The sequence below is a fragment of the Pantoea sp. SOD02 genome, assembly GCF_024707505.1.
Taxonomy (GTDB): domain Bacteria; phylum Pseudomonadota; class Gammaproteobacteria; order Enterobacterales; family Enterobacteriaceae; genus Pantoea; species Pantoea symbiotica.
The window spans coordinates 230,686-926,844 of the sequence record NZ_CP102605.1; the positions used below are offsets into that span (position 1 = coordinate 230,686).

The 696,159-nt window shown below is 54.0% G+C and carries 614 protein-coding genes, 5 pseudogenes and 1 riboswitch (1 of these 620 only partly in view); of the genes and pseudogenes, 279 read left to right on the forward strand and 340 right to left on the reverse strand.

The window, feature by feature from the left end:
* Positions 1 to 1,140, reverse strand: the beginning of a protein-coding gene (locus NR302_RS20600) for an FAD-dependent oxidoreductase (RefSeq protein ID WP_258145668.1). The gene continues 2,571 nt to the left of window position 1, outside the view; only the first 1,140 of its 3,711 coding nucleotides appear in the window; it begins with the start codon at positions 1,138 to 1,140; its stop codon lies beyond the left edge, outside the window.
* A gap of 379 nt (positions 1,141 to 1,519) precedes the next feature.
* Here NR302_RS20600 and NR302_RS20605 point away from each other — a divergent pair, with 379 nt between their 5' ends.
* Together NR302_RS20605 and NR302_RS20610 are read left to right on the forward strand one after the other, a co-directional pair.
* On the forward strand, positions 1,520 to 1,645 hold the full coding sequence (locus NR302_RS20605) for a hypothetical protein (RefSeq protein ID WP_008103156.1): 126 nt from the start codon (positions 1,520 to 1,522) through the stop codon (positions 1,643 to 1,645).
* Positions 1,646 to 1,759: 114 nt separating this feature from the next.
* The gene (locus NR302_RS20610; protein WP_008103158.1) at positions 1,760 to 1,984 is read left to right on the forward strand and encodes a hypothetical protein; all 225 of its coding nucleotides are present in this window, start codon (positions 1,760 to 1,762) and stop codon (positions 1,982 to 1,984) included.
* Here NR302_RS20610 and NR302_RS20615 read toward each other — a convergent pair.
* The 3 genes from NR302_RS20615 to NR302_RS20625 are packed head-to-tail and all read right to left on the reverse strand — an operon-like array spanning position 1,981 to position 4,978.
* On the reverse strand, positions 1,981 to 3,294 hold the full coding sequence (locus tag NR302_RS20615) for an MmgE/PrpD family protein (RefSeq protein ID WP_258145669.1): 1,314 nt from the start codon (positions 3,292 to 3,294) through the stop codon (positions 1,981 to 1,983). The genes NR302_RS20610 and NR302_RS20615 overlap by 4 nt on opposite strands.
* Complete coding sequence (locus NR302_RS20620; protein WP_258145670.1) at positions 3,294 to 4,436, reverse strand: amidohydrolase; 1,143 nt, start codon at positions 4,434 to 4,436, stop codon at positions 3,294 to 3,296. The genes NR302_RS20615 and NR302_RS20620 overlap by 1 nt, the downstream gene beginning before the upstream one ends.
* Positions 4,433 to 4,978 carry a GNAT family N-acetyltransferase gene (locus NR302_RS20625; RefSeq protein WP_154156774.1) on the reverse strand — a complete coding sequence of 182 codons (546 nt, stop codon included), beginning with the start codon at positions 4,976 to 4,978 and terminating at the stop codon, positions 4,433 to 4,435. Before NR302_RS20625 ends, NR302_RS20620 begins: the two co-directional genes overlap by 4 nt.
* A gap of 287 nt (positions 4,979 to 5,265) precedes the next feature.
* Here NR302_RS20625 and NR302_RS20630 point away from each other — a divergent pair, with 287 nt between their 5' ends.
* The 4 genes from NR302_RS20630 to NR302_RS20645 all read left to right on the forward strand — a co-directional run bounded on the left by NR302_RS20630 (position 5,266) and on the right by NR302_RS20645 (position 9,888).
* The gene (locus NR302_RS20630; protein WP_258145671.1) at positions 5,266 to 6,336 is read left to right on the forward strand and encodes an iron-containing alcohol dehydrogenase family protein; all 1,071 of its coding nucleotides are present in this window, start codon (positions 5,266 to 5,268) and stop codon (positions 6,334 to 6,336) included.
* Positions 6,337 to 6,369: 33 nt separating this feature from the next.
* Entirely contained in the window at positions 6,370 to 7,671 is a 1,302-nt protein-coding gene (locus tag NR302_RS20635) for an LLM class flavin-dependent oxidoreductase (protein ID WP_008109483.1), read from the forward strand.
* 18 nt (positions 7,672 to 7,689) lie between these two features.
* Complete coding sequence (locus NR302_RS20640; protein ID WP_258145672.1) at positions 7,690 to 8,889, forward strand: aminotransferase class I/II-fold pyridoxal phosphate-dependent enzyme; 1,200 nt, start codon at positions 7,690 to 7,692, stop codon at positions 8,887 to 8,889.
* Positions 8,890 to 9,027: 138 nt separating this feature from the next.
* Positions 9,028 to 9,888, forward strand: coding sequence for a 5'-methylthioadenosine/S-adenosylhomocysteine nucleosidase (locus NR302_RS20645; RefSeq protein WP_154156777.1), 861 nt, complete (start codon positions 9,028 to 9,030; stop codon positions 9,886 to 9,888).
* Positions 9,889 to 9,952: 64 nt separating this feature from the next.
* Here NR302_RS20645 and NR302_RS20650 read toward each other — a convergent pair whose 3' ends face one another.
* Positions 9,953 to 10,354, reverse strand: coding sequence for an H-NS family nucleoid-associated regulatory protein (locus NR302_RS20650; RefSeq protein ID WP_258145673.1), 402 nt, complete (start codon positions 10,352 to 10,354; stop codon positions 9,953 to 9,955).
* A 583-nt stretch (positions 10,355 to 10,937) separates the two neighbouring features.
* On the opposite strand from NR302_RS20650, the gene fhuE (NR302_RS20655) reads away from it, so the two are divergent.
* The gene (gene fhuE / locus NR302_RS20655) at positions 10,938 to 13,136 is read left to right on the forward strand and encodes a ferric-rhodotorulic acid/ferric-coprogen receptor FhuE (protein ID WP_258145674.1); all 2,199 of its coding nucleotides are present in this window, start codon (positions 10,938 to 10,940) and stop codon (positions 13,134 to 13,136) included.
* 613 nt (positions 13,137 to 13,749) lie between these two features.
* On the opposite strand, the gene NR302_RS20660 is transcribed toward fhuE (NR302_RS20655), so the two are convergent.
* From NR302_RS20660 to NR302_RS20670, 3 genes are read right to left on the reverse strand one after another with little or no spacing between them, the layout of a single operon-like run.
* Positions 13,750 to 14,799, reverse strand: coding sequence for a PLP-dependent cysteine synthase family protein (locus tag NR302_RS20660; protein ID WP_258145675.1), 1,050 nt, complete (start codon positions 14,797 to 14,799; stop codon positions 13,750 to 13,752).
* A gap of 51 nt (positions 14,800 to 14,850) precedes the next feature.
* Positions 14,851 to 15,858 carry an ABC transporter permease gene (locus tag NR302_RS20665; RefSeq protein ID WP_258145676.1) on the reverse strand — a complete coding sequence of 336 codons (1,008 nt, stop codon included), beginning with the start codon at positions 15,856 to 15,858 and terminating at the stop codon, positions 14,851 to 14,853.
* Positions 15,859 to 15,868: 10 nt separating this feature from the next.
* Positions 15,869 to 16,942, reverse strand: a complete 1,074-nt coding sequence (locus NR302_RS20670) for an ABC transporter substrate-binding protein (protein ID WP_258145677.1) — start codon at positions 16,940 to 16,942, stop codon at positions 15,869 to 15,871.
* A 194-nt stretch (positions 16,943 to 17,136) separates the two neighbouring features.
* On the opposite strand from NR302_RS20670, the gene NR302_RS20675 reads away from it, so the two are divergent.
* Positions 17,137 to 17,913: an ABC transporter ATP-binding protein gene (locus tag NR302_RS20675; protein WP_258145678.1), complete on the forward strand. Its 777-nt coding sequence runs from the start codon at positions 17,137 to 17,139 to the stop codon at positions 17,911 to 17,913.
* Positions 17,914 to 18,315: 402 nt separating this feature from the next.
* On the opposite strand, the gene NR302_RS20680 is transcribed toward NR302_RS20675, so the two are convergent.
* Positions 18,316 to 18,783, reverse strand: a complete 468-nt coding sequence (locus NR302_RS20680) for a winged helix-turn-helix domain-containing protein (RefSeq protein ID WP_258145679.1) — start codon at positions 18,781 to 18,783, stop codon at positions 18,316 to 18,318.
* Positions 18,783 to 20,423 (reverse strand): phosphoethanolamine transferase EptA, encoded by a 1,641-nt coding sequence (gene eptA / locus NR302_RS20685; RefSeq protein WP_258145680.1) that lies wholly within the window; start codon positions 20,421 to 20,423, stop codon positions 18,783 to 18,785. The genes NR302_RS20680 and eptA overlap by 1 nt, the downstream gene beginning before the upstream one ends.
* Before the next feature lie 283 nt (positions 20,424 to 20,706).
* On the opposite strand from eptA, the gene NR302_RS20690 reads away from it, so the two are divergent.
* The 5 genes from NR302_RS20690 (at position 20,707) to NR302_RS20710 (ending at position 24,861) form a co-directional block, all read left to right on the forward strand.
* On the forward strand, positions 20,707 to 21,474 hold the full coding sequence (locus NR302_RS20690; protein WP_258145681.1) for a hypothetical protein: 768 nt from the start codon (positions 20,707 to 20,709) through the stop codon (positions 21,472 to 21,474).
* Positions 21,471 to 22,139 (forward strand): response regulator transcription factor, encoded by a 669-nt coding sequence (locus NR302_RS20695; protein ID WP_258145682.1) that lies wholly within the window; start codon positions 21,471 to 21,473, stop codon positions 22,137 to 22,139. Before NR302_RS20690 ends, NR302_RS20695 begins: the two co-directional genes overlap by 4 nt.
* A complete protein-coding gene (locus tag NR302_RS20700; RefSeq protein WP_258145683.1) occupies positions 22,115 to 23,470 on the forward strand; it encodes an ATP-binding protein in 1,356 nt (451 codons plus the stop codon). Before NR302_RS20695 ends, NR302_RS20700 begins: the two co-directional genes overlap by 25 nt.
* Positions 23,471 to 23,539: 69 nt before the next feature.
* Positions 23,540 to 24,100: an undecaprenyl-diphosphatase gene (locus NR302_RS20705; protein ID WP_258145684.1), complete on the forward strand. Its 561-nt coding sequence runs from the start codon at positions 23,540 to 23,542 to the stop codon at positions 24,098 to 24,100.
* Between the two features lie 5 nt (positions 24,101 to 24,105).
* Complete coding sequence (locus NR302_RS20710) at positions 24,106 to 24,861, forward strand: phosphatase PAP2 family protein (RefSeq protein ID WP_258145685.1); 756 nt, start codon at positions 24,106 to 24,108, stop codon at positions 24,859 to 24,861.
* A gap of 49 nt (positions 24,862 to 24,910) precedes the next feature.
* Here the strand turns inward: NR302_RS20710 and NR302_RS20715 are convergent, their stop codons facing one another.
* The 6 genes from NR302_RS20715 to NR302_RS20740 form a co-directional block, all read right to left on the reverse strand.
* Positions 24,911 to 26,308, reverse strand: a complete 1,398-nt coding sequence (locus NR302_RS20715) for a heavy metal sensor histidine kinase (RefSeq protein WP_258145686.1) — start codon at positions 26,306 to 26,308, stop codon at positions 24,911 to 24,913.
* Positions 26,298 to 27,002: a heavy metal response regulator transcription factor gene (locus NR302_RS20720; protein ID WP_258145687.1), complete on the reverse strand. Its 705-nt coding sequence runs from the start codon at positions 27,000 to 27,002 to the stop codon at positions 26,298 to 26,300. Before NR302_RS20720 ends, NR302_RS20715 begins: the two co-directional genes overlap by 11 nt.
* On the reverse strand, positions 26,999 to 30,082 hold the full coding sequence (locus NR302_RS20725) for an efflux RND transporter permease subunit (protein WP_258145688.1): 3,084 nt from the start codon (positions 30,080 to 30,082) through the stop codon (positions 26,999 to 27,001). The genes NR302_RS20720 and NR302_RS20725 overlap by 4 nt, the downstream gene beginning before the upstream one ends.
* Positions 30,079 to 31,215, reverse strand: coding sequence for an efflux RND transporter periplasmic adaptor subunit (locus tag NR302_RS20730; RefSeq protein ID WP_154156809.1), 1,137 nt, complete (start codon positions 31,213 to 31,215; stop codon positions 30,079 to 30,081). Before NR302_RS20730 ends, NR302_RS20725 begins: the two co-directional genes overlap by 4 nt.
* A 436-nt stretch (positions 31,216 to 31,651) precedes the next feature.
* Positions 31,652 to 32,743 carry an ABC transporter substrate-binding protein gene (locus NR302_RS20735; protein ID WP_258145689.1) on the reverse strand — a complete coding sequence of 364 codons (1,092 nt, stop codon included), beginning with the start codon at positions 32,741 to 32,743 and terminating at the stop codon, positions 31,652 to 31,654.
* Between the two features lie 47 nt (positions 32,744 to 32,790).
* Positions 32,791 to 34,914 carry a TonB-dependent siderophore receptor gene (locus NR302_RS20740; RefSeq protein WP_258145690.1) on the reverse strand — a complete coding sequence of 708 codons (2,124 nt, stop codon included), beginning with the start codon at positions 34,912 to 34,914 and terminating at the stop codon, positions 32,791 to 32,793.
* A gap of 405 nt (positions 34,915 to 35,319) precedes the next feature.
* On the opposite strand from NR302_RS20740, the gene NR302_RS20745 reads away from it, so the two are divergent.
* The 3 genes from NR302_RS20745 to fetB are packed head-to-tail and all read left to right on the forward strand — an operon-like array spanning position 35,320 to position 37,662.
* Positions 35,320 to 36,231, forward strand: coding sequence for a MurR/RpiR family transcriptional regulator (locus NR302_RS20745; RefSeq protein ID WP_258145691.1), 912 nt, complete (start codon positions 35,320 to 35,322; stop codon positions 36,229 to 36,231).
* A gap of 14 nt (positions 36,232 to 36,245) precedes the next feature.
* On the forward strand, positions 36,246 to 36,914 hold the full coding sequence (locus NR302_RS20750) for an ATP-binding cassette domain-containing protein (protein ID WP_258145692.1): 669 nt from the start codon (positions 36,246 to 36,248) through the stop codon (positions 36,912 to 36,914).
* Positions 36,901 to 37,662 (forward strand): iron efflux ABC transporter permease subunit FetB, encoded by a 762-nt coding sequence (gene fetB, locus NR302_RS20755; protein ID WP_154156813.1) that lies wholly within the window; start codon positions 36,901 to 36,903, stop codon positions 37,660 to 37,662. Before NR302_RS20750 ends, fetB begins: the two co-directional genes overlap by 14 nt.
* A gap of 1 nt (position 37,663) precedes the next feature.
* Here the strand turns inward: fetB and NR302_RS20760 are convergent, their stop codons facing one another.
* A complete protein-coding gene (locus NR302_RS20760) occupies positions 37,664 to 38,563 on the reverse strand; it encodes a LysR family transcriptional regulator (RefSeq protein ID WP_258145693.1) in 900 nt (299 codons plus the stop codon).
* Between the two features lie 159 nt (positions 38,564 to 38,722).
* On the opposite strand from NR302_RS20760, the gene NR302_RS20765 reads away from it, so the two are divergent.
* Positions 38,723 to 39,229, forward strand: coding sequence for an SRPBCC domain-containing protein (locus tag NR302_RS20765; RefSeq protein ID WP_258145849.1), 507 nt, complete (start codon positions 38,723 to 38,725; stop codon positions 39,227 to 39,229).
* Between the two features lie 23 nt (positions 39,230 to 39,252).
* On the opposite strand, the gene NR302_RS20770 is transcribed toward NR302_RS20765, so the two are convergent.
* Positions 39,253 to 39,489, reverse strand: a complete 237-nt coding sequence (locus NR302_RS20770; protein WP_308714021.1) for a LysR substrate-binding domain-containing protein — start codon at positions 39,487 to 39,489, stop codon at positions 39,253 to 39,255.
* Here NR302_RS20770 and NR302_RS20775 point away from each other — a divergent pair.
* From NR302_RS20775 to NR302_RS20785, 3 genes and pseudogenes are all read left to right on the forward strand, one after another.
* A pseudogene (locus NR302_RS20775) lies at positions 39,485 to 39,628 on the forward strand (glyoxalase); the annotation flags it as partial. The gene NR302_RS20770 and the pseudogene NR302_RS20775 sit on opposite strands and share 5 nt — an antisense overlap.
* A gap of 67 nt (positions 39,629 to 39,695) precedes the next feature.
* On the forward strand, positions 39,696 to 40,583 hold the full coding sequence (locus NR302_RS20780; protein WP_258145694.1) for an alcohol dehydrogenase catalytic domain-containing protein: 888 nt from the start codon (positions 39,696 to 39,698) through the stop codon (positions 40,581 to 40,583).
* Positions 40,584 to 40,601: 18 nt separating this feature from the next.
* Complete coding sequence (locus NR302_RS20785) at positions 40,602 to 41,705, forward strand: NADH:flavin oxidoreductase/NADH oxidase (RefSeq protein ID WP_154156815.1); 1,104 nt, start codon at positions 40,602 to 40,604, stop codon at positions 41,703 to 41,705.
* 88 nt (positions 41,706 to 41,793) lie between these two features.
* Here NR302_RS20785 and NR302_RS20790 read toward each other — a convergent pair whose 3' ends face one another.
* A complete protein-coding gene (locus NR302_RS20790) occupies positions 41,794 to 42,069 on the reverse strand; it encodes a hypothetical protein (RefSeq protein ID WP_154156816.1) in 276 nt (91 codons plus the stop codon).
* Between the two features lie 102 nt (positions 42,070 to 42,171).
* On the opposite strand from NR302_RS20790, the pseudogene NR302_RS20795 reads away from it, so the two are divergent.
* Positions 42,172 to 42,338, forward strand: a pseudogene (locus NR302_RS20795) (Lrp/AsnC ligand binding domain-containing protein); the annotation flags it as partial.
* Positions 42,339 to 42,362: 24 nt separating this feature from the next.
* Here the strand turns inward: NR302_RS20795 and NR302_RS20800 are convergent.
* Positions 42,363 to 43,325: a hypothetical protein gene (locus NR302_RS20800; RefSeq protein ID WP_258145695.1), complete on the reverse strand. Its 963-nt coding sequence runs from the start codon at positions 43,323 to 43,325 to the stop codon at positions 42,363 to 42,365.
* Positions 43,326 to 43,706: 381 nt separating this feature from the next.
* Between NR302_RS20800 and NR302_RS20805 the strand changes: the two genes are divergently transcribed.
* Positions 43,707 to 49,697, forward strand: a complete 5,991-nt coding sequence (locus NR302_RS20805) for an autotransporter outer membrane beta-barrel domain-containing protein (RefSeq protein WP_258145696.1) — start codon at positions 43,707 to 43,709, stop codon at positions 49,695 to 49,697.
* 300 nt (positions 49,698 to 49,997) lie between these two features.
* Positions 49,998 to 50,309 carry a barstar family protein gene (locus NR302_RS20810; RefSeq protein ID WP_258145697.1) on the forward strand — a complete coding sequence of 104 codons (312 nt, stop codon included), beginning with the start codon at positions 49,998 to 50,000 and terminating at the stop codon, positions 50,307 to 50,309.
* A 161-nt stretch (positions 50,310 to 50,470) separates the two neighbouring features.
* On the opposite strand, the gene NR302_RS20815 is transcribed toward NR302_RS20810, so the two are convergent.
* The 12 genes from NR302_RS20815 to NR302_RS20870 all read right to left on the reverse strand — a co-directional run bounded on the left by NR302_RS20815 (position 50,471) and on the right by NR302_RS20870 (position 63,402).
* On the reverse strand, positions 50,471 to 50,998 hold the full coding sequence (locus NR302_RS20815) for a GNAT family N-acetyltransferase (RefSeq protein ID WP_374990658.1): 528 nt from the start codon (positions 50,996 to 50,998) through the stop codon (positions 50,471 to 50,473).
* Between the two features lie 119 nt (positions 50,999 to 51,117).
* A complete protein-coding gene (locus tag NR302_RS20820; RefSeq protein WP_258145698.1) occupies positions 51,118 to 51,966 on the reverse strand; it encodes a VOC family protein in 849 nt (282 codons plus the stop codon).
* A 23-nt stretch (positions 51,967 to 51,989) separates the two neighbouring features.
* Positions 51,990 to 53,141: an amidohydrolase gene (locus tag NR302_RS20825; RefSeq protein ID WP_258145699.1), complete on the reverse strand. Its 1,152-nt coding sequence runs from the start codon at positions 53,139 to 53,141 to the stop codon at positions 51,990 to 51,992.
* A 2-nt stretch (positions 53,142 to 53,143) separates the two neighbouring features.
* Positions 53,144 to 54,241, reverse strand: a complete 1,098-nt coding sequence (locus NR302_RS20830; RefSeq protein WP_258145700.1) for an alkylhydroperoxidase domain protein — start codon at positions 54,239 to 54,241, stop codon at positions 53,144 to 53,146.
* An 87-nt stretch (positions 54,242 to 54,328) separates the two neighbouring features.
* The gene (locus NR302_RS20835; protein ID WP_258145701.1) at positions 54,329 to 55,318 is read right to left on the reverse strand and encodes a putative FMN-dependent luciferase-like monooxygenase; all 990 of its coding nucleotides are present in this window, start codon (positions 55,316 to 55,318) and stop codon (positions 54,329 to 54,331) included.
* Complete coding sequence (locus tag NR302_RS20840; protein ID WP_258145702.1) at positions 55,315 to 56,925, reverse strand: ABC transporter ATP-binding protein; 1,611 nt, start codon at positions 56,923 to 56,925, stop codon at positions 55,315 to 55,317. The genes NR302_RS20835 and NR302_RS20840 overlap by 4 nt, the downstream gene beginning before the upstream one ends.
* Positions 56,922 to 57,770, reverse strand: coding sequence for an ABC transporter permease (locus tag NR302_RS20845; RefSeq protein WP_258145703.1), 849 nt, complete (start codon positions 57,768 to 57,770; stop codon positions 56,922 to 56,924). The genes NR302_RS20840 and NR302_RS20845 overlap by 4 nt, the downstream gene beginning before the upstream one ends.
* A complete protein-coding gene (locus NR302_RS20850; RefSeq protein WP_258145852.1) occupies positions 57,767 to 58,711 on the reverse strand; it encodes an ABC transporter permease in 945 nt (314 codons plus the stop codon). Before NR302_RS20850 ends, NR302_RS20845 begins: the two co-directional genes overlap by 4 nt.
* A 12-nt stretch (positions 58,712 to 58,723) precedes the next feature.
* Positions 58,724 to 60,346 (reverse strand): TIGR04028 family ABC transporter substrate-binding protein, encoded by a 1,623-nt coding sequence (locus NR302_RS20855; protein WP_258145704.1) that lies wholly within the window; start codon positions 60,344 to 60,346, stop codon positions 58,724 to 58,726.
* Between the two features lie 224 nt (positions 60,347 to 60,570).
* Positions 60,571 to 61,857, reverse strand: coding sequence for a TRAP transporter large permease (locus NR302_RS20860; RefSeq protein ID WP_008108821.1), 1,287 nt, complete (start codon positions 61,855 to 61,857; stop codon positions 60,571 to 60,573).
* Between the two features lie 12 nt (positions 61,858 to 61,869).
* A complete protein-coding gene (locus NR302_RS20865; RefSeq protein WP_258145705.1) occupies positions 61,870 to 62,376 on the reverse strand; it encodes a TRAP transporter small permease in 507 nt (168 codons plus the stop codon).
* Positions 62,377 to 62,424: 48 nt separating this feature from the next.
* Entirely contained in the window at positions 62,425 to 63,402 is a 978-nt protein-coding gene (locus tag NR302_RS20870) for a TRAP transporter substrate-binding protein (RefSeq protein WP_008108819.1), read from the reverse strand.
* Positions 63,403 to 63,772: 370 nt separating this feature from the next.
* Between NR302_RS20870 and NR302_RS20875 the strand changes: the two genes are divergently transcribed.
* The 9 genes from NR302_RS20875 (at position 63,773) to NR302_RS20915 (ending at position 72,131) form a co-directional block, all read left to right on the forward strand.
* Entirely contained in the window at positions 63,773 to 64,768 is a 996-nt protein-coding gene (locus tag NR302_RS20875) for an MsnO8 family LLM class oxidoreductase (protein WP_179452703.1), read from the forward strand.
* 22 nt (positions 64,769 to 64,790) lie between these two features.
* A complete protein-coding gene (locus tag NR302_RS20880) occupies positions 64,791 to 65,948 on the forward strand; it encodes an amidohydrolase (RefSeq protein WP_258145706.1) in 1,158 nt (385 codons plus the stop codon).
* An 82-nt stretch (positions 65,949 to 66,030) separates the two neighbouring features.
* Complete coding sequence (locus tag NR302_RS20885) at positions 66,031 to 67,344, forward strand: LLM class flavin-dependent oxidoreductase (RefSeq protein ID WP_258145707.1); 1,314 nt, start codon at positions 66,031 to 66,033, stop codon at positions 67,342 to 67,344.
* An 18-nt stretch (positions 67,345 to 67,362) separates the two neighbouring features.
* Positions 67,363 to 68,295: an ABC transporter substrate-binding protein gene (locus NR302_RS20890; protein WP_258145708.1), complete on the forward strand. Its 933-nt coding sequence runs from the start codon at positions 67,363 to 67,365 to the stop codon at positions 68,293 to 68,295.
* Positions 68,296 to 68,304: 9 nt separating this feature from the next.
* A complete protein-coding gene (locus NR302_RS20895; RefSeq protein ID WP_258145709.1) occupies positions 68,305 to 68,817 on the forward strand; it encodes a GNAT family N-acetyltransferase in 513 nt (170 codons plus the stop codon).
* 9 nt (positions 68,818 to 68,826) lie between these two features.
* Positions 68,827 to 69,753: an amino acid ABC transporter permease gene (locus NR302_RS20900; RefSeq protein ID WP_008108808.1), complete on the forward strand. Its 927-nt coding sequence runs from the start codon at positions 68,827 to 68,829 to the stop codon at positions 69,751 to 69,753.
* Positions 69,737 to 70,531: an amino acid ABC transporter ATP-binding protein gene (locus tag NR302_RS20905; protein WP_008108807.1), complete on the forward strand. Its 795-nt coding sequence runs from the start codon at positions 69,737 to 69,739 to the stop codon at positions 70,529 to 70,531. The genes NR302_RS20900 and NR302_RS20905 overlap by 17 nt, the downstream gene beginning before the upstream one ends.
* Positions 70,531 to 71,436 carry an ABC transporter substrate-binding protein gene (locus tag NR302_RS20910; protein ID WP_258145710.1) on the forward strand — a complete coding sequence of 302 codons (906 nt, stop codon included), beginning with the start codon at positions 70,531 to 70,533 and terminating at the stop codon, positions 71,434 to 71,436. Before NR302_RS20905 ends, NR302_RS20910 begins: the two co-directional genes overlap by 1 nt.
* 329 nt (positions 71,437 to 71,765) lie before the next feature.
* A complete protein-coding gene (locus NR302_RS20915; RefSeq protein ID WP_258145711.1) occupies positions 71,766 to 72,131 on the forward strand; it encodes a hypothetical protein in 366 nt (121 codons plus the stop codon).
* Between the two features lie 322 nt (positions 72,132 to 72,453).
* Here NR302_RS20915 and NR302_RS20920 read toward each other — a convergent pair whose 3' ends face one another.
* The gene (locus NR302_RS20920; RefSeq protein WP_258145712.1) at positions 72,454 to 73,815 is read right to left on the reverse strand and encodes a bifunctional diguanylate cyclase/phosphodiesterase; all 1,362 of its coding nucleotides are present in this window, start codon (positions 73,813 to 73,815) and stop codon (positions 72,454 to 72,456) included.
* A gap of 199 nt (positions 73,816 to 74,014) precedes the next feature.
* Between NR302_RS20920 and NR302_RS20925 the strand changes: the two genes are divergently transcribed.
* From NR302_RS20925 to NR302_RS20940, 4 genes are all read left to right on the forward strand, one after another.
* Positions 74,015 to 74,575 carry a non-canonical purine NTP pyrophosphatase gene (locus NR302_RS20925; RefSeq protein WP_008108796.1) on the forward strand — a complete coding sequence of 187 codons (561 nt, stop codon included), beginning with the start codon at positions 74,015 to 74,017 and terminating at the stop codon, positions 74,573 to 74,575.
* Complete coding sequence (locus NR302_RS20930) at positions 74,572 to 75,366, forward strand: SIR2 family protein (RefSeq protein WP_008108794.1); 795 nt, start codon at positions 74,572 to 74,574, stop codon at positions 75,364 to 75,366. Before NR302_RS20925 ends, NR302_RS20930 begins: the two co-directional genes overlap by 4 nt.
* 73 nt (positions 75,367 to 75,439) lie before the next feature.
* Complete coding sequence (locus tag NR302_RS20935; protein WP_258145713.1) at positions 75,440 to 75,787, forward strand: YebG family protein; 348 nt, start codon at positions 75,440 to 75,442, stop codon at positions 75,785 to 75,787.
* A gap of 314 nt (positions 75,788 to 76,101) precedes the next feature.
* Positions 76,102 to 81,420 (forward strand): Ig-like domain-containing protein, encoded by a 5,319-nt coding sequence (locus NR302_RS20940; RefSeq protein WP_258145714.1) that lies wholly within the window; start codon positions 76,102 to 76,104, stop codon positions 81,418 to 81,420.
* A gap of 111 nt (positions 81,421 to 81,531) precedes the next feature.
* On the opposite strand, the gene NR302_RS20945 is transcribed toward NR302_RS20940, so the two are convergent.
* Positions 81,532 to 82,641, reverse strand: coding sequence for a Fic family protein (locus NR302_RS20945; RefSeq protein ID WP_258145715.1), 1,110 nt, complete (start codon positions 82,639 to 82,641; stop codon positions 81,532 to 81,534).
* Positions 82,642 to 82,991: 350 nt separating this feature from the next.
* Here NR302_RS20945 and NR302_RS20950 point away from each other — a divergent pair, with 350 nt between their 5' ends.
* Positions 82,992 to 84,932, forward strand: coding sequence for a methyl-accepting chemotaxis protein (locus tag NR302_RS20950; RefSeq protein WP_258145716.1), 1,941 nt, complete (start codon positions 82,992 to 82,994; stop codon positions 84,930 to 84,932).
* On the opposite strand, the gene NR302_RS20955 is transcribed toward NR302_RS20950, so the two are convergent.
* Positions 84,929 to 86,134 carry an MFS transporter gene (locus NR302_RS20955; RefSeq protein ID WP_258145717.1) on the reverse strand — a complete coding sequence of 402 codons (1,206 nt, stop codon included), beginning with the start codon at positions 86,132 to 86,134 and terminating at the stop codon, positions 84,929 to 84,931. The genes NR302_RS20950 and NR302_RS20955 overlap by 4 nt on opposite strands.
* Before the next feature lie 71 nt (positions 86,135 to 86,205).
* Positions 86,206 to 87,201, reverse strand: coding sequence for a GlxA family transcriptional regulator (locus NR302_RS20960; protein WP_258145718.1), 996 nt, complete (start codon positions 87,199 to 87,201; stop codon positions 86,206 to 86,208).
* Between the two features lie 111 nt (positions 87,202 to 87,312).
* Here NR302_RS20960 and NR302_RS20965 point away from each other — a divergent pair, with 111 nt between their 5' ends.
* Positions 87,313 to 88,149: an alpha/beta fold hydrolase gene (locus NR302_RS20965; RefSeq protein ID WP_258145719.1), complete on the forward strand. Its 837-nt coding sequence runs from the start codon at positions 87,313 to 87,315 to the stop codon at positions 88,147 to 88,149.
* A gap of 30 nt (positions 88,150 to 88,179) precedes the next feature.
* On the opposite strand, the gene NR302_RS20970 is transcribed toward NR302_RS20965, so the two are convergent.
* Positions 88,180 to 89,142, reverse strand: a complete 963-nt coding sequence (locus NR302_RS20970; protein ID WP_258145720.1) for a GlxA family transcriptional regulator — start codon at positions 89,140 to 89,142, stop codon at positions 88,180 to 88,182.
* Positions 89,143 to 89,255: 113 nt separating this feature from the next.
* Between NR302_RS20970 and NR302_RS20975 the strand changes: the two genes are divergently transcribed.
* On the forward strand, positions 89,256 to 89,897 hold the full coding sequence (locus NR302_RS20975; protein ID WP_258145721.1) for an HD domain-containing protein: 642 nt from the start codon (positions 89,256 to 89,258) through the stop codon (positions 89,895 to 89,897).
* Here the strand turns inward: NR302_RS20975 and NR302_RS20980 are convergent.
* Entirely contained in the window at positions 89,869 to 91,092 is a 1,224-nt protein-coding gene (locus NR302_RS20980) for an MFS transporter (protein WP_258145722.1), read from the reverse strand. The genes NR302_RS20975 and NR302_RS20980 overlap by 29 nt on opposite strands.
* Before the next feature lie 137 nt (positions 91,093 to 91,229).
* On the opposite strand from NR302_RS20980, the gene NR302_RS20985 reads away from it, so the two are divergent.
* Together NR302_RS20985 and NR302_RS20990 are read left to right on the forward strand one after the other, a co-directional pair.
* Positions 91,230 to 91,874: a TetR/AcrR family transcriptional regulator gene (locus tag NR302_RS20985; RefSeq protein ID WP_258145723.1), complete on the forward strand. Its 645-nt coding sequence runs from the start codon at positions 91,230 to 91,232 to the stop codon at positions 91,872 to 91,874.
* A gap of 81 nt (positions 91,875 to 91,955) precedes the next feature.
* Positions 91,956 to 92,867, forward strand: a complete 912-nt coding sequence (locus NR302_RS20990; protein WP_258145724.1) for a LysR substrate-binding domain-containing protein — start codon at positions 91,956 to 91,958, stop codon at positions 92,865 to 92,867.
* On the opposite strand, the gene NR302_RS20995 is transcribed toward NR302_RS20990, so the two are convergent.
* Entirely contained in the window at positions 92,868 to 94,061 is a 1,194-nt protein-coding gene (locus tag NR302_RS20995; protein ID WP_258145725.1) for an MFS transporter, read from the reverse strand.
* 215 nt (positions 94,062 to 94,276) lie between these two features.
* The gene (locus NR302_RS21000; protein WP_258145726.1) at positions 94,277 to 95,392 is read right to left on the reverse strand and encodes a metallophosphoesterase; all 1,116 of its coding nucleotides are present in this window, start codon (positions 95,390 to 95,392) and stop codon (positions 94,277 to 94,279) included.
* 125 nt (positions 95,393 to 95,517) lie between these two features.
* Between NR302_RS21000 and NR302_RS21005 the strand changes: the two genes are divergently transcribed.
* The 3 genes from NR302_RS21005 to NR302_RS21015 all read left to right on the forward strand — a co-directional run bounded on the left by NR302_RS21005 (position 95,518) and on the right by NR302_RS21015 (position 96,659).
* Positions 95,518 to 95,871, forward strand: coding sequence for an MmcQ/YjbR family DNA-binding protein (locus NR302_RS21005; protein ID WP_258145727.1), 354 nt, complete (start codon positions 95,518 to 95,520; stop codon positions 95,869 to 95,871).
* A gap of 93 nt (positions 95,872 to 95,964) precedes the next feature.
* Positions 95,965 to 96,327 (forward strand): hypothetical protein, encoded by a 363-nt coding sequence (locus NR302_RS21010; RefSeq protein WP_258145728.1) that lies wholly within the window; start codon positions 95,965 to 95,967, stop codon positions 96,325 to 96,327.
* A gap of 89 nt (positions 96,328 to 96,416) precedes the next feature.
* On the forward strand, positions 96,417 to 96,659 hold the full coding sequence (locus NR302_RS21015; protein ID WP_258145729.1) for a hypothetical protein: 243 nt from the start codon (positions 96,417 to 96,419) through the stop codon (positions 96,657 to 96,659).
* A 112-nt stretch (positions 96,660 to 96,771) separates the two neighbouring features.
* Here the strand turns inward: NR302_RS21015 and cybB are convergent, their stop codons facing one another.
* Together cybB and NR302_RS21025 are read right to left on the reverse strand one after the other, a co-directional pair.
* Entirely contained in the window at positions 96,772 to 97,311 is a 540-nt protein-coding gene (cybB, locus tag NR302_RS21020) for a cytochrome b561 (protein ID WP_258145730.1), read from the reverse strand.
* A gap of 91 nt (positions 97,312 to 97,402) precedes the next feature.
* Positions 97,403 to 97,897: a MarR family winged helix-turn-helix transcriptional regulator gene (locus NR302_RS21025; RefSeq protein WP_258145731.1), complete on the reverse strand. Its 495-nt coding sequence runs from the start codon at positions 97,895 to 97,897 to the stop codon at positions 97,403 to 97,405.
* 264 nt (positions 97,898 to 98,161) lie between these two features.
* Here NR302_RS21025 and NR302_RS21030 point away from each other — a divergent pair, with 264 nt between their 5' ends.
* The 3 genes from NR302_RS21030 (at position 98,162) to NR302_RS21040 (ending at position 100,373) form a co-directional block, all read left to right on the forward strand.
* Positions 98,162 to 99,310, forward strand: coding sequence for an MFS transporter (locus NR302_RS21030; RefSeq protein ID WP_258145732.1), 1,149 nt, complete (start codon positions 98,162 to 98,164; stop codon positions 99,308 to 99,310).
* 96 nt (positions 99,311 to 99,406) lie between these two features.
* Entirely contained in the window at positions 99,407 to 99,910 is a 504-nt protein-coding gene (locus NR302_RS21035) for a DUF1543 domain-containing protein (RefSeq protein WP_258145733.1), read from the forward strand.
* A 40-nt stretch (positions 99,911 to 99,950) separates the two neighbouring features.
* The gene (locus NR302_RS21040) at positions 99,951 to 100,373 is read left to right on the forward strand and encodes an NUDIX hydrolase (protein WP_258145734.1); all 423 of its coding nucleotides are present in this window, start codon (positions 99,951 to 99,953) and stop codon (positions 100,371 to 100,373) included.
* Here NR302_RS21040 and NR302_RS21045 read toward each other — a convergent pair.
* From NR302_RS21045 to NR302_RS21055, 3 genes are read right to left on the reverse strand one after another with little or no spacing between them, the layout of a single operon-like run.
* The gene (locus tag NR302_RS21045; RefSeq protein WP_258145735.1) at positions 100,360 to 100,731 is read right to left on the reverse strand and encodes a RidA family protein; all 372 of its coding nucleotides are present in this window, start codon (positions 100,729 to 100,731) and stop codon (positions 100,360 to 100,362) included. The two genes, NR302_RS21040 and NR302_RS21045, sit on opposite strands and share 14 nt — an antisense overlap.
* Before the next feature lie 10 nt (positions 100,732 to 100,741).
* A complete protein-coding gene (locus NR302_RS21050) occupies positions 100,742 to 101,206 on the reverse strand; it encodes a GNAT family N-acetyltransferase (RefSeq protein WP_258145736.1) in 465 nt (154 codons plus the stop codon).
* 48 nt (positions 101,207 to 101,254) lie between these two features.
* Positions 101,255 to 101,950 carry a B3/4 domain-containing protein gene (locus NR302_RS21055; RefSeq protein ID WP_258145737.1) on the reverse strand — a complete coding sequence of 232 codons (696 nt, stop codon included), beginning with the start codon at positions 101,948 to 101,950 and terminating at the stop codon, positions 101,255 to 101,257.
* Positions 101,951 to 101,993: 43 nt separating this feature from the next.
* Here NR302_RS21055 and NR302_RS21060 point away from each other — a divergent pair, with 43 nt between their 5' ends.
* Positions 101,994 to 102,596: a helix-turn-helix domain-containing protein gene (locus NR302_RS21060; protein WP_258145738.1), complete on the forward strand. Its 603-nt coding sequence runs from the start codon at positions 101,994 to 101,996 to the stop codon at positions 102,594 to 102,596.
* Here NR302_RS21060 and NR302_RS21065 read toward each other — a convergent pair.
* Entirely contained in the window at positions 102,593 to 103,339 is a 747-nt protein-coding gene (locus tag NR302_RS21065) for an SDR family oxidoreductase (RefSeq protein ID WP_258145739.1), read from the reverse strand. The two genes, NR302_RS21060 and NR302_RS21065, sit on opposite strands and share 4 nt — an antisense overlap.
* A 99-nt stretch (positions 103,340 to 103,438) precedes the next feature.
* Between NR302_RS21065 and NR302_RS21070 the strand changes: the two genes are divergently transcribed.
* Positions 103,439 to 104,341, forward strand: a complete 903-nt coding sequence (locus NR302_RS21070; RefSeq protein ID WP_258145740.1) for an AraC family transcriptional regulator — start codon at positions 103,439 to 103,441, stop codon at positions 104,339 to 104,341.
* Here the strand turns inward: NR302_RS21070 and NR302_RS21075 are convergent.
* On the reverse strand, positions 104,338 to 104,760 hold the full coding sequence (locus tag NR302_RS21075; RefSeq protein ID WP_258145742.1) for a DUF2000 domain-containing protein: 423 nt from the start codon (positions 104,758 to 104,760) through the stop codon (positions 104,338 to 104,340). The two genes, NR302_RS21070 and NR302_RS21075, sit on opposite strands and share 4 nt — an antisense overlap.
* Before the next feature lie 235 nt (positions 104,761 to 104,995).
* On the opposite strand from NR302_RS21075, the gene NR302_RS21080 reads away from it, so the two are divergent.
* The 14 genes from NR302_RS21080 to NR302_RS21145 all read left to right on the forward strand — a co-directional run bounded on the left by NR302_RS21080 (position 104,996) and on the right by NR302_RS21145 (position 124,359).
* Entirely contained in the window at positions 104,996 to 105,466 is a 471-nt protein-coding gene (locus NR302_RS21080) for an Lrp/AsnC family transcriptional regulator (RefSeq protein ID WP_258145744.1), read from the forward strand.
* 173 nt (positions 105,467 to 105,639) lie between these two features.
* On the forward strand, positions 105,640 to 107,184 hold the full coding sequence (locus NR302_RS21085) for an AAA family ATPase (protein ID WP_258145745.1): 1,545 nt from the start codon (positions 105,640 to 105,642) through the stop codon (positions 107,182 to 107,184).
* A complete protein-coding gene (locus tag NR302_RS21090; protein WP_258145746.1) occupies positions 107,181 to 108,221 on the forward strand; it encodes a DUF4435 domain-containing protein in 1,041 nt (346 codons plus the stop codon). Before NR302_RS21085 ends, NR302_RS21090 begins: the two co-directional genes overlap by 4 nt.
* Positions 108,222 to 108,544: 323 nt before the next feature.
* Positions 108,545 to 114,523, forward strand: a complete 5,979-nt coding sequence (locus tag NR302_RS21095; protein ID WP_258145747.1) for an autotransporter outer membrane beta-barrel domain-containing protein — start codon at positions 108,545 to 108,547, stop codon at positions 114,521 to 114,523.
* 153 nt (positions 114,524 to 114,676) lie between these two features.
* Complete coding sequence (locus tag NR302_RS21100) at positions 114,677 to 115,564, forward strand: LysR family transcriptional regulator (RefSeq protein WP_008108755.1); 888 nt, start codon at positions 114,677 to 114,679, stop codon at positions 115,562 to 115,564.
* 170 nt (positions 115,565 to 115,734) lie between these two features.
* The gene (locus NR302_RS21105) at positions 115,735 to 116,541 is read left to right on the forward strand and encodes an alpha/beta hydrolase (RefSeq protein ID WP_258145748.1); all 807 of its coding nucleotides are present in this window, start codon (positions 115,735 to 115,737) and stop codon (positions 116,539 to 116,541) included.
* Between the two features lie 15 nt (positions 116,542 to 116,556).
* On the forward strand, positions 116,557 to 117,663 hold the full coding sequence (locus tag NR302_RS21110; protein ID WP_258145749.1) for an LLM class flavin-dependent oxidoreductase: 1,107 nt from the start codon (positions 116,557 to 116,559) through the stop codon (positions 117,661 to 117,663).
* Positions 117,664 to 117,814: 151 nt separating this feature from the next.
* Positions 117,815 to 118,780 (forward strand): BMP family protein, encoded by a 966-nt coding sequence (locus NR302_RS21115; protein WP_258145750.1) that lies wholly within the window; start codon positions 117,815 to 117,817, stop codon positions 118,778 to 118,780.
* Between the two features lie 4 nt (positions 118,781 to 118,784).
* Positions 118,785 to 120,287 (forward strand): ABC transporter ATP-binding protein, encoded by a 1,503-nt coding sequence (locus NR302_RS21120; protein WP_258145751.1) that lies wholly within the window; start codon positions 118,785 to 118,787, stop codon positions 120,285 to 120,287.
* Positions 120,280 to 121,377 (forward strand): ABC transporter permease, encoded by a 1,098-nt coding sequence (locus tag NR302_RS21125; protein ID WP_258145752.1) that lies wholly within the window; start codon positions 120,280 to 120,282, stop codon positions 121,375 to 121,377. Before NR302_RS21120 ends, NR302_RS21125 begins: the two co-directional genes overlap by 8 nt.
* Positions 121,359 to 122,300, forward strand: a complete 942-nt coding sequence (locus tag NR302_RS21130; protein ID WP_258145753.1) for an ABC transporter permease — start codon at positions 121,359 to 121,361, stop codon at positions 122,298 to 122,300. Before NR302_RS21125 ends, NR302_RS21130 begins: the two co-directional genes overlap by 19 nt.
* Positions 122,301 to 122,324: 24 nt before the next feature.
* Positions 122,325 to 122,726: a Rid family hydrolase gene (locus tag NR302_RS21135; RefSeq protein ID WP_008108743.1), complete on the forward strand. Its 402-nt coding sequence runs from the start codon at positions 122,325 to 122,327 to the stop codon at positions 122,724 to 122,726.
* Positions 122,727 to 122,851: 125 nt separating this feature from the next.
* On the forward strand, positions 122,852 to 123,868 hold the full coding sequence (locus tag NR302_RS21140; RefSeq protein ID WP_258145754.1) for an aldo/keto reductase: 1,017 nt from the start codon (positions 122,852 to 122,854) through the stop codon (positions 123,866 to 123,868).
* Positions 123,865 to 124,359 (forward strand): flavin reductase family protein, encoded by a 495-nt coding sequence (locus NR302_RS21145; RefSeq protein ID WP_258145755.1) that lies wholly within the window; start codon positions 123,865 to 123,867, stop codon positions 124,357 to 124,359. The genes NR302_RS21140 and NR302_RS21145 overlap by 4 nt, the downstream gene beginning before the upstream one ends.
* A gap of 23 nt (positions 124,360 to 124,382) precedes the next feature.
* On the opposite strand, the gene NR302_RS21150 is transcribed toward NR302_RS21145, so the two are convergent.
* The 8 genes from NR302_RS21150 to NR302_RS21185 all read right to left on the reverse strand — a co-directional run bounded on the left by NR302_RS21150 (position 124,383) and on the right by NR302_RS21185 (position 130,403).
* Positions 124,383 to 124,772, reverse strand: a complete 390-nt coding sequence (locus tag NR302_RS21150) for a RidA family protein (RefSeq protein WP_258145756.1) — start codon at positions 124,770 to 124,772, stop codon at positions 124,383 to 124,385.
* 217 nt (positions 124,773 to 124,989) lie between these two features.
* A complete protein-coding gene (locus tag NR302_RS21155; protein WP_258145757.1) occupies positions 124,990 to 125,826 on the reverse strand; it encodes a metal ABC transporter permease in 837 nt (278 codons plus the stop codon).
* Complete coding sequence (sitC, locus tag NR302_RS21160; RefSeq protein ID WP_258145758.1) at positions 125,819 to 126,682, reverse strand: iron/manganese ABC transporter permease subunit SitC; 864 nt, start codon at positions 126,680 to 126,682, stop codon at positions 125,819 to 125,821. The genes NR302_RS21155 and sitC overlap by 8 nt, the downstream gene beginning before the upstream one ends.
* Positions 126,666 to 127,472 (reverse strand): manganese/iron ABC transporter ATP-binding protein, encoded by an 807-nt coding sequence (locus tag NR302_RS21165; protein ID WP_258145759.1) that lies wholly within the window; start codon positions 127,470 to 127,472, stop codon positions 126,666 to 126,668. Before NR302_RS21165 ends, sitC begins: the two co-directional genes overlap by 17 nt.
* Positions 127,469 to 128,371: a metal ABC transporter substrate-binding protein gene (locus tag NR302_RS21170; RefSeq protein WP_258145760.1), complete on the reverse strand. Its 903-nt coding sequence runs from the start codon at positions 128,369 to 128,371 to the stop codon at positions 127,469 to 127,471. Before NR302_RS21170 ends, NR302_RS21165 begins: the two co-directional genes overlap by 4 nt.
* A 193-nt stretch (positions 128,372 to 128,564) precedes the next feature.
* Positions 128,565 to 128,921, reverse strand: coding sequence for a cupin domain-containing protein (locus NR302_RS21175; RefSeq protein ID WP_008108728.1), 357 nt, complete (start codon positions 128,919 to 128,921; stop codon positions 128,565 to 128,567).
* 29 nt (positions 128,922 to 128,950) lie between these two features.
* A complete protein-coding gene (locus NR302_RS21180; protein WP_258145761.1) occupies positions 128,951 to 129,751 on the reverse strand; it encodes an amino acid ABC transporter ATP-binding protein in 801 nt (266 codons plus the stop codon).
* Between the two features lies 1 nt (position 129,752).
* Positions 129,753 to 130,403 carry an amino acid ABC transporter permease gene (locus NR302_RS21185; RefSeq protein ID WP_008108724.1) on the reverse strand — a complete coding sequence of 217 codons (651 nt, stop codon included), beginning with the start codon at positions 130,401 to 130,403 and terminating at the stop codon, positions 129,753 to 129,755.
* A gap of 264 nt (positions 130,404 to 130,667) precedes the next feature.
* Here NR302_RS21185 and NR302_RS21190 point away from each other — a divergent pair, with 264 nt between their 5' ends.
* From NR302_RS21190 to NR302_RS21200, 3 genes are all read left to right on the forward strand, one after another.
* Positions 130,668 to 131,417, forward strand: coding sequence for an ABC transporter substrate-binding protein (locus NR302_RS21190; RefSeq protein WP_258145762.1), 750 nt, complete (start codon positions 130,668 to 130,670; stop codon positions 131,415 to 131,417).
* Between the two features lie 128 nt (positions 131,418 to 131,545).
* Positions 131,546 to 132,151 (forward strand): cupin domain-containing protein, encoded by a 606-nt coding sequence (locus NR302_RS21195; protein WP_008108720.1) that lies wholly within the window; start codon positions 131,546 to 131,548, stop codon positions 132,149 to 132,151.
* A 35-nt stretch (positions 132,152 to 132,186) separates the two neighbouring features.
* Positions 132,187 to 133,515 carry an FAD-binding oxidoreductase gene (locus tag NR302_RS21200; protein ID WP_258145763.1) on the forward strand — a complete coding sequence of 443 codons (1,329 nt, stop codon included), beginning with the start codon at positions 132,187 to 132,189 and terminating at the stop codon, positions 133,513 to 133,515.
* 172 nt (positions 133,516 to 133,687) lie between these two features.
* Here NR302_RS21200 and NR302_RS21205 read toward each other — a convergent pair whose 3' ends face one another.
* Entirely contained in the window at positions 133,688 to 134,974 is a 1,287-nt protein-coding gene (locus tag NR302_RS21205; RefSeq protein WP_061719508.1) for a PAS domain-containing methyl-accepting chemotaxis protein, read from the reverse strand.
* 450 nt (positions 134,975 to 135,424) lie between these two features.
* Here NR302_RS21205 and NR302_RS21210 point away from each other — a divergent pair, with 450 nt between their 5' ends.
* Positions 135,425 to 137,404 (forward strand): autotransporter outer membrane beta-barrel domain-containing protein, encoded by a 1,980-nt coding sequence (locus tag NR302_RS21210; protein WP_258145854.1) that lies wholly within the window; start codon positions 135,425 to 135,427, stop codon positions 137,402 to 137,404.
* A 308-nt stretch (positions 137,405 to 137,712) separates the two neighbouring features.
* A complete protein-coding gene (locus tag NR302_RS21215; RefSeq protein WP_258145764.1) occupies positions 137,713 to 139,566 on the forward strand; it encodes a hypothetical protein in 1,854 nt (617 codons plus the stop codon).
* Between the two features lie 59 nt (positions 139,567 to 139,625).
* Here the strand turns inward: NR302_RS21215 and NR302_RS21220 are convergent, their stop codons facing one another.
* Both NR302_RS21220 and NR302_RS21225 read right to left on the reverse strand, forming a co-directional pair.
* Entirely contained in the window at positions 139,626 to 140,117 is a 492-nt protein-coding gene (locus tag NR302_RS21220) for a hypothetical protein (protein WP_258145765.1), read from the reverse strand.
* Positions 140,114 to 140,968, reverse strand: a complete 855-nt coding sequence (locus NR302_RS21225; protein ID WP_258145766.1) for a winged helix-turn-helix domain-containing protein — start codon at positions 140,966 to 140,968, stop codon at positions 140,114 to 140,116. The genes NR302_RS21220 and NR302_RS21225 overlap by 4 nt, the downstream gene beginning before the upstream one ends.
* 265 nt (positions 140,969 to 141,233) lie before the next feature.
* Between NR302_RS21225 and NR302_RS21230 the strand changes: the two genes are divergently transcribed.
* Both NR302_RS21230 and NR302_RS21235 read left to right on the forward strand, forming a co-directional pair.
* Positions 141,234 to 141,692 carry a hypothetical protein gene (locus NR302_RS21230; RefSeq protein WP_258145767.1) on the forward strand — a complete coding sequence of 153 codons (459 nt, stop codon included), beginning with the start codon at positions 141,234 to 141,236 and terminating at the stop codon, positions 141,690 to 141,692.
* Between the two features lie 20 nt (positions 141,693 to 141,712).
* The gene (locus NR302_RS21235; protein WP_258145768.1) at positions 141,713 to 142,414 is read left to right on the forward strand and encodes a molecular chaperone; all 702 of its coding nucleotides are present in this window, start codon (positions 141,713 to 141,715) and stop codon (positions 142,412 to 142,414) included.
* Between the two features lie 58 nt (positions 142,415 to 142,472).
* Here NR302_RS21235 and NR302_RS21240 read toward each other — a convergent pair whose 3' ends face one another.
* The 8 genes from NR302_RS21240 to NR302_RS21275 all read right to left on the reverse strand — a co-directional run bounded on the left by NR302_RS21240 (position 142,473) and on the right by NR302_RS21275 (position 150,041).
* Entirely contained in the window at positions 142,473 to 143,861 is a 1,389-nt protein-coding gene (locus NR302_RS21240) for an FAD-binding oxidoreductase (protein ID WP_258145769.1), read from the reverse strand.
* Between the two features lie 90 nt (positions 143,862 to 143,951).
* A complete protein-coding gene (locus NR302_RS21245) occupies positions 143,952 to 144,752 on the reverse strand; it encodes an ABC transporter permease (protein WP_008110749.1) in 801 nt (266 codons plus the stop codon).
* Positions 144,749 to 145,582, reverse strand: a complete 834-nt coding sequence (locus NR302_RS21250) for an ABC transporter ATP-binding protein (RefSeq protein ID WP_258145770.1) — start codon at positions 145,580 to 145,582, stop codon at positions 144,749 to 144,751. Before NR302_RS21250 ends, NR302_RS21245 begins: the two co-directional genes overlap by 4 nt.
* A complete protein-coding gene (locus NR302_RS21255; protein ID WP_258145771.1) occupies positions 145,579 to 146,550 on the reverse strand; it encodes an ABC transporter substrate-binding protein in 972 nt (323 codons plus the stop codon). The genes NR302_RS21250 and NR302_RS21255 overlap by 4 nt, the downstream gene beginning before the upstream one ends.
* A gap of 9 nt (positions 146,551 to 146,559) precedes the next feature.
* On the reverse strand, positions 146,560 to 147,438 hold the full coding sequence (locus NR302_RS21260; RefSeq protein ID WP_258145772.1) for a creatininase family protein: 879 nt from the start codon (positions 147,436 to 147,438) through the stop codon (positions 146,560 to 146,562).
* Positions 147,439 to 147,452: 14 nt separating this feature from the next.
* A complete protein-coding gene (locus NR302_RS21265) occupies positions 147,453 to 147,908 on the reverse strand; it encodes a RidA family protein (RefSeq protein WP_061719502.1) in 456 nt (151 codons plus the stop codon).
* Positions 147,898 to 149,097 (reverse strand): amidohydrolase family protein, encoded by a 1,200-nt coding sequence (locus tag NR302_RS21270; RefSeq protein ID WP_258145773.1) that lies wholly within the window; start codon positions 149,095 to 149,097, stop codon positions 147,898 to 147,900. The genes NR302_RS21265 and NR302_RS21270 overlap by 11 nt, the downstream gene beginning before the upstream one ends.
* Complete coding sequence (locus tag NR302_RS21275) at positions 149,094 to 150,041, reverse strand: PDR/VanB family oxidoreductase (protein WP_258145774.1); 948 nt, start codon at positions 150,039 to 150,041, stop codon at positions 149,094 to 149,096. Before NR302_RS21275 ends, NR302_RS21270 begins: the two co-directional genes overlap by 4 nt.
* A 143-nt stretch (positions 150,042 to 150,184) precedes the next feature.
* Here NR302_RS21275 and NR302_RS21280 point away from each other — a divergent pair, with 143 nt between their 5' ends.
* A complete protein-coding gene (locus NR302_RS21280; RefSeq protein WP_008109635.1) occupies positions 150,185 to 151,105 on the forward strand; it encodes a LysR family transcriptional regulator in 921 nt (306 codons plus the stop codon).
* Positions 151,106 to 151,138: 33 nt separating this feature from the next.
* Here NR302_RS21280 and NR302_RS21285 read toward each other — a convergent pair whose 3' ends face one another.
* Positions 151,139 to 152,473, reverse strand: a complete 1,335-nt coding sequence (locus NR302_RS21285; protein ID WP_258145856.1) for a glycoside hydrolase family 10 protein — start codon at positions 152,471 to 152,473, stop codon at positions 151,139 to 151,141.
* Positions 152,474 to 152,659: 186 nt separating this feature from the next.
* Between NR302_RS21285 and NR302_RS21290 the strand changes: the two genes are divergently transcribed.
* Entirely contained in the window at positions 152,660 to 152,986 is a 327-nt protein-coding gene (locus NR302_RS21290) for a hypothetical protein (protein ID WP_008107499.1), read from the forward strand.
* Between the two features lie 32 nt (positions 152,987 to 153,018).
* On the opposite strand, the gene gabP is transcribed toward NR302_RS21290, so the two are convergent.
* Positions 153,019 to 154,413: a GABA permease gene (gene gabP / locus NR302_RS21295; protein WP_374990659.1), complete on the reverse strand. Its 1,395-nt coding sequence runs from the start codon at positions 154,411 to 154,413 to the stop codon at positions 153,019 to 153,021.
* A gap of 94 nt (positions 154,414 to 154,507) precedes the next feature.
* A complete protein-coding gene (gene gabT, locus NR302_RS21300; protein WP_258145776.1) occupies positions 154,508 to 155,770 on the reverse strand; it encodes a 4-aminobutyrate--2-oxoglutarate transaminase in 1,263 nt (420 codons plus the stop codon).
* Between the two features lie 109 nt (positions 155,771 to 155,879).
* Between gabT and NR302_RS21305 the strand changes: the two genes are divergently transcribed.
* Complete coding sequence (locus NR302_RS21305; RefSeq protein ID WP_258145777.1) at positions 155,880 to 157,364, forward strand: PLP-dependent aminotransferase family protein; 1,485 nt, start codon at positions 155,880 to 155,882, stop codon at positions 157,362 to 157,364.
* A gap of 109 nt (positions 157,365 to 157,473) precedes the next feature.
* Here NR302_RS21305 and NR302_RS21310 read toward each other — a convergent pair whose 3' ends face one another.
* Entirely contained in the window at positions 157,474 to 158,337 is an 864-nt protein-coding gene (locus NR302_RS21310; protein ID WP_258145778.1) for an aldo/keto reductase family oxidoreductase, read from the reverse strand.
* A 97-nt stretch (positions 158,338 to 158,434) separates the two neighbouring features.
* Here NR302_RS21310 and NR302_RS21315 point away from each other — a divergent pair, with 97 nt between their 5' ends.
* Positions 158,435 to 159,349, forward strand: a complete 915-nt coding sequence (locus NR302_RS21315) for a LysR family transcriptional regulator (protein WP_258145779.1) — start codon at positions 158,435 to 158,437, stop codon at positions 159,347 to 159,349.
* Between the two features lie 24 nt (positions 159,350 to 159,373).
* Here the strand turns inward: NR302_RS21315 and NR302_RS21320 are convergent, their stop codons facing one another.
* The 5 genes from NR302_RS21320 to NR302_RS21340 all read right to left on the reverse strand — a co-directional run bounded on the left by NR302_RS21320 (position 159,374) and on the right by NR302_RS21340 (position 165,798).
* Positions 159,374 to 159,997, reverse strand: coding sequence for an ANTAR domain-containing response regulator (locus tag NR302_RS21320; protein ID WP_258145780.1), 624 nt, complete (start codon positions 159,995 to 159,997; stop codon positions 159,374 to 159,376).
* Complete coding sequence (locus NR302_RS21325) at positions 159,994 to 161,145, reverse strand: transporter substrate-binding domain-containing protein (RefSeq protein ID WP_258145781.1); 1,152 nt, start codon at positions 161,143 to 161,145, stop codon at positions 159,994 to 159,996. The genes NR302_RS21320 and NR302_RS21325 overlap by 4 nt, the downstream gene beginning before the upstream one ends.
* Before the next feature lie 96 nt (positions 161,146 to 161,241).
* Positions 161,242 to 162,945, reverse strand: a complete 1,704-nt coding sequence (locus NR302_RS21330) for a nitrilase-related carbon-nitrogen hydrolase (RefSeq protein ID WP_258145782.1) — start codon at positions 162,943 to 162,945, stop codon at positions 161,242 to 161,244.
* A complete protein-coding gene (locus NR302_RS21335) occupies positions 162,945 to 164,438 on the reverse strand; it encodes a cytosine permease (protein WP_258145783.1) in 1,494 nt (497 codons plus the stop codon). Before NR302_RS21335 ends, NR302_RS21330 begins: the two co-directional genes overlap by 1 nt.
* 256 nt (positions 164,439 to 164,694) lie before the next feature.
* Complete coding sequence (locus tag NR302_RS21340) at positions 164,695 to 165,798, reverse strand: GGDEF domain-containing protein (RefSeq protein WP_258145784.1); 1,104 nt, start codon at positions 165,796 to 165,798, stop codon at positions 164,695 to 164,697.
* Positions 165,799 to 166,319: 521 nt separating this feature from the next.
* Between NR302_RS21340 and NR302_RS21345 the strand changes: the two genes are divergently transcribed.
* From NR302_RS21345 to NR302_RS21400, 12 genes are all read left to right on the forward strand, one after another.
* A complete protein-coding gene (locus NR302_RS21345) occupies positions 166,320 to 166,616 on the forward strand; it encodes a YicS family protein (protein WP_258145785.1) in 297 nt (98 codons plus the stop codon).
* Positions 166,617 to 166,630: 14 nt separating this feature from the next.
* Positions 166,631 to 167,824 carry an OmpP1/FadL family transporter gene (locus tag NR302_RS21350; RefSeq protein ID WP_258145786.1) on the forward strand — a complete coding sequence of 398 codons (1,194 nt, stop codon included), beginning with the start codon at positions 166,631 to 166,633 and terminating at the stop codon, positions 167,822 to 167,824.
* Positions 167,825 to 167,928: 104 nt separating this feature from the next.
* A complete protein-coding gene (locus tag NR302_RS21355; protein WP_091004112.1) occupies positions 167,929 to 169,515 on the forward strand; it encodes an arylsulfatase in 1,587 nt (528 codons plus the stop codon).
* A 54-nt stretch (positions 169,516 to 169,569) separates the two neighbouring features.
* Positions 169,570 to 170,862 carry an anaerobic sulfatase maturase gene (locus NR302_RS21360; RefSeq protein ID WP_258145787.1) on the forward strand — a complete coding sequence of 431 codons (1,293 nt, stop codon included), beginning with the start codon at positions 169,570 to 169,572 and terminating at the stop codon, positions 170,860 to 170,862.
* Positions 170,862 to 171,851, forward strand: coding sequence for a MoxR family ATPase (locus NR302_RS21365; protein WP_154191646.1), 990 nt, complete (start codon positions 170,862 to 170,864; stop codon positions 171,849 to 171,851). Before NR302_RS21360 ends, NR302_RS21365 begins: the two co-directional genes overlap by 1 nt.
* Positions 171,851 to 172,777 carry a DUF58 domain-containing protein gene (locus tag NR302_RS21370; RefSeq protein WP_258145788.1) on the forward strand — a complete coding sequence of 309 codons (927 nt, stop codon included), beginning with the start codon at positions 171,851 to 171,853 and terminating at the stop codon, positions 172,775 to 172,777. Before NR302_RS21365 ends, NR302_RS21370 begins: the two co-directional genes overlap by 1 nt.
* Entirely contained in the window at positions 172,758 to 173,195 is a 438-nt protein-coding gene (locus NR302_RS21375) for a DUF4381 family protein (RefSeq protein ID WP_258145789.1), read from the forward strand. Before NR302_RS21370 ends, NR302_RS21375 begins: the two co-directional genes overlap by 20 nt.
* Positions 173,188 to 174,165, forward strand: coding sequence for a VWA domain-containing protein (locus tag NR302_RS21380; RefSeq protein WP_258145790.1), 978 nt, complete (start codon positions 173,188 to 173,190; stop codon positions 174,163 to 174,165). Before NR302_RS21375 ends, NR302_RS21380 begins: the two co-directional genes overlap by 8 nt.
* On the forward strand, positions 174,162 to 175,688 hold the full coding sequence (locus NR302_RS21385) for a VWA domain-containing protein (RefSeq protein ID WP_258145791.1): 1,527 nt from the start codon (positions 174,162 to 174,164) through the stop codon (positions 175,686 to 175,688). The genes NR302_RS21380 and NR302_RS21385 overlap by 4 nt, the downstream gene beginning before the upstream one ends.
* The gene (locus tag NR302_RS21390; RefSeq protein WP_258145792.1) at positions 175,685 to 176,701 is read left to right on the forward strand and encodes an oxygen tolerance domain protein; all 1,017 of its coding nucleotides are present in this window, start codon (positions 175,685 to 175,687) and stop codon (positions 176,699 to 176,701) included. The genes NR302_RS21385 and NR302_RS21390 overlap by 4 nt, the downstream gene beginning before the upstream one ends.
* Positions 176,701 to 177,708 carry an HAD family phosphatase gene (locus tag NR302_RS21395; RefSeq protein ID WP_258145858.1) on the forward strand — a complete coding sequence of 336 codons (1,008 nt, stop codon included), beginning with the start codon at positions 176,701 to 176,703 and terminating at the stop codon, positions 177,706 to 177,708. Before NR302_RS21390 ends, NR302_RS21395 begins: the two co-directional genes overlap by 1 nt.
* A 28-nt stretch (positions 177,709 to 177,736) precedes the next feature.
* Positions 177,737 to 179,344, forward strand: a complete 1,608-nt coding sequence (locus NR302_RS21400) for a mechanosensitive ion channel family protein (RefSeq protein WP_008107448.1) — start codon at positions 177,737 to 177,739, stop codon at positions 179,342 to 179,344.
* Between the two features lie 4 nt (positions 179,345 to 179,348).
* Here NR302_RS21400 and NR302_RS21405 read toward each other — a convergent pair whose 3' ends face one another.
* The 4 genes from NR302_RS21405 to gbpA form a co-directional block, all read right to left on the reverse strand.
* Positions 179,349 to 188,921, reverse strand: coding sequence for an autotransporter-associated beta strand repeat-containing protein (locus NR302_RS21405; protein ID WP_258145793.1), 9,573 nt, complete (start codon positions 188,919 to 188,921; stop codon positions 179,349 to 179,351).
* Between the two features lie 399 nt (positions 188,922 to 189,320).
* Positions 189,321 to 190,787, reverse strand: coding sequence for an aspartate aminotransferase family protein (locus tag NR302_RS21410; protein ID WP_258145794.1), 1,467 nt, complete (start codon positions 190,785 to 190,787; stop codon positions 189,321 to 189,323).
* Positions 190,788 to 190,799: 12 nt separating this feature from the next.
* Positions 190,800 to 192,185, reverse strand: a complete 1,386-nt coding sequence (locus NR302_RS21415; protein WP_036649212.1) for a diaminobutyrate--2-oxoglutarate transaminase — start codon at positions 192,183 to 192,185, stop codon at positions 190,800 to 190,802.
* Positions 192,186 to 192,485: 300 nt separating this feature from the next.
* Complete coding sequence (gene gbpA / locus NR302_RS21420) at positions 192,486 to 193,916, reverse strand: N-acetylglucosamine-binding protein GbpA (RefSeq protein WP_258145795.1); 1,431 nt, start codon at positions 193,914 to 193,916, stop codon at positions 192,486 to 192,488.
* 260 nt (positions 193,917 to 194,176) lie between these two features.
* Here gbpA and gspS point away from each other — a divergent pair, with 260 nt between their 5' ends.
* The gene (gspS, locus tag NR302_RS21425) at positions 194,177 to 194,569 is read left to right on the forward strand and encodes a type II secretion system pilot lipoprotein GspS (protein ID WP_258145796.1); all 393 of its coding nucleotides are present in this window, start codon (positions 194,177 to 194,179) and stop codon (positions 194,567 to 194,569) included.
* Positions 194,570 to 194,659: 90 nt separating this feature from the next.
* On the opposite strand, the gene NR302_RS21430 is transcribed toward gspS, so the two are convergent.
* The 14 genes from NR302_RS21430 to NR302_RS21495 all read right to left on the reverse strand — a co-directional run bounded on the left by NR302_RS21430 (position 194,660) and on the right by NR302_RS21495 (position 205,793).
* Complete coding sequence (locus tag NR302_RS21430) at positions 194,660 to 195,433, reverse strand: A24 family peptidase (RefSeq protein WP_258145797.1); 774 nt, start codon at positions 195,431 to 195,433, stop codon at positions 194,660 to 194,662.
* Entirely contained in the window at positions 195,423 to 195,881 is a 459-nt protein-coding gene (locus tag NR302_RS21435) for a type II secretion system protein M (RefSeq protein ID WP_258145798.1), read from the reverse strand. The genes NR302_RS21430 and NR302_RS21435 overlap by 11 nt, the downstream gene beginning before the upstream one ends.
* Positions 195,878 to 196,921, reverse strand: a complete 1,044-nt coding sequence (gene gspL, locus NR302_RS21440; protein WP_258145799.1) for a type II secretion system protein GspL — start codon at positions 196,919 to 196,921, stop codon at positions 195,878 to 195,880. Before gspL ends, NR302_RS21435 begins: the two co-directional genes overlap by 4 nt.
* Complete coding sequence (locus NR302_RS21445) at positions 196,918 to 197,787, reverse strand: type II secretion system protein GspK (RefSeq protein ID WP_258145801.1); 870 nt, start codon at positions 197,785 to 197,787, stop codon at positions 196,918 to 196,920. The genes gspL and NR302_RS21445 overlap by 4 nt, the downstream gene beginning before the upstream one ends.
* A gap of 14 nt (positions 197,788 to 197,801) precedes the next feature.
* The gene (gspJ, locus tag NR302_RS21450) at positions 197,802 to 198,350 is read right to left on the reverse strand and encodes a type II secretion system minor pseudopilin GspJ (RefSeq protein ID WP_258145802.1); all 549 of its coding nucleotides are present in this window, start codon (positions 198,348 to 198,350) and stop codon (positions 197,802 to 197,804) included.
* Entirely contained in the window at positions 198,347 to 198,697 is a 351-nt protein-coding gene (gene gspI / locus NR302_RS21455; protein ID WP_258145803.1) for a type II secretion system minor pseudopilin GspI, read from the reverse strand. The genes gspJ and gspI overlap by 4 nt, the downstream gene beginning before the upstream one ends.
* Positions 198,694 to 199,176 carry a type II secretion system protein gene (locus NR302_RS21460; RefSeq protein ID WP_258145804.1) on the reverse strand — a complete coding sequence of 161 codons (483 nt, stop codon included), beginning with the start codon at positions 199,174 to 199,176 and terminating at the stop codon, positions 198,694 to 198,696. Before NR302_RS21460 ends, gspI begins: the two co-directional genes overlap by 4 nt.
* Before the next feature lie 2 nt (positions 199,177 to 199,178).
* A complete protein-coding gene (gene gspG / locus NR302_RS21465; RefSeq protein WP_258145806.1) occupies positions 199,179 to 199,613 on the reverse strand; it encodes a type II secretion system major pseudopilin GspG in 435 nt (144 codons plus the stop codon).
* 6 nt (positions 199,614 to 199,619) lie between these two features.
* The gene (gene gspF / locus NR302_RS21470) at positions 199,620 to 200,813 is read right to left on the reverse strand and encodes a type II secretion system inner membrane protein GspF (protein WP_374990660.1); all 1,194 of its coding nucleotides are present in this window, start codon (positions 200,811 to 200,813) and stop codon (positions 199,620 to 199,622) included.
* Positions 200,810 to 202,273 carry a type II secretion system ATPase GspE gene (gspE, locus tag NR302_RS21475; RefSeq protein WP_258145808.1) on the reverse strand — a complete coding sequence of 488 codons (1,464 nt, stop codon included), beginning with the start codon at positions 202,271 to 202,273 and terminating at the stop codon, positions 200,810 to 200,812. The genes gspF and gspE overlap by 4 nt, the downstream gene beginning before the upstream one ends.
* Entirely contained in the window at positions 202,270 to 204,144 is a 1,875-nt protein-coding gene (gene gspD, locus NR302_RS21480; protein ID WP_258145809.1) for a type II secretion system secretin GspD, read from the reverse strand. The genes gspE and gspD overlap by 4 nt, the downstream gene beginning before the upstream one ends.
* Positions 204,145 to 204,155: 11 nt before the next feature.
* The gene (locus NR302_RS21485; protein ID WP_258145810.1) at positions 204,156 to 204,656 is read right to left on the reverse strand and encodes a type II secretion system protein N; all 501 of its coding nucleotides are present in this window, start codon (positions 204,654 to 204,656) and stop codon (positions 204,156 to 204,158) included.
* A 5-nt stretch (positions 204,657 to 204,661) separates the two neighbouring features.
* Entirely contained in the window at positions 204,662 to 205,099 is a 438-nt protein-coding gene (locus NR302_RS21490; protein WP_154191378.1) for a hypothetical protein, read from the reverse strand.
* 484 nt (positions 205,100 to 205,583) lie between these two features.
* The gene (locus NR302_RS21495) at positions 205,584 to 205,793 is read right to left on the reverse strand and encodes a hypothetical protein (protein WP_258145811.1); all 210 of its coding nucleotides are present in this window, start codon (positions 205,791 to 205,793) and stop codon (positions 205,584 to 205,586) included.
* Positions 205,794 to 206,194: 401 nt separating this feature from the next.
* Here NR302_RS21495 and arnB point away from each other — a divergent pair, with 401 nt between their 5' ends.
* Genes arnB through arnF form a run of 7 tightly spaced genes read left to right on the forward strand, consistent with a single transcriptional unit; the run spans position 206,195 to position 213,535 of the window.
* Entirely contained in the window at positions 206,195 to 207,331 is a 1,137-nt protein-coding gene (gene arnB / locus NR302_RS21500) for a UDP-4-amino-4-deoxy-L-arabinose aminotransferase (protein WP_258145812.1), read from the forward strand.
* Position 207,332: 1 nt separating this feature from the next.
* Positions 207,333 to 208,319: an undecaprenyl-phosphate 4-deoxy-4-formamido-L-arabinose transferase gene (arnC, locus tag NR302_RS21505; protein WP_258145813.1), complete on the forward strand. Its 987-nt coding sequence runs from the start codon at positions 207,333 to 207,335 to the stop codon at positions 208,317 to 208,319.
* Positions 208,316 to 210,295 (forward strand): bifunctional UDP-4-amino-4-deoxy-L-arabinose formyltransferase/UDP-glucuronic acid oxidase ArnA, encoded by a 1,980-nt coding sequence (gene arnA / locus NR302_RS21510; protein ID WP_258145814.1) that lies wholly within the window; start codon positions 208,316 to 208,318, stop codon positions 210,293 to 210,295. Before arnC ends, arnA begins: the two co-directional genes overlap by 4 nt.
* Positions 210,292 to 211,176 (forward strand): 4-deoxy-4-formamido-L-arabinose-phosphoundecaprenol deformylase, encoded by an 885-nt coding sequence (arnD, locus tag NR302_RS21515; RefSeq protein WP_258145816.1) that lies wholly within the window; start codon positions 210,292 to 210,294, stop codon positions 211,174 to 211,176. The genes arnA and arnD overlap by 4 nt, the downstream gene beginning before the upstream one ends.
* An 18-nt stretch (positions 211,177 to 211,194) precedes the next feature.
* Positions 211,195 to 212,856 carry a lipid IV(A) 4-amino-4-deoxy-L-arabinosyltransferase gene (gene arnT / locus NR302_RS21520; protein ID WP_258145818.1) on the forward strand — a complete coding sequence of 554 codons (1,662 nt, stop codon included), beginning with the start codon at positions 211,195 to 211,197 and terminating at the stop codon, positions 212,854 to 212,856.
* Positions 212,853 to 213,173 carry a 4-amino-4-deoxy-L-arabinose-phosphoundecaprenol flippase subunit ArnE gene (gene arnE / locus NR302_RS21525; RefSeq protein WP_154191368.1) on the forward strand — a complete coding sequence of 107 codons (321 nt, stop codon included), beginning with the start codon at positions 212,853 to 212,855 and terminating at the stop codon, positions 213,171 to 213,173. The genes arnT and arnE overlap by 4 nt, the downstream gene beginning before the upstream one ends.
* Positions 213,170 to 213,535, forward strand: a complete 366-nt coding sequence (gene arnF, locus NR302_RS21530) for a 4-amino-4-deoxy-L-arabinose-phosphoundecaprenol flippase subunit ArnF (RefSeq protein ID WP_154191366.1) — start codon at positions 213,170 to 213,172, stop codon at positions 213,533 to 213,535. The genes arnE and arnF overlap by 4 nt, the downstream gene beginning before the upstream one ends.
* A 31-nt stretch (positions 213,536 to 213,566) precedes the next feature.
* Here arnF and NR302_RS21535 read toward each other — a convergent pair whose 3' ends face one another.
* Positions 213,567 to 214,724: an alpha-hydroxy acid oxidase gene (locus tag NR302_RS21535; protein ID WP_258145859.1), complete on the reverse strand. Its 1,158-nt coding sequence runs from the start codon at positions 214,722 to 214,724 to the stop codon at positions 213,567 to 213,569.
* Positions 214,725 to 215,116: 392 nt separating this feature from the next.
* Here NR302_RS21535 and NR302_RS21540 point away from each other — a divergent pair, with 392 nt between their 5' ends.
* The 4 genes from NR302_RS21540 (at position 215,117) to NR302_RS21555 (ending at position 219,973) form a co-directional block, all read left to right on the forward strand.
* Positions 215,117 to 216,553, forward strand: a complete 1,437-nt coding sequence (locus tag NR302_RS21540; protein ID WP_258145821.1) for a sugar porter family MFS transporter — start codon at positions 215,117 to 215,119, stop codon at positions 216,551 to 216,553.
* A 131-nt stretch (positions 216,554 to 216,684) separates the two neighbouring features.
* Entirely contained in the window at positions 216,685 to 217,506 is an 822-nt protein-coding gene (locus tag NR302_RS21545) for a TIM barrel protein (RefSeq protein ID WP_258145822.1), read from the forward strand.
* Positions 217,507 to 217,516: 10 nt separating this feature from the next.
* Positions 217,517 to 218,527, forward strand: a complete 1,011-nt coding sequence (locus NR302_RS21550; RefSeq protein WP_258145824.1) for a Gfo/Idh/MocA family protein — start codon at positions 217,517 to 217,519, stop codon at positions 218,525 to 218,527.
* Between the two features lie 228 nt (positions 218,528 to 218,755).
* Positions 218,756 to 219,973 carry an aromatic amino acid transporter gene (locus tag NR302_RS21555; protein WP_258145826.1) on the forward strand — a complete coding sequence of 406 codons (1,218 nt, stop codon included), beginning with the start codon at positions 218,756 to 218,758 and terminating at the stop codon, positions 219,971 to 219,973.
* Positions 219,974 to 220,041: 68 nt separating this feature from the next.
* On the opposite strand, the gene NR302_RS21560 is transcribed toward NR302_RS21555, so the two are convergent.
* From NR302_RS21560 to NR302_RS21595, 8 genes are all read right to left on the reverse strand, one after another.
* Positions 220,042 to 221,145: an NADH:flavin oxidoreductase/NADH oxidase gene (locus NR302_RS21560; protein WP_258145827.1), complete on the reverse strand. Its 1,104-nt coding sequence runs from the start codon at positions 221,143 to 221,145 to the stop codon at positions 220,042 to 220,044.
* Positions 221,146 to 221,347: 202 nt separating this feature from the next.
* A complete protein-coding gene (locus NR302_RS21565; protein WP_258145828.1) occupies positions 221,348 to 222,733 on the reverse strand; it encodes an amidohydrolase in 1,386 nt (461 codons plus the stop codon).
* On the reverse strand, positions 222,730 to 223,503 hold the full coding sequence (locus NR302_RS21570; protein WP_258145830.1) for a cysteine hydrolase family protein: 774 nt from the start codon (positions 223,501 to 223,503) through the stop codon (positions 222,730 to 222,732). The genes NR302_RS21565 and NR302_RS21570 overlap by 4 nt, the downstream gene beginning before the upstream one ends.
* A gap of 1 nt (position 223,504) precedes the next feature.
* Positions 223,505 to 223,927: a cupin domain-containing protein gene (locus NR302_RS21575; protein ID WP_258145832.1), complete on the reverse strand. Its 423-nt coding sequence runs from the start codon at positions 223,925 to 223,927 to the stop codon at positions 223,505 to 223,507.
* Positions 223,928 to 223,930: 3 nt separating this feature from the next.
* Positions 223,931 to 224,869 (reverse strand): ABC transporter permease, encoded by a 939-nt coding sequence (locus NR302_RS21580; protein WP_258145834.1) that lies wholly within the window; start codon positions 224,867 to 224,869, stop codon positions 223,931 to 223,933.
* Complete coding sequence (locus NR302_RS21585; RefSeq protein WP_258145836.1) at positions 224,866 to 225,981, reverse strand: ABC transporter permease; 1,116 nt, start codon at positions 225,979 to 225,981, stop codon at positions 224,866 to 224,868. The genes NR302_RS21580 and NR302_RS21585 overlap by 4 nt, the downstream gene beginning before the upstream one ends.
* Positions 225,965 to 227,518, reverse strand: coding sequence for an ABC transporter ATP-binding protein (locus tag NR302_RS21590; protein WP_258145839.1), 1,554 nt, complete (start codon positions 227,516 to 227,518; stop codon positions 225,965 to 225,967). Before NR302_RS21590 ends, NR302_RS21585 begins: the two co-directional genes overlap by 17 nt.
* A 5-nt stretch (positions 227,519 to 227,523) precedes the next feature.
* Positions 227,524 to 228,534, reverse strand: coding sequence for a BMP family protein (locus tag NR302_RS21595; RefSeq protein ID WP_154157127.1), 1,011 nt, complete (start codon positions 228,532 to 228,534; stop codon positions 227,524 to 227,526).
* A gap of 105 nt (positions 228,535 to 228,639) precedes the next feature.
* Between NR302_RS21595 and NR302_RS21600 the strand changes: the two genes are divergently transcribed.
* The gene (locus NR302_RS21600; RefSeq protein WP_008106231.1) at positions 228,640 to 229,539 is read left to right on the forward strand and encodes a LysR family transcriptional regulator; all 900 of its coding nucleotides are present in this window, start codon (positions 228,640 to 228,642) and stop codon (positions 229,537 to 229,539) included.
* An 82-nt stretch (positions 229,540 to 229,621) separates the two neighbouring features.
* On the opposite strand, the gene NR302_RS21605 is transcribed toward NR302_RS21600, so the two are convergent.
* Positions 229,622 to 230,437, reverse strand: coding sequence for a creatininase family protein (locus NR302_RS21605; protein ID WP_258145842.1), 816 nt, complete (start codon positions 230,435 to 230,437; stop codon positions 229,622 to 229,624).
* Positions 230,438 to 230,569: 132 nt separating this feature from the next.
* Entirely contained in the window at positions 230,570 to 231,493 is a 924-nt protein-coding gene (locus tag NR302_RS21610) for a substrate-binding domain-containing protein (RefSeq protein ID WP_258145844.1), read from the reverse strand.
* Positions 231,494 to 231,803: 310 nt separating this feature from the next.
* Between NR302_RS21610 and NR302_RS21615 the strand changes: the two genes are divergently transcribed.
* Complete coding sequence (locus NR302_RS21615; protein WP_258145845.1) at positions 231,804 to 232,805, forward strand: LacI family DNA-binding transcriptional regulator; 1,002 nt, start codon at positions 231,804 to 231,806, stop codon at positions 232,803 to 232,805.
* 9 nt (positions 232,806 to 232,814) lie between these two features.
* Here the strand turns inward: NR302_RS21615 and NR302_RS21620 are convergent, their stop codons facing one another.
* Positions 232,815 to 233,585 (reverse strand): DeoR/GlpR family DNA-binding transcription regulator, encoded by a 771-nt coding sequence (locus tag NR302_RS21620; RefSeq protein WP_258145230.1) that lies wholly within the window; start codon positions 233,583 to 233,585, stop codon positions 232,815 to 232,817.
* Between the two features lie 124 nt (positions 233,586 to 233,709).
* Between NR302_RS21620 and NR302_RS21625 the strand changes: the two genes are divergently transcribed.
* Complete coding sequence (locus tag NR302_RS21625; protein ID WP_258145231.1) at positions 233,710 to 234,873, forward strand: MFS transporter; 1,164 nt, start codon at positions 233,710 to 233,712, stop codon at positions 234,871 to 234,873.
* Positions 234,870 to 235,253 (forward strand): VOC family protein, encoded by a 384-nt coding sequence (locus NR302_RS21630; RefSeq protein WP_008106220.1) that lies wholly within the window; start codon positions 234,870 to 234,872, stop codon positions 235,251 to 235,253. Before NR302_RS21625 ends, NR302_RS21630 begins: the two co-directional genes overlap by 4 nt.
* Positions 235,254 to 235,298: 45 nt before the next feature.
* Here NR302_RS21630 and NR302_RS21635 read toward each other — a convergent pair whose 3' ends face one another.
* Together NR302_RS21635 and NR302_RS21640 are read right to left on the reverse strand one after the other, a co-directional pair.
* Positions 235,299 to 236,291, reverse strand: a complete 993-nt coding sequence (locus NR302_RS21635) for a sugar phosphate isomerase/epimerase (RefSeq protein WP_258145232.1) — start codon at positions 236,289 to 236,291, stop codon at positions 235,299 to 235,301.
* A 231-nt stretch (positions 236,292 to 236,522) separates the two neighbouring features.
* Positions 236,523 to 237,125 (reverse strand): response regulator transcription factor, encoded by a 603-nt coding sequence (locus NR302_RS21640; RefSeq protein WP_258145233.1) that lies wholly within the window; start codon positions 237,123 to 237,125, stop codon positions 236,523 to 236,525.
* Between the two features lie 317 nt (positions 237,126 to 237,442).
* Between NR302_RS21640 and NR302_RS21645 the strand changes: the two genes are divergently transcribed.
* From NR302_RS21645 to NR302_RS21710, 14 genes and pseudogenes are all read left to right on the forward strand, one after another.
* Positions 237,443 to 238,351, forward strand: coding sequence for a polysaccharide deacetylase (locus NR302_RS21645; RefSeq protein WP_258145234.1), 909 nt, complete (start codon positions 237,443 to 237,445; stop codon positions 238,349 to 238,351).
* A 17-nt stretch (positions 238,352 to 238,368) separates the two neighbouring features.
* Positions 238,369 to 238,776 (forward strand): nuclear transport factor 2 family protein, encoded by a 408-nt coding sequence (locus NR302_RS21650; protein WP_061719442.1) that lies wholly within the window; start codon positions 238,369 to 238,371, stop codon positions 238,774 to 238,776.
* 76 nt (positions 238,777 to 238,852) lie between these two features.
* Positions 238,853 to 240,439, forward strand: coding sequence for an ABC transporter substrate-binding protein (locus NR302_RS21655; protein WP_258145860.1), 1,587 nt, complete (start codon positions 238,853 to 238,855; stop codon positions 240,437 to 240,439).
* A gap of 71 nt (positions 240,440 to 240,510) precedes the next feature.
* Positions 240,511 to 241,473, forward strand: coding sequence for an ABC transporter permease (locus NR302_RS21660; RefSeq protein ID WP_008106202.1), 963 nt, complete (start codon positions 240,511 to 240,513; stop codon positions 241,471 to 241,473).
* 9 nt (positions 241,474 to 241,482) lie between these two features.
* Positions 241,483 to 242,436, forward strand: a complete 954-nt coding sequence (locus NR302_RS21665) for an ABC transporter permease (protein WP_154191324.1) — start codon at positions 241,483 to 241,485, stop codon at positions 242,434 to 242,436.
* Positions 242,437 to 242,446: 10 nt separating this feature from the next.
* The gene (locus NR302_RS21670; RefSeq protein WP_258145235.1) at positions 242,447 to 243,430 is read left to right on the forward strand and encodes an ABC transporter ATP-binding protein; all 984 of its coding nucleotides are present in this window, start codon (positions 242,447 to 242,449) and stop codon (positions 243,428 to 243,430) included.
* Positions 243,427 to 244,431, forward strand: coding sequence for an ABC transporter ATP-binding protein (locus NR302_RS21675; protein ID WP_258145236.1), 1,005 nt, complete (start codon positions 243,427 to 243,429; stop codon positions 244,429 to 244,431). Before NR302_RS21670 ends, NR302_RS21675 begins: the two co-directional genes overlap by 4 nt.
* Positions 244,432 to 244,451: 20 nt before the next feature.
* The gene (locus NR302_RS21680; RefSeq protein ID WP_258145237.1) at positions 244,452 to 245,642 is read left to right on the forward strand and encodes an amidohydrolase family protein; all 1,191 of its coding nucleotides are present in this window, start codon (positions 244,452 to 244,454) and stop codon (positions 245,640 to 245,642) included.
* Positions 245,642 to 247,132, forward strand: a complete 1,491-nt coding sequence (locus NR302_RS21685) for a chlorohydrolase family protein (protein WP_258145238.1) — start codon at positions 245,642 to 245,644, stop codon at positions 247,130 to 247,132. Before NR302_RS21680 ends, NR302_RS21685 begins: the two co-directional genes overlap by 1 nt.
* Positions 247,125 to 248,348, forward strand: a complete 1,224-nt coding sequence (locus tag NR302_RS21690; RefSeq protein WP_258145239.1) for an amidohydrolase — start codon at positions 247,125 to 247,127, stop codon at positions 248,346 to 248,348. Before NR302_RS21685 ends, NR302_RS21690 begins: the two co-directional genes overlap by 8 nt.
* 46 nt (positions 248,349 to 248,394) lie before the next feature.
* Positions 248,395 to 249,093 carry a GntR family transcriptional regulator gene (locus NR302_RS21695; RefSeq protein WP_154157192.1) on the forward strand — a complete coding sequence of 233 codons (699 nt, stop codon included), beginning with the start codon at positions 248,395 to 248,397 and terminating at the stop codon, positions 249,091 to 249,093.
* Positions 249,093 to 249,596 carry a GNAT family N-acetyltransferase gene (locus NR302_RS21700; protein WP_258145240.1) on the forward strand — a complete coding sequence of 168 codons (504 nt, stop codon included), beginning with the start codon at positions 249,093 to 249,095 and terminating at the stop codon, positions 249,594 to 249,596. Before NR302_RS21695 ends, NR302_RS21700 begins: the two co-directional genes overlap by 1 nt.
* 70 nt (positions 249,597 to 249,666) lie before the next feature.
* Positions 249,667 to 250,110: a VOC family protein gene (locus NR302_RS21705; RefSeq protein WP_258145241.1), complete on the forward strand. Its 444-nt coding sequence runs from the start codon at positions 249,667 to 249,669 to the stop codon at positions 250,108 to 250,110.
* Positions 250,111 to 250,322: 212 nt separating this feature from the next.
* Positions 250,323 to 250,469: pseudogene (locus NR302_RS21710) on the forward strand (helix-turn-helix domain-containing protein); the annotation flags it as partial.
* Between the two features lie 125 nt (positions 250,470 to 250,594).
* Here NR302_RS21710 and NR302_RS21715 read toward each other — a convergent pair.
* A complete protein-coding gene (locus NR302_RS21715) occupies positions 250,595 to 250,858 on the reverse strand; it encodes a DUF2798 domain-containing protein (protein ID WP_258145242.1) in 264 nt (87 codons plus the stop codon).
* 128 nt (positions 250,859 to 250,986) lie between these two features.
* Between NR302_RS21715 and NR302_RS21720 the strand changes: the two genes are divergently transcribed.
* The 7 genes from NR302_RS21720 to NR302_RS21750 all read left to right on the forward strand — a co-directional run bounded on the left by NR302_RS21720 (position 250,987) and on the right by NR302_RS21750 (position 258,351).
* Positions 250,987 to 251,895 carry a LysR family transcriptional regulator gene (locus NR302_RS21720; RefSeq protein WP_258145243.1) on the forward strand — a complete coding sequence of 303 codons (909 nt, stop codon included), beginning with the start codon at positions 250,987 to 250,989 and terminating at the stop codon, positions 251,893 to 251,895.
* Positions 251,896 to 251,952: 57 nt separating this feature from the next.
* The gene (locus NR302_RS21725; RefSeq protein WP_196761388.1) at positions 251,953 to 252,273 is read left to right on the forward strand and encodes a helix-turn-helix domain-containing protein; all 321 of its coding nucleotides are present in this window, start codon (positions 251,953 to 251,955) and stop codon (positions 252,271 to 252,273) included.
* Entirely contained in the window at positions 252,263 to 253,528 is a 1,266-nt protein-coding gene (locus NR302_RS21730; protein ID WP_258145244.1) for a type II toxin-antitoxin system HipA family toxin, read from the forward strand. Before NR302_RS21725 ends, NR302_RS21730 begins: the two co-directional genes overlap by 11 nt.
* A 184-nt stretch (positions 253,529 to 253,712) precedes the next feature.
* Complete coding sequence (gene paoA, locus NR302_RS21735; RefSeq protein WP_258145245.1) at positions 253,713 to 254,261, forward strand: aldehyde dehydrogenase iron-sulfur subunit PaoA; 549 nt, start codon at positions 253,713 to 253,715, stop codon at positions 254,259 to 254,261.
* Positions 254,258 to 255,208 carry a xanthine dehydrogenase family protein subunit M gene (locus NR302_RS21740; protein WP_258145246.1) on the forward strand — a complete coding sequence of 317 codons (951 nt, stop codon included), beginning with the start codon at positions 254,258 to 254,260 and terminating at the stop codon, positions 255,206 to 255,208. The genes paoA and NR302_RS21740 overlap by 4 nt, the downstream gene beginning before the upstream one ends.
* A 3-nt stretch (positions 255,209 to 255,211) precedes the next feature.
* Complete coding sequence (gene paoC / locus NR302_RS21745; protein WP_258145247.1) at positions 255,212 to 257,410, forward strand: aldehyde oxidoreductase molybdenum-binding subunit PaoC; 2,199 nt, start codon at positions 255,212 to 255,214, stop codon at positions 257,408 to 257,410.
* 17 nt (positions 257,411 to 257,427) lie between these two features.
* The gene (locus tag NR302_RS21750) at positions 257,428 to 258,351 is read left to right on the forward strand and encodes an XdhC family protein (protein ID WP_258145248.1); all 924 of its coding nucleotides are present in this window, start codon (positions 257,428 to 257,430) and stop codon (positions 258,349 to 258,351) included.
* Here NR302_RS21750 and NR302_RS21755 read toward each other — a convergent pair.
* Positions 258,338 to 258,913: an NTP transferase domain-containing protein gene (locus NR302_RS21755; RefSeq protein WP_258145249.1), complete on the reverse strand. Its 576-nt coding sequence runs from the start codon at positions 258,911 to 258,913 to the stop codon at positions 258,338 to 258,340. The two genes, NR302_RS21750 and NR302_RS21755, sit on opposite strands and share 14 nt — an antisense overlap.
* A gap of 110 nt (positions 258,914 to 259,023) precedes the next feature.
* Between NR302_RS21755 and NR302_RS21760 the strand changes: the two genes are divergently transcribed.
* A complete protein-coding gene (locus tag NR302_RS21760) occupies positions 259,024 to 259,245 on the forward strand; it encodes a hypothetical protein (RefSeq protein WP_008106155.1) in 222 nt (73 codons plus the stop codon).
* A gap of 39 nt (positions 259,246 to 259,284) precedes the next feature.
* On the opposite strand, the gene NR302_RS21765 is transcribed toward NR302_RS21760, so the two are convergent.
* The 15 genes from NR302_RS21765 to NR302_RS21835 form a co-directional block, all read right to left on the reverse strand.
* Positions 259,285 to 260,352, reverse strand: coding sequence for an ABC transporter ATP-binding protein (locus NR302_RS21765; RefSeq protein ID WP_258145250.1), 1,068 nt, complete (start codon positions 260,350 to 260,352; stop codon positions 259,285 to 259,287).
* 3 nt (positions 260,353 to 260,355) lie between these two features.
* Complete coding sequence (locus NR302_RS21770) at positions 260,356 to 261,180, reverse strand: carbohydrate ABC transporter permease (RefSeq protein ID WP_154191289.1); 825 nt, start codon at positions 261,178 to 261,180, stop codon at positions 260,356 to 260,358.
* 9 nt (positions 261,181 to 261,189) lie between these two features.
* Positions 261,190 to 262,113: a carbohydrate ABC transporter permease gene (locus tag NR302_RS21775; protein ID WP_258145251.1), complete on the reverse strand. Its 924-nt coding sequence runs from the start codon at positions 262,111 to 262,113 to the stop codon at positions 261,190 to 261,192.
* A gap of 24 nt (positions 262,114 to 262,137) precedes the next feature.
* Positions 262,138 to 263,352 (reverse strand): ABC transporter substrate-binding protein, encoded by a 1,215-nt coding sequence (locus NR302_RS21780; RefSeq protein WP_374990663.1) that lies wholly within the window; start codon positions 263,350 to 263,352, stop codon positions 262,138 to 262,140.
* A gap of 77 nt (positions 263,353 to 263,429) precedes the next feature.
* Positions 263,430 to 264,596: a PLP-dependent transferase gene (locus NR302_RS21785; RefSeq protein ID WP_258145253.1), complete on the reverse strand. Its 1,167-nt coding sequence runs from the start codon at positions 264,594 to 264,596 to the stop codon at positions 263,430 to 263,432.
* Positions 264,583 to 265,293, reverse strand: coding sequence for a FadR/GntR family transcriptional regulator (locus NR302_RS21790; protein WP_061719273.1), 711 nt, complete (start codon positions 265,291 to 265,293; stop codon positions 264,583 to 264,585). Before NR302_RS21790 ends, NR302_RS21785 begins: the two co-directional genes overlap by 14 nt.
* Positions 265,294 to 265,453: 160 nt before the next feature.
* A complete protein-coding gene (locus NR302_RS21795; protein ID WP_258145254.1) occupies positions 265,454 to 265,924 on the reverse strand; it encodes an N-acetyltransferase in 471 nt (156 codons plus the stop codon).
* A gap of 105 nt (positions 265,925 to 266,029) precedes the next feature.
* Positions 266,030 to 266,494, reverse strand: coding sequence for a nucleoside deaminase (locus tag NR302_RS21800; RefSeq protein ID WP_176972458.1), 465 nt, complete (start codon positions 266,492 to 266,494; stop codon positions 266,030 to 266,032).
* A 242-nt stretch (positions 266,495 to 266,736) separates the two neighbouring features.
* Complete coding sequence (locus NR302_RS21805; RefSeq protein WP_258145255.1) at positions 266,737 to 268,164, reverse strand: L-fucose/L-arabinose isomerase family protein; 1,428 nt, start codon at positions 268,162 to 268,164, stop codon at positions 266,737 to 266,739.
* Between the two features lie 126 nt (positions 268,165 to 268,290).
* Complete coding sequence (locus NR302_RS21810) at positions 268,291 to 268,623, reverse strand: hypothetical protein (protein ID WP_258145256.1); 333 nt, start codon at positions 268,621 to 268,623, stop codon at positions 268,291 to 268,293.
* A gap of 160 nt (positions 268,624 to 268,783) precedes the next feature.
* Positions 268,784 to 269,044, reverse strand: coding sequence for a biofilm/acid-resistance regulator YmgB/AriR (locus tag NR302_RS21815; RefSeq protein ID WP_258145257.1), 261 nt, complete (start codon positions 269,042 to 269,044; stop codon positions 268,784 to 268,786).
* Between the two features lie 444 nt (positions 269,045 to 269,488).
* A complete protein-coding gene (gene celB / locus NR302_RS21820) occupies positions 269,489 to 270,841 on the reverse strand; it encodes a PTS cellobiose transporter subunit IIC (RefSeq protein WP_008106145.1) in 1,353 nt (450 codons plus the stop codon).
* Between the two features lie 31 nt (positions 270,842 to 270,872).
* Positions 270,873 to 272,186: a 6-phospho-beta-glucosidase gene (locus tag NR302_RS21825; protein WP_258145258.1), complete on the reverse strand. Its 1,314-nt coding sequence runs from the start codon at positions 272,184 to 272,186 to the stop codon at positions 270,873 to 270,875.
* Positions 272,179 to 272,520: a PTS lactose/cellobiose transporter subunit IIA gene (locus NR302_RS21830; protein ID WP_008106141.1), complete on the reverse strand. Its 342-nt coding sequence runs from the start codon at positions 272,518 to 272,520 to the stop codon at positions 272,179 to 272,181. The genes NR302_RS21825 and NR302_RS21830 overlap by 8 nt, the downstream gene beginning before the upstream one ends.
* Before the next feature lie 59 nt (positions 272,521 to 272,579).
* Complete coding sequence (locus NR302_RS21835) at positions 272,580 to 272,888, reverse strand: PTS sugar transporter subunit IIB (RefSeq protein ID WP_179453067.1); 309 nt, start codon at positions 272,886 to 272,888, stop codon at positions 272,580 to 272,582.
* 288 nt (positions 272,889 to 273,176) lie between these two features.
* On the opposite strand from NR302_RS21835, the gene NR302_RS21840 reads away from it, so the two are divergent.
* A complete protein-coding gene (locus NR302_RS21840; RefSeq protein ID WP_258145259.1) occupies positions 273,177 to 274,115 on the forward strand; it encodes a MurR/RpiR family transcriptional regulator in 939 nt (312 codons plus the stop codon).
* A gap of 8 nt (positions 274,116 to 274,123) precedes the next feature.
* Here the strand turns inward: NR302_RS21840 and NR302_RS21845 are convergent, their stop codons facing one another.
* On the reverse strand, positions 274,124 to 274,819 hold the full coding sequence (locus tag NR302_RS21845) for a response regulator transcription factor (protein WP_258145260.1): 696 nt from the start codon (positions 274,817 to 274,819) through the stop codon (positions 274,124 to 274,126).
* A 322-nt stretch (positions 274,820 to 275,141) separates the two neighbouring features.
* On the opposite strand from NR302_RS21845, the gene NR302_RS21850 reads away from it, so the two are divergent.
* Both NR302_RS21850 and NR302_RS21855 read left to right on the forward strand, forming a co-directional pair.
* On the forward strand, positions 275,142 to 277,961 hold the full coding sequence (locus NR302_RS21850) for a response regulator (protein ID WP_258145261.1): 2,820 nt from the start codon (positions 275,142 to 275,144) through the stop codon (positions 277,959 to 277,961).
* Entirely contained in the window at positions 277,955 to 278,569 is a 615-nt protein-coding gene (locus NR302_RS21855) for a response regulator transcription factor (protein ID WP_258145262.1), read from the forward strand. Before NR302_RS21850 ends, NR302_RS21855 begins: the two co-directional genes overlap by 7 nt.
* A 4-nt stretch (positions 278,570 to 278,573) precedes the next feature.
* Here the strand turns inward: NR302_RS21855 and NR302_RS21860 are convergent, their stop codons facing one another.
* From NR302_RS21860 to NR302_RS21895, 8 genes are all read right to left on the reverse strand, one after another.
* Entirely contained in the window at positions 278,574 to 282,191 is a 3,618-nt protein-coding gene (locus NR302_RS21860; RefSeq protein WP_258145263.1) for a transporter substrate-binding domain-containing protein, read from the reverse strand.
* A gap of 8 nt (positions 282,192 to 282,199) precedes the next feature.
* A complete protein-coding gene (locus NR302_RS21865; protein ID WP_258145264.1) occupies positions 282,200 to 282,829 on the reverse strand; it encodes a response regulator transcription factor in 630 nt (209 codons plus the stop codon).
* Positions 282,830 to 283,157: 328 nt separating this feature from the next.
* On the reverse strand, positions 283,158 to 284,249 hold the full coding sequence (locus NR302_RS21870) for a fimbrial protein (RefSeq protein ID WP_258145265.1): 1,092 nt from the start codon (positions 284,247 to 284,249) through the stop codon (positions 283,158 to 283,160).
* A gap of 16 nt (positions 284,250 to 284,265) precedes the next feature.
* Positions 284,266 to 286,809: a fimbria/pilus outer membrane usher protein gene (locus tag NR302_RS21875; RefSeq protein WP_258145266.1), complete on the reverse strand. Its 2,544-nt coding sequence runs from the start codon at positions 286,807 to 286,809 to the stop codon at positions 284,266 to 284,268.
* 62 nt (positions 286,810 to 286,871) lie between these two features.
* On the reverse strand, positions 286,872 to 287,576 hold the full coding sequence (locus NR302_RS21880; RefSeq protein ID WP_258145267.1) for a molecular chaperone: 705 nt from the start codon (positions 287,574 to 287,576) through the stop codon (positions 286,872 to 286,874).
* Positions 287,577 to 287,624: 48 nt separating this feature from the next.
* On the reverse strand, positions 287,625 to 288,122 hold the full coding sequence (locus NR302_RS21885) for a fimbrial protein (protein ID WP_258145861.1): 498 nt from the start codon (positions 288,120 to 288,122) through the stop codon (positions 287,625 to 287,627).
* Between the two features lie 315 nt (positions 288,123 to 288,437).
* A complete protein-coding gene (locus tag NR302_RS21890) occupies positions 288,438 to 288,812 on the reverse strand; it encodes an Hpt domain-containing protein (protein ID WP_258145268.1) in 375 nt (124 codons plus the stop codon).
* A 29-nt stretch (positions 288,813 to 288,841) separates the two neighbouring features.
* Positions 288,842 to 289,468, reverse strand: a complete 627-nt coding sequence (locus NR302_RS21895) for a response regulator (RefSeq protein ID WP_008106116.1) — start codon at positions 289,466 to 289,468, stop codon at positions 288,842 to 288,844.
* Positions 289,469 to 289,643: 175 nt separating this feature from the next.
* Here NR302_RS21895 and NR302_RS21900 point away from each other — a divergent pair, with 175 nt between their 5' ends.
* Both NR302_RS21900 and NR302_RS21905 read left to right on the forward strand, forming a co-directional pair.
* On the forward strand, positions 289,644 to 290,186 hold the full coding sequence (locus NR302_RS21900; protein ID WP_258145269.1) for a TetR/AcrR family transcriptional regulator: 543 nt from the start codon (positions 289,644 to 289,646) through the stop codon (positions 290,184 to 290,186).
* The gene (locus tag NR302_RS21905) at positions 290,183 to 291,295 is read left to right on the forward strand and encodes an MFS transporter (protein ID WP_258145270.1); all 1,113 of its coding nucleotides are present in this window, start codon (positions 290,183 to 290,185) and stop codon (positions 291,293 to 291,295) included. Before NR302_RS21900 ends, NR302_RS21905 begins: the two co-directional genes overlap by 4 nt.
* On the opposite strand, the gene NR302_RS21910 is transcribed toward NR302_RS21905, so the two are convergent.
* Complete coding sequence (locus tag NR302_RS21910) at positions 291,282 to 291,422, reverse strand: hypothetical protein (protein WP_008106109.1); 141 nt, start codon at positions 291,420 to 291,422, stop codon at positions 291,282 to 291,284. The genes NR302_RS21905 and NR302_RS21910 overlap by 14 nt on opposite strands.
* 71 nt (positions 291,423 to 291,493) lie before the next feature.
* A complete protein-coding gene (gene blaPSZ, locus NR302_RS21915; RefSeq protein WP_258145863.1) occupies positions 291,494 to 292,627 on the reverse strand; it encodes a PSZ family class C beta-lactamase in 1,134 nt (377 codons plus the stop codon).
* 116 nt (positions 292,628 to 292,743) lie between these two features.
* Here blaPSZ and ampR point away from each other — a divergent pair, with 116 nt between their 5' ends.
* Complete coding sequence (gene ampR, locus NR302_RS21920) at positions 292,744 to 293,616, forward strand: LysR family transcriptional regulator AmpR (RefSeq protein ID WP_258145271.1); 873 nt, start codon at positions 292,744 to 292,746, stop codon at positions 293,614 to 293,616.
* A 46-nt stretch (positions 293,617 to 293,662) separates the two neighbouring features.
* Here the strand turns inward: ampR and clcA are convergent, their stop codons facing one another.
* Together clcA and NR302_RS21930 are read right to left on the reverse strand one after the other, a co-directional pair.
* Entirely contained in the window at positions 293,663 to 295,051 is a 1,389-nt protein-coding gene (clcA, locus tag NR302_RS21925; RefSeq protein WP_258145272.1) for a H(+)/Cl(-) exchange transporter ClcA, read from the reverse strand.
* 152 nt (positions 295,052 to 295,203) lie between these two features.
* Positions 295,204 to 295,680: a ferritin-like domain-containing protein gene (locus tag NR302_RS21930; protein WP_154157075.1), complete on the reverse strand. Its 477-nt coding sequence runs from the start codon at positions 295,678 to 295,680 to the stop codon at positions 295,204 to 295,206.
* Positions 295,681 to 295,875: 195 nt separating this feature from the next.
* Between NR302_RS21930 and NR302_RS21935 the strand changes: the two genes are divergently transcribed.
* Positions 295,876 to 296,148 carry a hypothetical protein gene (locus NR302_RS21935; protein ID WP_008102022.1) on the forward strand — a complete coding sequence of 91 codons (273 nt, stop codon included), beginning with the start codon at positions 295,876 to 295,878 and terminating at the stop codon, positions 296,146 to 296,148.
* Positions 296,149 to 296,164: 16 nt separating this feature from the next.
* On the opposite strand, the gene NR302_RS21940 is transcribed toward NR302_RS21935, so the two are convergent.
* Positions 296,165 to 296,410 carry a hypothetical protein gene (locus NR302_RS21940; protein ID WP_008102024.1) on the reverse strand — a complete coding sequence of 82 codons (246 nt, stop codon included), beginning with the start codon at positions 296,408 to 296,410 and terminating at the stop codon, positions 296,165 to 296,167.
* Positions 296,411 to 296,414: 4 nt separating this feature from the next.
* Entirely contained in the window at positions 296,415 to 296,576 is a 162-nt protein-coding gene (locus tag NR302_RS21945; RefSeq protein WP_008102026.1) for a YnfU family zinc-binding protein, read from the reverse strand.
* Between the two features lie 270 nt (positions 296,577 to 296,846).
* Here NR302_RS21945 and NR302_RS21950 point away from each other — a divergent pair, with 270 nt between their 5' ends.
* From NR302_RS21950 to NR302_RS22015, 14 genes are all read left to right on the forward strand, one after another.
* A complete protein-coding gene (locus NR302_RS21950) occupies positions 296,847 to 305,444 on the forward strand; it encodes a GH36-type glycosyl hydrolase domain-containing protein (RefSeq protein WP_258145273.1) in 8,598 nt (2,865 codons plus the stop codon).
* A gap of 106 nt (positions 305,445 to 305,550) precedes the next feature.
* Positions 305,551 to 306,921 (forward strand): amidohydrolase, encoded by a 1,371-nt coding sequence (locus tag NR302_RS21955; protein ID WP_258145274.1) that lies wholly within the window; start codon positions 305,551 to 305,553, stop codon positions 306,919 to 306,921.
* Positions 306,922 to 307,585: 664 nt separating this feature from the next.
* The gene (locus NR302_RS21960) at positions 307,586 to 308,500 is read left to right on the forward strand and encodes a LysR family transcriptional regulator (protein WP_258145275.1); all 915 of its coding nucleotides are present in this window, start codon (positions 307,586 to 307,588) and stop codon (positions 308,498 to 308,500) included.
* A gap of 133 nt (positions 308,501 to 308,633) precedes the next feature.
* Entirely contained in the window at positions 308,634 to 310,061 is a 1,428-nt protein-coding gene (locus NR302_RS21965) for a M20 family metallopeptidase (protein ID WP_258145865.1), read from the forward strand.
* 17 nt (positions 310,062 to 310,078) lie between these two features.
* On the forward strand, positions 310,079 to 311,671 hold the full coding sequence (locus NR302_RS21970; RefSeq protein WP_258145276.1) for an ABC transporter substrate-binding protein: 1,593 nt from the start codon (positions 310,079 to 310,081) through the stop codon (positions 311,669 to 311,671).
* 12 nt (positions 311,672 to 311,683) lie between these two features.
* Positions 311,684 to 312,754 carry an ABC transporter permease gene (locus tag NR302_RS21975; RefSeq protein WP_258145277.1) on the forward strand — a complete coding sequence of 357 codons (1,071 nt, stop codon included), beginning with the start codon at positions 311,684 to 311,686 and terminating at the stop codon, positions 312,752 to 312,754.
* On the forward strand, positions 312,751 to 313,686 hold the full coding sequence (locus tag NR302_RS21980) for an ABC transporter permease (RefSeq protein WP_258145278.1): 936 nt from the start codon (positions 312,751 to 312,753) through the stop codon (positions 313,684 to 313,686). The genes NR302_RS21975 and NR302_RS21980 overlap by 4 nt, the downstream gene beginning before the upstream one ends.
* The gene (locus NR302_RS21985; RefSeq protein WP_008106785.1) at positions 313,679 to 314,545 is read left to right on the forward strand and encodes an ABC transporter ATP-binding protein; all 867 of its coding nucleotides are present in this window, start codon (positions 313,679 to 313,681) and stop codon (positions 314,543 to 314,545) included. The genes NR302_RS21980 and NR302_RS21985 overlap by 8 nt, the downstream gene beginning before the upstream one ends.
* Complete coding sequence (locus NR302_RS21990) at positions 314,542 to 315,306, forward strand: ABC transporter ATP-binding protein (RefSeq protein ID WP_008106788.1); 765 nt, start codon at positions 314,542 to 314,544, stop codon at positions 315,304 to 315,306. The genes NR302_RS21985 and NR302_RS21990 overlap by 4 nt, the downstream gene beginning before the upstream one ends.
* Before the next feature lie 16 nt (positions 315,307 to 315,322).
* Entirely contained in the window at positions 315,323 to 316,609 is a 1,287-nt protein-coding gene (locus NR302_RS21995) for an MmgE/PrpD family protein (protein WP_258145279.1), read from the forward strand.
* 152 nt (positions 316,610 to 316,761) lie between these two features.
* Positions 316,762 to 317,472: an SDR family oxidoreductase gene (locus tag NR302_RS22000; protein WP_258145280.1), complete on the forward strand. Its 711-nt coding sequence runs from the start codon at positions 316,762 to 316,764 to the stop codon at positions 317,470 to 317,472.
* A 123-nt stretch (positions 317,473 to 317,595) separates the two neighbouring features.
* Complete coding sequence (locus tag NR302_RS22005; RefSeq protein ID WP_258145281.1) at positions 317,596 to 319,140, forward strand: methyl-accepting chemotaxis protein; 1,545 nt, start codon at positions 317,596 to 317,598, stop codon at positions 319,138 to 319,140.
* Between the two features lie 135 nt (positions 319,141 to 319,275).
* On the forward strand, positions 319,276 to 319,719 hold the full coding sequence (locus NR302_RS22010; protein ID WP_061719254.1) for a hypothetical protein: 444 nt from the start codon (positions 319,276 to 319,278) through the stop codon (positions 319,717 to 319,719).
* Positions 319,720 to 319,724: 5 nt separating this feature from the next.
* Entirely contained in the window at positions 319,725 to 320,270 is a 546-nt protein-coding gene (locus NR302_RS22015) for an RNA polymerase sigma factor (RefSeq protein ID WP_258145282.1), read from the forward strand.
* Between the two features lie 28 nt (positions 320,271 to 320,298).
* Here the strand turns inward: NR302_RS22015 and NR302_RS22020 are convergent, their stop codons facing one another.
* Positions 320,299 to 321,318, reverse strand: a complete 1,020-nt coding sequence (locus tag NR302_RS22020; RefSeq protein WP_374990652.1) for an MBL fold metallo-hydrolase — start codon at positions 321,316 to 321,318, stop codon at positions 320,299 to 320,301.
* A 134-nt stretch (positions 321,319 to 321,452) separates the two neighbouring features.
* Between NR302_RS22020 and NR302_RS22025 the strand changes: the two genes are divergently transcribed.
* The 7 genes from NR302_RS22025 to NR302_RS22055 all read left to right on the forward strand — a co-directional run bounded on the left by NR302_RS22025 (position 321,453) and on the right by NR302_RS22055 (position 327,295).
* Positions 321,453 to 321,782, forward strand: coding sequence for a gamma-glutamylcyclotransferase family protein (locus NR302_RS22025; protein ID WP_258145284.1), 330 nt, complete (start codon positions 321,453 to 321,455; stop codon positions 321,780 to 321,782).
* A 142-nt stretch (positions 321,783 to 321,924) separates the two neighbouring features.
* A complete protein-coding gene (locus NR302_RS22030; protein ID WP_008106802.1) occupies positions 321,925 to 322,215 on the forward strand; it encodes a DUF1778 domain-containing protein in 291 nt (96 codons plus the stop codon).
* A 167-nt stretch (positions 322,216 to 322,382) separates the two neighbouring features.
* Entirely contained in the window at positions 322,383 to 322,724 is a 342-nt protein-coding gene (locus tag NR302_RS22035; protein ID WP_258145285.1) for a GNAT family N-acetyltransferase, read from the forward strand.
* An 87-nt stretch (positions 322,725 to 322,811) separates the two neighbouring features.
* Entirely contained in the window at positions 322,812 to 323,609 is a 798-nt protein-coding gene (locus NR302_RS22040) for an MBL fold metallo-hydrolase (protein WP_258145286.1), read from the forward strand.
* Positions 323,610 to 323,700: 91 nt separating this feature from the next.
* Positions 323,701 to 324,501: a MetQ/NlpA family ABC transporter substrate-binding protein gene (locus NR302_RS22045; protein WP_258145287.1), complete on the forward strand. Its 801-nt coding sequence runs from the start codon at positions 323,701 to 323,703 to the stop codon at positions 324,499 to 324,501.
* 303 nt (positions 324,502 to 324,804) lie between these two features.
* Positions 324,805 to 326,673: a low affinity potassium transporter Kup gene (gene kup / locus NR302_RS22050; protein WP_258145288.1), complete on the forward strand. Its 1,869-nt coding sequence runs from the start codon at positions 324,805 to 324,807 to the stop codon at positions 326,671 to 326,673.
* A 316-nt stretch (positions 326,674 to 326,989) separates the two neighbouring features.
* Positions 326,990 to 327,295, forward strand: coding sequence for a DUF1471 domain-containing protein (locus tag NR302_RS22055; protein WP_154157056.1), 306 nt, complete (start codon positions 326,990 to 326,992; stop codon positions 327,293 to 327,295).
* 18 nt (positions 327,296 to 327,313) lie between these two features.
* Here the strand turns inward: NR302_RS22055 and NR302_RS22060 are convergent, their stop codons facing one another.
* Genes NR302_RS22060 through leuC form a run of 4 tightly spaced genes read right to left on the reverse strand, consistent with a single transcriptional unit; the run spans position 327,314 to position 331,277 of the window.
* The gene (locus NR302_RS22060) at positions 327,314 to 328,276 is read right to left on the reverse strand and encodes a LysR substrate-binding domain-containing protein (RefSeq protein ID WP_258145289.1); all 963 of its coding nucleotides are present in this window, start codon (positions 328,274 to 328,276) and stop codon (positions 327,314 to 327,316) included.
* Positions 328,277 to 328,307: 31 nt separating this feature from the next.
* Positions 328,308 to 329,222: an alpha/beta fold hydrolase gene (locus tag NR302_RS22065; RefSeq protein WP_258145290.1), complete on the reverse strand. Its 915-nt coding sequence runs from the start codon at positions 329,220 to 329,222 to the stop codon at positions 328,308 to 328,310.
* Positions 329,219 to 329,854, reverse strand: coding sequence for a 3-isopropylmalate dehydratase small subunit (gene leuD, locus NR302_RS22070; protein WP_258145291.1), 636 nt, complete (start codon positions 329,852 to 329,854; stop codon positions 329,219 to 329,221). The genes NR302_RS22065 and leuD overlap by 4 nt, the downstream gene beginning before the upstream one ends.
* 1 nt (position 329,855) lies before the next feature.
* Entirely contained in the window at positions 329,856 to 331,277 is a 1,422-nt protein-coding gene (gene leuC / locus NR302_RS22075; protein ID WP_258145292.1) for a 3-isopropylmalate dehydratase large subunit, read from the reverse strand.
* A 361-nt stretch (positions 331,278 to 331,638) separates the two neighbouring features.
* Here leuC and mqo point away from each other — a divergent pair, with 361 nt between their 5' ends.
* A complete protein-coding gene (mqo, locus tag NR302_RS22080; RefSeq protein WP_258145293.1) occupies positions 331,639 to 333,285 on the forward strand; it encodes a malate dehydrogenase (quinone) in 1,647 nt (548 codons plus the stop codon).
* 42 nt (positions 333,286 to 333,327) lie between these two features.
* Here mqo and NR302_RS23745 read toward each other — a convergent pair whose 3' ends face one another.
* The 6 genes from NR302_RS23745 to NR302_RS22110 form a co-directional block, all read right to left on the reverse strand.
* A complete protein-coding gene (locus NR302_RS23745) occupies positions 333,328 to 333,627 on the reverse strand; it encodes a hypothetical protein (protein ID WP_374990653.1) in 300 nt (99 codons plus the stop codon).
* A gap of 60 nt (positions 333,628 to 333,687) precedes the next feature.
* Positions 333,688 to 334,938: an NAD(P)/FAD-dependent oxidoreductase gene (locus tag NR302_RS22090; protein ID WP_258145294.1), complete on the reverse strand. Its 1,251-nt coding sequence runs from the start codon at positions 334,936 to 334,938 to the stop codon at positions 333,688 to 333,690.
* Positions 334,939 to 335,063: 125 nt separating this feature from the next.
* Complete coding sequence (locus tag NR302_RS22095) at positions 335,064 to 335,882, reverse strand: ABC transporter permease (protein ID WP_154157049.1); 819 nt, start codon at positions 335,880 to 335,882, stop codon at positions 335,064 to 335,066.
* Between the two features lies 1 nt (position 335,883).
* Complete coding sequence (locus NR302_RS22100) at positions 335,884 to 336,738, reverse strand: ABC transporter permease (RefSeq protein ID WP_258145295.1); 855 nt, start codon at positions 336,736 to 336,738, stop codon at positions 335,884 to 335,886.
* A 63-nt stretch (positions 336,739 to 336,801) separates the two neighbouring features.
* Positions 336,802 to 337,833 (reverse strand): polyamine ABC transporter substrate-binding protein, encoded by a 1,032-nt coding sequence (locus tag NR302_RS22105; RefSeq protein WP_008106832.1) that lies wholly within the window; start codon positions 337,831 to 337,833, stop codon positions 336,802 to 336,804.
* Positions 337,823 to 338,122 (reverse strand): hypothetical protein, encoded by a 300-nt coding sequence (locus NR302_RS22110; RefSeq protein ID WP_258145296.1) that lies wholly within the window; start codon positions 338,120 to 338,122, stop codon positions 337,823 to 337,825. The genes NR302_RS22105 and NR302_RS22110 overlap by 11 nt, the downstream gene beginning before the upstream one ends.
* Before the next feature lie 79 nt (positions 338,123 to 338,201).
* Here NR302_RS22110 and NR302_RS22115 point away from each other — a divergent pair, with 79 nt between their 5' ends.
* Positions 338,202 to 339,164 (forward strand): LysR family transcriptional regulator, encoded by a 963-nt coding sequence (locus NR302_RS22115; protein WP_008106834.1) that lies wholly within the window; start codon positions 338,202 to 338,204, stop codon positions 339,162 to 339,164.
* 755 nt (positions 339,165 to 339,919) lie between these two features.
* Here the strand turns inward: NR302_RS22115 and NR302_RS22120 are convergent.
* The 8 genes from NR302_RS22120 to NR302_RS22155 form a co-directional block, all read right to left on the reverse strand.
* Positions 339,920 to 340,849 (reverse strand): glyoxylate/hydroxypyruvate reductase A, encoded by a 930-nt coding sequence (locus NR302_RS22120; RefSeq protein ID WP_258145297.1) that lies wholly within the window; start codon positions 340,847 to 340,849, stop codon positions 339,920 to 339,922.
* A complete protein-coding gene (locus tag NR302_RS22125; protein ID WP_258145298.1) occupies positions 340,846 to 341,295 on the reverse strand; it encodes a type II 3-dehydroquinate dehydratase in 450 nt (149 codons plus the stop codon). The genes NR302_RS22120 and NR302_RS22125 overlap by 4 nt, the downstream gene beginning before the upstream one ends.
* Positions 341,296 to 341,404: 109 nt before the next feature.
* Positions 341,405 to 342,016 carry a glutathione S-transferase family protein gene (locus NR302_RS22130; protein WP_258145299.1) on the reverse strand — a complete coding sequence of 204 codons (612 nt, stop codon included), beginning with the start codon at positions 342,014 to 342,016 and terminating at the stop codon, positions 341,405 to 341,407.
* Positions 342,013 to 343,023 carry an NAD(P)H-quinone oxidoreductase gene (locus NR302_RS22135; RefSeq protein WP_258145300.1) on the reverse strand — a complete coding sequence of 337 codons (1,011 nt, stop codon included), beginning with the start codon at positions 343,021 to 343,023 and terminating at the stop codon, positions 342,013 to 342,015. Before NR302_RS22135 ends, NR302_RS22130 begins: the two co-directional genes overlap by 4 nt.
* Positions 343,023 to 344,177, reverse strand: coding sequence for an ABC transporter ATP-binding protein (locus tag NR302_RS22140; RefSeq protein WP_258145301.1), 1,155 nt, complete (start codon positions 344,175 to 344,177; stop codon positions 343,023 to 343,025). The genes NR302_RS22135 and NR302_RS22140 overlap by 1 nt, the downstream gene beginning before the upstream one ends.
* A 40-nt stretch (positions 344,178 to 344,217) precedes the next feature.
* On the reverse strand, positions 344,218 to 345,363 hold the full coding sequence (argE, locus tag NR302_RS22145; RefSeq protein WP_258145302.1) for an acetylornithine deacetylase: 1,146 nt from the start codon (positions 345,361 to 345,363) through the stop codon (positions 344,218 to 344,220).
* Positions 345,364 to 345,371: 8 nt separating this feature from the next.
* On the reverse strand, positions 345,372 to 346,046 hold the full coding sequence (locus NR302_RS22150; RefSeq protein ID WP_258145303.1) for a DUF1028 domain-containing protein: 675 nt from the start codon (positions 346,044 to 346,046) through the stop codon (positions 345,372 to 345,374).
* Between the two features lie 13 nt (positions 346,047 to 346,059).
* A complete protein-coding gene (locus NR302_RS22155; protein WP_258145304.1) occupies positions 346,060 to 346,485 on the reverse strand; it encodes a RidA family protein in 426 nt (141 codons plus the stop codon).
* Positions 346,486 to 346,716: 231 nt separating this feature from the next.
* On the opposite strand from NR302_RS22155, the gene NR302_RS22160 reads away from it, so the two are divergent.
* Complete coding sequence (locus tag NR302_RS22160) at positions 346,717 to 347,106, forward strand: thioesterase family protein (protein ID WP_154191163.1); 390 nt, start codon at positions 346,717 to 346,719, stop codon at positions 347,104 to 347,106.
* A 45-nt stretch (positions 347,107 to 347,151) separates the two neighbouring features.
* Here the strand turns inward: NR302_RS22160 and NR302_RS22165 are convergent, their stop codons facing one another.
* The 7 genes from NR302_RS22165 to NR302_RS22195 all read right to left on the reverse strand — a co-directional run bounded on the left by NR302_RS22165 (position 347,152) and on the right by NR302_RS22195 (position 355,856).
* Positions 347,152 to 348,012, reverse strand: a complete 861-nt coding sequence (locus NR302_RS22165) for a ketose-bisphosphate aldolase (RefSeq protein ID WP_061719233.1) — start codon at positions 348,010 to 348,012, stop codon at positions 347,152 to 347,154.
* Positions 347,975 to 349,429, reverse strand: a complete 1,455-nt coding sequence (locus tag NR302_RS22170; protein ID WP_258145305.1) for a PTS fructose transporter subunit IIC — start codon at positions 349,427 to 349,429, stop codon at positions 347,975 to 347,977. Before NR302_RS22170 ends, NR302_RS22165 begins: the two co-directional genes overlap by 38 nt.
* A 21-nt stretch (positions 349,430 to 349,450) precedes the next feature.
* Positions 349,451 to 349,924 carry a PTS sugar transporter subunit IIA gene (locus NR302_RS22175; protein ID WP_258145306.1) on the reverse strand — a complete coding sequence of 158 codons (474 nt, stop codon included), beginning with the start codon at positions 349,922 to 349,924 and terminating at the stop codon, positions 349,451 to 349,453.
* Positions 349,914 to 351,431, reverse strand: coding sequence for a transcription antiterminator (locus tag NR302_RS22180; protein ID WP_258145307.1), 1,518 nt, complete (start codon positions 351,429 to 351,431; stop codon positions 349,914 to 349,916). The genes NR302_RS22175 and NR302_RS22180 overlap by 11 nt, the downstream gene beginning before the upstream one ends.
* Positions 351,432 to 351,829: 398 nt before the next feature.
* Positions 351,830 to 353,317, reverse strand: coding sequence for a SulP family inorganic anion transporter (locus tag NR302_RS22185; RefSeq protein ID WP_258145308.1), 1,488 nt, complete (start codon positions 353,315 to 353,317; stop codon positions 351,830 to 351,832).
* Entirely contained in the window at positions 353,314 to 353,949 is a 636-nt protein-coding gene (locus NR302_RS22190; RefSeq protein ID WP_258145309.1) for a carbonic anhydrase, read from the reverse strand. The genes NR302_RS22185 and NR302_RS22190 overlap by 4 nt, the downstream gene beginning before the upstream one ends.
* Positions 353,949 to 355,856 carry a heavy metal translocating P-type ATPase gene (locus NR302_RS22195; protein WP_258145310.1) on the reverse strand — a complete coding sequence of 636 codons (1,908 nt, stop codon included), beginning with the start codon at positions 355,854 to 355,856 and terminating at the stop codon, positions 353,949 to 353,951. The genes NR302_RS22190 and NR302_RS22195 overlap by 1 nt, the downstream gene beginning before the upstream one ends.
* A gap of 297 nt (positions 355,857 to 356,153) precedes the next feature.
* On the opposite strand from NR302_RS22195, the gene NR302_RS22200 reads away from it, so the two are divergent.
* Together NR302_RS22200 and NR302_RS23750 are read left to right on the forward strand one after the other, a co-directional pair.
* A complete protein-coding gene (locus NR302_RS22200; protein WP_008106864.1) occupies positions 356,154 to 356,471 on the forward strand; it encodes a DUF1471 domain-containing protein in 318 nt (105 codons plus the stop codon).
* A gap of 12 nt (positions 356,472 to 356,483) precedes the next feature.
* On the forward strand, positions 356,484 to 356,765 hold the full coding sequence (locus NR302_RS23750; protein WP_374990654.1) for a zinc ribbon domain-containing protein: 282 nt from the start codon (positions 356,484 to 356,486) through the stop codon (positions 356,763 to 356,765).
* A 113-nt stretch (positions 356,766 to 356,878) separates the two neighbouring features.
* On the opposite strand, the gene NR302_RS22205 is transcribed toward NR302_RS23750, so the two are convergent.
* From NR302_RS22205 to NR302_RS22215, 3 genes are all read right to left on the reverse strand, one after another.
* Positions 356,879 to 358,240, reverse strand: coding sequence for a GntP family transporter (locus tag NR302_RS22205; protein WP_258145311.1), 1,362 nt, complete (start codon positions 358,238 to 358,240; stop codon positions 356,879 to 356,881).
* 515 nt (positions 358,241 to 358,755) lie between these two features.
* Positions 358,756 to 359,826 carry an acyltransferase gene (locus NR302_RS22210; RefSeq protein ID WP_258145312.1) on the reverse strand — a complete coding sequence of 357 codons (1,071 nt, stop codon included), beginning with the start codon at positions 359,824 to 359,826 and terminating at the stop codon, positions 358,756 to 358,758.
* A 202-nt stretch (positions 359,827 to 360,028) separates the two neighbouring features.
* Positions 360,029 to 361,048, reverse strand: a complete 1,020-nt coding sequence (locus NR302_RS22215) for a LacI family DNA-binding transcriptional regulator (RefSeq protein ID WP_258145313.1) — start codon at positions 361,046 to 361,048, stop codon at positions 360,029 to 360,031.
* A 250-nt stretch (positions 361,049 to 361,298) separates the two neighbouring features.
* On the opposite strand from NR302_RS22215, the gene ascF reads away from it, so the two are divergent.
* The gene (gene ascF, locus NR302_RS22220; RefSeq protein ID WP_258145314.1) at positions 361,299 to 362,750 is read left to right on the forward strand and encodes a PTS cellobiose/arbutin/salicin transporter subunit IIBC; all 1,452 of its coding nucleotides are present in this window, start codon (positions 361,299 to 361,301) and stop codon (positions 362,748 to 362,750) included.
* Positions 362,751 to 362,761: 11 nt separating this feature from the next.
* Positions 362,762 to 364,198, forward strand: coding sequence for a 6-phospho-beta-glucosidase (locus NR302_RS22225; protein ID WP_258145315.1), 1,437 nt, complete (start codon positions 362,762 to 362,764; stop codon positions 364,196 to 364,198).
* 29 nt (positions 364,199 to 364,227) lie between these two features.
* Here NR302_RS22225 and NR302_RS22230 read toward each other — a convergent pair whose 3' ends face one another.
* On the reverse strand, positions 364,228 to 366,288 hold the full coding sequence (locus tag NR302_RS22230; RefSeq protein WP_154191143.1) for an FUSC family protein: 2,061 nt from the start codon (positions 366,286 to 366,288) through the stop codon (positions 364,228 to 364,230).
* Between the two features lie 472 nt (positions 366,289 to 366,760).
* Between NR302_RS22230 and NR302_RS22235 the strand changes: the two genes are divergently transcribed.
* From NR302_RS22235 to NR302_RS22245, 3 genes are read left to right on the forward strand one after another with little or no spacing between them, the layout of a single operon-like run.
* On the forward strand, positions 366,761 to 367,321 hold the full coding sequence (locus tag NR302_RS22235; RefSeq protein WP_154191141.1) for a YfiR family protein: 561 nt from the start codon (positions 366,761 to 366,763) through the stop codon (positions 367,319 to 367,321).
* A 1-nt stretch (position 367,322) separates the two neighbouring features.
* Positions 367,323 to 368,537 carry a diguanylate cyclase domain-containing protein gene (locus NR302_RS22240; RefSeq protein WP_258145316.1) on the forward strand — a complete coding sequence of 405 codons (1,215 nt, stop codon included), beginning with the start codon at positions 367,323 to 367,325 and terminating at the stop codon, positions 368,535 to 368,537.
* A complete protein-coding gene (locus NR302_RS22245; protein WP_154182826.1) occupies positions 368,534 to 369,007 on the forward strand; it encodes an OmpA family protein in 474 nt (157 codons plus the stop codon). The genes NR302_RS22240 and NR302_RS22245 overlap by 4 nt, the downstream gene beginning before the upstream one ends.
* On the opposite strand, the gene NR302_RS22250 is transcribed toward NR302_RS22245, so the two are convergent.
* Positions 368,994 to 369,968: a UV damage endonuclease UvsE gene (locus NR302_RS22250; RefSeq protein WP_258145317.1), complete on the reverse strand. Its 975-nt coding sequence runs from the start codon at positions 369,966 to 369,968 to the stop codon at positions 368,994 to 368,996. The genes NR302_RS22245 and NR302_RS22250 overlap by 14 nt on opposite strands.
* A gap of 206 nt (positions 369,969 to 370,174) precedes the next feature.
* On the opposite strand from NR302_RS22250, the gene NR302_RS22255 reads away from it, so the two are divergent.
* Together NR302_RS22255 and NR302_RS22260 are read left to right on the forward strand one after the other, a co-directional pair.
* Complete coding sequence (locus NR302_RS22255; protein ID WP_258145318.1) at positions 370,175 to 372,451, forward strand: glycosyltransferase; 2,277 nt, start codon at positions 370,175 to 370,177, stop codon at positions 372,449 to 372,451.
* A gap of 18 nt (positions 372,452 to 372,469) precedes the next feature.
* Positions 372,470 to 373,108, forward strand: a complete 639-nt coding sequence (locus NR302_RS22260) for a bifunctional 2-polyprenyl-6-hydroxyphenol methylase/3-demethylubiquinol 3-O-methyltransferase UbiG (protein WP_258145319.1) — start codon at positions 372,470 to 372,472, stop codon at positions 373,106 to 373,108.
* A gap of 51 nt (positions 373,109 to 373,159) precedes the next feature.
* On the opposite strand, the gene NR302_RS22265 is transcribed toward NR302_RS22260, so the two are convergent.
* On the reverse strand, positions 373,160 to 375,190 hold the full coding sequence (locus tag NR302_RS22265; protein ID WP_008106887.1) for a choline transporter: 2,031 nt from the start codon (positions 375,188 to 375,190) through the stop codon (positions 373,160 to 373,162).
* Positions 375,191 to 375,446: 256 nt separating this feature from the next.
* Here NR302_RS22265 and betI (NR302_RS22270) point away from each other — a divergent pair, with 256 nt between their 5' ends.
* The 4 genes from betI (NR302_RS22270) to NR302_RS22285 all read left to right on the forward strand — a co-directional run bounded on the left by betI (NR302_RS22270) (position 375,447) and on the right by NR302_RS22285 (position 380,391).
* Entirely contained in the window at positions 375,447 to 376,040 is a 594-nt protein-coding gene (gene betI, locus NR302_RS22270) for a transcriptional regulator BetI (RefSeq protein WP_008106889.1), read from the forward strand.
* Positions 376,041 to 376,053: 13 nt separating this feature from the next.
* Entirely contained in the window at positions 376,054 to 377,526 is a 1,473-nt protein-coding gene (gene betB / locus NR302_RS22275) for a betaine-aldehyde dehydrogenase (RefSeq protein ID WP_258145320.1), read from the forward strand.
* A gap of 28 nt (positions 377,527 to 377,554) precedes the next feature.
* Positions 377,555 to 379,234: a choline dehydrogenase gene (gene betA, locus NR302_RS22280; RefSeq protein ID WP_256698645.1), complete on the forward strand. Its 1,680-nt coding sequence runs from the start codon at positions 377,555 to 377,557 to the stop codon at positions 379,232 to 379,234.
* 254 nt (positions 379,235 to 379,488) lie between these two features.
* The gene (locus NR302_RS22285; protein WP_258145321.1) at positions 379,489 to 380,391 is read left to right on the forward strand and encodes an alpha/beta hydrolase; all 903 of its coding nucleotides are present in this window, start codon (positions 379,489 to 379,491) and stop codon (positions 380,389 to 380,391) included.
* On the opposite strand, the gene NR302_RS22290 is transcribed toward NR302_RS22285, so the two are convergent.
* The 4 genes from NR302_RS22290 to NR302_RS22305 form a co-directional block, all read right to left on the reverse strand.
* Positions 380,388 to 381,095 carry a cysteine hydrolase family protein gene (locus tag NR302_RS22290; protein ID WP_258145322.1) on the reverse strand — a complete coding sequence of 236 codons (708 nt, stop codon included), beginning with the start codon at positions 381,093 to 381,095 and terminating at the stop codon, positions 380,388 to 380,390. The two genes, NR302_RS22285 and NR302_RS22290, sit on opposite strands and share 4 nt — an antisense overlap.
* Entirely contained in the window at positions 381,088 to 382,398 is a 1,311-nt protein-coding gene (locus NR302_RS22295) for a cytosine permease (protein ID WP_258145323.1), read from the reverse strand. Before NR302_RS22295 ends, NR302_RS22290 begins: the two co-directional genes overlap by 8 nt.
* The gene (locus tag NR302_RS22300; RefSeq protein WP_258145324.1) at positions 382,391 to 383,839 is read right to left on the reverse strand and encodes an amidase; all 1,449 of its coding nucleotides are present in this window, start codon (positions 383,837 to 383,839) and stop codon (positions 382,391 to 382,393) included. Before NR302_RS22300 ends, NR302_RS22295 begins: the two co-directional genes overlap by 8 nt.
* Before the next feature lie 199 nt (positions 383,840 to 384,038).
* The gene (locus tag NR302_RS22305; RefSeq protein ID WP_258145325.1) at positions 384,039 to 384,938 is read right to left on the reverse strand and encodes a LysR family transcriptional regulator; all 900 of its coding nucleotides are present in this window, start codon (positions 384,936 to 384,938) and stop codon (positions 384,039 to 384,041) included.
* Positions 384,939 to 385,035: 97 nt separating this feature from the next.
* On the opposite strand from NR302_RS22305, the gene NR302_RS22310 reads away from it, so the two are divergent.
* On the forward strand, positions 385,036 to 386,088 hold the full coding sequence (locus NR302_RS22310) for an SDR family oxidoreductase (RefSeq protein WP_154191125.1): 1,053 nt from the start codon (positions 385,036 to 385,038) through the stop codon (positions 386,086 to 386,088).
* Positions 386,089 to 386,126: 38 nt separating this feature from the next.
* Here the strand turns inward: NR302_RS22310 and NR302_RS22315 are convergent, their stop codons facing one another.
* The 3 genes from NR302_RS22315 to NR302_RS22325 form a co-directional block, all read right to left on the reverse strand.
* Positions 386,127 to 386,462 (reverse strand): multidrug efflux SMR transporter, encoded by a 336-nt coding sequence (locus tag NR302_RS22315; protein ID WP_008106908.1) that lies wholly within the window; start codon positions 386,460 to 386,462, stop codon positions 386,127 to 386,129.
* Between the two features lie 48 nt (positions 386,463 to 386,510).
* Entirely contained in the window at positions 386,511 to 386,954 is a 444-nt protein-coding gene (locus NR302_RS22320) for a YkgB family protein (protein WP_258145326.1), read from the reverse strand.
* 76 nt (positions 386,955 to 387,030) lie between these two features.
* On the reverse strand, positions 387,031 to 387,288 hold the full coding sequence (locus NR302_RS22325; RefSeq protein WP_258145327.1) for a YdgH/BhsA/McbA-like domain containing protein: 258 nt from the start codon (positions 387,286 to 387,288) through the stop codon (positions 387,031 to 387,033).
* Between the two features lie 133 nt (positions 387,289 to 387,421).
* Between NR302_RS22325 and NR302_RS22330 the strand changes: the two genes are divergently transcribed.
* The 3 genes from NR302_RS22330 (at position 387,422) to NR302_RS22340 (ending at position 389,885) form a co-directional block, all read left to right on the forward strand.
* Positions 387,422 to 388,030, forward strand: coding sequence for a TetR/AcrR family transcriptional regulator (locus NR302_RS22330; RefSeq protein WP_258145328.1), 609 nt, complete (start codon positions 387,422 to 387,424; stop codon positions 388,028 to 388,030).
* Positions 388,031 to 388,117: 87 nt separating this feature from the next.
* Positions 388,118 to 389,188, forward strand: a complete 1,071-nt coding sequence (locus tag NR302_RS22335; protein WP_308713980.1) for an ABC transporter substrate-binding protein — start codon at positions 388,118 to 388,120, stop codon at positions 389,186 to 389,188.
* Positions 389,157 to 389,885 carry a molybdate ABC transporter substrate-binding protein gene (locus tag NR302_RS22340; protein WP_258145329.1) on the forward strand — a complete coding sequence of 243 codons (729 nt, stop codon included), beginning with the start codon at positions 389,157 to 389,159 and terminating at the stop codon, positions 389,883 to 389,885. The genes NR302_RS22335 and NR302_RS22340 overlap by 32 nt, the downstream gene beginning before the upstream one ends.
* Here NR302_RS22340 and NR302_RS22345 read toward each other — a convergent pair.
* Positions 389,872 to 391,197: an HdeD family acid-resistance protein gene (locus NR302_RS22345; protein WP_258145330.1), complete on the reverse strand. Its 1,326-nt coding sequence runs from the start codon at positions 391,195 to 391,197 to the stop codon at positions 389,872 to 389,874. The genes NR302_RS22340 and NR302_RS22345 overlap by 14 nt on opposite strands.
* Before the next feature lie 168 nt (positions 391,198 to 391,365).
* On the reverse strand, positions 391,366 to 392,154 hold the full coding sequence (locus tag NR302_RS22350; protein ID WP_258145331.1) for a sulfite exporter TauE/SafE family protein: 789 nt from the start codon (positions 392,152 to 392,154) through the stop codon (positions 391,366 to 391,368).
* Positions 392,155 to 392,271: 117 nt separating this feature from the next.
* Here NR302_RS22350 and NR302_RS22355 point away from each other — a divergent pair, with 117 nt between their 5' ends.
* Positions 392,272 to 393,036, forward strand: coding sequence for a helix-turn-helix transcriptional regulator (locus tag NR302_RS22355; protein WP_258145332.1), 765 nt, complete (start codon positions 392,272 to 392,274; stop codon positions 393,034 to 393,036).
* Positions 393,037 to 393,157: 121 nt separating this feature from the next.
* Here NR302_RS22355 and NR302_RS22360 read toward each other — a convergent pair whose 3' ends face one another.
* A complete protein-coding gene (locus NR302_RS22360) occupies positions 393,158 to 394,036 on the reverse strand; it encodes a LysR family transcriptional regulator (protein WP_258145333.1) in 879 nt (292 codons plus the stop codon).
* A 121-nt stretch (positions 394,037 to 394,157) separates the two neighbouring features.
* On the opposite strand from NR302_RS22360, the gene NR302_RS22365 reads away from it, so the two are divergent.
* Entirely contained in the window at positions 394,158 to 395,009 is an 852-nt protein-coding gene (locus NR302_RS22365) for a Vmh family MBL fold metallo-hydrolase (protein WP_258145334.1), read from the forward strand.
* Between the two features lie 178 nt (positions 395,010 to 395,187).
* Positions 395,188 to 396,075, forward strand: a complete 888-nt coding sequence (gene yddG, locus NR302_RS22370; RefSeq protein WP_258145335.1) for an aromatic amino acid DMT transporter YddG — start codon at positions 395,188 to 395,190, stop codon at positions 396,073 to 396,075.
* A gap of 158 nt (positions 396,076 to 396,233) precedes the next feature.
* Here yddG and NR302_RS22375 read toward each other — a convergent pair whose 3' ends face one another.
* Positions 396,234 to 397,436, reverse strand: coding sequence for an FAD-dependent oxidoreductase (locus tag NR302_RS22375; RefSeq protein ID WP_258145336.1), 1,203 nt, complete (start codon positions 397,434 to 397,436; stop codon positions 396,234 to 396,236).
* Between the two features lie 54 nt (positions 397,437 to 397,490).
* A complete protein-coding gene (locus tag NR302_RS22380) occupies positions 397,491 to 398,426 on the reverse strand; it encodes an AraC family transcriptional regulator (protein WP_258145337.1) in 936 nt (311 codons plus the stop codon).
* Between the two features lie 111 nt (positions 398,427 to 398,537).
* Between NR302_RS22380 and NR302_RS22385 the strand changes: the two genes are divergently transcribed.
* Positions 398,538 to 399,371 carry an oxidoreductase gene (locus NR302_RS22385; RefSeq protein WP_258145338.1) on the forward strand — a complete coding sequence of 278 codons (834 nt, stop codon included), beginning with the start codon at positions 398,538 to 398,540 and terminating at the stop codon, positions 399,369 to 399,371.
* Positions 399,372 to 399,486: 115 nt separating this feature from the next.
* Here NR302_RS22385 and NR302_RS22390 read toward each other — a convergent pair whose 3' ends face one another.
* Positions 399,487 to 399,813 (reverse strand): DNA-binding transcriptional regulator, encoded by a 327-nt coding sequence (locus NR302_RS22390; protein WP_061719193.1) that lies wholly within the window; start codon positions 399,811 to 399,813, stop codon positions 399,487 to 399,489.
* A 292-nt stretch (positions 399,814 to 400,105) separates the two neighbouring features.
* Between NR302_RS22390 and ycgZ the strand changes: the two genes are divergently transcribed.
* The 6 genes from ycgZ (at position 400,106) to NR302_RS22420 (ending at position 404,048) form a co-directional block, all read left to right on the forward strand.
* Positions 400,106 to 400,357, forward strand: a complete 252-nt coding sequence (gene ycgZ, locus NR302_RS22395; RefSeq protein WP_008102068.1) for a regulatory protein YcgZ — start codon at positions 400,106 to 400,108, stop codon at positions 400,355 to 400,357.
* 117 nt (positions 400,358 to 400,474) lie between these two features.
* Positions 400,475 to 400,765, forward strand: coding sequence for a hypothetical protein (locus NR302_RS22400; protein ID WP_008102070.1), 291 nt, complete (start codon positions 400,475 to 400,477; stop codon positions 400,763 to 400,765).
* Between the two features lie 288 nt (positions 400,766 to 401,053).
* Positions 401,054 to 401,587, forward strand: a complete 534-nt coding sequence (locus tag NR302_RS22405) for a cysteine hydrolase family protein (RefSeq protein ID WP_258145339.1) — start codon at positions 401,054 to 401,056, stop codon at positions 401,585 to 401,587.
* A gap of 287 nt (positions 401,588 to 401,874) precedes the next feature.
* A complete protein-coding gene (locus tag NR302_RS22410; protein WP_258145340.1) occupies positions 401,875 to 402,270 on the forward strand; it encodes an HD domain-containing protein in 396 nt (131 codons plus the stop codon).
* A gap of 33 nt (positions 402,271 to 402,303) precedes the next feature.
* On the forward strand, positions 402,304 to 403,404 hold the full coding sequence (gene dgt, locus NR302_RS22415) for a dGTP triphosphohydrolase (protein WP_258145341.1): 1,101 nt from the start codon (positions 402,304 to 402,306) through the stop codon (positions 403,402 to 403,404).
* 5 nt (positions 403,405 to 403,409) lie between these two features.
* Complete coding sequence (locus NR302_RS22420; RefSeq protein WP_258145342.1) at positions 403,410 to 404,048, forward strand: hypothetical protein; 639 nt, start codon at positions 403,410 to 403,412, stop codon at positions 404,046 to 404,048.
* Between the two features lie 65 nt (positions 404,049 to 404,113).
* On the opposite strand, the gene NR302_RS22425 is transcribed toward NR302_RS22420, so the two are convergent.
* The 3 genes from NR302_RS22425 to NR302_RS22435 all read right to left on the reverse strand — a co-directional run bounded on the left by NR302_RS22425 (position 404,114) and on the right by NR302_RS22435 (position 405,917).
* Entirely contained in the window at positions 404,114 to 404,464 is a 351-nt protein-coding gene (locus tag NR302_RS22425; protein WP_008102074.1) for a DUF3147 family protein, read from the reverse strand.
* Positions 404,465 to 404,494: 30 nt separating this feature from the next.
* Positions 404,495 to 405,358, reverse strand: a complete 864-nt coding sequence (locus NR302_RS22430; RefSeq protein WP_258145343.1) for a substrate-binding domain-containing protein — start codon at positions 405,356 to 405,358, stop codon at positions 404,495 to 404,497.
* 205 nt (positions 405,359 to 405,563) lie between these two features.
* Positions 405,564 to 405,917 carry a DUF1428 domain-containing protein gene (locus tag NR302_RS22435; protein WP_256698625.1) on the reverse strand — a complete coding sequence of 118 codons (354 nt, stop codon included), beginning with the start codon at positions 405,915 to 405,917 and terminating at the stop codon, positions 405,564 to 405,566.
* A 178-nt stretch (positions 405,918 to 406,095) separates the two neighbouring features.
* On the opposite strand from NR302_RS22435, the gene NR302_RS22440 reads away from it, so the two are divergent.
* The gene (locus NR302_RS22440) at positions 406,096 to 406,782 is read left to right on the forward strand and encodes a hypothetical protein (RefSeq protein ID WP_258145868.1); all 687 of its coding nucleotides are present in this window, start codon (positions 406,096 to 406,098) and stop codon (positions 406,780 to 406,782) included.
* Positions 406,783 to 406,822: 40 nt separating this feature from the next.
* Here NR302_RS22440 and NR302_RS22445 read toward each other — a convergent pair whose 3' ends face one another.
* From NR302_RS22445 to NR302_RS22470, 6 genes are all read right to left on the reverse strand, one after another.
* Positions 406,823 to 408,256 carry a 6-phospho-beta-glucosidase gene (locus NR302_RS22445; RefSeq protein WP_258145344.1) on the reverse strand — a complete coding sequence of 478 codons (1,434 nt, stop codon included), beginning with the start codon at positions 408,254 to 408,256 and terminating at the stop codon, positions 406,823 to 406,825.
* A gap of 16 nt (positions 408,257 to 408,272) precedes the next feature.
* Positions 408,273 to 409,781, reverse strand: a complete 1,509-nt coding sequence (locus NR302_RS22450; RefSeq protein WP_061719186.1) for a PTS transporter subunit EIIC — start codon at positions 409,779 to 409,781, stop codon at positions 408,273 to 408,275.
* Positions 409,782 to 409,898: 117 nt separating this feature from the next.
* Positions 409,899 to 410,657: a MurR/RpiR family transcriptional regulator gene (locus tag NR302_RS22455; protein ID WP_154191090.1), complete on the reverse strand. Its 759-nt coding sequence runs from the start codon at positions 410,655 to 410,657 to the stop codon at positions 409,899 to 409,901.
* A gap of 321 nt (positions 410,658 to 410,978) precedes the next feature.
* Positions 410,979 to 412,391 (reverse strand): hypothetical protein, encoded by a 1,413-nt coding sequence (locus tag NR302_RS22460; protein ID WP_258145345.1) that lies wholly within the window; start codon positions 412,389 to 412,391, stop codon positions 410,979 to 410,981.
* A 125-nt stretch (positions 412,392 to 412,516) separates the two neighbouring features.
* Positions 412,517 to 412,999, reverse strand: coding sequence for a glutathione peroxidase (locus NR302_RS22465; protein WP_258145346.1), 483 nt, complete (start codon positions 412,997 to 412,999; stop codon positions 412,517 to 412,519).
* 63 nt (positions 413,000 to 413,062) lie between these two features.
* Positions 413,063 to 414,076 carry a LacI family DNA-binding transcriptional regulator gene (locus tag NR302_RS22470; protein WP_258145347.1) on the reverse strand — a complete coding sequence of 338 codons (1,014 nt, stop codon included), beginning with the start codon at positions 414,074 to 414,076 and terminating at the stop codon, positions 413,063 to 413,065.
* A gap of 114 nt (positions 414,077 to 414,190) precedes the next feature.
* Between NR302_RS22470 and NR302_RS22475 the strand changes: the two genes are divergently transcribed.
* The 3 genes and pseudogenes from NR302_RS22475 to NR302_RS22485 form a co-directional block, all read left to right on the forward strand.
* Positions 414,191 to 415,021 (forward strand): SDR family oxidoreductase, encoded by an 831-nt coding sequence (locus NR302_RS22475; protein WP_258145348.1) that lies wholly within the window; start codon positions 414,191 to 414,193, stop codon positions 415,019 to 415,021.
* A 9-nt stretch (positions 415,022 to 415,030) separates the two neighbouring features.
* A complete protein-coding gene (locus tag NR302_RS22480; RefSeq protein ID WP_258145349.1) occupies positions 415,031 to 416,173 on the forward strand; it encodes a phytanoyl-CoA dioxygenase family protein in 1,143 nt (380 codons plus the stop codon).
* 148 nt (positions 416,174 to 416,321) lie between these two features.
* Positions 416,322 to 416,426: pseudogene (locus NR302_RS22485) on the forward strand (LysR family transcriptional regulator); the annotation flags it as partial.
* A gap of 86 nt (positions 416,427 to 416,512) precedes the next feature.
* On the opposite strand, the gene NR302_RS22490 reads toward NR302_RS22485, so the two are convergent.
* Positions 416,513 to 417,706, reverse strand: coding sequence for an MFS transporter (locus NR302_RS22490; protein ID WP_258145350.1), 1,194 nt, complete (start codon positions 417,704 to 417,706; stop codon positions 416,513 to 416,515).
* A gap of 84 nt (positions 417,707 to 417,790) precedes the next feature.
* A complete protein-coding gene (locus NR302_RS22495; RefSeq protein WP_258145351.1) occupies positions 417,791 to 418,927 on the reverse strand; it encodes an alpha/beta hydrolase in 1,137 nt (378 codons plus the stop codon).
* Between the two features lie 172 nt (positions 418,928 to 419,099).
* Between NR302_RS22495 and NR302_RS22500 the strand changes: the two genes are divergently transcribed.
* The gene (locus NR302_RS22500) at positions 419,100 to 419,984 is read left to right on the forward strand and encodes a LysR family transcriptional regulator (protein ID WP_258145352.1); all 885 of its coding nucleotides are present in this window, start codon (positions 419,100 to 419,102) and stop codon (positions 419,982 to 419,984) included.
* A gap of 90 nt (positions 419,985 to 420,074) precedes the next feature.
* On the opposite strand, the pseudogene NR302_RS22505 reads toward NR302_RS22500, so the two are convergent.
* Positions 420,075 to 420,176, reverse strand: a pseudogene (locus NR302_RS22505) (ATP-binding protein); the annotation flags it as partial.
* 300 nt (positions 420,177 to 420,476) lie between these two features.
* Between NR302_RS22505 and NR302_RS22510 the strand changes: the two are divergent.
* Positions 420,477 to 421,652 carry a glycosyltransferase family 4 protein gene (locus NR302_RS22510; RefSeq protein ID WP_258145353.1) on the forward strand — a complete coding sequence of 392 codons (1,176 nt, stop codon included), beginning with the start codon at positions 420,477 to 420,479 and terminating at the stop codon, positions 421,650 to 421,652.
* 55 nt (positions 421,653 to 421,707) lie between these two features.
* On the opposite strand, the gene attM is transcribed toward NR302_RS22510, so the two are convergent.
* Positions 421,708 to 422,502, reverse strand: coding sequence for an N-acyl homoserine lactonase AttM (gene attM / locus NR302_RS22515; protein ID WP_258145876.1), 795 nt, complete (start codon positions 422,500 to 422,502; stop codon positions 421,708 to 421,710).
* Positions 422,503 to 422,661: 159 nt separating this feature from the next.
* Between attM and NR302_RS22520 the strand changes: the two genes are divergently transcribed.
* Together NR302_RS22520 and NR302_RS22525 are read left to right on the forward strand one after the other, a co-directional pair.
* A complete protein-coding gene (locus tag NR302_RS22520; RefSeq protein ID WP_258145354.1) occupies positions 422,662 to 423,546 on the forward strand; it encodes a LysR family transcriptional regulator in 885 nt (294 codons plus the stop codon).
* A 279-nt stretch (positions 423,547 to 423,825) separates the two neighbouring features.
* Positions 423,826 to 424,041, forward strand: coding sequence for a YdgH/BhsA/McbA-like domain containing protein (locus NR302_RS22525; protein WP_008102115.1), 216 nt, complete (start codon positions 423,826 to 423,828; stop codon positions 424,039 to 424,041).
* 105 nt (positions 424,042 to 424,146) lie between these two features.
* Here NR302_RS22525 and NR302_RS22530 read toward each other — a convergent pair whose 3' ends face one another.
* Together NR302_RS22530 and NR302_RS22535 are read right to left on the reverse strand one after the other, a co-directional pair.
* Positions 424,147 to 424,503, reverse strand: a complete 357-nt coding sequence (locus NR302_RS22530) for a DUF4440 domain-containing protein (protein ID WP_258145355.1) — start codon at positions 424,501 to 424,503, stop codon at positions 424,147 to 424,149.
* Positions 424,504 to 424,592: 89 nt separating this feature from the next.
* Positions 424,593 to 425,063, reverse strand: a complete 471-nt coding sequence (locus tag NR302_RS22535; RefSeq protein WP_258145356.1) for a DUF1203 domain-containing protein — start codon at positions 425,061 to 425,063, stop codon at positions 424,593 to 424,595.
* 335 nt (positions 425,064 to 425,398) lie between these two features.
* Between NR302_RS22535 and NR302_RS22540 the strand changes: the two genes are divergently transcribed.
* Both NR302_RS22540 and NR302_RS22545 read left to right on the forward strand, forming a co-directional pair.
* Entirely contained in the window at positions 425,399 to 425,836 is a 438-nt protein-coding gene (locus NR302_RS22540; RefSeq protein WP_258145877.1) for a VOC family protein, read from the forward strand.
* Positions 425,837 to 426,176: 340 nt separating this feature from the next.
* Positions 426,177 to 427,877: an ABC-F family ATP-binding cassette domain-containing protein gene (locus NR302_RS22545; protein ID WP_258145357.1), complete on the forward strand. Its 1,701-nt coding sequence runs from the start codon at positions 426,177 to 426,179 to the stop codon at positions 427,875 to 427,877.
* Positions 427,878 to 427,903: 26 nt separating this feature from the next.
* Here the strand turns inward: NR302_RS22545 and NR302_RS22550 are convergent, their stop codons facing one another.
* From NR302_RS22550 to NR302_RS22560, 3 genes are read right to left on the reverse strand one after another with little or no spacing between them, the layout of a single operon-like run.
* Positions 427,904 to 428,695 (reverse strand): anti-sigma factor, encoded by a 792-nt coding sequence (locus NR302_RS22550; protein WP_258145358.1) that lies wholly within the window; start codon positions 428,693 to 428,695, stop codon positions 427,904 to 427,906.
* The gene (locus NR302_RS22555; RefSeq protein ID WP_374990664.1) at positions 428,692 to 429,207 is read right to left on the reverse strand and encodes a sigma-70 family RNA polymerase sigma factor; all 516 of its coding nucleotides are present in this window, start codon (positions 429,205 to 429,207) and stop codon (positions 428,692 to 428,694) included. Before NR302_RS22555 ends, NR302_RS22550 begins: the two co-directional genes overlap by 4 nt.
* Before the next feature lie 27 nt (positions 429,208 to 429,234).
* Entirely contained in the window at positions 429,235 to 429,771 is a 537-nt protein-coding gene (locus tag NR302_RS22560) for a tetratricopeptide repeat protein (RefSeq protein ID WP_154157487.1), read from the reverse strand.
* Positions 429,772 to 429,955: 184 nt separating this feature from the next.
* Between NR302_RS22560 and NR302_RS22565 the strand changes: the two genes are divergently transcribed.
* Positions 429,956 to 431,131, forward strand: a complete 1,176-nt coding sequence (locus tag NR302_RS22565) for an efflux RND transporter periplasmic adaptor subunit (protein WP_258145360.1) — start codon at positions 429,956 to 429,958, stop codon at positions 431,129 to 431,131.
* Complete coding sequence (locus NR302_RS22570; protein WP_258145361.1) at positions 431,128 to 433,065, forward strand: MacB family efflux pump subunit; 1,938 nt, start codon at positions 431,128 to 431,130, stop codon at positions 433,063 to 433,065. The genes NR302_RS22565 and NR302_RS22570 overlap by 4 nt, the downstream gene beginning before the upstream one ends.
* A 52-nt stretch (positions 433,066 to 433,117) precedes the next feature.
* On the opposite strand, the gene NR302_RS22575 is transcribed toward NR302_RS22570, so the two are convergent.
* The gene (locus NR302_RS22575; RefSeq protein ID WP_258145362.1) at positions 433,118 to 433,945 is read right to left on the reverse strand and encodes a MurR/RpiR family transcriptional regulator; all 828 of its coding nucleotides are present in this window, start codon (positions 433,943 to 433,945) and stop codon (positions 433,118 to 433,120) included.
* 154 nt (positions 433,946 to 434,099) lie between these two features.
* Here NR302_RS22575 and NR302_RS22580 point away from each other — a divergent pair, with 154 nt between their 5' ends.
* Both NR302_RS22580 and NR302_RS22585 read left to right on the forward strand, forming a co-directional pair.
* The gene (locus NR302_RS22580; protein WP_258145363.1) at positions 434,100 to 435,659 is read left to right on the forward strand and encodes a PTS transporter subunit EIIC; all 1,560 of its coding nucleotides are present in this window, start codon (positions 434,100 to 434,102) and stop codon (positions 435,657 to 435,659) included.
* A complete protein-coding gene (locus NR302_RS22585; protein ID WP_258145364.1) occupies positions 435,656 to 436,345 on the forward strand; it encodes an N-acetylmannosamine-6-phosphate 2-epimerase in 690 nt (229 codons plus the stop codon). The genes NR302_RS22580 and NR302_RS22585 overlap by 4 nt, the downstream gene beginning before the upstream one ends.
* Positions 436,346 to 436,383: 38 nt before the next feature.
* Here the strand turns inward: NR302_RS22585 and NR302_RS22590 are convergent, their stop codons facing one another.
* On the reverse strand, positions 436,384 to 437,964 hold the full coding sequence (locus NR302_RS22590) for a BCCT family transporter (RefSeq protein ID WP_258145365.1): 1,581 nt from the start codon (positions 437,962 to 437,964) through the stop codon (positions 436,384 to 436,386).
* A gap of 158 nt (positions 437,965 to 438,122) precedes the next feature.
* Here NR302_RS22590 and betI (NR302_RS22595) point away from each other — a divergent pair, with 158 nt between their 5' ends.
* Genes betI (NR302_RS22595) through betA (NR302_RS22605) form a run of 3 tightly spaced genes read left to right on the forward strand, consistent with a single transcriptional unit; the run spans position 438,123 to position 441,917 of the window.
* Positions 438,123 to 438,716: a transcriptional regulator BetI gene (betI, locus tag NR302_RS22595; protein WP_258145366.1), complete on the forward strand. Its 594-nt coding sequence runs from the start codon at positions 438,123 to 438,125 to the stop codon at positions 438,714 to 438,716.
* Positions 438,717 to 438,749: 33 nt separating this feature from the next.
* Positions 438,750 to 440,222, forward strand: a complete 1,473-nt coding sequence (gene betB, locus NR302_RS22600; protein WP_258145367.1) for a betaine-aldehyde dehydrogenase — start codon at positions 438,750 to 438,752, stop codon at positions 440,220 to 440,222.
* Positions 440,223 to 440,237: 15 nt separating this feature from the next.
* Entirely contained in the window at positions 440,238 to 441,917 is a 1,680-nt protein-coding gene (gene betA / locus NR302_RS22605; protein WP_258145368.1) for a choline dehydrogenase, read from the forward strand.
* 197 nt (positions 441,918 to 442,114) lie between these two features.
* Here betA (NR302_RS22605) and NR302_RS22610 read toward each other — a convergent pair whose 3' ends face one another.
* Complete coding sequence (locus NR302_RS22610; protein WP_258145369.1) at positions 442,115 to 443,248, reverse strand: MFS transporter; 1,134 nt, start codon at positions 443,246 to 443,248, stop codon at positions 442,115 to 442,117.
* A gap of 137 nt (positions 443,249 to 443,385) precedes the next feature.
* Here NR302_RS22610 and NR302_RS22615 point away from each other — a divergent pair, with 137 nt between their 5' ends.
* Positions 443,386 to 444,135, forward strand: coding sequence for an IclR family transcriptional regulator (locus tag NR302_RS22615; RefSeq protein WP_258145370.1), 750 nt, complete (start codon positions 443,386 to 443,388; stop codon positions 444,133 to 444,135).
* Here the strand turns inward: NR302_RS22615 and NR302_RS22620 are convergent.
* From NR302_RS22620 to NR302_RS22640, 5 genes are all read right to left on the reverse strand, one after another.
* Positions 444,132 to 444,443: a cupin domain-containing protein gene (locus NR302_RS22620; RefSeq protein ID WP_258145371.1), complete on the reverse strand. Its 312-nt coding sequence runs from the start codon at positions 444,441 to 444,443 to the stop codon at positions 444,132 to 444,134. The two genes, NR302_RS22615 and NR302_RS22620, sit on opposite strands and share 4 nt — an antisense overlap.
* A 142-nt stretch (positions 444,444 to 444,585) precedes the next feature.
* Positions 444,586 to 444,801 carry a YdgH/BhsA/McbA-like domain containing protein gene (locus NR302_RS22625; protein WP_154157496.1) on the reverse strand — a complete coding sequence of 72 codons (216 nt, stop codon included), beginning with the start codon at positions 444,799 to 444,801 and terminating at the stop codon, positions 444,586 to 444,588.
* A 195-nt stretch (positions 444,802 to 444,996) separates the two neighbouring features.
* Complete coding sequence (locus NR302_RS22630; protein WP_007890154.1) at positions 444,997 to 445,212, reverse strand: YdgH/BhsA/McbA-like domain containing protein; 216 nt, start codon at positions 445,210 to 445,212, stop codon at positions 444,997 to 444,999.
* A gap of 121 nt (positions 445,213 to 445,333) precedes the next feature.
* Complete coding sequence (locus NR302_RS22635) at positions 445,334 to 446,227, reverse strand: dihydrodipicolinate synthase family protein (RefSeq protein ID WP_258145372.1); 894 nt, start codon at positions 446,225 to 446,227, stop codon at positions 445,334 to 445,336.
* 119 nt (positions 446,228 to 446,346) lie between these two features.
* On the reverse strand, positions 446,347 to 447,435 hold the full coding sequence (locus tag NR302_RS22640; protein WP_154157498.1) for a YncE family protein: 1,089 nt from the start codon (positions 447,433 to 447,435) through the stop codon (positions 446,347 to 446,349).
* A gap of 450 nt (positions 447,436 to 447,885) precedes the next feature.
* Between NR302_RS22640 and fhuE (NR302_RS22645) the strand changes: the two genes are divergently transcribed.
* Positions 447,886 to 450,039, forward strand: a complete 2,154-nt coding sequence (gene fhuE / locus NR302_RS22645; RefSeq protein WP_258145373.1) for a ferric-rhodotorulic acid/ferric-coprogen receptor FhuE — start codon at positions 447,886 to 447,888, stop codon at positions 450,037 to 450,039.
* Positions 450,040 to 450,114: 75 nt separating this feature from the next.
* Here the strand turns inward: fhuE (NR302_RS22645) and NR302_RS22650 are convergent, their stop codons facing one another.
* Both NR302_RS22650 and NR302_RS22655 read right to left on the reverse strand, forming a co-directional pair.
* Positions 450,115 to 450,666, reverse strand: a complete 552-nt coding sequence (locus tag NR302_RS22650; protein WP_008101910.1) for a C40 family peptidase — start codon at positions 450,664 to 450,666, stop codon at positions 450,115 to 450,117.
* A 239-nt stretch (positions 450,667 to 450,905) separates the two neighbouring features.
* A complete protein-coding gene (locus NR302_RS22655) occupies positions 450,906 to 451,883 on the reverse strand; it encodes an isopenicillin N synthase family oxygenase (protein WP_154191035.1) in 978 nt (325 codons plus the stop codon).
* A 513-nt stretch (positions 451,884 to 452,396) separates the two neighbouring features.
* Between NR302_RS22655 and NR302_RS22660 the strand changes: the two genes are divergently transcribed.
* Both NR302_RS22660 and NR302_RS22665 read left to right on the forward strand, forming a co-directional pair.
* Positions 452,397 to 453,359 carry an ABC transporter substrate-binding protein gene (locus NR302_RS22660; RefSeq protein ID WP_258145878.1) on the forward strand — a complete coding sequence of 321 codons (963 nt, stop codon included), beginning with the start codon at positions 452,397 to 452,399 and terminating at the stop codon, positions 453,357 to 453,359.
* 7 nt (positions 453,360 to 453,366) lie between these two features.
* Positions 453,367 to 454,782, forward strand: coding sequence for an amidohydrolase family protein (locus NR302_RS22665; protein ID WP_258145374.1), 1,416 nt, complete (start codon positions 453,367 to 453,369; stop codon positions 454,780 to 454,782).
* A 5-nt stretch (positions 454,783 to 454,787) separates the two neighbouring features.
* Here the strand turns inward: NR302_RS22665 and NR302_RS22670 are convergent, their stop codons facing one another.
* A complete protein-coding gene (locus tag NR302_RS22670; RefSeq protein WP_258145375.1) occupies positions 454,788 to 456,308 on the reverse strand; it encodes an MDR family MFS transporter in 1,521 nt (506 codons plus the stop codon).
* Positions 456,309 to 456,387: 79 nt separating this feature from the next.
* Here NR302_RS22670 and NR302_RS22675 point away from each other — a divergent pair, with 79 nt between their 5' ends.
* The 5 genes from NR302_RS22675 (at position 456,388) to NR302_RS22695 (ending at position 460,383) form a co-directional block, all read left to right on the forward strand.
* Positions 456,388 to 457,053, forward strand: a complete 666-nt coding sequence (locus tag NR302_RS22675; protein ID WP_258145376.1) for a TetR/AcrR family transcriptional regulator — start codon at positions 456,388 to 456,390, stop codon at positions 457,051 to 457,053.
* Positions 457,054 to 457,380: 327 nt separating this feature from the next.
* Positions 457,381 to 457,947 carry a peroxiredoxin gene (locus NR302_RS22680; RefSeq protein ID WP_008101921.1) on the forward strand — a complete coding sequence of 189 codons (567 nt, stop codon included), beginning with the start codon at positions 457,381 to 457,383 and terminating at the stop codon, positions 457,945 to 457,947.
* Between the two features lie 15 nt (positions 457,948 to 457,962).
* Entirely contained in the window at positions 457,963 to 459,192 is a 1,230-nt protein-coding gene (locus NR302_RS22685) for a protein-disulfide reductase DsbD (protein WP_258145377.1), read from the forward strand.
* A 17-nt stretch (positions 459,193 to 459,209) separates the two neighbouring features.
* The gene (locus NR302_RS22690; RefSeq protein ID WP_258145379.1) at positions 459,210 to 459,767 is read left to right on the forward strand and encodes a sigma-70 family RNA polymerase sigma factor; all 558 of its coding nucleotides are present in this window, start codon (positions 459,210 to 459,212) and stop codon (positions 459,765 to 459,767) included.
* On the forward strand, positions 459,754 to 460,383 hold the full coding sequence (locus tag NR302_RS22695; protein WP_258145380.1) for a DUF1109 domain-containing protein: 630 nt from the start codon (positions 459,754 to 459,756) through the stop codon (positions 460,381 to 460,383). Before NR302_RS22690 ends, NR302_RS22695 begins: the two co-directional genes overlap by 14 nt.
* A gap of 146 nt (positions 460,384 to 460,529) precedes the next feature.
* On the opposite strand, the gene yiaK is transcribed toward NR302_RS22695, so the two are convergent.
* Positions 460,530 to 461,549 carry a 3-dehydro-L-gulonate 2-dehydrogenase gene (gene yiaK / locus NR302_RS22700; protein WP_258145381.1) on the reverse strand — a complete coding sequence of 340 codons (1,020 nt, stop codon included), beginning with the start codon at positions 461,547 to 461,549 and terminating at the stop codon, positions 460,530 to 460,532.
* On the reverse strand, positions 461,530 to 463,095 hold the full coding sequence (locus NR302_RS22705; RefSeq protein ID WP_008101935.1) for an MFS transporter: 1,566 nt from the start codon (positions 463,093 to 463,095) through the stop codon (positions 461,530 to 461,532). The genes yiaK and NR302_RS22705 overlap by 20 nt, the downstream gene beginning before the upstream one ends.
* Before the next feature lie 290 nt (positions 463,096 to 463,385).
* Between NR302_RS22705 and yahO the strand changes: the two genes are divergently transcribed.
* Positions 463,386 to 463,655: a DUF1471 family periplasmic protein YahO gene (gene yahO, locus NR302_RS22710; protein WP_061719146.1), complete on the forward strand. Its 270-nt coding sequence runs from the start codon at positions 463,386 to 463,388 to the stop codon at positions 463,653 to 463,655.
* Positions 463,656 to 463,791: 136 nt separating this feature from the next.
* Here the strand turns inward: yahO and NR302_RS22715 are convergent, their stop codons facing one another.
* From NR302_RS22715 to NR302_RS22725, 3 genes are all read right to left on the reverse strand, one after another.
* Entirely contained in the window at positions 463,792 to 464,928 is a 1,137-nt protein-coding gene (locus NR302_RS22715; protein WP_154157510.1) for an HlyD family secretion protein, read from the reverse strand.
* Positions 464,929 to 464,931: 3 nt separating this feature from the next.
* Positions 464,932 to 465,246: a DUF3302 domain-containing protein gene (locus NR302_RS22720; protein ID WP_258145382.1), complete on the reverse strand. Its 315-nt coding sequence runs from the start codon at positions 465,244 to 465,246 to the stop codon at positions 464,932 to 464,934.
* 470 nt (positions 465,247 to 465,716) lie between these two features.
* The gene (locus NR302_RS22725; RefSeq protein WP_258145383.1) at positions 465,717 to 466,784 is read right to left on the reverse strand and encodes an SDR family oxidoreductase; all 1,068 of its coding nucleotides are present in this window, start codon (positions 466,782 to 466,784) and stop codon (positions 465,717 to 465,719) included.
* A 100-nt stretch (positions 466,785 to 466,884) separates the two neighbouring features.
* Between NR302_RS22725 and NR302_RS22730 the strand changes: the two genes are divergently transcribed.
* Entirely contained in the window at positions 466,885 to 467,787 is a 903-nt protein-coding gene (locus NR302_RS22730) for a LysR family transcriptional regulator (protein WP_258145384.1), read from the forward strand.
* Positions 467,788 to 468,194: 407 nt separating this feature from the next.
* On the opposite strand, the gene NR302_RS22735 is transcribed toward NR302_RS22730, so the two are convergent.
* From NR302_RS22735 to NR302_RS22765, 7 genes are all read right to left on the reverse strand, one after another.
* Positions 468,195 to 468,845, reverse strand: a complete 651-nt coding sequence (locus tag NR302_RS22735; RefSeq protein WP_258145385.1) for a methionine ABC transporter permease — start codon at positions 468,843 to 468,845, stop codon at positions 468,195 to 468,197.
* Positions 468,829 to 469,929, reverse strand: a complete 1,101-nt coding sequence (locus tag NR302_RS22740; RefSeq protein WP_258145386.1) for a methionine ABC transporter ATP-binding protein — start codon at positions 469,927 to 469,929, stop codon at positions 468,829 to 468,831. Before NR302_RS22740 ends, NR302_RS22735 begins: the two co-directional genes overlap by 17 nt.
* A gap of 2 nt (positions 469,930 to 469,931) precedes the next feature.
* Positions 469,932 to 470,738: a MetQ/NlpA family ABC transporter substrate-binding protein gene (locus NR302_RS22745; RefSeq protein ID WP_008109369.1), complete on the reverse strand. Its 807-nt coding sequence runs from the start codon at positions 470,736 to 470,738 to the stop codon at positions 469,932 to 469,934.
* Positions 470,739 to 470,758: 20 nt separating this feature from the next.
* Complete coding sequence (locus tag NR302_RS22750; protein WP_258145388.1) at positions 470,759 to 472,120, reverse strand: LLM class flavin-dependent oxidoreductase; 1,362 nt, start codon at positions 472,118 to 472,120, stop codon at positions 470,759 to 470,761.
* Positions 472,117 to 473,319, reverse strand: coding sequence for an SfnB family sulfur acquisition oxidoreductase (locus NR302_RS22755; protein WP_258145389.1), 1,203 nt, complete (start codon positions 473,317 to 473,319; stop codon positions 472,117 to 472,119). Before NR302_RS22755 ends, NR302_RS22750 begins: the two co-directional genes overlap by 4 nt.
* A gap of 9 nt (positions 473,320 to 473,328) precedes the next feature.
* A complete protein-coding gene (locus tag NR302_RS22760; protein ID WP_258145390.1) occupies positions 473,329 to 474,534 on the reverse strand; it encodes an SfnB family sulfur acquisition oxidoreductase in 1,206 nt (401 codons plus the stop codon).
* A 411-nt stretch (positions 474,535 to 474,945) separates the two neighbouring features.
* The gene (locus NR302_RS22765) at positions 474,946 to 476,370 is read right to left on the reverse strand and encodes a hypothetical protein (RefSeq protein WP_258145391.1); all 1,425 of its coding nucleotides are present in this window, start codon (positions 476,368 to 476,370) and stop codon (positions 474,946 to 474,948) included.
* A 253-nt stretch (positions 476,371 to 476,623) separates the two neighbouring features.
* Between NR302_RS22765 and NR302_RS22770 the strand changes: the two genes are divergently transcribed.
* Positions 476,624 to 478,018 (forward strand): amidase, encoded by a 1,395-nt coding sequence (locus NR302_RS22770; RefSeq protein WP_258145392.1) that lies wholly within the window; start codon positions 476,624 to 476,626, stop codon positions 478,016 to 478,018.
* Between the two features lie 118 nt (positions 478,019 to 478,136).
* Positions 478,137 to 479,084: a helix-turn-helix domain-containing protein gene (locus tag NR302_RS22775; RefSeq protein WP_258145393.1), complete on the forward strand. Its 948-nt coding sequence runs from the start codon at positions 478,137 to 478,139 to the stop codon at positions 479,082 to 479,084.
* Here NR302_RS22775 and NR302_RS22780 read toward each other — a convergent pair.
* From NR302_RS22780 to NR302_RS22810, 7 genes are all read right to left on the reverse strand, one after another.
* Positions 479,073 to 479,651: an ANTAR domain-containing response regulator gene (locus NR302_RS22780; protein ID WP_258145394.1), complete on the reverse strand. Its 579-nt coding sequence runs from the start codon at positions 479,649 to 479,651 to the stop codon at positions 479,073 to 479,075. The genes NR302_RS22775 and NR302_RS22780 overlap by 12 nt on opposite strands.
* A 153-nt stretch (positions 479,652 to 479,804) precedes the next feature.
* The gene (locus NR302_RS22785; RefSeq protein WP_258145395.1) at positions 479,805 to 480,509 is read right to left on the reverse strand and encodes an ABC transporter ATP-binding protein; all 705 of its coding nucleotides are present in this window, start codon (positions 480,507 to 480,509) and stop codon (positions 479,805 to 479,807) included.
* Positions 480,502 to 481,233, reverse strand: a complete 732-nt coding sequence (locus tag NR302_RS22790) for an ATP-binding cassette domain-containing protein (RefSeq protein ID WP_154157524.1) — start codon at positions 481,231 to 481,233, stop codon at positions 480,502 to 480,504. Before NR302_RS22790 ends, NR302_RS22785 begins: the two co-directional genes overlap by 8 nt.
* Positions 481,230 to 482,261, reverse strand: a complete 1,032-nt coding sequence (locus NR302_RS22795) for a branched-chain amino acid ABC transporter permease (protein WP_258145397.1) — start codon at positions 482,259 to 482,261, stop codon at positions 481,230 to 481,232. Before NR302_RS22795 ends, NR302_RS22790 begins: the two co-directional genes overlap by 4 nt.
* On the reverse strand, positions 482,261 to 483,130 hold the full coding sequence (locus tag NR302_RS22800) for a branched-chain amino acid ABC transporter permease (protein ID WP_061719130.1): 870 nt from the start codon (positions 483,128 to 483,130) through the stop codon (positions 482,261 to 482,263). Before NR302_RS22800 ends, NR302_RS22795 begins: the two co-directional genes overlap by 1 nt.
* Positions 483,131 to 483,141: 11 nt before the next feature.
* A complete protein-coding gene (locus tag NR302_RS22805; RefSeq protein ID WP_258145398.1) occupies positions 483,142 to 484,383 on the reverse strand; it encodes an ABC transporter substrate-binding protein in 1,242 nt (413 codons plus the stop codon).
* Positions 484,384 to 484,663: 280 nt separating this feature from the next.
* Complete coding sequence (locus tag NR302_RS22810; protein WP_258145399.1) at positions 484,664 to 485,884, reverse strand: lactonase family protein; 1,221 nt, start codon at positions 485,882 to 485,884, stop codon at positions 484,664 to 484,666.
* Positions 485,885 to 486,165: 281 nt separating this feature from the next.
* Here NR302_RS22810 and NR302_RS22815 point away from each other — a divergent pair, with 281 nt between their 5' ends.
* A complete protein-coding gene (locus tag NR302_RS22815) occupies positions 486,166 to 486,804 on the forward strand; it encodes a LysE family translocator (RefSeq protein WP_258145400.1) in 639 nt (212 codons plus the stop codon).
* Between the two features lie 82 nt (positions 486,805 to 486,886).
* Here the strand turns inward: NR302_RS22815 and NR302_RS22820 are convergent, their stop codons facing one another.
* The 4 genes from NR302_RS22820 to NR302_RS22835 form a co-directional block, all read right to left on the reverse strand.
* Complete coding sequence (locus NR302_RS22820; RefSeq protein WP_008109393.1) at positions 486,887 to 487,687, reverse strand: inositol monophosphatase family protein; 801 nt, start codon at positions 487,685 to 487,687, stop codon at positions 486,887 to 486,889.
* A 14-nt stretch (positions 487,688 to 487,701) separates the two neighbouring features.
* Positions 487,702 to 488,763, reverse strand: a complete 1,062-nt coding sequence (locus tag NR302_RS22825; RefSeq protein WP_258145401.1) for an ABC transporter ATP-binding protein — start codon at positions 488,761 to 488,763, stop codon at positions 487,702 to 487,704.
* Entirely contained in the window at positions 488,760 to 490,982 is a 2,223-nt protein-coding gene (locus tag NR302_RS22830) for an iron ABC transporter permease (RefSeq protein ID WP_258145402.1), read from the reverse strand. The genes NR302_RS22825 and NR302_RS22830 overlap by 4 nt, the downstream gene beginning before the upstream one ends.
* A gap of 127 nt (positions 490,983 to 491,109) precedes the next feature.
* On the reverse strand, positions 491,110 to 492,138 hold the full coding sequence (locus NR302_RS22835; protein WP_258145403.1) for an ABC transporter substrate-binding protein: 1,029 nt from the start codon (positions 492,136 to 492,138) through the stop codon (positions 491,110 to 491,112).
* A gap of 217 nt (positions 492,139 to 492,355) precedes the next feature.
* On the opposite strand from NR302_RS22835, the gene NR302_RS22840 reads away from it, so the two are divergent.
* Entirely contained in the window at positions 492,356 to 493,390 is a 1,035-nt protein-coding gene (locus tag NR302_RS22840; protein ID WP_258145404.1) for a LacI family DNA-binding transcriptional regulator, read from the forward strand.
* Here NR302_RS22840 and NR302_RS22845 read toward each other — a convergent pair.
* Positions 493,348 to 494,283 carry a LysR family transcriptional regulator gene (locus NR302_RS22845; RefSeq protein WP_258145405.1) on the reverse strand — a complete coding sequence of 312 codons (936 nt, stop codon included), beginning with the start codon at positions 494,281 to 494,283 and terminating at the stop codon, positions 493,348 to 493,350. The two genes, NR302_RS22840 and NR302_RS22845, sit on opposite strands and share 43 nt — an antisense overlap.
* Positions 494,284 to 494,415: 132 nt before the next feature.
* Between NR302_RS22845 and NR302_RS22850 the strand changes: the two genes are divergently transcribed.
* Positions 494,416 to 495,096 carry an SDR family NAD(P)-dependent oxidoreductase gene (locus tag NR302_RS22850; RefSeq protein ID WP_258145406.1) on the forward strand — a complete coding sequence of 227 codons (681 nt, stop codon included), beginning with the start codon at positions 494,416 to 494,418 and terminating at the stop codon, positions 495,094 to 495,096.
* Positions 495,097 to 495,155: 59 nt separating this feature from the next.
* On the opposite strand, the gene NR302_RS22855 is transcribed toward NR302_RS22850, so the two are convergent.
* The gene (locus NR302_RS22855; RefSeq protein WP_258145407.1) at positions 495,156 to 496,088 is read right to left on the reverse strand and encodes a LysR family transcriptional regulator; all 933 of its coding nucleotides are present in this window, start codon (positions 496,086 to 496,088) and stop codon (positions 495,156 to 495,158) included.
* 81 nt (positions 496,089 to 496,169) lie between these two features.
* Here NR302_RS22855 and NR302_RS22860 point away from each other — a divergent pair, with 81 nt between their 5' ends.
* Together NR302_RS22860 and NR302_RS22865 are read left to right on the forward strand one after the other, a co-directional pair.
* Positions 496,170 to 496,991, forward strand: coding sequence for an MBL fold metallo-hydrolase (locus NR302_RS22860; RefSeq protein ID WP_258145408.1), 822 nt, complete (start codon positions 496,170 to 496,172; stop codon positions 496,989 to 496,991).
* 4 nt (positions 496,992 to 496,995) lie between these two features.
* On the forward strand, positions 496,996 to 498,324 hold the full coding sequence (locus NR302_RS22865) for an amidase (protein ID WP_258145409.1): 1,329 nt from the start codon (positions 496,996 to 496,998) through the stop codon (positions 498,322 to 498,324).
* Between the two features lie 13 nt (positions 498,325 to 498,337).
* On the opposite strand, the gene NR302_RS22870 is transcribed toward NR302_RS22865, so the two are convergent.
* Genes NR302_RS22870 through NR302_RS22880 form a run of 3 tightly spaced genes read right to left on the reverse strand, consistent with a single transcriptional unit; the run spans position 498,338 to position 500,957 of the window.
* Positions 498,338 to 498,745, reverse strand: coding sequence for a DUF2000 family protein (locus NR302_RS22870; RefSeq protein ID WP_258145410.1), 408 nt, complete (start codon positions 498,743 to 498,745; stop codon positions 498,338 to 498,340).
* Positions 498,746 to 498,779: 34 nt separating this feature from the next.
* The gene (locus tag NR302_RS22875; protein WP_258145411.1) at positions 498,780 to 499,637 is read right to left on the reverse strand and encodes an AraC family transcriptional regulator; all 858 of its coding nucleotides are present in this window, start codon (positions 499,635 to 499,637) and stop codon (positions 498,780 to 498,782) included.
* A gap of 21 nt (positions 499,638 to 499,658) precedes the next feature.
* Positions 499,659 to 500,957 (reverse strand): SLC13 family permease, encoded by a 1,299-nt coding sequence (locus NR302_RS22880; RefSeq protein ID WP_258145412.1) that lies wholly within the window; start codon positions 500,955 to 500,957, stop codon positions 499,659 to 499,661.
* Positions 500,958 to 500,987: 30 nt separating this feature from the next.
* On the opposite strand from NR302_RS22880, the gene NR302_RS22885 reads away from it, so the two are divergent.
* A complete protein-coding gene (locus tag NR302_RS22885; RefSeq protein WP_258145413.1) occupies positions 500,988 to 501,461 on the forward strand; it encodes a hypothetical protein in 474 nt (157 codons plus the stop codon).
* A 153-nt stretch (positions 501,462 to 501,614) separates the two neighbouring features.
* Here the strand turns inward: NR302_RS22885 and NR302_RS22890 are convergent, their stop codons facing one another.
* Positions 501,615 to 502,517, reverse strand: a complete 903-nt coding sequence (locus NR302_RS22890; RefSeq protein ID WP_258145415.1) for a LysR substrate-binding domain-containing protein — start codon at positions 502,515 to 502,517, stop codon at positions 501,615 to 501,617.
* Between the two features lie 99 nt (positions 502,518 to 502,616).
* On the opposite strand from NR302_RS22890, the gene NR302_RS22895 reads away from it, so the two are divergent.
* Positions 502,617 to 503,387: a 2OG-Fe(II) oxygenase gene (locus tag NR302_RS22895; RefSeq protein ID WP_258145416.1), complete on the forward strand. Its 771-nt coding sequence runs from the start codon at positions 502,617 to 502,619 to the stop codon at positions 503,385 to 503,387.
* On the opposite strand, the gene NR302_RS22900 is transcribed toward NR302_RS22895, so the two are convergent.
* Positions 503,382 to 504,455, reverse strand: a complete 1,074-nt coding sequence (locus NR302_RS22900) for a M14 family metallopeptidase (RefSeq protein WP_258145417.1) — start codon at positions 504,453 to 504,455, stop codon at positions 503,382 to 503,384. The genes NR302_RS22895 and NR302_RS22900 overlap by 6 nt on opposite strands.
* A gap of 74 nt (positions 504,456 to 504,529) precedes the next feature.
* Positions 504,530 to 505,300 (reverse strand): transporter substrate-binding domain-containing protein, encoded by a 771-nt coding sequence (locus tag NR302_RS22905; RefSeq protein WP_258145418.1) that lies wholly within the window; start codon positions 505,298 to 505,300, stop codon positions 504,530 to 504,532.
* 259 nt (positions 505,301 to 505,559) lie between these two features.
* Here NR302_RS22905 and NR302_RS22910 point away from each other — a divergent pair, with 259 nt between their 5' ends.
* From NR302_RS22910 to NR302_RS22920, 3 genes are read left to right on the forward strand one after another with little or no spacing between them, the layout of a single operon-like run.
* Positions 505,560 to 506,321: an alpha/beta hydrolase gene (locus tag NR302_RS22910; protein ID WP_258145419.1), complete on the forward strand. Its 762-nt coding sequence runs from the start codon at positions 505,560 to 505,562 to the stop codon at positions 506,319 to 506,321.
* Between the two features lie 23 nt (positions 506,322 to 506,344).
* Positions 506,345 to 507,019 carry a heavy metal response regulator transcription factor gene (locus tag NR302_RS22915; protein ID WP_258145420.1) on the forward strand — a complete coding sequence of 225 codons (675 nt, stop codon included), beginning with the start codon at positions 506,345 to 506,347 and terminating at the stop codon, positions 507,017 to 507,019.
* Positions 507,016 to 508,395: a heavy metal sensor histidine kinase gene (locus NR302_RS22920; RefSeq protein WP_258145421.1), complete on the forward strand. Its 1,380-nt coding sequence runs from the start codon at positions 507,016 to 507,018 to the stop codon at positions 508,393 to 508,395. Before NR302_RS22915 ends, NR302_RS22920 begins: the two co-directional genes overlap by 4 nt.
* 100 nt (positions 508,396 to 508,495) lie before the next feature.
* On the opposite strand, the gene nfsB is transcribed toward NR302_RS22920, so the two are convergent.
* Together nfsB and NR302_RS22930 are read right to left on the reverse strand one after the other, a co-directional pair.
* A complete protein-coding gene (gene nfsB / locus NR302_RS22925) occupies positions 508,496 to 509,149 on the reverse strand; it encodes an oxygen-insensitive NAD(P)H nitroreductase (protein ID WP_258145422.1) in 654 nt (217 codons plus the stop codon).
* 112 nt (positions 509,150 to 509,261) lie between these two features.
* A complete protein-coding gene (locus NR302_RS22930) occupies positions 509,262 to 510,263 on the reverse strand; it encodes a zinc-binding alcohol dehydrogenase family protein (RefSeq protein WP_258145423.1) in 1,002 nt (333 codons plus the stop codon).
* Positions 510,264 to 510,405: 142 nt separating this feature from the next.
* Between NR302_RS22930 and NR302_RS22935 the strand changes: the two genes are divergently transcribed.
* The 3 genes from NR302_RS22935 to NR302_RS22945 all read left to right on the forward strand — a co-directional run bounded on the left by NR302_RS22935 (position 510,406) and on the right by NR302_RS22945 (position 513,243).
* On the forward strand, positions 510,406 to 511,332 hold the full coding sequence (locus NR302_RS22935; RefSeq protein WP_258145424.1) for a LysR family transcriptional regulator: 927 nt from the start codon (positions 510,406 to 510,408) through the stop codon (positions 511,330 to 511,332).
* 673 nt (positions 511,333 to 512,005) lie between these two features.
* On the forward strand, positions 512,006 to 512,761 hold the full coding sequence (locus NR302_RS22940; RefSeq protein ID WP_258145425.1) for a winged helix-turn-helix domain-containing protein: 756 nt from the start codon (positions 512,006 to 512,008) through the stop codon (positions 512,759 to 512,761).
* Positions 512,758 to 513,243: a hypothetical protein gene (locus tag NR302_RS22945; RefSeq protein WP_258145426.1), complete on the forward strand. Its 486-nt coding sequence runs from the start codon at positions 512,758 to 512,760 to the stop codon at positions 513,241 to 513,243. The genes NR302_RS22940 and NR302_RS22945 overlap by 4 nt, the downstream gene beginning before the upstream one ends.
* A gap of 58 nt (positions 513,244 to 513,301) precedes the next feature.
* Here the strand turns inward: NR302_RS22945 and NR302_RS22950 are convergent, their stop codons facing one another.
* From NR302_RS22950 to NR302_RS23010, 13 genes are all read right to left on the reverse strand, one after another.
* Positions 513,302 to 514,903 carry an FKBP-type peptidyl-prolyl cis-trans isomerase N-terminal domain-containing protein gene (locus tag NR302_RS22950; RefSeq protein WP_258145427.1) on the reverse strand — a complete coding sequence of 534 codons (1,602 nt, stop codon included), beginning with the start codon at positions 514,901 to 514,903 and terminating at the stop codon, positions 513,302 to 513,304.
* 282 nt (positions 514,904 to 515,185) lie between these two features.
* A complete protein-coding gene (locus tag NR302_RS22955; RefSeq protein ID WP_258145428.1) occupies positions 515,186 to 515,587 on the reverse strand; it encodes a hypothetical protein in 402 nt (133 codons plus the stop codon).
* Positions 515,588 to 515,897: 310 nt separating this feature from the next.
* A complete protein-coding gene (locus NR302_RS22960; protein ID WP_258145429.1) occupies positions 515,898 to 516,518 on the reverse strand; it encodes a TetR/AcrR family transcriptional regulator in 621 nt (206 codons plus the stop codon).
* Between the two features lie 30 nt (positions 516,519 to 516,548).
* Complete coding sequence (locus tag NR302_RS22965; RefSeq protein WP_258145430.1) at positions 516,549 to 517,700, reverse strand: pyridoxal phosphate-dependent aminotransferase; 1,152 nt, start codon at positions 517,698 to 517,700, stop codon at positions 516,549 to 516,551.
* A gap of 8 nt (positions 517,701 to 517,708) precedes the next feature.
* Positions 517,709 to 518,518, reverse strand: a complete 810-nt coding sequence (locus NR302_RS22970; protein WP_258145431.1) for an SDR family oxidoreductase — start codon at positions 518,516 to 518,518, stop codon at positions 517,709 to 517,711.
* A 3-nt stretch (positions 518,519 to 518,521) separates the two neighbouring features.
* Complete coding sequence (locus NR302_RS22975) at positions 518,522 to 520,204, reverse strand: hydantoinase B/oxoprolinase family protein (protein ID WP_258145432.1); 1,683 nt, start codon at positions 520,202 to 520,204, stop codon at positions 518,522 to 518,524.
* On the reverse strand, positions 520,204 to 522,291 hold the full coding sequence (locus tag NR302_RS22980; protein WP_258145433.1) for a hydantoinase/oxoprolinase family protein: 2,088 nt from the start codon (positions 522,289 to 522,291) through the stop codon (positions 520,204 to 520,206). The genes NR302_RS22975 and NR302_RS22980 overlap by 1 nt, the downstream gene beginning before the upstream one ends.
* 42 nt (positions 522,292 to 522,333) lie before the next feature.
* On the reverse strand, positions 522,334 to 523,674 hold the full coding sequence (locus NR302_RS22985) for an MFS transporter (RefSeq protein WP_008110132.1): 1,341 nt from the start codon (positions 523,672 to 523,674) through the stop codon (positions 522,334 to 522,336).
* Between the two features lie 55 nt (positions 523,675 to 523,729).
* The gene (locus NR302_RS22990; protein ID WP_154156555.1) at positions 523,730 to 524,362 is read right to left on the reverse strand and encodes an RraA family protein; all 633 of its coding nucleotides are present in this window, start codon (positions 524,360 to 524,362) and stop codon (positions 523,730 to 523,732) included.
* A gap of 506 nt (positions 524,363 to 524,868) precedes the next feature.
* A complete protein-coding gene (locus NR302_RS22995; RefSeq protein WP_258145880.1) occupies positions 524,869 to 525,642 on the reverse strand; it encodes an FCD domain-containing protein in 774 nt (257 codons plus the stop codon).
* A gap of 78 nt (positions 525,643 to 525,720) precedes the next feature.
* Positions 525,721 to 526,038 (reverse strand): PTS sugar transporter subunit IIB, encoded by a 318-nt coding sequence (locus NR302_RS23000; RefSeq protein ID WP_008110135.1) that lies wholly within the window; start codon positions 526,036 to 526,038, stop codon positions 525,721 to 525,723.
* Between the two features lie 9 nt (positions 526,039 to 526,047).
* The gene (locus NR302_RS23005) at positions 526,048 to 527,475 is read right to left on the reverse strand and encodes a glycoside hydrolase family 1 protein (protein ID WP_258145434.1); all 1,428 of its coding nucleotides are present in this window, start codon (positions 527,473 to 527,475) and stop codon (positions 526,048 to 526,050) included.
* 9 nt (positions 527,476 to 527,484) lie between these two features.
* On the reverse strand, positions 527,485 to 528,819 hold the full coding sequence (locus NR302_RS23010; RefSeq protein ID WP_061719102.1) for a PTS sugar transporter subunit IIC: 1,335 nt from the start codon (positions 528,817 to 528,819) through the stop codon (positions 527,485 to 527,487).
* Between the two features lie 168 nt (positions 528,820 to 528,987).
* Between NR302_RS23010 and NR302_RS23015 the strand changes: the two genes are divergently transcribed.
* Positions 528,988 to 529,299 carry a PTS lactose/cellobiose transporter subunit IIA gene (locus NR302_RS23015; RefSeq protein ID WP_258145435.1) on the forward strand — a complete coding sequence of 104 codons (312 nt, stop codon included), beginning with the start codon at positions 528,988 to 528,990 and terminating at the stop codon, positions 529,297 to 529,299.
* Positions 529,300 to 529,392: 93 nt separating this feature from the next.
* Positions 529,393 to 530,022, forward strand: coding sequence for a LysE family translocator (locus NR302_RS23020; protein WP_258145436.1), 630 nt, complete (start codon positions 529,393 to 529,395; stop codon positions 530,020 to 530,022).
* Positions 530,023 to 530,636: 614 nt separating this feature from the next.
* Here the strand turns inward: NR302_RS23020 and NR302_RS23025 are convergent.
* Together NR302_RS23025 and NR302_RS23030 are read right to left on the reverse strand one after the other, a co-directional pair.
* Positions 530,637 to 531,122 (reverse strand): hypothetical protein, encoded by a 486-nt coding sequence (locus NR302_RS23025; protein ID WP_154156561.1) that lies wholly within the window; start codon positions 531,120 to 531,122, stop codon positions 530,637 to 530,639.
* Positions 531,123 to 531,295: 173 nt separating this feature from the next.
* Positions 531,296 to 533,482 (reverse strand): TonB-dependent siderophore receptor, encoded by a 2,187-nt coding sequence (locus NR302_RS23030; RefSeq protein WP_258145437.1) that lies wholly within the window; start codon positions 533,480 to 533,482, stop codon positions 531,296 to 531,298.
* Positions 533,483 to 533,760: 278 nt separating this feature from the next.
* Here NR302_RS23030 and fes point away from each other — a divergent pair, with 278 nt between their 5' ends.
* The 4 genes from fes (at position 533,761) to entS (ending at position 545,151) form a co-directional block, all read left to right on the forward strand.
* Positions 533,761 to 535,119: an enterochelin esterase gene (gene fes, locus NR302_RS23035; protein ID WP_258145438.1), complete on the forward strand. Its 1,359-nt coding sequence runs from the start codon at positions 533,761 to 533,763 to the stop codon at positions 535,117 to 535,119.
* Positions 535,112 to 535,333 carry an MbtH family protein gene (locus NR302_RS23040; protein WP_154190925.1) on the forward strand — a complete coding sequence of 74 codons (222 nt, stop codon included), beginning with the start codon at positions 535,112 to 535,114 and terminating at the stop codon, positions 535,331 to 535,333. Before fes ends, NR302_RS23040 begins: the two co-directional genes overlap by 8 nt.
* A 51-nt stretch (positions 535,334 to 535,384) precedes the next feature.
* Positions 535,385 to 543,784, forward strand: coding sequence for a non-ribosomal peptide synthetase (locus NR302_RS23045; protein WP_258145439.1), 8,400 nt, complete (start codon positions 535,385 to 535,387; stop codon positions 543,782 to 543,784).
* A 104-nt stretch (positions 543,785 to 543,888) separates the two neighbouring features.
* Complete coding sequence (gene entS / locus NR302_RS23050; protein ID WP_258145440.1) at positions 543,889 to 545,151, forward strand: enterobactin transporter EntS; 1,263 nt, start codon at positions 543,889 to 543,891, stop codon at positions 545,149 to 545,151.
* Here entS and fepB read toward each other — a convergent pair.
* The 10 genes from fepB to NR302_RS23100 form a co-directional block, all read right to left on the reverse strand.
* Positions 545,148 to 546,098 carry a Fe2+-enterobactin ABC transporter substrate-binding protein gene (fepB, locus tag NR302_RS23055; protein WP_258145441.1) on the reverse strand — a complete coding sequence of 317 codons (951 nt, stop codon included), beginning with the start codon at positions 546,096 to 546,098 and terminating at the stop codon, positions 545,148 to 545,150. The genes entS and fepB overlap by 4 nt on opposite strands.
* 71 nt (positions 546,099 to 546,169) lie before the next feature.
* Positions 546,170 to 546,838 carry a LuxR C-terminal-related transcriptional regulator gene (locus tag NR302_RS23060; protein ID WP_258145442.1) on the reverse strand — a complete coding sequence of 223 codons (669 nt, stop codon included), beginning with the start codon at positions 546,836 to 546,838 and terminating at the stop codon, positions 546,170 to 546,172.
* A 203-nt stretch (positions 546,839 to 547,041) separates the two neighbouring features.
* Positions 547,042 to 550,554 carry an inverse autotransporter beta domain-containing protein gene (locus NR302_RS23065; RefSeq protein ID WP_258145443.1) on the reverse strand — a complete coding sequence of 1,171 codons (3,513 nt, stop codon included), beginning with the start codon at positions 550,552 to 550,554 and terminating at the stop codon, positions 547,042 to 547,044.
* 358 nt (positions 550,555 to 550,912) lie between these two features.
* Positions 550,913 to 551,842: an ABC transporter substrate-binding protein gene (locus tag NR302_RS23070; protein ID WP_258145444.1), complete on the reverse strand. Its 930-nt coding sequence runs from the start codon at positions 551,840 to 551,842 to the stop codon at positions 550,913 to 550,915.
* A 9-nt stretch (positions 551,843 to 551,851) separates the two neighbouring features.
* A complete protein-coding gene (locus NR302_RS23075) occupies positions 551,852 to 552,586 on the reverse strand; it encodes an ABC transporter permease (RefSeq protein WP_008110724.1) in 735 nt (244 codons plus the stop codon).
* A complete protein-coding gene (locus NR302_RS23080) occupies positions 552,570 to 553,286 on the reverse strand; it encodes an ABC transporter ATP-binding protein (RefSeq protein ID WP_258145445.1) in 717 nt (238 codons plus the stop codon). The genes NR302_RS23075 and NR302_RS23080 overlap by 17 nt, the downstream gene beginning before the upstream one ends.
* Complete coding sequence (locus NR302_RS23085; RefSeq protein WP_258145446.1) at positions 553,283 to 554,248, reverse strand: HesA/MoeB/ThiF family protein; 966 nt, start codon at positions 554,246 to 554,248, stop codon at positions 553,283 to 553,285. The genes NR302_RS23080 and NR302_RS23085 overlap by 4 nt, the downstream gene beginning before the upstream one ends.
* A gap of 11 nt (positions 554,249 to 554,259) precedes the next feature.
* A complete protein-coding gene (locus NR302_RS23090) occupies positions 554,260 to 555,018 on the reverse strand; it encodes a thiazole synthase (RefSeq protein ID WP_258145447.1) in 759 nt (252 codons plus the stop codon).
* Between the two features lie 3 nt (positions 555,019 to 555,021).
* Positions 555,022 to 555,219: a sulfur carrier protein ThiS gene (thiS, locus tag NR302_RS23095; RefSeq protein WP_258145448.1), complete on the reverse strand. Its 198-nt coding sequence runs from the start codon at positions 555,217 to 555,219 to the stop codon at positions 555,022 to 555,024.
* Positions 555,203 to 556,147, reverse strand: coding sequence for an FAD-dependent oxidoreductase (locus tag NR302_RS23100; protein ID WP_258145449.1), 945 nt, complete (start codon positions 556,145 to 556,147; stop codon positions 555,203 to 555,205). Before NR302_RS23100 ends, thiS begins: the two co-directional genes overlap by 17 nt.
* A 129-nt stretch (positions 556,148 to 556,276) precedes the next feature.
* Positions 556,277 to 556,396: riboswitch (TPP riboswitch) on the reverse strand.
* Positions 556,397 to 556,571: 175 nt separating this feature from the next.
* Between NR302_RS23100 and NR302_RS23105 the strand changes: the two genes are divergently transcribed.
* The 3 genes from NR302_RS23105 (at position 556,572) to NR302_RS23115 (ending at position 559,096) form a co-directional block, all read left to right on the forward strand.
* Positions 556,572 to 557,009, forward strand: a complete 438-nt coding sequence (locus tag NR302_RS23105) for a 6,7-dimethyl-8-ribityllumazine synthase (RefSeq protein ID WP_061719087.1) — start codon at positions 556,572 to 556,574, stop codon at positions 557,007 to 557,009.
* Positions 557,010 to 557,434: 425 nt separating this feature from the next.
* A complete protein-coding gene (locus NR302_RS23110) occupies positions 557,435 to 558,508 on the forward strand; it encodes a hypothetical protein (RefSeq protein ID WP_258145450.1) in 1,074 nt (357 codons plus the stop codon).
* 57 nt (positions 558,509 to 558,565) lie between these two features.
* Positions 558,566 to 559,096, forward strand: a complete 531-nt coding sequence (locus NR302_RS23115; RefSeq protein WP_258145451.1) for a hypothetical protein — start codon at positions 558,566 to 558,568, stop codon at positions 559,094 to 559,096.
* A 28-nt stretch (positions 559,097 to 559,124) separates the two neighbouring features.
* On the opposite strand, the gene NR302_RS23120 is transcribed toward NR302_RS23115, so the two are convergent.
* Positions 559,125 to 560,438, reverse strand: coding sequence for an MFS transporter (locus NR302_RS23120; RefSeq protein WP_258145452.1), 1,314 nt, complete (start codon positions 560,436 to 560,438; stop codon positions 559,125 to 559,127).
* Between the two features lie 187 nt (positions 560,439 to 560,625).
* Entirely contained in the window at positions 560,626 to 561,351 is a 726-nt protein-coding gene (locus NR302_RS23125) for a pirin family protein (protein WP_008110708.1), read from the reverse strand.
* A gap of 123 nt (positions 561,352 to 561,474) precedes the next feature.
* Between NR302_RS23125 and NR302_RS23130 the strand changes: the two genes are divergently transcribed.
* Positions 561,475 to 562,350: a LysR family transcriptional regulator gene (locus NR302_RS23130; RefSeq protein WP_258145453.1), complete on the forward strand. Its 876-nt coding sequence runs from the start codon at positions 561,475 to 561,477 to the stop codon at positions 562,348 to 562,350.
* Between the two features lie 102 nt (positions 562,351 to 562,452).
* Here the strand turns inward: NR302_RS23130 and NR302_RS23135 are convergent, their stop codons facing one another.
* From NR302_RS23135 to NR302_RS23155, 5 genes are all read right to left on the reverse strand, one after another.
* Positions 562,453 to 563,685 carry an MFS transporter gene (locus NR302_RS23135; protein WP_258145454.1) on the reverse strand — a complete coding sequence of 411 codons (1,233 nt, stop codon included), beginning with the start codon at positions 563,683 to 563,685 and terminating at the stop codon, positions 562,453 to 562,455.
* A 388-nt stretch (positions 563,686 to 564,073) separates the two neighbouring features.
* Entirely contained in the window at positions 564,074 to 565,018 is a 945-nt protein-coding gene (locus NR302_RS23140) for an ROK family protein (protein WP_258145455.1), read from the reverse strand.
* Positions 565,015 to 565,881, reverse strand: coding sequence for an ABC transporter permease (locus NR302_RS23145; protein ID WP_258145456.1), 867 nt, complete (start codon positions 565,879 to 565,881; stop codon positions 565,015 to 565,017). The genes NR302_RS23140 and NR302_RS23145 overlap by 4 nt, the downstream gene beginning before the upstream one ends.
* Positions 565,881 to 566,801, reverse strand: a complete 921-nt coding sequence (locus tag NR302_RS23150) for an ABC transporter permease (RefSeq protein WP_258145457.1) — start codon at positions 566,799 to 566,801, stop codon at positions 565,881 to 565,883. The genes NR302_RS23145 and NR302_RS23150 overlap by 1 nt, the downstream gene beginning before the upstream one ends.
* A gap of 21 nt (positions 566,802 to 566,822) precedes the next feature.
* Positions 566,823 to 568,355: an ABC transporter substrate-binding protein gene (locus tag NR302_RS23155; RefSeq protein ID WP_258145458.1), complete on the reverse strand. Its 1,533-nt coding sequence runs from the start codon at positions 568,353 to 568,355 to the stop codon at positions 566,823 to 566,825.
* A gap of 344 nt (positions 568,356 to 568,699) precedes the next feature.
* On the opposite strand from NR302_RS23155, the gene NR302_RS23160 reads away from it, so the two are divergent.
* From NR302_RS23160 to NR302_RS23170, 3 genes are read left to right on the forward strand one after another with little or no spacing between them, the layout of a single operon-like run.
* Positions 568,700 to 569,833 (forward strand): ROK family transcriptional regulator, encoded by a 1,134-nt coding sequence (locus NR302_RS23160; protein WP_258145460.1) that lies wholly within the window; start codon positions 568,700 to 568,702, stop codon positions 569,831 to 569,833.
* An 11-nt stretch (positions 569,834 to 569,844) separates the two neighbouring features.
* Positions 569,845 to 571,287: a M81 family metallopeptidase gene (locus tag NR302_RS23165; RefSeq protein ID WP_258145461.1), complete on the forward strand. Its 1,443-nt coding sequence runs from the start codon at positions 569,845 to 569,847 to the stop codon at positions 571,285 to 571,287.
* The gene (locus tag NR302_RS23170) at positions 571,284 to 573,089 is read left to right on the forward strand and encodes an ABC transporter ATP-binding protein (RefSeq protein WP_258145462.1); all 1,806 of its coding nucleotides are present in this window, start codon (positions 571,284 to 571,286) and stop codon (positions 573,087 to 573,089) included. The genes NR302_RS23165 and NR302_RS23170 overlap by 4 nt, the downstream gene beginning before the upstream one ends.
* Positions 573,090 to 573,138: 49 nt before the next feature.
* Here the strand turns inward: NR302_RS23170 and NR302_RS23175 are convergent, their stop codons facing one another.
* Together NR302_RS23175 and NR302_RS23180 are read right to left on the reverse strand one after the other, a co-directional pair.
* The gene (locus NR302_RS23175) at positions 573,139 to 573,519 is read right to left on the reverse strand and encodes a tautomerase family protein (protein WP_258145463.1); all 381 of its coding nucleotides are present in this window, start codon (positions 573,517 to 573,519) and stop codon (positions 573,139 to 573,141) included.
* Positions 573,519 to 573,827: a carboxymuconolactone decarboxylase family protein gene (locus NR302_RS23180; RefSeq protein WP_258145464.1), complete on the reverse strand. Its 309-nt coding sequence runs from the start codon at positions 573,825 to 573,827 to the stop codon at positions 573,519 to 573,521. The genes NR302_RS23175 and NR302_RS23180 overlap by 1 nt, the downstream gene beginning before the upstream one ends.
* 99 nt (positions 573,828 to 573,926) lie before the next feature.
* Between NR302_RS23180 and NR302_RS23185 the strand changes: the two genes are divergently transcribed.
* A complete protein-coding gene (locus tag NR302_RS23185; RefSeq protein ID WP_258145465.1) occupies positions 573,927 to 574,802 on the forward strand; it encodes a LysR substrate-binding domain-containing protein in 876 nt (291 codons plus the stop codon).
* A gap of 57 nt (positions 574,803 to 574,859) precedes the next feature.
* On the opposite strand, the gene NR302_RS23190 is transcribed toward NR302_RS23185, so the two are convergent.
* The 10 genes from NR302_RS23190 to NR302_RS23235 all read right to left on the reverse strand — a co-directional run bounded on the left by NR302_RS23190 (position 574,860) and on the right by NR302_RS23235 (position 599,268).
* Complete coding sequence (locus tag NR302_RS23190; protein WP_258145466.1) at positions 574,860 to 577,520, reverse strand: hypothetical protein; 2,661 nt, start codon at positions 577,518 to 577,520, stop codon at positions 574,860 to 574,862.
* A 182-nt stretch (positions 577,521 to 577,702) separates the two neighbouring features.
* Positions 577,703 to 578,086, reverse strand: a complete 384-nt coding sequence (locus NR302_RS23195; protein ID WP_258145467.1) for a cell wall hydrolase — start codon at positions 578,084 to 578,086, stop codon at positions 577,703 to 577,705.
* Positions 578,087 to 578,644: 558 nt separating this feature from the next.
* Positions 578,645 to 582,538: an autotransporter outer membrane beta-barrel domain-containing protein gene (locus tag NR302_RS23200; protein WP_258145468.1), complete on the reverse strand. Its 3,894-nt coding sequence runs from the start codon at positions 582,536 to 582,538 to the stop codon at positions 578,645 to 578,647.
* A gap of 269 nt (positions 582,539 to 582,807) precedes the next feature.
* On the reverse strand, positions 582,808 to 583,515 hold the full coding sequence (locus NR302_RS23205) for a response regulator transcription factor (RefSeq protein ID WP_258145469.1): 708 nt from the start codon (positions 583,513 to 583,515) through the stop codon (positions 582,808 to 582,810).
* 54 nt (positions 583,516 to 583,569) lie between these two features.
* Positions 583,570 to 585,453, reverse strand: coding sequence for a TolC family protein (locus NR302_RS23210; RefSeq protein WP_258145470.1), 1,884 nt, complete (start codon positions 585,451 to 585,453; stop codon positions 583,570 to 583,572).
* A gap of 1 nt (position 585,454) precedes the next feature.
* On the reverse strand, positions 585,455 to 586,633 hold the full coding sequence (locus tag NR302_RS23215) for an HlyD family type I secretion periplasmic adaptor subunit (RefSeq protein ID WP_258145471.1): 1,179 nt from the start codon (positions 586,631 to 586,633) through the stop codon (positions 585,455 to 585,457).
* A gap of 61 nt (positions 586,634 to 586,694) precedes the next feature.
* On the reverse strand, positions 586,695 to 588,998 hold the full coding sequence (locus tag NR302_RS23220; RefSeq protein WP_258145473.1) for a type I secretion system permease/ATPase: 2,304 nt from the start codon (positions 588,996 to 588,998) through the stop codon (positions 586,695 to 586,697).
* Positions 588,999 to 589,147: 149 nt separating this feature from the next.
* Positions 589,148 to 589,903 (reverse strand): hypothetical protein, encoded by a 756-nt coding sequence (locus NR302_RS23225; protein WP_258145474.1) that lies wholly within the window; start codon positions 589,901 to 589,903, stop codon positions 589,148 to 589,150.
* Between the two features lie 199 nt (positions 589,904 to 590,102).
* Positions 590,103 to 590,993, reverse strand: a complete 891-nt coding sequence (locus NR302_RS23230) for an OmpA family protein (protein WP_258145475.1) — start codon at positions 590,991 to 590,993, stop codon at positions 590,103 to 590,105.
* A 76-nt stretch (positions 590,994 to 591,069) separates the two neighbouring features.
* The gene (locus tag NR302_RS23235; protein WP_258145476.1) at positions 591,070 to 599,268 is read right to left on the reverse strand and encodes an Ig-like domain-containing protein; all 8,199 of its coding nucleotides are present in this window, start codon (positions 599,266 to 599,268) and stop codon (positions 591,070 to 591,072) included.
* Between the two features lie 546 nt (positions 599,269 to 599,814).
* Here NR302_RS23235 and NR302_RS23240 point away from each other — a divergent pair.
* From NR302_RS23240 to NR302_RS23250, 3 genes are all read left to right on the forward strand, one after another.
* Complete coding sequence (locus NR302_RS23240) at positions 599,815 to 602,904, forward strand: ATP-binding protein (protein WP_258145477.1); 3,090 nt, start codon at positions 599,815 to 599,817, stop codon at positions 602,902 to 602,904.
* Positions 602,905 to 603,050: 146 nt separating this feature from the next.
* Positions 603,051 to 606,674 carry an ATP-binding protein gene (locus NR302_RS23245; RefSeq protein WP_258145478.1) on the forward strand — a complete coding sequence of 1,208 codons (3,624 nt, stop codon included), beginning with the start codon at positions 603,051 to 603,053 and terminating at the stop codon, positions 606,672 to 606,674.
* 144 nt (positions 606,675 to 606,818) lie between these two features.
* Complete coding sequence (locus NR302_RS23250) at positions 606,819 to 607,445, forward strand: response regulator transcription factor (protein ID WP_258145479.1); 627 nt, start codon at positions 606,819 to 606,821, stop codon at positions 607,443 to 607,445.
* 120 nt (positions 607,446 to 607,565) lie between these two features.
* Here the strand turns inward: NR302_RS23250 and NR302_RS23255 are convergent, their stop codons facing one another.
* Together NR302_RS23255 and NR302_RS23260 are read right to left on the reverse strand one after the other, a co-directional pair.
* A complete protein-coding gene (locus NR302_RS23255; protein ID WP_258145480.1) occupies positions 607,566 to 608,768 on the reverse strand; it encodes an Ig-like domain-containing protein in 1,203 nt (400 codons plus the stop codon).
* Positions 608,769 to 609,160: 392 nt separating this feature from the next.
* Positions 609,161 to 609,820 carry a hypothetical protein gene (locus NR302_RS23260; RefSeq protein ID WP_258145481.1) on the reverse strand — a complete coding sequence of 220 codons (660 nt, stop codon included), beginning with the start codon at positions 609,818 to 609,820 and terminating at the stop codon, positions 609,161 to 609,163.
* An 858-nt stretch (positions 609,821 to 610,678) separates the two neighbouring features.
* Here NR302_RS23260 and NR302_RS23265 point away from each other — a divergent pair.
* A complete protein-coding gene (locus NR302_RS23265; RefSeq protein ID WP_008108088.1) occupies positions 610,679 to 610,969 on the forward strand; it encodes a hypothetical protein in 291 nt (96 codons plus the stop codon).
* Positions 610,970 to 611,044: 75 nt separating this feature from the next.
* Here the strand turns inward: NR302_RS23265 and NR302_RS23270 are convergent, their stop codons facing one another.
* Positions 611,045 to 612,319 carry a Glu/Leu/Phe/Val dehydrogenase gene (locus tag NR302_RS23270; protein ID WP_008108085.1) on the reverse strand — a complete coding sequence of 425 codons (1,275 nt, stop codon included), beginning with the start codon at positions 612,317 to 612,319 and terminating at the stop codon, positions 611,045 to 611,047.
* Between the two features lie 493 nt (positions 612,320 to 612,812).
* Between NR302_RS23270 and NR302_RS23275 the strand changes: the two genes are divergently transcribed.
* On the forward strand, positions 612,813 to 614,240 hold the full coding sequence (locus NR302_RS23275) for an amino acid permease (protein WP_258145482.1): 1,428 nt from the start codon (positions 612,813 to 612,815) through the stop codon (positions 614,238 to 614,240).
* A gap of 8 nt (positions 614,241 to 614,248) precedes the next feature.
* Here the strand turns inward: NR302_RS23275 and NR302_RS23280 are convergent, their stop codons facing one another.
* Entirely contained in the window at positions 614,249 to 615,418 is a 1,170-nt protein-coding gene (locus tag NR302_RS23280) for an ROK family transcriptional regulator (RefSeq protein ID WP_258145483.1), read from the reverse strand.
* A 188-nt stretch (positions 615,419 to 615,606) separates the two neighbouring features.
* Positions 615,607 to 615,873: a hypothetical protein gene (locus NR302_RS23285; RefSeq protein ID WP_258145484.1), complete on the reverse strand. Its 267-nt coding sequence runs from the start codon at positions 615,871 to 615,873 to the stop codon at positions 615,607 to 615,609.
* A gap of 220 nt (positions 615,874 to 616,093) precedes the next feature.
* On the opposite strand from NR302_RS23285, the gene NR302_RS23290 reads away from it, so the two are divergent.
* Positions 616,094 to 616,624, forward strand: coding sequence for an AAA family ATPase (locus NR302_RS23290; RefSeq protein ID WP_258145485.1), 531 nt, complete (start codon positions 616,094 to 616,096; stop codon positions 616,622 to 616,624).
* A 242-nt stretch (positions 616,625 to 616,866) separates the two neighbouring features.
* Positions 616,867 to 617,076, forward strand: a complete 210-nt coding sequence (locus NR302_RS23295) for a DUF6434 domain-containing protein (RefSeq protein WP_008108075.1) — start codon at positions 616,867 to 616,869, stop codon at positions 617,074 to 617,076.
* A 75-nt stretch (positions 617,077 to 617,151) separates the two neighbouring features.
* Here the strand turns inward: NR302_RS23295 and NR302_RS23300 are convergent, their stop codons facing one another.
* Positions 617,152 to 617,400, reverse strand: a complete 249-nt coding sequence (locus NR302_RS23300; RefSeq protein WP_258145487.1) for a hypothetical protein — start codon at positions 617,398 to 617,400, stop codon at positions 617,152 to 617,154.
* A 592-nt stretch (positions 617,401 to 617,992) separates the two neighbouring features.
* Here NR302_RS23300 and NR302_RS23305 point away from each other — a divergent pair.
* The 6 genes from NR302_RS23305 (at position 617,993) to NR302_RS23330 (ending at position 624,413) form a co-directional block, all read left to right on the forward strand.
* Positions 617,993 to 619,240, forward strand: a complete 1,248-nt coding sequence (locus NR302_RS23305; protein WP_258145488.1) for an extracellular solute-binding protein — start codon at positions 617,993 to 617,995, stop codon at positions 619,238 to 619,240.
* 9 nt (positions 619,241 to 619,249) lie between these two features.
* Positions 619,250 to 620,158 carry a carbohydrate ABC transporter permease gene (locus tag NR302_RS23310; protein WP_258145489.1) on the forward strand — a complete coding sequence of 303 codons (909 nt, stop codon included), beginning with the start codon at positions 619,250 to 619,252 and terminating at the stop codon, positions 620,156 to 620,158.
* Entirely contained in the window at positions 620,148 to 620,987 is an 840-nt protein-coding gene (locus tag NR302_RS23315; RefSeq protein ID WP_008108069.1) for a carbohydrate ABC transporter permease, read from the forward strand. Before NR302_RS23310 ends, NR302_RS23315 begins: the two co-directional genes overlap by 11 nt.
* Positions 620,987 to 621,931 (forward strand): carbohydrate kinase family protein, encoded by a 945-nt coding sequence (locus tag NR302_RS23320; RefSeq protein WP_258145881.1) that lies wholly within the window; start codon positions 620,987 to 620,989, stop codon positions 621,929 to 621,931. The genes NR302_RS23315 and NR302_RS23320 overlap by 1 nt, the downstream gene beginning before the upstream one ends.
* 3 nt (positions 621,932 to 621,934) lie before the next feature.
* On the forward strand, positions 621,935 to 623,020 hold the full coding sequence (locus tag NR302_RS23325) for an ABC transporter ATP-binding protein (protein ID WP_258145490.1): 1,086 nt from the start codon (positions 621,935 to 621,937) through the stop codon (positions 623,018 to 623,020).
* Between the two features lie 253 nt (positions 623,021 to 623,273).
* Positions 623,274 to 624,413 carry a glycosyltransferase family 9 protein gene (locus NR302_RS23330; protein ID WP_258145491.1) on the forward strand — a complete coding sequence of 380 codons (1,140 nt, stop codon included), beginning with the start codon at positions 623,274 to 623,276 and terminating at the stop codon, positions 624,411 to 624,413.
* A 203-nt stretch (positions 624,414 to 624,616) separates the two neighbouring features.
* Here the strand turns inward: NR302_RS23330 and bamA are convergent, their stop codons facing one another.
* Both bamA and NR302_RS23340 read right to left on the reverse strand, forming a co-directional pair.
* Complete coding sequence (gene bamA, locus NR302_RS23335) at positions 624,617 to 627,049, reverse strand: outer membrane protein assembly factor BamA (protein WP_258145492.1); 2,433 nt, start codon at positions 627,047 to 627,049, stop codon at positions 624,617 to 624,619.
* A 195-nt stretch (positions 627,050 to 627,244) separates the two neighbouring features.
* A complete protein-coding gene (locus NR302_RS23340) occupies positions 627,245 to 628,654 on the reverse strand; it encodes an MFS transporter (RefSeq protein WP_258145493.1) in 1,410 nt (469 codons plus the stop codon).
* Positions 628,655 to 628,769: 115 nt separating this feature from the next.
* Here NR302_RS23340 and NR302_RS23345 point away from each other — a divergent pair, with 115 nt between their 5' ends.
* Positions 628,770 to 629,624 carry a helix-turn-helix transcriptional regulator gene (locus tag NR302_RS23345; protein WP_008108064.1) on the forward strand — a complete coding sequence of 285 codons (855 nt, stop codon included), beginning with the start codon at positions 628,770 to 628,772 and terminating at the stop codon, positions 629,622 to 629,624.
* Positions 629,625 to 629,628: 4 nt separating this feature from the next.
* Here NR302_RS23345 and NR302_RS23350 read toward each other — a convergent pair whose 3' ends face one another.
* Positions 629,629 to 630,621: a glycosyltransferase family 32 protein gene (locus NR302_RS23350; RefSeq protein ID WP_258145494.1), complete on the reverse strand. Its 993-nt coding sequence runs from the start codon at positions 630,619 to 630,621 to the stop codon at positions 629,629 to 629,631.
* A 337-nt stretch (positions 630,622 to 630,958) separates the two neighbouring features.
* Here NR302_RS23350 and NR302_RS23355 point away from each other — a divergent pair, with 337 nt between their 5' ends.
* Positions 630,959 to 631,666, forward strand: a complete 708-nt coding sequence (locus NR302_RS23355; protein WP_258145882.1) for a phage antirepressor KilAC domain-containing protein — start codon at positions 630,959 to 630,961, stop codon at positions 631,664 to 631,666.
* Between the two features lie 186 nt (positions 631,667 to 631,852).
* Here NR302_RS23355 and NR302_RS23360 read toward each other — a convergent pair whose 3' ends face one another.
* Both NR302_RS23360 and NR302_RS23365 read right to left on the reverse strand, forming a co-directional pair.
* Complete coding sequence (locus NR302_RS23360; protein WP_256699121.1) at positions 631,853 to 632,344, reverse strand: GNAT family N-acetyltransferase; 492 nt, start codon at positions 632,342 to 632,344, stop codon at positions 631,853 to 631,855.
* 457 nt (positions 632,345 to 632,801) lie between these two features.
* Positions 632,802 to 633,827: a Gfo/Idh/MocA family oxidoreductase gene (locus NR302_RS23365; protein WP_258145495.1), complete on the reverse strand. Its 1,026-nt coding sequence runs from the start codon at positions 633,825 to 633,827 to the stop codon at positions 632,802 to 632,804.
* 279 nt (positions 633,828 to 634,106) lie between these two features.
* On the opposite strand from NR302_RS23365, the gene NR302_RS23370 reads away from it, so the two are divergent.
* Positions 634,107 to 635,534 (forward strand): trehalose-6-phosphate synthase, encoded by a 1,428-nt coding sequence (locus tag NR302_RS23370; protein ID WP_258145496.1) that lies wholly within the window; start codon positions 634,107 to 634,109, stop codon positions 635,532 to 635,534.
* Between the two features lie 45 nt (positions 635,535 to 635,579).
* On the opposite strand, the gene NR302_RS23375 is transcribed toward NR302_RS23370, so the two are convergent.
* Both NR302_RS23375 and NR302_RS23380 read right to left on the reverse strand, forming a co-directional pair.
* On the reverse strand, positions 635,580 to 636,761 hold the full coding sequence (locus NR302_RS23375) for an FAD-binding oxidoreductase (RefSeq protein WP_258145497.1): 1,182 nt from the start codon (positions 636,759 to 636,761) through the stop codon (positions 635,580 to 635,582).
* Between the two features lie 118 nt (positions 636,762 to 636,879).
* Positions 636,880 to 637,821: a 2-hydroxyacid dehydrogenase gene (locus tag NR302_RS23380; RefSeq protein ID WP_258145498.1), complete on the reverse strand. Its 942-nt coding sequence runs from the start codon at positions 637,819 to 637,821 to the stop codon at positions 636,880 to 636,882.
* A gap of 233 nt (positions 637,822 to 638,054) precedes the next feature.
* Between NR302_RS23380 and NR302_RS23385 the strand changes: the two genes are divergently transcribed.
* Genes NR302_RS23385 through crtB form a run of 5 tightly spaced genes read left to right on the forward strand, consistent with a single transcriptional unit; the run spans position 638,055 to position 643,822 of the window.
* Positions 638,055 to 638,960: a polyprenyl synthetase family protein gene (locus tag NR302_RS23385; protein ID WP_154183080.1), complete on the forward strand. Its 906-nt coding sequence runs from the start codon at positions 638,055 to 638,057 to the stop codon at positions 638,958 to 638,960.
* 14 nt (positions 638,961 to 638,974) lie between these two features.
* Complete coding sequence (locus NR302_RS23390; RefSeq protein ID WP_258145499.1) at positions 638,975 to 640,252, forward strand: glycosyltransferase; 1,278 nt, start codon at positions 638,975 to 638,977, stop codon at positions 640,250 to 640,252.
* On the forward strand, positions 640,252 to 641,418 hold the full coding sequence (gene crtY / locus NR302_RS23395) for a lycopene beta-cyclase CrtY (RefSeq protein ID WP_258145500.1): 1,167 nt from the start codon (positions 640,252 to 640,254) through the stop codon (positions 641,416 to 641,418). The genes NR302_RS23390 and crtY overlap by 1 nt, the downstream gene beginning before the upstream one ends.
* Positions 641,415 to 642,896, forward strand: a complete 1,482-nt coding sequence (locus tag NR302_RS23400; RefSeq protein WP_154190851.1) for a phytoene desaturase — start codon at positions 641,415 to 641,417, stop codon at positions 642,894 to 642,896. Before crtY ends, NR302_RS23400 begins: the two co-directional genes overlap by 4 nt.
* Positions 642,893 to 643,822 carry a 15-cis-phytoene synthase CrtB gene (crtB, locus tag NR302_RS23405; protein ID WP_258145501.1) on the forward strand — a complete coding sequence of 310 codons (930 nt, stop codon included), beginning with the start codon at positions 642,893 to 642,895 and terminating at the stop codon, positions 643,820 to 643,822. The genes NR302_RS23400 and crtB overlap by 4 nt, the downstream gene beginning before the upstream one ends.
* On the opposite strand, the gene NR302_RS23410 is transcribed toward crtB, so the two are convergent.
* Together NR302_RS23410 and NR302_RS23415 are read right to left on the reverse strand one after the other, a co-directional pair.
* The gene (locus NR302_RS23410) at positions 643,761 to 644,294 is read right to left on the reverse strand and encodes a sterol desaturase family protein (RefSeq protein ID WP_008108032.1); all 534 of its coding nucleotides are present in this window, start codon (positions 644,292 to 644,294) and stop codon (positions 643,761 to 643,763) included. The genes crtB and NR302_RS23410 overlap by 62 nt on opposite strands.
* A gap of 74 nt (positions 644,295 to 644,368) precedes the next feature.
* Positions 644,369 to 644,608 (reverse strand): type II toxin-antitoxin system RelB/DinJ family antitoxin, encoded by a 240-nt coding sequence (locus NR302_RS23415; RefSeq protein ID WP_036649391.1) that lies wholly within the window; start codon positions 644,606 to 644,608, stop codon positions 644,369 to 644,371.
* A 388-nt stretch (positions 644,609 to 644,996) separates the two neighbouring features.
* On the opposite strand from NR302_RS23415, the gene NR302_RS23420 reads away from it, so the two are divergent.
* Positions 644,997 to 646,187, forward strand: a complete 1,191-nt coding sequence (locus NR302_RS23420; RefSeq protein ID WP_258145502.1) for an MFS transporter — start codon at positions 644,997 to 644,999, stop codon at positions 646,185 to 646,187.
* On the opposite strand, the gene NR302_RS23425 is transcribed toward NR302_RS23420, so the two are convergent.
* The 3 genes from NR302_RS23425 to NR302_RS23435 all read right to left on the reverse strand — a co-directional run bounded on the left by NR302_RS23425 (position 646,180) and on the right by NR302_RS23435 (position 648,749).
* Positions 646,180 to 646,524, reverse strand: a complete 345-nt coding sequence (locus NR302_RS23425) for a helix-turn-helix transcriptional regulator (RefSeq protein WP_110867017.1) — start codon at positions 646,522 to 646,524, stop codon at positions 646,180 to 646,182. The two genes, NR302_RS23420 and NR302_RS23425, sit on opposite strands and share 8 nt — an antisense overlap.
* A gap of 96 nt (positions 646,525 to 646,620) precedes the next feature.
* Complete coding sequence (locus NR302_RS23430; protein WP_258145503.1) at positions 646,621 to 647,562, reverse strand: sugar phosphate isomerase/epimerase; 942 nt, start codon at positions 647,560 to 647,562, stop codon at positions 646,621 to 646,623.
* A gap of 8 nt (positions 647,563 to 647,570) precedes the next feature.
* Positions 647,571 to 648,749, reverse strand: a complete 1,179-nt coding sequence (locus tag NR302_RS23435) for a Gfo/Idh/MocA family protein (RefSeq protein WP_258145504.1) — start codon at positions 648,747 to 648,749, stop codon at positions 647,571 to 647,573.
* A gap of 405 nt (positions 648,750 to 649,154) precedes the next feature.
* Here NR302_RS23435 and NR302_RS23440 point away from each other — a divergent pair, with 405 nt between their 5' ends.
* The 5 genes from NR302_RS23440 to NR302_RS23460 all read left to right on the forward strand — a co-directional run bounded on the left by NR302_RS23440 (position 649,155) and on the right by NR302_RS23460 (position 655,049).
* Positions 649,155 to 650,168 (forward strand): LacI family DNA-binding transcriptional regulator, encoded by a 1,014-nt coding sequence (locus NR302_RS23440; protein WP_179452421.1) that lies wholly within the window; start codon positions 649,155 to 649,157, stop codon positions 650,166 to 650,168.
* A 17-nt stretch (positions 650,169 to 650,185) separates the two neighbouring features.
* Entirely contained in the window at positions 650,186 to 651,010 is an 825-nt protein-coding gene (locus NR302_RS23445; protein ID WP_179452422.1) for a sugar phosphate isomerase/epimerase, read from the forward strand.
* Positions 651,011 to 651,216: 206 nt separating this feature from the next.
* A complete protein-coding gene (locus tag NR302_RS23450; RefSeq protein WP_154190835.1) occupies positions 651,217 to 651,945 on the forward strand; it encodes a gluconate 2-dehydrogenase subunit 3 family protein in 729 nt (242 codons plus the stop codon).
* 18 nt (positions 651,946 to 651,963) lie between these two features.
* Entirely contained in the window at positions 651,964 to 653,733 is a 1,770-nt protein-coding gene (locus tag NR302_RS23455) for a GMC family oxidoreductase (protein WP_258145505.1), read from the forward strand.
* A 2-nt stretch (positions 653,734 to 653,735) separates the two neighbouring features.
* Positions 653,736 to 655,049 carry a cytochrome c gene (locus tag NR302_RS23460; RefSeq protein WP_258145506.1) on the forward strand — a complete coding sequence of 438 codons (1,314 nt, stop codon included), beginning with the start codon at positions 653,736 to 653,738 and terminating at the stop codon, positions 655,047 to 655,049.
* A 56-nt stretch (positions 655,050 to 655,105) separates the two neighbouring features.
* Here NR302_RS23460 and NR302_RS23465 read toward each other — a convergent pair whose 3' ends face one another.
* Complete coding sequence (locus NR302_RS23465; protein WP_258145507.1) at positions 655,106 to 655,570, reverse strand: heme-degrading domain-containing protein; 465 nt, start codon at positions 655,568 to 655,570, stop codon at positions 655,106 to 655,108.
* Between the two features lie 82 nt (positions 655,571 to 655,652).
* The gene (locus tag NR302_RS23470) at positions 655,653 to 656,003 is read right to left on the reverse strand and encodes a cupin domain-containing protein (protein WP_258145508.1); all 351 of its coding nucleotides are present in this window, start codon (positions 656,001 to 656,003) and stop codon (positions 655,653 to 655,655) included.
* A gap of 238 nt (positions 656,004 to 656,241) precedes the next feature.
* On the opposite strand from NR302_RS23470, the gene glsB reads away from it, so the two are divergent.
* From glsB to NR302_RS23485, 3 genes are all read left to right on the forward strand, one after another.
* On the forward strand, positions 656,242 to 657,165 hold the full coding sequence (gene glsB / locus NR302_RS23475; RefSeq protein ID WP_175501710.1) for a glutaminase B: 924 nt from the start codon (positions 656,242 to 656,244) through the stop codon (positions 657,163 to 657,165).
* A gap of 346 nt (positions 657,166 to 657,511) precedes the next feature.
* Entirely contained in the window at positions 657,512 to 657,928 is a 417-nt protein-coding gene (locus NR302_RS23480) for a DUF2946 domain-containing protein (RefSeq protein WP_008108007.1), read from the forward strand.
* Between the two features lie 72 nt (positions 657,929 to 658,000).
* Positions 658,001 to 659,731, forward strand: coding sequence for a DUF2534 family protein (locus NR302_RS23485; RefSeq protein ID WP_258145509.1), 1,731 nt, complete (start codon positions 658,001 to 658,003; stop codon positions 659,729 to 659,731).
* Positions 659,732 to 659,779: 48 nt separating this feature from the next.
* Here the strand turns inward: NR302_RS23485 and NR302_RS23490 are convergent, their stop codons facing one another.
* The 3 genes from NR302_RS23490 to NR302_RS23500 form a co-directional block, all read right to left on the reverse strand.
* Complete coding sequence (locus NR302_RS23490) at positions 659,780 to 660,796, reverse strand: NAD(P)-dependent alcohol dehydrogenase (protein WP_258145510.1); 1,017 nt, start codon at positions 660,794 to 660,796, stop codon at positions 659,780 to 659,782.
* 151 nt (positions 660,797 to 660,947) lie between these two features.
* Positions 660,948 to 661,964: an NAD(P)-dependent alcohol dehydrogenase gene (locus tag NR302_RS23495; protein WP_008108001.1), complete on the reverse strand. Its 1,017-nt coding sequence runs from the start codon at positions 661,962 to 661,964 to the stop codon at positions 660,948 to 660,950.
* 122 nt (positions 661,965 to 662,086) lie between these two features.
* Positions 662,087 to 662,356 (reverse strand): hypothetical protein, encoded by a 270-nt coding sequence (locus NR302_RS23500; RefSeq protein ID WP_008107999.1) that lies wholly within the window; start codon positions 662,354 to 662,356, stop codon positions 662,087 to 662,089.
* A 280-nt stretch (positions 662,357 to 662,636) separates the two neighbouring features.
* Here NR302_RS23500 and NR302_RS23505 point away from each other — a divergent pair, with 280 nt between their 5' ends.
* The 3 genes from NR302_RS23505 (at position 662,637) to NR302_RS23515 (ending at position 664,991) form a co-directional block, all read left to right on the forward strand.
* The gene (locus tag NR302_RS23505) at positions 662,637 to 663,197 is read left to right on the forward strand and encodes a hypothetical protein (protein WP_008107996.1); all 561 of its coding nucleotides are present in this window, start codon (positions 662,637 to 662,639) and stop codon (positions 663,195 to 663,197) included.
* Positions 663,198 to 663,312: 115 nt separating this feature from the next.
* Positions 663,313 to 664,236, forward strand: a complete 924-nt coding sequence (locus NR302_RS23510; protein ID WP_258145511.1) for an extracellular solute-binding protein — start codon at positions 663,313 to 663,315, stop codon at positions 664,234 to 664,236.
* Positions 664,236 to 664,991 (forward strand): molybdenum ABC transporter permease, encoded by a 756-nt coding sequence (locus tag NR302_RS23515; protein WP_258145513.1) that lies wholly within the window; start codon positions 664,236 to 664,238, stop codon positions 664,989 to 664,991. The genes NR302_RS23510 and NR302_RS23515 overlap by 1 nt, the downstream gene beginning before the upstream one ends.
* A gap of 33 nt (positions 664,992 to 665,024) precedes the next feature.
* Here NR302_RS23515 and NR302_RS23520 read toward each other — a convergent pair whose 3' ends face one another.
* The 9 genes from NR302_RS23520 to NR302_RS23560 all read right to left on the reverse strand — a co-directional run bounded on the left by NR302_RS23520 (position 665,025) and on the right by NR302_RS23560 (position 673,200).
* Complete coding sequence (locus NR302_RS23520) at positions 665,025 to 665,495, reverse strand: heme-binding protein (RefSeq protein WP_008109237.1); 471 nt, start codon at positions 665,493 to 665,495, stop codon at positions 665,025 to 665,027.
* An 86-nt stretch (positions 665,496 to 665,581) separates the two neighbouring features.
* On the reverse strand, positions 665,582 to 666,193 hold the full coding sequence (locus tag NR302_RS23525; RefSeq protein ID WP_258145514.1) for a response regulator transcription factor: 612 nt from the start codon (positions 666,191 to 666,193) through the stop codon (positions 665,582 to 665,584).
* A gap of 4 nt (positions 666,194 to 666,197) precedes the next feature.
* Positions 666,198 to 667,505 carry a sensor histidine kinase gene (locus NR302_RS23530; protein WP_258145515.1) on the reverse strand — a complete coding sequence of 436 codons (1,308 nt, stop codon included), beginning with the start codon at positions 667,503 to 667,505 and terminating at the stop codon, positions 666,198 to 666,200.
* A gap of 295 nt (positions 667,506 to 667,800) precedes the next feature.
* On the reverse strand, positions 667,801 to 668,577 hold the full coding sequence (locus NR302_RS23535; RefSeq protein WP_061719023.1) for an ABC transporter ATP-binding protein: 777 nt from the start codon (positions 668,575 to 668,577) through the stop codon (positions 667,801 to 667,803).
* Complete coding sequence (locus NR302_RS23540; protein ID WP_008109229.1) at positions 668,574 to 669,260, reverse strand: ABC transporter permease; 687 nt, start codon at positions 669,258 to 669,260, stop codon at positions 668,574 to 668,576. The genes NR302_RS23535 and NR302_RS23540 overlap by 4 nt, the downstream gene beginning before the upstream one ends.
* Before the next feature lie 9 nt (positions 669,261 to 669,269).
* Complete coding sequence (locus tag NR302_RS23545) at positions 669,270 to 669,989, reverse strand: ABC transporter permease (protein WP_258145516.1); 720 nt, start codon at positions 669,987 to 669,989, stop codon at positions 669,270 to 669,272.
* A gap of 12 nt (positions 669,990 to 670,001) precedes the next feature.
* Complete coding sequence (locus tag NR302_RS23550) at positions 670,002 to 670,850, reverse strand: transporter substrate-binding domain-containing protein (protein ID WP_175501730.1); 849 nt, start codon at positions 670,848 to 670,850, stop codon at positions 670,002 to 670,004.
* Positions 670,851 to 670,871: 21 nt separating this feature from the next.
* Entirely contained in the window at positions 670,872 to 672,059 is a 1,188-nt protein-coding gene (locus tag NR302_RS23555) for a M20 family metallopeptidase (protein ID WP_258145517.1), read from the reverse strand.
* A 250-nt stretch (positions 672,060 to 672,309) separates the two neighbouring features.
* The gene (locus NR302_RS23560; RefSeq protein ID WP_258145518.1) at positions 672,310 to 673,200 is read right to left on the reverse strand and encodes a LysR substrate-binding domain-containing protein; all 891 of its coding nucleotides are present in this window, start codon (positions 673,198 to 673,200) and stop codon (positions 672,310 to 672,312) included.
* 105 nt (positions 673,201 to 673,305) lie between these two features.
* Between NR302_RS23560 and NR302_RS23565 the strand changes: the two genes are divergently transcribed.
* Entirely contained in the window at positions 673,306 to 674,010 is a 705-nt protein-coding gene (locus tag NR302_RS23565) for an SDR family oxidoreductase (RefSeq protein ID WP_258145519.1), read from the forward strand.
* Between the two features lie 340 nt (positions 674,011 to 674,350).
* Here the strand turns inward: NR302_RS23565 and NR302_RS23570 are convergent, their stop codons facing one another.
* Positions 674,351 to 675,283: an AraC family transcriptional regulator gene (locus tag NR302_RS23570; protein ID WP_258145520.1), complete on the reverse strand. Its 933-nt coding sequence runs from the start codon at positions 675,281 to 675,283 to the stop codon at positions 674,351 to 674,353.
* Positions 675,284 to 675,442: 159 nt separating this feature from the next.
* Between NR302_RS23570 and NR302_RS23575 the strand changes: the two genes are divergently transcribed.
* Positions 675,443 to 676,174, forward strand: coding sequence for an SDR family oxidoreductase (locus tag NR302_RS23575; protein ID WP_154182668.1), 732 nt, complete (start codon positions 675,443 to 675,445; stop codon positions 676,172 to 676,174).
* A 44-nt stretch (positions 676,175 to 676,218) separates the two neighbouring features.
* Here the strand turns inward: NR302_RS23575 and NR302_RS23580 are convergent, their stop codons facing one another.
* From NR302_RS23580 to NR302_RS23590, 3 genes are read right to left on the reverse strand one after another with little or no spacing between them, the layout of a single operon-like run.
* On the reverse strand, positions 676,219 to 676,905 hold the full coding sequence (locus NR302_RS23580) for a DJ-1/PfpI family protein (protein ID WP_258145521.1): 687 nt from the start codon (positions 676,903 to 676,905) through the stop codon (positions 676,219 to 676,221).
* Positions 676,906 to 676,956: 51 nt separating this feature from the next.
* Positions 676,957 to 677,925 carry a magnesium/cobalt transporter CorA gene (corA, locus tag NR302_RS23585; RefSeq protein ID WP_081113251.1) on the reverse strand — a complete coding sequence of 323 codons (969 nt, stop codon included), beginning with the start codon at positions 677,923 to 677,925 and terminating at the stop codon, positions 676,957 to 676,959.
* Positions 677,926 to 677,968: 43 nt separating this feature from the next.
* The gene (locus NR302_RS23590; protein WP_008109208.1) at positions 677,969 to 678,439 is read right to left on the reverse strand and encodes a GNAT family N-acetyltransferase; all 471 of its coding nucleotides are present in this window, start codon (positions 678,437 to 678,439) and stop codon (positions 677,969 to 677,971) included.
* Positions 678,440 to 678,507: 68 nt separating this feature from the next.
* On the opposite strand from NR302_RS23590, the gene NR302_RS23595 reads away from it, so the two are divergent.
* Positions 678,508 to 678,750 carry a GNAT family N-acetyltransferase gene (locus NR302_RS23595; protein ID WP_258145883.1) on the forward strand — a complete coding sequence of 81 codons (243 nt, stop codon included), beginning with the start codon at positions 678,508 to 678,510 and terminating at the stop codon, positions 678,748 to 678,750.
* Here NR302_RS23595 and NR302_RS23600 read toward each other — a convergent pair.
* Positions 678,732 to 679,052: an AzlD domain-containing protein gene (locus NR302_RS23600; RefSeq protein ID WP_008109204.1), complete on the reverse strand. Its 321-nt coding sequence runs from the start codon at positions 679,050 to 679,052 to the stop codon at positions 678,732 to 678,734. The two genes, NR302_RS23595 and NR302_RS23600, sit on opposite strands and share 19 nt — an antisense overlap.
* Positions 679,042 to 679,716, reverse strand: a complete 675-nt coding sequence (locus tag NR302_RS23605) for an AzlC family ABC transporter permease (protein ID WP_008109202.1) — start codon at positions 679,714 to 679,716, stop codon at positions 679,042 to 679,044. The genes NR302_RS23600 and NR302_RS23605 overlap by 11 nt, the downstream gene beginning before the upstream one ends.
* Before the next feature lie 102 nt (positions 679,717 to 679,818).
* Here NR302_RS23605 and NR302_RS23610 point away from each other — a divergent pair, with 102 nt between their 5' ends.
* Entirely contained in the window at positions 679,819 to 680,367 is a 549-nt protein-coding gene (locus NR302_RS23610) for a helix-turn-helix domain-containing protein (RefSeq protein WP_061719009.1), read from the forward strand.
* A gap of 47 nt (positions 680,368 to 680,414) precedes the next feature.
* On the opposite strand, the gene nadS is transcribed toward NR302_RS23610, so the two are convergent.
* A complete protein-coding gene (gene nadS / locus NR302_RS23615; RefSeq protein ID WP_258145522.1) occupies positions 680,415 to 680,711 on the reverse strand; it encodes a NadS family protein in 297 nt (98 codons plus the stop codon).
* A 28-nt stretch (positions 680,712 to 680,739) separates the two neighbouring features.
* Positions 680,740 to 681,075 carry a type II toxin-antitoxin system RelE/ParE family toxin gene (locus NR302_RS23620; protein ID WP_374990655.1) on the reverse strand — a complete coding sequence of 112 codons (336 nt, stop codon included), beginning with the start codon at positions 681,073 to 681,075 and terminating at the stop codon, positions 680,740 to 680,742.
* A gap of 190 nt (positions 681,076 to 681,265) precedes the next feature.
* Here NR302_RS23620 and NR302_RS23625 point away from each other — a divergent pair, with 190 nt between their 5' ends.
* Positions 681,266 to 681,787 carry a GNAT family N-acetyltransferase gene (locus NR302_RS23625; protein ID WP_154156629.1) on the forward strand — a complete coding sequence of 174 codons (522 nt, stop codon included), beginning with the start codon at positions 681,266 to 681,268 and terminating at the stop codon, positions 681,785 to 681,787.
* On the opposite strand, the gene NR302_RS23630 is transcribed toward NR302_RS23625, so the two are convergent.
* Genes NR302_RS23630 through NR302_RS23645 form a run of 4 tightly spaced genes read right to left on the reverse strand, consistent with a single transcriptional unit; the run spans position 681,784 to position 686,427 of the window.
* On the reverse strand, positions 681,784 to 683,187 hold the full coding sequence (locus NR302_RS23630; protein WP_258145523.1) for an ABC transporter ATP-binding protein: 1,404 nt from the start codon (positions 683,185 to 683,187) through the stop codon (positions 681,784 to 681,786). The genes NR302_RS23625 and NR302_RS23630 overlap by 4 nt on opposite strands.
* Entirely contained in the window at positions 683,184 to 683,969 is a 786-nt protein-coding gene (locus tag NR302_RS23635; RefSeq protein ID WP_258145524.1) for an ABC transporter permease, read from the reverse strand. The genes NR302_RS23630 and NR302_RS23635 overlap by 4 nt, the downstream gene beginning before the upstream one ends.
* A complete protein-coding gene (locus NR302_RS23640; RefSeq protein ID WP_258145885.1) occupies positions 683,966 to 684,901 on the reverse strand; it encodes an ABC transporter permease in 936 nt (311 codons plus the stop codon). The genes NR302_RS23635 and NR302_RS23640 overlap by 4 nt, the downstream gene beginning before the upstream one ends.
* Positions 684,901 to 686,427 carry an ABC transporter substrate-binding protein gene (locus NR302_RS23645; RefSeq protein ID WP_258145525.1) on the reverse strand — a complete coding sequence of 509 codons (1,527 nt, stop codon included), beginning with the start codon at positions 686,425 to 686,427 and terminating at the stop codon, positions 684,901 to 684,903. The genes NR302_RS23640 and NR302_RS23645 overlap by 1 nt, the downstream gene beginning before the upstream one ends.
* Before the next feature lie 167 nt (positions 686,428 to 686,594).
* Between NR302_RS23645 and NR302_RS23650 the strand changes: the two genes are divergently transcribed.
* Positions 686,595 to 686,780, forward strand: a complete 186-nt coding sequence (locus NR302_RS23650; protein ID WP_008109189.1) for a tautomerase family protein — start codon at positions 686,595 to 686,597, stop codon at positions 686,778 to 686,780.
* Between the two features lie 33 nt (positions 686,781 to 686,813).
* On the opposite strand, the gene NR302_RS23655 is transcribed toward NR302_RS23650, so the two are convergent.
* Both NR302_RS23655 and NR302_RS23660 read right to left on the reverse strand, forming a co-directional pair.
* Entirely contained in the window at positions 686,814 to 688,193 is a 1,380-nt protein-coding gene (locus NR302_RS23655) for a J domain-containing protein (RefSeq protein ID WP_258145526.1), read from the reverse strand.
* Complete coding sequence (locus tag NR302_RS23660; protein WP_258145527.1) at positions 688,193 to 689,890, reverse strand: Hsp70 family protein; 1,698 nt, start codon at positions 689,888 to 689,890, stop codon at positions 688,193 to 688,195. The genes NR302_RS23655 and NR302_RS23660 overlap by 1 nt, the downstream gene beginning before the upstream one ends.
* A 220-nt stretch (positions 689,891 to 690,110) precedes the next feature.
* Between NR302_RS23660 and NR302_RS23665 the strand changes: the two genes are divergently transcribed.
* Complete coding sequence (locus tag NR302_RS23665) at positions 690,111 to 690,851, forward strand: GntR family transcriptional regulator (RefSeq protein WP_154190785.1); 741 nt, start codon at positions 690,111 to 690,113, stop codon at positions 690,849 to 690,851.
* Here the strand turns inward: NR302_RS23665 and NR302_RS23670 are convergent.
* The 4 genes from NR302_RS23670 to NR302_RS23685 form a co-directional block, all read right to left on the reverse strand.
* Positions 690,838 to 691,818: a PfkB family carbohydrate kinase gene (locus tag NR302_RS23670; RefSeq protein ID WP_258145528.1), complete on the reverse strand. Its 981-nt coding sequence runs from the start codon at positions 691,816 to 691,818 to the stop codon at positions 690,838 to 690,840. The genes NR302_RS23665 and NR302_RS23670 overlap by 14 nt on opposite strands.
* A complete protein-coding gene (locus NR302_RS23675) occupies positions 691,805 to 692,827 on the reverse strand; it encodes an ADP-ribosylglycohydrolase family protein (RefSeq protein ID WP_258145886.1) in 1,023 nt (340 codons plus the stop codon). The genes NR302_RS23670 and NR302_RS23675 overlap by 14 nt, the downstream gene beginning before the upstream one ends.
* A 17-nt stretch (positions 692,828 to 692,844) precedes the next feature.
* The gene (locus tag NR302_RS23680; RefSeq protein WP_008109181.1) at positions 692,845 to 694,119 is read right to left on the reverse strand and encodes a nucleoside permease; all 1,275 of its coding nucleotides are present in this window, start codon (positions 694,117 to 694,119) and stop codon (positions 692,845 to 692,847) included.
* A 182-nt stretch (positions 694,120 to 694,301) separates the two neighbouring features.
* Positions 694,302 to 695,678, reverse strand: coding sequence for an aldehyde dehydrogenase family protein (locus NR302_RS23685; RefSeq protein ID WP_258145529.1), 1,377 nt, complete (start codon positions 695,676 to 695,678; stop codon positions 694,302 to 694,304).
* Between the last annotated feature and the right edge of the window lie 481 nt (positions 695,679 to 696,159).

Genomic DNA, 696,159 nt, shown 5'->3' on the forward strand with positions numbered 1-696,159 from the left:
TGGCCTGCTGTTTGGGATGATAAGTCTCTGAAAACGGGCTAATACTCGTTGTGATTGCTGTAATGACGCGGCATAAACCGGGTTCAGCAGGCGCTTTTTGTGAGGATCGATATCCCACAATCCGCTGCGTGGCCAGTCTTCGAGATCTTCCCAAAGCGGGCGATCGATAATCGGGTAGAGGCAGATGCCGCGAATATCACAGCCGTTGAGCTGGGCTTGCGCGACATCGGCGGTCACTTGTGCAAGCCAGGCAGCGCGCCCGCTGCCGACGTGGCTGGTTTCCGCCAGCAAAATGGGCCGTTGATAACGCTCGGTTAACTGCGCCAGCAGCGGATGCAGCGGCACGCGGCGCGCATCGCCCAGATGCCACTCCAGCCGACAGCCGGATCCGGTGAGCCACTGATTGCCGTGGTAATAATTGGCGCCAACCACATCGAGATAGTGCGGCTTGCCGCCGAGTTCCGGTTCACGCAAACCGGCGATCATGTCCCACGCCTGATATTGCGAAGCGTTGATATCGCGGGTGCGCTGTCGACACGCATCGCTGTCTTCATCCGGCACCACATGAATAATCGGGTCGCAGTGCAGGAAACGCGCACGCGGATCGGCGCGGCGAATGGCAGCGCAACCCGCCAGCGTGGCGCGAATTAATTGACGTTTAATCTCATCGGGATCGCTATGTACATTATTGCCAAACAACCCGACAGAAATTCCCCATGCCATAAACGAGATTTCATTCATCGGCGAATAAATCGGTGCCTCTTCATAATATTCAGCGAGTAAAAGCGCCATGCGCTGACAAAAAGCGGCGAAGCGCGGTACAAATTGGCTGGAAAATAAGGTTAAGTCGTCCGGCCAACCGTAATGGCAAAAGGTCCAGTTAATTTGCATGCCAAATGAGCGCGCTGAATTCATGCGTTTTTTTAAACTTTCGAGCGTGGCTTGCGGTTCCATTTCCGCCAGTCGCCAGCCAATACTTTCGCGGGCGGAGGTAATGCCAAACTGCTGCAGCGCGGCGTAATCGTTGTGGTATTGCGATAAATGGTCGGTCAGCGCATTCATTGAAAGCCGTTCGCCGAAGGGATTGATATGATCCGCTCCCTCATAACCGGCTTGCCAAAAGCTGGAAAATGGCGGCATGGTGTTCCCCCGGAATAAAATTCAGGAAAGTGAAATAAATAAAAGAAGTTAACTGCTTTGTTTATGGGGCGCGCATGAATGCGCGCCTTACGGAAATAGCACGAATCTCGTAGGGTCGCCATTAATGGCGACCGAGGAAAGTAGTTATTGAATCTAATTAAAATTATAACCACGCTTTAGCTTAACGCAAATCACTGAGATGAAAAGAATATAAGCCAAGCGTTGGTTTTACTTATATAAGTGAAGCGGCATGAGAAGTTGAATAATTAATTACTTCACTATTTCTTACGCTTAACTCACATAATGAAAAGAAGGGCGATTCTTAATTTATTTCGTCACTACACTTTAATTAACCCACTTCGGGTTTACGGAGGGTCCTATGTCAGAACGTCCAGATGATGATGATGTAATTCCACTGCCAGGTGATGATGAAACATTACCCGACGAAGATGATGATTTACCCCGCGATACTGAATTCCCTGAAGATCAGCAACCTAAAATCTGAAAATGGGTCGAGCCGCCGCTGGCGGCTCACTATTTAGAGTGCACTCTGCTGTAATTCCCCCATAATACCTCTCCAGGATTCATTTATTTTTTTAACACTTAAGGGAGAGATACGATGGTCAACGACTATTTCACACAGCCAGCGATTGGCGTAACGGTTGAGCAACATAAGCGCACCGTTGCGGTTGCGGCGGCATTAGCGGTGGCAAAAGAGTCAGTTAGCGCCTCAACCTCTGCCAGCGGATCAAAGGCATCGTGGGATTTGCAGGCGGTTGCCAATGAGATCGCAAATCTGGCCGATGCCATTCAGGATGCGCTGGAGCCGGTCGAAACGCTCTAACCCAGCAACTGAGTTAATTGCGCCAGATGCGCGCTGTTAGCCAGCTCGCTGCTGTTCAGCAGTTGTTGCTGGCGTTGCGGGGATTCCTGCTGCAGTGCCGCACGCAGCTTACCTGCCACATCCACCGCATCGCCCAGCGATTGCTGACGTGTGCGGTGATGCTGCAACTGCGAGCCATCGCGTAGCGTAATCGTCACCAGATGAAAACGCAGCGCCGGGTTAATCGCATCCGGTGGCGCATTTTCATCTGGTATACGAAGTACTTTGGCCGCCAGCGGCATCACTTCCTGATTCAACTCGCCTTCGGCAAAATCCTGCAAGTGCAAATCGCCATAAATCAGCATCGCGGCGATGACGTATTCCAGACTGAAACGCGCTTCAATGCCGTTGGTCGGCACACGCACCGATGCGGCAATATCGCCGCCCGGCGGAAACGCCACGCTGATCTCGCTAATGCTTTCCAGCAAACTTTCCAGTGATTTACCACTCGCCAGCCATTCATTGCGCAAAATGCGCGTGGCTTCGGCGGCGCTGTGCGTACCGGCGCAGGTGGGGAAGGGTTTGAACTCCAGTCCAGGCGTAACGATACGCCACGGCTGCGCCCAGTTCTCAATCAGCTTTTCCGGCTGCGCCTGGCCGTTGCTGGTGGCAGAGATAAAGGCTTCAATCACGCCATCCTGCTTGCCATCAAAACCCGCCAGCGTCAGTTGTGCGGCGGTCACCGCGCGTTCAGCTGCAAACCCGGCGTGCAGCGGCTTCACCGCCGAACCAAACTGTGCGCGTAAACCACTGGCCTGCGTGGTGGCGATGCCGAGCAGCGTTGCGGTGGCAGAGACATCTAAAGCCAGCAACCGCGTCAGCGCGGCGGCGGCGGCAACCGTGCCGAGCGTCGCGGTATTGTGATTACCTAAGGCGTAATGCTGCTGGCTGACGGCGAGACCTAAACGTCCGGCGATTTCGACGCCAATTGCGTAAGCATCAAGGAACTGATCCAGCTCAGAAGGCTGCAGCTGCTGCCAGGCAAACAGCGAGGGCAGAATCACCACGCTGGGATGTCCGCGAAAATCCGCGTGAAAATCATCATAATCCAGCGCGTGGCTAGCATAGCCGAGCAGCAGCGCGTGAGATCGCGCACTGCCGTCACCATACACGCCGCGCAGCGCTGGTAAACCGCTATCCGGCACCTGGCCTTGCAATACCGGCCAGCTGACGGCGAGGAAATCACGCACGCCTTGGCGCGCGGCATCGCGTGCGACGGTGTCCGGTTGGCTGTTAACAATGCGCTCAGCCAGCGCGGCAGTCAGGTTCATCAGTTCACGCTCTTCAGGGCCGCGACCGCCAGATTGGCGAGATAGCGCGACGTTGGCAGCAGCACATCATCATTGATGCGGAACGCCGGATGGTGCAGCGCATAAGGTTCGCCGGTGCCAATCATCATGAACGCGCCCGGCAGCTGCTGCTGATAAAACGCGAAGTCTTCGCCGATCGGGCTGGCTTCCACCACACGCGCCTCAAAGCCGCTGGCGCTGGCCTGCTGCAAGGCAAAATCGGCCCAGTGCGCATCATTCACCACCGAAGGCGGACCTGCGTGCCAGTTGAATTTCACCTCGGCGGCAAAGGCTGCGCCGATACCTTGCACAATCTCACGGAAGCGCTGCTCAAGACGTTCGCGCGTTTCCTGCGAGAAGGAGCGCACCGTGCCTTCCAGCCAGGCGCTATCAGGAATCACGTTCCAGGTGCTGCCGCTGTGAATCTGGGTGATCGAGACCACCGCGTTATCGCCGGATGGCGCATTGCGGCTGATCAGCGTTTGCGCAGCCGAGACGATTTGCGCAGCAATGACAATCGGATCGTTGCCCTGATGCGGTTTGGCCGCGTGGCTGCCAATGCCGGTGATGCTGATATCAAAGCGATCAACCGCTGCGGTTAACGGACCGGCTTTGCTGCCAATCACGCCTGGCGGCAGCGACGGATCGTTGTGGATGCCGAAAATAGCCACCGCATCATCCAGCGCGCCTGTAGCGATCACATCGGGCGCGCCCTGGCCGGTCTCTTCCGCAGCCTGGAACAGAATGCGCACGCGACCTGGCAGCGTATCTTCTTGCTGTTTAAGCAGAATCGCTGCACCTAGCGCCGCCGAACTGTGGAAGTCGTGGCCGCAGGCGTGCATCACGCCGGGACGCTCAGATCGGAAGCTCACATCTGACTGCTCTTCAATCGGCAGCGCATCGATATCAGAACGTAGCACCATCAGCGGACCGTTTTCACGGCCTATTTCAGCGATTAAACCGGTTTTGAGCGGCAGATCCAGCACGCGAATCTGGTGTTTCTCTAATTGCTGACGAATACGTGCGGTGGTTTCAAACTCTTGATTGGAGAGCTCGGGAAAACGGTGCAGTTCGTGGCGGAAAGCGATCAGCTGTTCGCCTAAGGTGTCGAGTGATTGGCTCATGCTTTTACTCCTTGTTGCGCCGCCTGGCGTGTTAACCACGCATCGTGGGCGGCTTCATCCAGTACTTTCTTCATATATTGCGTGATGTGGCCTTTGCCGAGATCGGTGGTGTGCATCAGCTGGAAACCGCGCTTTTTATACATCTCGATCAGCCACGGATGGCTGGTGGCGGTGCCGAGCGACACGGCAGGCGCGCGTAATTGGCCCAGCAGAATCTCCTGCTCGAGGCGATCCTGCACCTGACGGCCATATTGCTTGCCGGGATAATCGGGATGCGCGCCAAACCAGCCGATGTGCGGCAGGCCAAACGGGCCGGGCAGCGGTCCCCACGGATAACGTACGGTAACGGATGAGACCATCACCTCATCGGCATACAGGGCATAAACACCGTGGCTTTGCAGATGACGCAACGTTTTGGCAAGGTCGGCGGTGGCGGCATCAAACTTGATGCCCAGCGCCAGCGTGGGCGCATACGCGGCATGCATCAGCGCCTGATAGGTTTCCACCTCGTCTTCTCTGACCTGACGAAATTCAAGTGACATAGACATCCCCGGAAAAATATGCGCTTTTGTAGGGTCGCCATTAATGGCGACCTAACAGGCGTCCATACAAAAGAGATCAGATTACCAGCAAAGCCATTCCCCGCTATATGTGAAAAATAACTAAGCTAATGCGAATTTGTGAAAATGAAATCGCCCCTTTTGCATTGCTTAAATCGTTATTTACCGTAGTATGCAGAAAATACATAGCGCTATAACTATTCTGTATTAACCCTCTGAATTATCTTAATTTAATCCGTTATAGCCTTATTCTTAATCAGGGTGACGCCGTGTTAGCGATCAAATCTCCGCGTGCATATGCACATGAATCCGGTTTGCGTGCGCGCGCCGGTGAATTTATCAAACCTTACGCTTCCCATATTCGCATCTTTACTTCTCCTCGCGCCTGGCAGGCGGTTAATCCGGAATTAACTCAGAGCCTTGAAGCCAATGCTATTCGCTGGGAAATAGAGTATCTGACCGGTGAATGCACCGATGCCGCGATTGAAACCCTGAAGCAAAATGTCGAGCAGCAGGGCGCTGAACTGCTGTTTGCGGTCGGCGGCGGACGCGTGCTGGATGCGGCGAAAGCAGTTGGTAGCCAACTGCCGGATCTCAAAGTAATCAACTTCGCCACGGTTGCGGCGACCTGCGCTGCCTGGTCACCGGTAGCGATTGTTTACAATGAGCACGGCGGCCATGTGCGCAGCCAGCCGCTGGGCAAAATGCCGGATTTGGTGTTGGTGGATAGCGAGATTATCGCGCGCAGCGATGTGCGCTATCTGAAGGCCGGCATCGTTGATGCGCTGGCAAAATATTACGAGTTCTACCCTTATCAGCGTAACAATCCCAACGATCTGGCGCTGGATCTCAAAGTAATGACCGCCAAACGCGCGCTGGACCTCTATCGCGAGCTGGGTGCAGCGGCGGTTGCCGCTAACGAACAGCAGATTGTCACGCCAGAGCTGGTGAAAATCATCGATGCCAATATCGTGTTGGCCGGATTAGCCAACAGCGTGCGCGATGTGCTGCCAACGCCCGGTTTTGCCCATGCCATCCACAATCGTCTGACGCATCAGCCGGAGCTGCACGAATGGCTGCACGGCGAAAAAGTGGGTTACAGCCTGCTGGTGCAATCGCTTATTGAGCAAAACGGCGTGCCGGATGCCGATTTGCTGGCGCTGCTGCGTGAGTACGATATGCCGCTGACCTTAGCGCCGCTAACCGGCGACCGCAGGGCGACGATCCGTACCATCGCGGAACAAATTAAATTCCCGGCGGCCAGCGCCGAGCGTCTGCCATTCCGCATCTCTGCTGATGCGCTGGAGCAGGCGCTGCTGGCGACCGAGAACACGTTTTAAATCGCACCACTTTTAATTGACCAGGACAAATTAATGGCTAACTCACAACAACAACGCCGCATCCGTTTAGGCCTTTTCGTGCAGCCGGTTGGACAACACGTCAGCGGCTGGCGCCTGACAGAAAAGCTTGGCGATCCGACCGATATTGACTGGCTGATCACCATCGCCAAAAAAGCCGAAGCCGGTAAATTCGATCTGTTCTTCGTCGGCGATGCGCTGGCTACCAGCATGTATCGCCTGCCATCGACCATGGCGCGCCTTGAGCCGCTGACCATGTTGTCGGCGCTGGCGGTCAATACCAAACGCATCGGTCTGGCGGCAACCGCGTCCACCACCTTCAGCGATCCGTTCACCATGGCGCGCAGCTTCTCCTCGCTGGATCACATCAGCCGTGGTCGCGCCGCGTGGAACGTGGTGACTTCGTTCTCCGCCGATGTGGCACGCAACTTTAGCCGCAACGATATGCCGAACCACGCCGAGCGTTATGCGCGTGCGCGTGAATTCCTCGAAGTAGCGGAAAAACTGTGGGCCGGCTGGGAAGAGGGCGCGGTGCAGCCGAATAAAGAGACCGGCGCGTACTTTGTTGATGACAAAATCCAGCCGATTAACCACCAAGGCGAGCACTTCCAGGTGCAAGGTCCACTGAACATCACCCGCTCACCGCAAGGTCGTCCGGTGATCATCGAAGCCGGTTCGTCCGCCGATGGCCAGAAACTGGCGGCGGAAACCGCAGAAGTGATCTTCACCGCTGCTGCCAGCCTCGAAGAGGCGCAAACCTTCTATCGTTCACAGAAAGATCAGGTGATTGCCGCCGGTCGTAATCCGGATCATGTGGTGATTATGCCGGGCGTGATGCCGATTGTTGGCCGCACGCGTGAAGAAGCCAAAGCGCTGTGGAAAGAGCTCAACACGCTGGTGGATATCGAAAACGGTCTGCGTCAGCTGTCGCTGCGTTTTAGCATGGATCTCAGCCAGTTCCCGCTGGATGGTCCGGTGCCAGAAGTGCCGCTGGGTGAAGGTAACCAGAGCCGCGTAAAACTGATGACCGACATGGCGAAGCGTGAAAATCTGACGCTGCGCGAGCTGGCGGCGGTGGCTGCCGGTTCACGTGGACATCGTGTGATTGTCGGCACCGCTGAAGATATCGCCGACGATTTCGAGCTGTGGCTGAACGAGGGCGGCGCGGATGGTTTCAACATCATGCCGGCGATTATGTCCGAGCAGCTGGATCTGTTCGTTGAACTGGTGATTCCGGAACTGCGCCGTCGCGGCCTGTTCCGTGATGATTACGAGTTCGCCACGCTGCGTGAGAACCTCGGCTTGCCGGTGGCGTAACCCATTCAGGAGCTCAACATGGTCACCTTATCCAGGCGTGTGCAGTCCGTGTCGCTCTCTGCTAATGCTGCGGCGCGTCAACTGACGCGCCAGCTAAAAGAGCAGGGCGTCGATATTCTCGATCTCACCACCGGTGAGCCAGATTTTGATACACCACAGCACATTCGTCAGGCGGCGGTGGCGGCGATGGAAGCCGGTGAAACGCGTTACACGCCAACCAACGGCACCACGCCGCTGCGCAAAGCGGTGATAGCCAAGCTGAAGAATGAAAACCAGCTCGATTACGATCTGGCGCAGATCTGCATCGCTAACGGTGCCAAGCAGATCATCTTCAACGCCTTTGCTGCCACGCTGAATGAGGGCGATGAGGTGATTGTGCCGGTGCCGTACTGGCCGACCTTCCCGGATAGCGTACGTTTCAACGGCGGCGAAGCGGTGCTGCTTGAGTGTCCGCTTGAGCAGGAATACAAGTTGCAGCCGCAGCGGCTGGCGCAGGCAATCACCAGTAAAACCCGCTGGCTGGTGCTGAACAATCCCGGCAATCCTTCCGGCATGGTGTACAGCGCTGATGAGCTGAGAGCGCTCGCGACGGTGCTGCGCGATCATCCTGATGTACTGATCATGCTGGATGAACTTTACGAACATATTCTGTTTGATGGCCGTGAACACGTCAGCCTGCTGCACGTCGCGCCGGATTTAGCCGAGCGCATTCTGCTGGTGGGCGGCGTGTCGAAAACCTACGCCATGACCGGCTGGCGCATTGGCTTTGGTGCCGGGCCAAAAGCTTTGATCGACGCGATGGTGGTGGTGCAATCGCAAAACAGTTCCGGTGCCAGCGCGATCAGCCAGGCTGCGGCGGTGGCGGCGTATAACGGTGGACTCGACTTCCTGCCGCCGCAATGCACGGCTTATCAGGATCGCCGCGATGCGATTATGACGTTCTTAAAGCCGGTGCAGGAAATTGACGTGCTCAATCCAGATGGCGCATTCTTTATTTTCTGCCGCTGCGCCGGTTTATTGGGCAAAACGCGTCCCGATGGTCAGAAGATCGAAAGCGAGCAAGATGTGATGAATTATCTGCTGGAGAGCGGTGTATCGGGCGTGGCGGGCAGCGCGTACGGTTTGTCGCCTTATTTCCGTTTATCAATTGCCACCGATATTGCAACGGTGCGTGAAGCGGGTCGCAGAATTGCGCAGGCCTGTGCGGCATTAAGCTAATTCCTGGTAGATGCGCCAGATAATTCTTAGGTTTTATCTGGCGTCTTATCGCAATAACTTCATGAGTAAATTAACAACTTTCCAACCCACGTTTCATCCCGCATAATGCGTTTTTTCATTATTTCCGGTTATTATTTCATGTCTAAATTATCCTTGAATCTCAATACCGCTTTAATCAGCGGCCTGGCTATTTTCGCGCCGCTGCAAGCCATGGCAAATACAGAAACTTCTCAGGCACCGATCATTATTCAGGGCGCTATGCCGGTTGAAGCCGAGCATTTCGCCGCCAAACTGGAAAACGCTAAAGAGCGTCAGATTGGCGAATGGCGTTTCTGGCAGGGCACGGTTGACGGTTATCCGGTGATTGTTTCTGAAACGCTGAAAGGCATGTCAAATGTCGCGGCGGCAACCTCGATTGCAGCAGTGGAATTTAAACCTAAAGCCATCATTAATCAGGGCACTGCAGGCGGTCACGATCCGGCATTACATGTCTATGACATCGTCGTGGGCAAATATTCGGTCAACCTCGGCGCGTTTAAAACGCCGCACAAGTTGCAGGGCGCGGGCAGTAATTCCGTTGAGTGGAAACCGATGGATTTGATGGCCTCAAAAGGCAGCGCGGGTGAAGATAAAAATGCCCACAGCATTCGTCAGTTTGCCGCCGATCCACAGCTGATGAAAGCCGCCGAGCAGGCGATGCCGGCTTACACCAAAGGCAAAGTGGTGGAAGGCGTGATTGGATCGGCTGATGTGTGGAACAGCGAATTGGACCGTATTCGCTTCTTCCATGAGAACTTCAACACCTCCGTTGAGGAGATGGAAACCGCGTCGGCTGCGCAGATCTCATCGCTGTTTAATATCCCGTTTATCGGTATTCGTGTGTTATCTAACAACATCACCAATGACGGTAAGTATGATGCGCAAACAGGTATCGCTTGCCAGGATTATGTCTACGACGTTTTAAAAGCGTATATCAAACAGATTAACGCGCAGAAGTAATAAGTAAAAAACGCAGCACTTGTGCTGCGTTTATTTGTTCACGCTCGGTACTGCATGCGGCCGATTAAATCAGGAAATCATCCATCGAACCACCAGCTTCCAGTGCGGCTTTAATCGGTGATGGCGTGCGGCCCTGGCCGGTCCACAATTTCTCATTACCCTGTTCGTCGATGAACTTATACTTCGCAGGACGCGGCGCGCGTTTCGACTTGGGTTTGCTTTCCTGAGTGTTTAATTGCGCCAGGTCACTAATATCAATGCCGTCTTTTAACAACATCTCTTTATACAGCGCCAGTTTTTCTTCTTTTTCGCGCTGGGCTGCAGTTTCTGCTTCCGCTTCTTCACGGCGTTCTGCGACAACCACGGCGAATTTTTCCAGCATCTCTTCTAATGCTGCGACATCAATATTACGCGCTTCGGCACGCAGCGTACGAAGATTGTTCAATGCGTTAAGTGCATCGCTCATGAATAAATCCTTATTACTTATTGGACTGGTGTAAAGGAGAGCATTCTACGAGATTTTTTGCCAAATTAAAATAATCTGTCGTAGACAGAATTGTCCGGAAAATATCCGGACGATCAGACGTTTCTTTATATTGGCTGAGGTTTATCCAATCCTTTTGGCTTATTTACGTAATTTTTTGAGTAATGGGAATAATAGTTGCTGCATTATTCAGCGTTTTAATGCGATCTGCGGGAAGGTCGCCATGAATGGCGACCCTACGACGATTTCGCGAGGTTTTCATAGGGTGCGCATTCATGCGCACCACAATCGTAACTATGTTGGAATCTGTTCAATTTCACATAATTGCCTAAAATCCCTGCATGAACCTTCCTGAAAATAACGCTTATCAACTATTACTCGTTGAAGAATAAGGCGTTTCAACAAGTGTAAAAGTGTCAGTAAACCGGTAACAATTTCTTGCATTGTAAACCTTAATGCGTATATTTCTCATTTGCTTTCTTAACGGCTTCCTTACTGTCGTTCCTCTTTCAGACGTCAGCAGCGGTGCCGCAAAAAAATAACGAAAAGTTGATTGAGGAATTGTATGTCTTTCGAAGATTTGCGCGTCAGGAAACCCGGCAATGCGCCTCAGCGCGCGTTGCGTCTCTCTTTACTGGCTGTGATGGTTGCGTCGGGTATCGCGCAGGCAGCAGAGACCACCAACACCGAACAGACGCTGAACGTTGATGCCAGCGCTAGCGCGGATCAGCAACAGCAGGCGGCACAGGATTACAGCGTACCGGTGACGCGTGCCGGTACCAAAATGGCGCTCACCGCGCGCGATATTCCGCAATCGGTTTCGATCGTCAGCAAGCAGCGTATGGAAGACCAGCAACTGCAATCGCTGAACGATGTGCTGGCCAACACCACCGGCATTCACGGCGTCTCGGGCGATATGGATCGTACTAACTACTATTCGCGCGGTTTCCTGATCGACAACTATATGACCGATGGCATTCCCACCGCCTTCGCCTCACGCTGGAACCTCGGCGATGCGCAGAGTGATATGGCGCTGTATGAGCGGGTAGAAGTGGTGCGCGGCGCCACCGGCTTGCTGACTGGCCCAGGCAATCCATCTGCTTCGATCAACATGGTGCGTAAGCACGCCGATAGCAAAGAGTTCACCGGCAGCGTTTCAGCCAGCTATGGCAGCTGGAACAAACAGCGTTATGTTGCAGATCTCTCTGCGCCGCTGTCCGCCGAAGGTAACGTGCGTGGTCGCCTGGTGGCTGGTTATGAAGATAGAAACAGCTTCATCGAGCGCTACGGCGCAGATAAAAAATTCGTCTATGGCGTGGTTGATGCCGACCTGACTGACTCCACCAAATTATCCGTTGGCTATGAGTTCTCGCAGGTGAATACCGATTCAACCATGTGGGGCGGTTCGCCGCGCTGGTATACCGACGGTTCACAAGTCAAGCTTCGTCGTGGTTACAACACCGCGCCAGATTGGGCTTACAACAACAAAGAAAACAAAAAAGTCTTTGTTAACCTGCAGCAGAACTTTGATAACGGCTGGAACGTCACGCTTAACGGCACGCACAATGAGATGTTCCTCGACAGTAAGCAGCTGTATATTGATGGCTATATCAATAAAGACACCGGCATTGCGGTCAATCAGTATCCGGCGTTTTACAACTATGACGCGGTTGGCGGCACCGGCTATAACACCGGCAAACGTAAAGTAGATGCGGTGGATGCCTTCGCCAGCGGTCCTTACGAGATGTTTGGCCGTCAGCATGAGCTGATGTTCGGCGTGAATTACAGCCGTCAGGACAACAAATATTACAGCGCCTGGACTAACATCTCTCCGGCACAGCTGGGCAACTTCTACGATTACAACGGTAATTTCCCGGAATCCGACTGGAACCCTCGTGAACCGGCTTCGGATACGCAACTGGTGCGTCAAAAATCTGCCTATCTGGCAACGCGCATTTCGCTGGCCGATCCGCTACACGTGATTCTGGGCGCGCGCTACACCAACTGGAATCGTCAGACGCTGACCGAAGAGATGGAGAAGAACAACATCACGCCGTACGGTGGTGTGATTTGGGACTTCTACGACAACTGGTCCGCGTATGCCAGTTACACTTCGGTGTTCCAGCCACAGGATTATCAGGATGCGTCTGGAGCCTTCCTGGCGCCGGTGATTGGCAAGAACTATGAAGCGGGTGTGAAATCAGACTGGTTTAACAGCCGCCTGACCACGTCTATTTCTGTGTTCCGCACCGAACTGGACAACGTTGGCGAAGCGACCGGCGAGACCATCAACAATATTACCGTCTACGAAGGTAAAAATGGCGTTGTCAGCCGTGGCGTAGAGTTCGAAGTGAACGGCGCGCTGACCGATAACTGGCAGATGACCTTTGGTGGCACCAGCTATGTAGCAGAAGATCGCGAAGGCGAGAATTACAATTCTCAGTTGCCGCGCACCTCGTTCAACTTGTTTACCAGCTATCGTTTGCCAATGCTGGATGAGCTGACCCTTGGCGGTGGCGTAACCTGGCAGTCGAAGACTTACACCGATATTACCGGTCCGGAAGGCAATGGCACCTGGCGTGCACGTCAGGGCAGCTACTCGCTGGTTGATCTGTTCGCACGCTACGACGTCACCAAAAACGTCTCGCTGCAGGCCAACATCAACAACCTGTTCGACAAAGAGTATGACTCCAACGTCGGTAGCGGCGGCATCGTGTACGGCGAGCCACGTAACTTCTCAGTATCGGCGACATATCGTTTCTGATGAAAATGATGGGTGCGCGTAATGCGCACCCATTGAAGAACCTCGCCAATCCTTTGGTCGCCATGAATGGCGACCCTACGAAACCTTTTCCCCGTAGGGTCGCCATTTATGGCGACAGATTCATGAATTCCAGCGTCATGATGAATTGCTCTCTGCAGAAAGGGCCAATTTACCCACGGAAGTGAAAATGGCATCGTCCTGTGGCGTATTAATGCGGCCTCATAGCACGTTACGCAGGTGACGTTGTAACGAATGGTGGCGCGTCAGCGCGTGATCGCCGATGCTCTCCATTATAAATTGCACGCTGCGAATGGCATTTTCGGTTACCACCTATTTAATTTGCGCGGCATGTCCGCTGGCTACTTTGCCTTGTGCAGCGCTGCTCAGCAGGAAAAGCGCGCTATAAATCGCGCCTCTACTATTTGTGTGGGTAATACGTGTGTAATGCTCGTCAGTTAAGCGTCTTTTCGGTCAACATAAATGGCGACCCTACAAGTGATTGGCGCGTTTTCGTAGGGTGCGCATTCATGCGCACCTGCATACATATGCAAATTAATGCTTAACTGAGCGGCATTAGGGTAATACGTGCGGGGGTTTTGTAGTGCGCATTGTTTCAGGCGATTTTCCTCGAGGTTTGCACGGCGCTCGCCAGCTTTAGCGATTCCGCTGGCACCTGATGCGCGAACAGTTGGGTGGTCAAATAGCTGCTGCCGCCATCGGCCAGCAACACCACAATACGCTTGCCGCGATTCTCCGGTCGCGCTGCAACCTGTTGTGCCGCCCACAACACCGCGCCGGACGAATCGCCTACCAGCACACCTTCGCTCAGCGCCAGTTGCCGCGCCGCCGTATACGCCTGCCAGGTTTCCACCGCAATCACCTCATCGTAAACGCGGTGATCGAGATTGGCAGGAATGCGCTCCGGCGTCTGGTTGCTAAACGCATGTACGCCGGTGATCTCCAGCGGATCGGGACGCAGTTCGCTCGGCTGTGAACCCACGCCCGGCTCAACGGCGATCACCTGCAAACCCGGATGCTGCTGTTTGAGATAGCATCCGGTGCCGGAGAGCGTGCCGCCGGTGCCGACGGCGGCGATAAAAATGTCCAGCTCGCCGCCGCTGTCGCGCCAGATCTCTGGCCCGGTGGTGCGCTCATGCACCGCCGGATTGGCCGGATTATCCAGCTGCAGCAGAAAATGCACTTCCGGTTCCGCCGCAGTAACCTGCTCGGCCAGCCATTTGGTGGCGGCGACAAAATCGCCGTTGCTGGCGTCGTAGAATTCCTTAAAACCTTCAATGGTGCTGAACGGCACCACTTCGGCGCCGTACGCCTGAATAATCTGGCTGCGTTCGATGCTAACGAAATCATTGATGTAGACGCGGAACTTGTAGCCTTTGGCCGCCGCAATCGCCGCTAAACCAATGCCGGTGTTGCCGCTGGTGGTTTCAACCAATGTATCGCCGGGCTGGATAATGCCGTTGCGTTCGGCGGCTTCAATCATGCTGAGGGCGATGCGATCTTTGACGCTGTGATTGGGGTTAAACAGTTCGAGTTTGGCGACTAAATCCGCCTGAATATCCTGCTGCTGCGCATAGCGTGACAGGCGCAGCAACGGCGTGTTGCCAATCAGTTCGGTGATAGAAGCAGAAATTTTTGCAGCCATAATCGACCTCATGTGTGGGGGCGGTCGCCATGAGTGGCGACCCAACGATAATTACCATTTCACCGCGCTGCGTTGCCATGACAGCAGGCGATCGCGTACCAGGAACAGCAGGGAGATCAGTGAAGAGAACAGCAGCGCCATCACAATCAGTGCGGCGTACATATTGGCGTAAGCCGCCCAGCCTTGCGCCCACTGCAGATACCAGCCGAGCCCGGACTTCACGCCCATCATCTCTGCCGCTACCAGCACCGAGAACGACGCGCCCAAACCCATAAACAGGCCGACAAACAGGTGCGGCAGCGCAGCGGGCACCGCCACGCGCAACACGAGGAACAGCGAATTGGCACCCAGCGTGCGCGCCACATCGTAATAACGGGTATCAACGCTGGAAACGCCCGACCAGGTCAGCACCGTCACCGGGAACCAGGTCGCCAGCGCGATCAGGAATACCGCTGCCGAGAAGCTCGATGGGAAGAAGTAGAGCGACAGCGGCAGCAGCGCAGTTGAAGGCACCGGTCCGAGGAAACGCAGAATCGGATGCACCCAGTAACCCAAGCTGCGCGACCAGCCAATCGCCACGCCGGTAGTAAAGCCGACTACGCTGCCGTAGATAAAGCCGAAAGCCAGCAGACGCAGCGAATTGAGCACGCTATCCAGCAGGCGCGGCCAGTCGGTGGCGTAGGCTTCCACCAGCGCACGCGGCGGGGCGAAAAAGGGCGCGGGCAGCAGCGCCAGTTTGCCGGTGACGGTTTCCCACAGGCCAATCAGCAGCGCCAGCACAATCAGCCATGGGCCACTGCGCTTGAGAGGCGCGAGTAAGGTCAGTCGCGGGAACAGGCCTGAGGCAATCGCCAGTCCGCTGAGAATAAGCGCGATGGCGGCGAACAACTCATGCGTTTCATTCACAAAGCGCGGGGCGGCAAAACCCTGCGGCTTATCCGGCACCGCCACCATCAGCGCTACCAGCGCCCACCACAGCAGGAGCGCACCCCAAACCGCCGGTTGAAGGCGGCGCGGCACGTCACGGTTGCGGGCAATCGTCAGGGTTTCACTGGCCATTATCGTCTCCTTAGCTCGACATGTTGCTCATGTGCGCCATGTTGCTGGCGTGCTGATGGGCAGATTCTGCCGGCAGCAGCTCCGGCACATAGTGCTCGGCGAAGCGTTGCGCATCGGTATCCGGGCGGATCACATTGATTTTCTTCAGCTCATCGATATACACCGCCACCTCTTTGCGCAGCTGCACACCGGTGGAGTGATGGCTGTGAGTGTGCTCTTTCAGCATCGCGGCAATGTCCTCTACCGCAACGGAACCTGGCACAAAGGGCTGGAAGATTTTCGCCGTCTCTTCCGGATGTTCGGCGGTCCACTGCTGCGCATCGACAATCGCCTGGGTGATGGCGCGCGCGGTGGCGGGATCGTCACGCACCAGCGAGCCGCGCAGGCCCAGCACGCAGCAGGTGAGGCTGGCGTATTCGCCTTTCAGGTTGTTATCCACTTCCACCAGATCGTGCTGCTTCTTCAGCAGCCAGCCCTGCGGATCGTCAGTGGCCAGCGCCTGCACTTCACCTTTGCGCAGCGCTTCGCCAAACAGGTCGGGCGGATATTGCAGCCAGTTGACCTGCTTATCAGGATCGATGCCCTGTTTCGCCAGCTGAATAGCGAAGAAGTTGCGAATCGGGCTAGCCTGATCGCTCACCGCCACCGATTTTCCTACCAGATCTTTCACATCGCGGATGCCGCTGTTCTGCGGGGCGAGTAGACGCATACAGCCGCCGTGCGTGCCGACGGTGAGATCAACATCAAAACCCTGCTCCAGCGGCTTCAGCCAGCGCAGCGCCATGCCAATGCCGCCATCAGCCTGGCCGGTGGCAATCGCCTGTAACAGCGCATCGGTTGGGCCGCTAAAATTTACGGGCTCAACATTCAAGCCGTACTTTTTAAAGAAACCTTGCTTCAGCGCCACCGAAATCGGTGACTGACATACTGCGGTTTGTCCCCAGGCCAGCTTGATGGTTTTGAGCGATTTATCGTCGGCAAATACATTGCTGCTCAGCAACGGATTTACCGCAACGCCGGCACTAAAGAGACCCAGCCCGCGTAATAATGCGCGGCGGCTCAGAGAGAATTGTTGAAATGCCATCCTGTCTTCCTTGTAGATAAAGTTCACAGGCACTATGGCAAAGGCAATTAGCGCGACCAAATAACAATCCCGCATGACATCATGCAGTTTTTCATTATGAATATTTGCGGATAGGTTTGCCGGAATGACTATTTCGAAGTGGGGAAGTCGCGGATTATGCTTTATTTCTTAGCATATCAAGCAGGAGCGAAAATATGGCCTCAACCTCGGCGGGCGTTAATATTGCGATTGAGAAGGTTCATCATCACTTCACCTTAGAAGGCGAAGATTTACCGGTGCTGGAGAATATTAATTTGCAGGTAGAGGCCGGTGAATTTGTCGCGCTGCTGGGGCCATCCGGCTGCGGCAAATCGACGCTGCTGCGTTTGCTGGCCGGGCTCGAACCGCCAGCCAGCGGTTTACTGGCGGAAGAGGGCAAAGCGATCACCGCGCCTGATCCGTCGCGCGTGGTGGTGTTTCAGGATCCCACGCTTTATCCGTGGCGCACCGTCTATGACAACGTTGGCCTCGGTTTGCAGATTCGCGGAGAGAGCCGCCCGCTGCGCGAGCAGCGGATTAACGCGATGCTGGATCGCGTCGGCCTCAGGCAGTTTGCCCGCGCCTGGCCGCATCAGCTTTCGGGCGGTATGGCGCAGCGTGCGGCGTTGGCCCGCGCGTTGGTTAACGTGCCGCGTTTGCTGATTCTCGATGAGCCGCTCGGCAAGCTCGATTCACTGACGCGGTTGCGTATGCAGCAGGAGATTGTCGATCTGTGGCAAGAGCAGCAGTTCACTACGCTGATGGTGACGCACGACGTGGAAGAAGCGCTGGTGATGGCGAATCGCGTGGTGGTGTTCAGCCCAAGACCAGCAAAAGTGGTGGATGTGATCGAGGTTAATCTGCCGTGGCCGCGCCGCCGCGATGACCCGCAGCTGGTGGCGCTGCGCAGCCGGATACTGGATTTGTTGGGAGCGGATCGTGTGGCGGCGTGATGAAGTCATCCGCTTATGGCGTATCAGAATCTTTAAGGGTTGTTTCTAGAAAATGCGTGGTGTGATGCATCCATTCGCGCATTTCGAAGAGATCTAACATCAAGCTGAAAGAGATAAAGGTTACGCAGATAATCAATAAGATGGCGATGTAGTAAGGCAATGAAGACATCTATTCCTCCCTGGAATACGATCTGGATGGAATGTCAGTATTACTTAAGTTTTTCTCATTAACAAACCTTAAGGAATATTCTTTGCGTATACGTTAAACGGTCGCCATAAATGGCGACCCTACAAGTGATTGCTGCGTTTTCGTAGGGTGCGCATTCATGCGCACCTGCATACATATGCAAATTAATGTTTAACTGATCGGCATTACGCTATGAATGGCGACCGTAAGGTTTTTTACTTTCCCGGCACAATGAACCGATAACCTACGCCACGCAGCGTTTTAATATACGCCTTGCCGATTTTCTCGCGCAGATTATGAATATGCACTTCTAATGTATTGGTGGCCGGTTCTGTTGCCCATTGATAAATATCTTTTAGCAAGGTGTCACGCTGAACCGCTTCGCCTTTCGCCAGCATCAACCGCGATAAAATAACGAACTCTTTAGGCGTCAAGTCCAGCGATTTTCCAGCGTGCCAAACCATTTTTCTGGAGAGTTGCAGGGTAATTTCACCGATCTCCACGCAGTCTGTTTCAACCTTCTGTTGCGCGTTAAATAGCGCGTGAACCCGCGCTAACATTTCCTCTAACGAACCGGCTTCGAGATGCTGGACGGTGGAATCACCGTCACAGCCATTGCGTTGCAGCACGACTTGCAGCTCTTGCATCAGCCGCTCATCGGCTGCAACGATCATCCATTTCATCAATGTGCGGCCCGGCAGGCGCTAAGAATATCGTCCGCAGGTTGATATTCAGTGGTCTGAATACCCGTTAAACCGAGCATGGTGGAGAACAGATTGTCCTGCGAATAACCCTGATGCGCCGCTTGTTTATCAAGACAGCTTTTACTCACGCCATAGCGCTGTTGATAATCCGGTGATAACCAAATCAGCATTGGCACATGTTTCTGCACATCCGGCGCAATCGCATACGGCATACCGTGCAGATAAGCACCATTTTCCCCTAACGACTCACCGTGATCCGATAAATAAACCAGGCTGGTGGTGTATTCATCCTGATGCGCTTTCAGCACATTAATCGCTTTATTGACGATGTAATCAATATACAGAATGGTGTTGTCGTAGGTATTGACCAGCTGTTCTTGCGAACAATCCTGAATTTGGCTGGTATCGCACGTCGGGGTGAATTTTTTAAACTGCGCAGGATAACGGTTGTAATAGGTTGGGCCGTGACTACCAATGGTATGTAACACGATAACGCCGTTACCTTTGAGGTTTTTAATATAGTCCTCAATACCATGGAATAACACTTCGTCATAACATTCCCCGCCATGACACATATCCGGCAGATTCAGGCTGCTCATATCCTGATGTGGGACGCGATCGCAGGCACCTTTACAGCCGCCATCATTGTCATTCCATAAAACCTGCACACCGGCACGCTGGATAATATCGAGCATCCCTTCCTGATGGCTGGCAAGCTGATCGTCATAATGGGCACGCGGCATATTGGAGAACATACAAGGTAATGAGACTGCCGTAGCTGTGCCGCAAGACTGCGTATTCGGGAAATAGGTGACATCAGCTTTCGCCAGCAACGGTGTATTTTCGCGCTCATAACCATTCAACTGGAAATTCACCGCACGCGTGGTTTCACCCACCACCAAAATGGTCAGGTTACGCTTTGGACCAGCCAGCATCTCGGGCTTCTGTTTGGCATCTAAACCAATTTGCACCAGCGGCAAATTGGCGGTGCGGCTGTGGTTGTACCAGGAAAGCGTTGCCACAATCGAATTGGAAGGGCTGAGTGATTTAATCAGCTCTTTTTGGTTACGAAACAGCGAGGCGTAATCTTTATAAAAAAACGTCGCGACTAAGGCGATGCAAATTACCGACGCGACAATGGAAGCCGCGCGCTTGGCGATGCTTTTCCAGATAGGTTTGCTGTTTTTAACGCGAATCCAGAAAACTAACAGGGCAGCCAGCAGCCCGCTACAACCAAGCGTAATAATCAACTTGGGTGATAATAGAGCAAAGGATTCAGATGGCGTGGTATCGATAATATTCACGATCATCGAGCGATCGATAACAATACCAAAGGTCCAGATAAAATATTGCGCAGCGGCGGAAACTAAAATGAAGAGCGCAAGAATAACGCGGTCAAGCCACAAAAAGGAGGCGAAGGTGGCAATAATATTGATCACGCTAAATGCCACTAACGGCATTGAAGCGAATACCAAAATGGTGCGCACGCTATCAAGCGGCATGGCAGCAAGCACTTGTCGATAGAACGCAATGTTCAAAAAGACCGCAATATAAATAGAAACAAGCGAAATAAAAGATAGCCGACTCAACGTCGGTCTTTTGCGCAGCGAAAACGTCATTGTTCAATCCATGTGTGTGAAGATGGCGAAAGCTTAAGAAACTAAGGTTAAGTGAACCTTAAGCATTATCACAAATCCGTCATAAACCAATAAAATAATGATTTTTAAGGTTATTTTACGCTCAGTTTTTGCATGGTAACGAAGTGCTGACAGCGTTTAGCGGCGTGAAGCTTAAAATCAGATTAAAAATCAGGCGGCAGAAAATTAATTCTTTGGGCATTTTAAGGGAGTTTTAAGTTTACCTCGGCATTGTGTGGTTAACACGCTGACGGGGAATGCCCACATGACCGATAATTTGACCGAACTGAAAACCAAAGTGCCGCAGGCGACGTTGCTGTTCTGGGCGTTAAAAATGATGTCTACCACAGTAGGTGAAACCGGTGCTGACTGGATCAATTTTGGTCTCGGTTTTGGCCTGGTACATACCTCAATCATTGCCGCCGGATTGTTTGTCGTCGCACTTATTTTTCAGCTTAAATCACCGCGTTATATTCCGTGGCTTTACTGGCTCACCGTTTTATTAGTCAGCATTACCGGTACCTTAATCACCGATTATTTAACCGACCAAATGCAAGTGCCGCTGCTTTATTCCGTGGCGATGTTTGGCTCCGCGCTGGTAATGGTGTTGATGTTCTGGCATCGCTCGGAAGGCACGCTGGAGTTCGCTGCGATTAATACCACCAGCCGCGAACTCTATTACTGGCTCGCCATCATGATCACCTTTGCCTTTGGTACGGCGTTGGGTGATGCCCTGGCTGAGCGACTTGGCCTCGGTTATCTCTCCACCACCATGCTGTTCGCCGTACTGATCGCCATCACCGGCTTCCTGTGGCGTATCCGGGCAATCAGCGCCGTGGCCTGTTTCTGGTGCGTGTATGTGCTGACCAGGCCACTTGGCGCTGCGCTGGCCGATCTCTTCTCACAACCGATTAAGCAGGGCGGTCTCGGCTACGGCACCACTCCGGTGAACCTCATCTTCCTGATTGCGATGGTGGCATTAATTGTGGTTTCGGGTGTGTTTTCACGCTCCTCACCTCAGGATCGACCATGAGAGTGCTGCTGGTTGAAGATGACCAGATGATCGGTTGCGCCGTGCAAGCCGCGCTCAAGGATGCTTCTTACGCCGCCGATTGGGTGCGTGATGGCGAACAAGCATTACTTAGCCTGAGAACCCATGACTACGATCTGGTGCTGCTTGATCTCGGGTTACCGGCTAAAAATGGCTTTGAGGTGCTCGATGAAGTGCGGCGTTCGGGCAATCAGGTGCCGCTGGTGGTAGTGACGGCGCGGGATGCGCTGGAAGATCGCCTGCACGGCCTTGATGCCGGAGCCGATGATTATCTGCTGAAACCCTTTGAGATGAGTGAATTGCTGGCGCGCGCCAGAGCGGTGATGCGCCGTAAAGCAGGGCATGCAACATCGCTATTGAGCAATGGCGAGCTGATGCTCAATCCTGCCACGCGCGAGGTGCATCACCGCGACCGCGAGGAAAAATTCACCCTTTCCAGCCGCGAGTATGCGTTGTTGCAGGCTTTGCTGATGCAGCCGGGGCAGATTTTCTCCCGCAGCGAACTGGAGGAGAAAATCTACGGCTGGGGCGAGGAGATTGAGAGCAATGCGGTGGAGTATTTCATCCATGCGCTACGTAAAAAACTGGGCAGCGACGCCATCAAAAACATTCGGGGCGTGGGATGGAAAGTCTCAAAAAAAGACTAAGCGACTCCGCGCAATTCCGGCTGTCATTTGTCCTGTGCATGGCGGTGGTCGGCATTGCGGTGCTGTGCGGCGTGCTCGGTTTTCTCTCGGCATGGGATGAAGCGCACGAACTGCAGGATTCATCGCTGCAGCAGATTGCCAGCCTGGCAAAAGATGACCTGCTCGCGCCGCGCAACAGCAATTTCGTTAGTCCGCCGCTACAGGATGAAGAGGCATCACGCATTATCGTGCACTTCATCTTTCCCGTGGCACAAGGGATGGAACCGGTATCGCAAGACGCTTTTTCCTCGCTCGCCTCGCTGCCGGTCGGGTTTTACACCACGCGCATCAACCGGCACGTCTATCGCGTGTTGATTGAGGAGTTGCATGATGGCCTGCGCGTCGCCGTCGCGCAGCGTGCTTCGGTGCGACAGAGCGTGGCGCTGTCATCCGCGCTGCGCACGCTGGTGCCGTTCTGCATTCTGTTTCCGGTTTTGCTCTATCTGGTGGCCGATCTGGTAAGAAAGATTTTTCGCCCAATACGCAAGCTGGCGGATGCCGTCGATGCGCAACGTGATGGTCTGAGCATGGCATTAAGCAGTGAATTTATACCGCGTGAGATCACGCCGTTTATCACTGCCATCAATCAGTTATTGCAACGCTCGGCGGAGTCGGTGGAGCGGCAGCGGCGGTTTGTGGCGGATGCTGCACATGAACTGCGTTCGCCGCTGACCGCCTTGATGTTGCAGGCCGAAAGGCTGGATGCCAGCGATCTTTCAACGGAGAGCCGCGACCGGTTAATGCAATTACGCGCTGGGATGAAACGCACCAGCACGCTGGTTGAACAGTTGCTGAGCCTGAGCCGGGCGCAAAATGGAGAAGTGGGCAATCTGCCGCCGGTTGAATCCATCGCGGTGTTTACGGTGGTAAAGCAGGTAGTTTCCGATTTGCTGCCGCTGGCGGAGCAGAAATCCATCGATATTGGCGTGGTGGGTAATAGTGAGGCATCAATTATCGCCCGACCATCGGAACTCTACACGCTATTACGCAATGTTGTGCATAACGCCATCCAATATACGCCGTTAGCAGGAAAGGTGGATATTACGATTAATCACAGCGCAGCCTGTCTGTTTATCGATATTGAAGACAGCGGTCCGGGTATTGCTGTTGATAAAAGAGAACGGGTATTTGACGCATTTTATCGCATTGAAGGAAGCGATATTTCTGGCTCTGGTTTGGGATTGTCTATTGTCAGCGCCATTGTGACGCGCATGAAAGGGCAAGTGAAGCTCACTGCGGCAACGTCTTCCGCGACGGGGCTGAAGGTGAGCATTGCTTTACCACTTACTTAATTTCCACAAGGAATAAATATGATTCTCACCTCAGAGACAGCAGAGAATATTAATGACTCGCTCTTTCTTATGATTAACGCTCCGGCTCATGCCTCGAGCTTATTTCTGACATTAGGGAATATCTGCGCCTCCTGGTTAATTTTTATTTTCCCGCTGAGCTTGCTGGTCTATTGGTTTAGCTTTAAACCCGAGAATCAACGCGTGGCAATGCAGGCGCTTACCGCTGGCATCGTGGCATTGTGCGTAAATATGGTTATCGGTTATTTCTTCCCGCATCCAAGGCCGTTTATGGTGCCGATTGGTCACACTTTCCTTAGCCATGCTGCTGATGCCTCTTTCCCGAGCGATCATATGACGCTGGCCTGCGCCATTACCTTCAGTTTGCTGTTCAGCAGAAAAATTCAGGCTGGCTTGAGCCTGTTGCTGCTGAGTCTGTTTATCGCCTGGGGACGTATTTATATGGGTGTGCATTTCCCGGCCGATATGCTGGGTTCAATCACGGTGGCGTTGTTGTGTTGCTGCGGCGTGAAAAAAGCAGAAAATCGTTTAGATCCGCTATTTGCTCACCTTTATCGACTGAATAATTATCTCTTCGGTCATCTGCGGATTAACCGGGAAAAAACTGAGTAGCTATCATGGTGATTGAAACCAGGCGAATTATTCGCAATCCCTATCTCTTATTAATCGCCTGTTGTGCGGTGCTGTTTGGTATTCCGCTCAGTGCCTGGATGCTGCACTGGAATTGGAATGCCAGCCAGCAATCAGCGGGGCTATTTGGCTTTTATCTGCTGACGCAAACTGTTTCACGACCTTATGGCATGATTACCGCCGCTTTGTTGGTGGGCGCACTGATCTATGCATTGCGCATTCGCAAAGCCGAATGGTTTAAATATGCTGTGGTGCTATTACTGCCGATTATTTTGGGTCAGTTAGCCGTGAATGTGATTAAGAGAACCACGCCTGAACCACGGCCTTATATAGTGTGGCTGAGCCAAACAGACAGCGAGATAGACCGTCATTTTTATCAGGTGGATAGCGCAGAGCGGCAGGCGATGTTGAGTAAGCGGTTAGAGAGCATCAGCGTTATCCCGCAGTGGCAGAAGCAGCATTGGCTAAATCAAACTGATTCAGCTTTTCCGTCGGGGCATACGGTATTTGCTGCTACCTGGGGGCTGATGGCGGTGAGTTTACTGCTCGCGCGCGGGAAAAGGCTGTTGGCCACGATCATCATGCTGTGGGCGATAGGCGTGATGATCAGCCGTCTTTTATTGGGCATGCATTGGCCCGGCGATCTCTTTACATCAATCATGATTGCGTTTTATTTGAGTCTTCCAGCAGTTTATTTTCTGCATGGAGCAGGGAAGCATCGGGTTGGTTTGGAGGGCGCATAAATGCGCACCTGGTCGCCATAAATGGCGACCCTACAAAGAGCTGGCGGTTTTATGGCGACCTGCTATCAGGAATCGCCAGCGTAAAGGTGCTGCCTTTTCCGGGCTGACTTATCACGCTTACTTTGCCGCCGTGCAGTTCGGCGATGGTTTTTACAATCGCTAATCCCAATCCGGTATTTTCCGCACTGCTTCTGGATTCATCAGCACGATAAAAACGGTCAAACAGGTGGGGAATATGCTCAGAGTGAATTCCTTCGCCGTCATCCTTCACACTAAAATAGAGCCAGTAATTTTCGCGTCGCGCAGTGAGCGTAATATGTCCGCCAGCCGGCGTGTAATGAATGGCATTGGATAACAGATTCGCTAGCGCACGCTGAAAATGCAGCGAATCGGCTGAAAAGGTCAGTGAACCCTGCTGCGTAAGCGCAATGCTTTTCTCCTCGGCCAAAATGTCATAAAAACCAATCAGCCTGCGGAACTCCGCCTCGCTATCTAAACGCTCTTTCTTTAACGGCTCGCGGCTATTATCAGCCCGTGCCAGAAACAGCATCGAAGAGATGGTGCGGGAAAGCCGTTCGCCTTCTTCGACCATCGCTTCCAGCGTCTCCTGATATTCGCTGTTCGGGCGTGGTTGATTCAGCGTCACGCTGGCGGCGGAAACGAGATTATTAATCGGCCCACGCAGTTCATGTGCTAAATCAGAGGAAAAACGCGTCAGCTGATCGAAAGAGGCTTCGAGGCGCGTCAGCATGCTGTCGAACGAGCGAGCAACGATCACCAGCTCCGATGGCCAGCGTTGGGTGGCAAGTCGGGTATGCAACTCTTCAATGCTGATGGTTTCGATTTGCTGACTCATCACGCGTAAAGGGCGCAGGCCGCGATGTGCCAGCCAGTAACCGCCCGCAGCAAACAACAGAATCGCTAACGCCGCCATAATCTGCATGCGCGCCCAGTAGTTCTCGATGATTTCATTATTACGCGATACGTTCAGCGCCGCCTGTACCGACCATAACTCTTTGCCTTTTAAGGTAAAGGTGGTGGCGGTGATCAGGTATTTTTCATGCAGCTTGCCGTCGTGATGTTTCCAGCTGGCGTAGTTAAAGCTGGCGGTCGGCGCGGGATAATCGGCAACCGGCACACGCATGTTTTTTGATTGCGACCAGATCTTACCGTCCGGGCTGATGATGCGCAGCGAAAGCCGATCCTGTTCGGCAATAAACTCAAACAGCTCATTTTGCCACTGCTCCTGCGATCCCTGACGTTCACTGATGGTGCTGGCAATCTCTTTTTGAAATTGCAGCGTACTGCGCAGTTCATTGACGTCTTTGCTGTTCAGCTGATCGCGCAGGGTTTGGTACAGCAAACCTGAAACGCTGTACAACACCAGAGCCATCGCCACCGAGAAAAACAGCGTCAGGCGCAGAGTAATGGAGACGTTACGGGGCATCAGCAGGCTCTTTTTCTTCCAGCACATAACCTGCACCACGTATGGTGTGCAGCAGCTTTACGGCGTAATTGTCATCAATTTTGCCGCGCAAGCGACGTATCGCTACATCAATCACATTGGTTTCGGGATCGAAATTCATATCCCAAACCTGCTCGGCGATCACGGTACGTGACAACACTTCGCCGCTGCGCCGCATCAGCAAACTGAGCAACAAAAACTCTTTCTGCGTCAGTTCTATGCGGTTGCCATCGCGCGTCACTTTGTGTTTGACGAAATCCAGTACCAGCCCGCCGATTTGCCGTTGCGACTCTTCGGCAACCAGCAAGGTGCTGCCGGTCAGGCGGCGTAAAATCACCCGCGCGCGTGCCAGCAGTTCGCTAAACGAGAAGGGCTTGATGAGATAATCTTCCGCGCCTAACTCCAGCCCTTTGACGCGATCGTCGACGTCATCGCGCGCCGTCAGAAACATCACTGGCGTGGGGCGGCCCGCCTGACGCGCCAGCTCCAGTAGCTTCCAGCCATTCATGCCGGGCAGCATCACATCGAGGATGGCGAGGTCATAGTCATTGGTGAGCAGCAGATGCAGCCCATCAATGCCGTTGGCGGCGACATCCACCACAAAATCATTCTCCCGCAAGCCTTTAGCGATGTAATCCGCCGCCATAGTTTGGTCTTCGACCAGCAATAATCTCATGGTTCCTCCACGGCATGCGTGAGCGTATCCAGACGCGAACCGCTGCGTTCAAACATCAGGTAAAGCACTGGCGTGATAAACAGGGTAATAAACTGCGAGAACACTAAGCCGCCCACCACCGCAACGCCCATCGGCTGACGCAGCTCAGCACCCGCGCCCCAGCCGCAGGCAATGGGAAGCGCACCCATAATCGCGCACAGCGTGGTCATCATGATGGGACGAAAACGCTGTAAACAGGCCTGAATAATGGCTTCATGCGCGCTCATTCCCTGCTCGCGCTGTGCCGACAAGGCAAAGTCGATCATCATGATGGCGTTCTTTTTCACGATGCCAATCAGCAGCAAAATACCGATCATGGCGATGAAGGTGAGATCCAACTGCATCAGCCGCAGCGCCAGCAGTGCGCCGACCGCCGCCGAGGGTAAGCCAAGCAGAATGGTGACGGGATGAATCCAGCTCTCGTACAGCATGCCCAGAATCACGTAAATCACCGCCAGCGCCAGCACAATCAACCATACCTGGCTGCTCTGTGACTGCTGAAACAGCGCGGCTTGCCCGGCATAGGTGCCAAATACCGTCGCAGGTAACTGGATGTTGTTTTCCGCTTGCGTGATGGCCTGAGTGGCGTCCGACAGTGATTTACCCGGCGCGAGATCGAATGAGATGGTGATTGCCGGCAGTTGTCCCTGATGATTAACGGCAGTCACGCCCTGCACGCGGCTGATATGGGTGAACGTGGACAGCGGCAGCAGCGCATTACTGGATGAGCGCACATAGATTTGTGACAGATCGCTCTCGTTCTGTCGGAACGGCTGCTGCACTTCCATAATCACCTGATAACTGTCTTCCGGCGCATAGATGGTGGAAGCCTGCAACGTGCCAAAGGCGGCATACAGATTGCTGCGGATCTGATCAACATCCACGCCAAGCAGCGACGCCTTGTTGCGGTCAATCGTCAGCTCGGCCTGCAAACCATTCAGCTGCGCATCACTGTTGACGCCAACAAACACGCCGCTCTTGTTCATCTCCGCCATCAACTGATTAGCGTATTGGTTCAGGCTTAATCCGCTGCTACTGCTCACCGATTGTAAGGTGTATTGATAGCTGCTTTTCGCCGCGCGGCCGCCCACTTTGAAGTTTTGCACCGGGCTGTAAAACACCTTAATGCCGGGTAGATAACCGGTTTCGCTGCGCATTTTTTGCAGCACCTGCGCCATCGCGGGACGCTGGGTTTGATCCTTCAGGGTGATATTCAGCTGCGTGGTGTCATGATCGACTTTGGTCACAATGGTGTCGATGGCGCTGTCTTTGAGCAGCGTATTACCTATCTGATAAGCGACATCTTTGCGCGCGTCATAAGACATATCCTGCGGCGTATCGATGTTTGCCGTGACCTGACCGATATCCTCCTGCGGGAAAAATCCCTTGGGCGCAGTGATATACAGATATGCGGTTAAGGCTACGGTTAACGCCGCGACGGAAAGGGTAACCGTGCGATGTGCCACCGCCCAGTGCAGCCCGTTGGCATAGTGCTGGCGCAGAGATTCAAACATCTGCTCAAAGCGGCGGCTCCATGCCGGTTCCGGTTTATCCTCGGCGGCATGATGGCGCACTAACATCGGCACCAGCAGCGGAATGATAGTTAATGATGCGACGGCTGAAACCAGTATCGCCAGAGAAACCACCCAGGCAAATTCGTGGAATAACAAGCCCATGGTGCCGGGCATGAAGAAGATCGGAATAAACACCGCCACCAGCGACAATGAAATGGAGATGACGGTAAAGCCGACCTCTTTCACCCCTTTCAGCGCCGCCGTTTTGGCATCATCGCCTTGCTCGATATAGCGCATGATGTTTTCCAGCACCACAATCGCGTCGTCTACAACCAATCCCACGGCGATGGTCAGCCCCATCAGCGAGATGTTGTCGAGGCTTAAACCAAAGGCATACATCAGCGCAAACGATCCCAGCAGCGAGATCGGCACGCTTAGCGCCGGAATCAATGTGGCGCGCACATGACGCAGGAACAGCAGAATCACCATGATCACCAGCGCGATGGTGAGCAGCAGGGTGATATTGACGTCATGAATGGCGTTGCGCACCGAAATAGATCGGTCATTCAGCAACTGCATATGCACGGAAGAGGGCATTTGCTGCTGCAGTTTTGGTAGAAGTTGCTTGATGCTATCCAGCGTGGCCACCAGATTCGCGCCCGGCTGGCGGGTAATGCTCAGCACAATCGCGGTGTGATTGTTCACCGCGCTGTGGCTAAGCGTGTTCTCGATGCTGTCCTGCACGTCCGCGACATCCAGCAGCCTTATCGGTTGGCCGTTGCGTGTGGCAATCACCACGTTTTTAAAATCATCGGCATTACGCAGATCGCCGTGCGTTTGCAGCATCATCATCTGCCGCTTGCCGTCCAGTTCGCCGACGGGCGAATTGTCATTCGCAGCTTTAAGCGCTGTGTGCAACTCTTCCAGCGTCATATCGGTGGCGGCAAGCTTCGCCGGATCCACCTCAACGCGCACCGCGTAACGTTTCTGCCCAATCACCGTGACTTCCGCCACGCCTTGGATCATCGATAGCGACGGCGAAATCAGATCGTCAGAAAAACGGTTGAGATCCGATAGCGTCATGGAGGGAGAATCGAGGCTGATTTGCGCAATGGGCGCATCCGCCGGATTGACCTTTTTAAAGGTTGGCGGCGTGGTCATCTGAGCAGGCAGCTTTTTCAGCGACTGATACAGCGCGGCCTGCACATCCACCGATGCCGAATCAATGTTCACCGAAGGATCGAACTCGAGCACAATGGTGGTCGCACCTTCGAGGTTGGTGGAGGTCATCATCGCTACACCGGCGATAGTGGCCAGATTTTTCTCTAACGGCGTGGCCACCGAGGATGCCATGGTTTCCGGGCTGGCGCCGGAGAGTGAAGCGTTTACTTTAATGGTCGGCGTATCAAAAGTGGGTAATGCAGCGACCGGCAAATGGTTCCAGCAGACGAAGCCCGCTACCATCACCGCGATCCACAACAGCAGCACCGCAATCGGACGCTGCAAACAGAGTTCTGAGATTTTCATGGCTGCATCACCGCCTTATCGATGCTGCTGGCGATCTGCACCGACATGCCGGGACGCAAATTATTGGCGCCCTCATTAACCACTTTGGTTCCCTGCGCAATGCCGGTGATCACGGCTAACTGTTGCTGAATGCGCAGCAGCGTCACGGGCTTGGCCGCCGCCTGGTTATGTGGATCGATAACATAGACAAAATGGCCATCGGGCCCGTTTTGCACCGCTTGTGGTGGCAACACCACCGCATCTGGCGTTACGCCCGCATCAACTTTGACGTTCTGGAACAAGCCGGGCCACAGCAGATGCTGCTGATTACTGAAGCGCGCTTTCAACGCGATGGTGCCGCTGTCGGTGCTGACGCTGTTATCAATGAAGTCGAGTTGTCCGGCGATAGGCTGGCCGTTGGCGTTCTCCACCCAAACGGTGACGGAACCTTGCGCCTGCGCGGCCAGCACCGCTTTCAGATCCTGTTCCGGCAAGGTAAACGACACGCCAATCGGGTCAAATTGCATCAGTGAAACCAGCGGCAGCGTGCTGCCGGGCTGCACCAGACTGCCGGGATGCACGTTCAGCGCGCCGGTTTTGCCGCTGACCGGCGCGATAATGCGGGTGTATCCAAGGTTAACCTGTGCCGTCTGCACATCCTGTTGCGCGGCGCGCAGCTGCGCCTGATATTGCTGCACGTTGCTCTGCAGCGTGTCCCAGTCAGATAGCGAGATGTAATTCTTCGCCTTCAGCGCACGGCTGCGTTGCAAATCGTTTTGCGCTTTGACCAGTAATGCTTTGGATTCGCCCACGGTAGCGACGGCGCGGTCGTAGGTCGCCTGCTGGCTGGCGCTATCCAGGGTGAACAGCAACTGTCCGGCCTTCACGAAATCCCCTTCGTGGAAATCCACCGTTTTCACCGTGCCGGTGACCTGCGCCTGAATATCCACCTGATTCAGTGGTACAACGTGGCCCTGCGTGGCGAGAGTGATGGGAAGAGGTTTAACAGCGGCGCTGATCATGCTGACTAACGCCGGTGCGTTGGCGGGCTTCACCGCAGCATCCGCTTGCTGTCGCGGCCAAAAATACCAGCTGGCGCTGCCGAGCAGTAAACCTGCAATTAGCAGAAGTGTTCCTTTACGTTGAAATGCCATGGTGCCTCAAAGCGATAATTTCATTTGCGCCAGTTTATCGAAGCCCACCGAACAGAAAGGAAAGGGGAGGATGACAAATTTGTCATGTAACTCATGCAGGCAAAAAAAAACGCCACAGCGTGGCGTTTTTAGGCAGAGAACCAAAGGGTGAGAAAACTCACCACGGCGAACGCGCTAACCGCAACCGCCGCATATTCACTGAATGGTCGGGACATCATCAATCTCATCAAAATTTCCTCTTAAGGTGAGGCTATTTTCATTAATGAAGATTAAGTGAACCTTAGGTTGAAGAGTGAGGTGGCGGAAATTTGTAGCCATTGCGTTGATGGCGGCCAGGTGCGCATAAATGCGCACCCTACAAAATCTGTAGGGTCGCCATTTATGGCGACCGCTTTACCATCGACTGATGCTCAACGACAAAAACATCCATAACTTGTTAATTATGCGTCCAATAGGTTCCTGTTTCAGGCAGTGGCAGAAACTGTTGGTTCATCTCCTTCAGCGTCTCTTCCGGTGAGAGATCTTGAAAAAGCGTGGGATGAAATGTTTTGGCGAAAAATTCAGCCACCAGCAAGTGCCACGGACTCATATAAAAGTTCTGCCAAAATGCAGAGGCGTGCTGCTGTTGTACCGCCGATAACACCGAAACGGTCGCATCGCTGGAAAGGGCATGCAGGAAGCTTGCACGGGCGGCAGCGGCATTCACTTGCGGTCCGAGCTGCAAAAAGCCGGGTTCGGTGGGCGCTGCTGAACCGGTGGCGATATAGATATCCGGATTGGCCGCGATCACCGCTTCTGGATTGAGCTGCCCAAATACCGCCGGGAAGCGTCCCGCCGCGATATTGTCGCCACCGGCAAAAGCGATCAAATCAGCCAGATTGCCATGCGCCACGGTAGTACAACATTCCGCCTTTTTACCCAAGTGCAACTGCAACATCACTCTGGGACGCTCGCCCTGATAGCTCACCAGACGTTCACGAATGCGCTGCATATGCAGTTGGTAAAACGCAATAAAGCGTTCGCTTTTCGCCTCACCGTTCAACGCAGCTCCCAGCGTGCGCAGGCTGCTCACGGTGTTTTTCAGCGGATCGACGCGAAAATCGAGAAACAGCACCGGAATGCTTGCCGCCGCCAACTGCTGCATAAAGGCTGAGTTATTCGGCGGCGTGCGCGCATACACCGGCAAAATCACCAGATCCGGTTGCAGGGCGATGATTTTTTCCACGTTCAGTTGGGAAAAGTTGGAGTTACCGATTTGCGTAATTTTGGCGATCTGCGGAAAGGCTTTGACGTAGCGATCCCATGTTTGTTTATCCAGATTGTGCAGATCAGCTGGCCAGCCCACCACGCGTTTAGCGGGATTTCCCTCTTCTACCAGCGCCAGCGTATAGATCATCCGGCTTTCACCAATCACCAGGCGCTGCGGATTATCCGGCACCTCAACCTGACGGCCCAAACTGTCGGTGAGCATTTTGCCCTGAGCGATCCAGGGCAGAAACAGCAGCAAAGCCAGCAATATTCGTCTCATTATTCTGCTCTCTGATGGCTCCGCCCAAGACGGCGGAGCGAATCATGTTAGAAATCGACTGACGCCTGCAGATACATCACGCGCGGCTCACCTTCAATTACGCGCAGATTACCGGCGCTGGATTCGTAATATTCGCGGTTAAGCAGATTCTTCACGTTCAGCTTCAACTGCGTATGTTTACCGATCAGCTGACTATCCCAGGCGATAAAGGCATCCGCCACGGTATAAGCCGGCATCACAAAGCTGTTTTCCGGATCGCCCGCCCGCGTACCGACATAACGCCCGCCGCCGCCGAGGCGCAATTCACCCGGCAACCACGAGAAGCGCAGCGTGTGACTCAGATACAAACTGCCCATGTTGGTTGGGGCATTCACCAGGCGGTTGCCGACGTTGTCTGGGTTCACGTTGTCCGCCACGATTTCAGTTTTGTCGTAGCTGTAGTTGGCAATCAGATTCCAGTCCGGCGTAATTTCACCGTTGATCTCCAGTTCAGCGCCGGTTGAGCGCGCTTTCGGGATATTACGCGTCACGCCGTTGATGAAAATCGACATATCGGTCTCATCAATGCGATACAGCGCCAGCGTTGCGGCCAGATTTGGCGCCACTTGCCACTTCGATCCCACTTCCCAGGTGCTGCCTTTTTCGGTGGATGCCACATCGCCGTTATCATCAGTTTGCGTCGAAGGCGTAAACGATTTGCTGTAGCTGCCATACAGCGACACGTCTGGTAAAACCTTATACACCACACCAACTTGCGGCAGGAAGGCGTTACCGCGATCGTTGAGCGTTGTCTCTGGATTTATAAAGCCATTACTGGAAGTTTGCGTATAGCGTTGGAATCTGCCTCCCAAAACGGCGATCCATTTATCAGTGAGATGGATGCTGTCTTTAGCAAACAGCGAACGGCTATACAGGTTGGTGCGCAGGTTGCTGATGCTGTCGTTGTAGGTGCTGTCGCTGAGAATCGGTTCTTCACCGTAAACCGGATCGTACATATTGAAGCTGCGTGAAACGCTGCCGCGATAGGATCGCGCTTTGTAGGTTTCATTCTGCTCATAATCGACGCCTAGCAGCAGATCATGTTGCATACCCGCAAGGGTTGGCGACCCACTAATGTCCCAGGATACGTATTCGGTTTGATGGTTGAAACCACGGTTGGCATCGGCTCGACGTGAGACGATACCGGTGCTGGTGTTAATTGCAGTGGCGCGCACTTCGTTGCTGTCATAACGGCGCTGCATCCAGCCGTAATTGAGGTGCGTTTCCCAAACGTCATCTAGGTTATAGCCGTAGCTCACGTTAAGACGTTTGTTTTTGCCCCATGCATGGTTGGCGTAGTCGTCCAGACGACGGTTATAAGGAATATCTACCGGCTTGCCGCCGATAAACGCCGTGCCACGGTCGTAAGGCACGTCATATTTATACTCGACGTAACTGACGTTAAAGTTGGCACGATCGCCGTACCAGCTTAGCGAAGGGGCCAGCAGCGTGTGTTCATTGACACCAAAATTGCGCCAGTAATCTTCGCGCTGGCGCTCCGCTACCATGCGGAAGGCGAAGCCGTTGCCGAGCGGCCCGGTGACATCGACCATACCGGTGCCACCGCCGAAGCTGCTGGATTCACCGCTGATATGCGTATTCCATTGATACTGCGGCTTTTTGCTCACCAGATTGATGATGCCGCCGGGATTGAGAATGCCGTACAACAGCGATGAAGATCCTTTCAGCACTTCGACATGATCGATACTGGAATCCATGGTCAATCCCTGATTGCTGCGCACGCCATCAATGAAGATTGAACCATCGGTGTTGGAGCCGAATCCGCGTTTAACGAAGCCATCTTCGGTACCGCCCAACGTATTGCCCTGCGTCACGCCGCTGACAAACTTTACCGCATCGTTGAGGCTGGTGACCTGATAATCCTTCATTACCTGCGGTGTCACCACGCTGATGGATTGTGGTGTTTCACTGCGCGGCGTCGCGGTGCGTAACGTGGTTGCCGCGTCATCCTGGTTATAACTGCTGGTGGAAGAGGGCTGATCGGCCGTGACGGTTAATGTTTGATCGGCTGCAGCGGCAGAAGCGCTATACAGCAAGGTTGAAGCCAGTAAAACCTGAGAGCCAGAGCGCGTATATTTTACCGCTGGTGAAAAACAACAAAGACACTTCATTAGTTTAAATCCGCATCAAATAGGAATATTAAGAAGCGCAGATAGTAATGAGATTGATTTTCATTTACAACTAAATTGTGGCGCTAATTTAGCGGGTTATGGTTTTTTTTAAATAATTAACGGGTTTACATCAGATGGTTGAAAATTTATAAGTTGCAATATTAAAATATTATGTAGTTATAAAATGCTTTGTTATTCATGTCATTACTGGTATTTTGTAGTAGTAGATGTAGTTTTGTTTGCGCGTTTTTATTTTCACTACATTATTGCCTTGTCGGCAAAGGATATGGTTTCCTGACTTGGTTTTTAAATCTGTTCAATTATTTTAACTATTTAAGGTTTTCTTAATCCTCGCGCCAATAATAGGGTTTTTACGGCGCATTAATTTACAGGTGTTTATCTGCCGTGACCGATTCCACGCCAAAAACCAGTAAACGACCTTACGATCTCTACGGTGAACGTTTCCATGCTTGCAAGCATCAACTCACTCCACGTCTGTTAAAGGTTGCGCACTATATTCATCAGCATCGCAGTGTGGTGCTGGACAAAACCGCACTCGGCATTGCGATTGATACGCAAACCTCTGATGCAACAGTGATTCGCGCGATTCAGGCGCTGGGCTTCTCCGGGTATCGCGATCTCAAAATTGTCATTAGTGAATACCTTGGCGTCACGCGGCGTTCCCCCGCGCGTGTGGCCTCAACGGTGAATGAACTGGCGCAGGACGCCAAAGGCAGCATCGATTTTGTGCTGGATAGTTATCGTATCAGCTGTGAAATGCTGGCGGCACCCGCTAATCGTCAGGCGATTCAACAGGCGATTGATCTGCTGCAACAGGCAGAACGTGTGGCGATTTTTGGCATTGGCGCATCAGCGATTCTGGCGGATTACACCGCACGGCTGTTCAAACGCAATGGCACCTCGGCGTATGTGCTGAACCACACGGGCATTGCGCTGAGCGAACAGATTGCTGAAATGCGCCACGCCGATGTGCTGATCATGCTGGCGCAGAGCAGCGCGCACCCGGAAGGCATGGTTACGCTGGCGGAAGCACAGCGGCTGGGCATCAAGGTTGTCCTGCTGACTGCGGCCACCGATTCAATTTTTGCCCAGCATGCCGATGTGATGATTGAAATTCCCCGCAGCCGTTCCGCCGACAAAATGCCGGTGCATGCTACGCCGATGATCTGTCTGGAGATCTTAGTGTTAGGATTGGCCGCTGCCGCGCCGGTCGCCACCATGAACAGCATGAGCAAGCTGTATGAAATCAGTAACGCTTTGACGCGCCCCGGCGCGCGCAAATCCCGAACGCCCTAATTTTGGAAGCAAATATGACCACCGATTTTCCCTTGCTGGATGTGCAAGGCGTAACCTTTTCGCTGCAGGGGCGCACACTGCTGGCGCCCGTTTCGCTGCAAATTAACGCGGGAGAAAGGCTGTTGCTGACCGGTCCTTCGGGCAGCGGTAAAAGCACCTTGCTGAAGATTCTCGCCTCGCTTCTTGAACCGAGCGGCGGGAAGATCTTGTTTAAGAACCAGAATATTGCCAGCTTGAAAACCCAACATTATCGGCAACAGGTTTCCTATTGTTTCCAGACGCCGCAACTGTTCGGCGACACGGTTTACGACAACCTGGCGCTGCCGTGGCACATCCGCCAGCAGAAACCGTCGCGCGATAAATTGGTCGCGTCACTTGCCGATGTGCATTTGGCTGCTGACATGCTCGATAAAAAAATCGAGCAGCTGTCAGGCGGCGAGAAACAACGGGTGGGCTTGCTGCGCAACCTGCAATTTCTGCCGCAGGTGCTGCTGCTGGATGAAGTCACCAGCGCATTAGATGAAGAGAATAAAGTGATCATCAACGCATTGATTGATTCGCTGGTGCGCGAGAAGCATCTCGCTGTGATCGGCATCAGCCACGATGGGCAAGAGATTCGCGAGGCACAACAGGCGCTGAAACTTGAGGCACCAGAGCAGGGAGCGATCGATGAGCCAGCATAATATTACCGACAGCTCGTTATTACTTTCGCTGCTGCTGGTGGTGATTGCGCTGCTGATCAGCCAGAAAGAGAAGCTCGGCATGAGCAAAGACATCATCTGGAGCGTGTGTCGCGCCATTATCCAACTGGTGATCGTTGGCTATGTGCTTAAGTCGATCTTTGATCTGAATAATGATTGGCTCACCGTGCTGATGGTGCTGTTTATCTGCGTCAATGCGGCGCTCAATGCGCGCAAGCGCAGCCTCAATATCAGCAACGGTTTCGTTATCTCGTTTGTGGCGATTACCACCGGCACCACGCTGACGTTGACCATTCTGCTGCTAAGCGGTGCTATCGAGTTTATCCCGATGCAGGTGATCCCGATCTCCGGGATGATCGCTGGCAACGCGATGGTGGCGGTGGGCCTCTGTTTCAGCAATCTCAACCAACGCTTCAGCGATAACCGGCAAAAAATTCAGGAAATGCTGAGCCTCGGCGCACCGGTAAAAATGGCGTCGGCGCGCTTTATTCGCGACAGCATCCGCGCGGCGATGATTCCCACCGTTGATGGCGCCAAAACCGTGGGATTGGTGAGCTTACCGGGCATGATGTCAGGGCTGATTTTTGCCGGTATCGATCCGGTAAAGGCGATTAAGTACCAGATTATGGTGACCTTTATGCTGATTGGTACGGCGAGTTTATCCACCATCATCGCCGCCTATTTAGCCTATCGTCGTCTATATACCGCGCGGGCGCAGCTGAAGTTCTGACCTAAATTGCCGTGGCGAATAGCAAGTCGCGCAACCAGCGATGTCCGGCATCGCGGTGCGTTCTTTCGTGCCACGCCACGGTTTTAGTGAAGCCCTGAATCTCTAGCGGCGGCGCGAAGACTTTCAATCCCGCGTGGTGCAGCGCCAGACGACGCGGCACCACGCTGATCAAATCGCTAACGCGCAAAATCTCCGGCAGCACTAAAAAGCTGCACACCGAAAGCGTGACGCGGCGCGAGCGTCCCATCGCATTCAAAGCCGCATCGGTGACGCCATGAAAACTCCCGCCGATATAAGACACCAGCGCGTGATCCTGCGCGCAAAAGTCGTCTAACGTGAGATTTTCATGGTGGGCGAGCGTATGATCGTCGCGCATCAGACAAACATACTCTTCAGCGTACAACGCGCGGGCATGCAGTTCGGGCGGAGCGGTATCGGGCGTGATCAAGGCGATATCCACCGATCCGCGTTCGAATTGTAGCGCCAACTGCTCATTGTTCACCGGCAATACCGCCACGCGAATGCCCGGCGCCTGCTGACGCAACGCCGCCATAAACGGCACGATCACCGCGCGCAGTGCGTAATCGGTGGCGGCAATATTGATGGTCATCTCAGCGGTGGCCGGATCAAATTGCTTCGGCTGCAGCAGCGCACTCACTTCCGTCAGAATGCTTTTTACCGGCAGCGCCAGTTCCAGCGCGCGCAGCGTCGGCACAATGCCTCGCTGGGTGCGGGTGAATAGCGGATCGTCAAAGCATTCACGTAACCGCGTCAACATGCCGCTGACCGCTGGCTGCGTCAGCGATAAACGCTCTGCCGCGCGCGTCACGCTGCGCTCATCGAGCAGTGCGTCTAGCGCTTTCAGTAAGTTGAGATCTAAAGTGCGGAGATCGGTTTTCATGGTCTTTATCTTTAGCGGGGATGCAGCAAGCATAGCGTGAGATATCACGATAATTAATATCAAAAATAAAAAATGGCGATTGGTGTTATGTCTCTGCCAGCCGGATACTGCGTCTGTCCATTACCAACCCACTTTAACCTTGGGATTAACCCGATGAAAATGAACGCGATTAACTGGCCCGAAGGCTTTGTACCAGGTTTTACGGATAACTACTGCTCGAATGAAGTGATCGTCGCAGGCCTGACAACTGCTGATATCTGGCCGCTGCTCAACACGCCAGCATTGTGGCCGAGCTACTACCAGAATTCCGCCAACGCGCGTTTTTATGACAATAAAGGCCCCGAGCTGGAGCAGGACGCGCGTTTCTACTTTGAAACCTTTGGCTTCCCGGTTGAAGCGCAAGTCACTGAGTATGTGGCACCTGTAGCAGGCGAACCGGCGCGCGTTTCATGGCACGGCTGGGCGGGCGAGCCGGGTAGCGACGATCGTCTGGACGTGCTGCATGCGTGGTTGATTGAAGATCTTTCCGATAATCGCGTGCGCATCCTGACTCAGGAAACGCAAAACGGCAAACCCGCCGTCGAGCTGGCAAAAGCGCAGCCAAACCCGATGATTAACGGCCATCAGGATTGGCTGAATGGCCTGATTGCTGCCGCCAAATCGTAGGGTCGCCATTTATGGCGACCGCCTCACATATTACTGCTCAGCCAGCGCAGCGCCTGCTGCGCACGTGCTGACAGCGGCCACTCGGCGCGGTGAATCAGCCAGATGGTATCCACCAATTCGACGTTATCTGTAGCAACCGCGATCTCTGCTGGCCGCGCAAATACCAGGCGAGTAAAGCGCGGCAGCACCGCAAAACCAAGGCCACGCGCAACCGGCTCCAGAATCAAACCGATCTGATTGCTGAAGCCACGCTGCGGCAAATTGCGTACGCCGGTACGTGAATACTTTCCTGTCGAGAAGCCCTACCGCATGGTGTACATGGAAGATCCGTTCGGCAACATCATTGAAATTTACAGCCACAGCTATGAGCTGACCTACTCCGCAGGTGCCTATGTCTGATAGCCGATTTTCAGTGCCACAACAGTGGCGCGCCTGAACGTGGCAAGGCGAGGCGCTGCAGCAAAGTATGATCAGCGCAGAACCGCTGCAGCCGCACGATGTGCTGGTGCAGAACGCCGCGATTGGCCTTAATCCCGTCGACTGGAAAGTGCTCGAAAGTCAGGTTGGGCAAGTGCCGGGCGTTGACGGTGCCGGAACGGTGGTGGCGCTGGGCGCAGAGGTTGATCCTGGCCTGCTCGGCGCACGCGTGGCCTACCATCAAAGCTTGCGCCGCAACGGCAGCTTTGCCGAGTTCACCGTGCTGGCGGCGCAGGTTTTGATGCGCCTGCCGGATGAGCTGGATTTTGCCACCGCAGCCTCTTTACCGTGCCCGATGCTCACCGCCTGGCAGGCCATCGAGAAAGTGCCGATGCAGCCGGGTGCCGCGCTCCTTATCGCTGGTGCGGGCGGTTCGGTGGGGCATTTCTTAGTGCAGATGGCGCAGGCGCGCGGCTTTGAGGTGACGACGCTCAGCCATGAACGTCATTGGTCGCGTCTGCACGCACAGGGTGCGAAGCGCTGCCTGAGTGATTCAATGCACAATGCCGAAGCAACACAGCGACGCTACTTTGCGGTGATCGATGCCGTCGGCCCGGAACATGCCGCACGTCTGGCGGATAACCTGCTGGCGAACGGTCATCTGGTGTGCATTCAGGGACGCGTTGAACAGTGGCCGTGCGGCCCGTTTGGTCGTGCGCTTTCGCTGCATGAAGTGGCGTTAGGTGCATTACATCTGCACGGTGATGCGCAGCAGTGGCGCGCATTAACGCAGCAGGGTGAACGCCTGATGGCGCAGCTGGTGCAAGGCAAACTGGAAAGCGAGCTGTTGCTGCATTTTCCTTACGATCAATTACCTGCGCAGCTGCTGGCGTTGCAACATCGCAACTTCAGCGGCAAGCAGATCATTTTGCTTTAATCAGATTCAGAGGTGGTTATGTCAGGCCTATTTACGCCCTTTACCTTGAAAGATGTCACGCTGCGTAACCGCATTGCCGTGCCACCGATGTGCCAATACAGCGCCGTGGATGGCATGAGTAACGAGTGGCATCGCGTGCATTACAACAGCCTGGCGCGCGGCGGCGCAGGATTGGTGATTGTTGAAGCCACCGCAGTATCGCCTGAAGGGCGCATTACTCCCGCTTGCCTCGGCATCTGGAATGATGAGCAGGCGGAAAAGCTGGCGCAGATTGCGCGTGAAATCAAAGCGTCAGGTGCGGTGCCGGGCATTCAAATTGGTCATGCCGGACGTAAAGCCAGCGCCAATAAGCCGTGGGAAGGTGACGACCATATCGCCGCCGATGACGCTGCCGGTTGGGAAACCATTGCGCCCTCCGCCGTGGCGTTTGGTCAAAACCTGCCGCGCGTGCCGCAAGCCATGACGCATGGGGATATTCAGCGCGTGCGCGACGACTTTGTGCGTGCCGCTCAACGCGCGCGTGATGCCGGTTTCGAGTGGCTTGAGCTGCACTTCGCGCATGGCTATCTGGCGCAGAGTTTCTTCTCGGTGCACGCCAATCAGCGCACGGATGAATACGGCGGTGATTTGGCCGGTCGCAGTCGTTTCCTGCATGAAACCTTCGATGCGGTGCGCGCGGTATGGCCAGAAAATCTGCCACTGACTGCGCGTTTTGGCGTGCTGGAGTTTGATGGCCGCGATGACGAGACGCTGCAGGAATCAATCACGCTCACCAAACAGTGGCGTGAAAAGGGTCTGGATCTGCTGAGCGTCAGCGTGGGCTTCTCCACGCCGGATGCCAATATTCCGTGGGGACCCGCGTTCCTGGCATCTATCGCCGAGCGCGTGCGCCGTGAAGCAAATATTCCTGTGGCTTCGGCGTGGGGCATCGATGCACCGGCGATTGCCAATCAAACCATCGAAAAAGGCCAGCTGGATTTGGTGATGGTGGGGCGCGCGCATCTGAAAAACCCGAACTGGGCATATCAGGCCGCGCTGGCACTGGATAAGAGCGAACCTTCCTGGGTGCTACCCGCGCCTTACGCACACTGGCTGGAGCGCTATCGGGTGAGTGAGGCCTAAAATCCCATGTAACCAGGTGCGCATGAATGCGCACCCTACAAAACCTCGTAGGGTCGCCATTCATGGCGACCGCTCCTCAGGACTGAGCTTACTTGTACGTTACCTCAATGATTTTAAGGTGGTTAACCGATTTAACGCTCACGGTTCCCAGTTGATACGGCAGCGTTTGTTGTGACTGATTGAGCGCAATCGTACGCACTTTATCAACACCTTGGCGCGTGCAGGTAACGGAAGTCCCTTGCTGTTGAGTGGTCGTGGTACAGGCCGGTTCAACAATCGCACCGCTAAAGTAGATCGTGCCACTCTCCGCCATCGCCGTTTGCAGCAGCATCAGGCCTGACAACAAAACCAAGACTTTACACATAGGCTATCCTCCAGAACGTCTAAAGGGATTTTCGTCCTCGTATGCTTAAACTTTAGAGGATGAGAAGCTGCTTAGGAAAAATCTTAGATTCTTATTTCCTCCTACTGCGTCGGCAGCGATGCTGATTTCTTATTACAAGTGGTTGCAGCAGATATGGATGCGTATGCGGATTTCGCGATGCCGTGATTCGTCGATTGCCGGGAATTAAAGAGATGCAGAGTATGTTCGTGTTGAAAGAGATAAAGGGGATGGCTGCTTGGCCTGTATAATTGAAGCTACAACCCCACGTTTAATTAAAACAAATCAAGATACTTATCAGGTAAACCATCACCTAAGTTCGAATTGTTATAAAAATCTAGTTCAACGCCATGTTTTTCTGAAATTTCAGATATGATTTTCTTGCACGCAGCATTGAATCTCCTCGAATTTCCAATCGGTAATTTATATTCTATTTCAATTGAATTTGTAAACTCCTCGATAAGTTGAAGTGTGAGGAGGTAATTCTCATTAATTCTATTAGTTGTTTGTGTGCAATGGGCAATGCTGTTTCTAATGTCCTTGGCCTTAACTAAGTTGGAATAAAGGCTGTCACTCATTTCAATTTTTTCTTCGGATAAAGAGTAGATTCGTTCACCAAAAGTTGTTACTGATATTTCTTTCTTTCCATATTTACATTTTATTTCATTGATGTTTTTTGAAATAAATAATTGCATCAATATTGCATCCAGCATCAATAGATCGCCTAATGCTATTCCTAACTCTTCAAATCTGTGTTTAAGTAAGTAAATTGATAGTTCAGTTTTATTCTCTGAATTCATGATTTTAGGCATGTAATAGATATCTACTAGATCTGGTGATTCATCCAAAGAAATATTAAGAAGTATCCCTTTAATTTTCAAGTAGGTCTTCGATATAGATGGGATCTTATTGTGTACAACCAACATATTTGAGCTATGAAGAAAAACGTAAGAAAAGAAATAGAATGGTATGGATATGATGTTTTTATGTGATATTGGTGTAAACCCAAATAGTTCCATAATTCTCATAATTGCAATTGTTTCAACTCCGCTTAGTATGATTTTTTCATTGTAGTAAAAATTTTCAATGCATTGAGAATCAATCAATTTAAAAATTATGACTGAATCTTGATCGTTGGATATTGAGTTTAAAAGATCATGAAAAGGATCGCGTTGAGATATTGTTGCTAATTTTAATAGTGCATCAATTGGTTCATCACTAATTCCTTTGAAAAGCATATCGTTCTCCCTAAAGTGAATGTTTTTGCATTATAAAGCAAGGAAAGTTAGTTGGCAAATGGCTATTAAATGGCAGGATTTTTTTAATTGAAATAATATTCCATCCTTAGTTGTTATTTCTGATGTGGCATTTAACATCTGTCAAGTTGACAGTCTATTCAGATCCACCATTAACCTTTCTCTATCTGGCCAAATTCCTAAATCCCATCTCCCGCCTCACAATTCCTTAACTCAAACTAGACGTTTCCTGCGCAATACGTAGATACTCATTACAACAGATGCCAAACATTAAATTTCTGAAACAAATTATATCAGCGACTTAACTTCCAGCGCATTGGCTTACCGTTGCGCGCGTTGTCTTTCTCCTTTGAGGAATACATTGTGTTCAAATTAAATCCGGTGTTACTAAGCCTTGTGGCGGCGCAAGGTCTGATGTTCCCTATCTCACTGTCGTGGGCGGCGGAGTTAAAACCTTATACGCCTGACATTAATGACAATAAAGTTGGAGCTTATTGCTTATGCAATGGCTCGACACAAACGCTGCGCGGTTTACCGCAATTCGCGACAGGTGAAAGCGGGGCAACCACGGTGACGTTTGGCGAATTGCAAAGTATTGGTCGAATAATCAATGACAACCTGATTGACGAGTCGCGGCTGCAAATAGGCCAGCAGAATCTCACCATTCAAATACCGAATTTCGAAGATTGGATATATACAACTTACGACGTTTATAACTCCGCAGATTTAGTCGATTTACCGAGTATCGGCCTCGATACCGTAGTGCCAGATTATTATGATGTAAACGACAAACAATATATTAATGCGCGCATCAGTTCCGTCAGCAACGGCACGCTAAATATCGATATTGGCGAACATGGTGCGGCGGCTAATTCCTCCACTAATAGCTGGTCTATGGCGGCCAAACAAAGCCAACTGTTTACCGCTACCAAAAAAGGTCATCTAAACTGGAATTCCGATAACCGCATCGCCTTTACGGCGGCCACGCCACCTTATGGCGGCGATCGCCTGGCGTACGACGTAGGGAGCGTGGTGGATTATGCCGGAGCCATCAGCGTTTCAACCCTGGATGGCGGTACTACCAACTTCAACATCAACAATATCAACGATCTGCGTCACTATAATGATTGGCTGATCGAGCAAGTCACCTTATCCAACCTCAGCACCGACCGCTACAACGACGAATTCCATAAAGCCTTCATCCAGCGTGACGGACGCGTGGTGTATCGCATGAGCACCAACAATTACGACGATGAAGTGGCGCAATCGCTGGGCGATCAAGTGGTGCTAAGCGCGGATGGCAAAGATGCCAGCGTGAAAATCAATCGCGGCAAAACCCTCGAAGTGCTGGATAGCCACAGCGCGGTGATGCGCGCCAGCAACGGTGCGAAAGCCATTATCAACGGCAAACTTGCTAGCAACGGCTCCGGCTTAGAACTGCTGAACAACGCGCGCGGTCGCAATAATGGCGTGATCAACGCTGGATTTCTCAACAACGCTGACGGCAAAGGCGTCGATAGTAACACCTTGGGCGCAGGCATTGGCGTGCTTGCCACCAACGGCAGCCGCTTCAGCAATGACGGCGTTATCAACTTCCAGCCTGGCAACAGCGATAGCGCGGCGATTACGCTCTACGATGCGCGCGCGATCAATCGCGGCAATATCAATCTCGGCGTCACCGAAACTATTGGCAGCGGCTCAATGACCGGCGTGATCGCCAGCGGCGCAGGCGGTTTCACCAACGCCAAAGGCGGCACCATTTACATCGGGCGCACGCCGCAAAATCACAAGAACGACCTAACCAGCGATGTAGCGGTGAACCTCAGCGGCGGCACAAGCGCCATTCGCAGCTTCCTCGGTTCCCGCATCGTCAACAACGGACGCATCGTGATCGGCTCGCTGGTGCAGAATGCGGTTGGCATGCTGGTTGAATACGGCCCGAATGCCATCGCGCGTAACAACGGCGTGATCGATGTTAATGGGATGGCAGAAGGGCAGCCGCGCGAGAATATCGGCATGTTGGTGGTTGATTCCGGTAGCGGCGGCAAAGTCGGCAATGGCAAAACGGGCACCATCAACCTCAACGGCTACAACAGCACCGGCCTCAAAGTCATTGCCCACGCGGGTGAAAGCGCGAAAGCATATTCGCGCGGTGCCATCAATATCCTCAGTGATGCTGGCGAATATGGCACAACCGATCACAACACTGCCGTTTGGGTCATCGGCGAAGAGGGCGGCAATGCCGTCGCCAACGTTAGCGGACCGATTCAGCTTGGCGGCATTGATGCGATTGGTATTCGCGCCGAAGGCAACGCCACGGTGAACGTCAGCGCCAGCGCGATTCCCGTTGCCGGACCGCGCGATATCTGGGGCCTGGAACGGCAAATCAGTTTCTACACCAAAGGCGAAAACGCCAAAATCAACCTACCGAAAAACGGCAGCTACACGACATCGGTGGTAAACGGCACGATATTCCGTATGGAGGATGGCGCAGATTTTGACGGTCGTGGTATGACACTCTCCATGAACGAAAGGAATACCACGGGCGTCTATGGCAGCGGCGTGGGCACCAACGTGAACACCAACGGTGCAACGCTGAATGTTGGCGTCTTCGCCACCGGGCTGATAGTAGCGCACGGCGCGCAGGGTACGATTGATGCCGCGACACGGTTTAACCTTGATGTTTCTGGCGTGGCGGCACAAGTCGATGGCTCAGCCTACACCCTGCAAGGCGTTGCGATTGATTCCGAACACGGATTCAATACTGATACGCATCTCACCAACCATGCTGAGATTAACGGCAGTGGCCGCTTCCAGGTCGGCTTAATCGCTACCGATTTAGCTCAGCTCACCAACACCGGCGACATCACTTTTACCAGTGAGGACAGCGCCGGCATTTACGCGCAATACGGTGCGAAGGTGACCAACAGCGGCACCATCAACATGACGCTGCGCAGCCAAGCGTTGTATGCCTATGGTATGCAGCGTAGCTTCGACAGCGCCCCGCTGACCGAAATCTCCAACAGCGGCACCATCAACATCTACAACCGCGACAGTTTTGAGTTGAACACCACCATTGGACTGGTCGCCAGCAACTATTTGGCGCGCATCTACCAAAACGGCACCATCAATCTGTATGGCGACAACGCGATGGGTGCCAACGCATTTTTAGGTGGTCGAATCACGTTTGGCCCGAACAGCCGCATCACCTTTAACGACCCGAATCAAACCGGCTATCGCGCCGCCGATGAGGGGACGCAATTAATCAGCAACGGCAACAATGTGGATGTCAGCAGCGCGAATTCGAAACTGTATGACATCAGCAATGGCGCGTGGCTGTACACGCAAGCTCCTGGCAACGTGACGCTCAGCGGCGAAAATAGTCGCGGTGTGGTACTGAGCGGCGAGGGCACGCAAGTGTCTTACACCGACACCTATGTGGTGAGCGGCAAAGGTGCCGCCGTGATGAGCGCCAGCAACCGCGCCGAGGGCGTGATCAGCAGCGGCATTGCGCTCAGCGGTGAAAACACCACCGCCGCGATTGTCAGCGGCGACGAAACGGAAATCTACGCAGCCTCCACCATCAGCGGCAATGGCGCAAACGCGACGGCGTTTGATGTCAGCGGCGGTGCGCGCCTGTTTAACCAGTATCAAGGCGTGGTGGATCTCAGCGGATCGAACAGCACCGGCGCGCGCGTGCATGACGGCGGCAACTTCATTAATCGCGGCAGCATGCACATTGCCTCAGGCATTGGCGTCGATGTGTCAAGCGGTTACGGTCAATATGTGCCGGTCGATAGCTCATTGCGCGTCGATGATGGCATTGCGGCGATGCGCGTCGGCAGCGGCGCATGGATGAAAATTTACGGCGACGGCCAAGGCTACAGCGTGATGCAGGCCAACGGCAGCGCCGACGGCTTGTTGCTGGATGTCGGCGCGGATGGGTTCGAAGCCGACAACATCACTATCGGCGCGTACGGCAGCGGCAGCGCGATCAACAACCGCGCCGAAACACCGAACATCAATTTGGATAACGTGCGTTTAGAGGTGGCAAACGGTAACGGCATTCGCTCGGCGACCTCATTCAACTCCGCTGGCAGTGCGCAAATTAACGTTAGCGGTTCGGGCACCGGTTATCGCTTTGAAAACGCCAATGGCTCAACCACCAGCAACGATCTGGTGATCGGGCCGGATTATTCGATTGTGGTAACAGGAACCGGCAATGGCGTGATCGCCAACACAAGCGGCAACGTGATTTCTCAGGGCTTGATTGATATTCAGGCCGCGAACGGCGGCTCGGCGATTGTCACCAAAACCGCCAGCCAGGTGATTAACCAGGGCACCATCAGTTCGCAAAGTCGCGTTGCGCCGCTGATCGACCTGCGCGGCGGGCAAACGGTATTTATCAATGAAGGCACCATTAATGCGCCGTTCCCTGATCAGGTTGTCGTGGCTGGCGGCGCGACCGATGACGTCATTGCTCTGTTGGATGGTGCGGTGGTTGGCGATGTGAACACCGGCAACGGGCGCGATGAACTGATTGTCACCGGCGGCACCATCAATGGCAGTTTGACGATGGGCAGCGGCGCGGCTAATCAGGCCACGGTGCAGAAGGTGAGTCTGGCTGATACGCGTCACATCACTACGGAAAATGGCGCGGGCAGCACGCTCAATCTCAGCCAACTCAAGGCACGCGGCGGTTCATTCGCTAGCGATGATGCGGCAAAAGGCACCAATCTGGGTTCAGGCTGGAGCACGCTGAACTTCCACAAAACCCAATGGACGTTAACCGACAACATCAAACTGGCGCACAGCACGATTAACGTGGATGCGGGAAGCACGCTGTTCGCGGGTGACAACGTCAATCCGCTGTTGCAAGGCAGAACAAGCGATTCGCTGGTGGTGAATAATGCGGGTACCCTGGATCTCACCAACGGCGGCAACACGGCGGCGAACACGCTGACGATTGACGGCGAACTGGCGTCGGCGGGCGGCAGCATCAAGCTGAACGCCACAGCGGCCAGCAGCGATGTGGTGCTGGTGAATGGCGTGGCATCGGGCGTGACGCAGGTTGAAGCAAAACTCGCGGGAGCGCCTCTGCTCGACAGCAACGGCGATGGTGTGATCACTGCGAACGAAGGCGTGTCGCTGGCGCAGGTTTCCGGCAGCGCGAATGCCAACAGCTTTGCGCTGAAAAGCGGCTATGTCGCATCCGGGCCGTGGCAATACGGTTTATACAGCTTCGCACCGGGCAGCAATGACGCAGCCCGCAGCGCGGTAGGCGGCAGCGCGTGGGATTATCGACTGGCGAACGCCTTCGTGTGCGAAGACGGCAGCCTGTGCCAGCCGTCCGCAGGCAGCGCACAAAGCGTCGCGCGTCTGGCGGTAACGCCGCAGGTGCCGTCCTACATCTCTGCGCCGGTTGGCCTCGCTTATTACTCGCTGGCAATCACCGACGATCTGCATAAACGCCTCGGTGAACTGCGCCAGCAGCAGGCAAATCCGGATGCGGTTGGCGGCGAGATGTTCATCCGCTACATCGGCTCCAACCTGAAATACCAGACCAATCAAAGCGTCAGCAATTACGGTTACGACTTCGATCTCGACTACAGCGCGGTGCAGCTCGGCGGCAACGTCATTCGCCTGGATGGCGCGGACAGCAGCCTGCGCGGCGGCGTGGCCTACACGCGCGGCAACACGCGCATTCGCCCGCATGCAGCAGATGGCTATAGCTCGACCAGCTTCGACAGCGACACGCTGTCGCTGTATGGCACCTGGCTACGCGACAGCGGTTTTTACGTGGACGGCTCGCTGAGCTGGGGCTGGCATCGCGGCGCGACTGACATTGCACGGCAGAAAGATGTCGCCAAACCAAAAGGCAATGGCTGGACGGCTTCGATTGAAACCGGTTATCCGCTGGAACTGGGCGGTGGCGTGCGCATCGAACCACAGGCGCAGATCACCTGGCTGCAAATGAAGATGGACAGCTTCACCGACCGCGATAACACCCGCGTTTCCTACGACGATTACAGCCAGACGATTGGCCGCGTCGGCGCGCGCGTAGATAAAACCTGGCAGGACAGCAGCGCGAATCAGTACACGCCGTATCTGCGCGTGAATTACACGCAGGGTTGGGGCGGTACCGCCAAAGCGAAGATCGGCTCGGCGGATGCTGGCGGCGGTGAAACCTTCGACAGCGGCAAGTTCGGCAAAATGTGGGATGTCGGCGTGGGCGGCACCGCGACGGTAAACAAGGATGTGGCGCTGTACGCCGAAGCGGATTACCGCAAAGAGATCGACGGCAACGGCGCGAAAGGCTGGCGTTACAACGCGGGCGTGCGCTGGTCGTTTTAATTGAACCGGTCGCCTTTGGAGTGAGGATAGTGAATGTCTACGGGAACGGGGTCACTCCATTTGAACAACCTTAACGTTCATTAACATGAGGACACAACCTCTAAGGCTGCCTTGTGGACTCAGGAGGATTATCATCAATTACAACTGGCGATTATTTAAGTCCGCTCTTGTTACAAAGCGGCCAAACCCTAAGAAAAAGACGTCGGCTATGAGCGAATTGCGGAAGTTGACAATTGTTAAAACCGTTAAGGTTGACATCTTTTGTATTTTCGTGAGTTGATTTACAGGTAGAAAGTTAAAGTGAGTGAACAGAAAATGAGAGTTAATGAATTTTATTTGGATGGAGCATACGTCCTATCTGAAAAAGAATTTCATTCTATTATTTCTTTATCTTTAAACTTTGGACCCTACTATGGCAAAAATCTTGATGCATTGTGGGACCGCCTTAGCACTGATATTGAAAGGCCAGTAAAAATAATATGGTTGAATTCCGAGCTATCCAGGGTGGGCCTTGGCAATTATTTCGACAAAATAATCGAGGTTTTTGAAAGGGTAAAACTGCAAGATCTGAATTTCAATTGGGAAGAAAAATTCGATTATGAATTGCAATAGCCCGCGCTAGCAGGGCTTTGGTCTGCTCCGCATTAGCCAATGCAAGACGGGCTTCACAATGTCTGCTCTTGGCACAAAGCGGACATCTCTTTGTTTGTTCGGTTTGAATATGGCTAAGACGTTAATTAAAACTGATCCCGATCTGAGTTGATAAAAAGGTATTACAACCCATATTCCCCACGCAGCAACCCAAACACCCAATCGTTATGCCACGCATTTCTCAGCCAGTAACTTTCCCGCAATTCGCCCTCTAATTTAAAACCGACTTTTTCAAGCAGTCGCCGTGAAGGCATATTGCCTGCGGTGACGGTGGCGCTCAAACGTCGAATGCCGCCGTCGCTGAATGCATAGTCACAAATCGCGCGAAGCGACTCATGTGCATAACCTTTGCCTTGCGCTTCCGGTGCGAACAGAAAGCCAACTTCGGCGCAGTCATTTTCGCGATGAATATAGCCGCTGACGCCGATGCGATTACCTGACTGTTTTTCCCGCACTACCAGACACAACCAATGCGCGCTGCGTGGCGACCAGATCGGCAATCTTGCTGTGAAATCGGCGTGAATTTTTTCTTCAGATTTTGTATCGGAAACGTAATGCATGACCTGTGGCGAGAGCTGGAGCTGACGGAAGAAGGCCCAGTCGTCTTCGGTGATCTGCGAGCCGGTGAGTCTGAGGGTTTCAATGAACACGTTTGACATCAAGTTCACCTTCATTGGTGCATTGAGAAGAAGAACCTACTTTAACCAGGTCGCCATAAATGACGACCCTACAAAATCACGTAGGGTTGCCATTTATGGCAACCTGGGAATCACAACTGGAACCGCAACGCCACGCCAAATGCCTGCTCGGCAGCGACAATAATCGCTGACGCTTCCTCGCGGAAAGGCACGTCGCCGAGTAGCAGGCTGGCTTTCACCTTGCACAAATCCGTGGTGCGTAAGCTCAATCCTGCCATGCGTGCACTGCCGTCGTAATCAATCGGTAATCCGGCGAAGCGTTGCGTGACGTATTCCGCAGAGGCAAAGCGCACCGTCGCCACGCCCGCTTTGAGCACAAACGCGCCTTCCTGACAGGCTGTGAGCTTATCGGCACCAAACAAGCGGCTGTATGGCTGCGCGGCGGCGGCGGGATCCTGCGCGACTACTACGAATTCGACGATATCACTCACGCCATTGGGATGGACGCGCCATGCGTCCTGCCACACCGAATCCGGCGTGTCATGCTGGCAAAAAAAGCTGCGGCCATTCGCCACCAGCGACGGGCGCAGCCGCACGGTGCGGAAACGCGCTTCCTGCTCGGTGCCGTCCGGTAATGTCACGGGGCGGAAAAAGCTCGCGGGCAGATCGCCGTCGATGTCCTGGCTCTCCAGATAGCGCCACACCGCGTCGGCATCCTCGGTTTTCCACACCAAACCGCTGAGGCCAATCGGCGACTGCCACAGATCCTGGCGCAGATTGCCGCGCCCAGCTTCAAACCCCAGCAGTTCCAGATAGTTATCACCAAAAATTGCCAGATGATTACTGGATCCGAGCGAGTGATGGCCGCGCTCTGTCAGCTGAAATCCCAGGCGACGAAACAGCGCGCTGGCGTCATCCAGCTGACTGGCAACGTTGATCACCACATGGTCGAGACGTGGAACAGGTACAGAAATCGCCATCGGTTTTCTCCTTGCTCTCATGGTCACGATGCCAGCGCCTGTTGCTGGCGCAACGTCAGCAGCGCGCGCTGGGCCAGTTCGGTGAAGTAATGCACCGCCGGTTCAAGCATCGCTTCGTCCGGATCGAAACCGGCGTGATGCAGGCCAAATTCACTGGCGCTGCCGATGCTGACGAACGCGCCTGGCAGCTGCTGCAGATAGAAGGCGAAGTCTTCGCCGCCCATTTGTGGCGTGCCCACTTGGGTTTGATAGCCTTGATCTGCTGCCAGTTCCAGCGCGAAATCGGCCCATTGCGGCGTGTTGAGCAGCGAAGGCGGGCCTTCCTGCCACACCAGCTCCGCCTGAGCGCCAAATCCGGCGGCGATGCCATTTATCAACGCTGTGATTTTCTGCGGGATCTGCGCGCGAATCGCCGCGTTGTGGGTGCGCACCGTGCCTTCCAGTTCCACCGTTTGGGGCAGCACGTTCCAGCTGTTACCCGCCGTAAAACGTGTCACGCTGACAACCACCGATTCCAGCGAACTGAACACGCGGCTCGGCAGCGTTTGCAACGCGGTGACGATGTGGCTGCCAATCACGATGCTATCAATGCCTTCATGCGGACGCGCGGCGTGAGCGCCTTTGCCGGTGATATTGATCTGGAAGCGATCGACGTTGGCATAATAAGCGCCGCCGCGTGTACGCAGCGTGCCGGTCGGCAGATCCGGCGCGTTATGCAGGCCGAAAATCGCCTGCACATCTTTTAGCGCGCCCGCCGCCAGCAGCTGTTTCGCGCCGGTGAAAATCTCCTCGGCAGGCTGAAACAGAATGCGCACGCGACCAGGCAGCTGGGATTGGATGCGTTTCAGCTGCTGCGCGACGCCCAGCATTACGCTGCTGTGCAGATCGTGGCCGCAAGCGTGCATCACACCCGGCTGCTGAGATCGCCACGCGTGATCGCTTTGCTCGTCGATGGGCAGGGCGTCGATGTCGGCCCGCAGCGCAATCAGCGGTTCGCCGTGACCAATTTCTGCCACAACACCGGTTTTCAGCTCCAGCGGCAGCAGCTTGACGTTCAGTTCCTGCAGCCAACGGGTAAGGCGTTCAGTGGTGGCAAATTCCTGATCCGATAGCTCGGGATACTGATGCAGCTCGCGTCGCCAGCGCACCAGCTGTTGATGGGAAAGATCCGTCATGGTCATCCTTGTGTGTGTTCAGGTAAGAAAGGTTCGCCAAGCGTCAGCATCAGGCGGTTCGCCCAGGCGAAGAAGGCGGCGGATTGAATCAGGTCCAGCAGCTCCAGCGTGCTGAATCCCTGATCGCGCAGCGCCTGCAGCTGTTTCAGGCTGGTGGCGGCAGGCGTGATCGATAAGGTGGCGACCAGATCGATCTGCGCCGCCCAACGGGCCGATTGTCCGTGCGACAGCTCAGCGCCAGGCGCGACATTGAGCAGCTTCTGCACCGCCGGTTCATCTTTCGACAGCTGGCTGGCTTTGCGTGCATGCACCGAGGCGCAGTAGATGCAGCCGTTGACCTTGCTCACCACCGTAGCGGCGAGTTCACGCTCGGCGCGCGAGAGTCCGCCAGCGGTATAGAAGATGCCTTTATCGGTCAGCGTACGCTGCTCGAGCAGCGGCTGATTGCGGCCTAGCAGGCGGAAGTAATCGGAGTCGCTATGGCCGAATTTCGCCAGCGTTGCCTGCTCTTCAGCGCTAAATTCATGCAGCGGTTTCGCTGCCAGCCACGGTTCCCAACCCAGTTCCTGTTGGGTAAAGGCGGTGAGGGCGGTTTTCCCGCTGACGGTGAGCGGCGCATCGTGCCATTTACCGGCAACTGCATGCGGCTGCGACGCCGTCTCTTCGCCGTTGAGCAAACGCAAACCCGCGAGTAAGCGGCTCTGGAAGCTGACAAAGGCAATCAGCTGAGCCAGCGTGACGATACCGCGCGGCGACCAGCCGGCAGTTTGCAGTTTCTCGATGTGCTGCGGTGCGGCATCAACCGGATGCAGGCTCAGCAGTTCGGCAAATGCCAGACCCGCAGCGAAGCGTGCGTTGTGCGGCTGATCGTGCTGGCGGTAATGCGCTTCAAGACTTGACGCACCATGCCAGGCCGCGACCTGCGCGGCGAGGGCGAAGCGTTCTGCTAACGGCAAATCTTCATCATCTTGCGAAAACAGCACATCGTAGCTGCCTTGCGTATGCTGCGTGGCGGCATGACGCTCGGCGCGGGCTTGTGCCAGTTCAGACGCGGGATCGATATCCGCTAGCGCGGCCAGTAAATCTGTGGGTTGAGACATGCAATTCTCCAGTTTAACGTTAGAAGGTCGCCATGAATGGCGACCCTACAAACCCTTGGGTCGCTATTTATGGCGACCGCTAATGACCTAGCCACGCAGCGCGGGCGCAATATGTTCGGCAATCAATTCGATGGAACGCAGAATGTCGGCGTGTGGCGGATCGATAGAGTGCACCTGGAAGCTGATATCGGTGACGCGCTGCAGCGACGTATCGGCGAGCAGCGATTGCCGCACCTGCTCGGCATCGCCAAAGTGCGCATCCAGCTGACGCGCCTGTTCGTCCAGCGTGTTGCCAATCACATGTCCTGATTCGCGGAAATGCTGCGCCTGGCGCTGCAAACCCGGTTCGGCAAGGCGGCGCGCGTAGTCACGGGAATCGGCGACAAAGGCGGTGCGCGATGCCAGAATGCGCGGCGCAATGCCCGCCGGTAATGCCGCCAGATAGGCATCGATCATTGGGTTCTGAATCTGATCCAGCGGCAAATCCGGCTGGCCCGCTGGACGCGGCTGGGTGCGAGATAGCATCAAACCGTGCCCGGCTTGTCCCGCGCGCGCGGCGCCTTCCACCGAGAAGGTGGCGATCCACACGCGCTGCGCCAGCGTCGGCGCAGCGGGATAAAGATGATTATCCGGATGTCCCAGCGTATCGCCGCGCCAGGCGCTCAGCAGCTGATGCAGATGATCGGCAAACACGCTGGCGCGCTGGTCGATGGTGATGCCGAACGGCAGAAACGAGATGGCGGTGCCGCCCGAACCTAACCCGACTTCGAGGCGACCGTTGCTCAGCAGATCCAGCACCGCCGCATCTTCGGCGACGCGCAGCGCGTTCTCCATCGCCAGCGTGATGATGCCAGTACCAAGGCGGATGGTGCGAGTGTGAGCGGCAACGTGGGCCAGAAACAGTAGCGGCGACGGCAAGCCACCTTCTTTCTCGTGAAAGTGGTGCTGCGCAATCCACGCGCTATCAAAACCGTTACGCTCGGCGTGCTGAATCTGCTCGGTTGCCAGGCGATAGCGCTGCTGTGCGTTAGTGTCATCCAGCAGGCGGGTGAAAAATCCAATGCGTTTACGCGTCATGCAGACTCCTTAATCAGCGGACGGAAAGCGGGAATCGCGTCAATCAGCGATCGGGTATACGGATGCTGAGGCGCGTTAAATAGCGTGACGGTGTCACCTTGCTCCACCACTTCACCGGAGCGCAGCACGGTGACGCTGTGGGCAATACGGCGCACGGTGGCGAGGTCATGGGTAATAAACAGATAAGTGAGGCCGAGCTCGCGTTGCAGCTGTTGCAGCAGTTGCAGAATCTGCGCCTGCACCGTGACATCCAGCGCCGAGGTGGCTTCATCCAGCACCAGAATCGCCGGTTGCAGAATCAGCGCGCGGGCGATGGCTACACGCTGACGCTGGCCGCCGGATAACTCACGCGGTTTGCGCGTCAGCAACTCCAGCGGTAACGCTACGCGCTGCGCCACGGCGGCGACGCGTTCCCGGCGCTGCGCGCTGCTGAGTTTCTCAAAGTTACGCAGCGGTTCCTCAATGATGGCGAACAGCGTCTGGCGCGGATCGAGCGAGGCAAACGGGTTCTGATACACAAACTGAATCTTGCGGCGCAATTGGCGTTGCGCTTCACCGCGCAGCGCGGTGGCGTCGATGCCATCGATCACCACGCGGCCGCTGTCGGCCTGCTCAAACCCTATAAGAATGCGCGCCAGCGTGGTTTTCCCCGAACCGGATTCGCCGACTAGCGCGTGCGTGGTGCCGCGCGCCACCGTGACGCACACCTCTTTCGCCACCTGTAGCTGCTGCTGGCGACCGAGGGAAAACTGTTTATTGATGCCGGAGAGCTGAATCGCCGGTGACGAGAAGTTGGCTTGTGTCGGCACCGACAGCGCGCTGTCGCCCGGATCGGCATCCTTTAATAGCTGCCGCGTATAGGCATGTTTTGGCGCGTTGATCACCTGCGCCGCCGGGCCTTGTTCCTGCACTTCGCCATGACGAAATACCAGCAGGCGATCGGCACGTTCTGCCGCCAGCGCCAAATCGTGCGTGACAAACAGCACTGCGGTGCCAGATTCGCGGCGCAACACATCCAGCAGATCGAGAATGCGTTTTTGCACCGTGACATCCAACGCGCTGGTGGGCTCATCGGCAATGATGATCTGCGGACGCAGGGCGAGGGCGATGGCAATCAGTACGCGCTGTTTCATGCCGCCGGAAAGCTGATGCGGATACTGCTTGAGGCGCTGTTCCGGATGGCTCAGCCCTACTTTTTGCAGTAGCTCCAGCACGCGTTGCTGACGTTCGGCTTTGCTGATTTTCAGGTGCAGCTGCAGCATTTCACCGACCTGATCGCCGATGGTTTTCACCGGATTGAGCGAGTTGCCCGGATCCTGCGGTACTAAGCTGATGCTGACGCCGCGCAGGCTATCAAGACGTTTTGATGACCAGCCAGCGATATCGGTGCCGTTCAGCACAATCCTGCCGCTATCACGGCGGCCGTTTTCCGCCATCAAACCAATAATCGCCTGCGCGGTGGTGGTTTTGCCGGAACCAGATTCACCGACCAGCGCCACCATTTCACCGGGCTGCAACTCAAAGCTGACGTTGTGAACCACCGCGCGCCACTCGCCGCGCTGGCGATAGCTGAGGGTTAAATTTTCAATGGCTAATAACGCGCTCATGCGTCACCTCCGGCCAGTTGACGGCTGATGCGGTTAGCGGCCAGCACCACGGCGACCACCACAATGCCGGGGAAGGTGGTGAGCCACCACGCGGTCGCCAGATAGTTACGTCCTTCGGCGATCAATAATCCCCATTCTGGCGTTGGCGGCGGCGTGCCGTAGCCGAGAAAGCTCAGCGTCGACAGCGCCAGAATCGCCTGACCAAACTGCAAAGCGGCGAAGGCGATCACCGCCGTCAGCGAGTTGGGTAAAATGTGACGCCACAACACGCGCCAGAAACTGCCGCCGCTGCCGTAAGCCGCTTCGACGAATTCACTGCGGCGCACGCGCACTACTTCGCCGCGCGCCAGGCGGGCAAAGTTGGCAATCGATGCGATGCCCACCGCCAGCGCGGCGTGAACTGTGCCGAAGCCCAGCAGAATCAGAATACTAAGCGACAGCAGCAGCGAGGGAATTGAGAGCAGCACATCAACCAGGCGCATCAGCCAGTTTTCGGTGCGACCGCCAATCGCGCCCGCCAGCACGCCGAGCGTAGTGCCGCCAATCAGCCCCATCGCCACGGCTGCGACTGCCGCCGACAGCGACTGCGACGAACCATAGATAATGCGCGTGTAGAGATCGCGGCCCAACTGATCGGTGCCGAGCCAGTAAGCGGCCTGCGGCGGCAGACGCTGCGCGCCGGGCACGCCTTCGGTCGGGCTGAAATGCGTAAACAGCTCAGGCACAAACGCCGCCAGCAGCGCCAGCAGCATCACGCTCCACGCCAGCCACAATCCGGGCTGGATGTTGAACACGCGCGGGGTGCTGATTTTTTGCCGTGCAGTTGAGTAATCGACAAGGCTCATTGGTGGCCTCCGGCAATGGATTGCAGACGTGGATCGAACAGCGGCATCAACGCATCGACCAGCAGGTTTATCAGCACAAACGCCAGCGCCGAGATCATCACCACCGCCTGTAACACTGCGAGGTCCTGATTATTCACCGCCTGCTGCGTCAGCTGGCCGACGCCGCTTAGGCCAAACACCGTTTCGGTAATCAGCGCCCCAGCAATCAGTTCGCCGAGCAGCAAACCGGCCACGTTGAGCACCGGCAGCAGCGCATTGCGCATCACGTGGTGCCACAGCACATGGCTTTCGCTGGCACCTTTGGCGCGCGCCACCGCCACGAACGGCTGGGTAGAAACCTGATCGATGCTGCGCAGCAGAATCTGCGCCAGCGGCGCGGAGATCGGGATTGCCACGGTAATCACCGGCAGAATCAAACCCTGCAGCGCCGAAGGATTGATCACTGGGATCCAGCGCAGCTGGAAGGAGAACAGCTGAATCAGCGCGATGCCGAGCCAGAAGGTTGGTAGTGAGATAAACAGCGCCGGTACCGATTGCAGCACGGAACGCAGGAAGCGCAGCGCTGGCAAGCGCGATAACGGCGCCAGCGCGAACGCGATAATCGTTGCCAGCGCAAAGCCGAGCAGCGCCAGTTGCAGCGTGACGGGCAGGTTGCTGATCAGCTGTTCGCTGACCGGCACGCCCGCCTGCACCGAGTAACCAAAATCGCCGCGCAGCATCGCCAGCAGCGTGTGCACGTACTGCTGCCAGAGCGGATTATCCGCGCCATAAGCCAGTCGCATTTCGGCGATCTGATCTGGGCTGAGGCCCAGATCCGGGTTCTGAAACTTGATCAGCACCGCATCGCCGGGCAGCACCTGCAGCAGAAAGAACGACAGGGTAAACGCTGCCCACAGCACCAATACGCTTTGACCCACTCTTCGCAGCAGTGAACGTTGCATCATTAACCTGCCTTAGTGTTTTTCCAGCCATGCGCCGTAGAACGACGGACGACCTACGGCTTCAAAATTCACGCCTTTTAGCCACGGCGCACCGGCAAACACCTGCGGTTCTTCAAAGATCGGAATCACATACGCCTGATCGAGCAGATAGCGCTGCGCATCGCCGGTCACCGCCAGACGTTTCGCCGGGTCGACTTCCGAGGAGATAGCCAGTAACAGCGTATTCAGCTTGTCGTCGCGGAAGTTCTGCACCTTGTCGCTGGAGCCGCCTTTCTGCAACAGCGCATCGCGGTTTGTTGGGTAGAACTGGCTTTTCACCACGTCAGGATCGGCGCGGCCTACTTCGGAAACGGTAAGCGGGGTTTTCAGCGGATCGAGGTTATCCAGCACGCGGCTGCCGGCATCACCGGCTTTCACCGCCAGCGCGACGCCCACCTGACGCCACTGTTGTGCCACCAGCTGCAGCACCTCTTTGTTTTGCGGCTGCGGCAGCGATTCATAAATGGTCAGCGCCAGTTTCTTGCCATCCTTCTCGCGGATGCCGTCGCTGCCCGGTTTCCAGCCTGCTTCATCCAGCAGTTTTTTCGATAGCGCAGGATCAAATTTCAGCTTGTCGGCCAGATTGACGTAACCGGCCGCCGAAGTGGCGATCACCGAGGTAGCCTGGGGATAGTTCGGTGAGAACAGGGTTTGCACCACCTGCTGCGCGTTGGTGGCGTGCAGCAGCGCCTGACGTACTTTCACATCGCTGACCAGCGGGTTATCCGGGCGGAAGCTGATGCTGTCGTTGACGCCACGCGTGGGTGCCGCGTAAATCGGGAAGTTTTGCTGCTGCGCCTGCTTTTCGTCGTAGGCTTGCACCTGACGAATAAAGTCGGCCTGTCCAGCCAGCAGCGCGCCGATGCGCACGCTGTCTTCCGGCGTGACGATGAATTTAATGCCGTCGAGATTGGCTGGACCTTGCTGGGCGAGATTTTTCGGGCCCCATTGGTAATCTTTGCGCGCGGTTAAATCGACTTCGCGCCCGAGTTTTTCATCGCTGACCACAAACGGACCGGAACCGATAATATGACGCGCATCGCCGAGTTGATCGAAGCTACGTTGCAGCGTGCTGAGAGAAACTAATCCCGATCCAATCGTTGCGGTGCCCTGTAAAAAACCCGGTGACGGTTTTTTGAAATAAAATTTCACCGTCTGAGGATCAATAACTTCACTGCGATCGTAATTATTAATCACTTCGGATACCGGCAGGCGCTGGGCTTTATTTCCCAGACCGTAGGTATCAAAGTTTTTGGCTACCGCATTGGCATCTAAGGGCGTGCCATCGGAGAAGGTGACTCCGGGACGAATTTTAAAGGTATATTCAGTTTTATCGGCGTTGCTGCTCCAGCTTTCGGCAATCCAGGGTTCAACTTGTAATGTTTTTGGATTCTGCCACGTCAGTTTATCGGTGATTTGATTCAGAATTCCGCCATTGGGATAAAAGCCACCGGCAGGTGGATAAAGGTTGGTATGCGCCTGTTGTTCGAGATAAACCAGCGTGCCGCCTTTAACCGGCGTATCCGCCGCGTGGGCACTAAAAATCCCTGATAGCAGGGCCAAACTCAACGCCTGCAAGTGAAAATGCTTAGTCATGGTGTTTCCCTTTTTTATCAATAGCCCGACGGGCGGTTTTCATCATTGAATGCCGCACACGGGAGTTGAACCAAGGAATTGCACTAAGCTTTGCCGAAAAAAATAAATAGAAGTTTAGATCGCCAATTATGGCGACCTGATTATTGCGGAACATATATTGAGGTCGCCATAAATGGCGACCCTACGGTGATTTTTTCGTAGGGTGCGCATTCATGCGCACCTTTTTACATCACGCCCATCAAACGCGGTAACCACAGCGATATCGCCGGAATATAGGTAATCAGCATCAGCACAATAAACAACATGCCATAGAAGGGCAGCATGGCGGATACCACTTGCTCAATCTTTTGTTTGCTCACTGCGCTGGCGACAAATAATACCGTGCCGACCGGTGGCGTAATTAAACCGATGCCCAGGTTGGTCAGCATAATCATACCGAAATGCACCGGATCGACGCCTAACGCGGTGGCCACCGGTAACAGTACCGGGGTCAAAATCAGGATCAGCGGTGCCATGTCCATTAGCGTTCCCACCACCAGCAATAGCAGGTTGATACACATCAAAATCACATATTTGTTGCTGGAGAATTGGGTAAAGGCTTCGGTAATGATGGTGGGTAATTGCATAAAGGTCATCACCGCACCGAAACCGGCTGCGAAGGCGATCAACACCATCACAATAGTCACCGTTTTGATGGTGCGGAATACCAGAATATGCAATTGCGTCCATTTGAAATCACGGTAAATAAACATGGTGACAAAGAACGCCCAAATGCAGGCGATGGCCGCCGATTCTGAGGCAGTGAAAACACCCGAAAGAATCCCGCCGAGAATGATGAAAATGGTGAAAAGGCCCCAAAACGCATCGAAGAAGATTTTCAACGCCTGCTTATAAGGGATGCGCTCGCCTTTGGGGTAACCACGTTTACGCGCAAAGCCCAGGCACATGACCATCAAACAGAAACCCAGCAGCAGGCCGGGAATGATCCCGGCGACAAACAGGGAAGAGATGGTGACAACGCCGCCGGTGGCGAGCGAATAAATCACCGAGTTGTGGCTGGGCGGGGTTAATACTGCTTGTACCGAGCCGCTGGCGGTCACCGCTGCGGCGAAATCACGCGGATAGCCTTTCTCCTCCATCTGCGGAATCATCACCGACCCAATCGAGGCGGTATCCGCTACCGAAGATCCCGAAATCGCGCCAAAGAATGTTGAGGCGACAATATTCACCAGCGACAAACCGCCGCGAATAAAGCCTACGAAAATATAGGCAAAGTTGACCAGCCGTCTCGCAATGCCGCCTTCCGCCATGATCGCGCCAGCCAGAATAAAGAAGGGAATGGTCAGCAGCGAAAACTTATTGATGCCGTTGGTAATCTGAATCACCACCGCTTCCAGCGGTAAGTCGATCCACCATGCGCCGATAAAGGCGCTCAATCCAACGGCGAATGCCACCGGGAAACCCACCAGCAGCAACACCACCAAACTGCCTATCAAAATCAGTGCGTCCATTTTCTTCTCCGCTTAGTGGGTGCCGCCAAGAGTCACGATGGCGCGTTGGCTTTGATCGCCATTAATTAATCGCTCAATCACAAACAACAGCGTAAAGATCGCGCCAACCGGAATCGGCAAATACATTTCGCCGTAGGTCACCACCGGCAATGAAGCCAGCGTTTGCACCCACATCGCTTCACACAGGTTGTAACTGGCGCGGAAAATCACCAGACAGGTGATGATCATCAGCGCATCAGACAACTTCAGCAGCCAGCGCTGATTCGCTGGCGAGAGCCGGTCAGTCATCATCGAGACACAAATATGCGTACCGGCGCGGAACCCGACTGGCGCACCAATAAAGGTAAAGATGATCATGCAAATGATGGCGACCGGCTCTGGCCAGGATAACGCGTCGTTCAGCACATAGCGTGAGAAAATCCCGATGGGAATCACCGTTACCATGATCAGCAAGGCAACGGCGGCAATCGCCGTGCACAGCAAATAAAGCCCATCCATCAGACGAGAATATGCAGTCATAATGTTTACCTGGTTAAAACGCCACGCAGGCACGTGGCGTAGGGAGGATTACTTCACATCAGCAATTTGTTTCATCAAATCCTGATATTTGCCGCCAAACTGATCGCGCACCGGCTGCGTGGCTTTCATGAAGGTTTCACGGTCGGTTTCCTGGAAGGTCACGCCACCGGCTTTCATCTTCTCGATGGATTGTTGGGTGTAGGTTGCCCAAAGCTGACGTTCTTCCTCCTGCGCCTCTTTGCCTAATTTCTTCAGCAACGCCTGGTCATCCGCCGAGAGACGATTCCACAACGGTTTGGAGTAGAGAATCATTTCAGGCTGAATGAAGTGGCCAGTGAGCGTGTAGTACTTCGCAACGGGCATATAGTTGTGGGCGACAAAGGTGGGCGGGTTGTTTTCAGTGCCATCGACCACGCCGGTTTGCATGGCGCTAAACACTTCGCTCACGCCCATGGCGACCGGATTCGCTCCCATCGCTTTCAAGGTCGCCAACGAGATCGCACTGTTTTGCACGCGGATCTTCATGCCCTTAAGATCTTCGGGTTTGGCGATCGGTTTTTTGGTGATCATGTTGCGCACACCAGCGTCGGTCCAGCCGAGGAAAATCATGCGGGCGTTGGGATCGTTATCGAATTTCTCAACGATATTTTTCCCGATATCACCATCCAGCACCTTGTGCATATGGTCCTCATCGCGAAAAACATACGGCAAGGTTAATACGCTGGTTTCCGGCGCGATGCTGGTGACCGGTGCCAGCGATACGCGAATCATATCAATCGCGCCCAGTTGTACCTGTTGCAGGGTTTGGTCTTCATCACCCAACACGCCACCGGCGTAAACCTTCATTTCTAACCGCCCGTCAGTGGCTTTTTTCAGCTTCTCGCCCATGTGTTCAAGTGCCACCACGGTGGGATAACCCGCTGGTTGTACTTCGGCTACTTTGATGACTTTAGCGGACGCCACAGCAGGGCAAAACGCTGCCGCAGAGGATAACGAAACTACCAGAAGTAATTTTTTAAACGTCATGCTTTTTCTCCAGCTAAGGGGGAGGCAGGAAGGTGCGGCGCATTGATTTTGTCGAGAGGTGCCGCGTGGTGCCAGCATAGAGAAAATAGTGGCTGGAAAAATAAGGGAATTGCGATTGGATGAATTGCGTCACATTTTGAAACGATGTTTTAATAATTTTATATTGAATATCACATTTTCAAAACATCGCCGCAACAATCCATATTTAGCGGGGATAATTGTGTGTTTTCAAAGGAGTTTAAACCAAACGGTCCAATCTATCTCCCTGATATGCATAAAGTAAATATAGATACGACAATATCATGTTTTACGAACCCGCCTTCTGCGCCACACACTACTCGCCATATTCATGACGAAAAGGATAAGGCGCATGTCATACCGACTGAGTTTGCTGGATAAATCGCCGATTGCTGATGGAGAGACAGCCAGCCACGCGCTTCACCGCACATTACAGCTGGCGCAGCAGGCGGAAAGCTGGGGTTATCACCGCTTCTGGTTGGCGGAACACCACAATAGCGATCGTCTGGCGAGTCCGTCGCCGGAACTGCTGATCGCCTGGATCATCGGCCAGACGCAACATATTCGCGTCGGCTCCGGCGGCGTGATGCTGCAACACTACAGCCCGTACAAAGTGGCGGAAAACTTCAACTTGCTGGCGTCATTAGCGCCGGGACGCATTGACGTCGGCGTCGGCAAAGCGCCAGGCGGCTTGCCGCTTTCGACGCGTGCGCTGCAGCTTGGCGTGCATCTGCAAGAGAAAGGCAGCTTCGCCGAACAGTTGACGCTGCTGGATAGCTGGCTGCAAGTGCCGCCGGTGGGCGATGAAGAGATTCTGCGCGCCACGCCGCAGCCGCCGCGTCCGGCTAATCGCTTCCTGCTGGGTGCCAGTGAAGAGAGCGCCAAACTGGCGGCGGAACTCGGCTGGCAGCTGGTGTTTGCCGCGCATCACAACGGCGATCCGCAATTAATGGAAAAAGTCCTTAACAGTTATCGCCAACACAGCAACGGCCAGCGCGCGCTGGTGGCGGTGCAAGTGGTGGTGGCAGATTCTCCGGCGGAAGCCGATCTGCTGGTAGATAACCTGCGCGTGTATCACGTCAGCGTGAAAGATGGCCCCAGCGTCAACGTCGGCAGCGTCGAGCAGGCCGAACGTTACGTGCGTCAGGGCGGTTACAGCGATTACGTGATTGAACCGCGCACGCCATCGCTGCTGAAAGGCACCGCCGCGCAGGTGCATGCCAAGCTGGATGCGCTGCATCAGCATTTCGGCATTGAAGAGTTCGTGATTGATACGCCGGTGGCTGAAGAGCAGGCGCGCGTGAAATCACTCGAACTGCTGGCCACTCACCGTTTAGTCACGGCTTGATTTGCTGCTTACGGAGGCAGGTATGACGCAATTTAGCGAACATCAGCTGATTGACTGGCGACGTGAGCTGCACAGCTGGCCGGAGTTATCCGGTCGCGAAGTCGAAACCACCGCGCGCCTGCGTCGCTGGTTACAGGATGCCGGTTTGCGTCTGCTGGATTATCCGCTGGAAACCGGCGTGATCGTGGAAGTGGGGCGCGGCGACAAGCTGATTGCGCTGCGTGCCGATGTCGATGCACTACCGATTCACGAAGCCACCGGACTTGCTTACCGTTCGCGCAACAGCGGCGTGATGCACGCCTGCGGCCACGATGTACACAGCGCCGTGATGCTCGGCGCGGCCTTGCAGCTGAAAGCCGTTGAAGATCAATTGCCTGGCCGCATTCGTATTCTGTTCCAACCGGCGGAAGAGAACGCCACCGGCGCACGTCAGATGATCAATGCGGGCGTGCTGGACGGTGTGCAGGCGATTTTCGGTATGCACAATGAACCCGGTTTGCCGACCGGCACCTTCGCCACACGCGGCGGCGCGTTTTACGCCAATGCGGATAAATTTATCGTGCGCGTTTCCGGCAAAGGGGCGCACGCCGCGCATCCGGAAGAGGGCGTGGACAGCATTGTGGTCGCCAGCCAGATCATTCAGGCGCTGCAATCGCTCACCAGCCGCAGCTTCAACACGCTGGACAGCTTGGTGCTCAGCGTTACGCGCATCGACGCCGGAAAAACCTGGAACGTGCTGCCCGGCGAGGCCGAATTTGGCGGCACGGTGCGCACCCATGACAAACAGGTGCGCGCAGAGCTGGAACAGCGCGCCCGCACGCTGGTCGAGAACATCGCCGCCGCCAACGGTGCCAGCGCCTCTTTTAGCTGGCATCCCGGTCCGCCGGTGCTGGAGAACGATGCGCGTTGGGCGCAGTTTGCCAGCAACGTGGCGCAGCAGGCGGGCTACCGCGTGCAGACCGCTGAGCTGCACCTCGGCGGCGAAGATTTCGCTTACTACTTACAGCAGATCCCCGGCGCGTTTGTCAGCATTGGCAGCGCGAGCGAATTTGGTCTGCATCATGGCGGCTTCAACCCCGATGAAGCGCTTATTGCCCCCGCTGCACACTACTTTACGCAACTGGCTCAGCAAGCGTTGCAGCACCTCAACGCGCGATGTCGTGACGCCATTCTGAACTAGCTCGATTCACTGATTTCATTCTGATTCTGCACGGCGACACGATGTCGCCGTCAGGCTGCGCTTTGGCAAAAGAGAGAACATTATGACTGCAAGACAACTGCGATTGGGCACCATTCTGCATGGCGCATCCGGCAATATGTCCGCGTGGCGTCATCCGGCGGCGCTGGCGGATGCCAGCATCAATTTTGATTACGCCAAACACATTGCACGCAAGGCGGAAGCGGGCAAGCTGGATTTCCTGTTTGTTGCCGATGGCCTGTTCATCAACGAAAAATCGATTCCCCATTTTCTCAATCGCTTCGAGCCGCTGACCTTGCTGTCGGCGCTGGCGGGCGTTACCGAGCATCTCGGTTTGGTCGGCACGGTTTCCACTTCGTACAGCGAGCCGTTCACCGTGGCGCGGCAGTTTGCCAGCCTCGATCATCTGAGCGGCGGCCGTGCGGGCTGGAACGTAGTGACCTCGCCGCTGGAGGGATCGGCGAAGAACTTCTCGCGCCAGCAGCACCCAGAACACGCGCTGCGCTATCGTATCGCCGACGAGTATCTGCAAGTGGTGAAAGGGCTGTGGGATTCGTGGGAAGGCGACGCTTTCGTGCGGAATAAACAGAGCGGCCAGTTCTTTGATCCCGAGAAGCTGCACACGCTGAATCACTACGGCGATTTCTTCCAGGTACAAGGACCGCTGAATATCGAACGCACGCCGCAAGGCCGTCCGGTGGTGTTCCAGGCGGGCGCATCAGAAGATGGCCGCAAGCTGGCCGCTAAACATGCCGACGCCATCTTTACCCATCAGCCCACGCGCGAAGAGGCGCAGGAATTCTACCGCGATGTGAAAAAACAGCTGGTAGCGAATGGTCGCGAGCCGGGCGATCTGCATATTTTCCAGGGCGTTGGCGTGATTGTGGGCGACAGTGCGGAAGACGTGGAGCTGCAGTATCAAACCACCGCTGCGCTGGTTTCCATCAAAGATGCGCTCAACTATCTCGGTCGCTTCTTTGATCATCACGACTTCTCACAATATCCGCTCGATGAGCCGTTCCCGGCACTCGGCGATATCGGTCAAAACAGCTTCCGCAGCACCACCGACGAAATCAAACGCAAGGCGCGCGAGCATGGCCACACGCTGCGTCAGGCGGCGCTGGAAGCCGCCACGCCGCGTCCGCTGTTTCACGGCACGCCAGAGCAGGTGGCCGACGGTTTGCAGCTGTGGTTTGAGAGCGAAGCGACCGATGGTTTCATCATTCAGGGCGGCACGCCAGATACCTTCGAACGCTTTGTCGATCGCGTGGTACCGATTCTGCAAGCGCGCGGGTTAACCCGCAGCGAATATCCCGGCACCACGCTGCGCGCCAGCTTTGGTTTGAAAGATCCGGTTAATCAATACACACAAAAATAAAACACGAGAAAAAACGCTATGCAGAAAAAATCCCTTATCGCGCTGCTGTTGCTGGGCATGAGCAGCGCTGTATTCGCCGAAGATGTGGCGGTGAACGGTCAGAACGTCAGTGTTGAAGCCAACAAAACGCCGGTCAACACCGCGAAGAATGACGCCGCAGTCGCACAGATCCCAGCCGGACATCGCTTCGCCGTGCCGGGTTCGTTCACCGTGGCGGTGGCCGCGCTGAATTCGCCGCCATTAACCGTATTCAGTGATGACAACAAAACCCTGCTCGGCAGTGAAGTAGATATCGCCCGCTTAGTCGCCGACAGCCTGGGTTTGAAACTCAACGTAGTGCCAACTTCGTGGGAAGACTGGCCGCTGGGCGTGGCTTCAGGCAAATACGATGCGGCGATCAGTAACGTCACCGTCACTAAAGAGCGCAAAGAGCGCTTCGATTTCGCCACCTATCGCAAAGATTCACTTGGTTTTTACGTCAAATCCAGCAGCCCGATTAAGGCGATCACCAAAGCGGAAGATATTGCCGGGCTGCGCATTATCGTCGGCTCTGGCACCAATCAGGAGTCGATCCTGCTGGCGTGGGATAAAGCCAATCAGGCCAAAGGATTGAAGCCGTTTACGCCGGTGTATACCAAAGACGATGCGGCACAAACGCTGGCGCTGCAGTCTGGTCGCGCGGATGCCTTTTTTGGTCCGAACGTGATTGGCGCATGGAAAGCTGCGCTGACTAAGCAAACGCGTTTGGTTGGCAGCGTTGATGGCGGCTGGCCAAAAGCGGCGCACATCGCGGTAACAGTGAAGAAAGATGGCGGCCTGGTGCAGCCGATCAACACCGCGCTGAATGGCGTAATCAAAAACGGCGATTACGACAAGGTGCTGAAGCGCTGGGGTGAAGGCGTTGAGCGTATCGACAGTTCCGAGATCAATCCGGCCGGATTGGGCGATTAAGGAGGCCGCATGAGCGAGCAAATGTTCCGTGAAGTGTCACCGGAAGCGCCTGAATTGCAGCCGATTTTGACCGGTCTGTTTGGTGAATACAGCGCGCGCTACGGCGCGTTCTTCACCAGCCAAAAAGAGGTTGAGCTGACCGAATGGTATTTGCCGCCGCGTGGGCTGTTTATCGTGCTGGAGCGTGACGGCGAGATCATCGCGATGGGCGCGTACAAACCTTATGACGCGGTGACCGCCGAGTTTAAACGCATCTGGACGCGCAGCGATCTACGACGTCAGGGATTGGCGCTGCTGATTCTGCAGGAACTGGAGCGTCGCGCGCTGCGTGCAGGCTACCAGCGAGTGTTTCTCACCACCGGTTTCCGCCAGCCGGAAGCGGTGAAGTTGTATATCGGCCACGGTTATCAGCCGCAGTTTGCGCTGCTGGAGGATATGGAAGTCTACAGCCAGCCGCCACACGATGGACGCTTGCGCTTCCTGAAAGTGATTGATGTGCATAGCGTGGCGCAGGCCAGCTAAGGAGTTGTTATGAGTAATGAACCACAACGTTTAACCGTGGTGCCGGCGCGTTATCCGGCACGTACCGTCGGCGCGATTGTCGCGCTGTTTATTCTGGCTAGCGTAATTGATTCGGTTGCTTTCAACCCGCGCTGGGAATGGGGCGTGTTCGCCAAATGGTTTTTTGATCCGGTGATCCTCAGCGGTTTGGGGCAAACGCTGTTACTGACGCTGTTTGGCACCATTCTCAGCCTGATTTTTGGCGGATTGCTGGCGCTGGCGCGCCTCTCTTCATCGTGGCTGCTGAGTACGCTGGCGTTCGGCTATATCTGGCTGTTCCGCTCGCTGCCGCTGATTGTTGTACTGATCATCCTCTACAACTTCTCGTATTTGTACGACACGCTGTCGCTCGGCATTCCGTTTACCGCGCTGTCGTGGGGCCACTTCCAGACCATCAACGTGCTCGGCCAGTTCCCGGCGGCGGTGATTGGTTTGACGCTGGTGCAGAGCGCTTATAGCGCTGAGATCATTCGCGGCGGCTTTTTGGGTGTCGATCACGGCCAGTTTGAAGCAGCATCTGCGTTGGGATTATCCTCCACGCGTCGCACCTTCCGCATTATTCTGCCGCAGGCGCTGCGCGCGATTATTCCCACCACTTTTAATGAAATCATCAGCCTCGCCAAAGGCACCTCGATGGTATACGTGCTGGCGATGCCGGAACTGTTTTACACCATTCAGATGATCTACAACCGCACGCAGCAGGTGATTCCGCTGCTGATGGTCGGTGCGGCCTGGTATCTGATCATCACCACCGTATTGTCACTGCTGCAGCACAGCGTTGAGCGCTGGCTGGCGCGCAGTGTCACCCGTGAACCGCAGCCGTCGCGCTGGCGTCAATGGCGTAACCGCAGCGCCAAACCTGCAACCGAGGAGCTTTCCCATGTCCGAAGCCATTGATTACCGCAATCTGCATAGCGCTGGCGCCATTAGCATTACCGGCGTGAGCAAGTCGTTCGGCAAACTGAAAGCGCTGGATGATGTGTCGCTGGAGCTGGAACCGGGGTCGGTGACGGTGATTCTCGGGCCATCCGGTTCGGGTAAATCGACGCTGCTGCGCACCATCAACCATCTGGAGCGCGTCGATGAAGGTTATATCCAGATCGATGGCGATTACATCGGTTATCAGCGGCGCGGCGACAAACTGTATGAGCTGAAAGAGAAGGCGATTCTGCGTCAGCGCATCAACGTTGGCTACGTGTTCCAGAACTTCAATCTGTTCCCGCATCTGACGGTGCTGGATAACCTGATCGAAGCCCCGATTGCGCATCGTCAGCTGTCGCGCCGTGAAGCGATCGATCGTGCCGGTGAGCTGCTGGATGTGGTGGGTTTACGCCACAAAGCCGATGCCTGGCCACGCCATTTGTCGGGCGGCCAGCAGCAGCGTATCGCGATTGCGCGAGCCTTGATGCTTAACCCACGTGTGATGCTGTTTGATGAACCGACGTCGGCGCTCGATCCCGAACTGGTGGGCGAAGTGCTGGATGTGATCAAAAAGCTGGCGCGTTCCGGCACCACGCTGGTGATCGTGACGCACGAAGTCGGTTTTGCGCGTGAAGTGGCAGATAACGTGGTGTTTATGGTCGATGGCCGCATCGTCGAGCAGGGCAGCAGCAATCAGGTATTGAATCAGCCGCGCCACGAGCGCACCAAACGTTTTCTGGCGCGGGTACTTTAATGGAACGAGTGATTATTGCGGCGTTACTGACAGTGATGTTTAGCGCGCCTGCCATCGCAGCAGAAACGCTGGATGCCAAAAATAATGAAACGCCGATCAATATTGCGGCGAATCCACAGGCTATCGAGAAAATTCCGGCGGGTTTTCATTTTGTTAATCCCGGCTATTTAACCGTTGCCACTACGTCAATGAATTCGCCGCCGATCGGGTTGTGGGCATCGGATAATAAAACGCTGATTGGCAGCGATCCGGATATTGCACGTTTGCTGGCGGACAGTTTGGGCTTAAAACTGAAACTGGTGCCAGCTGCCTGGGAAGATTGGCCGCTGGGCATCACCGCCGGACGTTACGACGTGGCGATGTTCAATATTGCCGTTACCGAAGAGCGCAAAAAGAAGTTCGATTTCGCCACCTATCGCGCGGATAACCATGCATTTGCGGTGAAAACCAACAGCGCGATCACCGCGATCAAAGGCCGCGAAGACGTGGCCGGTAAGCGCATCATCGTCGGTTCGGGCACCAATCAGGAACGGATTTTACTCAGCTGGGATGAGAAGAACCGCGCGCAGGGTTTAGCGCCGGTGCAGCCGATCTATCTCAACGATGATGCTGCGGCTACGTTGGCGCTGCTGTCCGGGCGTGCCGATGCCTCGTTTGGTCCGCAGGCGATGGCAGCATGGAAAGTTGCTTCGCGCGGGCAAACCAAAATCGTCGGCCACGGGCCTTTTCGTGCGTGGGTGGCGGTGACCACTAAAAAAGGCAATGGATTGGATGTGGCGCTGCAACAGGCGATCAACGGTGCGATTGCCAGCGGCGAATATAAACAAGTATTGGCACGCTGGGGCGAACAAGAAGAGGCGGTGGAAACCTCGCAGGTCAATCCGCCGGGGATTGTTTATCAGTGATTTTCTAATACGCCTAATTTTGCGAGAAAGCTCACGATGTAAAAGTTGTGAGCTTTTTTTATTTCATTAGGATTTAGGCTGGCTCACATTTATTTGTAGGTGGGTTGTTACTGGCTCTGTTAATTAATTGTCTTCTTTGTTTTTTTGACAATTATTTTAAATTTCTTATTCAATTCACTAATGTTTGTGAAAAAAACAAGTGCTAAGATGTTCACGGTCTTGGGCGAGTGCGGTGTTTAACGTTTACCATTGCAAAAGGGAATTTGATTGTATGGGCTACCGTCAACCTGCATTACCCAATCAAAGATGGAAACGATTGGGGTGAAATAATGTTAGCTGAACCGTTAAATAAAAGTGTTATCAATTATACGTGCCGTCAACGTAAACGCAAGCAGGGCGGACAACCATCGAGCGGAGGTAAAGGAATGCAAGAGCGTGTTAAAAGGCTGGAAGATCAGGTTACTACGCTGGTCTCTGATGTGGCGGTAATCAAGTCAAATTATGCGACTAAGGAGGATGTGGCTGCGGTTAAAGCGGATGTGGCGGTGATCAAGTCCAATTACGCCACTAAGGAGGATGTTGCGGCGATAAAGGTCGATTTGTATAAAGCGATGATCACACAAACCAAATGGATGGTGACTACCCAGTTTGTAACCTTAGGCGCGGGACTTTCTCTTGCGAAACTGCTGTTTTGAATTGTATGTGATGGAACGGTCGCCATGAATGGCGACCCTACGAATATATAACGCGGTTTTGTAGGGTGCGCATTCATGCGCACCTGGTCGCCATAAATGCCGATCGTACGAATATATGGCGCGGTTTTGTAGGGTGCGCATTAATGCGCACCTGGTCGCCATAAATGCCGATCGTACGAATATATGGCGCGGTTTTGTAGGGTGCGCATTTATGCGCACCTGGCCACCATAAATGCCGATCGTACGAATATAAGGCGCGTTTTTGTAGAGTGCGCATTTATGCGCACCTGGTCACCATAAATGGCGACCCTACAAAGCTGGGTTATATTTTCGCTTTTTTGATCCATACCAGCGCATCAGCAACCGGCAGCGGACGGGCGAAATGGTAGCCCTGAAACAGATGACAACCTTTATCACGCAGGTAGGTGAAATACTCCTCACTCTCAATGCCTTCGGCGAGCACATTCAGTCCCATTTCCCGCGATAACTCGATGGTTTTCTGCACCACAATCGCGGATGATTCATTTTTAAAAATCTGCATGATTAATGATTTATCAATCTTAATATCATTAATGGCGAAATCACTGATCGACTTAAGCGATGAATAGCCAACGCCAAAGTCATCAATCGCCCATTTAACGCCCAGCTGGCTAAAATGGCTGATCACCTCTCCAATGCGCTTTTGATCATAGACAAAGGTAGTTTCAGTAATTTCAAACTTGAGGCGTTCTGGACGGATTTTATAATGTGACAGCGTCAGCAAGGTATCCTGAGTGAAATCCCGGTGTATCAACTGCAGCGGACTGATGTTAATGGAAAAGGCCAAATCACCGAGATACTGACCGCGATCCCATTCGGCGATTTGCTGCAAGGCGCGTTCCATCACCCATTTGCCAATCTCTATTATCAAACCGCTTTTCTCGGCCACGGGAATAAACACTTCTGGCGAGATAAAGCCTTTAGAAGGATGCTTCCAGCGTAGCAAGGCTTCAAATCCGATCAGTTTTTTATTGTTGTTCACCTGTGGCTGGTAATAGAGTTCCAGCTGATTTTTTTCGATGGCTTGCGAAAGTTCGCGTTTGATTAAATCGGTTTCGGAGTAGTTGCCACGCAGTGTGAATGCGGTTAACAAGAGTGCGATCATCGGCACAGCACAGTTAACGATATAAAAGCCGGACTCATGCGGAATATTGAGCTGAAAGGCGCTATGTTGCCATGTTAATCCGGTAGAAATAAAAAAGAGATAAACCGCCAGGCAGATTAACGGGAATATTTTACTTAAGTAAGTGGTTTGCTGGCGCAATACCAATGCCGAACCCACGGTTAACGCCACCAAATAATTGTACTCGGAGTGTTTCTCTACCGCATGACCATTATCCAGCAGGAAAAGCAGCATTATGATCAGTAACAAAGCATGGACGATGATGTAGAGATGTTTGTTCAGCCGGTTACTAAAAGCCGCTACCACAATATAAAATCCTATCGTGGTGCTCAGGCAATATAAGGCTGAAACACCATTTTCTCCCCGAATGAAATTGGTCACAATCATATAAAAACCCGCCAGAATGCTGGAGAATCCAGCAATCAGCAGCGTTAGGCGTAATTTTTTCTCTGGATTATCACCCTGCAAAATGAAGGGCAAATCTCTTAGCATGGAATATCTGGAATTAAAATAAGAGATCATCTGAGGTTCTCATTTTTCTTTGTCATATTTTTCAAATAGCGGCGCATAATTATTTTAGATTCATGCCTGGTGAAAGTCATAGTTTTGTTTACTTAAATAATTGATTGTTCCTACCCAGTTCCCGGTATGCACGTTAGAATCAACTACCAACGGAGAGGCTTTTACCGAGCTTAAACCCACTTTCAACGTACTGATTGCAATGAAAATACGATTCCTGTCTGCCAACGAGCTAAAGCTGGCCGAGGTGCGTACCATCCTTGAGCCGGTCGGTGTCGAAGTGCTGCCTATCGCACGCCGTATTGAAGAGATTCAGACTGAAAATGAGGTCGAACTGGTGCGCGACAAGCTCACCAAAGCGTTCTCGATTATTGGTCGTCCGCTGTTTGTCGAGCATACCGGGCTCTATCTGGATGGTCTGAACGGCTTGCCGGCCGGGCTGACGCGCATCTTCTGGAGCCGCCTGAATGCCGAGCGCTTCACTAAACTGGTGAACGGGCTGGATAGTCCGTGCGTCACGGCGAAAACCGTGCTCGGCTATTGTGACGGGCAAAAAATGTATCAGTTCGAAGGCGAACTGCGCGGCACCATCGCCACCGAGCCTGCTGGTCCTCGCGAATTTCAGTGGGACTGCGTGTTTATCCCGGAAGGGCACACGCAAACCTTCGCCGAAATGGGCGAGCTAAAAAATGAGATTTCAATGCGTCGCCTGGCGCTGGACCGCTTCGCGACCTTTTTGAAAACATCGCGGGGATTGGCATGAAACCCGAGCTAAAACGCGCCTACGATGCCGGTAAACTGATCCTGTTTGCCGGTGCGGGCATTTCACGCAATCTTGGCCTGCCGGAATGGCATGAGCTGATTGCGCATCTGGCTAAAGAACTGGGCTACGACCCGAAAATCTTCAATACCTACGGCACGCATTTATCGCTGGCGGAGTATTACAAACAGCGTAAAGGCTCGCTGGGACCGCTGCGCAGCTGGATGGATCGCGAATGGCATCGCCCGGATATTGACGTGCGCAGTTCTGAAATCCACACCATGATCACGCAAGGCAACTTCTCACGCATCTATACCACCAATTACGATCGCTGGCTGGAGATGGCGCATGAGGCGCACAACGTGCCTTACAGCAAAGTGGCGAACGCAGCAGATTTGGTATCGTTGACCGAAGATAAGCGCCATATCATCAAGCTACATGGTGATTTCGACGACGATACCTCCATCGTGCTGGATGAAAGTAGCTACTTCGAACGCCTCTATTTTGATTCGCCGCTGGATATCAAACTCACGCACGACGTGATGGGCAACTCGGTGTTGTTTGTGGGCTACAGCATCAGCGATTTCAACATCCGTCTGTTATTCTACCGCCTGACAAAAATGTGGGGCCGCACCGGATTGGCTACTGCACGTCCCAAATCGTACCTGTTCACCAACCGCAATAATCCGGTGGCGAAAGAGGTGTTGGGACAATGGGGTATTGAGATGATCGTCTCGGAAGAGGACGATCCGCGCAAAGCGTTGGCGCTGTTCCTGGAAGAATTACTGGCTTAAAGGCAGAAAGTGATTGCCTGAGAAAGTTTGATCAGAATATACTGTATATAAATACAGTTAACCGAGGTGCATCATGGCAGTCGAAACCAAATATGTTGTAGTCAGAAAGGGTGAAGAAAAGATGACGTTTGCCAATAAAAAAGACGCGGATGCCTGGGACAAAATGCTCGATATGGCAGACGCCTTTACCGATTGGCTGCAGCAGCATCAGCCAGAATTGGGTGAAGCGCAGGCCGAAGCATTGGGTCTGCTGTTGGCTGAACAGAAAGATGCTGTGCAGCATATCCTGCGCACCAGCAAACTGCCGGATATCGTAAAGGAAGAAGAGGTTGCGGAAGCGCCTGAAGCTTCTGCGGAAACCGAGACCGAAGTGGAAGCGGCAGCGCCGGAAAAGAAAGTTCGCGCGGTTAAAGCGGCTTAAATGATTTTGTGATCCCGGCGCACGGGTCACACGAATAGAGGGCATAGCTGAGGATTTTCACTATGCCCTCTATTAAAATTGCGAAATAAAAACTTTAAGTTTTAGATTCTTTTTAATTAAAAAGAGGTGGTTTTAATTAAAAGTAATCATGAACCCTCACAGGCTAGATAAATATTAATTGGTATATAAATAAATTTTATCATTGATGGTTATAAGAAGTTTCTTTGATTTTTAAATCCAAGAATTGTCTTGGGCAATTTTTTTAAAGCTGATGATTAACATGTGGAGCGTTTATTCTAAACAAGGAAGCTCCAATGAATAACTTTAACAATACCCCTTCATCATCCCTTAGAACGGCTAAGGTTACGCCGGTCACCATCGCTACAGCAGAAGATAATGTTAAAAACCATCAATACCTGGGCAATGGCCGGGGTTCAATGGATGACACACGTCCTACCTTTTATGGCATGGCGGGTGCGAACGAAATCGTTACGTTGTATGCAGGATTGGTAGCACTCGGCTCAGTGAAAGCCAATGCTCGTGGGGAATGGTCTCTGGAAATCAATCAGGACTTACCCGCGGGCAGCAACAACATTGTGGCCAAGACTGAACAATCTCAAAGCGCCAACTTTGTAGTGAACATCGAAGCAACCGCTATTCCGGTAACGCTGGAAGTGCGGGATGCAGTAACGGGGAATCTGGTAGAAAGCGGCAGCGAGTTGACCTCCAGGCCTGTTTTGTCTGGCACCGCAGCTGCGCTGGCGACCGTAGAAATCGCGATCAATACCGGCAGAGAAACGATGTATGCGACCGTAACGGCAAATGAAACCGGTCATTGGACATTTAGCCCTGATTCGCTTCCCGTGGATCGTATTTTAAACACATCGCTCGAAATCAGCGTCTCAAGTGGCGATACCAGCGTAGCTAATTTCCACGTTGTAGTTGTTCCAACCGTGGCCGAGCCTATTCCGCTGGTAATCAACTCGGCATGGGATTGGGCCGAGAATATATCCGTGGCCAGTGGTGGCAAAGTAGCTCGCTCCCCAGACTTTACTGGGACAGCTGAACCGCACTCTACCGTGGAAATCGTTTATTATCTGAAGGGATATTTATCTGGCGGTATTGTGCTGGAAAGTGTCCCCGTCGACGCTGACGGCGTGTGGCGTTCGACAAAAAGTATTCCGGGACAATTTATTAATCGGGATTTAGATGTCTATGTCAGGTCAGGTGACCAGATTAGTCCTGTCTTCCAAATTAAAGTGGTCCCAGGTTATCAATATCCTGCAGAAACAATTGCACCAGAAGAACCCACAGCACCTGTCGTGCCTACAGAACCAACCGAACCACCAGAAGGTGAAACACTTCCTCTGGCTGTTGTCACAGCACGAGATTATTTGTACCAACAGGAAGTGACCAGCGGTGGCACCGTTAAGCATTCGCCGTTGTTTTCTGGCACAGCTGAACCTTATGCCATCATTCAGTTACTATTTACCACCGCGGGTAAACATCTTACTCCTCTCATTTTAGAAACTATTGAGGTCGATGCTAATGGAAATTGGAGTTCTCAAAGGCCATTGCCGTCTCGCTACACCAATGTAGAGTTGGAAATTTACGCCAAATCAGGTGAGCAGGTTAGCGATCCTTTCCTGATAAAAATCGATGATAATCATGTGTATCCAGTGGAACCCGTTGAACCAACAGATCCTGAGATAATTATCCCTGTTGAACCTGTTGAACCTGTTGAACCTGTTGAACCTGTTGAACCTGTTGAACCTGTTGAACCTGTTGAACCAACCGAACCACCAGAGGGTGAAACGCTTCCTCTAGCAATTACCACAGCACGGGATTTTCTGTACCAACAAGAAGTGACCAGTGGTAACACCGTCAAGCATTCACCTATATTTTCTGGAACGGCTGAACCCTTTGCCACCATTACATTATTATTCTCACTTCCAGGCAATTATTCAGCCGCCCTGGTGTTGGACACCGTTAAAGCCGATGAGAATGGGAATTGGCGTTCTCAAAAGATATTCCCGTCTCGTTACACCAATATTGAGTTTGAAATTTATGCCAAATCAGGCGATCAGGTTAGCGATCCTTTCCTAATAAAAATCGATGCTAATCATATATATCCTGCGGATCCCGTTGTCCCAACCGACCCTGAGATAATCATTCCAGTCACCATTGATCGTGTATGGGATAACGTTGGTTCCACCAAGCTGCTGCAGAATGGACGTGGAACTACTGATGATCAGCATCCAACATTCCAGGGTACCGCCGCAAAAAATACTTTGGTCATGTTGTATAACGGTGATGTTTCAATTGGCAGTGCATGGAGCAATAACGAGGGCCGTTGGCACGTTGAGATCCCCATAGCATTAAGCAGTGGTTGGAACTCCATCGTCGCCAAAGCCGGTGAAAACACCAGTAGTGCTTTTAGAATCAACGTATTACTGCCACAAGATGTTGAAGTGGTCATTACGCAAGTTTCTGAGAGTGCAACCGGTAAATTGATTGATAGTGGTGCGGTACTAACGCCCGAGGATCGCCCATTATTTATGGGTACGGCGGCTGCCGATCAAACAGTTCGTTTATACAGTGGCGATATTCTTCTGGGTGTTACCACGTCAAACTCACTTGGTCAGTGGACTATAGAACTTTCTTCAGCACTGCCTGATGGTATTAACAACATTGTTGTCAAGACCGCGCATCGAGAAAGCCCAGCGTTTGTTATCGAATCACAGCCGGTAGCAATTCCAGAAGAACCTATTATTCCGGTTTACATCGATGGCGTGCTGGATAACGTCGGCGATATTAAATGGCTGATGCATGGCGTAGGCAAGACTGACGATGCGAACCCAACGTTCTCAGGGCGGGCAGGAGCTAATCAAATCGTTACGCTATCCAATGGTTATAAAATTCTGGGCAGCACCACTGCCAATGATGACGGCTATTGGTCTCTGGAAATTCCGGTTTCACTTGGCAGCGGTTGGAACTCAATTTCTGCAAGAACCAGCAACAGTGAAAGTATGGTCTTCAGAATTAACGTTGAATTACCGCAAGATGTGCCGGTTACCATTGCTTCTGTTCAGGATAATGTCGGCACGCCGCAGTCCCTGATGAACGGCATCGGCAGCACCGACGATGCGAATCCAACCTTCTCGGGTCATGCTGGCGCATACCAACTTGTTACCCTTTACAGCGGTAACACCGTGTTAGGCAGCGTAAATGCGGACGGTTCAGGCCGCTGGTCGCTGGAGATCCCTGTGGCGTTAACCGATGGTCGTCATCATGTGGTTGCTAAAACCGAAACTCAGCAGAGCGGTGGTTTTAACATCAATGTTCAGACAGTTATCGATGTGCCGGTTACCATTGCTTCAGTCAAAGATAACGTCGGCGCACCGCAGTTCCTGATGAACGGCATTGGCAGCACTGACGATGCGAACCCAACCTTCTCCGGCCGTGCCGGTGCGATGCAAGTTGTCACGCTCTATAGCGGCGATAAAGTGCTGGGCAGCACAACTGCAGACGGCTCAGGTTACTGGTCTCTCGAGATTCCAGTGGCACTGGAAAATGGACGTCACTACGTAGTGGCAAAAACGGCCACGAAAAGCAGTGGTGCTTTTGCTATCAATGTCCAGGCTGAGCAAGATATCCCGGTCACCATTACAAGCGTGTTTGATAATGTGGCGGAGCAAGGATTTTTATCGAGCGGTAGAGGCTCAACTGATGATGCGAATCCTACATTTACGGGGCGCGCAGGTGCCGATGAAATCGTAACGCTGTACAGCGGCAACAAAGTTCTTGGTAGCGTGAAAGCTGATCGCTTTGGCAACTGGAGTCTGGAAATTCCTGTCGAGTTGAACCAAGGTTCTAATCTCGTAATAGCTAAAACAGCTAACATGCAAAGCGAAGGTTTTATCGTTAACCTCAACTTGCCGCAGAACACACCTGTCACTATTCAGGTAGCCTACGACAATGTCGGTGAGCACATGTGGCTGGTTGGCAACAATAATATCACCGACGATACCCATCCGACCTTCCACGGCACGGCCGGTGCGCGTGAATTGGTAACGCTTTATAGCGGCGATGCGGTGCTGGGTAGCGTCAGAGCCAATGATAATGGCAACTGGTCGCTGGAAATCACCACTCCCCTCACCGAGGGGCTCAATCATGTGATCGCAAGAACATCGCACCAGGAAAGTAATGCTTACGAGGTCTATATTTCCCTTCCTAAAGATGAACCACTTAGCATTAATATCGTCTGGGATAATGTGGGTACTCAGCAGTGGTTGCCTAGCGGTAGCGGTGTTATTGATGATGCCAGTCCAACGTTTTACGGTAGTTCATTGCCTTATCAGACGGTTTCGCTTTATCGCGGTACCGAATTATTAGGTGTCACCGAAGCAAACATGGCGGGTCAATGGGAACTGAAGATTCTGGCCGCATTGGGTGATGGTCAGCATGAAATTATTGCGGTCACATCAACAAAGCAAAGTGAGCCGTTCGTGGTGACCGTTGCGTTGCCTGCCCCGACAGACGAGCCGCTGGAAATTACCTACGCCCACGACATGTACGCGAAAACAGATTCAGTCTGGAGTGGCAGTGGTGTCATTGATGATGCAAATCCATTCTTTGGTGGATCGGCAGGACGTGGTGAGTGGGTAACGATTTACCTTGGCGATCGTGCGGTCGGCAGCGTGCAAGCTAATGATTCAGGGCTGTGGCGAGTACAAATTACAGAGTCATTGACCAGTGGTTCGCATAGCCTTGTCGCGAAAACGGCTACGCAGGAGAGTACGCCATTCATTCTTGAGGTGCTTCTGCCGCAGGATACACCAACCAATATTCACTCGATGTGGGACAGCGTTGGTCAGCAGCAGAGTATTTATGAAGATGGCGCGCGCATTGATGATCCTCGCCCAACTTTATACGGCACTGCGGGTGCCTGGGAACGTGTGACGCTTTATGTCGATGGCGTCCCGATGGGCGAAGACGTGGCAGATAATTACGGTAATTGGGAAATCCGTGTCGATCGCGATTTAGCGCTGGGTGACCACGTAGTGACGGTATCAACCCCTTCACAGCAAAGTGGAGAACTGCATTTCTCCGTGGTTACTGCTGCAGAAGAACCGGTATCTATCACTCTGGCCAGTGTAGAAGCCGATAACCTGATTGGTGCTGAATATTTGTTCTCGGGTGAATCAATCGAGGTTGCAAATCCAATGATTGTCGGCAAAGCAGCGCCTGAACAGCTGGTTACGCTTTATGCATCAGACAACACTGTGTTGGGCAGTAACGTAGCAAACAGTTATGGAATGTGGGAGATTCAAGCGACTCTCAGCGTCGGCGAAAATCAGTTGACCGCTGCAACGTCTGGCGCGATCAGTGAACCGTTCGTAATTACGTTGACGCCAGCTGCATTTTCACTGGACTTCTTAAGTGAGTTGCTGCCAGAAGATATGCCAGCGCTGTTCGCCGAAGAGGACGCAATCGCCAACAATGAGTTGTTGCAGCTTGAAATTAGCGAATCAGATATGGCAGAGATTTCGTTTAACGCTTATCAGACAAGCGTGGAATTTATTCCTGCAACTGCCAACCCTCTCAATGAAACTCAGTGGGAAAATATTTGACGTTAAGTCCGAAAATCTAACCCAAATTGCCGGGTAAGCAGATTTACCGGTAAGTTTCTAAACCAAGCCGCAATGCATTTTATTGCGGCTTTTTTTGTCTTTGAATCATCATCAACATTTAATTTGATACCGCGTACTTCGCCCGCCGCCCGGTAATTTATCCAGACAACCTTTCGCCAGCAATTCAGTCAGATGTCGCGTCGCCGTGGCTTTACTCACTTTCGCCACTTTCTGATACTGACCTGCGCTGATGCCTTCACTGAATCCCTGTTCTCCGCCATCCAGTAAGCGATTCAGCACGCGGGTTTGCTCCGCACTCAATTCAGCTGCGTTGTGCATCAACCAGAAGCGCGCTTTATTTTGCGTGCGCGTGACGGTTTCCAGCGCCTGTTCAAGACTGTCATTTAGCACATCACAAAACCACAGCAACCAATCGGTAACGTCTATTGCACCGCGCTGCGTCTCCTGCAGGATGCGGTAATAGTCGGCACGTCGCGCCAGAATCGATGCGGACATGGCATACAAACGGATGCTCTGGCTATCAGCCTGCGCCAGCGCCAAATCGGTGAGGGCGCGAGTGATACGTCCATTACCGTCATCAAACGGGTGCAGCGTAACGAACCACAAGTGGCACAACGCGGCGCGCAGCAGCGGATCGAGCAGCGGATCCTCGCGACTGTGATTAAACCAGGCGATAAATTCCTCCAGCTGCGCTTCCAGCCCGGCGCGTGGTGGCGCTTCGAAATGTACCGTTGGTCGATCGATACGGCCTGAAACCACCTGCATTGGCTCATCGCCGCGCAGCGTACCCACATTTAGCCGCTTGATGGTCCATTCACTTTCGGGAAACAGCCAGCGATGCCACTGACACAAACGCGCCAACGTTAATTCCTGATCGCGTTGCGTAATGGCATCCAGCATCATGGTTGCCAAACCTTCTGAACGTTCGGAAACCGGGTAAGGCTGATCGAGCGAAACGCCTAAACGACGGGCAAGCGAAGATCGTACCGATTGCGCGTTGACGCGCTCATCTTCAATCGCTGAGGAAGAGAGTATATTGCTGAGCAGCGTATCCAGCGTTTGTTGCTCGCTGTTATCTTGCACGCTGGCACGGCCCAGCAACACGCCCCGTTGCTGCTGCAACTGGCGCAGGCGCGGCAGTAACTTCTCATCTTGCCAGCGAAACTGCGGCCAATCGGGCTGCTGCCAAATCCACATCATAAGCTCACTCCTGAATTGCATGAGCTGAATAGGATTGATATTCGGCTCATATAGTGAGCTGAATAATAGCCTGTAATCAGCTCATTGACCAGAAGGGAGCGGGCGGGCATTGGGCGAGAATCTGATGCCGGTCGCCATTAATGGCGACCCTACAAGGATTGGCGCGTTTTCGTAGGGTGCGCATTCATGCGCACCTGGATAACGCCACGCGTGGCGATTCAATAGCGCTCTGATCCGACCTCCTTTGCCATCAAGTTCCCCCGCCGCGCGCCGATAGAGTGTTCAAAGGGATGTACGCGCACAGGGAGTGGTTCTGATTACCGAAAAGTGTCAACTCCAGGAGCGCCATAATGGCCAAACACGCATCACCTAAGAAAAAAATGAGCACCCGCACGCAGATGCTGCTGACGGGCGCCTTAACCATCACGCTCGGCTTTGCCGTGACCATCGGCGTGCTTAGCTGGCAATCCAGCAATGAACAAAAGTCGCTCGCTGAAAACTACCTGCAGCAGATAGCGCAAAGCCAGGCGCTGCAAATTCAGCATCAACTCAGCTATGCGCGCGATGTGGCGCATAACCTTGGCCACAGCCTAATCGCGTTGCCAGCGGCAGGGATTCAGGACCGTAAAGTCGCCGATAAGCTGATGGAATCCGCGCTACGCGATAATCCCGATTATCTGTCGATCTCTGTGATCTTTGAAGAGAACGCCTTCGACGGACGTGACGCGGAGTTTGCCACCCAACCCAATGCGGCACCGAAAGGTCGCTACGCGTTCTTTGTCGACCGCGATCAAAGCGGCAAATTCAACATGCATCCGCTGACCTCAATCTTCACGCCGGGTCAGGGCGATTACTATCTGCTGCCGCAAAAAAGCCAGAAAGACATGCTGATCGAGCCATACAGCTACGCCTACAACGGCGTGCCGACGCTGCTGACCTCGGTGGCGGCACCGATTGTCAGCCAGGGCAAACTGTGGGGCGTAGTGACGTCCGATATTTCACTGGCGTCGCTGCAGGAGAAGGTCAACAAAATCAAACCGTGGGAAGGCAGCGGCTATGCGATGTTGCTCTCCAGCGCGGGCAATGTGGTCTCTTATCCGGATAAAAACCAGACCAGCAAGCCGTGGAAAGGCGATACCAACAACTTCAGCAGCAGCGTGATGGAACATCATGATGCCTTGCTGGGTGAAGATGTGTTGGTGACGTGGCAGCCGGTGGTAATTGGTAACAGCGATCAGAAATGGTATCTCGGCGTGGTTGCGCCGGTTAGCCAGGTGATGGCTGCGGCACATCGACAACTGATCAACGCGGTGATCCTGATGATCATCAGCATTCTGGTGGTGTGTACGCTACTGGGTATGCTGTTCAGCCGCAAAGTGCTGAAGCCGATTGGTGGCGAACCGCTGGAAGCTGCGACCATCGCGCTGGCCGTCGCCGATGGCAAACTTGATAACGTCATCACGCTGAAAGGGCGCGATAACAGCAGCTTGTTCTATGCGCTGCATACCATGCAAAACCAGCTGCGCGAGATTGTGGGACAGATTCAGGATGCCAGTTCATCGGTGCGTCAGGGCGCGGGTGAAATCGCCAGCGGAAACCTCAATCTCGCCTCGCGCACTGAGCAGCAAGCTGCCGCGCTGGAGCAAACGGCCGCCAGCATGGAGCAGATCACCGCCACGGTGAAACACAACGCCACCAACGCGCATCAGGCAACCACATTGACCGACAATGCCACGCATATCGCTAGCCGCGGTGAAACGCTGGTGGGCGAAGTGGTGCAAACCATGGCGCAGATCGACGATAGCGCGAAGAAGATTGGCGACATCACCGCCATCATCAACAGCATCGCCTTCCAGACCAATATTCTGGCGCTTAACGCCGCAGTAGAAGCGGCACGCGCCGGTGAACAAGGGCGCGGCTTTGCTGTGGTGGCGTCGGAAGTGCGTAATCTGGCCCAGCGCAGCGCCAATGCGGTGAAAGATATCGGTGCGCTGATTCAGGAGTCCACGCAGCGCGTCGGCAGCGGTGTGCAGCTGGTGCAGGATGCTGGCAGAACCATGCAGGAGATGACGCAGGCGGTGAATTCAGTGCGCACCATCATTGGTGAAATTGTGATTGCGTCCGATGAGCAGGCGCGTGGCATCAGCCAGGTGACCATCGCGGTGAACGAGATGGACAGCACCACACAGCAGAACGCCGCGCTGGTGCAGGAGATGTCCGCCGCTGCCAGTTCGCTGGAAGATCAGGCTTCGCAGCTGGCAAACACGGTTGGGCGTTTCCAACTGAGCTAAGTATGAGCGGCTGATTTATTTGATAGTCGGCTGCCCATCCACCATGTCATCAGCGCTGCGCAGGCGATCACGCCTAACACGGCAAAGGTCACATGATAGGAGTAGGCAGCCGCAATATTCCCAGCCAGCGCCGGGCTCATTGCCGCGCCGATCCCCTGCATCAGCATGATAAAACCCTGTCCCGCGTTGGTATGTCCGCTCCCTTGCAAGATTTTGACAATGTAGCCGGGGATCGCCACGCCAAGCAAACCCGCTGCCATTCCATCCAGTATCTGCACCGGAACCATCGAAAACGTGCTGTCAAACAGGGAGGCAATCAGCGCACGCACCGGTAACACCAACAGTGCCAAAGTGATTAACTTTGTATACCCGAAACGCGAGGCATGGCGTGCGGCATAGAGCGCCATCGGGATCATGACGCACTGAGAAATCACCACCGTTGCGGCCGCGTAAAGTCCGGGGCTGATTTCAGCACTGTGCGCTGAGGCAACGCGCAAACTTAACATCGGCAACAGCGCTGCGTTGCCCAGATGAAACAGCAGCAGGGTTAACGCGGTAATGATCAACGCTGGATGGCGAACAACATGGCTGAGGCGCGGAAGGGTATCGCCGGATGAAGCGCTTGTCATACCGCGCGCGGCGACGTCATCAATCTCTTCACTGCGAATGAACAGCACAGCCAGCGCAGCACACAGCGCCATGGTTGTCATCAGCACAAACACCGCGCCGGTTCCCCAGTACCACACTGCAGCGCCAGCAATGATGGCAGCGGTCATGTTTCCGCCATGATTGAAGGCTTCATTTTTCCCCATTTGCTGACCAAAACCGTCCGGGCCGGTTAAACCCAGAGTAATGCCGGTCAGTACAGGCGCAATGAGCGCCGCTGAGAGGCCAGTGACAATCTGCGACAAAACGGTGATCCAGGCTTGATCGAAATACCAGAGCAGCAAAGTGGTGCAAGTGATCAGCATTGAACCGGCAAGCAGCAGCGATCGTTTATGGCGCGTAGCGTCAGTTGCCAGCCCGGCCGGAAGCGTAGCGACAAGCCCGGCGAGGCCACCGGCGGTCATCACCCAGCCGATATCGCCCGCATTCCAGTGACGTTCGGTGAGAAAGATGCCAAGGAAGGGGCCGAGACCGTCCCGAACGTCAGCCATAAAAAAGTTAACCAGACACAAAGCCTGAAGCGAACGCAGTGGCATATGAATTCTCATCGATTCAATGGGAAGGAAACGATCATAATCATGGCAGGAAAACAGCACTTTGCCTGCGGTTAATCGCTCTGGGCGGTGCCAAACCGCTGCCGATACTGGCCGGGCGTGACGCCGGTGAGTTTACGGAATATTTTACGGAAAGCGGAAGGATCGCCGTAGCCGATTTCCCAGGCAATCTGATCAACCGAACGATTGCTGAGTTCCAGCGCATCACGCGCTTTCATGATACGTACCTGCTGCACATAATCCGTTGGCCGCATGCCGGTCGCTTTCTGAAAATGGCGCAGAAAGGTACGTGGCGTCATGCTCGCCAGCGCTGACATGCTCTCAATGCTGTGCTGTTCAGCAAAATGGGCGTGCAGATGATGCTGTGCGCGCAGAATCTGGCTGTCGCCGTGCTCGAAATTGGGGATAAACGCGGAGTAGGTGCTTTGCTCACGGCGTGGCGGATCGATCAGTAAAAAGCGCGAAGTCGCTAGCATGGTGCCGGTGCCGAGCACTTTTTCAATCAGCGTTAAACCCAAATCGGTCCACGCCAGAATGCCGCCAGCGGTAATAATATCGCCGTCGTCGATCACCATATTTTCCACCGCGACATTCACCGCAGGAAAACGCTCCGACAACGTCTGCGCAAAGGCCCAGTGCGTAGTGGCGCGACGGTGATTAATCAGTCCGGTTTCTGCCAGCACAAAAGCACCGGCGCACACCGAACAGAGCGTTACGCCTTGATCATAAAGCTCGCTCATCCAGTTAGCTGGGATCTTCATCGGCACCATTTTTGCCGGTTGCACCAGGCTTGGCGGCGCAATCACGTGGCTTAAGCGATGCGGCGTATCGGGATGGCTATCCCAGATACAGGCCATTTTGTCGCTCTGCGCATCGATCTGCCAATGCGACACCCGAATCGCGCGCTTGCTCGCCTCTCCGGAAATAGCCTCCGCCCATTCTGCAGCTATCCTGAACATATCGGTTAGGCCATAAATCGCCGCAAGCTGGCAATCGGGATAGATCACCAGGCCAATCTCCGCCACAACGTTATCTTCAGCAATTTTCATTATTTGTCACTTACAGCCCTTAATGTGTCATATTTGACAATATTAGCCGCTGCCGCTTTCCCTGACAATAAGCCCATCAAACGCAAACAATCACCTACAGAGGACATTCTCATGAGCAACGGCATCATTACTACTCAAGACGGCACCCGCATTTTCTACAAAGATTGGGGCCCAAAAAATGCCCAACCGGTGGTGTTTCACCACGGCTGGCCGTTAAGCGCCGATGACTGGGACAACCAAATGTTGTTCTTCCTGGCGCAAGGTTGTCGCGTTATCGCCCACGACCGTCGCGGTCATGGCCGTTCCGATCAGACCGATAGCGGCAATGATATGAACACTTACGCCGCCGACGTGGCAGAACTGGCTAAAGCACTTGACCTGCGCAACGCTATCCATATCGGTCACTCAACCGGTGGCGGTGAAGTGGCACGTTATGTGGCGCACGCCGAGCCAGGCCGCGTGGCGAAGGCGGTGTTGATGGGCGCAGTGCCGCCAATCATGCTGCAAACCGCCGCCAATCCGGAAGGTTTGCCGAAATCGGTGTTTGACGGTTTCCGCTCGGCGCTGGCAGCCAACCGCGCGCAGTTCTTTATCGATGTGCCAGCGGGTCCGTTCTATGGCTTCAATCGTCCGGGTGCGAAAGTCAGTCAGGGCTTGATCGATAACTGGTGGCGTCAGGGCATGGCGGGCGGCGCTAAGGCGCAATACGACTGTATTACGGCCTTCTCGGAAACTGATTTTACCGAAGATTTGAAGGCGATCACGGTGCCGGTGTTGGTGCTGCACGGGGAAGACGATCAGGTAGTGCCGATTGATGATTCGGCGCATAAGGCGATTAAGTTGCTCAAGCATGGCACGCTGAAAACCTATCCAGGTTTGTCGCACGGCATGTTCGCGACTCATCCTGAGCAGATAAATCCTGACCTGCTGGCGTTTGCGAAAGCGTAGGATACGCGATGGTCGCCATGAATGGCGACCCTACGACAAACGCGTTATTTTTCGGTATGCGGCGGGTGTAATGCCGGTTACCCGGCTGAACACCCGCCGCATCACGTCAGCGCCGGAAAATCCGCACTCTAATGCCAGCGTTTTTGCCGGCAGCGATTTCTGCTCCAGCATCTGTTTCGCTTTGGCCACGCGCTCACGCTCTAGCCATTGTCCCGGCGTCATTCCCAACTCATTGCGGAACAGACGCGTCAGATGCCTTTCACTGATCGCCATATGTTCTGCCAACATCGCCACGGTTTTTACCTCCGCCAGATGCGCAATCACCCAACGCTGTAACTCCTGCAACGCCGAACGGCCGCTCAACGACGCGCTATTGCTGCGCATAAAATGCGTCTGATTGACCGGACGACGGAAAAACATCACCAGATGCGCAGCGATCTCAATCGCAACTTCACGTCCAAGATCCTCTTCCACCAGACGCAGCGCTAAATCCAGCCCGGACGTAACGCCTGCAGCGGTGCGCACACGCCCATCGGCAACGCACAATGCATCGGCATCTACGGTTACATCTGGAAAGCGCGAAGCCAGCAAAGCTGCGCTTTCCCAATGCGTGGTCACGCGTTTGCCGGCCAGCAATCCGGTACGCGCCAGCAGCAGCGCGCCGCTGCACACCGAGCCAAAACGCTGGCTGCGCTGGCATAAACCGCTCAGCGCATGCAGCAGGTTGTCATCGGCAGCAAAATCTTCTATGCCCGGCGCGCCCGCGATCAGAAAGGTGTGCGGCGCAAAGTTCTGCGTTTCAGCCAGCTGCAAATCTGCGCTAAGCCGGACGCCGGATGATGCATGAATTTCATCGCCATCAACCGCGATAATGCGTGGCGTATAAATCTGCCGCTGCAGCAGACGGTTGGCTTCGGCAAACACATCCAGCGGGCCGCAAACGTCGAGTAGCTGCACGCCCGGCACCGCCAGAATCGCTATTTCATGACGCATTCAATTCCTCATGTCGCAAAACATCATAATGTCTTTAATCGTCTGTAATGGTCACTTTAAGACTTTTAGCCTGCGCTTTATGGTGGAAAAAGACAACCAACCGGAGAGAGAAAATGAGTTTGAACATCACTGGCATCCACATCCCCGATAGCAAAATGGCGCGTGAAGCGACGGAGTTTGTGCGCGATACCGAATCAGAGTTGCTGTTTAACCACTCCAGCCGCGTCTATTACTGGGGCGCACTGGCGGGACAGCAGCGTGGACTTCATGTCGATCGCGAGCTGCTGTATATCGGCTGCATGTTCCATGACATTGGTCTGACGCACGAACACTGCAGCTGCGATAAGCGTTTCGAAGTGGACGGCGCCAATGCCGCGCGGGAATTTCTGCAAGGCTACGGCATCGCGCCCAGCGATATCGACAAGGTGTGGACCGCGATTGCGCTGCATACCACGCCGGGAATCCCAGAGTTTATGGCGCCAGAAATCGCGCTGGTAACCGCTGGCGTGGAGATGGACGTGCTGGGCATCGGCTATGAGAAGTTTACTGAAGAGGAGATTGGTGCTGTGACGGCAAACTATCCGCGCCCGGCGGCGTTCAAGGAGGAGATTATTCAGGCCTTTTATGATGGCATCCGGCATAAACCGGACACCACTTTTGGCAATGTGAAAGCCGATGTGATTAAGGATAAACAGCCAGATTTCTCACCGCTCAACTTCTGTAGCGTTATCCGTCAGTCTCGCTGGCCGGGCTGAGTGTGGTTTTCGCCCGGCTGTTCTCAGCCGGGAAACCCTGTTTAGCACGCAACGCAATCCCTAACGCGACCAACAGCAATAGCAGAATCGCCCACGGAAAAGATTGGGAGCCGACATGTTCAAGCAACATTCCGCCCGTCAAACCGCCGAGGGCGATAGCGCTGTTCCAGGTGACGACATTCATGGAGAGCGCAACATCGGCATATTCACCGGCGGCATCTGCCAGCGCCGTTTGCAGCAGCGTTGCGGCTCCGCCGAAGGTGAGTCCCCAAACGGCAATTCCCACATAGATTACGGCGGGTGTTGGTGTACTCAGACCAAAAATCACTGACACCGTAGCAAAGATGGTGAGTGACAGCAGCACAGCCTTGCGCAGATGGGTATCAATAATTTTGCCGGTAATGAATATTCCGCCCAATGCCGCAATGCCAAAGATCAGCAGCACCACATCCACGCGATGCGCCAGACCGGCTGAAGTAATGAACGGCGCGATGTAGGTATAAAGAATGTTATGCGCCAGCATCCAGGTAAGCACCACGCCGAGCACGGCACACACGCCGGGAAGTCGTAATACTGCGCCAAGCGGCATTTTTTGCGTGGCAGATTGGCCGGGATAGTTCGGCACAGCCAGCAGAATCCAGCCAATAAGAATGATAGAAAGCCCGGACATCGCAGCAAAAGTCAGACGCCATCCCAGCAATGATCCCATCCATGTTCCGGCTGGAACACCGAGCGAAAGGGCGATTGGCGTGCCCACCATGGCGAGCGCCAACGCGCGTCCCTGCAGCGATGGAACCACCATTTTTCGCGCATAGCCCGCAATCAGACTCCACGCTAAACCGGCTGAAGCGCCGGCAAAAAATCGTGCGATTAAGATGATGACGACGTCAGAAGAGACGGCGGTGAGAGTGTTAAACAGCAGAAATCCGCACACGGTGCTCAGCAGCACAGCTCGTCTCGACCAGCTTCGGGTCAGCAATGTCAGCGGAATCGCGGCCAGTAGTGAACCGGCTGCATAAGCGGTAACCCATTGTCCGGCCAGCGACGGGGAAATATTGAGTCCCTGACTGATTTGTGGCAGCAAACCGGCGGGTATGGTTTCGGTCAAAATGCAGATAAAACCGGCCATTGCCAGCGCCAAAAGCGCCAGTATCGGTAGCCGTTGGGCTTCTTCATGCTTAAACGTTGAATTCATTATTTAGCCTGCTTGTGTTTTGCAACAGCGCCGCGAAGCGCTATGGATATATGTATCGATCGGTATTTATATTGCGGAGGCCAGCTGTGCGTTGTCAATGAATTCTGTATCGATTAGTATAAATAGCGGAGGACGTGATGATGAGAACAGGCAGACCAAGACAATTTGACCGCGATGAAGCGGTGATCAAAGCGATGCACCTTTTCTGGGAAAACGGCTATGAATCAACCTCGCTGGCGCAGCTCAAAGCCTCAATAGGCAACGGCATAACTGCGCCAAGCTTCTATGCCGCGTTTGGATCGAAAGAGGCGCTCTTTGCTGAAGCCGTGAACTGTTATTTGCAAACCCATGCACAGGTTACGGAAGCCTTATGGGATAGCAGCGTGCCCGCCCGCCAGGCGCTGGAAACTGCGCTGCTCAACTCCGCCAGAATGCAGTACGATCTTTCGCATCCGCGCGGGTGCATGGTTGCACTGAGCGTGATGTCTTCCTGCTCAGATGAAAACCGCCACGTGTTAAAACCGCTTGAAGCATCGCGTATGCGCACCGGTGAAGGGATCAAGCATTGCGTTGAAAGGGGGATCAGCTGCGGTGAGTTGCGGGATGAGGAAGAAACGCTTTCCCTGGCGGTCAGCTTCAACAGTTTCATGTTGGGAATCTCGACGCTGGCGCGCGATGACGTCCCTCTCGCCGAAATTGAGCGGGGAATCGCTCAGATGATGAGGTTATGGGATGCCTCGCGGGCTGTAGACATAAACTCTACAATGAGTAAGAAATCCTAGCACTATCTTATGGTTTACGCTGGCGCACGCAAATTGCGTGCGTTCTGAGCCTTTTATCCTCTCTAACTTCAATCGCCAAATATGAGAAAAACCGATCACTTAGGTGGGATCACGGCATTTGTGACCACCGCGCAGCAGGGCAGCTTTACGGCTGCGGCAGAGCGGCTGGGTTTAACTAAATCCGCTGTGGGCAAAAGCGTCAGCCGGCTTGAGGATCGCCTCGGGCTCAAACTGTTTCAGCGTTCGACGCGCAGATTAAGCCTGACGCCCGACGGTGAGCGCTTTCTCAATAGCTGCCAAAATGCCATCGATATTCTTGAGCAGGCGGAAGCCGAACTGACTTCACATATTCTTCAGCCCGCAGGAAGGCTGAGAGTCGATTTGCCTGCCGCCTTTGGCCGCCAGCGCATATTGCCGATCCTGCTACAAATCACACGGAAATACCCTGAACTTGCGCTGACCATTACCTTCAGTGAGCGATTTGTCGATCTTATCGAAGAAGGTGTCGATCTGGTCATCCGCATTGGTGAACTGGCAGACAGTAGTGGGTTGGTCGCCAGAAGGCTAACCACGCAAAAACTGGTGATATGCGCGTCACCAGAATATCTGCTGGCTCACGGTGAACCCTTAACCGTCGGTGAGTTGAGTCAACACCAGTGTGTCGTGGGGTTTCGTCGCAATCAGCCGCTCTCCTGGCTGCTGCGCGATGGCGAAGGTGTGATAACCCGTTTTACACCGCCGCCGACGCATGAATTTGCCGACGGCGATGCGATGCTTGCAGCCACATTGGCAGGATGCGGTCTGTCGCAGTTGCCAATGTGGCTGGTGGGACAATCTCTGGAAAGCGGGGCGTTGCGCGAGGTATTGCCAGGAAACTCAGGTGGCGAGATGCCGATCAGTGCACTCTGGCCTAAGAGTCGCCAACTGCTGCCTAAGATCCGTTATGTTGTCGATACTCTGGTGCAGGCAGCAGCAGAGGGCGCGCTTGACTGATTACCTCTGTTCAGAATAAACGGATTCTGCACAAAGCTGATTTGATTTGGCATCTGAACGCTGTTTAACCGCGATGCTGATGAAAGCCAGCAGGGCAAAAAATACGCTGCTAAGCACCACTGAATGCGTGCCGAGGCGGGCGATGAACCATCCGCCGGTCAGCGAACCAATGGTAATGCCAAGGTTTGAGAACGACATATAAAGACTGTTGGCAAATTCTGGCGCTTCGCTGGCCTCGCGCATCAGCCATGTTTGACTGACTACCAAGCCGGATGAGTGAAACGCGCCCCAGAACACGGTCAGCACACACATTGCCAGTGGAGAAAAGCCAAGGAACCAGACCAGCAGGAAGACCAGCGTATATAACAGCGGATAGGCGAGTGTGGTTTGCAGCACGCGTTTCTGCAGAAAACTGCTAAACACAAAGTTGCCGATGAATCCGCAGAGACCAAACAGGATAAGCATTGCGCTAATCGCATTGTTGCTGAGATGGGTTACTTTCGCCAGATAATCAGCGACATAGCTAAAACCGGAGAACATCGCGGCGAAAACCAGCGTGACGGTTGAGATCGTCAGCCACAATTTACCCTTACGCAATACGGCAACCTGGCTGGCATAAGAGACCTTATGCGTAGCAGGCATTGAGGGCATAAAGACCATAACACCGATGAAAGCCAGCACGCAGGCGGCCGCGCCAAAGTAGAACGCCGCAGACAGCGAAAGGTGATCGGCGATAAGTGAACTCAGCGGCACACCCAACACCAGCCCGATCGCCACCCCAGCAAAGACCTTGGCGGCTGCGCCAGCGGCTTTTTCTTTAGGCACAGAATTAGCCGCTACAACCAAAGCGACAGCAAAGAATACCGCGTGCGCCAGCGCAGGAAGAATGCGGAATAGCAGCATCAGTTTGAAAACATCGGTGGTGGCATATATCAGGTTAGAAATAATAAAGACCACCAGAATAGTGAGCAGAACCGTTTTCTTATTAAACCTTGAGAGCAGTAGCGTGATAAACGGCCCCGTCACCGCCACAATAATGGCGTAAATGCTGACGAGGAATCCCACCTGTGTTGGCGTGACATGAAGTTGTGTGACGAGTTTTGGCAACAAGCCAATAATGGCGATTTCCGTGGTGATCACCCCGAAAACGGCAACAGACAGCGCCAGTAAAAGCAGCGAGCTTTTATTTTGCATAGCAAACCCTTGTGAAAAAACCGCAATGAAATAAAAGAAAGCCACATAGCGAAATATGGCTTTTATGCGTTATGGCCGGATTATTTCCGGTCGCGCATCATCGCGAAGATTTAACAGTGGGGAAATATGTCTATAGACGTTTCAGTGGAGATATAAATTCTACAATATAGTTATGCACGCGCGCATTGAGGAGATGACTCAATGCGCGGCAATCCTTAAGGTTTGCGCTGCAACGTAATACGGGTCAACTCTGATGGCCGGCCCAAACGTACCGCCATGCCAGGCCAAAGCGCTGTGCCGTTGTTGACGTAAAGCTGCATGCCATCCACCTGATACAGCCCTGATACGAAGCCTGCATTGGGTTTGGCAAACAGGCGGTCAAAGCCAATGATCAGGCCGCCGTGTGTGTGTCCTGAAAGTTGCAGATCGATGTTTTTGAGTGCGTTTTGACGCGCGTTACGCGGTTGGTGATCGAGCAGGATTACCGGCGCATTCTCCGGCGCACCGGCCAGCGTCTTTTCCAGATCGGGGCCGACTGCACCACGTCGTGAAGCTGAGGTATCCGGCATGCCGGCGATCACCAGCTCGGCGTTATCACGCTTAATCACCGTATGACGATTGAGTAACGGCTCAAGACCCAGCGATGCCAGATGCGCGGTCCAGCGCTCCTGCTCAAAGAAATATTCGTGATTGCCGGTGATTGCAAACACGCCATCGCGGGCATGTAATCCGCGCAACGGCTCGACGTCCGCGCGCCGATTCTGCAGCGTGCCGTCAATCACATCGCCGGTGACCAGAATCAGATCGACATCCAGCGTCATGGCTTTTTGCACCAGCGAGCGCGTCCATTTCTCGTTGAAGAGTTTAGTGATGTGCATATCGGTCAACTGCAACAGTTGATAGCCTTCGAATTCGCGCGGAAGGTTGTCGATCTCAATGGTCACATCTTTGATCGGCGGCACGCGAATAGCCTGATAAACGCCGACAGTGGCAAGAATCAAGGCAAACGCTGCCGCCACATAACGCACTGCCGGCATGATTTCAAACGGATGACGGAACAACAGCGAAACCAGCGCCACCATATCAATCACAAACTGCGTCAGCGCGAGAAACAGTACGGCGCTGAAACCCCAGTTGAACAGGATGACAATCGCGCGCGGCATTTCTGGTGAGAACATGCTGCCAGAGGTAAAACGGCTCACCAACAGATACTGCGAAGCCAGCAACACCAGTAAAGACAGAATGATTTTTAACAGCAATGGCATGGCTAGCGGGAACAAAAATCGGGCGATCACATACCAGCTCGGTATGCTGAAAATCAGATGAAACATCACTCACTTCCCTGGTTTAAGGGCGCTGATTTAGCGCAAAAAATCAATACGCAGTGTAGCCTTAACTGATTACTATTGTGGCTTCGCACGTGCTTTATTTAGGCGCGATTCACCACGGAGGATGCATGCAACGCCAGCAGCTGTTCGACTACATTAATCAGCACTATAAGGTAGAACCCGATTATCCGTGGAAAAAGCACAGCGAATATGCGGTGCTGCGTCATCCCCGGCACCGCAAGTGGTTTGCGCTGGTGTTCCCGCTGGAGAGTCATAAACTCGGTTTGCCGGATGGGCCGGTTATCAATGTGATGAACATCAAAGCGCGTCCTGAACTCATTGGATCGCTGCGCCAACTGGCCGGCGTTTATCCGGCTTACCACATGAATAAAGAGCATTGGCTGAGTATCACGCTGGAGAACGGCTTGCCGGACAGCGAGATTCTGGCGCTACTGGATGACAGCTTTAGTCTGACGTTTTGAATGCAATTGGGATCACTCAGATCAGAATATTAATTAGCTTATGTTTGCGAGATGTTAAAAATTAATTATTGGAGTTCTTATCAAGGAGAGAACATGGAGCTCAAAGAGATTTTAGATAAAATAGGGTTGACCGTACCGCAACTTTTTACGGCTATTCCTGTGCTTCTTTTACTGTCAAAATCAGTACTTAAAACGTTTAGCTACCCTTTCAAATTGATTGATTTAATATCAGAAAATGTATACGCAAAAAAAACTGCAGAACGCAAAGTTGAAGCTATTGACAAAGTTTTTTCGGTTGGTACGGACAATGAAAATGGATTTGCTGATGAGCTAAAGATAGAGGTTTTATTATATGGGTTTGGCTTGAAATACCCTATTTATACGCTTAAAATCTTCTTTATTTATATTCATAAACATCGAGATTTGAACTATCAATCATCAGCTTATGACTTTTAAAGCATGAAAATATCTTTTCATTGCGGAGAGGTGAACTCCCTGTGCTATCAAGAGGCAAACTAACCATAAAATTGATGGCGATTATATCCATGATTGTACTTTCGTTTATAGGCTTCTACGCGGGTATAGCAGGAATAAAAGACGTTATAAGTGGGGAAATAATTTGGCTGTTGGTTTTGCAATTGATGCTATATATCTTTGGTGAAATGTTTTTCTTTTTAATTATTATTTCATTAATGGCTGAAGTTATTTCTATTTTTAGAGCAATGTTATTTTTGAAACAATTATTTAAAATTGAGAGTGACATCAGAAGAGAGAAATTTATGAGGTAATATTCAATGAGTGAGTCTCTAATTTATTTAACAGCAGCAGTAATTTCAGCGTGGCGTTCCAGCGCTATTTTGGCCGCCCGGCAAGTGCGATCACCGGGCGGAAAAAGAAGAATTAACGTTGGCGACGCGATGGCATCATGCGTACTAATGTGTTGTCTTTAAACAGATAATGGTGCGCCAACGCAGCAACTGCATGAATGCCGATCAGCCAATAACCATAAGGCGCGAGAGTTTCATGCCAGCCCGCAATCGTGTCGGCAAAATCCGGATCCGGATCGCCACTCACCGGCATCGGAATACCAAAAATCCACCAGGTTCGTCCCATATAGAAACGCGACAGAATCCCCAGCGTCGGTAAGACGATGAAAAACACGTAGATCGCCAGATGCATCAGATGCGCCAGGCCGGTTTGCCAGTGCGGCGGCTTGGGCACAATCGCCGGGCTGCGATGGCGAAAACGCAGCAGGATGCGCGACAGCATAATCACCAGCACACAGCTTCCAGCGCTGAAGTGACCAATGATCATCGCAAAGCCTTGCCACGAACCGCGCGTCGCCAATCCACGAAATTCCATGGTGCAATACGCAGTGACGACCAACAGAAAGGTCAACCAATGAAGAAAAATCTGCGATGGGGCGTATTTATTGCTCATCTCTAATCCGTAAAAATGCCTGGCGGGACGATTACTTTAAGGGAAAATGTGCTGAATTAATTCATATTTTGACGCATCAGCAACAACGTTTTTACTTTTCCGCTTCAGTTGCCACCAATAACTGACTTAGCAAGGTTTTCAACTGCGCTTGCTGCGCGGCATCCAGCGTTGCCAGCAGGCTGTTTTGCGTTTGCGTATGCACCAGCAGCGCTTGCTCGATCTTTGCTAAGCCTTCCTCGGTGAGCGCCACCAGCATGCTGCGCTTATCCTCGGGATCGGCAACGCGCACAATCGAACCCACTTCTTCCAGCCGATTGAGCCGATTGGTCATCGCGCCCGATGTCACCAGCAACGATTTATACAGCTGCGTCGGCGATAAGCGATAGGGTGCGCCTGCGCGTCGTAGCGTCGCCAGCACATCAAATTCGCCATCGCGAAAGCCAAACGGTGCCAGCGCTTCAGCGCGGGTTTTCGCCAGATGTTTCATGATGCGCAGCATGCGGCCAAAAACCGCCATTGAAGACGCATCCAGCTCCGGCATCGCGCTGGCCCATTGTTGCACCACAAAATCGACATGATCGGTCAAACGGCTAACTCCTGAGTTTGATGTAAGAAGGTGCGCATAAATGCGCACCCTACGTAAAACGCGCCAATCCTTTGTAGGGTCGCCATTTATGGCGACCGAAAAACGCGCTAATCCTTTGTAGGATCGCCATTTATGGTGACCGAAAAACGCGCCATTTATGGCGACCACATCTCATCCCCATTTGTTGCTTTGTGCGCATGGGCTACTACTGCTCCGAAAAGTATCTTAACGTTAAGATACTTTTAATGTGCAAGGAGATGCAAAGTGAATCGTACTTTACCTGCGGTTGGGATGTTTGCCTTACTGGTTTTTATTATCGCACTGAATTTGCGGCCGATTATGGCGGCGATGGGGCCGCTGTTTCCGCTACTGCAGCGCGACGCGCAGCTCAACGCCACGCAGCTTAGCTTGCTCACCACATTGCCGGTGATAATGATGGGATTGGCGGCGTTAGCCGGTCCGCTGCTGCTGCGTCGACTTGGCGAAGTGCGCGGTATCGCTGCCGGATTGGTATTGCTGGCGCTGGCGAGCATTGCGCGTGGATTCGACCAATCTGCCACCATGTTGATTATCAGTGCGTTGGTGGCGGGCAGCGGAATAGGTTTAATTCAGGCCTTGATGCCCGCGCAGATCAAACGTCACTTCGGTGCAAAAGCCGGCACGCTAATGGCACTGTTCACCACCGGAATTATGGCGGGTGCAGCGATTGCCGCCGCCAGCGCCGCGCCGTTAGCCAATGCGCAAGGTTTGGCGTTAACACTGGCGATTCCGGTCGTGCCCGCAATCATCGCGCTGTTGTTGTGGCTGACGATTTCACGTGGCATCGCGCCGATACGAAGCAATCAACCAGCTCGCGCCGCTCGCTCGACGCGTGCCTGGCTGTTAATGATCTTTTTTGGTATCGGCACCGGCGCGTACACTTTAGTGCTGGCGTGGCTGCCGCCGTTTTACATGCAGCACGGCTGGCAACCGGAGCAGAGCGGCTACGTGTTGGGCGCGCTGACGCTGACGGAAGTGGCTGCGGGCTTTGTGCTGTCGGCGCTGATCCATCGCTTCCGCGATCGTCGCCGTCCGTTGCTGGTGGTGTTAACCCTGATTCTGCTGGGTTTGATCAGCTTGCTAACGCTGGGCGGCGCGCAGGCGTGGCTGCCTACTTTGCTGCTGGGATTGGGCATCGGCGCGCTATTTCCCCTCTCGCTAATTGTCACGCTCGACCACGCGAATACGCCGGAAGAAGCGGGCGCATTGCTCTCCTTCGTGCAGGGCGGCGGCTACTTGCTGGCGGCGTTAATGCCGCTGATCGCCGGCATCGTGCGTGACCGCGCCGCTTCGCTGGATAGCGCGTGGGTAATCATGAGCGTGGGCATTGTGCTGCTGATGGTGATGGCGCAGCGGTTTAAACCGCAGAGATAAACGGCATTGTTGCGGCATGAAAAGGTTGTCTCGTTATGTATGTTGTTTTATAACGCTCCGCACACTCTTCTTTGTTTAACAAAAGGAAATGACTACGTGAACCTGTTCATCTTTTACGTTGGTGGTAATGCCGGAAAATCCAACATCGAAGTGCACGACATCCAATTCGTTGCCGCTGAAAAACCGCAAGACGCCTGGCCCGCATTGCGTGAAGCCTGGTTTGGCGATGCCGACAAAATCCACGTCGATGGTTATGCCCGCATTACCTGGGCCGATGGTTATCGCGTTTCGCTGTCGGCAGAACCGGCAACGGGCAGTAAAAAGCTTTTCTTTGTCAATGCCGGTGCTTACCATCCTTCGACGCTGGCGGAACTGCATGCGTTCGATCTGTTTGTGGCGGAGAACGTCAAAGAGGCCAAAGCCAAAGGCTTAGCGAACTTGCTGCCCGGCGCAGATCATCAACACAAAGACAATCTCAAAGATGTGGATGATTGTTTGCTGCTGGAGAAGGTGGGCGATCTCTACATCCATCTTACGCCAGACGCCAATGGCGAACCGTTCCGCCCAGAATGGCAAGGTTATCAACCCATTGGATCGTAGGGGCGTCATTTATGACGACCTGGCAAAACAAGGAGCAACAATGTCACCACAAGTGGGAATCGGCGTTTTAATTTTCCGCGACGGGAAACTGTTATTGGGACAACGCAAAGGTAGCCACGGCGCGGGCGACTGGTCTGCGCCGGGCGGGCATCTGGAGTTTGGCGAATCGCCGGAATCTTGCGCACGTCGTGAAGTGCTGGAAGAAACCGGCCTACAGCTTGGTGAACTGCAAAACGGCGCGTTCGTTAGCGATGTGTTTCCCGAGGTCAACAAGCACTACATCACGTTGCTGATGGTAGCTCAGGATGCTATTGGTGAACCGCAGTTGATGGAGCCAGAAAAGTGCCACGGCTGGCAATGGTTTGCGCCTGAAGATCTGCCGCAATCGCTGTTTGCGCCGCTGCGCACCTGGATCGCACGCGATGGATTGGCGGCGCTAAAAGCATTGGCTACAGCGCGATAATCGCCTCGATCTCAATTTTCAAATCCGGCGAGAAAAGTTGGCTGATTTGTACCAGCGAACTGGCGGGCAGATGATCGCCATAATGCTTAAACAGCACGGCGCGTAAGGTATTGATCTCATCAAATGAGGTGATGAAAATCGTCACCTTGATCAGCTTCTCCAGCGAACTCTTTTCCTCAGCCGCGATGGTATGCAACTGCTGGAAAATGGCTTCTGCTTGCGAAGCGATATCGGATTGCTGCGCTGGCGTACCAAAGGCGGTCAGGCCAGAAACATACAAGGTTTCATTGTGCTTTACCGCATGCACGTAAGGCGCTTTGACTTCACCCAATTGCGGATAGTTTTTACGCATCAGCATCTGTTTCTCCTTAAACGATTTTAAGAACCATCACCGTAACTTCTTCATCAGCCATCACGCGCTGCTCCACATCCTGCCAGCCGAAGCGGCGATACAGCGCTTGTTGATCCGGCGTATACAGCCACAACGCGGCAATCCCACGCAGACGCGCTTCAGTAATCAAGCGCGTCACCAAAGTACTCGCCAACCCTTTACCGCGATGTTCAGCTGCAGTAATCACTTCGCCGAGCCAAAACTCGCGCTCGACGATATCACCCAATTCGTAATGAATAATGCTGGCGGTCGCCATCAATTCGCCATCGGATGTGGTGGCAACCAGCGTTAGCGTTTTTGCCTCCGCGTGATTGCGCGCCTGTAAGCGTTGCTGAATCACCGCCGCATCACGCCAGTTGGGGAAATCCGACCATTCGTGATGCAGCATTTGTGTCACCGCATCCAATAACTGTGGCTGTTGCTCCAGTAGGTTGATGTGCATTCCGATTCCTAAAGGTAAAGGTGGCGGGCGAGAGTGACAACATAGCGGTTAGCTACTGATATTGCCAAGCAAACGGCGCTCGACAGTCGCGCCAGGCATAATCTGCAGAATACCGTGCTCCAGCATATCGCCCGCTTGTTGCAATGCGTCGAGCGGCATCGCTGGTAAGCGTTCCAGCACAAACCACATCTGCGCTTGCTCAATGCTGAGACGCGTGCGCACGCCTTGTCGCCAGTTCCAGCGCCGACAGGTTACGCCTGCGTCATCCCGCCATACCACTTCGCCAGATTCTGGAGATTCATGGCTCAACACGCCTTCTTTATAGACATCGAACGGTTCGCTGCCATCGGCGCGCGTCAGCTGCGGGTTGCCCACGTAAGCGGCCACATTCTCACCGCCGACCGGAATGGCGAAACGAATGCTCACCGCATTGTAGAGATCAACGATCGGATCGATGGCCGCCATGGTTCCGTCGCGCTGCACGCGCTTGCGCAGCGCGTCTGCTGAACACGGCGTGCGCTTCGGTTTGGCACCAAAGCGTTTGAACATTTCAGCCCATTGCGTCAGATGGGCTTCAGCCCAAGGAAAATCATCCTGCAACATGTCACGACAAGCTTGTGCTAAGGCTTCTTCACCAACTTGCGGACGCAACACTGGCGCAGCCTGAACTAAAATGCTGAGCGCGGTAAAGTCAGGCGCTAAGACAGAAACGGAAGGATCGATTGACGGGCTAAAGACGAACATAACATAATCCTGTAATGACTAATTTATTCCATGATAGTGACCGATGAAGAAGAAAGTCAATAAATTGACCGAAACAGGTTCTGATATCGACTATGTCAGCGCCGCCGTTTCAGCCAGCGTCAAAAGCTTCCGCCAACAGCAAAAACTGTCGCTGGATGAGCTCTCGCGCCGCGCGGGCGTCAGTAAAGGCATGTTAGTTGAGATTGAGAAAGGCAGCGCAAATCCCAGTATCGCCATTTTGTGCAAAGTGGCGGCTGCACTAGGAATATCGGTGGCCGATATTGTGAATGTCACCGCCGATCCGCTCGCGCATCTGGTTGCTGAAGAGGATATTCCGGTGTTATGGCAAGGCGACAAAGGCGGCACAGCGCGTTTGCTAGCGGGCACGCAAGGGCCGGATATGATCGAGCTGTGGCGGTGGGAGATGTTTCCCGGCGAACAGTTTGCCTCGCCAGGACATCCGCAGCGCACTTACGAACTGCTGCATGTCGAGCAGGGCGAACTCACGCTGAAGGTTGATGAACAGCAGTTGCAGGTGCCGCGCGGCAGTTCAGCGGTGGCAAAAACCGCTGCGCCGCACAGTTATGCGAATCTCGGCGAACTGCCGCTGATTTTCACCATGGCAGTCGCCGAAATTCACAGTTAACCCTCCTCGTTCGCCAACGCCACCGCATCTTCGCCAGCGGGAATGCGCATCGGAGCATGTGGATCGGTCGCCGCGCGCCACACCGCTTCGGCCACATCCAGCGCTTTGGTGGTCGGTTGCGGCTGCTGCATCGCGCTGAACACGCCATCTAACAGCGGCTGATACGGCTCAAGCTGCGTGTTCTGCATGCGTGGCATGGCATTCTTGCCAAAATCGGTGGTGGGCGCCAAACCTGGCAGCACCAGACGCACCTTGATATTGAACGGCTGCAACTCCAAAGCCAGCGATTCAGTAAAGGCGTTCACCGCCGCTTTGCTTCCGGTATAAACCGCCAGCAGCGGCAGCGATTTCAGCGTCACCGTCGAGGTGACGTTGATCACCGTGCCGCTTTGCTTCGCGCGAAATTGTGGCAGCACAGCCTGCGTCAGTGCGATGGTACCGAGCGTGTTAGTCTCAAATACGTCGCGCACCGTCGACATCGGCGTGCCTTCCAGAGATGACAGCACGCCAATCCCGGCGTTATTCACCAGCACATCGATATCGCCCGCCGCAGCGACGGCACTTTCGATGCTGGCGGCATCGCTGACGTCCAATGGCAGCAGACGCAGATTTTCCGACGCCGGGAATATGTCGGCACTGGGATTGCGCATGGTGGCGATCACTTTCCAGCCACGTTCCAGAAAATAGAGCGCGGTGGCGTGACCAAAGCCGGACGAACAGCCGGTGATTAGAATCGTTTTCATCTTTCACTCCTGCGTTGCATTGGGGTAGACGATCACTATAGAGTCATCCTGCTGGACTCACTACAACGCAACGTCCAGCTTTCATTCGCAGGAGTCCAAATGATCGATCCCTTAGCGGAAATGGTGTCGCTGCTGCAGCCGCAAGCGGCGTTTTCCAAACGCGCGCGTGCTAATGGCCGCTGGCGCGTGCAGCGCAGTGAAACCGGTCAGCCGTTCTATTGTCTGGTGCTGGAAGGTCGCAGCCAGTTGAGGATGAAAGGGCATGCGCCCATCACGCTAGAGCAGGGCGATTTTGTGTTGATCCCGGCGGCGTGGGAATTTTGCATGACCAGCGCCGAACCACCCGCCGACGATGCACCTGAAACCACGCCACAGATGCTCGCGCCCAGCGAATTCTGGATTGGCGATCAGCAGCAGCCCGCCGACGTACAAACACTGATTGGCTATTGCCAGTTCGGCGCGCCCGATGCCGGATTGATTGTCTCGCTGCTGCCGCAGTTTATTCACGTGCGCGGCGAATCGCGCCTGACCACGCTGGTGGAATTAGTGATGGATGAATGCCGCGCGCAGCGTCCGGCGCGTCACGTGGTGCTGGAGCGTTTACTGGAGCTGCTATTAATAGAAGCGCTGCGATCGATGCCGATCTGCAACGCGTGTCCGGGCGTGATGAGCGGCTTAGCCGACGAACGATTGGCGGCAGCAATCCGCGCTATCCATGCCAATCCTGCACACAGCTGGACGGTGGCCGAACTGGCTAAAGCCGCCGCGCTGTCACGCTCATCATTCTTTGTGCGTTTCCGCGAAGCCGTTGGCGTGGCGCCGATGGTTTACCTGCTGACGTGGCGCATGGCGCTGGCGAAAAATCTGCTGCGCGGCAAAAGCATGGCGGTGGCAGAAGTGGCCGAGCGCGTCGGCTATCGCTCCGCAAGTGCTTTCAGCGTGGCATTCAGTCGTTACGTAGGCCAGCCGCCTGCATGGTTCGCCGCCGAAGAGGATGTTTAACGATAAAGCTTCAAATTGCCGATTAAGCGGGTAATTTTTTTCTTTGGGCCGATCAAACCGATCGCCACCAACTCAATCTGATCGCTGTGCGCGTCAGTAATACGCTCGCCATATTCCTCGTAAGTTTTGCATGATTGCGCCAGCGCGCTGAACGGCATCGCAAAGATCTCATTATCCGCGCTGCTAATATGCTGCAACTCGCGCAGGTAATTGCTGTCCGCCAATAATACCGGCAGCGGCGCGTAGATGACGCCGGGATAATTCACGCCATCCTGGCTTTGCTGATCCGGCCCCACCAAATTTCCAATCAATTTTCCAAAACTAATGCCGATAACGCTTGAAGCGTTCATCGCCAATCCGGCGGGCAGTTGCTGATCAATCACAATGGTGCAGCGATGGGTGTTTGCGTCGAAATCCATGATTCAGGCTTCACTTTGAGTGGGTTATAGGTACGTGCTGCGCATAAATGCGTGCGCCGTAGGGTCGCCATTCATGGCGACCTGGCCACATCCGCGCAATGACTCTGTCGGTAATCACCAGACAAAAAGTATGCCGCAACCCCAAAGGAAAGTGCTTTCTGAATACGTTGCAAAAGGAACTGATTAAGGATAAAAAATCCCTTAATTGCCAATCTATGGAAAGGATTATCCACTTATGAGTTTAAGCAAGACAGATATCAAAATCCTCCAGCAGTTGCAGCAGGACGCGCGCATCACCAACCAACATCTCGCCGACGAAATTGGCCTCTCCGCATCGCCAACCTGGCGCAAAGTGCGCAAGCTGGAAGAAGACGAAGTGATTCAGGGCTATCGCGCGGTACTTAATCGAAAAAAGATTGGCCTTAATGTGATGGTATTTGTACGCGTCACCATTGATAGCCACAGCGAAGCCGAAGCGCGCAAATTCGAACAAGAAGTCATGGCACTGGATAATGTGGTTTCCTGCTACAGCATCGGCGGCGATGCAGATTTCTTATTACAGGTGGTGGCCGCGGATATGGATGCGTATGCGGAGTTTGCCATGTCGGTTATTCGTAGATTGCCGGGGATAAAGGAGATGCAGAGTATGTTTGTGCTGAAGGAGATAAAGGGATTGGCGGCCTGGCCTTTAAAGAATGAGTTATAACACCTTGAATAAAACACGGTCATTAATGTAAATTGGAAAGATATTAATAAAGCATCAAAGTTAGTTAAGGTGATTTAAACTTGCATTTAAATCATTTTTTAAAATTTTAGGAACACTAAAATTAACTATGATTTAACATGAGAAATCTCCATAAAATATATGAGGTGGTAATTTTGGAAAGGAAATTGATAACAAATTTCGAAATAAATGGTCTTAATGGTGAATCTAATGTAAATATTAAGTTCAATGACAATAAGAAAATAATTGTTTCTGAGAATGGGCAAGGTAAAACAACGATTATAAACATGCTTTATACTTTCCTAAGGAAAGATAAGCGTCTTTTAGATTATTCTTTTTCCGACTTGCGTGTCAAGTTTTCAAAAGAAAAACAACTCACTTATCCGAAAAATATTATCCGGGTTATTTTTGAAGAGGAGTTCCTACATTCTTTTAAGCAAGCAGTCAATCATGTTAATAATGTGGCAAGCAAGGATTTTGTTAAAGGCATAAATAAGGGGTTTAGAAGGGAGTTGATACTAAGCTTAATAATTTATTATATATGCAATAATTCATCAGCAATGAAGAAATCTAGAAACGAAATATTATCATTGCTAGGTGATATTGAGGGTGGTGGTGATAACCTGATTCCTGTTATTTTACGGATAAGGAATTATATAAGAAATCATATTATTCTCTTTGAATTAGAAGATATGAATATTTCTTTTAGTGATTTATTTTTTGATGTCAAAAAGATCTGTAATGAATTAGATGATGACAATGAGTTTGATTTAAAAGATTTTTATGCAAGGGTTGAGCTTCTCTCTTCTAAATTAAATGAGTTCTCGAAGCATGAGTTTATATACCTTCCAACATATCGATTAGTTGAAAGTGGAATCAAGTACTTCAAAAAGGAAGGTGAGGATGAGTATTTTTTTACATTTAACGAGGCTGAGCAATATTTCAAAGACAATCCATTGATTCAGTTCGGAGTTGATAATATAAAGGAAGTATGGATTGGTTTGTCATCCAAGATAAGAACCTCAACTACTGAAGGTTTTTTGAAATTGTCAGGAAGGTTGCTTAAAAACACCCTTGTAAATAAATCAATTGATAAAGATGATGTGGATTATTTAGTTAGCAATAAAAAGTCCATAGAGAAAATATTATCTCGCATAGATGACGATACTATTGACAAAAAAGATAAGCAAGACTTGTTAAAGCTTATAAATAAAAAATCATTAATAAATGGTAGTGGCAATAATGCCCTTTTTTACATCCTAGAAAATATGGTTTCTATTTATAATAATCAAAAATATATTGATGAGACGATTGAAGAATATGTTGATGTGTTGAATTCATTCTTTACAGATAAGAAGGTTGTATTTAATGATATAACATCAGAGATATATGTTGAGAAGTTAAAAAATAAAAACAAAATTGACATTGAAAAACTTTCTTCTGGCGAGAAGCAAATATTATCTCTATTCACAAGACTATACTTTTCAAGTGTTGAAAATACAGGTGTCAAGTATTGGATATTTTACGATGAGCCGGAAATATCACTGTCTATTGAGTGGCAGCAGATCCTTTTACCTAAGATTCTTAATTCTAATAAATGTGATTTTTTGTTTGCAGCTACACACTCACCATTTATCTTTAAGAATGACCTAAAGAAATATACAAGCGATTTATCACTCGAAATTGAGGTGGCGCAATGAATAATAATGCAAAGCTAAATCGAGTGGATATGCTTGAAAATATGGCAACTGATGAATCAGTCATTTTTAGAGAGTTTATAAGAAAATTCAATGGTAATGAAGATAAATATTTTTTTCTACTCGAGGGCGATGATGATATAAACTATTATAATAGACCTTTTGAAAATCATTTTGGCCCACACAAATCATCATGGATGATTTTAATATGTCATGGTAGAAGTAATGTTTTAGAAATGATTAAAAATTTGAAAGAACATTCAGAGGAGAGCTATAGAAAATCTTTTTTCTTCGGTTTTATTGACAAAGACTACAATGAGGTTACTGATAACCTACATAAGGATAAGGTTTATATTACACCAGGATATTCTATTGAGAATTTTTATGCTTCATCCGATTTCATCGAAAAAATCCTAGAACGTAAGTTTTTCGTTTGTAAAAATGATGATTCTAATGGCGATTTTGAAAAATGTTATGATAATTTCTTAGAGAGAAGATCAGAGTTTATAAAATTAATATTAGAGTTAGATATGTACCTGAGGTGTAACAGGATTATGTTTGAGGAACAGAAAATTGATGCAAAATTAAATGCCAAAGATATCGGATTTTCAAGTTCTTTTAGCGTTGATTTAAAAGAGGTGAGATTAAACAAAAATTCTCTTGAAATGCTCCAGAAGGAAATTGGTTATTTTGATGAGAATTCTTTAGTAAAAGCAAAGTCTTACTATGAAGATAAAGATGATACTGAATTAGCATCTCTGATAAGAGGTAAGTTCATGTTTTTCTTCATTCATCAGTATTTGTTCAGACTTAAGGAGGATAATTTAAAGGCTAAGCCAAGTCTATTTATTGACTCGTACAGACTTTCAAAGTTACCTAAACCTAATAAAAAATCATTTAAAAAAACCAGTTTAACTCTAACTAAGGAAAAGCATGATATTTTATCTGACTTATGTAGTTACTCAGATATTCCTTCGTGCTTAAATGATTTTTTAAGATTCAATGTTGCTCCGTTAAGAAATGAGCTTATGGCATCATAGCTTTATATTTAAAATAAACGGCGAGCATATAAGTATAACGTTCGCCGGTTAAACTTAACCATGTCATTTTAGCCTTGATTCTAGGTATAAATTAGATCCGATCTTTTAGATATTATTTGTAGTCAAATTCCTAAATCACATCTCCCATCTCACAATTCCTTAACTCAAATTAGACGTTTTCCTGCGTTAGCGTAGATACTCATTTCATCCGATTTCAAATATTAAAAAGCTGAAACAAAATAATTCAATCACTTAAATACCTCTGAAGCGTATTGGCATTCTGCCGTACGCGTTTTGTCTTTTCTCTGCATGAGGAAAACAACGTGTTTAAATTAAATCCGGTGTTACTGAGCCTGGTGGCGGCGCAGGGGATGATGTTCCCGCTATTGCCGACAACGGCTGCGATATTAAGACCTTACACGCCTGAAGTGAATGACAATAAAGTTGGCGCTTATTGTCTTTGCAATGGCAGCACGCAAACCCTAAGCGGATTGCCGCGTTTCACGCCCGGTGAAAGTGGCGTGGGCAACGTTACGATTGGCGAGTTGCGATCGATTGGCCGTATCATCAATGACAATGTGATTGGTGCGGAACGATTACAAATTGGGCCGCAAAATTACACCATTGGCGTACTTGATCCCAATTATCATACCTATATCAATTATCAGGTGTTTAATAGCGCAGAACTGGTTGATTTACCTTCGGTTAATCTCAAAACCGTTGTACCAGATTATTTTGATGTGAATGACAAACAATATATCGATGCGCGTGTGGCGTCTGTTAGTAACGGAACCTTGAATGTCGATATTGGCAAGCACGATGCCGCAATCAATTCCTCCAGTAATAGCTGGTCAATGGCAGCGAAGCAAAGCCAGTTATTTACCGCCAGTAAGAAAGGGAATTTGAACTGGAATTCTAACAACCGCATCACCTTTACCGCGGGCACCACGCCGTATGGTGGCGATCGTTTAGCTTACGATGTCGGCAACGTAGTGGAATATGCTGGTGAATTTAGCGTGGGCACTTACGATGGTGGCACCACACAATTCAACGTCACTAATCTCTACGAATTGCGTAAATACAATGACTGGCTGATTGGTCAACTCTCCAACGGCAACATCATTACCGATAACTACAACACCGAATTTAATAAAGCTTTTAAACTGCGCGATGGCCGCGTGGTGTATCGCATGAGCACCAACAATTACGATGATGAAGTGGCGTTGCCGATATTCGATCAAGTGGTACTCAGCGCTGATGGGCCAAAAGCGACAGTCAAAATCAATCGTGGCAAAACGCTTGAAGTGGTGAACAGCGATAGCGCGGTGATGCGTGCCAACAACGGCGCGAAAGCGATTATCGACGGCAAGCTTTCCAGCACTGGTTCGGGTTTGGAATTACTACAGGGCGCGCGTGGATTTAATAACGGCGTAATCAACAGCGGCTTCCTTAATAACGCTGATGGCAAAGGCGTGGATCTCAGCACTATCGGCAACGGCGGAACCGCGGTGAGCGCCGCGTATGGCAGCAAATTTATCAATCGTGGCGTGATCAATCTGCAACCCGGCGCGGGATACAGCGCGGGTATCACCACCTACAACAGCAAGGTGGTCAATCACGGTAATATCAATGTCGGCGTCAGCGACGTTTCTAACGGTGGCTCAGCGTCTGGCGTGATGCCGAGCAGCGATGGGCAAGGCAGCTTTGTGAACGCCAAAGACGGCACAATTTACATCGGGCGCTCACCGCAGAATCGCAAAAATGATGCCACACAAGATGTCGCGGTCAACATGAGCGGCGGCGTCAACGGCATCTCACAACTGCTTGATTCCAGAGCCATCAATAACGGCCATATTGTTATCGGCTCCAAAGTACAAAATGCTGCGGGCATGCGCGTGGAACTGGCTCCGCACACGACCACCATCAACAACGGCGTGATTGATATCAACGGCCAGGCGCAGCCCAATCCGGCAGAAAATGTTGGCATGTTGGTGCTTGATTCCGGCAGCCTTAGCAACAAAGTGATTAATGCTGGAGCCATCAATGTGAATGGCTTCAATAGCACCGGTCTTAAAGTCATCGCACGTGATGGCAATGATTCAGAGGCGTATTCCAGCGGTGCGATTAACGTTCTCGGCGATGGCGATCGCTACGGAACGTCCTACAACACGGCGGTTTGGGTGAAGGGCGATCCCGGCGGCACCGCCTACGCCAATCTTACCGGGCCGATTCGCCTCGGCGGCACCAACGGGATTGGTATTCGCGCGGAAGGCAGTGCCGCCATTGATGTCAGCGCCAATTCAATTCCCGTTTCCGTTCCTAGCTCAAGTCTGTTCACCGGGCGACAAATCAGTTTTTACGCCATTGGTCCCAACGCCAGAATCAATTTACCCGCCAACGGCAGTTATCTCTCATCGGTTTACGGCGGCACGATTTTCCGCGTTGAGGATGGCGCAGATTTCGATGGCACAGGCCGCACGCTGTCGATGACTAATAGCTTTGCGACCGGCGTGTACGGCAGCGGCCAGTACACTGATGTGAATACGAATGGCGGCAGGTTCAATATTTCTGGCATGTATGCGCGCGGTATTGAAATTACCGATGGTGCGCAAGCCACCATTGATGCCAACGCGCGCATCAAATTGCTTGGCATCGGCGCGACGGCCGCCATCGCCGACGGCAACAAATACACGCTGCAAGGAGAAGCGATCAATCCAGCAACCCAGTTCAATCCCGATACATTGTTGATCAACCATGCGCCACTGAGCGGTGTTGCTAACGATCAGGAAGCGCTGATCGTCAAAAATCAGGCGCAACTGATCAATACCGGCGACATCACTTTAGGCGGGAGAAACACCACCGGGATTCGGGCGGAATCTGGCGCGTTCGCCTTTAACCGTGGCGTAATTACCGTGACAGGCAACAGTACCGGCCTGTATGCCAATGGCGATCCGCAATACGGTGATGGGCAAACCTTGACGCAGGTATTCAACAACGGTTTGTTGAACGTGTATAGCGTCGATGGCATGAACTTGTTCACCAGTAAAGGCGTGGTGGCCTTTAATGAGCTGGCGCGGATTTACCAAAGCGGCACTATTAACCTTTACGGCCCTAACGCGATGGCAGGATCGGTATTTGCTGGCGGCTTGTTGGAGTTGGGCGACGGCAATAGCGTGGAGTTTCACGATCCCAACCAATTCGGTTTTCGTGCCGCCGATCCTGGAACGCGCTTGATCACCCACGGCGGCGTTACTCAAGTCGGAGCCGACAATGCGCTGTTGTATGAGATCGTTAATGGTGCGAGGCTGGATGCCGCAACGCCGGGTAGCGTCGCGCTATATGGAAACCGCATCACCGGCATCGATGTCAGCGGTCCGGGCGCGTTGGTGTCCAGCACCGATAGTTACTTCACCACGGGCAAAAATGTCAGCGTGCTGCGTGCCAGCGACACTGCAAAAGCGTTCATCACCAGTAACATTGCGATGCACGGTGAATTTAGCACGGCGGCAATCGCCAGCGGCGGCGGAACGCAAGTGTCCGTCGCCGCACCGATCACCGGCAGCGCGGACAATCTTACCGCGTTTGACGTCAGTTCAGGCGCGCACCTCGTCAATCAGCAGCAAGGCTCGGTGAATTTCACTGGTTACAATAGCACCGGCGCGCGCATCTACGACGGTGGCCATTTGACCAACCGTGGCAGCATCTTCATTGCTTCCGGCATCGGTGTCGACGTCGGCAGCGGCTATAACCAATACGTGCCGATAAAAGGCCGTTTGCAGGTCGATGATGGCATCGCAGCGATACGTGTCGGTAACGCTGGCTGGCTAAATATTGTTGGCGATGGGCAGGACGCAAGCACCATTCAGGCGCGAGGCGGTGCGGATGGCGTGCGACTGGAGCCAGGCGCTCGCGGCTTTGAAGCCAACGACATCACTATTCTCAGCTACAGCAGCGGCAGCGCGATTAACAATCTTGCCGAAAGCACCAATATCTCCCTGAAAAACGTGGTGTTAGATGTTTACGGCGGCAACGGTGTGCGTTCAGTGACGTCGTTGGATCCCAACGGTAAAGTGCGCATCAATGTGGCTGGCAACGGCACAGGCTACCTTTTCGAGAATGTCGATGGAGTCAGCACCACCAACAGTCTGGTGCTGGGTAAAGATTACTCGATTGTGGTGTCGGGTGAAGGTACTGGCATTCGCGCTAACACCGAAGGAAGAGTGATTTCGCGCGGCGTGATCGACATTCTCGATGCGGATGGCGGCTCGGCGATTGTCACCCGCAATGCCAGCCAGGTGATCAATCAGGGAACGATCAGTTCACAAAGTCGCGTGTCGCCGTTGATTGATCTGCGCGGCGGGCAAACGCTGTTCATCAATCAGGGAACCATTAACGCACCATTCCCGGATCAAGTGGTGGTGGCGGGCGGCGCTGGCAGTAATGTTATCGCGTTGCTGGATGGCGCGGTGATCGGCGATGTGAATACCGGCGACGGCAGCGATGAACTGATCGTTACCGGCGGCACGCTGAACGGCAGCCTGACAATGGGCAATGGCGCAGCCAATCAGGCTTCAGTGCAGAAAGTGAGTTTGGCCGACACCCGCCACATCACCACCGAAAACGGCGCGGGCAGCACGCTCAACCTCAGCGAGCTAACCGCGCGCGGGGGCTCATTTGCCAGCGATGATGCCAGCAAAGGCACCAATCTCGGCGCGGGCTGGAGCACGCTCAACTTCTTCGCCACCAAATGGACGCTAACCGACAACATCAAACTCGCGCACAGCACCATCAATATCGATTCTGGCAGTACGCTGTTTGCTGGCGATAACGTCAATCCGCTGCTGCAAGGTGCGACCAATGATTCGCTGGTGGTGAATAACGCCGGTGCGCTGGACCTTACTAATGGCGGCAACGCGGCGGCGAATGTATTAACCATTGATGGCGAACTGGCATCGGCGGGCGGTAGCCTGAAGCTCAACTCAACCGCCACGCAGAGTGACAACCTGCGCGTGAACGGCAATGTATCTGGCACAACTTTAATTGAGGATACGCTGGTCGGCGGTCCGCTGCTGGATAGCAATAACGACGGCGTAATTTCCGCCAGTGAAGGTGTGTCGCTGGCGCAGGTCACCAGCAGCGCCAGCGCCTCAAGTTTTGCGCTGAAGGGCGGCTATGTGGCGTCCGGTCCGTGGCAATACGGCTTGGCCAGCTTCGCGCCGGGCAGTTCCACTGCGGGCATATGGGATTATCGACTCGCAAATACTTTTGTCTGTGAAGACGGTTCGCTGTGCCAGCCGCAAGCGGGTAGCAATAAGCGTGCTGCGCGGCTGGCGGTGACGCCGCAGGTGCCATCCTACATCTCCGCGCCGGTTGGTTTGGCGTATTACTCGCTGGCGGTGACCGACGATCTGCATAAACGTCTTGGCGAACTGCGTCAGCAGCAAACCGCGCCCGATGCGGTTGGCGGCGAGATGTTTATCCGCTATCTCGGCTCCAATCTGAAATATCAAAGCAATCGCGGTTTGGCCGATTACGGCTACGACTTCGACCTCGATTACAGCGCGGTGCAACTGGGCGGCAACGTGCTGCGCGCCGACGGCCCGCAAGACAGCCTGCGCGGCGGCGTGGCTTATACGCGCGGTAATACGCGCATTCGCCCTCACGCAGCCGATGGTTACAGCTCCACCAGCTTCGACAGCGACAGCATCTCGCTGTACGGCACCTGGCTGCGCGACAGCGGATTCTACCTGGATGGCTCGTTGAGTTGGGGTTGGTATCGCGGTGAAACCGACATCGCACGACAGAAAGAGGTGGCCTCACCGAAAGGCAACGGCTGGACGGCGTCGGTGGAATCGGGCTATCCGTTTACCTTCGCCAACGGCGTGCGGCTTGAACCGCAGGCGCAAATCACCTGGCTGCAGATGAAAATGGACAGCTTCACCGATCGCGACCGCACGCGCGTGTCGTACAACGATTACGATCAAACCATCGGCCGGCTCGGCGCACGCCTCGATCGGACCTGGCTGGACGCCAGCCAGAATGCCTACACGCCGTACCTTCGCGCCAACTACTACAAAGGCTGGGGCGGCACCGCGAAAACCAAAATCGGTTCGGCGGATGCGGAAGGCAGCCAAACCTTTGAGAGCGGGAAGTTTGGTCAGATGTGGGATGTCGGCTTAGGCGGCAGCGCCACGCTGAATAAGGACGTTGCGCTGTATGCCGAAGCCGATTACCGCAAAGAGATCGATGGCAACGGCGCCAAAGGCTGGCGCTATAACGCGGGCGTGAGGTGGTCATTCTAAGGTCACCATAAATGGCGACCCTACAAAGGATTGGCGCGTTTTTCGTAGGGTGCGCATTCATGCGCACCAGGTTGCCATGAATGGCGATCCAACACTGATGGAATAACTCTTGCATCACCCTGTGCGATAAATCCTATGCACAGGGCGATGTGAGTGAACCTCAACACCTATAAATACTTCAACGAAGTCGCCGCCACGGGATCGATCAGACGGGCGGCAGATCGACTGCACGTTGCGCCTTCGGCTATCAGCCGACAGATCGCATTACTGGAACATACGCTCGGCGTAATGTTGCTGGAACGCACCAACACCGGCATCCGTTTAACCCCCGCAGGTATGATGCTGGAGCGCTTCACGCGCAAGATGTGCCGCGATCTCGACCGTATTCATGAGTCGATTAAAAACCTAAAAGGGCTGCGCGAAGGTGAGGTGAAAATATGGGTAATTGAAGCGGTGGTGCAGGCGATTTTGCCGCGCATCATGACCAGCTTTAATGAAAATTATCCGGCCATTCAATTCTCGATTAATAGCGAATCGTCCGATCGCACCATCGAAGCGATTATCCGCGATGAAATCGATATTGGCATTGTGTTTAACATGGGCGACCGCCCCGGAATTGAAGTCATAAAGCGCTGTCCTGCACCAATTCAGTGCCTGGTTTCTCCCCAGCATCCGCTGGCTCAACATCAATCCCTCAGTCTTGAAGATATTTGCGGCTATCCGGTGGCGCTGCCGGTGTCCAGTTTCGGCATGCGGCAAACCTTCGACAAAGTCACGCGCAGCCTGCATCTCAACCCGCAATCAATCGTGAACACCAATAATCTGGAACTCACCAAAGCAATGGCGATAGCCGGGCGCACCTTAACCATTGGGCCGAAACAAATCGCTGCACGTGAAATAGATCAGCACATGTTGATTGCCATTCCAATTGATAACGAGGCGATGGAATCGGCCAATATCGAGATCTGCGTGCATCGCGACCGCACGCTCTCCTTTGCCGCCCACCAGTTTCTCAAACATGTGTGCCGGGAATTTAATTGATGCGCTTCGTAGGGTCGCCATTCATGGCGACCTGATTAATACGCCACCCTTTCCCGCGTGCTAAAACCGGCAACGCCGTGTGCTGCATTCGATATTACAGCTAGCGGAAACGCGCGTGGTACTTATTAGTCATCGCTGCATACAGGCAAAAATCCATTAAGGGGAAAACGATGCCGAGCATCATGACTAACGGAATTCGCACCCATTACGACATCGCGGGACGTGGTCCGGCCATCATTTTCGTATCTGGTCTCGGCGGCACCGCCGCGTACTGGCAGCCGCAGGTCAATGCCTTCGCGGACGAGTTTACCGTGGTGACCTACGATCAACGCGGCGCGGGGCAATCCGATCATCCTGCTGGCCCGTACAGCATCGAAACACTGGCGGATGATCTGCAGGCACTGATTGCCGGGCTGGAGTTGGATCGCCCGATTTTAGTGGGGCACTCCACCGGCGGTGCCATCGGCCAGATTTTGGCGGCACGCCATCCGCAACTGCTGGCAGGTATGGTGCAGTACGCCAGCTGGGCTAAATCCGACATGCATTTCAACTGGTGCTTCCGCATGCGCCGTGCGCTGCTGATTGGCAGCACGCTGGAAGAGTATGTACACGGCAGCGCGCTGTTTCTCTATCCGCCAGAACATATCAAAGCCAACGCCGAGACTTTATCGCCCGCGCTGCTCGCCTCCGCCACGCGTTTTCCGGCTCGCGATGTGGTGCTGAGCCGCATCGACGCGATTATGGCGCACGATGCCAGCGCGGCACTGCCAAAAATCCAGACGCCAACGCTGGTGATGTGCGCGCAAGATGACATCCTCACGCCGCCGTATCAATCGCGGCTGCTGGCCGAAAACATCCCCGGCGCGCAGCTGAAAATCGTGCCGCAGGGCGGCCACAGTTTTTCGGAAACCGAAACGCCGCTGTTTAACCAAATTACCCGCGACTTTATGGCGAGCCTTCACTCGCCAGCGAACTGAATCGAGGAATCTGACATGACTGATAAGAAGAATGTTGAGTTCGGCGTATTTCTGCCGGTCGGCAACGGCGGCTGGATCACCTCGACTACCAGCCCGCAGCTGCCCGCGACCTACGATTACAACAAACAGGTGGCGATCCTCGCGGAGCAACTCGGTTTTGACTTCGCGCTGTCGATGGCGAAGTGGCGCGGCTACGGCGGCCCATCGCAGCATTGGGACGTGACGCTGGAAAGCCTGACCACCATGGCCGGCATCGCCGAAGCCACCAGCCGCATTGGCGTGTGGGGCACGGTTCACACTATGGTGTTTCATCCAGCGGTAGTGGCAAAAATGAGTGCGGTGCTGGACCAAATCTCTAAAGGCCGTTTTGGCCTGAATATCGTGTCTGGCTCCAATCCCACCGATCAGGGGCAAATGGGCTTGTGGATGGACCTCGATCACGCCGAGCGTTACGAACTGGCCGCCGAGTGGCTGACGGTGCTGAAGCGTTTGTGGACCGAAGATCGCGTTGACCACAAAGGCAAGCACTACGAGCTGGTCGACTGTATGTCAAACCCGAAACCGGCCGCGCCGCCGCCAATTATCTGCGCGGGCGCGTCGGATCGTGGCTTCCTATTCACCATGGATCACTGTACCGGCAGCTTTATGCTCGGTTCGGACCATGATGACTTCATCAAAACCGGGCTGCGTGCCAAAGAGCTGGCCGCGCAGCAGGGCAAACCCGATTTCAAAACCTACGGCTTGTTCACCATCGTACCGGGCGCGACCGATGCCGAAGCGCATGAGCGCGTGGCGCTGTATGACGCGGGCGTTGACACCATCGCGCTGGATAACCAGACGCGCGAATACTCCGGCGATAAGAGCTTTAAGCAGAACACCATGGCGCAGCGCTTTGTTTCGCAGGGCGAGCAGCGCAATTCGATGACGCGCGCCGCATTGGTGGGATCACCAGAAACTATCGGCACCAAGCTGGCCGCCATTATCAAAGGCGCGCAGCTGGATGGCGTAACGGTGATTGTGCCGGACTTTATTGACGATCTGCGTATCGTCGGCACCGAGGTGCTCGAAGTGCTGGAGCAGCACGGCGTCAACACCAACGCGCGAGCCTACCAAAACACATAGGGCCGCTATTTATGGCGACCATATAAACCAGGTGCGCATAAATGCGCACCCTACAAAAAACGCGCCAAACCATTGTAGGGTCGCCATTCATGGCGACCACCATAACGATAAATCCACCTTTTCCGCGATGCGGATTGCCAGGAGTCGAGCGATGAAAATGAAGATGATGTTGGCTGTTGCGGTAGCGGCTGCGATCGGTTGCAGCGCGTTGGCACAAGCAGATGACAGCAAACCGCGCGTCGCGGCGCTGTTCACCCAAACCGTCACCCAAGGTTCCTGGGATATGGCGGGATATGCCGCCTTCAAATCGATGGCTACTAAAGAAGGTTCTACGCCGAGCTATCTCGAGCACACCACTTACGAAGCCGCGCCTTCGGTATTGCGCCAGCTGGCGTCCGACGGCGTGAAGCTGATCATCGCGCACTCATCCGGCTATTCGGCAGCAATCAAAGAAGTGGCGCCGTCATTCCCTAACACCCAGTTCGTGCTCTACTCCTACGAAGGTTCCACCAACAATTTGCCGAACTATTCGGCGTGGTCGGTGGATTGGGATGAGTACGGCTTTGTGCTCGGCGCATTGGCGGCATCAGCGAGTAAAACCGGCCATATAGCGGTGATCAGTGGCGAACCGATTCCCTCGGCGGAGCGCACCGTGCAGTTCATCAAAAAAGGGGCTGCCTACGTTAATCCGAAAGTGGTGGTGGATTCTGCCTATGTCGGCTCGTTCACCGATGTGGCGCGCGCCAAAGAGATTGCGACCGGTGCGATTGCGCGCGGTGCGGATTTCGTCATTCCATCAGCCGACACCGCTGACGCCGGTATTCAGCAGGCCGCCGATGAAGAGGGCGTGTTAACCATCGGTTCCTACACCGACCAAGCCAAATCCTTCCCCAATTCGATCATGACCTCAACGGTGATGAACTTTGATAAATCCTACGCCGATATTGGCAAACATTACGCCGATCACCAGTTAGGCAATCGCATCATCACCGAAAACCTAAAAACCAACGGCTGGACGCTGTCGAAGCCGTTTGCTCACGTCGATAAAGCCGTGCAGGACAAGGTTTTTAAAGTGATGGATGACATCAAGTCCGGCAAGGTCAGGATTGAGGACTAACGCCATGTCCAGCCCGCTCATCGAACTCGATCACGTCTCGAAGCGCTATCCCAATGGCTTCCTGGCGCTGGAAAAGGTGTGTCTGTCGCTGTTCCCCGGAGAGGTTCACGCGCTGCTGGGTGAGAACGGAGCGGGCAAATCTACATTAATGAACATTCTGTACGGCGTGCATGAGCCGAGCGAAGGCGGCGTGCTGATGGGCGGTCGGCAGGTCATTCACCGGCGACCGGCCGATGCCATTGCTAACGGCATTGGCATGGTGCATCAGCATTTCAAACTGGTAGCGCCATTTAGCGTGGCGGAGAACCTCGCGCTGGTGGCACGCGGCGATCGGCGCAAAGCCTTTCGTCGCCACGCCGATATCCGCGCCTTTATGCAGCGTTACGGCGTTGATCTGGATCCGGCGGCGATTGTCGGCCACTTGCCGCTGGCGTTGCAGCAACGGGTGGAGATCCTCAAAGCGCTGGTTAATGACACGCGCGTGCTGTTGCTGGATGAGCCGTCCACCATTCTGACGCCCGCTGAAATCACCGCACTTTACGCCACGCTGCGCCGCATCTGTGCCAGCGGAACGGCGGTTGCGGTGGTGACGCATAACGTCGATGAAGTGCTGGCGAATGCCGATCGTTACACCATTCTGCGCCGTGGCAAAACCAACGGCAGCGGATTAACGCACAGCTGCACGCCGGATGAGCTGGTGGAGCGCATTGTCGGACGCGCCGTCAGCAGCGGCACACGGCTCGGCCAGCACCGCAGCGGCGGCGCAGAGCAGATGCGCCTCAGCAACATTCAGCTGCGGCCTGGCAGCGGTTCACCAGGTTTGCACGACATCAACCTCACGCTGGCGGCGCGCGAAGTGGTAGGCGTAGCGGGCGTGGAAGGCAATGGACAAAGCGAACTGTTCGCTATTCTGGCAGGTGAGCTGCAACCGGAAGGCGGCGAAGTGGTGCGATCCAGTGACAATGTCACGTTAGCGCTAGTTCCGCAGGATCGCCATCACGAAGGTTTATCGCTGGATCTGCCGGTGTCACACAACTTGCTCTATCCCGAAATTATGCGAGGCGCATATCGCCGCGCTGGATTACTCGATCACAAAGCGATTGCCGCGCGCGCCGAGGAGATGATCGCGCAGTCGGATATTCGCACCCATTCGCACGCCAGCCCGGCGCGTTCGCTGTCTGGCGGCAATCAGCAAAAGATCGTGGTGGCGCGTGCGCTGGCGCAGGACGCGTCGATTATCGTGGTGTATCAGCCAACGCGCGGCCTGGATATGGCAGCGGCAGAAGCGGTGCTGATGCGCCTTGCCGAGGCGGCAGATGCCGGCACCACCGTGATTATCATCTCTTCGAATATTGAAGAGTTGATCCGCGTTTCGGATCGCATCGTGGTGATGAACGGCGGCAGGATTACTGGCGCAGTAGCGGGAGATGAGATGAATATTGAACGAATTGGCACCCTGATGACGTCGGGGCGCGCTGCGCAGCTCGCAGGAGGTTTGCATGTCTGATTCCGTCACATCGCTGGCACAAACCAGCGCCTCATTGCGCCGCATACTCGCGCAGCTCAGCGCATCACGATCGTTGTGGATCACGCTCAGCGCTTTTGTCGGTTCGCTGATCATCGGTTTAGCGCTGATTGCGGCCATGGGCGTGCCGATGCGGGCGGCAATGTCCACCGCGTTTGACGGCGCGTTTGGCACGTTGCGCGCGCTGTCCGATACGCTGGTATTTATGACGCCGCGTCTGCTGGTGGCGCTGGGCGCACTGATCGCCATTCGTGGCGGCATGTTTAATCTCGGCGGCGAAGGGCAACTGCAGATGGGCGCGATTGGTGCGATGCTGCCGTTTCTGGCCTTTGGTGATGTTGGTGCGGCGCTGCTGCCGCTGTCGATCCTCAGCGGGGCGCTGTGCGGTGCGTGCTGGGGAGCGATTCCGGCTCTGCTGAAAGTGTGGCGTGGCATCGATGAAATCATCGTCACGCTGATGATGAATTTTATCGCCATCTACCTGCTGAAATATCTGGTGCAAGGTCCAATGCGACCGGCCAACTCGAACTTCAATATGTCGGCGCAGCTGCCCGCCGATGGCGTATTTCAGCAGGTGATAGAAGGCACGCGTTTGCATGCTGGCGTGTTCCTCGCGCTGCTGATCGCGCTGGCGGTGTGGGTGATGCTTAATCACAGCGCTTTTGGCCTGAAACTGCGCGCCAGCGGGCAGAGTCCGCGCTTTGTGCGCTTACAGGGGCAATCCGCCGCCAAAACCGTGCTCTCCAGCATGGCGATCTCCGGCGCAGTGAGCGGCCTCGCCGGCACCTTTGAAGTGCTCGGTGTGCAATATCGGCTAATTGATGGCTTCTCATCGGGCCTTGGCTTTGAAGGCTTAGCGGTGTCGTTTCTGGCCGGATTGCAGCCGTTTGGCGCAGTGATCGTCTCGCTCTACTTCGGTGCCATCAACAGCGCTGCGCTGGCGCTGCAAACCACTTTTTCGATTCCTGCGGCGCTCGCTGATGTGCTCGGCGGCATGCCGATTCTGATTCTGGCGGTGCTGAGCGGCGTGATGCTGGTGAAAGGGAGGCCGGTATGGAATTCAACACTGTAACCCTGGCGCTGTTCCTGGCGGGTGGATTGCGGCTGTGTGTGCCTGTGTTACTGGCGGCGCTGGGTGAAACCGTTTCCGAACGCGCGGGCGTGTTCACTATTGGGCTGGAAGGCTTGATGCTGTTTGGTGCATCGGCTTCGGCACTGGGACTGGCGTTGACCGGCTCGCCGGTGATGGCGCTGGGTGCGGGCATGTTGGGCGGATTGCTGGCTGCGCTGATGCTGGCATTAGGCACGGTGCTGGCACGCGCCAACCAGATCGTGATGGGCATCGGCTTCAATCTGTTCGCGATTGGCGCGACCTCGCTGATTCGCCAGCTGTGGCTGAGCGGTGCGCCTGCTGCCGGATCGATGCGCTCGGTTTCGATGCTCAAGCTGCCGGGCTTATCCGATTTGCCGGTGGTAGGTCGTGCGCTGTTTTCCCAGAGCCCGGTGTTCTATCTGGCGGTGGTGATCGCCATTGCGCTGTGGTGTCTGCTGCGTTTTACCCGCGCCGGATTGCTACTGCGTGCGGTGGGTGAAAACGCCTTAGCGGCCGATGCCGCCGGGCATTCGGTGCTGCGCATTCGCTTCAGCGCCACGCTGTTCACCGGACTAATGGCGGGCTTGGGCGGCGCTTACCTGTGCATCGTGGCTTCTGGTGGCACCTTCGTCGACAACATGACCGCCGGACGCGGCTATCTGGCCATCGCCATCACCATTTTTGCCCGTTGGATGCCGTTGCGCGTGCTGATGGTCGCCATCGTGTTGGGTCTGCTCGAAGCCTTACAGTTCCAGGGACAATATCTTGGCGTGGATATCGCGCCGTCGCTGCTGATGGCGATGCCATTTGTGGTGGCGCTGATTGCCTGGATCATGATGGGCAAAGCCGGTGCGGCACCGGGAGATTTAGGCCGACCTTTCTTACGTAATTCAGGGCGTTAATCTTTTAATTTTCAGGAGAAACAGATGAATCAGGCAATTAATCCCGAAGGTTGGATCATCGGTAAAACCGCGACCGGCCTCAATCACCTCAACTGGGGCGTAAAAGCGGGCAATCATGTTTATGTCGCAGGAATGTTATCGACCGACCCGGTGGATGGCAGCATCGTGGGTATCGGCGATATCGAAGTGCAGACGCGCCGCGTGCTCGATAGCATCAAAGTGGTGCTGGAAGCGGCGGGCAGCAGCATGGATCACGCAGTAATGAATCAGATCTTCCTGCGCGACCTCGATGATTACCACAAATTCAACGAAATCTACGTCACCTATTTCCCCGCGCTGCTGCCCGCCCGTTTCTGCGTGAAGCTGGAGATGGTGCGCCCCGAGTTTCTGGTGGAAATCGCCACCACGGCAGTGATTCCAGCGTAACTCCGTAGGGTCGCCATTCATGGCGACCAGGTGCGCATAAATGCGCACCCTACAAAACCGGCGCAGGACAGTTGTAGGGGCGCCATTCATGGCGACCGCTGCAAAGTAATAATGAGGAAATTCACATGCAATACCGATATCTCGGACGCAGCGGGCTAAAAGTGTCCGAAATCTGCCTTGGCACCATGATGTTTGGCGGTGCCACTGACGAAGAAACTTCGCGCCGCATTATTGCCGATGCGCGTGACAGCGGCGTCAACTTCATCGACACCGCCGATATGTACAACAAAGGCGAATCCGAGCGCGTGGTAGGTCGAGCGATTGCCACAGATCGAGATAACTGGGTACTGGCAACCAAAGTCGGCAACCCGATGGGCGATGGCCCGAATCAGCGCGGTATGTCGCGCAAGTGGATTCGCGAAGCGGTGCACGGATCGCTGAAGCGTCTCGGCACCGATTACATTGACGTGCTTTACATGCACAAAGCGGATTTCAACGCGCCTCTGGAAGAGATGGTGCTGGCGTTTGCCGATCTGATTCGCGAAGGCAAAATCGGTTACTTCGCGGTCTCCAACTTTAAAGCGTGGCGTCTGGCGGAAACCGTACGCCTGGCGCGCGAAGCAGGCATTGCCGGACCGGTTGCCACGCAGCCGCTGTATAACCTCGCTAACCGTGAAGCCGAGGTGGAAATTCTGCCATCGGCAGCCTATTTCGGTGCAGGCGCGGTGTGTTACAGCCCGCTGGCACGCGGCATCCTGACGGGAAAATATCGCGTGGGTGCCGCACCCGACAGCGACAGCCGCGCCGGGCGTGCCGATCCGCGCATGATGGAAGCGGAATGGCGTCCGGAATCACTTAAAGTAGCAAGTGAACTGGCGGCTTACGCAGAACGCAGCGGACGTCAGCCCGCGCATGTGGCGCAGATGTGGGTGATGCGCAATCAGTTGGTGACCAGCACGCTGGTGGGGCCGCGCACTTTTGAGCAGTGGCGGGATGGCATTGCCGCGCTGGATTGTCCGTGGTCAGCGGAAGACGAAGCGTTCTGCGATCGGCTGGTTTCGCCGGGTAAAGGCTCCAGCCTTGGTCCGGTCGATCCGCATCATCCTGTTGAGGGCCGAATCGTGCGCGAGCGTGTGTTATGACTGAAAACCCTATTATCCTGGCCGATGCCTATCGTGGTGGCATGCGCCAACTGGCGGCGGGCGTGTGCCTGATTACTGCCAGCTATCAGGGACAACCTGGCGGCATGATCGCCACGGCGGTAACGTCAGTCAGCGCTGAACCGCCGACTTTGCTGGTGTGCGTGAAGCGCAGCGCATCCCTGTTTGCCATGATTGCCGAGAGCGGACGCTTTTGCGTTAACGTATTATCCGCTGATGCACAGGCGTTAGTGGATGTATTCAGCAATTCCGCCCGCCGCGATGAGCGGTTTCAACACGGTGAATGGCTGATGGCGGTCAACGGCGCGCCGCTGTGTGCGGAATCACTGGTGTCGTTTGAGTGCAGTCTGGCGAAAACCGTGGATTGGCATACGCACGCGATTTTTCTCGGCGAAGTGACCGCAGTGCTGCATCCGCGTAGTGATGCGGCACCAATGGTGTATCACGATCGGGGATTTCATCAGTTGGTGTAGCGTGGTCGCCATAAATGGCGACCCTACAACGGCAACATAATCACTACATCAATCTCCAGCAGCAGTTCCGGCTCAGCCAATGCGGCGATTTGGAATAGCGTGCTGGCGGGCAATTCCAGACCGGCAAAAAACTGCTGGCGCACCGGGTGAATTTCCGCCACCAGTGCTAAATCCGTCACATAGGTGGTGGTGCGTACAATCCAGTCGCGCTGCGCGCCCAATCCTTCCAGCAAGCGGTCGATATTGGCATAAACCTGCTCGACCTGTTGCTTCATATCGCCAACACCCACCACGTCACCGTTTTCATCCCACGCCACCTGGCCAGTAGGAAACACCGGCGTGCCCGGACGAATTTTTACGTGATTGTAATAGCTGCGCGCCTTCAAGCCAGCGGGATTAATGATGCTCATCATGCTCCTTAATTGTGGGTCATTTCGGGCCAACAAGAGATTAAGGCTAACATTGACCAGAGCCAGCGTGTAATCGTATTTCGGCGACACGGTGTTGCGCGATAAGCAACGCGGTTTGCAGTAGGCTTAAATTTGCAGGTGCATTACGCGTTAAATATTAAAGCGCGCACCAGGCTGCATTTTCCCAACGTAGGGTCGCCATTCATGGCGACCTAAATCATCAGCCATGCGCTTGCTGCGTGCGCCGATCCCTCACCGTGACATACAAAAATGCCAGCACGAACAGCGTCGCGTAGATCACTACAATGGTTGGCCCCGGCGCGCTATCGAGAAAGAACGAGGCGTAAACACCGCTGAAACCCGTCACCACGGCAATGCCAATCGCCAGCAGCATCACCTGCACGAAACGACGCGCCAACAGCAAGGCAATAGCGCCAGGCGCGATCAGCATCGAAATTGACAGAATTACGCCCACCGATTTCAGCACGGCGACAATGGTCAGCGAGATCAAACACAGCAAGCCGTAATGCATCAGTTTACCGTTGATGCCGCAGGCGCGCGCCTGATTGGGATCGAACGCGTGCAGCAGTAAATCGCGCCACTTGACGCCAATCAGCACGCTGACAATCACCGCGATGGCCGCGGTCTGGATGATATCCGCCAGGCTGATGCCCAACATATCGCCGAACAAAATGTGGTCGAGATGCACTTCAGGCTGCAATTTCAGATACAGCACTAAACCGGCGCCAAACATGCCGGAGAAGACGATGCCCATCACCGTGTCGGGTTTGATGCGGCTGTTCTCGCTGATGTAGCCAGTCGCGACGGCGCACAGCATCCCGGCGACAAACGCGCCGATGGCGTACGGCAAGCCAATTAGCCAGGCGATCACCACGCCGGGAAACACCGCGTGGCTCATCGCATCACCAAGCAATGACCAACCTTTCAGCACCAGAAACGCCGACAGCATCGCGCACGGCAGCGACAGTACCAAGGTAGTGATGAGCGCCATGTTCATGAATTCGAACTGGAAAGGACTCAACAATAATTCAGCCATTTACGCCGTCCTCCAGGGTCTGACGCGCACGACGGCGCGCCGCCAGCACGCCATGTTTTGGCGCGAAGACAAAGGCCACTAAAAATACCAGCGTTTGTGCCACCACAATCACGCCGCCGGTCGCGCCATCAAGGAAGTAGCTGCTCCATGCACCGAGGAAACTGGTGATGCTGCCTATAGCGACGGCGATCATTAACAGACGCGGGAAACGATCGGTCAGCAGATAGGCGGTCGCGCCGGGCGTCACCACCAGACAAATCACCATAAACGCGCCGACGGTTTGCAGCGCGGCGACGGTGGACGCAGAGAGAAGGGTAAAGAACAGGATCTTCAGCCGCAGCGTATTCAAACCGAGTGAACGCGCGTGGCTTTCGTCAAAGAAGGTCACCATCAGATCTTTCCACTTCAGCAGCAGAATGGTCAGGGTGATAAAGCCAATCGCGCCGAGCTGCCAGATATCGGCGGGCGCAACCGACAAAATATTACCTAGCACGATGGTTTGGATATTCACCGAAGTGGGATTAAGCGACACCAGAAACAGGCCGATGCCGAAAAACGACGAGAAGATCAGGCCGATGATGGCATCTTCTTTTAAGCGCGTACGCTGATTGAGGAACAGCATGCTGCCCGCCGCCAGCCCGCCGGAGAGAAACGCGCCGAGTGAAAAGGGCAGTCCAAGCATATACGCGCCCGCCACGCCGGGCACAATCGAGTGCGACAGCGCATCGCCAATCAGTGACCAGCCTTTCAGCATCAGGAAGCAGGAGAGAAAGGCGCAAATCGCGCCGACCAGCGCCGAGATCCACATCGCATTCAGCATGTATTGATAGCCAAACGGCTCAATAATCCACGACATGGTTCGCTCCCCGGTCCTGATTTTTGTCTTTCATCAGCTGCATTAATACCGCGTTACGCTCATGCAGCGCGCCATCAAAGGTCTGCGCCAGATTATCGGCGGTGAAAGTCTCATGCAGCAGGCCGCTCGCCAGAACGGTGTTTTTCACCAGCACGCAGCGATCGCAGAAATCGGGGATGGCGTTGAGATCGTGAGTGGAAACCAGCATGGTGCGGCCTTCGTCGCGCAGCTCTTTTAGCAGAGCAATAATCGCGGCTTCGGTTTTGACATCCACGCCGGTAAATGGCTCATCCAGCAGGATAATTTGCCCACTTTGCGCCAGCGCGCGCGCCAGAAATACGCGTTTCTTTTGCCCGCCCGACAGCTCGCCAATCTGACGATGGCGATAAGCGCTCATTCCCACGCGTTCCAGTGCCTGATCTACGCTCAGTTTATCGGCGGCGCGCGGAATACGCAGCATGCCCATATAGCCGTAGCGGCCCATCATCACCACATCTTCCACCAATACCGGGAAGCTCCAGTCGACTTCCTCCGCTTGTGGAACATAGGAAACGATGTTGTGTTTCAGCGCCTTATTGGCCGGCAAACCGGCCAGCGTTACCGCACCCGATGAGAGCGGCACAAATCCCATGATCGCTTTGAACAGCGTGGATTTGCCGGAACCGTTAACACCAATCAGCGCGGTGATGCTGCCCGCTGGCACGCTAAAAGAGGCTTTGCGCAGCGCCGTATGGCCGTTGCGATAGGTGACACCGACATTCTCGACGATTAAACCTGCGGCTGGGTTCATTTCTGGCTTCCTTCTGTGATGCCTTTCACCACGGTTTCAGTGGTGACGCGCAAGAGATCCAGATAGGTCGGCACCGGGCCATCGCTGTTGCTCAGCGAATCGACGTACAACACGCCGCCGTAATGAATGCCGGCTTCACGCGCCACTTGCTGCGCGGGTTTGGCAGAGATGGTGCTTTCACTAAAGATGGCAGGAATTTGATGATCGCGCACCGCATCGATCACTTTACGCACCTGCTGCGGCGTGCCTTGTTGATCGGCGTTAATCGGCCATAAGTAGAGCTCTTTCAAACCGAAATCGCGCGCCAGATAAGAGAACGCACCTTCACTGGTCACTAACCAGCGTTTATCGGCGGGCAGCTTGTCGATAGCGGCACGCATCGGCGCGATGGTCTGCTGAATCTGCGCTTTGTAACGCTCGGCGTTGGCCTGATAAATGGCGGCATTGGCAGGGTCGTATTTCTGCAGTGCGTTACGGATGTTATCGACGTAGATCAGCGCGTTATCCGGCGACATCCACGCATGCGGGTTGGGTTTGCCGTTGTACGGGCCTTCGGTGATGCCCATCGGCTCAATGCCTTGCGTCACGGTAACCTGCGGCACATCCTTGAGACGCTGGTAAAAGCGGCTGAACCACAGTTCCAGATTAAAGCCGTTTACCAGGATCAGATTGGCACCCTGCGCGCGACGAATATCGCCTGGCGTGGGTTGGTATTCGTGGATTTCTGCGCCGGTTTTGGTAATCGACGTCACGTCCGCCGCATCGCCCGCGACGTTTTTCGCCATGTCGGCGATCACCGTAAAAGTGGTCACCACTTTGAGTTTTTCAGCCGCTGACGCAGTAAACGCGCTGAGTGACAGCACGATCGCAATCGCAGGCAAAAAGCGTTGAGTGAACATGATCATCTCCAGAGAAATATAGCCAATGCTATAATATATAGCTGATGCTATCTATATGAGTCATTTTTGTTCACAACGCCAGTATCTAGACGAAAATTTACGAAAGGGGAACGGTAAATAAAGGCAGGATTTTGTAGGGTGCGCATTCATGCGCACCTGGCAGCAATTCACTTTTAGATAGGCAGCGCATCAATCAGCTGGCGTCAAAAATCACATACAACTTGCGCATGGTGTTCTCAATTACCCAGGTGCCTTCGGTATTGGCTTCAAAGAACAACGAATCGCCGGGTTTGAAGTGCAGCGTCTCTTCGCCATCCGGCGTGAAAGAGCCGTTGCCGTTGAGGAAGTGCATGATTTCGGCCTGTTTCACCGAGCGGCGATAGGAACCGACGCCGCATTCGAAGATTCCGGTATCGATATCTTCTTTACCGGGAATCACCTTCTGAATACCGGATAACCCAATGCTGCCGGTGCCAGGCAAACCTTCTACGCTGCCCCAATCTTCCATCGATGCAATGGTGGCGGGTTGCGTTATTTTTTGGACTTTCATTCTTTTCCTCTGAAGTAGGTGTTGTGCGGTTATTTATCCGCGGTCGCCATAAATGGCGACCCTACGGGGTTTGTCCGGCAGCAGGCGCAGGTGGTGGAGACCACGTTGCCCAGTACGCGGCGCAGGAAATCCTGGGTGCGTGGCTCCTGCGGTTTAAGCAAGATTTGATCGGCGGGGCCTTGCTCGACAATCTGCCCGCTGTGCAGGAAACAGACGCGGTCAGCGACTTCGCGCGCGAACTGCATTTCATGCGTCACCACAATCATTGTCATGCCTTCACGCGCCAGATTGCGCATCACCTGCAGCACTTCGCCGACTAATTCCGGATCGAGCGCTGAGGTTGGCTCATCAAACAATATCGCTTTCGGTTGCAGCGCCAGCGTGCGGGCAATCGCCACGCGCTGCTGCTGACCGCCGGAAAGTTGCGTTGGCCACGCGTTGATCTTCTCCGCCAGCCCCACCATCGCCAGCAGATCTTTAGCGCGCTTCTCCGCCACATGACGCGGTTCGCCATTGACGTGAATCGGGCCTTCCATCACGTTCTCTAACACGCTGCGATGCGGAAACAGGTTGAAGCGCTGAAACACCATGCCAATTTGCCTACGCAGATCGTTTATGCTTTTGTGTTTGTTATTGACGCGCTGGCCCAGCACGTTGATGTCGCCGCCTTCGTAAGTTTCCAGGCCATTGATGCAGCGCAAAATGGTTGATTTCCCGGAACCCGACGGGCCGATCAAACACACCACTTCACCTTCGCTGACGTTGAAACTCACGCCTTTTAGCACTTCGACATGGCCGAATTTTTTGTGCACATCACGAATTTCAATCATCTCAGGCTCCTTTAATCTGGCGTTTTTCCAGCTGCTTAGTCAGCGCCAGCAACGGCAGGCACAGCACCAGATAGAGCAGCGCCACCAGCGTATACACCGTGGTGTTATCGAAGGTGGAAGCGGCAATCAGCTGGCCCTGACGCGTCATTTCGGTGACGGCGATGGTGGAAGCCAGCGCGGAATCTTTCAGCATCATCACCAGCGTATTGCTATAAGGCGGCAGGGCGACGTGAAACGCCTGCGGCAGCACCACGCGGCGCATCGCTTTCGGGAAACTCATGCCCATTGAGCGCGCGGCTTCGAGTTGGCCGCGATCCACCGATTCAATGCCGGCGCGGAAAATCTCAGCGATATAGGTTGAAAAGCAGAAGGCGATACCGATCACGCTGGCCTGAAATGACGACAGCGTGATGCCAATATCGGGGAAGACGAAATAGATATAAAACAGCACCACAATCATCGGTAGGCCGCGCGTAATATTAATTACGGTCGCAATCGGCCAGGAAATTATTTTCCACGGACACATCTTCGCCGCAGCAAAAATCAGTCCCAATGGTGTGCTGATTATCAGGGACAAAATGGTGATGTAAATCGTCATTTCGGCCCCTTTCAACAGGAAGGGCAGATAAACGTGAATACTACTCCAATCCATGATAATCCCCTGCAGATAAATTTCATTATAATGAATATCCTCGATGACGAATCACTGTCAATCTTTACCCGCCGAACAGAGATAGCTTTTACTTATTGTCGTCATACGAATAGGCTATAGGTTAAATAACGCTTGTTATCAAAGGGGTTAATCCTGAATTGTGAATTAACGCAGTGTGATTAAATAAAACATTGACAGACACCTAACTAATTTCATTATAGTGAAAATGACGTTCGCCCTTTTCATTTGATTCAGGAGTGAGTTATGTCTGCTAAACGTTCCCGGTTAATATTCGCGTGTCTGGCGGCTGCATTCAGCCTCAATGCGCAAGCGGCGGCGCTGACCGCCGGTTCACCGCCTTCCAGTGCGCCAACCACTTTTCTCGATACCCAAAGCGGCAAAATTGAAGGCTTTATGCCGGATGTGGCAGCCGAAGTGGCGAAGCGCCAGCACCTCGATATTAATTACACCGCCATCCCATTCTCCACGCTGATTCAATCGGTGATTGCCGGCAAAATCGACATGATTGTGGCCGGTATGACGCCCACCGAAGAACGTGCGAAACGCATTACGTTTTCGCAGCCGGTGACCGCATTTGGCGCGGGTTTGGTGGTGCGTGACGACAACAAAAAGACCTATAACTCGTGGCAGGATGTAAAAGGTGACATCGTCGGCACCATGGCGGGCACCGATTACACCCAAAGCCTGATGGCAAGCGGCATCGCCAAAGAGGTGAAGGTGTATGACAGTCCGGCGGATATGACGCGCGATTTATCGCTCGGACGAATTGCGGCGGGCATGAATGATTATCCGATCCTGAAAGCGCAGGAAAAAGCCGGCGGCCTGAAAGGCATGCACGTTATCGACGGTTATAAACCCGAACATGTTTCGCCGATGGCGTTTGGCGTGAAAAAGGGCAACGACCAATTAATGGCGCAGATTAATAGCGCGCTGACTGCGATGAAAGAAGACGGCACTTTGCAAACCATTAAAACCAAATGGGGCATGCCATAACGTCGTTGCGGCATATTTTGCTGTCTCGCACCGGTAATTTCAGCGATAAACACAGTATCAGGGAAATAAACGCGGCGACTGCGCTGTGCGAAATTGGATAAAGTTATCCGCTGGAAGGGTAAAAACCGATGAAGAAAGTGAGTATCAGTGACGAAGCAACGGATGCGCAGGACGCGGATATTGGATCGCGCCTGAAACGGATTCGTAAGGCGCGCAATATGACCATCACTGATTTGGCGCAGCTGGCGAATGTGTCTGCTGGCGCTATCAGCCAGATCGAGCGCAACCTGACCAATCCCACCGTGCGCGTGTTAGAGCAGCTGAGATTGGTGTTGAAAGTGCCGCTTTCAGCCTTCCTGGAAGAGAATCAAACCAATCTGCGCGGCGCGGAACATTATGTGCGTCGTGCCATTGAACGGCCGCATTTCAATGTCGGCAAACGCGGCATTTCCAAGGAGATGCTGTCGCCGTCAGGCGATCACGATTTGCAGTTTATGTTCATCAATGTGCCGCCGGGCGTGCGTTCCGATGAGATGTTGATGGGCAAGGGCGAGAAGGCCGGTTTGGTGATGGAAGGTGAGCTGACGCTGGAGATCGATGGTGACAGTGCCATCTTAACTGCGGGCGACAGCTTCCAGTTCCAGAGCCATTTACCGCACAACATTTTTAACCATAGCGCGAGTGAAGCCAGAGTGTTGTGGATCATGCACATTCCCTCTGAACATCATTTGTAATTTCGTCACCGACGTGGCGTGCAGGACTTGAGACGATGCGCATAAAAATCAATGCAGTAGCAGACAGTGAACGCTTTCCCGAATCCGTTGATGTGATTGTGATTGGCGGCGGCATTATTGGCACATCGGTGAGTTACGAACTGGCAAAACAGGGCGTTTCCGTGGCGCTGTTTGAAAAGGGCGTGATCGGCGGCGAGCAATCCGGTCGTAACTGGGGCTGGGTGCGCCAGCAAAACCGCGACCTGTATGAGCTGCCGATGGCGATGCGCAGTTTGCAGCGTTGGGATGAGTTGAGCAGCGAAATCGGCCTCGATCTCGGCTTCTCGCGTCAGGGCATTACTTACGGCACGCAGAGCGAAACCGATTTGGCGCGCTGGGAAGCGTGGGGCAAACAGGCGCAGCAAATTGGCTTCGTTAGTCATCTGATGACCGCGCAAGAGACGCGCGAACGCATCGGCAACAATGCGCCGTGGATTGGCGGCGTGTGGTCGCCTAGCGATGGTCGCGCGGAGCCGTCACTGGCGGCACCGGCGATTGCGACCGGCGCGAAAAACCTCGGCGCATCGATCCAGCAAAACTGCGCGGTACGCGGACTGGATGTTTCCGGCGGACGCGTGACCGGCGTCTGGACCGAGCGCGGCTTGGTGAAAGCCAACCGCGTGATCTGCTGCGGCGGCGCGTGGAGTTCGCGCTTCTGCAAGCAATACGGCATCGAACTGCCGAGCGCCAATATTCTGGGTACCGCGTTCAAAACCACGGCGGCGCCTGAGGTGATCAAAGGTTGTCTCAGCACCGGCGGTTTGTGCATTCGTCGTCGTCAGGATGGCAGCTACACCGTGGCGCTCTCCGGACGCGGGCAGATTGACCTCGCACCGCAAAACATCCGTTACGCCACCAAGTTCTATCCGATGTTTCGCAGCAAGATCGCCAAGAAGCTGAAGATGCGCATTAATGGCTCGTTCTTCAACGGCCCGGAAGCCGCTGGTTCGTGGTCTAATCAAGGTGTGTCGCCGTTTGAGAAGATCCGCACTCTCGATCCGGCACCGGATAACGGCATTGTGCAGGAAGCGATGCAGGCGCTGGTGCAGCTCTATCCGGAGTTGAACGGTATTAAAGTGGATCACGCGTGGGGCGGCTGGATTGATACCACGCCTGATCTGGTGCCAGTGATTGATGAGATGACCAGCATGCCGGGCTTGTTTATCGCCTCCGGCTTTAGCGGCCACGGTTTTGGTATCGGGCCGGGCGCAGGCTTGCTGTGCGCGCAGATGGTGAATAACAAACCGTTGTTCACCGATATGAAGCCGTACAGTCTGGCGCGTTTCGCCAAAGGTCAGGCGATCCGTGAACCGCAGATGATGTGATTACAACCCTACGATCGCACCGATATTTTTCCAGGTCGCCATTAATGGCGACCCTACAAAACCGTGTGATCATTCTGATGCTTATTCCGACCGTAGGGTCGTCATTCATGACGACCTTTCCGATAACCGCACAATACTTTTTCCAGGTCGCCATAAATGGCGACCCTACAAATCACACATCCAACCGGTGAATCACGTTCACAAACTCATGTACGCCGCTGTTAATTTCCCGCAGGCTGCGTGACAGCACGCTGATTTTATCCTGCTCGGTCACCACAAACTGCTTCACCTCATTGAGCTGCTGCTCCATCTGCGCGATCAAACTGGCGTTGTGTTCCACCACCTGCGTGATCTGTTTGGTGGCGCTGGAGGTGGATGCCGCCAAACGTCGTACTTCGCCCGCCACCACGCTGAATCCGCGTCCCGCTTCACCCGCGCGTGCCGACTCAATTGCCGCATTCAGCGCCAGAATATTGGTTTGTGAGGCAATCAGGTTGATAGTCTCGACCACCTCGCTAATGCTTTTCGCCGAAGCATTGAGTTCGGCACCAATTGCCGTCGCCGCATTTACCTGCACCGCCACCAATCCAGAGTTGCGGATGGTTTCATCCAGCACCTCATTGGCGTTATCGGTGATTTGTGAGGTCTCTTCAGAGGTCGTCAGCGCAATGTCGGCTACGCGCTTGGCCGCTTCCACTCGCGCGGTGATATCCGAAGCGATTTTGATCACCTTGTAGACCTTGCCATCCGCGTCATACACCGGGTTGTAACTGGCCTCAAGCCAGATACGTTCGCCGCTGGCGGTTTTGCGTTCGAAGCGGCCAACAAAGTGTTCACCTTTGGCCATCTTGCGCCAGAAGTCCGGATTTTCGCGGTAGAAGTTATCGAAGCAGAAAATGCGATGATGTTGCCCAACAACCGAATCCAACTCATATCCCATGTGCTTGAGGAAGTTATTGTTGGCCGTGAGGATTTGACCATCCGGCGTAAATTCGATTACCGCCATCGAAAGGTCCAGCGCGGTGATCACCGCTTCTTTGTGCTCCAGCTCCTGATGACGTTCTGTAATATCCGAAGCCACCTTGATCACTTTGTAAACATGGCCTTTGTCATCGCTCACCGGGAAATAGGTGGCGCTGAGATAGAAGCGCTGGCCTTGCTTATTGAAGCGCTCAAAAATGCCAGTTACCGATTCGCCGGACGCCAGCGTTTGCCAGAAGGCGAGGTAGTTGGAAGATTGGCTGTGTTGCGGGCTGCAGAAGATGCGGTGATGTTTCCCCTGAATCTCATTCAGCTGGTAGCCGGTGGTGGCGAGGAAGAGGTGATTGGCAGTGAGAATCTCGCCGTTGGGCGTAAATTCAATCCATGCCACATGCTGTTTGATCGCATTGATATCTTTAACCACATCGCCACTTTTATAAAACGGCAAGGTAAGACTCGACTTTTTCACACCAAACATGGGAAGCCTCAGGCGATTATTGTGCTGTTGAACGTAAGGCGTGCAGCACCAATCTGCTCACGTTCAGGACGTGTCGCTTAGGCTGCCCGCAGATCCCCTTCGCCGTACACTTCAAAGTGTCTCTGTGCGCCGCAGCGCCGCATGGGGGTATTTAATTAACCGACCTGATGTTTTCAAAAGTACCGATCAGAGCGTAGTCGAACTCTGCATCGTTAGTTATCGGCGGCCTTATTTAAAGGTTTAATTTAAATGCATGTAAAAGAGCTGTTCATAAACTTTGGTTAATTTGCCGCTGCAAACTGGCATAACGCCTCCTTCCTGACTAAACAGTTAAACGTCCTTGATATTTTCCTTACGCATTCCTGATGCGATGTTGCGGGTTCGCTTGATGCGCGGACCTAACCTTTTGCCGGTCAGACGACGTAACTCTGGCCCATCACGGAGTTGATGATGAACAACCACAAATCTGCGCTTTCTGCTGTCGCCATCGCCACACTTAGCGCGTTGCTGACGCCTGCTCCCGCGCTGGCATGGGATAGCCTGACCGTGTTTGGCGATAGCCTGAGTGATAGCGGCAACGTGGGCCGCTTTACCTTCGACGGTGCACAACATCCTTTATATGACGAGATTCTTGCCGCGCATTTAGGCGAGGACTTGCAACGTTCTACACTGGGCGGCAGCAATTATGCGCAGGGCGGCGCGGTGTCGGTGCCGAAGCTCGATCCTGATCTAAACACTCAGGATCAACTGGCGGGTTATCTCGCCTCAACCGGCGGCCGCGCTGACAGCAATGGTTTGTACATACATTGGGTTGGAGCCAATGATATTGCCGCTGCCGTCACCAATCCCTTAACCGCCAGCGAGACCATCAGCAACAGCGCCAATCAATCGGTTGCACAGATCAAAACTTTGCTGGATGCCGGTGCGGGAGCGGTGATTGTGCCAACGGTACCGCAACTCGGTTCAACGCCTTATATGATCCAAACGGTGCTGCGCGTGTTGGGCACCGCAGCCACGCCAGCGATGGTGGCGGCGTTTCAGTCGCTGGATAGCGTCACCACGCCAGATAAAGCCGCGCGGCAACAGGCGGTGCAGGATGCGTTTACGCAAGCCGCAGGCGAAGTCTCTTCTGTTCCGGCGGTGCGTGACGCGCTGGCGCAGCAGCTTTACACCGCATGGCAGGAACTCAGCGAGCAGGTTACTGCGCTTTCCGACGGCTATAACCAGCAGGAAGAAGCGGGGCTGGCGACATTGAATGGCAATATCGTGCGCGTTGATATCGCTGGGCTGTTTGATGAAGTGATTGCCAATCCGACGCAATATGGCTTAACCAACACCATCGGCATCGCGTGTCCGATTGGGACATCAGCGGATGAGTGTAAATCCAGCACGCCAGGCTTCTCCAGCGCGCAGGATTATCTGTTCGCCGATCGCCTGCATCCAAGCCCAGCGGTGCACGCGATGATCGCCGATTACATTCAGTCGATTCTGGATGCACCAGCGCAAGTGGCGGCGCTGTCACAATCGCCACTGATGATGGCGCGCGACACACAAAACACGCTCGATGGACATTTGCAGCAACAGCGTCAGCAGCCTGCCAGCGCCGGACAGTTCACGGTATTTGGCGGTTACGCCGGGCAACACGTCGATTATCAGGGCGACAGCTGGAGCAACGGCAGTGCCAACACGGCCAACTTAACGCTGGGTATCGGCTATCAGCTCACCGACAACTGGCAAACCGGTGTGCTGTTCTCCAACACCAATCAGCGGCAGGAGCCGTCCTCAAACTACGATTACAAACTGCGCGGCAATCTGGTGGCGCTGTATAGCCAACTGACGGTGCTTGATCAGGGCTGGATCAACGCCGATCTGCATTATGCCGATCTCGATTTCGACAGCATTGAGCGTGATATCCACATTGGCCCAGCCAAACGTACCGAGCAGGGCAGCACCAGCGGTAAACTGCTCGGCATGCGTGTGCAAACCGGCTGGACGCTGCCGCTAACCGAAAATCTCAGCACCGGACCGGTCGCCAGTTACGCGCTGGATTATGGACGCGTCGGTGGCTATAGCGAAAACAGCGACAGCAGCACCGCGATGCGCTACTCCGATCAAACCACCCATTCACAGATTGGATCAGTCGGCTGGCGCATCGACAGCAAACAGTGGGTGGTGAATCCGTGGGCGCAGGTGAGTTATAACCACCAGTTTGGCGATACCGATTCCACGGTGCGCGCCGGACTGAAATCGACCCGAACGTCGTTTGAACGCAGCATTGAGGCGCGTGATAAGAACTGGCTCGATCTGTCGTTAGGTGCCAACGTACCGCTGGCTGAAACGGTGAATGCTTTTGCCGGTGTTTCAACGGTTGGCGGCAATAGCGATTACCATCAGGTGACGTGGAACGTGGGTGTGAACGCCACTTTCTAAGTATTAAGGCCGGTAACTCATCGTTACTGGCCAGTTAATTAATAATGACATCTGCATCATTTATTAAGTCGTGTTTAAGACATATTCCGCGCTTTTCGTACCGGCTATATCCATAAACTGTCTGCGATTAATCTGTAAATCATTCCCTTCCCGCTACGCTTTTTTTCATTAATCATCATGTTGCCTGGTATTTCCAAAAACGCATAACTAAATACCACCAGTATGATTGGTACGCATCAACACATTAATTTTCAATTACTTATACTCGATGGTGCAGTTACTTTCTCTTAATAATTAAGGGGTACACCATGGCGAATGCGTCCAGTAATACCAATCCACAAAATGCAGTAGCAGCGGCGGCTACCGTTTATCAATTTCGGGATGTTGCAGAATTAAAAGCAACAGAACCCACCGTCGGAGGCACGATCGGCACTGTGCTTGAGTACACTCGTGGCACAAAAAGTGGCGGAGGTGTTTTTGTTTACGATGCCACTGATACGACATCTGTGGATGATGGCGGGCTGATTTTTGTAACTGCGGGGAAAAAGCGCTGGAAGCGCGTGGTGTTAGATTACAACTCAGTAACTGTTTTGGATTTTGGCGCAGTGCCTGATGGCAAGACTGACTGCATCGAAGCCGTGAAACGCATGTATACCTGGTCACAGCGCGTACTGCCATCGGCCGGGATTCGCTTTACGGCGGGCGTGTTTAGCATGTCGACATTCGACATCTCTGATAAAGAAATTAATCGTTTCAAAGTCGCAGGTGCGGCGGTTAACTTCGGCTATTTTCCAACCACAACATTGGTTTTCAACTGGGAAACCAAACCACGTGGTCAGCTCTTCTTTAAAGTGCAGGCGCGTTACGCGGAGATCTCTGGGATTGTTGTAAAAGGGATGAGTTCTAACAGCGGCGAAGATGGCGGTACCGCGTTTAACACCGTCGGCTTTTACGCCAACACCATTATCGGTGGTCAGTTCTTGCGTGTGAGCAGTATGGAGTTCCGTTATCTCGGCGGACGTGCGCTCGACCTCATCGATACGCTGGATTGTAAAATCGACCAGTTTTATTCCCGTGGCTGCCAAGACAGCATTGTCTACGCACGCTGGTCCGATCGCGAGCAAGGCGCATGGGATCACTCCACGGCAATTGAGTTATCGAATTTCAACCTACAAGGCAATACGAAGAAGCCGGTCCTCGATTTACCACGCTGTACCCAATCCTTTATACGCAACGGCTGGATTGAACATGCGGAGTTTGCTGGCGATCTCACCAACGGCCAATGGGTGATTGAAGGTTTAGCCATTGAATCCACTGCCAATCCGCTAAAGCTGGGTTATTGTCGCGCTACCATTATTCAAAAAAGTATTCATAACCAAAGCGCCGGTTTTGATTACAGCACCACAGGAATTGAACCCTGGACACTAATCGGCGAGGGCGATCGTGGCGTGCTGGAATTTTCCGATTGGGGAATCATTGCGCAAGGTTCATTGAGCTACGACTATATTTCCTCACAGCACCATATGGATAATCGCACCGAGAACAATAAATGGTTCTACGTGGGCGAATTCAATTTCTCCGATGCCACTTCGCAAATACACGTCCGTGTAGTTGGCAGCGCACAATATAATTCGCAAAGTGAAACCCAAACTACCTACAGCAATCGTACGCCAGAAGGCGCGACGAACATCTATTTGCAAGCGCGTGATGGTGCCAACACCATTGGCAGCTGGTATGGCGAAGGTTCTAGCCCGGTGGTGAAGGTGCATATATCGGGCAACGGTGCCAGAACCAAACTTTACGTAAAAATCGCAGCCTATACCGGATTTTCCACTGCCTTGGTTACCACCAACGGTAAAGATCGCTATCAAGCCGGATTATGTTTTATCTTCCGCAAAAGCTTCACCGCTTGCAGCGCTGAGGAGAGTGCAACGCTGGATGCGGCACCGATCGTGGCGTTTGAACAACACTGGATTGGCAATAAAGATGTGGGGTTTGGTTATAACAACAATAAAGAGTTATTACTGCAGGGCACGGTGATTAAAGGGGAAGTTGAGGAGTATGAACCTGGAAAATATCGTACGCGTCGTTACTTAAAAGTACGCGTCAATGGCGAAGAGTGGAGCATTCCATTAAACGACGCCAATAATCCTTATATCTGATTGTTAGCCAGCAACTCAGGTTGCTGGCTTTCTCCCGCACTCACAATCGGTCTATGTTATTAATTAACATGGCAATATAAACGCGGCATATTCGCCACACTGACCATCATGTCGCCATTTGCCATTTTATGTATCTGGTAGTAATCATTAAATCCCTTTTTGAAACTAGGGAAAATATACTCATCTGCCAGATTCTCAGGAATGCTTTCACCGAAAGCAGGATGCATTTCTTGAGTGTGGGTGGTGACGTAAGAGTGCGACTGTTGGTAAGTAAAACGGATGTTGCGATGCAGGGAATAGCTGGTCGTAGCGTTGCTATCTTTGCTTCGATAGTGCATGTTGCCACTCAGAATACCAATACCGCTCCCGTTCGAATAATAATGACTTTTTATCATCCCGTTCATGAGCATTGAATTGGTTTTTTGCGAGTTGATAGTAAATGGAACCACACAATTTAGCGTCAGGTTTGCTGTTTGATCCATCCTTTTAACCACCAGCCAGGGCGCAATTAACGAGGTGATTGTTGCGATAACGATCAGAAGTTTTCTCATTTCACGGCCTCGCCGTGTAAACTGAAATAGGCTGTACATCCATTGTTATTATTAGTGATTGCATGTTCACAAAGAAAATAGCTGCTCACGCTGCGACTCATTACTTTATTTATATAAATAAACTTCGGGTTATTACCGGCCGAAGTCCGCGGTTTTTCTCGCGTTAAACGCGTCAAAGCATCTTGAACATAACTCGTTTCTTGTTCAAAGGGGTGTTGAGCAAATACCTGTGATTCTCTTAAGGTGGTAATGAGATGATATTGGTTTGCTGCATCAAAATTTGTTAATTGCGTATTCTGATTAAACCAAATAGCATAACCAGCAGCAATTAGCAAATTAATTGATATTACGCTAATGCCAAGGGAGATAAACAGACGGTTTTTATTTTTTTGACGTGACAATTTAGCCAATGTTGTCAATTCACTCTCTTTACCCGCTGCTTCATCTGTGACTTCAGTTAGCTCGTCAGAACCTGAAAGTGGTTCTGTATTTGTTAAGGTACGCTCTGCCGGTTCAATGCGTTCAACATGCATTTGTGAGCTGAAAGTATAGCCGAGGCGCGGGACAGTGATGATGACTTCATAAGAGATCTGCATTCTCTGAAAAACCTGACGTAGTTGGGAAATATTTTTCCACATACTGCCCTCGGTCACCAGCAAACCAAACTTACCCCAACCTTCATGTATTAAACGCTCTTTATCGACCGTTTCACCCTGATGCTCAATTAAAAAGGCAAGGCATCGTGTCGCCGTCGCGCTAAGTTTTACTGGTGCTCCATCGCTTGTAAGGTGAGTGATCTGAAAGATCTCATCATCAAAAAGTAGGTTTTCATTGAGACGATATTGGGTCATTCACATTATTCTCAGAGCGTAAGAAGGGAACGTTCAAATGTTAGCTCTTTTTCACCTTTTAAGAAAGGCAATCATTTGCTGAAGAAGATTTTGTCTTACTTTTCCTTACCGGTCTCACTATCTTATTGATTATTAATGGTAATTGTGAGATTTGATGTGTCAGGATAATTCAGTTTAATTCGGGTGTGTTTTGATGCTAAAAAGTTATTATCTTCATCGCCGAAATTGCCATTCATGCAAAAAACAACCTTTGGAATTTTAAATTATGAACGCTCTGCGAAAAAACTTTATCGCTCTTACTCTGGTAAGTTTTTCGTTGATGGCCAAAGCTGAAATAATCAATGTGCAGACCGCTAGCCAGCCCAGTGGTTTTCATGTTGTGGCAAAAAGTGAGTGTAATACTTGCATGCAATCTGCGCGCTGGAATATACCTACCACTCAATTAGAGACAGTTGGAAATTTGCTAGAGATTAAAGGGGGTTCCAATTCAATATCCGTACATCTTTCAGCAGTGCCACAAATTGGCAGTAATTCTCACTTTATTCCTCTTGAGGTTAATTTAGATAAAAAAATAATTCCGGTTGGAAGCACGTTACCACTCGAGATAAACAACGCGAATGGCCGGGAATTCTCCTTAACAGTTACCCCTGTTTCTGATGAAACTATTATTCCGGGTGCTTATATAGGGACAGTTGAAATAGTGTTTGAGCCTACAGTACTGTAAATTATATTGAGAGCCCTATTATGAAAGCAATTATCATGGCGTTATGTCTGCTGACACCGATCTCGTCCTCGGTAGCGGCATTGATCAGCATTGGTGACATGTATGACTTTATGCCATCCGACAAGAATACCTTTGAGAAAAGCGTCAATAATAACGGTGATAACACCGCTTTTGTACGGGTGAATGTTGTTGAAATGATTTATGACGCCAACGGCAAGTCGCATGAACAAGCTCTGGATAGCGATAACCAGGAAAACGAATTGGTGGTGAGCCCAAACCGAATGGTTATAGCGGCGGGGGAACAACAGATTAGTCGTATCGTTTATAGTGGCAATCGCGATCGTGAACGATATTATCGACTGCGTTACATGCCCACCGAGCGTAATGACAGCGATCATGGGCAGCCGGCCGCTATACAGATCTCCACAAGCATCAAAGTATTGGCTGGTTTGGGTAGCATTATCATCGTGCGTCCTGGTCAGGAACATTACAGCACCTATGTAACGAAAAATGGCTATCAATACGAAGTACGCAATGATGGCAATTCGACCGTGGTTATCGAAAATATGCAGTCATGTGATGCCGCCTACCGCGAATGTGCTGAGCCAGAAACCACCTACGTAAGGCCGGGCAGCAGCAAAACGTTGCCACTCACCATCGGCAATCACTACCGCTATACATTGGTCGAGGGTACGACCAAAAAATTGGTGCATATCGAATAGGTATTACCGCTATTCAAATACTGCGTAGTTGTGAAGAACGTCCAAAGTAAATACGACATCAGTTCACGCCAGAAATATGCACATCCTGTAAAGTGTCACGCACTTCCCAGCCGCGTAATTTGCCCGGGTTTAATAAATTATGCGGATCGCAGGCGCGTTTCATCGCCACCACATCGGCACGTACCATGCCTTGTTTGCCGTCTTCAATATGAATCACATGCGGATTATTAATTTTCACGCCGTTCGCACGGTAAATATCCATAATCGCGTTCAGTCGCTCTTCGTCCTGATAACGTACCAGCGGCAAACCGCTACAGGTAATGGTGCCGTTCATATCGCGCAGGAATTCAATGTGCGACATCACTTCATCGGATAATTGCGCTTCCAGCGCTAACGCCTGCTGCTGATAGTTATCCGCCGCATAGGCGGTTTGCAGGTATGTCAGCGTCTTGTCGATTTTCAGCGCCTGCAACGTGGTGTGGTTCCAGCAATACTCGATCAACGAATGGCCGCTGTTTTCACCTTCGGCAAAATGCAGCGCATTGTGGCCCGCATGTTGGGTGAGAAGTGCAGGTAACAACCCATTGCTTTCGCTGCCAACCAGAGAAATCACGCCATGCTTGCCCGCCACATCGGCATCGGCCAGATCGCTGAAGTAATTGAGTACTGGCGCGGCAAATACGGCAATCTGGCGTTTCACCATCCCCGGCGATCGCGCAATCGCATCGGCAAAGGCCATTGCCGCCGCGAAATCGTTGAAGATATCAAGGCGTTCGATCCAGTCGTGACGCGGTGCCAGCGCCAGTTCGATCTCCAGCACAATACCGTTGCTGCCGTACGCGTGATGCAGTAACAGCGCATCCGGTGCCTGCAACGTGATAATGCGCGGCGTCTCTTCCATGGTCATCAGTCGCACCGACAACACGTTACCCGGCGCGGCCAGCGGACCGTAGTTGATGGAACCCACGCCGCCAAATCCGCCGCCAAACAGGCCGCCAAGCGTCGCAAGCTTCCAGGTGGACGGCATGCAGCGCAGCTCCCAGCCAAGTGGACGCGTATATGCTTCCAGATCGCCGAGCCGAATGCCTGCCTGCGCGCGCACCGTGCCGTGGCCGACGGCGGTCACCGCATTAAGACGCGTCATGTCAACCATCACGCCACCGTGCAGCGGAATCAGCTGACCGTAATTGCCGGTGCCGCCGCCGCGCAGGTTGAGCGGCACGCGCTGTTTAGTGCAGGCCGCGACGATCAGCGCCAGCTCCTGCTCATCACGCGGACGCACCGCCAGTTCAGCAAACTTCTCTTCCAGCTGCGGTTTCAGTACCGGGCTGAACCAGTGGAAATCGCGCGACAGACGTTTGACCTTCGGCGCTTCTTTAATCCAGTCAAGTTCAGGCAACGCCGCGACCAGCGCCGCCAGTGCAGACTGGCGATCGGAATCAGACATGTTTATTTCCTGTGGTAAAAGAGGGTTCCGTAGGGTCGCCATTCATGGCGACCTTCTCACCAGGTCGCCATGAATGGCGACCCTACGATGTTAGTTGGGGCTCAATTCACTCTCATGCCACGCCGCCAGCACCCGGCGCGTCAGCCACGACATCAGCGCGAACAGCAGAAAGCCCGCCAGTGAAATCAGCAGCAGCGCGGCAAACATCAGCGGAATATTGAGCTGATAACCGGCCTGCAAAATCTGGTACGCCAATCCGGTATCGGTACCACCGGTGCCAGCGACAAACTCGGCCACCACCGCGCCAATCAGCGACAAGCCACTGGAGATGCGCAGCGCGCCGAAGAAGTACGGCAGTGCCGAGGGAATACGCAGGCGCAGCAGAATCTGCATGCGCGAGGCGTGATTGAGGCGAAAGTAGCTCAGCAACCCGGGCGACACGCTGCGCAGACCTTGCGTGGTATTGGAAATTATTGGAAACACCGCCATCAAGGTGGCACACACCACCAGCGACAGCGTGGTGTCTTTCACCCAGATGATGATCAGCGGGGCGATGGCGACAATCGGCGTCACCTGCAGGAACACGATGTAGGGAAAAAGGGCGGTTTCAATAAAGCGATTTTGCACCAGCAGAAACGCCACAATCGAGCCGATGACGATCGCCACGGCGAAGGAAATTACGGTGATTTTCAGGGTGTAGAGCAAGGACATAAACAGCGTTGGGAAGTTCTGCACCAGGCTTTGCGCCACCACTAACGGCGACGGCACCAGAAACACCGGCACCTTGAAGGTGGTGACCAGAAACTGCCATAACAGCAGCATGGCGACCGCGACGATGGCAGGAAACAGCCACTGCTGAAATTGCCGATGGCTCGCTAACGGTTTCATCATTGACTCTCCTTGCTCGCCGCCAGCAGGCCGCGTTGCAGCTGTTGCGCATAGTGCGTGAAATCCTGGCTGACGCGGAACTCATCGTCGCGCGGCAAGGCCGTTTCAATGCGAATGTCATCCACCACGCGTCCGGGGCGCGCCGCCATCATGATCACGCGCTGCGACAGAAATACCGCTTCCTGAATCGAGTGGGTAACAAACACCACCGTCAGCTTCTGCTCCTGCCACAAATCCAGCAGATCGCTGTCCAGCTTGTTGCGGGTGATTTCATCCAGCGCGCCAAACGGCTCATCCATTAGCAGCACTTTCGGGCGCGTGACCAGGCCGCGCGCAATGGATACGCGCATCTGCATACCGCCGGAAAGTTCGCGCGGCAGCACGTGACCAAACTGGCCGAGGCCGACCAGTTCGAGGATCTCGCGCACGCGGGTGTCCGCTTCGGCACGCGGCACGCCGGCCAAATCGAGCGGCAGACGCACATTTTTGTGCACGTTGCTCCACGGCATCAGCGTCGCTTCCTGGAACACAAACGACAGCGGCAGATCGCGTTGATTCTCCCGCCGATCGCGGCGAAACAGCATTAACTTGCCATCGGTAGGTTCAATCAGCCCGGCGATCATTTTCAGCAAGGTGCTTTTGCCGCAGCCGGACGGGCCAAGCAGCGAAACAAATTCGCCCTGACGAATAGTGAGATCGACCGGCAGCAGCGCACGCGTGCCGTTGGGATAGATTTTCTCCGCTGACAGCACCTCAATCGCCGGTGTTGCCGCAGAACGCGGCACCGCTTGCGCATCGGGATGCAGCAGCGTCAGATGGCTGGCTGTATTCATGGCAGAACCTTGACGTCTTGAATGAATTTAAGCGTGTAGCTGCCGTCAAACGGCACTTTAGCGGGATCGATCAGCTTGGTATCGACCAGCAGCTGCCAGGTTTGCTTGAGGCGCGCTTCGGTCATGATGCCGATGCCGCCGGTTTGCGCATCGCCGCCGGTCAGCATTTGGTATTTCTTCATCTGCGCGATGCCGAAAGCAATCTGTTCATCGCTCATCTGCGGGTTTTCTTTCTTAATCAGCACGTTGCCAGCGGCGGGATCCTGCAGATAGTTTTTCCAGCCCTGCATCGATGCCTTCACAAACGCTGCCACCGCTGCCGGGCGTTTCTCAATGGTCGATTTCATGCAGACAATGCTGTTGCCGTAAGGCGGATAGCCCCAATCGCTGATCGGATAGACATTGGCCTGCGCATTGGCTTTCTGCACCGCAAAAGGTTCGGAGGTGATATAGCCTTGCTGCACCAGATTTTTATCGGCGAGGAATGGCTGAATGCTGAAGGTGTAAGGACGCACACGGGCGTTTTTCAGGTTCAGCGCGCTCTGCGCCCACGGCCAATATGAGGTGTAAGCTTCCGCCGCCAGCAGGAAGGTTTTGCCCTGCAAATCGGCCGGATTTTTCACATCCGGATGGGTGAGGAAGGCAATCGCCGAGTGCTGGAAGGTGGTGGCAACCGGCATTGCTTCAATACCTTGCTGCCAGATTTCCAGCGCCTGCATATTATCGCTGATGATGCAGTCGGCCTGACCGGCCGCCATCAGCTGCATGGTATGCACCTGCGGACCGCCCATCTTGATGGTGACGTCGAGACCGGCATCGCGATAGAGATTCTGCGCCTGCGCCTGATAGAAACCGCCGTGTTCGGCCTGCGCATACCAGTTGGTCATAAAGGTGAATTTCTCAGCCGCCATGCTCGGGGCCGAGAGTGCCAGCGCAAGCGCGGCCACAGTGCTCAATGTTTTTTTCATCGTTATTCCCTAGCGAGGTGTTAAAAAGGCGGCTGCGTCGTTGTGATCTAATACTTTGCCTTGCCACTGGCCGGTGCCCCACGCCGGTTCGGCGCGCGTTACCCACGTCATTTGATGCACTTCGGTGATTACCTGCGCCCAGCTTTCTGCCAGCGAATCGAGGATCGCCGTGCCTTGCTCGGGCGTGGACGGCAAAGGATCGCCAATCACGCCGCTTGGGCCGAAATCGTAGGACGCCCACGCCGCCATCGGTTTGTTGGTCGAAAGCGTCGGGCAGGGGAATTCCTGCGGATAGTTGGCGACGGCTTTGTCCATTTGCACGGTATCGGGTGCCAGCGCCAGCATCAGCGCGGTTTCCGCATGTCCCGCGTGCATCGCCATCTGCCGCTCTTTGTCATCCATAAAGCTTTCAGCGCAGTTCGGCACTTTGAAAGTGTCTTGCATGATGATGATCATGTCGCCGTGGCGCAGACGCAGTTCGCGCGCCGCCATCTGCAACGGCTGCGGCTGGCCGCCGTGGCCGTTAACCATCAGGAATTTGCGGAAACCGGCGCGATAAAGTGATTCACCAATCTCCAGAATGGTGTGCAGCAGGGTTTCGCCGGTCAGCGTCAGCGTGCCGGGAAAATGCAGGTGCTCATCTGATTTGCCGTAGGTAATCGGCGGGATGGCGTAAGCGGGGATCGCCGCCGGTAAGCGCGCCAGTGCATGGCCGACCACGCCAGATGAGATCACGCTGTCCACCGCGCACGGCAGATGCGGGCCGTGCTGCTCAATTGCGCCGGTCGGCAACACGATCACGGTGTTAGCTTTATTCTCCAGCGTGGCGATGTCAGTCCAGCTCAGGTACGGCAAAAAGCGGTTTGCCGGAATATAACCATGCAACATTTCAACTCCTCGTGTTATTGCGGCAACCACGCCGTGGCTTCAACTTCAATCAAGACGTCCGGACTCGGCAGCATTTCGCTGACCTGCACCACGGTGGAAACCGGCGGCGCATCGGGGAAAAATTGCTTACGCACCCGGCTGTAATGGGGGAAATGGTCCAGATTGCGGAAGTACTGCACCAGTTTGAAGACATCGCTCATCTGGCCGCCGGCGCTTTCGATGGTGGTGCGGATGCTCTCCAGCACGTACCAGCTCTGCGCCAGAATCGGCCCCTCTTTGATGTCGGTGGAGAACTCGCCGGTGCGGCCAAGCAGCTGTTGTGCCGCAGCGGGAATGTCGTCATAGCCGCGCACAATGGTGGCGGTTTGCGGATTCACCGGAATAATGCCGGAAAGGAAAATGAAGTCGCCCGCGCGTCGCCACGCGGCATATTTCGCCAGCGGTTGTCCCGCTCCTGCATCAAGCGCCATCTGTTGTTTCTCCATAACGCACACCCATTTTCAGCCGATAGCGCTGACGTTGCCGCAACGGCCAGCTCGCCACATCGGCATGCGGAAAGATCACTAAATCATTCGCCAGCAGCGCGCGGCGTTGGCAGATCAGCGCCGATGCCTGATCAAATGCCGCGCCCAGTTGCAGGCTTAGCAAAGCGCTAAACAGCGTATCGAGCGGGTCGTAACTGCCAAACGGGCAGAACGCGTCCTGCACATTGTCAGCGCCAAGCAGCAGCGGAATGCCAAGCGCCTGCGCCTCTTTCACCAGCGTTAACCCGCGCAGACGCGGCGTGCGGCCAGGCACTGCATCCTGCAGCAGCAGGTTGGTGAGCGGCAGCGCAATCAACGTCACATTGTGTTGCGCCAGCACGGCAAGAATCTGTTGCGCGTCATCCTGCTGCGACAGCGCGCAGCTGTGGCTGCAGGTAATCGCGCCGCTAAACGGATGCTGCTGCAAATAGTGCGCCAGCCAGCGTAATCCCTGCGCCTCGACGTTAAGTTCTTCATCAATATGCAGATCGATATCCAGCTGCCACAGTTCGGCGGCCTGCATCAGATGCTGAAACGCCTGCGCATCCCAGTTGCTGCTGTGAATAAAACCGCCTAACAGCGCGCTGGGACCGCTGGTCGCGACCTGTGCGGCAATATGCTGCGCATCGCTGGCATCGGCGAAAAAGGTCAGTGGCGCGAGGGCGACACGTTCAATGCTGCACAGCGGATGGTGCAGATCGCCAATCACTTGCCACGCTAATGGTGCATCGACGGAGAACCAGTCGATGTGGGTGCGCAGCAAACCAACACCGGCTTCCACCGCCCAGCGCAGCGCCTGGCTGGCGCGCTGCTGCAAATCTTCCGTACTCCATTGCGCGCGGTCCTGATGCATGGCGGCAATTGCTGCAAGCAAACCGGGCTGTTGCGCCGGGCTGCGCTGGATGGTGAAGGTTTTATCCAGATGCGCGTGCGGCTCGATAAACGCGGGCAGCACCAGCGCACCATTCAGCGGCAGATAATCAGCGGGTGCTGCTGCGCTGTCGGGTTCGAATTGCAGGCCCGCAGCGTGGAAATGTAAGGTCGCCAGCTGCGGTTGGTTGTTGGTCACAGGCCAGCTTTCTGGCAGCAGCCAGCGGGGTAAACGTGCGCAGGTGGCACCCGGATAGCCGCTCATAGATCCAGTACCAGCAGCGGAGAATGCGCGCGCGAGCAGCACAACACGATGCAATCATTGGCGGCACGCTCTTGCTTACTCAGCACGTCATCGCGGTGATCCGGTTCGCCTGCCAGCACGCCGGTGATACAGGAACCACATATGCCTTGCTCGCAGGAAAGCGGCAACTCGATACCTGCATTCTCAAGCACTTCAGCGATAGTTTGTTCCGCGCCCACGGCAAAGCGTGCGCCGGAGGAGGCGATCTCCACCTCGAACGCAACGCCCGCCGTCACCGTCGTTGTAGGTTGGAAGCGCTCGCTGTGCAGCTGTGTTTCGGTCCAGCCGTGTTGCAAAGCGAGCTGCTGCAGATGTTCCATAAAACCTGCCGGACCGCAGAACACCAATGCTGCGTTATCTGGCTTAGAGAGATCGTCGGGAACGCGCTGGCGCAGGCTGTCGCCTTCGCTGCTGTAATGAATGACGACACGAGCGCCGAGATTGCTCAGGCGTGCGCTGAAAGCCAACTCGTCGGCGCGTTTCAGGTAAAGGTGCAGGGTAAAATCCGCCTGACGCGCGGCCAGCGTTTCGGCCATCACCAACAGCGGCGTCAAGCCGATGCCGGCAGCAAACAGCAGCGTGCGCGACGCTTGCGGCAGCGGGAAGTGGTTGCGTGGGGCGGAAATCTCTAAATCATCGCCGACATTTAACTGCTGATGCAGCCAGCGCGATCCGCCAGTTGAACGCTGATCCAGACGCACGCAGATTTCATAATGATCGGCTGCCGTAGAGCAGAGTGAATACTGGCGTTTACCGCCGTCGGGGATAAGCACATCAATATGCGCGCCGGGCGTGAAAACCGGCAACGGTTGGCCGTTGCGACTCGCCAGCGTCAGTAGCACATTGCCTGCACCGTTGAACTGCTTTGCGATGACGGTGACGGCGAGAGAATTGGATTTCATCATCTATTTGCCTGAGCAGGGATGTCGTCGGCTGCGAGGCCGCGCAAACCCTTGTTTTTATCATGGCAGCGATTATTATTTTGCCCTTGTGTAAGCGTCCATCTGTTTAATTCGCATGATGCGTTGCAAAAAAGAGAGCACCCCTTATGTTCGCCTTCTCCCGATTTCTGCTCTATTTCACTGAAGTGGCCCGCCAGGGTTCGCTGCGCAAGGCTTCTGAGGTGCTGCATGTCTCGGCGTCGTCGATCGATCGGCAGATCCTGCGCGTTGAGGAACAGCTGGATATGCCGCTGTTCGAGCGCCATCCATCAGGATTACGTATGACGGCAGCGGGTGAGATCCTGCTAAATGCGGCGAAAAACTGGCAGCGGGATTTTGGCCGCGTCTGTACGCAGCTGGATGATTTACGCGGATTGCGCCACGGCCATGTGCATATCGCCACCATTGATGCGATTAATCGCGGTTTCTTCTCTTCGATCTTGCAGCGTATTCGCAGCGACTATCCCGGCATCTCTTTCACGCTGACCACCATGAGCAACATCCATATCGCCAATGCGTTAACTTCGGGTGATGCGGATTTCGGCATCATGCTCAATCCGCAGAGTTCACGCGAGTTGCTGGTGAAGTCGTTTGCCGATTTACGTTTAGGTATTGTGGTGAGCAGCCAGCATCCGCTGGCCCATCTGGAGTCGATCCGCTTCAGCCATTGTGAGTCCTGGCCGTTTATCGTGCCCGCCGCGCCGCTGATGTTGGCCGACCCGCTGGAAGCGCTGATCAATAGTTCGGGCATTAAGATCAGCGAAGTGGCGCGCACCAATAACATTCATATGCTGCGTTCGCTGGTGCGCGATGACGTAGGAATTAGCCTGATGTGCTGGCTGGATATCGTTGATGAGTATCGGCGCGGCGAACTGAAGTTTATCCCGCTGATTGATACGGTGCTTAAGCCGTTTACCCTGTCGCTGTGTGTTGCGCCGCAGCGCCAGCTTTCGATTGCCGCTTCCATGATGCTGCGCGAGCTGGAGTCGTTTTTTGCGCTGATGCAGAGTGAGGAGCTGCTGGCGTAAATGGTCGCCATGAATGGCGACCCTACGATAATGTTAATCGCCCCAACGGATGCGCAAATAATTCACCGCATCTTGGGTTTGTGGCTGATTCAGGTAATTCTCGCGGAACAGAATGGTGCCGTTAATTTGCGGTACTGACTCGTTGAGATCGAGCTGCTTTTTCAGCTCTGGCACGCCGCCATTTACCGTCCAGTCCGGTTCGCTTTTTGAGGCTTCGCCAATTTTATACAGCGCAACACCGATATAGAGGCGCGTATGCGTCGGCTTCACTACGTCCGCCCACCAGTTGGCTAACACGTCGTAGCGTGCTGCCTGGCGCGCAAATGGCCAGTAAAGCTGTGGCGCGATGTAATCCAACAGACCCATTTGCACCCAGCGACGCGTATCGGCATAAGCTTCGTCATAGGCGGCCGCGCCGCGCGTGTCAGAACCTGCCGCATCATGCGAAAGATTGCGCCACACGCCCGCTGGGCTGACGCCAAATTCTACATTCGGGTTCAGCTGCTTGATGGTGCGCGACACCTGCTCGATCAACAGCAGCGTATTGCTGCGTCGCCAGTCAGCTTTTGAGGCAAAACCCTGACCATACTGGCGGAACGTGGCGTTGTCGTTGAGAGTTGAGCCGGGCGTTTCGGTATAGAAATAGTCATCAAATTGCACGCCGTCGATTGGATAGTGCGACACCACTTCCGCGACGATGCTGGTGATCCAGTCACGCGCTGCGGGAATGCCGGGATCGAGTACGAAGCGGTCGCTGGCGGTACGGATCCAGTCACGATGCAGCACAAACACGCTGGCTGGTTGCAACGCAAGCGTATTGTTCAGCGCGTTAACCGTGGACGGTTTGACGTTGGTCGAAACGCGATAAGGGTTGAACCACGCGTGCACCTTCATGCCGCGTTTGTGCGCCTCATCCAGCATGAACTTCAGCGGATCGTAGCCAGGATCTTCGCCAATTTTGCCAGTGAGCATATCTGACCACGGCAGGATGCTGGAGCGCCACAGCGCAGTGCCATCCGGTTTCACCTGGAAAAACACAGTGTTGATGCCGAGACTTTTCAGTTTATCCAGCTTGTCGGTCAACGCCTGCTGCTGCTGGTGGATGCGGTTGGCTGGGCTGGCGTTGACTGAATTGATCGGCGGCCAGTCGAGGCGTGAAACAGTGGTTAGCCACACGCCGCGCACCGGCTCTTTACTCAGCGCAGGTTTGGTGGGCATCGGCGGTTTGTTCACCGACGGCAACGGCGTGACCAACGATTTCGGCGGCGGCGAGGAGCAACTGGCAAGAGAGAGGGCGACGGCAACGGCAATCAGCGCAGCGGATTTTTTGTAGGTGTTAACCCAGGGAAAACGATGTGAACAGGCTATGGTAAACTCCCTTTTTTGCAACTTTCTGTTCGAAGAGCCTCATTCTCTTATCATGCGAACTAAAGTCAATATAATCGAGAAACTGCAGGTCGCCATGAATGGCGACCCTACAAAAGACATTCGCGTTCACGTAGGGTCGCCATTTATGGCGACCGCCACCAAACACCATTGAGGAACCCAAAACCTATGCAATACGAAGACCTTTATCGCCGTATCGGCCAGATCATCTTTAGCTGTGGCCCCGAAGGTGCGCGGGAATTGATCGTTCAGGCTGAGCTGTTTGCGGACGATGATGGCGGGCAGTTTCAGTTCGATTACATCGATGAAAACGGTGAACCGGATTGGTTTGAACCCGATGCGCGCGCGATTGGCGATCTCTCGGAGGCGCTGAAGGATTTTCAGCAGTACTTCGTGGATAACAACATGACCAACGGTATGCCGGTGTGGCGCAAATGCGCGATTAACCTCAACGTGCTGGAAGAAGCCATCAGCATCGACGTGCAGTACGACTGAGTTCCGTGGCTTCCTTGCCCGGAATCAATGCGTTACGAGCGTAACGCCACCATCTCCTCGTTTTTACGCGCCACGCGTTTGCGCTGCACAATGCGGCTGGCGGCAACCACACCCAGCGTTAACAGACCGGTGGCGATTATCTCTGGACGGTGTTGTTGGTTAAACAGCATGGCAATCAACACGCCGACAATGAACACCATCGTCGCCCATGTCAGGCCAGGGAACAGCCACATGCGATAGCTGAGGACTTCGCCGCGCGCTTCGCGCTTTTTGCGCAGCACCAGATGAGACGCGGCGATCACCAGATACACCAGCAACGCAATGGCACCGGAACTGGCGAGCAGGAACTCAAATACTGCGCTTGGCGCCAGATAGTTGGCGATCACCGCGAGGAAGGCGGCCGCCGTAGAAAGCAGCACCGCTACCCACGGCGTGCCGTTGCGGGTGGTGCGTGATGCGATGGCAGGCGCATCTTCACGGCGCGACAGCGAATAGATCATGCGTGATGCGGTATACAGCGCGGAATTTAGGCAGCTACACACCGCAATCAACACCACCACATCAACAATCTGCTTCGCGTACGGTACGTTCATCATCTGCATCGCCGTCTGGTAAGAACCCGCTTTCATCAGCGACGGCGTATTCCACGGCACCAGCGCCACCACAATGAAAATCGACAGAAGATAGAACAGCGCGATGCGCCAGATCACCGAGTTGGTCGCCTGAGTGATTTGCTTCTTCGGCTCGCGCGATTCGGCGGCGGCAATGGTGACAATCTCGGTGCCCATAAACGAGAACATGGTGGTGAGGATCGCCGCCAGCACTGCGCCGATGCCGTTCGGCATAAAGCCCTTTGTATCATAGAGATGTGAAATTCCTTGCGTGCTGCTGCCCGGCATCAAACCGAACACCGCCAAACTACCCGCGCAGAGGAATGCCACAATCGCCACCACTTTTAGCAGGGCGAACCAGAATTCAAACTCGCCATAATTCTTCACGCTGAACAGGTTGCTGATGGTCAGAAATGAAGTGATCGCCAGCGTGTATTCCCACACTGGAACCTGCGGAAACCACGAATGCAGAATGGTGCCAGCGGCGTTGGCTTCCAGCGGGATCACTAACACCCAGAACCACCAATACAGCCAGCCGATGGTGAAGCCGGCCCAGCGACCGAGCGATTTGTCGGCATAAGTGGAGAAGGAGCCGGAATCGGGTGACGCCACCGCCATTTCAGCCAGCATGCGCATAATCAGCACCACCAACGCGCCCGCAGCGATGTAGGCCAGCAATACCGCCGGACCGGCTTCGGCGATCGCATGGCCTGAACCAACAAACAATCCGGCACCAATCACGCCACCAATCGATAACATCCGCACATGACGCGGCTTCAGGCCTTGCGCCAGTACATCGGCATTCTGTGAACTCATCAATATTTCTCCAAAGCGTCTCTCAGGCCGCGCCACGCGCAACCGGGTTACAACAGGTGAGAAGCCCAGCCCGCCGCGCGAGCTGGGTAGCGTGTTACGAATCGGCGTGTTGACTCAGCACGCTGCTGAGGATCTCCAGCGCCTGACTGAACTGCGCATCAGGAATGGTGAGCGGATAGAGGAAGCGGATGACGTTGCCCTGCGGGCCGCAGGTGAGCAGCAGCAGCCCACGCGCCATCGCCTGTTGCTGGATAGTTTGCGCGGTTTGCGCGCTGGCAAATTCCACCGCGATCATCGAACCAAGGCCGCGAATATCGGTGATGAAGGAACACTGGCTGCGTGCGCTGTGCAGGAAGTCGGTTAACTGCGCGCCGAGTTGTGCAGAGCGTTCACACAGCTTCTCGTCGGCGATCACGTCCAGCACCGCATGCGCCGAGGCAATCGCCAGCGGATTACCGGCGTAAGTGCCGCCCAATCCACCCGGACCTGGCGCATCCATAATTTCGGCGCGGCCGCTGACCGCCGATAACGGCATGCCGCCCGCGAGGCTTTTCGCCATGGTGATGAGATCCGGTTTCACCGCGTAGTGATCCATCGCAAACAGCTTGCCGGTGCGCGCAAAGCCGGTTTGCACTTCATCGGCAATCAGCAGAATGCCGTGCTCATCGGCCAGCGCACGCAGACGGCTGAAGAATTCAGGCGGCGCGACGTGGAATCCGCCTTCGCCCTGAATCGGCTCCAGCACGATAGCGGCAACATCCTGTGGCGCGATGTCCTGAGTGAAGATGTCCTGCAAGCTGGATAGCGCATCATCAACGCTGATGCCGGTCACGCTGTTGGGATAGCGCGCATGCCATACCGACGCGGGCATCGGGCCGAAGTCGCGTTTGTAAGGTGCCACTTTGCCGGTCATCGCCATGGTCATAAAAGTTCGACCGTGGAAAGAGTTGCCGAAGGTGATGATGCCGTGACGGCGCGTTGCCGCCCGCGCCACTTTCACCGCGTTTTCGACCGCTTCTGCGCCGGTGGAGAAGAAAGCGGTTTTAGCTTTACCGGCAATTGGCACCACGCGATTGAGGCGTTCAGCCAGCGCCACGTAGCTCTCATACGGCGTCACCTGGAATGCGGTATGGGTAAATTTTTCTAACTGATCGGCAATCGCTTGCACGATGCGCGGATGGCGATGACCGGTGTTCAGCACCGCGATGCCGCCGGCGAAATCGATCCAGCTGTTGCCTTCACCATCGCGTAGCGTGGCGTTCTCCGCGTGCTCTACATACCATTGACAAAGATTGCCGGTGCCGCGTGGCAGGGCATCATCTTTACGTTGCTGCAACTGGCTGTTTTTACCTTCCATAACCTTTCCTTAGCGATAAGCGTCTTTACAAATCACGACAAACACGCTTATTTATGCCTGCGCTGAGCTATCTTGCCAGAGCCACTTTCAGTGAAAAGAGGGGAGCCAATTGCGAAGTTTGTACGCCGATCATGTATTAGAGCGCATGCAGTTTATGCCGGAAGGAACATTGCAGCAGCGTTTGCTGAGCTGTATGCAAGCCGCTATCGCAGAAGGTATTTTTCCGCGTGCCACGCGCTTGCCCGCTACGCGTGATTTGGCGCGCGAGCTGTCGGTGTCACGTAATACGGTATTGAACGTGTATGAGAATTTGATGGCGCAAGGCTACGTCACGGCGCGCACCGGCAGCGGCACCTGGATTGCAGAAAACTTACCGGAAGGATCGCTGAACACGCCACGCAATGTGGCAACTGTCGAACCGTTAACTGCGAAACCGGCGGCGATTTCTAAACGCGGCGCGTCGCTGCTCGGCCATGCCAATGCGTCGCCGTATCAGTGGGGCGCTTTTGTGCCTGGCGCGCCGGATGTCACGCAGTTTCCGCATAAACTTTTCAGCCAGATTCAGGCGCGTTTGAACCGTGAACCGGATATCGAACGGTTGATTTACAGCAGCAACGGTGGCTGTCCGCAGCTGCGCGCCGCGCTGGCGGAGTACCTCAGCGTGGCGCGTTCGGTGCGCGCCGATGCCGATCAAATCATCATCACCGAAGGGATTCATCAGGCGGTGGATTTGGTTTCACGCGTGCTGTGCGATCCTGGCGATCAGGTGTGGATCGAAGAGCCCGGTTATTGGGGGACGCGCAATCTGCTGCGCATTAACGGTCTGAAAATCAATGCCATTGCTGTGGATGAGCAGGGATTAATTCCCGATTTGCCGCCGCGCAGTCGCGCACCGAAAATGATTTTCGTGACACCGTCACACCAATATCCGCTGGGCGTGCATCTTAGCCTGGAACGCCGCAAGCAACTGCTCGATCTGGCGCGCAAACACAAAACCTGGCTGGTGGAAGATGATTACGACAGCGAGTTTCGCTTCTCCGGTCAGCCGTTTCCGTCTCTGCAAGGCTTTGAGCCGGATGCGCCAGTGATCTACATGGGCACTTTTAGCAAGACGCTCTATCCGGCGCTGCGCCTCGGTTATTTGGTGGTGCCAAAAGCGCTGGCGCAGCCGCTGCGCGTGGCGGCGGCGGAACTGTATCGTGGCGGTCATCTGCTGGTGCAGCGCGCGCTGGCGGAGTTCATTCAAAAAGGGCATTACATGTCGCACATTCGCCGCATGCGTAAGCTCTACAGCCAGCGGCGGCGCTTTATGGTTAGCCTGATTGAGCGTTATTTAGGGGCTGCTTTTTTGCCGTTGGTAAATCACGAGGCGGGATTACATCTGGTGATGAATTTGCCAACCGGCTGCGACGATGTGGCAGTCGCCGCCCTGGCGCTGCGACGCGGCGTGAAGGTACGGCCGCTGTCGCAATATTATATGCATCCGCAGGAGCGGCGCGGTTTGCTGTTGGGTTTTGCCTGCGTCGATGAGCGGCAGTGTCAGGATGCGTTTGGTACCTTGAAAGGGTGTTTGGCGGAGATGGGGATTATTTGAGGTGGAGGTCGCCATAATGGGGATTATTTGAAAGGAGGTCGCCATAAATGGCGACCCTACAACGGCCACATCGTCTTCGTAGGGTCGCCATTTATGGCGACCTGGTAAATTATGGCTGACCAATACCATCCAAACGCTGCACAATTTCAGGCGTAAGTTTCACCTCAGTACTCGCCAGGTTCTGTTTCAGGTGCTCCGGCGATGAGGTGCCCGGAATCAGCAGAATATTAGGCGAACGCTGCAGCAGCCAGGCCAGCGCCACCTGCAACGGTGTAGCGCCCAGTTCATTTGCCACCTCGCTCAGCTGATCCGATTGCAGCGGTGAAAAACCACCGAGTGGGAAGAACGGCACGTAAGGAATACCTTGCGCTGCCAGTTGGTCCAGCAGCGCCTCATCCTGGCGATTGGCCAGATTGTAGAGGTTCTGCACGCAGGCGATCGGCGTCATCGCCTGGGCATCGGCCACCTGTTTGGCGGTAACGTTGCTCAGACCAATATGACGAATCAGCCCGCGCTCTTTCAGCTTAATCATCGCTTCAACCTGCGGCTCCAGCGAACCTTCCTTCGGTCCATGCACGTCCAACATCGAACGCAGATTCACCACTTCCATCACATCAAGCCCAAGATTGCGCAGATTATCTTCCACCGCTTGCGTCAGCGCTTCCGGCGTGAACGCCGGTAACCAGCCGCCTTTCTCGTCACGACGTGCGCCCAGTTTGGTGACGATCACCAGATCGTCGGCGTAAGGGTGTAACGCTTTTTTGATCAGCTGATTGGTAATGTGCGGGCCATAAAAGTCGCTGGTATCAATGTGATTCACGCCTGCGGCGACGGCATCGCGCAGCACCTGCAAAGCGCGCGCTTCATCTTTTGGCGGACCAAACACGCCGGGACCGGCTAACTGCATGGCACCGTAACCGAGTCGTGCGACCTGGCGATCGCCAAGGGTGTAAGTCAATGCGGGATGAGACATGGAAAGCTCCTTCGTCAGTGTGTGGTTAGATTGTAATCGCCAAAGTGCTGTGCAACTATCCGTACAAATCGGGACACACTGTACGAGGTGGCGAACAATGGCATTGGATATCGCATTGCTGCACGCGGTGGTGGCGGTGGCAAAAGCGGGTGGTTTTCGTGAGGCGGCGCGCATCACCGGTAGCAATCCGTCGCGCTTAAGTGATGCGGTGCGGCGCGCCGAAGAGCAGCTCGGCGTGCGGCTGTTTAATCGCACCACGCGCACCGTGGCGTTGACCGAAGCTGGCAGGGCGCTGATGTCGCGCTTGCTTCCGGCGATGAATGAAGTGGATGCGGCGCTGGATGCACTGAATACGTTCCGCGATACGCCGGGCGGCACCTTGCGCTTAAACGTGCCGGTGAGCGCCGCGCGCATCGTGTTACCAGCGATTGTGCCGGGATTTCTGCAGCGCTATCCCGATATCCAGCTGGAAGTGGTGGCGGAAAGTAATGTGCAGGATGTGTTCCGCGATAGCTGTGATGCCGGCATTCGTTACGATGATCATCTGGAGCAGGATATGGTGGCGCTGCCGATTGGTCCGCGCACCCAGCGCTTTGCGTTAGCGGCATCTCCCGCTTATCTGGCGCAGTTCGGCACGCCGCAACATCCGCGCGACCTGGTACAGCATCGCTGTTTACACGGACGCTATGCGACAGGCGTGATTGCCGAATGGGAATTCACCTGCGGCGAGGAAACCGTGCGTTTACAGCCAAAAGGGCCGCTGATTTGCAGTATCGGCGCGGCGATGGATCTCACGGTGGAAGCCGCGATTGCTGGCTGCGGCGTGGTTTATCTTTTCGAGGATTGGATCAAAACGCCGCTGAGTGAGGGCAACCTACAACCGATTCTGCCGGATTGGTGGCAAAGCTTTTCCGGCCTGTGGCTCTATTACAACGATCGCCGGTTGATTCCGGCACCGCTGCAGGCGTTTCTGGATTATGTGCGTGAGTTGAATGCGCACGCTGTCATGTAGGGTCGCCATTTATGGTGACCGGATTCAATTTGACGCTGGCGGGATAGCTGCAACGGCTTTCAACAGATTCAACCACGGCTGACTATCGTTCAACAGCTCACAACTCAGATTTTCAATCGTCATATGCTGCGCCATCGCGGCGCGGCGCAACAGGTTGTAGGCATCATCTTCCTCCAGCTGCAATTCGCGCATCACGCGTAGCTGAGCGGAAAACAGAAACTTGCGCGCGCGCAGGCGCTCTTCCTGACGCTTCAATTGGGCTTCCAAATGATTGATACGCGCCGCGCTGTCGAGCGCGAGGGTAAAAGCGGTCATCACGCCATCAAAGCGCACCGGTTTGCGCATATAGCTGTCTATCTTTTGCTCGGTGATCCACTGCAGACGCGACGGTGTTTCCATCGCGGTGAGCACCACCTTGGGCAGCGCGGGCCACGGCAATTTATCTGTGGGATGAAACAGCGCCGGATTGTCGCCATCAAACACCAGCAACTGCTGCTGCGCCAAGGCGCTTTCGTTGGGGAACTCAGCGCAAAATTCACCCAGAATGCCCATGCGCGTAAACTGCTGCGCCAGATGTTGATTATCGCGCTCTGAGCAGCCAATCACGCACACCTTCAGTCCGCGCATCTGCACGTTTTTTCGACTCATGCGTGTTCTCCACCCTTGCCAAGATGGTCGAGGTCGGTCCATGCCAGCCAGGGATCGGGCTTCACCGGGGCGTCGGCCTGCCAGAAACTTTCCAGCTTACCTGCATGGCAGCGCGCCAGATGCGGCGTCAGCCAGCAGTGATTGTTGTCGGCATCGATGCGAATCGGTCCGGCGGGCGAATCCATCTCATCCAGTAACACCGCCTGGCGCACGCCGTCGACTTCGGCGTTGCCATGCCGCGCAATCGCACGCGCCAGCAAATGGCCCGCCAGCCACGCGCTTTGGCTATCGACGGACGGCGAAACCTGATCGCCAAAACGCTGACGATAGCAGCGCAAAAAATCGCGGTTGGCGGCGTTGTCGATCGACTGGAACCAGCTGGCTGAAACCAGATAACCTTCCAGCGCCGCAGCGCCAATTAACTGCACTTCGGGTTCGCACAGCGTCATGCTCAGTTTCAGCGGCTGAGTGAGCCACGGCTGATGTTGGCTGGCCTGATGCCATGCGCGATAAAAGCTGTAGGCACTTTTGCCGACCATGGTGTTGAGGATCACTTTCGGTCGCCGCGCGATGATATCGGCGATCAGCTCACTGACATCTTCCTCGCCGAGCGGCAGCAGTTTGCTTTCCACCACGCTGCCGCCCGCTGCCGTCACCGCTTCACGCGTGATGCGATCCATCTCCCACGACCACACATAGTTGGAACCTACGTGGTAAATCTCGGCATCGTGCTCCTGCAGCAGCCAGCGCAGCAGGGGAATCACATGCTGGTTGGGCGTGGCACCGAGATAAATTACGCTGTTGCTGCTTTCGAAACCTTCATAGCGCGCCGGATGCCACAATAGGGCGTTGGCCGCTTCTACCAATGGCAGAATGGTTTTGCGCGCTGCTGAGGTGTAGCAGCCGATGAGATGGCGCACGCCGTGGCGATGCAGCAGGTCGTGGCAATATTGGTGGTATTTATCCAGCGATCCACCGGGATCGCGCACCACTGGCGCGAGGGTAAAGTCATAGTTTGGGTTGGCGTTGATCTCTTCAATCGCCAACAGAATGCCGTTGAGCATTTCACGGCCAATCACCGCGTAATCGCCGGAAACCGAATAGAGAATGCCAACCGGGATGACGTTCTTGCTGGGTGATGTGGGCATAAATGACTCCGTGGGAAATAGTGCGGGTGGTGAAACGGTCGCCATGAATGGCGACCCTACAGGTTTTCGTAGGGTGCGCATTCATGCGCACCTGGTTTAATTCGAACGCGCCACTAACGGGACATAAAAATGTGGCTGACGCAGCAGCACCAGATCTTTACGTCTTACCACATGATTCGGATAAGTTGTATCTGGCGAGCCGGTGGTGATGGCTAATTGCGCCAACCCGTTGTTGCTCAGCACTTTGCTCTCCTGACGCGGAAAGGCAAATGTATCCGGGCCAAATACGCCGCTGATACCAAAACTTTCACCGGCCGCTTCAGGCCAGTTGGCAAACGCCAGCCAGACATTGTTTTCTCCGGCACGCACGCGCGGCAGTAGCCAGTGATAAGGATCGGCACCGCGCGGAATCGGCCAGACATGCGGAATGGCGGTGCCTTGATGCGCCAGCGGCGCAGGCGTATCCAGCGCTGCCGGGCAGGCGATAATATCGCAACCTTCCAGCGCCAGAATACGCGCCGCTTCCGGCACCAGCAGATCTTCTCCCAGCAGCAAACCGACACGCCCGCAGGGCAGATCGCAGGTTACCCATTTATCCCCGGCGCTGGCCCATTGCTGGTCAGCTTCGCTGAGGTGAATCTGGCGATAATGCGCACTTAGTCCGGCACTGCTCGCCAGCAAACAACTGTTAAAGAAATGCGTGCCGTCGTGCTCGGCAAAACCCACTAACAGCGCGATATCCAGCTCCATCGCCAGCCTGATCACCGCCTGAATCGGCGCATCATCCAGCGTCAACGCGTTCATTTTACCGGCGTAGCCGGTCAACGCGCGTTCTGGCAGCACCAGCAATTCCACGCCACGCGCCTTAGCCTGCTCGGCCCAATCGCGAATTTGCTGCAGATTGGCGTTCACATCGTTCTCTGGACGGAACTGCGCCACGGCGATGTTTGAATCTTTAGCGGGCGGCAGCGGATCGGTGCCGTACAAGCCAAAGAACTCCTGCGGATTCCACATAAAGGTGTTGGTCATCAGGCGCTGATACAGTTCAGGTCGGCGTTTTTTCAGCGCAGGATTTTCCAGCGGCAATGTCAGTTCGGCGCTCAGTACCTGATCGCCGCTATCACAGTTTGCCAGCAGCTGGCCCTGGCTATCGGTGATACAGCTGCCGCCGCTGAACTGCACGCCGCGCTCCCAACCCCAACGATTACTTTCGATTAACGCGCAGCCATTTTCCCAGCCGCGCGTCAGCCAGTAAGGCGCAGGCGTGCGTTCAGCCAGCCAGTTGCTGATGTGGCAGATAATCTGCGTGCCGCCCACCGCAGCTAATCGCGCGGTTTCAATAAAGTGAATATCCATACAAATCAGCAAGGCGATATTGCCAATCTCGGTTTTGAATACCTGATGGCCGGCATCGCCATTGGCCGCCCATTTTGGCTCCGAGATATAAGGATGGGTTTTGCGATGTACACCAATCAGCCCTTGTGGGCCGACTAACAGCGCGCTGTTGTAGTAGATATCGGTGACCGCGTCACGTTCCGGCATGCCAAACACCAGATAGCAGTTGAACTCGCGTGCTAGGGCGGAAAACGCCTGGCTGGTTGGGCCGTCGGCGGTTTCCACAAAGGGCGCGACTTCGGCGCGATCCTGCCAGCAATAGCCGGTGGTGGCCATCTCCGGCATCACAATCAGGCGTGCGCCGTCGCGCGCGGCCTGGCTGGCAAGCGCCAGCAGGCGAGCAACGTTCTCTTCTTTGCGAAACAGCGTCGGCTCAAACTGGATGGTTGCGACTTTGATACTCATTATTCAGCCTCCTTGCTCAGCTGCGGGTTGAAAGCCGGTTTCGGGCCTTGATAGGCGTCGGACGGTTTCCAGCTGGTCTGCATATCTTGCGGGAAGGTTTTGAAGTAGTAGCGGCCTCGCGTCGCAGCGCTAATGGCAACATGCAGTACCGGGCCAACCAGCATGGCGATAAACGAGGCGTAGACCATCGGATACGCACCCAACACGCCCGCCGCACCGATGGCGACCGCCACGCACAGCGCAATCACGCCAGAAGGGTTCCACATCCGCAGATACTCTTTGCGGAACTCGACGAAATCGGACGGCGCGAGATGCAGCACTTTGCGGCACACGAAGTAGTCGGCAAGAATAATGAAGACCCAGGTATTGGTGAGAATGCCGGTGATCGACAGGAAAGTGCCGGTGTACTGCAAGATGTTGCAGACGTAGAACACCACGCCGAGCAGCCACACCAGCAGCATCCACCATTGGCGGCCAGGGCGATAGTTGAACGCCATGTCCATGGTGTTAGACAGCGCAATCGAGCCGGAATAGAGGTTCAGCACGTTGATGCGAATTTGCGTGATCACCGCGAACAATACGCCGGTGAGGCCGATGATCAATGGGAAGACAAAACCAGGATCGAGCGCCAGTGACCAGACGTCGGCGCCCTCAATATGCGGCATCAGCGTGTAGGCCATAAAGGCACCGAACAGCATCACCACCACAATCGGCAACAGCATGCCGAGCATAATGGTAGCGGTGCCTTTGTGACTGATATTGGGGCGTGCGAAGCGGCCATAATCGGTCGCCATCAAGCCCTGAAACACAATCTGCCCGTTCGCCATGTTCATCACCAGCCACAGCGCGTTGCTGTCCACTTCACCTTTTGGCTGCCAGCCGCTGAAGCCGACCGAAGGATAGTGATGGGTCAGCTGCCAGATGCAGAAGCCAAACAGCAGGATAAAGATCGGCACGCCCCAGGTTTGCAGGAACTGCATCGACGACATGCCTTTCCAGACAAACCAGATGGCCGCCAGCCCCATCAGCGCAAATATCGCGATGCCCGCCACCGAATTCACCGGCACGCCCGCGTAGTTGGCGATGGCGTGCGACACAATGGTGCCTTCGAAAAGGAAGTAGAAGATAAAGTTGATGGCGTAGATCAGCGAGGTGAACGCTGAACCCATGTAGCCAAAGCCCAGACCGCGCGTCATTAGGTTAAGCGACAAACCTTCTTTACTCGCCATCTTCATGATGCACGAGCCAATCAGCGTAGCGAACAGCACCATATAGCCAATAGGCAACAGCAGCAGCGGCCAGCCGACCTGATAACTCATATCCGCGCCCAGGCTGAACCAGAACATCGCCGTCGAGTTACCTAACAGCACCAGAATGATGGCGGGAATCGGCCAGCGATAATGGGTGGGCACACGACCCACGGCGTAATCTTCTACCGCTTCCGCTTCGGTAATGTCCTGCGGTCCCTGAAACCACGTTTTCAACTTGCTCATAGTTTTACTCCAAATAAAAAAGCCCCGCCGACAGCATTGCCGGTGGGGCTTCTTCGCCTGAATTCGATGTATTGGAGTGACATGCAGCCACAAACCGCTTACCAGACTACGGCGCCTGTTCCTGCTGTGCAGGATGCGGTAATCAGTTGCAAGCAAGCTGCGTGCCAGGTTACAAACCGCGGCAAAAGCAGGCTTTTTGCCGTCTACAAGGATGGCGTTGCATTAGCGCGGTGCAGCGTGCACCGCCATGAGGCTTTCAAGAGGAATAAAACGAGAATTGGTTTCTACCGTGATTCTTCGACCAATACAGCTGCTGATCGGCTGCGGTAATCAGGCTATCGAGTGACATCCCTGGCTGCCAGCGAGCTGCGCCCTGACTGAGCGTTACCCATTCAGCGGTATCAGAACTCTCATGAGGAATAGCGCGCTTTTCCAGCGTGGTTTTAATTCGTTCGCACACTTGTGATGCGATCTCTGGCGTGGCATTGAGCAGCAAGACGGCAAACTCTTCACCGCCGAAACGCACGGCAAGATCGCTTTCATTTCTTACCGAATCGCTGATGCAGCGGGCCACTTTTACCAGACATTCATCACCTTTGAGATGGCCATACACATCGTTATAGCGTTTGAAATGGTCAACATCGATCATGATGAGATAAACCTGCGATTCTGCGGCAATTTGCGCAGTCCGCGCGTGAAAGTATTCGCGCAAATAGCGTTTATTGGCTAAGCCGGTAAGCGGATCGTGATCGACAAGGCGGGTCAGTTTTTGAATTAACCGTGCGTTTTGCTGTTCAATGGCTTCGGCTTTACGAACCCATTCCATCATCACGTTTCGACAGGAAAGCACCACACCAAGGGCTAGCGTATAAGCAACCAGGTGGAAGAGAACATGTAGAGGATTTAACACGGCAATGTTGATAAACAGTGTCAATATTATCGGCAGTACAAAGGCTGCAATCACGTTAAGTGAAAGATGAAAGGCAATGACAGCTGGAAACAGCACCAATAAGGAGATCACCATCACCCACTCGATGTCATGTGTGGCGCGATATAATTGATGCAAAATTAACGCCCAAATCACGCCATAAATAACTGCACACAACATCAATACGGCACGAGTCAGATAAAGTTGCTGTTTAATCAATTGACTGGTGAGTAGCAGATTCCAGCAAGAAAACAGCATTAGCAACAAACTTAAAATAAAAATAGGTGGCAGAGATGGCACCAAATCATCATAGAAAAAATAGCGCAAACACAAGTAAAGTGAATAAGCGATATTGAGCCAAAGAAACCAAATACAGCCTGTCCGGGTGAGAATGACATCTTTGTTCACTTTTCCTGCATCCATAATCAGCATGTGAAAACCTCAAAAGAGAAGATGTTTCAGATAATTACGACGCGCATTAAAGTAATTAGCATGGTTAAAGAAAAACGCAAATCCAGTTGTCGGATAGATTTTTCTTTTCAATCGGGATTTTATCAAACGTCTGGTAAGGATAATCCTAAAGACAAAGATTTTTCAGTTCCAACGTAATTTTATTATTTCATATAAAGTTTCATTTTGGATGCGTTTTGTGTGTGGAAAATAATAGTTATTTCACTACTAATCATAAGGATAGATGGGTTCATTTGATCTGGTAGCAGGAAAGGCTAAAGTTTGAAGCCAATCAAAAAATTAATAAATTGCACGTTCGTCCATATCTTTAAGCTTGTGAAGTTTAAGGCGTTAACTACTGTTTAAAGCGAAATGTTTATTCAACTCATGCCATTTCACCATGCTGGCCATAAAGTTCGCTGTATTTTTTTTGCTTCCGACACATTTTGTCGGTTTACAGACACAGGGCGAATGAAATCTGACCAACCTCTGGAGGGGATGATATGTGCCAAAAATGGGCCATCGCTTGTGGTGCGCTATTACTTATTTGCAACGCAACGAATGCAGCTTCACCCTATGACGATCTTGCCTTTGCGTTGAAACAACAGCAGATTATTCAAAGCCTGCGAGCACATTGTCATATCAATAACCACATATCCGACGAAAAGATTCGCAACCTATTTCTCAGCGACAAAAATAACCACCCACCGATTTTATTGGCGGCAAAAGCCTTTGATAAAAAGGATAAACCCGGTTATTCGCATGCGATTGCTAGCGTGCGTTGTCCAGAAATCAAATAGGGCGCTGAGAGGATATGAAAAGAATCCATTCCCCGGTGTTGCTGTTGTGCTTAACCGCGTCTACGCAAGCAAGTGGTTTGTATTTGTATGAAATAGCCACTGATGATGTAGGTTTAGCCGGCGCGGGCCAGGCGGCGCGGGCGCAAGATGCCTCCACCCTGTTCACCAATCCGGCGGGAATGACGCTGCTACCCGGCAAAACCATGAGCCTTGGCGGTCAGATGCTCTATGGCAGAGCAAAATATGGCTTGAATGATGATGCGCTGCTGAATGGTAACAGCCCCGGCAATGTGATTGGCTGGTTTCCTGGAGCCAGTGCTTTCTACAGCCAGCCGATTACCGATCAATTAAGTGCAGGCATTGGTCTTTATGGCAATTATGGATTAGGCCTGCACTTTGGCGATTGGGCCGGCGATAATCTTATTAAAGACAGCACGTTAGTCGCGATGACGCTGATGCCATCCGTCGCGTGGAAATACAATGATGCGCTTTCAATGGGTTTCGGACTGGGCATTAATTATGGCTTTCTGAAATTGAAACGTCAGACGGCGACCGGAGAAAACGAGCAATCCGACCACGATTGGGCGTTGAACAGTAAATTCGGCATCATCTATCAATTTACCCCCGAGACGCGCGCGGGCTTGACCTACACCAGCGAAACCAAATATCACTTTGATATCAATGGTAGCGTGCAGTTAGACCAACTCACTAATAGTCCTTCTTACACTTTACCCATCGCAGCCACCGTTAATACACCCCAACAGGTGATGTTCAGCCTTTACCACGATCTGAACCGTCAATGGGCGTTAATGGGCGACCTCGGCTGGCAAGACTGGAGTGCCTACAGCAATAGTCAGATTGTGGTGGGTGAAAATCGCGTGGGCGACAATGAACGTCTGCGCGACACCTGGCATGTGGCGCTGGGCACGCAGTTCCGTCCCACCGACGACTGGACATTCAATACCGGTGTGGCATTTGACAGCAGCTTTTATCGCAATCAGAACGATACCTCGCTGACCATGCCTTCCGGTAATACCTGGCGTTGGGGCGTAGGCGCGCGTTATCAACTTGATGCTGAAAGCAGCATCGGTGCGGCGTTTGAGTATGCCTACATCGAAAGCTCGCGCGTTGCCTCACCTTTATTGCAAGGCGAGTACCAGCATCCTTCACTCTATTTTTTCTCCCTGAATTACAACCGCAATTTCTAACCCGTAACCGAGGAGGTGATCCGATCATGAGCATGTAAGCATCATTTACTGGCGGACAACATTCGTCTTGCCGTTCAAGGGCCTACCATTTAGTGGAGTGCAAAATGTCTCGAATGCCTTTTTGCAAAACGATGTTAGCCTCAATGCTCTCTGTCGCTTGCTGCTCATTCAGTGCACAAGCCGCGCCGGACAGCAATCAACCCTCTACCGCGCCCGAGCAAAACAAGGGCAAGCCCAATATTGTGGTCATCTTCGGCGATGATATCGGTTACTGGAATCTCAGTACGTACAATCAGGGCATGTTGGGTTATCAAACGCCGAATATCGACAGCATCGCTGCCGAAGGCGCGAAGTTCACCTCCTATTACGCGGAGCAGAGTTCTACTGCCGGTCGTTCCTCCTTCATAACCGGGCAGATGCCGTTCCGTACCGGGATGAGCAAGGTGGGCATGCCGGGCGCACCGCAAGGATTGCAGAAAGAAGATCCCACCATTGCCAATATCCTCAAGCAACTCGGTTATGCCACCGGCCAGTTTGGTAAAAACCATCTGGGCGACCGCAATGAGTTTCTGCCTACCGCACATGGCTTTGACGAATTCATGGGCAACCTCTATCACCTGAATGCCGAAGAGGAACCGGAGAACCCGGATTACCCACAAGATCCGGAGTACAAGAAACAGTTCGGCCCGCGCGGCGTAATCAAATCCACTGCTGACGGGAAAATTGAGGATACCGGTCCACTCAACATCAAACGCATGGAAACCGTGGATGAAGAGACGTTGGCAGCTAACAACGACTTCATGGAGCGGCAGGTCAAAGCCAACAAGCCATTCTTCACCTGGTACAACACCACGCGCATGCACAACAAAACCCATATTAAACCGGCCGATAAAGGCGTGACCGGATTGGGGGACTACGCCGATGGCATGGTGGAACATGACAAAATTATCGGGGAAGTGCTGAAGAAAATTAAAGATCTCGGCATCGAAGACAACACCATTGTGGTTTACACCACCGATAACGGGCCAATGACGGCGACCTGGCCGGATGCCGGTATCACGCCGTTCCGCGGTGAGAAAAACACCGGCTGGGAAGGCGGTTTCCGCGTACCGGCGATGATTAAATGGCCGGGACATATCAAACCTGGCACCTTAGTCAACGACATTGTCGGCAGTAATGACTGGTTCCCAACGCTGGTGGCAGCAGCGGGCGTACCGGATATCAAACAGCAGTTGCTGAAAGGCTATAAAACCAGCGCCATGAACTACAAAGTGCATCTTGATGGTTATAACCAGCTCGATTACATCACCGGTAAAACGCAGGAGGATCCGCGTAAAGAGTTCTTCTACTGGAGTGATGACGGCGATCTGCTGGCGATGCGTTACGGGCGCTGGAAAGCTCACTTCATGATCCAGGAACATACCGGGATGGATGTGTGGAAATATCCGTTCGTCAAACTACGTGTGCCTCTGATTTTCGACCTGAAAATCGATCCACTGGAAAAAGGCACCGATGGCATGGATTACAACCACTGGTTCTATGATCGCCTGTTCCTGCTCGGCGGTGCGCAGAAATATGCCGCTGAAATGCTGCAAAGCTTTAAAGAGTTTCCGCCACGGCAGAAACCGGGCTCATTCACCGTTTCTGATGTGTCGAAACTCATTGAGGAAGGCAGTCCGGCTACCAATTGATGCTCTGACCACAATGCCGGGTGAAATACTTCACCCGGTACTCAGGAGGCGTTCATGAAATACAGCACAACGTTGCCGGTTAAACCTCTTCCTACGGCGGAAAAATTCAGTGGCAAAGGGCCGGCTTACACGCGCCGTTTTCACGTGATGGCGAAACCCACCGGATCGCGTTGCAATATCGACTGCAACTACTGTTTTTACCTGCATAAAGAACAGCTGCTGGAGCAGGATCGTCACAGCGGCATGAGCGATGAGGTGCTCGAAACCTTCATTAAGCAATACATCGACAGCCAGGATGGCGAACAGGTGGTGTTCTCATGGCAAGGAGGCGAGCCCACGCTAATGGGGTTGGAGTATTTCGAAAAAATCGTCGTGCTGCAGAAGAAATACCAGAAGCCAGGTCAGCGGATTGAAAACGATCTGCAGACCAACGGCATTCTGCTGAATGACAACTGGGCGCGCTTTCTGCGTCAGCACAACTTTTTAGTCGGCATTTCAATCGATGGCCCGGCGGAACTGCACGATCGCTACCGCGTGACGCGCAGCGGTAAGCCCACTTTTGAGAAAGTGATGGCGGGCGTTGCGGCGCTGAAACGCCATAGCGTGCCATTCAATGCCTTAGTCACCGTTAACCGCACCAACGCCCGCTTCCCGCTTGAGGTTTACCGTTTTCTGACGCGCGAATTGGGTGCCACTTATATCCAGTTCAATCCCTGCGTTGAGCCGGTGGATTTCAAACAAACCGCACCGCAGTTCTGGCAAGACGACACCATTCCGGTTACCGGTTCTCGCCGCGCGCGTCCCGGCGACCTCGATTCGATTGTTACCGATTGGTCTGTCGATCCGGATGACTGGGGCCGCTTCCTGATTGCGGTGTTTGAAGAGTGGGTAAACAACGATTTGGGTCGCGTGCAGGTCAACCTGTTTGAAACCGCCGTGGCGCAAACCATGGGCATGCCAGCGCAGATTTGCATCACCTCAGAGTTTTGCGGCAAAGGTCTGGCGATTGAGAAAAATGGCGACATCTTCTCCTGCGATCACTACGTCTATCCCGAATATAAGTTAGGCAATGTGCAGAGCACCAAACTGGCGCACATGGCCTTTTCCGAACGACAAAAAGCCTTTGGTTTAGGCAAGCGCGATACTTTACCAGCGGCCTGCAAACGCTGTCCCTATCTGAAACTCTGCTATGGCGAATGCCCGAAAAACCGCATTGTCAGAAGCGAGGAAGGGGAACTGGGCATGAATTACCTCTGTCCCGGCATCAAGGCATTCTTTGATTATGCGCAGCCGATTCTGGTGGGCATCGCCACGCTGTTGCAACGAAAGACGGTGGAACCTGCATGATGAATAACCGTGACAAGCTGCTGGCGCTGGAAGCCAGCATGAATCAGCAGGTGATTGGACAGCAGGAGCTGGTACGGATGTTAATTGTTGCCTTGCTGTGTGACGGTCACGTGCTGCTGGAAGGCTTGCCGGGGCTGGCGAAAACGCGTGCGGTGCGGGAACTGGCGCGTCACATCGAAGGCGAATTCCGCCGCATTCAGTTCACACCCGACCTGCTGCCTTCCGACATTACCGGCAGCGAAATCTATCAGCAAAATGCCACACGCGAAGAAGACCAATTCCGTTTTCGCCCTGGCCCGGTATTCGGCAACATTATCCTCGCCGATGAGATCAACCGCGCGTCGGCGCGCGTGCAGTCGGCGCTTTTGGAAGCGATGGAAGAGCGCCACGTCACCGTCGCAGGGAAAACCTGGCCGCTGCCGGGCATTTTCATGGTGCTGGCGACACAAAACCCGGTCGATCAGGAAGGCACATGGCCGTTACCCGAAGCGCAATTGGACCGTTTTCTGATGAAGGTGATTGTCGATTACCCATCGAAAGAGAATGAGCAGTTGGTGATGCAGCTGGTCCGCGCAGAACAGCAGGCGAAATATCAGCAGGAAAACCGCGCTCCAGAAACAACGTCATTGAGCATTAGCCAGCAGAATATTGCCGAGTGCTGGCATGAAATCGCCAGCATTTACGTGGCTCCGACAGTTGAGCAATACATTGTTAATCTGGTGGAGATGACGCGCCATCCCGATCAGGTTAGCGAAGCCTTTGCCAGTTATATCAGTCTTGGCATCAGCCCGCGTGGCACGCTGGCGCTGGATCGCTGTGGTCGCGCCTGTGCGTGGCTGGATGGTCGGGATGCCGTGTTGCCAGAAGATATTCAACGTATCGCCCCGGCGGTGCTGCGTCACCGTTTGTTGCTGAGTTATCAGGCGAATGCCGATAACTGTACGCCCGATCAGGCGATCTCAATGCTGCTTAGCGCAGTGGTGGCGTGATGTCGCCGCCGCTGACGCTGGAAATGGCTGACATGATGGCGCTGGCCGGGGATGCGCAACGGCTCGATAATCCGCCCGGACAAATTCCACCCGGCGCGCTCACCGGCGAGCGCGTATCGCGCCAGCAAGGGCGAGGCCTGAATTTTGACAGCCTGCGCCGTTATCAACCCGGTGATGACGTGCGATTGATTGACTGGAAAGCCACGGCGCGTCTGCGATCGCCGTGGATTCGCCTGTACAACGAAGAGCGCGAGCGTCCCGTGTTTATCCTCGTCGATCAACGTCTGGATATGTATTTCGGGACGCGTTGCCAGATGAAATCGGTGGCGGCAGGCTACACCGCCGCACTGCTCGCCTGGCGCAGCTGGCACGACGGCGACCGTTTGGGCTGCGCGGTGCTCGGCGATGATGAACTGGCGCTGCATCCGTGCCGCGCGCCGAAACGCAACCTGATGCCGATCCTCAACGATATCCAGCGCCTGAACGCCTTGCTGCCTGAGCACTATGCGCAGGATCACACATCAAAAATCAGCTTAGCGGATGCGTTGCAACGTATCGTCACCTTGCTGCCGTCCGGCAGTTGGCTGGGGATCATCAGTGACTTTCACGATCTGGATGCGCACTGCGATGCGGTGCTGGCGCATCTGCACCGTCGCTGCGAAATCACCGCCTTTGTGACGTTGGATGATGTTCATCGCCGCCTGCCTGCGCAGGGGCAGCTTAGCGCCTATTACCAGCAGGTTAGCAGCGTGATACCGCTGTCGGCAACGCTCAGTGATCGCATTAATCAACGCGTTACCGAGCGCCTATCACTGCAGCAGCGTCGTTTGCAACGTGTTGGCGTGACGGTAAAAACCATCGTCAGCGGTTTGCCCGTTCTGCCGCAGCTCCAGCAGGAGGACGCACATGCTGGCAAAAGGTTTTAGCATCCCAGAACTGGCGCATCCCGCACTGCCAGCCGATGTCTCCTGGTTTCCGTTGCCGCCGGGCTGGATGGTATTGGGCGTGCTGCTGTTGCTGGCCGTTGTCATCTATCTATTGCACGTGCTGGCGCGCTATCGCCGCAATCGCTGGCGTCGCGAGGCGCGTCAACAGCTGGGTCAGCAGCAAGTTGATGACTGGATGAGATGGGTGAAACAGGTGCTTTTGGTGCAGCACTCGCGTGCGGAAGTCAGCCAGTGGCAAACGCCGCAACAGCTTTTGGCGCAAACCACGCTGGATGATGAGTTGCGCCTCCTGATGTGCCAGCGCTATTGCCAGCCGGACAACCAGCTGGAGGTGGAGACTTATCAGCGCGTCGCCCGGCAAATGCGCCGTTGGCTGGAGAATCTGCCTGATGTCTGAATGGTTCTCTCGCCTTGATTTCGCCTGGCCGTGGGCAGGCGTGCTGCTGTTTGTGCCGTTGCTCATGCGTTTTTTAATCACCCCGCAGCCGCAGGAGAGTGAACAGGTTCGGGTGCCTTTTTTACCTCAGCTTGCGGAAGCGCTGCAGCTGAATCTGGCAGCGCCGAAGCCGAGTTGGGGGGCACGATTGCTGTTCTGGACGCTGTGGATCTTGCTGGTTAGCGCGCTGGCGCGGCCAGAATATCTGCTGCCACCGAAAACCCTGATCAAACCGATGCGCAACATCGTGCTGATCCTTGATGTGTCGGGCTCGATGGAAAAGGGCAGCGGCCAGAATGAACAAACCCGATTGCAGGCGGTGCAACAAACGGTGCGCACTTTCATTAGCCAGCGCAAAAATGATCGCATCGGACTGGTGATTTTCGCCAGTCAGGCGTGGCCTTTTGCGCCGATCAGTGAGGACAAACGGGCGCTGCAGTCGCGCATTGATCAGCTGGCGCCAGGCATGATTGGCCAGCAAACTGCGATTGGCGATGCGCTGGGCGTGGCGGTAAAACTGCTGGATAACAGCCTGGAAATGGATGCGGCCAAAATGGCGATTCTGCTGACGGATGGTAATGACACCGCTTCGAAACTTGACCCGAAAGTCGCGGCACAGCTTGCGGCCGCACATCACGTGATGGTGCATACCATTGCCTTTGGTGATGAGAACAGCAGTGAGGAAGACAAAGTGGATACCGGCTTGTTGACTGACATTGCCGCGATCACCGGCGGCCACGCCTGGCAAGCCGCCACGCACCGCGATGCATTGGCGCAGGTATGGCAGCAAATTGATGCCCAGACGCCGGAGCAGGTGAAAACGCTGGGATTATCATGGCATCGTCCGCTGTTTGCCTGGCCATTATCTCTGGCGCTTCTGTTGTTGCTGCTGTTTGTGAGCATCAGCACGCTTGCGAGGCGACGCGTATGAGCGATTTCCACTTCCTCTATCCCTGGCGCTTACTGGGTTTACTGCTTTGCCCGCTGCTTTACTTTCTCTCCCAACGTTCCGCCAGCGGCTGGCATCGCATCATGGAAAAGCCCTTTGCGGCGGCGTTAATAAAAGGGCAGCGCCTGCGTGCGCGGAACGTGTTGCCGTGGCTCATCGGCTTTGGCGTGCTGGCGCTGGCTGCGCCGAGTTGGCAACGTGATTTGCCTGCAGCGTTCACGCCCGAAAACAACGTGATGGTGATTTTGCAGCAGGACATCAGCATGCTGGCGCAGGATCTGCCGCCGAATCGGCATCAACGTATGCAGCAAAAAATTGCCGCGCTGATGTCACAGATGCCCGGCAGCCATTTTGGTTTGGTGGTTTATAGTGCCAATGCATGGCTCACCACGCCACTGACCAGCGATGCTGACTTTTTCACGCTGTTTTTGCAGGCGCAGCAACCGACATTGGTGCCGCAGGCGCAGGGTTCGGGATTAGCACGCGCGGTTGCACTGGCGCAGAAAAATTTGCCGCAGGCTGCGGATGCGCCGCGCGCCATCATCCTCGTCGCCGATCATCTGACATCCCAGGAAGTAAACTGGCTGCAACAACAGGATTTACCGTTGCAAATCTGGGTGCCTGGCACCGCCAACGGTGGCAAGTTACCGGATGAATTTGCCGCGCAAGGCATTGATACCCGACTTAACGTGACGCCGTTTGAGCAGGCACGTGATGCCGGGATGCCGGTGACGCTGGTGTCCGCTGAGGATGATGATCTAGATGTGGTGCGCCACAATATTCAGCAAAGCGTGACGGCACAGCAGAATAGTCGCACGGATCTGCAATGGAAAAACAGCGGTTATTTGTTGGTTATACCGATGTTGATCCTGCTGCTGGTATGGCGGCAACAACTGCTGTGTCTGCTGGTGTTCACCTTGCCGCTGATCCTCTATTCACCGGATAGCTCCGCATCGCTGCTGGATGCCTGGGTCCGCCCGGATGTGCAGGGACAATTGGCGTTTAAGCGCGGGGACTATCACGCGGCCGCCCAGCATTTTCAGGATCCGTTACGACGCGGTATCGCCTTGTACTATGCGGAAGATTATGTTGCGGCGCTGGGCGCTTTCCAGCAAGCCGCTGCAACAGCGGAAAGCTTGTTGTGGATCGGCAACTGTTATGCGCAACAGAAATCCTGGCAGCAGGCGCTAAACAGTTACGATCAGGCGCTCAGCCTGAAACCAGATTGGAATATGGCGCAGCAAAATCGGGCGAAGATTGCGCACATCATCATGCAACTGCGGCAGAAAGAGCGCGATCGTCAGGCCGATCAGCATGAACAAAAAGATGAAGATCCCGATGCGATCAAGCACGATCTCAAACGCGAGCAGGGCGTCAATCAATTGGATTTAAAACCTGTCGCCGCTGCCGCGCCCTCGGCTGAACAGTGGTACAACAACCTCACGCTTTCACCCGGTGGTTTGCTGGAAAATCTCTATCACTCAGCGCCGGCGGAGGCACCATGAAGAGATTGCTCGTTTGTCTGTTGTGGCTGTTCAGCCTTGTCGCACACGCTGAAATGACCATGACGCGTGAACTGGTGGCAGCGGAAAAGTTGGTGCCGGGACAGCCGGTAACTATCGCCGTCACTTTCTGGACCGACAGCTGGTTTAATCCGCCGCCACAATGGCCAGAGATGGTGATAGAGAATGGCAACCTGCTTAGCACTCCGTTGCCGAATCAGTTGCTGACGCGCAATAGTGCGGGCATCAGCTGGAGCGGTATCCGCATGGAGCGGCAGATCCTGACGTGGGATCAAGGCACCTTACGCTTTCCCGCCGTGGATGTGGTGATGCGTTCTGCTAATCAGCCGCCGAAAACCGTCTCGCTGCCGGTGCTGGAGAAAGCTGTTACCTGGCCCGCTGACGTTCAGCAGCCCGATCGCTTTTTACCCGCCCGCAGCCTGCAACTGACGCAAAAATGGCAACTGTATCGCGCGGCGGACGATGGGCAACTGCATGTGGGTGATGTGATTGAACGCGTGGTGACGTTGCGAGCGAACGAGGTGATTGCCGCACAAATCCCACAGCTGCTGTACGCCATTCCCGGATCCGCCAGCCAGCAATTGCCGCCGCAGAATAGCGACCTGACCAGCGGCAGAGATGAGATCGTCGGCGCACAACGCGTCGAGAGTTTGCGGTATCTGCCTGCTCAACCTGGCGAGCTCATCATCCCACCGCTGCGTTTGCGCTGGTGGGATACGCGCCAGCAGCAGTGGCAGATTGCCGAGTTATCGGGCGCGCACTACAGCATTGCTGCGGCGCGTCCTGCTGGCAGCGAACAAGCGCTCAAGGCGCGAGCGCCGACCAGCTGGAAACCGCTGCTAACCGGCGCGGCGGTGGTTTTACTCATGCTGCTGTTGGCGCTGTTTTTCCGGCGCTCTCTTCTTCATAGCCTGCAACGTCTGTATCAACGCACACGTGAATACTGGCGCATCGTCTCGCTGCCCGATCTCACGCCGACCAAAAGGAAAAGATGATGAAACACGCCATATTTGCTCTGTTAATTGCAATTCATTGCGGGTCGGCTATAGCTGCTGAGGATCCGCTGAGTAGCTGGAATGAGGGTCAATCAAAGCAGGCGATTGAAAGTTGGGTAAAGGGCGCCACGCAAGCGGGTGGCAAGGATTTCATTCCCGTTGATCAACGGTTTGTGGTGTTTGATAACGACGGCACGCTGTGGCCTGAAGCGCCGCTGACCTTTCAATTACAGTTTGTGCTGGATGAAATAAAGCGCCTTGCACCCGAGCATCCTGAATGGAAAAACGATGCGTTAGTGCAAGCGGTGATCAACAACGACATGAAAACCGTGATGCAGGCGGGCAAGAAAGGGCTGATCCAGCTGATGACGCTAACCCACAGCGGCATGACTACCGATGATTTTGCCCAGCGCGTCAGCCATTGGGTTGAAACCCATCGTCATGCACGTTTCGGCTGTCGTTACGATCAGTTGGGTTATCAGCCGATGCGCCAACTGCTGGATTATCTGCGCGCCAACGGCTTTAAAACCTGGATTATCTCCGGCGGCGGCATTGATTTTATGCGCGTGCTGGCGGAGAAGATGTATGGCATTCCGCCGGAACAGGTGGTCGGTTCATTTTCACTCAGTGAGTTTTCGCTCACGGACAACGGCACGCAACTGCGCAAAACGCTGAACGGGGCTTTTTATGATGACGAAGCGATGAAGCCGGTCGCTATCCATCTGTTTATGGGACGACGTCCGGTTGGCGCTTTCGGTAACAGCGATGGCGATGTGCCGATGCTGCAATACACCTCCGCGAATCCCGCCTATAAAACCTTTGGTTTGCTGGTTCATCACACCGATGGGGCGCGGGAATACGCTTACGATGCACATCCTTCCGCCAGCGGAAAACTGGTTAACGGACTCAAATTAGCCCCCAAAAATGGCTGGGCGGTTGTCGATATGAAGCAGGACTGGAAAACGGTATTTGACCCCGCACAGTGCGCGTCTGAGCAAGGGAAGTAGTGCGTTAACGCCAAATTGAGGAGGGAATATGAAGCGCACCATCATGTGTTTATTCTGTTGCCTGATGCTGTTTACTTTGCATCAAGCCCATGGCGCTGAGCCGCGTCAGGCTCCCTCGGCGCAGGAGCGGGCACGGACGCTGACTCTGCTTAATCAACCTGTCGTGATGCTTCAGGCTAAATTTGGTTTTACCACGCCAGAAGAACGGGTGCAGCGTATTGTTACGCTACTGCGTACCCTCAATGATAATGACCTGAAGCAGTCAGTTGAAACGCATGAAGTGGTGCGTTATCACCAGCCAGCGGTGCTTTTTTCCATCAACGGCAACGCTTTTATGCTGCTATCGCAGGGCGACCTTGATGAAGGGGATGACCTGACGCTGCCGCAGGCGGCAGAGCGGGTCAGGTTGCGTCTTGATGCCCTTCGTCTTTCGCTGGCTGAACAATATTCTTCACACTATTTGCTGCTCTCCACAGCCAAAGCATTACTGGGCGCAGTGTTGTTGGCTGCTGTTATTCTTTTTGCTCTGCGCTCGCACGCGTGGCTGAAGCGCATTTATGCTGCACGATATGCACGGCGTAAAAGCATTATTCCAGGCGCGCTACGCACATTTCTCGGTCCGATTGAAGTGCGTCTCTATGCAGCGGTGATGACATCAACCATTTTGGTGGCGGTTTACCTTTGGCTGAGCTGGGTGCTGCGGTTGTTTCCGTGGACACGTATCTGGGGAATAGAGCTGGGTGGTTACGCGCTGGAACTGCTACAGAGGCTAGGATTAGCAGTTATTTCCGCTTTACCCGGCATCGTCATTGTGGCGCTGATATTTATTATTACCGCGCTTGTCACACGTTTATTAAGACTGGTATTGCGGCGGGTGGAAACCGGCCAGTTACAGTTGCCAGGCCTGCATCCGGACACCGTAGGCGTGACGCGCAAACTGATCAGCGTGGTTATTTGGCTATTCGCGCTATCGGCGGCATATCCGTTTCTGCCGGGCGCTAATTCGCTCGCATTTAAGGGCATCAGTGTTTTCTTTGGTCTGATGCTAACGTTAGGCTCCGCAGGCGTCATGAATCATGCCATGAGCGGACTGGTGCTGACTTATTCACGGGCGCTTAGGAAAGGAGAAGTAATCAGGATTGCTGATCACGAAGGCGTGGTCAGTGAAGTGGGCATGTTGGCCACCAAAATCCTGACGCGAGAAAATTACGAAGTGACCGTGCCTAATGCCGTGGTTGTTAGTGGCAGAATCGTTAACCTGAGTGCCACGCTAAAAGGCGAGGGCGTCAACATGACCACCAGTGTCACCATTGGCTATGACACACCCTGGCGGCAGGTTGAAGCCATGCTGGAACTTGCGGCTAACCGCACTTCAGGTATCAACCATGAGATCCTGCCGATAGTGCGCCAGTTGGCATTGCAGGATTGGTATATTGCCTATGAGTTGCAGGTCAGACTTCTGGCTGGCGAATCTCTGGCGGGTGTTCGAAGTACACTCCACGGGCACATTCAGGATGTGTTCAATGAATTTGGCGTGCAGATTATGTCGCCTAATTTTATTAGCCAGCCTGAACACGCAGTGCTGGTAAAACAGGAGAACTGGTTTACCCCACCGGCGGAAAAGAGCAAAAGCTGAACCGCTAAAAACGCACCTTAACACCCATTGACGCCGACACATTGGCGTCGATCTTTGTGTCGCCACCGTTGTTCCATGAACGACCCACTTCGCTGTACGCCTGCACTTCGTTGCTCACCATCCAGGTCGCGCCGACTGCCGCTTCAGTCAGGCTGTATTGCTGATCGGCACTTAATGAGGTGCTGCCAGCATTGTTGGCGGTGTTGGCATAGGTCACGCTATCCTGACCATCACTTAGCATTTGCCAAACGTTGACGCGCAGATAGGGTTTCACTTTGCCATAATCCGTATCGTAGTCCGCCACTAAACGCGCACCGATGCGGCCAATCAACGCGCCATCCGCCTCAACATCTACCCGGGTTTTCGCCGCGCCGTTGAGTGTGACGCTGTCAAAGTCACTGTACTGATAGATCAACTGCGCCTGCGGCTCAAGCTGCCAGCGGCTGTCACCCAACTGCCACGGTTTGCCGATCTCCACTGACGCGGCGAAGGAATTGCCGTCGGGATGAACGCTTTCCCTATTGCGTTCATTTTGCAAATCCACTTGGTGATGACCGTATTGCAACACGTTATCGACATAGAAACCGCTGTCATCGATCCAGGTCGCGTAACCGCCCAAATAGATCGAGAAAGTTGAGTTGTAGATATCACCGCCGCCCATGCCGGTATTACCGGAAACCGAACTGTCGCTATCGAGAAAGGTGGTGTACAGACCGGCGCGCCACTGCTCATCCTGATACAGATCGCTGCCAAATTGCATACCGTTGAAGTTAGAAGAGCTGCGACTGTGCACGGCATCATTGAGTTGTTGATCAACCGATTTCACCAGATAGCGCGCCCAGAAACGGCCTTGCTGATCTTCTGCCACATCAGCACGCCACGGTTGCTCGCCACCCACGCGTTGATGCAACGTACCCAGCACGGCTAAGTCGGCTTGTCGAACGATCGACGCCAGCGTGTTAAAGCCAGGCACGTCCGGGCGATAACCGGCGCGCAGGAACCAGTCTTCACCGGCCCCCGCCGCGTTGCCAGCAAACAGTTGATATTGATAGGCGCCCGCCATCAGCACATCAGCGCCGATGTTAAAGGCATCTTTGGTGGTTTGCGCCGTGGTGGTGCCGCCATTCACCGCTTCCACCACCACAATGCCATCACCTTCCGTCGGTTCGCCAAGCTGGCTAACATCAATGTCCAGCCGCGTACTGCCTGTTGCCGTGCCGCCGTTGATCACCAGACGATCCGCCACGCCTGGACTGTGCTGCTGTGCCGCGATCTTAACTACGCCGTTGAGGCCAACATAGTCGCCATTCACGGTCAGTGTGGAGCCAACATCGCCGCCACGTAAATTCACCGTGCCCTGATTCACCAGGCTTGAGACCGTCTGATTGAAGCCACCGCTGTCTAAGGTCGCCGCCTGGCTGACGATATGGGTAGATGCACTGCTCAGGGTATGACTTGCCGCCGCGCGCAGGGTGCCATTTTGCACCAACGTCAGGCCGCTCCAGCTGTTACTGCCGTTTAATGAAGTTACGCCAGCACCTTGCTGCCAAACCTGTCCGCTGCCGGAAATGTCGCCGTTCAGGGTGAAGTTGTCCGCACGGTTCAGGATCAGCAGACTTTGGTTGATGATCGCGCCGGTGAGATTGCCACTATTACCGCCCGCACCCAACTGCAGGCTGCCAGCCTGAATGTGAGTTGTTCCCGCGAAGGTATTATCACCGTTCAGCGTTAGCTTGCCGCCTCCCAGTTTGTAGAGATCACCGTTGCCGCTGATAGCGTTTTGCAAAGCTACATTATAAGTCTGTGTATCAACGCTGCCGCCACCATTGGACAGCACAACCGCGCGATCGCTATCAAACGCCTGTGCGTAACGCAGCGTGCCACCCGCCAGACCCAGCGTGCTGCCAGGTGCGCCGAGATTGGCATCCGAAGCCACTTGCAGAACGCCCGCGCTAATACGGGTGCCGCCGCTGTAGCGGTTCTGACCGTTGAGAATCAAGGTGCCAAGATCGGTTTTGTTCAGCGCACCGCTGCCAGTCAGCGCGGAGTTAATCGTAGCGATGTCAGCGGCGCCTTGCGCCGTGCCATCTCCAACGCGAATAACGGTTTCTGGCGCACTGAGCGTGATGGCATCGCCGCTGACCACATAACCGTTGCTTGCAAACTGTGCGCCGCTGATACCCACGACACCGACAGAATCATCGACGGTCACGTTACCCGCGCTGCCACCGAATACGGCAAAAGAGCTATCGCTGAATGGCGAGTTAAAGCGTCCTTCTGGTGATGTGGTGTCGGTTGTCCAGTTGTCATTGCCGCTGCCGCTTTGCCAGATGCCGTCTCCACCTTCAATCGCGCCGTCGTTTTTCATCTCACCGGCGGCACCGCCGGTGCCATCCCAGAAACGCAGCTGGGTACCGGCGTGATTCACCAGATTGACTTGCCCGGCGATAGAGGTTTGCACGTAGAGTTCATCGGCGGCGGCGGGGGCGTTACCGATCTTCAGTTGATTGTTGGTCAGTACGCCGCTGTAGTTAAACACGCGATAGACGCCAACATCAAAACGGCCCCCGCTTGGCTGCACAATATTCAGCTGACCATTCAAATTGAGATCGCCATCAACGTTGATCAAATCGTTATAAGTGCCTCCCTCGCGGTAGGCTTCGCCAAACTGATAATCAAGTTGCGCATTGTCTGCCAGCGTCAGTGCACCCAAGGTGAGTACACCGGTGCTGGCCAAATCGCTTCCCGCCGCCAGATGACCACTGTTCTCAACATTGACTGAGCTACCAAGTATGCCGCTGCCGCCGAGGGTGGCGTTACTCGTTACCGTCGTTTGGCCCGTGGCGGCAGATTGATCGCCGTTGATCAGCAGTACGCCTTGCTGCACACGGGTTGCGCCGGTGTAGCTGTTTTCACCGGAAAGTGTCAGCGTTCCGCTGCCGCTTTTTACCAGGCTTCCGCCTGTGCCGCTGATAACACCGCTGATGCTGTCATTGCGGCCGAGATCGCCTTCCTGCAGCGTTGCCGTGCCAAGAACAACGTTGCCTGCGCCACTTAGCGAGCCGATGGCGGTTTGGGCGCTGCTGCCGCTAATATCCACCTGCGCGCCGATCAGATTGTTGATACTGGCACTCTGCGCCTGTGATGCATTGCTAAACGCAACGCGCCCGCTGTTGTTGATCTGGGCATTACCGCCATTGGCCGAATCACTCAGGCTCAATAATGAAAGGGCATCTATGTTTACGCTGGCCAGGCCGCCGCTGCTATTGTCTGTCAGCTGCATCTGTGCGCCATCAGTAAGATTGAACAGGTGATTTTCCGCCTGTGCGCTGTTATTGAAATTGAGCAACGCCCGATCGGAGACGTTGACGATGCTGTCCGCGCGGCCAAAGACGCCGCTGTTGTTGGCATTCACCACCAACTGACCGTTACCGTTTTTACCAATGATGGTGGTATTGCCTTGATAGCTATTGGCCTGATTGAGATTTAACGCGCCGGTGGCCGCTGTGCTGGCACTGTCGACGATAGTCAACGCACCATCACCTGCGAGAGTGGCTTCAGGCGTAAGTGCGTGTCCAAACACATCCAGCGTACCGCCACCGGTTGCATCAAGGAAAACCCTGCGATTGAGATTAAAATCGTCACCGGCTTGCAGCGCGGCACCGTTTTTCAAGGTTAGTGTGGTATCAGGCGCACCTAGACTGGCATTACCCGACACCTGTAAGGTGCCGCCCCAGACTTCAATTCCTGCGGAAAAATCGTTGATGCCGTTGAGAATCAGTCGGCCCGCATCGGTTTTCAGCAGACGGATGCGGCCGCTATCCAGCGCATCCTGGCGCAGGCTGGCATTGATGGTAGTGGTAACGTCACTGCCGCTGGCACCATCGCCGACACGAATAACGTAAAAGGTATCGGCAACGGATTCGCCTTGTGCCTGATAGGTGTTAGTCGGTGTGGGTGCGCTGTCCGGGAAAGAATCAGTTACGGTACTGATGTAGTTCAAGGCCGACGCTGGCGTGAGCTGATTGAGCACATAGCCGTCGGCGGTAAACTGCATACCGGAATTAAGTACGCGGCCATTCACATCACTGATTTGCACCTCGCCACCGGTTCCCTGGAAGATAGCGAAAGCGGTTTGCGACCAGGGCGCGTTGCCGACGCCGGTCGATTGCGTCCAGTTATTGGTATCACCGGCGATATTGGCCTTCCAGATGCCACTTCCTCCCTCGATCGCGCCATCGCCGCTGGTGCCGTCACCGTGATTGGCGATTGAGCCGCCGTCCCAGAACTGTAGCTCGCTGGCAGGATCAACAAAGTTGAGTACTAAGTTAACCTGATTACTGATGGTGGTTTGAATGGCATAACTGCCGCCATCGTTGGGTGGCAGGCTGTTGATATCCAGCGTGTTGTTAATCAGTGAACCGGCGTAATTAAACAGACGATAGACGCCTGGTAGGAAACTGCCGCCCGGCGTCAGGCTGACATCCAGTATACCGTCCAGCAACAGATTGCCTTTTACATCAACAAAGTCATTCAGCGAGCCGCCTGGCGTATAGGCTTCGCCCAGTTGAAACTGACTGTTAGTGGTGGGGGAGAGATTGAGATTGCCATTGATAGTCAGCGTTCCGGTGCCGTTATCACCCGGCGTCAGCACGCTGTTATCCGCAAAGCTCACGTCGCCACCGATTACGCCGTTACCGCCTAGCGTTGCCAGCGACGCCACATTGGTGATGCCCGTTGCTGCACTTTGGTTGCCGTTGATTACCAGCGTTCCACTGGCCACATCGGTAGAGCCACTCCAGCTGTTACTGCCGCCGAGTCGCGTAATACCTGCACCGGTTTGCAGGAATGATCCACTGCCAGATATCGCACCGTTTAGCGCCACATTGTCGGCACGATTGATGGTTAATAAGCCGTTATCAGTAATGTTAGTGACGATGGACAGGCTGCCGCTGGTGCCGCCGTCGCCTAATGCCAGTTCACTGCCGCTATCAATCAGCGTGGCGCCGCTGTAGCTGTTGTCACCAAGTAAAACCGTCGAACCGCCACCGCTGCGTGTCATTCCACCGCTGCCGCTGATGACGCCGCTGTAGGTTTGATCCTCGCTGCCATCAAAAATGATCTGGCTACCGCTGCCAGCAGTGGTGATGTCGTAATTACGCAGTGTGGCACTGCCTGCGCTATTGAGATTGTTGCCACTGCGCAGTATTGCGCCGTTATTGACGTTGATTTGTGGCGTGCCGGAGAGCGCAAGATCGTCAGCAACCCGAACATCAGCATTATCAAGCGTCAGCTGGTTCCAGCCGCTGCCGATCTGGGTGCCTTTGCTGAGATCATCGGCGGCGAATGAACCAACAACGGCGGCTTGGGTTCCGTTAAACGTCAGGCTATTGTTGCTGCCGCCTTCACTCAAAATATGCGAGGTATTGGCCAGCGACACATTGCCGAGCGTAGCGCTGTCGTTGCCATCGTTAGCGCTAAAGGTGACACCGCCTGCGAACAGACCGCTGCTCCAGTTAAACTGGTCAGCTCCGCTGCCCAACGTGATTTCACCGCGCGTCGTGCCGCCATTCAATGTGATGGTATCCGAGCCAGATCCGGTCAATATTGCCTGAGCCGTGGCGCTGGCTGCCAGCAAACTGCCGCTGTTGCTGAGCGTGGTATTTCCCGCGCCTGAGGCATCAATCAGCGTCGCATTCGCACTGGCGCTGCTCATGCTGCCGCTATTGGTAATGGTGCGGTTAGCCGCACTTCCGTTCATCACCACCAGTGGATTGCTGTTACTGGTTGCGCTGCTGGTGATGGTGCCAGTATTGCCAAACTCGGCGGCATTCTGCGCCAGAATGGTACTGCCGCTGTTGCTGCTGGTAAGGATGCTGCCGCTGTTGCTCACGCTGCTGGCATTGCTGGCATCAATCGCCGCGCCCGCGCTGTTTCCCATAGTGATATTCGCACCGGAACTGACACGGCCATCGGTATTTCCCAAAATGCCAACGCTGCCGCTACCCGTTCCATTGATGGTATAGCCATTGCCAATCGTAAGATCACCGCTAGTAGCGGACCCCGTCGCGGTCTCAAAGGCAAAACCCTGTCCGCTCCCGCTTACGTTCAGGATGTTGCCGCTGCCTTCTGCACTGAAGGTGACGGCGGTACGAATCGCCGGGCCATCTGAAGCGTTGATGCTGACGTTGGTCAGATTGATATTGGCCGTATTGGCGTTGTTATTGATGCCTGCACCGCTATCAGCAATATCAATGGTGGTATTGGCGGCGCTAAAGCTGCTGGCACCGTTGTCCATCCGCACACCGTCAGCGCCGCCCGATGCGACAATATGGTTGTCGCTACCGTTGATGGCGAGTGATGCGCCCGCACCTGTTAGTTGTACCGCCGCCAATCCGCCATTTGCCGTGACGTTACCTAAGCGGTTCACGACGGCACCCGCGCCTTGCACGCGAATGCCGACGTTGCCACTGTTGGCGGCGCCGCCCACTGAGATTGCATTGTTGTTGGTCAGCACGCCGCTGTTATCAATGCTCACGCCAATATTATTGCTGCCGAGCACCGTGACCGGTGCATTCACCGTAGCCGTGCCGCCATCATGCAGCCAGATGCCTTTGCCGTTGATGCCGTTTAGATTGATACCGTTAAGGCCATTTAGCAGCAGATTCCCAGCGTGTGACACGTCATAACCCACAATCCCGGTTTGTGCTGATGAGGATGTGGTGGCGGCAGACGAGGTAACATTGGTGACGCGCTGATCGCTGTCTGGCGTGCCGTTGATATTGTAATTGCGTCCATCAATTTTGACGGCAGTAGTATTGTCGTGATCGAGAATAATGCCGCCGTCGTTAATGGTGCCAACCGCACCGCCTGACACCTGTACGCCGACAGCATTTTCACCGTTAACCCGAATCGTTGCCGGTCCTGTAGTGAGCGAGGTCGCCACATCATCAGCGGTATCATCGGTATTCTTGTCGTCTACGCCATTGGCGATCACCGCAGTTGAGTTATCACCCGTTACCGTGAGTTGATAAGGCAATCCGCTGCCGTTATCTCCGTTGAAAATGGCACCGTTATCGACGGCAAACAGCACGGAGTTTGCCTGCCCGTTATCATTGACGTTGGCATTGTTAACGTTGATTTTTGCCTGATTACCCCAGGCGTAATAACCAATCTGGTGGTCGTTCTCAAAGGTCAGTGACGCCGAATTTCCCACATCGATTTGTGCATTGCCACGCGCGTGCACGCCAATCGCACCGGCAGACAGCAGGCGAATGGTGGCTTGTAAGTCGACCTGTGCCGATTGATTATTCAGCCCTTCGGCGTACACCGCATAATTACGATAGGTGTAAACATCGCCATCACTGCCGCCAGTATCGCCTGCGCTGCCAACCGTGATGTTACTGCTGGCAGATGACGTGACGCTGGCTGCGGTGGTGCGTGCCTGAAGATAGATGGCGATGTTGTTATCACCATCGACAAAGATATTGCCGTTATTGGTTACGCTTCCTGGGTTATCGATCACATACAGGCCGTAATTACTCGCCGCCGCACCGTTGGTCAGCTTACCGAGCACGTTAATGTTGCCGTTGTTAATCGCCGATCCGCTGGCGTGATCCATCAGGATCCCCACGGCATTACGGGTGCTTTCGCCGAGAGAGAGGGTACCCGTATTTAAAATTGCGCCGCTGCTGCTGGAGGATATTCCTGCGGAAAGGCCGCCACCGCCCGTCATCACCACTGAAGTTGGCAAGCTGCTATCGACTAGCGGCGTATAACCGATATAGAGGTTGCCGCTGTTGGTGACGCTGGCGGCTTGTTCGGCATAAATAGCTGTACCCGCTGCCCGGCCCTCGGTGTTTCGGCTATTACCGGTGACGACGATGGTGGCACCCGCCGCATTATTCACCACACTGCTTCCCGCGCCGTGAATACCGATAGCATTGGCGCTGGTGGCGTCCGTCAGCGCCACATTGATATGTCCGGTATTGGTCAGCGTGCTGGCACCTGAACCTTGCATTGCTACGCTGCCGGCATTACTGACATTTTGATTGCTGCCATCTTTCTCGATAAAAAGCCCTGCGTTGAGGGTGCCGTTATTGATCGCACTGGCATTATTAACCAACATGCCAATGGCATTCGGACTGGCAGCAGAGCTACGCCAGAGGTTAATCGCGCCATTGTTCGTCAACACAGCACCCGCATCTCCGCGCATAACGGCCGATGCGCCATCAACAGCCAATGAACCGCTGCCGGTAACGGTGCCGCGGGCATTGGCTCCGGTGGCGTAAATGACATTCAGGTCACCAGTCGGCAGAGTGGCGTTGTTGCTGTGCGCGGCAAGGTCATTCCACACGTGATAGCTAAGATTGATGCTGGTTTGCTGCTGCTGTGCCAGCAAGCCGGTGATGATTCGGTTGTACACCGCCTGCGCTTCGGGCGCGGAATCCACCACTTCACCATTTACCGTGGCACCTGCAGTGAGCCAGTACTGAATCTGCGGCTTACTGGCATAGCTATTCTGGCCGGTCAGATAGTCATTGACCTCGGCGATGTCCGCTGAAGATGTGATGTTGAAGGTTTTCGATCCCGCTTGAAATACCTGTTGTCCAACCTGGATGTAGTTAGGCAAAGTCAACGTGAAATTATATTGTGCGCTCTGCGCACTGACGTTTTGGCTATCGCTGGAAATAACCGCAGCTGGGCTGAAATGAAGATAATTATCTGATAGCCAGTTAACCTGGCTACTTGCTGCTGCACTGCCATCCGCTTTCGCCAGCTGCGTGTTTTTAGCCAAAAGCTCAAGGGTATTGGCGGCGGCGGCAATGGGCGTGGTGCCCGCCGTATCAGCACCGATGTTAATATTCGCTGTACCACCGGTGGCGGCGATAGCGGCAATACCGAAATTATTGTAAATGCGGAATGAGGTGGGATCGTAAACGGGCAACAGCAGATTACTCACCGGCGTATCATCGGCGGAAACAAAAGTGCTGGAATCATAGGTGTTAATAATCTGATAGCTGCCTTCCAGACCAGGAATTTCGACGTTCAATTCCTGGTTTTGCTGCGGATTGGCGGGGGAAGGGGAATACGTATATTGGCCGATGTTATCCGCAGTAATGGGCGTGGTATTGCCTTGGGCATCGGTGGCGGTGATAACCGTTATCCTGCCTGGATTGCTGCCACTGGGCAAAGCATCCAGTACTGATACCAAGGTTGCATTGCCATTTACGCCGCTGGCAATCGGCGGCAAAGGCCCGAGAATATTTAACGTGCTGCCTGCTGCGAAGTGATTCGGTAAAGACTGATTATCAAGCGTAAAAGCCGCGCCAGTATTCAGTACTGAATCATAGTTAATTCCTTGATTATCCGGGAAGGTATAGGTTGGATAAGCATCAGACCAATTAACATCTACCGCGTTGGCGGTGTTGGAATTACAAAGTCCAAGGATCAACGTGCTGAGCAAAATAATGGCAGAATGATCACGCTGTGATTTTTTGCATTTTTTTGCGATCTCGGGCACGGGAACAAGCCCGTTGGTAACATGACTCCAGACCAACCTATACACAATATTCATAGGTATTCCCGCCAGGAAACAGTATTAATGGATTGTTTTGTATCAACTAAATTGTCAGTTACATCTGAAAATGATTGGTTAACAAAATCCTTACATTAAAAAGTAGTACAAACCTTGAACTTGAACAGGCGTGATGGTGATAATTCATAAAAATAAAAAAAAGGTTTTATTAATAATTTAGAGCGTTATGAATGGGCTTACCAGGGAGGGGGAGCAGTTAAAAACGGGCTGTCAAATTGATAAACAACTAATTTAATTTTGAGCAGATGTTATACGGGGTATTACGGTTAGCAATAAAAAAGGGCGCTTAGAAAAGCACCCTTTTAAATTTAATATAATAACGAACTTTATTTAAAGCATTTAATAGCGACTTTCGTTCGCTATTGATCTTTCACGTTATTATGCACCGAGCAGCTGATTCGCCGTTTTCTCAACCAGCGCCAGCAGGACTTTAACATCCTCGAGCGTCACGGTTGGGTTCAGCAAGGTCAGCTTCAGGCAAGTCACGCCCTGATTCTCGGTTACGCCAACGTTGGCGCGGCCAGAATCCAGCAACGCATCGCCGATACGCTGGTTGAACAGGGCAATCTGCGCGGTATCGGTCAGTTGCTCTGGACGATAGCGGAACAGCACGCTAGCCAGCTGAGGCTGCATCACCAGCTCCAGACGCGGTTCAGAGGTGACATATTTCGCCACTTCCTGCGCCAGCGTCACGCCGTGATCGATGATCGCTGCGTACTGTTTCTGACCCAGCGCTTCCAGGCCCATCCACAGTTTCAGCGCATCGAAACGACGCGTGGTCTGCAGTGATTTGGAAACCAGATTCGGTACGCCGGCTTCTTCGTCAAACTCTGAGTTCAGGTAAGCCGCCTGATAGCGCATCAGCTCGTAATGACGCTCATCTTTCAGCAGGAACGCACCGCAGCTGATGGTCTGGAAGTATTGTTTGTGGAAGTCCAAAGTGACGGAATCCACCAGCTCCAGGCCGTCAAGGTAGTCGCGATACTTCTCGGACAGCAACAGCGCGCCGCCCCATGCTGCATCAACGTGTACCCAGATGTTGTGCTCGGCAGCGATACCGGCAATTTCACGCAGCGGATCGATAGCACCGGCATCGGTGGTACCGGCGGTTGCGACGATCGCCAGGATCTGTTCACCGTTAGCTTCGGCCTGTGCCAGTTTGGCTTTCAGGTCTGACACATCCATACGGGCGAATTCATCAGACTTCACCTGCACCACAGACTGATAGCCGTGGCCAAGCAGCGCCATGTTCTTCTGTACGGAGAAGTGCGCGTTTTCAGAGCACAGCACTTTGATCTTACGCAGATCGCCAGTGATACCGTGCTGCTGCACCGAGTGGCCCTGGCGCTGATAGAAGGCATCGCGCGCCAGCATCAGGCCCATCAGGTTGCTCTGGGTGCCGCCGCTGGTGAACACACCTGCGTCGCCAGCCGGATAACCCACTTGCGCACGCAGCCATTCGATCAGTTTGATCTCAATGATGGTGGCAGAAGGGCTCTGATCCCACGAATCCATACTCTGGTTAGTGGCATTGATCAGCACTTCTGCCGCCTGGCTTACCACCAGGCTAGGGCAGTGCAGATGCGCCACACATTGTGGGTGATGCACTGAAAGACTGTCTTTCAGGAAATATTCAATCGCGCGTTCAATCGCGGCCTGGTTACCCAGGCCGTTTGGATTGAAGTCGAGCGTGATACGCTCGCGCAGTTCGGCAACGGTTTTGCCTTGATACATCTCAGGCTGTTGCAGCCACTGCACAACCGCGGCGCTGCTCTGGGCAATCGCCTGCTGGTACGCCTCAATGCTCTGTGCAGAGGCGGCCAGAATCGGGTTTACTTCAGACATTTACTCTTCCAATCAAACAGGTTTGACGCCAGCGCCAATCAGCGCCTGCTCAAATTTATCGAGGAAAATCGCCAGCTCATCATTGGTGATCAGCAGTGAAGGCAGCAGACGCAACACTGCGCCATGACGGCCACCGCGCTCCAGAATCAGACCTGCTTCGAAGCACTTCTTCTGCAGCAACGCAGAGAGCTCGCCGTCCGCCGGGAAGCTGCCCATGTGATCGGCCGCTTCGTTCGGTTTAACGATCTCAATTCCGATCATCATGCCGAGACCACGAATGTGACCAATGACCGGGAAGCGTTTCTGCATCGCAGCCAGCTGCTGTTTCAGCCATTCACCCTGCGCGGCAACTTTGCCCGCGATATCCTGCTCTTTGAGGATTTTCAGTGTGGTCAGGCCGGTAGCCATCGCCAACTGGTTGCCACGGAAGGTACCGGTGTGATGACCCGGTGACCAAACGTCGAACTGCTTTTTGATGCCCAGCACGGCCAGTGGCAGACCGCCGCCCACCGCTTTAGACATTACGATGATGTCTGGCTCGATGCCTGCGTGTTCAAAGGCGAAGAATTTGCCGGTACGGGCAAAGCCAGCCTGAACTTCGTCGAGGATCAGCAGAATGCCGTGTTCCTGAGTCACTTTACGGATGCGTTGCAGCCACTCAGCCGGAGCTGGGTTTACGCCGCCTTCGCCCTGAACGGCTTCGAGGATGACTGCAGCTGGCTTACGCACGCCGCTTTCCACGTCGTTGATCAGGTTGTCGAAGTAGTAGGTCAGCGCTTTCACGCCAGCTTCACCACCGATACCCAGCGGGCAACGGTACTGATGCGGGTAAGGCATGAACTGCACTTCTGGCATCATGCCATCAACCGCTTCTTTAGGTGCCAGGTTACCGGTGACGGACAGCGCGCCGTGCGTCATACCGTGGTAACCGCCAGAGAAGCTGATCACGCCGCTACGGCCAGTGGCTTTTTTCGCCAGCTTCAGCGCGGCTTCTACTGCATCAGCACCCGAAGGACCGGTGAACTGCAGGCAATAATCTTTACCCTGGCCAGGCAGCAGCGAGAGCAAAGACTCAGAGAATTGATCTTTCAGTGGTGTAGTCAGATCAAGAGTATGTAACGGCAAGCCGCTGGTAATGACATTTTGTATGCTCTGGAGAACATCAGGATGGTTGTGACCCAGTGCCAGCGTCCCTGCGCCAGCCAGACAGTCAAGATATTGTTTATTCTCAACATCTGTGATCCACACGCCATGGGCTTTAGCGATGGCTAAAGGCAGTTTGCGCGGGTAACTCCTGACGTTAGATTCAAACTCGGCCTGACGGGCTAAGAATGCGTCGTTGTTTCCGTTGAATGCATTGGCACCAAAACTATCAATACGGACTTTATCCGTCATCATATCTCTCCTTCAACCGGGGCACGTGAGGCTCGCCAATTGACTAATTGAACAAAAAAGTAACAGCTGTGAAAAAACGCGGCCAATATAGAGCCTTTTGACCTACATCACAATGATTAATTTTGTTTAGATTTGTTTATTACTTGTCTATATGAATCAGGGATTTGTTGAAGAATTCGTCGCTTAGATTATTTCGCCAGCATGACGCGGAAATGAATTGTGCATAAATAGCTGCAATTGTGGATAAAAAATGGCAACCCGCAGGTTGCCATTGATGTTCATACCCGGTTTAAAACCGCAAAATTAATGCTGGTGACCGCCGCCAACTTTGGTCCACGCATCCTGCCAGTTAGAGCCAGTGCCCGGTACGTAATGGGCCGCGTTGATGTTACACCAACCTGAATATGGGAATGGCTTACACTCAAACACTTCGCCAGTGGCTGGCTGCTGTACTTTGGTGCCTTCTTTGTACTGACCGATGCCAGCAGGATAGATGAAGTCAAAGTCGCCGCCCGCTTCGTTGCTCACCAGCTTGGTGGTGAACTCTTTCTGGAAGGTTTTGCCATCTTTCATCGTTCCAGTCACGACGACAGTGATATCACCTGCTTCAGCATTCCACAGGTTCACAGTCAAGTTTTGCGTTGCGTCCTCAATAACAACCGTACCGAAACCGATGTTTTCCTGCTTAGCGTTATAAGCCTTGGCGTTAATGACCATCTCACCACGCGCTTGAATGCCAAACTCTACCGGAGTCTGACCTTCTGTGATGGTGTAGTTATCGGCAATGTTGCTGAGCTCAAGACCTGGACGAGTATCCGCTTGCGCATTGACCTGCAGCTCGACGCGGGTGATCTGGCTTTCAGTCTGCGCATAAATGGTGTTGCTGCCGGCAACCGGCACCACATCACCATCTTTATTCTTCACGCCTGCACGGATGTCTTTAAAGGCATCGTTGATCTTATTTGCCAACGCCATTGACCAGGCATTCGGTTCACCAGCGGCTTCTGAATCGATATTCAGCGTGATACTCAAATCTTCACGTTCGCCGTTGGCGTCGAAGATACGAGCTTTAACGCTATCACCGGTTTCCAGCGTGCGCGAAGGCAGGATCGAACCGATAGTGCGTTTCCACACGGAAGCGACTTCGTCATATTCCACGTCGATGACTTTGTAGAAGGTCGCTGCGGTGTCGGAGACATCCCATGCACCGTAAATAATCTGATAGCCAGTACGCTCTGGCAGATTACAACTGTGAGTGGTTTTACCGGTAGAGGCTGCTGGGCCGCCAGGAATCACGCAGAATGGCGTCAGCTCGAACGCATCACGCGTCAGCGCCTGGTTTGGATTCCAATCCGCTTTGGTGATGTAGTATTTGAAATCGGCAATCGGGTGTGGCGCCGTGAAGGTCCAGGTAATGTCCATTGGACCAGATTCAACTTTATGCTTTACCCAACGATCGCTGCTCTGTGCATTCAGCGCGGTGCCCATCCAGTTGGTGCCGCCGCTGCCGCTGACCAGCTCACCGTTTTTTGGACCGGCTGCCGGGAAACCATCTGGACCTTCACCCACGCTTTGTGGCTCATATTGCGCCTGACCGCAGTTCAGGTTCGGGGTTTTAGCATCACGACACATTTGATCGCGTGACGCCGGTTCGCTGATATAGCCATGCGCTAATACGCCGCCGCTGAATGCCAGTGCAGAAACAGCCAGAGCAATTTTGGTTAATTTCATCATTTATTCCCTTATCCAAAGGTTTAAGTGGGCGTGTAGGGCGCCCGTTTTTCCTGACCTGTATTTCACAGGCAGCAGCAGGATAAGAAATTTGTTGGCAGATGCAGACTTAAAGGACATTAGAAGTATTAACGTCAAAAAAATATTATTTAGCCTTTGATTAACATCCTCCTTAATAAACACCTCTAACTTCTTAAAGGGCTTAAACAACCTTATTAGAGCTGTGATAAATATCGCTAACTGTTTAAAATTAGTGCAGTTAATTGACCTTTACCGGATTGATAATGAATAACCGTACACGTATTTGCGTATTTATTTTTATGGCTGCGGCGTTGAGTGGCTGCCAACAGCATCCGCCGGCAGCAGCATTGCAACCACAGCAGTTAAATCAGTTATCCGCGCTGGTAGCGGGAAGCAATTGGACGCGCGATTATTGCCAGCGCAGCGATATTCCTGACCAGCAGACATTAATGCGTGGCGCATTGAACCAGGCCACAAAGCGTGGCTGGAATACCGCGCAGATTCAACCGCAAATGTTGAACAACGCGATTAACCAACGTTACGATGCGTTGACGAGAGATAATCAAACTAACGCGCAGAAATGCGCAGCGCTGAATGTGGCTATAGCGTCATTTTTGAATCAGATGAGAGGGTGAAGTTTGTTGGTTTGCCTGGTACGCACAAATGCGTACCCGACGAAAAACACGTAAATCCATTGTAGGGTCGCCATTTATGGCGACCAATATCTATTCAATCAACGGATAAACAAACATTAACGCCCCGGCAAACGCTAGCATCGGGCCGAATGGCAACGGTTGGTGCAAAGGGCGCTTAAACAGCAGCGCGCGCAGAATAACCGTGACGATGCCAGCACCTGCGGCGATTAATAAAACCGTCGGTAGCATTTGCCAGCCCAACCAGGCACCTAACGCTGCCAGCAATTTTGCATCACCCAGCCCTAAAGCATCGATTCCGCGCCAGTAACGATAACCGGTGGCGAGCAGCCACAATGCCAGATAGCCGATCGCCGCTCCCAACACCGCATCATTCAATGAGCTCGGCAGCCACGCAAGTGCCTGTAGCACTAAGCCCAGCCACAAGAGTGATAGCGTCAGCGCATCGGGCAGCAGCTGGTGCTCAATATCAATCAGCGTCAGCGCCAGCAACATCCAGCACAGCAGCAGCGCTGCCAGCAAGGTCGTATCCCACGGCAGTAGCCAGGCTAGAAACAGGCTTAGGATTAACGTCGCCAGTTCCGTTGCGGGATAGCGCATGCTGATCGGATGGGCGCAGTGGTGACAGCGACCACGCAGCACCAGCCAGCTAAGCAACGGAATATTGTCGCGCTTGCGTAGCGCGTTGTGGCAATGCGGGCAGTGCGATGGCGGCAGTGCCAGACTCAACTTTTTCTCTGGCTGCAGAATCATCAGCGGCAATCGATAGACTACGACGTTAAGGAAGCTGCCGACGGAGAGCGCGAACAGGCTGCCTAATAACAGCATCAACCCATCATTCAGCATGCTTAAGCTCCAGATGTGTGAGCCGGACATGCTGCTTGTCACGGTGCATCTTCAACTCACTAACCTCAATGCCCCAGCGACCATCGAGTTCATTCAGCCACTGCAATAAAACCGGGAAGGAGATCGTGACTGCCTGCTTCAATTGCCAGCGATGATGATGTGATTCCACTTCCAGCGCCAAACCTTGCTGCTGCGCCAGTACATTGAGCGCTTCTGTTGAGGGCGCTTCACCCGATGGAGGGTATTTTTGCAATGCGGCTTCCCACGTCGGCAGCAGCTGTAACGCCTGCTGTTCGCGTGCAAAGGCCTGCTGGCTGTGAGCACGATATTCATCGGCTTGCTGCCAGCTCAGTTGCAGCATCAATCCTAAGCCAATCAACATTGCCACCAACAGCAACCCGCGCTCACGCGGCTGACGGGTTTGCCACCATCCTGATAAAAAGGTCATGATTTCCTGCTCAGCATTAATTGTGTCTCCTTCACAACCAGCTCAATGCCCTCAGGCGCGTCATTACTGACGGCGGCAGGCACCGCATCGCGAAACGTTAACTGTAATTGTTGCGTCGTACCATCCCACACCAGCGTTTGCAGTGGGTTTTCATGCAGTTTTCCGAGCAGGCTCGAAGCGTTGTGTAACAGGGCAAGCAAACCCGGATTGTCAGACAACTCAGCCGGCTGCGCTGCCTTACGGCTAAACGCGCGGCGCACCAGCTCAGGTGATTCAGCAGGAAAATAGTGCTGATAGCGCGTGAGTAATTGTTGGTTCAGCTGCGTTACCGCCTTTTGCGCCTGCCAGCCTTGCCATAAAGGGGGAAAGATGACGCTCAGCCAACACAGCATAATTGCGGTACCTAATGCTAAAAGGGGGAAACGCAGCGCTGGACGACGCGCAAATTCGCCGTGTAGCAGCGAGGTGCGACAGTCGCGTGCGCCTTGTGCCAGACGTAACAGGCTATCGCCCTCGTGCGGCGTTAGTGCCGACAGAGAAGGAAACTGTGTCAACGCATTGTCTGGCAGCGACAAGCCGGTTCCATCTTCCAGCCTCAGCAGCCATTGATCATCAAGGTACAAGCGTGTCCCGGCTTCCAGCGCCAGCGTCGCGGGCATTACACGTTGCGGCACAATGCCATGATCGTTCAGCGTTTGTAGCATCTGCTGCAGCTCGTCGCGGTTGATGGCAGCCATAAGATGCTCATCCCCGTGGCGCTCCACACTGACAATGTGCAGATTATCCATCTCTTCACTCAGCAGCGGCTCAAGTTGCCAGCTCAGTGATTGCCTGTTGGCATTTGGCAGCGTGACCCTGGCGAGTGTTACGTGCTCGGCGGCGATCAGCAGAATCGTGTCGATATCATCGGCTGCGGGTAGGTCCGCCAGGGTTTCGCCCTGTTGCGGGCGCTGGCCAACGCACTGGCGGCACCAACGCCATCCTTGCGCGTGCTGCAGAATAACCAGCCAGCCTTTTGGGCGTTTGTTGAGAAATTTCATGGCGCTTCACTTAATCCATATTGTCGGTGATGCAGGGTAAAACGGTCTTCATGGCGTACCCACTGACTGCGAATAGCAGCAAACTGCTGATCGTCGGCCAGCCAAAGCAGCAGCTCCCAATGCTGGCTTTCCAGCACGGCGATACTTTGCAAGGTGCTAACGGCCGATCCCGCGCCGCCGGGTAAGGCGCTGATAAACGCATCCAGCGTTGGCCAGCCGCGCTCGGGTTGGTTTTGCAGAAGAGACACGATCTGTGAGCGATCTTTTTCGCCCTCGAGCAGCGCCATCAACAGTGATGTCTGTCCCGCCTGCAACGCGTTAAGGTTAATCTTGAGTTCGCTGGTCGGTAAGGCACAAAGCAGTGGCGCGAGGTTTGACCAGCGCGGTTCGGCTAACAAGGCTAAATGACGAATCTCGGTCTTATCGGCCAGCAAAGGCCACTGTTTGTTGTCGCTGGCATTGAGCTGAGTGTGAATCTGCGCAAGCAGAGTGCCGATCGCCGCGTCATCCAAACCTTGTTGCCGCACTAAGTGGGCGAAAACACGTTGTGCCGCAGTGCGGTGAAACACGCCGTCCTTATCTATTCGGCCGTTTTGACCCAGCGCGTTGAGGTTGAAGCAGCGTTGCCGATCGCGCCAGCGATAGCTGACCGTTTGCTCGTCTAGCCGCAGCTGTTGTACGCGCTCATCCAGCGGTTTGTCGCCTTGATTGAGCAGCCAGGTTTCGGCGCCGCGTAGCGTCCATTGCGCCTGCTGTTGATATTGCTGGCTAGCGGTGCGCGTCAATGCATGCAGCCAGTGACGCTGGCCCGCTACTGCTAGCAACGCCATCAGCGCAATGATCAGCAGAACCGTAATTAATGCCATGCCACGCTGCGCCATTATTGTGCATTTCCAACTAACAGCACGCGCGTAATCTCACCCCAGCGCGCGGTAGTCAGCGTAATTTCAATCGCCTGTGGCAGGCTAAATTGTGAGGTCCAGCGATCTTGCCAGCGTCCCGACGAATAGAAGCGCATTGTAATTTGCTGAATGGCGGGAAAGGTGAGGGTAAGACCATCGTCCAGGCGTTGACGCGTTAAGGTTTGCTGAATGAAATCCCAGCGAACCTGTTGCAAAGTGGCGCGCGCATCTCCCTGTGGATTGAGCCAATTGCGGCGGGTGAATTGCAGCAGCGTCGCTTGCTGCTGAGCAACAAAAGCCGGTTGTTGCCGAATGACGGCATTGGGCAGAATCAGCGCGTGTTTGAGATCCTGTTCCAGTAACGCAAACAGGCGATTCAACTCACTCAACTGTTGCGAATGTTGCTGTGATTGTTGCTGTGCGCGCAGGCTGCCCTGCAACAGTTGATAGCCTGCCAGACTGAGCAGCGCAAAGATCGCCAGCGCCAGTAACATCTCCAGCAGGGTAAAGCCGCGTTGGGGATTCATTGCGTCACCCAACTATACAGGCGCACCAGCGGCGCACCTTCTGCATGATTGCGCCACACTGCGATTTCGATGCGCTGCACGCGCGGCTGCGTGGTGGGCAATTTCTGCACTTGCCAGTGCCAGCGTTCGCCTGCCATTTGCACGTCCAGCACGCCAGCATTCTGCTGTGCAGAGAGTTGCAGCAGCACAAGCTGATTCTCTGCAACCCAGCCGGCGATCTGTTTTTGCTCAAGATAGTGAAGATTACGCACCCGTTCATGCTGCGTTTGCATCAGTGCCAACCCGGCAATGGCCAGCAGCGCGAGCGCAATCATCACTTCAATCAGCGTCATGCCTTGTTGATTCATAATGGCAAGGTGGCAGATAAGCTGGCGGGATTAAGCGCCAATTGCTGGACTTCGCCGGCAGCCGATCGAAATTCAATTTCAGCTTGCGTCATGTCGCCATCCGGCAAAAACCATAATGTGGCGGGCAGGGCGTGTGCGGTATCGCCGCGCAGGCGGAGTTCACCGTTTTTAATCGTTCCCTGGGCTGACGTGCCGACCACCGGATGCCAGACAGTACCGGGCAATGGCCCTTTTTCACCGGCTTCACCGCCGGTGAGCGTTGAGAGTTGCCAGCGATCGCTGTGAAGTTGTAAGCGCCAAATACGCGCTTCCAGCTGCGCCTGTTCCCATGCCCAGCGCGCACTATCCTGCAGCTGTTCCAGCGGTTGCGCCGTTTTGTTCTCGGGCATCGCCGCCGCCACCAAGCGTGTCACCACACCCAGCAACATTAGCACCATCATGATTTCTAACAGCGTGAAACCCTGACTTCTGTTCTTCATGGTTATTCGCTGCCGTCCAGCTGCCAGTTATTGACATCATCTTCGCTGCCAGTTTCGCCATCCGCGCCCATAGAGAACAGGTCAATAGCACCGTGTTTGCCTGGACTGACCAGGCGATAATCGTTGCCCCAGGGATCTTGTGGCAAGCGGCGGATATAGCCATCGCTGCGATAGTTGCGCGGTTGCGGGGCGATCGCTGGTGCTGTGACCAGCGCCTTTAAACCCTGTTCAGTGGTGGGATAGCGGCCATTATCCAGCTTGTACATGTCGAGAGCATTCTCCAGCGTGACAATGTCACTTACCGCTTTCTGTCGATCGGCACGATCTTTATTACCCATCAAGCTGGGGATCACCAAACTGGCGAGCACGCCAAGAATCACTATCACTACCATGATTTCCAGCAGCGTAAAGCCACGCTGGCGTTGAGTCTGTTCCATTAAGTTTTATCCTGTCAGTGAGTTGAGCTGCAAAATCGGCTGCAAAATAGCGAGGATGATGAACAGCACAATCGCTGCCATCACCACAATCAGTAAGGGTTCGAACAGGCTTACCGCTATTGTCATCTGGCTGACAAAAGCCTGATCCTGAATATCGGCGGTGCGCTTGAGCATCGCATCCAGCTCGCCGCTGCTTTCACCGCTGGCGATCATATGGCGCATCATCGGCGTGAGCAGTTGTGAAGCCTCCAGCGCCTGCGTCAGCGTGACACCTTCGCGCACACGTTCGGCGGCAAGCTGCAGGCGTTCACGAATAAAGACATTACTCAGCACAGCTGCGCTGATGGCCATGCCTTCCAGAAGGGGAACGGCGCTATGGGTAAGAATGCTGAGGGTGCGCGCATAGCGCGCCAGGTTGAGATTTAAAGTGATGCGACCGATCACCGGCAATTGCAGCATGCGTTGATGCCAGCGCAGTTGCAGCGTCGGATGGCGCAGGGCTCGTTGGCACAGCAGCAGAAGTGTAACGATGGCGATTAACAGTTTCGGTCCAAACTGCTGCGCTGCGCTGCTTAATTGCATCAGAATTCGCGTGCTGGCAGGTAAATTCTGTTGCATATGGCTGAACTGCGCCACCACTTCAGGCACCACCGCCACCAGCAAAATCCCCACCACCGACATCGCCACCACGGTAAGCAACAGCGGATAGATCATCGCCTGTAACAGTTTGCTTTTTAGTTTCTCGCCCTTCTCGCTGTAATCCGCCAGTTGCTCCAGCACACGATCCAGTCGGCCGGAAGCTTCACCCGCGCTGATCATCGCCTGATACAAGGGGGAAAAGGTCTTCGGAAACAGCGCAACTGCTTCAGCCAGCGAGCTGCCTTCCAGCACGCGCTGACGCAAAGTATCGATCAGCTGGCGCTGCTGCGGTTTTTCACTCTGCTGGGACAGCGCCTGCAACGATTGCGCCAGCGGTAAATTCGCGCCGGTTAGGGTAGCGAGCTGGCGCATCATCAACACGAAATCACGGGATTTAATGCGACCTGACTTTGCGCGCGAGGCTGCGGCACATTTTAACGATAACGGCTGCCAGCGACGCTCACGCAGCAGTTGCCGCGCGTGGCGGGCGTTATCGGCTTCGATGGTGCCGCGCTGGGTCTTACCCCGGTCGTCGCGTGCCACAAAGCGGAAGTGCATCAATATCCCTCCCGAGAGACGCGCAGCACCTCTTCAAGGGACGTGATCCCAGCCAGTGCTTTATCCAGACCGTCCTGCATCAGTGAGATACGTTGAGTGATATGTTGTTGTAATACCTGCTCATTCAATCCCTGGCTGATGGCGCTGCGCAGCGCATCATCCACGACAACCAGCTCATGAATGCCGGTACGACCACGATAGCCGCTGTGGTTGCACGTGGCGCAGCCTTGTGACTGAAAAAGCGGGGCGCTGAGCGTCAGGCCACCCAGTCCGTAGCGGGTTAACACATGATTCTCGGGTTGCCATGGCTGTTTACAGGCTTCACAGAGTTTGCGTACCAGGCGCTGGGCTAACACCGCGCTCAGGGCATTCGCCAGCAAAAAGGGTTCGATGCCCATATCACGCAGGCGTTCTATTGCACCCAACGCGCTGTTGGTGTGCAGCGTAGAGAGCACCAGATGGCCGGTCAGCGAGGCTTGCACGGCAATTTGTGCCGTTTCGCTGTCGCGGATCTCACCAATCATCACCACATCCGGATCCTGACGCAAAATGGCGCGCAGCCCACGTGCAAAGGTCATGTTAACTTTGGCATTGACCTGCGTTTGACCGATGCCTTCCAGTTCGTATTCAACGGGATCTTCAATGGTAAGAATGTTTTTTTCCGGGCGATAAAGCGCGCGCAAGGCGGCATACAGCGTGGTGCTTTTTCCCGAACCCGTTGGGCCGGTTACCAGGATGATGCCGTGTGGCAGCTGCAATTGCTGCTGTAAACGCTGACACAGCGGCGCATGCATGCCGGTATTTTCCAGCGACAGATCGAGGCTGTTTTTATCGAGGATACGCAACACCACGCGTTCGCCGTGACTGGCGGGCAGCGTTGAAACGCGGACATCCACGCTGCGGCCGGCAATGCGCAATGTTATGCGACCATCCTGCGGCAGGCGTTTTTCCGCGATATCCAGTTTTGCCATCACTTTGAGGCGCGAAATGAGATAGCGGCTGAGCTGTACTGGCGGCGTCAGCACCTGACGCAGCATGCCATCAATGCGGAAACGCACGCTGAGCAGCTTTTCGAACGGCTCAATGTGCACGTCCGAAGCGCCTTCACGCACCGCTTCACTGAGGATCGCATTGATCAAGCGGATTACTGGCGCACCATCGTCGCTATCCAGCAGTTCATTTTCATCCGGTAAAGCATCAACCAGTTCATCCAGATCGAGGCTTTGACCAATTTCGCTCACCATTTGCTGCGAAGCGTTGTTCTGCTGATAACAGGTGCTAGCGAGTTGCTGAAACTGTTCATCGCTGACCGTTTCAATCCGCGCATCAGGACAACGGCGTCGCGCCTCCGCCAGCGCAGCAAAGCGGATGCTCGATTTGCAACAGAGTCGCGGAGGCTGTTCTGGCAGCAGCACAATGTCGTGCTGCTGCACCCAGTTCCACGGCAAAAGCGGCGTACTCATCGCGCCGCCCGATTGAAGTCGTTAATCAGTTGCACAGTCTCATCCAGCGCCTGGTTGTTCTGGCTTCCACCGAGGATCTGATTAAAGCCGCGCTCAATGCTGCGTGCGGCAGGTGAGCCCTGCAGCGCATCGCCAAATTTATTACGCTGCGATTCGGTGCTAACGCTGTAATCCGCCTGGCTGCGAATGATGGTTGGACGGATAAACAACATCAGATTGCGTTTGCTGCTTTTCTCCGACTGATAGCGGAACAAACCACCCACCAACGGAATTTTGCCTAACAGCGGCACGCTATTGGTAACGCGTGAACCGCTGTTATCCAGCAGTCCGCCCACCACAACGGTGTTGCCGCTGCTGACCTGCACCGCATTGCGTACCGTGCGGGTGTTGAAAGTGGGGCCGAGATTATCTTTGCTGGCCGCTTCTGACACGCTGGAGACTTCCTGCTCAATCTCCATCATCACCGCATTGCCTTTACTGATTTGCGGCTTTACTTTGAGCTTAATGCCCACGCTGCGTCGCGATACGGTTTGGTAAATGTTGTCGCCGCTGGTGGTTTGTGAACCGGTCAGCACCGGAACATCCTGGCCAACGGTGAATTCCGCTTCCATATTGTCGAGCGTGACGATGCTCGGCGTGGCGAGAATATTGTTTTCACTGTTGGTTTGCAGTGCGGTGAATAAACCCGACCAGTTGCCGCGATAAAAACCGGCGGCAAGGCCGTTCATCTTGGCCAGTGCTTCACCCATGCCGCCTGCGGAGAGCCCGGTGACTGGCGTGCCGGTATCGGTGAACTGCGTACCGCCGCCGCGCTGATTGAACCACTGCACGCCGAGCGCCAAACCATCGGCATCCTCGACTTCAACGATGATGGCTTCGACTAAAACCTGGGCGCGATCGATATCCAACAGTTGAATGACGTGTTCCAGCTCGGCAACACTCTCCGGCGGTGCGTTGATCACCAGCGAATTGGTGTGTTTATCGGCTTTTACCACCACGTCTTTCATGACGCTGATGGCCGGAATCGCGGTGCCGCCTTCGGTGCGGGTATCACCTTGCGGATTGATGCCGGTTAACACTTCCAGCAGGTTTTCGGCTTTGGCGTGTTTGAGGTAAATCACTTTGGCATTGCTGCGCCGCACCTGCTTAGCATCAAGTTCGCGCGCGGCCGCAAGCAATGATTGACGGGCTGACGCCTCACCGCTGATTAATAACGCATTGGTTCGGCTATCGGCCACGGCTTTGGCTGCGGCTTTACTGTGCAGGTTGTTCAGCAACTCCGCCACCTGCGGCGCTGCTGCATTGTCTAAGATGATTTTATCCAAGCTGTGATCGTCAGGCAGATCGACACTTTCAACAATCGCCACTAATTGTTCGATGACGGCGGCGCGCCCGGTCATCAGTAGCACATTGCTGGGATCGTAATGCACCACGCTGCCTGCCGCAGCATCATTCAACTGACGCAGCAGGGGCGCGAGATCTTTAGCGGTGACAAATTGCAGCGGCACCACGCGGGTAATCAACTCATCCCCAGCGCGGATTTCGCCATTTTTGGAGAGGGGAATCACGCCGCTTTTGGCATTCTTCGACGGCACCACTTTCAGCACGCCGTTTTTCATGTTGAGAACCGAGAAGCCATACACATCTAACACGCTGAGAAAGAACTGGTAATACTGCTCTTCATCCAGCAGTTCATGGCTGCGCACGCTGATATGGCCTTTGACGCTGGGGTCAAGAATGATGGTTTTCCTGAGGTTTTTGCTCACCGTATTAATAAACTCGCCAATTTCAGCGTTTTTAAAACTGGCGTCATACTCGTCTGCCTGAACCACAAACGTCATCAGGCAGAGCAACAAAAGAAATTTTTTCATAATTGGTGCAGTCATCGCGGACTGCCTGATTCCATTAAGAGCGATTCGTAGTGGCCGCGATTTTGCACAATCACGCGATCGGGGAAGATGTGAGCCACGTTCGCGGCGTATCCCGGCAGCGCATTATCACTGGACACAGTGAACTGCTGTTGATTGTCTGAGAGGATCGCCAGACTTTGATGAGCCGAACGTTGATGAACAATGCCCATCACTTTGAGTGGCAAAGTGCTGCGCGGTGCATCGCGCAGACGCGCATCGTTAGCGGCCATCTCACTGACCGCAAATGGCGACCACGCCTGTTTTTCACTGAACAACGCGAGATTCAAAGCTGATGCGCGCGGGGCGTTTTGCGCTGTCACGGGCGATAGCGGTAGCTCGATTGAGATTGCGTTGCCTGCTGTGAGCGTCATCATCAGTCGCAGTAGCGCCGCGAGCAGCAGCAGCGCACTGAGTAGCCAGATGAGAAGATGTCGCCATTGAATACAGGCATGAGCAACTGCGCGAATATCCATTTTGCTTAGAACAGCGAACGCGCAAAGGAGAGCAGCTGCGGCAGCAATTTACGCGGTTCTTCGGGCATAGCGTCTCCACAACCGTGCAGTTCGCGCAATAAGGGTTCATTGAGCTTTAAGCCGTAATAGGGCACCGTGACAATTAAGTTGGCGGGTAAACCATTGCGTTGTAGCAGGGCGCGAAACTGAAACACCAACTGGTGGTAATTGTTATCACGAATACGTTGGTGATTATCGTTCCAGACCACTTTAATTATCTCGCGTTTGCAGCTTATTTTATTCAGCATGCAGAGCATTAAACGCTTTTGCGCTTCGTTAACAGAGAACGTAATCGACTGTTGGGGTAGCGTGATTTTATTATAGGCGCAGTCTAACAGCAGGATGTCTTCATAATTAAGCTGTCCGGACGTAAGTAATAGCTGTGCCTGTTCATCAGTGAGCATGTGAATTGTCTCTGTGAAATTTTCGCTAAAATAATAAGATGAGAATGTATTAGCTATAAGAGCACTCTCGTAATGATCTTATAAGCACTCGCTCATACGAGGTCGTAGCGCTTTACCGTTCGTTTATTGTTTCACTGCCGCCGTACATGGGAGATGACTAATAATCTGAGTGCGGCACAAGCAAAGGGATATTTAGATTTCATAATAAAACACCCTGTGAATAAAAACGGCTGAGAGAATATCGCCCTCAATCCCAATGATCAATAGACTAAATGAGGATTAACGCGTAAAGAAATAAAATCTCAGATTAAAGTAAGGTTTTTTCAGGTATTAACATTATTTATGAGTTAAAGTAAGGCCCTTTCAGTGTTCAATCAGGCTCGCTAAGCATATTGGTTTTTTTAAGGCATCAAGAATATAAGAGCGCTCTCAAATAGAGCGTCCTGAGATATAGAGTGAAAGGAGAAATAATATGGATTAAGAATTAAGATTGCTGCTTAAACATCAGAATTGCTTCCTGCACATTGCTGGTCGCCAGAGACATAATGCAGTCATTATTCAGGTAGACATCATATTGCCCGGCATTAAATCGAAACACATAGAGATCGCCGCGATAGCGCAGCCCTTTAGTTTTAATCCCAATGTGATGACGGCGCAAAGCAGCCTGCGACAGTCGGTCATTATCGGTTCTCATTGTCACTCCTCCACTTAGCGTTTTTTAGCCAAAACCGGACATAGTCTCGGGTCCGAACCTTAACATAACCTTAAGAAGAGTATAGTTAATAATCCACATCTTTTTCATGCCTACTTTCTTCTACGAAACTTCAACATTTAAGAAAAAAGCCAGCTTGTGTTTCAGCCATTTAATGTTGGGTTAAGTTTTCCTGCGTATCTTGTTTCCTCAGGCGATAAAAAAGCCCTACTAATGTGTTTTAAGGAGCCCAAGAAAGTTAACAGTTTGTGCTGTCAAATTTGTACGGTTTAACCTACGTTTAAACAGCAAGTTACTTAATGTTGTTGTGGTATCAATCGATTGCACATTTTTACATGGTCCTGATGCAGGAAACTCAAGGCGTTAAACGTTAAGGTAAACTTATGACTTTCCTTCCATTTTCGCGCCCATCTTTGGGCGAGGAAGAGTTAGCTGCGGTAAAAGCAGTATTTGAATCAGGCTGGATTACTACGGGCCCGAAAAATGCTGAACTGGAAGAGGCTTTTTGCCAGCTCACCGGTAATCAGCATGCGATTGCCGTCAGCTCCGCCACGGCAGGGATGCATGTCACACTGCTGGCGCTGAATATTCAGCCTGGCGATGAAGTGATCACGCCGTCTCTGACCTGGGTTTCCACCATTAACATCATCACACTGCTCGGTGCGACGCCGGTGATGATCGATATCGATCGCGACACATTAATGGTGACGCCGGAGCAGATTGAAGCGGCGATCACGCCGCGCACGCGCGCCATCATTCCGGTGCATTACGCGGGCGCCCCAGCCGATTTGGATGCCATCCGCGCCATCGGTGAGCGTCATGGCATTCCGGTGATTGAAGACGCCGCCCACGCTGCGGGCTGCTACTACAAAGGCAGGCACGTTGGTCAACAGGGCACGGCGATCTTCTCCTTCCACGCCATCAAAAACATGACCTGCGCCGAAGGTGGCTTGATTGTGACTGATGATGCGGCGCTGGCCGACCGCATGCGCAGCCTGAAATTCCACGGCCTCGGCGTCGATGCTTACGATCGCCACACACATGGCCGCAAGCCGCAGGCGGAAGTGATCATGCCGGGCTTCAAATACAACTTGCCGGATATCAGCGCCGCCATTGCATTGGTGCAGCTGAAAAAACTGCCCGCCATCAATGAACGCCGCGCGGCGATTGCGCAACGTTATCTCACCGAACTGGCGGATACGCCGTTTCTACCGCTGACGCAGCCAGAATGGTCGCATCAGCACGCGTGGCATCTGTTCATTATTCGTGTTGATGAAGCGCAATGCGGCCTTTCCCGCGATGCATTAATGGAAACACTTAAAGCGCAGGATATCGGCACCGGCCTGCATTTCCGTGCTGCACACACTCACAAATATTACCGCGAACGCTATCCGCAGCTCTCACTGCCGCACACCGAATGGAATAGCGATCGCATTTGCTCAATCCCGTTGTTCCCTGATATGCGCGACGAAGATGTCACGCGCGTGATTAGTGCATTGCGTCAGATCGCTGGAGTTTGACATGTTGGAAGAAAAAGCCATTCGTAAAGTCTCCGTGGTGATCCCGGTGTACAACGAAGAGGAGAGCCTGCCGGAATTAGTACGTCGTACCGATGCGGCCTGCGCGGAATTAGGTCTGGAGTACGAGATTCTTCTGGTTGATGACGGTAGCAGCGATCGCTCAGGTGAGATGATTGCTGACGCTGCGGATATGCCGGGCAGCCATGTGGTTGGCGTTCTACTCAATCGTAATTACGGCCAGCACTCGGCGATCATGGCGGGCTTTAGCCACGTGAGCGGCGATTTGATCATCACGCTGGATGCCGATCTGCAAAATCCGCCGGAAGAGATCCCGAACCTGGTGAAAGCCGCGCAGCAGGGCTATGACGTGGTGGGCACCGTGCGTCAGAACCGTCAGGACAGCTGGTTCCGTCGTCGCGCCTCACGCACCATCAATCACCTGATTCAGCGCGTCACCGGCAAAGCGATGGGCGATTACGGCTGCATGTTGCGCGCTTATCGCCGTCATATTGTTGATGCGATGCTGAACTGCCACGAACGCAGCACCTTTATTCCCATCCTCGCTAACACCTTTGCGCGCCGCACCATTGAGCTGCCGGTGGCGCATGCAGAGCGCGAGTTTGGCGATTCAAAATACAGCTTTATGCGGCTGATTAACCTGATGTATGACCTGGTGACTTGCCTGACCACCACGCCGCTGCGTCTGCTGAGTATCGTCGGCAGCCTGATTGCGCTGGCCGGTTTTGCCTTCTCGCTGATTCTGATTGTGCTGCGTCTGTTCTTCGGCGCCGCCTGGGCCGGCGATGGCGTGTTCCTGCTATTCGCCGTGCTGTTTATTTTTGTCGGCGCGCAGTTTATCGGCATGGGGTTACTCGGCGAATACATCGGCCGCATTTACAACGATGTACGCGCCCGTCCGCGCTACTTCATCCAACGTGTGATTCACCCACAGCAAAAAGCCTCATCTGTACAGGAAATTGAGCAATGAAAACTGTCGTCTTCGCCTACGCCGAAATGGGCTGTGCGGGTATTTCTGCACTTCTGAACGCTGGCTATGAAATTAGCGCTATTTTTACCCACTCAGACACAGGAACTGAGAGCCACTTTTTTGACTCCGTTGCGCGTTTAGCCGCTGAGCAGGGCATTCCGGTCTATGCGCCGGAAGATGTGAATCATCCGCTGTGGGTCGATCGCATTAAAACCATGGCACCGGATTACATCTTCTCCTTCTACTATCGTGCTTTGCTGAACGACAGCATCCTCAACTGCGCAAAACTGGGTGCCTTTAACCTGCACGGTTCGCTGCTGCCTAAATACCGTGGCCGCGCACCGCTGAATTGGGTGCTGGTCAATGGCGAAACCGAAACCGGCGTAACCTTGCACCGCATGGTGAAACGCGCCGATGCCGGTGACATCGTGGCGCAACAGCGCGTCGCGATTGACGAGCAGGACAACGCATTAACACTGCATCGCAAATTGGTGGCCTGCGCCACAGAAGTACTAAATGGCGCGTTACCGGCGGTAAAACGGGGTGATATCGTCACCACGCCACAAAACGAAAGTGAAGCCACTGTTGTCGGTCGTCGCACACCGGAAGATGGTCGCATCAAATGGGAAGCCCCGGCGCAGACGGTCAACAACCTGGTGCGTGCTGTAACTTATCCGTGGCCGGGCGCGTTTGCCTTCGCCGGCACCGTGAAATTCGTGGTGTGGAAAAGCCGTGTGCATAACGTTGATCACCACGCCAAACCGGGCACCGTATTGTCTGTTGAGCCGTTCCTCATCGCCTGCGGTGAAGGTGCGCTGGAAGTGATGACCGGTCAAAGCGATAACGGCGTCTTCATGAACGGCAGTCAGCTGGCGCAAAACCTCGGTATGGTGAAGGGCGCATTGCTTTATTCTCAGCCGGTGGCAGCGGTAAAACGTCGTACGCGCGTGCTGATCCTCGGCGTGAACGGCTTTATCGGTAACCACCTCACTGAGCGTCTGCTGCAGGATGATAACTTTGAAGTATACGGTTTAGACATCGGTTCTGATGCCATCAGCCGTTTCCTCGATCAGCCGCGCTTCCACTTTGTCGAAGGCGACATCAGCATTCACTCAGAATGGATCGAATATCACATTAAGAAGTGTGATGTGGTGCTGCCATTGGTGGCGATTGCCACGCCGATTGAGTACACGCGCAATCCGCTGCGCGTGTTCGAACTCGATTTTGAAGAGAACCTCAAAATCATTCGTGACTGTGTGAAGTACAAAAAGCGCATCATTTTCCCATCGACCTCCGAAGTGTACGGCATGTGTACTGACAAACATTTCGATGAGGATCACTCCAATCTGGTTGTTGGGCCGATCAATAAACAGCGCTGGATCTACTCCGTTTCTAAGCAGCTGCTGGACCGCGTGATTTGGGCTTACGGTGAGAAAGAAGGGCTGCGCTTTACCCTGTTCCGTCCGTTTAACTGGATGGGACCGCGCCTCGATAACCTGAATGCCGCACGTATCGGCAGTTCGCGTGCGATCACACAGCTGATCCTCAATCTGGTAGAAGGTTCACCGATTAAGCTGATCGATGGCGGTGCACAGAAGCGCTGCTTCACCGATATTCGTGACGGCATTGAAGCGCTGTTCCGCATCATCGAGAACAAGCAGAACAACTGCGATGGTCAGATCGTCAACATTGGTAACCCGGATAACGAAGCCAGCATCAAAGAGTTGGCCGAACGTCTGCTGGCGAGTTTTGAACGTCACCCGCTGCGCAGCAACTTCCCGCCGTTTGCCGGATTCCGTGAAGTAGAAAGCAGCAGCTATTACGGTAAAGGTTATCAGGACGTGGAACACCGCAAGCCGTCGATCAAAAACGCGCGTCGTCTGCTGGACTGGACGCCAACCGTCGAGATGGATACCACCATTGATAACACGCTGGACTTCTTCCTGCGCACCGTTGAGCTGCAGGATAAGCCATGAAAAAAGTAGGTTTGCGCGTCGATGTAGATACCTGGCGCGGCACCCAATTCGGGGTGCCGGCGCTACTGGAGCAATTCAGTCTGCATCAGCTGCAGGCCAGTTTTTTCTTCAGTGTTGGACCGGACAATATGGGGCGCCACTTGTGGCGCCTGTTAAAACCGCGCTTCCTGTGGAAAATGCTGCGTTCGCGCGCAGCATCTCTTTACGGCTGGGATATCTTGCTGGCCGGCACTGCGTGGCCGGGACGGGAAATTGGTCGCGGTTTGGAGGAGATCATCAGCGCCACCGCCGATCATCACGAAGTCGGTTTGCATGCCTGGGATCACTTTGCCTGGCAAACCTGGGCGGGCGTGTGGCCGCAAGAGAAACTGGTTGAGCAGATAGAACGTGGGAAACAGGCGTTAGAAGCGATCATTGGTGACAATGTCACTTGTTCAGCCGTGGCGGGTTGGCGGGCAGACGGTCGCGTAGTGGCAGCTAAGCAACAGTTTGGCTTCAGCTACAACAGCGACTGCCGCGGTACGGGCCCATTTCTGCCCATTCTTAGCGATGGCAGTATCGGCACGGTACAAATTCCGGTGACCTTGCCCACCTGGGATGAAGTGGTGGGACAATCGGTCAGCGCTGAAGGTTTTAACGACTTCATTCTCGAACAGATCCATGCTGCAACGGGTTCGCCGGTCTACACCATTCATGCCGAAGTAGAAGGGATTGTCGGACTTAAGGCGTTCGCCGATCTGCTTAGACGTGCAGAAGAGCAGGACATTGAGTTTTGTCCACTCAGCGCCTTGTTACCCGACGATCTCTCTACGCTGCCACAGGGCAACATCGTGCGCGGGCATATTCCCGGACGCGAAGGCTGGCTAGGCTGCCAGCGTTAATATCTACAGGAACCACGGATGCGTACAGGCACTAAAACCGCATTACTCATCGCGCTCTTCGCGCTTTTTTACCTGATCCCGATTGAGTTCCGCGCCTTATGGCAGCCGGACGAAACCCGCTACGCTGAAATCAGTCGTGAAATGCTGTTCAGCGGCAATTGGGTGGTGCCGCATTTCTTTGACCTCCGCTACTTCGAAAAACCGATAGCCGGATATTGGGTCAATAACATTGGCCAATGGCTGTTTGGTCACACTAACTTTGGCGTGCGCGCCGGATCGATTTTCAGCACCACCTTGAGTGCGGTATTGGTCTATTGGCTCGGCAGGCAGATGTTCGCCAGCCGCCAAGTCGCGCTTACCGGCAGCGTTATTTTCCTGACTTCGCTGCTGGTGTACGGCGTGGGCACATACGCGGTGCTCGATCCGATCCTGATGCTGTGGCTGGTCGCCGCGATGTGCAGTTACTGGCTGGCGTCGCAGACCAGCACCACGCGGCAACGCTTATGCGGCTATGTTTTGCTGGGCGCGGCCTGCGCGATGGGCTTTATGACCAAAGGCTTTCTCGCGCTGGCGGTGCCGGTATTGGCGATTCTGCCGTGGGCCATTTGGCAACGTCGCTTCGGTGAACTGCTGCGTTGGGGACCGCTGACAATTGTGGTTGCTGTGCTGCTCAGCACGCCATGGGCGCTGGCGATTAATCAGCAGGAAGGGGATTTCTGGCACTACTTCTTCTGGGTCGAGCATATTCAGCGTTTCGCCGAGTCGGATGCACAGCACAAAGCGCCATTCTGGTATTACATTCCGGTGCTGCTGGCGGGCTGTTTGCCGTGGCTGGCGCTGCTGCCGGGATCGCTGGTTGGCGCGTGGCGTCAGCGCAGTCAGCAAGCCGGGCCGATCTATTTGCTGAGCTGGGTGCTGCTGCCGCTGCTGTTTTTCAGCATCGCTAAGGGCAAATTGCCGACCTACATTTTGCCGTGCTTCGCGCCGCTGGCGCTGCTGATGGCGCATTACGCACACAGCGGTTCGGCGCAGGTGATCAAAGCGCTGGAAGTGAATGGCTGGATCAACCTGCTGTTCGGTGCGATTGCCGCAATCGTGTTACTGGTAGTGCTAGCTCCGTGGGGCATTTCGCATCGTCCGGTTTATAGCAGCGAAGAGATTGTTGGCGTATTCTGTGCGGCGCTCTCCTTTATCGGATGGGGCGTGATGGGCTGGCTGAGCCGCAAGCCGGAGAACGGTCGCTGGCAGTTAGCCGCGCTTTGTCCGCTGGCGCTGGCGTTGTTGGTCGGCTTTGCTATTCCGCAAAAGGTGCGCGACTCCAAGCAGCCGCAGAGTTTTGTCAGCGCGGTGCACGATCAGCTGGCGGATAGTCGTTATTTGCTGGCCAACAATCCTGGCGTGGCATCGGCGGTGGCCTGGGAACTGCAGCGCAGCGACATAAATTTCTATGATGCTAAAGGCGAGTTGCAATACGGCCTGAGCTATCCGGATGCGCAGTCACACTATATTGATGCGGATAACTTTGCCGACTGGCTGCGCGTGCATCGCCGTCAGGGCAAGGTTTCATTGGTGTTGATGATGAATTCCAGCGACAAAACGCCGGATAAAAACCTGCCGGAACCGGATGACGTCTATCGTCAGGGCCGCCTGGTTTATTACGGCTACGATGCTAAACCATGAATCTGTTGCTGATTTTACTGGTTAGCGTGCTGAGCTGTGCCGCCCAGCTGTGTCAGAAGCAGGCGGCTCATCTCGGTATCAAAAAGGGGATGCTTTGGCTGGCGCTGAGCATCATGCTGCTGGGTATCGGCATGTTGCTGTGGCTGGCGGTATTGCGCGTGGTACCGGTGAGCGTGGCATATCCGATGCTGAGTCTTAACTTTGTGTTGGTAGCTATCGCCGCACGGCTGATCTGGCGCGAAACCTACAGCCTACAGCAGTGGATTGGCACGCTGGCGATTGTTGCCGGTGTGGCGTTAATGGGAAGTCATCTATGAAAGGCGTGATGCTGGCGCTGTGCAGCGTGTTGCTGGTATCGCTGGCGCAGCTGGTGCTGCGAATGGCGATGCTGGATTTCCCGCCGTTGAGCGCATTGCTCAGTTTGCAGCACATCAAACCGCTGCTGCTGTTGGCGATGGGCCTTGGCGCTTACGCGCTGTCGATGTTGTGCTGGATGTTGGCGCTGCGCCATCTGCCGCTTAATCGGCTCTATCCGCTGCTCAGTTTGAGTTATGTACTGGTGTGGCTGGCGGCGATTTCCTTGCCAATATTAGGGGAAACCTTCCGCTGGAGCAGCTTTGCCGGCGTGGTGCTGATTGTGTTTGGCTTGCTGCTGGTTTCGCTGCCGCGCAAGCAATGATTGTCCGTAGGGTCGCCATTCATGGCGACCATCAACCAACCAACCGCAAATGCTTCTCCCCTAAATCCGCCAGTGAAGCCGCGCCTAACATGCCTAAATCGCGGCTAACCTCGCTGGTAATCAAATCGATGGCCAAATTTACGCCCGCTAAACCGCCGACCGCGCAAGCATAATTAAATGGCCGCCCGACAAAGCAGGCTTTTGCGCCCAGCGCGATAGCTTTGATGGCGTCGGTGCCGCGTCGAATTCCGCTATCAAACATCACCGTCATTTCACCCGCTGCTGCAACGATTTCCGGCAGCACATAAAGCGGCGGAATCACCGTATCCAGCTGTCGTCCACCATGATTGGACACCACAATCCCGTCGATGCCGATGGTTTTACAGCGCAGCGCATCGTTACGGCTGAGAATGCCTTTAATCACCATCGCGCCCGGCCAGTGCGCGCGGATATGTTCGATATGCTGCCAGGTTAAGTGGCTGCGGCCGCTGAAATCCCGCACCGCGTTTTTCGAGAACAGCGGCGCGCCTCGCTGCGCATGATTGTTCTCAAAATAGGGCATACCGCTTTTCAGCATCGTCTTAAGCAAGGTTCCGGTTAACCAGCGCGGATGCGTGATACCTTCCCACGCCAAACGCAGGCTGGGTCGGAACGGCGTAGCGAATCCGGCGCGTACGTTGTTTTCCCTGTTGGCCTTAACCGGCGTGTCCACGGTGATCACCAGCACCGGAATCGCGGCACGCTTAACGCGATCGATCAGCGCATCGATCTCCTCCAGCGTTTTCGGCAGATAGGCCTGAAACCACATATCGGGATTCACTTGCGCCACATCTTCCAGCCGCGTCAGCGAGGAGCCGCTCATGATAAACGGCACTTTCTTCTCTTTCGCCGCGCGTGCCAGCGTGCAATCGCCATCAAAACCGGTTAACGCCGAGATGCCCATCGGCGCTATGCCAACCGGTGCCGCGTAGCTTTGCCCAAACAGCTCAACCCCGATGTTGCGCTGCGACACATCCACCATGTTTTCCGGGATCAGGCTGTAGCGCGCATAAGATGCCAGCGTGTTGCGGAGCGCGATATTGTCCTCGACGCCGCCAGAAACATAGGCGAACAGCGGATGCGGTAGATGACGTTTGGCGTACTTCTCGAAGTCGTTCAGGGATAGGCAACGCGACTGCATATTGCGCATGAAGGTGATGATCCAGTTGGCGAGACGGTAGGGGAAAAGCAAAGAAATCAATGCTATTGCACGAGGGAGATTTTACAAATCTATAATTCGGCAATGTTAATGCGCGAAATGCATATAGACGGTCGCCATAAATGGCGACCCTACGGAGTTAATATCACCGCACACGTAAGGTCGCCATTCATGGCGACCTTTTTAATTACCATGATGAATCCAGCCTAAATAAAACTCTCCCCTGATGCAATTCCATCAAAATAAAAACACCAAAATGCTTGAACTCACATTTCGGAAAACAAATTCCAAATAAAAATTAACATGAAATAAAAATGCCGTTAGCGTGAATGCTCTGTTTTGTTCTGCCGTATTTCCTTATGTATTTTTTACCAGGAGGTATTATGGAAAGAGAACTTTATATATCCACCAGCACGGCTTCCGGCCCGAATAGCACCACACGCACCGAGCCCTTTGTTAAAATAATCGCGCTGGTCGCCACGCTGGGTGGATTACTGTTTGGCTACGATACTGGCGTGGTATCGGGCGCTTTGCTGTTTATGCGTGACGATTTGCAACTCACGCCATTTACCACCGGATTAGTCACCAGTTCACTGCTATTTGGCGCGGCTTTCGGCGCGCTGCTTGCCGGTCATTTTGCGGACGCGCTGGGACGTCGCAAGATCATTATTTCCCTCGCCTTTATTTTTGCCCTTGGCGCTATCGGTTCGGCATTCGCGCCGGATGTCATCTCAATGATCTCTTCACGTCTGTTCCTTGGTGTCGCCGTGGGTGGCGCGGCGGCTACGGTGCCGGTGTATATCGCGGAAATCGCACCAGCCAATAAGCGCGGCCAGTTGGTGACTTTGCAGGAGCTGATGATTGTTTCGGGCCAACTGCTGGCGTACGTGTCCAACGCCACTTTCAACGAAATCTGGGGCGGGGAGCACACCTGGCGCTGGATGATCGCCATCTCGACTGTCCCCGCCGTTTTGCTTTGGTTTGGCATGATCTTTATGCCAGAAAGCCCGCGCTGGCACGTGATGCGCGGTAACAACAACGAAGCGCGCAAAGTGCTCGAGAAAACCCGCGCGGCGGATGATGTCGATTGGGAGCTAGAAGAGATTGAAGAAACCATCGAAGAGAACCGGCAACAGGGCAAAGGCCGCCTGCGCGATCTGCGTACGCCGTGGCTGCGCAAAGTGTTCCTTCTTGGCATCGGCATTGCGGCGATTCAGCAGCTTACCGGCGTCAACACCATCATGTATTACGCGCCGACCATGCTGACGGCAACCGGCTTGAGCAACGATGCCGCGCTGTTCGCCACCATCGCTAACGGCGTGATTTCGGTGCTGATGACGCTGGTCGGTATCTGGATGATCGGCAAAATCGGCCGTCGTCCGCTGGTGTTGGTTGGACAGATGGGTTGCACCGCGTGCCTGTTCTTTATCGCGGCGGTGTGCTTCTTTATGCCGGAATATCATTCGGCAGGCGACGTTAATCTGCTGCGCGCCTATCTGGTGCTGGCGGGGATGTTGATGTTCCTGTGCTTCCAGCAAGGCGCGCTGTCGCCGGTTACCTGGCTGTTGCTTTCTGAGATCTTCCCGGCGCGTATGCGCGGCATTTGTATGGGTGGCGCGGTGTTTGCGCTGTGGATGGCGAACTTCGCCATTTCGATGGCGTTCCCGCTGCTGCTGGCGGCGTTTGGCCTCGCCGGAGCCTTCTTAACTTTTGCGGTGATTGGTATTGGTGGATCGATGTTCGTGTTGCGCACCATCCCGGAAACCAAAGGGCGCAGCCTGGAGCAGGTCGAGCACTACTTCCATGAGTTGTATAAATGATGTTGCGTTGATGTAAATCAATCAAAGTTCTGGCAGAGCAGCAAAACGACATCGCTTACTATCGCAAGATATCGACGCGTCACAACAAAACAGAAAGTAAATAATATTACTCTTTCAGGATAGAACACACCATGACCTACAAAATAAGCCATGACCGACTCTGCATTAATCGTAAAATTGCGCCCAACCTTAGCCTCGAGCGTTTTTTCTCTCTGGTTGAAAAGTTAGGGTTAAATAAAGTCGAAATCCGCAATGATATGAAAAGTGGCAGCGTGACTGATAATTTATCCGGTGAAAAAGTGCGTGAGCTGGCTAAGCAACATGCGTTCACAATCGAAACCATTAATGCGGTTTATCCGTTTAACCAATTAACCGATGAGGTGCTGGAGAAGACGCACGCTTTATTAAATGCTGCGCGTGAAACCGGCGCTAAAGCGTTAGTGCTTTGCCCACTGAATGACGGCACGGTTATTTCCCAGCAGCAAACCGTCGATGCGTTAAAAACACTTGCACCGCTGTTCGCCGAGTATGGCATCACTGGTCTGGTTGAGCCGCTTGGGTTCCCGCAAAGTTCGCTGCGTTCTGCCGCTCTGGCACAACAGCTGATCAAGCAGGCGGGCGCGCCGTTTAAAATCGTACTGGATACTTTTCACCACTACTTGTACGAAGGCGCTGAGCAAGACTTTGCTGGCGGCGTCGACGTCAATAACATCGGGCTGGTGCATCTCTCTGGCGTCACCGATGCGCGCCCAACAAATCAGCTAACTGACGAAGAGCGCATCATGCTGAGCGCCGACGATCTGCTGAAATCGAAACAACAAGTGCAGCGTCTGGAAGAGATGGGCTATCGCGGCATCTACGCTTTTGAACCGTTTTCTTCCGTAATGGATGGCTGGAGCGAAGAACAGATTGCTCAGGAAATCCAATCCAGCATTGCTTATCTGAATAATTAAGGAACACTTCATGACGCTCAATATTGGTGTAATCGGCACGGGCGCGATCGGTCGCGAACACATCCGTCGTTGTAGCCAGGTGCTGCAACATTCGCGCGTAGTGGCGCTGAATGACATTAACCGCAGCAACTGCGAACAGATCGTTAAAGATCTGGGAATTCAGGCGGAGATTTATGACAACGCGCACGACCTGATCAACGCGCCAGAAGTGCAGGCAATTCTGGTCACGTCGTGGGGCCCAACTCACGAAGAGTTCGTGCTGGCGGCAATCAAAGCGGGCAAAGCGGTGTTCTGTGAAAAACCGCTGGCGGTCACCGCGCAGGGTTGCATGAACATCGTTGAGGCGGAAATCGCCGCCGGTAAGAAACTGGTGCAGGTTGGCTTTATGCGTCCTTACGACGCCGGTTACCGTGCGTTGAAAGCGGTGATTGAGAACGGTGAGATCGGTGAGCCGCTGATGCTGCACTGCGCGCACCGCAATCCCGAAGTCGGCGATTCTTACACCACCAATATGGCTATCACCGACACCCTGGTTCATGAGCTCGATGTGCTGCGCTGGTTGCTGAAAGATGATTACGTTAGCGCGCAGGTAATCTATCCACGCTCCACGAGTAAAGCGGCCTCGCATCTGAAAGATCCGCAAATCGTGCTGCTGGAAACTGCCAAAGGCGTGCGCATCGACGTGGAAATCTTCGTTAACTGCGCTTACGGCTACGATATTCAGTGCGAAGTGGTGGGCGAAAGCGGTATCGCACGTTTGCCTGAGCCGATGTCGGTGCAGACGCGCAGCGCGGCCAAACTTTCCACCAGTATTCTTACCGACTGGAAAAAGCGTTTCATCGATGCCTATGACGTGGAGCTGCAGGATTTCATCAACAGCGTGTTATCAGGTGAGATGACCGGCCCATCCGCTTGGGATGGTTACGCGGCGCAGGTCGCGGCTGATGCCTGCGTTGCGGCGCAAAACTCCGGTGACATCGTGCCGATCACCATGCCGGCGAAACCTGCGTTCTATGAATAAGTTCTTTTCCGTTCCATAAACGCGCGTCTTGATGGCGTAATGCTCGTCAGCTAAGCGTCTTTCGGTCACCATAAATGGCGACCCTACAAAGGATTGGCGCTTTTTTCGTAGGGTGCGCATTAACGCGCACCTGCATAATGGCGAGCGTTTTATCTCGTATCACACTCTCATCTCAGCGTTTTCCCGTGTATCATCGCCGACTTTAAGCAGTTTTGTAGGGAATAAGTGATGACGGAGATGACATTGTCCCGCCGCCAGCCTTCCGTATGGTGGGGCGCGATGATTATTTGCGGCACCGTGGTGGGCGCAGGGATGTTTACGCTGCCGGTGGTGATGGCGGGCGCGTGGTTTGGCTGGGCGATGGTGTTACTGCTGATCAGTTGGGGCGGTATGTTGCTGTCCGGCTTGTTGTTTATGCGCGTCAGCCTCAAGTATCCGCCTGGCGCGGGTTACGACACCTTAACCAAAGATTTGCTCGGAAGGGGCTGGGCGGCGCTCAATGGTCTTAGCATCTTATTTGTCCTCGGCATTCTCACTTACGCCTACATTTCGGCCAGCGGCCCGGTGTATCAGCACTCCATCAGTCAGTTGGGATTACCGATCTCTACCGCAGAAGCCAAAATATTGCTCACGCTGTGCGTTGCTTTAGTGGTGTGGCTCGGCACCACCGGCGTCAGTCGCTTGATGACCTTTTGTGTGCTGGCAAAAATTCTGCTGTTGATCGTGCTGTTTGGCGGCTTAATAACGCAGGTAAACGTGCCGTCGTTACTGAGCGCGCCCGCTGCAGGCGAACAGTACTGGCCTTATGCACTCGGCGTGCTGCCGTTTTGTCTCGCGTCGTTTGGTTATCACGGCAACATCACCGGTCTGGTGAGTTATTACGAAGGTAATAAGCAGAACATTACGCGCGCGTTGGTATTGGGTACCTTACTGTCGCTGGCGCTGTATCTGTTTTGGTTGACCAGCACCATGGGCAATCTTCCGCGCGACGCGTTTCCCGAGATTGTGAAGCATGGCGGTGATATCGCGGCACTGATGGCGGCGCTGCGTGATCATCTGCACGTAAATGCGCTGGCGCTGATGATGTCGATCTTCTCGCATTTCGCGGTGATCGCTTCATTCCTCGGCGTTACCGCTGGTCTGTTTGATTTCATCGCCGATCGTCTGGGATTCGGGAATTCACCCGGCGCGCGTCTGAAAACCGCCAGCCTGACTTTCCTGCCGCCGTTACTCGCCTCGATTTGCTGGCCGAATGGCTTTGTCGCGGCGATTGGTTTTGCCGGACTGTTTGCCACTTTATGGGCGGTGATCATCCCGGCCATGCTGGCGTGGAAATCACAACAACGCTGTTCGCTGGCGGTGGTTTTACTGTTGGTGTTTGGCGCGATGAATATACTGGCCTGGCTGCTGAGCTGGTTTGGGGTGTTGCCGGAATTTGGTGGGTGATAGTGGTCGCCATAAATGGCGACCCTACGTTTAACCGGTGCGCTTAAATGCGCACCGGGTCAAAACCATCACTCTTTGTTGGTAATCAGCGTGCCTTTCAGGCCGTGAGGCTCGGAACGCAGATACTGCGGTGGTGCTTTGGCCTGCGCACCCAATTCAGCGGCGGCATGCCACGGCCAGCGTGGGTCGTAAAGTACCGCGCGCGCCAGCGCGATCAAATCCGCATCACCTTCCTGCAAGGCTTGTTCTGCCTGCTTTGGCTCCGTTATCAGGCCCACACCAATCACCGGAATCTTAACCTGTTTACGGATGTCGCGGGCAAAAGGCAGCTGATAGCCGGGACCAACGGTAATTTTCTGCTGCGGTGACAGGCCACCGCTGGAAACGTGCACGTAATCGCTGCCCGCCGCTTCGAGCTGCTGGCTAAATACAATCGACTGCTCAACATCCCAGCCACCTTCAACCCAATCCGTTGCCGAGAGGCGCACGCCAACCGCCACCGAATCCGGCAGGGCGCGGCGCACCGCGTGGAATACTTCCAGAGGGAAACGCAGACGATTTTCCAGCGAACCACCGTATTCATCCTCACGCTGGTTACTCAGCGGCGACAGGAACTGATGTAGCAAATAGCCGTGCGCGGCGTGCAGTTCAATTAACTGAATACCGAGTTTGGCTGCGCGCTGCGCGCTAGCAACAAAGGCTTGTTTCAGGCGCTCAAGGTCCTGTTTCGTCAGCGCCACCGGCGCGCGATCTTCAGAATTAAAGGCTTGCGCGGAAGGCGCAACGGTTTGCCAGCCGCCTTGTTCCAGTGACAACTGATTGCCACCGAGCCACGGTGCGGCGCAGGACGCTTTACGTCCGGCGTGACCGAGTTGAATACCAAATGGAATGTCAGAATATTGACGGATATCGTGCAGAACGCTGGCCAGCGCCGCTTCCGTTGCATCGTCCCACAAGCCTAAATCACCGGGAGAAATACGTCCGTCCGCTTCAACGGCCGTCGCCTCGATGATCAGCAAACCGGCGCCGGAAAGTGCCAGTTGCCCGAGATGAATGCGGTGCCAGGCGCTGGCTTTGCCATCCTGCGCCGAGTATTGGCACATCGGCGCGATCACGATGCGATTATCGAGCGTTAACTTACCCAGTTGCGTCGCACTAAACAGTAAACTCATTGAAACCTCATCATCAGTGGCTGAATGGCTTTAAGCTTAGGGCCAAAAGCGCATTTTGCAGAGGGCTATGAGTTTGAATGTTGTAGCAAAAAGTAAGTTAAGCGGAATGTGCCGCCGCGGCTCATTACGAGGCTGGCATCCTATTTAATGCTAATAAATCATCATTTCCAGACTTAAAAAGATAAAATATTAGCACTTCAACTCAAAATGCCGCCGATCGCCAGCCGCGCGCTTTATCATTGCCGGTGCGCACCGCCAGCGAATGCGCTGCACGTTGCGAACGCGCCATCACCTCTTTTTGATTCAGCTGGGTAAACTTACCGGCGCGCAGCAGATAAACGCCATCAACAAACACATCGCTGACTTCATGGCCGAGCGCCGAGTAGACCAGTGACGAAACCGGATGATGGATCGGCGTCATCGCGGGATGCGAAGTATCGACAATCACCACATCGGCGCGTTTGCCGACTTCCAGCGAACCCACCAGATGGTCGAGGCCAATAGCACGCGCACCGTCGATGGTGGCCATCTCCAGCACTTTTTCCGCCGTCATAATAGTGGGATCGCGGTGCACGCCTTTTTGCAGCAGCGCCGCCACTTTCATCGCCTGGAAAAGATTGTGATTGTTGCTGCTGGCTGGGCCATCTGAACCTAAACCCACGGTTAAACCGGCGGCCAGCATCTCCGGAATCGGCGGCACGCCGGAGGCGAGATAGAGATTGCTGCAGGGATTGTGCGACACGCGTGTGTCGTGATGTTTGAGCGCGCGGATGTCCCGCGAATTACACTGCACGCAATGCACCGCCAGCACATCCGGGCCGAGGAAGCCGATATCGCTGAGGAATTCGGTATCGCTGGCCTGAAAACGCAGCTGCGCCTGCTCGATCTCAAAATCGGTTTCCGCCACGTGCGTGGTGATCAACACGCCGGTTTCATTCGCCAGCTGGCGTGTGCCGCGCAGCACTTTCTCATCCAGCGCCCAAATCATGCTCGGTGCCAGACCGACTTTTACCCGGCCATCGACTCTGTGATAACGATTAATCACTTCACGTGCATCGGCCAGCGCCTGTTCCGGCGTTTCGATCAGTTCAGCAGGAATGCCGTGCTCAGCGCCGCTGGTGAGGAAGCCGCGACACACATGACCGCGAATGCCGCTGACTTCAAAGGCTTCGATCACTTTGGCGGTTAATCCTGGCCGTGGATGCGCATACATAAAATCGACCAGCGAGGTGACGCCCGAACGCAATGATTCCATACAGCCGTGCAGCGCGGCGGCGTAAACATCCTCTTCGGTCAACGCCACGGCGCTGGGTCCGGTCATGCAGGTGAACCACTTTTTCAGCACCATGTCATCGCCAAGACCTTTCAGCAGCGTCTGGAACAGATGCGTATGGGTGTTCACCATGCCCGGCATGATGATGCGTTCGCGGCAGTTGATGATTTCCGCTTCCGGATAGCGCTGCTGCAACGCATCGCGCGTGCCGATGGCGTGAATGGTCTTATCCTCAATCAGCAAACTGGCCTGTTCCAGAATCTCGCGCTGCGGATTCATGGTGATAATCCAGCCGTCGGCCAGCAGGTAACTCATGATTGGCACTCCAGTTGCTGCTGTAATTCGGCGGCATTGACCACAAAACCAAAGCATTGCTGCACGTTATACAGCGTGGCATCGCGGCAATAATCGGGCGAGGTGGTGGCGCTGCAATCTTCCAGCAGCAGGCAGTCGTAACCACGGAAGTTAGCGTCTTGCAGCGTACACAGCACGCATTGATCGACGTTAACGCCAGCAAACAGCAGGGTGGTGACGTTGAGATTTCGCAGGATGCTATCGAGCTCGCTGTCCTGAAAACCGGACATACGGTATTTGTTGACGCGAATGTCTTCGGCATCAGGCGTCAGTTCGTCCACTACCTCCGCCGCCCAGCTGCCGGCCTGCAACACCGGCGCGCCGGAAACCGGCAGCGGATCGCCTAATCCCACGCCATCACCGTTAGGGTTATAAACGTGCAACAAGGCGGGACTGAGATTGAGCTTATCGGCGCGGTTGCCCCAGTTGAGCCAAATCACCGGCACTTCCGCAGCGCGCAATGTCGGCAGCAACGCCTGTAACGGCGCAATCGGTGCACGCGCGGGTGTGACATCAACGCCGATATGTCCGAGCCAGCCTTCGGGATGACAGAAGTCGTTCTGCATATCAATCACCACGATAGCCGTACGCTGCAGATCAAAAATCACCGAGCGGCCGCGCGTGGTGAGCTGCACGGTGCGCGACGCCTGCGCCGGACGTCGTGTATCAATTACGTTCGATGAAACGCGCCACTGATTATGTCGACTGCTGCCTAAAACATTTTCCGGCATATCAGGCTCCCGTTAATACGCGGATATCTTCTTCATCCAGCGTGACAGGGTCACCGCTGCGAATCAGCTCCGAGAAGCCTTCATTCGGCGTCATCATCGTTAGCGTGTAGAGTTTGCTGTTACCGGTGTTACGAATCGCATGGTCGTTACCTGGATGCAGCAGCAACGAATCGCCTTTGCCAATCGCCAGTTCTTCGTCGTTGCAGCGAGCCACGCCTTCGCCGTGCAATACATAAAAGAACTCGTGCGCGGTGGCGTGCTCATTCGGTGGCGTAGCGCCACCGACATTGAAGATTTCTACCACGAAGATGTTCTCAATGCCGTCTAACGGTTTGTCGAACAAGATGGCGAAATAGTTGCTGCTATCCGGACTGATACGGAACGCCTTAACATCCGCAAAATTGTTGAAACGAAACGATTTCATACGTTATTCCTTTCGATAAGGCTGCGTTAACGCGCCAGGTTGCAATGTGCGTCCCACCACGCCAGACATCGCCAGAATGGTGAGCAAGTAAGGCAGCGCCAGCAGCACCTGCGGCGGCAGCGTGTTTTCAAACAGCTGCAGCGACAGTTGCAGGGCGTCGGCGGCGCCAAAGATAAAGGCGGCGACCAGCGCTTTCAGCGGGCTCCAGCGACCAAAGATGACGATCGCCAGCGCGATAAAACCTTGTCCGCTGACGATGTTGTCGCGGAACAGGCCGATCTGCGCGGTGACCAGATAGCTACCCGCCAAACCGGCACCGACGCAGGAGAACAGCACGCCCCACGTACGGATCTTTAACACGTTGAGCCCGGAGGCATGCGCCGCACGCGGGTTTTCGCCCACCGCGCGCAGCGACAGGCCAAAGCGGGTGTGAAACAGACCAAAGTGCGCCAGCACCGCCAGCAACAAAGTGAGATAGAGCGGCAGCGGCTGCTGGAACAGAACCGGGCCAATAAACGGCAGCGAAGAGAGCAGCGGCACATGCCAGGGTTCGAGCATTGGGATGGTAGGCGAGGAATCGTTACCCATTACCAGCGCGTAAATCCAGGTGGCTAATCCGGCGGCCAGGATATTAAAGACGATGCCCACCACAATCTGGCTGGCATGGGCGCGCAGGTAGAGTGCCGCCAGCACGCAGCCTACCAGCAACCCGCCAACGCCTCCGGCAATAAAGCCCAGCGCGGTCGATCCACTCTCCACCGCCATCATGTAGCTTGAAAGCGCGCCGAGCAGAATGGTGCCTTCAATGCCGATATTCAGCACGCCAGAACGCTCGGCATAAATTTCGCCCAGCGCCGCCAGTAATACCGGACCGGCAAGCCGCACCGCAGCGGCCAGCCAGCTAACGAAAAAGGCGGTATCGAGATTCATCCACAGATTCATGATTGTTCCTCCGCCAGTTGGCGGCGCGATTTACGCCCGCCGGGCAGGTTGATGCGGTAGTAGCGCAGCAGATCGCCGGCCAGAATCAGTAACACCACCAGACTTTGCAGAATCAACACCACCGAAGTGGGCAAGCCGGTTTGGCGCTGCATCGCGCTGCCGCCGACTTCCAGCCCGCCGTAGAGAATGGCGGTCGGGATCACCAGCAGCGGATTGAGGCGCGCCAGTAAGGCCACCACCACGCCGATAAAGCCGACGCCGCCAGAAATCCCTTCCATCAGGCGATGTTGCACACCCAATACCGCGCACAATCCTGCCAGCGCCGCCAATCCACCGCCGAGTAAAACCGCACCCATTTGACGGCGATTGACATCCACGCCGCTGTAGCGCGCCGCACGCGGATTCAGTCCGGCGATTTTGATTTCGAAGCCAGCGGGCGTGGCGCGCATCAGCCAGAAGACGAACAGCGTGGCGACCAACGCGATGGCGATGCCCCAATGTGCGCGCATGCCGTTCATCACGAACGGCAACCAGCTCTCCACCGGCAAACGTGGTGTTTGCGGCAGATCGCCCGGCGCACGCATCGGACCGGAAACCAGATATTGCACCATGAACAGCGCGACATAGTTGGCCATCAGCGAGATCAGCACATCATTGCCGCCGAACTTCACCCGTAACGCGCCAACCCAACCGGCCCAAATCGCGCCCGCCAGGAATGCGGTAATCAGCACCATCGGCCAGTAGAGCAGCGCGGGAATCGCCCACGGCAAACCCTGCGGCGTGCCGGAAAGGGCGATCCAGCTGGCTGCTGCTGCGCCGAGTAGAAAACAGCCCTCAAAGCCGATATAACCGAGCCCGGCGCGCCACACCACGATGGTTGCCAGCGCAATCAGCATCAGCGGTGTGGCTTGCACCAGACTGAGACCGAAGCTGCGCAGCGAGCCAAACGCAGCGTCAAACAGGAAGCCGTAAGCGGAGAGCGGATTGCCGCCAAACGGAATAAACAGCAAACCGGCTATAATGAAAGCGGCCAGAATGCCGCAGAAACTGGTCAGCATCAGCGCGCCAGTTGATTCGGCGGGCGCCAGACGTCGCTCAAGCAGCTTCTTCATGATTGCCTCCGGTTTTTTTCAGGTGCGCGCCTGCCATCAGTTCGCCGAGGCGTTCTGGCGTGGCGTCGGCAGCATCCAATTCACCGGCGATCTGGCCGCTGTACATCACCGCGATGCGATCGGAGAGGTTGATGATCTCCTCCAGCTCGGCGGAGATCATCAGAATGGCGCAGCCGCGATCGCGTGCAGCCATCAAACCTTGCCACACGCTCTCAATCGCGCCGACATCCAGCCCGCGCGTTGGTTGTTCAACCACCAGTAAGCAGGGATTGCTGGCGACTTCGCGGCCCAGAATCAGCTTCTGCAGATTACCGCCGGAGAGTTTTCCGGCTTCAAAATCAGCATCCGGCGTGCGTACCGCAAAGCGGGCGATGATGTCGCGCGCATGCTGGCTGATGCGCTGACGGTCCAGCAGCCACCCGCCCGCGCGGGTAAAGGTGCGCTGGCGGCCGAGCATGGCGTTATCGGTAATCGATAAATCGGTCACCGAACCGACGCCGCGCCGATCTGCCGGGATAAAGCTGATACCTTTATGGCGGCGCGTAGCGGGGGAATCGTCGCTGATATCTTCGCCATTCAGCAGAATGCGACCGGCTTCCAGTTCACGCAGGTTAAGCAGCGCTTCCGCCAGCTCCGATTGGCCGTTACCTTCGACACCGGCAATGCCAAGGATTTCTCCGGCGGCAACGTTGAGCGAAACGCGCCAGATTTTTTGCTGTCCGCTGGCATCACGCACCGCAATGCTATCCACCTGCAACACTGTTTTGCCCGGCTGACACGGCGTTTTCTCCACGCGCAGCTCCACATCGCGCCCCACCATACGGCGCGCCAAATCGCGTTCCGAGGTGTCTTTAATGTCCACCGAATCGACCATTTTTCCGCCGCGCATCACCGAAACGTGATGGGCAATCGCCATGATTTCATACAGTTTGTGAGTGACGATCACCACCGAACGGCCTTCCGCGCACAGCGATTTCAAAGTAGCGAACAAGCCAGCTTTCTCCTGCGGCGTCAGCACCGCCGTCGGTTCGTCGAGAATCAGCACCTGCGCATCACGATAAAGCAGCTTGAGGATCTCCACGCGCTGCTGCACGCCAATCGGCAGATGCTGCACTTTCGCCCAGGGATCGATCGCTAACCCATGTTTATCCGACAGCGCCTGCAAACGCGCCGCTGCTGCGGGCAAATTGAGCACGCCGCTGGCGCTCTCTTTCAGACCCAGCACCACGTTTTCCACAACGCTCATTGGCTGCACCAGCATAAATTCCTGATGCACCATGCCAATGCCGCAGGCGATGGCATCGCTGGGATCGCGAAAACGCTGCGCTTTGCCATCCACCACAATGCTGCCTTCATCGGCCTGATACAGGCCGTAAAGGATTTGCATCAGCGTGCTTTTGCCCGCGCCGTTTTCACCCAGCAGCGCGTGGATTTCACCGGCTTTGATGCTGAGCGAGACGTCGTCATTGGCCACCACGCGCGCAAAGCGTTTGGTGATGTTGTTTAGCGCGACGCGGATGTTTGCTGTTGCTGTCATGATGATTAAACCGTTGGCTTCAGCGCGCCGCTGTCAAGCTGCTGCCAGATCTGCTGGAAGCTCGCCCACGCGCTGGCGCTGACCAGTTTGGCGTTGTAGTGCTCGCTACCATTGACCACCGACCAGGCTTTGCCGACGGTGGGATGCCATTCGTCGCCGCCTTTGAAGGTTTTATTCGCTACCGATTCACCAACCTGTTCCACCATCCAATCAAGGTTCTGGCGGAAGCTGCAGGCGACGTAATCGGGCGCCACATCACGTTGATCGACATAACAGCCGATGGCTTTGACTTTCGCCGCTGCCGCGCCTTGCATCGCGCCGAGACCGGTGACGTCAGCTGCATGCCAAATCACATCCGCGCCGTTACCAATCATGGTAGTGGCGGCTTCACGGCCTTTGGCGGCGTTGTCATAATCGCCGGTGACAACGCCCATGCCTTTAATGCCCGGACGGGTTTTCTCTGCGGCCTGAATAAAAGCACGCATCATCGCCTGCTGCGTAGGGTTATCGCCGCCGCCGACAAAGCCAACCGCTTTGCCTTTTTCTGAGATCAGCGCCGCCAGCGCACCGGCGGCATACGCGCCTTGCAGATAGGCGAGGTTGACGTATTCGACGTTGCCCGGTGATTTCTCGCCTGGCTTGAAGGTGGAGGCGAAGAAGTAAGTGTCAGGATATTCCGGCGCGATTTCGGCAAACGCTGAACCGTATTCAAAGCTGTGGCCGATGATCAGCGTGTAACCATCATCAGCGTAGCCACGAATGGTTTGGTCCATCTGCGCCTGCGAAACACTTTCGCTGTGCGCCACGGTGAAACCGGCTTTTTGCAGGCTCTGTAATCCGGCATACGCCAGCGAACTCCAGCCGCCATCGGCAACCGAGCCGGGCAACAGCAAGGCGATTTTTATGGTGTTATTCGCCGCCATCGCTTTACGCGACAACATCGGTGCCAGCGCGGGTAACAACAGCGCGCCAGCCACTAACTTCGCAAACTTTCTGCGGGATACGTCTGCCATCATGTGTTCTCCTGGTGTGGTTTTGATGTATTAATCACCGGAAGAGCATTATCTTAAAAGCATCATTTTTAGCACTTACCGATGCCTAAAAGGCAACGTAGGGGAAATATGCTGCAACATCGTTTATTTGTGTATATCGATCAGGTGGCGCGCAGCGGTTCGATTCGTAAAGCGGCGGAGCGTCTGCACATCTCGGCTTCGGCGATTAACCGCCAGCTGATTGCGCTGGAAGAAGAGCTCGGCACGCCGCTGTTTCAGCGCTTGCCGCGAAAAATGATTCTTACCGCCGCCGGTGAAGCGCTGATTCATCATGTGCGCCAAAGCTTTAAAGAGATTGAAATTGCGCAGATGAAAATCGAGGAGCTGAAAGGGCTGCGGCGCGGTGAAGTGACGGTGGCGATGATGAGTGGATTAGCGGCGAACCTGATTCCGCGTGTGGCCTCGGAGTTTCGCCGCGCCAATCCGCGCGTGAAATTACTGCTGCAACAGCTCACCACCGGTGAGAACATCACAAACGCGGTGGCAAGCGGCGACGCCGATTTGGGGATTGGTTTTGATTTCGAGCTGCAGCCAGTGCATCGCAACATTGCCAGCGTGCCGGTGCGATTGGGTGCCGTGGTGGGAGCGGGGCATCCGCTGGCGGAGAAATCCAGCTTACGTTTGAGTGATTGCTTGCCTTATCCGGTGGTGATTGCCGACAAATCGATGGTGATTCGGCCTTACCTGAATGAAGTGTTCGCACGTGCCTCGATCAATCTGCAACCGGTGATTGAAACCAACTCGATCGAGGTGATGCGCCAGTCGGCGATGATGGATCAAACCCTGACGTTTCTCACGCCGATTGATATTGAGTCCGACCAGCGCAGCGGGCGGTTAATCTATATTCCGGTGCGCGAACTGGCGCAGCACACGCAAACGCTGATGTTGATCGGCCACGATCGCGGCACCAGCGCGATTGGTAGCGTGTTCGCCGAAACCATTAAAGGGATGATGTCGGAATTGCGTTGATCGCTGGGGCGCCATAAATGGCAACGTTGTGGGTTTTGTAGGGTGCGCATTCATGCGCACCTGGTCGCCATAAATGGCGACCCTACGAAAATGCGGTACGATCGGTGAGGAAATTGATATCGAAATTATGCACCTCGCGCGCCAGCTTAAGTAGCGCCTGAGCGGCACGTTCGGTGGCAATTGCACCGCGTTCAGCATCAGCTGCTGCGGCATTGCCGGTGGTGCCCGAAAGGTGCAGATCCTGCGCCATCCAGCCAAAACCGATGCCGCCTTCCGGCGTCAAAATCCCGCCAGTTGCTTCAAGTGCCACCGAAGTGGAAACGAAATCATCAGCGTGCTGCATCTGAACCAATTCAGGATGCAAATGCAGCATCATGCTGGTTTCTGATTCACCGCCGTGAATGCCGTGATTGAGTTCATGCGCGCTGTAAAGGTCTGACGCATCAATGGTGCGGAACCAGCTGGCGCTGACGGCAAACATGCCCAGTTCGATGCGCAGTTGACGACAAACGATTTCCATCAGCTGCGGCTGTCCGCCGTGCGAGTTCCAGAAAATCAGCTTACGAATTCCGGCGCGCCAGGCGCTTTTCGCCACCTCGAACCACACTTTGCCCAACACGTCATACGGCAGTGAAAGGGTGCCGGGATAGGCGAGATGTTCATCCGATTTACCAATCGGCAGCGCGGGCATTACCAGCAGCGGAAGATCGTCGGGCAATAATTCCACCGCACGTTGAATAATCCCGGCGTTGATGGCGGCATCCACACGCACTGGCAGATGCGGGCCATGTTGTTCTACTGCGCCAATCGGTAGCACGGCGACGATGTTCGCCATATCCAATTCACTGAATTCCCGGGTTGAGAGATCCCACCACCAGGGCGAAGACGGCTTGAGCATGTTTACCTCCATTTTTTACTCCAAGATAGCGGGTTGGCAGTGCAATGGAAGCAACAAAATTCGCGCTTTGCGTTGCTTTTTAGGCATTGCTTAGAAGGAGGTCGCCATGAATGGCGACCCTACGAAGCGGTGTTATTTCTGATTCTTACTGGTGAATTCCTGGTAATTCTCTTTGGTCACCGTTTGATATGGCACCCAGTTATAGGCTTCGGTCTTTTTACCGCTCAGCATGTCGTAAGCCACATCGACTGCGCCGGTTGCCTGACCTTTCGCATCCTGGAAAATAGTTACCGCCATTTTGCCGTTCTTTATAAACTGCAAACCATCCGGCGTGCCGTCGATACCGGCAACTAACACATTGCTTTTCTTCAGCTGATCGAGCGCCATAATTGCCCCGATCGCCATTTCATCGTTATTGGCGATGATGGCATTGATGTCATTACCATCCTGCAACCATGACAAGGTTTTATCGACCGCTTCGTTGCGCTGCCAGTTGGCGCTCTGTTTCTGGATCACTTTCAGACCAGGATGATCCTTCACATAATCCTCAACCGCTTTGGTGCGCTGACGCGCTTCTTCGGTGGAGAGGGCGCCCATCAGAATGGCGATATTGCCTTTGTTATCCATCCGCTTGGCTAACGCTTCGATCTCCATCTTGCCACTCAACGCCGAGTCGGAACCGACGTAGGCCATTTTGCCGGTCAGTTTCACTTCGGGTTTACGGTTAACGAAAATCAGCGGGATATTGGCTTTCTGCGCAGCGGCGATCACTGGCATCACGCCTTGCGTATCCACTGGGTTGATGATGATCGCGTCCGCACCCTGATTGATGAAATCATCCACCTGCTGAATTTGCAGGGAAACATCACCTTTGGCATCGGCAAACTGGCTGTTAAGCCCTTTGTCTTTGAGCTGCTTTTCCATCTGACTACGCAGGATGGAAACGAAATTGAGATCGAGATTAGCCAGAGCGACGCCAACCATATAGGTTTTCGCCTGGGCAGTGAACACACTGAGCAAACCGCAGATAAGCATTACAACCTTGAATAATTTCATTTTTTTATCTCTGTAGGGGAGGTTTCTATTATTTTGCATCCGGGTGCAAAATCAACGGGATTGCTGCCGCTGATTGACATCATGTTCAGACGGACAACGCGATGTGCTGTCTTCACTCTCTGGTACGGTTGAAAAATAGTCAACGCAGCAAAAATCGATTTCATCACCACGATCACAAAATCATCACGATTTGCACCCGAGTGCATAACAAAAATGCAACCGGGTGCAAAGTTTGCGAAAGTCACCTCTTGCTAACGTGGGGAATCGCTCTATGCTCACTTTTTGCCAGGTAAATTACGGAAGGAAGCCGATGACGAGAACAGTGAAAAAGGCCACGGCCAGCGATGTGGCCATTCTCGCGGGCGTGTCGAAATGGACGGTATCGCGTGCGTTTATGCCTGGTGCTTCAATCTCCGAGAAGGCGCGCGAGAAGGTGATGCGCATCGCTAAAGAGCTGGGATATCGCCCCAATTTGCTGGCGCGCAGCCTGGTGAAGAAGAAGACGCATATCATTGGCGTGGTGATCGATGAACTGAAGAATCCACACACGCTGATGATTCTCAATGAAGCCACGCAGCAGCTGCAACGCCGAGGTTACATGGCGCTGATCCTCAACATCACCGATGGCGAACCGTATCGATCGGTGATGACGCAGGCGGATCAATTGCAGATCGACGGCGTTCTGTTTCTCGGCACGGTGCTATCGGCGCAGCTGATTAATCTGGTGGAGGATATGTACAACATTCCGCTGGTGCAGCTATGTCGCAATACGCATGCGCAGGGCATTGATGTGGTGGCGATTGATGGTTATGCCGCAGGGAAACAAATCGCCGAACTTTTGCTGGCGCAGGGCGCGCAGCGTTTTGGCTTTATGCAAGGCCCGGATACACCGACTTCTCATCTGCTGCGCAAAGAGGGATTTGAAGCGACGCTTCAACAAGCGGGATTCCAGATTGATGTACTGCTCAAAGCGGGCAGTTACGATCGCGCGCGCAGCTGGCAAGCGATGAGCGATTATCTGCAACGGCCGGAAGCGCCTGCGATTGATGCGCTGTTTTGTGAAAACGATGTGCTGGCGTTAGGCGCGTTGGAAGCAATGCGCGCCGCACCGAATATGCCCAAGATTGCGGTGGTGGGATTTGATGATATCGAAGAAGCCAGCGCGCCAGGCTGCCAGCTCACCACCTTTAGTCAGCGTATTGATTTGCTGATTGCCGAAGCGTTGAACCGCTTGATTGATGGCCGCGAGAGTGCGAATGAGCGTTGGCGGCAGGGTGAAATGCGTGTGCGACGTTCGCATTTGCGTAACTGAGTCCGCATTCTATACGCTAATCAGCGTGATATCCTCAGCGCGAAACGCGTTGTAAAACTCTTTGTTAAGTTTCTCTTCTACCACAAGAATATCGATTTCTTCGCAACCGGCTACCGAGAACCGGGCCACGCCGGGAATTTTATCCGCCGTCAGCCCAACGATGGTTTGATTGCTTTGCTTGATGGCGGCTTTTTTGAATTCGCAGTCGGCAAAATCAAAACCCGTCAGCCCGGATTCAGGGCTCATCGCACAGCCACCAATAAAAGCCTGATCGAAAATGATATTTCGCAGTTGCTCAATCGCCGTATGACCCACGCTGCCGCCACTCTTTCTCTGAATGTGGCCGCCGAGCATGATGACGTCTATTTTCGGGTGTTTTAACAGCGCTGCAGCGATATCGGGAGCATTGGTTGCGACGGTTAAAGAGAGTTTTTCCGGTAGCGCCAGCGCCATTGCCAGATTAGTGGTGCCCGCATCAATGAAAATGCAGGTGTCGTTTTTTACCAGGCTGGCACACTGCTGCGCGATCATGTCTTTTGCTGCGTGATTGTGCTCTTTTCGGCTTTGGAAAGAACCCGCTTCAGGTATCTGTAATACCGCACCGCCATACACTTTTTTGCACACGCCTTCTTTACTCAACTCATGCAGATCGCGCCGAATGGTGTGCTCTGAAACCTGCATCTGGGCGGCCAGATCGACGCAAACAACACGGCCCTGGTCGCGCAAAATTTGTCGTATCAGCTCTTGTCGCTGTTCTGGGAAAGCTGCATAATCGAGCATGTAAGTTCCTTAAAAAAACACAATCAATCTATAACGAGCATAATCGCGCAATGGCAAACACAATGTCAATCGCAATGTACCTCTGCAGAAATTCTGCTTATTAACCGCTCAAACGAGGAGTGAAATGATTTATAAACCCCAAAGCATCACCCCAAGTCACGCCACACGACTGACGTTCTTTATCGCCGGATTTGTGACTGCGACCTGGGCGGTGATTGTGCCTTTCGCGCGCAATAACACCGGCGTTAACGAGGCGATGCTTGGCACATTGCTATTATGTCTGGGATTTGGTGCGCTAATCGCCATGCCCGTTACTGGATTACTCACCAGCCGCTTTGGTTGCCGCAGGGTGATCATCGTTGCAATGGGGTTAATCATCCTTAGCACGCCACTGCTCGCCGTGATTGCGAATCCTTTACTGCTTGGCCTGGCTTTGCTGATTTTTGGCGTTGGTGTCGGCGTGACAGATTGCGCGATGAACATTCAGGCTATTCTGGTGGAGAAACAATCCTCAGTTCCACTGATGTCTGGTTTTCACGGCATGTATAGCTTCGGCGGTATTGCCGGTGCCGGCGTAATGACATTGCTGCTGTCGCTGGGAATGACCGTTTTAGCCGGAACGCTGCTGGTGACTTTTGCGGTGATTATCCTCGCCGTGCTCAGCTATCCGGGACTTCTGACCTATGCCAATCCTAAAGAAGGACCAGCCTTCGCCGTGCCGCGCGGAAGTGTATTGCTGCTGGGACTCATTTGCTTCGCGGTATTCCTGACCGAAGGAACGGTACTGGACTGGAGCGCCGTCTATTTGACCCAGGCTCGAAATATGCCTGAGACGCTAGGTGGACTGGGTTACACCTGCTTTGCCATTGCGATGACTGCGGCCAGGTTGACCGGCGATCGCATTATCTCCACGTTTGGGCGTTTACCTGTAGTGTTGACGGGTGCCATCACTGCAGCAATTGGCTTGGCATTGGTCACTTATGTGCCATCGTGGCCGCTCTCTTTGGTGGGCTACGTTTTGATTGGCGCAGGCTGCGCCAACATTGTGCCGGTGATGTTTTCTGCCGTTGGGCAGCAAAAAGTCATGCCGCAGGCTGTCGCGGTGCCAGCAATGACCACCTTAGGTTATCTCGGCGTACTCAGTGGACCCGCAGTGATTGGCTATGTTGCGCACTTTAGTTCTCTGACTTTTGCATTTTCACTGATTATGGCGCTGATGCTGGTGGTTGCGGCATTGTCACTCACGCTAAATCTGGGCGAGAAAACAACCGCGAGGGAGAACGCATGAAAATCGCACATGTGGCATTGTGGACGCGCAACTTAAGTGCCCAAAAATCCTTCTGGCAGGATTTTTTTGCCGGGACATCCAATGAACTTTACATCAGCAAAAACCGTCCAGGTTTTCGCTCTCATTTCATCAGTTTGCTCGAAGGTCCAACCTTAGAATTGATGAGTCTTGACGATTTAGCAGCAGGACCTCATGGGAAAGAGCTGACTGGATGGGCGCATATCGCGATTCATGTCGGTTCCAGGCAAGAGGTGGATTCGATGGTTGCCAAAGCAAGCGAGCAGGGGATTTTAGTCAGCCCGGCCCGTACCACCGGCGATGGCTTTTACGAAGCCATCATTCGCGATCCGGATGGTAATCTGATCGAGATTGTCGGTTGAATCTAAACGCGCAGCCAGAACCTATCAGGCTGCGCGTTTAGATGCTTATTGTTCTATGCTGGTCAGCAGCGCATTCTGAATAATTCTTTGCGCTTTCAGTGGGTTTTGCTCGCGCTGTGCTTCCTGTAATGCGGCGATATCCAGCTTATCCAGCGCGCGATAGATATGCTTGAGGAAACGAATCGACAGATTGGCAGCTTCTACATGATCTTCGCGGAACGGGAATTGATCGAGCTGCCACACGCCGTCCCAGTTGTTGACCTTCAGTACATAGAAGAACTCAAAAATCTCGGTCATGTGTACGGTGCCGACGACCAGATCGTCATCCCAGCCGCGCAGGTTGTCGTTGACGTCCATACCAAACAGGCGGCCGCGATCGATAATCAGCTGGGCGGAATCCGCTGGCGACTCCCCAGCAAACAGCGCATGACCGAAATCCAGTAATACGCCGACGTTATCCAGGCCAATGTCTTCGATGCCGAGCAGAGTACGCGCGGCCGAATCCCAGGTCATTTTCACGCGCGGTTCACGCGGCTTGTACTCAATAGCAAATTTGACGTCCGGATTGGCGCTCGCCAGTTCGCGCATGCCATCCACCGCCATCTTCCACAAGTTTTTATGATCGACCTGGAACGGATAATCCCAACCGTCCTGACCTGGCCAGACTTTCACGTAGTTAGCGCCCAACTCACGCACCACGGTGGCCGCTTCATGCATCAAATCAAAAGCCTGTTTACGAATGGCGGCATCTGGATTGGTGAAGGCACCGCGTGAGAAGCGGCGCAGATAGATTTCCGGGGTCACGCCAATCGCTTTCAGTCCGGCATCGGCCAGCGCTTGTTTCACCTGCTCGACCGTTACGCCTTCGGTAAACGGATAGGGCACATCAACGTAGGAAAGGTCTTCAACGCTGCCAGCGAGTTTGATCTGATCAAGGGTGCTGAGCGCCGGTCCGTAACCGTCTACGGCGTAACGATCGATATAGTTGGCAAAGTGCCACAAGCCGGCACCGAATTTCGGATACGTGTAGGAACTCATTCGACCTTCTCCTCAGATGATTGCACTCGTGAATATATATTCACGTTGGATTATATATTCCATTCTGCGCCTCGATGTGCGCACTTAACCAGCAATCAGTGGAGAAAATGCAACCACAATCACACAAAATCACTTAAACCGTAGGGTCGCCATTCATGGTGACCTGGTTTGTACAACGTTGGTGGCGTAATTCTTGTGGATCGGTCGCCATTAATGGCGACCCTACGTTGATTACATCTTTGCCTGATAACCCATTCGGCTTAACCGGCTGAATAACTCTTTATTATTGGCGCAGTTGAGCTTGCGAATAATACTTTGGCGGTGATGGCTAATGGTTTTACAACTGAGATGCAGTTTGTGCCCGATATCGGTGAGGTTGCTGGTTTGTCCTAGCATGCGCAATAAGCCAAATTCACGCGGTGAAAGGGTTTGTTTGGTGCGGCGAACTCCCACCGCAAATTCCGCAGACGACGGCAAACCTAATACAGCATCTGAAAGCTGTTTCAGGCTGCATGTTTTCGACAGAAAGGTAACGCCCGCCAGCACGCCAACCACATAGCTGGTTACCGCTTTCTCATGCAGATCGGTCAGCACGATAATTCGCGTTGCCGGAGATGAACGCTGCACTTTGAGCAGCAGCTCGGTGAAGTACTGCACATCGCGGCCATAAGCGGTTAATTCGCTGATAAGCACATCGGTTCCTGCTACTTTGCTTAACGCTACGTCCACATCGTCACTATCAATATTTTTAATCTGAATGAATTTCCCGGCAAAATAACGCGAAATCCCTTCGGTAATCCATCTGTTATTGTCTATCAGCGTTAATGACAACATAGTTATCCCCATCCTTATTATGCTGCTATTAAAGCGCGATGGCGGCGCGATAAATATCGGACAGGGGAAGGGAGGTTTGTATGAAATTTCCTAAATTCGTTTTTGCGCATTTTTAGGGCAGATGCTGCACCAACAGCTTACCTTTTACTCTTTTTCCTACGTACTTGACCCCGCAAGTCTCAACCCAAAGAAAGAAAATTCCGATGAAAAACCCGCAAATTCCTCGCGTTAAGAAATATTGCTAGCAATAAAGCTAGAGTGGCATATCCCTTGCTTTACTCCTCACATCGCAAGATGTGTTCAATCAGGAGGCCGTTATGTCATCGCCGCAGGTTATGTGGGATATCGCCAGCCATCAGCGTTACGCCTACAGCTCAATCGAACATCAGGTATTGCCCGTCTGGCCAAAAGGCAAAGGTCTGGCGCTGTATATCGCCATGAATCTGGAGCATTTCGCGTTTGGCTTGCCGGAAGGCGCCAAGCTGTCGCAAGGGGCGAATCGTCTCGACGTACTGAACTATGCGTGGCGCGACTACGGAAATCGGGTGGGCGGTTGGTATCTGGCCGATCTGTTTGCCGAACTGACTATTCCGCCAGCGGTGATCGCTAACACAGCGATCATCGATTATTGCCCACAGTTGCTGGATCGCTGGATAAGCCTGCCCGGTAGCGAACTGATCGGCCACGGTCATACTAACTCGCAGCGTCAGGGCGAACTGAGTCGTGAAGATGAGTTTGCGCTGATCGCCCGCTGCCAGCAGCGACTCACCGAATATCAGCAACGTCCGGTGGCGGGTTGGCTGTCGCCGTGGATCTCCGAAAGCCACGACACGCCTGACTTACTGCGCCAAAACGGCTTCAGCTACACGCTGAACTGGGCGCATGACGATCGTCCAGTTGCGTTGCAAACTTCGCACGGCGATCTGCTGTCGGTGCCGTATCCGCAAGAGATCAACGACATTCCCACCATCATTCCTAACGGCACCTCGATTGAAACCTTTTGCAGCATGATTGAAAGCCAGTTCGCCGAGATGAAACTGCGCGCCGAACAGCGCCCGCAGGTGATGGGCATCGCGTTGCATCCTTACATCGTCGGTCAGCCGTTCCGACTTCATCATTTACGGCAGACGCTAAAGAACATTATCGCGCAGTGCGAAGACGTATGGATTACCACGCCAGGCGAGATCGCCGCGCATTCACTGAACGTAACCAACAAAGTCGCCTGATATCACTGGAGAACAGCATGACCGCAGCATCAACAGCAGTAGAGATCGTGAAAGAGTTTCTGGCGGCGTCGATGGCGCCTGATCCAGACCGAGCCGCAGCGCTGATGGCCGCGGATGTGGTCATCACTTTTACCGGCAAGCGCGTAATGCCCACCGTACATGGCGTCACCGCGTTTAACGCCGGGCGCTATCAATGGGTGAAAAAGCAGTTGGGCGAGTTTGACTGGATGGAGAAAAGTCCCGGTCATGTGGTGGTGTACTGCACCGGCTTTCTTTATGGCGTTTGGCCGGACGGACGTGAATTCGCCGGTAATCGCTACCTCGATCGCTATGAGGTGATTGCAGGGCGCATTAGCAAAATGGATGTGTGGAACGACAGCGCCGAGTGGATTCTGACGCCAGAGCTGAATCAGTCACCACGTTAATAACAAACAAATCAACTGGCATTGGCTTTGCATGCATTGCTAGCAATAACCTTAGCAAACTAATGAGAGATCAATGATGAAGCAACTTTTTCTGTCGTTGTTAGTAGCAGGTTCGTTAGGTGTGGTCAGTCACGCGGCGCTGGCGGAGAACGTGGTGCGCTGGGCAACCGATGCCGATATCCCGACGCTGGATCCGGATGCCTACGCATCCACCAAAGCGCTGACCTTTCAGAATCACATTTATGAATCGCTGGTGCAGCGCGATAACGATCTGAAAATCCAGCCGTGGCTGGCGCTGAGCTGGCAGCAGATCGATGACACCACGCTGCGCTTCAAACTGCGCGAAGGGGTGAAATTTCATAATGGCGACGAGCTGACGTCAGAAGATGTGGTGGCATCGGTGGCGAGGGTCACAGATCCGGCTTCGGGTATTCGCGCAAACGCCTCGACCATTAAAGACGCGGTGGCGGTAGACAAATACACCGTGGATATTCATCTGGTGAAGAAAACCGGCATCGCCATCAACGAGCTGACCGGCGTGATGATCATGGATAAGAAGTGGCTCAGCGAGCATAACGCGCTGAAGCCTACCGATATCAGCCAGGGCACGGAAGGTTACGCCACCAACAATACCAACGGTACCGGGCCGTTTATTTTGCAGAGCCGCCAGCGTGATACGCAGATGGTGCTGGTACGCAATCCTGACTGGTGGAATGCCGCTGCCGGCACCACCAATATTGACAAAATCATTTTCAAACCAATCTCATCCGATGCCACGCGCCTCTCTGGCCTGCTGGCGGGTGAATACGATTTGGTGACCTCGGTGCCGTTGCAGGATATTCAGCGTCTGCAAAACAATCCTGCCGTGCAGCTGCAGGTGAGCCCGTCGTTACGCGTTGATTATCTGGCGCTCAATATGCGCGACACCCTGAATGCCAAAAACGCCAAAGCGGAGAATCCGCTGAAAGATATTCGTGTACGTCAGGCGCTGTACATGGCGATTAATCGCGAAGCGATCACGCAAAAAGTGATGCGCGGTCTGACCAAACCAACCAACAACTATCTGGCGCCGGATATTCCGGGTTATGACGCTAAGGCGGGCGTGGATTATCCATACGATCCAGCGAAGGCCAAAGCACTGCTGGCGGAAGCCGGTTATCCGCAAGGCTTCAACCTTAACTTTGATTGCCCGGAAGGCACCTACATCAATGCTCCGCAATGGTGCCAGGCGGTGCAGAGTTACTGGTCGAAGATTGGCGTGAAAGCCGCGCTGAATGTGCATCCGGCCAGCGTCTATGACCCGATTCTGGTCAATGGCCGCACCGATGTCGGCGTGCTCGGCTGGGCCAACCTGCCGATCATGGATCCCTACAGCGTGGCGGTGCAGCTGCTGCACACCAGTAACGGGAAAAGCCTCGGCACCTTTAACATTCCGCGCTACAGCAATCCGGCAGCAGACAAGCTGATCGACGACTCGGTCGGCGAGCTGGATAACACCAAGCGCATTGCCATGCTGAGCCAGGCCGTCGCGCTGGCGAATAAAGATCTGCCTTATCTGCCGATGCACTTTGAACCCACCGTTTGGGCGATGAGCAAAAAACTGACGCTGAAGCAGACGCCAGATAATGTCCAACGCCTGTGGTACGGCAAGGTTAGCAACTAAATCTGCCAGGTCATGCACGTCAGTTAAGCGTAAATCGGTCGCCATAAATGGCGACCCTTCGGGAGGCCGTTATGGTGTTTTTTGTGCGCAAGTTACTGCAGGCATTTATGTTGCTGGCGGGTGTGGCGCTGCTCTCTTTTATTCTGTTTCAGTATCTTGGCGATCCGGTGGCCAGCATGCTGCCGGAAAGCGCCACAGAGGTGGAGCGTGCCGCGTTGCGCACCAGTCTTGGCCTCAACGATCCGGTGATTGTGCAGTTCTGGCACTACATTACGCGCCTGCTGCACGGCAACTTTGGCATCTCCTATTACAACCAGGTTTCGGTGTTCCAGCTGATCATGGAACGCCTGCCGGCTACGCTGGAACTGGTGTTTGTGTCGGTGGTGATGGCGATGGCTATCGGCTTTCCGCTCGGGGTTTGGTCGGCCATCAGCCGCAACAAACTGCTGAAAGAGGGCGTGCAAATCCTGTCGCTGATTGGCGTTTCGCTGCCGTGGTTCCTCACCGGCATCATCCTGATCATCGTGTTTTCGGTGTGGCTCGGCTGGTTTCCCTCCAGCGGTCGCGGTGAAGTGGTGAAAATCGGCTTCTGGAGCACCGGCTTTCTCACCGCATCTGGTTGGCACTCGATCGTGCTGCCGGCGCTTTCGCTCGGTTTGTCGATGGTGACCATCATCATGCGTCTGATTCGCACCGAGATGCTGGAAGTGATGAAGTCCGATTACGTCAAATTTGCCCGCGCGCGCGGCATTGAAAATTATCGCATCTGGTTTCGTCATGCGCTGAAGAACGCGCTGCTGCCGGTGGTAACGGTAATTGGTTTGCAGATTGGCGGTTTGATTGCCTTCGCCATTGTGATTGAAACCGTCTTCCAGTGGCCGGGAATGGGCTTGCTGCTGATTCAGTCGATCAATTTCGTCGATGTACCGGTTCTTTCAGGCTATCTGCTGTTTACCGCCCTGATTTTTATCGTGATCAACACGCTGGTTGATCTGTTGTATTACCTGATCGACCCGCGCATGCGGGCTCAGTAAGGAGTTGCCATGATTAACGATAATGTCCCGTTACGCCGTCGTACTCGCCTGGCTCAGCAGTGGCGCGCCTTTACCGATAGCGATCTGCTTTGGCTGTTCTGGCGCAGCAAAAGCACGGTGGTGGCCTTCACTTGCTGCCTGCTGATTTTGCTCTGCTCGCTGACCAGCCACTGGATTGCGCCACACAACGTGTTCGATACCACCACGTTTGACCTGATGGATTCGGAATTGCCGCCATCGTGGATGAGCGGTGGCGACGCGCGTTTCTGGCTGGGAACCGATGTGCAGGGGCGCGATATTTTGTCGCTGATGCTCTACGGCCTGAATATCTCGCTGATTATTGGCGGGATCAGCGTGCTGTTATCAGTGCTGCTTGGCGTGGCGCTGGGCGTGTTAAGCGGCTATTTCGGCGGCTTGGTGGACACGCTGATCATGCGTTTTGCCGATGCGATGCTGAGCATTCCCACCATTATGTTCACGCTGCTGGTCAGCGGCGTCGCACGCGTAGTGATCCCCAAAGAGCTGATGGGGCATTTTGCACCGGCTATTCTCACCGGCGCGATTGCGCTAACCGGCTGGATGCAATACGCCCGCACGGTGCGCGGCTTGACCATGCTGGAGAAAGGGCGCGAATACGTGATGGCTTCGCGCATCAGTGGCGCCAATCATCTGCACATTATGCTGCGCCACATCGTGCCGAACGTGCTGCGTCCGGTGCTGGTAATGGCCACGCTGCATCTGGGCGTAGCGATTCTGACCGAAGCGACGCTCTCGTTTCTTGGCGTCGGCATGCCGCCGGATCAACCTTCGCTGGGCACCTTAATCAATGAAGGCAACCAGTATCTGTTCTCCGGACAGTGGTGGATTGTGGCTTTCCCCGCCGCGCTGCTGGTGATCCTTTCTCTCTCTTTCAACATGCTGGGCGATTGGTTGCTGGACGCCCTTAACCCGAAATTACGTTAGGAGCCTCAGGATGCAGCCAGCCAACCAGACGTTACTGGACGTCAGAGATCTCAGCATTGAGTTTCTCCATCGCAAGGGCAATTTGCAGGCGATACACTATCTGTCGCTCAGCATGCAGCCGGGAGAAGTGCTCGGCATGGTCGGCGAATCCGGCGCGGGGAAATCGCTGACCGGCGCGGCCATCAGCGGTCTGTTGCAGGAGCCCGGGCGCGTTAAGAACGGTGAGATTTGGTTTCAGGGCCAGCGTATTGATAACCTGGATGATGACGCGCGTCGCCAGCTTCGCGGCAAAGCCATTAGCTGTATTTTTCAGGATCCGCTCACCAGCCTCAATCCGGTGCTGACCATCGGCCAGCAACTGACTGAAACCATCCGCACTCATTTACCGCTCTCGGCGGCGGAAGCCAGCGAACGCGCCATCAACCTGCTGACCGAAGTGGGGATGAGCAGTCCGGCGCAGCGTATGCATCAATATCCGCATCAGCTTTCCGGCGGCATGCGGCAACGTGTGGTGATTGCGCTGGCATTGTGCGTGGATCCGCAGTTGGTGATCGCCGATGAGCCCACCACCGCGCTGGATGTGTCGGTGCAGGCGCAGGTATTACGCGTGCTCAAGCGCCTCTGTCAGCAACATGGCACCGCAGTAATGCTGATCACCCATGATATGGGCGTGGTGGCGGAAGTGTGCTCACGAGTGGCGGTACTTTACGCCGGTCGCATCGTCGAAATGGGGCCAGTGGAAGAGGTAATTCGTTCGCCCAAACATCCGTATACGCGCGGCCTGATTAACTCGATTCCTTCCATGCGCGAACGCCATGAGTTTCTGGCACAGATCGACGGTGCGATGCCGCGCCTTAATACGCTGCCGGGCGGCTGCGCGTTTCATCCTCGCTGTCCGCATGTCACTGAGCGCTGCCAACGACAACAACCGGAGATGCAGTTTAGCCATTTGTCACAAATCGCCTGCTTTTATCCGTATGGAGAGACGCCATGAAAAGTGAAAAAGCGCTGCCGCCGGAAGTATTAAGCGTGCGCGATCTGCACATTCGTTTTCAGCTCGGACGCGAAAAGCGGACTTCGCTGTTGCGGCGCGGTGCGAAGCGTGAACTGCATGCGGTGCGCGGCATCAATATCTCCATCCGCCAGGGCGAAACCTTTAGCATCGTCGGCGAATCCGGCTGCGGCAAATCCACCATTGCGCGGGCGCTGGCCGGGCTTTATACGCCATCAGAAGGCTCGATAAAATTTGCCTGGCAAGGCGAGGTGAGCGACAGCCACAGCGCGCAAAATGGCACCCAGATGATCTTCCAGGATCCCTATGCCAGCCTCAATCCGCGCTGGCGCATCGGACGTTCGCTGGCCGAGCCGTTAGTGCTGAGTAAAAAGGTCGGCAGCACGCGGCAGGCAAGAAGCTATTGCGGACAACTGCTGGAGCAGGTTGGGCTTTCCGCTAACGATCTGGATAAGTTTCCCCATGAGTTCTCCGGCGGTCAGCGCCAGCGCATCTCGATTGCTCGCGCGCTGGCCACGCAGCCAGGCTTCCTGATTTGTGACGAACCGACGTCGGCGCTCGACGTCTCGGTGCAGGCGCAGGTGTTAAATCTGATGCGTCGTTTGCAGCAACAGCACGGGCTGACCTACTTTTTCATCAGCCATAACATGGCGGTGATTTCCCACATCTCCGATCGGGTTGGCGTGATGTACCTTGGCCGTATCGTCGAGCAAGGCACGGTGGAGGAGATTTTTTCTCGTCCCGCACATCCTTACACGCGTCTGCTGATTGCCGCGATTCCACAGTTCGATAATCCCTCGACTGAACGTGAACCGATCGTTGGCGAAGCGCCTAATCCGATGTCGCCGCCGCTCGGTTGTGCCTTTGCCGCACGCTGCAGCCACGCCCAGCCGCTGTGTCAGCAAGCGATGCCGCCGGTGCATGATCTGTCTGATGAGCATCAGATTGAGTGTCATTTCCCTGCGGCCGTCGCCGCAGCTTAATCATCACAAGGAGATCGCAGATGGAAAGTGTGTTAATTCAAAATGTCATGCCGTTTGATGAAAATCAGCCCGTTGACCTGTTGCTCGAAAATGGCGTTATCGCGGCGCGTGGCCACTATTTGCCTGAGCCAGCAGGCGCTAAAGTCATCGATGCCAGCGGCATGCAGGCATTTCCTGGCTTAGTGGATGGCCACGCTCATCTCGACAAAACCTTGCTGGGACGTGACTGGTATCGCAACGAAGTGCCGCGCAATCTGGCGGCGATCATTGCCAACGAGCGTGATTATCGCCGCGAGCAGCAGCCCGATCCGCAGTTGCAGTCAGAACGCATCACGCGTCGCGCCATCGCGGCAGGTACCTCATTTATTCGCACCCATGTCGATATTGATAACGAAATCGGTCTGGCGAATCTGGAAGGCGTGCTGGAAACACGGCGTCGGCTGGCCGGTCTGGTGGATATTGAGATAGTGGCGTTTCCGCAAAGCGGCATCCTGCAAAGTCCCGGCACCGAAGCGCTGTTGGATCGCGCGCTAGACATGGGTGCCGAGCTGGTGGGCGGCTTAGATCCCTGCTCGTACGATAAAGATCCGGTGCGCCATTTGCAGATCATCTTCGAGCTGGCGGTTCGTCACGGCAAAAAAGTGGATATTCATCTGCACGAACGCGGTGAACTGGGTGCGTTTAGCCTTGAGCTGCTGATTGATTTTACCCGCCGCTATCAGATGCACGATCGCGTCACGCTCAGCCACGGCTTCTGTCTTGGCATGATCGAACCGGCGCGCCAACAACAGTTTGCCGAAGAGATGGCGGAGCTGGGAATGTCGGTTGCGACAACCGCGCCGGCGGATATCGCGGTTCCACCTTACGAATTGCTCACCGATGCTGGCGTGGCGTTTTGCGCTGGTAATGACGGCGTGCGTGATACCTGGAGCCCGTACGGCAGCGGCGATATGCTGCAACGTGCCGTCACCATGGGACTGCGCTATCGCTGGCGTCAGGATCGCGAGATTATGCGCGCCGCGCACACCATTACCTTTGGCGGAGCTCGCGTGATGGCGCTGGACAATTATGGTTTGCAGCCCGGCAATCGCGCCGATTTAGTGTTGATTCCCGGCCGCAGCATGGTGGAAGCGCTGGTGGAGTTGCCGCGCGACCGTAAGGTGATCAAAGGCGGCAAACTGATCGCTGCTGACGGGGAGTGCCTGTTCTGATGAGCGAAAAAGTAACCCGACTGCGCGCCGCGTGGGTGGTGGGCTATCACGATGGCGATCACTGCCTGCTGGCGGATGGCGAAGTGGTGTGGCAGGGCGAACGCATTCTGTTTGTGGGTTTTGATTATCCCGGCGAGGTGGATGAAGAGATCAATGCCGGGAATTGTCTGGTGGGGCCGGGATTTATTGACCTTGATGCACTCGGCGATCTCGATACCACCGTGCTGGCCTTCGACAACCAGCCTGGCTGGAAAAAAGGGCGCATTGTCGCCGCCGACTGGCAGCGCCGCGATCTTTACAGCCGCGAGCAGCTCAACTTCGCCAAGCATTATGCCTACAGCCATTTGCTGCTTAACGGCATCACCAGTTTTGCGCCCATCACCTCGATTCTCTATCGTGAATGGGCCGAAGATGTTGATGAATACCTGTATGCCGCAGATGTGGCCGAATCATTAGGCGCGCGAGCATGGCTGGGACCGGCTTTTATGGCGGGCTACTACGCCAGTGATGAGCAGGGACAATTTTCGTGGATAGGCAACCGCGATCGCGCGAAAAAGGGGCTGGACGATGCGGTGAAGTTCTATCAGCTCCTACAGCAGCGCGGCGTTTCAACCTTAAGCGGCATGCTGGCTCCCGACCGTATTGAGGGCGGCGATGCCGTTTGGCTGAAAGATTTAGGTGACATTGTCACATCACTCGCGTGTCCAACGCGGCTGCATTGTTGTCAAAGCGAGCTGGAAGTGCGGGAAATCGCCCGTCGCTATCAAGGGCGCAGTTCGCTGCAAGTGCTGGCCGACAACGGTTTGCTCAATCGCCACATGTTGTTGCCACACGGCCAGTTTCTCGGTGGATTGAACGCCGACGCAGCGCGTGTAGCAGAGGACATCGCGCGGCTGGCGCAGTCAGGTGCTTCAATCGTGGCTTGTCCGCTGGTATCCGGTCGCCACGGCAAATATCTCGAACATTATCCAGCACTTAAATCTGCGGGCGTTAATCTGGCGCTTGGCACCGATACGTTTCCCGCCGATATGTTCACCAATATGCAGATGGGCGTGGTGCTGACGCGCGTGGTCACCGGCGATATCTCAGCGGCCAGCGCCGCCGATTATTACCGCATGGCAACCTTGGGTGGCGCACAAGCGTTGGGACGCGATGATCTTGGCCGACTGGCGGCTGGATGTCAGGCCGATATGATGATGGTCAATCTTGACCAACCCGCGCTGGGACAAGTGTTCGATCCAATTACCACGCTGGTTTTGAATGGCAATGGTCGCGATGTCACCGGCGTGATTGTGGCTGGGCGCAAAGTGGTGTGGGAACGCGAACTGGTCAACAGCGGGCAGAGTGCGGCAGCTTTGCACGCCGCATCGCAGCAGGTATTTTCGCACATTATCTCAACTTATCCCGAACGAACCGTTAGGCATCCGCCGGTTGAGGAGATCGTGTCCTCCTCATTTCCTCGTGTGAACAGAGGCGTAAACCATGACTGATCACTACTTGCTCACCAACGTCAGGCTTGAAACCGGGTTTATCGAAATTAACGGCCATATTCAGGGCACCCAATGCGATCTCTTCACCATAGAAATCAAAGACGGGCGGATAGTGGCGATTCACGGGCAGAGAGAGGTGCAAAGAGCGCTGCCAAAGCGTGATGCTGGCGGCATGCTGATGCTGCCAACTTTGCGCGATATGCATATACATCTCGATAAAACCTTTTACGGCCGCGCATGGCGAGCGGCGAAACCGAATAACGAGCAGGATATTTTCCAGATGATCGCGCTGGAACAGCAGCTGTTGCCGACACTGCTTGCCGATTCGGTCGAGCATGCGCAGCAGTTGATCGCCTTGCTATTGAGTAAAGGCACCACGGTGATGCGCAGCCATTGCAATATCGATCCGGTCAGTGGGCTGCGCAGCCTGGAACATCTGTTGCAGGCCTTAGACGCGTTTGACGGGCAGATAGCGTGCGAAATCGTGGCGTTTCCGCAACACGGTTTACTGAGATCTGGCGTTACCGCACTGATGCGCGAGGCGCTGGCGCTCGGCTGCCAGTGGACCGGCGGACTCGATCCTTCGAAGGTGGATGGCGATATGGCGCGTTCACTCGACACCATGCTGAGTCTGGCGCATGAGAGCGGCACCGGCGTGGATATTCATCTGCATGAAGACGCCAGCACTGGCATTGCCTGTATTGATTATCTGTTGAACACGCTGGAACATACGCCTGAACTGCAAGGGCGAGTGACACTCAGCCACGCTTATTGTTTAGCGCAAATCAGTGATGTTGAGGTGCAGGCGCTGGGTGAACGCATGGCCGCGCTGGGCGTGACTCTGGCGTCTGGTTTGCCGCTGGGCAAAAATGTGATGCCGCTTCCGCTACTGAAACAGTGCGGCGTCAAGCTGATGACCGGCACCGACAGCGTCATTGATCACTGGTCACCCTTCGGTACCGGCAGCATGCTGGAGAAAGCCAATTCATGGGCGCAGCTGTATGGACGCGGCAGCGAATTTTCACTCAATCGAGCGTTGGCGATTGCCACCGGCGATATTTTGCCACTGGATGAGCAGGGCGCGCGTATCTGGCCGCTGGCTGGCGACGAGGCTGATTTTATCCTGATTGACGCCAGTTGTTCCGCCGAAGTTGTGGCGCGTCAGCCAGCAATTTCAGCCAGTTACTTCCGTGGCCAGCAGGTTTACCGCGCATAAATGATGTATATTTCGGGGGACTATTATGACCGATACAGGATTGAGTATGGGCGCGAAGCAAACCCCCAGACAAAAAGAGATCGCTCGCATTTATGAGTCGCTTACCATGGCGATTGCCCAGCACAAGCTGCGCCCCGGCACGCGCTTAATTGAGGCGCAGATTGTCGATGCGCTGAAAGCCAATCGCAACCATGTGCAGGCGGCACTGCAGCGCATGGCGTTGCAGCACATCGTCACCATCGAACCCAATGTCGGCGCGATTGTTGCGCAGCCGTCAGCCACCACCGCGCGTGAGATCTTCACCGCCCGCCATGCCATTGAATCGGCCATAATTGCCTGTATTACACCGCAAAAAATGGCGGCGTTTGCCGTGCAATTGCAGCAGCAACAAAAAGAAGAACATGAAGCGATTCACAGCCAGGAACGGCAGCGCGTTGTGTATCAGCTTGGTGCCTTTCATCTGCTGTTAGGCAAAATCGCTGATAACAAAGTGCTGGAAGATATTCTCAATAATTTGATGGTGTTAAGTTCGTTGATTGTGATGCTGTATCAGCGCAACGAGATGCCGGTTTGTCAGTGTGACGAGCATCAGCACATCATCGATGAACTGATTGCCGGAAATACCGCTAAGGCGCAGCAACTGATGCGCGATCATCTTATTGAGCTGGAGCAGCAGCTGGATATTTCTGAAGCGTCACCGTATGCCATGACGCTGGTACAGGCTCTTCATAAAGCGGAGGAATAATGGAATTAGAAACAACCCGACTGCGGCTGGAACCCTTTGAACTCGCGCATTTTGACGGATTACGGGCGATGGAAAACGACCCGGAAATTATGCGTTATATCAGTAATGGCGTGGTTAAAACGCCAGAAGAAACCCTGGCAAGTATTGAACGCGTTCAATCGCGTTGGCAGCAATTTGGTTTTTCCTGGTGGGCGATGCGGGAAAAAGAGTCTGGCGAAATCGTTGGTGCGTGCTGCCTGCAGCATTTAGCCAATCAGGATGGTGCGCCTTTGGAAATTGGCTGGCGTCTTAATGCTAATTATCACGGTAAAGGTTTTGCCACAGAAGCAGCGCAGGCGATGGTTAAGTTTGCAGTTGAACATGTCGGCGTTAAATATCTGGTCGCGGTGGCCGATCCTGATAATGCCGCTTCGCAAAAGGTGATGCAGCGGCTGGGCATGACCTACAAAGCGATTGAGCAACACTACGATGTGCCTTGCGTGGTGTATGAGCTGCATATTTAGGCATTCGTGAACAAGTGCCATCAACAATTTATGACATATTCCATTTCTGATGATTTCACAGGAATGGAATATGGAACAGCACGATATTGGTTTTAGCCACATAGCGCTGCAAGTCAGAGATTTAGAACGCAGCATCGACTTCTATCAACGTTACGCAGGGATGCAGGTGATCCATGAGCGTGAACCAGGCATTGCAGAAGCGCAAAAAGTCGCATGGCTTTCTGATTTAACACGTCCGTTTGCGCTGGTGCTGGTGCAATCTCAAACCACGGTGGATACGCCATTGGGGCCGTTTGGTCACATTGGCGTTGCGTGTGACAGCAAAGAAGAGATTGATGCCAAAGTTGTTTTGGCAGAACGCGAAGGCGTATTACGCCGACCCGCGCAGCAATCATCCGCGCCAGTCGGTTATTGGGCATTCTTCGCCGATCCTGATGGCAATACGCTTGAGCTTTCATACGGCCAACAGATTGGCCTTGAGATTATTACCAGCCGCCTTAACGCGGATGTTTGAGCAAAAGCGTCACTCGGAAGGGTGACGGTTGATATCGGGATTAGGTGAGGTTTTAGTGAGCGCTTAGGTACTTCATTTAACATAATCATGATTATGCGCACCGAATATGTGAGTGCTATTTGATAATGTCACTTTTTAGCTAGTTCATAATGTCACCCAGATATGGCGCTTTTGCCACCTTTTCTGGGAGATCTCTGCTGATGCTGGTGACCATGTCGAACAAAGAACTTCACCGCCTTCCCGTCATTCAGGCTGTCATCGAAAAACGTCTGCGCCGTCGTGCTGCGGCCTCCCAGCTTGATCTTACCGAGCGTCAGGTTCAGCGGCTCATGAACCGCTATCGCGAGTCCGGCGCTGACGAATGCTCGTCGTGGTAAACCCTGCACTCACCGGATTTATGCAGGTGCACATGAGTGCGCACCCTACTAAAACCTAGAAAAATCCTTGTAGGGTCGCCATTCATGGCGACCGACTCGCAATTACCTCAATGACCATGCACCGTCAACCCAACTAACCGGACCACAATCGGGCGTACTACGAGTATGCAAACAAAAGCTGCTGGCATTGCAACTTGATATGCATTCATCACATTTTCCATATAATGCGGGCCAATACCAAATTCGGCGAAGGTGATGACTAAGCTCATCAAAAACGCCATGATGGTCGCCATGTAAAGCGCAAAGATGTAAGGTGAAACGTTCTTTTGCAGGCGTATACGTGCGGTATTTTTCTCGATTTCTGCTGTCATAGCGCTATCCTATTCAGTAAGTTTAAGCAAAACAGCCGCTAACCTATCAAGCGAATCATGATGCGGGTAGAACACTATCGCTTTAATCATTATTAAATAAAAATTACGAATCACGCATTGAGGGATGTATGGACTTATTGGGACTGATTAACACTTTTATCCGCGTAGTGGAGAACGGAAGCATTGCCGCCGCCGCGCGGGCGAAAGGAATGAGTCCAGCGGCGGTCAGCCAGAGCGTTTCACGTCTGGAGACACATTTAGGCGTGCGGTTGTTATCACGCACCACCCGCAGTATGACGTTAACCGAGAGCGGTAAACGCTACTTTGAAAAAGTCCGACATATTCCCCAGGACATTGACCTTGCCTCGCAGGCTGCGGCGATTGAAACCAAACCGCAGGGCTCACTTTGCATCGCCACCACGGCCGCTTTTGGCAGACACGTTCTTGCCCCACTGATGCCCACTTTTAAACAAACTTACCCCGATATTGATATCGAACTGATCAGTACCGACCGCAATGTTGATCACCGTTTAGAAGGGGTCGACGTCAGTATTCGTATTGAGGCGCAACTAAACGATCAACTGATCGCCCGCAAAATTGCCTCGCTACCCTTTATCTTCTGTGCGGCACCCGCTTATTTGGAGCGCGCGGGTTTCCCTGAAACGCCTGAAGAGCTGAGCCAGCACGCTTGTTTGGTTTTCCGCTATCCGACAGATGGACGCTTTCTTCCGTGGACGTTTATGGTCAACGGCCAGCCGGTGAACGCAAAGCTCAATCCAGAGTTCGTCAGTGATGATATTGATATCATAGCGAAAATCGCCGAAAACGGTGGAGGCATCGCCCGGCTGGCCAGTTTTATCGCTCAACCGTTGATTGAGCGTGGCCAACTCATACCTTTGTTCCACTCAGATCAAGGAGAGAAAAGCGACGTTGCGGCTTTACCGATGAACATTTATGCCTGCGTCAACGAGCGTTCGGCGCTGAATTCAAAGGTAAGAGCGTTCATCGCTTTTTTGGAACAACAGCTCGCCCATTGAGGTTATTAACTCTATAATATTGGGTGTTAAAGTCATTTTTGGACGATAAGCTACAATATGCTGGATTTAACCCTCACTAAACCCGAAGAAATCGTCAAGCTGTTATGTGGACGATTACGTAAAGATCGTCTCGCACAACGGATGACCCAAGCGGATGTCGCGGCCAGAGCGGGAATTGGCGTGAATACGGTCTCCAATTTGGAAGCGGGTCGTAACGTCGGCTTTGAAAACCTGGTGAAAGTGGCGATGGTGCTCGGTCGCGTTAACGAGCTGGAAGCACTGTTTGCCCCGCAGATCGATAGTCTCGATGACCTGCTTCGCTACGAAAAGAACGCCAGCCGCAAGCGGGTGAAAAGGAGCAACGCTGATGGTGAGTAAAGTCGACGTCTGGTACGACGGCTGGGGCGAACGCTTTCACTGGGGCACGCTGGCCTCCTCGACCGCCCTTACCGGTCGTCCGGTGATTATGTTTGAATACAGTGAAGCGGCAGCTCGTCGCGGTCTGGAACTCGCTTCCTTTACTTTGCCTCTGAAAGGTCCTCGGTTGCGCAGAGACTTTCCTGCTCATCAGTTGGGCCTGCCCGGCCCGGTCTATGATGCATTACCCGATGGTTGGGGTATGTTGCTGATGGATCGTCTGTTCCGCCAGCGTGGGCTTAACGCCGCACGCATCGGCCCGTTAGAGCGGTTAACTTATGTAGGCAATAACGCGATGGGTGCGATGTCATTTGAACCGTCGCAACCTGAAACTGATGAACGAGCTGATGACATTGCGCTGGACCAACTCTCGGCTGAAGTACAGCAGGTGTTGGACGGCGAAGGCGGAGAGTTTCTGCAAAGACTGCTGCAGATGGGCGGCTCACCACAGGGTGCAAGACCTAAAGCCCTGCTTTATCGCGATCCTATCAGCGGTGGTTTCACCACGGCGGCTTCAGCAGAGTTAGAAGCCTGGTTGATAAAGTTTCCGGCGCGGCAGGAACATCCTGAAGTGTGTGCCATTGAGGCTGCTTATGCGCAGTGTCTGCGTGAATGCAACATCAGCACGCCAGATACCGCTTATTTTGCCTTGCCCAATGGTCAGGCGGCTTTCGCTTCACGGCGTTTTGATCGAAAAGACGGGATGCGCGTTCCCATGCAGAGTCTGGCGGCGTTTACCGGCGCAAACTACCAATCACCAGGCGCACTGGATTGCACCAACTTTCTGCGCGCCACCCAGCTCTGCACCAATGATGTCAGGGAAAAAGCGCGCGCATTTGAAAGAGTGGTGTTCAACGTTGTTTTCAATAATCGAGACGATCACCCTAAAAACTTTGCCTGGATCATGTCAGCCAGCGGGCAATGGCAGTTAGCACCGGCCTATGACGTCACTTATTGCGAAGGTCCGGGCGGCTATCATCAGATGGATGTGATGGGGGAAGCGCTGGATATTAAACGCGCCCACCTTTTAGCGCTGGGACAACAGGAAACCAATCTCACGCCCTCACAGGCAGGCGATATCATCGATCACTATTGTTCGGTGGCGTCTGGCTTTGCCAGCAAAGCGGCCGATATGTTCCCGGAGCAAATAACTGCGGAAACACTGCGCTTTCTTCAGGCGCGCATTGATGAAAACATCAAAAACCTGACGAAATAGTTATTAATTGTGGCCCCAGAAAAGGGGCCAATCACCGCCCTAACCTACTTTTATTACTCTCGCTCATAAACCCATTCAGTGATTGCGGATAATGCTTTTGCAGATGCCGACTATGCTTACCCTTCTAAAACCATACAAAAATAAGTTGTACCTCAACATTTCACCCTTTTACTGGAGGTTTGGCATGAGCAGCCAACACTTAACAACACCCGCGCCTGCAATGATGCCAATCAGCTTCAAGGTCAACGGCATACAGCAGCAATTAGACGTTGATACCCGCACCACGCTGCTGGATGCATTGCGTGAGCATCTGCATCTGACCGGCACCAAAAAAGGCTGCGATCACGGCCAATGTGGCGCCTGTACGGTAATGGTCAACGGTCGTCGCATCAATTCCTGCCTGACGCTCGCCGTGATGCAGCAGGATGCGGAAATCACCACCATTGAAGGCTTAGGAAATCCTGACCAGCTGCATCCCTTGCAGGCGGCGTTCATCAAACATGATGGTTACCAGTGCGGCTACTGCACACCGGGGCAAATCTGTTCCTCGATGGCGGTGCTGGAAGAGATCAAAGCGGGCATTCCCAGCCACGTCACGCACGACCTGGCCTCCGCGCCGCAACTCACTGCGGATGAAATCCGTGAGCGCATGAGTGGCAATATCTGTCGTTGCGGTGCCTATTCCAACATTCTTGCGGCGATTGAAGAGTACGCGGAGGGCCTGGAATCATGAAATCCTTCACTTACCAGCGGGTAAAAACTCCGGCCGAAGCCGCTGCCAGCGCCCAGCAACATGCCAATGCCAAATTCATCGCTGGCGGCACCAATCTGCTCGACCTGATGAAGCTGGAGATTGAAACGCCCGCGCATCTCATTGATGTGAATGGTCTTGAGCTGGATAAAATCGAGGCCACGGCGGATGGTGGATTACGCATCGGCGCGTTGGTGCGTAACACCGACCTGGCGGCCGATGCGCGCGTTCGCCGCGATTATGGCGTGCTGTCGCGCGCGTTAGTGGCTGGCGCTTCCGGCCAGCTGCGTAATCAGGCGACCACCGCAGGAAATTTGCTGCAGCGTACGCGTTGTCCCTACTTCTACGACACCAACCAACCGTGCAACAAACGTCTACCCGGCAGCGGCTGCGCGGCGCTGGATGGCTTTAGTCGCCAGCATGCGGTGGTCGGCACTAGTCAAGACTGTATCGCCACCCATCCGAGCGATATGGCAGTGGCAATGCGTTTGCTGGATGCGGTGGTAGAAACGGTCAGCCCGTATGGCAGTCAGCGCAACATCCCGATTGCTGAATTCTATCGCGCGCCCGGCAACACGCCTCATCTGGAAACCGTGCTCGATCCCGGCGAGCTGATTGTTGCGGTTTCACTGCCGGCCCCGCTGGGCGGCACGCACATTTACCGCAAGGTGCGCGATCGCGCGTCCTACGCCTTTGCGCTGGTCTCTGTCGCCGCCATCATTCAGCCGGATAACTTCGGTCGCGTGGCGCTCGGTGGCGTGGCGCATCAGCCGTGGCGGCAGGAAGAAGCGGATAACGCGGTGATTCAGGGTGCTAAGGCGGTGAGCGATCGGCTGTTTGCCACGGCGCAACCCACCGCTGAAAACGAGTTCAAGATCATTCTGGCGCAGCGAACGCTCGCTTCCGTATTGGCAGAAGCGAGGGGATAACTGATGAAATTCGAAAAACCCGCAGGCAATAACCCGATTGATCAGCTCAAAGTGATCGGTCAGCCACTTAATCGTATCGATGGACCGTTGAAAACCTCCGGCCTGGCGCCTTACGCCTACGAATGGCATCGCGAAGCGCCCGATGCGGCATACGGCTATGTGGTCGGCGCGCCAATCGCCAAAGGGAAAATCACCGCCATTGATGTGCAGGCCGCGCAAAATGCGCCGGGCGTATTAGCGGTGGTGACGGCCAAAAACGCGGGGAAACTGGGCAAAGGCGATAAAAATACTGCCAATCTGTTGGCTGGCGACATCATCGAACACTATCACCAGGCCGTCGCATTGGTCGTAGCCGAGACGTTTGAGCAGGCGCGTGCAGCGGCGAGTTTAGTCAAGGTGGATTATCAGCGCGAGCGCGGTGCTTATGATCTCGCGCAGCAAAAGCCGGGCGTCACTTCCGCACCCGAAGACACGCCCGATAAAGCCGTAGGTGATTTCGCCGCTGCGTTTGCTGCGTCTGAGGTCAAGCTGGATGCGCACTACACCACGCCGGACCAAAGTCATACCGCGATGGAACCTCACGCCTCGATGGCGACATGGCAAGGTGACAAACTCACCGTCTGGACCTCGAATCAGATGATTGACTGGTGCCGCACCGATCTGGCCGCCACCCTCAACATGCCGATGGAAAAAATCCGCATTGTTTCGCCCTATATCGGCGGCGGATTTGGCGGCAAGTTGTTCCTGCGCAGCGATGCGGTGTTAGCCGCGTTGGGCGCGCGCGCCGTTCAGCGTCCGGTCAAAGTGATGCTGCCTCGACCACTCATCGCCAATAACACCACGCATCGACCGGCCACCATTCAGCACATCCGCATCGGCACAGATAAAACCGGAAAGATTCAGGCTATCGCGCATGAAAGCTGGTCCGGTAATTTGCCGGATGGCACACCGGAAACCGCCGTGCAGCAGACGGAACTGCTTTACGCCGGTGCCAACCGTTTTACCGGATTACGACTGGCCACGCTGGATCTGCCTGAAGGTAATGCCATGCGCGCACCGGGCGAAGCGCCGGGATTAATGGCGCTGGAGATTGCCATCGATGAAATCGCGGAAAAAGTGGGTATCGATCCCATCGCCTTTCGCATCCTCAACGATACGCAGGTCGATCCGGCCAAACCCGAGCGCCCTTTCTCCCGTCGTCAGCTGGTTGAGTGTCTGAATACCGGTGCCGAACGTTTTGGCTGGTCACGACGCAACGCCAAACCGGGGATGGTTAAGGATGGACGCTGGTTAGTCGGTATGGGCGTTGCGGCGGGCTTTCGTAACAACATGGTGACGCCTTCCGGCGCACGCGTGCATCTGGACAGCAAAGGCATCATCACCGTTGAAACCGATATGACCGACATCGGCACCGGCAGCTACACCATCCTCGCGCAAACCGCTGCAGAGATGATGGGCGTGCCGATTGAGAATGTGGTGGTTCGTTTAGGCGATTCTGACTTCCCGATTTCTGCCGGCTCCGGCGGCCAATGGGGCGCGAACACTTCAACCTCCGGCGTTTACGCCGCCTGCGTGAAACTACGTGAAGCGGTAGCCAGCAAACTGGGCTTTGACGCGCAACGCGCAACCTTCAGCGAGGGTCAGGTGCATGACGGCAACCAGAGCGCGCCGCTCGCCCAGGCCGCCGCCGAAGCCACCATTACCGTGGAAGACACCATCGAGTTTGGCGACCTTGATGAGCAATATCAGCAATCCACCTTCGCCGGACACTTCATTGAAGTCGGCGTGGATGTTGCCACTGGCGAAGTGCGCGTGCGGCGCATGCTGGCAGTTTGTGCGGCCGGACGCATTCTCAATCCCAAAACCGCGCGCAGTCAGGTGATTGGCGCTATGACGATGGGCCTTGGCGGCGCGTTGATGGAGGAACTGTTCGTCGATGAACGCCTCGGGTATTTCGTTAACCACGATATGGCGGGCTACGAAGTGCCGGTTCACGCTGATATCCCGCAGCAGGAAGTGATTTTCCTCGATGACACCGATCCCATCTCTTCACCGATGAAAGCAAAAGGCGTCGGTGAGCTGGGCTTGTGCGGCGTCAGCGCGGCGATCGTCAATGCCATTTATAACGCTACCGGCGTGCGCGTGCGTGACTATCCGGTGACGCTGGATAAGTTACTCAAAGGCTTGCCCGCCCTTGTCTAACGCTGAGGAGAAGCGCAGTGCAGCAGCTACTGATTGATGAAGATCTGCAACCGCAGATCAAGCCGCAGCAGGCTTTGCAGACTGATGACAGCGAAACTATTTTGCGCTTCGCATTAGAAGCAATGGAGGAGGATTTCGCTGCCGTGTTGATCACGCTGGTAGAAATCCGCGGTGGCGCGGCGCGCGCATTGGGTGCGCAAATGGTGGTGCGGGAAGATGGCCGCTATTGCGGCTATGTCTCCGGCGGCTGTGTGGAAGCGGCGGCGGCTTACGAAGCGTTGCAGGTTATCGCCAGCGGAAAAGATCGCGTTGTGCGCTATGGCGAAGGATCGCCTTATCTGGATATTGTGCTGCCCTGTGGCGGCGGGATTGCGCTGGCTTTCCATCGGTTACGTGATGCGCAGCCGTTGAAAAACGTGCTGGATCTGCTGGCAAATCGACAACCCGCTGTGTTGCGCTATTTGCCGAAGTTTCAGCGGCTGGCTAGCGTGGATTGTGCTGAAAAAACAGGCTGGCAGGATGATGCCTTTGTTATCGGCTATCTGCCAAAAACGCGTGTCGCGGTATATGGACGTTCGGTCGAAGCGCTGGCGACCGCATCGATTGCGCAGGCCGCCGGTTACGAAGTGCTATCCGGTGAGGATGTGCAGGCGCAGGCTATCGATCCCTTCACGGCGGTGATTTTGCTGTATCACGATCTGGATCGTGAACTGCCGGTGCTACTGGCGGCGCTGCGTTCTACGCCCTTCTATATCGGTGCATTAGGCAGCCAACGCACGCATGCAACGCGCGTTGAGAAACTGCTATCGCTGGGTTTTAGCAAGGATGAGATTGCGCGCATCAAAGCGCCGATTGGCATCTTTGCGCAGGCGCGCGATGCTCGTACGCTGGCATTATCAATTGTTGCGGATGTCGCGGCGGCGCGGCTTAACGTGGTTTAGCAACCACATCAATATCGCGCTGTACATCGGCATCCGCTTCAAGGGTAACCAGTAAGCACGCATCCAGCAGCACTCTGGCGCCTTCATCGCCGTTCAAATTGCATAACGCCTCAGCGTAGCGCCGATCAAACCCGACCGGATGGCCGGGTTTTCCTTGATGAGTAAGACGTACCTGCGCCGCGCCCTGCTCCAAAGTCTCATTGACTCGCCGATAATGCGCCGCCGTTAGCCACGGCATATCTCCCAGCGTAATGATCCATCCATTCCAGCGATCGGTCATCGCCACGCCCGCCGCAATGGATTCACCGCTGCCGCCACTTTCACACAGCACAAGCTGCACGCCCGCGCGTTCAGCATGTTCTCGCACCGCCTGATAATCTGGGCGCGTCACCAGCGCTACCGGCAACTCGCTCAGCTTCGCCTGTTCGATGACGGTTTCAATCACCGTTGACGCATCATCGCCCATGCTGGCAAGCAATTTATTACCGCTGCCGCCGCTGGCGATATAGCGCGAACCTTTACCTGCCGCGAGGATGAGAATGCCTGCTGATGATGTGATCATTTGTGTTAGAACCTTGTGGCATAAAGATATTTTTGCTTACAGTTTAATACGTTAAGTTCACCGAGGATAACTACAATCAGCCTGTCGATAATAAATAAGGAAGTAAACCAATGCGTAAATTTTCTCTGATTGTATTGACTGCGGGCGTGTTGCTGTCGGTCACTTCTCAGGTTGAAGCCAAGGGCTGTATTAAAGGTGCGGTAGTCGGCGGCGTGGCGGGCCACATGGCGCATCACGGCGTGGCTGGCGCGGCGGCCGGTTGTGCCGTTGGTCATCATATGGCGAATAAAAAGCAGAAAGAAGAAGACAGCAAACAGCAGCAATCTAAGTAATAGCCTGAGCTGCCTGCGCTAGCAGGCAGCTCACAACCGTTACAACCGCTTTTGCGAATCGGCATCGAACAACATCGCGCGATTGGCATCTATCGTCACCGGCAGAACATCTCCCGCCTGCGCACCGGAACGTTGCGTGGTGAACAGCATAATGTCATGTCCCAACAGCGAACCATGAATCAACTCGGATAATCCGGTCGGTTCCACCAGCGACACTTCCAGCGGCAGCGCATTGGTCGCCCCCGCCTCGGCAATTGCCACGTTCTCAGGACGAATACCGTAAATCACTGATCGCCCGACCTGATGCTGCGCCCAATTCGTGTTCAGCGGCAGTTGCGCGCTGTCGCCAATACGCACACCCTGCGCCGTCATCACGCCATTGATGAAATTCATTGATGGCGAGCCGATAAAGCTGGCGACAAACTTGTTAGCCGGTGTGTCATACAACTCGAGTGGCGTACCGACCTGCTGAATCACGCCGTTGTTCAGCACCACAATGCGATCGGCGAGCGTCATGGCTTCAACCTGATCGTGCGTCACGTAAACAATGGTGTTGTTCATCTGCTGGTGCAGCTTCTTGATTTCGACGCGCATCTGACCGCGCAGCTGTGCATCGAGGTTCGACAGCGGTTCATCAAACAGAAACACCTGCGGCTGCCGCACGATGGCGCGCCCCATCGCCACGCGCTGGCGCTGACCGCCGGATAACTCTTTGGGTCGACGATCGAGCAGATGTGTCAGGCTGAGAATCTCCGCTGCGCGCCTAACCTTCTCTTCTATCTCCACGCGTGGACGCTTCTGAATTTCCAGGCTGAAGCCCATGTTGCGCGCCACCGTCAGATGCGGATAGAGCGCATAGCTTTGAAACACCATCGAGATATCGCGATCTTTCGGTGCCACATCGTTCATTAGCTGGCTGCCAATACGAATATCGCCGCCGGTTGCCAGTTCCAGCCCGGCGATGGTACGCAGCAGCGTGGATTTGCCGCAGCCCGATGGCCCAACCAGCACCACGAATTCACCGTCTTTAATAGTGAGGTTAATATCGCGCAGCACCTCAACGTTGCCATAGCGCTTGTCGATCTGTTTGAGCGTGATTTCAGCCATGATTTACCCCTTAACCGCACCGGCGGTGAGTCCCTGAACCAGATAGCGTTGAATAAAGGCGAAGAACAGACAGGCCGGAATCAGCGCCAGCACCACCGCCGCCATCATCTCGCCCCAGGAAACGGCAAACTTCGACACGAAGCTGAGCAGCCCAACCGGGAAGGTCATCACTTCGTTTTTGTTGATCAGCATCAGCGAGAACAGCAGCTCGCTCCACGCCGCAGTAAACACAAAGCCCAATGTAGCCGCCATGCCCGGCAAGGTTAGCGGCATCAGCACGCGATACAACGCCTGAAAGCGCGTACAGCCTTCCAGCATCGCCGACTCCTCCAGATCTTTTGGAATCGCATCGAAGAAGGATTGCATCAGAAAGGTGGCAAACGGCACGTTGAAGGCGGTGTAGATCAGAATCAGCCCGAGCAAGCTGTTGGTCAGGCCAAGCGGTGCCATCACCTTGTAAATCGGCGCGATGATCATCACCAGCGGGAACATCTGTGTGAACAGCAGCAGCCCGGCGATCAGCACTTTGCCGCGAAACTGAAAGCGGGAAAAAGCATAGCCGGCCGCAGCGGCAATCAGAGTGGTAAGAAACGCGGTGCTAAACGAGACGATCAGGCTGTTGGTAAAAAAGGTCGGGAAATCACTGTCGGTCAGCACTTTTTTGAAATGACCGAGGGTCACACCGCTCGGCAGCAGCGTAACGCCCTGACTGAACAGCAGTTGGTCCGGCGTCAGCGAGATTTTGATGATCCAATACAGCGGAAACAGCGCGAACAGCAGATACGCCGCAATACTCAGGCGATGGCCAATCAGCGGTAAGAGTCGCATAGTCGCTTCCTATTTCAGCAGCTGATGGCGAATGCGCAGCAACACCAGCGCATAGCAGGTCATCAGCAGTAACAGAAACACCGCCATCGCCGAGGCATAGCCGAAATCCAGCTTGCGATAGGCGGTGGTGAAGATGTAGCTGGAGAGAATCGAGGTCGATCCCGCCGGTCCACCATCGGTCATCACCACAATCAAATCGGCAAAGTTAGCGATCCAGATGGTGCGCAGCATCACGGTGATGGCGATCATCGGTGCCAGAAACGGCAGCGTCACGCGCCGAAACTGCTGCCAGCCGCTGGCTCCGTCAATCGAGGCCGCTTCGTACAGGTCTTTGGGAATCGACTGCAGCGCCGCCAGCAGCGTGATGGCAAAGAACGGAATACCAAACCACACGTTGGCGATCACCGGTCCCCACATTGCCAGCTGCGGATCGGACAAGATGTTGTAGGGCTCGCTCAGCACACCTAAATCGCTCAGCCACTGCGGCAGCGGCCCGACTACCGGATTAAGCAACCATGACCAGGTCAAGCCAGAGAGAAACGCCGGAACCGCCCACGGCAAGAACACCAGCGCCTGCACCCAACGGCGAAAGCGAAACTCGCGGTTAAGCAGCAACGCCAGCGCCAGGCCAAAGAAGAATTGCAACAGCAGCGAGCTGAGCGTCCAGTTCAGCGTGTGTCCCAGCGCTTTAAAAAAGCGCCGGTCATCAAACATCTGAGTAAAGTTGTCCCAGCCCACCCAACCGGTTTCCATTGGATTCAGCAGGTTGATGCTCTGAAACGCGTAGGAGATGCCGATCGCCATCGGCACAAAGATGAACAAAGCGATCAGCAACAGGCCGGGCGATAAATACCACCACGGCTCAACCAGCCGACTCCAGCGAAGGCGGCGGCTGCGCGCGTGACTGTTAGGCAGAGAAGCATCAAACATCATAATCAAACTCCGCGTCGTTAGAGGTTACTGCGTGGCAAGCCAGGCTTTCTGCTCTTTGCTGAGATAGTTGGCCCAATCCTTCACCATGCTGGCGGTATCGTTCTCACCCAGTAAGGTTTCCTGGCTGCTCTCTTTCACAATCACCGAGTTGAAGTAGCCCCAGCCTTTCAGATGGGTTGGCATGGTGAGTGGCACATAGTTGGGATCGTTGAGCTCTTTAAACCAGCCGGCGAACTGCGGCGTTTGATAGAACGGATCCTGCTCGGCACCTTTATAAATTGGCAGCGTGCCGACGAATTTCGACCAGGCGAGGTTGTTGGTTTTGTCACTGAGGAAGGTAATCAGCGGCCAGGCGAGATCCTTCTGTTTGCCCTGCTTGAACATCGACCAGCCGGTATAACCAATGGTTGGGAAGGCTTTGCCAGAAGGACCAACCGGCATCGGTGCCACGGCGAAATCATCGGGCGCCATGCTGTTTTTAATGGCGATCAGCGCGTCAGGATCCTGATCGAGCATCGCGCATTTACCTGAATAGAAGCCCGAGACGATCTCATTGAAGCCCCAGTTGACGCTGTCTTTTGAGGCGCCGCCCTTTTGGTACATATCCACCAACAGCTGTGCACCTTTCATGGCGCCTGGCTCGGTCAGCGTGCTGTTACCTTGTTTGTCGAAGAACTCCGGCGAACCGTTCATCGCCGCCATAAACATCATCCAGGCGTTGGTGCCGCCCACGCCACCGCGCATGCAATAGCCACTGATGCCGTTGCCGAGCTTGCTGATGCGCTGGGCATCGCTGGCGAACTCCTCCATGGTTTTCGGCGGTTCGCTTAAACCGGCCTGCTGGAACAGCTTTTTATTCCAGAACAGCGCGCGCAGATAAAAACCGTACGGCACCATGGTGGCTTTGCCGTTGGCGGCGCGCGCCATGGCCAGCGTTTTATCGGTGAGCTGTGGCGTGGCGTCCCAGCTTTTAAGGCGCGGTTCGAGATCTTCCAGCATGTTGTTGCTGGCATACAGCCCTTGCCAGGTATCCGGCATCTCCACCACATCCGGTACCTGACCGCTTTGCAGCATGGTGCCGAGCTTTTCAAATGCCTGACCCCACGGCAGAGAGATCAGTTCAATCTCCGTGCCGGGATGCTGGGTTTTATATTCATCGAGCATTTTTTGCAGCAGCGCGGTGCGCGGCGGGCTGGTAATCACTTCCACTACGGTAAGTTTGGCGGCGAGGCTGCTCATGGCAGCACTCAAACCCACGGCTAACACTAATGCTTTCACGGCAAAACGTTGCGTCATGACTTTTCTCCAGTGAGTGATTACGCGCGATTAGCGCTGGCAAGGGCTTGCTGCAAATCGGCCCACAAATCGTTGGTCTCTTCGAGCCCGACTGAGATGCGGATCAGGCGCGGTGAGACGCCGAAGTCCACCGCCGAATTAAATTCACTGGCCTGGTTGATTACGGAAATTGCTGGCATCACCAGACTCTCAAATCCGCCCCAACTCACGCCCATGTGGAACAGCTCCAGCGCGTTACACAACTGCGGAATATCCACCTGCTCTGCCACCTCAAAGGCAAACAGACCGCTGTAGCCACGCAAGGTGGACCACGATTGTGGTTTCAGCCCCGGATGGCAGACGTCCGTCACCAGCGGATGCGCCGCCAGTTTCTCCGCGATAGTCAGCGCACTTTGGTGATGCTGCTTCATGCGCAGCGGCAGTGTGCGCAGGCCGCGCATCAGCAGTGACGCTTCATGCGCCGAGAGTTTTCCGCCGAGATATGGGCTGATATGACGGGAAATGTTGTTGATGTGCTGCTGGCTGGAAATCACCAAACCGGCCACCACATCGCTGTGACCGCTGATATATTTCGATGCCGAGTGCACCACGATATCGATACCGCACAGCAGCGGCTGCTGGAAAATCGGGGATGCCCAGCTGTTGTCAATAATGCTGATAACGCCTGCTTCGCGCGCCATCGCACCGAGCTTATTCAGATTTTGTTCGCTCATCACCCAGCTTGAGGGACTTTCCAGATAGAGCAGGCTGGCATCAGTTAACGCTGCACGGATCGCAGCTTCGTCATCACCATCGACGAACTCGGTAACGATGCCAAAGCGCTGGCAAAAGCCACGCAGGAAACGGTAGGTATCAGGATATACGTGATTAACGCACACCACTTTTTTGCCCGGCGCCACCACGCTGAGAATCGCGTTGCTGATCGCCGCCATGCCGCTGCCGAAGGCCAGACAAGCTTCGCCGCCTTCCAGCGCCGCCATCTTATCCTGCAGCGCTTTTACCGTGGGGTTATCAACGCGCGAATAGAGCGGCTGATCGCTCTCGCCACGAAAGCGCGCGATCATGCTGTCGTAATCGCTGAAGGTAAACAGCGAAGACTGGTAAATCGGCGTGGTGACCGCGCCCATTTCATGGCGTTGATCGTGGGTGAGCAGCGTTTGTTGCGAAATCGGCTTAGCGTTTGGCATTGATTACATCCTTCATGTCGCGTTCGGTGATATCGAGAATTTGATGGCAGATGGCGCGCGCCGCCGTGCAATCGCGCTGGCGGATGGCGTTGAAAAGTTCACGGTGCAGAGGGAACGAGTCCGAAAACAGCGCCTGTTCCGGCGGTGATTCGAAAAAGGCATGAAATGAGTCGTAGATACCGTTGAGCATTTGCAGCAGCAAAGGATTACCTGCGGCGCGATAGATGCTGGCGTGAAATGCCCAGTCTTCCGCACCGGCAGAACCGATCGCCAGATGCACTTTCTCCATCTCATCGAGACGTTGCTCGATTTCGATCAGATCGTCAGCCGTGGCGCGCTGAGCCGCCAACACGCAGGATTCCGATTCGATAATGCGGCGCACTTCCAGCGCATGCAGCATGTTGGCCGAATCGTTTTTAAAGCGCAGTGATAAGAAGCTATCGTTGACGCCGACTTCCGCCTGCAAAAAGGTGCCGCTACCCTTTTTACGCAAAATAATGCCTAACGCTTCCCAGCGTTTGAGCGCTTCGCGCACCGTATTACGGCTTACGCCAAGTTTCTCTGCCAGCACCCGTTCCGGCGGCAAGCGACTGCCGGGCTGCGCGCCCGACTGCGCCATATAACGCGTTAGCGCATCGAGAATCAGCGTATCGCTACGCGGCGTGGAAATAGGATGGAGCTCAACCGGTATTTGCATGGCACTGCCTTAATTGGTCCAACATCTCTACCAATCGAAAAGCAACGTGCGTGCCAGATTATTAATATGCTGAATTGCATGAATTTTGTGCGGGGTAATAAGTGGGTATTATGAGTTTTGCTGGTGCAAATTGGGGGGAGTTGCACCAAATGAGGACTTATTACTTTCTATTAAGGTCAAGATGCATGTCAAAACCCGTTACGCGAAAACCGAATTGCTCATACAATTTCTGCGCGCGCAAATTATTCGGCGCTACTCGTAATTCAATTTCCTGCACATCTAAATCTTTGAGTTCATCAATAAATGCACGCATAATCTCTTTGCCAATACCTTGCCCCTGATATTCCGGTAACAGGATCAAATCCATCAGAAAAGCAGCATCATTTTCCCTACTGAACCAAAGGTAGCCAATAGCCTGTTGATCACGTTGATAGATGCGAAAATGCTGATGGGGAGTGTTGATGCCAAGAGGCAGTGAAGACTGGATGGACTCAGCAGCTTCATGCTGCGCCCTTTCTTCGCTGTAGCCATGATTCTCAGTTAAGTCGTTGGCATAATCATTTTTGGAAAGAATCAGCCACTGCTCAAGCTCAGTTGCAGAAATCTGCCTCAGGGATCCTTTGTTATTCATCTCTCGTCCTTAGAATATATTTTTGCGTAGCATAAACTAAGACACCGGATTCGACTAAAATTCCGCATAAGCGCGCAGCAAAAGCCGCGCGATTGTCACAATTTTTTATTTGTTCAAAACCTGCCAGCGTTTATAGACATCAAGCGCCTGCGGTCGAGGCTGATATTTCATCGGCAAGCGACGTTGTTCAATTGGTTTACTGTATTCGTCGTAAAAGGTGTCCAGCTCAAAATATTTACGGTCGTCGCGGTAATATGTCGAATACTCTTCGCGTTTGGTGATGTATATCACTTGTTTCGGGCTGCAATAATAGAGTGCACCCAGGCACATTGGACAAGGGCTGGCGAGAATATAAATGTCGCAGTCGGTGAGGTTTTCGCTGCCTGTTTCGCGGCAGGCTTCGCGAATGGCCAGAATTTCAGCATGAGCGGTGGGATCATTGGTCTGAGCCACGCGGTTTGCGCTTTCAGCGATCACCTTGCCATCACGGACAATGACCGTCGCAAACGGGCGACCGCCCTCTTCAACATTCTTCATGGCTAAATCGATAGTGCGTTGTACAAAATCCATTACTTCCTCGCTTATATCCAATAAACCGGTCCATCAATAACGATGGATTTTTTAGCCTGGTTCAGTTTTGTAGAATGCGAAAGCGATGCTCGGTTTGAACGTATACGATTTAACCGTTGAGAGAGTAAGATTTTATTTCAGATGGCGGCGTTGCTAAATATCCCGTAGGGTCGCCATTTATGGTGACCAGGTGCGCATAAATGCGCACCCTGGGAATTGTCAGGTCGCTATTAATGGCGACCCTACGTAATTCGGGCTGCCTGGATATTTAACAACGTCGCGATATTTTCAATTACCTCGCCGAGATGTCCGCGGCCAATTGCGCAGTGATGTGCGGCCCCGCCTTCACACCATAATCGGGTGAAGTCCCGTGCACTGAGCGCAAAGCGGTAATTACTGTTGGTGTTGCCGATATCGAGCGTTTCACCCGCTACAGCTTCGCCTTCCGCGTATTGCAGCGTGACGTTGCCATCGCGATGTTCCACCACCGATAAAAAGGTTACCGGTCCGTGGGCCACGTTCATCTGAATCGAAACCCCCTTCCCAGGCTTGCCGTGATAGACCGGTAAAGGGACCAGCCGGACTTTCGCCGACGACATGGCTGGATGCGCAGGCCCATCATGGCCCCACTGCACGCTGTCATCGCGGAAGTTGATGCCATAAGGCTCGGAAAAGGATCCGCCTGCTTTGAGAAGGCTAAGGATCTTCATCGCAATCACGTTTTTGACTTCACACTCACCGGCAACAGGAACGCCTCGGTTGGTCAGCAAGGTGTTACCGGCAATCACCGACGTGACAATATTTTCATGCGCTGAACCGGGAGCGCCTTCATAGTAATAAGCCAGCGCGCCAAGCTGATGTCGATCGACCAACTTATCGAGCGCCACCGCTGTACTTAATGCGCGATGAATTTCTACCTCTTCGCAAGCTTGATCGACATCGAGCACGCTGAAAAGCTCATCCCTTTTAGCGCTAACTTCGCTCTCTTCCAACTGGCTGGCAAGCGTGACTAACTCACAGAACTCAACGATTTTGAAGCGCACGCCAAAGCGAGCGGAGAGATTGGTGATATCCGCATAGACATCGTACATGCCGTTGTAATAGTGACCGGCGATGCCAATTTGCGTGCGCTTAAGTGAACGCACCACGGATGCAGCGCTGAGCCAGTTTGCAATCTGCCGCCAGGCCACATCGTCATCCAGATAGCCCACAACCAGCTGATGCTGAATGCCGGTTCGCTGGAATACATTAACTAATTCTGGTGCCGTACAGGCCTGACAGTGCGCCAGCCATTGGCCGGTGCGGTCTTCGCGCTTGGTAAGTAGATTGATTTGCTGACAAGGCACCGACATTTCCGGCTGCAAAGCCAATATCAGAACTGGCTTGTTAAGGCTTTGCACCAGCGGAAGCACGGTAGAACTGAGGGCATAGGTGGTGATGTATAACACCACAACGTCAACATTCTCCTTAGAGAACAATTGCGTCGCCTGCTCGGTTTTCTCACTGTTATCAATCAGGCCGGCATCCACGACCTCAACGTTGTAACGTTGCAGCCGCCCGGATACCACAGCAAGATAGCGCTCAAGTTGCTCCTTAAGCCCGGCAAACTGTGGCCAGTAGGTTTCAAGCCCGATACCAAATAGTCCGACTTTAATGTTGTCCACAACCATTCCTCGCACTGGAAAGAGAAGCTTTCCATTGTGCGAATTTATCATTGGGAAACCTGTGTCATTCTGACAACCAAAAGCCATTCATGGCAGGAGACCAATAATCAGCCTGCAATGGCTCGCAGATTTTTACATCCCACGTTGGTTGTGCAAATAGCCCGGCAGAATTTCAAGTTCTGTTTGGTGATTTATCCGCGTAGCAGCGGTGTTTCTGGCTAATGGTGCGATTTCCCGCAGCTTCATTTCACGGTTTACTTTTGGCAGCCACTCTTCGAACTGTTTAGCGTAGGAATCCGCCAGATGTTGATCATGGGTGCGCCCCACGAAAAGCTTACTTTTAGCGAGACGGGAAATATCCGTAGCATATATCTCATAGAGATCGCCGCACTGTTGAATTTCAATCGCGGTGAAATGCATATTTGGCCAGAAACTCACTTTTGCTGAAAAATTGCTGTAATTCATAAAATATCACTTATTAATGGATTTATCTGTGTGCCAGATTATTCTGGTCGGTCCAGTCATTATAACGCGTTTGGCATGGCAGTAGACTGTCAGATAAATCCTGATCTTTTGAAATTGAAAACCATTTAAAAACCGATAATCCTATTTATGGGCACTATTCTTAACCTAAAAAACCGTCATCATCCGGCGTCTTTCCCAGGACGATTTGCAGCGTACTACGCAGGCAATCCTGAAATGCAGCATCATTGGTAGTCTCTAGCTCTGCCAGAAGATAGGCGATAATGCTTTTATTGGTAACGTTTTTTTTGTCCGCGATGATTGCGGTGATGATTGAGCCCAATATTTCGGCCTCGGATTTTTGCTGCACAGAACCACAATTAAAATAGGCTATAAAGTTGGTGCTAATATTGATTTTTTGCATGCATTTCCCCTGGCAACGGTAGTGCCAATATTTTATTTAGTGATTAATGTTTTAATGGAATGGTCTAAAAAGAGAGACCACTAAAGATCTAACTAAATTGATTAAATTTGATGAACGGGGAATAGTGTTAATTTTTGAGAATATATCTATCAAGAGAGCCTGCTGAGATTAATGTTTGAAAGCGCGGTTTTAAGTGGGGACAGTTGTCTCATCTCCGCTTGGCGACAAAAGTATACAAAGCTGTAATCCGTGTACAGAATTTTCTTGTGATAAAAACGCTTTTAATTTAAAGAGTTGAAATAACATTAGCGATAACAGTCAGTTGAGTGATAGTTAGAGCTCAAAGAAAATTGTAAATTAGTCCTGCCCGGTGACTAATGTGCAATTATGGATACGGGGTTTCAAGATGCAGAAGCGCACATTTATGCGCTTCTGCCCATGTCATCAAGGCGTTACCGCTTCCCCGCTCACCACTTTTGCTTGCTGCAGGCTAGCCTCTTCCTCGCGGAACTTAAGTCGATCCCAGACGCGGAAGAACGGATAGTAAATCACCAGAGAAATCGTCAGATTCACCACCTGCAATACGGTGCCAGAAATATGCCCGCCGGTTGCCAGATACCCGCTAACAAAAATCGGTGTGGTAAATGGCAGCGCAATCCCTGCAGGTGGTGCCACTAAACCGGTACTCATCGCCGCCCATGACACAATCACCAACACCACCGGCGTCAGGATGAAAGGCAGGAACAGATACGGGTTCATCACCAGCGGGATGCCGAACACCAATGGCTCGCTGATGTTAAACAGCGCCGCTGGAGCGGCAATTTTACCGAGCTGTTTCATCTGACGACTGCGTGAACGAATCAGCATAAAGATTACCAATCCCAGCAGCGCGCCAGTGCCGCCCGGCGCAATCCACAAGTCGTAAAACTGCTGAGTAAAGATGTGCGGAATTGGTTGGTTATGCTGGAACGCCTCGAGGTTTTCACTCATGTTCGATAGCCAAACCGGCTGAATAAACACCAGCACAATCGCATCGCCGTGCAGCCCAAGCGTCCAGAGAATGCCAATCAGCAGCACTGAGAAAATCATGCCGGGCAGCGTGCCGCCGACGTGATGCATCGGCAGACCAATCACAGTCGCAATCAGGTTATTGATATCGCCGAAAGGAGAGGCTTCTACTGCCAGACGAAGCATCAACACCACCGCCAGCACGCAAAAACCGGGTACCAGCGCAAGGAAGGATTTCGCCACCGCTGGCGGCACGCCTTCGGGCATCTTAATCACCAGATTACGGTTGTGCACAAAGCGATAAATCTCAGTGGAAAGCAGTGCAATTACAATAGCCACGAACAAGCCCTGGCTGCCAATCAGCGAAATCGGCAACACGCCGGTGACCAACTGCGTCGGCGCGCCTTCCACCGGGGCAAACAGCGTCTGCTGTGGAATGGTCATCACAAATGCCACTAACGCCATCGCGCCGCTGGTGAGCGGATCGAGCGTGCGATATTTCTCTGCCAAACGGTAGGCAATACCAAAGCTGGAGATCAGCGCCATGATGTCGTAGGTGGCGCGCACCGGATAAAGCAGTTTGTTGCGCCACGTGTCGCCAAACAGATCCGCCATTAAATGGCCCCACGCCGGAATCGGCAGATAGGCAAAGATCAGGAAGAAGCTGCCAATCAGCATAAACGGCATGTTGAGAATGATGCCGTCACGCACGGAGAGCACATGCTTCTGACCGGCGATTTTCAGTGCGACGGGCAAGACATAACGGTCTATAAAAGTACGATTAGACATAAGTGTTCCTCTGGCTCTGTGGCGCAACGGATTATGGCGTGGCGAACTGCGGCAGCCACGGCTTATTAAGGGTCAGCACTTCTTCCAGTAACGCTTCGGCGGTCGCGACATCACCGACTAACGGATTGCCGAGCAGCGCCAGCAACGCCTGCTGACGATCGCCATGCACAGCCGCTTCGATGGTCAGACGTTCAAACGCTTTGATCTGCTGCGTCAGGCCATTCATCAGCGGCGGCAACTCGCCAAACACCAGCGGATGCGCGCCTTGCGCGTCAACCAGACAGTTCACTTCCACCACCGCATCATCCGGCAGGCCATGAATCGCGCCGTTGTTGCGGCAGTTCACCACCAGATTTTTGCCACTGTTATTGTGAATCGCGCTGATCAGTTCAACCGCCACTTCGGAGTAATACGCGCCGCCACGGAAACTCAGCTGTTCAGGTTTATGTGACAGATGCGGATCGGCATACAGCTCGAACAGCTCGGCTTCCACTTTCATTACCTGCTCCGCACGCGTGCCTTCGTTACCGTTTTGCGCTTTTTCCTGCTCTTCGGCCAGCATCTGCGGCGTTTGCCAGTAATAGCGATGATACGGGCACGGAATTGCCTTGAGCGCGCGCAGGAACTGCGGCGACCATGGCATATCTTTGATGTTATTCATGGTGAGCGATTGGCCATCGCACAGTTGTTCAATCACCTGCGAGGTGACATCCTCGCCGCGACAGGTCACCTGATGCACCCACACCAGATGATTGAGCCCGGCGAAGCGCAGTTGCACGTCATCCCAGGGCGCGTCGAGCATGCCGGCAATCATGTGGTGCATATTTACCGGCACATTACACAGGCCGATAATTTTCGCCTTGCTGTAACGCGACACCGCTTCCGTCACAATCCCCGCCGGATTGGTGAAGTTGATGATAAAGGCATCTGGCGCCAACTCTTCCACTTTGCGCGCCACGTTAAGCATCACCGGAATGGTGCGCAGCGCTTTGGCAAAACCGCCCACGCCGGTGGTTTCCTGGCCGAGCCGTCCATATTTCAGTCCGAGGCGCTCATCTGCGGCACGCGCGGCAAGCTGACCCACACGCAGCTGCGTCAGCACAAATCGGGCGCCGCGAATCGCTTCATCGAGTTCAAAATGCACGCTGACTTTCACCTGCTCCAGCCCGTTTTGTTGCAGCATGCGGCGAGTGAGATCGGCGATGACATGCACCTTTTCACGTCCCTGCTCGACATCCACCAGCGCCAGTTCCGTCACCGGCAGCTGCGCATAGCGATTGATGATGCCTTCTACCAACTCCGGTGAGTAGCTGCTGCCACCACCAATAATCGCCATCTTAAGCATTCGTGCCTCCTGCCGCAGTGCGGCGGTAAAGTTCAATGATTTCGCCTGCCAAATCCTGAATCAGCATGGCGTTCATCAGATGGTCCTGTGCATGGACCAAAATCAGCGTGACCGGCAACTTGCCGCTGCCTTCATCCAGACCAATCAGCGCGGTTTGCTGCTGGTGCGCCGCGCTAATGCTTTCGCTCGCCGCCGCTAACTGCTGCTGCGCCTCGCTGAAGCGCCCTTCTCGTGCCAGCCGCAGCGCGCTAATTGCCGCGCTACGGGCTGCGCCGGCTTGCACCAGCAGCAGCATAATTTCCTCTTCAAACTCGATAGCCACGATTTCAGACATGCAAAATCCCCCACAGCACAAAGCCGTGTAGTGTCAGACAGATGAGTTAAAACGGACGGTTAGGAGGTGTGTAACGCCAGCGCTTTATCGAGCACCTGTTCGCCACGCATCATGCCGTAATCCATCATGTCGATGACGGCGACAGATTTGCCCTGTGGCGCGGCAATCGCGGTAAGACGGGCAGCTTCGAACTGCACCTGCGGGCCAAGCAGAACGACGTCGGCATCTGGCAGAATACGTTCGAATTCCGCCACCGGCACGGCTTTGATGTCGATTTCCAGACCGCGACCTAAAGCGGCGTGCTGCATTTTGCTCACCAGCATGCTGGTTGACATGCCTGCAGCACAGCAAAGTACGATGCGCATAATTTCTTCTCCTGTGATTTGTCCCGGCCATTTAAGACCTGTCTCAGAGAAGCTGTAAAGTGGCTGCGGGCAGAGGATTTTCTGATGGTTTGATAATTTATCAATATAGATCATATAGATATAACAAAACACATCATGAAAATATTTTTCACGAGTGTGATCTTAACCGTAATTTAACAGTCATAATCCCAACAAAAGCCGATAAAACCCGATAATCAGATGAAAAAAAGCTCAACATGAAAAATAATTTCATGCATGATGGATGCTCGCTACTGAGGATGTGATGAGTTGATGGATATTGTCTGGCAATTACGGCAGCAATCGGAGCGCGCGGATGCGCAGGAATCGAGGCTGGCGCGGTTTTTTCTGGCTAAATTGGGTGCGACTGAGCAGGCCACCATGGAAAGTCTCGCCACGCAGGCGGGCGTGAGTCCGGACGTGCTGCGACGCTTTGCCACGTCGGCTGGCTGTCAGGATCTCGATGATTTTCTTCATCAGGTGCGTAAAGCCGGTCAACAGCGGGACGTAGAATTTATTGATGTCATTCGCCAGCGGCAAGCTTCACTAAGCCAGCAGGAGAAACGCGTTGCCGAAGCTATTCTCAGCGACACCGCTTTTGCTGCCTCCGCCACCATCGAACAACTTGCCGGACGTGCCGAAGTTAGCGCCGCCACCATCACCCGCTTTGCCCGTTCGCTGGGTTGCGAAGATATCCGCGATTTACGCATGCGGCTGGCGCGCGCGCCACAGGTGCGAACGAGTAACGCGATTGCGCCCATCGAGGCGATTACTCAGGCGTTAAGTCAGCTATACGCGCAAGCGGAAACGGCAACCTGGCAACGTGCCGCAGAGATGTTGCGCAAGGCCAGAAGCGTGCTGCTGATTGGCGCGTCGGGGCTGCAAACTCCGCTGGTCGCGGAAGTCCATCAGCGTCTGCAAAGCGCCGGATTGGCCATTGCATGGATTCAGGATGACAACCTGCTGAGCATGACGCTGAGCCGTTTACAGCCGGATGATCTGTTGCTGATTCTCGCGCCTGACAAAGTTAACAGCCACGTGCTCAGCGCAGTACATCATGCTCATATTCAAAAAACGCCGGTGATCGCGCTCTGTGCGCAGACCTTAGACCTGGCGAATCAGGCCGATATCTGGCTGCCGCTGCCAGAGGCAAAAAACGCACGGCGTTACGGCATTTTGTTTGCGCTGGATCGGCTGGAAGCGGCACTTTAAGCGTTGGATTACTTAAACAGATCCCCACGATATTTAAACAGCTCTAAATCCGAGGCGATGCCGAGCTTTTTCATGCCGGTCTGCTTGTGAGCGCTGATGGTTTTGCGGCTGCGATTGAGCTTTGCAGCGATTTCGATCACTTGCATGCCATCAATAAAACAGCGGATCACTTCCGCTTCACGCGCCGTGAGCAGTTTACTCAGCTGCGTCACCCGTGAAACCTCATTCGAATCTTCCTGCTGAATAGGACGATCGCGCTTACGGCCAGGCAATTGGCTTAACTGGCTGGCGATGTCATCCGGCAGCGAGCGCTTGCCAGCAGCGATGTTACGGATTGCGGCAAAGTAAGCCGGCGTCTCTTCACGTTTGGTGATGTAGCCCTTAATGCCCAGATGCAGAGCGGCACGGATCACCGCAACACTTTCCATCGACGATGAGAGCAAAATTTTCAGCTGCGGATGATGTGTACGAATGTGCTTGATCAGCGATAAGCCATCCAACTGGTCATTACCCAGAATGTAATCCAGCACCAACACATCGGCGCTGTTCTGCCCCAGCCAGGCCATCAGCGCTTTGCTGGTGCCAAACGTCGCCAGCATGGTGATATCTGGCTCACGCGTGGCAGCGACTTCGAATGAGAAGCGCATCATGGGATGGTCATCCAGCATCACCACCGTAATTTTGTTTGCGTGAAACACTGCCATCTGCCACCTCGGTAACCTGAAACTCATAATGAAAATCTGTTCGTATCAGGCCAGCAATAATTGGCGTGTCTTCAGGCTGTATCGATACGGTTTGACTCAGCATAGGCATTACCGGGACTTTTCTGAAGCGCCGAATGCTTAGGCGCGCGTAGGAAAATACTTATATTATTTTTCATGTACTTACCGCCAACAACCAAGACCTGGCCTGGCTATTTCCATGCAGCATTACGTCAAAATGCAGGGTAGAAAATTTACCGATTATTTGACGATGAAAAACGGACTGCTCCTTTACCTCTTGCTCGCCCTACTGACCTTGGTTTTCATGCCAGGGCTGCCGCATGCGCAAGGACAAGCGCTAACGCTGGCCCCGCGCATTGAAGTCAATCCGCCGCCGGTAACCTTTGCCGCGAATGTACGCGCGTGGCTGCAAACACATCCCGTGGTGCGCGTCGGCGTGTGGGGCGCGTCTCAGCCGCCGGTCAGTTTGGGCATGGAGCGTGGGCAGTTGGCGGGCATAGATGCGGATTATCTGGCGCTGCTTGAATCAACGCTGCAGGTACATTTTGAGCTAGTTCACTATCGCAGCCGTGACGAGGCGATTCGCGCGCTGAACCACAATGAAGTCGGCATGCTGGCGATCTGGACCCCCGATCTCGCGCCGCACACATCGGTGCACGCTTCACTGCCGTGGTTGAACGATCGCGCGGTGGTCGTTACGCGCGCCGGACAGCAAGCGCCGGGCGGCAAGCTGCCATTGCTGGTGATGGACAGCCAAACGCTGCCGGATATTAGCCCTTCGCCAGAAGCGTTTGAGGATTACTATCAGGCGATCAATTCCATCGCCTTTGGCCAATCCAGAGCCGCCGGTTTTAGCCATGCCACCGCCAGCTATCTGCAGCGCAATAATCAACTCGATAATCTGTGGCTGCTGCCGCATCCTTCACTCGGTGAATTCCGGCTCACTTTTGGCGTGCCGGCTGCCGAACCACAATTGCTGAGCGCCATCAATAATGTGCTCACTCATCTGCCGCTGGTCAGCCGTTTGCGCATTGCGCAAGGCTGGGGCATGGATCGTGAAGCAGTACTCGGTCATCCCACATTATCACTCACGTCGCAAGAGCTGGCATGGAGCCAGCAAAATCCCGCCATCACCGTATTGCTGGATGGTCGGCGCGAACCCATCAGTTTTGTCAGCCAGCAAGGTGAACCCTCCGGCCTGGCGATCGATGTGCTGCGCCAAATAAGCGAGCGCTTCGGCTTACAGTTCAACTATCAAATGGCCGAAGACGATGCGCAGCTAACCGCGCTGTGGGTGAAATATCCGCAGGCGATTATGGCCAGCAGCCTGACGGTGCCTGGTGAACCGGAAGCCGCCGATCCATCAATGACTCAAAGCGAACCCTGGCTGGTGACGCCAGCGGTGCTAGTGATGCAACGCAACACCATTCAGCCTGCTTCACTGCACGAGCTGGCGGGCGAGAAAATTGCTATTCAGCAAAATAACCCACTGATTCCGTGGCTGAAAACCTGGTATCCGACTTTGCAGTTGATCATCACCGATACGCTGCAGCAGGCGCTGGTGCTGGTTAATAACGGCGAGGCGCACGGCGCGATTGGATCGCAATTCTCCGTGCAGTATCAGCTGAAGCGCAATCCGTTCCATCGTCTGCATCAGTCACTTTCACTGCCGGTAAAACCGTATAGCGTGGGCTTTGCCGCCCAGCGAGCAGATTCACCTGCGCTTAGCATTCTCAACAAAGCCCTACAACAAACGCCGCCCGACAGACTGATGAGCATGGCCAGCTCCTGGCGTGACACGCTGCTGGCACCGGATCAGAAATCAGCACGCGAATTTTCCCCCACCTTAGTCGCGATCACCATGTTGCTGGCGCTGCTGCTGTTCCTGTTGGTGGGCTGGTGGATTGGTCGATTGTGCCAGTCGCTCAAAGCGCTGCGCGAACGCCTCAACAGTAATCAGACATTGATTCGTCAACTGCAGGAAGCCAAAGCAGAGAATGATCGGGTGCTCGAGGCGCGTAATGCCTTTATGAAGAGCATGGGCCATGAAATTCGCACCCCGCTCAACGCCATTACCGGCCTGCTGGAACTGGAGCTGGAGCGGTTACACAGCCAGCATCAGCACAATGAAAATTTGCAAACGGTGTATGAATCCGCCTGTTCGCTGCTCTCCATAACCGGCGATGTGTTTGATATTTTCCGCGCTGAAGCGCGTGATGAACAGAGCCGCATTCGCGTGGTGAATCTGCCTTCGTTACTGCGCAGCACGGTGGCGCTGTTCCAGCAGCAAGCTGAGGGGAAAGGCTTGCGCCTGCATGTCACACTGGATCCCGATGCGCCGCGCGTGGAGTTTGATCCGCTGCTGATTATCCGCATTACCTCCAGCCTGTTACGCAATGCCATTCAGCACACCCAGCATGGCGATATCACGGTAACGCTTTGCTGCGAAGCGCAGAATGCCAATGGCTATTTACCGCTGGCGATCGCTGTCAGCAACCAGAGTGACGGCCTGCTCGCGCAGCAGTGGCAAGCGTTACAAGGCGCTGATGATTCGCGTGCCTGGGCGGAAACCGGTTTTAGTCTGGCGGCCTGCCAACGCATGGCGCAGGATGCTGGTGCGCAGCTCTTAGTCGAAAGTGTGTCCGGAGAGAGCAATTGCGTGAGCTTGCACTTCTGCGCAGCACCGGTGAAAGCAACATCTATTGCGCCACGCGCTGCGGAACAATCCAGCCTTAAAGTGCTGATTGTTGACGATTATCCGCCTGCTCGCCTGTTGCTGAGCCAACAGCTGCAAAAAGCAGGCTGCGCGGTGCTGAGTGCGATAGATGGCCAGCAAGGGCTGACGCTTTGGCAGCAACATCAGCATGAGATTGGTTTAGTGATTACCGACTGCACCATGCCGCAGATGGACGGATTTGCTATGAGCCGCGCGATTCGGCAACGAGAGAAAAACCAGCAACTGGCCGCGACACCGATCTACGCCTTAACGGCGATGAGCAGTTTTGATGCCGCTGAAGATTGCCGCAAGGCAGGCATTGATGGCTGCCTGACCAAGCCGATTGCGCCAGCAGAGCTACGTGAAATTCTGGCGAACTGTCTACGCACCGAGGAAACCGCATGTTAAAGCGCGTTATTATCTTTGATCGCCATCCGATTATGGTTGAGGGCATTTCTCAACTGATGAGCGCACGCGGCTATGTGATTGCCTGCGCCACTTCCGATGCGGCGCAGTTGATCCACGCATTGCTGCTGGATGAACCGACCTTGCTGATCATGGATATGGCCGGGCTCAGCGTACATCATCTGAAAAAATTGCACGCTGCGCGCCAATGTTGCGGCCCTTTACAGCTGCTGATTTATGCCAGCACTGACAGTTGCTGGCATGAGATTAAAAGGCTGAAGTGGCAGGTGCAGGGCTATCTCAGCAAAGGCTTCGGGGTTGAGATGCTCAACTACGTGCTGAGTGAAATTGAGAAAGGTGAAACGGTGATGATGCGCAGTGCCGATATTACGCCGCACCATCCGCAGGATCAGGCGCTAATTGGCTCGTTGACCAACCGTGAAATGCAGATATTGCGTGAATTAGGCGCAGGAAAAAGCAATAAGATCATCGCCAGTGAACTGCACCTCAGCAGCAAAACGGTGAGCACCTATAAGCGCAGCATCATGCAGAAAATGCACACCGTGAAAGTGAGTGATGTGGTGGATTTCGCCCAGCGCGCTGGCTTTTGACCCTTTACTCCTCTTCGGCAATATCACTCAATAGCGCCGCACTCTCTAGCTTATCCTGATAAGCCTCCAACCGCGTGACCAGCTCGCTACATCGTGGCTGCAATGCTTCGCTCTGCAGCTGTGGATCGCGGCAGGCAATTTCCATCTGCAGGCAGACATCGGCCAGCAGATGCTGATGGGCGATACGCACGCTGCCGGCAATACGGTGCACAAGATCGGCAATTTCCGCACGATGCTGTTCGAGGTTGAGGGTGTCTAACTGCGCCAAATCCTCCGCCAGTGTGGCTACCATCAAATCACGCATCGCCGCTTCCATCTGACGATCAACCTCGCTACTTTCCGGCATTTCAGGAATGGTCACGTCCGCTGGAGAGTGAACCGTGCCGATTGCGCGCAATGCCGCCGCCAGGCTGCTGATCGAGCAGGGTTTAAACAGACAGTTGTTCATGCCAGCTTCCAGGCATCGTTTGATTACCACATGCATCGCATTTGCGGTAAAGCCCATAATCCAAATCGGCTCACGCCCTAAATCTTCCTCCGATTCACGAATAATCTCTGTTAGTTGATAACCATTTAACCCCGGCATGTTGCAGTCGGTGATCACCACATCGTAATTGCCACGCTGCCACATCTGCAGCGCTTCATGACCATCGGCAGCCAAATCCGCATGCTGGCCCAACCAACTCAACTGTTTCGCCAGCAGCATACGGTTCGCGGCGTTATCGTCCACCACCAGCACCGAACGGAGCGGCAGTTTTTCACCCTCTTCCGCTTGGTCTTCTAGCTCAAGGCCCTGACTTTCCGCCATCGGCAGCATCAAGGTGGCGCGCGCGCAGGTTCCCACGCCTTTTTCACTGCTCAGCGTTAAGGTTCCGCCCATCTTTTCACAGATGGTACGGCTGATATAAAGACCCAATCCAGTCCCCGCGCGGCGGTTATCGGCCTGGCTAAAAGGTTTAAACAGCGCGGCCTGCTGTTTTTCATCAATACCAATGCCGCTGTCCTGCACTTCAATGACCAGATACACGCGGCCCGCAGCGACATCCTTCTGTTGGGATAACGTTAGCGATACGCCGCCCTGATCGGTGAATTTGATTGCGTTGCTTAACAGATTGGACAGCACCTGCTTGATGCGCAGCGGATCCGCAAGCACCTGCTCCAATCCTTCTTCGGGAATGTGCCTGGTCAGGGTGATATTTTTGTCGATCGCCAGCCCCTGAAACACCTTCATCAGGTTATCGATCAGCTTGCCGGGATGCACCGCTTCCGGATGATATTCCAGCTGGCCGCCCTCAATGCGCGAGATGTCGAGGATATCGCCAATCAGGCCCACCAGACTCTCCGCTGAATCGTACGCCACTTCCAACGCCTGCAAATCCTGCTCGCCGCCGCGCCCTTTTTTCAGCGCCATATCCAGCATGCCAATAATGGCGTTCATTGGCGTGCGGATTTCATGGCTCATGGTCGAAAGAAATACCGATTTGGCGCGGCTGGAATCTTCTGCCCGCTCTTTGGCCTCGCGCAGCTCGGCAAACAGCGCTTCACGTTCGGAGATGTCCATCCACCCGGCGATAACACCGACCACGTTGCCATCGCTGTCATTGAACGGCTGAATCCACTGATAAACGGTTACGCCAATCGAAGAGTCCGGGTTGTCCCACAAGTCATAGCGGCGATCTTCGACGATCGGAATGCCGGTTTTCACCACATCAATCAGTTGATTGTGATAAAACGCCGCCTGTTCAGGCGTGCGTAATCCTGGATGTTCGCGCATGGTTTTGCCCAGCGCTTCTTCATAAATCACGCCGGTTTCCACTAAATAGCGCTGATTGCAGTAGGTCAAACGACCATCTTTATCGCGCAGCGAAACCGGGAACGGCATGCTGGTGACCAACGCCTGAAGTTGCGCCAATTGCACATTCAGTTCGCGACGCAATTCGGCTTTACGGCGGATGATTTGGCGCTGATACAGCGCCCAGCCGATCACCATCAGCATGATCAGCACGAAGAAGATGATGCTGGCGATCAGCACCGCCTGATAGCGCTGCCAGAAGCTGTCGTAAACAATCAGATCGCTGGGCCGCCAGCGGTTAGCCAGCTCCTCAATTTCTACCGGCGGAATACTCAGCAGCACTTTATCGAGAATGCTGCGCAGTTCGGGATCGGCGCGTCCGACGCCAAATGAGACCCACGCGGGTGAACTGCCAATGGCGCTGACCATCTTCAGCTTATTCTGGAAGTGGGTTTTGATCTGATAATCCACCATCACCAGAATATCGACGCCCGCATCCGCCTGGCCCTTTTCCACCTTCGCCATCATTTCCGTGATGTTCTGCACCGGCACAATCTCGATTTCCGGATAACGCGCATGCACCATATTTTCGACGCTGGTGTTGGCGACCATCGCGAGGCGCTTACCGCGCAGATCGGGCAGCGAGTGAATATCGTTGTTGCCGACGCGCGTGGTCAGCGCAAAGGTGCTGCGCAGATAAGGTCGGGTAAACAAAATCTGCTGCTCGCGCTGAGCGCTCGGCGTGAGCGAGGCGAACATATCAAAATCGGCGCTATTGACGCGGTTAACCAGCTCTTGCGAGGTATCAACGGTTTCGAAACTGAAGCGCAAACCGGTTTTTAATGTCACCAGCGTGATGAGGTCGCTGACCATGCCGCGCAATGCGCCACTCTGATCGATGATGGTCATCGGTGCGGCTTTATCCTGGCTGAACATCACCATTTTTATCACCGGATGCGCCACCATCCATTTGCGTTCCGCGTCGGTAAAAGGTGGCGTATTCAGCGATTGATTCATCCCCACCATGTCGGGCTGCCAAATACGTAACAGCTCATTCTTCTCTTCCTGCGGCACGTTGCTGATTGCGCGATTCACCAGCGCCTGAAGTTCTGTCGCCTGCGCGGGAAGCGCAAAGCTGATCATCTTTTGCGGCAACTGGCTGAAGCGCACCATGCGCAAATTATTCAAAAAATTGCGGCTGAGGGAGAAACTGTTGCCCAGATAGACACGCGCGGCACCAAAGGAGACGGCGCTCAGCGCATCCTGATAATTGTTGTACATGCGGAAGTTGGCGTGCGGATAAGCGTGGCGTAACAGACTTAATGGCAGATAGGTATTTACCACGGCAACATCAATGTTGTTGAGATCGCCGGGCAAAGGAACATTATCGTTGACGCGCATGCCGAGAACCGGTTGTTCGCTGGCATAAGGATCAGAAAAAAGCAGCGGACTTTCATCCTGCCGCGCGGTGAGCGAAGGCACCAAATCGATCTTGCCACTTTCCAACGCATTGAGTGCTTGCTCCAGCGACTCAAATTGCTCGATGCGCAGCGTTAAACCGAGCTGTTTTGCTACCAGTCCCGCATAGTCGGCGCTTAATCCTTCATATTCGTCCCGCACGTTAGTCATGCCATAAGGCGGCGACTCGCTGGGAAAAATGCCCATCACTAACTGCTTCTTGTCATGGAGTAAATGACGCTCCGCCGCCGAAAGCACCAGCGGTTTGAGCCCCTCAAATGAGGCGCGAGTCAGCAAATGGAACTCTTTCGCCTGCACAGGAATAAGCGCAGCACAGAGCCAAATCAGGAAAAAGCAGCAAAGCTTACGCATAGCACCGGTTATTTGATCAGGTTGTTACGACGGGCAAAATCGATTAAATCGATCAGCGACTGCGCATTGAGCTTCTGTTTCAGGCGATGCTTATAAGTGCTGATGGTTTTTTCACTCAGCAGCAGTTGTTCGCCAATCTGTTTATTGCCCATGCCCTTGCCAATGCTAATTAACACGCTCAATTCACGATCGGAAAGCTGCTCTAACAAGCCGGCGTCATCGCGATCGCTGTGGGTCTGTTCATACGTTTGATGGGATGATTGCGGAAAAAAGCTGTAACCGCGCATCACCATTTTGATGGCATCTAATAGCTCGCTCATATCATCGGATTTGGTGACGAAGCCATCGGCACCGGCTTGTTTACAGCGCTGGGCGAAATGACTGCTCGACTGCGACGTCAGCACGAGGATTTTAAGCGGCAGATTCAGGGTGCGCAGCCGTTCCAGCACCTGGAAACCATCAATCTTTGGCAGACCAATATCCAGCAGCACCAAATCAGGCAAACATTCCCGTGTTTTTTGAATGGCATCAACACCGTTGTTGGTTTCGGCCACCACTTCCATCTCATTGCGTTCCAGCAACATTTTTACTGCAAATCGGATAACCGGATGGTCATCAACAATGATTACTTTTTTCATAGAAATGAGATCCTGATGACTACGCTGAGCAGGTTATCAATGTGTTCCCAGGGCGGCTTACACTATCCCGTTTTAACAGAATGGTCTGTAGGAAATTACTTATGCTGAAGGTTTACAGACCACAACGATCTCCTTCATCTGAGTAAAGCCCCATTTATCGGCACTGTGGTAACAATATAACTTAGCAGGGAATTTTGCCCAAATGTAAGAAGATGCTGTGCGTTTCTGCAGGAAGTAGCGGTCTCGTAAGAAACGGAATGGTCTGGGGCCAGAGAATTCCTCTGAGCCCAGGCCATGAATGAAAATTCTGATGCGGCATGGCGGGAAATTAATAGTAATTGATGGTGTAAGTCATGGTGGCATTCGCATGCCCCGGCGTTACTTTAGCATCGGTTTGAATATAGCGGGCAAACAACGGCAGGGTAACTATTCCGCTGCCGTTATTAGTGGTGGGATAACGCATTTCACTATTAAATTGCGCGGATGTCCCCGCTCCGGCACTGTTGGTTACTAGTTGGATGCCAACACCTGTGGCGACGTTAGCCTCATTTCTCAAACCAATGATGCCCCTGGTGGCGTCAATAATCGACGTGTTGGGCTTGAGGGTTAATCCCAGCGTGTTCGCTTGCGGTGTTCCCGCCTTACCGCGATCGGTAATTGAATCAGAACCATAGTTTGATTGCCCGCTGTCCATCAGCCCGTAAAAACGCGGACAGTTGGTGAGCCGCAGGCTGGCATCAGTCCAACTGGTGGTTGTGCCGACGCTTTTAAATACCTGACTGGCGTTATAGCTTCCCAGCTGCACCACCGGATTTGGCGTGGTGCAGGTTTGTGAGACCACATTCAGCGTGCCAGTAAAGCTAACGGATGATAAACGCACGCTTGCGCCACTGTCTGGAATGAAATCCATCACGACAGTGGGTAAATCCTGCCCTCGAATGATTCCAGGAGCGATTGGACCGATTTTAATAAATGAGATATCAAAGGAGACTTCAGAGCGATAGGTATAATCAGTATTTACCGGGACGCTGTTGCCGTCTCTTCTATAAGGAAATGCATTCCCACTGTACCAGGCCACAACACCAATCCCCGGAACACCGGTTTCATACACTTTTCCCGCCCAGGCGCCACTGTTCCATGCAGACAACGGTTTAGGGCTGAAGCCGTAACTCGAACGCGCCTCCCAAGACCAGGCGGTGGGATTGCTAGCGCAGTGGACAGTGGGACCGTATGAAGGTTTGAAAAACTGGCGAAACAAGGTGGTGCCAACCGGCACATCTTGCCCCACGGTAATATTTCCGCCCTGAAGAGCCACCGTGGTCATAATGCCAGGCGCTGAAGCATCGGCGGCGCAGGTGACAGCCTGTACCGAAGTGAGCGGTGCCGCCAACAGCAGCACGCTAAATATCCATTTTTTCATACATTATTCCCTGTTATTAACGGCCGCATACCGCATTGAATGACTGCAATCCCGGCGGGCTACTTTTTGCCTCAGGTACACGCTGGTAAAGCAACAAGCAGGATTGCTGCGCTTCACTGCCCCAGCGCACCGTTAATGCGCCCTGCTCCTGTTCCACCAAAGCATATGCCTGTCCAGCCTGGCCCACAGAACCCACCACATTGCCTTTGCTATCCAACACATCGGCACCAAACGGCAGCGGTTTGCCTTGCCAATTTGCGGTGATCAGAATCGGCAAACCGCGATGTGCCTTAAATTTCACCTTCACCACCGCACCTGAATAAGGTGCGATGCGCGATGAGGTATTCTCAAGCTCAACGCCCGCTGACGTACCTTTTGGATCCAGTACGATCTCATTCATCTGATAAGGATTGAGATACGGCACCAGCGCATAGCCGCTGTTATCGACATACACGCCTGGATAGGACGACACGCTCGCGCCCTGCGCACCTTTGGCTTCCACCAATGCATAAGTGTCGCCGGTATATGGGCTTAAAGATACGCCGCCGCTGTGTGCCACGATTGTACCGTTTAGCCCAGCAGAAGCACTCTGATAGCCCTTACCGCTGCTGACCGAACCACTTAGATTGGTTGTCCTGGCACGATATTGTCCGTTCAACGCGCCGCTACTGCCCTCATTTGGTGAGGCATGACGCACCGTCGCGCCATAGCTGAACTGGCTATCATCGCCTGCGGTGCCTGAAAGCGAAGCCTGTTGTCCCCAACGTCCACCGTTATCATGCGAGAGTTCGGTACGCAGCAGTGGCGTATGGCGCTGATTATCGCTACCCAATGGCATGCTGAAGCTCAGCAAGTAACTGTTTTGCGAACTGCCGTAGCTGCTGTAGCTACGGTTGACGGAAATGCCCCATGAGACGGAACCTGTGCGATTGTTATAGCCAAGCTGGAACTGTTTTTCGTTGCCTTCACGATTCCAGTAATCCTGCAGAGATCCGCTGAGGTAGAAGTTACCCCACACATCCGGCAGCGCTTGTCCGGCGGTAACCGAGAAGCGATTTTTGGCGCGATATACCGAATCCAGCCCGGCGCCACGCTGCAACGCATCACGGCTTTGCATCGTCGTCATAAAATCCATAAAGCCGGACGTTGAGAAGCGATAAGCGGCGATTGACAGATTACTGCCGCTTTCTGGCACCGCTTTGCTGTAGCTAACGCGGTAACTTTGTCCGGTCATGCTGGCATCTTGCTGCTTATCGGCACTGCGCAGATGGGTACGCGCCTGAGTAATATCGAAGGCGAAGGCGCCCAACGGTGTACCCAACGCCGTTCCGCCTTGCAGCGCGTAATAATCCTGGCTAGCCTGCAAACCCGCGTATCCGGTGACATCGTTGGTTAAGCCATATTGCCAGGTGCCCTGATAGAGCGCGACGTCATCACGGATGTAGTCGGCACGCAATTTACCCGCCGTCACGTCATAGCGGGATGTGCCTGGACGCAGCAATTGCGCCACCGCTGCGTAAGGCACGCGGAAACTGCTTTTGCTGCCATCCGCTTCATTCACCGTTACGTCGAGATCGCCGCCATAACCGGTAGGATAAAGATCGTTAATCAGGAACTCGCCCGGAGAAACGGTGGTTTCATAAATCACCTGACCTTGCTGGCTCACCGTCACGCGGGCGTTGGTGCGCGCGATGCCGCGAATCTCCGGCGCATAACCGCGCTGAGATTCCGGCAACATCCGCTCGTCACTGGCCAGCTGCACGCCACTAAACGGCAACGTATCGAAGATAATCCCGCTGGTATTTGATTGTCCGACCACCACGCGGCCACGCAGCGGCACCACATCGTGCTGTACAAAGGTATTAAGCGACTGATAGCCGCTGCCGCCTTGTTGCTGCCAGTTGTAGTTGCCGTTATGACGCAGATACCAGCCGCCGATGTTCAAACCCGCATTAATCCCGCCAAAGAAGGATTTATACACTTGTCCCGCCGAGCGGCTGGTGTAGGCATTGGTGGAGTATCCCAGCATCAGCGCCGGAATCCCCGCATCCCACAATGCCGGATCAACATAATCGCGCGGCACGCTGGTCAGGTAGATTTGCGGAATGGAGATGTCGAGGCGCAGCTGGTTGCTGTCGTAGCTCACGCTGGCGTCCGGCAGTACAGAAGTTAAATCGCTGCAATCCGTTTCATTCGTGAGCAAACCCGCAGCTGAAGCTGGCAGCGCCGAGGCGTTAAACGGGATCTTTTTCAGCAACGGCGAAGGTATGCAGGCGCGCACCTGCTTATCCGCCATCTCGCGGAAGTTGATGTCCTGATTGGCAATCAAGTGCTCGTTGACGTACACCAGCGTGCGATAGGTTCCCGGCATTGCCGATGCGCCCTGATTAAAGCGCGCCAGATCGATGGCAGCGCCTTTGCTGACCTGCAAAAAACTGGCGTCGAATTCCGCCTCTTCAGCAGCAAATACCTGCTCTGCGCCACTTAATAACGCAGCAAACACAGCGCTGGCCAACAAGGTGTAGCGCAGCGGCAGAGTAGATTCTCTGGTAAAAGTCATAAGCGTGCCTTCCGGCACGTCTTGGCATGCCGGCTATAGGAGATTGAAATTCAAGAGAGAAATTATTTGATTGCAGCGGTAAAAGGCTGAACGGCACCGAAATCGTTAACGTATTCACCGCTGACGTTGGCACCCGCACCCGCGTTGATCTTCAACGTGAGCGAGGAGAGCGGCGGCACCATTTCACCGTCAATGGTGTGTCCATTTACCTTCACCGTCACCAGCGAGACATTGTAAGGCGTTGGATTGCTGGCCTTTAGCTGACCGTGACTTACAGACCAACTCAACGATTTCACCGCTTCATTGGCATCACCTTTCAGGCCAGCCGGACGGTAGAACAGTTTGATACGCGTGCGGAAAGCCATCTGTAACGTGTTGAGTTCTGTTTTGTCTTTGGTTTTCGCCGGAATCTCCAGCACGTTCAGCCATGACACCGATTCACGATCGTGGGCAAACACGCCTGGATTGGTCAGCGACAGGCGTAATGTCTGCCCTTTTCCGGCATCAACACGGTTCACCGGTGGCGTGATGATGTAAGGCGTTTGAATGTTCTCTGGCGTCGCATTGGCATCCCCGTTATCAACCCAGCTTTGGATCAAAACCGGCGACGCACCCACGTTCTTCATTTGCACGGAGACTTCTTTGTCATCCTGATGATAAATAACGCGCGTACCCGTAATAACGATGCTGGCCAAAGTCTGGCCGCTGATGAAGGTGGCGCAAAGCAAAGCGAATATAGGCAGGGTTTTGCTAATGGAGATGTTCATGCGGGAATCCTGAGAAAGAAAGGTGGGATTGCTCCCACCTGACGGTGATTACTTGTACATAATCGAGTAAACGACGCTGCTTTTTACCAGCCCTGCGGTGGTAGCACCTTCAGCGTAATACTGCACCGCGTAAGGCAGAGTTGCGCTACCAGTCGCGACGCTGGCGTAGGTGTTTTTGGTGATCTGGTTTTGGTTGCCTGCCTGAATCACGCTTGAGTTAGCACCATCCAGCAGCTGCAAGCTGACGTTGGTTGCGCCACCGGTGGTGGTGTTCTTCAGACGGCCATTGACGGTGTCAACCGTTGCGCCCGCTTCGAAGAATGCCGCAGCGGTTTTCAGCGTGCCCGTACAGTTGGTCAGCGCCATGTTGAAGCCGGTACGACCCGCAACCTGAGCTGCGGTTTTCAGCTGGTTAGTTGACACTGTTGGCAGCACGACAGTGGCGTCTGCCGCCTGGCCATCAACGATAACGTCACAGGTGCTGGCGGTCAGTTCACCGTTGAAGGTGATGGTGCCGGTGGAAGCAGCCTGAGACGACGCGCTCATGACCAGCAGAGTCAAAGCGGAAGCAGCGAAGAGTGATTGAGTAATTTTGCTCACGAGAAAAAATCCCTGTTTATCGTTTTTACATGGAGGCTAATTGCTCCGGTCCTCAGACTGAGCTTCCTCAATAAGACCTGGTGCTGCTTAAGGGAAGTCGTCTGTCTGATGAAGCAAAGTTTACGGTTAGCAGGGAATGTCAGATATCGGAGCGGAGGCCTACATTTGTCAAACAAGGCTGCAAATTATGTAGGCGCTTATGTCAGGTTTTGTAGTCTTATGTAAGCTGTCGGATCGCCATTTATGGCGACCGATTCACGATTACGGACGCGCGTGCAGAAAACAACCGATGCTGGCATTGAACTCTTCAACCGCATCACGTACTTCGGACCACAGGTTGGCTAATAGGGACAATTCAGGGGGAGACGACAGGCAGGCCGTTTCTAACTGGCGACAGGCATTTTCGGCACGATGTGCGCCAGTAATCTGCGCGGCACCGGAAATACGGTGCACGCTTTTGGCTAATTCACCCCAATCCGCGCGGGCATAAAGCGCTGCAGCTTCGTTTAAATCCGTAGAATTACTTTTCAGCGTCATGGCAAGCATGGCGCACAGCAGGGATTCATCGTGACCGGTTAACGAGCGCAGACGTTCCAGGCTGAGTAGTGAATCTAAGGATTTTGCAGATTTAGCCAAGAGAGCCTCTTTCTGTGCAACACAGCACACTAATCGAGATGATGACGGCGCGCAAAATCGATTAATTCGAGTGTAGAACTCAGCGCCAGTTTGGTCAGGATGCGGGTTTTGTAAGTACTGACGGTTTTATTGCTGATATGCATGATCTCAGAGATATCGATCACTTTCATACCGCGCGCCAGATGCTGCAGAACCTGAAACTCGCGGCTCGAAAGATTTTTAATCGCATCGACTTCCGCTTCGGGCATTTTATTGGTGCCCTTATTATCGCGGCGCTTTAGCGGGAAGTAGCCGTAACCGCGCATCACGGCGCGCACCGCATCACCTAACTCTTCCAGATTATTACGCTTACCGACAAATCCATCGGCGCCGGTGCTCATACAACGGCTCAAATAGTGGTCATCATCGCGAGCGGTTAATACCAGAATGCCACCGCGATATTCCGCTGCGCGTAACTTCACGATCAGCTCAATGCCGCTCAGTCCAGGAATATCGAGGTCAAGCACGATGAGATCAGGATGGTGTTCGTTGATCATTTTCAACGCCTGATGGCCCTCATCGGCTTCAGCCACCACGGTATGCCCATCTTTTTCCAGCAAAATACGTACGGCAAGACGTGCGACTGGATGATCATCAATTATCAAAATACTCGCCATCTTCACCTCTCCTAAGACGACAGTCATTGTCCCATGTAGTTTAAAATAACTTACCAATAAAACAATCAGATAAGCGGTGCGATATTCCAGATTCCGAGGAAATGTCCTACAAATCTGACGAAATGGATGACGAGTCAAACTTGTAAAAGTAAAACGATCGGTTTACTTTTTAAGTATGAAAAAGAAACTGGATATCATTAATGCCGCTGAGCGGCTGTTCTATCTCAACGGCTTTCATGCCATCAGCACCGATCGCATTTGCAGCGAGGCGAACGTCTCGACGCGCACGCTGTATCGCCATTTTCCCTCGCGTGAAGCGCTAACGGCTGCGGTGCTGGAGACGCGTCAGGATCGTTTCTTTGCCGCATTACCGCCGCCGGAACATGCGCAAGCGGTCAGCCAGATGTTTGATGCGATGGCCGACTGGATGCAGCAATACGGCAATAACGGATGCTTATTTCTTAAAGCGTGGGGCGAATATGCTGGAGAAGATTCCGCTTTAGCCGAACAGGCGCTGGCTTACCGTCACAAGATGCGGGATTACATTGCGCGCGCCATTAAGCAGGTGATCGGCAAGCAGCATCTTGCGTTAGCGGATGCGGTGTGGCTGCTGTTCGAAGGTGTTCTCACTTCAGCGCTGATCATTGGTGCGTCGCAGGCGTGCGAAACCGGTAAAAACGCAGCTCTGCAGCTTATCGCACTCAGTGAAAAGTCATGAAGGGCACGACGCTCGGCATCACCGGATTTTCTCTTATCGCCGTCACTTACGGCATGGCGCGTTTCGCCTGGGGCCTGATGATGCCCGAAGTGATGCACGACATCCCGTTCACGCCGCGCGTTTCCGGCGTGCTGTCAGCCTGCAGCTTTGCCGCTTACTGCGTGGCGGTGCTGATCGCGCCGATGATGACCGCCCGCGCGGGCCCGCGTTTTCCTGCTGCCGTTGCCGCGCTTTGTGCCGCATTGGGTTTGCTGATTATCTCGATCGCGGTTTCAGCGTGGATGCTGGGCGTGGGATTGTTTATCGCCGGCATGAGCGCCGGTCTCGCCTCGCCTGCATTAGCGAGCGCCGTCAGCCAGCGCATTGAGGCTGAACAGCAGCCGCAGATGAATACCGTGATTAATGCCGGGACCAGCATGGGGATTATGCTGTCTGTGCCAATTTTGTACTGGCTGCCCGGCGGCTGGCGCGTCGCCTGTGGCGTTTTCGCCGCACTGGCGTTGATCTGTCTGATGCCGATTTGGCGCCAGCTGCCCCATCAAAGTGAAAACAGCGGACATGAATCCTGGTTAAACCATATGCGACAGCGTTCTCTGCAGAAACTCATTATCATTGCGTTAATTAGCGGCATCGCCAGCGCGGCATGGTGGAGCTTCGGTCCGGATTTGCTGCATCACATTGACGTCAGCGATCGCATAGTGAGCCTGCTGTGGCTCATGGGTGGCGCAGCAGGCATTATCGGTGCCTTCACTGGCCCGATGGCGAAATGGATAGGGATGAAGTGGGTTTATTGGCTGTCGCAGTGCTGCCTCGCCGTTCCCTTACTGCTTCTGGCGATCAGCCATCACTATTCAATCTGGCTATTTCCCGCCGTGGCACTGGGTGGCGCTGCATACGTTACGCTCTCGGGCGTGTTGCTGGTGTGGGGAGCAGCAGCAACGGAAAATGCCCCCGCCATCGGCGTAGGCATTCTGTTCTTCATGTTGGCTACGGGTCAGGTCATTGGATCGCTGCTGTTCGGACAACTCTATGCGCAGGCTAGCGCGTCGACCGCATTAATGCTGTTTGCCGCGCTACCCTTGCTGATGATGTTGATTATTCGTCGTTAAACGGATCTTTTTTGTCATCTTCACTGTCATCTCGCGTTCTCGGGATCTCACCGTGTTCACTGGGATTGTCCTTAGCGGGATGTTTTTCGTCATTCACGTCACGTTTATCTTTTGGGTGATGGCTCATCTGCAGCTCCTTGGTTAATCACCCATAAAGTGTAGTTGATCTGGATGGGGAGATAAGTTCGCCCCACACGCTTACTGCAACGCTTTCAGGATCTGCATCGCCGCTTTAACCCGCTCGGTGTTGGGATAATTTTTGTTCGCCAGGATCACAATGCCGACCTGCTTCTCTGGGATGAAGGCGACGTAAGCACCGAATCCGCCCGTTGCGCCGGTTTTATGCACCCACGACGCTGTTACACGCGGATGAGCTTTCGCATCCCGAACCGGCTGCGGACCGAGCGCTACCTTGTTATCTGCGCCCTTCACTGCCATCTCTGCCTGAGCGGGCCAATCGAGCATCTCCCAACCCAAACCCTGATATAACGCATCGGTACGATAGAAACGCGTTTGCGCGAAATTCAGCGCCTGCTGCAGCGTTTTGTCTTTTACCTGCTGCGGATCCATATTGGCCTGCATCCAGCGCGCCATATCTTTAATCGACGACTTCACGCCATAGGCTTCGGCATCCAACATGCCCGGCGACACGCGCACCGGCTTGCCTTCGCGGTAACCCCATGCGTAAGCATCCTTCTCGCTGTCGGGCACGGTGATAAAGGTGTGCTTAAGCTGCAGCGGCGTAAACACGCGTTGCTGCATCGCCTGCTCAAATGTCAGCCCGCTGGGTTTCGTCGCCAGCCAGCCAAACAAGCCGATGCTGCTGTTAGCATACTGACGCGTGTTGCCCGGCGCCCACTGCGGTTGCCACTGTTGATAGAAGTTCGCCAGCGCCTTTTCATCGGTCACCGCATCGGGAATCTGCAGCGGCAAACCGCCGGCAGTGTACGTCGCCAATTGCAGCAGCGTGATGTCACGCCACTGCGGCGTATTCAGCGCCGGCCAGTATTTGCTGGCGCGATCGCTCAGTGCGATCTCGCCTTTGTTCACCGCGACGCCACTCAGCACGCCGGTGAAGGTTTTACTCACCGAACCGAGTTCAAACAGCGTCTCTTGCGTGACCGGACGCTGCTGTTTTTCATCCGCCATACCCCACGTAAAATAGTGCGGCTGGCCTTTAACCACCACCGCCACGGCCATACCGGGAATCGCTTGCTGCTGCATCAGCGGTTTGATGGCCTGATCAACGATGGCGTCCACCTCTGGCGTCGCGGCGAACGTCATTGAGCACACCGATGTCAGTGCTGTTGCTATCAAAGTTTGAGAAATCAATTTCACTGTTATTAACCTTCCGGGTTGTTGTTCCGCGGGCAGTTTGCCCAATTTGACAGGCAGCAACAAACTGTTAATTTTAGCGTCAGACAATAGAAATTCTTACAGGTCGCCGCATGACTCGCCCTTATATCCCACTTAACGCGCTTAGAGCCTTTGAAGCCGCCGCACGTCATCTAAGTTTTACTAACGCTGCTATTGAGCTGCATGTAACCCATGCAGCCGTGAGCCAGCAGGTGAAATCACTGGAGCAACAGCTTGGCTGCCAGCTGTTTGTACGGGTATCGCGCGGATTGATGTTAACCACCGAAGGCGAAAGTTTGTTGCCAGTATTAAACGATTCATTCGATCGTATTGCCGATACGCTGGACCGCTTCTCATCGGGCCAAATGCGCGAGAAATTAAAGGTCGGCGTGGTGGGAAGCTTTGCCACCGGTTTGCTGTTGCCGCGTTTAGAGGATTTTAACCGCCGCTTTCCGCACATAGAACTGCAACTCTCCACCCACAATAATCGCGTCGATCCAGCCGCCGAGGGCCACGATTACACCATTCGCTTTGGCAGCGGCGCCTGGCACGGCACCGAGGCGCAGTATATTTGTTCGGCCCCGCTATCGCCGCTGTGTAATCCGGCCATCGCCCGGCAGTTGCAGCAGCCTGCAGACGTGCACAAATTCACTCTGTTGCGATCGTTCCGCCGTGATGAGTGGAGCCAATGGCTGCACAGCATTAATGAACATGCGCCATCGCCTGCGCATCCGGTGATGATTTTTGACTCGTCACTAACGATGATCGAAGCGGCATTACTGGGCGCGGGGATTGCGCTGGCACCGGTGAAAATTTTCAATCACCTGCTGCAAAGCGAGAAGCTGGTGCGCCCTTTCGCCGCAGAAATTGATCTCGGTGGCTACTGGTTAACGCGTTTGCAGTCGCGGCCAGAAAGCGCCGCGATGATGGCGTTTTCTGGTTGGTTGATGAATGCGTTGCATTGATGTGCACCAGACGCTGTAGGGTCGCCATTCATGGCGACCGATTCACCTACTGCACATTTATCTGTTTCGCTTTCGCCAGCGTGCGCGCAAGAATTGAGGAATACAACGGTTTGCCGCCGAAGAATTGCGCGGCCAGCGTCGCGCCGAGACAGGTAATGATCATCGGCAAAATCAGCTGATAATTGTTGGTCATCTCCAGCACCAGCACAATGCCGGTCAACGGCGCACGCACCGAGGCCGCAAACAGCGCACCCATACCAGCTACAGCAAAGGTTGCCGGCTCCAGATGCAAACCCGGCAACCACTGCATGCAAAGTTGACCAAAGCAGGTACCTAACAGCGTACCCAACGTCAGCATCGGGGCAAAAATACCGCCCGGCGCGCCGGAGGAAAAACAGCAAATTGTTATCAACGTGCGCAGTGCGAAAATGACAAAGAGCGCCAGCGCGCTGTAAGCTCCGCTGGAGAAATCAGGAATCAGCGCAATCCCGCCGTTAATGGCTTGTGGCAGAAACAGGCCAATCACGCCACACATCCCCGCCAGCAAACTTCCCCACAGCACCCACGATGCCACGCGGCCTTTATGTAAGCGCTGAAACTGATCCTGCGCGAGGAAAATGAAGCGGTTAAACGCCACGCCGCAGCCACCAAATAACACGCCCAACACTAAATAAAGCCACAGCGTATTGGTTGGCGCATCCTGCAGCTGACCAATATTAATGATTGCTTCATTGCCATTACACACGCGGAAAACAATGCTGGAAACGATAACGCCAACAAACACCGCTTTGATGGAAATCAGGCTGTAGCGAAACTGCGGACGCATCTCTTCGATAATAAACAGGATGCCTGCCAGCGGCGCGTTGAAAGCGGCCGACAAACCAGCTGCAGCGCCGGTTGCCAGCAACGTGTGACGAGACTCAGAAGATTTTACGCGGAACAGATCAACACACATGCCGCCGATATTGCCGCCCAACTGCACGGTTGGTCCTTCGCGACCCAGCACCATGCCCGATCCTAACGCACCCATGCCGCCGATAAATTTCACCGGCAGCACGCGCCACCAACGTACCGGCCGGAGTTCCTCCAGCGCGCCTTCAATTTCGGGAATGCCCGATCCGCCCGCTTCCGGCGCGAAACGTCGCACCAGCAAGTAGCCGACAGCGCCTAATAGCGCCGAGAGCAGAAACGCGCCGGCGATTTTCACCAGCAGATTGTCACCCGCATCATCAAGCCAGCTTAAGCGCGTATGCACCACCAAATTGACGGCTTTATCAAAGGCCACGCCAACCAGGCCGGTTAACACACCGACCAGCGCGGCCAGCAGCAACAGCGCGACGGGCGTTTTGTCGCGGCGTAATAGTTTCTGCATCAATAAGAAGCGCCCAGCACGTAATATCGTGTTGGGCTCTGCGGAGTGACCATTGGCAGGCATGCAAATCCTCTGTTTTCGTAACAGTGTTCAAACGTAAGTTTGAGAAAAGAGGCATTAGCATACTGAGAATGAAGTGATTTTTAACCCAGGAATTCGCAAGCGGATTTTTCAGTTTGGAAGAGGCTAGCTGCATTAGCCTCCTCCACAGGGAATTAATCCTGCTCTTCAGCAATCAGCGTCAGTTTTTCGTCGGTGGCTTTTTCTTCTTCCAGCGTTTCACCCAATAACTTCGCGGCTTCCTGATAATCCAGTTTCAGGGCTAACGCGCGCAAAGTACCGTAGGTGGCGATCTCATAATGTTCAACCTTCTGCGCAGCACCGATCAATCCGGCATCGCAAACCGGCCCTTTCTCCACTTCATCGATGATCTCCTGCGCTTCTTCAGCCAATCCTTCCAGCGCATGACATTTCATCCGTTTGATCTGCACACCTTCAGTGAGCTCAACCAGTTGATCGATACGTTCAATTTGTCCGCGCGTCTCTTCCAGATGCTGTTTAAAGGCCGCAACCAGATTAGGATCGGTGGCTGCACGAATCATTTTTGGTAACGCTTTAGTGATCTGTTTTTCTGCGCTGTAAATATCCGAGAGATCATGCACAAACAGATCGTGCAGTGTTTTAATCGTCATAATATTGCCTTTTGATAAAGTAGGATGTCAGGTAGGTAAAACGTGGGCGAGAAGGAATAATAGATTGCGCCGACACATAAGACTGACTTAATTCTGGCGGACATTACACAATTAACAAGCGAAGCCTTAAAAATAAACACCACGCATTGTTTAATTCATTGCCAGAATTAAAGGAGGTCAAGCGGAGACATAATCATGAAAAAGCCAAGGCAACCCGAACTCAGCGGTGAAATTATTCACGAACGTGCTTTACTCCCACTCGGTTTAATTTCTCTTTACGAAGTCATCTTCAATAACGGCAAATATGCCGTTATGCGACTGGATAAAGATCAACCATTTCATCAGGGTGACATTTTTAAACGAATAAATGATCGCTGGTATTGTGATGAAAAATTAATACATCCACTGGGATTTCAGTTTGTCGATCGGGCTGAAGCGCAGCGGTCATTTATCGAATATGAGCGATAATATTATATTGCTGTTTTCATATTATAGAGTGAACAGTGGCAAGCTGGTTCGGTTGCGCGGGAGGCAATGACATCCAGAAATTAACCCCCATGCTGGTCTCATATTCTGCGTGTGACTCAAGGAAAATATGCTCACCGCTGCGCGACTGCCCGCCGTAAAGCCAGCCGCCCTGCACCTCGCCATTATCAAATTGCACAATGCACTCCTGCTTGTAGCCCGGCGCTTGTTCATTTAAATCAATCCATTCAAGAATATGGCGCATGCGTCTATACCTCAGCAATAAACAGTGATTTACAGTGCGGGCACAACATAGCCTGCCCGCGCGCTTGTTTTAAGGACGATTGCGGGCAGAATTTTTTACACACTGGACACTGCGTTTTTATTTCCCGGCGCGATAAGCCTTCTAAAAATTGATTTAACCAGCTCATGATTTTTTCCTTTTTCAGTTAACTTATTCTAACACACCTCACTTTTTTCACTGCAACTAACACTTGACAACATTGTTAATGATCTTCAACCCCATCATTACGCTCAGTTAAATATTTTAAATTAACTTTTATCTTATAAAGCCAAACGTTAAATCACTTTAAGGCTATACTCAGAAAAGATAGATATTTCCCTCGCCCTTTCTTATACCGTCAATCTTCCTGTTGATAGTGCTGACTTTTATAATCCATTGGATTTTTTGCGACGCCATTATGAAAAATAAAATTCCCACCGGATCAATCATCGGCAGTAGTGCGCTTCCAGCAACGGCACGCGCTAGTCTTGAATTATTGCCTGACAGCGGCATCTATCAGGCGAACCGGCCAGACGTTTTTTCCGAACAGCAAATGGCAATATATGGCGAGCGACTGGCAAAGACGCATCATCTTTCTGACGCCAAAAAAAGTTATAAATTATTGCAGCGGCTGACTGAAAACGAACAGGCGCTGATAAAAAGCGCAGAAATATTAAGTACCGGTGATAAGCGTAATCTGACGCCGGCTGGCGAGTGGCTTTTAGATAATTTTTATATCATCGAAGAACAAATTCGTATGGTACGCCATCTTTTGCCGACCAAATTTGGTCAGGGTTTACCCGCGCTTGAAGAGCCCGCCCACGCTTTACGTATTCAGGCGATTGCTGATGAGATGATCAGTCACAGCGACGGCCGCTTAGAATCGACGGTGCTGGCGACTTTTATTCATGCTTATCAGCGGATTACGCCGCTGCTGATGGGAGAACTGTGGGCGCTTCCCGCCATGCTGCGTTTTGCGCTGCTCGATAACCTCGCGCGCATTGCGCAAGGCGTTGCCGAGATCCATCAGGAGCGAAGCCAGGCCGAAGCGTGGATAAATGAGATCGTTCATCACTCCGCTAAAGACGCCACGCGGGTGATTCAGGTCATTGCCGATATGGCGCACAAAAACAGCCAGCTTTCAGGCGCGTTCGTCGCTGAACTGGCGCGCAAGCTGAATGGTCAGAATCACTCGCTAGCGCTGACGTGGGTGGAGCAACATCTGCTGAATACCGGGCGCAATACTGCGGATGTGATTGAACAATTTAACCGTCAGTTGGCACTGAGCCAGCTCTCAGTAAGTAACAGCATTGCCGGATTGCGCCAGCTCGGCGAAATCAACTGGCAGGATTTAGTCGAATCACTCAGTCTGGTTGAGCAACTACTGCTAAAGGATCCTGCCGGCATTTATCCGCAGATGCATTTTGACAGCCGCGATCAGTACCGACACGTGGTGGAAGAGCTGGCGCGTCAGAGCGCGTTTGATGAACTTAGCGTGGCTAATCAGGTGCTGGCGCTGAGTCATCAGCCCGAATTACCACCGCGCCAACAGCATATTGGTTACTTTTTGCTGGATAAAGGACGCGCACAGCTTGAGCAACAGTTAAAGCCGCGCCGCTCCTGGCTCAATCAGGCGCGTCACCATCTCAGCCAAACACCGCTGCTCTCCTGGCTTGGCAGCCTCACCTTATTGACCACCGCCTTCAGCGCCGAAGCGCTGTTTTTCACCCATCAGGCCGGGATGTCGGTGGTGCTGTGGCTGTTGCTGGTACCGGCGGTGATCATCATCAGCAGCCAGCTCGCCTTACAACTGCTCAGCGAAGTGACAACCCGCACCCGCCATCCGGTTCCCCTTCCGCGACTCGATTATGAGCTGGCGGTGCCGGATAGCGATCGCACCTTGGTGGTGATCCCTTGCTTGATCAGCAGCAAACACGGCACCGATACGCTGCTTCGCTCGCTGGAAACCAGCTATCTCGGCAATGCGCTCGACAACATCACCTTTGCGCTGCTGGCCGACTTCACCGACAGCGTGGACGAACATCAGGTTGATGATGATGAAATCATTGGTTACGCAGTGCTGAAAATTCAGGCGCTTAACCGCCGTTACAGCAGCAAGTCGCACCACGATGTGCTGTTTTCGCTGCTGCATCGTAATCGGGTGCATAACCCTTCGCAGGGCGTTTGGATGGGTTATGAACGCAAGCGCGGCAAACTGCATGCGCTCAATCGCTGGCTGCAAGGTGAAGCGGAGATGTTTAACGTTATCGTCGGTGCCAGTCAGGCGCAGATGCGCACGGTGAAATACGTCATCACGCTTGATGCCGACACCATTCTGCCGCGCGAAACCGCACACAAGCTGATTGGCATCATGGCGCATCCACTTAATGCGCCGGTATTTGACGATCGCCTGAACCGCGTGGTGGAAGGCTACGCCATTCTGCAGCCGCGTCTGGCGGAAGAGATCCCGCCCTTTGGGCAAGGCCGCTACGCGCGGCTCTCCAGCAGCGTACCGGGCAACGACGCCTATTCATCGATGTCTTCCGATATCTATCAGGATCTGTTTGGCGAAGGTTCGTTTGTCGGCAAAGGCATTTACGATGTGGCGGCCTTCACTCGCGCGACGCGCAATACCTGCCCGGAAAATCTGGTGCTGAGTCACGATCTGCTGGAAGGCTGTTACGCGCGTTCCGGCGTGGTCAGCAATGTGGTGCTGTATGAACACTATCCCGACAACTATCTCAGCGATGTCGCGCGGCGTTTCCGCTGGGTGCGCGGTGACTGGCAGCTGCTGAACTGGTTAAAACTGCGCGTACGTCTCGAGGATGGCGGTTATCAGGCCAATCCGCTAAGCGCGCTTTCGCGCTGGAAATTGTTCGATAACCTGCGTCGTAGCCTGGTGGCTCCTGCCTTGCTACTGCTGATGTTTCTGGCCTTCACTTGGGTAGCGAATCCGCCGTTTTGGCTCGGCTGTATTGCGCTGTTCCTGCTGCTGCCCAGCGTGCTTGCACTGAGCATGGAAGGCATGCGCAAAAGCAAGAAGCGCGCCTGGCAACATCATCTCACTATTTTGTCCTCGGATGCCTTGATGCGCCTGAGCCGCGCAGGACTGACACTGGCGGCATTGCCACATGAAAGCTACTGGTCGCTGAAAGCGATCATCGTCACGCTGTGGCGATTGAACGTTAGCGGGCAGTTTCTCCATGAATGGAAAAGCGCGTCGGCGGGCAGTTCATCGCCCACGCCGTCACTGCGCCATTTTTATCAGGCGATGTGGTTTAATACGGCGGCAGGCGTTGCACTGTCACTTTTAACCGCGTTGATCAATCCACAACTGATCGCATTAGCGCTGCCGCTTTCCTTGCTGTGGCTGATCACGCCGTGGCTGTTATGGCAGTTGAGTAAACCGGCGCAATCGCGGCAGAAAAAACTCTCCGCAGAGCAGCAGCAGTTTTTGCGCCAGACCGCGCGCCATACCTGGGCATGGTTTGAAGATTTCGTCATCGCCGAGCATAACCACTTGCCGCCGGATAACTTCCAGGAAGTGTTGCAGCCGGTGGTGGCGCACCGTACTTCGCCGACCAATATCGGTCTGTCGCTGCTGGCTAATTTAACCGCGTGGGATTTCGGCTACATCACGCAGAAGCAGGTAATTAGCCGTTCGCTCGCCACGCTGGATAGCCTCGATCGCATGGAGCATTTCCGTGGACATCTCTACAACTGGTACGACACTTACACGCTAAAACCGTTAAATCCACGCTACGTTTCTACTGTCGATAGCGGCAACCTCGCTGCGCACCTCGCCACTTTGCAAGCGGGCCTTGCGCAGTGGAAACATCTGCCAGTAATCGCTTTACCGGTGATCATGGCTGGTCTGAATGACACCTTGATGCTGGCCAAAGCGCAAATGGGCACAGAGCGTCACGATCGTTGGGATGAGCTAGCCGAGCAGTTTGTTGCGCTGCAACAAGTCGCACCCGCCGCGATTGCCAATCATCTTTCATCGCTGATCGCGCTGAGTGAAATTCTGCTGGCACAGCTCAAGCTGCCGCCGTCGCAGGTGAAATGGTTTGAACGCTTTATCCATCAGCTCAGTGATTTCCAGCAAGAGTGGATGCGCTATTTCAGCTGGATCGGGCCGGATGATGTGCTGCCTGACGCTTTGCCCTCGTTGCTGTGGCTAAGTGAATTAAAGCTTCATCGTCCCGGCCTTAATGCTCAGCTCGCCGCTTCCGTGATGTGGGCCGCGCGAGAACGCATGGCGACCTTGCTGGAGCTGGAAGGACGTCTGGAAGATCACGCTAAAATGGACTTCCGTTTTCTCTATGTTGAAAAAAACGCGCTGCTCAGCGTCGGTTACAACCTCGACAGCGGCCTGCTCGACAAAGGCCATTACGATCTCTTCCCCTCCGAAGTGCGCCTGACGCACTACTACGCCATCTCCGCCAATCAGCTGCCGGTAAAAAGTTGGTTCGTACTGGGCCGCTTGTTTACCCAGCTGGATAACAAACCTGCGGTGATGTCGTGGAGCGGCTCAATGTTTGAGTATCTGATGCCGCATTTGGTGATGCCGGTTTACCCGGATACGCTGCTGGAGAAAATGGCGCTCTCGGCGGTGAAGCAGCAGATCGCCTCTGGCGACGCCGCACAGATTCCGTGGGGCGTTTCCGAATCGGCCTATGCCGCTTTTGATGACAACCAGAACTATCAATACAAAGCCTTTGGTACGCCCGAGTTGGGACTAAAACGTGGCCTCAATAATGACCATGTGGTGGCGCCCTACGCCTCGCTGCTAGCGCTAATGGTGCTGCCGCATCAGGCCAGCGACAACCTGATGCGGCTAAAAAAAATGGGTGCCTGCGGCAAATACGGTTTCTACGAAGCGCTTGATTTCACCGCACATCGGCTGGCGCGCGGTCAGCAATTTGTCGCGGTAAAAACCTACATGGCGCATCACCAGGGAATGGGTTTTCTGGCGATCTCGCATCTGCTGCATGAAGCGCCGATGGTGGCGCGGTTTATGTCCAGCGCGCGCTTTCAGTCTTCTTACTTACTGCTGCAGGAGCGCGTGCCGGATGACATTGAGCTGTATACGCCGCGTCGTCAGTTTGTTGACACCAGCGAGATCAAGCCGCGTTCGGACACGCCTGAACTGCGTGAGTTCAGCGGTTCGGCTGCGCACTTGCCGCAGCTGCAGCTGCTGTCGAATGCCAATTATCATGTGATGGTGACGCAATCCGGCACCGGTTACAGCCAGTGGAAAGGATTGGCGTTAACCCGCTGGCGCGCCGATGGCACCAGCAATCAACACGGCATCTTCTGCTATATCCGCGATCGTCAATCCGGCGAGCTGATCAGCCCGACGTTCCAGCCGAGCGGCGATGCGCGACCGCAACACATTGCGCGCTTCACCGATGCTGGCGCTGAGTTCGAGTCGCGCGCTGAAACCCTCAGCACGCACACTCTTGTTGTGGTGTCGCCAGAAGATGATGTGGAGATTCGCCGCATCGTCCTCACCAACCATTCACGCCAGCTGCGTGAGATTGATATCACCAGCTATGCCGAAGTGGTGCTCGCCTCCGCCGCCAGCGATATGGCGCATCCGGCGTTCAGTAACCTGTTTGTGCAAACCGAGATTGTTACCGAACTGGAAGCCATTTTGGCGCATCGCCGCCCACGTGATGAGAAAACCGAGCCGGTATGGATGTTCCACGCGCTGCTGATTCACGGCACCAGCGAGCGTGATACGCATTATGAAACCGACCGCGCGCGGTTTATTGGTCGCGGCAGAACCACCGCCAATCCGCAGGCTATTGCAGCGGAAGGCGTACTCAGCGGCAGCGCCGGTGCGGTGCTCGATCCACTGATGTCGATTCGGCAGAAAATCGCGCTCAAACCGGGTAAATCCATCACCCTCGATCTGGTGTACGGCGTCACTACGCAGCGTGACGCCTGCCTTGGGTTGATTGAGAAGTATCGCAACAATGTCTATGCCAATCGGGTATTTGAAATGGCGGCTTCGCACAGTCAGGTGGCGCTGCGACAGCTGAATATCCTCGCAGAAGATGCCAGTTTGTATAACCAGCTCGCCAGCGCGGTGATCTTTGCCAGCCCTGAAATGCGCGGCGACAGCCAGCGTATGCAGCAGAATCGTCTGGGGCAAACCTCGCTATGGCGCTACTCCATTTCAGGCGATCTGCCTATCGTGCTGGTACGCATCGAAAACGGTACGCAGCTTAGCCTGGTGAGCAATCTGATCAAGGCGCATCAATACTGGCGTCAGAAAGGATTAACGGCGGATTTGGTGATCCTTAACGGCGAGCAAGGCGGCTATCAGCAGCTGTTGCAGAATCAGCTGATCAAGATGATTTCATCCGGCGAGGTGCAGTTGCTGGCAGACAAGCCGGGCGGCATCTTCCTGCGTCAAAGCGATCACTTTGCGGCCGAGGACGTTACGCTGTTACTCAGCGTGGCAGCCGTGGTGCTGGAAGGCCGCAATGGCAGTTTGGCCGATCAGTTGACGGTGCTGTTAAAACCGCAGCCGGTTGCGCCGCCTTCCCGCTTCCTGCCACATAAACAGGCCTTTCCTGCGCCCGCTCGCCTCGCCGCAGCGGAAACCTTGCAGCTGTTCAATGGCACCGGCGGCTACAGCGTCGATGGCAGTGAATATCACATTCTGCTGTCCCCACATCTTCAGACGCCCGCGCCCTGGTGCAACGTGCTGGCGAATAAACAGTTTGGCAGCGTGATCTCGGAAAGTGGTCAGGCCTACACCTGGTTTGAAAATGCGCACGAATACCGCCTGACGCCGTGGCACAACGATCCGGTCAGCGATACGTCGGGCGAAGCCTTTTATCTGCGCGATGAGGAGAGCGGCGATGTCTGGTCGCCAATGCCGCTGCCGATGCGTGGCAATGGTGATTATTTAACGCAGCACGGCATGGGTTACAGCCGCTTTGTGCATCAGGAGCAAGGCATTCGCAGCACGCTCACCACCTTCGTCGCGAGCGAACAGGCAGCAAAAATCACACTGATCCAACTGAGCAATCTGTCGGGCAAAACGCGACATCTGTCGATCACCGGTTACGTCGAATGGGTGCTGGGTGAGCTGATGAGCCAATCTGCCCGCCACGTGCAAACCTCATCGGCGATAGTGGCCGATGGCAGCGCCATTCTGGCGATGAATCCGTATACCAGCGCCGGATCGACGTGCACCGCATTCTTCGCCGCATCAGGCAATCAGATTGCTTTCAGCGGTAATCGCCTTGAGTGTCTGGGCCGCAATGGTTCAACGCGTAAACCCGCGATGATGCAAGCGCGTGGCTTATCGGGCAACACTGGTGCGGGGCTCGATCCCTGCGCCACCTTGCAAACGCTGACCAGCTTAATTGATGGCGACACGCGCACCTTGGTGTTTGTGTTAGGCGCGGCGGAAGATACAACATCGGCGCTGACGCTAATGCAGCAATTTCTTCCCAGCGAACAGGCGGAAACCGAGCTGGCAAAAGTGCAGCAGCAATGGCGCGGTCTGTTAAACAAAGTCGAGGTGCAAACGCCCGATGCGGCGGTGAACCTGCTGGCGAACAATTGGCTGCTGTACCAAACGCTGGCCAGCCGTTTGCTGGCGCGCAGCGGTTATTATCAGTCGGGCGGCGCGTTTGGCTTCCGCGATCAGTTGCAGGACACGCTATCGCTGACCCACGCCGCGCCACACTTGTTGCGCGATCAGCTGGTGCTGTGCGCGTCCCGTCAGTTCCTCGAAGGCGATGTGCAGCATTGGTGGCATCCACCGGCCGGACGCGGCGTGCGTACCCGCTGCTCGGATGATTATCTCTGGCTGCCCTTTGTACTTTGCCACTACATCACCGCCACTGAGGATCTTGCGCTGTTAGAACAGCCGATTGCCTATCTTGAAGCGCCGCTGCTCGCGGCCGAAGAGGAGTCGGTTTATAGCCTGCCCAACGTCAGTCAGCTGCAGGAAAACCTGTGGCAGCATGGCTTACGCGCCATCCAGCATGGTCTGAGATTTGGCGAGCATGGTTTGCCGCTGATGGGTTCTGGCGACTGGAATGACGGCATGAGCGAAGTCGGGATTGCTGGCAAAGGCGAGAGCGTCTGGCTGGGCTTTTTCCTCTACAGCGTGCTCACACGCTTTGCCGCGCTCTCCACACGTATCGGGCAAACGGAAGCCGCTACGTTGTGCGAACAGCAGGCTGCAAAGCTGAAAACGGCACTGAATCAGCGCGCCTGGGATGGTGGATGGTTCCTGCGCGGCTACTTCGATAACGGCGAAACTCTGGGTTCTCAACGCAACGCCGAATGCCGCATTGATGCCATCGCGCAGAGCTGGTCGGTACTTTCCGCTGCGGGCGATCATGATAAATGCGTCTCGGCAATGCAGGCGCTCGATCAGCAGTTAGTTGATAGCGATAACGGCCTGATCAAGCTGCTGACGCCGCCGTTTAATGGCGTCGGTCCCAATCCGGGATACATTCGTGGTTATCTGCCCGGCATTCGCGAAAACGGCGGGCAATACACGCATGGCGCGCTGTGGGCGATTATGGCGTTCGCGGAAATGGGCCAGGTCGATCGCGCATGGGAATTGCTGGCGCTGATCAATCCGATCAATCACAGCCTTGATGCGCATGCTGTTGCAACCTACAAAGTCGAACCTTACGTGATGGCGGCGGATGTCTACAGCGCCGACAACCACCAAGGTCGCGGCGGCTGGACGTGGTACACCGGATCGGCGGGCTGGACGTATCAGCTGGTCATCGAAACGCTGCTTGGCATCACGCGCCACGGCGATAAATTGCGGCTGCGTCCACGTCTGCCTAAGGCGTGGCCGGGCGCGAAGGTGATTTATCATCAAGATGCCGCGCGCTATGAGATTGAGATGCTGCGTACGCCAGGCGCTTATCAGCTGTGGCTGGATGATGAGCGAAGTACGGATGATGCCATTACGCTCAGCGGCGAAGCTGCGATTCATCAGGTACGAATTCATCTCGCTGAGTAGCAATCACTGCGGTCATTAGTTTTCACCATAGCCAGCAGTGGAAAATATCGCAGCGCCCTGCCAGCGGCTATTTTAGGGTAATTCTCCCCTACAAGGAGAATGACTAATGAGCCTCTTATCACCCGGTAATCGCCGGGATTTTCTTTCCGCTGGCATGAAACTCACCGCCGCAGGCACCTTACTCAGCACGGGCATGAGCCGCAGCGCTCAGGCGGCGGCAACCTGCCAACCCGCCAATGCCAGCCGCGTTGATGCCACGCACTATCTGCTGCGCAATGTGCGCCTGGAAAAAGCTTTTATCCGCAAACAGGACGTGATTACCGCCACGCGCACCGGTTTATATGATGTCGAGGTGAATGCCGGCAATATTGCCGCCGTTCATCCCGCAGGCGTCAGCCTTAATCTGCCCGCATGGGACGCCGCCGGTTATCTGCTGCTGCCCGCCACGCGCGATATGCACATCCATCTCGATAAAACCTTCTACGGCGAAGGCTGGCGTGCCCCGCTGCCGCGCCATAGCGTGATCGATATGATTCATCAGGAAGAGCAGATCCTGCCCGAACTGGTGCCGACTTCTGAAATCCGCGCCGAGAAACTGATTGGCCTGCTGCAATCGAAAGGCAGCAGTTCCGCACGCAGCCATTGCAACATCGATCCGGTCAGCAAGTTACAAGGTCTGGAGCATCTGCAGCAGGCGATTGCTAACCATCGCGACGATTTTCACGCCGAAATTGTCGCCTTCCCGCAGCACGGATTACTGCGCTCAAACGTTGAAGGCATGATGCGCGAAGCGATGAAGATGGGCGCGAACTATGTCGGCGGGCTGGATCCGACCAACGTCGACGGCGCGATGGAGAAGTCGCTGGATACCATGTTTAGCATCGCGCTCGATTTCGCCGCCCCCATCGATATTCACCTGCACGAAACCGAACCGCACGGCGTGGCGGCGATTCGCTACATGCTGAAAACGGTGCGTGATAATCCGCAACTCAAAGGCAAAGTGACCATTAGTCACGCTTTCGCGCTGGGTTCGTTACAGGGTAACGAATTGGCGGCGATGATTGAGGAATTGAAAGAGCAGCAGTTCAGCATCGCTACTACCGTGCCGATTGGCCGGGTGATCATGCCGTTGCCGCAGTTGCGTGCCGCTGGCGTGCCGGTGTGGTCGGGCACTGACACCATCGCCGATCACTGGCAGCCGTTTGGCAGCGGCAGCATGCTGGAAAAAGCCAACGTCTATTCGCAGCTTTATCGTGGGCCGGATGAGTTTTCGCTCAGCCGCGCGTTAGGTATCGCTACTAACGAAGTATTGCCGCTGAATAGCCACGGCGAGCAGCAATGGCCGAAAGCGCAGGATCACGCCACCATGATGCTGGTTAACGCCAGCTGTTCTGCGGAAGCCGTTGCGCACATTGCGCCAGTGATGGCGACGTTCTATAAGGGTAAGCAGACATTTGGTGGATTGGCGAAGATGTAGACATCATGCAAATACCGTAGCGGCGCGATTTATCGCGCTCTTTTGACCTTTTCACCGCAACCAAATTAGTGCCCGATTATTTTTCCGTCGGGTTCGCCTTCATGCGCGCCAGGTTGCCATGAATGGCAACCCTACGGGATTTGTAGCGATGGTGAGTCAGGAAAATGCATAGTCGCTGCAGCGCGGGTGTTGAGGCGACATCCTAACCCGCTGAGCGAATGAGGGATTCCAGGGCGAGCCGCATGGGTGCGGCGAGAGGTGGCGCTGAGCAGGAGCGAATCGACACCGGTCCGTCAGGAATCGTGAATGAGTGAAGGTACCGCGTAGCGGCGGGTTGGGCTGGCGCAGGGCCCGGGAGTGCAGAGGGCTCGGCCAGGCGTCCTCTGCTCGGTCGCCGCACGAAGGTGCTGCAACTGCCTCAGCACGAGGCGAACGAAAGTCGCTCCGCGCTTAACTGAGCGGCATTACGCAATAAATTGCGCCGCTACGATTCGTGCGGACGAGAAATGATGCACCGGCTGGGTGCATGCTCTGCTTCATTTTTGCGTTTTACTCCTGGTAACGCCTCCAGCATCTATCTATAAGGCCATCCGCAGACTGGCGCGTTTCTTGCGTGTAACAAATTGTGACTTATCGTTCCCTTTCGTCCAAAGAGGTCTGCGCTATGGAATTGAAATGGTTTGAAGATTTTCTCAGTGTCGCCCGCTGTTACAGTTTTACCCGCGCCGCCAATGAGCGGCATATCACGCAATCGGCGCTCAGTCGGCGCATCCGCCAGCTAGAAGAGTGGCTGGGCGTGCCGCTGTTTGACCGCAAAACCTATCCCGTCACCTTAACGCCGGAAGGCCAAACCTTTCTCGCCACCGCCAGCGAAACGGTATTCTCCATGACGCATCTGCGTAACGATCTGCATCAGCGCTACAGCTCACGTACCGCCGTGCTGCGCTTTGCGATGCTGAATACCCTTTCGCTGACCTTCTTTCCCGACTGGATCCAGCGGCTCAATTTGCAGCCGCACCTCAGCTATATCCGCTTATGCAATCAGAAGCCGAGCTTCGTCGAACACATTTCCACTCTGCACAGCGGTGAAACCGATTTCCTGCTGACCTACGCCAACGATGCGGTTTCCTTAATCCACCAGCTGGCGGCTTACCCGATGATCCAACTGGGCCGCGAGCGCGCTATCGCCGTGTGTCGTCCCGACAGCAGCGGCAAACCGCTCTATCCGGTACGCGCTGACGGCGGCCCAATTCCGTGGCTGAGTTACGGCCAGCACACCTTCTTCGCCCACGCGCTGGCGCAGATGCTAAGTAAACGGCCGCTGCCGCTGGAAGCGGTGTATGAAAACGGCATGTCGGTGAACCTCAAAGCGATGGTGTTGGCTGGTGCGGGTGTGGCCTGGCTGCCGCTGAGTTTGATCCACGAAGAGCTGGCCAGCGGCAATCTTGTGCGTGCCGATGAAAGCAGTTGGGATATCTCGCTGGCAATTCGGCTTTATCGTCAGCCGGTGCTGCAAAACCCGCAGGCAGAACAGCTGTGGCTGCGCGCTTGCGCCAGCGATACGGCAGACGCCGCCTGATGGCAAACTATGCAATTTTGGAATGGGGAGTGTGAATTGCTCATTGGCCTAACGCTGTTGTTTTCCTCCATGCTGCGAGTTCAGAGAGGCTGCCGCCTCTGGCGATACCTGACCAACCAAGCTGAGGACCATGATGGAAAACAAAGCGTTAGTGTGGAAATGGGTGGAGACACATCAAGCGGACTTTTGTGATCTGAGCGATCGCGTTTGGGGCATGCCGGAAATCTGTTATACCGAATATCGCTCGGTGGCGGAGCATACCGCGATGCTGAAACAGCAAGGCTTTCGCGTCACGGAGAACGTGGCTGAGATTCCCACCGCCGTGATGGGCGAAGCCGGTGAAGGTGGGCCGATCATCGCGTTTCTTGGCGAATACGATGCGCTGCCGGGCCTGAGCCAGGCGGCTGGTGTTGCGCACTATTCGCCGATGCCGGGCAACGGTCATGGCCACGGTTGCGGGCATAACCTACTGGGTTCAGCCGCTATGCTGGCGGCAACGGCGTTGAAAGCGTGGCTGGAAGAAACTGGCGTGCCGGGTCGCGTACGCTATTACGGCTGTCCGGCAGAAGAAGGCGGTGCAGCAAAATCCTTTATGGCACGCGCCGGTGCCTTTGATGGCGTCGATGTCGCTATTACCTGGCATCCGAGCGCGCACCATGAAGTCGCCAAACCGCTGTCATTAGCCAACACGCGTATGGATTTTGCCTTCAGCGGCAGATCGTCACACGCCGCCGCCTCGCCACATCTCGGGCGCAGCGCGCTGGATGCCGCTGAACTGATGAACGTCGGCGTGCAGTTTTTACGTGAACACGTGCCGCAGGATTCGCGCATTCACTACGCTTTTCTTGATGCTGGCGGCGTCGCGCCCAATGTGGTGCAGGCCAAATCCACCGTACGCTACGCGATTCGTTCGCGCGATGTGCACGCCATGTTTGATCTCAATGAGCGCGTTAAGCGCGTGGCCGCTGGTGCGGCAATGATGACCGATACTCAGGTCGATATCAGCATCATGAGCGCCGTCTCCAATCTACTCGGCAACCGCCCGCTGGAACAGGCGATGCAGTTCAATCTAGAAGCGCTGGGCCCGGTGCCGTTTGACCAGGCCGACCTCGCCTTTGCCGCCGAAATTCAGGCCACCTTAACGCCCGAAGAGATCGACAACTGTTATCGCAAAACCGGCGTAAAACCCGCCAATCCTAAACCACTCAGCGACTACATCATCCCGCTGGATACTCACGGCGAAGTGATGATCGGCTCCACCGATGTCGGCGATGTCAGTTGGGTGATCCCCACCGTGCAGGCACACGTGCCGACCATGGCAATTGGTACGCCCGGCCACTCATGGCAGCTTACCGCGCAGGGCAAAATGCCCGCGGCGCACAAAGCGCTGGCGCATGTCGCCAAAGTGATGGCAGCGACGGCGGTGGATGTGCTGACCGATAAAATGCTACTGGCGCAGGTGAAAAAAGCGCACTTCGAACAGGTGAGCGAGAAACCGTATCACTGCCCGATCCCTGCGGAGGTTAAGCCGCCAATTCAGCCACGCCCGGACCATCTGTAACCGCTCAGGAGAGAAGCATGACGATGAAAACACTCACTGCCGCCATCGCGCTGGCAGCAGGTTGCTGCGCCGCTTCGCAGGCCGCCACGCCGCCCGACTCGCTGGTGATGGCATGGAACATTGACGCCATCAGCACCTGGGATCCGGCACAAATTGGTGAAGTGGTGACCAGCGAGATTTACTCCAATACCTGTGACACGCTGGTGGATTTTCGCGTCAGCGATGAAACTCAGCTCGATCCCGGCATGGGGAAAAGCTGGGACGTTTCAGCCGATCGTAAAACCATCACCTTTCATCTGCAGGACAACCTGAAGTTTGCCGACGGCTCACCGGCGACGGCAGGCGACTTAGCCTGGTCGATGCAGCGTGTGGTGAAACTCGGATACGGCAACGCCGCCGCCATCAAGGAGTACGGCTTTAGCAAAGAGAATGTCGATAACCGTATCACCGCGCCGGATGATAAAACGCTGGTGATGAGTTTCGACAAAGCCTATCCCACCAATCTGGTGCTGCAGGCGATTGCCGCCAATAACGTCTCATCGCTGCTGGATCGCAAACTGCTAGAGAAGCAAGCGGTGGACGGCGATCTCGGCCACAAATATCTCTCCACCCACACCGCGTGCGTAGGTCCGTATCAGTTGGTGCGCTGGAACGCCGGTGAAGGCGTGGTGTTACAAGCCTCACCCAACTACTGGGGCAAACCGCCGCTGCTGAAACGCATTCTGATCCGCCACGTCGCCGAAACCGGTACACAGCGTTTGCTGGTGACGCAAGGTGATGTGGATATCGCGCGCGATCTGTCAGCCGATGACCTGAAAACGCTGGATGAAGGTGGCAAGGTTAAAGTGGAAAAGGTGCTAAAACCGCAGCTGTTCTTCTGGACCTATAACAATGAAGACCCGATTTTCAAAAATGAAAAAGTGCGTCTGGCGATGCGTTATCTGATCGATTACGACGGCCTCGGCAACAGTGTGATGCCTTATCTCGGCGTGCCGCGCGCCAGCTTTGTGCAGCAAGGGGCCTTTGGCGCGCTGGATGCCAAACAAGGACAGCCCTTCCATCTCGATTTAGACAAAGCGAAACAGCTGCTGACCGAAGCGGGCTATCCCAACGGCTTTAGCGCCTCGGTGCTGTTTGGCACGCTGCCGCACTCGGCGCCGATCGCCCAAAGCATCCAGCAAAACGCCGCCAAAATTGGCGTGAAGCTCAACCTTGAACGTATGGCGAATGCGCAGCTGTTTAGCCGCGTGCGCGGCCGCGAGTTCCAGAGCGCGATGATGGCGTGGCAAACCTCGGTGCCGGATGCCTACGGCAACGCTTCGCGTCTGGTTTATAACCCGGATAACAGCAAAGAGGCGCGCGCCACGCAGTATCCGAGCTGGCGAGCCGCCTATTTCGATCCGCAGATGAACCAGAAAGTGGAGACCGCGCTGCTGGAGCCGGACGACAGCAAACGCAGCGCGCTGTATGCCGATTTGCAGAAAGAGCAGATGCAGAAAGGCCCGATGGCGATCATGTTCCAGATGTACAACAGCGCGGGCATTAACGCCGTGGTGAAGAACTGGACGTGGAACGGTTTCCGCGTTTGGTACGGTGACGCAAGTAAATAATGGAGGTGGCTGATGTCTCAGGTGATCTCACCGCTCGCACAGAACACACCTTCCGCTGGCTGGCGTCTGTTGCGACGCCTTTCTAAGGGAGTTATTTCGATCGGTTGCACGCTGTTGGGGCTGGCCGCACTCACCTTCTTTATTGGCCGTTTGCTGCCGATCGATCCGGTGGTAGCGATCATCGGGGATAACGCCAGCCAGGAAGCGTACGACAAGATGTTCCAGCAGCTCGGCCTCGATCAGCCGCTGTGGCAGCAGTTTGTCGCTTACGTCTGGCAGCTGCTGCATCTTGATTTTGGTATCGCGCTCACCACCAGCCATCCGGTGGTACAGGATATCGCCCGCGTGTTTCCCGCCACGCTGGAGCTGGCAACGGTGGCGGCGATTATCGGCGTGGGACTGGGCGTACCGGCGGGCGTGCTCTCCGCCATGTATCGCAACACCTGGTTCGATCATCTGATGCGCTTTGTCGGTTTGCTCAGCTACTCCACACCGCACTTCTGGCTGGGACTGATGGGTTTACTGCTGTTTTACGCCACGCTGGGCTGGATTGGCGGCCCCGGACGCATCGATTTCATCTACGAGTTCGATCTGCAACCGGTGACCGGCTTTTGGCTGATTGATAGCGCGCTGAGCGGCAAATGGGAGGTGTTCCGCAACGTGTTGGGTCACATCATTCTGCCCGCCTCGATTTTGGGTCTCAGCGCTCTCGCCTATATCAGCCGCATGGTGCGCAGCTTCATGCTGGAGCAGCTTTCGCAGGAGTACATCATCACCGCGCGGGTGAAAGGTTTGTCGTGGGCGCATTGCGTGTGGATACATGCGCTGCGCAACATCGCGGTGCCGACCTTGACCGTGGTTGCACTGTCGTGGGCCTGGCTGCTGGAAGGCGCGGTGCTCACTGAAACGGTGTTCGCCTGGCCCGGATTTGGCCGCTACCTCACCAATGCGCTGCTGGCCGGCGACATGAATGCGGTGGTTGGCTGCACCTTGCTCATCGGCGCTATCTTCGTTGCCCTCAACCTGCTGTGCGATCTGCTCTATCGCCTGTTTGATCCCCGCACGCGTCAGGAGGAACCATGACCGATTCCGTGAACAAATCCCCGGCGCTGCCCACCTCGCGGAACTTACGCGCCTGGCTGCGCGATCCGGCACCGCAATCGCCGTTGCAGGCACAAGTGCAGCTGATGTGGATTCAGTGGCGCCGCTTTTGCGCCAATCACTCCGCGCTGTTTGGTCTGCTGGTATTGATGGTGATTATCGCTGCCGCGCTGCTGGCACCGTGGATCGCCAGCCACGATATCTACGCACAAAATCTGGCGCTGCGCCTGCAACCCGCCAACGCTGATCATTGGCTCGGCACGGATGAGCTGGGCCGCGATATCTACAGCCGCCTGCTGTATGGCGCACGCATCACGCTGTATATCGCCGGGCTGACCGCCTTGATTATTACGCCGCTCGGGCTGCTGGTCGGCACCACCGCCGGTTATCTCGGCGGTTGGGTCGATACCGTTCTGATGCGGCTGGTGGATATTTTTCTCGCCTTTCCCAGCCTGATTCTGGCGCTGGCGTTCGTCGCCGCGCTTGGTCCCGGCATCGAGAATGCCATCATCGCGATTTCGCTCTCATCGTGGCCGCCGATTGCGCGTCTGGCGCGCGCCGAAACGCTGGCCATCCGCAAAATGGATTACATCGCTGCCGTGCGCTTACAAGGCGCATCGTCGTGGCACATCATCGTGCGCCACATCGTGCCGATGTGTCTGCCTTCCGTGGTGGTGCGCGTCACCCTCAATATGGCGGCGATTATCCTCACTGCCGCCGGACTCGGTTTTCTTGGCCTCGGCGCACAAGCGCCGAGCCCGGAATGGGGTGCGATGCTGGCTTCCGGGCGTGAATTCATGCTTAACAACGGCTGGGTTGCCGCCATTCCCGGTTTAGCCATCCTGTTCACCAGCCTCGCCTTCAACCTGCTGGGTGATGGCCTGCGCGACGTAATGGATATTCGCCATGACTAATTCCCTGCTTCAGGTCAAGAACCTGAATATCGTATTCCGCAGCGCGCACGGCGAACAGCATGCGGTGCGCGACGTCAGCTTTCAGGTCGGTCGTGAAAAAGTGGCGATCGTCGGCGAATCGGGCTCAGGCAAGTCACAAACCTGCCGCGCATTGCTGAAGCTGACGCCGAAAATCGGCCACGTCAGCGCCGATCAGATGCAGTTTGGCGATATCGACCTGCTCAGCTGCAGCGAAAAGCAGATGCGCGCCATTCGCGGCAATCGCATCTCAATGATCCTGCAGGATCCCCGCTTCTCACTGAACCCGCTGATGCGCATCGGCGATCAGGTGGCGGAAGCCTGGCGGCTGCATCGTCGCGTCAGCAAAGGCGAAGCACGACTGCGGGCGCTGGCGATGCTGGAATCGGTGCATATTCGCGATGTCGAGAGCGTCGCGCAGCGCTATCCGCATGAAATCTCCGGCGGTATGGGACAGCGCGTGATGATTGCCATGATGCTAATCCCGGAGCCGGATTTGATCATTGCCGATGAACCGACGTCGGCGCTGGATGTAACGGTGCGCCAACAGGTGTTGAGCATTCTCAACGAGCAACTGGCGCGCCGCCAAACCGGGCTGCTGTTTATCAGCCACGACCTCAATCTTGTGTCGCGCTTCTGTGACCGCGTGTTGGTGATGTACGCCGGGCGCATCGTCGAAGAGATCCGCGCCGACCGCCTTGAACAGGCGCAACATCCCTATACGCAAGCGCTGTTAGCCAGCCAGCCGCGTTTGCATCAGCCGGTTGAGATGCTGCGCGTGCCGCTACGTGAAGCCAGCTGGCTTAACGGTCCCTGCTACCGCGATGGAGTGGCGCTATGAATATGATCCCAACGGCAGAACGCAGCATTGAACTGGTCGATCTCACCATCGCTTTCGGCAGCGGAACGCGTCGTCGTCAGGTGGTGGATGGCGTGAGTTTTACGCTGGCGCACGGCGAAAGTTACGGCCTGATTGGTGAATCCGGCTGCGGCAAATCGACAATTTTGCGCGCGCTGGCTGGCCTCAATCACGATTATCACGGCCATATTCTGTTCAATAACCGCGAGCAGCAGCCCCAGCGCGATAAAGCTTTTTATCGCCAGGTGCAGATGGTGTTTCAGGATCCGTATGCCTCACTGCATCCGCGCAAAATGGTGTGGGCCAGCCTGCGTGAACCGCTCAAGCTGCACGGATTGGATCGCCATGAAGCGCGCATCAGCGAGGTATTGCACGCGGTGGGACTTTCCGATGCCTTCCGTTATCGCTATCCGCATCAGCTCTCTGGCGGACAGCGGCAACGCGTGGCGATCGCGCGCGCGTTGATTCTTGAGCCCTCGGTGCTGCTGCTGGATGAACCGACGTCGGCGCTGGATGTGTCGGTGCAAGCGGAGATCCTCAACTTACTCAGCAACATGCGCCGCCAGCGTGGGCTGACCTACCTGATGGTGACGCACGATTTAGCCGTAGTTACGCATCTGTGCAGCCGTATTGGCATCATGCATCACGGCAAACTGCTGGAAGAGCTGAGCGCCGACAACGTGCGGCAAGGGTTGACGCAGGAAAACTACACGCGTGAGTTTCTCGCGGCCAGCGAGGCCTGACTTTGAGGATTCGATCATGACACTTATTGAAACGCTGGCGCAGTGGTGCGCCACGCCGCCCGTCTTCTCGCCTCGCGCACGTCAGCTAGCCTGCGATGCCATTGCCGATACGCTCGGCTGCATGGTCGCGGGACGCAATGATTTCTCAACCCGCGCGGTGCTGCAAGCCTGGCCTGAACAGCCACGCACCCGCTCGCTGGATGCGCTGTTTAACGCCACCGCCGCGCACGCCATCGATTATGACGACAACTTTGCGCCCGGCATGAGTCACGCCTCGGCGGTGCTGGTGCCCGCACTGCTAGCAGTGGCGCAACAATGCGATGGGGCGCAGCTTATCCGCGCTTACCTGATTGGCCTGCAGGCACAGGCCTTTGTGGGCGAGTCGATTGGCTATCAGCACTACACCGCCGGCTGGCACGGCACATCCACCGTCGGCTGCATCGGCAGCGCGGCGGGCGTTGCGGCGCTGCTGGGCATGGATGCGGCGGGCATTGCGCGCGCACTCAGCATCGCGGTGAGTCTCGCCAGCGGTGTGAAAGGACAGTTCGGCACGCCGCTCAAACCCTTTCATGCCGGAATGGCCGCACGTAACGCCGTCGATGCCGCGCTGCTGGCGCAAACCGGCATGCAAGGCCGCGCTGATATCATCGAATGTGCGCAGGGTTTTGCCGAGTTGTACGCAGGGAAACTCAGTGTTTCCGCGTTGCCTGGTGAAAATGAACACATTATTGAGCGCGTCGGCGTGATGCCGAAAAAGCATCCGTGCTGCGGTTCAACGCATCGTATTCTCGACGCCATTGCCGATTTGCAGCAGCGCCAGACGCTATCACTGGACGATATCGAAAGCGTGCATTGTCAGGTGGGCATCGCCAACTGGCGCAACCTCGCCTACACGCAGCCGCAGGACGAAATGCAGGCGCGCTTCTCGATGCAATATTGTGTGGCGATGATGCTGGAAAAAGGGGCGCTGAGCGTCACTGACTTTACCGCGCAAAGCGTGCGGGCGCAGACGGATAACGCGCTGAAGGCAAGTATCAGCATGTCGCCGTGGACGGCAGAACAGGAAGCGGAAAGCCGCGATTTACCGCACATTCTCACATTGCGCTTTAAAGATGGCCGCGAAGTAGTGCATTCACGTCGACATGCGCGCGGCGCGCACGATGAACCTTTTAGCGCAGCGGAGCGCGAGGCGAAATTTCATGACTGCTGTGCGGATTTGCCTAACGCTGGGAATATCTATCAGCAACTGATGCAACTCGAACAACAGCATGATTTGGGGTTTATGCGTGAGTTGATGGTGTGAGTTGATGGTGTGAGTTTTTGCTGTTGGTCGCCATGAATGGCGCCCCTACAACGAGTGCGCATTCATGCGCACCAGGTAAACATAGTCAATTTAGGCATTTGCCTGGAGCAGTCCTTTTCCTTAGCTTGAAATCATCAACAGGAGAGGAACTTATGACAGCATCAGCATTACCTGTGGCGATTGTCACCGGCGGCAACAGCGGTATTGGCCTGGAAACCGTGAAGTTATTGGCAGCGGATCATCAGGTTTACGCCATCGGTCGTAATCAGCAAACATTGCAGGCTTTGGAACAGGTCACTAACGTCATTCCGCTGGCGTTGGATATCACGGATTTTTCTGCCGTGGCCGCGTTCACCGCCACGCTGGATCGGGTTGACGTGCTGGTGCATTCGGCGGCGATCTCGATACTCAGCACCACCTTCTCCGCCACGCCAGAACTGTGGCAACAGCACCTGAATATTAACGTCATCGCGCCTGCTGAACTCACGCGTTTAACCTTGCCAGCCCTGCGCGCCTCGCAGGGCAAAGTGGTGTTTATCAACTCCGGTTCGGGAACGCTGGCGTTAGCAGGACACGTTATTTACTCCGCCTCGAAATTTGCTCTAACCGCGCTGGCGCATGCGCTGCGTAGCGAAGAGAGCGAACATGGCGTGCGGGTCGCGACAGTCGCGCCAGGCCCAACCGATACGCCGATGAATCAGGCCTCGCGTGCCCGCGTGGGCAACCATGCGCCGATCAATCCGCTGGAATATCTCGATGCAGCTTCAGTGGCACGCGCCGTACGCTTTATCGTGGACAGCCCGGAAGATACGCAAATTGCAGATATTGTGATTAGGCCTCGAAGGGATAAAGCAAAACGTTAATTTTCCCGACACAAAAAATATTATTACGGCAGCAAAATTAATCTCTCAAAATGGTATTTATGCAAATCTCGCATCCACCGATAGAAGTACTAATTCGGTATTTTTATTATTCAAGGTGTGAGCATGCGATTGAAAGATTTAGGGGTTGGCAGACGACTGGGATTAGGATTTGTCTGTCTGTTGGCTTTAATGGTGGTGATGGTTTCTTTAGGTTTACTGCGTCTAAAGGAAGTCGGCGACAAAACGGAGGTCATGATTCATCAGCAGTTAGCCAAAGAACGCTGGGCGATGGAGTTAGCCATCATCATTCGTTCGAATAGTGCCAATACTATGACATGGATGCGTACCAGTAATCAGTTATTGCGCAGCAGTATTGAGCAAAATTTTGCCACCGACGGAAATCGTTATAGCGAGATCATGTCGCAGCTTGAATCAACCGTGAAGAGTGAGCGCGGACGTTCATTAGTCAGCGATATCAAACAGGCACGAGCCGAATATATTGCATTGCGTAATGAGGGTTTAAAACTCGCTGCTAATGCCAGCATGGCCGAAGTTGATCAGTTTATAAACGTGCACTGGATGGAAGTAGTTGACGCATACAGCAATGCAGTCGATGCGCTCCTGAAACATCAACAACTACGTATCGACGAAGAATATCTGCAAATTCGTGCAGCAGAGCATGCAGGTGAAACAGCTTTAATCGTCATTGCGCTCATTGCTTTCATCTCCAGTTTGCTGCTGGCGTACTTGATTACCCGCAGCATCACGCGACCACTGCGTGAAGCGGTTGAGATAGCAAAAAATGTTGCAGCAGGTGATTTAACCTCAAACATCATCGTTGATTCCAAAGATCAACTTGGAGAGCTCAAAGCGGCGCTGAGAGATATGACAAGTAGTTTGCGCGATGTGTCTGAAGGCATCATTAACGGCAGTAGCGCGATTTCCCAGGCATCAAATGAAATTCTTTCGGCCAGTAATGACCTTGCTTCACGCACTGAGGAGCAAGCAGCAAGTGTTGAGCAAACTGCAGCTACACTTCAGCAGATCTCTGCGACCAGCAAAAATACTGCTGATCATGCCGCGAGAATGCATACCTATATGCAGGAATCAGGAGAAATCGTGAATGAAAACGGTTCACTGATGGCTCAGGCGACATCGCGCATGAGTGCCATCAAAACATCTTCTGAAAAGATGGCGGCAATCACTGAAGTGATTGATGGTATCGCGTTCCAAACCAATATTTTGGCATTAAACGCGGCGGTAGAAGCGGCACGTGCCGGTGAACAAGGTCGTGGTTTTGCGGTAGTGGCGTCTGAAGTCCGGGCGCTGGCGCAACGCTCTGCTGGTGCATCGAAAGAGATTCGAACGCTAATCGATGACTCTTCGGAGAGAATTATGGGTGGCCAGGATTTGGTGGCTAAAGCTCATAACGGCATGAATACCATTGTCGGTAAAGTTGAAAACATGCAAATGCTAATACGTGATATCTCTTCGGCTTCACTTGAGCAAAGCGAGGGGATTTTGCAGCTCAACGACGCCATGGGATTGATTGACAGTACCAGCCAGCACAACGCTTCAATGGTGGAGCAGGCAGTTGCAGCCACGGCTTCATTGCAGGATCAGGCGGATAAGCTGCGTAATCTGGTCGACTTTTTTAAATTAAAATAATTCTTCAAACGTAGCGTCTTCGAGGCTGCCATCCGGCGGCCTTTTCTTTTTTTAAATTTTTTTAGCAATATTCTCACCGCTCATTCGTCTACCTCATCACCAGCAGTTATCCGTTAATCTAATGAGGACAAAATAATGAGAGATTTTGATATGCACAGACACGGTCATCGTGATCATTTTGGCGGCCATCGCCTGGCGAAGCCGCTGCTGATGGGCGCGGTAATTATCGCCGCACTGGGCTTGTTGGTGATGTCGCTGTGGAATGCGTTGCTGCCCGGCATCATCGGTGTGAAAAGCATCGGCTTCTGGCAAGCACTGGGTTTGCTGGCATTGTGCCGCATCTTGTTTGGCGGTTTGGGATTCCGTCCGGGGATGTTTGGTATGGCGCGTCGCCGCATGCATGAACGTTGGATGCAGATGACGCCGGAACAGCGCGAAGAGTTTATGCAGCATCGCCGCAATCGCTTTGGTCATCGTGGCCACCACGATCGTTGCGACTGGCATGGTCGTCGTGATGAGCGAGGCGAAGCGCGCCCACAGCCGGAGAATAACCCGCCTAAATCCAGCGACGCCGAGTAAGCGCGATGGCGCAGAATTCACTGCTGATGTCGGCAATCACCGCCTGTCGCACCAAGCTAAATGCATTTATTCGCGGACGAACCGCAGTGCGTGAAGATGCCGACGATATCTTGCAGGAAGTCACTTATAAGCTGATGCAAGTGGAGCAGCCGGTGGAGAATGTCGCCGCCTGGCTGTTCCGGGCGGCACGCAATGAAATGACCGATCGGGCACGGAAAAAGCGTGAGCTGCCGCTGGCCGATTTTTTCGGCGGCAATGAAGAGAATGATTTCCCGGAAGATGAGCTGGCAGAAACTTTATTTGGTGTGCCACAAACGCCGGAGGATGAATATCTCAAAACGCTGCTGTGGGAAGAACTGGAGGCAGCGTTAGCCGAATTACCGGACGCGCAGCGTGAGGTGTTCGAGAAAACCGAACTACTCGGCTACAGCTATAGCGAACTGGCTGAAGAGAGCGGCAGCAGCGTGCAGACGTTATTATCGCGCAAGCACAAAGCGGTTTTATTTCTGCGCACGCGACTGCGCAACCTGTATGACGAAATAACCGGATAACCCGATTGCCTGGCAATCGGGCCTCATTTTACCACCACGGTTTCTCTTGCTGCGGCTGCAAAAATTGCACGCCCTGCCCGATTTGCGGCATCGACAGGTTAATTTGCTGTTCCTGCGCCAGCGCCACGATTTGATTAAGCGGATCGTTCCATTGATGGAATGCTAAATCGAAAGCGGCATTGTGAATCGGGAACAACCATTTCGCGTTAAGATCGATAAAGGCTTTGATGGTGTCTTGCGGCAACATATGAATATCGGCCCAGCGCCGGTCATACGCACCGTTTTCCAAAAAGGCCATGTCGAATGGACCAAATTTATTGCCGATCTGTTTGAAACCGTCGAAATAACCGGAATCCCCGCCAAAGAACAGGCGGAAATCATCGCTGCTAATGCTCCATGAGCACCACAAACGTTTATTGCTGTCGAAGATTCCACGGCCAGAAAAGTGCTGCGATGGCGTCGCAACAAAATGAATACCGCCGATATTCTCTGATTCCCACCAATCCAGCTGAGTAATTTTTTCCTGCGCAACGCCCCACGACATTAGCAAATCGCCCACACCAAGCGGTGTGAGGAAATAGCGCACACGATCTTTGAGATGCAAAATGGTGTGATAATCCAGATGATCGTAATGATCATGCGAAAGAATGATCCCTTCGATAGGCGGCAGATCTTCTAGCGCTATCGGCGCAGGTTGAAAACGTTTGGGACCAAACCACTTAAACGGCGACGCGCGCTGGGTAAATACCGGATCGGTCAGCCAATATTTCCCCTGCATTTTAAACAGCAATGACGAGTGACCAAGGCGAAATACGCTGTTATCCGCCGCCGCTGCAAGCTGCTGCGCGTCAAGTTGTATTAACGGCAGCGCAGCTTCAGGAGCGGTGTTTTTCGGTTTATTAAAGGCAAAATCCCAGAATAGTTTGGCGAATTCAGTCAATCCTAACTGCTGGCGTGGGATCTTATTGTTAAACCTTTTGCCATCAAACTGAGCGGATTGCGGGTAGCTTTTTATATTGCAGCGAGAAATGCTCGAACTATTCAACATTGATCTTTTACCTCTCATCGCGGGTCCTTCAGAATAGCCACTTTTAAGGCATCGCACATCGCATATTGGGCGATTGATGACATCGTCATCGCCGATAGGTAAAGTCACCCTTTTGCTTGATTTTACGAGGGAAAATGAAACGTTTATTTGTTTACGGGACGCTGCAGCCAGGCCATTCAAATGCGCATATTCTGGAAAACATCGGCGGAGAATGGCTGGCGGGATCGGTTCGCGGCACCTTCTATGAACGTGGCTGGGGCGCAGCGGCGGATTTCCCCGGCATTGTATTGCAGGAAAACGGCCCGCGCGTATCGGGTTATCTGTTTATGTCTGACAAGCTTGAACCACACTGGCCAATGCTCGATGAGTTTGAAGATGGCTATGATCGGGTGGAAGTTGATGTCACCACCAGCAATGGCGAACTGGTCACGGCGTGGATTTATCAGTTGCAGCCGCAGGTGTAAAAATGAACAAAAGAACCATTGAAAATGTGCGCATACCTACCTACTATGCATGTACGGATAAATGCCGTACGTTAATAAGAACTGATTTTGTATCACTGATGTGAATTCTCGGTTCTTCATGAGAATAACTGGAGAAATAATCATGGCAGGTTTGGCAAAAACCGAACGTCTTGAGCTTCGTATCAGTCCTGATGTTAAAAGCGAAATTGAAACTGCAGCGCAGATCAGCCGCGTCAGCGTTTCGCAATTCATTGCTGATTCTGCTCTGGAACGAGCAGCAAATGTGATTAGCGAGCATAGCCGTATCAAGCTGACTGAAGAGTCATGGAATGCTGTCATGGAAGCACTTGAAAATCCTCCAGCGCCCAATGAACGTCTTCGTCGTGCGGCGGCTCTCAGCAGAGAGGAAGCAACCTGGGAATGGAAACGGTAAAACTAACCATTGTGAAGTTTTCGGCTGATGTGCCACTCAACGTCGAAAACTTCAATTGTGGACGCCCCGAGTAAGACGAGTTTCTCAAAAAATATCTTGCGAAACAGCACGCTGATAACATCCTCAAAGCCTATCTGCTGATCACCAACGATGTGATTCCCGAAGTAATGGGTTTCTACACGGTGTCAGGCGGCAGCTATGCCAAGGCGAATATGACGCGAGCCTATCAAAAGCAGGTTCCCTATCGTGAAACGTCGTGCATTACTTTGGGTCGTTTAGCGGTTGACCAACGTCTTGCCCGGCGCGGCTTCGGGACACAATTGGTCATCGATGCTTTGCGCGTTGCTTATTATGCCGCCGATGCCGTCGGTATATATTCAGTGATGGTTGAGGCAAAAGATGAAGATGCCGCTGCCTTTTATCTCAAAATGGGGTTCATACCGCTTAAGTCGGAAGAGGATAAATTGAAGTTTTTCTTCCCGGTCGCCAGTATCAAAGCGTTGCTTTAATTTTCCCTCTAAAGGGCTTAACGCCCTTTTCTCCTCGCAGGTCTTAATTGGCTTCTAGAATGAATCTCAAATAGACGAGAGGAATTCATGATGATCAAAATCTGCACGGCATGCGGCACATCGTACGATGAACAGCAAAGTAGGATCGAACACTGCAAAATCTGTGAAGACGAGCGGCAATTTGTGCCTGCCAGCGGACAAAAATGGATTTCACTGAATAGCCTGCAATCCACGCACTGCAATAAATGGCAGCAGCATGCTGCCAACTTATTTAGCCTGCAAACCGTACCCAACTTCGCCATTAATCAACGCGCATTTCTGCTGCAAACGCCGCACGGCAATATTCTGTGGGATTGCATCGCTAATTTCGATGATGCCACTAAGGCGATTGTCACCGCGCTGGGCGGTATTCACGCCATCGCTATTTCGCATCCGCACTACTACAGCACCATGCAGGATTGGGCGGCGGCGTTCGATGCGCCAATTTATCTGCACGCCAACGACAGTGAATGGATTATGCGCGATAGCCCGTATATCTCGCTCTGGCAAAACGACGAGCTGGAAATTGTGCCGAAGGTGAAGTTGATTCGTCTCGGCGGACATTTTGCCGGTGGCTGCGTGTTGTATTGGGCGCAGGATGGTGGCGTGTTGCTAAGCGGCGATATTGTGCAAGTCACGCCGGGCGCTAATGCGGTGTCATTTATGTGGAGCTATCCGAATATGCTGCCGTTATCAGTTACTGCGGTGAGCGATATTACTCGTCGTCTGGCGGCGCTGAAATTTGCGCGGCTTTATGGCGCATTTGAACAGCGGGAAATTCTCGCTGATGCGCAGCAGATCGTGATGCAGTCGGGCGAGAAATATATTGCCTGCTTAAACGCCTGAACGAATAGTAAGCAAACGCGCCGCAGATGGATGTACAGACGTCTAAACATCCATTATAGTCCGTTCCCTACGTTAAGAGGGGATCTGCGCAATGAAGAAAATTTTACTCACGACTCTGCTGGCTGCTTCCGTGGCGCTGCTGAGTGGCTGCAACAAAGACGATGAAAATCAAATCAAAGTGGCCATTAACACCGGACCTGATCAGGCATTGTGGGAAACCGTGAAGCAAGTTGCGCATGACAAATATCAGCTGGATGTCAATGTGGTGGCCTTCAATGATTACGTGCAGCCGAATGAAGCGCTGTTCAACAAAGATGTCGATGCCAACGCCTTCCAGAGCCTGCCTTATCTGGAGATGCAATCCAAAGAGCGCGGCTACCACTTTGCCGTGGTCACCAACACCTTCGTGTTCCCGATTGCGGGTTACTCGCGCAAGATTAAATCGCTGAAAGAGTTGCCGGATGGCGCGACCGTGACCATCTCCAACGAAGCAACTACCCTTGGCCGCAGCCTGCTGCTATTGCAGGCGCAAGGCTTAATCAAAGTGAAACCGGAAGCGGGCCTGCTGCCAACCACGCTGGATATCACCGATAATCCGAAGAAGCTGAAAATTGTTGAAGTCGATACGCCGCAACTGGCGCGTACGCTGGACGATCCGCAGGTGTATATTTCGATCATCAACAACAACTTCGCCGCGCTGGTTAATCTCTCCGCTTCGCGTGACGGCATGTTTATGGAAGGCAAAGCCTCGCCTTACGTGAATGCGATTGTGGCGCGTGAAGATAATAAAGACAGCCCTAACGTGCAGAAGCTGAAACAGGCTTTCCAGTCGCAGGAAGTGCTGGATAAGGCTAATGAGATCTACAAAGGCGATATTATTAAAGGCTGGTAATTTACGGTTTAATTAAGCCTATGTATGCCGGTGCGCTTAAATGCGCACCCGCCAAACCACCGTAGGGTCGCCATTCATGGCGACCGATTTTCCGCTTAACTGACAACATCCATCCTTCCGCGACTTCCCGCGTTAATCAGCTAAGCTCAGTTCATAAAATAAGCGCCGTATAAAAATGGTGTAAAAATATCGGTCATTGGCGTAAAAATGCTGTACGTAAATTCGCCTGCCACTGTTCGCATCGGTCGCAAACAGGTATGTTCGCCCTCATTAGCTTCAACCCTGATAAACCACGGGAAATCTATGAGTCAGAGTGAAAAACAGTCCTTGCCTGCTGGCATGCTGGCGGCCGCAGGGATCGTGTTTGGGGATATCGGCACCAGCCCGCTGTATACCCTCAAAGAGTGTCTCTCCATTTTGCCTAACGGCGCTATCTCTACCACTGCGGTGATGGGATTTTTGTCGCTGATTTTCTGGGCGCTGACGCTGATCGTGACGCTGAAATATGTCTGCTTCGTGATGCGCGCCGATCATGACGGCGAAGGCGGCGTGTTGACGTTAATGTCACTGGCACGCCAGCATGTCGGACCCAAAGCGTCGCATATCATTGTGCTAGCGGGCTTAATTGGTGGCGCGTTCTTCTATGGCGATGGCGTGATCACTCCGGCAATTTCGGTGCTATCGGCGATTGAAGGTATCGAAGTGGTATCGCCTGAGCTGGATAAATATGTAGTGCCACTAGCGGTAGCGATTCTCACGCTGCTGTTCATCATTCAAAAACACGGCACCGAAAAGGTCAGTAAAGTGTTCGGCCCGGTGATGTTTGTCTGGTTTGTGTCGATTGCCCTGCTAGGTATTCGCGGCATCTTGCTCAATCCTGAGGTGCTGTATGCACTCAATCCTTCCTATGCGTTGACGTTCTTGCTCAGCCACAAAGCGTTGTCGTTTGCCGCGCTCGGCATGGTGGTGCTGGCGGTGACCGGTGCGGAAGCGCTGTACGCCGATATGGGACATCTGGGCAAAGCGCCAATTCGTATGGCGTGGCTGGTGATCGCCATGCCCGCGCTAGTGCTTAACTACTTTGGTCAGGGCGCGCTGGTGATTGCCGATGCGCAGGCCATCAATAACCCGTTCTTTAATCTCGCGCCGGGCTGGGTACAGATTCCGCTGATTGTGCTGTCTACACTGGCGACGGTGATTGCGGCGCAGTCGGTGATTAGCGGCGTGTATACGCTGACGCATCAGGCGATTCGTCAGGGATTCCTGCCGCCGATGCGCGTCATTTTCACTTCGCATACCGAATCCGGCCAGATCTATATTCCGGTGGTGAACTGGCTGCTGTTTGTCGCAGTAACGGTGATTGTGCTGGCGTTCCGTCAATCTTCTGCACTCTCTTCCGCGTACGGCATTGTGGTGACCGGCACCATGGTGATTACCGCTTGTCTGGCGGGTGTGGTGGCACTGCGTAACTGGAAGTGGCCGCTGCCGGTGGCGCTGGTTTTCCTGCTGTGTATGTTAAGCATTGATGTGCCGCTGTTCAGCGCCAACCTGATGAAGCTGCTCTCCGGCGGTTGGGTGCCGGTGTTACTGGCGCTGAGCATGATGGGATTGATGCTGATTTGGAGCAGCGAGCGTAATCGCCTGATCCGCAAATTGAATAACGATCCCGAAAGCCTGATGGCGCTGGTGCGATCGCTGGAAACCAATCCGCCGAGTCGTGTGCCTGGCACCGCCATCTTCCTGTCACGCAAAGAGCATGAGATTCCGCAGGCGCTGCTGCACAACCTCAAACACAACCGCGTGCTGCATAAACGTGTGGTGCTGCTGCATATCCGCACCACCGATATCCCGCGCGTCTACAATCAGAAGCGTCTCAGCATCACCCAGTTGTCGCCGTCGTTCTGGCAAGTAACCGCCGCTTATGGCTGGCGCGAGACGCCATCAATGGCGGAGATCCTGCATCTGTGCGGGCTGGAAGGATTGGGTTGTACCGTCAATGAAGCCTCGTTCTTCACCTCGCACGACACGCTGGTGATGAAGAAGAGAAAAGGTTTGATGCGGGTTAAAGGCGGTATTTTCCATTTCTGCCAGCGCAACGCACAGCGCGCGCATGAGCAATTTAATATCCCGCCGAATCGGGTCATCGAGCTGGGCGGGCAGCGCGAGTTTTGATCGGTCGCCATGAATGGCGACCCTACAAAATCCCGCGAAATAACCGTAAGGTCGCCATTCATGGCGGCTTTATTTTTTTCCGCCAAATGTAACCAGATGCAAAAATAGTCGCGTAAGTTTGAATGAGTTGTGGCTGAATCTTTCTTAACATCTAATTAGCAATTAAAGCTAAAACGCTTAACCTGAAAAGGTGTTTATTAACTTCACCGGCAATGATCACCTGTCGTGAACATTTAGGGTTTAAGCGCATTATCAACAATTGAAAGATTCGTAGCTGCGGCCATTGGTTCAGCTACTATTTGCGAGGAGTATCGCCATGAAACAATTAATTAATGACGTAATATCTATTTTCACACCGCAATCTGTTAAACCGGTTTTAATTCGCGCTGATTTAACTCATCGCGAACTTTCATCAATTCATCCGGTAGGATTTACTTCGGTGAGCTGGGCGACCTCAATGGAAGAGCTGAATGACGCCTTTGTGCAGAAAGCCGTTGCCGCCGGTGCCGTGGGTTATCACATCACCGAAGTGGAATCCCACGAACCAGCGCACGATGGTCAACATATCATGGCCGCCACAGCCACTCTTTATCACATCAATAGCAAAGTGGCTTATGGCTAATGTTTAATTTATTGGAATTTACAGCCTGCCCTTCATCATCGGCAGGCTTTTTTCTGCAAAATATTCAGCGAGAAAATCAATAAACACTTTAATGCGCGGCGATTCAGAAGCGCGTTGCGTGTAAACCGCCCAAACATTCGCTTCCTGATACCACTGCGGTAAAACGTGCACCAATTGATTTTCACTTAAATAAGGTGCGACATCCCAGGCCGATCGCAACGCAATGCCGTGTGATTTTAAGGCCCAGTTTAAAATCACTTTCCCACTATTCGATGAGTAATGGCTATTCAGGCGACAGACGATTCTATTCTCGCCATCGGTTAACGTCCAGTGTCCAAAAGTGTTGTTATTTTCATTAATAATAAGACAGCTATGATCGATTAAATCATCCAGCGTCTCAAGCGGACGCGATCGGGATAGATAATCTGCTGAAGCGCAAAGAATACGCCGATTGGCGGCTAATTTTCGGGCAATGTAGGAATGATTAACATCATCGCCAACGCGAATATCCACATCGGTTCCTGATTGCAATAAATCAATATCGCGATCGCTGAGCATCAGTTTGATATTCAGTGACGGATGGCGCGTCATAAATTCAGCAATCGCATCCGACAAATAATCCTGACCAAAACCAAATGAACAGGCCACGGTAAGATCGCCGGTCAATTCGCCGCGCCACTGCTGGAAGTTATTGAGGAAGGAATCCATCTCGTGCACCACCTGCAGCGCGCCTTCCAGCGCCTTTTCACCTTCTGGCGTCAGGCGCATCACGCGGTTGGTGCGGAAAAACAGCCGGGTTTCCAGCTGCTTTTCAAGGATGGCAATACGCTTGCTGATATAGGATGGCGACTGGCCGAGCTCAATGGCGGCGCGGCCAAAACCTTCGTAGCGCGCCACGCTGATAAATACATACAGATCTTCAACCGACGGCCAGCCCTCAAGCGGCTTCTGATAACTTTTCCCGGCAAGCAGTATCTTCATAACCATCACAGCGTTAGAGAAATTTAGCCGGTTATAACACAGAATCCAGGAAGGGCTGAAGCTGGCTTAAAAACAGTTCGGGCACTTCCTCATGTGGTGAATGACCGCAAGGTAATGCGTGGCCTTGAATATGGCGCGCTTTATCCTGCCAGGTTTCCACCACGTTATATAACTGGCCGACCGTGCCCTTTTCTCCCCATAACAGCAGCAGCGGCGCTTCAATGCGTTTATCGCTGTCCTGCGCATCATCGTCTAAATCAATTGTCGCCGCTGCGCGATAATCCTCGCACACCGCGTGAATCATCTCTTTCTTTTGATAACAGCGCAGGTAATCGTTGAATATTGCCTCTTCGGTAGCGCCCGGCGTTTTTAATTGCCCGTCAATGTGTTTACGCAGGAATAACGCCGGATCGTGGCCGATCATGGTTTCCGGTAATGGATAAGGTTGAATCAGGAAGAACCACCAGAAATAGCGCGTCGCAAATTCTTTATTGGTTAACGCATACATGGTGGCGGTTGGCGCAATATCGACAAACACGCAGCAGGAAAGTTTTTCCGGATGATCGAGCGCCAGCCGATGGCCTACGCGCGCACCGCGATCGTGACCAACAAACGCCACGCGCTCCAGGCCTAATGCGTCGATCAGCAGGCTAATATCGTCTGCCATCACGCGTTTCGAGTAAGCACGATGCGTCTCATCACTTACCGGCTTGTCGCTGTCGCCGTAACCGCGCAGATCCGGCAGGATCACGCGATACTTCTGCGCCAGCTGCGGCGCAATTTTGCGCCACGCCAGATGATTTTGTGGATGTCCGTGCAGCATCAGTAAAGGCGGGCCTTCGCCACCGATGGCGACGCGCAGCGTCACGCCATTCGCCAATCGCACATCACTCAGCGTAAAGCCGTCGATAAAGGGGGAATCACCGCGTGGCGTTATCTCACTCATGCTTGGGCATCCTGTACTATTGGGCCGCGCTTCAGCCACGGACGCTGGGCAAAATGTTGCACTTCAAACTGAGTGATATCGGATTCGTACTGCAACGTCCAGTCCACCGCGCTGCCGCCGCCCAATAACATCTCACGCTTCAAGGCACTGACCGAAAAGGCAATGCGTTGATTATTGAAGAGGATCGCCTGTTGTTCCAGCGACACGGTAATGCGGTTCTTTGCGGCATCGTTCGCCACTTCACACAGGCGCTGATAATCCTCTTCGCTTAACGTCAGCGTCAAAACACCATTACGCTGGCAGTTATCGTCAAAGATGCCGGCAAAGCTGGTGCCGATAATGGCGCGGATGCCGAGCTGATTGAGTCCCCAAACCGCATGTTCGCGGCTGGAACCACAGCCGAAATTGGCACCGACCAGTAAGAAGGCAGCGTTTTCCCAGCCGGGCTGATTCAGAATGAAATCGGGATTCGGGCTGCCGTCAGGCAGAAAGCGCAGGTCGAAGAACACGCCGCGATCCAAATCCTGGCGATCGATGCCTTTGAGAAACTGCTTGGGCATGATCACATCAGTATCAATATTGGCAGCCGGTAACGGCGCGAGCGTGCCAGTAATGTTGTTAAATGCTTCCATATTAAACCTCTGCAGTCATGAATTTACGGACATCAACCAGATGACCGGCAATCGCGGCGGCGGCGACCATCGCCGGGCTCATTAAGTGCGTGCGCGCACCTGCACCCTGGCGGCCAGGGAAGTTGCGGTTGGTGCCAGACGCACAGCGATCGCCGGGCGCTAACACATCTTCGTTCATCGCCAGGCACATCGAGCAGCCCGATTGACGCCATTCGAAACCGGCGTTAACAAAAATCGCAGCTAAACCTTCCGCTTCTGCCTGCTGACGCACCTGCGTCGATCCCGGCACGATAATGCCGCGCACATTCGGCGCGATTTTGTGTCCGTCGATAATCGCGGCGGCGGCGCGCAGATCCTCAATGCGGCCGTTGGTGCAGGAACCAATAAAGGCATGCGTGATGGCGATTTCCGCTAACGGCGTGCCGGGCTCAAGTCCCATATATTTCAGCGCACTGCGCAGCGTCTGCTGTTTTACCGCATCTTTTTCCTGCGCCGGATCGGGCACGCGGCCAGTGATAGCGCTGGCCTGATCCGGGCTGATGCCCCAGGTCACTTTCGGTTCGAGATCGCTGCAATCGATGGCGATGCGGCTGTCGAAGCGTGCGTCAGCATCGCTACGCAAATCGCGCCACTCCGCAACGGCCTGCTGCCACAGCTCGCCGGTCGGCATTTGCGGTTTACCGGCGATGTAGGCAAACACTTTTTCATCCGGCGCGATAATCGCACCGCGCGCACCGGCTTCCACCGCCATGTTGCACAGCGTCATGCGCCCTTCCATGCTCAGCGCTTCGATGGCAACACCCGCAAATTCAATGGCAAATCCGGTCGCGCCCGATGCGCCAATCTGTTCGATCAGCGCCATGATGATGTCCTTCGCTGAACAACCAAACGGCAGCTCGCCGCTCACCGTCACCAGCATGGTTTTCAGCGTGCGATAAATCAGGGTCTGCGTCGCCAGCAGATGCTCGATTTCCGAGGTGCCGATACCAAAACCCAGCGCGCCAAACGCGCCATAAGTGGTGGTATGACTGTCGCCTGCCGCAATTACCATGCCGGGCATTACCAAACCTTGCTCGTGCGCCACCACGTGTTCAATGCCCTGGCGCGGATCAAGCACATCGAACAGTTCGATGCCAAAATGCGCGGCGTTTTGGCGGAAGTAATCGACTTGTAACTGCCCGCCCGCGTCGGCCATCGCCTCATCGCGCTCGGGTCGCGTCGGGTTGACGTGATCGACATTCAGCAGAATGGTGCCCGGATTGCGCACCGGACGCTGGTGATCGCGCAGGCCGCTGAACGCCTGCGGGCTGGTGTATTCATTCAGAATCGAGCGATCGATGTAGAGCAGCACGTGCCCTTCATCGTCTAACTTACGAACCACATGCTGATCGATCAGTTTTTCATACAGTGTTTTGTTAGTCATACCGTTGCCCACGCGAAAGTAAAACAAGTCATTAGAGACGTTAGGGTAATACAGTTTGTGTGCGGGCAATGAACACGCTTCGTGAAGTGATGGTTTATGGAATGTGCAGCGAAGGATACGTGAGTTTCATTTGACCTAAGTCGCGTCTCCCGATATAAAGAATAACCGCGCTGCTTAAGCGGTTTATCCCCGATTTATTTCCTCTTCTGCTTATATTTCACGCTACTTTCTTTTTTGTAAGTTAATTAATTAACACCAATACTTTATTAACTAAAAACAAGTTAATCATTTCGTAACAATCTCTTAATGTGCAAACCGAATTTTTAACGTTCACCTGCATTGCATAATAAGTAGGACTGGAATGACTCACACCAAAAAGATCGTGTCTGCCCTATCGCTGGCAGCGCTGCTTGTCTCTTCAGCGGTACGCGCTGAAGACGCACCAGAAAAAACTGACGTTCTGCTGATTGGCGGCGGTATCATGAGCGCCTCGCTCGGCACCTGGCTGCAAGAGCTGCAACCGGGCTGGAAACAGCTGATGGTTGAGAAGCTGGACGGCGTCGCGCTGGAATCGTCCAATGGCTGGAACAACGCCGGTACTGGTCACTCTGCTAACATGGAGCTGAACTACACGCCTGAGCGTGCAGACGGTTCAATCGACGTTAGCAAAGCGCTGGAAATCAACGAATCCTTCATGATTTCTCGTCAGTTCTGGACGTCGCAAGTGCAGCGCGGTGTGTTGCACGATCCGCACTCCTTCATTAACTCTACGCCGCACATGAGCTTCGTCTGGGGCGACAAAAACGTCGAGTACCTGACTAAGCGTTACGATGCGCTGCAGAAAACCACCCTGTTCCAGGGCATGAAGTTCTCCACCGATCATCAACAGATCCAGCAATGGGCACCGCTGGTGATGGAAGGTCGTGACCCGAACCAGAAGGTCGCGGCAACCTGGACGCCGGTCGGCACCGATGTTAACTACGGTGAAATTACCCGTCAGCTGATCGGCAGCCTGAAAAAAGATCAGAACTTCAAGCTAGAAACCTCATCAGAAGTCACTGATTTCAAACGTAACGGCGACAATTCCTGGCACGTCACCATCAAAGATGTGAAGAGCGGCGATAAGCGTGCGGTTGATGCGAAATACGTGTTTATCGGTGCTGGCGGCGGCGCCATTAAGCTGCTGCAGAAAACCGGCATTCCGGAAGCAGACAACTACGGCGGCTTCCCGGTCGGCGGTTCGTTCCTGATGACCGAGAACCCAGAAATCGCTAACCGTCACCTGGAAAAAGTGTACGGTCAGGCTTCTGTGGGTGCACCACCGATGTCAGTTCCACACATCGATTCACGTACTCTTGACGGTAAGAAAGTGGTGCTGTTTGGACCATTCGCCACCTTCTCTACCAAGTACCTGAAAAACGGTTCGCTGTTTGACCTGCTGAGCGCGACCACCACCAGCAACATTATGCCGATGACGCATGTGGGCATCGACAACTTCGATCTGGTGAAATACCTGATTGGTCAGGTGATGCTGAATGATGACGACCGCTTTGCTGCGCTGAAAGAGTACTATCCGAACGCGCGTAAAGAAGACTGGAAACTGATTCAGGCTGGTCAACGCGTACAGATCATCAAGAAAGATGCCGAAAAAGGTGGCTTGCTGAAACTGGGTACCGAAATCGTGACCGATAAGCAGAAAACCCTTGCTGCCCTGCTGGGCGCATCTCCGGGTGCATCTACTGCTGCGCCAATCACTCTCGACGTGATGAAGAAGCTGTTCCCAGAGCAGTTCGCTTCGCCAGAGTGGCAGCAAAAGATCCGCGCTATCGTGCCAAGCTTCGGCCAGAAGCTGAACGGCAACACCGCGCTGACCCAGCAAGTTTGGGACAACACTGCAGCGACGCTGCTGTTGACCAAGCCGCCGGTTATCAACATGGATGATCAAGCTGTTGCACCGACGCAGGCTAAGCCGCGTGCGGAATCAGGCAAACAGGATATGGCGCTGTAATCCTCGCCAGAAGTGAACCAAGCCGGACAATGTCCGGCTTTTTTATTGTCTTTTGTAGGGGCAATAATCGTCAGTAAAGCGTCTTTTGGTCACCATAAATGGCGACCCTACAAAGTATTGGCGCGTTTTTGTAGGGTCGCCATTCATGGCGACCGACTTACAAACGAAGAATATCTGCGCTAATCGACCCCACATTCGTTTTGCCACCAAAGCGCTGCAGTTGGCGGCTTTAGCGCGATAGCTGCTTTGCGTCCATGAACCTGCATCGATATAGTCATAAAACATTTTTGGTACGCGTTTATGGGCTAAATGGCGTAATTCTTCGATGCAGTTGATGGTCATAGAGGATATTCCAATAATATTTGGAAGAGGTCGCCATGAATGGCGACCCTACGGATATTTTTACGACTTTTTATAATCGGTGTAGGCGTTTTGTAATGCCACATGATCGGCAATATATTTGGCATCGTGCCATACGCCGTAAATAAACGATGATGCACGATTTACCAGATTAGGTAAGCCAAGGAAGTAAATACCACGTTCCGCTGAAATACCGCGCTTATGGAACGGTACACCATTAGCGTCGAAGGCATCCACTTTCAGCCAGCTGAAATCAAATTTAAAACCGGTGGCCCAGATAATGCTGGTGATACCTGCAGCCTGCAGATCCAATTCTGATAATGGATTAATTAAACATTCTGGATCTGGCAGTAATTCCCATGCTTGCGGTTCGGGCGGTAAATCCAGGCCATTACGTTCAATATAGGTGTCAGCATCGCGCAGTACGTCGAAATAGGCTTTGTCGCCCTCGGCAATATTCTCTACTAAACCATCGGCAAAGCTTAGCACGCCGTTATCCCAGCTTTTGGTGATACCCACCAGCGTAATGCCCATATGCGCCAGACGACGAAAATCGACCGTTTTGCCTCCTTCATAACCACTCACGGCAAAAGCAACGTGCTGTTTCTTCGGCTTGATTTTGACTTCATCCCACAAGCCCAGCGCGCCCAACCACCAGCAATAATCGCGGTCGCGATACGAACGTGGCGGCCGGTAATGTTCGCCGATGGAGAGTGTCACTTCACGGCCAGATTTACGCAGCTCTTCCGCAATTTGTGAGCCTGACGCGCCTGCGCCCACCACCAGCACGCCGCCTTGCGGCAGTTGCTGTGGATTTTTATACGCCGATGAATGGATTTGATGCAGTGCAGCACTTTCCGGCACGATCTGCGGGAAAGCGGGTTTCTGGAAGGGACCGGTTGCCGCCACCACATTGTCAGCTTCAAATTCACCGGCCGAGGTCAGTACTTTAAAACCGCTACGTTCCAGCAGACGCTCAACCGAATACACTTCCACGCCAGTACGCACCGGCGCATCGAGCATTTTTACGTAGTCTTCGAAATATTGCGCCATGCGCTCTTTCGGAGGAAAGGCTTCCTGGGAAATATTATCGAATTTCATTGAAGGAAAACGATCGTGCCAGGCTGGGCCATTGGCAACCAATGAATCCCAACGTTCTGAACGCCAACGCTCAGCAATACGGCTACGCTCGAATACCACATGTGGCACGCCCATTAATGACAGATGTTCACTCATCGCAATACCTGCCTGACCCGCTCCGACCACCACGGTATTAATTTTTTCTACTGACATGTGAGATCCCTAAAGATGATCGACCCCGATCTTTTCATGGAAAAGAGTAATCAGGTGCCGTATGAATGATATTCAGGTTAATAAATGCTGCGCCATTAAATAAGCACAGCATTCGTGTTAATACATTAATGCCCTGCTTCGACGTTCAATATTTTCCCTAAACCTAAAAACTTATTCGCGATAATTAACATCGTAGCCGTCACCGCAATATAAATAACCGACAGTGCAGCCAGCGTTGGGTCGGCAAACTCCCGCACATAGTTGTACATCGCCACCGGCAAGGTCTGAGTCGCTTGCGTGGTAATAAACAGCGAAGCGGTAAATTCGTTGAAGGAAAGAATGGCAGCAAATAACCAACCGCCAAACAAGCCCGGCAAAATAAGCGGTACGGTAATGGTCCACACCACGCGCAGCGGCGAAGCACCAAGGCTTGCTGCTGCCAGTTCAATACGCTGTTCGAGGTTTTTCAGCGACACATACACGCTGCGCAGCACGAACGGCAGCACCAGCACGATGTGGCAGAAGATCACCAGCGGATAACCGCGTCCAATGCCCAGTTGAGAGACAAGCATCAGTAAGCCGAGACCAATGGTGAAATGCGGAATAAACAGTGGCGACAGCAGCACACCTTCCAGCACTTGTTTACACGGGAAACTGTAACGCTCAATGGCGATCGCCAGCGTGGCGCCGATAATGACCGCCAGCGTTGAAGCCCACGCCGTCACAATCAACCCGGAATAGAAGCCGTGGCGGAAGTCATCGTAATTCACCGCACGTTCGAACCAGCGCAGCGACCAGCCTTTTGGCGGGAAGAACAACACTGAGGTACTGCTGAACGAAGAGATGAACACCACAATGGTTGGCAGCAATACGAACAGTAAAATCGCGATAACCAGCGCGCGTCCCGCCAGAGTAATCAATTTATCGTTGAGGGATCGGGTCATATCAGTGCTCTCCCATCGCATGGATGAAGCGGCTCATACGTTTCAGCGCCATCAGCAGCATAATGGTCAGAATCAAACCGGCAATGCTGAGCGCAGCGGCAAACGGAAAATTCATTGAAGAGAAGCCCAGCTGATACACCATGGTTGCCACGGTGCTAACGCGTCCGCCACCGATCAGCTGCGGCGTTGCGAAAGCGCTGAACGTCCAGGCAAACGCCGTGGTCAGGCTGGAAACGATACCGGGAATCGACAGCGGAATCGTCACCGTCAACAAGGTCCGAATCGGCCCCGCGCCCAGGCTGGTGGCGGCTTTTTCATAATCGGGATTGATGTGCGACAGCGCAGTCGCCAGCATCATCACCATGATTGGCATGGTCACATGCACCAGCGCGACCACCACGCCGGTTTGGGTAAACATAAACTGGATCGGCTTGTTAATCAGACCCATTGCCAGCAGCAAGCTATTGAGGAAGCCGCTATTGCCCAGCACGATAATCCACGAATAAGTGCGTACCACTTCGCCAAGAAACAGCGGCGTAATGGCGATAATCAGAATGGTGGATTTGATCCAGGTGGTGCGCGTTCTCACCAGCGCATACGCCAGCGGATAGCTCATCAGCAGGCCAAAAATCGCGGTTTTGGCGCTGAGCATCACCGTGTTAATAAACGCATCGGCATAGATTTTCTTAAATAGCCCGTTAAAGTTCGCCAGCGTGAATCCACCCACATCGAGCGATCCGGGAATATAGGCCCGCACGCTAAACTGCATCACGGCAAACATGGCTACCACCAGCCCAATCGCCGTGAACGTAGCGGGGATAATGAACCAGGGTAAGAATGTCGGTTTTCTCGTCATAGACGTTGCTGCCTGAATAAAATGGTGCGACGAACCGGGCGGCGATAAGGCCGCCCCTATTTATTAATGTGACATGATGTTTTCAGAGAACCACTGACGCCACTCGGCAGTTTTTTCCGCCCGCAGTTGTGGATCGGTGTTGATGGTGGCATTCCACTGTTCTGGCGTAGTCAGCATGCCAGGCAGCTTCGCCAGTTCCGGATCGATATGCGCATTGGTCACCGTTGGGCTGCCGCGATAGATCTTCGCCACTTCCTGTTGGATTTCCGGTTTCAGCGCGATATTCATGAACTTGTAAGCCAGTTCCGCGTGCTTGGTGCCTTTGTTGATACCGACGGTATCGACGCCCAAAATCGCGCCCTCTTTGGGAATGGCCAGCTTAATGTTGACGCCTTCTGCAATCATGCTGTAGGCGTTCATCGACAGCATCACCTGCACCGGCGTTTCACCCGTGGAGATCAGCTGTTGGCTGTTGGCATCATCGGTATAGAAGGATTTGATGTTCGGGATCAACGCTTTCAGCTTGGCCTGACCTTGTTCCCAGTGCGCTGCATCAGTGCCAGAGAGTTTGGCGGAGACCGCGATGATATGGCTCGGATCCCAGTCTGGCAGTGCAATCGAGCTTTTCAGTTCTGGACGCCACAGATCGTTCCAGCTGGTGAATTCTTCGCCCTTCGGTACTAAATCTGGACGATAGCCGATGGTGTAAACGTAGCCCCATACGCCAAGGTGATACGGGCTGACTTTGGCCTGCTGCACCAGATTCACCGCGTTAGGGATTTTGCTCATGTCGAGCTTTTCAAACAGGCCGCTATTGGCATACAGATAACCGACATGCGCGGTAGTAAAGGTGACGTCGGTTTCCGGCGAGCCGCCCGCCAGCTTGGCTTTGTTTAAGCGATCGATGGTGCCGCCGGTGACGAACTGCACTTCTACACCGGTTTCTTTGGTGAACTCTTTGGCGATGGTTTGATCAATCAGATCTTTAAAGCTGCCGCCCCAGGTGCTGACAATCAGCTTATCTGCGGCCATCGCATTCCCTGCGCTCAATACACACGTGGTCAACAACGTTAAGGCACCAATCTTACGCAACATATTCTTGTCCCCAATGAATGAAATGGCTGTTGTAGCTGCTTTGCACCACCGTCTGGTCCATCGCGTCGCAATGCACTAAAACAGTGCGAAGGCGGCTCTCGGGTGTTGAAGCGATAATGCCGTTGCGGTGAGATTGGGTAAAACAGCATTTCCCTCGCTGTTGCATCAGAATTTCTGAGGCTAAAAAAGCGGCCTGCTTAGCAAGGATTTTCTTAAGCAGTGGTGAGGCAGAAGCGAATGGGCGCTGGCGCATGGACAGGTGATTATGCTGTGAGTCGGAATTTGGCATGAGAAATGCTTGAGCTAAATCGACACTATTAGAATGACTGACGCGACATGAGCGTGTCAGCGATCTCAGGAGAACCTGCATGCTCAGTCGCATCACCCAGCGTCAGCTGGAATATTTTGTCGCTTCCGGTGAAGCGGGCAGCATTATTGGCGCCTCGGAGCGTATTCACGTCTCCTCACCGTCGATTTCCGCAGCCATCACCCATATTGAGTCTGAGCTTGGCGTGCAGCTGTTTGTGCGTCACCACGCCCAGGGCGTTTCACTCACCGCAATCGGCCATCAGGTATTAAAAGAGGCCAAACTGATCCTCGAACAGATGTCGAATCTCTACACCATCGCATCGGAATCGATGAACAACGTACGCGGCCCGCTGCGCGTCGGTTGCCTCGATACGCTAGCGCCGATGTTGACGCCGGAATTGGTGTTTGGCTTTGGCCGCGCCTTTCCCGGCGTGCGCATCTCACTGGTGGAAGGCAATCATGAGTTACTGTTAAAACAGCTGCGCTCAGCCGATATCGATATCGCCCTCACCTATGATTTGGTGCCCGCCAGCGATGTCACTTTCCAGTCGCTGGCGCAACTGCCGCCTTACGTGATGGTGGGCGAGCATCATCCGTTCGCCACACAATCTGCGGTGTCGATCCAGGATCTGGCTGAAGTGCCGATGGTGCTACTGGATATGCCGTGGAGCCGGGAATATTTTCTTGGGCTGTTCAGCGAAGCCGGTGTCACGCCGAATGTGGTGATGCGATCCAGCAGTATGGAAACGGTACGTGCGATGGTGGCGAACGGTGTCGGTTTTGGTATCGCCAACGTGCGACCCAAAGCGCACTTGTCGCAGGATGGTAAACGCCTGATTCGCGTGCGGTTGGCGGGCGTTAACAAGGCGATGCAGTTGGGTTACGCCACCATGGCGCACGTGCAGCAATCCATGGTGGTGAGCGCCTTCGCCGAGCGTTGCCGCATGTTTATTTCCGACCAATATATTCCCGGCATGGCGGCACCGAGTTATTTCGATCCGCAAGTGGTGCGGGTGGCGTGAGGATAAGCCGTTAGCACTCAGTTGCTGAACAGCTGAGCAGCATGCTGGCACTGAGAAGGTTCCGCCCGCCAGAAATTGGGCAGTTTCAGCATCCGCGATGCGGCGTACGGGCAAAGGGCCAAATGGCGTGGCCCTTTGCAATCCGCGCCTTGCGCCGTCCTCGCTGTTCCCTCGCTCATCCCTCCGTCCGACGGACCACGCGGATTCGCCATCCATGGCTCATGCCGCGCTTTCGCCGACATCGTGTCGGCTCATCCTGGCCGTCACTCTTCACTCGGCGCTGCGGATGACGCCCACAAACCTCGCCTGTAAGAGTCTTTTCTGAATTAAAAACAGCATGGTCTGTAGAGATTTTGTTCGGAGAGATATTTCGTGGGTGCGCATTTTTGCGCACTTGGTCACCATGAATGGCGACCAACGGCTGAAGCGAAGGTGTGTTTATGAAACGCAAATTGTTGCAGCGCGGCTGTTGAGGCGACATCCCATCACGCTGAACGAAAGAGTGATGCCAGGGCGAGCCGCATGGATGCGGCGAGAGGTGGCGCTGAGCAGGAGCGAATCGCCGCCGGTCCGTCAGGCAGAATGAGTGAGTGAAGGCACCGCGCAGCGGCGGGATGGGCTGGCGCAAGGCGCGGGAGTGCAGAGGGGCGCGCCATCGCCCCTCTGCTCGGTCGCCGCACGGCGTCACTGCAACTTCCCAAGCATTGGCGAACGAAAGTCGCAGTATTTAAACAAATGTCGCTCAAACTTTGACGTTAGTATCCTTGCTGCGGATAAACGCGATTTAAAACGGGTTCGCCGCGCGCGGCGCGCTGGATATTTTCGGCAACCTGTGGTGCGGCGCTGGCGGGAATGGCGACCGACGCCAGATGCGGCGTAATCAATACATTATCCATCGCCCACAATGCATCTTCCGGCGGCAACGGTTCGCGGTCGAATACATCCAGGGTGGCTTGACCAATATCCCCACGCTGCAATGCCTGTGTTAACGCCACCTGATCGACAATCGCCCCGCGCGACACATTGATAAACGCGCTGCCGGATGGTAAGCGAGCCAGACGTTCAGCACTCAGCAATCCCTGGGTTTGCGGCGTGAGTGGCAGCATCACCACCAAAATATCGCTGCTGGCGAGGAAATCATCCAGCACGTCAATTCCGCTGCTACAGGTAATGCCTTCGATGGTTTTCTGCGATCGCGACCAGCCACGCACATCCAAGCCCTGACGCGCCAGCTCCTGCGCGGCGTGCGCGCCCAGTTCACCCAATCCCAGCACGCCAACGCGCACGGTTTCCGGCGAACTTGGATGCAGGTAATGCCAGCGCCGTTCACGTTGTGCCCGCTCAAACGCCGGAATGTCACGCACATAGCGCAGCACGGCAAAGAGCACGAAGCCGGCCATCATGCGCGCCATATGCGGGTCAGACAAACGAACAATCGGGATATCCGGCAAATCATCGCGTCCGACCAGCGAATCAACGCCCGCCCCCAAATTCACCAACAGTTTCAGGTTACGGTACGCAGCAAAAAAGCCGTGGGGCGGCTTCCACACCAGCGCGAAATGCACCTCATCAACTTTTTGCACCTCTTCTGCCCGACAGATATTCACGCCTGGCAGATGCGGCGCGAGCAACGCTGACCACTGATCAAAGCTGTCGAACTCGCTGTAAAACACCAGGGTACTCATGCCGCATGCGCCTTGATCAACTCGACTACCGCATCAATCGCCAGTTCGTAACCGATTACGCCCAAGCCGGCGATTACGCCGGTGGCGGCTTTCGATACCATTGAGTGATGGCGGAACGGCTCGCGCTTCCAGATGTTGCTCATGTGCGCTTCGATGATCGGGCCATCAAACATCAGCAACGCATCGAGAATCGGCACCGAACTGTAGGTTAAACCGGCGGCGTTGATGATCAATCCGGCGGCCTGCTGACGCGCTTCCTGAATCCAATCAACCAACACGCCTTCGTGATTGCTCTGGCGGAATTGCAGCGTGACGTTGTGCGCGGCCGCCCGGCGCTGGCAGCGTTCACCGATGCTGGCAAAGCTTTCTGTGCCGTAGGTGCCGCTTTTGTCCATGCCATACAGGTTGGCGTTTGGGCCGTTGAGGAAATAGATTTGCTGATTCATGTGAGTTCCTGAGTCGCTATGCGGTGGTCACCATAAATGGCGACCCTACAAATGTTCTGTGCGATTTTCTGGTCACCATAAATGGCGACCGAATTACGATTAACGGCAATCAATGCGGGCGCGTACTGGCCATTGCTGAATGGGCATCGATCACGGCAAACCAGGCAGCGGTTTGCGGATGATCTGCACGCCAGTTAAGGACTTCGAAGCGGAAATCGAGATAACCCAGCGCGCACCCAATGGCGATCAAACCCAGGTCATTCGGCTGCGAGCTAAAACTGGCGACCTGACGTTCGATTTCCCGCAACGCGGCGCTGACTTTCTTCAGTTGTCCGTCGGCCCAACCTTGCCACTGTTTTTCCACAGGCCGCGCGCTAAATTCGTAGCGCGCCAGCAAGGCGGCATCGATCAATCCATCGCCCAACGCCTGGCGCGACAAACTCAACCAGCGCGCGTCGCCGTGCGGCGGGATTAAATCACCTTGCGCGCGGGCATTGAGGTATTCGCAAATCACGCGGCTGTCGTACAGACATAACCCTTCTTCGGTGCGCAGCGCCGGCACTTTGGCTAACGGATTAACGATGGCAATGCGCTCATCACGTTCAATCGGATGCGCCGCTGAATCTAACAGCTCAATCTCATTCGTCAGCCCAAGACAATGTGCGGTGACCATCACTTTGCGCACATAGGCGGACGTAGTGGCGTAAAACAGTTGCATCATGCCAGCGCTCCCGGCTGATCCACGCTGAGCAGCACTTTGCCAATGTTGGCGTTGGCTTCGAGGATACGATGCGCGTCCGCCGCCTGCGCCAGCGGCAAAACTTGATGCAGCGTGGGGACGATTTTTCCTGCAGCGATGAGCGGCAGCAGATGTTTGCGGATGCACTCAGCCAGGCGCGCCTTTTCAGCAGCGCTTTTGGGACGCAGCGTGGAAGAGGTCAAACGCAATCCTTTACGCATCACCAACTGCAGATCGAGTTCGATCTTCGCGCCCTGCATAAATGACAAACTCACATGACGTCCGCCCTGCGCTAACACGCTAAGATTACGCGCCACGTAATCACCGCCGACGTTATCCTGCACCACATCCACGCCTCGACCTGCGGTTTCCGCCGCAATCACCGCGACAAAATCCTCTTTAAAGCGATCAATGGCGCGCCAGACGCCAAGCTGTTGCAGTGCCGCAATTTTGTCGGCACCGCCTGCGGTGGCAATCACCCGCGCACCACAGGCTTGTGCGCATTGGATGGCAAAAGTGCCAACGCCGCTAGCGGCACCGTGAATCAGCACCGTTTCGCCGGGTGCTAAGCGCCCCAGCTCAAACAGGTTGTGCCACACGGTAAACGCCGCTTCGGGCACGCCTGCGGCATGCGCCAACGGCAGATTATCGGGCACCGGCAAACACAGCTCAGCGCGCGCTACGCAATACTCGGCATAACCGCCACCGTTGAGCAGCGCCATCACCGCATCACCGATGGCGAAGCCAATTACGTCGGCACCCAACGCCACCACTTCACCTGCCACTTCCAGACCTAACACATCTGAGCAGCCCGGCGGAATGGGCATGCCGTTGCGCTGCATAATATCCGGACGATTAACGCCCGCGCTGGCGACACGAATCAGCACTTCACCCGCCGCTGGTTGCGGCACGGCTCGTTCAACAACCGTTAAAACCTCTGCGCCGCCCGGTTGGCTGGCTATTACCGCTTTCATCATTTCAGGCAACATCAGATCTTATCCCTGCTTAGGGTGGTAAAGGCGCAAACGCCTTCATCATCAAAGGTGATTCCCACGACGCTACCAACCGGCCAGCGCGTCAGGGAATCGAGACCAGACTGGCGCGCAAACAGCGATGCGCTGCCGAGCGCCGGCACATCAAGATGCACATCCACGTGATCGCCCTGAAACACATGGGTGATCACCGTGGCGCTCAGGAAGGCGTGCGAAGACAGCGGCCCCAACTGAATGTTCTCGGGACGCACGTACACATCCAGACGCTCGCCAACATTCGCCTGCACACGTTCTGCTGGCAGACGCAGCACGTTGCCACCCAGCTCAAGCACCGCCGCGTGATCGCGCCCGGCATAACGTCCCGGAAGAATATTGACGTCACCGACAAAGCCCGCCACAAAGGGATCGCGCGGCTGGCGATAGATCTCATCCGGCGTACCGATTTGGCGCACATGTCCCGCCGACATCACCACCACACGATCGCTCATGCTCAGTGCTTCACCTTGATCGTGGGTGACAAACACCGTGGTGACGCCCAATTTGCGCTGGATCGCTTTCAGTTCGACCTGCATTGATAAACGCAGATTTTTATCCAGCGCCGAAAACGGCTCATCCAGCAACAACACTTTGGGCCGGATCACCAGCGCACGCGCCAGCGCCACGCGCTGCTGTTGTCCGCCGGAGAGTTCACGTGGTTTGCGATGGCCGTAACCCGCCAATTTGACCAAGGCTAATGCTTGCTCAACGCGCTCGGCGATTTCGGCCTTTGGCACGCCACGCATACGCAGGCCGTACCCGACGTTTTTCTCCACCGTCATGTGCGGGAACAGCGCGTAGTTTTGGAATACGATGCCGATTTCACGTTGATACGGCGGAATCTCGGTCACCAGATCGCCATCAATAAAGATTTCGCCACCGTCGGCTTCAGCAAAGCCGGCCATCAGGTTTAGCAGCGTGGTTTTGCCGCAGCCCGACGGGCCGAGCAGCGTAATAAATTCCCCTTCTTCAATGGTCAGGGAAATTTTGTGCAGCGCGATAGCGTCGCCAAATTTTTTCAGCACGCCATCTAACTGCACGGCGACGTTACTGGCTTTCACTGCCAGATGCGGCATGTCGGGCTGCGGGAATCGGGTAACTTCTGCACTGACCATGAACTCTCCAAAACTGTTTTGCGTGACAATGTCACAGAAATTATTGACTCATCCATGCGGCTAAGCGTTGCAACATGGCGTCACAGGCTTCCAACTGCGCGATGCTGATGAATTCGTCCGGTTTATGTCCTTGCGCCATGCTGCCCGGCCCGCAAATCACGCTGGGAATACCGGCCTGATGGAATAAGCCGCCTTCGGTGCCAAATGCCACGGTGCTGAAGTCGCTGGATTGGGTTAAATAGGCGATCAGTCGCGCGGCCTCACTTTGGGCATCGGTCAATAATCCTGGATAGCCGCTAATCGGATAAAAATGGATCGCGCTGTCCGCTGCGATGGCCTGCATGCGCGGCAACAGTTCTGCTTGTGCGAACGCCTCGAGCTCAGCGGCGATGGCTTGCGCATCATCCTGCGGCAAGGTACGCACTTCAAAATCAAAGGCGCATTCGGCGGGCACAATGTTCAATGCGCGGCCGCCGCTGATGATGCCGGTTTGTACGGTGGTAAACGGCGGATCAAAACGAGAATCCCGATGTTGTGCCATCCGCTCGCCCATCGCCGTTAACTGCTGAATCAATCTCGCGGCATATTCGATGGCATTAACGCCCTGCGGCGCATAGGCCGAATGGCAAGCCGCACCCTTCACTTCACAGCGCACGCCCAATTTGCCCTTATGACCCAGCACTGGTTGCAGTTCGGTAGGTTCACCAATCAGGCAGATAGCCGGTTTTTCCGCACGCTGCGCCAGCGCCTCCAGCAAGGTGCGCACGCCAAGGCAGCCGACTTCTTCGTCGTAGGAGATCGCCAAATGCAACGGCTGTGTCAGCGGTTGCGCCAGAAAGTGGGGCACTGCCGCCAGCATGCAGGCGATGTAGCCTTTCATATCGGCGGTGCCGCGCCCGTATAACTTGCCGTCACGTTCGGTGAGAGCAAACGGCGGCACGCTCCAGTTTTGTCCATCCACCGGCACCACATCGCTGTGGCCAGAAAGCATCACACCGCCATCGCCAGCTGGCCCAAGACGCGCATACAAATTGGCTTTACTGCGTTCCGCGTTGTGGATTAGCTCACAGCTGACACCCAAATCACTCAGGTAACGCCAGACGAAATCGATCAATGCCAGGTTGGATTCACGGCTGGTGGTGTCAAACGCCACCAGCTTTTCAAGCAGTTGTCGGCTGGTAAACATAGGAACTCCTACTCATCGCCCGGCACGCCGTAACTGGGTGCCTGCGTTGGATCGATGGCGCGCGTCACGTAATCGTTCATTTGTGGCTGATAGGCCAGCCACAGCTGGTCGAGTTCGCTAATCGGATCGCCATCCGTCCAGTCAACACGCAGATCGACAATCGGCCATACCTGATCATCAACGATCGACAATGCTGAGGAGTGCACCGGCCCCGCTTCGCCGCCGGCCTGCATGCCCGCTTGCATCGCCGCGATTAAGCGCTCGGCTAAATGCCCGGAATGCTGCTCAAAGGCGCTAACCATCGCCGGAATCACCGCAGGGTTAGCCAGCAGATTGCCCGCCGCAACACAATGATGACCGGTTTGCGCGTTATTGATTCCCAAGGTTTTATCACCGCTAAAGCAGGCCGTTTGGCCATTCGCAGCTAACACCGTAACCTGGCGATAATGGTGATAATCATCGCTGGCTAAACCGGCTTTGAGCGCGGCTTCTGCGCTGTCGCCTTGTTGCAGGCGATCAAGAATGCGCGGACCTAACGCCGGTAAAGTGATGTTTTGGGTTGATACTGCACCCACCGCTGAGCGTAGCCATGGGCAACGTGCGCCCACCGCAATGCTGGATGAGCTAATGGCAATGCCGATTTGGCCGGTTTCGTCGCAGCGTCCCACAATGGATAACGTCATCGTCGCCTGCCTCTTATTCCGCTTGCCAATCGTCTGGAATAACCGCGATCACATCGATTTCCATCAACCATTGCGGCTGACCTAAACCGGAAATCACCAAGCCGGTGGAGATCGGGAACACGCCTTTCAGCCATTTGCCGACCACCTGATACACCGGCTCGCGATAACGTGGGTCAATGATGTAAGTGGTGGTTTTGACGATGTGCGTCAAGTCGCTGCCCGCTTCTTCCAATAGCTGTTTTACGTTCTTCATCGCCTGCTCGGCTTGCGCGGCGGGATCGCCTAAACCCACCAGATTGCCCGCAAAGTCGGTGCCAATCTGCCCACGGACATACACGGTGTTGCCCGCGCGCACCGCCTGACAGAGATCGTTATCCAGTGCCTGATTGGGATAGGTTTTTTTGGTGTTGAATTTACGGATGCGAGTATGTGTGGTCATGCTTGCCTGCTATGCGAAAAGGATTTGCGCAAGGTATACCTTCCAATGCATGGCAGCGAAAACAGCATTAACCGAGGTGTTGCTTTAGAAAATCCGAAGGTGCTCACGGAGATGATTTTTAGCATTAAATTGTGACCATCATCACCAGTCGCCTAACTGACGTTTACCGGACGCGCGTTCTGAGGTATACCACCCTCCTTCTTCACCTAACTCTCAGATAAGGATAAAAAAATGTTTACAAAGCAGTATGAGGTTGATGAAAAACATATTGATTTTCAGGGCGTGGTCGATGGCCTCTACTATCCGTTTTATATGGAGTGGACGCGCCATGCTTATATGCGTGAAGCCCTGGGTATCGATATGGAAGAAGAGTTTAAGCAGGGCAAAATTTACATGGTGCTGGAGTATTCCCTGCGCTTTCGTAAGAGCCTGGTGAAAGGTGACAAGGTTGAAGTGACCTGCGTGCTGGCGAAGAATGAGAAGCGCAATCGCGTCAATTTTGTGCAGCAGATTCTGGTCAACGGCGTGGTGTATGCCGATGCGACTTTTGTTGCCACCTGCCTGCAGAATGGACGCCCTTCCATGCCTGATGCGGTGATGAATGCGTTAGCGGATGCGTGATGCGGTTTTGGTAAGGGTCGCCATGAATGGCGACCCTACGTACATTTAGGCATAGAGTTCGGCTTTACCCACTGAAGAGAACAACCGCATCTTGTGCGCGACCACCTCTTTAGCGGCGGCAATCGGTTTCAGGAACAATTCACTCGGTTCATGCCCACCGCGCTTAATCTCATCTTCCAGCATGACAAAAAAGGCTTTCTTCATATCGCTGGATATATTGATTTTACTGACACCATGTTGAATGGCTTCGGCAACTTCGCTGTCTTTATTACCGGAACCGCCATGCAGTACCAGCGGAATATCCACGCGTGCGGCAATTTCTTTCAAACGAGGAATATCCAGCTTCGGTTGTTTGCCAGCTGGATAAAGCCCGTGCGATGTGCCAATAGCAACCGCTAAGGTATCGACGCCGGTCTCTTTGACAAAACGTTCCGCCTGATCGGGATCGGTAAAGAGGATTTCGCTGTGCCCGCCTTCCGCACTCCCTTCAGCAACGCCAATGGTGCCTAACTCCGCTTCCACCGACACATCCGCAGCGTGAGCGATTTCCGTCATTTTACGCGTCAGCGCAATATTCTCTTCAAATGGCAATAAGGAGGCATCAATCATCACCGAGGTGTAGCCGGTTTGTATGGCCTTAATATTGTGCTCCAGCGACTGTCCGTGATCCTGATGAATCACCACCGGCACGCTGGCTTTAGCGCCTAACTCACGCAGATAAACAATAAAAGCATCACCCACGAAATCATGTTCTACCGGGTGTACTTCCAGAATAACCGGTGATTTAAGTTCTTCCGCCACTTCAATTACCAGACGAGCAAACTCAGCGGAGGCGATATTAAAAGCACCGACACCAAACTTATTATTCTTAGCCACGCTCAAAAGATTCTTCATGTTGATTAACATCATTCACTCCTTCGGTAAGGGTTTCATTTACGTCTTTCTTAATAAATCGCAGGATCACCGCGGTAAATACCGCACCCGCAGCAATCGCAAACATATAGGCCAATACATGCGTAATCACATTGGGTATAAACAGGACGAACACGCCGCCGTGCGGTGCGCGAGAAGCGCAACCTAGCGCCATGGAGAGCGCCCCCGCCAAGCCTGAACCGGCACAAATTGCGGGAATGACACGTAACGGATCCGCAACCGCATAGGGAATTGCGCCTTCAGTGATAAATGACAGCCCTAATACATAGGTGACTTTGCCGGTTTCGCGCTCTTGTGCGGTGAATTTGCGGCCAAACAGTGTGGTAGCCAGCGCAATGCCTAATGGCGGAACCATTCCAGCCGCCATACAAGCGGCGATAGGTTCATAAATGCCGGTGGACATTAATCCGATGGCAAACATGCACACGGTTTTATTTAACGGGCCGCCCATGTCAAATGCGACCATTACGCCAATCATCAACCCCATAATGGCGGCATTCATATTGCCCATGCTTTGCAGGAATGAGGTCAGCGCTTCAAGCAACATTCTGATTGGCTGACCGATAACTAAAATCATTAATGCGCCGGTTAATAACACCGTCAGCAGTGGCACAATCAGAATCGGTTTTAAACCCGCAATCGCCTTGGGCAGATGGATATATTTTACTACCAGCAGCGTGATATAACCGGCGAGGAAGCCAGCAAATAGCGCCCCAAGAAAACCCGCACCGGTGTGCACCGCGAGCATGCCGCCGACCGCACCAGACACAATACCCAGATTACCACTGATTGATTTACTGATGCCGAGCGACAGAATCGGCAACATCAGCGCAAAAGCCGCACCGCCACCGATGTCAGACAACATTTTTGCAATCGGACTGAAATTCGCATCGCCCGGTGTTGCTGCATTAATACCAAAGGAAAAGCTGAGAGCAATTAATATGCCTCCGGCTATCACAAACGGAATCATCAGATTCACGCCGGTAATCAGATGAATATAGAGCTGCGACAACGTGGATTTTCCGCTGGCCTGCGCCTCGTTTTCATCTATGTTTAACGCTTCATTGTTGCTGCTTATCTCCGGTTTTAGCGCGCCACTCATGATATTGCTTAATAATCCGCTGGCATCTTTCGCCGCGCGCGCCACCGGTACTTTGAAAATACGTTTTCCTTTAAATCGGCGTAGGTCGATGACTTTATCTGCAGCGATCAATACCGCATCCGCCTGGCTAATATCATCCTGAGTGAAGTGATATTCACTCTCCACCGCGCCGTGGGTTTCAACTACAATGTCGATGCCCATCTTAGCTGCACTTTTTTTCAGATTGGCTTCTGCAATGTAAGTGTGGGCGACGCCTGTCGGACAGGCGGTAATAGCGATCAGTTTCATTATAAACTCCAGGTAAAAAGTTTATACTCCGGTATTATTGACGATTAACCGATACAACTCTTCGTTAGTTTTGGCATTAATTAATCGCTCAACAATTTCATCATCACCCAATGCCACAGACACACGGGCTAATACTTTAATATGACCAATGCCGCTATCGGCATTGCGTACCGCAAATAAAATCACCAACTTTACCGCTACGTCCTCTTCGGTTTCCCAGTCAACCGGCGTGCGTAAATTAGCCACCGCCATGCGGGTTTCATTCACTGCCACCGATTTACCATGTGGTATCGCCACCTGATTATCAAAACCGGTTGGCCCCAGCGCTTCTCGCGCAATCACATCCTGAATAAATAAGGCTTTATCGTTAATAATATTCTCAGCATAGAGTAGCGAAGATAATGCCTCTATCACCTCAATTTTATTACTCGCGACTAAATCAGTAACCACACATGAGCGGGTTAAAATATCTGATACGATGACTTTATCCAGCATGGTGTTTCTCCTTCATATTTTCATCAGAAAAAAGTCTTTCTGAAACTCTCGCAATATCTTTTTTAGAGAAAATTGCCGAGACATAGGCAACCGGTAACTCAACATCCTCTAACTTGATGGTTGAGATAATTAAATCGCACTCTTTCATTTCAAGTGTGTGTGTGAGCTGACTGCCGGGTACGATGGCAATAATTTCCCATTCGGGAAACGCACGATTAATACGGCTGGATAACAACTGCGATGTTCCTACACCACTGGAGCAAACGATAATGATCTTCTTAGCAGCACGGAATTTATCCAGCGCGGTTTGTAAGTAAATCGTTAGATAAGCCACTTCATCATCAGAGATATCCGCATAGCCATATTTTTGATTAATACGATCTGCCGCCTTTTTCACCGCATTAAAAGCGCTACTCAGCTCACTTTTAATTTCATCCAACAATGGATTATGGATAGCGATGCCATAGGCGAGTCGGTTGAGCATCGGCTTAATATGCTGAGCCAAATCGTGACGCAATTTCTTATCCAGGCTAAGGTCAAGGCCCAGATCCTCGGATGATTCACGAATAAGTCTCTCGGCGTAGCGATCGGACTCGCTGTTGAGTGGTAGCGGAAGGCTATCAACTGGCGTCAACGTATGGCGGCCTGATGAAATCAGATATTGGTAGATATAACTCACTTCAATCGCCGGTAAGGTAATTCGGTACTCATCCTGCAACCAACTGACGGCTTTCTCGGCAATCGTCCACTCTTTGCCCTCATGTCGCGCATAAGTTTGTACATCCGATTGCGCCGCAAGACCCGCCGCGCGTCGAATCATCACCAGCAGATGTGAAAAGAGATTGGTGTAATAAGGCTCACTGATTGCACAAGTAAATTCATCTTCAATTAAGCCAATGAGCGAGATGCAATTATCTACATTCACCTTGCCAAATTGATCGACTAATTTGGTTCTGGAGAAACGGTCAATTCGGCTATCCGCCGTTTGATAATGACTCAATACGCTTACGGTGATGATATCTTTTAGCGCCATGCGAATATCCAGATCGTTACCTTGAATGTAAGTGCCGGAATGGTCGCGAATCAACGTCAAAGCGAATGTAGCCAGCCAGGCCTCGACCTTCTTTAAATCTTCCACAATTGAAGATCGGCTGACAAAAAATTTCTCCGACAACGCGCTAAGTGACAATGGCGCAGGTGATTGCGTCAATAAATCAGTGGTAATACCGACTAAGCGTTTAGTACTTAATATTTCATGGTGCTGTTCAGAGACAGCTGATGTGCCGCGCGAGAAAACCGATCCGCCATCTAAGCGCAAACCCAATCCCGGCTTGCTGATGATGCGACGTTGATTGTCAGAACAAAATTCATTGATAACTTCAATATCTCTTCGCAGCGTACTGACAGAAATGTCGAGAGATTCGGCAACCCGATTCGCCGGAACCCAATCATTCTCTGTGATCAGAAAATCAATAATTCCGTTTTGTCGTTGGTTCAGTGCTGTCATTCTTGACGCCCTTGGTTGTTTTTCACCGTTACCCACCATGGATACGTTTATACGAGAGATAAGTAACGAGGAAAATACTAAATGATGGGCAGAAGATGGACATATCGTTGAACACTTAAACTCAACTAATATAGGAACGTGGATTTAAACTCTACGGGAGGTTAATTCGTTATTATTATAGGTGGAGTTATTTTGACGCAGCCATCAATTTTCCACATAAGCGCGATTAAAAGAGCCAGAGAATGTGAAAAGTGTGATGGGCATCATCATGCTAATCGCCAATGGCGACTATTTTCGGCTGCCAATTGATTCTGGGTTTAATGAGTTTAATGCTTTGCAAAAGAAATAATAGACAACGCCTTGCAAGCTACCTTGCAAGGCGTTGTCTGAAGATAAAATCACTGCATCATAGTTGGCAAAAACAGCGTGAGCTTGCGTTGCTTTGCCTGGGATGCAAATGCTTGTATCGCCTCGCGGAGATCGGGTGCCAGCGTGATGCCATCAGCCACCTCAATATAAACGGTACTTTCATTGGGGATACTGTCTAATAAGCGGCAGAGTTCGGGTTTACTGATGAAGGTAATGTTCTGGTGAATACGCAGTAAATGAATGCTGCCGTGCTGTGTGAGCGTTAAAGTATTTTTCTCGGCTTTCATGACGCTAATTAATAGCTGGCACAATACGCCAAGACCAATACCTTGCAGCAGGCCTATTCCGACAATTCCAGTCACCGTAACCATAAAGGGAATGAACAGCGTCTTACCTTGCCGCCATTCTCTGATGAACAATGACGGAGAGGCGAGTTTAAAACCGGTGAAAATTAGAATGGCTGAAAGGCTGGCAAAGGGGATCGTATTCAATATCGGGCCCAGTAACAGCGCGCTCAATGCCAGGAGCAGACCGTGAAAGATCGCCGAAAAACGCGTGCGAGCGCCGGCATACACATTCGCAGAACTACGCACAATAACCGCCGTTAGCGGCAGACCTCCCAATAAGCCGCTCACCATATTACCTGCGCCCTGCGCAACCAGTTCACGATCGGAGTGCGGTGCGCGCTTGAGGGGATCAATACGTGACGTCGCCTCAAGGCTAAGTAGGGTTTCCAGACTTGCCAGCAGAGCAAGACTGAAAGCAATCTGATAGAGCGAAGGCTGTGATAATGCCGACCAATCGGGCGCTGAGAGTGGCCATGCTTCATCCCATGACCAGTCAGGCAGCTGCACCCGCTGCGATAATGGTAACTGCCAACCTTCTGAAGTGGATAATAAAAATTGCGCCACTATTCCCCACAATACAACGACCAGTGGTGCTGGCAGCGCAGACCATCGGCTTTGCTTAAATCGTGGCATCTCCATCAGGACAAGCAACACCAAACTCACCGCCATAATCAGCACCGATCCGCCGGTGATGTCATGGAAAAAATGCAGCGAAATCTCACTGCCTGCTGGTCTGTCTGGTACATAACCAAACGCGACAGGTATCTGCTGAACGATAAGTAAAATGCCAATGCCCGCCAGCAAACCACGAATCACGGTTCCGGGGATTAAGCCGGCCAACCGGCCTAAACGAAATAGCCCCGCCGCAATCTGCAGTGCTCCCGCCAGAATCAACGCAACTAACATGGCTGATATGCTGCCGAGTGTTGCAATGCTCGTTACCACTAGCGCTATCATTCCTGCTGCTGGCCCACTGACGGAGAGCGGAGAAGGACTGATGGCTGTAATCAATAAACCGCCAATAATTCCACTGAGCAGCCCTGCCAAAGGTGGCATGCCACTTGCCTGAGCCACACCCAAACATAATGGTAACGCAACCAAAAACACGACCACGCCTGCAAATACATCCTGTTTCACCGTCGCTAAATGAGAAAAAAGAGGCGTCTTCATAGCGTGACCTCACCGTTCTCATCCGACAAAACGTCCAGAATCCCTGTTTTTAAATCATAAATGCAGCCAAATATCTCCAGCGGGCGCTGCCGTTTTGCCGATTGAAACAGCGCAGTTTGCTGCAAATGGACAATCTGCTGACGCACGTTAGCTTCTACAAAGAATCGTTTGAGATGATCTTTGGATAACTGCCTCCACTCCGGATGCTGTTTGATCTGCTGGCGCAAGGCCTGGCTGAGAGGGAACATCTGTCGGGTGAGTGGCGTATCCTTTTTTTCTTCGCCCGGTACCACTGCCATCAAACCGGCAAAATCAACACCGCCGCAGTGGGTATGGCCGCAAATGATCACGGTATCGACTCGCAACGTATTCAGAGCATATTCAATGCCGCTCATAATGCTGTCGTCCTCTGCCAGCACCTGATTCGCGACATTACGCATCACAAATAATTCACCCGGCGATGCCTGAACCAAAGTATCTACTGGTACCCGGCTATCAGCACAGCCAATCCACAGGCAACGTGGCGCTTGCCCCGCCTCATGACGGGAAAAGTATTCGGCGTCGTGACGACTGACGCGCGCCGCGTGGATGCGGTTACGCGCCAGCAGGAGTTCTAATGTGGCGTTAGGCATTAGCTATTCTCCTTTAGGATCATTTGTGGCGGCGTTTTCTCAGTGCGTAATAATCTGAGCGCATTGAACGTTACCACCACCGTGGCGCCCGAATCGGCCAGAATAGCCACCCAAAGCCCGGTCACACCGAGCATGCTGGTCAGGAGAAAAATGATTTTTAAGCCAATTGAGAGCGTCACATTCTGACCAATGATGGTTCGGGTGCGGCGGGCTAAATGCAGAAGCTCAGGTAATCCAGCAAGGCGATCATGCGTTAGCGCGACGTCGGCGGTTTCGAGGGCGACGTCGGTTCCCCCGCTCATCGCAATGCCAATATCTGCCGCCCGCAATGCAGGCGCATCGTTGATACCGTCACCAACCATGGCCGTTGGTGCTACGATTTGTTGAAGATAGACCGCTTCCACTTTGTGCCTGGGTAATAAACCTGCCTGATATTTCATCCCAAGTTGTCCGGCGATAGCCGCAGCCGCTCGTGGGTTATCACCTGTTAGCATCAGGCTCTCAACGTTCATTGCGGTTAAAGCCTGAATGGTTTTTTTGGCATCGACACGCAACGTATCCTGCAGTGCAATAATGCCCAGCGGCACATTCTCTAATGCGACCACCACCACCGTTAATCCGGCGTCCTGCAAACGCTCAATTTCACCCTGCAAGATGCTATCAGGTGCGAATGGCGGCGCAAACGTAGGTGCCATGACGTTGACGTCCCGACCATCAATATCGCCTTTTACCCCCTGACCAGATAACGCCTGGCGATTGCCAGCAATCGGATAATCATTAAAGCGCTTTCTGGCTTGACGGATAATGGCTTGCGCCAGCGGATGGGATGATCCTTCCTCTACACCCGCGGCGAGGCTTAACACCCGATCTTCATCATCGGGTTTATCAGTGATAATGCAAACCACTGTTGGACGCCCTTCTGTCAACGTGCCTGTTTTGTCCATGGCGATAACTTTTATCTCGGCCAACTTCTCTAATGCGGCTCCCCCTTTAATCAGAATCCCGCGACGAGCTGCCGCAGCCAAACCGGAGGTAATTGCGGCAGGCACTGAGATCACCAGCGCACAGGGACAGCCGATTAACATCACCGCCAATCCCCGGTAGAGCCACATATCCCAGGGTTGGTCGTAGAAAAAGGGAGGAATAATCATCACCATCATGGAAAGCAGAGCAATGATCGGCGTGTAGGTGCGGCTGAACACATCAATGAATCGTTCTGTCGGTGATTTATGCGCATCGGCTTCATCAATCAATTTCAGAATGCGATCAATGGCGTTACAGCCTTGTTCAGAGGTGACGATGAACCGACAAACACGATCAACGATCACGCTACCGGCATAAATCTGTTGTCCTTTTGCGTATTCCACCGGAAGAGATTCTCCCGTCAATGCACTCTCATCGAATGCGGCCATGCTGTCCTGCAAAATGGCATCAGCCGGTAACCTACCGCCGGGCGCAATTTCAATTTCATCACCTGGCTTCAATTGACTAACGGGTACCGCCCTCAAGGTTCCATCATCCAAAAGCATGACGGTTTCCGGCATCATGGCCATCAGAGAAGAAACCCCCGCTCGCGCTCGCTGCGTAGCATATTGCTCAAGACTTTCACCGATATGAAACAGCCAAAGCACTACCGCTGCTTCGTATACGGCATTTATCATCAATGCGCCTAGCGACGCGAAACTCATCAGCGTTTCCATGCTGAAAATATTGCCTTCCAGCGATTTCTTCCATGCTTTGCGGGCAACTGGCCACAGCGCAAAGAGTACGAGAAATATAAAAAGCAGTTGTGAAAATCTGATTGAGAGAATCTGCATCGACCAAGCAATCAGCAGCAGAATTGAAAAGCCAGCAATAGGTTTAAATAAATCATTTAAACCAGATCTAAATATCATGTTCTTTTTCACCTTCAGCTCCAAATTATCGACACATGTCGAGAGTGAAGATAAACAACAGATCATTCCAATCGCTCAATGTGAATTACAAATAATTACATGAAGGTTTTATTACAACAAACATAACGACATGAATTAAATAAACAAAGACCCCATCACTAAACGAAATATAAATTGTTTTACGCGATAAAATAAATGCAATTACTAAATTCATGTAAATAACGACGTTTGCATGTTGCCCGACTGGGTATATTTAATGCAAAACTAAAAGCGGAAGCCTGAATACCAGGCGTAAATGGAGAGTGTAATATGAAAAAAATGATGCTTGCTGTAGCGATGTTTGCTACCACATTGATTTTACCTGTAATTTCTCAAGCGCAGGATAATTTTCCGGTTGAAATTTCTTACAAGGAAACAAAGGGGGGAAACTGGGAGCATATTGGTGACATCTCCTTTACCAACCAAAGAAGAACTTCTGAAGAAGTGCTTGAGTCAATCAGAATTGAAGCGCAAAAACGTGGAGCCGTTGGGTATTATGTAACTCGCCTTCAAATGATGAACAATGGTTTCTGGAGTGCGAATGCAGCCATTTATTCGCCGAGAAATAATATGGCGAAAAATAATTAGGGATGATGTGTAATGGGATTATTCAAATCACTCTTTGCGGGCATTGCAAGTGGGCACCATGGCGGACATGGACATCATCATCACAAGGGTAGTGATTCCAGCAGATATTCACCCTCTGCTAATGAATCCCTGACGATACCTTGCCCATATTGCCAATACCAATGCAATAAAGACGATCGCTTTTGCGGAAAGTGTGGTGGCGAAACCAATGCCATCTGCCCCAACTGCAACAATGTGATTTCACCGGTGGCGACATTCTGCAATAGGTGCGGATTGCAGAAGCACAAAGGTTAACTGATATTCATTGAGCTATAAGATAAAAAGACTAGCGAGCAAGAGTCTGGTCTTTTTATTTATTAAGGGTGAGATAAGCGTAATGGGCAGGATGAGCCATCCTGCCCTTACTATCAAATAAACGACCAAATCAGCCAGGTCAGCGCAAAACCACATAATCCCATGATCGTGGTCAGCACCGTCCAGGTTTTCAAACCATCTGCAACTGACAAGCCGAGATAGCGCGTGACCACCCAGAAGCCGGAATCATTGACATGCGACAAGCCCAGCGCACCGAAGCATGCTGCCAGCGCGACCAATACCAGCTGCATGTCACCCAGCCCGGCGGCAGCGGTGCTTAACAAGCCGCAGGTGGTGACGATGGCAACGGTGGCGGAACCCTGTGAGGCGCGCAGCGCTAACGAAAGGATAAATGCGGCTGGGATGAGCGGCAGATTAATGGTTTGCAGCGAACCCGCCAGCGCTTTACCGACGCCAGATTCAACCAGCACGCGGCCAAATACACCGCCCGCGCCGGATACCAAAATGACGCCTGCCGCAGTTGAAATGGCGTTATTTGATAGGCTTTCCAGTTTGTCTTTCGTCCAGCCACGGCGAATACCGAGCAACCATGCGGCTAACGCCACCGTCACCAGCAAAGCAATACCTGGCGAGCCGAGCAAGGTTAAGGTGTTCAGCAACAAACTGTCTGGGGTTAAGTATGGCGGTAGCAGCGTGCCCAAGGTAATCAGGAAAATAGGCAGAACGATCAAGCCGGAGATCACCCACGCGCCCGGCACATTTTGTTTTTCCTCGCTGGATGACGTCTTCTCGCTGGTTTCCGTTAATTGCAGCTGCTCCAGCACCTGAACTGACAACGTGTAATTTTTGCGATTAATCGCTTTGGCCGCGAAGTAGCCAACCACACCGACGGGAATTGAAAGCGCAATGCCCAGCAGCATCAACCAACCCAAATCCGCATTCAGTAGCGCAGCGGCCGCCGCTGGGCCTGGATGGGTTGGCACGGTGACATGGACCATCAACATCATGCCGGCCATCGGTAAACCGAACTTCAGCGTTGATACCCGCAGCACCTTGGTGAAGCCGTAAATCAGCGGTACCACAATGATAAAGCCAACATCAAAGAACACCGGTAGGCCAAGGATGAAGGCAACCGTGGTCAATGCCGCTACCATGCGCTGTGGTCCGCACAGCTTCGCGAAGCGATTGGCCAGCGCATCCGCACCGCCTGAGGCTTCAATAATCGCTCCGAGTATCGCGCCCAGAACAATAATCAGCGCAATGTTACCGAGCAAACCGCCCATGCCGCCGAGAATCACCTTCATGATCTCGCCGGTAGGTATTCCGGTGGTTATCGCCACAAACAAGCTGGAAACCAGCAGAGCAATAAAGGGATGAACTTTTGCTTTTATCACCAGAAGTAACAGCAAAATCACGCTTGCCAGCGCGATGGTTAACAACAACGTTGTGGACATCAGTAAGACCTCTAATAATTTTTTTCAGCAGGTAAAAATGGTGTTGGCGCAATGTGAAGCTAAAAAACGACTCATCCCAACGGGATATGAACCGTACGGTGGGTTACTTTTTAAAAATCAATGACCCAAACCGCTTACCACCGTATTGATGTGTAGCACTCGCAACCCTCCTTGTTAAATTACGTTAATATTTGTTTGTTAGTGTGAATCCTGACAGCTTTGTTGTTAAATAAACGTGTCAGGCTTCACAAAACCCACCGCAAAGCGCTTGGAATAACAATTCTTCACATTACCTTTCATATCTCTACAAACCGGCTTAGCCGCACGGGCCAAAGCCTAACCCGAAGGGGTGAGTTTGTATTTGCACGATGGCGATGGTGAAGGTTCATAAGCGTGTGAAAATATGTTAAAGCGCAGGTGGGATATGAAGAGTGTTGATAGTTGAGCGTGAGAAGTGATAGAAAAATCCCCGGCGATAATCACGCCAGGGATGGGGAAGAGGGATATGTTGTGTACTAAGCGCCCGCGCCAGATTGCGGTGCCGCGGGGATGCGTTTGCCCTTCAGCATATTTCGCAGCGCCGGTTCGGCATATTTGGTGATCAGGAAAGCGACGTAGTACAGCACTGTGGCCACCACAATGGGCATCAGCAGCATGACAACTTCACTTTTGATATAGACGTTAAGTTTAATCAGCGTGGCGATCATCAGGTTTTCGTGAATCAGATAAAATGCGTAACTGGCAAATCCAACAGCAGTCAGGAAGCGTATTGAAAGCCAGCGCTCCATCTGTTTTAAGTAGAAACTGGCGACAAAGAACAACATTACCATCAGCAATGGAATCACAGTTATCGCGCCGGCATTTTTGACGAAATAGCTGAAGTTAATCAGCATCGCCACAGCAACAATCCCATAATGGAACAGTTTATCGCGGCCGTGCATACGTTCATAAACCAGGCAACCCACCATAAACCAGGAATAGTGAATAAAACCAAACTTAGAAATAATATCAATCAGCAGCGGATGCCCAAGCGATTTTAATACCGACGAAGCAGATAACAGCAGCATTGGCACCAGCAAAGCAGGCAAACAATATTTCCGGCCCAGGATAAAGTATACGGCGCCAATAATCAGATAGAAAACCGCTTCGACATACAGCGACCAGAACGATCCCGCCATCGATTTAAATTCAATGCCGGTTAATTGCGTCAGGGTTTCCGGGTTGGTAAATATCAAGCCAGGCAGCAGATTCCTGAAGTAAGGCGTCATCGCTGACCATTCAGGAAAGAAACCGCCTACCGCAAACAGCAGCATGCTGGCAATAAACATGGCGGGAAACAGGCGCAACCAGCGCTTTTTCAGGAAACTGATATAGCTGTTGGATTTATCCAGCGTCATAAAAATGACAAATCCCGAGATCATGAAAAACAGTTCTACGCCGAGCCAGCCAAAGCTAAAAAGTGGGACATGTTGTGTTTGTGCGACATATGGCAATAATTCCGGCCATCGCGCGTAAGCGTGGTAACCGATAACTAACAGGATCGCCAGGCCGCGCATACCATCAAGGTGCGTTATACGTGCGTGCATAATTCCCTCAGGAAAGATGACTGGAAGAGTAAAGTCAAATTAACACTGACACAGTTTTACAATCAATCAGGCTAATTCTGATTAACGCAGATTAAAATAAGAGTCTCTTTAAAAAATAAAGCCACTCATTAATGGAGAAATAAAAAGATTCCCATCAAATATCAGTGACTAAATTAATGGAATCAGAAACTCAAATTTTCCATTACAGATTGTGATGCGGTCCCGGCCCGACAGATTCACGCACAATTAATTCACCGGCAAAGCTTTTGTCATTGCGCATTTCGCCGCCATCCAGCATGGAAATCAGGCGTTCAATGGTTTCCTGAATCATCTCGGTGACCGGCATTTTCACACTGGATAATGCTGGAATGGTAAACGGCGCCAACGGGATATCGTCGAACCCGATCACCGCTACTTGAGCAGGAACGGCAATCTGCGCTGCCGCCAGCGCTTTTAACGCACCTACCGCCATATCATCGTTGCTGGCCACCAGCGCAGTGAACGTTCTGCCAAGCTTTAGCAACTGTTCCACTGCTGTCATGCCGTTTTGCGCCTGCCATTTTCCTTCGACCACCAGCGCATCATTAATTGGAATGCCATGTTTGGTCAGCGCTGCCTGGTAGCCCGCCAAACGTTCGCGCCCGGTCGGCGAATCCAGTGAACCAGTGATAAAGGCAATATCGCGATGACCCAGCGCAATCAGCTGCTCCACTGCAGCGCTGCTGCTACGCTGTTGATCAGAGTAAATGCAATAACTGTCGTGCTGACGCAGACGGCGGTTAATCACCAATATCGGGTGTTTGTGCTGCGCGATGATGCTGTCCATTTCATCGGTGGTGAGAAAACGCGGATAGATAATCACGCCATCGCAACGCAAATCGAGCAGGAACTGAATGGCCGCGCGCTCCTCTTCGGCGCTGTGTTTGCCATCCACCAGCAACAGCTGACGTCCCTGCTGTTCCATCAGGCGCGCGGAGTGCTGCATCAACTCGGTGAAGTAGCTGCCGGTATACAAGGTGTTGGTGATCACCAGCCCAATCGTCTGGCTGGACTTGGTCGCCAGGTTGCGCGCCAGCAAGTTAGGGCGGAAATCGGTGGCGGCAATCGCCTGATAGACCTTCTCGCGTTTTTCCTGGCTGACATAACCATTGCCAGACAACACGCGCGAAACGGTTGCTTTCGATACGCCTGCTACTTTTGCCACCTCGATTATGGTCGCCATGTTTCACTCTTTTTCTATGCTCATCGCATCAGTGTACCTAAGCGACGAAATGTACGGCAATTTTTCTGCCATCGCCTTATGAACGCCCTTTCACTCACACCGATCAACTTCACATTTTCAATCATTGAATTTTAAATCTCTTGCCTGGTTTACATCACATCTTCATGATTTTGTGAAACCGGTTTCTTATGATTAAAAATCACGCAGAAAACCGCTGTACCTCTACCAAATAATCAGAGATCAAAAATCCATGGCTAAAAATTATGCGGACGTCTCGCGCGCCATCGTGGCTGCGCTCGGCGGCCTGAACAATATCGAAGCGGTGACGCACTGCATGACGCGCCTGCGTTTCGTGGTCAAAGACAGCGCGCACATTGACAACGCCGTGCTGAAAGCCATTCCCGCCGTGATGGGCGTGGTGCATACCGATACGCAATGTCAGGTGATTATTGGCAACAACGTGAACCTCGCCTATCAGGAAGTGTTGAAACTCGGCACACCGAACAGCGATGGCTCAGCGCCAGTGAAACGCAAAATCACCCTGCGCAGCATCGGTGCCGGGATTCTGGATGCGCTGGTGGGCACCATGTCGCCGCTGATCCCGGCGATTATTGGTGGCTCGATGGTGAAGCTGCTGGCGATGGTGCTGGAGATGAGCGGCGTGCTGGAGAAAGGCTCCTCGACGCTGATCATCCTTAACGTGATTGGTGACGGCGCGTTCTTCTTCCTGCCGATTATGGTGGCCGCTTCAGCCGCGCTGAAATTCAAAACCAATATGTCGCTGGCGATTGCCATCGCGGGCGTGCTGGTGCATCCCAACTTTGTCGATTTGATGGCGAAAGCGGCGCAAGGCCAGGCGGTGGAATTTGCCTACATTCCAGTGACGGCGGTGAAATACACCTACACGGTGATTCCGGCGTTGGTGATGACGTGGATTCTGTCGCACATCGAATACTGGATCGATCGCATCACACCGGCGGTTACCAAGAACTTCCTCAAGCCGATGCTGATTGTGCTGGTGGCTGCGCCGATCGCTATTGTGCTGATCGGACCGCTCGGCATCTGGATTGGTAGCGGTATTTCGGCGCTAGTTTACACCATTCACGGCTATCTTGGCTGGTTGTCGGTGGCGATCATGGGCGCGCTGTGGCCGCTGCTGGTGATGACCGGCATGCATCGCGTGTTTACCCCAACCATTATTCAAACCATCGCCGAAACCGGCAAAGAAGGCATGGTGATGCCGTCGGAAATTGGCGCCAATCTGTCGCTGGGCGGTTCCTCGCTGGCGGTAGCATTCAAAACCAAAAACCCTGAATTGCGTCAAACCGCGTTTGCGGCGGCGGCATCGGCGATTGTTGCGGGCATTTCTGAACCGGCGCTGTACGGCGTAGCGGTCAGGTTGAAACGCCCGCTGATCGCCAGCCTGATCAGTGGCTTTATCTGCGGCGCGGTGGCCGGGATTGGTGGGCTCGCCAGCCATTCGATGGCCTCGCCCGGCCTGTTCACCAGCGTGCAGTTTTTCGATCCCACCAATCCGATGAGCATCGTGTGGGTCGGCGGCGTGATGGTGCTGTCGGTGGTGCTCTCCTTCATTCTTACGTTGATTCTCGGCTTTGAAGATATTCCGGTCACCGAGCCCGTGCAGGCTAAGCCGGTAACGGATGAGGCCAAACCCGGCAACGTTAATTTATCCAAGGTGTAAAAGAGGTTTTTATGTCTGAAGTGACATTTCCAGAGGGATTTTTGTGGGGCGGCGCGTTAGCCGCCAATCAGTCAGAGGGGAGCTATCTGGCGGGCGGTAAAGGCTTGACCACGGTGGATATGATCCCGCACGGCGCGCATCGCATGCCGGTAAAGCTGGGTCAGGAGAAGCGCTTCGCACTGCACAGTGATGAATATTACCCAAGCCATGACGCCATCGATTTCTACCGTCGCTACAAAGACGATATCGCGCTGATGGCGGAAATGGGTTTCACCGTGTTCCGCACCTCAATTGCCTGGAGCCGTATTTATCCGCAAGGCGATGAATTGACGCCAAACGCGGAAGGCATTGCGTTCTATCGCAGCCTGTTTGAAGAGTGTCAGAAATATGGCATCACGCCGCTGGTGACGCTGTGCCACTTCGATGTACCGATGAATCTGGTGACCGAATACGGTTCGTGGCGCAATCGCAAAATGATCGAATTTTTCAGCCGCTACGCGCGTACCTGCTTTGAAGAATTTAACGGTTTAGTGAAGTATTGGCTGACCTTTAACGAGATCAATATCCTGCTGCACAGCCCGTTTTCTGGCGCAGGTTTGGTGTTCGAACCGGGCGAAAACCCCGAGCAAGTGAAGTATCAGGCGGCGCATCATGAGCTGGTTGCGAGCGCGCTGGTGACCAAAATCGCCCATGAAATCAACGCGGAAAACCAGGTTGGCTGCATGCTGGCGGGCGGCAACTTCTATCCGTGGTCGTGCAAGCCGGAAGACGTGTGGGCGGCGCTGGAGAAGGATCGCGAAAACCTGTTCTTTATCGATGTGCAGGCGCGCGGCGCTTATCCTTCCTATGCCGCGCGGGTGTTCCGCGAGAAAGGCGTGGAGATTGCGATGGAACCGGAAGATGCCGCCACGCTGCGTCACACCGTCGATTTCGTCTCCTTCAGCTATTACGCCTCACGCTGCGCCTCGGCAGAGATGAACGAGCAAAACAGCAGCGCCGCCAACGTGGTGAAATCGCTGACCAATCCGCATGTCAAACGCAGCGATTGGGGCTGGGGCATCGATCCGCTTGGCCTGCGCATCACCATGAACATGATGTATGACCGCTACCAGAAGCCGCTGTTCCTGGTGGAAAACGGGCTCGGTGCGCACGATGAAATCAACGCCGACGGCGAGATTCACGATGATTACCGCATCAGCTACCTGAAGGAACACATTCAGGCAATGGGCGAAGCGATTGCCGATGGCATTCCGCTGATCGGTTATACCACGTGGGGCTGCATTGATTTGGTGGCGGCATCGACCGGCGAAATGAGTAAGCGTTACGGATTTGTTTATGTCGATCGTGATGATAAAGGCAACGGCAGCCTTGAACGCATCCGCAAAAAATCGTTCTGGTGGTACAAGCAAGTGATCGCCAGCAACGGGCGGAATCTGGACGCGATTTAAATAGGTGGTCGCCATGAATGGCGACCCTACTAAGTGCGGCGCGACGTTGCGGTTGGCCACGCTTGTTGCGGGAACAGATAGAGCCGAATACTGAACAGATGGAACAGCGGCGTTAGCACCCTTTCGTCGCGTTTCGCCAGTTGCTCCAGCTTCAGCAGCAGCAAATCCAGCTCCTCCTGCAAATCCGCATGCGGTGGCGTTTGCAGAGACTTTAGGCGGCGCTTGAGAAACAGCGCCAGCTCATGAAACATCTGACCGCTATCCAGCTGATATTGCTGCAGCAACTCCTTGTGGCGCGCGTAATAGTCAAAGCTGTTAACGCCCAGCCACACTTCCTTGAGCAACATGCCAGCCGAACGCATATCGGGATGCGGATCGAGGCGTAAACGCGGCAGCACCACGTTCACTTTATCCAGCATCAGGCTGATAAAACGTTGACGTCCCAGCAGTGACGAACCATTGCGCTCGGTCTCTTTAATAAAGCGCAGCAGCTCGCGCAGACCTTGCCGCACGGCGCGGCGCGCGGTCCACGAGGGTCGTTTGTTGCGCATGATGGCGGTGATGATTACCGCAAACATTACGCCCGCCATGGTAGCAATCGCGTTGTTGATCAGCAGCACCAGATCGGGTTTTAAATGGTGGCCAAGGCCAATAAAGCCGGGGATCTGAATCGCCACGCTCAGGCCAATCATGTTGGTGGAGGGACGCGCAATCATCAGCGCCAGCAACATCAGGCCGGGCGCGAGGCAAATCATCAGGGCTTCGAATGAGGTGGCTTGCGGGATCAAAAGCGCCACGTAAATCACGCTGATAATGATCGCCACGATCACGCCGCGCACAAACAGCTTCATCGAGGTCAGCGGCGTATCCTGGCTGGCGAGTAATGAGCAGAGAATTGCCGCCATCACCGGCGCCGATGCGCCATCACGCCAGCCCGTTCCCATCCACAACAAGCAGGAACCAAAGGTGGCACAAAACGCGGTTAATGCCGACAGCCGGATTAATCCTTTATCGAAAAAGCGGTGCGTGCGTTTGCCGCGCGCCAGTGTGGTGTCGCCCGAGAGATCGCTCACCAATCCGCCGACGCTTTGATAGGCACCCGCAATGCGCACGAAATCCGCCAGCCGTTCCATTAATCCGGTAAACAGCAGCCAGTTTTCGGTGGGCAATTCGCCTTTTTGCCAGGCGAGATTAATTTCAGCCTGGCAATCACTCAACGTCTGTTGAATGCCGCTGGTTTCCCCTACCGCTTCACCGTCGTTGAGCCACTGCAGAAACAGCTGAAAGGTCTGTGCCACGTTTTCCGGAAAAGCGATTTGCAGCGTAGAAAGCCGCTGCAGGCGCATTTCAATAGCCGTTAACGTTGGGATCAAATAGGAGAGATGTTGATACTGCACGCTCACCAGGCGAATCAGTCGCCGCGCGGCATCACCTTCATAGACGCAATGGGTGATCAGCACTTCCACCTGCTGCGGATGGGTCGCCATGCGGATCAGAATATCATCACGTTCGGGCGAACTGTCGCTTGGAATCCCAGAAAGCAGATCGCTGCACAGTTTGCGCGCGTTGAGATACCAGTGGCTGACGCTCTGCTCCAGCAGGCTGCGCATCGAAACCGGAAACAGCAGCGCGTGCACCAGGCTGCTGCAGACGATGCCGAGCGTAATCTCTTCGATACGTGAAATCACCGTGCTGGTGATCGACAGTGGCGTGGTGACTTCCGGAAAACCCATGATCGCCGCGCTGTAACCGGCCAGCATAAACACGTAACTTTTCGGCGTGCGGTCGTGCAGCGACAGATAAAGGCAAACGCTGACCCACAGCGAAATGCAGAAACAGAACAGCAGCGGATGCTGCACGGTTGGCGGAAAAATAAAGAAAACGAACACGCCACCTAATAAGGTGCCCAGCAAGCGGAACACCGATTTGGAAATGGTTGAGGCGGAATAGAGCTGTGACGCGAGCAAAACCGTGGTCACCGCCCAGGCCGGTTTATCCAGGTTCAATTCGAGTGCGAAATAGAGTGCCAGAAAGGCGGCCAGACAGGTTTTTACAGCAAAAAAAACGGCGTTTTTTGAAAACCACTGCATGACACGGTGACCAGGATGTACTGAATGTTGCGTATCCTGCCAGAATGTGAAAAAGCCTCACCTCGATAAATATGTCGAATTGTTTCGCAATCGAAAACCATGTTCATCGCGCGGTTTGTTTGCGGCGCAAATGTGTAAGCGATGCTAATGAAAAAACTGCCAGTAGATGCAGATTTGTCGCTAATTTGCTCATCATCAGCGTTTTGAGCCGCTTTCACGCACATTTGTTATCAGGTCGATAAATGTGTGCTGGATCACATTTTGGCGAAATGCGCCCTTTTTGGCCGTTTATCCATAAAATAATTTCGCGCATCGACAGGTACTAATATCGCTGGGATTTTCTCAGGGTGTGCATTTATGCATGCAAGGTCGCCATGAATGGCGACCCTACGGGGGACATGTGTACTTTTTTAACCGCAGCGATGGTAATATTTGCGCGCTGAATAATGCGAAGAACTTTCGGGAACGCAGTATGTTACGTAAACATCAAATTCTTCGGGAAGCCGACGTGCTGCTTTCCCTGCTCCACATTTGCAAAATCGTCATTACGGCCCTTTTTCTGCTGCTGTTTATTTCTCGCTCAGCAATCGCTGAAATAAAAGACGATAAAGCTAATCGCATTGTCAGCGGCATTATTAGTTTTACCCATTGGCCGGGATTAACCCGCGCGCCTCAGCTTTGCGTATTTTCTTCTGCACAGCATCTTTCGCTGCCACAAAATAAAGTGCCCTCAGCGGTACCGTTCAGCGTGGTTTATCTTGCCAGCGAGAGCGAACTAACGACGCAACAGTGCGATGCGGTCTATTTTGGCGATCAGACACCAGAACAACAGTTAGAACTATTAAATCGCTTCAAGGGTAAAGCGGTATTAACCCTTGCAGAGAACAATGCGGAATGTACCGTCGGGGCGGCTTTCTGCCTGATTTTTAAATCAGATCACACGCTGTTCTCAGTCAACCTTGATTCGCTTGCCAGGAGCGGCGTCAAGGTGAGTCCGGACGTGCTGTTGCTGTCCCGCAATGGAAGCAAATAAGATGAAATTAGAAAATTCAATCAACGACAAATCATCGATTCGCAACAAGTTGCGCAAGATCAGCACCATAAACTCGGCGGTTATTTTACTGCTGTGCTGGCTGTTGCTCTCATCGACTTCCCTGCTGTTTATTAAAAGCTACGAGAAAAGAAACCTCGAATTAATTGCCGCCACGCTCAGCACCACGCTGACCGCCGCCACGGTTTTTGAAGACAGCTACGACGCGCATAATAAAATCGCGCGTCTCGGCAATGAAGGTATGTTTGATTCGGCGAAATTAGTGACTGACGATCAAACCGTTTTAGTTGACTGGCATGATCAACAGGAACAAACCGGCTGGTATCCGCGTTTATTACGTGAGTGGATTTATCTCAAACCGTTTAGCGTTAATATTATCCACTCTGAAACCAATGTCGGTACGCTGACGCTGGAAGGTACGGTGACCGGCGCGGCTGATTTCATTCGTTATTCGCTGATGATTCTGACCAGCGGCATGCTATGTGTATTAATCATTTCATTCCTGCTGAGTGAGTTTCTCCATCGCGGCATTCTCGCCTCGCTGCGCAACATCACCAGCTCGATTCACTATGTGATCCATTCCGGTGATTTTTCCTTACGTATTCCGGAGAGTCCGACGCGCGAGTTTCAGCTGTTTTCAAATGACCTCAACTCGTTGCTGACCGAGATGCAGACACTGCAGGCTTCTCTGATGCGCGATAACCGCACGCTGGCGGCTAAAGCGCTGGAAGATCCCTTGACCGGCCTCGCCAATCGCGCCGCTTTTGTCGCGCGCTTAACACAGTTGCTCGATCAGCAATTGGCGAAAGAGCGCTTCGTTTTGCTGTTTCTCGATGGCGATCGCTTTAAAAGCATCAACGATAATTGGGGCCATGCGGCCGGTGATGAGGTGCTCAAAGCCATTGGTTCACGGCTTTCGACATTGGCTTATAAGCAGGATCTGGTCGCCCGATTAGGCGGCGATGAGTTTGCCATGCTGGTAAGCAGCCGCGCCAGCGACGCACAACTGCAGTTGCTGATGCAGGATATTAGCGAATCGATTAGCCAGAAAATCATTATTGCGGAAGGCACACCAATTTCTACCTCGGTGACTATTGGTTACGCCTGGTCGCAGCACGGTGATAGCGTTGAGTCGATTCTGGAACGCGCAGATATGAACATGTACAAAAACAAGGGAATGAGTAAGGTGCGGATATGAAGATGAAAATTTTCCTGATGGTGTGTGTGTTAGCGCTGGTCGGTTGCCAGACAAAGGGACGTTTCAGTGACGAGCAGATTGCAGCAATGCGCAATGCTGGATTCAGCCAAAATACCGAAGGCTGGGGATTAGGCTTGTCGGACAAAATCCTGTTCGGCGTCAATGAAGCGCAACTCACTCCCGCCAGCAAAGAGAATATTCAGTCAATGGCGAAAAATCTGGCGTCGACCGGCATTAACCATGTGCGTATTGATGGTCATACCGATAATTACGGCAAAGCGGATTACAACCAGCAACTGTCATTGAAAAGAGCCAACGCTGTCGCGACACAATGGGCAGCAGGTGCAGCGATTCCGCGCGAAAATATTATTACGCGCGGATTAGGCATGAGCGCACCGATTGCCAGCAATAACAATGCGCAGGACCGCGCGCAAAATCGCCGCGTGGCGATTGTAATTACGGCGCCGTGATAATCTGGCGCGCAATCGCATAATCATAAAGGCGGTCGCGCGCTAAATTCTTCATCTTCACTTCGCACATAATATCGAAGGCGTTAAACGACAGCGCCCAATCATTTAAGCTTTGATTGAAATAATAATCGGCATGGGCGCGAAGTTTGCTTTTCGATACCGCCAAATCCTGCTGATCCGGGAAACCGTGATCGGGAATCAGACCTTCCTGCGCAATTGAATAGTGCAAAACTGGCCTTACTCCGCGCCATGATTCTTTGATTAGCGCGATGCGCGTATCGTCTGCCTGAATATAGTGATTCTCTTTCACCCAATGATGGTGAATATCCAGCACCACCGGACACAGCTCACGTGCCTGCAACACATCGTCCAGCGAACAGGATATTTCATCATTCTCAACCGTCAGCATATTGCGCGCTTCAGGACTCAGCCGCAGAAACGCGGCGCGAAATCCCTCATAGCCCTTTTTGCCGTTCATATGGATGTTGATTTTGAAATCCTGAAACTGGCGGCCATAACCCATTAATACCGCGCAGGTGGCATGATATTCCACATCCTCAATCGCGCGATCGACCACGCCATCGTTATCGGAGGCCAGCACCGTATATTGGCCGGGATGGAATGACAGGCGGATATTATTGGCACGCGCCAGCTCGCCACAACGACAAAATAACGGCGTGAGGTCGGACAACAATTCACCATATAGCTGCGTTGCTTCCGGCACGGTATACAGCGGCAATAGATCGCTGCCGATGCGCATCATGCGCAGCGCGTCCGGCTGAGTGGCAAGCTGTCCGAGCGTGAGAAGGAGATTGTGCAGATTGTTTTGCGCCAGCTGGTTCAGCAGTGTGATACGTGAATCATCATCAAGGCTAAGAAAACGCGTGCGCGTGGTGCTTTTGAAGGGATACGGCTGTTTAGCCTGTTGATCCAGATACTTACAAGCAAAGCCTAATTTCATTTCATCCCCCATTTAATCAGCCTGAAAGCTTAGCTGTTATTTGGGAATGTGCACGATGGAAAAGAAGAATCAGCTCAAATCAGTTTATCAAAAAGGCAAAATTTAAGAATCTGCTTAGCTGTGTCGAATTAGAGGAGTGCCTGACATGCGCGATCTCTCTGCGATCATTTGAGGCCATTGTAAAATTAATAATCTGGCACACATAAATGAACTTAAACAACACAATCGTGGCTGACAGGTCGCTTGAATCCCAACTCGACATCATTCAGGAATCTGCAAAACAAGGTTCGCCAGTTATACTTCTTGGTGCAAATCCAGATAAATTCGCTGAAATTTCATGGCAGCTAAAGCAACAAGGCTTTCATTGCGTCGGACAAACCGATCAACCCCTTACGCATCAATTTGTGGCATTAAGTGAAGGCAAACAGCGCATTCTGGTTCACGCAACCAACGATAATTTGCATTTTATGCAGCCTGTTATGCGTCTTATGCGTGAGCAAGGGCATCATGTTACTGAGTTAAGTCAGCTAAATCTCACTGAAAATTCGTTACTTGCAGCAATGCAGCATTGCGATACTGCGTGGTTTGAATGGGGTGACTCGGCGGTTATTAGCGCCAGTAAGTTGCCCAAATACTGCCGTATTGTTTGCCGTATACATCGCTATGAGCTGTATGGCGATCACTTTTTGCAGGCGGACTGGAATAACATTGACGAAGTTATTCTCGTTAGCCAGGCAATGAAAAAACGCTTCATTTCTTTACTGGGTTCAAACTTACCCCCTCACCTTAAAGTCACAGTTCTAGCCAACTTATGTGATCATCAACCTCTTAAGCAAACAACAAAAAAAAGAAATCCTTTTTACTTAGCTTGTGTTGCTCGCTTTGCAGCGCAGAAGAATTTGATTTTACTGCTGCCAATAATGCAGGCGCTTGTAAAAAAAGACGCGCGTTATAAACTTTTCATTGCTGGCAGAGTAGAAGACCAATGTCTTTATGATAGTTTTTGTCATCTTATTGATGTTTATGGTTTAAGCCGCAACATTGTGATTTGTGGAAACTTACCGAGTTCAAACATGCCTGATTGGTATGCAGATAAGTCATTTATCCTCTCCGCAAGTTATAATGAATCACAGGGCATGGGAATATTCGAAGCCATGATGGCAGGATTAAAACCCATCGCATTTCATGCACACGGCGGCCTGAGCGAATATTTGCCTGGAGAATATCTCTTCACCTCAATCGGAGACGCTGTTACACGCGTCCTCGAGGGCAATTTATCGCCTGAAAGCTATATTCTCGAAGCTCAGACGCTGCTGCAGCAACAGGCTTTAGTTGAGCAATATCCTGCTATCTGGCGGCCTGATATTATTTCATCATCACTGATTTCAATTCTAATCCCCTGCTACAATCGAGAGCGTTATCTTCTTACAGCGGTGAGTTCAGCGTTAAACCAGCGTGACGCTAATTTCGAAGTGATCGTCGTGGATGATGGTTCTAGCGATAATAGCGTTGCTTCTCTCGCACATATAGATGATTCCCGACTGCACATCATTTGCAAGCCGCATTCTAATGCACCCGATACACGTAATCGTTGCATTGCAGAAGCACGTGGAGAATTTCTGGTATGGCTGGACAGTGATGATATTTTGCATAGCAATGCTCTATCTCACTATCGAACACTGCTACAACGCTGGCCTCAGGTCGATGTTATTTCCTGTGGTCTTGAGTCACTCGATGGAGAGAAAAAGTATTACTCGATTTTTAATCACCCACCACAAAATTGGTTAACGCAACTGCCTCACGGTAATTTTATATCTAATCCGGGCTGCTGCGTACGACGTTCTATTTATACTCAGGTTGGTGGTTATGATATTAACTATCCACGCGCCCATGATTATGAGTTTTGGTCCCGCGCAGCGGGTTGTGCCAAGATAGCCTTCACTGCCCAATGTAATATCAATTATCGGCTGCATGAAAGCAATTTGACTGGAATAGGAAAATTATCGGATACAACTTATGAGTATCGGATATTTGAAAGCATACTCAAACGTTATCGCTATGAATCATTATTTACGGGTCTGAAGCGCAAAGATATTGAGGGTTTTGTGGCGGACCGTCGTGCAACGCTGTATTCGGCAACCGACCTGGATAGCATCACGGTTGTATTAAATGCCATTGGTGCCTCAGATCAAAACCTCATTAAACAAGCACAATGGTTGAGAATGCAGGAAGATAAGCGTTTCAACATAATCTTTGTTTCTGACAAAAAACTACCCTTTTCGAGCCTTCCCGTCTTGATTATGGACTCGTTTTCCCCAGAAGAAATCAGAAATTACGTCCGCGAAAATTCTCAGGATATCTATCATCGTTTTTTTGTGCTGGCAAATGATGCCACCAGCGATGCAACTTCAATCGCTGCACTTAAAACTGCCATTCTTAACGACGTAGATATTCCAGATAATTTCTATCCGTTAGCTATTTGATACTTTGAGTACTTTATTATGAAAAATGAAACATTATCTTTTGAACACTCAGCACAATATTGGGACGACCGCTATCGTTTACAAGGAAATTCAGGTGCGGGTTCATACGGATGTTTGGCTGATTTCAAAGCTGAAGTCATTAATGATTTTGTCACCGACGAAAATATTCTGTCAGTGATGGAGTTCGGTTGTGGTGACGGTAATCAATTGTCACTTGCATGCTATCCACGTTACACCGGCTTTGATATTTCAGAACATGCTTTGCAACGCTGTAAAAAAATGTATGCCAGCGATCCGACAAAAGACTTTTACCCGGTTGATCAATGGAGTGGTCAACAAGCCGAATTGGTATTGTCACTTGATGTGCTTTACCATTTGATTGAAGATGATGTATTTGAAAAATACATGGACACGTTATTTAGTGCGTCGAGTCGGTTTGTTATTATTTACGCTTCGAATGATGAAAAACTAAACCAGTTACTTGGGGGCCATGTAAAACATGTTCGCCATCGTAAGTTCACCCAATGGGTGATAAAAAATATGGCTTACACATGGGAATTTTATAAGCTGATCCCTAACAAATATCCTTTTAACGTTCACGATCAAAATAACACATCGTTTGCCAATTTTTATATTTTTCGTCGTCGTGCACAATAAAGCTTGGTATTGCCATAGCGGCGCGGTTAACCGCGCCGCGGCTTGCATTGATTAAACGTCCGGGAACGTCATATTGCTGCCCGGCGCTTCACGATGCAGATGGATAAAGTTCAGGTGGCGTTCGTACTGATCGAGAATATCGATAATCACCTGCTCTTTGTTGTAGTCCATCAAATCGTTGCCCTGGCTGCCTTCCAGCAGGAAGGTTTCCAGACGGTAATAGGTCGATTTACCGCTGCGAGCGCGATAGGTAAAGCCCGGAACCGAATACTGCTGCGGCCAGATTTGATAAACGAAATCCTGCTCTTCGCCCAGCAACACGCGCAGATCAAGGTGGCCCAGCGGCTGCCCCTCTTCTGGCTCGGCTCGCTCCAGCGAGATACGTCCACCGCGCAGCTCCAGCTCTTTCGCCACATCCTGCATCGCCGGGAACAGCACCTCTTCCATCATCTTCTGCGTGTAGCGCGTGCCCGGATAGTTCATCAGGCGTGACAGGCGTTTTTTCCAGCTCAGGCGATCGTTACTGGCCGGAATGTACGGCGCAGTGTCGCGGCTGGCGCTGGCGCGGCGGTGATCTTCCACCTTCAGCGATTTATACAGCCCGGCCATCACAAAGAAGATCACAAAGCTAAACGGTAAGCCCATGATCACCGTGGCGTTCTGCAAGGCAGAGATCCCGTTGGTCATCAGCATACCCATCGTCAGCACACCAATCGCAATTGACCAGAAGATACGCAGCCAGTTTGGTGCATCGCTGTTGATGTCTTTCAGCTTCGAGGTGAAGTTACCCAGCACCAGCGAACCAGAATCCGCCGACGTCACGTAGAACAGCATACCGGTGATGGTGGCTACCGAAGCACTGAATTTAAACGCCGGATACTGCGCCAGCAGGCTGTAGAAGCCGCGTTCGGCATGCGCCATCACTTCCTGGGCAAAGCCCGCGTCGCCGTGAATGATTTCATACAGCGCCGCGTTACCAAACACCGACAACCACAGCAGCGTAAAGGTGAACGGGATAATCAGCGTACCCAACACGAACTCACGAATGGTGCGACCACGCGAAATACGTGCGAGGAACAAGCCGACAAACGGTGACCAGGCAACCCACCACGCCCAGAAGAACAGCGTCCAGCTATTCATCCACTCGCGCGGCTGGTCGAAGGCAAAGGTGTTAAGCGTCATACCCATAAAGCGATTGACGTAGTCACCGACGTTCAGCACCAGCGCGTTGAGCAGGAAATCGGTTTTGCCCATAAACAGCACGAACAGAATCAAGCCCAGCGCCAGCGCGACGTTCAGCTCAGAGAGAATACGGATGCCTTTGTCCACGCCGGAGGTCACTGAAATGGTGGCGATGATCACCGACAGCACAATCAGCGCCGCCTGCGCCGTGAAACCTTCCGGCACATCAAACAGCACGTTGAGGCCGTAATTCAGTTGCACCACACCAATCCCTAAGGTGGTGGCGATACCAAAGATGGTGCCGATCACGGCAGCAATATCCACCGTGTGACCAATCGGGCCATTAATGCGTTTGCCGAAAATCGGATAGAGCGCGGAGCGGATGGTGAGCGGCAGGTTGTAGCGATAGCTGAAGTAACCGAGCGCGATACCCATCAATGCGTACATCGACCAGCCGGTGACGCCGTAGTGGAACAGCGTCCACACCATCGCCTGACGCGCGGCTTCCATGGTCTGCCCTGCACCTTCTGGCGGCTGCATATATTGCGTTACCGGTTCGGCAACCGAGAAGAACATCAGGTCAATACCGATACCGGCGGCAAACAGCATCGCCGACCAGCTCAGTAAACTGAACTCGGGTTTAGATTGCTCCGGCCCGAGTTTGATCGCGCCGTAGCGAGAACACGCCATATAGATGACGAACACGATGTACAGCGTGGCAGCGAGCATGTAGTACCAGCCAAACGTGGACGTGACCCAATTGACGGCGGTCAGAAGCCAGCTGGCAGCGAGTTCGCTGTAAAAAATCGTGACAAGTGAAAATGTCAGAATCAGTCCGGCTGAGGTGTAAAACACCACAGGATTGATTCTGTCTTTTTCACTGGCAGGTGGATTAATCATCGATTACCTCTGGTTAATTTCCTGTAGTACGTGCCAAAAAAGCTCAATCAGGTCGCCATTAATGGCGTCCCAACGAGGGAAAGTGCGGTTTTCATGGGGTGCGCGTGAGTACGCACCTGCTGAGTTCCCTTCAACTTACCGCTTCGTTTTTGTAACAATCCAAGCACAGCATCCTAACAAATTTCTTTTTTATATTGAACGTGCAATCAAAAAAAGTTTTAATAGTGTCCTTACATTGCGGTGGAGCTGGAGTGTTATGCCAAAGGTGGGAATGCAGCCGATACGTCGTCGGCAACTGATTGATGCGACCCTGAGCACCATTAACGAAGTCGGGATCAACGACGCCACCATTGCGCAGATTGCGCGACGTGCTGGTGTATCGACAGGCATCATCAGCCACTACTTCAAAGACAAGAACGGTCTGCTGGAAGCCACGATGCGTGACGTAACACGTCAGCTGCGTGATGCGGTAGCAGCAAGGTTAAAACCGCTGGCCGACGCCAGCACCGAAGCGCGCCTGCTGGCGATTGTGGAAGGCAACTTTGATGATTCGCAGGTGCACAGCGCCGCGATGAAAGCCTGGCTGGATTTCTGGGCCAGCAGCATGCATCAGCCACAGTTGGGCCGCTTAGAACGCGTAAGCAGCCGTCGTCTGTTTTCCACGCTGGCAGCCGAGTTTCGTCGCGTTATTCCGCGCGAAAAGGCGCGCCTGGCGGCACATGGCCTCGCCTCGCTGATTGATGGCCTGTGGCTGCGCGCGGCGCTCAGTGGCAAACCGTTCGATTTGGCTATTGCCAGACAGCTCACCACCCAATTCATTCGTCAGCAATTGGCTGACCAGAATCACTGAGGAAGGAGAAATCATGTCCCGATTCACCGAGCAACACCTTTATATTGATGGCGCATTGGTTCCCGCTGCGGCAGGTAACACATTCCAGACCATCAATCCGGCAAACGGCGAAGTGTTGGCCGACGTGCATGAAGCCGATCGCGCAGACGTTGATCGCGCCGTTGCCGCAGCGAAAAAAGGCCAGAAAGTCTGGGCGGCGATGACCGCCATGGAACGTTCGCGCATCCTGCGTCGTGCGGTCGATATTCTGCGTGAGCGCAATGATGAACTGGCCGCGCTGGAAACCCTCGACACCGGCAAACCGCTGAGCGAAACCCAATATGTGGATATTGTGACCGGTGCCGACGTGCTGGAGTACTACGCGGGCTTGATTCCTTCGTTGGAAGGCCAGCAAATCCCGCTGCGCGATACCTCTTTCGTGTATACCCGCTGCGAACCGCTGGGCGTGGTGGCCGGTATCGGCGCGTGGAACTATCCGATTCAGATCGCTTTGTGGAAATCTGCACCTGCGCTGGCCGCCGGTAACGCGATGATCTTCAAACCGAGCGAAGTCACGCCGCTCACCGCGCTGAAACTGGCAGAAATCTACACCGAAGCGGGCGTGCCGAATGGTGTGTTCAACGTGTTGAACGGTCGCGGCGCGGTCACCGGCCAGCTACTCACCGATCATCCGGGCATCGATAAAGTCTCCTTCACCGGCGGCGTCGCCAGCGGTAAGAAAGTGATGGCGAATGCGGCCGGTTCCACGCTGAAAGACGTCACCATGGAGTTGGGCGGCAAATCACCGCTGATTATCTTCGATGACGCCGATCTCGACCTCGCCGCTGATATCGCCATGATGGCGAATTTCTACAGCTCGGGTCAGGTTTGCACCAACGGCACGCGCGTGTTTATCCCGGCTACGTTGCAAGCGGCGTTTGAAGCGAAAATCGCCGAGCGCGTGGCGCGCATCAAGGCGGGCGATCTCAACCATCCTGATACCAACTTCGGTCCGCTGGTCAGCTTCGCACATCGCGACAACGTGATGCGCTTCATTGAATCCGGCATCAGCGAAGGTGCGCGTCTACTGTGTGGCGGTAAACGCCTGAGTGGCGCAGCTTTCGATAACGGCGCATGGGTAGAGCCGACTGTATTCACCGACTGCCGTGATGAGATGACCATTGTGCGCGAAGAGATCTTCGGACCGGTAATGTCGATTCTGAGCTACGAAAGCGAAGAAGAAGTGGTTCGCCGCGCCAACGCCACCGAATTTGGCCTGGCTGCCGGTGTAGTAACCCAGGATCTCAACCGCGCGCACCGCGTGATTCACCAGATTGAAGCGGGTATCTGCTGGATCAATACCTGGGGCGAATCTGACGCCGCGATGCCTGTCGGCGGTTACAAACATTCGGGTGTCGGCCGCGAAAATGGCCTGATGACGCTGCAAAACTACACGCAGGTGAAATCTGTGCAGCTCGAAATGACCCGTTTTCAGTCCGTATTTTAATTTTGGCTTTTAACCTGAGGAACGACTAATGGAATTTGATTACATCATTATCGGAGCCGGATCCGCAGGGAACGTTTTGGCAACAAGACTGACCGAAGATAGCAGCGTCAATGTGCTGCTTTTAGAAGCGGGCGGCCCAGATTACCGCTTCGACTTCCGCACGCAGATGCCTGCGGCGCTGGCTTTCCCACTGCAGGGCAAACGCTACAACTGGGCGTACGAAACCGAACCAGAGCCGTATATGAACAATCGCCGCATGGAGTGCGGACGCGGTAAAGGTTTGGGCGGATCGTCGCTGATCAACGGCATGTGCTACATCCGTGGTAACGCGATGGATCTCGATAACTGGGCCAATGAACCTGGTCTGGAAAACTGGAGCTACCTGAACTGCCTGCCCTACTATCGTAAATCTGAAACGCGCGATATTGGTGCCAACGATTATCACGGCGGCGAAGGTCCAGTGAGCATCACCACCTGTAAACCTGGCAACAATCCGCTGTTCGCCGCGATGATTGAAGCCGGCGTGCAGGCGGGTTATCCGCGCACTGATGACCTGAACGGCTATCAGCAGGAAGGCTTCGGGCCAATGGATCGCTTTGTGACGCCGAAAGGTCGCCGCTCCAGCACCGCGCGCGGTTATCTCGATACCGCTAAGACGCGTCCGAACCTGAAAATCGTCACCCATGCGACCACTGACCGCATTCTGTTTGAAGGTAAACGCGCGGTTGGCGTGCAGTATCTGCTGGGTTCCAGCAACACCTCGCATCAGGCGCATGCGCGTCGCGAAGTGCTGCTGTGCGCCGGTGCCATCGCCTCGCCGCAGATTCTGCAACGCTCCGGTGTCGGTTCCGCTGAACTGCTGAAACAGTTTGATATCCCGCTGGTGCATGATTTACCGGGCGTAGGCGAGAACTTGCAGGATCACCTCGAAATGTACCTGCAATATGAGTGCAAAGAGCCGGTATCGCTCTATCCGGCATTAAAGTGGTGGAACCAGCCGAAAATTGGTGCTGAGTGGCTGTTTAACGGCACCGGCGTCGGCGCCAGCAACCACTTTGAAGGCGGTGGTTTTATTCGCAGCCGTGAAGAGTTCAGCTGGCCGAATATTCAGTATCACTTCCTGCCGGTAGCGATTAACTATAACGGCTCGAACGCGGTGGAAGCGCACGGTTTCCAGTGTCACGTTGGTTCGATGCGCTCACCGAGCCGCGGCCATGTGCGTCTGAAATCACGCGATCCGCGCCGCCATCCGGCGATTCTGTTCAACTACATGTCACACGAGCAGGATTGGCAAGAGTTCCGCGATGCGATTCGTATCACGCGCCAAATCATTAACCAGCCGGCGCTGGATAAATATCGCGGCAAAGAAATCAGCCCAGGCCTGGATTGCCAGACCGATGAGCAGTTGGATGAGTTTGTGCGCAATCATGGCGAAACGGCTTATCACCCGTGCGGCACCTGTAAAATGGGTACTGACGAGATGTCGGTAGTTGATGGCGAAGGCCGCGTGCATGGCGTCGAAGCCCTGCGCGTGGTGGATGCCTCGATTATGCCGTTGATCATCACCGGTAACCTCAATGCCACTACCATCATGATCGGCGAGAAAATCGCAGACAACATTCGTGGCCGCCAGCCGCTGCCGCGCAGCGAAGCGGATTACTTTGTTGCCGGTGATAAACCGGTGCGCGCTGAACCGATGCGTGGGTGAGATTGATTTAGGGGCGACGTTCGTCGCCTTTTTCTTTTGTCGCAAATTCAAGCTGCAACTCGCGTCTTAATCATTGGACAAACTGAACTCCGCACAATGGTTACATGTTACTATTAATAATCAACTAAAAGTATGTTGTAACTATAAACCTTAATTCTCGCCTCGTCGCATTTGGTAATACAAAGCAACGCCCTCTTCATCTTCTCTACTGATTTATCTGCTTCAATAAGCCTCTAATTTCATGAGGATTCGCCATGAACCGCCGCCACTTTTTATCGTATCTGACACTTTCCACGCTGGCCTTTCGCAGCGGGCTAACCTTTGCTGCACCAGCGATCGTAACCACCCAAGTCCTGCCGCTGTGGCCTGATTTACCGCCGGGCGGCGGCGGTCCTGCTGGCGATCTGATGATTTCAGCCAAAGGCGCTCAGCGCAATATCGTGCGCCCGACGCTTACAGTAATGACGCCGCCCTCGCCCAATGGCCGAGCGGTATTGATCGCCGCCGGTGGAGGTTATACGCGCATTGAAATGGGCAAAGAAGCCTGGCCCGCCGCAGCCTGGTTGACGGCGCGCGGATATACCGCTTATGTGCTGAGCTATCGTTTGCCGCATGAAGGCTGGAAAGATGGCGCGATGGTTTCACTGCAGGATGCACAGCGCGCGCTGCGCGTAGTGCGGCAGCGTGAACCGCATGTCAGCGTGCTGGGATTTTCCGCCGGTGGGCATCTGCTTGGAATGGCGATCACGCGCGCGGATTTCCACTCGTATATGGCCACCGATACACTGGATAACCTGCCCGCCACGGCCGATCGCGCTGCGCTGATCTATCCCATCATCACGCTGGAGCCGCCTTACACCCACACCTCAACCCACAAAATTTTGGTGGGCAAAAACGCGCCTGCCAGCGAGGACGCCGCATGGTCGGTGCAGGAGTTTGTTAATCCGCAATCGCCGCCTTTCTTTCTGGTGCAGGCAGAGGATGATCCGATTTCCGATCCGCATAACACGCTGATTATGGCTGACGCCTGTAAGCGCCAGCACGTGCCCGTGGAGATGCATCGCTACAGCAGTGGCGGACATGGATTTGGTATGGGCAGGCCCGGCACGCCCACCATGGCGTGGCCGGAGCATTATGAAAGGTGGCTAAAGAGTTAACCGACTTCAGCCGTTTGCTCGCTGGCCAACCCCGCCAGCAAGGTCTGCGAACTGGCTACTGCACCAAAAATCCCGCCTTGCATATGGATCATGCTGAGCGCCGCTTCGTGGTGTTTCAGCTCGGTCGCCGCACAGCAATCTGACAACACTAAACACTCGAAGCCGCGATCGTTGGCTTCGCGCAGTGTGGTATGAACGCAGACATCGGTGGTGATGCCGCTGATGATCAGATTCCGAATGCCACGGCTGCGCAGAATCAGTTCGAGATCGGTGGCATAAAAGGAACCTTTGCCCGGTTTATCGATGATGACTTCACCCGGCAGCGGCGCCAGTTCCGGGATAATCTCCCAGCCCGGTTCACCGCGTACCAGAATGCGCCCGCACGGACCGGGCGCGCCGATTTCTGCCTGCATGCGCTTCGACCGCCAGCGCTTATTCGCAGGCAAATCACTTAAATCCGGCCGATGCCCTTCGCGTGTATGGATGATCGGGAAGCCCAATTCGCGCATCGTTGCCAGCACCTGCTGCAGCGGCTTAATCGGCGCGCGCGTTAAAGCAATGTCATAGCCCATGCTATCAACGTAACCGCCCTTGCCGCAGAAATCGGTTTGCATATCGATCACGATCAGCGCGGTATCCTGCGGGCTGCAGCGGCCGTCATACGGCCACGAGTAAGGGGTTGAATCAATGGCGTAATCAGGCATTTTTTTCCTCCATCACATTTACCGTACTTTCACGTTTCAGTTTCACAATCAGTGTATAGCTGGCAGCCGCAGTGACTAAGCCAATCACCGCTTCACCAAACTGCGGGAAGGCAATATGCGCAATCACCGCACACAAGCTGCCGATCGCCCAGGCGGCAAAGGCGCTGCCGCGCATGCGGCGCAATTTGCGCTGCTCGCTGATTTTCGCCATGAAGATCAAATCGACAATCATCACTGCGCCAAACGGCGGCACCACGATGCCGAGCAAGCTCAGCCATTCGAGGAAATAGGACCACACGCCAGCCAGCGCCAGCGCACCGCCGATCACACCGAGGATTACCGTCCATAAGCGCATTTTGCTGCTGAACAGATGGCTAAAGCCGACCGCCCCGTTATACAGGCAGTGCGTACACACCGATCCGAGATTGATAAACACAAACAGGAAGGCAATCACCGAGAGCAGCATGCCGTGACCCATTAGCATTGGCAGGAAGTTGCCGCCGTTGCTCGCCGGATCGACAGCCGCGCCTACCGCCACAATCACCACGCCAAACAAATAAGAGATAACATTCGCCACCGGGAACGCGGAGAATGCGGCAATCACTGCCGATTTACCGTCTTTTGACCAGCGGGTGAAATCTGCCGTCATGGTGCCGGAATCGGCGAAACCGGCCACCACCATGGTGACTGCGGTGCCCATGCTCATCGCGCCCACCGCGCTGCTGCTGCCGGTAAACTGCGTGATGGTGCTGAAATCGTGATCCTTAGCAATCAGCCACAGCGCCACCAATCCCAACACCACAAACAGCGGTGCCGCGATCATGCCGAGCACTGACAACGCGCGCACGCCGAGGAAAGTGATGGCGGTATACAGCACCATGGCAAACGCCGTCACCGCCAGCGCGTTCCAGCCAAAGGTTTGATTGATCACCGTACCAGTTAAGCCGGTCTGGAAGGCGTACCAGCCAATCACCACAGTAGAAAGGAAGCCCGAAACCAAAATGTAGCCTTTGGTACCGAAGGTGCGTTTCGCCTGCAGCGCGAAGTTCATACCTGTATTACCGGCGAACCAGCTCAGCGCGCCGACATAGGCAAACAGCACCAGATTGCCCAGCAGGATGGCGATCAGCGCCGGCCAGAAGCCGAGATGCCAGGTAATGATGCCGCCAAACAGCGCATTGGTGAGGATCATCGGGAAACCAAACCACACTGCCGAAACCGAACCGGTCGAGTGGCGATGGCTGAGCGGAACCGGTTCGTGCTCGAACTCCTGCTCTAAAGCAGGTGAATTTTTGTTAGTCATGGGCAACTCCGAATGAAACAGGTGTGATGTGATTCCAGGGTTGTATGCGCTCGAATGCGGCAGACGCCGCCAGCACCAGGCCATCGTCCAGATGACGACCCACGATTTGCATGCCAATCGGCAATCCGCTGGCGGTAAAGCCAGCGGGAACAGACGCCGCCGGTTGGCCGGTAAAATTGAACGGGAAGCAGAATGAGAGCCAGTGATCGCTACGCACCATGCGGCCATCGATGATCTCGGGTCCCTGCATGTTGAGCGGGAACGGCGGCACCGCCAGCGTCGGCGACAGCAACAGATCGTAGTGCTGCATAAAGCGCCACATCTGGTTGCACAGCTTTTTGCGCGTGGTGTTGGCGTCGGTAAAGGTTTCAGCGCGCCAGTCACGTTGCAGCATGGCGCTGAGATGCGGTGACATACGTGAACCGAGTTCAGCCTGCATGTGACGCATGCCGGAAAGATCGCTCTCAAAGGCCACCAGCGCGGCAAAAGTGGCACCTTCATCGGCGATGCCGGGATCGACTTCATCCAGCTCGGCGCCGAGTTCACGGGCTAAACGGCGTGCGGCCTGTGTGACAACGTCACGCACTTCAGGATCGACGGCGATGTAACCGAAATCCGCGCTGAAGGCGATGCGCAGACCGCTCAGCGGCTTATTCAGCGCGGCCAGCCAATCTACGTCATTACAGGGAATCGAGTGGCGATCGCGCATATCGGGCCCCGCCATCACCGACATCATCAATGCGCTGTCGCGCACCGAGCGCGTCATCGGGCCGATATGCTCCAGCGATTCCCAGCTGGAAACGCCGGGATAACGCTCGTCGCGACAGCCCGGCCACAAAGGTACGCGCCCCATCGACGCTTTCAGGCCAAACACGCCGCAGTGCGCAGCAGGAATGCGCACCGAACCGCCGCCGTCGCTGCCTAAGGCAATCGGACACAAACGCGCTGCAAGTGCCGCACCGGAACCGGCGCTGGATCCGCCCGGCGTTTTGCTGAGATCCCACGGATTGCGCGGTGATGGAAACAGCGGATTATGCCCGACGCCGCTGTAACCAAATTCCGGCGCGGTGGTTTTCCCCAGCAGCACCGCATCAGCGGCCAGCAGGCGTTCAACCGTGATGTCATCCTCATCCGGGACAAAATCGGCGTAGGCATGCGATCCCGAAGTGGTTTTCACGCCTGCGGTGCAAATCAGGTCTTTTACCGCCAGCGGTACACCTGCCAGCGCACCTAGCGTTTCGCCGCGCGCGCGTTTCGCATCAACGGCGGCCGCCTGCTGCAGCGCCAGTTGTGGCGTGGCGGTACAAAACGACTGAATCTGCGGCTCGCGCTGCTCCATGCGATCGATTGCGGCTTGCGTCACTTCCTGCGCCGAAACGTCGCCGCTACGGATTAATGCCGCCAGGGTGGTGGCATCTTCATCCAACAGTGCATCAAACATGCGAATACTCCCGATTTATGACTTATCGGAAACGTTGCAGTTTGCGTGCCAGAAAACGCCAAAAATGAGATTACTGTCCGCCAGGCCAGATGGGATACGCTCTTGGATACAAGATCGAATACTTATGTTTCTTTACAATGCAGGCGTTGAGACCAGAAGCACGAAAATGGCGCAGCCATGCGCCACAATGGAGAGCGGCTTAATCAGCCGTAGGGATTAAATCCACCAGAACCTGTTCGATCACTTCAACCACGCGTCTGACGCGCAGCGGGATAAAGCGCGCGTCGGGAAACACCGCGTAAAGAAATCGGTCTGGCAGACGATATTGCGGCAAAATGCGCTCCAGCGTTCCTGATTGCAACGCTTCGTGCACCAGCGGTAATTGCATGCCGCCGACGCCGATATTCGCCTGCAGCGCCTGCATTAATCCTTCGCTGCTGTTGGCACGAAACACGGTATTCACTGCCAGCGCCACGCTTTCCTGATGGGATATCAGGCGCAGCGGCGCCTCTTTATCGATGCCGCTGAAGCGGACAAGCGGATGCGCGGCCAACTCTGCCAGCGTGGTGATCGGCGTCGCACGTATCCGCTCAGGCGCAGCGAACAGCGGCGTTTCAATACGCGTCAGTAATCGCGCCGGAAACATTTCAGGCGGCGTTTCACTCAAGCGCAACGCGATATCCACGCCTTCACTCACCAGTTCAGCCACACGATCGTCGAGCGCGATGGTCAGATGCAGTTCAGGGTTCGCGCGTTGCAGCGCCAGCAAATGCGGCAAAAACCGCTGGCCTAATCCGCTGGGTAACTGGATATGCACGCTGCCATGCAACGCTTGCTGCGCCGGACGCAACTGGCTCTCCACTTCCTGCATGGCGGCAAGCAGCGGCTGCATCTGCTGTAAATAACGCTCGCCCTGCTCGGTTAATTTCATGGCGCGCGTGGTGCGGTGCAGCAACACGATGCCGAGCTCATCCTCCAGCGCGGCGATTTGCTGGCTCACGGCGGACTGTTTCATGCCGCACAGGCGTGCCGCCGCCGAAAACGATCCGGCTTGCGCCACGCGAATGAAGGTGTTGATGGCGTTGAGTTTGTTATTCATTTAATTATTTTTCTGATAAGTGACATCTGAATTGTGGGATATCAGCAATAAAAATAATAGATAACACTGTGCCTGTCTTGTTATCAGGAGAATCATCATGTCGCAAACACATAACGTCGCATTGGTGGCGGGCGCAAGCGGGATTGTGGGCAGTCAGCTGGTCACCGCACTGCGTCAGCAGGATTGGCAGGTAATCGGCCTGACGCGCCAGTCCGCAACCTCAACGCACGATATCCCTTTCATCCACGTTGATCTGCTGGATGCGCAACAGAGCGCGCAGGCGCTGGCCCCGCTCAATCAGGTCACGCATATCTTCTACAGCGCGTGGCTGAATGCCGCCAGCTGGCGCGAGATGGTCGAGCCTAACGTGACGATGCTGCGCAATCTGGTGGTTAACATCGATAAGGTCGCGCCGCTGCGCAGCGTCAGTTTGATGCAGGGATACAAAGTGTATGGCGCGCATTTGGGGCCGTTTAAAACGCCCGCGCGAGAAAGCGATGCTGGCGTGGCGGGAGCCGAATTCAATGCGGAACAGCTGCGCTGGCTCAGTGAATTTCAACGCGGAAAAAGCTGGCATTGGCATGCCTTGCGCCCCGGCGTGGTCGGCAGCGCGGTGCCCGGCAATGCCATGAACCTGGCGCTAAGCATCGCGCTGTATGCATCGCTGTGTAAATCTCAGGGTTTGCCGCTGCGTTTTCCCGGTTCTTCACTCACCTGGCACAGCATGGTCGATCACACCGATGGCGGCTTGCTGGCGCAGGCCACGCTGTGGGCGGCCAATGCGCCTGGCGCCCACAATCAGGCATTCAACGTCAACAACGGCGATTTGTGGCGCTGGAGCGAGTTATGGCCGGCGATTGCCCGCTGGTTTGAACTGGAATGCGCGCCAGCGGTGAATCTGTCGTTTCATCAGCTTTTCCAGGATTACCGCGACCAATGGCAAAACATCGCTGAACAATATCAGCTGATCGAGCCGGATATCTTGCAACTGAATGATGGGCAATTTGCCGATTTTGTCTTTGGCTGGGATTACGACATGTTTGGTGACGGCAGCAAATTACGGCGCGCGGGTTTTAGCGGATATCAGGCAACGGATGAGATGTTCTTTACGCTATTTGCGCAGTTACGCGCAGCACGCATTATCCCTTAAGCCAACAGGGAAGCCTGCGCTTCCCTGTTATTAATCGATTAATGCAAAATAGTTTTAGAGAAAACCTGAATCACTACAATGCCCAGCCCGATTAACATTAAGCCCGCCATTGCAGCAAAATCCAGTTTCTGGTTGTAGAAAAAATAAGACATGACCGACACCAAAAATATGCCCATTCCGGCCCAGATAGAATAAGCAATGCCGACATTCATCTGTTTAACCACTTGAGATAATCCATAAAATGAAATGGCATAACCGATTACCACAACCACGCTGGGAATAAGGCGTGAGAATCCTTGCGAGGCCTTCATCATGGTTGTGGCAATCGTCTCAGCGACGATGGATATCGCCAGTATCACGTAAACATTATTCATAAAGCCCTCTTAAATGCTCGAGAGTAAACACGCATTATAGAGTAGCTGTTAGAGGTTGTTTTTCCAACGGATTGAATCGCGCTTCAGTAACGTCAGACCAATCGCCACCACCATAATATCTTTAAAAATAAACGAATCGAGTCCGCCTAACTGCGGTAACAGGCTCAGCGTGACTAACCCGGTGAGAATCAATAATCCAGCGCCTATCATGCCTAAATCCGGACGTTTGAAACCCGCAATAAGCAGCATAACCGTGCTGAGTTCAACCACACCAAGAAAATAGCTGCTGCCATGCAGGCCAAGGAAGTAGGGAAAGATACTCAGCCATGTTTTGGTAAATATAGGCTCCAGCGCCTGAACTTCAAATTCAAACCATTTTGCCATACCAAAAACCAGAAAAATAATAATCACCGATAATCTCAACACCATCGGTTCTTTGCTCGCGAGAAAATGGACCACTCGTGAAGTACAGACTTTTTTAGCTGTTGTCATAATAAACTCTCCAGTGATTTATGCAGCCAGCTCAATAAGAAATGAGCTGGCATAAAGTCATGGTTCATGATGTCGATTACATCTCAACGCTGTCATATAAGGTGGCGGAGGCATAACCCTGATTACGCGTGTTGATATAGGTCACGCGATAAAAATCACTGCCCTTCATCTCGGCTTTCGCCGCCAGTTTTGTCACCAGTTCACTGTGCGTACCGCCATGCACACTGATACTGCCGGTACGCACCACATTTTCACTGCTGTTACGCGTGAGTTCCTGAGCTGCGTTAGAGAAAAATGGGATCAAAACCAAAACTGCGATGATTGCGCTTTTCATAATATCTTCCTTTTGTTAGTGTTCGCTAAAATATATAACGCAGCTGAAGAGCAAACGCACCACATTTTATTAGTGAACACTAAAATATGTGATGGCTTTATCAGAAAGTTCAGGTCGAGAGGGAGTTATGTCAATGAATGTCAACAAAAAATCAGGCAGACCGCGTCTGTTACCCAAAGAAGAGCTGGCGGCGATCATGTTCTCGATCTTTGCGAACAAAGGTTATGAAGCCACGTCACTCAACGATCTTACCCAGGCAACGGGTACCAAACCCGCCACCTTGTACCAGGCCTTTGGAAATAAAGAAGGGATGTTTATTGCGGCACTCGAACATTACAAAGCGACGTGGCTGGCAGATTTAGAGGGGATTCTCTCCTCTGATGAATTGAGTTTTCACAATAAAATTAAGCAGTTCCTGTTTTCCGCTTTTAACCTTTTTTCCTGCGAAGGCAAACCGCCGGGCTGCTTGCTGGTGTTTTCCGCGCTCTCATTTCGCCCTGAAGCCTCATCGTTGGGCGCTGAGTTATTCAACGAACGTCATGCATTTAAAGCGTGGATCATCGAGGAAGCGCAGCGTGCACAGCAGAACAACACCCTTTCAGGCAAATTATCTCCTGAAGAAACCGCTGAATTTATTCTGACTTTCGAAAGCGGTTTAGCGCTGATGGCGCTGGATAATCCCGACCAGAAGATGATTAACAGTATGATCGATAAGATGATCGATGCAGTGATGTGCGAGTGATACCGAGCATTGTGATGTTAAAAACAGCCATATCTCCGCCTGGTTAATCGCTATATACTCCGGTGCATATCGAATTCAGGAGCCTTTATGCACATCTCTTTTAAGCGGATTATTCTCGCGGGATTACTCACTTTCGCCTCGTTGCACAGCTATGCCAGCCGCGTCGTGACCGATCAAATTGGCCGTCAGGTGACAATTCCGGACAAGATTGATCGCGTAGTGGTACAGCAACATCAAACCCTGAACCTGCTGGTGCAGCTCAACGCCACCGATAAAATCGTCGGGATTTTGGCGAACTGGAAGCAGCAATTAGGTGAGGGTTATGCACAATTGGTGCCGGAACTAACGCACAAAGCGATGCTGGGCGATTTGACGCATGTCGATTTAGAAAAGCTGGTGGCGCTGCATCCGCAGGTGGTGTTTGTCACCAACTATGCGCCGAAAGAGATGATCGACCAGATTTCTGCCTTAGGCATTCCGGTGCTGGCGATTTCACTGCGTCACGATGACGCCGGTCAGCAAGGCAAAATCAATCCCAGCATGCAGAATGAAGATCAAGCTTACGATCTCGGCATTAAGGAAGGCATCACGCTGATTGGCAATGTGGTTAACAAGCCAAAACAGGCGCAGGAATTGATTGATGCCGCCTTTGCCGGACGCAAAATCGTCAGCGATCGTTTGAAGAATCTGCTCGAACAACAGCGCGTACGCGCCTATATGGCGAATCCCGACCTCACCACGTACGGCTCGGGCAAATACACCGGCTTGATGATGGCGCATGCGGGCGCTTTCAATGTGGCGGCCGCGACCGTGCAGGGTTTCAAACAGGTCAGCATGGAACAGGTTGTGGCGTGGAATCCGCAGGTGATTTTCGTGCAGGATCGCTATCCCAACGTGGTGCCGGAGATCCAGCAGGATGCGCGCTGGCAAACCATTGACGCGGTGAAAAATCATCGGGTGTGGCTAATGCCGGAATACGCCAAAGCCTGGGGCTATCCGATGCCAGAAGCGATTGGCCTCGGTGAACTGTGGATGGCGAAAAAACTCTATCCGGAGAAATTCCGCGACATCGATATGCAACAACAAGCCGACCGCTGGTATCAGCGCTTCTACCGGACGCATTATCATGACCACGCTGAAGATTCTGGCCGCCGGTAGCTTGCGCGCAGTGTGGCCGGATTTGGTGGCGGCATTTAGCGCGCTTTCCGGCCTCAAAGTGTCCACCGATTTCGGTCCAGCGGGCCTGCTGCGCCAGCGGATCGAAGCAGGTGAGCCCTGCGACTTCTTTGCTTCCGCCAATCGACGGCATCCTGAAACGCTATTGCAGTCGGGACGCGCAACAGAAGTAGGATTATTTGCCACCAACACGCTGTGCCTGACGGTGCGGCGTGACATTGTCACGAAAAATGATGATTGGTTATCACTGCTGTGCCGGGATAATTTGCGCTTAGCGACCTCAACACCGCTCAGCGATCCCTCGGGTGATTACGCCTGGCAACTGTTTGATAACATTGAGCAACAGCATCCCGGATTAGGAATCATGTTGAAAACCAAAGCGCGTGCTTTGGTCGGCGGTCCAGATAGTTTGTTGGTGCACGCTGGTGAACTGGCGGCACAATGGTTGATTGAGCAGCAACACGCTGACATGTTTATCGGTTACGCCAGCTATGCGCCGCGCTTGCGGCGCTGCCCGCAGCTACAGGTGATAACCATCCCCGCGCCCTTCAACGTTCAGGCCGAATACGGCTGGGCGTACTGCTCAGCTGCCGCACAGCCTTTCGCGGCATTTCTCTCATCCGCTGCGGCGCAAACAATTCTGCAGCAGCAGGGTTTTATACCGTTTACGGATCGGTAGCCGAACGCTTATTTCCAAGCTGCTGCTGCAGCCAACTCGCCGCCCTTTTATAGCGACTCAAGCGCTGTGCCGGTGCCAAAACCTGGCGCAGCAGCAGGCAATAATCCATCACCAATCCCGGCGTCCAGGTCATGCCTTCGGCGCGACTGCGCACCAGGCTTAACAGCCAGAAGTCAGGATTAAACAGCACCCATAAACCCTGCAAACCGCGCTCGCCGAGCAAACCTTCGGTGGCGACATCCAGCGCCTGAATCACGCTGGTGGAACAGTTACGTGAGGTCAGGTTATAGCGCGTGTCGCTGGCGTTGCTGAGCCAGAAATTACGCAGCGCCTGCTGATTGTAGTGAGGCAGCGTCAGGCGTCTGTCGGGCCGACACCACGCTTTGATCTCTTTCTCCAGTGAAGGCAGGAAACAACCTTCTACATCAAACTCCTCTTTCGCCCGTAACGTTTTCAGAAAGCCACGAAAATCGCGGGAAACGTCATCCGCAGGATAGAGGCTGATGTAAATCTCTTCGCCCATCTCCAGCGAGGTATGGCCGGTAGAGACTTCGCCGCGATGGTCAATCGCTGCCACCCAACGATCAAACCACGGACGACGACCTGCCACATCGCCGGAACCCACCGGCGTCCAGATGTAGACGTTAAGTGGCGTGCTCACCGCATGCTGACTCATCGGCGGATGCACATAGCCTAATCCGTGCGGCGCACGCAGACCGGCACGCGTAAACATTGGCAATGCGGTGACGCTGGTGTTGGCTGGCAAGGCGTGGATTTGTGCCGTCATCACCAACAGATTGATGCCCCAACCCAACAGCAACAGCGCAAAACACAGCGGCACAATCACATGCGGTGATAGCGGCCAGTTGGTGGCAATCAGCACGCTGAACGCCAGTTCGCTAAAGCCGAGCGTTAATTTGCGCGTCCAGCGCCGACAGCGCATCAGGCAACATGAGATGACGCGAAAACCGCCATCGAGTAAAAACACCGTAGCGAATGCCAGGGAAAGGCAAACGCCGCTGTCGTGGGGAGCGAGAAACACCAGCGCGCCAAAGATCAGCAATATCGTCGATTTCAGCAAAGACGGCCAGGCGATACCGGCGGGGGCATAAAACGCATTTAACGCTTCCGCTCCACCCTCTAATGCCAAAAACATGCCTAAAAGCTGCAAGGGAAAGGAGACCGTTCCATGTTGCAGCAGATCCATGACGATCCCGGCACTGGCCCCAAGACAAATCACACCTAACGCGGCGAGATAAGGCCAGCCGGATCTGAGTGCCGGCCCACCCATCAGCAGAAACAGTAATCGCAACAAATGAACACTCCAGCGCTTAACTCAAAGCTCAGTACGCTCTGTAGACGCGGGCAATCTGCAGGAGTTCGGCGATCGCCCTCTAATTCTGACTTCGTTTACTGATGGTTGTAACAATGAGGGCACTGTACGTGGCAAAGCTTAAAATTGGCTTAACGATTAACCGGTTTACACAGTGATAGCCAACAATACCAGGCACAACAGCAGAACATAGGTACGCGCATGCCAGACATCGGGCACCGCCGGAATACAGCGGCGGGCAAACACCATCCCGATAAAACCGGCGGCCACCAGCAGCAGTAAAATTTTCAGGCTGATAAAGCCGAGATAACCGCTGGCAGGAATCTGCTGCCAGCCGCTGATGGCGTAAGTTATCGCGCCAAAAATGGCGACCGGCAGCGACAGCGGATTAGCCGCGCTGACGCAATCGCGCATGGCATAACCATGACGACGCAGCAGCGGCACGGTCATTACGCTGCCGCCAACGCCGAGCATGGCGGCGATCACACCAATCACTGTGCCGCCTGCGCTGCTGGTCAGCCGCGACAACATTCGCGGTGCAGTGCGGCTAAAGAAGCCTTTCCGCAGCAGGCAATCAGCGATAGTCACCACCATGTAAAGCATAAACAGCCTGCGCACCCAAATGTCGCTCATCACGCCCGCCAGCCAGGATCCGATTACCGCACCGAGCGCGATAAACCAGATTAGCGGCAACAAAGGGACATCATGCAGTTTGCCCGCCCGCCAGTTTTTATAGCTGGCCCAACCGGCGTTGAAAATCATCACGGCGGTCGAGGTTGCCACCGCGATATGCATCGCCTGCGCCGCCAGCAGTGGCTGCTGCAACAGCAATTGATAGACAAACGGCACCACTACAAAACCGCCGCCAAAGCCAAACAACATCGTGGTGATGCCGGTAGCAAAACCCGCCAACCCAATAATTAACAGCTCGTTCATCGCCTTTCTCTGCATCATGAAAAGAGTGATGCAGCTTACGCAGCAAGCTGCCCGCTTCCCATTTGCGCAGCGCTCATTTACCCTTGCAAATCAGTCAATTTTCGGTGGATGTCGGGGATGCGAAATAGTCACATTGATGAATACGACCATATTGATCGTGACGTGGTGGCGCTGGGCAATGACTACGCGCAGGGATTTGTGCTGCCAGAGCATCGCCATCGCCGCGCGCAGCTGCTGTATGGCGCGACGGGTTTAATGCACGTCGCAACGCAGGCGGGCGAATGGGTGGTGCCGCCGCAGCATGCGGTGTGGATTCCGCCGAACACTGTGCACAGCGTGAAGTTTGTCGGCGTCTCGACGCGCAGCCTGTATATCGAGCCGATTTGCGCGGCAGCATTGCGCGATCGCTGTAGCGTCATCAGCGTCTCACCGCTGCTGCGACAACTGTTGATTGAAGCGGTTGATTTACCGCTGTTATATGCATCCGATCGCGATCGATCGCTGGTGCAGTTGCTGCTGCTGGAGCTTGCGGCGATGCCTGCACGTGAATTCGATATTCCGCTGCCGCAGCATCCGGCGCTGTTGGTGCAATGCCAGAACTTCTTACTGGCGCCAACCATTCATGATGCCGCCGATCGCTGGGCCAGCGCGATGTTTATAAGCCCCAGCACCTTCCGCCGCCATTTCTTACAGCAAACCGGCTTGTCTTTCTCGGCCTGGCGACAGCGCGCCTGCGTGATGACGGCGCTGGCGTGGCTGGTGGCGGGCAAATCGGTAAACGAGGTGGCGCTCTCGCTCGGCTATGACAGCAGCTCCGCTTTCTCCACGATGTTTCGTCGCGTCACCGGTCAGGTGCCATCATTTTATATCGGCCACAATTGAGCAAGTTTTCGCCACCACTTTGGCGATTTCAGGCTGAAAACCGGCTTTTCTTAGCCAGAATTATTTGCCTAACACACTGATTATTTGTTCATTCCTTCAAGCCCAAATGCATGTCGAACTTTCAGGCGCTTAACTGCTGCTGCACCGCATCTAAAAACGCCCGCAGCGCCGCCGGCTGCCGTTCACGCGACATGTAAAGACCATAGATCGCCAGCGTTTTTGGCTGATAAGCCGGCAGTACGGTTTGCAATTGTCCGTTGTCGATGGCGTTGCGCGCTTCCATCTCCGGCACCATCGCCACTCCACAACCGGCAATTGCCGCATCACACAACACCGACGAGATGCCGGCGCTGAAATTGCCCTGCACCGCTGCAGAGATCGTTTCGCCCTGCGCATCTGAAAATTGCCAGCTCTGCCCAGCGAAACGGCTGTAATGCAGGCAGTTATGCTGCGCCAGATCGGCTGGCGTGTGCGGCGAACCATGCGCCTGCAGATAGCCCGGTGACGCGCACACCACCGAAACACACTCGCCTAAACGTCGGGCAATGGCGCCAGGTTCGGGATCGTCGGTAATGCGCACCGCCACATCAATGCGCTCACCGATCAAACTCACCGGCTGATTATTGATCTCCAGCTCGATGCGCACCGCCGGGAAACGCGCCAGGAATGCCGGGATCATCGGGCCCAAAATATGCGTGGCGGTGGAGTGCGCACAGGCGACGCGCAACGTGCCGTGCGGCTCGCTATCCGCGCCCTGATCGGCAATCTCTTCAGCCAATCTGGCTAGCGCGCGCGATTTTTCGAGGATCTTCTCCCCAGCGGGCGTGATGGTTAGCTTGCGTGATGACCGGTGCAGTAAACGCGCGCCAGCCCACTTCTCCATTTCATCCAGATAGCGGCTGACCATCGGCCGCGAAATATCCAGTGCACGCGCTGCAGCACTTAAGCTGCCCAGTTCGCAAATGCGGTTAAACACTGTTGCCGCCGTGACTCTGTCCATGTTGGCTCCATCTGATCGCTTTATGAAACTGATCATATCCAGTTTCGGGAATTCTACCAGCCAGCGATTTCCCTACAATAGAGCCACAAATACGGCGAAGTGCCGGATAAAGGAAAATTCGATGAAAATGAAAACGCTGACACTGGCATTGGCCATTGCCGCCCTGCCTGCCTTCGCTGCGCCGCTCCATTTAGAGGTGTATAACCCGCAGGAGAACGGCATTTTCCCGGTCTCTTCCACGCTGGTTTCCGGACCGCATGAAGCAATATTGTTTGATGCGCAGTTCAGCACTAAAGACGGTGAGAAGCTGGTGCAGATGATTAAAGCCAGCGGTAAAAAGCTGACGCAGATTGTCATCACCTCCGGCGATCCTGACTTCTATTTTGGTCTTGAACCGATTGTAAAAGCGTTCCCGCAGGTGAAGATTGTGGCGACGTCGGACGTGGTGAAACACATCGAAGCCACCAAAGCCGCCAAGCTGGCGTATTGGGGCCCGCAGATGAAAGACGGCGCACCAAAGCAGTTGTATGTTCCGCAGGTTACGCATGCAACCAGCTTTAAAGTCGACGGTGAAACGCTGGAACTGCGTCACGCCGATGATTACGCCGCTTACGTGTGGATCCCGGCCAACAAAGCGATTCTCGGTGGCACCGGCGTGGCTTCCGGCATTCACGTCTGGACCGCCGATACACAAACGCCAGCTATTCGTCAGCAGTGGCGTAATGTGCTGAGCGAGATGCAAAAACTGCAACCTAAACAAGTAATTCCGGGCCATTATCTTGGCGAGCGCCCGGCGGGTGATGGCGCGATTACCTTTACCTTGAACTACCTGCAAACCTTTGAGAAAGCGTTACAGCAGCATAAAGGTTCGGCGCAGGTGATCGAGACCATGAAAGCCGCTTATCCGCATCTGCCGGAGGAGAGTTCTCTGGACCTGAGCGCCAAAGTGAATACCGGCGAGATGAAGTGGTAATGGATGTTTCAGTGAGTGAGGTCGCCATTCATGGCGACCTCTCGAAAAACCGCACCATTCTCTTGTAGGGTCGCCATTCATGGCGACCTCTCGAAAAAACGCAGATAATCCAGCAAATACAAAGCGCGTTTGATTTGATAGGATTTTGGCCCGAATTTGCGAAATAAGGTTGCGGGTTATGCCCCAAAAGAGAGCGACGCTGATTGGTTTGCTGGCCATTCTGCTGTGGAGCGCGATTGTAGGACTGATTAAAACTGTCAGCGAAGGATTCGGCCCGGTGGGTGGTGCGGCACTGATATACAGCGCCAGCGCGGTTTTGCTGATTTTCACCGTAGGCTTGCCAAAACTGCACTCTTTTCCGCGCCGCTATTTGATCATCGGCAGCGTACTGTTCGTCTGTTATGAACTCTGCCTGTCGCTTTCACTAGGCTTTACCCACAGCGGACGCCAGGCGATTGAAGTCGGCATGGTCAATTACTTGTGGCCAAGTTTGACCATCGTTTTAGCGGTGATAGTGAATCGGCAAAAAACCCATCCGCTGATTATTCCGGGCGTGTTGCTGGCGGTTGCAGGCATTTGTCGCGTTTTGGGCGGCGATCAGGGTTTTTCATTCAGCGAGATCGCCCCTAACGTGATGGATAATCCGTTGAGTTACGGCCTGGCATTAAGCGGCGCGGTGATCTGGGCGGTATATTGTGTGGTAACAAAAAAAATTGCTAACGGCAGCAATGGCATAACGCTGTTCTTTATCCTAACCGCGCTGACGCTTTGGCTGAAGTTCTTGCTCTCGCCACAGCCGCCGTTTGTATTATCCGTTGGGGTTTGCGTCAGTCTGGCGCTGGCGGCGATGGCAATGGGCTTTGGCTATGCTGCATGGAATGTCGGTATTCTGCATGGCAACGTCACCATTTTGGCCGCCGCGTCTTACTTCATTCCGATCATCTCCTCGCTTCTCGCCGCCTTTATTCTGCGCTCGCATCTGACCGTCGCTTTCTGGCAAGGCACCGCTATGGTTAGCCTGGGATCGCTGATGTGCTGGTGGTCAACGCGCGTGCGAAAAGCGTAATGCTAATCCTTAGCACAAAATTTACTCATTGATCATTTCCTGCACAGATAGCGATCTGTTGCTACTATAGCGACGCAACACACAGCAATGCGTTGCTACGAGAATTTCAGATTGGTAACGTTTACCTGGCCCGCGCTTAGCGGGCTTTTTTTTGCCGATTATAAATAACGCGGCTTTTCAGTGCGGAATCCCAGGCCAATTAATCGGCCAAACAGATGGCGCAGGAACGGAAAGCGGCTGATCATCTGTGGCACTTTGCTCGGTGTAGTGCGTTTGCGCTTGTTGCTGCTCATTTTGATTTGCAAGAACTGGGTAGCGACCGTTGGAAACTGGCGGCGCTGCTGCACTTTTTGCAGATCGTGCAAGGCAACCTTGCCCTGCTGCAGCGGTTTGGTCAGCATATTGGCTGCTGCTACCGCATCCTGAATCGCCAGGTTAACCCCAACGCCGCCAATCGGCGACATCGCATGCGCAGCATCGCCGATACAGAGCACGCCGGGTTTCATCCAGTGATCGAGGCGATCGATGCGAATCGACAATAGCTTGAGTTTGTCCCACTCATCGACTTCCACCATGCGCTCTGCACTGAACGGTGCCACCTGCGCCATGGTGCTTTTCAGTGCATCCAATCCCGCCAGTTTTAACTCGTCGAACTGGTTTTTCTGAATGGTGTAGCCGCACTGCCAATAATCACCGCGATCAATGACAATGAAGTTCTGCTTCGGTCCTTTATGGCCCATGCCCAGCTGCGGATCATCGGGATGTTTCTCCAGCCGGAACCACAACACATCGCGTGGCGCACCGAAGCTTTTTCCGGTTAGTCCGGCTTTGGCTTTGACCTGCGAATTGCGGCCATCTGCGCCTATCACTAACGAAGTGCGAATGATGTGACGCTCGTTACCCTGTAACGTTTTCACACCGCTGATTGCGCCATCCTCATAAACGAAGTCATCAAATGCGGTGGATTGCAGCAGAGTAAATCCCGGAAATTCAGAGGCTTTTTTGGCGAGAAAGTTGAGGAAATCCCACTGCGGCATAAAGGCGATAAAGCGGCACTGAACCGGCAAACGTGAGAAATCGGCCATGGTGATCTCTTCGCCAGCCACTTCCGCTTGCAGCTTCTCCGCGCGTTGATGTGGCAAGGTTAGCAGCTCATCCAGCAAGCCAAGCTGGCGCATGATCTCCAGCGTTGAGGGATGAATGGTGTCGCCGCGAAAATCGCGCAGAAAGTCGGGATGTTTCTCGATTATCACGGCGCGTAAACCCACGCGCGCCAGTAAATAGCCCAGCATCAATCCCGCCGGACCGCCGCCAACGATACAACAATCCGCGCTTAACGCATTTTCCTGTGCTGACTGCATCCTGTGCCTCACGCCAAAAATGATAATGGTTATCATTTATAGCATAGACTGGCGTTAATGTGAGGAAACGAACAGCGAAGCCTGGTGCGCTGGCGGCACGGCAAAGTTATGCTGCATGCGTTTTATCTCTTCTGCTGGCGGCAAACCAAACAGACGTTTGAACTCGCGATTAAACTGCGAAGCGCTTTCATAGCCCACCGCATGGCTGGCCGCCGCCGCCGTCATCTCCTGACGCACCATCAGCATGCGCGCCTGATGCAATCGTACCGACTTCACATACTGCATCGGCGGCTGATTGGTGATGCTTTTGAAATGGGTGTGGAAAGTGGGCACACTCATGCCCGCCAACGCCGCCAGTTGTCCGAGCGTTAGCGGCTCCGCATAGTGTGCGTGAATGTGGCTCAGCGCTTTGCCCACTTTGCCAAATTGACCCTGCAAGGTGAGCGCTGCTCGCAGCGCGCTGCCTTGCGCACCGGTCAGCACGCGATAATAGAGTTCACGCACCAACGCGGGGCCGAGCATCTTCGCATCCAGCGGATGATTTAGCGTGGTGAGAAAGCGCAATACCGTCTCGCGCAGCGTCTGATCCATCGGACTCGACATCATGCTCTGCGCCGCCTGGCTCTCAAACGCCACATCCTGCTGCTCCAGCTGCAACAGCAATTCAGTCGCCACAGTGAAGTCGAGATGCAGGTAAATCGCCAGCAGCGGATGTTCCGCTGACGCCGCCGTTTCCATGGTAAAAGGCACCGGCACCGAAACCGCCAGATAATGTTGCTCATCGTACAGATAGATCTGTTCGCCAAAGAAACCGCGCTTCGATCCCTGACAAACAATCACGATGCCCGGATCGTACAGCACCGGCGTGCGCGCTAGCGGCCGATCGGAACGCAGGATGCGCACGTCCGGCAGCGCGGTCAGGTTGTAACCTTCCTGCGGCGCTAGCGTTTTAAGCAGTTCTACCGTTTGCTGCTGTAGCGTTTCTTTCATCGCGCAACATCACTCTCATAAGATTAGGCAAGGAATATACAAGATAAGGTCTTATAGCCGTTTAGTCGCCAGAATATTATGCATCCTCAACTTTTCGAGGAGAACCCGCAAATGTCCAGGACTAAAACATTATTCATTACCGGCGTCAGCAGCGGATTTGGTCGCGCATTGGCACAAGTTGCACTAAGTCGTGGCTATCGCGTGGTCGGTACCGTGCGCAATGCTGCGGCAAAGGCTGAGTTTGAAAGTTTGCATGCGGAAAATGCTTTCGCCTATGAGCTGGATGTCACCCATTTCGCCGCCATTGATGCGGTGATTGCCAATGTTGAATCCCACGTTGGCCCAATAGATGTGTTGGTAAATAACGCCGGTTACGGTCATGAAGGCGTGATGGAAGAGTCATCGCTGGACGAGATGCGCCGCCAGTTTGACGTCAACGTGTTTGGCGCGGTGGCGATGATTAAAGCCTTGCTGCCCTTTATGCGCCAGCGCCGTCACGGCCACATCATCAACATCACCTCAATGGGCGGGTTCATCACCATGCCCGGGATCAGCTATTACTGCGGCAGCAAGTTTGCGCTGGAAGGGATTTCGGAAACCCTGAGCAAAGAGCTGACACCTTTCAACATTCACGTGACCGCCGTTGCTCCGGGATCGTTCCGCACCGATTGGGCCGGTCGTTCGATGGTGCGTAGCGCACGCATCATCGCCGACTATGACGCGCTGTTCGACCCGATTCGGCAGGCGCGAGAGGAGAAAAGCGGCAAGCAGTTGGGCGATCCGCTCAAAGCCGCCAGCGCGATGCTGGAGGTGATCGAAAGCAGCAATCCCCCGGCGCATCTGTTGTTAGGCAGCGATGCTTTGGGGTTGGTACGGCAGAAGATTGAATCATTTGGCGCAGAGATTGATAGCTGGGAAACGCTAACGCGATCGACGGATGGCTGATGAACTATAAACGGTAATATGCAGGTGCGCATGAATGCGCACCCTACAAAAAAACGCGCCAAGCCTCTGTAGGGGCGCCATTCATGGCGACCGACTTGAGCCTAAAAATTGATCATCATCGCAGCACTTCCAACCCCTTTCGCTCGATAAGATTGAGCAATCGCAATGCTGCACCGTTAGGTTTTTTCTCTTCTCGCTCCCACTTCACTACAGTTCCCACCGACATGCCGACGTAAGCGGCCAGCATTGCCTGGCTCAAATTATAGCGTTGACGCAACTGATTAATTTCATCACCTGACATCATATGCAAGACAGGAAGAGAAGCGCGCAATTCACGCAATCTCACACGAGAATCAATTTTTTCTTTTAGCTCATCTGTAACCACGCCAATTTCATTAAAATCCTCGGCGATCTCTTGTAAATCTTTCAGATGATTAACCATCGCATTTTACCTCACGCATCTTGCCAGTCTTGATGGCTGTTATCTTTTATGCTCAGCATGCGGATTGCTACTGTACTAAGTGTAATAGATCTATTCAAGAACAGCCTTCATCATTGAACATTGCATGAAATACACTCAGTACCCCTGACCTGTTTATTAAGTTATTGTTAACAATAAATTAGCACTTTTGGCCAAATCACTGCGAAACTGATTCGCCATATTCCTGTACATATTAATTAAACTTGTATAAGTTTGATGGCTAAAGTTATACGTCAACCTTAAGGATGGAACCATGCGTCAGGATCGTAACTTTTCCACAGCGTCGGAAGCTATTGCGCGCTACTTCAAAGAAGCCTCTTTGCCTTCGCAGCAGGAAACGCTGGGGCAGATTGTGGTTGAAATCTTGCGTTCCGGACGGACGCTAAGCCGTAAAACACTGTGTACCAAGTTGCTGTGCCGCATGGAACAAGCGCGCGGTACTGAAGCAGAAATTCACTATCAGCAATTAATTGGACTGATGTTTTCCGTAGAACGAGAATCTTAAACCAGGCGCAGTTGGCCTGAGAATTAACCAAGTGGTTTCCGCCTCATTCGCATACTGGTAAGACTGAATCCACTTTGTTATTTGCCGCAGGTCTGCCGCGGTAACCAGAGAGAATCTATGTACAGAAGTGATGAAGAACGGCTCACCGACATCATCATGGGCGATGCAATTTTACAGTTGCTGAAAAAATCCGGCCCGCTTTCACCTCGCGCGCTGCTGGATAAATTGCGTGGGATGGCCTCGATTGAGCGCGATCCTCCGCGCCAGCAAGCACTAAGCCGCGCGATGTCGGAAGTGATGAATCATATTGAAACACCGCAGTCGAGCGGCGTGGCGATCAAGAATACTGACAACGTGACGCATATTTTCCGCAATCGTGACGGTTCAGGTAATGGAACCAAGCATTAAACATTAGGCGAACGTAGGTTAATCCGCGTTCGCCTTTTTGTTTCATAGCTGTTAACACTTCACGCTTGTTTTCTTCTGGCACTCTGTTAGATTCAAAACTCATGCCACATTCAGGCGAGCTTTTATGTCTATCTTCAACGCATTAACCACAGAGACCACAACCACCACCGCATATGGCGGCGGCGTGTGTGCATCTGTAGCGAAGAGATAAGCTCCAGCATCCTCAGCCCCGTCAATCACTGGACGGGGAATGGTCTCCGTTCATAGCATGCAGAAAGGAGACACACCATGCAGCCACAACATAAAGCCTTATTAGTCATTGATATGCAGAATGGCTTATTTCACGCCTCGCCAGCGCCCTTTGCTGCGGAATCTGTTTTAGCCAATATCATTCAGCTGATCGCGTTAGCCCATCAAGCGCATGCGCCAATATTCTTCGCGCGCCACACTGGACCGGATGGATCGCCCTTTGCCGCAAGTAGCCCGCTGACTCAATTGATTCCTGAACTGCAGATGGATGCATCGCACGATCGGGTATTTGTGAAGCGCTATCCCAACTGTTTCCGCGACACTGAATTACTGGCAGCACTGAAAAGTGCCGATATTCAAGAGTTAGTGATTGTTGGAATGAAGAGCGAATACTGCGTGGATACCACTTGTCGTGCTGCCGCAGATTTAGGTTTTCGCGTGGTGCTGATTGAGGATGGGCATACTTCGGTGGATAACGGCGTGCTGAGCGCTGAGCAGATTATTGCGCACCATAATCAAACCTTGGCTGGGCCATTTGTGCAGCGGGTATCAAGCGTGGCATATGCGTTCTAAGTCACGATAAAAATTGGGCTTATGTCCCATTTGCTAATGATTTTTCTTGAATTCTTTAATTGCCATACAGTGAAAAATCACATAGATGATTAGCATAAAAATTTGCATTAATCGTATGCACATGATTAGCAAGAAAAAAACATTACATCTATGCTTGTTCAGGCTTACATCATTGATTACAATCCAATCAATGATTGTGAGCTTAATAATTGGAAACATTACGTTAATGCATCCAATTATATAAATATAAATTTTACACCGTCTTTATTAATTCTCTGGAGAAAAAAATGGAAAGGATTTTAACTACTGACCGTGATAGAAAATCAACGGCATCTCATAACAATTTACTTTCAGCTACTCAGAGTGATCGAGCCAGGTTGATTTACTCTGCTGCTTTCAGGCGGCTTCAGCAAAAAGCTCAAGTTTTTTCATTAGAAAGTAATTCTGCTGTCAGATCTCGACTAAGTCATTCTATAGAAGTGTCTCACATTGGACGTTATTTAGTCGCTAGCATTTGTTCAAAAATAAATGCTAATCCTAAATTTGAAAGTGAAGTAAAAAAATACTGGCTTGACAATAACTTAGCTATTGCCAACGTTGTAGAAATATCATGTTTAGCCCATGATATTGGCAACCCGCCCTTTGGTCATTTTGGTGAAGCCGCAATTGTAGAATGGGCTTAATCTGATGAAATTAAGAAATCATTAAAAAAATCCTTGAAAACAAAATCACTAGACCAAGAGAGATTAGACTTTCTTCTCGAAGATTTTACTAATTTTGATGGTAACCCACAAGGGCTTAGAATATTAACTAAGCTCCAAGGAGAAGATGGCTTTTATGGGCTAAATTTAACTTATAGCCAATTAGCAGCATTCATGAAATATACCTATGGTTCGAAAGATAAAACTAGTGGACATTCCGATGGTAAACCTTTTAGCAAAAAAATTGGATTCTTTGAAACAGAAAGAGATGTATTAGAACGAGCTTGGAAAAAATTAGGCATGAATTTAAACAAAAGACATCCTCTAGGTTTTTTGATGGAAGCCTCAGACGATATTTCATATTGTGTAAGTGATATTGAGGATGGGATTGAAAAAAACATTATTTCTTTAGATCATTTTAAAAATGAAGTTTCCAAAGGATTATCGATTGTAAAGGAGGAACATTGCGAGTATGGCGATTTTTGCAATGATCTAATTACTAAACTAAATGAAGATCAATCAGAATTTCCAATCGGTAGTTTTCTTGGTTTCAAAACTATACTATCCAATTTCCTTGTTGATAAAGTCTCAACAAGATTTGTAGAGTCATATAATGATTTCATTTCCTTAAGCATTGAAAAACAAATAATCTCAAAAGGGACGATTGAATATGCTATTTTAGATGTTTTGCGTAACTATACTTCGACTTATCTGTTTACTTCATATGAAGCTGAAAAAATGGAATTATCTGGATTTGCAATAATAAAAGGCATTTTAGATGAATACTTAAAATTAATTTCTCTTACTAAAAAAGAATTCTCCCATTTAATACTTCAAGATTTTGATAAAATGAGAGAGTGTAAGCTGAGCATTGAAAGAAGATTATATAATAGGTTACCAAAAAAACACGTTAGCGCTTATAAAACTGCAATTGCAAACAAACCACTAAATGAAATTAATGATGAGATTAATTGTCTGATAAACTCTTTTGAAAAAGTTGATGATGACACGGAACTACGTTTACGCCTGCACTTAATTGTTGATTTTGTTTCAGGAATGACAGACCAATTTTCAATGGAAATCTACCAATTAATTAAAGGGATAAGTGTTAGGTGAGCATTATGAATCATAATTTCAAACAAATGAAAATAAATAGACACCCGCTAATTTGGGTGTCTCACATCATTTCGAGTTATTTATCGGACGGCATATTATCTAATAATGCCATACTTTCCTTTAGCAAGTACAAATACCTTCCACGTTCATATTTTGATATAAGAACGAACTTCAGCATTCCACAATCTCAACTTGATACCTCTTTTCTACTGAGTGCGCTGATGGATCTGGAGGAAGGTGAAGAGCTCGCCTTCCAATCTGATGTTTATGATCGAGGGAACAAATATCACATCCCTTTGATAGATTTTGGTGTTAAGGATGGTAGGGCTTTAGAAAACTCAATAATTGAATTTTCTAAATATTGGAATATGAGTTTTTCACTCTTTAATAGCGGTAGATCTTTTCATGCTTATGGAAATCGACTTCTGAACAATCAAGAGTGGATACAGTTCATGGGGAGCCTATTATTAATTAACGTTCCTGGTGGACCAAAAATCATTGATGACCGTTGGATTGGCCATAGAATTATGGCCGGTTATGCTGCTTTGAGGTGGAGTAAAAATAGCAACCAATATAAAAAATTCCCAACCCATAGTGGATACATGAGTCAAAACGGATTTCTAAACCATATTGAAGAAAATTAGAATGATTAATTAATATAAAATTAAAAGGATTAGCGCCCCTTTTAATTTAACGTGTTGATCTGAATTTACATCAGCTCAATGCCAAAGCGTTTCAGAAGCGTGGCCCACAGCAGAAACAGCAGGATGGTGAGCACGCAGCTCGCAATCAGCGTCGGCCAGAATCCGAGGCGTTGATAGAGAAACGGAAAGGCGACAAACATCGGTAAAGTCGGCACCACATACCAGAAGGTGTACCACGCGTGGCTGGCAATTTTGGCCTGACTTTGTCCTTCCAGCTTCATCCAGATCAATACCAGCACGGTTACCAATGGGAGCGCGGCAATCAGTCCACCGAGGCGATCGCTACGCTTAGCCACTTCAGATATCAGCACCACCATGCCTGCGGTAATGGCGTATTTGGCGATAAGCCACAGCATCCACATCTCCCTCCTTTCCTGTTTCGGCTATCAATGTCGAATCGCACATCCGCACTGCGACATTTCGCCCGGCACATGCTTACCGTGGTGCGAATGGCGCACCTGCAATTCGCCCTGCTGCCAGGCGTTACTGGTATCGGCACGGTTCTCCAATAAACGATTCAACGCTTCAGCCACCAGCAAATCACGACGCTGCGCCCAGCTGGTCAGATGCCAGGTTGACGCACGCGCTTCATCGACATCATCAAATCCCACCACCGCAACATGAGCACCTTGCGCGAAGTCACGCACCGCTTGTAACGCACCAAACGCTAACACATCGCTTTCGCAGAACAGCGCATTGATGCGCTCGGCAGCACGGGTTTTCTTCAAATACGCCATCATCGCCTGATAAGCCAGTTCGCGATCGTTGCCACCGGCGGAGAGCTCGATTTTCAGTTCTTTCTGTTCTGCTTGCAGGCTGGCGGCAAAACCTTGCAGTTGACGCGCAGGCGCGCTGTTTTCCTGGCTGTGCATAAAGCCGAACCGTTGATGACCTTGCGACAGAAGCAATAATCCCATCTCTGCGCCTGCGTCAAAGCCATCGGCAATCACGACGTTGGCATCCGCACTGGCGCTGTGACTCAGATGGACGGTTGTCGCCTGAGGCAGAATATCGGCTGCCACACTCAATTCATCGCTAAACAGCGAGGTCAGAAACACTAAACCGCTGACAGGAAGTTGCGCGGCGTTATGCAGCGCGTTTTGATAACTTTCACGGGAATTGGCATTGAGCAGCAGCGTAATCAAGCCGCGTTCATTCAGCTGACGCGTAACTTCATTGAGTAGCTTTACGGTATTGGGATTGGTGAACTCATCGCTGACAATGCCGACGATGTTGGAATTAACGGCCATGGACTGACTCTCCTGCAACTTAGCGTGCGGTAATTATTTGTAGGTAACAAAGTTAAGCATTCCACGTTACCCGAATAATCCACGAGCGCCAATCGCTTAGAGGTCAGTTCAGATTTTGAAGATCATAAATGATATCGGACGGTGATACAGCACCAAGTCGTAGGGTCGCCATTCATGGCGACCATCTTAACGCCTATGCTCTCAGCTACTCCTCCAGCAAAATCGCGAATCCGCCATAGATCATGCGTTTGCCATCGAACGGCATATTCTCGCCCATCTCTTTCATGCGCGGATCGGACATCATTTTGGCATTGGCGGCGTCACGCGCTTCTCGCGAGGGATATTCGATCCAGCTGAATACCACCGTTTCGCCCTCTTCGGCTTTTACCGCGCGATAGAAATCGGTCTGCGTGCCTTCGGGGACATCGTCTGCCCAGCACTCGACGATACGCGTGGCGCCAAACTCTTTAAACAGCGGTGCGGCTTTGGCCGCCATGGCACGATAATCCTCCTTATTGGCTTCCGGCACCGCTACGACAAAACCATCAACATACGACATAGCTCGTTACTCCGTCGTGATTTGCGCGGTCAGTAATAACCGCCCATTAATTGTACAAATGATGTGCAATACGAGCCGAAACATAGATGGAAAATTGCGCGCTTACTCGCAGATTCTGCGCGTGCCAGACGATTTACGTTACACTGACGCCTTTGATCGTTACGTTACCGAGAAATCTATGCGCATCACCATTGAACCGGCCGATCAGCCGTTTATTCACCGCTTATTAGGTGAAGAGATTGAGAGTATTGACACCGCATCCACCAATGCCACGTTATTACAGCAGGCGCTGCACAGCGCACGTCAGCAGAAGGATCACGAAGCCGATCTCGACTGGAGGCGCAACGCGCTGTTTCTGCTGCTGTTTGTGTTTTTATATGCCGCGCTGGGTGCGTCATTAACATTGGATCTCACGCCGCAGGCATCCAGCCATAAAAGTCTCGCTTATGCGTTGGAAGCGGTGCCGGTACTGATCGCCTTCTCCGGTTTATTTGTCTCGCTGCTCTACGTATTTCTCACCCGCAGTGGCGCACGTCGTTTGCGTAATTGGGAACAGGGAATTTTTGTGCTAGAGAAATACAGCGGCGCGAATTTCAGTCGGCAAATTAATGAAATGGGTTCACGCGCCACCGATTATTCGCAGTCGGCAATTAACGTTGCGCTGGCGCTGTTTATTTGTGTGACTTGGGTGGTGATGTATAACTATTTCACCTTCACCACCAGCGGCGTGATTGGCAGCGTGATTTCGTTATTCATCACCACCATGACCTACGTGATTCTGGATATTCAGCTGCTTAAATCAAATTCATCCATCGCCATTGATGAACCGCTGATTCCGGCTGAAGACGAGAAAGAGAAGCCTTAAAGATCTTGTAGGTGCGACATCCTTGTCGCACCTAATATGGTTAGAGTTCTTCGCCGTTGCTTGCGATGACCCGGCGATACCAGTCAAAACTCTTCTTCTTCGAGCGCGCAAAATCTCCGCTACCATCATCGTTTTTATTTACGTAGATAAAGCCATAGCGCTTGCTGTATTGGCCGGTGGTAAAGGATACGCAATCAATACATCCCCAAGGGGTATATCCCATAAGATCGACACCGTCTTCGGTGACCGCTTTTTTCATCTGCTCAATATGCGCGCGCAGGTATTCGATGCGGTAGTCGTCATTGACCTCGCCCTTTTCATCTAATTTGTCGATGGCACCAAAACCGTTTTCAACCACGAAAAGCGGCTTTTCATAACGCTCATAGAGAATATTCAGCACATAACGCAGGCCTACCGGATCGATCTGCCAGCCCCAATCGGAGGCTTTAACGTGTGGATTCGGCACGCTTCCTTCGAACCCTGAAAGCGCCGTCCCGCTGCCAGCATTTTCTTTACTCACCGCATTACTCATGTAATAGCTCAGCCCGATATAATCGGCACATCCTTCACGCAGGATCTGCGCATCACCGGGCTCCATCGCAATGTGGTATCCCTTGCGCTGCCATTCATTAAGGATATAAGCCGGATAATGACCGCGCATGTGAACATCACTAAAAAGGAATCGTTCCCTCATCGCTTCCTGAGCATACATCACGTCATCCGGATGACAGGAAAACGGATAAAGCGGCACCATGGCGATCATGCAGCCAATTTTCAGTTCAGGATTAATGTCGTGTCCTAACTTCACCACTTGAGCACTGGCAACAAATTGATGATGCAGAACCTGATACATGCACTCTTCAGGATTAGGCTCGTGGGTGAAAATAACGCCGGAACAGCAATAACCGAAAAGTGGGGTTTTCCAGTTGCGCTGATTATTAATTTCATTGAAGGTCATCCAGTATTTTACTTTGTGCTGGAAGTGTTCAATAACCACCGTGCTGAAGCGGACAAAAAAGTCCAAAACTTTTCTGCTTTTCCAGCCGCCATATTCGGTGACCAGGAAATTGGGCATTTCAAAATGGGACAGCGTAATTACGGGTTCAATCCCGTATTTCAACAGCTCATCAAATAGCGTATCGTAAAAACGCAGCCCCTCTTGGTTCGGCTCGACTTCATCGCCGCGCGGAAAAATACGCGACCAGGCTATCGATGTACGGAAGCAGCGGAAGCCCATTTCGGCCAGCAGCGCGATGTCTTCAGGATAACGATGGTAAAAGTCAGATGCTTCGTGATTGGCATAAAAGCAGTCATCCTGAATGTCCGAGGTAATAACGCGATCAACGCCGTGCGCCCCGCTGGTCAGCACATCGACAATGCTCGGGCCTTTTCCGCCTTTATCCCACGCACCTTCGACCTGGTGAGCCGCAACCGCGCCGCCCCACATGAAATTTTCTGGGAATTGATTATTCATAATAAGTATCTCGTGATCAGATGGTGCCAGGCTGCGGCACAGGGCGAACGTCAGGCTGGCTGTCTTCTTTGAATCCCGCTACCCAAGAGAAGACCATGCCCAAAACGAATGCAACGAAAATGGATATCAGGAAGCCGAGGAACTGTGTCATGTGCCCTTCTTTAAAGAACACCGGCAGGACGGCAATGCCTGGAATGCAGTAACTCCAGGAAACCGCGTTGAATGCACCGGCAATCATGCCGCCAGCAGCCCCCGCGAGGCAGCCACAGATCATTGGCCGTTTGAGGCGTAATGCCACGCCGTAAATGGCGGGTTCAGTGATGCCGAACAACGCCGTCACACCTGCAGAGAGCGCCATACGCTTGAGCTCAGCATCTTTCGCCTTCAGGTAGACGCCAAGCACCGCGCCCGCCATGCCAAATACCGCAGAGGCTTGTAAGCCGGTAAAGGTGTCGTAGCCCAAGGTTGCATAGTTGCCGACGGTTACGGGCGTAATGCCCCAATGCACGCCTAACGTAACCAGCGGCATCCACAAGGCACCGACCACAAATCCGGCAACAGAAGGACTGAGGTGATAGAGCGTGTTGTAGACGCCACCGATGGCGCCACCAATCATGTTACCGACCGGACCAAACGCCAGCAGCGTGAGTGGAACCATGATGGCGAGGCAGAACATCGGCGTGAACAGGTTGCGTATCACCATCGGCAGCAGGCGCTCAAAGAAGCGCTGAACATACGACATACCCCAGACCATCAAAATAATCGGGATCACCGACGAGGTGTAACTAAGATACTGAACCGGCAAGCCCATAAAGGTCAGCGGCGCGGCATCCAACGGAATGCCGGCAATCTCCACCAACACCTTTGAAATAGCCGGGTTTTCAACTGCGCTCTGCATCAAAGCATGCACAGCCGGATCGGCTGAGTTGGCGGTAAGTATTTTGTTGGCCGTCAGCATATTCAGGTAATCCGGCGACACCAGCGCACAGGCGGCGATTACCGCTGTAAACGGATTTACGTTGAATTTTTTCGCGGCGGTAAAAGCCACCATGACGGGCAGGAAGGTAAAGCCGGTCCACGAAACAAAATTAAGAATGCGATAGGTGCCGCTTGCCGGATCCATCCAGCCGATGGCGGTCAGCAGCGAAATGATGCCCTGCAGCACACCGCAGGCTGCCAGCGGATAGAGGAAAGGCGCAAATATGCTGGAGATGATATCCATAACGCGGCTTACGATACCGACATTAGGCGGTGTTACCGCAACACTTTCGTCGATATTGAGTAGATTCTGCACTTCGCGGTAAGCATCACCGACGTGATTGCCAATAACCACCTGCATCTGGCCGCTGGCCTGCATCGCAGTAATCACCCCTTTAACCCGCTTGAGTGATTCAACCTCGACCAGAGCATAATCTTTAAGTACAAACCTCAGACGCGTAGCGCAATGCGTGACACTTATCACGTTATTATCGCTACCTATCAGCTTTACAATCTCTTTTGCAGAATCCGCATAATTTATTGCCATGGTTTTCTTCCATTGCCAGAGGGAATTCAGTCCGTCAGAGGCGAACTAATCGCGGCAATGTTAGAAAATCGCTTCGGCAATGTCACGAAGTCACAATATGTTATAACCAGTCGATAATTACAAAAATGTCACACCGCGTGACATCTCACTGACATTATTCACCACCAGCTTCCTACCTATTGATTCGAGAATAAAAATAACCGGAACCTGAGTGGTAATGTCATATTCGTCATCAATCAAAATACGGGATACATGATAGGGAACAATAAAGTCAGCGAGTTTTGCCAGAGTTGAATCCGGGTTACAGGTTATCGCAATCACTTTGCAATGGTGAATGACAAATTGTCTGGCAAGCTTCACTATTTCGGGTGTTTCACCAGAGACAGAAAGCACAATAGCCACTGAACTCTGCACCATGTCCGAGCTCACCGGATAATAGGGATCGTCAATGTGATTACTGAACTTGCCCATGTTAGAGAAGAAACGGGCGCCGTACCTGCCAAGCGTGCCAGAGCTGCCTGCGCCGGCAAAGAACACCCGTTCTGCATCACGAATGTATTCTGCCGCCTGACTAATCATCTCATCAAACTCATCGTTTCTGATGCTTTTAAAAAAGGTTAATATTTCCTCAGCGCCATGAGGAATAAGTAATGTGCTATTTCTGTTCAGGTGCAACTTCATACTGGCTTTGAGTTCTGAGTAACCCTTGAAATCCATTTTTTTACAGAATCTCAGAACAGTTGCGGTAGACACACCTGAATTATCGGCAAGCTCTCTTATCGTCATATAAATGACCGCGTTAATATTTTTTATAATATAATTGTGCACGCTGCTTTCGAGGGCATTTAAAGTAGATAGCTTTCTGGCGTCAAACATATATTTAAACATCCAATTAGGCGATTTATGACACTAATCATGTCACAAACTGTGACATGCAGGGGATGATTAAGGTGAAAATAGGCTAAGTGTTTAAAAAGAAATGTTGTTAATTGTGATAGCTCGCACATTTTGGCGGGATGCTTGTCAGTTAAACGTGAATCGGTCGCCATAAATGGCGACCCTACAATTCTTATACGAGGTTTTCGTAGGGTGCGCATTCATGCGCACCTTTTTACATTTGTTTTTTTTCACTTACGTGATCGTTGTTATGCTGCAAATTAACAGGCTCACCAGTAAATCGCTGAACCTGTCGGCTGGTTAACGTATTACACTGACATTTTCCAGTTTCACCGGGTTTTCAGGTTTATCACCGATTTGCATAGCGACCGGGACAAAGATGTTGAGATCTTTTAGCCAGGCGAGTTTGTCACTGCCTGCCAGTTGACCTTTTGTCGTTGAATGACATTGAACCAGAAGATATTTTCCACTGAACTCAGCAGCAATGTTCTGAGCATCTCCTTCAGCAGTTACGGCACAACTTAGTGTTGAAGCAGTGACTTTCTTCTCGGAATCAATATCATTCCATTTCGCCTGATATTGTTGATTCTTCACTAACGGGAAACGCAGATCTGTGTGTAATTCGTTGAGCAGAGAAGCACCACTACTGATGGACATAGTAAATTTAAGCTGTAATTGGTTTGCCAGAGTTAAACGTTGCACCGTCCAGATACCATAATCTTCCAGCTTACGTATAAAACCATCTGGTTGAGCATCCAACTGCACTTTTACCTTCCCCAACGCGCTGACTTCGGTATAACGGACCTGTTTGAAGCGCGGAAGCGCCCAAGGTGTTATCAATGATTGCGCCTGGCGGTCAACTGCAGCAGAGAGTGGGTATTTATTCAGCCACTGCGAATTATTATTACTGAGATCGGGCATTGAAGGCCCCAGCACCGTTGAAGCTGGCTTATTAGCAGCAGATATAAAGTGCCCTCTTCCTTTGAACGTTTTTCCTGCGGGCAACTGGCAGAACTGATCGAAGCGTTGCGCCATTTGGCTATCAATTTTGAAGCTACTTTTGCGGCGTACGATATCAGCCGTAATAAGTGAGTCCGTAACGCGTCCCTCACTGTCGAAGTTCATTGCAGCGACAGCGTCACCTTGATGGGTTTCACAGTTATATAAGTAGTGTTCAATCTTAAATTCAAGCGGCGCATCGTAGGGAGGTTCCCAGGTGATATCTGCAATGTCATATCCCATGCGCACCGATAAGGTGTCACCAATACGCTGAATACTATTAACATCGACAAGATCGGTAATCCCGGAAGAGGACGTTGCTGATAATTTTTCCCACCGTGATTCTTTTATCGGAAGCTGGCAAACCGTACGAATATCCTCTGCGGTCATCTGCGGATCATCTTGTGCAGGTGCATAACGGAGGTAGCTGTTGCCGTAATAGCGAGCTTTGGTTAAACCCTCATCATTCAGCAAGTCTTTGTACAGAAGCTGAGCCTTACCCCGTTTACAATCAACGAAACGCCATTGCTGAGCTGTTTTTCCGTTACTGAAGTTTAAAGAGACCATGAAATTCACACGATCCTGGATTCGGGTTATCGACAAAGGGTTAGTTTCACCACCGATCAATGCAGGCTGCTCAAGAGCCTGAACCTGAGAAAACGGCAAGAAAGACAGAAAAAAAAGTGGTCGTATTAGAGCGCGTGCACAATACATACATGTTCCTTCATATATTGATAAAGAAACGTAGGTATCGGCATCGAGGAACAAATTGTTAGTCAGCGGATAGAGTGAGTTTTTCGAAAGCGGTCTAAAGCGAATGCTTCAAATTACAGAGATCATTAGATTTCAAGTGCAACAAGGATTGCGGCTTCCATTTTCTCCGGAGTGGTGATCGGCGCAAAACGCTTGAGCGGTTTGCCATCACGTCCGATGAGAAACTTAGTAAAGTTCCATTTGATCCGCCCGCCCAGCACGCCGGGCAATTCTTCTTTTAGATAGCGAAATAGCGGATGCGTTGCGGCGCCGTTAACCTCCACTTTCTCAAACATCGGAAAGCTCACACCGTAGTTAATTTGGCAGGTCTGAGCGATATCATCGGCGCTGCCGGGTTCCTGCTTACCGAACTGGTTGCAGGGGAAACCCAGGATCATCAACCCCTGAGCGGCGTACTTTCTGTAAAGCGCTTCAAGGCCGGCGTATTGTGGCGTGAATCCACAATGGCTGGCGGTGTTAACCACCAGAACCAGCTTGCCGGCGAAATCGGCCATAGCGATGGGCTGGCCACGCAGGCTGATGGCATTGAGTTGATGAAAGGTGGTCATGTCAGAATCCTCAGAGCAATAGCGGTTTGGCGTCGATATTGCCACTTAGCAATCGCTAGTGCCTCAAATATTGAACGGCGTGACGACAATAACGCGTGATGATGCCGTTTCATCTTCGGCTTCGGGCAAAAAGCCGTGAAAACGCAGGATTGCTTTAAACGCCGATCGCGCATCTTCATGAAGATCATGGTCAATCACCGCATCCATCTCTTCAGCAGCCAGTAGCCGGCGATTTTCTTCATCCAGATCATGGCCAATGAAAACGATTAACTCGCGGTTCATCGCTGAAAAAGCCTGCAAAATGGCACTATTTCCGCCCCCCACGCTGTAAATAGATTGGATTGAGGGATCCTGTTCCAGCGCTGTGCACATCTGCGTAAAAGTGAGTGAATCAATACCGTAACCTTCACTGACAGCTTTAATCTGCAAATACGGCGCTCGCTGACTTAACGCCTGAATGAAGCCCTCCATTCGCTGCTCTTCTCCACGAAAACCCGTGCTGCTAATCACAACGGCGACCGTTTGCACGGCAGCAGGCAGCCACCGCGACATCAGCCAGGCCGCCGTTCGACCGGCACCTTCATTATCCATGCCGACATACCTGATGCGCTCGCTGGACGGTAAATCAGTAACGAGCGTTACCACCGGAACATTGAGCGCCGCCAGCTCCGCAATCGTACTCTGCAGCAAAGGGTGATCGCTTGCTTTGAGCAGCACGCCATAACTGTCATTGCCACAGCGGCGCAGCTCACGCTGCAGCTCTTCAGGCGAGATTTCTTCAAAAATGTGGCAACGCAACGTCAGTCGGAAAGGTGCGAAGCTGTTGATTTGACTAAGCAGCGCCGCCAGCACTAACGAACTGAATCGTTCTGGTGCATGCATGACCAGATCGATCGGTAGCGTGCGACCGCTTGCCAGGCTGGCGCGTTGTTGTAATTCCAGGTCGCGGATCGCCTGAGCAATGCGTCGGGCAGTGCGTGGACTCACACTGCCGCGCTGATGCAATGCTCTGTCGACCGTGGCTTTGCTGACGCCAGACTGTGCCGCGATTTGCTTAATGGAGAATGACCTTGCCATAAGTTGAGGTCTTTTTGAGGTTATGTGGCCGTATTGTTAATCGAATGTAATTGCTAAGGTCATTGTGAGCAAGCAGACAGACCTTACCTCACCCAAAATAACAAAGGACAACCAATGAGCCTGAGTGAAAGCAGCAGATTTAAAAACAAAGTGTACGTCGTGACCGGCGGAACACAGGGATTAGGCGCAGCCGTTGCCAGTCTTCTGGCAATTCGCGGAGCCCGTGGCATTGTGATTTGCGGTCGTAACGTTAAAGCCGGACACGAACAGGTGGATATCCTCAGCCAAACTGGTTGTGAAGTGATATTTGTTGAAGCGGATATCAGCTCGCCAGAAGCCTGCGAAAACGTGGTGGCGACCGCAGAAACGGCGTTTGGAACCCTGCACGGGCTGGTGAACTGCGCAGGCATGTCCGATCGCGGCACCATCCTCAACACTTCCCCGGAATTGTTTGATGCGATTATGGCCGTCAACGTTCGCGCGCCTTTTTTCCTGATGCAGGCAGCGATCAAACTGATGATTGCCAAAGGCATTGAAGGCAGCATCGTCAATATCATCACCATGACTTCCCACGGCGGCCAGAGCTTCTTAACGGCATACGCCGCATCCAAAGGTGCGCTGGTCACGTTGACCAAAAATGTAGCCTTCAGCGCCATGCGCAATCGCATCCGGGTAAACGGTCTGAATATTGGCTGGATGGATACGCCACACGAGCACGACATCCAGCGGCAATATCATGACGCTGATGAAAACTGGCTTCGCAACGCTGAGCAGGCGCAGCCTTTTGGTCGCCTGCTGAAACCCGCCGAAGTCGCGCGTGGCGTCGCATTTCTCCTTTCTGAGGAGTCAGGAATGATGACGGGTGCGGTGATCGATTTCGATCAAAGTGTGGTTGGTTGTGGTGATAACGGTGGCTTCCAGCCATCACATGCTCTGACTCTGTGAGGCAAAAAAATGAAGAATATCTACATTAATGACAGCCACATTTCTCTCGATGATTTCGCCACGATTTGCGCGCAAACCCTGCGTAAAGACGATTTCCCGCTGGCACGTTCGGCTGATAAAAATGTGCTTATCTATCATCGTGACGACCTGCTGGCGGCTGCAACAGCAGACCGTCAAAATATGCTGGCTGAACTGCATCGTGCATTGTCCAGCGGCCCCGGCGTCCTGGTAGTTCAGGGGTTATATGGCGATGTCTCCGCCGTTGATCGCAGCAGTAAAGTCTTTGAGGATATCCTCGCCAGTGAAGCGACAAACGGCGGCGGTGGCGATCACTTTGCCAAAGCGGGCAGTAACGGGCGTATCTGGAATGCACTGCAAAAAGTGGCGGAGCGGGATGCTGATGCCTTCATCGATTACTATAGCAATCCGTTGCTGGCGCTGATTTGTGAAGCCTGGGTTGGGCCTGGATATGAAATTACGGCGCAGGTCAATCAGGTGCGTCCGGGCGGCAAAGCGCAGCAGCCGCATCGGGATTACCATCTCGGTTTCCAGGTAAATGACGTGGTTGCTCGCTTCCCGCTGCCGTTGCAGATCCTGTCGCAATATCTAACGCTTCAGGGCGCAGTTGCTCACAGTGATATGCCGATTGAATCAGGTCCGACGCAACTTTTGCCCTGGTCGCAGCAGTATGCCGAGGGATATCTGGCGTGGCGCGATCCGCGCTTTATTGAGTTCTTCCAGCAGCATGCCATTCAGCTGCCGCTGAAAAAAGGTGATGGGCTGTTCTTCAATCCGGCTCTGTTCCATGCCGCCGGCAATAATGTCACGCAGGATCACGTACGTACGGCCAATTTGCTGCAGGTCTCATCCGCTTTTGGCAAAACCATGGAGAAAGTGAATCACGTTAAAGTGATGGAAGCGATTTATCCAACCCTGCTGAGTAAAGATCTGAGCGATGAACAGTTACAGGCAATTGTGGCGGCGAGCGGTGAAGGCTACTCCTTCCCGACCAATCTGGATACCGATCCACCACTGGGAGGCCTGGTCCCCAAAACACAACAGCAGCTGTTACTGGAAGCATTACAGCAACGTTGTTCAGCGGAAGAGTTCAGCCGCCAGTTAGACAACCACGAGAGTAAGAGAAAAGCCTAGGCGTGTTTTGCAAATGATATGGCGTAATGCCCTGACGTTGGGTGTTACGTCATATCGGTGAATATATCTGGTCTGATGAACCGGATTGGCAATAGATCCTGAACCGCTAATCCGGTAAATTTCTAACAATGCAGAGACGCTTCTTACTGCCGCTATTTATCCGAATGCCCGTCATCCACCTCTTAATGTCAGAGCGGTTATTGACTACTTTCTGGAGGTTTATGGCTCCAGGCCTTACTGGCTATTCGACTGACGAATGTCTCCTATGAGCGAAAATCGTATATTCGGCTTTACGCCGAATGCTATGGCAAAGAGCACGCTTGAAAGAATTTAATTGCGCTAGCGCGCGTAGCAATCTTGACGGAATATCACAAACGTCATTGCCACCGCACCAAGCAGTAATAAACCACTCAAGCCGAAAGCACTTTGCCATCCCAGGCTGTCGAATATCAGACCTCCTGCTGTTGAACCCAGCGCAATGGAGAGTTGGATGACTGCAACCATCAGACCACCACCCGCCTCTGCATCTTCGGGTAGCGTCCGCGCGATCCATGTCCACCATCCGGTTGGCGCAGCGGTCGCAAGCATTCCCCATAGGCTTAGCAAAACGGCAACAACCCATATGCTGTGTCCGAACACGAGTAACGTTCCCGCAATCGCAGCCATAAGCAGAGGAATCATGATTAATGTCGGATAAAACCTTGCGTTGAGGAATGTCGAAACAATCATGGTGCCGATAAGACCTGCCGCACCTATAGCAAGCAAAATCAACGACAGGCCAGAAGCACTGACTCTGGTCACGTTCTCCAGAAATGGCCGCACGTAGGTAAACAAGGCAAACTGACCCATAAAGAACAGTCCGCAGGCCAGCAAACCCGTTGCTACGACGGAGACTCTGAACAGACGAAACACCGATCCCTGTGGCTTGCGTTGAGTATCGCTTTCCATCGAAGGCAGGCTGATGCATTGCCAGATGAACGCCGCTATCGCCAGCGGTACGAGAGATAAAAAGGCACCCCGCCATCCAACGGTCGCCCCGAGATAGCTACCCAGCGGTGCCGCCACAACGGTAGCCAATGCGTTCCCGCCGTTAAAAATCGCCAACGCGCGGGGAACATGATGCTGCGGTACCAGCCGAATGGCCGTCGCCGCCGACATTGACCAGAATCCACCGATGACGATCCCAATCAGCGCCCTCCCCAACATATAAACCGTATAGCTGGCCGCCAGCGCGACAATCATTCCTGATACCGCCATCAGAATTGTCAGCCCCAGCAGAAGATATTTACGATTCAGAGCCCCGGCAATGCGGGAAATTGTTAGGCTGGTCAGCACCGCCAGCGCGCCTGAAATAGCAATTCCCTGTCCTGCCAGTCCCTCCGTGACATGCAATTCGCTGGCAATAGGCGTCAGCAAACTTACCGGCATAAACTCAGAAGCGATCAGTACAAAAACGCAGAGCGTCATGGCAAATACGCCGCCCCAATACGCGTGGGTTTTATTGTGTGAAGGTTGAAGACTTACGGTAGACATTATCAATTCCCTGCGTTACATCAGACAGGTTAACGCCACCCGAGGATGACAGGTGGCATGATAAATATGCATTATTTCAGTAATTTAGTTTAAATTTGATTTGAAAAATTGTTCAAATTTAGCAAACGGGATCTTTCCAGCAACGTTGTCATATAAGTCCACATGGTTTGCCCCAGGAATAATCACCAGCTCTTTCTCTTTACTCCCGATCGCCTTAAAAGCGTCTTCCGCAAAATAACGTGAATGGGCTTTCTCACCGGTTACAACAAGCGCGGGGATGGTGATTTCATTTGCATAGCTCAGCAGCGGCATATTCATAAACGACAGCGGCATGGTTGCATTCCATGCGCCGGTTGAATTGACCGAGCGCGCATGGAAACCACGCGGCATGCGGTAATAATCAAAAAACTCTTTCAAAACTGGATTTGGATTATCGGGTAACGTCTCCGGCAGAATACGCTCAGAGGCGCTGGCTTTACCGTTTTCGTCAACATAGATGTCGTGACTGCCGGGCGCAAAAGTGCCGCTTTCCGCATCCTTCCAGCGCTGCGCGTTCAGATACTTCAACACAGCATGACGATCGGCTGTGGTGTAGCGGTCTTTGCCATCGCCCACGCCATGGCCCATCGCGCGGCTCATGTCATACATCACGCTGGTTGCCACGGCCTTAACGCGGGTATCCATCGCGGCGTCGTTTAACGCCATGCCGCCAAGGCCGCAAATACCGAGTAGCCCGATTCGGTTGCGGTCGACCTCTTTTTGCAGACCTAAGAAATCAACCGCCGCACTGAAATCCTCGGTATTGATATCTGGAGACGCCACATTACGCGGGTAGCCGCCACTTTCGCCCGTGTATGAAGGATCAAACGCGAGGGTAACAAATCCCTGTTCAGCCAGCGTCTGCGCGTACAGGCCGCTGGACTGTTCTTTGACCGCACCGAAAGGTCCGCTGACGGCCACGGCTGCCAGCTTGCGATCGCCGCGATCCTCCGGAAGGTAGAGATCCCCGACTAAAGTAATGCCGTAGCGATTCTGAAAAGTCACTTTACGGTGATCTACTTTGGTACTTTCAGGAAAGGTTTTATCCCAATTTTTGACCAGCGAAACGGGTGCATTGGGATTGTTTGTATCAGCATAACTCATGGTTGTGACTCCACTTAATGATGCGCATAGCAGCAATGCAGGTATCGCGGCTGTCAGTTTTTTGGTGAAAACAGTCATCAAAATCCTCCTAAAAAACCTAAAAGAGGCAGGTTTCATACCGACAACGCTGCTGTGCTTTATTGCAATGCGCACATTGTAGTTAGCAGCATGCGTTCTGATTAGAGGGGAATATTTGCTAAGATTGATATCAAATTGTTCTAAATAGCGATGCGGTTACGAGGGCGGGATAATGGCAAAACGGGAAAACTACAACGATCTCTATTTGTTCATGCTGGTGGTGCGCGAGGGAAGTTTCACCGCCGCAGCGCAACGCCTTGGCCTGGCACAATCAGGAATCAGTCGTTCAGTACGTGAGCTTGAAGAAAGACTGGGGGTTCAACTCATTGTTCGCACCACGCGCAGATTATCGCTCACCCATGCCGGTGAGCAGCTCTATCAAACCGTTGAGTCAGGGTTCGATGCTTTAGATATGGGACTCGCCACCCTAGCCCACTTTCGCCAGACGCCATCCGGCACGGTACGCATCAATGCCAGCCAGCACGCAATTGATAAAGTGCTGCTGCCGAAGCTTGCAGTGTTTAAGCAACACTATCCGGATATCAGACTGGAACTCATGAGCGAAAGCCGGTTTGTCGATATTATTGCAGAGAGATTCGATGCGGGTGTACGTCTGGGTCCAGAAGTGGGCAATGGTATGATTGCTGTGCGCATTTCGCCCGACATGGAGATGGTCGTTGTTGGTACGCCAGAACACTTTCGCCGCTACGGCTTTCCGCAAGTCCCTACAGATTTAGCCGTTCATCCCTGCATCGCTTACCAGTTTGGTGATGGCAGCCTGTACGCATGGGAACTCAATCTGGATGGAAAAAAAATCACCCATCGGCCGCAAGGCCAATGGGTTTTTGCTGACAGCTATATGGAAGCAAAAGCCGCCACTCTGGGTCTGGGGCTGGCTTATGTCCCGGAAGAGTTGGTATCTAAGGATCTGGAACAAGGGAAACTGATCAGAGTACTGCAACGTTACAGCCAACGTCTGGAAGGTTCATTTCTCTATTATCCACATCGCAATGTGTCGCCCGCTTTGCGCGCGGTGATTGATACGCTGAGAATTTAGGGGATAAGAGCCCTAAGCATCCTCAGGCTCTTTTTTTTGGGTAGATCAAAAGGATCGGGACAATATTTAATTAGAGGCTTTCCCAGCTTTCAGGCTTATTGCACTCTTCTCATAATAATTTTCTATTACCTGATAAAACAGATTGAATTCTTGCTTAACGCAAGGCAGATATCCTGTTTCATCGATTATCAGCCACATAACTTTTTAATTAGCATTGGTACTCTCTCTCCCGAAGTATTCTGGAAAGCCATTAAACATCTGCAAATACACGTCTTTTGCCTGCATGTTCGTGCATAATTAAGCGTGTCGGGAAGCAGCAGTGTCGGGCGGATTTTTCTTTGGTATCAACAACCTGTGCAACCATGACGCATTCAGGCTTTTTCTTAAACACCATAACTACATATAGAACCCAAATACCTATTTACCATTTTTAATTGCAAAAATATTTCAATTAATCCTGTTAATTTTTTGCACTCGCCAGCAGGGGGAAGCATGAAGATTATCGTGGGTGGTAATGGCTACCCGGAAAAGAGAAACATCATTACAGACCCTTCACATCGCTATATTGATTACCGTCCAAGAAACATCTGGACCTGGATTAACGTCATAAGGCAGCGCTTATTGCATAAAAATAAGCTCTTTATTTTCCGTCCATTGCCCCTGATCTCTTCCGTTGATGCGGACATTATCCACCTTTTTAATGAAGTCTCTGCGGGGTCAGGTGACTGGGTGGCGACCTTTGAAACCGAACTGCCCCGTGTTCTGCCCGTTGGCGGAGTACAAAAATTTGCCAACCCCGAACTGGCGCGGGAACTCAGGTACGTCTGCTCTCCGCGCTGTAAGGGCATCATCGCTATCTCAGAAGCCACACGGCAGATCCAGCTGCGGCTGCTGGAACATTTTCCTGAAGAGCAGGCCATCATTGGGCCCAAACTGCACGTACTCCATCCTCCGCAGCCGATACTGCATAAAAAAAGCGTGGTGGTTCAGGAAGGACCGGTGACTTTCACCTTCGTGGGTAATGAGTTCTATCGCAAGGGAGGTGCAGAAGTTGTGCTGGCCTTTACCCAGCTATTGAGGGAAAACCTGATAAGTGTGAACGACGTGCGCGTTAATCTGGTTGGTGATCTTGGTAGAACGCATAACGTGGCTCACCAGACATTCCAGGACGACGACGTTTTTAGAAAATGCGTGGAAGATAAGCTGCGTGATTGCCCGATATTCCGTCACCATACGTCGTTGACCAACGACGCGGTGCTGGCGTTAATTAAGACTTCTGATGTCGGGCTGCTTCCAACCTGGCAGGAGACGTACGGCTTTTCCGTTCTGGAGATGCAGGCATGCGGCTGCCCGGTTATAACGACGAATGTCAGGGCACTGCCAGAAATCAATCCAGAAAATGCCGGCTGGCTGATCCGCTGCCCCCTGAATCCGATGTTAGAGCTAACGGTAGCCTCATTGAAGGACAAAACCGTTCTGAGAAGTGCCATCGTATCTCAGCTGAAAACATACATATTGCAAATCATCCGCGACAGAAAAATCGTATCAGAGCGCGCTAAAAACTCACTCGCGCGAATATGTCTGGAGCACGATCCCGTGTTGTTCAGGAAGCGACTCAATGCGATATATATGGGTTTTGAAACCGACAAAAATAAAACGTTTATCTAATCGGGTGCAGTCCATTCCGATCAGCCCATTTTTAAAAACATGAGTGAGGATTGATTCAACTGTAATAGGCTGGTGCAAGCCTGTTTTTTTTCCATTCCTCAGGGTCATGACCAGGAATTAATACCGCGTTATTTCGCTCGGTGAGCTGACGCAACTTTTGCACAGAATGAGCGACATCAGTGGCTGACGTCATCAGGCCAGGAAGCGCCTTATCATGGTAATGATCTAAGGTATAAGCCGCATCAATCGCTAGCGTGAAATTTTGACCGCTGGGTAATCTGATAAGAAATGATTGATGTCCCGGTGAATGCCCAGGCGTGAAAATAAACTGTAATGTGCCATCTCCGTAAAGGTCATAGTTATCATCTGACAACCCGTTTAGAAAAAGCCACTTAAGCTCTGGATGATCGTAATCGTGTCGGCAGTAGGCTCCAGAGGTGAACCAGTCTGGAGCAAAGGCATATTCATACTCTCGCCTTTGCACTACATGAGTAGCATGTGGAAAGCGACCAATCGCGCCGGTATGATCAGAGTGCAAATGGGACAGTACCACATAGCTGATATCCTTAGGGGCAACACCGATTCTTTTAAGCTGTTCTATGCAGCCCTGCTCTTCTGTCATCTCCGGCTTAAATTGCTCTATAGAACTTCCCCAATAGGCGCGAGGGTTTTTCAATCCTTCTACAGCCAGACCGCCGTCAATCAGGCTACAACCATCCGGATGTGTCAGCAGAAACCATGACACAGGAATTTCATAACTTTCTCCCACACCTTGATTCATCCGAATATGCTGATATTTGCAATACTGCGTTCCTGATTGGAACATGAAGAGTTTGATATTTGACATAATTATATTCCACATATAAATCAATAAAATGGATTGATATTTAGCTTAATGCTTATCTGAGCTATGATTTTTCATCATTTTGCCGAAGAAAAGTAGATGCCTTTATCAACTTACATTTATCGATAAAACTAATATAATCGCTAAATGGATCTCTTCTCAGCAATGCGCGTATTCATCAGGGTGGTTGAGCGGGGCAGCATGTCAGCTGCAGCCCGCGATCTGGGCATTGGCCAACCCGCTGTCAGTGACAGAATCGAAAAACTTGAAGCTCATCTTGGTACGCGTTTGCTAAGGCGCAACACGCGTAACATGTCTCTGACGCATAGCGGTAACTTGTTTTATGAGCGAAGCAAAACGGTAATTCAGGCGGCAGAGCACGCGCTTTGTGTAAATGAAGTAAGTCAGGGTTTGCAAGGTAAAATCCGAATTGCCGCGCCCTATTCCGCCGGGGAAAGCTTGCTGATGCCTGCATTGTTGCAGCTTCAGAACGAACATCCGGGGTTGCAGGTCGATGTCATTTTTAATGACCGAGTCATCGATCCTGTCACTGAGGGTGTGGATTTATCATTGAGGCTTGGAGAGGTCTCAGAGGGCTTTTTTGTCGCACGTCCGCTTGGCATTGTCCACAGAGTGTTACTGGCCTCTCCTGCTTTGCTGGATAAAATGGGTTATCCACACTCTCCGGATGCGCTGGTGAATTATCCCTTTGCTGCTGTTTCAGGCGTATTTGCAAGTAATCGCATTCAATTGATCACTTCTGAATCCCAACTCATCAATGTTCCCGTCAACGTTAAATTTCAGTCCACACATTGGCGAAGTGTCCTCACCTATTTATTAGCCGGACATGCCATTGGTGTTTTGCAATTTCCGGTTTGTAGAAACGAAATTGAAAATGGAGCGTTAATCCCCCTGTTAAGCCATTACTCGATCCCGCCTTTCAATGCCTATTTGCTCCATCCACCGGCAGGCATGATGTCATATGAAACGCGAATTTGTGCATCTCTGCTGGAGGGGTATCTCAGAGATTCTCTGGTTGAGTTAATGTGAGAATGCTTACGTCCGCTTCTGGCACGAAGCGGTTATCTGACAGACCTGAAAGTCCACTGTGAGCGAACAGCGGACGTCAAAATGATAGCTACAGGGATGTTCGCCACATTAAACATAATAAACCAGCGCCGAACCGTTCATTGAGTACACCTATTGTCGCAATAGTTAGCATGATCACAATATCAGCACTTATTGTTAATAGACTAATAGTAACCTTGGTTATCATTATCTCATCGAAAGCAAACACGCTTTCAACCATAAAAACCAAGGATAAAGACCATGAAAACCATCAAAGCTATGTCTATCGCCGCCGTTGCCGCTCTTTCACTGATGTCAGCAGCCAGCTTCGCGCAGAGCGTTACCGCAACGTCCCTGACTATGGACGGTGCAGAGGCCAAAATTGCCGCGCAGGCCCAGCAGCAGGGAGCGCAGTACAAAATCATTGAGGCCAGCAACGGCAACGTCGTTCACATGACCGCTGAGCTGTACAAATAACGGATGGTCGCAAAAGGAAGTGCCAGGAAAGGTCGCCCACGGGCGGCCTTTTTTGTATCGGAACCGTTATACAGGCAATATGAACAGAACATCTCAGCAGCGAACCTAAGCAGTGTCTTCAGCTGGCGTTCCCTGGTGAAAAACCAGAGTCCAGTGTCCTTTATCAGAATACAGCCAGCAGGAAGAACGCAATGCAGGACGACTGCCGTCAGCATAAGACGTCCGGTAGTGAAGAATGGCGCAGCCGCTCCCCATTTCAGTGAGCCGGAAATCACTGCTGATAATAGGCGATGCAGTTTTCTCGTTTAAAAGCGACGTGATCGTCTCTGAACGATCAACCATCACGCCTGACCGTGTGATTTCCAGGAATTCAGGTTGGAGAAGCCGCTCAAGCCACTCCCGATCGTTTCGCCTGTCATCGTGAAGGCTGCATTCCAGCAACCTGAGCTTTTCCAGAAGCATTCTGCTTATCCTCAAGTGATCCTACCGGATGCTCTCTTCTAACATAAAAGTGCTTCACTGAACGCTGTAGGCTCTTCTATTTTGTAATTTCATTTAAAACGCTCAGCCAAACATGCGTAGCATCCCTGTTTCGCATTGTGTATCTGGATATAGCTAATCTGTTGGTCGGCTAAGAAAATCTCTATGAAATTTTCTACAGATTGGCCCTCGCAAATATCTGCCTTTATTAGAAAGTGCTTGTCGTTATATGCTCGTAATGAAAGGACTCTGCCATTCATAACTTCAGGTAATTCGTTAATATAAATTCCTTGCTCGGTACATCCCTCCCAAATATATATTGCATGAGAGCCGCGATAGGGTGTATCTGCTGGCTGATAAATGTGGTTGATAAGCAGAGCGGTTTCGCCAACAGGTATATCGCATAATGAGATTCTGTCGGGATAACCTGGGTAACTAGTGACAATTTGTCTTACGGCTCCGTATCTTCCCAGATAGCCATCACTACGCCCAAAAAGATGAGTAAACTGCTCGGCTCTAAGGCCAGAAATTCTATATTTCATGATGCCTCCAGTGGTATCAGCATCACCTTAGTGGTCTTTCTAAGAAGAAACTCGCTGTTCCCGGTCAGGGAAATATTGGTTATTGGCGAGTATGAAATTTCAAATAATGAGCCGCTCCCCTTTGATCAACACAGATTGTTGTTAGCTACTTCAGCTCTTGGCTCGAAGCGGATGCGCATGCGCATGCCACGTCCGCTATGAGCGAAAAGCGGTTATTCGCAATTTACCGATAAAAGATGCAGGCTTGTAAAACCGTCGCGCATTTATCGTGTAGAAAGAAAGCAGGATTTTTATATAGTTGGATGATGAATTTTCAAAAATCAGCAGGTAATCTCATGATCTTAAGTGTTAATCACGTTGGTTTTTCAGTTAAAAACATTGAAGAGTCATTATTCTTCTGGACTCAGATTCTTGGAAGTAAATTATTACGTGAAGGAAAAATGTCTGGACCTATAATCGATGAGGTAACAGGCGCAAGAGGAGCTGATGTACGAATGGCTTTGCTTGAACTGGCAGATATTCAAATTGAATTACTACAATACAATAACATTGAGCAGCCAGAGGTACCTTCAGCACCCTATATCCCAGGCTACGCTCACCTTGCTTTTATAGTTGAGGATCTTGATACGCTCTTGGGCAAAGTATTGGACTACGGCTGGAAGACGCCCGGTAAACCTCAGACAGTGTTGTCAGGACCTATGCAGGGAACCAGAGTAATATACTTACAAAGCCCTGATGGTCAGACGCTTGAATTGATGGAACGTAGCCAATGAGGCCCGGCATTGATGCCAGCGCCCTGCCCGGCACGTCATATCGAGTGCCGCCACACTTCTGGCATTTTTCACTGGAAAGTGCCACTTTTCGCCACTATTATCAGCTCACTTATTCACCCACTGATAACTAAGGAGGATTACTATGCCATCGTGTGAATTGTTTGTTTACTCACACTTTTATAGTAATTGGCCGCGTTCAGGCATTTCCGCACTCGTGCTGCGATAATCCGTCCTGAGCGAAGTTTACTGAAAATCTAATCCCTTCCCTCCGGCTTACCGGGTTGTCGTCAGCGATTTCTGACGTCGGGCCTTTTTGCGCCTGCAACTTATGAGTAAGCACATGAGTACATTATTATCCGCCCACGCTGTCGGCTTTGATAACGCCTTCGGCACGCTGTTTCACGATATCCATTTCAGCCTGAAAAAAGGCGATCGCATCGGTTTACTGGGTGATAACGGCACCGGTAAAAGTACCTTATTGAAAATCCTCAGTGGCGATCTGGAACCCAGCCACGGCAGCGTTACGCCGGCTAATCACTGTTTACTGGCGCGCATCGAGCAGCATCTGCCTGCAGAACTGCATAGTGATTCGCTGCTGAATGGCGTGATGGCGCGCCTGCCGGAACAAGCCGATCGCTGGCGTGCCGAAGCGCTGTTGGGCAGCCTGGGTTTCACGGCTGAGCAACAAGCGCAAACCGCCGCGACCTTAAGCGGTGGTCAGCATATGCGCCTGCTGCTGGCGCGCGCGCTGATCCTGCAACCGGATCTGCTGCTGCTCGATGAACCCAGCAACCACCTCGATCTGCCAACGCTGTTGTGGCTGGAGAATTTCCTAAACGGCTGGAGCGGCAGCTTCGTACTGGTTTCCCATGACAGCACCCTGCTTGATCGGGTGACCAACTGCAGCTGGATTCTGCGCGATCGCGGTCTGCAATTCTTCCGTCTGCCCTGCAGCGCGGCGCGTCAGGCGCTGGATGAGCAGGATGAAGCGGATGCGCAGCGTCATCAGGCTGAGCAAAGGGAGATTGAGCGCGTCGAGAAAAGCGCCAAACGTCTGGCGATTTGGGGCCGCACTTACGATAACGAAGGTTTGTCGCGTAAGGCGCAGCAGATGGAGAAGCGCGCCGGTTGGTTGAAGGAGGCTCAAACCACGCTGATCGAGGGATCGCTGTGGCGGCTGCAACTGCAAGGTGAAGCGCTGGATGCCGATCGCGTTTTAGCGTTGCCGGAGATGTCGATTCATCCAGCCGATGACGCACCTGCTCTGTTTTCACTGCCGATGCTGCAGGTAAAAAGTGGCGATCGCGTAGCGATTGTTGGCCGCAACGGTTGCGGTAAATCGTCGCTGCTACGACATTTGTGGGGTGAATATCAACACGCAGATAGCCCGCTGTTTCATCCTCGCGCGCGCCTCGGCTATTACGATCAAAGTCTGCATCAGCTGCATGATGAGGAAACGCTGAGTGACGCGCTGGCGCATTTTGCTCCGCTCAGCGATGAGCAGCGCAAGATGGCGCTGATTGGCGCGGGTTTTCCCTATCTGCGGCATCAGCAGTTGATTGGCTCACTCAGCGGCGGCGAGCGTTCGCGCTTGCTGTTTGTTGGGCTGACGCTGGCGCGTTATTCGCTGCTGCTGGTCGATGAACCGACCAACCATCTGGATATGGTGGGCAAAGAGGAGCTGGCAGAAGCGCTAAACCACTTTGAGGGTGCGGTGTTGCTGGTGTCGCACGATCGTCAATTAATCGCCAACAGCTGCAATCGTTTCTGGCTGATTGAGGATCAGCAACTCAGCGAATGGCACGATTTTGACGCGGTAACCGAACGCATTCGTGCTGAGCAGACGATAGCAACGTCAGATTCTGTTGCACCTGCTGCAACGGCCATAGCGTGGGATGAAGATGCGTTGCTGCTGGCGCTGCTGGAGGTAGAAAGCAAGCTGGATGAGGATCTGGCGCGCAAGCCGAAGCATCAGAAACCCGCGTTGCAGGCGCAGTGGCGTGAGGAGATTGCGTTGCTGAAATCCCAGTTGGAGCTGTAATGAAAGGGTCGCCATAAATGGCGACCCTACGTCAGTATCGCCTGCATTAACGCCTGCGCGGTCTTTTTCAACTGCTGCGCAGGATTTCGGCCAATCAGTACATATTGATATCCCGCTTTGTGCCACCACACCACATTCATTCCCTGCCGTTTCTCCTGCGCCAAATCGGTGGTTTGCTGATGCTCTTCGCGCGAAATACACAGCGCCATCGGGCCGTAGCTGCTGTGATTCCAGGCAATCTGCGTAATCAGCGCATCGTCATAACGCAGCATGCGCACACTCTTCAGCGTCGCTTCCGGCAGCGTTAACTGCGCTGGCGTGAAATGCAGATCAAGATCGCGCGCGGTACGCGCCAGCGATTGCTGCAACACCGGCGGTGAACTGTCGACGTCGGCCAGCGTTTCCGCGCTGTACAGCGACATGTATTGTGCTTCCAGCTCACGGATCTTTTCGCTTTCACCCTGCTCAGCTTTGATTGCCGGTCGCGCCAGAAAACCGATACTGCTGCCCACCAGCAAAAAACTCACCGAAGCGGCGATCAGCGCGCGGCGGCTGACCTGCGGCGCGGACGGCGTCGTTGCCAGCAGATGCGCTAAGCGCGGTGCCATGCGTTCCAGCGGTGCGTCATCCAGCATTGACGCAAAGGCTTCAGCAAAAGGTTGATTGCTCTTCATCAACTCGGCAGTGCGTGCCGACAGCGCTTCACTGCGCTTGAGTTCATTCTCAAACGCCAGCGCTTCATCCGCGCGCATCTCGCCATCCAGCCAGGCGACGATGGCCTCGTCCGCATAAGGCGAACTAAAACGTGCAGCCTTCACAAACGTTTCTCCTGTGCTGCCGGGCGCAAAGTGGCTGCGCTGGCTAAGGTAGTGCGCGCCGCCGCAAGGCGACTCATGATGGTGCCAATCGGCACCGCCAACGTGTCGGCGGCTTCCTGATAGGTGAATCCTTCGACGTAAACCAGGAATACCGCATTGCGCTGCGCTTCGGGCAACTGACTCACCCGCTGCATCACTTTGGCGTATTGCCGGCGTTGCTCATCATGCTGTTGCTGATCCGCAGCAACAAGCTCGTCGCTGTCGACAAAGCCTTGCCCGAGGCGCACCCGCTGCGCGCGCAGTTCATTAATCCATACCGAATGCAGCACGCTAAACAGCCAGCGATCGATACGCGTGCCGGGCGTGTACTGGGCGCTGCGTTCCAGCGCCCGGACGCAAGTGGATTGCACCAGTTCTTCGGCGACATCGCGGTTGCGTGACAGCACCATGGCGTAGCGCCACAGGCGGGCCAGATGCGCCGCTAAATGCTGGCGGACTTCAGTGCTAGTGATGTTTTCGTCCTCTAAGTGCGGCGTTCATCAGGCTTCCGGATGGCCCTGAATCGCGGCGTTAAGGTCGCGGTACTCTTCGCAATCCACGCCACACAGCGATTTAATGATGGTGAGCTGCTCTTTCGCCAAATCTGGCCGACCTTTGATCATCCAGGCCTCGCCTAAATATTCGCGCACTTTGGCATATTTCGGATCGAGCGCGATCGATTTCTGATAATAGGCCATGCCTTCGTCGGTTTTACCCAGCTTACGCGTGGCATACCCGCGATAGTTCCAGGCTTCTTTGGTGTTCTGATTATGCAGCGTATCCAGCAAGTTGATCGCCGCTTGATACTCGCCCTTTTTCGCCAGGTGATAGGCGTAATTGGTTTTGTCGCTGTCGCTCAGCATGCTGGTTTTCTCCGGCACGCAGGATTTAGATTTGCTGTCATAAACCTGGCCTTTCGGGCAATCCGGCGTCTTTTTGTCGCTGTCATCATCGCCCATTGCCAGTGCTGCAGGCGCATGCAGCGTCATTAGTAATACGGGCAGCGCTAACCAGCGTAACTTCATCATCGTATTCATGGTTAATCCTCATGGCGTGTCATGGATTGAACTCAGTGCTGAGGCAAACATTGACTCAGATACGCTGTAAACAACTCAGCCGCCATTTCTATTCGGTAAAATTTAAAGTTTTTTTTATCATGAGAATTTTCTCCAGTTTGTTCCCTGAAGTGATTATGATTCTCACTTCATAAAAGGGACGCTTATGCTCAATATCTCGAAAAAGTGGCTGTTCGCCACGCTCGCTGCCGTCATTCTCCTGCTGTTGATCTGGCATTACGCCGGTTCACGCAACAAACCCAACGCGGTGGTCACCGCCCAGGTGCGCCAGGGCAATATCGAAAACGTGATTGCCGCCACCGGCAAAATGGATGCGATTGAACGCGTCAACGTCGGTGCGCAGGTTTCCGGGCAGGTAAAAAAGCTCTATATCAAAGCGGGCGATCGCGTCAGCAAGGGACAGCTGATCGCCGAGATTGACGACCAGCCACAGCGCAGCGATTTGCGCAATGCCCAAGCGGCGCTGAGCGTGGCGCAGGCCGATCTGGAAACCCGCGAAGCTGCGCTGGTGCGACAGCAAGCGCAATATCAACGCTTGCAGCAGATGATTAAAACCAATGCGATCTCGCGTCAGGATTTTGATACCGCCGAAGAAGATTGGCGCAGCGCACGCGCAGAACTGACGGCGCAGAAAGCGCGCGTGATTCAGGCGCAAATCGAGGTAGACAAGAAGCAACTCGATCTCGGATATACCCGCATCATGGCGCCCATGGACGGCACGGTTATCGCCATTGTCACTAAGCAAGGCCAAACGGTGAACGCGGTGCAAACGGCACCGACCATCGCCAAGCTGGCGCAGCTTGGCACTATGACGATTAAAGTGCAGATTTCCGAAGCCGACATCAACAATGTGCAGCCCGGCCAGCAAGCATGGTTCACCACTTTCTCCAATCCGGACAAGCGCTACAACGCCACGCTGCGCAGCCTCGAACTGGCACCGGAATCGGTAATGAAAGATGACGCGCTGATGGGCAATAGCGAGAGCGCGTCGAGCAGCAGCACCAATGCGGCCGTTTACTACAACGCCCTGCTGGATGTGCCAAATCCGGACAACGCGTTACGTATCTCCATGACCGCGCAGGTCAATCTCATCCGTGATGCGGTGAAAGATGCGTTGCTGGTGCCGGTGCAGGCGACAAAGAAAGATGCTGACGGCAAAACCTACGTGGAAGTCCCGGATCAGGATAACCAAGCGGTGAAACGCATCATCACCACCGGCATCACTGACAGCGTTGATATTCAGGTGCTAAGTGGCTTAAAGGCCGGTGAGAAAGTGATCCTTGCCACGCAGACGGCGGGCGCTGACAAGGTGGTGATGTGAATATTATCGAACTGAAAAACATTCAGCGCAGCTATGTTAACGGTTCGCAATCTCTGCATGTGCTGAAGAATATTAACCTGAGTATCGCCAGCGGCGAACTGGTGGCGATTATCGGGCCGTCTGGTTCGGGTAAATCAACGCTGCTGAACATCCTCGGCTGCCTTGATGCGCCAGATAGCGGCGACTATTTGATTGGTGGTCAGAACACCGCCACGCTGTCGCCGGATGCATTGGCGAAAGTACGCCGCGAACACATCGGCTTTATCTTCCAGCGCTACCATCTGATGCCGGATCTCAGCGCCCTGAGCAACGTTGAAATCCCGTCGATCTACGCCAATCTGCAGGGCAAAGCGCGGCTGCAGCGCGCGGCAGATCTGCTGGCACGTTTAGGTTTGCAGGGCCGCGAGCATCACAAACCGGGCGAGTTGTCCGGCGGCCAGCAGCAGCGCGTCAGTATTGCGCGCGCACTGATTAACGGTGCCGAAATCATTCTTGCCGATGAACCGACCGGCGCGCTGGATTCACACTCCGGCGAAGAGGTGCTGCGCATCCTGCACGATCTCAATCGCGAAGGTCACACGGTGATCATCGTGACGCATGACATGAAAGTGGCGCAGCACGCCGATCGCATTATTGAGATTCAGGACGGCGAGATTTTTGCCGACAGCGGCCGCAAACCAGATGCCAACCGCGCGCAATATATACCCGCCGCGCGCAAAAGTCAGAGCAAGCTGCGCGGCTTTCTCGACCGCCTACGAGAATCATTGCGCATGGCGCTGAATGCCATGAACGCGCATCGGCTGCGCACCGCGCTGACCATGACCGGGATTATTTTTGGCATCGCGGCGGTGGTTACCGTGGTGGCGCTCGGCCAGGGCGCACGGCAAAAAACGCTGGAGAGTATTTCCGGGCTCGGCACTAACGTGGTGTCGATTTATGCCGGCGGTGATTTCGTCGAGGATGAAGCGCATCCGGTGCTGACGCTGGTCATGTCGGATGCCGACGTGATTGGGCGTCAGCAGTTTGTTGCGGCGGTCAGTCCGGAGATGATCGCCAATCAGCCGATTCGCTATCTCTCCAACTCATCAAAAACCTCGGTGTATGGCGTCGGTAAAGAGTATTTCCAGATTCAGGGCATCAAACTGCTGGAAGGCAGCAACTTCAGCGATGAACGTCACGCGCGCCAGGAGATCATTATTGATACCAACACGCGCAACAAACTGTTCGGCGAAAACGGCGAAAGCCCAATTGGTAAGATGATCGTGCTGGGTTCGGTGCCGGTGCGGGTGATTGGCGTGGCGGATAATAACGATGGCATGTCGCCCAATCGTCTCAGCGTGTGGCTGCCGTGGAGCACCGTGATGTATCGCATCAGCGGGCAAACCGCGCTGACCAGCATCAGCATTAAACTCAAGGACGATGTGGTGAGCGGCCCGGCGGTGGAATCGCTGACGCAACTGCTGACCGCGCGTCACGGCACCAAAGATTTCCTGGTGTTCAACCGGGATAAATACCGTAAAGCGATTGAAGATGCCGCCGCGACCTTAACGCTGCTGATTTTGCTGGTCGCCTCGATTGCGTTGATGATTGGTAGCATCGGCGTGATGAACATCATGCTGGTGTCGGTAACGGAGCGTACCCATGAAATCGGCGTGCGCATGGCGGTGGGCGCACGACGCGGCGACATCATGCAGCAGTTTATGATCGAAGCGGTTCTGGTCTGTCTGGTGGGCGGATCGCTCGGTGTCGCGTTAGCGCTGGTGATTGGACCGATTATCAGCCTGCTGGCGGGCGGCATGATTACGGCGATCTTCTCGTGGCAATCGGCGGGCGCGGCCTTTGCCTGCTCCACCATTATCGGCATGATTTTTGGTTATCTTCCCGCGCGCAAAGCCGCACGCATGGATCCGGTGGCGGCGTTAGCCAGCGAATAATTAAATCTCACGCCGTAGGGTCGCCATTCATGGCGACCTTCCGCCATCCCACTCACATCAACATCGGCAACGTCGCAGTCGCCGTTTGCTGGCTCGCCGCCAGATAGCGTGCATCGTGCGTCATCAACTCGTTAATCAGCACTTCCACCAGCAGCATCGCGCCCACTTTGCCGCTCAACGCACCGGCGTTGAACGGGCCTTCCGGCCGTGCGGCCACCAGCAGCATATCGGCTAAGCTGCCCATCGGGCTGCGCAGCGTATTACTCAGCATCAGCACGCGCGCGTTTTGCTTTTTCGCCACCTTCACCACATGCATCACATCTTTGGTCGAACCCGAAGCGGAGATGGCGATCACCAAATCGCCCTCTTTCAGCGTCGAGGCATTCATCGCCGCGCGATGCATATCACCAAATAGCTGTGCCGATTTGCCTAAGCGCAACAGGCGATAGTGCAGATACTCGCCGGTAATCGCGCTGGCCGCCACGCCGTAGATCTGAATGGTTTTAGCCTGATGCAGCGCTTCCACCGCAAGCTGTAACACCTCGCGGTTGATGAATTTCCCGGTATCCCGCAGCGCCTGCACCGTTTCCTCCACCAGCATGTCGATGCTGTCACCGCTGGCAATCGCGGCGGGCTGATTGTGTTGCACATCCAGCGCCAGCGCCATTTTGAATTCGGTATAGCCTTTGCAGCCGAGATGACGACACAGCCGCGTCACGCTCGCTTCGCTGGTGTCGGTCTCGCGCGCCAGTTCGGTGATGGTGAGATACAGCACTTTTTGCGGGTCGGTGAGGATGAAATCGCCCAGCTTTTGCAGCGTCGGACTGTAGCCCGGCAAGCCCTGGCGCAAGTGAAGCAAGATGTTTTCATTGTCCGTCATGGCGGTCTCTCTGGTTCACGGCATTAATGGCGCACAGTGTGCAGCAGATTAGAGCATAAGTGAAAGCTATCACAATAATGATGGAAATTTTCACCTGATGAATTAGATTGTGGTAATAATTTTTACCACAACATCACTTCAGGGATAAAAATTTATGTCATCTATCTTCAGCGGCACCTCTTCAGGAGGTTGGTTCGAAAAAGCCCAGCGTTTTGGCAAGTCATTCATGTTACCGATCGCCGTGCTACCGGCAGCCGGGTTACTGCTGGGCATTGGCGGCGCACTCTCCAATCCCAATACTATCAAAGCCTATCCGTTCCTCGATGTCGCCTGGCTGCAAGGCGTGTTCACCATTATGGCAAGCGCCGGTTCAGTGGTGTTCGCCAACCTCGCGGTGCTGTTTGCGGTTGGGGTAGCAGTAGGATTGGCTAAGAGCGACAAAGGCACCGCTGGATTGGCGTCGCTGCTGGCTTATCTGGTGATGAACGCCACCATTAATGCGCTGCTGTCGCTAACCGGCGTGCTGGCGCAGGGCAACCTTAGCGCGGTAGGACAAGGTATGGCGCTTGGCATTCAAACCCTGGAAACCGGCGTATTTGGTGGCGTGGTGATCGGGCTGGTGACGGCCATGCTGCATAACCGCTACAACAAAATCGCCTTGCCGCAGTTCCTTGGTTTCTTTGGTGGCTCGCGCTTCGTGCCAATTATCAGTTCCCTGGTCGCCATTCTGGTGGGCGCGGCGATGACCATTGTCTGGCCGCATTTCCAGAAGCTGATTTTTGGCCTGGGCGGCTTGGTGGATGCCACCGGCTATTTCGGCACCTTTATCTACGGCTTCGTGCTGCGCATGCTCGGCCCGTTCGGCCTGCATCACATCTTCTATCTGCCATTCTGGACCACCGCGCTCGGCGGCAGCGAAGTGGTCAACGGACATCTGGTGGAAGGCACGCAGCGCATCTTCTTCGCCCAGCTTGCCGATCCCAATACCCAGCAATTCTATGTTGGCACCGCGCGTTTTATGTCCGGACGCTTCATCACCATGATGTTTGGCCTGATCGGCGCGTGTCTGGCGATGTATCACACTGCCAAACCGGAAAACCGCCAACGCGTGGCGGGTTTGCTGCTGTCGGCGGCGCTGACCTCTTTCCTGACCGGCATCACCGAACCTATTGAGTTCTCGTTCCTGTTTATCGCGCCGGTGCTGTATGTCATCCACGCGCTGTTTGATGGGCTGGCATTTATGATCGCCCACATCCTGCACATCACCATTGGCCAAACCTTCTCCGGCGGCTTGATCGATTTCATTCTGTTCGGCGTATTACAGGGCGAAGCGAAAACCCATTGGTGGTATGTCCCGCTGGTTGGCGTGCCGTGGTTCCTGCTCTATTACTTTACATTCCGCCTGCTGATCACCCGCTTCAATTTCAAAACGCCGGGCCGTGAAGATGCCAGCATTGAAACAGCGCCGATGGTCGCCGGAGAACGTCCACTGCAGGTCATCGCGGCTTTAGGTGGCAAACAGAACATCGCCGAACTGGATTGCTGCGCCACGCGTCTGCGCATCACGCTAATCGACAGCAGCAAGCTCGATGAAAACGCATTGAAAGCCACCGGCGCACGCGCCGTGATCCAACGTGGCAAAGGCGTGCAGGTAATTTATGGCCCGCACGTCACCATTATCAAAAATGAAGTAGAGGAGTTACTCGCGCTATGAAAGCACCGATGCTGGCCCAGATTCAGGGAAAACTGGTGGTCTCGTGTCAGGCTCTGGAAGATGAGCCGTTACACAGCCCGTTTATTATGTCGCGCATGGCGTTGGCGGCAATGGAAGGCGGCGCAGCAGCGATTCGCGCCAACAGCCTGATCGACGTGCAGCAGATTATGCAAACTGTGGATTTGCCGATTATCGCCATTATTAAACGCGACTATCCCAGCAGCGATGTGTATATCACCGCGACGCTGCGGGAAGTGGATGAGTTGATGGTGGCGAATCCGGCGATGATTGCGCTGGATGCCACGCTGCACACGCGTCCTGGCGATTTGCAACTGCCGGCATTGGTGGCAGAGATTCGCCAGCGCTATCCGCAACTGCTGCTGATGGCTGATATCGCCACGGTGGAAGAAGCGCGCAAGGCAGCGGAATTAGGTTTCGATTGTGTCGGCACCACGCTGTACGGTTACACCGCAGAAACGCAAGGCTGCTATCTGGCCGCCGATGATTGCCGCTTCCTGCGAGATGTTTTAGCTGCGGTAACGGTGCCGGTGATTGCCGAAGGGAATGTTGAAACCCCGGAAATGGCGGCACATTGTCTGGCGCTGGGCGCACATGCGGTGGTGGTGGGCGGCGCGATTACGCGTCCACAGCAGATAACGCGCCGCTTTGTGAATGCGATCAGTTAAGCGTAAAACGGTCGCCAGGAATGGCGACCTTACGAAATTTACTGCGTTGAACTGTTTTTCTGATTCATCGCGGCGGCAAGTTCCGCTGGCGCCATTTGATGCAGGTCTTTATACAAACTCGCCATATACAGCACGATTACGATCGAGAATGGCAATCCGCACAGCACCACCGCCGTTTGCATCGCGCTGAAGCTTCCGGCATACAACAGACCGGCGCACACCAGTGTGGTAACGCATGCCCAGAAGATACGCAGCCAGGCAGGCGCATCATCGCTCACGCTTCCGCCTTTGCTCGACAGATTGGCAATCATCAGCGTGCCGGAATCGACTGGCGTCAGGAACAGCACAAAGCTGATCAGGATAGTGAATCCAGCCACAATCTGGGTAAACGGCAGATACTCAAACATCTTAAACACCGCCATCGGCGGATCGCTCAGCGCGATTTCGCCGAGAATGGCATGTCCACCTTCCAGCACCAGACTGATGGCGGTATTGCCGAACAGCGACAGCCACGCCAGCGTGAAGCCCAGCGGAATCAGCAGCACGCCAAAGATCAATTCGCGGATAGTACGACCTTTGGAGATGCGCGCGATAAACAGGCCCACAAAAGGCGCCCAGGCAACCCACCACGCCCAGTAGAACAGCGTCCATGCGCCCTGCCACTGACGCGCCTTACCGTACAGGTAAAGATCGAAGCTTTTGCCGACAATCGAGGTGAGATAATCCCCGACGTTCTGCATCATGCCGTTAACCAGCGTCATCGTCGGTCCGGCTACAAACACGAACAGCAGCAGCAAACACAGGAAACCGACGTTGATGTTGGAGAGCATCGCGATGCCTTTCTCCACGCCCGTCACCGCCGCCAGCGTGGCCACAATCATCATCACCACAATCAGAATCATTAACACGTGGATGTTTTGCGGAATGTGGAACAGATAGTTAAGGCCGGAGTTGACCAGCAACGCGCCGATGCCGAGGTTGGTCACCATCGAAATCACCGTCACCAGAATGCCAAAGCTATCCACCAAGTGACCAATCCAGCCATGAATGCGTTTACCGAACAGCGGATAGAGCGCGGAACGAAGCGCCAGCGGCAGATCGCGGCGATAGGCAAACCACGCCAGCGCGGTGGCGATCAACGCATACAACGCCCAACCATGTAGCCCCCAATGTAAGAAGGTGATTGCCATCGCCTGGCGCGCCGCTTCGACAGTGCCGCCCTGTCCTTCCGGCGGTTGCAGGAAATGATCGAGCGGTTCATAGGCGCCATAATACACCAGCGCAATACCAATACCGGCTGAGAACAACATCGCTACCCAAGAGGCGTAACCAAACTGCGGTTTTTCATCCTCATGGCCGAGTTTGAGTTGGCCGAAACGCGACAGCGCCAGCCAGAACACAAACACCATACACACCACCATCAGCAGCATGTAATACCAGCCAAACATATCCGCCACCCAGAGCTGGGCATGGTTAAGCCATTTCTGGCTGGCGGAGGGATACAGCACAATCATGAAGGCCAGCACCAGGATTACGCTGGCGGAGCTGAGGAATACCGCGAAATTCACGCGGATCGGTTCTTCTTCTGGTTTAAGGGAGTTTTGACTATTCACTGTCATGGTTCATTTCCTTGGTGCAGGTAACAGCGGCTCCGGATGGCAACATTCAGTTAACATTCGGCCACATTTATTTGACATTCGTGCAGCATAAAGTACATTGATTGAACGTTCAATCAATCAATAATCCCCTCAATAAAAATTAAATCGGAGTCGTGACGGTGCGCAAAGAAATCCCCGAGAAACGCAAAGAGCAGCTGATTAACGCCGCATTCGAAACCATTGGCGACGTTGGGCTGGCGGGGATCACCATGTCGCAGGTCGCTAAAGAGGCGGGCATGTCGACCGGGATCGTGAGCCACTACTTTGGTGATAAAGAGGGATTGTTAAACGCGACGATGCGCAAGATCCTACGCGATCTGCGCGATGGCATTGCCGAGTGTCGGGCAAACGTGCCAGAGCAGGATCTGCGTGCCCAGCTTTATGCGGTGATCGATGGCAACTTCCATCCGAGCCAGACCAGCGCGAACTCAATGCGTGCCTGGCTCGATTTCTGGGCCGCGAGCATGCACAACAGCGAATTGCGCCGTCTGCAGCGCCTCAACGATCGTCGTCTTTACTCGAATATTTGCTGCCTGTTTCGTCAGGCGATGTCGCAAGAAATGGCGCGTAAATCCGCACGCGGACTGGCGGCGTTGATTGATGGTTTGTGGCTGCGCGGCAGCCTGACCGGAAAGGATTTTGATGTAGAGCAGGCCTGCTTGATCGCCCGCGATTATGTCGATGAAAAACTGGCATCGCTGCCAGCTGCGTAACAAAAAGAGCCAATAGCTAAGGAACAGAAGAGAATGGCAAAGTACCCAACACAAAAACTCTACATTGACGGTCAGTTGACCGATGCCAGTGGACAAGAGACCTTCGATACCATTAATCCCGCCAACGGTGAAGTACTGGCGCAGGTGCAACGTGCCACCCAGGCTGACGTGGAGCGCGCGGTCGAAAGCGCCGAGCGTGGTCAGCGCATCTGGGCGGCGATGACCGCCACTGAGCGCTCACGCATTTTGCTGCGTGCCGTCGCTATCCTGCGTGAGCGCAATGACGAACTCGCCGAGCTGGAAACCCTCGATACCGGCAAGCCCCTCTCTGAAACCTCGGCGGTGGATATCGTCACCGGCGCTGACGTGCTGGAGTATTACGCTGGCCTGGCGACCATCATCGAAGGCGAACAGTATCCGCTGCGCGACACAAGCTTCTTCTACACGCGCCGTGAGCCGCTGGGCGTCACCGTCGGCATTGGCGCGTGGAACTATCCGATTCAGATTGCGCTGTGGAAATCCGCACCCGCGCTGGCCGCAGGTAACGCCATGATCTTCAAGCCCAGTGAAGTCACGCCGCTCAGCGTGCTGAAACTGGCGGAGATCTACACCGAAGCGGGCGTGCCCGACGGCGTGTTTAACGTAGTGCAAGGCGCTGGCCGAGAAGTGGGCCAATGGCTGACCGAACATCCGCGCATTGCCAAAATCTCCTTCACCGGCGGCATTGAAACCGGCAAAAAAGTGATGGCGAGCGCGGCAGGTTCGACGCTGAAAGAAGTGACCATGGAGCTGGGCGGCAAATCGCCGCTGTTGATTTTACCGGACGCGGATATTGAGCAAGCAGCCGATATCGCCATGATGGCGAACTTCTACAGCTCCGGCCAGGTGTGCACCAACGGCACGCGCGTGTTTGTGCATCATTCGCAAAAAGCGGCGCTGGAACAGGCGCTGCTGCTGCGCGCGCAGCGTATTCGCCTTGGTCAGCCAATGGACGCCGACACCAACTTCGGCCCGCTGGTGAGCTTCGCGCACATGGAAAATGTGCTGCGCTATATTGAACTCGGCAAACAGCAAGGCGCGAAAGTGCTGATTGGCGGCGCGCGCGAAACCCGTGGTGCTTATGCGCAAGGCGCGTGGGTGCAGCCGACCATTTTCACCGATTGCGAAGATCATCACACTATCGTCAAAGAGGAGATCTTTGGCCCGGTGATGAGCATCCTCACCTACGACGACGAAGAAGAAGTAATCCGCCGCGCCAACGATACCCACTTCGGCCTGGCGGCTGGCGTGGTCACAAAAGACCTGGCCAGCGCACACCGCGTGATTCACCGCCTTGAAGCCGGCATCTGCTGGATCAATAGCTGGGGCGAATCGCCAGCGCAAATGCCGGTTGGCGGCTACAAACAGTCTGGCGTGGGTCGCGAGAACGGCATTTCTACCCTCGCCCATTACACCCGCATCAAATCCATTCAGGTTGAACTGAACCCGTTCACCTCCGTGTTTTAATCGAAGGAACGCAAGATGAGCATCACCAGGGAGTACGACTACATCATTATTGGTGCGGGTTCAGCCGGCAACGTGCTGGCCACGCGCCTGACCGAAGACGCCAACGTCAGCGTGCTGCTGCTGGAAGCGGGCGGTCCGGATTATCGCCAGGATTTCCGCACGCAGATGCCTGCCGCGCTGGCTTTCCCGCTGCAGGGCCGCCGCTATAACTGGGCTTACCAGACCGATCCTGAGCCGCATATGAATAACCGTCGCATGGAGTGCGGACGTGGCAAAGGTCTGGGCGGATCGTCGCTGATCAACGGCATGTGCTACATCCGGGGTAATGCGCTGGATTACGATAACTGGGCGAAGCAGCCGGGACTGGAAAACTGGAGCTATCTCGATTGCCTGCCTTACTTCAAAGCCGCCGAGCGCCGCGATATCGGCGGTAATGACTATCACGGCGATTGCGGCCCGGTGAGCGTCACCACGCCAAAATCCAGCAACAACGTGCTGTTCCACGCCATGGTGGAAGCAGGCGTGCAGGCCGGTTATCCGCGTACCGATGATCTGAACGGTTATCAGCAGGAAGGTTTCGGTCCGATGGACAGAACCGTGACGCCAAAAGGCCGTCGCGCCAGCACCGCACGCGGTTATCTCGATCAGGCGCGTTCACGTCCGAATCTGACGATTGAGGTGCACGCGCTGACCGACCGCATTCTGTTTGATAACAAACGCGCCTGCGGCGTTAAATGGCTGCAAAAAGATCACCCGCACGAAGCACGCGCGCGGCGTGAAGTGCTGCTGTGCGCTGGCGCGATTGCCTCGCCGCAGGTGTTACAGCGTTCGGGTGTTGGTCCGGCTGAGTTGCTGAAAAGTCTGGATATCCCGTTGGTGCACGATCTGCCGGGCGTGGGCGCGAACCTGCAGGATCATCTGGAAATGTATCTGCAATACGAGTGCAAGCAGCCGGTTTCGCTGGCGCCAGCGCTCAAGCTACACAACCAACCGGCGATTGGTGCCGAATGGTTATTCAACGGCAGCGGCATCGGTGCCAGCAACCAGTTTGAAGCGGGTGGTTTTATTCGCTCTGACGAAGAGTTTGAGTGGCCGAATATTCAGTATCACTTCCTGCCGGTGGCGATTAACTACAACGGCTCGAATCCGATTAAAACGCACAGCTTCCAGGCGCACGTCGGCTCCATGCGCTCGCCAAGCCGGGGACGCGTGCAGGTCACTTCTAAGGACCCGAACGCACATCCGAGCATCCTGTTTAACTACATGTCGGACGATCAGGATTGGCGTGAATTCCGTGCGGCGATTCGCATCACCCGTGACATCATCGCGCAGCGCGCACTCGATCCGTTCCGTGGCCGAGAAATCTCACCCGGTTTAACGGTGCAAAGTGATGACGAGCTGGATAAATTCGTGCGTGAACATGCTGAAACCGCTTATCACCCGTCATGCTCGAATGCGATGGGTTATCACGATATGGCGGTAGTCGGGAATGACGGGAAAGTGCACGGCGTTGAGGGCTTGCGCGTGGTGGATGCGTCGATCATGCCGCAAATCACCACCGGCAACTTAAACGCGCCAACCATTATGATCGCCGAGAAAATTGCCGACATGATTCGCGGTCGCCCGCCGTTACCGCGTGAAAACGTGCCTTACTATGTCGCCAACGGCGCACCGGTGCGTCGCCAGCCTCAGTAATTAATCATTAAGGGTTCACGTTCGGCGTGAACCCTTTTTTCTGCTGATTTGCCCTACTTCCGCGCAAAAAAACTAAACCACTCAAGGTTATCCACAATCCCCGTGCGTAGAGTCGGCGTTATCCTGTGGATAAAACTCGCCTCGCGCCATACAGCGCCCGATGCGCGCATACGGTTACTTTTCGCACGATTATCAAATCAGACGATGACCGAGCGCCCCACTTTCCCCATGGCAAGAACGTTGACTGCCGCTAACAGCGCGGCGGCGGCAAAGGCGCTGACGAAACCGCCGGGCAGATACGCCATAAAGGCCGCGAGAAACTGGCCGGAAAAAATCGCCATCGATAAACGCGCCAGCTGACGGCCGCGTTCCTGCGGCTGGCTGATCTCCACCGTCAGATGATTTACCAGCGGAATCGACAGACCAAATCCCATGCCCAGCAAAATGCCGCCCGGAATAAACAGCACCATGTTTGGCGCAGCGACAAACTCCAGATGCGCCAGCAGATAACAGATAAACGCCATCACTAAGGTTGGATAACTGCCAAAGCGCGGCGACACGTCGGGCATGATGGCGGCGGCCAGCACCGCCACCAGCGAGACGAAAGAGAGAAAATAGCCAATGTGCGCGGCATCAATGCCCATCACGGCAAAACGTTGCGGCAACATGATCACGGCGGTGAAAAAACACATCATCGAGCAGAGTGCGGCGAGTAAAACCGGACGCAGCGCGCGATCGCTGCTACCCACCTTTTCATCTACAGATTCAGATGCCGCCAACTGCGGCGGGCGTGGCACGGTGATAAACACCATCAGCAACATCAGCCAGGCAAACAGGTAAAGCCCATACGGCCAGCGCCAGCTGATCGACGCCAGAATACCGCCAATAAACAGAAACAGTACGCCACCCAGTTCGATCGACATCCCTTGCCGCGCCATCATTTTCAGACGCGCTTCACCGCTGTAGAAGCGGGCGATCAAGCTGGTACCCGCCGCCATCACGATTGCGGTGGCACAGCCGAGTAAAAGACGATCGATGATCTGCGGTAGCGCGCCAGGCAACCACGCGCCTGCGACGCCGAAAAGGCCGTAGCAAAACAGTCCGATGAGCAGAAGTGGATAAGCGCCCCAGCGATCGATGGCACGTCCCGCTAACGGACCCGCCAGTACCACGCCAAGCGACGGCAGCGTGACCAGCCAGCTTGCCAAATGCGCGACGCCAAGTTGCGCAGCGATTTCGCTGAGTCCGGGAACAATCACACAGCCCACCATAATCGTCAGGCAACTGACCGCTAATAAGGTAAATGCGCCGGTAGGTTTAAGGGATGACACATCAACTCCTGATATCCACATAATGGACATAAACACCGAATAGTGGACGACAGTGTTAGAGGAATCGGCGGCGCTGTCAATCGCCGAGCGCCATCGTGCTATAGTGTTGCCAGCTCAAACGCACGGAATCCTTAAAAATGAGTGTGGAAACAGAAACTAACGGATCACAGGTGATCGCGCGGGCCGCCACGATTTTGCGCGCGCTGGAAGATCGTCCGGCGGGATTAACTATGTCGGCGTTGGCGAAAATCACTGCATTACCACGCACCACCGTGCATCGGCTGGTGACCTCGCTGATCGCTCAACAGCTGTTGTTGCAGGATAGCGATGGCATCAAATTGGGTCCGGCGCTGGCTCGTCTCGCGGCATCGGCGCATACCGATATCATCGCGCTGGCACAACCGGCGATGGCGACACTCGGCCGTCGTACGCGTGAAACCGTGGATCTCTGCGTCTGGCGCGGCAGCCATACCGTGTTGGTGAGTCAATTTGTTTCGGATCAGGAGTTGCGCGTGGTATCGCCGGTAAGCACCGCGTTTCCCTCACACTGCGCGGCACACGGCAAAGCGTTACTGGCGGAGCAATCTGAAGAGGCGCTGGCAAGCTTGCTGCCACAGCTGAAAGAGGTGCGCACCGAGAAAACGCTGCAAGATGCTAAGACGCTGCTGAAAGATATCGCCGTCACGCGAAAGCAAGGTTATGCCATTGATCGTGAAGAGCATGCGCGCGGGGTTTGCGGCATCAGCGTGGCGCTGCAAACCGGCGCAGGTGAACGTTATGCTTTAGCAATTGCCGCACCGGCATTGCGTTTTGATGAGCAGTTCGCGCATTTGCTGGCGTCGCTGCTGCAGGCAAAAGCCGAGATTGAAGCGCTAGTGGCGCGTTAAACCGAATCTTCTTTTTCGATTACTAACACGCGCGCTTCGCCTTGCGGGTGCGCAACATGCTCGGTGCCGATGCTGGCGTAAAAAATGTCGCCACTATTAAGCAGCACTTTCTGCACCTCGCCCGCTTCGCGGTAATGCATCTCTACCGCGCCATCCAGCACCGCAAACACCTCTTCGCCATCATTGATGTGCCACTTGTAAGGTTGATTGGTCCAGTGCAAACGGACGCTGGTGCCGCCGAAGTTGGCAATGTCTAAGGCATCCCAGGCTTTGGCAGGTGAGAAGTTTTTGCTGACGTAGGTTTTCATGCGATATCCGTGTAGAGGAGAACTGGGTTGATGATACACAGAGCGCAGGCGGGCGGCGGGACATGCACAAGCCATTTACGGACATGCAGATACAACAAAGCCGCCCGGAGGCGGCCTTAACACAACGGCTTGTGCGACTAACTTATTTGTACAGCTCTGCAGTCATGTGTACGCGGTTGTTAGTGTTGGCACTGGTGATTTTGTACTGTGCGCCTTGCTCTTGAGCCTGTGCAGCGATTTTCGCTTCTGCGCCATCCAGAGTTGAAGACTGAACTGAAATGCTCTGTGCAAAGCTAGCAGCAGACATCATTGAAAGAGCAGCAACGGCGGCGATAGACAGTGTTTTGATAGTTTTCATGGTCATAATCCTTAGTGGTTTAAATAGAAGACTGTGTGCCTTCGATGAGAATAATAATAACTGATGTTATCGTTTCAATATTAACCATTAGTGCGATCACGATAACTTACGTAACTATACAGTTACTGGCGCTTTATCGACAAAAAAGGCCGCCCGTAGGCGACCTGTTCTGGCACATCCGTATGCAACCATCCGTTATTTGTAAAGTTCTGCAGTCATATGTACGACGTTACCGTTGCTTGCTTCCAGAATTTTGTATTGCTCACCATTCTGTTTAGCCTGCGCAGCGATTTTGGCTTCCGCACCATCCAGAGTCAGCGAGGTAGCTGAAACGGTCTGTGCGAAGCTGGCAGCAGACATCAGTGAAAGAGCGGCAGCAGCGGCGATAGTCAGAGTTTTGATAGTTTTCATGGTCGTATTCCTTTGGTTGTTTGATTTGAAGGCTGTGCGCCTTCGATGGAAACAATAATAACCATTGAAACTATTATCAGATTAACTATTAGTGCGATCACAGTTAATCAACTCATTATCACTACGCCAGCTCGAGCTCTGTGATCACCCTTTTCACTTCCGCCACATCCGCCGCCGAAAGCGAACGCAGTGGGCGCGGCAGGCAATCATACTCAGCAAGACCCAGCGCGCTGGCCGCCGCAGCGATGACGCGAATACTGCCGCCGTGTTGGGTAAACAGCGCCCAAAGCGGTGCGAGCCGCTGTCCCTGTTCGGCTACCGCCGCAAAATCGCCCGCCATCGCCGCATCTGTCATTGCTTTAGCGGTGCGCGGGAACAGTCCGCCGCACACTGAATACCACACTTCACAACCGGCGATTAGGCCTACTGCGGCAAAGGCATCGCCGCTGACGCCAATGGTGACGTCTTGCGGTAATTGATCACGCAAAGCCTTTACCCGTTGCGTAGCCGCTGCGATATCGGCGGGCACGCCGGGAATTTTAATGGAGGCGATATGCGGCAGCGTGGCGATACGCGCATGCAGCGCATCGGAGAAGACAAAGTGGCTGGTGCCGGGATTGTCATAAATGCATACCGGCAGCGAAACGTGGCGCGTGACATCCTGATACAGGCCAAACACTTCGTCATCAGTGAGTTTCTGATAGGAAACGGCGGGCAGCAGCAACGCGCTGGCGCCAGCCTGTTGCGCATCCTCGGCAAGTCGCAGCACTTCATCGGTGCTCACCGCGCCAATGCTGACCATCACTGGAATAGCGTCTGCATGCTGCACCGCAAGCGTCGCAATCCGCTTGCGCTGTTCGCGCGTGAAATAGGCGTAGCTGCCGGTGGAACCCAGCACGCCAAGCGAATCGACCTTTGCTGCCGTGAGCCGCGCAAGGATATTAAGAAAAGCTTTCTCATCAATTCCAGAAGCATTCAGCGGAGTCAGGGGAAACGCACTCAATCCTTTAAACATAGCCAGCGCCTTATTCGTCATTAACAGGGGAAAACAGCTTAACCTGCACAGTTATAAGCCATCAAAAACAAAAATGCCCTCTTACGAGGGCATGAATTATCGCTACAGCTTGAGGGGGATTATTTCAGTGCGATGCGCGCAATCTGATCCTGGCCTTTGGTTGAGGAGTCTTTATTAAACTCCGCTTTCAACGTTACATATAGCGTGTTGTTGTCTGGGCCAATCAGCAGGCTGTTTGGATTGTTATCAAACGACCAGCTGTTTTTTACCGCGTACGTGGTGGCATCCAACTGCAGCACTTTCTTCGATTCGCGCTGGCTGATGTAGATCTCATTACGCTTGGCGTTGAATTTGATAGCCAGCGCATCGCCTTCAATACGTTTGATCACTTTGCCAGTGCGCTCATCAAACACCAGCGTGGCTTTGCCTTTCGAATCGTCGGTGACGAACAGGCGACCTGTTGCCGGATCTTCCGCCATATTCAGGAACAAGTACTCTTTACCGTCGCCCGCCGTCCAGCGCTTCTCAATTTTGTGCGTGCGTGGATTGATTACCAGAATCTCGCCCGCGCCGTTGGTCGCATAAATGCGCTCAGTCAGCGGAGAATAGATGATGCCGGTTACCCATTTGCCTGCATTTTTGATGGTGGCTTTCAGCTTGAATGTTTTCACGTCAACCACCGAGATGTACCCCGGATCGGCCACGCGACCGACATACAACTCGTTGCCGTGCCACAGCACTTCACGCGCGCCCGCCGGATAACCTTCTTTATCTTTCTTGCCTGGGAAGACTAAACGTTCCAGCACTTTGCCGCTCTGCGCATCCACTTTCGAGATGGCGCCATCCAGCGAGTTAGTGGTGTAGAACACGCTGCCCGCTTCGTCGATCGCCGTACCAAAGTTTTTCAGATCGGTATGAGTCACGCCTTTGGTTTCCAGCGTGTTTGGGTCGAGACGATAAATCACACCGCCGTTCACGTCTTTAAAGCTCTGCGCGCTGGCAACGTATAACGCTTTCGCAGCAGGCGAGTACGCCATTTCATACAGGCCATCGCCCAGTGTGCGTTGGGTCAGAGAAGTATCAACTGGCTTGGCAGCAGCGGCTGGCGCTTCGGCTTTTTTAGCCGGAGCCTGGCAAGCGGTCAGGCTGAAAGCAGCGACGATCGCTGCAGCTAAGGCGGCTTTGCGCGGGCTAAATAACGATTTCATGCTCAACTCCATCAATGGATGAACGGCTCCGTTGCGCGCGTGCGCGCACGGAAAATACAAGAAGAATGAGAATCATACGCATTAGCATAAACTTAGCAACTTTCTCGACGATCTTCCTCACTTTGCCGTGAATCCGGCTTGCTAGCCGCACACCTTTCTTTGCCAAAAACGTCCTGATATCGCCTTAAAAACATGAAAACGTTAGCAATTAACAGGTTATTTTTATCCGTAAGCCATTGATTCCAAGCCCACTTACACATTATTACAATTGCAGTTGAAACCTTCGGCGGATTCTTTAAAGCAAATGATTATCATTGGCTTTCTCAATAAATGCGCAGTGGCGATTTGCGTGACTTATCTTCTGCCCTTTTCGGTTGATAAGTAACAACGCAAACAATAAAAAACGAAGCAAAACAGCTTCCTATAACACAGGTTTCTACAGGAAATTTTATGTCTGGCATCAGGAAAACCTTTAACGTCTCACTGCTGGCGGTGACGATTCATGCCCTGCTTGCGCCAAATATGGCGCAGGCGGCAAGCGACACGCAGCAGGATTTGGTGGTCGATGCATCCGCAACCGGCGACAGCGATAACAACGAAAAGCAGGATTACGCGGTGAAAACCACGCGGGCGGGCACCAAATTGTTGCTGACGCCACGCGATGTGCCGCAGTCGATGAGCGTGGTGACGCAGCAGCGCATGCAGGATCAGAACCTGCAATCGGTGAACGATGTACTGACCAACACCACCGGCATCTCAACCAACCTGATCGACAGCGAGCGCTCGGAATACTATTCGCGCGGCTTTAAAGTCACCAACTTCTCCTTCGATGGCATTCCCACGTCGGTAAATGACACCTGGAATTACGGCGATGCCGCCTCGGATACCGCCATTTACGATCGTATTGAGATCGTACGCGGTGCCACCGGATTGATGACCGGCGCGGGTAGCCCGTCAGCATCGATCAACATGGTGCGCAAACACGCCGACAGCAAAACCGTCACCGGCTCGGTCAGCGCCAGCTACGGCAGTTGGAACAAACAGCGTTATGTTGCCGATCTCTCTGCGCCGTTGAATCAGGGTGGCAGCCTGCGCGGCCGCGTAGTGACCGGTTACAGCGATGAAGACAGCTGGCTCGATCGCTACCACAAAACCAAAAAATTCCTTTACGGCGTGATTGATGCCGATATTACCGAGCACACCACGCTGTCGCTGGGCTACGACTACGAAGATGCCAACACCGGCAATCCAACGTGGGGCGGCTTGCCGATGTTCTACAGCAACAACGCTACCACGCATTACGATCGCAGCCTCAACTCCGCCGCCAACTGGGCGCGCTACAACACCAATTCGCGCAAAGTGTTCGCCGACATCGATCATAACTTCGATAACGGCTGGAACATCCACGTCAACGGCACGCACGCGGAGAATACCTTTAACGATAAGTTGCTGTATGTCATGGGCAGCCCTGATCAGGACAGCGGCGAAGGCACCACCGGCTACGGCAGCATGGATCGCGGTAAACGCCAGATGGATTCGTTCGATGGCTACGCCAGCGGCCCGTTTGAGCTGTTAGGGCGTCAGCATCAGTTGATGGCGGGCGTGAGCTACAGCCGCCAGCACAATGCGACTTACAGCCAGGATGGCGTTACCGATCTGGAAAACTACGATATCGCCTCAGCCGATATGGGCATTTTTAACAACAACTGGAACGGCAACATCGCCGAGCCGCAGTGGCAAGGTTGGTATCAGAATGCTGACGATACCATTCGTCAGAAATCAGCTTATACCGCCGCGCGCTTCTCGCTGGCCGATCCGCTGTCGCTGATTATTGGTGCACGCTATACGCAGTGGAGCACCAACGGCAGCAGCGGCGATATGACGAAAAACAACACCACGCCGTACGCTGGTTTGGTGTACGACATCAACGATACATGGTCGGCGTACGGCAGCTATACCTCGATCTTCCTGCCGCAAACCTACCGCGACACCAGCGGCAAATACCTGTCGCCGGTTACCGGTAAAAGCTATGAAACCGGCCTGAAGTCCGCCTGGTATGATGGTCGATTAACCGCGACCGTGGCGGTATTCCGTATTGAACAAGACAACGTTGGTCAGGCGATTGCTGGCGTCTACTTGAGCGGCAACGAACAGGCTTATGCGCCCGCCAAAGGTGCAGTGAGTAAAGGTGCGGAGTTTGAGCTGAACGGTGCGCTAACCGATAATCTGCAGCTGACTTTCGGTGCCACACGCTACGTGGCGCGGGATAAAGAGGGACGTTTCAACAGCTATCAGCCGCAAACTTCCTTCAAACTGTTCACCCGTTATCAGCTACCAATGTTGCCGGACCTGACGGTTGGTGGCGGCATCAACTGGCAGAACCGTGTGTTTGAAGATGCCACCAATGCCAGCGGCGATACCGTGCGCGTTTATCAGGGCAGCATTCCACTGGCATCGCTGTTTGCGCGTTATCAGGTGACTAAGCAGGTGGCGTTGCAGGCGAACGTCGATAACCTATTTGATCGCGAATATTACAGCTACATGAACAGCTACGTTTATGGCGCGCCGCGCAGTGTTTCGATGAGCGTTTCATACCAGTTCTAATTAACCGTAGGGTCGCCATTCATGGCGACCTATTCATTCTCAACCGACAACCAATCGCGCATTAACGCGCACCCATCAAACCTTATTTTTATAATTGAAACTGATCTGCGAATTCTGTTCTTTCGGCAAACGGCGCGCCTCTAAATAAACCGATTTCCAGTACGGATTATTTAGCGAAGAGCGCATCACGCCCTGACTGACCGACGCGTGCAGGAATTGATGATCGGTGTCATAAAAGCCGACGTGCAGCTCGCGCTTAATGCGGAAGAACACTAAATCACCGGGTTGCAGATGCGCCTGATCCACCGGTTTTCCCATGGCAATTAACTCTTTGGTGGTGACGCGATCCATCGGAATATTGAAGCGATCTTTCAGCGTGCGCCAGACAAATCCTGAGCAATCGACGCCGGTTAATTGCGTACCGCCCCACTGATATTTGGTCCCTTCCCACGAATGCATTTGATCGTGCAGCGCGGCAATCACCGGAATTAAATCGGGCTGCTTGCCACCGTCTGCCGAGGTATCCACGCTGTCCTCTGCAGGCGCATGCGAAGACTTAGAAGAACAACCGGCCAGAGTAAAAAGAAACAGGCAGGCGATAACTTTGCTGGCGGCAGAATTGATCATGTGTTGGTGTTTTCGCTGAGGGAGACAGTGGTTAGAGATTTATACCGTAAAAAAGTTGCAGAAATAAATAGGCGTGCGGTGAAATCTTTTATTTGCCGGTTGTTTTTACCTAAGTTTACGCAACGGTAACATCTTGTATTTGAGTTAAAAATCTATTTCCCGCGCTGCGCTTTTTCTGTGCAGGAGAATATTTGCGCTCCTGCACAGAATGACATCAATTTCGACTTACAGCTGTACGTTTAATACTTGCCGGAGAAATTAGCGCTAATACGCTGTGCCAGATAATCCTTCGCGGAAATAGGCGGATATTTTTTCTCTGGTCCTTCAATAATCACGTCTTCGTTCGCCTGGCAGAAAAACGCCAGGCTGTAGCGTGCCGGCACCGATTCACCCGGCAGCGGATTGCTGACGCGATGGAAATTCGACGGCAACCTGTCATCACTCCAGCGCATCAACATATCGCCGATATTACAGGTAATTAAGCCTTCCAGCGGCGCGATCGGCGTCCAGATTTGCTCCTCCATCTCTTTGCCCGGACACACCTGCAGACCGCCCTGCCCATCACGCTGGAACAGCAAGGTCAGGCAATCGAAATCGGTATGCGCACCCGCACGCCAAGGACCATCTGGCTCACCGCTGATGGCAAAGTAGTGCAGCATACGCAGCGTGCTTTGATAGGTTTCGCGTGATGGCTCATGCGCTTTGGCAAAGAAGTTGTCGGGGAATCCCAGCTTCAGGGCAAAACAGGAGAGCAAGCGCATGCCCACTTCCCAGCACTGACGCTCAAACTTCAGTACATCATGTTGGAAGCCGGGCAAAGTGGCATCATCCGGCCATAAGCCTTCCATACGCGGACGCGTCACCTGATACGACTCTTTTTGGTCCGGTTTACCGGTGGAGGGACGAATCTGCGCGCGGTATTCCCAGCCGGCATTGCGGCTGAGTGGATGACGCGCTTTGTCACTTTGTGGCAGCGCAAAAAAGCGCTCGGCGTTAGCAAAAGCCGCATTGATGTCGTCGAGGGGAATACCGTGGCCGGAAACCTGGAAGAAGCCAATTTCAGTGGCGGCTTGCCACAACTGATCGGCTATTTCGGCTTTACGTTGATCGAAATCTGAGAGATCAATGATGCGCACATCACGCGCCGCTTCCACGCCGCGCGCGCCCATCCGCGATTCTTTTGCCAGTTCATGCATGTCATAAGTGGTCTTTTCCATTGGTGCACCTCGTTATTGAGCGATAACGGATGACCCACCCGCTGTGTGGCAGTCATCCCCGCGCCTGCTTAACGTGCAGGCGATCGAGCAATGACCCACCGGGTGAAACCACGGTTGACAGCTTCTACTCATTTTCAGTCAAGCAAAGCCTGTGCCAGCTCACGGTGCTCCGTTAAATCAACAAGTTAAGCCATCTTGCACATCATGCCTGCACAACGGCGGTGCAAAAATGGGCGCCTTGCATCATCAAAGATCAGCGGATGACGCAAAATCTCATCACATTTCAGATTAAACTCAATATTTTCATCGTGTTACATGAATGGCATGCGCTTTGCTAAATCCCCGTTGAGTATAAGCGGTCAGCGTGACAGCAGATTCACGCAGGACATTGCTCTACAGCATTAGCTGTACCTCGTCAGGGGACGATGCGAATTACGCATCGTGAGCACGCCATGCGCCGCAACGCCCCTGATGACGACAACAAACTCAACGTTTATTGGGGGTTTTATGACAATGTCGCGTTTCCGTTTCTCCTTATTCGCTGCTCTGCTGAGCACTTCTGCCCTGTCGCACGCCGCCGACAAACTGGTATTACAAACCACCTGGGTCGCGCAGGCTGAACAAGGCGGTTATTACCAGGCGGTCGCCACCGGCATCTATAAAAAATACGGGCTGGATGTCGAGGTGCGCTCCGGCGGGCCGCAGCTGAATAACATGACGCTGCTGCTGGCGAATCGTGCTGATGTCATCGTCAGCTACGATCTGCAAGTGCTGCAGGGCGTTGAGCGCAACTTCCCGCTGAAGGCCATCGCCGCGCCGTTTCAGTTTGATCCGCAAGGCATTGTCACCCACGGCGATGTGAAGTCGCTGGATCAGCTGAAAGGGAAAACCGTACTGGTATCAGCCAGCGGACAAGCCAGCTGGTGGCCGTGGTTGAAAGGCAAATATCAGCTGCAGGATGGTCAGGCGCGCCCTTACACCTTCAACATGCAACCCTTCCTCGCCGACAAAAATACCGCGCAGCAGGCGTATGCCACCTCCGAAGTGCAGCAGATCAAACAGGTGCAGCCGGACAGCAAATTCTATCTGTTTGCCGATTATGGCTATCCGGCATACGGCGGCATTCTGGTGACGCGCGACGATTTACTGCAGAAAGAGCCGGACGTCATGAAGCGTTTTGTTGCGGCATCGATGGAAGGCTGGCAATCCTACCTCGCCAATCCGGCTGCCGGTAATGCACTGATCAAAAGAGAGAACCCGCAGATGACCGACGCGATACTTGCCTTCGGCGTGTCGCAAATGAAAGCACTGCATCTGATTGACGGCGGTGATGCGGCGAAACAAGGTCTAGGTGTGATGACGGATAAGCGCTGGCAGGCAACGCGTGACTTTATGGTCAACGCCGGTCTGCTCAAAGCCTCCACCGACTGGCAGAGCGCGTTTAGCACGCAGTTTGTCGCGGCCAAAGCGGAGTGAGTTACTCATGAGCCAACTGTTAATCAAACACTGCGCCGCGATTCTGACCGGCGACAAACAGCAACCGCGCAGTAGCGCGCGCGATATTCGCATCCGCGATGGCCTGATTGCGGAGATGGGCGAGCTCGACACTATCACCGATGAAATCGTGATCGACGCTCGCGACTGCGTGGTCTATCCCGGCTGGGTCAACACGCATCATCATCTGTTTCAATCGCTGCTCAAAGGCGAGCCGCAAGGGCTCAATCTCAGCCTGGGCGGCTGGCTGGCCGCGACGCCGTATCGCTTTCGAGGTGCCTTCGATGAACAGACGTTTCGCATCGCCGCGCGCGTCGGCCTGGTCGAGCTGGTGCGTTCTGGCTGCACCACCATCGCCGACCATCACTATCTCTACTGGCCAGATATGCCGTTTGATGGCGCAGCAATCCTGTTCGATGAAGCCGACAAGCTGGGCGTGCGCTTCGTGCTGTGTCGCGGCGGTGCCACGCAAAGCCGTGGCTTAGAGAGCGACTTGCCCACCGCGCTGCGCCCGGAAAGCTTTGACAGCATGATGGCCGATGTCGATCGGCTGGTGGCGCGCTATCACCAACCGCATGATAGCGCGATGCGCCGCATCGTGATGGCGCCGACCACCACGCTGCACTCCACCACGCCGCATGAACTGCGCGAAAGCGCGCGCCTGGCACGACAACTCGGCATTCGTCTGCACAGCCATCTGTCGGAAACCGTTGATTACCTCGACGCCGCACGCGCTAAATTCGGTATGACGCCGCTGCAATTTTGCGCCGAACACGACTGGATTGGCGACGACGTATGGTTTGCGCATCTGGTGAAACTGCTGCCGGAAGAGATCGCCATGCTGGGCGCGGCGGGCAGCGGTATCGCGCACTGCCCGCAAAGTAACGCGCGTCTCGGTAGCGGCATTGCCGATTTGGTGGCGATGGAGCTGGCGGGCGTAAAGATCTCGATTGGCGTTGATGGCGCGGCCTCGAATGAGGCGGCGGATATGCAAAGCGAAACCCACGCCGCCTGGCAGCTACAGCGCGCACGCAAAGGCATGCTGGCGCAGCCGCGCTATGCCGGTGGCACTTTTGAAGGCGGTGGCGATGCCGCCAGCATCGAAGATGTGGTGCGCTGGGGCACATCCGGCGGCGCGCAGGTCTTGGGTTTGAACACCGGCCGCCTCGCACCCGGCATGGCCGCCGATATTGCCGTCTATCGCCTTGACGATCCTCGCTATTTTGGCCTGCACGATCTCGCCATTGGCCCGGTGGCCAGCGGCGGACGCGCCAGTTTAAAAGCGCTGATCTGCGCAGGAAAAGTGCTGATGCAGGATGATGTGATTACCGGAGTGGATTTGTCGGAACTGGGCCGCGACGCTGCGCAAGCGGTAAAAACCTTGCAGCAGCGCGCGGCGGTGTAACAGCGTTAAGCCGCTACGTCTTTCTTGCGCAGCGGTGATTCTGGCAGGAACAGCGACAGCACAAAGGCCAGCAACATCACGCCCGCTGCCATTTGAAAGGCTGAGTGCACCGCATCGCCAAACACCTGCAAATAGGCTTGTTGTACATCATGCGGCAAACGATGCACCGCTTGCGGATCGAGCGCACGTGGCAGCTCTTTGCCCTGCTCCACCAGCGTGGTTAAACCCGATTTCAGCACCTGACTGAACACCGCGCCAAACAGCGCCACGCCAATCGAACCACCCACCGAGCGGAACAGCGTAACCGACGACGTCGCGACACCGATGCGATCGGGCGTCACGGTGTTCTGCACCGCCAGCACCAGCACCTGCATCACCATGCCCATTCCCATGCCCAATACGCAGGCAAACAGGTAGATATGCCACAGCGGCGCATCGATGGTCAGCGTGGTGAGCAGCGCCATACCGATGGTCGCCAGCAAGGTACCAAAAATCGGGAACAGCCGATATTTGCCGGTGCGGCTAATAATGCGTCCGCTGACGATGGAGGTGATCAGCAATCCGCCCATCAGCGGCAGCAGTTGCAAACCGGCTTCGGTGGGCGTTGAGCCTTTTACCACTTGCAGATAGAGCGGTAAAAACGTCACGCTGCCAAACAGCGACATGCCAACAATAAACGCCATTAAACTGGCGAGCGAGAAGCTGCGATTGCGGAACAGCGACAGCGGAATAATCGGTTCCCAGGCGCGGCGCTCCTCATAAATAAAGCCGATCACGCCAATCACACCAAATGCCAGAATGCACCACAGCAGCGGATCGGACCATTCACGCAACGTGCCGCCTTCGCTGGTGAACAGCGTAATGCCCACCAGCGCCAAGCTAAGAAACACCGCGCCCGGATAGTCGATTTCATGCGGCTTACGTTTGTTATCGGTCCTGAACACCGCATTAATGATCACTAGCGCAAACAAACCAAGCGGCAGATTGATGTAGAAAATCCAGCGCCACGACGCATGCTGCACGATAAAGCCGCCCAGCAGCGGACCAATTACGGTGGCTAAACCGAATACGCCACCAAACAGGCCCTGATATTTACCGCGATCTTGCGGTGGAATCACATCGGCGACCGCCGCCATGCTCACCACCATCAACCCGCCGCCGCCTAAGCCTTGCAGCGCGCGGGTGAAAATCAGCTGCTCCATATTCTGCGCCAGACCGCACAGCGCAGAGCCGATCAGGAATAGAATCACCGAGATTTGCAGCACGGTTTTACGGCCAAACAGATCGCCAAACTTGCCGTACAGCGGCACCACAATAGTGGAAGCCAGCATATAGGCGGTGACGATCCACGACAGGCGATCGAGCCCGCCCAGTTCGCCGACGATAGTCGGTAATGCAGTGGAGACGATGGTTTGATCCAGCGCCGCCAGCAGCATCACCAGTAATAAAGCGCTCATCAGCAGGCGTACGGAAGGAGGATTATCCTGCCCGCCGCCCGACTGAGGCGCGAGTGTTTGGGGTTTCATAACAGACACCAATTGAAATTAATTAAATACCTAATTAATATTGATCGCAGTCTGACACGAATCAAGTGAGCGAGTAAAGATGACCGCACGAAAAGTCCCTGCTGACGAAATGGCCAACGCCGCCAAACCCCGCCGTCCTGGCCGTCCACGCGGTGGCGCCATCAACGTGCAACAGCGCGAACTGCTGCTCGACATCACCTTAGCGCTGTATGCCGAAAACGGCATCGGCGAAACCTCGCTCAACGCGATTGCGCGCAAAGCGGGCGTTAGTCCGGCGATGCTCAATTACTATTTCCAGTCGCGCGAATCGCTGCTGGATATTGTGGTTGAGGAGCGTTTTTTGCCATTACGCCAGCGATTAGTGGCGCACTTTATGGATGATCCGCGTGACCCTGTCACCACATTCAGTGCCTTTATCCTTGAAGTGGCGGATATCGTCACCACGCACAACTGGTTCGCGCCGCTGTGGATGCAGGAAGTGATGCAAGGTGAAGGTGGTTTAGGGCAGCACATTAAAAAACGCTTTGGTCACGACGAACGCGATCAGGTGAAAAAACTGATTGAGGGCTGGCAGCAGCAAGGATTACTCAACCCCGATCTGGAGCCGCAACTGCTGATGACCTCAATTCTGAGTTTGGTGCTGGTACCCTTCACCCGCTTTGCCAACGATCCCGCTTACCACCGCGAAATTATTGTGCAGCATACGTTGAGTCTGTTTTGCAAGGGTATTCAGCCCACTCCGTAGGGTCGCCATTCATGGCGGTATGCTCGTCACTTAAGCGTCTTTCGGTCACCATAAATGGCGACCCTACAAAGGATTGGCGCGTTTTTCGTAGGGTGCGCATTCATGCGCACCTGCATACATATGCAAACTAATGCTTAACTGAGCGGCATTACGCCATGAATGGCGAACTGGAGTTAAGCAAATTTATCCTCTGCAAAGGATAAGTCTGCCTTTATAGCTCGCCTGCAAAAATAATTTTTCACCCCACCGAAACTTTCCTCCCTGCTCCAGCGAACTGAATTACTGAGACATCCAAATCGGAACTCCCATTCATCGCAGGAGCAGAAAATGAAACGCATCAAATCCCTCGTATGTACCCTGACCATGACCGCCGCATTGGGTCTGTCCGCCTTCAACGCCGGTGCCGCATTGCCGGTGGGCGCGAAAGCACCGAACTTTGAACTGCAGGGCGCGTTAGCTGGTAAGCCGTTGACCTTTTCACTGCAAAACGCCTTAAAGAAAGGCCCGGTGGTACTCTATTTCTTCCCGGCAGCGTTTAGCGCAGGCTGCACCATTGAAGCACATGATTTCGCTGAAGCCACCGATAGCTTCGCCAAAATGGGCGCGACTGTGGTGGGTGTAACCGCCGGTAATACCGATCAGGTCAGTGATTTCTCCAAACTGGAGTGCCGCGATAAATTCACCGTCGCCGCCGATCCTGGCGCGAAAGTGGCGGCGCAGTATCAAACCACCATGCAGATGAAAGGCAAAACCTTGTCCGACCGTACTTCGTATGTGATCGCGCCCGATGGCAACATTCTGCTGAGTTACACTGACAGAAACCCAGACACGCACATTGAAAAAGCGATGGCCGCCGTTAAGCAATACGACGCATCTCACCCGCAAACTAACTAAGCAAAGAGGCCAGCGATGTTAACCGCCATGCTGGCCGCCTTCATCGGCGGCATCATTCTGAACTTAATGCCCTGCGTGTTTCCGGTGATCTCGCTGAAAGCGCTCGGCCTGTTGCGCCATACCGATAACGCCGCCAGCGCGCGTCGTGAAGGGATGGGCTTTTTACTCGGCGTTGTGGTGACCATGATGGCGCTGGCAGGCATCCTGCTGGCGGCACGCGCCGGTGGTGCGGCGGTTGGCTGGGGTTTCCAGCTGCAATCTCCGTTGGTGATCGCCTTGCTGTCGCTGGTGATCCTCGCCGCCGCGCTTAATCTGCTCGGTGTGTTTGAAGTGGGCTTATCGGTACAACGCGTCGGATCGGTTGACGTTGGTCGCGGTGCCTTTACACGCTCAGCGTTGACCGGTGCGCTGGCGATTATCGTCGCCACGCCGTGCGCCGCACCTTTTATGGCGAGCGCCATCGGTTATGCGCTGGTGCAGCCGCCCGCCGTCGCCTTAGTGATCTTCTTTGCGCTGGCCATCGGATTCGCCGCGCCTTTCACGCTGGTATCGCTGTTCCCGGCGCTGGCTAAATTCCTGCCGCGTCCCGGCGCATGGATGGATGTGTTAAAACGCGGTCTGGCGTTCCCGATGTTTGGTGCTTACGCCTGGCTGGTGTGGGTGTTGGCGCAGCAAGCGGGAAGCGCGGCACTGGCAACCTTACTGACAGCCTCGGTGATAGTAGCCTTCGCCGGTTGGCTGTACGGCATGGCGCAACATCGCCACTTTGCCGGGAAAAGTCACAAGGTGCTGTATGCCGTTACGGCGGTGCTGATCATCGCCGTAATCGCACCGCTTCCTGGCCTTATCAAACCCGGCGCTGGTCTGGCAGGCGATCAGCTGACGGCAGAAGTGACCAAAGCCAAATGGACGCCACAGGCGGTTGAAGCGCAGCGAGGTCACGGTAAAGCTATATTTGTCGATTTCACTGCATCCTGGTGCATCACCTGTCAGGTGAATGAGAAAACCTCGCTTTCAACCCAGGCCGTGAAAGATGCCATCGCCAAAACCGGCACGCTGTACATGGTGGCAGATTCCACTAAATTTAATCCGGACGTGGATGACACCATGAGTGAGTTCGGTCAGGGCGGATTACCGATGTATCTGGTTTACCCTGCCGATGGCGGACCGCCGAAAGTGCTGCCGCAGGTGCTGACACCGAGTATTGTGGTGAACGCGCTGAACCAGGCGAGCAAGAAGGCGTAAGAACAACAAGGCGGATTATGCAAACAAGCGATAGCGCGCGCGAAAGTTGGCCCGTGCTGATGGAACAGGCGCAGGCGGGCGATCAGCTCGCCTACACCCGACTGCTGAAAGCGCTGGTGCCGGTGATTCGCGCGCAAACACGCAAACAGATCGCCGATAACGCACTGGTAGAAGATGTGATTCAGGATGTGCTACTGACGGTGCATCGGGTGCGTCACACCTATGATCCTGCCTACCCTTTTTTACCCTGGCTGATGGCGATTATCTCGGCGCGCGCCATTGATGCGCTGCGGCGACGTGGGCGCCATCAGCAGTGGGAAATTAACGACGACGCGATGCCGGAAGTGGCCAGTCCGCCCGACGCACCACAGCAGGAGACGCAGGAAGAGCTGGCCGGCTACCTGCGCCAGCTGCCCTCGCGTCAGCGCGACATTGTCGAACATGTTCATCTGCGCGAAATGAGCCTGACGGAAGCAGCCGCGCATAACAATCTGAGTGTTGCAGCGGTGAAATCGCTGTTGCACCGCGCGCTGACCAATCTGCGCCGTTTTGGAGCCAATCATGACCGATCATGACCTGTTAATTGAAAAACTCGGGCGCGAGATGCGGCCCGTTAAACCGCTGCGATCCACTGGCAGGCGTGTCTTCACATGGCTGCTACTGGCGTTACCTTGTGGCATCGCCGCCAGCTTTTTGGTACAGCGCAGTTTCACCGACTGGGCGCAGCCCGGCGCGTTGCAAGCGATCCTGCAGCTGGTGCTGGCGTTTATCCTCGGCACGCTTGCGATTCGTAGCGCTTTCAACATGAGCATCGCCGGACGCCGCAGTATCAGCTGGAAAGCGCTGCTGCCGATTGGCTTGCTGTGGCTCGGCATGAGCATCAGCCAGATTCCCGGAGAGGTGCCGATCGAACATGACAACGACAGCGCGCGCTGCTTTACCTTTCTGCTAGTGGTGAGCACACCGATGATGGCGCTGATGATCGCCAGCCTGCGCCGCACCCGCGCACTGCATCCGGTGCGCAGCTTAGCGATGGCGGGCTTGGGCGTTTCCTGCATGGCAGTGACGCTGCTGGCGTTTTGTCATCCGGTGCATCTGCATCCGCTGGATTTTGTCATGCATCTGGCGGCGATAGTCACGATAGTGGCGATGATGGTACTGGTGGGGAAACGTTGGGTGACGTTGCGTTAAATACGGATTAAAACGGGGGATGTAGAATCCTAATGCTCGTTAGTTAAGCGTGAATCGGTCGCCATGAATGGCGACCCTGCAATGGATTGGCGCGTTTTTCGTAGGGTGCGCATTCATGCGCACCTGCATACATATCGAATTAATGCTTAACTGAGCGCCGCCAGTTGCTGGACGTCCTGCCAAACCCCATCATCAACCGGAATCCCTTCAACCCTATTACGCTCACGTGTCGCACGTTGGCGCTGACCGGGCCAGGTGACGTGATTGAATCCCTCCGCAACCTCAGATCCATTCACATACTGCTGAATAGTCTCAGTCAATTGATCGCTGAAATCTCTGCCGCTGAGTTGCGCCGGGTCGAAGACCATAAAGATCTGGCTGGCTCCGGTGCAACTGCCTTGCTGGATAGTGTCAATTTCGGCGGTACAACTTCCGCCTGAAAGTAGAGCGGCCATCGCATCCAGCAAAATTGCCAGACCGGATCCTTTCCAGTAGCCCGTTGGCAGAATACGCATTGATTGCTCGATAGGCGCAGGATCGCTGGTCAAGTTTCCCTGCTGATCAAATCCGCCGGGATACGGCAGTTGTTCCCCGTTCAAACGCGTCACCTGCAGCTTGCCATATGAATACTGCGACATCGCCATATCCAGCACCAACGGCCCTTGCTTCCCGGGTACTGCCATCACAAACGGATTATTGCCGAGTCGGGTATTTTTACCGCCCCACGCAGGCATGCAAGATTCGGTGTTGGTCCAGCAAATTGCGGCCATTCCCTGTTCTGCCGCACGCCATCCATAGGTGCCACCCCGCATCCAATGCGTCGTGTTACGCATCGCTACCAGCCCCATGCCATGTTCACGCGCTAACTCAGTCGCGCGGTCAACGGCCAGAATGGCATTGGTAATGCCCGGCCCGCGCTGCCCATCCCACACTTCCATCACGGCCAAACTCTTGACGCGCTCCGGTACGGCGTTCGCATCAACCCAACCTTTCTTCAAATAATCAACGAAGCGTGCGACCCGATTCAGGCCGTGCGACGGAATGCCGTCGCAACTGGTTTCGGTATGAATTCGCGCGCATAACGCAGCTTGTTTCGCCCCTAGTCCAGCGTTTAATAACGCCTGCTCAATCGTAGACTGCATAGTTTCAAAGGTGATGCGTGTCATGTTGCTGGTTTCCTTTAGCAGTAAGATTTTCTGCGCGTGGATCGATGCGCTTCATAATGTCGTTTTTGCCCCATAAACTGGCCCACGGCCAGCCGGTTAGTCTTTCTGCAACCGCGCGCGTCTCTGCGGAGGCTTCGGCGGGATTTCCGCCCGCATGGCGGCGCTGAATCTCAGCAATCAGCAGCGCGTGATTGTGGCGGTTCAAACTAAAACCACGGGCGCTAAACAGTCCGACAGTCAGGAAAATTAGCGCACCAATGCCGAATACCAGCGCGATGCCGTGAATGGCTTCGGGAGGCTGACTTACTGCACCTTTACCTGCAAAACCATAGGATTGCAGTACCAGCCCGACAATAAATAGCGCTACTGCCTGCACAGCTTTACGCACGAAGGTCATCACGCCAGCAAAGATGCCCTCACGACGCTGGCCGGTTAGCATTTCATCGACGTCCGGAATAAAGCTGTAGATATTCCAGCACACGTACTGGGTACCTGATCGCCCCATTCCCATAACAATCGCTGCGCCCCAAACCATCCACATCTCCGCGCTAATGCCAAACGCATAGAAGCTGATGAACAGCGCCACGCTGATGAGCATCAAATACTGCGCAAGCTTGTAGGCCGCGCCATTACCAATGTGAATACAGAAAGGGATCCAGGCAGCGATGCAGAAGAATTGCACCACCGACATAAAGGTCATGCTGTTGGCGGCATCAATGGCGCTGTGACCCAGCACAAAAATGATGTAATACGCCAACACTGCGCCAAGCACATCAAGCGCCACATAAGCCCCGAGATACATGCCAACGTGTTGACGGAAGGTGCGCACCTGGAAAGTTGAGAGCAGCGAACGGAACAGCGCTTTCATGTCACGTTTGAACTCAACCGGCGCGGGCTTCTCGGTGATCTCGATGGCGCGTTCCCAGGTGAAGAAGTAAAGCCCAAAAATTACGATGGCGAACAGCGTGGCAAAGATGACTGCCATATACAGGAACGATGAGGAGGCATTATCACCCAGCACTGCAATAATTGCGCCCGGCAGCCAGGCGGCAAGAATGCCGGCTCCCATTGAGAAGAACATGCGCACGCCAGTCAGACGTGAGCGCACGTGGAAATCGTGAGCCATTTCCGCCGCAAGGGTTTCGTAAGGTACGATGACCAGCGTGTAGCAGGCATAAAAAAGGATGTAAGTAGCGAGATAGTAGGCAAACCCCATGTCGCTGACCCACATGATGATGTAACTGAAAAACACCAGCGGTGCGCCAATCAGGAAGAAAAAGCCGCGACGACCGAAACGCTGCCCAAGCCGATTACGCCAGAAGTTGTCGGTCACGTAGCCCATCAGCGGATCAAAAAATGCATCTAGCAAGCGCGCAAAAGCAATAACTGCACCTGCTTCTGCTGGGCTTAATCCGCCATAGGTGGTGTAGAAATACATCAGCCACAGGCCAAGAATCGTAAAACTTCCGCCACCAAAAACATCGCCGCCGCCATAGGCCAGCATGTTTCTTAATTTGATAGGTTTCTCTTCCGAACGGTTAATCATCAGCAGCACCTTGTCAGGAGTTATGTCTTAAGGATTGACCCTTGACTAACTGCCATACAAGAATGTTTCGAATGTTTTGTGAGGGCTGACAAAATTTCAGCGGATCGATTCGACTAAATTGTGACCGGCAAGACGTTTCTGAAATACTGATGGAAATACAGGGTAACGAAGGAATGGATTCAATTTACCAACAAAAACTAATCGTAATGACTTGCTTCAGGTTGTAAATGTTTCGCTTCTAAACTATACAATAATAGCAACTCAACTTTCTCTCTAACCCAAGGATCAGTATGAAAAAGTTAATTTTAGGCTTAGTCGTAAGCGCTTTATCATTCAGCTCATTTGCCGCGCAACTGATGACCAAGGTCGAGTTTGAAAAAGTAAAAGATCAGTATGTCGAGGTTGGCAACATTTCCACTTCAGGGGAAATGGATGCCGCCAGTGCCAAAGAAGAGCTGTCTAAAATGGCAGATGAGAAAGGCGGCGACATCTATATCGTGACGTCCGCGAATACCAATAACAAAATTTATGGTACTGCAATCGTCTACAAGAAAAAGTAATTGCAAAAACTGCCTCAGCATGAATATGACTTATGCTGAGGCAGTCGTTTTCAAATGCAATAACCTTGACGTAGGGTCGCCATTCATGGCGACCGATACATGCTTAACTGAAAAACATTAAATCATCTCTGTTTTATTAATGATCAAGATACAGATAATGAACCCAGCTGGTCATGCGGAGCAATACTTTACGCATCACTGAAACATGGGAAAAGTGATCGGAATAAACAGCAACCTGCGCAAAAATACCATCCGGCAACGCATCGACTGCCGCATCAGGATCCAATTCAACCACTGCCAGCACGCCATCCGAACCGGGATCAATGGTTAAAGATTGCAAGGTTCCCTGAGCCTGATAAGTACCGCCCGAAACCACCGGAATAATTCTCAGCAGTTTTGCGCTGAATACTTGCCCTGGTAGCGCATTAAATACCACTTCCGCTTCGTCACCGGGCGTTAAACGCAATAACGAATTTTGTCGAAACTGTGCAATAACCTGACGCTTCTGTTCGGGTATAAAAATCATCACTGGCCGCAATGGCAATGAAGATGCGAAAGAACCGGGACGAATTAACACCTGCGTTACGTATCCATCACTCGGCGCACGAATAATCGTTTGATCAAGGTTATATTGCGCCTCAGCTAACTGAGCTCTCAGGCTGACAATCTGCGATTGCTCACCGCCAACCATGCTATCCAATTGGCTTTTTATCTGCCTTTGTTCAGCAACTGATCCTTTTACCAAAGCATCCTGCGCGAGATAGTTTTGCCTTGCATCATCAATATCTTTTTCAGAAAACGGATTTACGCGGGCTTTACTGCCGGAAAGATAACGCTGGTAATTTTTGTATAACCGATCTCTTTCAGCACTCACATTTGAGGTATTCGCCAGGGACTCCTCTAATTGCCCACGTAACACCTGAATATTATGGATGGCAGTGACGAGGTCAGCATTCAACCTGTCGACGCGCGCTTTAAACAAGGTTTGATCAAGGCGGAAAAGCATATCCCCCTTTTTAATCCGCATATTTTGTTTGTCAGTGACTTCGGTGACAATACCGGTCACTTGCGGTGTCACAGGGATGGCGATAACGGCTTTTTGTGCCAGCGAAGTATAGGGATGATTATAATTCATTAACAATATCAGGCCGCTGACCAGCACAATACCGCCTAATGCTGCTGTTGGGACTGTCCATTTATTTACCGGTATTCTGAATATTTTGAAAACGGCCCATGCCAGAGCGACATAGGTCAATATAATCAGTAAGTCCATATGTCACCCCTTTGGAGAATCCCGGTCTGCCGTCACTTTTTGTTCCAACGCCGTTATACGTTGTTCCAGTGACGCGTTCCCACCTTCCATTCCCCAGCCTCGATCTGGCCGGTAAAGCGTGGCCCAAATCCATAAAAACGGCCATAAGACGTGGAGTGTAAACAGGCTAACCCAACCCGCGACGTGTATTGCATCCGCGTGCGGATGATTACGTGATTTTGCAATGAGATAAGGGATATCGTGGAGCACAATTATCCCGTAAAAGATGACAAGAAAAACAAACACCAAAACCCCAAGTGCAAAGTAGTTAAGAAACATACCAGCCTCGAATTTAAGAGATGCGTAGGATCAATATAGACCGCATTATTTTTCCTGAACATTTAATTAGAAAAATAAATTATTCAGCGCTCAAAATAAATAGCAGACTATGGATTTAACGTGTACAAGATAATTTATATTGTACAACTTAAACTGCAAAAGTGAGGATAGTGATGATAGGAATAAAATCAGTTGAATGAGCATGTTAATGAATAAAAAATCATTAATTACTTATAGGGATATAAACTAATCATAGGCAGGATGTGACTTACGTTATTTATATTTTCACCTCAACGCGTTTAGCGCAGGCTTTGCGATCAATACCGGATGTTATGTATATAGGTGCGCATGAATGCGCACCCTACGAAAAACGCGCCAATCCTTTGTAGGGTCGCCATTCATGGCGACCATTTTACGCTTAACTAACGTGCATTCGGCCCGGCAAGCCGCCATTTTCTATCAACCGAACGTTACTGCGGAATCACCTTCTCCGCTTTCAAACGATCAAACAGCTGAGTGAATGAATCGAGCGTTGAACGATAACCGGTGAAGCCCGCTTTGCGGCTCTTGCTCATGTCAGTGAAGGCTTCCATCGGACGGCCCAAATCTGCATCGGTGTGCCACCAGGATGCCAGTTTAGTGATATCGGCCTCACGCAACTGATAACGCGCCGCCACTTCGCGCCACGCTTCAGCGGCATCCTGCATGCGCCCTTCCAGCGGCATCATCTGCGTCGGATACGCTGCTGCTTCCACGCCAAAATAGGCCGCCAGACGTGGCCACAGCCAGTTCCAGCGGAACACATCGCCGTTCACCGCGTTGAAATCCTGATTGGCCGCTTCTGCCGCCGTGGCGGCCCACAGCAGCTGTTCCGCCAGTAAACCGGCATCGGTGACATCGGACACACCATTCCACTGCTCGGGCGAACCTGGGAAGATAAACGGCAAACCTTGCTCGCGGCACAGCGTGGCGTACACCGCCAGCGTCTGGCCCATATTCATCGCGTTACCCAGCGCAAAACCGACGATGGAGTGCGGGCGGTGCACGCTCCAGCGATAGCCATATTTCTCCGCACCGGCAAACACTTCGTCTTCCTGCGCGTAATAGAAGTTATCGACCGGCTGACGTCCCTGCTCTTCGCGGAATGGCGTCACCGGCACTGCGCCTTTGCCATAGGCTTCGAATGGGCCGAGATAATGCTTCAGGCCGGTCACCAGCGCCACATGCGCGCCATTCTGACGCTCACCCAGCGCTTCAATCACGTTACGCACCATGCCGCCATTCACGCGGATATTCTCTTTCTCATTTTCCTGACGCGACCAAACGCTGAAGAACAGCGCATCCGGCTTCTCTTGCGCCAGCGCGGCACGCACCGCGTCGGCATCCGTCAGATCGGCGGTCAGGCTGCGGCAACCTTCAGGCACAGCGCCACGTCCGCGTGATAAACCGCTCACCTGCCAACCTTCGCGCTGCAATTTTTCTGCCAGCGCACGTCCAATCACGCCGCTGATGCCAACAATCAATGCCTGCTTTTGCATTTCAATTCTCCTCAGTTTCAGTAATGATGAGTTTAATTGAGAATTAAATTCCCATCTCTGGCATTAATTCACGGCATTCACAACCTGAGTTCACGAATCCATGCACGATCAGCGCCTGAAAGATATCGTTCCCTTTGTTGCCAGCGTCGAGAGCGGCAGCTTTGCCGCCGCCGCTGAGCGCTTGCATCTCACCGGTTCGGCAGTAAGCAAAAGCGTCACGCGGCTGGAAACCCGTCTCGGCTCACGGCTGCTGGAGCGCACCACCCGCAGCCTGAAACTCACCGATGCCGGTAACGCCTATTACCAAACCTGTTTACGCATTATGGAGGAGCTGACAGAAGCCGAAGCGGTGCTGGCGGCGCAGCGCACCATTCCTTCCGGGCGCTTACGCTTAGCGGTGCCGAACACCTATGGACGTCTTGGCGTGATGCCGCTGCTGATTCCGTTTTGCCGCCAGCATCCGGATGTAGAGCTCAATCTGACGTTTTCGGACCGCTTTATCGATCTGTTTGATGAAGGGATTGATGTTGCGGTGCGCATTGGTGGCTCACCGGACCTGCCCGCCTCGCTGGGCTGTCGTCAGATGGGCCGCGAACGCATGGTGTTTTGCGCGTCACCGGATTATCTGGCGCGCGTGGGTCGGCCCAACAGCGAAGCCGAATTGTTGCAGCATCAGGCGATCATGTATGAACGCGTCGATGGCAGCACCAAGCCGTGGCTGTTTACTACGGAAGATGGCTATCCGCACTGGCGTAACCTGCCGCACCGCATGGCGCTGGGTGATGTGGATGCGCAGATGCAGGCGCTGTGTGCCGGATTGGGCGTGGCGCAGATGCCATCGTGGCTGGTACGTGAACCGCTGGCGCGCGGCGAGCTGGAGATTATTCTGCCCGAGCAGCAGCCGGACGGTTTGGCCTTAACGCTGATCTGGCCGCGTCGCAAGCAGCTGCTACCGAAGGTGGATGCGCTGCTGGCGGCGTTGGAGGGATTACAGATCCGGTAGATTCCAAACACGCTTTAAGGTCGCCATGAATGGCGCCCCTACGGGATTTGTAGCGATGGTGAGTCAGGAAAATGCATAGTTGCTGCAGCGCGGGTGTTGAGGCGACATCCTAACCCGCTGAGCGAATGAGGGATTCCAGGGCGAGCCGCATGGATGCGGCGAGAGGTGGCGCTGAGCAGGAGCGAATCGACACCGGTCCGTCAGGAATCGTGAATGAGTGAAGGTACCGCGAAGCGGCGGGTTGGGCTGGCGCAGGGCCCGGGAGTGCAGAGGGCGTGGCCAGACGCCCTCTGCTCGGTCGCCGCACCAGGGTACTGCAACTGCCTCAGCAAATGGCGAATGAAAGTCGCTCTGCGCTTAACTGAGCGGCATTATGCCATTCATGGCGACCAGCCCAAACACCGCACCTAACGGTGATTCAACCTGCGCGACAACCTGTCACCAAAAAACTGCAGCACTGTCACCAGCGCCACCAGCACCACAATAACCGTCAGCATCACCTGCATATCAAAACGCTGATAACCGTAGCGATACGCCAAATCCCCCAACCCACCCGCGCCAATCGCACCTGCCATTGCCGAGGCGTTAATCATCGTCACCAGCGTAATGGTAAATCCGCTGACAATGCCGGGCCGCGCTTCGGGCAGCAACACATGCCAGATAATATGCCAGCGATGGAAACCCATCGCCTGCGCCGCTTCGGTCAGCCCTTTATCCACTTCGCGCAAACTCACTTCGGCGATGCGCGCAAAGAACGGCGTCGCAGCCAATGTCAGCGGCACCACTGCCGCCCACACGCCGTAGGTGGTGCCGACGATCCAGCGAGTAAACGGAATCAGCGCCACCATCAGAATTAAAAACGGGATCGAGCGGAACAGGTTCACCACCCAGCCCAGCACGCGATTCAGCAGCGGGTTGGGAAACAGATCGCCGCGTCCGGTCACTACCAGAATCACCGCCATCGGCAAACCCAGCGCCAACGCCAACAGCGACGACACGCCCACCATCAGCAGCGTATCCAGCAGCCCAATCCACAAACGATCAATAGCCAGTGACATAGCCCGGTATCTCCAGTTGATCCGTAATCGGGGTTAACAGCGTCCGCGCGGCGTCCGCGTCATGCTGTGCATCGAGCAGCAGCAACATTTGCCCGGTCGGTTTGCTATCCACCCACTCCACCGCGCTATAAATAAGCGTCAGCTCCCCGCCAACTCGCGCACTCAGCGCCGCTAAATCCGGCTGCGCGCCTTGCCCGGTGTAGCGTAAACGCACCAACAAGCGTGAATCTCCACGCTCGCGCGTCGGCGTCAGCAGCGGTTGAATGGCTTCCGGCAACGCGCTGAACTGCGGATTTAGCAACTGGCGCGTAGTTTCTTGCTGCGGATCGCTATACACCTGCCACACCGGCCCGCGCTCAATGATTTCGCCCTGATCGATCACCGCCACCTGATGACAGAGATCGTGCACCACATCCATTTCATGAGTAATCAGCACGATGGTGATGTGGCGCTGTTGATTGATCTTCTTCAGCAGCGCCAGAATCGAGCGCGTGGTTTCCGGATCGAGCGCCGACGTGGCTTCATCACACAGCAGCAGTTCCGGATCGTGCACCAGCGCGCGCGCAATGCCGACGCGCTGCTTCTGCCCGCCGGATAGCTGCGCAGGCCACGCGTGCTGGCGCTGTTCAAGGCCGACCAGCGCCAGCAGTTCATCCACTTTGCGCCGCCGCTCCGCCGCAGGAACGCCCGCGACTTTCATCGGCAGCTCAATGTTTTCCCGCACCGTTTTTGCCGATAGCAAATTGAAGTGCTGAAAAATCATGCCGGTACCGCGTCGCCAATCCACCAGTTGACGATCGCTCAGCGTGCCGAGATCGATACCGTCAATCACCACCTGACCGCGAGTGGGATTTTCCAGCCGATTAAGGCAGCGAATCAGCGTCGATTTCCCCGCGCCGCTGCGCCCAATGATGCCGAAAATCTCGCCGCGCTTAACCTGCAGATCGACGGCTTTCAGCGCGTCCTGAGTCTGTCCCGGATAGCGTTTACTCAAGCCACGAATCTGCACGTGGATTTTCCCTGCCGTCTCAGCCGTCGGTGACAGCAGCGCATCGCGCTCGCCGGGTAGCGTCAGGCTCACCATGCTTACTGGCTCCAGCCCGGCTGATACAGCTTGCCGTAGAAATCATCAAGTTTGGCGCGCACCACCGGCGAATGCTGGTAGATATCAACGAACTTCGCCAGGCGCGGATCGTTCTGATGACCGTCACGGATCACGAACTGAATCACGTATTCCGGATGCTCTAGCCCATCAAACAGCAGCGCACTGTTTGGGTCGATGGTCTTCGACAGACGCAGATAGTGTGGATAACCCTGCGCTAAATCGACTTCATCCAGCGAACGCGACAGCTGCACCGCCTCCACTTCAATAATCTTCAGATGCTTCGGATTGCTGACGATGTCATCCACGGTAGATTTGAGGCCCGCGCCTGGTTTTAAAGTAATCAGCCTGGCTTTTTGCAGCAGCAGCAGGCCGCGCGCGCCGTTAATCGGGTCGTTGGCAATCGCCACCGTGCCGCCATCGGGAATCTGGTCAATCGCGGTATGTTTCTTCGAATAGAGACCGATGTTATTGATGATCGCTGGCGCGAACGGCACCAGATGGAATCCGCCCTGCTGATTGGCGTTCTCAAGGAACGGTTTGTGCTGGAACAGGTTCACGTCGATATCACCGTTTTCCACGCTGACGTTCGGCGCGGTCCAGTCGGTGAACTCCACCAGCTCAACGTTTAAGCCTTGTTTCTTAGCTTCGGCAACGGCGGTTTCCAGCGGCGGCGCAAAGGCGGCGGTAGTGCCGACTTTCAGCGGTCCGCTGTAGTTTTCGGCGGCGACGGCGCTAAACGCCAGCAGTGCGACGCTGGCAGCCAGCGCAAAATGACGTGCAATGTTCATATCAGATCCCTGAGGTTAAATTAACGAAGGTTAACGCCGTCGCGCCAGCGCGCCGCCGGATGGCGATCGGGCAAGCGGTCCTGCTGTTGAAAAATTTTCTGCCGTAACGAACCGGGCTGATACGCGGTCTTGAAGCGGCCGCGCTGCTGTATTTCCGGCACCACCAGATCGATAAAATCGCGGTAGCTCTGCGGATTGAGGATGCGCGTCAGGTTAAAGCCGTCGATATCGCCTTCATCGATCCACGTTATCAACGCATCCGCGACCTGACTCGGATTACCGACGATCAGCGGATAGCGGCTGCCCATCGCGTGCTGCTCCAGCAAACGACGGCGCGTCCAGCCGCTGAAAGCTTTGCTCACTGATTCAATGGCACGCGTGTCGCCGGTTTGAATCGGCTCATCCAGTTCGAACGCCGCCAGATCCAGGCCAATCGAGCTGGAGAAGTGCGCGATACCGGCTTCAGGGCTGGCGTATTCGAGATAGTTTTTATGCTTCTCCTGCGCTTCGCGTTCGGTGGGCGCGACAATCACGCTGACGCCCATAAAAATGCGCAGATCGTCAGGATGGCGTCCGGCAGCCACCGCCGCCTGACGCAAACGCGTCGATTGCTCGCGCATTGCGGCAGGTGACGCGGCATTGACAAAGCTGCACTCGGCGTGACGTCCGGCGAACTGCACGCCGCGCGCCGAGGAACCGGCCTGGAACAGCAGCGGCGTACGCTGCGGCGACGGGCTGCTCAGGTGATAACCTTGCACCTGATAAAACTCGCCCTGATGATTGATTTGATGGATTTTGCTGGCATCGGCGTAGCGCCGATGGGCTTTATCCTGCACCAGCGCATCATCCTGCCAACTGCCTTCCCATAACTTGTAGGTGACATCGAGAAACTCATCGGCCTGATCGTAGCGGCGGTCGTGCGCCAGCAGCTGTTGCTGGCCCATGGCACGCGCGGCGCTATCGAGATAACCGGTAACGATGTTCCAGCCGATGCGCCCTTTGGTCAGGTGATCGAGTGTGGAAAGCCGGCGTGCGAACGGATACGGCGCTTCATAACTCAGGTTGGCGGTCACGCCAAAACCCAGATGTTGTGTCACGCTGGCCATGCCGGAAATCAGCATTAGCGGATCGTTTACCGGCAGCTGAATCGACTCTTTAGCGGTCAGGCCAATGCCTTGCTGATAGACGTCATACACGCCGAGAATGTCGGCGATAAACAGCCCATCAAACAGCCCGCGCTCCAGCAACCGCGCCAGATCCAGCCAGTAATCCAGCGAGTTGAAATCCACCGAACGATCCTGCGGATGCGTCCACATACCGTGATGAATGTGCCCAACGCAGTTCATATTGAACGCGTTAAGCAGAATCTGTTTTTGACTCATATCGTCCCCCGACGCGGCGGCAACACGCCATTCAGCAGATAGTTGCCGATTGCCGGATATTTCCAGCGCACCGGATCGTGCAAGGTGTGGGTGCGCGCATTGCGCCAGTGGCGGTCGAAGTTGTTTTCGCGCAGGCTGGAACGCGATCCGCCGAGTTCAAACAGCAGATTGCTGGCCTCCAGCGACACTTCCGTGGTCCAGGCGCGCGCTTTCGCGACTTCCACCGACGCCAGCGCCACGTTTTCGGCACTGGGATCGCGCTGCGCCACGTCAACCGCATCACCGGCAATCGCCAGCAGTGCATCGCCCGCGCTCAGACGTGCGGCCAGACGACCGGTGCGATCGAGCGTCAACGGATCGTCGCTGGCGCGTTCGACGCCGCTGTCCGGCCATGGTCGCGCGCGCTGACGCAGAAAATCGAGCATGTCTTCAAACGCCGCCCGCGCAATGCCCTGATCGATAGCCGCATGCATAATCTGCGCGAATGGCCCAACGGTGCTCGGACGCTCAAATGCCGTCTGGAACGGCACCACATCCTCTGGCCCAATCGCCACATCGCGGAACTGCACGCTGCCGCTGCCGGTGGTGCGCTGACCAAAACCGCTCCAGTCATCAATCACGTTAACGCCATGCTGATGGCGCGGCACAAACACCAGCTGCTCTTTGCCGTCATCGGCAATCGCCAGCGTCGGAATACGGTCGGCATACAGCGCGCCGGTGCAGTAAAACTTGTTGCCGTTGAGGCGCAATCCTTCCGCCTGCTGTGAAACCGCCGTGGAACGCTGATGCGCGGCAGGCGAACTGAATTCCGCCAGCGCATTACCGTGATGCACGCCATCCAGCACCTCTGCGTAGAGCCACTGTTTCTGCGCCTCGCTGCCGTTGATGCGCAGCACTTCCAGCGCGTAAAAATGGTTCTGCGGCACCTGACCAATCGATCCGTCGGCGGCGCTCAATATCACGAAAATCCCGGCCAGTTCGGCGGTAGAAATCTCAATGCCGCCAAAGTCACGCGGCACGGTGATGGCACCGAGCCCGGATTGAAACAGCTGCTGCAATTCAGCGTGCGGCAGTTCACGTTCGCGGTCGCGCTGGGCTGAACCGGCACGAAAACGTTCCGCCAGTTCCTGCGCGACCTGCAAGGCCTGTTGGGCATGGGTGATGCGCGATGCGCGCTGTTTGGGCGATACCTGCGTCATGGTTGCTCCTTAAATCCACGCATGACGCGCAGGCAGCGCATCATTGAGGTAATAGTTGCCGATAGCGTGGGTTTTCCAGCGCACCGGATCGTGCAAAGTGTGGGTGCGCGCATTGCGCCAGTGACGATCGAGTCCGTGGCGCAGCAAAGTGCCGCGGCTGCCGCCCCATTCCAGCAGTTTCTCGCTGGCCCGCAGCGCCACTTCGGTGGTGAGTACTTTAGCTTCCGCTACCGCAATCGAGGCGCGCGCGCAGTTTTCGGCGGTCAGCGCCTGTTGATCGATGCTGTCAAGCACGCGGGCGGCACGCGTTAGCAGTGCGTTGGCGGCGCTCAGTTCGGTGCTGATGCGGCCCACATCGGCGAGGATGTAGGGATCGTCGGCATTGCGGCTGACATTGGCATCCACCCAAGGTCGCGAGCTGCTGCGCACAAACTCCAGCGCCTCATCCAGCGCGCCTTGCGCAATGCCTGCATCAATCGCCGCCTGAATCAGCTGGGAAACCGCACCGCGCAGCGTCGGTTTTTCGGCTGCGGGCAGCGACATCAATAACGCCGAATCTACCGCAACCTGCTGCAGTTTCACCGTGCCGCTGGCGGTGGTGCGCTGGCCGATACCGGACCAGTCATCAATAATCTCTACGCCCGATGCTGGCAGCGGAATAAAGGCCATCTTCGGCTGCTGATCGTGCATTGCGGTGGTGACCAGAATGTCGGCGAACAACGCGCCAGTGGAGTAGAACTTCTCGCCGGTGAGCTGCAGGCCCTGTGACGTTGTCACCAGCTGTGCCTGCACATCACGCGTGTGTTTGGTGTTTTTCTCCGGCCCGCCGTTGCCAAGACGCTTGCCCTGCACCACCGCGCTCAGCAGTTGCTGCTGTTGCGCCGCCGAACCTTCGCCGAGGATGAACTGAATCAGACCAAAGTGGTTTTGCGGGATCTGCCCCAGCGACGGATCGCTGGCGGAGATCAGACGAAACACCTCGGCCATGGTTTGGTACGACAAACCTGCACCGCCAAATTCGCGTGGCACGCTGATGCTGCCAAGTCCCAACGCGGTGAACTGGTTGAGCAGCGCGATGGGATAGATGCGTTGCTGATCGCGTTCAACTGCGCCGCCTTTTGCCTGCTCGGCCAGATGGCGTGCGGCAGCGATGGCTTGTTCATCGCTATTTAATACCGCCGCGCGGTTAATAATCTCGTCACTGTTTTGCGTCATAGCTGATTTCACTTTTACTGCACAGCGAAGTGTAAGCCTGCACTGAAAAAGTCAGCAGGCCGTGGAATGAATAACGGATTGAAAGCGATGATAATCAGCGGGGTTAAAACAAGTAAATAGCGCGGTTATGCTATATCCGGCAATGTGTTGCCATTATTAAGCTATGGATTTAATTAAGCACAACAACAGGCTAGCAGCGGCGCTGCGGGCAATTAGCGAGTATAAAAAAGCGGCGAGTAATTCTTAAGATCAAATAACGCAATCAAAATTTAAATAATGCATATCCCGTAGGGTCGCCATTAATGGCGACCTCATAGCATTGTGCGGAATTTTACAAGGTCACCATAAATGGCGACCCTACGGAATTGTGCGGGATTATATAAGGTCGCCATTAATGGCGACCCTACGATTTTATATTTGTGCATCAAACTGCGCGGCGGCGAAACTTTGGGTGAATTCGTTTTTCGCGCTGTGCGGGATCTGCACGCTATCGATCAACTTCGCCAGCTGATAGGTTTGCACCGTCTCATTTTGCGTCAGCTGCTGGGAATAATTCGCGGTCAAATCGCCTTTCTTATTCTGCGTCACCGAAGTCTGGCTGCGCTCTTCGTCATCAATCAAATGGTACTTATAGTTTTGCGACGACTTCTGTTCGGTCAATTTCACCGCCGAGGCAGAATCCAGCGCGGTGTGGAAGCTGGCCTTGAGTTTAAACAGCGTTTGCTGGGTCAAATCCTGGGTATCGCCATGCGTTTGCGAAGCGGTTTTTTGCGCCACGTTCAGTGAGAAGGTGTCTTGCTCTTCTGGCTTATATGGATTTCCGGAAACCGGCGTCTGCTGATACGTAGCCGAGAAGTCCGCCAATCCGCTGATCGCGCCGTTCTTCGCCGCATTGGCATCAATTGACTTCACGCGCTGGGTATTGATGCTTTCCGCCGCTTTACCTTCGGTGGTATTGAGCGCGCGGAAGCTGTCTTTAAACAGTGTCAGCATGTCACTATCGCCATGGCCGCGCGAAGCTGCCTGATCGAATTTGCTGCTCCACTGATCCAGTGCCGCCGCCTGCTGTGCCGCGCTGCCCGCCTGGGTCAGTTTCGACATATCAGTATCAAGTTTGATGCTGACATCGCCGTTATGGAAACCAAGCCAGCGCTCCTGATCGTCGGCATGCAGATTCAGAGATTGCGTGACGTTATTGCCATTCCGCAGATCGGTCTTCAAATCGACGCTTTTCAGCACTGAACTATCAAACTTCATCAGATCGCTGATATCAAGTTTGGTGGTGCTGCCATCCAGGCCATCCAGCGCTTTTTGCAAGCCTGCTGACAGTTGCCCCATCGCTGCCGCTTCATCATTGCTCAGCTGGCCGCCGCTGGTTTTTAGCTCCACCACCAAGCCGCCCTGCTGACGCGTCATCTGCAAACTCACCTGCACGCCAGATTGCGTAGTGATGGTCAGTGCCAGCGCACTTTGGCTGCTGTTCTTTGCGCCGCTCACCGCTTCGGTCGCTGGCACGCTCAAGGTTACGTCGCCGCGATTGCTGGCCAGATTGCTCAGTAAGGTGCTGCCGAGACCGTTCATGCCGACGCCGCTGGCATGTGCGGCACCGTTGAGCTGCGCTTGCAGGCTGCTGGTGACATCAACGGAACTTTTGACCTGCGCGGGCTCGATTTTGTAAATAGCAGCGATGGCGTCACTCGCCTCGCTGAAGGTGACTTTGGTGGACGCCTCCGCCGTCAGGGCGTTTTGCGCGGATTTGTTGTTTACCGCTGGCGTCACCACCGCATTCGATGCGATTAAATTTCTCAGTACGCTGCTGCCAATCCCATTTAGCATGAAAATAATCCTCGTTGTGTACTATTCCTGAGTGTTATCGGCGTATTAGTGAGCAGCTTTAGCAACCTTTACATTATTCGGTCGCCATAAATGGCGACCCTACTGTAGGGGCGCCATTCATGGCGACCTTCTCACCACAACCTCCCAACCTGTCATTCCAGACATATCATCTGTCCGCCTAAACACAGCCGCACTTCACGCAGTGACTTACGTTATTCATCAACACATCTCTCACTCACGAGGTAAGGTCACGATGAACAACCTGCATTACAAAAGCTTGCTGGAAATTGGCCGCATGATTCAGTCGGGCGAAATCTCTTCGGTGGAGGTCACACAAACCCTGCTGACGCGTATCGACACGCTCGATCGCGACTTGCACAGCTACTTCTACGTGATGCGCGACAGCGCGCTGCAACAGGCGGCTGAAGCCGACGCCGAAATCGCCCAGGGCAAAATGCGCGGACCGCTGCACGGCGTACCCATCGCGCTCAAAGATCTGATCTGGACAAAAGATGCGCCCACCAGCCACGGCATGATCATCCACAAAGATCGTTACCCAACTGAAGACTCTACCTTGGTGGAGCGCTTTCGCGCGGCAGGTGCGGTGATTCTCGGCAAGCTGACGCAAACCGAAAGCGCCTTCGCCGATCACCATCCTGACATCGCCCGTCCCAATAATCCGTGGGGCAGCGCGCTGTGGACCGGCGTCTCCTCCAGCGGATCCGGCGTCGCCACCGCCGCAGGTTTATGCTTCGGCTCGATTGGCACCGATACCGGCGGTTCGATTCGTTTTCCCTCCAACGCCAACGGCCTGACCGGCATTAAACCGACGTGGGGCCGCGTCACGCGTCACGGTGCCTGTGAACTGGCGGCATCACTGGATCATGTCGGTCCGATGGCGCGTAACGCCGCCGATGCCGCCGCCATGTTGCAGGCAATTGCCGGTCGCGATGACAAAGATCCCACCTCCAGCAGCGAACCGGTGCCGGATTATCTGGCGTTGATGACGCGCGGCATTAGCAAGATGCGCATTGGCGTAGATAAAAACTGGGCGCTGGAGAAAGTCGACGAGGAAACCCGCGCCGCGCTGCAATCGGCGATCGCCACCTTGAGTTCGCTCGGCGCGACGCTGGTGGATATCACCTTGCCCGATACCGAAAAAGCCGCCGCCGAGTGGAGCGCACTCTGCGCCGTGGAAACTGCGCTGGCGCATGAAGACACTTATCCGGCGCAGAAAGATCAATACGGTCCGGGCCTCGCTGGCCTGCTCGATCTCGGTCACAGCGTCACCGCGCTGGAGTATCAGCGCTTGCTGCTCAGCCGTGCGGCGCTGCGCGGCGATATCTCCGCGCTCTTTACTCAGGTTGATCTGATTCTGGCACCGGCCACCGCGTATGCCGGATTGACCTGGGACACCATGACCCGTTTTGGTACCGATCAGGCACTGTTTAACGGCGTACTGCGCTATACCAGTGCATTTGACGCCAGCGGACATCCCACCATCACCTTGCCGTGCGGCAAAACCGCCAGCGGCGCACCGATTGGCTTCCAGCTGGTCGCGGCACATTTCGCCGAAACCACCATGATCCAGGGCGCGTGGGCCTACCAGCAGGTTACCGACTGGCACAAACAGCATCCTGCGTTGTAAATCCGCCGCCTTCACCGCCCCGACAGCATCGGGGCGGTCATTTCACCCGCTCATGGCCTGAAACTTGCTTTAACTCCCTGACTTCCGCCCTTTTTCGCCATGTTTAGGGGATGCTGATATGAAAGAGCTTTTCACCACCGACGATCTCGATAACCGCCATCGCTTCGATGCCTGGCGTGATGCGGTGTGTTCGCGTCTGATCAAAGCCGAAGCGCGCCAGATGCACTCCGGCACTTTTTCCGGCAGCTTTGCCTATTCGATGCTCGGTCACATGGATATTGCCAATCACGTGTCACATACCGCGCTGATGTGGCAACGCACGCCAGAATGCATCCGCCGCCATCCTAATCACGATTTCTATCTGGGCTACGTTTGCGCGGGCAGCGGCACGCTGCGGCAGAATGGCAACCAATCACGCGTCAGCGCGGGCGACGTGGTGATTTACGATGCCGCGACGCCGTTTGATTTTGCCATGGAGAATGTGGCGATCAATATCGTGCATCTGCCACGTCACATCATGGAGAAGGAAGCGCCTGCCACCGCCAAACTGGCGGGCAAAACCCTGGATCTTACGCGCCCTGGCATGGCATCGCTCAAGCTACTTTTACAGGAAGCGTTCGTGTTTAATCCCGACCGCGAGAACCCGTTTCTGGCCGAACAGTTCGCCAATACGCTGCTGAATATGATTTCGGTCAGCGTCAATTTGCAGCACAGCGAAGAGGCGCTGAAGCCGGATCTGTATTCGCGCGTGGTGAGTTTCCTGCGCCACAATCTGCAGGAGCCGGAGCTGTCGGTGGCGCAGATCGCCAATGCGCATCACGTCTCACCGCGCACCATCAGCCGGGTGTTTGCCGCCCACGGCACCACGCCGATGAACTTCCTCTGGCAGGAACGTTTACAGGCGTGTCATCGCATTCTCGCCGAAGGCAAAGCGCGCAATATCACCCAGGTGGCATTGGATCACGGCTTCAGCGATATGTCGCACTTCAGCCTGGCATTTCGCAAAGCCTTTGGTTATACGCCCAGCAGCCTGTTACGGCAGCCGGACGCGCCGCTACTTTTGTAGCGTGGTGATTACGCGCTCCGCGGTGTATTCCATGCTGCTGCGCGTGTTCATCGCTTCGCTGCGCATCAAGCGATACGCCCCCGATTCATCCAGCCCGAAGGTTTGCATTAGCACGCCTTTGGCCTGCGCCAACCTTTCCCCACGCGCTTTACGCGCCTGCTGCACCGCACGCAACCGCTGGTGATGACGCACGGTTCGTAGCGTGCCGATCATCTGCACAATCAAGGCAAACGGATTGATCTCACGCTCGGCGATGGCGTTGGGTTGAAGTTGCAGCAGCAGCGTAAACAGCCGCGCGTTGTGGCTATCCGCCAGCGCGATGATGGGAAGATCCCGTTCGCGCGCGCAGTTGAACAGAGTGGATAAAGGCTGCTGCTGATGCACATCGATCGCCACCAGCAGCAGCTGCGTATCCGCAGGGATTGATGCAGCAGGCGGCCAGCTGTGTTGCGCGTGACAGCCCAACTGCGTCAGCGAGGCGCAAAACGCGCGCACGCTCTGTGAATCAGGATGGAAAATATGCAGCCGGACACCAGAAAGCGTTGCCAGTAATGATTGTTCAGTCATGGTTCACCCTATGCGCATCCCGAATGAGGAAGCCTCACAGTAAGCGAGCGGCTGAATCCGTGCTTTGCTGATGCTGCCGGGTGCTGTGTCAGGGCGGACAAAGATGCGGAGCGGTTTTGTAGGGTGCGCATTCATGCGCACCTTGAATAATGCTCAAACATGAAACCCCAAAAACTGCTCCGCCACGCTGGCACTCGACTGGGTTTTCGGATCGATCTTCTGCACAATCTGCCCCTTCTCAATCACATGAATCTGGTCAGACAGCGCATAGAGAAACTCGATATCCTGCTCCACCAGAATGATCGAAATATCCATCTCATGGCGCAGCCGCCGCAACGTCTCGATGATCTCCTCGCAGATATTTGGTTGAATCCCTTCCGTTGGCTCATCCAGCAGCACCAACTGTGGCTGGCCGCACAGGCAACGCGCCAATGCCAGCAACTGCTGCTCGCCGCCCGATAGCGCACCGCCCGGTTGCGCCAGCAGGCGTTTCAGGCGCGGAAAACATTCCAGCATCTGCTCGATAATCTGCCCGGCGCGGGAGAAGTGTTTCACGCAGCCCATACGCAGATTCTCCTCCACCGTCAGCTGCGGGAAAATCTGTCGTCCTTGCGGTACAAAACCGATGCCCGCCACCGCCCGCTGATGCGCCTGATAACCAGTAATATCGATGCCGTTCAGCGCGATGCGGCCTTGCCAGGCTGGCAGTTCGCCCATAATGGTGCGCAGCAGCGTGGTTTTGCCCATGCCGTTGCGTCCCAGCACGCCGGTGAACGATTTTGCGCCGACAAACAGCTCGGATAAGTTCAGCACCGGAATCTTGTTGTAGCCCGAAACCATCTCTTTTATTTCAAGCATGTTTAATCTCCAGATTGCCGAGATACGCCTCTTTCACCAGCGGATTTTGCGTCACCTCGCGGAAACTGCCTTCCGCCAACACCGCGCCCTGGTTAAACACCGTCACCTGTTGCGCAATCATGCTGATGAACTCCATGTCGTGTTCCACCACCACCACAGTGCTCTGCTGATTGATCGCCTTGATCAGCTGCGCGGTTTTGCGCACTTCCTGATGCGTCATGCCCGCCGCCGGTTCATCCAGCAGCACCAGCTGCGGTTTGGAGATCAGGATCATCCCCAGTTCCACCCACTGCCGCTGACCATGTGCCAGTTCCGAGAGCACCGCATGTTGCAGATCGACCAGGCCGATATCCTCCAGCACTTGTTCAATCGCCGCTGGCAGCGCCGCTTTCGCCAGCTTATTGGCTGCCGCCTGCCACAAGTTTTCCCGCACGCTTAAACCTTCGAACACGCTCGGCACCTGGGTTTTGATGCCAATCCCCAAACGCGCGATTTCCCATGGTCGTTTGCCGGAGATCACCTGTTCGCGATAGCGACACTCGCCGCGCGTCGGCGTTACCTGGCCACTCAGCATCTTGAAGAAGGTGCTTTTGCCTGCACCGTTGGGGCCAATCAGGCAGCGCAACTCGCCTTCACGTAAGGTGAAATCCACCTCTTTCACCGCATGCACGCCGCCAAAACTGACGCCCATTTTGCGGGTTTCCAGTAACACGTTGGTTGTCATTGTTTCACCTCACTGACCTGCGCGCGGCTGGCGGGCGCGGCGGCACGACGCTTGCGCCGCCACAGGCGCTGCAGCGTCGGCAAAATACCGCCCGGAATCAGCAACACAAACACCGCCAGGATTACGCCGAGCACTAAATTGACATCCACGGTTTGCTGCGCGCCCAGCCGCGTCACCATCCACTGCAACAGCACGCAGCTGATCACCGGCCCAAGTAGCGTGCCGCGTCCACCGACAATCACCCAGATGATGATCTGCGCCGACTGACTGATGCTGAATACGCCGGGACTGACAAACGCGCCCCAGTTCACGTACAAACAGCCCGCCAGTCCAGCAATTGCCGCGCCGATGGCAAAAGTCGCCAGCTTATGCGCCGGCACGTTGTAGCCGAGCAATCCGGCGCGCTGCTCGTTCTCGCGAATCGCCACCACGGTTTTGCCAAAGCGGCTTAGCAGCACGAACTTCAGCAAGGCGTAGCAAAGTGCCAGACATCCGGCGGTGACCATAAAGATCGCCTCAGGCGATAAGATGGCATCCGGCTGGAACGGCAGATTAAGCGTCGGCACCGAGGGAATGCCGTTAAAGCCGCCCAGCAGCGCTTCGCCGATGTGATATTCGCTGCCGGAGGTGGAGTTGACCCAGTTAAACAGCACCAGACTTACTGCCAACGTGATAGCGCCGAGATAGACATCGCTGACGCCGCCATAAAAAATCACATAGCCGAGCAGTAGCGAGAACAGCGTTGGCAATAGCACCGCCATTACCACCGCCCAGGTCGAATCGCCCCAGTTGATGGCGCAAATCGCATAGGTATAAGCGCCTAAACCAAAAAACGCCGCCTGACCGAAGCACAAAATGCCGCCGTAACCCCAGATAAATGCCAGGCTGAGCGACAACAAGCCCATCACCAGAAACACCGTCAGTGACAGCAAGGTGTAGAGCTCGATCGCGCCTGACAGCCACAGCGCCACCAGCACCATCGCCAGTGAGGTGACGATAATCTGGATCTTTTCCGAGAACAGTTTCATTACAGCGATCTCCTGAAGAAGCGCCCGGTGATGCCCTGCGGCAGCAAACGCAGCAGCACAATGGCGCTCAGCAACAGCGCAACTGCACCAAACACCGGCGTGGAGAAGTAGGTCACCAGCTGCGAAATGGTGCCGAACAGCGTGGAGGCGGAGAGCGTACCGGCGATGATGGCGCTGCCACCGCCAATCACCGTGATAAAGGCTTTCGCGATAAAGCTGACGCCAATGGTTGGGATCACGCCGGTAATCGGCGCTAACAGCGCGCCACCCAAACCCGATAGCGCCGCGCCGAGCCCAAACGTCAGGCTATAGATCTTGCCCGGATTGCTGCCGAGCGCCGCCGCCATGCGCGCATTCTGCATGGTGGCGCGCGCGCACAAACCTAAGGTGGTAAAGCGCAGCAGCAGCCACAGCGCACCGAGCAAGCCGACGGCAAACACAATCATGAACAGCGAATAACCGCTGGTGCTGTAATTGCCAATGCTGACGCTGGGCAGCGGCGAACTGATGCCCAGCGTGGTGTTGCCGAACAGCATGGTGGCAGCACCGATCAGCGCCAGACTCAGCCCCCATGTCGCCAGCATGGTGTCGATCATCCGTCCGTACAGATGACGGATAATCACGCGCTCTATCACCGCGCCAAACACGCCCACGGTAAGCGGCGCGATCACCAGCATTGAGATCCAGATCGGCACGCCCCACTGATTGGTGGCCAGAATGGCGCTGTAGCCGCCCAGCATCATGAATTCGCCGTGCGCCATATTGACGATTTTCATCATGCCGAACACCACCGCCAATCCAACGCTCATGATCACCAGCACGGCGATGGCATTGAGCACTTCAATGGCGTAGATAATGAACAGATCCATAGCGGCTCCTGTTACAGCTCAATTTGATACTGTTTGGTATCGCGCGGATTTTTCTTCAGATCGCACACCATCGCGGTATCCACCGGCGCTTGATCGGTGAAGGTTTCCAGAATTTTCATCTGATGGTTTTCTACTTCAGCGATATGCACATCCAGCGAACAGTGATGCGTGGCCGGATCGACGCTCAGCTTGCCGCTCGGCGAGGTCAGCGTGACGCCGGACTCCAGCGCCTCAATCACCTTCATGCGATCGATATCGCCCGCTTTGCGCACCCCTTCCGCCCAGATCAACATGCCCTGATAAGCGCCCATCGCGAGGTCGCTGATGTACGGCGTATTCGCGCCGTAACGCGCATGGAATCGCTCGACGAAGGCTTTGTTTTCCGGCGAGGGGATTTCCTGCATATAGTTGGCGGCCACCAGAATGCCGTTGCTCTCTTCCGGTGACAGAATGATGTGTTCGTTGCCGCCGCCAAACACCGTGGAGGCAATCGGGATCTTGCCGCTCATACCGGCCGCATGCCACTGGCGATAGAAGGAGATGTGCGCGCCACCGACCAGCGCTGACCACACCATGTCGGGTTTGGCGCTCTGGATTTTGGAGATCGCTGCGCCAAAATCGGTGACATCCAGCGGGAAGAATTCAACCGCCATCACTTCACCGCCGTTATCGTGCACCGACTTTTTCACCCACGCCGAGACGATTTGGCCGTAGTTATAATCCGCTGCCAGCACGTAGACTTTTTTGCCCCACTTCTTCACCGCGTAAGGCACCAGTTTTTCCACGGTTTGCGCCGGGGTAGAACCGGAAGAGAAATAGTTGCGATCGCACACGCCGCCTTCATATTGCGCCGGGTAAAAATAGAGCGAACGAAAACGATCCAGCACCGGACGAATAACCTCGCGCGAAGCCGAGGTAATGCCGCCGTGCACCACCGCCACTTTATCTTTCAACGCCGCCTGCTGCGCATATTGCGCATAAAGCTGCATGTTGGATTGCGCATCGTAATTAATCACCTGCAACGGGCGACCTAATAATCCCCCTGCCGCATTAATCTCTTCCGCCGCCAAATTAATCGCGTTCGACATTGGCTTGCCGTAGATATCGAGCCCGCCGGATAAGTCGAGAATACTGGCGATTTTAATCGCGTCTTTGCTGTCGGCGGCGAAAGTAAATTTAGGCGCAACGCCCGCTGCCAGGCCTAACGCCGAAACTGCTGAACCCTGGATAAATGAACGACGACTAATAGCCATAGCAACCTCTTGAAAGGGAAGGGTCAAATTGGAGTGTTTCCGGGAGGCCGGAGAGAATAAAAGCGAATCGGCAGACGGCGTTGTCTGCATTAACAAGAGGGTTGCCACATCGTTGGGGCGTTATTTTTTATGAAGCAAGAAGTGGGCCAAATAATTAACAAGCCGCAGAATGCCGTATTTCGGCGATTAATTACGACGTTTCAGAAAAATATGCGCACGGTTAAATGGCAATAAGCACTCATATGGTGCACGGTCGCCATAAATGGCGACCCTACAAAACTCAATTAAAAAACTTAATATCCGTTGGCGTGGCGATCTTCGCCACTTCACCTGCGGCTTTTAACGCACCGGTCTCCACATCGAAATGGAACATCGTAATGTTATTGGTGAACACGTTCGCCACATACAGGTATTTGCCGCTGGCATCAAAGGCGAAAGCACGCGGTTCAATGCCATCCGCTTTGTAGCGCACCGGCGTTCCCAGTGAACCATCCTGCTCAATTTTAAACACCACTAAGCTGTTATCCGAGCCGCGATTAGCCGCAATCACAAACTTGCCGTTCGGGCTAAGGATAATGCCGCCGCCGCTGCGATACTCGGCGCTGCTGTTTTCCGTGTTCAGTTTGACCTTAGTCTGCTGCTCCAAACGATCGTCCTTCACCGCAAACACCACCACTTCACCGGCCATTTCGGTGGTGACATAAGCGTGTTTGCCATCCGGGGAAAATACCATGTGACGCGGGCCAGAACCGGCTGGGAAGGTGACATCGCGCGAGGTATCGGCGACCAGCGGCTGAGTTTTGCCCGCGTGATAGGCATAAGCGTGCAGTTTGTCGCCGCCGAGATCCGCGGCGTAAAGGTATTTGCCATCATGCGTAAAGGTGGTGGAGTGCGCGTGGCCGCTATCCTGACGATCTTTCACCGCACCGCTTCCGCTGGCAAACGGGAAATTCTGCGTCTGCTCGCCGAGCGAACCGTCATGATGAATCGGGAACACCGCCACGCTGGCGCCGCCTTTGGCCACTGAATAGTTGGCGACAAACAGGAATTTACCGTCCGGGCTGATGGTGGCATGCGTCGGCTGCTGCCCGTGGCTATCCACCGCGTTAATCACGCGAACCTTGCCGCTGTGATCAATCGCCAGCGCAGTTACCGCACCGGCGTTCTCTTCATTGGTGGTGTAGGCAAAACGCCCATCGTGCGATTTCACAATCCATGATGGGCTTTTCATTTTGATGAAATCGAGCGGCGTCAGGGTGCCGTCGCTATTGACCTTCAAACGGTACAAGCCTTCGCTGGGATGACCCGGATTTTGCACTAACGGCGCATCCGGGATGCTGGTCCATGTGCCCACTAAGGCCGTTTGGTTGTGATGTTCCGCTGCAGTTGCCATTGCACTTCCCGCTAATGTGAAAACAGCTAGCGATAATGCCACGCTTAGACGTGACGCCAAACCGCCAGACACGGATTTATTGTGATTTTTCATTGTGGTACCCACCATAATCGGAATGTTCTTTATAGAAAGCGTTAGTCGCGTTGGATTTTTTATTGTGATTGCGGTCGATGATGCAGTCCGCTTTACGACTATAGTGGGATTGCTTTGATTCGCGCCGAACGGACGTGATCGTGTTCACATTATCGGGGATTTATCCGCCGTTAGAGCACGATTACCTCCAAACCTGTCAGCCGAAAGACCTCAAATGCGTAATTCTTATTATTACTGCGTTTTCCCGGCATGCTTTAATACAGCTCACTTTTCAAGCCAGGGATGCTGACGTTGCTATGCTGCAGTTTTCAAATGGTTTTCTGCTGAGTTTGTCGTTGTGCCTTGATATCGGTCTCGCCAATATCGCCATGATCACGCTGGCGATGCAACGCGGCTATTTTCACGGTTTTTGGTTGGGGATTGGCACCTGCATCGGTGACTTAATCTATGCACTGCTGGCGCTGGCGGGTATGGCGATTGTGTTGCAGTTCACCGCCGTACGTTGGGTGCTGTGGATTGGCGGCGGTGTGCTGTTGCTGTGGTTTGCCGGAAAAATGCTGTATGCGGCGTTACAGAAGCAGGCTGCACTGCCGGAAACCGAACAGCAACCCTATCGATCGCTGCTGCGCGAGTTCAGTCGGGGCGTGATGCTGGCGATGTCATCACCGACCGCGATTTTGTGGTTTGCCAGCGTCGGCGGTGCGTTGATTTCTCGCATGGGACACGGCAGCGCGGCGGCAACTACATCCTTCCTCGGCGGCTTCTTTATTGCTGGCGTGGTATGGACCTGCGTGCTGTGCCTGGTCGGCAGCATGGGCGGCAAGTTGCTTGGGCAGCGTTTGTTGAAGTATTCCTATCTCGCTTCCGCGTTGATTTTTGTCTATTTCGCGATCTATGTGATTTGGTCGGGTTATCGGGAATTTATTCTGGTTTGATGGGAGGTCGCCATAAATGGCGACCCTACGACGATTCTGCGCGTTTTTGTAGGGTCGCCATTCATGGCGACCTCAACCAACATCACAACCCGGCAATCCGCTTCAAATCCGCTTCCGCACCCGGCGCAACCGCCAGCACCTGCGCGCCTTTCAGCAAACGTTCGCCTTCGGTGTTGAACGGGTGATACCAGCCGCCCGCCTCTTTCACCAGGCAATAACCGGCCAGACAATCCCACGCATGCATATACGGCTCGTAATAACCCACCACGCGCCCGGCCGCGACCCACGCCAGCATCAATGCACCCGATCCAATGCGAATAAAATTCCCGCCCGCCGCCAGCAGCGACGCAAGGATTTTCCCCACTTCATCCGGGCTAACGTGGCTGTTGGCACCAAAACCGGTGACATGATTTTGCAGCGTGCGACTGGCATCCACCTGCAAGCGCTTGCCGTTAAGCGTCGCACCCTGACCAAGAGCGGCGACGTAACATTCCTGATAAGTGGGCGCGAAAATCACGCCAATCACCGGCACGCCGTCGTGCAGCACCGCAACGGACACGCACCAGTTCGGCATGCCGTTAAGGAACGGGCTGGTGCCATCGATCGGATCAACCACCCACGTATAACCCGATGACCCTTCCTGCAAACCGTACTCTTCGCCGAGGAAACCGTCGTCGGCAAACTGTGCGCGAATCTGCTGGTCGATCATCTGTTCCACTTCGCGGTCAGCGCGAGACACCACATCCTGCAAATCGTATTTGGTCTCCACCACTAAAGTGTCGCGCTGATGGAAATACTCCAGCGCCTTCGCGCCGCCGGCGCGTGCCACCTTCTCCGCTAAAATCAGGCGCGATAACAGCGGGTCATTGTCTAATTCACTCATCATCCATCCTTAAATTAACCGGCAATCAGGGCCAAACCCTGAGGTTTAAAATCAATCGCGACGTTCGATGCCAGCGGCAGCTGCTGCTCCATTTCGGCATCGACAATAAATAGCGACCCCAATTCGGTAGCGACTTCATATTCGATATGGTCGCCGAGCCACGTGCTGTGCGTCACTTCGCCGCGCAGTGCGCCCGCGCCTTCTCCGCGCAGCGTAATAAACTGCGGTCGCACCGACAGCTGTGCCGCGCCGGTTTTCAAACCGTTGCCGCGCACGCGATAGCGCTGGCTGCCAAGCCGCACCAGCGCTTCGCTGCCATCAAGCTGCTCCACTTCGCACGGCAGAATATTGGCCTCGCCCATAAAGTCGGCGATAAACACCGAGTTCGGCGCGTGATAGAGACTTTCCGGCGCGCCCTGCTGGGCAATATCACCCTCTTTCATGACAATAATCTTATCGGAGACCGCCAGCGCTTCTTCCTGATCGTGCGTGACGTACACCGCCGTGAAGCCGAGCCGCTGTTGCAAGTCGCGGATATCGGTACGCACGCGGCGACGCAAACGCTCATCAAGATTGGAGAGCGGCTCATCCAGCAGCAGCACCTGCGGCTCCAGCACCAGCGCGCGCGCCACCGCAATGCGCTGTTGCTGCCCGCCGGAAAGCTCGGATGGCAATCGCTGGCCCTGATGTTCGAGGCCCACCAGCTTCAATCCTCCACGCGCGCGGTCCTGCGCTTCACGCTTATTCATGCCCGACGACTGCAAGCCATACATGATGTTGTCGAGCGCGCTCATGTGCGGGAACAGCGCGTAAGACTGAAACACCATCGCCACGTCGCGCTCGTTAGCGGGCAGGTTGGTGACATCTTTGCCGCCAATCAAAATGCGCCCGGTAGTGGGATGCTCCAGCCCGGCCAGCAGCCGCAGCGTGGTGGTTTTGCCGCAGCCGGACGGACCCAGCAGCGTCACTAGCGTGCCCGGCTCCACCGTCAGCGAGAGATCGGGAATTGCATCAAAACCGGCAAAGCGTTTCGAAACGTGTTCAAACACCACAGATCCAGCGGTTACGCGTGTCATACGGCTCTCTCCTGGGTTAAGGAAGTTGAAGCTGGCGGAATTGCCATATCGACCGGACGGGCCACGCGGCGCAGACGCCGTTCGCCCACCAGCCACTGGAACATGCCGATGATCGCTAGCATCACCACAATCAAGACGGTTGAGTAAGCAATCGCCACACCGTATTCGCCGTTTTCCACCAACCCGACGATGTAAGAGGTTGCCATGTTGTATTGCGCGCTCACGAGGAAGATCACCGCGCTGATCGAGGTGATGGCGCGTACGAAGGCGTAGACCAGCGCGGCGCTGATCGCCGGTTTCAGCAGCGGCAGCACCACTTTGCGCAGCGTGCGGAAGCTGTTAGCGCCGAGTGTTAATGAAGCTTCATCAAGACTTTTATCCAGCTGACTCATCGCCGCGATGCCGCCGCGCACGCCAACCGGCATGTTGCGGAACACAAAGCAGGCGACGAGGATCATCGCGGTGCCGGTGATCTCCAGCGGCGGCAGGTTATACGCCATCACATAACTTACGCCGATAACGGTGCCGGGAATGGCGAAGCTCAGCATCAGCAGGAACTCGAAGGTCTGACGACCGGCGAACTTTTGACGCACAATCAGCCATGCGGTGAGCAGGCCGACAATCGCCGTTAGCGGTGCGGCAATCAGCGCGATCTCTAGTGTGGTCCAGAACGAGTTCCACGCCACACCGCTCCACAGCAGATGCCCATCGCTGAAGCTGACGCCGAAGGCGCGCACGTAATGCTCGATGGTCAGCGCATCATTCAATCCCCACGACTGTACAAAGCCGCCGACCACAATCATGCCGTAGATCACCAGCGTGAACAGGCCCCACGGAATCACCATGCCGTAAACGCCAAAGCGCAGCGCGCGCGGCAGCTGCACATGTTTGCCGCCGTCGCCTTTACCGGTGACGGTAGCGAAGTTCTTGCCGCCGAGCCACCAGCGCTGCAGCACAAAGGCCGTCAGCGTGAAGCACAGCAGAATCATCGCCAGCACCGCTGCGCGGCTCGGATCGTTCTGCGCGCCAACAACCGAGAAGAAGATCTCAGTGGAGAGCACGCCGTGGCTGCCGCCCAGCACCATCGGGTTACCGAAATCGGCCATGCTTTCGATAAAACTAATCAGAAAGGCGTTGGCTAAACCCGGTGCCATCAACGGCAGCGAGACGCGCGTGAAGGTGCGCCAGCGATTGGCGCGCAGCGTTTGTGACGCCTCTTCCAGCGACGGACTGACGCCTTCCACCACGCCAATCAGCACCAGAAACGCAATCGGCGTGAACGATAAAACCTGCGCGATCCAGATGCCGGTTAAGCCATACAGCCAGCGGCCCGGTTCGATGCCAAACAGCGCCGCCAGATGTTCCGTCACCACGCCGGAGCGGCCAAACAGCAGGATCAGCGCCAGGCCAATTACAAACGGTGGCGTGATGATCGGCAGAATGGTCAACATGCGCAGCGCTTTCTTAAACGGCAGCGGCGTGCGCGTGGCGGCTAAGGCAAACGCCAGACCGAGCAGCGTTGAACCAGCGGCAGTCATCAGCGCCAGCCACAAGGTGCGCCACGCGGTGCCGCAGGTGCCGCCCGACAAACAGGACAGGCTCCAGATCGACGGGTCCTGAATGTTGCTGATTAAGCCATCCGGCTTGAAGCTGCCGTCCACGTCCTGCACCGACACCACAAACATGCTGAGGACCGGATAGAGTACGAAGATGCTCACCAGCGCCGTAAGCAGCACCAACGACGCCACCACAAAGGCGTCGCCTTTCATCACGCCGCGTTCGGCTAGTGCGAAGGAAAACAGCAGCAGGAAAGTGGTCAGCAACAGCAGCGCACCCGCGCCCATCGCCGGTTGGCCCGATGCGAGCGCGCCGAAGCGATTTTCCAGCCACAGCCAGCTCCAGCCGCTGTAGCCAATGGCGTGGCCTTCAATGATGAGGAACAGTACGCCAAGTGCGCTGAACAGCAGCAGCAAACGGCTGCGCTGCGCGCCCGGCAAGATGCCGCAACCGGCGCACAGCACGAACAGCGCGATGGCAATGGCAAGCCAAGGATGTTCGCCCACTTGCCACAGCGCGGGCGCGTTGGCGCTGTCGTTCCACAGGCTGGTTAACCAGCCGCTGCTGAAGAAACCGGCTTCCAGGCTGAACCACGGCAGCAGCAGTAACGCTACTGCGCCGATGATCAGCGCGCCTGTCAGACGGCGATTATTTGCATTCATCACATACCTCGAATTCGGGTTTTTGTGCGGTGCTTAACCAGGTCGCCATAAATGGCGACCCTACGGGGTATTACCGGGTTTTGTAGGGTCGCCATTTATGGCGACCGTCCCACAAACCGCACCGATCTCACTGCGCGCTGGCACCGATCTCTTTATCCCAACGTCCCAACAACGCTTTACGTTTGGCCGAATCGCCGTAGGTTTTGAAGTCGTAATCAATCAATTTGATGTTCTCAAAGCGCGGCGCGTACTGCGAAATCTCGGCATTACGGTTCGACGGCAGCTGGAAGGATTTGGCCTCTTTCATATGCGATTGCGCTTCGGCGCTCAGCGCCCAGTCGTACCAGACTTTAGCGTTGGCGAGGTTGCGCGCCCCTTTGACAATCGACATCGAGCCAATCTCATAGCCGGTGCCTTCACACGGCGCGACGGTCTTGATCGGGAAACCATCCACTTCCATCGCTACCGCATCGTGCATAAACACGATGCCGACGGTGGTTTCACCGCGAGCCGCCGATTTCACCGGCGCCGAGCCCGATTTGGTGTATTGCGAAATATTGGCGTTAAGCTTTTTCAGGTAATCAAAGGCCTTATCCTCACCCATGATCTGCACCAGCGTTGCCAGCGTGTTGTAGGCGGTACCCGACGAGTTCGGGTTGGCGATCTGAATCTCGCCTTTGAAGCTTGGGTCCAGCAGATCGGCCCAGCATTTCGGTTCTTTCAGCTTTTTCGATTCCAGCAGTTTGGTGTTGTAACCCCAACCGAGCGCACCAGCGTAAATGCCCACCGTGCGGTAACTGGAGTTTTCCGCCTGCTTCTGCGCCCAGTCCTGCTGCTGATCGAGCAGCGGCGATTTGTACGGCTGCGTCAGCCCCTCTTCCGCTGCCTGCATATGTGGATCGCCGGTGCCTGCCCACCAGATATCGGTGCGCGGATTACGTGCTTCGCTGCGCAGCCGTGCATAGGCTTCGCCCGCCGAGAGGCGCACCATGCTGACTTTGATATCCGGATGCGCCTTGCTGAAGATGTTGGTCATGTGTTCGCACACCACCACATCGGCGGAGCAGACCATATTCAGATTTCCCGCCGCCGAGGCGGCAAACGGCAGTGCAGTGCAACAGAGGGATAGCGCGATGGCCATTGAGGTGACTCGCATAGTGTTCTCCTGGATTGTAGGGTTGGTGCTTCATTGGCACCTTTTCTTGCACGTGTGTGCAAAGTAGTAATGAACAAGAAATGTCCTGTCAAACACCACACTGCGCAATTGTTAGTCGATGTCACAAAAATGCAACAAATGAGATCCAAAGCGGTTTGCACAGCTTTGCAATCTGAGGCAGACTCAGTGGCAGCCAGATTGTGAAGAGGTGTTGAGCATGCATCATGAGAAAGCGGTGGTCAGTGCGCAGGATGTCGCTGAGCGCGCGGGCGTTTCGCGCTCGGCGGTATCGCGCGCGTTTACGCCGGGCGCCAGCGTGTCACCGGCGACGCGTGAACGGGTGATGAAGGCGGCGGAAGAGTTGGGTTATCACGTCAATCATCTGGCGCGTGGTCTGGTAAGCAATCGCAGCAGTATTGTCTGCCTGATCGTCTCGGAAATTGCCACGCCCTATCGCGCCAGCCTGGTGCGCTGGCTGACGCAATTTTTGCAGGAAGCAGGCAAAGTGGCGATGCTGATCAACACCGATCGTTCGGATAACAGCGTTTCAGCGGCGCTGCAGCAGGCGATTAATTTCCGCGCCGATGCCTCGATCATTCTCTCCGGCATGCCGGATCGCACCATCACGCGCCAGTGTTATAAGCACGGCCAGCGCATCATTTTGATCAACCGCGATGAAGCGTTGCCAGGTTCGCTTAGCATCAATCTCGATGCAGAGAGCGCTGCACAAACTGCGGTGATGGCGTTTCAGCGCGCTGGTTGCCAGCATCTGGCATTTGCCAATTCGCTGGCGGGCACGCCGAGCCTGAAAAAGCGTGAAGTCGCCTTCGTCATGGCCGCCGAACGGGCAGGATTAACCGTAACTCTCGAACGTTTTGGTACCACCTCTTACGAGAGCGGCCAAATCCTGGCGCACCGCTTGCTAACGCGCCATCAGCGGCCGGACGGCGTGTTTTGCGTCACCGATTTGGTGGCCTGCGGGTTTATGGATGAGGCGCGGCACCGCTTTGCCCTGCGCGTGCCGGAAGATCTCTGTTTAATCGGCTACGACAATATCGCGCAGGCTGGCTGGTCTTCCTACAATCTCACCACCTTTTCCCAGCCGGTTGAGCAGTTCGCGCAGGATGCGGTGAAGTGGCTGATACAAACTGAGCAGGATGAAACCGGCTTCACGCCGCAAGGTGAACAGCAGCACGACAGCTTGCTGTATCAGGCCGATGTGGTGTGGCGCGGTTCAGTGCGCGGCGGCTGACAAACGTGTTTAACCACGCCACGCAGCCAGCGGTGCGCGGCATCATTTTCCAGTCGCGGATGCCACAGCTGTGACACGGTCATTTCCGGCGTGGCGAACGGCAGTTCAAACATCGCTAAGGTAGTGCTGTTTTTGATCAGCGGATGATGCAGAAACAGCGAACGCGGCACTAAGGCGACGAGATCCGATTCCTGCGCCAGCGCCACCGCGCTGGAAAATGCCGGTACCAGCGCCGCGACCTTGCGTGTCAATCCGGCCTGCTGCAACGCATCATGAATCGGCCCACCCAGCTCACCGCGCCGTGACGCCACAATATGACCAAAAGCGGCGAACTGGGCGATATCCAGCTGCTGCGTGAGCGGATGTCCGGCGCGCACCACGCCAACAAAGTCATCGCGAAACAGCGCCTGTAAACGAATCTCCGGGCCCATATTGCCCAGCACGCCAATCTCCAAATCGATGTTGCCTTCGCGCAAATCGCGCGCGCTTTTCTCGGGCTTGGGCACAAAACTGAGCCACGCGTGCGGCGCTTGTTCAGCCACGGCTGCGATCAGCTCGCTGCCAAAGGCTTCGACGAATCCCTCATTGGTGCGCAAGGTAAAACAGCGATCCAGCTGACGTAGATCCAGCGACTGCGCCGTCGGGCTTAACACCGCACGCGCTTCGCGCACCGTGTGATGGGTGCGCTCGCGGAGCGCTTCAGCATAAGGTGTCAGCACCATGTTGCGTCCGGCGCGCACTAACAGCGCATCGCCGGTGGTGGCGCGTAAGCGTCCAAGTGTGCGGCTCATCGCCGATTCGCTTAACCCTAAGCGACGCGCAGCGCCAATCACGCTGCCTTCAATCAGCAGCGCATCCAAAGCAATTAACAGGTTGAGATCGGCATCATTCATGCGGGTTATCCTCGCCGATCGTGCGCATCGAGACAAGGCGTTTGGTGCAGGTTAATACTGTCAATGCTGCGCATTCCGCCTGCCATCAACCGGCGCTACACTCTATCCATCGCAAACACCGAGGAGAACAATATGAACATTTTACTGATTGGCGCATCGCGTGGACTGGGTTTGGCGCTGGCGGAAACTATGCTGCAGCGCGGTTATCAGGTGGTCGCCACCGGACGTGAAAACTCGACCGGGAATTTACAGCAACTGGCCGATCGCTTCCCCGCACAGCTCAGGGTAGAAAGCGTGGATATCAATGAACCCGAACAGGTCAAAGCGCTGCATACGCGGCTGGCGGATCGCCAATTCGATATGCTGTTCGTTAACGCGGGCGTGAAAAATGACGACCGCGAAACCATCGCCGATGTCTCAACCGAGGAGTTTACCCGCGTTATGGTGACCAACGCGCTGAGCCCGCTGCGGGTGATTGAGACTTTTAAAGATTGCGTCACGGCCAGCGGCACCATCGCCGTGATGTCATCCGGCCAAGGCAGTTTGACCAACAACACCAACGGCAATTACGAGGTGTATCGCGGCAGCAAAGCGGCGCTGAATATGTTTATGCGTAGCTTCGCCGCGCGCAGTGGCGGCGAACGCACGATATTGCTGATGGCACCCGGCTGGGTGCGCACCGATATGGGCGGCCCGGAAGCGCGCCTGACCATTGAGGAGAGCATCCCGAATCTGCTGAATGCCATGGAAAGTTACGCCGGACGGCGCGGGATCCATTATCTGGATTATTTAGGGCGCGTGGTGCCGTGGTAAGCGAGCAGGTCGGCATATCGGTCGCCATAAATGGCGACCCTACGGAATTCATGGCGACCTTATCCAATCGGCTTATTCATTATCAACCCACGCAACACATCCCGCAGCCAGAGGTTGGCGGCATCTTCGCTGCGCGCGTTATGCCACAGCAGCGACACTTCATAATCCGGCATGCTCACCGGCACGGGCGCGGCGCTCAGGTCATATAACGCGCACCAGGATGACACCAAACCCTGTGGCACCGTAGCGAACAGCGGCAGACGCTTCAGCAGCATCGGCAGCGCGGAGAAATTCGGCGTCACATAACGCACGCGCCGCGCCATTCCATGCTGTTGCAACTGCCGATCCAGCGCGCTTTCACTTACGCCGCGATACGACACCAGCGCGTGATCGTAACTAACAAACTGCTGCAGCGTCAGAGGCGCATCGAGTTGAATCTGCTCACGGTGCCAAACCGTGCTGAAACCCGCACGCAGGATCTTCTCACGCGTAAGATCGCGGCTGGTTTCGTTGCCGACCGTGATCACCACATCCGCTTGCTGCTGCTCCATCAGCGGAATCGCCTGCCACGGATCGGTGGCAATGACTTTCACATTAACATTCGGCGCCACGCGCGCCAGTTCTGCCAGCAAATCCGGCATCAGCCAATGTTCCAGCCAGTCGCTCATGCCAATGCGAAAACTGTAGCTATCTTCTGCCGCGTTAAAGGGCTGCTGCGTGAAGATCACGCGATGCAGATCCTGCATCAGCGGCGCGAACTGCTGCACCAACTGTTCGGCGCGTGGCGTTGGCGTCATGCCCTTTGATGCGCGGACAAACAGCGGATCGTCAAACATCTCGCGCAGCCGTTTTAACGCCGCGCTCACCGCCGGTTGCCCAAGATAGAGCCGATTTGCCGCCAGCGTGACGCTGCGCACCTCGTACATCACCAGCAACACCACCAGCAAATTCAGGTCGATGCGTGCAAAATCATTTTCGTTGATGCCTTGCATGATTTTAATCGATTTAAATAATGATCTTACCGCCAGTATAGTGAGGCTTCTTCGCTGCAACCAGGCAATAAGGAGCACCCCATGACGATTCGCGTCGGCGATTGCCGGATTACCAAAGTGAGCGAACAAACCGCTGCCTTCCCGCTGGGCGTGCTGTTTACGCCGCATCGCGCGGAAATGAGTGATGAATTAGCCAATCAACCTGCTGAAATGTCGATTCACAGCTGGGTGGTGCGCACCGGCGAACACACCATCATCATCGATACCGCCACCGGCAACGGCCGCAATCGCGATAACAAACCGCTGTTCCATCAGCTGAATACGCCGTATGCCGAAAATCTGGCGCGCGCGGGCGTTGATCCGGCGGAGGTGACGCTGGTGCTGATGACACATATTCATACCGATCACGTTGGCTGGAACACCCATCAACAAGACGGTGAATGGCAGCCGATGTTCCCGAATGCGCGCTACATCTGCTCTGCGCGGGAACTGGCGCATTGCCAGCAGAATCCGACGGCGCAGGAGCTCTATCGCGATAGCATTCTGCCGCTGATCGCGAGCGGACAGATGGAGACTATCAACGTGCAGGATTCCCCGCTGTTTGCTGGCGTGCTGCGCTATCTCTCCACGCCGGGTCACAGCGGCGATCATGCATCGATCGTGCTGGAAAGCGCCGGTGAATCGGCCATCTTTGCCGGTGACGTGATGCACAATGCCATCCAGTTTCAGTATCCGCACTGGAACTCGCTGTTTTGCGAGGATAAAGCGCTGGCCGTCACTTCAAGGCAACGCGTGATGGACTGGTGCGCACAACATCAGGCAATCTGGTTCAGCACCCACTTTAATGGCAACTCGTGCGGACGCGTCACGCGCGACGGGCAATGGATTCCGCTGGAGGATTAACCTGATGCACTACGCTGATTATCTCACCGCTTCGATTAACGATTTACAGCAGGCGCTGACGCAGCGCACGGTGAGCGCTCGCCAGTTAACCACCTTCGCGCTGCAACGCATTGCCGAAGTGGATCAGCCACGCTACAACGCCATTACCTGGCTGTTTGCCGATCAGGCGTTAGCGGCGGCGGACGCCAGCGATGCGCGTCGTCAGCGCGGAGAAGTGGCGGGACCTCTGGAAGGGATTCCAGTGCTGATCAAGGACAATATTGAAGTACAAGGCTGGCCGACCAGCGCCGGTTCGGTGCTGCTGCGTGAGGTTATCGCCAGCGATGATGCGCCGCTGGTGACTCGACTGAGAAAAGCAGGCGCGATACTGATCGGCAAAACCGCCATGCATGAGCTGGCGGCAGGCATTACCGGCGCGTCGTCGTTGAGCGGTTTTACCCACAATGCGTGGGTTGAAGGCCGCTCGCCGGGCGGATCGAGCAGCGGTTCCGCCGTGGCGGTCGCGGCCGGTTATGTGCCGCTGGCGATCGGCAGCGATACCGCCGGATCGGTGCGCATTCCGGCGGCCTTTAACGCATTGTTCGGACTGCGCATGACGCGCGGCGCCATCAGCACCGACGGCATCGTGCCGCTGTCGCCAACCCAGGATATTCCCGGCCCGCTGGCGCGGTCGGCGGCGGATCTGCGTTTAGCCTCTGAGATTTTGAGCGGGCAACAGTTTGCCGAAAGCGATGAGCCGCTGCGCATCGGCATCTGGCAGGAAGGTTTTGCTGCCGATGAAGACGAAATTAATCAGACGGTGCGCGCGGCGCTGGTGGATTTCGCGCCGCGTGAGGTGAGTTATCCGCAGCTGGAGACGTTGGCCGCCGACGCCAATATCATCGGCTACGAATTTGCCGGTGCGCTTGCGGCGTATCTGGCGGATAAACCGCAGGCGCAGAGCCGCACGCTGGCGGAAGTGGTGGCGTCCAAACGTTACCATCCGCAGCTGGAAACGGTGTTTACCACGCGGGCGCAGCATCCGGGCGTGGAGAGTGAATGTTATCAGCAGGTACAGCAGCGTCAGCGCGAATTGTATCTGCAGCTGGCTGAATTTTTCGCCGCGCAGCAGATTAATCTGCTGGCTTATCCAGTGGTGCGCCGTGCGCCGGTTAAGCACGGCGAGATGCAGGAAGGCAGCAACGCACTAATTTCAGCGGTGACCGGCGCGCCGGCGATCAGCATTCCGGCAGGATTCAGCGCCGAAGGTTTACCGATTGGGCTGGAGTTGCTGGCGCTGCGTGGGCGGGAAGATTTGTTGCTGAGTGTGGCGGATAAATTCAGGTGCGCATAAATGCGCACCCTTCTTAACCGTGCAACGCCAATCCCTTAATCGCCTTATCCACTGCCTTCTTCGGGCCGCGCAGCGCAATGCCGACCAGATTCAAATTATCGGCATCCTCGGCCATAAACACTTCGCGGTTCGCCGCGTCGTGGCCGGTGGAGAACATCGCTTCCACGTAAGGAATAATGGTTAACTCACGCTCCAGCCCCTGACGATGCGCGCGCTGCAAACCGGATAAATCTCCCGCAAACACCAGCATCGGCTGGCCCGCCATATTGCCGTAGTGACGCGCTTTGGCATCAACATAGGGCTCGCCCATCATCTCGGGTGCGGCGGACGCCACGCCGGTGGCAAGAAACGCCACCACATTCAGGCGCTGCCAGGTAGCTAAATCATCACGTACGATCAGGGCGATTTTGGTATCAAACATCTGCAACAACTCTCCAATGACAACGAAAACCTCATCATCTAAGAGTAGGCGGGGATGCGTATAGAACGTTTGTGCAATGACGTTGATAAGCGGCGGGCGTCATACGATAGGCGCGCTGGAACCAGCGGCCGAGATGACTTTGATCGGCAAATCCTACCTGCGCCGCAACGTTTACCGGTTCAATGCCCTGCGCCAGCAAGGTGCGTGCGCTGCGTAAGCGTAACCGCACCAGATAAGCATGCGGCGATTGGCCGAACGCCTGTTTGAACTGGCGCGTCAGGCGGAAACGATCGATGCCGGAAAGGCGCGAAAGCTCATCCAGTCCAATATCCTGCGCCATAAAATCGTGCAGATAGTCGCGCAGCAGCTGCATCTGACGCATCGCTTCGCTGTGCTGCACGCTGGGTTTGGTATCCAGATGGCGCGATAGCATGGTAAGCAAGTGATCGAGACTTTGATCGCGCGCCAAACGCCCTTCGCCCTGATGCACCGCAAACCAGGCTTGCTGAATGGCGCTGGCTAACAGCGCATCGTCGGTCAGCGTGTGGCGAAAAGCGCCTTCGATGTTCGATACATCGCCCAATCCGCGCCGCTGCATCATCTCCGCCACCCAACTCTGCGGCAAATAGAGCATCACGTAGGTGAATCCCTCAGCGTCCGGCGCGTGTCCATCGTGTACCGCGCCCGGCTCAATCAAAATCGCCCGACCCGGCGTGCTGGTGTGTAGCGAACGGTGGCAGTTGAAGCGTTGTAAACCTTGCTGCGTCACGCCCACCAGCAGTTCGTCGTGATCGTGCGGATCGTATGCGTGTCCGCGAAAATGCGCGTTGACGCTTTCAATCCCGGTTTCATCGTCACGACGAAAATCAACCCAATCGTTTTTGGCTGGCATAAGCATTCTCAGGCAGAGATATCAGGCATAGCCTAGCAGCCGAAACCACAGATAATCCAGCGGTAACAGCAACAGCACGCTAAGCAGAAAAATCAGCGCGCACAGCTGCAAACCGGCCTTCGCTGGAACATTGCCGAGTCCCATCGCCACCACCACCGGCGATGCCTGATACGGCAGCAGCGGCGTGGCGTAGGCAAACACTTGCAACATGATTACGGTGAGCAGCGGAAAGCCGGACGCGTTCGCCAGCTCTTGCGCCATCGGCGTCACCATCGCCGGTACGCCGTTGGCGGTGAGCACAAAATTCAGCAGCGATACCAGCGCATTAAGCACTGCGAAATTGCTGAAGGATGGATGATCCTGCAACGGCAATACGCTAAGCAGCGCATTGGCGATCATCCGTCCCAGACCGGAATCCACCACCAGCGTGGCGACGCCGAGAATCCCGGCAATGTAGATGCAGGTGCGGAAATTCACCCCGCTGGCGAAGTCATCGCTGGAGATAAACCCCACGCGCGGCAGCAAACAGATGCAGGCTGCCGCCATTCCTACCCATGCAGCCGGTAAGCCGTGCACGCTGTCGGTCATCCACAGTAGCAAGGTGATCGCCAGCAGGCCAATCAAGCGCCATTCGCTGCGGCTGAGCGCGCTTAAGCTATCGCGCTGTTGCACCGCTTTGGGCTGAGCTCGAAACAGAAATAGCAGGCAAGCAATCAACAACAATCCTTTAGCGATACCCACCACCGGCATGTGCAGCAACCACCACGGCAACCATTGCAGATGCAGCTGATACGCGCTCTCCGCCGCGCCGCTCAGCACCAGATTCGGCACGTTGGCGGGCAAAATACTGGCCGATAGCTGGAAGGTGCCAAATCCCACCGCCAGCGCCAGGCCAATATTGCCGCGGCTACCCGCTTTGATTCCCGCGCGTTCGCCCATCGCCAGCACCACCGGCATCAGCAGCGCAATGCGTCCCATATTTGAGGGCATGACAAACGCCAGCAGATAAGTCAGCAGCACGGTGCCTGCAATCATGCGCGGCCAGCTCTGGCTGAGCGGCACCATCAGCCAGTTGGCCCAGCGCTGCGCCAGGCCGACTTTGCGGATCGCCGCGCCCAGCACAAAACCGCTCAGCACCAGCCAAAACGCCGACGAGGCAAAGCCGCTGAATACGCTGCTGGCGGGAGCCAGCTGTAGCAACATCGCCGCCGCGAAAAACAGCAGCGCGGTGACGTATTCCGGCAAACGTGCGCTGGCCCACAGCAAAATGGTGATGCCGACCACCAGCGCGGTGAGCCAGAAGTTGAGATCTGCGGTCATTGGTGAACTCCCTTTCTATTTCAGGTCGCCATGAATGGCGACCCTACGAAAAATGTGCCGATCATTTGTAGGGTCGCCATTTATGGTGACCATCCGAAAAAAGCGCCGATCATTTGTAGGGTCGCCATTTATGGTGACCATCCGAAAAAAACGCCAATCATTTGTAGGGTCGCCATTTATGGTGACCATCCGAAAAAAGCGCCAATCATTTGTAGGGTCGCCATTTATGGTGACCATCCGAAAAAAGCGCCAATCATTTGTAGGGTCGCCATTTATGGTGACCATCCGAAAAAAACGCCAATCATTTGTAGGGTCGCCATTTATGGTGACCATCCGAAAAAAACGCCAATCATTTGTAGGGTCGCCATTTATGGTGACCATCCGAAAAAAGCGCCAATCATTTGTAGGGTCGCCATTTATGGTGACCATCCGAAAAAAGCGCCGATCATTTGTAGGGTCGCCATTTATGGTGACCATCCGAAAAAAAGCGCCGATCATTTGTAGGGTCGCCATTTATGGTGACCATCCGAAAAAAGCGCCAATCATTTGTAGGGTCGCCATTTATGGTGACCGAAAAACGCTTAACTGACGAGTCTTACGCCATAAATGGCGATCCTACAAGTTCGTGCGGGTTGCTGGTCGCCATAAATGGCGACCCTACGAGTGGGCTAGCTGCGTGAGCCAGCGGATCAGCGCGTCGCTGCCTGGCTGGCTGAGCGAGCGCTGCGGCCAGGCAAGAAAATAGGGTTTGCTGAGCGGCAGGCTAAGTGGATCGACGATCACCAGATCGCCGCGCGCCAGTTCGTTGCTAATCAAACGCCGCTGACCGAGCAGCAAGCCCGCGCCTGCCACGGCGGCATCAATCGCCAGCGAGGTGAGATTGAAACTGAATGATGGCTGCAGTGGCGGATCGTCAATGCCCCTGGCCTGAAACCAGCTGCGCCAGTCGGGTAAGAAGCGCCCTTCGTTACCCCAGTCGAGGTGAATCAGCGGCGCGTGCTGCAACACATCCTGCCCGACAAAACGTTGCAGTAGCGCCGGACTCGCCACCGGCAGCACCTCATCAAGGAACAGCAAATGCTTGTCCAGCTGCGGATAGCGATCTTCACCAAAACAGATAACAAAATCGGCGGGCGTGGCGTTGAAATCTACCTGCGTATGCGTGCCGTGCAGCGCTAAATCGATATCAGGACATTGCTCGCGCCACTGCGCAATATTCGGCAGCAGCCATTTTGAGGCCAGCGCTGGCAACGAGTAGAGCGTTAAACGCGGTGTTGATGCCGCATGACGCAGGTTTTGCTGGCCGAGGTGCAGAATGTCGAACGCCTCGGTGACATAACGCAGATACTCTTTGCCCATCTCCGTCAACATCACGCCGCTTTGGGTGCGCACAAACAGCGCGCTGCCCAACTGTTCTTCCAGCTGGCGAATCTGCTGGCTCACCGCAGCGGGCGTTAACGCCAGTTGCGCAGCCGCTTTCGCCAGGCTGCCCAGCTCCGCCGCCACTTTGAACGATTGAATGACGCTGATTTTGGGCAAACGCGGTGATGGCGCGGGCATTAAGGTTTCCTTAGCAAGGTGTTAAATTTTTATCGTTACGTATTAACATATCAGCGAGTTACAGTCTTTACACACCTGTAACACATGAGAAGTGAAACTATGTCTGCCTTGATTCGTTTCGATCTGCATCCGCTGGCCGATGCCGACTGGCGTCGCGCCTGCCGTGAGCAACTTAATCAGCACGGCGCATTAGTTTTGCGTCAATTCCTGCAGCCCGCCGCGCTGCAGGCCATCATTGCCGAAGGTGATGCGCAGCGCCATTTGGCGTATCACACCGCCAGCAAACACAATGTTTATCTGATGAAGAAAGATGAAGCTTTTAGCGCCGATCATCCGCGTAATCGCGATGTCATCAGCACTAAAGGCTGCATCACCGATGATGTGATTGCCGCCGATTCACCGCTGCGTCAGCTCTACAATGATGAACTGTTTAAAAGCTTCCTGTGCGATGTGTTGGGAGAAGAGGCGCTCTATCCGTATGCCGATCCGCTTTCGTCGATCAATCTGCATTTCGCGCCCGACGGGCAGGAACTGGGCTGGCACTTTGATAACTCGTCGTTCGCCATCACGCTGCTGGTGCAGAAGCCGCGCGCAGGCGCGGTGTTCCAGTACGTGAAGGATCTGCGCGACGCCGATGCCGGCGAGATGAATTTCGACGGCGTGGCGGCGGTGCTGGACCAGCGCCAGCCGGTAGACGCGCTGGCGATTGATGCCGGGGATTTGGTGCTGTTCCGTGGCCGCAATTCGCTGCATCGCGTCACGCCAACTGAAGGCGACATCACCCGCATGCTGGCGGTGCTGGCGTATAACACCGAGCCGGGCATTGCGCTGTCGGAAACCGCCCGCATGACATTTTACGGACGCTTATAAATCGATTAATGCCCGCCAGCCGCGCACAAAGATTTGCTGAGTGCGAAAGGCTACCAGCGCCCGCCAGTCAGCGTCGGCGGGCCAGAATCCTTCCACCAGTTCCTGCTTAATCGCCTGCCCGCTTTCACTGGCTGGATCGCCTTGCAGATGCAGCCAGTGATCGTCGCGCACGCGGCGATGCATCTCCTCGCCGGGATAGGTGCCGCACTCCACCACCAGCGGCAAAATCTGCGTGCTCGAAAGCGAGGTCAGCAGGAATTGCGACACATAGCCGGTGGCCGTCGCGGTGACGCCGGTTTCGCTGTCGCGTCCCGCGCCGGTGAACAGCAGCGTTAACCATTCGCCGTAAATCGCGTTGCCCCAGTCATGTGCGGCGAAGCGCTGCTCGGCAATCGACAGCAGCATCGGATGTCCCCATGCGCCCGCGCCGGTGTGCAGATCGAAGCTGATGATGGTTTTGGCCTGCGACAAATGATGGGCGATGATGGTTTCCAGCGTGCGATACGACCAGCTTGGCTGTTGGCCGCCGTAAAAGAAACCGTCTGCCGCGCCATATTGACCTGCTTCCACCACGCGTTTTACCACCTGCCAACCGGCGCTGTTCAGCGTTTCCGCTAACAGGTTATCGGCGCTGGCGCGATCGCCATGATAAATGCCATGCCACGCGGCGTAATCAGGATTGGCGGGTGCGGGCTGTGAAAAATCGATGAAGTTGCGATTGAGGTCGATGTTGTCTTCATTGACGCGGCGTAAATGCGCCGCGCCCCACGGATTGAGCAGATGCAGCATCACGATGGCGGTGTCAGCGGGCAGCGCCGTGAGGTTAAAGGTATCCAGCCAGGCAATTTGGCAATCGGATCCGTAATAGCCTTCCACGCCGTGCGTGCCGGAGATCACCAGCATCAACCGGGATGCGTTGGCATCGCCGATTACCGCTACATCGGTGAAAAGATCCTCTCCTTGCGGACCGGGTAACGGATGCGCGTAAGAAGTTAATGCACCGTTTTGCCGTTTGACGGCGGCGAGAAAACGGGCGCGTTGAGTTGGGTAGTGAGGTAAGTTTTGCATGATTTTTTGAATGAGTGTGGGTGCGGTTGGTGAGCGAAGTCGCCATAAATGGCGACCCTACGTGCATATGACTTTTACGGATAGACCTTAAACTTGAAGTACTTCTTCGCCAGTTGATCGTAAGTGCCGTTGCTGTGCAGTTCAGTAAGCGCGGTGTTGATCAACTTCAGATTGGCTGCATCATCTTTGCGCAATCCAATGCCCACACCATTGCCCAACACTTCTTTATCCACCAGCGTAGCGCTGATGACGTAGTCTTTGCCTGCTGGCGTGTTAAGAAAACCTTGTTCTGCCGAAACCGCATTCGCCAGGCTGGCATCAAGACGTCCCGCCACCAAGTCCGGGTAAATCTCCATCTGATTAGGGTAAGAAACCACACTCACGCCTTTGGTTGCCCATTGCGCTTTGGCGTAGGTTTCCTGAATAGTGCCCTGCGCGACGCCAATTCTTTTGCCACGCAGCGCGTTAATGTCTCCGGTTAGCGGAGCGTTGGCCGGTGTAAGTAACGCGCTCGGCGTGACATAGAGCATATCGCTGAAGGCTACCTGCTCGCGGCGTTTCTCGGTCATCGACATCGCCGAAAGAATGGCATCAAACTTTCTCGCCTGCAGCGCCGGAATACTGCCATCAAAACCGATCTGCACCCATTGGCACTTCACTTTCGCCTGGGCACAAATTGCGTTACCGAGATCGATATCAAAGCCCTGCAGCGAACCGTCGCTGGCTTTGGATTCAAACGGCGGGAACGTAGGATCAACGCCGAAACGCAAGGTTTGCTGAGCAAAAGAAGCGTGGCTAAACGCGCTCAGTGAAAGCAGTAAGGCAAAGGACAAACTTTTCTTCATTGTTATCTCCGGCAGGTAGCTAAATTCACAACGTCATACAGAGTTAATAACATGGTGGACATGATCCCACTACAGAAATTACGGATTTAATGCAGAGTAAATACTTATAATTGTTAGTAGGTTAGCTTTTATTGATGCCCCATTAAGTTTTACTTAATGCTCGCCAGGTGCATGTCATTCTTTTGTCATAACTCGCTCACGCTGGTGTCAGAGCCGATTGCATATCCTGATGGCCTACCTTCCTATCAGGAGCATTACGATGAAATTGAACAAACTTACCTTTGCAGCGGGCATGCTGCTGGCTATCGCAGGCGGCGCGGCGCAGGTTCAGGCGCAGCCGATTAAGAATATTGTGCTGGTGCATGGCGCGTTCGTCGGCGGTGCGGGCTGGCGTCCGGTGTATGACCGTTTAACGCATGACGGTTACAAAGTGACGCTGGTACAAGAACCGCTGACCGGCTTCCCGGAAGATGTGACGGCGACGCGCCGCATTATCGATCAGCAAAATGGCCCGGTGATTTTGGTCGGCCACAGCTACGGCGGCGCGATCATCACTGAAGCCGGTAACGACGCTAAAGTGGCTGGGCTGGTTTATATCGCAGCGCATGCGCTGGATAACGGCGAAACCGAAGCCAGCAACGGCAAAAAATTCCCCAATAGCGCACATCCGTTTGCTAAATCCAGCGACGGTTATCTGACCATCGCGCCGGAAAATTACCACAGTGATTTCGCTGCTGACTTACCGGCGGCGCAGGCCGATTTTGAAGCGCACGCGCAGATGCCCACCAACTCAGCTGTGTTCACCGCCAATATTCCTGACCCGGCGTGGAAGGCCAAGCCTAGCTGGTACATGGTGGCGAAAGCTGACAAAATCATCAGTCCCGATCTGGAGCGCATGTACGCCAAACGCGCGCACAGCCACACGGTGGAGATTGCCGGCGCCAGCCATTCGGTGTACCAATCGCATCCTGATGACGTCGCGAAGTTGATCGAGCAAGCCGCGTTACACGCCCAGCCCTGAAACCCTATCCCGCGGAGAAGCGCATGAAAATTTTGGTGATTGAAGATGAAGCCAAAGCGCGCGATTACATGCGCAAAGGATTGACCGAAGCGGGATTTATCGTCGATGTGGCAGAAAACGGCCAGGATGGTTTGTTCTATGCGCAGGAGCATCATTACGATTTGATTCTGCTCGACGTAATGATGCCCGGCATGGACGGCTGGCAAGTAATGGCGGCGCTGGATAAGCAGATCCACACGCCGGTGATTTTTCTCACTGCCAAAGGGACGCTGGAGGATCGTATCAAAGGGCTGGAACTGGGCGCAGATGATTATCTGGTCAAGCCCTTCTCGTTCGCCGAACTGCTGGCGCGCGTGCGCACCCAACTGCGGCGCGGCGGGCAGCAGAAGTTGCCGGATGTTCTCCAGCTGGCCGATTTGCAAGTGGATATCCTGAAACGTCGCGTTGAGCGCGGCGGTCAGCGTATTGATCTCACCAATAAAGAGTTCAACCTGCTGCACTTGTTCCTGCTGCATCCCGGCGAAGTGCTGACGCGCACCCTGATTGCCTCGCGCGTGTGGGACATGAATTTTGACAGCGACACCAACGTGGTCGATGTGGCAGTTAAACGCCTGCGACAGAAAATAGATGGCCCGTTTGCCCAGCCGCTGATTCACACCGTGCACGGCGTGGGCTATCGCTGCGAAGCCGAATCATGAAAACCCGTTCGCTGGCCGCGCGCCTGTCGCTGCTGCTCAGCGCCACAGTGATCGTCATCTTCTCCCTCAGCGGCATCGCACTTTATCATTCGCTGGCGACACAAATTGGCGTGCGCGACGATGCCGCGTTGCTAACGCGCATCGATCAGATCCGCACGCTGCTGCGCGATGAAGATGCGATTACGCTCATTCAGCAAAAGCCGCGTTTGTTCGCCAACATGCTCGGCAATACCGAATCGTTATTGGTGCTGCGTTTTACGGGCCAGCCGCCGCTGATTGTGGTCAATCCCGGCCAGCGCCCGATTCCTGCGATCACGCCGGTTCCAGCCGATCAACCGCTGGCGCTGTCATCGGTGCATCATCTCGCCGCCGCAGATGGTACGCCGTTTATCTCGGCAGCCGCGCTGGCGCCAACGCGTGATGGCAACGGCCAGATTGAGATCATTACCGGCCGCCTGATGAGCGACCGCACGCAAACGCTCAACAGTTATCGCGATCAAATCATCCTCGCCACCGCACTGGCGGCTTCGCTGGTGGCGGCAATCAGCATCTGGCTGGTGCGGCGCGGCTTAATACCGCTGCGTCGGTTGGCGGCGCAGGCGGATGCCATTGACGTGCGCCATTTGTCGCAGCGCATGCCTGAACAGGCGGCAGCGGAATTGCAGCCGCTGGTGGCGGCTTTTAATCAGATGCTGAGTCGCCTTGAACGGGGTTATCAACAGTTGAGCCAGGTTTCTGCTGATATGGCGCATGATCTGCGCACGCCGATTAGCACACTCATAGGCCAAACCGAAGTGGCGCTGAGTCAGACGCGCAGCGTCGGCGATTATCAGGCGCTGCTCGGCTCCAATTACGAGGAGCTGGAACGGCTGGCGAAGATGATCGACAACATGCTGTTTCTTGCCAAAGCGGAAGATGCCAGCCAGGCAATGGATTTGCAGGACATCGATCTGGCGCTGCTCGGCGAGAAGTTGCAGGACTACTTTGACGGCATGGCGGAAGAGCAGTCGATGCGGCTGGAGATGGCGCTGCACGGCGAACTGCGCGCCGATCCGCAACTGCTGCAACGCGCGCTGGCGAATCTGATGGCGAACGCCTTGCGCTACGGCGATCGAGATTCCACCGTGCGAGTTTTCAATCAGGGCAGCAGTTTGATGGTGGAGAATCAGGGTCCGGCGCTAAGTGTTGAACAGCAGGCGCGCATCTTTGATCGCTTCTGGCGCGCTGACGCGTCACGTCATCAGGGTAGCAGCGGTTTAGGATTATCGATTGTGCGCAGCATCATGCGGCTGCATCAGGGAAGTTGTGAGGTGCACAGCGAAGATAGGGTGAACCGTTTTACGTTGCGGTTTCCGTCGGTTGGATGCGGCCATTGAAACGGTGCGCATAAATGCGCACCCTACGAAATCGCGCTATCGGGTCGGCCCCGATGTTGCAAACCTGCCGTAGGGTCGCCATTTATGGCGACCGCAAACTTTAAATAAAGGTAAAGATCTCGTCACGCGGCAAGCGTGATTTCGGCAATGCAGCGTTGAAATCCGCCTCGCTGCGATAGCCCAGCGACACCAGCACTACGCTGGTAAAGCCCTTCTCGCGCAGGCCCAGCGCCTGATCCAGCGCGCGCTGGTCAAAACCTTCCATCGGCGTGGCATCAATCCCCAACATCGCCGCACCCAGCAGCAATCCACCCAGCGCCAGGTAAACCTGTTTTTCCATCCACTGCGGCACATCGCGCTGCTCGTAACGATGCATATCCACGTAGCTGCGACGGCTCTTATCCTGCCCCGCTTTGCCTTCTGGTTTGGCGAAACGACCATCTTCCTCTTCCTGCGCCAGTACATTCTGTAAATGCGCTTCATCCAGATCGGTACGCATGCACAACGCGATAACGTGCGACGCGTTCAGCACTTTCGGGCTGTTGTAGACAAATGCGCCCTCGGTGGATTTGGCCATCTGCTCGCGACCGGCGGCGGTCGATGCCACCACAAAATGCCACGGCTGCGAGTTCACCGATGACGGGCTGTTGCGCAGCACGTTCAGCAGGGTTTCGATTTCATCCTGCGGCAGGCTTTTACCGCCCTCAAACGCTTTGACGGTGTGACGACGAACGACTGCATCATTGAGTGTCATGGTCTATTCCTTATATTGTTCAAATAGAGAATGTTTTACGGTCGCCATAAATGTCGACCGTACGGATGTTCGGTGCTGTTTTGTAGGGTCGCCATTTATGGCGACCGCATCATTAAAATCCGCTCAACACAATCTTACCGCGTGCGCGACCGCTCTCGATCAGCGCATGCGCCTTGCGCAAATTGGCGGCATTAATAACGCCGTGATGTTCGCCAGCGGTGGTTTGCAGAGTTTGGTCATCAATCAACTGGCTCACGCGCTGAAGAATCTCATGCTGGCGTTGCATATCGGCGGTATGGAACAGCGAGCGGGTAAACATCAATTCCCAGTGCAGCGAAATCGCTTTGCGCTTCAGCGGTACCGCATCCAGCGTTTCGGGATCGTCGATCAACGCCAGCTTGCCCTGCGGCGCGAGGGCATCAATCAGCTGATCGTAATAGCTGTCGGTGTGCGTCAGCGAGGCGACATAGCGCACCTCTTTATGCCCAATTGCCGCCAGTTGTTCGCCCAGCGGTTGAGAATGATCAATCACGTGATGCGCGCCGAGTGAACGCACCCAATCCGCCGTTTCCGGGCGGGATGCGGTGCCGATCACCGTCAATTTGGTTAGCTTGCTTGCAAGCTGCGTCAGCATGGAACCAACGCCGCCGCCTGCGCCAATGATCAGCAGCGCAGCGTCGTCATCGGCCTGCACCTCCAGACGATCAAACAGCAGTTCCCACGCAGTGAGTGAAGTCAGCGGCAGCGCGGCGGCATCGGCGTGGTTCAGCGAACGCGGTTTATGCCCGGCGATGCGTTCATCCACCAGCCCATATTCGGCATAGCTGCCGGCGCGCGTGATATCACCGGCGTAAAACACCTCGTCGCCCGGCTGGAACAGCGTGACCTCTGCGCCCACCGCTTCCACCACGCCTACCGCATCCCAACCCAGAATACGCGGCTTATCGGTTGGCGCACCGGCGCGCACTTTGGTGTCCACCGGATTCACCGCGATAGCATGAATTTTTACCAGCAGATCGCGCGCGCCCGGCGTTGGCTTATCAACCTCCAGCTCATACAGCGCATTTTCATCGGAAATCGGTAAACCGTTTTGGCTATAAACAATGGCTTTCATCAGGCAGATCCTTATTCATCAGCAGGTTTGGTGAAGTGAATTCAGCATAGCGGGCCGCCGCGCAATGAAAAATGCCAGTTGCAGGTGAACACTTTCACTTTTAGAGTGAAAATCCCTGCCGACTACCACGATGAATAAGAAGATGATCCGACTGGAAGATGTCACTCTGTTTGTGCGTTCCGCCGCACTCGGCAGCTTTTCACGCGCCGCGCGCGAGGTGAATTTGCTGCCCGGACAGGTCAGCGCGGCAATTCAGCGGCTGGAGCGGGAACTGGATCGGCGCTTGTTTGCCCGATCAACCCGCAGCCTGCGCTTAACCGCCGAAGGGGAAAAGTATCTGCCTTACGCGCAGGAGATGCTGGCGCTGATGCATGCCGGTGCCGATAGTTTGCAGAGCGATGAAGATGCGCTGAGCGGCGAGCTGAAAATCGCACTGCCGTCGGATATTGGCCGCAATATTCTGCTGCCGCTGATCACCGACTTTTGCCGCGAGCATCCGGCGCTGGCGGTGCGTCTCTCCTTTTCTGATCAGATCAGCGATGTGTTCCGCGATCCGGTGGATATCGCCATTCGCTACGGCAAGCTGGAAGACAGCAGCTACGTGGCGCTACCGCTAGCGGAGGACAATCGCCGCGTGATGGTGGCGTCACCAGATTACCTTGATCGTCACGGTCGCCCGCAAATGCTGGAGGAGATCGCCCAGCACCATCATGGCCTGCTGTTTATTATGGGCGGCCACGTTTACGACAAATGGACTTTTCCGCAGGATGGCATGCGCCGCCAGATCACGGTGAAAAGCCGCATGCTATGTGATGACGCCGAAGTGGCGCGGCGCTGGGCCATCGCCGGTATGGGCATCGCCTATAAATCGTGGATTGATGTGTGTGACGATGTGCTGGCCGGCAGGCTGGAGCGCGTGCTGCCGGAGATGCCGGGAGAAAGCACGCCGCTGCACCTTATCTGCCCGCATCGCAAGCAGTTTTCCCCGGCGATCCGCGCGCTGCATGAGGTTTTGCGTACCCCTCTGCGGGCGTTAACGGCGAAGCTCCAATGCCAATCAATGCCGTAAATAGCGGGGTTTTGTAGGGGCGCCATTCATGGCGACCTGGTTTCTACTCGCACAATCTTATTTCGCCTCAGGTCAATAGGTAATTATCCCTAATTCCACTTAACCCAATTGAGACATTAGATATGTTAATACCTAATGGAACCAAAAGCCTCACCATTACAAAAACTGACTTAGCTTATGTAAACTTTTTATAAAATCTCATGAAAATGAGAATGAGGACACCAACATTTTGTTCAATATTCGGAGATTTTAACGAGATAACATTATTATTTGATCTTTTTTTGATCACTTGTCAGTAAATATGTTAAAAAACAACTCCACAAATGACACTGGATAATTTTAATGACGAAATAAGCCTCAATTTTTAACGTTTTTTGTCCTTCTGACAGACTCAATATTGTTTACTGCGCTTAATAAATAATACCAAAAAACATCAAAAAAGGCTTAATAGAGACTCTCAAATACATGTTAAAAGCCAGAATTAACATCTATTAACCTTATTAAATTTTCGTTATCCCATTAAGAAAATCCCTTGCTAGCGCTGCCCTCGTTGTTTAACGGCTATTAAATCCTCATTAACAGTAGTGATTAATTTATACTTTTGCCGATATATTACTTAACAGCTATTCATATTCTAAGTTGAAGAAGCCCCAGCTTCTCGTAAGGGAAAAAAGTGTCAGTCATTTTCGATATGGAACACCGCCAGCTGATCAACGACGAGATCATCATCGAACTGAGTCGCCAGCAAACCGAGTGTTTATCTTTGCTGGTATCCGCTAAGGGAAATATTGTCAGCAGAAAAGAAATTATGGATTGTTGTTGGGCTGATAGAGGTTTGATCGTAAGTGATTCATCAGTGCGCGTGGCGCTCTACCAGCTAAGGAAACAGTTGGCAGCGGCAGGCGTATCTGAAGGAGCATTGGTCACTGAGGTTGGCAGCGGTTATCGCTTGCGTAATGGCTATTTAGAACTGCCTGGAATGCAACATATTGATGATGCAGTGGAAAGCACTGCATTAAATGGTGATGAGATCACTCTCGTCCAACCACTGACCATCCCGTCTACACGTGGTTCCCGCTCGATGATGAGAGCCGAGTTGCTACTCTTTATTCTGTGTATGGTATCACTGACACTGTTGGCGGGTTGGTTACATATGAAGTCTCTTTTATATCCCGTACATTATGTAACGCTCCACGAGCAGGATAATTTGCATATTCTGGTGCAGAAAGGTATGCGCGCGAATGCTGAGGATATCAAAAATCGTTTTCTCTCAATTGAAAAGGTAAACCCTTACAGCTTTTCTACAGCATGGATTTATGTGAATAGAAGTATTTTGCAGCATGGGAATTTGTCGACATTAGTTTGCGATCGTGAGATTACTCAACTAGAAAAACTGTGCTATTCGCTGAATTTTCAGGAGGGGGAATGAATATTCATCGTTTAGGTATGATTCTTGCCGGTTTAGTTTTGTTTCCAGCGGCAGGTTGGTTTAGTGCACCTTATGTGGCTCTGTCTATGGCCCCTAATTGCAAAGCAAATTCTGTTAATGTATTTCATGAGGCTGGACGAGAAGTGATTACACATTCGCATTGGTGGTTTAGTTCAGGAATGCAAGGCGGAAATGGCACTTATTCGACGGAGATTCGGTATAAGGATCTCAGCGGCGCGGAAACGGTCAAAAACATCTTGCGTTCTTATGAATTAAAATACAGTTTAAAATCATCACACTGGCGAGTCGAAACCACCCGAGTGACACGGCTTAGCGGTGAAGACAATCATGACAGTGACATTGAGCGCTACATTGACCCGCTGGTGAAGACCGCTTTTACCGCGCCGATTATGATGTTCAAATTACCTGGCAATAATTACATGCTCGGGATAAATGAACGTCCTCGCACCCTTTGCCAATAGTCAAATATAAAAACAGCAGACGCCGGACAATTAATCCGGCGTCTGCTGTTTATAACGCTTAGATGTTGGTCTGTTGTTCAGAAGTCACAATTTCAGCAATTCGCAACACATAGATCATCGTGGCGCCTGGTGGTATTTTTGGTGCGTAACCTTTATCGCCGTAGGCTTTCTCGGGCGGGACCACCATCGTCAAACTGCCGTGATTGCGTAACTCGCGGATAGCCGCCTGGAACAACGGTGGGAAATCATTAATCGGCTGAGAGAGTACTTTATCGGCCAGTTCCATATCCTGCACCACTGTTCCATCGGTGAGCATCTCTTTTACAACAATGGAAACCGTAGCATCTTCAGGGATAACATCATCGCCAGCGTAATCAACCTTGTACCAGAAGCCCGTATCGGAAGATTTAACCCCTTTCTGCTTCTTAAATTTTGCGAGATATTTTTCACCCTCTTTCCGCTTGTCAATGACCGTTTTGGCGCGTGCTTTGTTAGCCACCTCATCAGCGTCCTGCTTTGCCTGCTTCAACTCTACAGCAGAGAGTTTCAGTTGATTTTCATCAATGAATACATCCTGGATGCCGGCGAGCATGCTGTTTTTGTCTGTCGCTACGCCCATTTCCTTATGTTCGTTTTCCAGTGCCAGAATATCCTGCGCCAGTGACACGCCAATGGCATAAGATTGTTTGCCTGCCGCGCTTTTCAGCAACTCAGGCGAGGTTAAGGCATCCTCGCGATGTTTAAGGGTGTCACGCTCTGCCTCTACGGATTTAAGAGTTACAGCCAACTCAACCCTTTCACTCTCTTTCTCTTCTAACATCCGCTTTAGATCTTCAAAATGCTGATACTGTGCCGCCTGAGATTCGTTAATTTGCTGTAAGGAGATTAGATTTTTTTGCAACTCCTTCACCTGCGCTTTATCGGCAGTGTCTTGCTCTGCGAGTTTTTGCTGTAAGCCCGCAACCTGCTCATTTAACTTAGCGATCTCAAGCTGCGAAGCCGCTAATTCTTGCTGCTCTTTTTTCACGTTAGCCTGAAATGCACGCAGGTTATCATCATGTTCGTCACGCTGCTGCTGATGTGTTTGCTGCAAAATCTCAAGTTGATTACGCAGTTCATCATTGTTGGCACGCATGGTGTCATTCAGCTCTTTAGCCACTAATTCGCGCTCTTTGCTGGCGGCAATCAGTGCTTTAACGTCTTTTTCACTGGCCGTCAGACTGAGAGCTTTACGAACCCCGGCAGCGAACTGCTGCAAATTATCCAGGCTTTGTGTCAGTGTGAGCGCGGGAGCCGTTTTTTCTGCAGTCGACGCCTTTTCTTTTTGCGCAGCCTGTAACGCCGCTTCAGCGGCTTGTTTTTCAGCTCGCAGTTTTTTTAATTCGCGCTCTTGTGCCGCTAAAGTCGCTTGTTGCTCATTTGATCGCCGTACTGATGGTTTCTTTCCGGTTGATAAAGCCTTGGGCTTTTCTGCATTCAGCATGTCAGAGGATTTATTTTCAGGCTGTGATTCCTGATGCGCCTGATATTCCTTCGCAAACAGCAGTAATTCTGGAATACCCGATGAATCCGCCTGGGCCTTAATAGGCAAACCCCAATACGGGATAATCACCATAAAATAGATGACTATTTTTTTTAACATTAAACGAGAAAAAGCCATACGCACCTTCAAATCGAGTAATAGCCGCTAACATAAAATTAACGCACGAAATATCATTTTCGCGCGTAATTATGATTGCTGTGCGGTGTGGACTAAAGAGGGATAAAGCGGAACTTCTGAATCATAATGATTAAAATTAGGGCTAGTCCATGGCTGTTACGGCACTTCCTAAGCTAGCGCTTACTTCCGGGACAAAGCTATGTTTGCAGACTTAGGAAAAATCGACATCATTTTCAGTGGGGAACGCACTATCATCAACATTACGGCCATCTAAATAAATCATTACTTTATCGACTCAGCGCGGTCGGACAAACTCTTTAGCAATGACTGTTTGATTTCCGCACATAGCCGATTCACTTTATATCGATACAGTGCATCAACGGTATCCTGAGTTCCATTATTCACTTTATTTCGCACCGCTGCATATTTCGCCGCACCACCCATTAATCGGTCAAACTCAGCTTTATTAATACCGTATTGTGTTGCTTCAACACTCTTTAAAGCATCCAGTTCATCGCGGCACTGCTGTAATTGTGTATTTTCGGTTTCTGCCGCTTGCCGTTCGTTTTGCACCGAGGACGAAGGCGTTGATGGCAATGTTTTTATGCGACTCTGACAACCTGCCAGCAATAGCATAAAAGTGGTACATAAGGTGATGGCTGTAATGTTGTGTTTAACGCTCATTATTATTTCTCTAAAGACGAATCAATGATAAGTGCTGACAAAACTTCATCGCGCGTAATAGGCGCAAGCCTGCACTAAGATTGGCCTTAAGAGTAATAACAACCTTCATTCTGGACGAGTGAGTTGAGGTGAAATCTTGTTATTAACGCGTTTTAACAAGTTTTAATGGCTTGTTATTCAAAAGAAAATTGATGTGAGAACATGCAAGGATGTTGGTGTTAAGACGTTTTTGATGCAAAAGGTCGCCATAAATGGCGACCCTACGAGCGGGTTTTGTAGGGGCGCCATTTATGGCGACCTGGCACACAAACTATTTACTGCGGCTGGCTTCGGCGGTGAATTCATTCGCGGTGGCGAAGCCGCGTAAACCGCCGACCAGAACCGACATCAGCTGGGTGCCGACCTGTTTTTCCGTCAGCCCTACCGTGACGAGCAAATCAAAGATTTCGCGCGGATCGAACAGGATATTCCACAGGAACACCGCCTTGTCGCCGATGTCCGGCAACTCCATCTCTTCCATCGCTTCACGTAACGCCGGGCGCAGCGCGTCGGCCTGCACTAACAAGTATTCCGCGCCCTCCCATAAACGTTCCAGATAGCCGCGACGGTTACGCATCGGCACCATCGCCGCACCGCGCTCGCGAACCAGTTTGATCCAGTAACGGCTGACTTTTTCCAGCTTCAGTAAGCCGCTGCAGCTTTGCTCGAGACTGTAATCCAGCAGCAGTTGCCCCACGTCCTGACGATACGCATTCAGCACCTCTTCTACCGACGTAAACTGACGATAGGCGGTGGCCACGGAGACGCCAGCTTCCGCGGCGATTTCCGTCATGCTTATCGGGGTTTCGGAGCGCTCGAACAAACGGGCAGCTGCCTGAATCAGGTTCTTGCGGTTTCTTTCGGTATCACTGCGCATCGGTTTTCCCGTCATTGTGGGTGTGCTTCCTTAAACGTACTGATGTTATTTGAAACTGGCCAGGCCGCGCTTCAAACGGCGCACACCTTCACTAATGGCTTCACTGCTGGCAGCGTAAGAGAGACGCAAATGCCCTTCGCCCGCCGCGCCAAATTCACTGCCAGGCCGCACCGCGATGCCCTGTTCGCGCAGCAGCGACACCATATCAATCGCCGGAATCGGCAACGAATAGGCAGGGAAGCAGTAAAACGCGCCTTCGGGTTCATTGAGTTTCAACTCTGGAATGGCCGACAATCCTTCCATCATCAGCACGCGACGCTGGCGGTAGACATCATACATACGTTTTACGTCATCTTTACACTGCGTGAGCCCCACCAGCGCCGCACGCTGCACCGCGCTGTTCACCGATCCGTTCACCGTATTGTGTACGCGCGCGGCGGCGGCAATCATCTCCGCCGGTCCCGCCAGATAACCCACGCGCCAGCCGGTCATGGCATAACTTTTGGAGAAAGTCTGACAGAACAGAGTGCGTCCGGCAAAAGCGGGAATGTGCAGCACCGAGGTAAAGGGACGATCGGTAAACACCAGATCGCTATAAGCTTCATCGGCGATCACCAGCGTATCGTGCTGGTTCACCAACTGACCGAGCGCTTCAATTTCGGCGCGGCTGTGCACAATGCCGGTGGGATTGCCGGGATTACAGAACACAAACAGTTTGGCGCCGTCGAGCGCACGATCCAGACGTTCCAGATCCCAGTGCAAATCCGCGCGGCACGGCATCGGCACGCAGATGCCGCCGGCCATATTGACCAAATCCGCATACAGCGAATAGGTTGGATCGGGGATCACCACGCGATCGCCTGGATTGACGATAGAGAGAATCGCCGCCGCAAGACCGGCGGTGCCGCCGTGCGTGACCAGAATTTCACCGGCTTTCACCGCGTTGCCGCTCTGCGCGGACACCTCATCCGCCAGCGCGCTGCACAAGGCTTTGTCTCCGAGCAGCGGCGCGTAATGGGTGTAACCGGCTTGCAGTGCTTCAACCGCCGCTTGCACGATGCGCGGCGGCGTATCGAAATCCGGTTCGCCCATCGCCAGAGAAACCATATCGCTGCTCGACGCAGGTTGCTGCACACGCAGCGAGGTGCGCTCTACACGTAATACCGCCTCGGCGGCTTTAAAATTTTGACTCGACATAAGGATTCCTATTCCGATTTTTCACGTTCGGCCTGGCACGCTGCCGGGGCATTTTTCCAGCGGCTGATCTCCAGATCGCCGGAGAGATCGCGCAGCACCGTCGGCGCGACAATCAGTTCTTCCACCACGGTGCGCGCCGGTAAGCTGGCGCACAGCAGAATGGCTTCGGCCACATCTTCCGGCTGCACCATGCCATCACGAATCGCTTGATCCGGCGGATTGGCGCGGTTATCCATGATCGGCGTGTTCACTTCACCTGGTAAAATGCAGGTAGAGCGGATGCCGTCATTGCGGAAAGTGTTGTGCAGATAGGTCATAAAGTTGCGCACCGCCGCTTTCGCTGCGCCGTAGGCGGCGCCACCCAGCAGGTTTGGCCGCAGCGCCGCCAGTGAGGAAACGGTGATGATGGTGCCGTTCTTGCGCGCCAGCATGTCCGGCAGCAGCGCCTGGGTCAGCAGAAAAACCGCTTTCATGTTGACGTCCTGCACCTGATCCCACTCCTCTTCGGCAATCCAGCGCGCATTCAGCGTCTTGCTGGCGCTGCCGGCGTTGTTGACCAGAATATCGACTTGGCCCCGTTCGGCTATCGCCCACGTCACCAGCGCCTCAACCTCGGTTTTTTGCGCGATGTCTGCGGCATACGCCGATACTTTACCGCCCTGCGCGATCAGGCTTGCCGCCACCTCATCCAGCACCGCCTGACGACGTCCCACCAAAATCACATGCGCCCCGCGCGCGGCAAAACCGGCTGCCGCCGCTTTACCAATTCCGCTACCCGCGCCGGTAATCAGCACCACTTTTCCCGTTAATCTGTCCATGTTTTAGCCTCTTGTAAGGTCATGCAGGTTCACGCCGTAATCACGCAACGCGCCCGCTTCAGTGATGTAACCTTCCTGCACATCCCACAGGATGGCGTTGAGATCGCGCTCAGCTACCGGCATTTTGCCGCCGCCGCCCGGCATTTGAATGGTGACTTCGTCGCCGGGTAACACATCATGGCGTCCAACCGGTTTCGCCAGCGATGCGCCGTTAATCGCTACAACGTTTGGCGCACCCGCCGCCGCGCCTAACACGCCCTCTGCCGCGTGTTTTTGCCGCGAATAGAACATGCTGTGTGAGAGCGGATATTTACTGGTGTTGCGAATCACCATGCGCTGCGCCACGCCGCCACGATAGCGTCCGGCACCGCCCGAATCGGGCACGATGGATTTCTGCAGGAACAGCAGCGGCGTGGCAGATTCAATCAGCTCAACCGGCGTGGAGGACATGTTGCCAGGGAAGCCGGTGACAATGCCGTCTGCGGCAGGACGCGCGCCGGTGCCGCCGTTGACGCACAGGCTTTCGACAAAACGGCGTCCGTCATCGAACTGTCCGGCGAACACGTCGCAGGTGACCGGCGCGCTGCCCGAGTGGCCCATCACGCGATCCGGCATGATATCGGCCAGCGCAGTGAAAATGGCGGCGTGCGCCATGTGTCCGACGCGGTTACGCATCTCCACCGCACAAGGCGGACGCGCATTAGCAATCGAGCCTTCCGGCGCGGTGACGGTGATGGATTTGAAGCAGCCTTCGTTATTCGGCAGATGCGGCTCAAGCAGACATTTCAGCGGATAGACGCTGTAGGCATAGGTGAATGACATTGGGCAATTGCTGCCAAACAGCGACTCCGCCGACGAACCGGCATAATCGATGGTGATGTTGCTGCCCTCGACAATCACCGCCACGTTGAGATGGATGTCGCCTTCGTAGTCGCCAATATCCACCGCCGCTTCGTAGCGACCATCCGGCACTGCCTCAATCGCTTTGCGCATGGCGATTTCAGTCAGCGAGTGAATCTTCTCCGCCAGCGGCGTTACCGATTCCAGCTGCAAATCCTCCATCAAGCCGAGCAAGCCGTTAGCGCCAATTTGGTTGGCCGCCAGCATGGCGTGCAGATCGCCTTCCACCTGATCCGGCGAGCGCACGTTGGCAAGGAACAGATCCAGCAATTGCTGGTTCACCTGACCGGCAATCATCAGTTTGCTCGGCGGGATGAGGAATCCCTCTTCAAACATATCGCGCGATGAGCCCATATTCAGCGAGCCGCCAATATCGGACATGTGCGCCGCTGCGCCGGTAAACGCCACCAGCTTGCCGGCGCGGAATACCGGCGTTACCACCGTCACGTCATTGAGATGGCCGGTGCCGAGCCAGGGATCGTTAGTGATCAGCGCATCGCCGGGTTTCAGCGTCTCCGCCGGAAATTTCGCCAGCAGATGACGCACCGTGGCGGGCAGTGTGCCGATAAACACCGGCACGCTGGTTTTCGGTTGCGCCAGCGAGCTGCCGCTGGCGTCCATCAGCAGGCACGAGTAATCGCCTACTTCGCGGATAATGCTGGAGAACGCCATGTTAACCAGCGTGGCCGCCGCCTCTTCCGAGATGCTGACAAGGCGATCCCAGGTAATGCGCAGGCTAATCGGATCGTCGAGAAAACGCAGATGATCGGGGGTTGTCGCACTCATCAGTTCAGCTCCATCAAAATATTGCCTTGCGGGTCCAGCTGCGCGGATGCGCCGGGACCAACATAAATCGCGCACTCTTTTTCCTGCAGCAGCGCCGGGCCGTGAATCGCTTCGCCGGTGATCAGTAAGCTGCGTGGGATGACGCGGCAGGCGCTGAAGCCCTGCTCGCGGCCCAGATAGACTTGCAAGCTCTTCTCGCGCGCGTCGGGTTCAGGATGGCTGAGTTGATCGGTGGTATTCAGCGCGGGCGGCGTGGTCTGCACGCGACCGCGCCAGTTAACCACTTCCACGCCTTGTCCCGACAAGGTGCGACCAAAGCGCGCCAGATGGGCGGCTTCAAAACTGTCGATCAAGGCTTGCGCATCGCCGTGCGCAAGGAAGCTTTCCGGCAGCGTGACGGTGAGCTCCGAACCCTGGCCGACATAGCGTACGCCCGCAAGTTTCTGCTGAATCGCGGTATTCGGATCGGCGTTGGCCGCCGCCAGCGTGGTGATCGCCTCGTCAAAGCCTTCGGCGAACAGCGCCGCAATGCGTTTCACATCAATGCCGGGCTGCAGGCGGCAGCGATCGCTGCGCACAAAGTCAGCGCTGGGCGGCGCGGTCAATAAGCCGAAGGCCGAGTAAACGCCCGCTCCGTTCGGGAAGTAAACGCGTTTGACGCTCAGCTGTTTCGCCAGCGACCAGGCGTGGCTCGGGCCCGCGCCGCCAAACGCCAGCATGGTCATTTGTGCTGGGCTGACGTTTTTCTCCACCGAATGGGTGCGCAGCGCTTCGGACATTTTGCTGTTGGCCACTTCATGAATGCCCCATGCGGCGTCTTCAATGCTCAGCCCCAGCGGTTCGGCGATGCGGCGAATCGCCTGACGCGCGGCTTCAACGTCGAGCGGCATGCGTCCACCGAGAAAGGCATCGGGATCGAGCAATCCCAGCACCAGATTGGCATCAGTAACCGTCGGCTGCTCGCCGCCGCGCGCGTAACAGGCCGGACCTGGCCAGGCGCTGGCACTTTCCGGGCCGATTTCCAGCAGGCCAAGAGAATCGACACGCGCGATACTACCGCCGCCCGCACCAATCTCAATCATGTCCACCACCGGCAACTTCACCGGCAAACCGCTGCCTTTCAGCAGGCGATCCGCGCGCCCCACTTCGTAATCGATGGTGATGGACGGTTCGCCATCGCGCACCACGCACGCCTTGGCAGTGGTGCCGCCCATATCAAACGCCAGTACCTGACGTTCGGCGTTTTTACGCGCGAAGGCGGCGGTGGCAACGATGCCGCCTGCCGGGCCGGATTCAATGATGCGCGTGGGATAATCCGCCGCCACCTGCGGTGCCATCAGGCCGCCGTTCGATCCCATCACCAGCCAGTCGCAGGTGAAGCCGCCCTCGCGCAATTTGGTCTCCAGTCGTGCCATATAGCGGCGCGCTTTCGGCTGCACAAAGGCGTTCATGGCGGTTAACACGCCGCGATCGTATTCGCGGATTTCACGCGACACTTTGTGCGACACCGAGATGGATACGCCCGGCAGTTCGCGGCTGAAAATCGCTTCGATGCGATTCTCATGTTCCGGCCACGCATAAGCATGCATGCACAGTACGGCAACGGCTTCATAGCATTGGTCGCGCAGCTCAGCGGCCAGCCGAACCACTTCGTCTTCGTCGAGCGGCGTAATCACTTCGCCGCGTGCCGTCACGCGTTCGCTGATTTCATACGACTGAGAACGCGGCAGCAGCGGCTGCGCCGGTGCACCATTCAGATCGTAGATGTCATAACGGTATTCACGCCCCAGCACCAAAACGTCACGGAAGCCGCGCGTCACCACGAAGGCGGTTTTCGCGCCACGCCGCTCCAGCAGCGCGTTGATGGCCAGCGTCGTGCCGTGCGTGATGGTGTGAATGTCGCTGGCTTTGAGGCCGGCCAGCTCCACCAATTGGGTTAAGCCGGTGTACGCCCCTTCCGAAGGATCTTCCGGCGTGGTCAGCGTTTTATGCCGAATCGCCTCGCCAGAGATGTCATTCAACAGCACCAGATCGGTAAAAGTGCCGCCAATATCAAACCCTATCCGCCAGGGTGACGCGTTTTTCATAATGACCTCGAAATCCAGAATGTGGGCAGATTGCTACGGCGTTCACTCGGCAGCGAGTGGCTTACCGGCGGTTTCTTTCAGATACAGCGTGCTGATGAGCGTCAACGCGGCGGTGAAAATCACCATATAGCTGGGAATGCTGGCGATGCCGGTCATCCCAATCAGCCATGTCATCAGTAAGGGCGCGGAGCCGCCAAAGATCACCGTTGAGAGGTTGAAGCCGATGCTGTAGGCGCTGTAACGCACGTTGGTGGGGAACATTTCGGCCAGCGTCGCCTGAATCACACCGGCATGTCCGGCGAAGGCAAAGGCCAGCAGAACGGCCGCCATGCACGCCAGCGGGAACATACCGAGCGTCAGCAACCAGAAACAGGGCCACGCCAGTAGCGCCATCGCAATCGCCGACGCCACCAGCAGCGGCTTGCGTCCAAGACGATCCGACAGCCACGCCATCATCGGAATGGTGGCGATAATGGTGATCAAGCCGCAGGCGGTGACCATCAGGCTTTGAATCTGCTGGAAGTGCATCACTTTATTCAGGTAGGTCGGCATGTAGACAAACAGGATGTAATAGCCCGGACCGTTGACCGCTGGCAGCGTGATCGCCAGTCCAATCGCTTTCAGATGGCGCTTTGAGGAAAGCACTTCACGCAATGGATTGCGCACCACGCGCTTGTTGGCTTTTACCATCTGAAAATGGGGCGTGTCCTCAATGCGGGTGCGGATGTAGACGCCAATCAAGGCCATCGGAATAGCCAGCAGGAACGGCACGCGCCACACCCAGGCGGTCATCGCCTCCGTACCGAACACGTTGATCAATCCGCTGATCAGCAGGCTGCCGAACAGCAACGCGATAAACGATCCCATCACCAGCGGCGACATCACCACCGCGCGGCGATGATCTTCGGCATATTCCGCCACGAACGAACCTGCGCCCGAGACTTCGCCACCAGCAGAGAAACCCTGCACGATGCGCAGCAAAATCAGCAGCGCCGGTGCCGCCCAGCCAATGCTGGCGTAGCTCGGCAGCAGGCCAATCGCCGCCGTCGCCAGCGAGATCATCAGCAGAAGAATCGCCAGCAGCTTCTGACGGCCCATTTTGTCGCCAAGATAGCCGCAAATGACGCCGCCAAACGGGCGCACAAAGAAGCTTACGGTGAAGCCGAGGTAGGTCAACATCAGGCCGGAATCGGTGGTGCTCATGTCACTGGCGGAAAACACCAGCACCAGTGAACTGACCAATAAGCCGTAAATGCCGTAGTCATACCACTCGACAAAGGATCCGACGCCGCCCGCAAGAGAAGCACGGCGGACGACGTTATTCTTGGTTGTTCCGTCCTTCGGCAAAGCGTAATCCATTGTTACCGCATGTGATTTCGTCATTGGTTTGCCCTGAAAGTGTGGTGAAAACATCCCCGGAATGCGCTAAGCCAGCGGCTTATTTATACTGACGCGTCACTTCTGCCGTCATTTCTGCTTCACGGCGCGCCACTTCCTGCACCGCCGCTAATACGGCTTCGGCGCGCCAGAAGGGAATGATGATCACGCCGTCATCGTCGCCGACCACGATGTCACCCGCACAGCACACCACGCCGCCAATCGCCACCGGTTCACCGATCACGCCCGGACCGTTTTTGAACGGACCCGCCGGCGTGGTGCCGCGACAGAAAGTGGGTAAACCGGTGGATTCAATCACGCTGCGATCGCGAACTGCGCCGTCGATAACCTGCGCCACCGCACCGGCATGCTGGAAGCGCTGCGTCAGCTGCTCGCCCACCAGCGCCCGATCAATGTGGCCCTGGCCGTTAATCATCATCACGTCGCCCGGTTGGATGTAATCCAGCGCGCGGATCACTGCCGCGTTGTCGCCAGCCGTGACCTGAACCGGAAAGGCAAAGCCAACAAACGCCGTGTTGGAGGAGACCGGAACAATGCCGCCATCGCACATATTCAGTCTTTCCATCGCATCGCCAATGTTGGCAACAGGAAATTCGGCAAATGCCGCCAGCCATTTATTTTCCGGGCGCTGCCATGATGTCGAAATACGGACTTCAGCCGTTTCAAGAGCCATTATCGGTCACCTTTTAAAATGAAAAACCATTATCAAGTGAGAAACTTTTATCATTTTAAAAATTAGGTGTGCAACGTCTTTTTTACATGGATATGACAGGTGCGAGGTTTTAAATTAACGGAATTGTGCAGGATTCAATCGGAGGGGATGTTTTTAATATATTGATTATAAACAATATTCATTCAGTCGCTTTTAATCCGCTTAGCGGTCTGCTACCGAAATAAATCGGATTATGCGCTGCTATAGTGTTTTCTTATGTTGATTTTATGAGGAGAAGCACAAATTAAGTGCATTAATTATTGAATCAGGCGATACGTGTCACAATTTGGTGCGGTAATTAACGCGGAGCCATAAGTAAATAAATAAAGGCTTCAGTTTTCAGCGGTTAAATAATTGGATGCGATGTTACATTGCACTGTGGCGGTGCGCATAAATGCGCACCTGGTCGCCATAAATGGCGCCCCTACGACAGCGGGTTTGTAGGGTCGCCATTTATGGCGACCTCATCACATCACCTTACCCTGAAAAATCGGTACCGATTCGAACAGGTAGCCATCAAAGTCCGGTGCATCGGCATCGGATAACTCCAGTAGCGTATTCTTGACGTTTTCCAGGTGCTGCCACATCGCCTGCCAGGAACCCATCACATCACGACGTCGCAGCGCGGCCAGAATGGTTTGATGATCGCCCAGCCACTTCAGGCGGTAAGCGCGGGTCTCATACTGCGGTCGCAGCTGCTGCCAGAGCGGGCTGGCTTCGTGATGACGCCAGACGCTGGTAACCGTATCGAGCAGCATCTGATTTTGCGTCGCGCCCGCCAGCAGCAAATGAAATAACTTGTCATTATCCTGGCTGCTGTCGTTGAGCGCGATGGCGCGCTGCTCCTGCTCCAGCGTGCGGCGCAGGTTTTCGATATCGGCTTTGGTGGCCATTTTAGCGGCGAAGGCGGCGATATTGCTCTCCAGCAACTGACGCGCCTGCAACATCTCGAACGGGCCGACATCGCTGCGGAAAAACGCCTCTTCCGCATCCTCACTTTCCGAAGGAATGCGCATCACGTAAACGCCGGAACTTTGACGAATATCCACCGTGCCTTCCAGCTCCAGCATCAGCAACGCTTCACGCACAATGGTGCGGCTCACGCCCCAGGTTTCCGCCAACTGTCGCTCTGGCGGCAGTCGTGAGCCAACCGGGTAATTGCCATCGAGGATTTGCTGACGCAGATGCTGACCAATTTCCTGATACTGCTTTTTCTCTTGTGGCGCTTCGGCTTTTTCCACGCTCTCACCCTTTTGCATCATGGTGCATTCGGCCCGGCCGCGTCCTGTGCGAGCCGGAACCTGACTGCTATCTGGGCGCTAGTGTACCAAAGCCAGCGCCTGATCGAGTACCTTTGCACCATTCAACGTGCCGTAAGCCACGGTATCGATCACCGCAATCGGCAGCTGATAGCTGTCGGTCAGCTTTTTATTCTCCTCCAGTTTAAAGCGCACCTGCGGCCCCAGCAGCACCACTACCACGTCCTGACCGTAATTTTGTAGCTCTTCACGCAGGTTCTGTTCCGGAATGGCGTAGATCTGGTACTCAAGACCGCGTGCTACCGCCTCTTTCTCAATGCGGGTGACTAACATCGAAGTCGACATGCCTGCTGCACAGGCCAGAATAATGCGTTTCATCGGTCGTCCTTATTTGGCTTCATCGTCAATGTTGAGGGTCAATTGCTGGGTGTCACGCAACTTACGGAACCAGTGCGCGGATTTCTTCATGCGTCGCTGCCGCTGGTTGTCGAGGTCGATCTCAATCAGTCCGTAACGATTTTTGAAGGCGTTCATCGGCGAAACGTTGTCGGTGAAGGCCCACAACATGTAGCCCTGACAGTTGCTGCCCGCTTCACGTGCACGCACCGCCTGGTAAAGATGTTCAGCAATAAAGTTGATGCGGTAGTCGTCCTGAATTTCCCCCTGCGCATCCTTAAATTGCGCTTCGTTTTCGATGCCCATGCCGCTCTCGGCCACAAACCACGGCAGATTGCCGTACTCCTCTCTCATGCGCTGCGCCATGTCGAAGACAATGCGCGGCTGAATTTCCCAGCCGCGCGAGCTGTTCATGCGGCGACCCGGCAGCTCAAAATGTTCGTAGTAAAAGGCGGGATGAAATGGCGTCTCCGGATGCCACGCGCGTGACGGCGCTTTTACGCGATGCGGATAGTAAAGATTCAGACCCACTTCATCGACGGTGTTGGCGGCAATGATCGCCAGCTCGTCCTCGGTGACGTCCCACTGCACTTCATGTTTATCCAGCAGCTGCAACAATTCAGCTGGATAAACGCCTTTGATCGCCGGGTCGAGAAATACCCGGTTGTAGAACAGATCGTAGATTTTCGCGGCTTTAACATCGTGCGCCGCCGACGAGCGCGGATAGGTCACTTCCGGATTGAGAATGGTGCCCACCGTGCCGGCATAACCCTGCTGGCGGAACAGTTTCACCACCTTCGCCGTGGCGAGATTTTTATGGTGATTCCACTGCATCCACTTATGGGTGTTCTGCTCATACGGCCAGCGCAGCGCATCAAGATAGACGCGCGTCTGCACCACAATCGGCTCATTAAATACAAACCAGCGCGTCACTTTTCCGGCGTAGCGGGCAAACACCTTTTCGACATAGCGAATAAACAACTCCACCACATGTTTTGACTGCCAGCCGCCGTACTCTTCCAGCAACTGCAGCGGCAGTTCGTAATGTTCGAGGCACAACATCAGTTCAATGCCCTGACGCTGCATCTCATCAATCAGTTGGTCGTAATAGGCCGCGTACTCCTCATCAACCACCGCGTTTTCATAGTCGATGAGAAAGCGCGACCAGTTGATGGAGGTGCGATAGTGCGTCAGCCCAGCCGCTTTCATCAGCGCCACGTCTTCGCGGAAGCTGTTGATAAAATCGGTCGCCACCGCCGGTCCATAACCGTTGTGCCAGACATGACGATCCTGCTGGTACCAGGCATCCAGATACGAATCCTGCCCGGCTTTTTTGCCGCTCCAGCCTTCGGTTTGCCAGGCCGATGCCGCCGCGCCGAGGATAAAGCCCTCTGGCAGCGCAATGGTGTGCTTACTCATCGAATCTCCTTAATTTTGTGCCAGCTCGGCCTGCAGATTTTTCGCTTCCGCCGCTTCGGCGCGACGTGCAGCCACTTTGACAAACGGCAGATAAATCAATACTGAAACCACAATGCAGATGATTTGCGTCACTACCGCGCCCATCGAACCGGCGGTCGAGAGCCACGCATTGATGATTGGCGGCGTAGTCCAGGGAACCATCACCACCGCTTTACCGGCGAAGCCCATCACCGTGGCGAAATAGCCAATCGAACCGGTTACCAGCGGCGTGATGATGAAGGGAATAGCGAGAATGGGATTGAGCATGATCGGCATACCAAAAATCACCGGCTCATTGATGTTGAATAAGCCAGGTCCAAACGACAGTTTGGCGATTTCCCGCATCTCTTTGCGTTTGGTGGCAATCATCACCGCGGTTAACAGCCCAATCGTCAGACCGGAACCGCCGATGCTCATATACACATCCCAGAACGGCATGGTGATGATGTTTGGCGCTTCTTTGCCTTGCTCGAAGGCGTTCATGTTGACCAGAATCGCCCCCAGCAGCAGCGGCTCGCGAATCGGTTTCACCATTTGGTTACCGTGAATACCAATCACCCAAAACAGCTGGGCAACAAACATCAACAGCAGAATGCCCCACAAGCTCTGCACCACCGATTCCAGCGGCTGCTGCACCACTTTGTATACCGCGTCGTACAGGTACATGCCGGTGATCTGATGGAAGATAAAGCCAAAGGTGGCGACCAGCGTGACGGTGATGATCGACGGGATCAGCGCGGAAAATGATGCGGCTACGTTCGGCGGCACGGTATCCGGCATTTTGATTTTTAGCCGTTCAACCTGCTCCAGCCGGCAGTAAATCTCCACCGACAGAATGGCGATAAACATGCCGAGGAACAGACTTTTGGTATCGGAGAACTGTTTCGCCAGCACATCGGTGACCACATGCATCTGGCCATCTACCAGCATTTGCAGCGTGGTGGGCGTCACCGAGATGAAGCAGATGATCGCCAGCAGGCCGGGAAACAACGTTTTAATGCCGTTGATGCGACCCAGTTCGATACCAATCAGAAACACCGCGCCAATATTCAGAAAGCTCAGCGTGGCGTAGTTAATGCTGCTGGTGATCGGTTTTAAATCGGCGAGAAACGACAGCGCAGAGAAACTGGCGAGGCCATTTTTCGGGTCCAGCACCATGTTGGAAATCAGTACCGAAAACGCGCCGACGATGATCACTGGCATCAGCGTGATGAACGAGGCTTTGATCGCCATGATGTAGCGGTAGCTATTGAATCGCGTGGCAAAGCTACCCAGCGAATCGATAAGACGTTCCTGTAGAGACATTGGTCAACCCTCAGCGGTTTTAGGTGTTATGCATCAGCTTGATGGTTCGTGGCATACCAAAATGGCGATATTCGCGCTTAATTTCTGTGATCATGCTCGCGGAACTCCTTTTTGGTATTCCGGTAGCATCGTTATCACCAATTTGGCATACCAATAAGTGAGGCGGATATGGATTTTGAACAAACGATGATGGAGTTGCTGATTAATGCTGGTGAGGCGCGTTCGCAAGCCATGATGGCAATCCAGCAGGCGCGTAAAGCTGACTGGCAAGGTGCCGATGAGGCTTTGGCGGCGTCAGATGAGGCCGCCAAAGTGGCGCATAAAATCCAAACCGCATTGATTGGCGCCGATGAAGGCTGCGGCAAAGTGCCGGTTACGCTGATTTTGGTGCATGCGCAGGATCATCTGATGACGGCGATGCTGTGCCGCGATCTGGCGGGCGAGTTGGTGCTATTGAGGAAGGAGTTGCACGGGAAGTAAGGGTGCAGCAAGGATGAATATTTAAACCATTCTGGAAGAATCAAGCTTCAGGCGATATAACGTGAGTTCCCTTCCGCCATCACAGAGGAACCTATGGCGCTGTCACATGAATTGATTCTGATCTACACCACCTATTTCGTCGCCACCGCCAGTCCTGGCCCGAGCAATATGGCGATTATGGGCACGGCGATGAAACAGGGACGCGGCGCGGCGCTGGCATTAGCCAGTGGCGTAATTGGCGGTTCGATGATGTGGGCGCTGCTGGCGGCCTGCGGCGTGCTCACCGTGCTGGCCACTTTCGCGCAACTGCTGATTGTGCTGAAGATTGGCGGCGGATTGTATCTGTTGTGGCTGGCGTTCAAGGCGGGGAAATCGGCATTGCGTAAGCCAGATGCCAGCGAATTCGCGCCGGGCAGCGAGAAAGCGCACTTTGGCAAAATGTTTCGCCAGGGCATTTTGATGCACGTCGGCAATCCTAAAGCGATTTTGACGTGGGTGGCGATCATGTCGGTGGCGTTAAAACCGGGTGCGGCGGCATCAACCTTGCCAATGATAATTGCAGGCTGCGCGGCGATTTGTGTGCTGGTGTTTGGCGGTTATGCGGTGTTGTTTTCCACTGCGGTGATGGCGGCATTTTATCGCCGCATCCGTCGTGGGCTGGATGCGATGCTGGCTTGTTGCTTTACGGTTGCTGGGTTGAAACTGGTGTTTAGCCGGAGTTGATGTGGGGAGGTCGCCATTAATGGCGTAATGCATGTCAGATAAGCAGCGCACTGACATCGCAGGGACTCCGCCCGCTAAGCATCTGGTAGTTTCAGAATGTGTGAAGCAGGCGGCCGGGCTAAGGTCCGAAGGCGCGGACCTTAGCAATCCGCGCCTGCGCCGCCTGTGATGACAGTGTCCGCACGTATTCATGCGCACCAGGTCGCCATAAATGGCAACCCTACGGAATTTGTAGCGATGGCGAGTCAGGAAAATGCATTGCTGCTGCAGCGCGGGTGTTGAGGCGACATCCTAATCCGCTGAACGATTGAGGGATTCCAGGGCGAGCCGCATGGATGCGGCGAGAGGTGGCGCTGAGCAGGAGCGAATCGCCGCCGGTCCGTCAGGAATCGTGAATGAGTGAAGGCACCGCGAAGCGGCGGGTTGGGCTGGCGCAAGGCCCGGGAGTGCAGAGGGCGCGGCCAGGCGCCCTTTGCTCGGTCGCAGCACGGAGATGCTGCAACTGCCTCAGCACATGGCGAACGAAAGTCACTCTGTGCTTAACTGATCGGCATTACGCCATTTATGGCGACCCTACAAAACCTTGCTGGTGCGCATATTTACGCACCCATACATCACGAATTATTCGGCGGCGTGGCGTCTGTTTCGCTGAACGCGGGCTTCTGGCGCGTTACAGAATAGACCACGTTTTTCGGGCTGTTCGGATCGGTGGTGACATCCACAGAGGCGATGGTCACTTTGCCAAAACCAAACAGCGTCTGCACGTAACCTCCAATCTGGTGTTTACCAGGCGAAACGCGAATCTCTCTCTTCTCACCCTTCTTCAGTAGGCCCGCATCCTGACCATCTACCGTCACATAAATAGATGAACCGTCATCGGTACGCGTGACCACATGCGAAATGTTGATTACCGTTGGGCCGGTTTCAAACGGTGAAGGCGAATCGTTACTGTCGATTGGCGCGCCGGTTGCAGGCTGAGCGGCGGACGCGTCCGCAGTCGCAGTGCTGTCATGTGATGTACCTGTTACGGCGGCAAGGCGGGCGCAGCCGGTAAGCATGATTGTTGCCATCAAAGTGGCTAAAGTGAAGCGCGATAACATCGTGACGAAAAACCCCTGCTAAATGAGAAGCGTTCATTTTAACGCGCCTTGCAGAGTGATGACAGTCACACAAATACAGTATTTTCCGAAAACCGGCTAAGAAGTGTCTTAGTGGAAAGCGAGCCGCACGGAATGCGAAACGAAACGGCGGCCAGAGAGGCCGCCAGTGGGAATTACCAGCTGTAGCTGACGGAAGCCACAATGGTGCGACCGCTGCCGTAGAAGCAGGCGCTTTCGTTACTGCATGACGCCACGTAGTGCTTATCCGCGATATTGTTGACGTTCAGTTGCAGCGTGGTGCCGCGCAGCGAATTCGCCGCTTCACCCAGCTCATACTTCGCCATCGCATCATACAAGGTGTAATGCGGTACTTTGTCGACGCCAATTTCGTCCGCTGGCGCGGTGCCGGTGTAACGCACGCCGCTACCAAGCGTAAAGCCGCTCAGCACGCCATCAAGGAAGGTGTAGCTGCCCCACGCCGATGCCGCATGACGCGGAATGCTCGACGGAGAATGGCCGATACGCTGCGTGATGCTGCTCTCCTTGGTCACCGCATCGGTATAGGTATAAGCCGCTAACAGTTTAATCTCGGGCGTAATCTGCGCGTGCGCTTCGGTTTCGATACCTTTCGAACGCACTTTACCAATCTGCTCGTTGTAGCCGGTCACGCTGTTATACGCGGTGATATTTTTCTGAGTGATATCAAACGCTGACACGGTAAACACCGCATCCCAACCGACCGGCTGATACTTCACACCCACTTCGGTCTGTTCGCCGGTGGTCGGTTTGAACGGATCGGTGCCTGGCGCGCCGCTGTTGAGGTTTGGCTCAAACGAAGTGCTGTAGCTGACGTACGGTGAAATGCCGTTATCGAACGCATACAGCAGACCTGCACGGCCGGTGAACTTGTCGTCATTCTGCTGGGTTTCACTGTTGTCGGTGCGATCCTGAGTGCGCACTTCGCTCCAGTCGTGACGTCCAGACAGCAGCAGGTTCCACTGATTCCACTCCAGCTGATCCTGCAAGTAAACGCCCACCTGATCGAGCTTCTTGCGCGTGCTGGTAGTCAACGTCAAATCGCTCTCGTTGATGCTGATACGCGTTGGATTGGCCCAGTCGAGGATGTATTGATCGCCTCTGTCGAGCCACAGTTTGTTATCCACGTCGCTCCACTTGTAATCGAGCCCGCCGAGCACGGTGTGCGCGATGTTGCCGGTTTCAAAAGTGGCTTTCAGCTGGTTATCCAGGCCCAACTCTTTCGACTTGATCTTGTCATGCTGCGGACGACGGTTGATTGAGTGATCGTTATCCGCATCAAAGGTATACACCAGATATTTGTACGATTCGTCCATGTTGCTGTAGCGCAGATTCTGCGTGAAGCTCAGGTTGTCGTTGAGATTGTGCTCGAAGATATAGCCGATCGAGGTCTGTTCGCGTTTGGCTTCGTTGAAGCTCGGATCGCTGACGTTGAAATCGTAAGGAATGTAACCCGCGCTGCTCTCTTTCAACGTGCCGCTGGCCGGCAGGAAGTTACGGTAACCCGCTTTCGGCTCGTTCTGGTACATGGTCAGCAGCGTAAAGCTGGTATCCGCGTTCGGCAGCCAGGTAATCGCTGGCGCAATCGCCATGCGCTGCTGTTTATTGTCCTTCACGAACTCATGTTTGGTGCTGGCGATACCGTTCAGGCGGTAGAACAGCGTGTTGTCATCGTTCAGCTTACCGCCGAAATCAAACGCCGCTTCACCCAAATGCTGGTTGCCGGTGCTGAGCTGCACTTTATGAATGCTCTGCGCGGTAGGGCGCTTGCTGGTCATCGCCACGATGCCGCCTGGATTCACCTGGCCGTACAGCACAGAAGCTGGGCCGTGGATCATCTCTACGCGCTCCAGCAACCAGGGATCAACCTGCCCCGCAGCGCCAGCCTGGCCGGATAAACCGTAGCTCAGGCCATCAAGGAATTTCGGCGCATAGCGGAAACCGCGCGCGATGATCTCATCATTACGGTTGGAGTTACCGCGATAGTTGGTCAGCACGCCGCTGCTATAGCTCAGCGCATCCGCAACGGAGGCCGCCGCCTGGTCGTCCATCTGCTCGCGGGTAATCACCGAAATAGATTGCGGGGTTTTGCGCAGCGGCGTGGACGTTTTGGTGCCCGCCGCGCTCTCTTTCGCCACATAACCCTGCAGCGGCGAGGTCACGCTTTCACGCGTGTCGGCGTTTACGGTAATGGTCTCTTCGGCGGCCACGCTGAAGGCAGCCGGTGCCAGCAACAGAATTGAGGCCAGAGAAAGGTATAGAGGATTGAGTCTGAACTGACGTGCCACAGCAGGTATTGCTGAATTTCTTGCTTTTACGGACATAGTTGCCATCTCTATTTCAAACTGCCTTGTAGATGAAATAATCCGTTCAGTCGCCCTCGCCCAACGACAATGGCTGTAACGGATTGAAATATTACTCGCTTGCGTTATTTACGGTCCTAATCTCCCTGCGTGACGTCCTTCACAAAATAATCCACTGAAAATCCGAAGGTTTATTAGGCGCGAAAAATCATATTGCAAATGTAAATCGTTATCAATAGCATTTGCATTAGCTTTGGTTAAGTAAAGACAGTGAACAAAATGTGGAGATGGGTTGCAGGATGTTTCTAACAAGCGCAGAAAAAACGACGCAGACGTGGTTGCCCGCCGGGACAGTTGCGCAATGGTTGCAGCAGGCCGATTTGGGTAGCGAAGGCTGGTGGCAGCAGCTTTATACTGTCGGTACGCCGCTGGTTGAGCGTGACGAAAATGGTCAAACGACCATGCACTTCTTCTGGCGCGATCCCGAAGGGCATTCCGCACTTTCTTCCACTGAACGGGTTTACGTCGATATTAACGGCGTCACCGATCACCACAGCGAAGCGCCAGAAACACTGGTGCGCGTGAACGACAGCAACGTCTGGCATTGGTCGACCGCCATTGAGTCCGACTGGCGCGGCAGTTACAGCCTGATCCCCGCCACCGCGCAGCAGTTACCGCCGCTGTTTTGTGGCGATGATGCCGCCTGTCGCGCGCTACAGCGCAAGTGGTGGATTTCGCTGATGCCGCTGGCAATCCCCGACAAATTCAATCCCACGCCGCCGTTTCTCAGCAGCCGCCGTTTTGCCTTGAGCAACGCGCACATGCCGGATGCGCCGGATCAATCCGCCTGGCGCGCGCTGGATGCCGGCATGGCGGAAACCTGGCCGGATACGCTGCAAACCCTGCAGTGGCGCAGCACGTTGCTCAACGTCACCCGTAACGTCTGGCTCTACAGCACCGGCACAACCACTCAGCCCGAACAGCGTCCGCTGGCGATCCTGCTTGACGGCCAAAACTGGGTGTACGGCCAACCGATTTTCAGCGCGCTGGATCAGGTCACCGCCGATGGCGAACTGCCGCCCACCTGCTGGCTGTTTATCGATGTCATCGACAGCCAGCACCGTGAAGCCGAATTACCGTGCAACGAAACCTTCTGGCTGGCGGTGCAGCAGGAACTGTTACCGCTGGCGCGCCAGCACGCGGCGTTCAGCAGCGACGCCGACCGCACGCTGGTGGCTGGACAAAGCTACGGCGGACTCGCCGCGCTGTATGCCGGTTTGCACTGGCCGCAGCGTTTTGGCCGCATTCTCACGCAATCCGGCTCCTTCTGGTGGCCGCATCTGCAATACATCCGCGACTACGCCAACCGCGAACAGCACGCGCCCGGTTTGCTGTTAGAGCGGCTGCAACAGGGCGAGTTACCGCCGGGCAAGCTGAAGATTTTCCAGGAAGTGGGCGATCGCGAGGAAGACATGGTGTACGTCAACCAGCAGATCGTCCCGGCGCTGCAAGCCGCAGGCCATGAATTATATTTTCGCCGTTTCGCCGGAGGGCACGATGCGTTGTGCTGGCGTGGCGGTCTGATCGACGGCTGCCGCTGGCTGCTGGCCGATTTTCTCTCCCCGACATCAACCTCTGAAGGTAATAACCATGTCTGAACAACAGAATCCGTTTGATAACGACGCGCTCGATTTTCTGGTGCTGCTCAACGTGCGTCAGCAATACAGCCTGTGGCCCGCTTTTGCCCCGGTTCCGGCAGGCTGGCACAACGTAGCGGGACCGCTAACGCGCAGCGCCGCTATTGAGTTTATCGAAGCAAACTGGCACGACATGCGGCCAGCGACGCAACAGACGTCGTCTACCGCGCATTAATTTTTTTAACTTTCTCTTTTTTAAATTGTTTTTCTCGACAGGAATTGTCCTTTGGCATCGTTAAACAATCTTTCTCCAGCCTATCCTTTAGTCGCGGCGCAGCCCGGCATTTGGATCGCTGACAGCATTGCGCAGCAGCGCAATCAATTTACCGTGGCGCACTACAGCGTGCTGCACGGCGACATCAATCGCGCGGCGCTGGACAGCGCCATACAGCAGGCGATGGCGGAAGCCGATACCGTGCAGGCGCGCTTCGGCCTTGATGATAATGGCAATCCGGCGCAGTGGTTTGGTGCGCAAGCGCCGGTCGCACCGGAATGGCATGATTTCAGCCAGCGCGCCGATGCCACCAGCCAGGCGCACAAACTAATGCAGGCGGATCTCGCCGCCGAGCTGCCCGCCGACGGTGACAAACCGCTCTATCGCCACGCGCTGATGCGCATCGGCGACGGCAGCTGGCTGTGGTATCAGCGCTATCACCATTTGCTGGTGGATGGCTTCAGTTTTGAAGCGCTGACCCAACGCGTCGCGGCAATCTACGCCGCCCTTTGCGCCGGAGCAACGCCCGCGCCCTCGCCGTTTACGCCGTTCACCACGGTAATTGAAGAGATTCAGCAGTGGCAGGATTCGCCTGCTTTTGCGCGTTCAGCCAGCCACTGGCAAAGTTACGCGGCGGATCTGCCAGAGACGCTGACGCTTTCCAGCGAAAACCTGAGCGATCACGGCGATCGCCCGATCAGCTGTCAGGTGACGCTGCCGCAACTGGCCACGCTGCGTCAGCAGCAGCAACTGGCCGACAGCAGCGAAGGCGATATCGTCAGTGCGCTGTTGGTGGCCTATCTGGCACGCTTCAGCAACAGCCAGCGTCTGTCGATTGGCTTCCCGTTTATGCGCCGCATGGGTTCGGCGGCGATCTCCACGCTCGGCCCGGTGGTCAACGTGTTGCCGCTGATTTTCAGCGTCAGCGATGAGATGACGTTGCCGATGCTGGTGCAGCAGGTGCAGGGCGAAATTCGCAAAGCGCGCCGCCATCAACGTTATGAAGCGGAGCAGCTGCGCCGCGATCTCGGCCTGGTCGGCAACAGCCAGGCGCTGTATGGCCCGGTGATTAACGTCAAGGTTTACCATGACGATCTGCAATTCGACGGCCAGCCCGCCCCAACGCACACGATGGCGATGGGCCCGGTGGACGATCTGGAGTTTGAAGTCGGCTTCCGCGATGGCGCATTGCAGCTCACGCTGGTAGCAAACCCGCGCCGCTACGATGCGCAAACGCTACAACGTCATGCCGATCGCATCAGCCATCTGCTAACTCAGTTCGCGGCGGATGCCAGCATTTGCTTAGGCGCGCTGTCATTGCTGGCACCGCAGGAACAGATTGATCTGCAACGCTGGTCAACCGGACCCACCATCGTGCCGCCTGCCGATACCTGCACCATCGTCGATATCTTGCTGCAAGCCGCTGAGCAATACGGCGAGCAAACTGCAGTGGTGTGCGGCGAGCGCAGCCTGAGCTATCGCCAGCTCGCCGATCGCGCGATGCAACTGGCACAGCTGCTGATCGCGCGCGGCTTGCAGGCTGATGACGTGGTAGCGATTGGTATTCCGCGTTCAGTAGATTCATTAGTCGCAATATTCGGCGTGCTGGCGAGCGGCGCGGCTTATATGCCGCTCGATCTCGACTATCCGCGCGAACGCCTGGCGCTGATGTGCGATGACGCGCAACCTAAGCTGCTGCTGACGCACTCCAGCACGCTAGCGCAGATGCCGGAACTGCCGCATCTGTTGATTGACCAGCTTGCGTTGAGTGATTATTCCACCGCACGACCTGACACCAAACTGTGCGGCGACGATCTGGCCTACATGATCTACACCTCGGGTTCAACCGGCCGTCCGAAAGGCGTGATGAGCACCCATCAAGGTTTGCTCAACCTGTTCCTGTCGCACCGCGAACATCTGTTCGGCCCGGCGATTGCACACTTCACCGCCAACAGCCCGCGCCGCATGCGCGCCGGTCACACCGCCTCCTTCTCGTTCGATTCTTCGTGGGAACCGCTGTTCTGCATGCTGATGGGCTGCGAGCTGAATATCTTTGACGAAGAGCTGCGCCGCGATGCGTGGGGCCTGATTCAACAGATGAACGCGGTGCCGGTTGACTTGCTGGATATCACGCCGTCGTTCTTCTCGCAGATGATCGACAGCGGCCTGCTGGAAGCCGACAACCATCGTCCCTCTTTTGTGATGATTGGTGGTGAAGCGGCCACGCCAACGCTGTGGAAGTTGATGCAGCAACAGCAGCAGATGGAGATCCACAACTATTACGGGCCGTCGGAATACACCATCGATACGCTGGGTGCCAGCGTCATGGCATCACCGCAGCCGGTGATTGGTCGTCCGGTGGGCAACAGCGAAGTCTATCTGTTGGATAACCAACTGCGTCAGGTGCCGATTGGCTGCGCTGGCGAGCTGTATATCGCCGGAACCGGCATCGCGCGCGGTTATCTGCGCCGTCCCGATCTCACTAGCGGACGCTTTGTCGCCAATCCCTTCCGCGACGGCGATGTGATGTACCGCAGCGGCGACCTGATGCGCTGGCGTCAGGATGGACAGCTGGCGTTTATTGGGCGTACCGATCACCAGATTAAAGTGCGTGGCTTCCGCGTCGAACTTGGTGAAGTGGAGAACGCGCTGGTGGCGCTGCCGGAAGTCAGCACCGCCGTGGTGATTGCCGAAGTAATGGGCGCCACGCATCGTCTGATTGGTTACTGCTCGGTGCAGGATAACGCGCTGCGCGCCGATGCCGATCTCAATGCCCGTTTGCTGGCGCAGCTGGCTACGCAGTTGCCGGATTACATGGTGCCTGCGGTGCTGATGGTAATGGACGAGTTACCGCTCAACGTTAATGGCAAGATTGATCGCCAGGCGCTGCCGAAGCCGCAACAGGCGCAGCAGAGCCAGAGTCGCGCCGCCAGCACGCCGCAGGAGCAGCTGATTTGCCACGCGATTGCCAGCCTGCTGGGGCTGGAGAGCATTGGCGCGGAAGATGATTTCTTCGCACTCGGCGGCGACAGCATCTCCGCGATGGGGCTCAGCACCGCCGCACGTCGCGCCGGTTATCTGCTGCGTCCACGCGAAATCTTCGCCGAACGCACCGCCGCACGCATGGCGCGGGGTTTGCAGCCGCTGGCACAACACAACTCCGGCGCGCGCGTGGCGCAACAGGGCGCGATTGGCGGCTTGCCGATTTTGCACTGGTTCAATGTGCAAGCCGGTATCAATGCGCGCTTTGCGCACGGTGTGCTGCTGTCGGTGCCGCCGCAGTTGCAGCTCGCACAGCTGGAACAGCTGATTGATCAGCTGACGCAGGCGCATCCGGCGCTCAATGCCTTTACGCGTGGTGATCAGCTGATTGTCGGCGAAGCGCTGGCGTCGCGCCCTGCCCGCGTGCGTGCGCTTGAAGTGCAGGATCGCGACCGCGCAGCGGAACAGGCGTTTAGCGAAGATGCTGAGGCGCTCGATCCGGCGAACGGCGCGCTGCTTCGTGCCACGCTGCTGCAGCAAAACAGCATCAGCTGTGGTTTGGTGCTGACGCTGCATCACCTGATTGTTGATGGCGTCTCCTGGCGCGTATTGCTGGATGAGCTGCAACAGGCCGGTGACGCGCTGATCAATAACACGCCGCTGGTGATCCCCGCCGAGGAAACCTCGCTACATGACTGGTCGGCCGCGCTGCTGGCGAACCTTTCGGCGCGCGCCACGGAGTTACCGTTCTGGCAACAGATGCTGGCCGAACCGCTGCCACTTGTCGGTGAACGAGCGATTCAGCCCAGCGATCGCCACCAGCATCAACGCACGCTGCTGGATGCCTCGACCACGCACGCGCTGCTCAACACGCTGCCGCAGCACTATCGCGCCACCAGCGAAGAGCTGCTGCTGACGTTGCTGACGATGGCATTGCGCCAACTCAACGGCAGCGCACAGCAGCGCGTCACGCTGGAGTCGCATGGCCGTGCCGAACTGCATGCACAGCAGGATCTGGCGCGCACCGTCGGCTGGCTGACGGCGGAATTCCCAGTGCTGCTGCCGCTACCCGAAAATCCACACGCGCCGCTCAATGAGTGCGTACGCGCGGTGAAAGCGGTGCTGCGTGCGGTGCCGGATCGCGGTATTGGCTACGGGCAACTGCGCTGGCTCGATGCGCATCGTGGCGTGACGTTGGAAAAACTGGCGGCACAACACGCGCCGCAGGTGCTGTTTAACTACCTTGGACGCTTCACGCAGCGCAGCGGTGACTGGTCGCCACAGCGCACCGCGCAGCAGTTCCGCGACACCTTCGCGGTGCTGCAGGATGAGTCGCTGCCGCTGCAGCACGCGCTGGAACTCAACGTGTTCGTTGAGGAGCAGCCGCATGCGGCGCAGCTGGCGCTGAACTGGAGCTGGGCGGAAGGCGTGCTCACTGCCGAGGCGATTGCCGATTTGCATCAGGCAATGGCCGCTGCCGCACAGGCGCTGATCACGTTGGCACAACATCAGCCGCAGCAAGCCGCCAATACGCTGGTGGCCGCCGAGGTGGCGCTGGATGGCGTCGATGATGCATTGCTGCAACAGCTGCATGCGCGTCACGGCGCGTTCGGCCATGCGCTGCCGCTGCTGCCGTTGCAGAAAGGTCTGCTGTTCCACGCGCAAACCACCGCGCAGCAAGGCAGCTATAACTCGTTAACCCGCCTGACAATAAGCGGCGATATCAGCCCCGCAGCGGTACAAACCGCGCTCGACGCGGTACTACAGCGTCATCCGCAGCTGGCGGCGCGCTTCGACGCTGAACTCAGCCTGCAACCGCTGCAGCTGATACCTGAAACGGAATTGCACTGGCCGCTAACGCTGCATCAGTTAGCCGACGATGATGACATTGTGGCGCTAGAGCATCAGGCGCTGGCGCAGGATCTGTTTAGCCAGCCGATCATGCTGCACGCCACATTGATCGCCCATCGCAATGGCATGCGCTGGACGCTGCTGCTCAACGCGCATCATCTGGTGGTGGATGGCTGGTCAACGCCGGTGATCCTCAACGATCTGCTGAGCGCGCTGCGCCAGCAAACGTTGCCCGCGCATAGCAGCAGCTACGCGGACATTGTGCGTCAGCTCAGCCAGCGCGACAGCCACGAAGCGCGGCAGCAGTGGCAGGAATGCCTGCAAGAGGTGCGTCCAACGCTGCTCTATCCGCAGGCTGCCGACAGCGCGGTCAACGAAAAGCGCATTACGCTGGATGCCACGCTGGAGCGGGAACTCTATGCGCTGTGCCGGGCCCGCGGCTTAACCCTGAACACGGTGATGCAGGGATTGTGGGGCTTGATGCTGTCGGTCGCCAGCGGCCAGCAAGACGTGGTGTTTGGCGCGCCGGTTTCTGGCCGTTTTGGCCAGATTGACGGCATCGATCAGCACGTTGGCCTGTTCAGCAACACGCTGCCGGTGCGCCTGCGCTTCGATCATCAACGCCCATTGCTGGCGCAGCTCGCCGATCATCAGGCGCAGCAAATCCAGCTGATTGAGCAGGATTGCCTCGGTCTCGCCGAGATCCAGCAGCTGGTCGGTGCCGGAACGCTGTTCGATACCTTGCTGGTGGTGGAGAACTATCCGGACAACCAAACGCTGCTGGACGCCAACGCCGCCGTGCGCTGCGAAGCAATTCACAATCGTGGTTACACGCACTATCCACTGACGCTGCTGGTGCTGCCGGGCGAACAGCTGACGTTGCTGATGGAGTATCGCGACTGCGTCAGCGAGCCGGAACGTCTGGCCGAGCGGCTGCTATTGCTGCTGCAACAGCTGGTCAGCACGCCGGATCTGCCGCTGACGCAGTGGAAGCTGCAAACGCTGGCCGAGCAATCGCTGCTCGCCTGGGTGAACAACACCGGCGTGCAGCTGGAAAATGAAACCCTGCAGCAGGCGATTGCCCAGCAGGCGGCGCGCACGCCGGACGCGCTGGCGCTAATGGATAGGGAGCATCGTCTGAGCTACGGCGAAATGCAGCGTCAGGCGATGCTGCTGGCGGATCGCTTGATTGAAGCGGGCGTGATGCCGGGCGATATCGTTGCCGTGGCGCTGCCGCGCTCGGTTCGTCTCAGCATCGCGCTCACCGCCATCCTGCAGGCAGGTGCGGCCTATTTACCGCTGGATATCGGTTATCCCGATGAACGTCTTGCGTACATGGTGGAAGATGCGCGGCCGTGGGTGCTGATCACCGAATCCGCACTTGAAACCCGCTTCGCCACGTTTGGCACGCTGATGATGTTTGATGGCTTAGCCACTGAACACATTCAGCCGCGCCACTCTTTGCCGCAGGCGGATGCTAATCGCCCGGCTTACGTGCTTTATACCTCGGGCTCAACCGGTAAACCGAAAGGCGTGGTGGTGAATCAACGCGCCATCGTCAACCGCCTGCGCTGGATGCAGGCCAGCTATCCGCTGCGCGCTGACGACGTGGTGTTGCAGAAGACGCCGTGCAGCTTTGATGTTTCGGTGTGGGAATTCTTCTGGCCGCTTATGACCGGTGCGCAGCTGATGATGGCACCGCCGGAAGCGCACCGCGATCCGCAGGCGCTGTGGCAGCTGATCGACGATTATCGCGTGACCACCATGCACTTCGTTCCCTCGATGCTGGCGGCCTTTGTCGGCCATCTCGTCGAGCAAACCGATCGGGCTTGCCCAACGCTGCGCCGCGTATTCTGCAGCGGTGAAGCGCTGGCGTGCGATTTGGCGCGCAGCTATCAGGCGGTGATCGCCGCGCCGCTGCACAATCTGTATGGCCCAACCGAAGCCGCTGTCGATGTCACCTGGCAACCGGCCAGCGGCAGCGCGCTGGATGGCCTCAACGGGCCGGGCGTGCCGATTGGTCGTCCGGTGTGGAACACGCAGCTGCATATTCTCGATAGCCTGCTGCGTCCGGTGCCGGTTGGCGTGCCAGGCGATCTCTATCTCAGCGGCGTGCAGTTGGCCGATGGCTATTTGCATCGCGCCGATCTTACTGCGCAGCGCTTTGTCGCCGCGCCGTTTGCCGAAGGCGAGCGCATGTATCGCACCGGCGATATCGCCAGCTGGCGCACCGACGGTGCGGTTGAGTATCTCGGTCGCAGCGACGACCAGCTGAAGATGCGCGGACAGCGTATCGAGCCAGGCGAAATCGAACAGGCGTTAGTGGCGCTGCCGGGCGTAGCGCAGGCGGTGGTCGCGGCGCGCGCTCTGACGCAACACTCGACGCCAGGCGTCGATAACCGTCAGCTGCTCGGCTGGCTGGTGGCCGAAGCGGGCGTGGCGCTGGACATCGACGCGGTGAAGCAGCAGCTGGGTGAACGTCTGCCCGCGCATATGCAGCCGGTCAGCTATCTGCTGCTCGACCATCTGCCACTCAGCGCCAACGGCAAGCTGGATCGTAAAGCGCTGCCGATGCCGCAGCGCAGCGCGCGCAGCGGTCGCCTGCCGCACAGCGCTAACGAACGTCTGCTGGCGGACCTGTTCCAGCAGCTGCTCGGTTGCGACAGCGTATTTGCCGATGACGACTTCTTCGCGCTCGGTGGCCATTCGCTGCTGGCGATGCGTCTGGCGGCGGAATTGCGGCGTCGCGAGGTGCCGCCACTCAGCGTCGGGCAGATCATCGCCGCGCGCAGCGTGGAGAAATTGGCGGCGCTGCTCGACGGCAGTGCCAACAGTGAAAGCGGTGGCAACGGCGAACTGCTGCCGCTGCGCGCTGGGCATGGCCCGACGTTGTTCTGCATCCATCCGGCATCCGGTTTCGCCTGGCAGTACAGCGCCCTGCTGCACTATCTCGACGGCGACTTCCCGATTGTCGGACTGCAATCACCGCGTCCACATGGTGTGATTGCCGCATGTCACAGCGTGGAAGCGATGTGTGATCACCATCTGCAGGCGATTCGCCAGCAGCAGCCAAGCGGACCTTATTTCCTGCTCGGCTATTCACTCGGCGGCACGCTGGCGCAAGGCATTGCGGCACGTTTGCAGGCGCAGGGTGAAACGGTGGCATTCCTCGGCCTGCTGGATACCTATCCGGCAGAAGGTCAGGACTGGCGCACGCCGGATGCCGACGAAGCGGAACAGGAAGTAGCGCGCGAACAGGCCGAATTTATGGCTGCGACCGAAGATGAGCGCGATCCGCTGTTGCGTGAGGAGAAAGCCGCGATGTTTAGCACCATCGTCGCCAACTACAAAGACGCCGTGGCGCGCCTCGCCGAAGCGCGCACGCCGCGTTACGCCGGCAACGCCAAGCTGTTTATGGCCGAGAAAACGCTGCCGCAAGGTATGGATGTGCGCGCCAGTTGGGCACCGTTCGTTGATGAATTGACCATCTTCCCGCTGGATTGCGAGCACGCCGATATTCTTTCGGCGGATTCGTTGAAGGTGCTGGGACCGTTAATTAATCGTTTGTTGGCAGGTTGAGGTTAGATACGTTTTTGTAGGGTCGCCATTTATGGCGACCGGCAACAACCGCGCACCGTAGGGTCGCCATTAATGGCGACCTCGTTCACATACACTGGAGAATCATGGCTAAGCCCTCGATATTCTTAGATTTCAGTTTGCTCAAAAACAACGCATCGTTCCGCGCGATATTCTGCGCGCGCATGCTCTCGGTATTCGCCCTTGGCATGCTGGCGGTTGGCGTGCCGGTGCAGATTCAGGCAATGACCGGCTCCACGCTGCAGGTCGGCGTGGCGGTAATGCTCGACGGCATCGGCATGTTCATCGGCCTGCTGCTCGGCGGCGTGCTGGCCGATCGCTACGATCGTCGCAAGTTAATCCTGTTCGCGCGCGGCACCTGCGGCATCGGCTTTGTGCTGCTCAGCCTCAACGCCTTCAGCCCAGCGCCGTCGTTGCTGGCGCTCTACTTCCTCGCCTTCTGGGATGGCTTCTTTGGCGCGCTTGGCATGACAGCGCTAATGGCGGTGATCCCATTAATCGTTGGCCGTGAACATCTGGCAGAAGCCGGTGCGCTCAGCATGCTGACGGTGCGCCTCGGCGCAATTTTGTCGCCCGCGCTCGGCGGTATGATCATCGTCGCGGCGGGAGTCGGTTGGGCCTTTGCAGTCGCCGCGATGGGCACGCTGGCGACGCTGATTCCGCTGGTGCGTTTACCGTCGATGAAGCCCGAACAGCAGGAACCCGAACATCCGCTGCGCGCGCTGGCAAGCGGCATGCAGTTTGTCTGCCAGCATAAAGTGGTTGGCGCGGTAGTGCTGGTTGGCTTGCTGCTCAGTATGGTTGGCGCGGTGCGTATTCTGTTCCCGGCGCTGGCGCTGACCTATCACGCCGATGCGTCCGCATTAGGATTGATGTACTCGGCGGTGCCGCTGGGTGCAATGATCGGTGCCTTTACCAGCGGCTGGGTGCGGCAGTTGGCACGTCCTGGATTGGTGCTGATTGGCTGTGCGCTGCTGGCATTTGCCTGCATCGCCTCGCTCGGTCTTTACAGCCATCTGCTGCCCGCGCTGCTGGCGCTGGTGTGTTACGGCTACAGCAACGCCATCGCCTCGCTGTTGCAGTTTATGCTGACGCAGCATCACACGCCGGATGCGCTGCTGGGACGCGTCAACAGCCTCGGCACCGCGCAGGATGTCACCGGTGATTCCGTTGGGGCATTGGGCTTGGGTGCGCTGGCTCGCGCGTTGGCACCGCTGAGCAGTGTGCTGTGGTTTGGCGGATTGGCGGCGGGATTGCTGGTGCTGCTTTCGCTGGCGGCGCGCGGTCTGCGTACGGCGCGCCTCGGTGAACAACCGGACGCGCCGCAACCCGCTACGGCAGATGCTTAACGGGTAAACTGCCGCTCGATGCTGCTGAGCATATTGCTGGCGCTGTAGTAATCGAGGCGGAAAGTGTCATTACCTACGGCAAAGATGTTGTGCTGCTGCACCGCAGGAAGATGGGCGAGGAACGGATTCTTCGCCACCTGCGGCACGGTTTTCTCATCGGCGGCAAACAACAACAGCGTGTTGCCGGTGATGCCATCCGCCATGTTTTCCCCGTTCAGCTGAATAATGTCATTGCGCTTGCCCATGCTGGTGCTGCCCTGAAAACTGGCGGGCGGCGCGGCCAGTGTGAAGCCCAAATCCTGCAACAGCGCGCCCTGCGCCGATGCTGGCGTCCACAAGTTCATTCCGCGTCCATCTTCGTAATAGACCAGCGCAGAAGTCGGCTGCGGTGGCAGCGTGATCTTATGACGCACCGCGTCTACCCGTTGGTCGAACGCTGCAATCACCTTTTTAGCATCGGCTTCATGGCCGGTAATCTCGCCCAACTGCAAAGCCAGGGCTTGCCAGCTCTTATCGCCGTAATCGATCACTAACACCGGAGCGATGGTTTGCAGCTGATCGTAAAGGCGCAGCGCCGAATCGCCGCCAGTGGCAGCTATCACGATCAAATCTGGCGCTTCGGCGGCAATCGCTTCGGCGTTCGGCTGCGAAATGTAAAGCGGCGTAACCTGACGCGCTTTGGCCACCGCGCTCCATTGCGTGAAAAAGCCCTGCGCATCCGACACGCTGCTGCTGCGGCTGGTGGCACCGGAACCGACCAGCGGCGCGTTAATCGCCAGCAAGGTGCCACTCAGCGTGACGCTGGTAGAAACAATGCGCTGCGGCGGCTGTTGCAGCGTGAACGGGCCTTTGGGTGTGTCGAGGGTGCGCGGCCATGCGGCGCTGGCTTGTACATCGGTGCAAATGAAAAACAGGCTAAGCAGCAGAGAAAGAGCGGGGAAACGCATCAGGTTGTCCATCACTTGATTGTTGAGAATAAATATCACTATCAAAAAAATCAACGTTGGCGCAAGGGAAATCAGCGAATCAAATTTTTTCCTCTGGCGGTGGTGAGAAATAAGTAAAGCTCCTGAGTATTTCTCACACCTAATCGCTTAATCGCCGTTTGTTTTTGCGCAGAGATTGTTTTAACGCTTTTACTAAAACGCTTAGCTATCTCTGTTAATGAATAGCCTTTGAGCATTTCACTCAATACCTGCTTTTCTGCATGTGTTAAGGGTGTGGACGGCGTGCTCATAGGATCAGCGCTGAGCGCGCCAGTGACTACATAAGAATTAACGTAATTTGCGCTCATCACTTCCTGCAATATGCGTTCAGGACATTCACTTCTGAGCAAAATTTTGCAGCGATGCGTGATGAGCGGCATGATTTCTTTATAGTGCTTCTCTTCAGACATAATAAAAACGGGTGTATTTTTAAACCTTAGTGCCGTTGTCACCGCATGAACATTTTTCTGATCTTGCGCACCAGAATAGCCAATAAAAACAGCATCGTATTCTCCATCCTCTATCTCGTTAAGTGTATGTTCAGTCGAGTTATAGTGTGAATGCAAAGCGATACACTCCCTTGCATTAAGCGATAACGCGAGTCCATGTGAAAAAACCGGCCACTCATCAATAATCATCACTTTATTTAAAACACCACTGCCGCGAGTGATGTTTTTCTTTACGGAGTTTTCTCTCATCATATTATCCCTACTCGCCTTAAGTTGATGAGAGGCTAATAAAGCCTCAGGGCATTAACGAGTGAATAGATGTGAAACGTTGTGATTAATGGATATTTCATACCCTTATCAGCGTGTTAAAAATTAAAAGCCCAGCCATGTAACTTCCTGACTGGGCTTGATTTTTCCCATTAACATCTTGGGAAGCTCGATTCTGGTTTTATTCGCTAACCGTGATGGCTACTGCAAACAATATCCATCGGATTGGTTGCGGAGAAGAATCCCGTTTGACCATTACTGCCGTTCATATAGGAGTTGTAGCTCGGGCCATTACTCTCATCTTTTGCCCACATCATGTAGGGTAACGCGTTGCCCCATTCCGACCACAGCGTGCCCACTCCGCGAACATTCGTGCCAAGCGACATCTTACTCAGTTCAGGCATGTCGTTATCATCTGAGCCATTGCATAAGATCGGGAGATAACTCGCCGGCCCTTGCCTACCAACGGGATTGAACCACTCATTGATGCGGAAACGATAACTTGTATTTGCCCCGCCCTGTTTCGCCGTGGCGGTAATGACAATATCTTTTCCTGCGGCTGATTTATCGCCAATGGTCACAACACCGTTGGCATCAACCGAAACTGCGGAGGTATTGCCCGCATCCCAATCAAAATCCGAGGGATCAGCATCTTTCAAATGGACTTTAAATGAAGCGCCTGGATAAGCCGTGCGTGGGAAGCCGCTGTCACTATTGAAGCTGTGTGAATTCGCCTCCAGATGATCGACTTCGACAACACCTGAATTAAAATTCAGCACCAGCGGTTGAGTTCCTGCAAGGTCACGTCCTTCAAACTGCATCGTCAAGGTATAGGTGTCATTTTTACTGCCCTCAAAGGTGGCAATATAAATTCCTCTCGTTGAGCGCATTGCAAATGGCGTAGCCGATGCTGCAGAGCCGTTCTGAGCCGTGACACGCACCGAAAGTTTAGGGGTGATATTGTTCACCAGTTGACCTTGCGCATCGCGGGCAACAAACGTCAACGTAGAGCTGACAATATCCTCTTTTTGTCGGGAATCGGTTTGGGCAGTAAAGGTCGATTGCGCACCATCCGGTGAATCATAGAGTAAGACGGTGGTAGCAATCTTATCGATGATCTTACCGTTGATTTTCGCTGTGATGGTATAAGCATCCGCCTGAGTGCCGTGCACTGTTGCCGTGTAATAGCCTGCGGAGCCGTGATCCTTAATGTTATCAACAACAATTTCACTGCCCGTAGCAGATCCATTTGAGGCTTTGACATCAAACGCCAATTTATCCCCTAAGCCGTTAATCGGTTGGCTTTGCTTGTCCACTGCGTAAAAGTTTAGCGTTGCTGAATCGCGATGTGTGGCAATGAAAACCGGGTCAACATCGAGGGTTGAAGCGGTATCGTCAATATCCACATCTGATGCTTCAATCAAGGTTACGTTGGCAATAAGGTTGCTGAGTTCAGCTCCATCAAAACGCGGCGTTATTGAATACGTACCCGCCGCACTCCCTTTTAACGTGGTGGTGTAAATACCGCGCTGACTGCTTTCTACCAGCTTATCCAGAGAAATGCCTGAACCCACTTCGCTGCCGTCGGCGGCTCGCGCAGCCAGCGTCAGACGATCGGCAATACCCATCACCGGTTTACCTTGCGCATCAAAGGCGCTAAACGTCAGCGCTGAAGTTGTCACGTCATCAGCTGGAATGGAGGTGGGTGTTGCGATCCAGGTTGAACGGGAAGCATCCGGCACACTGTTACCCGTCAGATTGACGGAAGCGCTCAGATGGTTCATCGGCACACCGCTAAACGTTGGCGTGATGACGTAGGCATCCGCTTGCGTAGCCTTCAATGTGGTTTGATATTTGCCACCGGCACGCGTTTCAGTTATCGGACCAAAAGTCACGGTCGCGCCTGCATCCGCGCCATGGCTGTCTTTAACCGCCAATCCCAGCTTATCCGCAATACCACTGATGGGATTCCCTGCCGCATCTTTGGCCGTGAATGACAAAATCGGTGCGTCTGAATTTTCGTCCGCGACATCCATTGATGACTCGCTGCTGTCTGGTAAATCTTTCAACACATTCACCGTGACATCAGCTAAGGCGATACCTTTCACCGTTGGCGTGAGGATCAGTGGCTGTTCCTGCGCGCCGGAGGTTAATACCAGCTCAAACACACCCGCGGACTTGCGTTCAGGGCTGGACAATGTCGCACCTTGTACTTGTCGCGCCGCTTTGAAAGTAACTGCAATGTCAGCCGTATCGACGTCAACAGGTTGCTGTTGGTCATCACGCACGCTGAGCGTCATTACCAGCTTGCTCTGCCCATCCGCTGGCAATGCGCCGTCAATAGGTGTTAACACGCTGTTTTGCAAGCTGATGGCGGGTGAATTTACCTCGATAACGGTTTCACTGCGTGCCGAGCGATTCCCTTTGCTATCCACCGCCACGCCATGCAAGGTATAGCGATTGACCGCGTCAGGTCCCGATTTCCATGCTGGGAAAACCACACTGTGGCTCGCCCCTTCCGACAATATTTGCCCTCCCGCCGCAGTCAGCTCTGCCGCCGTCCAGTCAATATGATGCAAACCGTGTTTACTGTTGACCTGCACATTTACAGGTTTTTGTTCGCCGCTGCGCCCCTGAATACTTTTAACTACATTTAGTGAAATCACCTCTTTCTTACGATAGTCCAACACGATGTTGTTATTACGTGCGACTAAATCGTAGCGGCTACCTGAGAGACTGCGCATACCCGCTACACGATCAGAATTGATCTGCTGCTGCCAGGAAAGGCCAAGCTGATAGTTCATTTCCAGACCAAAGCGTGTGTCGTGCGCGCCGCTTTGTCCTTGTCGCTGTTCGGCGCTGAGGGTGAAAAGTGGGATTGGCGTATAAGTGATGCCCGCAGTGATAGCTCGCGGATCTTTCTGGCGATTATCACGGCCAAAAAGCGCCACTTCATCACCATAATATTGCTCGTAAGTGAGTTTGCCGCCAAGTTGTGCATAAGCTGGTAACCAGCCTTCAGCGCGAATATCCCATCCGTTGGCGGGTCTCTCCTGATAATCTTCGAGGTCTGGTGAATCTCTCCAGCTAGTCAGGCGATGATAACTATTAGCGCTAAATTTCAGGAAGTCGCGCCAATATTCCGCACCAAAGCCTACACGCGCATGCTGCCTGGAAATATCGTAATCAATAAAGCTGTTAAGACCGAACATCCAGTTATTATTGAACTGGCGATAACCCAAACCGAGATTGGATTGACTACGATCGTCACTGCGATGCAGGCTGGCTTGCGTAAACAGCAGCTTATCCGGGCTTTCATAGAAAGGCACCATCAGGTCAAATTGTGAGTTCTTCAGAGAGAAGTTGTTATCCACATCCAGCTGCACGCGTGCCGTACCAAACTGGCTGAGCCATTGCTGCGCCTGCGCACCGGCTTCTCCTGTCGCGTAATTCCGCAGCATTGAGTTGGCGACATCACTATCAGGATTGTTGGCGAGGAAGCTACCGGCACTGTTTGCCACCCCAGCCAGAGTTCGGGTTTGCTGGTCTTCCTCATCCGCCTGACGAACCATTTCACTACTTTGCGCACGCGCGGGCAGTACTGCGAGGGTTGATATAATCGGTAAAGTGCATTGCACGCAAATATTCATCCAGCTGACGAATTTTAAGCCGGAAGATAATTTGCCATTTTTATTTTTCATTTTCTGACCAATCATTGAAAATATTGCAGTTATATAAATCCGTTATGTCTTGCAGAATTAACAATCTTTATTTGGTTGATTCAATCCATTAATAATTCCCTAATCGATTAATCCTTTTTCGAAGCGTAATGGATGAGCAGAGAGATGACTTGTGAAACGTTGTTAATTTTCATCATCAACGTCCGGATGACATTTAACACATGTTAAATGTTATAAATCATAGTGTTATTGACAGACTTTACGATGGAGAGGATGATAAAGAGGTAAAAAAAGAAGCTTTTGAAGAAGTAAACACCCTATTCACAGCAACAAAATATGAATAGGGAATTTTAGATTAACGTCGCACGAACAGAATTAATTAAAGGGAATAACGCCCCATCGGCGCCACAGCCTTAATCACGCCATTGGCTTTCATATATTCACCAAACGCCTGATAGCGTGCCTGATCAAACTCCGCGCTATGCTGCGCGAAATAAGGCAACGTCGCCTGCCACGCCTCGTGATTGAGCGGCGTATTCAGCTCGGGATATTGCTTAATAAACGCCTGCCACGCTTCCTGCGGATGCGCGCGCAGCCACGCCACACCTGCATCCAAACCACGTAAAAACGCCGGAATACGTTTGTCCTGCGCAGCAGTTTTCTGGTTTGCCACAATAATCAGCTCGTCATACGCAGGCACGCCGTAATCTTCCGGCTTGAACACCGTTGGCTTCGCGCCTTTGTCTTTCAGATCCAGCAGCTCGTAGTTGCGGAAGATAGTCATCGCGCCATCAATCTTGTGCGTCAGCAGCGCGGAGGTGCCATCCATATTCAGGTTGATAAGCTTCACCGAGTCAGCATCAACGCCCTGTGATTTCAGCATATTACGGATCGCCACATCTTCGGTTCCCGGCACCGCGTAGCCGATGGTTTTGCCAGCGAAATCTTTAAGCGAGTGGATATCATTCGACACCGTGGTCAGCGTATTCAGCGGCTGATTAATCAACGTGCCGACGCGGATCACCGGCACCTCTTTATCCACCAGCGTGTAGAGCTGCGGCTGGTAGCTGATGGCGAGATCGACTTTGCCCGCCGCCAGCAGCAATGGCACCGAAGCGGAATCGGCCGGCGCGATCATCTCCACATCCAGCCCTTCTTTCTTAAACGCGCCGCTGTGCTGGGCAGCAAAAATCGCCGCGTGGTTGGGGTTGATAAACCAGTCGAGCAGCAGGCGAACTTTCTCCGCAGCCTGCACGTTGGCGGTCGCCAGCAGCAGCAACGCGGTCAATGCGATTCGTAGGGTATTCACGGTACTTCCTTATGTAGATTGCCAGAGGATTTTCTTACGCATCAGCGCCACGCTGCCCGAGAGCAGCAGCGCCAGAATCAGTAACAGCAGCAGTGCCGCGAAGCTGGTGGCGGTTTCCAGTCGCGCGTTGGATTGCATCATCAGATAGCCGAGTCCTTCGCTGGCGCCGACCCATTCACCAATCACCACGCCAATCGGCGCCAGCACTACCGCCATCTGCAGGCCGGAGAAAAATTGCGGTAACGCGGCGGGCCAGCGCACGCGCCAGAAGATGCGGAAGCGCGATGACGTGCTGGTTTGCGCCAGTTCCAGCCAGCCGCTGGGCGTGCGGCACAGCCCATCGAACAGTGATAAGCACAGCGGGAAGAACAGGATCAAGGCCGCCACCACCACTTTCGAGGCGATACCAAAGCCGAGCCACAGCACCAGCAGCGGCGCGAGGGCAAACACCGGTATCGCCTGGCTGGCGGTGACCAGCGGAAACAGCACGCGACGCAGCAGCGGACTGGCCGCCATCAGCACCGCCAGCGTCACACCCGCGCCGACACCCAGCAGTAGCGCCAGCACAATTTCCGCCAGCGTATAGAGCGCGTGATGCCATAGCAGTTGACGATGCAGCCAAAGCGCTTCAAGCACTGCCTGCGGCGCGGGCAGCAGGAAGGTTGGCACGCCGCTGTGACGCGCCAGCAACCAGCCACACAGCAGCACCACGATCAGGTAGATCGCGCTAAACAATGTTTTCATGGGTATTCAGTCGGGAGAAGAGTTGAGCCTGCGCCTGCAGCACGTCGGGATGGTCAAACGCACGCGGCGCGTCACCGCCGGGAGCCGGCCAGCTTTCGATGGCTAGCGGCTGGCCTTGCAGCAGCAGAATGTCATCGGCCATGCGGCACGCTTCCAGCGGATCGTGCGTCACCAGCAGCACGGTTTTGCCCTGCAGTAATTCGGCAGTCAGCGTTTGCAGGCTGAGTTTGGTCATCACATCCAGCGTGGCGAAAGGTTCATCCATCAGCACCACGTCGCGCTGCGCATAGAGCGTGCGTGCCAGCGCCACGCGTTGCCGCATGCCGCCCGAAAGTTGCTGCGGCGGCGCATGCGCTACGTCACTGAGTTTCACCTGCTCCAGCAACGCCAGCGCGCGCGGACGATCCGGCTTTTCGCCGCTGAGCCGCGCCGACAGCATCACGTTGTCGAGCACGTTCAACCACGGATAGAGCAGATCCTGCTGGCCCATCCACGCCACATTGCCGCTTAAGCCCTGCACCGCGCCCTGCTGCGGCTTGAGCAATCCGGCCACCAGCCGCAGTAGCGTACTTTTGCCGATGCCGCTGCGTCCCAGCATTACCGTGGTTTTGCCGCCGCGCAGTTGCAGATTCAGCCGTTGGCACAGTGGTTTGTCGCCCCAGCTAAAACTCACATCGTTGAAGAGAATGTCCTGATTCATGGGCGATTGGCCGCCAGAATCGCCAGCTGATGAAATCCACGCTGCGCCAGCGCGCTGGCGGCCTGCGCGGCGCGGATGCCGCTGGCGCACACCAGCACGATGCGCTGCTGGGCGGGCGGCTGCCACGCCGCAATCTCCTGCGGCAAAATGCGCTCAACGTAATGCGCCACGCTGACCGGCGCCTCTTCACAGCTGCGCAGTTCAACAATGCAGTCATCCGCGGCCAGCTGTTGCGGGTCAATAAACGGCACCGCATGTTCCGGCTCTTCCGCATCATCAAAGCGGAACTGGCGGAAATGCCAGTTCACGAAGTCGCAATTCACCAGACAACCAAGCGGTGAAGGCTGCAATTCCAGCAGAACGCTGAGCGCCATCTGCGCCTGCATCGCGCCGAGCGTCGCCACCGCCGGGCCCATCACGCCGGCGGTGTTGCAGTTCGCCGCCGATGACGGCAAGCGCGGGAATACCGCGCGATAACTCGGCGATCCGCCACAGAATCCGCCAACGTAACCTTGCCTGCCCAACACCGAGGCGCTGATCAGCGGAATACCCGCCTTCATGCAGGCATCCGAAAGTTGGTAGGTGACGGCAAAGTTATCGGCGGCGTCGATCACCAGATCGCATCCCGCCAGCGCCCGCTGCACATTGCTGGCGCTCAGCGACTGCTGCAGCGCCTCGATCTGCACTTGCGGATTGAGCTGCTGCAAAGCGTACTGCGCGCGCAGCACTTTGGACTGGTCGATATCCTGCTCAGTAAACAGCGTTTGCCGATGCAGGTTATGCAGCGCCACTACATCGTCGTCATACAGTCGAATATGGCCAACGCCCGCGCCCACCAGCTGCGGCAATAACGTGGCACCCAATCCGCCCGCGCCCGCCACCAGCACGCGCGCGTCGAGCAGCTTCTGCTGCCCTGCTTCGCCGATTTCCGGCAGCATCATCTGGCGTTGATAACGTTGCATGTTTTCCTGCCTCAACTCAGATTTGCCAGGCCAAAGATCGGCGTGGACGCAGCGGCCATGTCGCGCTTCTCCATCAGTCCGGCAGCGCCTGCGGCTTGCCCGGCTTCAACCGCCAGACGGAAGGCGTTGGCCATGCCGATCGGATCACCGGCTTTGGCGACGGCGGTGTTGAGCAAAATGCCATCAAAGCCCATCTCCATCGCCTGCGCGGCCTGCGACGGCGCGCCAATGCCAGCATCAATGATCAGCGGAATGTCACTGAACCATGCACGCATGGCGCGCAGGCCGTCGATGTTGCGCAAGCCCTGACCGGAACCAATTGGCGCGCCCCATGGCATCAACAGTTCGCAGCCCGCCGCCAGCAGCTTTTCGCCAACGATCAGATCTTCAGTTGTGTACGGAAACACCTGAAAACCCTCTGCGCTGAGGATGCGCGCGGCTTCCACCAGCGCGAAAGGATCGGGCTGCAGCGTGTCGGCGTGACCAATCACTTCCAGCTTGATCCACGCGGTGTTGAACAGTTCGCGCGCCATGTGCGCGGTGGTGACGGCTTCTTTCACCGTGTGACAACCGGCGGTATTCGGTAACACGCGGATATTGAGGCCGGTTAGCAATTCACGGAAAGCCGCGCCCGCCGCGCCTTCGCGCCGCAAACTGACAGTGATGATGTCGGTGCCGGAGGCGGCAATCGCCTGCTGCAAAATGGCGGGTGAAGGATAACCGGCGGTGCCGAGCAGGAAGCGTGATTGCGGCTCAAAATCGTAAAACATCGCTTAACCTCCCTGCATCGGTGACAGCACTTCAAGCTGGCAACCTTCATCCAGCAACTGCGAGTGGTACTGGCTTTTTGGCACAAACGCACCGTTGTAGGCGGTGGCGACGCAGGCCGCGTCAATTTGCTGCTCGATCAGCAATTCGCTCAGGCTTTTTGCCTGCGTGCTGATGAGGCGGCCGTTAAGCTGAATGTTCATTTTTAAGTTCCCCAGAAAGACGCTGCATCAGCTGCTCTGCCAGCATCGGTGCCAGCAGAAAACCGTGGCGATACATGCCGTTGAGATAAAAGGTGTGATTGTGATAGTGGATTTCCGGCAGATTCGCTGGATAAGCCGGACGCAGCCCGCTGCCGCTCTCAATGACGCGCGCTTCGGCTAAGGCCGGATGGATGGCGTAGGCGGCGCTGAGCAACTCCATCATGGCGCGCGCGCTGATGGCGCTGGCGTCGTCGCTCTCGATCATGGTGGCGCCGAGCATAAAGTGGCCGCCGCGACGCGGCACCAGATAGCAGGGAAAACGCGGATGCAGCAGACGAATTGGGCGGGAAAACTGCACTTCATCGCTGTGCAGAATCAGCATTTCGCCGCGCACCGCACGCAGGCGCGGCAGTTCCGGCGCGGCGTGGATGCCTCGACAATCGATAATCTGGCCGCTCGGCGCGTGATTGTTGAATGGCACGCCGCGCGCGATCAGCTTGTCTCGCATCTCCTGCAACGCCAGACGCGGATCGAGATGCGCTTCCCCGGCGAAAAACAGACCACGCGCAAAGCGTCCTTCCAGCGCCGGTTCGATGTCGGCGGGATCGACCCATTGGTGCTGCTCGGTCATACGGGAGAAACGGTTGAGTTCCTGGCTATCGCGCGGCGGCGCAACCACCAACGTGCCCTGATGCTTGACGCTGCTGACGCGCTGTTGCCACCATGCGGCGGCGTGTTGTCCAAGGGTGATGACGTCGCGCGGCGCGCTTTCGGCTTCACACCAGGGCGCCAGCATGCCGCCTGCAAACCACGATGCCGGGCGGCGCGCATCATCGCCAATCACCTCGACGTCTTCGCCGCGTTCCGCCAGCAAGGTGGCCACGCACAAACCCGCCACGCCGCAGCCGAGCACGCTCCAGCGGCTCACAGCGCCGGTTCCGGGATGTTCAAAAAGGGGGAGTTCACATCGGCCTCTCAGTGTTAGCTGAGACCCGCAGATACAGGAGAAGGGAAATGGCGCAACCATCAAGCTAGCCTGAGCGCCAGACAGCCCAAAGAACAAGACTGTCAGTCTTCCTACGCCAGTATCAACTGGGTCAGGTTCAAAGGGTCGCTAAGCCGCGCAGTGCGCTATTAGCCTCTCAGTCTCTTTGGCGAGACTCCCCCGACGCGTCTATTTGTATTGCAGGCGATGGTCGCCGTCAAGCGCGGAATAACCAGATCGTTTACAGGGAAATAAGCAGCAAGGCATTTATCGCTACCTGGGCTTTGTGGATCACAAACGTAACATATGGTATACAAACACATTATTTTATGCGCAAGAACCAATTACAGGTGATGTCGGAATATCCATGAAGAATATTAAAATTGCATTTATTAAAGCCGGCTGGCACAAAGAAATTGTCCATAATGCCTTGGTGGGATTTGAAAAAGAATTAGCTGATCAATCCGTAGAAGCGGAATTAAAAGTGCTGGAAGTGCCTGGCGCATTTGAAATGCCGCTGCTGGCTAAGCGTCTGGCCGAAACCGGCAAATACGATGCGATTGTCTGCGCCGCGCTGGTGGTTGACGGCGGTATCTATCGCCATGATTTCGTTGCCGCTGCAGTGGTTGATGGACTGATGAATGTGCAGTTGACCACCAACGTGCCGGTGTTCTCCGTGTCATTAACGCCGCATAATTTCCAGCCGGTTGATGTTATCGAAAACTTCTATACCGAGCATTTCATCAAGAAAGGCAAAGAAGCGGCGCGCGCTGCGCTGGCTATTCACAATCTGTCGATTGATTGATGCATTAAGGGTCACTTCACGCATCTTGTATGAAGTGACCTCCAAGCAAGCACTTCCCTTCAGATCATTAAATCTATAATAGTAACAATTATTTGATACTCTAACTCTATGAAATTTATATTAATAAGATATTATATTTAAATTTCACGCACTTCAATAATTTTTAGTTATTAAGCTATTATTTGGCATGCAAAAGCACGCGAAGGCAATTGAGATCCCTTTGTTTTTTATAATTATCACCCTCATTTAAAAAAGCCAATAATAATAAAAATAGAAACAAATATTTCTAACAGTGTCTTGAAGTTACTATTTACTTATCTAATATAACCGTAGCGGGACGTTGATGCGGCGTCACGATTTCGCCCCAGTCTCGCCACACCCTTTGAAGACTATTTGATAATCTTTTCCATTAAAGAGGCATAGTTATGTCTATTCCACTCACCGCTCCAAATGTTCTCACTATTCTTGCTCTTTGTGGAACCGCCGGAATGATAGGTCAGGGAATTCGCGCAACGATTGGCCTGCATAAAGCGGGATATTTAAATTTAGATGGTAATGCAGCCAAAGCAGATTTTAATGCCAGTTATTTGATGGTCACATTGATGATAGGTTTTATCGCGGGATGCATGTCTGGGATCGCACTTGGATTAAATGATCTGAATGGTGAAATAGATGCAAAAAAACTGTTAGCGTTGGTTGCTGCCGGATATGCTGGGGTTGATTTTATTGAGGGTGCATTTAACTCTGTTGTGAAAACCAGTACTGGAAGCCAGCCACAACAGATAAATAGCGATGTTGCCAGTAGTGATTCTGACAATCCAACACTCAGTAAGCTATCAAGTTCAATAACCTCAAATTTCATTGCAATACCACCTGCTGAGCCGCTCGCAATTGCTCTCAAGAAAGTCAGCCCAGGATTGGATACAGATAGGTGGGTTCCTGCACTCAACTATGCTTTTGAGAAATTCGAAATAAACAGCGATCGCCGTATTGCCGCTGCCATAGGCCAATTCATGGTTGAGGCAGGCCCGACCTTCCATGAAATCAAAGAGAATATGCGTTATACGACGCTACGCCAGCTCATGCGCATTTTCGACAGGCATTTCGCCAATGAACAAGAGGCACAAACCTATTTAGGACAAGACCAAAAATTAGGCAATTTAGTGTATGCCAATCGACTCGGAAATGGCGATGTTGCTTCGGGTGATGGTTTTCGCTATCGCGGACGAGGTCTCATTCAGCTAACAGGTAAGGCTGAATACCAGGAATTTGCCAATTATGTGAATCTACCTGTTGAAGAGGCCGCCGAATGGTGTGAAACGGAACAAGGTGCAGCCTCTTCTGCATGTTGGTATCTGAAAACACGAAATTGCCTGCCAGATGCTGATCGCTGGGATATAGATGCATTAACCACCAAAGTTAATGGTAAAGCAAAAGTGGATTTGGCGAAAAGAATCGAGTATGCGGAAAAAATATTAACAATCATAGCAAGAAAATAGTTTTATTTCTTTATTTTAAGCAAGAGGAACAATAAAAAATCAACCCGTGGTGAAAAAATGTCAATAAAAGAGAACATCGAAAACAACCTAATAATCTGGTTTTTAACATCATTGTTAGGTGGCTTCCTTGCAGGAATCGCCACCTATAAGGCAATAATTGAAATTGCACACCTTGAGGTTGTACCTCAAGGTCAATGTACGATCGCTGATGTAAGAAAAAAAGAAGAAATTGATGTACCCATGAAGTCGTATACCATCGAGGCATTCTCCCCTCAAATATTGGACTCTGAAAACATTACAGTCTCTTATCTTGGCGATAAATATAGTTATGATAGTATAAATAAATCTGTGAGTTTATTTATTAACTACCCACAAAATAAAAACATCAAAATAACTGAAAAAAATTATGCCTCGATCGCTTTTGAATCTAAAAACATTTGGTTAACACAAGGTAAAGATACCCATTTTTACCTGGGTGAGTTGGGCGAATTCAAAGCAACCTTGAAAGACTTATTTTTCGATCAGGATGGCCATATAAGCCGATTGGTTATTGAAATTGCAGTTTTAAAAGACAATGTAAAACAGTGAAGGCAGTCTTATCCTGCCTTACCTGAATTCAATGTTTTACACCCATCAAATGATTTTCTTTCATAGGTCGGCGCGTTTCAGATGGATTGATATCGCACTCTTTCGGCAGTAACAGCGTAAATATTCCCGCGATCACCAGCGAACCCGCCAGCCAGCAGATCGCCACGTTTTGGCTATACAGCAGCGTCATGATCCCAACCAAGTACGGTCCACAGAATCCACCCAGATTACCCAACCCATTGATTACGCCACGTGCACTGCCCGCCACTTCTGGCGCAGCGATACGTCCGGGAATCGACCAGAATGGGCTGGTTGCTGCCTTGAGGAAGAAGCCGCACACCACCAGCGCGATATAGGCGGCGACGACGTTGTCATGCAGCACCACCGACGCCAGCAAGGCAGCGGCAAAGCAGAACAGCGACACCATCACCCACAAACGGCGCTTGCCGGTGCGATCGCTTAACCATGAAATGGCGTAGATGCCGAGCACCGTTGCCACAAAAGGAATCGCCGCCAGCAGGCCAACGCCCGCCATGTTGGTGCCGGTGAGATTTTTCAGGATACTCGGCAGCCACAGCGTGTAACCGTAATCGCCGGTTTGATAGAAGAAGTTGAGCGCCACCAATTTCATCAGGCCCGAGTTGCGAAACACCGCTTTCAACGGCGCTTTGCTGACCGGTTCCTTCTTAAGATGCTGAGCCTTTTCGCGCGCCAGTTCGCGCAGCAAATATTCCTTTTCACGTGCCGGTAACCAGCGCGCCTCTTCTGGACGATCGGCGATCACCAGCCACCATACCAGCAGCACTACGGCGGAAAGCAGGCCTTCAATAATGAACAGCCAGCGCCAGTCCAGCACATTGATGATGTAACCCGATATCGGCGCGGTAAACATGCCGCCTAACGGCGCAAACATCATGACAAAGGCGTTGGCGCGTCCCAGCTCCTTTTCCGGGAACCAGTTGCTGACCATGGTTAACACCACCGGCAGCATGCCGCCTTCGGAAATCCCCAGCACGAAACGCAGCGCCAGCAATTGATAGTGATTGGTGACAAAACCGGTGGCGATCGACACCACCATCCACGCGGTCAGCGACCAGGCAATAAAGCGTTTGCCGCTGCCATTGACCGCGATACGTCCGCCTGGCACCTGTAAAAACAGATAACCGATAAAGAAGATGCCGCTCACCACGCCGGCCATTTGGCTGGTGATCGCCAAATCCTGATCCATGCCGCCAGGCAGCGCAAAGCTGATATTGACGCGATCCATGAATGAGACAATGCAGGTGATGAGAATCGGGGCGATGACGCGATACCAGCGCGTTCCGGGGATTTTTTCTTGCATGCTGCCCTCTCCATGTTAAGCCGTGATGCTTAGGTTCATTGGCTAACTATTAAAGAGAGTATGGAAATAATTATTGCGATCTTAATCACTGCAATTAATGTTAAGAAAAAGTGTTACAACTGCTGTGATCGCGCATAAAAAAAAGCAGCGCGATGGCTCGCACTGCTCTTTGTTCTCTTTTTAATCATTAACGCTGCGGATGATTCACTTCCAGCGGACGCAAATCAAACACCAGCACTTCCGCATCATCACCATTAGCAAACTGCAGCGCGCTTTCGTTGCGAACGCGTGCGCCATCGCCTTCTTTGAACTTCACGCCGTTCACTTCGATGCTGCCGCGTGCTACGTGAATGTAGGCGTAACGATCGGCATCCAGCGCGAGGGTTTGCTGCTCGACACCGTCAAACAGTCCGGCATAAATGCGGATATCCTGACGCACGCTGAGTGAACCGTTTTCCCCTTCCGGCGAAATAATCAGGCGCAGCTGACCGCGTTTGTCACTTTCCGAGACCGAAACCTGCTGATAACCCGGAGGTGAATTACGTTCGCCAGGCACGATCCAGATCTGCAGAAAGTGCACGTTATCCGTTTTCGAGTGGTTGAACTCGCTGTGTGTGACGCCGCTACCGGCGCTCATTAGCTGCACATCACCCGGCACAATCACCGAACCGGTGCCCATGGAATCTTTATGCTCCAGCGCGCCTTCCAGTACGTAGGAGATGATCTCCATGTTGTTGTGCGGATGCGCGCCAAAGCCGCGACCCGGTGCAACGCGGTCATCATTGATCACCAGCAAGTCTGAGAAGCCGGTTTGTTTTGGATCCCAGTAACTGGCGAAAGAGAACGTATGATGCGAATTCAACCAACCGTGGTCACCTACTCCGCGTTGTTCTGACAGGCGTTGTTCAATCATGGTCTGCTCCTCAAATTTGCTGTTGGGGGGCGATTGCCCTTCCCGTTGCAGATAAGTATACGTAAACTGATTTGCCTAACAATGCGTCATAATGACAATGACTGTCACCGATAAGTGGACAATATGCAGATTGAAGATCTCCGCATTTATGTAGCCGTGATTAAAGCCGGTAACTTCACCGCCGCCGCTGAACAACTGATGCTGTCGAAACAGTATGTCAGTCGCCGCATCGCCGCGCTGGAGGAGTCGCTTGGCGCGCGGCTGCTGAATCGCAACACGCGTAAGCTGTCGGTGACCGATAACGGCCAGCTGTTTGCCCAGCATGCGCAGCGCATTCTGGATGATGTGCAGGAAGCCGAGCTGGCGGTATCGGGACGTCGCCAGGTGTTACAAGGCAGCTTCCGCCTGAGCGTACCGATGTCGTTTGGCATCAGCCATCTGTCGCCGTTTATTGCCGAGTTTCTTAGCTTGCATCCGGGTTTGCAGTTTCAGGTTGAGTTGGCGGATCGGCATGTCGATATGGTCGGCGAAGGGTTTGATATGGCGATTCGCATCGGTACGCTGCCCGATTCGAGTTTGATCGCTAAGCGGCTGGGCGAGTTTCGCCGCGTGATCTGCGCCAGCCCGGCCTACCTGCAAGGCGCAGGCGCGCCGCGCACGCCGGAAGCACTGAGCGAACATTTATGTTTACGCTACGGACGCGAAAGCCAAACCGGCTGGGAATTGTTTAATGGCGACCAGCGCAAAGTGATCAGCGTGCATGGGCCGATGGTGAGTAACAACGGGGAAATGCTGCGTGATGCGGCGGTTGCCGGGTTGGGTTTGATTCTGCTGCCGGAGTTTATTGTGGCGCCAGCGCTGGCAAGCGGTGAGCTGGTGACGGTGTTAGAAGAGTGGCAACCGACCTCCCTGCATCTCAATGCGCTCTATCCGCAGCATCGCCAACGCAGTGAGATCAATCGAGTGTTTATGGCATTTTTGCAGCAGAAGTTAGCGTGATTGGACCAGGTGCGCATAAATGCGCACCCTACAAAACCTAAAACCCTATAATCGCGCATCCCACGCTTTCGTAGGGTCGCCATTCATGGCGACCGAAACGTGTTAATGACTTTCGTGCGCAAAGGTAATTGATTTGCGGCGTGCATCGCGCATCGCTACGGCATGAATCAACAGACCCAACACCGCCAAAATCGCGCCCACCCAACCGGTAGATTGCCATCCTAAACCCGCTGAAATGGTCACGCCGCCCAGCCAAGCGCCAAGCGCGTTGGCGAGGTTAAACGCCGAATGGTTCATCGCCGCCGCCATGGTTTGCGCGTCACCGGCGACATCCATCAAACGGATCTGCAGCACCGCTGCCAGCGCCACCATGGTGCCCACCAGCATCACGTTGATGGCACCTGCCAGCGCATAGTGTGCAGCAAACACGAAGGCGCTGAGCACCAGAAATGACCAGATCAGCAAAATGCGGATGGTCTTTTCAATGCCGCGATCGGCCAGACGACCACCGGCGATGTTGCCGATAATCATGCCTAAACCAAACAGCGCCAGCACCGCCGGGATCCAGCTCACCGGCATCTGCGCCAGTTCGGTCATGGTCGGTTTCACGTAGCTAAATACCGAGAACAATCCACCGCTGCCCACCGCGCCAATCGCCAGCGTCAGCAAGACCTGTTTGCGCGTCAGCGCGGACAATTCGCGCAACGGGCTGGCATTTTTGTCGCCCGCCACGTTCGGCACCCACAGCCAAATCAACAGCAACGTCACCAATGCCAGACCGCCGACAATCGCGAAGGCATCGCGCCAGCCAAACCATTGGCCGATTGCCGTCACGGCGGGCACGCCGAGTAAGTTGGCGATGGTCAGGCCAAACAGCACCATCGATACCGCTTGCGCGCGTTTGCGCCGTTCCACCAAACCGGCTGCGACTAAAGCCGCCACGCCGAAGAAGGTGCCGTGCGGGAAACCGGCGAGGAAACGCGCCAGCAGCATTGAGTAGTACCCCGGCGCAATGGCGCTCAGCAGGTTACCGGCGGCAAACAGGCCCATCAGCGTCATCAGGAAATTACGGCGTGAGGCGCGTGCGCCCAGTACCGCCAGCAGCGGCGCACCGATGACCACGCCAAGCGCATAGATACTGATGAGATGCCCCGCCGAGGGGATCGATACGTCGAGACCTTTAGCTGCATCGGGCAGCAGGCCCATGATGACGAATTCGCCGGTACCAATGGCAAAGCCGCCGGTGCCGAGCGCGAACAAGGCTTTTAGCACGCTCTGACGCGGCAGCGATGCCTCATCCGGCAGCTGAGTAAGTTGGGGTTGTACTGATGACATGAGTTTTCCGAACCGCAAGTGAAGAACTCAGCCAGGATCGTGGGCGCTTAACGCGACAGCCATCGTCGAGACCGAGAAGTATGAGCGGCGTATGATAGCGCAAAAATGTGTGAAGGGTTGGCGTTACGGTGCGGCTGAGGTCACCATGAATGGCGACCCTACAAAGGTTTGGTGCGTTTTTCGTAGGGTGCGCATTTATGCGCACCTGGTTCAATGATGCATCGTTCTGCCGGGGCAGCAGCGCTTCGGCTGAGGTCGCCATAAATGGCGACCCTACAAGGATTGGTGCGTTTATGCGCACCTGGTTCAATGATACATCGTTCTGCCGGGACAGCAGCGCTTCGGCTGAGGTCGCCATGAATGGCGGCCCTACAATGGATTGGTGCGTTTATGCGCACCTGGTTAAATCACGCGCCAACAGGGCGGCGCCCATCATGCCGCCGTGATGCGCGAACTCGCCTGGCACCACCAACTGATGCGCGGTGCGGCGCAGCACGTAGCTCTGCACCACCTCATCTAACGCCGCGATCAATGGAGCCACTGATGCCAATCCGCCGCCAACCGCCACGCGCGACGCGCCTGTGATGTTGATGCTGTACGCCAGCGGCTGCCCGACAATTTGCAGCCATGCCTGAATGGTTTGCTGCGCCTGCACATCCTGCTGCTGCCAGCGTTCAATGATCTCCACGCTGCTCGCCGTGCGGTCGTGCAACGTTTGATGCAGATTTTCCAGCCCACGCGCGCCACCGTAGCTGTCGAGACAGCCTTTTTGGCCGCACGGACACGCTTTGCGCGGCAGTCGACGCGTGACGCCATCGATCTCCACTTCGGTTAGCGTGATCGGCCCATGTCCCCATTCGCCGGTCAAACCGTTCTGCCCGGTGATGATGCGGCCATCCGCCACCAATCCGCCGCCAACGCCCGAACCGAGAATCGCGCCAAATACCACTTTGTGTCCTTTGCCCACGCCCGCCAGCGCTTCCGCCAACGTGAAACAGTCGGCATCGTTATGCACTATCACCTCGCGTTGCAGGATCGCGCCAAGCTCTTTTGCCAGACGGCGCTGATGAAACGCGGGAATATTGCTGGCAAACATCTCGCCGGAATCGGGTGCCACAATGCCGGCGGTAGAGATCGCCACCGGACTGCTGGCGGTAAAATGCAGGTGATGTTGGGCAATCATGCTGCTCACCAGCGCGGTGAACTCGTCCCAGCTTGCCGCCGGGATTTTTTGCTGATCGAGAAGGGTTAATTCATCCTGCGCATTCATTACGCCTAACTTAATAAAAGAGCCGCCCAGATCGAGGCAAATCACCGCAGATTGTTTACTCATAAACGTTTATCCATCACATCACGCAAACCGTCGCCCAGCACATTGAAGCCCAGCACGGTAATCAAAATCGCCAATCCGGGGAAGAGAGACACATAAATATTCAGGCCGAGGAAGTTGCGTCCATCGCTCATCATGGTGCCCCATTCCGGCATCGGGGGCTGCACGCCTAAACCGAGGAATGACAGGCTAGCGGCAGACAGCACCACCGCGCCGGCCGTCAGCGTTGATTGCACAATCAGCGGGCCAATTGAGTTACGCAGAATATAGTGGGTAATGATGCGCGGATAGCGCACGCCGAGCATATGCGCCGCTTCAATGTACTCCATGTTCTTCAGGCCCAGCGTCAGGTTGCGGCTCAAACGCGCATAGACCGGAATCGAGAACAGCGAGATGGCGATCAGCATATTGGTCAGCCCTTCACCAAGTACGCTAACAATCAAAATCGCCAGCACGATGCCGGGAAAGGCGAAGATGATATCCATCACCCACATGATCAGCGCATCAATTTTGCGTCCGGCTAAACCAGAAATGATGCCAAGCGGAATGCCGATCACCATTGAGATGGCGACGCTGAGGCTCACTTCAAACAGCGTGATGCGCGCGCCGTAAATCACGCGCGAGAAAATGTCGCGGCCATAATCGTCGGTGCCAAACCAGTGTGCGGCCGACGGCGCTTGCAAGGTATTCAGCAGATCCTGCTCCACCGGATCCCAATGGGTAATCAGCGGAGCCAGCGCGGCGGCCAGCACCACCAGCAGCACTAACGCACCGCCGATAGCAATCGAAGGATTCGCCATCAGGATGCTGATCGGGTGTCGGCTGCGCGAACGCGGCGGCAGCACGGAAGTTTCAATGCTGTTCATCAGTCGAACCTTATTTTTGGATTGAGCAGGCCAATCAGGATTTCACCGAACAGATTCATCAGCACCACGCCGGTAACCGCCACCAGCGTCACGCCCTGAATCACTGGATAATCGCGGTAGCGCACCGAATCCACCAGCAGGCGGCCAATACCGGGCCAATTGAATACCGATTCGGTCACCACCGCGCCGCCAATCAGGCTGCCGAAGTTGAGCGCCACGATGGTGACAATCGGGATCAGCGCATTACGCAGCGCATGTTTCCAGTTAATGCTGGCGGAGGATAAACCCTTGGCTTTGGCGGTGCGGATGTAATCCTGACTCAGCACATCCAGCATGCTGGAACGTGTCATGCGCGCAATCATCGCCATCGGCAAGATCGCCAGCGTGACGGTAGGCATGATGTAGTTTTTCCACGAATCGGCACCTAACAGCGGTAACCAGCCCAGCTCAACGGCGAAGTAATTCATCGCCAGCAGCGCCAGCCAGAAGTTGGCAATCGATGCACCGGCAATGGTCAGCACCATCACGATTTGATCCGGAATGCGCTGGCGATAGATGGCGCCGGTCATGCCCGCCGGAACACCAATTGCAATCGCCAGCAGATATGCCAGCGCCGCCAGCGATAAGGTGTACGGCAACCGCTCGCTGATCTCGGTCATCACCGGACGCTGCGACTGCAACGACAAGCCAAGGTTGCCGTGCAGCGCTTCCGCCGCGAATTTGACATATTGCAGCGGCAGCGGCTGATCCAGCCCCAGCCGCACGCGCATATTGTCCACCGCTTCCTGCGGCGCTTCCGGCCCCGCCATCAGCCGCGCCGGATCGCCCGGCAGCGCGCGGATGGCGATGAAAACGATGATCGACACGCCGAAAATGATTAACGGCAGCGAAAGCACCTTTTTTGCGACGTACGCTTTCATATCACATCAACCATTGGGTTATTACTTCACCGCGTCGCGTACGACGATTTGTCCGCCCGGCTGCATCACCACGCCGCTGATATTTTTACGTGCGGCATAGAGATCGTCCTGATAGAACAGCAGCACCTGCGGCGCTAATCCGCTGATCTGTTTTTGCGCCTGGAAGTAGAGATCTTTGCGTTTGGCATCGTCGAGCGTGGATGCGGCGGTGTCGATCAGATCATCGGTTTGCTTGTCGCTGAAGAAGCCCAGATTAGCCCCGCCCGGCGCAAAGCTGCTGGTGTGATAGAGCGGACGAAGCTGCAGATCCGAACCATACAAACCGGAAGACCAGGACGCCAGCACCGCATCGGTGCCCTGCGCGGCTTTCTCTTTGCCATCCGCAAACGCCGCTTTGGTCCACACGCCGCTCTCCATCTGGCGCACATTAAGTTTCACGCCGATTTTGCTCCACATGCCCTGCAGCACTTGTGCGGTACGCGCATCCGGAGCCTGCACCGCAATCGACATCGGGAAACCGTCGGCATAGCCCGCCGCTTTCAGCAGATCTTTGGCTTTTTGCAGATCATACGGATAGTCATGCATCGCTTTGTCGTAGTTCGGATCGACCGGTGCCAGCGCGGAGTTCGCCGGTTGCGCATAACCAAACATGATGGCTTTCACCAGCGCCTGCTGGTCGGTGGCGAAGTTCAGCGCCTGACGTACGCGCACATCGCTCAGCGCTTTGCTTTGGGTATTGAGATCGACCCAGAACACCGCCGCACCCGGCGACTGTTTGAGATTAACGTTAGCGTTGTTTTTCAACATGCCAGCAAACTGCGGCGGCACCGGGTTAATAATATCGACCTGCCCCGATTGCAGCGCCATATTCATCACTGAAGGCTCGCTGCTCCACGTCCATTTAATTTCATCCGGACCGGAAGATTTCCCCCAATAGTCAGGATTCTTTTGTTCAAGTACATATTCGCCGGATTTGTACTGCACGAGTTTATAGGGTCCGGTGCCGTCGGCTTTATTGTTGATGCTGCCGGCTTTATCCGCTGTTGGACTCACCATTAATCCCGGGCCGGAGGCTAAAACAGTTAAAAACGCCGGATTAATTTTTTTCAGCTGAAACGTGACAGTGAGATCGTCTTTTTTCTTCACGTCCTGAATAAAGGTGCGAATTTTGCCGCTGCCGGCTAAACCGCGCTGCGTATTTAAATGACGCTGGAAGTTTTCTACCACTGCGTCGGCATTAAATGGCGTGCCGTCGTGGAATTTCACATTTGGCCGCAGGGTGAAGGTCCAGTTAAGTCCGCTGTCATCGGATGTCCAGGATAAAGCCAGCGCTGGAATGATTTTGCCGTCATCACCGAGACGCGTCAGGCCTTCGTACATCGGGTCCAGCACCGTGCCGGTAAAGGTCGCGGTTTGGTTGCCGGGGTCCATGCTGCGCGGCGGTTCGTTCTGCATGATCACCAGCTGGCTGGCAAAAACAGTGGCGCTCGCCATCGACGCCAGTAAACAACCGGCCAGCGTCAGTACCTTGAAATGCTTGTGTTTGCTTTCCATGAAGGCCCTCAATGAATCATTGAAACGATCGGTGAATGAACATTTATTTGTTGGATATGCAGTGATGCATTCCGGAAGGTCGCCATTAATGGCGACCCTACGATCGCCAGGCGAGGTTTTCGTAGGGTGCGCATTAATGCGCACCGGTAGATTGCCGTTAATTCCGTCCCGACAACTGTCGCATTGCGCTATATAAGCCACACTCACTAAACAAAAGCCAATAGGTTGGTTCATATAATTTACTTATAATCAGATCTGCATTCAGAAATTTAACTAAATATCGTTGTATTTGTTTTCGGTCCTTATTATTGTCAGCGCATAGTGCTAACGCCGCGAGAACCTCAATGCTCAATGCCCACCAGCAACAAATTCTGCGCTTACTTATTGCGTCGCATGGCATGAGCCGCACCGCGCTTGCGGAAAAAATGAAATTAAGCAAAGCCGCAATTAGCCCGCTGGTGAAAGAGATGCTGCAGGCTGGATTGCTGGAAGAGAGTGTTCCGGAATCCAGTGGTCAGGGTCGTCCATCGGTGTTATTAAAAATGCGTGCCGATAGCGCCTATTTTCTTGGTGCCTCGCTGCTTGGCGAGCGCGTAGTTTTAGTGCTGATTGATATGCACGGCCGCACGCTGGCCGCCACGCAAATGCCGTTAAATCTCGACCCGCCGCAGCTGGCAAAAATGATTGCGGCGGCGATTCCCGATCTGATTGCGCAGAAATCGATTTCGCAAGATCAGCTGATTGGGTTGGGCGTGACGCTGTCCGGATTTGTCGATGAACATCAGGCGATTTGCGTGCAGTCGGCGCTGCTGGGCTGGAAAAACGTGCCGCTGGCGGAACTGCTGAAACAGCAAACCGGGCTGGAAGTGTCGTTAGAGAACGATGCCAAGGCGTTAGCGGTGAGCGAGAAGATTTTCGGCGTGGCGAAAAAGGCCCGCAACTTCACCCTGATTTCCCACGGTGACGGCATTGGATCGGCACACTTCTTTCAGGGCCAGCTGCATCGTGGCGCACACGGCGCGGCCGGTGAAATCGCCCACTGCACCATCGAACCCGGCGGACGTCCGTGCCGCTGTGGCAAACGCGGCTGCCTCGATACGCTGGCCTCGTTAACCGCCATCCGCGAAAGCGTGCGTGACAAAGCGCTGGAGAGTGAATCGATTTCCGAACTGGAAGCGCTGGCGGTGAAAGGCAACAGCGCGGCGATTGCCATTCTGCATCAGGCTGGTCACGCGCTGGGTTTATCCATCGCCAATATCATTCAGATGAATGACCCCGAATTAATTGTGATTGCGCATCAGCCCGATTCGTTTGATGGCTTGCTGAAAACCGTGGTGATGCAGGCGATCGACAGCCATGTGCTGCCGTCGATCATCGGCAAAACGCCGATTTCAAGCATGGCAATTAACGAAGAGAGCTGGGCCAGAGCCGCAGCCAGTGTGGCGGCGTATCGTTTTATCATTCACTTACCCGACTAGCGGAGGCTGCTATGCGCATTGCTTTTGGTGGAATTCATACTGAGTGCAGTACTTATAATCCGGTGCTGAATTATGCCGACGACTTCCGCATCGTGCGCGGTGATGAACTCACCACCAATCCTTATTTCGCCTTTCTGCGGGATTATGATGCCGAATTTCTGCCCACCTTCCACGCGCGCGCCATCGCCGGTGGTCCGGTTGCGCGCATCACCTACGACGATTTTAAGCAGGATTTCCTGACACGCCTCGCGGCACATTTGCCGGTAGATGGCGTCTATCTCGCCATGCACGGCGCGGTTTATGTTGAAGGCATGGAAGATGCCGAAGGCGACTGGATCAGCGCCACGCGCGAGTTGGTTGGCGCGGATTGCCCGATCACCGTCAGCTACGATCTGCACGGCAATGTCACACAGCGCATCATCGATGCCATCGATATGTTCTCGACTTACCGCACCGCGCCACACATTGATGTGGAAGAAACCATGCGCCGCTCGGTATCGATGTTGGTGAAAAGTCTGCAAACCGGCATCAAACCTGGCGTGGTGTGGGCACCGATTCCGGTGGTGTTACCCGGCGAGCGCACCAGCACTGAAGATGAACCGGCTAAAAGTTTGTACGCCCGTTTGCCCGCGATAAACCAGCTGGAGCATATCTGGGACGCCTCGCTGATGGTCGGTTACGTCTGGGCCGATGAACCACGCGCCACCGCTGCCGCGATCATGACCGGCACCGATGCCGATGTGCTGGCGGAACAGGCGGCAAAACTGGCGCTGGCTTACTGGCAGGCGCGCGATGAATTCAGCTTTGGCTGCATCACCGGCAGCATTGAAGAGTGCGTCAGCATGGCTATCGCCAGCGAAACCGCGCCGGTGATTCTGGCCGATTCCGGTGATAATCCGACCGGCGGCGGCGTTGGCGATCGCGCGGATGTGTTGGCGGAGCTGATTCGCCAGTGCGCACAAGACGTTATCGTCGCCGGTATTACCGATAAACCCGCTACCGATGCAGCCTTTGCTGCCGGCGTTGGCGCAACCTTAACGCTGACCGTTGGCGCGTCGCTCGATCCGGCGGGTGGCAAAGTGCAAGCCGAATTTGTGGTGAAGCATCTTAGCGACGATCCGCGTTCGCTGGCGAAACAGGCGCTGCTGCAAACCGGCGGCATTACGCTGGTGGTCGCCGATCGTCGCCGCCCGTATCACAACCTGGCGGATTTCGCCCTGCTCGGCCTCGATCCCGCTGCCGCTAAAATTGTGGTGGTGAAGTCGGGTTATTTGTCGCCGGAGCTGGCACCGCTAGCCAATCCAAACCTGATGGCGCTGTCAGAAGGCGTGGTCGATCAGTATGTGGAACGCTTAACCCGCAACCGCAAATTGCAGCCCGCTTATCCGTTTGATACGGATTTCAGCTTCCTGCCGGTAAGTAGCTTGTCTGCACGCTTTGTGAAAGCAAAATGAATATACCAGCCTCCGCAGTCGAACCGGTGCTGCGCATCGAAAACCTGACCGTTGCCTTTCGCGTTGACGATCAGTGGCGCGAAGTGGTTAAGAACCTGTCGCTCACCGTTAATGCCGGTGAAACGCTGGCGATTGTGGGTGAATCCGGTTCGGGGAAAAGCGTCACCTCGATGGCGATCATGCGTTTACTCAACATGCGTCATGCGCGCGTCAGCGGCAAAGTGCTGCTAAACGGCGTTGATCTGCTGACGCTGAGCGAATCCGCTATGCGCGACATTCGCGGCAATGCAGTGGCGATGATTTTTCAGGAACCGATGACAAGCCTGAACCCGTCGTTCACCATCGGCAATCAAATTGCTGAGGCGCTGATCAATCACCGCAAAATCAGCAAACGCGCCGCGCGTGAAGAGACCATTCGGCTGCTGGAGAAAGTGCGCATTCCCAATGCGGCGAAACGCTTTAATGATTATCCGCACCACTTTTCCGGCGGCATGCGCCAGCGCGTGATGATAGCGATGGCGCTGGCGCTGCGACCCAAACTGCTGATTGCCGATGAACCGACCACCGCTCTCGACGTCACCATTCAGGGGCAAATACTTGACCTGATCAAGACCTTGCAGGAAGAAGAAGGCACGGCGGTGCTGTTTATTACCCACGACATGGGCGTGGTGGCGGAAGTGTCGGATCGCACGCTGGTGATGTATCAAGGTGATGTGATGGAAACCGGCACCACCGCCGCCATTTTCTCCGCGCCTGCCGCCGATTACACCCGCACGCTGATTGCGACCGTGCCGCAGCTTGGCGCAATGCGCGGCATTGCTGGACCGCGTAAGTTTTCCTTTGACGACAAGCATGACGCGCCAGATGCCAGCTGTTTCTCAGCATCGAGCCAGCCGCTGCTGTCGGTTAAAAATCTCAGCACCCGCTTCAGCATTCACGAAGGTGTATTCAGCCGCAAAACCGGCGCGGTACATGCGGTGGAAAATATCTCATTTGATTTGATGCCGGGCGAAACTTTGTCGCTGGTCGGCGAATCCGGTTGCGGAAAATCCACCACCGGACGTTCGCTGACGCGCCTGGTAACGCCCGACGCGGGCGAAGTGGCGTTTGATGGTTACGACGTGCTGAATCTCTCTGCTCACGAACTGCGCACCTTGCGCCGCGCCATGCAGATGATTTTTCAGGACCCGTTTGCCAGCCTCAATCCGCGCATGTCGGTGCTGGAAGCGCTCACCGAACCTTTCCTGCAACATCGCCTGGGCAGCAAAGCTGAGGCGCGCGCGAAAGCCGCTTCACTGATGGAACGCGTTGGGCTATCCGCCAGCATGATGAAACGCTATCCGCACGAATTTTCCGGCGGCCAGCGCCAGCGTATCTGCATCGCCCGCGCGTTGATGCTCGATCCGAAAATGATCATCGCCGATGAATCGGTGTCGGCGCTGGATGTCACGGTAAAAGCGCAAATCATCAATCTGCTCCTCGACCTGCAACAAAGCCTCGGCTTGTCGTATCTGTTTATCTCGCACGATATGGCGGTGGTCGAGCGCATCAGCCATCGTGTGGCGGTGATGCTGCTGGGTGAAATCGTCGAGATTGGACCGCGCGCGGCGATTTTTGAAAATCCACAGCACGACTACACGCGTAAACTGTTGTCGTCGGTGCCGGTGCCCGATCCGGCGCGCCGTCATGTAAAGCGCCAGATTGACATCAGCGAGCTGAAAAGCCCGGTGCGTGCGCTGGGATTTGTGCCTGAAACGCGGCGTTATCGTGAGGTAAGTGACGGGCATTGGGTGATGGAGTGATCTGGCAATGCCCGGAAGGAGGTCGCCATGAATGGCGACCCTACGATGCTTACAACTCAAACATTTTCCCGCCGCTAAAACTCCAGTCTTCGGGCTGGGTTTGCTGAATAATGATCATTAAATCATTGGGATCAAGATTGAGGCGCTGCTGCAGGCGTTTACTCAACACCTGATAGGTTGCACACTTCTGTTCCACACTGCGCGGTTTGCCTGCCACGATGTTCAGCAACACATAGCGATCGCTACGACCGCCGCTGAGATAATGGCGATCATATATAAAACGCTGCACCGCCAGCGATTCAATCACCTGGAAACGATCGTCGGGCGGTACGTTGAACTCTGCCACCAGCACCTCATGCAGCGTGTCCGATAAGGTTTGCAGATCGGCATCGCTCCAGCCTTCACGCACAGTAATTCGGGTCATCGGCATCAGTTGTTCTCCTGTTGCAGCAAAGCCAGCGCGGTGACCGCAGCGGGCCAACCGGCGTAAAACGCCTGATGGGTAAATAACTCCACCAACTCTTCACGACTAAGTCCGTTCTGCTGCGCAAATTCAAGATGCCACGGCAGTTGCTGCTCGCGGCTCAAAGCACTCAATGTGGCAAGCGTGATCAAACTGCGCTCACGCGGTGACAGCACCGACCGCTGCCAGATATCGCCAAACAACACCTGCTGGGTTAACTCGGCTAACTTCGGTGCGACCTGCTGTAAAGAATCGCGATCCAGTGGCTTACTCATGATTTTCTCCGGCATTGAATAGGCAGAGATTGTGGCGCGCTGTTACAATCCTGAAAATCATATTATTTAGGACTCATAGTCCCGTTTTGAAGGATGGTAATGGAGAAGATTCCGGTCTCGCTTGATAGCGATGCGCTGCGCAGCTTTGTGTTGGGAATCGAGTGCGGCAGCTTCGCGCTGGCGGCGCAGCAACTGTGCCGCTCGACGTCGGCGGTCAGCGCCCAGTTAAAAAAACTGGAACAGCAATGCGGTATGGCGCTGGTGACCAAACGCGGTCGTCATCTGGCGCTCACGCCCGGCGGCGAAATCTTGCTGAGCTATGCGCGTCGTCTGCTCAGCCTGAATGATGAAGCCTGGCGCGCGGTGCGCGGCGAGTTGTTGCAGGGTGATGTGCGTATCGGCATGCAGGAAGATTTCGGTGAGTCGCTGATGCCGGGCATTCTTGGCCCGTTTAGCCGCCAGCATCCGAGTGTGCGTATCAGCGCGCGCGTCGATCGCAATCAGCCGTTGTTACAGGCGATGGCCGAGCAAAGTCTCGATATGGCGCTGCTATGGCAAGGTGATAATTTACCCGCACAAAGTGAGTTGCTGGGCCAGACGCCGCTGGCGTGGATTGGCGCGCAAGAGTTCGATATCCGCGGCTTGCTCGCGCGTGGTGAAGCTATACCGCTGGTGATGTTTGAAGCACCGTGTCTCATGCGGACACGTGCGCTGAGCGTGCTGGAACAGGCTGGGCTCGATTGGCGCGTGGTGTTTACCAGCCACAGTTTGAGCGGCGTCTGGGCGGCGGTGCGGGCTGGATTGGGTATCACCTTGCGCAGCCAGATCGGTTTACCTGCTGGATTGCATGCCCTGAACGCTCAACTGCCCGCAGTAGGAAGTATGGGTATCGCACTGTGGCAACATAATGCTAACGATGCCGCCCAGCAAATGCTGGCTCAGCTTACGCGACATGCGGTGGCGGGATATCTTTAAAATCAATAAAAAAAAGAGCGCCACCATTACGGGAGCGCTCTTCAGGTAATGCAACGGTTACAGGTTAGAAAGATTCTGCTGCTCTTCCAGTTGTGCGGTCAGCAACATATTTTGGCCTGCATATTCCGCCACCACGCCGGTTCCAAACGACGTAAACGCCATATCTTCTTTACCAATGGTCAGTTCGATATTCTCTCGTGCCTCAATGTCTGCAGAAACGACAGTGAACATCATGCTATTGGCATCCGCTAACAGAGAATTTATATCCAGTGATAATGCGTTTTCAGCCTCAGAACGTTGTTCCGTCATCCAGCTGTAGGTAAAGCTGTAGCCTTCACTCCACTGTCCATCTGACTGAACCCAATAAGTGTTTTCACCCGTATTTGCGCCGACGGAGATGCTCCAATTACCGCTTTCATCCGCCTCAACGAATCGCGCGTTGCTCGTGCCAGATTGATAAACTTCAACAGAAGCAAAGGGCTGTGCTGTACCTTTCAATACATAACTGATTGCATCTGACGAGGATCCGCTCTCAATCAGCTCATCGTTGCCATAAAGTCCGGTAATTTTTGGTGCAATCTGCAGCGTGATGTTGAATGTCTCACTTGCAATACCGTTATCAACGACATGGATAGTATTTAAGCCAGCCGTGATGGTTGCCGTAAATGACCAGTTGCCGTTGCTATCCGCTTGCGTGCTGCCCACATTTTGCGAACCGATATACACGTCAATAATCGCACCTGCTGCTGCAACACCATTTAACTCCGGCGTCGCATCATCGGTGGTACCGTTGTGGTAGATATTCTGCTGCATACCGATATCATCAATTGCCCATGAGATGACGGGTGATACAGGTTCCACCGGACTTACGGGTTCCGATGGTTCTACAGGTCCGCCTACTGGCACATAGTTGATTTCAAATACGCTGCTGCTAGCGCCCTGCGAAACCACAGTGATGTGGTTCATACCGTCATTAAGCGTTGGAGAGTACTGCCAGTAACCGGTACCATCGGCAACAAGAGTGGTAACGAGACGCTCATTGATCCAGATTTCAATTGTTGCGTTTTCGCCTGCACCACCGCTGAGACGTGGCGTACCGTCATCGGTGGTGGCACCGTTCATCACCGGGCCAAAAGAAGTATGTTCATCTGACCATGCGCCGTAGATTTCAGGCGTTACTGGTGCGGCCGCTGGCGTGCTGATTAATATCGCCGCGCTCTGCGCATTGCCCGCACGTACTGTCAGGGTGTTTTCACCTTCCGGCAATGTAGTGTAAATACGCCAGCCGCCGTTACCATCGCTCCAGGCATTACCAATAAAGCGATCGCCAGACCAGATTTCCAGTGTCTGATTGCGCGGGCCGATACCGCTTAACTCCACCTGCTGGCTGATAGCTGAACCACCAGGTGCTATTTCAGCGCCAGCAGTCACGTCGGTAACTTGCGTGATGGCAAGGTTTTGCTCAACAGGAACTGACACGCTAACTGGCACATAGTTGATTTCGAATACGCTGCTGCTCGCGCCCTGCGAGACCACAGTGATGTGGTTCATACCGTCGTTAAGCGATGGAGAGTACTGCCAGTAACCGGTGCCATCGGCAACAAGAGTGGAGACGAGACGCTCATTGATCCAGATTTCAATTGTTGCGTTTTCGCCGGCGCCACCGCTGAGACGTGGCGTACCGTCATCGGTGGTGGCACCGTTCATCACCGGGCCAAAAGAAGTATGTTCATCTGACCATGCGCCGTAGATTTCTGGCGTTACCGGTGCGGCCGCCGGCGTGCTGATGAATACCGCTGCGCTTTGCGCATTGCCCACACGAACAGTCAGGGTGTTTTCACCTTCCGGCAATGTGGTGTAAATACGCCAGCCGCCGTTACCATCGCTCCAGGCATTGCAAATAAAGCGATCGCCAGACCATATTTCTAGTACCTGATTGCGCGGGCCGACACCACTTAACTCCACTTGTTGGCTGATAGCCGAGCCGCCAGGCGCAATTTCAGTGCCGGCTAAAGCGTCGAGAATTTGCGTGATAGCAAGATCTTTATCAACAGGTGCCACAACGGGTTTATAGGCTATTTCAAAAGGTTCGCTAATTTCCCCGTTGGTCATAACCGTAATGACATTTGCCCCATCGGCAAGGGATGCATTCCATGACCAACTGTTATTGCTATCTGCGATTACGGAACCCACTTCTTCGCCGTTTACCAGGATCTTCACTGTGGAACCGGCCAGCGCATAACCCGTAACACGTGGATTCGCATTTGGGACTGTTGATCCAGGGCTTATGATATTCATCCAACCCTGACTGTCGTCAAACGCGATATCGATTGAAGGACGCGTTACTGGAGCAGGTTCTACCAGGGTAAAGTTGAAGCTGTCTGAGACAGTGGTCGCCGGTATAGCAACCCTGATATTGGCATCACCAAAACGACCAATTGAATTGAAATCCGTAGACCAGCGGCCGTTTTCATCTGCACGTATAATGGCTACACGTGCATCATTCAGATAAACAAAAACCGTCTGACCGGGGTTAGTGCGGCCATTAATGGTAAAAGCATCGCTCTCTGATAAGGTGTTTTCTGAAACAGGAGTAGAAGTAAATCTATCTATTACGCTATCGATATTGATGAACGGTGTGTTTAGCGTAGACACTTGTTCATTGCTGTTTAAAAGATTCGGCACATTGCTATTTTGACGACTAATCAATTTGATCATCCTTATTTCTGGTGATATTAACTCGCGCAGGCAATTCACAATCCTTTTGCGCAATAATTTATTGCTTGCCAATTAGGCTGAATTTATTAAATAAAGAACAGAAAGAAGCTTCTTGATTTTGCCGATAGTTATTATATTTCCAAAACGAAAAAGCCTCTTTATTGATATTTCTAAAACTAAGTTTATCTGCTTGCGTAAAAGATATGATTTCCGATTACCACAGTGCGCTCAAGCGATGAACTCCAGTAAGGATTGACTGATTGTGCATGAAAATAGGTTGCGCCTTTGGTGTGGTCCTCCATTTCACCTTTAATAATTCGTTCTGCCAGATTTTGAGCCTTTTTCCAGCTTTTGTTATGTGTTGGTGGATGATACTCAGAAGGTTTTTTTATTGAAGTCCAGGAAAATTGTTTAGGTGCATATACAACTGGACAGATCTTTTCAACATTCCAGTTAGCCCTATTCATTGTAACTAAACCTACAGCAATCTGGCCTTTTACAGGCTCGCCTCGAGCTTCATGATAAATATTGAGCGCAAGGCAAAGGGTAGCAGCTTGAACTAACATAATGCTTCGCTTTCTAATTGATATGCTGCGTAGGTTACCGATTTAATTTGTAATAGCCCAACGAGAAACTTCTTGTTTATTGCCCCCTATCATTAGCAACGCTAATTTATTATATGCTCATAATCTATAGATAACCTAAAGAATAAAGCTGTTTCTTTTACGCATCATTCTAATTCCTTTGAAGGAATTCTTATTGAGACCAATCGGCAACTTTTCGCTCTCGACAAACGCGCCTATCTTTTTTACATTTTTAATTGTCGGCCTCTTAAAAATTAAAATTATCCCTAGTGCCATTATATAACTAAGGAGTATCACAGCTGATTGTGATTCCAGAATAAAGGTGATGCCACTCGTATTCCTGTCGTTATAGGTAATCACTAGCTCATCGCTGACGCAGATGCGAAAAACATAGGCGCTGAGTGGCAGTATTTATACCGTACAAAATAAACCGAACTCAGAAATGTCTTTAGGAATAGCGTTAACTTAAATAATGAAATTCAGATAGCAAAAAGCCACCTGCTAAGCAGGTGGCTTATAAAAGTGGCTATCGATCTTAACTTAGAATGAGTAGCGCAATCCCAACCCCACGCTATAACTTTCCCGCTTTTCAAGGCTCGACGACGATGCGCTGGTCTGATAACCCAACGCACCATGAACTTTCAGATTGGTGGTTAGCCCGGTGCCCACACCGACTTCAGTACTGATACGTCCTGCCGACGAAGCCAGCGGGGCACGATCTTTGCCGTCGTACACGGTCGTCGCGCGTCCATTCCAGTCCTGCCAGTAATTTACGCTGGCAAACGGTTCAACCATGGCACCGGATGCGGTTTCAATACTCCATTTGGCGCGCAGGCCAATGCGTCCGGTGGTGCCGGTGGTTTTGCCCAGCGCTACGCTGCTTTGACGATCGGCACTGTCTTTAAAACGGGTTTCTTGCCAAATCAACTGCGCTTGCGGCTCAAGAGTAAAGCCCGGGCCGAAAGCTGGCAGTGCAAAGGGATAACCGGTCTCCAGCGACGCGGCCACGCCATAACCCGTCATATCCAGACTTCCAGACTCACTTGATGCAGTTCCGCGATAGCGCGTGCCCTGCAGCGTGGCATCCAGATAGCTATTGCCCGATCCAACGTGTGTCCAGTAGCCGCCCACGGAAGTGCCGGTGAGCTTCACTTTGCCAGTGTTCTGTCGGTCATACTGCGTGCCCGCTTCGTTGGTGACCAAACCGCTCACCGAAATATTGGCTCGCGTTTGCGCCACGTACAGACCAAAACGCTCGCTGTGCCCTTCGATAAGGCTGCCTTGCCAAATATCAGCACCAATCTGTAAACCGCCCAGCGTGCCTTTGGCAGTTGGTGCCGCAAAGGCCTGATACCCGTGATCAATCTCACTTGCCAGCAAGCGTGTCCACATTGCCAGGCCCTGCGCAGTGCCTGAATTCGCCATTAGTGCCGCATCACCGCTGCGTTGATCGCGGGTGCCAAGCGTTAGCATGCCAAGTTCACGCGCAATAGGTTGCACCACACCGTAGGTTGCCACTGCCGGACCGATAACCGGATACTCGCCCGGCGGTAATACCGCTGGTGGTGGCGTGAGCGGCAATTCGGTGCCTGGTCGGGTTGGATTGGTCGGCTCGATAACGTCACCACCTTCACCAGGTTCGTCCGGGTCGATCGGTGTAATTGGAATGATCGGTTCAACAGGATCTACCGGCTCAGCCGGGTCAATTGGAGCAACCGGGTCGATCGGCTCAGGTTCAACCGGATCGGTCGGCTCGGGATCAATCGGGCCCACGATAAACTGATTGCGCAGATACCAGCTGTCAGTCTCTGAACCGCTCAGGCTGCCTCGGAAAAGACGGTAGCTCAGTGCACCGCTGCGCGTATCGCCGGCAAGGCGGAAAGCATCGTCTTCGGTGGTTGCGCCATTAATTGCATCGATCACTTTAATACCGTCGGCGTAGGTGTACGCTTCGCCGCTGTTGGTATTAGTGATAGCAACACGTGTCGTACCGCTGGCGTGGCCGCCATCGAGGATCAATTGGTCTGAAGGTGAGTCATCCGCCCCCAGCCAGCTATTCAATGCCAGTACGCCATCGTTGCCAATGTAATCGCCAACTACCGTTACTGAACGGTAATCGGTGGCACCAATCGTGCCTGGACGCAGCGTGCCGCTATTGGTGAGCGAACCGACAATCTTCATCTCACCGGTCAGCGTACCCGCTGCAGCAATCGCGGTATCAGACTGCACCGAACCGTTGATCTGTAAGGTGCCATTCTCCACACGCGTTGCGCCGGTGTAGAGCTGATCGCCATTCAGCGTCAGTTTGCCGCTGCCCAGCTGCACCACATCGCCGCTGCCGGTCACCATGTTGCTCAAGGTCACATCATCACTGCGATTAAATTGCAGCGTCCCTTCATTCTGAATATCGCCGACCACGCTGCCGCTGGTGCCGCCGTTACCGATCTGCAACGTCCCGCTGCTGATAGTGGTGCCACCGCTCCAGCTGTTGTCAGCGCTTAACACTGTGGTGCCTGCGCCCATCTGCTCGAAACGTCCCTGACCGGAAATCACACCGCTTAACAGCGCTGCATCCACACGGTTCACAAACAGCGCCGCACCGCTGGCAATCTGCACATTGCCCGCTAAATTCCCCTGCGTACCGCCATCACCCACCTGCAGATTACCGGCTTCGATCTGCGTACCACCCGCATGCGCGATATTGCCGGTAATTACGCTGGTGCCTGACCCGCGCTGAATAAGCGTGCCGCTGCCCGCAACATTGTTGGTCAGAGCCAACACGTCGGCACGATTGAGAATTAACTGTGAATTATTGACGATATCGCCGATCACACTGCCGGAAGTACCGCCATTGCCAATCTGCACGGCACCGCTATTGATGACGGTGACGCCATCCCAGTTATTATCGCCGGTCAAGGTTAAGGTGCCGCTGCCCTGTTTAACCAGCGCGCCGCCGTCACCGATGATTCCGCTACTAAAGGTCAAATCGTTGCCGTTGTCATCAATGATGCCGCCATTGCTGCCAACGGTCAGACGATTAGAAATGTCTGCGGTATTGCCGCTCTGCCACAACAATTTTCCGCCGTTAAGATTGACGGCGCCGGTGCCAAGATTCGCGCTGCTGGCAAATGAGAGCGTTCCCTGTTCAATCTGGCTGCCGCCAGACCAGGTATTATTACCGGTGAGCGTCAGTACACCTTCACCGCTTTTGAGCATCTCGCCATTGCCGCTAATCACATTTGATAGCGTCATGGTCGAACCGGCTCCTTCAGTCAGGAAGGTGCCTTTGCCGGTAAGCGCAATAGCGACATTACTCTGCATATCCGCATCTGCGCTTAAATTCGCTAAGGTGCCATCAGCTAAGGTGATCTGTCGCGTTGCATTACCATTCCCGGCGAGGATCGAACCGGCACGCAATATTGCACCGTCCTGCACCGCAATACGCGATGCCATGGTTCCAGGACCGCTGGTAATGTCACCCATGGTGATGGTATTGGCTTTGAGGATGCCGCCGTGGCTGATATTCAGTTCGGCAGTCGTGTTCCCTGCTCCAGTGGTGCGCGCACTCTGCCCTAACACCACATTATCGGCCTCTAACAAACCAGCGCCCATATTGAACGTACCGCGCGCAGCTTGCGTCCCGAACCTGGCGGTAGCAATCGTCAACGTATCTACTTTGGCATCAAGCGTACCGCTGGTGGTGTCAAACAAGCCGGTTGCGCCGCTGTAATTACTGTTCACGCCTGTCGCAATATCAATATTGCTGACCGCATCCACTCCGTTGGCACCGCGCAACTTCAGCGTGCCGTCACTAATGGCCGCGTCAAATGTCAACGTACCGCTGCCCTGGCTGGTACCCAGGATGAGCGAATCAACATTGAAGGTATTTTGCTTGCCGAGATTAAGCACCCCAGTGTTAATTCCAGGTCCCTGAACAGCGCGCCCCGTCGATCCTACGCCAAGTACGCTGGCGGTGATGGTATTGGTTTCACCGGCCAAGGTGACAATCCCGTGGCTGCGATCGGTCGAGTTGGCCGCGCCACCGGAGCGACGGCCAGATATCACCATGGTGCCGCTGGCATTATCAAACACAAAATTAGACAAGCCGCTCATGTCCAGCGTTGCCGTGGTGTTGCTGGCATTGCCACCAATTGCCATATTACTGCTGCCGTTATAGACCAGCGTGCCACCCGCGCCGACAATGGTGCCAGTGATGTTATTGGCGACACCAAGACCATCAATTTCACGGCGCTGGTCGCCAATATCTTCCGTGCGATTTGAGTTAAAGCTCCAGATTTCCGCTTGCGCGCTACCACTAAAAGTGGCACCCAAAGAAAACAGACAGAGTGTTAATGCATTAAATGAGAAGGCCGGCATTGCGACTTCAGCCACCGGCGTTGAGGTTGTTTTAGATGATGACGTATTGAAGCGCATGCACTCCTCCGATTAAAAAGAATCTTAGAGGTAAGAAAACTCTTACATGCGACTTATCTTACGAGGGTGGCGTTAAAATAGCGGGCAAGACATTTCTTGATTATTGGGGGTAAACAGCCAAAAACTGGATATTTATTAGCATTGTGGTGAGGGGCAACGGTCATATTGCAGCATTCCCTTGCTGGCCAATATAACGATGCGATAAGACAAAAGAACAATTAATGCGCTAAAGACGAGAAAATGAGTAAGACAATTAAATGGAAGCGGGCTTAAGCAAGCCCTTCCACCAGATCCTTGAAGCGGAACAAATCGACATCCGACTTCATGCCCAACTTACGTAATGCATTTTGCTTTTGACCGCTAATGGTTTTGCGACTGCGATTAAATTTCTCCGCAATCTGGGTGATATTCAGACCTGCAAGATAACAACGAATCACTTCCATCTCGCGCGGCGTCAGTTCACGCACTAACACTTCAATATCTTTGCCTTTGCTGCTGCGGAGATGCGGTTCAAGGTAAGGCAGCATATCGGTATCGGGCTCATTAAACTTATCCAGCTCAAGCTGCATATCACCGCTAAGATAACGCTTACCCGAAGCGACTTTACGAATCGCGTTGATCAGCTCTTCCTGCTCTTTGCTCTTGCCGATAAAGCCCATCACACCAGCCTTAATCACCTGATTCACCACCGCAGGGCTTTCAATCGCTGATGAAACAAGAATTTTCAGGCGTGGATAATGCAGGCGCAAATGCTTGACCAGCATTAATCCATCGAAATCATCTTCGGCTAATAAATAATCCAGCACCAACAGATCAATTTCGTTGTTCTGCAATGATGGGGTTATTTCCTGGCGGTTTTTATACATACCGACCAGTTCCAAATCCGGTTCATTTTCTAAACTGTACTGTAAAGCTTTGCGAATAAGCGGATGGTCATCCAGAATCGCCACGTTAATTGGTACTTGTTTCTTCAGCATAATAGTTTCCATTATTTTGAGAGAGACGCCATCAGCATCTCCCTGATGAATAAATTAGCGACCTGGTGTGTTCAACCAGTCGATTAACTGTCCCGAACTGGCATGGCTGCGCATAATGGCTGCATAACCATCAAACCGACTACTCACTTCATTCACCCGATTATTATAGTAGTCAGATTCTGCACTAAGCACATCCAGTAAGGTGCGTTTACCTAAGTGATACCACTGTTCAAAAAACGCCAGGCGAATGCGGTCAGACTCGACTTTCAGGTTCTGGTACAAATCTGCACGTTCAAGCAGCGATCCCGCGTCCTGATTAGCGGCGCGCACACGTTGTTCAAGATCGCGCTGCTGCTCATCCACCAGATGACGATTGGCTTCGGCACGGGCCAGCGCCGCACGTTCTGCCGCACTATTTGAGCCGCCACGGAACAATCCCCAGCTCATTTGCAAACCGGTCTGGAACGCCTGCGACCGGCCATACTCATCTTCACCGGTATTTTTGCTCACCACCCAGTTCAGGCTCGGCATACCAGATGAACGCACTGCAGCCGCTTCAGACAGCGAAGCCTGTGCATCCGCTCGGGCTTTCAGGATGGTGGGATGACGATCAAGGTTCGCCAACTGCGCGTTGAGAATCGGCATGCTGATGTTCCACTGCGCCGCCGCCGGCAGCGCAATCTGTGAATCTCCCAACAGCCGATAGATAACAATTTCGGTATCCCGCGCTTTGGAAACCGCCGCGTCCAGCGACGACTGCGCGCTCAGTAAGCGCCCTTTCGCCTGCGTCAGTTCGCTGCTGCGTCCTTTATCCACCGCTACAATGCCACTCAGCATTGAGGTCAATTCTTTCATGCGCGCAACATAATCCTGGCTCAACGAAATGATTAAGCGCTGCTTGTTGAGTTCAATCATCGCGTTGCTCAATTCCCACGCGGTGTTTTCCTCTTCGGCAGCAATGCCGACAGTTGCCGCACGAGCCTGATCTTCCCGCGTTTTAATGGTGTTGCTGGTCTGACCGAAGTCATACAAGGTGGTCGCCACATTAATACCAACGGCAGGAATATCGCTTTTGCTGCCACCGTTGCGGGTACCGCTACCAAAATAGAGGCTTTTGCTGTTACTGGTGACATCCACCTGCGGCCAGCGCTGGCCTTTGGCCTCATCCACGCTGCTTTCGGCTGCTGCCGCCTGTGAACGCGAACTGCTGATACGCGGGCTGTAGCGTAACGCCTGACGCACTGCGTCAGCGAACAGCACTTTGATTTCAGCTTCTGATGGCGCATTCGCCACCTGACGACGCGGCGCAGCCACCTCACGTGGCACGGCTGGCATCGGCGTTAAAGTAGGCTGCGCCTGAGGCCGCAGTTCACGGAAAAAGGTCGATGAACCGTTATTTCCGGGCGCAACAGCCGGAGCAGCTTTCGCACTATCCGCTGTAACCACCGGTACCGGAGAGGTTTGGCGTGGAGCCGGTTCAACGGGGGCAAACAGCGGTTTTGCTGCCACTGGCGCTGGAGCGGGTAAAACCACACTGGGTGTTGCAGCGGTAATCGGTGCTGCTTTTGCAACGGGTGCCACAGGTTTACTTTGTGCCGTTGGACGGTTAAAAAACCCACCTGATGAAGTTGGGCTGACCGGCACAGATGTCCAGTTGGCTGCAGGTGCCGTACGTTTTGGCTGTGGCTGTTTCACCGCCGCAGGCACCTGGGGCCGAGGCGTCACCGTAACCGGCGCAGGCCGTGCCACAGGCGCAACTGATGGACGTGGTGCGATCGGTTTACTCGCAGAACCCTGTTGCGCCATATTCACGAACATCAACAGCTCATCATCATCGCTGGCTGAGTTCACCGCAAAACTGGTCATTCCGCTCACGGCCGCCACAATCGCCAGCGACAACAACTTGATGCTATAGGGGCTTCTTTTATAAATAGACATCTTAGCGCTCCCGGAAGGCTTCACGGGCTTTCAGCACCGGTTTCAGTAAGTAATCAAGAATGGTTTTTTCACCGGTTTTGATCTCTACGCTGGCGACCATGCCAGGAATGATCGGCAGTTGTTTGCCGCCCGCTTCGAGATGGCTGTTGTCGGTTAACACCATCACGCGATAGTGGATGGCGTCCGGTCGACCCGCTGCGGCTTTTTGATCGTCCTTCAAGGTATCCGGGCTGATGTTCTCCACCACGCCGGTTAACCCGCCGTAAATCGCGTAGTCGTAGGCAGTGATTTTCACCGTTGCTTTTAAACCAGGGCGCAGGAACGCGACGTCGGAAGGTCGGATCTGGGTTTCCACCAGCAGCTGATCTTCCAGCGGAATGATCTCCATGATGTGTTCGCCGGGCTGGATAACCCCGCCAATGGTGCTGACGCGCACGTTCTTAATGGTGCCGCGCACCGGTGCGGTTACGGTGGTGCGATCCACGATATCCGCGCGCCCCACCAGGTTTTCGGTGGTTTGCGACAATTCCAGCTCCAGCTTGATCAGCTCCGAGTTGGCTTCCGCCTGATAGCGGTTTTTGCGTTCGGTGATCTGCGAAAGAATGTCGTTGGCCTGGCGGCGCATACGCAGCATTTCCACTTCCGACAACAAGCCTTTAGCGGCCAGCGGCTCCGACATGCGGATCTCGCGCGAAGCGAGTGAATAGCTGCGCTGCAGTGACGCTACGCTGTCGTTTAAGGCACGCAGACGGGAATCATAAGCGCGGGTTTCCTGCTGCACCACGGCCGGATCCTGCATCACCTGCTCATCGAATTTCAGCGGCAGATCGTAAGCTTCGGCACGCAGACGCGCGATGGTCGCTTTGAGGCCAATCACCTTGGAGAGCGCTTCACGGTAGCTTGACTGCGCGCGCGTCGGGTCGATCTGCAACAGCATCTGGCCGCGTTCCACTACGTCGCCCTCATGCACATTCATGCTGGCGAGGATGCCGCCTTCCAGGCTCTGAATCACCTGCTCACGGCTTTTAGAGATGATCTTGGCTTCGCCGCGCGTGATCTCCTCGACACGGGCAAATTTGGCCCACGTCAGGCCACCAATCAGCACCACCAAAATCATATACAGCACCAGCTTGGAACCGGGCGTGGTCTGCGACAGCAGCGATTCCTGTACATCATCCATGAAGGCGGCGTCCGCCCTGGAGATTTGAGTATTTTTCTTTTTAAACAACATAGTTAGTCACTCAAGCCAAAGTAGATTGTGGGGCATCAGCCGCCGGCGTGTTTGACGCGGGGATGGCTGATGTGGCGGGCGCGTTAGCGACTTCAGCGTTGGCCGCCGGCTGTTTTTTCACCGCCGGTTTCGCCTGCAGTTCCGCCAGCACTTTCTCCTTCGGACCGTCTTTCACCACCTTGCCCTCTTCCACAATGATGATGCGATCCACCAGCGCCAGCAGCGAAGGTCGGTGCGTAACCACAATCAGTGTGTGGCCGACCACCGCTTTGTGCAGATGCGCGATGAATTGCTGTTCGGTCATGTTATCCATGGCGCTGGTCGGCTCATCCATCAGCAGCAGACTTGGCGTGGCTAACAGCGTACGCGCCAGAGAAACCAGCTGACGTTGACCGCCAGACAAGCCATCGCCGCCCTCACCAATCGGCAGGTTGATGCCTGATGGATGACGTGCCGCCACCTGATCCAAACCGGTGAGTTTCAATACGCGCAGCAATTCACGCGGCGTGGCGTCCTGACAACCAATCATCACGTTTTCGCGCAGCGTGCCGCAGAACAGACGCGCATCCTGGCCGACATAGCCAACTGCTTTACGCCAGTCGGCAGGATCGATCTGATTGACATCCAAATCATCGGCGAAAATCTGCCCGCCAGTCGGCTGATAGAGACGCGCAATCAGGCGCAGCAGCGTGGATTTTCCGCTGCCGATGCGGCCGAGGATCGCCACGCGCTCGCCAGCATTAATGTTGAGAGAAACCTTGGTCAGCACCGCCGGATTGGGCTGCATCGGCGGCGCAGGATAGGAGAAGTCGACTTCTTTCAGCGCGACCTGGCCGGTAATTTCGGGATTCGGCAGATAATCACGGGTGATGTCGCGGTCAACCGGCATTTCCATCAGCTTGTTGAGCGAGTCCATCGCCGCTTTGGCCTGCTGGTAACGAATCGCTAAGCCAACCACCTGGCCGAGCGGCGCGGTGGCGCGACCAGACAGCATCACGGTAGCGATCAGCGCACCCATGGTCAGCGTGCCGGCATCGATCAGGTAAACGCCGATGACAATCAGCATCACCGTTTGCAGCTGCTGGAAGAAGGCAACGGAACCGGTGGCCATCGCCGAATAACTTTTAGATTTCATGCCGGTCGCGGACTGCAAGGCACTGAAGTTCTGCCAGCGGCGCTGCATCCATGAGGTGCCGCCGGTGGATTTCAGGGTTTCGATGCCTTCAATCGATTCGATCAGCACGCCTTGTTTAAGTGACGACTCTTTAAGGTTCTCTTTCATCACTTTGGAGAGCGGCCACTGAATGATCACGCTGACGATAATGATCAATGGAATCATCATCATCGGCACCCAACCCAGCGCGCCGCCGATGGCGAAAATCACGCCCACAAACAGCAGGGTAAATGGCAGGTCGGTAATCGCCGACAAGGTGGCGGAAGCGATGAAGTCGCGCACCGATTCAAATTCGCGGATCTGGTTGGCAAAGGAGCCAGAAGAAGCAGGCTTGTTCTCCATGCGAATCGACATCGCCTGGCGGAACAGCATGCTGCCGATCACCAAGTCGGCTTTTTTGCCCGCGACGTCGAGTAAGTGTGCGCGGATGTAGCGCGTCACCGCTTCGAACACCATCGCGATCACCACACCAATCGCCAGTGACCATAAGGTGACAAACGCCTGGTTCGGAATGACGCGGTCATACACGTTCATGGTGAAGAAAATGGAAGCGAGCGCGAGGAAGTTGATCAGCACGGCGGCAATCGCTGCGCTGCGATAATAACGGCGATAGCGCCATAAGGTGGTGAACAGCCAGTGGCCGCTCGGATGTGGCAACGTCTCTTCGGCGCGCGAATCGATTTTCGCCAGCGGCTTCACCAAAATGGCGTAACCGGCATAATATTGCGTCAGTTCGCTGTGCAGCACCTGCACCGGCTTGTCGCTCACTTCTGGCAGGATAATCTGGTAGGCGTACTCTTTTTTGCCTTCGGCATTCTCTGCCACGCCGCGTGATAACAGCACACATCCGCCAGAACCTTCACGCAGCAAGACAATCGGCATCACCTGTTCAGGCAGCTCATGTGCGCCGCGCTCGACTAAACCACCGGTCATGCCGGCATTTTCCAGCGCTTTCAGGGCTAAGGAAGGCGTGAGCAGATTGCCGCGTGGCAAGCCTGCCAGTAAGGCCTCATCCGACTTATCCAGCCCATAATGATGACAAACCCAAGAGACACTTTTCAGCAAGCTGTCGTCCAGACGGGTAAATGCCCTCGCCTCAACGACCTCAGCCTGCTCAATATTGTCAGTGTCCTTTTCCATAGTTATCTCTCTGTCAGAACGTTATCCCGATGCAAAAATGTCTTCAGACAGACGCTTTTGCGTGATGGAGAAAATTCTGACAGAGAGAGGTCAAAAACCTACGCAAGACATTTCCCGAATCTGGGTACTATTGGGACGTTTCTTGTCGCTTATTGCGCATAAACCACAATTCGCTGCTGCGGTGACGCGCACTCGCCAATACAGGTTTGGTGCGCGGCATCCGGCTGTAGCTGCGATGAAATGGCGATCAGTGAGGAAGGTAAGGCATTATTAATCAGCTGATTTCGAATGGCTTTTGCGCGCTGTTTTAGCAAGGTTTCTGGCAGCGCATTGCCCTGCTGATCGTGAAACTGATTCAACACGCTCACCTGGTTAATCCGATTGAGATCCTGCCTTATCGTCAGCGCTAAATCGCGCAGCGCTTCTCGTCCGGCTTCAGACAACGCGCTGCTGCCAGGGGGGAAAAGCACCTCGATATCGATGCTGTACTGGCGTTTCTCCTGTTCGCGATCGCGATCGTAGGCGCAAGCCTGAATACTGCTGGCGCGATTGAGCATGTGCGACTGGCGGAAGATAGTTTGCAGACTGACTTCAGCCTGAATGCGATCAATCGCCTGCGGTTCGGTTACGCCATATTCATTAACCCGCAGGAAATAGGTTTGCCCACCTTGCAGGTTGGCTTCGTATAGGTGCGTGCTTTTGCCTGGATAAATCGCGCCTTGGGTGAAATAGGCACCAAGCCGATGCGGGCCAGGTTTCAGGCAAAATGCGGTGTAACCGCCGGGCAATAGCGAGGTGTGGAATTGCCCATCGACATAAATGTTAGCGCCAGCGGTTTGGGTGAATTCAGCGTGTTCGCGGTAGTAAATGATTTGCGTGAGGTTCTCGACCACCGGCAGGGTCACATTAAATTTCTCAGCAAACAGCGGGCGTGGCGATGTGTGTGTAGCGGCCTCAGCGGCAGCAACAAAAGAAAGCGCGGCAAGTCCGCAGCGCCAAGCAAAATGGAGTGTGGCCATCAGTACTGTGTCTCTTCAGCAGAGGAACGAAGGAAGCCACGCGGCCCTGTTGGACCACGCGGCTTAAAAGTAACAAATGAACTAATTATTCTCCGCTGGCGCTGCCATCGACGCGGATGGTAACGCGACGGTTTGGTGCGTAGCAGGCAATTTTCTCTGCTTTGCTACCGTAGCACTCTGCCACAACCGGTTCGTCCATGCCCGCGCTGGCTGCAGTAATGTCACGCGCTGGAATGCCCGCCTGCACCATCAGCAGACGCACGGTTTCCGCGCGCTGCTGGCCTAAGCGTTGGTTAGCCTGTGGCGATCCAATCTGGTCGGTATGGCCGATCACCTGTACGTTACGGATCGTGCTGTTTTCACGACGAATCTGCGCGACCAAAGTATCGATCGATGCACGACCATCACGGGTGATGTTGTTACGTGAAGACTTACCAAACGGGAACAACACGTCACTTGAAAGGCTGTATTCCTTGTACTGTTTCGGCGCTTCGCCAACGTAATCACAGGCCTCAACGGTTGATGCACGTGACAACATATGGGTTTGCAGACGCATGCTCTGTAATGCCTTCTCCGCATCCGCACGTGTCACCGCCATCGGCATACCGCTTTCATCGCCCATCTTCACGAAGTAGGTGCGGCCCGCTTCGAGATTCCCGCGAAATGACTGCGCACTTTTGCCGGCATAAGCCGGAGCATCTTTGACGTAAGCACTCAGGCTATGGCTGCCCGGTTTAACGCAGAACACGGTAAAACCGTTTGGTAACAGCGCCGACTGGAACTCACCGTCGACATAGACGTGTGCACTGCCTGCATGGGCGTCAGCGTCACGATAAAACACGATTTGCGTCTGGCTGCTGTTTACCGCTGCAACCGGTTGATAACTGCGACCAAAGGTCTCGGCAGCCTGAACGGCTGATAAAGAGAACATGCCACCAAACAGCACTGCAAGGGCGGACGATTTAAATAAAGTCATGACTCCTCCGTGGCCCTCTGCAAGCAGAGGGCCGGAATTAAGTGAATGTTAATGAATTAAGGTTAATGTCGTGGCATTAGATCAAGTTGGTTTGCACACCCTCCTGAACCAGTAATTCCGCGTTGACGGTGCTGTGGGTATAAACCTCATACCGCACGCCAGCCACTTCAACCACGCCGTTGGCCTTCGCCCAGTCGCCTGGATCGGTGCCATTCAGCATATCGTCGAGATTAACCACGTCGCCTTCATTACCCTTCACCATAAATTGTACGGTGTCGTCATTAATAAACAGGTTGGTTTCACCGTGGGCCAAAATATCGCCGAGGCTGATATTCAGCGTATTATTGCCGCTTCCGGTGAGGTCAATGACTTCAACCGATTGCACCTTATCAGCGAGTTGACCCAGATCGATAAGTTGATCTTCACCTTCAATGGTCAGTACATCGATTTGGCCTTCAGTACCTATAATCGCTTCTTGCTCTTCAGAAATATCTGCCAGATGGATTATTTCATCGTTTAAGAGCAGTTTACTTTCTTCCTGCTGCATATTAAAGGTGATTGCTGCCGGTCGCAATGTCCAGGTCACGTCATCAATATATCCACTATATTTATCAAAAACCACCTTTCCGATAAGTTGTCCCGCAGGTGCGGTATAACTAGTTACACTTCTTATCGCTATCTCAGCAATGAAATTATTATCAACATCATATATCTTTACACTATCGCGCGGATTATTAGCTTTAAATGAAAATCTTTCAGTTCCACCTGAAAATATAAGATACCCATTGAATTCGCGATTGCTATCCATATAAAATCTTCCAGCATTCTTATCTATTGCACCCATGCCGCCAAAACTATTTATGAAACTACGCAAGATAGTTAAACCATTAGGAAATCTATTTTCAACTGCATAAACACCATCAATGCGAACACCATTTCCTTTATTAGTGCTTTGATAACCATCAAAACTCTCAACAACCTCTGTTCCGGGCACTGGTAGTTCAGGCAAAGGTATGTCAGTAGGTATTACTCCAACCAAATCTGGCATATCCCCCCATTTCATATTATCAAATTGAATTTTATGGGTCGGTGAATCGTTACGAACCTTTGCAATAATCCTACCAATCAGATTACCTTCAGGTGCGATAAATTTAACGGAATTAGTCTCCAAATAATAAAATGTCAAGCTAGTTAAAAGCGCACCATCAGTACCATAGACGCTGAATGATGAATAACCGTCAGTTGTGTAATCAAAATTTACGTAACGTGTCCCTCCGAAATCAAAAGTTATCTCCTCACCAGCCGAGTGATCAAATTTCAACTTTCCATTGCTAACACTGCCACCTTTTAAACTATGGAGCCTTAGCCCGCTACTTAAATCATGCCATATGCCACGAGTATATGAACCTGCAACATCAAATGTCTCAATTCCAAACGTAAGGTCAGGTAAGTTATCATTCGACTGTAATTCATTAGTTGTAAGATTAAGTAAAATCATATCAGATAATTCCACTTTACCTACCGTATTAATATCCACTTCTAAAACTATCTTTCCAATCGAAGTTCCAATTGGAGCGGTGTAAAAATCAATTATTTTTCCGCTCTTAAGCCTTGCTCGCTCAACAAAATTTCCATTTGCATCGAAAACGGTAATCCAGCTATCACCGATAGTTGGCACGTTCAAACTAATACTTACCGTTTCTATTCCATTTAAATGAAATTCTGTCTTACTCCCGGGACTAAATTGTATAACACCTCTATCTAAGTAATAATATCCATCCCCCCCCGGATTCGGACTGTATTTCATTCTACTTGTAGTAACTGGTACGTCTCCCACGCCTGTTGAAATCCACTGTACGCCAGCTAAACTGTTATACAATGTATCCTTTTTCAATGGTCCCGTATTATAGTTAATAAACGCATCTCGCTTTAACGCGAAAATACTACTATCCGAACCAGTAGGTGGAATAATTGATGCTGCAGATTCTATTTGCAGATCTACTCCACTCACCATTTCAGTACGGTTACCCGCCTTATCAATTATCACCGCTTTGATGTTGTAATCCTCACCCACAGTAAGGCGAGGTGTGACCAACACTTCCCAGTTACCGCCAGCTTGCACCGTGCCGGTGCCCAGCAGATTGCCGTTGGCATCGCGCAGTTCAATGGTCGCCCCGACTTCAGATGGGTCAGCCGTTCCTTTGAACAGCGGATCGCGATCCGTGGTGCTGCCGCTAATTTCCGCACCGCTGTCATTCTCGATGCGGGTGATCACCGGCGCGTTTGGTGCGGTAATATCCACCGTCAAGTTTACTGCCGCGCTGGCCGCACCTTCGTTACCCACGTCGTTGCGCGCTTTGGCGGTCAGCGTGTAGTTGCCTTCTGCCAGCGCCGGAGAAGGGATCAGCGACCAGACGCCGCCGGTCACCGTCGCGGTGCCGATCACTTGCGTGCCGTTGTAAATCACTACGGTTGTGCCGTTGACGCCGGTCCCACGAATAACCGGGGTAGTGTCTTTGGTGTAACCGTTGGTGATCGCCAGCTCGCTGCCGCTTTCATTATCAAACACGCCGCCAATCACCGGCGCAGCAGGCAGAGTGCCGCCCGCGCTGATGTTGAAGTTCAGCGTATCAGTGCGCGCACTTTCGTTGCGTGCCGCATCACGGATGGCAATGCTTACCGCATAGCTGCCGTCCGCCAGGTCGCTGCCCGGCGTCCACGTCCAGGTCCCATCCGCCTGCACGGTGGTAGTGCCTAGCACGGTGGTGCCGTTGTAGATAATCACGTACTCGCCCGCATTCGCGATTAGGCCCGCACCTTTAAACTCCGGACGCGCATCATCGGTCGCCGCTGAGTCGGCAATCCAGCCGGTGTGGTCGCCCACATCATCCCATGCGCCTTCAAACGCCTGGCCAGGGCCGATCGAGCCGTCGTCTGGCAACGTTGGTGCCACGGTATCAATGGTCAGCGCAATGGTATCGACCATTGGCGTTGCATTGCCCGCACGGTCAATCAGTATTGCCGTCAGCTCGTAGCTGCCATCCGTCAGCGCCGGAGTGATTGGCGCACGCCACGTGCCTTCGGCGGTTACGGTGCCGGTACCACGCAGGTTACCGGCCGCATCGCGGATCTCAATGCGTGATCCCACTTCGCGGCTGTCTGCCGTACCGACAATCACCGGACTCGGGTTGTTGGTGGTATGAGAAATTACCGCAAACGGCATGATCACCGAGGCATCAGCCGCAGATTCAATACCGATCACTTCCGGTGCTTCCGGTGGTGTGATATCCACTTCCAGCTCAATCGGTGCGCCGGTCATCGGCGTTTCGTTGCCTGCCGGGTCAACGATCACCGCAATCAGCTCATACTCGCCCTCTTCCAGCGCCGGGGAGATCTCCGCGCGCCAGTTGCCTGATTCGTCAACCTTACCGGTACCCACCACGTTGCCGTCCTGGTCGCGGATTTCAACGTCTGATCCTTCATCTGCAGGATCCGCCGTACCGACCACAACCGGATTCGGATTGTTGGTCACGTCGCCGATGGTGTTGCCTGAAGTATCTTCAATACCGATCACTTCCGGTGCTTCCGGTGGCGTGGTATCCACTTCCAGCTCAATCGGTGCGCCGGTCATCGGCGTTTCGTTGCCCGCCGGGTCGATGACCACCGCAATCAGCTCGTAGTCACCGTCGGTCAGCGCCGGAGAAATCTCTGCGCGCCAGTCACCGTTGCTGTCAACCACGCCAGTACCGACCACGTTGCCGTCCTGGTCGCGGATTTCAATGTCTGAACCGGCTTCTGACGGATCCGCTGTTCCCACCACAACCGGGTTCGGATTGTTGGTCACGTCACCGATGGTGTTGCCTGACGTATCTTCAATACCGATCACTTCCGGTGCGTCCGGCGCGGTAGTGTCCACTTCCAGCTCAATCGGTGCGCCGGTCATTGGCGTTTCGTTGCCAGCCGGATCGATGATCACTGCAATCAGTTCATACTCGCCGTCGGTCAGCGCCGGAGAAATCTCCGCGCGCCAGTCGCCGTTGCCGTCAACCACGCCGGTCCCGACCACGTTGCCGTCCTGGTCGCGGATTTCAATGTCTGAACCGGCTTCTGATGGATCCGCCGTACCCACGACAACCGGATTCGGATTGTTGGTCACGTCACCGATGGTGTTGCCTGATGTATCTTCAATGCCGATCACTTCCGGTGCGTCCGGTGGCGTGGTGTCCACTTCCAGCTCAATCGGTGCGCCGGTCATCGGCGTTTCGTTACCTGCCGGGTCGATGATTACCGCAATCAGCTCGTACTCGCCGTCGGTCAGCGCCGGAGAAATCTCTGCGCGCCAGTCACCGTTGCTGTCAACCACGCCGGTACCGACCACGTTGCCATCCTGGTCGCGGATTTCAATGTCTGCGCCCGCTTCTGACGGATCAGCCGTACCGACCACGATTGGACGTGGGTTGTTGGTCACGTCACCGATGGTGTTGCCTGACGTATCTTCAATGCCGATGACTTCCGGCGCGTCCGGCGCGGTGGTGTCCACTTCCAGGTTAACCGGCGTCGGTAGCACGGTGGTGTTGCCGGCCTTGTCCTTCAGGCTCACTTCGATCTCGTACTCGCCTTCCGCCAACGCCGGGTTGATCACCGCTTCCCAGCGGCCATCCGCGCCGACAGTGCCACTGCCCAGCAGGTTGCCGTCCGCATCACGCAGCTCGATGGTGGAACCCGCTTCACTGGTGTTCGCCGTACCCTTAAATACCGGACGGGTTGCGCTGGTGCTGCCGCCGGTGATTGGGTTGCCGAACAGGTCCTCAATCGACACCAGAACCGGCGCATCCGGCGCGGTTACGTCAATGATGATGTTCCACGCCGGCGTGCTCTGCGGCGAGGTGTTGCCCACCGGGTCGCGGTACGCCACGCTCAGCGCATGGCTGCCCTCGTTCAGCGGCGACGGGGTAAACGTCCACACGCCGCCCACGGCGGTGGTGCTGCCCAGCAGCGTGCTGCCGTCGTAGACCAGCACGATGGTGCCTTCCGGCGCGGTGCCTTCCAGGCGCGGCGTGCGGTCGTTGGTGTAGCCGCCGCGCGCCACTTCCACGCTCGGCGTGGACGGGTCGTTGCCCACGTCGTCGATCACGCGGTCAAAGGTGCCCGCCGGCGCCGTTACGTCCAGCTCAACCACGAAGTCGCCGGTCGGGGCTGGCGTACCCGCCACCGTGGCGGTGATGCGGTACTCTTTTTCACCGTCTGCCAGCGCGATCGGCGCCGACCAGCGGCCGTCCGGGCCCGATGTCACGGTACCGAACAGCTGGCCGTCAATGAAGATGGACACTTCAGAGTTCGGCGTTGCGCGGCCGTGCAGCACCGGCGTGGTGTCGTTAATCACGCCGCCCGAGCCCACTTCCAGCGGGTCTGCGTTAGCGTCGCCCACCAGGCGGGTGATGCTGATGCCCACGCCCGAGGTGTCAACGGTGAAGTTCAGCGGATCGCTCGCCGGGCCGAGGTTGCCCGCCGTGTCGCGCACTTCCGCCGTCAGGCTGTGCGCGCCGTCGGTCAGCTCCGGCACCGGGAAGCTCCAGCGGCCGTCGTTCTGTACGATGGCGGTACCCAGCACGGTGCCCGCGCCGTTTTTGATGATGACCGTCGCGCCGAGGTCCAGCGAGGTGCCGCGGAAGGTTGGCGTGCTGTCGTCGGTGGTGCCGTTGTTGGCGATAACGCCGGTGACGCCCACGTCGTCCCACAGCTCCACGCCGCCCGGCGTGCCCGGTGCGCCCGGTGCCACCGGCGGCACGGTGTCAATCACAATCTGCCAGTTGCCGGTGGTGCCGCTCTCGTTCAGGGCCGCGTCGCGCGCCGAGGCGTTCAGGTTATAAGTACCGTCCGCCAGCGCCGTTGCCGGGCTCCAGCTCCACTCGCTGTTGTTAACAATCGCGGTGCCGATGATGTTGCCCGGACCCGCGCCGTTGCGGATGATGATGGTGGTGCCGTCCACGCCGGTGCCTTTCATCAGCGGCGTGTTGTCGTTGGTCTCATAGCCAGACTGAATAAGCTCCGGCACCGCGCCGTCGTCGTTATACACGCCGTCCACGCCCGGTACGCCAGGGCGGCCGCCCGCGCTGATGGTGAACTCCAGCGAGTCGGTGCGCGCCGATTCGTTGCCCGCTGCGTCGCGTACGGCAATCGAGATGTCGTAGTTGCCGTTCAGCAGCGGCATGGATGGCGTCCAGCTCCAGGTGCCGTTCGCCTGCACCAGCGCGCTGCCGATCACGCGGTCACCGTTATAAATCACCACGATGTCGCCGTCGTTCAGCGTCGAGCCCTTGAACTCTGGCTGCGCGTCGTCGGTGGTGCTGTCTGCACCGATCCAGCCGGTGTAGTCGCCCTGGTCATCCCACGCGCCTTCGAACGGGCTGTCCGGCCCGATGCCCGGACGCGGATCTGCCGGTGCCACGGTGTCGATTTCAAACACGAACTCGTCGCTCAGCGGGCTTTCGTTGCCGGCGTCGTCGCGCACGATGATCGCCACGCGGTGTTCGCCTTCGCCCATGTCGGTGGCTGGCTCAAACGACCAGCGCCCGTCGCTGCCGACGATGGCGGTGCCCAGCACCTGCGGCGGCGTCGCCGCCTGGTCGATGATGTAAACGGTGTCGCCTTGCTCAAGGCCCGCGCCGCGGAACTCCGGACGCGCGTCGTTGGTCGGGGTGGTCGGGTCGATCCAGCCGGTCTGCGGCTCGACGTTATCCCACGCGCCTTCCAGCACGTCGCCCGGCAGGCCGATGCTGCCGCCGCCCGGCAGTTCCGGCGCGGTCAGATCCACTTCCAGGTTAACCGGCGTGGTCATTTCGGTTTTGTTGCCGGCCTTATCAGTGATCACCGCAATGATCTCATAGTTGCCTTCGGTCAGTGCCGGGCTGACAACCACTTCCCATGAGCCATCGTCACGCACGGTGGTGGTGCCCAGCACGTTGCCGTCCTGGTCGCGCAGCTCAATTTTCGCGCCCGCTTCAGACGGGGATGCAGTGCCTTTTACCACCGGCTCAAGTTCCTGCGTACCGCCAGTGATTGGATTGCCGCTGCCGTCTTCAATCACGGTGATCACCGGTTCGTCCGGTGCCACGGTATCAATGTTGATGATCAGCTGGGATGAAGGCAGACCGGTGTTGCCCGCTTTGTCGCGGTTGACTACGTGGAAGCTGTAGCGGTCGTCTGCCAGCGCGGACGGGAACGGGAAGCGCCAGGTGCCCTGGCCGTTGACTTCGGCTTCACCAACCTTCACACCGTTGAGATACACGTCAACGAAGGTATTACGCTCTGCGGTACCGATCAGCGTTGGGCGGTTTTTGTTGGTATAGATTTCATTGTTATAAACGGAGACGTCGGCGATTTCGAAGGACGGCGGGTTGATGATCGATACGCCCTCTTCATCATGCAGGTCTTCAATCTCGGCCTTGCCAGGGGCTACGGTATCCACAACCAGTTCAAAGCCCGGCAGCGGCAGGCTTGGCTTGCCGGTGATTGGGTCGCGCTCAACCAGCACGATGTCGTGATCGCCGTCGCCCAGCGCCGGTTTCGGCGTCCAGCTCCAGTTACCGTCTTCACCAATCATCACTTCATCAATGATTTTGCCATTGTCGATAACTTCAATTTTGTTGCCCGGCTTGCCGGTACCGGTAAACACCGGTGATTTTTCTGAACTGTGGTCGCCCGGGTTAATCACGTTGCCGCGCTGGTCGGTCACGCTGCCAATCACTACCGAGGTCGGGATGTTCGGGCCGCCGTTGCTGCCGTCGTCGTAATCGTTGCCGCCGCCCGCGTTGCCGCTGCCGCTGCTCTTGTCGTTATCGTTGTTCGCGTTATGCTTGCCCAACGCGTAACCCAGACCGGTCGCGGCTGCGAGTGCAGCCAGTGCACCGAGTGCAATCATCGCCGGAGATAAGGCGAAAGCCGCAAATGACAGGTTATCCAGGCTGGCGCCATTGGCATAAGGTGCGGCGTTCAGCGCAACAGGTGAGATCTCACCATCCATCAGGAAAGCAGCGTCGTCTTTTTCTTCACCGCTGGTCGCAATATATTCGTGCCACTGACCGTCTTCGGCCTTACCGACCAGTTCACCCGGCGTATCGTAGAAACCTTCGATAATCAGTTCAGGATGTTCAATATCTGAACCTTCGAGGATAACGTGCAGATTTTTACCCACGCGCTTAAGCGTAATATTCTCCGGCGCGACGCCGTTTTCACCTTCGGAGAGAATATATTTCCCATTGGGAATAGCTTTCATTTTTACCGCTTTTCCCGCGGTTAATACGTCTGCTTTGACTATCGTATTATCTTGTACGACGGCTGCGTTGACAGGAATTACACTCATTGAAACTTTCCTTTCTTAATGTGAGTTTGGTTCTTTGCGACAGCTGTGTTGGTGGCGCAAAAATTGCCTGGAACACACATCCCCAATTAGGGGACTCCCCAGATGTGGAAATCATCGCTCCAACTAGGAAAAATCCTCTCAAAGACTTTTCTTGGAAATTGGGGCCGAGGGGGAGATTAGAAAAGAAAGATCAGCTCAATACTTTGTGGCGAAAAACGGTAAACTTCTTAAACTATCAATGGTTAGTGTAATTTGACCCGTTAGCCTGACTTATCAGCTCCGGCAATTTTTAATGAGGATTGTTTTTTGCTATTACATCGATTGGTCAGGCTAACATTGTTCGTAATGACGATTTGTCTTACATCTTTTACCAGCATGGCGGGACAACCGATAACACTGGCTGAACGCGTGCCAGCAGAGTTATCACCGATATCTTTACCCGCAGCAGGTGCTGCGTGGGTGAGTCAGCACCCGATAATACGCGTTGGCGTTTGGTTGCCAGTGCAACCGCCGTTCATGATGGATTATGCCCCGCAGGAAAATTATGAGGGTTTGTCCGCAGATTATTTAGCCCTGCTTGGGAAAATGCTTGGAGTGACGCCAAACGTATTCGTCTATCCAACCAGAAGAAGTGCCGTTGATGCGCTGGAGAAAGGCGAGGTAGATTTGCTATCCGGCGCAGCTCTGCAAAATGAAAACGACCGCGATATCATTTATTCAACGCCGTTTATTCAAGACAGCGCCATATTTATCCATCAAGCCAAATTCAAATTAGCCGCGCCTAATACACTGCAGGGGCAGCAGTTACTCTATGTGGGTGATGATGAACTGGCTAAGGCACTGCACAAAACCTGGCCGGCTGCGATGTTATCCAGGCAAGATAACTATTATCAGGCGATGGCGATTATCCGTAACGATCCAAATGCCGTACTTTGGGGCAGCCGCAAAACCCTGCAAAATATTAATAGTCAAATTTATCGTTCAGAATTAACTTCCACGCCCGCTTCTATCGGCATGTCAGTTTCGCAGGTTTTTGCCACACGCAAGGCTAATCAAGCCTTGATAGAAGCGATTAACTTTGCCATATCAAAAATACCAACTTCGTCTCTAATTAGAGTGGAACAGGCGTGGCGTCAGATTACTGATGACGATCGTTATAGTGGGATATTAAACCTGAGTGAAGATGAGCATGAGTGGCTGAGAAATAATCCTGTCATTCCGGTTTATATCGACAATAACAATACTCCACTCTCCATGTTGGATGAGGAAGGTAATGCACAAGGCATTGTTGTCAATGTGCTCAATGCTATCGCCAGCCAAAGTGGGGTTAATTTTCGTTATCAGCGCATCGATAATCTGGTTGATATGCGAAAGAAACTGCTTGAAGGATCAGATGGGCTGATTGCCAGCGCCGACGCATCAGCGCGTCAGTCTGCGGAAATAAGCTACTCTACGCCCTACTTTGTCACGCGCTGGGTGTTGGTAACGCGGGATAATGCCCCGGCCATTACTTCACTTGCGGATATGGCCGGCAAAAGCATCGCGGTTTTCCCAGGCGTCTATTACCTGCCAGAATTGAAGAAAAAATATCCGCAGGTCAATTTCATCGAGACCACCATGTCATTCAAGGGGTTCTTTGAAATGTTCATTGGCAAAATAGATGGCGCTATTGTTCCGGTTTTAGTTTCAGATCTACACAGAAATACGCTCGTTGAACGATTTTTCAAAGTCGCGCTGGTGCTGGATCTTCACCCTTTGAGAATGGCGATAGCGGTCAAATCTTCTGATAAAGAGCTGTTATCTATCGTCAATAAATCCATCGCACAAATGCCGCCGCGCACCATGATCCAGGAATATATTGCGTGGCAAAATAATAATCCGCTTCCTTCACTCAACCTGTGGGATCGTTATAAATATTATCTCTTCTCTGTGCTGGTGCTAATCGCCGTGCTTGTCACCTTCTTCTTGCTGCGTAATTACATGCTGAAGAGACACGTAAATGCATTGGAAATGCTTCAGGCAGAACTTGAAGCCGCGAAGAAAGTCGCCGAACAGGCGAGCATTTCTAAAACCACTTTCCTGGCGCAGATGAGCCATGAGATCCGCACGCCAATGAATGCGCTGATTGGATTACTGGAGCTGGAGAATTTCGGTCAATCGTCAGCCGAACAACGTAAAAATAATATTGCGGTTGCCTACGAATCCTCCAAATCTTTGCTGATGTTGGTCGGCGACATTCTGGACATGGCGAAAATTGAATCAGGTTCTTATACCGTTCGCCATGTGCCGGTTTCACTGAATGAAACCCTGAATAGCATCACCACGCTGTTCCGTTACAGTGCTGAGGAAAAGCATCTACAGCTTTCGTCCACTATCGAAGTCTCAAATTCCGACATCCTGTTTGACCCGATCATGCTTAAACAAATTCTGTCTAATTTGTTAAGTAACGCGATTAAATTCACCGATCAGGGTGAAATTGAAGTTGGACTGTATCAGTCGGGAGAGGTTGTTGAAAATCGTGCAAAATACGTTATTGAGGTGTCGGATTCGGGCAGCGGACTGGATGAAGAACAGCAGCGCGCCATTTTCGAGCCCTTTGTACAGGTTGAAGATTCACGCGCCCGACATCAGGGAACCGGACTTGGCCTTAGCATTTGCCGCCATCTGGCCAGCTTATTGGGTGGAACGTTGAGTGTTGATAGCGAGCCGGGCGAAGGCTCAACCTTCATTTTCCGTTTCAGCGCCGAAGTCTGTGCGCATAATCCCGCATCCACCCTTACCAGCAAAGAAATGTCACGCTCGCCTGAGCGGATAAAAAATATTTTGATTGTTGACGATCACGCGCCAAACCGACTCCTTCTCAGCCAACAGCTGGAGTTTGCGGGTCATCGTAGTGTAGCGGTGGAATCAGGTTCGCAAGCGTTGCTCGCCTGGTCGCAGACCTCAACTCCATTTGATGTTGTGATTACCGATTGCAATATGCCGGAAATGAGCGGATTCGAACTGGCACGCAGGCTGCGCCAGATGGAGCAGATAGCAGGCAGCGCACCCGTTCCAATTTTCGGCCTTACCGCTATGGCGGAACAAGATGTTGCTAGCCGTGCCCGCAGTGCCGGAATGACAGATTGTCTGTTTAAACCGCTCGAAATGGCAACGTTGCTGGCCCGTATAGATGGCAGTAGTGAAACCTCTGCGCCAGCAGCAACTAACAGTTCGATCATTAAGACATTAGATAAGCTCGCGAAATCGAATCCGCGTGCCTTTGAGGATCTAGCGTTAACCTTTATCGAACAGAATCAGAAGGATATGGCTGAGCTAGCCACTTATATTGAAACGGTAGATTATTCACGCATTGCCATTACAGCCCACAATATATTGGGTGGCGCACGCCTTATTGCGGCGACTGAGCTGGAGAATAGCAGTAGAGAACTGGAGCTCGCGGCTAAAAACAACGATTTAGTTCAGATAATTCATTATCACCAACAATGTCAGACGTTGATTCTTAACATTGAGCAGCAACTGCAGGAGGCGATGAGGAAAAAGCCGTAATAGGCGCTTTTTTAACTATTCTGGAACAAGACACTTCTCGAATATAGGCCTTTTCGGGGGCAGAAGGTAATTTGCGCTTGCCGTGAAGGATAAACGGCTTAAGAATCCTCTGACAAGCGCAGTTAACATTACCAGGAATCTTTATCGTGAGAGTCGATATTCATGCTTTGGCATGGGCTTTTTTTCTTTATTTTTTTGCCATAGAAAATGTATCGGCTAAACCCACCGCAACTGAAGTTGATTTAATTGCGCGCACCCAGGTTCCTGTCCCTCAGATCTCGTTGAGCAGCGAGTCTGAAAGATGGCTCAACGAAAATAAATCAATAAAAATAGCCATTTGGGGTAAACCACACCCACCAATTTATATGGGCTATGATCATGCTGCTTATGAAGGCATTGGGGCTGATTACGCGCAAATTATAGGAAACACGCTGCGTAAAAAGGTCCAGATCTTTCGTTTTAACTCGGCTAAAGAAGCCAGAGTTAAATTAGAGCGTGGTGAGGTTGATGCGCTGGCGTTTTATACCCCCTCTGATATGCATGCTGAGAATTATCTGGTTTCGAAACCTTATTTACTCGACCATCAGGTCATCGTGCATAAAAATAATTTCGACACCAATTTATTATCATCACTAAAGAACAGTGATTTGGCTTTTATTAATGAAGATGAATTAAACCAGTCATTAAAAATAAATTATCCGGAAGCGCGTTTAAAACCTTATGTTTACTACAGTGAGGCGATGGCCTCGCTTGCCTATGAAGCAACCGATGCATTCTGGTTAAATGCTTCAACCGCACGTTTCCTGATGAAACAAGGCGTCGAGACGCAGTCAAAGGTGGTGTTACAAACACTACCCGCCAGCGCGAATGTCTCTTTCGCCGTGATGCCTAATAATCGCGCACTATTCAACGCCATTGAAAACACACTCGCCACCTTACCCGTTACCGACCATATTCGTATCGTAAATAACTGGGGTTTAGATTCGTCATTTGTGGTTAAAAAGAATCCCTTGATGTTGGCTCCCGAAGAGCTAGCGTGGATCCGCCAACATCCTCTGATACCGGTCTCTCTGCCACGCACCTTGCATCCAATCAGCTTTGCTGACGAAGGTGGATTTATTAATGGTTATGCTCGCTCATTACTGGATCTGATCGCTGAACGAACCGGATTGAAATTTGAGCATGAGCTTCCCCCAGCTAACGTGCAATATTTATTACCGCCTGGCGCACATCAGCAGGGAATCGTTGCCGCATTAATAAAAAAATCGCAACCGGAATTCGGCATTAGCTATAGCCGTAGTTTTGCAATCTCTCCCTGGGTAATTGTGGTTGATAAACGGGGTACAGAATTAACGTCGCTGACGCAGATGGCAGGCAAAAAGGTCATGCTGACGCACGACAGCGGTTTGTATAGCCTGTTGCAACATCAATATCCACGGGTCAATTTTGAGCTAGCGGGCACGCTAACGGAGGCGATGTCTTTGGTGGCACGTGGTATTGCCGATGCCGCAATCAGCACTCAAATATCGGCAGACTATCTCATTAATAAGCAGTTTCATCAGGAACTGGTCATTACTAACGCGTTGAATATTGCTCCGGCGAATTTCGCTATGGCCGTCAGCAGCGATAATCCGGTGCTGCTAAGTATTTTGAACAAGGCCATGACCCAGCTGTCCCCTAAGATATTGCAACAGGATTTATCCCCGTGGCAGAACTATCAGGCTCCGCCAAAAGTGACCGTTTGGGATAGTTACAGCCTTTTTCTCATGAAGGTTGCCGGATTTATTATTTTTCTGCTGGTCTTCTTCTTTATCCGTAATCGTTATTTGGGTCGAACATTGACTCAACGCAAACGTTACGAGCAGCAGCTGGAAGACCAATTACGCTTTACGCGTACGCTGATTGATGACTCGCCTGTCGCACTTTATGTCCGCGACCTCAATGGTTATATGCTGCAGTGCAATAATACCTACTTGCAGTTTATGCATACCACTGTGGATATTGTTAAGGGAAAAACGTTGCAAGCTGCGGGCGTTATTTCAGCTGAATCCGCAAGTAAGCTTCAGCAACTTTACGACCATACTCTGCTGCATAAAAAACCCATATTTACCCAGCAGGAAATTATCAGCACCGACGGTAAACTGGCTCAGGTCTATCATTGGTCACTTCCCTACCGTGATCATCGTGGCGAGATCAACGGCATTATTGGCGGATTCATCGATATCACTGAGCGTGAACAGTTGCTCTCTGAACTCAAAAAAGCCAAGCGGGTTGCTGAAAAAGCCAATGCCTCAAAAACGATTTTCCTTGCTCAGATGAGTCATGAGATCCGCACGCCGCTGAATGCGTTAATTGGCTTGCTGGAACTGGAGCATCGAAAATTATCACCACCTGAGAAGCGTGAACGAAATATTGCTGTTGCCTGGCAGGCCTCTCAATCACTTTTGTCTTTGGTGGGCAATATTCTCGACATGGCAAAAATTGAGTCCGGCGTACATAACATCAAAAATACTCCTGTTTCACTCCAGGACTCGGTTCAGTCTCAGGTGACGCTGTTTAGCCATATGGCGCAGAAAAAAGACTTAGCGTTAAATTGTCATTGTGAAATTAATGATGGTGATGTGCTGCTTGATCAAACCATGTTCAATCAGATCGTTGCCAATCTGCTGAGCAATGCGATTAAGTTCACCTTGCGTGGCAAAGTCGAGCTGTTCCTCAAGCAGGTGGAATCTACCCGTCATGGGTTGAATCACTATATTTTACGGATTGCTGATACCGGTCCAGGATTAAGTGAATATCAACAGCAGGCAATTTTTGAGCCGTTCGTGCAGGTTGAAGATGGCATTAAAGGGTCTCAGGGAACCGGGCTGGGTCTGAGTATTTGCCGTCAGCTTGCGAATAAGTTGAATGGGGAGCTTGCAGTTGAGAGTGAGCCCGGAAAAGGCACCCGATTTATTTTTACCTTTTATGCAGAAGCACACAGCGCAGTATCACCAGCTGTTTCCACTCAGACGGCAAATAACCCGATTAAACCGCTGAGGGTACTGGTTGTGGATGATAATGCGCCTAATCGACTGTTATTGTGCCAGCAACTTGAATACGTTGGCCACCACGCGGTGGCGGTTGAAGATGGTCGCCAGGCGCTAATTTCGTGGTCAATCGCTGAACAGCCTTTTGATGTGGTTATCAGTGACTGCAACATGCCTGGAATGAGTGGTTTTGAACTCATCAAACAACTGCGTGAAAAAGAACTTGAGGCGAATTTGCCCCCGCGCCCTATGTTTGGTCTGACGGCGATGGCCGAACATGAGGTAGCTGTGCGCGGTAAAGCCGCAGGCATGACGGCCTGCTTGTTTAAGCCGCTGTCACTGGATGCGTTGATGGCTTATCTAACGGAACGTAAGACGTTTCAGGCCACGATCCCGGAGAAGCCTTCTGAAGAGCGATGGAAAAAAACGCTGTTTTTTAACCGGATGCCTCATCTCAATTCCTATGCCATTCAGGACATGACTGAGACGTTGCTGGCAAGTAATGACGAAGAGATAAAACTGCTTGAGCGAGCGGTCGCAGGCAAGCATGCAAAGCTTATTCAGGACCATGCGCATCGTCTGCTGGGTACTGCGCGCATGATAAAAGCGCAAAAGTTACAGAAATTATGCATGGATATAGAACACGCTGCCGCAGAGAATCAATGGGGTGTTATTCAATCCCTATTAGCGTCCTGTAATGATGAAGTCAATTACATCGCATCCGCGCTTCAGGAAGAATAAAAATAGCCCTTTTACGTTTAAATTAAGCTGATGTTTCGCAATAGAGAAATGTCTTAGCAAGACCAGGGTTAATTCTCTTGCATACTTTAGCTTATGAAACAGCATGCCCTGCTGCATTACTGAGATGGACATCAAGGATTTATTATGCAAAAGAATATCGTACTCGTAGACAAACACCCATTGGTTTTCCAGGGAATACGACGTCTCTGTAGAGAGTACGGATATCATGTGATTGACGCTTACAGTGAAGGCAATGATATCTACAAGACCATTATCGAGGCGCGCCCGGAGTTCATTATTCTGGATATACACCGCATCGATATGAAGAGTGCTGAAATTGCTAAGGTACTCAGCACCATGAACTTGATTTCTCGCACCATTGTGTTTAGTGAGTATGACAATCTTTTTTATCAGCGCGAGTGCATTTATTTAGGTATCAGAGCCTACATTTCCAAAACCCTGGAAATAGACAATGTCATTCAAGCCATGCATGCGCTTAATGCCGGTTCAATATATTACCCAACTTTAAAGACACGAAGCAGCACGCAAGGGATCAAAAATTTTGATCGGTATATTCTCGATAACCTTACTGACCGTGAGCAGCTTGTACTGAAAAAACTGTCAGCTGGCATGTCAAATAAAGAGATATCTATTGATTTAAATCTCAGCAATAAAACCATCAGCACTTATAAACAGCGCCTGCTTGAAAAACTCGGTGCCAGAAGCCTAATTGAAGCGGTAGATATTGCACGTATGCATGAGATTCCATAATCGAGGACTTTCTTTTTGTCTCTTTTCAGTTTCAGATTAAAACAGAAATAAACAAAGAAGAAAGTCTCGATTTGGGGATTGATGACAGGACTGTAAGTTTTATTTTCGCTATTAACTGATTTAGAGCTCAGTATCGAGTGGGTTTGACAAAAGTGAATCCAGGTCGATTTTTGTTCCGGTTGCAGAGGCATATTCAAGTGACGCAAACTCTGATTCAGCCCACAAGGTGATACCACCGTCTGGATGCAGCAGATCTTCGAGGCCGGACAGTTCGCTATCATCAATCTGTTTATTATCGTTAAGTGCTGAGAAGAGATCAGATTCATTGATCACCAGCAGTTCGCTCAAATCAAGGTCTACTGTTTGCGCCGGGGACGATACTTGTGTTTTAAAGTCTTGCAGGACTGTCAAGAATACTTCATCACTCTCAATTAATGGCACCAACGTTAATGATGGCTGCCCCTGCGCCTCAATGAATTCATGATTAGCCACTATTTCAAGCAAAACCTTATCAGCGACTAACTTACGTTCCCCTTTCGGACTGGTGCTATACAACGTGAACGCGTATTGCCCGTCGGGTAACGTATAGGGTAATTCAATGCTCCAATAACCACGGCTATCAGCCGATGTCGTGGCTAAAACTCTGCCGTCCTGATTGAATATTTCAATCAGACTATCTCGCTCACTTATGCCTGAAAAGATCGGCTGGTTGTCATGTGACGTAGAGTCGATAACCGATTCACCCGCTTTATTTTTAATGTAAAAAGTGAATCCGCCATCTGACTCCCCACTGATTAGCGGAATATCGTTAATGAGTAAGGCACTTTGGTCCATCATCACATCTGAATAATGCGTTGCCATCTCAGTAATATTATCAGCCTTCAGTTCTCCGCTGATTTCCACTTGCTGGGTAAAAGATTCGCTCAGTTCATCGTTAACCGCCACTGCAGGCAAAGTTACTTCCTGTTTAGGAGTAACTTTAACAGCATGCTGATTTAAAGATTCAGGTGAGTTAACCGTTGCTGGCCAGCGCCCAATAAACCCCGCTTCGGGGATGATCGGTAACGCTTTTTCCAGCAGGATTTCACCGCTGGATGCCAGACCAACCGCGGCCATATTCCCCAACGCCAGCAGAGAGGCACAAGCCGCGCCATGCACCACCAAACCGTTCAAGGGGCTCATCGCGTTTTGCTGTTCATAGCTATGCTCTTTAAAGGCCTGACCATTCAGGTCTAAATATTGACCTGTTTCGTCTTTACCTTTTGTAAGACGTGCATCCTGGAACGTTGTTTCTTTTGGCTGGGTTGGAAACGAGTGTTTCATTTCGGATATCCTCATATGCCCAAAAATGATGAGTAAATTTTGGAGCAGTAATTCCTGCTCTTAAGAGGCAATGAGATACTGCAACGTTGAGTTTTAATGCAGAAGTGTTCTGCGTTATGGAAATAGGTTGATATTAAGATTGACCAATAAAAGGTAAGTTATAGAGTGATCCTTTCTAAGGTTTCTTATCTTAATATCTGGTGCAGATAGTAAGATATTTCCTACCATTGCGGGGCAAGACATTTCTTGGATCTTGCGCTTTGGCCCGTTTCACGAAAAAAAAATCGTTGTTCCCGGTTTGATAACCGCTTTAGTGGCTTAAATGACAAAGGGAAGAGCCATCCAGCCCTTCCCTTTGTCATTGCAGTGAGCAACTCTAATATGCCAATGGTTTAACTCACGGATACTAAATAATTGATATCTTCCTGATACGTCGGTAAAGCCGGTTGGATATCGAAAATCTGATTCGCCACACCAGCACTCTGGAATTGCATATCGGATTCCGTAATTGTCAGTGACAATGGTTCTTCAACCACGACAGCAGGAACATCATCAAACAATGTGAAATGGCTATCGACCAGAATGTCTGCCATCAGATCATCTGAAGATGGCATAACATTGACCACGAATTTCTCTGATGTGAAATCACCGCTGCTCGCTTCAATTTCAAAACGCGTACCGAAAGCACTGTCTACGTAGAGGAATTCAGGTGTTGTTTGCCAGTTTCCTGAATGGTCCGCGTTAACACGTGAGTAAAAAACCCCATGCTCTGTAGTGTATGAAAGGTCTATAGTGGCATAGGCCGCAGCAATACCTGAGAGGGTTGGCAAAGCGGAAATGATGTCGCCGCTTTCAACCATACTTTCACTTCCTGGATAATGGATGTTGAACGTGACTGGCGTGCCTATGAATGATGTCGCTGTTTCGGGCATATTCATCATGTTAAGCGCACCAGCACCATCAATATTCAACTGATTTTGCTTATGAGCCGATGGTGAAAGTGCCAACGCTGTTGCTTGTGTGCTAGAGAAATTAGTTGCAAATTCTTTCATTTATTAAAAAGCCCTTTTAATAAGGTAAGCATTATTATTGTAATAAATATTAGGTGCATCAATGAGTCATTTCTTGAATATCTAAACCTCAAACACAATGATACTTACACACAATGAGTAATATTATTTATCATTTAATGCACCTTACTACAGAAATATCATATAAGACCATGTCAGATATTCCCTACATAAGTCACCTATAAATCCCTCAAGGCATTCATAACAATCAATTAATTCCTTGCTCATTCACCTAAGACAAAGAATTTATATCAATCTCCCACATTACGATTTCATACATAACAGACAAAATACCGCTCGGCTGTTGGGGTGATGGGTATGGAAATATTGCCAGGCATGTTCCGGGGAATAAAAAGACCCCATGAATATGCGATTATCGTAGGCAGGCGCCATACGACAGCTTTCACGATGCAGGTAGCACCAACCATCAGCATCTGCCTGACTGCAAACATAGAAATCCGTTGTGGTTAATTTCATCCGCGACTCCTCGTGGGCAAAGATCAATATAAATGAATAAAACCTTTAAAATCGCCCGTTGCGGATACTGTCTATAAATTTTTTAACAACCTGCTCAAAATGAGCCATAAATTAATTATAGTCTGCGTAGAGGCTGCCGTCTTTAATTAAAAAATAAACTTATATAAGCCGAGCGTATTAAATGAGTGATTTGAAAAATAATTATTTAATTCTTCTCTGTCGTTTCGCTTAACAGGGCCAATATTTACTGTTAAACCCCGTCATTACCTATAAATAACACTAAGATTTATCTTAAAAAAACAACTTTTATTTCGGATCAATTAGACTTAAGTAAACTTAAATTTAAACGCCGGAGATAATACTATGTTCAGTTACACTATCCGTGTCGAATTGAAAGAACCCACCGCTGGCACGCAAATAGAACTGCTCTATGCGATGCTTGAGAATGGTTTTGCGCGCAGTTTAGTCTGTGAGAAAGGGTATGCGTACGTGTTACCCACCAATGAATACGTCTATGTAGGTAGCGAGAATATAAGGAGTTTAACTGACAGAATTGTCACTTTGGTGAGTGAATTTAGCGAAGATCCTTCGGTGATGATTACTCAATCAGCCGCGAGGTGCTGGTCAGGGCTGCGCGGCGTAAACCTCGCATGAAAGATAAGATAAACGCCCTCTCACGGCAAAGACGGCGTTTATCTCTTGATTTAAATAAACTTAAAATTTAATTAATTAGCCCGGATAAATACCGCGATCTTTACGTGCTAGCAGAATACGTTCGCAGGCAACGATATAAGCAGCAGTACGCAATGAGCAGCGCTTTTCAGCGGCCTTATCCCAAACGTGCACCATCGCTTCAGTCATGATGCGGTCCATACGCTGGTTAATCTCATCTTCGCTCCAGAAGAAGCTCGCCATATCCTGAACCCATTCGAAGTAACTCACCGTTACACCGCCTGCGTTACAGATTACGTCTGGCACCACCTGCACACCACGACTCGCCAGCATATCATCCGCATCCGGATACGTTGGGCCGTTAGCCCCTTCCAGCACTAATTTGGCACTGATGATTTCAGCGCGCTCGCGGGTAATTTGCCCTTCCAGCGCAGCCGGGATCAGGATATCCATGGCGGTGGTCCAGAACTGTTCTCTGTCGATCTCACGCGCACCAGGGAAACCGGCAATCTGTTTATGTTCGATCTGCCACGCAGTCAGCGCCGCTAAATCGATGCCGCCTTCGTTGAGTAAGGTTGCAGTGTGGTCCTGAATCACTACCACGCGCGCACCGGCTTCGGCGAACAGACGCGCCGCTTCGCTACCCACATTACCAAAGCCTTGCAGCGCCACGCGTGCGCCTTCAATGGTGATGTTGGAGCGTTTTGCCACTTCACGACCGGTAATAAATACGCCTCGGCCCGTGGCTTTCTCACGGCCTAACGAGCCGCCAAGATGAATCGGTTTACCGGTGACAACGCCGGTAATGGTGGTGCCGTGATTCATCGAGTAGGTATCCATCATCCACGCCATGACTTTGCCATTGGTGCCGACGTCGGGCGCGGGAATATCTTTCTGTGGACCGATAATCAAACCGATTTCGCTGGTGTAGCGACGGGTTAAGCGCTCCAGTTCACCTTCAGACAGCGAGTGCGGATCGACGCGAATGCCACCTTTTGCGCCACCATAAGGCAGATTGACCGCCGCACACTTGATGGTCATCCAGGCTGACAGCGCCATCACTTCATTCAGGTCGACTGCAGGATGGTAACGTACGCCCCCTTTGCCCGGTCCGCGCGAGAGATTGTGCTGTACGCGATAGCCTTCGAAGTGGCGAATCGAGCCGTCATCCATCTGCACCGGGATGTCGACAATCAGTGCTCTTTTCGGATGACGCAGGGTTTCGATCCAGCGAGACAATTCACCAAGATGAGGCGCAACGCGGTCAATTTGGCTCAGGTAGGTAGTCCAGGGAGATGTACTGCTTTCAGAAGCGTAAGATAACTTTTCCATGAGAAGCCTGTAGGTTCAGAGTTATTTATATTGAAAAGACGTGGAAAGGTGATGCATTGCACTAGACGGAAAGTAATTTAACACCTTTTGAGAAAAGCGGGTTGCGTTGAATAAGGAAGATTTAACTTTTTCAATACAAAAATTCGTGAATGAATGAATAACTAAGCATTAAAAACGCCCCTCATATGACGCATATTTATGCAAATACTATTCACTAAATTGCATAAAATTTGATTTTATTCCTATTTTTCAGTTCTTTGATGGTCATCAAAAAGTGAATAAACTGTTATTTTTCCGCATTGACTTTGTTAACTCACGCCACCACGATGAGTAAAACCTAGCCGGAAACCGCCATCATGAATTAGCGTTTTATTAATTTCGTTTTTCTTTCATCTATTTAAACGTGCCTCTTTGAGGTTCAACTCCTTATTTGCCATTGATGCTTGCGGGCAGGCATCGTCATGCGTCTTTTTGCCAGACTGAAGGAATCATTGTGTCTAACAAACCTACACAAGGGCAGATTCAGCCTGCTCGGGCTCACGACGCCCCGCAAAAACTGCAGCGAGGTCTGAGCGAACGTCATATTCAGATGATCGCGCTGGGTGGATCGATCGGTACCGGGCTATTTATGGGCGCAGGACGCAATATTGCGGTGGCCGGAACCTCGATATTAATCATCTATATTCTGGTCGGGTTCTTCAGCTATATGGTGATGCGGGCGATGGGCGAAGTGCTGCTTAGCCGGCTCGACTATCGCTCTTTTGCCGATTTCGTCGGTGATTACCTCGGCCCCAAAGCCAGCTTCTTTCTGGGTTGGTCTTATTGGCTAAGTTGGGTGGTGACCTGTATTGCGGATGTGGTGGTGTGTGGCGCGTATATGCAGTATTGGTTCCCGGAAATGTCGGCGTGGATACCCGCGTTGTTCACCCTCGGCATTCTGTGTCTGTTTAACATGTTGTCGGTGAAGGCTTTTGGTGAAGCTGAATTCTGGTTTGCGCTGATCAAAGTGATTACCATCATCGCGCTGATTATCACCGGCGGATGGATGGTGTTTACCGGCTGGACCTCGCCGGATGGCGTTAAAGCTTCAGTGCACAACCTCACCGATCCCGCCGTGTTTATGCCGCATGGCATCACCGGTTTTCTTGCTGGTTTCCAAATCGCGATTTTCTCGTATACCGGCATTGAGCTGCTCGGCACCATGACGGCGGAAACGCGCGACCCCGAGAAAATTTTGCCGCGTGCAATTAACTCTCTGCCGCTGCGAATAGTGATTTTCTACATGCTCTCGATGATGGTGATCATCGCGGTGACGTCATGGCAAGGCGTGTCGCCGGATACCAGCCCATTCGTGACGCTGTTTGCCAAAGCCGGATTGCCCGCTGCGGCGGCGATCATTAATTTCGTAGCGCTCACTTCGGCAATGTCTTCCGCCAACAGTGGCGTCTACTCCAGCACCCGCATGTTATATGGCTTGTCCGTCGAGAAGCATGCGCACTGGCAGTTCCGTATTCTGTCACGCACCACGCGTATTCCGCTGCGCAGCCTGCTTTTTTCCTGCTTCTGCATGCTGAGCGGCACCTTGCTGCTGTTCCTTGTGCCGAATGTGACAACGCTGTTCACCATCGTTTCAACGCTGGCCGCGATTCTGGTGATCTATTGTTGGGGCATGATTCTGGTCTCTTATCTGGTGTATCGCAGACAGCGTCCGGACCTGCATCAAAAATCCAAATTTAAGATGCCCGGCGGCAGAGTGACGGCCTGGGGAACGCTGATGTTCTTCCTGTTCTCGGTGGTGATCATGATATTTGATCCCGACACGCTCGCCGCATTAGCCGCTTCGCCGGCGTGGTTTATTGCGTTGTGGCTGTGCTGGAAGATGAAGGAGAAGCGCAAAACGGCGGTGAAGGTAGCGGCCTGATCGGGCCGTTACTTCATCAGTACCTGAAACTGCGGATTGAACTCATCGAAAATCGGCAGCGCGGCGGCACCTAACGCGGCGGTATCGCTGCCGGTCATACCAACTTTGACGCGAGTTCCGGTGAGGTAGCGACCGCGCACCGATTGATACAGCGGCGGCAGGCGACGAATGATTTTATCCAGCAGCACCGCAGGCATCATGCCGCCAATAATCACGCTTTCGGCATCGAAGATGCACTCCAGCAGGTTAATCGCCTGACGTAGCGGCGTTAAAACCGTATCGATCCATTTATCGAACAGCGCCGGATCGACTTCCAGCAAATCTTCTGGCAAGGCGGTCATCGGATCGAGCCCGCAAAACTCGTACGCCGCCTGCAATGAAACGTAGCGTTCTAAACATCCATGATTGCCGCAGTAACATTCGCGTCCGCCCGGCTCCACCACCACATGGCCGACTTCACCGGCGTTATGCGCATGCCCGCTATAGACGTGGCCATCCATTATAATTCCCGCGCCTAAACCGGTGCCGATGTAGAGATAGACAAACGAATTGAGCTGTCGCGCCACGCCATGAAAGCGTTCGCCAATTGCCGCCACGGTGGCATCGTTTTCAAGCGTTACCGGTACGCCGCTCATCGCAGCGAGTTTGGCCTCGATATCTACCTGTTCCCAGCCGTGTAGCGTGGTTGGCCCCATCGACGAGATGCCCTCAACGCCAAACGGACCGGGCATTACTACGCCAATGCCCAGCACTTTCTGCCAGCGATCGCCCAGCTGCGTTTTGATTTCGCTAAGCACCTCGGTGATGCGCGCTAATGTGGCATCCGGTTGCGGCTTTTGTACCAGAATAAGGCGGCGGAAGTGAATTTCACCGGTGAGATCCACCAGCACAATCAGCAGCGTTTGGTGATCAAGATGGATGCCGATTGAAAAGGCGCTGGCGGGATTGAGCGTCACCGGAATCGCCGGTTGACCGCGCCCTTGCTTGCGCGGCGCACGGCTGGTGAGCAGTTCGGCCTGCTCCAGCTCCGCCACGATATTCGACACGGTTTGCGGCGTCAGCGCGGTAAGACGAGCCAGTTCGGCGCGGGTCAGTTCGCCGTGCAGGCGAATGGCTTCAATGATCACGCGGCGATTGTGCGCCCGTGCATGTTCCAGATTGGTTCCCGACGTTTTCACCTTGCTCCCTTCCCTTTCGTCACCTGCTGCGAATAGCCGCATCAATATCTATGATCGGCCACACATTTTACAACCCTTTCGGGAAGGTGAATGGGATTAACGTCTTTACGGCCATGAACTGGCAAGGTTGTGTTGAGGCTTGGGGCGTGGGTTTCGATAATTTTAACCTTGGGTGACCATCCCGACTGTTATTTGATAAAGAACCAACTAGCTACGGCCACCACGCTCACTAACAATGATGCGAATACCGCGCCTGTTACGAATGAATGAGTTGTAAGTTGTTCTTCCTTGCGGATGTCAATAAACTTGGCCAGCGCGCGTTTTACATCCGGGGCGTTTAATTCTTCAAACTGCTTTTCATAGCCTTTAGCCGTAAGATCGGAAGCGCCTGCTATATCAGATCTCTCCAGCGCGGTAATGTGGTTACCCTTTTTAAAAAAACAGTACTCTGGCATGAGATCCTCCGAGGACAAAGTTGATGTTTGAAATAATATATCTAAAGAGGTATGAATGCGTATGTATGTCCGCTTTGTGCCAAAAGCGGACGTTGCTAATTTCGCCTAGTATTGATTACACAGTCGCGAACCACAATTTTGCCAGGAAGCATTGTAGTTACATTAGGTATTAATGTATTTTTGTTATCATCTGAATTAATTGAATTTTTAGGTGAAATGGGTGAAAACTTTATCAATAGATGATCTTGGCCCACGCATATGCATCATAGGTCCATCAAATAGCGGTAAATCTACACTGGCAAAAGCAATCGCTTCTAAGACGTCATTACCTCTAATTCATCTTGATCAATTGCATCATTTACCTGATACAAAATGGGTTCCCCGTCAACCAGAAGATTTTTATCGGTTACATGAAGAGGCTGTTCGTGAAGAAAGGTGGGTAATAGAGGGCAATTACACAAAGTGTATATATCCCCGACTTGAACGTGCTACAGGGCTGATACTGCTTGATGTGCCAGTAGCGACAGCTTTGCAACGCTATATACGCCGATGTTACTCGTCAAAGCCTAGGATAGGTGGTCTCACTACCCGAAGGGAGAATGTTACGTGGGAAATGCTTAAATACATTGTGCATATTGCGCCTAAAAACCACCTCATCCACAGGAGGCTTTTCGAGCAGGCAACCATTCCAAAGCTGATGTTGTCATTACCTCGCGATATTAATGCCTGCTATCGAAACTGGGATATTTAATATTATTTTCAATAGATTATTATACTTCCAATTAAAGTCCATCATTCATTAGGGCGGTAACTCGCGCAATTTAATAGCCGGCCACCTTCAATCTACAGTGAAGGTCATTAAACCTGTCTGCTCTTCGCTCACAGCAACCCTTTCGCCCATGCATTGGGCAGTTTCGTGTAGAAGCGGGCATTTCAAATTCAGTGTATTAAATTTAAACGCTGCTATCGTTTGTTTAAAACAGGAGTTCATAAGTGAACATCGACTGGCATAGTTCTTCATTAACACGTTCTACAATCGTGGATAAAAACTATAAAAATACACAAAACGTTCGCCGTTTCATGGTGGATGAGTGTGGTGCAGACTTCCGCTTTGATCGCGAGTTTATGGCCTGGATAAGAAATGATGTACCAAAAAATTTGGGTGATGTAATTGATGAATGGAGACGCAGACATTCACTCTAAAGCAGGAGCGGCCTGTCTTCGCTGCCAGTGAGGAACGCTTCGGGCCGATCAGTGCCAAGGTTGGACTCCAGCCCTTTATTCTCTTACTTTTGACAAGATTGCTCTGTACAGTTCAATGGCTCTCCAGATGTCATCCTGTGTATCTCCATCCCAATCAGGAACTGTAGCCAACTCGGATTTGAACTGCATAATGAGGATATGCGCATCTGCGACTTCATCCTTTCGACAATTTAATGCGATACGAGATATCGACATCGCAGATAGGCTTGAGTAGTGCGAAAAAGCGGTACGCTCAGCAGCAATTAGTTTTTGTAATTTTCTCATGTAATCTTTGCATCCTGGGCAGTGGGAGGGTAATGCATGGTAATTTTTACTGCCCGTAGAAACCAATTAAATAGCCGAAATTAATATGTCCGGTCCTCGCTCATAGCGGACTAAACGTTATTTTTAGCTGAGTCGCACAGAGTAACGTTGTTCATCCAGCCTAATAAATACTCGCCCAAGGCGCGGCATGAATATCTGAAATCTAAGTTAACAGCCGAAAACCTCATCCTAACCAGCTACCACGAACGCTAATTTTTCGCTGTGGAATGCACGTTCATGTAGCAAGTCCCAACGCATCCGCACCTAAACAATGCATCCTGTAAAAAAGGTTATCGCCAACTATTACAACTGCCCGCTTTCAAACCCACACGAATATCTATGATCACCCACACATTTTACAACCTGTTTACCTGACAGCAGCAAAATTCTGTGCAAAGTAGTGTCCAGTGGCAAACGAGATTTATGCCCTGGCACGTCAATTGCTTTAGCTAACCGATGTCAGCCGCAGCAACCTGACAACCTGTGCGCGTTATTAAATCCATCAAATTGATTTAATAAAACACCCTCTTTTTGCATCAAGGCGGAAAACACCATGAAAATCCGATTCAACCCAGTCATAAAAGGATGTTTTGCAGCGGTTCTGTTAGCCAGCGTGGGCAGCGCGGCAGCGGCAACCACGTTGAATGCGCTGTTTATGACGCAGGCGGCGTATAGCGAAAATGATATCCGCGCCATGACGCAGGAGTTTCAGAAAGCGCACCCGGACGTGCAGGTTAATCTTGAGTTTGTGCCGTACGAAGCGCTGCACGACAAAATTGTCGCGGCGCGTGGCGCAGGCGGTAACGGCTACGATGTGGTGCTGTTCGATGCCATCTGGCCGGCAGAATTCACCAAGTTCGATCTGTTGCAGGACGTTAGCAGCCGCATCAGCGCCGACGAAAAGGGGCAGATTTTCCCTGGCGCGATGAACACCGTGGAGTTCAAAGGCAAAACCCTCGGCATGCCGTGGATCCTCGACACCAAATATCTCTACTACAACAAAGCGATGCTGGAAAAAGCCGGTATCACCACGCCGCCGCAAACCTGGCAGCAGGTGATGGATGACGCACGCATCATTAAACAGAAGAACATCGTGAAATATCCGCTGGTATGGAGCTGGTCGCAGGCCGAAGCGCTGGTGTGCGATTACACCACGCTGGTGTCGGGTTTCGGCGGCAAGTTCTACAACAACGACAAACTCGATTTCTCCTCACCGGCCTCGCTGCAAGCGGTGAAGCTGATGAAAAGCTCGCTGGACGAAGGCTTGAGCAATCCGGCGTCACGCGAATATCTGGAAGAGGATGTGCGTAAAGCCTTCTCCAATGGCGATGCGGCATTCGCGCTCAACTGGACCTACATGTACAACATGGCCAACGATCCGAAGCAAAGTAAGGTCGCCGGTCAGGTGGGCATTGTTCCTGCGCCAGGCGATGCGCCGGGCAAATTCGGTGCCGTAAACGGTTCGATGGGCCTTGGCATCACCAAAGGCAGCACCCACGCGGATCAGGCATGGCAATACATCAGCTACATGACTTCGCAGCCGGTGCAGAACAAATACGCCACGCTGAGTCTGCCGATCTGGAAAAGCTCGTATCAGGATCCGGCGGTGCTGAAAAACCAGGAAAGCCTGATCGCGGCGGCGGATAAGTCGCTCAACGTGATGCTGTCGCGTCCGGAAACCGCCGACTATTCGCGTCTCTCCAACACGCTGCAGCAGCAGTTGCAGCAGGTGTTGGTTGGCAGCGCAACGCCAGATGCCGCGCTGCAAGCGGTAGATAAGAGTGCGGCGCGTCTGCGCTAAGGGGCAACAATGCTGAGTTTGCGTCAACGCGAACAACGGCAGGCATGGGTGCTGCTGGCACCCATGCTGTTGGTGATGCTGTTGCTCACCGCATGGCCGCTGTTACGCACTATCTGGCTGAGTTTCACCGATGCCGCCCTGATTGGCAGCGGTGAAGCGCCGGGCTGGATTGGCTTGGAAAATTACCTGTTTGCGATCACCGATGCGGATTTCCGCAGCTCGCTGTGGCGCACGCTCTATTTCACCGTGGTATCGGTGGCGATTGAGGGCGTGATCGGCGTGCTGGTGGCGCTATTGCTGAACCAGAAATTTGCCGGTCGCAACCTGCTGCGCGTGCTGGTGATTCTACCCTGGGCGCTGCCGACCATCGTTAACGCCATGATGTGGCGTCTGAACTTCAACCCGGATTACGGCAGCATCAACGCCCTGCTGACGCAGTTGGGGATTATTGATGGCTATCGCAGCTGGCTGGGTTCGCCGGATTCGGCGCTTAACGCGGTGATGTTCGCCGATATCTGGAAAAACTATCCGCTGGTGACCTTGCTGGTGCTGGCGGCACTGCAATCGATTCCCGACGATCTGTTTGAAGCCGCACGGCTGGATGGCGCATCGGCGTGGCGACGTTTTCGTGCCATCACCTTCCCGGCGATTGTTGGCCCGCTCAGCGTGGCGCTGGTTCTGCGCACCATCGACGCCTTTAAAATCTTCGACATCATCTACGTGATGACACGCGGCGGGCCGGTCGATAGCACCAAAACCCTGAGTTTCTACGTTTATCAGGAGTCGTTTAGCTACTTGCGCGCGGGCAGCGGCGCGGCTTACGCCATGTTGATGACCTTGCTGTGCGCGGTGCTGATCACGCTTTACATGTTGTTACTGTGGCGGCAGCGCCGCAAAGGAAGCGCTTATGAAGGTTAAAATGCGCCATGTTGGCAAATACGCCGCCGCGCTGTTGGTGGCGTTTTCGGTGTTAGCACCGATGGGCTGGCTGTTTTTGATGAGCGTCAGCGCCGCCAGCGATCTCACCCGCGTGCCGCTCGAGTGGCTGCCGCGCCAGTGGGATTTCACCCGCTACGGCAAGCTGTTGTCGCTGGAGCCAGGCCAGCCCGGCGTGCTGTTCCTGCATGCGCTAGGCAACAGTTTGTTAGTCGCCACGGGCGCGACAATCATCTGCTTGCTGCTGGCGATTCCGGCGGCGTTCAGCTTCTCACGTTATCGCGGGCGCGACGGCTGGCTGTTCGCCTCACTCGCCATCTATATGGTGCCGCCGGTGGCGTTCGTGCTACCGCTCTACTTCCTGTTACAGCAGTTCGATCTGCTCAACACGCGGCCCGGATTGATCATCGTCTACTGCTCGCTGATTTTGCCGTTCCTCACCTGGATGCTGAAAAACCAGTTCGATACGCTGCCGCAGGATATTGAACAGGCGGCGCGCCTTGATGGCCTGCGCGTCTGGCAAGTGTTGCTGCGCATTACGCTGCCGCTGGCGAAGCCGGTGTTGGGTGCCGCCGCGCTGTTTGGTTGGCTGCTGGCGTGGGACGAATTTTTCTATGCGCTGCTGTTTACCAGCAATATCGCCGCACAAACCTTGCCGGTCACCATTGCCGGATTCACCGCCGGGCGCGCCACCGATGATGGCTTGATCGCTGCCGTCGGCATTCTGGCGTCGGTGCCACCGCTGTTTATTGCCATCTGGCTGCAAAAGACGCTGGTTAGCGGCCTTGCCAGTGGCGGGAGTAAAGGATGATGGAACATAAACACACCGCCACGCTGTATGTGGTGGGCAATATTAATGTCGATTTGATCATGGGCACGCTGGATAACTGGCCGCAGCGCGGCACCGAAGTGATGCTGAATCACAGCGAACTGCGTCCCGGCGGATCGGCGGGCAATTGCGCGCTGGCGCTGGAAGCGATGCAGGTGCGCCATCGCGCGGTGGCTAATCAGGGCGATGATGGCCTGAGCACCTGGCTGGCGAGTCATTTTCCGCACAGCGCCGCGCACTGGACGCGCTACAGCTGCGAAACCTCGCTAACCGTTGGCGTGACGCATTCGGATCACGAGCGATCCTTCCTGAGTAATCTCGGCCATATCGTGCAACTCACCGCGCAGGATGTGCTGGATCAGTTGCCTGCTACAGCGGCTGACGGCGATATCGTGCTGCTGTGCGGCACCTTTTTGTGTCTGCATCTGTATGACGAATATCCGGCGCTGCTTTCAGAGCTACAGCAGCGCGGTTTTATCACCGCTGTTGATACCGGCTGGCCGCCGCAGGGCTGGACGGACGAGGTGCGTCAGCAGGTCACGCAATGGCTGCCGCTGTGTGACTGGCTGCTGCTCAATGAAGTGGAAACGCTGGGATTGGCGGCGAAAGACGACTTGCCTGCCAGCGCGCACATGCTGGCGCAACAGCTGAGCGGACGCGGCGGCTGCGTAGTGAAATGCGGCCCGCAGGGCGCGCGCTGCTGGCAGGCCGAACATTCCGTGAGTCAGCCTGCGCGTCCGGTTACGGTGGTGGATACCATCGGCGCAGGCGACAGTTTTAACGCTGGATTCCTCACCGCCCTGCTGCATCAGCAAGATCTCACCACAGCTTTGCAATGGGGTATTTCGGTGGCGTCACTGGCTATCAGCACCTTGCCGCGTCGTTATCCCGACTGGCATCAACTGCAACTTTCCCAGGAGTTTTAAATTATGGCCAGTGTTGAACTCGTAAAAGTGGCCAAACGCTACGCAAAACAGTCGGTGCTGCATCCGCTCGATCTCACCATTCCCGACGGCAGTTTTACCGTGCTGGTGGGCCCATCCGGCTGCGGGAAATCGACGTTGCTGCGTTTGCTGGCCGGCCTGGAGAGCTTGTCGGATGGCGCGATCCTGATGGATAAAGTGCAAATCAACGACCGCGATCCGGCCGACCGCGATATCGCCATGGTGTTTCAGAGCTATGCGCTCTATCCGCACTTAACCGTGGCGGAGAATCTGGCGTTTCACATGCAGGTGAAGAAGGTGAAGCGCGAGGAGCAGCAGAGCAAAATCGCGCGTATCGCCGGAATTCTCGGCATCGATAAGCTGCTGCAACGCTATCCGCGCGCGTTGTCGGGCGGACAGCGTCAGCGTGTGGCGATGGGCCGCGCGATGGTGCGAAATCCCAAAGTGTTCCTGTTCGATGAGCCGCTATCGAACCTTGATGCGCAACTGCGCATGGAGTTGCGCGCCGAGATCAAATCGCTGCATCAGCGTTTCAAAACCACCATGGTTTATGTGACGCACGATCAGGTTGAGGCGATGACGCTGGCCGATCAAATTGTGGTGATGAAGGATGGGCGCATCGTGCAGCAAGGCGCGCCGCTGGCAATTTACGATCGTCCGGCGGATACCTTTGTCGCGCGCTTTATCGGCTCACCGCCGATGAACCTGTTACCGGCACAGCTGATCGACCGAGATGGCGTGGCTGGCGTGCAGTGTCAGGATCTGTGGCAGCCGCTGCCCGCGCGCTGGCAAGCGGCGGCGCGCGAGCGTGCAGGCGCAGCCGTGACGCTCGGCGTGCGCCCGCACGATCTGCTGGAAGCCAACAGTGATGCAGCGGCGTTGGTGAAAGTGGTGGAGATCACCGGCGAATCAACTTTGCTGCATCTCGAATGGCACGGTCAGCCGCTGCATATGCAGATCGCTGGCCGTCATGCGGCGGTGAGCGGCGACAGCATTATGTTGGGCTTTAACGCCGAGAAGATTCATTTGTTTGATGCCGAAACAGGGCTGAGGTTGGTTGAGTCGCTTTAAGTTGATGCTCAGGCCAGAAAAGACCAGCCCGATCGCAAAGAAACCCTGCATCCATGGCTTAGACGCTTTGCTCTTCGGGCTGGCCTTTCCTGCCCCTTAAGATTGTCATTGCTGTATAGGGGGCGCATGAGCATCGTATTTACCCAATCGTTCGTTAACGTACTGGATTATCTACTTCTCGCTGAAAATAATGTTTCCTTAAGCGTCATTAGCAAATGTTTTTAGTCACTGAAAACGGTAACATAGGCACCCTATGACCATTCTTGCCGCATCGTTTCTTTTTCAACGTGGCCTTTTAATATTTACGGGTATTGTTATGCAGTTTCTGAAAACGATTAATAGAAATAAAAACAACCTGTTTAGGAAAATAAAAAAAACAGCGTTATTGTGTCTTATCCGGACTATACGCACCCGAGATGATTTTGATCCTGTTAAAGCGCATAAGATATTGATTCTTCGCCTCGACGATAAAATTGGTGACATGGTCGTGACGACTGGGACTGCATTTAAACTCGCAGAGAAAGGTTACAGAGTCTCAGTGCTTACTGGTCCGGTATGCGGACAACTGCTACAAAACTGCGACTATTTTGATCAGGTTATTCAGTATAAAAATCGGATGTCACTTGACCTGTTACACGCTCAGAAATTTGATGTTGTTATCGATTTTGACGATGTTCAGGATTATGAACGTCTGAATCTGGCATGGCAGATGAGAAGTAGCCACCATGTTGGCTTTAATAAAAGTCTTCCGGGTATTTATAATGCATCCATCCGTTATCTTGATGCCGAGAAGCATATCACTGAACGCCATAAGCGGGTGCTGGCACTGTTCGATATCCACGAAACCTCATTTGATTATCAACTTGGGCACTGTGTTAAAGAACAAAATAGAGTCAAGAATGCCCTTCGAATTACAGATAACGATATTGTCGTTTCTGTGAATCCTTTCTCTGGCGCCACGGATAAAGATTTATCCGAAGAGCAGGTCATCTCTCTCATCCACTTTATTCACTCGATTAATCCGGAGATAAAAGTTGTGGTAATCGGGCAGAGTAATAAAGTGCGTACATTCAGTGCGCATGGTGCTTTCATCATGCCGGAAAGTACCATAAATACCGCAGTTGAAATTGTCCGCATCTCTGACGCGGTAGTGAGTACGGATACTTCCATCGTCCACATTGCTAACGCGCTGAATCGCCCACTTGTGGCCCTTTATAATAAGAGGAAGCTCAAAGATACTGGCTTGCTCGGTTATAAAATCTGGGCGCCAAATTATCCTCAGGGGAATCAGATTGTGGTTGAAGATGATTATATTAGTCATTGTTCAATCAACACAATTTTTCCAGCAGTTGAGACTACAATCCGAGCGGCCAGCGTACTTAAGCACCCGTAAACACCTTCATCATCCCTCATAAAAAAAGCCACCCAACCTGGGTGGCGAAATACAATTAATCAGATGCATAACAACGATATTCGCGAACACTCATTCCTTAAGCATTTCACGAGCGGTATTTTACTCTGTTGGCTATTTTATTCTGTCTTCACCGTTTAAAGATAATGTAAAACTCATCTCATCATTTAACGATTTAAATACAGCTACCAGGTTTTACCGATATTAAACTGGAACTGCTCCGACTTATCACCCTCATATTTTTTAATCGGCAACGCATAAGAAAACACCAGCGGACCCAGCGGTGACTGCCATTGCAAAGCCACGCCGCTCGACACGCGAATATGGCTCGGATCACCATAATCAGGAATCCCCGCCGCTTTGGTGGCCGCAGTGTTTTGCCAGCCGGTATCCCAAACTGTACCTGCATCGACGAAGAATGAGGTACGCAACGAATCGGCATAGCGCTCGCTGATCAACGGCGTTGGCACAATCAGTTCTGCGCTTACCACCGCCATCGCATTGCCGCCCACCGCATCATCTGATTTCTCTACCGGACAAGCCCCGTAGCTACTTTCGCTGCCGCTGCAGCGGTAATAGGCGGCTTTTGGTCCGATGGTGTTGGAGGAGAATCCGCGTACTGAGCTAGAGCCGCCGGCATAGAAGTTGTCGTAGAACGGCACTTCTTTGCCGCCTAAGCCGTCGGCGTAACCGGCTTTACTGCGGCCCATTAACACCCAACGATGATCGCTGCTCAGCGGCAAGTAGCCGTTGGCGGTCAGCGTGCTTTTGTAATAGCTGTTGGTGGAACCTGGAATCGTCACTTTGGTGTTGAAACCGGCGCTCACGCCCGAGGTGGGGAAGAAGCCGCGATCCAGTGAGTTGTAGCTCCAGCCAATATTCCAGAAGAAATCGTTGGCGGTAAATTTGTCTGCAACGGTGGCATCGTCATCGTCGTCATCACTGGTGATGACTTTTGGATGAATGCCCTGCGAACCCAGATAACGCCACATTGCCACCTGCGGCGCCATATTGCTGACGCGGTTGTAGACGTAATCCAGCCCGCTGTTCACGCTGCTGTTTTCCCCGATCGGGAAGCTTAAGGTGCTGCCCGCACCGAAGCTTTTCAGCGTGTATTCGGAAAGATCGTTATCTTCGGCACTGTAATCGTTATAAAACAGCTTGCCGCCCAGACTGACGCCATCCACGGTGAAATAGGGATCGGTGGCAGCGATTTCGACATAAGTTTGATAGCTGTTTTTGGTGCCGCTAAAACTTACGGTGTTGCCGGTGCCCATCCAGTTATCCTGGCTGACGCCAAGCTGATAGCTGATGCCGCTGTCGGTGCCGTAACCCAGCCCAACGTTAAAAGTGCCGGTATTGCGCTCCTTCACTTTGTACACCACGTCAACCTGATCCGGGCTGCCCGGCACGCGCTGTGTATCGACATCTACGCTCTCAAAATAGCCGGTACGATTAAGCCTTGCCTTGCCCTGCTCCACCTGATTACTCGCCAGCCACGCGCCTTCCATCTGACGCATTTCACGACGCAGCACCGCATCTTTCGAAGTGTCGTTGCCTGAAAAACGCACCTGTCGCACCGAGAAGCGTCGCCCGGCATCGACATTCACGTGTAACTGTACGGTTTTATCGCTGTCGTTAATTTCCGATTGGGTATTCACCTGTGGGAATGCATAGCCGTAACGACCGAGCAGGCTTTTAATCGCCTCTTCGTTTTCAGTGATTTTTGCCCCGCTGTATAAGGTGCCCGCTGGCAACTGCGCCAGCTTTTCAATCTCGGCGGAATAGCCGGCCATATTTCCCGTCAGCGTTACGCCGCTAACATGGTAAACATCGCCTTCATGAATATTTATCGTAACGTAAATATGTTTTTTATCCGGCGTTAAACTGACTTGTGTGGAATCGAGATTAAATCGTGCGTAACCACGATCAAGATAATAACTGCGCAGCGTCTCTAAATCGCCGGAGAGTTTCTGCTTCTGATATTTCTGGTCGGCGATAAAATTCCACCACGGCACATCATCGCGCAGTTGGAAATGCGAAATCAGTTCTTCCGATGAAAAAGCCTGGTTGCCAACAATGTTAATTTGCTGAATTTTTGCCGACACGCCTTCGGTGAAAATGAACTTCAGATCGACGCGATTGCGCGGCAATGGCGTGACCACCGCTTTGACGCTGGCGGTGTATTTCCCGGCGCTATAATAAAAATCCTCCAGCCCTTTTTCCATATCCGCCAGCGTGGTGCGGTCCAGCGCTTCACCCACGCGCACGCCAGAGGCATCAAGGTTCTGCTTGAGCTGATCCTCTTTAATCGCTTTGTTACCAGAGAACGAGATGCTGGCAATCGCCGGGCGCTCTTTGACTTTAATCAGCAGCGCATCGCCGTCACGCAGCACCTGCACATCTTCAAAATTGCCGGTGGCGAACAGCGCACGGATAGTATTGCGAATATCATCATCATTGACGCGATCGCCAATACGCAGCGGCATATGCAGCAGCGCCGCGCCGGGTGCGACGCGCTGGAGCCCAGCAAAGTGAATATCCTTTAGGGTGAAATTATCTGCACCAAAGGCGGTGGTGGTTACCATGAAAAGTAACCCGGTTAACATCTTCTTCATCTGTTGTGAGCCTGCCGTTTTTCCTGTGCCTGAACCACATAAAAAACGGGCTGAACACGCGGTTCAGCCCGTTAACTGCGGCGATATGTTCCGGAAAAAAGACCGCTGAGCCAAAGGTAAATTCAGCGCGACTCACGGATTTTCGGTTGTTTTACAATAAGGTGGAAAGCTCCTGCTGAAATCTGCTCACAAGAATTACCCTTCTGCCGTTACCGGCTGAAACGTACGGCGATTGAGGCTGGTGAAAATCACCAGCAATGCCATCATCACCAACTCAACGCCGAGCGTACCGGTGATCGCAGCCAGATGATTGCCGTGCGTGTAGATCTGTGTGAATACGCCGCCCAGCAGCATCGGGCCTAAACCCAGCGCCGATTGCTGCACCGTTGAAAGCACCGCACTGCCCGCGCCCGCCTGATGATGCGGCACGCCGCTCATGCCAATGCGGTAGAAGGTGCTGACAATAAACGACTGACCAAAGCCAATCAGCACCGTCGCGGGGATCAGTGTGAAGATACCGACCTGCGGCCAGGCGAGTTGCAGCGTGGCGATCAAGGCCAGCAAACCAACCATCTGAATGCCGCAGCCCATCAGCAAGGCACCGCGCTTACCTAAACGCTCAACGATACGCGTAGATTGCATCGCCCCGATAAAATAGGCCACGCCCAGCGCGATAAATGCATTCCCGGACTGAAACGCTGTCAGCCCTAAACCGGCCTGCAGCGTCAACGCCACTGAGAACATAAAGCCGCTCCAGCAGGAGAAGAACAGCACCGCCAGCGTCAGACCAAATCGCACGCTCGGCAGACGCAGTAGTGAAGGCGGCAGCAGCGGCGCGCCGTTGGCCGCTTCCAGACGCAGCGAACTCTGGCGCAAACGATGCAGAAACAGCGGGAACAGCACCAGCAGCAAGATGCACGGCCACGACCAATGCAGCAGCGGACCCAGCGCCAGTGCAAGCATCAGGCAGCCAATCGCGCCCGCCAGCAGCAAGGTGCCACTGACATCCACCGGCACGCGTTGGGTGTTATGTGTTTCCGGCACAAAGCGGCGCGCGGTGATCAGCACAAACAGGCAAATCGGCAGGTTGATCAGGAACACGCTGCGCCAGCCGTAGCCGCCGATATCCGCTTTGATAAGAAAACCACCCAGCACCTGACCGATGATAAATGCCAGCCCACCAATGCCGCCATACAAACCGATGGCGCGCGCATGCGCTCTGCCCTTCAACGTAATGTGCAGCGTGGCGAGAATTTGCGGCACGATAAAGGCCGCGCCTACGCCTTGCAGCGCACGGGCAAACATCAACAGGCCGACGCTGTTAGCGATGCCGCATAATAAAGATGCAATACCGAAGATCCATACTCCGGCGAGGAATACACGGCGGCGGCCATAATTGTCACCGAGCCGCCCGCCCATCGCCAGGCAAATGGCAAAGACGATGCCGTAGACCGCGACGATCAGCGCCAACTCGATCGCCGTGGCCTGCAGCGTGTGGGCCATCGCGTCTAACGCTACGTTAACGATAGAAAAATCAATCATGGGCAGCAGCTGCCCGGCAAGCAGGACCATCAATCCTGTGCGTTGAAGTTGCGATGTCTGCATCGGTTTTACCTTGTTTTTGCTGTCAGTACGGCATAGCATCACCTAACCATTAAACGGGTACCAGTTCTTGTTTATCATGGTATAAATACTACCCGTCTTGTCGAAGGATCTGCTTATGAGCCTGGCATCCGCGCCTGTTACCACCGAACAAAACAACCGCAAATTACTTGGTACTTTTCTGCGCACGCGCCGCGAAAACCTCGATCCCAATCGGCTCGGTTTACCGCGCATGCGCCATCGCCGCACGCCGGGTTTACGCCGTGAAGAAGTCGCGCAGTTAGCGGATGTTGGCGTGACCTGGTATACGTGGCTGGAACAGGGCCGCGATATTAAAGCATCGCCGAAAACCCTGACGGCGATTGCCAGCGCGTTGCAGTGCAACGATGTGGAAACGCAGCACCTGTTTTCGCTTGCCGGACATGCGTTGCCTTCGGTGCGCGTGGTGGCAGCCTGCTGCAAAATTGCTGCGCACAATCAGCAGATGCTCGACGCTATCCAGTTACCGGCAATTATTGAGACACCGCGCTTTGATATCCTCGGCTATAACGCCGCGTGGTGTGCCTTGATGGGCGTCGATTTGGCCGAGATCGCGCTGGAAGATCGCAATTGCATCTGGCTGGCATTCAATCATCCCGCATGGCGCAAAGCCATCAGTGACTGGGATGAAGTGATGCCGCAAATGGTGGCGATGTTTCGCGGGCAGATGGGCGAGCACCTTGGCGATCCGCACTGGGAAAGCTTTCTTGCCCGCCTGTTAAACAGTTCAGATGAGTTTGCGCACACCTGGCAGCGCTATGAATTGGGCCAGGTGGAGAATCGCGTCAAACGCTTTTACCGCGACGAAGTGGGTGAACTGACGCTGCGGCAAAATAACTGGTGGTCAGCCTCGCGCAACGGTGATCGCCTGCTGGTGTATGTGCCGGACGATGAAACCAGCGCCGCGGCACTACAGCAGTTGATCAATCCCTGATGCGCTATGCCTTGCTGGTCAGCGCCGGAAGCGGTGTCTGCGGTCTGGCGCCTTTCTGGCTGGTTAACAGAATCTGACCCAATAAGCTGTCTTTGTTCACCACGCCATATTTCAGGTTGGTGTCGAGATATTTGCGATCAAATCCCGTCAGTTTGGTCAGCGGCGGCAACACTGCTGGCAGACGATCCACCATCAGCATGCGGCTCAGCTTCACCGGCCGCCACTCCACCAGACTTTGATACAGCAAGGCGCTGGCCTCGCATTTACGCAGGTAGAAATTGTACTGATTGTTCTCACGCAACGCCTGCTGCTGCGCGATATACACCACCAGATAATCCGGTGGCGTGATGCCCTGAACAATGGTTTCGTAATCAGGCAGCGCGAGCAGACGACGGAAAAATTCATCGGCGCCTACTTCCACAATCGGCCGGAAAAAATGCAGCCAGCGCGCAATAAAGGCGTTATTTTTCGGCGCGGCCAGGAACCAGGATTCGATCACCGGATAGGCTTTATCCAGTGTGGAACTGTCGCGGTAGAAGGCGATCAGGTCATAACGATCGTCAACATTCACCGCCAGTAATTCGTCCATCGTGCGGTTGAGAATGATGGTGGCATCCATCCAGATCCCGCCATAGCGATGCAGCAGTTCCAGCCGGATGACATCACTTTTGTGCGAAGGACGCATATCCTGATGCACAAAGTGCAGATCGGGCAGATAGTGCTGGATGTTCAGGTTATTGATGACCGTTACCAGATAACCGGGATTTTCACGCACGATCTTGTCGACAAAAATCTGCACTTCTTGCGGCAGCGTTTCGCTTTCCCAATACATCCAAATCTGACGCGGAATGGCTGCGGGTGCGGTCTGGCGCGCAACCAAATTAATATCTTGCTCTGCGGCGGGATTGTAATCGGGCAGCGTGTGGCGTTTGGTCAGCTTTTTTTCCGCCAGTAAACCTAATGAGACCAGATGGGTTTTAAATTTATTCTTTTTCATCGTTTCTCCAGCAGCATAGCCGCCAGTTAACTACTTATTGCTGTTAAAAAAAGGCACACATCAGCCCTGCACGTAATGCTGCAGAAAGCCGATAAAAGCCCGGAAAATTGGCTCAAAACTATCAAACAGCCCTCATCGCGACAATTTAATAAACCCCGAAAACCTCACTTTAAGAGAATACGCAGGGATTACGCGGGACTGCGCTGGCTTTGTGAAACGTTACGCAAAGCCGAACATCTTAGGTGAACGGTTAAAAATAATACTGGATATATAAACAGTGATGCGTATAATTATTCAACAGCTACAAGGCTGAGTAAGTCTGCAAGAGGTAATAATGATGATGATCTCAACGGAAAGTCTGTCTGCTTTGAATGCATCGATGATGATGAGCAGCCGTGAAATTGCCCATGTCACGGGCATCACGCACGGCGAAGTGAAGCGCCTGGTTAAAAGCCTGGAAACCGCACAGCGTCTTTCCCAACCTTTGACGGTGAATCTGTATGAGCATCAGGGTGAAATACGTCAGGAGTTTCATCTCAACAAACGCGATTCATTACTTGCCGTTGCCCGGCTTTCGCCTGGCTTCACTGCGGAATTACTCGATCTTTGGCAGCAGCGCGAACAATTTACCCATTTGCCTGATTTCACTAATCCGGCGGAAGCGGCCCGCGCCTGGGCGGAACAGTTTGAGCAGCGCCGGGCGGCTGAGCAGCAACTCGCGTTGTCTGCACCCAAGGCTGAATTTTTTGATCGCTTTGTTGAGATCGAAGATTCACTCGGCTTTCGTCAGCTGTGCAAGATGTTGAAGGTCAAGGAAACCGAGTTTCGTGAGTTCCTGTTAGAACGCAATATCATGTATCGCGAAAAAGGCACGCTGGCACCGCAGCAGCATCATTTGCAAGCGGGTTATTTCACCTTGCGCTCTGGGCGTGGCGAGAATCAGCATGCTTTCTCACAAGCGCGTTTCACCGCCAAAGGCGTGAAATGGGTGGCCAGTTTATGGGCGGGACATCTGTCGGCTCAGCCGAAAGGTGTGGCTGCTTGAGGGGAGATTCGGGCCGCCATGAATGGCGCAATGCTCGTCAGTTAAGCGCCTTTCGGTCACCATAAATGGCGACCCTACAAAGGTTTGGCGCGTTTTTCGTAGGGTGCGCATTCATGCGCACCTGCATACATATGCAAATCAATGCTCAACTAAGCGGCATTATGCCATTAAAGGCGACCCGACGAATTACAGTGTCATCAGCATCTCATGCCACGCCATGCCGCCGTGGTCTGACTCGGACGGTTTGACGTACTGATAGCCCCATTTTTTATACAGCTCGACGTGCTGGGTTTTGCACATCAGATGAATGGTTCGCTTATCCATTTTCTTCATCAGGTCGATAAACTGGCGCATCAGCAGCGACGCATAACCTTTGCCCTGATAAGCAGGATCAAGCACCACCGACATAATGACGGCGTTCGGTGCTGCGGGATCGTGGCCGATTAACTCTTTGAATGCTTCATCCGACATCACCACATCCCACGCGCAACCGGCGTTGATGAAACCAATCACCTTGCCCTCGGTTTCCAGACATAAAAATCCCTGCGGATACTGCGTGATGCGAGTAGCAATCTTTTCACGCGTGGCGGCTTCATCACCTTCGTAAGCCTCAATCTCAATCGCGTAACAACGATCCACATCGGCCAGCCTGGCTTCTCTAAATACTAACGTCGACACAACTAAACCTCTTCGAGTCACTTCTGAACGGCGGTCAGTTTAACAGGCCGAATGTTCCGGTGCGCATAAATGCGTACAAGGTTGCCATTAATGGCAACCCTACGGGATTTGCAACGATTGTGAGTTAAGAATACGCACTGCTGCAGCGCGGGTGTTGAGGCGACATCCCAAACCGCTGAGCGAATGAGGGATTCCAGGGCGAGCCGCATGGATGCGGCGAGAGGTGGCGCTGAGCAGGAGCGAATCGACACCGGTCCGTCAGGAATCGTGAATGAGTGAAGGTACCGCGAAGCGGCGGGTTGGGCTGGCGCAAGGCCCGGGAGTGCAGAGGGCGCGGCCAGGCGCTCTCTGCTCGGTCGCCGCACGTAGGTATTGCAACTGCCTGGGCAAATGGCGAACGAAAGTTGCTCTGTGCTTAACTGAGCGGCCTTATGCCATTCATGGTGACCAAAAATTGTTACTCCAGCGTCACAACTCGGTTTTCCCGCGCACTGACAAAAGCCGCATCCAGCACCGCTAACACTTCAATCGCCTGCTCAGTAGTCACCGGCGGTTCGGTGCCGTTGCGCACCGCGTCGGCAAACGCTTCATAATAGGCATGATAAGCGCCCTGCTCCGATGGCACCGCTTCGTCGCCCTCAGCATGATGCAAAACGCCCCAACGATCGCGCTGCTCGTAGCCCCAACCCGCTAAATCATCCACCGGACGTTTACCGGCAAAAATCGCCTGCGCCTGCACATCAGTGCCTTGCGACAGATAGCTGCCCTTTTCGCCGTACAAGCGCAGTTCGCGGCAAACCATGCGATTGAGTTTGGTGGCAGAAACATAGGAGTGCGTACCATTGTGATGCGTTAGCGTCAGCACAAAACTGGCATCGGTGGGGCCTTCGGGTAATTCGACAATATCCAACTGCGCATACACCGATTTCACCGGACCCATCAGCCAAATGGCCTGGTCCACGATGTGGCTACCGAGATCGCGCAACAGCCCGCCGGTTTCACCGCCTTCCAGCGTCAACGCGTCATCAAAATCCATGCGGTTATGCAAGCGCCAAACTTTGCCAACTTGCTGTTGTTCAATAACTTTCTTCAGCGTCAGAATATCAGCGTCATAACGGCGGTTGTGATAGACGCTCAACACCACGCCTTTAGCAGCGGCCGCAGCAGCCAGCTCCCGCCCAGTTTTGGCATCGGGTGCGAAGGGTTTATCCGCGATCACCGCCACACCGGTGTCAATCGCTTCCAGAACCAGTTCACGACGGGTTTGCGGTGGCGTGGTGATGGTGACGATATCCACGCCCGCCGCCAGCATTTCAGTCAGGCTGGCGAAGATCGGCACATCGGGATAGTCCGCTTTTGCTTTTGCGATGGTCGCAGGCGCGCGTGCAACAATGCCCGCCAGCTCTAATCCGTTTGCTGCTTCAATGAAAGGTGCGTGGAAATGTTTGCCGCCGGTACCGTAACCCACAATGCCAATTTTCATGCTGTCTCCGTGAAAGATCGTTAGTGTCGAGGCTAATGATAGTTGCTGTTGCCTGAGCGGGTAGAATTTAATAAATCACATGTATTAAATTTTTATAGTTCTGAACGATTTTTTTACGGCTTTTTTACGGGCAGGTCGGATAACTTATTTTATCGACAGCGTGAAGGATGTGTATCAAAGAAAATAATGAGCGGAATCATTCAATTATTATTACGCCAACCTTTTTCAAATTCCCTGCCAGATATTAATAACGGGCAGATTAAGCAACGGGTAAAAAATATGTCAGGCTTAATATTGGTATCACATAATCAAAACAACCACTTAACGCTTTCAAGTATTTATGAAAGTATATTGACGCGACGTGGTGGCATGTGGGTGAAATGGAGTGGCGAGTTTGAGTCTTTTACCACTGAACCTCATCGTGAGCTGAATTTTACTAGCGGTAAACAATTCGACACGCTGACTTTCCGCTTAACCAAATCAGAATATGAAGAAGGTTATCACCAATATATCCATCAGGGATTATGGCCGGTATTTCATCAGCGTCCCGATATGGCGCGCTTTTCTACCAGCAGCCAAATCGGTTATATGAAACTGAATGAAACCTATACACGCGCCATTAGTGAATATGCCATGCCCGATGATGATATTTGGTTACAGGATTATCACCTGATCCCAAGCATTAAAATGCTGCGCGATGTCGGCCTGATAAATCGCATTGGTTTCTTTTTCCATCAACCTTTCCCGGCGGGACAATCATTTGAATCGGTGCCGAACTGGCGCTATCTGGCCGATTCCCTATTATGCGCCGATCTGATTGGTTTCCAGACCACCCACGACATGAACAATTTTACGGCCTGGGTTGAATCCCGCTTCCGTTGCGAACGCCAAACACCTTACACGCTGCGTATTCATGGCCGCCAGATTCGCGTCGGCGTATTCCCGGTGGGCATTGATACCGCCGAAACCAGCGCGCTGGCTGAAAGTAATAGCTGCCAGTATATGGAGCAGCAGTGTCGCGAAAATTTACCGGAGAATCTCATTCTCAGCGGCGGGCATTTTGACGACAGCACTGGCACGCCCTATCGTATTAGCGCGATAGAAGTTTTACTGCGTCAACACGAGGAGTATCACCACAAGTTTTCGTTGGTGCAGCTGGCTTCAGCGGCGTCAGGCTACAGCCATCGCATCAAAGCATTATCGCGTGATTTAGAAACCCGCTGCGGCGAAATGAATGGCGTGCATGGCGAGCTGAACTGGTATCCAGTGAGTTATTTGAGCAATCACTATTCGCGTGAAGAGCTGTGCGGATTTTACCGTGCGGCGCGCGTGGCGCTGGTCACACCGCTGATAGCCGGAATGAGTTTGATGGCGAAAACCTATGTCGCCGTGCAGGATCATGTCAATCCCGGCGTGCTGATTCTGTCGCAATTTGCTGGCGCCGCCGAACAGATGCAGGGCGCACTATTGGTGAATCCCTACGATCCCGATGCCATCGCCGATGCCATTCATACCGCGCTCATCATGCCGCTTTCGGTGCGTCGCGAACGTCACGCCAGCCTGCTAAAAAATCTGCATCTGCATGATTGCCATAAGTGGGCCGAAAGCTTCACTAACGCGCTGCAGCCGCGAGAACAGGATTTCGATTTAACGCTAAAGTCGGGTGCGATGATTTCCAATGGTTTTAGCGGACGACTGCGTTATTGATCCAAAATGGATGAGGCCGCCTGCGGGCGGCCATCATCCCAGACGTTATTGCGCCGCCGGGAAATTACGCTTTATTGGCGCAAACTCTTCCACGCTTTTACCCAGTAGACGTTGCGGGCGGAAATCACTGAGCAGTTCACTTGCTACATCGCTGACGAGCTCTTCAGCCACCAGCTTGCCAATCAATGGTGAAAGCGTGATGCCGCTGTGCGTTACCGCCACATAGACGCGCTGATGTGCTGTGACATAACCGATTGCCGGTAAACCATCGGCAGGTCGGGCACGTTGGCCTACGACGATTTGTTCAATGTGCAGCTCGCCCGCATCCGCAAACAGCGCGTGATAACGCGCGCGGAACTGCGCGGCGATATCGCTGGTGATCGACGGTGGCGCAGCTGAATCGGCCAAATGATCCAATTCTAAGGCTTGCAGCAGCAAACGTCCGCCGCCGTCCGGGCGCACGTTGAGTTGCGGAGAAATGAGATTGGCATTGAGCGATAGCGGCTGCGGCGCAGTGCGCACCAGAAAACTGCAGGCCACCGCGTTCGGTTTGCTGGTATCAAGCAACGCCAGATTGAGTCCGAGTGAATTTAGCAGCTGATTGGCCCAGCGTCCGGTGGCTAATACGATACGATCGCCCTGCCACTGCTCGCCGCCCTCAAGCTGCAGCGTAACCCGTTCAGCACTTTCGCTGATACTTTTAATGCGTTGATGCTGATACAGCACCGCGCCGTGCGCTTTGGCTTCGGACCATAAGCGCGCCAGATAGAGCGCTGGATGCAGCACCGATTCTGTTGGGAAGTGCCACACGCTGCCGCTGATGGCCTGCGCCCGCAGCTCCGGGATATCGCGCAGCACATCTGCGGGCGACGCTTCACGCGCCGCATAACCGGCCGATTGCAGCGACGTCGCACGCTGCAGCAGACGTTGCTGCGCATCGCCCTCGGCGGCCCATTCCCATGTACCGCCGGTTTCCAGCCAGCGCAACCCGTTCGGCTGCGCGTGCTGCAATTTGAGATGCTCTTCCATCGAGAGCGCATTAAGCAGGTGATAACTTTGCGGCTGTTTACCGTTGGAGTTCACCCAGGCAAACGTGGTGCTGCTGGTGCCCGCACCAATGTGTTGTTGTTCGAAAACGGTGACTTCAACGCCCTGCAACGCTAAGGCGCGCGCCACCGCTAATCCGATAACGCCGCCGCCAATAATGGCAATTTTCTGTGCTGTCATAATGGGCTCCTGAATTGAGTGCCGCTATCATAACAGCCTGGCTGAGCGTAAATTGCTATTACTAAATAGGGATAATTTATCTGGATATAAGAATTTCATCTTAATCCGGATACTTAAATTATACCGATGTCAGAATCTTCCCATCGGCGAAATAGGCCAGCAAATTCTCCAGCACATTATTGGTCATTTGTGCACGCGTTTCATGAGTTGCACTGGCAATATGCGGCGTTAACAGCACATTATCCAGTTCACGTAACGCGGGATTAATTTTCGGTTCATCCGGATAAACATCCAGCGCAGCTCCTTTAATGGTTCCCTGTTGCAATGCAGCGATCAGGTCGGGTTCATGGATTACCGTGCCACGCGCAATGTTGATCACTACGCCCTGTTTGCCGAGCGCCTTCAGCACTTTGGCATTTACCAACTGGAAATTCTCTTTGCTGCCCGGCAGGGCCAGCACCAGAAAATCGCTAAAGGCAGCAAGTTGCTCGATGGTGTCGCAGCGCTTATAGCTGACGTCTTTCGCCGAACGCGCGGTATACGCCACCTCCATGCCAAAAGCTTCGGCACGGCGCGCAATCGCTAAGCCAATCGCGCCCAACCCGGCGATACCGATTCTTCTTCCGCTGGCGCGGCTGGAGAGCTCAACGCCGTTGTTTTCCCATGCACCGGATTTGGCAAACTGATGGTAAGCCACCAAATTACGCGAGAAGGCCAGCGTTAACGTCAGCGCCAAATCGGCGACATCTTCAGTCAGGATGTCGCGCGTAATGCTGACCTGAATATCGTGTGCAGCCGTGTATTTTAGGTCGATACGATCGGTGCCGACACCGAATACAACGATGGCTTTACACTCGGGCAATTGCTCAAGCAAAGCTGTTTCAACCCCAACATCGCCACGCGTGACGATGGCTTTGATTGCTTTACCATGCTGCTGAATAAATAGCGCTGCGTCTTGTTGCTCATATAAGCGATGGCAGTGGAAATGTTGCGTGAGCTTTTCATCTAACTGAGGCATGACCGGCTGAATAATCAGCACGGCAGGTTTGGTATTCGTCATTTTATTGTCCATTAGCGGTATTTATTTACCACCAGCCTAACGGAGTTATTTATGTTACGGCGTTGCTGTTACTTATTTCGCTAATAAGATCACGCATAGCGTTATTAACGATATTTACCTGGTGCGCATGAATGCGCATCCTACAAAGTCAAGGCCCTCGCTGGCGAACTCACCTTACGCAGTCTACGGTTAATCAAAAAGCATAAAAAATTCACCAACCATGGATAGCCATTATGACCACCCATGTCGACACCACAGCACATCAGACAAGCGAACTCCTTCAGCTGCAGCAAATTTTACAGACGCATCTTGAACATTTATTGCCTGCGGGACAGCAAAGCGATCGCGTGCGTGCCGCGATGCGTGCCGGTACGCTGGCGCAGGGCAAGCGCATCCGTCCTTTATTACTGCTGCTGGCAGCGCGCGATATGGGTTGCGAGCTGACGCAAAATGGCGTTCTCGACCTCGCCTGTGCAGTGGAAATGGTACATGCGGCATCGCTGATTCTGGATGACATTCCCTCGATGGATAACGCGCAGATGCGTCGTGGTCGCCCTACCGTACATCGCGAATTTGGTGAAAACGTGGCGATTCTTGCTGCCATCGCGCTGCTGAGCCGCGCATTTGAGGTGATTGCCATTGCACCCGGTTTGCCTGCCATGCATAAATCTGAAGCGATTGCTGAACTCTCCGCTGCCGTCGGCCTGCAGGGCTTGGTTCAAGGACAATTCCAGGATCTGCACGACGGCGCGCAAAGCCGCAGTCCAGAAGCGATCGCCCTGACCAACGAACTAAAAACCAGCGTGCTGTTTCGCGCCACGCTGCAAATGGCGGCGATAGCCGCTGACGCTTCACCGCAGGTGCGGCAACGTCTGAGCTTCTTCGCCCAGGATTTGGGCCAGGCGTTTCAACTGCTCGACGACCTCGCCGACGGCTGCAAACACACCGGTAAAGATGTGCATCAGGATCAGGGCAAATCCACGCTGGTACAGATGCTAGGTGCTGACGGCGCGGAACGTCGCTTACGCGATCACCTGCGTAGCGCCGATGCACACCTTGCCTGCGCCTGCCATCGCGGCATCGCCACTCGCCAATATATGCACGCGCTGTTTAATCAACAGCTAGCGATGTTCAACTGAGCGCGGCTCCGCCGGTGGGCCACTTTGCGGTGATCGCGCCGCCGCTTTATAGCCACTTTCACGCGTTGCAGGCGTTAGCACAAACGCTGCTGGCGCGCGGCCATCGCATCACATTTATCCAGCAAGCCGATGCCCGCACCTTGCTCAGCGACGAACGCATTGAATTTGTTGCCGTCGGCCAGCAGACGCATCCTGCCGGATCGCTGGCGCCCGTGTTGCATCGGCTGGCTTCGCCGGGCGGCCTGTCGCTGTTTCGCGTGATCGACGATCTGGCGTCCTGCACCGATATGCTGTGCCGCGAACTGCCTGCGGTACTAAAATCGTTGAATATAGATGGCGTGATCGCCGATGAGATGGAAGCTGCGGGCGGATTGGTCGCTGAAGCGCTGCATCTGCCGTTTGTTTCGGTGGCCTGCGCCTTGCCGGTCAATCGTGAAGCCGGGATTCCGCTGGCGGTGATGCCCTTCCGTTTTGCACAGGATGAGAAAGCGCTGAAACGTTTTCAGGCCAGCAGCGATATTTATGATCGCATCATGGGTCGTCACGGCGAGGTGATCCTCAAACACGCGCGGGCGTTTAATTTGACGGAGCGGCGCGGATTGCATCAGTGCCTGTCGCCGCTGGCACAAATCAGCCAGATGGTGCCGGCCTTTGATTTTCCGCGTCAGCAACTGCCCGCCTGCTATCACGCCGTCGGACCACTGCGCGCACCGGTTGCGGTTGCGCCGCTTCAAGCGCCCTGGCCGGCGCTGCGCCAGCCGGTGGTTTATGCCTCGCTGGGTACGCTGCAAGGCCATCGATTCCGGCTGTTTCTGCATCTGGCGCAGGCGTGCCGCCAGCTGCGGCTGTCGCTGGTGATCGCCCATTGCGGGGGATTAAACGCCGAACAGACGCATCAGCTGGAGCTCGCTGGCGCGGCGTGGGTGACGGATTTTGTCGATCAACGCGCCGCCCTGCAGCACGCGCAGCTATTTGTCACTCATGCCGGATTAAACAGCGCCCTGGAAGCACTGGAATGCGGCACGCCGATGCTGGCGCTGCCGATTGCTTTTGATCAGCCCGGCGTGGCGGCGCGCATCGAATGGCATGGCGTTGGTCGCCGCGCATCGCGCTTCAGCCGCGTTCATCAACTGGAACAACATCTGCAACAGCTGCTGAACGACGATCGCTACGCGCTGCGGATGTCAGCGATACAGGCACAACTGCAGCGTGCAGGCGGTTGCCAGCGCGCGGCTGACATCGTCGAGCAGGCGCTGTGCCAGCAGCAAGTTGTGCTGGCGGAGGCGACCTGATGCGCGCGCAATACGATGTGATTCTGGTCGGTGCCGGACTGGCGAATGGCTTGATTGCACTGCGCCTGCGTCAGTTGCAGCCGCAGCTGAAATGCCTGTTGCTGGAGAGCGACGCGCATCCGGCCGGTAATCATACCTGGTCGTTTCATCACAGCGATCTCAGCGCCGAACAGCTGAGCTGGCTGCAACCGCTGATTACCGTGCGTTGGTCAGGTTATCAGGTGCGTTTTCCTGCGCTGCGCCGCAATCTGGACGGGGATTATTGTTCCATCGCATCAGGCGATTTTGCCCGCCATCTTTACGCGGCGATGGGTGACGATCTGTGGACAAACGCTGCCGTACAACAGGTAAAACCCACGCAGGTGACCCTGGCCGATGGTCGTGAGCTTGATGCGCAAGTGGTGATTGATGGTCGCGGCCTGCAGCCGACGCCGCATCTGCAGCTGGGTTATCAGGTGTTTCTTGGACAAGAGTGGCAGCTGGCGCAGCCGCACGGCCTGCAGCAGCCGATCCTGATGGATGCCACCGTCGATCAGCAAGCGGGTTATCGTTTTGTTTACACGCTGCCGCTCAGCGCCGATCGGCTATTGATTGAAGATACCCATTACGTCAATCAGCCAGCGCTGGCGGAGAACACCGCTCGTCAGCACATCGCCGACTATGCCAAACAGCAAGGCTGGCGGCTTAGCACGCTGCTGCGTGAAGAGCATGGCATTTTGCCGATTACCCTGAGCGGCGATATCGATCGATTCTGGCAACAGCAGCGCGGCCAAGCGTGCAGCGGCCTGCGCGCCGGACTGTTTCATGCCACCACCGGTTACTCCTTGCCGTCCGCTGTCGCGCTGGCGGAGTTAGTGGCCTCGCTGTTGCCCACCGATGCCAGTACGCTCAGCCAACACATCGAACGCTTTGCCCGTCAGCAGTGGCGCGCGCAGCGATTTTTCCGCCTGCTAAACCGCATGCTGTTTTTGGCCGGCAAGCCGCAGCAGCGCTGGCGCGTGATGCAACGTTTTTACCGGCTCGATGCCGGGTTAATTAGCCGCTTTTACGCCGGGCAACTGCGCATGCGCGATAAAGCGCGGATTCTGTGCGGCAAGCCGCCGGTGCCCATCGGTGAAGCGCTGAGCGCGCTGTTGAATTCTGTCGAACCAGGGAAGAAAAAATGAAACGCACTTATGTGATTGGCGCAGGCTTTGGCGGCCTGGCGCTGGCGATTCGCCTGCAAGCGGCAGGCATACCAACCACTTTACTCGAGCAGCGCGACAAACCGGGCGGACGCGCCTATGTGTTTGAGGATAGCGGCTTTACCTTCGATGCCGGGCCAACGGTGATTACCGATCCCAGCGCCATCGAAGAGTTGTTCACGCTGGCAGGAAAATCGCTAAGCGATTACGTCGAGCTGATGCCGGTAACGCCCTTCTATCGCCTGTGCTGGGAAGATGGCAAACAGCTCGATTATGACAACAATCAGCCGCTGCTGGAGCAGCAGATCGCCACGTTCAATCCTCAAGATGTTGCAGGCTATCGTCAGTTTCTCGCCTATTCGCGCGAGGTGTTTAAAGAGGGTTATCTGAAACTCGGCACGGTGCCGTTTCTGCAGGTGCGTGACATGCTGCGCGTCGCGCCGCAGCTGGGGCGTTTGCAAGCCTGGCGCAGCGTCTACAGCATGGTGGCGAAATTTATTCAGGACGATCATCTGCGCCAGGCGTTCTCCTTTCACTCATTGCTGGTGGGCGGTAATCCTTTTGCAACGTCATCGATCTATACCTTAATTCATGCGCTGGAGCGTGAATGGGGCGTGTGGTTTCCGCGCGGCGGCACCGGCGCGCTGGTGCAGGGCATGGCGCGACTGTTCGAGGACCTGGGCGGCGAGCTGTTACTGAATGCCGAAGTGAGCCAGCTGGAGACCAGCGGCAATCGCATTAGCGGCGTTCAGTTAGAGGACGGACGACGCTTCGATGCCGCTGCTGTGGCCTCCAATGCCGACGTGGTGCATACCTACGACAAACTGCTGCGCCATCATCCGCTGGCAATCAAACGTGCGACATCGCTGAAGCGTAAGCGCATGAGCAACTCGCTGTTTGTGCTCTATTTTGGCCTTAATCAGCCGCATGAACAGCTCGCGCATCACACCGTCTGTTTCGGTCCGCGCTATCGTGAGTTGATCGATGAGATTTTTAACAGCAGCCAGCTGGCAGAAGATTTTTCACTTTACCTGCACGCGCCCTGCAGCAGCGATCCGTCGCTGGCACCGCCCGGCTGCGGCAGCTTTTATGTGTTAGCGCCGGTGCCGCATCTCGGCACCGCTGACATCGACTGGCAACAGGAAGGACCGCGCTTGCGCGATCGAATTTTTGCTTATCTGGAGCAGCACTACATGCCGGGATTACGTCAGCAATTAGTGACACACCGAATGTTTACCCCGTTTGATTTTCGCGACACGCTGCATGCCCATCACGGCTCGGCGTTCTCGCTGGAGCCGATTTTGACGCAAAGCGCCTGGTTCCGCCCGCATAACCGCGATGCCGATATCAGCAATCTTTATCTGGTGGGTGCCGGTACGCATCCGGGCGCGGGCGTGCCCGGTGTAATCGGTTCGGCCAAGGCCACCGCCAGGCTGATGCTGGAGGATCGCGCCGAATGAATCGACAGCCTTTACTTGAGCAAGTGACGCAAACCATGGCGGTCGGCTCGAAGAGTTTCGCCACCGCCGCCAAGCTGTTTGATGCACCGACGCGCCGTAGCACGCTGATGCTATATGCGTGGTGTCGTCACTGCGACGATGTGATTGATGGGCAAACGCTGGGCGAAGGCGGCACGCAGCATGCTGTCGAAGACGCGCAGGCACGTATGCAGCATCTGCAGATTGAAACCCGTCGCGCCTACAGCGGTGCGCACATGGATGAACCGGCGTTTAGGGCGTTTCAGGAAGTGGCGATTATTCACCAACTGCCGCAGCAATTGGCGTTTGATCATCTGGAAGGCTTCGCCATGGATGCACGCGACGAACACTATGCCAGCTTCGACGATACGCTGCGCTACTGCTATCACGTCGCGGGCGTGGTCGGTTTGATGATGGCGCGCGTGATGGGCGTGCGCGACGAAGCGGTGCTCGATCACGCCTGCGATTTAGGACTGGCGTTCCAGCTCACTAACATTGCGCGCGATATCGTTGAAGATGCCGAAAATGGCCGCTGCTATCTGCCACAAACCTGGCTCGATCAGGCGGGATTACGCGCCGATACGCTGACAGCGCCGCAACATCGCGCGGCGCTGGCCACGCTGGCAGCGCGTTTAGTGACGGAAGCGGAACCCTATTATCACTCGGCGCGATCCGGCTTACCGGGCTTGCCGCTGCGCTCGGCGTGGGCCATCGCTACGGCTCGCGGCGTTTATCGCGAAATTGGCGTCAAAGTTCAGCACGCCGGTGTGCACGCCTGGGATTCACGGCAGCGCACCAGTAAAGGTGAAAAACTGGCGCTGCTGGTGAAAGGGGCTGGTTTGGCGATTACTTCGCGTGTGGCTCGTCCTGAACCGCGTCCGGCTGGTCTGTGGCAGCGTCCTCGTTGATTTTACGTCCGTGACGCTGGCGCAGCGTGGCTTGCAGCTTATTCAGCGGTGGCGCGTAGAGGAAACCAAATGACACGCAGCCTTCACGCCCGCGCACCGCATGATGCATGCGGTGCGCCATGTATAAGCGCTTAAGATAGCCTTTGCGCGGGATGTAGCGGAACGGCCAGCGTTGATGCACCAGGCCATCGTGCACCATGAAGTAGAGCGCACCGTAAGTCGTCATTCCGGCACCAATCCACTGCAGCGGCCACATGCCTTGCACACCGACATAAATCAGCACAATCGCCAGTACCGCAAACACCACCGCATAAAGATCGTTGAGCTCAAACTTACCGCTGTGCGGTTCATGGTGCGACAGATGCCAGCCCCATCCCCAACCGTGCATGATGTATTTATGCGACAGCGCCGCGACGATTTCCATCACCACCACGGTTGCCAACAAGATAAGCACGTTCCATAACCAGAGCATTGTTCGTCCATTTGTGGAAAAGGGAAATACTAAAGGTGGACGCGGATGAGCGATGGCGCAAGCTGAGAAAATAATTACAGATCATCCAGCGTTACGTTTACAGGCTGCGGATTTCGTAAGCGCTCACGCACTATCTCCACTAATTCGGCGTCTTCATCACTTAATAAGGTTTTCTTAAAAGGCAGTCTTTCATTATCAGCAATGTATTCAAGTGTCTGCCGCAATGCCTCTGAGGGAGTAATGCCCATTTTTTCAAGCGCGGCGAAAGCACGCGCTTTTAAATCATCATCGATTCTGAGATTAATATTGGCCATAAACTCACTCGCTGTAATCACGTTTGTGCGCACAATTTTCATCTTTAATCCATCCTTATGCAAGCCGCAATTCCTGTTTATAAACACGCTATTCAAAATGATGTTTTACAACGCCCACAAGATAAAAACCTGCCTGATTCTGGTGATGTGATTAAAACTGGAAGATTGTCCGCAGAAGAACTCAGCGGCTTGCAGGAACTTAACCGAATTTCAGATCTGTGTGGGCTTTTGTCAGATGAGTACAGGACCTTCTAGCCGACTTTACATCTCCCCACTCACTCGTTAGTATTGCCCTCCTTTCAGCGGTCAATCGCCGCTGCGTAAGCGTTAACGTCAACCAACGCACCATAAGCAGACTCGGTCTGCCTCATTGCTATGGTGCGAAAATATGGCCCACACCGCGTTATCTGCGAATCCTGCTCTGCGTCGTTCTGGTTTTTTCCTGTTCTTACTGCTGCTGACAGCGGCCAACTTGCGCACGCCAATTACCGCGGTCGGCCCGGTGCTGGAAAACATCAGGCTGACGTTTGGCTTGAGCGCCAGCGCGGCGGGCGTGATCAACTTCTTGCCGCTGTTGATGTTCGCTACCTTAGCGCCACCCGCCGCCTGGTTCGGCAACCGTTTTGGTCTCGAGCGCAGTTTGTGGGGCGCGTTACTGCTCATCACGCTGGGATCGATTCTGCGTATCAGCGGCAGTGAATCTGCGTTGTGGGCGGGAACCATCATCCTGAGTTCGGGGATTGCAGCGGCCAACGTGCTTCTTCCGCCGCTGATTAAGCGTGATTTCACCGAACACACCGCGCGATATGTTGGCTTGTACGCGATGACCATGGCGGTCACCGCCAGCATTGCGTCGGGCGTGGTGGTGCCGCTGGCAGAGCTGAGTCGCGCGGGCTGGCGACTCTCATTAGCAGTGTGGCTGGTTCCGGCGATCGTCGCGCTGTTAGCCTGGCTGCCGTATCTGAAGAAGCCTGCGTCTCAGGCAAAAAACAGCGCCAACAGCACGTCAACGCGCTCACCGTGGCGCGCGGCCTTAGGCTGGCAGGTTTCGCTGTTTATGGCCTGCCAGTCGCTGGTGTTTTACACCCTGATTGGCTGGTTTACGCCTTTTGCGCAAGACAGCGACATTAGCCAGCTGGAAGCGGGCGGCATGCTGTTCGTCTATCAAATTGTGGCCATCGTTTCGAATCTGGCCTGCATGAGTGCACTGAAGAAAATGCGCGATCAGCGGGCGATTGGTTTTCTCGCCTCACTGTCGATTTTTGTCGCTGTCGCCGGACTGTTATTGGCACCGAATTATGCGCTGCTGTGGCTGATTCTGGCGGGATTAGGCGCTGGCGCATCAATGGTGATTTGCCTGTCGCTGTTTAATTTGCGCACCCATGATCATTTGCAGGCGTCGAGATTGTCAGGCATGGCGCAGTGCGTCGGTTACGGATTAGCGGCGCTGGGCCCGCTCTGTTTTGGCCTGCTGCATGATGTCAGCGGCAACTGGCAGTGGCCGCTGATGCTGCTGTTAGTGATTGCGGGGTTGCAGATGATTGTGGCTACGCTGGCTGGGCGTGCGCGGGTTATTTAACCTGGAAATCATCCAGCGTGGTGCGGGTCAAGGGATCCTGCTGGGTGGCGCTTAAAAGCGAATCGAGCAAACCCGGAAAACGGGCATCGAGATCGTCGCGTCGCAGCGACAGCAGGTTTTCACGTCCTGAGGGTTTCTGCCAGATAATGCCGCCCTCACGCAGCACGCGCCAGTGATGAGTTAAGGTGGATTTGGAGACGCCTTTCAGCAACGATCCGCAGGTGTGTTCGCCGCCGTCCGCCAGAATGCTGATCACCGTCATGCGCATCGGATTGCCCAACGCCGCCAGCACATTCTCTAGCCTGATTTCGTCGCGCTGTGGGTGGTTTTCCAGCATGGCGTGCCTCTTAATAATGGGTGAACCACGAATTATCCGGCAGGCAAGGCTCGATGTACAGAACACGGCGAGCGGTTGCCCGCCGTGGGTTTGACATTACTGGCTAATGGTTTGCTTGAGCGCCGCAATCGAGGAGGTCACGCCCGCTTCCACCGACATGGTGAGATCTTCCATCTCCAGCGATACCCAATCGTTGTAGCCCATCATGCGTACCACCGAGAAGAACTCTTTCCACCACTGCAGATCCTGGCCGCAACCAACGGCAACATAGTTCCACGCGCGATTGGCGACATCTTCCACCGGCTTGGTTTCCAGCAGACCGTTGATGTCCACCAGCCCGCGCTCCAGACGCACATCTTTGCCGTGGCAGTGATGAATTGCCGGGCCAAGCGCGCGCGCTGCGGCAATCGGGTCCGCGCCCATCCACAGCAGGTGGCTGGGATCGAGGTTCAGGCCGACCATATCACCGACCGCGTCGCGCAGACGGAACAAGGTTTCCGGATTCCACACCAGCATCGAACTGAAATTCTCCAGCGCAAACTTCTCCACGCCGCTGTTTTTAGCGCGCTGCACCAGCCCTTGCCAGTAAGGGATCGCCACTTCATTCCACTGATAATCGAGGCAGTTTTTCAGCGTCGGCGGCCAGCTCACGGTGTAAGTGATCCAGTTTGGAATGGTGTCGTGCGGGCTGGCGGGCGGCAGGCCGCTCATCATCACGATTTTCTTCACACCCAATTCACCGGCCAGCGCTAGCGCGTTTTCGGTATCACGCTTGTGCTTGCTGCCCAATTCGCCCGGATCGAGCGGATTACCCGACACGTTCAGCGCCGCAATCGACATACCGCGACTCTCCAGCGCCTGCAATACCTGTTGACGCTTTGTGGCACTCGCCAGCAACTCTTCGGTACGCAGATGCGGTGCCGGTGACCAGCCGCCGGTCGTCATCTCAACGCCGTAAACACCCAGTTCCAGCAATTTATCCAGCATCTGTTCAAACGGCAGATGACCGAGGCTATCAGTACAAAACGAAAGTTTCATGGCAATCCTTATTCGTAATTAACCCAGCTCGCGCCGTTGTCCGCAGAACGCACGCAGTTTTCGATCCAACGCACACCTTCAATCCCAGCGTTGATATCGGGATAGATCAGGTTATCGAGAGTCTTCTGGTCGCCCTGTTGAGTAGCGTGAATGGCGATGGCAAATTTCAGATAGATGTTGGCCCAGGATTCCGCCAGACCTTCAGTATGCAGCGCGCCCAGACGTTCATCCGCCAGAGCGCTTTCATGCAGGTACGGCATGCCGTGATGCATGATCTGATTCGGCTGGCCCTGCACTTCATATTTCAGCTCGCCTGGGTTGTAGTCGCTCCACTCCAGACTGGCGCGCGAACCAATCACGCGAATGCTTTGGCTGTCCATCGAACCCGCATTGATCGATGAGGCCCACATGCGTCCTACCGCGCCATTGTCGTAATGCATCAGCACCATGGCGTTATCTTCCAGCGGTGCGCGCGACGGAATAAAGCTCTGGCGATCGCACAGCAGCGATTTCACTTTCAGCTCTGGCAGCACCAGCTGTGAGATGTAGAAGGTGTGCGTAGAGATATCGCCGAGCACAAACGACGGACCGGCAATCTTAGGATCGACGCGCCATTTTTGCGCTTCGCTGAATTTGTCGGCGCTGTCATTGGCGCTGAAGCCGTGGGTGTATTGCAGCTCCACCATGCGCACATCACCAATTTCGCCATTGGCGATCATCGCCCGCATCTGCATCAGCAGCGGATGGCCAGAGAAACCGTAAGTCACGCCGACAATCAGCCCTTTCGCTGCCGCCAGCGCTTTGATTTCCAGCGCTTCGGCGGTGGTGAAGAACAGCGGTTTTTCACAAATTACGTGAATACCGGCATTCAGCGCCGCTTTAGTGATCTCGAAATGGGTGCCGTTTGGCGTGGCGATAGATACCACTTCAACGCCATCCTCACGCTTCGCCTCTTCGGCCAGCAGCTGCTGATAAGTGGCGTAGCAGCGATCCGCATCGAGTCCTAAGTTGACGCCGAAATCGCGGCCGCGCTCAGCATCGATATCAAAGGCGCTGGCAACCATCTCATACGCCGTGTTATCACGCAGCGCACCGCAACGATGTTTATAACCAACCTGGCTGAGACGACCGCCGCCAATCATCGCCCAGCGCAGTGGGCGTGGAATACTCTTTTCACCGATGAGCATAACAACTCCTGTTTATTTTGCACCCGAGTGCAAAATGGTTTGAGGTAAGATGTTGGGTATTGTTTTTCTGATATTTTACTTTTTGCTACCGGGTGCAAAATGAGCCACTCAGGTGAGCCTTTAATGATGTTTCTTGCTTTGTGGTGAGCAAAATGTCGGCGAAGACGGCTTTTTAGTCAATCTGGCAAAGTGCAAATCAGCGAAAGCGATCACAAAAAGTTAATGAAATGCACCCGATTGCAAAAAACGTTGCAATCGGGTGCAAAGATCAAACATAATCGCAACATCATAAAAACAGGGTTAATTGTCGCGCTTTACGCCAAATGCGTGCGCTTAGGTGTTTATTTTCCGTTGGGTTTCACGTTCAATGCTGGGGGTCTCCGCTTTTTCCCCTATGCAGGTGCTATGAGTAAACCAACCGCAAAATCCCACAAAGCCACCGCCAGCGATGTGGCAAGACTGGCTGGCGTCTCGAAATGGACGGTGTCGCGTGCCTTTACGCCCGGCGCGTCCATTTCCGAGAAAGCGCGCGAACGCGTCATCGCCATTGCCACCGAGTTAGGTTATCGCCCTAATCTGCTGGCGCGTAGCCTGTCACAGAAGAAGACACAGATTATTGGCGTGGTGATCGACGAGCTTAAAAATCCGCACTCGATGCTGATGCTCGACACCGTCACCCGCCAGCTGCAGCAGCGCGGCTACATGGCGCTGCTGCTGAATATTGGTAGCGGTGAAAACTACCGCGCGGTGCTGTCGCTGGCCGATCAGCTTCAGGTCGATGGCATGCTGTTTCTCGGCACGGTGCTAAGTGATGAACTGATCGCCGTGGCGCGTGAAATGCACCACATTCCGCTGGTGCAGGTGTGCCGTAACAACGACGAACCCGGCATTGAAGTGGTCAATGTCGACGGATTGCAGGCGGGCAAACAGCTGGGCGAACTGCTGCTGGCGCAAGGTTATACGCGCATCGGTTACATGATGGGACCGGCCACCAGCAGCCATCACACGCTGCGTTTAGAGGGTTTGCAACTTGCGCTCAACCAAGCCGGCTTAGCGCTGGAAGTGCTGCTCACCGCCGGTGAATACGCCCGCGAACGCAGCTACGACGTGTTGACCGACTATCTCAACGCACAAGCGCCCGACCAGCGGGTTGAAGCGCTGTTTTGTGAAAACGATGTGCTGGCACTCGGCGCGCTGGCGGCACTGCGTGAAGGTGCAGGCAACAAATTTATGGCGGTGGTGGGTTTCGATGACATCGACGAAGCCAGCTTGCCCGGCTGGCAGCTCACCACCTTCAGCCAGCGTATTGATTTGATCGTCACTGAAGCCCTGAACCGGCTGATTGATGAACGTGCCACTCCGGGTGGCGTTTGGTCTCAGGGAGAATTGCGTATTCGACGCTCTCACCTGAAGCCGTGAGGTAACAAGGAGGAGAGATGAAGTTGTCGTTGCATGGCGTGTCTGTTTGGTACAGCAATGCCGTCACTCAGTTACGCATCGCCCATGAGACAGGCTTTAGTGGGCTGGAAATCCTGCCAGAACATCTGTATCGCTATCTGGAAAACGGTGGCAGCTATGCTGCCTACCGCGAGCTGATGGCGAAATACAGCGTCGATATTACCTGCATTAATGCGCTGAAACGCATTGGTCGCCATGAACCGCAAGCACGCGCTGAGCTGCTGCGCGAAGCGGAAAAAATCTGCCAGGCCGCAGTGGAGCTGCGTTGCCCGGTAGTGCAAATCATGGCGCTGACCGAACTCGATCACCTTTCCGCTGCCGAGCGTGATGCCATCCTGCTGGAGAATATCTCCGCCATCGCCGATATCGGCGCACCGCACGGTATCAAATTCCAGATTGAAGTCGTCGCCTTCACCGCGTTCAATTCGCTGCAACACGCGCTTGATCTGATTAAACAGAGCGGCAAAGACAACCTCGGCGTGGTGGTGGATTTCTGGCACCTGCATGCTGGCGGCGGCACCACGCCTGCCGAAGTGGCGCGCATGGATAAAGATCTGATTTACGGCGTGCATTTCTGCGATGGTCGCGCAGCTAAACCGGGCGAAGCCTGGGATGAGTGGGTACAACGCGACTATGCGCCAGGCGAAGGTGATGTCGATATTGCCGCCTGGGTGGCTGCGGTGAAAGCCACCGGCTACGACGGCGTTTGGTCGCCGGAACTGTTAAGTCCGCAAAACTGGGAAGACGATCTGTGGGATATTTCCCGTCACTGCTATGAAGATATGAATAAATATATTCATTAACATAAAGAGGGCCCGATAAACGGGTTTCTTGCGAATACGGTCACCATAAATGGCGACCGTACATTTCCTACCTCTAAAAAAATAATAACGAACGCAGATTCGTCGCTAGCGCCTGCGCGCTATTTAGCGCGATGTCATCGCGTCTGAAATATCTGAACGTCGTGCTCTGTCAATATTCATTTCTTGAAGATTAAGGGATAAGAAGTATGAACCGAAGAGAAGCGCTCTTTTCGCTCAGTGGAATTGTGGCATCCCTCGCCGTCGCGCCGCAACTGCGGGCGAAAGAGCTGCACAATGTCCCGCTGGAAACCAAACTCAGCCCCGATCACCTGCCGCAACCCGCATGGCAAGACGGTTATCAGGTGCTCACTAATCCGCTGGATCGCCAGAATCTGGCCGCCATTTTTGATCGTCTAATTCCCGCCGATGATCTTGGCCCATCCGCCAGTGAAGCAGGCGCAATCGAGTTCCTCGATAACCAGTTAGCCGGAGATTATGGCTCCGGCGCGGCGCTCTATTTGCAGGCGCCGCTGCATCCGGAAAATGAAGCGGCGTTGATGGGCAGCCCGCAATTTCTCACGCCACCGAAAGCGCGCTATTTAACCGGCTTAACCGCGCTGGAAAAGTGGGCGCAGCAACAGCATCAGGCTTCATTGCATACCTTATCAGCTGAACAGATCGATATATTCCTGACGGCAATGGAAGACGGCAAGATCGATTTAGGAAAAGACGTGAATAGCCAGGCGCTGTTTGAATTAATGCTACAAAACGCGCGCGAAAGCTATTTAGCGGATCCGATTTATGGCGGAAATAAAAATATGGTGGGCTGGAAAATGATCGGTTTTCCTGGCGCACGCTATGACTATCGCCCTTATATCGAACGCCGCAACGAAAATCTGGCGCTTATTCCCGTCAGTCTGATTCCTAACGATTAAATAGCCGGAGCTGAGTCAATGTCATTAGTAAGAAATAAAGCTGATGTGGTCATCGTCGGCTTAGGTTGGGCCGGTTCGGTGATGGCGGAAGAGTTAACCCGCGCGGGACTTAACGTGGTCGCCATCGAACGCGGTGCCTGGCGCGATACCTCGACCGATTTCCCGGTCGCCATTGATGCCGATGAACTGCGTTTCCACACGCGCCGCAAAATCCTGCAACCGATGAGCGTTGAAACCACCACCTTCCGCAACCGCAGCGATCAGCTGGCGGCGCCGGTGCGTAACTGGTCGGCGTTTCAGTTTGGCTGGAACGTGGGCGGTGCCGGCACGCACTGGGCGGGCATGTCATGGCGCTTTACGCCGTGGGATTTTGAAGTGGCGAAGCAAACCCGTGAACGCTACGGCGCGAAGAAGATGCAGGGTTTGCAACTGCAGGATTGGGGCGTGACCTACGACGAAATGGCGCCGTTCTACGATCGCTTCGAGCGTATTGCGGGCACTTCCGGTATCGCGGGCAATCTCAACGGCCAGCCGCAAAAAGGCGGAAATATCTTCGAAGGCCCGCGTTCGCGCGACTATCCTACTCCGCCGCTGAAAGATACGCATTGGATGAGCAAGTACCGCAAAACCACCGAGAGCATGGGATATCATCCGTTCACGGTGCCTGCCGGTAACTTGTCGCAAGCCTATGTGAATCCGCTCGGCGTCAGCATGGGTCCGTGTACGTATTGCGGCTTCTGCGACTTCCACGGCTGCGGCAACTTCTCCAAATCATCGCCGCAAGCCTGCATTCTGCCGGTGCTAATGCGCCGTCCAAACTTCACGCTGCTGACCGAAACTGAAGTGCTGCACGCCGTGAAGCATGACGACGGTAAAACAGTAAAAGGCGTGAAATTCATTACCCAGGATGGCGTGGAAGGCTTCCAACCGGCGGATATCGTCTGCATCACCGCTTATCAGATGGATAACGTGCGCCTGATGCTGCTCTCCGGCGTGGGCGAGCAATACAATCCGCTGACCGGTCGCGGCACCATTGGCCGTAACTACAACTACCAAACCTGCTCCAGCGTCACCGGCTTTTTCGATAACGAATACATGAACCCGTTCATCGGCGGCGGCGCATTGGCGGTGCAGATTGATGACTTCAACGGCGATAACTTCGACCACAGCGATCTCGATTTCATCGGCGGCGCGGGCATTATGGGCTTCTCCACCAACGGCCGTCCGATTCAGAACATGAACGGCCTGCGTCCGGGCACCAAACGCTGGGGCAGCGAGTGGAAAGCGGGCTACAAGCGCGATTACCAAACCGCCGGCACCATCTTTTGCCAGGGCACGTCGATGCCGATGCGCGAAGCCTATCTCGATCTCGATCCCAACTACAAAGACCGTCACGGCCAGCCGCTGATCCGCACCACGTTCGACTGGAACCAGAACGATGTGCGCATGGCGAAGTACGTCACCGATCGCGCCATCAACATCATGAAAGAGACCGGCGGCCAGCATATCGTGGTGGATAACCAGGCGGAGAAAAGCTGGAATCCCTACCAGCAGCACAGCTCGCACACCATTGGTGGCGCGGTGATGGGCGCCGATCCCAGCACCTCGGCGCTTAATCCGTATCTGCAAAGCTGGGATGCGCACAACCTGTTTGTGGTCGGCGCATCCGCCTTCCCGAACAACGGAGGTTATAACCCCACCATCACCATTGGTGCGCTGGCGGTGCGCGCCGCGCAGGCGATCCACCAGAAGTACATCAATAATCCGGCACCGCTGGTGGGGGCGTAATCATGGCGAAAGCAAAGAAAATTACCTACACGCTCGCCGCGCTGGCGGTAATTGCGGGCATCGCGGCGTCGGGCCGTTTGTGGGTGGTGTTAGACAGCGCGCGCTCCAACGTTGCCGACAACAAGGTGCAGCTGGCCGATTTCCACAGTAACGATGATGCCGCCATCAAACGCGGTGAGTACGTGATGCGCCTTGCCGACTGCGCCGCCTGTCACAATGCGGACTTCTCCGGCGGCTACAAAATCGATACGCCCTTTGGCACGCTGCAGACCTCGAACATTTCACCGGATCGTGAAACTGGGATCGGCAACATGACCGAGCGCGATTTCTTCAACGCGGTGCGTCAGGGACGCGGCGAACACGGCTTCCTCTATCCAGCGATGCCGTACACCGCTTACACCCAAATGAGCGATGGCGATATGCACGATCTTTGGGCCTACTTCTCGGCGCAAAAACCGGTGCACAACGCCATCGATGAGAATGCGGGCATGAATTTCCCGTATAACATTCGTCTGGCGATGGCGGGCTGGAACCTGTTGTTCTTCGATAACAACGCGTTCAAGCCACAAACTGCGCAGAATGACGAGTGGAATCGCGGCAAATACATCGTTGATGGTCCGGCGCACTGTAGCGTTTGTCACACCGCGCGCAACGCGCTGGGCGGCGAAATCAGCAGCCAGTACCTGCAAGGCGGCAATCTGGGAAGCTGGTACGCGCCGGATATCACGCCAAATCCTCACGCTGGCATTGGCAAGTGGAACGATGAGCAGATTGCTGATTACCTGAAAACCGGCTCTAACGGCGAAAGTGTGGCGGCAGGTCCAATGGCGGAAGCGGTTGAGCACTCCACACAATACTTCAACGATCGCGATTTGCACTCTATCGCCACTTATCTGCGCAGCTTACCGGCCTCTTCCACGCCGAAATCCGCCGGGTTTGTGATGGATAAAACCCGTCACGATCAGGCGGCACTGCGCTATGAGGTGGATTGTTCCGCGTGTCACGGGTTGTCGGGCGAAGGTATCACCGGCATGGTGCCCGCCTTTGCCGGCAATGGCGCGATGCAGAACGATCCCACCAACATGATTCACGCGCTGCTGGACGGTGCCCGCGCACCGCACACCGAAGGCCGCCCCACCTCCGCAGGCATGCCGGCATTCTCCTGGAAGCTCAACGATCAGGAGATGGCGGATGTGCTGAACTACGTGAGGAATTCGTGGGGAAATCAGGCTGCGGAAGTGAAGGCCAGCCAGGTCGCGGATCTGCGCAAAACCACCGGCGCAGGCGATAAGCTTAAAGTCCCGGCAATGAAATAGCGTTTGTTCCCCGTAGGGTCGCCATTCATGGCGACCATTTTTATCGATAACCTGTATCAACGCAGCAGCTGGGCAATCCCCCACAGCGCTAACGCATGATCGTCTTCGGAGGGTAAACCGCTGATGGTGACTGCACCGATAATCGCGCCCTGAGCAGTAAGCAGCGGGAAGGAGCCACCGTGATCGGTGTAATCTTCCTGGCGAGTGTAACCCTGCTGCGCCATCAGCTCGCCCTTCTGCTCGTTAAAAAGTCCCACATACATAGATGAATGACCGGTCAGCAGCACGGTATTGCGCTTGCGACGCATCCATTCCAGGTTTTCTGGGGCGGATCCTGGCAACGCAGCCAAAAACAGCACCTGTCCAAATGCATAGACTTCGATAGCCACAGGCGCATTGTCTTCACGGGCACGCTGCTGGATGCTTTGGCCGATTTGCCACGCTAAATCGAAATCAAACTGCGGTAAACGATGCTCAGCTTCCTGCTGCAACAGGATTTCAAGGGACGGCAGCGATGACATGATAGGAACCTCTCAATTTGAAATAAATTTTCCATATTTTATAACATGGAAGATATTTTTCGCACGTGATGAGCTTCTCAGTTCAGATTTCGCTAACCGGAATCGCACCGTAATGCACCGCGAGCCACACCGTTGGGCCGCTGCTGTCCGTCCAGTTGACGCGATGGCGGCAGCCTGCGGGAATGTTCACAAAATCGCCAACCTGCAAGTGACGCTCCTGCGCTTCCCCTTCCAGTTGCAATCCTGCCGATCCTTGTAAAACCATCACCCATTCACCTTGCGTCTGGCAGTACCAGAATTCCGGCGGACTGGCTTGCCCGGTGGAAACGATGCGTTCGATATGCAGATTGGGCTGCGTTAGCAGCGCTTCGAACGTCTCTGCGCTGCCGTTCTGTGCGGCGGCGGGAAAATCGCGAAACAGGTTGGTTATCATCGCGCGGGCTCGACATTTGATGAAATCAGCTCGCACTGTAACGCAGGCTTCACCCAGAAGGCTCACAGAATTTCGCGCCGCCGATTGACGCGCTGCACGCAAATCACCATCATCCTGGCCACGAATGTCCAGACTTGTCAGAGACGTGCGGGTAGGTCGCCATGAATGGCGCCCCTACGAATGCCCGGCGTCAATTTTCGTAGGGTGCGCATTCATGCGCACCAGCAGGAGCGTGAAGGTGTCGGAACTCAGTAATGCATTGCTAGAAGAGATTGTCAGCGAAGTTCGCCCGCTCACCCAACAGGGAAAAGTGGCGGATTATATTCCGGCGCTGGCCGACGTGGATGCCGATCAGCTCGGTATCGCCATTTGCACGCCTGACGGACGCTGTTTTCAGGCGGGCGATGCCGCAACGCGCTTCTCCATTCAGTCGATCTCCAAAGTGCTGTCGCTCAGCGTGGCGCTCACCTTGTATGAGGACGGCGAAATCTGGCAACGCGTCGGCAAAGAGCCGTCCGGCCAGGCGTTCAATTCGCTGGTGCAACTGGAGCTGGAACAAGGAAAACCGCGCAATCCGTTTATCAATGCCGGTGCGCTGGTGATGTGCGATCTGCTGGAAAGCCGCCTGACAGCACCGCGTCAGCGCATGCTGGAAATTGTGCGTCGTCTGGCGCAGCAAAATGACATCAACTATGACCGCGTCGTCGCGCGCTCTGAATACGAACATTCGGCACGCAATGCCGCCATTGCCTGGCTGATGAAATCCTTTGGCAACTTTCATAACGATGTCAGCAAAGTGATGGAAACCTATTTTCACTACTGCTCGTTAGCGATGAGCTGTGAAGAACTGGCGCGCACCTTCCTCTATCTCGCCAATCAGGGCCGCACACAGGATGATGAATCAGCGGTGATCTCGCCGCGCCAGGCACGTCAGGTGAACGCCTTGATGATGACCAGCGGCATGTACGATGGTGCCGGAGAATTCGCCTGGCGCGTGGGTATGCCGGCGAAGTCGGGCGTCGGCGGCGGCATTGTCGCGGTGATCCCCGGCGACATGAGTATCGCAGTCTGGTCGCCCGCGCTGGATCATTCGGGTAACTCCTTAGCAGGTACCGCGCTACTGGAGAAACTCACCGAGCGGCTGGGAAGATCGATTTTTTGAGGCGTCTTCAATTACCGCACAAGCCGTAGCGGCGGGATTGAACGCGCACTTAGTATCCAGGTGCGCATGAATGCGCACCCTACGGGGTTTTGTAGGGTCGCCATTCATGGCGACCGACCCACGTTAACGTGCATCACATAATAAGCGCGCCCATTCACTCCAACATCTGGCCCTAATGTTTCCACTCTGTTTTTAACAGGTTGCATTAACGTTAACAGCCGCATCTCTTTAAGTGATAATTTTCAAAAGGTGCGAATTTTTCCTTAAATAACCTTAGTTTTTTTAACCCGCCAACGGCATTCGCGTTACACTTCCGCCTCATTTACGGAATCATCCACTAGCAACCATGACGTTTACACATCACTTCCGCCAACGTTTAACTGCCTGCGTCGCCATTGTGGCGGTGCTGCTGCTGTTCGTCGCGCCGATTGTGTCGAAAACCTTGATGGAGCGTCAAAGCCAGCTGCTGGCGATGCCGCAGCACAGCATGATGGATAGCTCAATGAGCCATCATGAAATGATGATGGCGGATATGTCGATGCCCGGCATGAGCCATCACATGATGGACGACGGCGAGTTTGCCTGCGGCTATTGTGATCTGCTGGTGCATGTCCCGCTCTTGATGTGGGTGTTTATTCCGTTCATCTGGCTGATCATGGTGATCTCGCGCGCCCCGCCGCTGCCCCGCGTGGTTGCGCCGATTGTGCGTCGCTTTAGCAGCATTCATCGTCCGCGCGCCCCGCCTGCACCGCTTTCCTGCTGACCCCATTTATTGCAGCGCACGCTCAGCTTGAGCGATGTGCTAAGACAATTTCTTTTTGGAAGGAAGACGGCTTTGTCTGCTGCTCACTCTGCAGCACCGCGCGGCGCGGTGCTTAATTTGCTACGTCGCTTACATTTTTATATTGGTCTGTTTGTCGCCCCGTTCATCTTCGTTGCGGCGCTCAGCGGCACCCTTTATGTGTTAACGCCCCAGCTGGAAAACCTGATTTATGCCGATGCGCTGACTGCTGAACCACACGGCAACGCGCAGCCACTGTCAGCGCAAATCAGCGCGGCCCGCACTTATGCGGGCGAGAATCAGCACATCTACGCGGTGCGCCCTGCGCCGGGTGCAACGGATACCACACGCGTGCAGTTCAGCGATTCCACACTCGGTGCATCGCTGTCGCGCGCGGTGTTTATCGATCCTTATAGCCTGAAAGTGAAAGGCGATATGCCGGTCTACGGCACCAGCGGCGTACTGCCGTTACGCACCACCATCGACTTACTGCACAGCAGCCTGCTGCTCGGCGATTTCGGTCGCAACTACAGCGAACTGGCGGCGTCCTGGCTGTGGGTAGCCGCGCTGGGCGGCGTGGTGCTGTGGCTGGGAACGCGTCCGAAACGTAAGCTGAAACAGCCGCGCAGCGGCTTCGCCTTCAGCCGCCACTGGCACGTTACGCTCGGTCTGACGCTGGCAATCGGTTTGGTATTCTTCTCGGTGACCGGCCTGACGTGGTCGCAGTGGGCGGGCGGCAATATCGATCGCATGCGTACTGAACTGAACTGGCTGACGCCACAGGTGAACACCTCGCTCAACAGCGATGCACCGGCAGCACCGGCCGATCCGCACGCCGAGCATAAGGCGGATATGTCGGGCATGAGTATGCCGATGTCGTCGATGACTAAACCGGTAGCGGCGCCCGCCAAACCGGTGCGTAATAACGCCGCCGATGCCGACTGGGATCGCGTGCTGCATGCGGCGCGTCAGGATGGACTGAGCGCGGCTAAGCTCGAATTGCGTCAGCCAAAAAGCGCCGAAAAAGCGTGGGCGGTGACGGAAATCGATCGCAGCTGGCCAACGCACGTGGATGCGGTGTCGGTGAATCCGCAGGACTTTAGCGTGGTCGATCACGTCTACTTTGCCAGTTTCCCGCTGGTGGCGAAGCTGACGCGCTGGGGCGTTGATGCGCACATGGGCGTGCTGTTTGGTTTGCCTAATCAGCTGTTGCTGGCGTTCTTTGGCCTCGGTTTGTGCAGCATGATTGTATTCGGTTATCGCATGTGGTGGATTCGTCGGCCAAAAGATGTGGAAGCGAATCCGGCGCAAACCCTGACCGAAACCTGGATGGCGTTACCGCATTACGCCAAAGGTGCCTGGTTGATGCTGGCGCTGGCGCTGGGTTATGCGCTGCCGGTGATGGGCGCGAGTTTGCTGGCGTTCCTGCTGCTGGACATCCTGCGCTGGCGTAAACAGCAACGCGCCCCGCTCGATGAAGCCGCGCTGCTGGCCTCACAGCAATCTCCGCTGGGCATCATTCGCGCGCGATTTGCCGTGAAGCGTAAAGAGATGCGCTACTTCCTGCGGGGTTTGTTTATTCTGGCGCTGATTGTCGGCACGGTGATGAGCAATGCGATTATCGGCGGCGTCATCGATCAATATGGCATTCCGTTCAGCCACTGGTCGCTGACCATGTACATCACGCAGGGCTTTATGATTGCGTTGTACACCACGGTGTTTACCGCACTGACGTCAATTCCGCTGTGGTATTTCTTCCTCGGCGAAAAGGATGATCGAGGCTGATTTCGTAGGGTCGCCATTCATGGCGACCTTATTACCAACCGCACCCTGTTAAAAATCCGCCTTCAACACCACGCGATAATTCGCTTTCCCGGCGCGCAGATGTTCCAGCGCTTTATTCACCTGCGACATCGGGAACGCTTCCACTTGCGGCGCAATATCAGTACGCGACGCCAGCTTCAGCAACGCCCGCAATTGGCCCGGTGAACCGGTTGACGATCCGGTTAACGCGCGGTCACCGACAATCAAACTAAACGCCGGCACTTCAAACGGCTTCATCACCGCGCCCACGGTATGGAACGCGCCACGGCGCGCCAGCGCCTGATAGTATGGCTTCCAGTCCAGATCCACCGCCACGGTGCTGATGATCAGATCAAACTGCCCTGCCAACTCGCTCAGCGCCTGCGGATCGCGGCTGTTTACCACCCGATCGGCACCCATCGCTTTAATCGAATCGGTTTTCGCGGCTGAAGAACTGAACGCCGTAACGTGCGCGCCCATCGCCCGCAGCAGTTTGATCGCCATATGGCCTAAACCACCAATGCCGATCACGCCGACGCGGCTGGTGGCGGAGATGTTGTGCATCAGCAGCGGTTTAAACACGGTAATGCCGCCGCACAGCAACGGCCCGGCGGTGGCGATATCCAGCGCGTCCGGCAGTGGAATCACCCATTGCCAGTTAGCGCGCAGGTGGCTGGCAAAGCCGCCGTGATTATTGATGGTGGAGGTTTTGCCGTTTTCACAATTCACCTGATCGCCTTCGATACAGGCATCGCAGTGCTGGCAGCTTTTCGCCGTCCAGCCAATGCCCACGCGCTGGCCGATGTGCAGCCCTTTGTTTTGCGCCGCATCACCCAAAGCCACCACGCGGCCAATCACTTCGTGACCCGCAATCAGCGGATAGCGCGAGCCGCCCCATTCGTTATCGATCATCGACAAATCGGAATGGCAGACGCCGCAATAATCCACCGCGACCTGCACATCTTCAGCGGCCAGTGGACCGGCATCATATTCGTAAGGCACCAGCGCCTCACCCGCTTGCAGAGCGGCATAGCTGGAAATTTTCATTGCTGTCCTCGATTTGGATTGGCTGACAGCAGTTTATCAAAGCGATGCGTAATTATATGCCGAACAATCAGGGGATTAAGATAGTGAATGCTGTTTGGAAGGGAGGTGCGATAGGTAAATCGGTGCGCATTATTGCGCACCGAACAACGTATTAAAAATCTGCTTTCAACACTACGCGGTAATTGGCTTTACCGGCGCGAACGTGATCCAGCGCTTCGTTGATTTTGGACATTGGGAACTCTTCCACCTGCGGCGCGATATCCGCACGCGATGCCAGTTTCATCAGTGAACGCAGCTGGCCTGGTGAACCGGTAGAAGAACCGGTCACCGCGCGATCGCCCATAATCAGGCTGAACGCCGGCACTTCAAACGGCTTCATCACTGCGCCGACGGTGTGGAATTTACCGTGCGGAGCCAGCGCCTGGAAGTACGGTGCCCAGTCGAGATCCACTGCCACCGTGCTGATGATCAAATCAAACTGCCCAGCCAGCGCGTTAAGCGCCTGAGGGTCGCGGCTGTTGACCACGCGGTCCGCGCCCATCGCTTTGATCGACTCGGTTTTGCTGGCGTTGGAGCTGAATGCCGTCACTTCCGCACCCATCGCACGCAGCAATTTAATCGCCATGTGGCCCAGACCGCCAATGCCGATGACGCCAACGCGGCTGGTTGCGGTGACATGATGCATCAACAGCGGTTTGAATACGGTGATGCCGCCACACAGCAGCGGGCCCGCCGAAGTGTAATCCATCGCTTCCGGCAGCGGGATCACCCATTGCCAGTCGGCACGCAGATGGCTGGCAAAACCGCCTTTGTTCATGATGGTTGGCACCGAACCGTTTTCACAGTTGACGTGCTCGCCATTGATACAGGCGTTACAGTGCTGGCAGCTTTTGGCCGTCCAGCCGATGCCCACGCGCTGGCCCACTTTCAGGCCTTTGTTTTGCGCCGCGTCGCCTAAGGCGCTGATGCGACCAATCACTTCGTGGCCGGCAATCACCGGGAACGAGGAGATGCCCCACTCGTTATCAATCATCGACAAATCTGAGTGACAAACACCGCAGTAATCGACCTCAACCTGCACCTCTTCAGCAGCCAGTTCACCAGCTTCGTACTCGTGAGGCACCAGCGCTTCACCCGCGTTCAAGGCGGCATAACTTTTGATTTTCATTACTGTCCTCTGTATCCAGGTTTTTGACAGGGCAAGTCTAGCAGAGCGTGTTTCCCGCTCTTGACCATAAATCCGTCACTTAGCCGCTTTAACGCGTTTAAACCGCTGAAAAGCATCAAGGGTTAAAGCGGATCGTGATTAATCGGCGTGCGATAGGCGACGCGCGCCTCTTCAATCAGTTGGCTGGCAGTTACCGTCGGCGGCAAGCGCGTCAGCACTCTGCTCGCTTGCCAGTAACACAACACCATTAATTCATCGGATTCGCTCTCCGCCATCTCCAACAGCCGCTCGCGCAGAGTGGGAACGTCCAGCGTTTGATGTTCGTCCATTAACTCAGCAATGGTTTCGTTGAGAACCTGATGAATGATTTTCCAGGAGAGATTGGCAAACACATTGAACCTCGATGCTCTTAACGTTTGGCTCCAGGCAAATGAACTAAAAATGCTACAAGTAAGAAGATTGAAACAGGATTAACTATAGCCGCTTATTTTCTGTGCAAAGCTGCTGCGAGCCGAGTTTCTTGTAGCTCGCGGATCTATAAAACGATTTTTCTTTCGCCACATTTGCAGCAATCGAATGGCTTTGTAACAAAAAAGCACAAGCCCGCACTGGCTGTCCACGCAGCGCTTTGCCAAAGTAAGGCAACTTTTATCGCTGCAACAGGGAATTACCATGAGCCAATCCACCGCATTACACGCCGATCCGCTGGTTTGGGGCCACGGCCCGAAAGTGTTTGAAGTATTTCTGGAACCGACCTGCCCGTTCTCCGTTCGCGCATTTAACAAGCTCGACGCGCTGCTGCAATTAGTGGGTGAAGAGAAGATGACGTTAAAAATCCGTTTGCAATCACAGCCATGGCATATGTATTCCGGCGTGATTGTGCGCTACATCCTTGCCGCCTCTACCTTGCCTGAAGGCAAAGCAGCAGCTAAAAAGGTGCTGCAAGCGGTGGCCGATCATCGTGAAGAGTTTGAGTTTACCGATCACAGCCACGGCCCGAATATGGATGCCACGCCGAATCAGATTCTCGATCGACTGGAGCAGTACAGCGGCGTTAACGCGCGCGAACCGTTCCTGCGTGCCGAACTGCAGAATGAGATTAAATGGCACAGCAAATATTCACGGCAAAATGGCATCCACGTTTCACCAACCTTTATTACCAACGGTTTGGTGCAGCTGGATATCGGCAGCGGCGACGAGATTGAATCCTGGGCCAAACGCATTCTCGCCTAAGCGCGTCGGCCCGTTGTGGCGGGCCTTTGGTATGATTTCGCAATAGATTTTCGCTTGCACTGCTTGCCTCAATTCCGATAATCGCTATCTACCTAATTATATAGCGAGAAAGGGAATGCGATTTACTCACCTCACCGCGCTGCTGCTCACTGCCGGCGCGGGCTTTAGTCTGCATGCACAAGCGGATACCGATATCCGCGTGACCTACGCCGGTTCAATGGGCAAAGTGATGGACCAATCATTAGGTCCAGCCTTTGCTAAACAAAATAACGGCACGTATGAAGGTCAGGGCCAGGGCGCTTATGGCATGGCGCGCTTGCTGGCGAGCAAAAAAATCACCGCCGATGTGTTCGTTTCCATCACGCCGGGGCCGATGCAGATCCTGAAAGATGCTGGATTGATTGATGATGCGATCCCGGTGGCAAGCACCAGCATGGTGGTGGCGTATAGCCCGAAAGGAAAATACGCGCAGCAGTTCGCGCAGGCCAAAGGTAGCGACGCCAGCTGGCTGAAGGTGCTGGCAACACCGGGCATTAAGTTTGGTCGCACCGATCCAATCAACGATCCAAAAGGTCAGAACATCATCTTTACCCTGCTGCTGGCCGAGAAGTATTACCAGCAGCCGGGCATTGCCGATAAAATTATGGGCGGCTATCAAAATCCGGCACAAACCCACCTGGAAGGCGGCCTGCTAACACGGCTGGAAAGCGGCCAGGTTGATGCCGCCGCCGGTTACGAGAGCGAAGTGATCTCCGCGCATCTGCCGTATGTGGCACTGCCCGACGAGATTAATCTGAGCAATCCGGCGATGGCGAAGCAGTGGTACGACAAGGTGAGTTTCAGTGTGAAAGACAGCGCGGGCAAAGACAAAGTGCTGCACACGCAGCCGCTGGTTTACTACGCCGCCGTGTTGAAAAATGCGCCGCACGGCGCTGCAGCCGGCAAAGCCTTTGTCGATTTCATGCTGAGTCAGCCGGGTCAGGCGCTGTTTAAACAGAATGGCTATGCCGCGCCGAAAGGCGGTTCGATCTACCCATAATGAAAACCCGTCACGCCACCGCGCTGTGGCTGTCACTGCCAGCACTGCTGTTGCTGGCGGTGCCTTTTCTCACGCTGATTGGCGTCACCAACTGGCAGCATCTGCAACTGGCGTGGGGCGATGGCAATGCTATCGCTACGTCGCTCGGTTTGGGTGTGATCGCGCTGTTGCTGATTTTTGTCAGTGGATTGCCGCTGGCATGGTGGCTGTCGCAGGCGCGCGGTCGGATGCGATTAATCGTCGAACTGCTGGTGATGATCCCACTGCTGACGCCGCCGCTGGCGATGGGGATTTTGTTGGTGAGCGCTTACGGGCCGTATAGCTTGCCGGGCGAACTGTTGGGGAAGTTTGGCTGGACGCTGGTGAATAATCCGGCCGCGTTTATTCTGGCGCAATGGTACGGCGCGTTGCCCTACTTCGTCACCACCGCACGTTCGGCGTTTGCCGGTGTGCCAAAGCCGATTCTGGAAGCGGGCCGCACATTGGGCGCGTCGCCGTGGCAGCGTTTCTGGCGTCTATCGATCCCACTTGCTGCGCCTGGACTGGCAACCGCCAGCGCACTGGCGTGGGCGCGTGCCATGGGCGAGTTTGGCATCGTGATGATCTTCGCCTATTTCCCGCAGGGCATGCCGGTTCAGCTATATAACAACCTGCAAAATAACGGCATCGACGCGGTGTATGTGCTGCTGTGGTTGATGCTGCTGTTTACCTTGCCAATGCCGCTGATCTGTTTTGCGCTGTTGCGCCGCATGTAACCAGGTCGCCATGAATGGCGACCCTACACTTTGTTATAACGCTTTCAGCGCATCCATCGCGCAGGCTTCATCCAGATTGCCGCCTGGCGCGCCGCCAATGCCGATTGCGCCAATTACCTGATCGCCGCTTTTCACCGGCACACCACCCGCCAACAGTAGGAAGCCAGGAATATCACGCATATTCTGCGCACCAGCATTATTCTGCGCCGCTTCCATTACTTTACCGCTTGGGTTTTTGGTGCTGAGCGCGGTGTAGGCTTTCATCTGGCTGGCTTCCACGGTGTGCGGACCGGCGTTATCCATGCGCTGCACCGCTTTTACCACACCGGCACGATCAACCACGGTCACGGCAACGTTGTAGTTTTTCGCCGCGCACGACTGAATCGCGGCGCTCGCCAGCTTCTGTGCATCAGCCAGTGAAAGGTTGGATTCGGTTAATGCAGCGTGGCTGCCGAAGGAAACAAAGGCCGCCGCAGCGGCAATCAGAGAAAGGCGGATGTTCATGTGTCACTCCTGTTTAATAGTGAGTGACACTTTAAAGCGCGGCAGAGAAAAGAAATATTCGGGCGATTACCCGTTCATCCAGGTAGTTATACCTGGTTCAGCTGCTGCCAGGCGTGAATCAGTTGCGCGAGATTATTGAGTTCCAGTTTGGCAAACACTGCCGCACGATGCGCTTCCACGGTGCGCGGTGACAGCGATAAATCACGCGCGATCTCTTTGCTGGTTTGCCCGGCAATCATCAGCTGCATCACTTCAGTTTCACGCGCCGATAGCAGCGCAAACCGCGCCTGCAATCCCTGTTGTGACTGCCAGCGCTCGGCGCGTTGTTCACTCTCGTTGAATGCCAGATGAATGGTTTCCAGCAGCGGTTCTATATCCAGCGGCTTGGTGTAGAATTCAAACGCGCCCTGACGAAATGCGCGACGACAGGCATCAATAGTGCCGTGACCGGTCATGATGATCACCGGCAGCAGCGGATGGCGATCGCCCTGCTCTGCCAGCCAGCTCAGGCCGCTAATACCCGGCATGCGCACATCCAGTAGCAAACAGCCGCGCAGCGGTTCCTGCGCTTGCGTGGCCGCTTCAAATGCGGCCAGATCGGCAAAATCGGCCACGTCATATTCCAGCGTTTTAAGCAGAAAACCGAGCGATTCACGCACGGACAAATCATCATCCACTAACCAAACCTTTGCGACCATTCCGTTACTCCGCCAGTTGGAAAATTAAGGTAATCTCCGCGCCGCCTGCAGCGCGATTTGCCAGCCGCAGCTGGCCGTTCATGCGTAACATCAAGCTCTCGACCAGCGTCATGCCTAACCCCATGCTGTTGGCGCGCGAGCTGTAAAACGGCATGCAAGCCTGCGCTAATCCTTCCGCAGAGAAACCGGGACCGTTATCGCTGATGATGATTTTGATGCCGTGTGGAACATGTTCCGATGCAATCTTCACCCACGCATCAGGGCGTCCTTGCTGCATGTGAATGGCGTTTTGCAACAGGTTGTGGAACACCTGTTCCAGCCACTGTGGATCGCTCAGCACTTTTGCCTGACCGTGCTGGAACTGCTGACGCAGCGCGACATCGCCATCATCCAGTTCCTGTTGCAGCAGCAGCGTCACGCGCCGCCAGATGGCTTCCGGATTCACAGCGCTCATCGCCACCGGACGTTCGCTCACAATGTCGCGAAAACGTTGCAGCAACGCGGCAAGGCGCTCGGTTTGCAAGCTCATCGCATTAAGCGCCTGTGGAAGATTTTCGTGTTTACCCTGCTTCAACAGTAACTGACTGCTATGCAACCAAGTGTTAATGGCGGTCAGCGGCTGATTGATTTCATGAATGATGCCGGCGGTGAACTCGCCCAGCGCTTCACGCCGCGTACGCTGGAAATAGTCCGCGCGCAGGCGCATCTCCACATGCTGACGCCAGTGACGCAACAGCCACCATCCCAAGCCGCCAATCACCAGCCATAACAGCAGCGCCAGCGTAAATGGCAGCATATGCAGCGCACGCCAGTCGGGATTGGCGCTGCCTTTCAGCAAGAACGGCTGATAGTGATTGATGAACGGTCGCTGCCATTGCCAACGCGCCGAGTCCGAATAGTTCGCTGTCTGCATGGCGGGCGGCGCGTGGATATGAAACGCCAGCGCCAGCGCCACATCCGAGGTTTGCAGGGCAAAGTGCAAATCGATCAGCATACGAATCTGGCGATAAGGATTGTAGAGCCAATAGCGCCCGCCGCTCACTTCTTCAAAACGTGGCGCGGTTAACGGACGATTTATGGTGTGTTCCAGCAGGACAAGCTGCGGAAATTTGCTCTGCAAAGCAGCGAGATCCTCATCGCCATTCAGCAGCGGCAGCAGCGTTTCGTTCTGCGTCTGAAAGGTCGCGAGGCGGTTAAATTGCTGATTAAAATGCGCTTCGCCCACACGCTGCTGTTGCAAAATTTGATCGGCAAATAACGCTATCAAGGTGATCAGCGTTAACAGTAGCCAGACCAGCCAATACCTTTTCATCCATGGTCGGTAAGTGTGCGGCATAGAATTCCGTGGTTATGCAGTAAAGAAGTACTCCAGCAAAGGAGGCCTGACTAAAGTCAAACGTTGTAACCCGCGCCGTATTGGGATTCAACGACTTTTCCCGGTCGGCGCGTGTTTTCAGAAGTCTGCCTGGCGCGCGGTAGCTGCTATTCGGACCACCAGATGCAACAGCAATGGCTTTGATGACGAGGAAATAAAGGGAAAACATAAGGCGCAGGAGAAATGCACCAGCTCACTCACATAGCTGGTGCACAGGGAAAGGGAATTGTTGTTAACTATTGCGCTGTAAGTGACTACTCACAAATGCGCGACAGCGCGCGGAGATGGGATCGCTGAACACTTGCTGTGGCGAACCGGCTTCTTCGATTTTGCCCTGATGCAGAAACACCGCTTTGTTCGAGACATCACGCGCAAAGCCCATTTCATGCGTGACGATAATCATGGTGCGCCCCTCTTCCGCCAGGCTGCGAATCACGCGCAGCACTTCGCCCACCAGCTCGGGATCAAGCGCTGAAGTCGGCTCATCAAACAGAATCGCCTTCGGCTGCTGCGCCAGCGCACGAGCAATCGCCACGCGCTGTTGCTGACCACCCGAAAGCTGCGATGGCCACGCGTTGCGCTTCTCGTACAAACCCACTTTTTGCAGCAGCGCTTCAGCCTCTTCAATCGCCTCTTTGCTGCTGCGCTTCTGCACATGAATCGGCGCTTCGATGATGTTCTGCAATACAGTTTTATGCGGCCACAGATTGAAGCTCTGGAAGACAAAACCGAGTTGCATGCGCATCAGCTTGATGCGGCGCTGCTGCTCGCGGCTGAGCTTCTCGTCGGGATTATCGATAGTGACCACTTCGTCACCCACCGCAATCTCCCCGCCCTGCGGCACTTCTAAGAATGGAATGCAGCGCAACAAGGTACTTTTGCCTGAGCCGCTGGCACCGATTAGCGAAATCACGTCGCCATCCTGCGCCGTCAGGCTGATATCGTGCAGCACTTCGTGCCCGCTATAACTTTTTCTGAGATGACTCAGGGCGATAGTGGGTTTACTCATGGACGTGCTCCAACGTGATAAGGGGACAAACGGCGCTCCAGCAGCGCCACCGCTTTACTCACCAGCACGGTCAGTAGCAGATAGATAATCGCCGCGCTGATAAACACTTCCAGCGCGCGGAAAGTCTCAGAGACAATGGAATCAGCGATGCCGGTCATCTCCATCAGACTGATGGTGCTGACCAGCGAGGTCGATTTAATCATCGAGATAATTTCATTGCTGTAAGCCGGCAAAGCCTGGCGCACCGCCAGCGGCAGCGTGATGCGACGTAGCGTGGTGAAGCGCGACATGCCGCTCACTTTGGCCGCTTCCAGCGACTGCACGCTCACCGCGTTAAGCCCACCGCGCAGAATCTCCGAGGTGTACGCCGCATCATTAAGCACCAGCGCAATCAAACCGCACCAGTAAGGATCGCGCAGCAGCGGCCACAGCACGCTTTCGCGCACCGCTGGCAAGCTGCCGAGGCCGTAATAGATCATGAAGATCTGAATCAGTAGTGGCGTGCCGCGAAACACCCAGACGTAGAAACGGGTAACGTAGCTTCCGAAGCGATTCTGCCGCAGCAGATTGAGCAGCAGTGCCAGCACGCCGCCACCCAACAACGATAACAGCGCCAGATTGAGCGTGAGCGGCAGGCCGCGCAGCAACGCAGCTAAGGTGTGCTGCAGGAAAGTGACATCCATCGTGGCTCCTTACAACCGCGCGCGTTGTTGCCCGCGCATGGCCACTTTTTCCACATAGCGGAAAACAAAATCGGAACAGGTGGTGATGATCAGGTAGATCACCGCGCCAACGCTGTAGAAGAAGAACGGCATTTGTGTCGAGTTCGAGGCGGTGGAGATCTGGTTCATGGTTTCCACTAAGCCGGTGACCGAAACCAGCGCCGACTCTTTGATTACCGATTGCCACTGATTTCCCATGCCCGGCAGCGCGGTTTTCAGCGCCTGCGGCACAATCATGCGGCGGAACAGCATCAAACGGCCCATGCCGGTGACCGTTGCGGCTTCCAGCGTGCCTTTCGGGATCGCGTATAACGCGCCGCGGAACACACTACTTTGATAGGCGCCGGAGATCAGGCCGATGGCAATCGCACCCGCTACAAAGCCGTTCACATCAAACGGTCCTTGTAGGCCAAGACTTTCCCCGACAAACGACACCACCTGACGTCCACCAAAATAGAACAGGTAGATCACCAGCAGCTCCGGCACACCACGAAACAGCGTGATGTAGCCGTTGGCGAGGCGCTGTTGCCAGCGCCCGCCACCAATCTGCATCCAACACAACAGGCTGCCGAGAATTGCGCCCAGCATCCATGCACATAATGAAACGGTGACGGTCACCGTGGCGGCGTTAAGCAACACGCCGCCCCAACCTTCGTCACCAAAACCTAAGATTTGCCAATCAATAGCCATAAGCGCCTGGAATTACTCTTTAGGTGCGACGTTTTCGCCGAACCATTTTTCAGACAGCTGCTTCAGCGTGCCATCTTTGATCATTGAATTTAACGCGTTATCCAGCGCCGCCTTCAGCTCAGGATTGTTTTTCTGAATCGCGATGGCTGAACCCTGGCCCAACACGCCGCCCGAGAAACCGTAACCGGTGCTGTTAACGGTATCCGCATGCTTTTTCACATAGGCATTCAGGTTGGTGCGTGACGCCATTACTGCATCAACGCGGCCGTTCAGCAGATCGGCGAAGGTTTCCGGTCCGGCCTGATAAGTACGAATCGTTGCCACATCCGCCAGATATTTGTTGAGGAAGTCAGCCTGAATGGTGGCAACCTGCACCGCGATGGTTTTGCCTTTGAATTTGGCTTTCAATGCATCGATAGATTTGGTCATGCCAGCTTCGTCATCCGCCAGCACCACTTCGCCATTGCCTGGCAAGGTATCAACCGCGCTGCCCTTCAGAGTGACGAAACCTGAAACACTCACGGTGTACTGGCGTGAGAAATCCACCACTTCTTCACGCTTCGGCGTGACGGTCACGGCATCGATCACCGCGTCATATTTGCCATCGACTAAACCCGGAATCATACCGGACCATTTCTGCGCCACGATTTCGTATTTGAAACCGGCACGTTTAGCGATTTCAGCCACCATATCCGGCTCATAACCAACGATTTTGCCGTTCGGCGTGGATTGGTTAAACGGCGGATAAGCAGCTTCAGTGGCGAATTTCAGCGTGCCAAAATCTTTTGCCTGCACCAGAGCGGAAGAGGCAAGCAGCAGCATGCCCACAGAAGCGGTAAACAGTCCTTTACGCATCATCAGAAAACCTCGAAGTTCGTTATTTTAAGAGAGTAAATCAATGGCTAAACGGGCTAATGCCTGCGTGCCGGCATGGATACTGCGCTCGTCGGGTTGGTAATCCGAATTATGCAGATGGTCGTCGCGTCCCGGTGCGCCGGATCCAATGTGGATCTGGCAACCTGGCGCGCGCTCGGTAAACAGCGAGAAATCTTCAGCACCAAAGCTGGCGCTCGGCTTGGCAACAATGGCTTTACCAAACTGATGCGACAAAATCGGTTCCAGCGCATCAATCAGCGCATCGTCGTTCATTAACGGCGGTACGCCGCGCTGGTAATTGACCTCAACGCGCAAATTCAGCGACAGCGCGACGCCCGCGCAAATACGTTTGAACGCCTCTTCGATATGCGCACGCGCCGCCGGTGATTTGGCGCGTACCGTGCCCTGAATCAGGCAGCTATCGGAAATGATGTTGTGCGTGCTGCCGCCATGAATGTGGCCGATGGTCAGCACCGCCGAGTTGGCGGGATCGAGCTCGCGCGAAATAATGGTTTGCAGCTGGCTCACCAGATTGACGGCGGCAATGATCGGATCGGTTCCCATATGCGGACGGGCGGCGTGCGTTGATTTACCGTGCACCACCACATCAAACTCGTCGCTGGAGGCGGTACTAGCACCGCGCGTTAAGCCAATTTCCCCGGCGGCCAGTTCCGGTTTGTTGTGCAGCGTAATGGCAAGATCGACGCCATCTGCCGCGCCATCGGCGATCATCGCTTCGGCACCGCTATCGGGCGTCTCTTCTGCTGGCTGGAAAATCAATCGCAAAGTGCCATGCAACTGTGCGCGGTAGTGCGGCACAATCGCCGCCACGCCGAGCATCGTCGCGGTGTGAATATCGTGGCCGCAGGCGTGCATTTTGCCGGGATATTGGCTGCTGAAAGGTAAACCGGTTTGTTCATGGATTGGCAATGCATCCATATCCGCGCGTAACAGCACGGTTTTACCAGGATGCGCGCCGACAATATCAGCCATCACGCCGGTTCTGCCGACGCCGGTTTTCGGCGTCAGACCCAGGCGCAGCAGCTCCTGCTCAACGATGTGCGCAGTACGGACGGTGTCGAAACCCAGCTCCGGATGCGCGTGAATGTCACGGCGAATGGCGATGAGATGCGCCTGCATGCTTTCGCTTTTGGCGCTGATGTCCCTGGCTAAAACATCTTTATGAGCGGTCATATGCAAAGATCTTTTTTCAGGCGCGAGCCTGGCCTTTATGGCATTTTTATTAAAATTGACTCTGTATTTATTCACAGCATTCGACAGAATGCAACGCGCAATCCGTCGCTTTACTTGCTGAATTTTCGCGATATTTTGCTAATTCACTGCCTTGACAGGATAAAACCCCACATCTGCATCATTAAGCAGTTATAACATTCATGATCCCATACGGATCATCAGTTTTACTGATTTCGTTATTGAACAATAATCAGCCGCTAACCTGCGCTAAAAGCCAATCGCGCACCGCCATCATCGGCGCTTGTTCGCGCGGACGGCGCGGCCACACCAGATACCAACCGGCATCAATGGTCATTTGCTGCGCAAACGCGGGCACCAAACGTCCGCTGGCCAGATCGTTCTGCACGAAATGCGGGCTGGTGAGCGCAATGCCCTGCCCGCTGATCGCCGCTTCCAGCGCCAGCGCGGTTTGATTGAAACGCAGGTGATGCTGATGATGCAGCGATACATGCGGGAAGATAAACGCCAGAAATGCGGGCCAAAGATGATGACCATCGTGCAGCAACACGTAGCGCAGGCAGTTATCGCTTTCGGCCGGATCGCCCAGCTCTTCAAGCAGCGCCGGACTCACCACCGCTAATACCGTTTGGCTAAACAGTAAAGTGGCATCCAGACCCGCGCCAAACGGCGGCCTGCCGTAGCGCACTGCTAAATCGACGCCTTCATGATGAAACTGCACCAGCCGCTCAGAAGCTAATACGCGCAGATCGATATCCGGCCACGCGGCGGTAAAACCCGGTAAGCGCGGCAGCATCCAGCGGCTGGCAAAGGTGGGCGTTACGCTCAACGTTAAGCGATTCGGTTCCGGACGCAGCGTGCGCGTGGCTTCATCGATCAGTTCAAACGCCTGACGGATGCTGACTGCATAACCTGCACCCGCGCCGGTCAGCGCCAGCGTGCGCGGCAATCGATCAAACAATTTCAGCCCAAGGCTGGCTTCCAGACCGCGAATTTGCTGTGCCACCGCGCCCTGCGTCACGCCTAACTCTTCCGCCGCCAGGCGAAAATTCAAATGGCGCGTCACCGCTTCAAACACTTTCAACGCATTAAGCGGCGGCAGCTCGCTGAATCCCTGGCTCATCCTGTAGTTTTCCTATCGTCAATTGGCAAACAGACTGACTCTCTGCTGCCGAAAATACCTTTTATACTGGATTTAATCGATTTTTAATTAACAGGAAGATCAATAATGACAGTAGAAAAAGTGGCAGTAATCGTCGCCGGTGGCAGCGGCATGGGTGCAGCAGTAGCGGAGAAACTGGCGAGCGACGGCTTTAAAGTGGCGATCCTCTCTTCATCCGGCAAAGGTGAAGCGCTGGCGGAGCGGCTGGGTGGCTTGGGCGTGACGGGTTCCAATCAATCCGTTGAAGATCTGCAGAAGCTGGTGGATCAAACGCTGGCGCGCTGGGGACGCATTGATGTGCTGGTGAACAGCGCCGGTCATGGTCCGCGCGCGCCGATTCTGGAATTAACCGACGAGCAGTGGCAGCTCGGCATGGAAACCTACTTTTTGAATGTGGTGCGCGCCACGCGTCTGGTCACGCCAATCATGCAGAAACAGGGCGGCGGCAGCATTATCAACATCTCATCCGCGTGGACGTTCGAGCCAACCGATATGTTCCCAACCTCAGCGGTGTTCCGTGCCGGGCTGGCATCCTTCACCAAAATCTTCGCCGATACTTACGCGGCCGATAACATTCGCATCAACAATGTGCTGCCTGGCTGGATCGATAGCTTGCCGAAAACCGATGAACGTCGCGACAGCGTGCCATTACAGCGCTATGGCACTTCTGCAGAAGTGGCAGCAACCATCGCCTTCCTGGCATCGCCCGGCGCGGCCTATATTACCGCTCAGAATATTCGTGTTGATGGCGGCGTAACGCGTAGCGTGTAGTAAGAAAAATCTCTCAATGTAGCCGTGAATAGCCTCCTGACTTTCACGGCTTTCTGTTTTACTACCGTTTATTTATCAAGCAAAAAACAAGACTGGTCTTGTCGATTTTACCCCTCAAAAAAAGTCAGAATGTTCTTATTCGCTGACAGAACTTTCCTGCTTCAGCTCGCTTACTTACTTTTATGAACATTTTGATTTGAGGTCGCTATGCAATCGATTTTACGTGCTCGTATGTCTACTCTTTTCACCGCACAACGCCATCAGGTTTGGCAACTGATGTTTACCGGCTGTGCTGCCTTCTGGATTTTATTAGTGGTTGCCATCATGAGCATTCGCTAAGTTAATGCGCCTGTAATCGGCCGGACAGCTGCTCCGGCGGTAACAACTCAAACGCCCGCTTCATTTCTCGCGCCTCTTCTGCCGGACTGCGACCAAACATCCGTTTGAACTCACGATTAAACTGCGAATCACTTTCATAGCCGACGCGCGCTGCTGCGCCCGCGGCGGTGAGATTGTCGCGGATCATCATTAAACGCGCCTGATGCAACCGCAGCGATTTTAGATATTGAATCGGCGAGGTTTGCGTCACCGTTTTAAAATGCAGATGGAAGCGCGGCACGCTCATGCCGGCTTCATTTGCCAGGTGTGGCACATCCAGCGGCTGACGCCAGTCGGCATGGATGCGCTGCAAAGCACGCGCGATACGACCAAAATGGCCTTGATAGGTTAACGCCGCACGCACCGCGCCGCCCTGCTCGCCCATCAATACGCGAAAACAGATCTCTTCAACGCGCGCCGGTCCCAACACTTTGGCTTCAAGCGGATCACTCAACGCTTCCAGCAAACGCAGCGTGCTCTCCGCCAGCGTTTCATTGATCGGTGTTGAGATGATGCCCGCCGGCGTAGCGGTTACCGCCGTTTCACTGTTGGCCAGTTGCGCCACCAGCCGCGCCACCATGGCAACATCCAAACGTATGGCGATGCCCAACAACGGCTCTTCTGATGTGGCTTCCGTCTCAGCAGAAAACGGCAGCGGCACCGACAACACCAGATAATGTTGCGCGTCGTAGCGATACATTTTGTCTGCAAGAAACGCGCGTTTCGATCCCTGACAAATAATGATGATGCTCGGCTCATACAATACCGGCGTGCGCGCCCACTGCCGATCGGCGCGCATAAAGCGCACACTATCGAGCAGCGATTCGGTATAGCCTTCCTGGCGTGCCAGCTGGCTGAGTAAAGCGCAGGTGCGCTGTTGCACGGTGTGTGGCATGAACAATTTCCTCAGAGAGATTCAGGCAAAGCATAGCTGTGTAAATCGTGGTTGCACAATGCACACGAGAGAATCAGGCAATGATGCGCCACAATCCGGTCTGTTGCGCACTGCATGATTTATCAACAATAGCCTCGTCAACTCAAAGAGGAATGCATCATGAACACAGTTAAGAAAGTGATTATTTTGACGGGTGCCAGCAGCGGCATTGGCGAAAGCATTGCACGTCATCTGGCGCAACAAGGTCATCAGCTGGTGCTCGGTGCGCGCCGTACCGATCGTCTGCAGGCGTTATGTGATGAATTGCGTTTTGGCGGCGCAAGCGTGGATTATCTCGCCACCGACGTCACCCAGCGCGCCGATACACAGCAGCTGGCCGATTTTGCGCTGGAAAAATATGGCCGTATTGATGTGATGATCAACAATGCGGGCGTGATGCCGCTGTCACCGATGAGCTCAATGAAAGTAGATGAATGGGACTTGATGCTCGACGTCAATATTCGCGGTGTGCTGTATGGCATTGCTGCGGTGCTGCCGACCATGCAAGCGCAGCAGTTTGGTCACATTATTAATATCGCCTCCATTGGCGCACTGACCGTTTCGCCGACTGCCGCCGTGTATTGCGCCACCAAGTTCGCCGTACGCGCCATTTCCGATGGCCTGCGCCAGGAATCGCAGCATCTGCGGGTTACGGTGATCAATCCTGGCGTGGTGGAATCTGAACTGGCGGATATCATCAGCGATAACACCGCGCGTGAAGCGATGAAGAGCTATCGCCAGATTGCCCTCAAGCCGGAAGCGATTGCCAAAGCGGTGAGTTGGGCCATCGATCAGCCTGGCGAGGTGGATACCAGTGAAATCACCGTGCGCCCTACTGCCAGCGCACATTAAGCGGTAAAACCTGTGGCGATTTCAGGCTGAAATCGCCAGTTTTCTCAGTCACGCTCGAGCCGCGCTGCGGCACTTTCGGTCGCTGCACGTCGACGAGCAATAAAATCCTGCATCTGGATTTTTGCCGCCGCCAACTGTTCCGGCGATGCGCTGCGTGGCGAACCGGAATGGAATGGCGGCGCCGGATCGTACTCCATCTGCAACTGGATATTTTCCGCTGTCTCACGTCCAAGCAGCTCTTCCGCCACGGTTAAAGCGAAATCAATGCCCGAGGTGACGCCCGCGCCAGTGATGCGGTTGCGATCGCGCACCACACGTTCCGCTACCGGCGTGGCACCGAGCAAGCTGAGCTGATCAAGCGAACCCCAATGTGACGTCGCGCGATATCCCTGCAATAAACCCGCTGCACCTAACACCAGCGAACCGGTACACACCGATGTCACCCACTTGGCGTTTTCCGCCATGCGACGCACGAAATCCAGCGTTTCGTCATCCTCCATCAGCGCAATTTGTCCGGGACCGCCGGGAACGCAGATCAGATCGAGTTGAGGACAATCGTTAAAGGTCACGGTTGGCACGATTGCCAGGCCGCGATCTGACATCACCGGCTGACGATCTTTCCAAATCAGATAGTTGTTAACGTTGGGCATGCGGGCAAACACTTCCCACGGACCGGTGAGATCGAGTTGCGTGAGGTTGGGGAACAGCAGAAGACCAATATTAAAGGACATCTTTCACTCCGGGTTGCAGGAAGTTGTGCAAAAAATGCAGGCATTTAACGTTTATAGCCAACCGGCCTTTTTCAGCCGCCACCACATTACGCAGCAGATAACGACGGTTACGCCCACCACTGCGGGATAACCAAAGTGGGTGTGCAGCTCCGGCATATCGGGGAAGTTCATGCCGTACATGCTGAAAATGATGGTCGGCACAATCAGGATCGCCCCCCAACCAGCGAGCTTTTTATTCACTTCGCTTTGCTGCACTGACACCAGCGCCAGATTGACCTGCATCGCGCTGGTAAGCATTTCGCGCATATCTTCCGCATCGATCATCACGTGATGCGCGTGATCCTGCACGTCACGCAGATAGGCACGCAGATTTTTCGGGATGATATCTTCGTGGAAACGCACCAGCTGCTGGCAGATTTCGGTCACCGGCAGCGCCGCGTTACGCAGTGCCAGCAGTTCACGACGCAGATGATAAACGTTCTGCAGCGCATCGCTGTCGAAACGTGTGGTGAACATGCCCTGTTCCAGCCCACTAATGCGATCGTTGAGGGATTCGGTGATTTTGCTGTAGTTATCAACGATAAAATCGAGGATGCAATAGAGTGCATAACCCGGTCCTTCACACAGTAGCGCGTGATTCTTTTCGGCTTTGGTGCGGATGTCTGCATAGCCTTCCGAAGAACCGTGACGCACAGTGATCAGGAAGTTTTTGCCGAGGAAAAAGTGGGTTTCGCCGAAAGTGATGCGCTGCTGCTCGTCCATGTGGGCGGTTTTCACCACGATAAATACCGAATCGCCATATTGCTCGATTTTCGGTCGCTGATGTGCCACCAGCGCATCTTCAATCGCCAGTTCATGCAGGCTGAACTCCTGCTGCAGCGTCTGCATAAAAGCCGGTTCGGGTTGGTACAAACCCATCCAGACGAAGGATTTCTCTTCTTTCAATACTTCACTGATATCGGCGATATCGACATGCTCTTCGCGCTTGCCGTGGCGATACGCTACGCAGTTAATTACCATATTCGCGCGGTCCATGTTGTTTGCACTGTTTGTCATTTTAGCCTTAAAGCTCGCGGATCATTTCGACGCAGGGAAGGTCGGCTTGCGCCAGCGCCGAGGGATAGAGCGCTTCACGCACCACACGAAAACCGTGGCGCTGATAGAAGCCACTGGCGTTGGGCGTGGCGGCGAGCGTCAGTTGAGTAAAACCACGCTGACGCGCTTCATCGATAATTGCCTGCATTATCGCACTGGCATAACCTTTGCCATTGCAAACGGGCAGCGTAAAAATTGCTTCTACACTGCCGCTGTGCAGATCGAGAAACCCGGTCGCGGCGACGCCATATTCAGCATCGTCGACCACATAAAACGGGTTGCTTTTGACCGCCTCAAAATAGCCGTGCGGTAACGCATCGGGCGTCCATGCGCTAATAACATCTGCTGGATAAACGGCCTGGCAACCGTGGCGAATCGCAAGGTTGCGAATACGCCACAACGTGGCCGTTTCATCACAGCGGGCTAAACGCGGTTTCATACGTTTTCCTCTATGCTAGTAATCCGTGGAGTATCACAGTAACAAAACTCATCAGGAAGATAACGCCGATTCCGGCTACAAAAGGTTACGCCACCGAGTTCGCCCGCACGGTGATCGCTTATGGCTTAGATGAGTGCCAGCTTCCGGTGATTGATGCTGCGGTGCGCCCGGATCATTTCGCGTCACAGCGGGTGTTAGAGAAAGCGGGACTGCGCTGTTACGACCAGTTTCACGATGTTCCAGGCGCACCCGCCAGTTTATTATATGAATTACGCGCGCAAACCTGGCGCGATCAGGGCACGCCGAAGTAGCGTAGCAACGCGGTCATTAGCGCGGCACCGATAATTACCAGAATCAACGGTGTGCGCCGCCAGGCCAAAAACACCGCAAACAGTACACCGGCGATGCGCGCAACTCCGGCAAAATGTGTGCCTTCAAACAGCGCGGTGGTTACGGCTACCGCCAGCAGCAAAACCGTGGCGGCATCAGACAGCATGTTGCGTGCGCGATCCGACATCTGCATACGGCTGCCCAGACGATAACCGGCGAAACGGATCGCATAAGTGCCCACCGCCAGCAGCGCGATGCCGCCAATGATCAGGTTATTTTGCATTTTTACGCTCCCGCCAGCTCAGTAATCCCAGCAATGAAAACAGCACCGGCATGCCCGCTGGTACAAATGGCGTTGCCAGCACTGACAGCGCGGTGCCAAGCGTCGCGGGGATCAGCGTGCGACGCTGACGCAGCGCCGGGAAAATCAGGGCAATCAGGATCGCCGGGAACACCGCATCTAAACCAATGGCCGAAACATCGGGGATAAAGCGGCCGATCACCGCACCGCCAATCACCGACAGCGGCCAAATAGTGAAAATGCCCAAACCACAAATCCAGTACGCGGCACGACGCTGCGCCAGTTTTGGCTGGGAAATGCCAAATACCACGCTTTCATCGTTCATGATGTGGCATCCCAACAGACTGCGGCTGCCTTTGCCCACCAGATCTTTCACCGCAATGCCAAACGGCAGATGACGCGCGTTGACCAGCAAACCGGCCGCAGCTGCGGTCAGCGGACTGCCGCCGCCCGCCACAATGCCGATAAACAGGAATTCCGACGCGCCTGCCAGCACTAGCGTTGAGAGCGCAATGGGCACCCACAGCGGAAACCCTTCGGCCGCCGCTAGTGAACCGTAAGAAAGCCCGACAATACCGTCGGCCAGACAAACCAGGAATATGGCTTTTATTACTCCGCGATCAAGCGGCACTGCACCCAGACGCATCACAATTTGATCTCATATCGAACAGGAAAGCCGTTATAATGAACGCAGCAGAATTGTTTTACAAGACGAACAAATCGTTCGATATAAAGAACAGGAGAGGGTTTGACCACGCCAATTGATATTATTGCTGTCGGATTACTGCGCGAACGCCAGCGCGCAGGGCTTTCACTGACAGAAGTGGCGCGTCGCGCCGGGATCGCCAAATCCACGCTGTCGCAGCTTGAAGCGGGGAATGGCAATCCCAGCCTTGAAACATTGTGGGCGCTGTGTGTGGCGTTGAATATTCCTTTCGCGCGTTTGATGGAGCCGGAAGTGAAGCGTTTGCAGGTAATTCGTCGTGGCGAAGGTATGATCGTCTCAGCGGAGATGGCGGATTATCAGGCGGCATTGCTGGCAAGTTGCCCGCCCGGCGGACGCCGCGATCTCTATCTGGTCACCAGCCAACCGGGCGCGCCGCGCGACTCAAAACCGCATCCGCCGGGCTCGGTCGAACATGTAATTATCGCGCGTGGCCGTGCGCTGGTGGGACCGCGCGATGCGCCGGTCGAACTGCATCCGGGAGACTACATTTGCTATCCCGCCGACGAACCGCATGTATTCGAGGCTTTAGAGGCGGATACTATGGCGGTGCAATTGTCGGAGCAGAATTGAGCTTTGGTTGACCAGGTCGCCATAAATGGCGACCCTACATCAGCACGTTAGATTGCTCGTAGCGCGTTAATCAAAAGTGGCTGCTGTTCAATCAAATAAAGCATTTTTAGGGCTGGCCCTGTTGGGTTTCGGCGCTGCTGCTCCCAGCTGCGAATCAAATCCACACTGACACCCATCGCATCAGCAAACTCAGCTTGTTTAAGACCCGCATTTTTTCTGATGAGTTTTACATCGGGTAGCGCATGACGATGGACGCGGCTTGTTTCAGGGATTTCTTGTCCTTTCTCAATCGCGACCATCTCCTGCATGCTTTCAAGTAAATCGTTAAACAGTTTTTTGTCCATAAATTATCCCATTCTGGCAATGGCAGAATTACAAATTGATTTGCCTTGTGAAAACTTTAAGCATCGCCTTTTCATTCTCATTTAAATCGTCTTTAACGTTTTTAGGATAGATGAGCAGTAAATAAATTCTTCCCGACAGCAGTCTGGTGAAATAAATAATCCGTGTGCCACCTTGCTTGCCCATGCCTGAACGACTCCAACGGATTTTCTTACAACCGCCGGTATCTCTAATCGTGTCACCTAAATCGTGGTGATCGAGTAAATAACACTGTAATTCGTTAAATTCGTCATCATCTTCAAGCAATACTTTGCGCGCCTTAGAGAAAACGCGAGTTTCGATAAACTCCAGATAGCTAATGCTCACTTTAGTCGTACCTCGTACTGTTTTCCAGTAAATTATCGTACAGAGTACTACCCACGAAAATTTGTGATGATACGTTTCGTCCTAAAAGCGATTAGCGGATCAGCCATCAGAATTTCCTATTGTTAAATCCGATGATTCGCGTGCGGCGCAGTGGCATGCTGTGGTTTTCTCCGCTAAGAATCAGGAACATATGGACATTATTCCCGCCCGACCTCATCACGCCGCTGCCATTCAGAAAATCTACGCATGGCATGTGCTGCACGGCACCGCGACTTTTGAAACCGAACCGCCGTCTACGAGCGAAATGCAGAATCGCGTGCAGGATGTGCAGCAGCGCGGCGGTTTTTGGCTGGTGGCGCAGGAGGATGATCAGGTGCTGGGTTATTGCTATCTGGCGCCGTATCGCCCGCGTTATGCCTATCGCTTTACGCTGGAGGATTCGATTTACCTCGATCAGCAGCAAACCGGCAGAGGCATTGGTCGCGCGCTGTTGCAAAAAGCCATTGCGCTAGCGGAAGCGGCAGGATTTCGCCAAATCATCGCGATTATTGGCGATAGCGAGAATGCAGGATCGCTGGGATTACACCGGGCGCTCGGTTTTGAGCACACCGGTGTCATGAAGTCGGTGGGATTCAAACATGGCCGCTGGCTGGACACCGTGGTGATGCAGCGTTCACTTGGTCACGGCGATAGCCAGCCGCCAGAGCGTTAAGCGACGTCCTCCATCGCGATCACCCGATGCGTGCCCTTTTCCAGCAGATCGCGATCGTGGCTCACCAGCAACACCGCGCACTGTTGCTCGCGCGCTAGCGAGGTGATGAGCTGGATGGTTTGCTGCTGCACCAGCGGATCAAGACGCGATGTGGGTTCATCGGCAAACAGAAATACCGGATCCAGCAGCATCACGCGTAACAGCGAGAAGCGCTGCAGCTCGCCGCCCGACAGCGAATCGGGCCAACGCGTCAGCAGTTCCGGCGCCAGCGCCAATTGCTCCATCAGCGCATCCCGCCGCGTGGAGGCAATGCGATGACGTCGCAACACATCGTCGAGGCTTTGCGCCAGTGTGCAGGTCGGCGGAAACAGCGCTGACGGATCCTGATAAATCTTCTGGAATTTCAGCGCATCGACCGCCGCATGACGCGTAACCTTGCCTTGCTGCGGCGTTAACAGACCGAGCAACACATCTCCAAAGCTACTTTTGCCGCTGCCGCTGGCACCGTGTAATCCAACGATTTCGCCGGCGTGCAGCGTGAAGTTTTGCGGCACGCCTAGCGGTTTACCGCCGCGCTGCAAGCGGATGCCCTCAACACTCACCACCGCTTTGCTGCCAACAATGGTTTGTTGCCGTGCAGCCCATGCGGCGGGGTCGGCGGCAAGTAATTCACGCGTGTAACGCTGCTGCGGCGCATGTAGCACCTGTTCCGCCCTGCCCTGCTCGATCACCTTGCCTTTATGCATCACGATAACCTCACCGCCCAACTGACGGGCCAGCGCGATGTCGTGGGTGATGGTGAGCAGTGTGCCGCCGTCGGCCACTTCGCGGCGCAGCAAAGCCGCAACCTCATCGCGACGTGCCACATCCAGCCCTTTGGTTGGCTCATCGGCAATCAGTATCTCCGCGCCGCCTGCACGTGCGGCGGCAAAGGCTGCACGCTGTGCCATCCCGCCGGAGAGTTGCCACGGAAAACGCGGCGCTGCGTCCTGTAAACCAAGCTGCTGTAAATCGCGACGCGCGGCGATTGCGCTGGCGGCTTTCGCCTGTCCTCGTACGTAACGGTAGCCTTCGGCAACCTGCTGCTGTACTGACATGGTTGGATCCAGCGACAGCCACGGTTCCTGCGGCAGCGACGCTAACGTATGGCCCCATAATTCGCGCAACAATCCGGCATCCTGCGGCAGGGTAAAACGTTGTTCGTTGATGATCAGCGTACCGCTGGCCTGCAAATCGTCGGGCAAAACACCCATGATCGCTTGCGCCAGCAGGCTTTTACCTGAACCGGTTTCACCCAGCAAGGTCAGTGGTTGGCCGGGCTCCAAGGTGAAATCAACCGGTTCCACCAGCGTGGCGCTGGCCGTTGTGACGCTAATGCCGGTAACCTGTAATCCTTTCATTTACTCTCCTTTTTCATCAACAGATTCAGGCTGATCAACAGCAGAAACAGTGCGATTACCGGCTGCATTAACAACCATGGCGCTTCCCAGGCGAACGGCAACAGTTCGGTCATCATCAACCCCAGTTCTGGTGTGGGCGGACGAACGCCGACGCTGATAAACCCGAGAGCCGATACCGCCATGATGGCGCTGCTGAAAGAGAACAGTGTCAACGTGGTTAATACCGGCGCTAACGCGGGCCACAGGTGACGACGAAAACGGTAGAACGCCGTGAAACCAAGCAGCTTTGAGGCCTGCATGCCGGGCGCACGCACAACTGGGCGCAGCGTTGCACGCGTGACGCGAAAGAATTCCACCCACAGCACCAGCGAAATCCCCAGCCACAACATGCCGGGAGAATCCGGCGCAATCGCCGCTAGCAGCAGCACCAGCAGCAATCCCGGCAGCGCCAGACACATGTCGCCGAGCATGCTGAGCAGGCGATCCAGCCAACCGCCATACAGCGCGCTTAATACGCCAGCCAGCACGCCCGCGAGCAGCGCACTCATCACACATAATGCAGCGAGGCCAAGCGAAAGGCGCAATGCTGCACTGAGGCGCGGCAGCATGTCGCGACCCAAATGATCAAATCCGAGGAGATTCCCGCCGCTCGGCGCGTGCAGCATCTGCAGCAGATCCTGTTCCAGCGGATCGCCGTGATGAATCAGGGGCAGCAGGAAGGCGAAGCCAAGCAGCAAGCACAACAACAGCAGACCAATAAGACGCGATAATGAAATTGTCATGCGCGTGCTCCTCGGGGATCAAGCAGATGACAACCCGCATCCACCAGCATATTCAGCAGCACGAACAGCAGTCCGAGCGTCATGGCGCTGGCCTGAATCACCGGCACATCGCGGGCAAAGATGGCATGCACCAGCGCGTGACCAATGCCGGGCCAGGCAAACAGCGTTTCCACCACCACCACACCTTCCACCAGCCAGACAAACTGCATGCCAAACCAGGTCAACACCGGCGATGCCAGATTTCGCAAGCCGTGACGGCGCATTAGCGTTGCGGATGCTAACCCCTTCTGCGCGCCCCAGCGGTAATAGCCTGACGTGATAACCTGATACGTGGCTTCGCGCACTACACGCACGCCCACTGCGGTTAAAGACAATGCCAGCGTTAACGATGGCAACAGAAAATGACGCAGCTCGCCGTGCCCGGCGCTGGGCAGCCAATCGAGCTGCAGCGCCAGTAACACAATTAGCAGCATGCCAAGCGCAAAATGCGGCACCGATTTCAGCAGCGCGCTCAGCCAGAACAACGCGCGATCAAGCTTGCCATTGGCGTGACATCCCGCCCAAATGCCAAGCGGCAAGGTGAATAACATCGTCAGGAGAAGCGATGAACCTGCCAACGCCAGCGTTTGACTCAGCTGCCAGCGCAGTTCATCCATCACCGGTTCACCGGAAACCAGCGAGCGACCAAAGTTGAACTGCAGCAGATCGAATAGCCAATGCAGTAACGCGCTGCCCTGCTGCAACGAGCCGCTCAGTTCCTGCTGTACCAGCGCCACCGCGTTGGCATCCACACGATCGTAACCATAACGACCGCTGGCAATGCGCCACGCCATATCGCCGGGCAAGGCCTGCACCAAAAACCAGGTGAGTAAACCGACCGCCAGCACCACGAATGCCGCCTGCGCTAAGCGCCAGCCTAAAAGCTTGATCATCATTGCTCCCACTGCATCTGGCGCAGACCAAAGTGACGCTCGAACGGATCGAGCGTGGCGTTTTTCAACTTGCTGTTGATCGCAGCAGATTGCTGATACCAGGCAATCGGGATCACCGGTAAATCCTGCTGTAAGGAGGCGGTGATCAGGTTACGCGCCTGCGCACGTTCGGCCGCATCGTTGGATTGCGTTAAGGTGTGCAACGCTGCGCTGAAACCGGCTGGATGCCAGTTCATCGCGCCCCAGTCGCCGCCCTTTTCCGCATAATCCTGCAGTAACGTGCCGGTTGGGTCAGGCGTGAGAGCAAAATTACGGGAAAACAGCGCCAGTTGCAGTCGATTGCTGTGATGCTGCGCTGGAATTTCGCTGGCATTGGTGGAGTTGATCTTCACTTCAATACCGACTTTACGCAGCTGCTGCTGGATAACCATCGCCATCAGCGGCAGTTCGGGACGATCGGGGAACGTCAGCAGCGTCACACTGAAGCGCTGGCCGTTGCGCGTTAACACGCCGTCCGCGCCTGATTTCCAGCCCGCCGCTTGCAGCTGTTTTGCCGCCAGTTGCGGATTGAACTGTAGCGGTTGCAGTGCGCTGTTGTGCCATTCGCCCATATTCGGCGGGAATAATTGGCTGGCCGCGCCCGGATAACGTAGCACCGCCATCGCCAGCGCGTTACGATCAATCGCCATGCTGATGGCAGCACGCACCGGCTGTTCAGCTAACAGCGGATCGCCCGCATTGAGTTTTAACATTAGCGTGCGCGGCACCGGAATAGCGGGCAGTTGCAGCGACGGCTTGCGCGCTAAACGCTGACGGCTGGCGGCATCCAGATTGAATACGTAATCCGCGTCGCCGCTTTCCGCCAGCAAGGCGCGGGTTTCGGCGCGTCCGGAAGAGAGATAGCTGGCGGCCGCAATTGCCGGCTTTTCGCCCCAGTAATTGTCAAACCGTTTTACCGCCAAAGATTGCGGCGGCTGGAACGACGTCAGCATAAATGGCCCGCTACCGATGATGCGGGTAATGTTGCCCTGCGCATCCCAACTGGCTAATGCCAGAATCTGGGAACGGCTCTCTGCTAACACCGAAAGCAGTGGCGTAAAAGGTTCGCGCATGGTGATAGTGACGCGCTGCCCTTCCCCACTGATAGCGGTGATTGGCGTTTTATCCAGCAAACCCGCTTTGCTACGCGCGGTATTAAGTGATTTCACCACCGCAGCCGCATCCAGTGGCGATCCATCATGGAAACGCACGTTGGGACGTAGCTGCAATTGCCATTGCAAACCATCATTAGAAACCTGCCAGCTCTGCGCCAGCGCCGGAATGGGCTCGGCGCGTTCGTTCACTTCTACCAGCGTTTCCACTACATCCATACGCAACAGAATGTCGCCGGAGAGCGCCGGATCGGTGCCTTTGATTTCAAACGGCGCCGCAATGCGCACTGGTTTATCCTGATGTTCTGCCGCCATTGAGGCGTAAGAAGCCAGGCCTAACGCCGAAGCGATAAGCAAAATTTTCATTGATTTCATTATGATTTCCGACTGAAACCGCTACATATTAAAAGAGTTAATTACGTTATAACATAACAATACACATTTCAACACAGATTGCCAGTGAAGATTGGTGATTGACGCTGCACGCAGAGCTTTGGCTGCGGTATGCTGAAAACGAACGTTTACTTTAAGGAGCAGCAGAGATGCCAGAAATTGTTGTGTATGCGGCGGAAGGTCGCACGATTGAGCAGAAGAAGAAGTTGTTGAGAGCCGTGACCGCAGCGGTGGCCGATTCGTTTGAGATCGACGCTAATTCGGTGACAGTTTCCATTATCGAAACGCCAAAACACCATAAGTCAAAAGGCGGCGTGCCGTTTGATGAGCGTTGAAAAGCGGTGAGGCAGAAATTTCTGCCTCCCTTTTTACCAGTAAGGGCAAAGCTGCGAAGGTATTTTTATTATTAAAATTAGAAATTTATATAAAAACACACTAAATACCGCAGTCAGTGGCCATGAAATTGGCGCGTAATCTAATCTTTGGATCAAGCGCCATGGCGTGCTGATTAACTGGCTCATCGCAATTCCAGGACGCCTTATACCCTGAACATTTCGCGGCCATACCGACCAAAAGACCAGAAATTCGATGATAAGCAGGAAAACATAAGGCATTCCACCAGGCCATTTTCCGGGTAAGTCGTTAATGATAATAAATAAACCGGAAAAACATAATATGCAAAGCAGTAAGGCTGAGAACAGATATTCTATTGTCAAAAAAGCTTCAAGTATGCGTGGTCGCCGCTTTAAGCCACACATAATCATGTCGCTGATAAAAAGATAAAACAGCACCAATCCCATTCCCATCCAGCCGGTAACCGAAGTGACTAACGCGCCGGGCAGCAGAAAATGGAACATAACCAGCCAGAAAACCACCAGGAAAATACCGCGCCAGCTCAACGTAATCCGCTCAGAACCAATAAACTCCAGCATCGCAGGATTAAGTCGTTCAATGAGTTCGGGGAATGCTGCATATAATCCATTAACCCGCTGTGACATCAGAGCCACCAGTCCGGGCACTAAACGGGCCCAGAAAGGCATCTCCGCTCGATCGCTGAGCAGCAACGTGACGGCAGTCCGCGGCATAAAGCTGCCATTTACACTTTCATTATTGAGCTTTTTCCATGCTTGTTCCCGTTCGGTGTTGCGCACCTGCCAGCCGAGCGCTCTCTGCATTTCATGGGAGATTATATAGACGTTGTAATCATCTAATCCCCATCCGAGGTCATCACTCACCCGTTGCAATAAACCATCCGTGAGTTCAGGTTGTTCAGCGAGCGCGGCAGCCAAATCATTGTGAAACTGCTGCTGTTGCAGCAAATTTCCCTCATTGCAAACGCGCTGGTACAACCCTCTTAGCGATTTAATGCCTTGCATTTCCTCGTCAACCAACAATTTGGCCAGATTTGAGAGTTCACCAGTGGTATAAAGCGGCGTGAGGCTAAACGCATAATCCGCAAGTTTCTCATCCGCTTCCACTACATCTGTCGTTGCCAGCCACTCATCCATTTGTTGTGCATCAATCGCACTATTGAATTCAGCGCAATCCGTTTCTTTCACATCCCTTGTTTCAGCCTGAAGCGCCGCGTCAGCAGCACTGTTTTTAGCCTGCTCAAAAGCTTCTCTCAGCCGCTGATAGCCTTCAGGATCACTTTCAGGCCGATGATTCTTCAGCAGCCGTGAATAAGCGCGACGAATAAGCGCCTCATCCTGTGTAGGTTCTATATCGAGAATATGCCAATGACTCATTACGGAATTACCTCATCAAAGCGGGCCAGTGCCTCAACTACTTTCTGCCTGACATCAGCGATACGCCGCTCATCCTGACTATTTAACGCCAGTTCAAAAGCATGGATAACGTTATCAATCCAGGCACGCTCCTCACCTAGCAGGAACTGATACAAACGCCCCCCACGCGCCAGCAATGCATGGTTTTCCTGACGATCGCGTGGATGTTGCTTTAGTTCTCTCAGCTTGTTTAAGCTCGCTTCAATTTGTTCTGCGCTCATCTGCCCGGGTACCTTTTCAATCACCAGTCGCGAAGGTGTTGCACTCTTATCGTGCTGACACTCAACTTCCAGCAGGCCATCAAGCGTATAGGTGAAACGCACATCTAATGACACGTCTCCCGCTTTACGCGACGGTACATCTATGCGCATTTCACCCAGGTAAATATTATCTTTAACCCGACGACCTTCCCCTTGATAAACCTTTAACAAGACATGTGTTTGATTATCAGCGATGGTGTGAACCGTCTTGCTGCGACTGACCGGAAGCCAGGTATTGCGCTCAATCAGCGGCAGAAAAAATCCCTCCTCCAGCTGACCGTAGCTCTCTTTCACAGTCTCCATACCAAGCGAAAAAGGCATGACATCCGTTAGAATGATGTCTTCAACCGCGCTATCTTTCATTACCATCCCTGCCTGGACACCCGCACCAAGCGCAACAGCTTCATCGGGATGAAGATCATGGCGGGGGAAGCGGCCAAATAGACGAGCAACGGCCTGGCGTACCAACGGCATTCGTGTCGCACCGCCGACTAACAAGACATGATCGAGGTCTCCTAGTGAAAAGCGGGCATCATGCAAAGCCTGAATCACTGGCTGTTGCAGGCGAGTAATTAGCGTCTGGCAACATTCACTAAGCTGTTGTTCATCTAAGGTCCATCGCCATGTTTCACCCAGCCAGATTATCTCTGCGCTGGCCTCATCATGATGACTCAAGCCGCGTTTCAAATTTTCTGCCTGCGCAAGCAACGCGGGTTTGACTGCGGGTAATTCATCTTTCAGTGCAGGGCTCTGAATTAGCATCCACTGGCATATCGCTTCACTGAAGTCATCGCCACCTAGCTGAACGTCGCCGCTACTGGCACGGACTTCGACGACGCCATCAAACATATCAATGATAGAGACATCAAAGGTGCCGCCGCCTAAATCGAAAGTCAGATACTTCTGTTCGCGGTTTTCAAGCAATCCAAAGGCAAGCGAGGCTGCAGTGGGTTCATTCAGCAGTCGCAAAACATTGAGCCCAGCCAGTTTTCCAGCTGTTTTCACGGCGCGTCGCTGCACATCATTGAAATAAGCAGGAACGGTAATCACCGCATCAGAAATCTCCTCGCCCAGCGCGTTTTCTGCATCCTGCTTTAGCTGTCGTAATAGAATTGCGGAGAGCTCTTCAGCGCGAAATGATTGCGAACCGAGAGTTAAAGTTGCTTCGGTGCCCATGTAGCGTTTAAAGCTGGCTTGAGTCAGATGCGGATGAGTGCTGAGACGATGATGTGCGGATTGTCCGATAATGAGGTGACCTTCATCGTCAAGTCCTATAACTGAAGGCGTTAGCAGGCTTCCTGCGGTATTTGCTATTAACTGCGGTTTTCCTTCCCGCCATATCGCTACTGCACTGTTTGTGGTGCCAAGATCAATCCCGATAACCTGTCTGATTGCCATATACATTCCTTTGAAGTTCTGCACCATCAGATGCGCATTTTATGATTGGTATCCCAGGTATAATTATTGATGGGCTTATCGGCGAGACGGCCAGAATCTTTAGCCTTTATCACGAATATGAGTAGAGAAAGCCCGCCGTTGACTGTTGCAATGAATAAAATGCGAAATGTCAGTATCATAGGCGTTATGCCGCTTACCAGAATGAGTGAACCCGCCCGCTATGACCGACCAAACTGCACTTTTTTCGCGGCTGACTTCTACCCTTGCCGATGACAGCCGCACGCCGCTGTACAAACGCTTTGCCACTGCAATTAAAGATGCGGTGCGCGATGGCGTGTTAGTGCATGAAGAGATCCTGCCAAGTGAGCGTGACTTCAGCCAATCGCTGAGCATTTCGCGCATCACCGTGCGTAAAGCCATGGATGCGCTGGAAAAAGAGGGCGTGGTGTTGCGTTCTCGTGGCTACGGCACGCAGATCTGCAGCCAGTTTGAGTATTCGCTTAAAGAACCGAAAGGCTTGTCGCAACAAGCGGTATTGCGCGGTAAAAAGCCCGACACAGTGTGGATTAACAAAAGCAAAATCCATTGCGACGCAGAAATCGCCGAAAAGCTGGGATTGAGTACAGGCAGCGAGGTGTATTTGCTGAAGCGTATTCGCTATGTCGATCAGCAAGCGGTGTCGGTGGAAGAATCCTGGGTGCCGGCGCGCTATATCGCCGATGCGGATGAGATTGGGATTTCACTGTACGACTATTTCCACCAGCAGCAAATTCTGCCGGTGACGTCACAAAGCAGAGTGAGTGCTCGCATGCCAGATGAGGCGCTCCAGCAGCAGATCGCCCTACCCGACAACGTGCCTGTTTTGGTGATCAAGCAGCTGGCGTTAGATGCGCAGGGCAATCCGCTGGAGTACAGCATTAGCTACTGTCGTAGCGATATGTATGTGTTTATTGCGGAGTAAGGCGCTGCTGCCAATAAGCCGTTAACGTGACGCGATCGGGCGCGCAATCGCCGCCCCGTTGTGACACCACATAAGACGCCACCGCATTGCCCAGCGCGACGCTTTCTGCCAGCGACCAACCCGATGCCAATCCCGCCAATAATCCACCCGCGTGGCTGTCGCCTGCGCCGATGGTATCGACCACTTTTGTCGGCAATGCCGGTATCCAACCTTGCGTATTCGCGTCCACGAAGCCGGCACCTTCGCTATCGAGTCGCACCACCATCGCGCCACCAAAACGCTGCTGCCAGCGCGTCATTAACAGTTGCGCATCAAAGGGTTCTTTTTGATTCAAACGCTCATGCCACAACAGTTCGGCTTCCTGTCTGTTCACTGTAATCAGTGGATGGCGCGCCATAATGCGTTCAAATTGCACGTCACCGATATCCGCCAGACGCGGACCGAAATCCACCAGCAGCTGATACGGCTGGCTTTGCTGCTCCAGCCAGTCGATCAGCACATCACCGCTTTTGCTAGTGAGCTGATAGCCAGAAAGGTAGATCCAGCGATTAGCCGGCTGCGGCAGCGTATCGAGCAGCGCCGCATCCCACTGATTTTCCACGCCGCTCACTGATAGAAAGGTGCGCTCGCCATCAGGTTCCACTAACGCCAAACACCAGCCGTTATCGCCTTTCGCGGTTTCCAACACGCTGTGAATGCCATATTCCGTCAGCTTCTGCCGCACAATGCTCGCCCATGTGCCGTTGCCAAGCGGCAGCGCGTTGATGGACGGGATGCCAAGGCGGTGCAGCGCAATCGCTACATTCAGCGCGCAGCCGCCCACGTTGACGCCCTGCTGGTGGAGCTCAATATCGCTGCCACGATGTGGCAACGAGTAAGCATCAGCAATCACATCAACCACCGCCGCGCCTATCACGCATACCGGCAGACGGCCTTCAAGTCTCTTCAGATCATCAGGCGTCAACATAGGCGGCCTCGCGCTGCTGGCGGAAGCGCGTGAATGCGGCGCTGTAGCGGGTGAAATCCAGCGCGTTAGTGGCATCCAGCTCGGCTTTCAAGGCAACATCGATGCTGTCGATGCCATGCAGCGCGCCGCAAATCGCCACCGCCATCGCGCCGATGGTATCGGTATCGCCGCCGAGGTTAGCGCAAAGGATCGCGCAGCGATTCGGATCGGTCTCGGCCAATTCAACCATCGCAATCGCCGCCGGTACCGATTCGATGGTGCTGGTGCCGGTTCCAACCAGATCGTAAATCTGCTGCATAGTCGATTCCACGCCCCTGCCCTGCGCGACAACGTTCATCGCCAGTTCGAGGCGTGCTGCCATTGATGCGCTAAAGGTGGTAACACGCTTTTCCTGCGCCGCGCGTGCAATCGCTGGAAGTTCATCGCGGATCGTTGCCCAACTGGCTCCATCAATAGCGCGCGAAACCGCCCACGCAATCACCGTTGCGCCGGAAATCGCGACATCCGATTTATGCGTTGGGCTTGACGCCAGTGCGACGGCATCAATGAAAGCGGATAAATCGCGTGCTGGCAGCAGACAGCCGAGCGGCGACACACGCATCGCTGCGCCGTTGGTCATGCCGTTATTTTCCAGCTGCGACACTGGTGTGCCGGCTTTCATGGCGTTGAGCGCGATTTTTGAAGTCGGCCCGAGCACGTTCTTGTTGAAGGCATCAAACGACTCGGCCCAGTGCAAAATATTCGCGCCAATGGTTTCAGCATTGATCTCGCCATCGTGAGTGACGATCGCATCAGCCAATGCCAGCGCCATGGACGTGTCATCGGTAAAGGCCGCCCGGCCAAAGTAGCAGGCGGCATTGTTTTCAGCCGGACCGGGCAGGAAGCGATCGATCCAGCCAAAGTGCTGCTTCACGCGCGTTCTTGGCCACAATTCCGATGGCATGCCCATCGCATCGCCCAGCGCCTGCCCGTAAAACGCGCCTAAAATCCGTTTTTCTTGCGTTGTCATCGTCATGGTGAAATCCCTTATTTATGGCTGTCAGCAGTTGCTGAATTATCGAAAGCGGTAAGTTCATCGCTGCGTTTTTTGCCGTCACGGAACAGGACGATAAAGGCGATGGTGATCATTACGATCATCACGCTGCCAAACATCCACATGCCGGCCCAGTTGAAAGTCTGCCCGTTGCGCGGTTGGTCGTAGGCGAACATTTCCTGCATCAGGTAGCCACCAAGGCGGTAACCGAGCAGGCTGCCGATGCCCTGACAGGCCAGTGTGATCAGCCCTTGCGCGGCATTACGCATCGCCACTGGCGCTTTCTTATCTACGTAGATGTAAGCGGTGATGAAATAGAAATCGTAGCTGACGCCATGCAGCAGAATGCCCATGAACAGCAAGCCATACGTCAGCATGTTTTGATCGCCGCCGAACACGAAGAACACGTAGCGCAACGCGGCGGTGGTTAATCCCAGCAGCAGCACTTTGCCGATGCCAAAGCGTTTAATGAAGAACGGCAGCGCCAGCAGGAAGAAGATTTCCGAAACCTGGCCAAGTGTCATCCAGCCGGTGGCATGCGGCAAGCCGACTTCCGTCAGGTAGCCTTCGGCAAAGATGTAATAAAACGCCAGCGGCATGCTGAACAGGAAGGAGCAGACGAAGAATACGAGGAAGCTGCGATCCTTTAGCAGATGCAGCGCATCCAGGCCAAGCGCTACGCGCAGGCTGAATTTGCCGGTGCTTTTCGGCTCGGTCGCGGGTAACGTCAGGGCAAAAATGCCGAGCAACAGCGAGCTTGCTGCGGTGATCAATAACGGTACGTTGCTGGCTGAAATATCGCCATAGCCCAGCAGCGGCGGAAGGAAGCCACAAACGATGCCGGACGCGATCCAGCCAAGTGTGCCCATGACGCGAATGCGCGGGTAATCACGCTCCACATCAGCAACGTGTGAAAACGCGATGCTGTTGGTTAAGGCGATGGTTGGCATGTAAGTGAGCGCATACAGCAACAACAGCGGGAAGAAGCCGCCGAAGTGTGTTTGCTGGGCTGCGAAGAACATCAGAATGGATCCGACGATGGTGAGTAGCGACAACACTTTTTGCGCCTGGAAGAAGCGATCGGCCAGCGATCCGACAAGGATCGGCGACAGGATGGCGGCTATTGAAGTACAGGCGTAGCACCAGGCGATCTCAACTGGCGAGAAGCCGTTTTTGCTGAGAAATGCCCAGAGCGGTACAAACCATGCGCCCCAGATAAACCACTCAAGAAACATCATGAACGACAGTTTTGGGATTGTTGTTTTCATTTAAAAGGACTCCCCGGTGTAGGTGGGGCCAATCTAACACCAGTAATAATACCTTTATAATACCATTGGTGGATTTTTTGAACTCGTCCACAACATTTTAACCGATGTGCAACGGTTTGAGGCGGGAGGTAACTAGATGCGGTGGATATGAATGAGGGCGCGAATAACGCGCCCGGTAATAGTTAGCGGCGGTTTTTCCATACCGTCTGAATGTTGCAGAATTCGTGGACACCAAAGCTCGACAGTTCACGACCATAGCCGCTTTTCTTAACGCCACCAATCGCAACCCGCGGATCGGACGCGCCATTGCCGTTGATAAACACCGCGCCGGTTTCCAGTTTCTCCGCCAGTTCGTTGGCCAGCGCTTCATTGCCGCTCCACACTGTTGCACTGAGGCCGAATTCGCTGTCGTTAGCCAGCTCAAGGGCGTGTTGTGCATCGCGAGCGACGGTGATTGCAGCAACCGGACCAAAGATTTCCTGCTGGAAAGCGGTCATGGCTGGTGTGACATCAGCGAGGATCGTTGGGGCGTAATAGTTGCCTGGGCCGTCGATCTTATGGCCGCCTAATACCAGACGGGCGCCTTCCTTGATGGTCTGCTGCACCTGATTATCCAGCTCATCACGCAGATCGTAACGCGCCATAGGGCCGATGTAAGTTTCTTCTGCCAAAGGATCGCCGATCCTCAATGCCTGCACCGCTGCGCTGAAACGCGCCTCAAACGCTTCTGCGACGCTTTCTTCAATGATGAAGCGCTTGGCTGCCATGCAGACCTGTCCGGTGTTCTGGTAGCGTCCTGTGACCGCTGAGGCCACTGCAGCATCAAGGTCTGCATCCGCCAGCACAATGAAAGGATCCGCGCCGCCCAGTTCCAGCACGGTTTTTTTCAATACTGCACCGGCTTGCGCTGCAATAGCTCCGCCTGCACGCACGCTGCCGGTTACCGCTACAGCCGCAATACGCGGATCTTTGATTGCTGTCGAAACGCCATCGTTATCGACGTTGATCACGGTAAAGCCGCCTTTAGGCAGATCGGTGGCGTCAAACAGTGACGACATCAGGTTGGCGGATCCCATTACGCTTGGTGCATGTTTCAGTACATAGGTATTACCCGCCAGCAACATGCTGACTGCGCCGCGCAGAACCTGCCAGTAAGGGAAGTTCCATGGCATCACTGCAAGGATCACGCCGAGCGGGCGAAACGATTGCCACGCTTGCTGGTTTTCCACCAGCGTGGGTTTGTCGGCAAGGATCGCTGGGCCGTGTTCTGCATACCAGTCGCAGAGATTGGCGCATTTCAGTACTTCAGCACGTGCCTGAGCGATAGGCTTGCCCATTTCCAGCGTAGCCATAGTTGCCAGCTCATCCTGACGTTGGCGAATCTGTTCAGCCAATTGACGCAGCACTTTGACTCGTTGCGGCATTGTCGTATAGCGCCACTCTGCGAAGGCATCAGCACTTTGCTGCAATGCGGCTTCCAGCTCGGCTGCGCTCTGCAGCGGATAGGTCGCGAGAATTTCGCCAGTAGTAGGGTTGCGGGAAATAACGTTGTCAGTCATGAAAGATGTCCTCGTCATAAGTGATGTGATGTTCAATGGTGCTTACCTTACGCCGGGTGGAGGTTTCTTAAAAATGAATAATAATGAGGAAGTTGTTCATTTATGGAGAATTATAAGGATCCTGGTCGCATATAACTGATTATTTGGTGGGATCGAATAGGATGTCATCGCGATGCGGTTGTTTTAAACGTTTTGCGTGTCCAAAGCCGCTTCAGTCCTGGCGTTATTAAGTTATACAGTGAATAGATCTTAAAGAAAGATCATATAGAGATCTTAAAGAGATCCTAAGAGATCCCCGATCGTCGCAGGCCGCACCCCACAAGGGCTCAGAAGGTGATCGCGTTCACTATAATGAGTAAAGTGTTCACTGGAGTCAGTAGTTTATTCACTATAGAGAGTAGAATGTTCACTATAAACAGTGTTAATGTTCACTGTAATCAGAAAACGACCCTTTTCATCCACAGAATGAAGATCTCAGGCT

What these genes read in the sequence shown, in the direction of transcription:
- NR302_RS20605 (WP_008103156.1), top strand. Translation starts at nt 1,520, where the DNA reads ATGTCAGAACGTCCAGATGATGATGATGTAATTCCACTGCCAGGTGAT.
- NR302_RS20610 (WP_008103158.1), top strand. Translation starts at nt 1,760, where the DNA reads ATGGTCAACGACTATTTCACACAGCCAGCGATTGGCGTAACGGTTGAG.
- NR302_RS20615 (WP_258145669.1), bottom strand. Translation starts at nt 3,294, where the DNA reads ATGAACCTGACTGCCGCGCTGGCTGAGCGCATTGTTAACAGCCAACCG.
- NR302_RS20620 (WP_258145670.1), bottom strand. Translation starts at nt 4,436, where the DNA reads ATGAGCCAATCACTCGACACCTTAGGCGAACAGCTGATCGCTTTCCGC.
- NR302_RS20625 (WP_154156774.1), bottom strand. Translation starts at nt 4,978, where the DNA reads ATGTCACTTGAATTTCGTCAGGTCAGAGAAGACGAGGTGGAAACCTAT.
- NR302_RS20635 (WP_008109483.1), top strand. Translation starts at nt 6,370, where the DNA reads ATGGCTAACTCACAACAACAACGCCGCATCCGTTTAGGCCTTTTCGTG.
- NR302_RS20640 (WP_258145672.1), top strand. Translation starts at nt 7,690, where the DNA reads ATGGTCACCTTATCCAGGCGTGTGCAGTCCGTGTCGCTCTCTGCTAAT.
- NR302_RS20645 (WP_154156777.1), top strand. Translation starts at nt 9,028, where the DNA reads ATGTCTAAATTATCCTTGAATCTCAATACCGCTTTAATCAGCGGCCTG.
- NR302_RS20650 (WP_258145673.1), bottom strand. Translation starts at nt 10,354, where the DNA reads ATGAGCGATGCACTTAACGCATTGAACAATCTTCGTACGCTGCGTGCC.
- fhuE (WP_258145674.1), top strand. Translation starts at nt 10,938, where the DNA reads ATGTCTTTCGAAGATTTGCGCGTCAGGAAACCCGGCAATGCGCCTCAG.
- NR302_RS20660 (WP_258145675.1), bottom strand. Translation starts at nt 14,799, where the DNA reads ATGGCTGCAAAAATTTCTGCTTCTATCACCGAACTGATTGGCAACACG.
- NR302_RS20665 (WP_258145676.1), bottom strand. Translation starts at nt 15,858, where the DNA reads ATGGCCAGTGAAACCCTGACGATTGCCCGCAACCGTGACGTGCCGCGC.
- NR302_RS20670 (WP_258145677.1), bottom strand. Translation starts at nt 16,942, where the DNA reads ATGGCATTTCAACAATTCTCTCTGAGCCGCCGCGCATTATTACGCGGG.
- NR302_RS20675 (WP_258145678.1), top strand. Translation starts at nt 17,137, where the DNA reads ATGGCCTCAACCTCGGCGGGCGTTAATATTGCGATTGAGAAGGTTCAT.
- NR302_RS20680 (WP_258145679.1), bottom strand. Translation starts at nt 18,783, where the DNA reads ATGAAATGGATGATCGTTGCAGCCGATGAGCGGCTGATGCAAGAGCTG.
- eptA (WP_258145680.1), bottom strand. Translation starts at nt 20,423, where the DNA reads ATGACGTTTTCGCTGCGCAAAAGACCGACGTTGAGTCGGCTATCTTTT.
- NR302_RS20690 (WP_258145681.1), top strand. Translation starts at nt 20,707, where the DNA reads ATGACCGATAATTTGACCGAACTGAAAACCAAAGTGCCGCAGGCGACG.
- NR302_RS20695 (WP_258145682.1), top strand. Translation starts at nt 21,471, where the DNA reads ATGAGAGTGCTGCTGGTTGAAGATGACCAGATGATCGGTTGCGCCGTG.
- NR302_RS20700 (WP_258145683.1), top strand. Translation starts at nt 22,115, where the DNA reads ATGGAAAGTCTCAAAAAAAGACTAAGCGACTCCGCGCAATTCCGGCTG.
- NR302_RS20705 (WP_258145684.1), top strand. Translation starts at nt 23,540, where the DNA reads ATGATTAACGCTCCGGCTCATGCCTCGAGCTTATTTCTGACATTAGGG.
- NR302_RS20710 (WP_258145685.1), top strand. Translation starts at nt 24,106, where the DNA reads ATGGTGATTGAAACCAGGCGAATTATTCGCAATCCCTATCTCTTATTA.
- NR302_RS20715 (WP_258145686.1), bottom strand. Translation starts at nt 26,308, where the DNA reads ATGCCCCGTAACGTCTCCATTACTCTGCGCCTGACGCTGTTTTTCTCG.
- NR302_RS20720 (WP_258145687.1), bottom strand. Translation starts at nt 27,002, where the DNA reads ATGAGATTATTGCTGGTCGAAGACCAAACTATGGCGGCGGATTACATC.
- NR302_RS20725 (WP_258145688.1), bottom strand. Translation starts at nt 30,082, where the DNA reads ATGAAAATCTCAGAACTCTGTTTGCAGCGTCCGATTGCGGTGCTGCTG.
- NR302_RS20730 (WP_154156809.1), bottom strand. Translation starts at nt 31,215, where the DNA reads ATGGCATTTCAACGTAAAGGAACACTTCTGCTAATTGCAGGTTTACTG.
- NR302_RS20735 (WP_258145689.1), bottom strand. Translation starts at nt 32,743, where the DNA reads ATGAGACGAATATTGCTGGCTTTGCTGCTGTTTCTGCCCTGGATCGCT.
- NR302_RS20740 (WP_258145690.1), bottom strand. Translation starts at nt 34,914, where the DNA reads ATGAAGTGTCTTTGTTGTTTTTCACCAGCGGTAAAATATACGCGCTCT.
- NR302_RS20750 (WP_258145692.1), top strand. Translation starts at nt 36,246, where the DNA reads ATGACCACCGATTTTCCCTTGCTGGATGTGCAAGGCGTAACCTTTTCG.
- fetB (WP_154156813.1), top strand. Translation starts at nt 36,901, where the DNA reads ATGAGCCAGCATAATATTACCGACAGCTCGTTATTACTTTCGCTGCTG.
- NR302_RS20760 (WP_258145693.1), bottom strand. Translation starts at nt 38,563, where the DNA reads ATGAAAACCGATCTCCGCACTTTAGATCTCAACTTACTGAAAGCGCTA.
- NR302_RS20765 (WP_258145849.1), top strand. Translation starts at nt 38,723, where the DNA reads ATGAACGCGATTAACTGGCCCGAAGGCTTTGTACCAGGTTTTACGGAT.
- NR302_RS20780 (WP_258145694.1), top strand. Translation starts at nt 39,696, where the DNA reads ATGATCAGCGCAGAACCGCTGCAGCCGCACGATGTGCTGGTGCAGAAC.
- NR302_RS20785 (WP_154156815.1), top strand. Translation starts at nt 40,602, where the DNA reads ATGTCAGGCCTATTTACGCCCTTTACCTTGAAAGATGTCACGCTGCGT.
- NR302_RS20790 (WP_154156816.1), bottom strand. Translation starts at nt 42,069, where the DNA reads ATGTGTAAAGTCTTGGTTTTGTTGTCAGGCCTGATGCTGCTGCAAACG.
- NR302_RS20800 (WP_258145695.1), bottom strand. Translation starts at nt 43,325, where the DNA reads ATGCTTTTCAAAGGAATTAGTGATGAACCAATTGATGCACTATTAAAA.
- NR302_RS20820 (WP_258145698.1), bottom strand. Translation starts at nt 51,966, where the DNA reads ATGGCGATTTCTGTACCTGTTCCACGTCTCGACCATGTGGTGATCAAC.
- NR302_RS20825 (WP_258145699.1), bottom strand. Translation starts at nt 53,141, where the DNA reads ATGACGGATCTTTCCCATCAACAGCTGGTGCGCTGGCGACGCGAGCTG.
- NR302_RS20830 (WP_258145700.1), bottom strand. Translation starts at nt 54,241, where the DNA reads ATGTCTCAACCCACAGATTTACTGGCCGCGCTAGCGGATATCGATCCC.
- NR302_RS20835 (WP_258145701.1), bottom strand. Translation starts at nt 55,318, where the DNA reads ATGACGCGTAAACGCATTGGATTTTTCACCCGCCTGCTGGATGACACT.
- NR302_RS20840 (WP_258145702.1), bottom strand. Translation starts at nt 56,925, where the DNA reads ATGAGCGCGTTATTAGCCATTGAAAATTTAACCCTCAGCTATCGCCAG.
- NR302_RS20845 (WP_258145703.1), bottom strand. Translation starts at nt 57,770, where the DNA reads ATGAGCCTTGTCGATTACTCAACTGCACGGCAAAAAATCAGCACCCCG.
- NR302_RS20850 (WP_258145852.1), bottom strand. Translation starts at nt 58,711, where the DNA reads ATGCAACGTTCACTGCTGCGAAGAGTGGGTCAAAGCGTATTGGTGCTG.
- NR302_RS20855 (WP_258145704.1), bottom strand. Translation starts at nt 60,346, where the DNA reads ATGACTAAGCATTTTCACTTGCAGGCGTTGAGTTTGGCCCTGCTATCA.
- NR302_RS20860 (WP_008108821.1), bottom strand. Translation starts at nt 61,857, where the DNA reads ATGGACGCACTGATTTTGATAGGCAGTTTGGTGGTGTTGCTGCTGGTG.
- NR302_RS20865 (WP_258145705.1), bottom strand. Translation starts at nt 62,376, where the DNA reads ATGACTGCATATTCTCGTCTGATGGATGGGCTTTATTTGCTGTGCACG.
- NR302_RS20870 (WP_008108819.1), bottom strand. Translation starts at nt 63,402, where the DNA reads ATGACGTTTAAAAAATTACTTCTGGTAGTTTCGTTATCCTCTGCGGCA.
- NR302_RS20875 (WP_179452703.1), top strand. Translation starts at nt 63,773, where the DNA reads ATGTCATACCGACTGAGTTTGCTGGATAAATCGCCGATTGCTGATGGA.
- NR302_RS20880 (WP_258145706.1), top strand. Translation starts at nt 64,791, where the DNA reads ATGACGCAATTTAGCGAACATCAGCTGATTGACTGGCGACGTGAGCTG.
- NR302_RS20885 (WP_258145707.1), top strand. Translation starts at nt 66,031, where the DNA reads ATGACTGCAAGACAACTGCGATTGGGCACCATTCTGCATGGCGCATCC.
- NR302_RS20890 (WP_258145708.1), top strand. Translation starts at nt 67,363, where the DNA reads ATGCAGAAAAAATCCCTTATCGCGCTGCTGTTGCTGGGCATGAGCAGC.
- NR302_RS20895 (WP_258145709.1), top strand. Translation starts at nt 68,305, where the DNA reads ATGAGCGAGCAAATGTTCCGTGAAGTGTCACCGGAAGCGCCTGAATTG.
- NR302_RS20900 (WP_008108808.1), top strand. Translation starts at nt 68,827, where the DNA reads ATGAGTAATGAACCACAACGTTTAACCGTGGTGCCGGCGCGTTATCCG.
- NR302_RS20905 (WP_008108807.1), top strand. Translation starts at nt 69,737, where the DNA reads ATGTCCGAAGCCATTGATTACCGCAATCTGCATAGCGCTGGCGCCATT.
- NR302_RS20910 (WP_258145710.1), top strand. Translation starts at nt 70,531, where the DNA reads ATGGAACGAGTGATTATTGCGGCGTTACTGACAGTGATGTTTAGCGCG.
- NR302_RS20915 (WP_258145711.1), top strand. Translation starts at nt 71,766, where the DNA reads ATGTTAGCTGAACCGTTAAATAAAAGTGTTATCAATTATACGTGCCGT.
- NR302_RS20920 (WP_258145712.1), bottom strand. Translation starts at nt 73,815, where the DNA reads ATGATCTCTTATTTTAATTCCAGATATTCCATGCTAAGAGATTTGCCC.
- NR302_RS20925 (WP_008108796.1), top strand. Translation starts at nt 74,015, where the DNA reads ATGAAAATACGATTCCTGTCTGCCAACGAGCTAAAGCTGGCCGAGGTG.
- NR302_RS20930 (WP_008108794.1), top strand. Translation starts at nt 74,572, where the DNA reads ATGAAACCCGAGCTAAAACGCGCCTACGATGCCGGTAAACTGATCCTG.
- NR302_RS20935 (WP_258145713.1), top strand. Translation starts at nt 75,440, where the DNA reads ATGGCAGTCGAAACCAAATATGTTGTAGTCAGAAAGGGTGAAGAAAAG.
- NR302_RS20940 (WP_258145714.1), top strand. Translation starts at nt 76,102, where the DNA reads ATGAATAACTTTAACAATACCCCTTCATCATCCCTTAGAACGGCTAAG.
- NR302_RS20945 (WP_258145715.1), bottom strand. Translation starts at nt 82,641, where the DNA reads ATGATGTGGATTTGGCAGCAGCCCGATTGGCCGCAGTTTCGCTGGCAA.
- NR302_RS20950 (WP_258145716.1), top strand. Translation starts at nt 82,992, where the DNA reads ATGGCCAAACACGCATCACCTAAGAAAAAAATGAGCACCCGCACGCAG.
- NR302_RS20955 (WP_258145717.1), bottom strand. Translation starts at nt 86,134, where the DNA reads ATGCCACTGCGTTCGCTTCAGGCTTTGTGTCTGGTTAACTTTTTTATG.
- NR302_RS20960 (WP_258145718.1), bottom strand. Translation starts at nt 87,201, where the DNA reads ATGAAAATTGCTGAAGATAACGTTGTGGCGGAGATTGGCCTGGTGATC.
- NR302_RS20965 (WP_258145719.1), top strand. Translation starts at nt 87,313, where the DNA reads ATGAGCAACGGCATCATTACTACTCAAGACGGCACCCGCATTTTCTAC.
- NR302_RS20970 (WP_258145720.1), bottom strand. Translation starts at nt 89,142, where the DNA reads ATGCGTCATGAAATAGCGATTCTGGCGGTGCCGGGCGTGCAGCTACTC.
- NR302_RS20975 (WP_258145721.1), top strand. Translation starts at nt 89,256, where the DNA reads ATGAGTTTGAACATCACTGGCATCCACATCCCCGATAGCAAAATGGCG.
- NR302_RS20980 (WP_258145722.1), bottom strand. Translation starts at nt 91,092, where the DNA reads ATGAATTCAACGTTTAAGCATGAAGAAGCCCAACGGCTACCGATACTG.
- NR302_RS20985 (WP_258145723.1), top strand. Translation starts at nt 91,230, where the DNA reads ATGATGAGAACAGGCAGACCAAGACAATTTGACCGCGATGAAGCGGTG.
- NR302_RS20990 (WP_258145724.1), top strand. Translation starts at nt 91,956, where the DNA reads ATGAGAAAAACCGATCACTTAGGTGGGATCACGGCATTTGTGACCACC.
- NR302_RS20995 (WP_258145725.1), bottom strand. Translation starts at nt 94,061, where the DNA reads ATGCAAAATAAAAGCTCGCTGCTTTTACTGGCGCTGTCTGTTGCCGTT.
- NR302_RS21000 (WP_258145726.1), bottom strand. Translation starts at nt 95,392, where the DNA reads ATGTTTCATCTGATTTTCAGCATACCGAGCTGGTATGTGATCGCCCGA.
- NR302_RS21005 (WP_258145727.1), top strand. Translation starts at nt 95,518, where the DNA reads ATGCAACGCCAGCAGCTGTTCGACTACATTAATCAGCACTATAAGGTA.
- NR302_RS21010 (WP_258145728.1), top strand. Translation starts at nt 95,965, where the DNA reads ATGGAGCTCAAAGAGATTTTAGATAAAATAGGGTTGACCGTACCGCAA.
- NR302_RS21015 (WP_258145729.1), top strand. Translation starts at nt 96,417, where the DNA reads ATGATTGTACTTTCGTTTATAGGCTTCTACGCGGGTATAGCAGGAATA.
- cybB (WP_258145730.1), bottom strand. Translation starts at nt 97,311, where the DNA reads ATGAGCAATAAATACGCCCCATCGCAGATTTTTCTTCATTGGTTGACC.
- NR302_RS21040 (WP_258145734.1), top strand. Translation starts at nt 99,951, where the DNA reads ATGTCACCACAAGTGGGAATCGGCGTTTTAATTTTCCGCGACGGGAAA.
- NR302_RS21045 (WP_258145735.1), bottom strand. Translation starts at nt 100,731, where the DNA reads ATGCTGATGCGTAAAAACTATCCGCAATTGGGTGAAGTCAAAGCGCCT.
- NR302_RS21050 (WP_258145736.1), bottom strand. Translation starts at nt 101,206, where the DNA reads ATGCACATCAACCTACTGGAGCAACAGCCACAGTTATTGGATGCGGTG.
- NR302_RS21055 (WP_258145737.1), bottom strand. Translation starts at nt 101,950, where the DNA reads ATGTTCGTCTTTAGCCCGTCAATCGATCCTTCCGTTTCTGTCTTAGCG.
- NR302_RS21060 (WP_258145738.1), top strand. Translation starts at nt 101,994, where the DNA reads ATGAAGAAGAAAGTCAATAAATTGACCGAAACAGGTTCTGATATCGAC.
- NR302_RS21065 (WP_258145739.1), bottom strand. Translation starts at nt 103,339, where the DNA reads ATGAAAACGATTCTAATCACCGGCTGTTCGTCCGGCTTTGGTCACGCC.
- NR302_RS21070 (WP_258145740.1), top strand. Translation starts at nt 103,439, where the DNA reads ATGATCGATCCCTTAGCGGAAATGGTGTCGCTGCTGCAGCCGCAAGCG.
- NR302_RS21075 (WP_258145742.1), bottom strand. Translation starts at nt 104,760, where the DNA reads ATGGATTTCGACGCAAACACCCATCGCTGCACCATTGTGATTGATCAG.
- NR302_RS21080 (WP_258145744.1), top strand. Translation starts at nt 104,996, where the DNA reads ATGAGTTTAAGCAAGACAGATATCAAAATCCTCCAGCAGTTGCAGCAG.
- NR302_RS21090 (WP_258145746.1), top strand. Translation starts at nt 107,181, where the DNA reads ATGAATAATAATGCAAAGCTAAATCGAGTGGATATGCTTGAAAATATG.
- NR302_RS21105 (WP_258145748.1), top strand. Translation starts at nt 115,735, where the DNA reads ATGCCGAGCATCATGACTAACGGAATTCGCACCCATTACGACATCGCG.
- NR302_RS21110 (WP_258145749.1), top strand. Translation starts at nt 116,557, where the DNA reads ATGACTGATAAGAAGAATGTTGAGTTCGGCGTATTTCTGCCGGTCGGC.
- NR302_RS21115 (WP_258145750.1), top strand. Translation starts at nt 117,815, where the DNA reads ATGAAAATGAAGATGATGTTGGCTGTTGCGGTAGCGGCTGCGATCGGT.
- NR302_RS21120 (WP_258145751.1), top strand. Translation starts at nt 118,785, where the DNA reads ATGTCCAGCCCGCTCATCGAACTCGATCACGTCTCGAAGCGCTATCCC.
- NR302_RS21125 (WP_258145752.1), top strand. Translation starts at nt 120,280, where the DNA reads ATGTCTGATTCCGTCACATCGCTGGCACAAACCAGCGCCTCATTGCGC.
- NR302_RS21130 (WP_258145753.1), top strand. Translation starts at nt 121,359, where the DNA reads ATGGAATTCAACACTGTAACCCTGGCGCTGTTCCTGGCGGGTGGATTG.
- NR302_RS21135 (WP_008108743.1), top strand. Translation starts at nt 122,325, where the DNA reads ATGAATCAGGCAATTAATCCCGAAGGTTGGATCATCGGTAAAACCGCG.
- NR302_RS21140 (WP_258145754.1), top strand. Translation starts at nt 122,852, where the DNA reads ATGCAATACCGATATCTCGGACGCAGCGGGCTAAAAGTGTCCGAAATC.
- NR302_RS21145 (WP_258145755.1), top strand. Translation starts at nt 123,865, where the DNA reads ATGACTGAAAACCCTATTATCCTGGCCGATGCCTATCGTGGTGGCATG.
- NR302_RS21150 (WP_258145756.1), bottom strand. Translation starts at nt 124,772, where the DNA reads ATGATGAGCATCATTAATCCCGCTGGCTTGAAGGCGCGCAGCTATTAC.
- NR302_RS21155 (WP_258145757.1), bottom strand. Translation starts at nt 125,826, where the DNA reads ATGGCTGAATTATTGTTGAGTCCTTTCCAGTTCGAATTCATGAACATG.
- sitC (WP_258145758.1), bottom strand. Translation starts at nt 126,682, where the DNA reads ATGTCGTGGATTATTGAGCCGTTTGGCTATCAATACATGCTGAATGCG.
- NR302_RS21165 (WP_258145759.1), bottom strand. Translation starts at nt 127,472, where the DNA reads ATGAACCCAGCCGCAGGTTTAATCGTCGAGAATGTCGGTGTCACCTAT.
- NR302_RS21170 (WP_258145760.1), bottom strand. Translation starts at nt 128,371, where the DNA reads ATGTTCACTCAACGCTTTTTGCCTGCGATTGCGATCGTGCTGTCACTC.
- NR302_RS21175 (WP_008108728.1), bottom strand. Translation starts at nt 128,921, where the DNA reads ATGAAAGTCCAAAAAATAACGCAACCCGCCACCATTGCATCGATGGAA.
- NR302_RS21180 (WP_258145761.1), bottom strand. Translation starts at nt 129,751, where the DNA reads ATGATTGAAATTCGTGATGTGCACAAAAAATTCGGCCATGTCGAAGTG.
- NR302_RS21185 (WP_008108724.1), bottom strand. Translation starts at nt 130,403, where the DNA reads ATGGATTGGAGTAGTATTCACGTTTATCTGCCCTTCCTGTTGAAAGGG.
- NR302_RS21190 (WP_258145762.1), top strand. Translation starts at nt 130,668, where the DNA reads ATGTCTGCTAAACGTTCCCGGTTAATATTCGCGTGTCTGGCGGCTGCA.
- NR302_RS21195 (WP_008108720.1), top strand. Translation starts at nt 131,546, where the DNA reads ATGAAGAAAGTGAGTATCAGTGACGAAGCAACGGATGCGCAGGACGCG.
- NR302_RS21200 (WP_258145763.1), top strand. Translation starts at nt 132,187, where the DNA reads ATGCGCATAAAAATCAATGCAGTAGCAGACAGTGAACGCTTTCCCGAA.
- NR302_RS21205 (WP_061719508.1), bottom strand. Translation starts at nt 134,974, where the DNA reads ATGTTTGGTGTGAAAAAGTCGAGTCTTACCTTGCCGTTTTATAAAAGT.
- NR302_RS21210 (WP_258145854.1), top strand. Translation starts at nt 135,425, where the DNA reads ATGAACAACCACAAATCTGCGCTTTCTGCTGTCGCCATCGCCACACTT.
- NR302_RS21215 (WP_258145764.1), top strand. Translation starts at nt 137,713, where the DNA reads ATGGCGAATGCGTCCAGTAATACCAATCCACAAAATGCAGTAGCAGCG.
- NR302_RS21220 (WP_258145765.1), bottom strand. Translation starts at nt 140,117, where the DNA reads ATGAGAAAACTTCTGATCGTTATCGCAACAATCACCTCGTTAATTGCG.
- NR302_RS21225 (WP_258145766.1), bottom strand. Translation starts at nt 140,968, where the DNA reads ATGACCCAATATCGTCTCAATGAAAACCTACTTTTTGATGATGAGATC.
- NR302_RS21230 (WP_258145767.1), top strand. Translation starts at nt 141,234, where the DNA reads ATGAACGCTCTGCGAAAAAACTTTATCGCTCTTACTCTGGTAAGTTTT.
- NR302_RS21235 (WP_258145768.1), top strand. Translation starts at nt 141,713, where the DNA reads ATGAAAGCAATTATCATGGCGTTATGTCTGCTGACACCGATCTCGTCC.
- NR302_RS21240 (WP_258145769.1), bottom strand. Translation starts at nt 143,861, where the DNA reads ATGTCTGATTCCGATCGCCAGTCTGCACTGGCGGCGCTGGTCGCGGCG.
- NR302_RS21245 (WP_008110749.1), bottom strand. Translation starts at nt 144,752, where the DNA reads ATGATGAAACCGTTAGCGAGCCATCGGCAATTTCAGCAGTGGCTGTTT.
- NR302_RS21250 (WP_258145770.1), bottom strand. Translation starts at nt 145,582, where the DNA reads ATGAATACAGCCAGCCATCTGACGCTGCTGCATCCCGATGCGCAAGCG.
- NR302_RS21255 (WP_258145771.1), bottom strand. Translation starts at nt 146,550, where the DNA reads ATGAAAAAAACATTGAGCACTGTGGCCGCGCTTGCGCTGGCACTCTCG.
- NR302_RS21260 (WP_258145772.1), bottom strand. Translation starts at nt 147,438, where the DNA reads ATGTTGCATGGTTATATTCCGGCAAACCGCTTTTTGCCGTACCTGAGC.
- NR302_RS21265 (WP_061719502.1), bottom strand. Translation starts at nt 147,908, where the DNA reads ATGGCGCTTGATGCAGGAGCGGGACAACCGCTGGCGAAATATGCCGCG.
- NR302_RS21270 (WP_258145773.1), bottom strand. Translation starts at nt 149,097, where the DNA reads ATGAGCGGCTATCCGGGTGCCACCTGCGCACGTTTACCCCGCTGGCTG.
- NR302_RS21275 (WP_258145774.1), bottom strand. Translation starts at nt 150,041, where the DNA reads ATGATGAAATCCAATTCTCTCGCCGTCACCGTCATCGCAAAGCAGTTC.
- NR302_RS21280 (WP_008109635.1), top strand. Translation starts at nt 150,185, where the DNA reads ATGTTCGCCTTCTCCCGATTTCTGCTCTATTTCACTGAAGTGGCCCGC.
- NR302_RS21290 (WP_008107499.1), top strand. Translation starts at nt 152,660, where the DNA reads ATGCAATACGAAGACCTTTATCGCCGTATCGGCCAGATCATCTTTAGC.
- gabP (WP_374990659.1), bottom strand. Translation starts at nt 154,413, where the DNA reads ATGAGTTCACAGAATGCCGATGTACTGGCGCAAGGCCTGAAGCCGCGT.
- gabT (WP_258145776.1), bottom strand. Translation starts at nt 155,770, where the DNA reads ATGGAAGGTAAAAACAGCCAGTTGCAGCAACGTAAAGATGATGCCCTG.
- NR302_RS21310 (WP_258145778.1), bottom strand. Translation starts at nt 158,337, where the DNA reads ATGTCTCATCCCGCATTGACTTACACCCTTGGCGATCGCCAGGTCGCA.
- NR302_RS21315 (WP_258145779.1), top strand. Translation starts at nt 158,435, where the DNA reads ATGGCATTGGATATCGCATTGCTGCACGCGGTGGTGGCGGTGGCAAAA.
- NR302_RS21320 (WP_258145780.1), bottom strand. Translation starts at nt 159,997, where the DNA reads ATGAGTCGAAAAAACGTGCAGATGCGCGGACTGAAGGTGTGCGTGATT.
- NR302_RS21325 (WP_258145781.1), bottom strand. Translation starts at nt 161,145, where the DNA reads ATGCCCACATCACCCAGCAAGAACGTCATCCCGGTTGGCATTCTCTAT.
- NR302_RS21330 (WP_258145782.1), bottom strand. Translation starts at nt 162,945, where the DNA reads ATGAGTATCAAAGTCGCAACCATCCAGTTTGAGCCGACGCTGTTTCGC.
- NR302_RS21335 (WP_258145783.1), bottom strand. Translation starts at nt 164,438, where the DNA reads ATGAGCAAGTTGAAAACGTGGTTTCAGGGACCGCAGGACATTACCGAA.
- NR302_RS21340 (WP_258145784.1), bottom strand. Translation starts at nt 165,798, where the DNA reads ATGCTGATTATGGATGCAGGAAAAGTGAACAAAGATGTCATTCTCACC.
- NR302_RS21345 (WP_258145785.1), top strand. Translation starts at nt 166,320, where the DNA reads ATGTGCCAAAAATGGGCCATCGCTTGTGGTGCGCTATTACTTATTTGC.
- NR302_RS21350 (WP_258145786.1), top strand. Translation starts at nt 166,631, where the DNA reads ATGAAAAGAATCCATTCCCCGGTGTTGCTGTTGTGCTTAACCGCGTCT.
- NR302_RS21355 (WP_091004112.1), top strand. Translation starts at nt 167,929, where the DNA reads ATGTCTCGAATGCCTTTTTGCAAAACGATGTTAGCCTCAATGCTCTCT.
- NR302_RS21360 (WP_258145787.1), top strand. Translation starts at nt 169,570, where the DNA reads ATGAAATACAGCACAACGTTGCCGGTTAAACCTCTTCCTACGGCGGAA.
- NR302_RS21365 (WP_154191646.1), top strand. Translation starts at nt 170,862, where the DNA reads ATGAATAACCGTGACAAGCTGCTGGCGCTGGAAGCCAGCATGAATCAG.
- NR302_RS21370 (WP_258145788.1), top strand. Translation starts at nt 171,851, where the DNA reads ATGTCGCCGCCGCTGACGCTGGAAATGGCTGACATGATGGCGCTGGCC.
- NR302_RS21375 (WP_258145789.1), top strand. Translation starts at nt 172,758, where the DNA reads ATGCTGGCAAAAGGTTTTAGCATCCCAGAACTGGCGCATCCCGCACTG.
- NR302_RS21380 (WP_258145790.1), top strand. Translation starts at nt 173,188, where the DNA reads ATGTCTGAATGGTTCTCTCGCCTTGATTTCGCCTGGCCGTGGGCAGGC.
- NR302_RS21385 (WP_258145791.1), top strand. Translation starts at nt 174,162, where the DNA reads ATGAGCGATTTCCACTTCCTCTATCCCTGGCGCTTACTGGGTTTACTG.
- NR302_RS21390 (WP_258145792.1), top strand. Translation starts at nt 175,685, where the DNA reads ATGAAGAGATTGCTCGTTTGTCTGTTGTGGCTGTTCAGCCTTGTCGCA.
- NR302_RS21395 (WP_258145858.1), top strand. Translation starts at nt 176,701, where the DNA reads ATGAAACACGCCATATTTGCTCTGTTAATTGCAATTCATTGCGGGTCG.
- NR302_RS21400 (WP_008107448.1), top strand. Translation starts at nt 177,737, where the DNA reads ATGAAGCGCACCATCATGTGTTTATTCTGTTGCCTGATGCTGTTTACT.
- NR302_RS21405 (WP_258145793.1), bottom strand. Translation starts at nt 188,921, where the DNA reads ATGAATATTGTGTATAGGTTGGTCTGGAGTCATGTTACCAACGGGCTT.
- NR302_RS21410 (WP_258145794.1), bottom strand. Translation starts at nt 190,787, where the DNA reads ATGTCTGAAGTAAACCCGATTCTGGCCGCCTCTGCACAGAGCATTGAG.
- NR302_RS21415 (WP_036649212.1), bottom strand. Translation starts at nt 192,185, where the DNA reads ATGATGACGGATAAAGTCCGTATTGATAGTTTTGGTGCCAATGCATTC.
- gbpA (WP_258145795.1), bottom strand. Translation starts at nt 193,916, where the DNA reads ATGATGAAATTAACCAAAATTGCTCTGGCTGTTTCTGCACTGGCATTC.
- NR302_RS21430 (WP_258145797.1), bottom strand. Translation starts at nt 195,433, where the DNA reads ATGCTGAATGATGGGTTGATGCTGTTATTAGGCAGCCTGTTCGCGCTC.
- NR302_RS21435 (WP_258145798.1), bottom strand. Translation starts at nt 195,881, where the DNA reads ATGACCTTTTTATCAGGATGGTGGCAAACCCGTCAGCCGCGTGAGCGC.
- gspL (WP_258145799.1), bottom strand. Translation starts at nt 196,921, where the DNA reads ATGAAATTTCTCAACAAACGCCCAAAAGGCTGGCTGGTTATTCTGCAG.
- NR302_RS21445 (WP_258145801.1), bottom strand. Translation starts at nt 197,787, where the DNA reads ATGGCATTAATTACGGTTCTGCTGATCATTGCGCTGATGGCGTTGCTA.
- gspJ (WP_258145802.1), bottom strand. Translation starts at nt 198,350, where the DNA reads ATGAATCCCCAACGCGGCTTTACCCTGCTGGAGATGTTACTGGCGCTG.
- gspI (WP_258145803.1), bottom strand. Translation starts at nt 198,697, where the DNA reads ATGAATCAACAAGGCATGACGCTGATTGAAGTGATGATTGCGCTCGCG.
- NR302_RS21460 (WP_258145804.1), bottom strand. Translation starts at nt 199,176, where the DNA reads ATGAAGAACAGAAGTCAGGGTTTCACGCTGTTAGAAATCATGATGGTG.
- gspG (WP_258145806.1), bottom strand. Translation starts at nt 199,613, where the DNA reads ATGGAACAGACTCAACGCCAGCGTGGCTTTACGCTGCTGGAAATCATG.
- gspE (WP_258145808.1), bottom strand. Translation starts at nt 202,273, where the DNA reads ATGAGTACGCCGCTTTTGCCGTGGAACTGGGTGCAGCAGCACGACATT.
- gspD (WP_258145809.1), bottom strand. Translation starts at nt 204,144, where the DNA reads ATGAAAAAATTTCTTTTGTTGCTCTGCCTGATGACGTTTGTGGTTCAG.
- NR302_RS21485 (WP_258145810.1), bottom strand. Translation starts at nt 204,656, where the DNA reads ATGGATATTCGCGCAGTTGCTCATGCCTGTATTCAATGGCGACATCTT.
- NR302_RS21490 (WP_154191378.1), bottom strand. Translation starts at nt 205,099, where the DNA reads ATGCTCACTGATGAACAGGCACAGCTATTACTTACGTCCGGACAGCTT.
- NR302_RS21495 (WP_258145811.1), bottom strand. Translation starts at nt 205,793, where the DNA reads ATGAGAACCGATAATGACCGACTGTCGCAGGCTGCTTTGCGCCGTCAT.
- arnB (WP_258145812.1), top strand. Translation starts at nt 206,195, where the DNA reads ATGACTTTCCTTCCATTTTCGCGCCCATCTTTGGGCGAGGAAGAGTTA.
- arnC (WP_258145813.1), top strand. Translation starts at nt 207,333, where the DNA reads ATGTTGGAAGAAAAAGCCATTCGTAAAGTCTCCGTGGTGATCCCGGTG.
- arnA (WP_258145814.1), top strand. Translation starts at nt 208,316, where the DNA reads ATGAAAACTGTCGTCTTCGCCTACGCCGAAATGGGCTGTGCGGGTATT.
- arnD (WP_258145816.1), top strand. Translation starts at nt 210,292, where the DNA reads ATGAAAAAAGTAGGTTTGCGCGTCGATGTAGATACCTGGCGCGGCACC.
- arnT (WP_258145818.1), top strand. Translation starts at nt 211,195, where the DNA reads ATGCGTACAGGCACTAAAACCGCATTACTCATCGCGCTCTTCGCGCTT.
- arnE (WP_154191368.1), top strand. Translation starts at nt 212,853, where the DNA reads ATGAATCTGTTGCTGATTTTACTGGTTAGCGTGCTGAGCTGTGCCGCC.
- arnF (WP_154191366.1), top strand. Translation starts at nt 213,170, where the DNA reads ATGAAAGGCGTGATGCTGGCGCTGTGCAGCGTGTTGCTGGTATCGCTG.
- NR302_RS21535 (WP_258145859.1), bottom strand. Translation starts at nt 214,724, where the DNA reads ATGCGCAATATGCAGTCGCGTTGCCTATCCCTGAACGACTTCGAGAAG.
- NR302_RS21540 (WP_258145821.1), top strand. Translation starts at nt 215,117, where the DNA reads ATGGAAAGAGAACTTTATATATCCACCAGCACGGCTTCCGGCCCGAAT.
- NR302_RS21545 (WP_258145822.1), top strand. Translation starts at nt 216,685, where the DNA reads ATGACCTACAAAATAAGCCATGACCGACTCTGCATTAATCGTAAAATT.
- NR302_RS21550 (WP_258145824.1), top strand. Translation starts at nt 217,517, where the DNA reads ATGACGCTCAATATTGGTGTAATCGGCACGGGCGCGATCGGTCGCGAA.
- NR302_RS21555 (WP_258145826.1), top strand. Translation starts at nt 218,756, where the DNA reads ATGACGGAGATGACATTGTCCCGCCGCCAGCCTTCCGTATGGTGGGGC.
- NR302_RS21560 (WP_258145827.1), bottom strand. Translation starts at nt 221,145, where the DNA reads ATGAGTTTACTGTTTAGTGCGACGCAACTGGGTAAGTTAACGCTCGAT.
- NR302_RS21565 (WP_258145828.1), bottom strand. Translation starts at nt 222,733, where the DNA reads ATGAGTTACCTGCTGGCCGACGGCTGGATTATCACCATGAATCCGCAG.
- NR302_RS21570 (WP_258145830.1), bottom strand. Translation starts at nt 223,503, where the DNA reads ATGCCGGAAAATGTTTTAGGCAGCAGTCGACATAATCAGTGGCGCGTT.
- NR302_RS21575 (WP_258145832.1), bottom strand. Translation starts at nt 223,927, where the DNA reads ATGAAATCGTTTCGTTTCAACAATTTTGCGGATGTTAAGGCGTTCCGT.
- NR302_RS21580 (WP_258145834.1), bottom strand. Translation starts at nt 224,869, where the DNA reads ATGAATCTGTGGATGAATCTCGATACCGCCTTTTTCGTTAGCTGGCTG.
- NR302_RS21585 (WP_258145836.1), bottom strand. Translation starts at nt 225,981, where the DNA reads ATGAAGAAGCTGCTTGAGCGACGTCTGGCGCCCGCCGAATCAACTGGC.
- NR302_RS21590 (WP_258145839.1), bottom strand. Translation starts at nt 227,518, where the DNA reads ATGACAGCAACAGCAAACATCCGCGTCGCGCTAAACAACATCACCAAA.
- NR302_RS21595 (WP_154157127.1), bottom strand. Translation starts at nt 228,534, where the DNA reads ATGATGGCAGACGTATCCCGCAGAAAGTTTGCGAAGTTAGTGGCTGGC.
- NR302_RS21600 (WP_008106231.1), top strand. Translation starts at nt 228,640, where the DNA reads ATGCTGCAACATCGTTTATTTGTGTATATCGATCAGGTGGCGCGCAGC.
- NR302_RS21605 (WP_258145842.1), bottom strand. Translation starts at nt 230,437, where the DNA reads ATGCTCAAGCCGTCTTCGCCCTGGTGGTGGGATCTCTCAACCCGGGAA.
- NR302_RS21610 (WP_258145844.1), bottom strand. Translation starts at nt 231,493, where the DNA reads ATGAAATTATTCAAGGTTGTAATGCTTATCTGCGGTTTGCTCAGTGTG.
- NR302_RS21615 (WP_258145845.1), top strand. Translation starts at nt 231,804, where the DNA reads ATGACGAGAACAGTGAAAAAGGCCACGGCCAGCGATGTGGCCATTCTC.
- NR302_RS21620 (WP_258145230.1), bottom strand. Translation starts at nt 233,585, where the DNA reads ATGCTCGATTATGCAGCTTTCCCAGAACAGCGACAAGAGCTGATACGA.
- NR302_RS21625 (WP_258145231.1), top strand. Translation starts at nt 233,710, where the DNA reads ATGATTTATAAACCCCAAAGCATCACCCCAAGTCACGCCACACGACTG.
- NR302_RS21630 (WP_008106220.1), top strand. Translation starts at nt 234,870, where the DNA reads ATGAAAATCGCACATGTGGCATTGTGGACGCGCAACTTAAGTGCCCAA.
- NR302_RS21635 (WP_258145232.1), bottom strand. Translation starts at nt 236,291, where the DNA reads ATGAGTTCCTACACGTATCCGAAATTCGGTGCCGGCTTGTGGCACTTT.
- NR302_RS21640 (WP_258145233.1), bottom strand. Translation starts at nt 237,125, where the DNA reads ATGTTGTCATTAACGCTGATAGACAATAACAGATGGATTACCGAAGGG.
- NR302_RS21645 (WP_258145234.1), top strand. Translation starts at nt 237,443, where the DNA reads ATGTCATCGCCGCAGGTTATGTGGGATATCGCCAGCCATCAGCGTTAC.
- NR302_RS21650 (WP_061719442.1), top strand. Translation starts at nt 238,369, where the DNA reads ATGACCGCAGCATCAACAGCAGTAGAGATCGTGAAAGAGTTTCTGGCG.
- NR302_RS21655 (WP_258145860.1), top strand. Translation starts at nt 238,853, where the DNA reads ATGAAGCAACTTTTTCTGTCGTTGTTAGTAGCAGGTTCGTTAGGTGTG.
- NR302_RS21660 (WP_008106202.1), top strand. Translation starts at nt 240,511, where the DNA reads ATGGTGTTTTTTGTGCGCAAGTTACTGCAGGCATTTATGTTGCTGGCG.
- NR302_RS21665 (WP_154191324.1), top strand. Translation starts at nt 241,483, where the DNA reads ATGATTAACGATAATGTCCCGTTACGCCGTCGTACTCGCCTGGCTCAG.
- NR302_RS21670 (WP_258145235.1), top strand. Translation starts at nt 242,447, where the DNA reads ATGCAGCCAGCCAACCAGACGTTACTGGACGTCAGAGATCTCAGCATT.
- NR302_RS21675 (WP_258145236.1), top strand. Translation starts at nt 243,427, where the DNA reads ATGAAAAGTGAAAAAGCGCTGCCGCCGGAAGTATTAAGCGTGCGCGAT.
- NR302_RS21680 (WP_258145237.1), top strand. Translation starts at nt 244,452, where the DNA reads ATGGAAAGTGTGTTAATTCAAAATGTCATGCCGTTTGATGAAAATCAG.
- NR302_RS21685 (WP_258145238.1), top strand. Translation starts at nt 245,642, where the DNA reads ATGAGCGAAAAAGTAACCCGACTGCGCGCCGCGTGGGTGGTGGGCTAT.
- NR302_RS21690 (WP_258145239.1), top strand. Translation starts at nt 247,125, where the DNA reads ATGACTGATCACTACTTGCTCACCAACGTCAGGCTTGAAACCGGGTTT.
- NR302_RS21695 (WP_154157192.1), top strand. Translation starts at nt 248,395, where the DNA reads ATGGGCGCGAAGCAAACCCCCAGACAAAAAGAGATCGCTCGCATTTAT.
- NR302_RS21700 (WP_258145240.1), top strand. Translation starts at nt 249,093, where the DNA reads ATGGAATTAGAAACAACCCGACTGCGGCTGGAACCCTTTGAACTCGCG.
- NR302_RS21705 (WP_258145241.1), top strand. Translation starts at nt 249,667, where the DNA reads ATGGAACAGCACGATATTGGTTTTAGCCACATAGCGCTGCAAGTCAGA.
- NR302_RS21715 (WP_258145242.1), bottom strand. Translation starts at nt 250,858, where the DNA reads ATGACAGCAGAAATCGAGAAAAATACCGCACGTATACGCCTGCAAAAG.
- NR302_RS21720 (WP_258145243.1), top strand. Translation starts at nt 250,987, where the DNA reads ATGGACTTATTGGGACTGATTAACACTTTTATCCGCGTAGTGGAGAAC.
- NR302_RS21725 (WP_196761388.1), top strand. Translation starts at nt 251,953, where the DNA reads ATGCTGGATTTAACCCTCACTAAACCCGAAGAAATCGTCAAGCTGTTA.
- NR302_RS21730 (WP_258145244.1), top strand. Translation starts at nt 252,263, where the DNA reads ATGGTGAGTAAAGTCGACGTCTGGTACGACGGCTGGGGCGAACGCTTT.
- paoA (WP_258145245.1), top strand. Translation starts at nt 253,713, where the DNA reads ATGAGCAGCCAACACTTAACAACACCCGCGCCTGCAATGATGCCAATC.
- NR302_RS21740 (WP_258145246.1), top strand. Translation starts at nt 254,258, where the DNA reads ATGAAATCCTTCACTTACCAGCGGGTAAAAACTCCGGCCGAAGCCGCT.
- paoC (WP_258145247.1), top strand. Translation starts at nt 255,212, where the DNA reads ATGAAATTCGAAAAACCCGCAGGCAATAACCCGATTGATCAGCTCAAA.
- NR302_RS21755 (WP_258145249.1), bottom strand. Translation starts at nt 258,913, where the DNA reads ATGATCACATCATCAGCAGGCATTCTCATCCTCGCGGCAGGTAAAGGT.
- NR302_RS21760 (WP_008106155.1), top strand. Translation starts at nt 259,024, where the DNA reads ATGCGTAAATTTTCTCTGATTGTATTGACTGCGGGCGTGTTGCTGTCG.
- NR302_RS21765 (WP_258145250.1), bottom strand. Translation starts at nt 260,352, where the DNA reads ATGGCTGAAATCACGCTCAAACAGATCGACAAGCGCTATGGCAACGTT.
- NR302_RS21770 (WP_154191289.1), bottom strand. Translation starts at nt 261,180, where the DNA reads ATGCGACTCTTACCGCTGATTGGCCATCGCCTGAGTATTGCGGCGTAT.
- NR302_RS21775 (WP_258145251.1), bottom strand. Translation starts at nt 262,113, where the DNA reads ATGATGTTTGATGCTTCTCTGCCTAACAGTCACGCGCGCAGCCGCCGC.
- NR302_RS21780 (WP_374990663.1), bottom strand. Translation starts at nt 263,352, where the DNA reads ATGAGCAGCCTCGCCGCCAAACTTACCGTAGTGGAAGTGATTACCAGC.
- NR302_RS21785 (WP_258145253.1), bottom strand. Translation starts at nt 264,596, where the DNA reads ATGCCAAACGCTAAGCCGATTTCGCAACAAACGCTGCTCACCCACGAT.
- NR302_RS21790 (WP_061719273.1), bottom strand. Translation starts at nt 265,293, where the DNA reads ATGCAAATACCGGTTGAGCTCCATCCTATTTCCACGCCGCGTAGCGAT.
- NR302_RS21795 (WP_258145254.1), bottom strand. Translation starts at nt 265,924, where the DNA reads ATGAATAACAAAGGATCCCTGAGGCAGATTTCTGCAACTGAGCTTGAG.
- NR302_RS21800 (WP_176972458.1), bottom strand. Translation starts at nt 266,494, where the DNA reads ATGGATTTTGTACAACGCACTATCGATTTAGCCATGAAGAATGTTGAA.
- NR302_RS21805 (WP_258145255.1), bottom strand. Translation starts at nt 268,164, where the DNA reads ATGGTTGTGGACAACATTAAAGTCGGACTATTTGGTATCGGGCTTGAA.
- NR302_RS21810 (WP_258145256.1), bottom strand. Translation starts at nt 268,623, where the DNA reads ATGAATTACAGCAATTTTTCAGCAAAAGTGAGTTTCTGGCCAAATATG.
- NR302_RS21815 (WP_258145257.1), bottom strand. Translation starts at nt 269,044, where the DNA reads ATGCAAAAAATCAATATTAGCACCAACTTTATAGCCTATTTTAATTGT.
- celB (WP_008106145.1), bottom strand. Translation starts at nt 270,841, where the DNA reads ATGTCTAATCGTACTTTTATAGACCGTTATGTCTTGCCCGTCGCACTG.
- NR302_RS21825 (WP_258145258.1), bottom strand. Translation starts at nt 272,186, where the DNA reads ATGCTTAAGATGGCGATTATTGGTGGTGGCAGCAGCTACTCACCGGAG.
- NR302_RS21830 (WP_008106141.1), bottom strand. Translation starts at nt 272,520, where the DNA reads ATGTCTGAAATCGTGGCTATCGAGTTTGAAGAGGAAATTATGCTGCTG.
- NR302_RS21840 (WP_258145259.1), top strand. Translation starts at nt 273,177, where the DNA reads ATGGATATTGTCTGGCAATTACGGCAGCAATCGGAGCGCGCGGATGCG.
- NR302_RS21845 (WP_258145260.1), bottom strand. Translation starts at nt 274,819, where the DNA reads ATGGCAGTGTTTCACGCAAACAAAATTACGGTGGTGATGCTGGATGAC.
- NR302_RS21850 (WP_258145261.1), top strand. Translation starts at nt 275,142, where the DNA reads ATGCCAGGGCTGCCGCATGCGCAAGGACAAGCGCTAACGCTGGCCCCG.
- NR302_RS21855 (WP_258145262.1), top strand. Translation starts at nt 277,955, where the DNA reads ATGTTAAAGCGCGTTATTATCTTTGATCGCCATCCGATTATGGTTGAG.
- NR302_RS21860 (WP_258145263.1), bottom strand. Translation starts at nt 282,191, where the DNA reads ATGCGTAAGCTTTGCTGCTTTTTCCTGATTTGGCTCTGTGCTGCGCTT.
- NR302_RS21865 (WP_258145264.1), bottom strand. Translation starts at nt 282,829, where the DNA reads ATGAAAAAAGTAATCATTGTTGATGACCATCCGGTTATCCGATTTGCA.
- NR302_RS21870 (WP_258145265.1), bottom strand. Translation starts at nt 284,249, where the DNA reads ATGAAAAAATGGATATTTAGCGTGCTGCTGTTGGCGGCACCGCTCACT.
- NR302_RS21875 (WP_258145266.1), bottom strand. Translation starts at nt 286,809, where the DNA reads ATGACTTTTACCAGAGAATCTACTCTGCCGCTGCGCTACACCTTGTTG.
- NR302_RS21880 (WP_258145267.1), bottom strand. Translation starts at nt 287,576, where the DNA reads ATGAACATCTCCATTAGCAAAACCCTGCCTATATTCGCTTTGCTTTGC.
- NR302_RS21885 (WP_258145861.1), bottom strand. Translation starts at nt 288,122, where the DNA reads ATGAGCGCGTCGTCTCAGGCTGCTTCCACCGGCACCATCACCTTCAAC.
- NR302_RS21895 (WP_008106116.1), bottom strand. Translation starts at nt 289,468, where the DNA reads ATGGCGAGTATTTTGATAATTGATGATCATCCAGTCGCACGTCTTGCC.
- NR302_RS21900 (WP_258145269.1), top strand. Translation starts at nt 289,644, where the DNA reads ATGAAAAAGAAACTGGATATCATTAATGCCGCTGAGCGGCTGTTCTAT.
- NR302_RS21905 (WP_258145270.1), top strand. Translation starts at nt 290,183, where the DNA reads ATGAAGGGCACGACGCTCGGCATCACCGGATTTTCTCTTATCGCCGTC.
- NR302_RS21910 (WP_008106109.1), bottom strand. Translation starts at nt 291,422, where the DNA reads ATGAGCCATCACCCAAAAGATAAACGTGACGTGAATGACGAAAAACAT.
- ampR (WP_258145271.1), top strand. Translation starts at nt 292,744, where the DNA reads ATGACTCGCCCTTATATCCCACTTAACGCGCTTAGAGCCTTTGAAGCC.
- clcA (WP_258145272.1), bottom strand. Translation starts at nt 295,051, where the DNA reads ATGCCTGCCAATGGTCACTCCGCAGAGCCCAACACGATATTACGTGCT.
- NR302_RS21930 (WP_154157075.1), bottom strand. Translation starts at nt 295,680, where the DNA reads ATGACGATTAAAACACTGCACGATCTGTTTGTGCATGATCTCTCGGAT.
- NR302_RS21935 (WP_008102022.1), top strand. Translation starts at nt 295,876, where the DNA reads ATGAAAAAGCCAAGGCAACCCGAACTCAGCGGTGAAATTATTCACGAA.
- NR302_RS21940 (WP_008102024.1), bottom strand. Translation starts at nt 296,410, where the DNA reads ATGCGCCATATTCTTGAATGGATTGATTTAAATGAACAAGCGCCGGGC.
- NR302_RS21945 (WP_008102026.1), bottom strand. Translation starts at nt 296,576, where the DNA reads ATGAGCTGGTTAAATCAATTTTTAGAAGGCTTATCGCGCCGGGAAATA.
- NR302_RS21950 (WP_258145273.1), top strand. Translation starts at nt 296,847, where the DNA reads ATGAAAAATAAAATTCCCACCGGATCAATCATCGGCAGTAGTGCGCTT.
- NR302_RS21955 (WP_258145274.1), top strand. Translation starts at nt 305,551, where the DNA reads ATGAGCCTCTTATCACCCGGTAATCGCCGGGATTTTCTTTCCGCTGGC.
- NR302_RS21960 (WP_258145275.1), top strand. Translation starts at nt 307,586, where the DNA reads ATGGAATTGAAATGGTTTGAAGATTTTCTCAGTGTCGCCCGCTGTTAC.
- NR302_RS21965 (WP_258145865.1), top strand. Translation starts at nt 308,634, where the DNA reads ATGGAAAACAAAGCGTTAGTGTGGAAATGGGTGGAGACACATCAAGCG.
- NR302_RS21970 (WP_258145276.1), top strand. Translation starts at nt 310,079, where the DNA reads ATGACGATGAAAACACTCACTGCCGCCATCGCGCTGGCAGCAGGTTGC.
- NR302_RS21975 (WP_258145277.1), top strand. Translation starts at nt 311,684, where the DNA reads ATGTCTCAGGTGATCTCACCGCTCGCACAGAACACACCTTCCGCTGGC.
- NR302_RS21980 (WP_258145278.1), top strand. Translation starts at nt 312,751, where the DNA reads ATGACCGATTCCGTGAACAAATCCCCGGCGCTGCCCACCTCGCGGAAC.
- NR302_RS21985 (WP_008106785.1), top strand. Translation starts at nt 313,679, where the DNA reads ATGACTAATTCCCTGCTTCAGGTCAAGAACCTGAATATCGTATTCCGC.
- NR302_RS21990 (WP_008106788.1), top strand. Translation starts at nt 314,542, where the DNA reads ATGAATATGATCCCAACGGCAGAACGCAGCATTGAACTGGTCGATCTC.
- NR302_RS21995 (WP_258145279.1), top strand. Translation starts at nt 315,323, where the DNA reads ATGACACTTATTGAAACGCTGGCGCAGTGGTGCGCCACGCCGCCCGTC.
- NR302_RS22000 (WP_258145280.1), top strand. Translation starts at nt 316,762, where the DNA reads ATGACAGCATCAGCATTACCTGTGGCGATTGTCACCGGCGGCAACAGC.
- NR302_RS22005 (WP_258145281.1), top strand. Translation starts at nt 317,596, where the DNA reads ATGCGATTGAAAGATTTAGGGGTTGGCAGACGACTGGGATTAGGATTT.
- NR302_RS22010 (WP_061719254.1), top strand. Translation starts at nt 319,276, where the DNA reads ATGAGAGATTTTGATATGCACAGACACGGTCATCGTGATCATTTTGGC.
- NR302_RS22015 (WP_258145282.1), top strand. Translation starts at nt 319,725, where the DNA reads ATGGCGCAGAATTCACTGCTGATGTCGGCAATCACCGCCTGTCGCACC.
- NR302_RS22020 (WP_374990652.1), bottom strand. Translation starts at nt 321,318, where the DNA reads ATGTTGAATAGTTCGAGCATTTCTCGCTGCAATATAAAAAGCTACCCG.
- NR302_RS22025 (WP_258145284.1), top strand. Translation starts at nt 321,453, where the DNA reads ATGAAACGTTTATTTGTTTACGGGACGCTGCAGCCAGGCCATTCAAAT.
- NR302_RS22030 (WP_008106802.1), top strand. Translation starts at nt 321,925, where the DNA reads ATGGCAGGTTTGGCAAAAACCGAACGTCTTGAGCTTCGTATCAGTCCT.
- NR302_RS22035 (WP_258145285.1), top strand. Translation starts at nt 322,383, where the DNA reads ATGGGTTTCTACACGGTGTCAGGCGGCAGCTATGCCAAGGCGAATATG.
- NR302_RS22040 (WP_258145286.1), top strand. Translation starts at nt 322,812, where the DNA reads ATGATGATCAAAATCTGCACGGCATGCGGCACATCGTACGATGAACAG.
- NR302_RS22045 (WP_258145287.1), top strand. Translation starts at nt 323,701, where the DNA reads ATGAAGAAAATTTTACTCACGACTCTGCTGGCTGCTTCCGTGGCGCTG.
- kup (WP_258145288.1), top strand. Translation starts at nt 324,805, where the DNA reads ATGAGTCAGAGTGAAAAACAGTCCTTGCCTGCTGGCATGCTGGCGGCC.
- NR302_RS22055 (WP_154157056.1), top strand. Translation starts at nt 326,990, where the DNA reads ATGAAACAATTAATTAATGACGTAATATCTATTTTCACACCGCAATCT.
- NR302_RS22060 (WP_258145289.1), bottom strand. Translation starts at nt 328,276, where the DNA reads ATGAAGATACTGCTTGCCGGGAAAAGTTATCAGAAGCCGCTTGAGGGC.
- NR302_RS22065 (WP_258145290.1), bottom strand. Translation starts at nt 329,222, where the DNA reads ATGAGTGAGATAACGCCACGCGGTGATTCCCCCTTTATCGACGGCTTT.
- leuD (WP_258145291.1), bottom strand. Translation starts at nt 329,854, where the DNA reads ATGGAAGCATTTAACAACATTACTGGCACGCTCGCGCCGTTACCGGCT.
- leuC (WP_258145292.1), bottom strand. Translation starts at nt 331,277, where the DNA reads ATGACTAACAAAACACTGTATGAAAAACTGATCGATCAGCATGTGGTT.
- mqo (WP_258145293.1), top strand. Translation starts at nt 331,639, where the DNA reads ATGACTCACACCAAAAAGATCGTGTCTGCCCTATCGCTGGCAGCGCTG.
- NR302_RS23745 (WP_374990653.1), bottom strand. Translation starts at nt 333,627, where the DNA reads ATGACCATCAACTGCATCGAAGAATTACGCCATTTAGCCCATAAACGC.
- NR302_RS22090 (WP_258145294.1), bottom strand. Translation starts at nt 334,938, where the DNA reads ATGTCAGTAGAAAAAATTAATACCGTGGTGGTCGGAGCGGGTCAGGCA.
- NR302_RS22095 (WP_154157049.1), bottom strand. Translation starts at nt 335,882, where the DNA reads ATGACCCGATCCCTCAACGATAAATTGATTACTCTGGCGGGACGCGCG.
- NR302_RS22100 (WP_258145295.1), bottom strand. Translation starts at nt 336,738, where the DNA reads ATGACGAGAAAACCGACATTCTTACCCTGGTTCATTATCCCCGCTACG.
- NR302_RS22105 (WP_008106832.1), bottom strand. Translation starts at nt 337,833, where the DNA reads ATGTTGCGTAAGATTGGTGCCTTAACGTTGTTGACCACGTGTGTATTG.
- NR302_RS22110 (WP_258145296.1), bottom strand. Translation starts at nt 338,122, where the DNA reads ATGCCAAATTCCGACTCACAGCATAATCACCTGTCCATGCGCCAGCGC.
- NR302_RS22115 (WP_008106834.1), top strand. Translation starts at nt 338,202, where the DNA reads ATGCTCAGTCGCATCACCCAGCGTCAGCTGGAATATTTTGTCGCTTCC.
- NR302_RS22120 (WP_258145297.1), bottom strand. Translation starts at nt 340,849, where the DNA reads ATGAGTACCCTGGTGTTTTACAGCGAGTTCGACAGCTTTGATCAGTGG.
- NR302_RS22125 (WP_258145298.1), bottom strand. Translation starts at nt 341,295, where the DNA reads ATGAATCAGCAAATCTATTTCCTCAACGGCCCAAACGCCAACCTGTAT.
- NR302_RS22130 (WP_258145299.1), bottom strand. Translation starts at nt 342,016, where the DNA reads ATGATGCAACTGTTTTACGCCACTACGTCCGCCTATGTGCGCAAAGTG.
- NR302_RS22135 (WP_258145300.1), bottom strand. Translation starts at nt 343,023, where the DNA reads ATGTTGCCTGAAATGATGAAAGCGGTAATAGCCAGCCAACCGGGCGGC.
- NR302_RS22140 (WP_258145301.1), bottom strand. Translation starts at nt 344,177, where the DNA reads ATGGTCAGTGCAGAAGTTACCCGATTCCCGCAGCCCGACATGCCGCAT.
- argE (WP_258145302.1), bottom strand. Translation starts at nt 345,363, where the DNA reads ATGTTTACCAGCCGACAACTGCTTGAAAAGCTGGTGGCGTTTGACACC.
- NR302_RS22150 (WP_258145303.1), bottom strand. Translation starts at nt 346,046, where the DNA reads ATGACGTTATCCATTGTGGGACGCTGCGACGAAACCGGCCAAATCGGC.
- NR302_RS22155 (WP_258145304.1), bottom strand. Translation starts at nt 346,485, where the DNA reads ATGACCACACATACTCGCATCCGTAAATTCAACACCAAAAAAACCTAT.
- NR302_RS22160 (WP_154191163.1), top strand. Translation starts at nt 346,717, where the DNA reads ATGTTTACAAAGCAGTATGAGGTTGATGAAAAACATATTGATTTTCAG.
- NR302_RS22165 (WP_061719233.1), bottom strand. Translation starts at nt 348,012, where the DNA reads ATGTTAATCAACATGAAGAATCTTTTGAGCGTGGCTAAGAATAATAAG.
- NR302_RS22170 (WP_258145305.1), bottom strand. Translation starts at nt 349,429, where the DNA reads ATGAAACTGATCGCTATTACCGCCTGTCCGACAGGCGTCGCCCACACT.
- NR302_RS22175 (WP_258145306.1), bottom strand. Translation starts at nt 349,924, where the DNA reads ATGCTGGATAAAGTCATCGTATCAGATATTTTAACCCGCTCATGTGTG.
- NR302_RS22180 (WP_258145307.1), bottom strand. Translation starts at nt 351,431, where the DNA reads ATGACAGCACTGAACCAACGACAAAACGGAATTATTGATTTTCTGATC.
- NR302_RS22185 (WP_258145308.1), bottom strand. Translation starts at nt 353,317, where the DNA reads ATGAAGACGCCTCTTTTTTCTCATTTAGCGACGGTGAAACAGGATGTA.
- NR302_RS22190 (WP_258145309.1), bottom strand. Translation starts at nt 353,949, where the DNA reads ATGCCTAACGCCACATTAGAACTCCTGCTGGCGCGTAACCGCATCCAC.
- NR302_RS22200 (WP_008106864.1), top strand. Translation starts at nt 356,154, where the DNA reads ATGAAAAAAATGATGCTTGCTGTAGCGATGTTTGCTACCACATTGATT.
- NR302_RS23750 (WP_374990654.1), top strand. Translation starts at nt 356,484, where the DNA reads ATGGGATTATTCAAATCACTCTTTGCGGGCATTGCAAGTGGGCACCAT.
- NR302_RS22205 (WP_258145311.1), bottom strand. Translation starts at nt 358,240, where the DNA reads ATGTCCACAACGTTGTTGTTAACCATCGCGCTGGCAAGCGTGATTTTG.
- NR302_RS22210 (WP_258145312.1), bottom strand. Translation starts at nt 359,826, where the DNA reads ATGCACGCACGTATAACGCACCTTGATGGTATGCGCGGCCTGGCGATC.
- NR302_RS22215 (WP_258145313.1), bottom strand. Translation starts at nt 361,048, where the DNA reads ATGGCGACCATAATCGAGGTGGCAAAAGTAGCAGGCGTATCGAAAGCA.
- ascF (WP_258145314.1), top strand. Translation starts at nt 361,299, where the DNA reads ATGGCTAAAAATTATGCGGACGTCTCGCGCGCCATCGTGGCTGCGCTC.
- NR302_RS22225 (WP_258145315.1), top strand. Translation starts at nt 362,762, where the DNA reads ATGTCTGAAGTGACATTTCCAGAGGGATTTTTGTGGGGCGGCGCGTTA.
- NR302_RS22230 (WP_154191143.1), bottom strand. Translation starts at nt 366,288, where the DNA reads ATGCAGTGGTTTTCAAAAAACGCCGTTTTTTTTGCTGTAAAAACCTGT.
- NR302_RS22235 (WP_154191141.1), top strand. Translation starts at nt 366,761, where the DNA reads ATGTTACGTAAACATCAAATTCTTCGGGAAGCCGACGTGCTGCTTTCC.
- NR302_RS22240 (WP_258145316.1), top strand. Translation starts at nt 367,323, where the DNA reads ATGAAATTAGAAAATTCAATCAACGACAAATCATCGATTCGCAACAAG.
- NR302_RS22245 (WP_154182826.1), top strand. Translation starts at nt 368,534, where the DNA reads ATGAAGATGAAAATTTTCCTGATGGTGTGTGTGTTAGCGCTGGTCGGT.
- NR302_RS22250 (WP_258145317.1), bottom strand. Translation starts at nt 369,968, where the DNA reads ATGAAATTAGGCTTTGCTTGTAAGTATCTGGATCAACAGGCTAAACAG.
- NR302_RS22255 (WP_258145318.1), top strand. Translation starts at nt 370,175, where the DNA reads ATGAACTTAAACAACACAATCGTGGCTGACAGGTCGCTTGAATCCCAA.
- NR302_RS22260 (WP_258145319.1), top strand. Translation starts at nt 372,470, where the DNA reads ATGAAAAATGAAACATTATCTTTTGAACACTCAGCACAATATTGGGAC.
- NR302_RS22265 (WP_008106887.1), bottom strand. Translation starts at nt 375,190, where the DNA reads ATGATTAATCCACCTGCCAGTGAAAAAGACAGAATCAATCCTGTGGTG.
- betI (WP_008106889.1), top strand. Translation starts at nt 375,447, where the DNA reads ATGCCAAAGGTGGGAATGCAGCCGATACGTCGTCGGCAACTGATTGAT.
- betB (WP_258145320.1), top strand. Translation starts at nt 376,054, where the DNA reads ATGTCCCGATTCACCGAGCAACACCTTTATATTGATGGCGCATTGGTT.
- betA (WP_256698645.1), top strand. Translation starts at nt 377,555, where the DNA reads ATGGAATTTGATTACATCATTATCGGAGCCGGATCCGCAGGGAACGTT.
- NR302_RS22285 (WP_258145321.1), top strand. Translation starts at nt 379,489, where the DNA reads ATGAACCGCCGCCACTTTTTATCGTATCTGACACTTTCCACGCTGGCC.
- NR302_RS22290 (WP_258145322.1), bottom strand. Translation starts at nt 381,095, where the DNA reads ATGCCTGATTACGCCATTGATTCAACCCCTTACTCGTGGCCGTATGAC.
- NR302_RS22295 (WP_258145323.1), bottom strand. Translation starts at nt 382,398, where the DNA reads ATGACTAACAAAAATTCACCTGCTTTAGAGCAGGAGTTCGAGCACGAA.
- NR302_RS22300 (WP_258145324.1), bottom strand. Translation starts at nt 383,839, where the DNA reads ATGTTTGATGCACTGTTGGATGAAGATGCCACCACCCTGGCGGCATTA.
- NR302_RS22305 (WP_258145325.1), bottom strand. Translation starts at nt 384,938, where the DNA reads ATGAATAACAAACTCAACGCCATCAACACCTTCATTCGCGTGGCGCAA.
- NR302_RS22310 (WP_154191125.1), top strand. Translation starts at nt 385,036, where the DNA reads ATGTCGCAAACACATAACGTCGCATTGGTGGCGGGCGCAAGCGGGATT.
- NR302_RS22315 (WP_008106908.1), bottom strand. Translation starts at nt 386,462, where the DNA reads ATGAATAATGTTTACGTGATACTGGCGATATCCATCGTCGCTGAGACG.
- NR302_RS22320 (WP_258145326.1), bottom strand. Translation starts at nt 386,954, where the DNA reads ATGACAACAGCTAAAAAAGTCTGTACTTCACGAGTGGTCCATTTTCTC.
- NR302_RS22325 (WP_258145327.1), bottom strand. Translation starts at nt 387,288, where the DNA reads ATGAAAAGCGCAATCATCGCAGTTTTGGTTTTGATCCCATTTTTCTCT.
- NR302_RS22330 (WP_258145328.1), top strand. Translation starts at nt 387,422, where the DNA reads ATGAATGTCAACAAAAAATCAGGCAGACCGCGTCTGTTACCCAAAGAA.
- NR302_RS22335 (WP_308713980.1), top strand. Translation starts at nt 388,118, where the DNA reads ATGCACATCTCTTTTAAGCGGATTATTCTCGCGGGATTACTCACTTTC.
- NR302_RS22340 (WP_258145329.1), top strand. Translation starts at nt 389,157, where the DNA reads ATGACCACGCTGAAGATTCTGGCCGCCGGTAGCTTGCGCGCAGTGTGG.
- NR302_RS22350 (WP_258145331.1), bottom strand. Translation starts at nt 392,154, where the DNA reads ATGAACGAGCTGTTAATTATTGGGTTGGCGGGTTTTGCTACCGGCATC.
- NR302_RS22355 (WP_258145332.1), top strand. Translation starts at nt 392,272, where the DNA reads ATGCGAAATAGTCACATTGATGAATACGACCATATTGATCGTGACGTG.
- NR302_RS22360 (WP_258145333.1), bottom strand. Translation starts at nt 394,036, where the DNA reads ATGGACAGAGTCACGGCGGCAACAGTGTTTAACCGCATTTGCGAACTG.
- NR302_RS22365 (WP_258145334.1), top strand. Translation starts at nt 394,158, where the DNA reads ATGAAAATGAAAACGCTGACACTGGCATTGGCCATTGCCGCCCTGCCT.
- yddG (WP_258145335.1), top strand. Translation starts at nt 395,188, where the DNA reads ATGCCCCAAAAGAGAGCGACGCTGATTGGTTTGCTGGCCATTCTGCTG.
- NR302_RS22375 (WP_258145336.1), bottom strand. Translation starts at nt 397,436, where the DNA reads ATGCAGTCAGCACAGGAAAATGCGTTAAGCGCGGATTGTTGTATCGTT.
- NR302_RS22380 (WP_258145337.1), bottom strand. Translation starts at nt 398,426, where the DNA reads ATGAAAGAAACGCTACAGCAGCAAACGGTAGAACTGCTTAAAACGCTA.
- NR302_RS22385 (WP_258145338.1), top strand. Translation starts at nt 398,538, where the DNA reads ATGTCCAGGACTAAAACATTATTCATTACCGGCGTCAGCAGCGGATTT.
- NR302_RS22390 (WP_061719193.1), bottom strand. Translation starts at nt 399,813, where the DNA reads ATGGTTAATCATCTGAAAGATTTACAAGAGATCGCCGAGGATTTTAAT.
- ycgZ (WP_008102068.1), top strand. Translation starts at nt 400,106, where the DNA reads ATGCGTCAGGATCGTAACTTTTCCACAGCGTCGGAAGCTATTGCGCGC.
- NR302_RS22400 (WP_008102070.1), top strand. Translation starts at nt 400,475, where the DNA reads ATGTACAGAAGTGATGAAGAACGGCTCACCGACATCATCATGGGCGAT.
- NR302_RS22405 (WP_258145339.1), top strand. Translation starts at nt 401,054, where the DNA reads ATGCAGCCACAACATAAAGCCTTATTAGTCATTGATATGCAGAATGGC.
- NR302_RS22410 (WP_258145340.1), top strand. Translation starts at nt 401,875, where the DNA reads ATGGAAAGGATTTTAACTACTGACCGTGATAGAAAATCAACGGCATCT.
- NR302_RS22420 (WP_258145342.1), top strand. Translation starts at nt 403,410, where the DNA reads ATGAATCATAATTTCAAACAAATGAAAATAAATAGACACCCGCTAATT.
- NR302_RS22425 (WP_008102074.1), bottom strand. Translation starts at nt 404,464, where the DNA reads ATGCTGTGGCTTATCGCCAAATACGCCATTACCGCAGGCATGGTGGTG.
- NR302_RS22430 (WP_258145343.1), bottom strand. Translation starts at nt 405,358, where the DNA reads ATGGCCGTTAATTCCAACATCGTCGGCATTGTCAGCGATGAGTTCACC.
- NR302_RS22435 (WP_256698625.1), bottom strand. Translation starts at nt 405,917, where the DNA reads ATGTCGTATGTTGATGGTTTTGTCGTAGCGGTGCCGGAAGCCAATAAG.
- NR302_RS22440 (WP_258145868.1), top strand. Translation starts at nt 406,096, where the DNA reads ATGCGCATCACCATTGAACCGGCCGATCAGCCGTTTATTCACCGCTTA.
- NR302_RS22445 (WP_258145344.1), bottom strand. Translation starts at nt 408,256, where the DNA reads ATGAATAATCAATTCCCAGAAAATTTCATGTGGGGCGGCGCGGTTGCG.
- NR302_RS22450 (WP_061719186.1), bottom strand. Translation starts at nt 409,781, where the DNA reads ATGGCAATAAATTATGCGGATTCTGCAAAAGAGATTGTAAAGCTGATA.
- NR302_RS22455 (WP_154191090.1), bottom strand. Translation starts at nt 410,657, where the DNA reads ATGTTTGACGCCAGAAAGCTATCTACTTTAAATGCCCTCGAAAGCAGC.
- NR302_RS22460 (WP_258145345.1), bottom strand. Translation starts at nt 412,391, where the DNA reads ATGTATTGTGCACGCGCTCTAATACGACCACTTTTTTTTCTGTCTTTC.
- NR302_RS22465 (WP_258145346.1), bottom strand. Translation starts at nt 412,999, where the DNA reads ATGACCACCTTTCATCAACTCAATGCCATCAGCCTGCGTGGCCAGCCC.
- NR302_RS22470 (WP_258145347.1), bottom strand. Translation starts at nt 414,076, where the DNA reads ATGGCAAGGTCATTCTCCATTAAGCAAATCGCGGCACAGTCTGGCGTC.
- NR302_RS22475 (WP_258145348.1), top strand. Translation starts at nt 414,191, where the DNA reads ATGAGCCTGAGTGAAAGCAGCAGATTTAAAAACAAAGTGTACGTCGTG.
- NR302_RS22480 (WP_258145349.1), top strand. Translation starts at nt 415,031, where the DNA reads ATGAAGAATATCTACATTAATGACAGCCACATTTCTCTCGATGATTTC.
- NR302_RS22490 (WP_258145350.1), bottom strand. Translation starts at nt 417,706, where the DNA reads ATGTCTACCGTAAGTCTTCAACCTTCACACAATAAAACCCACGCGTAT.
- NR302_RS22495 (WP_258145351.1), bottom strand. Translation starts at nt 418,927, where the DNA reads ATGACTGTTTTCACCAAAAAACTGACAGCCGCGATACCTGCATTGCTG.
- NR302_RS22500 (WP_258145352.1), top strand. Translation starts at nt 419,100, where the DNA reads ATGGCAAAACGGGAAAACTACAACGATCTCTATTTGTTCATGCTGGTG.
- NR302_RS22510 (WP_258145353.1), top strand. Translation starts at nt 420,477, where the DNA reads ATGAAGATTATCGTGGGTGGTAATGGCTACCCGGAAAAGAGAAACATC.
- NR302_RS22520 (WP_258145354.1), top strand. Translation starts at nt 422,662, where the DNA reads ATGCGCGTATTCATCAGGGTGGTTGAGCGGGGCAGCATGTCAGCTGCA.
- NR302_RS22525 (WP_008102115.1), top strand. Translation starts at nt 423,826, where the DNA reads ATGAAAACCATCAAAGCTATGTCTATCGCCGCCGTTGCCGCTCTTTCA.
- NR302_RS22530 (WP_258145355.1), bottom strand. Translation starts at nt 424,503, where the DNA reads ATGCTTCTGGAAAAGCTCAGGTTGCTGGAATGCAGCCTTCACGATGAC.
- NR302_RS22535 (WP_258145356.1), bottom strand. Translation starts at nt 425,063, where the DNA reads ATGAAATATAGAATTTCTGGCCTTAGAGCCGAGCAGTTTACTCATCTT.
- NR302_RS22540 (WP_258145877.1), top strand. Translation starts at nt 425,399, where the DNA reads ATGATCTTAAGTGTTAATCACGTTGGTTTTTCAGTTAAAAACATTGAA.
- NR302_RS22545 (WP_258145357.1), top strand. Translation starts at nt 426,177, where the DNA reads ATGAGTACATTATTATCCGCCCACGCTGTCGGCTTTGATAACGCCTTC.
- NR302_RS22560 (WP_154157487.1), bottom strand. Translation starts at nt 429,771, where the DNA reads ATGAATACGATGATGAAGTTACGCTGGTTAGCGCTGCCCGTATTACTA.
- NR302_RS22565 (WP_258145360.1), top strand. Translation starts at nt 429,956, where the DNA reads ATGCTCAATATCTCGAAAAAGTGGCTGTTCGCCACGCTCGCTGCCGTC.
- NR302_RS22575 (WP_258145362.1), bottom strand. Translation starts at nt 433,945, where the DNA reads ATGACGGACAATGAAAACATCTTGCTTCACTTGCGCCAGGGCTTGCCG.
- NR302_RS22580 (WP_258145363.1), top strand. Translation starts at nt 434,100, where the DNA reads ATGTCATCTATCTTCAGCGGCACCTCTTCAGGAGGTTGGTTCGAAAAA.
- NR302_RS22585 (WP_258145364.1), top strand. Translation starts at nt 435,656, where the DNA reads ATGAAAGCACCGATGCTGGCCCAGATTCAGGGAAAACTGGTGGTCTCG.
- NR302_RS22590 (WP_258145365.1), bottom strand. Translation starts at nt 437,964, where the DNA reads ATGACAGTGAATAGTCAAAACTCCCTTAAACCAGAAGAAGAACCGATC.
- betB (WP_258145367.1), top strand. Translation starts at nt 438,750, where the DNA reads ATGGCAAAGTACCCAACACAAAAACTCTACATTGACGGTCAGTTGACC.
- betA (WP_258145368.1), top strand. Translation starts at nt 440,238, where the DNA reads ATGAGCATCACCAGGGAGTACGACTACATCATTATTGGTGCGGGTTCA.
- NR302_RS22615 (WP_258145370.1), top strand. Translation starts at nt 443,386, where the DNA reads ATGAGTGTGGAAACAGAAACTAACGGATCACAGGTGATCGCGCGGGCC.
- NR302_RS22620 (WP_258145371.1), bottom strand. Translation starts at nt 444,443, where the DNA reads ATGAAAACCTACGTCAGCAAAAACTTCTCACCTGCCAAAGCCTGGGAT.
- NR302_RS22625 (WP_154157496.1), bottom strand. Translation starts at nt 444,801, where the DNA reads ATGAAAACTATCAAAACACTGTCTATCGCCGCCGTTGCTGCTCTTTCA.
- NR302_RS22630 (WP_007890154.1), bottom strand. Translation starts at nt 445,212, where the DNA reads ATGAAAACTATCAAAACTCTGACTATCGCCGCTGCTGCCGCTCTTTCA.
- NR302_RS22635 (WP_258145372.1), bottom strand. Translation starts at nt 446,227, where the DNA reads ATGTTTAAAGGATTGAGTGCGTTTCCCCTGACTCCGCTGAATGCTTCT.
- NR302_RS22640 (WP_154157498.1), bottom strand. Translation starts at nt 447,435, where the DNA reads ATGAAATCGTTATTTAGCCCGCGCAAAGCCGCCTTAGCTGCAGCGATC.
- fhuE (WP_258145373.1), top strand. Translation starts at nt 447,886, where the DNA reads ATGTCTGGCATCAGGAAAACCTTTAACGTCTCACTGCTGGCGGTGACG.
- NR302_RS22650 (WP_008101910.1), bottom strand. Translation starts at nt 450,666, where the DNA reads ATGATCAATTCTGCCGCCAGCAAAGTTATCGCCTGCCTGTTTCTTTTT.
- NR302_RS22655 (WP_154191035.1), bottom strand. Translation starts at nt 451,883, where the DNA reads ATGGAAAAGACCACTTATGACATGCATGAACTGGCAAAAGAATCGCGG.
- NR302_RS22660 (WP_258145878.1), top strand. Translation starts at nt 452,397, where the DNA reads ATGTCGCGTTTCCGTTTCTCCTTATTCGCTGCTCTGCTGAGCACTTCT.
- NR302_RS22665 (WP_258145374.1), top strand. Translation starts at nt 453,367, where the DNA reads ATGAGCCAACTGTTAATCAAACACTGCGCCGCGATTCTGACCGGCGAC.
- NR302_RS22670 (WP_258145375.1), bottom strand. Translation starts at nt 456,308, where the DNA reads ATGAAACCCCAAACACTCGCGCCTCAGTCGGGCGGCGGGCAGGATAAT.
- NR302_RS22675 (WP_258145376.1), top strand. Translation starts at nt 456,388, where the DNA reads ATGACCGCACGAAAAGTCCCTGCTGACGAAATGGCCAACGCCGCCAAA.
- NR302_RS22680 (WP_008101921.1), top strand. Translation starts at nt 457,381, where the DNA reads ATGAAACGCATCAAATCCCTCGTATGTACCCTGACCATGACCGCCGCA.
- NR302_RS22685 (WP_258145377.1), top strand. Translation starts at nt 457,963, where the DNA reads ATGTTAACCGCCATGCTGGCCGCCTTCATCGGCGGCATCATTCTGAAC.
- NR302_RS22690 (WP_258145379.1), top strand. Translation starts at nt 459,210, where the DNA reads ATGCAAACAAGCGATAGCGCGCGCGAAAGTTGGCCCGTGCTGATGGAA.
- NR302_RS22695 (WP_258145380.1), top strand. Translation starts at nt 459,754, where the DNA reads ATGACCGATCATGACCTGTTAATTGAAAAACTCGGGCGCGAGATGCGG.
- yiaK (WP_258145381.1), bottom strand. Translation starts at nt 461,549, where the DNA reads ATGACACGCATCACCTTTGAAACTATGCAGTCTACGATTGAGCAGGCG.
- NR302_RS22705 (WP_008101935.1), bottom strand. Translation starts at nt 463,095, where the DNA reads ATGATTAACCGTTCGGAAGAGAAACCTATCAAATTAAGAAACATGCTG.
- yahO (WP_061719146.1), top strand. Translation starts at nt 463,386, where the DNA reads ATGAAAAAGTTAATTTTAGGCTTAGTCGTAAGCGCTTTATCATTCAGC.
- NR302_RS22715 (WP_154157510.1), bottom strand. Translation starts at nt 464,928, where the DNA reads ATGGACTTACTGATTATATTGACCTATGTCGCTCTGGCATGGGCCGTT.
- NR302_RS22720 (WP_258145382.1), bottom strand. Translation starts at nt 465,246, where the DNA reads ATGTTTCTTAACTACTTTGCACTTGGGGTTTTGGTGTTTGTTTTTCTT.
- NR302_RS22725 (WP_258145383.1), bottom strand. Translation starts at nt 466,784, where the DNA reads ATGCAAAAGCAGGCATTGATTGTTGGCATCAGCGGCGTGATTGGACGT.
- NR302_RS22730 (WP_258145384.1), top strand. Translation starts at nt 466,885, where the DNA reads ATGCACGATCAGCGCCTGAAAGATATCGTTCCCTTTGTTGCCAGCGTC.
- NR302_RS22735 (WP_258145385.1), bottom strand. Translation starts at nt 468,845, where the DNA reads ATGTCACTGGCTATTGATCGTTTGTGGATTGGGCTGCTGGATACGCTG.
- NR302_RS22740 (WP_258145386.1), bottom strand. Translation starts at nt 469,929, where the DNA reads ATGGTGAGCCTGACGCTACCCGGCGAGCGCGATGCGCTGCTGTCACCG.
- NR302_RS22745 (WP_008109369.1), bottom strand. Translation starts at nt 470,738, where the DNA reads ATGAACATTGCACGTCATTTTGCGCTGGCTGCCAGCGTCGCACTGCTG.
- NR302_RS22750 (WP_258145388.1), bottom strand. Translation starts at nt 472,120, where the DNA reads ATGAGTCAAAAACAGATTCTGCTTAACGCGTTCAATATGAACTGCGTT.
- NR302_RS22755 (WP_258145389.1), bottom strand. Translation starts at nt 473,319, where the DNA reads ATGACGCAGGTATCGCCCAAACAGCGCGCATCGCGCATCACCCATGCC.
- NR302_RS22760 (WP_258145390.1), bottom strand. Translation starts at nt 474,534, where the DNA reads ATGACGCAAAACAGTGACGAGATTATTAACCGCGCGGCGGTATTAAAT.
- NR302_RS22765 (WP_258145391.1), bottom strand. Translation starts at nt 476,370, where the DNA reads ATGCTAAATGGGATTGGCAGCAGCGTACTGAGAAATTTAATCGCATCG.
- NR302_RS22770 (WP_258145392.1), top strand. Translation starts at nt 476,624, where the DNA reads ATGAACAACCTGCATTACAAAAGCTTGCTGGAAATTGGCCGCATGATT.
- NR302_RS22775 (WP_258145393.1), top strand. Translation starts at nt 478,137, where the DNA reads ATGAAAGAGCTTTTCACCACCGACGATCTCGATAACCGCCATCGCTTC.
- NR302_RS22780 (WP_258145394.1), bottom strand. Translation starts at nt 479,651, where the DNA reads ATGACTGAACAATCATTACTGGCAACGCTTTCTGGTGTCCGGCTGCAT.
- NR302_RS22785 (WP_258145395.1), bottom strand. Translation starts at nt 480,509, where the DNA reads ATGCTTGAAATAAAAGAGATGGTTTCGGGCTACAACAAGATTCCGGTG.
- NR302_RS22790 (WP_154157524.1), bottom strand. Translation starts at nt 481,233, where the DNA reads ATGACAACCAACGTGTTACTGGAAACCCGCAAAATGGGCGTCAGTTTT.
- NR302_RS22795 (WP_258145397.1), bottom strand. Translation starts at nt 482,261, where the DNA reads ATGAAACTGTTCTCGGAAAAGATCCAGATTATCGTCACCTCACTGGCG.
- NR302_RS22800 (WP_061719130.1), bottom strand. Translation starts at nt 483,130, where the DNA reads ATGGATCTGTTCATTATCTACGCCATTGAAGTGCTCAATGCCATCGCC.
- NR302_RS22805 (WP_258145398.1), bottom strand. Translation starts at nt 484,383, where the DNA reads ATGGCTATTAGTCGTCGTTCATTTATCCAGGGTTCAGCAGTTTCGGCG.
- NR302_RS22810 (WP_258145399.1), bottom strand. Translation starts at nt 485,884, where the DNA reads ATGGTGGGTACCACAATGAAAAATCACAATAAATCCGTGTCTGGCGGT.
- NR302_RS22815 (WP_258145400.1), top strand. Translation starts at nt 486,166, where the DNA reads ATGCTGCAGTTTTCAAATGGTTTTCTGCTGAGTTTGTCGTTGTGCCTT.
- NR302_RS22820 (WP_008109393.1), bottom strand. Translation starts at nt 487,687, where the DNA reads ATGAGTGAATTAGACAATGACCCGCTGTTATCGCGCCTGATTTTAGCG.
- NR302_RS22825 (WP_258145401.1), bottom strand. Translation starts at nt 488,763, where the DNA reads ATGACACGCGTAACCGCTGGATCTGTGGTGTTTGAACACGTTTCGAAA.
- NR302_RS22830 (WP_258145402.1), bottom strand. Translation starts at nt 490,982, where the DNA reads ATGAATGCAAATAATCGCCGTCTGACAGGCGCGCTGATCATCGGCGCA.
- NR302_RS22835 (WP_258145403.1), bottom strand. Translation starts at nt 492,138, where the DNA reads ATGCGAGTCACCTCAATGGCCATCGCGCTATCCCTCTGTTGCACTGCA.
- NR302_RS22840 (WP_258145404.1), top strand. Translation starts at nt 492,356, where the DNA reads ATGCATCATGAGAAAGCGGTGGTCAGTGCGCAGGATGTCGCTGAGCGC.
- NR302_RS22845 (WP_258145405.1), bottom strand. Translation starts at nt 494,283, where the DNA reads ATGAATGATGCCGATCTCAACCTGTTAATTGCTTTGGATGCGCTGCTG.
- NR302_RS22850 (WP_258145406.1), top strand. Translation starts at nt 494,416, where the DNA reads ATGAACATTTTACTGATTGGCGCATCGCGTGGACTGGGTTTGGCGCTG.
- NR302_RS22855 (WP_258145407.1), bottom strand. Translation starts at nt 496,088, where the DNA reads ATGCAAGGCATCAACGAAAATGATTTTGCACGCATCGACCTGAATTTG.
- NR302_RS22860 (WP_258145408.1), top strand. Translation starts at nt 496,170, where the DNA reads ATGACGATTCGCGTCGGCGATTGCCGGATTACCAAAGTGAGCGAACAA.
- NR302_RS22865 (WP_258145409.1), top strand. Translation starts at nt 496,996, where the DNA reads ATGCACTACGCTGATTATCTCACCGCTTCGATTAACGATTTACAGCAG.
- NR302_RS22870 (WP_258145410.1), bottom strand. Translation starts at nt 498,745, where the DNA reads ATGTTTGATACCAAAATCGCCCTGATCGTACGTGATGATTTAGCTACC.
- NR302_RS22875 (WP_258145411.1), bottom strand. Translation starts at nt 499,637, where the DNA reads ATGCCAGCCAAAAACGATTGGGTTGATTTTCGTCGTGACGATGAAACC.
- NR302_RS22880 (WP_258145412.1), bottom strand. Translation starts at nt 500,957, where the DNA reads ATGACCGCAGATCTCAACTTCTGGCTCACCGCGCTGGTGGTCGGCATC.
- NR302_RS22885 (WP_258145413.1), top strand. Translation starts at nt 500,988, where the DNA reads ATGAATGGCGACCCTACGAAAAATGTGCCGATCATTTGTAGGGTCGCC.
- NR302_RS22890 (WP_258145415.1), bottom strand. Translation starts at nt 502,517, where the DNA reads ATGCCCGCGCCATCACCGCGTTTGCCCAAAATCAGCGTCATTCAATCG.
- NR302_RS22895 (WP_258145416.1), top strand. Translation starts at nt 502,617, where the DNA reads ATGTCTGCCTTGATTCGTTTCGATCTGCATCCGCTGGCCGATGCCGAC.
- NR302_RS22900 (WP_258145417.1), bottom strand. Translation starts at nt 504,455, where the DNA reads ATGCAAAACTTACCTCACTACCCAACTCAACGCGCCCGTTTTCTCGCC.
- NR302_RS22905 (WP_258145418.1), bottom strand. Translation starts at nt 505,300, where the DNA reads ATGAAGAAAAGTTTGTCCTTTGCCTTACTGCTTTCACTGAGCGCGTTT.
- NR302_RS22910 (WP_258145419.1), top strand. Translation starts at nt 505,560, where the DNA reads ATGAAATTGAACAAACTTACCTTTGCAGCGGGCATGCTGCTGGCTATC.
- NR302_RS22915 (WP_258145420.1), top strand. Translation starts at nt 506,345, where the DNA reads ATGAAAATTTTGGTGATTGAAGATGAAGCCAAAGCGCGCGATTACATG.
- NR302_RS22920 (WP_258145421.1), top strand. Translation starts at nt 507,016, where the DNA reads ATGAAAACCCGTTCGCTGGCCGCGCGCCTGTCGCTGCTGCTCAGCGCC.
- nfsB (WP_258145422.1), bottom strand. Translation starts at nt 509,149, where the DNA reads ATGACACTCAATGATGCAGTCGTTCGTCGTCACACCGTCAAAGCGTTT.
- NR302_RS22930 (WP_258145423.1), bottom strand. Translation starts at nt 510,263, where the DNA reads ATGAAAGCCATTGTTTATAGCCAAAACGGTTTACCGATTTCCGATGAA.
- NR302_RS22935 (WP_258145424.1), top strand. Translation starts at nt 510,406, where the DNA reads ATGATCCGACTGGAAGATGTCACTCTGTTTGTGCGTTCCGCCGCACTC.
- NR302_RS22945 (WP_258145426.1), top strand. Translation starts at nt 512,758, where the DNA reads ATGAATATTCATCGTTTAGGTATGATTCTTGCCGGTTTAGTTTTGTTT.
- NR302_RS22950 (WP_258145427.1), bottom strand. Translation starts at nt 514,903, where the DNA reads ATGGCTTTTTCTCGTTTAATGTTAAAAAAAATAGTCATCTATTTTATG.
- NR302_RS22955 (WP_258145428.1), bottom strand. Translation starts at nt 515,587, where the DNA reads ATGAGCGTTAAACACAACATTACAGCCATCACCTTATGTACCACTTTT.
- NR302_RS22960 (WP_258145429.1), bottom strand. Translation starts at nt 516,518, where the DNA reads ATGACGGGAAAACCGATGCGCAGTGATACCGAAAGAAACCGCAAGAAC.
- NR302_RS22965 (WP_258145430.1), bottom strand. Translation starts at nt 517,700, where the DNA reads ATGTCGAGTCAAAATTTTAAAGCCGCCGAGGCGGTATTACGTGTAGAG.
- NR302_RS22970 (WP_258145431.1), bottom strand. Translation starts at nt 518,518, where the DNA reads ATGGACAGATTAACGGGAAAAGTGGTGCTGATTACCGGCGCGGGTAGC.
- NR302_RS22975 (WP_258145432.1), bottom strand. Translation starts at nt 520,204, where the DNA reads ATGAGTGCGACAACCCCCGATCATCTGCGTTTTCTCGACGATCCGATT.
- NR302_RS22980 (WP_258145433.1), bottom strand. Translation starts at nt 522,291, where the DNA reads ATGAAAAACGCGTCACCCTGGCGGATAGGGTTTGATATTGGCGGCACT.
- NR302_RS22985 (WP_008110132.1), bottom strand. Translation starts at nt 523,674, where the DNA reads ATGACGAAATCACATGCGGTAACAATGGATTACGCTTTGCCGAAGGAC.
- NR302_RS22990 (WP_154156555.1), bottom strand. Translation starts at nt 524,362, where the DNA reads ATGGCTCTTGAAACGGCTGAAGTCCGTATTTCGACATCATGGCAGCGC.
- NR302_RS23000 (WP_008110135.1), bottom strand. Translation starts at nt 526,038, where the DNA reads ATGAAACGCATTATTCTGGCCTGTGCAGCAGGCATGTCGACTTCGATG.
- NR302_RS23005 (WP_258145434.1), bottom strand. Translation starts at nt 527,475, where the DNA reads ATGAGTAAGCACACCATTGCGCTGCCAGAGGGCTTTATCCTCGGCGCG.
- NR302_RS23010 (WP_061719102.1), bottom strand. Translation starts at nt 528,819, where the DNA reads ATGTCTCTACAGGAACGTCTTATCGATTCGCTGGGTAGCTTTGCCACG.
- NR302_RS23015 (WP_258145435.1), top strand. Translation starts at nt 528,988, where the DNA reads ATGGATTTTGAACAAACGATGATGGAGTTGCTGATTAATGCTGGTGAG.
- NR302_RS23020 (WP_258145436.1), top strand. Translation starts at nt 529,393, where the DNA reads ATGGCGCTGTCACATGAATTGATTCTGATCTACACCACCTATTTCGTC.
- NR302_RS23025 (WP_154156561.1), bottom strand. Translation starts at nt 531,122, where the DNA reads ATGTTATCGCGCTTCACTTTAGCCACTTTGATGGCAACAATCATGCTT.
- NR302_RS23030 (WP_258145437.1), bottom strand. Translation starts at nt 533,482, where the DNA reads ATGTCCGTAAAAGCAAGAAATTCAGCAATACCTGCTGTGGCACGTCAG.
- fes (WP_258145438.1), top strand. Translation starts at nt 533,761, where the DNA reads ATGTTTCTAACAAGCGCAGAAAAAACGACGCAGACGTGGTTGCCCGCC.
- NR302_RS23040 (WP_154190925.1), top strand. Translation starts at nt 535,112, where the DNA reads ATGTCTGAACAACAGAATCCGTTTGATAACGACGCGCTCGATTTTCTG.
- entS (WP_258145440.1), top strand. Translation starts at nt 543,889, where the DNA reads ATGGCTAAGCCCTCGATATTCTTAGATTTCAGTTTGCTCAAAAACAAC.
- fepB (WP_258145441.1), bottom strand. Translation starts at nt 546,098, where the DNA reads ATGCGTTTCCCCGCTCTTTCTCTGCTGCTTAGCCTGTTTTTCATTTGC.
- NR302_RS23060 (WP_258145442.1), bottom strand. Translation starts at nt 546,838, where the DNA reads ATGATGAGAGAAAACTCCGTAAAGAAAAACATCACTCGCGGCAGTGGT.
- NR302_RS23065 (WP_258145443.1), bottom strand. Translation starts at nt 550,554, where the DNA reads ATGAAAAATAAAAATGGCAAATTATCTTCCGGCTTAAAATTCGTCAGC.
- NR302_RS23075 (WP_008110724.1), bottom strand. Translation starts at nt 552,586, where the DNA reads ATGAAAACATTGTTTAGCGCGATCTACCTGATCGTGGTGCTGCTGTGT.
- NR302_RS23080 (WP_258145445.1), bottom strand. Translation starts at nt 553,286, where the DNA reads ATGAATCAGGACATTCTCTTCAACGATGTGAGTTTTAGCTGGGGCGAC.
- NR302_RS23085 (WP_258145446.1), bottom strand. Translation starts at nt 554,248, where the DNA reads ATGCAACGTTATCAACGCCAGATGATGCTGCCGGAAATCGGCGAAGCA.
- NR302_RS23090 (WP_258145447.1), bottom strand. Translation starts at nt 555,018, where the DNA reads ATGTTTTACGATTTTGAGCCGCAATCACGCTTCCTGCTCGGCACCGCC.
- thiS (WP_258145448.1), bottom strand. Translation starts at nt 555,219, where the DNA reads ATGAACATTCAGCTTAACGGCCGCCTCATCAGCACGCAGGCAAAAAGC.
- NR302_RS23105 (WP_061719087.1), top strand. Translation starts at nt 556,572, where the DNA reads ATGAAGAATATTAAAATTGCATTTATTAAAGCCGGCTGGCACAAAGAA.
- NR302_RS23110 (WP_258145450.1), top strand. Translation starts at nt 557,435, where the DNA reads ATGTCTATTCCACTCACCGCTCCAAATGTTCTCACTATTCTTGCTCTT.
- NR302_RS23115 (WP_258145451.1), top strand. Translation starts at nt 558,566, where the DNA reads ATGTCAATAAAAGAGAACATCGAAAACAACCTAATAATCTGGTTTTTA.
- NR302_RS23120 (WP_258145452.1), bottom strand. Translation starts at nt 560,438, where the DNA reads ATGCAAGAAAAAATCCCCGGAACGCGCTGGTATCGCGTCATCGCCCCG.
- NR302_RS23125 (WP_008110708.1), bottom strand. Translation starts at nt 561,351, where the DNA reads ATGATTGAACAACGCCTGTCAGAACAACGCGGAGTAGGTGACCACGGT.
- NR302_RS23130 (WP_258145453.1), top strand. Translation starts at nt 561,475, where the DNA reads ATGCAGATTGAAGATCTCCGCATTTATGTAGCCGTGATTAAAGCCGGT.
- NR302_RS23135 (WP_258145454.1), bottom strand. Translation starts at nt 563,685, where the DNA reads ATGTCATCAGTACAACCCCAACTTACTCAGCTGCCGGATGAGGCATCG.
- NR302_RS23140 (WP_258145455.1), bottom strand. Translation starts at nt 565,018, where the DNA reads ATGAGTAAACAATCTGCGGTGATTTGCCTCGATCTGGGCGGCTCTTTT.
- NR302_RS23145 (WP_258145456.1), bottom strand. Translation starts at nt 565,881, where the DNA reads ATGAACAGCATTGAAACTTCCGTGCTGCCGCCGCGTTCGCGCAGCCGA.
- NR302_RS23150 (WP_258145457.1), bottom strand. Translation starts at nt 566,801, where the DNA reads ATGAAAGCGTACGTCGCAAAAAAGGTGCTTTCGCTGCCGTTAATCATT.
- NR302_RS23155 (WP_258145458.1), bottom strand. Translation starts at nt 568,355, where the DNA reads ATGGAAAGCAAACACAAGCATTTCAAGGTACTGACGCTGGCCGGTTGT.
- NR302_RS23160 (WP_258145460.1), top strand. Translation starts at nt 568,700, where the DNA reads ATGCTCAATGCCCACCAGCAACAAATTCTGCGCTTACTTATTGCGTCG.
- NR302_RS23165 (WP_258145461.1), top strand. Translation starts at nt 569,845, where the DNA reads ATGCGCATTGCTTTTGGTGGAATTCATACTGAGTGCAGTACTTATAAT.
- NR302_RS23170 (WP_258145462.1), top strand. Translation starts at nt 571,284, where the DNA reads ATGAATATACCAGCCTCCGCAGTCGAACCGGTGCTGCGCATCGAAAAC.
- NR302_RS23175 (WP_258145463.1), bottom strand. Translation starts at nt 573,519, where the DNA reads ATGCCGATGACCCGAATTACTGTGCGTGAAGGCTGGAGCGATGCCGAT.
- NR302_RS23180 (WP_258145464.1), bottom strand. Translation starts at nt 573,827, where the DNA reads ATGAGTAAGCCACTGGATCGCGATTCTTTACAGCAGGTCGCACCGAAG.
- NR302_RS23185 (WP_258145465.1), top strand. Translation starts at nt 573,927, where the DNA reads ATGGAGAAGATTCCGGTCTCGCTTGATAGCGATGCGCTGCGCAGCTTT.
- NR302_RS23190 (WP_258145466.1), bottom strand. Translation starts at nt 577,520, where the DNA reads ATGATCAAATTGATTAGTCGTCAAAATAGCAATGTGCCGAATCTTTTA.
- NR302_RS23195 (WP_258145467.1), bottom strand. Translation starts at nt 578,086, where the DNA reads ATGTTAGTTCAAGCTGCTACCCTTTGCCTTGCGCTCAATATTTATCAT.
- NR302_RS23200 (WP_258145468.1), bottom strand. Translation starts at nt 582,538, where the DNA reads ATGCGCTTCAATACGTCATCATCTAAAACAACCTCAACGCCGGTGGCT.
- NR302_RS23205 (WP_258145469.1), bottom strand. Translation starts at nt 583,515, where the DNA reads ATGCTGAAGAAACAAGTACCAATTAACGTGGCGATTCTGGATGACCAT.
- NR302_RS23210 (WP_258145470.1), bottom strand. Translation starts at nt 585,453, where the DNA reads ATGTCTATTTATAAAAGAAGCCCCTATAGCATCAAGTTGTTGTCGCTG.
- NR302_RS23215 (WP_258145471.1), bottom strand. Translation starts at nt 586,633, where the DNA reads ATGGATGATGTACAGGAATCGCTGCTGTCGCAGACCACGCCCGGTTCC.
- NR302_RS23220 (WP_258145473.1), bottom strand. Translation starts at nt 588,998, where the DNA reads ATGGAAAAGGACACTGACAATATTGAGCAGGCTGAGGTCGTTGAGGCG.
- NR302_RS23230 (WP_258145475.1), bottom strand. Translation starts at nt 590,993, where the DNA reads ATGACTTTATTTAAATCGTCCGCCCTTGCAGTGCTGTTTGGTGGCATG.
- NR302_RS23235 (WP_258145476.1), bottom strand. Translation starts at nt 599,268, where the DNA reads ATGAAAGCTATTCCCAATGGGAAATATATTCTCTCCGAAGGTGAAAAC.
- NR302_RS23250 (WP_258145479.1), top strand. Translation starts at nt 606,819, where the DNA reads ATGCAAAAGAATATCGTACTCGTAGACAAACACCCATTGGTTTTCCAG.
- NR302_RS23255 (WP_258145480.1), bottom strand. Translation starts at nt 608,768, where the DNA reads ATGAAACACTCGTTTCCAACCCAGCCAAAAGAAACAACGTTCCAGGAT.
- NR302_RS23260 (WP_258145481.1), bottom strand. Translation starts at nt 609,820, where the DNA reads ATGAAAGAATTTGCAACTAATTTCTCTAGCACACAAGCAACAGCGTTG.
- NR302_RS23265 (WP_008108088.1), top strand. Translation starts at nt 610,679, where the DNA reads ATGTTCAGTTACACTATCCGTGTCGAATTGAAAGAACCCACCGCTGGC.
- NR302_RS23270 (WP_008108085.1), bottom strand. Translation starts at nt 612,319, where the DNA reads ATGGAAAAGTTATCTTACGCTTCTGAAAGCAGTACATCTCCCTGGACT.
- NR302_RS23285 (WP_258145484.1), bottom strand. Translation starts at nt 615,873, where the DNA reads ATGCCAGAGTACTGTTTTTTTAAAAAGGGTAACCACATTACCGCGCTG.
- NR302_RS23300 (WP_258145487.1), bottom strand. Translation starts at nt 617,400, where the DNA reads ATGAGAAAATTACAAAAACTAATTGCTGCTGAGCGTACCGCTTTTTCG.
- NR302_RS23305 (WP_258145488.1), top strand. Translation starts at nt 617,993, where the DNA reads ATGAAAATCCGATTCAACCCAGTCATAAAAGGATGTTTTGCAGCGGTT.
- NR302_RS23310 (WP_258145489.1), top strand. Translation starts at nt 619,250, where the DNA reads ATGCTGAGTTTGCGTCAACGCGAACAACGGCAGGCATGGGTGCTGCTG.
- NR302_RS23315 (WP_008108069.1), top strand. Translation starts at nt 620,148, where the DNA reads ATGAAGGTTAAAATGCGCCATGTTGGCAAATACGCCGCCGCGCTGTTG.
- NR302_RS23320 (WP_258145881.1), top strand. Translation starts at nt 620,987, where the DNA reads ATGGAACATAAACACACCGCCACGCTGTATGTGGTGGGCAATATTAAT.
- NR302_RS23325 (WP_258145490.1), top strand. Translation starts at nt 621,935, where the DNA reads ATGGCCAGTGTTGAACTCGTAAAAGTGGCCAAACGCTACGCAAAACAG.
- NR302_RS23330 (WP_258145491.1), top strand. Translation starts at nt 623,274, where the DNA reads ATGACCATTCTTGCCGCATCGTTTCTTTTTCAACGTGGCCTTTTAATA.
- bamA (WP_258145492.1), bottom strand. Translation starts at nt 627,049, where the DNA reads ATGAAGAAGATGTTAACCGGGTTACTTTTCATGGTAACCACCACCGCC.
- NR302_RS23340 (WP_258145493.1), bottom strand. Translation starts at nt 628,654, where the DNA reads ATGCAGACATCGCAACTTCAACGCACAGGATTGATGGTCCTGCTTGCC.
- NR302_RS23345 (WP_008108064.1), top strand. Translation starts at nt 628,770, where the DNA reads ATGAGCCTGGCATCCGCGCCTGTTACCACCGAACAAAACAACCGCAAA.
- NR302_RS23350 (WP_258145494.1), bottom strand. Translation starts at nt 630,621, where the DNA reads ATGAAAAAGAATAAATTTAAAACCCATCTGGTCTCATTAGGTTTACTG.
- NR302_RS23355 (WP_258145882.1), top strand. Translation starts at nt 630,959, where the DNA reads ATGATGATCTCAACGGAAAGTCTGTCTGCTTTGAATGCATCGATGATG.
- NR302_RS23365 (WP_258145495.1), bottom strand. Translation starts at nt 633,827, where the DNA reads ATGAAAATTGGCATTGTGGGTTACGGTACCGGCGGCAAACATTTCCAC.
- NR302_RS23370 (WP_258145496.1), top strand. Translation starts at nt 634,107, where the DNA reads ATGTCAGGCTTAATATTGGTATCACATAATCAAAACAACCACTTAACG.
- NR302_RS23375 (WP_258145497.1), bottom strand. Translation starts at nt 636,761, where the DNA reads ATGACAGCACAGAAAATTGCCATTATTGGCGGCGGCGTTATCGGATTA.
- NR302_RS23380 (WP_258145498.1), bottom strand. Translation starts at nt 637,821, where the DNA reads ATGACGAATACCAAACCTGCCGTGCTGATTATTCAGCCGGTCATGCCT.
- NR302_RS23385 (WP_154183080.1), top strand. Translation starts at nt 638,055, where the DNA reads ATGACCACCCATGTCGACACCACAGCACATCAGACAAGCGAACTCCTT.
- crtY (WP_258145500.1), top strand. Translation starts at nt 640,252, where the DNA reads ATGCGCGCGCAATACGATGTGATTCTGGTCGGTGCCGGACTGGCGAAT.
- NR302_RS23400 (WP_154190851.1), top strand. Translation starts at nt 641,415, where the DNA reads ATGAAACGCACTTATGTGATTGGCGCAGGCTTTGGCGGCCTGGCGCTG.
- crtB (WP_258145501.1), top strand. Translation starts at nt 642,893, where the DNA reads ATGAATCGACAGCCTTTACTTGAGCAAGTGACGCAAACCATGGCGGTC.
- NR302_RS23410 (WP_008108032.1), bottom strand. Translation starts at nt 644,294, where the DNA reads ATGCTCTGGTTATGGAACGTGCTTATCTTGTTGGCAACCGTGGTGGTG.
- NR302_RS23415 (WP_036649391.1), bottom strand. Translation starts at nt 644,608, where the DNA reads ATGGCCAATATTAATCTCAGAATCGATGATGATTTAAAAGCGCGTGCT.
- NR302_RS23420 (WP_258145502.1), top strand. Translation starts at nt 644,997, where the DNA reads ATGGCCCACACCGCGTTATCTGCGAATCCTGCTCTGCGTCGTTCTGGT.
- NR302_RS23425 (WP_110867017.1), bottom strand. Translation starts at nt 646,524, where the DNA reads ATGCTGGAAAACCACCCACAGCGCGACGAAATCAGGCTAGAGAATGTG.
- NR302_RS23430 (WP_258145503.1), bottom strand. Translation starts at nt 647,562, where the DNA reads ATGAAACTTTCGTTTTGTACTGATAGCCTCGGTCATCTGCCGTTTGAA.
- NR302_RS23435 (WP_258145504.1), bottom strand. Translation starts at nt 648,749, where the DNA reads ATGCTCATCGGTGAAAAGAGTATTCCACGCCCACTGCGCTGGGCGATG.
- NR302_RS23440 (WP_179452421.1), top strand. Translation starts at nt 649,155, where the DNA reads ATGAGTAAACCAACCGCAAAATCCCACAAAGCCACCGCCAGCGATGTG.
- NR302_RS23445 (WP_179452422.1), top strand. Translation starts at nt 650,186, where the DNA reads ATGAAGTTGTCGTTGCATGGCGTGTCTGTTTGGTACAGCAATGCCGTC.
- NR302_RS23450 (WP_154190835.1), top strand. Translation starts at nt 651,217, where the DNA reads ATGAACCGAAGAGAAGCGCTCTTTTCGCTCAGTGGAATTGTGGCATCC.
- NR302_RS23455 (WP_258145505.1), top strand. Translation starts at nt 651,964, where the DNA reads ATGTCATTAGTAAGAAATAAAGCTGATGTGGTCATCGTCGGCTTAGGT.
- NR302_RS23460 (WP_258145506.1), top strand. Translation starts at nt 653,736, where the DNA reads ATGGCGAAAGCAAAGAAAATTACCTACACGCTCGCCGCGCTGGCGGTA.
- NR302_RS23465 (WP_258145507.1), bottom strand. Translation starts at nt 655,570, where the DNA reads ATGTCATCGCTGCCGTCCCTTGAAATCCTGTTGCAGCAGGAAGCTGAG.
- NR302_RS23470 (WP_258145508.1), bottom strand. Translation starts at nt 656,003, where the DNA reads ATGATAACCAACCTGTTTCGCGATTTTCCCGCCGCCGCACAGAACGGC.
- NR302_RS23480 (WP_008108007.1), top strand. Translation starts at nt 657,512, where the DNA reads ATGACGTTTACACATCACTTCCGCCAACGTTTAACTGCCTGCGTCGCC.
- NR302_RS23490 (WP_258145510.1), bottom strand. Translation starts at nt 660,796, where the DNA reads ATGAAAATTTCCAGCTATGCCGCTCTGCAAGCGGGTGAGGCGCTGGTG.
- NR302_RS23495 (WP_008108001.1), bottom strand. Translation starts at nt 661,964, where the DNA reads ATGAAAATCAAAAGTTATGCCGCCTTGAACGCGGGTGAAGCGCTGGTG.
- NR302_RS23505 (WP_008107996.1), top strand. Translation starts at nt 662,637, where the DNA reads ATGAGCCAATCCACCGCATTACACGCCGATCCGCTGGTTTGGGGCCAC.
- NR302_RS23510 (WP_258145511.1), top strand. Translation starts at nt 663,313, where the DNA reads ATGCGATTTACTCACCTCACCGCGCTGCTGCTCACTGCCGGCGCGGGC.
- NR302_RS23515 (WP_258145513.1), top strand. Translation starts at nt 664,236, where the DNA reads ATGAAAACCCGTCACGCCACCGCGCTGTGGCTGTCACTGCCAGCACTG.
- NR302_RS23520 (WP_008109237.1), bottom strand. Translation starts at nt 665,495, where the DNA reads ATGAACATCCGCCTTTCTCTGATTGCCGCTGCGGCGGCCTTTGTTTCC.
- NR302_RS23525 (WP_258145514.1), bottom strand. Translation starts at nt 666,193, where the DNA reads ATGGTCGCAAAGGTTTGGTTAGTGGATGATGATTTGTCCGTGCGTGAA.
- NR302_RS23530 (WP_258145515.1), bottom strand. Translation starts at nt 667,505, where the DNA reads ATGAAAAGGTATTGGCTGGTCTGGCTACTGTTAACGCTGATCACCTTG.
- NR302_RS23535 (WP_061719023.1), bottom strand. Translation starts at nt 668,577, where the DNA reads ATGAGTAAACCCACTATCGCCCTGAGTCATCTCAGAAAAAGTTATAGC.
- NR302_RS23540 (WP_008109229.1), bottom strand. Translation starts at nt 669,260, where the DNA reads ATGGATGTCACTTTCCTGCAGCACACCTTAGCTGCGTTGCTGCGCGGC.
- NR302_RS23545 (WP_258145516.1), bottom strand. Translation starts at nt 669,989, where the DNA reads ATGGCTATTGATTGGCAAATCTTAGGTTTTGGTGACGAAGGTTGGGGC.
- NR302_RS23555 (WP_258145517.1), bottom strand. Translation starts at nt 672,059, where the DNA reads ATGACCGCTCATAAAGATGTTTTAGCCAGGGACATCAGCGCCAAAAGC.
- NR302_RS23560 (WP_258145518.1), bottom strand. Translation starts at nt 673,200, where the DNA reads ATGAGCCAGGGATTCAGCGAGCTGCCGCCGCTTAATGCGTTGAAAGTG.
- NR302_RS23565 (WP_258145519.1), top strand. Translation starts at nt 673,306, where the DNA reads ATGACAGTAGAAAAAGTGGCAGTAATCGTCGCCGGTGGCAGCGGCATG.
- NR302_RS23570 (WP_258145520.1), bottom strand. Translation starts at nt 675,283, where the DNA reads ATGCCACACACCGTGCAACAGCGCACCTGCGCTTTACTCAGCCAGCTG.
- NR302_RS23575 (WP_154182668.1), top strand. Translation starts at nt 675,443, where the DNA reads ATGAACACAGTTAAGAAAGTGATTATTTTGACGGGTGCCAGCAGCGGC.
- NR302_RS23580 (WP_258145521.1), bottom strand. Translation starts at nt 676,905, where the DNA reads ATGTCCTTTAATATTGGTCTTCTGCTGTTCCCCAACCTCACGCAACTC.
- corA (WP_081113251.1), bottom strand. Translation starts at nt 677,925, where the DNA reads ATGGTAATTAACTGCGTAGCGTATCGCCACGGCAAGCGCGAAGAGCAT.
- NR302_RS23590 (WP_008109208.1), bottom strand. Translation starts at nt 678,439, where the DNA reads ATGAAACCGCGTTTAGCCCGCTGTGATGAAACGGCCACGTTGTGGCGT.
- NR302_RS23600 (WP_008109204.1), bottom strand. Translation starts at nt 679,052, where the DNA reads ATGCAAAATAACCTGATCATTGGCGGCATCGCGCTGCTGGCGGTGGGC.
- NR302_RS23605 (WP_008109202.1), bottom strand. Translation starts at nt 679,716, where the DNA reads ATGCGTCTGGGTGCAGTGCCGCTTGATCGCGGAGTAATAAAAGCCATA.
- nadS (WP_258145522.1), bottom strand. Translation starts at nt 680,711, where the DNA reads ATGGACAAAAAACTGTTTAACGATTTACTTGAAAGCATGCAGGAGATG.
- NR302_RS23625 (WP_154156629.1), top strand. Translation starts at nt 681,266, where the DNA reads ATGGACATTATTCCCGCCCGACCTCATCACGCCGCTGCCATTCAGAAA.
- NR302_RS23630 (WP_258145523.1), bottom strand. Translation starts at nt 683,187, where the DNA reads ATGAAAGGATTACAGGTTACCGGCATTAGCGTCACAACGGCCAGCGCC.
- NR302_RS23635 (WP_258145524.1), bottom strand. Translation starts at nt 683,969, where the DNA reads ATGACAATTTCATTATCGCGTCTTATTGGTCTGCTGTTGTTGTGCTTG.
- NR302_RS23640 (WP_258145885.1), bottom strand. Translation starts at nt 684,901, where the DNA reads ATGATCAAGCTTTTAGGCTGGCGCTTAGCGCAGGCGGCATTCGTGGTG.
- NR302_RS23645 (WP_258145525.1), bottom strand. Translation starts at nt 686,427, where the DNA reads ATGAAATCAATGAAAATTTTGCTTATCGCTTCGGCGTTAGGCCTGGCT.
- NR302_RS23650 (WP_008109189.1), top strand. Translation starts at nt 686,595, where the DNA reads ATGCCAGAAATTGTTGTGTATGCGGCGGAAGGTCGCACGATTGAGCAG.
- NR302_RS23655 (WP_258145526.1), bottom strand. Translation starts at nt 688,193, where the DNA reads ATGAGTCATTGGCATATTCTCGATATAGAACCTACACAGGATGAGGCG.
- NR302_RS23660 (WP_258145527.1), bottom strand. Translation starts at nt 689,890, where the DNA reads ATGGCAATCAGACAGGTTATCGGGATTGATCTTGGCACCACAAACAGT.
- NR302_RS23665 (WP_154190785.1), top strand. Translation starts at nt 690,111, where the DNA reads ATGACCGACCAAACTGCACTTTTTTCGCGGCTGACTTCTACCCTTGCC.
- NR302_RS23670 (WP_258145528.1), bottom strand. Translation starts at nt 691,818, where the DNA reads ATGTTGACGCCTGATGATCTGAAGAGACTTGAAGGCCGTCTGCCGGTA.
- NR302_RS23675 (WP_258145886.1), bottom strand. Translation starts at nt 692,827, where the DNA reads ATGACAACGCAAGAAAAACGGATTTTAGGCGCGTTTTACGGGCAGGCG.
- NR302_RS23680 (WP_008109181.1), bottom strand. Translation starts at nt 694,119, where the DNA reads ATGAAAACAACAATCCCAAAACTGTCGTTCATGATGTTTCTTGAGTGG.
- NR302_RS23685 (WP_258145529.1), bottom strand. Translation starts at nt 695,678, where the DNA reads ATGACTGACAACGTTATTTCCCGCAACCCTACTACTGGCGAAATTCTC.